Genomic DNA, 918,462 nt, shown 5'->3' on the forward strand with positions numbered 1-918,462 from the left:
GAGATGCAGAACGTCTGCTCGAGAATTCGGGTGAGCGCAGCAGTTTCTTCGCTGGTTCTTACGCTGACCAACCGACATTTGCGCAACGACAGGTTCTCAAATGCGCACAAGCTATCCACCAGAGCTTGGTCCGAGTCGACAACACCTTCCGCGAAAAGACCGCCAGCAGCCGTATTCAATACGCGCCACTTGATAAAGCTATTCCCACAGTCGAGCTCAAGAATCATCACGCAACCTCAGACTGAGCTCACCACCACTAAATACTTTTTCCACGCCGTCCACCTTCAAGCGCAGCGCACCCTGGCTATCAATACCAAGCACTACGCCTTCTATATGACTAACGCCCGCAACCAAAGAAACCGGGCGACCTTGCCACATGTGATCCTTTTCCCATTCCTCCTGGAACGCAGAGAAACCATGGACCTGATGACGCTGGATATAACCGCGCAGTTGGTCGCTCAGCTCAGCCACCAAGACGTTGCGATCGCAGGTTTGACCCGTCTCGAGTCGAATTGACGTCCATTGCTGGTCAACTTCCTCAGCAACCTGCATGTTCACATTAATGCCTATACCCAGCACCACATGGCAAACATCTGCCGGATCCCCTACTAGCTCAAGAAGAATACCGGCGACTTTCTTGTTCCCGACCAGCACATCGTTGGGCCACTTCAATCCTGCGCCCGCCACCCCCAGCTTTCGCAGGGCATGCATAACAGCCAAACCGACCACCAGACTCAAGCCCTCAAGCTGGCGCATGCCACCTTCAATGCGCAGGACCAGGCTGTAGTAGAGATTTTCAGCAAAAGGGCTTACCCATTTGCGGCCTCGGCGACCGCGACCGGAAATCTGTCGTTCGGCCAATACCAGAAACGGCGCCGCTCGACCCTGATTGATCGCGCGAAGCGCCTCTGCGTTAGTGGAATCGATGGAATCAAAGACTGTAATCGGCCAAACCGCTGCTAAGGCACTAATCTTCAGGGGGTCGAGGAGCGTCAAGGGTGCAGCCAGTTGATAGCCTCTGCCCCGGACTTTGTTTATGGACAACCCGAGCTCAGCCTCAAGATGCTGAAGCTGCTTCCACACCGCACTTCGACTGATTCCCAGGGTAACCCCCAGAGCCTCGCCGGAATGGAATCGACCATCCTTTAATAGATTCAACAACGTCAGCATGCAGGTCTCGCCTCACAATGAGGTCCGAATAATAGCCATGAGCCGGGCGATTGCATAGAAATCAAGCGCACCACTTTCCTGCGGGCAAAACAAAACCCCAACTGCTTTCGCAATTGGGGTTTCGGAATTTAATCTTGACGATGACCTACTCTCACATGGGGAAACCCCACACTACCATCGGCGATGCATCGTTTCACTTCTGAGTTCGGGATGGGATCAGGTGGTTCCAACGCTCTATGGTCGTCAAGAAATTCGGGTACTGACTCGTGACCGGCTGGCCTCGCTTCAGCAAATCGGGTATGTGATACAGGTGTTTTGTGAGCATCGCGAACTTTCGGTTCATTGCGTCTTCACACACCGCAATCTGGTCTCTTTCGAGCATTCAGATTGCTTGGGTGTTATATGGTCAAGCCTCACGGGCAATTAGTATTGGTTAGCTCAACGCCTCACAGCGCTTACACACCCAACCTATCAACGTCGTAGTCTTCGACGGCCCTTCAGGGAACTCAAGGTTCCAGTGAGATCTCATCTTGAGGCAAGTTTCCCGCTTAGATGCTTTCAGCGGTTATCTTTCCCGAACATAGCTACCCGGCAATGCCACTGGCGTGACAACCGGAACACCAGAGGTTCGTCCACTCCGGTCCTCTCGTACTAGGAGCAGCCCCTCTCAAATCTCAAACGTCCACGGCAGATAGGGACCGAACTGTCTCACGACGTTCTAAACCCAGCTCGCGTACCACTTTAAATGGCGAACAGCCATACCCTTGGGACCGGCTTCAGCCCCAGGATGTGATGAGCCGACATCGAGGTGCCAAACACCGCCGTCGATATGAACTCTTGGGCGGTATCAGCCTGTTATCCCCGGAGTACCTTTTATCCGTTGAGCGATGGCCCTTCCATACAGAACCACCGGATCACTAAGACCTACTTTCGTACCTGCTCGACGTGTCTGTCTCGCAGTCAAGCGCGCTTTTGCCTTTATACTCTACGACCGATTTCCGACCGGTCTGAGCGCACCTTCGTACTCCTCCGTTACTCTTTAGGAGGAGACCGCCCCAGTCAAACTACCCACCATACACTGTCCTCGATCCGGATAACGGACCTGAGTTAGAACCTCAAAGTTGCCAGGGTGGATTTCAAGGATGGCTCCACGCGAACTGGCGTCCACGCTTCAAAGCCTCCCACCTATCCTACACAAGCAAATTCAAAGTCCAGTGCAAAGCTATAGTAAAGGTTCACGGGGTCTTTCCGTCTAGCCGCGGATACACTGCATCTTCACAGCGATTTCAATTTCACTGAGTCTCGGGTGGAGACAGCGCCGCCATCGTTACGCCATTCGTGCAGGTCGGAACTTACCCGACAAGGAATTTCGCTACCTTAGGACCGTTATAGTTACGGCCGCCGTTTACCGGGGCTTCGATCAAGAGCTTCGCGTTAGCTAACCCCATCAATTAACCTTCCGGCACCGGGCAGGCGTCACACCCTATACGTCCACTTTCGTGTTTGCAGAGTGCTGTGTTTTTAATAAACAGTCGCAGCGGCCTGGTATCTTCGACCGGCATGAGCTTACGGAGCAAGTCCTTCACCCTCACCGGCGCACCTTCTCCCGAAGTTACGGTGCCATTTTGCCTAGTTCCTTCACCCGAGTTCTCTCAAGCGCCTTGGTATTCTCTACCCAACCACCTGTGTCGGTTTGGGGTACGGTTCCTGGTTATCTGAAGCTTAGAAGCTTTTCTTGGAAGCATGGCATCAACCACTTCGTCACCTAAAAGGTAACTCGTCATCAGCTCTCGGCCTTAAGATCCCGGATTTACCTAAGATCTCAGCCTACCACCTTAAACTTGGACAACCAACGCCAAGCTGGCCTAGCCTTCTCCGTCCCTCCATCGCAATAACCAGAAGTACAGGAATATTAACCTGTTTTCCATCGACTACGCTTTTCAGCCTCGCCTTAGGGACCGACTAACCCTGCGTCGATTAACGTTGCGCAGGAAACCTTGGTCTTTCGGCGTGGGTGTTTTTCACACCCATTGTCGTTACTCATGTCAGCATTCGCACTTCTGATACCTCCAGCAAGCTTCTCAACTCACCTTCACAGGCTTACAGAACGCTCCTCTACCGCATCACTTGCGTGATACCCGTAGCTTCGGTGTATGGTTTGAGCCCCGTTACATCTTCCGCGCAGGCCGACTCGACTAGTGAGCTATTACGCTTTCTTTAAAGGGTGGCTGCTTCTAAGCCAACCTCCTAGCTGTCTAAGCCTTCCCACATCGTTTCCCACTTAACCATAACTTTGGGACCTTAGCTGACGGTCTGGGTTGTTTCCCTTTTCACGACGGACGTTAGCACCCGCCGTGTGTCTCCCATGCTCGGCACTTGTAGGTATTCGGAGTTTGCATCGGTTTGGTAAGTCGGGATGACCCCCTAGCCGAAACAGTGCTCTACCCCCTACAGTGATACATGAGGCGCTACCTAAATAGCTTTCGAGGAGAACCAGCTATCTCCGAGCTTGATTAGCCTTTCACTCCGATCCACAGGTCATCCGCTAACTTTTCAACGGTAGTCGGTTCGGTCCTCCAGTCAGTGTTACCTAACCTTCAACCTGCCCATGGATAGATCGCCCGGTTTCGGGTCTATTCCCAGCGACTAGACGCCCTATTAAGACTCGCTTTCGCTACGCCTCCCCTATTCGGTTAAGCTCGCCACTGAAAATAAGTCGCTGACCCATTATACAAAAGGTACGCAGTCACCCAACAAAGTGGGCTCCCACTGCTTGTACGCATACGGTTTCAGGATCTATTTCACTCCCCTCTCCGGGGTTCTTTTCGCCTTTCCCTCACGGTACTAGTTCACTATCGGTCAGTCAGTAGTATTTAGCCTTGGAGGATGGTCCCCCCATATTCAGACAAAGTTTCTCGTGCTCCGTCCTACTCGATTTCATGACTAAGAGACTTTCGCGTACAGGGCTATCACCCACTATGGCCGCACTTTCCAGAGCGTTCCGCTAATCTCAAAGCCACTTAAGGGCTAGTCCCCGTTCGCTCGCCACTACTAAGGGAATCTCGGTTGATTTCTTTTCCTCAGGGTACTTAGATGTTTCAGTTCCCCTGGTTCGCCTCTTGCACCTATGTATTCAGTACAAGATAACCATCTTATGATGGCTGGGTTCCCCCATTCAGACATCTCCGGATCAAAGTCTGTTTGCCGACTCCCCGAAGCTTTTCGCAGGCTACCACGTCTTTCATCGCCTCTGACTGCCAAGGCATCCACCGTATGCGCTTCTTCACTTGACCATATAACCCCAAGCAATCTGGTTATACTGTGAAGACGACATTCGCCGAAAATTCGCAAAACTCTTAAGAGTCACTCACAAATTTTACCTTAGCCTGATCCGTTACCAGTGAAAGTAACGTTCAGTCTATCTTTCTATCACATACCCAAATTTTTAAAGAACGATCTAATCAAAAGACTAGAAATCAGCATTCACCATCACAGCGATGGAATGCTCATTTCTAAGCTTTCAAACTTCAGAAGCAGTGGTGGTGGAGCCAAGCGGGATCGAACCGCTGACCTCCTGCGTGCAAGGCAGGCGCTCTCCCAGCTGAGCTATGGCCCCATACAAAATTGGTGGGTCTGGGCAGATTCGAACTGCCGACCTCACCCTTATCAGGGGTGCGCTCTAACCAACTGAGCTACAGACCCAATTTCGAGCGCGTAACTGATTAGCTAAGAGCTATCAGCTTGGAGCTTAAGCTGCTTCTATCGTCTTCTTCAATGAATCAAGCAATTCGTGTGGGAACTTATGGAGCAGCTGATGTCGTCGATTAAGGAGGTGATCCAGCCGCAGGTTCCCCTACGGCTACCTTGTTACGACTTCACCCCAGTCATGAATCACACCGTGGTAACCGTCCTCCCGAAGGTTAGACTAGCTACTTCTGGTGCAACCCACTCCCATGGTGTGACGGGCGGTGTGTACAAGGCCCGGGAACGTATTCACCGCGACATTCTGATTCGCGATTACTAGCGATTCCGACTTCACGCAGTCGAGTTGCAGACTGCGATCCGGACTACGATCGGTTTTGTGGGATTAGCTCCACCTCGCGGCTTGGCAACCCTCTGTACCGACCATTGTAGCACGTGTGTAGCCCAGGCCGTAAGGGCCATGATGACTTGACGTCATCCCCACCTTCCTCCGGTTTGTCACCGGCAGTCTCCTTAGAGTGCCCACCATTACGTGCTGGTAACTAAGGACAAGGGTTGCGCTCGTTACGGGACTTAACCCAACATCTCACGACACGAGCTGACGACAGCCATGCAGCACCTGTCTCAATGCTCCCGAAGGCACCAATCCATCTCTGGAAAGTTCATTGGATGTCAAGGCCTGGTAAGGTTCTTCGCGTTGCTTCGAATTAAACCACATGCTCCACCGCTTGTGCGGGCCCCCGTCAATTCATTTGAGTTTTAACCTTGCGGCCGTACTCCCCAGGCGGTCAACTTAATGCGTTAGCTGCGCCACTAAGAGCTCAAGGCTCCCAACGGCTAGTTGACATCGTTTACGGCGTGGACTACCAGGGTATCTAATCCTGTTTGCTCCCCACGCTTTCGCACCTCAGTGTCAGTATCAGTCCAGGTGGTCGCCTTCGCCACTGGTGTTCCTTCCTATATCTACGCATTTCACCGCTACACAGGAAATTCCACCACCCTCTACCATACTCTAGCTTGCCAGTTTTGGATGCAGTTCCCAGGTTGAGCCCGGGGATTTCACATCCAACTTAACAAACCACCTACGCGCGCTTTACGCCCAGTAATTCCGATTAACGCTTGCACCCTCTGTATTACCGCGGCTGCTGGCACAGAGTTAGCCGGTGCTTATTCTGTCGGTAACGTCAAAATTGCAGAGTATTAATCTACAACCCTTCCTCCCAACTTAAAGTGCTTTACAATCCGAAGACCTTCTTCACACACGCGGCATGGCTGGATCAGGCTTTCGCCCATTGTCCAATATTCCCCACTGCTGCCTCCCGTAGGAGTCTGGACCGTGTCTCAGTTCCAGTGTGACTGATCATCCTCTCAGACCAGTTACGGATCGTCGCCTTGGTGAGCCATTACCTCACCAACTAGCTAATCCGACCTAGGCTCATCTGATAGCGCAAGGCCCGAAGGTCCCCTGCTTTCTCCCGTAGGACGTATGCGGTATTAGCGTTCCTTTCGAAACGTTGTCCCCCACTACCAGGCAGATTCCTAGGCATTACTCACCCGTCCGCCGCTAAATCCAGGAGCAAGCTCCTTTCATCCGCTCGACTTGCATGTGTTAGGCCTGCCGCCAGCGTTCAATCTGAGCCATGATCAAACTCTTCAGTTCAAACATCTTTGGGTTTTTAAGAAACCCTAAACTTGGCTCAGCAATCGTTGGTTACATCTTTGATTTCTCGCGGAGTAACTTGTGATGCTGATAATCTTGTTGACTATCAGTCTGACTCCACAAGCACCCACACGAATTGCTTGATTCAGTTGTTAAAGAGCGGTTGGTTAAGATCTTTCGTCTCAACCGAGGCGCGCATTCTACAGCAGCCTCATTTGCTGTCAAGTGATTATTTTCAGAAGTTTTCGAAGATTTCTTCAACAACTTCAACCACTTGCGCTTCCGATCTCTCGTTAGCGGGAGGCGAATTCTACAGCGTTACACGCTGCTGTCAACACCTCTTTTTCTCCGCTTTCGACCGAGAAGATCGAACCGTCAAAAGAGCCAAACATCACCGCTCTTTCAACTCCTTCCAGGCTTCGATGAACTGAAGCAAGTCGCTGTCGAAAACTGCGTAACTCATTGAATCTCAAGGAGTTTTCCGTTTCGACTGCGCCGGAAGTGGGGCGAATTATAGACTTCTAAAATTCGCCGTCAACCCTTATTTCAAACTTTATTCAGCTTTCAGTGTGATACGTGCAAATGCCTTCTTGCCCGCCTGGCAAACGTGGGTCGCGCCCAGCACATATATAAAGGAGCGATCAACCACCTCACCATCCACACGCACACCACCAGAAGCCAACAGATCACGCGCCGCTGCCGAGTTCTTCACCAGGCCTGCCTTATTCAGGACGGCCGCAATCGGCATATCTTCAGCAGAGGCCAGTTCGATCTCCGGCAGATCATCCGGCAGTTCGCCATCCTTCATACGGTTACCGGCAGCGCGATGAGCATTGGCCGCAGCCTCCTCACCATGGAAGCGCGCGACAATCTCTTCCGCCAACTTGATCTTGATGTCGCGCGGGTTAGCCCCCGCCTCGACATCTGCACGAAAGGCATTGATCTCATCCATCGAACGGAAGCTGAGCAGCTCAAAGTAACGCCACATCAGCGCATCTGGAATCGAAACCAGCTTGCCGTACATCACACCTGGCGCTTCCTGGATACCAACGTAATTGCCCAACGACTTGGACATCTTCTTCACGCCATCCAGACCTTCCAGCAACGGCATGGTCAGAATGCACTGAGCTTCCTGGCCATACCCACGCTGCAGCTCACGCCCCATCAGCAGGTTGAACTTCTGATCGGTACCGCCCAGTTCGACATCCGCGCGCAGAGCAACCGAGTCATAACCCTGAACCAGCGGATAGAGGAACTCATGAATAGCGATCGGCTGATTGGTGGTGTAACGCTTATCGAAGTCATCACGCTCAAGCATACGCGCGACAGTGTATTGCGAAGTCAGACGAATAAAGTCCGCCGGCCCCATCTGATCCATCCAGGTGGAGTTGAACGCAACTTCGGTTTTCGCCGGATCCAGAATCTTGAACACCTGAGACTTGTAGGTCTCGGCGTTTTCCAAAACCTGCTCGCGAGTCAAAGGAGGACGCGTAGCGCTCTTGCCGCTTGGATCACCGATCATCCCGGTGAAGTCACCAATCAGGAAGATCACCTGATGCCCCAATTCCTGGAACTGGCGCAGCTTATTAATAAGCACGGTGTGACCCAAGTGCAGATCCGGGGCGGTTGGATCGAAACCAGCCTTGATACGCAGCGGCTGGCCGCGCTTGAGCTTCTCGATCAGCTCGGACTCGACCAATAGTTCTTCCGCACCACGTTTAATCAGCGCTAGCTGCTCTTCAACCGACTTCATAACAGACCCGCAAGGCTCAGATTCAAAGGGAACCAACCATACAAGATCGTGCACCAATTACAAGTTTTGCCCGGCGCACGGACACCAATCTGCAGACAGGGTGTCTGTAGACTTGCTTCGGGGATGATTTGGTTATATTTTATACAGTTATTTCATCTTCATCATGTCATTCATCTTTTCCAATTCATCTTTTTTCAAAGTCAAAATTACTTATGACCACTGAACCGTCTAAAGCGCCACCGCTTTACCCGAAGACCCACCTGCTTGCCGCAAGTGGAATCGCCGCCCTTCTCAGTCTGGCGCTCCTGGTATTTCCTTCCAGTGATGTTGAAGCCAAAAAGACGACCCTGAGCCTGGAACTGGAAAGTCCTGCTGAACAACTGACACAAGATCAAGACGCTGCTGACGCGATTCAAGCCACAAATGAGCCAGCAGCCTCACCTTTCGCCCAGATCGAAAACAGCACCGAAGAAACCCCGAAAACCGCTGAAGCCGCACCTGCCCCAACTCCGGCTGCAGAGAAACCAAAAGCCCCGGGGCACCGCGAAGTCGTCGTATCCAAAGGCGATACGCTCTCTACATTGTTCGAGAAAGTCGGTCTGCCAGCCGCTGCTGTGCACGAAGTGCTGGCCAGCGACAAACAAGCCAAACAGTTCAGCCAGCTCAAGCACGGCCAGAAGCTGGAGTTCGAACTGAACCCGCAAGGCCAACTGACCAGCCTGCACAGCAAGGTCAGCGATGTCGAAACCATTACCCTGACCAAGAATGACAAGGGCTACGCATTCAACCGCGTAACAGCCAAGCCGACCGTTCGCACGGCTTACGTGCACGGCGTGATCAATAGCTCCCTGTCACAATCCGCTGCCCGCGCAGGCCTGTCCCACAGCCTGACGATGGATATGGCCAGCGTCTTCGGCTACGACGTCGACTTCGCTCAGGACATCCGTCAAGGTGACGAATTCGACGTGATCTACGAGCAGAAAGTGGTCAACGGCAAGGCAGTGGGCACCGGCCCGATTCTGTCTGCACGCTTCACCAACCGCGGCAAGACCTACACCGCCGTGCGTTACACCAACAAACAAGGCAACAGCAGCTATTACACCGCTGATGGCAACAGCATGCGTAAGGCGTTCATCCGTACCCCGGTGGACTTCGCCCGCATCAGTTCGAAATTCTCCATGGGCCGCAAACACCCGATCCTCAACAAGATCCGCGCCCACAAAGGCGTCGATTACGCAGCGCCACGCGGTACGCCAATCAAGGCTGCCGGTGACGGTAAAGTGCTGCTGGCTGGTCGCCGCGGTGGCTACGGCAACACGGTGATCATCCAGCACGGCAACACCTACCGCACGCTGTATGGCCACATGCAAGGCTTCGCCAAAGGCGTGAAAACCGGCGGCAGCGTCAAGCAGGGCCAAGTGATCGGTTACATTGGTACCACCGGCCTGTCCACTGGACCGCACTTGCACTATGAGTTCCAGGTCAACGGCGTTCACGTCGACCCGCTGGGCCAGAAGCTGCCGATGGCAGATCCGATCGCCAAGTCCGAGCGCGCACGTTTCCTTGCGCAGAGCCAGCCGCTGATGGCGCGCATGGATCAAGAGAAGGCCACCATGCTGGCTTCGAGCAAGCGCTAAGCCATGGCTCTTTATTTCGGCGTGATGTCCGGCACCAGTCTCGATGGGCTGGACATCGCCCTGATCGAGCAGACCTCGGCGATCAAACTGATCGCCACGCATTACATCCCCATGCCTGAAACCCTGCGCGCCGAGCTGCTTGGCTTGTGCGCCAGCGGCCCTGACGAGATTGCCCGCTCGGCGATCGCCCAGCAGCACTGGGTAAAACTAGCGGCCCAGGGCATCCATACCCTCCTCGATCAGCAGCAACTGAAGCCTGAAGCCATTCGTGCAATCGGCAGCCATGGCCAGACCATTCGCCATGAGCCCGCTCGTGGCTTCACAGTGCAGATCGGCAATCCCGCACTACTGACCGAGCTGACCGGCATCACCGTGGTTAGCGACTTCCGCAGCCGCGACGTGGCTGCTGGCGGTCAGGGTGCGCCGCTGGTACCAGCCTTCCATGAGGCTTTGTTCGAAGAGCGTAACGGCAACCGCGCAGTCCTGAATGTCGGCGGTTTCAGCAATCTCAGTCTGATAGAACCGACCAGGCCTGTAGCCGGTTTCGACTGCGGCCCTGGGAATGTGCTGATGGATGCCTGGATTCATCAGCAACGCGGCGAGAACTATGATCGCAACGGCCAGTGGGCAGCCACCGGCACGGTCGAGCCAGTCTTGCTGAAAGCTCTGCTCGGCGACCCGTTCTTCGTGACCAAAGGCCCGAAGAGCACTGGCCGGGAAGTGTTCAACCTGCCGTGGCTGGAGCACCACCTCTCAAGTTTGCCGAGCTTCGCTGCTGAAAACGTTCAGGCAACGCTGCTCGAACTGACGGCGCAGACCATCGTCGAGTCGCTGCAAAGCGCTCAATCCGATACGCGGGAAATGTTGGTCTGCGGCGGCGGCGCTCACAACGCTACGCTGATGAAACGTCTTGCCGACCTGCTGCCTAACGCCACCGTCGCCAGCACCGCCACTCACGGCGTCGATCCGGACTGGGTCGAGGCAATGGCCTTCGCCTGGCTGGCCCATTGCTGCCTCGAAGGCATTGCCGCCAATCGCCCGAGCGTCACCGGCGCCAAAGGCCTGCGGGTACTCGGCGCCATCTATCCCAACTGAATAAAACGCCAGCAACAAAAAACGCCGCAGAACCGTAAGGCTCTGCGGCGTTTTGTTGTGCGCAGCGAGGTGCGATCAGATCGAGAACGAAGAGCCGCAACCACAGGTCGTGGTGGCGTTCGGGTTCTTGATCACGAAGCGCGAACCTTCCAGACCTTCCTGATAGTCCACTTCGGCACCCGCCAAGTACTGGAAACTCATCGGATCGACCACCAGACTCACGCCTTCGCGCTCGACGATGGTGTCGTCCTCGGCCACATCTTCATCGAAGGTGAAGCCGTACTGAAACCCCGAACAACCGCCGCCCGTAACGAATACGCGCAGCTTCAAGCGATCATTCCCCTCTTCATCGACCAGGCTCTTCACCTTGTGCGCAGCACCTTGGGTGAATTGCAAAGCCGTGGGGGTGAAGGATTCGACGCTCATGCTGACTATCTCCCGGCGTTACGCCGCCATAATGCGTGATGACGCGCATTATCCGCTTGTCCTAGAAAATCGGTCAACTATTGTTACGGTATATCAATAAACCCGACCAACTGCCCAGAATGCAAAAAGGCCCGTTTGACGGGCCTTTTTGCTGTGTTGCCGAACGTGTTACGGCAGCATACCGGCGTGGGACAGACCGAAGCGCTCATCCAGGCCGAACAGGATGTTCATGTTCTGCACCGCCTGACCCGACGCGCCTTTGACCAGGTTGTCGATCACCGACAGCACCACCACCAGATCACCATCCTGCGGACGATGCACAGCAATGCGGCAGACGTTGGCGCCACGCACGCTGCGAGTTTCCGGGTGGCTGCCGGCCGGCATCACGTCGACGAACGGCTCGTTGGCATAACGCTTTTCGAACAGTGCCTGCAGATCCACCGAACGATCAACCACGGTCGCGTAGAGCGTGGAATGAATGCCACGAATCATCGGGGTCAGGTGCGGGACGAAGGTCAGACCGACATCCTTACCGGCAGCGCGACGCAGACCCTGGCGAATTTCCGGCAGATGACGGTGACCTTTCACCGCATAAGCCTTCATGCTTTCCGACGTCTCGGAATACAGCGAGCCTATAGAAGCACCGCGACCGGCACCGCTGACGCCGGATTTGCAGTCGGCGATCAGACGCGAAGTATCAGCCAGACCCGCTTCAAGCAGCGGCAGGAAACCCAACTGCGTAGCGGTTGGATAGCAGCCGGGAACGGCGATCAGACGAGCCTTCTTGATCTGCTCGCGATTGACTTCCGGCAGGCCGTAGACCGCCTCGTCCAGCAACGCCGGCGCACCGTGTGGCTGTCCGTACCATTTGGCCCATTCTTCAGCGTCCTGCAGACGGAAGTCCGCGGACAGGTCGATAACCTTGGTGCCCGCCGCCAGCAGTTCACCGGCCAACGCATGGGCAACGCCGTGCGGCGTGGCGAAAAACACAACGTCGCACGCACCCAGGGTTTTGATGTCCGGCACGCTGAACGCCAGACCGTCGTAGTGGCCGCGCAGGTTCGGGTACATGTCAGCCACGGCCAGACCGGCCTCGGATCGGGAAGTGATTACCACCACTTCTGCCTGCGGATGCTGTGCCAACAGACGCAGCAGTTCGACACCGGTGTAACCCGTGCCGCCGACGATACCGACCTTGACCATAAACCTGCCCTCAACGAACCCACTGGAAAGCCGTCGATAATAGGGGCCGCGCGCCCCTGCGACAACCATCAAGGTGACGTGCGGACGCTCAAGCCTCTACTATCCCGGCTACCGTGAACCTGGGAATAACCAAAAATGCTCTATCTATGGATCAAAGCGTTTCACATCGTCAGCGTCGTGTGCTGGTTTGCCGGGCTGTTCTACCTGCCGCGGCTGTTCGTTTATCACGCGCAAAGTGAAGACGCGATCAGCAAGGAACGCTTCAGCCTCATGGAGCGCAAGCTGTATCGCGGCATCATGGGCCCGGCGATGATCGCCACGCTGATTTTCGGCGGCTGGCTCATCTACCTCAATCCGGGCATCTTCAGCATGGGCGGCTGGATTCACGCCAAGCTGACCCTGGTGGTGCTGCTGATCGGCTACCACCACATGTGCGGCGCGCAGGTAAAACGCTTCGCCCGTGGCGAGAACACCCGCAGCCATGTCTTTTATCGCTGGTTCAATGAAGTGCCGGTTCTGATATTGCTGGCTATCGTAATTCTGGTCGTGGTCAAGCCGTTCTAACTTCATAACAGCATCACACCTCGGGGGATTTCCAATGTCGCTGCCCGCTTTGCTCGAACAACGTCTGCGCTTGCCGATAGTGGCGGCGCCGATGTTCCTGATCTCCAACCCGGAGCTGGTGCTCGCCTGCTGCCGTAACGGCGTGGTTGGCAGCTTCCCGGCGCTGAACCAGCGTGAAAGCAGCGGCTTCAAGGCCTGGCTGGAGGAGATTGAAGCGGGCCTGGCGACACTGGACAACCCGGCGCCGTATGCGGTGAACCTGATCGTGCACAACAGCAACCCGCGCTTGCAGGCGGATCTGAACATCTGCGTCGAGCACAAGGTGCCGATTGTCATCACCAGCCTCGGCGCGGTGAAGGAACTGGTCGATGCCGTGCACAGCTATGGCGGCCTGGTGTTCCACGACGTGACAACGCGCCGGCATGCCGAAAAAGCCGCCGAAGCCGGAGTCGACGGGTTGATCGCGGTTGCGGCAGGCGCCGGCGGCCATGCCGGCACCTGGAGTCCGTTTGCACTGATCGCCGAGATCCGTGAATTCTTCGATAAAACCCTGTTGCTTGCCGGATGTCTTAACCACGGCCATGAGATTTTGGCCGCACAGCTGCTCGGCGCGGATTTGGCCTACTTCGGTACGCGATTTATCGGCACCACCGAAAGTCATGCGCCTGACGCCTATAAGGACATGCTGCTGACGGCCAAGGCGGCGGACATCATTCATACTCCTGCAGTCTCCGGAGTACCGGCCAGCTTCATGCGCCAGAGCCTGGAGGCGGCGGGTTTCGACATGGCCGCGCTGCAAGGCAAGGGCGAAGTCAATTTCGGTGACAAGCTCAAACCGATCAACGACGAAGCCAAGGCCTGGAAGACCGTGTGGTCGGCCGGCCAGGGCGTAGGCCAGATCGACGACCTGCCGAGCGTCGACCAGTTGATCGCCCGGCTCGACGCGGAATATCGTCAGGCGCTGGAACGCGCGGCGCAATTGCCCAAACGCTGGCCGCGCTGAGAAAAATCAGGCCAGTGATCGACCGACTGGCCTTACACTTGCTGACTTTCAATTGATTCGCGACAAGGATGCCCCGACCATGAGCGAACCTCGTTACAAGATCGTTTTCGACGGTGCTCTGCAGCCCGGCGTCGATCTCACCACCGCCAAGCTCAATCTGGCGGCCCTGTTCAAAAGCGATGTTGCCGCCATCGAGCGCCTGTTCAACGGCAGCACCGTCGCCCTCAAACGCGACCTGACCCACAGCGATGCGCAGACTTATCTGCAAGCACTGAGCAAGACCGGGATCGAAGCGCGGATCGAAAGCGAAACGGCGATCGAACTGAGTCTGTCGGACGTGCATGAACAACCGGCGACTTTCAACGAACCCGCATCACCCTATGCGCCACCTCGGGCCAATGTCGGCGAAAACCTGCCAGCATTCGCAGTGCTCAAGCCCTTCAGCGTCGAAGGCCGGATCGGTCGCCTGCGGTTTCTGGCCTGGACGATGGTACTGAGCCTGGTGACCCTGCCGATCGTGGGCATATTCGCCCTGCTCGCTCTCGGACTGGTCAGTGGCGACTCCACCACCGGCCTGATCATTGGCGGGATATTCGCGTTCTTCCTGTTCCTCGGCTTCATCATTGTCAGCATTCTGTTCAGCGTACAGCGCCTGCACGATATCGGCTGGTCCGGCTGGCTCTGGCTGCTGAACCTGGTGCCGTTCGTGGGCAGCTTCTTCCCGCTGGTGATCATGGTCGTGCCGGGCAACACCGGCGCCAACCGTTACGGCCCGCCACCGCCACCCAACAGCACCGCGGTCAAAGTGCTGTGCTCGTTGTGGATCGTGTTCTTCGCCCTGGTATTTGCCGGCGGCATGCTCGGCGGCATCTCGGCCATTCAGCAGGAATACGAAAGCAACCTTGAGAGCAGCTACGAAAGCGGCTCGGTCACCACCGATGAAGTCGAGGTCGAGACTGAACCGGCGAATTCCGTGGACGATGCAGCCGAAGCGGCTCCGGCCCCTGTAGACTCTGCGAAAGAATGAACAACGCTCCCCGCCGTGACACCTGCGTCGCTGGCGCGGAGCTGTTGCGATGGAGAATTGCATGACCCGTTACGCTCTGATCACTGGCGCTTCCAGCGGCATCGGCCTGGCCATGGCCGAAGCGCTGGCCCGGCGCGGCCGCAGCCTGATTCTGGTGGCCCGCCAGCGTGATCAGCTGGAAAGTATCGCGATCGAACTGACCCAGCGCTTTGGCGTGGAAGTCTTGTTCCGTGCCTGCGACCTCGGCGAGCCGTTGCGCCTGTCCGGTTTCCTGCTGGAGCTGGAAGAAGGCGATCGACAGATCGACCTGTTGGTCAACTGCGCCGGCATCGGCACCTGCGGCCCGTTTCTGGCTCAGGACTGGATGACCGAGCAGGACCTGATCGAAGTGAACATCCTCGCCCTTACCCGCCTGTGCCACGCCATCGGCAACAGCATGGCACTGCAGGGCGGCGGGCAGATTCTCAACGTGGCCTCGGTGGCGGCGTTCAATCCCGGTCCGTGGATGAGCACCTACTACGCCAGCAAGGCTTACGTCTTGCACTTCTCCGAAGCCCTGCGGGTTGAACTCAAGCAGAGCGCGGTCAAGGTGTCGGTGCTCTGCCCCGGCCCGACCCGCACCGCGTTTTTCCGTACCGCGCAGCTCAACGACGACAAACTCAAAGACAGCAAGCTGCTGATGAGTCCCGAGGAAGTCGCGCTGTACACCGTGCGTGCGCTGGAGAAAAACCGCGCAATCATCATTCCGGGACGGCGCAACCGCTGGTTCGCCTTCCTGCCGCGCCTTGGTTCGCGCTGGCTCAATCGCACTATCGTCGGCATGGTCAACAAGGCTTACTGCCCGCGCTGAACTGTCCTACGGCAAAACACTGGGCGGGGTCATTTCCCATGAGTACACTCAGGCCAGCCCACACCACGGAGAAAACAGCAGTGGATACTCTGTTCACCAAGATCATCAACCGGGAGATTCCGGCCAAGATCATCTACGAGGACGACCAGGTTCTGGCGTTCCACGACATCGCCCCTCAGGCACCGGTGCATTTTCTGGTCATCCCGAAGAAACCGGTGCGCACCCTCAATGACCTGACCGAAGACGACAAGGCATTGGCCGGGCACATTCTGTTTACTGCTCAGCGGCTGGCGCTGGAGCTGGGCTGCGAAGAAGGCTTCCGGGTGGTGATGAACTGCAATGAGAAGGGTGGGCAGACCGTCTATCACATTCATATGCACGTACTTGGTCAGCGCCAGATGAACTGGCCGCCGGGCTGATTCACTGCATCCGCCCTGTAGGAGCGGGCTTGCTCGCGAAAGCGGAGTGTCTGACATTGATATTCTGAAGGTGCCGACGCCTTCGCGAGCAAGCCCGCTCCCACCAAAAGCATGACCGCGTGGCAAATGACCCAGCGCAAACCTTCCCCGGCCGATTCGGTTAAACTGACGGTCGAGATTTTTCCCGGAGGTCAGCATGACTACCCAACGTCACTACTCGCCGATTGACCGTCTTCTGCTGCAAGCCGACGCCGCGATGCGGACCCTGCTGCCTTTCAGCGGCCAGCCGTACCGTCCGTCGCCTGCCATCGTGCAGCCGGATGTGCAGATGAGCGATGAAGACACCCGCCACGTCGCCGGCCTGATGCGCATCAACCACACCGGTGAAGTCTGCGCCCAGGCGCTGTATCAGGGGCAGGCGCTGACCGCCAAGTTGCCGCAGGTGCGTGCTGCCATGGAGCACGCCGCCGAAGAAGAAATCGATCACCTGGTGTGGTGCGAACAGCGCATCCATCAACTGGGCAGCCATACCAGCGTGCTCAATCCGCTGTTCTATGGAATGTCGTTCGGCATCGGCGCTGTAGCTGGTCTGATCAGTGACAAGGTCAGCCTTGGCTTCGTCGCGGCCACCGAGCATCAGGTGTGCAAACACTTGAACGAGCACCTGGAACAATTGCCGGCCGAGGACGAAAAGTCCCGGGCGATTCTGGAACAGATGCGCATTGATGAAGAGCATCATGCGGAGAGTGCACTGGATGCGGGTGGTTTCCGTTTTCCGGCGCCGGTGAAGTTCGGGATGAGTCTGTTGGCGAAGGTGATGACCAAGAGTACCTACAGGATCTGACTTCAGTGTTGTCTGGCAGGGCCCCTTCGCGAGCAAGCTCGCTCCCACAGGGTTCTGTTTCGGTAATAAAAAAGGCGACTACCGCACGGTAGTCGCCTTTTTTGTGCCCGGGAATCTTACGCCGGCATGTTGCGCGCGTAGAAGATTTCCAGCATTTCGTGTTTCACACGCTCGGTCACCTGAGCACGCTGCTCGGAGGACAGGTTGCTGGTGGCGTCGCCGAACAGGTAGTTATCCAGTTCGAAGTTCTTCAGCAGCATTTTGGTGTGGAACAGGTTTTCCTGGTACACGTTCACGTCGGTCATCTGGTACGCGTCGCGAGTGTCTTCGGAAAGGTAGTTCTGGATCGAGTTGATCTCGTGGTCGATGAAGTGCTTGTTGCCTTCAACGTCACGGGTGAAGCCGCGCACACGGTAATCCACAGTCACGATGTCCGAATCGAACTGGTGAATGAGGAAGTTGAGTGCTTTAAGCGGTGAAATGACACCACAGGTCGACACATCAATGTCCACACGGAACGTCGCAATACCGGCGTCCGGATGGATTTCCGGATAGGTATGCACCGTGATGTGACTCTTGTCGAGGTGGGCAAGGATGATTTCGGGCAATGGACCCGGGGACTCTTCGATCTGGCTGTCAGTCGGGGTCACCGGCTCTTCCGAGATCAGAATCGTGACGCTGGCACCCTGAGGCTCATAGTTCTGACTCGCGATGTTCAGAATGTTGGCACCAATGATTTCGACAACTTCCGTGAGGATCTGCGTCAGGCGTTCGGCGTTGTACTCTTGATTGATGTACTCGACGTAAGCCTGCTGGTCTTGCGGGGTTTCCGCGTAGCAGATGTCATAGATGTTGAAGCTCAAGGTCTTTGTCAGGTTATTGAACCCGTGGAGCTTGAGTTTGCTTTTCACCGTTAAAAACTCTCTATGTATGCGGCGCAGCCGCGTGATCAAGCATGCCCGTCAAGTGCGAACAACGCACCTGCGTAGGACGGTTAACACCTCTTCGCGATGGCGATTTTGGTTATCTGTTCAGGCGGACGATCCGTCGGTTGACCGATCACTGCCCTGAAAAAAGTGGCGCATTATGCAGACGTCAGCGAGGGATCGCCAGAGTCTGCACTGCTTTTATGATAGTTGAATGTCGATTCAACCGAGCTCGACGATTTCATAATCGTGAGTGATCGCCACGCCGGCCGCGCCGAGCATGATCGAGGCCGAGCAATACTTCTCGGCAGACAGTTCGATGGCGCGCTTGACCTGGGCTTCTTTCAGGCCACGGCCCTTGACCACGAAGTGCATGTGGATCTTGGTGAACACCTTCGGATCTTCGGTCGCGCGCTCGGCTTCGAGGAACGCTTCGCAGCTTTCAACCGCCTGACGCGACTTCTTCAGGATGCTGACCACGTCGAAGTTGCTGCAACCGCCAACGCCCAGCAGGAGCATTTCCATCGGGCGAACACCCAGATTACGACCACCGGCGTCCGGCGGTCCGTCCATGACCACAACATGTCCGCTACCGGATTCGCCGAGGAACATGGCTTCGCCAGCCCATTGGATGCGTGCCTTCATCGCCAAGACTCCACTGTAGAAAAAAGGGTCGCCAGCTTAGCACAGGCCTTTGCTCTGGCAGCGCCCGGCGTTCCTAGGACGGATGCCTCAGCTGCGTAGGTAATTTCTCGAATTTTCGACGAAGTGTCTGGTAAGCTGGCGCCAATTCGCTGGCGCCAATTGTCAGCCTGTGTAGCGACCGCCTTCAACGCCTCATAAAAAAATCAAACATCACCGTGCAGTCTTTTCGGGATACAACCATGGTTGCTATTACCCCCACACCCAAAATCAAGAACCTCGACAAGCTGTTGATGCATTGCCAGCGCCGTCGCCATGCGGCCAAGAGCAACATCATCTGCGCCGGCGATCGCTCGGACACGCTGTACTTCATCATCAAAGGTTCGGTCACCATCTTGATCGAAGATGACGACGGCCGCGAAATGATCATCGCCTACCTCAACGCCGGGGACTTCTTCGGCGAGCTGGGTCTGTTCGAACAGGCAGGCCAGGAACAGCAACGCAGCGCATGGGTGCGGGCCAAGGTCGAATGCGAAATCGCCGAAATCAGCTACGTGAAGTTCCGCGAACTGTCGCAGCAGGATCCAGACATTCTTTACGTCCTCAGCGGACAAATCGCCCAACGTCTGCGCAATACCACGCGCAAGGTCGGCGACCTGGCGTTCTTCGACGTTACCGGTCGCGTGGCCCGCTGCCTGCTGGAGCTGTGTAAGCAGCCCGACGCGATGACCCACCCGGACGGCATGCAGATCAAGGTGACCCGTCAGGAAATCGGCCGGATTGTCGGTTGTTCGCGGGAGATGGTCGGTCGCGTGCTCAAGGATCTTGAAGAACGCAACCTGGTCGATGTGAAAGGCAAGACCATGGTGGTCTTCGGCACGCGCTAAGCGCACAAAATCAGGCGCTGTAGACCTGCGCCAGCATCAGACGAAACAGCTCATCCAGACGCGCCAAAGCCGTTGGCGCGACGAACTTCTCATGCAGGGCGATGTGGCTTTCGGCGCGCACCCGCTGCTCCAGACCGCAAGCCTCGTTGAAGCGATTGACCGCTGCAACCATCGACTCGCGCTCGTTATCCATCAGCATCGCCCCGTGCACCAGCCCCACCGGACGCTGCCCGCCCTGACTCTGGCGCCAGCGCTGAGCGGTGCCGACCATCTTGCGGCCGTCGAGATTGACGTTGAAACGACCGTCGCAGAACGCGCCGTCGATTTCGCCCAACGACGACACACCACCCAACTCATCGAGCAATTCACAGATCGGATCACACAGGCGCCGGTAACCGGTTTCGATGCGGTTCAGATCGCCCTCGCTGCGGGGCGGGGCGTAAACCAATGCGATGTTGATGGTTGAAGCGGATTGCGGGACCGGTTCACCGCCGGTTTCCCGCAGCAAGACTGGCCAGCCGGCAGCAGCGGAGACTTCACAGGCGTGGTCAAAACCGGGCAGACGATTGAGCCGGCGCGGCATGACCAGAGCGCAATCGCTCGGTTGCCAGAACAGCAGGCCGAATTCGGCGTCGCCGGCGCAGATCGAGGCCAACAGGTCTTGCTCGGCCTTGAGGCCGGCTTCGATGGTCAGGGGGGTTGGCAGCGACATGGAGAACTCCGGCAGATCGTAAATCTTCGGGAAATTTGAAGGCCCTTTCGCGAGCAAGCCCGCTCCCACAGGGGGAAATGCATTCCAAATGTGGGAGCGGGCTTGCTCGCGAAGGGGTCGACTCGGTCTAACGGCAATCAGTCGAGAGTCGAACCACTGACCGGAACGCCACGCTCCGGGAAGAACAGGCGCTGCAGTTCGGTGCCCGGGCTTTCCGCGCGCATGAACGCTTCGCCCACCAGGAACGCATAAACGTCGCTGATTTCCATCAACTCGACATCGGCACGGTTGAGGATGCCGCTCTCGGTAATCACCATACGGTCGCGCGGGATGCGCGGCAGCAGGTCGAGGGTGGTTTCCAGGCTGACGTCGAAGGTGTGCAGGTTGCGGTTGTTGACCCCGACCAGCGGCGTGTCGAGGGTTTTCAGTGCGCGTTCCAGCTCATCGCCATCGTGCACTTCCACCAGCACATCGAGACCCACGCCTTTGGCCACCGAGGCCAGCTCAGCCATTTTCACGTCGTCCAGTGCGGAGACGATCAACAGCACGCAGTCGGCGCCCAGCGCGCGGGCTTCGACGATCTGGTACGGATCGATCATGAAGTCCTTGCGGATCACCGGCAATTTGCACGCGGCGCGGGCCTGTTGCAGGTAGGCATCGGCGCCCTGGAAGTAGTCGATATCAGTCAGTACGGACAGACAGGTCGCACCGCCCTTCTCGTAGCTCTTGGCAATGTCGGCAGGCACGAAGTTCTCGCGGATCACGCCTTTGCTCGGCGAAGCCTTTTTGATTTCGGCGATCACCGCCGGTTGCTTCTTCTTGGCCTGCGCCAGCAATGCCTGGGCAAAACCACGGGGTGCATCGGCCGCCTTGGCCAGACTTTCCAGCTCGCTCAGGCTGACGCGAGCGCTACGCTCGGCGACTTCCTGGACTTTGCGCGCCAGAATGTTTTCCAGAACCGTCGGTACACTCATCCCTCATTCTCCACTTTGAATACCGCGGTAAAGGCACCCAACTCCTCGAGTTTTTCCCGAGCAAGACCGGTGTGCAGAGCATCGTGCGCAAGTGCCACGCCTTCTTCGAGACTGGTCGCCAGGTCAGCCGCGTACAGCGCCGCACCGGCATTGAGCACAATCATTTCGGCAGCTTTCTGGCCGTTCTCGGTCTTGCGCTTGCCCAGCGCATCGCGAATCAGCGCCAACGACGCTTCCGGGCCTTCGACCGAGAGGCCGTGCAGGCTCTGGCTCTTCATGCCCAGATCTTCCGGCTCGACCCAATATTCGGTGATTTCGTTGTTCTTCAGTTCAGCGACGAAGGTCGGCGCGGCGAGACTGAACTCGTCCAGACCGTCCTTCGAATGCACCACCAGTACGTGCTTGCTGCCCAGGCGCTGCAAGACTTCGGCCAATGGCCGGCACAGCGCGGGCGTAAACACGCCCACCACCTGATGTTTGACACCGGCCGGATTCGTAAGCGGGCCGAGCATGTTGAACAGCGTACGCAGGCCGAGATCGCGACGCGGGCCAGCGGCGTACTTCATGGCTTTGTGATGAGTCTGGGCAAACATGAAACCGATGCCGACGTTGTCGATGCAACGGGCGACCTGTACCGGCGTCAGGTTCAGGTAGATGCCGGCTGCTTCGAGCAAGTCGGCGCTGCCGCTCTTGCCCGATACCGCGCGGTTGCCGTGCTTGGCCACGGTACAACCGGCTGCCGCGACGACAAACGCGGACGCCGTCGACACGTTGAAAATGTTCGCACCGTCACCGCCAGTGCCGACCACATCGACCACGCCGTCGAGGGTCTTGAGTTCGACCTGATCGGCCAGCTCACGCATCACCGAAACGGCGCCGACGATTTCATCGATGCTCTCGCTCTTCATGCGCATGGCCATCATGAATGCGCCGATCTGCGCCTCGGTGCATTGACCGGTCATGATTTCGCGCATCACGTCGCGCATTTCTTCGGTGCTGAGGTCGAGGTGTTCGACGATACGGCTCAGGGCTGTCTTGATATTCATGGGAAGTCCTTAGCGCGTGCCGCCGGTTTGTTTGAGGAAGTTGGCAAACAGTTCATGGCCCTGCTCGGTCAGGATCGACTCAGGGTGGAACTGCACGCCCTCAATGTTCAGGGTCTTGTGCCGCAGGCCCATGATTTCGTCGACCGAGCCGTCGTCGTGCTGGGTCCACGCGGTCAGCTCCAGGCACTCGGGCAAAGTATCGTGCTTGACGATCAGCGAGTGGTAGCGGGTAACCGTCAGCGGATGATTCAGACCGGCGAAAACGCCCTTGTCCTCATGGAATACCGGGCTGGTCTTACCGTGCATCACCTGACGGGCACGCACGACATCGCCGCCGAACGCTTGGCCAATCGATTGATGGCCGAGGCAGACGCCGAGGATCGGCAATTTGCCGGCGAAATGCTTGATGGCTTCGATGGAAATGCCGGCTTCGGTCGGCGTGCACGGGCCTGGCGAGACCACGATGCGCTCGGGGTTGAGCGCTTCGATTTCGGCGACGGTCAGTTCGTCGTTGCGCACGACTTTGACCTCGGCACCCAGCTCGCCGAGGTACTGCACAACGTTGTAAGTAAAGGAGTCGTAGTTGTCGATCATCAGCAACATGGCGTTTCGAACCTCTTGAATTCTGACTTGAAGACAGCCTTCGAATGACTTGCCCGCAGGGCGCTGCACGATGTCGGACGCGCAGGTGGCGTCGGCACAGCGGCATTTCAAACGGGTAAGGAAGGCAAAGCGATACAGATCCGGCCGGGCCGGCAGAAAAGATTCAGGCGCGCCAACGCCAACGGGCGTGTGCCTTGATGACTTGATCCAGAAGTTTGCTGACGATCAACACGGGGAAGGTCTCGTTCATACGTTCCGGCACAGTAACTTAGCTGGACGGAGCGTGCAATATGGCGGGGCTGACGGGGGACAAAACTAAGGGAGGCTTCGCGACCGATGGCAAAACGCCGGGAGTTTTTGGTACTGTCGTTTCGTTCACCTACAACAATAAATAAACGGACTTGCTCATGATCAAACAGACGTTGTTTGTACCGCTCGCCGGTTGCCTGCTCGCCATGGCTTGCGCCCAGGCGTACGCAGCACCCGCGCCCTACTCCAACTTCATCGTCTTCGGCGACAGCCTGAACGATGCCGGGACCTTCAAGGACAGCGGCGGCCCGGCCGGCGCCACGCAACGCTACACCAACCGCACCGGCCCGCTGTACAAGGACGGCACCGGAGAAAACCGTGACCTCAACGCCACCCAGATCATTGGCGGCAAACTGGGTTTCAACCCCGACCAGACCGCCTCCTCGTCCTCGGCCGTGCGCGCCGGTGAAGGTCTGGCCGATGGCAACAACTGGGCGGTGGGCGGTTACCGTACCGACCAGATCCTCGACTCGATCACCACCCAGTCCGCCACCGGCGAACGCACCCGCAGCGGTTACCTGCCGTCGAACGGCTTCCGTGCCGACCCGAACGCGCTGTATTACCTGTCGGGGGGCGGCAACGATTTCCTTCAAGGCCGCGTACTCAGTCTCGATCAGGCCAGCGCCGCAGCCGATCGCCTGGCCGACAGCGCCCGCACGCTGCAAGGCGCCGGCGCCAAATACATCATGGTCTGGCTGCTGCCGGACATCGGCCTGACCCCGGCCATCAACGGCTCGCCGCTGCAGGGTTTCACCTCGCAGCTCAGCGCCCAGTTCAACACCGAGCTGGTCAAGCAGTTGCAGGGCATCAACGCCGAAATCATCCCGCTGAACATCCCGGTGCTGCTCAAAGAAGCGTTCGCCAACCCGGCGCAGTTCGGCCTCGCGACCGACCAGAACCTGACGGCCACCTGCTTCAGCGGCAACAGTTGCACCGAGAACGCCCGATACGGCATCAACAGCGCCACGCCGGATCCGACCAAGCTGATCTACAACGACGCAGTGCACCCGACCGAAGCCGGCCAGCGCTTGATTGCCGACTACGCCTACTCGCTGCTCGCCGCCCCTTGGGAGCTGACCCTGCTGCCGGAAATGGCCCAGGGTTCGTTGCGCGCGCATCAGGATGAACTGCGCAATCAATGGCTGGCCGATTGGGAAAACTGGCAAGCCGTGGGCCAATGGCGCGCCATCGTTGCCGGCGGCGGTCAACATCAGGACTTCGACGGCCAACACAGCGCCGCCAGTGCCGACGGCAACGGCTACAACCTGAACATCGGCGGCAGCTATCGCGTCAACGAAGCCTGGCGCGTCGGTTTGGCCGCAGGTTTCTATAACCAGAAACTCGAAGCCGGCGACGCCGACTCGGAATACAAACTCAACTCCTACATGGGCACCGCGTTCGCCCAGTATCAGCAAAACCGCTGGTGGGGCGATCTGGCGATGACCGCCGGCAAACTCGACTACGACAGCCTCAAGCGTAAATTCCAGCTTGGGGTCAACGAGCGCGGAGAGAAAGGCGATACCGACGGTTACGTGCTGGCGATCAGCGGCCGCCTCGGCTACGACATCGCGCAGCAGGCCAGCAGCCCGTGGCACCTGTCGCCGTTCGTCAGCGCCGACTTCGGCAAGACCGAAGTCGATGGTTACTCGGAAAAAGGCGCGGATTCCACAGCGCTGACCTTCGATGACCAGTCGCGCAACTCGCGGCGTCTGGGCGTGGGTATCCAGGGCAAGTACCAGATCACCGCGCAGACTGAAGTGTTCGGTGAGTTCGCTCACGAACGTGAGTACAACGACGACCGCCAGGATCTGACCATCAACCTCAACAGCTTGCCGGGCAACCGTTTCACGCTCGAAGGCTACGAGCCGCAGACCAACCTCAATCGCCTGAACCTGGGTGTGAGCCACAAGCTCACGCAGGATCTGGCGTTGCGCGCCAGCTACAACGTGCGCAAGGATGATGACTTTACCCAGCAGGGGGTGAACGTGGGGGTCAGTCTCGATTTCTGATCTGCTGGCATAAAAAACGCGGCGCCCTGACAGGCGCCGCGTTTTTTTATGGCTGATCACAACACAATGTGGGAGCGGGCTTGCTCGCGAAAGCGGTGTATCAGCCGACATCCATTTTGAATGCCAGCCCGTATTCGCGAGCAAGCCCGCTCCCACAGGGGGATTGTGTGGACTCAGCTTTCCGGAGTCTGCTCAGCCAGGGCCACGGCGCGGAACATCGCGCGGCGTTTGTTCAGGGTTTCTTCCCATTCCAGCGCCGGCACCGAGTCGGCAACAATACCGCCACCGGCCTGCACGTGCAGTTCGCCGTTTTTGATCACCGCGGTACGAATCGCAATCGCGGTGTCCATGTTGCCGTTCCAGGCGAAGTAACCGACCGCACCGCCATATACGCCACGCTTGACCGGCTCCAGTTCGTCGATGATTTCCATCGCACGGATCTTCGGCGCGCCGGACAAGGTGCCTGCCGGCAGAATCGCCCGCAGCGCGTCCATCGCGGTCAGCCCGGCCTTCAACTGGCCGGTGACGTTGGAGACGATGTGCATCACGTTGGAATAACGCTCGATGACCATTTTCTCGGTGAGCTTCACCGAACCGATTTCCGAAACCCGGCCAGTGTCGTTACGACCCAGATCGATCAGCATCAAGTGCTCGGCGATCTCCTTGTCGTCCGACAGCAGATCCTCTTCCAGCGCCAGATCCGCCTCTTCGGTGGCTCCGCGTGGACGAGTGCCGGCAATCGGGCGCACGGTGATCAAATTGTCTTCGACCCGCACCAGCACTTCCGGCGAACTGCCGACGACGTGGAAGTCGCCGAAGTTGAAGAAGTACATGTACGGCGTCGGGTTGAAGCAACGCAGGGCACGATACAGATCGATCGGCGCCGCCTTGAAGTCGATCGACATGCGCTGCGACGGCACGACCTGCATGCAATCGCCCGCGAGGATGTATTCCTTGATGGTGTCGACGGCTTTTTCGTAGTCGCTCTGGGTGAAACTGGAGCGGAACACCGGATCAGCCGCTTGTTGCTTGCTGAAATCCAGGCCACGGCGCGGGGTGATCGGCTGGCGCAGTTTCTCCAGCAGTGCCTGCAATTGCGCCTGGCCTTGCTCGTAAGCATCGGCTTGCGCCGGATCGGCGAGGACAATCGCGTGCATCTTGCCGGCGAGGTTGTCGAACACCACCACTGCATCGGAAACCATCAGCAGAATGTCCGGCACGCCCAGTGGGTCCGGGTTCGGGCATTTGCCCAGACGCTTCTCGACATAACGCACACAGTCATAACCGAAGTAACCGACCAGGCCACCGTTGAAACGCGGCAGACCGGCGATGGTCGGCACGTTGTAGCGGGCCTTGAAGGTTTCGACGAAAGCCAGCGGGTCTTCGACGTCATGGCTTTCGGTCTCGACGCCATCGACGGTGATGCTCACGTGATGGTCGTGCACCCGCAGCACGGTGCGGCACGGCAGGCCGATGATCGAGTAACGGCCCCATTTCTCGCCACCCTGCACCGATTCGAGCAGGTAGGAGTTTGGCTGGTCGGCCAGTTTCAGGTAGATCGACAGCGGGGTGTCGAAGTCGGCCAGGGTTTCGCAGGCCAACGGAATGCGGTTGTAGCCGTCAGCGGCCAGGCGCAGGAATTCTTCGCGGATCATGGGGTGCCTCGTGGTGTGAGGGGCAAATCAGTCAGGTGTGCAAACGCGCCGGCAAGCCGGCCAGGCATCAGTCAGGCGCGCCAACGCCAGCGGGCCAGGGCCTTGATGACTTTCATCCAGAGTTTGCGGGTGACCACCACGATGGCGTTTCCAGAATGGGATTGAGAAGCGTCGGGCAACGTTATCTCAGCGGCTGTACCGAGGCAACCGGGAATTAGCTTGCGCAGATCGTCGATCACCAGTGCCGGGGATTCCTCGGCAATCGGTCGACCGTGGTTGTAGCCGTAGCTCAGCGCCACGCACTTGACCCCCGCCGCTTTCGCCGCCAGCACGTCGCTGCGCGAATCGCCGACGAACAGCGATTGCGAGGCCGGGATGTTGGCCATCTTCATCACGAAGAACAGTGCCGCCGGGTCGGGTTTCTTTTGCGGCAGGGTGTCGCCGCCGATGATCCACTTGAAGTAGCGGCCGATCTTCATCTGATCCAGCAGCGGCGCGACAAAACGCTCCGGCTTGTTGGTGATCAATGCCATGGCCACGCCCTGTTTGTGCAGCCATTTGAGAGTGTCCCGCACGCCGGGATAGACCACGGTCAGCTCATGGCTGGCGCCGTAGGCCTCCATGAACACTTCCAGTGCGTGCTCGGCCTCGACGTCATCCACTGCCGAATGATCGATGCCACCGGCCAGCGCCCGGCGCACCAGCACCGGTGCGCCATTGCCGACCCACTCGCGCACCGCCTCGATGCCGGCAGGCTTGCGGCCGAGGGAGAGCAGCATGGTGTCCACCGCCGCCGCCAGGTCGGGAACCGAGTCGATCAACGTGCCATCCAGATCGAACATCACCAACCGTGGCAGTTGCCCCGGGAACAGCTGCTCAAAACCGCTCATGGGCGCGCCAGCGCCAGTTCGGAACGCATCTTGTCGATGACTTCCTGATAGTTCGGTGCATTGAAGATCGCCGAACCGGCCACAAAGGTGTCGGCGCCAGCGGCCGCGATTTCGCGGATGTTGTTGACGTTGACGCCGCCGTCGATTTCCAGACGAATGTCACGGCCCGAGGCATCGATGATCGCCCGCGCTTCGCGCAGTTTGTCGAGGGTGCCAGGAATGAACTTCTGCCCGCCGAAGCCCGGGTTGACGCTCATCAGCAAGACCATGTCGACCTTGTCGATCACGTACTTGAGCACGTCCAGCGGGGTCGCCGGGTTGAACACCAGACCGGATTTGCAGCCGCCTTCACGGATCAGTTGCAGCGAACGATCGACGTGCAGCGTGGCTTCCGGGTGGAAGGTGATGTAAGTGGCGCCGGCCTCAATGAAGTCGCCGACAATGCGATCCACCGGGCTGACCATCAGGTGTGCGTCGATCGGCGCAGTGATGCCGTACTTGCGCAGGGCCGCGCAAACCATCGGGCCAATGGTCAGGTTCGGCACGTAGTGGTTGTCCATGACATCGAAGTGGACGAAGTCGGCACCGGCGGCCAGAACGTTGTCCACTTCCTCGCCGAGGCGGGCGAAGTCGGCGGAGAGAATCGACGGAGCAATTACGAAGGGCTGCATGACGCACCTTTTCTGAGCTAAATCACGATGGCGCGCATTGTATACCTCAAGTTTCCGTGCGCGCACCGTGACCGCGATGATCAGTACGCCGCTCGGTAGATCTTCTCGATATCCGCAGCGCTGAGCTTGCGCGGGTTGTTGCGCATCAAACGCTCGATTCCCGCGGCCTCCATGGCCATGGCCGGGATCGCCTCCTCGGGCACACCAAAACTGCGCAGCCCGGCCGGAATTTCCACCGCCGCGCACAGTTCGGTCATTGCCTGCACGGCTTTGTCCGCCGCCTCGGTGGCGCTCAGATGAGCGGTCTTCACCCCCATGGCTTCGGCGATATCCTGCATGCGCTCGACGCAGGCCATCTTGTTCCAGGTCATGACGTACGGCAGCAACAAGGCGTTACTGACGCCATGGGCGATGTTGAAGCGCCCGCCCAACGGATAGGCCAACGCATGCACCGCGCCGACCCCGGCATTGCCGAACGCCATCCCGGCCATCAGGCTGGCGGTGGCCATGTCCTCACGGGCCTGCAAATTGGCGCCATTGGCATAGGCCTTGGGCAGCGACCTGGCAATCAACCTGATTGCGCCGAGCGCCAGCGAATCGGTGATCGGCGAAGCGTTGACCGACAGATAGGATTCGATGGCATGCACCAGCGCATCAACACCACTGGCGGCGGTGACGCTGCGCGGGCAAGTCAGGGTCATTTGCGGACTGACCAACGCCACGTCCGGCAACAGGTAGTCGCTGACGATGCCTTTCTTCAGTTGCGCGACCTTGTCCGAGAGAATGGCGACGTTGGTCACTTCCGAACCGGTGCCGGCGGTGGTCGGGATGGCGATCAGCGGCGGACCTTTGCGCGGCACCTGATCGACACCGAACAGATCTTCCAGCGCGCCGTGGTATCCGGCATACGCGGCGACACTCTTGGCGATATCGATGGCACTGCCGCCGCCGAGACCGATCAAGCCGTCATGCCCGCCCTCGCGATACACGCGCATGCAATCTTCGACGATGGCGATTTCCGGGTCCGGCAGCACCCGATCAAAAATCTCGTACTCGCGCCCGCCCAATTGGCACAGCGCCAGCTCCACGGTGCCGGACTTGACCAGCGCGGCGTCGGTGACGATCAGCGGGTTGTCGATATCGAGGCGGGTGAGTTCGGCGGCCAGTTGCTCGATGGCCCCGGCGCCGGTAATCAGTTTGTGAGCGATTTTGAACTGGGACAGACTCATCGTGCGCAGCCTCTTATAGATGTGGGAGCTGAGCACAAGCGTAGTTGAGGGTTTGGGGTTGTCTGGTATTCAGTTGGTGAATAATCAAGAGCAAAAGCCCCTCACCCTAACCCTCTCCCGGAGGGAGAGGGGACTGACCGAGCTGCACTCTCGAAGTCCATCGACGTGCAATACCGAGTCGAACTCAGATTCTGAACAGCATGAAGATCTGCTCCCTTTCCCCCTCGCCCCCTTGGGGGAGAGGGCTGGGGTGAGGGGGTGGCTTTTGATCTGGGCGTCAGACCTGCGCGGTACGCAGTTTCTCGCTACGGCCACGCAGCCATTCGAGGGTTAACAACAGGATGACGGAGAACGCGATCAGCAAGGTTGCTGCCGCAGCAATCGTTGGGCTGAGGTTCTCGCGAATGCCGCTGAACATCTGCCGTGGCAAGGTCGCTTGCTCGGGGCCGGCGAGGAACAGCGTCACCACTACTTCATCGAACGAAGTGGCAAAGGCAAACAGCGCCCCGGAAATCACCCCCGGCGCAATTAACGGCAGAGTCACCCGACGGAACGTGGTCAATGGCGAAGCGCCAAGGCTGGCCGCCGCCCGCACCAGATTGTGGTTGAACCCCTGCAACGTCGCCGACACGGTGATGATCACGAACGGCACACCGAGCACCGCGTGCACCACGATCAGCGAGAAGAAGCTATTGCCCAGTCCCAGCGGTGCGAAGAACAGATAACTCGCCACACCAATGATCACCACCGGCACCACCATCGGCGAAATCACCAGCGCCATCACCAACGCCTTGCCGGGGAAGTCGCCACGGGTCAGGCCGATCGCGGCCAGGGTTCCGAAGACCATCGCCAGCACGGTCGCCGCGGGGGCGACGATGATGCTGTTCTTCAGCGAACGCATCCATTCCGCCGAGGCGAAGAAGTCCTGATACCAGTGCAGGGAAAAGCCCTGTAGCGGATACACCAGGAAACTGCCCGAGTTGAACGACAGCGGCACGATGACCAGCACCGGCAGAATCAGGAACAGCAGGATCAGGCCGCAGAGGATCCGCAAGCTGTAGAACCACACCCGTTCGATGGGCGACATGTAAGGACTCAGCATTTCAAATTCCCCTTAGCTCAGGCGCAGGCGACTGGCGCCCACCAGCCAGCTGTAGATCAGATAAAGCACCACGGTCGCCAGCAGCAACAGGCCGCCCAGTGCAGTGGCCATGCCCCAGTTGATGCTGGTGTTGGTGTAGAACGCGACGAAGTAGCTGACCATCTGATCGTTCGGGCTGCCGAGCAGCGCCGGGGTGATGTAGTAGCCGATGGCGAGGATGAACACCAACAGGCAACCGGCGCCGACGCCGGCATAGGTCTGCGGGAAGTACACCCGCCAGAAACTGGCGAACGGGTGACAGCCCAGCGAGATGGCGGCGCGCATGTAGGTCGGCGAGATGCCTTTCATCACGCTGTAGATCGGCAGAATCATGAACGGCAGCAGAATGTGCACCATCGAGATGTAGACCCCGGTGCGGTTGAACACCAGCTCCAGCGGCTTATCGATGATGCCCATCGCCATCAGCGCGCTGTTGATCAGCCCGCCCGATTGCAGCAACACGATCCACGCCGCGACCCGTACCAGAATCGAGGTCCAGAACGGCAGCAGCACCAGAATCATCAACAGGTTGCTCTGCCGCGATGGCAGGTTGGCCAGCAGGTAAGCCAGTGGATAGGCGAGAAACAGGCAGATCACGGTGATGATCAGGCCCATCCAGAACGTGCGGGCGAAGATGTCGAGGTAGATCGCCTGATCCGGGGTGGCCGGGGCCAGTTCGCCGAGATCATCGATACGGTGATCCACCGCCGCCAGCAGGTAGTAAGGCGTGATGCTGCTGGTGTTGCGTTTGACCGCTTGCCAGTAGGCCGGATCGCCCCAACGCTCATCGAGCGCTTCGAGGGCTTCTTTATAGGAGGCCGGTTCGCTGGCGAAGGGCAGCGCCCGGGCGGTTTTGGTCAGCAGGCTGCGATAGCCGGCCAACTCCATGTTCAAGCGCTTGGACAGATCGCCCAGCGTCTGGTTTTTGCGGGCTTCAGCGAGATCTTCGCCGGCCGCTTTGTACACCGGTTCAGCCGGCAGGCCGCGGCCGTCCCAACTGGCGATGGCCGCCACGGTGCGCGGCATGCCGCCGACCACTTCCGGGTTGCCGACGCTTTTGTAGAGCAGCGCCACGATCGGCACCAGAAACACCAGCAACAGAAACAGCACCAGCGGCGCAATCAACGCCTGAGCCTTCCAGCGGTTGACCCGCTCGGCGCGCTTGAGCTTCTGCTTCAAGGTGGGGCTGGCGCCCTCGTTCAGGGGAACGGCGATGGCCATGACGTACTCCGCAAATCTTTGATCGTTACAGAGGTGGCGAACCACCTCTGTTGTGTTGAAACACCACAGGTCTCAGAGGAGTTTTTGTGGCGAGGGGATTTATCCCCGATCGGCTGCGCAGCAGTCGTAAAACCTGAGAATCCGGTTTATCTGACACACCGAGCGGGTATGGCTTCTGGGGCTGCTTCGCAACCCATCGGGGATAAATCCCCTCACCACACAAGCTCCTTCGCCACAAAGTCTTCCTTCAGACTGTGGTTATTTCGCAGCCCAGGAATTGAAGCGCTGCTCCAGTTGCTCGCCGTTATCAGCCCAGAAGCTGACGTCGATCTGCACCTGGTTGGCGATGTTTTCCGGGGTGGTCGGCATGTCTTTCAGCACGTCCTTGCTCAGCAGCGGTACGGCTTGGGTGTTGGCCGGGCCGTAGGCGATGTTTTCCGAGTAGGTCTTCTGTTGCTGCGGCTGAACCGAGTAGGCGATGAATTTCTTCGCCGCTTCGGCGCGCTTGGCGTCCAGACCTTTCGGGATGGCCCACGCATCGAAGTCGTAGATGCCGCCATTCCACACCACTTTCAGGTTGGATTCTTTCTGCACGGCGGCGATGCGACCGTTGTAGGCCGAGCTCATGACCACGTCACCGGAAGCAAGGTATTGCGGCGGTTGTGCACCGGCCTCCCACCACTGAATGCTTGGCTTGAGTTCATCGAGTTTCTTGAACGCGCGATCCTGCCCTCCCTTGCTCGCCAGCTCTTTATAAACGTCCTTCGGTGCAACACCGTCGGCCATCAGCGCGAATTCCAGGGTGTACTTGGCGCCTTTGCGCAGGCCACGCTTGCCCGGGAATTTCTTGGTGTCCCAGAAATCGGCCCAACTGGTTGGCGCGGTTTTCAGCTTGTCGGCGTTGTACGCGAGCACGGTCGACCAGACGAAGAAGCCCACGCCGCATGGCTGAATCGCGCCTTTGACGTAGTCTTCAGTCTTGCCGAACAGCGCCGGGTCGAGCTGTTCGAACATGTCTTCATCGCAACCACGGGACAGCTCTGGCGATTCAACTTCCACCAGATCCCACGACACGCTCTTGGTGTCGACCATGGCTTTGACCTTGGCCATTTCGCCGTTGTACTCGCCGGCAACGATCTTGCCGTTGCCCGCCGCTTCCCACGGTGCGTAGAAGGCTTTGACTTGCGCCGCCTTGTTCGCCCCGCCAAACGACACCACAGTCAGATCGGGACCGGCGGCCATAGCGCTGGCCGCACCCATCAGGCCCAGGGTCAGGGCGGTGAACTTCAGGGATCTCAACATTTATTGTTCTCTCCACGTGCAGGGTTGGTGTTGGTATTGCCGGGGCGCTTAGTGCGCCTCTAGAAGAGGATCGAGTGCGCGAACGTGCTCGACCTGCCAGCCAAGCGGTACCACGTCGCCGACCGCGAGCGCTGGATCGAGCTCGGCAATCGGCTGTTTCACGAAGAAGTCGGTCTTGCCGCAGACTTCCAGGCGCACCCGGACGTGGTCGCCCAGATAGATGAATTCCGCCACCCTCCCTGAGAAGCGGTTGACGCATTGGTCGCTCGAACCGTTGAGGCTCACGCGCTCCGGGCGAATCGACAGAGTCACGGGTTCGCCGGTCTGGCCGACGTTGACCGCCAGCGCCTCGACCTTCTCGCCCCGGCCCAACTCGACCACGCAACGCTCGCCGCTCTGGCTGAGCAGTCGGCCGTTGAGGCGGTTGTTCTCGCCGATGAAGTTGGCGACGAAAGTGTTTTTCGGTTCTTCGTAGAGGGTACGCGGCGGGGCGATCTGCTGGATCTCGCCCTGATGGAACACGGCGACGCGGTCGGACATGGTCAGCGCTTCACCCTGGTCGTGGGTCACGTAGACCACGGTCACGCCGAGGCGCTGGTGCAGGTGCTTGATCTCCATCTGCATGTGTTCGCGCAGTTGCTTGTCGAGGGCGCCCAGCGGTTCGTCCATCAGCACCAGTTGCGGTTCGAACACCAGCGCCCGCGCCAGCGCTACTCGCTGCTGCTGACCGCCGGAGAGTTGTGCCGGATAGCGCGAAGCGAACGCGTCGAGCTGGACCATGCTCAGGACTTTCTTGACCTTGTCGCTGACGTCGCTCTTGTTCAGGCCACGTACGGTCAGCGGGAAGGCCAGATTCTCGGCCACGGTCATGTGCGGGAACAGCGCGTAGTTCTGGAACACCATGCCGATGTCGCGCTTGTGCGGCGGCACGTTGTTGATTGCACGGCCGGCCAGGAGGATTTCACCGGCGGTCGGGGTTTCGAACCCGGCGAGCATCATCAGGCTGGTGGTCTTGCCCGAGCCGGACGGCCCGAGCAGGGTCAGGAACTCGCCTTTGCGAATGTCCAGGTTGAGGTCTTTGACGATCAGGTTCTCGCCGTCGTAGCTCTTCTGCACTCCACGAAAGCTGACCAGCACGTCACTGGCCCCTGCGTTTGAATCGACCTGGCTCATACCCACACCTTTGTTATTGGTAACTGCTGTGGATTAAGCCTAGTGGCTGGCGCCAGCCACGCAAATCGGGGCGCAGGAGAGAATCGCCTCAGCCGGATGGAAGGTTGGGGGTAGGGATTGCCCTACAAGGATGGCGCGTTTTGGCAAGCGAGCGACGAGCGCCATGCTGCGAGCCGCAAGAACAAGCAAAAGCGCCTGTCGCTAATGGATATGCCCGCAATGGCAGGCCAGATGGAGATTCCCTGTGGGAGCGGGCTTGCTCGCGAATGCGGTGTGTCAGTCAATGAATGATTGGATGACCCACCGCATTCGCGAGCAAGCCCGCTCCCACATTAGAAATATGGCGTTCTCAGAGGAGTTTGTGCTCCATCGCGTATTTGACCAGCTCGGCCAGCGAGGTGATGTTGAGCTTCTGCATCAGCCGCGCCTTGTGGGTGCTGATGGTCTTGCTGCTCAGCGCCAGTTGTTGGGCGATGTCGTTGACGTTGGCGCCTTGGGCCAGGCGCTCGAACACCGAGAACTCACGCTCGGACAGCAGCGAATGCAACGGACGCGTGTCGGTCAGGCCGACTTCGAAGACCATGCGGTCGGCCAGTTCCGGGTCGATGTAGCGCCCGCCGGCCGCCACCTTGCGAATCGCCGTCAGCAGCAATGCCGGATCGCTGTCCTTGGTCGCATAGCCGGCGGCGCCGACCTTCAGTGCACGGGCGGCCATTTGCGCCTCGTCGTGCATCGACAGCACCAGAATCGCCGGTGGATTGTTCAGCGCGCGAATCCGCGGAATCGCCTCCAACCCATTGACGCCAGGCATCGAGATGTCCAGCAACACCACTTCACACGGCACGCTGCGTAGGGTTTCGAGCAACTGCTCGCCATTGCTCGCCTCCCCCACCACTTGCAGATCCTTGGCCAGGCCGATCAATTGCTTGATGCCTTCACGGACGATGGTGTGGTCTTCGGCTACCAATACACGGATCACGTTCTTCTCCATTATTCTTATTCAGCGCCAAGGTCATTCGCGAGCAGGCTCGCTCCCACAGGGAAGTGCATTCCAATGTGGGAGCGAGCCTGCTCGCGATAGCGTCAGCTCAAACACCACAACCTTCAAACCTCATTCACCGGCACCCACACATTCAGACTGGTGCCCTCCCCCGGCTCACTCTCAAGCAACAAGCGTCCGCCCATGATCAGCACCCGCTCGCGCATACCGACCAAACCAAAGGACGTCGGCCGATCCGCCGCAGCGACAAAGCCTACGCCATCATCGCTGACCGTCAGGCACAACTCGTCGCCTTCCAGCGCCAGCGTCAGCTCCACAGTATGCGCCTGAGCATGGCGCATGACGTTGGTCAGCGCCTCCTGCAGGATGCGGAACAGGCCAATCGCCTTGGCATCGCTGAGCGCCGGCAGATTGTCCGGCACCTGCACCAGACACGGAATCTGCGTCCGCGCCTCGAAGCGCCGCGCCTGCCACTCGATCGCTGAAGCAATCCCGGCATCGAGAATCGGCGGGCGCAACGCCGTCGCCACATCACGCACCAGCTGGAACAACTGGGCGATCAGGCGTTTCATGCTGTTCAAGCGCTCGTGCAGCCCCGGGTCGAGTTGTGCATAGGCCAGTTCGCACATCGATGTTTCCAGCTTCAGCACCGTGAGCATCTGCCCCAGCTCATCGTGCACTTCTCGGGCGATGCGTGCCTTTTCTTCTTCGCGCACGCTTTCCAGGTGCGCCGACAATTCGCGCAGTTGCTCGCGGGAGGCGGCCAGCTCCAGCTCGATACGTTTGCTTTCGCTGATGTCCCAGACGATGCCGTCCCAGACATAGGCGCCATCCTCCAGCTGTCGGGTGATTGCCTTGATCTCGGCCCAGCGCTGCTCGCCCTGACGGGTGAGGATGCGACCCTGCCACGACCAGTCACTGTCGGTGTCCAGCGCCTGATCCTGAGTCTGGTGGTAACTGGCCCTGTCGTCCGGGTGCACCAGACTGCGCAAGCCCATGTCGCGATGGGCGATGGCGGCCGGCGCATAGCCGACCAGACTCTCGCTGCCCTCGCTGATGTAGGCGAAATCGATCTGCCCGGTCACCGCCGCCCGCTCCAGGCGGAACACCAGCCCCGGAACGTTGGCGGCGATGCCTTGCAGGCGCGCTTCACTTTCCTGCAACGCGGCCAGGGCGCGGCGGCGCTCGGTGACGTCGGTGAGATAAACCACCAGATACTCGCTGTCGCGAAAACGCAGAAAACTCAGCGAGACGTCCGCCGGCAGGATGCTGCCATCGGCGCGCACGCAACTGGTTTCAAAGCTCAGCGGCCCTTCTTCACTGGCCCGCGCGCGTTTCCACAGGTTGAGCCAGCGATCCATGTGCAGGCCGGGTTCGAAGTCGATCAGCGGCCGTTCGATCAGCGCGCCCTGTGGATAACCGAGCATGTGTTCCGCAGCGCGGTTGGCGTAGCGCACATGGCTATCCCAGTTGACCCAGAGAATGCCGACGGTGCTTTGATCGATGGAAAACTGGGTCAGGCGCAAGGCTTCTTCGCTGGCCGCGCGCAGGGCGATGTCTTCACGTGCAGCCAGCAGACGCTGTTCGAGGCTGTGTTGCTGGCGTCGTTGCCAGACCACGATGGCCAGGCAACTGAGCAGCAACACCGCGAACAGCAGACTGAGGTTCTGCCAGAACCCCGGCGATTCCGTCAGCCGTGGGTACTTGGGTTGCAGCCATTGGTTGTGCAGGCGCTCCAGATCCTTGGCCGGGATCGCTCGCAAGGCGCTTTCGATGATCCCGGCCAATTGCGGCCAGTCGCGCCGCGTGGCAACCCGCAACAGCTGCGGCAAGCCGATATCGCCGACCACCACCAACCCGGCGAACTCAGGTTCGGCGGACAACCGCCCGAGTTGCGCTTCATCTATCACGGCGTAGGACGCTTGTTGAGTCAACAACAGTTGCAGCGCCTGACGCTCCAGCGGCACGCCTTGCAGATTCAGGTGCGGATAATTGCTGCGCAAATAATCGGCGGTGACGCTGGGCATGCGCACCGCGACGCGAGACAGGCTGTCGAGCTTTTCCAGCTCGACCACGCCGCCGCTCTTCTGGTCGCTGACCACCAGTTGCGGCACACGCATGTAGGGATCGGAAAACAGCCACAGGCGCAGCGCGCCCGGAGTCTGGGTCAGGCCCGGGGCGATGTCGATTTCGCCTTCGCGGGCGGCCTCCTCCAGTTGCGCCAGGTCCTGAAAATTGCGCCAGCTCAGCTCGACGTTCAGGGTCTTGGCCAGCGCCTTCATCAATTCGACATTGGCCCCGGACAGTCGCTGCAAGCGCCGGTCGTATTGCGCGTACGGCGCCTGTAATACCAGGCCAACGCGCAGCTCACGGTGTTGCGCCAGCCATTGCTGCTCGCCGGGCGTCAACAGCGCTGCATGTGCCGCCGGCGCAGACGCAGCCCAACCCATCAAGGGAAAACACAACCAGCCGATAACCCACAGGCAGCAAAAACGCATCATTGAAGTCTCTTGCACTGACAAATTCTGACCAACCCATTAGGCTGCCGGGATACTTTTCTGGCCTGGAATAACCGATGCCCTCTGTCTACCGCCTGGCAATGCCAGCATTGTGCCTGTCGCTGATCCTGCCTTGTGCGTTTTCCGTCGAGGCCGCCGATCCGGCGCCCGCCTCCACCGCCGAGCAACCGGCCGCCGAAAAACCGGCCGAACGCCAGCCACTGCTTGAGCGTAGTCAGGAAGAAGCCGCAGCACTCGAACGCAAAGTCCCGGCACAAGAACAGCAGCAATTGCAGGCCGGCGCCGACACTTTCCTCGCCCTGTGGAAACCGGCCAACACTGCCGAGCCCAAAGGTGCGGTGATTATCGTCCCCGGCGCCGGCGAAACCGCTGACTGGCCGCAAGTGATCGGCCCACTGCGCAGCAAATTGCCCGATGTCGAGTGGAGCAGCCTGAGTATCACCCTGCCGGATCTGCAAAGCGATGTCATTGCACCGCGGGTGATTGCGCCCGCCGCCGCGCCGAAAGCCCCGGAAAGTGGCAGCAAGGATTCCACCACTGCGCAACCGATCGAACAGGCGGCGGGCGGTGAAGCGGAAGTGGCGGATCAGGTGGTCGCCGAAACAACTGAAGAACAATCCAAGGCGGATGCCGAGCGGATCTTTGCGCGGATCGATGCGGCGATCGCCTACGCCGAGCAGCAAAGCGCACGCCGGGTCGTGGTCCTCGGTCACGGCACGGGCGCGTACTGGGCAGCGCGCTTTCTCAGCGAGCGGCAGAGTTCGCAGGTCGAGAAACTGGTGATGGTCGATGCGCAAACGCCGAGCAAGGCCAAGCCACAATTGGCCGAGCTGACACCGACCCTGAAGTTGCCGACCGCCGACATTTTCTACATGGACAAGGCGCTGGATCGCAACGCGGCGCTGGAGCGCATGCAGGCCAGCAAGCGCTTGAAGACTTCGACCTTCAGCCAAGTGGCGCTCAAGGCGTTACCGGATAAAAAGGCTGAGCAGGAACAAATGTTCCGGCGGGTGCGTGGCTGGTTGAATCCGCAGAAGACTGACTGATAGACCGAGTCGCCCCATTCGCGAGCAGGCTCGCTCCCACCCTGATCGCATTCCTTCAGCTGGAGTGCGATCAATGTGGGAGCGGGCTTGCTCGCGAAGAGGCCCTCATCAACAACTAACTTCTAACGATCAGCGAAAATCCCGCCGCGCCCGAATCAGGGTAAACGCGTTGTGCAGCTCGCGGGTTTTCTCGGTCGCGTCACGCACCTGCTCCGGCGTCGCGCCGCTGCCGGCGATCTTGTCCGGGTGATGACGACTGAGCAGCCGGCGATAGGCGCGCTTGATCTGCGCCGGCTCGCTGGTCGCCGACACCCCGAGCAGGCGCATCGCTTCCTGATAACTCACCGCGGCGCTGACAATCGGCCGTTTATTGGGCTCGTAATCATTGGCCAGCGCCTGAATCTGGTGGGTTGTCCAACCCAGCCACTTGCCCCACTGCGCCAACAATTCACGCTCACTGACGCCCGCACGACCGTCGGCCCAGACCATCCGCCAGCAGGCGCGCAACACGCCCTCGGCGGCATGCGGCTGAGCACTCAGGCGGCGCAGATAACCGCGCAGGCGGTCGCCGCCGGCCTTGCCGCGATTGAACGCAGCAATCGCCCGTCGCCGTGCCGGTTCGCTCATTTCCAGGGCGTTCATTTCATTGCGCGCCTGCTGGATATGGCCGTCCGTCACTCGCCCGTCACTCTTGGCCAGACGCCCGAGCAACACGAACAGCAATTCGTCGTTGCGCAACATCGGCCGTCCGCCGAGTTTTTCCCGCAAGTGCCCCCAGCTTTGCAGGTGCAGGCGCCGATCCAGCGCCTGTCCCAACAATGCCCCAAGCATGGCCCCCGGAATGCTGGCGATCGCAAAACCCGCTCCGGCTCCAATCAGAGTCCCTGGCCACAACATATCAACGACTCGCTTCTATCAATGCTTCAGCTTCGGCCAGACGCTCATGCGTACCGACATCCACCCAGTGACCTTTCAGACGCTCACCGCTGACCTGTCCGTCAGCCATGGCTTTGCGCAGCAGTGGTGCGAGCTTGAATGCGCCGTCCGCGCAGCCATCGAACAACTGCGGATGGAGCACGGCGATGCCGCTGTAGGTCAGGGTTTGCGCGCCTTGCTGGCCATCCTGTACCCGGCCGTCAGTCAGGGTGAAATCGCCCGTCGGATGATGAGCCGGGTTGTCCGCCAGTACGAGATGCGCCAGACCGTTGATCGGTTGATGCAGCACGCTGAAGTCGTAATCGGTCCAGATGTCACCGTTGACCACCAGAAACGCATCGTCACCGAGCAACGGCAAGGCGCGGAAAATGCCGCCGCCGGTTTCCAGCGGCTCACCTTCCGGCGAGTACTGGATGCTCACACCGAACTGCGAACCGTCGCCCAGGTAATCTTCGATTTGCTGACCGAGCCAGGCATGGTTGATCACGATCTCGCTGAAACCAGCCGCCGCCAGCGCGCGCAGGTGATATTCGATCAACGGCACGCCGCCGGCACGCACCAGCGGCTTGGGGGTGGTCAGGGTCAGCGGGCGCATGCGCTCGCCCTTGCCTGCCGCCAGAATCATCGCCTTCATGCAGTCGCTCCGCCACGCAGACTGGCGAGCAACGCCTGCAGATCCGCCAGTTCAGGACGACGCGCAAGCACCGCTTCTATATAGGCGAAGAAACGCGGCACGTCGGCCAGGTAGCGCGGCTTGCCATCGCGATGGCAGATGCGGGCGAAGATGCCGATGACTTTCAGGTGGCGTTGTACGCCCATCAGGTCGCTGGCACGCAGGAAGTCTTCGAAATCCGCTTGCACCGGGATGTCCAGCGCCGAGGCTTGCTGCCAGTAGCTTTCCAGCCAGCCACGCACGCGTTCTTCAGGCCAGCTGAGGAAGGCGTCCTTGAACAGGCAGGTCACGTCGTAGGTGACCGGGCCGTAGACCGCATCCTGAAAGTCCAGTACGCCGGGATTCGGCTCGCTGAGCATCAGGTTGCGCGGCATGTAGTCGCGGTGCACCAGCACTTTCGGCTGGGCCAGGGCGCTGTCGATCAGCAGATCGCTGACGGCTTGCCATTGTTGCTGCTGTGCCGCGTCGAACTCGATGCCGAGTTCGCGTTTCACGTACCACTCCGGGAACAGTTCCAGCTCGCGGCGCAGCAGTGCCACGTCGTAACTCGGCAGCGGTGCAACCATCGGCAATTGCTGAAAAGCCAACAGCGCCTGCAGGGCATCGCTGAACAAAGCGTCGGCATTTTCGCTGTCGATTACGTCCAGATAGGTCTTGTTGCCCAGGTCATTGAGCAAAAGAAATCCGCGTTCGAGGTCTTCTGCATAAATTTTCGGCACGTTAATTCCGGATTTCGCCAGCAAAAAGGCGATATCCACGAACGGTTTGCAGTTTTCCTGGGGCGGTGGCGCGTCCATCACGACGAAACTGCGACCCGCGCCTTCCCAGCGGAAATACCGGCGGAAACTCGCGTCGCTGCTGGCCGCGGTCAACGTGGCCGGGGGCACGGCGCCCCAGCCCTGATCTGCAAACAGGATTGCCAACTGCTCATCGAGCCAAACTTTCAGGTGTTGCAAGCGTACATCTTGGTCAGGCATTGCAAGGGTCTCCGACGGCGCTAGCCGTCAAGCGGGTCATGCTTTATTATCCAGCATCTTTTTCAGACCATCGAGAGGCGTGCGGCCCACACCGCGGGCAGATGGCACGCAGGAAGCCCGGACTAATAAGATGGCATTGAAATCCCCCGCGTTTCGTAAAAAATTTCCGTTGTTGGTAACCGGCAGTCTGCTGGCTATGCAACCTCTGGCCAGTCAATTCGTTGTTGCCGCCGAGCAGTATGACTGCGCCGTCTCGGCAACGGGTGGCTGGGCGTGTGCGCCCAAGACGCCGGCAGCTGCATTGCCGCCGCGTCCGGTGCATGACGGCAGCGCTGTCAGCGCCGCCGGCGAAGCCCCGACCCAGAACGGTTCCACATCCGACACCGGCGCCAAGCCTGTGCTGGTCACCGAAGCCAAAGGCCGCGGCCTGAAATCCCGTAGCGAAGACTACAGTCACCTCGACTGGGTTCCGCGCGAGAAGCTCACCGCCGCCCAATTGGCCGAGACCGGTCCTTACTGCTCTGGTTCCTATATCGAACCGATTCGTCCTGGCATGAATGACAAGACGAATAAAAGTGACGCACCGACCTTTATCGGCGCCAAGGCCTCGCGCTACAACACCGAAGATCAGGTGGGTACGCTGGCCGGCGACGTGGTCCTGCGTCAGGGCAGCATGCAGGTCGAGTCCGACGAGGCCAGCCTGTATCAGGCCGAGAGCCGCGCCGAACTCAACGGCGACGTGCGCATCCGCGACAACGGCGCACTGATCGTCGGCGACCACGCCGATGTGCAGCTCGACACCGGTGAAGCCAAGGTCGACAACGCCGAATACGTGATGCACAAATCGCGCATCCGCGGTAACGCGCTGTACGCCAAGCGTGCCGAGAACGCGATCATCCGCTTGAAGGACGGCACGTACACCACGTGCGAACCGAACAGCAACGCCTGGCAGCTCAAGGGCAACAACATCACCCTGAACCCTGCCACCGGCTTCGGTACCGCGACCAACGTGACACTGCGGGTCAAGGACATTCCGATCCTGTACACGCCGTACATCTACTTCCCGATCGACGATCGTCGTCAATCGGGCTTCCTGCCGCCGACCATCGGCACCGGCAGCGATACCGGCTTCATGCTGGTGACCCCGTACTACTTCAACCTGGCGCCGAACTACGATGCCACGTTGTACCCGCGTTACATGAGCAAGCGCGGCATGCTGGTCGAAGGCGAGTTCCGTTACCTGACCAAGTCCAGCGAAGGCCAGTTTGGTGCGGCGTATCTGAACGACGAAGATACCGATCGCAGCAAGCAGTCCGATTACGAAAAAAATCGCTACATGTACAACTGGCAGCACAAGGGCGGTCTCGACTCCCGTGTGATGACTCAGGTCGACTACACCAAGATCAGCGATCCGTATTACTTCCAGGATCTGACCACTGATCAGATCGGCGTGAAAAGTGCTGACTTCGTGAACCAGCAAGGTCTGGTTTCCTATCGTGGCGACTCGTATACCGCCACGTTGAACGCTCAGCAGTACCAACTCGCGACCGTTTCGAACATCACGCCTTATGGTCGTCTGCCGCAGATCACCTTCAATGGTCAGCTGCCGTATCACCCGGAAGGTTTGAACTTCGATTACGAGACCGAGATTGTGCGGTTTGATCGTGATCTGAAAAACGGCAACTTCACCGATGAAGATGGCACCGTTACGCCACGCCTGGACACCAACGTACAAGGCTTGGCGCGCGCCAACGGCGACCGTCTGAACCTGAAGCCTGGCGTCAGCCTCCCGATGAACTGGACCTACGGCTTCCTGAAGCCGTCGCTCAAGTACCAGTACACCCAGTACCAACTGGATCTGGATGGCACTGGCAAATCGCAGATTGCTGCAATGTCTCCGGAAAACCAGAAGCTCAATGGCAAGTTCGACAGCAACCAGAACCGTGGCGTACCAATCGCCAGCGTCGACAGCGGCCTGTACTTCGACCGCAACACGTCGTACTTCGGCAAGAACTATCGCCAGACCCTGGAGCCGCGTCTGTTCTACCTGTATGTACCCAAGGTCGATCAGGAAGACATTCCGGTATTCGATACCAGTGAATACACCTTCAACTACGCATCGCTGTTCCGCGACAACCGCTTCTCCGGCTCCGACCGTGTCGGCGACGAGAACAAGCTGTCGCTGGGCGTGACCAGTCGCTGGATCGAAGACAATGGTTTCGAGCGTCAGCGCATCAGCGTCGGCCAGGCTTACTACTTCAAGGATCGTGAAGTCCAACTGCCAGGCATCGCGTTCAACGATCGTAAAGACGCCCAATCCGACGTATCACCGTACGCTCTGGAATACGAATATCGCTGGAACCGTGACTGGCGCACCACTGCCGACTACAACTGGGATCCGGACAGTCGCAGCCCGCGTTCCGGCAGCGCGATGTTCCATTACCAGCCTGAAGACAACCCGAACAAGGTGGTCAACGTCGGTTATCGCTATCGCAACGACCAGATCCGTTACGACCAGAACACCGGTAAGTGGGCCGTTGGTGGCGGTGACTATGGCACCCCGGGCCAGCCTGGCTACGTGAAGGACTACTACAAGATCCAGCAGCATGACTTCTCGGTCATCTGGCCAATCGTTCCGCAGTGGAGCGCGATCAGCCGCTGGCAGTACGACTACAACCGCAACCGTACGCTGGAAGCCTTCGGTGGTTTCGAATACGACAACTGCTGCTGGAAACTGCGCCTGATCAACCGTTACTGGGTTTCCTACGACGAATTCAGTCAGGAAGCTCCGCAAAACGAAAAAGGCGACCACGGCGTCTTCCTCCAAATTGTTCTGAAGGGACTCGGCGGCCTGACTGGCGCCAAGGTAGAGAGCTTCCTCGACAAAGGCATCCAAGGTTATCGTCAACGTGAAGACCAAGCTTTCTGATTCTCTGCGCCCGCTGCTGCTGGGCGCGCTGTTCCTGGGTACTGCGGCCAACGCCGCAGTACAGTCCATCGATAAAGTGGTCGCGATCGTTGATAACGACGTGGTCATGCAGAGCCAACTGGACCAGCGCGTCCACGAAGTTCAGCAGACCATCGCCAAGCGTGGCGGCGGCATGCCGCCTCCAGGCGTGCTGGATCAGCAGGTGCTCGAGCGCCTGATCGTCGAAAACCTGCAACTGCAGATCGGCGAGCGTTCCGGCATCCGCATTACCGATGAAGAGCTGAACCAGGCGGTCGGCACTATCGCCCAGCGCAACAACATGACTGTGGATCAATTCCGCGCTGCCCTGGCTCACGACGGCTTGTCCTATGACGACGCCCGTGACCAGATCAAGCGCGAGATGATCATCAGCCGTGTGCGTCAGCGTCGCGTGGCAGAGCGCATCCAGGTCTCCGAGCAGGAAGTGAAGAACTTCCTCGCCTCCGACCTGGGCAAGATGCAGCTGTCCGAAGAACTGCACCTGGCCAACATCCTGATTCCTACACCGGAAAGCGCCAACTCTGATGCGATTCAGAGCGCTTACCGTCAGGCGATGGACGTTTACCAGAAGCTCAAGCAAGGCGCTGACTTCGGTCAGATGGCCGTTGCCAAATCCGGCAGCGACAACGCTCTGGAAGGCGGCGACATGGGCTGGCGTAAAGCTGCGCAACTGCCACCGCCGTTCGATCGTGAGCTGAGCAGCATGGCCGTTGGCGACATCACTCAGCCTGCACGTACCCCAGGTGGTTTCATCATCCTCAAGTTGCTGGCCAAACGTGGTGGCGAAGCGCAGATGCGTGATGAGGTGCATGTGCGCCACATCCTGGTCAAGCCAAGCCCGATCCGTGACGAAGCCAAGACCAAAGCCCTGGTGCAATCGCTGTACGAGCGCATCCTGGCTGGCGAAGACTTCGCTGAACTGGCGAAGAACTACTCCGAAGACCCGGGTTCGGCGCTCAACGGTGGCGACCTGAACTGGATCGACCCGAACGCACTGGTACCGGAATTCCGCGAAGTGATGGCCAAGACCCCGCAAGGTCAGCTGTCCAAGCCGTTCCAGACCCAGTACGGCTGGCACGTACTGGAAGTCCTTGGCCGCCGCGCCACCGACAGCACCGAGCAGGCTCGCGAGCAACAAGCGATGACCGTTCTGCGTAACAAAAAATACGATGAAGAGCTGCAAAACTGGCTGCGTCAGATTCGTGAAGAAGCCTACGTAGAAATCAAACTCCCTGGTGCAGACCAGGCAGCGCAGTGAAACCCAAGCGTTTCGCGCTGACACCCGGCGAACCAGCCGGCATCGGTCCCGACCTGTGCCTGCTGCTCGCCTCGCAAGCCCAGCCACACCCCCTGATTGCCATCACCAGCCGCGACCTGCTCACCGAGCGGGCCGCGCAGCTGGGGCTGGCCGTCTCTTTGCGGGAGGTGGCACCCGGCCAATGGCCGGATATGCCGGCACCCGCCGGTAGCCTGTACGTCTGGGACACTCCGCTGAGCGCTCCCGTGGTTGCCGGGCAACTGGACAAGGCCAACGCTGCCTTCGTTCTGGAAACCCTGACCCGCGCCGGCAACGGCTGCCTGAACGGCGACTTCGCCGGGATGATCACCGCCCCTGTACATAAAGGCGCGATCAATGAATCCGGCATCCCGTTCTCCGGGCACACAGAATTTCTCGCTGACCTGACTCATACCGCACAAGTGGTCATGATGCTCGCCACCCGCGGCTTGCGCGTGGCACTGGTCACCACCCACCTGCCGTTGCGCGAGATCGCCGATGCGATCACGCCGGAACGGCTGGAGCGGGTCACGCGGATTCTGCACGCCGACCTGCAAGACAAATTCGGCATCGCCCGGCCACGCATCCTGGTCTGTGGGCTCAACCCGCACGCCGGTGAAGGCGGACACCTGGGCCATGAAGAAATCGACATCATCGAACCTACCTTAGAGCGCCTGCGCGGCGAGGGCATGGACCTCCGTGGCCCGCTGCCTGCCGACACTCTGTTTACCCCCAAATATCTGGAGCACTGCGACGCAGTGCTGGCGATGTACCACGACCAGGGCCTGCCCGTGCTGAAGTACAAAGGCTTCGGCGCCGCAGTCAACATTACCCTTGGCCTGCCGATCATCCGCACCTCGGTCGATCACGGCACCGCCCTGGATCTGGCCGGCAGCGGCAAGATCGACACCGGCAGCCTGCAGGTCGCCCTGGAAACCGCCTACCAGATGGCCGAGACCCGTTTATGACCGAGCAATACCAACACAAGGCGCGCAAACGCTTTGGCCAGAACTTCTTGCACGACGCCGGCGTCATCGACCGCATCCTGCGCTCCATCAGTGCCAAATCCGGCGACCGCATGCTGGAAATCGGCCCGGGCCAGGGCGCGCTGACCGCTGGCCTGCTCAACTCCGGTGCGCAGCTCGACGTGGTGGAACTGGACAAGGACCTGATCCCGATCCTCAACCAGCAGTTTGCCGGCAAGAGCAACTTCAACCTGCATCAGGGCGATGCGCTGAAGTTCGACTTCAACACCCTCAACGCTGCGCCGAACAGCCTGCGCGTGGTCGGCAACCTGCCGTACAACATCTCAACGCCGCTGATTTTCCACCTGCTGAACAACGCCGGCATCATTCGCGACATGCACTTCATGCTGCAGAAGGAAGTGGTCGAGCGTCTGGCGGCTGGCCCGGGTGGCGGCGACTGGGGTCGCCTGTCGATTATGGTTCAGTACCATTGCCGTGTGGAACACCTGTTCAACGTCGGCCCGGGCGCGTTCAACCCGCCGCCGAAGGTCGACTCGGCCATCGTCCGTCTGGTGCCGCACGCGGTACTGCCGCACCCGGCCAAGGATCATCGCCTGCTCGAGCGCGTCGTTCGCGAAGCCTTCAACCAGCGTCGCAAGACCCTGCGCAACACCCTAAAGCAATTGATGACCGCCGCCGAGATCGAAGCCGCCGGCGTCGATGGCAGCTTGCGCCCCGAGCAACTGGACCTGGCCGCATTCGTGCGCCTGGCCGACAAGCTTAGCGAGCAAGCCCCCGCCTCCACCGCCGACTGACCGGCGATGAACGCTATCGGGCAGGCCGCCACTCTGGTTTACTGCCCGATACTTGCCTAGACTGATTCCCCATCAGCTACGCCTCGCGTTCCGCTTTGCTTAAGGCCCTTTTGCATGTCCGATTCTCGTTATCAGGTCGACGTCAGTGTCGTTACCCGCTACCTGGCAGAACAATCGCAACCCGAGCACAACCGCTTCGCCTTCGCCTACACCATCACCGTGCAGAACAATGGCGAGCGCCCTGCCCAGCTGATGTCACGACATTGGGTGATTACCGACGGTGACGGGCATGTCGAAGAGGTTCGCGGCGCTGGCGTCGTCGGCCAGCAACCGCTGATCGAGGCTGGCAAAAGCCACACCTACAGCAGCGGCACGGTGATGACCACCAAGGTCGGCACCATGGAGGGCACTTACGAAATGGTCGCCGATGACGGCAAGCATTTCGACGCGATCATCAAACCTTTCCGCCTCGCCGTCCCCGGAGCCCTGCACTGATGACGACGTACGCCGTCGGCGACCTGCAAGGCTGCCTCGAACCGCTCAAATGTCTGCTCAAGCAAGTGGCTTTCGACCCGAAGCTCGATCGGCTGTGGCTGGTCGGCGACCTGGTCAACCGCGGCCCGCAATCGCTGGAGACCCTGCGTTTTCTCTACGGCATGCGCGATTCGCTGGTTTGCGTACTGGGTAACCATGACCTGCACCTGCTCGCTGCGGCCAACAACATTGAGCGCCTGAAGAAGTCCGATACCCTGCGCGAGATCATTGAAGCCCCCGACGCAGCCGATCTGCTCGAGTGGCTGCGCCAGCAGAAACTCATGCACTACGACGAACAACGCGAAGTAGCCATGGTGCACGCAGGCATCCCACCGCAGTGGTCCTTGCGCAAGGCCCTGAAGTACGCGGCCGAGGCCGAAGCGGCACTGCGTGACGACAACCTGTTTCCGCTGTATCTCGATGGCATGTACGGCAATGAGCCGGCGAAGTGGGACAGCGAGCTCACGGGCGTGACCCGCCTGCGCGTCATCACCAACTATTTCACCCGCATGCGCTTCTGCACTGCCGAGGGCAAGCTCGACCTCAAGAGCAAGGAAGGTCTCGACACTGCCCCGCCCGGCTATAAGCCATGGTTCCAGCACAAAGAGCGCAAGACCCGCGGTCTGCGCATCATTTTCGGCCACTGGGCCGCGCTGGAAGGCGATGTCCGTGAACCGGGCATCTCGGCACTGGACACCGGTTGTGTCTGGGGCGGCAGCCTGACCCTGATGAACGTCGACAGCGGCGAGCGCGTGTCATGCAAATGCGATGAACACGGCGGGCTTGCGCCATCAGTCGCACCACTTATCCCCGAAACTCCACCAGTCAGCGCACCGCGTTAGACTGCGCACTCTGCCGAGCTACAGGAACCCGCCATGAGCGAATTCAAACGAATCCCCCCGGAACAGGCCCATGCCCTGCGTGAGCAAGGCGCAGTCGTGGTCGATGTCCGTGATCCTGCAACTTTTGCCGCCCTGCATATCAGCGGTTCGAAGCATCTGGACAACCACTCGCTGCACGCCTTCATTCAAGGCGCCGACCTCGATGCACCGACCGTTGTCGTCTGCTACCACGGCAATTCCAGCCAGGGCGCGGCCGCCTACCTGATCAGCCAGGGCTTCTCCGACGTCTACAGCATGGACGGCGGCTTCGAGCTGTGGCGTGCGACTTATCCGTCGGAAACCGCGCAAGGCACCGCCGAATAATTTTTTTGTCACGCGCAGGCCCCGGCTGCCGTGGGCCTGCGCGCGGCAGACGAACGGTCTGCCACAACTAATTACGTATCTCGCCTTTACCTCTCGAATTCCCAACTATCCTTAAGCCCAGGCCATCCAAAACAGGGGAGAGCCGGTACACCGGCGCACGGGTCATCGGGAGTGACTTTCAAGGTTGTCGACCGCGAAAGTGTTCTGGGGGGTAAACAAGCGGCCACCACGGCTGCTTGCCAGCATCGACTGAGTGATCCGGCGTCGGCTCCACGTATCGAGCGAGGTGACGTCATGAGTATCTTTAGCCACTTCCAACAACGCTTCGAGTCCACACGCCAGGAAGAACTCTCGCTGCAGGAGTACCTGGAGCTGTGCAAAAAGGACCGCAGCGCTTACGTTTCCGCCGCCGAGCGTCTATTGATGGCCATCGGCGAACCCGAGCTGCTCGACACGTCGACCAACTCGCGGCTGTCGCGGATCTTCTCCAACAAGGTGATTCGTCGCTATCCGGCCTTTGAAGACTTCCACGGGATGGAAGAATGCATCGACCAGATCGTCTCGTATTTCCGCCATGCCGCCCAAGGCCTGGAAGAGAAGAAACAGATCCTATACCTGCTCGGCCCCGTCGGTGGCGGTAAATCGTCCCTGGCCGAGAAGCTGAAACAGTTGATGGAAAAAGTGCCCTTCTACGCGATCAAGGGCTCGCCGGTATTCGAATCGCCTCTGGGTCTGTTCAACGCCACCGAAGATGGCGCGATCCTCGAGGAAGATTTCGGCATCCCGCGGCGCTACCTGAACACCATCATGTCGCCGTGGGCGACCAAACGCCTGGCCGAATTCGGTGGCGACATCAGCCAGTTCCGTGTGGTCAAACTGTATCCGTCGATCCTCAACCAGATCGCCGTGGCCAAGACCGAACCGGGCGACGAAAACAACCAGGACATCTCGGCGCTGGTCGGTAAGGTCGACATCCGCAAACTCGAGGAATACCCACAGAACGACGCCGACGCCTACAGCTACTCCGGTGCGCTGTGCCGGGCCAACCAGGGCCTGATGGAATTCGTCGAAATGTTCAAGGCACCGATCAAGGTGCTGCACCCATTGCTGACCGCCACGCAGGAAGGCAACTACAACAGTACCGAAGGGCTGGGGGCGATTCCGTTCACCGGGATCCTGCTCGCGCACTCCAACGAATCGGAGTGGCACACCTTCCGCAACAACAAGAACAACGAAGCGTTCATCGACCGGATCTACATCGTCAAAGTGCCGTACTGCCTACGGGTCAGCGACGAGGTGAAGATTTACGACAAATTGCTGTTCAACAGTTCGCTGGCCAAGGCCCACTGCGCCCCCGACACTCTGAAGATGCTGGCGCAGTTCACCGTGCTGTCGCGCCTCAAGGAGCCGGAAAACTCCAACATCTATTCGAAGATGCGCGTCTATGACGGGGAAAACCTCAAGGACACCGATCCAAAGGCCAAGTCGATCCAGGAATACCGCGATTCGGCGGGCGTCGACGAAGGCATGAACGGTCTCTCGACCCGTTTCGCGTTCAAGATTCTGTCCAAGGTGTTCAACTTCGATCCGCATGAAATCGCCGCCAACCCGGTGCACCTGTTGTATGTGCTGGAACAACAGATCGAGCAGGAACAGTTCCAGGCCGAGACCCGCGAACGCTATCTGCGCTACCTCAAGGAATACCTGGCGCCGCGTTATATCGAGTTCATCGGCAAGGAGATCCAGACCGCTTATCTGGAGTCTTACAGCGAATACGGGCAGAACATCTTCGACCGCTACGTGCTGTATGCGGACTTCTGGATCCAGGATCAGGAATACCGCGATCCGGAGACCGGCGAGATTCTCAACCGTGTCGCCCTGAACGAAGAGCTGGAGAAAATCGAGAAACCGGCGGGCATCAGCAATCCGAAGGATTTCCGCAACGAGATCGTCAACTTCGTATTGCGCGCTCGGGCCAACAATAACGGCAAGAACCCGACCTGGCTCAGCTACGAGAAACTGCGGGTGGTCATCGAGAAGAAAATGTTCTCGAACACCGAAGACCTCCTGCCAGTCATCAGCTTCAATGCCAAGGCGAGCAAAGAGGATCAACAGAAACACAACGACTTCGTTACTCGAATGGTCGAACGCGGCTACACCGACAAACAGGTAAGACTTCTGTCCGAATGGTACCTACGGGTCCGGAAATCGCAGTAAAACAGCTACAAGCGTCAAGCTACGAGCTGCAAGAAAAAAGCATGTGAACGCTGTGCTTCTACTTGCGGCTCGCAGCTCACAACTTGAAGCTGCCCGGAGGGCCACGTATGAGCTATGTGATCGACCGACGTCTCAATGGCAAGAACAAGAGCACGGTGAACCGCCAGCGCTTCCTGCGGCGTTACCGTGATCACATCAAGAAGGCTGTCGAAGAGGCGGTCAGCCGCCGTTCCATCACTGACATGGAACACGGCGAACAGATCAGCATTCCCGGTCGCGATATCGACGAACCGGTGCTTCACCACGGTCGCGGCGGCAAGCAGACCGTGGTTCATCCCGGCAACAAGGAATTCACTGCCGGCGAACACATCGCCAGGCCTCCGGGGGGCGGCGGTGGACGCGGTCCCGGCAAGGCTGGCAATTCCGGCGAGGGCATGGACGAATTCGTTTTCCAGATCACCCAGGAAGAATTCCTCGAGTTCATGTTCGAGGACCTTGAACTGCCGAATCTGGTCAAGCGCAACCTCAGTGGTACCGACACCTTCAAGACCGTGCGCGCGGGGATCAGTAACGAAGGCAACCCGTCGCGGATCAATATCATCCGCACCCTGCGCTCGGCCCACGCCCGGCGCATTGCGCTGTCCGGCAGCAGCCGTGCCAAACTGCGCGAGGCCAAAGAGGAACTGGCGCGATTAAAGCGCGAAGAGCCGGACAACTTCGGCGATATTCAGGAACTCGAAGCGGAAATCGAGAAACTCAGCGCGCGCATTCACCGCGTGCCGTTCCTCGATACTTTCGACTTGAAATACAACCTGCTGATCAAGCAACCCAACCCCAGCTCGAAAGCGGTGATGTTCTGCCTGATGGACGTGTCCGGCTCGATGACCCAGGCGACCAAGGACATCGCAAAACGTTTTTTCATCCTGTTGTACCTGTTCCTCAAGCGGAACTACGACAAGATCGACGTAGTGTTCATCCGCCATCACACCAGCGCCCGGGAAGTGGACGAGGAAGAGTTCTTCTACTCGCGGGAAACCGGCGGCACCATCGTCTCCAGCGCCCTGAAGCTGATGCAGGAGATCATGGCCGAGCGCTACCCGAGCAACGAATGGAACATCTACGCCGCGCAGGCTTCCGACGGCGACAACTGGAACGATGACTCGCCGATCTGCCGCGACATCCTGATCAATCAGATCATGCCGTTTGTGCAGTACTACACTTATGTGGAGATCACCCCGCGCGAACACCAGGCCCTCTGGTACGAATACGAACGCATCGCCGAAGCCTTTTCCGACACGTTTGCCCAGCAGCAACTGGTCTCGGCCGGGGATATCTATCCGGTCTTCCGTGAACTCTTCCAGCGCAGGTTAGTGACATGACCGCCAAAGAGCAGAAACGCCAACCCATTTCCACCGGCTCCGAATGGACGTTCGAGCTGATCCAGGCCTACGACCGCGAAATCGCCCGGATTGCGGCCGGCTATGCCCTGGACACCTATCCCAACCAGATCGAAGTGATCACCGCCGAACAGATGATGGACGCCTATGCCTCGGTCGGCATGCCACTGGGCTATCACCACTGGTCCTACGGCAAACACTTCCTCAGCACCGAGAAATCCTACAGCCGCGGCCAGATGGGGCTGGCCTACGAGATCGTGATCAACTCGGATCCGTGCATTGCCTATCTGATGGAAGAAAACACCATCTGCATGCAGGCGCTGGTGGTGGCACACGCGTGCTATGGCCATAACAGTTTCTTCAAGGGCAATTACCTGTTCCGCACCTGGACCGATGCCAGTTCGATCATCGATTACCTGGTGTTCGCCAAGCAGTACATCATGCAATGCGAGGAGCGCCACGGTATCGATGCGGTGGAGGACCTGCTCGACTCCTGCCATGCGCTGATGAATTACGGGGTCGATCGCTACAAGCGTCCGTATCCGATTTCCGCCGAGGAAGAACGCCGGCGGCAGAAGGATCGCGAAGAGCACCTGCAGAAGCAGATCAACGATCTGTGGCGCACCATCCCCAAAGGCGCGGACAAGTACAGCGACAAGGACAACGCCCGGTTCCCGGCCGAGCCGCAGGAAAACATCCTGTATTTCATCGAGAAGCACGCGCCGTTGCTGGAGCCGTGGCAACGGGAGATCGTGCGGATCGTGCGCAAGATCGCCCAGTATTTTTATCCACAGCGTCAGACGCAGGTGATGAACGAGGGCTGGGCCACGTTCTGGCACTACACCCTGATGAACGACCTTTACGACGAGGGCCTGGTGACTGACGGGTTCATGATGGAATTCCTCACCTCGCACACCAGCGTGGTGTTCCAGCCAGGCTTCGACAGCCCTTACTACAACGGGATCAACCCCTACGCATTGGGTTTTGCGATGTATCGCGACATCCGCCGCATGTGCGAAAACCCGACCGAGGAAGACCGGCGCTGGTTTCCGGACATCGCCGGTTCCGACTGGCTGTCGAGCATCAAATTCGCCATGAGCAGTTTCAAGGATGAGAGCTTCATCCTCCAGTACCTGTCACCGAAAGTGATCCGCGACCTGAAGCTCTTCAGCATCCTCGATGACGACCAGAAGGACGATTTGCTGGTGCCGGCGATCCACGACGAAACCGGTTACCGGATCATCCGCGAAACCCTGGCCGCGCAGTACAACCTCGGCAACCGCGAACCGAACGTGCAGATCTACAGCATCGACCGCCGCGGCGACCGCTCGCTGACCCTGCGTCACCAGCAACATGACCGCAAACCCTTAGGCGACTCCACCGACGAGGTACTGAAACATCTGCACCGCTTGTGGGGCTTCGATATTCATCTGGAAACCCTGCAGGGTGACCAGATCATGAAAACCCACCATGTACCACCGCGAAGTGAACACAGCGAAGGCGATTACGGTCGGCTCGACCTGGCCGTGATTCATCTTTAGATGCGGCTCTGACCTCCGAAAGTCCGGCGCAAGGGTTATCCTGTCGGGCTAACGGAGGTTTTTTTATGCAGATTTTCAAGGTTGGCGGTGCGGTGCGCGATCGCTTGCTCGGCTTACCGGTAACCGATATTGATTGGGTGGTGGTCGGCGCCACGGCAGACGAGATGCTCGCCAAGGGCTATCGCCCGGTTGGAGCGGATTTTCCGGTATTCCTTCACCCCAAGACCGGCGAGGAATACGCCCTCGCCCGCACCGAACGCAAAAGCGGTCGCGGTTATGGCGGCTTCACCTTTCACGCCAGCCCCGAAGTCACCCTCGAAGAAGACCTGATCCGCCGTGATCTGACGATCAACGCGATCGCCGAGGACGACCAGCAAAACCTGACCGATCCGTATCATGGCCAGCGCGATCTCGAAGCGCGCATCCTGCGCCACGTTTCCCCCGCATTCGCCGAAGATCCGCTCCGCGTGCTGCGCGTTGCGCGCTTTGCTGCCCGTTATGCCAGTCTTGGCTTCACTGTCGCACCAGAAACACTGGAACTGATGCGCCAGCTCAGCGAGTCCGGCGAACTGCAGGCGCTGACCGCCGAACGCAGCTGGAAAGAAATCTCCCGCGCACTGATGGAAGATCAGCCGCAGGTATTCATCCAGGTGCTGCGCGATTGCGGCGCACTGAAAGAACTGATGCCGGAAGTCGACGCGCTGTTTGGCGTGCCACAACCGGAAGTGCATCACCCGGAAATCGACACCGGCCTGCACACTCTCAGCGTTCTGGAGCAATCAGCGCTGCACGAACAACCGCTGACGGTACGCTGGGCTTGTCTGCTGCATGACCTCGGCAAAGGCCTGACGCCGGAAGAAGAGTGGCCACGACATATCGCCCATGAACACACTGGGTTGAAGCTGATCAAAGCGGTCAACGAACGCTTCAAGGCACCGAAGGATTGTCAGGAGTTGGCCTTGCTTGTCGGCAAGTACCACACCCACTGTCACCGGGCGCTGGAATTGAAGGCCTCAACATTGCTGGAGCTGTTGCAGAGCTTTGATGTGTATCGACGACCGCAGCGGTTTGAAGAGTTTATCGGCGCATGCGAAATGGACGCCCGAGGCCGTAAAGGGCTGGAGCAGAGAAGTTATCCACAGGCCGACTATTTACGCGGCGCTGCCCAGGCTGCGCGGGAAGTCGCGGTGCAGCCGTTGCTGGAGAAGGGATTCAAAGGCCCGGAACTGGGCGAAGCGCTGAAGCGAGAACGACTGAAGGCGCTAAAAGCCTACAAAGACAAGGCGTCAGCCTGAAAAGCTTCGCGAGCAAGCCCGCTCCCACAAGGGGAATGCATTCCAAATGTGTGGGCTTGCTCGCGAAAGCGGCCGTTAATTCAACGTAAATCCGAAGACGTCAGTTGCTGCCCACGCCACTCAAAGGCCACCGGCGCCAACACCTGATCAATCTGCGCCTCGGCCCACAACGTCGCGAAGCTTTTCCCCACACCTGGATGCACCCGATCCGGCGCAATCAGCGACAGCGGCCACAGCACAAAGGCGTTTTTCAGGATTTCGGCACGCGGCAGAATCAAGCCGTCGAAGTTACCGGTCAGATCGCCGTATAACAGCACGTCGATATCCAGCGGCAGCCCCTTGCGATCCGGCGCATAGCGACCGTTATCGGCTTCGATGAATTTCAGGCGCCGATCCAGCTCCATCAAGGGCAGATCGGTAAACGCCGAGACCACGAAGTTGAAGAAAGGCCCGCTCTTGATCCCCACCGGCTGACTCTCGAACACCGCCGAACAGCGGATATCCACCAGAAACGTCGCCAAAGCGTCGAGCCCGGCGCGCAAATGGGTTTCGCGCTCGATATTGCTACCGAGCCCGAGGTACACCTGAGTCAGCGACATCCGCGCTCGATCTCCACACCCACGCCACCCTTGGCCGCCGGCACTGCGCCCGGTTTGGTCAGCTTGAGGCGAACCCAGGTGATCTTGAACTCGGCCATCAATACTTCCACCAGACGCTCGGCAAAGGTCTCGACCAGTTGATACTGGGATTGCTCGGCAAAGGCCTGGATACGCGTGGAAACGCTGGCGTAATCGAGCGCCAGGGTCAGGTCGTCACCCGCGGCGGCCGGGCGATTGTCCCAGGCGAAGCTCAGATCAAGACGCAGGCACTGTCGAATGCCCCGCTCCCAGTCGTAAGCACCGATCACGGTGTCGACTTCCAGGCCCTCGATAAACACTCTGTCCAAGCACTTTTCTCCGCTGCACGACAAGGGCGCAATGCGCCGTTAGAATCAGGGCGTCCTCGCCCGGAATAGTTAGCATGTTTTGGTTACTGGCGACTCTCGCCTACCTGCTCGGCTCTCTGTCCTTCGCCATTTTGCTCAGCCGCCTGACCGGAAACCCGGATCCGCGAATGAGTGGCTCGGGTAATGCCGGCGCCACCAACATGCTGCGCCTGGTCGGTCGCAAACTGGCGATCCTGACCCTGCTCGGTGATCTGTGCAAAGGCCTGGTACCGGTGCTGATCGCAGCGGCCGCTGGCCTTTCGTTGCAGGATCAGGCCTGGATCGGCGTGTGCGCCGTTATCGGTCACCTGTTCCCGCTGTATTTCCGTTTTCGCGGCGGCAAAGGCGTCGCCACGGCTGCCGGCATGCTGCTGGGCCTGTATCCACCCGCCGCGCTGCTGGCGGTGTGCGCCTGGCTGCTGACGTTCTACCTGACCCGTACCAGCTCGCTGGCGGCGCTGATCGCCACGCCCCTGACCTTGCCCTTACTCGCGTGGCAAGAACCGGAAGCGCTGCTGCCGATGAGCGCGTTGACATTGCTCATCGTCTGGCGCCACCGCGGCAATCTACGCGACCTGTTTGCCGGGCGCGAACGGCATTTTTAAATACCGCTCAGCCACACCGCCAATCGCACCGCCAATCACAGTGCCGACAACTGCTCCATCGGCCAGCGCGCCTGCACGCTGATCGCCAGACTTTCCTGCTGACCGGCCTGCAAACGCTGACAACCGGCAAACGCGATCATCGCGCCATTGTCGGTGCAGAACTCCGGGCGGGCGTAGAACACATCGCCCTGCATGTCGCCGAGCATCTTTTCCAGCGAAGCGCGCAAGGCCTTGTTGGCGCTGACGCCGCCAGCGATCACCAGACGCTTCATGCCCGCGTGTTTCAGGGCGCGCTTGCACTTGATGGTCAAAGTCTCCACCACGGCCTGCTGGAACGCCAGCGCGATGTCGCAACGGGCTTGCTCGCTGTCGTCCCCGGCGTTGACGCATTGCTGCCAGGTGTTGAGGGCAAAGGTCTTCAAGCCGCTGAAGCTGAAATCCAGGCCCGGGCGATCACACATCGGACGCGGGAAGGTGAAACGTCCTGCGACGCCCTTCTCGGCCAGCTTGGCGATTTCCGGCCCGCCCGGATAATTGAGGCCCATCATTTTCGCTGTTTTGTCGAACGCTTCGCCGGCGGCATCGTCGAGGGTCTCGCCGAGCAGGCTGTATTGGCCAATGCCATCGACTTGAACCAGCTGCGTATGCCCCCCGGAAACCAACAAAGCGACGAACGGGAATTCCGGCGGTTTTGGCTCCAGCATAGGCGCCAGCAAGTGGCCTTCCATATGGTGCACACCGAGTGCGGGAATGCCCCAGGCAAACGCCAGCGCCTGAGCGCACGAGGCACCCACCAGCAACGCCCCGACCAGGCCCGGGCCCGCGGTGTAGGCGATCGCATCAATCTCGGTCGGCACGCAGTCAGCCTCGGCCAACACCTGACGAATCAAGGGCAGCATGCGTTTGACATGGTCACGCGAGGCCAGCTCCGGCACCACGCCGCCATAGACGCGGTGCAGGTCGATCTGGCTGAACAGCGCGTCGGCCAGCAGGCCGCGTTCACTGTCGTATAATGCGACGCCGGTTTCGTCGCAGGAGGTTTCTAATCCCAGTACTAGCATGGGTTTGCGCCTTGTTTAGGCTGAATTCGAAGGCGCGCATAATAGTCGCCATGCGATGCCCCGACTAGCGGTTTTCGATCAGAGGCTTTGCATTCCGAGCGATGAGGGGTTAACATCCGCAACCCTTAAAAACCGACGTCTTCAAGTGCTCTTTTGCCGCGAGGATGTTGACCCCGGTAATGAATGAAGGTAGCTCTGGATGCCAGCCGTCAAAGTTAAAGAGAACGAACCCTTCGACGTAGCTCTGCGTCGTTTCAAGCGCTCCTGCGAAAAAGCCGGTGTACTGGCTGAAGTTCGTAGCCGCGAATTTTACGAGAAGCCAACTTCTGAGCGTAAGCGCAAAGCAGCAGCCGCTGTTAAGCGTCACGCCAAGAAAGTTCAGCGCGAACAGCGCCGCGCCGTTCGTCTGTACTAATACACAGACGATCGTAGCAAGCTTCTTGCCTAAGCCCGGCCCTCAGCCGGGCTAATGGCATTTGCGTAAAACGCTTGATGCTTCACCGTCGAAGCCGCACACGCGACCGAGACAAATCTGCTTCACGCGTCAGACCTGGCTCTTTTGCCAGCGGTGCACGTCTTTTCTGACGAGCCTTTCAAGGCTACTGACGAGCACACCCACTGATTCCTCTTACGACGATCAGCCCAAGGCACCTGCATGCGTGCCCGCTTTATTGAGCTATCCGAGGCCATTTATCGGCCGTCAGCGGATTCAGCGCAACACTTTCAAATAGTCGAAAACTGATGAGTACTAACGTCAGTGGTTTTTCGGCAGATACACTTCCCGACAGCGATCACGCAACCGAACCCGGTCGAGCCGCCCATTTTGTGCGCCTCACTCAAGACCTGCGTCCGGCCGCCCTTCGCATCGGACTCATTACAGCGCAGACGAGAACGCCATGGCCGGGCTGATTCCCCAGAGCTTTATTGACGACCTCCTGAACCGCACCGACATCGTCGACGTGGTCAGCTCGCGTGTGCAACTGAAAAAGGCCGGCAAGAACTACACCGCCTGCTGCCCGTTCCATAAAGAGAAAACCCCATCGTTCAGCGTCAGCCCGGACAAGCAGTTCTATTACTGCTTCGGTTGCGGCGCCGGTGGCAACGCCCTCGGCTTTCTCATGGACCACGACAACCTGGATTTTCCCCAGGCGGTTGAGGACCTGGCCAAAGCCGCCGGCATGGAAATCCCCCGCGAAGAAAGTGGCCGCCCGCACAAACCGCGGCAGCCAACCGATTCGCCGCTGTACCCGCTGCTCACCGCCGCCGCCGATTTCTACCGCCAGGCGCTCAAGAGTCATCCGGCGCGCAAGGCTGCGGTGGATTATCTCAAGGGCCGCGGACTGACCGGCGAGATCGCCCGGGACTTCGGTCTCGGCTTCGCGCCGCCGGGCTGGGACAACCTGTTCAAACATTTGAGCAGCGACACTTTGCAGCAGAAGGCCATGATCGACGCCGGACTGCTGATCGAGAACGCCGAAACCGGCAAACGCTATGACCGCTTCCGCGATCGCGTGATGTTCCCGATCCGCGATACCCGCGGCCGCATCATCGCTTTCGGTGGCCGGGTACTCGGCGACGACAAGCCGAAATACCTGAACTCGCCGGAAACCCCGGTCTTTCATAAAGGCCAGGAACTCTACGGCCTCTATGAAGCACGCAAGAACAACCGCAACCTCGACGAAATCATCGTCGTCGAGGGTTACATGGACGTCATCGCCCTCGCCCAGCAAGGTTTGCGCAATGCCGTCGCGACCCTGGGCACTGCAACCAGCGAAGAACACCTCAAGCGTCTGTTTCGGGTAGTGCCGAACGTTTTGTTCTGCTTCGACGGTGACCAGGCCGGCCGCAACGCCGCATGGCGCGCACTGGAAGCAACATTGCCGTGCCTGCAGGACGGGCGCCGCGCGCGCTTTCTGTTTTTGCCCGAAGGCGAAGACCCGGACACCCTGGTTCGCGCCGAAGGCACTGATGCCTTCAAGGCCCGCATCAACCAACATGCGCAACCGCTGGCCGATTATTTCTTCCAGCAACTGACCGAGGAAGCCGATCCGCGCTCGCTCGAAGGCAAGGCCCATATGGCCACCCTCGCCGCGCCGCTGATCGACAAAGTGCCGGGCGCCAACCTGCGCATCCTGATGCGCCAGCGCTTGAGCGAAATTACCGGTCTGAGCAGCGAAACCGTCAGCCAGCTGGCGCAAAGCGCGCCGCAGGAAGCGCCGCCCGCCTACGATCCGGGCATCGATTACGACGCAATGCCGGATTACAGCGACTACCATCAGCCGCAGGCACAAGACATGTATGTGCCGCAGCAGGAGTGGACGCCGAAGAAACCCGGCGCCGGCGGCAAGAAATGGGACAAGAAACCCTGGGACAAGAACGGCAAGCGTGGCGGCGATCGCGATCAACAACGCCCGCGCACGCCGATTGGCGTCGAATCACCGACCCTGACCGCGCTGCGAACATTGCTGCATCACCCGCAACTGGCCGAGCGCGTCGAGGACGCCGGGCACATTGCGGACGAAAATCAGACCAACGCACAGTTGCTTGTGGCGCTGCTCGAAGCCGTACAGAAGAATCCCAAGCTAAACTCATTTCAGTTGATCGCGCGATGGCACGGCACTGAACAGGGTCGCTTGTTGAAAGCGCTGGCGGAAAAGGAGTGGCTGATTGACGGAGAAAACCTTGAACAACAGTTTTTCGACACCATTACTAGCTTGTCAGCCCGCCAACGCGAGCGAAATCTGGAACAGTTGCTCAGGAAAGCGCGTCAAAGCGAACTGAGCGCCGAAGAGAAAAATCAACTGCGCGACCTTTTAAGTCGCAATGTTTCCGCATCAAACCCGACCTCAACTGGCGCGTGAGGTCATAGCTCAGGTATAATCCTCGGCTTGTTTTTTGCCCGCCAAGACCTTCAGTGGATAGGGTGTTATGTCCGGAAAAGCGCAACAGCAGTCTCGTATTATTGAGTTGATCAAACTGGGTCGTGAGCAGAAGTATCTGACTTACGCCGAGGTCAACGACCACCTGCCCGAGGATATTTCAGATCCGGAGCAGGTGGAAGACATCATCCGCATGATTAACGACATGGGGATCCCCGTACACGAGAGTGCTCCGGATGCGGACGCCCTTATGTTGGCCGACGCCGATACCGACGAGGCCGCTGCGGAAGAAGCAGCCGCTGCGTTGGCAGCGGTGGAGACCGATATCGGTCGCACCACTGACCCGGTGCGCATGTACATGCGTGAAATGGGTACGGTCGAGCTTCTGACTCGTGAAGGCGAAATCGAAATCGCCAAACGTATCGAAGAAGGCATCCGTGAAGTGATGAGCGCGATCGCGCACTTCCCTGGCACGGTTGACCACATTCTCTCCGAGTACACTCGCGTCACCACCGAGGGTGGTCGCCTGTCCGACGTTCTGAGCGGTTACATCGACCCGGACGACGGCATTGCGCCGCCGGCCGCCGAAGTGCCGCCGCCGATCGACGCGAAAGCCGCCAAGGCTGACGACGATACCGACGACGATGACGCCGAATCTTCGGATGACGAAGAAGAAGCCGAAAGCGGTCCGGATCCGGTCATCGCGGCCCAGCGTTTTGGCGCTGTGTCCGATCAGATGGAAATCACCCGCAAGGCCCTGAAAAAGCACGGTCGTCACAACAAGGCAGCGATTGCCGAGTTGCTGGCCCTGGCCGAGCTGTTCATGCCGATCAAACTGGTGCCGAAGCAATTCGAAGCCCTGGTCGAGCGTGTTCGCAGTGCCCTGGATCGTCTGCGTCAGCAAGAGCGCGCGATCATGCAGCTGTGTGTACGTGATGCACGTATGCCTCGCGCCGATTTCCTGCGTCAGTTCCCGGGCAATGAAGTCGACGAAAGCTGGTCCGACGCCCTGGCCAAAGGCAAGAGCAAATACGCCGAAGCCATTGGTCGCGTACAGCCGGACATCATCCGTTGCCAGCAGAAACTGATCGCGCTGGAAACCGAGACCGGCCTGACCATCGCCGAAATCAAGGACATCAACCGTCGCATGTCGATCGGTGAGGCCAAGGCCCGCCGCGCGAAGAAAGAGATGGTTGAAGCCAACTTGCGTCTGGTGATCTCGATCGCCAAGAAGTACACCAACCGCGGCCTGCAATTCCTCGATCTGATCCAGGAAGGCAACATCGGTCTGATGAAAGCGGTGGACAAGTTCGAATACCGTCGTGGTTACAAGTTCTCGACTTATGCCACCTGGTGGATCCGTCAGGCGATCACTCGCTCGATCGCCGACCAGGCCCGCACCATCCGTATTCCGGTGCACATGATCGAGACGATCAACAAGCTCAACCGCATTTCCCGCCAGATGCTGCAGGAAATGGGTCGCGAACCGACCCCGGAAGAGCTGGGCGAACGCATGGAAATGCCTGAGGACAAGATCCGCAAGGTATTGAAGATCGCTAAAGAGCCGATCTCCATGGAAACCCCGATCGGTGATGACGAAGACTCTCATCTGGGTGACTTCATCGAAGACTCGACCATGCAGTCGCCAATCGATGTTGCAACCGTTGAAAGCCTGAAAGAAGCGACCCGCGAAGTGCTGTCCGGCCTCACTGCCCGTGAAGCCAAGGTCCTGCGCATGCGCTTCGGTATCGACATGAACACCGACCACACGCTCGAAGAAGTGGGCAAACAGTTTGACGTAACGCGTGAGCGGATCCGTCAGATCGAAGCCAAGGCGCTGCGCAAGCTGCGCCACCCGACGCGAAGCGAGCATCTGCGCTCCTTCCTCGACGAGTGATACCAGACCCCCCGGCCCAGGCCGGGGGTTTTGTTTATGCGGCAGATTAAATCCCTCGCACCGCCCCTCCCCGGCATACCCCGTCTACACTCGAAACAATGAATCCCGTGCCATAACGAGACGGTTATGCCCAGACTGGCGCCCGTGCTTTTCTTGCTGTCACTGATGATCTGGACCGCAACGGCTGACGCGCTGACTCTGACCGATGAAGAACGTAGCTGGCTGGCGGCTCACCCGGACTTGCGCCTGGGTGTCGATGCATCGTGGCCGCCGTTCGAGTTCCGCGATGAACAGAATCGCTATCAAGGCCTGGCCGCCGACTATATCGACGTGATCCGCCAGCGACTGTCGATCAAACTCAATCCGGTCGAGCCATCGAGCTGGACCGAAGTGCTGGCGCAGGTGAAAACCGGCAAGATCGACCTGCTGCCAGGAATCATGTCCACGCCGGAGCGCCAGAACTATCTGTCGTTTACCCGCCCCTACCTCGACTTTCCGATCGTGATTCTCGCCCATATCGGCGGCGCACAACCGCGCAAAATCGAGGACCTGTACGGTCTGAAGATCGCCGTGGTGGAGAACTACGCGCCCCACGAACTTCTGCGCACCCACCATCCCGACCTGAATCTGGTGGCCATGCCCAATGTCAGCTCGGCCTTGCAGGCTCTGGCTACCGACGAGGTAGACGCCGTGGTCGGCGACCTTGCCTCCAGCGTCTGGAGTCTGCGCCAGCTCAAGCTCGACGGTTTATACGTGAGCGGCGAAACCCCGTATCGCTATCAGCTGGCAATGGGCGTACCCCGCGACAACAAAATGCTGGTGGGTATTCTGGACAAAGTCCTCGCGGACATGAGCCCCGAGGAAATCAGCAGCATTCAGGAACATTGGGTCGGTAATGTTCTGGACCATCGGACATTCTGGTCGGACCTTCTGATCTATGGCCTTCCGGGCCTGTTGCTGCTGGTCAGCATTCTGGCGGTGGTCATTCGCATCAATCGCCGCTTGAGTTCGGAAATCGCCCGCCGCGTCGACCTCGAACAGGAATTGCGCAGCAGCGAATATCATTACCGCGGATTGGTCGAGAGCCTTTCGGCCATCGCCTGGGAAGCGCGCATGAGCGACTTCACCTACAGCTATGTGTCGCCCCATGCCGAAGATCTGCTCGGTTATCCACAGGCGCACTGGCTGATTCCGGGCTTCTGGCGCAACATCATTCACCCCGCCGACCTGACCCGCGCCCAGGCCATTTGCGATGAGGCGGTACGCGACGGACGCGATCACACCCTCGACTATCGGGTGATCACCGCTGACGGGCGCTGCCTGTGGGTGCGTGACATTGTCAGTCTGATTGAACATGGCCATGAGCCTGTGATGCGCGGGCTGATGATCGACATCAGCGAAACCAAGCGCACTGAGGAGGCGCTGCGGCTTTCGGAGCAGAAGTTCGCGTCGGTGTTCCAGCAATGCCCGGATATCCTCGTGATCGCGCGGTTGTCCGACGGCTGTCTGCTGGAGGTCAACGAAGCCTTTGAAGAACAGATCGGCCTCAAGGCCAAGGACGTCGTCGGCCAGACCGCCACCGAACTCAACATCTGGGGCATCCCCGGGGTCGGGCCCGGGCTGTTACAGCGCTTGCAGGCTGGCAGTATCCGCAACCTGGAGATGCCCTTTCGCCGCAACAATGGCCAGGTGTTCACCGGTCTGATCTCCGCCGAGCCCTTCGACCTCGACACCACTCCGGCGCTGGTGGTGGTCGTGCGCGACATCACCCAGCTCAAGGAAACCCAGCAGCAACTGCAAACCTCCGAAGAGAAGTTCGCCAAGGCCTTTCACGCCTCGCCGGACGGCTTGCTGCTGTCGCGTCAGAGCGATGGCTTGCTGTTGGAGGTCAACGAGGGTTTCAGTCGCATCACCGGGTTCAACAGCGCGATGTCGGTGGATCGCTCGGCGTTGGATCTGGGGATCTGGGTCAACCTCAACGAACGCAAGCAGATGCTCGACCTGCTGCACCGCGACGGCTTCGTACGCGATTTCACCTGCCATATCCGCCGCAGCGACGGGCAGATCCGTCTGTGCGAAGTGTCCAGCCGTCCGCTACCGATCGGCGAAGAAGATTGCATGTTGACCATCGCCCGGGACATCACCGAGCGCCATTTGATGCAGGAAAAACTGCAGCAGGCGGCCACCGTATTCGAGAGCACCGCCGAAGGCGTGTTGATCACCGACACCCAGCAGCACATCAGCGCGGTGAACCGTGCGTTCACCGAAATCACCGGCTACAGCGAAAGCGAAGCCCTCGGCCACACCCCGCGCCTGCTCGCCTCGGGGCTGCACGACAGCGCGTTTTACGCGGCAATGTGGCACCAGTTGACTGCTGAGGGACACTGGCAGGGCGAGATTTCCAACCGGCGCAAGAACGGCGAGTTGTATCCGAGCTGGCTGACCATCAGCGCCGTACGCAACCGCGACAAGTTCATCACCCACTTTGTTGCGGTGTTTGCCGATATCTCCAGCCTCAAACACGCACAAGCCAAGCTCGATTATCAGGCGCACCACGACCCGCTCACCGGCCTGCCGAATCGCACCCTGTTCGAAAGTCGCCTGCTCACCGCGCTGAACAGTCAGCAGGAAAACGGTGGTCAGGGCGCGGTGCTGTTCCTCGATCTCGACCGCTTCAAACACATCAACGACAGCCTCGGCCACCCGGTTGGCGATCTGCTGCTCAAAGGCATTGCCGTGCGTTTGAAAGAACAACTGCGTGATATCGACACCGTCGCACGACTGGGCGGTGATGAATTCATCATTCTGCTGCCGGGTCTGCAACAAGCCAGCGATGCCGACAACATCGCATTCAAACTGCTCAACTGCTTTGGCGCACCGTTTCAGGCCGGTGAGCACGAGTTCTTCATCAGCGCCAGCATCGGCACCAGCCTCTATCCACGGGATGGCTGCGATGTCGCCACCTTGGTGAAAAACGCCGACGCGGCGATGTACCGCTCCAAGGCCAAGGGCCGCAACCGCGTCGAAAGCTACACTCGCGACCTCACTGCCCAGGCCAGCGAGCGCGTGGCACTGGAGCACGAACTGCGCCGGGCCATCGAGCGCGAAGAGTTGTTCCTCTACTACCAACCGAAAATCAGCCTCGACGACCATCGCCTGGTCGGCGCCGAAGCACTGATTCGCTGGCGTCACCCGACCTTCGGGGAAGTGCCGCCGGAGCACTTCATTCCACTGGCCGAAGAGAACGGCATGATCCTGCAGATAGGTGATTGGGTGCTCGAAACCGCCTGTCGGCAGATGTTCGAGTGGAATCAGATCTACGACAGCCTTGGCCCGCTGTCGGTCAACCTGGCCGGCGCGCAACTGCGCCAGCCGAATCTGCTCGGGCGCATCGAACAACTGCTCAGGGACAACCGTCTGCAGCCGGATTTACTGCAACTGGAAATTACCGAAAACTTCATCATGAGCCAGGCCGAAGAAGCACTGGCGGTGCTGCACCAGCTCAAACACTTGGGCGTACAACTGGCGATCGACGACTTCGGCACCGGTTATTCTTCGCTCAGTTACCTCAAACGCCTGCCGCTGGACATCCTCAAGATCGACCAGTCCTTTGTTCGCGGACTGCCCGATGACCCGCACGACGCGGCGATTGTCCGCGCGATCATCGCTCTGGGCCGGAGCATGCAATTCACCGTGATCGCCGAAGGCGTCGAAACCCAGGCCCAGCAACAATTCCTCGCCGCCGAAGGTTGCGAACAGATCCAGGGCTACATCGTCAGCCTGCCGCTGCCCCCGGAAGAATTCGCCGCAACGTTTCTTCGTGTAACCGTATCGGATTATTCGGATAGCACAGCCGCCAAACCGTCGCTATAATCCGCGGCCTACTGAGGGCCTATAGCTCAGTTGGTTAGAGCAGAGGACTCATAATCCTTTGGTCCACGGTTCAAGTCCGTGTGGGCCCACCAAACATACAAAGGCTTATGCTTGATGGCATAGGCCTTTTTTGTTTTTGTGTCTCGTCAGCCACTCAGTCGACCCCATCCACCTGGATGTGAGTGGTGCCTGCGGGTCATACGTAAAATCAAATCGCAACGGAGCATGCAATGAGCGTAATGGAAAAGGAACTTCCAGAAATACACATCGACGATACCATCAAAGTTCTTGAACACTTGAGTACATGCAGACCCCTGAAGGCATCTGCACGGCGTAGCAGACTCGAAGTGAATGCGGAGAAATTTGCCAATTGGTGTCTCATTCTCGGCGGTGCCGGGATGGCCGTCGCGGCCTGCATGGCCTACTGGCATACGTCGCAGACTCCGTTGCCGGAAGAGGCCAAATATCTGGCTCTCTATCTTGTGTTCTTCTCGACAATATCTACTTTGCTGTCACTGCTTACACCCATGGCGGCACTGGTCTACGCGCTTTTCCGATGGGAGACCATCACCTTGAAAAGCATGATTGCCGATGTCAGACACGAGAATGCGTTGGTAGATTCACTTGAACCTCATTCGGAAGTGGCACTTCTAGATGCAAAGTATTGGCTCGAACTCAGAATCAATCGAGCAGAAGCGCGTGTCGCCCTGTTTTTTGGAGAAAAAGCTGCAGCCCTTGCTCTGCTGGGAACGGCCTACGTCTGCGCGGAAAAATTCGGCGGTTTCCCCTGGATCAGTAAGACCTTGTTGGCCGGACCTGTGAGCGGAAACTGGGGTGATAGCGCCTTATTGATGATCATTGCCTTGGTACTCGGTCTTTCAATAGGAGCGGTATTGCTCAAACGCGTAAATCTCCGATACCGCTTCCAGATCGAACTTATCGATCAAGCCTTACGCAGAATGGCCAGATAACGGTCAATCCAACGCATAAAAATCCGCGCAATTACGCGGATTTTTCTGTCCACTCTTCGCGCCCCGTTGGCCAATCATTCGATTACCGCCCACAAGCGTCTCGTCGGTTGAGCCTGTAACATGCTCGCTCCAAGATCCGCGCCCTATGGAGCCTTCCTTGCCCGACATCCGCCCGCCCGTGCTCGATGAAATCGACCGGCAGCTAATCGCCGCCCTGCAAATCAACGCTCGCGAGAGCGTGGCCATGCTTGCCCGCCAATTGGGCATTGCGCGCACCACAGTGACGTCGCGACTGGCGCGTCTGGAAAAGGCCAAGGTGATCACCGGTTATGGCGTACGTTTGGGGCAGCGCGTGGTCGATGGCGGGTTGCAGGCGTATGTCGGGATAAAGGTGCAGCCGCGTTCCGGCAAAGAGGTATTGCGCCGGTTGAGCGCGATGGCGCAGGTGCAGCAGTTGTGTGCGGTGAGTGGCGAATTTGATTATGTGGCGTGGCTGCGCACCGACTCGCCGGAGCAGCTCGATCAGTTGCTGGATCAGATTGGCAGTGTGGATGGGGTGGAGAAGACCACGACCTCGATCATTTTGAGCAGCAAGATTGATCGGGGGCAGCCGGTTTGAGCGCTGGTGAGCTTGATTGCCTCATCGCGAGCAGGCTCACTCCTACATTTGGTCGGAGTGAAGTCAGTAATCGTCATATTGATCAGTTAACTGGCAAAACGACGACACTTTGCGTCTTATTAACGTGTTCTACGCTCCCTAGAATGGCTGGCATCTTTTCCTATACTCAGACGCGCATCCTGCGTCGGGTCGCCAGCAAGGTCAGCCATGAACAAGAACAATCGCCATCCTGCAGACGGTAAGAAACCCGTCACCATTTTCGGCCCGGACTTTCCGTTCGCCTTCGACGACTGGATCGAACACCCGGCCGGTCTCGGCAGCATTCCTGAACACCATCACGGCGCTGAAGTGGCGATTGTCGGCGCCGGTATCGCGGGTCTGGTGGCCGCCTACGAACTGATGAAGCTCGGCTTGAAACCGGTGGTGTACGAGGCCTCGAAACTGGGTGGCCGCCTGCGTTCGCAAGCGTTCAACGGCACCGACGGCATCGTCGCGGAACTGGGTGGCATGCGTTTCCCGGTGTCCTCAACTGCGTTTTATCACTACGTCGACAAGCTCGGTCTCGAGACCAAACCTTTCCCGAACCCGCTGACACCGGCCTCCGGCAGCACAGTGATCGATCTCGAAGGCAAAACCCATTACGCACAAAGCCTGAAGGATCTTCCTGCACTGTTCCAGGAAGTGGCTGACGCCTGGGCGGATGCACTGGAGGCTGGCTCGCAGTTCGCTGATATCCAGCAAGCGATCCGTGAGCGCGACGTACCACGCCTCAAAGAACTGTGGAATAAACTCGTTCCGCTGTGGGACGACCGCACGTTCTACGACTTCGTGGCCACTTCCAAAGCCTTCGCCAAACTGTCATTCCATCACCGCGAAGTGTTCGGTCAGGTCGGCTTCGGTACCGGCGGCTGGGACTCGGACTTCCCCAATTCGATGCTGGAAATCTTCCGCGTGGTGATGACCAACTGCGACGATCACCAGCATCTGGTGGTTGGCGGTGTGGAACAAGTGCCGCAAGGCATCTGGCGGCATGTGCCGGAGCGCTGCGTGCACTGGCCGGAAGGCACCAGCCTGAAATCCCTGCACCGTGGCGCGCCACGTTCCGGCGTGAAGAAAATCGCTCACGCCCCGGATGGCCGCTTTGCCGTCACCGACAACAACGGCGACACCCGCGAATACGCTGCCGTGCTGACCACCTGTCAGAGCTGGCTGCTGACCACCCAGATCGAATGCGACGAAACCCTGTTCTCGCAGAAGATGTGGATGGCGCTGGACCGCACGCGCTACATGCAATCGTCGAAGACCTTCGTGATGGTCGACCGGCCATTCTGGAAGGACAAGGATCCAGAAACCGGCCGCGACCTGATGAGCATGACCCTCACCGATCGCCTGACCCGCGGCACCTATCTGTTCGACAACGGTGACGACAAGCCGGGGGTGATCTGCCTGTCCTACTCGTGGATGAGCGACGCGCTGAAGATGCTGCCGCACCCGGTGGAAAAACGCGTAGAGCTGGCGTTGAACGCGCTGAAGAAGATCTACCCGAAAGTCGATATCGCCGCGCGGATCATCGGCGATCCGATCACCGTGTCGTGGGAAGCCGACCCGTACTTCCTCGGCGCATTCAAAGGCGCCCTGCCCGGCCACTATCGCTACAACCAGCGCATGTACGCGCACTTCATGCAGGACGACATGCCGGCGGAGCAGCGGGGGATTTTCATCGCCGGTGACGACGTGTCGTGGACCCCGGCGTGGGTCGAAGGCGCGGTGCAAACTTCACTCAACGCGGTGTGGGGCATCATGAAACACTTCGGCGGTTCGACACATAAAGAGAACCCGGGCCCGGGTGATGTGTTCAAAGACATCGGCCCTATCGCCCTGCCCGAGTAAGAGGAATCCCCGATGCGTGTAGCCCTTTACCAATGTCCACCGCTGCCCCTGGAACCCGCCGCCAATTTGCATCGCCTGCAGCAACTGGCGATGGAGGCCAAGGGTGCGGATCTGCTGGTGCTGCCGGAGATGTTCCTGACCGGCTACAACATCGGCGCCGAGGCAGTCAGTACGCTGGCCGAGGTCTACAACGGTGAATGGGCGCAACAGATCGGTCGAATCGCCAAAGCCGCCGGGCTGGCGATCGCTTACGGATACCCCGAGCGCACGGCCGACGGGCAGATCTACAACGCCGTGCAGTTGATCGACGCGCACGGCGAGCGCCTGTGCAATTACCGCAAGACCCATCTGTTCGGCGATCTCGATCGATCGATGTTCAGCCCCGGCGAAGATGATTTTCCGGTGGTTGAACTCAACGGCTGGAAGCTCGGCTTTCTGATCTGCTACGACCTGGAGTTTCCGGAGAACGCGCGACGTCTGGCCTTGGCCGGTGCCGAGCTGATTCTGGTGCCGACGGCAAACATGATTCCGTTCGATTTCGTCGCTGACGTTACCGTGCGTTCCCGTGCCTTCGAAAACCAGTGTTACGTGGCGTACGCCAATTATTGCGGGCAGGAAGGCGAGATCCACTATTGCGGACAAAGCAGCATCGCCGCGCCGGACGGCAGCCGTATCGCCCAGGCCGGACTTGATGAAGCGTTGATCGTCGGTGAGCTGGATCGACAGTTGATGGCCGACTCACGTGCTGCCAATCGCTACCTCAACGACCGTCGTCCCGAGCTTTACCATGCGTTGAACAAGCGCTGACCCCACCCAATCCGCTAGCATTGGCACTTCACTGTTCTGGAAGTGCCCATGCCTGCGCCGACTCACCCCCGCCCCCACACTGAAACCCTGCCAAACGGCTTGCGCGTGACCCTGCGTCAGGTGCCCGGCTTGAAGCGCAGCGCCGCTGCGTTGCGGGTGGCGGCCGGTAGCCATGATGTGCCACTGGAGTGGCCGGGGCTGGCGCATTTTCTTGAGCATTTGCTGTTTCTCGGCACTGAGCGTTTTCCTGCGAGTCAGGCGCTGATGGCCTACGTGCAAAGTCACGGTGGCCAAGTGAATGCCAGCACCCGTGAACGCACCACCGACTTTTTCTTCGAACTGCCGACCTCGGCCTTCAGTACCGGGCTTGAGCGCCTGTCAGACATGCTCGCCCAGCCGCGTATGAATCCGCACGATCAGTTGCGCGAACGCGAAGTGCTGGACGCAGAATTTGTCGCGTGGTCGCAAGATCCCACGGCTCAGCAGGAACTGGCGCTGTACGAGGGATTGCCGGCCACACATCCGCTGCGCGGGTTTCATGCGGGAAATCGCGACAGCCTGAAAGTTGAGTTACCAGCGTTTCAACAGGCGCTGAAAGATTTCCACCGGCAGTTTTATCGCACCGGACAAATGACGCTGAGCCTGGTCGGGCCGCAGAGCATCGAGGAATTGCGCGTACTGGCGCAGCAGTTCGCCGCCGTGCTGCCTGTTGGGGATAAGGTCGAGCAAGCAGCGCCGCTGCCATTGGCGGTAAAAAGTTATCAACAGGTCGGCGAGCGAAGCGGCAATCTGTTGTTCGCTTTCGAAGCGCTGCCCGACTCGTCCGCCGAAGCGCTGGCGTTTCTCTGCCATTGGCTGAACAGCGCCAAGCCCGGCGGGCTGCTCGCCCATTTGCAGCAACAACGCCTCGCGGACGGTTTGAAAGCCGTGCCGCTGTATCAGTTCGCCGGGCAAGCGCTGCTACATCTGCAATTCACCGCCCCCGCCGAATCCTTCAGCGTCATTCGTGAACAGTTTCTGGACTGGTTGAGCTTCTTTGCCGCGCAACAGGACTGGGCAGCGTTGCGCAAGGAATACACCAAGCTGCTTGAGCGTCAGCAGCAAATCAGCGGCGCCCTGCAACTGGCGCGGCTCGACAGTGAACAACACGAAAACGGTCTGTCGGAAAACGGCGTGGTTGCGCTCAAACAGATCCTGCGCGACATCGGCGTTGTGGATAACTTCAGCGACCATTGGCACCTGCCTGCCGCCAATCCTTTTCTAGGCTCCAACGAGCCTCTGGCCAACGCCGGCCTGATTCGCGGCCAGACCAGCGCCCATCGTGGCTTGCGGACTTTCGCTCAGGATCGCTCGCGCGGTCGGCGTGAGCGTTCGCCGATGCAGTTCAGCCAGGCGTTGCCGGATCATAGCGACCACGGCGCGATTTACTTGCGTTGGCAAACGCAGGCGGCGGCCGGCACAGATCTGCAAGGCAAGCTGCGACGCAGTCTGCGGGAAACGCAGGAAGACGCGCGGCAGGCCGGCGTCGAGTTGGCGTTCAGTGCCACCGGCACTCAGTGGCTGCTGAAACTGACGGGCTTGCAGGAGCCGATGCCCAGTGTCCTGGAGCACGCGCTGAAATGTCTGACGCAAATTGACGCCGATTCAGCGAGCGCAGAGGCAGAAACACCGTTGATACCGATCCGCCAGTTGCTCAAGGCGTTGCCTGAATATTGTCTGTCATCGGCCGTCGAGTCGCACGACGTCAAACAGCTGTGGACAACTTCGCGCTGGGACGGACTGGCCCTTGGCCTCAACACACAGACGCAATCGGCCATGGGCCTGGCCCTGAGCCGCATCCCCGGCACACCGGACAATCAATTGCCGGCAGCGCCGACGATCAATACGCAACATCTGTGGAGCCACATCGATAGCGTGTCCAGCGAACACGCCTTGCTGCTGTTCTGCCCGACCGCCAGCCGCGAGATCGCCGACGAAGCCGCCTGGCGCCTGCTCGCGCAACTGTTTCAAACCCCGTTTTATCAGCGCCTGCGGGTCGAATTGCAATTGGGCTACGCGGTATTCAGCGCCTTGCGACAGATGCATGGCCAGAGTGGATTGCTGTTCGGCGTGCAGTCGCCAGATACTGCGCCAGTTGAGCTGCTCGGCCATATCCAGCAGTTCCTCGAGGGCATTCCTGCGCTGATCGAAAACCTCGATGAAGAGCGTTTCAACGAGCAGCGCCAGTCACTCGCGGATCAGTTCGCTGAGAGTCATCTGTCCAGCAATGACGCCGCCGAGCTGCTGTGGCAGGCCAAGCTCGCTGACCACTCGTCGGATTACCTGGTGCAACTGCACACAGCCATCGGTCAACTGGAACGCTCGGCATTGCTGGCGGCAGCGCAGCGCTTGCTCAACGCCGAGGGCGGCTGGCGCTGCCTGGCCAGCGAATCGTCACCCGGCGCGCCGTGGCAAGCGACAAAATGATCATTACCAAGGCTGCAAGGAGCTTTCTCAAAGATTCACGGGCAATATCGTTGAAATTTTGAGTAACATAGCAGCCTAACTATTTGGAACATCCCGGCGCGGCCATGGACTATAACTATGGACAGCGCTATCCCACCCACCCAATGAGGAGTCACCCTATGTCCTGGACAAAACCGGCTTACACCGACCTGCGTATCGGCTTCGAAGTCACCATGTACTTCGCCAGCCGCTGAGTTCTGCCTACGCAGACTTGCAGTGCAACGCCTCGGCTCGCCGGGGCGTTTTATTTTCAGCGTTGAAAGATGGGAGCGTTCATGTTCGTCCAGATTCTGGGTTCGGCCGCCGGTGGCGGATTTCCGCAGTGGAACTGCAACTGCGTCAATTGCGCAGGCTTTCGCGACGGCAGCCTGAATGCCAAGGCCCGCACCCAATCGTCCATCGCAATTTCCGATGATGGCGTGAACTGGGTGCTGTGCAATGCTTCGCCGGACATCCGCGCGCAACTGCAGAGCTTCGCCCCGATGCAACCGGGCCGTGCACTGCGCGACACCGGCATCAGCGCGATCATCCTGATGGACAGCCAGATCGACCACACCACCGGCCTGCTCAGCCTGCGCGAAGGCTGCCCGCATCAGGTCTGGTGCACGGACATGGTTCACGAAGATTTGAGCACCGGTTTCCCGCTGTTCAAGATGCTTACCCACTGGAACGGCGGTTTGAGCTGGAATCGCATCGAGCTCGACCAGAGCTTCACCGTCGCTGCCTGCCCGAACCTGCGCTTCACCCCGCTGCCGTTGCGCAGCGCCGCGCCACCGTATTCGCCGCACCGTTTCGACCCGCACCCGGGCGACAACATCGGCCTGATCGTCGAAGACATGAACACCGGCGGCAAACTGTTCTATGCACCGGGGCTGGGCAAGGTCGACGCACCGCTGCTGGAAATCATGGCCGGAAGTGATTGCCTGCTGGTGGACGGAACGCTGTGGGATGACGATGAAATGCAGCGCCGTGGCGTCGGCACCCGCACCGGTCGCGAGATGGGCCACCTGGCGCAGAACGGCCCCGGCGGCATGCTCGAAGTGCTGGAGCAATTGCCTGAGCAGCGCAAGGTGCTTATCCACATCAACAACACCAACCCGATTCTCGATGAGGATTCGGCTGAGCGCGCGGAGCTGGCGCGGCGTAATGTTGAAGTGGCTTATGACGGCATGAGTATTGTGCTGTAGCGACCGGCCTCTTCGCGAGCAAGCTCGCTCCCACAATGGATCTGTGGCGTTCACAAACCCGGTGGGAGCGAGCTTGCTCGCGAAGACGTCCGAACAGACACCCAGGATTCCAACGGTTGTTCCCCGGAGAACCGCAATGACCGACACCCCGCTGTCCCCCAGCGAATTCGAAGCCGCCCTGCGCGCCAAAGGCGCCTACTACCACATCTACCACCCGTATCACGTGGCGATGTACGAAGGCCGTGCCACCCGCGAGCAGATTCAGGGCTGGGTCGCCAACCGCTTCTACTATCAGGTGAACATCCCCCTGAAAGACGCGGCGATCCTCGCCAACTGCCCGGATCGCGAGATCCGTCGCGAGTGGATTCAACGCCTGCTCGACCACGACGGCGCCCCCGGTGAAGACGGTGGCATTGAAGCCTGGCTGCGGCTCGGTCAGGCGGTCGGCCTCGACCCGGATCAACTGCGCTCCCAGGAACTGGTGCTGCCCGGCGTGCGTTTCGCCGTCGATGCCTACGTCAATTTCGCCCGCCGCGCCAGTTGGCAAGAAGCCGCCAGCAGCTCGCTGACCGAACTGTTCGCGCCGCAGATCCACCAGTCGCGTCTCGACAGCTGGCCGCAGCATTACCCGTGGATCGACCCGGCCGGTTACGAATATTTCCGCACTCGCCTGGGTCAAGCGCGGCGCGATGTCGAGCACGGTCTGGCGATCACGCTCGAGCACTACAAGACCCGCGAGGGTCAGGAGCGCATGCTGGAAATTCTCCAGTTCAAACTGGACATTCTTTGGAGCATGCTCGATGCCATGAGCATGGCTTACGAACTGAACCGCCCGCCGTATCACAGCGTCACCGAGCAGCGGGTCTGGCACAAAGGAATCACCCTATGAGTTTTGATCGCAGCAAGATCCCGACCTGGCGTCCCGGCTACCGTTTCCAGTACGAACCGGCGCAAAAAGGTCACGTGCTGCTCTACCCCGAGGGCATGATCAAGCTCAACGACAGCGCCGCGCTGATCGGCGGTTTGATCGACGGTGAACGCGATGTCGCGGCGATCATCGCCAAACTCGACGAGCAGTTCCCCGGCGTGCCCGAGCTCGGTGAAGACATCGAGCAATTCATGGAGGTTGCCCGTGCGCAGCACTGGATCGAACTTGCCTGAGGCATCGGTGCAAGTACCGCCAAAACCTGAAGTCGGCCTGCCGCTGTGGTTGCTCGCCGAGCTGACTTACCGCTGCCCGCTGCAATGCCCGTACTGCTCCAATCCGCTGGATTTCGCCGAGCAGGGCAAAGAGCTGAGCACCGAGCAGTGGATCAAGGTGTTCCGCGAAGCGCGGGAGATGGGCGCGGCGCAACTGGGCTTTTCCGGTGGCGAACCGCTGGTACGTCAAGACCTCGCCGAACTGATCCGTGAAGCGCGACAGTTGGGTTTCTACACCAACCTGATCACCTCCGGCATCGGCCTGACCGAGCAGAAGATCAGCGACTTCAAAAAGGCTGGTCTCGATCACATCCAGATCAGTTTCCAGGCCAGCGACGAGCAAGTGAACAACCTGCTCGCCGGCTCGAAAAAAGCCTTCGCGCAGAAACTGGAAATGGCTCGCGCGGTGAAGGCCCACGGCTATCCGATGGTGCTGAACTTCGTCACCCACCGGCACAACATCGACAAGATCGACCGCATCATCGAGCTGTGTATCGCGCTCGAAGCGGACTTCGTCGAACTCGCCACCTGCCAGTTCTACGGCTGGGCGCAGCTCAACCGTGTCGGCCTGTTGCCGACCAAAGAGCAACTGGTGCGCGCCGAACGCATCACCAACGAATACCGCGCCAAACTGGAAGCCGAAGGGCATCCGTGCAAGCTGATTTTCGTCACCCCGGACTACTACGAAGAACGCCCGAAAGCCTGCATGAACGGCTGGGGCAGTATTTTTCTGACGGTGACTCCGGACGGCACTGCCCTGCCCTGTCATGGCGCCCGACAGCTGCCGGTACAATTTCCCAACGTGCGCGACCACAGCATGCAGCACATCTGGTACGACTCGTTCGGCTTCAACCGCTTTCGCGGTTACGACTGGATGCCTGAGCCGTGCCGCTCCTGCGACGAAAAGGAACAGGACTTCGGCGGCTGCCGCTGTCAGGCGTTCATGCTTACGGGGGACGCGAGCAATGCCGATCCGGTGTGCAGCAAGTCCGAACATCACGGCGTGATTCTCAAGGCCCGCGAAGAAGCCGAGACCGCCACTCAGACCATCGAACAACTGGCCTTCCGTAATGAACGAAACTCACGCCTCATCGCCAAGGGCTGAGCCTTTCAGCGCCGCCCAGGCTGTCGCCGCCGGAATGGATTTCGCCGAACTGCAACTCGGTGCCCACGGTTTGTTCTGGAATGAATATCGCCCCGAAGATGCTGCGTGCCGGATCTGGCACTGGCGCGACGGCGTGGCGAAATGTCTGACGCCGGATGGCTTCAGCGTGCGCAGCCGGGTGTACGAATATGGCGGTGGCGCGTTTTGTCTGACGCCTGACGAGGTGGTTTTCGTCAATGAGGCGGATCAGCAGCTGTATCGGCAGACGCTGGACGGTGCGCCTGAGGCGCTGACTTCAGGCGAGTGTCGTTATGGCGATCTGCATTTTGCTTTCGGCCAAGTGCTGGCGGTCGAGGAACTGCGCGACCAGCATCGGCTGGTAGCGATTGATCTGGCCGACGGCACCCGGCATTTGCTGGCGAAAGGTGCAGACTTTTACGCTGCGCCGACCATCAGCCCGGACGGTTCGCGATTGGCCTGGATCGAGTGGAGTCGGCCGCATCAGCCTTGGACATCCACGCGATTGATGGTGGCCGAGCGTCTGGCTGAGGGTGGCTTTGGCGCACCGCGTTGCGTGGCGGGGGCTGACCTTGAAGAGTCGATCCAGCAACCGCGGTTCGACGCGAAAGGACGCTTGTTATGCCTGACTGATCGCGGCGGTTTCTGGCAGCCGTGGGGCGAAACGTCCGACGGTTTGCAGCGACTGTCCTGCGCCGAGGCCGATCATGCGCCCGCCCCGTGGCAAATGGGTGGCTGCACCTGGTTGCCGGTGGGCGATTCGTTTCTGGCGAGCTGGAGCGAAGGCGGTTTTGGTCGCCTGGCGCTCGACGGCGAAGACTTCACCGGCGACTACAGCCGCTTCCGCCATCTGGCGCTGGATCAGCAATTTATCTATTGCATCGCCGCTTCGCCGATCAGCCCTTCTGCGGTGATCGCCATTGATCGCGCTACCCGCGAAGTGAATGTGCTGGCTGGCGGTGTGGCGCCTTTGCCGGCGGAGTGCATCAGCCGTCCGCAGACCTTGCGCTACCCGAGCGGCAGCGGTGAGGCTCACGGCTTCTTTTATCCGGCGATGAACGATGAAGTGCGACCGCCACTGGTGGTGTTCATCCACGGCGGTCCGACCTCGGCCTGCTACCCGATGCTCGACCCGCGCATTCAGTACTGGACGCAACGCGGCTTCGCCGTCGCCGACCTCAACTATCGCGGCAGCAGCGGTTACGGTCGCGAATATCGTCAGGCGTTGCATCTGAGTTGGGGTGAGGTGGATGTCGAGGACGCCTGCGCAGTGGTGGCATATCTGGCCGAGCAAGGTCTGATCGACGGCGAGCGCGCGTTTATCCGCGGCGGCAGCGCCGGGGGTTACACCACGTTATGCGCGTTGGCGTTTCAGCAGGTGTTCCGCGCGGGCGCCAGCCTCTATGGCGTCAGCGACCCGGTGGCACTCGCCCGGGCAACCCACAAATTCGAAGGTGATTATCTCGACTGGCTGATCGGCGATCCCGAACAGGATGCCGAGCGCTACGCCGCCCGCACGCCGCTACTGCATGCGAGCAACATCCGTGTGCCGGTGATTTTCTTCCAGGGTGAACTGGATGCGGTGGTGGTGCCGCAACAGACCCGCGACATGGTCGCGGCGCTGGAGCAAAACGGCATCCCGGTCGAGGCGCATTACTACGCCGAGGAGCGCCATGGCTTTCGCCGCGCGGTGAATCAAGCGCATGCGCTGGAGCAGGAGTGGAAGTTTTATCGGCGGGTGATGGGGTTGGCGGACTAAGCACCGCATTTACATTTCAAAATAGCGGTGCCCCTATCGCGAGCAGGCTCACTCCTACAGTTGACCGTGTTCACAACACAAATCCCCTGTGGGAGTGAGCCTGCTCGCGACGGCTTTTTATCTGACTCGGCAATACTCAGCGCTTGGCGATGATGTACACCGCATGCACGATCCCCGGAATGTAACCGCACAGCGTCAGCAGAATGTTCAGCCAGAACGCCCCGCCGAACCCGACCTGCAGAAACACACCCAGTGGCGGCAACAGAATAGCGATGATGATACGAATGAAGTCCATGGGTCAGCTCCTGAATGGGGGTTGGCTCACATGAGCCATACAAGCTAATCGACCTGCGCCGTTCTTCAGGGTTCAGTGCAAACGCCATTTGATCGCCACCATCGGGCACAAAAAAACGCCCCACGCCAAAAGAATCAGGCGTGAGGCGTGCGTTATACCGCGAGACGGTTCTTCAAATCGGGTAGGAAACTTCAGCTCAGACGGCAATCCCTTTGCGGCATTGCAGTTGCGCGGTACGCACTCGCGAGAAGGCGCGGGCCAGGCGCAGGAGCATTTCGTCGATGTTGGCCTTGCTGACGCTGAGTGCCGGGGTGAAACGCAGGCAGTTGGCTTGCGGCGCGTTGAGCAGCAGGCCTTCGTGCAAGGCGGCTTTGACTACGGCATCGGCGGAATCCTCTGACAGGCTCAGTCCCCAGAACAGACCTTGCCCACGCAGTTCACCGTGGCCATAACGGTGCGCCAGACGAGTAAGTCCCTCGCGCAGGTGCTGGCCTAGGTCTTTGACCTGCTCGAGGAATGCCCGGTCCTGCACGCTATCAAGCACCACCAGGCCGGCCGCGGTCATCAGTGCATTGCCGTGATGAGTGCCGCCCAGTTCACCCGCATCAAAGCAGCAGGCCTTGCCACGGGCCAATAACGCCGCCAGAGGAACACCGCCGCCGAGGCCTTTGCCGAGCACAACGATATCGGCGCGCACGCCGTAGGACTGTTCGGCGAGCAATGTGCCGCAGCGCCCGATGCCGGTCTGCACTTCGTCGAGGATCAGCAAAATGCCCAATTCTCGGCACAGACGCTCGACGCCTTTGAGGTAATGCTCGGTGGCCGGAATCACCCCGGCATCGCTCTGGATCGGTTCGAGCATGATCGCCACGGTTTGCGCATCGACAGCCGCATGCAGCGCCGGTAAATCGTTGAACGGCACCAGATCGAAACCCGGCAGCAACGGTGCGAAGCGGTTGTGCAGGTTGCAACTGTCCGACGCGGAAATCGTTGCCAGGCTGCGGCCATGGCAACCCTGCTTCGCAACAATGATCCGCGAGGCGCCGCCACGATGCAGTTGGCCCCATTTGCGCGCCAGTTTGATCGCTGCCTCACAGGCCTCGCTGCCGCTGTTGAGCAGGTAAGCCTGATCGCTGGAGGTGCTGGCGCACAGGCGTTCGGCAAGGCTGAGCATGCCGCGGTTGTGCAGATTGAAACCGGGATTGATCAGCGCCTGGGCCTGACTGGCGATGGCTTTGACCAGCGCCGAAGGGCTGTGGCCGAGGCTGTTGGCGCCGCCGGCCTGGGAGAAGTCGAGATAAGCGCGGTCGTTGCTGTCCCACAACCAGGATCCCTGGCCACGCACGAAGACCTGCGCCGGTCGCTCGACGCTGGGCATCAGTCGCTCGGCATTCAGGCTATCGCCTGCCTGGGGTGGACCGGCCTCGAAAGCGAGGTCATCGAGACTCGGCGCCTGACGCCGCAGACTGAACAGATTCATTGCAAAAAACCTCGCTTGAGGTTTTTTGAACCGCCTATGCAAACACTGTCGAAGCAAACGCTATTCATCGCGCTCTCTGGCCCTGTAAGCCTTGTGATTGCGGTTAGACTAGGCTCACTGACGGCTTCGGGCCATTTCGATTTACCAGCATTTTCGATAAGCATTACTTATGGATTTCAAACAACTGCGTTATTTCGTCGCGGTCTACGAAGAGGGACATGTCGGCCGCGCGGCCGAACGCCTGTCGATTTCGCAACCGGCCCTGTCGCAGCAGATTCGTCAACTCGAACAGAACCTCGACGTCACGCTGTTCGAACGCAGCAGCAAACGCCTGTTGCCGACCCTTGCCGCGCACACGCTGTACAACCACGCCGTGCCGCTGCTCGACGGTTTGCAACGGGCGCGGGAAGCGCTGGGCAACTTCAAGGGGCAGGCCTTGCGTACGCTGGCGATCGGCGTACTGCAAACCGTGCACACCAGCCTTGTGCCGCAAATGCTCGAACGGGTGCGCAAGGCGCAGCCGCATCTTGTGGTGCAGATCTATGAACTGACGGGGCTGGAGATCGAGCGCCGTTTGCTCAACGGCTCACTGGACATCGGCATCAGCTACCTGCCGCCGCGCCAACCGGGGCTGCATGGCGTGATGCTGTACGAGGACGAACTGACGCTGGTCATCCCGGCGGATCACCCGCTGCGTGAATTCAAGAAGGTCTCGATGCGGCAGGCAGCGGAATTGCCGATGTTGCTGCTGGGCGAAGAGTTTCAGATCCGGCAGATCTGGCAGGCTCAGTTGACCAGCCTGGGTAGGCGCCCGCAAGTACAGGCCGAGCTGAACAATATGCTGGGGATTCTCGACAGTCTGCCGCACACCAAACTGGCGACGGTGCTGCCCGGGCGTTCACAGAAGGAATACGACGATGAGGATCTGTTGTGGAAGCCGTTGAGCGAACCACGGGTGCCGCTGAAGGTTGGGCTGGTGTGCCGCGATGTGCAACGCCAGCAGGCGTCTTTGGCGTTACTGCGCACATTGCTGGAAGAAGTGATTCAGCGTGAAGACAAACCGCTGAAAGCCGCGCCGCCACTGGATCCGCTGGCCTGATACTTTTCTTCAGGCAAAAGAAAACCCCGCCGAAGCGGGGCTTTGCAGACTGTTTCCCTGACATCCATTTCACTCCGCCACCCTGGCAGAATCCTACGTGTCCGTGTTGTTGCTTTGCGCTTCCTGCGCGACGTCCATGAGTTGTAGATTAGCTGTGGATCCAATCTTCGCCTATGGGAGAACAGCAGCACGTCATGTAAGAGAATGCTTACATGACGTTACATCATCAGAACTGCTCAGCATTCAGCAGGAACAGCGACTCGCTACCCGCCTTCACCGACGCGCTCAGCGAGTGGATACGCGGCAGCAGACGGGCGAAATAGAAGCGTGCGGTACCCAGCTTGCTGGCGTAGAAATCCTCCTGGGCTTCTTTGCCTAGCGCGGCTTTCGCCATCAGTGCCCACATGTAGGCATAAGCGGTGTAGCCAAACGCTTGCAGATATTCGACCGAGGCCGCGCCGATTTCGTTCGGATTGGTTTTCGCCCGATCCAGCAGCCACGCCGTCAGCTCGTCGAGGGTACTGACGGCATCGTTCAGCGGCTTGGTGAATTCGCCGAGGTCAGCGCTGGCGGTCGCGGTGAAGTGGCGGATCTCGTCAGCGAACAGCTTGTAGAACGCGCCGCCGCTGCCGACGATCTTGCGCCCGACCAGGTCCAGTGCCTGAATGCCGTTGGTACCTTCGTAGATCTGGGTGATGCGCACGTCACGCACCAGTTGCTCTTGGCCCCACTCGCGGATGTAGCCGTGGCCGCCGAAAATCTGCTGGCCGTGCACGGTGGTTTCCAGGCCCAGGTCGGTGAGGAATGCCTTGGCCACCGGAGTCAACAGTGCGACCAGGTCTTCTGCGCGCTTGCGAGTGGTCGAGTCTTCGCTGAACTTGGCGGTGTCGAGTTGCATCGCCACGTACGTGGAGAAGGCGCGACCGCCCTCGTTCGAGGCTTTCATGGTCAGCAGCATGCGACGCACGTCCGGGTGAACGATGATCGGGTCGGCAACCTTGTCCTTGTTCTGCGCGCCGGTCGGCGAACGGCTCTGCAGACGATCGCGCGCATATTCGACGGCGTTCTGATAGGAACGCTCACCGCTGGCCAGACCTTGAATACCGACGCCCAGACGCTCGTAGTTCATCATGGTGAACATCGCCGCCAGGCCCTTGTTCGGCTCGCCGACCAGATAGCCCACAGCTTCGTCGAAGTTCATCACGCAGGTCGCGGATGCCTGGATGCCCATCTTGTGTTCGATCGAACCGCAGTTCGCCGGGTTGCGCGCGCCCAAGCTGCCATCGGCATTGACCATAAACTTCGGCACCAGGAACAGCGAAATGCCTTTCGGGCCAGCAGGTGCGTCCGGCAGTTTCGCCAGCACCAGGTGGATGATGTTCTCGGTCAGGTCGTGCTCACCGCCGGTGATGAAGATCTTGGTGCCGCTGACCTTGTAGGAACCGTCGGCCTGCGGTTCGGCCTTGGTGCGGATGATGCCCAGGTCGGTGCCGGCGTGCGGCTCGGTCAGGCACATGGAACCGGCCCAGATCCCGGCGTACATGTTCGGCAGGTAAGCGGCCTTCAGCTCTTCGCTGGCGTGGGCGTTGATCGACAGGCAGGCGCCGGCGGTCAGCATCGGATACAGACCGAACGACAGGCTGGCGGAGTTGACCATCTCTTCTACTTGAGCCGAAACGGCCTTGGGCATGCCCATGCCGCCGTAGGCCGGATCGCCACCGACACCGACCCAGCCGCCTTCAGCGTAAGTCTGATAGGCCTGTGGGAAACCGGCCGGGGTGCTGACGGCACCGTCCTTCCAGTGGCAGCCTTCTTCGTCGGCCGCACGGCTCAGGGGGGCGATGCTTTTGCTGGTGACCTTGCCGGCTTCTTCGAGAATGGCTTCTACGGTTTCTGCATCGACAGTCTCGGCCAAGGCCGGCAGTTCGGCCCAGAGTTTGGCGACTTCGAATACTTCATTGAGGACGAAGCGCATATCGCGCAGCGGCGCTTTGTAGTCAGCCATGGCAAACCTCGCAAGATCTAAACAGGTGATTCGTGGAAGAGTGTTTTCGTTGAGGCCGAGTGTACCTCAACAACTTTTGCGACACATAGGGTCAACCGGTGACTGATTTGTTATTTTTGGTCACCAGCATTCAGAGATAAAACAAAGCCCGCAATCAGCGGGCTTTTGAGTGATGACGTGTGGCTTGAGTCAGCCAGCGGCGCTGTCCATTCGCACCGCGCCGCGACGATTCTGTCCGAACGCCATGACGCAGTTACGCCCGGCGCCCTTGGCGCTGTATAACGCCTGGTCGGCGGACTTGAGGACTTCTTCCGGCGTCCGTTGCTCGACACGCTCGGCGACACCGATACTGACCGTGACCGAGACACTGGAAGCACCGCTGCCGCTACGACGCTGACGACCTTGCTGATCGTCCTGCGGACGGCTCTCCTGATTTCGCAACTGGATGTTGTAGGAGGCAATCGACTCGCGGATGACTTCCAGGTGCGGCATGCACTCCTCGAGGGTTTTGCCCGCAAACACCAAGGCGAATTCCTCACCCCCATAGCGATATGCCCTACCGCCACCGCTGATTTTCGACAGCTTGCTGGCGACCAGCCGTAGCACTTGGTCACCGACGTCGTGACCGTGGGTGTCGTTGAATTTCTTGAAGTGATCGACGTCACTCATCGCCAGCACATAGTTGCGCCCCAGGCGCTGCATGCGTTCATTGAGCGCGCGGCGGCCCGGCAGACCGGTGAGTTCATCGCGAAAGGCCATTTGATAGGCCTCATGCGCCACGGCAGCGGCAATCATCAGCATCACCTGACTGCACATGATGTTCAGGGTGAACGGCAGGATGAAGGTTTTCGGCAGCATCCAGAACACCCCGAGCAGGCCGACCAATTGCGCCGCGTGCAGTGGACGCGGATTGCGCCAGTATTGCCAGGCCAGCAACAGGAATGCCGAGAGGAATACCGGATAGGACATCTGGATCAGGCTCATCCAGGCGCCGTGCAGCGCCGGCCAGCGGATTTCCGAGAGCCACATCAGCAGCGCCTGCGGATAACTTTGTTCAAGCCCCAAAGCAACACTGCCAAAGGCCAGCAACACGGCGAAGCGCGCGACCATGTCCTGGAACAAATGCGTACGTTCCTGCCACGCGGCGAACAGCCCGAACAGCAACGGCAACAGCAGACAGACCAGGTGAAACACCACGGCGGCGTCTTCGCGCACCTTGCCATTGTCGCGGTAATAGTCGGTCTGGGTGTCGAGCAAAAAGTAAGCGATGTACACCGTGAGCATCAGAAACAGCTCGCGCTGACGTCGGTAAACCGCACAGTAAGCCCCGCCCAACAGCAGCACCAGGGTCGGCAACACGTTGAACAGCGAAGTGAAGAATACGTTGAGGTCTTTGACGTACGCAGCCGCCAACCCCGCGAGCAACAACAGCAGTGAAGGTAGGAAATGGCTGAAACGTACAGCAGAAGAACGCGGCAAGGGTAAAGCTCCGACCCGTCATATCAAAGAGATGGCATTGTGCCTGCAATGTGGCCAGTTAAGCACACACAATGTGATCCAGATCACACGCAGTCTCTTTAACGGCAGAAAACCCCGGTTTCTGAGCGATTCAGCAACAAAAAAACCGCTGCCCCCCGAAGGAGCAGCGGTTTTCGTCAGACCGCGTTGAGGCTTAGTAGCCCAGGGCGAAGTCTTCTTCTTTCATGTCCATCAGGTTGTTGGCGCCTGACAGCATGGTGGCCACGTGGGTACGGGTACGTGGCAGGATGCGCTGGAAGTAGAAGCGCGCGGTTTGCAGCTTGGCGGTGTAGAACGCAGCGTCGCCGGTACCTTCTGCCAGCTTCTCGGCGGCCAGACGTGCCATGTCGGCCCAGAAGTAGGCCAGGCAGGCGTAACCGGAGTACATCAGGTAGTCCACGGAGGCCGCGCCGACTTCTTCGCGATCTTTCATGGCAGCCATACCGACCTTCATGGTCAGCTCGCCCCATTCCTTATTCAGTGCAGCCAGCGGTGCAACGAATTCTTTGACGGCTTCGTTGCCTTCGTTGTTCTGGCAGAACTTGTGGACGATCTTGGTGAAGCCTTTCAGGGCCTCGCCTTGAGTCATCAGCACTTTACGGCCCAGCAGGTCGAGTGCCTGGATACCGGTGGTGCCTTCGTACAGCATCGAAATGCGGCTGTCGCGAACGTTCTGCTCCATGCCCCACTCGGCGATGAAGCCGTGGCCACCGTAGATCTGCACGCCGTGGTTGGCGGCTTCGAAACCGACTTCGGTCATGAACGCCTTGGCGATCGGCGTCATGAACGCCAGCAGTGCGTCGGCCTTCTTCTTCTCTTCTTCGTCGACGCCGTATTTGACGATGTCGACCTGTTTGGCGGTGAAGTACACCATCGCGCGGTTGCCTTCGGCGAAGGCCTTCATGGTCAGCAGCATGCGACGTACGTCAGGGTGCACGATGATCGGGTCAGCGGCCTTGTCCGGCGCTTTCGGGCCAGTCAGGGAGCGCATTTGCAGACGATCGCGAGCGTATTTCAGGCCACCCTGGAAGCCGATCTCGGCGTGGGCCAGACCTTGCAGCGCGGTACCCAGACGTGCGGTGTTCATGAAGGTGAACATGCAGTTCAGGCCTTTGTTCGCCGGGCCGATCAGGAAACCGGTGGCACCGTCGAAGTTCATCACGCAGGTGGCGTTGCCGTGGATGCCCATCTTGTGTTCCAGCGAACCGCAGCTCACTGCGTTGCGCGCACCGAGGGTGCCATCGGCGTTCGGCAGGAATTTTGGAACGATGAACAGGGAAATGCCTTTGGTGCCAGCCGGAGCATCCGGCAGGCGGGCCAGTACGATGTGGACGATGTTGTCGGCCATGTCGTGTTCACCGGCCGAGATGAAGATCTTGGTCCCGGAAACCTTGTAGGAGCCATCAGCCTGAGGCTCGGCCTTGGTGCGCAGCATGCCCAGGTCGGTGCCGCAGTGCGGTTCGGTCAGGCACATGGTGCCGGTCCATTCGCCGGAAACCAGTTTGGTCAAATAGGCTTCTTGCTGCTCAGGGGTACCGTGCTCGGAGATGGTGTTCATCGCGCCGTGGGACAAGCCTGGGTACATGCCCCACGACCAGTTGGCTTCACCGACCATTTCGCTTACGGCCAGACCCAGCGACTCCGGCAGGCCTTGACCGCCGTGCTCGACGTCGTGCGCCAGGCTTGGCCAGCCGCCTTCGACGAATTGCTTGTAGGCTTCTTTGAAGCCAGTCGGGGTTTTCACGCCGGACTCGCTCCAGGTGCAGCCTTCGAGGTCGCCCACGCGGTTCAGCGGTGCCAGTACCTGCTCACAAAACTTGGCGCCTTCTTCAAGAATGGCGTCAACCATGTCCGGCGTTGCTTCGGAGCAAGCTGGAAGGCTTTGATAGTGCGCTTCGTAACCGAGCAGTTCGTCACGAACGAAGCGAATATCACGCAAGGGGGCCTTGTAGTCAGGCATAGCGATAAACCTCTGCTGATGTAACCGGGAATGAACGACCGCGTTGATTTGTTGTGACGGTCAAACAGTTGTTTGAAACATACGTTTACGCCGAAATCTTGTCAAGCGTCGATCTTTTGCCGTTCGTCATGACTTTTTTCAAATGCCGGACACGGCAAACCGCCATGGACTGCAAAGCGCCACGGGCAATGAAAAAAGATTAGTTGAGGGAGAAGGACTTACAACGAAAAACGCCGCGACGAGGCGCGGCGTTCAGCAGGCAGGAGGCGCGAAAAGTCAGGCAAACGTATCGATGATCGTACCGAGCATTTCATCGGAAGCCTTGGCGACCTTGGTGCCCAGCTCTACCTGAAACTTGCCTTGGGCCATTTCGGCCATGGCGCTGCCCGGATCCATTTGCTGACTGCGGTCGATACCGCGCAGACGATCGACCTGCGCCTCGGAAGACTGGCTGGTGACCGAACGCTCGATGGTGTTGTTGGCGATCTGGCTGGCCGCCTGATCGACACGGTTCTGACCGGTCTGAATCGTGCTCAAACCCGCATAAAAAGCTGTGTTACCGGAGATTTCCATGGGAGCTCTCATCCTTGGGAAGGATCAATGGCTGCCATTGAAGCAGAGGCGCCAGAAAAACACCCGTCAAAAATACTGATAGCACAGTGCCTTGTCATAGCCAAAAACATTAATCCAGCAGATCGAGTTGCAGATGATCAGCCACCGCCTCGGCGCTAAGCGACTTCAGTTTAGGTACCCGCCCCAGACACGGCGCTGGAAGCCGCTCGGCCAGCGTCGCCAGATTCTCTTCCAGACGCGAGGTTTTCGGATCGATGATATTGGCCACCCAACCGGCCAGCTGCAGGCCATCGCGGGCAATCGCCTCGGCCGTCAGCAAGGCATGACTGATGCAGCCCAGGCGCACACCCACCACCAGAATCACCGGCAGCTTCAACGCGATGGCCAGATCCGACAGATTGTCCTGATCGGCCAACGGCACCCGCCAGCCACCCGCCCCTTCGATCAACGTGAAATCGGCATTCAGCGCCAGAATTTCGCGCATCGGCGCCAGCAACGATTGCACGGTCAGCGCGACGCCGGCCTCACGCGCGGCCAGATGCGGCGCGATGGCCGGCTCGAATGCCACCGGATTGACCTGTTGATAAGTCAGCGGCACCGAACACTCGGCCAGCAGCGCCAGCGCATCGGCATTGCGCAAACCCTTGGGGGTGACCTCGCAGCCCGAGGCAACCGGTTTCCCCGCCGCCGTACTCAGCCCTGCCGAGCGCGCAGCATGCAGCAACCCGGCAGCCACGGTAGTCTTGCCGACATCGGTGTCAGTCCCGGTGATGAAATAGGCTGCGCTCATAAGGGTTTCTCCAACACGGCGTAGACCACCTGGTAAGTCGCCGGCAATCCCTGCGCCTGACGGAACTGCTCGTAAGCCTCGATCAACCCAAGAATCCGCGCGCGTCCGGTCAAGCCACCCGGCCGACCGGGGTTCAGATTGTGCGCGCCGAGTGCCTTGAGTTCGTGAGTCAGGCTGCGCACATCCGGGTAGTGCAACACATGCGCCTGATTCTGCAGACTCACCGTACGCAAGCCGCTGGCGGCACACAACTGCTCATAACGGGCGAATTCGCGGAAGCGGTTGACGTGCACCAGACCATCGACCTGCCGCCAGCTGTCGCGCAACTCGTACAACGTCCCTACACAAAGACTAGCAAACGCAAACATCCCACCGGGTTTCAGTACGCGAAAAGCCTCACTGAGCACCGATTCGAAGTCCGCACACCACTGCACCGCAAGGCTGGAAAAGATCAGCTCACAGGTCGAATCCTGCAACGGCAGACGTTCCGCATCGCCAGCGATGAAATACTGCGCACCACCCAAAGGACGGGCGTGATTGAGCATGCCCTCGGCGATATCCAGTGCCAAACCATGATCCTCGACAAATCGCTCGGCCATTGCGCGAGTGAAATACCCGGTGCCGCAGCCCAGATCCAGCCAGCGTGCCGGCACAAAACCCGCTGGCAAGCGCGCGAGCAACTGCGAACCGACATCACGCTGCAGCTCGGCAACGCTGTCGTAGCTGGCCGCCGCACGGGAGAAAGAGGCCGCAACCTGGCGCTTGTCAGGCAAGCCGCCAGGCAGCGCAACAAGAGACAAATCAGTCATCACCGCACTCGTGTAGAAAAGCCTGGATCGCACCCGCCACGCCATGGGGGTCTTCCAGAAGAAACGCATGACTGGCCTGTTCGATCAGACCAATTTCGATATCCGGCAACAGGGCGAACAACGCCCCCGCCGCTTCCGCAGGCACCAGGCCGTCCTGCCCGGCGAACAGGTGCAACTGCGGGCCGCGAAACGCCTGCAACGCTTCGCGCGTGTCGATCTGCGCCAGCAGTTCAAGCCCGGCCATCAACGCTTGCGGCGAAGTGGCCGGCGCGCCACCCAGCAGCAGCCGCGACATGCCGCGCGGGTCCGGCGCGCCCTGAGCACACAACAACGAGAACCGTTTTAGGGTCATCCGCGGGTCGGTCTGGCAACTGGCGAGAAATGCATCGAACGTCTCGCCCGGCATCGCACTCGGCCAATGCTCATGGGCGACAAATGAAGGATTGCTCGCCAGCGTCAGCAGACCGCAGCAACGCTCGCCGCGCCGTGCTGCCAGTTCAGAGGCAAGCATGCCGCCCAGCGACCAACCGCCCAGCCACACGTCCTGAGGAATACGTTCATCGAGTTCGTCGAGCCAGTCCTGCAGGTCGCTGGAATCGAGCTCCGGCAACGGCTCGATCTCGACATGCAGATGCTCGTCAAGCCCTTGCAAAGCGGCGGCCAGAGGCTCCAGCGGCGAAACACCGAGGCCCCAGCCGGGCAGCAGAATCAGGCGATCACGCATGGCTTGGCTCCGGCGGCAGTTGGGCAAAGCAATCGGCCAGTCCTTCTAACAATAGCTGCACCTGCGCCTCGCTGTGAGCGGCGGTCAGGGTCACGCGCAGGCGTGCACTTCCTGCCGGGACGGTAGGCGGACGGATTGCCGTGACCATCAAGCCGCGTTCGCGCAGCATCTGCGACAGGCGCACGGCTCGACCGGCGTCGCCGATCAGGATCGGCTGGATCGGGGTGAAGCTGTCCATCAGTTGCAGACCGATCTGCTCGGCCCCTCGACGAAATTGGCGGATCAGCAGGTTAAGGTGCTCACGCCGCCAATGCTCGGTGCGCAGTAATTCCAGACTTTTCAGCGTCGCACAGGCCAGCGCCGGTGGCTGGCTGGTGGTGTAGATGTAGGGCCGGGCGAACTGGATCAGGCTTTCGATCAGCTCTTCACTGCCGGCGACGAAAGCACCCGCCGTACCGAACGCCTTGCCGAGGGTGCCAACCAACACCGGCACATCGTCCTGACTCAAACCGAAATGCTCGACGATCCCGCCGCCATTGGCACCGAGCGGGCCGAAGCCATGGGCATCATCAACCATCAGCCACGCGCCCTTGGCCTTGGCCTCGCGGGCCAGCGCCGGCAGATCGGCGAGATCGCCGTCCATGCTGAACACGCCGTCGGTGACCACCAGCGTGTTGCCGGTGGCTTTCTCCAGGCGCTTGGCCAGGCTGTCGGCGTCGTTGTGCAGATAACGATTGAAACGCGCGCCGGACAACAGACCGGCATCCAGCAACGAGGCGTGATTGAGGCGATCTTCCAGCACCGTATCGCCCTGCCCGACCAGCGCCGTGACCGCGCCGAGATTGGCCATGTAGCCGGTGGTGAACAGCAACGCACGCGGCCGGCCGGTGAGATCGGCGAGGGCTTCTTCCAGTGCGTGATGCGGGCCGCTGTGGCCGATCACCAGATGCGACGCTCCGCCACCGACGCCCCAGCGCTCGGCACCGGCGCGCCAGGCTTCGATCACCTGCGGGTGATTGGCCAGTCCGAGGTAGTCGTTGTTACAGAACGCCAGCAACGGCTGGCCGTCGACCACCACTTCAGGCCCTTGCGGGGACTCGAGCAACGGACGCTGGCGGTAGAGATTTTCGGCACGGCGGGCAGCAAGGCGTGCGGCGAGATCGAAAGACATGCAGGCCTCGACTTTCAAGTGACACAGATTCCCTGTGGGAGCGGGCTTGCTCGCGAAGGCGGTCTGACATTCAACGTTAATGTCGACTGCACTGACGCTTTCGCGAGCAAGCCCGCTCCCACAGGGGTTTTGCATTCCTTCAGAGAAATCCGCGCAGGTTTAGACCGCCGCGTTATAGAACTGCTCGCTGCTCTTCTGCTCCACCAGCGCCTGCTCGATCGCGGCCTGATGCACTTCATCGGAATGCTCTTCGCGTGCTTCCGGCTGAATGCCAAGGCGCGCGAACAGTTGCATGTCCTTGTCGGCCTGCGGGTTGGCGGTGGTCAGCAGTTTGTCGCCGTAGAAAATCGAGTTGGCACCGGCGAAAAACGCCAGGGCCTGCATCTGCTCGTTCATCGCTTCGCGGCCGGCGGACAGGCGCACATGGGATTGCGGCATGAGGATGCGCGCCACGGCGAGCATGCGGATGAAGTCGAACGGGTCGATGTCTTCGGCGTTTTCCAGCGGCGTGCCAGCGACTTTCACCAGCATGTTGATCGGCACCGACTCCGGATGCTCCGGCAGGTTGGCCAACTGGATCAGCAGGTTGGCGCGGTCGTCCAGCGACTCGCCCATGCCGAGAATGCCGCCGGAGCAGATCTTCATCCCCGACTCACGCACGTAGGCCAGCGTCTGCAAGCGTTCGCTGTAGGTGCGGGTGGTGATGATGCTGCCGTAGAACTCAGGCGAGGTGTCGAGGTTGTGGTTGTAGTAATCGAGGCCAGCCTTGGCCAGCGCCTCGGTCTGTTCCTGATCGAGACGACCGAGGGTCATGCAGGTTTCCAGGCCCATGGCCTTCACGCCTTCAACCATCTTCAGCACATACGGCATGTCTTTGGCCGACGGGTGCTTCCACGCGGCCCCCATGCAGAAACGGGTCGAGCCGATGGCCTTGGCGCGGGCAGCCTCTTCGAGGACTTTTTGCACTTCCATCAGCTTTTCTTTTTCCAGGCCGGTGTTGTAGTGACCGGACTGTGGGCAGTACTTGCAGTCTTCCGGGCAGGCGCCGGTCTTGATCGACAGCAGCGTGGAAACCTGCACGCGATTGGCGTTGAAATGGGCACGGTGCACCGTCTGCGCCTGGAACAGCAAGTCGTTGAATGGCTGTACGAAGAGCGCTTTGACTTCGGCTAAAGACCAGTCGTGACGCAGGGTGGCAGAGGTGCTGGCGCTCATGGGCAGTTCCTTGGTTATGCTTGGCTGGCGGCTGCGGGAACGGAATACCCACAGGCGCGACACGGATGTTCGGCATATTTAAGGAAGAGTCATGCGCTGTCAACCACGAGACGAAGCACAGGTTTACATCTGTTTAAAAAACGTACAAAGCTGTTTGTTGTGCGATGAACCCGCAGAAGCAGAAGTGCCAATCTGCGTCGCCTGCGAAACCGATCTGCCCTGGCTCGGCAACCATTGCCAGACCTGCGCCTTGCCGCTGCCCGGCGCTGGACTGACCTGCGGCGGATGCCTGCTAGAGCCGCCGGCGTTCGAACAGGTGGTGGTGCCGTGGCGCTATGACTTCCCGGTGGACAGTTTGATTACGCGTTTTAAACACAACGCGAAATGGCCGTTTGGTCACCTGCTCGCCGACGTTGCCGGACAATACCTGCAACATCGCTTCGATGAAGGTTTGCCGCGGCCCGATGTGTTGTTGCCGGTGCCGTTGGCGGGGAGACGTCTGCGTCAACGCGGGTTCAATCAAGCGGCAATGCTGGGGCGATGGTTAAGCCAACAGCTGGATCTGCCTTTTGAGGAACATGCTCTACGGCGGATCCACGACACCAGCGCCCAGCAGGATCTCGACGCCAAGGCACGCAAGCGTAACTTGCGTCACGCCTTCGCCCTGGCCCCTGACGCAAAGGTGAAAGGTCGGCACTTCGCATTGATCGATGACGTGCTGACCACCGGCGCCACGGCCCAGGCACTGGCGCGACTGCTGCGGGATGCAGGGGCGTCGAGAGTTGACGTGTATTGCCTGGCGCGCACGCCAAAACCCGGAAGCTGAAACCGACACAATCCCTTGTAGGAGTGAGCCTGCTCGCGATAGCGCAATCACTGCCAACATTGATGCTGACTGTTCCACCGCCATCGCGAGCAGGCTCACTCCTACAAGGGCACTGTGTTTGGCTTGACTGATGCGTCGCAAGCCGCCAACTTCACTCTCCACCGCCACTGTGAAAAAGCCCCCACCAATGTCCCTGCCCACCCTGTTGTCCCAGCACATCGTCCGCCGTCCGCAGCGCATCGCCCTGCTGCAACACATTGCCGAACAGGGCTCGATCACCCGCGCCGCGAAAAGCGCCGGGCTCAGTTACAAAGCGGCGTGGGATGCGATCGATGAGCTGAATAACCTGGCGCAGAAACCGCTGGTGGAGCGCGCGGTCGGCGGCAAGGGCGGCGGCGGTGCCAGATTGTCCAGCGAAGGCGAACGGGTGTTGCGTCTGTACCAAAAGCTGCAAGCTTTACAGGCGCAGGTGCTGGAGGCCGCTGAGGACGCCAGCGATCTGGATCTGCTTGGGCGATTGATGCTCAGAACCAGCGCGCGTAACCAGCTGCACGGCAAAGTCGTGGCCATCGAAGGTCAGGGCCGCAACGACCTGATTCGCCTCGAACTGGCCGAAGGCCTGTGGATCAACGCGCAGATCACCCACGACAGCACCGTGCACCTGGAACTGCAACCGGGCACCGAAGTGGTGGCCTTGATCAAGGCTGGCTGGCTTGAACTACTGCCCCCGGAGCAAGTTGCAACATCTGGACACAATCTTCTGCAAGGCACTATCGAAGCCATTCTAGATGCCGAAGACGGCCCCAGCGAAGTTCGCATCGCCCTGCCCAACGGCCAGACGCTCTGCGCTCTGGCGGAGCCGCTGCAGCTTCGCACCCGTGGGCTGAGTGTCGAGCAACCGGTGCAGGTGCAGTTCTCGCCGTCCAATGTGCTGATCGGCACGCCGCTGTAACGGACTTTCTGCAACAAAAGCTTCATAGCCCCCCATTAAGGTTGCTGCCAAAACCAAGCAGGGAGCCTGATGTGAGCCTATTAGAAGAAAACCAATCGACTGATCTGGAAAAAATGGTCGGCCTCAGCCGTCGCGGTTTCATCAGCGCCGGTGCACTGTGCGGCGCTGCTATGTTCCTCGGCGGTAACCTGCTGAGCCGCAGCGCGCTGGCCACCGGCATCAGCGCCGGCAACAGCCGCCTGCTCGGTTTCGAGAGCATTCCCGCCGCAACCACCGATGTCATCAGTCTGCCAAAGGGCTACAAGTCCTCGGTGCTGATCAGCTGGGGTCAGCCATTGCACAAGAACGGCCCGGCCTTCGACCCGAGCGGCAATGGCACCGCCGCCGCTCAGGAAGTGCAGTTCGGCGACAACAACGACGGCATGAGCCTGTTCGAATTCCCCGACGACCGAAACCGTGCGTTGATGGCGATCAACAACGAATACACCAATTACCGCTACCTCTACCCGCACGGCGGCATGCCGCAGTCGGCCGAAGACGTGCGCAAGGCGCTGGCCTGCGAAGGTGTGTCGGTGATCGAAGTGCAGCGCAGGAACGGCCAATGGCAGTTCGTCCAGGGCTCGCGCTACAACCGCCGCATCCACGGCAACTCGCCGCTGCGCATCAGTGGCCCGGCGGCCGGTCATGAGCTGATGAAGACGGCCGCCGACAAGCACGGCAAGAAAGTCCTCGGCACCTTCCAGAACTGCGCCAACGGCAAGACGCCGTGGGGCACCTACCTGACCTGCGAAGAGAACTTCACCGACTGCTTCGGCAGCAGCAACGCTCAGCAGCAGTTCGACCCGGCACAAAAGCGCTACGGCGTGTCGGCCGCCAGTCGCGAAATCAACTGGCACCCGTTCGACCCGCGCTTCGACATGGCCAAAAACCCCAACGAACTCAACCGTCACGGCTGGGTGGTCGAGATCGATCCGTTCGATCCGCAATCGACCCCAGTCAAGCGTACGGCGCTGGGTCGCTTCAAGCATGAAAACGCCGCCCTCGCCGAGACCGATGACGGTCGCGCCGTGGTGTACATGGGCGACGACGAACGTGGCGAGTTCATCTACAAGTTTATCAGCCGCGACCGCATCAACCACCGCAACGCCAAAGCCAACCGCGACATCCTCGACCACGGCACGCTGTATGTGGCCAAGTTCGACGCCGGTGACGGCAACCCTGATCACCCGAAAGGCCAAGGCCAGTGGATCGAACTGACCCACGGCAAGAACGGCATCGACGCCAGCAGCGGTTTCGCCGATCAGGCCGAAGTGCTGATCCACGCCCGCCTCGCCGCCAGTGTGGTCGGCGCCACGCGTATGGACCGCCCGGAATGGATCGTCGTCAGCCCGAAGGACGGCCAGGTTTATTGCACCCTGACCAACAACGCCAAGCGCGGCGAAGACGGGCAGCCGGTGGGCGGGCCGAACCCGCGCGCGAAGAACGTCTACGGGCAGATCCTGCGCTGGCGCACCGACCGCGACGATCACGCGTCGAAGACGTTTGCCTGGGATCTGTTTGTGGTCGCCGGCAATCCGGGCGTGCACGCCGGTACGCCGAAGAGCGGTTCGTCGAACATCACCCCGCAGAACATGTTCAACAGCCCGGACGGTTTGGGCTTCGACAAGGCCGGGCGCTTGTGGATTCTGACTGACGGCGACTCGAGCAACGCCGGGGACTTTGCCGGGATGGGCAACAACCAGATGCTCTGTGCCGATCCGAAGACCGGCGAAATTCGCCGGTTCATGGTCGGGCCGATTGGCTGTGAAGTGACCGGGATCAGCTTCTCGCCGGACCAGAAAACCCTGTTTGTCGGGATTCAGCATCCAGGCGAGAACGGCGGTTCGACCTTCCCCGAGCATCTGCCGAATGGCAAGCCGCGTTCATCGGTGATGGCGATTACCCGTGAGGATGGCGGGATCGTCGGCGCCTGATAAATCGCTTTCGCGAGCAAGCCCGCTCCCACACTGGATCGGCTGAGTGCATGAGATGGTCGGCACACCGGAGATCCACTGTGGGAGGGGGCTTGCTCCCGAAGAGGCCCTTCCAGGCAGCCCACTATTCAAGGCAAAACCCTCAACCTCCACAGTCTGCGCTACCATGCTGGGCCGGACGCGGCAGCCTGCTGCGCGCAGGAGTCAGCATGGCCCACCCGTTTGAAACCCTCACACCCGATCTCGTGCTCGATGCCGTCGAAAGCATCGGGTTTCTCAGTGACGCACGCATTCTGGCGCTCAACAGCTACGAAAACCGCGTCTATCAGGTCGGTATCGAAGACTCCGAACCGCTGATCGCCAAGTTCTACCGTCCGCAACGCTGGACCAACGAAGCCATCCTCGAAGAACACCAGTTCACCTTCGAACTGGCCGACGTCGAAATCCCGGTGGTGGCGCCGCTGATCCACAACGGCCAGACCCTGCACGAACACGCCGGTTTCCGTTTCACCCTGTTTCCGCGTCGCGGCGGCCGTGCGCCGGAGCCGGGCAATCTCGATCAGTTGTATCGTCTCGGCCAGTTGCTCGGGCGGATTCATGCGGTCGGCGCGACCAAGCCGTTCGAACACCGTGAAGCACTGGGCGTACAGAACTTCGGCCATGCCTCGCTGGCGACGTTGCTTGAAGGCAACTTCATCCCCAAGAGCCTGCTGCCGGCCTACGAGTCAGTGGCCCGCGACCTGCTCAAGCGGGTCGAAGACGTCTACGCCGCCACGCCCCACCAGAACATCCGCATGCATGGCGACTGTCACCCCGGCAACATGATGTGCCGCGATGAAATGTTCCACATTGTCGACCTCGACGACTGCCGCATGGGCCCGGCCGTGCAGGACATCTGGATGATGCTCGCCGGCGACCGTCAGGAATGCCTCGGGCAACTGTCGGAACTGATGGACGGCTACAACGAATTCCACGACTTCGATCCCCGTGAACTGGCGCTGATCGAACCGCTGCGCGCCCTGCGCCTGATGCACTACAGCGCCTGGCTGGCACGACGCTGGGACGACCCGGCGTTCCCGCACAGCTTTCCTTGGTTTGGTACGGAACGGTATTGGGGCGATCAGGTGCTGGCGCTGCGCGAACAACTGTCCGCGCTGAATGAAGAGCCACTGAAACTCTTCTGATTCACCACAAACCTTTGTGGGAGGGGGCTTGCTCCCGAAGGCGGTGTGTCAGGCAATTATTCTGCTGCTGATACACCGCATTCGCGAGCAAGCCCGCTCCCACATTTGGCCAGTATTCACAAATTCAAAACTCATTTGCCAACAAATCTCCTTACAATCCCTGCTTTGTCAGCCGCCTAAGCAAGGATTCTGCATGCAAGCCGCCAACCCGCGTCGCGGGTACATTCTGGGCCTGAGTGCCTACATCATCTGGGGCCTGTTCCCGATCTACTTCAAAGCCATCGCCGAAGTCCCCGCTGTCGAGATCATCATTCACCGCGTGTTGTGGTCGGCACTGTTCGGTGCGCTGTTGCTGATGGTGTGGAAGCATCCGGGCTGGTTGCGCGAGTTGCTCGACAACCCCAAGCGCCTGGCGATTCTGGCCCTGAGCGGCACCCTGATCGCGGCCAACTGGCTGACCTACGTGTGGTCGGTGAACAACGGGCGCATGCTCGAGGCGAGCCTCGGTTACTACATCAACCCGCTGGTGAACGTGCTGCTGGGGATGCTGATTCTCGGCGAACGCCTGCGGCGCATGCAGTGGATCGCGGTAGGGCTGGCGGCCATCGGCGTGGCGCAGCAGGTGTGGCAAGTCGGCAGTCTGCCGTGGGTGTCGCTGGTGCTGGCGCTGACCTTCGGTTTTTACGGTCTGATCCGCAAACAGGCGCCGGTCAAGGCCTTGCCGGGGCTGGTGGTGGAAACCTGGATGCTGGTGCCGATTGCCGTGGCCTGGCTGCTGTTCAACCAGACCGCGACCAGCGCTCAACCCGAGTTCTGGACCACCTCGCAAGCCTGGTGGCTGGTGGCGGCGGGTCCTGTGACGCTCATCCCGCTGGTGTGTTTCAACGCTGCCACCCGTCATCTGCCCTATACCACCATCGGTTTCCTCCAGTACACCGCGCCAACCTTGGTGCTGCTGCAAGCGGTGTTGCTGTTTGGTGAGCACTTGTCGTCGAGCACGCTGATCGCGTTCATCTTCATCTGGGCCGGTCTGGCCGTGTACAGCGTCGATGCGGTGATCAGTTTGCGTCGGCGCAGCTGATCAAAAAACGCACAAAGCTTCGCAGGCCACGGTTCTCGTGGCCTGCAACGTTCCTTCCCAAGGTTATCCACAGCGTGATCCCCGCCGTTTGTGCGCAAGTCACTGAATGCTGGCGGTTTTTTGATCAGTTCCCGGCAAGCCACGGCTGGCGTGGCGTAGCGCCCGGTCTCTACAGGTTATCCACAGGCAGGTGCACGTTAAAACTGGATAACCTCGACGGCGCTTAAAGATCTGTGCGTAACACCAGTTCGACCATCAGATCATCGGCCAGGGTTTCCAGCCGCGATTGCAGCACGTCCAGCGACAGGGTCAGCGGCACCGCCAGAATCGCTTCAGCGTGAAACAGCGGCTCGCTGCTCATCGGTGCCGGGCGCACTTCGGTCACCAGCCGTTCGAGGTTCACCCCCTGCTCGCTGAGCAACCGGGTGATGTCGCGCACGATGCCCGGGCGGTCATTGCCCACCAACTCCATGGCGATCGGTTTCCAGGTGCAGGACTGCTCGATACCACTCTCCGCGATCAGCACGCGAATGCCTTGGGCCGACAGTGCTTGTAGGGAATCGACTAATTCGTCGTAAGCCTCCGCCGGTACGCCCACTCGCAGAATCCCGGCGAACTGCCCGGCCATCCGTGACATGCGGCTTTCCAGCCAGTTGCCGCCGTGCTCGGCGATGCATTGGGCGATGCGCTCGACCTGCCCGGGCTTGTCCGGAGCAAACACAGTGAGTACGAGATGGTCCATGGCGCGCCCTCTTGTCATGACTTTTGTTATAGAAAGGCAAGTATAGGCAAGGGGTTTGATTCAGCCCGGGCAGCAATTTGTGCGAGTGACCTGTGTCTTGGTTTTGGATGCAACCTGTGGCGAGGGGATTTATCCCCGATCGGTTGCGCAGCAGCCGTAAACCCTGTCAGCTCGGTCTACCTGTCAGCGCGCAGGGGGCGGCTTCGCCACCCATCGGGGATAAATCCCCTCGCCACAGAGTGTGCACCGCAGGGGGATGCCATAGCAGGCAGAAAGGATTTATGTGTACAACTTTTTATATTTAGCTGGAACAATCCGATGGTTTTTTGAGAACATCCCGTTCCGCGACGTGACCGCAATGCGTCATGAGGTCGCAGAACGACGTTATTAGTCTGATTTTCACAAGCGCAACGCATCATGTAGTATGCCTCGGCGCGCACTACATAACGCTGGATCGATGTCTGCCCAAGGCATGTTCGCAACCCTGAAAGCCCCGTCAGCAAGGCCCCCAAGCCGTTGATTGGTCCCAGCCCAGCCGCCAGCAATGGCATGTACTGGTCGGAAGGTTTGTGGTTTAAATGGCCAGAGGCTTCATTGTCAAAATTGAAGAGCTGAAAAGCGAAATAGCTGAGCAGAGTGAGGCAAGCAATGACTGAACACGTTCAAGTCGGTGGCCTGCAGGTCGCCAAAGTCCTGTTCGACTTCGTGAACAACGAAGCCATTCCCGGTACCGGCCTCACCGCCGATAAATTCTGGGAAGGTGCCGACAAGGTCATTCATGACCTGGCGCCGAAGAACAAAGCTCTACTCGCCAAACGCGATGACTTCCAGGCTCGTCTTGATGCCTGGCATCAGGAGCGTGCTGGTCAGGCGCACGACGCCGTGGCCTACAAAGCCTTCCTGCAAGAAATCGGTTATCTGCTGCCAGAAGCGGCTGATTTCCAGGCAACGACGCAAAACGTCGATGATGAAATCGCCCGCACCGCCGGCCCGCAACTGGTAGTGCCGGTGATGAACGCCCGCTTCGCCCTCAACGCCTCGAACGCCCGCTGGGGTTCGCTGTACGACGCCCTCTACGGCACCGACGCGATCAGCGAAGACGGTGGCGCGGAAAAAGGCAAAGGCTACAACAAGGTGCGTGGCGACAAAGTCATCGCCTTCGCCCGTGCGTTCCTCGACGAAGCGGCGCCCCTGGCCGCTGGCTCCCACGTCGATTCGACGGCTTACAAGATCGTTGACGGCAAACTGCTGGTCACCCTCAAGGGCGGCAGCAACACCGGCCTGCGTGACGATGCTCAACTGATCGGCTTCCAGGGTTCGGCAGAAGCGCCGATCGCGATACTGCTGAAGAACCACGGCCTGCATTTCGAAATCCAGATCGACGCCAGCACCCCGGTCGGCCAGACCGATGCCGCCGGCGTCAAAGACATCCTGATGGAAGCGGCACTGACCACCATCATGGACTGCGAAGACTCCGTGGCTGCCGTCGATGCCGACGACAAAGTGGTGATCTACCGCAACTGGCTCGGCCTGATGAAGGGCGACCTGTCCGAAGAAGTCGCCAAGGGCGGCCAGACCTTCACCCGCACCATGAACCCGGATCGCACCTACACCAAGGTCGATGGCAGTGAACTGACCCTGCACGGTCGCTCGCTGCTGTTCGTGCGTAACGTCGGTCACCTGATGACCATCGACGCGATCCTGGACAAGGACGGCAACGAAGTGCCGGAAGGCATACTCGACGGTTTAGTGACCTGTCTGGCGGCGATGCACAACCTCAACGGCAACACCTCGCGCAAGAACACTCGCACCGGCTCGGTCTACATCGTCAAACCGAAGATGCACGGCCCGGAAGAAGCGGCGTTCACCAACGAGTTGTTCGGTCGCATCGAAGATGTGCTGGGCCTCAAGCGCAACACCCTGAAAGTCGGGATCATGGACGAGGAGCGCCGCACCACGGTCAACCTCAAAGCCTGCATCAAGGCTGCCAGCGAGCGCGTGGTGTTCATCAACACCGGTTTCCTCGACCGTACCGGCGACGAAATCCACACCTCCATGGAAGCCGGCCCGATGGTGCGCAAGGCCGACATGAAGGCCGAGAAGTGGATCGGCGCCTACGAAAACTGGAACGTCGATATCGGTCTGAGCACCGGCCTGCAAGGTCGTGCGCAAATCGGTAAAGGCATGTGGGCGATGCCCGACCTGATGGCGGCGATGCTCGAACAGAAAATCGCTCACCCGCTGGCCGGCGCCAACACCGCCTGGGTACCGTCGCCGACCGCTGCTGCGCTGCACGCGCTGCACTACCACAAGGTTGACGTGTTCGCCCGCCAGGCCGAACTGGCCAAGCGTGCCCGTGCTTCGGTAGACGACATCCTGACCATCCCGCTGGCAGTCAACCCGAGCTGGACCCCGGAGCAGATCAAGAACGAACTGGACAATAACGCTCAGGGCATTCTCGGTTACGTAGTGCGCTGGATCGACCAGGGCGTGGGTTGTTCGAAAGTGCCGGACATCAATGACGTCGGCCTGATGGAAGACCGTGCGACGCTGCGCATCTCCAGCCAGCACATCGCCAACTGGCTGCGGCACGGTATCGTCACCGAAGCGCAAGTGATGGAAAGCCTCAAGCGCATGGCGCCAGTGGTGGACCGGCAGAACGCCAACGACCCGCTGTACCGTCCGCTGGCACCGAACTTCGACAGCAACATCGCCTTCCAGGCGGCGGTCGAACTGGTGATCGAAGGCACCAAACAGCCGAACGGCTACACCGAGCCGGTACTGCACCGTCGTCGTCGTGAGTTCAAGAAAGCCAACGGCCTGTAAATTTGCGCTGATGTGAAAAAGCCCTGGTCGAGAGATCAGGGCTTTTTTGTTGGCCTATAAAAATCTCCGGACCACTGGAGATCCCTTGTGGGAGCGGGCTTGCTCGCGAAGACGGACTCACATTCAACATTAACTTCGACAGAAAGGACGCATTCGCGAGCAAGCCCGCTCCCACAGGGGGGGCGGTGTCGCTTGAGAGTCAGGGATCAATGCCCAATTCGTGTTTGACCAGACCCAGCAACTTCGCCGTATCAATCGGCTTGAGCAGAAAATCCACCACGCTCAGGTGCATCGCGGCGATGGCGTCCTTCACATCGGCATCGCCGGAAACAATGATGATCGGCAACGCCGCCCGCTCCGACTCACGCACCTGCCGAATCAAATCCAGCCCACCGACATTGCCCATACGCAAATCAGTGATCACCAGCCCGATCGAAGGTTTTTCGTCGAGCATCTTCAGCGCGGTTTCACCGCTGGCCGCGGTCATGCAACGAATGCCATCCAACGCGAGTATCTCCGACAACAGCTCCCGTGCGTCCTTGTCGTCATCGACGATCAGTACTCGCTGCGGCGGCAAGTCGGGTTCGAGCATTACTGCGCTGAGCGCTTCACGCTCGGCGTCGCTCAAAATATCGTGGTCGGACATGGCATTCTCTACGTTTTCAATTCAGTCACCTGGCACAGTCGTCAGACATCGCTAAGCAGAGCTTCAATGTGCACTTCGTCGGATTTTTTTCCAAGTGGCTGGCGGGGGAATTTCCGACTGTTTTTGTAGGGCACTTCCCAAATGTGCCCAACGGCAGCTCAAACCTAGACTTACGTCCAATGGGCACCCCGCGCGCAGGGGCCGACCATGGCTGCAACGATCCGACAACAACAATTCAAAAAAGACTGCGGTAATGGTTATGAGTAAAGCGGACGCCTTCACCCAGGCAGGGAAAACCGCGGTGTTGCAGAACATTCAGGGCACCCTGCAATTCCTCCAACGCTTCCCGCCCTTCAATCAGATGGAACACGCCCACCTGGCTTTTCTGGTGGAACAATGTCAGCTGCGCTTCTATGGCCAGGGCGAAAGCATCATCAAGCCCGCCGACGGGCCGGTCGAATATTTCTACATCGTCAAACAGGGCCGAGTGGTCGGCGAACGCCAGCACATCACCCGGCCTGGCACCGAAACCACCTTCGAGATCACCACCGGCGAATGCTTCCCGCTGGCCGCGCTGATTGGCGAACGGGCGACCCGCACCGAGCATCTGGCCAGCGAAGACACCTTCTGCCTGCAACTGAACAAACCGGCGTTCATCAAACTGTTCGCCCTGTCCAACAGCTTCCGCGATTTCGCTTTGCGCGGGGTCAGCAGCCTGCTCGATCAGGTCAACCAGCAAGTCCAGCAGAAAGCCGTGGAAACCCTCGGCACCCAGTATTCGCTGAACACCCGCCTCGGCGAATTGGCGATGCGCCATCCGGTGACTTGCAGCCCCGACACGCCGTTGCGCGAAGCGGTGAAGCTGATGCACGAGCAACAGGTCGGCAGCATCGTCGCGGTGGATGAACACAAGGCGCCGCTAGGGATTTTCACCCTGCGTGATCTGCGCGAAGTGGTCGCCAATGGCAGCGGTGATTTCAGCGAAACCATCGAGCGCCACATGACCTGCTCGCCGTTCTTTCTGTCGCCCGATCACAGCGCTTTCGACGCGGCGATTGCCATGACCGAACGGCACATCGCCCACGTCTGTCTGGTCAAGGATCAGCGCCTGTGCGGCGTGGTTTCCGAGCGTGATCTGTTCTCGCTGCAACGGGTCGATCTGGTGCACTTGGCCCGAACCATCCGCAGTGCCCAGCGCATCGAACAACTGGTGAGCCTGCGCGGCGAGATCGGCCAACTGGTCGAACGCATGCTCGCTCACGGTGCGTCTTCGACGCAGATCACCCACATCATCACCCTGCTCAACGACCACACCGTGTGCCGGGTGATCGAACTGACCCTCGCCGAAAAAGGCGACCCCGGCGTACCGTTCAGCTGGCTGTGTTTCGGCAGCGAGGGCCGGCGCGAGCAGACGCTGCACACCGATCAGGACAACGGCATTCTGTTCGAAGCGCGGGACGCGGCGCATGCGGCGGAGATTCGCGGCAAACTGCTGCCAATCGCCCAGCAGATCAACCAGAGCCTGGCGCAGTGCGGCTTCAGTCTGTGCAAGGGCAACATCATGGCCGGCAACCCCGAACTGTGCCTGTCGCGCGCGGAATGGGCGCGGCGCTTTGCAGCATTTATCCGCGAGGCGACGCCGGAGAACCTGCTTGGTTCGAGTATCTATTTCGACCTGCGGGTGGTCTGGGGCGACGAGAAAGGCTGCGCACAACTGCGCCGGGGGATTCTCGATCAGGTCGGCGACAACCGTTTGTTCCAGCGCATGATGGCCGAGAACGCGCTGCGCAATCGTCCGCCGGTGGGGCGTTTCCGCGAGTTTGTGCTGGCGCGCAAAAACGGCGAGAAAGCCACCCTCGACCTCAAGGTTCAGGGCCTGACGCCCTTCGTCGACGGCGCACGCCTGTTGGCGCTGGCGCATGGCATCGAAACCAACAACACACTGGAGCGCTTGCGTCAGCTGGTCGAAAAAGAGGTCATCGAACGTCTCGATGGCGCCGCGTATGAAGAGGCTTACCACTTCATCCAGCAGACGCGCATGCAGCAACACCAGATCCAGAGCCGTGAGAATCTGCCCTGGTCGAACCGGGTCGATCCCGACAGCCTCAATCATCTGGATCGGCGCATCCTGCGCGAATCCCTGCGCCAGGCCCAGCGCCTGCAAAGCAGCCTGGCCTTGCGGTATCAGCTATGAGCCTGTTTTCGTGGCTGCGGCCGGCCAGCCCACTGCTGTCGGCAGACCTGCAACAACGTCTGGCGACGTTGCCGGCGATCAGCGAACTGAAAGAATACAGCCTGCGCGAGCAGCGCTGGGTGGTGCTCGATCTGGAAACTACCGGGCTGAACCTGAACAAGGATCGCGTGCTGTCGATCGGCGCGGTGGTCATCGAAGACGGCGCGATCGACTTCAGTCAGCAGTTCGAGCGCACTCTGCAATGTCGGGAGCTGAAGCTCAGCCCGAGCGTGTTGATCCATGGCCTGGGGCCGAACGCGATTGCCGCCGGCAGCGACCCGGCCGAGGCGTTGCTGGAGCTTATGGAATTTATCGGTGACAGCCCGGTGCTGGCGTTTCATGCGCCCTTCGATCAGCACATGCTTGGGCGCGCGCTGCGGGAACACCTGGGCTACAAGCTGCAGAATGTGTTTCTGGATGTCGCGGACATGGCGCCGCTGCTGTGTCCGCAGGCGAATATCCGCGAGGCCGGCCTGGATGAATGGATCGACTGGTTCAAGCTTGAGGTGTTCGAGCGGCACAACGCGAGTGCCGATGCACTGGCGACGGCGGAGCTGGCGCTGATCCTGTTCAGCCGGGCGCGGCAGCAGCAGATTCATAGTCCGTTGAACCTGCAGCAGCGTTTGAGTCAGTGGAAACGTCGTCAGCAGGCGCCGTCCTTCTAAAAGCCCCCTCACCCCAACCCTCTCCCAAAGGGAGAGGGAGCTGACCTTATTGTCTTGCGTTATACATCGACCTGAAAAACCAGATCGATTATGGATTCAGCAAAGCACTTTCCGGTCGGTGCAGCTCCAGAATATTCCCTGATCGGTCCCCTCTCCCCCGGGAGAGGGTTAGGGTGAGGGGCAGCTCTTGTGCACCCACCCGACCAGTGGCCAATTGCTAACCATTCCCACCTCTGCGAGAATCGCGAACAATTCTCGTTGGTTAACATTTCCCAATCGGTGCGTCTGGTGTCGTCAGTCCCAAGCCCTCACAGTGAACTCGTCGGTGCGTTGTATCGCGACCATCGCGGTTGGCTGCTGAGCTGGTTGCGGCGCAATGTGGCTTGCCCGCAACGGGCCGAAGACCTGAGCCAGGATACCTTCGTGCGTCTGCTCGGTCGCGAGCAACTGCTGACGCCGCGCGAACCCCGGGCGTTTCTGGTGGCGATCGCCAAGGGCCTGCTGTTCGACTACTTCCGCCGCGCCGCGCTGGAGCAGGCCTACCTCACTGAATTGATGCTGATCCCCGAAGGCGAACAGCCTTCGGTGGAAGAACAGCAACTGATCCTCGAAGACCTCAAGGCCATCGACCGCCTGCTCGGCAAACTGTCGACCAAGGCCCGCGCCGCTTTCCTGTATAACCGCCTCGACGGCCTCGGCCACGCCGAAATCGCCGAGAAGCTTGGCGTCTCGGTGCCCCGCGTGCGGCAGTACCTCGCGCAAGGCATTCGCCAGTGCTACATCGCCCTGTACGGTGAGCCGACATGAACCCGGCCAGTTCCAAACCGGTCTCGGCTCAGGTGCTGGACGCGGCGATTGCCTGGCAGTTGTCGCTGGATTCCGGCAGTCCGCTGGAGCGCGAGGAGTTCGCCAAGTGGCACGCGGCCCATGAAGAACACGCCCGCGCCTGGCGCCAACTGGGCATGCTCGATCAGCGCTTCAGCGTCGCCAACGGCCCGGCCCGCGCGGCCTTGCTGCAATCGCGCGAAGGCATTCGGCGGCGCGTGCGCAAGCTCGGCAGCGGATTGGCCAGCGTGGTGGCGCTCGTCGGTCTGGCGTTGTTTGCCGGGGATCGCTACTTGCCGCTGGATTACTGGCTCGCCGATCAACGCACCGCCACCGGTGAGCAGCGCACGGTGCGCCTGGCCGATGGCACCGTGCTCAACCTCAACACCCACAGCGCGGTGGATGTGCGTTTCGATGCCAGGCAGCGGCTGATCGTGTTGCAGGCAGGCGAGATCATGGTCGAGACCGGTCACGGCGATGCGCGGCCGTTCATTGTCGAGACGCGCGAAGGCAGCATGCGCGCGTTGGGCACACGGTTTCTGGTCAAGCGTGAAGACCAAGGCACACGCTTGAGCGTGTTGCAATCGGCGGTGGCGGCGCATCCGCAAAGCCATCCTGAAGAGCGGATCCTGCGCGAAGGCCAGCAAGTGCTGATCCGCAATGACGGCCTCGACACGGTCGCCGCGCTCACGCCCGGCGCCGATGCCTGGACCCGCGGCATGCTGGTGGTGGACAACGCGCGACTGGAAGACCTGGTGCATGAACTGGCGCGTTATCGCCGCGGATATCTGGGCGTGGCGCCGGAAATCGCTGACCTGCGCATCACCGGCAGCTTCCCGCTGCACGACACCGACAAGGCCTTGAGTGCGCTGCTGCCGACCCTGCCGGTGCAGATCGAGCAGCACACGCCGTATTGGGTCACGGTGGCGAAGGCTGATACCAAGCCTTAAAAAATTCGTTGTCAGGGAAATAGCTATCGCGAGCAGGAATGCGTTCCCCCTGTAGGAGTGAGCCTGCTCGCGATAGGGCCACCCGCAGCACTCGAAAATTCCGAATCGGCCGCCCCACTCCCAGTTAATCGAAATTATTTTCATCCAGCCCTATCACTTTTCAATTCTCGTCCGGCACACAGGCAATTGAGAAATATTTCCATTCAGGAGCCTTCGCATGTCCCGTTCGCTAGACACCTTGCTGCGCCCCAGTCTGCTGGCCGTCGCCATCGCCCTCAGCGCGCCGCTGATCAGCAGCCCGTTGCTCGCTGCTGAACAGGCCTCCAGCGTGCGTGCCTACAACCTGCCAGCGGCGCCGCTGTCGACCACGCTGAACCAGATCGCCAGCCAGGGCGGCCTCGCGTTGTCGCTGAATCCGTCGCTGGCCGCCGGCAAGACCTCTGCGCCGGTCAGCGGTCAGTACGACGCCGCCGGTGCTCTGCGCGCGGCGCTGCAAGGCACCGGTCTGCAACTGGAACAAAGCAGCACCGGCACTTACACCCTGGTGGCGGTGCCGGAAGGGACACTGGCGCTGCCGGAAACCGCAGTCATCGGCGTGGAAAACCTGGAAACCGCCTGGGGCCCGGTCGAAGGCTACACCGCCACCCGCACCGCCGCCGGCACCAAGACCGACACCGCGCTGGTCGAAGCACCGCGCTCGATCTCGGTCGCCACCCGTCAGCAAATGGACGACCGCAGCGTGCACAGCCTCGATGACGCCGTACGCTACATGCCGGGCATCACCGCCAGCAGCTACGGCAGCGACACCCGTATCGACTGGCTGCGGGTGCGCGGTTTCGAGCCGACTCAGTTCCTCGACGGCCTGCCGCTGCCCAAGGGCGTATACGCCAACCCAAAGCCTGAAACCTGGAACCTCGACCGCCTCGCGCTGCTGCGCGGCCCGGCCTCTTCCGTCTACGGCCAGACGCCGCCGGGCGGTCTGCTGGACATGGTCAGCCGGCGCCCGAGCGCGGAAGCCAGCAGCGAAATCCAGTTGCAGTACGGCAGCGACAACCATCGTCAGATCAACTTCGCCAGCACCGGCAAGATCGACGATGCCGGGCAGTTTCTGTACGGCATCAGCGGTGTGGTGCGCGACAGCGACACGCAAATCGATCACATCGAAAACAAGCGCTATAACATCGCACCGAGCCTGACCTGGAACATCGATGACGACACCAAATTCACCCTGCTGACCCAGTTCACCCGCGACGATACCGGTGTCACCAGCCAGTTCTACCCGATTCAGGGCACCAAGATCGACATGCCGTTCGGCAAGATTTCCCATCACAAGAACCTCGGTGATCCGGACTACGACTTCTACGACCGCACCTACTACGCGCTCGGTTATGCCTTCGAGCATCGCCTCAACGAGGTGTGGCAGTTCAAGCAGAACCTGCGCTACACCAAGTCGGATCTGTCGTTCCAGACCGTGACCGTCAACAGTTACAACCCATCGTTCGCCGGCTTCACCGTGGATGCTCAGGGCAATGTCGGTCGCGGCACCACCAACGTTGATGAAGACATCAGCCAGTTCGCCGTGGACAACAACTTCCAGGCCGACTTCGCCACTGGCGACATCCGCCATACGCTGTTGCTCGGTCTGGATCACCAGCGCAGCAACACCAACTACACGTCGATCTTCGGCACCGCGCCGGACATTAACGTCAACAACCCGATCTACGGTCAGCCGATCACCCGTCCAGCACGTTCTTCGGCGTTCTATGACTATGACCAGAAGACCTACCAGACCGGCCTGTACGTACAGGACCAGATGGCCCTCGACCAGTGGCGCCTGACCCTCGGCGGGCGTGAAGACTGGGTGCACACCGGCACGCAGTTCATCAACAAGGGCGACGCCACCAACACCCAGCGCGACAAGGCGTTCAGTGGCAACGCGGCGCTCAGCTACGTGTTCGACTCGGGCTTCGTGCCGTACCTGTCGTACGCCGAATCCTTCCAGCCAACCAGCGGCGCCGATGCCACCTCCACCGGTTCGCTCAAGCCGACCGAAGGCAAGCAATGGGAACTGGGCATCAAGTACCAGCCGCCGGGCAGCAAGACTCTGCTGAGCGCTGCGGTGTATGACCTGACCCAGAAGAACGTCGCGGTCAACAGCATCGTCAACAACGTGACCATCACCAGCCAGACCGGTGAAGTGAAGGTCAAAGGCCTGGAGCTGGAAGCGGTTTCCGACGTCACCGATAACCTGAAAGTCATCGCCGCCTACACCCTGGCCAAGTCCGAAGTGCAGAAAGGCGTGGACAAGGGCAATCGCCTGCAACTGATGCCTAACCAGCAAGCTTCGCTGTGGACCGACTACACCTGGCACAGCGGCGTACTCGACGGTTTCGGCATCGGCGGTGGCGTGCGTTACACCGGCAACACTTACGGCGACAAGGCCAACACCTGGCTGGGCAAGGCGGACGCCTACACCGTGTTCGACGCCTCGGTGCATTACGACCTCGGTCGCCTCGACAACAGCCTCAAAGGTGCGTCGCTGGCAATTAACGCCACCAACCTGTTCGACAAGGACTATATCTCCACCTGCGACGGCTACTACTGCTACTACGGTGACCAGCGCAGCGTCATCGCCAGCGCCACTTACAAGTGGTAAGCGCGTGAGCTGAAACAGGTTCTGTCACCAGGCCGTCCCCCGTGGACGGCTTCGGTGTTTTTGAAGGTCATGAAATGAAAAGTAAAACAATTCGCCGCTGGTCGTTCATCCACACCTGGACCAGCCTGATCTGCACCGTGTTTCTGCTGCTGTTGGCATTGACCGGTCTGCCGCTGATCTTTCATCACGAAATCGAGCACCTGCTCGGCGATGCCCCGCAAGTGCGCGAGATGCCGGTCGACACGCCGCGCCTGAACCTGGCGCAACTGGTCGAGGCCGCAGAAAAACATCGCCCAGGTGAAGTGGTGCAGTACTTCGGTTTCGAAGACGACGAACCGAACGCCGTGCTGACGATCATGGCGAAAACTGCCGGCACCGAACCGAACTCGTCGCACACCTTCATGCTCGATGCGCGCACCGGTGAAGCGTTGGAAACCCCGTCGGCCAATGGCGGGCTGATGCTGTTCATCTTGCGCCTGCACGTCGACATGTTTGCCGGGCTGCCGGGCAAGTTGCTGCTGGCGTTCATGGGTCTGCTGTTCGTGGTCGCGATCATCTCGGGTACGGTGCTCTACCTGCCGTTCATGCGCCGCTTGCAGTTCGGCACCGTGCGTCAGGACAAGTCCACCCGCCTGCGCTGGCTCGACCTGCACAACCTGATCGGCATCGTCACCCTGACCTGGGCCTTGGTGGTCGGCGTCACCGGAGTGATCAGCGCCTGCGCCGATCTGCTCATTGCCGCGTGGCGCAATGACACGCTGAGCGCCATGGTCGCGCCCTACCGCGATGCCCCGCCGCTGACCCGACTGGCACCGGCCACCCGCCTGCTCGACATCGCCCGCGACGTGGCGCCGGGGATGAACCCGGACTTCATCGCCTTCCCCGGTACGCGTTTTTCCAGCGAGCATCATTATTCAGTCTTCATGAAGGGCGGCACGCACCTGACCTCGCACCTGCTGACGCCGGTGCTGATCGACGCCAGCACCCTGCAAGTCACCGCCGTCGGTGAACGCCCGTGGTACATGGACGCCATGGGCATGTCCCAGCCGCTGCATTTCGGCGACTACGGCGGCATGCCGATGAAAATCCTCTGGGCGACCCTCGACGTGTTGACCATCATCGTCCTCGGCAGCGGCGTGTATCTGTGGGTGGTGCGGCGTAAAGCGGCAAAACCGTTGCCGTTGGAGGTTGCTGCATGAAGCCGCGTCAGAGCAATTTCTGGAAGGTCTTCAGCACGCCGCTGGTGATTGCGCTGCTGAGTGCGGCGGGGTTGTTTTCGGCGTTGCTGGGGGACGGGATCTGGGATGCGTTGAGTTGGGTCGGGCTGGGTGTTCCCGCATTTCTGGCCATAAGAGGCTTGCTGCCGCGCGAGTGATTTTTGTGCTGCCTGACAGGGCCTCTTCGCGAGCAAGCCCGCTCCCACAGGGGATTTGTGAACGAAACAGATCCAGTGTGGGAGCGGGCTTGCTCGCGAAGGCGGCCTCATGAGCACCCGCAAATCCCTCGCCTGCCGCTCTGTATCTGACTAGGCTAATCTCCTGCTCTTCGATGACCACCGAGGTTTGCCAATGTCCGCCCCCAGCATGACCCTGTTTCACAACACGCTCTCCCCGTTCGTGCGCAAAGTGATGGTGCTGTTGCACGAGACCGGCCAGCAGGATCGCGTCGCCCTGCAAGACTGCGTCCTCACCCCGGTCAGCCCGGACGCTGCGCTCAACGCCGACAACCCTCTGGGCAAGATTCCGGCCCTGCGTCTGGCCGACGGCAGCGTGATCCATGACAGCCGCGTGATCCTCGAATACCTCGACCAGCAGCACGTCGGCAATCCGCTGATCCCTCGCGAAGGAGCGGCCCGTTGGCGGCGTCTGACCCTGGCCTCGCTGGCCGACGGGATCATGGACGCCTCGGTGATGGTGCGTTACGAACTGGTGCTGCGCGCCCCGGAAAAACACTGGGACGAGTGGCTCGACGCCCAGCGCGAGAAGATTCGTCGCGCCCTGGCCTATCTGGAAAGTGACGCCATCGCCGAGCTGACCAGCCATTTCGACGTGGCGGCGATCAGCGTCGCTTGTGCACTGGGTTACATCGATCTGCGTCATCCGGATCTGGACTGGCGCAGCGCCAATCCGCAACTGGCCAACTGGTATTTCGACGTGAGCCAGCGACCGTCCATGGTTGCCACGATGCCCAAGCCTTAAGGCTGCGGCGCCTGTTCCGCCCTCTTCGCGAGCAAGCCCGCTCCCACATTGGAATGCGTACTCCTGTGGGAGCGGGCTTGCTCGCGAAGGCACCACTTCGTTTCCACAGGCAGAAACCCGACAATCCGCGTCACCAACTCTTCCTTCCAGCGCTGATCCTCCCGCAACCCGCTCATTGCATCGCCCCCACATCAAACTCCAGCGGCCTGGCCGGTTTCTGCCCGATCCCATACCAGTCGAGTTTGCGCGTCAGCACCATGAACACCCCGAGCAAGCCGAACAGCAGCAGCGACCCCATCAGCAGCGCGTAGTCCTCAGCGCTGAGCAAGCCATACAGCAGGCCATACAACGCCGCCAATCCCGCAGAAAAACTCAGGCCGTGGCGCACGCTGTGCAGCACGTGGCAAACATAAAACCCGATCAACAGCACACAGCCACTGGCCGACAGCAGATACGCCAGGGCAAAGCCGATGTGCTCCGACAACGACAACAGCAACAGGTAGAAAAACGCCAGCGCCACCCCGACCAATGCGTATTGCACCGGGTGCACCGCCAGACTTTTGAGCACTTCGAACAGGAAGAAACCGGCGAACGTCAGGACGATGAACAACAGCGCATATTTGATCGCCCGATCACTCTTCAGGTACTGATCCACCGGATCGATGAAGCTCACACCAAAGCTGCGCCCGTTGAACGCCTCGCAGTCATTGCCCAGCACGCAGCGGTTCATCGCTTCCTGCAGGTTGGTGGAGAAAAACGTGGTCTGCCAATCAGCGCTGAAACCCTGGTCGCTGATTTCGCGTTTGCCCGGCAGGAAGTTGCCGACAAAACTGGGGTGCGGCCAGTTGGCGGCGAGACTGACGTGACTGCTTTTGCCCACCGGCAACACCTGCAGCGAACCGGTACCTTGCAGACGCAAATCGAAACCGAAGGTCAGCTCCGTGGCGTTGCGGGTATCCAGCGCCGGCAGCGTGACCCGCACGCCTTCGCCGAGCCAGCCGACCTGGGTGCCGGGTACGAAGTCCAGGCGCTGGCCATCGAGTTCCAGTTTCAGGGCGTTTTCGATGCCGCGAATATCGCTGATGCCCACCGCCAGAAACGGCGCGTCGAACTGGTAATCGGCAAAGTCTTCCTTGATCCCCAATTGCGCCGGCAACGAGAAATGCCCATTGATGCGATTGTCGGCATGGAACAGTCGCGCCTCGTAAATACCGCGATTGCGCAGCTCGGTCTGCACCTGGCCGTCGAGCTCGAAGCGCTCCGGAAGAAAGTACAGCCGACCGCGCTCTTCGCCGAGTTCCTCATAGCGCTGGCTGGTTTTCTCGTTGGTCTTCCAGGTGCGCACCACCTTGCGATACGGCACCACCATCACCGGCCCGCTCAGTTGCTGGCTGTAGCTGGAGCTGCGAGCGATGTCTTCAAGCACACCATCGCGCAATTGCTGACGGTCATCGATGATGCCGTCAATCATCAGCAGCGGGATCAGCAACAGCAAGATCAGCAGGGCAATAGCCCCGAGCTTTATGGTCAGATTCTTGTTCATGGGACTCTCCCTGTTTGGATGGGCAGAGTCTGCTGTTGATGTATGAGGGGAATGTGGGGGGAATATGGAGATTGTGTGGAGACTGCACCGGCCCCTTCGCGAGCAAGCCCGCTCCCACAGTTGATCTTTGGTGTGACCAAGACCTGTGTTTCAACACCCCCCCCCTGTGGGAGCGGGCTTGCTCGCGAAGGCAGCGACTCGGTCTCAGGACAAGCGCAATGTCACTTCCACACCGCTCTCGACGTTGCGGATATGCATCGACCCACCATGCAACTTCACCACCTCTTCAACGAAGTTCAGCCCCAACCCGGTGCTCTTGCGCCCACTGTCCGGACGCGGCAGCGAGTAAAACCGTTCACTCAAGCGTGGCAAGGCGTAATCGGGAATCGCCGCTGCTTCGTTGAACAAGCGCAACTCGACCTGCTCCCCCACGCGCTCGGCACTGAAGCGCAGCAGCCCGGCGACCGGGGTGAAATCCAGCGCATTCTCCAGCAGATTGCCCAACGCCTGACGCAACAGAAACGGCTCGCCGATCAGCAGCAGATCTGGCGCAATCGTCTGCTCGACCTTGAGCCGCCGGCCTTCGATGCGCGCTGCCTGCGCCCGCAACAATTCATCAACCAATGCCGCCAGCGGCACCGCCACGCGCTCCTCAAGACCCTGCCGCTGTTCCACTTGCGCCAGATTCAACAGCCGCTCGATCAACTGCTGCATCCGTGCGCTTTCGCTGTCGATATTGCCGACAAAGCGCAGGCGCTGAATCGCTGGCATCTCGTCCTGCAGCAATTCCGCCGCACCGCGAATCGCCGCCAGCGGGCTTTTCAATTCATGGGTCAGGGTGTGCACGTAGCGCTCGACGTAAGCCTTGCCTTCGAGCTGGGTGCGCATCTGTTCCACCGCCGTCGCCAGTTGCTCCAGTTCGCCGCCACGGTAATGCGGCACTTCCACTCGCCGGCATTCGCTCACCGCCTGCGCATACCCGGTCAAACGGTGCAGCGCGCGGCTCAGCCACCACGACAGCAAAGCGCCGAACAGCAGACCGAGGCCGATCAGCCCGGCACCGTAAAACAGCAAACGCCGCTCAGTGCGATCGACATAAGGCTGCAATGAGCTGTTGGGTTTGGCCACGGTAACCACGCCGATGATCCGGCCGTTGTCGCGGATCGGCGCGCCGACGTGCATCACCGAGGAGTTCGCATCATTCGGATCGCTGCGGCTCGAACGAGCGCCGTACTCACCACGCAAAGTCAGGTAGACGTCGTTCCAGCGCGAGTAATCCTGTCCGACCGCCACGCCGCTGGAATCCAGCACCACGATGCCTTTGGCGTCGGTGACGTAGATGCGGTGGTTGACCTGGTTTTTCGGCAAACCCCAAATCGTCGCCTGTGGTTGGCGCTCGCCGTAGGCCCGCAACAATTCGGGCCAGCGGTTCTCGCTGAGCGTGCCGGCCTTGAAATCATCACGCAGGATTTCCGCCATCAGGTTGGCGGTGTCGACCAGAGTCTCTTCGGTGGACTGGCGCACGCCCGGGCGGATTTCTTCCATCACCGTGTTGAGCACGAAGTAACCGGTCAGGCCGATAAACAGCACATACACCAGAAAAATCCGCAGCCCCAACGACATCAGCTGTGCCCCGGGCTGTAGCTGTAACCGAGGCCGCGATGGGTCTGGATCGGCTCGGCATCGGCCCGCACCAGGCGCAATTTGGCGCGCACGCTTTTGATGTGGCTGTCGATGCTGCGCTCGTAACCGGCGTCGGCGGCAACCCCCAGCGCATCGAGCAATTGCTCGCGGCTGAACACCCGCTGCGGTTGTTCGAGCAGGCATTGCAACAGGCGAAACTCATGACGGGTCAGGCTCAACGGCTGTCCCCGATAGACGATCTGCACACGCTCGGCATCGATGCGAAACAGCGTCGAGGACGCTTCAACCGCAGGACGCGGCGCCATGCGCTTGAGAATCGCCCGTACCCGCGCCGCAACCTCACGTGGGCTGAACGGCTTGACCACGTAATCGTCGGCGCCGATTTCCAGCCCCACCACCCGATCGATCTCGGCGTCCCGGGCACTGAGAAACAGCACCGGCACTTCACTGAAGCGCCGCAGCTGTTTGCAGGTTTCGAAACCGCTGATGTCCGGCAGGCCGATATCGAGAATGATCAAGTCAGCCGGGGTCTGCCGTTGAAACTCCAGCGCCGCCGCGCCGAGGCTCAGCCACGTGGTAGCGAACCCCTCGCCCTGCAGGGCAAAAATCAGCGTGTCGGCAATCGCCGCTTCGTCTTCGACAATCAGGATATGAGGCATGGCGTCCGAGCCCATGGGTTAAGTGCGCGAACGGTGCCCCAAGCCTGGCGTTACGTCAATGAGACCACTTAGCAGTCCGGCTTGTCGGCGGTGAAACGCCGCGCCGGGTTCACCGCTGCGCCAAACTCGCGCAAGGCCTTGGCACCGATCAGCAGCGGGTAGTTGAAGTTGCTGCGGTCGGTCAGGTTGACCTCAACGGTGCGCTTGACGTTGCCCAGGCACAGTTCCAGATCGACCACAGGGCGCTTGGCGACTTCAGTGCTGTCACCCTCGTCCTCTTCATCCGAGCGGCTCTTGATCTTGCTGATCCGCGCGACCTTGTGTTCGTAGACCTTGTTGCTGGCATCCTTGGTGCCGAGGCGGAAACGCACCCAGTTCTCGCCGTCGCGGGTGAAAGTCTCGATGTCCTTGGCCGACAGCGAGGCGGTCAGCGCGCCGGTGTCCATCTTGGCCTTGAGCACCTCACCACCGATTTCCGGCAGCGCGATGTATTCGTAACGCCCGTACAGGGTCGGCTCGGCGGCCATGACCGGCAGGGCGACGAGGGCAAACAGTGCAAGGAGGGATTTCACGTAGAGGGCTTCCTTGGAAAATGAGGGCGTCAGACGCGAGATTTTAGACAGCCGGCGAGCAATTGGTTCGCTTGAGTCCGCCTTCGCGAGCAAGCCCGCTCCCACAGGGGATCCGGGATCTGTTGGAGATGGCATGCACACTGAAGATCCACTGTGGGAGCGGGCTTGCTCGCGAAGAGCCCAGCCCTGCCAACACAGTAATCAGCGCCAGCATAGCCAGCCAAAAGTGAAACATTCGTCACCATCGATTTGGCCTCTCACCCGAAGCCACTTATCATGGCGCGCCCATCCGCCTTCATAGAGTTGCTTATGCGCCGCCTGCTCACCGGCTGTTTCGTCACCCTGCTGCTGTTGCTCAACACCCTGATCCTGATCGGGCCGTTGTTGGTCTTTGCCCTGCTCAAACTGATTGCGCCGGGGCGCTGGCGCGACTACGCCTCGTGGGCGGTGATGTGGATTGCCGAGACCTGGGCGGAAATCGACAAGCTGATTTTTCGCCTGTGCATCCCCACCCAATGGGATATTCGCGGCGGCGCAGACCTGCGTGGTGACACCTCGTACCTGGTGGTCAGCAACCATCAGTCGTGGGTCGACATTCCGGCGCTGATCCAGACCCTCAACCGGCGCACGCCGTTCTTCAAGTTCTTCCTCAAGAAAGAACTGATCTGGGTACCGTTTCTGGGGCTGGCGTGGTGGGCGCTGGATTACCCGTTCATGAAGCGCTACACCAAGGCGTTCCTCGCTAGGCACCCGGAACTGGCGGGCAAGGATCTGGAAATCACCAAACAGGCCTGCGAGCTGTTCAAACGCCAGCCGGTGACGGTGGTGAATTATCTGGAAGGCACCCGCTACACCGCGGCGAAAAGCGCGCAGCAGCAGTCACCGTTCAAGCATCTGCTCAAACCCAAGGCGGGAGGTGTGGCGTTTGTTCTGGCGGCGATGGGGGAACAGCTGGATGCGCTGCTTGACGTGACCGTGGTTTATCCACAGCAGAAGATTCCGGGGTTCTGGGATCTGATCAGCGGCAGCGTGCCGCGGGTGATTGTCGACATCCAGACCCGCGAACTCGACCCGGCACTGTCGCAGGGCGATTACGAGAACGATCCGCAGTTTCGCCAGCAGGTCCAGAACTGGGTCAACCAGCTCTGGACCGAGAAGGATCAGCGCATCAGCGAACTGCGCGGCGAGCGCGGCTGAATCAGCTACCGGTGCCGGCGCCCCAGATGCTGCCCAGACTCTGCAGCAGCGGGCCGCCGACGCCCTGATCACCCAGGTACTTGAGCAACACCGGGGCAAACTGGCCGACCATGCCGCTGTCCATGCCCAACGCACCGAAGGCATTGTTCAGGTCGTTGGTGTCCTTGACGTTGCCCAGCGCGTTTTCCAGCCCGGCCGACTTGCCCGACGAACCCAGCAAACCACTCAACGCCGCCAGGTTGCCGCTGCCGCCCGACAGTTTGTCGATGCCCGGCACTTCTTTGGCCAGCTGCGAATAATCGGTGCTGCTCAACTGATTCTTGGCCAGGCCGAGCATGGCGCTGGTGCCACCGACGGCTTGCTGAGGCGTAACACCGAGACCGGTAACGGCTTGCAGCAAACCGGCGGTTTCCGAGGTCGGAGCGGCGGCGGTGGCAGCGTTGCCACCCTGCATGCTTGCAGCCGCTTTGGTCACGTCGTCCAGACTGAAGCCGGCAAACACCGGGCTCGCTGCAAGGGTCATCAGTGAAGCCAAGGCAATACCGCGTGAAATCTTCATTCAGACATCCTCTTGCGCTGTGGTAACCGCCCGTCTATGAGCGGCAAAACTGCCGGTTTGACCGGGTTTCAGCCAGCATGTTCCTCGCCGACGCATCCATTTTCAGCATAGCCACGTATATAAAACGTGAAACCGCGGATAACCCGAGATGAATGGCACAAGCGCCGTCGCTGAACTAGCCTGTGAACAGCCCGAGCAGCGCCCTCGTCGCCCGCCCATTGCCTGGAGAGCCGTCATTTCCATCGCCGACCCCGATCAGTTGCGCCAGCTGTTGGCCCAGTGCTCACTGGGCGACCGCGGTGCATTCGAAACGCTCTATCGCAGCGTCGGCCCGCGCCTGCACGGCGTGGCCTTGCGCTTCATGGGCCGGGCGGATCTGGCCGAGGACGTGCTGCAGGAAAGCTTCGTGCGCATCTGGAACAACGCCTCACGCTATGAAGCCCATTTGTCGGCACCGTTGACCTGGATGATCAACATCACCCGCCATCAGGCCATTGACCAGTTGCGCAAACAACGCGAACGGCCGCTGACCGATTTCGAACAGGACACCCTGCCGGACCAAGGCCCTTCGGCCCACGACCTGTTGAACAGCAGCCGCGAAGCCAGCGCGCTGCATCGCTGCCTGGACACCCTCGACGGCATGCAGCGCCAGTCGATCAGCGTCGCCTACTTCCAGGGCCTTTCCTGCTCGGAACTGGCCGAACACCTGGCGGCACCGCTGGGCTCGGTGAAGTCGTGGATTCGTCGCGGCATGGAGCGTCTGCGCAGGTGCCTTGAATCATGAACTACCAGACCCCCGCCTTGCGCCGCGCCCTCGCTGCCGATTACGCCATTGGCCTGATGTCGTCGGCGGCGCGTCGGCGCTTTGAACAATTGCTGCTGGATGACGCAGCACTGCGAACCGAGTTGGCGCAGTGGCAGGAGAGCCTCGCCAGCCTTACCGAAACGCTGCCGGAGCAACCGGTGCCAGATCGGGTGTGGCAAGGCATCACCGCGCGGATCGAGCCGCAAGTACTGCACGTCCCGGAAAAACGTCCGTTCTGGAACTGGCTGCGGGTTACCGCCGCACTCTGCTCGATCGTGGTTCTGGTATTCCTCGGCTCGCTGTACAACCGCGACGACGCCCGCTACCGCGCCACCTTGCTGAGCGCCGACACGCAGCCGGCACTGAAGGTCGAGGCGCATGCGGATTATCTGCAAGTCGAACCGCTGACATTGGCGGCAGTCGGGCCAGATCGCAGCCTGGAACTGTGGGCGATACCGGCGGACGGCAAGCCGATTTCGCTGGGGGTGATTCCTGCAGGCGGCAAAGGCAAGGTTGAACTGAGCGCGGCGCAGAAAGTCTTGATCGGCCAGCCGATTGCGCTGGCGGTGAGTCTGGAACCGAAAGGTGGTTCGCCGACCGGGCAACCGACGGGGCCAGTGCTTTACCAAGGCGCGTTAGCGGCTCTCTGACTCTGGCACCACAAACCTTTTGTGGCGAGGGAGCTTGCTCCCGCTGGGCTGCGAAGCGGCCCAAATCTTGTGTGGGTAATTTTCCTGAGACGCCGCATGTGTGGATTTTACGACGGCTTCGCCGCCGAGCGGGAGCAAGCTCCCTCGCCACAGGTTTCGTGCTCATCCCCATAAAAAACGGCGACCTTGAGGTCGCCGTTCTGCACTGCCTGAAGCTTACGCCGCACTGAACAACCGATGCGGATCGATCACAAACTTCTTCGGCACACCGGCATCGAACTCGCCGTAACCTTCCGGCGCCTGGTCGAGGCTGATGACCTGCACGCCGACCACTTCGGCGATGTTGATGCGGTCCCACATGATCGCCTGCATCAGTTGGCGGTTGTACTTCATCACCGGGGTCTGGCCGGTGTGGAAGCTGTGGGATTTGGCCCAGCCCAGACCGAAGCGGATGCTCAGGCTGCCCATTTTCGCGGCGGCATCGACCGCGCCCGGATCTTCGGTCACGTACAGGCCCGGAATACCGATCTTGCCGGCTACACGCACCACGCCCATCAGCGAGTTGAGCACAGTGGCCGGTGCTTCGGCTTTCACCCCGTCATGCCCGTGGCCGCGCGCTTCGAAGCCCACGCAATCCACCGCGCAATCGACTTCCGGCTCGCCCAGCAGTGCGGCGATCTGTTCGTGCAGCGGCGTGTCCTTGGACAGGTCGACCACTTCAAAACCCTGAGCCTTGGCGTGCGCCAGGCGGATGGTGTTGACGTCGCCGATGATCACCACCGCCGCCCCCAGCAGACGCGCCGAGGCTGCAGCGGCCAGACCGACCGGGCCGGCGCCGGCGATGTAAACGGTGCTGCCAGGGCCAACGCCCGCCGTCACTGCGCCGTGATAGCCGGTCGGGAGGATATCGGAGAGGCAGGTCAGGTCGCGGATTTTCTCCATGGCCTTGTCGCGATCCGGCAGTTTCAGCAGGTTGAAGTCAGCGTAAGGCACCAGCACGTATTCGGCCTGGCCGCCGGTCCAGTCGCCCATGTCGACATAACCGTAGGCACCGCCGGCACGGGCCGGGTTGACGGTCAGACAGACGCCGGTGTGTTGCTCCTTGCAGGAACGGCAGCGCCCGCAAGCCACGTTGAACGGTACGGAAACCAGGTCGCCGATCTTCAGGTTCTCGACGTCGGAACCCTTTTCGATCACTTCGCCGGTGATTTCGTGACCCAGCACCAGACCGGTCTGCGCCGTGGTCCGGCCGCGCACCATGTGCTGGTCGGAGCCACAGATGTTGGTGGACACCACACGCAGAATCACCCCGTGCTCGATCTTCCTGCCACGCGGGTCCTGCATTTTCGGATAGTCGATTTTCTGTACTTCGACCTTGCCAGCGCCGAGATACACCACACCACGATTGCCAGACATGCTTTCACCTCGCTGTTGTTTTTATGGAACTGCGTTGCCCAGGCAGGCAGCGCGTTAAGTGCTCGGGTTATTGCTTGTTGGTCTTGCGTTGTCAGTCATGGCCTCTTCGCGAGCAAGCCCGCTCCCACAGTTGATCTTGGGTGTGACAGAGACCTGTGTTTCAACACAAATCCCTTGTGGGAGCGGGCTTGCTCGCGAAAGCGATCTAAAGAACGACCGTGCGATTGGCGTTCAAAAACACCCTTCTTTCGATGTGATAACCCACGGCCCGGGCCAGGGTCAGCCCCTCGATATCCCGCCCTTTGGCAATCAGATCCTCCGGGTAATGACTGTGATCCACCGCCTCGACGCCCTGGGCAATGATCGGCCCTTCATCGAGGTCGTTGTTGATGTAATGCGCCGTCGCGCCGACCAGCTTCACGCCCTTGTTGTAGGCCTGGTGATACGGCTTGGCACCCTTGAACCCCGGCAGCAGCGAGTGGTGAATGTTGATCGCCTTGCCATCGAGCTTGCGGCACAGCTCCGGTGACAGCACCTGCATGTAGCGGGCGAGGATCACCAGTTCGGCGCCGGACTCTTCGATCACCTGCCACACCTGACGCTCCTGCGCCGGTTTGTCGTTGGGGTCGAGGGGGAAATGGTAGTAGGGAATCTGGTGCCAGTCGGCCAGCGGCTTGAGGTCCGGATGGTTGGACACCACCGCCGCCACGTCCATCGACAACTGGCCGATGCGCTGGCGGTAAAGCAAATCGTTGAGGCAGTGATCGGCCTTGGAAACCATGATCACCACTTTTGGCCGGTAGTTCGGCGCGGTCAGCTCGAAGACCATGCCGAACGCCTGACCGCGCTCGGCAAGGCCGGCGCGGAAGGATTGTTCGTCGAAACCGTCAGGCTGACGGAATTCCACGCGAATGAAGAAACGGCCCGAGAGCCGGTCATCGAACGAATGGTGCTCGGTGACGTAGCAACCCTGCTCGAACAGAAAACGCGTCACCGCGTCCACCGTGCCTAGCACGCTGGGGCAGTCGGCGGTCAGAATCCATGTGTCTGGGGCGCGGCTCATGGTGCGGTGACTCCTGTTCTTTTGTGCGCGGTGTCTGGGGGATTTTTGCCCCTCACCCTAGCCCTCTCCCGGAGGTAGAGGGGACTGACCGAGGTGTTCTTTCGAGCTACGCCGACCTGAAATATCGCGGCGAACTCAGGCTCGAAAACCACACAAATCTGCTCCCTTCCCCCCTCTCCCCCCTGGGGGAGAGGGCTGGGGTGAGGGGGTAAGCTTTTAGGCTTGTACGCTCAACCCGTACTCGGCCGACGCATCCTGCAACCACAACCACCAGTAGTCCGAGAAGCTGCGGCGGATCAGCAGTTCCCAGGTGTCTTCGGCGGTATGGCGAATCATCAGCTGCGACTTGGCGAACACCGTGCCCACCGCTTTGCCGACCGGGAAGTTGTTCGGGTGCACGTCATAGCTGGTGGATTTCATCAGCACCTGACGCACGTTCGGCCCGCTCAGTTCGAGCACTTGCTGGCCGCCGCTGACGTTGACGATCGCGATGTGCAGGTCGCCCAGCGCTTCGCGCAGTTTCTGCTCGGCGGCGAACTCTTCACCGCTTGGCACGATCAGCAGCCACTCGTCCGGGCCCATCCATTGCAGGCTGGTTTCGCCTTTGACGATGACGCTCAGGGCGCCCGGCAACTCAATGCCGAGGGCCTTGTGCACGCCAGCGCCGAAGGCTGCATCGTGGCCATCGCCACGAATGGTCAGGTGACCGAGGAGTTTCTTTTCACGCACGATGACGCCGGCGTTCTTGCGACCCTTGCCGACCAGGCTGGCGAGGTCGGCATGGTGCAGCGACGACTCGGCCTTGGCCCCGGTGGTCGGGCGTTGTTGGTATACGTTGGCTGTGGTCATAAAGCACCTTCCTTAATTCTGACTTGAACCCTTTGCAAGCAGATCTACCGCTATCGCGAGCAGGCTCACTCCTACAAGGGGTACGCGATCACCTGTAGGAGTGAGCCTGCTCGCGATGAAGTCACCGCGGTGCGACTGGCACTCCACAGGAGCCGAACCCTCAAATATTCTGCCGATCACCCTTCGGATCGAAGAACACCGAAGACACAATCTCCGCCTCGATCACGCTGCCATCGGCCAGCGGCGCGAACACCCGCTCGCCCATGCGCTTCAGACCGCCCTTGACCACGCCCATGGCAAACGAATAGCCGAGGGAGTTGTGCGCGTAGCTGGAGGTCACGTGGCCGACCATGGTCATCGGGATCGCCTGCTTGGTGTTGAACACCAGTTGCGCGCCTTCCGGCAGCCAGACGTTCGGATCGATCGGCTTCAGGCCCACCAGTTGCTTGCGCTGATCCTTCACGCAGTCTTCACGGTTCATGCCGCGCTGGCCGATCCACGAGAACGGTTTGGTGCGACCGACGCACCAGCCCATGTTCAGGTCGTCCGGAGTCATCGAGCCGTCGGTGTCCTGACCGACGATGATGAAACCTTTCTCGGCGCGCAGAACGTGCATGGTTTCAGTGCCGTACGGCGTCAGGTTGTACTGCTTGCCAGCCTCGACGATTTTCTCCAGCACGCCCATCGCGTAGTCGGCCTGCACGTTGACTTCGTACGACAGCTCACCGGTGAACGAGATACGGAACACCCGCGCCGGCACACCGCCGACCAGACCTTCTTTCCAGGTCATGAACGGGAAGGCTTCGTTGCTCAGATCGATGTCGGTCACGGCGCTGAGCAGCTTGCGGCTGTTCGGCCCGGACAGGGTCATGGTCGCCCAATGGTCGGTGACGGAAGTGAAGTACACCTTCATCTCCGGCCATTCGGTCTGGTGGTACAGCTCCAGCCATTGTAGGACGCGCGCGGCGCCGCCCGTGGTGGTGGTCATGACGAAATGGTTGTCGGCCAGACACGCCGTCACCCCGTCGTCGAAGACCATGCCGTCTTCTTTGCACATCAGGCCGTAACGGGCCTTGCCCACGTCGAGCTTGGTCCAGGCGTTGGTGTAAACGCGGTTGAGGAACTCGCGGGCATCCGGGCCTTGAATATCGATCTTGCCGAGGGTCGAGGCGTCGAGCAGGCCGACGCTGTCGCGCACGGCTTTGCATTCGCGCTTCACCGCGGCGTGCATGTCTTCACCGTTTTTTGGGAAGTACCACGGACGTTTCCACTGGCCGACGTCTTCAAACTCGGCGCCGTTTTTCAGGTGCCATTGATGCAGTGCGGTGTAGCGCACCGGTTCGAAAATGTGCCCACAGTGACGACCGGCTACCGCGCCGAACGTTACCGGCGTGTAGTTGGGGCGGAACATCGTGGTGCCCATCTGCGGGATGGTCACGTTCAGCGAACGGGCGGCGATGGCCAGGCCGTTGACGTTGCCGAGCTTGCCCTGATCGGTGCCGAAACCCAGCGCGGTGTAGCGTTTGACGTGTTCGACCGACTCGAAACCTTCGCGGGTCGCCAGTTCGATGGCGGCGGCGGTGACGTCGTTCTGCAGGTCGACGAATTGCTTCGGCGCACGCGAGGTGCCCTTCTCGTGCGGCACCTGGAACAGCGCCAGGGTCGCTTCTTCGAGACGGCTCAGCGCTTTTGGCAGCGTGCCTTCGACCACCGCAAAACCGGCTTCACTGGCAGCGCGTGCGCCACCTTCGAAACCATCGGCCAGCGAATCTCCGAGGCCGTAAACGCCGTTGATGCCGCCGACGCACACACGCTTCTGCGGTGCTTCGCCCGGTACGAAACCGAGGATGTCTTCACGCCAGATCGGCTTGCCACCGAGGTGCGAAGCCAGGTGCACGACAGGGCTGTAACCGCCGGAACTGGCGATCACGTCGCAGTCGAGCCATTCGCCCGGGCTGGTCACGGTGTGCGCTTTGACGTCAATCGCGGCGATGCGGGCAGCGGTGACGCGCTTGCTGCCACGGGCCTCGATCACGGCGCTGCCGGTGAGGATGCGAATGCCTTTGGCGCGGGCTTCTTCCACCAGCGCACCACGCGGATTGCTCCGTGCATCGGCGATGGCCACCACTTGCAGGCTGGCGTCGAGCCAATCCAGCGCCACGCGATAGGCGTGATCGTTGTTGGTGGTCAGCACCAGCTTCTTGCCCGGTGCCACACCGTAACGGCGCACGTAAGTCGAGACCGCACCGGCGAGCATGTTGCCCGGCACGTCGTTGTTGCCGTAGACCAGCGGACGCTCGTGGGCGCCGGTCGCCAGTACTACACGCTTGGCGCGAACCCGGTGGATGCGCTGACGCACCTGACCGATTGGCGCACGGTCACCGAGGTGATCGGTGAGGCGTTCGTGAATGGTCAGGAAGTTGTGGTCGTGGTAGCCGTTGACCGTGGCGCGCGGCAACAGCAGCACGTCCGGGGTGTTTTTCAATTCAGCGATAACGCTGGCCACCCACTCGATCGCCGGTTTGCCATCGAGGCTTTCGCGGGAATCGAGCAGACTGCCGCCGAACTCTTCCTGCTCATCGGCGAGGATCACCCGCGCACCGCTGCGTGCAGCCGCCAGGGCCGCGGCGAGCCCGGCAGGGCCGGCGCCGACGATCAGCACGTCGCAGTGCTGGTTCATGTAGTCGTAGGTGTCCGGATCGACTTCGGTCGGCGAACGGCCAAGCCCTGCAGCCTTGCGAATGTACTTCTCGTAGGTCATCCAGAACGATTGCGGGTACATGAAGGTTTTGTAGTAGAAACCCGGCGGCATCAGCTTGCCGCCGACCTTGCCGAGAATCCCCATCATGTCGTTGTTGACGCTCGGCCAGCCGTTGGTGCTGGTGGCGACCAGGCCTTGATACAGCGCCTGTTGCGTGGCGCGCACGTTGGGAATCTGCGTGGCTTCGGTGGCACCGATCTGCAGCACGGCGTTCGGCTCTTCGGCACCGGCGGCGAAGATCCCGCGTGGACGCGAATACTTGAAGCTGCGGCCGATGATGTCGACGCCGTTGGCGATCAGTGCCGAGGCCAACGAGTCGCCCTCGAAGCCTTTGTAGCTCTGACCGTTGAAGGTGAAGCTCAGCACTTTGTTGCGGTCGATCCGTCCACCGTTGGACAGGCGATTGGTCTGGCTCATACCTTCTCTCCCAGCGCCGTCGTGGCTGTTTTCGCCGTATCAGCCTTGTCGGTGAATTGCGGCTTGGTGCCGATCTTGTAGGTTTCGAGAATCTCGTAGGTCACGGTGTCGCGGGTGACGTTGAAGTACTGGCGGCAACCGGCGACGTGATCCCACAGTTCGTGGTGCAGACCACGCGGGTTGTCGCGGAAGAACATGTAATCGCCCCACTCTTCATCGGTGCAGGCGGCAGGATCCAGCGGACGCGGGATGTGCGCCTGACCGGATGCATGGAATTCCTCTTCGGAGCGCAGTTCGCCGCAGTGAGGACAGAAGATATGCAACATGGGGATTTCTCCTGTTAGTGGGCGACGGCAGCAGCGCCGTGTTCGTCGATGAGTGCGCCGTTGTGGAAACGGTCGATGGAAAACGGTGCAGCCAATGGGTGCATTTCACCCTTAGCCAGGCTGGCGGCAAACACGTTGCCCGAGCCAGGTGTGGCCTTGAAGCCACCGGTGCCCCAACCGCAGTTGAAGAACATGTTCGGCACCGGGGTTTTCGAAATGATCGGGCAGGCGTCCGGGGTGGTGTCGACGATGCCGCCCCACTGACGGTTCATGCGCACCCGCGACAGCACCGGGAACATCTCGACGATGGCCTGGATGGTGTGCTCGATCACCGGGTACGAACCGCGCTGACCATAGCCGTTGTAGCCGTCGATACCGGCGCCGATCACCAGGTCGCCCTTGTCGGACTGGCTGATGTAACCGTGCACGGCGTTGGACATGATCACGCTGTCGATAATCGGTTTGATCGGCTCGGACACCAGCGCTTGCAGCGGGTGGGATTCGATCGGCAGACGGAAACCGGCGAGCTTGGCCATGTGCCCGGAGTTACCGGCGGTGACCACACCGACACGCTTGGCGCCGATGAAACCCTTGTTGGTTTCAACGCCGATGCACACGCCGTTTTCCTTGCGGAAACCGATCACTTCGGTCTGCTGGATCAGATCCACGCCCAAGGCGTCGGCGGCACGGGCAAAGCCCCAGGCCACGGCGTCGTGACGAGCGACGCCACCACGACGCTGAACGGTCGCGCCCATCACCGGGTAGCGGGTGTTTTTCGAGCAGTCGAGGTACGGAATCTCGTCGGCCACTTGCTTGGCATTGAGCAGTTCGCCATCGACGCCGTTGAGGCGGTTGGCACTGACCCGACGCTCGGAATCACGGATGTCCTGCAGGGTGTGGCAAAGGTTGTAGACACCGCGCTGGGAGAACATCACGTTGTAGTTCAGATCCTGCGACAGACCTTCCCACAGTTTCATCGCGTGTTCGTACAGGTGCGCCGACTCGTCCCACAGGTAGTTCGAGCGAACGATGGTGGTGTTGCGCGCGGTGTTACCGCCGCCCAGCCAGCCCTTCTCGACCACGGCGACGTTGGTGATGCCGTGCTCTTTCGCCAGGTAGTAGGCGGTCGCCAGACCGTGCCCGCCGCCGCCGACGATGACCACGTCGTAGACCTTCTTCGGCGTCGGCGTGCGCCACATGCGCTGCCAGTTCTCGTGGTGGCTGAGGGAGTGTTTGAAGAGGCCGAAGCCCGAATAGCGTTGCATAGTCATTTACTCCAAACCGCTCAGCGATAAACCGGGTAGTCGGCGCACAGTGCCGCGACGTTCTTGGCCACATTCGCTTCAACGTCGGCGTCACCGAGGTTGTCGAGGATGTCGCAGATCCAGCCGGCCAGCACTTCGCACTGGGCGACCTTGAAGCCGCGGGTGGTGACGGCCGGGGTGCCGATACGCAGGCCCGAGGTCACGAATGGCGACTGCGGGTCGTTCGGCACGGCGTTCTTGTTGACGGTGATGTGCGCACGGCCGAGGGCAGCGTCAGCATCTTTGCCGGTCAGGCCCTGACGGATCAGGCTGACCAGGAACAGGTGGTTGTCGGTGCCGCCGGACACTACATCGTAGCCACGTTTGATAAACACGCTGGCCATCGCCTTGGCGTTGTCGATCACTTGCTGCTGATAGGCCTTGAAGCCGGGCTCCAGCGCTTCCTTGAAACACACGGCTTTACCGGCGATGACGTGCATCAGCGGGCCGCCCTGGGCCCCGGGGAATACTGCGGCGTTGAGCTTCTTCTCGATCTCTTCGTTGGACTTGGCCAGGATCAGCCCGCCACGCGGACCGCGCAGGGTTTTGTGGGTGGTGGTGGTGACCACGTCGGCGTACGGCAGCGGGTTCGGGTACAGGCCAGCAGCGACCAGACCGGCAACGTGGGCCATGTCGACGAACAGCAGCGCACCGACCTTGTCGGCGATCTGACGGAAGCGCGGGAAGTCCAGGGTCTTGGAGTAGGCGGAGAACCCGGCAACGATCATCTTCGGCTTGCACTCGACGGCCAGACGCTCGACTTCGTCGTAATCGATCAGCCCGGTATCGGTGTTGATGCCGTACTGCACCGCGTTGTACAGCTTGCCCGAGGACGACACTTTGGCGCCGTGGGTCAGGTGACCGCCGTGGGCCAGGCTCATGCCGAGAATGGTGTCGCCCGGCTGGATCAGCGCCAGGTACACGGCGCTGTTGGCGGAGGAGCCGGAGTGCGGCTGGACGTTGGCGTAATCGGCGCCGAACAGCTGCTTGGCGCGTTCGATGGCCAGCGCTTCGACTTTATCCACATGCTCGCAGCCGCCGTAGTAGCGCTTGCCCGGATAACCTTCGGCGTATTTGTTGGTCAGGCCGCTGCCCTGCGCTTGCATGACGCGTTTGCTGGTGTAGTTCTCCGACGCGATCAGCTCAATGTGATCTTCCTGACGTTGCTCCTCGGCATTCATCGCCGCCAGCAGTGCATCGTCGTAACCCTGGATCTGGTCTTGCTTGCTGAACATCGCGTCTCTCCCAGCGGCATCTGTGCGCCATTCGTCTCGGTAAGGCACTGGCAATGAAGGCAGTGCCCTTTGATGCCGATGGTATGACCGGCGCAGACAGCTCAAATGCCTGCGGACGCCACGCAAAGGTGCGTTTACGACATGGCCTGAAATGGTTGGTCGGACACATCATCCAAAACTGCGGAGATCCCCTGTGGGAGCGGGCTTGCTCGCGAAGAGGTCGTGTCAGTCGACATCAATACCGCCTGACACACCGCTTTCGCGAGCAAGCCCGCTCCCACAGGGGTCAGGTGTATGCCGTGCGGATGGCGAGCAACAGGAGGAAATGCAGGGGGTAGAGTGCGTACGCCCAGCGGCGCATGGGCAGGGGATGGGTAGACCCGAAGTGTCGCAACAGGAACATGCCGAGCAATGGCGCACCCAGACACGCCGCGATGCCGATTACCGCGACGACGTTACCGAATACGGCAGCCTCATACAGCACCCGCCACTGATTCCCCGCCAGACACACCAGCCCCGGCAGCAGGCCGAAATACCCGGGGCGACGGATCACCCACAGCAGCGCCAGCGGCAGCAACACGCCAAACACGCCGAACATCAGCCATTGCGACAACAGCGCCGCCAGCAGCAAGGCACCGACGCCCAACAGTCGTGACAGCAGCGTCCGGTCCTGCCAGCCCCGCGCCACCAGCAACCCCAGCGCTAGGGTGGGCATCACGTTCAAGGTGTCGGGATCAGGAATGTACAAGCGGTAGGGAATTTCGCTGACCGCACTGAACAGCAGCAGCCAGCCCAGATAGCGCCACTCGGTCTTCTGCGCACCGGCCCTGGCAAGATTCGCCGCCATCGCCAGGCAGAACCACGGGAACGCCAGACGTCCCGGCACATACAGCCAATCGGCGCTGATCCCGACATATCGCAGGTGATCGAGCAGCATGCTCAGCAGCGCCAGCCACTTGAGCAGATCCAGCGCGCCGTCGCGTTTAGTCACGTGCATAATCGGGTAACAAACTGGTAATTTTCTGACAGCGACATCCCGTGTGCTCCCCGGAAGATCTTCGGTAAAGTGCGCACCCTCATTGACCACGAGCCTTCACAAGAGTCTCGACCACGGAAGCCGGCCATGACCGACAAGAGCCAACAATTCGCCAGCGACAACTACTCCGGTATCTGCCCTGAAGCCTGGGCCGCCATGGAACAGGCCAACCACGGCCACCAGCGCGCTTATGGCGACGATGAATGGACCGCACGTGCGGCCGACCATTTCCGCAAGCTGTTCGAAACCGACTGCGAAGTGTTTTTCGCCTTCAACGGCACCGCCGCCAACTCGCTGGCGCTGTCGTCACTGTGCCAGAGTTACCACAGCGTGATCTGCTCGGAAACCGCCCACGTCGAAACCGACGAATGCGGCGCGCCGGAATTCTTCTCCAACGGCTCGAAACTGCTGATCGCTGGCACCGAAAACGGCAAGATCACCCCGCAGTCGATCCGCGAAGTCGCGCTCAAGCGCCAGGACATCCACTACCCCAAACCGCGCGTCGTGACCCTGACCCAGGCCACTGAAGTCGGCAGCGTCTACACCCCGGAAGAAGTCCGCGCCATCAGCGCCACCTGCAAAGAGCTGGGCCTGCACCTGCACATGGACGGCGCGCGTTTCTCCAACGCCTGCGCATTCCTCGGCTGCTCGCCGGCCGACCTGACCTGGAAGGCCGGCGTCGATGTGCTGTGCTTCGGCGGTACGAAAAACGGCATGGCCGTGGGTGAAGCGATTCTGTTCTTCAACCACAAACTGGCCGAAGACTTCGATTACCGCTGCAAGCAGGCCGGGCAACTGGCGTCGAAAATGCGCTTCCTCTCGGCACCGTGGGTCGGCATCCTCGAAAACGACGCCTGGCTCAAATACGCCCGCCACGCCAACCACTGCGCGCAACTGCTGGCCGAGCTGGTCAGCGACATTCCGGGCGTGGAACTGATGTTCCCGGTGCAGGCCAACGGCGTATTCCTGCAACTCTCGGAACCGGCCATCGCCGCGCTGACCGCGAAAAACTGGCGCTTCTACACCTTCATCGGCAAGGGCGGCGCACGCTTCATGTGCTCGTGGGACACCGAAGAAGAACGCGTACGCGAACTGGCCCGCGACATTCGCGAAGTCATGTCCGCCTGATTCCTTGAGCCGATAAGATCCCCTGTGGTGAGGGGATTTATCCCCGATAGGCTGCGCAGCAGCCCCAAAACCTGCCATTGAGTTTCTGTCTGACAGAGACTGATTCAGACTTTGGGCCTGCTGCGCAGGCCATCGGGGATAAATCCCCTCGCCACAAAGTTACACCCCACCTTACGTGTTTGCCTCTTGGTCTACATTGTCTGTCGAGCCCTCCGCTCACATAACAATAAGCAGGAGCATCGGCATGTCGCTACAAGGCAAAACCCTGTTCATCACCGGCGCCAGCCGTGGCATCGGGCGTGAGATTGCTCTGCGGGCCGCGAAGGACGGGGCCAATATCGTGATTGCGGCCAAAAGCGCCGAAGCCCACCCCAAACTGCCTGGCACCATCCACAGCGTAGCCAAGGAAGTCGAAGCCGCTGGCGGCAAGGCATTGGCCCTGCAAGTCAATGTGCGTGATGAAGACGCGGTGCGCAATGCGCTGGCCCAGGCCAACGAGCATTTCGGCGGCATCGATGCGCTGGTCAATAACGCCGGGGCGATCAAGTTGACTGGCGTGCAGCACATCGAACTCAAGCGTTTCGACCTGATGCACCAGATCAACACCCGCGCGGTACTGCTGTGCAGCCAGGCCGCCCTGCCCTATCTGAAGAAATCCGCCGGACACATTCTCAACTTGTCGCCACCGCTGAACATGGCGAACAAGTGGTTTGCCCAGTTCAGCCCGTATACGGTGACCAAGTACGGCATGAGCATGTTGACCGTGGGCATGAGCGAGGAATTCGCCAGTTACGGCATCAGCGTCAATTCACTGTGGCCACAGACGATGATTGCCACCGCCGCCATCGAATTTCAGCTGGGCAACCGCGAGTCGTTCAAGCATGCGCGCACGCCAGCGATCATGGCGGATGCGGCGCACGTGATCCTGGGAAGCAGCGCACGACAGATCACTGGACGGCTACTTATCGACGAAGAAATTTTGCGTGAGCACGGCGTGACTGAGTTCAAGCATTACCGGTTCGAACCGGGGAGCGATGCGGCGTTGATGACGGATTTGTTTATCGACTGAAAAGCCCCTCACCCTAACCCTCTCCCGGAGGGAGAGGGGACTGATTGGGGGATATTTGAGAATTACCCCGACCTGAATCTGCTTTACCGAATCCATAATCGATAAGGTCTTTCAGGGTCGATGTATAGCGCCAGACACCTCGGTCGGCCCCCTCTCCCTCTGGGAGAGGGCTGGGGTGAGGGGCAAGCCGTACGCAAAATTCGCCCCAGCTCAGAATTCGATTCTGACGTCGCCCTTCGGCACGCTGCAGCACGACAAGATAAAACCTTCCGCCTCGTCGTCCTCGGTAATCCCGCCGTTGTGCTCCATCTCCACTTCACCGCCGAGCTTGAGCACCTTGCACGTGCCGCAGATCCCCATACCGCAAGCTTTCGGGATCATCAGGCCAAGCTTGGCCGCCGCCGCGTGCACGGTTTCGCCCGGGGCCACGCGAATGCTTTTGCCGGACGCGGTGAATTCGACCTGATGCAGATCCGCTGCATCGATTTCCGGCGCATCGGCTGCCTGCTCGGCTTGCTCCACCGCATCGGCACGAGCTTCCGGTGGCGTGGCACCGAAGGATTCCTCGTGATAACGCGACATGTCGTAACCGGCCACTTCCAGCAGGCGCTTGACCGCGTTCATGTACGGCGTCGGGCCGCAGCAGAACACTTCGCGCTCAAGGAAGTCCGGCACCATCAGTTCGAGCATCTTGTGATTGAGGTAGCCGCGATAACCGGCCCACGGCTCGCCCAGCCCGTGTTTCTCGCAGATCAGGTGCAGGCTGAAGTTGTCGATTCGCGACGCCATGTGTTCCAGCTCGCGGTGGTAAATGATGTCTTTCGGCGAGCGCGCGCTGTGGATAAAGGTCATGTCGACGTTGGCGTTGGTGTCGTAGAACCAGCGCGCCATCGACATGCACGGGGTGATCCCCACGCCACCGCTGAGATACAGCACTTTCGGACTCGGAAAGTCGATGGCGTTGAACAGCCCGACCGGGCCGTGCACCGCCAGCTCCTGGCCTTCATGCAGGGTGTCATGCAGCCAGTTGGAGACCTTGCCGCCCGGCACACGCTTGATGGTCACCGAGAAGCTGTACGGCACCGACGGCGAACTGGAAATGGTGTACGAGCGCATGATCGGCTGGCCGTCGATTTCCAGCTCCAGGGTCACGAACTGCCCGGGCTTGAAGAAGAACAGGATCGGCTGGTCGGCCATGAAACAGAAGGTGCGCACGTCCCAGGTTTCCTGGATGACTTTGACGCAACGGACGATGTGTCGGCCATTGGCCCAGGTCTGGGTGGTGACCGGATTCAGGAAGCTGTTGGACATGCTGTTCTCCACGGCCGACTGTCGGCCTTCATGTGGCGATTCTGCGTATAGCGTGAACCGTCCGTTTACCTATCCGCGACATCGGCATACTTATCGCGACCAGCCCCCAACCGCCGGGGGTTGCGCGTCGGGAACAGATTGCACCATGTCGCCCATGGATAAGGTTCCGGCCAGCGCCGGCCCCACACTCGCCCCACACCAAGACGAATTCTTTACACCTTGCGTAGCAACCCTGATCAGCCACTTTCGCGGCCACGCAGATGGCCTTGAGGAATACATCGATGGACGTCACCGCAAAAATCAGCCTGGGCGATCCGCTGGAACCCGCACGCAAGGCCACCGCACAGATGCTGCAGGAGCGCGAGCGCACTTTCTCGCTGCCGCAGCCGTTCTACAGTGACGAGCGCCTGTTCGATATCGACATGCAGGAGATCTTCCAGAAAGAGTGGTTGATCGCCGGCATGACCTGCGAGATCCCGGCCAAGGGCAACTACCTGACTCTGCAGGTCGGCAAGAACCCGATCATCGTCATTCGTGGCGCCGACGGCGTGGTGCATGCGTTCCACAACGTCTGCCGCCACCGTGGCTCGCGCCTGTGCACCAGCGAAAAGGGCAAGGTTGCCAAACTGGTCTGCCACTACCACCAGTGGACCTACGAACTGGACGGGCGCCTGCTGTTCGCCGGCACCGAGATGGGCGCCGACTTCGACATGAAGCAGTACGGCCTCAAACCGGTGAACGTGAAGACTGCCGGCGGCTACATTTTCATCAGCCTGGCGGAGAATCCGCCGGCCATCGATGACTTCCTGTCGACGCTGAACCACTACATGGAACCGTACGACATGGAGAACACCAAGGTGGCGATCACCACCACCTTGATGGAAAAGGCCAATTGGAAACTGGTGCTGGAAAACAACCGCGAGTGCTACCACTGCAACGCGTCGCACCCGGAACTGCTGAAAACCCTGCTGGAATGGGACGACGTCACCGACCCGCGTGCCGATCAGGCGTTCAAGGATCACGTCGCCGCCTCCGCCGCGGCGTGGGAAGCCGAGAAAATTCCTTATGCACACGCCAGTTTCGGCCTGCGCAACCGCATCGTGCGCATGCCGCTGCTCAAGGGCACCGTATCTATGACCCTGGACGGCAAACAGGGCTGCGCCAAACTGATGGGCCGGATCAAGAACCCGGATCTCGGTTCGATGCGCATCCTGCACCTGCCGCACTCGTGGAACCACTGCATGGGCGACCACATCATCGTCTTCACCGTATGGCCGATCAGCGCCCAGGAAACCATGGTCACCACCAAATGGCTGGTGCACAAGGATGCGGTCGAAGGCGTGGATTACGACGTCGAGCGCATGCGCCAGGTGTGGGACGCGACCAACGACCAGGACCGGCGTCTGGCCGAAGAAAACCAGCGCGGGATCAACTCCACGGCTTATCAGCCAGGGCCGTACTCGAAGACCTATGAATTTGGTGTGGTCAACTTCGTGGACTGGTACAGCGAGCGGATGCTGAGCAACCTTGGTGCGGAACCTGCGCCGTACCTCAAGGGCGTGCCGGTTCAGGGTTGAAAATCGCCAGTGCCGACAATAAAAAACCGCGAGCACGCTCGCGGTTTTTTTTATTGCAGCCGTGGCACCGTTACCAGTTCCAGGATCTGATGATGCTCTGCGCCGCCTCGAAGATATTGTTCACATCAGCGGCACTCGGCGGACGTTTATAGTCCGGGTCGATTTTTCTTTGCAGCGCATCGTACAAACCATCGATCTTTTCTTCGGTTCGTTTCTTGTCGCGAAGTCGAAGAGCATCGAGCTTTGCTTTATTTGCATCAAGCGCCCGATTTTCTTCAAGATTGATTGCGCGACACCACTCGCCTTCAATAGGATCGATAAACGGCGGTGGCCCGATGGGTTTAAATGGTTTGATCATTAAACACCTCACAGACCATAAAATGGCTTCAGGAGAACCAGCCTCCAATCCAACTGACGACCGAATTGAAAGTATTGGTAATTTTCTCCCAGACATTCTTCAGCCAACTGAGGATCTTCTGGCCAATCTCGATAAAGAAGTCACCGATCTTGTTGAGTACGCCATTAAAGAGATTGCCAAAGTTTTCCATAAAACCAATAACCGCATCGGCACTGGCCGGAAATTTGTCAACTTCATTGATGGCCGCGTCGTAGATTTTGTCGATTCGCTCTTCGGCAGCCTTCTGGTCACGTTTACGCAGCTCCTCAAGTTTTTCCTTGTAGGACTTGGTATCGGTCGACCCGGAATTCTGGAACGCTTCGGTGGCTTTCACCAGCCCTTTTTCCGATTGATTCGACTGTCCTTCTCCTGCTTCCCTGGCTTCTTTTTCCAGCCTTTTCACACCTGGATCATTGGCGCCATTACTCAGATAAAGGCTGCGCAGGTGAATCTGTTGCAGGCGTGGCGAAGCCATCAGTACGCCTCGTGCCGCACCCGACGAGCGTTTCTTGGCATGAACGCGCATTTCGTTCAGCAGTTCGACATAAGCCTCTTTCGACGGAGGAACGGCCGCTTCGGCGACCGACTTGACTTTTGACTTGGCTGCTTCAGACATTTTGGAACTCCTTGTAGTGTTGTATTTATCGCACTTTGTGTTGTGCCCCGGCAGACAAATGCTGCTGATAAAACCGGCAGACAGCACTCGTCAAAAAACTCATACTCCGCCCATGCAACTGCTCGTTGTCTTTTTAATTCCGGCAATTATCAAACAGCATCCCACATGAAATACGCGCGAATTAAACAGCTTTCGCAGCGCCATCCCGAAATGGATTAATCACAAAGTAGGGTTTCTTGATAAAAAGCCAATAAATTGACTAAAAGTACTCCATTACAAAAAAACTCCTGCATTGAACCCGGCGGAATTTATTGCTGAACAATTTTGTTCAATTCCTCACGTGCAGCCAAGTAAAGTCGCAGCCACCATACCTGTCAAACTTGCCAATAGAACTATCGGAAACTGTTTCTATTTTGATTCGGCATATACCGACAACCAAACCCTTTAACTAGCCAGCACAAGAGGAGTTAAGGTCTTTATGTTTTCAATGCATGAAAAGGCCTGCGGTACAGATACCGCAGGCGCCCGGTCATGTGGATGACCACCTCACACTGCCATCCTCGCCAATAAACTCCTCGAAAATCTCCTCCCCCACCAACCTGATTTTCGCGTACCCGTTCAACACCCGCAGCGGATAGTCCGGATCCTTCGCATCCTGGGTCTCGGAAAACAGTATCCGTGGATGCCCGTTCAGCTCGCTGGTGGTGCCATAGGGAATCGCTCCGTGCCCGGCACAGCGCGCATGCAGTCCGCCCTGGGTGGCGTAGACAATGCCATTGTGCAGATGCCCCCAATACCAGTAATCCGGCTCGCGCCCCAGTGCATCGCACACCGGTTGATACAGCGCGGTCTTGTTGTGTCCGGTGATATCAAAACCCTGATGATGACTGAGCACCATGAGCTTCTTGCGTTTGGGCAAGCCCTTCATCCAGGCGATTTGCGGTTCGTTCAGCGTGCCGTCCATGTACAGGTTCATCACGTCCGAGGCATAGGCCGTGTCCAGCCCGACAATCAGCCAGTCGTCATTGATCAAGGCAAAGTAGCTGGTGCCCTGCTGCCCCGGAAAACGCGCGGCCAGTTCCTTGAAGTAACCGTGGGCGCCGCTGTACATCTCGTGGTTGGAATTGAGGGTGAACGAGCCGTGGGTGCCCATCGGCCAGCCCGACATGTCGGTGTCCTCCTGGGAGTGGGTGCCCGCGTAATAGACATCCCCCAGGTGAATGGTGAAGTCGGCATTGGCCAGTTGCATCTGGTTGGCCACCGACACCGCCGGCGCATGGCTGTTGAACGGCCCGGTGCCCCAGTCGCCGGCAATCGCCAACGTCACTTCGCGATCCATGGTCACCAGCGCCGGGTCGGTGCCGAAGGTCGCGTGGTGACGCAGGTTTTCGATCCATTTGAGCAGCGCCTCGCTCCACAGCAGATCCAGCAGTTCCCACTTGCGGCAGCCGAGCAGCGTGCCGTCCTTGAGCACTCTGGTTTGCAGTTGATCGGGGGACTGCGGCAATGGCGTCGCATTGCCGATACGCAGGATCGACAACCCGTGGGACAACTCCCACGGCACCGCCGGCTCGTCATCCGGCAACTCGCCGTTTTTCAGCACGTACTGCGCCTGATCGTGACCGCGCTGAAGCAACTTGATGATGGCCTGGAACTCTTCGGGCTCCAGTTCACTGATGAGCTTCATCCAGGCCATTTCGATGCGCGTGAGCAAACCGTGCAAGCGTACTTTGACCTTGTCGTATTCATGCTTCAGGTTACCGACCGCTGACATGGCGTAATCCTCTATCCGTAAGGGCTCACAGGGTTTTCATGAACTCGATCAACGCACGTTTGTCGTCGTCCGACAGCGTGGTGCCATACAGGTGACCGCTGTTGTGGTTGCCCTCCAGTCGGGTGTCGTATTTGAAATCCGCCGAGGCTTTGGCCTGAGCGCCCGTGGTGACGAAACCGACGTTGACCGGGTCGTAGACGTCGGAGCCGGTGATGAACACCACCGGACGTTTTTCCGGCGGTTGCAGCAGATCCCACAGGGTCGGCACCGAACCGTTGTGCAGGTACGGCGCGCGCAGCCAGATACCGTCAGTCGGCGTGTTGCTGTAGCTCTGGGTCTTGCGATACGCGCCGAAGTCGAACGGCGGTTTCTTGAAGGTGTGGAACGCCGTCACCAAACCGGTGGTGAACGAGTCGAGCCGATGTGGATCGGTGCCGAGCTGGTCGATGTTGGTGGTCACTTGCCCGGTGTCGGCGCGTCCGAAGTCGTGGCACGCGGCGCAATTGGCATCCCAGATCGGCTTGCCTTGCGCGACTTTCGCCTGATCCAGCGCCCACGGCCACGCCGGCGCCTTGTGCCCGAGCAGCCAGTTGGTCACTCGGTTGAAGCTCGGCGGCAGCACCGATTCCGGCGTCGCACCCACCGCCATTGCAGCGGCGTAGTTGCGTTCGTGGATCTTGTTGTTATTGCCGTCCCAATGCAGGTACATCGACTCCCGCGGCTTCTGGTTCCACACTTGCGGCAGATCGACGGTGCCGATGGTCGAGTCATCCGGGAAGCCGAACACCACCATTTTCGTCGGGTTGAAGGTGTCGGTGCGGCCCGGGCCCTGTTGCGGCCGTAGCTTCTGCCAGGCGTAGGCCTGTTTCTGTTTGAGCAAAGCGCTCTTGGCCATCGGAATAATCAGATAGCGGTTGTAGAGCTTCTCGAAAAAGCCCAGCTGGAATTTGCCGTTGATCGCCGCCATCACCGCGTCGGTGGTGAATTTCGGGTCGCTGGCGCAATCGTAGGCGAACCACTGGAAGGCCTGCAGTTGCAGGGTGTTGGCCGGCGCGCTCGGCACGTTGACCGCAACGTCGCTGGCATTGGCCCGGTAGGAGCCGGTGTGACACAGCGCGCAGTTCGGCTCTACGGTCGGGTAACCGATCTGCCGCTTGGCCATGCCGATCGGCAGGTCCTTGCCGTTCTCATAGAGAAAGCCGAAGACCTCCCAGCCGCCGGGTTTTGGCAGTTTTTCCGGGCACATCTGCGGCAACACGGCGAACAGGTAATACGGGATCCGCGCTTCGATGCCCAGGCCGATGGCGGCGTATTTGTAATGATCTTCGTCGGAGGCGTATTCCTGCTCCGGCACCACCCGCAGCATCTGGTACCAGGTCTGGTAACCGATGAAACCCAGTAGCGCCACCACGATCAAGGTGCCGACCTTGAAGGCATGGCTCTGCCATTGCCGCGCCCAGGCCGCGCGCCACTCGCGCCAGCCATCGCAGAGCAGCGCCCATGGCCGGTTCGCGGGCGTGGTGCCGAGGTACAGCAGAATACCGAGGATCAGGAAGAAGCTCAGATCGCCCATCAGCATCGGCACGAACACCGAACCCTGAATGCTCGTATTGATCAGGTAAATCCAGAACACCACGGCGATCAGCCGCGTCAGCACGCACAGCCAGGAATGCACCACATAGCGCGGCGCGTTGAAGCCCGACGGCATGTAAAACACGCTGATGCCCACCAGCAGCATCCCGGCGTTTTCCAGCCACGGGTCGGAGAGTTGCGGCGGCAGACCGACCACCGATGTCAGCAACCCCGGCGCGAACAGCGCCGGGATCGCGAACACCATGTTCATCGCAATGCCGATCCAGATGAAGCGTTGAAACCAGCGGATGTAGCTGTCCATATCATCCATTTCCTTCTGACCACCAACCAGCGATGTCCCCTGTGGTGAGGGGATTTATCCCCGATGGGTCGCGAAGCGGCCCCAAACCCTGCCGGCGCGGTCTGTCAGGATGATCGCGCACTCAGGTTTTACGACTGCTGCGCAGCCGATCGGGGATAAATCCCCTCGCCACAGAGAATCTCCTCAACACAGAAATCAGTAATCGATCTCAGCCGAGGGCCGTTTTCTCCAGGTGCTCAAGGATGAGCGGATACACATCCACCACCGCGTTCTTGCCGAACATGCAGTCGATGTGGCCGTAACCCGGCACTACGTGCCGGCTGTAGCGCTCCGGCCCGTGGACTTCGCAGACTCGCTGGTAGGTCTTGAGCGTGCTTTCCGGCAGATAGCACTGGTTCTCCGCGCCGCTGATAAAGCAGATCGGCATCGTCAGCCGCTGGAAGTGCGGCATGTACACATCGTTGCCTTTGAAATCCACCAGATGCCCTTTGCGCACGATCAGCGCCAGGTGCTCGAAGGTCTCGATGTTCGATTCGCCGAACAGTTCGTGCAGGTTGTCGTGCAGGGTTTCGTTGAGCGTGTCGTGGCGATACAGCGAGGCGTACATGAAGGTGATGCGGTGGCACACCGGGTTGGTGCAATAGCCCTGCGCCTCGATCCGCGCGTAGCCGTTGAGGGCCTTGTCGTAGAGGCGGTTGAACCAGTTCTCCTTGCTGTCGGCGTAAGCCGTCATCGATTTGATGCCGATCGCATCGAGCATTCCCGGCAAGTGCAGACCAGCCTTCAATCCGGTGGCTGTGGCGACCACGGTGTCAGCGGCAATCTGCGAGCAGACCACCGAACGCACACCCTGCAGCCCTGCCAGCAACGACATGAAGAACGTCGTCGCGCCGTAGCAATGCACCACGCACTGCACGTCCTTGGCCTTGGTCGCTTGTTGAATCTGCGCGATGGCAGCCTTGAAGTCGTACTGGGCGATCTGGTCGCCATTCCACTCTTTCTTGCTCGCCGGCAGCAGAATGCTCACCCGGAAATCCAGTAGCCACACGTCGTAGTCGTGCTTGCACAGGTACTCCAGCAGGTTGGTCTGGATGGTGTCGGTGGAAAAGATATTCGAGCCGACGCCCAGGCCATGCACCAGCATCACCGGGCCTTTGCTACCGGCCTGATAACGGGTCAGGCGCAGCTCGACGCCGTCCTCGGTGGGGAAGAAATGCACTGCCGGGGTCGGCGCATCCAGTGGCCGTTTCAGCCGTGGCGGCGCGTCGGGGTTGAAGTAGATATCGCCAGCGAAGACCCCGCCGTAACTCTCCCAGAGAATCCCGGCGAAGAACTTGCCGAAACGCGCCAGGCCTTCGATGCGCTCGCGCTCGTTACGCGCGTTGAGCACTTTCATGGTGGTCATCTGCTTGGCGAAATCGGTCGGATGAATGTGCATCACCCCGGAGCCGATCACCTCGCCCGACTTGTCCGGCCCGCGGTACAGCGTCACGTACAGGGTGCTGGTGTCGTGCCAGATGTTGAGCACGCCGTTGTCTTCCGGCACGGTTTTGAAGGCGCTGAAGAAATAGTCGTTGCCGTCCTCGGCGGTCAGTTTCATGTCGTATTTCATGTGCCGTGTGTCGACCTGCTGCTCGAATTGTTCGAACAGATTGAACACGCCGTTGCTGGCGGTCAGCGGTTGCGGCGACAGCGCCGGGGCATTGACCGTACCGACAATGGTCGCGGCGTGCTCCGGTTCCTTGATCATCCGGTTGAGGTCGTTAGCGGTGATGGTCAGGGTAAAGTCGATCGGCGAATTATCTGCCTCACCGCGTTTGGCCGCCGCTTCGTAGACTTTCAGATCGGTGCTTTGCGCGGCGGTGAAGGCGCGGGAGAAATAGCCTTTCATGGTTTCGGTGAACTGCACGCCGAGAGTCGGTGGTGCCACCTGTTTGCGCGGTGCCGACGGCAGCGTGTAGTCGATCTGCCAACCACGGTCGGCGGCCAGCAGGCCCATGTTGCGTTCACTCACAGCGGAGATGGTCAGCAGCGGATTGACCGCCAGCGAAGTCGGAATCACCGCGCCATCGGTCACGTAGAGGCTGGCGTAGACATCAGTGCCGTTGGCGCCGCTGAACACCTGGCCCTTGTGATTGACCACGCCTTGCGCGGCGTCCTCGCCCATCACGCAACCGCCCAGCGGATGCACCGAGACGATGCTGTGCTTGAGCAGTTGGGTCCAGATCGGATTCTCGACCCAGACCCCGCCCAGTGCCTTGGTACTCTGGTACAAACGTTCGTTGCCAAGCTTGAAGTTTTCCTGCTCGCCGACACCCGGCCAGTCGATGCGCAACTGGTCCTTGTTGTCGAGAATCATCCGGCCCTGGCCACTGTCGTGGCTCATGATCAGGTAGGTCTGCATATTGTGCAGCGCGCCGTAATAGGGGCCGCGCAGGAAGCTTTCGGCCTCGCGCTCCTTGTAGCCGAGCTTGCCGCTGAAACTGTCGTCCGTGGCCTTGCCGATCAACTCGGCAAACCCGGCCATTGCCGGCACCATCGGCCGGCCGAGGGCGCCGGGGATCGAACCTTCCTCGATGACCATGCGGCTGCGCCAGTCACCGTCGGTGCGCATGTCGATGATCGAGGTGATGCACGGGCCGACCGGGTGCAGCTCCTTGGCCGAATGCGCGCCGAAGCCGATGCCGTTGATGGTCTGCTCGCAGTTGTGGCCGAAACCGAGGATGTCACCGTTACCGCTCATGTTCTCGCCGAGCTGACCGGACATCACCAGCCCCTTGTCCCGCGAACGCAGAAGGATCTCGGTAGAGCCGAGAGTGCCGGCGGAGACCACGACGATAGCGGCCTTCACGAACAGCGTCGGCGCGTCGAACTTTTCGCGACCGCTGTCGAGGTACTGGAAGTGCACGATCCAGCCATCGCCGTCGCGCTCCAGATGGCGCACCTCAGCCTGGCAGAAAATCTCCGCGCCATGGTTCCAGGCATCCGGCAGATAGTTCATCAGCGTGGTGTTCTTGGCCTTGTTGTTACAGCCCGAGACGCAGTCGCCGCACTGGTTGCACGGCAGTTGCTCGACGCCGACGTGGTTGAGGTTGTTCGGCAGTTTGTCGAAGGTCACGTTGATCGGTGGCTTGTAGAAATGCGCGCCTTGCTTGAGGTAGTCCGCAGACTTTTTGTTGGCGTCGAGCTTGGGCAGGTTCGGTGCGTTGTTCGGGTACGGATTAGGCTTGAGCATTTCCCGGGCACGGGCGTAACCGTCCTTGAGCAGCGTATCGCGATGATCGCGTACCGCCTGCGGCCAGCGTGGATCCTCGAACACCCCGGGTTCCGGCTCCAGGGCAACGTTGGCGTTGATCAGCGATGTACCGCCGAGGCCGCAGCCGACCACCACGTTCTGCTGGGCGTTGACGTGCAGATCGAACAGCCCGGTGCGCGAGCCGATGTGGCCGTCCAGGTCATGCACCTGCAACTCTTCGGTCGCGGCGATCATGGTGTTGGGGTATTCACCGGGCTGGATTTCCCGCCCGCGTTCGAGCAGGCACACCTGCTTGCCGGCCCGGGACAGGCGCGATGCAGCAATGCCGCCGCCATAACCGGAGCCGATGACGATCACGTCGTAGTGTTCCTTGATCTCGCTGATGGGCGTTGCGATGCGTGTCATGAGGGTGTTCCTCTCTCAGGCAGATGGGGCAACTCTGCGGTTGCCTGCAATCAATGGGCGAACGGGCACCTGGCCTCCGGGTCGAGCCCGGCGACAGCACAGCGGTTAAAGCAGGAGGTCGCTACAGACGAGCGCGTTGATTGGCCGCACGACGTAACGTGCGCTTGCGTGGCGAGGGGGGATGGCGGTGTGGGCGGCTATCCATCATGCGTTCTCCCAGAACCTGATGTGGATAAGTGACGGCTGTCCTTGTGCCATTGCAGTGAAGACAGCGCAGGAATCGAAGTCAAGGCAACGCTTTAGAACTGTATGAAATCTGATCAATTGCGGTTTGGACTATGCCCGGCGGGGCCTGCAGGGTTTGGCGAACAAGTTATCCACATAGCCATGCACAGCAAATGGGGGTAACTGTGGATGAATGGAAAAATAACTGCCTGATTTGTGAAGAAAAATCGTGACTTATCCAGAAGGATGGTTTGCAGGAGTGATTGGCTGTTTTTTGATCAAATATCTACACGTCACGTTTCACATGGCCTGTAGAGGATGGCGAACACGTTATCCACAGAAGCACCAACAGAGTTCGGGGGTAAATTTGTGGCTGCTGTGGAAAAGTGCTGAGGACTGTGGGAAATCGGGCGTAGCGCAGGGATTATCAGCCTGAAACGCTTCATCGATCATTTATTGATCAAATCCCTGCAAGCCACGGTTTATATACCTTGCAGCGAACAGCGAACATCTTGTCCACAGAAGCGCCAACAGAGATTGGGGGCAACTCTTGAAGTTATTCAGGAGAAAAAGCCCGGTAAAACCGTGACTTAGGCTGGTTGTTTTTTGAGCTGGGGCCTGGAGGGCTTGATTGGCGTGGGGTACAGGGATGGGCGAACACGTTATCCACAGATCCGCCAACAGGGATTGTGGGTAAACACTACCCCTCACCCCAGCCCTCTCCCAAAGGGAGAGGGAGCCGACCGCATCGCCTGTTCAAACTCCACCGACCTGAACGAACATTGTGATCTCAGGCTTGGCCAGACCAAGGTCACTGCGCAATCGCAGGTCGATGTAATTAGCCAATACCACTCGGTCGGTCCCCTCTCCCTCCGGGAGAGGGCTAGGGTGAGGGGCTTTTCAGCGAACAACCCCTTCTTCGATCAGTAGTTTGAGGATCGCTTCAGCGCCGGCCTGCGCGGTGACACCCTTGAGCACTTGTCCACCGCCGCCACTGGCTTTGGCGGTGGCAGCTTTCATGCGGTCCGCACCGCTCTTGGCCTTGATCACCTTCAAACGTTTCGGCCGTGGCTTGGCCGGCTGCAACGTGGCAACCGCCAGCAGTTCATCGTCGAGCACCTCCACGTCTTCGGCATTCAACACCCCGCGTCGCGCCGGGCCGTAGGCACTCTGTCGAGGTTTGGGCGCGGCGTTATCCACAGTCGCCAGAAACGGCAGCTTCACCTTCAACCGCCGTCGCTGCCCACGCGGCAAGGCTTGCAGCACCAGCGCCGAACCATCATTGATCGACTCGACCTGCGCCAGCCCCACCACCAGCGGCCAGCCCAGCCCCTCGGCCAGCAGGAACGGCAACATGCCCGAACCTTCGCCGGTTTCCGCCTGACTGCCGGTCAGCACCACTTGGGCGCCGGCCTCGCGCAGATACGCGGTCAGCCCCGGCAAGGCGTCGGCGCCAGCGGGTTGTTCCAGCACATGCAGCTGTCCCAGGCCCATGCCCAGATAGGCGCGCAGCGCCGGTTCCGCAACGTCCCCGGCATGCAGCACTTGCAGGTTATCCCCAGCCAGTTGCAGGCCCAGTTCCACGGCGCGGGCGTCCTGTTCGGCGCGGCGTGGCCGGCCCGACGTCGGGTGGGCACCGATGGAAACCAGACTGATGATCTTTGTGCTCATAACCCGTTCCTTAAGCCGCATCGCGCTTGGCTTCGTTGCGGTAAGCCGCTACCGCCGCGATCAACGCCTGAAGAATTTCCGCGCTCTCGCCAATCACCGAAAGATCGGCGCGTTTGATCATGTCGCAACCGGGGTCGAGGTTGATCGCCACCACCTTATCGCAGGCACCGATACCTTGCAGGTGCTGGATCGCCCCGGAGATACCCACAGCCACATAAACCCGTGCGGTGACCCAGGTACCGGACGCGCCGACCTGCCGATCACGCGCCATGAAGCCATCGTCCACCGCGACCCGCGAGGCGCCTTCGGTGGCGCCGAGCGCCGCAGCGGTCTGGTGGAACAGCGCCCAGTCCTTGACCCCGTTGCCGCCGGAGAAAATGAACTCGGCTTCGGCCATCGGAATCGCCGCCGGGTCCACCGCGACCGCGCCAAGATCCTCGATCCGCGACAGGCTGCGCGCAATCGTTGTGGATAACTCCACCGGCAGTGCCTCATGACGGGTTTCGCTGACCGGTTCCGCGCATTCGGCTGCGGCCAGAATCAAACGTGCGACCGGACGTGCCAGGTCTTGCAGGCCTGCGCCAGCGCGACCGATACACTCCTGATCCTTGACCTGCCAGACCCGCGTTGCCGGCCGTTCGCCCAGTGCCGCGGCAAAACGCCGACCGAGTTCACCACCACCGCTGCGGCTGTCCGGCAGCAGCCAGTGGCGCGGATTGAACTGGTTATCCACAGCCCGCAGGCCTTGCACCCGTTGCTCCGGTGCATAACCGCTGAATTGGTCGCCCTCCAGTACCAGCAAGCGATCGACACCGGCCGTGGCGAAGGCGCTCTCTTTGTGTTCGCCAAACACCACCGCCAGCACCGCACCGTCGTTGCCGGCCAGTTGATGAGCCAGGCCCAACAGGTCACGGTCGTGGCTGCTCAGGCGGCCGCCGACCATGTCCGGCACCACGCTGATATAGAACGCCGGGGCTGGCACCTGATGCAGCGGCAACTGCACTTCAACCGTGGCCGAGCGTTTGACCGCCCCGCCCTGTTGCGCGCCGCTGCGATCGATACGCTTGATGCCGTTGGGGCCGATGAAACCGATGCCGTGCAGGTTCTTGCGGATGACACCATTGGGGCCCATCCAGCTGTGTTGCGCCGGTTGCATCGCCGCGTGCAGCGGATGCAGACGGTTACGCGCAATCCATTCGGCGCGCGGGTCGCGGCGGATAATGTCGCTCATCAGTGGGCCTCCGCAGGTTCACGTTTGGCCGGTGCAGTCGGCTTGCCCGGCGCGGCGTCTTCGAGCAGCGCATCGGCCACCAGCTCGGCGATGTCCTTGATCAACGGACGCGGTTCGACCACGCCCTCGAGCATCGCAGTGCACTGTGGACAACCTACTGCCACCAGCTCGGCGCCGGTCTCGCGGATGTCATCCATGCGCATGTCGGGAATCCGCTGCTTGCCGGGAATGTCAGTGATCGGCGCACCGCCACCACCGCCGCAGCAGCGTGAGCGGAAGCCGGAACGTTGCATCTCTTTGACCTCGATGCCGAGGGCGCGCAGCACTTCGCGCGGTGCCTCGTACTCGCCGTTGTAGCGACCGAGGTAGCACGGGTCGTGATAGGTCACGCTGTTGCCTTTGTGCTGACCGAGATTGAGCGCACCGGCCTGAATGATTTCCGCCATGTAGGTGCTGTGGTGCTGCACCAGGTAGTTGCCGTCGAAGGCGCCGTACTCGTTCTTCAACACATGGAAACTGTGCGGATCGCAGGTGACGATGCGGTTGAAGCTGTATTTGGCCAACGTCTGGATATTGCGTTTGGCGAGCAATTGGAACGTCGCTTCGTCACCGAGACGCCGGGCCACATCACCGCTGTCGCGCTCTTCCAGGCCGAGTACGGCGAAGTCGACCTTCGCGGCTTTCAGCACTTTGACGAACGCGCGCAGGGTGCGCTGGTTACGCATGTCGAAGGCACCGTCGCCGACCCAGAACAGCACGTCGGTGGATTTCTTTTCGCTAAGCAGAGTGAGGTTCAGATCCGCCGTCCAGTTCATCCGCCCGCCCGGAGCGAAACCGCCGGGGTTGTCAGTGGCGATCAGGTTTTCCAGGACCTCGGCACCCTTGTTCGGGGTCGCGCCTTTTTCCAGCGTCAGATGGCGGCGCATGTCGACGATGGCGTCGACATGCTCGATCATCATCGGGCATTCCTCGACGCAGGCGCGGCAAGTGGTGCACGACCACAGGGTTTCGGCATCGACCAGACCATTGACGATAGGTTGATGCGGATTGCCGCTGTGCTCACCGATTGGCTTGCCCGGATAAGGGCTACCGGCAAACTTCGCGTCAGTGCCGCCAGCCAGGCCGACGACCATGTCCTGAATCAGCTTTTTCGGGTTCAGCGGCTGGCCGGCAGCGAAGGCCGGGCACGCCGCTTCGCACTTGCCGCACTGCACGCAGGCGTCAAAACCGAGCAACTGGTTCCAGGTGAAGTCCTTGGGTTTTTCCACACCGAGCGGCGCGCTTGGATCATTCAGATCCAGCGGTTTCAAACCGGTGGAACGACCGCCGCCAAAGCGTTCGGCGCGGCGATGCCAGGCCAGGTGCAGGGCACCGGCGAAGGCATGCTTCATCGGCCCGCCCCAAGTCATGCCGAAGAACAGCTCCGACACGCCCCACAAAACGCCGAGCCCGAGAATCGCCGCCAGCAGCCAGCCGCCAAAGTTTTCCGGGAGGATCCCGGCCACCGGCAGGGTCACCAGGAAGAACGAGGCGGAGAAAGCCAGCAGGCTTTTCGGCAGGCGCATCCACGGGCCTTTCGACAACCGTGCCGGCGGGTTGAGCCGGCGCCGGTAAACGAAGAGCGCACCGACGAACATCACCGCCGTCATCAGCAGCAGCGCATAGCCGAGGATGCGGTTATGCAGGCCGAAACCGTGCACCAGAATCGCCAGCACGATCGACGCCACCGCCCCGCCCGCCGTGGCGACGTGAGTGTTGGCGATGTATTTGTCCCGCGCCACCACGTGGTGCAAGTCGACCATGTAACGCTTGGGCATGGCGAACAGGCCGCCGATCAGATCGACCTTCGAGGCCCGGCCCCGACGCCACATGGCCACCCGCCGCAACGCACCCAGCACCGCAAGGGCCAGAGCTGCGAACAACAGGATTGGAAGAAGGGTGTTCAACATGGTGAAGCTCCCACCAGTACAGCCTGGAGAAACACGGTCTGCATTACTGTGGGAGCGGGCTTGCTCGCGAAAGCGCTGGATCAGTCAACTCATGCAGAACTGACAGAATGCATTCGCGAGCAAGCCCGCTCCCACAGGGGTCATGTGCAAGTCCTTAGAAGTCTTTGCACAACCGCAGGGCGTCGTAGATGGCGGCGTGGGTATTACGCTGCGCCACGCAGTCGCCGATGCGGAACAGCAAGTAGCCGTCACCGGTGCTGCTCAACGATGGCTGCGGCTGGATCGCGAACAACGCTTCCACGTCGATCTGGCCCTTGTTGCGCGAACCCTCTTTGAGCGCGTAGTAGATTTCCTCATCCGGACGCACGCCGTTTTCCACCACCACCTGATCGACCACCCGCTCCTCTTTGGCGCCGGTGTATTCGTTCTCCAGCACCGCCACCAGCTTGTCGCCTTCGCGGTAGACCTTTTCCAGCATCATGTCGCCGGTCATGATCACTTCTTTCGGGTACATGCTGCGGTAGTAAGTCGGGAACGATGTACCGCCGATGGCCACGCCCGGTTTGATGTCGTCGGTAACGATCTCGACCTGGCTGCCCTTGTCGGCGAGGAAGTCGGCCACCGACATCCCGGTGAACTCGCAAATGGTGTCGTAGACCAGCACGTTCTTGCCCGGCGCGACCTTGCCGTCGAGCACGTCCCAGCTGCTGACTACCAACCCTTCGGCGGCGCCCCAGTGTTCGTTCTGCTCAAGGAACGGATGCCCACCGACCGCCAGCACCACCACGTCCGGACGCAGATCCATAATGGTTGCCGCATCGGCCGCAGTGCCCAGACGCAGGTCGACTTTCAGCCGCGCCAGCTCCAGCTGGAACCAACGAGTGATGCCAGCGATCTGGTCACGTTGCGGTGCTTTCGACGCGGTAGTGATCTGCCCGCCGATAAATTCTTTCTTCTCGAACAGGGTCACGTCGTGGCCACGCTCGGCAGAGACGCGTGCTGCTTCCATCCCGGCCGGGCCGGCACCAACGATCACCACTTTGCGTTTGACGCCTGTGGACTTTTCGATGATGTGCGGCACGCCCATGTATTCACGGGACGTCGCGGCGTTCTGGATGCACAGCACGTCCAGACCTTGATACTGACGATCGATGCAGTAGTTGGCGCCGACGCACTGTTTGATCTGGTCGATCTGGCCCATCTTGATCTTGGCGATCAGGTGCGGGTCGGCGATGTGCGCGCGGGTCATGCCGACCATGTCGACGTAACCGCCCTCCAGTATGCGCGTGGCCTGGTTCGGGTCCTTGATGTTCTGCGCGTGCAGCACCGGCACCTTGACCACTTCCTTGATCCCGGCCGCCAGGTGCAGGAACGGCTCCGGCGGATAACTCATGTTCGGAATCACGTTGGCCAGGGTGTTGTGGGTGTCGCAACCCGAGCCGACGACGCCGATGAAATCGAGCATGCCGGTGTCGTCGTAATACTTGGCGATCTGCTTCATGTCCTCGTGGGACAAACCGTCCGGGTGGAACTCGTCACCGCAGATACGCATGCCCACGCAGAAATCGTCACCGACCTCGGCGCGCACGGCTTTCAGCACTTCCAGGCCGAATTTCATGCGACCTTCGAAGCTGCCACCCCATTCATCGGTACGCTTGTTGACGCGCGGGCTCCAGAACTGGTCGATCATGTGCTGGTGCACGGCCGACAGCTCGACGCCGTCCAGACCACCGGCCTTGGCGCGACGCGCGGCTTGCGCGTAGTTGCCGATCACTCGCCAGATCTCTTCCGGTTCGATGGTCTTGCAGGTCGCACGGTGCACCGGTTCACGGATACCCGACGGCGACATCAGGGTCGGCCAGTGGAAACCGTCCCAGCGCGAGCGTCGGCCCATGTGGGTAATCTGGATCATGATCTTGGCGCCGTGCTTGTGCATGGCGTCGGCCAGGTTCTGGAAGTGCGGAATGATCCGGTCGGTGGACAGGTTCACCGAACTCCACCATTGCTGCGGGCTGTCGATGGCGACCACCGACGAACCGCCGCAGATCGCCAGGCCGATCCCGCCCTTGGCTTTCTCTTCGTAGTATTTGACGTAGCGCTCGGTGGTCATGCCACCGTCAGTCGCGTAGACCTCGGCGTGCGCGGTGCTGAGCACGCGGTTGCGGATGGTCAGTTTGCCGATCTGGATCGGCTGGAACATTGCTTCGAAAGCCATGGCGGGTTCCTCGACTTACAACGGCTTGACGGTGAACAGGCCGTCGTCGTGGCCTTCTTCGGAGCCACCGTAGACTTGCTCGGCAACCGTACGAATCTTGCTGCCACGAGCCTCAAGAATCTGATCCATGGCCCCGGCAAACCAGCCAGTGAACATGTAATCGACCTTGCGCCCGACCTTGCCGTACACATAGACGAATGCCGAGTGTTCGAGCTTGACGCTGGCGGTACCTTTGTCGAGGTCGATGTCCTGGATCTTGAACAGGCCCCAACCGCGTTGCGACAGGCGCTTCATGTAGTGCTCGAACACCGCGACGCCTTCCAGGCCGTGACATTCGGCTTCTTTTTCACACCAGTGCCAGGCGGACTTGTAGCCGGCCTTGTAGAGGATCTCGGCGTAGGCTTCGGCGCCCAGCACTTCCTCGATGCCCATGTGGTTGTTGACGAAGAAGTGACGCGGCACGTAGAGCATCGGCAGGGCGTCGGAGGTCCAGACACCGGTCTCGCTGTCGACTTCGATTGGCAATTGCGGGGCGATCTTGGCCATGGAAACTTAACTCCAGAAAAATTTAGATTCAGTGTTGGCCGCAGCCCTCACCCCAGCCCTCTCCCCGAGGGAGAGGGGGCAGATCGGCGGCGGTCTTGAGTAAGCGTTACTCGCCCCAGACGTCTTTCAGGACGTTGACCCAGTTCTCGCCCATGATCTTGCGCACCACACGCTCGGAGTGGCCGCGCTTGAGCAGGGTTTCGGTCAGGTTCGGGAACTCGCCGACGGTGCGGATGCCCAGCGGGTTGATGATCTTGCCGAAGCTGGTCAGACGACGGGCGTAGCCCTTGTCGTGGGTCAGGTATTCGAAGAAGTCCTGGCCGTGACCCTGGGTGAAGTCGGTGCCGATGCCGATGGCGTCTTCGCCGACAATATTCATGGTGTATTCGATGGCTTCGGCGTAATCGTCGATGGTTGAATCGATGCCCTTGGCGAGGAACGGCGCGAACATGGTCACGCCGACAAAACCGCCGTGGTCAGCAATGAACTTCAGTTCAGCATCGGACTTGTTGCGTGGGTGCTCTTTCAGACCCGACGGCAGGCAGTGGGAATAGCAGACCGGTTTTTTCGATTCGAGGATGACTTCTTCGGAAGTCTTGGAGCCGACGTGGGACAGGTCGCACATGACGCCGACGCGGTTCATCTCGGCGACGATTTCGCGACCGAAGCCCGACAGGCCGCCGTCACGCTCGTAGCAACCGGTGCCGACCAGGTTCTGGGTGTTGTAGCACATCTGCACGATGCCGACGCCGAGCTGCTTGAACACCTCGACATAGCCGATCTGGTCTTCAAACGCATGGGCATTCTGGAAGCCGAAAAGGATGCCGGTCTTGCCCTGCTCCTTGGCACGACGGATGTCGGCGGTGGTGCGCACCGGCATCACCAGGTCGCTGTTTTCGCGGATCAGCTTCTGGCTGGCGGCAATATTGTTCACGGTCGCCTGAAAGCCTTCCCACACCGACACAGTGCAGTTGGCCGCCGTCAGACCGCCCTTGCGCATGTCTTCGAACAGCTCGCGGTTCCATTTGGCAATGATCAGACCGTCGATAACGATGCTGTCGGCGTGTAATTCGGCTGGGCTCATCAGGCGTCCCCTTATTGGCGATTCATGCGCCGAATCGTCTGCCGGCGCTTTGGGGCCAGCATATGCCTCGGTGCCGGGGCGACCGGGTGCAAAAACGACAGGGGAATTGCCGAAAGCGTCAATCCGCGACAAAGGGTCGCCAGGCGCTCCGATCAGCTACCTGTTCAAGCCCGCACGCTTGAGCCAGAATCTGGCGCATCTTGGATACATCACTGGATTAGAGCGGCGACAACCATGAAATCGATCTTCCTGGCTTTGGCACTGATGGCGACCGGCGTACACGCCGCCGAAGAGACCGACAACAACCCGTGCGACGCGGTGGAAAACGACGTCCAGACCCTGGAATGCTCGACCTACAGCCGCACCACTGCCGAAGACCTGCTCAAAGACAACTACGCCAGCCTCAACGAACGCATGCAGGCCACCTACGGTAAAAACGCAGCGCAACTGGCCGACATCACCGCCAAACTGAAAACCGCCCAGCAACAATGGTTGAAAACCCGCGACGCCGATTGCGCCGTGGAAGCCTTCCCCGCCACCGAAGGCAGCAAGGCGTTCAAGATTGCGCAGAATGACTGTGTGGCACGGATGAGTGACGAACGGTCGGAGTTTTTGGAGTCGATTGGGCAGGAATGATCCTGAATGTTCCGCTGAAAGCTGGAACTGCCTCCAGCTTTCAGCCGCACTATCCCCTCTTCCTACAAAGTACTCCGACCTCGCCTACACAAATTTCTTGAACGCCCGAAGCTGCGGGCCTTTCACGCAACATGCTGTCAACGATTGTTGATTGGCCTCCGAAGAAGCATAAGCAAAGATTCGCGAATCTTATAAAAGACTTATATTCTTCCATGAACAGCATCCACTGGACGCGAAAGGCCGTTAAGCAACTCTTGAAATTGCACACCGTTCATCAGGGACAGGTTAGAGATGCCGTCACGGCGCTTGCCGACATGCCTGATGTTGGCAATGTCAAAGCACTGATTGGCCATGACTATGCCTACCGCCTGCGCGTTGGCAATTATCGAGTCATGTTCGACTGGGAAGGCGCAATCAAAGTGGTCAGTATTCAAGAGGTCAAAAAACGCGATGAACGCACCTACTGACATCCAAATCATCAATGATGCCGAAGGCAACCCCGCCTTCGTAGTCATTCCCTACGCTCAATACGTTGCGCAGAAATTGCAGCCCGATCTGATCCCGCATGAGGTGGTCAGTCGAATGGTCGACGGGGCGACACCGATCCGTGCCTGGCGCGAACACCTGAACCTGACTCAGGAAGAAGTGGCGAAACGTCTGGGAATTTCCCAGCCGGCGTTCGCTCAACAGGAGACGGTAGCGAAGCCACGCAAGGCAACCCGCGAGAAAATTGCAGCGGCGTTCGGCATCACGGCCAATCAGCTTGAGTTGTAGGCTGCCCTCTTCATTCAAAGGAAATCCCATGAACATCTGCGGCATCGAAATCAAAGGCAGCGAAGCGATCATCGCCGTGGCCTCCCTCGACGGTTCGGCCTTGAGCCACGTGGCACTGAGCACCAAGAAAATCGCCCTCGACGATGATGACGAGCCTGCCAACGTCAAACGCTTCGCGGCGCAGGTCGCTTCGTTTGTGCGCGAGCATTCGATTGACCGGATTGCGATCAAGAAGCGCAGCAAGAAGGGCGAGTTTGCCGGTGGGCCGACCACGTTCAAGATCGAGGGTGTGTTTCAGTTGCTGGATGGGTGCGAGGTGACGCTATTGTCGCCGCAGACGATCAATGCGCAGGCCAAGAAGCACAATTTCGAGCTGCCGGTGACGTTGAACAAGTATCAGCATGAGGCTTATAAAGCGGCGTGTTCGGCGTTGGTGAAGAAGTAACCTTTTCTTCAGACACTGAAGATCAAACATGTGGGAGCGGGCTTGCTCGCGAATGCGGAGTGTCAGTCGACACATGAGTTGACTGATCCACCGCATTCGCGAGCAAGCCCGCTCCCACATAGGTTTTGTGTACATTCATTCAGGCTTGGGCGGTACGCCGGTCTTCGCGGGGGCAGCGGGCGAACTTCGCGCGGTAGCTACGGGTGAAGTACGAGGGCGATTCAAAGCCGCAGGCGATGCTGACTTCGAGCACGCTCATATCGGTCTGGCGCAACAGCTGCCGGGCCTTTTCCAATCGCAGACGCAGATAAAAATTGCTCGGCGTATCGTTCAGATGCAGCCGAAACAAGCGCTCCAGCTGCCGCCGCGTGACCTTGATCGATTCCGCCAGTTGCAGCGTGGTCAGCGGTGGTTCGCTGTGTTGCTCCATCTCGCCAATCACTTGCACCAACTTCTTGTTGCTGATGCCGTAGCGCGTGGCGACTTCCATGCGCTGGTGGTCCTTGCGCGGACGAATCCGCCCCAGCACGAATTGTTCGCTGACCTGAATCGCCAGTTGCGGGCCGTGGGCCTGGGCGATCAGATCGAGCATCAAGTCGATGGACGCCGTGCCGCCCGCCGAGGTGATACGCCGCCGGTCAATCTCGAACAGTTCCTGAGTCACGCTGAGCTGTGGATAAGACTCCTTGAACGCATCGATGGCTTCCCAGTGCAGGGTCAGGCGATGGCCGTCGAGCAGGCCGGCTTCGGCGAGGACGAAACTGCCGGTGTCGATGGCACCGAGGGTCACGCCTTCGTTGTCCAGGCGGCGCAGCCAGTGCTCAAGGGTTGGCGTGGCGAACTTCAGCGGTTCGAATCCGGCCACCACTAACAGCGTCGCACCTTTCTTCAGCGGCTCCAGCGCCGCGTCGGCGTTGACCGACATGCCATTGCTCGCCAGCACTGCCCCGCCATCGGCGCTGAGCACGTGCCAGCGGTACAGCTCGCCACGAAAGCGGTTGGCCACCCGCAGCGGTTCGATCGCGGAGATAAAGCCGATGGCGGAAAACCCCGGCATCAGCAGAAAGTAGAAATCCTGGGACATGGGCGCACTCGGTTAGCGGGTAGCGTGGAACGTTGATACGCCGATTGTCATCAGCGTTCAAGCGCACAGGTCGCTACAGTGCAAATGCCAGTCGCCGCAGTGCGCTTTCACGGGGCCGTTGCTGCGTAACTTTGCATCACCGGCACGCCAGATGCCGGAACTCACAATAACGACCTGCCGAGGAACCCGACATGAAACGACTGATCAGCAGCTGTGTTCTTGCACTCAGCGGTACCGCTTTCTTGAGCGCCAGCGTCATGGCGGCCGAACCTGCGTCGTGCCAGAACGTGCGCATGGGCGTCGTCAACTGGACCGACGTGATCGCCACCAGTGCCATGACCCAGGTCCTGCTCGACGGCCTCGGCTACAGCACCAAACAAACCAGCGCCTCCCAGCAAATCATCTTCGCCGGGATCCGCGATCAGCGTCTGGACCTGTTCCTCGGTTACTGGAACCCGCTGATGACCCAGACCATCACCCCGTTCGTCGACGCCAACCAGGTCAAGGTCCTGCCGGCGCCAAGCTTGAAGGACGCCCGCGCCACCCTCGCCGTGCCGACTTATCTGGCCGACAAGGGCCTGAAGACTTTCGCCGACATCGCCAAGTTCGAGAAGGAACTGGGCGGCAAGATCTACGGCATCGAGCCGGGTTCGGGCGCCAATACGCAGATCAAGGCGATGATCACCAAGAACCAGTTCGGTCTCGGCAAATTCCAGCTGGTCGAGTCCAGCGAAGCCGGGATGCTCGCCGCCGTTGACCGCGCCGTACGCCGCAAGGAGGCCGTGGTGTTCTTCGGCTGGGCGCCGCACCCGATGAACGTCAACGTCAAGATGACTTACCTCACTGGCAGCGAAGACGCCCTCGGCCCGAACGAAGGCATGGCCACGGTATGGACGGTCACCGCGCCGAAATACGCCGAACAGTGCCCGAACGTCGGTCGCCTGCTGAGCAACCTGACGTTCACCGCCGAAGACGAGAGCCGGATGATGCAACCGCTGCTCGATCACAAGGACGCCTTCGAATCGGCCAAGCAATGGCTCAAGGATCACCCCGAAGACAAGCAGCGCTGGCTGGAAGGTGTGACCACCTTCGACGGCAAACCGGCCGCTGAAAACCTGCAACTGACCAGTAAATAACCCCCGTTTGAAAAGCCCCTCACCCTAACCCTCTCCCCAGGGAGAGGGGACTGACCGACGCTTCGCAGCCCCGAAAAGGGCTGCGAACAGACCCATCACGCCTGAAGGAAACCGCACCATGAACCACGACGTCATCATCACCTGCGCACTCACCGGTGCTGGCGACACGACCGCCAAAAGCCCCCACGTGCCGGTCACCCCGAAACAGATCGCCGCGGCTGCCGTCGAGGCGGCCAAGGCCGGCGCCACCGTTGTGCATTGCCATGTGCGCGACCCGCAGACCGGCAAGTTCAGCCGTGACGTGGCGCTGTACCGCGAAGTGATGGAGCGCATCCGTGAGGCCGACGTCGACATCATCGTCAACCTCACCGCCGGCATGGGCGGCGACCTGGAGATCGGTGCCGGCGAGCACCCGATGGAGTTCGGCCCGAACACCGATCTGGTCGGCCCGCTGACCCGTCTGGCCCACGTTGAAGAGTTGCTGCCGGAAATCTGCACCCTCGATTGCGGCACGCTGAACTTTGGCGACGGCGACACCATTTACGTCTCGACCCCGGCGCAACTGCGCGCCGGCGCCAAGCGCATCACCGAGCTGGGGGTGAAGGCCGAGCTGGAAATTTTCGACACCGGCCACCTGTGGTTCGCCAAGCAGATGATCAAGGAAGGCTTGCTCGACAACCCGCTGTTCCAGCTGTGCCTGGGCATCCCGTGGGGTGCGCCGGCCGACACCACCACCATGAAAGCCATGGTCGACAACCTGCCCGCCGATGCGGTGTGGGCCGGGTTCGGCATCGGCCGCATGCAGATGCCGATGGCCGCGCAAGCGGTGCTGCTCGGCGGCAACGTGCGGGTTGGTCTGGAAGACAACCTGTGGCTGGACAAGGGCGTGCTGGCGACCAACGGCCAACTGGTCGAGCGCGCCAGCGAGATCCTCAGCCGCCTCGGCGCTCGCGTGCTGACCCCGGCTGAGGGCCGCAAAAAGATGGGCCTGACCCAGCGCGGCTAAATCATCACTCATTTCCCCCCTGTGGGAGCGGGCTTGCTCGCGAAGGCGGTGGCTCTGCCCATAAAGATGCGTGGGATGTACCGGCCTCTTCGCGAGCAAGCCCGCTCCCACAGGGTTCTGCGAATTCTTTCAGGAAATCACCATGAGCTTTATCACCGACATCAAAACCTTCGCCGCCCTCGGCAGCGGTGTCATCGGCAGCGGCTGGGTCGCGCGTGCCCTCGCCCATGGCCTCGACGTGGTGGCCTGGGATCCGGCGCCTGGCGCTGAAGCCGCGCTGCGCAAACGCGTGGCCAATGCCTGGGGCGCGTTGGAGAAAAACGGTCTGGCGCCCGGTGCTTCGCAGGATCGTCTGCGTTTTGTCGCGACCATCGAAGAATGCGTGCGCGATGCCGATTTCATTCAGGAAAGCGCCCCGGAACGCCTCAAGCTGAAACTCGATCTGCACAGCAAAATCAGCGCAGCGGCCAAGCCTAATGCCTTGATCGGATCGAGCACTTCCGGCCTGTTGCCGAGCGAGTTCTACGAGAGCTCGACCCACCCGGAACGCTGCGTGGTCGGCCATCCGTTCAATCCGGTTTACCTGTTGCCGCTGGTGGAAGTGGTCGGTGGCAAGAACACCGCACCGGAAGCTATACAAGCGGCAATGAAAGTCTACGAATCACTCGGCATGCGTCCGCTGCATGTGCGCAAGGAAGTACCGGGATTCATCGCTGACCGTCTGCTCGAAGCGCTGTGGCGTGAGGCGCTGCACCTGGTCAACGACGGCGTGGCGACGACTGGCGAGATCGACGACGCGATCCGCTTTGGCGCCGGTCTGCGCTGGTCATTCATGGGTACCTTCCTGACCTACACCCTCGCGGGTGGCGATGCCGGAATGCGTCACTTCATGTCGCAGTTCGGCCCGGCGTTGCAGTTGCCGTGGACCTATCTGCCGGCACCGGAACTGACCGACAAGCTGATCGACGATGTGGTCGATGGCACCAGCGACCAGCTCGGCCGCCACAGCATTTCCGCGCTGGAGCGCTATCGTGATGATTGCCTGCTGGCGGTGCTGGAGGCGGTGAGGACCACCAAGGAGAAGCACGGAATGAGTTTCAGCGAGTAATCCTTGCTCAGCAGTTCCGGCCCCTTCGCGAGCAAGCCCGCTCCCACAGGTGAGCGCATTCCAATGTGGGAGCGGGCTTGCTCGCGAAGACGGCAGCCCAGTCACTATTAATGTTGGATCTGACATCATGCCCACTCTCACCACCTACCAAACCACCATCATCCCCGACTGGGTCGACTACAACGGCCATCTGCGCGACGCCTTCTACCTGCTGATTTTCAGCTACGCCACCGACGCACTGATGGACCGTCTCGGCATGGACAGCAACAACCGCGAAGCCAGCGGCCACTCGCTGTTTACCCTTGAACTGCACCTGAATTACCTGCACGAAGTGAAGCTCGACGCCGAGGTCGAGGTGCGCACGCAGATCATCGGTCACGACAGCAAACGCCTGCACCTCTATCATAGCCTGCACCTGGCCGGCGACGACAAGGAACTGGCCGGTAACGAGCAGATGCTGTTGCACGTCGATCTCGCCGGCCCACGTTCCGCGCCGTTCACCCCGGACACCTTGGGCCGCCTGCAAGCCATCGCCGCCGAGCAAGTCGATCTGCCCGCCCCGGCTTACATCGGCCGCGTCATCGCTCTGCCACCCGCCCGTTAATCCCTCCCACGCAAGGAGCCGCCATGCACACTGCTGCTGTTGCCGATTTCCGTACTTATCCGTTGATCAGCGCGCTGAGCGGCGTGCAGAACCTGGCGGATCGCGTTTCGCTTGCCTGGGCCGACGGCCGCGTCAGCCCGTTCCATCACGTCTGGTTGCGAGATAACTGCCCGTGCGAGCAGTGCGTCTACAACGTCACCCGCGAACAGGTATTCGAGATCGTCGATGCTGCGCCGGATCTCGTCCCCGCCAACGCGCACATCGACAGCGACGGCTGTCTGCAGATCGACTGGCAGGACGGCCATCGCAGTCGCTTCGATCCGGGCTGGCTGCGCGCGCACGCCTATGACGACAAGTCCCGCGCCGAACGTCTGGCCGCCAAACCCAAGGCTTACCTGTGGCGCAGCGATTTGCAGCTACCGGTATTCGAATATTCAGCGCTGATAAACGACAACGGCGCGCTGCTGCAATGGTTGATCGCGGTGCGTGACATCGGCCTGACTCAGGTGCGCGGCGTGCCCACCGAACCGGGTTCGCTGAAGCTGATCGCGCAGCGCATTTCGTTCATCCGCGAGAGCAACTTCGGCGTGCTGTTCAACGTGCAGTCCAAGGCCGATGCCGACAGCAACGCCTACACCGCTTTCAACCTGCCGTTGCACACCGACTTGCCGACTCGCGAGCTGCAACCGGGTCTGCAATTTCTGCATTGCCTGGTGAATGATGCCGAGGGTGGCGAGAGTATTTTTGTCGACGGTTTTGCGATTGCCGATGCTTTGCGTCAGGAAGCACCGGAGCTGTTTCAGGCGCTGTGCGAAATCCCCGTGGAATTCCGCAACAAGGATCGCCACAGCGACTATCGCTGCCTGGCGCCGATCATTGCGCTGGACGCGTTGGGCCGGGTCGCGGAGGTTCGCATGGCGAACTTTCTGCGCGGAGCGTTCGATACATCGGTGGAGCAAATGCCGCTGCTGTACCGGGCCTATCGGCGCTTGATCGCCATGACCCGTGAGCCACGTTTTCGCCTGATGCAGCGACTCAATCCGGGTGAACTGTGGTGCTTCGATAACCGCCGCACGCTGCATGCGCGCAATGCGTTTGATCCAGCGACCGGGGCGCGGCATTTCCAGGGTTGCTACATCGATCGGGATGAGTTGTTGTCGCGGATTCTGGTGTTGCAAAGGTAAACCGCGTCATCGTTCTTCGCGAGCAAGCCCGCTCCCACACTGGAATGCATTTCAAATGTGGGAGCGGGCTTGCTCGCGAAGGCGTCAGCGCCAACCACACCCCTCTCCCGGATTCACAGGCAAAAAAAAGCCCCGATACAAGCCGTGACAGGATCGGGGCGGAGGGTACTGTTGAGGAGCTGCCAGTCGAGGGTGACCAAACCGTCGTGTAGCGAGCTGAGGTCAGTGTGCCGACTCCCCTTGGCATTGAGTTAGCCGAAAACGACCTGTTCATAGCCGTCGCGGCCACTGCGATAAATCGCCCTTGCCGTGCCTCCACATGCCCACCAGAATCGAGTCACGACCTCCGTTGCCGAAGAAGGAAGCGCGCCATGATGTATGCCGATTTGATCGATCAGGAAGACTTGTTGGGCCAGCTCAAGGCATTGGGTTTTCAAGTGCCGAGCGGTTCGACCGCCGAGCAGGCCTGTGAGTGTGCGGTGCGTGGTCTGGACAATGTTCGCGCGTTTGAATTGCGCAAGATGGTCAAGGACATGTACACCAGCGGCGCCAGTATCCAGCCTGCGGTGCGCCAGGCGATCGACAAACAGTTGTTGCCGGCGTTGGCGCAATACCAACAGACCCACAGCGCCTGACGAGCAACTGTGGCGAGGGAGCTTGCTCCCGCTGGGCCGCGAAGCGGCCCCAAACCGGCAGATGCTCTATTCCAGATAAATCGCATTCGCAGGTTTAACGAGCGCTTCGCGCCCGAGCGGGAGCAAGCTCCCTCGCCACAAAAACTTTCCGGTCTACAGCCTTACGCTGGCAAACGTCGACTCATTACGCGCCTGACTCAACGCCGACATCGGTCCCGATAGCGGCGACATCACGATCGCCTGCGGCAGCGGCAGCATCGCCACTTGCTGGGTGGTGTTGGAGCCTACGCGTTCGTCACGCGGCGGAATGCCGAAGTATTCGCGGTAGCACTTGGAGAAGTGCGGCGTCGAGACGAACCCACACACCGACGCCACTTCGATGATCGACATCGGCGTTTGCTTGAGCAACTGCCGCGCGCGGATCAGGCGCAGCTTCAAGTAGTAGCGCGACGGCGAGCAGTGCAGGTATTTCTGGAACAGCCGCTCCAGCTGGCGACGCGACACGGCGACGTACACCGCCAGTTCGTCGAGGTCGATCGGCTCTTCCAGATTGGCTTCCATCAGCGCGACGATTTCCTGCAGCTTCGGCTGGTTGGTGCCGAGCATATGCTTGAGCGGCACACGCTGATGATCCTGCTCGTTGCGGATGCGTTCGTAAACGAACATTTCCGAGATCGCGGCGGACAGCTCACGCCCATGATCGCGGCTGATCAGGTGCAGCATCATGTCCAATGGCGCGGTGCCGCCGGAGCTGGTGAAACGGTTACGGTCGAGGGTGAACAGACGGGTGCTCATCGCCACGCGCGGGAATGCTTCCTGCATCGCCGCCAGACATTCCCAGTGCACACTGCAATCGAAACCGTCGAGCAGACCGGCGCAAGCCAAAGCCCAACTGCCGGTGCACACTGCGCCCAGACGCTTGGACTGACGCGCCTGGCTCTGCAGCCATGACACGTGTTCACGGGTCACGGTGCGTTGAATGCCGATCCCGCCGCAGACGATCACGGTGTCCAGGGGCGGAGCTTTGTGCATGGAGGCATCGGGGGTGATTTGCAGACCGTCACTGGCCCACACCTGACCGCCATCGACGGTCAGTGTGCTCCAGCGATACAGCTCACGACCGGACAATTGGTTGGCCATGCGCAGGGGCTCGACTGCGGAGGCCAGAGAAATCAGCGTGAAATTGTCCAGCAGCAGAAAGCCGATGGATTGAGGCGCACGGTTCTGGGGTTGGGCCCCGGAGTTGAACGACGTCATCGCGGTATCTCCTCACACAAAGCGGGTGATGGCCTCAGGCGGAGGCTCTTGTTATTGCCGGCGTTCTCGCGTGGGAGACGGGCTTTGTTATGACAGAGCAATTGCCATGCCTAAAATTGAATGGCTGTTCAATAACTCCTGAAAACGACGTCGCGACGTGTCTATTCAAGACGTCGGACACACGGTGTTTCGAAGTGCCATCAGCGGCGCCGAGAGCCCTGCCCCGCTGCCCGTGAGCAGATCGGTAGCACTTGTGGGAACGGGCTTGCGCGCAGTTGTTTCAGAGTGTCACCGCAAGCACGGGTGACGGACGGTAGGGAGTGCGAATGGCGCACTGCGAGTGGGAAAAGCTCTTATCTGATTGCGACGCGCTAAAAGGTGGCGCCTGCGGTTATGTGTGTTCCGTTAGCGAGCAGTTTTGACTGGTCTGGCCTCTTCGCGAGCAAGCCCGCTCCCACAATGGATCTACAGTGAACACAGAATTTGTGAACACCCGGTTCCAATGTGGGAGCGAGCTTGCTCGCGAAGAATTCAACTCGGTCTTGCTGACTCAGCACTCAACCGCGCTAACGGCCAAACCACCCCGCGAGGTCTCTTTATATTTGTCATGCATATCGGCGCCGGTATCGCGCATGGTGCGGATCACCCGGTCCAGCGAGATAAAGTGCTGACCATCGCCGCGCAAGGCCATCTGCGCTGCGTTGATCGCCTTCACAGCGGCAATTGCGTTGCGCTCGATGCACGGCACCTGCACCAGGCCGCCGACCGGATCACAGGTCAGGCCGAGGTTATGTTCCAGGCCGATTTCCGCCGCGTTGCACAGTTGCTCCGGAGTGGCACCGAGGATCTCCGCCAACCCCGCCGCCGCCATCGCGCAGGCCGAACCAACCTCGCCCTGGCAGCCGACTTCGGCACCGGAGATCGAGGCGTTCTTCTTGCACAGAATCCCCACCGCCGCCGCGCCCAGGAAGTAGTCGACCACGTTGGCGTCGGTGACCGCTTCGCTGAACTTCATAAAGTAGTGCAACACTGCCGGAATGATCCCCGCCGCGCCATTGGTCGGCGCCGTGACCATGCGCCCACCCGCCGCGTTTTCTTCATTGACCGCGAGGGCAAACAGGTTGACCCACTCCATGGCACTGAGGGTCGAGCCGATCACGTTGGGCTTGTTCAACTCCTGCAGGCTGCGATGCAACTTGGCTGCACGGCGACGCACATTGAGACCGCCGGGAAGGATGCCTTCGTGCTTGAGGCCCTGCTCGACGCAATCCTGCATCGCCCGCCACAGCTTCATCAACCCGGCACGGATTTCTTCTTCGCTGCGCCAGACCTTTTCGTTGGCCATCATCAGCTCGGCGACGCGCAGGTTGTTCTTTTGGCACAGCTGCAGCAGTTCTACTGCGCTGGAAAAGTCATAAGGCAATTCGGTGCGATCCAGATCGACCACACCGCTGGATGCCTGCGCCTGATCCACGACAAAACCGCCACCGACCGAATAGTAAGTGTCGCGATGAATCTCCCCATGATCGCCTTCGGCAACCAGGGTCATGGCGTTGGGATGGAACGGCAGGTTCTCGTCGATCAGGCGCATGTCGCGAGCCCAGACAAACGGCACCGACAGACGACCATCCAATAACAGCGTGTGAGTTTCGCGCAGCGCCTGAATGCGCGGGCCGATCTGCGACGGGTCGATTTCGTCCGGCCATTCGCCCATCAGTCCCATGATCACTGCGTTGTCGCTGCCGTGGCCGATACCGGTGGCCGACAGCGAGCCGAACAGTTGCACTTCTATACGCCGCACCTGTTCGAGCAGGTGCCTGTCGCGCAGCGCTTCGACAAACAGGGCGGCGGCGCGCATCGGGCCGACGGTGTGGGAACTGGACGGGCCGATGCCGATTTTGAACAGGTCGAAAACGCTGATAGCCATTGCTGCAGAGCTCCTGAGGATGCCGTTCCCGGGCGTTAAGCGCCCGCTGGCGGAGCTGCTACGCTCAAGCTGCGATCCGCCGGAATGCCCGCATCATCAGGCTTTTGTCAGGTCGCTCGGCGTCTGACACCGACGCACTCATGCCCACCAACGCCGTGCCGGTTTCCTCCCGTGTTTTCGCCGTTTTTATGCGGTTCAGATGGCCAAACGGGGCGGAAAAAAGCTGTAAACGACGTCACTGACACTGGATGCGACCATCCCTGTACTGGATACGACCCACCCTGTAGGCGTCAGATTTTCACTGGTACATGATCGTTATGACTCGATTGCAAGGCGCCGTGGTAGAGCTGTCTCCAGAACGCCATCCAACCGCAACCTATAAGTGCGGTGGTCCACAGTCGGAACACTGCCAAAAAAAACACCAAGGAGTCCATCCATGAAAGGTTCCCCGTCGTTGTTGTTGGCCGCCATGCTGAGTCTGCCGTTACTGGCGCAAGCTGCAGAACCGGCGCAGTGCAGTACCGTAAATTTCTCCGATGTCGGCTGGACCGACATCACCGCCACCACCGCCACCACTTCGGTGGTGCTCGACGCCCTCGGCTACAAGACCAAGACCACCATGATCTCCGTGCCCGTGACCTACAAGTCGCTGGCCGACGGCAAGAACATGGACGTGTTCCTCGGTAACTGGATGCCGACCATGGAAAACGACATCAAGGCCTACCGCGATGCCGGCACCGTCGAAGTGGTGCGCACCAATCTCAAAGGTGCCAAGTACACCCTCGCCGTACCGCAAGCCCTGTACGACAAGGGACTGCATGACTTCGCCGACATCGCCAAATTCAAGAAAGAGCTCGATGGCAAGATCTACGGCATCGAGCCTGGCAACGACGGCAACCGTCTGATCCAGAGCATGATCGACAAGGACGCTTTCGGTTTGAAAACCGCCGGCTTCAAGGTCGTCGAATCGTCCGAAGCGGGCATGCTCTCGCAGGTCGACCGCGCGCAGAAACGCGACACCGCCGTGGTCTTCCTCGGCTGGGCGCCGCACCCGATGAACAAGCGCTTCAAGATTCAATACCTGACCGGCGGCGATGACTTCTTCGGCCCCGATTTCGGTGCTGCCACCGTGGCGACCAACACCCGCAAGGGCTACACCACCGAATGCAGCAACGTCGGTCAGTTGCTGAAGAACCTGGAGTTCACCGTCGACATGGAAAGTACCCTGATGGGCAACATCCTCGACGACAAGATGAAGCCTGAAGCGGCCGCCAAGGCCTGGCTGAAAAAGAACCCTCAGGTGCTCGATACCTGGCTCGCTGGCGTGACCACCATTGACGGTAAACCAGGCCTGGAGGCCGTGAAAGCCAAGCTCGCACAGTAATTGCCTTACGCCGGGCGAGTTCGCTCGCCCGGGCTGTTTATTCCTTGCATGCGGACGTTCACTACCATGCTGATTGATCAGAAAATCCCTTTAGGCCAGTACATCGCGGGCTTCGTTGAATGGTTGACGCAACACGGCGCCAGCACCTTCGACGCAATCGCCGTGACACTGGAAACGATGATCCACGGCGTGACGTTTGCGCTGACCTGGTTCAATCCCTTTGTCTTGATCGGCCTCATCGCTCTGCTCGCGCATTTCATCCAGCGCAAATGGGGGCTGACTGTTTTTGTGATTGCCTCGTTCCTGTTGATCCTCAACCTGGGGTACTGGCAGGAAACCATGGAAACCCTCGCCCAGGTCATGTTCGCGACCCTGGTCTGCGTGGTCATTGGCGTGCCGTTGGGCATCGTCGCTGCGCACAAGCCGATGTTCTACACTTTAATGCGTCCGGTACTCGATCTGATGCAGACCGTACCGACCTTCGTTTACCTCATTCCTACCCTGACCCTCTTCGGGCTGGGTGTGGTGCCGGGCCTGATCTCCACGGTGGTGTTCGCCATCGCTGCGCCGATCCGCCTGACCTACCTGGGCATCCGCGATGTCCCGCAAGAACTGATGGACGCCGGCAAGGCCTTCGGCTGCTCGCGTCGCCAATTGCTCTCACGGATCGAACTGCCTCACGCCATGCCGAGCATCGCTGCCGGCATCACCCAGTGCATCATGCTGTCGCTGTCGATGGTGGTGATCGCGGCACTGGTAGGCGCCGACGGACTCGGCAAACCGGTGGTCAACGCACTGAACACTGCTGATATCGCCCTGGGCTTCGAAGCGGGCCTGGCGATCGTACTGCTGGCGATCATGCTCGACCGTATCTGCAAACAACCCGACGCCAAAGTAGGGGGTGACGCATGAGCATAATTCGCTTCGATAACGTTGACGTGATCTTCACCAAGGATCCGCGCGAAGCACTGAAACTTCTCGATCAAGGCTTGACCCGCAGCGAGATCCTGAAAAAGACCGGGCAGATCGTCGGCGTGGAAAAGGCCAGCCTGGACATCAACAAGGGCGAGATTTGCGTACTGATGGGCCTGTCCGGCTCCGGCAAGTCGAGCCTGCTGCGCTGCATCAACGGTCTCAACACCGTGAGTCGCGGCAAGCTGTTCGTCGAGCACGAAGGCAAGCAGATCGATATTGCTTCCTGCACCCCGGCCGAACTGAAAATGATGCGCACCAAACGCATCGCCATGGTGTTCCAGAAGTTCGCCCTGATGCCGTGGCTGACGGTGCGCGAGAACATCAGTTTCGGTCTGGAAATGCAGGGTCGCCCGGAAAAGGAACGGCGCAAGCTGGTCGACGACAAGCTCGAACTGGTCGGTCTGACCCAATGGCGCAACAAGAAGCCCGATGAACTCTCCGGCGGCATGCAACAGCGTGTGGGCCTGGCCCGGGCGCTGGCGATGGACGCCGACATTCTGCTGATGGACGAACCGTTCTCGGCCCTCGACCCGCTGATCCGTCAGGGCCTGCAGGATGAACTGCTGGAACTGCAACGCAAGCTGAGCAAGACCATCGTGTTTGTCAGTCACGACCTCGACGAAGCGCTGAAACTGGGCAGCCGCATCGCGATCATGAAGGACGGCCGGATCATCCAGTACAGCGTGCCGGAAGAGATCGTGCTCAACCCCGCGGACGACTATGTACGAACCTTCGTGGCCCACACCAACCCGCTCAACGTCCTGTGTGGCCGCAGCCTGATGCGCACGCTGGACAACTGCAAACGCATCAACGGTTCGGTGTGCCTCGACCCGGGTGGCGATTCGTGGCTGGACCTGGCCGAAGGCAACACCATCAAGGGCGCGCGGCAGAACGGTTCGGTGCTGAACCTGCAGAACTGGGCACCGGGGCAAGCGGTGGAAGCCCTGGAGCGCAAGCCGACCCTGGTGGACTCGAACATCGGCATGCGCGACGCGCTGCAGATTCGCTACCAGACCGGCAACAAACTGGTGCTGCACGACAACAACCATGTGGTGGGGATTCTTGGCGACAGCGAGCTGTATCACGCGTTGCTGGGCAAGAACCTGGGGTAAGAACCCCGCAGACACAAAAACGCCGCGAGAGGATCGCGGCGTTTTTGTTTATCGGAATACAGGGCGTTCAGCGTTGGAGCTGATGGCCCCTTCGCGAGCAAGCCCGCTCCCACATTTGAAATGCATTCCAATGTGGGAGCGGACTTGCTCGCGAAGAATGCGGCACGGTGCTTCAGACAGAAACACCGCACCACCTACAACTTAGCTATACACCCGGCCAAGGAGCTGCCGATGGCTTTCAAACTGATCGAGCACATCGCGTGTGATCTGATCCTGCGTGAAGCCCATCAGGTCGTAGTCCTGGCTGCCGTTGTGCAGATACACCTCAGCGCGGTAGTAACGCTGGCGCGCTTCATCGGACTGGGCCGATTCGGTCGGGGTCGCCAGGTAGCCGTCCAGGCTCACTTCATAGACGAAAGGGTTGCCCTCTTCCATCTCGACACGCACGCCCATGCAGCGTTTGGATTTGCCCAGCAGCGTCTGCACTTCCAGACCCTGTGCACGCAGTTGCGCAGCCGCGTCGTCCAGTGCCGGCGTCACATGTTTGTCCATGAAGCGCTGCACCACCGATTGGCTCGGTTGCAGATCCAGCTGCGTCAGACGCTCGCTGAAACCACGACGACCGCGCTCAGCCAGTTGCGCCTGCTCCTGTTCGATCTGCACGTCCTGACGCATCGCCTTGTGCAAGCCGAACATGAAGAACACCAGCACCACCGAGAACGGCAGACCGGCCAGCACCACCATGGTTTGCATGGCTTCGAAGTTACCGGCGAACAGCAGACCGATGGTCACCAGCGTGATCACCACCGACCAGAAGATCCGCAGCCAGTGCGGCGCATCTTCATCAACGTTGCCGCCCTTGCAGGACAGATTCGCCATCATCACCGCGCCGGAGTCGGCCGGGGTCAGGAACAGCACGAAACCGACGAAGATCGACACACCGATGACGACTTTCGACGCCGGGTAGTGTTCCAGCAACTGGTAGATCGCCATCGACGGTTGTTCCAGCGCCGTCTTGCCAAGCTCCACCGCCCCCTGGTTCATCACCAGATCCAGTGCCGAGTTACCGAAGATCGACAGCCACGCCAGGGTGAAACCCAACGGGATCAGCAGTACACCAGCGACCAGTTCACGCACGGTACGACCACGGGAAATACGCGCGATGAACATGCCGACGAATGGTGCCCAGGAAATCCACCACGCCCAGTAGAACAGGGTCCACAGGCCCAGCCAGCGGTCGGACTTGGCGCTGTCACCTTCATAGACGTACAGGTCGAAGGTCTTCAGCACCACGCCGTTGAGGTAGTCGCCGATGTTCTGCACGAAGCCGTTGAGCAGGTGCAGGGTCGGGCCGAACAGCAGGACAAAAATCAGCAGACCGCTGAACAGCACGATGTTCAGGTTGGACAGACGACGAATGCCATTTTCCACGCCGGACACGGCAGCAATGGTCGCCACGGTGCTCATCACGATGATCACGATCAGCAGATTGGTGTTGCTGTGTTCCATGCCGAACAGGTTTTCCAGACCCGAGGACACCTGCAACGAGCCGATCCCCAGGTTGGTCACCAGACCCAGCAGGGTCACGAACATGCCGAAGCCGTCCACTGCATGACCGGCGGCGCCCTTGACCCAACGCTCGCCGACCAGCGGATACAGCGCCGAACGCAAGGCCAGCGGCTGGTTATGACGGTAGGCAAAGTACGCCACGGCCAGACCGACCAGTGCATAGATCGCCCAGCCGTGCAGGCCCCAGTGCAGGAAGGTCAGCTGTACAGCTTGACGCGCGGCCAGGTTGGTGGCCGCTGCGCCTTCCGGCGGATTGAAGTAGTGGTCCAGCGGCTCGGACGCGCCGAAGTACAGCAGCGAAATACCGATACCCGACGAGAACAGCATCCCCGCCCAGGCGCCGTAACTGAAATCCGGAGTGTCGTCCTTGCTGCCCAGTTTGAGTTTGCCGTAGGAGGAAAACGCCAGGCCCACCACAAACACCAGGTAGGCGGCGATCACCACCATGTAGTACCAGCCGAAGCTGCGCGACAACCAGGCCTGAGCGATACCCAACAATCTGCCGGCCTCTTGCGGGGCGATGATCAGAATGGCGGTCAACAACAGAATCAACGCGGTAGAGGTGTAAAACACCCAACCGTTGACCGTCACCTTCTCGGGCGGGGTCTTTATAAGAGAGGCAGAACTCATGGCACAAATGCTCCAGGCAGTGCGAGAGAAGAACACAAGGCAACACGGAACCCGACCAATCGGTTAGTTGGCAGCCGACCGGCGGGTGATATAAAGACACCCCGAAAAAAGCCCGAACCTGCCGAAATGGCGTCGCGAATCGCTTTCGTGGCCAAAGCTGTGCGGACGTTCATCCGAAACCTGGCCCCGAGCGTCTTGCCCATTCAACACGTCCATCGAACAGCGAACCGCGCCATGCCCCACGCAGGTTTCAAGCATTTTCGGATGTCGTTTTATCGCCATTTACAAGCAGAAAAAATCTGTAGGCAGCGACGATTTGTCGCAGATCTTATTCTTTGTTGATTGAACGTTCAATCAAAACAAAATAGACTGGCCCTCAATCCGATAGGCGTTTATCGCCCTTCGGAAGGCCTAAGGAGATGTGCAAGATGCCCAAGGTCGGTATGCAACCCATCCGCCGCCAACAACTGATCGAAGCCACGTTGCAGGCGGTCGATCAGGTCGGTATGGGGGACGCCAGCATTGCGCTGATCGCCCGTTTGGCCGGTGTCTCGAATGGCATCATCAGTCACTACTTTCAGGACAAGAACGGCCTGATTGCCGCCACGATGCGGTATCTGATGAACGTCCTCAGCGAGAACGTCACCGCGCGCCGGCAGGCGCTGGCAGACAGCAGCCCACGGGCGCATCTGCAGGTGATCATCGAAGGCAACTTCGACGCCAGCCAGGTCAATGGCCCGGCAATGAAAACCTGGCTGGCCTTCTGGGCCACCAGCATGCACCAGCCGTCTTTGCACAGGTTGCAGCGGATCAACGATCACCGTCTGTATTCCAACCTGTGCTGCGAGTTCCGCCGTGTGTTGCCGCTCGAAGATGCGCGCAGCGCCGCGCGTGGACTGGCAGCGTTGATCGACGGCTTGTGGTTGCGCGGCGCACTGTCGGGAGACGCTTTCGACACCGCGCAGGCGCAACAGATCGCTTACGAATACATGGATTTCCAATTGGCCAAGCAGGTGAGTTAGAGCACACAGAAAACGCTCGGCCCCTGAACCGCCATCGCAGCACCACCGCGATGGTCAACGCCAACCACTAATGCACTTGCGAGGACACTATGGCCCGTTTCGAACTGCAAAAACTCTACATCGATGGCGCGTACTCCGACGCTGGCAGCGATGCCACTTTCGAAGCCATCAACCCGGCGAACGGTGAAGTCCTCGCCCAAGTGCAACGTGCGACCAAGGAAGACGTCGAGCGTGCTGTGGTCAGCGCTGAAAAGGGCCAGAAAATCTGGGCCGCGATGACCGCCATGGAGCGTTCGCGCATCCTGCGTCGCGCCGTCGACATCCTGCGCGAGCGCAACGATGAGCTGGCTGCTCTGGAAACCCTGGACACCGGTAAAGCCTTCTCCGAAACCAAATACGTCGACATCGTCACCGGCGCCGACGTGCTGGAATACTACGCAGGCCTGGTGCCGGCGATCGAAGGCGAGCAGATTCCGCTGCGCGACACTTCCTTCGTCTACACCCGTCGCGAGCCACTGGGCGTGGTCGCCGGTATCGGCGCGTGGAACTACCCGATCCAGATCGCGCTGTGGAAATCCGCACCGGCCCTGGCTGCTGGTAACGCGATGATCTTCAAGCCAAGCGAAGTCACCTCGCTGACCACCCTGAAACTGGCCGAAATCTACACCGAAGCCGGCCTGCCAAACGGCGTGTTCAACGTGCTGACCGGCAGCGGCCGTGAAGTCGGCACCTGGCTGACCGAGCACCCGCGCATCGAGAAAGTCTCCTTCACCGGCGGCACCGACACCGGCAAGAAAGTCATGGCCAGCGCTTCGGCTTCGTCGCTGAAAGACGTGACCATGGAACTGGGCGGCAAGTCGCCGCTGATCATCTGCGACGACGCCGACCTGGATCGCGCCGCCGACACCGCGATGATGGCCAACTTCTACAGCTCCGGTCAGGTCTGCACCAACGGTACTCGCGTATTCGTACCGAGCCACCTGAAAGCCGCTTTCGAAGCCAAGATCGTCGAGCGCGTAGCGCGCATCCGCATCGGCAACCCGGAAGACGAAAACACCAACTTCGGCCCACTGGTCAGCTTCGCCCACATGGAAAGCGTGCTCGGTTACATCGCCAAGGGTAAAGAAGAAGGTGCCCGCGTGCTGTGCGGCGGCGAACGTCTGACCGACGGTGAATTCGCCAAAGGCGCCTTCGTCGCGCCGACCGTGTTCACCGACTGCACCGACGAAATGACCATCGTTCGTGAAGAAATCTTTGGCCCGGTGATGGCGATCCTCTCCTACGAGACCGAAGAAGAAGTGATCCGCCGCGCCAATGACACCGACTTCGGCCTGGCCGCCGGTATCGTCACCAAAGACCTGAACCGCGCGCACCGCGTGATTCATCAACTGGAAGCCGGTATCTGCTGGATCAACGCCTGGGGCGAGTCCGACGCGAAGATGCCGGTTGGCGGTTACAAGCAGTCGGGCGTGGGCCGTGAAAACGGCATCAGCTCGCTGACCAACTACACACGCATCAAATCGGTACAGGTCGAGCTGGGCGATTACGTCTCGGTGTTCTGATTGTGGCGAGGGGATTTATCCCCGATGGGCTGCGAAGCAGCCCCCCTCCAGACACTGCTGTTCTCCAGATAGATCTCAATCGCTGATTTCAGGACTGCTGCGCAGCCGGTCGGGGATAAATCCCCTCTCCACAGGGGATTTTCTCCTCAGCACAGGTTTTGCAGTGTTCCGGCGATCTTGACCTGACCACATCTAAAGAGGGTGCATTCAATGTCCCAAGAATTCGATTACATCATCATCGGTGCCGGCTCGGCCGGTAACACCCTGGCGACCCGTCTGACTGAAGACGAAGGCGTCACCGTGCTGCTGCTCGAAGCAGGCGGCCCGGACTACCGCTTCGACTTCCGCACGCAAATGCCGGCCGCGCTTGCATTCCCGCTGCAGGGTCGTCGCTACAACTGGGCGTACGAAACCGATCCGGAGCCACACATGGACGGCCGCCGGATGGAGTGCGGTCGCGGCAAAGGCCTTGGCGGCTCCTCGCTGATCAACGGCATGTGCTACATCCGTGGCAACGCGATGGACTACGACGGCTGGGCGAAGCTGCCAGGTCTGGAAGACTGGTCGTACCTCGACTGCCTGCCGTACTTCCGTAAAGCGGAAACCCGCGATATCGGCCCGAACGACTACCACGGTGGCGACGGCCCGGTCAGCGTGACCACGCCGAAGGCGGGCAACAACCCGCTGTTCCACGCCATGGTTGAAGCCGGCGTGCAGGCCGGTTACCCGCGCACCGAAGACTTGAACGGCTACCAGCAGGAAGGCTTCGGCCCGATGGACCGCACCGTGACGCCGAACGGCCGTCGTGCTTCCACCGCCCGTGGCTACCTCGACGTCGCCAAAAAGCGCTCGACCCTGACCATCGTCACCCACGCCCTGACCGACAAGATTCTGTTCGAAGGCAAGCGTGCGGTCGGCGTGCGGTACCTGGTCGGTTCGGCAGAAGAGCGTGTTGAAGCCAAAGCGCGCAAGGAAGTCCTGCTGTGCTCCGGCGCCATCGCTTCGCCGCAGATTCTGCAGCGCTCCGGTGTCGGCCCGGCAAAACTGCTGGAAAGCCTCGACATCCCGGTGGTGCATGACCTGCCGGGCGTCGGTGAAAACCTGCAGGATCACCTTGAGTTGTACCTGCAATACGCTTGCACCCAACCGGTCTCCCTGTACCCGTCGCTGCTCTGGTACAACCAGCCGGCCATCGGTGCCGAGTGGCTGTTCAACGGCACCGGCATCGGCGCCAGCAACCAGTTCGAAGCTGGCGGTTTCATCCGTTCGCGTCCGGAATTCGAGTGGCCGAACATCCAGTACCACTTCCTGCCGGTAGCGATTAACTACAACGGCAGCAACGGTGTGAAAGAGCACGGCTTCCAGGCACACATGGGTTCCATGCGTTCGCCGAGCCGTGGTCGCATCCAGTTGAAGTCCAAGGATCCGCGTCAGCACCCGAGCATCCTGTTCAACTACATGGCCACCGAGCAGGACTGGCAGGAGTTCCGTGACGGCATCCGCCTGACCCGCGAAATCATGCAACAGCCTGCGCTGGACGCTTTCCGTGGCCGCGAAATCAGCCCGGGCATCGACGTGCAAACCGATGAGCAGCTGGACAAGTTCATCCGCGAGCACGCCGAAACCGCGTTCCACCCGTCCTGCTCGTGCAAGATGGGCACCGACGAGATGGCCGTAGTGGATGGCGAAGGTCGCGTGCACGGTATGCAGAGCCTGCGTGTGGTCGACGCTTCGATCATGCCGATCATCACCACCGGTAACCTGAACGCGCCGACGATCATGATCGCCGAGAAAATCGCCGACAAGATCCGTGGCCGCAAGCCTCTGCCGCGTAGCAATGCTGCCTACTACGTTGCTGGCGGTGCGCCAGTGAAGGGCAAGCCGATGCGTGATATCACGCCTGTTGCTCAGTAATTCCATTACACCGCGTCACGGCTAATCGCGAGCAGGCTCACTCCTACAAGGATCTCCAGTGAACACGCATTATGTGAACACTGGAGATTAACTTGTAGGAGTGAGCTTGCTCGCGAAGGGCCCTCACATTCAGCACAAATTCCCCTGCTGCACAGTAAATCCTCCTACACCCCCTCTTCACTTGATCCTACCCCCACGCAGGCCTACTCTAGACCTCGCGCAATCGTTTCCCCCCTCCCCGCCGAATCGCTTCACCCCGCAACTCCATAACAAGGAGGTTCCCGAATGTTCGATTTCCACCCCCAGCTCAAGCAGCGCTTCGCTGCCTTGCGCACGGGCGCCGAGTTTTTTTCCCTGCGGTATGTACGCGAGTCCGGCCAGTACCTGTCGGTGCGCAAGAACGTCGCCGAGCCGCCAAGCCTGAGCCGCGACGAAGGCGCGATGCTCACTGTGCGCGTCAACGGCGTCGAGGCTTACGCGGCGACCAACGACCTGTCGCAGCAAGGCCTGCAAGCCGCCCTTGAGCGCGCCGAACAGCAGGCCCGGCGACTGAAGCCGCACGCCTTGCTCGACCTGCGCAACCAGCCGGTGTCGAGCGATCGCGCTGATTACTTTTCGCCCAATCTTGAGCAACCCTTCCCGTCCCTGAGCGAATGCTTCGAGCTGCTCGGCGCGGAATCCGCCTCGGTGCCAAAGGATGAGCGCCTGGTGAACTGGGAAGCGAGCATCGGCATCACCCACGTCGAGCAGATCTACCTGAGCAGCGCCGGTGCCGAATTGCGCCAGGCCCAGCGCTTCGTCTATCCGAGCCTGGATGTCACCGCCTACGACGGCCACGACAGCCAGACCCGTTCCCTCGGCCGCGAGAACTTCGGCCAACAGGGTGGCGCCGACGTGATCAGCCGTTGCGGCCTGGTCGGCGCCGGCCCGAAGGTGGCCGATCAGGCCCTGCAACTGCTGCTCGCGCCGAACACCCCGCAAGGCCCGCGCGATCTGTTGCTGATGCCGGACCAGATGATGCTGCAGATTCACGAGTCCATCGGTCACCCGCTGGAGCTCGACCGCATCCTCGGTGACGAGCGCAACTACGCCGGCACCAGTTTCGTCAAAACCAGTGACTTCGGCAGCCTGCAATACGGCTCGAAGCTGCTCAACGTGACCTTCGATCCGGACATTCCCGAAGAGCTGGCCAGCTACGGCCACGATGACGACGGGACCAAGGCCAGCAAACAATTCCTGATTCGCGAAGGCTTGCTGTTGCGGCCATTGGGCGGCGCGCTGTCGCAGTTCCGCGCCGGTCTCGACGGGGTTGCCAACAGCCGCGCCTGCGGCTGGAACCGGCCGCCGATCGACCGCATGGCCAACCTCAACATCGAGCCGGGCGATCAGTCGCTGACGCAACTGATCAGCGGTATCGAGCACGGCATTCTGATGAGCACCAACCGTTCATGGTCGATTGACGATGCGCGAAACAAATTCCAGTTCGGTTGCGAGTGGGGTCAGTTGATCGAGAACGGCGAACTCAAGGGGGTGGTGAAAAACCCGAATTACCGAGGCATTTCCGCGCACTTCTGGAAGAGTCTGCGCGCGGTCGGCAATGCCGGCACCCGAATGGTGCTGGGCACGCCAAACTGCGGCAAGGGCGAGCCGAACCAGGTGATCCGCGTCGGCCACGCTTCACCGGCCTGCGTATTCAGCAACGTTGATGTGTTTGGGGGAGACGCCTGATGAGCATTTCGAAGAGTCAGTCCGACGCCTTCAAGGTCATGGTCAATTGGCTGCGCGACAGTGTGCGCGAGCCGGAACAATTCACCCTCAGCTACGCCGCCGAGTCCTCGGCGTTCGTGCGTTTCAATCACGCCAAGGTGCGTCAGGCCGGTCAGGTGCAGCAAGCCGACGTCGGGCTGAAGCTGATCAACGACGGCCGTCACGCCGATCTGCACATCACCCTTTCCGGTGATCAGGAAGCCGATCTGCAACGCCTCGCCGAAGGCCTGCAACAACTGCGCGAAACCCTGCCGCTGCTGCCACAGGATCCGTACCTGCTGCTCAACCACAACGGCTGGCAGAGCAACAACGTGCAGGAACATCCGCTGCCGGACACCGAGCAGGTGGTCGAGGAAATCTGCACCGCTGCTGAAGGTCTGGATCTGGTCGGCTTCTATGCTGCCGGCCCGATCAGCCGTGGTTTCGCCAGCTCCTCCGGGGCGTTTGGCTGGCATCAGGCCAACAGCTTCAACTTCGACTTCAGCCTGTTCCACGACAATGGCGAAGCGGTGAAAGCCAGCTACGCCGGGCACGAGTGGAGCAGCGAAGGCTTCACCCGCCGCTTCCAGCAGGCCCGCGAGCAACTGGCGTTCCTCGGTCGACCGTTACGCACCCTCGCACCGGGGCAATACCGCGCCTACCTGGCGCCGGCCGCGCTGGAAGAAATCATGGGCATGCTCAGTTGGGGCGGTTTCTCGGCGCAGTCGATTGCCAGCAAAAGCAGCCCGCTGCAGAAGCTGTATGTCGGCGATCAGACGTTCAGTCCGCTGGTCTCGCTGGATGAGCAAGTCAGCGGTTCGTTGAGCCCGGCATTCTCCGGCGAGGGTTATCCGCGCAGCGATCTGCGGCTGATTGTCGAAGGCAAGGCCGGCGATCAACTGGTCGGTTCGCGCAGTGCCGCCGAGTACGGCCTGACCGCCAACGGCGCCAGCGGCGGTGAAATGCCAAGTGCGCTGAACATGGCCGCCGGTGATCTGTCACAGGCAGAGATCCTCAAGCAGTTGGGCACCGGGCTGTACATCAGCAATCTGTGGTACCTGAACTACTCGGATCAACCGGCGGCGCGCCTGACCGGCATGACCCGCTTCGCAACTTTCTGGGTCGAGAACGGCGAGATTCAGGCGCCGGTCAGCACCATGCGCTTCGACGACAGCGCCTACAGTCTGCTGGGTTCGCAGCTGGAAGCATTGACCGCCGAGCGTGAGTTGCTGCTGTCGGCGAGCACGTATAGCCAGCGCAATACCTCGTCGGCGTTGTTGCCGGGGGCGCTGGTGAGCCGACTGACCTTGACCCTGTAAACGCAAACCTCCAGCACACCTTGGGATCAAGTACTGGAGTGAACCCTGTGGCGAGGGGATTTATCCCCGATGGGTCGCGTAGCGGCCCCGCTTTTAAAATCAAATGCAGGGGACTGCTGCGCAGTCCATCGGGGATAAATCCCCTCACCACAGAGTTTCATGCACAACAAGCCATTTGGATTAACCACCCACAAGAGGTTCCATGCCCACTCGCCCGCCTCTCGACGCCATCACCGCCCGCTGGTTGCCGTGGGTCGTCGCCATTGCTTTCTTCATGCAGTCCCTCGACGGGACCATCCTCAACACCGCCCTGCCGGCCATGGCCCGGGATCTGGCCGAAGACCCGTTGCGCATGCAAGGTGTGGTCATCGCCTACATGCTCACCGTGGCCTTGCTGATTCCGGCCTCCGGCTGGATCGCCGATCGCTTCGGCACCAAGAAGATCTTCTTCGGCGCGATCCTGCTGTTCAGTTTCGGCTCGCTGCTCTGCGCGTTATCGAGCAGCCTGAGCATGCTGGTCGGCGCGCGGGTGATCCAGGGTCTGGGCGGCGCATTGATGTTGCCGGTCGGACGGCTGGTGGTGCTGCGCGCCTACCCGCGTTCGGAGCTGGTGCGGATCATGGGTTTCATCACCATTCCCGGCCTGCTCGGCCCGCTGATCGGCCCGACCATGGGCGGCTGGATGGTGCAATACCTGACGTGGCACTGGATTTTCCTGATCAACCTGCCGGTCGGTGTTCTCGGCTGCTACGCGGTGTGGAAATTCATCCCCGACCTGCGCGGTACTGAACGCACGCGCTTCGATAGCCTCGGTTTCCTGCTGTTTGGCGCGGCGATGATCCTGATCACCATCGCCATGGAAGGTCTGGGCGAATTGCACTTGCCGCATCTGCGGGTGATGTTGCTGCTGTTCGGCGGTCTGGCCTGTCTGGCGGCGTACTGGCTGCGCGCCGGGCGCGTCGAAAATCCGCTGTTCGCCCCTTCACTGTTTAAGACGCGGACTTTCGCGGTGGGGATCATCGGCAACCTGTTCGCCCGTCTGGGCAGCGGCGCCCTGCCGTTTCTGGTGCCGTTGCTGCTGCAGGTGGCGCTGGGTTATTCGCCATCGCAAGCCGGGATGAGCATGCTGCCGCTGGCTGCAGCGGCGATGTTTGCCAAGTGGATGGCGCGGCCGCTGATCGAACGCCTCGGCTATCGCATTGTGCTCACCGGCAACACTCTGGCGCTGGGGATCATGCTGGCGAGCATGGGCCTGGTCAGCGAGCAGACGCCGTACTGGCTGCTGTTGTGCCTGCTGGCGGTTCTCGGCGCGATCAACTCGCTGCAATTCACCGCGATGAACACCGTCACCCTGATCGACCTCGACGACGCCAGCGCCAGCAGCGGCAACAGCTTGCTGTCGGTGGTGGCGCAATTGTCGCTGAGTCTGGGCGTGGCCTGTGCCGGTGCGTTGCTCGGCGGGTTTACGGCGGAGATCGGCAACGACGGCGTCGAAACCGTGCTGGGTGCGTTCCAGCTGACGTTTGTCACGGTCGGAATCATGGCGATGCTGGCAGCGACAATCTTCTCGCAACTGTCGAAAGAGGACGGTCGCCGGGTCAAACGCCCGGATGAACATCCGGATGAGCACATCGAACACTAGACAGTGTCATGTTTTGTGAATGCTTTTGTGGTGAGGGGATTTATCCCCGATGGGTTGCGCAACAGCCCCAGAATCTAAGCCCTCATTACTTCAGGTTGATCGCATTCAACTTATCCAGGGGTGCTGCGCACCCCATCGGGGATAAATCCCCTCACCACAGATAAATCCCTCAATACAGATAAATTCACTCACCACAGATAAATCACCTTGCCTCGGGTTTCAGGCACTGTTCGTCCAGAACTTTCGAGGAAAGTGGCACGGGGCTGCTACACTGCGCGACATTTTGTTTTGCAGGCCAGTCCCGTGACCACCATCGCCACCGCTTTTAATACTCTGCCGCTGTCCGCCGCCATGCTGGCTAACCTCGAATCCCTCGGTTATGCCCAGATGACGCCGATCCAGGCGCAGAGCTTGCCGGTGATCCTCAAGGGGATGGACCTGATCGCCCAGGCCAAGACCGGCAGCGGCAAGACCGCCGCGTTCGGCATCGGCCTGCTCAACCCGATCAACCCGCGCTACTTCGGTTGCCAGGCACTGGTGATCTGCCCGACCCGTGAGCTGGCCGACCAGGTCGCCAAGGAAGTCCGGCGTCTGGCCCGTGCCGAAGACAACATCAAGGTCCTGACCCTGTGCGGCGGCGTGTCGTTCGGCCCGCAGATCGCTTCGCTGGAGCACGGCGCGCACATCATCGTCGGCACCCCGGGGCGTATCCAGCAACACCTGCGCAAGGGTTCGCTGGTGCTCGACGGTCTGAACACGCTGATCCTCGACGAAGCCGACCGCATGCTCGACATGGGCTTTTACGACGCCATCGAAGACATCATCGAAAAGACCCCGGCACGCCGTCAGACCCTGCTGTTCTCCGCCACGTACCCGGTGGGCATCAAGCAACTGGCGTCGAAATTCATGCGCGATCCGCAGACGGTGAAAGCCGAGGCGTTCCACGACGACACGCAGATCGAGCAGCGTTTCTACGAGATTTCCCCGGAAGAGCGCATGAGCGCAGTGACCAAAGTCCTGCACCACTTCCGCCCGGCTTCCTGCGTGGCGTTCTGCTTCACCAAGCAGCAGGTGCAGGAAACCGTTGACCACCTGACCTCCAAAGGCATTTCCGCCGTCGGCCTGCACGGCGATCTGGAACAGCGTGATCGCGATCAGGTGCTGGCGATGTTCGCCAACCGCAGTACGTCGGTCCTGGTCGCCACCGACGTCGCCGCTCGTGGTCTGGACATCGACGCGTTGGACATGGTGATCAACGTCGAACTGGCCCGCGACTCGGAAATCCACATTCACCGCGTTGGCCGTACCGGTCGTGCCGGCGAGAAAGGCATTGCGGTCAGCCTCGTTGCGCCGTCCGAAGCGCATCGCGCGCAAGCCATCGAACAGCTGCAGAAAGCTCCGCTGAACTGGGATCAGGTCGATAACCTCAAGTCCCAGGGCGGCGCCCCGCTGCAGCCACCGATGAGCACCCTGTGCATCGCCGGCGGGCGTAAAGACAAGGTGCGTCCGGGCGACATCCTCGGCGCACTGACTGGCGACGCCGGCATCCCCGGCGCCCAGGTCGGCAAGATCGCGATCTTCGACTTCCAGTCGTATGTCGCCGTTGAACGCACCGTGGTCATGCAGGCGCTACAGCGCTTGAACAACGGCAAGATCAAGGGCCGTTCGCTGCGCGTGCGGGTTTTGTAAACGGTCTACCATCCAAAGTAGATCCCTGTGGGAGCGAGCTTGCTCGCGAATGCAATCTGTCAGTCGACACATATGTTGAATGACACACCGCTTTCGCGAGCAAGCTCGCTCCCACAGTTAGTTTTGTGGTGAACAACGTGAGGACACCGTTTTGCGCTCTACCGAAGTCGTGATCATTGGCGCTGGCGCCGCAGGGTTGATGTGTGCACTGACCGCCGCCGGGCGTGGGCGTCAGGTGTTGCTGCTCGATCATGCGAACAAGGCCGGCAAGAAAATCCTGATGTCCGGTGGTGGCCGCTGCAATTTCACCAACATGTACACCGAACCGGGCAATTTCCTCTCGGGTAACCCGCATTTCTGCAAATCGGCACTGGCGCGCTACACCCAGTGGGATTTCATCGGCATGGTCGCCAAGCACGGCGTGCCGTATCACGAGAAGAAACTCGGTCAGCTGTTCTGCGATAACAAATCCAGCGACATCCTCGGCATGCTGCTCGACGAGTGCGATCAGGTCGGCGTCGAGCTGCACCTGGACACCTCGATCCAGACCATCGAGAAAGTCGAAAGCGGTTACCTGCTCGACACCACCCTCGGCCAGCTCCAGTGCCAGTCGCTGGTGATCGCCACTGGCGGCCTGTCGATCCCGACGCTGGGCGCCACCGGTTTCGGTTATCAGGTCGCCAAGCAGTTTGGCCATGAACTGCTGCCGACTCGCGCCGGACTCGTGCCATTCACCATCACCGATCAGCTCAAGGAATTGTGCACCGAGCTGTCCGGGACCTCGGTGGATTGTCTGGTCAGCTGCAACGACCAGAGCTTTCGCGAGAATATTCTGTTCACTCACCGTGGCCTCAGCGGCCCGGCGATTCTGCAGATCTCGTCGTTCTGGGAGCCGGGCGACACCGTGGAGATCAACCTGCTGCCGGATCACGACACCGCGGCATGGCTGCAACAGCAAGTGGCCGAACGCCCGAACAGTGAACTGAAAACCCTGCTCGGCGAGATCTTCACCAAGAAGATGGCCAACCTGCTGGCGGACAACTGGTTCGTTTCCAAACCGATGAAGCAATACACCCACGCCGAACTGGCGCAGATCGCCGACAAGCTCGGCAGCTGGAAAGTCGTCCCGGCCGGCACCGAAGGCTATCGCACCGCCGAGGTCACGCTGGGTGGCGTCGATACCCGCGAAGTGTCGTCCAAGACCATGGAGTCGCTGAAAAGCCCGGGGCTGTATTTTGTCGGCGAAGTGCTCGACGTCACCGGGCATCTGGGCGGTTTCAACTTCCAGTGGGCCTGGGCCTCGGGTTACGCGGCCGCGCAGTACGTCTGATCCAACACAAATCAAAAACTGTGGGAGCGGGCTTGCTCGCGAATGCGCTGGATCAGTCGACATACATGTTGAATGACACACCGCTTTCGGGAGCAAGCCCCCTCCCACAGTTGTTATGCGTGATGCAGTAAGGAACACTTTTTGCTGTCAGATGTGATCGGCGCCATTGCGTCGGCGTCATTACTGGCTCAATTTAGCGGCATCGCCTCGGAAGGCCTTCGCACTTCATGTCCTCGACCTCGTTTCGTCAGTCTTTGCGGCGCCTGTGGGCGCTGGATAAATTCAGCTACAGCGTGCGGGTGTTCATCGCCCTGACCGGCAGCATGGCGCTGTGTTGGTATCAGGATGAAATGGGCCTGCTGATCCCATTGTTCCTCGGGATCATCGCCAGCGCCCTGGCCGAGACCGACGACAGTTGGCAGGGCCGTCTCAACGCACTGGCAGTGACACTGGTGTGTTTCAGTATCGCCGCGCTGTCGGTGGAACTGCTCTTCCCCTACCCCATCGTGTTCGCCATCGCCCTGGCCTTGGCCAGCTTCGGCCTGACCATGCTCGGCGCACTCGGCGAGCGTTATGGCGCGATTGCCTCGGCGACCTTGATTCTGTCGGTCTACACCATGATCGGCGTGGATCAGCGCGGCGGCGCGGTCACCGATTTCTGGCACGAACCGATGCTGCTGGTGGCCGGTGCCGCGTGGTACGGCCTGCTCTCGGTGCTGTGGCAGGCGATGTTTTCCAACCAGCCGGTGCAGCAGAGTCTGGCGCGGCTGTTCCGTGAACTGGGTTTCTACCTGAAGCTGAAAGCCTCGCTGTTCGAGCCGATCCGCCAACTGGACGTCGAAGGCCGACGGCTGGAACTGGCGCAGCAAAACGGTCGCGTGGTCGCCGCGCTGAACAGTGCCAAGGAAATCATTCTGCACCGGGTCGGCAACGGTCGCCCGGGGTCGAAAGTCAGCCGCTATCTGAAGCTGTATTTCCTCGCCCAGGACATCCACGAACGCGCCAGCTCTTCGCACTATCCGTACAACGCGCTGGCCGATGCGTTCTTCCACAGCGACGTGCTGTTCCGCTGCCAGCGTTTGTTGCGCCAGCAGGGCAAGGCCTGCCGCGCGCTGGCCGAATCGATCCAGATGCGCCAGCCGTTCGTCTACGACGCCAGTTTTGCCGAAGCACTGACTGACCTCGATGCCTCCCTTGAACACCTGCGCATCCAGAGCAATCCGGCGTGGCGCGGCCTCCTGCGCTCGCTGCGTGCCCTGGCCGCCAACCTCGGCACCCTCGACCGTTTGCTCAGCGACGCGAGCAACCCGGATGCCTTGGCGGACGCCACCGACAGCAGCCTGCTCGACCGCTCACCGCGCAACCTCAAGGACGTGTGGATTCGCTTGCGCACCCAGCTGACGCCGACCTCGTTGCTGTTCCGCCATGCCCTGCGCTTGCCGCTGGCACTGAGTATCGGCTACGGCATGGTGCATCTGATTCACCCGTCGCAGGGTTACTGGATCATCCTCACCACGCTGTTCGTCTGCCAGCCGAACTACGGCGCGACCCGGCGCAAGCTCGGTCAGCGGATTCTCGGCACCGCCATCGGCCTGACCGTGGCGTGGGCGCTGTTCGATCTGTTCCCCAGCCCGCTGGTGCAGTCGTGCTTCGCGATCGCCGCCGGGGTGGTGTTCTTTACCAACCGCACCACGCGCTACACCCTGGCGACCGCCGCCATCACCATCATGGTGCTGTTCTGCTTCAACCAGATCGGCGATGGCTACGGGCTGTTCCTGCCGCGCCTGTTCGATACCCTGCTCGGCAGTCTGATCGCCGGCCTGACGGTGTTCCTGTTCCTGCCGGACTGGCAGGGCCGACGCCTGAACAAGGTGCTGGCCAACACCCTGACCTGCAACAGCATCTACCTGCGCCAGATCATGCAGCAATACGCTGCCGGCAAGAGCGACGACCTCGCCTATCGCCTGGCCCGCCGCAACGCGCATAACGCCGATGCGGCGCTGTCGACAACGCTGGCGAACATGCTCATGGAGCCGGGGCATTTCCGTAAGGAAGCGGACGTCGGTTTCCGTTTTCTGGTGCTGTCGCACACCCTGCTCAGCTACCTCTCCGGGTTGGGCGCGCATCGCGAAACGCAGCTACCGGCAGACGTGCGTGAACAACTGATCGACGGCGCCGGAGTGAAACTGGCCGCGAGCATCGACGACATTGCCCAGGGCCTGGCGAACAAGCAACCGGTGGCGATTCAGAGTGACGAAGAAGAAGCGCTGGCCAATGAGCTGGAGCAGATGCCGGACGAGATCGATGAAGGACAGCGACTGGTGCAGACGCAACTGGCGTTGATCTGCCGGCAGCTGGGGCCGTTGCGGACGTTGGCGGCGCATTTGATCAAAGACACCAGTGAGGTCAGCGGCGGCTGATCAGACGCCATCGCGAGCAGGCTCACTCCTACAAGGGAACGCATTTCAAACTGTAGGAGTGAGCCTGCTCGCGATAGGGCCATCAGCCACTTAACAAATTCTGGATCAGCTCTCACATCCCATGCTGGCGCAGCAACTTGTCATAACTGCCATCTGCCTTCATCGCCGCAATCGCCTTGTCAAACCCGGCCACAATCTGCTCATGCTGCGGATTCTTCAGGCTTACCAGAATATGCAGGCTGTTCTCGCTCAGCGGCTTGGGCAGAAACTCCACGGCGTTGCGCACTTTGGCTGATTCGCGGGCCAGGTAATAGCGCGCGACGTACTCATCCTCCAGGGTCAGCTTGACCCGATCCGCCGCCAGCATGCGCACGGCCATGGCGAAGTTATGCACAGGGACTTTCTCCAGTGCGGTATCGGCATCGAAGGCCTGCGAGTAGGCATAACCGCGCACCACCGCCACCGGGTAGGTGTGCAGTTGTTCCAGGCTGCCGTACTCCAGCGGCGTGTCCTTGCGCTTGAGAAAGCGGATGCGGTTGAGCAGGTATTCGCCAGAGAACTGGCCGATTTTGGTCCGTTCGTCGTTGTACCAGGCGTTGACCAGCACGTCGTATCGTCCTTCGCCCACCCCCAGCAGTGCCCGCGCCCACGGCACCTGCTCGTAGTCGCTGGCATAACCGGCCCGCGCCAGCGCGGTGCTGACGATGTCGGTGGCCAGACCACCGTTGACCAGCGTGTCGTCGGTAAAGGGCGGCCAGATATCAAACACCAGTCGCAACTTCTCCGCTGAGGCGGTTTGGGCCAGCAAGAGCAATCCGATCAAAGCAAAGGCTCGATGCAGTCGCGGCATGCTTGAAAATCCTTAGCGGGCGGGCTGCCCAGCGTGTTTTCAGTCAAAACCCCAAGGCCCCTTACCGGCGAAACCCAGGCCCTAACAGTAGCTCATTGAAGCCAGTGCACAGCGCTTTCCAGCAGATTACACAAAGCAGCCGCCACCGCGAGAAAGGAATGATGGCATTTTGACCTTTGTCACAGACTGTTCCGCCATACAGACATCCAGAGCCTGTGACCTTACTATCGGGCGACGGTGTTCAAGGAGTCGGAAGATGACAATCGAGTGGATCTGCAAGCATCACAGTGATCTGGGCAAAGAAGAGTTGTACGCACTGCTGAAGCTACGCTCGGAAGTGTTCGTGGTCGAACAGAAATGCGCCTACCCGGACCTCGACGGCCATGATCTGGGCGGCGACACCCATCACCTCATGGGTTGGGAAGGTGATCAGTTGATGGCCTATCTGCGCCTGCTTGATCCCGAGTCCCAGAGCGGTGACGTGGTGATTGGCCGCGTGATCATCGCGCCGCAGGGCCGCGGCAAAGGGCTGGGGCATGTGATGATGGAACACGCGCTGAAACAGGCCGGGAAGCATTGGCCGCATGTGCCGATCTATCTATCGGCGCAGGCGCATTTGCAGGGGTATTACGGCAGGTACGGGTTTGTGGTGGCGGGTGAGGAGTATCTGGAGGATGACATTCCGCACATAGGCATGCGTCGTCCTTGAGGGCCCCTTCGCGAGCAAGCCCGCTCCCACATTTGATTGCATTCCATCTGAAGGAACTCGATCGACTGTGGGAGCGGGCTTGCCCGCGAAGGCGTCAGCTCAAACACTGCAAAACTCAGGGATACTCCAGCACAGCCTTGATCTGCCGCAGATTACGCTCGATCCACCCGCGATCAATCGCCCCCCACTCGCGAATCCGATAGCGCCCGGCATGGTTGCGCGCGCCCTCTTCCTGCTCGAATTCACAGACGATGTCCAGATCCGCCAGCGCGGCGATCGTGTCCTGCGCCGTGCGCCGGGGCATGCCGGTCACTTCGGTCAGCGCCGGGACGCTTGGGGCCAGGCCGCTGTCGATCAGGTAGGCCACGTACAGGCGCCGGTAAAAACTGCTTTTGGTCTTGCTGACGTCCATGCATGGGCTCCGTTAATTAAAAGATCAAAAGATCGCAGCCTTCGGCAGCTCCTACAAATCGCGCCACGTCAGGTATACCCGCAGATCGAACTCGATCTGGTGATACCCCGGCAGCATGTGTTCGCACAATTTATAGAAGGCCTTGTTGTGATCCGACTCCTTGAAGTGCGCCAGTTCATGCACGACGATCATCTTCAGGAACTCGGGGGCCGCCTCCTTGAACAACGAGGCGATGCGAATCTCTTTCTTGGCCTTGAGCTTGCCGCCCTGCACCCTTGAGACCGTGGTGTGCAGGCCCAGCGCGCGGTGCGTCAGGTCGAGGCGGTTGTCGAACAGCACCTTGTCGATGGCCGGCGCGTTGCGCAGGTATTCCTGCTTCAGGTCCAGCGCGTAGCTGTACAGCGCCTTGTCGCTCTGCACATCGTGACGCCCCGGATAGCGTTGGCTCAGGTAGTCACCCAGACGCTGTTCGGCGATCAGTTGGCGCACCTGATCCTGCAATTGCGCGGGATAGGCCTGGAGGTATTTCAACGCAGTCATGGGCACGGCAATACGGTTCGAAAAGAGCGCCAGTGTAACGAATTCAAACCGGCAGCGCGCCCCAGTCAAAGGGCTCGGCGAAGCTGGCGGCGTCTTCGGAGGTCAGCGGACGCGCCACCAGGAAACCCTGCACGTATTCGCAGCCATGCGCTTGCAGCCATTGATACTGTTCGATGGTTTCCACGCCTTCGGCGATCACCAGCAAGCCGTACTGTTTACACAGATTGATCACGTTGCTGACCAGCGCCGCGTCGCGCGTCGAATCCGGCAGCCGCGCAATCAGGTGTCGATCAAGCTTGAGCGTATCCAGCTCCAGATCACGCAGATGCGCCAGCGAACACGGCCCTGAACCGAAATCATCCAGCGCCACCCGCACCCCGAGATTGCGCAGCAGGCGCAGCTGTTTGCGGGTCTCGTCGGGGTTGTGCATCAGCGCGTCTTCGGTGATTTCCACCTCCAGTTGCCGTGGCTCCAGCGCGTGCCGCTCAAGCACCTGACGCAATTCGGTGACCAGGTTCGGCAGACCGAACTGGGTGTTGCTCAAACTCACACCGAGCACCAGGTCTTCGGCAAACAGGGTTTCCCAGGCTTTGCGCTGGCCGGCGCCGCGATGATAGATCCAACTGCCGAGCCGACTGATCAGCCGTGCCTCTTCCAGCAACGGCAGGAACAGCCCCGGCGGCACATCGCCGACGCTCGGATGCTGCCAGCGCAGCAACGCCTCGAAACCGCGGATCTGCCCGCTGTCGATCGCGACCTGTGGCTGATACACCAGATTGAAATCGCGGTTCTCGATGGCGTTGCGCACGCTTTCCTCGAGCATCAGCCGCGAGCGGGCGCGACCGTTCATTTCGTGATCATAAAAACGATACTGCTGACGCCCGGCGCGCTTCGCCTCATACATGGCGATGTCCGAGGCGCGCAGCAAGCCGTCGAGGTTCGAGCCGCAGTCCGGGTAAGTGGCGATGCCGATACTCGCGCCGAGGGCGATGTCCAGCCCTTCGATCTGCTGACAGATCGACACCCGCTCGATGAGTTTCTCGGCAATCTTCGCCGCTTGCTCGGGGAACTCCAGATCGAGCAACGCCGTGAACTCGTCACCGCCCATGCGCGCGAGAATATCGAACGGCCTTAAGCACGCCTTCAACTGCTCGGAGACCCAGCGCAGCACCCGGTCGCCGGCATCGTGGCCAAGGGAATCGTTGACCCGTTTAAAGCCATCGAGATCCAGATACAGCAGCACCCAACTGCTGTCGCTGCGTTCACCGCGCAGCAGCAGGTTTTCCACTGTCTGATAAAAGCCCCGGCGATTGAGCAGACCGGTCAACGGATCGGTGACCGCCTGAAATTCCAGCTGCTGATGCAGGTGACGCACCACTGACATGTCCAGCACCGTCACCACCATCGCCCGCTGCTCGGCGGGCAACGGCGCACAGGACAACGCCACCGGCACCTGTTGCCCCGGCGCCGTCCGCAACAACGCATCATGCAGACGCAAAGTCTCACCGCGTTTATAACCGGCCAACAATTCGGAATTGGCCCACAGCGGGATGTGCGGTTTCTGCAGGAAATCGAGAAACTCCTTGCCCTCCAGCTCCTTCACCGGCGCATTCAGCAGCCGCGAAATCGCCGGGTTAGCGAAGCGGATCAAACCGTCCTCGCCGAGCACCAGAATGCCTTCCGCCGCGTTATCCAGCACCGAGGCATTGAAGGCCCGCGCGACCTCCAGATCATGACTCAGACGCTGCAAGGCGCGGCGGTTGCGCTGGTGTTCGAGCAATGCCTGGACTTTGGGCTTGAGGATCTGCGGATCGAACGGTTTGAACAGGTAATCCACCGCGCCACTGGCGTAGCCCTTGATCACCGCGTCCTGGGACTGTTCGTTGGCGGTAAGGAAAATGATCGGCGTGAGACGTGTGCGCTGGCTGCCGCGCATCAGCCGCGCGACTTCAAAACCGTCCATTCCTGGCATCTGCACGTCCAGCAGCACCAGATCGACGTCGTGTTCGAGCAGCAGATTGAGTGCCTCGAAGCCGGAGGCGGCGGTCATGACGTGCCAATCCTGACGCTGCAGCAACGCGCGCATGCTGATCAGGTTTTCAGGGTAATCATCAACGATCAAAAGGACAGAGCTGCCTTCACCTGGCTGGGGTTGCGCGCATTCCATGCTGCTTCTCTTGTCGGGACATCTCTTGTCGGACTATCGGCCGGTTCTTGGGAAAACCGTACAGTTACTGAGCCATCACTCTAGTCGCGGATCTGTGAAAGCAGAAGCTGTCACGCCGCCATCATTTAGCCAAAGCGGCGACTTACCGACTAACGGTCACCCCTGCAGCCCCCGAAAACCGGCACAGATGGCATTTCGACAGGATGTTGACGCCAATCATCTGCCAAACGGGCGTTAACAAAAAACTCCTCTACGCTTATAACTGCCGCCCGAAAAGGCGCGGGCTAGAGCTTCTGGCACTCGCGTTCAGGATGAATTGAGTGGAAGAACCGACATGATCGATCTCGCAACCTGGAACCTCAGCGTTCCCGTCGGCAGTCCGCCGTACACCGTCGAAACCTCCAAACTGGTGAATGGCTTCAAGGATCAGTACTTCCATTCCGACACCGGCACCCTGTTTTTCTGGTCACCGGTGACCGGGTCAAAAACCGAAAACGCCATCTACCCGCGCACCGAACTGCGCGAAACCTTCAGCAACGGCACCCTGCGCAACTGGTATTACCCGGACGCCGACAACACCTTGCGCGCAACCCTCGCGGTGAACAAGGTGCCCAGCTCGGGCAAGATCGTCATCGGCCAGATCCACGCGTATGAAAGCCAGAAGCCAATGGTCAAACTCGAATACCAGTACAAGACCAAGACCGAAACCGGCAACCTCGTCATCAAAGTGCGCATGCACCCCGATGACGACGAAAGCCGTGTCATCACCCTCGCCACCGGGATCAAGCTGGATCGCGAATTCAACTATCTGATCCACCTCAGCCCCGGCGGTGCACTGGGTGTGAGTGCGGCGGGTTACCAGTGGGATTCACAAATCAGCGCGACGTGGCGCAACAAGCCGCTTTACTTCAAGGCTGGGGTGTATGTGCAGGACAACACCGGGTATACCAGTGAGGGTGGGCAGGTGACGTTTACCAAGCTGGATATTGATCACGACAAATAGTACTAACATCGCTCAACCATCGGACAATGCAAAGATCAATAAACCGGCAGACTCCAAGAGTCTGCCGTATTACTTAAGGCCAGTATCAAAAACTAACGCCTGAACGTAAACGTCCCCTTAGCTGACAACTTTCCTTCAACGAGGTCGAACTCGCCTACAGGATACGGGCTTACCTGTGTCAATCTCAACGTACCGCTTGCATACTTATCATTTTCAATGCCATCAAATTCTAAATGCGCTCTCACGGGCTCATCTTTTCCATCTAACGTGTACTTGCCGACCCCAAGATCTTCTTTAAAATTAAGGCCCATATAATAACGATGCCCACCTAGCATCCTTTCCTTCGGATTAATATTAAATAACCCACCCCCATGGGATAGATGGCCTCCACCCTCAAATTTTTCCTCATCATAATCTTCATGCTTGTATGTAACTTCCATGAATTCAGGAATTTGACTATTGATGCTTTTATTGGTGCTCATATTTTTCATCCAGAAAGTAAGTAAAACAGAAGAATAATCAGCTACCAGCGCCAGCGCGCTTGTAATATCTGACAGGTGTTTATATCCGTTCGCATTTGGCAGCTGGCTTTGAACTACAGAAAACAAGCGAAGCCCTAACTTTCCATAGTACCGACATCAACTATACGAGTGCTGGCGACTCAAACAGATCCGCCCCGTTTCCTGAGCTTACCAAGCTCGATATTAATCACGACAAATAGAACTTACAGCGCTCAACTATCGGACAATGCAAAGCTTAATAAACCAGCAGAGCGCCGGTGCAGCCTTAACCAGTATCAACTAAGGCTACTTCTTGTACTCAAATTCACCTGCTGCTGAAAAGACGCCTTCTTCAAAGATATCAAAGGTGCCTTTTGGGTAATCCCCACTTCTTGACAAATTAAACTTGCCGCTAGCCTGCTGATCACCTTTTATATCATCAATCTCCAAATGCGCGCTAACGGGTGTATCTTTTCCACCCAGTTCATAATTCTTGTGAACATCAAGGCCTGCCTTAAAGGACAATGACAAATAATACTTGTGACCTTCAAACTCTCGATACTTTGGAAGAAGCTGAAAAGACTTTTCCCCCTTATATAAAAATCCATAATCTTTAAATTCCTTCGGATGCTCACCATACTCTTCATGCTTGTAGGTGATTTTCATATAACCAAATAATGATTCGTCAACGCCAGCGTCACCTTTTATTTCTTTTTCGTTTTTCATTTCTATCTTTCCGAGGGACAAGTGAAACCCGATAGTAGGCGGCTTCATATTTCGGCACACCTGTAATATCTGACAGGTACTTATATTCCTTTGAAATAACAAATCTGCCTTTAACATAGAAATCACTGGACAACTCGGACGTGCGACTTACCAATCACTCACCCATAAAAAACCCGCCTCTCGGCGGGTTTTTTATCAGCGCAGCTCAACGTTCAGGCTTAGTTCACCTTGGCGTTCAACTCACCCTTCAGATAACGCTGGAACATCGCTTCCAGCGAGATCGGCTTGATCTTCGAAGCGTTACCGGCAGTACCGAACGCTTCATAACGTGCGATACACACATCACGCATTGCCGTCACAGTCGCGCCGAAGAATTTACGTGGGTCGAACTCGCTCGGGTTGGTGGCCATCAGGCGACGCATGGCGCCGGTGGATGCCAGTCGCAGGTCGGTGTCGATGTTGACCTTGCGTACGCCGTACTTGATGCCTTCGACGATTTCTTCAACCGGTACGCCGTAGGTTTCTTTAATGTCGCCGCCGTACTGGTTGATGATCGCCAGCCACTCTTGCGGAACCGAGGAAGAACCGTGCATCACCAAGTGGGTGTTCGGGATGCGCTTGTGGATTTCCTTGATGCGGTCGATCGCCAGCACGTCGCCAGTAGGTGGCTTGGTGAACTTGTAGGCGCCGTGGCTGGTGCCGATAGCGATGGCCAGGGCGTCAACCTGGGTCTTCTTGACGAAGTCAGCGGCTTCTTCCGGGTCGGTCAGCATCTGGCTGTGATCCAGAACGCCTTCAGCGCCGATGCCGTCTTCTTCACCGGCCATGCCGGTTTCCAGCGAACCCAGGCAGCCCAGCTCGCCTTCTACCGAAACGCCGCAGGCGTGAGCCATGGCAACAGTTTGTTGGGTAACGCGGACGTTGTATTCGTAGTCGGTCGGAGTCTTGCCGTCTTCGCCCAGGGAGCCGTCCATCATCACCGAGCTGAAGCCCAGTTGGATCGAGCGCTGGCAGACATCAGGGCTGGTGCCGTGGTCCTGGTGCATGCACACCGGGATGTGCGGGAATTCTTCGATCGCGGCCAGGATCAGGTGACGCAGGAATGGCGCGCCGGCGTATTTGCGAGCGCCGGCCGAAGCCTGGACGATCACCGGGGAGTCAGTCTTGTCAGCGGCTTCCATGATGGCGCGCATCTGCTCAAGGTTGTTGACGTTGAAGGCTGGAACGCCGTAGCCGAACTCGGCTGCGTGGTCCAGCATCTGGCGCATGCTGATAAGTGCCATTGTGTGTGTCTCTCCCGGTTGAGGGTCGTTAATCGTGCCAGCCTGCCGGAGCGGCGGCGGCTATTCAAGTGATTGCAGATCGGGGGTCGAAGCCCGGTCTGGTGATTCGGTGTTACCAAAATCTTGTGAACAACAGAGAACCCCTGTGGGAGCGGGCTTGCTCGCGAATGCGGTTTAACATTCACCATTACCGCAAGCTGATCCACCGCTTTCGCGAGCAAGCCCGCTCCCACCTTGGGATCTGTGTGAATCAATTCAATCGTCTTACTCGGCCTTGCAGCCGCGGCCGATCAGGTCATTGGTGGTTACCCAGTACACCAGGCCTTCGTCACCCTTGACGTGAAACGCCAGCATGCCGTCGCTGTACAACACGCCCGAGGCGCCCGGCTCTTCTTTCAGGCGATAGACCTGATCACCGCCGCCCAGTCGAACATCGACTTCCTTCTGGCTGGCATCGGCGTAACGCCACAGCACTTTGGCCTGGCTGTCGCAGGTCCATGTCGTCCAGTTGTCATCAGGGGCGGACGACTGAAACAGATTCATCTGCGCGCAACCGCCCAACAATGCCAACGCCGCAATGGCGATCAAGCCTTTCATCCGTGTTCCTCGACTGACAGCCAACGCCGCCAGCCCTGAGTTAAAGAGTCAGACCGGTCAAGGACAACCATGTTCCTTGGCCGGGGTTTGCGTCTCGTATTTGTCCAGACCGTCCGGCCCCGAGCGCTTGTTCAGCACCGGGTTGGTTTCGGCCTGCCAGTCGGCCTGATAGCAGCCTTTCTGTGCCGCATCCGGCGCAGGTGTCGCCTCGGCCTTCGGGTTACTCCCGCAGGCCGCCAGCGTACCGGTCAGCAACAACAGCGCTAACGACTTGACCATCTGAACACTCCTTTGCCTGGCCAAACGGGCGGCCTCAGGCCTTGGCCCGACTTTCCAGGACTTCAACGGCTGGCAGCACCTTGCCTTCGACGAATTCGAGGAACGCGCCACCACCGGTGGAAATGTAGGAGATTTGCTCGGCCACGCCATATTTATCGATGGCCGCCAGGGTGTCGCCACCGCCGGCGATGGAGAACGCGGCGCTGTCGGCGATGGCTTGGGCCAGCACTTTGGTGCCGTTGCCGAACTGGTCGAATTCGAACACGCCGACCGGGCCGTTCCACAGAATGGTTTTCGACGATTTCAGCAGTTCGGCGAAGTTGGCCGCGGTTTGCGGGCCGATGTCCAGAATCATGTCGTCAGCGGCAACGTCAGCGATCAGCTTGACGGTGGCTTCGGCGCTTTCAGCGAATTCCTTGGCAACCACCACGTCCACCGGCAGCGGCACACTGACCTTGGCGGCGATGGCACGCGCGGTGTCCAGCAGGTCCGGCTCGTACAGCGACTTGCCGACCGGGTGACCGGCGGCAGCCAGGAAAGTGTTGGCGATGCCGCCACCGACGATCAGCTGATCGCAGATCTGGCTCAGGCTGTTGAGTACGTCGAGTTTGGTCGACACCTTGGAGCCGGCAACGATCGCAGCCATTGGCTTGGCCGGTGCGCCCAGCGCCTTGCCCAGTGCGTCCAGCTCAGCGGCCAGCAACGGGCCGGCAGCGGCGACTTTGGCGAACTTGGCCACGCCGTGGGTCGAACCCTCTGCGCGGTGCGCGGTGCCGAAGGCGTCCATCACGAACACGTCGCACAGGGCGGCGTATTGCTGGGCCAGCTCGTCAGCGTTCTTTTTCTCGCCCTTGTTGAAGCGCACGTTTTCGAACAGCACGATGTCGCCGGCCTTGACGTCAACGCCGCCCAGGTAATCGGCCACCAGCGGCACGTCGCGGCCCAGGGCCTTGCTCAGGTAGTCAGCGACTGGCTTGAGGCTGTTCTCGGCGGAGAACTCGCCTTCGGTCGGACGGCCCAGATGGGAGCACACCATCACCGCCGCGCCTTTTTCCAGGGCCAGCTTGATGGTCGGCAGCGAAGCCAGGATACGCGCATCGCTGGTGACAACACCGTCCTTGACTGGGACGTTGAGGTCTTCGCGAATCAATACGCGCTTACCTTGCAGATCGAGGTCGGACATCTTCAACACGGTCATGGGTCGCACTTCCTGAGTAGCTGTTCTTAGAGAGCAGGTTTTTTTGAAATCGCTGTTTGCAGATAGTGATCTGCAACGTCCAGCATTCGGTTGGCAAAACCCCATTCGTTGTCGAACCAGGCCAGGATGTTCACCAGTTTGGGGCCGGAAACACGGGTCTGACTGGCATCGACGATGGCCGAATGTGGGTCATGGTTGAAATCACAACTGGCGTGCGGCAACTCGGTGTAGGCCAGCAGCCCCTTGAGCGGGCCGTTGGTGGCGGCTTCGCGCAGGATCCGGTTGACCTCGTTGGCATCGGTCGCGGTGGCGGTCTGCATCGTGATGTCGAGGCAGGACACGTTGACCGTCGGCACGCGTACGGCTTTGGCCTGAATTCGCCCGGCAAGTTCCGGCAGCAGGCGCTCGATGCCACGCGCCAGACCAGTGGACACCGGGATCACCGACTGGAACGCCGAACGGGTGCGGCGCAGGTCTTCGTGGTGATAGGCGTCGATCACCGGTTGGTCGTTCATCGCCGAGTGAATCGTGGTGATCGACACGTAATCCAGGCCGATCGCCTTGTCCAGCAGACGCAACAGCGGCACGCCGCAGTTGGTGGTACAGGAGGCGTTGGACACCAGCAGTTCATCGCCGGTCAGGCAATCCTGATTGACGCCGAAGACGATGGTGGCGTCGACATCCGCCTCGCTGGCCATCGGTTGCGAGAACAGCACGCGTGGCGCGCCGGCATTGAGGAAACGCTGGCCGTCTTCACGGGTGTGGTAAGCGCCGGAGCACTCCAGAACCAGGTCGACGCCCAGCGCCGCCCAGTCAATGCCTTCGGGGGTGGCACTGCGCAGGACCTTCACGCAGTCGCCATTAATATGCAGACAATCGCCTTCTACTCGCACTTCGCCGGGAAAGCGGCCGTGGGTGGAGTCGAAGCGTGTCAGGTATTCGATGCTGGCCATGTCCGCCAGATCGTTGATCGCGACAATTTCAAACCCGGCCTTCTCGCCACGCTCAAACAACGCACGCAAGACGCAACGACCAATCCGGCCGTAGCCGTTGAGTGCAACTTTGTAGGGACGCGGTTGAGGCATGGGGTTCTCGATTACCGTTTGATTCCGTTATTGCAGTGGTGTCCGAACCACCGATTTCGCGAGCAAGCCCGCTCCCACATTGGATCAGGGTTGCGAACACTGTATGTGTCACACAACAAATCCCCCTGTGGGAGCGGGCTTGCTCGCGAAGGCGTCAGTCCAGACGACGCAACTTCTGGATCAGTCTTCCAGCAGCTCTTCAGCCTGACCCAGGATGTTTTCCAGGGTGAAGCCGAACTCTTCGAACAGTGCCGAAGCCGGAGCCGATTCGCCGTAGGTGGTCATGCCGATCACGCGACCTTCCAGACCCACGTACTTGAACCAGAAGTCGGCGTGAGCCGCTTCGATCGCGATACGTGCGCTGACCTGCAACGGCAGAACCGATTGCTTGTAGCCGGCGTCCTGCGCATCGAACACGCTGGTGCACGGCATGGAAACCACGCGCACCTTGCGGCCTTGCTCGGTCAGTTTTTCGTAGGCCTGAACGGCCAGACCGACTTCCGAACCGGTGGAAATCAGGATCAGCTCAGGCTCGCCTGCGCAGTCCTTCAACACGTAGCCACCGCGGCTGATGTCGGCGATCTGGCCGGCATCGCGTTCCTGGTGCTGCAGGTTCTGACGCGAGAAGATCAGCGCCGATGGGCCGTCCTTACGCTCCAGCGCATTTTTCCAGGCCACCGCCGATTCAACGGCATCGGCTGGACGCCAGGTGTCGAGGTTCGGCGTGGTCCGCAGGCTGGTCAGTTGCTCGATCGGCTGGTGCGTCGGGCCGTCTTCGCCCAGACCGATGGAGTCGTGGGTGTAGACGTGGATCACACGCTTCTTCATCAGCGCCGACATGCGTACCGCGTTGCGCGCATATTCCATGAACATCAGGAAGGTCGCGCCGTAAGGCACCAGGCCGCCGTGCAGGGACACGCCGTTCATGATCGCGGTCATGCCGAATTCGCGCACGCCGTAGTACATGTAGTTGCCGCTGGCGTCTTCAGCGCTGACGCCTTTGCAACCTTTCCACAGGGTCAGGTTGGAACCGGCCAGGTCAGCCGAACCGCCGAGCAGTTCCGGCAGCAGCGGGCCGAAGGCGTTCAGGGTGTTCTGGCTGGCTTTACGGCTGGCGATGGTTTCGCCTTTGGCCGCCACTTCAGCAATGTAGGCCGAGGCTTTTTCCGCGAAGTCAGCCGGCAGTTCGCCGCTCAGACGACGGATCAGCTCGTTGGCTTCGGTCGGGAACGCCGCGGAGTAGGCAGCGAAACGCTGATCCCACTCGGCTTCGGCAGCGCGACCTTTTTCCTTGGCATCCCACTCGGCATAAATGTCTGCAGGGATTTCGAACGGGCCGTAGTTCCAGTTCAGCGCCTGACGGGTCAGAGCGATTTCCGCGTCACCCAGTGGGGCGCCGTGGCAGTCTTCCTTGCCCTGCTTGTTCGGCGAACCGAAACCGATGGTGGTCTTGCAGCAGATCAGGGTCGGCAGCGGGCTCTTGCGCGCGGTTTCGATGGCGGTCTTGATCTCTTCCGGATCGTGACCGTCGACGTTGCGGATCACCTGCCAATTGTAGGATTCGAAACGCTTCGGGGTGTCATCGGTGAACCAGCCTTCGACTTCACCGTCGATGGAGATGCCGTTGTCATCGTAGAAGGCGATCAGCTTGCCCAGGCCCAGCGTACCGGCCAGGGAAGCGACTTCGTGGGAAATGCCTTCCATCATGCAGCCATCACCGAGGAACACGTAGGTGTGGTGATCAACGATGTTGTGGCCAGGACGGTTGAACTGCGCACCCAGAACCTTTTCAGCCAGGGCGAAGCCGACGGCGTTGGCCAGACCCTGACCCAGCGGGCCGGTGGTGGTCTCGACGCCCGGGGTGTAACCGAATTCCGGGTGACCCGGGGTGCGGCTGTGCAGTTGACGGAACTGCTTGAGGTCGTCGATCGACAGGTCGTAACCGGTCAGGTGCAGCAGCGAGTAGATCAACATCGAGCCGTGGCCGTTGGACAGCACGAAGCGGTCACGGTCGGCGAACGACGGGTTGCTCGGGTTGTGCTTGAGGTAGTCGCGCCAAAGTACTTCGGCGATATCTGCCATACCCATAGGGGCACCGGGATGGCCGCTGTTGGCTTTTTGCACGGCATCCATGCTGAGGGCACGAATGGCGTTGGCACGCTCACGACGGCTAGGCATCGCTGATCTCCTGGGTGTGAATAGATTGAAACGGAAAAAAGGAGGGCATTTTCCCTCACCGGAGCGCCTCGGGGCAATGACAGATAGTCATCCGAGGGCGTTTTTCCCGTGCTCGACGGCGGTTTCGTCTGGTGAAACCTTTCCGCTGTTCGTTTGTAGAGTTAACCAGCCAGTGAGAAGTGCCATCTATCGAGCAATATCAAAACTTTTTGATATTGCCCTTGCAGCGATTTCCCACCGTCACTAGACTGCTGCCCCATGAACTTACGCGTGCCTTCCATTCGCCATGACGATTGCGACGAGCTGGCGGCCCTGTGCAAGGCCGGTGGCGATCCGCTGCGTCTGAATGTATTGCGCGCGCTGGCCAACGACTCGTTCGGCGTACTGGAGCTGGCGCAGATTTTCGGCATCGGTCAGTCCGGCATGAGCCACCACCTAAAAGTGCTGGCCCAGGCCGATCTGGTGGCGACACGCCGTGAAGGTAACGCGATTTTCTATCGCCGCGCCCTGCCCCACACCGAATTGCTGGGCGGCAAGTTGCATGCCGCATTGTTAGAAGAAGTCGACAATCTGGCGCTGCCGGACGACGTGCAGGCACGCATCGCCCAGGTCCACGGACAACGCGAAGCCGCCAGTCAGGACTTCTTCACCCGGGTTGCGGAGAAATTCCGCGCCCAGCAAGACTTGATCGCAGGCCTGCCGCAGTACCGTGACAGTGTGCTGGCCCTGCTCGACAAACTGAACTTCAATGGTGCTGCCACGGCCATTGAAGTCGGCCCCGGCGATGGTGCTTTCCTGCCGGAACTGGCCCGCCGCTTCGGCACCGTAACCGCGCTGGACAACAGCCCGGCGATGCTCGAACTGGCGCGTCAGGTATGTGAACGTGAACGGCTGGCTAACGTCAGCCTGCAATTGGCCGATGCATTGAATGGCACCAGCCTTCAGGCCGATTGCGTGGTACTGAACATGGTGTTGCACCATTTCGCCGCGCCGGCCGAAGCGCTCAAGCACATGGCCGGCCTGCTGCAACCGGGCGGTAGCCTGCTCGTGACAGAGTTATGTAGCCACAACCAGAGTTGGGCCAGGGAGGCCTGCGGTGATCTGTGGTTGGGGTTTGAACAGGACGATTTGGCCCGTTGGGCCACCGCTGCGGGACTCGTTCCCGGGGACAGCCTCTATGTAGGCTTACGTAATGGTTTCCAGATCCAGGTTCGCCACTTTCAGCGACCGGCTGGCGACACTCACCATCGGTAAATTCAGGAAAACATCGAGATGAGCGAATACTCCCTCTTCACCTCCGAGTCCGTGTCTGAAGGACATCCAGACAAAATCGCCGACCAGATTTCCGATGCGGTGCTGGACGCCATTATCGCCCAGGACAAACACGCACGCGTTGCCGTGGAAACCCTGGTCAAAACTGGCGTTGCCATCGTGGCCGGTGAAGTGACCACCAGCGCCTGGGTTGACCTGGAGCAGATCGTTCGTGACGTGATCTGCGACATCGGCTACACCAGTTCCGAAGTCGGCTTCGACGGCGCGACCTGCGGCGTGATGAACATCATCGGCAAGCAGTCCCCTGACATCAACCAGGGTGTTGACCGTGCCAAGCCTGAAGATCAGGGCGCCGGCGACCAGGGCCTGATGTTCGGCTACGCCAGCAACGAAACCGACGTGCTGATGCCAGCGCCGATCACCTTCTCGCACCAGCTGGTGCAGCGCCAGGCCGAAGCCCGCAAATCGGGTCTGCTGCCGTGGCTGCGTCCGGACGCCAAGTCGCAAGTGACGTGCCGTTACGAAGGCGGCAAGGTGGTCGGTATCGACGCCGTTGTTCTGTCGACCCAGCACAACCCTGAAGTGTCGTACAAAGACCTGCGCGAAGGCGTGATGGAGCTGATCGTCAAGCACGTGCTGCCTGCCGAACTGCTGAGCAAAGACACCCAGTTCCACATCAACCCGACCGGCCAGTTCATCATTGGCGGCCCGGTAGGTGACTGCGGTCTGACCGGTCGCAAGATCATCGTCGACAGCTACGGCGGCATGGCCCGTCACGGCGGTGGCGCGTTCTCCGGTAAAGATCCATCGAAGGTTGACCGTTCGGCTGCCTACGCTGGCCGTTATGTTGCCAAGAACATCGTCGCTGCCGGCCTGGCCGAGCGTTGCGAGATCCAGGTGTCCTACGCCATCGGTGTCGCTCAGCCGACTTCGATTTCGCTGAACACCTTCGGTACCGGCAAGATCAGCGATGACAAGATCATCAAACTGGTGCGTGAAGTATTCGACCTGCGTCCATACGCGATCACCACCATGCTCGACCTGCTGCACCCGATGTACCAGGAAACTGCAGCCTACGGCCACTTCGGTCGTGCTCCGCAGACCAAGACTGTTGGCGAAGACACCTTCTCCACCTTCACCTGGGAAAAAACCGACCGCGCCGACGCTCTGCGTTCCGCTGCTGGTCTGTAAGCCCTCCCCGGCTGCAAAAAAAGCCCCGCACGGTTCACGCCGTGCGGGGCTTTTTCATGCCTGAAATACCCTTCCAACATCAATAAAGAACCCTGTGGGAGCGGGCTTGCCCGCGAAGAGGCCGGCCCATGCGCCCCCTGTATGGGCACGGAAACACGATGCAAAACACCCACCCGGTGCCTCTCTGAATCCTCGCCTAGCCTTAAAGCATTCCCCCTGAGCAAGGACGCTCAAAATGCTTGCCACGCTGCGCCTGTTTTCAGTTCTTTTGCTGAGTTTCACCCCTCTGATCGCCCATGCAGCCTGCCCCGACTGGCCATTCGGCAAAGCGCAAGTTGAAATCTCCGCCCTGCAAAAACAGATCGACCAATGGGACGACGCCTACCACCGCGAAGGCCGCTCGCTGATTGCCGACGAACTCTACGATCAATCGCGCCTGCGGCTCATCGAATGGCGCCAGTGCTTCCAGCAGCCCGCAGCGCCCGAACCGTTGCGCAGCGCGTCTGGCTCCGTCGCGCATCCAATCGCCCACACCGGTCTGGACAAGGTTCACCAAGCGGCTGCCGTTCAAGCATGGTTAAAGGATCGGCAGGATGTCTGGGCACAACCCAAGGTCGATGGTGTAGCGGTCACGCTGATTTACCGCCGCGGCCTGTTGCAGCAAGCGATCAGTCGCGGCGACGGGATCAGCGGTCAGGACTGGACAGCGTCGGCGCAAAAGATCGCTGCCATTCCGCAACAACTGACCCAACCGCTGGACCTGCTGGTGCAGGGCGAGCTCTATCGGCGCCTGAATCAGCATGTGCAAGCCAGCGCCGGCAGCGTCAACGCCCGCGCCACGGTTGCAGGGCTGATGAGCCGTAAAACCTTGAGCGCAGAACAGGCGTCCGGGATCGGTCTGTTCGTCTGGGACTGGCCGCAGGGGCCGGCGAATCTGCCCGAAAGAATATCGACGCTAGCGACGCTGGGCTTCGCCACGACAGCGCCATTCAGTCAGGTCATCGCCAACCTTGCCGACGCGCAAAAATGGCGCGAGCACTGGTATCGATCGCCCCTGCCGTTCGCTACTGACGGCATCGTCCTGCGCCAGAGCCAGCGCCCACCGGCTGAGCGCTGGCAGGCGAGCGCGCCCTACTGGGCTATCGCCTGGAAATACCCGTTTGCCCGAGCGCTGGCCGAAGTGCGCAAAGTGAATTTCAAAGTCGGCCGCAGCGGACGCATCACGCCGGTACTGGAGTTGTCGCCGGTGATGCTCGATGACCGCGAGATCAGACGCGTCAGTGCCGGGTCACTCAAGCGCTGGCAGGCGCTGGATATCCGCCCCGGCGATCAAGTGGCAATCAGCCTGGCCGGGTTGACGATTCCACGACTCGACAGTGTGGTGTTGCGCACCACCGAACGAGCCGCCCTCGATATTCCCGACACGCGCGATTTCCACGCCTTGAGCTGCTGGCAACCGACACCCGGTTGTGAGAGCCAGTTTCTCGCGCGCCTGACCTGGCTCAGTGGCAAGCAGGGGCTGGCGCTGCAGAATGTCGGGCGCGGCACCTGGGAGAAACTTCTGGAAACAGGCCGCCTGAACAACCTGCTGGATTGGTTGACCCTCGACGAGCCAGAGCTTGCTAACATTGCCGGCTTCGGCGAACGCAGCAGCACACGTCTGATCAACAGTTTTCACAGCGCCCGCCAACGGCCGTTCACGCAGTGGCTCAAAGCATTGGGTTTACCGCCGACGGGGCAGGCACAACTGGCCGACTCGTGGCAGGCGCTGGCACAACGCGACACCGAACAATGGCAGGCAGAAGCCGGAATCGGCCCGGGCCGCGCGGCGCAATTGAGCGCATTCTTCCGCGACCCGCAGGTGCTGGCCTTGAGTGACACATTACGCGCCGCCGGAATCGACGGTTTCTGATCACGCAATCCCCGGCAGCCGGGAACCCAAGGGCCGTCAGACGCTCAAACAGCGCAGTGCCCCCGACCCGACTGCCTTTGCACATGGAGCTTTTATGAAATTTCTTGCACCCCTTGCCTTGCTGACTCTCTGTGGTGTTCTGGCCGCGCCTGTGATGGCTGACGAAGATGCACCGGGCCTGACCGGTTGCGCCGCGAAGAAGCAGGGCATCATCAATCAGCTCGAGCAGGCGAAATCCCGGGGCAACACCGATCAGCAGGCCGGTCTGCAAACCGCGCTGGATGAAGTGACGAAGAACTGCACCGATGCCGGCCTGAAGAAAGAACGCGAAAACAAGGTGCTGGAAGCCAAGCACGAAGTGAGCAAGCGTCAGGCGGATCTCGACAAGGCGATGAAGAAAGGCGATCCGGAGAAAATCAACAAGCGCAAGGACAAGCTCGCCGAGTCGCGCAAGGAACTGCAGGATGCGCTGGACCAGATCGACAAGTAACCGTTAATGCGGGGAATTTGATGCCCTCTTCGCGAGCAAGCCCGCTCCCACATTTGATTTGTGAACGACACAGATCCAGTGTGGGAGCGGGCTTGCTCGCGAAGGCGTCAGCTCAAACAACAGAAATCAATGATCGCGAAACTCTTTATGGCAAGCGCTGCAGGCATCTTCAACTTTCTGCACCGCAGGCCCGAGGTTACTGGCCTTGTACGGCTGAACCTTGCTGGCGATCACCAGTTCACCGGTGGCCGCCTCAAGGTTACGGGCCAATTCCTGAAAGCGGGCCTGACGCAGCCAGACATCATCCTTGGCGCTGGTGTGATCTTCTTCACGAACCTGCGGGAAATGCTTCCACGGTTCATGCGACAACGCATCGAGCTTCACCGCGCCTTCGGCGAATTTCGGCCCGTCGAACGGAATACGTCCACGCAACATGCCGCCCAGGTCTTCGCCGGTCTTGAGCATTTGTTTGAAGATCGCCTTGCGTTGCCCCAGCGGAGAATTCGGATCGACGCCGCCACAGGCGGACAAGGTCAGACAGGCCAGCAATACAACAGAAATTCTTTTAAGAGTCATGGTGGCTTCAGGTCACGGAATTCGGCGGCCAGTATCCTCGCGTCGCCGACAAACACCAATAGCCCTATTAAAAATACGGGTTGCCGGAGCGCATGGAGCACTTGGGCAACCGGCACAGGAATCACTCCATGAACAGCCGTTTCAAGGCCTGGCGTCACCCACTGATCGCAACCCTGCCACTGCTGGCAATCCTTGCCGGCTGTACGGGTGGCGACACTGCCAAACCGAAAACCCATGCCTTGGCCACTTATTCCAGCGCCACTTGGGAAGCCTTGCCGGCGGTGTCCGACAGCGATCTGGTGGCCGGTTTCAGTTCATGGCGCAGCGCCTGCACCCGACTCAAGGCTGATCCGGTCTGGGGCGGCACCTGCGCGGCAGCCGCCAACGTGCCGCAAAGCGCCAACGAGATTCGCGCGTTCCTCAAGCAGAACCTCGACGTGTTCGGACTGCGCGCCGAGCATGACAACCCCAACGGTCTGATCACCGGTTACTACGAACCGGTCTACCCCGGCAGCCTGACGCCCACCGAGGTGGCGAACGTGCCGGTGTACGGCGTGCCGGAAGACATGATCATCGTCTCGCTGGACAGCATTTACCCGGAACTGAAGGGCAAGCGCCTGCGTGGCCGTCTCGAAGGCCGAGTGCTCAAGCCGTATGACGACGCGGCGACCATCGAGTCCAAAGGCGTCAAAGCGCCGGTAGTGGCGTACCTGACCGATCCAATGAACCTGCAGTTTTTGCAGATCCAGGGTTCCGGGCGGATTCAGACGCCGGATGGCAAACAACTGCGCATCGCCTACGCCGACCAGAACGGCCATCCGTACCGGCCGATCGGGCGCTGGCTGGTGGAACAGGGCGAGTTGAAGAAAGAAGACGTGACCATGGGCGCGATCAGCAACTGGGCCAAGGCCAATCCGTCGCGCATCCCGGAACTGCTGGGCAGCAACCCGAGCTACGTGTTCTTCACCCGCAACCCGGACAGCAACGAAGGCCCACGCGGCTCGCTCAATGTGCCGCTGACCGCCGGCTACAGCGCAGCAGTGGATCGCAAGGTGATTCCGTTGGGCAGCCTGCTGTGGCTGTCGACCACCCGCCCGGACGGCAGCGCTTTGGTTCGCCCGGTCGCGGCGCAGGACACCGGTGGCGCGATTGCCGGCGAGGTGCGCGCGGATCTGTTCTGGGGCACCGGCGATGCTGCCGGGCAACTGGCCGGGGACATGAAACAGCAGGGACAGATCTGGATGCTCTGGCCTAAAGGTGTGGCGTTGCCGCAAGTACCGCAGGTGGCCGATACGGTTAAGGACAAGCCTTAAGCGCCTCGGCGCCAGAGCTACCGCCTTCGCGGGCAAGCCCGCTCCCACAGGGTTCTTTGGTGTACACAGGATTTGTGCTCGCCATTGATACCTGTGGGAGCGGGCTTGCTCGCGAAGAGGCCAGCTGCAACACCCGAGAATCAGACCGACACAAAGAAGAACGCAGCAATCAGCCCCATCCCGACAAACCACACCAGCGACCGCAAGATCGCCCAGTCCGCCAAGTAGCAGATGATGTACAGCAGGCGACTGGTGATAAACAGCACCGCCAGCACATTCACTGTCACTAGCTGCGCCGTGCCCACCAGATGCGCAACAATCACTGCGGCAGCAAATGCCGGCATCACCTCGAAGCTGTTCAACTGCGCCGCATGCGCCCGTCGGGCGACGCCGCCCACGCTATCGAGAAAATCCCGAGGATCATGATTGTCACTGAGCCTGAAACCGCCTGAGACCTTGGCCACGATCGTGCACACATACGGCAGGAAAATCGCGATCAACACACACCACAGAGCCACCGTCATAAAGCCGTCCTTCTTCGAGTGATAGAGAGTTGCGGGCCGTCAGAACTTCATCACCAACATGCCGATCAGCACCAGCCCACAGGCTAAGAGCCGCGGCCTGCCGAAAGGTTCTTTCAGGTAGCGCATGCCGAACAGCACCACCAGAATCACGCTGATCTCACGCAAGGCCGCCGCCTCGGCAATCGAGCCCAACTGCATCGCCCACAGCACCAGAGCGTAGCTGAACAACACGCAGAACCCGACCGCCAGCCCCAGCTTCCACTGCTCGCGCCAGAACACCAGAAATGCCGGGCGCTTCGCCACCCACGCCAGCAACGGAAACGGCCAAGCGCTGAGCAGCGTGACCCAGACCAGGTAATCCAGTGGATGCGACCAGCGCCGCAAGGCCTGACCATCGATGTAGGTGTAGCAACCGATGCACAAGCCGATCAGCGCCACCACCGGTAGCATCGACCAAGGGAGATGTTTGCCACCACCGCCCTGCCAGAGCAAGCAAGCCATGCCCAGCGGAATCAGCATGATCCCGAGGATCTGCTGCGTGGTGAGCACTTCGCCAGCGAAGATCAGGGTCAGCGCCAGCACCACCAACGGCGACAAGCCACGCATCAGCGGGTAGACCAGCCCGAGGTCGCCGACCCGATAAGCTTGAATCAGCAGATAGCGATACAGCAGTTCGAATGCCGCGGAAGCCAGAATCCACGGCCAGATTTCCGTCGGCGGCAGGCTGATGAATGGAAATGCCAGCGCCACGAACAGCAGCGCCACCGTGTCCATGCACGCCACCACCAGCAACCGTTCGGCACTGAACTTGATCAGGGTATTCCACGTCGCATGCAACAGCGCCGCCATTAACACCAGAACTGTCGCCGCCACGTCCCACTCCTTGATTTTTTTGTTGACCCTACACCAATGTCTGCGGCTGACCAACCGAGGGGGCATGATTGTGTCCCCACCCCGAAACAGCCCATCCAACCTTTGCACCGAAGAATCGGGGCGCTGTCTTTCCACCCCCATCCAATGGAGCCCGGATGCTAGAACTTGTCGCCGCTTTTATCTGCCTCACCACCCTTCTCACCTTCGTCAATTACCGCTTCATCGGCCTGCCGCCGACTATCGGCGTGATGGTCACCGCGCTGATGTTCTCCCTATTGCTGCAAGGCCTGAGCGTGCTCGGCTATCCCGGCCTCGAAGAGCGCGTGCAACAACTGATCGGCCAGATCGACTTCGGCGATCTGCTGATGAACTGGATGCTGTCGTTCCTGCTGTTCGCCGGCGCCCTGCACGTCAACCTCAACGACCTGCGCAGCTATCGCTGGCCCATCGGCCTGTTGGCCACTTTCGGCGTATTGATCGCCACTGCCGTGATCGGCAGCCTCGCCTATTACATTTTTGCCCTGTTCGGCTGGCACGTGAGCTTCCTCTACTGCCTGCTGTTCGGCGCGCTGATTTCGCCTACAGACCCGATCGCAGTGCTCGGCGTACTGCGTACCGCCAATGCTTCGAAACCGCTGAAAACCACCATCGTCGGCGAGTCGCTGTTCAACGACGGCACTGCGGTGGTGGTGTTCACCGTGCTGCTGGGCATCGCCCAACTGGGTGAGACGCCGACCCTCAGCGCCACGGCCATGCTGTTCGTGCACGAAGCCATTGGCGGTGTGCTGTTCGGCGGGCTGATCGGTTATGGGGTGTACCGGATGATCAAGAGCGTCCAGCAGCATCAGATCACGGTGATGCTGACTCTCGCGCTGGTGATCGGCGGTTCGGCGATGGCCACCGAGCTGCACGTCTCGGCGCCGATCGCGATGGTGGTGGCCGGTCTGATCATCGGTAACCTGGGGCGCAACCTGGCGATGAACGACATGACCCGCAAGTACCTCGACGGCTTCTGGGAGCTGCTCGATGACATGCTCAATGCGCTGCTGTTCGCACTGATCGGCATGGAGCTGTTGCTGCTGCCGTTCAACTGGGCGCACGTGGCGGCGGCCAGTTTGCTGGCGCTGGCGATCCTGCTGTCGCGCCTGCTCACCGTGGCCCCGGCCATCGTTCTGCTGCGGCGTTGGCGCACGGTGCCGCGCGGCACCATCCGCATTCTGACCTGGGGCGGTTTGCGCGGCGGGGTGTCGGTAGCACTGGCGCTGGCCCTGCCGCTGGGCCCGGAGCGCGATCTGCTGCTGAGCATCACCTACATCGTGGTGCTGTCGTCGATCCTGTTGCAGGGCCTGACCATCGGCAAGCTGGTCAAGCACGCCACCCGTGACGAGCCGGCCACAGCGGCCGAACCCGCACACTGACGTATCACCGCAGCGCCGTCGTGAGCCCCCTCACGACGGACCGCACAGCAAATCAAGCAGATGCCGCATCGCCAATGGGCGGTGCGGCGTCGAGCCATGCATCACCACCAACTCGCGCGCAAGACGCTGCCCGTCCTCGACCGGTAACACGTACATCCCTTCCAGCCTCATCCCGGCCCACTGCGGCACCAGCGATACCCCCATCCCCTGCGCCACCAGCATGACGATCGTTTCCAGCGCATCCAGTTCGCACAGCACGTTGGGCTCGATGGCCTGTTCATCGAGGTAGCGCTGAGCAATCTGCCCACCCCACGAGCGTGCGTCATAACGAATGAACGGATGAACGCGCAACAGCGTTTCCAGCGACTGCCCGGCGTACGCGGCTGGAGCCACCAGAATCAGCGGCTCTACCTTGAGCACGACCAGGGCCAATGCCTTGGGCGGCTGGAATGGAGGCCTGACCAGAATCGCTGCGTCCAACTCCCCTGCAAGCACCTTCTCGTAAAGACTTTTCGAGTCACCCGGGGTGATCTTCAGCTTCAAATCAGGTGCTGTAAGCGCCAATCGCTCGATCAAGGTGGGTAACACGCCGGTCAGCGCTGTGGAAATTGCACCGATTGTCAGTTCACCGGCCACCCCATCGGGATGCAGATCGCTCTGTAGATCCTGGGCCAATTCGATGATCGCCCTGATCTTCGGCAGAATCAGCAGGCACTGGTCCGAGGGCCTGGCTGCGTGCGCGGTACGCAGCAGTAACGTGCAACCCAGCAATCTCTCGAGCGCCTGGACGCGCTGACTGATAGCCGCCGCAGTGCGACTCTCGCGCCGTGCCGCTGCCGCAATCGAACCGGTCTCGACCACCGCCACCAGACTTTTCAGAAACCGTACATCCATAAGTTTTCCTTTCGCTCAGAACAAGGCGAAGTCGTTATGCCCCGCCGCACGGTCTGTTTACCCTGAGCGCTCCTTCACTTGGGGACATCATATGAACAGACCTTTTCACGCTGCATACCATGTTTGCGACCTGGAACAGGCGCGGACTTTTTATCGAGATGTGTTGGGCTGCACCGAAGGCCGCAGTACCGAGACATGGGTCGACTTCGACTTTTTCGGCAATCAGCTCTCGCTTCACCTGGGCACGCCCTTCACCACGACCCGTACCGGCCAGGTTGGCGATCACAAAGTATTGATGCCCCACATTGGCATCGTCCTGCCGCTGGAGGAGTGGCTGGAGCTGGCCGATCGTTTGAGCCGCCTCGGCACAACGTTTGAAATCCCTCCGGTGATCCGCTTCGCCGGCGAACCCGGCGAGCAGCGCACGATGTTCTTTCTCGATCCCAGCGGCAATCCGATCGAGGTCAAGGGTTTCAAGGACTTCGACGGTCTCTTCGCACACTGAGCTTCACCCCAACAAACACAACAACAAAAGGGGCACATCATGACTACCAGGAAACCCACCAGTCTGGTCACCCGCATCATGCTCGGGCTGGCAGCCGGAATAATCGTCGGCATCCTTCTCAACCAGTTTCCCGAACACAAGATCTGGTTCATCGACAATCTGCTGCAACCGGCCGGTGACCTGTTCATCAGGCTGATGAAAATGATCGTTGTACCGTTGGTCTTTGCGTGCATGGTCGTCGGCATCGCCGGGGCAGGCAGCACCAGGGCATTGGGCCGGGTCGGGATAAAGACGCTGGTTTATTTCTTTACCATCACCAGCATTGCCATCGTCTTCGGACTGATCGTCGGCAATGTTTTTCAGCCCGGCGCCGGCGCGGACTTCAGCAGCACCCTGCAATCACCGGCCATTGGTCTGGCGAATACGGGAGAAACACAGAACCTGGGCCGAACTCTGGTGAACATCGTGCCGGACAACATCGTCCTGGCCATGTCCCAGGGCAAGCTGCTCTCAGTACTGTTTTTCGCCATCCTGTTCGGCTGTGCCCTGTCGATGCTGCCCGAGCCGCAGAAGGCGCCATTGATCGCCGTGATTCAGGCGGTATCGGACACCATGTTCAAGGTCACGCATCTGGTCATGCACTATTCACCCATCGGCATCTTCGGCCTGATCGGAGTCACCGTGGCCAGCTTCGGCCTCAGTGCATTACTGCCGCTGGCGAAGCTGATCGGCATCACTTACGTCGCGGTGTTGCTCTTCGCGTTGGGCGTGCTGGGGCTGGTGGCGCGGATGGCCGGCATTCGCTTTTTCCACCTGATTCGGGAAATACGCAGTGAATTGATACTGGCTTACAGCAGTGCTGCGTCGGCCACGGTGATGCCACAACTGATCGAGAAAATGGAGAAGTATGGCGCTCCGCGTTCGATCACCAGCATGGTCATTCCACTGGGGTACTCGTTCAATCTTGATGGCGCCTCGCTGTTCGCGGGACTGGGCACGCTGTTTATCGCCCAGGCGTACGGGATTGATCTGGGTCTGGCGGATCAGGCCATGCTGGTGCTGATCATGGTGTTGACGTCAAAGGGCGCGGCGGGAGTGCCGGGTTTCATGTTCATCATACTCACAGCGACCCTGACCACCGCCGGTTTGCCAGTGGAAGGCGTGGCAATCATCGCCGGCGTCTACCGCTTGATGGACATGCCGGTCACCGCGCTCAACGTGTTGGGCAATGCACTGGCACCGCTGGTCATAGCGCGCTGGGAGGGACAGCTCAAGGCACCTGAAAGCGAACCGACGACAGAACCGGTCAGCCCGCCGTTCAAGGCCTGAAACTATCGGGGCTTGCTGTCGGATTCATCTTCGCGGGGTTTGCCGGAGTTCGGTTTATCCGTCTTGGGCGCCCCGCTTTCGCTGCGGATCTGCGCATGGCTGATCAGGGCGAAGATGAAACTGCCGCCGATGATGTTCCCCGCCAGCGTGGGCCCGGCAAACACCATCCAGAAATCACTCCACGGCAGCTCGCCGGCAAACACCAGATACGACACTTCCGCCGAACCGACCACGATGTGGGTGAAGTCGCCCAGCGCCATCAGGTAGGTGATAAGGATGATGATCCACATCTTCGCGCTCTCCATGGACGGGATCATCCAGACCATGGTGGCGATCATCCAGCCTGAGACGATGCCCTTGGCGAACATCTGACTGGCGTGGTTTTCCATGACCTTGCGGCCGATTTCAAGGAAGGCGTGATCAGTCTTGCTGTCGAAGATCGGCAGCTCAAGCATCACGTACGCCACCAGAATCGTCCCGCACAAATTGCCGAACAGGACAACGCCCCACAAGCGGATCAGCCGACCGAAATTGGCCAGGGTCGGTTTAGTCATCACCGGCAGAACGGCGGTCAGGGTGTTTTCGGTGAACAGTTGCTGGCGGGCGAGAATCACCGCGAGGAAACCGGCGCAGTAGCCGAAACTGGCGATGACCTTGAACTCGTCACCTTCGGGCAGTCGCGAATTGAGCAGGCCCATGCCCATCAATGACAGGCCCATGGTCAGCCCGGCGGCGAGCGCCGACCACCACAATGCAGCGATGCTGCGCTCCAGTTCCTGATCGCCCTGAGTGCGGATGATTTCATGCAGAACCGCCGCGCGGGGCGGCTGGTTTTTCTCGACTTCGTGTTGTTCGTCGGTCGAGAGGTTTGGGGTCTTGCCGTCTGTCGGGGTGGTCATGGCGTGGGAACCGTGGGGGCTGGTGTTTACCTACGACCCCGGCGGTTCATGGCTGTTCAGTGGCCAGATATTCTTCGCTGACTGAACAACCGCCTTCGCGAGCAAGCCCGCTCCCACAGGTACAACGCAATCCATGTGGGAGCGGGCTTGCTCGCGAAGGGCGCGCCGCCGATGTTAGTTGCTGACCAGTTCATCTTCCTTGAACTGGTCTTTGACGTACTTGATCTCGGTCCGCCCGTGCGGCGCCGGCAGGCCGTCTTCGCCGAGGTTGACGAAGACCATCTTCTCGACCGTGAGGATGCTCTTGCGGGTGATCTTGTTGCGCACTTCACAGGTCAGGGTGATCGAGGTACGACCGAACTCGGTGGCGGTGATGCCCAGCTCGATGATGTCGCCCTGGCGCGAGGCGCTGACGAAGTTGATTTCGGAAATGTACTTGGTCACCACGCGCTGATTGCCCAACTGGACGATCGCGTAAATCGCCGCTTCTTCGTCGATCCAGCGCAGCAGGCTGCCGCCGAACAGGGTGCCGTTGGGGTTCAGGTCTTCGGGTTTTACCCATTTGCGGGTGTGGAAATTCATGTTCACTCCTGAGCGTTTGCCGAAAGATGGCGCCATCTTGGCAGACCGGACGGTCATGCTCCATGAGCCTTCTACTATGGTCGCTATTAGCGATCTTCATTTGGCCGACAGAAACCCTTTGGAAGATCAGTCTAGACGGCTATAATCGCCCCCGTTTCAAAACGGTAACGTTCACCTGCTACCGTTTTCCCGCCACCTGTCCGAGGGGCGCTGCAGCAGGATCAACCTGTCAGGCTCGGATGGGGCGTTGACTGGCCACGGCCGGACACTAAACGCACAACGGCGCCCATTCGCATACATTACGAATGGAGGCTCTTCATGAGCGCTGTTATCACGCCTGCAGATTTTAACGATTACAAAGTTGCCGATATGTCCCTGGCTGCCTGGGGCCGTCGCGAAACCATCATCGCCGAGTCGGAAATGCCGGCCCTGATGGGTCTGCGCCGCAAGTACGCCTCCGAGCAGCCGCTCAAGGGCGCGAAAATCCTCGGCTGCATCCACATGACCATTCAGACTGCCGTGCTGATCGAAACCCTGGTTGCCCTGGGTGCCGAAGTACGCTGGTCGTCCTGCAACATTTTCTCGACTCAGGATCAGGCCGCTGCGTCCATCGCTGCCGCCGGCATCCCGGTTTTCGCCTGGAAAGGCGAGACTGAAGAAGAGTACGAGTGGTGCCTGGAGCAGACCATCCTGAAAGATGGCCAGCCATGGGACGCCAACATGATCCTCGACGACGGCGGCGACCTGACTCAGCTGCTGCACGACAAGTACCCACAAGTACTGGATCGCGTTCACGGCGTGACCGAAGAAACCACCACCGGTGTTCACCGCCTGCTGGACATGCTGGCCAAGGGCGAGCTGAAGATCCCGGCGATCAACGTCAACGACTCGGTGACCAAGTCCAAGAACGACAACAAGTACGGCTGCCGTCACAGCCTGAACGATGCGATCAAGCGCGGCACCGACCACCTGCTGTCCGGCAAGCAAGCGCTGGTCATCGGTTACGGTGACGTGGGTAAGGGTTCGGCCCAGTCCCTGCGTCAGGAAGGCATGATCGTCAAGGTCTCCGAAGTTGACCCGATCTGCGCCATGCAGGCCTGCATGGACGGTTTCGAACTGGTTTCGCCGTTCATCGACGGTATCAACGACGGCACCGAAGCGAGCATCGACAAAGCGCTGCTGGGCAAGATCGACCTGATCGTGACCACCACCGGTAACGTCAATGTTTGCGACGCGAACATGCTCAAAGCCCTGAAGAAGCGCGCTGTTGTCTGCAACATCGGCCACTTCGACAACGAAATCGACACCGCTTTCATGCGCAAGAACTGGGCATGGGAAGAAGTGAAGCCACAGGTACACAAGATCCACCGTACCGGCCCGGGCGCTTTCGACGCGCAGAACGACGACTACCTGATCCTGCTGGCCGAAGGCCGTCTGGTGAACCTGGGCAACGCCACCGGTCACCCGAGCCGCATCATGGACGGTTCGTTCGCCAACCAGGTACTGGCGCAGATCTTCCTGTTCGGCCAGAAGTACGCCGACCTGTCGCCAGCCGAGAAAGCCGAGCGTCTGACCGTTGAAGTACTGCCGAAGAAACTCGACGAAGAAGTGGCCCTGGAAATGGTGCGCGGCTTCGGCGGTGTGGTCACTCAACTGACCAAGCAACAGGCTGACTACATCGGCGTGACCGTCGAAGGCCCGTTCAAGCCGCACGCTTACCGCTACTGATTGACGCGGCGGCCTGCTCTCCCTGTGGGAGCGGGCTTGCTCGCGAAAGCGGTCTGTCATTCAGCATTGATGTTGCCTGACCCGCCGCTTTCGCGAGCAAGCCCGCTCCCACATGGGCGGTGCAAGCCTCACAGGCTTCGTGTTTCCAAGGGTATTTCCCATGTCCCAAGACCGTCGCTACAGCTTCGAGTTCTTCCCGACCAAGACCGATGCTGGGCATGAAAAACTGCTCAACGTTGCCCGTCAGTTGGCAACGTACAACCCCGACTTCTTTTCCTGCACCTACGGCGCTGGCGGTTCGACCCGTGATCGCACCCTCAACACCGTTCTGCAACTGGAAAGCGAAGTCAAAGTACCGGCCGCACCGCACCTGTCGTGCGTCGGCGACAGCAAGGACGACCTGCGCGGCCTGCTGAACGAGTACAAGGCGGCCGGCATCAAGCGCATCGTTGCGCTGCGCGGTGACCTGCCGTCCGGCATGGGCATGACCAGCGGCGAGCTGCGTCACGCCAACGAACTGGTTGAATTCATTCGTGAAGAAACCGGTGATCATTTCCACATCGAAGTTGCCGCTTACCCGGAGATGCATCCGCAAGCGCGCAATTACGAAGACGATCTCGCCAACTTCGTGCGCAAGGCCCGCGCCGGCGCCGACAGCGCGATCACCCAGTACTTCTTCAACGCCGACAGCTACTTCTACTTCGTCGACCGTTTGCAGGCGCTGGGCGTGGATATTCCAGTCGTACCGGGGATCATGCCGATCACCAACTACAGCAAGCTGGCGCGTTTCTCCGATGCCTGCGGTGCGGAAATTCCGCGCTGGATCCGCAAGCAACTGGAAGCCTACGGCGATGACAGCCAGAGCATTCAGCGCTTCGGCGAGCAAGTTGTCAGCGAAATGTGCGAACGCCTGTTGCAGGGCGGCGCACCGGGGCTGCACTTCTATTCCATGAACCAGGCTGAACCTAGTCTGGCGATCTGGAATAACCTGAAGTTGCCGCGCTAAGCATTAAAAGAAAGATCAAAAGATCGCAGCCTTCGGCAGCTCCTACAGGGGTGTCGTTGCTGCGATTTTTTGCTTTTGAATCCCCGAATTAGAGCTTGTGCAGGCACTTTCTGGCTCTTTCGCGTTTCTCGTCGTAATCTCAAGCCATGCCTTTTTTCGCGCAGTTACTCACCGTGCTGGTTTTTGCTTGCCTGAGCTTTGCCGCTCGGGGCGAGAAGCTGCGTATTGTCACCGAGCCGTGGGCACCTTACGTCTACGAAGAGAATGGCAGGAACCTCGGGCTGGATTACGAAACCACCGCCATCGTGTTCAAGCGTCTGGGAATCGAAGTCGAATGGCAGTTCCTGCCGTGGAAACGCTGCCTGTCGATGCTCGAGACCGGCCAGGCCGACGGCGCACTGGACATCTTTCACAGCGACGAGCGCGATGCCACCCTGCTCTACCCCATCGAACCGCTGTCGGACGTAGAGTTCGTGATGTTCTACGCCAACGACCGTCCCCATCCGTTCCGCCAGCTCGAAGACCTCAAAGGCCTGACCATCGGCACTTCGCCGGGCTATCTGTACAGTCCGGACTTCAGCCAGTCGACACTGTTCACCCGCGAGCCGGCACCAACCCACGAGGCCAACTTCGGCAAACTGTTGCGCGGACGTATCGACTTGCTGATCACCGATCGCCGCGTGGGCCAGCATTTGCTCGATCAACTGAATATTCGCGATCAAATCACCGAAAATCCCACGGTCATCAGCCGTCAGAGCCAATATCTGGCCGTTCGACGCAATGCCGGGATGGATCTGCTGGTGGCGCGTTTCGGTGCCGAACTCAAGCGTTTCAAGCGCGAACCGGCCTACGCCGAGCTCAGCGCACGCTACGGCGCCGCCCCGGTCGACGCCGTGCCGCTGGGCAACGCCTCGGCCAGCCGCAAAACCGTTGAGCAGCAGGAAAGCAGCGCGCAGTGATTGCTCTGTTATACTCCGGCGTTCCCGCCAGGCTCACGCCCGGACGCCCGGAACCGTAACAGGCCTCTCGACCCGCTACAGCGCAGCTTTCAGCCCGCGCGAGCGCTCCTGACGTGCCTTCGGAACCGCAGCAGGACCGGACGGGATCGCGTCCTCTTAAACGCGATTCGCGCCAGGCAAGACTCCCATTGGGCCAAGCCCTAACTAAAACAGGATTACTCATGTCCTTTGCTTCCCTCGGTCTCTCCGAGGCTTTAGTCCGTGCCATCGAAGATGCGGGCTATACCGAGCCTACTCCGGTGCAACAGCGGGCCATTCCCGCCGTGTTGCAAGGTCGCGACCTGATGGTTGCGGCACAGACAGGTACCGGTAAAACCGGCGGTTTCGCCCTTCCGATCCTGGAGCGGTTGTTCCCCAACGGTCACCCGGACAAATCCCAGCGTCATGGCCCGCGCCAACCGCGCGTACTGGTCCTGACCCCGACCCGCGAACTCGCGGCCCAGGTTCACGAGAGCTTCAAGATCTACGCCCGTGACCTGAAATTCGTCAGCGCCTGCATCTTCGGCGGCGTCGGCATGAACCCGCAGGTCCAGGCCATGTCCCGTGGCGTTGACGTGCTCGTCGCATGCCCGGGTCGTCTGCTCGACCTCGCAGGCCAGGGCAGTGTCGATCTGTCCCACGTCGAAATCCTCGTCCTCGACGAAGCCGACCGCATGCTCGACATGGGCTTCGTTCACGACGTGAAGAAAGTCCTCGCACGCCTGCCGGCCAAGCGTCAGAACCTGCTGTTCTCGGCGACGTTCTCCAAAGACATCACCGATCTTGCCGGCAAACTGCTGCACAACCCGGAACGCATCGAAGTCACCCCGCCGAACACCACGGTCGAGCGCATCGAGCAACGCGTGTTCCGTCTGCCGGCCAGCCACAAGCGTGCCCTGCTGGCGCACCTGATCACCGCCGGCGCCTGGGAACAGGTACTGGTGTTCACCCGCACCAAGCACGGCGCCAACCGTCTGGCCGAGTACCTGGACAAGCACGGCCTGCCGGCTGTGGCGATCCACGGCAACAAGAGCCAGAACGCCCGCACCAAAGCCCTGGCCGATTTCAAGGCCGGTGAAGTGCGCATCCTGGTCGCGACCGACATCGCCGCGCGCGGTCTGGACATCGATCAGTTGCCACACGTGGTCAACTTCGAGCTGCCAAACGTCGATGAAGACTACGTGCACCGTATCGGCCGTACTGGCCGCGCCGGTCGTTCGGGCGAGGCGATCTCGCTGGTGGCCCCGGACGAAGAAAAACTGCTGAAAAGCATCGAACGCATGACCAAGCAGAAAATCGCCGATGGCGACCTGATGGGCTTCGATGCCAGCACCATCGAGGCCGAGAAGCCTGAAGTGCGCGAGCGCCCGGACATGCGCAACCCGCGCAACTCCCGTGGCCCGCGCGGCGACGGTCCGAATGGCGGCGGCGGTGGCGGCGGTCGTAAAGACAAAGGCAAAGACAAGGGCAAGGAAAAACCCGCCGGCGAACGCGGCGAGCGCCCTGCCCGTCAGCAGAAACCACGCGAAGGCACCCCGGCCCGCGAACAGCGTCCGAGCCAGCCACCACGCGCGGCGGCTGATCGTGCACCGGACGAGTTCCTCGACGACGATATCGATAACTTCGGTAACCGCGTTGATTACGTGCCGAAAGCTGCTCCTGCCGGTGGCCGTGGTCGCCGTCCAGGCGCGCCAGCTCAGGGCGCAGGTGCAGGCGCTCCACGCGGCGGTCAGTCGCAAGGTCGCCAGAACGGCCCGCGTAACAGCAACGGTTCGAGCACCGGCACCCCGCCGGGCAAACGCAACGGCCCGCGCAACGGTGCTCCGCGTGACGGCCAGGGCCGTCGCGACGAGTCCTCGTCGCGCAACCGCCGCCCGGCTCGCGACGATCAGCAACGCGCCGAACCGGCCGTGCAGAACCCGCGCAGCACCGGGCCGAAGATCATGCACAAGGAGTCCAAGGCAGACCGCTTCCCGACACCTGAGCAGCTCGATCAACTGCCGACCCGCCCGCGCGGCGAAAAACCAGCACTGCTGACCCGCAATCGCTGAGTTATCGCTGCCATGAAAATGCCCCGGCTCGCAAGAGCCGGGGCATTTTTCATGAGCAAGCCAATATCCCTGAATCACCAAATCACCTGTGGGAGCGGGCTTGCTCGCGAATGCGGTATGTCTGTAACGGAAGTATCGACTGGCCCGCCGCATTCGCGAGCAAGCCCGCTCCCACGCGGTGAGATCAGTGTTGTGAAGGACAATAAAAAACGCCCCCGGCCTTACGACCGGGGGCGTTTTTGTATGGCGGCGAAAATTACTTCGCTTTCACACCTTCGAACGAGATGTACAGGTCGACCTTGTCGGACTGTGGACCCAGATCCATCATCTTGCCGAAATCAGAGCGCTTGATGCTGGTGGTGCCTTCAAAGCCGGCACGGTAGCCGCCCCATGGATCCTTGCCTTCGCCCAGGAACACAGCCTTGACCACGATTGGCTTGGTCACACCGTGCAGGGTCAGGTCGCCGGTCACGTCGGCAGTGTCTTTGCCATCGGCGTTCTTGCCGGTGGATTTGACGCTGGTGGAGACGAACTTGGCGTCAGCGTATTTGCCCACGTCCAGGAAGTCTTTGCTGGAGATGTGCTTGTCGCGCTCGGCGTGGTTGGTGAACACGCTGGCGGTTTTCACGTTGAATTCGATTTTGCTGTCTTCAGGCTTGGCGGCGTCGAAGCTGAACTTGCCGTCGATGTCCTTGAAGGTACCGGTGATGTAGCTGTAGCCCAGGTGGCTGATCTTGAAGTCGACGAAAGCGTGCTGGCCTTCCTTGTCGACGGTGTAATCAGCAGCCATCACGTTCGCGGACAGTACGGCCGAACCGATTGCCAGAGCGGCCAGAGTCTTTTTCAACATGCTTTCTTTTCCTTTGAGTCGAGGTTGAATTTCAGGCTTTGCGACCGAGCATTCGAGTGAGGGTCGCATCACGATCGATAAAGTGGTGCTTCAATGCTGCCAACGCATGGAGACCGGAAAAAATTACCAGCGCCCATGCCAGCCAGAGATGAATCACCCCAGCGGTGTCTGCCTGATCCGGTAGCCCGGAAACCAGTGCAGGAACTTCAAACAGGCCAAACACCGGGATCCCGACACCGTCTGCGGTGGAAATCAGGTAACCGGCAAGCATCACAGCGAACAGTCCGACGTACAGAAACCCGTGGCCGAATTTGGCGCCGATGCGGGTCATGCGGCTGTAGCTTTGCAGCGTCGGTGGCGGTGGGCTGATAAAGCGCCACAACACCCGCAACACCATCACACCCAGCAGCACCAGACCGATGCTCTTGTGCAGATCCGGCGCGTCTTTGCGCCAGCTGCTGTAGTAATCCAGTCCCACCATCCACAGACCCAGCGCAAACAGTCCGAAGACCGCCAGCGCCACGCCCCAGTGCATGAAGATGCTGACCCAACCATAGCGTGAAGCAGAGTTACGTAGCTGCATTGCCCAAATCCTGTGAGAACTGCGAACCAAGACTAGCGAGTTATCTATCGAATTAAAGCGGAAAATTTTGCTTTGAAATATCGAGAAATACGATCAAGAGTCTTGAACATGGTAGTTAAGGAAAGATTAAAGGGGAAAGTGTGGGGCAGAAGGCTGGGTACAGATCCAAAGTCAGTGCTGCCTGAACCGGCCTCTTCGCGAGCAAGCTCGCTCCCACAGGGGATCGCATTCCAGCTGAGGGATCACGGTCGAATAATGTGGGAGCGAGCTTGCTCGCGAAGGCGGTTTGGCAGGCCAAAAAAAAGCGCGGCCTGCAAGCCGCGCTTTTTCATTCACCGCAAAGCCTTACTGCGCTTTGCTGTCGGTGCTTGCCGCCGGAGCCGGGGTTGTAGCCGGCTTGGCCGCAGGCTTCTTCGCCGGCTCAGCCTTTTTCGCCGCCGGTTTGGCCGGGGCCTTTTTCGCCTCGGTTTTCGCTGCAGGCTTTTTCGCTGCAGGCTTGGCTGGCGCTTTCTTCGCCGGTTCGGCTTTCACCGGAGCGGCGGGTTTCGGCGCTTCCACCGGAGCTGGCGCAGGGGCTGGAGCCGGTGCAGGCGCTGGAGTCACTGGCGCTGGAGCCGGTTCAGGCGCCTTCACAGGTTCTGGCTTCTTCTCGTCATCCGAACCGCCAAACAGGTTGCTGAAGAAGTTGCCCTTCTTCGCCGCCACGGCACCCGCCGCGCCTGCCGCTGCTGCGGCTGGAACCACTTTGACCGGCTCAAACGACTTGCCGGCTGCTAGGTCTTCCACCTGACTGGCCGCACGCTGACCGGTGCGCAGCGCGCCTTCCAGAGTGCCCGGATACAGGGTGTCGGTGTGTTCGCCGGCAAACGCTACGCGTTGCAGTGGGCGCTCCCACATGCGCCAGAATTTGCTGATCTGGCCCGGGCCGTAAGCCAGGTAGGCGCCGCCCATCGACGGGTCGGTGCTGTAGCGACGGATTTCATAACCGGTGAACGAGCCACGGGCCTGTGGATAAAACGCGTGCAGACGGATCAGCACCTGATCGACCATCTGCTTGTCGCCGAACGCTTGCATCACGCGGGCATTGTCGCCGGACAGGTTGATCACCACGTTGGCGCCACCTTTCAGCGCTGGCTCGATCCAGAGCATGCCGAGGCCGGCGTTACTGTAGATCTCACCGGACATGCGCGCCTTGCTTTCCCACACAGGCGTCTTGAACTTCAACATGATCTGGTCGCGCCAGCCGTAGTTGGTGCCCTTGATCGCGGCCAGGTGCTGAGCGTCCAGTGCTGGGGTCAGCGCAATTTTGTTCAGCGCACGCAGCGGCACGGCCAGCACCACGTAGTCAGCCTGGTAGCCGACACTGCCGACCTTGACGGTCACGCCGTCCTTGTCCTGAGTGATCGCGGAAACCGGCGAGTTGGTCTTGATGGTCTTGATCTGCTTGACGAACGCCTGGGCCAGTACCTGGCTGCCGCCGACCAGACGCGAGGCGCGCAGGTCACGGTCAGAGACGCCACGGTAGACGCGGTTCTGCTGGGCGAAATACAGCAGCGACAGCCGCGAAGGCTCGTCGTAGTGGGTGCGGATGTCCTGGTTGATCAGCTGACGCGCGGTGGCCGGCAGGTTCTGCTTGTCGAGCCAGCTCGACACGTTGATCTGGTCCAGTGCATGCAGGGTATTGGTCGCGGCCGGGTTCTGCGGGTCGTCGATCGAGCGCGCCAGATCGTCGAGGGTTTTCTGGTAGCGCTTCAGGGCATCGGCGGTGGCCGGCTGCTTGGTCGCCAGATCGGCAGCGGAGAAATATTCACCGTCGATCAGATAACCCGGTGTACGCACGAATTCAGGGGCTGGCGTGGTGCTCAGCTTGAAGGTCGAGACGTACTTGTTCAGCACCGGCTGGGTCTTGTCGTTGCCGATCCACTCGCTGGTGGCCATGCCCGAGCGACCGCCCAGGCTCGGCTTGGCTTCGAGCAGCGTGACCTGCCAGCCCTTGTTCTGCAGCTCGTAAGCTGCGGTCAGGCCCGACAGGCCGCCGCCGATCACGATTGCGGTTTTATCCTTGGCCAGCGCCGTAACGCTGAACAGCCCCAACATCACCAGCGCACAGGCGCGCAGCCAACCGACAGACATTCAGCGAACTCCGGAAATACACGTAGGAAAAAAGCAGTTTTGCGGGTCAGACGACCCAAAGAACCGCGAAGAATACGTCAGCCATCAAAACGCCGCCAGCGACGTCTATCGGCCCATACAAAGTAGCTCAATCGACGCAATGGGTTGTCCCGACGCGATGCATTGCATAGGCTTGCGCGATTGTTTGCCCGCGCCTGACGCGAGCCGCCTCGAGGAGACTGTAAATGGGCCTGAATAACCAGTGGATGCAACGCGACCTCGCGGTGCTGTGGCATCCCTGCACCCAGATGAAAGACCACGAACAGCTGCCGCTGATCCCGATCAAGCGCGGCGAAGGCGTCTGGCTCGAAGACTTCGAAGGCAAGCGCTACCTCGATGCCGTCAGCTCCTGGTGGGTCAACGTGTTCGGCCACGCCAACCCGCGCATCAACCAGCGCATCAAGGATCAGGTCGATCAGCTGGAGCACGTGATTCTGGCCGGTTTCAGCCATCAACCGGTGATCGAACTGTCCGAGCGTCTGGTGAAGATGACCCCGGAAGGCCTGAACCGGGTGTTCTACGCCGATAATGGTTCGTCCTGCATCGAAGTCGCGCTGAAAATGAGCTTTCACTACTGGCTCAACCGCGGCCAGCCGAACAAGAAACGCTTCGTCACCCTGACCAACAGCTACCACGGCGAAACCATGGCAGCGATGGCAGTCGGCGACGTGCCGCTGTTCACCGAAACCTACAAAGCGCTGCTGATGGACACCATCAAGGTGCCAAGCCCGGATTGCTACGGGCGCCCGCAAGGCATGAGCTGGGAAGAACACTCGCGCAACATGTTCGCGGCGATGGAGCAGACGCTGGCCGAGAATCATGACAGCGTTGCAGCGGTGATCGTCGAGCCGTTGATTCAGGGCGCCGGCGGCATGCGCATGTATCACCCGGTGTACCTGAAGCTGCTGCGCGAAGCCTGCGACCGCTACGGCGTGCACCTGATCCACGACGAAATCGCCGTCGGCTTCGGCCGTACCGGCACCATGTTTGCCTGTGAGCAGGCCGGCATCCGCCCGGACTTCCTCTGCCTGTCCAAGGCCCTGACCGGCGGCTACCTGCCACTGGCGGCGTGCCTGACCACCGACGAGGTCTACAGCGCGTTCTACGACGACTACCCGACCCTGCGCGCCTTCCTGCATTCGCATAGCTACACCGGCAACCCACTGGCCTGCGCGGCGGCGCTGGCGACGCTGGATATCTTCGAGCAGGACAACGTCATCGAGAACAACCAGGCGCTGGCCCGGCGCATGGCGTCGGCCACTGCGCATCTGGTCGATCACCCGAATGTATCCGAGGTGCGCCAGACCGGCATGGTGCTGGCGATCGAGATGGTCAAGGATAAAGCCACCAAAGAGGCCTACCCTTGGCAGGAACGCCGTGGCCTGAAGGTGTTCCAGCATGCGCTGGAGCGCGGCGCGTTGCTGCGGCCGCTTGGCAGTGTGGTGTATTTCCTGCCGCCGTATGTGATTACCCCGGAACAGATCGACTTCCTCGCCGAAGTCGCCAGCGAAGGCATCGACATCGCCGCACGGGACAGCGTCAGCGTGGCGGTGCCGAAGGATTTCCACCCGGGGTTCCGTGATCCGGGCTGATTCAAAATTTGTGGCGCCTGAACTGCCGCTTTCGCGCTCCCACAGGGAAATGCATTCTAAATGTGGGAGCGAGCTTGCTCGCGAATGAAGTCGACACCGATCCAACTGATTCACATCTTTTTAGAGACCCACCATGAGACTGTCCCGCTTCTTTATCGACGCCCCCCTGAGCACCGGCGAACACGAACTGCCGGAAGCCCAGGCGCATTACATCAGCCGCGTGCTGCGCATGGCCGAGGGCGATGCGGTGCAGTTGTTCGACGGTTCCGGCCATGAGTTTCGCGGCTCGTTGGTGGAAGTCGGCAAGAAACGCGTGGTGGTGCAGATCGACGAACAGTTAGCCGGGCAGATCGAATCGCCGCTGCAGATCCACCTCGGCCAGGGCCTGTCCCGGGGCGAGCGCATGGACTGGGCGATCCAGAAAGCCACCGAGCTGGGCGTGAGCGAAATCACCCCGATCTTCAGCGACCGCTGCGAAGTGCGCCTGAAGGACGAACGCGCCGACAAACGCCTGCTGCACTGGCGTCAGGTGGCGATCAGCGCCTGTGAGCAGTGCGGTCGTTCGCGGGTGCCGGTGATTCATCCGCCGGTGTTGTTGGCCGACTGGCTGAAGCAAACCCAGGCTGAGTTGAAACTGGTACTGCACCCGGTGGCCGAGCCGCTGGTGAGCCATGCCAAACCGGCGACCCTGGCGTTCCTGATCGGGCCGGAGGGCGGTTTGTCGGATGCCGAGGTTGAGCAGGCCAAGGGCAACGGTTTCCACGCCGCCCGCCTCGGCCCACGCGTGCTGCGTACCGAGACTGCGCCGGTGGTTGCACTGGCGGTGGCTCAGCAGCTTTGGGGTGACTTCTAGGGCCTCTTCGCGAGCAAGCCCGCTCCCACATTGGATTTCCAGTGAGCACAAATTTTGTGTACACCCGAGAACTACTGTGGGAGCGGGCTTGCTCGCGAAAAGCTTCCCCTCGGTCTGACTGTCACTCCACCGGATCACTGACTGGCCTGGCAATGATCGCCTTCAACTCGCTGGTCATCGGAAACTCCAGGTTCAACCCCTTTGGCGGAATCGGCTGTTCGAACCAGCGCTTGTAAATCCCGTTGATCTCCCCCGAGCTGTACAGATCCGCCAGCGCGTCGTTCACCAGCGCGAGGAATTGCGGATCATCCTTGCGCACCATGCAGCTGTAGATTTCCCGCGATTGTTCCTCCCCCACCACGACCCAGTTGTGCGGGTCCCGCGCCTTGGCCCGCTCGCCGTAGAGCAATGCGTCGTCCATGTAGAAGGCCGCTGCCCGTCCCGACTGCAGCATCTGGAACGCCTCGCCGTGATCCTTGGCGCTGATCACGAACATGTTCAGTTTGTGGTCGAGGTTGTAGCTCTTCAGATAGCGCTCGTTGGTGGTGCCGGCGGTGGTCACCACGTTCTTGCCGCGCAGGTCATCGAAGCTGTGAATGCCGCTGTCCTTTGCGGTCAGCAACTGCCCTTTTACGTAGATGAAACCGTAGGAGAACGCGACCTGTTTCTGCCGCTCGGCCGTCACCCCGGTGGAGCCGCACTCAAGATCAACCGTGCCGTTCTGCACCAGCGGAATCCGCGTCTGCGATGTCACCAGGTTGTACTTCACCTTCAGCTCCGGCAACGCCAGTTGCTGCTTGATCCGCTCGACAATCTTGCCCGCCAGCTCCACCGAATACCCCATCGGCTGCCCGGTGTGATCGCCCACATACGAGAACGGCACCGACGCATCGCGATAGCCCAGGGTGATGCTGTTGGCGCTGGCGATCTTGCCAAGCGCGCCGGTCAGCGGCACTTCATTGGCCTGCGCCTGGGCGCCGATGAACAGCGCCAGTGTGCAGCCGAGCAACGTGATTTTTTGCATTGTTATTCTCCGTTGTGGTTGGGGTGTTGAGCAGAATCCGTCACGCCGCACGGGGATTGAAGCCGTGCAGATCAATTGAGGGGCGTTGCTGGCCAATCAGTTCGCTGAGCAACTGCCCGCTGCCGCAGGCCAGGGTGAAACCGAGCGCGCCGTGGCCGAGGTTGAGCCACAGATTGCGATACGCCGTGGCGCCCAACAACGGTACGCCGGTGGGGGTGGCCGGGCGCATGCCCGCCCACTCCACAGCCGCGTCGTAATTGCCGGCATCGGGAAGTGTGTCGCAGGCCTGGCGCTTGATCAGTGCCAGCCGCTCGGGATCTACCGCCGGGTCGAAACCGACGATGTCGACCATCGCCGCCACGCGTAACTGTTCGCCGATGCGCGCGTAGACGATCTTGCGGTCGTAGTCGGTGACGCTCACGTCCGGCGCCCGATGCCCGTTGCCGATCGGCACGGTCAGGCTGTAACCCTTCAGCGGATACAGCGGCACGTGCAGGCCGGGCAGCGCCAGCAAAGAGCTTCGGTGCCCGGCGGCGATCACCAATTGTTCGACCGTCAGCACTTCGTCGGCAAGTTCAATGGCCGTAACGGCGCCGTGGCTGTGACGAATGCCGGTGACTGCCTGACCGAGACGAAACTCGCAACGGCCCGACGCCTTCAATCGCGCCGCCAACTGTTGGCAGAAACCGTGACAATCGCCGACTTCTTCATCCGGCGTGTAGATCGCGCCCACAAACGGCGCCTTGGTCAAGGCCGGTTCCAGCTGCGCACATTCGGTGGCGGACAACACCTGTTGTTGCTGCGGATCGGCCAGGCCCTTGCGCGCATGGTCGAAACTGACGGCATTGCGAAAAGTCACCAGTTTGCCGTTGCGCCGCCAGTTGAAACCGGTGAGTCCGTCATCCTCGCGCCAGCGTTTCAGCGTGCTCTGGCTGAACAGCGCCAGACGCAACAGATGCGCCGCGTTTTCGCGGTTGACCGAGGTGCGGCAGGCGGCGAGAAACGACGCCATCCAGCGCCATTGCGCAGGGTCCAGACGCGGGCGTAGCTTGAGCGGTGAGTCGCCGCGCAGCATCCAGCCGATCGCCTGCAACGGCACGCCGGCATCGGCCAGCGGCGCCACATAGCGGTAGGACAACTGGCCGCCGTTGGCGAAGCTGGTTTCGCTGCCCAGCGACTGCCGCGCCTCGACCACTGTCACTTCGAAACCGTCGCGCACCAGCGCATAGGCCGTTGCCAACCCGATCACGCCGCCGCCGATGATGCACACACGCTGAGCCATGTCCGTCCCTATTTCTATGTGAAGACGAGGCTGAGGTTAGGGTGAGGTGACAGGCGCCGAACAATGAATAAAGATGCCAGACCTATAAACAAAGGTTATGGACTCGCCATGCGCCTTCGCCACATCGAGATTTTCCAGGCCATCCGCCAGACCGGCTCGGTCAGCGCCGCTGCGCAATTGCTGCACGTCTCGCAACCGGCGGTGACCAAAGTGCTGCAGCACGCCGAGCAGCAGTTGGGCTTTCCGTTGTTTCTGCGGGTGCGCGGTAAATTGCAGGCGACCCCGGAAGCGCTGGAGCTGGAGCGCGAAGTCGACAAGGTCACGGAAAGTCTGCAAGGCGTGCGGCGCCTGGCACAGAGCCTGCGCCGCGAACCCGGCCACAGCCTGCGGATCGGCGCGACTCCAGCGCTGGCGCTGTCGCTGCTGCCGCCGGCGATCCGGCAATGGACGGCGCAATTCCCGGACATCGCCTGCGAACTGTCCAGTGCCCACAGCCGCGAGTTGATGCAGAACCTGCTGATGCGCGAAGTGGACGTGGCCCTGACGTTGCAGTTGCCGGATCACCCGGGGCTGAAAGCGCAGCCGCTGGCGGCGGGGGTGCTGGTGGCGTTGGCGCCAAAGGACTTCTGGCCGCCGGCAGACGTCGGCAAACCGCTGCCACTGATGGCGCTTGCGGATGTGCCGCTGATTGGTTTATCCAGCGCCGATCCATTGGCGGCAAGGCTCGACAGCTATCTGGAAGCGGTGGAGCCACCGCCACGGGTGCGGATTGCCGTGCAGACTTATTCGCTGGCACGGGCGATGGTCGAGTCCGGCGCCGGCGTCGCGGTGATCGATCCGTTCACCGCACTGGGCGCCTCTGTGGCAACCACCACCCTACGCCCCCTCGCCCCGCCACTGCCGATCACTTTGTACGCCGTGACCCGCGCCAGCGAGCCACCACCGCATACGCTCAACGATCTGCTGCAGATTTTCAGCCAGCGAGCTGAACAACAACTCAATAACCTGCACTCGGCACAAGTCTGATGTGGGAACACAATCTAATGTGGGAGCGGGCTTGCTCGCGAATGCGGTGTGTCATTCAACAGAGATGTTGTCTGAACCAACGCATTCGCGAGCAAGCCCGCTCCCACAGGGAGATTGGGGATAATTCCGGTTAGAGGACGTAAAACAGAATCGCCACAAAGTGCAGCAGACTCCCGGCGATCACGAACAGATGCCAGATGCCGTGCGCATGCCGTAACCGGTGATCTAGGGCAAAAAAGATAATGCCCACGGTGTACAACACCCCGCCCGACGCCAGCCAGGCAAACCCTGCCGTGCCCAAAGCAGCAATCAACGGTTTGACCGCCACCAGCACGATCCAGCCCATCACTGCGTAGATCACGATCGACAGGATCCGCGCTTCCGAGCGTGGTTTGATCTCCTGCAGGATGCCGATCAGCGCCAGCCCCCAGACAATCCCGAACAGCGTCCAGCCCCACGGCCCGCGCAGCGTCACCAGACAGAACGGCGTGTAGCTGCCGGCGATCAGCAGGTAGATCGAAAAGTGATCGACCTTCTGCATGATCGCTTTCTTGCGCCCGCGCACGCTGTGGTACACGGTCGAGGCGCTGTAGAGCACCAGCAAGGTAAAGGCGTAGATCGCCACGCTGACGATCTTCCACGGACTGCCGTCGAGGCTGGCAATCACCAGCATCCACACGCCGCCGATAAATGCGGCCACTGCCCCGACCAGATGCGTCCAGGCGTTGAGTTTTTCCCCGTGATACATGTGTCGCTCACCTCGTTATTCGTTACCGCAGCGCGCAAGGCTCGGGCCTTGAGCGTAAAAGCGCAATGTTTCTGTTCAACGCGGACCTGCGCACGCCACGGTAATTGGGCACAATCGGTCGATACCAAAAAGAGTCCGCGCCATGCTGATCGACGAAGAATTGACCCTGAAAAAACTCGAGGTGTTCCTCGCCTTCATGCGCACCGGCAACCTGGCGCGCGCCGCTGTCGAGTTGCAGACCAGCAATGTCAGCGTGCACCGGGCGATCCATTCGCTGGAAAGCGCCCTGCGCTGCCCGCTGTTCAAGCACGAAGGGCGCAACCTGACGCCACTGGAAAGCGCCTACGTGCTCGAAGAACGCGCGCAGAAGCTGATTCAGGACGTGGTCGAAAGCGTGCGCCTGACCCGCGAGGCCGCCGGTTTCTCCGCTGAACGCTTCAAACTCGGCTCGCTGTATTCGCTGACGGTGAAAACCGTACCGCAACTGATCATGGGCCTGAAGATCCGCCGCAGCGAACTCAACATCGACCTGATCCTCGGCTCGAACATCGACCTGCTCTACAAGCTGAAGAACATGGAAGTCGACGCGATTCTGGTGTCGCTGGACGACACGGTCAGCGACCCGGACTGCGAGCAGATCCCGTTGTTCTCCGATGACATTTTCCTCGCCACGCCGGCAGATTCAAGATTCGCTCAACGCAGTGAAGTCGATCTGGCAGAGGTGCGCGATGAAACCTTCATCACCCTGACCCAAGGCTTCGCCACCCATCAGGACGGCATTCGGGTGTTCAAGCAGGCGGGGTTCGAGCCGAAGGTGGCGATGCAGGTCAACGACATCTTCACCCTGCTGAGCATGGTCAGCTCGGGGGTGGGTTATGCGTTGCTGCCAGGAAGGATTGCGGCGGTGTACGAGAACCGGGTGAAGCTGATTCCGTTGCAGGAGAAGTATCGGTTGCAGCAGCACATTGGTGTGGTGTTTCTCAAGGCCAAGGAGCGCGATCCGAATCTGCTGGCGTTGCTGGCGGAATGTCGGATGTATGCCAATCGCCAGACTTGAGACCGAGTCGCGCCCTTCGCGAGCAAGCCCGCTCCCACAGGGGAACGCATCCCAAATGTGGGAGCGGGCTTGCTCGCGAAAGCGTCAGCCCAGACAACTCAAATTCCGTATCTAGCCAACAATACCGCGAACAATGAAGAACAACAGCGATGGCCCCAGCAAACAGCCAAGCCCAGTATGGAACGTAGCGGTCAACGCCCCATAAGGCACCAACCGCCGATCCGTCGCCGCCAGGCCCGCGGTCACCCCGCTCACCGTCCCGGCCAGACCACCAAACACCATCGCCGAACGCGGGTTATCCAGGCCCATCCAGCGCGCCGCGACCGGCGTGCCGACCATCACCAGAATCGCCTTGATCAACCCGGTAGCAATCGACAGCGCCATCACATCCGAGGTCGCGCCAATCGCCGCACCAGTCACCGGTCCGACGATGTAGGTCACCGCGCCCGCGCCGATGGTGGTCATGCTTACCGCATCGCGATAGCCGAAGGCCCAAGCCATACACGCGCCGACAATGAACGGCAGGATCGTACCGAGCAGCAGCGCGATCACGCCAATCAACCCGGCCTTCTTCGCCTCGGTCGCCTGCACTTCGAACGCCGTGGCGACAATCGCGAAATCCCGCAGCATCGCACCGCCCATCAGGCCGATGCCGGAGAACAGCGTCAGATCCGCCAGGCCTTTCTGGCCACCGGTCATGGTGCCGCCGACCCAGGCCAGCACCAGACCGATGACGATGGCAATCGCCGAGCCGTGAATGCGCCCGAAGGTCAGGCGTTTCGAGAGAATCACCGAGACCCACATGATCACGCCGACGAAGGCGAAGGCAGTGACCAGACCGTTGTGTTCCAGACCGTTTTCAATGAGTGCCCACATGTCAGCGACCTCCTACCGGGGTGCCGACCGGAGTGACTTCCACCGGTTCGTCGGGCAACGGTTCGCCTTTATGGGTGCGGCTGATCAAGGCAATCGTGCAACCACACACCACCACCGAACCGATTGCCGCCAGCACCGCCACCGGGCCACCGTGCAGGGCGGTGACGACGTTCTGTTGCGCGGCCATCGCCACCACCACCGGAATGTACATTGCGCCCCAGAAGCCGACGCCCATTTCGCAATCCTTGGTCATGCCGCCGCGTTTCTGCATCCACAACCGCGCGCAGATCAACAGGATCATGGCGATGCCGACCCCGCCGACGTTGGATTTGACACCCAGCAACACGCCAAGCATGTCACCCATGATCACCCCTGCCAGCGTACAGATCGCCAGCAGCGCCACACCGTAAATAATCATTGTTGTAGTCCTCAAAGTGCATCGTCGAATGTTGTTTTTGTTGTTCGAAGCCTGAGTCGCGGCAGTTTATGGTCGGCGGCCACCCTCCTCTCGCAACAGCGCCTGCAAGGTGTCCAGACGCGCACTGTCAAAGGCAGTGACCGTGCCCGATTCAAACACCCGGCGCGCCAGCCCGGTCAGCACCGCACCGGGCGGCAGTTCGATTTGTAAACGTACGCCGCGCTCGTAAGCGCTTTGCACGGTGCCGCGCCAGTCCACCACGCGGCACATGTTGAAGGCGAGGTCGTCGCGCAAGGCATCAGGCTTGATCAGCGGACGCGCGCGGCTGCCACTCAGGTAAGCGATTTTCGGGGGCTTCAGTGCAACCTTGGCGAAGGCTTCGGCGAGGGTTTGCGCCGGCGCTTCCAGCAACGGACAGTGTGACGGCACGCTCACCGCCAGGCGTTTCGCCAGACCGGCGCCACGACTGCGCGCCAGTTCCGCCACCGCTTGCATCGCCTTGTCGCTGCCGGCAATCACCACCTGGTTATCGGCATTGATGTTGGCCAGATACACCGGCGACTCCGCGCTGTGCACCTGCGCCAGCAGCGTTTCGACGGTGGATAATTGCAGGCCGATGATTGCGGTCATGCCAAAGCCTTGTGGATAAGCCTGCTGCATCAACTCGCCACGCAGGCTGACCAGATTTAACGCATCGCTGAAGCTCAATGCCCCGGCGACCACCGCTGCCGGGTAGGCACCGATGGACAGACCGGCGACGTAATCCGCTTCCAATTCGTCCTGTAGCAACTGCCGCGAGGCAGCGACCCCGGCGATCAACAGGCACAGCTGAACCGCCCGGGTGCTGCGCAACGCGTCGGCAGAATCGAGCAGCGCGACATCTTCACCGAGCACGTCGCTGGCCTCGGTCAAGGTTTCCCGAGGCAAACGCAGGAGCATGCCCGGTTGCTGCGCGCCCTGGCCGGGGAACACCAACAGGCTGCTCACGCTGCCTGCTCCTGCGGGTTCCACGGATCAGTGACCAGACAGGCTTGATGGGCGTTTTTCAGCAGCACCCGTGCAGACCCGCCGGCCCATTCGCGCAACGCGACTGCACCGAACGGCGTCTGCAATTGCATGTCGACCCGGCACACGGCTTGATCAAAAACCGCGACCAGTTTGCGTGCCTGATTACGCGTGATCAGTTGCGGTGTCCGCAGAATCAGATCGAGGTCACTGGCCGCGTGCATCGCGGTAAAACCACTGGCCAACTCAAACCCGACACTGCCGCTGACACCCCAGACCCAACCGCAGTCATCGAGCATTGGCCGCAGTTGTTTGAGGGCCTGCATCACTGGCAGATCGCGCTCGCAATCGACATGACTAAGCGCTTCGGGGCTGACCCGACAGGCAATCGAATCGAGCGCCATAAACGCCGCCAGCCGCTGCTCACGCAACACACCGCGAATGCCCACCGCGACCCAAGCTTCAGCGCTCACCGCTCGCCGCACGACCACCGGTTGCCCGGCAGCCAGCGATTCGACTGCCCACTGTGGCGCATCCGCCGGCAGCTGCGCCGGGGTCATGCCCCACAGCAGATCGTGGGCCAGTGGCAGGTTCACCACTGCGCCCTCAGCAATTCACGCACGCGGCTGGACGCTTCACGATTTTTCGCGCCGAGACGCTTGCGCAAGTCAGTGCTGGAGATATCGACGATGGCCTGTTTCAGGCATTCGGTCACCCGCGCCAGATCCTCCGCCGTCGGCTGCTCGATCTGCTGCACCGAGAGGGTTTCCCAGAGCAATCCGAGGCTGGCGTAGCTGTCGATGTCATAGGCCATCGGCGGCACGCTGGCAGCCAGTGCTTCCAGTTCCTCGACACTGCGCAGCGTCACTCGCGCCGCCGAGGCCTTGCCCATCGCATGCACCATCACCCCGGGATCGCGCAGGGCAATCAAACGGTTGGCCTGATAACCATGAGCAAGAAACGCCCCGGACATGGCCTTGCCCACCAGCAGCGCAATCACCGGATGCCCGGCCAGACGGGCGCGGGCATAACTGTCCGCCGCACCGGCCAGGGCCTGATGAATGCCGAGGGCTTCTTCGCGACGACCGTAAGCCTGGCTCGGGACGTCGACGATGGCGATGATCGGGCGCTTCTGCGCTTCGTCGCGATCTGCCGTGATCACGTCATCCACAGCCTTGGCCAGACCCCAGCCTTCGAGCAAGCCAACTTCACCGTTGCGAGCCCGTGGGAAACGGTTGTCCGGGTCAGCGACCACCGCGATAAACCGCCCAAGTTCGCCGTCGGCGACCTTCAACGATGGCGGCAAACCTTCGACCGCTTTCGCACCAGCACTCAGGGCGTTGAACCAGTTCAAACCGCGCACGGAATAACCACTCATGAGCGCTCTCCTTGATACAGATCGCGAACCACCGAAGGCTCGATTTGCTTGGCGGTGTCCAAACGGTTCAGGTGTTGCAGAAACCAATCGGCGCGCTGACTGCGCGGCTTAGCGGGCAAACCCTGCTGCAGCAATACACCAACCTGCTGACGAATCTTCGCCACATCATCGGCGACATAACGATCCACCAGACCACTGGCAAACCGCTGCTCACCACCGGTCAGGCTCCAGATGAAGGGCCGGTCGCGGGAGTCGTATTCTTCGATCCCGGCTTCCTGCTCGATCACTTGGGGGCCGTTGAGGCCGAGGCGCGCTTCCTGGGTCACCAGCAAATAACTGCACAGCGCAGCGGCAATCGACATGCCGCCGAAACAACCGACGCTGCCCGCGACCACACCGACCACCGGTTGGTACTGCTGCAAATCGACAATCGCCGCATGAATATCGGCAATCGCCGCCAGCCCGAGGTTGGCTTCCTGCAAACGCACGCCACCGGTTTCCAGCAGCAACACAGCGCGAGTCGGGATGCCCTTGCGGTTGTCTTCGGCGGCCAGTTCCAGCGCGCCGGCAATCTTCGCCCCGCCGACTTCGCCGAGGCTGCCGCCCTGGAACGCGCCTTCGATGGCGGCGATCACCACCGGCAAACCGTCGACGCTGCCCTTGGCGATCACCACGCCGTCATCGGCTTGCGGCACCACGCCCTGGCGTTCGAGCCACGGCGACATGACCCGTTGAAACGGGTCGAGCAATTCACGGAAGGTCCCGGCATCGAGCAAGGCTTTCGCCCGTTGCCGCGCACCGAGTTCGACGAAGCTGTGTTTGTTGAGCAACGCTGCGCTGTCAGTCATGGCCGAGCTCCTCGAAACCTTGTTCCAGACGCAAACGCACCACCCCCGGCGTGGCGCCGAAATCGTGAATATCGATGGCCATCGCCGGTGGCGTGGTGCCGTCGAACATCCGCGCAAACAGATGCTGCCAGCGCTGCTGCGCACCGTTGACCGAGGTCTGCACATTGATCGTCAGCTTGCCGGCCAGCCCCGGTTCGATCAGCACTTCCAGATCGCCCGAGCCGACACAACCGACCAGCGCGCGCCCGCGCGGCGGCTGCCCGGCGGGGAATTCAAAGGATAAGGTTTCCATCAAAACGCTCCCTGAAGGATGCCGTCGCGCTCGATTAGATCGAGCAGCAGCGTGGCGGCGAGCAAGTCGGCGGCGCCACCGGGCGAGGCATTCAATGCGATGAGTTGTTGATCCAGTTCGTGCAGGCGCCGACGCCCGCCGAGGCTGGCGCTACCGCCAGCGTCGAGCACCGCTTGCGCGCCTTGTTGCATGGCGTGCAGGCCTTGTTCACCGGCGCGGTAGAGCACGCAGGTGTCGGCCAGATCGGTCATGATCGCCAGCAGCGCATCGAGCCGGGCGTTCTGTTCGCCATGGCCGTTGGCGCGGCTGCGCTTGAGTTGCGGCAGGCCGCGTTGCAGCACAGACGGAAAGCCGAGTTGCGCTTCTTCCCGAGCGCCGCGTGCGCCGTAACGCAGGGCGACTTGTGCGCCGTGGCTCAGCGGTTTTGGTGCGTAGCGGTCATCGAGTAATGCCAGACGTGCGGCGCGCAAGGTGACAGCGTTGGCGCTGGAGGATTTCGGTTCGAGTGCAGCGGCGGTCACCAGTAACCCCAGTGCCCAAATGGCGCCGCGATGGGTATTCACACCGTTGGTGGTCGCGAGCATGGCTTGCTCGCCTTCGCGACCGATGCGGCCAATCGCTTCGCGCAACGTTGAATCGACTGCGCCGATTTCAACTGCTGCTTCAGCCATTTCCTTGAACGCCGGCCACAACGACAATGCCGAAGCGTGCATCAGGCCCAAGTGCAGATCGCTGTGCGCGCCATTGCCACGCCGGTCGACCAGCGCCGGCTTCGGCGACAGATCGGCTTCGTCGATCAGCGCATCCACCGCCAGATCGGCCAGGCGTTCGCTCAGGCTCAGGGGTTTCGCTTGCAGGTTGAGTGCGTGCATCACCAGCTCCTGAATTTGGCGGGCGGGTTGTAGAGGCCGCCGGACCACTCGACCAGATCGGCAACGCTCTTCGCCGCGAGCAATTCGCGGGTGGCGTCGGTGCGACGGATGCCGAGGTCTTCGGGCAAGGCGATCAGGCCTTCGCGGCGCATGCGTTCGGTGTCTTTCGGGTTGTGCCGCAGGCCGATGGCGGTAACGCCGGCCACCGCTGCGATCATCGCCTGACGCTCTTCCAGCGAGCGCGCCTTGTACAGGTAGGCGATGCCCTCTTCGGTGAGCAAGTGAGTGACGTCGTCGCCGTAGATCATGATCGGCGCCAGCGGCATGCCGCTTTTCTTCGCCACCTCCACCGCGTCGAGGGTTTCGACGAAGGTCGGTTTGCCGCCCTCCTGGAAGGTCTCGACCATTTGCACCACGAGTTTCTTACCGCGTTCGAGCATCGGTTGCTGTGAATCGTCGTGGCGCATGTCGAGCCACGCCGGGGTGCCGTGACGCCGACCGCGCGGGTCGTGGCCCATGTTCGGTGCACCGCCGAAACCGGCGAGACGACCACGGGTCACGGTCGAGGAATGCCCGTCGCCATCGACCTGCAACGTCGCGCCGATAAACAGATCCACCGCGTACTGCCCGGCGAGTTGGCAGAACATCCGGTTGGAACGCAGCGAGCCGTCGCGCCCGGTGAAGAACACGTCCGGGCGCGCGGCGATGTAGTTTTCCATGCCCAGTTCAGTGCCGAAGCAATGCACGCTCTCGACCCAACCGCTCTCGATCGCTGGGATCAGCGTCGGGTGCGGGTTGAGCGTCCAGTTGCGGCAGATCTTGCCCTTGAGGCCGAGGGATTCGCCGTAGGTCGGCAGGATCAACTCAATGGCAGCGGTGTTGAAACCGATGCCGTGGTTGAGCGACTGCACGTTGTGTTTTTCGTAGATCCCGCGAATCGCCATCATCGCCATCAACACGTGCACCGGTTTGATGTGCCGTGGGTCGCGGGTGAACAGCGGTTCGATATAGAACGGTTTGTCGGCCACCACCACGAAATCCACCCACGAGGCCGGGATGTCGACGCGCGGCAGTTCGCTGACGTCATCCACCAACTGGTTGACCTGAACGATGACGATGCCATCGCTGAACGCGGCCGGTTCGATCAGTGCCGGGGTGTCTTCGGTGCTGGGGCCGGTGTAGATATTGCCGGCGCGGTCGGCCATGAACCCGGCCGAGAGCACGACGTTGGGGATCAGGTCCACCACCAGCCGGGCGTAGAGTTCGATGTAGGTGTGAATCGCGCCGATTTCCAGCAGGCCGTCTTCGAGCAACTGGCTGATGCGCAGGCTCTGGGTGCCAGCGAAGGAGAAATCGAGCTTGCGGGCGATGCCGCGTTCGAACAGATCAAGGTGCTCGGAGCGACCAACGCTGGGCATGATCATGTGCAGATCATGCAGCTTGGCCGGATCGGCTTTGGCCAGCGAACGGGAAAGGAAATCCGCCTGCTTCTGGTTGTTGCCCTCCAGCACCACACGGTCGCCGGGATGGATCAACGCTTCGAGTGCGGCGACGATCTTGTCGCTTGGCAGTACCACACCGTCGGCCAGCCCGCGCACCTTGTCGAGACGCCGCTGCTTCTCGTCACGCCGCCGCGTCCAGCGCGAGTCGGGGGAAATTGTTGTTGTCATGCTCACTCCACGGGGTTCGCTGTCGTGGAGCTACGTTAGGCGTGTGGGGTGGGGGCATCAATCAAGCGCGGTGGTGAATCATTACGCTCAGGGTAACGATCTAGGGCTGCCCTCACCCTAGCCCTCTCCCGGAGGGAGAGGGGACTGACCGAGGTGTCTGGCGCCATACATCGACCTGCCCCACCGAGTCGATTATGGATTCACAGCGGTACTTTCCGGTTGGCGAAAATTGTGAGCATCCTGCGGTCGGCCCCCTCTCCCTCCGGGAGAGGGCTGGGGTGAGGGTCAGCTTTTTCGCTACTCCGTCGGCACCAACCTATCCAACACCCGATTCACCGCCATCTCCGCCACCATCACCACTTGGGCAATGCCCTGCAGGGTCTTGCGGTGCGTGCCTTGCACCAGCGCCGCATGGTTGTTGAGCATGACCGTGGCCGAGCCGAGGGATTCGCTGGCGTCGGCCAGCAGGGATTCGCTGTCGGCGTCGGGGTTGGCCATATACAGCGTGTTGGGGGTGTAGGGCGTGGCCATGAGGTCGGGTTTTGGCGGGCCGAGGTAATGGTCGAGGGCGCGCTCGGCGGCTTCGTGGAATTTCTTTGATTCGGGGGCTTCGTAGGGGGACGCCGGGTCTGTGACCGGCGGGTTTGGCGTTACTTTGAACATGGACGACTTTCCTCTGTTGAGGCTGCGACCATCCCGCTGCTAAACGATAGGGAGGCAGCTGTGCGCAAGTTAGCAGACCGGTAGTCACCCAAACCCGGCGCACCCGAAGGTGCCATGCGCACAGCCACCATCAAGCGCAGGCATATGCCTGACTGGATGAGACTCGTACGACCGGACAACTAGCCGGGCTGCTAAACCCGATCACTGGGAATCAGTGACGGGATCAAGTTACGCAGCCTGCCGAGGGCGCACAAGCCGGCGGATTCTGGTGCATGCGTAGGCAGCGGCGCAAGGATTTGTAGGCTGCTGACCGTAACCTTGGGTGTCCTTAAACAGCGGGGCTGAAGTGTGTTTATTGCGCTGTAGAGATTGAGGATTTGTCTGTCGGATTGAGGTGTGGCGACTGGCGCCTTCGCGAGCAAGCCCGCTCCCACAGGGGATTTATGGCGTACATAAAATCTGCATCCACTGAAGACCCACTGTGGGAGCGGGCTTGCTCGCGAAGAGGCCAGTCAGGCCACTGAAGATTCCGGATCAGTGGATAAGTCCGGCATCCACCAACAACTGCTCCAACCCCAACAAATCCGGCACCTTCGCCACCTGTTCCCCGACCTGCACCGCCGCCTGCTCCAGCGCACACAACGGCACATCGACATAACTCAACTGACTGTCGAGCTTGTACGAGCGCGGAATCCCCTGCACCAGCAGCGCAATGAATTTCAGCTGCGGCAACCCACCGAGAGCGTTGAGGATGACGATCCGCGCGCGTTCGCCGATGACGATTTTCTGCCCGCAGGCTGACTCGAAACTCAGCAGCGGAATCTGCCGTTCACGCCAGCTCACCCGCCCCAGGTACCACGGCGGTGTGTCGAGGTCGAAGGCGCTGGCCTGATAGTCGATCAGCTCGGCGACGGCGACGTTGGGCAGGATCAGGTTGCGGTCGGCCAGCGGCAGCAGCAGGCCGGTGAGTTGGCTGGTGCGCGCGTTGTGGCGGCGCTCATGCATGTTTCTTGCTCCAGTGGGCAATGCTTTCGAGCAGCACCGATTCCTGATACGGCTTGCCGAGGTAGTCGTTGACGCCGATGGCCATCGCGCGGTCGCGGTGTTTCTGCCCGGTGCGCGAGGTGATCATGATGATCGGCAGGTGTTGCAGGCGCTCGTCATTGCGTACCTGGGTGGCGACTTCGAAGCCGTCCATGCGCGGCATTTCGATGTCGAGCAGCATCAGGTCGGGCATGTGTTCTTCGAGCAGCAACATGGCGTCGACACCGTCCTTGGCGGTCAGCACGTTCATGCCGTGGCGTTCGAGCAAACGGCTGGTGACCTTGCGCACGGTCACCGAGTCATCGACCACCAGCACGAGCAGTGGCTTCTGCGGTTCGCTGTCGATTTCCGTCTGCGCCGGGCGCTGTGCAACCCGCGCCTGCATCGCGCGGATCGGTGCGAGCAAGTCAAGAATCAGCACCACCCGGCCATCGCCGAGAATCGTCGCCCCGGACACGCCCTGCACCGCCGCGAACTGCGGGCCGAGGCTCTTGACCACGATCTCGCGAGTGCCGGCCATCGCATCGACCTGCACCGCGATGTGCCGGTCGTTGCACTGCACCAGCAGCACCGGCAGCGGCAGGCTCTGGCCGAGCAGTTTCGGCCGCGGCGCGGTTTTCAGCAGCTCGCCCAGGTAGCACAACTCATAGCGCTGGCCGGCGTAGTGGTAGCTTGGAGGATCGTTGCGAAAGTGCCCTTCCAGATCATTCGGCAGGACGCGGACGATGCCTTCGATGGTGTTCAGCGGAATCGCGTATTGATCCTCGCCGCATTGCACCATCAGCGCGCGGTTGACCGACACGGTGAACGGCAGACGAATGCGGAAGTGCACGCCCTGCCCCGGCACCGAGTCGATGCTCATGGTGCCGCCGAGCTGACGGACTTCTTCGTGAACCACGTCCATGCCGACGCCGCGCCCGGAAATCTGGGTGATCTTTTCCGCCGTGGAGAACCCCGGCTGCAGGATGAATTGCAGCACGTCGCGGTCGCTGATCTCGGCGTCCGGTGCCAGCAGGCCGCGCTTGATCGCCTTGCGCCGCACCGCTTCCAGCGGCACCCCGGCGCCATCGTCGCGAATATCGAAAACGATGTCGCCGCCCTCGCGGGTCAGGTCGAGGGTGATCGTGCCCTGCGCCGGTTTGCCCGCCGCCAGCCGCACCTCGGCCGACTCCAGGCCATGGTCGACGGCGTTGCGCAGCATGTGCTCCAGCGGCGCGGCCATGCGCTCCAGCACGTTGCGATCCATTTCGCCTTCGGCGTTGCCGATGATGAACGCGACGTCCTTGTTCAGCTCTTCGGCGACCTGCCGCACGATGCGTTTCAGGCGCGGCAGCATGCGTTCGAATGGCACCATGCGCGTGCGCATCAGGCCTTCCTGCAATTCGGTATTGATCCGCCCCTGTTGCTGCAACAGGTTCTCGGCGTCGTGGTTACGGCGGTCGAGGGTTTCCTTGAGATCGAGCAGGTCGGAGGCGGATTCGAACAGCGCCCGCGACAGTTGCTGCAACTGCGAATGACGGTCCATTTCCAGCGGGTCGAATTCTTCGTAACCGAGGCGTTCGGCATCGACTTGCTGACGGCTGAGAATCCGCCCCTGGGTTTCGGTGTCGAGTCGGCGCAACTGATCGCGCATGCGTTCGATGGTGGTTTCCATCTCGTTCAGCGCGGTTTGCGCATCGCTGACTTGCTGCTCGATACGGCCACGGAAAATCGAGGTTTCGCCGGCCAGATTGACCAAGTCATCGAGCAGTTCGGCGGAGACCTTGACCATGTCCGCACCGGCATCAACGGCGGGCGCCGCAGGCTCGGTCTTGGCCGGAATCGGCAACGGCGGCGGTGTGTCCGGAGTCGCCGGGTGGCTGAAATTCTGGATCGCATTGATCAGCCGATCTGCTGGCGGGCACGGCTGTCCGGCACGCACGCCATCGAGCATCTGCGCCAATCGGTCATGCCCGCGCTGCACCAGCGCGAACAGTTCGGCGGACGGTTGCAGCACGCCGGTGGCGAGGCTTTCGTAAAGGTATTCGAGCTCATGGGCGAGGTCGCCGATCGGGCCGATCTCGACCATCCGCGCGCCGCCCTTGAGGGTGTGCAGATCGCGCAGCAGGGTTTCCACTTCCTGCCGATTGCCCGGCTCGGCCTGCCAGCGAAGCAACGCCGCGCCGGAGCTTTCGATGATGTCGAAACCTTCTTCGAGGAAGATTTCCAGCAGCTCCGGATCATGCGCCGCGCTGTCGGGTTCAGCCGTCGGCTGCGCCGTTTCGGCACTGCCGGACTGGCCCTGACGGAAATGGCGGATCGCTTCGATCAGGTCTTGCGCCGGGGTCAGTGGCTGATGGTTGTGCAACTGTTCAAGCAACTGGGCCAAGCGGTCGTGGCTCTTGTGCAGCAAGCGTCCGAGCAGCTCACTGTAGCTGTGGCGACGATCTACCAGACCTTCGTAGAAACTTTCCAGCTCATGGGCCAGATCGCCGATGGCATCGACCTCGGCCATCCGCGCGCCACCCTTGAGCGTGTGCAGATCGCGCTGCAACGACGACAGCGGCGCAGCGTTGTCCGGGTCGCTCAACCAGCGCTGCAGGGCTTGCCCGGCACTGTCGAGAATGTCCACCGCTTCTTCGAGGAAGATCTCGACGATCTCGTCATCCGGCGCGCTTTCGGCGTTGGCGCGGGACAGTTCGGCGGTGGCGGCGCCCAGCTCATGGATGCTCAAGGTGCGGCTGCCGTCGCTGCGAATCAGCCCCATGGCGGTCGGGTCGAGGCTTTCATCGAGCAGTTCGTGCAGGGCGCGAATGCGCTGCGGCTGTGGGGTGATTTCCTGGCCGGCGGCCAGTTCGTCGAGCATGTTGATCAGCGCTTCATGGGCGTTCTGCGCTTCGTGGAAAAACCTGTCGCTGACCGCCAGGCTGCTTTCTTCGACGGCGCCATAGAGGTCGAGCAAGGCTTCGCAGAGCACGTCCACCGGCAGCAGATCGGCGAGGTGTGCGCCTTCGCCCAGAGTAGTGAGTTCGTCCAGTAGCGCGCTGAGTTCCTGACGCTCGCCGGGATGTTGCTGCCAGCGCTGCAACAGGCTTTCGGCGTCGAGCAGGATGTCCATGCCCTGGGCGAGGAAGTTGTTGATCAGTTGCGGATCGCGCTTGATCCGCAGGCCGGTGTTCGGCGCGTTGAGGATCGCCTCCAGGCGTTCGGCCAGCAGCGTTTCGGTGCGTTTGATCAGCGACTGCGCACCGACAATCGGCGCCAGCGGATCGTGCTTGAGCTGGCGCAAACCGACGCGGAACAGACCTTCGGCTTCGAGGAGCAATTCCACTTCATCCAGATCCAGTGGCAACTGATGCGCCTTGAACTCGCGCGCCAGTTTATCCAGCGGCGCCGCCAGTTCGGCAATCGGCAACACGCCGGCCATCGAGGCACTGCCCTTGAGCGTGTGCAAGGCGCGCTGCAATTCGTCGCTGGCCGGCAGCGGCACATGCTCGGCAGCCTGATCGAGGAAGCGGTTGAGGCTGGCGAGGTGGGTTTCGGCCTCGTTGCGGAAAATCTCCAGCAACAGCGGATCGAGGGCCGCCACATCATCGACGTCTTCGGCCGCCAGCGGCTCGACGCCTTTGGCCAGTGCATGCGCGCGGGCCGCCAGTTGATCGACATCGCTGCGCTGACGCTGACGGTGCGTGGCGAATTCGCTGATCAGTTCCGGCAGCAGCAACAGCGTGTCGGTGAGCAACTGCTGCACCTGCGCGCCAGGTTCGACGCTGTGTTCCAGCACGCGGTTGAGCAGGTTTTCCACCGCCCAGGCCAGCTCGCCAAGGATCAACGCACGCACCATGCGCCCGCTGCCCTTCAAGGTGTGAAAAGCGCGGCGCAGTTCGGTCAGGGCGGCGCGGTCATGAGTGTCAGCCGACCAGCGCGGCAGGTATTCGTGCAGGACCTCGAGCACCTCGTCGGTCTCTTCGAGGAACACTTCGCGCAGTTCATCGTCCACCGGTTCTTCATCGGCCGGTGGTGGCATCAGGTTGCCGGGGGTGATCAAGGCCGGCGGGTTGAGCGCCGACACCGGGCTGGCCAGCACGTCGGCCAGCGACTGCACGGTCTCGGGGTCATCCAGTGCCTGCAGGTCCTGCATCACCAGCGCTTCGCTGGGGCTGAGTACATCGTCGAGCACCGGCACGTGCTGCTCATGTGGAAAGAACCCCAGGCTGGCAAGGCTCTTTTGCGCGACATCCAGCAGTTGTTCATTCGGCGCCTGCGGGTCATCGCTCAGGCGTTCGAGGTAATACTCGAGGCTGGTGATGACGTCGGCGAGATGATCCAGTTGCTGCCAGCCCGGCTCGTGCGGATCGAGCAGCAAATGCTCGCGAATGAAGCTATTGCAGGCTTCGACCAGACTCGCCGCCCGGCTCAACGGAATCATCGCCAGCGCACCGCGCACCTGGGTCAGCAGTTCCGGCAACGGTTGCAGTTGCTGGCGATCCCAGTCGGCGTCGATGTAATCGACGATCATGTCCTTGGCCTGTTGCAGGCAGATGCGTGCTTCCTTGATCACGATCTGATGGATCTGCGTCAGGTCGGTGGTCGGCAGGCGCGCGTCTTCGGGGCTTTCCGGCTCGACGGTGCCGACCATCCCGGCGAGGTTGGCTTCGACGTAAAGCAGCGCGCCGGCCACGTCCATCAGGGTCGCGTCATTCGGTTCGCGCTGGCCCTGAGCGAGGCTGAGCACCACCGCCAGTTGATCGATGATGACTTTGCGCGGCTGGCCGAAACCGAGCACCGCGAGGGTGTCGGCGATCTGCCGCAACGGCGCCAGCAGGCTCTCCAGGTCGGAGGTGTGCTGACGGTCGCTGCGCACGAACAGGTCGAGGCGTTCCTTGACCCGCACCAGTTCTTCGCACAGCGCCGCCAGCACCGAGCGCATCGCATCGCGGTCGGGACCGGCCAGACGCGCGCGTTCTTCGTCGACCATCGCGCTGTCGGGCAACGCGTCGTCCAGGGAGTAGCGTTCTTTCATGGTCAGCATCTGCCCGGTGGGATGTTCGGCTTTGGCAATATAGAACAGCAGGCTTTTCAGCAGCTCCGGCGGGGGCGGCTGATTGAGGCCGCGCGGGCCTTGTTCGAGCAGGCGCTTGAGTTCCTTGTCGGCGTCCTTGAACAGGCTGCGCAGCGCCGGGCTGTTGGCGATGGCGCCTTCGCGCATGCCTTCGACCAGCGCGGAAGCGACCTGCCACAGCGGGCTCAGGGGCGCATCGGCGCTGAGCGCTTCGAGGCGCTGGAAAACTTTCGCCAGGTATTCGAGGTGGGTCTGGTCATCCTGCTCGCGCAGCAACCCGACCAGCGCCATTTGCAGCATCTGACGCAACTTGCGCAGCACGTTGGGCCAGTCGGCCGGCTCCAGCGCGGCCAAGGCTTCTGCGCTCAACGGCGACACGTCCGGCAAGGGCGGGCTGAACAGGCTGGTTTCCGAGAGCAGGCTATCGCCGCGCGCACTGCGCAGGTCGTTGATCAGCGGCAGCACCACCAGCGGCAAGTCGCGGCGGGCGCTCTGCACCCGATCGAGGTAGATCGGCAATTGCCCAAGGGCTTGCAGCAGCAGGTGCAGGGCTTCGTCGCGATGGGCGACGCGCCCGTGCTGCAAGGCTTCGACCAGATGCTCCATCTCTTCGGCCAGCAACGCGGCGCCGTAGAACTCGACCATCTGCAAACTGCCGTGCACCTGATGAATATAGGCCAGGCACTCATCCAGCCCCGGCGTGGCGTGCGGGTCATCGAGCACGGTTTCAATCGCCTGATGCGCCTGTTTCAGCGTTTCGGCAATTTCACCCTTGACCCATTCGAGGGCCACGTAGTCGTGCCGGTCACCCATAACCACTCCACTCACGCCTTTTCCGTCGCGGACGCCGACGGCAAGGTGAAACCGGATACCGAACGGCGCAGCTGACTGGCCATTTTCGCCAGATTGCCAATGCTCTCGGCGGTGGCGGTCGAGCCGGACGAGGTCTGCGTGGTGATCTGCTGGATCACGTTCATCGTCAGCGAGATCTGACCGGCCGACGAGGTCTGCTGCTGCGCCGCGTTGGAGATGCTTTGAATCAGCGCGGCGAGGGTTTTCGAAACGCCTTCGATTTCTTCCAGAGCCACACCGGCATCCTGCGCCAGTCGCGCGCCGCGCACCACTTCGGTGGTGGTCTGTTCCATGGAAATCACCGCTTCGTTGGTGTCGGTCTGAATCGCCCGCACCAGGGTTTCGATCTGCCGGGTGGCGGCGGACGAACGTTCGGCCAACCGCTGCACTTCGTCGGCGACCACGGCAAAGCCGCGCCCGGCATCCCCGGCCATCGAGGCCTGAATCGCCGCGTTGAGCGCGAGGATGTTGGTCTGGTCGGCAATGTCGTCGATCAGGCTGACGATGTCGCCGATTTCCTGCGACGACTCGCCCAGACGCTTGATGCGCTTGGCGGTGTCCTGAATCTGTTCACGAATGTTGTCCATGCCGTGGATGGTGTTGTGCACCACCTCGTTGCCCTTGTTGGCGATCTCCACCGAACGCTCGGCCACCGCCGAGGATTCAGCGGCGTTGGCCGAGACCTGATCGATGGACTGGGCCATATCGCTGATCGCGGTCGAGGCTTCGGAAATCTGCTGCGCCTGATGTTCCGAGGCCTGGGCCAGGTGCATGGCGGTGGCCTGGGTTTCCTGCACGGCGGCGGCGACCTGGCCAGCGGTGAGGTTGATGGTCGCGACCAGATCGCGCAGTTGGTCGACCGAGTAGTTGATCGAATCGGCGATGGTCCCGGTGAAGTCTTCGGTCACCGAGGCGGTTACGGTCAGGTCACCGTCGGCGAGGTCTTCGATCTCATCGAGCAGGCGCATGATCGCGTTCTGATTGCGTTCGTTCTTCTCGGCGGTCTCGCGCAACTGGCGGTTGGTTTCACGAACCATGACCATGCCGATCAGGATGATCGAAGCCAGCGCCAGCAAGCCCAGCACGTAGCCGCCGATGGTGTCGGTGTTGCGCCCGCCGGCAAGGTTTTCGAAACCGCTGGCGAGGTGCGAGGCTTCGTCGAGCAGGGTCTGCGACAGGCTGAAGATATTGCTCGCCGACTCCCGGACCTTGAACAGCTCCGGCGAGGTTTCGAGGATTTCATCCACCGAGCCGGAGACGAACTGGAACAGCTCGGAAATTTCACTCAGGCGCGCACGGGCATCGCGGTCTTCGACCTGGCTGATTTTCAGGGTCGGGTTGCCCTGCAGCATGCCGTTGAGCACCTGACCGAAACGGGTGGCATCGCGGCCAAACGCATCGGCGGCCTGCTGCGAATTTTCGTCGCCGGCCAGCACGGTGTTGACCGCACCGAGGATGCGCTCGGCCAGCAGCGATTGGCGTTGGGCCATCGCCACCTGCGCTGCCGGCGCGCCGCGCTGCAGGAGGATCTCGACGACTTTTTCGTATTCGATCTGCAACTGCGGCACGGTTTCAGCCAGGGTCGCGGCGACCTGATGCAGCGAGAGCACGGTCTGCTCGCTGGAGAGAATCGCGTCGGTGTTTTTCAGCAGGCGTTCCCAATCCAGCTGCACCGCGCGCATTTCCGGGCGCACGGTGGCCGGCGCGGGCGGCAGGCCGGTGGCCGGGTCGCCCTTCTTCAGGTAACCCCAGCGCTGGGCAAAATCGTTGCGCGCATCGCTCAGCAGCTTGAACGCTGCCGACTTCCCGGCAGCCGCTTCGGTGGCGTTCTTGGCGATGCGTTGCGACAGCACGCGCAGCTCACCGGCGTGGCCGATGTACTGCTTGTCGTAGTTGGCCTGGGTGTTGAGGTAGGCGAAGTTGGCGAACAGCAGCATGATGAACACGATCAGTGCGATGAACAGCACGATGATCTGCGAGCGACTGCGCGACCCTTCCGCCGATTTGCCTGTTTTTGCCTTTGTCATCGGTCCTCGCCTATGAAACCTGCCACGGTCCACTGTGGGATTTGTGGTGAGGGGATTTATCCCCGATGGGTCGCGCAGCGGCCCCAATACTGAGTTGTATCTGGCACATCGCGAATGCAGGTTTTGGGTTGGCTTAGCCAACCATCGGGGATAAATCCCCTCGCCACAGACCCCCACCCCATAGATATCTGGTGCTTCGGCTATATCGCGACGCTCATGAACACCGGCGATTTGGCCAGCGCAAACAGGCTGAACACTCGCCAGTTCTGCTCACGCCGGAAATAGCCTTTGACGAACTCGGCCTTTGAGCCCTGGCGCTTGCTGATCGAGATCGGTTCGAAGCTGTCCTGCTCGAAGTGCTGCAGACCGAACACCTCATCCACCAGCAACCCGGCGAACACATCGTTGTGCTCCACCACCAACACACGCCGCTGTTTACGCAACGGCGACAGCTCGTGACCGAAAAAGCCGCACAGGTCCATGATCGGCAGCAAGCGCCCACGCAGGTTAGCCACCCCTTTGACCCACGGCTTGACCCCGGGTAACTGAGTGCAGCGCGGTTCGTGCAGCACTTCGCTGACTTCGCCCATCGGCGTCACGTACCAATGCTCGCCGAGGCGAAAACCGATGCCGCTCCAGCGATCCTGACGGCCGGGCTGCGACGGCAGGTCCGCCGCCAGCAGGCGGCAGCGCTGGTCGATCTGCCACAGCAGCTCGAACGCGGTCAGCGACTGGTTCATGGCCGCGCGATCAACCGGCCAGCACGTTGTTCAGGGTCTTGATCAGCATGTCTTCTTCGACCGGTTTGGTCAGGTAATCCTTCGCGCCCTGGCGCGTGCCCCAAACCTTGTCGGTTTCCTGATCCTTGGTGGTGATGATGATCACCGGTATATGGCTGGTCTCGGCATCCTTGGTCAGTTGCCGGGTGGCCTGGAAGCCGTTGAGGCCGGGCATGACGATGTCCATCAGCACGGCGTCGGGTTTTTCCTGACGGGCCAGGGCCACGCCGTCGGCGCCGTTTTCGGCCTTGAGCACTTCATGGCCGTGCTTTTCCAGCATGCCGGTGAGTTTGTACATTTCAGTCGGCGAATCATCGACGATCAGGATACGTGCCATGGTCTTCCCCATTTTTCTTGTCGACTCCCGGCCCGCTGGCCGAGCGTCACTGTACGTGTCTACTGCGGCAAAACGGCGGCGAAGCCCGGAACATGGGCCTGAATCGCGTCAAGCAGCTCTTCCTTGCTGAAAGGCTTGGTCAAAAATTGATCAGAACCGACAATCCGCCCCTTGGCCTTGTCGAACAGCCCGTCACGCGACGACAGCATGATCACCGGCGTGGCCTTGAACGCACTGTTGTTCTTGATTAAAGCGCAGGTCTGATAACCATCCAGACGCGGCATCATGATGTCGACAAAAATGATCCCGGGGTGGTGGTCGGCGATCTTGGCCAAAGCGTCGAAGCCATCGATCGCCGTGATGACTTCGCAGCCCACATTTTTCAACAGCGTTTCGGCGGTGCGACGAATCGTTTTCGAGTCATCGATCACCATGACCTTCAAGGCGCTGGACTGCTGTTCCATAAGAGGGCTCTACCGTCGCCTTTGCGAATCAAATTGTCCGTTTTGCGATGAGTAATGGCTGGAAACCCTTGATGCTCAAGGGCCAGCACGCTATGCCAGCCTTTTTAGCACAGTCTCCAGATGCAATCTATCGACGGGTTTTTCCTTGACCGAAAACCCTGCCAGCGCCACTCTGGCGGCACTTTTTCAATACCGATCCGGTAGCCAATTTTCGAGGAAAACCCAATGAGCGTTCGCGTCGGGATTGTCATGGACCCTATCGCCAGCATTTCCTATAAAAAGGATAGCTCGCTGGCCATGCTGCTGGCCGCGCAGAAACGTGGCTGGGAACTGTTCTACATGGAGCAGCGCGACCTGTATCAGGCCGAAGGTCAGGCGCGGGCGCGCATGAAGCCGCTGAAAGTCTTCGCCAACCCGGAAAAATGGTTCGAACTGGACGCCGAGCAGGACAACCTGCTGAGCGACCTCGACGTGATCCTGATGCGCAAGGATCCGCCGTTCGACATGGAGTTCGTCTACTCCACCTACTTGCTGGAACAGGCCGAAACCGCTGGCGTACTGGTGGTCAACAAGCCGCAGAGCCTGCGCGACTGCAACGAAAAACTGTTCGCCACGCTGTTTCCGCAGTGCACCCCACCGACCATTGTCAGCCGCCGCGCCGATGTGCTGCGTGAATTCGCCGCCAAGCATGGCGATGTGATCCTCAAGCCGCTGGACGGCATGGGCGGCACTTCGATTTTCCGTCACCGCGTGGGCGATCCGAACCTGTCGGTGATTCTGGAAACCCTGACCGCCCTCGGCAATCAGCAGATCATGGGCCAGGCCTACCTGCCGGCGATCAAGGACGGCGACAAACGCATCCTGATGATCGACGGCGAGCCAGTGGATTACTGCCTGGCGCGAATTCCGGCGCATGGCGAAACCCGTGGCAACCTCGCGGCCGGTGGTCGTGGCGAAGCGCGGCCGCTGACCGACAAGGATCGCTGGATTGCCGCCCAGGTCGGCCCGACCCTGCGCGAGAAAGGTCTGCTGTTCGTCGGTCTGGACGTGATCGGCGAAAACCTCACCGAAATCAACGTCACCAGCCCGACCTGCATCCGCGAGATCGACAATGCTTTCGGTACCGACATCGGCGGCATGCTGATGGATGCCATCGACAAGAAGCTGCAAGCCGCCGGCAAAAAGCCGCAAGCTTGACGTGTGTCACATGCAGCTTGTCGCTTGAAGCGTGAAGCCCAAGGCGCGAAACCAACATTGCGTTATCATGCGCAGCCTCTGAAAAACGCGATGTTGGTTTTCTTGTCATGACCCTCCCGTCCGATCTGCCCGCAGAACTCGCCCACCGTGGCGTGCGCCCGGCCGATCGCCTCGGATTTACCCTGTTTCTCGCGGCGCTGATTCATTTGGCGCTGCTGCTCGGTGTCGGCTTTACCATGGTCGAGCCCAAGCAGATCAGTAAAACCCTGGAAATCACCCTTGCCACCTTCAAGAGCGAAACCAAGCCGAAAAAGGCTGATTTCCTCGCTCAGGAAAACCAGGAAGGCAGCGGCACCCTCGACAAGAAGGCGATCCCCAAGACCACCGAGGTCGCGCCGTTCCAGGACAATCAGGTCAAGAAGGTCACCCCGCCCCCGGCCGCCAAACCGGAAGTGCGCGAAGCCGCGCCCAAGGCTGCGGTGACCACGGTGGCGCCGAAACAGCAAAAGGCGCCGACCAAGAAAGAAGAAACCAGGACCGAGACCAAACCTGCGGTCAACGCGCCGACGTTCGACAGCTCGCAGCTGTCCAGCGACATCGCCAGCCTCGAAGCGGAACTGGCCAACGAACAACAGTTGTACGCCAAGCGCCCGCGGATTCACCGCTTGAGCGCCGCCTCGACCATGCGCGACAAGGGCGCCTGGTACAAGGATGACTGGCGCAAGAAGGTCGAGCGCATCGGCAACCTCAATTACCCGGAAGAAGCGCGGCGCAAGCAGATTTACGGCAACCTGCGCCTGATGGTCTCGATCAACCGCGACGGCTCGCTGTATGAAGTGCTGGTGCTCGAGTCCTCCGGCCAGCCGTTACTGGATCAGGCGGCGCAGCGCATCGTCCGGCTGGCGGCACCGTTTGCACCGTTTACCGGCGACCTGTCGGATATCGACCGACTGGAAATCATCCGCACCTGGAAGTTTGCCCGGGGCGACAAGCTTTCCAGCAACTGACCGCCGGCATACAGGTTTTTTGTGGTGAGGGGATTTATCCCCGATCGGCTGCGAAGCAGTCGCAAAACCAGCATGCGCGGTATGTCAGGCATATCACGTCAATGGATTCAGGGCCGCTTCGCGCCCCATCGGGGATAAATCCCCTCACCACAAAGGTTCAGCTTCAACAATGGATCTGCGTTGTTCTCTGATCCTCAGCTTGTCAGTTCGCCCCTTGAACGCCACACTATCGCTCATGAAAAACGTCAGCCCCAGCTACCTCAAGCATCACTTCCTGATCGCCATGCCACACATGGCCGACCCGAACTTTGCCCACACCTTGACCTACATCGTCGAGCACACGGCCAATGGCGCCATGGGGCTGGTGGTCAATCGACCGCAAGAGCTGAATCTGGCTGACATTCTCGAACAATTGCGCCCGGACATCGATCCGCCAGCGCTGTGCCAGCATGTGCCGATCTTCATTGGTGGCCCGGTGCAGACCGATCGCGGTTTCGTCCTGCACCCGGCGGGCAAGACCTTTCAGGCCACCGTCGAGCTGGACGGGGATCTGGCGCTGTCCACCTCCCAGGACGTGCTGTTCGCCATCGCCGACGGCGTAGGCCCGGCGAAAAGCGTAATCACCCTTGGTTATGCCGGTTGGGAAGCCGGGCAACTGGAGGCCGAACTGGCCGACAACGCCTGGCTGACCTGCCCGTACGACGCCGACATCCTGTTCAACACCAGCAGCGAGCTGCGTCTGGAAGCGGCGGCACGGCATCTGGGGATCAACCTCAGCCTGCTGACCAGTCAGGCGGGGCACGCCTGATGGCCCTGCGCCTGATTCTCGGCTTCGACTACGGCACCAAACAGATCGGCGTTGCGGTCGGCCAGGTGATTACCGGCCAGGCTCGCGAGCTGTGCACCCTGAAAGCGCAGAACGGCGTGCCCGACTGGAATCAGGTCGAAGCGCTGTTCAAGGAATGGAAACCCGACGCCGTGGTGGTCGGCCTGCCGCTGAACATGGACGGTACGCCCAGCGAGATGTGCCTGCGCGCGGAGAAATTCGCTCGCCGTCTCAATGGCCGTTTCAATGTGCCCTTCTATACCCACGACGAACGCCTGACCACCTTTGAAGCCAAGGGTGAGCGACTGGTGCGTGGCGGGCAGAAAGGCAGTTACCGCGACAACCCGGTGGACGCCATCGCCGCCGCTCTGCTGCTGCAGGGCTGGCTCGATGAAAACACTGCATTGTTTGAATCCTGACAAGCGCTTCGGCGCTTTTCTTTTGGTTATAAACCCAGCCGCGTCCGGCAGGACGCGGCTCGGAATCACGAAGGAGCATCCATGAGCCTGCCCAATCCCGCCGATCTGATCAGCCAGATGGCGACCCGCCTCAAGGCGCACCTTGCACAGCGTGATATCAGCGAACCGCGTTACATCGGCATCCGCACCGGCGGCATCTGGGTCGCGCAGGCCCTGCTCAAGGAGTTGGCCAGCGACGCACCGTTGGGCACGCTGGATGTTTCCTTCTACCGCGACGACTTCAGCCAGAACGGCCTGCACCCGCAAGTGCGCCCCTCGGCCCTGCCCTTCGAGATTGAAGGCCAGCATTTGGTGCTGATCGATGACGTACTGATGAGCGGCCGGACCATCCGCGCCGCCATGAACGAATTGTTCGACTACGGCCGCCCGGCCAGCGTGACCCTGGTCTGCCTGCTCGACCTGGACGCCGGCGAGCTGCCGATCCGCCCCAACGTGGTCGGCGCGACGCTGTCGCTGGCCGCCAATGAGCGGGTCAAGCTGTCCGGCCCGGAGCCGCTGACGCTCGAACTGCAAGACCTGAATTCCTAACCCGCCCTTATTGAGAGTCCCCCTCGCGATGACGCCTCTAGATACCAAGCGCCCGCTGCAGCTCAATGATCAGGGCCAGCTGCGCCACTTCCTCTCGCTCGACGGCCTGCGCCGCGAGTTGCTGACGGAAATCCTCGACACTGCCGACTCGTTCCTCGAAGTCGGTGCCCGGGCGGTGAAGAAGGTCCCGTTGCTGCGCGGCAAGACCGTGTGCAACGTGTTCTTCGAAAATTCCACCCGCACCCGCACCACCTTCGAACTGGCGGCCCAGCGGCTGTCGGCGGACGTGATCACTCTGAACGTGTCGACCTCGTCGGCCAGCAAAGGTGAAACCCTGCTCGACACCCTGCGCAACCTCGAAGCGATGGCCGCCGACATGTTCGTCGTGCGCCACGGTGATTCCGGCGCCGCACATTTCATCGCCGAGCATGTCTGCCCGCAGGTGGCGATCATCAACGGCGGCGACGGCCGGCACGCGCACCCGACCCAGGGCATGCTCGACATGCTCACCATCCGTCGGCACAAGGGCGGTTTCGAAAACCTCTCGGTGGCGATCGTCGGCGACATCCTGCACTCGCGGGTGGCGCGCTCGAACATGCTCGCGCTGAAGACCCTCGGTTGCCCGGACATCCGCGTGATCGCGCCGAAGACTCTGCTGCCGATCGGCATCGAGCAGTACGGCGTCAAGGTCTACACCGACATGAACGAAGGCCTGAAGGACGTCGACGTGGTGATCATGCTGCGCCTGCAACGTGAGCGCATGACCGGCGGCCTGCTACCGAGCGAAGGCGAGTTCTACCGCCTGTTCGGCCTGACCACCGCGCGTCTGGCCGGGGCCAAACCCGATTGCATCGTCATGCACCCAGGGCCGATCAACCGTGGGGTAGAGATCGAGTCCGCAGTCGCCGACGGCCCGCACTCGGTGATCCTCAATCAAGTCACCTACGGCATCGCCATCCGCATGGCCGTGCTGTCGATGGCCATGAGCGGGCAAACAGCGCAACGTCAATTCGAGCAGGAGAACGCCCAGTGAAGCTCAGCATTCTCGGCGCCCGCGTCATCGATCCAAGCAGCGGCCTGGATCAAATCACCGACATCCACGTTGAAGCCTGCAAGATCGTCGCCCTCGGCGCCGCACCGGCCGGTTTCACCGCTGTGGAAACCATCGACGCCAGCGGTCTGGTTGCAGCACCGGGCCTGGTCGACCTTAACGTGGCTCTGCGCGAGCCGGGCTACAGCCGCAAAGGCAGCATCGCCAGCGAAACCCGCGCAGCGGCGGCCGGCGGCGTGACCAGTCTGTGCTGCCCGCCGAAGACCAAACCGGTGCTCGACACCTCGGCCGTGGCCGAACTGATCCTCGACCGCGCCCGTGAGGCCGGCAACACCAAAGTGTTCCCGATTGGCGCACTGAGCAAAGGCCTGGACGGCGAGCAACTGGCCGAACTGGTGGCGCTGCGCGACGCCGGTTGTGTGGCGTTCGGCAACGGTCTGGAGAGTTTCCGCAACACCCGCACCCTGTGCCGGGCGCTGGAATACGCGGCGACCTTCGACCTGACAGTGATTTTCAATTCGCAGGATCACGATCTGGCGGATGGCGGTCTGGCCCATGAAGGCGCGGTGGCCAGTTTCCTCGGTCTGCCGGGGATTCCGGAAACCGCTGAGACCGTGGCTCTGGCTCGCGATCTGCTGCTGGTTGAGCAGACCGGCGTGCGCGCGCACTTCAGCCAACTGACCAGCGCGCGCGGCGTGGCTCTGATCGCTCAGGCGCAGGCCCGTGGCTTGAAGGTCACGGCGGATGTCGCCCTGTATCAGTTGATCCTCACCGATGAAGCGCTGATCGACTTCAGCAGCCTGTATCACGTGCAACCGCCGCTGCGCACCCGCTCCGACCGCGACGGCCTGCGTGAAGCGGTGAAGTCCGGAGTGATTTCGGCGATCTCCAGCCATCACCAGCCGCACGAACGCGACGCCAAACTGGCACCGTTCGGCGCGACCGAGCCGGGCATCAGCAGTGTGGAATTGCTGCTGCCGCTGGCGATGACGCTGGTTGAGGATGGTTTGCTGGATCTGCCGACCCTGCTGGCGCGCCTGAGTGCCGGGCCTGCGGATGCACTGCGTCTGCCGGCGGGCAAACTGGCGGTGGGCGGTGCGGCGGATATCGTGCTGTTCGATCCGAAAGCGTCCACCGTGGCCGGTGAAGGCTGGCTGTCGAAGGGCGAGAACTGCCCGTTCCTTGGGCACACCCTGCCGGGTGTGGTGCGCTATACGCTGGTGGACGGGCGGATCAGCCACCAGGCGTAACCGGCTGCTGAGGGACATTGTGGCGAGGGGATTTATCCCCGATGGGCTGCGCAGCAGCCCTCAATCTACAACCGCGGTGATTCAGTTCCTCCGCGGTTGAATGTTTTAGGGCCGCTACGCGCCCCATCGGGGATAAATCCCCTCGCCACAGGTTACTGAAAGGCGCCGCGATTCTGCGCGTTGCGTACCGACACCTGATCATTCAGTGTCCAGAAGTCATACAGCACACCAATAAAGAACAACCCGCCGGTCAGCAGATACAGCAACCCGCTGATCCACTTGCCCTGGTACATCCGGTGCACGCCGAACACGCCCAGGAACGTCAGCAGAATCCACGCCACGTTGTATTCGATCGGTCCTGCGGTGAAACGCAGATCCGCCTCGCGATCCATCGCCGGGATCAGGAACACGTCGATCAGCCAGCCAATGCCCAGCAGACCGAAGGTGAAGAACCAGATCGTCCCGGTCACCGGTTTGCCGTAATAGAAGCGGTGAGCGCCGGTGAAACCAAAAATCCACAGCAGATAACCGATGATTTTGCTGTGCGTATCCTGCGGTGCAGCAACCTGCTGATAGCGGTTCATGAAGACCTCGATTCACTCGATAGATAAATTTTCTTTAATTCTTTGTGACTTTTTTACATGTAGCCGACGTACGGCAAATGTTACCGTGTCGTCCGTCAAAGCCTTATAGCACCGGACTTCTGTCCGACAATTGCGTCCGTTTGCCGCTTGTTTGGTTCCGTTGCCCTCCGATGGAATCGACCAACGGCCTCGGAAGGGACAAAAAAGCTGTTATAAAGTTGCGCGCTAACACATAAGAGCCACGCCTAATGCGACCATTTTTCAAGACATGGCTAACTATTTGCCTATTAATGCCACTGGCCGCCCACGCCACCAATCGTGAGCAACGTCTTCCCAACGTTAACGGTTTCACCCCTAAATCCCATGCTTCGGCTCCTTCGAGCAAGAGCAGCAAACAAACGAAACACACCACGCTCGCCAGCAAGAATCACGGCAAGCTGGTGCCACCGATGGCCAACAAGGAAAGCAGCAACGTCCTGAGCCGTGCGGTGAACGTCCTCGGTACTCCCTACCGTTGGGGCGGCAGCAGCCCAAGTAAAGGGTTCGATTGCAGTGGTCTGGTGAAATATGCGTTCAACGACGCCACATTCGACCTGCCACGCACTTCCAACGCGATGGCCAGCGGGCATGGCGAGAAAGTCGAACGCAAGGATCTGAAGCCGGGCGACCTGATTTTCTTCAACATCAAGAGCCGTCGGGTCAACCACGTTGCCATCTACCTGGGCAACGACCGCTTCATCCACGCCCCGCGCCGTGGCAAAGCGGTGAGCATCGATACGCTGAACAAGCCGTACTGGGAACAGCATTACGTGGTTGCCAAGCGTGTGCTGCCGAAAGAACCGGCTGGCAAACAGATGCGCGTGGTTCAGCGCTGAGTCGACTGATCCGGAATCTGCTCAAGCAGTACTGACCCCTTCGCGAGCAAGCCCGCTCCCACATTGGAATGCATTCGAATGTGGGAGCGGGCTTGCTCGCGAAGAGGCCAGTGAAAGCAACACAAGCCTCTCTTAAAAATTATCCGGCGTACGCGCCTTTTCCCGCGCATGCTCGCGGCTGATCAAGCCCTTGGTCACCAGCTCCTTCAGGCACATGTCGAGTGTCTGCATCCCCAACGACCCGCCGGTCTGAATCGCCGAATACATTTGCGCCACCTTGTCCTCGCGGATCAGGTTCCGGATCGCCGATGTTCCCAGCATGATCTCGTGGGCTGCCACCCGCCCGCCGCCGATCTTCTTGATCAGCGTCTGCGACACCACCGCCAGCAATGACTCGGACAGCATCGAACGCACCATGGACTTCTCGTCGCCCGGGAACACATCGACAACACGGTCGATGGTCTTGGCGGCGGACGTCGTGTGCAGCGTGCCGAACACCAGATGCCCGGTCTCAGCGGCAGTCAGTGCGAGGCGAATGGTTTCCAGGTCGCGCATCTCGCCAACCAGAATCACGTCCGGGTCTTCGCGCAGTGCCGAGCGCAGCGCCGTGGCGAAGCTGCGGGTATCGCGATGGACTTCGCGCTGATTGATCAGGCATTTGCGCGATTCGTGGACGAACTCGATCGGGTCTTCGATGGTGAGGATGTGGTGGTGACGATGGGTGTTGAGGTAATCGATCATCGCCGCCAACGTGGTGGATTTGCCGGACCCGGTCGGCCCGGTCACCAGCACCAGCCCGCGCGGCGCATCGGTGATCTTGCGAAAGACATCGCCCATGCCGAGGTCTTCCATGCTCAGCACTTTCGAGGGAATGGTGCGGAACACCGCGCCGGCGCCCCGGTTCTGGTTGAACGCGTTGACCCGAAAGCGCGCCACGCCGGGGACTTCGAACGAGAAATCCGTTTCGAGGTGTTTCTCGAAGTCGACCCGCTGGGTGTCGTTCATGATGTCGTAGATCAATTCGTGCACTTGCTTGTGATCCAGCGCCGGCAGATTGATCCGCCGCACATCGCCATCGACGCGGATCATCGGCGGCAGACCGGCCGACAGGTGCAGGTCGGAAGCGCCCTGTTTGGCGCTGAACGCCAGCAGTTCAGTGATATCCATAGCGTCCCTCAATTCCAGTAGAATGCCGCGAACCTTCAGACCGCCGGCGCCTCTTGATGTCCACGATAGCAGACAACATCCAACTGGTTAGTTCGCGCATCCAGGCTGCCACCGCAGCGGCCGGGCGCAGTGAAAACAGCGTGCAGTTGCTGGCGGTCAGCAAGACCAAACCCGCACAAGACCTGCGTGAAGCCCATGCCGCCGGCCTGCGTGACTTCGGTGAGAATTATCTGCAGGAAGCCTTGGGCAAACAGCTCGAACTGGCCGACCTGCCCTTGATCTGGCACTTCATCGGCCCCATTCAATCGAACAAGACTCGCGCCATCGCCGAGCATTTCGACTGGGTGCACTCCGTGGATCGCCTGAAAATCGCCCAACGCCTGTCCGAGCAGCGCCCGACCGAGCTGCCGCCGCTGAACATATGCATTCAGGTCAACGTCAGTGGTGAAGCCAGCAAGTCCGGCTGCACCCCGGCCGACCTGCCGGCGCTGGCCGAAGCCATCAGCGCCCTGCCCCGGCTGAAACTGCGCGGGCTGATGGCGATTCCCGAGCCGACCGAAGATCGCGCCGAACAAGATGCCGCTTTTGCTGCCGTGCAACGTTTGCAGGCCAGCCTGAATCTGCCGCTCGACACACTTTCCATGGGTATGAGCCACGACCTCGAGTCGGCCATCGCCCAAGGCGCCACCTGGGTGCGGATCGGTACCGCCCTGTTTGGCGCCAGAGATTACGGTCAGCAATGACCGACAGCCATCTGAAAAAGGACCTGACATGAGCAACACACGCATTGCCTTTATCGGTGCCGGCAACATGGCCGCCAGCCTGATCGGCGGCCTGCGGGCCAAGGGTCTGCAAGCCAGCCACATCCGCGCCAGCGATCCGGGCGAAGAGACCCGCCAACGCGTCAGCGCCGAACACGGCATCGAAACCTTCGCCGATAACGCCCAGGCCATCGACGGCGTCGACGTGATCGTACTGGCGGTCAAGCCACAGGCGATGAAAGCCGTGTGCGAAGCCATCCGCCCAAGTCTGAAACCGCAGCAACTGGTGGTGTCGATCGCCGCCGGCATCACTTGCGCGAGCATGACCGCATGGCTCGGCGAGCAGCCGATCGTGCGCTGCATGCCGAACACCCCGGCACTGCTGCGCCAGGGCGTCAGCGGCCTGTACGCCACCAGCGAAGTGACCGCCGAACAGCGTCAGCAGGCTGAAGAGCTGCTGTCCGCCGTGGGTATCGCGCTGTGGCTGGACGAAGAGCAGCAACTCGATGCGGTGACCGCCGTCTCCGGTTCCGGCCCGGCGTACTTCTTCCTGCTGATCGAAGCGATGACCGCCGCTGGCGTCAAACTCGGCCTGCCAAAGGAAATCGCCGAGCAACTGACCCTGCAAACGGCTCTGGGCGCCGCGCACATGGCGGTATCCAGCGATGTCGACGCTGCCGAGCTGCGCCGCCGCGTGACCTCGCCAAATGGCACCACAGAGGCCGCGATCAAATCATTCCAGGCTAACGGCTTCGAAGCCCTGGTAGAAAAAGCACTCGGCACCGCCGCGCACCGCTCGGCCGAAATGGCCGAACAACTGGGCAAATAAGGAGCCTTACATGATTGGATTGAACACCGCAGCGGTTTACGTGCTGCAAACCCTCGGCAGTCTGTACCTGCTGATCGTGCTGTTGCGCTTCGTCCTGCAACTGGTGCGCGCAAACTTCTACAACCCGCTGTGCCAGTTCGTGGTCAAGGCTACCCAGCCACTGCTCAAGCCACTGCGCCGGATCATCCCGAGCATCTTCGGCCTCGACATGTCTTCGCTGGTGCTGGCGATTCTGGTGCAACTGGCCCTGATGGCCCTGACCCTGCTGCTGACCTACGGCACCACCGGCAACCCGCTGCAACTGTTCATCTGGTCGATCATCGGCGTCACCGCGCTGTTCCTGAAGATTTTCTTCTTCGCCCTGATCATCAGCGTGATCCTGTCGTGGGTCGCCCCGGGCAGCCACAACCCGGGCGCTGAACTGGTGAACCAGATCTGCGAGCCGGCGCTGGCACCGTTCCGCAAGATTCTGCCGAACCTCGGCGGTCTGGACCTGTCGCCGATCTTCGCGTTTCTGGCGCTGAAGCTGATCGACATGCTGGTGATCAACAACCTCGCGGCGATGACCATGATGCCGGAAATCCTGCGCCTGCTGATGTGAGCTGGTTTCGCTGGGACGGCGACGATCTGATCCTCGAATGTCATCTGCAACCAGCAGCCCGCAGCGATGATTTCGCCGGGCTGCACGGTGACCGCCTGAAGATCCGCCTCACCGCGCCGCCGGTCGAGGGCAAGGCCAATGCGTATCTGATGGGCTTTCTGGCCAAGGCGTTTGGGGTTTCCAAGAGCCAGGTCAACTTGCTCAGCGGCGAGTTGAACCGGCAGAAACGGGTGAAGATCTGTGCGCCGAAGAAGCTGCCGGAGTTGCCAGGGTTGTTTGGGCGCTTGTCTTGAGTTTTGCGGCGTCTGTACCCCTCACCCCAGCCCTCTCCCCCTGGAGAGGGAGCCGATCCAGGGTGTTTTCAGAAACTGAGTTCAGCCCGGATAGATCAGGTCGGTGTAGCTCAAAAGAACACCTCGGTCGGTCCCCTCTACCTCTGGGAGAGGGCTAGGGTGAGGGCCGCTTGCCGCTAACCCCCCCGGTCTTTAGACTTACGCCTCATTTCAACGAGAGCAGGGTCGATGCCAGCTGCCTTTCCCCCCGATTCTGTTGGTCTGGTGACGCCGCAAACGGCGCACTTCAGTGAACCTCTGGCTCTGGCCTGTGGCCGTTCGCTGCCTGCCTACGACCTGATCTACGAAACCTACGGCACGCTGAACGCGCAAGCGAGCAACGCCGTGCTGATCTGCCACGCCTTGTCTGGTCATCATCACGCTGCCGGCTATCACAGCCCCGACGACCGCAAGCCCGGTTGGTGGGACAGTTGCATCGGCCCCGGCAAACCGATCGACACCAATAAGTTCTTCGTGGTCAGCCTGAACAATCTGGGCGGCTGCAACGGCTCCACCGGCCCGAGCAGTATCAACCCGGAGACCGGCAAGCCGTTCGGCGCCGATTTCCCGGTGCTCACCGTCGAAGACTGGGTGCACAGTCAGGCGCGTCTGGCTGACTTGCTCGGCATTCGTCAGTTTGCCGCCGTGATCGGCGGTAGCCTCGGCGGCATGCAGGCGCTGCAGTGGACCATCACCTACCCGGAGCGCGTGCGCCACTGCCTGGCCATCGCCTCGGCCCCCAAGCTGTCGGCGCAGAACATCGCCTTCAACGAAGTGGCGCGCCAGGCGATCCTTACCGACCCGGAGTTCCACGGTGGTTCGTTCCAGGAACAAGGGGTGATCCCCAAGCGCGGGCTGATGCTGGCGCGGATGGTCGGGCACATCACCTACCTGTCCGACGACTCGATGGGCGAGAAATTCGGCCGCGGCCTGAAGAGCGAAAAGCTCAACTACGACTTCCACAGCGTCGAGTTCCAGGTCGAAAGCTACCTGCGCTATCAGGGTGAAGAATTCTCCGGGCGTTTCGATGCCAACACTTATCTGTTGATGACCAAAGCCCTGGACTACTTCGATCCGGCGGCGAACTTCGACGATAACCTGGCGAAAACCTTCGAGAACGCCACCGCCAAGTTCTGTGTGATGTCGTTCACCACCGACTGGCGCTTCTCCCCGGCCCGCTCGCGGGAGCTGGTGGACGCGCTGATGGCGGCACGCAAAGACGTCAGCTATCTGGAAATCGATGCACCCCAGGGCCACGACGCCTTCCTGATTCCGATCCCGCGCTATTTGCAGGCGTTCGGCAATTACATGAACCGAATTACGGTGTGAACAAGCCATGAGAGCTGATCTGGAAATCATCCAGGAATGGATCCCCGCCGGCAGCCGCGTGCTCGACCTCGGTTGCGGCGACGGCGAACTGCTGACCTGGCTGCGCGACAACAAGAACGTCACCGGTTATGGCCTGGAAAACGACGCCGATAACATCGCCGAGTGCGTGGCCAAGGGCATCAACGTCATCGAGCAGGACCTGGACAAGGGACTGGGCAACTTCGCCAGCAACAGTTTCGACATCGTCGTCATGACCCAGGCCCTGCAAGCCGTGCATTACCCGGACAAGATCCTCGACGAAATGCTGCGGGTCGGTCGTCAGTGCATCATCACCTTCCCCAACTTCGGCCACTGGCGCTGCCGCTGGTATCTGGCAAGCAAGGGCCGGATGCCGGTCTCCGAGTTTCTGCCGTACACCTGGTACAACACGCCGAACATTCACTTCTGCACCTTCGAAGATTTTGAAGAACTTTGTCGCGAACGTGATGCGAAGGTCATTGATCGGCTTGCCGTGGATCAACAGCACCGTCACGGGTGGGCCAGTAAGCTATGGCCTAATCTGTTAGGTGAGATTGGTATCTACCGCGTCAGCAGCCCGGTGCTTGCAGATCATCGGGTCGCGGTCTGAACCACGACATTTCGAGGAGAACGATCATGGGTCGCTTGATTACTGTGCTATTGGCCGCCTGCCTGAGTCTGTCGGCGGTGGCCGCCGATGCCATCAAGGGCGAACGCAAGGAAGTGTTCGGTGACGTTACCGTGCACTACAACACCTTCAACTCGACCTTCCTGACACCCGACATCGCCAAAGCAGCCGAGCTGATCCGCAGCAAGAACCAAGGCGTGATCAATGTCTCGGTGATCAAGGACGGCAAACCGCTGATCGCCAACGTCACCGGCACGGTCAAAGACCTGACCAGCCAGAGCGTGCCGCTGAACTTCCGCCAGGTCACCGAACAGGGCGCGATCTACTACATCGCCCAGTACCCGGTGGAGCAGCAGGAAACCCGCACCTTTGAAATCAAGGTGCAGAACGGTGACAAGATCAACACCATCAACTTCAACCAAGAACTTTTCCCCGGCGAATGATGAACCTCACGCAACTCGTACTGGCCAGCCATAACGCCGGCAAACTCAAGGAACTCCAGGCCATGCTCGGCGACTCGGTGCAACTGCGCTCGATCGGCGAATGGAGCAAGGTCGAACCGGAGGAAACCGGTCTGTCGTTCGTCGAGAACGCGATCCTCAAGGCGCGCAATGCCGCGCGCATCTCCGGCCTGCCGGCGCTGGCCGACGATTCCGGTCTGGCGGTGGATTTCCTCGGCGGCGCCCCGGGCATCTACTCGGCGCGCTATGCCGACGGCAAGGGCGATGCGGCGAACAACGCCAAACTGCTCGAGGCCCTCAAAGACGTGCCGCAAGCCGAGCGCGGCGCGCAGTTCGTCTGCGTGCTGGCACTGGTGCGGCATGCCGATGATCCGCTGCCGATCCTCTGCGAAGGCCTGTGGCACGGGCGCATCCTGACCGCCGCCAGCGGCGAGCACGGTTTCGGCTACGACCCGCTGTTCTGGGTGCCGGAACGTAACGTGTCCAGCGCCGAACTGAGCCCGGCCGACAAGAACCAGATCAGCCACCGCGCCCGTGCAATGGATCTGCTGCGCCAGCGTCTGGGCCTGAAATGACCCACAGCCACCCCGCGTCGTCGCTGATCATCGGCGGCGCCGCCTCTTCGCCTCGGGCGCCGCTGCCTACGCTACCGCCTCTGGCGCTGTACATCCACATTCCGTGGTGTGTGCGCAAATGTCCGTATTGCGATTTCAACTCGCACACCGCCAGCCCGGTGCTGCCGGAAGAGGAATACGTCGACGCGTTGCTGGCCGATCTCGATCAGGACCTGCACGCGGTGTATGGCCGTGAAATCAGTTCGATCTTCTTCGGTGGCGGTACGCCGAGCCTGTTCAGCGCCGAAGCGCTCGGACGCCTGCTCAAAGGTGTCGAGCAGCGCATCCCGTTTGCGCACGACATCGAGATCACCCTGGAAGCCAATCCCGGCACCTTCGAGCAAGAGAAGTTCGTTGCGTATCGCAAGCTCGGGATCAATCGCCTGTCGATCGGCATCCAGAGCTTCCAGCAGCAGAAACTCGAAGCCCTCGGGCGCATCCATAACGGCGACGAAGCGGTGCGCGCGGCGGGAATGGCGCGCCAGGCCGGGTTCGACAACTTCAACCTCGACTTGATGCACGGCCTGCCCGATCAGTCGCTGGACGATGCCTTGAGCGACCTGCGTCAGGCCATCGAACTGAAACCGACGCACATCTCCTGGTATCAGCTGACACTGGAGCCGAACACGGTGTTCTGGAACCAGCCGCCGGTGCTGCCGGAAGACGACACGCTGTGGGACATTCAAGAAGCCGGGCAAGCGCTGCTCGCCGCGCACGGTTACGCGCAATACGAAGTCTCGGCCTATACCCAGCCCGGGCGGCCGGCGCGGCACAACCTCAATTACTGGAGTTTCGGCGACTTCATCGGCATCGGTGCTGGCGCCCACGGCAAGCTCAGTCATCCGGACGGGCGCATCGTCCGCACCTGGAAGACACGCCTGCCGAAGGACTATCTCAACCCGGCCAAGAGTTTCCAGGCCGGCGAGAAAGCCCTGAGCAATGACGAGATGCCGTTCGAGTTCCTGATGAACGCCCTGCGGCTGACTGCCGGGGTGGAATCACGCCTGTATCCCGAACGCACCGGCCTGCCGCTGGAAAGTCTCGCCGAACACCGCCGCGAGGCCGAACAAAGTGGCCTGATGCAGGTCGAACCGTCACGTCTGGCGGCCACCGAGCGCGGACAACTGTTTCTCAACGACTTGCTGCAGAAATTTCTGAGCTGAGCCCTAACGGCCGCCCCAAGGAAAACCGCATGGATTTGATACTTGATCTGCTCGCCACCGTGTCCCGCTGGAGCCGCAGCAACCTCTCGGAAATCGCCCTGGCGCTGGTGGGCTGCCTGCTGGTGCTGTTCGGCGCCGACTTCAAAGGCTGGGTCGAACAACGCCTGGGTAGCATCGCCGGCGCCTTGCGCGTACCGCTGATGGCCCTGCTGTGCGTAATCGGCAGCGGCGCCGCGCTGATCTACGCCACGCCGTGGGTGGTCAAGGGCCTGAGCCAGTTCAACAACTACAGCCTGGCACCGGTGCTGCTGGTGGTGCTGGTGCTTATCGGCGTAGTCGCTGACCGCCGCTGACTTTCAGCCATCACCAAAAACAACTGTGGGAGCGGGCTTGCTCGCGAAGGCGTCGTATCAGTCAACATCAACGTTGAATGATTCACCGCTTTCGCGAGCAAGCCCGCTCCCACAGTTGATCGCAATGACAGGGAAGTTCATGAGCAAAAAAAATTTGGACGAGACAAGCAAATTTCTCAGCTTCGTATTGCGCCACGAACCTCAGGCGATCGGTCTGACGCTGGACTCTGAAGGCTGGGCAAATATCGAAGAACTGATCAACGGTGCTGCGCGTGACGGTCGCAAACTGGATCGCGAACTGATTGAAGCGGTCGTGACAAGTAGCGACAAGAAGCGCTTCTCGATTTCCGAGGACGGCCAACTGATTCGTGCGGTTCAGGGCCACTCAACGAAAAGCGTGGATTTGCAGTTCGAGCAGAAACAGCCACCGCAAACGCTGTATCACGGCACAGCGACGCGCTTTCTTGAGTCAATCAAAGAACAAGGCCTGATCCCGGGATCACGCCATCACGTGCACCTTTCCCAAGACATCGACACCGCTTCGGCCGTCGGGCAGCGCTATGGCACCGTGGTGATTCTGAAAGTCGCCGCACGGCAGATGGAAGAACAGGGTTTGAAGTTCTATCAGGCCGAAAACGGCGTTTGGCTGACAGAACAGGTGCCGGCGCGCTTTCTCTCCACCGTGTAATTGCTGAGCACACAAAACAACTGTGGGAGCGGGCTTGCTCGCGAAGGCGTCGTATCAGTCAACATCAACGTTGAATGAATCACCGCTTTCGCGAGCAAGCCCGCTCCCACATTGGGTTTTGCGTGATGCTCAGGAGATTTTCTCGAACTTCAGATCCCACACGCCATGCCCAAGACGTTCGCCGCGGCGTTCGAACTTGGTGATCGGCCGTTCGGCCGGGCGCGGTACGCATTTGCCGTCTTCGGCGAGGTTGCGGTAGCCCGGGGCGACGTTCATCACTTCCAGCATGTACTCGGCGTACGGCTCCCAGTCGGTGGCCATGTGCAGGATGCCGCCAACCTTCAGCTTACTGCGCACCAGTTCGGCGAAGGACGCCTGAACGATACGACGCTTGTGGTGACGGCTCTTGTGCCATGGATCCGGGAAGAACAGCATCAGGCGATCAAGGCTGTTGTCGGCGATGCAGCGGTTGAGCACTTCAATCGCGTCGCAATCGTAGACCCGCAGGTTGGTCAGGCCCTGAGTCAGCACGCCGTTGAGCAGCGCGCCGACACCCGGACGGTGCACTTCCACACCGATGAAGTCCTGATCCGGTGCCGCCGCAGCCATTTCCAGCAGCGAGTGACCCATGCCGAAGCCGATCTCCAGCGAGCGCGGCGCCGAGCGGCCGAACACCTGATCGTAATCCACCGGCGCGTCGGCCAGCGGCAGCACGTACAGCGGCGCGCCCTGGTCCAGACCCCGTTGCTGGCCTTCGGTCATGCGCCCGGCGCGCATCACGAAGCTCTTGATGCGGCGGTGTTGGCGCTCGTCGCCCTCTTCCGTCTGGAGAGGCGTGTCGTTCGATTCAGTCATCAATGGCTCTTACTTGATCAGACCATCCAGCGGCGAAGAGGCGCTGGCATAGAGTTTTTTCGGCATGCGGCCGGCGAGGTAGGCCAAGCGGCCTGCGACGATCGCGTGTTGCATGGCTTGGGCCATCATCACCGGTTGCTGAGCATGGGCGATGGCCGAGTTCATCAGCACCGCGTCACAGCCCAGTTCCATGGCGATGGTGGCGTCGGAGGCGGTACCGACACCAGCATCCACCAGCACCGGAATTTTCGCTTCTTCGAGGATGATCTGCAGGTTGTACGGGTTGCAGATCCCCAGACCGGAACCGATCAGACCGGCCAGCGGCATGACCGCGATGCAGCCGATTTCCGCCAGTTGCCGGGCGATGATCGGGTCATCACTGGTGTAAACCATCACGTCGAAGCCTTCCTTGACCAGCGTTTCGGCGGCCTTGAGGGTTTCGATCACGTTGGGGAAGAGGGTTTTCTGGTCGGCCAGCACTTCCAGCTTCACCAGGTTGTGACCATCGAGCAGCTCACGGGCCAGGCGGCAAGTGCGCACGGCCTCGATAGCGTCGTAGCAACCGGCGGTGTTCGGCAGGAAGGTGTAGCGATCCGGCGACAGTACTTCGAGCAGGTTCGGCTCGCCTTCGATCTGGCCGAGGTTGGTGCGGCGCACGGCGAAGGTGACGATCTCGGCACCCGAGGCTTCGATGGCCTGACGGGTTTCTTCCATGTCACGGTACTTGCCGGTACCGACCAGCAAACGCGACTGGTAAGTACGACCGGCCAGAACAAAAGGCTTGTCGCTGCGAACGATGCTCATGGGGAATCCTCTTTAGGGGTGAGGGTCTTGCAGAATTCTGTGCCCTTGCGGGCCGGCGATCAGCCGCCGCCGATGGCGTGCACCACTTCGACGTTGTCGCCGTCGTTCAGGATGGTGTCGGCATGCTGGCTGCGCGGGACGATATCCAGATTGAGTTCGACTGCCACCCGGCGACCGGTCAGGTCCATACGGGCAATCAGGGCCGCAACGGTTTCACCGTCGGGCAGTTCAAGGGATTCGCCGTTCAACTGAATGCGCATGCGCCTGGCCGCCATCATTTTTAGGGGGTGGCATTCTAGCCCGATCATGACCTAAAGGTCAGCACCAAGCGTCAAGCGGTTTACTGCAGGCGCCAGGCGGCAAGTCCAAGACACAGCCAGCCAACCAGAAACGCCAGACCGCCGAACGGGGTGATGATGCCGAGCTTGCTGATGCCGGTGGTGGTCAGCACATACAGACTGCCCGAGAACAACAGGATGCCGACGGCGAACGAGATACCAGCCCAGGCCACCAATCGTCCCTGAATCTGCGTGGCCAGCAGCGCAACGCCGAACAGCGCCAGGGTGTGCACCAGTTGATAGGTCACGCCGGTGTGGAAAATCGCCAGATACTCGGGGGTCAGGCGGCTCTTCAGGCCATGAGCGGCGAAGGCGCCAAGGCCCACACCGGTAAAACCAAAGAAAGCGGCCAGCATCAGAAAGCCACGCAGCATGTGGAACTCCAGTCAGACTCGTTCGGCAGGGTCTGTATAATGGCCCGCTCTATCGGTTCGGCCAAGCCATCTCTATGCTGCGTTCACTTTTGCGTCGTCTCACGAAGGCCCTGCTCTGGTTCGCGGGCGGCAGTGTATTGCTGGTGTTGCTGTTTCGCTTCGTGCCACCGCCGGGCACGGCGCTGATGGTCGAGCGCAAGATCGAATCCTGGGTCGACGGCGAGCCGATTGACCTGCAGCGCACCTGGAAACCGTGGGACGAGATTTCCGACGACCTCAAGGTCGCGGTCATGGCCGGCGAAGATCAGAAGTTTCCCGAGCACTGGGGTTTTGACTTCGGCGCGATTCAGGCTGCGCTGGCCCACAACGAACTCGGCGGTTCGATTCGCGGTGCCAGCACCTTGAGCCAACAAGTGTCGAAGAACCTGTTTCTGTGGTCCGGTCGCAGCTATCTGCGCAAAGGCCTGGAAGCATGGTTTACCGCACTGATCGAGGTGTTGTGGCCCAAGCAGCGGATTCTTGAGGTTTACCTGAACAGCGTCGAGTGGGATGACGGGGTGTTTGGTGCCGAAGCCGCAGCACGTCATCACTTTGGTGTGAGCGCCAAGTCACTGTCGCGGCAGCAGGCGAGTTATCTGGCGGCGGTGCTGCCTAACCCGCGAGTGTGGAGCGCCAGCCATCCGACAGCGTATGTGTCGCGCCGGGCCGGGTGGATTCGGCAGCAGATGAGCCAGCTGGGTGGGACCAGTTACCTGCTGGGGCTTGATGATTCGCGCCGGGCGCCTTGGGCCGAATAACCACATTCAATCATTCAGACACCATCAATCACTGTGGGAGCGGGCTTGCTCGCGAAGGCGGTGGGTCAGCCAGCATTGTCGGTGACTGACACGACGCCTTCGCGAGCAAGCCCGCTCCCACAGGGATTTGTGTTGAAACAGAAATGAAAACGCCCCGATCATCGCTGATCGGGGCGTTTTTGTTTGCCTGAGCGCCGGTTATGCGGCGATCGACAATTTGAGCTTGTTCATCGCGCTCTTCTCGAGCTGACGGATCCGCTCGGCCGATACGTTGTACTTCTGCGCCAGGTCGTGCAGCGTGGCTTTCTCTTCTGCCAGCCAGCGCTGGTAGAGGATGTCGCGGCTACGTTCGTCCAGCACTTCCAGCGCTTCGTGCAGGTTGTGGTTGGAGTTGTCGCTCCAGTCGGCATCTTCCAGTTGACGCGCCGGGTCGTACCGGTGGTCTTCCAGGTAGTTGGCCGGCGACTGAAAAGCGCTGTCGTCGTCAGCTTCTGCAGCCGGGTCGAAGGCCATGTCATGGCCAGTCAGGCGACTTTCCATCTCGCGCACTTCACGTGGTTCGACGCCAAGGCTTTCCGCCACACGGTGGACTTCCTCGTTGTTCAGCCACGCCAGACGTTTCTTCTGGCTGCGCAGGTTGAAGAACAGCTTGCGCTGGGCCTTGGTGGTCGCGACCTTCACAATGCGCCAGTTGCGCAGGATGAACTCGTGAATTTCCGCCTTGATCCAGTGCACGGCGAACGACACCAGACGCACACCCATTTCCGGGTTGAAGCGTTTTACCGCCTTCATCAGGCCGACGTTACCTTCCTGGATCAGGTCAGCCTGAGCCAGACCGTAGCCGGAATAGCTACGGGCAATGTGTACGACAAATCGCAGGTGGGCGAGCACCATCTGCCGAGCCGCCCCCAAATCCTGCTCATAGTAGAGACTCTCGGCCAGTTCACGCTCCTGCTCCGGCGTCAGCAATGGAATGCTGTTGACGGTGTGCACATAGGCTTCCAGGTTCGCACCCGGAACCAACGCGTACGCAGGTTGCAAAGAATTGGTCATGCGAAAAAACCTCCCACTTACATACTCGTGCCTCTCGGCACTGCGAAAAATTGACCGGGAATTCAAGTACAAGTTCCCAAAAAAACCGCAAGGTCAATCACGCGCAAAAAAGATTCTACTTCGGCGCCAGCTCCCTGAGATGACGTGCGACTGCAATCCATGCACCGATATAACCCAACAGCACCGCGCCAAGCAAGAGCGACAGACCGTCGGCAACTGGCACTCCGGCCAGCGCGAAATCACTGCCGTACAAGCCGGCCAGTCCAACCACCGCGTCGTTCAGCCAGTTCAGGCCGAACGCCAGCACACCCCAGGACAGAACACCCGCACCGAAGCCATACAACGCGCCCATATAAAGGAAGGGGCGACGTACATAGCTGTCAGTGCCGCCGACGAGTTTAATCACTTCTATCTCTGTGCGGCGGTTTTCAATATGAAGACGAATGGTATTGCCTATCACCAAAAGTAATGCAGACACCAAAAGCACCGTCAGACCGAAGACAAAACGGTCACCGAGCTTGAGGATGGCGGCCAGACGCTCGACCCAGACTAGATCAAGTTGCGCCTGTTGTACCTTCGGCAGCTCGGAAAGTTTTTGTCTTAATGCTTCCAGAGTCGGCTTGTCGACCTCGTTCGGGGTCACCAGCACCACGCCCGGCAGCGGGTTCTCCGGCAGCTCGCGCAGGGCTTCGCCCAGACCGGACTGCTGCTGAAACTCTTCCAGCGCCTGATCACGACCGACATATTCGGCATTAGCGACGCCGGGCATGCCTTTGATCTGCTCGCGCAACGATTCACCCTGCGCGGGCGTGGCATCCAGCTGCAGGTACAGCGAAATCTGCGCCGCACGCTGCCACGAACCGCCGAGACGCTCGACGTTGTTGATCAGCAGTGACAAGCCCATCGGCAGGCTCAGCGCCACAGCCATCACCATGCAGGTGAAGAAGCTGCCGATCGGCTGCTTGCCGAGGCGCCGCAGGCTGTCGAGCAGGCTGGCACGGTGACTTTCGATCCACGAACGCAACAGCGTGGAAAAGTCCGGGCCGTCGTCATCGTCGTGTTTTTTCTTCTTTGGCGGTTGCGGGTCGGCGGCTTTCGGGGCCACGCGCTCGGATACCTTCGGACTGCGTGTCGCACTCATACGCCGGCCTCCCCGTCGCCGATCAGTCGGCCGCGTTGCAGGGTCAGCATGCGGTGGCGCATGCGCGCAATCAGCGCCAGGTCGTGACTGGCGATCAGCACGCTGGTGCCCAGGCGGTTGATGTCTTCGAACACGCCCATGATCTCGGCCGCCAGACGCGGGTCGAGGTTACCGGTCGGTTCGTCCGCCAGCAGCAGGGCTGGACGGTGGACGATGGCGCGGGCGATGCCGACGCGCTGTTGCTGACCGGTGGACAGGTCGCCCGGGTACAGATCGGTTTTATCCGACAGCGCCACGCGCTCCAGCGCCGAATCCACGCGCTTGGCGATTTCGGCCTTGGACAAGCCGAGAATCTGCAGCGGCAGCGCGACGTTGTTGAACACCGTGCGATCGAACAGCAACTGGTGATTCTGGAACACCACGCCGATCTGCCGACGCAGGAACGGAATCTGCGCGTTGCTGATGGTGCTCAGGTCCTGCCCGGCCAGCAGCAGTTTGCCGCTGGTCGGACGCTCCATCGCCAGCAACAGGCGCAACAGCGTGGACTTACCGGCACCGGAGTGACCGGTGACAAACAGAAACTCGCCACGACGGACTCGAAAGCTCAGCTCATGCAAGCCGACGTGACCGTTCGGGTAGCGTTTACCGACCTGTTCGAAACGAATCATGAACGCTCCCGCTCGGCAAACAGTGCCTGGACAAAGGGTTCGGCTTCAAAGGTACGCAGATCGTCGATGCCTTCACCGACACCGATGTAGCGGATCGGCAGACCAAACTGCTTGGCCAGGGCGAAAATCACCCCGCCCTTGGCGGTACCGTCGAGCTTGGTCAGCGCCAGGCCGGTCAGTTCGACGGTCTGGTTGAATTGCTTGGCCTGGTTGATCGCGTTCTGACCGGTGCCGGCATCAAGTACCAGCAGCACTTCGTGCGGTGCGTCGGCGTCGAGCTTGCCGATCACCCGGCGAACTTTCTTCAGCTCTTCCATCAGGTTGTCTTTGGTGTGCAGACGACCGGCGGTGTCGGCGATCAACACGTCGATGCCACGGGCCTTGGCGGCCTGCACGGCGTCGAAGATCACCGAAGCAGAGTCGGCACCGGTGTGCTGGGCAATCACCGGGATCTTGTTGCGCTCGCCCCAGACCTGCAGCTGCTCAACGGCAGCGGCGCGGAAGGTGTCACCGGCGGCGAGCATGACTTTCTTGCCTTCCAGTTGCAGCTTCTTCGCCAGCTTGCCAATGGTGGTGGTCTTGCCGGCGCCATTGACGCCGACCACCAGAATCACGAACGGCTTGTTCTGCGAGGCAATTTTCAGCGGCTGCTCGACCGGCTTGAGCATCGCCGCCAGCTCGGCCTGCAACGACTTGTACAGCGCGTCGGCGTCAGCCAACTCTTTGCGTGCAACCTTCTGAGTCAGGCGCTGGATGATCTGCGTGGTGGCTTCGACACCGACGTCGGCGGTCAGCAGACGGGTTTCCAGCTCATCGAGCAAATCGTCATCAATGGTTTTACGGCCGAGAAACAGGCTGGCCATGCCCTCGCCGATGCTGGCGCTGGTTTTCGACAGGCCTTGCTTGAGGCGGGCGAAGAAGCCGACTTTGGTTTCTTCGCTGCGCGGGGCTTCCACTGGCGTTTCAGCAACCACTTCTACCGGCACCACCGGAGCAGCGACGACCGGTGCAGGTGCAGGTGCAGGTGCAGGTGCAGGTGCAGGCTCGGGCTGCTGAACGACCGGCGCAACAGGGGCGACGACCACCGGGGTCACTGGCTCGGGAACAACCGGCGCAGGCTCGACAACCGGCTCAACCAATGGCGCCGGAGCGACTTCAGGGACGAACGCGGCAGGTGCAGGAATCGGCGGCGTCACATGCGGCGCAGCCTCTTCGACCAAGGCCACCGGCTCTTCCGCCACCGGCAAGGTCAGCCACGGATCGGTCACCGCGGTCAGTGACAACTCGTCCGCCACCGGGGTTTCAGGTTCTGGCTCGGGCTCGACCGGTTGCAGCACCGGCTCGGCAATCGGCAGCACGATCGGCGCCGGCTCTTCTTCTATAGCAGGCGCTGGCGTCGGAGCCGGTTCAGGAATCGCGGGCGGCTGTTCGACGACGGGTTCCTGCGGTTTCTTACGCAGCCATCCGAACAGGCTTTTCTTCTCGCCAGCCGCAGCTGGGGTCTTCTTGTCGTCGTTGGAACCAAACATGGAGGACGGCTATCTCACGGTAGCGACGCGCCATAAGGGCGCCCCGGCAAATAAATATTCGATGCAGAACAGACTGTGTTTCATCCAGCTTGTTCACGCGCAACATTTTGTCGAGGCGCCAGCGGCACCTCAAAGAATCGTATAAACGAAGGACTAAACCGGCAAAATCGGCGAAAAAGCGAAGTCTAGTCGATAAACCGCAGCTTTCTGCCGCAAACCCATACAGCCGGTTCAGGCCTGAAAACCTGATAGGCGTGGTCGCCGGTAAAACGGATCAGTATCCTAGCACCCTCTCGCCCGCCGACGCTAAGACCAAGCGGGCAGCCCAACAGGTTAAAAAACGAATGAATGCTCTAGCCCGCCGCGCTGCAGGCCTGCTGCTCAGCACAGTCTGCCTGCCCCTTTCGGCCCTGGCGGCCGACCCGCAACCGACCCACGAATTCACCCTCGACAACGGTCTGAAGGTCGTCGTGCGCGAAGACCATCGCGCGCCGGTGGTGGTGTCGCAGGTCTGGTACAAGGTCGGTTCCAGCTACGAAACCCCGGGCCAGACCGGCCTGTCCCACGCGCTTGAGCACATGATGTTCAAGGGCAGCGAGAAAGTCGGCCCCGGCGAAGCCTCGTTGATCCTGCGCGATCTGGGCGCCGAAGAAAACGCGTTCACCAGCGACGATTTCACCGCGTATTACCAGGTGCTGGCCCGCGACCGTTTGGGCGTGGCCTTCGAACTGGAAGCCGACCGCATGGCCAATCTGCGCCTGCCGGCTGACGAGTTCGCCAAGGAAATCGAAGTCATCAAGGAAGAGCGTCGCCTGCGCACTGACGATAAGCCGATGTCCAAGGCTTACGAGCGTTACAAGGCTATGGCTTACCCGGCCAGCGGCTACCACACACCGACCATCGGCTGGATGGCGGACCTGGACCGGATGAAGGTCGAAGAGCTGCGCCACTGGTATCAGTCCTGGTATGTGCCAAACAACGCCACGCTGGTAGTGGTCGGCGACGTCACCCCCGATGAAGTGAAGACCCTCGCCCAACGCTACTTCGGGCCGATTGCCAAGCGCGACGTGCCACCGGCGAAGAAACCGCTGGAACTGGCCGAGCCGGGTGAGCGCCAGATCACCCTGCATGTGCAGACCCAACTTCCCAGCCTGATGCTCGGCTTCAACGTGCCAAGCATTGCCACTGCTGAAGACAAGCGCTCGGTCAACGCCCTGCGCCTGATCTCGGCGCTGCTCGACGGCGGTTACAGCGGGCGCATCCCGACGCAACTGGAGCGCGGTGAAGAGTTGGTCTCGGGCGGTTCGTCGAGCTACGACGCCTACACCCGTGGCGACAGCCTGTTCACCCTGTCGGCGACGCCGAATACCCAGAAGAACAAGACCATGGCGCAAGCTGAAGCCGGTCTGTGGAAATTGCTGGAACAGCTGAAAACCACCGCACCGTCCGCCGAAGAACTCGAGCGCGTGCGGGCACAAGTGATTGCCGGCCTGGTGTTCGAACGTGATTCGATCACCAGCCAGGCCACCGCCATCGGCCAACTGGAAACGGTCGGGCTGTCGTGGAAGTTGATGGACACCGAACTCGCCGATCTGGAAAGCGTGACCCCGCAAGACATCCAGAACGCCGCCAAGCTGTATTTCACCCGCGAACGTCTCAGCGTCGCCCACGTCCTGCCACTGGAGACGACTCATGAGTGAGCGCAAATCCCCACGCCTGTTGCTTGGTCTGATCGCCATTGCAGTGATCGGCTCCGCCGCGTTCTATCTGATGCCCGGTGTCAAAACCGACGCCAGCGAAGCACTGGACAACGCCAAGACCAGCCAGAAGCTGCAATCGCTGGCCGAACTCGACGGCAAGGCCCCTGCCAGCCGCAAGCTCGACGTGCAGACCTGGAACACCGCCGAAGGCGCCAAGGTGCTGTTCGTCGAAGCCCATGAGCTGCCGATGTTCGACATGCGCCTGATCTTCGCCGCCGGCAGCAGTCAGGACGGCAATGCACCGGGCCTGGCAGTCCTGACCAACGCCATGCTCAACGAAGGCGTGGCCGGCAAGGACGTTGGCGCCATCGCCCAAGGCTTCGAAGGCCTCGGTGCGGATTTCGGCAATGGTGCCTACAAGGACATGGCGCTGGCTTCGTTGCGCAGTCTGAGTGCCGCCGACCAGCGCGAGCCGGCGCTCAAGCTGTTCTCAGAAGTGGTGGGCAAACCTACCTTTCCGGCCGATTCCTTCGCGCGCATCAAGAACCAGATGCTCGCCGGTTTCGAATACCAGAAACAGAACCCCGGCAAACTCGCCAGCCTCGAGCTGATGAAGCGTTTGTACGGCGATCACCCATACGCGCACTCCAGTGACGGCAATGCGCAGAGCGTGCCGAAGATCACTCTGGCGCAACTGCGTGAATTCCACGCCAAGGCCTACGCGGCCGGCAACGTGGTGATCGCGCTGGTCGGTGACTTGTCTCGCGCCGAAGCCGAGGCGATTGCCAATCAGGTCTCCGGCGCCCTGCCCAAAGGCCCGGCGCTGGCGAAAATCGCCCAGCCGCAGGAACCGAAAGCCAGCGTCAATCACATCGAGTTCCCGTCGAAGCAGACCAACCTGCTGCTCGCGCAGCTGGGCATCGACCGTGACGACCCGGATTACGCGGCGCTGTCGATGGGTAACCAGATCCTCGGTGGCGGCGGTTTCGGTACCCGCCTGATGAGCGAAGTGCGCGAGAAGCGTGGCCTGACCTACGGCGTGTACTCGGGTTTCAGCCCGATGCAGGCTCGCGGCCCGTTCATGATCAACCTGCAGACTCGCGCGGAAATGAGCGAAGGCACGCTGAAACTGGTGCAGGACGTGCTCGCCGATTATCTGAAGACCGGCCCGACCCAGAAAGAACTCGACGACGCCAAACGCGAACTGGCCGGCAGCTTCCCGCTGTCCACCGCAAGCAACGCCGATATCGTCGGCCAACTGGGCGCCATGGGCTTCTATAATCTGCCGTTGAGCTATCTGGATGACTTCATGCGTCAGTCCCAGAGCCTGACTGTCGAGCAAGTCAAAGACGCGATGAACAAACACCTGAGCACGGACAAACTGGTCATCGTCAGCGCTGGCCCGACCGTGCCGCAAAAGCCGTTACCGGCCCCATCTGATAAACCTGCCGAGCAACCGCTCGGGGTTCCGGAGCATTAATGGCTACTCGTCCTAAAAAACCTGCGCAGAACGTTCACAACGGTGTGAACCAGCTACGCATCATCGGCGGCGAATGGCGCAGCCGCAAACTGAGCTTCCCCGATGCACCGGGCCTGCGCCCGACACCGGACCGCGTGCGCGAAACCCTGTTCAACTGGCTCGCGCCGCATGTGGCCGGGGCCAAGGTGCTGGATCCGTTCGCCGGCAGCGGCGCGCTGTTTCTTGAAGCACTGTCGCGTGGCGCGGCCATGGGTCAGGCGCTGGATGCCAGCCACGTAGCGGTATCGAGCCTGAAGGAACACCTCGGCACCCTGCGCTGCACCAACGGCCAGGTGCAGACCGCCGACGCGCTGCGTTATTTGGAAACCCAGGTGGCCACGCCGTTTGATCTGGTGTTCCTCGATCCGCCGTTCAACCAGAACCTGCTGCCGGCCGTCTGCACCCTGCTGGAAGAGCGCCAATGGCTGGCGCCCGATTCGTGGATCTACACTGAAAGCGAGACCGCGCCTTCGACGCTGGGCCTGCCGGGCAACTGGCGCCTGCACCGCGAGCAGAAATCCGGGCGGGTGTACTACGCGTTGTGGCAACGTATGGCCGTTAACTGAACGTATTGAACAACCCTGTGGCGAGGGAGCTTGCTCCCGCTGGACTGCGCAGCAGTCCCAAAAAGGGCCGCTTCGCGCCCCAGCGGGAGCAAGCTCCCTCGCCACAAAAGGTGTGTGCCCTCTGGAAACTGAACGCTTCACCCCCGCCTTCGGCCTCGGCAATCCGCACCTGCAAACCTTGTGGGGGCCGCTGTGGCGCAAAACCGTCCACCTTGATCGCGAGCGGGAACGCCTGTGGCTGGACGACGGGGATTTCCTCGATCTCGACTGGCATGGCCCGCACAGCGCCGAGGCGCCGCTGGTACTGGTGCTGCATGGGCTGACCGGTTCTTCGAATTCGCCTTACGTTGCCGGGATTCAGGCAGCACTCGCCGCGCAAGGCTGGGCCAGTGTCGCGCTGAACTGGCGCGGCTGCTCCGGCGAACCCAACCTGCTGCCACGCAGCTACCACTCCGGCGCCAGCGAAGACCTCGCCGAAGCCATCAGACACCTGCGCGCCAAGCGGCCACTGGCGCCGCTGTATGCGGTCGGCTATTCCCTCGGCGGCAATGTGTTGCTCAAGCATCTGGGCGAGACCGGCAGCGACAGCGGCGTGCTCGGGGCAGTGGCGGTGTCGGTGCCGTTTCGTCTTGATCAGTGTGCAGACCGCATTGGCCAAGGCTTCTCCAAGGTCTATCAGGCGCACTTCATGCGCGAGATGGTCGCCTACATCAAGAACAAGCAACGCCAGTTCCAGCATGACGGACGCGAGGATGGCCTGGCGGCTCTGGCGGCGCTCGGTTCGCTGGAGAACATGCGCACCTTCTGGGACTTCGATGGCCGGATCACTGCGCCGTTGCATGGTTTTACCGATGCCGAGGATTACTATCGGCGGGCATCGAGTCGCTACTTTCTCGGTGAAATCCGCACCCCGACCCTGATCATTCAGGCCGCTGACGATCCGTTCGTGTTTCCCCACAGCCTGCCGACGCCCGAGGAGCTGTCCACCAGCACCCGGTTCGAGCTGCAGGCCAAGGGTGGGCATGTCGGCTTTGTCGATGGCACGTTGCGCCAGCCCGGTTACTACCTGGAACGGCGCATCCCGCAATGGCTGGCCCGTGTGACGTCATGAGCGATCAGGGCGAGTCGATCCGATTCTGGCAAACCGCACCGCTGGCCGGGGTCGAGTTGCTGTCGGCGCGCTACATCGAGCATCGCTTCGCCCCGCACGTCCACGACGGTTATGTGATCGGCATGATCATGGCCGGTGCCCAGCGTTATCGCTATCGCGGCGCCGAGCACCTGGCCGGCAGCGGCACCCTGGTGTTGATCAACCCGGACGAATTGCACACCGGCCACAAGGGCACCGAGGACGGCTGGCTGTACCGGGCGTTTTATCCCGATACCGGACAGATCGTTTCACTGCTCGAAGAACTGGAACTGCCCACCGCGCCGATGCCGGCCTTCGGCGCGACGCTGTACCGCGACCCGGATCTGGTCAACGGTTTCTGTCAGTTGCATCGCTTGCTGGAAAGCCCGGCCACCGCGCTGCAACAGCAGACGATGTGGCGCGAGATGATGATGCTGCTGTTGCAGCGGCATGCGGCGGTGCAGATCAACGGTAAACCGGGCAAGGAGCATCGTGCGGTGGTAATGGCCAAGGAACTGCTGCATGCGCAACTCGCTGCGCCGCCGTCGCTGGAAGAGCTGGCGGCCGCAGTGAATCTGTCGCCCTTCCACTTCGCCCGGGTGTTCCGCCGCGCCACCGGCATGCCGCCACACACCTGGCTGATGCAGCAGCGCATCGCCACGGCCCGGGGTTTATTGCAGCACGGTTGCCTGCCGGTGGAAGTCGCCATGCAGTTGGGTTTTGCCGACCAGAGTCATCTGAGCCGGCAGTTCAAGCAGGTGTATGGCGTGGGGCCGGCGGCGTATCGCAGTGCCCGACAATCTATCGGTGACGATTAACCCCTGTGGGAGCGGGCTTGCTCGCGAAAGCGGTGTTTCAGCACACATCATGGTTGACTGACACACCGCTTTCGCGAGCAAGCCCGCTCCCACATTGGGGGTATGGTGACTTTATTCGCCCGTGGCGATGCCTCGGGAAGGCTCGTTGATCCACTCACTCCACGACCCGGCATACAGCGAACCCAGCGGATACCCCGCCAGGCACAACGCAAACAGGTTGTGACACGCCGTCACCCCGGAGCCGCAATAGGCGACCAGCTCCGAAGGCGAACGCTCGCCGAGTTTCGCGGCAAAGCGCTGCTTGAGCTGCTCCGCCGGCAGGAATCGCCCGTCGCTGCCGAGGTTTTCGGTAAACGCTGCGCACTGCGCGCCGGGAATGTGCCCGGCAATCGGATCGATCGGCTCCACTTCACCCTTGAAGCGCGGCAAGGCCCGGGCGTCGATCAGGGTCAGGGACGGCTGACCGAGGCGCTTGTGCAATTGCTCGGCGCTCAGCAGCAGTTTCATGTCCGGCTGACCGCTGAAGTTGCCCCGGCTGACCGACGGCGCATCCAGACTCAGCGGCAGACCCGCCGCGTGCCAGGCCTTCAGCCCGCCGTCGAGAATGAACACGCCATCGCGCTTGCCCAGCCACGCAAGCAACCACCAGGCGCGAGCCGCATAGGCACCGGGGCCGTCGTCGTACAAAACCACATCGCTGTCGGCATGGATGCCCCACGCCTGCAGACGCTCGATCAGCGCCGCCGGCTCAGGCAACGGGTGACGCCCGGTCACGCCTTTGGTCACCTTGCCGCTGAGGTCACGCTCAAGGTCGGCGAAGCGGGCGCCGGCGATGTGCCCTTCGGCATAGCTGCGCTGCCCGTAGTCCGGGTCTTCGAGGGCAAAACGACAATCGAGAATCACCAGCCCCGGCTGCTCCTTGCGGGCATCCAGTGCATTCGGGCTGAGCAGTTGCGCAATCGGCATAACGGACTCCTGTGAGCGACTTCGAAATGGTCTACCGCCCTTCCTCGAGGGCCTGAGCCAGCGGCACGTAGAACTCGTCGAACAAGGCATTCACCTCTTCACGGGCCTGATCGGTGACGAATCCGGCTTCCAGCACCAGCACCTGATACACGCCACGCTTGATGGCCTGTTCGCTGAGGTGATTGGAGTTTTCCCGGGTGGTGCACAGAAAGCGCACCCACGAGGTGAGGATGATCCAGGCATTGATCGTCAGGGATTCGATCTGCACCCGATCCATCTTGAGAATGCCGGCGGCGACGAAGCCCTCGTAGATCGCCATGCCCTGAATCACGCAGCGCTGAGAGAAACGCCGGTAGCGCGCGGCCAGGTCCGGGTCGCTGTCGAGCAGGTGTTCCAGATCCCGATGCAGAAAGCGGTAACCCCACATCGCCGACAGCAGCTCCTTGAGGTAATAGCGCTTGTCTTCGACGGTGGCGGCACGCCCCTGCGGCGGGCGCAGAAAGCTGTCCACAAGCGTCTCGTACTCACTGAACAGCACGGCGATGATCGCCTGCTTGTTCGGGAAGTGGTAGTACAGATTGCCCGGAGAAATCTCCATGTGGGCGGCGATGTGATTGGTGCTAATGCTGCGCTCGCCCTGCTGATTGAACAGTTCGAGGCTGTTCTGCACGATGCGCTCGCTGGTTTTTATTCGTGGGGCCATGGCTTGAGCTTTAATTCAGAGTGCGGTGAGGGGCATCTTACGACCTAACCGGAACTGGATAAAACAAAGCTGTGTCGGGAAGTCATTTGACTTTCTAGAGCATAGACTCTAGAACGTCATCACTACAATAAATCCGGAGCCGACGATGACTGCCGACATTGCTTATCTGCAAACGCTGCAACAGCCCCTGGAAGAGCTGGATCGGCTGTTCGCGGCACAGCGCGCCGCCTATGCCGCCAACCCGATGCCACCGGCAGATCAGCGCCAGCAATGGCTCAAGGCGTTGCGCGACTTGCTCAGTAATGAGCGGCAGGCGCTGGTCAATGCCATCAGCGCAGATTTCAGTCATCGCAGCGCCGATGAAACCCTGCTCGCCGAACTGATGCCCAGCCTGCACGGCATCCATTACGCCAGCCGCCACCTCAAGGGCTGGATGAAGTCGTCGCGACGCAAAGTCGGCATGGCCTTTCAGCCAGCGTCGGCGAAAGTCGTGTACCAGCCGCTTGGCGTGGTCGGCATCATCGTCCCGTGGAACTACCCGTTGTATCTGGCCATCGGCCCACTGGTCGGCGCGCTGGCGGCGGGCAACCGGGTGATGCTCAAGCTCAGCGAATCGACCCCGGCCACCGGCCAGTTGCTCAAGACCCTGCTGGGACGGATTTTCCCCGAAGATCTGGTCTGCGTGGTGCTGGGCGAGGCCGACATCGGCGTGGCGTTCTCCCGCCTGCATTTTGATCACCTGCTGTTCACCGGCGCCACCAGCATCGGCAAACACGTGATGCGCGCTGCGGCGGAAAACCTGACCCCGGTGACACTCGAACTGGGCGGCAAGTCCCCGGCCATCGTCTCTCGCGACGTGCCGCTCAAGGACGCCGCCGAACGCATCGCCTTCGGCAAGACCCTGAACGCCGGCCAGACCTGCGTCGCCCCCGATTACGTGCTGGTGCCGCAAGACCGCGTCGGCGCGTTCGTCGAAGCCTATCGTCAGGTGGTCAACAATTTCTATCCGACCCTCGCCGACAACCCGGACTACACCGCGATCATCAACGAACGCCAACTGGCCCGGCTCAACGGTTATGTCAGCGACGCCACGAGCAAGGGCGCGCTGCTGATCCCGCTGTTCGAACAAGGCCAGGGCCGGCGCATGCCGCACAGCCTGCTGCTCAATGTCACTGACGAGATGACCGTGATGCAGGACGAAATCTTCGGCCCGTTGCTGCCGATCGTGCCATATCAGGATCTGGATCAGGCGTTTGCCTACATCAATCAGCGCCCGCGTCCTCTGGCGCTTTACTACTTCGGCTACGACAAACGCGAACAGAACCGCGTGCTGCACGAAACCCACTCCGGCGGCGTGTGCCTGAACGACACCCTGCTGCACGTGGCGCAGGACGACATGCCGTTCGGCGGCATCGGCCCATCGGGCATGGGCCATTACCACGGCCACGAAGGCTTCCTGACTTTCAGCAAGGCCAAGGGCGTACTGATCAAACAGCGCTTCAACGCCGCGAAGTTGATCTATCCGCCCTACGGCAAATCGATTCAGAAACTGATCCAGAAGCTGTTCATCCGCTAATCGTCGTCACCGCCGGGTAATAACAACAATGCACCCAAGCCTGACCGAAACACCTGCCCTGTCGCGCCGTGGCCTGCTGAAGTTCAGCCTTGGCGCCACAGCGTTTCTCGCCACCGCCGGCCTCGGCGCCAGCCTCAGTGGCTGTTCATCGAGTGTCGCAGCCAATGGCTTCGTCACTTTGCGTGACGGCGACCTGCTGTTTCTGCGCGCACTGATTCCGGTGATGCTCGAAGGCGCCGTGGCCGCCGAGAAAATGCCCGGTGCGGTGGATGGCACCCTGAAGTCGCTGGACTACAGCCTCGATCACCTGTCGCCGGAAATGCTCAAACTCACCCGGCAATTGTTCGATGTGCTCGGCATGACCGTCACCCGCGGTCCGCTCACAGGGATCTGGGGCAGTTGGGAAAACGCCAGCCCCGAGACCATGCGCCACTTCCTCGAGCGCTGGCAGAACAGCTCATTGAGCCTGCTGCGCATGGGCCACAGCTCATTGCAGCAGATGGTGATGATGGCCTGGTACACCCGCGCCGAGTCCTGGGGCCATTGCGGCTACCCCGGCCCGCCCACGGTCTGAAACCGAGTCGCGCCGTTCGCGAGCAAGCTCGCTCCCACAAGGGAATGCATTTCAATGTGGGAGCGAGCTTGCTCGCGAAGGCGCCAGCCACCACACCACCGCTCCCAGGATAATAAAGAGAACCTGATCAATGCCCGTACCCGACCCGTTCCGCGAAGGCCTCGCCCGTGGCTGGAAAACCTACAACGGCGCCCAACTGACCGGCGACCTGACGCTGCAAGCCGATGTGGCGATCATCGGCAGCGGTGCCGGTGGCGGCACCACGGCAGAAATCCTCAGCGTCGCCGGTTACAAAGTGCTGCTGATCGAAGAAGGCCCGCTCAAGACCAGTTCCGACTTCAAGATGCTCGAAGACCAGGCCTACAGCAGCCTCTATCAGGAAGGCATCGGCCGCATGAGCAAGGACGGCGCGATTACCATCCTCCAGGGCCGTGCGGTCGGCGGCACCACGCTGATCAACTGGACCTCGAGTTTCCGCACGCCCGAGCCGACCCTCGAGCACTGGGCCAAGGAACACAACGTCAAAGGCCACAGCCCGGCCGAGATGGCGCCGTGGTTCGAAAAAATGGAGCAGCGTCTCGGCGTCGCGCCATGGATGGTGCCGCCCAACGCCAACAACGACGTGATCCGCAAGGGCTGCGAGCAACTCGGCTACAGCTGGCACGTGATCCCGCGCAACGTGCGTGGCTGCTGGAACCTTGGCTATTGCGGCATGGGCTGCCCGACCAACGCCAAGCAGTCGATGCTGGTCACCACCATTCCGGCGACCCTGGAAAAGGGCGGCGAGTTGCTGTACCTGGCCCGCGCGGAAAAGCTGTTGATCAGCGGCGACAAGATCACCGGCCTGCAATGCGTGGCGATGGACGAGCGTTGCGTCGCGCCGACCGGACGCAAAATCACGGTCAAGGCCCGGCATTACGTGCTGGCCGGCGGTGGCATCAACAGCCCGGCACTGCTGCTGCGCTCGGATGCACCGGATCCGCATCAGCGCCTCGGCAAACGCACGTTCCTGCATCTGGTGAACATGTCCGCCGGGCGTTTCGACGAGGTGATCAATCCGTTCTACGGCGCGCCGCAGTCGATCTACTCGGATCATTTCCAGTGGAAGGACGGCACCAGTGGGCCGATTGGCTACAAACTCGAAGTGCCACCGCTGCAACCGGCACTGGCCGCGACCTTGCTCGGCGGTTTCGGCCAGCAGAATGCCGAACACATGGCCGACCTGCCGCACACCCACGCGATGCTCGCGTTGCTGCGCGACGGTTTCCACCCGGACAGCCCCGGCGGCAGTGTCGAACTGCGCGGTGATGGCTCGCCGGTGCTCGACTATCAAGTCTCGCCTTATGCCTGGGAGGGCCTGCGCCGCGCCTTTCACAGCATGGCCGAGATCCAGTTTGCCGGCGGCGCCAAAGCCGTGATGCCGATGCACGCCGATGCGCGCTACGTGAAAACCCTGGCCGAAGCCCGCACGCTGATCAACGGTCTGAGCCTTGAGCTGTATCGCACGCGCCTGGGCAGTGCCCACGTGATGGGCGGTTGTGCGATGGGCGAAGACCCGAAAAACGCAGTCACCGACAGCCTTGGCCGGCATCATCAACTGAGCAATCTGTCGATTCACGATGGCTCGCTGTTCCCCACCAGCATTGGCGCCAACCCGCAATTGTCGGTGTATGGCCTGACCGCGCAGCTGGCGACAGCCCTCGCCGATCGGCTGAGAAATCCGTGAAAAAACCGGTTTATCGCGTCGTCTATAGTGCTTTCTTACCCAACAGGCGACTTGGCCGACCGGGACGGCTGCGATACCATCCGACTCCCCAACGGACTCCCGCCAGGACGACGCGATGAACCGAGTGTTGTACCCAGGTACCTTCGACCCTATTACCAAAGGGCATGGCGATCTGGTCGAACGCGCCTCGCGCCTGTTCGATCACGTGATCATTGCGGTCGCCGCCAGCCCGAAGAAAAACCCGCTGTTCCCGCTGGAACAACGGGTTGAGCTGGCTCGCGAGGTCACCAAACACCTGCCCAACGTCGAAGTGGTCGGCTTCTCGACGCTGCTGGCGCATTTCGCCAAGGAGCAGAACGCCAATGTGTTCCTGCGTGGCCTGCGTGCGGTGTCGGACTTCGAATACGAATTCCAGCTGGCCAACATGAACCGCCAACTGGCCCCGGACGTCGAGAGCCTGTTTCTCACCCCGTCCGAGCGTTATTCGTTCATTTCCTCGACGCTGGTGCGGGAAATCGCCGCGCTGGGCGGCGATATCAGCAAGTTCGTGCACCCGGCCGTGGCCGATGCCCTGACCCTGCGCTTCAAGAAGTAACGACCGTTCAAACGGCGCCCGCGTGCACTGCGGGCGCCAATGCGGCACAATTGCGCGCATTGATTTATAGCGCCCGGGCCTGCCGCCCCGGCTGGAGTTAGCATGTCCCTGATCATCACCGACGATTGCATCAACTGCGACGTCTGCGAACCCGAGTGCCCGAACGCCGCGATTTCCCAAGGCGAAGAGATCTACGTGATCGACCCGAACCTGTGCACCCAGTGCGTCGGCCATTACGACGAACCGCAGTGCCAGCAGGTCTGCCCGGTGGATTGCATTCCACTGGACGAGGCGCATCCTGAGACTGAAGAACAGTTGATGGAAAAGTACCGCAAGATTACCGGCAAGGCCTGATCTGAACGTTTTGTAGCGCTCTTCCGGGCCTCTTCGCGAGCAAGCTCGCTCCCACATTTGAAATGCGCTCCAATGTGGGAGCGAGCTTGCTCGCGAAAGGGCCATCAGCAGCAGCGCAAAACCCTGATCAGCTCACTCGCGCTGCTCAACCCCCTCCCCTGTACACCCCAAACAGCGCACAAACGCCGCTTTCGCCGGATCCACCACCAGCGCCTGCCCCGCATCGCCTACCCCGCCCCCCAGCGCGGTAAACGGCAATGACACCACAAACACCCCCGCACCCAGCACCGTCGCCACCACCAGCAAAGGTCGGGCAATCAGCAAATCGCCGATCATGGCGTAGGCGGGAGGGTTCTGGATGGCGTAGCGCGGATCACCGCTGCCGTTTTCCGCGGCCTGAACGGCCAGGCTGGAACACAGCAATAGTGTGGCAAACAGGACTTGCAAGGACTTCATGGCACGATCCTTCGGGCTGAACAGTGAGACCACTCACTATAGACCGTAGGACTTTTTCAGATTTTTGCCTCAGGTCTGGCAGCGCGGACAGAACACACTGGCCCGTTGCCCCAGCTTCACTTCCCGCAGGCCAGTACCGCAGACCTTGCAGTGCTCGCCGCCACGGCCATAAACGAACAGCTCCTGCTGGAAGTACCCCGGTTGCCCGTCACCGCCGATGAAATCCCGCAACGTGGTGCCGCCGCGCTCGATGGCTGCGGCGAGAATCCGTTTGATCTCGATCGCCAGCTTCAGATAACGCGCCCGGGAGATGCTTTTGGCTTCGCGGCGCGGATCGATCCCGGCAGCGAACAGCGCTTCGGTCGCGTAAATGTTGCCGACACCCACCACCACCGCGTTGTCCATGATGAACGGCTTGACCGCCATCGAACGCCCGCGCGACAACTGGAACAGGCGCTCGCCGTCGAACAGATCGGTCAACGGCTCTGGCCCGAGACGAATCAGCAGTTCGTGATTGAGCGGGTCGGTACTCCACAGCATCGCGCCGAAACGGCGTGGATCGGTGTAACGCAGCGCCAGACCGGATTCCAGCTCGATATCGACGTGCTCGTGCTTGAGCGCCGGCAACCCGACTTCCACCAGCCGCAAGTTGCCCGACATGCCCAAGTGACTGATCAACGTGCCGACTTCGGCATTGATCAACAGATACTTGGCCCGCCGCTCGACCAGCACGATGCGCTGCCCGGAAAGACGCACATCGAGGTCTTCGGGGATCGGCCAGCGCAGCCGACGATCCCGCACGATCACCCGGCTGACGCGCTGGCCTTCCAGGTGCGGAGCAATGCCCCGGCGGGTGGTTTCGACTTCCGGCAGTTCAGGCATGGTGTCCTCGAATCAATGCGCGCCGAGGTCGCGGATCGTCTGTTTGAGGGTTTCGAAATCGTAGTCCGACAGACCGACGTAATCGAGAATAAGCGGGCCAATGCTGTTCCACTCGTGGTCTTCAGTCTGGTTGCCCAGCACCCGATAAGACGCACAGATGTGCTCGGCCATCTTCAAGATCGCCAGCAGATTCTTCATCTGGCTGTTGCGAGAGGATTCGTCGCTGAAGATCGCCAGCGCATTGTGGTGATTGGCGATCGCCGTGCTGACGTGTTCCGGCAGGCGCCACGACTTGGCGGTGTAGTAGCCGACCACGGCGTGGTTGGTATTGAACTCGGCGTTCTCGGTGTCCACCACCCGGCATTCGGCGCTGGCATTGGCGTAAGCCTTTTCCAGTACCGACATGTAGTTGGGGAAGCGCTGCAGCATCAACGGCACGCCGCAGTCGTGGAACAGCCCCAAGGCATAGGCTTCATCACCGGCTTGGGTGCCGATGCGCTTGGCCAGGGTCAGGCAGGTCATCGCCACGTCCTGGGCGGTGTCCCAGAAACGGTTGAGGGTGACGATGGTGTCATCGTTCATCTCGCCCTTGATCGACTGCGCGTTGATCAGGTTGATGATCGAACGGCTGCCCAACAGATTCACCGCACGCTGGATCGAAGTGATCTTGTTGCTCAGGCCGTAATACGGCGAGTTGACGATTTTCAGCAGAGAACCGGACAGGCCGGGATCCTGGGCGATCAGCTTGGCGATCACCTCCAGGTCCGGGTCGGGCATGTACTGCTCCATTTGCAGATCCACCATGATCTGCGGCTGCGCGGGCACGCTGATGCCTTGCAGGGATTGTTGAATCTGTTCGGTGGTCAGCTCTTGGGACATAAGTACACACTCTGGGACAGGCGGCGATTCTAACCTCTAAAAACCGCAGGACGACACACCAGTGGGCAATTGTCAGGAACTTTCATTCACGCTCAGGCTTCGGACTTTGTAAGGCCGACCGGACAATCAAGCACCGGCTCGGCGGTAATTTCCCGCAGACTCAGGAGCTTATCGATGGCTACTTCCCTCACTGGCAAACGCGTCGCCATTTTAGTAACAGACGGTTTCGAACAGGTCGAACTGACCGGGCCCAAGCAAGCACTGGAGCAGGCCGGCGCCCAGGTCGACATCCTTTCCGCCGAGGCCGGCAAGGTCAAAGGCTGGAACCACGACAAACCGGCGGATGACTTCAAGGTCGACCAGACCTTTCAAGGCGCCAGCAGTGAGCAGTACGACGCGATCGTTCTGCCGGGCGGCGTGCAGAACTCCGACACCATTCGCATCGACCAGGACGCCCAGCACCTGGTCAAGACCAGCGCCTCGGCCGGCAAGCCGATTGCGGTGATCTGCCACGGCGGCTGGCTGCTGATTTCCGCCGGGCTGGTCAACGGCAAAACCATGACCAGCTACAAGACACTCAAGGACGACCTGGTGAATGCCGGGGCCAACTGGGTCGACAAGGAAGTGGTCAAGGACGGTCATCTGATCAGCAGCCGTCAGCCGGACGATATTCCAGCGTTCAACAAGGAGTTGATCAGCGCCCTGTCAGCCTGATCTGTGGGCTAGTGAATTTATGTGGTGAGGGGATTTATCCCCGATGGACAGCGCAGCTGTCCCAGATCGACTCACGCGGTCAGTCAGAAAACTGCGTTGGGGGTTTGCGGCTGCTGCGCAGCCGATCGGGGATAAATCCCCTCGCCACAGGTAATGTCTTCCACCGGCAATGACTTGCCACATGTCCACTCACCAGCCAATCAGGCCGAGCAACACGGTATACTCCCGCTCTTTTTTCCGGAGCGACGTCATGTCCCTGCCTAGCCTGCGCCTCAAAGCCAACGCCGACCGTCGCCTGCGCAACGGCCACTTGTGGGTCTACAGCAACGAAATCGATGTGGCCGCCACCCCACTGCACGGCTTCAAGGCCGGCGATCAGGCGATCCTCGAAGCCGCCGGCGGCAAGCCGCTGGGCATCGTCGCGATGAGCCCGAACAACCTGATCTGCGCTCGTCTGCTGTCGCGCGACATCAAACTGCCGCTGGACAAATCACTGCTGGTACATCGCCTGAACGTGGCCCTGTCGCTGCGCGAGCGCCTGTTCGACAAACCGTTCTACCGCCTGGTCTACGGCGACTCCGACCTGCTGCCGGGTCTGGTGGTCGACCGTTTCGGCGACATCCTCGTGGTGCAGATCGCCTCGGCGACCATGGAAGCGCATAAAGATGACGTGATCGCCGCACTGACCCAAGTGCTCAAGCCAAGCGGCATTCTGTTCAAGAACGACTCCGCCGCCCGTGATGCCGAAGGCCTCAACCGTTACGTCGAAACCGTGTTCGGCCTGGTGCCGGAGTGGGTCGCCCTGGAAGAGAACGGCGTGAAGTTCGAAGCGCCGGTCATTGGCGGCCAGAAAACCGGCTGGTTCTACGACCACCGCATGAACCGCGCCCGCCTCGCCCCTTACGCCAAGGGCAAACGCGTGCTCGACCTCTATAGCTACATCGGTGGCTGGGGCGTGCAGGCTGCGGCGTTCGGTGCCAGCGAAGTGTTCTGCGTCGACGCGTCGGGCTTCGCCCTCGACGGCGTCGAGCGTAACGCCGCGCTGAACGGCTTCGCCGACAAGATGACCTGCATCGAAGGCGACGTCTTCGAAGCTCTGAAGGAACTCAAGGCCAGCGAAGAACGTTTCGACGTGATCGTTGCCGACCCGCCAGCGTTCATCAAGCGCAAGAAAGACATGAAGAACGGTGAAGGCGCCTACCGTCGTCTGAACGAGCAAGCCATGCGCCTGCTGACCAAGGACGGCATTCTGGTCAGCGCTTCGTGCTCGATGCACCTGCCGGAAGACGATCTGCAGAACATCCTGCTGACCAGCGCCCGTCACCTGGACCGCAACATCCAGATGCTCGAACGCGGTGGTCAGGGCCCGGACCACCCGGTACACCCGGCCATCGCCGAGACTCGCTACATCAAGAGCATCACCTGCCGCCTGCTGCCTAACAGCTGATCGGCCCATGAAACGGGGAGCCTGCGGGCTTCCCGTTGGCTTTACGGCGATGCAATGTCGTCGAATTTCTTCCTCTTTCCTACAACTAACTTCCTACATGCATGCAGGACATTTCCCTGCGCATTACATTTCAACATCTAATACTTACAAGTTTGCCCTTGCAGCACGCCCACTCCGACAAAATTAATAGAAATTTCCTACCCAAGTATCGCTTGCCAATAATTCATTACAACCTATTATTAAGTTGTCACCACGACGGTGACATTCACTCTCAATGAACAAGGAGTTCATACTTATGAAAGCAATTACTCTGGAAACCAACCAAATCGCAAACCTGGCCTTCCTGGTTGCGCCTAAAGCCCGCTAAGTGAGCCAGAACGCTGGGGAGTGCCGGCACCCCAGCGTTCTTCCGACCCGTTCCAGAGCGATGAACACAACATGCATATCAATCCCTATTTATTCATATTGCCGCGCACGCCCGGACAAATAGTCTGGAACTATAAAGACCACACCCAACATGAACTTGACCTGACTTACTCTTGTCGACTTGCACAACTTATCAATAACCCGGAACAGTTCGACAGACGCAACATAATAGACTCACAACTTCTGAACGCGGGCATATTAACCGTTGCAAAAATAGACAGTCCGCCATGGGGCTGGGATGAATTGTCGAAGATTTATCATATTGGCACCCAGAACATTCCCTGCGAACAGATACCCCAGAATATTCACGAGTGGTCCAGGCAATACCTGAACCATTGCAACGCGGTGCTGACTACACCGGCCCCCGCACTAGATCGATCGACACCTCAAGACGAACCTCGAATCGCCCTGCCCGCCTCCGCGGCCCTGACCGTTGCCAGCTTGGGCAATGTCCTGCGCCTGAGAAAAACCTGCCGCTCCTTCACTGGCGCAGCAATCACGCTCAATGACGTCGGTACACTGCTGTACCTCTCGCTGGGCTTTCTTCGCCATCGCGACAATGACCGCGACGAGAGCATCGCCGAGGGCCTCGGCGCCCGCCGCAGCAGTCCTTCAGGTGGCGGGTTGAATGCCTGTGAAGGATTTCTTCTGGCACGCAATATCGAGGGCCTCGAACCGGGTGTCTACGCCTACCACTCGGCAGAACACGCACTCAGCCGGGTCAATCCTTTGCCCGACCCCGCGCTGGGTCATTTGCTGGCGGGTCAGCACTTCATCAATAACCTGCCACTGGGTCTGTTTATCACCGCTCGTTTCGACAAGCTCTGGTGGAAGTATGAACACTCACGCGCCTATCGCATGGCGTTTGTCGAGGCGGGTCATCTGTCGCAAACCTTTCAACTGGTGGCCACAGCGCTGGGCCTGGGAACGTGGCTGACCGGGGCATTCACCGACCGCCAGGTCGAAGCCCTGCTCAAACTCGAAGGCAGCGCTGAACAACCGTTGTTCTTTGTCGGCTGCGGCGCCAGCGACGGTCAGGCGATGTGTCAGGAAATGCGCGACCTGTTGCAGGAGACGCGCAAATGAGCGCATCAACCGTGGATCAGCCCGAAGCGCCAGAGTCCTGGGCGCTTCGCTTCACCCTCGGCGACTGGAACAACCACGCTTCGGTACGCACCAGCCGGCACGACTACCAGTTGCCGGCAGACCTGCCGTTGCAACTGCAAACCCGCTTCTGGTTTCCGCCGGCATTCCTGCCGTATCTGTCCCACCCGGCGATCGAAGCCGCAGGCAGCAAGGTCATGCATCGGCTGGCTGCCAACCACCTGGTGCACTTTCTCGACTACACCACGCTGCTGGAACACCGCATCGTCAACCGCGCCGTGGAAACCATCGTCCACGGTGAGTTGCCCGCGCACATTCCGTCAAGGATGAAAACCGCCGCGCTGCAGCTCTATACCGACGAGGGTTATCACGCACTGTTCTCCCATCATCTGGCCGAACAGATCGCCGAACTGCATGGTTTCACCGGTCGTCAGCAGGTGCCGTTGCGCATCACCCGCCTGACCGGTCAGATTGCCCGAACACCGGAGAGCAAACGCCCGCTGGCATGGTTTCTGCTCGGCTTCGTCTCCGAAACCATCATTGCCCGGGAGTTGCTGGATGTGTGTCGGGAAACGCTGGTCAGCAGCGTGAACGACATGCTGCGCGACCACCTCGCTGATGAAGCGCGCCACAGCCGTTTTTTTTCCGAGGTCTTTCACTACCTCTGGTTGACCCTGAACAGCCGCCAGCGCGCCTTTGCGGCCAGAACCTTGCTGGAGACCCTGGCGACCTTCTTCGAAGTCGACGAGCAATGGCTGCACCAAAGCCTGCGCCGCGCCGGCATTGGCGAAGGTGCGATCAAGGAAATCCTCGACAGCCTGACCAACGAACAGGCCAGCCGCCAGCGTGCCCGATCCGGAGCGACGGCTACGCTTGCTGCACTCGAAAAAGCCGGATTCTTCGCGCTACCCAACAACCGCAAACTTTTCGCCAAGGCAGGACTGATCGATGCTTGAAGGAAGAACGGTGGTAACGACCCGACAACGACGCGGGGCGATCAGCCTGCTTTTGGCCATGGTGCTGCTGGGGGTGTTTCCGCTGGACGTCCTGCTGCCGTCGTTCCCGGCGCTGGCTGAACACTTCGCCAGCACTCCGACCGACATCGCCCTGTCGATCAGCCTGTTCGCGGTGGGCATTGCCTTTGCCCAACTGTTGATCGGGCCGTTGTCCGACGTCATCGGGCGCAAGGGGTTACTGCTCGCCGGCATGGCTGTCTCGATCCTCGGCGCCATCGGCTGCGTAATGACCAGCGACTACACATTGTTCATGACTTTTCGCATCGTGCAGGCCATCGGTTGTGGCTGTTTCGTCCTGTCACAGGCGCTGGTGCAGGATCTGTTCGAGGGCGCAGAGCGCGATCGCCTGCGGATCCTGATGGTGACCGCCACCGGGATCTTCATCTCCATATCACCGCTGGCCGGAACCTTTCTGCAGGCGACCCTGGGCTGGCGTGGCAGCTTCTGGCTGTTCATCGCACTGGCGGCGGTGGTGTTGCTCAAGGCCTGGCTGTTTCTGGACGGCGGTCGGCCAGTCGCCAAGGGCACACCGCTCAACTTTCTCAGCGCCTATCGACGGGTGCTGGGGGATTTCGAGTTCGTCGGCTACTGGCTGATTTCGGCTTTCGCGTTCGCCTGCCACTTCTCGTTCATCGTCATTTCGCCATTGATCTTCATGGATCAGTTGCAGCTGTCAGCCTACGACTTCTCGCTGATCCTGCTGATCTACGGTGCGGCCTATGTGACCGGCGGGATTGCCGCCACGCTGTTGAGCCGGCGCATCAGCTCTGCGCAACAGATCGTGGCCGGGTTGAGCCTGATTCTGCTGGCAGGGCTGGTGATGCTATTCCTGTCGCAGTACTTCGCACTCTCGCCCGTCACGGTATTGATCCCTATGCTGATCTGCACCGCCGGCACCACCATTGCACGCCCGGCCGCCACCTCACGCGCCATGGGCCTGTTCCCGGAGAACGCCGGTACTTCGGCCTCGGCCGGTAGCACGATCATCTTCATCTGCGGCGGGTTGATCAGTGCGCTGATCAGCCTGAGTCCAGGCAACCTGCAGGCCACTCTCGGCTACTGTTTTGTCCTGCTGAGTTGCATCGCGCTGGCGCTGAACAAGAGGATCAGCCATCGCGCCAGCATTATCGAGAACGGCGCCGTCACGCCCTCTGGCAGCGATTGAGCCTGCCGGTCGTCATGCCATACGCACCGTCGGCACTGGAACAACACTTTGCGCCATTCCCTCCAGACGCCAGCGGTGTAGAATCGGCTGATTCATCGCCATTCATCCCCCGGCGGGTTTATGAGCTCAGGCTGAGGCAAGCGGCGATCCCGCAAAGTCATCGGCAACATCCAGGACACACGGCCATTTCTGAGTGTTCCAGACGTCAATAGAAGCTCACTCCCTTTTGATACCTGATTAGCCGCCCGGAGTGCTCCATGCCAGATTACCGCTCGAAAACATCCACCCACGGCCGCAACATGGCCGGCGCCCGCGCACTGTGGCGCGCCACCGGGATGAAAGATGACGACTTCAAGAAGCCGATCATCGCCATTGCCAACTCCTTCACCCAGTTCGTGCCGGGCCACGTGCACCTCAAAGACCTCGGTCAACTGGTTGCCCGGGAAATCGAACGCGCCGGTGGCGTAGCGAAAGAATTCAACACCATCGCCGTGGATGACGGCATCGCCATGGGTCACGACGGCATGCTCTATTCGCTGCCGAGCCGCGAGATCATCGCCGACTCTGTCGAATACATGGTCAACGCCCACTGCGCCGACGCCATCGTCTGCATCTCCAACTGCGACAAGATCACCCCGGGCATGTTGATGGCCGCTTTGCGCCTGAACATTCCGGTGATCTTCGTTTCCGGCGGCCCGATGGAAGCCGGCAAGACCAAACTCGCTTCCCACGGCCTCGACCTCGTCGACGCCATGGTGATCGCCGCCGACTCCAGCGCTTCTGACGAGAAGGTTGCCGAGTACGAGCGCAGCGCCTGCCCGACCTGCGGTTCATGCTCCGGCATGTTCACCGCCAACTCGATGAACTGCCTGACCGAAGCGCTGGGCCTGGCATTGCCGGGCAACGGTTCGACCCTCGCGACCCACAGCGACCGCGAGCAGCTGTTCCTGCAGGCCGGTCGCACCATCGTCGAACTGTGCAAGCGTTACTACGGCGAGAACGACGAGTCCGTGCTGCCGCGCAACATCGCCAACTTCAAGGCGTTCGAGAACGCGATGATGCTCGACATCGCCATGGGCGGTTCGACCAACACCATCCTGCACTTGCTGGCTGCGGCTCAGGAAGCCGAGATCGATTTCGACCTGCGCGACATCGACCGTCTCTCGCGCAGCGTGCCGCAACTGTGCAAAGTGGCGCCGAACATCCAGAAGTACCACATGGAAGACGTGCACCGCGCTGGCGGCATCTTCAGCATTCTCGGTTCGCTGGCCCGTGGCGGCCTGCTGCACACCGACCTGCCGACCGTGCACAGCCGCAGCATGGAAGAAGCCATCGCCAAGTGGGACATCACCCAGACCGACGATGAAGCCGTGCACCACTTCTTCAAGGCCGGCCCGGCGGGCATCCCGACCCAGACCGCGTTCAGCCAGTCGACTCGTTGGGAAACCCTCGATGACGACCGTGAAAACGGCTGCATCCGCAGCTTCGAACACGCCTACTCGAAAGAAGGCGGCCTGGCCGTGCTGTACGGCAACATCGCTCTCGACGGTTGCGTGGTAAAAACCGCCGGCGTCGACGAGTCGATCCATGTCTTCGAAGGCAACGCGAAGATCTTTGAAAGCCAAGACAGCGCGGTGCGCGGCATCCTCGCCGACGAAGTGAAGGAAGGCGATATCGTCATCATTCGCTACGAAGGCCCGAAAGGCGGCCCGGGCATGCAGGAAATGCTCTACCCGACCTCGTACCTGAAGTCTAAAGGTCTGGGCAAAGCCTGTGCGTTGCTCACCGACGGTCGTTTCTCTGGCGGTACTTCCGGCCTGTCGATCGGCCACGCTTCGCCAGAGGCTGCGGCCGGTGGCGCGATCGGTCTGGTGCAGGACGGCGACAAAGTGCTGATCGACATCCCGAACCGCTCGATCAACCTGTTGGTCAGCGATGAAGAACTGGCTGCGCGCCGGGTCGAACAGGACAAGAAAGGCTGGAAACCGGTCGAGCAGCGTCCACGCAAAGTGACCACTGCGCTCAAGGCCTACGCCCTGCTGGCGACCAGCGCCGACAAGGGTGCGGTGCGTAACAAGGCGATGCTCGACGGGCTGTAAGCGTCAATCGCAAAAACAAAAATGCCCGGCCAAAGTGCGGGGCATTTTTTTGCCTGATCCAAAAACAATGAAGATCAAAACTGTGGGAGCGGGCTTGCTCGCGAAAGCGGTCTACCGGTCAAAAAATCTCCCGCCTGACACTCCCTCTTCGCGAGCAAGCCCGCTCCCACAAGGGACTGTCAGTGATTCTGGAATCTGAGTTCCAACAGGGATTGGGGGCTTACTGGATTTCTTCAGGCTTGACGATCACCCAGTTCTTGTCCGCCGTCACCGGCAATCCTTCCTTGGCCTGCGCCGCTGCGTGTTTGGCCATCATGCCGTTGAGCTGGGTCATGTATTTGTCCTTGCGGTTGACCCACAAGTGAATGCCGCCCTTGGCTACATCCACATCGTGGAACAGCATGTAGCCGTCGCTGCTCGGTGTGTCGCCGCCCACCAGTACCGGTTTTTTCCACTCATCAATGTAGGTCAAGATCGCCGCGTGTTTGCCGGCCATCCAGGTCGCCGGGGTCCACAGGTACGGGGTCAGTTCCAGGCCGAGGTTGGCCTTCTCGTCATACTTTCCGGCAGTGATCTGCTTGCGTGCAGTCGTCAGCTCGCCGGTTTCGCGGTTCTTCAGCAACGTGGTCACGCCGATCACATTCTGCGGTTTGACGTTGTAACCGTACTTCGGATCGGCCGCGACCATGCGCACCAGTTCTTCGGAGGCGGCGGTCATCACGTAAACCTCGATGCCGTTCTCCATCAGCTTGTTGTACAGCTCGGCCTGGCCGGTGAAGACTTTCGGCGGCTGCACATCGATGTTCTTCACTACATCGCCTTCGTAGTAAGTGGCCGGCACCGGTTTGCCCGACGCCATCAGCTCATCGACGTAGCCCTTGAGTTCCTTGAGAGTGAAGCCGGAGAACACCTGCGCTACCCACGGGTAGCAGACCATGTCGTCGACTTCGCACAGGCGATAGTAGTAACTGAACAGGCTTTCCTTGTGGTCGGCGGTGTCCTTGAACGGCATCAGTTTCAGCGAGGGATCAAGCGTCTCGCGGGTGATCAGCCCCTTGTTTTCCATGAACGGCAGCAACGACTCTTCAAGGTCGTATCGGTAGCTGGTGTTGTCCATGTCGAACACCGCGTAGTTACCCTTGTTGGCATTGGCGGCGATCATCGCGTCGAGTGCCTTGGCCTGATCCGCCGGCCAGTGCTTCAGGTCGGTGGCGAATGCGTGAGCGGCCAAGCCCAATCCAAGAACCACAGCGAGCATTTTCGGTGCGAACTTCATCGGCGTTTTCTCCCTGACTGAAAGACATCGACGCTAACAAATAAGTGTGACAGTCCTCGTCTGTCAGCGACCGCTTACGTCTCCTCAACGCCAGTTGCATTGCCGAGAGCGACAAGTGCTTATTCCAAAAACGACGGACAACCTGCGATTTCGGTATTAATTCATTGGAAATCAAACTGTTAGGCTTGCCGGTTCGCAGTTGCCCAAGAAGGCGACTGGCACAAGTCTTATCGGAGTCTTCATGAATCTGCCGCTGATCCTCAATCTGCTGGTGTTCCTCGCCCTGCTCTTCGGTCTGGCGCAAACCCGCCACACGACGTGGAGCCTGGCGAAAAAAGTCCTGCTCGCGCTGGTACTCGGCGTAGCGTTCGGTGTTGCCCTGCACACCGTTTACGGTGCCGGCAACCCGGTACTGAAAGCTTCGATCGGCTGGTTCGATCTGGTCGGCAACGGTTACGTGCAGTTGCTGCAAATGATCGTGATCCCGCTGGTGTTCGCCTCGATCCTCAGTGCGGTCGCGCGTCTGCGCAACGCCTCGTCGCTGGGCAAGATCAGCTTCCTGACCATCGGCACCCTGCTGTTCACCACCGCGATCGCGGCGCTGATCGGTATCGGCCTGACCAACCTGTTCGGCCTCACCGCCGAAGGCCTGGTCGCCGGCACGCAGGAAATGGCCCGCCTGCAAACCATCCAGACCGACTACGCCGGCAAGGTTGCCGACCTGAATGTGCCGCAGCTGCTGCTGTCGTTCATTCCGCAGAACCCGTTCGCCGATCTGGCGCGGGCCAAGCCGACCTCGATCATCAGCGTGGTGATCTTCGCCGCGTTCCTCGGGGTCGCGGCGCTGCAACTGCTCAAGGATGATGCCGAGAAAGGTCAGAAAGTGATCAACGCCATCGACACCCTGCAAGCCTGGGTGATGCGTCTGGTGCGTCTGGTGATGAAGCTGACCCCGTACGGCGTGCTGGCGCTGATGACCAAAGTGGTTGCCGGTTCCAACCTGCAGGACATCATCAAGCTCGGCAGTTTCGTCGTGGTCTCGTACCTCGGTCTGGGCCTGATGTTCGTGGTGCATGGCCTGCTGGTGTCGGCGGCCGGGATCAATCCGCTGCGATTCTTCCGCAAGATCTGGCCGGTGCTGACGTTCGCGTTCACCAGCCGTTCCAGCGCGGCGAGCATTCCGCTGAGCATCGAAGCGCAGACCCGTCGTCTGGGCATTCCGCAGTCGATCGCCAGTTTCGCCGCCTCGTTCGGTGCGACCATCGGCCAGAACGGTTGCGCCGGTCTGTACCCGGCGATGTTGGCGGTGATGGTTGCGCCAACAGTCGGCATCAACCCGCTGGACCCGCTGTGGATCGCGACGCTGGTGGCGATTGTGACCTTGAGTTCGGCCGGTGTGGCCGGGGTCGGTGGCGGCGCGACGTTTGCCGCACTGATCGTGCTGCCGGCGATGGGCTTGCCGGTGTCACTGGTGGCGCTGCTGATTTCGGTGGAGCCGCTGATCGACATGGGTCGTACGGCGTTGAACGTGAGTGGTTCGATCACCGCGGGTGCGATCACCAGCCAAGTGATGCAGCAGACCGATAAAGCACTGCTGGATGCGAATGAGCATGCGGAGCTTGCTCAGGCTTAAATTCTTCTTTGCCTGACCTGCCCTCTTCGCGAGCAAGCCCGCTCCCACATTGGATCTGTGATCGACACAAATCCAATGTGGGAGCGGGCTTGCTCGCGAAGCTCTTAAGCCTTTTCCCAGACCTCGAAGTTGTAAGCGGGCTTGTCGCCCTCAGCCGGATTCGGCACGTTCGACACCAGCTTCCACTGGTTCAGGTCAAACTCCGGAAACCACGCATCGCCTTCCGGGCTCAGCGCCACTCGGGTCAGATACAAACGATCTGCCTGCGCCAGCCCCTGTGCATACAACTGCGCGCCGCCAATCAACATCAATTCATCGACACCCTGCGCTTTCGCCCATTCCTCGGCGCGCACCACTGCAGCTTCCAGCGACGGATACACTTCCGCCCCCTCCAGCAGCAGATCCGGCTGACGGCTGACCACGATGTTCAAGCGCCCCGGCAGCGGACGACCGAGGGAGTCCCAGGTCTTACGGCCCATGATGATCGGCTTGCCGAGGGTCGTGGCCTTGAAGTATTTGAAGTCCCCCGGCAGGTGCCAGGGCATGCTGTTGTCGACGCCGATCACGCGGTTTTCACCGAGGGCTGCGATCAGGCTGAGGGGGAGTGATTTAGTCATGCCGGCGAGGATACCAGAGCCTCGCTTGACCCGATAAGTGCCACAGCGGTTATGCTCACTGCTCAATCGAGCAACGGAATGGCGCGTGACTGAACTGACTCCACTGCAAAACCTATGGCTGACCGAAACCATCCGCCTGCGCGAAGAACACGCAGGTCCCCTGGAGGATCTGGAAGCCAATCGACTGGCCCGCGCGGCCGGCGGCGATCTGCCGGGCCGTATTCAGCGCCGCGCCGTGTGGCTGGCCGAGCGCGACGGGCTGAGCGCAGCACTCCAGCACTGGCTGCAAGGCGCGCGTCTGGCGCTGGTGCTGCTGGTCATTTTTGCGCTGCTGAGCGGCGCCGGGCTGGCCTTCGCCGCACTGAGCCAGACGCCGGTCAATGTGTTCTGGGCCCTGGGCAGCCTGCTCGGGCTGAACCTGATTCTGCTGCTGAGCTGGGCGCTGGGGCTGATCTTTGCCGGTGAACACGGCGCCACCCTCGGGCGCTTGTGGCTGTGGCTCAGCGAAAAACTCGCTCGCGATGCCAAAGCTGCGCAACTCGCGCCGGCCCTGCTGCTGATGCTGCAACGCAAAAAACTCAATCGCTGGGCGCTCGGCACATTGGTCAACGGTCTGTGGTTGCTGGCGATGCTCAGCGCCCTGCTGTTGCTGCTGACACTGATGGCGACCCGGCGCTACGGCTTCGTCTGGGAAACCACGATTCTCGGCGCCGACACCTTCATCAACCTGACCCAAGCCCTCGGCGCGCTGCCGGCGCTGCTCGGCTTCAACGTGCCGACCGTAGAGATGATCCGCGCCAGCGGCGGCGCAGCGCTGGATATCGAAAGCGCACGCCAGGCCTGGGCAACCTGGCTGGTCGGCGTGCTGGTGGTCTACGGCGTACTGCCGCGCCTGCTGCTGGCGCTGTTGTGTTTCTGGCGCTGGAGTCGCGGCAAAGCCGCGCTGACGCTGGACCTGAACCTGCCCGGTTACGCCCAGTTGCGTGAGCGGCTGATGCCGACCAGCGAACGCCTCGGCATCAACGACGCCGCGCCTGCGCAGTTGCATCGCGTTGAAAGCAGCGTCAGCGAACACGCCAGCGACGGCGCTTTGCTGGTGGCCATCGAACTCGACGATCAGCGCCCGTGGCCACCGGCCCTGCCGAAAACCGTGAGCAACGCCGGCATCCTCGACAGCCGCGAATCACGGCACAAACTGCTCGAACAGCTCAGCCGTTTCCCTCCGGCACGCCTGCTGATCGCCTGCGACCCGCGACGCTCGCCGGATCGCGGCAGCCTCGCGCTGATCGCCGAACTGGCGCGCAACGCCAACGCCACCCGGGTCTGGCTGCTGCAAGCACCGCCCGGCGAAGCGCTGGACAGTGCCCGTCTCGGCGACTGGCACGTTGCGCTGCAACAACTGGAGTTGCCGTTCGCCGATTGCGCACCGATGAACTGGCTGGAGAGCGGTCATGACTGATGCCCGGAGAGCGCCGCTGAAACTCGCGGTGGTCGGCCACACCAACGTCGGCAAGACTTCGCTGCTGCGCACCCTGACCCGCGACGTCGGCTTCGGCGAAGTCTCCCACCGCCCAAGCACCACCCGGCATGTCGAGGGCGCGCGGTTGTCGGTGGACGGCGAGCCGTTGCTCGATCTCTACGACACGCCGGGGCTGGAAGACGCCATCGCCCTGCTGGATTTCCTTGAGCGTCTGGAGCGCCCCGGCGAACGTCTCGACGGCCCGGCGCGACTGGCGCGGTTTCTCGACGGCAGCGAAGCACGTCAGCGTTTCGAACAGGAGGCGAAAGTCCTGCGACAGCTACTCGCGTCCGACGCCGGTCTGTATGTGATCGACGCCCGCGAACCGGTGCTGGCCAAGTATCGTGACGAACTCGAAGTGCTCGCCAGTTGCGGCAAGCCGCTGTTGCCGGTGCTGAATTTCGTCAGCAGCGCCAACCATCGCGAGCCGGACTGGCGCGAAGCGTTGGCGCGGCTCGGCCTGCATGCGCTGGTGCGCTTCGACAGCGTTGCGCCGCCGGAAGATGGCGAGCGGCGCCTGTACGAAAGCCTTGCGCTGTTGCTGGAAAACGCCCGTCCGCAACTGGAGCGCTTGATCGCCGATCAACAGGCCCAGCGCCTCGCCCGCCAACAAAGTGCGGCGCGTTTGATCGCCGAATTGCTGATCGACTGCGCCGCCTGCCGACGCAGTGTGGTCAGCGAGGCCGAGCAGGAGCAGCAAGCGATCAGCGAACTGCGCAAAGCCGTGCGCCAGCGTGAACAGAAATGCGTCGAAGCGTTGCTCAAGCTCTATGCGTTTCGCCCGCAGGATGCGGCGGCCAGTGATCTGCCGTTGCTCGATGGGCGTTGGGGCGACGATTTGTTCAACCCGGAAACCCTGAAGCAACTCGGCGTGCGCGTGGGCGGCGGGATTGCTGCCGGTGCCGCGGCGGGGGCTGGGGTTGATCTGCTGGTCGGCGGGATCACCCTTGGCGCTGCGGCATTGGCCGGTGCGATCGCCGGTGGCGCGCTGCAAACCGCGCGCAGTTATGGCAGCCGCTTGCTCGGCAAGATCAGGGGCCAGCGGGAGTTGACCGTGGATGACGGGGTGTTGCGGCTGCTGGCGTTGCGTCAGCGCCAACTGTTGCTGGCGCTCGATCAGCGCGGGCATGCGGCGATGGACGCGGTCCAGGTCGCCACCCCGCAGGACAAGACTTGGCGCGAGGGCAAGTTGCCGGAAGCACTGAGCAAGGCGCGGGCGCATCCGCAGTGGTCTTCGCTCAATCCGCATGCGAAGTTGAATCAGGCGGAGCGGCAGGAGCAGATTGAGGCGTTGGTTGATCGGGTGCTTGAGCTTTAGATCGCTACCCCCTCACCCCAGCCCTCTCCCGCAAGGGGTAGAGGGGGGAAGGGAGCAGATCTTCTGGCTTTTCAAAACCTGAGTTCGACTGGATATTTCAGATCGATGTAGGGCCCAAGAACAACACGGTCGGCTCCCTCTCCCTCCGGGAGAGGGCTGGGGTGAAGGTTGCAATCACTCAGCAGACAACAAAACCTCAGCCTTGCGCTTCAGCACACCCAAATCCATCACCGGCACCGCCCTCTCCTTGGCCAGCTCGTCCCACTGGCGCATGCGCAAGCTGACGGCACACAACGAATCCCGCTCAAACACATCCGCCTCAGCCTCGCTCATCACCCCGCCCTGATATTCCAGCGTGCGGCGACTCGCTTCACTCAGGCGCTCTAAATACCCAGGCTCACGCAAGGTCAGATAGCGCTTGGCCTGCACGTGATATTCCACCAGCCGGGCCATACGCTCACTAAAACCCGCCTCACGCAAGTAGTCCGCACCCAATCGCTCATGGCTGACCAAGCCATAACCGCCCATGTTCTCTGCGCCTTCGGCACACAAATGACCGATGTCGTGGAAGAACGCGGCGAGCACCACTTCATCATCAAAGCCTTCAGCCATCGCCAACTGCGCTGCCTGAGACATGTGCTCGATCTGCGACACCGGCTCGCCGATGTAATCGCGGGTGCCAAAGCGTTCGTACAAGTCGAACATTCGGTCGACGACCTGTTGCTGATCCGCCATCAGATTTCCTCCAGCCACTGCGCGACATTGCGCTCGGCCAGTGCCGGGCCGACGCTCATGCCGACGCCGGTGTGCATCAACGCCACACTCAGCCCCGGTGCCGGGCGCAGCAACGAAAACGGCCCCGGCCCACGGGCACCGTAGACGCCCTGCCAGCGCTCGACCACTTGCACCTTGCAGCCCAGCGTGTGCTCGGCCAGTTCGAGCATCCAGTTGTCCACTTGCTCGGCGTTGAACGGCGACGGATCGCTGCCGTAATGGTGCGAGTCGCCGATGATCAGCTCGCCATACGGCGTCGGACTGATCAGCAGGTGAATGCCGTTGTCGTGCAGGTGCGGTTGTTCGCGCAGGATCTGCGCCTGCACCGCCGCCGCTTCTGGCAAATCGGCGAAGGCGCCGTAGTGCACGCAGCTCAAACCGGTGAGCAAGGCGTGTTGCAGATTAAGCTCGATCTGCGGTTTGGCGCGGAGCATTTGCAGGCGGCAGATCTGCGGATCGAGCGCGGCAATCGGTTCGGCCAGCAGGGTCTGATAATCGTGGCCGGAGCAGACGATGATTTGCTTTGCCGTGAAGCTGCCGGCGGTACTGTGCAGGTGCCCCGGTTCGACGTCGCGCACCAGCGTACTGAAGTGAAACTCGACGCCGAGGTCGCGGCGCAGATAGTCGATCAACGCCGGAATCGCTTCGCGCGAGTACAGCTGTTGATCGTCCAGGCCGTGCAACGCCGCGCGGTGATGACTGAACTGACCGTGGTACAGATCACGCAGGGCAGCGCCATGCAGCAAGGCGACGTTGTACCCGTGCTCCACGGCGCGGCCGTTGCAGAAAGCTTCGAGCAAGTGTTCTTCGGCTTCGCTGCGGGCGAACAGGTACGAGCCGTTGCGCTTGATCTGCAGACCGGCGAGTTGCGCCCAGTCACCCCAGATCTCGCGGCTGGCCTTGGCCAGTTCAAGCATCGGCCCGGGTGGCTGACCGGTGACCAGCGCCTGACCGAAGTTGCGCACCGAGGCACCGAGGGGCGTGGCGGTGCGTTCGAATACGCTGACCTTGAGGCCGCGTTTGGCGGCGGCGTAGGCGTGGGACAGGCCGAGGATGCCGGCGCCGACGATGAGCAGGTCTTTGTGTTGAGTCATGGAGATTTTCCCTGAATGGGAGACCGCCTTCGCGAGCAAGCCCGCTCCCACAGTTTGATCGCATTCCTTCCGGTGGAACTCGGTCGAATGTGGGGGCGGGCTTGCTCGCGAAGAGGCCCTGTCAGTCGATAAAGATCTTACTTGGCGACAACTTTCTCGGACTTGCCGTCATAGCGCTTGCGCCACTCGGTCAGGATCTCGTCGCGATTCTTCGAGGCCCAGGCAAAGTCGTTCTTGATCAGGCGCTGCTCGTAGTCGGCTGGCAGTTCGGTCTGTGGCTTGGCGATACCCGGCTGCGCAAGAACCGCAAAGTTCTCCTTGTACAGATCCATTGCCTCGGCGCTGGCGGAGAAGTCCGCGAGTTTTTTCGCCGCGTCTTCATGCGGGGTGCCTTTGATCACGGCAGTCGCTTCGATTTCCCAGCCCAAGCCTTCCTTCGGCAGGATGATGTCCAGCGGCGCGCCCTGGCGTTTCAGCTGTACGGCTGGATACTCAAAGGAAATGCCGATCGGGAATTCCCCCGCCGCCGCCAGTTTGCAAGGCTTGGAACCGGAGTGAACGTACTGGCCGATGTTCTGGTGCAGACCGTCCATATAGGCCCAACCCTGCTTCTCGCCGAAGGTTTGCAGCCAGGCGCTGACGTCGAGGAAACCGGTGCCGGACGACGCCGGGTTAGGCATGACGATCTTGCCCTTGTACTCAGGCTTGGTCAGATCCTGCCAGCTCACCGGCTTGCTCAAGCCCTGCTTCTCGGCTTCCACGGTGTTGAAGCAAATAGTCGCGGCCCACACGTCCATGCCGACCCAGGCTGGCGGGTTGGCAGCATCGCGGTAGTTCGCGCCGATCTTGCCCAGATCCTTCGGTGCGTAGCTTTGCAGCATGCCCTGCTGATCGAGGATCGCCAGGCTCGAAGCGGCCAGGCCCCAGACCGCGTCAGCCTGCGGACGGGCCTTTTCGGCGAGGAGTTTGGCGGTGATGATCCCGGTGGAATCGCGCACCCACTTGATCTCGACGTCCGGGTTAGCCTTCTCGAACGCAGCTTTGTAAGCGGTCAGTTGCTCGGCTTCGAGGGCGGTGTACACCGTCAACTCGGTTTTTGCCGCGAAGGCATTCAGGCTGAAAGTAGCGAGCACAGCAGCGGCCAGGGCCATAGGCTTGAACATGATCGTTTTCCTGTCGGTGAGTTGAGGCTGTAGGGATAAGTCGTCAATCAGTGACCGGGCGCGGTTTGCCGCCAGGCCTGGGAACGGCGCAGCAAGCCGCGCGAAGCCCACGCCAGCAGCAAGGACACGCCTGCCGAGGTGAACAGAATCAGGGTCGACATCGCCGCCGCGCCGCCGACGTTGCCGGCGTCATCCATGTTCAGCACCGCCACCGCCGCGAGGATGGTGTCGGGGCTGTAGAGGAAGATCGCCGCCGACACCGTGGTCATCGCCGAGACGAACAGGTAGGGCACGATGTCCAGCAGCGCCGGCAGGCAGATCGGCACGGTGACGCGCAGGTAGTGGCGGTACAGCGGGGCCTTGAGCGACAGCGCGGCGGCCTCGAACTCGGCGTCGAGCTGGCGCAGCGCGGTGGTCGCGGTCATTTGCGCGGTGGTCAAATAGTGCGCAATGGTGCAGACGATCAGCAGGGTCATCGTGCCGTACAGCACGTGCAGCGGGTTACCGCTGAGGTTGAAGAAGAAGACGTAACCCAGGCCGAGCACCAGCCCCGGCACCGCCATTGGCACGAAACTGAGCATGCGCAGGGTCAGGTTGAGGCCGCGTTGGCTGCGGGTTTTCTCCATCAGGTAAGCGCCGGTGAAAATCAGCACGCTGCCGATCAGTGCCGTGCCCAGCGCCATCTTCAAGCTGTTGCCGTAAGCCAGCCAGCCACCGCCGGCGGTCTCGTTGAACTGATAGTGATTGAGCGACAGCGACAGGTTGTACGGCCAGAACTTCACCAGCGACGAAAACACTGCCATGCCGAACACCAGCAGCAGCGCCGCGCTGATCAACAAAACAATCGCCAGATAGCAGCCATCACGCAATTTCGACGGCGCCGGTTTGAACACCTGGGCGCGGCCGCTCATGGAATCACCGTGACGCCGACGCAACCAGGCATCGACGCCGAAGCTGAACAGCGCCGGCAGCAACAGCACCATGCCGATCAACGCCCCGCGTCCGAATTGTTGCTGACCGACCACGGCTTTGTAGGCTTCCAGCGCCAGCACTTGATAGTCGCCGCCGACCACCACCGGCACACCGAAATCGGTGATGGTCAGGGTGAACACCAAGCAGAACGCGGCGAACACTGCCTGCCGGGTCGCCGGCCAGGTGATGCTGCGAAAGGCTTTCGCCGGACTGGCGCCCATGCTCGACGCCGCATCGAACAGCCGCGCATCGGCCAGCGACAGCGCCGACAGCAGAATCATCAGCGCATGGGGAAAGGTGTAGATCACCTCACCCAGCACAATGCCCCAGAAACCGTAGATATTGTCCGAGAGCAGCCAGCGCAACATGCCCTGGTTGCCGAACAGATAGACCAATGCGATACCCGGCAGCATCGACGGCGCCATCAATGGCAGCAGGGAAATCCCGCGCCAGATGCCCTTGGCTGGAATCAATGTACGTTGCAGGGCGTAGGCAAACAGGTAGGCCAGCGGTACGACGATGGCCGCGACGCTGAGGGAAACTTTCAGGCTGTTGCCGAGCAGCCAGTGGAAATTCGCGCTGCTCACCAGCTCCTTGGCGGCGAGCCAGCCACCGCCCTGCCCGGCCTCGCTGCTGAAGCCGCGCCAGAAGATCGCCAGCAACGGCAGCAGCACAGCGACACCGAGTAGCAATAGCAGCAGGAGTTTGCCGCCGAGGACGAAGATCCGGTCACCGACCTCGGCCCCGGACACTCGCCGCGCCTGCTTGTGCGGTAGCGGCAGTGCGATGTTCGCGCTCATCAGGCAAACACCTGCAGGCTGCGCGGTGGCAAGGCGACCATGATCTGCTGGGCGCCAAGGCGTGGCATGGCTTCCGGCGCCAGTTCAGCAAGCAACGCGTGGCCCGGCAATTGGTCGAGTTCGAAGCTCATGCGGCAGCGATTACCGAGAAAGGTGATCTCACGGACTTTCGCCGGAAACAGGTTTTCTTCGTGCACCAACGGATTGACGCTGATTGCTTCCGGACGGCAGAACAGTCGGCCCGAGGCGCCGCTGACGCTACCATCGGCCAGACGCACATCCATCCCGCCCACCCGGGCGTGACTGGCGCTGCTGCGCTGGAACGGCAGCCAGTTGCCCTGCCCGACGAACTCGGCCACGAATGGCGTGGCCGGGCGGTTGTAGATTTCCTGCGGGGTAGCGTATTGCTCGACGCGGCCGTTGTTCATCACGGCGATGCGGTCGGCCATCAGCATGGCTTCGTCCTGATTGTGGGTGACCATCAGGGTGGTGATGCCGAGGTTGCGCTGCAGTTGGCGCAGTTCGGTGCACAGATGCTCGCGCACTCGTGCGTCCAGCGCCGACATCGGTTCATCGAGCAACAGCAGCGACGGCGCCGGGGCCAGGGCGCGAGCCAGGGCAACCCGCTGTTGCTGGCCGCCGGACAACTGGCCCGGGTACTTTTTCTCACTGCCGGTGAGGCCGACCAGTTCCAGCATCTGCCCGACGCGACGGCGTACTTCGTCGCGACCGCTGCCGGCGAGGCCGTAGGCAATGTTCGCTTCGACGGTCAGATTGGGGAACAGCGCGTAGGACTGGAACAGAATGCCGTAATCCCGGGCCTGCGGCGCAAGGTGCGAAACATCGCGGTCACCGAGGTACAACTCGCCGCTGTCCTGCTTTTCCAGCCCGGCGATGCAGCGCAGCAGCGTGGTCTTGCCGCAACCCGACGGGCCGAGCAGGCACACCAGCTCACCGGCCGCGACATCGAGGGAGACGTTATCCAGTGCGGTGAACGCGCCGAAGCGCTTCTGCACGCCGCGCACTTTCATCGGCGCACCGGGGTTGGTCAGGGCAGTTGCGATTGCAGGATTCATGGACAGACCTCATCAAGCTGATGGGGCCAATCCTAGAGTTGTAATGCGTCCGTCATGTGGCAGTGAGGCAAAAACGGCTGATAGTGGTATTCGGGGATTTTGGTTCAGGTTTCAAGTCATGGGTTGCCTGGTCTGACGCCTTCGCGAGCAAGCCCGCTCCCACATTGGATTTGTGTTGTGAACACTATCCCCTGTGGGAGCGGGCTTGCTCGCGAAGAGGCCGGCATGGGCAATGAAGAAATCAGGCCGGAGACATTTCCTGAGCCAACCCGAGAAACGCCGCCGGCAACCGCGCACCCTTGCGCTCCTTGAGGCAATACAGATACTCAGGAATCTGCGGCGCATTCTCGATGGTCAGCACCCGCAATTGCGGATCGTGCGGGACTTCCTGGCGGGCAATGATGCTGATGCCGATATTGCGCAGCACCGCCTCGCGGATCGACTCGCGGCTGCCAATTTCCAGCAGCGGGCCAAAACTGACCCCGGCGCTTTCCAGCAACTCCTCGGTCAGGCGCCGGGTGGTCGAACCGGACTCGCGCATCAGCAAGGTATGCCCGGCCAGCGCACTCAACGCCACATGCTCCTGCGCCGCCAGCGGATGATTGCGATGCACCGCCAGCACCAGTGGATCGCTGCCCAATACCCGGCGAATCAACCGCGCGTCCTCAAGCAACTGCGACGACGCGGCGACATCGACCCGGTAATCCTCCAGCGCTTCGAGCACCTGCTGCGAGTTGCCGATTTCCACCGACACTTCCACCTGCGGCAAGCGCTCGCGGAAGGTTTTCACCAGATCGAGGATGTAATACGGCGCGGTGGCAGCGATGCGCAGCGTGCCCTGCACCTGACCGCTGTTGCGCAGGAAGAACTCGATATCGGCCTCCTGCTGCAACAGCGCCTTGACCATCGGCAGCAGCCGCGCGCCTTCGTCACTGACACTCAGGCGCCGACCGCCACGGTAGAACAGCTCCACCGAGTACTGACTTTCCAGATTACGGATCTGCGTGGTCACGGTGGGTTGGCTGAGGCCGAGCTTCTTCGCCGCCAGCGTAATGCTGCCCAGGCGGGCGACCATATAAAACGCTTTCAGCTCGGCACTCAGCACAACCATCCCTCATCGTTTATTTACGCAGCAGGCGCAAACCGTTGAACACCACCAGCAGGCTCACACCCATGTCGGCGAACACCGCCATCCACATGGTGGCGAGCCCGGCGAAGGTTACCCCAAGAAAGATAGCCTTGATCACCAGTGCCAAGGCGATGTTCTGTTTCAAGATGCTTGCGGTGTCGCGCGACAGGCTGATGAACGCCGGGATCTTGCGCAGATCATCGTCCATCAGGGCGACATCGGCGGTTTCAATCGCGGTGTCGGTGCCGGCGGCCGCCATGGCGAAACCGATTTCGGCCCGCGCCAGCGCCGGAGCGTCGTTGATACCGTCGCCGACCATGCCGACACGATGCCCCTGTGCATAAAGCTCTTCGATAGCCTGCAGCTTGTCGGTCGGCAGCAAGTCGCCCTTGGCCTGATCGATGCCGACCTGCGCCGCGATGGCCTGCGCGGTGTGCACGTTGTCACCGGTGAGCATCAGGGTTTTTACCCCGAGGGCGTGCAACTGGCGGATCGCTTCGCGGCTGGATTCCTTGACCGTGTCGGCCACGGCGAACAGCGCCAGCGGGCCGGAACTGTCGAGCAGCAACACCACGGACTTGCCCTGTTTCTCCAGCGCAAACAGCTTCTCTTCCAGTTGCGGCGAGCACAGGCCCAGCTCTTCAACCAGACGGTGGTTGCCCAAGTGATAGGTCTGGCCGTTGACCTGGCCCTTCACACCACGCCCGGCCAGCGCTTCGAAGTTATCCACAGTCAGCACGGCGAGGTTTTTATCCACAGCCGCATTGGCGATGGCCAGCGACACCGGGTGATCGGAGCGCCCGGCCAGTGCGGCGGCGATTGCCGGAGCGCTGGCGTCGGCGGTCGGGTCGAGCGACAGGTAATCGGTCTGCACCGGTTTGCCGTGGGTGATCGTGCCGGTCTTATCCAGCGCCAGATAGTCGAGCTTGAAGCCGCCCTCCAGGTACACGCCACCCTTGACCAGAATGCCTTTGCGCGCCGCTGCCGCGAGGCCGCTGACGATGGTCACCGGGGTGGAAATCACCAGTGCACAAGGGCAGGCAACCACCAGCAACACCAGCGCACGGTAGATCCAGTCAAACCATGCTGCACCCATAAACAGTGGCGGAATGATCGCCACGGCCAGCGCCAGCACGAACACCACCGGGGTGTAGATTTTCGAGAATTGATCGACGAAGCGCTGAGTCGGTGCCCGTGCGCCCTGAGCCTGCTCGACGGCGTGGATGATCCGCGCCAGGGTCGAGTTGTTCGCCGCCGCAGTCACCGAGTATTCCAGCGAACCGGCCTGGTTGATGGTGCCGGCGAAGACTTTGTCGCCCACGGTTTTCTCCACCGGCAGGCTTTCACCGGTGATCGGCGCCTGATCGATGGTCGAACTGCCGCTGACGACCTCGCCGTCCAGCGCAATGCGCTCGCCGGGTTTTACCCGCACGCGGGCGCCGAGTTCGACGCTTTTGACCTCTTGTTCGACCCAGTTGCCGTCGGCTTGCTGCACCGTGGCCTGTTCCGGGGTCATCTGCATCAGGCCGCTGATGGCATTGCGCGCACGATCCAGCGAGCGCGCCTCGATCAGCTCGGCCACGGTGAACAGGAACATCACCATCGCCGCTTCCGGCCACTGCCCGATCAGCACCGCACCGGTCACCGCGATGCTCATCAGCGCGTTGATGTTGAGGTTGCGGTTCTTCAGGGCGATCCAGCCCTTTTTATAGGTGGTCAGGCCGCCGCTGAGGATCGACACCAGCGCAATGATCGCCACCACCCAGGTCGGCGCGGCGTTGGTGAAGTGGATCACTTCAGCCGCCAGCGCACCAACGCCAGACAGCGCCAGTGGCCACCAGTGTTTTTTCACCGGCGCCGGGGCCGGGGTTTCGATGCCCGCCTCCAGTGGTTCGGCGTGCATGCCCAGAGACGTGATCGCATCGGTGATCGGCGCGGTGTCCGGCAGATTGTGGGTCACGCCGAGCACGCGGTTGATCAGGTTGAATTCTAGTTGCTGCACACCGGCCAGTTTGCCGAGTTTGTTCTGGATCAGCGTCTGCTCGGTCGGGCAGTCCATCGCTTCGATGCGGAAACTGCTCAGGCGGGCGTCAGCGCTGGTCTTTTCGCTCAGTTGCACCAATGCAGGCGCGGCGACTGTCGACGAGCAGCAAGAATCTTCGTGCGAATGAACCGGTGCCGGTGCTGCGGCTTTCGACGCGCAGCAGGAATCGCCGCCATGTTCGTGCTTATGCACAGGCTGCAATTTATGGCTGTGGCTATGATCGTGCCCGTCGCCGGGCTTGTGGGTGTGCTGGGAATCGCTCATTGGTCGCGTCCATGAAGGTGCCTGTTGCCAAGTAAAGACCCTGTAGCCACTATAGGGTCAAGCACCCTTTTGGAGATTGCCGTCATGAAGATCGGAGAACTGGCCAAACTCACCGACTGCGCCGTGGAAACCATCCGCTATTACGAGCGCGAAAACCTGCTGCCGGAGCCGGCGCGCAGCGACGGTAACTACCGCGTTTACACCCACGCCCACGCCGAACGCCTGACCTTCATCCGCAACTGCCGCACCCTCGACATGACCCTCGAAGAAATCCGCAGCCTGCTGACCTTGCGCGACAGCCCGCAGGACCAGTGCGAAAACGTCAATGCGCTGATCGACGAGCATATCCAGCATGTAAAGGCGCGGATTGACGGGTTGCTGGCGTTGCAGACACAACTGCTCGACCTGCGCCAACGCTGTGGCGAAGGGCCGGGGGCGGATCAGTGCGGGATTTTGCAGCGGCTGGAGGTGAGTGGCGGGGTTGTGGCGACGGAAGTCGAACACTCCCATGTAGGCCGTAGCCACGGCCACTGAGACTTACACAGAACCGAATGTGGGAGCGGGCTTGCTCGCGAAGACGGAGTGTCAGTCGACATCATCGTTAACTGATACACCGCATTCGCGAGCAAGCCCGCTCCCACCAGGTATTGCGTGAAGTTTTTAGACCGCCATTGGCGCGGTCATTGGCGCATGGTGCTCATAGCCTTCCAGCGAGAAATCGCTCGGCTCGACCAGCTCCAGCCACTCCGGCTGGTACACACCGGTCTTGGCAAACTCCGGCACGCGGTCGGAGATTTTCAGTTTCGGCATGGCGAACGGCTCGCGTTTGAGCTGTTCGTTGAGCATGTCCAGGTGGTTCTCGTAGACATGCGCATCACCGATGAAATAGGTGAACCAGCGCGGCGTGTAGCCGGTCAGGCGCCCGATCAGGCTTAGCAGGGCGGCGCCCTCGGTGAGGTTGAACGGCGTGCCCAGGCCCAGGTCGTTGGAGCGGATGTACAGGGTCAGGGAGATCTCTTTGGTCTCGACGTTCGGGTGGAACTGGTACAACAGATGGCACGGCGGCAGGGCCATTTCATCGAGCTGGGCGCAGTTCCAGCCGTGGAACAGGATACGGCGGCTGCCCGGGTCCTTGATGATCGTGTCGACACACTGGCGCACCTGATCGATGGCTTTGTACAGCACCACATAAGCCTGGCCGTCTTCTTCGCCCTGGGCGATCTGCTTGTAGCCGTTGCTCAGGGTCTGTTCGATGGCGGCAGTGTTGCTCAGCGGGATCTGCTTGTACGCCGGCCATTTGCGCCATTGCACGCCGTAGATTTCGCCGAGGTCGTCTTCGCCCTGACGGAACGGGTTGGCCAGCCATTGCGCATTTTCGTTGGCGTTCTGATCCCAGACCTTGCAGCCCAGCGCACGGAATTCCGCGGCGTTGTTCACGCCGCGCAGAAAACCGCACATCTCGCCGATGGCCGATTTGAAGGCCATCTTGCGGGTGGTGATCGCCGGAAAGCCTTCCTGCAGATCGAAACGCAGCATCGCACCCGGGAAACTGATGGTGTTGATGCCGGTGCGGTTGGCCTGTTTGGTGCCGTTCTGGATGACGTGCGAGACCAGTTCGAGATATTGCTTCATGAGTTACCTGTGTCCTTTGAGCCCCGGCGTCGCGCGCCGGGGTTCGTAGTTTAAGCGGTCGGCGCGAGCGGCGCTGCCGGCGCACGACGATAGGCCAGCCAGATCAGGAACAGACCGCCGACGATCATCGGTACGCACAGCACCTGACCCATGGTCAGCCAGTTCCAGGCCAGGTAGCCCAGTTGCGCGTCCGGAACGCGGACGAACTCGACAATAAAACGGAAAATTCCGTAAAAAAGCGCGAACATGCCGGATACGGCCATGGTCGGACGCGGTTTACGCGAGAACAACCACAGGATCAGGAACAGCGCCACGCCTTCGAGCGCGAACTGATACAGCTGCGACGGGTGACGCGGCAGCTGCGCCGGATCGCTGAACGGCGGGAAGATCATCGCCCACGGCACGTCGGTCGGCTTGCCCCACAGCTCGGCGTTGATGAAGTTGCCGATACGCCCGGCACCCAGACCGATCGGCACCATCGGCGCAACAAAGTCCATCAGTTGGAAGAAGGTCTTGCCATTACGCTTGCCGAACCACAGCGCGGCGAGCATCACCCCGATGAATCCGCCATGGAACGACATGCCGCCCTTCCACACTTCGAAAATCAGCGTCGGGTTGGCGATGTAGGCGCTCAGATCATAGAACAGCACGTAACCCAGACGTCCACCGACAATCACCCCCATCGACAGCCAGAACACCAGATCGGAGAGCTTCTCCTTGGTCCAGGTCGGGTCGAAACGGTTGAGCCGGCTCGACGCCAGCAGCCATGCGCCGCCGATGCCGACGAGGTACATCAGGCCGTACCAGTGGATTTTCAGCGGACCGATGGCCAGGGCCACCGGGTCGATCTGCGGGTAAGGCAGCATTGCGACTCCTCGTTAGAGTTGAAACCAAAATTCCCGGGCGACGCTGCCACCTCAGGATTAAGCCAGGATTGCGGCCCGTTCTGACCGAGCGGATCAGAGCAGGAAATTCAGGCCCACGCAGAACAGCAAAGCGGCGAACAGCCGTTTCAGCAAGCGCGGCGACAATCTGTGTGCCAGGCGCGCGCCGAGACGGGCGAACACCATGCTGGTCAGGGCAATGCCCAGCAGCGCCGGCAAATAAACAAAACCGAGACTATGCGGCGGCAACAGCGGATCATGCCAGCCCAGAATCATGAAACTTAACGCACTCGCCACAGCAATCGGCAAGCCACAGGCCGACGACGTTGCCACCGCCTGCTGCATCGGCACGCTGCGCCAGGTCAGGAACGGCACGGTCAGCGAACCGCCGCCGATCCCGAAAATCGCCGAGGCCCAGCCGATCACACTGCCGGCCACGGTCAGACCGAGTTTGCCCGGCACCGTTCGACTGGCCTTGGGTTTGACCTCCAGCGCCAGTTGCACGGCAATCACCAAGGCGAACACGCCGATGATCTTCTGCAGGTTCGGCCCGGAAATCGCCTCGGCCGTCAGCGCCCCAAAACCGGCGCCGAGCAGTATGCCAACCGCCATCCACATGAAGATCGGCCAGCGCACCGCACCACGCCGATGGTGTTCACGCACGGCATTGACCGAAGTGAAAATGATGGTCGCCAGCGATGTCCCTACCGCCAGATGCGTGAGGATCGACTGATCGAATCCCTGCAAGGTAAAACTGAACACCAGCACCGGGACAATAATGATCCCGCCGCCCACCCCGAACAGCCCGGCCAGCACGCCCGCACAGGCGCCCAACGCCAGATAGAGCAGAAATTCCATGACCGTCTCCCAGACGCATCCCCAAAACCGGAGCGGCATGGTAACGGATGCATGCCCTTTGGCTCCACTGACGATGGATGCACGGACGCCGACTGCGTAGAGTGAGCAGAAAACACACAAGGACCACCTTATGTGCCTGATCGTTTTCGCCTGGCACCCGGGCCATGCCCAGCCGCTGATCGTCGCGGCCAACCGTGACGAGTTCTACGCCCGCCCGAGCCTGCCGCTGGCGCCATGGGCCGACGCGCCGCAAGTGCATGCCGGCCGCGATCTTGAGGCGGGCGGCACCTGGTTGGGGATTGGTGCCAACGGACGTTTCGCCGCACTGACCAATATCCGCGACCCGCACCAGCCGCCGGCGCGCAAGTCACGAGGGGAACTGGTGGCGCGGTTTCTCACGGGCGATGCGTCGATTGATGATTACTTAAGCGATGTGGTCGCGCGCTCGCCGGAGTACGCCGGGTTCAACCTGCTGCTGGGTAATGCCCATGAGCTGTGGCACTTCAATGCGCGGACGTCGGAACCGGTGATGCTCGAACCGGGCGTCTACGGGCTATCGAATGCCGGGCTGGATACGCCGTGGCCGAAGTTGCTCAAGGCCAAGGTGGCCCTGAGCGCGGTCTTGGATGATCCGCAGCCTGCGCGACTGCTGGGGTTACTGAGCGATGCGCAGACCGCGCCGTTTAACGAATTGCCGGACACCGGGGTCGGGCTGGCCACTGAATCACTGCTGTCGAGTGTGTTTATTGCCAGTCAAAGTTACGGGACACGGGCGAGTACGGCGTTGATCGTGCAGGCGGACGGCACGCGGCGGATGGTCGAGCGCAGTTTCGGGCCGTATGGCGGGCATTTGGGCGAGGTGGAGATTGCTGTTTAGCAGCGTTTGAACTGACGCCTTCGCGAGCAAGCCCGCTCCCACATTCGACCACATTCCAAAGGTAGAACTCGGTCAAATGTGGGAGCGGGCTTGCTCGCGAAGAGGCCCTCAAGGTTTTAGAGGGCCTTGTTGACCGCCGGCGGATTCATCTTCGACAACCCGAGATTCTTCAGCGCCAGTTGCAGCGAGCTGTGGATCACTTGCGGGTTATCGATCTTCATCAGCTCCGCCAGCAGATCCTTGGCCTTGCTCAGGTTGATCTGACGCAGCATCCACTTCACTTTCGGCAGGTTGGTGGCGTTCATCGACAGGCTGTCGAAGCCCATCGCCATCAACAGCACCGCCGCTGCCGGATCACCGGCCATTTCGCCGCAGATGCTCACCGGTTTGCCTTCGGCATGTGCGTCGCGCACCACGGTTTGCAGGGCTTGCAGCACCGCCGGGTGCAGGTAGTCGTAGAGGTCGGCCACTCGCGGGTTGTTGCGGTCGACCGCCAGCAGGTACTGGGTCAGGTCGTTGGAGCCGACCGACAGGAAGTCCACCTGCCGCGCCAGCTCCTTGGTCTGGTACACCGCAGCCGGAATTTCAATCATCACCCCGATCGGCGGCATCGGCACGTCGGTGCCTTCGTCGCGCACTTCGCCCCAGGCCCGGTGGATCAGGTGCAGGGCTTCTTCGAGTTCGTGGGTGCCGGAGATCATCGGCAGCAGGATCCGCAGGTTGTTCAGGCCTTCGCTGGCCTTGAGCATCGCGCGGGTCTGCACCAGGAAGATTTCCGGGTGATCGAGGGTCACGCGAATCCCGCGCCAGCCGAGGAACGGGTTGTCTTCCTTGATCGGGAAGTACGACAGCGACTTGTCACCGCCGATGTCGAGGCTGCGCATGGTCACCGGTTGCGGATGGAACGCGGCGAGCTGCTCGCGGTAGATCGCCAGCTGTTCCTTTTCACTCGGAAAGCGCTGATTGATCATGAACGGCACTTCGGTGCGGTACAGGCCGACACCTTCGGCGCCGCGCTTCTGCGCCCGCGCCACATCGGCCAGCAGCCCGGTGTTGACCCACAACGGCATGCGATGGCCATCGAGGGTCACGCATGGCAGATCACGCAGGGTGTCGAGGCCCAGCGCCAGTTGTTTCTCTTCTTCGACCACCTCGGCGAACTGCTTGCGCAGCACATCGCTGGGGTTGGTGTAGACCTCGCCGCGGGTGCCATCGACGATCACTTCGATGCCGTCAACCTTGGCGTACGGCAGGTCAACCAGACCCATCACCGTCGGAATGCCCATGGCCCGGGCCAGGATCGCGACGTGGGAGTTACCCGAACCGAGGACCGACACCAGACCGACCAGCGTGCCTTCCGGCACCTCGCCGAGCATCGCCGGCGTCAGCTCTTCGCTGACCAGAATGGTTTTTTCCGGGTAGACCAGGTTCTGCTGACGCTCTTCCTGCAAGTAGGCCAGCAGGCGGCGGCCGAGGTCTTTGACGTCCGACGCACGCTCGCGCAGGTAGGCGTCGTCCATCAGTTCGAAACGGTTGACGTGCTCAGTGACCACCTGACGCAGTGCGCCCTGGGCCCACTGGCCGGTCTTGATCACGGTGGTGATTTCGCTGCCCAGCGAAGCATCGTCAAGCATCATCAGGTAGACGTCGAACAGCGCACGCTCTTCCGGGCGCAGCTGGGTCGCGAGCTTGGCGGACAACGCGCGCATGTCGGCGCGCACGCCTTCGATGGCGGTCTTGAACAGCGCCAGCTCGGCGTCGATGTCGGTGATGGTTTTATCTGGCACAACGTCCAGATCCGCCGGCGGCAGCATGACCACCGCCGTACCGACCGCCGCACCCGGCGAACCCGGTACGCCGACGAACTTGGCTTCCTGAATGCCCTTGCCCTGACGGCCCAGACCACGGATCGACCCGGTGGCCTCGGCGTGGGCGATTACGCCGGCGAGCTGCGCGCTCATGGTCACGAGGAAGGCTTCTTCACCTTCATCGAACTGGCGGCGTTCTTTCTGCTGGATGACCAACACGCCGACGACGCGGCGGTGGTGAATGATCGGCGCCCCGAGGAAGGAGGCGTAGCGCTCCTCGCCGGTCTCGGCGAAGTAGCGGTAGCGCGGGTGATCCGCGGCGTTTTCGAGGTTCAGGGGTTCTTCACGCGTGCCGACCAGACCCACCAGACCTTCGTTGGGTGCCATGCTGACTTTGCCGATCGAGCGCTTGTTCAAGCCCTCGGTGGCCATCAGGACGAAGCGGTTGGTCTCGGGATCAAGCAGGTAGACCGAGCAGACCTGGCTGCCCATGGCCTCTTTGACGCGCAACACAATAATCCCCAACGCCGCCTTGAGATCCTTGGCGGAGTTAACTTCCTGGACGATCTTGCGCAGCGTATTGAGCATGGCTCGGGGTCGAACTCCGTCGTCAGTCGCGCGCTAAAAGGCGCGGGGCAAGCTCTTTGAGGGCGCGTCGATACACCTCGCGCTTGAATGTCACCACCTGGCCCAACGGATACCAATAACTGACCCAGCGCCAGCCATCGAACTCCGGTTTACCGGTCAAATCCATCCGCACCCGCTGCTCGTTGGAGATCAGGCGCAGGAGAAACCATTTCTGCTTCTGGCCGATGCACAGCGGTTGGCTGTGGGTACGCACCAGACGTTGCGGCAAACGATAGCGCAACCAGCCACGAGTACAGGCCAGTATTTCAACATCTTCACGTTCCAGGCCAACTTCTTCGTTCAGCTCGCGGTACAAGGCGTCCTCCGGCGTCTCCTCGGGGTTGATTCCCCCTTGTGGAAACTGCCAGGCATCTTGATTGATACGGCGAGCCCATAGCACCTGGCCGGCGTCATTCGTCAGAATGATCCCGACATTGGGGCGGAAACCATCGGGGTCGATCACGGCAACAACCTCGCAAACGCATGTCGCCGCATTGTTCCACAAAGCTTGATAAGGCGGCAACGAAGGTTCCTACCTTATGTGCACTCTTGTGAAAAGACCGTATTCTTGTCGCCTTTTTACTGACTTTTCAGCGGGTAACTGCAATGCGCCTGGCTCTATTCGATTTGGACAACACCCTTCTGGGCGGCGACAGCGATCACGCTTGGGGCGACTATCTGTGCGAACGCGGCTTCCTCGACCCGGTTGCATACAAGCAGCGTAACGACGAGTTCTATCAGGATTACCTGGCCGGCCAACTGGATAACGCCGCGTACCTGAACTTCTGCCTGGAAATCCTCGGCCGCACCGAAATGGCCGTGCTTGAACAGTGGCACAACGACTACATGCGCGACTGCATCGAGCCGATCGTGCTGCCCAAGGCGCTGGAACTGCTCAAACAGCACCGCGACGCCGGCGACAAACTGGTGATCATCACCGCCACCAACCGCTTCGTCACCGCCCCGATTGCCGTGCGCCTGGGCGTTGAAACCCTGATCGCCACCGAGTGCGAGATGGTCGATGGCCGCTACACCGGGCGCAGCACCGACATTCCGTGCTTCCGCGAGGGCAAGGTGACGCGCCTGAATCGCTGGCTCGACGAAACCGGGTATTCGCTGGATGACAGCTATTTCTATAGTGATTCGATGAATGATTTGCCGCTGCTGGAGCAGGTGGCGAACCCGGTGGCGGTGGATCCGGATCCGAATCTGCGGGCCGAGGCCGAGAAGCGGGGCTGGCCGGTGATTTCGTTGCGCGGCTGATTACGCCTTCGCGAGCAAGCCCGCTCCCACAGGAGATGGTGTTCACAACACCAATCCATGTGGGAGGGGGCTTGCTCCCGAATGGGGCAACGCGATGTGAAGCCTTAAACAGGCTTGGCGCCCATCAACCCGGCAATGGCGATAAAGCAGACAAAGCTGAATAACGCCAAGGCAAAAGTGAACCTGCCAACCCCGCCCGGCGCCTTGCGCAAGCGATTCAACCGCACCAGCAACCAGAACCACGCCAGCGCCGCCACGGTGTACAGCACGCTGGAAGCCAGCAGCCAGGTCTGCCCCAGCGGCCAGCCGACCAGATGCACCATGCCCCAGCCGGTGAACGGCATGCTCAACAACGCCAGGCCCATCAACAGCCAGATGAACACCCGTGGCCGTTGCAAGGTGCGGCTGCCCGCCGTTGCATCACCTTTGCGTTTTGCCAGAAAAACCCAGACTCCCAACCCGAGCGCACCGGCCAGCAACACTACAGTGGCGACAATGTGCGCGGCTTTCAGGGCAGTTAACGTTTCCATTGTTCGATTTCCTCAGGGCCTGCCCATCAGCGTAGCCGCTCAGCCAAGAAACAACTGATAGGCCGGGTTTTCGCTTTCATCCCAATATGGGTAACCGATTTCTTCCAGCGCCGCCGGCACCAGATGACGCTCGTCATGCGGTACTTGCAGGCCTGCGACGACACGACCATCCGCCGCGCCATGATTGCGGTAGTGGAACATCGAGATGTTCCAGCGCCCGCCGAGCTTGTTGAGGAAGTTGAACAGCGCGCCCGGACGTTCCGGGAATTCGAAGCGGAACACCACTTCGTCGATCACGTGCGCCGCGTGGCCGCCGACCATGTGGCGGATGTGCAACTTGGCCAGTTCGTTATCGGTCAGGTCGAGTACCGGGAAGCCCTGCTCGGTCAGGCTCGCCAGCAGTGCGCTGCGTGGGTCGTTTTCCGGGTGAGTCTGCACGCCGACGAAGATGTGCGCTTCGCTGCCGGTGTTGTAGCGGTAGTTGAATTCGGTGATCTGGCGCTTGCCGATCGCTTCGCAAAACGCCTTGAAGCTGCCGGCCTGCTCCGGGATGGTCACGGCGATGATCGCTTCGCGGCCCTCGCCCAGCTCGGCGCGCTCGGCGACGTGGCGCAGGCGATCGAAGTTGACGTTGGCCCCGGAGTCGATGGCGACGAAGGTCTGGCCACTGACGCCGCGCAACTCGACGTACTTCTTGATCCCGGCCACGCCCAAGGCGCCGGCAGGTTCGGTGATCGAGCGGGTATCGTCGTAAATATCCTTGATGGCCGCGCAGATCTCGTCGGTGCTGACGGTGATCACTTCGTCGACATAGTCTTTGCAGATATCAAATGTGTGCTGGCCGATCTGCGCCACCGCCACGCCGTCGGCGAAGATGCCCACGGTCGGCAGTACCACGCGCTCACCGGCGGCCATGGCCGCTTGCAGGCAGTTGGAGTCGTCCGGCTCGACGCCGATGACCTTGATGTCCGGACGCAGGTATTTCACGTACGCCGCAATACCGGCAATCAGACCGCCACCGCCGACCGGCACGAAAATCGCGTCCAGCGGTTGCGGGTGCTGACGCAGAATTTCCATCGCCACGGTGCCCTGCCCGGCAATGGTGTGTGGATCGTCGTACGGGTGGATGTAGACGTAGCCCTTTTCATCGACCAGTTTCAGCGAGTAGGCCAAGGCTTCCGGGAACGAATCACCGTGCAGCACGACTTTGCCGCCGCGCGAACGCACGCCTTCGACCTTGATCTCGGGAGTGGTCTTGGGCATCACGATGGTCGCTTTCACGCCCAGCACTTTCGCCGCCAGCGCCAGACCCTGCGCATGGTTGCCCGCCGACGCGGTGACCACGCCACGGGCGCGCTCTTCGTCCGTCAGCTGGGTCAACTTGTTGTACGCGCCGCGAATCTTGAACGAGAACACCGGCTGCAAGTCTTCACGCTTGAGCCAGATGTCATTGCCCAGCCGCTCGGAGAGCTGGCGAGCGTTCTGCAGCGGGGTTTCTACGGCAACGTCATAAACGCGCGAGGTGAGGATCTTTTTGACGTACTGTTCGAGCATCGGAAAGCATCACTGGCGATTGGGCGGGGCCCACGAGTCTAACCCGGCTTTTGCCCGTGCGACCACACTGAACAGGGGGTTTTAGCTGGGGCGAACAGTTTGTGATGTAAACCTCATTGTGGTGAGGGGATTTATCCCCGATCGGCGGCGCAGCCGTCGTCAACCTGAGAGCGCAATATTTGGGAGGAGTGCTAGGGAGCGCTTCGCCCTCCATCGGGGATAAATCCCCTCACCACAGGAGTGTTTCCCCCTGCCTTGTCGCGGGGCCTATAATGCCGGCCTTTCCGTTCTCACCTTGCCCGCTTCCGGAGCCCGCATGACCCAGGATCAACTCAAACAGGCAGTGGCTCAGGCCGCCGTCGACTTCATCCTTCCGAAACTCGACGACAAGAGCATCGTCGGGGTCGGCACCGGCTCCACCGCCAACTGCTTCATCGATGCACTGGCCCAGCACAAGGGCGCGTTCGATGGCGCGGTTGCCAGCTCCGAAGCCACTGCCGCACGCCTCAAGGGCCACGGGATTCCGGTGTATGAGCTGAACACGGTCAGCGACCTGGAGTTCTACGTCGACGGCGCCGACGAGAGCGACGCGCACCTGAACCTGATCAAGGGTGGCGGCGCCGCCCTGACTCGCGAAAAGATCGTCGCGGCCGTGGCCAAAACCTTCATCTGCATCGCCGACGCCAGCAAACTGGTGCCGGTGCTGGGCGAATTCCCGCTGCCGGTCGAAGTGATCCCGATGGCTCGCAGCCACGTGGCCCGTCAACTGGTGAAACTGGGCGGCGACCCGGTGTACCGCGAAGGCGTGCTGACCGACAACGGCAACATCATCCTCGACGTGTTCAACCTGCAGATCACCAACCCGGTGGAGCTGGAAGCGCAGATCAACGCGATCGTCGGCGTGGTCACCAATGGCCTGTTCGCGGCGCGTCCGGCGGATCTGTTGCTGCTGGGCACCAGCGAAGGTGTGAAAACCCTGAAGGCTGAGTAAGCCCGGCCGCCCCATTTTTGAGGGTAATTGCGTTACCCCCTGTGGGAGCGGGCTTGCTCGCGAATGCGGTGTGTCAGATACATTAATTTGTCTGATACACCGCATTCGCGAGCAAGCCCGCTCCCACATTTGGTTTTTTGGGGTGTCAGTCAGTTTTGCGCAGGTTTCTTGAAGACGTAAAACAAGTTCGGTTCACTCACCAGATACAACGTCCCGTCGTCATCCATCGCAATGCCCTCGGCCTGCGGTACGCTCTTCTGTAAACCCTGCCGCCCCTTGTTCAGTGACAGTGTGCTCAACGGCCGCCCGTCCACATCCAGCTCCAGAATCAGCCCCGACTCGTCGGACAGCGCCAGCAAATGGCCGCTGCGCTCGTCGTATTGCAGGCTCGACAGATCGCGCACGAACATCCCGGCATCGCGCTTGGGGTTGTTGATCACGTGTACCGCGTAGGACTTTTCCGGATTGAAGTGCGGAAAACCGTGCACCTCATAAATCAGCATGGGGTCACGCTCCTTGGCGACGAACAGACGCTTGCCCACTGAATCGTACGCCAGGCCTTCGAAGCCCTTGTTACCGCTCATGTGCACGCCCAGGGTCATCTGTTCAGCGTCCGCCGCATCGAGGAACGTGGTGCCCTGCTCCAAATGGACTTTGATCAGGCGTTGCTGGCGCTCGTCGGTGATCACATAGGTGTCGGCGCTGATGAACTCCACCGCTTCAGGATCGCCGAAGCCGATCAGCGCGATGCGCCGCAGGATTTTGCCGTCGAGGGACAACTCGACCAACTCGGCATTCTTGTTGGTCACGGTGAACAGGCTTTTGCGCACCGGATCGTAGGTCAGCGCCGAGACATCGTCGTTCAGGCCGTCGATGATCCTGGCCTCGACCTCGACCCGGTATTGATCCAGACCAATGGCCTCGCTGCTCAACGGCTGCCACAAGGTATGCAGATTGAACCAGGCGCGCTCGAACAGGCGCAGGTATTGGCCGATCGCGATCAACACGATCAGGACAACAACCGACAGGATGATAAACAGGGGCTTGGGGCGGGCAAGTCGACGCATTCAGGCAGGCTCGGGATCAAAACAGGCGGATGAAATATCACGCCTGTCTGAACTGAAGCTTAATGGCCACTTGCCTCAGGCCACAAGCCGCCCGCGATGGGCTTACTTCTGCTTTTCGAAGCGATAGAACAGGTTCGGCTCGCTGACCATGTACAGCGTACCGGCGTCGTCCATGGTCACGCCTTCGGCGCGGGGGATGGTGTCCTTCAAACCATTGAAGCCGCCAAGCAGGGTCATGAAGCTGACCTGCTCGCCCTTCTCGTCCAGTTCCAGCAACAGGTGCGAGTCGGCCGACAGCACCAGGGTGTGGCCGGTACGCGGGTCGATGGCCAGCGCCGAGAGGTTGCGGATATCCAGCTCATCATTGGCCAGCTTCTGCTTGTCACCCTTGAGGATCTGGCTGCCGTCGCTTTTCCAGGTGAACAGCGCTGGCGGCCGCTCTTCGCCCAGCAGCAACTGCTGGTTGCGCGGATCCCAGGTGATCGCCTCAAAGGCCTTGTTCTGGTTCTTCGACGGGCCGAGGTCGTATTTCGGGAAGTCGGCGATATTCAGCTCGCGGGTGTTGGCATCTACCTTGACGATGGTCAGCAGGTGTTCGCGCTCATCGACGATCGCCATCAGGCCGTTTTCCATCACGGTCACGCCCTCCGGATTGCTCCAGCCCACCAGCGGCATCTTGCGCAGCACATCACCCTGCAGGGTCAGTTCGACCAGAAACGGATTCTTGCCCATCACCGAAAACAGGGTTTTGGTCTGCGGGTTGTAGGACAGGTCCGAGGCCTCGTCCTTTTCCATGCCCGGCAGCAGTTTGCCGTCGATCACCGCCCGATAATCCGGCAACCAGATGCTTGCCTTCTGCTCAGCCTGAGTCTCGAGTCGCTCGCGCAGCCACAGCAGACCACGGTCGTCCCAATGCATGATATGCGCCACGCCATAAACGACAGCGAGCACCAGCAACAGCCAGACATACCAGCGCAGGGCAAAACGTGAACGACGGGAAGTTTTGAGCTGAGTTTGAGCGGACATCAGGGACGCGTTCCGAATATTCAGGCTATGGGTAATAGCACAAAGAGGCCGGCTCAGACGCCAGAATGAGAGGAATTATCCGGACAGGATGTGAAAAAAACGGCAAATGACGGGATTGTCGTGTGCTGCCAACCTTCTTCAGGACACCACAAAGCGATGTGGGAGCGAGCACTGTGGTGAGGGGATTTATCCCCGATGGGCTGCGAAGCGGCCCCAAAAACTGGGACTGCTGCGCAGGCCATCGGGGATAAATCCCCTCACCACAACAGGCTCGCTCCCACAGGGTGTTACGGTTTCGCGATTAACGTACGCTGCTGCTGAAGCTGCTCGCGCCAACCAGTTCCAGCACGATGTCGTCGCCGACATTCAGCGGGCCGACGCCCACTGGCGTGCCGGTGAGGATCACGTCGCCGGCCTGCAGCGAGAAGCAGCCGGCCATGTGCTGGATCATCGGCACGATCGGGTTGAGCATCGCGCTGCTGTTGCCGTCCTGGCGTACTTCGCCGTTGATGGTCAGGCGAATGCCGATGTCGGTCAGGTCAGGGAAAGTGCTGCCGACCACGAACGGGGCAATCACCGCCGCGCCGTCGAACGACTTGGCGATTTCCCATGGCAGGCCCTTGGACTTGAGCTCGGCCTGCTTGTCACGCAGGGTCAGGTCCAGCGCCGGGGCGAACCCGGAGATCGCGTCGAGCACTTCTTCACGGCTCGGCTTAGTCGACAGCGGCTTGCCGATCAACACGGCGATTTCCGCTTCGTAGTGCACCGAACCGCGCTCGGTCGGAATGCTGAAACCGCCTTCCAGTGGCACCACGCAACTGCCTGGCTTGATGAACAGCAACGGCTCGGTAGGCACCGGGTTGTCCAGTTCCTTGGCGTGTTCGGCGTAATTACGGCCAATGCACACCACTTTCCCGATCGGGAAGTGAATGCGCGTGCCGTCGACGTACTGGTGCTGATAGCTCATTTACCGACTCCTGCCTTCATTGATTCATCAGGGATTGCCAATCAAACCGCGAAGATCTTGCCCGGGTTCATGATGCCGTTCGGGTCGAACACCGCTTTGACCGCTTTCATGTACTCGATTTCGACCGGAGAACGGCTGTAGGTCAAGTAGTCGCGCTTGGTCATGCCGACGCCGTGCTCGGCGGAGATCGAACCGTTATATTTCTCGACGGTTTCGAACACCCACTTGTTGACGGTCGCGCACTTGGCGAAGAACTCGTCCTTGCTCAGGTTATCCGGCTTGAGGATATTCAAGTGCAGGTTGCCGTCGCCGATGTGGCCGAACCAGACAATTTCGAAGTCCGGGTAGTATTCGCCGACGATCGCGTCGATCTCCTGCAGGAATGCCGGGACTTTCGACACGGTGACCGAGATGTCGTTCTTGTACGGCGTCCAGTGCGAGATGGTCTCGGAGATGTACTCGCGCAGCTTCCACAGGTTCTGCAGCTGGGTTTCGCTCTGGCTCATCACACCGTCCAGCACCCAGCCTTGCTCGACGCAGTGTTCGAAGGTTTCCAGCGCCGTGTTGGCCACTTCTTCGCTGGTCGCTTCGAATTCCAGCAATGCGTAGAACGGGCACTCGGTCTCGAACGGTGCCGGTACGTCGCCACGCCCCAGCACTTTGGCCAATGCCTTGTCGGAGAAGAATTCGAACGCGGTCAGATCAAGCTTGCCCTGGAAGGCGTGGAGCACCGGCATGATCGAGTCGAAGTCGGCGGTGCCGAGGACCATGGCGGTCAGGTTTTTCGGTGCGCGATCCAGACGCATGGTCGCTTCGACCACAAAGCCGAGGGTGCCTTCGGCGCCGATGAACAGCTGGCGCAGGTCGTAGCCGGTGGCGTTCTTGATCAGGTCCTTGTTCAGCTCCAGCACATCGCCCTTGCCGGTGACCACTTTCAGGCCGGCGACCCAGTTACGGGTCATGCCGTAACGAATCACCTTGATCCCGCCGGCATTGGTGCCGATATTGCCGCCAATCTGGCTGGAACCGGCCGAAGCGAAGTCCACCGGGTAGTACAGGCCGTTTTCTTCGGCGACGTTCTGCAGGTGCTCGGTGACCACGCCCGGCTGACACACGGCGGTGCGGTCAGTGAGGTTCACGTCGAGAATCTGGTTCATGTAGTCGAACGACACTACCACTTCGCCATTAGCGGCAACGGCAGCGGCAGAAAGACCGGTTCGCCCGCCGGATGGCACCAGCGCCACTTTGTGGGTATTGGCCCAACGGACAATGGCCTGCACCTGTTCGATGGTCTTGGGAAACACTATGGCGCACGGCGCGGGCGCGAAGTGCTTGGTCCAATCCTTGCCGTACGCGTTCAGGGAGTCGGCGTCGGTCAGGACCTTGCCAGGCTCGACCAGGGTCTTCAGTTCATCAATCAGGGCAGGATTGGTCATCGACAGAACTCTCGAACAATTCATGGTCATCCTGAAGACGCTTCACGTCGCAGGAATGAGTGTTTAGCGGGGTGGCTATGCTAGCATACCGACCCCGCAGGCCAGTGCCCAAGGCCAGTTCTGCGGTGACGGCTTTCTTGTCGTCCAGGTCAATGTCTGTTGACCATTTCCTGCCATTTTTCTCCGGGATACAGGTTTACGCAGATGAGCAAGACTTCTCTCGATAAGAGCAAGATCAAGTTCCTTCTTCTCGAAGGCGTCCACCAATCGGCTGTCGACGTCCTCAAGGCGGCGGGCTACACCAGCATCGAATACCTGACAGGCTCCTTGCCGGAAGCCGAGCTCAAGGAAAAGATCGCTGATGCTCACTTCATCGGCATTCGTTCGCGCACCCAACTGACCGAAGAGATCTTCGATCACGCGAAGAAGCTGGTCGCGGTCGGCTGTTTCTGCATCGGCACCAACCAGGTTGACCTGAGTGCTGCCCGCGAGCGCGGCATCGCCGTGTTCAACGCGCCGTACTCCAACACCCGCTCCGTCGCGGAACTGGTGTTGGCCGAAGCGATCCTGCTGCTGCGCGGCATCCCTGAGAAAAACGCTTCCTGCCACCGTGGCGGCTGGATCAAATCCGCAGCCAACTCCTTCGAGATCCGTGGCAAGAAACTCGGCATCGTCGGCTACGGCTCGATCGGTACGCAGCTGTCGGTTCTGGCGGAAGGCTTAGGGATGCAGGTGTTCTTCTACGACACCGTGACCAAGCTGCCGCTGGGCAACGCCACTCAGGTCGGCAACCTGCACGAGCTGCTGGGCATGTCCGACATCGTCACCCTGCACGTTCCGGAAACCGCGGCGACCCAGTGGATGATCGGCGAGAAGGAAATCCGCGCCATCAAGAAGGGCGGCATCCTGATCAACGCCGCGCGCGGCACCGTGGTCGAGCTGGACGCCCTGGCGGACGCGATCAAGGACAAGCACCTGATCGGCGCGGCCATCGACGTGTTCCCGGTGGAGCCACGCTCCAACGACGAAGAGTTCGAAAGCCCGCTGCGTGGCCTGGACAACGTGATCCTGACCCCGCACATCGGTGGTTCGACTGCCGAAGCGCAAGCCAACATCGGTCTGGAAGTGGCGGAAAAACTGGTCAAGTACAGCGACAACGGTACTTCGGTGTCGTCGGTGAACTTCCCGGAAGTGGCCCTGCCGGCCCACCCTGGCAAGCACCGCCTGCTGCACATCCACGAGAACATCCCGGGTGTGATGAGCGAGATCAACAAGGTCTTCGCCGAAAACGGTATCAACATCTCCGGTCAGTTCCTGCAGACCAACGAGAAAGTCGGTTACGTGGTGATCGACGTCGACGCCGAGTACTCGGAGCTGGCGCAAGAGAAGCTGCAACACGTCAACGGTACTATCCGTAGCCGCGTGTTGTTCTGATCCGACGCTGAGCGACAAAAAAAGGGAGCCTTCGGGCTCCCTTTTTCATGCGTGCGAAAACGTCATTCGACGTTGACGGTGATCTTTTTCGAGACGATCGGCGGATCGAACGCCATGTGGCCGCTGTCACCCAGCTCCAGTTGCAAGGTGTGCTTGCCCGGAGCCAGTTTGATCGTGGCCTCGGTCTGTGCCTTGCCGAAGTGCATGTGGTTGGCGTCGGTCGGCACGACGGAACCGGCCGGAACGATTTCCTTGGCATCAATCAGCAGGTGGTGGTGACCGGTGTTCTTGGTGACGTCACCGGCGGGTGCCAGCGCAACGTCCTTGACCCCGAACTTGACCTTGAACTCCTGAGAAACCGTGGCCCCGTCTTCGGGAGAAACGATGAACACTTCGGCGCCCTTGGGTGCCGGGGTCGCTGCACTGGCCAGCACTGAAACACCCATCAACAGGCCAGCCAAGGCTGCTCGTGACATAAACGTTTTCATTCTCTTCTCCAGTTTTTCCGTAAAATCCGCGCGGTCATGACAACTTCATGACCATTCGTTGTCGAAGGCACTCGACAACCATAGCAAAGCGAGCCTGACTCAGAGCATCGCAATAATGACTTCAAAGGAGTGACCATGCGCTTTCTGCCTGGCCTGATCTGCCTGCTACCCCTTCTGAGCCCTCTGGCTCACGCCGAACTGATTGATGACGTCAACGACCGTGGCGAGTTGCGCATTGCCCTTGAGGCTAATACACCGCCCTTCAATTTCAAGGATGGCGACACACTCACGGGGTTCGAGGTCGAGCTTGGGCAACTGCTGGCCAACGAGCTGGATGTGCGCGCCGACTTCATCGTCACCGACGAAGCCGACCTGCTCCAGGGCGTTGAAAGCGGCAAGTACGACGTTGCGCTCAACCACATAGCACTGACACCTGAACTCAAGGATCGTTTCGACGTCAGCGAGCCTTACGGCAAGGTCGATTCGCAGCTGCTGGCGAAGAAGGATGAGCAGCCTCGACCGATGGTGCTGGTACAGGCGCTGACCGAGGAGAAGCCGAAGACGGCGGTGCCGGTGGAGCTGGCGATTCCGTTTCAGAAGGGTAATCCGGCGTTTCAGGCCAGTCTTGCGAGCGCGATGGAGCGGATCAAGGCAGATGGGCGATTGGCGGCGTTGTCCGAGAAGTGGTTTAAACCTTAAAAGCCCCTCACCCTAGCCCTCTCCCGGAGGGAGAGGGGACTGAATGGGGAATGTTGCAGAAATACGCCGACCTGAAATGGATGTATCGATCCGAAATCGACTGGCCATTGCTTTGCCGAATCCACAATCGCCAAGGTCTTTCAGGTCGATGGACAGCGCCAGACACCTCGGTCGGCCCCCTCTCCCCTTGGGAGAGGGCTGGGGTGAGGGCAACAATTGCGGATCAGTCCAAAGCAGCCAGGGCCAGTGCGGCTTGTGGCAGTTCGAGTTCACTGAAGACTTCAACCCCATGGCGTTTAAGCAGCGCCGCCGTAACGCCTTCTCCCGAGACCTTCACCCCACTGAACGTCCCGTCATAGGTCAGCAAGTTTCCGCAGGAAGGACTGTTGGCCTTGAGCACCGCAACGCGGATGTCATGCTTTTGCACCAGCGCCAGCGCTTGCCGCGCACCATCGAGAAACTGCGCGCTGACGTCCTCGCCTTCGGTGGTGATCACCGCCGCCGTGCCATCGAGCACTTCGGCGCCCTGCCCGCCGGGGATTTCCGCCGCAGCACGCGGGGTTGGCAAACCGCCAGCCACTTCGGGACACAGCGGCACCACACGGCCTTCGGCGATCCACTGTTCGAGCAGATCGAACGGTCCGCTGGCCCCGCCGTCGTAACGCACGCGGTGGCCCAACAGGCAGCGGCTGACCAGAATCTTCTGCATATCAGAACGGCTCGTTGCCACGACGGCGGAACCAGCCCGTCAACGACAGGCGTTCGCGGTGCGCCGGCAGCACTTCATGGGGCACCTCACCGGAGAGGAACACCACCAGACAGCCGCCGGTGGGTTGCACGTCGTGGACCCGGTCTTCGTCCAGATACATGCGCAACTGACCGCCGTCTTCCGGCAGCCACGCGTCATTGAGATAGACCACCGCCGAAACCATGCGCCGGTCATCGTCGCGAAAACGGTCGACGTGCTTGCGGTAAAACGCGCCCGGCGGATACAGGGCGAAGTGGCACTCGAAATCCTCGAGCCCGAGGAACAGCCCGCGATTGAGCGCCTCGCGCAGGCTTTCCATCAGGTTCAGATAACGGTCGCTGGCCTCGGCCTGGCCCGGGTCGATCCACTGGATGTGGTCGCCACGAATACCCTCGCGAATCTCTGAAAACGGCCCACGGCCTACCGCTGCCGGCGCCAGTTCACCCTCGGCCTCACGTTTGCGGCACTCGGCCGCCAGCTCGCGGGTCAAACCTGCGGGCAGGAAAATGTTCTGCTGCGACCAGCCGTGTTCGGCCAGGTCGTCGACGATGCGTAACAGCAGCGGGTGTTCAGAGGATATTTGCATGGCGCGCATAGTATGCCGGCGGCAGGAAATCCGACAGAGCCACGCAGCGGCTTGCTACGAATTCTCGACAAGTCCCGGCACCGCACGGAGAATAGTCCGCTGCTGACAGGAGTCCCTATGCGCCGTTTGCTTTTTTCACTGTTGATGTTCTGCGTTTTGCCCGCCTGGGCGGACGGCCACGATCAGCTGTACAAGATCGCCGGCTGGCCAGATCAACGTGCGCATTTCAATGATGCCCTGAGTGCCGCGCAGCAGCGCTACCAGAACAACCTGCCGCCGGCGGTGTTTCAAGCCCTGGTCAACAACAGCAACCAGCGCTTCGCTCCCCAGGCCATGGATCAGCGTGCCGAAGCGCAACTGCGCCAGCACCTTGCCGATCCACAACCGGCACTGACCTTCTTTCAATCGCCGCTGGGCAAGAAAATCGTCGCCGCTGAATTGCTCGCCACCCGTCGCGATCAACTGGCGAAGAACGCCAAGGGCCTGCCGAAGATGCAGGCCAGCGACAGCCGCCTGCTGATCATCGGCCATCTGGCCCAGGCCCTGCCCGCCCGCGAGGCCGGCGCGGAAGTCAGCCTGGCGATTGCCGGGGTGGCGGCGGACAGTTTGAGCTCGATGATCCCCGGCTTGCTCGGCGGCGGTCAGGCGCAAGGCATGTTGAACGGCCAGCGCCAGCGCCTGATGGAGCAGATCGGCGCCGATTTGAACAACACGCTGCTCTACGTTTATCGCGATCTGTCGGATGACGAACTGGAGCAGTTCGCGACCTTCGCCGAGTCCAGCGAGGGCAAGGCGTATTACCAGGCGGCGCTGGCGGCGATTCGGGCGGGGTTGGCGGTGGGGCAAAGCTCCTCGAACCTTGGTCAGTGATCTTTATTGCCTGACCGGCCGCCTTCGCGAGCAAGCCCGCTCCCACAGGTGATCGCGGTTTCATGTGGGAGCGGGCTTGCTCGCGAAGAGGCCCTTACAAACACTATAAATTTCTGCCCCTGATTCGCTTGTTCAGAAACTCGAAATACTCCTCGCGCATTTCCAGCGTCTCGTTCGCCAGATGATGCCGCGCCTCCGGCAGCAGCAGAATCTGCGGCCGGTCGAACTTCCACTTCAGCACCTGTAAGTTGTGCTGCCAGTCCACGGTCATGTCCGCCTGCCCCTGAATGATCAGCGGCCGTCGCGGACTTTTTTTCGCGTGTTCGACGCGGATGATCCAGCGCGACAGTGCACCGACCCACGCCGTCGGCAAACGTTTTGGCTGTAACGGATCGGTCTGCAGGAACGGCAGGAAATCCGGGTCGTTGGAGTTCTCGCTGAAGCGCCGGGCGATGCCCCGCACGAAAGGCCTCAGCAGGTAATAACTGAGCTGCGACCAGCCCCAGGCACGCGGACGCACCAGCGGCGCCAGCAGAATCAACTGGCCCTGCGCCGGACTGTTCTCGCCATGGTTGAGCACATGATCGACGACGATCGCGCCGCCAGTGCTTTGTCCGCACAGATGCCAGGGTTGCGGCAGGGCGATCGAACTGGCTTCGGCGAACAACGCCTGCAAGGCGTCCTGGTATTCGGAGAAGTCGCGAATGCTCGCCCGCGGCCCACTCGACAAACCATGGCCCGGCAAGTCGCAGGCGATGACGGCAAAATCCTGATCCAGCGCCCACTCGATCACATGCCGATACAGCCCGGTGTGATCGTAAAAACCGTGCAGCAGAAACAGCGTGCCCTTGACCTTCTCCGGCCACCAGCAATGGCTGACCAGCTCATAACCGTCCACCTCGAACCGGCCCATGCCGCGCCAGACATCGCGCTCGGGAAAGTCGGTTTTATAGAACTGCTGATACGCCTTGGCCTCGTCCGACAACGGCTGCCACTGGGCCAAAGGCTTGAGGCTGGCGCGTAAATGATCGGCATCGAAAGTGTCAGGCATGCGGGTATTCCAAAGCGGTAAACAGACTTTATCGGCCTGCGATATTCATCTGTTGCGGCAAGCATGGCAAGCTAGCCCCCCTTCGAGGATCGAAAAACCATGCGCTCGCCCTACCGCACCGCACTGTTTGCCAGCCTGCTCGCGCTTGTGTGTGCCGGGGTGCTGTGGGCGGCGTACGACTGGTTTCAGGGGCGCTATCTGCGCGCGTTCAGTCAGCACACCGCGGTGTTTTCCGGGGATCCGTTGCGCCTGCCGGATGAACTGGCCGGCCCCGGCAAAATCCGTCTCGTGCACTTCTGGGACCCGGCCTGCCCATGCAACGTCGGCAATCAACAGCACCTGACCGAGATGGTCGAGCAGTACGGCGCGCGCGGTGTGGAATTCTTCGCCGTGCAGCGCGCCGGCTCCCACGGCCAGTTACCCGCCACCCTGAGCAATCTGAAAACCATCGCGGTATTGCCCGGTTCCGAGCAGATCCCGGCCAGCCCCGCCGTGGCGATCTGGGATCGCAGCGGCAAACTGGCGTACTTCGGGCCGTACAGTGAAGGGCTGACCTGCAATTCCAGCAACAGTTTTATCGAACCGATCCTCAATGCCCTGACCGAAGATCGCCCGGTCAACGCCACGCACACCCTGGCGGTCGGTTGTTATTGCCCGTGGCCGGTAGTGGCGCAGTAAGGCATTCCGGACTTTTCAAGGACAGCGATGCACGGCACGGAAGGTCTGTGCTAATTGTTTGCAGCCCGACGGGCGGCAATCCCGCATGCACAAGGAGTCACCATGAAACGCGTCTTCACCGTTCTTGCCTTGCTCATCGTTATCCTGCTCATCGCCATCGGCGGTTACGTCTACAGCAAGCAACCGACGCGTCAGGGTCAGGTGGAGCTGCGCAATCTGCAGGGCTCTGTGACCGTGCGCTATGACGATCGCGGGGTGCCGCACATTCGTGCCGAGAACGAAACCGATCTGTATCGCGCCCTCGGCTACGTGCACGCTCAAGACCGGTTGTTCCAGATGGAAGCCATGCGCCGCCTCGCGCGCGGCGAGCTGGCCGAAGTGCTCGGGCCGAAGCTGCTCGACACCGACAAACTGTTTCGCAGCCTGCGCATCCGTGAACGCGCTGCCAGCTATGTCGCCAGTCTCGATAAGCAGTCCCCGGCGTGGAAGGCCCTGCAAGCCTATCTGGACGGCATCAACCAATATCAGGACAGCCACGTCGCGCCGGTGGAGTTCGACGTGCTGGGCATTCCCAAGCGGCCGTTCACGGCGGAGGACAGCATCAGCGTCGCCGGTTATATGGCCTACAGCTTCGCCGCCGCGTTTCGTACCGAACCGCTGCTGACCTACGTGCGCGATCAACTCGGCGCCGATTACCTCAACGTCTTCGACCTCGACTGGCAGCCCAAAGGCGTGCTCGCCAAAGATCACGCCAATAAGACCCCGGCCCTCGCCGCCGGCGACTGGAAAGACCTCAATGCCCTCGCCCGCCTCAGCGAGCAGGCGCTGATTGAAAACGGCCTGCCGCAATTCGAAGGCAGCAATGCCTGGGTGATCGCCGGCAGCCGTAGCCAGAGCGGCAAACCGCTGCTGGCCGGTGACCCGCACATTCGCTTCTCGGTGCCGTCGGTGTGGTACGAGGCGCAACTGTCGGCGCCGGGCTTTGAGCTCTACGGCCATCATCAGGCACTGGTGCCGTTCGCGTTCCTGGGGCACAACCTCGATTTCGGCTGGAGCCTGACCATGTTCCAGAACGACGATCTGGATCTGATCGCCGAGAAGGTCAACCCGGACAACCCGAATCAGGTCTGGTACCACGGCCAGTGGACCGATCTGGTCAGCTCCGAGCAGCAGATCGCGGTGAAGGGCCAGACGCCGGTGACGCTGACCTTGCGCCAGTCGCCCCACGGCCCGATCGTCAACGACGCCCTCGGCACTGCCGCCGGTAAAACGCCGATCGCCATGTGGTGGGCGTTTCTCGAAACGCCGAACCCGATCCTCGAAGGTTTCTACCAGCTCAACCGCGCCGACACCCTGGCCAAGGCCCGTGCGGCGGCAGCCAAGGTGCAGGCGCCGGGGCTGAACATCGTCTACGCCAACGCCAAGGGTGACATTGCATGGTGGGCCTCGGCGCTGTTGCCGAAACGCCCGGCCGGGGTGAAGCCGGAGTTCATTCTCGACGGCAGCAGCAATCAGGCAGACAAGGACGGCTACTACCCGTTCAGCGCCAACCCGCAGGAAGAAAACCCGGCGCGCGGCTACATCGTCTCGGCCAACTTCCAGCCGCTGTCGCCGACCGGAATGGAAATCCCCGGTTACTACAACCTCGCCGATCGCGGCCAGCAGCTCAACCGCCAGCTCAGCGACAAGAGCGTGAAATGGAGCAACGAGGCCAACCAGAAGCTGCAACTGGGCACCACCACCGCCTACGGCCCGCGTACCCTGGCGCCATTGCTGCCGGTGTTGCGGGAAGTGGTGAGCGATCCGGCGCAGCTGAAACTGGTCGAGCAACTGGCGCAGTGGCAAGGCGACTATCCGCTGGATTCGGTCAACGCCACAGTGTTCAACCAGTTCCTCTACGACCTCGCCGATGCGGCAATGCGCGATGAGCTGGGCAACGACTTCTTCGAGACCCTGCTGTCGACCCGGGTGATCGACGCGGCCCTGCCGCGCTTGGCGGCGAACGCCGATTCACCGTGGTGGGACAACCGCAACACACCGAACAAGGAGACTCGCGCCGACGTCGTCAAAGCGGCGTGGCAGGCGAGCATGACGCATCTGAAACAGACCCTCGGCGATAACCCGTCCAACTGGCAATGGGGCACGGCGCACACCCTGACCCACGGTCATCCGTTGGGTCAGCAGAAGCCGCTGGACCGGATCGTCAATGTCGGGCCGTTCGCTGCGCCGGGCAGTCACGAAGTTCCGAACAATCTCTCGGCCAAGCTCGGCCCGGCGCCGTGGCCGGTGACCTATGGACCTTCGACGCGGCGCCTGGTGGACTTCGCCGACCCGGCGCACAGCCTGACCATCAACCCGGTCGGCCAGAGCGGTGTGCCGTTCGACAGCCATTACGACGATCAGGCCGAGGAGTACGTCGAGGGGATGTATGTGCAGGCGCATTTCAGCGAGGAAGAGGTGACGGCCAATACCCGTAGTACCTTGAAGCTGTTGCCGGCGCGGGCTGCCCAATAGTTCTCGGTTAGCCGGACGGGCCCTATCGCGAGCAGGCTCACTCCTACAGGGGAACGCATTCCAATTGTAGGAGTGAGCCTGCTCGCGATGGGGCCCGCCAACTCAACACATCTCTCAGAGCATCAACGCAAAATTCAACCGAAACTGCTGCGGCGTCACGCCCAATCGACGGTTGAACACACTGCGCATGTGCTGCGCATCGCGAAACCCGCACTGATAGGCCACGGTCTTCAGCGGTGCCGTGGTGCTTTCCAGCAGCACCCGCGCCGCATCCACTCGCGCACTTTCGACGAACTCTGCCGGGGTGACCCGAGCCTCACGGGCGAACACCCGGGAGAAGTTGCGCGCACTCATGTTCGCCGCGTTCGCCAGATCGGCAATCGTCAGATCGCCGGTGAGGTTGGCCAGCACATACAACTGCACCATCGCCACCGCTGACGTCGGCTCCGCATGCGGCGTGAGGAACGGACTGAACTGCGATTGCCCGCCCGAGCGCTGAGTGAACACCACCAGCCGCTTGGCCACGTTCAGCGCCACTTCAGCGCCGCAATCACGGGCCAGCAGGTACAGCGACAGATCGATCCCGGCGGTGACCCCGGCCGAGGTGTAGAGCGCACCGTCCTCGACGTACAGGCGATCGGCCTCGACTTGAGTCGATGGACACAACTGCGCCAAGGCTTCGGCATCGTTCCAGTGGGTGGTCACGGTGCGCCCTTCCAGCAGTCCCGCCCGCGCCAGCATGAACGCGCCGTTGCAGATCGAGCCAAAGCGCCGCGCACGGGTGCAGGCCTCGCGCAGCCAGGTGTCGAAGCTTTTACCGAAATCCATGAACGGCAACTGCGGGCCGCCGGCGACGAGCAGCAGGTCCCAAGCGTCGAGCGCTTCGCTGAAGTGCCGGTGAGCACTGAGGTTCAACCCGTTGGAGCAGGCCATCGGCCCGCGTTCGAGGCCGATCACCTCCAGTTGATAGTGATCCTCGGGCGGCAGAAACCGGTTGGCCTCGGCGAACACATCCATCGGCCCGCTGACATCCAGCGCCTGCACGCCGGGAAATACCACGATGGCGATGGTTTTGTTCATAAGCCTCCAATGTCCTCAATGCCTGTGGCAAACACAAATCCCTGTGGGAGCGGGCTTGCTCGCGAAAGGGCCCTTACATTCAACTTATCTGTTGAATGACACACCACTTTCGCGAGCAAGCCCGCTCCCACATGGGCCGTGCCTGCCTTGTTGATTGAGCCAACCCTAGCCAATCCAGGTTCAACAAGCGAGGTTGGCACGATTTGCAGGTCGATTGGCAAGGATCGCAGCCATGCGTTGATTGTCCGTTTAGTGCCTCGGGGAACAGACTCCATCCATCAGCGCCACGACGGCGTTTTCGACGAGGAAACACCTTATGAGCACGACCATTGCCGGCATCAAGATCCCCGACAGCGCCCTCGCCCGGGCCACCACCGAGTACATTCGCGACATCGAAACCGACCTGCTCTACCACCACTCGCGCCGGGTGTTTCTGTTCGGCGCATTGAGCGGCGAGCGCCAGCAACTGGCCTATAACCCGGAGCTGCTGTACGTCGGCGCGATGTTCCACGACCTCGGTCTGATCGAGGGCTATCGCAGTGCCGACGAGCGTTTCGAAGTGGATGGCGCCAACGCGGCAGCGGCGTTTCTCAAACCGTACGGACTGAGCGATGACGACATCGAGCAAGTCTGGCTGTCGATTGCCCTGCACACCACGCCGGGCGTGCCCAAACATCTGCGGCCGACCGTGGCGCTGGTGACGGCAGGTGTCGAGATGGACGTGTTGGGCATGGATTACGCGGCGTTCAGCAGCACCCAGCGCGAGGCGGTGGTGCATGCGCATCCACGCGGGGAAGGTTTCAAGGAATGCATCATCTGCGCGTTTGCCGACGGCTTGCGCCATCGTCCGCAGACCACGTTTGGCAACGTGAAGACCGATGTGCTGGTGGATCAGGAGCCGGGGTTCAAGCCGATGAATTTTGTTGAGGTCATCCGCCAATCTCCCTGGACTGCCTAATACCCAATGTGGGGGTGTGCCCTGTGGTGAGGGGATTTATCCCCGATGGACTGCGTAGCAGTCCCTTTCTTTTTGAATCAAGAGAGGGGGCCGCTTCGCAACCCATCGGGGATAAATCCCCTCGCCACAAAAGCCCGCTCCCACAGTTGGATTTGGGTTGGCCTTGATAAAGGGGCCAACCCGAGTTTGCTTTAAGCCGCTTCCGGCGCAGGCGCGCGGCGCACGTCCGGTTGCTTCCACGAATCGGCGGCGCCTTCTTCGATGGCTTGCTGGATGGCTTTCTTGCGCGCTTCTTCGGCGCGGCGGCTGAAGAACCACACCATGAACGTCACGATCGACACCGCCAGCAGAATCAGGCTGGCCACGGCGTTGATCTCAGGCTTCACGCCCAGACGCACCGCGGAAAACACTTCCATCGGCAGCGTGGTCGAACCCGGGCCGGAAACGAAGCTCGCAAGTACCAGATCGTCCAGCGACAGAGCGAACGACATCATGCCGCCCGCTGCCAGCGACGGCGCGATCATCGGGATGGTGATCAGGAAGAACACCTTCCACGGCCGCGCCCCCAGATCCATCGCCGCTTCTTCGATCGACAGGTCCAACTCACGCAGACGCGCCGACACCACCACCGCCACATACGCCGCACAGAACGTCGTGTGGGCGATCCAGATGGTGACGATGCCACGTTCCTGCGGCCAGCCGATCATCTGCGCCATGGCCACGAACAGCAGCAACAGCGACAGACCGGTGATCACTTCCGGCATCACCAGCGGCGCGGTGACCAGGCCACCGAACAGCGTACGGCCCTTGAAGTGGGTGATGCGGGTCAGCACGAAGGCTGCCAGCGTACCCAGCGCCACCGCCGCAACGGCGGTATAGCAGGCAATTTCCAGGGAGCGCACCACCGAGCCCATCAGTTGGGTGTTGTCGAGCAGGCCGACGTACCACTTGATCGACCAGCCGCCCCACACCGTCACCAGTTTCGAGGCGTTGAACGAGTAGATCACCAGGATCAGCATCGGCAGGTAGATGAACAACAGACCCAGTACCAGCATCAGGCTGGAGAAACGGATGCGTTTCATTCTTTGCCCTCCATTTCCTTGGCCTGACTGCGGTTGAACAGGATGATCGGCACAATCAGGATCGCCAGCATCACCACCGCCAGGGCGGACGCCACCGGCCAGTCACGGTTGTTGAAGAACTCTTGCCAGAGCACTTTACCGATCATCAGGGTTTCCGGGCCGCCAAGCAGTTCCGGGATCACGAACTCGCCGACCACCGGGATGAACACCAGCATGCAGCCGGCAATGATCCCGTTCTTGGACAGTGGAATGGTGATTTTCCAGAAGCTGTTGAAGGTGCTCGAACCGAGGTCGGAAGCGGCTTCCAGCAGGCTCTGATCGTGCTTCACCAGGTTGGCGTACAGCGGCAGGATCATGAACGGAAGGTACGAATAAACCACGCCGATATAGACCGCCAGGTTGGTGTTGAGGATCTGCAGCGGCTCGTCGATAAAGCCCATGCTCATCAGGAAACCGTTGAGCAGGCCGTTGTTGCTGAGGATGCCCATCCACGCGTAAACGCGGATCAGGATCGCAGTCCAGGTCGGCATCATGATCAGCAGCACCAGCACCGTCTGCAGCTCTTTGCGCGCACTGGCGATGGCGTAGGCCATCGGGTAGCCGATCAGCAGGCACAGCAGCGTGCTGAAGAACGCCATCTTCAGCGAGCCGAGGTAGGCGGCGATGTACAACTCGTCGTCGCCGAGCATCGCGTAGTTGCCCAGGTTCAGCAGCAGTTGCAGCTTCTGCTCGGCGAAGGTGTAGATCTCGGTGTACGGCGGGATGGCCACGTCGGCTTCAGCGAAGCTGATCTTCAGGACGATGAAGAACGGCAGCATGAAGAACAGGAACAGCCAGATGAACGGAACCCCGATGACCAGTTGCCGGCCATTGGGAATTATTCGGTTGAGCCGTCGTTTGAACTTGCGCATGTTCATGAGCGAAGTACCACGCCGCTGTCGTCTTCCCACCACACGTAAACCTGATCGCCCCAGGTCGGACGCTGGCCGCGACGTTCGGCGTTGGCGACAAACGACTGCACCAGCTTGCCGCTCGGCAATTCGACGTAGAACACCGAGTGGCCGCCGAGGTAGGCGATGTCATGCACCTTGCCGCTCGACCAGTTGTATTCGCAGGTCGGCATTTCAGCGGTGACCAGCAGCTTCTCCGGACGAATCGCGTAGGTCACGGACTTGTCTTGCACCGAGGTGCTGATGCCGTGGCCGACGTAGATCTGCCGGTCGAGGTCCTTGCAGGTGATGGTCGCGTGGCCTTCGGCGTCGTCGATCACTTCGCCTTCGAAGATGTTCACGTTGCCGATGAATTCACAGACCAGACGGCTGGTCGGGGTTTCGTAGATGTCGATCGGGCTGCCGATCTGGGCGATCCAGCCCAGGTGCATGATCGCGATGCGCTCGGCCATGGTCATGGCTTCTTCCTGGTCGTGGGTCACCATCACGCAGGTCACGCCCACGCGCTCGATGATTTCCACCAGCTCCAGCTGCATCTGCGAACGCAGTTTCTTGTCCAGTGCGCCCATCGGCTCGTCGAGCAGCAGCAGCTTCGGCCGCTTGGCCAGCGAGCGCGCCAGTGCCACCCGCTGGCGCTGACCGCCGGACAGTTGATGCGGCTTGCGCTTGGCGTACTGGCTCATCTGCACCAGCTTGAGCATTTCGGCCACGCGCGCATCGATCTCGGCGTTGGGGATCTTGTCCTGCTTGAGGCCGAAGGCGATGTTCTGCGCCACAGTCATGTGCGGGAACAAGGCATACGACTGGAACATCATGTTGATCGGTCGCTCGTACGGCGGCATGTCGGTGATGTCGACGCCGTCGAGGAAAATGCGCCCCTCCGTGGGCCGTTCGAACCCTGCCAGCATCCGCAGCAGCGTGGATTTGCCCGATCCCGAGCCGCCGAGCAGGGCGAAGATCTCGCCTTTCTTGATTTCCAGGGACACATCGTCCACGGCAATCGTCTCGTCGAACTTCTTCGTGACCCGGTCGATTTTGACCAACACCTGCTTAGGTGTCTGGTCGCCCTCGAGGGCTTTCTTATAGGCGCCGGAGGCAACTGCCATTTACGAAACTCCCAGATAAAAACAGTGCAGTTCGCCCAACGCGGACGAACCCAGGATAGTTTGTGCCTTACTTGCCCGACTTGACCTTGGTCCAGCTACGGGTCATCAAACGCTGAATATTGGGTGGCAACTCGACCGACACGTAAGTCTTGTCGAGGACTGCTTGCGGTGGATAAACCGCTTCATCGGTGCGGATGGACTGTTCCATCAGCTTGTCCGACCCGGGGTTAGGGTTGGCGTAACCGACGTAATCACTGACCTGGGCGATCACCTCAGGTTTCAGCAAATAGTTGATGAAGGCGTGGGCCTCTTTGACGTTGGACGAGTCCTTTGGAATCGCCAGCATGTCGAACCACAGCGCTCCGCCTTCTTTCGGGATCGAGTAGGCGATGTTCACGCCCTTCTTGGCTTCTTCGGCACGGTGTTTGGCCTGGAAGATATCGCCGGAGAAACCGATGGCCACGCAGATGTCGCCGTTGGCCAGATCACCGATGTATTTCGACGAGTGGAAGTAGGTCACGTAGGGACGTACGGCCAGCAGTTTGTCGGTGGCCTTGGCGTAGTCCTTCGGATTGGTGCTGTTGGCGTTCAGGCCCATATAGTTGAGCACGGTCGGCATCATTTCATCCGCCGAGTCGAGGAACGCGACACCACAGCTGTGCAGCTTCTTGATGTTCTCCGGTTCGAACAGCACGCTCCAGGAGTCGATCTTGTCGATGCCGAGCACCGCTTTGACTTTCTCGACGTTGTAGCCGATGCCGTTGGTGCCCCACAGGTACGGCACGGCGTACTGGTTGCCCGGGTCGTTCTGTTCCAGGCGCTTGAGCAGCACCGGATCGAGATTCGAATAATTCGGCAACTGCGACCTGTCGAGCTTCTGGAACGCGCCCGCCTTGATCTGTTTGCCGAGGAAGTGGTTCGACGGCACGACCACGTCGTAACCGGTACGCCCGGCCAGCAGCTTGCCTTCCAGGGTCTCGTTGGAATCGAACACGTCGTACACCGGTTTGATCCCGGTGGCTTTCTCGAAGTCGGCCAGAGTGGTCTCGCCGATGTAATCCGACCAGTTATAAATATGCACCGTACCGGCGGCCTGGGCTCCGACAGCGATCGTCAGGCCGGCAGTGGCCAGCAGGGCTTTGCGCAAAGAAGAAAAAATAGGCAAGTGGAGGTCCTCTAAATTAGTTGGGCCCAAGTTGCCCCGCGTTACATGACAGCCATGGCTGCCCGGCAACCAAACCGGCGCGCAACTTACCCTCGAAAAACCGTTCCTGCAAAACTTCCTGTCATTTAATTGATCCGCTGGCCGCCGTCGCGGCGACGACGGCCAGTGGTTGTTGCTTCAAACCGGCTTATTTACCGGATTTGATCTTGGTCCAGCTGCGGGTCAGTTCACGCTGGGTAGCGGCCGGCAAATCGGCGATCGCATACAGCTTGGCCTGCACGTCGGCTGGCGGGTAGATGCCTGGATCGGAGGTGATGTCCTTGTTCACGTACTGGGTCGCTTCGGCGTTACCGTTAGGGAAGCGCACCGCGTTGGTGATCTCGGCCATCACTTTCGGTTGCAGCAGGTAGTTCATGAACTTGTAGGCGCCGTCGATGTTTTCCGCATCTTTCGGAATCGCGACCATGTCATAGAAGCTGCCGGCACCTTCCTTCGGAATGGCGTAGCTGACTTTGACCTTGTCACCGGCCTCGGCGGCACGGGACTTGGCCTGCTGCACGTCACCCGAGTAGCCGACCGCTACGCAGATGTTGCCGTTGGCCAGGTCCGAGATGTACTTGGAGGAGTGGAAGTAGGTGATCGAAGGACGAATCTTGAGGAACAGTTCCTCGGCTTTCTTGATGTCTTCTTTCTTCTGGCTGTCGGTTGGCAGGCCCAGGTAGTGCAGCGCGACCGGGAGCATTTCGGTCGGCGAGTCGAGGAAGCTCACACCGCAGCCCTTGAGCTTGGCGATGTTCTCCGGCTTGAGCAGAGTGTCCCAGGAATCGATGGTGTCGACGCCCAGTGCAGCCTTGACCTTCTCCGGGTTGTAGCCGATGCCGATCGAGCCCCACATGTACGGGAAGGCGTGCTTGTTGTCCGGGTCGCTGACCGAAACCGCCTTGAGCAGCGATTTGTTCAGGTTGCCGTAGTTGGACAGCTTGGACTTGTCCAGCTCCTGATAAACGCCCGCCTTGATCTGCTTGGCCAGGAAGTTGTTCGACGGCACAACGACGTCGTAACCGGATTTGCCCGCCAGCAGTTTGGCTTCCAGGGTTTCGTTGCTGTCGAACACGTCGTAGACGACTTTGATCCCGGACTCTTTCTCGAAGTTGGCAATGGTGTCCGGAGCGATGTAGTCGGACCAGTTGTAAACGTGCAGTACCTTGTCGTCCGCGTGAACCGCACCCGCCATCATGCCCGCGACGGACAGCGCGAGAAGAGTCTTGCCAGCAAGCTTTTTACCTAATGCCTTCATGCGTCATGCTCCAAATTTTTCTTTTTTGAACCACTTTGTTCAGCGGCCGAACCCGGACAACTGGAACCGCGGCTAGTCTGGCAAGATCGGAGGCGGTCTTTCAAGAAAAGGCCAACCTTTCTGACACCTTCGAGCGAGAGCGCCGCAGCTCCCCCGCTCGAAGCCTAGCACTTAGGCCTGCAACGCACTGAGGGTCAGGTCCAGGCATTTACGTGCCTTGGTCACCAGCTCATCGATCTCCGACTTGCTGATCACCAGCGGCGGAGCAATGATCATGGTGTCGCCCACGGCGCGCATGATCAGGCCGTTATCGAAGCAGAACTGCCGGCAGATCATGCCCACGCCCCGACCTTCGTAACGCTTGCGAGTGGCCTTGTCCTGCACCAGCTCGATCGCCCCCAGCAGACCAACGCCGCGCACTTCGCCCACCAACGGGTGGTCGTTGAGTTCGCGCAGACGTTTCTGCAAATACGGTGCCGTTTCGTTATGCGCGTTCTCGATAATTTTCTCGTCGCGCAGAATCCGGATGTTTTCCAGCCCCACCGCCGCCGCCACCGGGTGCCCGGAGTAGGTGAAGCCGTGGTTGAAATCGCCGCCCTCGTTGAGCACCTTCACCACTTCATCACGAACGATCAGGCCACCCATCGGGATGTAGCCGGAGGTCAGGCCTTTGGCGATGGTCATCATGTCCGGCTTCAGGTCGTAGAAATCCGAACCGAACCACTCGCCGGTACGGCCGAAACCGCAGATCACTTCGTCGGCGACGAACAGAATGTCGTACTTGGCGAGGATTTCCTTGATGCGCGGCCAGTAAGTCTCTGGCGGAATGATCACGCCGCCGGCGCCCTGAATCGGCTCGGCAATGAACGCACCGACGTTGTCCACGCCGACTTCGAGAATCTTCTCTTCCAGCTGATTGGCCGCCCAGATGCCGAACTCTTCCGGCGACATGTCGCCGCCCTCGGCGAACCAGTACGGCTGCGCGATGTGGACGATGCCCGGGATCGGCAAATCGCCCTGCTCGTGCATATACGTCATGCCACCGAGGCTCGCGCCCGCCACGGTCGAACCGTGGTAACCGTTCTTGCGGCTGATGATGACTTTCTTGTTCGGCTGGCCCTTGATCGCCCAGTAATGGCGAACCATGCGCAGCATGGTGTCGTTGCCTTCGGAGCCGGAACCGGTGAAGAACACGTGGTTCATGCCTTGCGGCGCCACGTCGGCGATGGCCTTGGCCAGTTCCAGTGCCGGCGGGTGCGCGGTCTGGAAGAACAGGTTGTAGTAAGGCAGTTCGCGCATTTGTTTAGCGGCCGCGTCGGCCAGTTCATCGCGGCCATAACCGATCGCCACGCACCACAGACCCGCCATGCCATCGAGGATCTTGTTGCCCTCGCTGTCCCACAGGTACACGCCCTTGGCGTTGGTGATGATCCGTGGACCCTTCTCTTTCAGCTGCTTGAAGTCGCTGAACGGGGCCAGGTGGTGATCGCTGCTCAGGGCTTGCCACTCACGGGTTTGCGGGTTGTTGCTGGTCATGCCAATTCTCCTTGTTATCGGTGAAGGCGCGGCTGCTGCCAGCCGCGCCCGGCGTATCAGACGGCGAAGAGCAGGTACTCACGCTCCCAGGAACTGATCACGCGCTTGAAGTTTTCATGCTCGGCCCGCTTGACAGCGACGTAGCCGGTGATGAAGGTCTTGCCCAGGTATTTCTCGATGGTCGCGCTGTTTTCCATACGCTCCAGCGCGTCCTCGATGGTCAGCGGCAGGCGCAGGTTGCGGCGTTCATAGCCACGACCGACCACTGGCGCGCTCGGGTTGAGGCCCTCGACCATGCCGATGTAACCGCAAAGCAGGCTCGCGGCAATCGCCAGGTACGGGTTGGCGTCGGCGCCCGGCAGGCGGTTTTCCACCCGACGGTTCTGCGGCCCGGCATCCGGTACGCGCAGACCCACGGTGCGGTTTTCTTCGCCCCACTCCACGTTCACCGGCGCCGAAGTGTCCGGCAGGAAGCGGCGGAACGAGTTGACGTTCGGCGCGAACAGCGGCAACAGCTCAGGGATCAGTTTCTGCAGACCACCGATGTGGTGCAGGAACAGCTGGCTCATGGTCCCGTCTTCATTGGAGAACACGTTCTTGCCGGTCTCGATGTCGATGATGCTCTGGTGCAGGTGCATGGCACTGCCCGGCTCACCGGTCATCGGCTTGGCCATGAAGGTTGCGGCCACGTCATGCTTGAGCGCGGCTTCGCGCATGGTGCGCTTGAACACCAGAATCTGATCGGCCAGCGACAGTGCATCGCCGTGACGGAAGTTGATTTCCATCTGCGCCGTGCCGTCTTCGTGGATCAGCGTGTCGAGGTCCAGCTCCTGCAGTTCGCACCAGTCGTAGACGTCTTCGAACAGCGGGTCGAATTCGTTCGCCGCTTCGATCGAGAACGACTGACGACCGATTTCCGGACGGCCCGAGCGGCCGATTGGCGGCTGCAGCGGATAGTCGGGGTCGTCACTGCGCTTGGTCAGGTAGAACTCCATCTCCGGCGCCACGATCGGCTGCCAGCCCTTGTCGGAATAAAGCTTCAGGACTTTCTTGAGGACGTTGCGCGGCGACAGCTCGATCGGGTTGCCTTGCTTGTCGTAGGTGTCGTGGATCACCTGAGCGGTCGGCTCGATGGCCCATGGCACCAGGTACACGGCGTTCTGGTCGGGACGGCAGATCATGTCAATGTCGGCCGGGTCGAGCAGTTCGTAATAGATGTCGTCTTCGACGTAGTCGCCGGTCACGGTCTGCAACAGAACGCTTTCCGGCAGGCGCATGCCCTTCTCGGCGATGAATTTGTTGGTCGGCGAGATCTTGCCCCGGGTGATACCGGTCAAGTCGCCGATCATGCATTCGACTTCTGTGATCTTGTGGTCTTTCAACCAATCGGTGAGCTGGTCGAGGTTGTTACTCATAAATGCCTCTGGGCTGAGTCTCCTGACATCGTGTCAGGCAAAGTTTGACGCCGTGGCGTCGCGTTAAAGGGGGCTTGCTTGCGCGCAGTACCGGCTTACGCCTGGCACCGCGCATAGACAATGAAAGAGGAGCTTACCTGCCCTTTACGCTGGCGTTGCATTTCCTGTGCACATTCAAGGCGTGCAGAATCATGAGCACGGCTTTGGGAGCGGCACAGGCTTTGGGACTCAAAGGGATCTATATTGGAAGGAGACGCCATAAACAGGATGCTGTCCCGTGCGTCCAGAATATCGGACGTTGCCGTTGGGCCTGATGCGCACGAGAACCTCGTCGACCCGCCGCGAGCCATGCTGGCTGCATTACGGACGGATTTGTCGCCACTGATGTGATGAGCATGCAGACCGGACTGTTGCGAGCAGTCGGTGATGCCGATTAACGGCAGGCGAGACATGAAGCACCCCGGTATTATTGCTGTTATGGGTTTGGTCGGAGCTTAGCCTTGTTCATTTTTTTACACAACACCCCCGTAAAAAATACAACACGGCCTGCTCAAGCCCGCGGGTGCCAAGCGTCCCAAGGACAGAAAACTGCCCCAAAGTGCCCCATAAATGCCCTTGCAGCGCTTTTTTAGGGCAAAAAAGGCCTCGCTTGACTTCGGCAGGCCGTTCGGGTTGACTGAAACCAGAAAAGATCAATGATTGATATTTTTAACAACAAAGGTGTTGCATCATGTCGGTACCCCCGCGTGCCGTTCAGCTTAACGAAGCGAACGCGTTCCTTAAGGAACATCCTGAGGTTCTGTACGTTGACCTTCTGATTGCGGATATGAATGGTGTGGTGCGCGGCAAGCGCATCGAACGCACCAGCCTCCACAAGGTTTACGAGAAAGGCATCAACCTGCCGGCCTCCCTATTTGCTCTGGATATCAATGGCTCTACGGTGGAAAGCACCGGCCTGGGTCTGGACATCGGCGACGCCGACCGGATCTGCTATCCAATCCCCGATACCCTGTGCAACGAGCCATGGCAGAAGCGCCCTACCGCGCAACTGTTGATGACCATGCACGAACTTGAAGGCGATCCGTTCTTCGCCGATCCGCGCGAAGTGCTCCGTCAAGTTGTTGCAAAGTTTGACGAGCTGGGCTTGACCATCTGCGCAGCCTTCGAGCTGGAGTTCTACCTGATCGACCAGGAAAACGTGAACGGCCGCCCTCAGCCGCCACGCTCGCCGATCTCCGGCAAACGCCCGCACTCGACTCAGGTCTACCTGATCGACGACCTCGACGAATACGTCGACTGCCTCCAGGACATTCTGGAAGGTGCCAAAGAGCAAGGCATCCCCGCCGACGCCATCGTCAAGGAAAGTGCCCCGGCGCAGTTCGAAGTGAACCTGCACCACGTCGCCGACCCGATCAAGGCGTGCGACTACGCGGTCCTGCTCAAGCGTCTGATCAAGAACATCGCCTACGACCATGAAATGGACACCACCTTCATGGCCAAGCCGTATCCGGGCCAGGCGGGTAATGGTCTGCACGTCCATATCTCGGTGCTCGACAAAGATGGCAAGAACATCTTTGCAAGCGAGGATCCCGAGCAGAACGCCGCGCTGCGTCACGCGATCGGCGGTGTGCTCGAGACCCTGCCGGCGCAGATGGCTTTCCTCTGCCCGAACGTCAACTCGTACCGTCGCTTCGGCGCGCAGTTCTATGTACCGAACTCGCCGTGCTGGGGCCTGGATAACCGCACCGTGGCGATCCGCGTACCGACCGGCTCAGCCGATGCCGTGCGTATCGAACACCGCGTGGCCGGCGCCGACGCCAACCCGTACCTGCTGATGGCTTCGGTCCTGGCCGGTGTGCATCACGGTCTAGTGAACAAGATCGAACCGGGCGCTCCGGTCGAAGGCAATAGCTACGAGCAGAACGAACAAAGCCTGCCGAACAACTTGCGCGATGCCCTGCGCGAGCTGGACGACAGCGAGGTGATGGCCAAGTACATCGATCCGAAATACATCGATATCTTCGTCGCCTGCAAGGAAAGCGAGCTGGAGGAGTTCGAACACTCCATCTCCGACCTTGAGTACAACTGGTATCTGCATACCGTGTAAACGGATTGCAATCAGATAAAACGCCGTCGGCTGTCGTAGCCCGCGGCGTTTTTTTATGGCCCGATTTTGATCTGAATGGCCGCCTGCGGCGGTTCGGGAGCAAGCCCCCTCCCACAGGGGGCCTCAGCGAATGGGGATCGTTTGTACGCAGAAGATCAACTGTGGGAGGGGGCTTGCTCCCGAAGGCGTCCTGGCAGACAACACACGGCTCGGCTCGTACAATGCCCGCTGCCCCGCAGGAGACTTCCATGACGCGTCCCGCCCCCGTCCGCAAACCCCGTGCCCGCAGCCAGGCGCGCATCGATTCGATACTCGACGCCGCGCGTACGCTGCTGGCCGCCGAGGGTGTGGCCAGTCTGTCGATCTACAGCGTCGCCGAACGCGCGCAGATTCCGCCCTCCTCCGTGTACCACTTCTTCGCCAGCGTGCCGGCACTGCTCGAAGCGCTGACCGCCGACGTGCATGCGGCGTTTCGCGCCTGCCTGCAAGCGCCGATCGATCACGAGGCGCTGCGCGACTGGCGTGACCTGTCGCGGCTGGTCGAAGAGCGGATGCTGGAGATCTACGACGAAGACGCGGCGGCCCGCCAGTTGATCCTCGCCCAGCACGGCCTGACCGAAGTGACCCAGGCCGACCGCCAGCACGACATCGAACTCGGTGACCTGATGCACAAGCTGTTCGACCATCACTTCGAATTGCCGCGCCTGCCCAGCGATGTCGATGTGTTCGCGCTGGCGATGGAACTGGGCGACCGCGTGTATGCGCGCTCGGTGCAGCAGCACGGGCAGATCACACCGCGCATGGCCGAGGAAGGGATGCGGGTGTTTGATGCCTATATCGGCCTGTATCTGCCGCCTTACCTGCCCAAAAGAGTTCTCTAGCGCATTCACCGGCCCCTTCGCGAGCAAGCCCGCTCCCACAGGGGAACGCATTCCAAATGTAGGAGTGAGCCTGCTCGCGATGGCAGCGCCGCCGATTCAAATCCGTGCACAAAAAGAAAAACCCCGAAGGGCTCACGCCTTTCGGGGTTGTTTTTTACTCACTGGCTTACAACTTGGCGATCGACACCTCGGTGGATTTCACGAAGGCGATCACCTCGCTGCCCACCGCCAGTTCCAGCTCCTTGACCGAGCGGGTGGTGATCACTGAAGTGACGATGCCGGAAGCGGTTTGCACGTCGATTTCCGACAGCACGTCGCCGAGAACGATCTCCTTGATCGAGCCTTTGAACTGGTTGCGCACGTTGATGGCTTTGATAGTCATGGCTTTGATTCCTGTCGTTGGATGTAACTTGAGTTATTGCGCCCAACGCAATTGCGTAGGCAGGGGTGAAACAGGCTCCGGCTCCGGCGGCTCGCCGGGCAGGGACAGAACACGGTTGAGCACTTCGGTTTCCAGCGCCGCCAGTCGATGCGATCCGCGCACTCGCGGACGAGGCAACTCCACTTGCAGGTCGAGGCCGACTTCGCCGTCCTCGATCAGAATCACCCGGTCGGCAATCGCCACCGCTTCGCTGACGTCATGGGTCACCAGCAGCACGGTGAACCCATGCTGCTGCCAGAGTCGTTCGATCAGTTGCTGCATCTCGATGCGGGTCAGCGCATCCAGCGCACCCAGCGGCTCGTCGAGCAACAGCAGGCGCGGCTGGTGAATCAGCGCCCGGGCCAGCGCCACACGCTGCTTCTGCCCGCCGGACAAAGCGGCCGGCCACTCGTTGGCGCGATCGGCCAGACCCACCGCTTCCAGCGCTTCCAGTGCTTGCGGGCGCCAGTTGCCTTTAAGGCCGAGACCGACGTTGTCGATGATCTTTTTCCACGGCAGCAGCCGGGCTTCCTGGAACATCAGCCGGGTGTCTTCTCGCGCATCGCTCAGCGGCGCGGCGCCGGCCAGCAGGTCGCCGCCAGTCGGTTGGTCGAGGCCGGCGAGCAAGCGCAGGAAGGTGCTCTTGCCGCAACCGCTGCGTCCGACCACGGCGACGAATTGCCCCGCCGGAATGTGCAGGTCGATGTCGCGCAGCACTTGCCGCGCACCAAAGGTTTTCTGCAGGTTGCGCACCACCAGCGGAATCCCGCGCAGCAGGCGTGGAGGTTGTTGAGCGGTCATGCCGCACCTCCCTTGGCAACCTGATAAGCCGGATGCCAGCGCAACCACACACGCTCAAGAGCACGGGCGGCGAGATCAGCAAGCTTGCCGAGTACCGCGTAAAGCAGGATCGCCAGCACCACCACGTCGGTCTGCAAAAACTCACGGGCATTCATCGCCAGATAGCCGATGCCGGAGCTGGCGGAGATGGTTTCGGCAACGATCAGCGTCAACCACATGAAGCCCAGCGCAAAGCGCACACCGACCAGAATCGAAGGCAGTGCGCCCGGCAGAATCACCTGCCAGAACAAACTGAAACCGGACAGGCCATAACTGCGCGCCATTTCCACCAGCGCCGGGTCGACGTTGCGGATGCCGTGATAGGTGTTGAGGTAAATCGGGAACAACGTGCCCAATGCGACCAGAAAAATCTTCGCCGACTCATCGATGCCGAACCACAGGATCACCAGCGGAATCAGCGCCAGGTGCGGCACGTTGCGGATCATCTGCACCGAGCTGTCGAGCAGGCGTTCGCCCCATTTCGACAGGCCGGTGATGAAACCCAGCACCAGGCCGATGCTGCCGCCGATGGTGAAACCGAGTGCCGCGCGCCAGCCGCTGATTGCCAGGTGCGTCCAGATCTCGCCGCTGCGCACCAGACTGACACCGGCCTCGATCACTGCCACCGGTGCCGGCAGGATCCGCGTCGACAACCAACCGGCAGACACCGACAACTGCCACACCGCCAGCAGGAGCACCGGCAACGCCCAGGGCGCGAGGCTGTGGATAAATTTTTTCATGGCGCGCCTCAGCTCTGCGACGCGGCTTTGGGAAGAATGTCGTTGGCCACCATCTCGCCGAACGGGCTGACATAACCGGCGCTTTTCGGCAGTTCCGGGCGCTCGATGTCGAGGTGCGGGAACAGCAGTTCAGCGACGCGGTACGACTCTTCGAGGTGTGGATAACCGGAGAAGATGAAAGTATCGATACCCAGATCAGCGTATTCCTTCACGCGGGCGGCCACGGTTGGACCATCGCCGACCAGCGCGGTACCGGCACCGCCACGCACCAGGCCGACGCCGGCCCACAGATTCGGGCTGACTTCGAGGTTGTCGCGACTGCCGCCGTGCAGCGCGGCCATGCGTTGTTGACCGACCGAGTCGAAGCGCGCCAGCGATGCTTGCGCACGTTTGATGGTGTCGTCGTCCAGATGCGAAATCAGCCGGTCTGCCGCTTGCCAGGCTTCGGCGTTGGTTTCCCGCACGATCACATGCAAACGAATGCCGAAGCGCACGGTACGCCCGAGCTTGGCGGCTTTGGCGCGCACTTGCTCGATCTTCTCGGCCACTGCGGCTGGCGGCTCGCCCCAGGTCAGTACCATTTCGACCTGTTCGGCAGCCAGATCCTGCGCCGCTTCCGACGAGCCGCCGAAATACAGCGGCGGACGCGGTTGCTGGATCGGTGGATAAAGCAGCTTGGCGCCCTTCACGCTGATGTGTTCGCCGTCGTAATCGACGGTTTCGCCTTCCAGCACCCGACGCCAGATCCGGGTGAACTCCACCGAGGCCTGATAACGCTCTTCATGGTTGAGAAACAGACCATCACCGGCCAACTCTTCCGGATCGCCACCGGTCACCAGGTTGAACAGCGCACGGCCGCCGGACAGACGATCCAGGGTCGCTGCCTGCCGCGCCGCGACCGTCGGGGAAATGATCCCGGGGCGCAGGGCGACAAGGAATTTCAGACGCTGAGTTACCGGGATCAGCGACGCGGCCACCAGCCACGAGTCTTCGCAGGAGCGGCCGGTGGGAATCAGTACGCCGCCAAAGCCCAGACGATCCGCCGCTTGCGCGACCTGTTGCAGATAACCGTGGTCAACGGCGCGGGCGCCTTCGGCGGTGCCAAGGTAATGGCCGTCGCCGTGGGTAGGCAGGAACCAGAAGATGTTGAGGCTCATGGAGTGGTCTCCTTGGGGATTCGATTTACTGGGTTTGGCTAACCGAGCTTTCGGCCACAGCGGCCGGTGGTGTCCAGATCACATCCTTGATGCTCAACGGCTTGGGAATCAGCTTGAGCTGGTAGAAGGTGTCGGCGATTTTCTGTTGCGCGGCGACCACTTCCGGAGTCAGGAACAACGCACCGTAGCCCTGGCGTTTCACCGAGGTCAGGGTGATGTCCGCCGGCAGGCCGAGCAGCGGCGCGACCTGCTGGGTCACGTCTTCAGGGTTGGCTTTGGACCACTCGCCGACAGCGCGCACTTCTTCGACGAGGGTCTTGATCACCTCGGGATTTTTCTGCGCGTAAGGTTTGGTCGCGAGATAGAACTGATGGTTGTCGACGATGCCTTTGCCGTCACGCAGGGTGTGCGCCTGCAGTTGTTTCTCGGCAGCTGCCTGGTACGGATCCCAGATTACCCAGGCATCGACGCTGCCACGCTCGAACGCGGCGCGAGCATCGGCCGGCGGCAGGAACACGGTCTGGATATCGGAGTATTTGAGGCCGGCATCTTCCAATGCGCGAACCAGCAGGTAGTGCACGTTGGAGCCTTTGTTCAGGGCGACTTTCTTGCCCTTCAGATCCGCCACCGATTTGATTGGCGAGTCTTTCGGTACGAGGATCGCTTCGCTGTTCGGCGCTGGCGGTTCGTAGGCGACGTAAAGCAGATCAGCGCCCGCTGCTTGGGCAAACACTGGCGGAGTCTCACCGGTCACGCCGAAGTCGATCGAGCCGACGTTCAGGCCTTCGAGCAGTTGCGGGCCGCCGGGGAATTCAGTCCATTGCACGGCCACGCCTTGTGCGGCCAGACGCTTTTCCAGAGTGCCTTTGGCCTTGAGCAGCACCAGCGTGCCGTACTTCTGGTAACCGATCCGCAATGTCTCGGCTTGAGCTTGAGTAATGGCGCCGAAGGACACAGCCGCAGCAAACAGAGCGACCAGACCACGACGCAAAAATACAGTGCGCATAGCGCTCTCCTTTTTGCTGTTGGGTTTTGGCTGCACCTGCTTGGCCGTTAGCGGCTGAGTAAGGTGAGTGGAGCAAATTCGGGTAAGGCTCAAATGCTCCAGCGAGCACTCAATAAACGTTCATTCAACAGGCCCGGCTCCAGCGGTTTCGGCCGGCGAGCCATGGCACTGACAAACTGATCCAGCGCTTCATGCAGCCGCTGTTCCAGCGCTGGCGCCAGTTGCGCCTGGGCGCTGCCTTCGCCGTAAGCGATCTGGCTGTCCTCGGCAAAAATCCCTTGAAGCATTTCCTGGGCCTTCAATGCCGACAGCACAGGCTTGAGCGCGTAATCGACCACCAGCATGTGGGCGATGCTGCCGCCGGTGGCCATCGGCAGAACAATCTTGTGGTTCAAGGCGCGTTCGGGCAGCAGATCGAGTACGGTCTTCAGCGCCCCGGAAAACGACGCCTTGTACACCGGCGTGGCGATCAGCAGACCGTCAGCGTTTTCAATCTGCGCCAGCAGGTCGAGCACCTTCGGGCTGTCGAAGCGGGCGTGGAGCAAATCTTCGGCCGGGAAGTCCCGCACCTGATAACTCACCACTTCCACCCCTTGCGCCTGCAACCAGCGTTGCGAGCGCTCAAGCAACACTCCTGAGCGGGAGCGCTGGCTAGGACTGCCACCGAGTGAGACGACCAGCATTGAGACAATTCCTTAAGCGTTACAGGCGATTCGCGGGTTGCGATCTCGCTTCGATGGGAGTGACCTTACCAGCTGATTTATATATCCATAAATCATATTTATTCATTTGGTTATGCGTTTAAGAGATATGCGATTTGCTTTGTTCCGGGCAAAAAAACAGGCCGTGAAAACGGCCTGAAATCCCCTGCTTTGTGGTTCTGGATTCTCAATTCTGTGTTGCTTGGACTGACGCCTTCGCGAGCAAGCCCGCTCCCACAGGGGAACGCATTTCAAATGTAGGAGTGAGCCTGCTCGCGATGACGGTGGTGGCTACACCGCCAATCTCACTGATTCACTTGTTCGGCTGCGGCGTCAGGCGCAGGTATGGCTTGACCGCGCGATAACCCTTGGGAAAGCGCCGCTTGATCTCTTCCTCATCCTTGAGCGACGGCACGATCACCACCTCCTCACCGTCCTGCCAGTTGGCCGGAGTCGCCACCTTGTAGTTGTCGGTGAGCTGCAGCGAATCGATCACCCGCAGGATCTCGTGGAAGTTGCGCCCGGTGCTCGCCGGGTAGGTGATGGTCAGGCGGATCTTCTTGTTCGGATCGATCACGAACAGCGAACGCACGGTCAGCGTGTCGTTGGCGTTGGGGTGGATCAGGTCGTAGAGGTCGGACACCTTGCGGTCGGCATCGGCCAGGATCGGGAAATTGACGATGGTGTTCTGGGTTTCGTTGATGTCTTCGATCCACCTGTGGTGCGAGTCCACCGGGTCGACCGACAGCGCGATGGCTTTGACGCCGCGCTTGGCGAACTCATCCTTGAGCTTGGCGGTGAAGCCCAGCTCGGTGGTGCACACCGGGGTGAAGTCGGCCGGGTGGGAGAACAGCACGCCCCAGCTATCGCCCAGCCACTCGTGGAAACGAATCTTGCCGGCGCTGGAATCCTGTTCGAAGTCGGGGGCGATGTCGCCGAGTCTGAGGCTCATGATGCTGCTCCTGATGAGTTGTTGGAGAACTCAACTGTAGCTCGGGATTCGACATCATGAAAAAGAATAAATAAATAGATATCTAGAATCTAAAGGAATATTAAACATCGTTCACTGGACGCTCACCGGCATCGCGACGAACATCGCCCTCAAGGTTCGAGAAGGCCTTGAGTAGCTGCAAAAGAGGGGAATTTCGGGCCAGGCTTACGGGGGTGAGCCCTGACCCGAAAATGCAAAAGCCCCGTCCGGCGCGATGCCGGACGGGGCTTTTTTTACATCAACAGCTTGAACGCGCTGTTACAGCAGCGGGATCGAGTAGCTGACGATCAGGCGGTTTTCGTCCTGGTCGCGTTGACCTGGGATGTCGTTGCGCCAGGTAGCGTTTTTCCACATGAAGCCCAGGTTCTTGGCCGGGCCTTCAGGAATAACGTAACCGATGGTCAGATCGCGTTCCCACTCGGAAGCACCGGTACCGTTCTCACGACGGTTGGAGCCAACGGTGTCGATATCATCGCCACGCAGGTAGACCAAACCGGCGGTCAAGCCAGGCAGGCCGACTTTGGCGAAGTCATACGAGTAGCGTGCTTGCCAGGTTTTCTCGCCGGCACGACCGAACTTCTGGATCTGCATGTCGGTGATGGTGTAGTTCGACGAACCGTCGCCCTGGTTCAGCCAAGGGAAGTCGGAGCTGCCGTTGGAAACCTGGTAGCCGCCACCGAAGGTGTGGCCTTCAACGGTGTACAGGAACAGGCCGCTGTACAGATTGTTGTCGATCGGGCCTTTGCCGCTGACGTTGCCGACGTAGTTACCGTTACCGAAGTAGGCTGCGGTGTTGCCATTGGCGCCGTCGTCGCTGCTGTGGAAGTAGCGGAAGTCAGACTTCAGCACGCCCGGGCCGATTGCCCAGTTGTGAACCAGACCCAGAAAGTGTTGCTTGTAGAAGTCTTCCAGGTTGCCGTAGTAGTACTGGGCAGTCAGGTCCTTGGTGATTTTGTAGTCACCACCGGCGTAGTAGAACTTGTTGCTGTTGGCAACGCGAGCGTTCGCACCACCAACGGACAGGTTCTCGTTGTTGCTGGAGTTACGACCTTTCACTGCTTCGATCTGACCAGCGACCAGGGTCAGGTCCTTGATCTCGCCGGAAGTGATCTGGCCACCCTGCCAGGTTTGTGGCAGCAGACGACCGTCGTTTGTCACGATGACCGGGTTCTTCGGCTGCAGGGTACCCAGCTTCAGTTCGGTCTGGGAGATCTTGGCCTTGGCGGTCAGGCCCAGGCTCGAGAAGTTATCAACAGCTTCGCCGTTGGACTTGCTCGGGAACACAGTGCCACCGTAGGAAGTCGAGGTTGCACCGTTGGTGCCGCCGCCCGAATCCAGGCGCACGCCCAGCAGGCCGATGGCGTCGATACCGAAGCCTACGGTGCCTTGGGTGTAACCGGAGATGAAACGCAGATCGAAGCCTTGGCCCCATTCTTCGTTCTTGTTCTGCGCGCCAGCCGCTTTGGTGCCGGAGTCACGGTTGTCAGTGTTGATGTAGAAGTTGCGCAAGCCCAGAGTGGCCTTGCTGTCTTCGATGAAACCGGCGGCGCCTGCCTGCTGCGCCATAACCCCTACGGCCACAGCCAGGGCCAAGGTGGACTTGTTCATGTAAAGCTCCTCTCGTTTCTAATTCTTGTGTTCCTGGCCCGGGGTCTGATGCCCTGGATCCTAAGATGCGCGATTAGCGCCAGACCGTGACTGACAAGTCAATCGTAACCTTGTGTGTCTACGACCAAGGTCTAATCGCAGTGATTTGGTCCGTGCAGAGTAAAGATTTCCTGATAAACCCAAAAAGAATTTATTCATTCTTTTTCATATCATTCGGGAATATGGCCACTATCTAGCCATCTTCGCCCGGATACAACGTATCGGCGACTAAGCTCATTCCTAAATGGTATTTGTTAGCCTTTTTTTATATCGATTAGCTTTGGCGCAACCCCAATTCGTCAAACCCTATCGAAAAGGCGACGCCATGATGGCTAAACGCGCACTATCTAGTCAATTTGTTACAGTTTGTGTGTCGACGCTGATTTGTTTTTCCGCGCAGGCTGCCAACCTCACCATCGGTTATCAAACCGGGATCGACCCCAGCAAAGTCCCCCAGGCCGACGGCACTTACGAAACAACCATCGGCCAGAAGATCGACTGGCGACGCTTCAATAGTGGCCCGGAAGTTGTGACAGCCATTGCCTCCGGCGATGTGCAGATCGGCAACCTCGGCTCCAGCCCTCTGGCCGCGGCCGCTTCACGCAATCTGCCGATCGTCGCCTTCATTGTTTCAGCGCAGATCAATGCCGCCGAGGCCTTGGTGGTGCGTAATGGCAGCGGCATCAATAGCCCGCAGGATCTGGTCGGCAAGACCATCGCCACGCCCTTCGTCTCCACCTCCCACTACAGCTTGCTCGGCGCTCTCAGGCACTGGGGCCTGGACACCAGCAAAGTCAAAGTGGTGAACCTGCAACCCGCGGAAATCGCCGCCGCCTGGAAGCGTGGCGACATCGACGGTGCGTTCGTCTGGTCGCCGGCGCTGGGTGAAATCCGCAAGACCGGCAAGACCCTGACCGATGCCGCTCAAGTCGGCCAATGGGGCGCACCGACGTTCGAAGTCTGGGTCGCGCGCAAGGACTACGCCGAGAAACATCCTGAGGTGGTAGCCAAATTTGCCAAGGTCACTCTAGACGCGTTTGCCGATTACGCCAGCCATAAAGACAGCTGGACAGCGGACTCGGCGCCGGTGCAGAAAATCGCAAAACTGACGGGTGCCAATGCCGCCGACGTGCCGGAATTGCTCGCCGGTTCCGAGTTCCCTGATGCCAAGGCGCAGCAATCAACTGCACTGCTGGACGGCGGCACGGCGAAGGCGATTGGTGAGACGGCGAAGTTTTTGAAGGAACAAGGCAAGGTCGAGACGGTGCTGCCGGACTACTCGCCGTACGTCAGTGCGAAGTTTGTGACTGAAAACAATTGAATAGGTGGTGAGGGGATTCATCCCCAATGGACTGCGCAGCAGTCCCCTGCTTTTGGTGAAGCGGGGGCCGCTGCGCGGCCCATCGGGGATGAATCCCCTCGCCACAAGAATCCCTCGGTATCTTCAGAGGGTCTTTTCGAAGATCTTCGAGTTGCGCTGATAGTTGTACAGCGACGCCCGCGCCGCCGGCAGACGCTCGACACTGCTAGGTTCGAACCCGCGCTCGCGGAACCAGTGCGCCGTGCGGGTGGTGAGGACGAACAGGGTTTTCAACCCTTGCGCCCGGGCACGGGTCTCGATGCGCTCCAGCAGCTCATCGCCGCGACCACCGTGACGGTACTCCGGATTCACCGCCAGGCACGCCAGTTCACCAGCGTCCGAATCGGCAATCTGGTACAGCGCTGCACAGGCGATGATCATGCCTTCACGCTCGACCACGCTGAACTGCTCGATCTCGCGCTCCAGCACTTCGCGCGAACGACGCACCAGAATCCCCTGCTCTTCCAGCGGGCTGATCAAATCGAGCAAACCACCGACGTCTTCAATCGCCGCCTCGCGCACCAGTTCGAATTGCTCCTGAGCGACCAGTGTGCCGCCACCGTCGCGGGTGAACAGTTCGGTCAGCAGCGCGCCGTCTTCGGCGTAGCTGACGATATGGCTGCGCGCGACACCGCCACGGCAAGCCTCGGCAGCAGCATCCAGCAGTTCCGCCTGATAGTTATTGCCCAGACGCGCCAGATGCGCAGGCACCTGTTGCGGACGCAGTTCGCGCACCAGTTTGCCGTTCTCGTCGATCAGACCGAGGTCGGCGCCGAACAGCAGCAGCTTGTCGGCACCGAGGTCGATGGCGGCGCGGGTGGCGACGTCTTCGCAGGCGAGGTTGAAGATTTCCCCGGTCGGCGAGTAGCCCAGCGGCGAAAGCAGCACGATCGAACGCTCGTCGAGCAGACGATTGATGCCTTTGCGATCGACCCGGCGCACTTCACCGGTGTGGTGATAGTCGACACCTTCAAGCACGCCGATCGGCCGCGCGGTCACAAGGTTGCCGCTGGCCACCCGCAAGCGCGAGCCCTGCATCGGCGACGAGGCCATGTCCATCGACAGCCGCGCTTCGATAGCGATACGCAGCTGACCGACCGCGTCGATCACGCACTCCAGCGTTGCCGCATCGGTGATGCGCATGCCGTGGTGGTAGTGCGGGGTCAGGCCGCGCGCAGCGAGGCGGGTTTCAATCTGCGGGCGCGAACCGTGGACCAGCACCAAGCGCACGCCGAGGCTGTGCAACAGCACGAGGTCGTGGACGATGTTGCCGAAGTTCGGATGCTCCACGCCGTCGCCGGGCAGCATGACGACGAAGGTGCAGTCGCGGTGGGCATTGATGTAAGGGGACGCGTGACGAAGCCAATTGACGTATTCGGGCATGAACCTGGGCCTGTAATAAATAGCAGCCGAAAAAAGGGCGAAACGGAAAACGCACAGCGGGCTGATGGTTATCGTCGGAACAGGCTTGGCGACACGCGCGCTCTCCTCATGAATACGGGTTGGGGTGCTGGCAATTTACAGCGTTTGGTCTGACAAAACACCGTCCCCCCTGTGGGAGCGGGCTTGCTCGCGAAAGCGGTGAGTCAGTCGACATCGATGTACCTGATACAGCGCTTTCGCGAGCAAGCCCGCTCCCACAGGTGGACATCATCGTTTGTCCGGGTTCAGGCAATAATGTTCAATCAACTGCCGCAATAGATGCACGGTAGGCTGCAAACGTGACATTTCAAGGTATTCGCCGGGCTGGTGTGCGCAGGCGATGTCGCCGGGGCCGAGCACGATGGTTTCGCAGCCAAGGCGCTGAAGATAAGGCGCTTCGGTGCCGAACGCTACTGCTTCGGCACTGTGACCGGTGAGCTTTTCGGCGATGCGCACCAATTCGGTGTCTGCGGCCTGCTCGAATGGCGGCACTTCCGGGAACAACGGCTTGTAATCGATCTTCACCTGATGCCGCTCGGCCACCGGATTGAGCTTGCGCAGGATTTCCGCACGCAGGACATTGGGGTCCATGCCCGGCAGCGGACGCAGGTCGAACTCCAGTGAACACTGGCCGCAAATGCGATTCGGGTTGTCGCCGCCATGAATACAGCCGAAGTTCATGGTCGGTTGCGGCACGCTGAACTGCGGGTTGTTGAATTCACGCTGCCACAACAGACGCAAACCGCGCAGTTCGCCGATGGCATCGTGCATCGCTTCGAGGGCGCTGTGGCCCAGGCGAGGATCCGACGAATGGCCGCTCTGCCCGAGGATGTCGATGCGCTCCATCATCACACCTTTATGCAGGCGGATCGGTTTGAGCCCGGTCGGTTCGCCGATTACCGCTGCACGGCCCAGCGGCTTGCCGGCCTCGGCCAGCGCCCGGGCACCGGACATCGAGCTCTCTTCATCACAGGTGGCGAGGATCAGCAGCGGTTGCTTGAACGGCTGGTCGAGCAGCGGCTGCACGGCCTCGATGATCAGCGCGAAAAAGCCCTTCATGTCGCAACTGCCCAGGCCGACCCAGCGACCATCGACTTCGGTGAGTTTCAGCGGATCGGTCTGCCACAGCGCATCGTCATAAGGCACGGTATCGCTGTGCCCGGCCAGCACCAGGCCGCCGGGCCCGCTGCCAAAACTGGCGAGCAGGTTGAATTTGCCGGGGCTGACCTGCTGGATATCGCAGCTGAAGCCCAGATCCCCCAGCCAGCCGGCAAGCAAGTCGATCACCGCCCGGTTGGACTGATCCAGGCTCGGTTGGGTGCAACTGACCGACGGTGCGGCGATCAGTGCAGCGAACTGGTCTTGCATGGATGGCAAAGGCATCGCTGACTCCAACTCCCGATTTGAAGTCCATCATAGAGCCATCCGGCGCTCGGAATAAACCGCCGCAGGGCGTAGGACGGATCAGTCCTGTACACTGCACGGCCTTGGCAGCCACACATTCCCCCGGCTGCGCTCCCGATCCTGGATTTTCCGGCCATGCAGAAAGAAACCGAAATCAAACTCCGCGTCAGCCGCGAAACCCTCGCTGCCCTGCGCGAGCACCCGCTACTGAAAAAACGCAACAAAAATGGCTGGGAACGCCGTGAGTTGATGAACCAGTACTTCGACACCCCCGAGCGCGATCTGGCTCAGGCCAAAGTCGCCCTGCGCCTGCGCAAGGACGGTGACGAAGTGATTCAGACCCTCAAGACCCGTGGTCAGAGTGTTGCCGGTCTGTCCGAGCGTAACGAGTACGACTGGAAATTGCCCAAAGCCAAGCTCGACGTGAAGAAACTCGATGGCGAATGCTGGCCCGAGTCGCTGGCCGAGCTGGACAAGAAAACCCTGAAGCCGATCTTCACCACCGATTTCGTCCGCGAGCGTGCGGAAATCGCCTGGGGTCGCGGCAAGGCCAAAGTGGTGATCGAAGCCGCGCTGGACCTCGGTCACGTGGTGGTCGGCAAACAGAAAGAAGAAATCTGCGAGCTGGAACTGGAACTGCGCGAAGGTGAGCCTGCCGCGTTGCTGGAACTGGCCGCCGAACTGGCCGAAACCCTGGCCCTGATGCCGTGCGACATCAGCAAGGCCGAACGCGGCTACCGTCTGTACGACGCCAACAGCTACTCGCTGAGCCTGCCCGCGCCGCAACTGACCCCGGAAACCCAACTCGACGACGCCTTCGCCGCGCTGGCCTGGCACTTGCTCGGCAGCAGCCAGCGTCTGGCCGAACAATATCGCTTCAACGGCCACTGGCGCCTGCTGCAGGACTGGGTCGAGAACCTCGCGGAAATGCGCGCCCTGCTCAGCAGCCTCGGCCAGGCTGCACCGCGTCCGGCCACTCACGACCTGCGCGTGGCGCTGGATGCACTGCTGGAAGACTGGCGCCCGCTGGTGCAGGTCGGCATCGAAGACGAAGACGTACGCAAGGCCGCGCCGGAGCAATTCCTCGAAGAACTGGAAGACCCACGCTGGGGCCTGTTCTCGCTGACTGTTTCGCGCTGGCTGCTGGCCCGCACCTGGGCCGCCGAGCGCAACACCCGCGGCAACCGCCAGGGCGCCGCGCAACTGCACAGCTGGCTGCCGCGCATGCTCGGCGAAGAAGCCACGTCCCTGCAACTGCAGCGCTATCAGCAGCAGCCGGAAGATCTGGCCGAGCAACTGCCGCGCATCGAACGCATCCAGGTCTGGCTGCACCATGCCCGTAACGTGCTGGAGATCGCGGAAATGGATCGCCTGTACGGCGAGCTGAACAAACTGGCGCAACTGGCCAACGAGCCGACGATCACTGACGAACTGCTCGATGCGCGCAAGCAGCAGGCGATTGCGGTTTATCAGAATCGTGCGTGGAAAATGCTGCTGCGTATGTAATGACTGTGTGGTGAGGGGATTCATCCCCGATGGACTGCGCAGCAGTCCCTGCTTTCTACTAAAGCGGGGCCGCTTCGCGACCCATCGGGGATAAATCCCCTCGCCACGGAGGCCATCCGTGCTAGACCGGGAGGCTGGTCGTCGACTTGATCTCCGACAGCGCCACAATCGAGTTCACCTCCTGAATCCCTGGCACCAGCGACAGCTTTTCGAAGAAGAATCGCTCATACGCCTCGATGTCCGCCGCGACAATGCGCAACAGAAAGTCCACCGCGCCCATCAACACATAACACTCCAGCACTTCCGGAAAACCGCGAATCGCCTCGGTGAATTCGGTGAAGTTCGAACGCCCGTGGGCGTTGAGTTTGATCTCGGCGAAGATCTGCGTGTTCAGGCCGATCTTCTTGCGATCAAGCAAGGTCACCTGACCGCGAATGATCCCCTCCTCCTTCATCCGCTGAATCCGCCGCCAGCACGGCGATTGCGACAGCCCCACCTGCTCGGCGATCTGCGCGCTGGACAGTGACGCGTCCTCTTGCAGCAAGGCGAGAATCCGCCGGTCGTAGCTGTCCAGCTCGCTGTGCATAATCAATCCTCAAAATGATAATTTTCCGAATTACTCATGCCGAGCAATCCGCGAATTCGCTCATCTTAGACAAGAAATGCCCGGCATCGAATGTAAAAATTCCTCCACTGACTCTGGAGACCGGACATGCCTCACCTCGAAGCCGTGAATACCCCCGCGCCCCGCGCCGATGTGTGGAACGTCAACAATGCCCACTGCTGTGCGCGTTATCAGTTGCTCGCCGAAGCCGAGCCGGATCTGTTGGTGCGGGTGCTGAATCTGTTTGCGCTGCAATTCCTCACGCCGCAGCAGGTCCACGTCGAACGGCTCGACGATCTGCTGTCGATCGATATCGTCATTGATGGTCTGAGCTGGCATCGCGCCCAGGTGATTGCGGAAAAACTTCGTAACCTGATCAGTGTCTGCTCGGTGAACCTGCAAGACGCCGACACGGCGTGGGCTGCGCCGGCCCAGGCGTCCGGCTGACAAATCCGGCAACGGCTTTGTCGGGTAGTGGCCCAACAGTCTGCGGGGCCACGACTATCCTTTGCGCACAGTCGTTCAAAAGGAGCCCGCATGTCCGTTCAACTCGCCACTCAGGACCGCTGGCTGGATCTCAACGATGTGTTGCGTGAACTGGTCGCCCAGGGTTTTATCAGCCAGGACTCGGCGGAGCAGGCGCTCAACGCCCGCCGCCGCCATGCGACCCACGGCCAGCAACATCCGCTGGAGTTCATCGCCAGCCAGCAATTGGATGACCTCAGCCGTCCAGGCAAACATCTGGACCTGGAAAGCCTGACCCTGTGGCTGGCGCAGCAGGCCGGCCAGCCGTACATGCGCATCGACCCGTTGAAGATCAACGTAGCCGCCATCACCCCGCTGATGTCCTACGCCTTTGCCCAACGGCACAAGATTCTCGCGGTGGCGGTCGACCGCGATGCGGTGGTCGTGGCCAGCGCCCAGCCCTACGTCACCGGTTGGGAGGCTGACTTGACCCACGTGCTGAAGCTGCCGATCAAACGGGTGGTCGCCAACCCGGTGGATATCCAGCGTTTCAGCGTCGAGTTCTTTCGCCTGGCCAAATCGGTCAGCGGCGCCAGCACTGCCGACGCGCAGAGCGGTAACCTCGGCAACTTCGAACAACTGCTCAACCTCGGCGCCAGCGATCAGGAACCGGACGCCAACGACGCGCACATCGTCAACATCGTCGACTGGCTGTTCCAGTACGCCTTCCAGCAGCGCGCCAGCGATATCCACATCGAACCGCGCCGCGAACAGGGCACCGTGCGTTTCCGCATCGACGGCGTGCTGCACAACGTCTATCAATTCCCGCCGCAGGTGACCATGGCGATCGTCAGTCGCCTGAAAAGCCTCGGGCGGATGAACGTCGCCGAGAAGCGCAAACCCCAGGACGGCCGGGTCAAGACCAAAACCCCGGACGGCGGCGAGGTGGAGCTGCGGCTCTCAACGCTGCCCACCGCGTTTGGCGAAAAAATGGTCATGCGGATCTTCGACCCGGAAGTGCTGCTCAAGGACTTCGATCAGTTGGGCTTTTCCGCCGACGACCTGCGCCGCTGGCAGGACATGACCCGCCAGCCTAACGGCATCATTCTGGTCACCGGACCAACCGGCTCGGGCAAGACCACCACGCTGTACACCACACTGAAAAAACTGGCGACGCCGGAGATCAACCTCTGCACCATCGAAGACCCGATCGAAATGGTCGAGCCGGCGTTCAACCAGATGCAGGTGCAGCACAACATCGACCTGAGCTTCGCCGCCGGCGTGCGCGCGCTGATGCGGCAAGACCCGGACATCATCATGATCGGCGAGATCCGTGACCTGGAAACCGCAGAAATGGCGATTCAGGCGGCACTCACCGGCCACCTGGTGCTGTCGACCCTGCACACCAACGATGCCCCCAGCGCGATCAGTCGGCTATTGGAACTCGGCGTGCCGCACTATCTGATTAAAGCCACGGTGCTCGGGGTCATGGCCCAGCGTCTGGTGCGCACCCTGTGCCCGCACTGCAAGGCGCCGCTGACGCTGGAAGAGGAAGACTGGCAAACCCTGACCCGGCCCTGGCAGGCGCCGCTGCCGGGCAATGCGCAACGCGCTATCGGTTGCCTGGAGTGTCGCGACACCGGTTATCGCGGACGCGCCGGGGTCTACGAAATCATGCAGTTGAGCGATAGCCTCAAAGCGCTCATCACCCCGGACACCGACCTCACCGCCATCCGCCGGCAAGCCTTCAAGGAAGGCATGCGCAGCCTGCGCCTGTCGGGTGCGCAGAAGGTCGCGGCGGGACTGACCACCCTTGAAGAAGTGCTGCGGGTTACGCCGCAGAGTGAGCAGAAATAGGCCACTACGGAACCGGATTGGCGAATCGTTATCCAACGCCGTAGTTAACCCCCAGGAGTCACTCAATCATGCGTCTCAAACTTGCTGTCGCCACCATTGCCTTGCTGTCCCTTCCCGTTGGTTCAGCGATGGCCGACAGCTTTTGGCGTAACGTCATTTCGTCCGGCGCCACCACCGGTTCGACCTACCTGACCTTCAAGGATCACAAGCTGATCGTTGCCGCACAGGACGATGCCGGCAGCTTCGTTGCCAGCGATGGCGGCATCCGTGGGCCGTACCTGGAAGCAGCGATGCAGAAAGTCCGCGCCGACAATCCGGGCCTGCAGGCCACGGACATGGAACTGGCGAATGCGATTCTGGCGAAGAACGCAGTGGCCTCCGAGTAAGCCAGGCGCCAACAAAAATGCCGCTCGATCGAGCGGCATTTTTTTGCCCGTAATGTCGAATTCACCACGACCCCCTGTGGGAGCGGGCTTGCTCGCGAAGGCGGTGGGTCAGACGCATCCATTTTTCTGACACGACGCCTTCGCGAGCAAACCCGCTCCCACTATGGCTCTGCGTGTTGCCTGAAGATCAGCGGTAATCGTCAACCGGGACGCAGGCACAAAACAGATTGCGATCCCCATAAACGTTATCCACCCGATTCACCGCCGGCCAATACTTGTGCGCCTTGGTATGCGCATCCGGGGTGATCCCCTGCTCGATGCTGTAAGGCCGCTCCCACACTCCGGTGACATCCGCCAGGGTATGCGGCGCGCGCTTGAGCGGGTTGTCTTCCGCCGGCCAGTTGCCGTTCTGCACTTCGGTGATTTCCGCGCGGATGCTCAGCATCGCGCCGATGAAACGATCGAGTTCGGCCTTGGATTCGCTCTCGGTCGGTTCGACCATCAACGTCCCCGGCACCGGGAAGGACATGGTCGGCGCATGGAAACCATAGTCCATCAGGCGCTTGGCGACGTCCTCTTCACTGATCCCGGTCTGCGCCTTCAACGGCCGCAGATCAAGAATGCATTCATGGGCCACCCGCCCGTTGCGCCCGGTGTAGAGCACCGGGAATGCGCCGGATAAATGCTGCGCCAGATAGTTCGCCGCGAGGATCGCCACTTCGCTGGCATCCGCCAGTTGCGGCCCCATCATCGCGATGTACATCCAGCTGATCGGCAAAATGCTCGCACTGCCCCACGGCGCCGCGCTGACCGCGCCGTTCTGTGGCAACGGGCCGTCAATCGGTACCACCGGGTGATTGGCAACGAACGGCGCCAGATGCGCGCGAATGCCGATCGGCCCCATGCCCGGCCCGCCACCGCCGTGGGGAATGCAGAAAGTCTTGTGCAGGTTCATGTGCGACACGTCGGCGCCAATGTCCGCCGGCCGCGCCAGCCCAACCTGGGCATTTAGGTTGGCGCCGTCCATGTACACCTGCCCGCCGTGCTGGTGGATAACTTCGCAGATTTCGCTGATGCCCTCCTCGTACACACCATGGGTCGACGGATAGGTCGCCATCAGGCACGACAACTTGTCCCCCGCCGCGGCCGCCTTGGTTTTCAGGTCGTCCAGATCGACGTTGCCGGCCTCGTCGCACTCGACGATCACCACGCGCATCCCGGCCATCTGCGCCGAGGCCGGGTTGGTGCCATGGGCCGAGGATGGAATCAGGCAAATGTCCCGTGCGCCCTGCTGCCGGCTCTCGTGATATTTGCGAATCGCCAGCAGCCCGGCGTACTCGCCCTGAGCGCCGGAATTGGGCTGCATGCAGATCGCATCGAACCCGGTGATCGCGCACAACCAACGCTCCAGTTCTTCAATCATCAAGGTGTAACCGAGCGCCTGTTCCCGTGGCGCGAACGGGTGCAGATTGGCGAACTGCGGCCAGGTGATCGGGATCATCTCGCTGGTGGCGTTGAGTTTCATGGTGCAGGAGCCCAGTGGGATCATCGACTGGTTGAGCGCCAGATCCTTATTCTCCAGTTGCTTGAGGTAGCGCAGCATCTCGGTTTCGCTGTGATGCGCGTTGAACACCGGGTGGCGCAGGTACGGCGTGTTGCGCTGCAGGTGGTCGGGAATGCCGGAAACCAGTGCTTCTGCGTCAATGTCGTCGACGTTCAAACCATGATCGGCACCGAGCAGCACGTCGAACAGTTTGGCCACCGTGTTTTCATCGCAAGTCTCGTCGAGGCTCAAGCCGACTCGGCCACGGCCGAGAATCCGCAGGTTGATCTGCGCAGCCTTGGCGCTATCGATGATCGCGCTCTGCGCGCCGCCAACCTCCAGCGTGAGGGTGTCGAAAAACTGTCCGTTGACCCGCGCAATACCATGGCGCTCAAGGCCCGCCGCCAGGATGCAGGTCAAGCGGTGCACGCGCTGGGCGATGCGTTTCAAGCCTTGCGGCCCGTGATACACCGCGTAGCAACTGGCGATGTTGGCCAGCAGCACCTGCGCGGTGCAGATGTTCGAGTTGGCCTTCTCGCGGCGAATATGCTGCTCACGGGTTTGCAGGGCCATGCGCAATGCGACGTTGCCACGAGCGTCTTTCGACACGCCGATGATCCGCCCCGGAATCGCCCGTTTGTACTCCTCGCGACTGGCAAAAAACGCCGCATGCGGGCCACCGTAGCCCATCGGTACGCCAAAGCGCTGGGACGAACCGAACACGACATCCGCGCCCAATTCACCCGGCGGTGTCAGCAGCAACAGGCTCAGCAGATCGGTGGCGACACACGCTAACGCCTGCTGCGCGTGTAACTGATCGATGACCGGACGCAGATCACGGATCTCGCCGTGAGTGTCGGAATACTGCAGCAACGCGCCGAACACCTGATGCTGGTTGAGGTTATCCACAGCGTCGATGATCAGCTCGAAGCCGAAACCTTCGGCGCGGGTTTGCACCACGGAGATGGTTTGCGGATGACAGTTCTCATCGACGAAAAACAGATTGCTCTTCGACTTCGCCACACGCTTGGCCAGCGCCATGGCTTCTGCAGCGGCGGTGGCTTCGTCGAGCAAAGAGGCGTTGGCCAGTTCAAGACCGGTGAGGTCGATGGTCAGTTGCTGAAAATTCAACAACGCTTCGAGACGGCCCTGGGCGATCTCCGGTTGATACGGGGTGTACGCGGTGTACCAGCCGGGATTTTCCAGCACGTTGCGCAGGATGACGGTCGGCGTCAGCGTGCCGTGGTAGCCCATGCCGATCAGGCTGGTCCAGACCTGATTCTGCTCGGCGTAACCGCGCAGCTTGGCCAGCGCCGCCTGCTCATCAAGGGCCGGCGGCAAGTCCAGCGCCCGATTCAGGCGAATGCCCGGCGGCACCGTCTGCTCGATCAGTTCGACCCGGCTGCCCAGACCGAGGCTGTCGAGCATCGCCTGTTGTTCGGCGGCGTCGGGGCCCAAATGGCGGCGCAGAAAGGCTTCGGGGTCGCGTAACTGGCTCAAGGATGGCAACTGGGACATGACGGGCTCTCTCTTGGCTGGCGCTCGGCGTCAATGCAACACGGTCAAACCAGCATAGCAGCCGATCCCGACGCGCACGGCTTGGCGGCAGAGGGGGTTCCGGGGCATGCTGTAGCGCCTGCATCAGGCGTCCAACTTTCGGATGATCGAATCCTCATGAGCCAACTGCCGTTCCTGCCGTTTTCCAAACCTGTCATTGATGAAGCCACGATTGCCGCCGTCGGCGATGTGCTGCGCTCCGGCTGGATCACCAGCGGGCCGAAGGTCCAGGCCTTTGAAGCACAACTGTCGGAATACTTCGGCGGGCGCCCGGTGCGCACCTTCAACTCCGGCACCTGCACCATGGAAATCGCCTTGCGCATCGCCGGCATCGGGCCGGGTGACGAAGTGATCACCACGCCGATTTCCTGGGTCGCCACCGCCAACGTGATCCTCGAAGTCGGCGCCACACCAGTGTTTGCCGACATCGATCCGGTGACCCGCAACATCGATCTGGACAAGCTCGAAGCGGCGATCACCCCACGCACCAAAGCAGTGATTCCGGTGTACCTCGCCGGCCTGCCGGTGGACATGGAACGCTTGTACGCCATCGCCCGCAAACACAACTTGCGCATTGTCGAAGACGCCGCTCAGGCCCTGGGTTCGAGCTGGAACGGCCAGCGCATCGGCGCCACCGGCGATTTCGTGTCGTTCAGCTTTCAGGCGAACAAGAACGTCACCTGCTCCGAGGGCGGCTGCCTGGTGCTGAACACCCCGGAAGAGGCGCGGCTGGCGGAGAAGTACCGCTTGCAGGGCGTGACCCGCAACGGCTTTGATGGTCTGGACGTCGACGTGCTCGGCGGCAAGTTCAACATGACCGACGTCGCCGCCACCATCGGCCTCGGCCAGTTCGCCCATATCGAGGCGCTGACCGCCCATCGTCAGGAACTGGCCCGGCACTACTTCAAATGTTTTGGCGATGACTTTGAAGCGACTTATGGCGCCCAACTGCCACCGGCGGACTTCACCCAGAGCAACTGGCACCTGTTCCAACTGGTCCTGCCGGAGCGCAAGGACGGCTTGCCGGCCCGCGCCACGTTCATGGAGCAGATGCAGGCCAAAGGCATCGGCATCGGCTATCACTACCCGCCGATCCACTTGCTGAGCCTGTACCGCGAGCGCGGGTTCAAGGAAGGCATGTTGCCAGTTGCCGAGCGCGTTGGGCGCTTGATCGTGTCATTGCCGATGTTCACCACCATGACCAAGGACGACGTCGAGCGTTCGGTGGCGGCAGTGAAAGCGGTATTGCGCGACGCCTGATCAACGCCTACAAAAAAGCCCCGAGAGATCGGGGCTTTTGCAGTATTACAGTCTGCTTATTCGCCGATGGCAGCCTTGTAGGCAGCAGCGTCCAGCAGCTTGTCCAGCTCGGCCTTGTCGCTTGGCTGGAGCTTGAAGATCCATGCGGCGTACGGATCGTTGTTCAGCTCTTCCGGCGAGTCAGCCAGCGTTTCGTTGACCGCGATCACTTCACCGCCGATCGGGGAGTAGATGTCGGACGCGGCCTTCACCGACTCGACAACACCGGCAGCCTCACCGGCAGCAAACACCTTGCCGACTTCGGCCAGTTCAACGAACACCACATCGCCCAGCGCTTCCTGCGCGTGATCGCTGATGCCCACGGTAACGGTGCCGTCGGCTTCCAGGCGTGCCCATTCATGACTTTCGGCAAAACGCAGTTCGGCGGGGATATTGCTCATGCTCGGTGTCCTCAAGAAAATTGTCAGCGGTCAGGCCCGCCGGAAAAGGTCAGATCAAGGTTTTACCATGGCGCACGAAGGTCGGTTTGACCACTCGTACCGGATACCACTTGCCACGGATTTCCACTTCGGCGCGGTCGGCGGTAGCCATCGGTACACGCGCCAGGGCAATCGATTTGCTTAGCGTAGGAGAGAAACTACCACTGGTGATCTCTCCTTCGCCAACATCGGCGATACGAACCACTTGATGGGCGCGCAAAACACCGCGCTCCTCAAGCACCAGACCCACCAGTTTGTGCGCAACGCCGGCGGCTTTTTCCGCTTCCAGCGCCGAGCGACCGATGAACTGCCGCGAAGCCGGTTCCCAAGCGATGCTCCAGGCCATATTGGACGCCAGCGGCGAGACATCCTGATGAATGTCCTGGCCGTAGAGGTTCATCCCGGCTTCGACCCGCAACGTGTCGCGGGCGCCGAGGCCGATTGGCGAAATACCGGCACCGACCAGATCGTTGAAAAATCCCGGCGCCTGCTCGGCCGGCAAAGCGATTTCCAGGCCGTCTTCACCGGTATAACCGGTGCGGGCGATGAACCAGTCGCCATCGACTTCGGCTTCGAACGGTTTGAGGTGCTGGATCAGTGCGGCGCGGGACTGGGTCACCAGTTCGGCAATCTTCTGCCGGGCCTGCGGGCCTTGAATGGCGAGCATCGCCAGATCCTGACGCTCGTGCAGATGCACGTCGTAACCGGCGACCTGCGCCTGCATCCACGCCAGATCCTGGTCGCGAGTGGAGGCGTTGAACACCAGACGATAACGGTCTTCGAGGCGATAGACGATCATGTCGTCGACGATGCCGCCACGTTCGTTGAGCATCGTGCTGTAGAGCGCGCGGCCGGGGCGATGCAGGCGTTCGACGTCATTGGCCAGCAAATGCTGCAGCCAGGCCTTGGCCTGGGGGCCGTCAATGTCGATAACGGTCATATGGGAAACATCGAACACCCCGCAATCGCGGCGCACCTCGTGGTGTTCCTCGACCTGCGAGCCGTAATGCAGTGGCATGTCCCAACCGCCAAAATCGACCATCTTCGCGCCGAGGGCGAGATGCAGGTCATACAGAGGCGTACGCTGTCCCATGGGTTTCTCCTTCCGGGCGTGGCGAAGGTGCGGACAGCCGCTGTACGGGGTGAAAGCCTCGAAATAGAAGGCTTTCAGCCGATTTCAGCGAACGGGTCTGTCAGACGAACCGCACCGAATGCCGCGCATTGTAGCCGCATGATTCAGGACTGACGACTAAGTGTTTCGGTGCGCCGAGCGGCGGATCAGGCCGATGACCGGTAACAGGCCGACCAACACCAGGGTCAGCGCCGGCAGCGATGCCCGCGCCCACTCCCCTTCACTGGTCATTTCGAAGATCCGCACCGCCAGCGTGTCCCAGCCAAACGGGCGCATCAGCAGGGTCGCGGGCATTTCCTTGAGCACATCGACGAACACCAGCAACGCCGCGCTCAGTGTGCCGGGCAGCAACAGCGGCAGATACACTTTGAAAAACAGTCGCGGCCCACTGACACCCAGACTACGTGCCGCTTCGGGCAATGAAGGCCGTATACGCGCCAGACTGTTTTCCAGTGGTCCGTAGGCCACCGCGATAAAGCGCACCAGATAGGCCATCAGCAACGCCGCCAGACTGCCCAGCAGCAATGGCTTGCCGGCGCCGCCGAGCCAGCCCGACAGCGGAATCACCAGTTCGCGGTCGAGATAACTGAACGCCAGCATGATCGACACCGCCAGCACCGAACCCGGCAGCGCATAACCAAGATTGGCCAGACTGACCCCGGAACGGATTGCCCGGGTCGGCGCCAGACGTCGGGCAAACGCCAGCAACAGCGCGACGCTGACGGTGATCAACGCCGCCATGCCGCCCAGATACAGGGTGTGCAGGATCAGCCCGGCATAACGCTCATCGAGATCGAAGCGCCCGCGCTGCCAGAACCATACGAGCAGTTGCAGCAACGGAATCACGAACGCGCAGGCAAACACCAACGTGCACCAGCCGGTCGCCGCGAACGCCTTTAGCCCGCGCAGCTGATACAACGCCTTGACCCTGGGGCGCTCGTTGCTCGCCCGGTTGGCGCCACGGGCGCGCCGCTCTCCGTACAGCACCAGCATCACCACCAGCAGCAACAGGCTCGCCAGTTGTGCGGCGCTCGGCAGGCTGAAGAAGCCGTACCAGGTCTTGTAGATGGCGGTGGTGAAGGTGTCGAAGTTGAACACCGACACCGCGCCGAAATCCGCCAGCGTCTCCATCAGCGCCAGCGCCACACCGGCGCCAATCGCCGGACGCGCCATCGGCAACGCCACCCGCCAGAACGCCTGCCATGGCGATTGCCCGAGTACCCGCGCCGCCTCCATCAAGCCTTTGCCCTGCGCGAGAAACGCGGTGCGCGCCAGCAGGTAGACGTAGGGATAAAACACCAGCACCAGTACCACAATCACCCCGCCGGTAGAGCGCACGCGCGGCAGGCGCAAGCCGCTGCCGAACCACTCACGCAGCAGGGTCTGCACCGGGCCGGCGAAGTCCAGCAGGCCGACGAAGACGAACGCCAGCACGTAGGCCGGGATGGCGAACGGCAGCATCAGCGCCCAGTCGAGCCAGCGCCGTCCGGGGAATTCGCAGAGGCTGGTGAGCCACGCCAGACTGACACCGAGCAGCGTCACACCGACGCCAACGCCGAGCACCAGCGTCAGGGTGTTGCCGAGCAGGCGCGGCATCTGGGTTTCCCAGAGGTGCGACCAGATCTGCTGATCGATGGTCTGCCACGACAGCAGCAGGACACTCAGGGGCAACAGCACCAGCGCGGCAATGGCGAGGACGATGGGGTACCAGCGGCGTTGGGCGGGGTGGGCCACTTTTGGGACTCTGAGGGGTGGTTGGTGGTTCTGATTCAGGTGTTTCAGCTCGAGATTGCTGCCCTCACCCTAACCCTCTCCCGGAGGGAGAGGGGACTGAACGTGGTGATCTTTCGATTTACGCCGACCTGATACATCGAGCCGAGCTCCGGTCTTGAAAGCCATGGAGATCGGCTCCCTCTCCCCCCGGGAGAGGGCTGGGGTGAGGGCAGCGATCTTGAGCGAACACAGCGACCGGCAAATACTCAGTTCCAACCCGCCCGATCCATCATGCGGATCGCTTCCGCCTGACGCTTGCCCGCCACTTCCACCGGCAAGGTGTCAGCGACGAACTTGCCCCACGCCGCCACTTCTTCCGAAGGTTTCACTGCCGGGTTGGCCGGGAACTCCTGGTTGACGTCGGCGAAGATTTTCTGCGCTTCAGGTGTGGTCATCCATTCGACCAGCGCCTTGGCTGCTTCCGGGTGCGGTGCATGTTGGGTCAGGCCGATACCGGACAGGTTTACATGCACGCCGCGATCGGCCTGATTCGGCCAGAACAGTTTCACCGGCAGGTCGGGCTTCTGCTTGTGCAGGCGCCCGTAGTAGTAGGTGTTGACGATGCCGACGTCGCACTGCCCGGCGTTGATCGCTTCCAGCACCGCAACGTCGTCGGAGAACACATCGGTGGACAGGTTGTTGACCCAGCCCTTGAGGATCTTCTCGGTCTTCTCGGCGCCGTGCACTTCGATCATGGTCGCGGTCAGCGACTGGTTGTAGACCTTCTTCGCCGTGCGCAGGCACAGACGCCCTTCCCAATTCTTGTCGGCCAACGCTTCGTAGGTGGTCAACTCGCCCGGTTTCACCCGTTCGGTGGAATAGGCGATGGTCCGCGCGCGCAGGCTCAGGCCGGTCCAGGCGTGGCTGGAGGAGCGGTATTGCGCGGGAATGTTGCTGTCGATGGTCTTCGAGGTGAACGGCTGGAGGATGCCCATCTGTTCGGCCTGCCAGAGGTTGCCGGCATCCACGGTGAGCAGCAGGTCGGCGGTGGCGTTTTCGCCCTCGGCCTTGATCCGCTGCATCAGCGGCGCTTCCTTGTCGGTGATGAACTTGATCTTCACCCCGGTTTTCGCGGTGTAGGCGTCGAACACCGGTTTGATCAACTCATCGATACGCGAGGAGTAGACCACCACCTCGTCGGCGGCCTGGGCGGCAGTGCTGCCGATCAGGGTCAGGGCCAGTGCGGTCAAGAGACGCTTGGGTGCCAACATGGGAGTGATCTCTCGGTCGGAAAATGTGGGCCAAATGATAAGGACTCACATTTACCAGCTCAATCGAACACTTGGGCAAGGAGTTACCAGATGTTGCACAAGCTGAAATTCATGGCGTCGGTTCTGGCCCCTTCGCGAGCAAGCCCGCTCCCACCCCTGAAATGTATTCCAATGTGGGAGCGGGCTTGCTCGCGAAGAGGCCATCAGCCTCAAACAAATCTCAGGGTTTGGCCAGTACCGGCAGATCCCCGGTCAACCCCAGCGCCTCACGCACAAACAACGCCTTGGCCTCCGGCATCTGCTCCACCAGTTTCAATCCGGCGTTGCGCAACCAGCGCACCGGCAACGGGTCAGCCTGGAACAAGCGCTCGAAGCCCTCCATCGCCGCCATCAATGCCAGGTTGTGCGGCATGCGCCGGCGCTCGTAGCGGCTCAGCACCTTCACATCCGCCAGCCGTTCGCCGCGTTCCGCCGCTTGCAACAGCACTTCAGCCAGCACCGCCGCATCGAGGAAACCCAGGTTCACACCCTGCCCGGCCAACGGGTGAATGGTGTGCGCGGCGTCGCCGATCAGTGCCAGGCCTTCGGCCACGTAGCGTTTGGCGTGGCGTTGACGCAAAGGCACGCACAGCCGTGGATCAGCACTGACGACTTCGCCCAGGCAACCTTCAAAGGCTCGCTCCAGCTCACGACAGAATGCCGCTTCATCCAGCGCCATCAGGCGTTCGGCTTCACTTGGCGTTGTCGACCAGACGATCGAGCACCAGTCCTGCTGCCCGTCACGCTCCAGCGGCAGAAACGCCAGCGGCCCGTGATCGGTGAAACGCTGCCACGCGGTCATCCGGTGCGGCTTGCTGCTGCGCACGCTGGTAACGATGGCATGGTGCAGGTAATCCCACTCGCGAGTAGCGACGCCGGTCAGACGGCGTACCGCCGAATTGGCGCCGTCCGCCGCAATCACCAGCGGCGCACGCAACTGCCGACCATCGGCCAGAGTCAGAAGCCAGTCGTCACCGGAGCGGCGCATCTGTTCCAGCCGTGCGTTGGCCAGCATGCCCAGATCGCAATCGTGCAAACGATCGAGCAAGGCATCCTGCACCACGCGGTTTTCGACGATATGGCCGAGCACTTCGGCATGCACACTGCTCGCCGAGAAATGAATCTGCCCGGTGCCGCTGCCGTCCCACACGTGCATGTCGGTGTACGGGCTGCTGCGGCGCTTGGCGATGCCGTCCCAGACGCCAAGGCGTTCGAGTATCCGCTGGCTGGCCGCCGACAAGGCGCTCACTCGCGGCTCGAACGGCGCGGCGGCGTCGAACGGTTTGACGCTCAGCGGGCTGCCGTCGAGCAGCAACACTTCCAGGCCGCTGTCCTGCAACGCCAACGCGAGGGCGCTGCCGACCATTCCGGCTCCGACAATCAGCAGATCTGCGCGCATTTCCATGCTTTAAGCCTGTCTCGCTGGCGGCATACGCCGCCCGTAAAGGGTTTTAGCCAGCGCGCCAGTTGGCGGCGCGCTGCTGAAAGTGAAAGTGCCGACCCGCCGCTCAAGCATCCGGCCGCGTCCCCAGCCCCATGGCCTGACGAGCAAACCAGCGCTTGGCCGGTGGCAACAGATCGAGACCGAGCAGGCCGATGTTGCGGCCCAGCGAGATCAGCGGCTGGGTGCTGCCGAACAGCCGGGTGACCTGATCGGAGAAGCCCACGGTGAGCTCCTGATCCAGACGCTGCCGCTCGCGATAGGCCTGCAAGGTGGCGAAGTCGCCCAGCGGTTTGTCGCTGGCGAGCAGTGCGGCAGCCAGTGCATCAGCATCCCGCAGGGACAGGTTGAAACCTTGTCCGGCAATCGGGTGCAGGCTGTGCGCGGCATTGCCGAGTACGGCCAAATGCGAGCGCACCTGCTCTTCGGCCTCGACCAGTGACAACGGATACAGATGCCGCGCGCCGACCTGTTTCAAGGTGCCGAGGCGGTAGCCGAACACGCCTTGCAGTTCGCTGAGGAAATCGCGCTCGCTGAGGTCTGCCAGGCGTTGCGCATCCATGCCTAGGCGGGTCCAGACCAGTGCGCAACGGTTGTCCGGCAGCGGCAGCAAGGCCATCGGCCCTTCGTCGGTGAAGCGCTCGAAGGCCATGCCGTTGTGTGATTCGCTCGGGGTGATGTTGGCGATCAGCGCGCTCTGGTTGTACGGACGCTTGCGCACGTTGATGCCCAGTTGTTCGCGCAGACCGGAGCGACCACCATCGGCGAGCACCGCCAGATCGCACTCGACGGTGGTTTCATCATTGAGGGTCAGGCGATAGCCGTCAGGCAGCGGCTCCATGCGCGTGACTTCCGCCGGGCAGCGCCAACTGATCACGTCTTTGTCCAGGTGCTGCCACAGGCACTGGCCGAGCCAGGCGTTTTCCACCACGTAGCCGAGTGCCGGCACGCCCTCTTCCATCGCCGACAGACGGGCGGTGGAGAAGCGGCCACGGTCGGACACGTGAATCTGTTTGATCGGCTCGGCGCGGCGGGAAATCTCCTGCCACACGCCCAGCCGTTGATAGATCTGCCGGGAACCGAAGGACAGCGCCGACGAACGTGCGTCGTAGCTCGGCTGCCAGCTGTCGCCGGGGGCGAACGGTTCGATCAGGACGATTTTCCAGCCGCGGGCCTTGGCCCCGGCCTGCAAGGCCAACGCCAGGCTGGCGCCGACCAGGCCGCCACCGATGATTGCCAGATTGACTCGACTCATGCCGCGTGTGTCCGTGCTTGCGCCATCAGCGCTTCGATTTCGGCGACGGTTTTCGGTACGCCGCTGGTCAATATTTCACAACCGGTCTTGGTCACTACCACGTCATCCTCAATGCGCACGCCAATGCCGCGCCATTTCTTCGCTACGTTCTGGTTGTCCGGGGCGATGTAGATGCCCGGTTCCACGGTCAGCGCCATGCCGACCTCCAGCACTCGCCATTCGCCGCCGACCTTGTATTCGCCGACGTCGTGCACATCCATGCCCAGCCAATGGCCGGCACGGTGCATGTAAAACGCTTTATAGGCTTCGGTCGCGATCAACTCATCGACCTCGCCTTGCAGGATTCCGAGCTTGACCAGGCCTGCGGTAATCACCCGCACCGTCGCTTCGTGCGCCTGATTCCAGTTTTTGTTCGGGGCGATTTCAGCGAACGCGGCTTCCTGCGAAGCCAGCACCAGTTCGTAAATCGCTTTCTGCTCGGGTGAAAACTTGCCGTTGACCGGCCAGGTGCGGGTGATGTCGCTGGCGTAGCAGTCGATCTCGCAACCGGCGTCGATCAACACCAGATCGCCGTCCTTGAGCAGCGCGTCATTCTGCTGGTAATGCAGGATGCAACTGTTGCGCCCGGCAGCGACGATCGAACCGTAGGCCGGCATCTTCGCCCCGCCCTTGCGGAACTCGTAATCGAGTTCGGCTTCGAGGCTGTATTCGTACAGTCCCGGCCGGCTGGCCTGCATCGCGCGGATATGCGCCTGAGCGGAAATCCGTGCGGCTTCGCGCATCACCTTCACTTCTGCCGCCGATTTATACAGGCGCATGTCGTGCAGCAGATGATCCAGGGCAACGAATTCGTTCGGTGGCTGGGCGCCGAGGTGCGCCTTGGAGCGGATCACGTTGATCCAGTCCATCAGATGGCGGTCGAACTCCGGGTTGCTGCCCATCGCCGAATACACCCGGTCGCGGCCTTCGATCAGGCCCGGGAGGATGTCGTCGATGTCGGTAATCGGGAACGCGTCGTCAGCGCCGTAATCACGGATTGCGCCTTCCTGGCCGGCGCGCAGGCCGTCCCATAACTCGCGTTCGGCATTGCGCTCGCGGCAGAACAGCACGTACTCGCCGTGCTCGCGGCCGGGCATCAGGACGATGACGGCTTGCGGCTCGGGGAAACCGCTGAGGTACTGGAAGTCGCTGTCCTGACGGTAGACGTGCTCGACGTCGCGGTTGCGGATCGCGACTGCGGCGGCGGGCAGGATCGCGATGCTGTTGGGTTCCATCTGCGCCATCAGGGCCTTGCGGCGACGGCTGTATTCCGCTTTGGGGATATGGGTCATGGGCAGATGGCTTTCCCTGGCACGCGATTAATGCAGCGACGGCTTGGCGGCTGGCGGCACGTCGGCTTTCTTGGTTTCCGAGAACAGCAACAGCGGCGCGACGCGCAGGTACTCCATGACTTCCATGTAGTCGCTTTCGCCGTCTTCGGATTCTTCCAGAGCGTCTTGCACCTGGGAGATCGCCGCCAGATCCTGCAGCACTTCGGTGGCTTCGGTGCTGAGCATGCTGCTGTCGCGGCAGTTCAGGCCGAAACCGCTGAGGAAGCCCTGGCACCATTGGCCCAGTGCGGCGGCGCGGTCGGCCAGGGGCGCGTCATCGGTCGGCAGCAGCAGAACGACGGTGACGTCGCTACCGGTCAGCTCGCCCTTGACCATTTCTTGCAGGCCAATCAGGGCGTTGCGGACGTTGTCCTGGATGTCGCCTTCGAGCAGTTCGGCGGCGTCGATCAGCCAGCCTTCGTTATCGAAGCCGGCACCGGCGCAGCTGCGGCCGAGCAGCAGGCCGTGCAGTTCGGCAGGCGAGACGTTGTGGCCGCTGGAAGTCAGCAGGGTGGCAAAGGCTTGGTACGGGGAATTCGCAATGGTCATGGGCAGCTAGGCGCCAGACGGCGCTATGTCTAGAATGAAGGCCTTGTATCCTACATCGACAGACTCGCCAAGACTATTAAAGGCTGTCCGCCAGCCAGGCGCCTGCCGCCCATCAGATGAATTCAGTGGACACAATGGAAGACACCGACCTGCAAGCGCTGATGGCCAGACTCGAAAAGCTGATTACCCGAGTCGAGCAACTAAAGAGTCAAAACGCACTCTTACTAGCTCAGGAAAAGACCTGGCGCGAGGAACGCGCTCACCTCATTGAAAAAAACGAAATCGCCCGGCGTAAGGTCGAATCGATGATTTCGCGCCTCAAGGCCCTGGAGCAAGACTCATGAGTTCAAGCAATAGCGTTACCGTGCAGATCCTCGACAAAGAATATTCGATCATCTGCCCCCAGGAAGAACGCAGCAATCTGGTCAGCGCCGCCCGCTACCTGGACGGCAAGATGCGCGAGATCCGCAGCAGCGGCAAAGTCATCGGCGCCGACCGTATTGCGGTGATGGCTGCGCTGAACATCACCCACGACCTCTTGCACAAAGAAGAGCGCCCGGACATCCAGGCCAGCGGCTCGACCCGTGAACAGGTGCGCGACTTGCTCGATCGTGTCGATCTGGTGCTGGCCGACGATCCGGACATCAGCAAGGGCTGATTCGCCAGGCCGCTTGAGGTATACTCGCCGCACTCCCTGGGGTGCTTGCCAGTTGACGATGTCCCTGAGCCGATTCGCACTACCCTGGAAGTTGCACGTTGGGCTGGTGTGCATGTCCGCCAGACGGAAAGCCTTAAAGTCTACTGCATCTTCCACCTTGAACTTTCGGGTTCAAGGGCTAAGTTGACAGCGGTTCATCCGGGGAGCCTGATTCGAATCCGATGCCGGTTTTTGCCGGCATCGGATTTTTTATGCGTGCGTTTTCGCCCTCACCTGCCGAAGCCGAACCATGACCGAACCTGCGCTGCTGCCCCGCCCGCAACTCCGCCGCCTGCTGCGCAAGGCGCGTCGTTCACTGACTCCCGGTGAACAGCGGCAGGCCGCCAAAGGCCTGTTCCGCCAACTGGCGCAAGACCCGCACTTTCGCCGGGCCAAACACATCTCTCTGTATCTGCCCACCGACGGTGAAATCGACCCGCGCCTGCTGCTGCGTGAAGCCCAGCGTCGCGGCAAAGCCACGTATCTGCCGGTGCTAAGCGCCTGGCCGCGAACCAAAATGGTGTTCCAGCGAATTCGCCCCGGCGACAAGCTCAAGCCCAACCGCTTCCGCATTCTCGAACCACGAGCCAATCTGGCCCATCAGCGCAAGATCTGGACCCTGGATCTGGTGCTGTTGCCACTGGTGGGGTTTGACGATGTTGGCGGACGTCTGGGGATGGGCGGCGGATTCTACGACCGCAGTCTGGCGTACCTGGCCCGGCGCAAGAACTGGCGCAAGCCGACGTTGCTGGGCCTGGCCCATGAATGTCAGAAGGTCGAACGCCTGGCGCAGGCCAGCTGGGATGTACCGTTGCAGGGCACGGTCACCGATAAAGCGTGGTATTTCGCGGGATAGACGCCGCGCAGATCAGCGGCGTCGGGAAGGCAGTTTCAGCGTTTGAAGGCGGTCGACTGTTGGACCTGTTGCGCGACTTCAACCGGAGCATCGGCCTTGCTCGTCCACAGACTTTGCGCGTAACCGGTGGTCACGACACCAAGGCCGAACAAAATAACCAAAGTCCATAGCAAATCCGGTTTGCGTTTCATCGATTGCCCCCCTCAAGGCACATCATCACGATGACAGCAGCGGTTTCCGTTCGTAGGCCGTGCAGCAGCGTCAAGCTTTAAAGGCCGGCATTTTGCGACAACGTGAACCCGGGCGCAAACGCTGACGTCAACCGACCGTCGGTTTGTCATAAAATTGCCCGACAACCTGCCCAATCACCGCTTGAGGAGCAAAAGACATGGCCTATTGGCTGATGAAATCCGAGCCCGACGAACTCTCGATCAAAGATCTGGAGAAACTCGGCAAAGCGCGCTGGGACGGGGTTCGCAACTATCAGGCGCGCAATTTCCTGCGGGCGATGGCGGTGGGCGATGAGTTCTTTTTCTACCACTCCAGTTGCCCGGAGCCGGGTATCGCCGGAATCGGCAAAATAATCGAGGCGGCGTACCCGGATCCCACCGCACTGGAACCCGAGAGCCATTACTTCGACCCGAAGGCCACACCCGATAAAAACGCCTGGAGTGCGATTGATGTTGCGCATGTCGAGACGTTTGCCCGGGTGCTGAAGCTCGATTACCTGAAACAGCAGACTGCGCTGGCCGAAATGCCGCTGGTGCAGAAAGGCAGTCGCCTGTCGGTCATGCCGGTTACGGCCGAACAGTGGGCCGCCGTACTCGGTTTGCGCTAAGAACTCGCCAGTCACGGTTTTTACCGGCAAAAGGGGCTAGGCTTGGCGCTCATTTGACTGACATCAAGCGAATGGAACGCTTGAACAGTCAGACTGCAAGCCACTGCCGCAGGATGCCCCCATGTCGACGCACAGCCGTTCTTCACTTCTATACGCCGGTTCGCTCCTGGTATTACTCGCCGTCGCTGGCGGCCTCGGTTACTGGATGTCCATCAGCAGCCGCCTGGTCGAAGGACTGTCGATGGGCAACGGGCGGCTGGAAGCCACCGAAGTGCAGATCGCCAGCAAGACTCCCGGGCGCCTCGCCGAAGTACTGGTCGACGAAGGCGACAAGGTCAGCAAGGGCCAACTGCTGGCGCGTATGGACACCCGCACCCTCGAAGCCCAGCGCAATCAGGCCGAAGCCGAAGTGTTGCGCGCCCGGGAGAATCTCAACGCCGCTCAGGCCAACGTGCAATTGCGCCAGAGTGAACTGCTGCTGGCCCAGCAAGAGCTCGGGCGTTCGCAATCACTGTTCAAGCACGGTTATGTCAGCGCGCAGATCATCGATCAGCTGCAGTCACGCATCGGCACCGGTAATGCCGCCGTTGTCGCCGCCCGGGCCCAGGTGTCTGCTGTCAGTGCGGCGATTGGCGCGGCACAGGCTCAAGTCGCACAGTTGACCAGTGAAATTGACGACAGCAGTCTGCGCGCGCCGATTGATGGCGTGATCCAGCTGCGCATGGCCGAGCCCGGCGAAGTGCTGGGGGCCGGGGGCCGGGTCTTGCTGCTGATCGATCCCAACGACCAGTACATGAACCTCTATCTGTCAGCCGCGGTGGCTGGGCGCCTGGCGGTGGGCGATGACGCTCGCGTGCTGCTCGATGCCTTGCCCGATAAACCGCTGCCGGCAAAAATCAGCTTCGTCGCAGCCAAATCGCAGTTCACTCCCAAAGAGGTCGAGACCCGCGACGAGCGGCAAAAACTGGTGTTCCGCGTCAAGCTGCGCCTGGTTCAGCCCAGCGCCGTGCCGCAGGCCAAACCCGGCATGCCCGGGGCCGGCTACGTGCGGATCGCGCCCGTCGAATGGCCGGCCAATCTGCAATGAGCGGCCTCGCGGTTCAAGCGAACGGTATCGCGCAGCGCTACGGCAAACAGCAAGCGCTGAGCGACATCGCCTTCAGCCTGCCCGCCGGCACCCGCTGCGGACTGATCGGCCCCGATGGCGCCGGCAAATCCAGTCTGCTGGGGTTGATTGCCGGCGTGAAGACCTTGCAGCAAGGGCAGCTGGACGTGCTCGGTGGCGCGATCGAGGATCGCCAGCATCGCGACACACTCTATGCGCGCATCGCCTTCATGCCGCAGGGGCTGGGCGGCAACTTGTACCCGGAGCTGTCGATCCGCGAGAACATCCAGTTCTTCTCGACGCTGTTCGGCCTGTCCAAGGCTGAAAGCGAGCAGCGCATGCACAGCCTGTTGCTCGCCACGGATCTGCTGAAGTTCGCCGAGCGCCCCGCCGGCAAGTTGTCCGGCGGCATGAAGCAGAAACTCGGGCTGTGCTGCGCGCTGATCCATGAACCGGATCTGCTGATCCTCGATGAGCCGACCACCGGCGTCGACCCACTCTCGCGCCGGCGCTTCTGGGAGTTGGTCGACGATGTGCGACGCCAGCGCCCGCAACTGACGCTGCTGGTCGCCACGGCCTATATGGAAGAAGCCGAGCAGTTCGAGCATTGCCTGATGCTCGATGCCGGCAAGTTGATCGCCACCGGCCTGAGCCGCGAGCTGGCGAACGTCACCCCCAGCGGCAAACTCGATGACGCCTTCACCCATTTTCAGGGTGACAGCCAGCATGACGCTCAGCCGCTGGTGATTCCACCGCGCACCGGCAACAGCAGCGACATCGCCATCGAAGCCCACGACCTGACGCTGCGCTTCGGCGATTTCACCGCTGTGGATCACGTCAGTTTTGCCATTGGGCGTGGCGAGATTTTCGGCTTTCTTGGCTCCAACGGTTGCGGCAAGACCACCACCATGAAAGTCCTGACCGGGTTGATGCCGGCCAGCGAAGGCAGTGCGACGCTGCTCGGCAACCCGGTGAACGCCAAGGATCTGGCCACGCGCAAGCGGGTCGGCTTCATGTCGCAGAGTTTTTCGCTGTATGGCGAACTCAGTGTGCGGCAGAACCTCGAACTGCACGCGCGGCTGTTCGACCTGCCCAAAACCGAGAGCGCACAACGCATCGAAGCATTGATCGAGCGCTTCAATCTGCTCGCGGTCGCCGACCAGCCATCCGGAGCATTGCCATTGGGGCTGCGCCAGCGTCTGTCACTGGCGGTGGCGGTGCTGCACCGCCCGGAGGTACTGATTCTCGACGAGCCGACTTCCGGCGTCGATCCGGCAGCCCGTGATGATTTCTGGCGACTGTTGATCGAGTTGTCCCGCGAGCAAGGCGTGACGATCTTCCTCTCCACGCACTTCATGAACGAAGCGCAGCGCTGCGACCGCATCTCGCTGATGCACGCGGGCAAAGTTCTCGCCTGCGACACCCCGGCGGCGCTGCAACGCCAGTTTGCCGGAGAGACGCTGGAAGCGGCCTTCGTCACTTGCCTGGAACAGGCTCAGGGCGCTCAGCCATCAGCGCCTGTGGCCGAACCGCAAATGGCGCCGCCGAGCGCAGCGACAACACCGCTGCCCCGTCACGGTTTCAGCCTCGGTCGCCTGTTGGCCGTGGCCAGTCGCGAAGGCAAGGAGCTGTTGCGCGACAAAGTGCGCATGGCGTTCGCCTTGGCCGGGGCGATTTTCATGATGGTGATCTTCGGTTACGGCATCTCGCTGGACGTGGAAAACCTCGCGTTCGCCGTGTACGACCAGGATCAGACGCCGCAGAGCCGAGCTTATCTGGAGGCGTTTCGCGGCTCCCGGTACTTCGACGAACAGCCGGCCATTCATGACCCGCAGGAACTGCACCGGCGCCTGCAACGCTCGGAAATCAAACTGGCGCTGGAGATTCCCCCCGGATTCGGCCGCGATCTGTACGCCGGGCGCCAACCCGCTGTGGCGGCGTGGCTGGATGGCGGCATGCCGTTTCGCGCCGAAACCAGCCGCAATTATGTTGAAGCCGTACACTTGGCCAATCTGCAACAACTAGCCGAGCAGAGCAGCCCGGCGCTGGCCCACCCGGCGGCCGCCAGCCTGGAAACCCGCTTTCGTTACAACCAGGACGTGGTTAGCGTCAACGCTATCGGCCCCGGGGTCATGGCGCTGATTCTGGCGTTCATTCCGGCGATGCTCACGGCGCTGGGCATCGTCCGCGAAAAGGAGCTGGGGTCGATCACCAATTTCTACGCCACGCCCCTGACCCGTCTGGAGTTTCTGCTGGGCAAACAGGCGCCGTACCTGCTGGTCAGTCTGGTCAATCTGGCGCTGCTGGTGGCGATGAATCGCTGGCTGTTCGGCGTGCCGTTCAAGGGCAGCCTGCTGACACTGGCATTCGGCGGACTGCTGTATGTGTTGGCGACCACCAGCATGGGCCTGCTGATTTCGGCATTCACCCGCACGCAAATCGCCGCGATCCTCGGCACCATGATCATCACCAGCCTGCCGACCATCCAGTTCTCCGGGCTGATCGTGCCGCGCTCGTCGCTGGAAGGTGCGGCAGCAGTGATGGGCATGCTGTTTCCGGCGGGGCACTTCCTCGACATCGCGGTGGGTACGTTCACCAAAGCGCTGGACTTGCGTCAACTGTGGCCACAGTGCCTGGCGCTGTTCGGGTTCTTTGTCGGGTTCACCGGGCTGAGCCTGATCATGCTGAAAAAGCAGGAGGCCTGATGCACAAGTTCGCGCACATCCTGCGCCTGGGACTCAAGGAACTGACCAGCCTGCGCCATGACAGCGTGTTGCTGCTGTTCCTGTTCTACGCCTTCACCGTGGCGATTTACATGCCCGCCGCCGGTTCGGTGATCGGCGTGCACAACGCCAGCGTGGCCATCGTCGACGAAGACCACAGCGCCCTCTCACGCCAATTGGCCCAGGCCCTGCAGCCGCCGGAATTCCAGACGCCGGTGCTGCTGCCTTATGCGCAACTGGATCAGGTCATGGACAGCGGTGAGTACACCTTCGTGATCAATATTCCGGCGGGCTTTCAAACCGACTTGCTCGCCGCGCGGCAACCGGCGATTCAGGTCAACGTCGATGCCACAGCGATGAGCCAGGCGTTCATGGGCGCCGGCTACATCGGCCGGATCTTCCAGCGCGAATTGCTCGACTATGCCGGTCAGGGCGGTGCAGCGGCCAAGGCACCCGTGCAACTGACTACTCGCGCCCTGTTCAACACCAATCTGGAGGGCGGCTGGTTTCTGGCGGTGATTCAGATCGTCAACAACATCACTATTCTGGCGATCATCCTCACCGGCACGGCGCTGCTGCGCGAACGCGAACACGGCACGCTCGACCATTTGCTGGTGCTGCCGCTGACGGCCCTGGAAATCATGCTGGCGAAAATCTGGAGCAACCTGCTGGTGGTGGTGTTGTGCACCTGGCTGTCGCTGGAGGTGGTGGTCAAAGGCCTGCTGGATGTGCCGTTGGCCGGCTCGATGAGCCTGTTTTTGCTGGTGACTGCGGTTTATCTGTTTGCCAGTACCGCGCTGGGCATCTTTCTGGCGACGCTGGCGCGTTCGACGCCGCAGTTCGGCCTGCTGGCGATTCCGGTGATCATCCCGATGTTGCTGCTGTCCGGCGGCAGCACGCCATTGGACAGCATGCCGCAGTGGCTGCAATGGGTCATGCAGGGCTCGCCGTCCACACACTTTGTCAGCCTCAGCGCCGCGATTCTGTTTCGCGATGCCGGGCTGAGCGTGGTCTGGCCGGACTTGCTGGCGCTGACGGCCATCGGCCTGCTGTTCTTCGTTATCGCCTTGGCGCGCTTTCGCAAAAGCCTGGCGTCCTGAACAGTGGCCAGCGTGGTTACTGAATGATCAGGTTGTTGAACAACAGATCTTCAACCACCGGCTTGCCGGTCTCGTCATTCATCACTTGCTGGGTCTGCTTCAGGGCTTCCTGACGCAGCTTTTCCTTGCCTTCGATGCTGCCCATCGCCTCGGTGGTCTGCTGAGTGAACAGCGCCACCAGTTGATTGCGAATCAGCGGCTCGTTGGCCTTGACCAGTTTGGTCGCCTCTTCGCCGGTCACACGCAGCGCCACGTCGGCCTTGTAGACCTTCAGCTTGGGCGTGCCGTCCAGCCCGTAGTTACCCACGAACGGCGGGCTCAGGGTGATGTAGTTGACCTTCGGCGCCTCGCCTTCTTTGGCTTCTTCGGCCAGCGCTGCCACAGGCAGAGACAGGGCCAGCAACAACATGATCCACGCTTTCACAATTCGCTCCTTATCCGGTTTGCGGCCTAGCATAACGACCCGCCGCGCAAGCACAAGCTTATGGCTGACTATCAGGGCCGGGCATGCTCGTTGACCCGTTGACTGACACACCTACACTTATCGGCCATCACTCCCAAAGGAATAGCCCTGATGAAAGCCGTGCTGTGCAAAGCCTTCGGCCCTGCCGAATCGCTGGTGCTGGAAGACGTCGCCAGTCCTGTCGCGAAGAAGAACGAAATCCTGCTGGAGGTGCACGCCGCCGGGGTCAACTTCCCGGACACGCTGATCATCGAGGGCAAGTATCAGTTCAAGCCGCCCTTCCCGTTTTCGCCGGGGGGCGAAGCGGCCGGCGTGGTCAGCGCCGTCGGTGAGAAAGTCAGCCACCTGAAAGTCGGCGACCGGGTCATGGCCCTGACCGGCTGGGGCAGCTTCGCCGAACAGGTCGCGGTGCCGGGTTACAACGTGCTGCCGATCCCGCCGTCGATGGATTTCAACACCGCCGCCGCGTTCAGCATGACCTACGGCACCTCGATGCACGCCCTCAAACAACGGGCCAACCTGCAACCGGGCGAGACCCTGCTGGTGCTCGGCGCCTCCGGTGGCGTCGGCCTGGCGGCGGTGGAAATCGGCAAAGCCATGGGTGCCCGGGTCATTGCCGCCGCCAGCAGCGCGGAAAAACTCGCCGTGGCCAAGGCCGCCGGTGCCGATGAACTGATCAACTACAGCGAAACCAGCCTCAAGGACGAAATCAAACGCCTCACCGACGGCCAGGGCGCCGACGTGATCTACGACCCGGTCGGCGGCGACCTGTTTGACCAGGCCATCCGCGCCATCGCCTGGAACGGCCGCCTGCTGGTGGTCGGCTTCGCCAGCGGACGCATCCCCGAGCTGCCGGTCAACCTCGCGCTGCTCAAGGGCGCCGCGGTACTCGGCGTGTTCTGGGGCTCCTTCGCCCAGCGTCAGCCGCAGGACAACGCGGCGAACTTCCAGCAGTTGTTCGGCTGGTTCGCCGAGGGCAAGTTGAAGCCGCTGGTGTCGCAGGTGTATCCGCTGAGCAACGCGGCGCAGGCGATCAACGATCTGGGGCAGCGCAAGGCGGTGGGCAAGGTGGTGGTGCAGGTGCGCTGAGTGTTTTCTGGCCGGTGACCTCTCGGAGCCGGCCTGATTCGCGCCAGGCAGCAACACAGCGTCGCTGGCTATCAAAGCAACTCGCGAACCTCTCCCGGCAGAAAACTCATGTAGCTACGCATAGGAGCTTCCCGGCAGCCTCTGACGATCATCGGTACGCGCCGGTTCATCTTGGCGATGATTGCCAGACGTTGTTCATCGGCCAACTGACTCTTGAGAATCACGTTGGAAACGTAAGCACGGGTGTAATTAAACACTTCTGCGTCGACCCAGGCGTGCTCAGGCATGTTCCTGAAACCGTCATTGATGACGCGACACTTTACTGACTTCAGCCACTGGTTGATGTCGATCGGCTGATCCCTCGCCAATCGAAAGAGCATCGGCGCCACGATGGGCTGTTCCGCAGGCCGACCGTCTTCAACCGTCCAGGGCCTGAAGCGCCACTGTGTTATGGCGTCTTTGACCGCCTCAGCCAGATCGGGGTGATCACTTTGCACGATGTCGATTGCGCTGACCGAGCCATCCGCCTTGACGATAAAGCTGACCCTGACCTCGCCTTCGACCCCTGCCCTGGACAACCTCTTCGGGTAAATCGGCTGCGGGTTGTTTTCAGGTATGAGTAACCCTTCTGCCGCCAGTGCAAGACTGAAGATCGTCAATAAAAGCCCTGCAAAAAACCACCGCATGATCGCGCCCCTTCCCTATTGAGATGCCTGTCCGGCAACAACAGAAAGTTTACGGAGCACTGTCTTTTAACTGAATGGCGCAGCTTCGCTATTGAATGCAGGACATTTCCTGATCCCGATGGGAAATCCGACGAAACCGCTGGGCAAATGACGGCAGGTAAATTTTCTGACGGACGTTTAGCCGCCGTTCGGCCCGGCAGAGTCGCCCGACAACAAGTGCTCCTGCACCTTCAGACTGCGCGACGGAATCAGCCGGCCCTTGTCATCGAAGCGCAGGACGATCAGCCAGTCGAAGACATCATCCGGCCATTTTTCCTGGCCCATCAGCGCTGTGGGGTCACCGCCGAAGGCTTTGATCAGTTTATTGATATGGCCGTGGTGCCAGGCGATTAGCACCGTCTGCGCCTGATTGCTCTTGCGCAACAGTTTGACCAGTTGATGCAGATCGCCGTTGACGTAGGGCTGCTCGATCGCAAGGTTCAAGCGCTGGGCCAACGGGGTCAGGGTCAGGCGTGAGCGCGAACTTTCCGGGGTATCGCCGGCAGCGATCAAACGCTGGGGGGTGAACGTCTGGCCGTCGAGTTTCAGCGGATTGAAATAGTCGACGTAGGCGGCGGCGCGTTGCTCGCCTCGGGCATTGAGCACCGATCCTGTATCCGGTTTTTCCGCATGCCGAATGATCAGCACCGTGGCGTTGCCCAGGCCGGAATGAGAAGGATGATCGGTGACGATCAATGCCAGCAACACGACGGCAAGTCCCGCTGCCACCAAAAATCTCGGCACCAACATGCGAACCTTCAGTGACATTGCTTATCTCGGCTGATCAATCGGCTGAACGGGCCGCGAGTCTAAGTCACTCCATGTAGATAAGTGGTGAAAACGCCCTGTTCTTACAGCTGAGCGACAGGTTCGTAAAAGAACGTGCGACTTCCAACATTTTCCGCTGTTTTGCCGATGCGAACCGGTGCTATTTTCGGTAACGAAACTGTAACATTCGCATCCGCAGTCAAAACAAGAAATCTGGAGCTCTTGAATGTTTGCTTTCTTTCGTCCTGCCGCACATCAGGCTCCATTGCCTGAAGAAAAAATAGACAGTACTTACCGACGCCTGCGCTGGCAGATCTTCGCCGGTATCTTCTTTGGCTACGCGGGTTACTACCTGCTGCGCAAAAACTTCTCGCTGGCCATGCCGTACCTGATCGACGAAGGCTACAGCCGTGGCGATCTGGGTCTGGCGATGTCGGCCATCGCCATTGCCTACGGTCTGTCGAAGTTCCTGATGGGCCTGGTGTCCGACCGTTCCAACCCGCGCTACTTCCTGCCATTCGGCCTGCTGGTGTCGGCCGGGGTGATGTTCATTTTCGGTTTCGCGCCGTGGGCGACTTCCAGCGTGACCATGATGTTCATCCTGCTGTTCATCAACGGCTGGGCCCAGGGCATGGGCTGGCCGCCGAGCGGACGCACCATGGTGCACTGGTGGTCGCAGAAGGAACGTGGCGGCGTGGTTTCGGTGTGGAACGTGGCGCATAACGTCGGTGGCGGTCTGATCGGCCCGCTGTTCCTGATCGGCATGGGCCTGTTCAATGACTGGCACGCAGCCTTCTACGTTCCGGCAGCGGTGGCGCTGGGCGTGGCGGTGTTTGCCTTCATCACCATGCGTGACACCCCGCAATCTGTCGGCCTGCCGCCGATCGAGAAGTACAAGAACGATTACCCGGAAGGCTACGACGCCAGCCACGAAGACGAATTCAGCGCCAAGGAAATTTTCGTCAAATACGTGCTGCGCAACAAAATGCTCTGGTACATCGCCATGGCCAACGTGTTCGTTTACCTGCTGCGCTACGGCGTACTGGATTGGGCGCCGACCTACCTGAAAGAAGCCAAAGGTTTCACCGTGGATAAAACCTCGTGGGCCTATTTCTTCTACGAGTGGGCGGGCATTCCGGGCACGCTGCTGTGCGGCTGGATGTCGGACAAGATCTTCCGTGGCAATCGTGGCCTGACCGGCATGGTGTTCATGGCGCTGGTGACCGTGGCGACGCTGGTGTACTGGCTGAACCCGGCCGGCAACCCGACGGTGGACATGATCGCGCTGTTCTCGATCGGCTTCCTGATCTATGGCCCGGTGATGCTGATCGGCCTGCAGGCGCTGGAACTGGCACCGAAGAAAGCCGCCGGCACGGCTGCGGGCTTCACCGGTCTGTTCGGTTACCTGGGTGGTTCGGTCGCGGCGAGTGCGGCGATGGGCTACACCGTTGACCACTTCGGCTGGAACGGTGGTTTTGTCCTGCTGGTGGGCGCTTGCCTGCTGTCGATGGCCTTCCTGGCCCCGACCCTGTGGCACAAGCAAGTCGCCAGTCAGAGCCGCGAAGCCGTCGCCTGATCGGCTTTTGACTGACAGCGCTTGAGCCGCGCCTCCAGATTTCGATCCGGCATGGCGTGGCTGCGCAGGGCGTGGGCGGTCTGCTCGACATAATCGCGAGTGGTGCCGTAACGCCCGCAAGCGCTTTCGAACACCTGACTCAGCACGTGATCCGGCAAGTTGCCGGCATAGCTGGGCAGGTGTCGCTCCAGAACAAATCCCAACGCCTGCACCTGACTGCCATCTTCGAGCCGGCAGTTGAGCCAGTGCGGGCGATAGGACGGGAACGGCATCTCGCGTTTCCACAGCGCGTACAGCGCAGCGTCGAGATTCTCTTCCGGCAGCCGATAGGCGAAGCCGCTGCATGAACCGCCGCGATCCAGACCAAATACCAGCCCGGGCATTTCCGGCGTCCCCCGATGCTCGTGCGACCACAAATACAGGCCGCGGTGGTAGCCATGGACGCGCCCGCGCACCCGCTCCACCGCCGTACATTCCGGGCGCCAGATCAGCGACCCGTAGGCGAACAGCCAAACCGGCCCGCCCTTGTGGCGCGCCATGGTCGATTGCATGGAAGCGAGAAGTTGTTCGTGAGTGAGCTGCGGCCCCAGATCGAGCCGCGGAGGATAAGCCAGATTCAGAAAAGCAGATTCTATGGCTGTCATGACGGAAGTGTTCGGCCCCGCAAGTATTACAAGATGTAAGCGCAATTCGTTCGTTAGAACATATAGCAGTAAATCTAAAACGAAAAGTGCTAAAGGATGTATGACCTGCTCGATAGCGCTAAATCGGGTGTATTAGTCAACGCTATGCGGTTTTATATAGCCTAATACCATTGCCGAAATATCTTAAATACCCGAATGAAATATGCATAAGCCTTCGCTTGTTCAGGATTGGTTCAAGAAAGCGCAGGAATCTTCCTACTAAAATGTCGGACTTTCTTTCTTCTCCGTCGCTGAACGCCTACGTATAACGGCCTTCCTCTGGCGCAAGCCATCCCGTTTAACTGAGGCTGCACTATGAAAATCCCAAGACTTCTGGCCGCGTTGCTGATGGCTCAGGCCGGCCATGCATTGGCCGAGGACAATGCGCAAGGCAAAGGCTTCTGGTATGCCCAGACCAGTGTCTACACCCGACATTACTCGCCCGACCCCGAACACAATAATCATCAGGACTTGATCGGCATCGAACGCAATCAGGCTTCCGGCTGGGTATTTGGCGGGGCAACTTTCCGCAACTCGTTCCGCCAGCGCTCGAACTACGCCTATGTCGGCAAGCGCTATGACAGCAGCGAATATCCGCTGTATCTGAAACTCACGGGTGGGCTGTTGCAGGGTTATCACGGTGATTACAAGGACAAGATTCCTTTGAACCGCTACGGCGTTGCGCCGGTGATCATTCCGTCCGTCGGGACTCACTACGGCCCATTGGCCGCCGAGCTGGTATTTCTCGGCGCCAATGCGGCGATGGTGACTAGCGGCGTGCGTTTCTAGAAGCGCGGCTCAGGCGCGGGACGCAAGAGCTCGGCTCAAGAGCGCGGCGCATACGCAAATACATCGGCGCGCATCTGGTGCGCATCCATCCCGGCTTCCACCAGCGCATCCAGAGTCCCGTAGACCATCGCCGGCGAGCCGCTGGCGTATACATGCAGGGACTTCAGATCGGCGAAGTCTTCACACACGGCCTGGTGCAACATCCCGCAGCGCCCTTCCCAACCGCACTGGTCGCTGACGACTTTGTGCAGGAACAGATTGGGCAGCTTCAACCATTCGTCCCAATGTTCGATCTCGTAGAAATCTTCCGGACGGCGTACCCCCCAATACAGATGCACCGGGTGTTTGAAGCCGTTGGCACGGCAGTGTTCGATCAGGCTGTGGATCTGGCCCATGCCGGTGCCGGCGGCGATCAACACCAGTGGCCCGTCAGGCAACTCGGCGAGGTGAGTGTCACCGAATGGCAGCTCGACGCGCACCATCGCGTTGCGTTGCAACTGCTCGATCAGGCTCAGTGCACTGGCTTCGCGGGCCAGCACGTGGATTTCCAGATCGCGCCCGCCGTGCGGCGCCGAGGCCATGGAGAACGCCGACTTCTCGCCGTTTTCACGCTCGATCATCAGGTACTGCCCGGCGTGATAACGCGGCGGCTTGCCGGCCGGCGCACGCAGGCGCACGCGCCAGGTGTCGCCACCGACATCCCGGCATTCGATGACCTGACACGACAGGCTGCGCACCGGCAGTTCTCCCAGCGCGAGCACGCCATCCCACAGCAGGACGCAGTCTTCCAGCGGCTCGGCTATGCAAGTGTAGAACTCGCCGTGGTCGTGCACCTTGCCGGCCTGCTCGACCCGGCCTTCCACCAGCAGCGCCGCACATACGTGGCAATTGCCGTTGCGGCAGCTTTGCGGGCATTCATAGCCCAGGCGCCGCGCACCATCGAGAATCCGCTCGCCGGGCCGTATCTCAAGCACCGCTCCGGAGGGCTGCAGGGTAACACGCATCAATCTATTCCTAACTGATTCCAGATGGCATCGATCCGCTGGGTGACGGCGTCGTCCTTGACGATTACGCGGCCCCACTCGCGAGTGGTTTCGCCCGGCCACTTGTGGGTGGCATCCAGGCCCATTTTCGAGCCCAGGCCGGACACCGGCGAGGCGAAGTCGAGGTAGTCGATCGGCGTGTTGTCGATCATCACCGTGTCGCGCTTGGGGTCCATGCGCGTGGTGATGGCCCAGATCACGTCGTTCCAGTCCCGGGCGTTGATATCGTCGTCAGTGACGATAACGAACTTGGTGTACATGAACTGTCGCAAAAACGACCAGACACCGAGCATCACGCGCTTGGCATGCCCCGGATACGACTTCTTCATCGTCACCACGGCCATGCGGTACGAGCAGCCTTCCGGCGGCAGGTAGAAATCGGTGATTTCCGGGAACTGCTTCTGCAGGATCGGCACGAACACTTCGTTCAGCGCCACGCCGAGGATCGCCGGCTCATCCGGTGGACGGCCGGTGTAGGTGCTGTGATAGATCGGCTTGATCCGGTGGGTAATGCGCTCGACGGTGAACACCGGGAAGCTGTCGACTTCGTTGTAGTAACCGGTGTGGTCGCCGTACGGGCCTTCGTCGGCCATTTCGCCCGGATGAATCACCCCTTCGAGGATGATCTCGGCAGTGGCCGGCACTTGCAGGTCGTTGCCACGGCACTTGACGAGCTCGGTGCGGTTACCGCGCAACAGGCCGGCGAAAGCGTATTCGGAGAGACTGTCCGGCACCGGCGTCACGGCGCCGAGGATGGTCGCCGGGTCGGCGCCCAGCGCCACGGAGACCGGGAACGGCTGGCCCGGATGCTTCTCGCACCACTCGCGGAAGTCCAGCGCACCGCCACGGTGGCTGAGCCAGCGCATGATCACCTTGTTGCGGCCGATCACTTGCTGACGGTAGATACCGAGGTTCTGGCGGTCCTTGTTCGGGCCTTTGGTGACGGTCAGGCCCCAAGTGATCAGCGGGCCGACGTCGCCGGGCCAGCAGGTCTGCACCGGCAGCATCGCCAGGTCGACGTCGTCGCCTTCGATGACCACTTCCTGGCACACCGCGTCTTTGACGACTTTCGGCGCCATCGAGATGATCTTGCGGAAGATCGGCAGTTTCGACCACGCGTCCTTCAAGCCCTTCGGCGGCTCCGGCTCCTTGAGGAAGGCCAGCAGCTTGCCGATCTCGCGCAGTTCGCTGACCGACTCGGCGCCCATGCCCATGGCCACCCGCTCCGGGGTGCCAAACAGGTTGCCAAGCACCGGAATGTCGTAGCCGGTGGGTTTCTCGAACAGCAGCGCCGGGCCCTTGGCCCGCAGCGTACGGTCGCACACCTCGGTCATTTCCAGCACCGGCGAGACGGGAATCTGGATGCGTTTCAACTCTCCGCGCTGCTCAAGCTGCTGCACGAAATCCCGAAGATCCTTGAATTTCATTGACGATGGCACCCTCAAAATAGGCGTACATCCTACCTGCTATGCAGCCCTGTGGCAGCCTGTCGCTGCTTACTTGGCTGCATTCGTCTGCGCTTTGCCAAGGTTTTCCCGGGCCTGCAGGCCGATAAACAGCGGCTCGAGGATCGGCGCCACAAACCGCGCACCGACTTCGGACAGGTGATTGTCATCGGTGTACAGCGAGTAGCCGCCGAGCTCGGCGTGGCACAGGCCGTTTTCATCACACAGTCGCGGCGCCGGATCGACCACGCGCACCGCCGGATCATTCTGCGCCAACTGCGCGAACAACTGACTGATGAACACCTGACGCTTGTGGTGCGCCTCGACGGCCAGGCCGACGTCATCCACCGGACGATCGAGCATCGCCAGTCGCGTCAGTCGATACGGCGGGCTGAATGCCTGCAACGGCGCCTCTTTCACCAGCCATACGCGATGCCCGGCTGCCCGCAATTGTGCGACGCGAGTGCGCAGGCCTTCGGCAAAACGTTGCTCGGCCTCGGCGCGATCGTAACGACCGTCTGGCGTTCTCAAGACATGCCCGAGATCACCCTTGGCATCGCCGTACAGGTACAGGCTCCAGCGGGCGACCAGCACCACATCGCTGATCGCCTGGGTTTTCAGCCCCTGCTCGACCCGCTTGTTGAAGCGTGCACAAACCCCGTCATGCTCCAGCCCATCGACCGGAATGCAACCCGGAGAACTGGCCAGAATCACGCTGACACCGTGAGCTTTGGCACCGTCATCGAACACCGGGATCAGCGCCGTGGCATGGCTGTCGCCCCAGACCATCGCGCGGGTCGGCAGATCCGCCACGCCGTAATGGCAGAACAGCTTGTCGTCCGGGGTCTTGTCATCCGCGAGACAAGCCATCAGCTCAGGCCGCCATTCGCGGCCTTTGGCGTATTGCAGCGCCTGCTCGGACAGGCGCCATGGCAAGCCATCGGTCCAGCGCAGTGATTGCCCGGCCAGACCGAGCACCAGGATCCCGCAGAAACCGGCCAGCAGAATCTGCCGACGACCGGCGAGCAAGCGCCGTTCACGGAACGGCGTTTCGACGAACTTCCACGACAGATAACCCAGCACCAGGGTCAGCAGAATCAACCCGGCCGTGTCGAGCGCGCCCGGCTCATCGACACTGGCGTAGCTGGAAAACACGAATACCGGCCAGTGCCACAAATACCAGGAATAGGAGATCAGCCCGAGGCCGACCATCACCCGACTGCTCAACAATTGACCAACCAGCGTTTCGCGATGACCGTTGGCCAGAATCAGCAGCACCACGCCCAGCACCGGCAGCAACGCCGTGACACCCGGGAACGGCGTCGACTTGTCATAGGCAAACACCGCCAGCAGGATCAACCCCATGCCGAGCAGGCTCAAGGCCTGGGCGGCCAGCGGCTTCAAGCGCCAGGCGTGTTTCGGCGCAACCGCCAGCATCGCCCCGGCCAGCAACTCCCAGGCGCGCATCGGCAGCAGGAAGAAGGCTTTCTCCGGATGATGCTGGATCGCCCACACACTCAGCCCGAACGACACCAGCAGCACGCCGAACAGCGCCAGCCGCCAGTGTTTCAGGCGGCTCGAGAGCAACGTCAGCAGCAGCGGGAAGAAGATGTAGAACTGCTCCTCCACCGCCAGTGACCACGTGTGCAACAGCGGTTTCAGGTCAGAGGCAACGTCGAAGTAGCCGTCCTGACGCATGAACAGGATGTTCGAGACGAACGTCACCTGATAGCGCACCGAACGCCCCAGCTCTTCGTAGTCCTTGGGCGCCAGCAGGAACCAGCCCACCGCCAGCACCGCAATGATCATCGCGAACAGCGCCGGCAGAATCCGCCGCGCACGCCGCGCCCAGAACTCGACGAAGCTGAAACGGCCAGCCTGACGCTGATTCCAGATGATCGAGGTGATGAGGTAGCCGGAAATCACGAAGAACACGTCCACGCCGACAAAACCGCCGGTAAACCCCGGGACGCCAAAATGGAACAGCACCACGGCGATCACCGCGACTGCTCGCAGGCCGTCGATATCCCTTCGATAAGCGAGTGTGCTCATAAAATCTTTAATGCCAATCAGGTGGTTGTTTTTTGTACAGCTCGAGCCTTATTCACAGAGGCTCCGAGCGCTGTTTGTGGGTTGCCCGATCACAGACCTTACCAGATCAGGAACCTCCCATTGCCGGGGTAAATTTCATGCAAAAAAAAGGCGCCCCCCAAAGGGGCGCCCTTTTTATCGGTTCAACCGGCGATGTTACTTGCGCTTCATCGACAGGAAGAACTCGTCGTTGGTCTTGGTCGTTTTCAGCTTGTCGACCAGGAACTCGATGGCAGCCACTTCGTCCATCGGGTGCAGCAGCTTGCGCAGGATCCACATGCGCTGCAGTTCGTCGTCGGCGGTCAGCAACTCTTCGCGGCGGGTGCCGGAACGGTTGATGTTGATGGCCGGGAACACACGCTTCTCGGCGATCTTGCGGTCCAGCGGCAGTTCCATGTTGCCGGTACCCTTGAACTCTTCGTAGATCACTTCGTCCATCTTCGAGCCGGTTTCAACCAGCGCGGTGGCGATAATGGTCAGCGAGCCGCCTTCTTCGATGTTGCGCGCAGCACCGAAGAAACGCTTCGGTTTCTCCAGGGCGTGAGCATCGACACCACCGGTCAGCACCTTGCCGGAGCTCGGGATCACGGTGTTGTAGGCACGGGCCAGACGGGTGATGGAGTCGAGCAGGATCACCACGTCCTTCTTGTGTTCGACCAGGCGCTTGGCCTTCTCGATCACCATTTCGGCAACCTGCACGTGGCGGGTCGGCGGCTCGTCGAAGGTCGAGGCGACCACTTCGCCGCGCACGGTGCGCTGCATTTCGGTCACTTCTTCCGGACGTTCGTCGATCAACAGCACGATCAGGTGAACTTCAGGGTTGTTACGGGCGATGTTCGCCGCGATGTTCTGCAGCATGATCGTCTTACCGGCTTTCGGCGGTGCAACGATCAGACCACGCTGGCCTTTGCCGATCGGGGCGCACAGGTCGATCACACGACCGGTCAAGTCTTCGGTGGAACCGTTGCCGGCTTCCATCTTCATGCGCACGGTCGGGAACAGCGGGGTCAGGTTCTCGAAGAGAATCTTGTTCTTCGCGTTCTCCGGACGATCGAAGTTGATCGTGTCGACCTTGAGCAGAGCGAAATAACGCTCGCCTTCCTTCGGAGGGCGGATCTTGCCAACGATGGTGTCACCGGTACGCAAGTTGAAACGACGGATCTGGCTCGGCGAGACGTAGATATCGTCCGGGCCGGCGAGGTAGGAAGCGTCAGCGGAGCGCAGGAAGCCGAAGCCGTCCTGGAGAATCTCCAGCACGCCATCACCGGAGATTTCCTCGCCGCTTTTCGCGTGCTTTTTCAGCAGGGAGAAAATCACGTCCTGCTTGCGCGAACGGGCCATATTTTCTATGCCCATCTGTTCGGCCAATTCGAGCAGTTCGGTAATCGGCTTTTGCTTGAGTTCAGTCAGATTCATATAGGAATGACGTAATCATTTATGGAGGGGGGAAATTAAGCTTTTGGCTTAATGAGGCCGCGCCGCGGAGAAGGCGACAGGATCGCGAACTTGTTCGAAAAGGAGTGCGTCGGCGACGGCTAGCAGGGGGCAGTGGAGAAACCAGTGCGGGGCCGAATGTACCACCTGAGTTTCGGAGCGTCTAGCCCTGAATACGCAAAAAGCCCCGCAAATTGCGAGGCTTTTTTTCGGCGATTTACTGCGACGCTTAGATGTTGGCGTCGAGGAAAGCAGCCAGTTGCGACTTCGACAGGGCGCCGACTTTGGTCGCTTCAACGTTGCCGTTCTTGAACAGCATCAGCGTCGGGATACCACGCACGCCGTGCTTGGCCGGGGTTTCCTGGTTTTCGTCAATGTTCAGTTTGGCGATGGTCAGCTTGCCTTTGTAAGTCTCGGCAATCTCGTCCAGAACCGGAGCGATCATTTTGCAAGGGCCGCACCATTCAGCCCAGTAGTCGACCAGTACAGCGCCTTCGGCCTTGAGTACGTCGGCTTCGAAGCTGGCGTCGCTAACGTGTTTGATAAGATCGCTGCTCATGGAATTCTCCAGGTTGTAAGCAAAAAAACGTGGCCCATCATAGCCGCCCTTCCCTTGTTCAGGAAGCCGCAGTTGATTGAGTCTTGCTATGGCACTCGATGAGTTTGGGTATAGCCCAAGTCACGCCGTGGCGGGGGCAATGAAGGAAATTCCGGTGCGCAGGGCCGCATTGCGCACGTGCTCCTGCATGGCCTTCTGGGCCGCAGCGGACGCCCGGCGCGCGAGGGCACGAAGGATCTTGCGGTGCTCCTGCCAGGTTTCCATCGCCCGTTCGGCGCGGATGAACGGTAGCTTCTGGCTCTCCAGAAAGATCTCGGCGCTGGCGGTGAGGATGCTCAGCATCGCCTGATTGCCGCTGGCCAGCAGAATGCGCCGGTGGAATTCGAAGTCGAGTTTCGCCGCAGCCTCGAAGTCGCCAGCCTTCAATTGCTCGCGCATCGCCGCAACGTTGTCCTCAAGCGCATCCAGGTCAAACGTGCTCAAGGTCACCGCCGCCAGCCCGGCGGCAAAACCCTCCAGCGCATAGCGCAACTGAAAGATGTCGAGCGGCGAGGCCTGCGCTGCGAACGGCCAGCCCGGCGCATTGTCACCCTGCGCAATGTCCACCGGTGCCTGCACGAACACGCCTTTGCCCGGCTGAATACTGACCACGCCCAGCGCACTGAGCGACGACAACGCCTCGCGCAACGACGCCCGACTGACCCCCAGTTGCACCGCCAGATCCCGTTGCGACGGCAACGCATCGCCCGCACCAAAACCCTGCTCGGTGATCAGTTTGCGTATGGCTTGCAGCGCCACTTCGGGTACGGCGCGGGAGATCGAGTTCATGGTTTTTCAGACGAGCCAGGCCAAGGTGCGGCTAGTTGTAAAGCTATTCGCCGGATCCGGCAAGTCGTGCCCCAGCGGGGTTCGGCGCCCGCTGCCGGTGCGCCATCGGAGTGCGAAAAACCACCTGACTGTTCAGACCAGTAAGACCGAACAAACCCGGCAAACCCGCGGCCTGCCGGGGATAAATCCGGGTATTGGCACGGCCCGTGCTCTGTCCGATCGCAGAAATCACTTCCCGTCGATCCGGAGATTTGCCATGACCCTGCGTTACCGAGCCCTCCTCGCCGCTCTGTTTTCCAGCCTGATGCTGAGCCAGATCCCCGCCCACGCCGATGGCCTGGAAGACGTGGTCAAACGCGGCACACTGAAAGTTGCCGTGCCTCAGGACTTCCCGCCATTCGGCTCGGTCGGCCCGGACATGAAACCCCGTGGCCTGGATATCGACACGGCGAAGCTGCTGGCTGATCAACTTAAGGTCAAACTCGAACTGACCCCGGTCAACAGCACCAACCGCATCCCGTTCCTCACCACCGGCAAGGTCGACCTGGTGATCTCCAGCCTCGGCAAGAACCCGGAGCGCGAGAAAGTCATCGACTTCTCCCACGCCTACGCGCCTTTCTACCTCGCGGTGTTCGGCCCGCCTGATGCCGCCGTCACTACGCTCGACGACCTCAAGGGCAAAACCATCAGCGTCACCCGTGGCGCCATCGAAGACATCGAGCTGACCAAGGTCGCCCCCGAAGGCGTGACCATCAAGCGCTTCGAGGACAATAACTCGACCATCGCCGCCTACCTCGCCGGCCAGGTCGACCTGATCGCCAGCGGCAACGTGGTGATGGTGGCGATCAGCGAGAAGAACCCGAAACGCGTGCCGGCGCTGAAAGTGAAGCTCAAGGATTCGCCGGTCTACGTCGGCGTGAACAAGAACGAGCCCGCGCTGCTGGGCAAGGTCAACGAAATCCTCGCCACCGCCAAGGCTGACGGCGCGCTGGAGAAAAACTCGCAGACCTGGCTCAAAGAGCCGCTGCCGGCCGACCTCTGATCGGTCGCGCGGGAGACAATCGATGGCTTATCAGTTCGATTTCATGCCGGTGGTGCAAAACACCGACCTGCTGCTGCGCGGCGCCCTGTTCACCCTGGAGCTGACGGCGATTGGCGCGCTGTTCGGGGTCGGCGTGGGCATCGTCGGCGCACTGGTGCGGGCGTGGAACATCCGCCCGTTCTCGGCACTCTTCGGCGTCTACGTCGAGTTGATCCGCAACACGCCATTTCTGGTGCAACTGTTCTTCATCTTCTTCGGCCTGCCATCCCTCGGGGTGCAGATTTCCGAGTGGCAGGCGGCGGTGCTGGCGATGGTGATCAACCTCGGCGCGTATTCGACCGAGATCATCCGCGCCGGCATCCAGGCGATTCCGCGCGGACAACTGGAAGCCGCTGCCGCACTGGCGATGAGCCGTTTCGAAGCGTTCCGCCATGTGGTCCTGCTGCCGGCGCTGGGCAAGGTCTGGCCGGCCCTGAGCAGCCAGATCATCATCGTCATGCTCGGTTCGGCGGTGTGTTCGCAGATCGCCACCGAGGAGCTGAGCTTCGCCGCCAACTTCATTCAGTCGCGCAACTTCCGCGCCTTTGAAACCTATGCGCTGACCACGCTGATCTACCTGTGCATGGCGCTGCTGATCCGCCAGTTGCTGAACTGGATCGGCCGCCGCTATATCGCGAGGAGCAGCCGATGAGCGATTTCACCTTCTGGGACATCCTGCGCAACCTGCTCACCGGCCTGCAATGGACGCTGGCGCTGTCACTGGTGGCATTCATCGGAGGCGGGATCGTCGGGCTGCTGATTCTGGTGATGCGCATCTCGAAAAACCCGTTGCCGAGCAATATCGCCCGCACCTGGATCGAGCTGTTCCAGGGCACACCGCTGCTGATGCAGCTGTTTCTGGTGTTCTTCGGCGTGGCGCTGGCCGGAATCGAGATCTCGCCGTGGATGGCGGCGGCGATTGCCCTGACATTGTTCACCAGCGCCTATCTGGCGGAGATCTGGCGCGGTTGCGTCGAAGCGATCCCCAATGGCCAGTGGGAAGCCTCGTCGAGCCTGGCGCTGAATCCGCTGGAGCAGTTGCGCTACGTGATCCTGCCGCAGGCGCTGCGCATCGCCGTGGCGCCGACCGTGGGCTTCTCGGTGCAGGTGGTCAAGGGCACGGCGGTGACCTCGATCATCGGTTTCACCGAGCTGACCAAGACCGGCGGCATGCTCGCCAACGCCACCTTCGAACCGTTCATGGTCTACGGCCTCGTTGCCCTCGGCTACTTCCTGCTCTGCTACCCCTTGTCGCTCAGTGCGCGCTACCTGGAAAGGAGACTGCATGCCTCTGCTTAGAATTTCCGCCCTGCATAAATACTACGGCGATCACCACGTACTCAAAGGCATCGACCTGAGCGTCGAGGAAGGCCAGGTGGTGGCGATCATCGGCCGCAGCGGCTCGGGCAAATCGACCCTGCTGCGCACCCTCAATGGCCTGGAATCGATCAACGACGGGGTGATCGAAGTCGACGGCGAATACCTCGACGCCGCCCGCGCCGACCTGCGCAGCCTGCGGCAGAAAGTCGGCATGGTGTTCCAGCAGTTCAACCTGTTCCCGCACCTGACCGTCGGCGAAAACGTGATGCTCGCGCCGCAAGTGGTGCAGAAAGTACCGAAGGCCAAGGCGGCCGAACTGGCGCGCAAGATGCTCGAACGCGTCGGGCTGGGAGAGAAGTTCGACGCCTTCCCGGATCGGCTGTCCGGCGGACAGCAACAGCGCGTGGCGATTGCCCGGGCACTGGCGATGTCGCCGAAAGTGTTGCTGTGCGACGAGATCACCTCGGCGCTGGACCCGGAGCTGGTCAACGAAGTGCTCGCCGTGGTGCGCCAACTGGCCAGGGAAGGCATGACGCTGATCATGGTCACCCACGAAATGCGCTTTGCCCGGGAAGTCGGCGACAAGCTGGTGTTCATGCACCATGGCAAGGTGCATGAAGTGGGGGATCCGAAGGTGTTGTTTGCCAATCCGCAGACGGCGGAGCTGGCGAATTTCATTGGGACGGTCGAAACGACAGCCTGAAGGATTTGCAGTGGCTGTAATAGCCTCTTCGCGAGCAAGCCCGCTCCCACATTGGAACGCGGTCACCTGTGGGAGCGGGCTTGCTCGCGAATGGCCGCGCCGCGGTCTCAAGCTTTTATGCGCAGGATCAACGGTTTGAACCATGCGCGTTGGCGTCAGCGTTTGATCGTGGCACGATGGCGGGGTTATCGACCGAGACCCCCTGACCATGCCGCAATCCAAAGCCAAGAATCTGTCCCTGATCGCCGCAATCGACCTGGGCTCCAACAGCTTCCACATGGTCGTGGCCAAGGCCCAGAACGGTGAAATCCGCATCCTGGAGCGCCTCGGAGAGAAAGTGCAGCTCGCCGCCGGTATCGACGATGAGCGCCATCTCAACGAAGAATCGATGCAGCGCGGCCTCGACTGCCTCAAGCGCTTTGCCCAACTGATCAACGGCATGCCACTGGGCGCCGTGCGGATCGTCGGCACCAACGCCCTGCGCGAAGCGCGCAACCGCTTGGAATTCATCCACCGCGCCGAAGAAATCCTCGGTCACCCGGTGGAAGTCATCTCTGGCCGTGAAGAAGCGCGGCTGATTTATCTGGGCGTTTCGCACACCCTCGCCGACACCCCGGGCAAGCGTCTGGTGGCCGACATCGGCGGCGGCAGTACCGAATTCATCATCGGTCAGCGCTTTGAACCGCTGCTGCGCGAAAGCCTGCAAATGGGCTGCGTCAGCTTCACCCAGCGCTACTTCAAGGACGGCAAGATCACCCCGGCCCGTTACGCCCAGGCGTACACCGCGGCGCGGCTGGAGATCATGAGCATCGAGCACGCCCTGCATCGCCTGACCTGGGATGAAGCCATCGGCTCCTCGGGCACCATCCGCGCCATCGGCCTGGCGCTGAAGGCCGGCGGGCATGGCACCGGCGAAGTGAATGCCGAAGGCCTGGCCTGGCTCAAGCGTCGTCTGTTCAAACTGGGTGACGTCGACAAGATCGACTTCGAAGGCATCAAGCCTGACCGTCGGGCAATCTTCCCGGCTGGCCTGGCGATTCTCGAAGCGATCTTCGACGCCCTCGAACTGCAACGCATGGATCATTGCGAAGGCGCACTGCGTGAAGGCGTGCTCTACGACCTGCTCGGCCGCCATCACCACGAAGACGTGCGCGAACGCACCCTGACTTCGCTGATGGAGCGCTATCACGTCGATCTGGAACAAGCCGCGCGAGTTGAACGCAAAGCCCTGCACGCCTTCGATCAGGTCGCCGCGGACTGGGAGCTGGATGACGGTATCTGGCGCGAACTGCTCGGCTGGGCAGCGAAAGTCCACGAAGTCGGCCTCGACATCGCGCACTACCACTACCACAAGCACGGCGCCTACCTGATCGAACACTCTGACCTCGCCGGTTTCTCCCGCGAAGACCAGCAAATGCTCGCCCTGCTGGTGCGCGGCCATCGCCGCAACATCCCCAAGGACAAGTTCGCCGAGTTCGGTGACGACGGCGACAAGCTGATCCGCCTGTGCGTGCTGCTGCGCTTCGCGATCCTGTTCCACCACATCCGTGGCACCCAGGCGATGCCACAAGTGACGCTGCATGCCAAAGGCAACACCCTCGACGTGGAATTTCCGGAGAACTGGTTGGATGAAAACCAGCTGACTCAGGCGGACTTTGGCCTCGAAGCCGACTGGCTGACGCGGGTGGGGATTGTCCTCACTGTTCACTGAGTTAAATTTCAGGTGCAAAAAAGGCGATCCTTCTGGATCGCCTTTTTTATTGGGTTCGACTTGAGTGCGGGTGTGGACCTGCCCCTCACCCCAGCCCTCTCCCGAGGGAGAGGGAGCCGATCCGTGTTGTTTTCAAAGCCTGAGTTCGACTCGAAATCTCAGGTCGATGTACCTCGAACATCCAACTCGGTCAGTCCCCTCTCCCTCCGGGAGAGGGTTAGGGTGAGGGCGCTTTTAAGCTGTTAGCTGCTCACCGGCAGAATCGGGCTGCCCAGGCGTTCCAGCAAGGTCGCCTGCGCGCTGCGCGGGTTCTGGTTGCCGGTTGGCGTGTTGCGGATGTAACGGCCATCCGACTGCAGGCTCCAGCTGTGGGTGTTGTCGGTCAGATACAGCTCCAGCTCTTTCTTGACGCGGGTCAGCAGCTTCTTGCCCTCCACCGGGAAGCAAGTCTCGACGCGCTTGTCGAGGTTGCGCTCCATCCAGTCGGCGCTGGAGAGGAACATCTGCTCCTCGCCGCCGTTGAGGAAGTAGAACACTCGGGTGTGTTCAAGGAAGCGACCGATGATCGAGCGCACATGGATGTTGTGCGAAACCCCGGCAATGCCCGGACGCAGGCAGCACATGCCACGCACCACCAGATCGATGCGCACGCCGGACTGGCTGGCCTTGTACAGCGCACGAATGATCTTCGGATCGGTCAGCGAGTTGAACTTGGCGATGATGTGCGCCGGTTTGCCTTCGACGGCGAACTGGGTTTCCCGGGCAATCATGTCGAGCATGCCCTTCTTCAGAGTGAACGGCGCGTGCAGCAGCTTCTTCATGCGCAGGGTTTTACCCATGCCGATCAACTGACTGAACAGTTTACCGACGTCTTCACACAAGGCGTCGTCGGAGGTCAACAGGCTGTAGTCGGTGTATAGACGCGCATTGCCGGCGTGGTAGTTACCGGTGCCGAGGTGCGCGTAACGCACGATCTCACCGGCTTCGCGGCGCAGGATCAGCATCATCTTGGCGTGGGTCTTGAAGCCGACCACGCCGTAAATCACTACCGCACCGGCCGCTTGCAGACGGCTGGCCAGTTGCAGGTTGGACTCTTCGTCGAAGCGCGCGCGCAGTTCGATGACCGCGGTCACTTCCTTGCCGTTACGCGCGGCGTCCACCAGCGCATCGACGATTTCCGAGTTGGCGCCGGAACGGTACAGAGTCTGGCGCACGGCCAGAACATGCGGGTCTTTCGCCGCCTGACGCAGCAGGTCGACCACCGGGGTGAACGACTCGAACGGGTGCAGCAGCAGGATGTCCTGCTTGCTCACCACGCTGAAAATGTTCTCGCTGTTCTGCAGCAGTTTCGGGATCTGCGGGGTGAACGGCGTGTATTGCAGCTCCGGGTGGCTGTCCAGACCGGTGATGCTGAACAGACGGGTCAGGTTGACCGGGCCGTTGACCTGATACAGCTCGGTCTCGCTCAGGTTGAACTGCTTGAGCAGATAGTCCGAGAGGTGTTTCGGGCAAGTGTCGGCGACCTCCAGGCGCACCGCATCGCCGTAACGCCGCGAGAACAGTTCGCCACGCAGGGCACGCGCAAGGTCTTCGACATCTTCGGAGTCGAGCGCAAGGTCGGCGTTTCGGGTCAGGCGGAACTGGTAGCAGCCCTTGACCTTCATGCCCTGGAACAGGTCATCGGCGTGGGCGTGGATCATCGACGACAGGAACACATAGTTGTCGCCCGGGCCGCCGACTTCTTCCGGAACCTTGATGATCCGTGGCAGCAGGCGCGGTGCCGGGATGATCGCCAGACCGGAATCGCGACCGAAGGCGTCGATGCCTTCCAGTTCGACGATGAAGTTCAGGCTCTTGTTCACCAGCAACGGGAACGGGTGCGTCGGGTCGAGGCCGATCGGGGTGATGATCGGTGCGATCTCGTCGCGGAAATAACGGCGCACCCAGGTCTTGATCTTGGTCGTCCAGTGACGACGACGGATAAAGCGCACCTGATGCTTTTCCAGCTCCGGCAGCAGGATGTCGTTGAGGATCGCGTACTGGCGGTCAACGTGACCGTGCACCAGCTCGCTGATCCGCGCCAGCGCCTGATGCGGTTGCAAACCGTCGGCACCGGCCTGTTCCCGGGCGAAGGTGATCTGCTTTTTCAGGCCGGCGACGCGGATTTCAAAGAATTCGTCGAGGTTGCTGGAGAAGATCAGCAGGAACTTCAGCCGCTCCAGCAACGGATAGGACTCGTCCAGCGCCTGTTCCAGCACGCGGATGTTGAACTGCAGTTGCGAGAGCTCGCGATGGATATACAGGCTGCTGTCATCCAGGCCCGGGATTGCAATCACTGGCGCCGCCGCGACGGCTTCGGTAACCGGCGCGGGTGGCGCAGGCTCGAGTTCCGGCGGGGTTTCGGTGATTTGCTCCACCACCGGTTGAGCTTCTTTTACTGCAACTTCAGTGAGTCCTTCGGTATTCATCGAATGTTCCTGGGAGGGCTATTTCTGCTCTCGTAACAATTGAGCGGCGCGGACAGCAAAGTAAGTCAGGATGCCATCAGCGCCGGCACGTTTAAAGGCGGTCAGTGATTCAAGAATTACCGCCTCGCTCAACCAGCCATTCTGGATCGCCGCCATGTGCATGGCGTATTCGCCGCTAACCTGATAGACGAAGGTCGGCACTTTGAAGGCATCTTTTACCCGCAAAAGAATGTCCAGGTACGGCATGCCGGGTTTGACCATGACCATGTCCGCGCCTTCAGACAAGTCCGCGCCGACTTCGTGCAGCGCTTCGTCGCTGTTGGCCGGGTCCATCTGATACGAGGCCTTGTTGGCCTTGCCCAGATTCGCCGCCGACCCCACGGCATCGCGGAACGGCCCGTAATAGGCGCTGGCGTACTTGGCCGAGTAGGCCATGATCCGCACGTTGACGTGACCGGCCAGCTCCAGCGCCTCGCGGATCGCCTGAATCCGACCGTCCATCATGTCCGATGGCGCCACGACCTGAGCGCCGGCTTCAGCGTGGGACAGTGCCTGTTTGACCAGTGCGTCGACGGTGATGTCGTTCTGCACGTAGCCTTCTTCGTCGAGAATGCCGTCCTGCCCGTGGGTGGTGAACGGATCGAGGGCGACGTCAGTGATCACGCCCAATTCCGGGAAACGCGCACGCAACGCGCGCGTGGCGCGCTGGGCAATGCCCTCGGGGTTCCAGGCTTCGGCAGCATCAAGGGATTTCAGTTCGACAGGCGTGACCGGGAACAACGCCAGCGCCGGGATCCCCAGCCCGACCCATTGCGCCGCTTCTTCAAGCAGCAGGTCGATGCTCAGACGTTCGACACCGGGCATCGAGGCCACGGCCTCGCGACGGTTTTCACCCTCAAGCACGAACACCGGCAGAATCAGGTCATCGACCGTCAGCACGTTTTCCCGCACCAGCCGACGCGAAAAATCATCACGACGATTGCGACGCAGGCGAGTGGCGGGAAACAGACGATTGGCAGGGGTAAAGCTCACGGCGGACTCCTGAGCCCGCGCAAACGGGCGAGCGTGACAGTTATAGACGGCCATTATGACCAACAGATTACAGTTGTGCGTACCCCGTGACATGTAGCCGCATTCCATTGTTAGCGTAGGAATTGTTCACGTCGAGACACATTTGGACACTTTCATGAATGTGTCCGAAGGGTTAGGCTGCGCGTTCATTTCGCCAGCACCCAGACAATGCTCCAACAATTTCTGCATGACTTTGGCTACTTTGCCTTGTTCCTCGGCACGTTCTTCGAAGGCGAAACCATCCTGGTGCTCGCAGGCTTCCTCGCGTTCCGTGGATACATGGACATCAACCTGGTGGTAGTCGTGGCGTTCTTCGGCAGCTATGCCGGCGATCAGCTGTGGTACTTCCTCGGGCGCAAGCACGGGCGCAAATTGCTCGCACGCAAACCGCGCTGGCAGATGATGGGCGACCGCGCGCTGGAACATATTCGCAAGCATCCGGACATCTGGGTTCTGAGCTTCCGCTTCGTTTACGGCCTGCGCACGGTGATGCCGGTGGCGATCGGCCTGTCGGGTTATCCGCCGGGACGTTATCTGTTGCTCAACGGTATCGGCGCAGCGATCTGGGCCACCGCCCTGGCAGCCGCCGCCTACCACTTCGGCGCGGTGCTCGAAGGCATGCTCGGCAGCATCAAGAAGTACGAGCTGTGGGTGCTTGGCGCGCTGCTGATTCTTGGCGTTGGTCTGTGGCTGCGTCGCCGCTTCAAGAATGCGCGACTGGCCAAGCAGGTTTACGCCGACGAGCAAGCCGCAAAAGCGGCAGTGCTGAATCAAGCCGAAGTGGCCAAACCTGCCGAACCGAAGACGCCAGCCGAATAACGCGCTGGCGCCTGGCGCACAGCCCTGCGCAAAGCCCGGGCTGGCCGGCTCTTTTAGTCATTTATCCCCTCTGCGCCAGCGGACTCTCGTTCGCCAGCGGCGTTCTCACGCCAAAAATCTCCTGCTCGTCACGAAGCAGGCAACCGCAAATAATGAACACCCCGCCGTTGTTGCGATCCATTTAGAAAGCGCTCCATGCAGGTGCCGCCGCCACTTCAGCCTATGGCAACGCGCGATAAATTAGTGGACATTTAGCGCCATGAATCTGGAGAGAAACCCATGAGCAAAAAAGTTGCAGTGATCCTGTCCGGCAGCGGCGTGTACGACGGCGCCGAGATCCACGAGAGCGTCATCACCCTGCTGCGCCTGGATCAACGTGGCGCGCAAGTGCAATGCTTCGCGCCGAACATTGCGCAATTGCATGTGATCAATCACCTGACCGGTGAAGAAATGCCCGAAACGCGCAACGTGCTGGTGGAGTCGGCGCGCATTGCCCGCGGCAACATCAAGGACATCCGCGAGGCCGACGTCGATGACTTCGACGCGCTGATCGTACCTGGCGGTTTTGGCGCCGCGAAAAACCTCTCGAATTTCGCCGTTGAAGGCGCCGGTTGCGCAGTACAGCCTGAGGTGCTGGCCTTGGCGGAAGCATTTGCCGAAGCGGGCAAACCGGTGGGCCTGATGTGCATCTCGCCGGCGCTGGCAGCGAAGATCTACGGCCCGGGCGTGACCTGCACCATCGGCAACGATGCCGACACCGCGACCGCGATGAACAAGATGGGCGCCAGCCATGAAGACTGCGCGGTGACCGACATCATCGAAGACAAGGCACGCAAACTGGTGACGACCCCGGCTTACATGCTGGCGCAGAACATCAGTGAGGCGGCTTCGGGGATCAACAAACTGGTGGACCGGGTGCTCGAACTCACCCACGAAAACGATGTTTGATCTCTGACTGCATGCAGAGCGAAATGTGGGAGCGGGCTTGCTCGCGAAAGCGGTGTGTCATTCAAATCAATGTTGTCTGATTCGACGCCTTCGCGAGCAAGCCCGCTCCCACAGGGGAATGGTGATTATTTCAAGGTTTGCGGGTCAGGCGGGTGAGGATGCGGTCCAGCGCATTGGCAAACGCCTGCTTCTCACGCTCGCCGAACGGTGCCGGGCCGCCGCTGATCTGGCCCTGCTCACGCAGGTCGGTGAACAGGTTGCGCACCGCCAGCCGCTCGCCCATGTTCTGCGCATCGAACTCCTTGCCGCGCGGGTCCAGCGCCGCCACGCCCTTCTTCACCAGACGATCGGCCAGCGGGATATCGCTGCAGATCACCAGTTCACCAGGCACCGCGTGCTCGACCAGATAATCGTCCGCCGCATCCGGACCGCTGGGCACCACGATCAGTTTGACGATGGCCAGCCCCGGCTTGGTCTGCGGCTGCCCGGCCACCAGCACCACTTCGAACTGGCGCTTGAGGGCGAACTTCACCACCAGATCCTTGGCGGCCCGGGGGCAAGCGTCGGCATCGATCCATACACGCATGATTTTTTCCTCTTCAAAAAAGCATCGCGGGCAAGCCCGCTCCCACAAGGTTAACGCTAAACCTGTGGGAGCTTGGCTTGCCCGCGAATGTGAGCGCAGCGAATGTGTTAAGCAGTGACCCGCTTCTTCTCCGCGATCCGACTCCGTCCGTACAGCACAACAATCGCCAGAATCGCCACGGCCTGAGCCGTCAGCGAATAGGCGTCGGCGTGAATCCCCAGCCAGTCGAATTCAAAGAACGCCACCGGTCGCGTGCCGAAGATCCCGGCTTCCTGCAGCGCTTTCACGCCATGCCCGGCGAACACCACCGACAAGGCACAGAGCAGACCGGCGTTGATGCTGAAGAACAGCGCCAGCGGCAGTTTCGCCGAACCGCGCAGGATCACCCAGGCCAGACCGATCAACAGCACCAGTGCGGTCGCACCACCGGCCAGCACCGCGTCATGCCCGGCGGGGCCGGCCTGCAGCCACAGGGTTTCGTAGAACAGGATCACTTCGAACAACTCGCGGTACACCGAGAAGAACGCGAGGATCGCAAAACCAAAGCGCCCGCCGCCGCCGACCAGACTCTGCTTGATGTAATCCTGCCAGGCCGCGGCGTGGCGCCGGTCGTGCATCCACACACCGAGCCACAGCACCATGACGCTGGCGAACAGCGCCGTGGCGCCTTCGAGCAGTTCACGCTGCGAGCCGCTGACGTCGATCACATACGCCGCCAGCGCCCAGGTGCCAAGACCGGCGAGCAGCGCCAGGCCCCAACCGATGTTGACGCTGCGCACTGCCGACTGCTGGCCGGTGTTGCGCAGGAACGCGAGGATCGCCGCCAGCACCAGAATCGCTTCGAGGCCTTCGCGCAGCAGAATCAGCAGGCCGGAGATAAAGCTCAGCGACCAGCTCAGGCCATCGCTGCCGAGCAGTTCGGCGGACTCTTTCAACTTGCCCTTGGCTACGTCCAGACGCTGTTCGGCCTGCGCCACCGGCAAACCGTCCTGCAACGATTGACGGTAGGCCATCAGCGATTTTTCGGTGTCCTTGCGCACGTTGGCGTCGACGTTATCCAGCGAGCTTTCGACCAGTTCGAAGCCTTCCAGATACGCCGCCACCGACAGGTCATAGGCCTGATCGTGATCGCCGGCGCGATACGCGGCCAGGCTCTTGTCCAGCGTGGCGGCGGTGTAATCAAGCAACTGCGCCGGGCCGCGCTTGACCTGCGGCGGCTGCGCGCGTTGGGTACGGAAGCTTGCGGCGACCTGCGGGCCTTCGGCGGCCTGCACCTCGGCCGGGGTCTGGCGCGCCAGATCGGCGATGTTGAAGGTCTTGTCGGACTTGGCCGCGGCCGGGTCGGCACTGAAACCGGCAATGTAGGTCGCCAGATCCCAACGCTGACGGTCGTCCAGTTGATCGGCGAACGCCGGCATGTCGGTACCTTCGACGCCTTGGCCGAGGGTGCTGTAGATCGCGTACAGGCTCAGGTGATCGATGCGTGCGGCATCGCGCAGATTGGCTGGCGGCGGCGTCATGCCGAGCCCCGCCGGGCCGTCACCGGCGCCGGTTTCACCGTGGCATACCGAGCAGTTCTGCGCGTACAGCGGCGCGCCCCGGGTCGGATCGGGAGTGATGATCGGCGCTTGGCTGACTTCATATGCCACCGCCAGTTTCGCCCCCAGTTGTCGGGCCTGACGCGCGACGTCGGCGCCGTCCTGTTTCGCCGTGATGGCGGCGTGCAGAGCCTCGACACCCTGCTCCAGCGCAGCCTTCTCCGGTTTGGCCGGCAGAGCTGCGATCAGCCCTTGCAGCACCTGGGTGAATTCCAGTTGCTCGCGGTATTCGCCGTCGTCGACGACCTTGCCCGCCTCGACCGTCGGCGGGTAGTCGGCGCTGATGTAATCGAGCAGGTGCAGCGCCTGCGGGGCGCCTTCCACGGTGTCGGCCAGCAGGTTGAAACTGCTCAGGGCAAACAGCGGGAACACCAGCCAGGCCAGGAATCGGGACGCGGCAGTCATGAATGAGTCTCAAATGGAAATGCGAAGTTACATATTGTTCACTTCGAACGCCTTTCACTCAAGCTTTGTCGACGTCTCGTGGCGTTTTAACGCAGCGCAGCGGCGGTGTTGCGGTAGTGCTCAAGCATGAATTCGACGAACACTTGCACCTTCAGCGCGACGTGCCGGGCATGCGGATAGAGCGCGTAATAGTGGCGCCGCCCAAGGCTGTAGTTGGGCAGGATTTGCACCAGCCGGCCGCTGAGCAGATCGTCCTGCACCGTGGCCCGGGTGAACGCGGCGATACCAACCCCGGCCAACGCGGCGGCGTGCAGCGAACTGATCGAGTCGGCCTTGAACCGCCCCTGCACGCGCACACAAGTGGTGAGCCCGCGCGCGTCGGTCAGCGCCCAGTCACTGCCACCGGCAAACGCCAGCAACTGCTGCTCGGCGAGTTCGCGCACCTGGCGCACCAAACCATTGCGCGCCACATACACAGGCGAAGCCACCAGCAACATGTCCGAGACAGTCAGCAACCGCGCCACCATGGATGAATCGGCCAAGGGCCCGCAGATGCGCAGGGCCACATCGAAACCCTCGGCGATCAGATCGACGAAGCGGTCATCGCAGGACAGGTCCACTTCAATCTCGGGATAGCGCTGCTGAAACGCCGGCAACCAGCTCGCCAGTTCCAGCGTACCGATGACCATCGGTGCACTGATGCGCAGCACACCGCTGGGGCTTTCATGTGCCTGCCCCACCGCCAGTGCGGCTTGATCGAGGCGATCGAGAATGTCCACGCACGCCGCGTAATACTGCTGCCCCGCCGTGGTCAGGCTGAAACCTCGGGTGTTGCGGTTGATCAGCCGCGTGCCCAGCTCGCGTTCCAGTTGCTGCAACTGCCGGGAGATGGTCGAGTGAGTGGTGTCGAGGCGCTCGGCAGCGGCGCTGAACCCGCGACACTCGACGATGCAACGAAACGCGCGCATGGCTTGCAGTTGATTCATTAAAGCCCCGGATCTGTTGAGCGCTGAGCGCGCAAGCCTAGCGCAATCCTTGTCCACCCGGCAGCAGCAAAGCGCCCCTATAATGCGGCACCTCCGTGCTTTTGCCGTTCAAGGAAGAACCCGTCTCCATGCGCCATTGCCTGCCGCTCTACCTGCTGCTTAGCCTCATCATGCAACTGAGCGGGTGCGCCGCTTACCGCAATTACGATCAGGAAATGCAGCAGACCATCGATCAGATGGCGCAGGGCAATCTCAACGAAGCGCTTTATCTGATGGAGCTGCACAATCCTTGGGAAGACAAGGATCTGCTGTATTTCATGGAACGCGGCGCGATCCTCAGCGCCGGCACCAACCTGCCAAAAAGCCAGGAAGCGTGGCGCAGTGCCGACCGGATGATTTTTCAGCGCGAAGAAGCCGTGCCCTCCGCAGGCATGAAGTTGCTGACCCGTTTCGGTAATGAAATGGGCACCATGCTGGTCAATGACAAGCTGCAGCGTTACGAAGGCTACGACTACGAAAAAGTCATGCTGACCACCGAAATGGCCCTCAACCAACTGGCGGAAAACGATTTCGACGGGGCCCGCGCCGACATCAAGAAAACCCACGAGCGCGAAACCCTTATCGCCCGCCAGCGGGAGCGGCAATACGAAGAAGCGCAAGAGCAAGCTACGCAACAGGGCATCACCCTGCACTACAAGGATCTGGAAGGCTATCCGGTGGCCATCCTCGATGCCCCGCAAGTGCTTGAGCTGAAGAACGGCTACCAGAGTGCATTCAGCCATTATCTGGCCGGCTTCACTTATGAAGCGCTGGGCGAACGCGCGCTCGCAGCGCCGGGGTATCGACAGGCGATCGAATTGCGCCCGGGCGTGCCGCTGCTCGAAAACGCTTTGCGCAACCTGGACAAACCCGGACCGGCAGCCGATGAAAGCGAGATTCTGATCGTGGTCCAGGCCGGTTTCGCCCCGGCACGCAGTTCGGTGCAAGTGCCGATCCCGGTGCGGCTGAACGAAAACCTGACGATTGTTGCACCGATCTCGTTCCCGGTGATGGTGCCCGACACCCTCACACCTGGCGTGACCCAGATCCTCGTCGACGGTAAAAAGCACCCATTGACCATGATTAACAGCGTGTCGGACATGGCCATCCGCACCTTGCGCGATGACATGCCGGCGATCATCTCTCGCGCCATGTTCCGCGCCAACATGGCCGCCATCAGCCAGGCGCAAAAGAACGAGCGCGATCCGTCCAAGGCGTCGTTGGTGGTGACCGATCCTGATCCTTTTGAAGAGGCTGACACTAGAACCTGGCGCACGCTGCCGGACAAAACCCTGGTCGCCCGTCTGCGCCTGAAAAAAGGCCTGCACCGCGTGCGTTTTCCGTATTTTCGTGCAGAAGACGGATTCACGGTACGCGTCGACCGCAGCCATCAAGTGTTCAACCTGCGGGTATTCATGGGCCAGAACTATTACATCGGATCGGCATTGGTCCTGCCCGAAACGCCATGAACGAAAGGTGTCAGATAATGCAGAGGAGTAATGGCACCAAACTAACAAGTGCGATTAAAAAGCCATTACATGGCCAGCATCGCCCGCTTATAATGCCGCGCCCGCGCTATAGCGACGCGGCATAAAAGCTCCTCTGGTTATGAGGAATTGGCAGGAGGCCAGCGCCACTGTCGATGGGTCACACCAGCCCGACCAGCACCGGCGGCTGATGCAGTTTCTAGCTCAGGGAAGAAGTACCCCCATGGCATTGCGCACTCCCACCTTGATCGCGCTCAGCGCTGTCACCATGCTGTCCGGCTGTTCGGCGTTTCGCAACTACGATTCGGAACTGGCCCAGACCAACCAGCAACTGGCCACCGGCAACGTCGACGCCGCGCTGAGCCTGCTGGAAAAGAACAACACCGGTCCGGACAAAGACCTGCTCTATTACTTCGAGAAAGGTGAGTTGCTGCGCGCCAAGGGCGACCTGTCCGGCAGCCAGAACGCCTGGACCAGCGCCGATCAGGTGGTTGGCCAGTGGGAAGATTCGGTCAAGCTCGACACCGGTAAATACCTGGCTCAGTTCGGCAGCTTCCTGGTCAACGACAAGGTGCGTCGCTACGAAGGCTACGACTACGAAAGAGTCATGCTGACCACACAGATGGCCCTCAACCTGCTGGCAGTCAATGACTTCGACGGTGCCCGCACCGCGATCAAGAAAACTCACGAACGTGAAGCGGTGATCGCCGACCTGCGCGACAAGGAATACCTCAAGAGTGAGGAAGAGGCCGAGAAAGAAGGCATCAAGACTCAGTACAAGGATCTGCAAGGCTACCCGGTCGCCAGCCTCGACGCGCCAGAAGTGGTCAGCCTGAAAAACAGCTACCAGAGTGCGTTCAGCCATTACCTGGCCGGTTTCGTCTACGAAGCCCTGGGCGAGAAAGACCTGGCTGCGCCGGGCTACCGCAAGGCGGCCGAACTGCGCCCGAACACCCCGCTGCTGGAGCAGGCGCTGGTCAACCTCGACAAGCCGAGCAAGTCCGACGACAGCGATATCCTGATCGTCGTGCAAAGCGGTCTGGCACCCTCGCGTGATTCGATCCGCGTGCCGCTGCCATTGCCGATCTCCAACAACGTGGTGATCACCCCGCTGTCGTTCCCGATCATCAAGCCTGACACCTCTACCGCACCATTCACGCAGATTGGCGTCGATGGCCAGCAAGTCAACCTGACCGCCCTCAACAGCACCACCGCCATGTCGCGCCGCGCCCTGCGCGATGACATGCCGGGGATCATCGTGCGCACCACCGTGCGCGCGATCACCAAAGGTGTGGCGCAGAAGAAGATCAACGAAACCAACCCGCTGGCCGGTCTCGCCGTGGGTATTTCTTCAGCGGTGCTGGAAGGTGCCGATACCCGTACGTGGCGCACCCTGCCGGACAACACCCAAGTGGTGCGTCTGCGCTTGAAGAAAGGCGAGCATCAAGTCAGTCTGCCGAGCGCTGTCGGCGGCTCGCTGGTCAAGGTCACCGTCGATCAGCGTTATCAAGTGATCAGCCTGCGTGCCGTGGGCAATCAGGTATTTGCCGGTGGCGTCGCCGCCCACGTCATTCCGAGCGCCGGCGCGACCAACGTCGCCAGCCTCAAACAACCTTAAGAACGGAGTCTTTGCATGCGCTTCAAACTCTTCACCGTTGCCGCCCTCGCCGTGCTGGCCAGCGGCTGCGCCACCCCGCCACCTCCTGAGCCGGGCAGCGCCGCGAGCAAGGTCGTTGCCATGGGTCCGCAGAAACACATCGCAGTCGGCGCCATGCGCGTCGCCCGAGAGAACGGCTTCATGACCGTCAATGTGCAGTTGACCAACACCCTCAACAGCAACAAGACGTTCTACTACCGTTTCGCCTGGCTGGGCCCGGAAGGTTTCCCGATCGCCGAAGAAGAAGTCTGGAAAAGCCAGATGATGTACGGCGCTCAGACCAGCTTCATCCAGGGCATCGCCCCGACCCCGAAAGCCGTGGATTTCCGCCTGGAACTCAAGACGCCTTAAGTCCGCCACCCTATTCCTGTTTTAGAGAGCATTCCCATGTTTGCACGCTTTTCCTTGATCGCCGTCCTCGCCCTGCTGGCTTCCGGTTGCGCCAACACCTCGCCGACCCTGGGCAGCAAGAACATCAGCTACGGCGACACCAAAGCGGTTGAAACCGTGACCAACGAATTCGGCTCGACCGACCTGCAAATGATCGCCGAATCGATGACCCGCTCGCTGGCCCAGTCCGGCATCCTGCAGGGCCGCCCGGTGGTGCAGGTCTACGACGTGAAGAACAAGACCAGCGAGTACATCGATACCCGCGAAATCACCACCAGCATCAAGACTCAGTTGATGAAGTCCGGCACCGCCCGCTTCGCCAGCGACAACACCGCGATGCAGAGCCAGGTCGACCAGCTCAAGCTGCAGAACCAGAGCGGCCTGTACAAGAAGAGCACCGTGGCCAAGACCGGCAACATGATCGCCGCCAAATACCGTCTGGAAGGCTCGATCAGCTCGATCGTCAAGCGCAGCAGCGACTACAAGGACGTCTTCTACAAATTCAGCCTGCAACTGATCGACGTCGAAAGCGGTCTGGCCGAGTGGATGGACGAAAAAGAGATCCGCAAAACCACGGAGCGTTAATTGATGCGCGCATGGATTGGCATGATGGCCCTGGCTTGCGCGTTCAGCGTGCAAGCGGCCCCGAAAGTCGCGGTAACGGATCTGGCGTATCAGGAACGGGTGGAGCAGTACATCCACATCGTTTCGGCGCAGAACAATTACCGCGAGGGTTACTACAGCTCCAGTGGTTCGTCGAACTACAACGAGCTGGAAGCGACCACCAGCTACATCGAGCAGGGTGAACTGCGTAAATTCACCGGCGACATCAAGGGTGAAATCCTCCGCACCGGCATGTTCCAGTTGGTGCAGGGCACGCCGTACACCGCATCGTCCAAGGGTGACGTCTACGACGTGATCAAGCGCATCAAGGCCGGCAACTTCAAGGGTGCCGACTACGTGCTGTTCGGCACCGTGTCGGACATCGATTTCACCCAGGACATGAACGAGCTGGCGCACACCGACAGTTATTCGGCGGTGCTGGGCCTGACGCTGGTGGCGGATTTCAGCCTGATCAACACCAAGACCTACGAGATCACCTCGGCCTTCACGGCAATGGGCGAAGCGCAGGACACCAAACTGGTGAATGGCCGCGACATCAAGATCTCGCTGAACCGCCCTCGCGTGGTACGTGAAGTGTCGAAGGCGCTGGGTGAGGACGTGGCCGGGCAACTGAGCATGCAGCTCGGTGGCGGCGGTTACGAGCAGCCGCGTGAGGCGCAGCAGCGCAACAATCTGCCGCGTGATACCGCACCGGTGATTTTGCACTGACCGGCTGAGTGAATAACTCTGTGGTGAGGGGATTCATCCCCGATGGACTGCGCAGCAGGCCCCTTCTTGTCAGGTCAAGAGCGGGGCCGCTTCGCGCCCCATCGGGGATGAATCCCCTCGCTACAACGGAGTTCACTGGAGAAATCAGTAGGAATAAAAAGGCGACCTCAAGAGGTCGCCTTTTTTCTGCCTGCGGGTTTTACACCGCCGCTTTACGCAACGTCGCCATAAACGCCGCCGCACCGATGAACAGCCCGGCAAACGTGCGGTTCATGCGTTTCTGCTGCTGCGGTGTACGCAACAGGCGCAGCACCTTGGACGCCAGCCCGGTGTAACCGGCCATGACAATCAGATCCACGCAGATCATGGTCGCACCGATCACCACATACTGAATCAGCAGCGGTGCGTGGGGATTGATGAACTGCGGCAACACCGCGAGCATGAACACCAGCGCCTTGGGGTTACTGATGTTCACCAGAAACCCACGGAACACCAGCGCCAGCGGCTTGCCGATCGGCCGTACCGCCGCGTCATCGCTCATGTCCATCGGCAGCGCACGCCACTGCTTGATCGCCAGATAGACCAGATACGCCACACCGAACCATTTGATCGCGTGGAATGCGGTGGCCGATGCGGTGAGGATCGCGCCGACACCCGCGCCGACAATCGCGATCTGCACCGCCAGGCCGATCTGCAGGCCGAGGGCGTTCCAGTAACCGCGCCAGAAACCGTATTGCAGACCGCTGGACATCGACGCAATGGCGCCCGCGCCCGGGGACAGACTGATCACCCAGCAGGCGGCAAAGAATGCCAGCCATGTTTGAAGCTCCATCGCACACCTCGACTCATGCTCGTGACAAGACGTCAAAGCTAATGCGCTTTGGCGCGGATGACTACCGATTTTTGCTGGAGGGTTCGGGCGCGGCTGATGGCCTCTTCGCGAGCAAGCCCGCTCCCACATTGGATTTGTGTCGATCACAGATCCAATGTGGGAGCGGGCTTGCTCGCGAAGGCGTCAGATCAGACGCCCGAGGACTACTTCTCGAAACCGCTCGAAGGAAACACATCACTCCCGCGCCAGCGCCGCACCGAACGCTGGAAGAACAGGCTGTTCGGCACTTGCACCATGGCGCTGCCCGTCCCGAGCTCCTCGGCTTCGATCAACGTGGTGTAGAGCAGATTGATCGCCACCACCCGGCCTTTGACACCCGGCTTGTCGGTGGTGTCCACCAGCTCGACCACATCGCCCAGGCGGAACGGGCCGACGGTGAAGATCAGAATCGCGCAAAGCAGGTTCGACAGCACACTCCACATCGCGAAGAACGCCACCGCCGCCACCGCGACGAAACCCGACAGCGCCGTCCACAACACCGTGGCCGATACGCCGAGGCGCTCCAGCACAAAGATCAGCGCGCTGCCCATGATCAGCCAGCGCAGACCGCCACGCAGCGGCATCAACAGCTGCGGCGGAAACGGGTAGCGCTCACCGAGACGGGTCAGGCCTTTGGCAACGAAGCGCTGGGCCAGGTAACCGGCCAGCAGAATCAGCAGAATCTGCACGCCGAGCCAGATCGGCTCGACCCACACCGCCGGCAATGGCCACTTGAACGCGTCCATCAGGACAACGCCTCAAGCTCCGCCTGCATGCTTTCCAGCGTCTCCAGCGCTTCCATCCACGCCTCTTCAAGCTCGGCTTCGCGCACTTTCAATTTGGCTTGCTCTGCCAGCAGATCACGCAATTCGTTCTTGCGCGCCGGCTCGTAGATGTCGCCGTCACCGAGGCTGGCGTCGACCTTGGCGAGTTTCTCGTGGAGCTTGCCCAGTTCGGCTTCGAGCTTGTCGGCCTCGCGCTTGTGCGGTGCCAGTTGCTGACGCAATGCAGCAGCGGCCTGGCGCTGGGCCTTTTTGTCGGTCTTGTCCGGGTTCACCGGGGTGTTGCTGACCGGCGCATTGCGCTGACGGTATTCCACCAGCCAGCGCGCGTAGTCTTCGAGGTCGCCATCGAACTCTTCGACCTTGCCGTCCGCGACCAGGTAGAAGTTGTCGGTGGTGCTCTTGAGCAAGTGCCGATCGTGAGACACCACCAATACCGCGCCGCTGAATTCCTGCAGCGCCATGGTCAGCGCCAGGCGCATTTCCAGGTCGAGGTGGTTGGTCGGTTCGTCGAGCAGCAACAGGTTCGGTCGTTCCCAGGCGATCAATGCCAGCGCCAGACGCGCTTTCTCGCCACCGGAGAAATTCAGCACTGGCTCGTCAATGCGTGCGCCACGGAAATCGAAACCGCCGAGGAAGTCGCGCAGGGTCTGCTCGCGTTCGGTCGGCGCCAGACGCTGCAAGTGCAGCAGCGGGCTGGCCTTGGCATCCAGCGAGTCGAGCTGATGCTGGGCGAAATAGCCGACCACGGTGTTTTCGCCACGGGTCAGACGCCCGGCCAGCGGTTCAAGCTCGCCGGCGAGGTTCTTGATCAGGGTCGATTTACCGGCACCGTTCGGCCCGAGCAGACCGATCCGCGCACCCGGGGTCAGTTGCAGCTTGACCTTCTCCAGGATGGTTTTGTCGCCGTAACCCAGGCGCGCATCGGACAGGTCGATCAGTGGACTGGAGATCTTGGTCGATTCGCGGAACACGAAGTCGAACGGTGAATCGACGTGGGCCGCCGACAGCTCTTCCATGCGCTCCAGGGCCTTGATCCGGCTCTGCGCCTGACGGGCCTTGGTGGCCTGAGCCTTGAAGCGGGCGATGTAGCTTTCCATGTGCGCACGTTGCGCCTGCTGCTTCTCGTAGGCCTGTTGCTGCTGGGCCAGACGTTCGGCACGGGCGCGTTCGAACGCGGTGTAGCCGCCACGGTACAGGGTCAGTTTGCGCTGATCGACATGCGCCACGTGATCGACCACTTCATCGAGGAAGTCGCGGTCGTGGGAAATCAACAGCAAGGTGCCCGGATAGCTTTTCAGCCACTCTTCGAGCCAGATGATCGCGTCGAGATCCAGGTGGTTGGTCGGTTCGTCGAGCAACAACAAGTCCGACGGACACATCAAGGCCTGCGCCAGGTTCAGACGCATCCGCCAGCCACCGGAGAAATCTCCTACCTGACGATCCATCTGTTCATTGGTGAAACCGAGACCGGCCAGCAACTTGCGCGCCCGCGCATCGGCGGTATAGCCGTCGGCGCTGTCGAGTTCGGCGTGCAGACGGGCCAGAGCCGTGCCATCGTGGGCCGCTTCGGCCACGGCGAGGTCACGTTGCACCTCGCGTAGACGCAGGTCGCCATCGAGCACATAGTCGACCGCCAGGCGTTCGAGGGTGTCGACCTCCTGGCGCATGTGCGCGATTCTCCAGTCGGCCGGCAGCAGGCAATCGCCCGAGTCCGGGTGCAACTCGCCGCGCAGCAAGGCAAACAGGCTGGATTTGCCGGCGCCGTTGGCACCGATGAGGCCGGCTTTGTGGCCGGCGTGCAGGGTCAGCTCGGCGTCTTCTAGCAGACGTTGCGGGCCACGCTGTAAAGTCAGGTTCTGAAGTCGGATCATAATGGCGGCGGAGTCTACCAGCTTCGCTCACAACTGGCGCGAGTAGCACGATGTCCTCTGACCTGTGGAGCTTTTCCCTTGCCACCTACGCCCGACCGGGCGTGGAACCTGCCTGCCTGCAACTGCAAGCGGCGGGGGCCAATGTCTGCCTGCTGCTGTGCGGTTTATGGCTGGAGCAGCGCGGCGCGGCCTGCGACGAACAGCGCGTGCAGCAGCTGAAAACGCTGGTGGGGCCGTGGGATGCGGAGGTGGTGCAGCCACTGCGTGCGTTGCGTACTCAGTGGAAAACCCTGGCCGAGGAAGATCCGGTGCTCAAGGGGCTGCGAGCACAAATGAAGGCGCTGGAGCTGGAAGCCGAACGGCATCTGCTGTGGCAACTGGAACAGGTTGCGCAGGATTGGCCGCGCGATGACGCATCAGCGTCGGGGGAGTGGCTGGAGAGTCTGACGGGATCGGCCGCCAGCCCGAACCGCGACGCGCTGCAAGTGCTGCGCGTCGCGGCAACCGGCACTTAGGAAGCGCTGGTCGGGTTGCTGCTGGCGCTCGACGCAGCGGCTGGCGTTGGCGCAGTCGTGGTGGTCGAGGTGGAAGCGGCTGGAGCAGGCGCGGCGGCGGCCGGCGCCGGAGCGGCTGGCTTGGCGGCAGGTGCAGTCGCCGGCTTGGCGGCAGCTGGTTTGGCAACGGCCGGTTTTTTCGCGGCAGGTTTGGCAGCTGGCTTGGCGGCTGGTTTAGCGGCTACTGGTTTGGCGGCAGGCTTGGCTGCAGCGGTCGCAGGTTTTGCTGCTGCAGGTTTGGCAGCGGTTTTAGCGGCAGGCTTGGCCGCTGGTTTGGCAGCAACCTTGGCAGCAGGTTTTGCCGCGACCGGTTTGGCCGCAGTCTTGACTGCCGGTTTTGCCGCAGCGCTTTTCGCGGCCGGTTTGGCAGCCGGTTTTACCGCTACTTTGGCAGCAGGTTTAGCAGCAGCGGTTTTTGCCGGAGCGACTTTGCGCGCAGCAGGTTTTGCTGCTGGCTTGGCAGCCGGTTTGGCCGCTGCAGGTTTGGCAGCGGCAGTACGTGCGGCCGGTTTCGCAGCGCTCGCCGCAGCCGGTTTTTTCACTGCGGTTTTTGCAGCAGGTTTGGCGGCGGTTTTAGCCGGTGCCTTGGCTGCTGGTTTGGCTGCCGGTTTTGCCGCAGCGGTTTTCGCCGGGGCTTTCGCCGCAGCAGGTTTGGCTGCCGCTTTTTTCGCAGGCGCTGCTGCTGGTTTGGCGGCGCGGGAGGACAGCGCTTTGCCGGCGGCCTCTTGCACCCGGCCGACACCCTGGGCCAGTTTCAGGCTTTCCTGGGCATCGCGCTTGAGTTGCAGAATGTAGCCGCGAGTGTCGGACTGACGATCCTTCAACGCATCGAGCAGGTCTTCAAGTTCTTTGACGGCAGCCTTGGCCTTGTTCTGTGCCTTGGCTTTACCGGCAGCAGCGGCGTCCTGCAATTTGGTGCGGGACTTGTGCAGTTTTTCTTGCGCCTTGCCGCGCTGCTTTTCCAGTTTGGCGAGCAGTTTTTCAGCATCAGCCAAGGCTTGGGAGCAAGCGTTTTCCAAATGCTCGAGCAGGCTGCCCGAGAGTTGTTGGAGTAAGTGCAACGGAGTGTTTACAGGCTTCTTGGTGGCCGACATGGTTTACCTCCTGGCTGACGTGAGTGCGGCTCATACTAGACCTCTGCAGTTACCGCCGCTAGGTCATCTTGACAGTAACGAAACCGTTGCGTTGCAACGAAGCGAAAATGTTCTGCACAAAGACAAAAGCAGTTCACCGTTGCAGACCTTCGCGCTGGCATAATCGCCCGCATCTCAGGACGGAGAGTGCCCATGTCGCGCTACCTTTTTTTATCCCTCTGGATGATTTTTTCCGCCGCCCACGCCGAGGAAAAAACCACCGCGAACGATGCTCACGATCTGGCCTACAGCCTCGGCGCCAGCCTCGGTGAGCGCTTGCGCCAAGAGGTGCCGCAACTGCAGATTCAAGCACTGGTCGACGGTTTGCAGCAGGCCTATCAAGGCAAGCCACTGGCACTGAGCGAAGCACGGATCGAGCAGATCCTCGCCGATCATGAATCGCAAAACGCCGAGCACTCATCGCTGCCGTCGAGCGATGCCGCGATGGAAAACGAGCAGCGTTTTCTCACCGCCGAAAAAGCCAAACCGGGTGTGAAGGAATTGGCCGACGGCATCCTGCTGACCGAACTGACGCCGGGCACCGGTGCCAAGGCCGGTCCGGATGGAAAAGTCCAGGTGTTGTATGTCGGACGACTGCCGGATGGCACGGTGTTCGATCAGAACACTCAGCCGCAATGGTTCAGCCTCGACAGCGTGATTGCCGGCTGGCGTACTGCGTTGCAGAACATGCCGGTGGGTGCCAAGTGGCGACTGGTGATTCCATCGGATCAGGCCTACGGCGCTGACGGGGCTGGAGATCTGATTGCGCCGTTTACCCCGCTGGTGTTTGAGGTCGAGCTGCGGGGCGCAACGAGCTGATCGCACCCAGCACGCAGGCATAAAACAACGCGGTGCGCTTTCGACGCACCGCGTTTTTTTGTATGCGAGAAACGAATCAAGCCTGAACCGGATCTTCCTGCTTGTGTGCCGTGTGCAGCACTTCAATCAGGCAGTCTTCCAGTTCGAAGCGTTCGTGCAGCAGGCCACCCAGCTCCTTGAACTTCTCGGCGACGCATTTGCCTTCATCGCAAAGGTCGTTGAACGCGAGGAGCTTTTCGGTGATGACGTCGATTCGCGGATAGAGCGTTTCGGCAAGTTCGAGGCCGCGCTTGTCGTTGAAGGCCTTGGCTTCACCGGTCAGCTGTTCGTAGATCTCGAAGTGCCCGGCCGACACGTAATCGACCAGCACACCGCAGAATTCCTGCAAGGGCTTGCGGCTCTCGGACAAGGCCTGAGGTTGCGCACCCAGCTTGTCGTAGGCACCGATCAGTTCTTCACGCTCTTGCAACCAGCGGTCGATCAGCAGATGAACTCCACCCCAGCGTTCCTGAGCATTCTGACAACTTTCGAGCATGGCGATCTCTCTTCCCTTGTGGGTCATGCTGCTCTACACCCGCGCCCCTCTTCTGGCTGTTATCGCTTGGGGGCCGACCGGGCAGAGCGTCATCGAGCAACATAAATCCAATGACACGTGCGGGCCAGATTATGCCCGCACGCCTATGGCTTCAAGGTACGCAGGAGATAAAGTTCATACAAGTGTTTAATCCCTGACCAGCGTGTGGTGCGACGCTTCGCCGCTGAGCGGTCGCTGCAGAGCGCTCCAGACCAGCCGCAGCAATTGATAGACCGCCAGGATCGACATCGCCACAAAGAACAGCAGGCTCCATTCCGGGATGCTCAAATCGAACAGCGTCCAGGAAATTTCTGCGCAATCTACACCGCCTCTAAGCATCCGCAACGTTGCACACAACCACGGCAGGTTGCTGAACAACGCTTCGGCATCAGGCGCGCAACGCGTCATCTGCATCAGCGGGTCACTCTGCAACAACACCTGTCGCCAGGCCGCCGTCGTCCCGCCCAGGCTCAGGCCAAGCGCGGCGCCCCAGTACAGCGACAGGCCGACACGCCGTGGGCCGTGGACCGCCGCCAACCCGCAACAGAACGTCAGCAACGCCATGAAAAACCTTTGCGCCAGGCACAGGCTGCAGGGCGTCAGCCCGACCGCATACTCGAGATAATAGGAAGCTCCCAGGGCCATGGCCCCTGCAGTGAAAGCCGTGAAAAACAAGGAGCGTGAACAGGCCAACGACATGGCTTTTCCGTAACAGTGGAGACAGGCAGTTACGGTAGAGGAAAGCTTGTCAGCCTTTCAAGGCGGGGCCTTGGCGACAGTTCACCAGAAGTGTAGGGAAATCCCGACAGGTGCGAGAGGAATAGGTGTAGTCCGTTGTAGGACTTTGCCCAAGACGCCCGCCACAGGTAATTTTTCGCTCACTGAACGTTAACGAGGGAGCATGCTCCCTCGCGATATCAGGCGTGAACCGGCACCGGCAACGGCGCGGCCAGCAGACGCTCATCCAGCAATCCGAGACCCTCCTGGAACAGCTGGTTACTGCGCTCGGTGTCACCCAGTTGCGCAAGCAGACGTGCCAGCTCGGCGCAGGCTTCAGGGTTACGCTGCACTCGCAGACTGCTTTCCAGGTAATCCCGTGCCTTGCCCCACAAGCTGGCTTGCAGACAGAGACGACCGAGGGTCAGCAACAGGCTCGGGTCAGCAGGATGTTCCTTGAGCCAACCTTCGGCGGTCTGCAACTGGCGCGCGGGATCGCTGCCGCGCACCAGGCCATACAGACGCGCGAGATGGCTGTCGTACTTGCGCTTGAGGGCACTGCGCAGGATTTCTTCAGCTTCGACCTGAGCACCCAACTGACGCAATTGCTCGGCGTATGCCAGCACCAGCGCCGGCTCCTGACGCTGCGCGGAGGTCAACTGCTCCCAGGCACGGGTGAGTGACTGCAGACCGACCTTGCCGTCCTCGTCCCGATGCGCTGCCAGAGACAGGTTGTTGCCCCAGGCACGACGTTCCAGTTCAGCCAGTTCGGCCGGCGGCAGCACCTTGTCCTTGCGCAGTTCCGGCAACAGGCGAATCACCGCCGACCAGTCGCCGCGCTGCTGATGCAGACGCTGCAACTGTCGCAAGGTCTGCACGTTATGCGGATGTCGCTCGTGCATCGCCTGCAGGGTCACCAAGGCGCCGTCGGTATCACCACGATCGGTCTGCAACTGCGCGTGACTCAAGGCAATCGCCAGTTCGGCCTGAGGCTGGCGCTCCAGCGCACGTTCAAGCAACTGATCACACTCTTCGTACTTGCCTTGTTCGTTGGCCGCGCGTGCCGCGCCGAGGTAATACAACAGCGGCTGGCGCTCGGCCTCGGCGGCGCGAGACAGATGACGTTGCGCGCTGGCCCAGCGACCTTCGGCCAGATCCAGCTGCCCGTGTTCGATGGCCACCTGCACCCGCCGGCTGCGGTTGCGGCGCGACCACGGATTGACCACGCCACTGGAGGCCATGACCAGCTCGACCAAGGCCTTGATCCCCCAGATCAGCAGCCACAACACCGCGATCAGGCCCAGCGTGGCCCACAGACTGGCCTCGTAGCGGAAGCTCTTGTAGGCAATCAACACGTACCCGGAGTGTTCGGCAATCGCCAGGCCCAGTGCCGCCGTCGCCGCGATCACCAGAAACACGATCACATACAGGCGTTTCATGGCGTGGTCTCCTGCGCGGTGTTGGCGGCAGGTTTGGCGAACGGTTTGACCGACTCTTCAGCGTTGACGTTACGGCGCTCCAGATAAGCCTGCACCGCACTCAGCGTGCCGGTCAGGTCCGGCGTCTTGACGGTGACCGGTTGCTGGCTCAGCTCGGCAACCTGTTCAAGCATGATTTTGCTCTGCGGATTGTCCGGATTGAAATTGCCCTTGAGCACGTCCCGCGCTTCGGTCAGTGCCTGGGTGTAGACCGGCGCCTGGCCATTGAGCGCAGCCCACTGCGCCTGCTCCAGCGCGAGACTCAGGGCCAGACGCACCTGACTCAGGCTCTGCCCGGCCAGCAGTGGCTTCACATTCTTGTCGGCATTGAAATCGATGCGGATGTAACGCGACACCTGATCCCACCACTGCGCCCAGCGACTGGCGCCATCGCCGTCAGCGGTCAGGCCCAGCAGCGATTCGCCGCGATCCTTGTACTCAGGCGCCAGCTCGGTCAGTTCGATGACCTGATCACGCAAGGCACCAATGCGCAGGAACAGACCGGTGCGATCCGGCTGCTCGGTGCTGCGCAGCGCCACGAGGGTTTTCGCCACTTGCTCGCGGGCGGCGAACGAGCCGGGATCGTTCTGCTCACGCAGAATTTCGTCGGCACCCTGCACCAGCGCCTGGGCGCTGCTGATGTCCTGCAAGGCCGACAGACGCAGGCTGGCCAGACGCAGCAGATGCTCGGCCTCGGCCAGACGCCAATCCTTGCGGCTGGCGCCGAGAACGGTTTCCAGACGCTGATTGAGGCGCTGCTGATCCCCCTGCAATTGCGTCACCAGACGCTGACGTTCGGCGAGTTCATCGGCACCGGGCAATTGCGCGAGGCGCTCGGTCAGACGCTGTTCGTTGAGTTTGAGGCTCTGCGCCTGATCGTTCAACGCCTGCACCTGATCCGACTGCTGTGCGGTGTTGCTCTGCAGGTGACGCACCTGCCAGACACCCCAGCCACCGATCGCCACGCCGGCAGCGCCGAGCAACAGGGCGACAATGGCCAGTCCGTTGCCTCGGCGCGGCTCTTTGGCCGGCGGTGGAGTTTCAACCTGGGCATCGATCACAGGCTGGACATCATCTTTAGGCAAGGCTGTTTCGCTCACGTATCCATCCTTTGCATTAGAGAACGGGCACGGGATGCTCCCGTAACGCCGTCAGCAAAGCCGCGGCATTCGCGCCGCGGCAATCCACAACTGTTCGGGCCCCGGCGGCATGTGCCAGCTCGGCAACCCTTGGGCTTGGCACAAACAACGGCAACTGCGCAATTGAAGGCCAGGCATCGCCGGCCATCTGGCGCAAGTGCTCGAAACCCTGTCCACTGCTGACCACCAGCCCGTTCAAGCGTTCCGCTGCAATGCGCCGCGGCAGCTCTTGCGGCGGGTAGGCCGGCAGGTCACGCCGATACAACTCCAGATACTCGACACTAGCACCAAGCGCGCGCAGGCGCTCGGCGAGCAGCTCGCGGCCACCCTCGCCACGCAGGATCAGCACCTGCGCGCCGGGCTCGGTGACCGCCTCGCGCAGACGCGACAATTGCAGCAGGGCTTCACTGTCATCGCCGTCGGCGGGAAAGTGTACGTCGAGACCGTGATCGCGAAGAATCTGCGCGGTCGCCGCACCGACGCTGAACCACGGCATCGACAGCGACTGAAGCCCATGAGCGTCCAGCAGATCAAGCGCAATCCGCGCCGCCGGCTTGCTGACCACGATGACCGCGCTGCAACCCGGCAGCTGCGCCAGCGCCTGACGTATCTTGTCAGAGACCGGCAGCGGCGCGATGTCCAGAAGCGGCAGGCAACTGCTGAAAATCCCCTGTCCGGCCAACACCGCGGCCAGCGCCGCACAGTCATCCGCAGGGCGCGTCAGCAGCAGGCGCCAGCCAGTCACTCGTGACCTGCCTCGCCATACACCGCTTTGAGAATGTCGTCGGCACCCTGGCTGAGCAAGTCTTCGGCAACCTTCACCCCCAGCGTCTCGGCATCGGCACGCGGCGCGCGCGCCTCGGCGCTGAGCAGCTTGCCACCACTCGGTTCGCCCACCAGCCCACGCAACCACAACTGCTCACCTTCGAGCACGGCGTAGCAGGCAATCGGCACCTGGCAGCCGCCATTCAGGTGTTTGTTGAGGGCACGTTCAGCGGTCACGCGCGAAGCGGTGTCGGCGTGATGCAACGGTGCGAGCAAGGCGTGGATTTGCGTGTCGGCGCTGCGGCACTCGATGCCGACGGCGCCCTGACCACCGGCCGGCAGGCTGTCATCGACGCTGATGGCCGAGGTGATGCGGTCTTCAAAACCGAGACGGATCAGACCGGCCGCCGCGAGGATGATCGCGTCGTACTCGCCGGCATCGAGCTTGGCCAGACGAGTGTTGACGTTACCGCGCAGGAAGCGGATTTCCAGATCAGGACGACGGGTCAGCAACTGCGCCTGTCGCCGCAGGCTGGAGGTGCCGACGATGGCGCCGGCAGGCAGCGCATCCAGGCTGGCGTAGGTATTGGAAACGAAAGCATCGCGCGGGTCTTCGCGTTCGCAGATACAGAACAGGCCAAGGCCTTCGGGGAAGTCCATCGGCACGTCTTTCATCGAATGCACGGCGATGTCGGCTTCGTTTTCCAGCAGCGCGGTTTCCAGCTCCTTGACGAACAGGCCCTTGCCGCCGATTTTCGACAGCGGCGAGTCGAGCAGCTTGTCGCCGCGACTGACCATGGGCACCAGCGTCACCAGCAGACCCGGATGGGCCGCTTCCAGACGGGCTTTGACGTATTCGGCCTGCCAGAGGGCCAGCGCACTTTTACGGGTGGCGATGCGGATTTCGCGAGAGGACATGGATCAATCCGTACTGAATAGATACGGCGGATAATAACAGCTCAGCCAAATCCACTTTGACTTGAATCAGAAACGGCGTGGCCTCCCTGGCCTGCGATGCCCGGTAGAAGAAAGTGAAACCAAGCGCGAAGGCCGGGTCAGAGGCCCTGCATCATCTTGCGCACACCGGCCACATGTCGACGACTGACGATCAGCGCATCACCATTGAGGCCTTTGAGGAACAGCTGGAAATGCCCCAGCGGCGTGCGTTGCAGACGCTCGATGCGGTCACGGGCGACCAGCGCGTTGCGGTGGATACGCACGAAACGCTCGCCGAATTCGTCTTCGAGGGCTTTCAGCGGCTCATCCAGCAGCACCTCGCCGCTTTCATGGCGCAGGGTCACGTATTTGTGATCGGCAATGAAATAGACCACCTGATCCAGCGGGATCAGCTCGATGCCTTTGCGGGTGCGGGCGCTGATGTGACTGCGCGGGCCATTACCGCTTTCGGCGGCGGGACGGGTCAGGGCCGAGAGTTGCGCCCGGTTGGGACGTTCAGCCCGTTTCAGGGCGTCATGCAGATGTTCGGTTCGCACGGGTTTCACCACATAGCCCACGGCGCTGGCCTGCAGGGCTTCCACGGCAAATTCATCGGGGCCGGTGCAAAACACCACGGCCGGTGGCGTTTCGCGTTCGCACAGACGGGCAGCGACCTGCAGGCCATCGAGGCCCGGCATGCGGATATCGAGCAGCACGATATCCGGCTTGTGGCTGTCGATCAGCGCCAACGCCTCTTCGCCATTCGTGGCGCTGGGCTCCAGGACTGTATAACCCTCGAGCTCGCTTACCATTCGGCTTAGGCGCTCGCGAGCCAGTGGTTCGTCATCAACGATCAGGACATTCATATTGCGCTGGATTCCTGCGTGAGTCTCGCACAAGGATAGCGTAGACAGGTGAAGTGACGTCCGTCACCGCGATCCACGCTAAGACTAGCCCGAGCGCCAAAAAGTGCCGTACGTCGGCCAGCAATATTTGCCAGTGTCCGGGTCGTACTGCTCAAAGCCCGCTGTTTCCTGCGTTTTTCACGGGGTATGCCAAAGGACAAAACCACCCACCCCCTCTTCTTATAGTCGGCGTCCGGACCTTTGTGCGATCCGCAGTCGCGCCGACCCTTATGTCCAACTGTAGACGCTTGCCGGGCCGATATTGCTCAATCGAAAAATATCCTTGCGCAAATCCCCCACAGACGGCGCCGACTATGAATGAGCAGATGAGAAAAAAACGTATCGACCGGTGTCAGCGACAGGATTGGCAACCCTGTTATTATCCGCGCCAGCGTTTCACGCCTTCTTTCTTCAAGCCGATACGAGCGAATTCATGAGCACTGACAAGACCAATCAGTCCTGGGGCGGCCGCTTCAGTGAACCCGTCGACGCCTTCGTCGCCCGCTTCACCGCCTCCGTCACCTTCGACCAGCGCCTGTATCGCCACGACATCATGGGCTCGATCGCCCACGCCACCATGCTGGCCAAGGTCGGCGTGCTGACCGATGCCGAGCGCGACAGCATCATCGACGGCCTGAAGACCATTCAGGGCGAAATCGAAGCCGGCCAGTTCGACTGGCGCGTCGACCTCGAAGACGTGCACATGAACATCGAAGCGCGCCTGACCGATCGCATCGGCATCACCGGCAAGAAACTGCACACCGGGCGCAGCCGCAACGACCAGGTCGCCACCGACATCCGCCTGTGGCTGCGCGACGAGATCGACCTGATCCTGGCCGAGATCACCCGCCTGCAAAAAGGCCTGCTGGAGCAGGCCGAACGTGAAGCGGCGAGCATCATGCCCGGCTTCACTCACTTGCAAACTGCTCAGCCAGTGACCTTCGGGCATCACATGCTGGCCTGGTTCGAAATGCTCAGCCGCGACTACGAGCGCCTGGTCGACTGCCGCAAGCGCACCAACCGCATGCCACTGGGCAGCGCCGCGCTGGCCGGCACCACCTACCCGATCGATCGCGAATACACCGCGCAACTGCTGGGCTTCGACGCCGTGGGCGGCAACTCGCTGGACAACGTTTCCGATCGCGATTTCGCCATCGAATTCTGCTCGGCCGCGAGCATCGCGATGATGCACCTGTCGCGATTCTCCGAAGAGCTGGTGCTGTGGACCAGCGCGCAGTTCCAGTTCATCGATCTGCCGGACCGCTTCTGCACCGGCAGCTCGATCATGCCGCAAAAGAAAAATCCGGACGTGCCGGAACTGGTTCGCGGCAAGACCGGCCGCGTGTTCGGCGCCCTGATGGGTCTGCTGACCCTGATGAAGGGCCAGCCACTGGCCTACAACAAGGACAACCAGGAAGACAAAGAGCCGCTGTTCGACGCCGCCGACACCCTGCGCGATTCGCTGCGGGCGTTTGCCGACATGATCCCGGCGATCAAGCCGAAACACGCGATCATGCGTGAAGCGGCCCTGCGTGGTTTCTCCACCGCGACCGACTTGGCGGACTACCTGGTGCGCCGTGGCCTGCCGTTCCGTGACTGCCACGAAATCGTCGGTCACGCGGTGAAGTACGGCGTCGACACCGGCAAGGATCTGGCCGAGATGAGCCTGGAAGAACTGCGTCAGTTCAGCGACCAGATCGAGCAGGACGTGTTCGCCGTGCTGACCCTGGAAGGCTCGGTGAATGCCCGTGACCATATCGGCGGGACTGCGCCGGCGCAGGTCAAGGCAGCGGTGGTTCGCGGTCAGGCCCTCATCGCCAGCCGCTAAAGGTCAAAAGCTTCGCGAGCAAGCCCGCTCCCACATTTGGATTGATGTTGAACACAACATTGTGACCAACGAAATCCCCAGTGGGAGCGGGCTTGCTCGCGAATGCGTCCTTCAGAACGCCAAAAAACTTACTTCTTGGCAGCGATCATCGCCAAAAACGCCGGCATCGCCGCCTCTTTGTCCGCTGCAATCTTCTGCACGTGCGGATTCTGCTCAAGCCGCTCCAGCAGCGCCTTGGCTTTCGGCATCTCTGCCAGCAAATCGATCCCGAACAGTTTCTGCCCGACCGCACACGCCAGCGGCACGCTGTACAGGAAATACAAATCCGCGATGCTCAAACTGTCGCCCGCCACGTACGGGGCGAATTTGCCGTGGCGGCCCAGTGCCGCGAAACCCAGCAGCAGCTCGGCTTTGGTTTTCTCCTTGATCGCCTCCGGCACCGGCGAGCCGAAGAACGCTTCGCCATAACAGGCGCGGCCCGGCAGTTCGATGTACAACTCGATTTCCTTGGCGATCGCCAGCACCTGCGCCCGCTCGAATGGATCGCTCGGCAGCAGCGGCGTGCCCTTCTGGGTCTGCTCGAGGTATTCAAGGATGATCGCGGTTTCGTTAATAAATCCGGCATCGACGCCGAGTACCGGTACTTTGCCGCGCGGGCTGATCGCCAGCGATTGCGGGGTCGGCGTCGGGTAGAACGTCACCTATTCGAACGCCAGGCCCTTTTCCAGCAGCGCCAGCTTGACCATGTTGTAGTAGTTGCTGACAGCGAATCCGTAGAGCTTGAACATCACATAGCCTCCAGGCCGTGCGGGGTGGGCAGTCACTGTTTATAGATCGCCGGGCGTGATCCTGCCAGCAGCATCACGCCGCTGAATGCGGGTAAACTGGCGCCTTTCCTTGAGGAGCCTGCCATGAGCGAGCCGACTGACATCGACAATGATGAAGAAGAGTTCACCGAATCGACGCTGATCGAAGCGATCGAGAACCAGATCGAAAGCGACAACCCGCCAGCGGCCAAGGCAACCTTCAACAAGCTGACGCTGGTCGGTTACGAGCGTGATGACATCCTGAATCTGATGGCCCACGTGCTGGCCTACGAAATCGACGCGATGCTCGACGAAGACCGCGCGTTCAATACCGAGTGGTATGAAACCGCGCTGCGTGCGTTGCCAGAGTTGCCACCGGAAAAGCAGTAACAACACATTTCCCCTGTGGGAGCGGGCTTGCTCGCGAAGGCGGTGGATCAATCACGAACAGGGCGACTGACCCGACGCCTTCGCGAGCAAGCCCGCTCCCACAAGGTTTGTAACGTATCCATCCAGCCATCTCTCCGGCCCCGACTACACTGGAATTCGCCTCAAGACAAAATCCCTGATCTGAGCACTGGACATGCCGCAAAAGCGGGTTCACCTTAGGGGCGCTGTCGTCCAATTCCTAGAAAGTCTGGAGTCCTTATGTCGCTTACCCCTGAGCTGGTTGCCGAACTGGAAGTCCTCGCACTCTTTCCCCTGGACAGTTCCCAGGAAGGTTTGAAAATTCATCAGACCGCTGCCCCGAAACATATCGCCGCCGCCAAACGCCTCTTCGAGAAAGACCTCACCGACAAGCCCGATGGCGGGTATCTGACCAGCCTGGGTCGTGATGCCGCGCAAAATGTGCAAACCGTGCTGACCATTCTGAGAGAACAGGAAACCGCCTGATTTTTCCCGTCTTCGCCCACGGGAACTCCTGCCACGGGATTTCCGCGGGCCCGCTTGATCGCTCACCGCTAAAAATCTGACGTCAAAAAACAAATTCAGCTTAAAAGTCCCGCTGCGCAAAGGCTAAACTGCCTCCCATTCCGAGACCCTCTTCGTCCGAGCCTGCGAGCCGGTTTGAGCTGACATGACGCGCACCCATGAAATCCGCCCCGACCTGGACGAAGGCATCGACCGCAAGGTGCTCAGCCAGCTGCGCGCGCGTTTTCTCAAACTCAATGAAGGCCGGCTCGGCCGGGCACTTGAAGGCCTGTCGAGCCGCCAGCAAGGCGTGCTGACCCTGCTGCCGCTGTTCTTCCACGTCAATCACCCGCTGTTGCCGGGCTATGTTTCCGGCAGCACCCCCGCCGGGCTGTCCAACTATGAACCGGACGCCAGCGCCCTCACCGAAGCGCAGCGCCTGACCCGCTCGTTCTCCTACAAGCCGCGCCATGGCAGCAACCCGCCTCGGCCGATTCACGGACTGTTTCTGATGGGCAGCCTCGGCACCCTGGCCCAGGCCGATCAGAGCGACATGGACGTGTGGGTTTGCCACGCACCGGACCTGAGCGAAAACGAACTCGCCGAGCTGCGCAAAAAATGCCAGCTCCTCGAAGCCTGGGCCGCGACCCAAGGCGCCGAGGCGCACTTCTTTCTGATCGACCCGGTACGCTTCGTCAAAGGCGAACGCGACACCCAGCTCAGCTCCGAAAACTGCGGCAGCACGCAGCACTATCTGTTGCTGGACGAGTTTTATCGCACCGCGATCTGGCTGGCCGGGCGCACACCGATCTGGTGGCTGGTGCCGGTCTACGAAGAAAGCGCTTACGACCTGTACACCCACACTCTGCTGTCCAAGCGTTTCATTCGCGCCGACGAGACGCTTGATCTCGGGCATCTGGCGACAATTCCGCCGGGCGAGTTCATCGGTGCCGGCCTGTGGCAATTGTTCAAGGGCATCGAATCGCCCTACAAGTCGGTGCTCAAGCTGTTGCTGACCGAGGTCTACGCCAGCGAACACCCGCAAGTGCAGTGCCTGAGCCTGCGCTACAAGCAGGCCGTGTTCGCCAATCAGCTGGATCTGGATGAGCTGGATCCGTACATGGTGGTGTACCGACGCATCGAGGAATACCTCAGCGCCCGCAACGAGCCGGAGCGTCTGGAGCTGGTGCGGCGCGCGCTGTACCTCAAGGTCAACCGCAAGCTCACCGGCAACAGCCGCACCCAGAGCTGGCAGCGCTCGTTGCTGGAACGCCTGGCGCACGAATGGCATTGGGATCAGCGCCAGCTGGCCTTGCTCGACAGCCGCAGCCAGTGGAAAGTCCGCCAGGTCAGCGCCGAACGCCGCGCGCTGGTCAATGAGCTGAATTACAGCTACCGCTTCCTGACCCAGTTCGCCCGCAGCGAACAGACCGTCAGCCTGATCAACAAGCGCGACCTGAACGTGCTCGGTCGTCGCCTGTACGCCGCGTTCGAGCGCAAGGCCGACAAGGTCGAATTCATCAATCCCGGCATCGCCCCGGATCTGGCCGAAGACACCCTGACGCTGGTGCAATCGCCGAATAAAAAAGAGCCTGGGCAAACCCAGTGGGGCTTGTACAACGGCAGCCTGAATGCCCTGGAATGGGAGCACTTCGCGCCGATCAAGCGCAGCCGCGAACTGCTCGAACTGCTGACCTGGTGCCATCGCAACGGTGTGATCGATAGCAGCACCCGACTGGCGCTGCACCCCGGTACCAGCGACATGAGCGAGTTCGAGTTGTTCAACCTGCTCGGCAGCCTGCAGCAGTGCATCGCCCTGCCCCTGCCGACCGTTGCCGAAGAACGACTGCTGCGCGCTGCGGTGCCGAGCGAAGTGCTGATGCTGGTCAACGTCGGTGTCGATCCGCTCAAGCACCACCGCGACCTGAACATCCTGATGACCACCGAGCGTACTGACTCGCTGAGTTACGCCGGGGTGCGCGAAAACCTTGTGCTGACCCTCGATCAGGTCACGCTCAACAGCTGGAATGAAGTGCTGGTCAACCGTTTCGACGGCCCCCACGCGCTGCTCGATTGCCTGCGCGACTACCTCAACAATCTGCCGCGCGGCCCGCAGCAGCCGTCATTGAAAGTGCGCTGCTTCTGCCACAACCGCGCGCAGTTCATTGCCCGGCGCGTCGAAGAAGTCATCGACACCGCGCAGACCCTGCTGCTCAGCGAGCTCAATCACCGCTACCTGATTCAGGTGCAACAGCACTATCACGTGCTGGAGCTGGTGCCGGGCCAGGTCAATCACGCAGCCCTCGCGACATTGCCGGCGCTGCTCGATTATCTGGGCGAAGAACAGCCGCGCTACAGCCCGCTGCACCTGGACCCGATGGCGCTGGAGGATCACGACCTCGCGTTGATCCTGCCGATGGGTCAGCCGGAATCGATTCAGGTGTTCTACCGGATCAGCGAACAACAGGCCGAGCTGTACGTGCTGGATGAGTTCAACGCGCTGTGGCAACAGCATCTGCCGTATCACGATGAACAGAGCCTGCTGGTACCGCTGCAGCGCTTCCTGCAATCGATCCAGTACCGACGCGAAGCGCTGTTGCCGATGGATGGCAGCCCGGCGGTCGGCCTCGACACCTTGTATTACCAGCTATTGCCTTCCGGCCCCGGGCGGGCGCGCCGGGTCGAACCACGACCGGCGCCGCAGACACCGGTCAACAAACCGTTCTACGACGTGCAGGCGATCGTCGGCAAAGCCGCACCGGGAGAGGTGCAGGTCACCTTATATTGCAATCAACGGGAATTCAGCGAGCTGGAATATGGCGACCAGCTGTTCCATGTGGTCGCCCGGGAGATCGTCGAGCAGCGCCGCGAGACCGAGCGCTATCGCTGCTACATCACCGACCTGGACCTCTCGGGCCTGCTCGGTGATGGTCAGAGTTCAAGCAATTTGTATCTGCGCTACAAGGCCGACCTGGAGCGCGCCCTGAACGAGGCGCTCGAACAGGTCTGAGGCGGGATCACTCGCGGAATTCACCGCCGTTGGCAGGCTGCGATTCAACTTCCAGCAACGTCAGTTTCAGGGTCTTGCCACCCGGAGCCGGCCAGTCGATGTGCTGACCGACCTTCAGGCCCAGCAGCGCGCTGCCGACCGGCGCGAGGATCGAGATCTTGCCTTCGTCGGCGTTGGCATCCTTGGGGTAGACCAGCGTCAGGTGATAGTCCTTGCCGCTGCCTTCTTCGCGGCAGTGCACGCGGGAATTCATCGTCACGACATCGGCGGGCACTTCATCGTGGCCGACCAGCGTATCGGCGCGGTCCAGTTCGGTTTGCAGCGCGATCACGCCCGGCGCAGCCTGGTCTTTCTCATTCAGGTTGTCGATCAAGCGCTCCAGACGTTGCACGTCCAGACGGGTAAGAGTGATGGAAGGTGCGGTCATGATCCGGGCAGACTCCTTTCTTCTGCACACAAAAAAAGCAAAACCCCGCCAAAAAAGACGGGGTTTTCACCATGCCTCGATGGGTTGAGGCGTGTTCGGACACTATCACAGCTCAAAAAATATACAAGCCACCCACTTTTGATCTGGCAAGAACCCCTGTGGCGAGGGGATTTATCCCCGATGGGTCGCGCAGCGGCCCCAAGCTTCTGAGACTGCTGCGCAGTCTATCGGGGATAAATCCCCTCACCACAAGGTCGAGTCAAGTCAGGGCTTTTCGTGCGGCAGCCTGCTGGCAGATGATCCGACGGCGCTGATCGTCTGCCGAGCGCCATTCGCGAATATCCTCGACATGGCGGAAGCAGCCGAGACAAACCTTCTGTTCATCCAGCCGGCACACGCCGCTGCACGGCGAAGGCACGGCCGGGCTGATGTTGCTGTAAAGCGGCTTTGGCGGACGAACAGGTGCGGTGTCAGTCACGAAATCACAGACCTTCGAAGTCAAATTCGACGCCGGCTTGCTGCTTGACGATGCGCTCGAGCATCTCGCCCAGTTGCTCTTCGCTCTTGTCGCACATCCAGCGCTCGCTCTCTTCGTCGTAGTCGAAGTGGAAACCGCCGGAGACCGCCGCCAACCACAGCTGGCGCAACGGCTCCTGACGACTGAAAATCAGCTGCGTGCCGTTTTCAAACTTCACAGTCAGTACACCGGCCGAGCTTTCCAGGTCGATATCCAGGTCGCTTTCGTCAAAGATGTCCTCCAGTTTTTCCTGGGTTTCATCGACCAGATCGTGGAAACGCGCTTCGGACAAACTCATTGTGGCAACCTCAAAAAATGTCTGATCAGGCTCAAGCGCCGCAAGATACGGACGCTGCCGGCCGATTGCAAAGATTAACGACCAAGCACCTGCCGGCACATCCAACACAACACTTGCGGGAGCGGGCTTGCTCGCGAAGGGGCCGGCACATCCAGCATTTTTCTCGACTGGACCGACGCCTTCGCGGGCAAGCCCGCTCCCACAGGGGTTTATGCGTATTCAGACAGCCCCGCCGGACGGGAACCCCCTCGCATAGGCAAGCTGCCGGGTGGCCGGTATACTCCGGCGCAATTAACGCATTTTCAAGGATTTCGCCATGAAGCGCCTGATCTCTTCCCTTGCTGCGCTCGTCGCGGTTGCCTGCCTCGTTTCGGCCTGTGGTCAAAAAGGCCCGCTGTACCTGCCGGATGACGATCAGGACCCGGCCGAGCAAGCCCAGTCTTCGCAGAAGCAGCCGTCCAAAGCACACAAGCACGACGTTTACCAATAAGGGATCGCCATGGACGCTTTTAACTACCGTGGCGGGGAGCTGTTCGCGGAAGGTGTGGCGCTGTCCGCCATCGCCGACCGCTTCGGCACGCCCACCTACGTCTACTCGCGTGCGCACATCGAAGCCCAGTATCTGGCCTACGCCGACGCGCTGGCCGGCATGCCGCACCTGGTCTGCTACGCCGTCAAGGCCAACTCCAACCTCGGGGTTCTGAATGTCCTGGCCCGTCTCGGCGCCGGTTTCGACATCGTTTCCCGTGGCGAGCTGGAACGTGTACTCGCCGCTGGCGGCAGCGCCGACAAAATCGTGTTCTCCGGCGTCGGCAAGACCCGTGACGACATGCGTCGCGCGCTGGAAGTCGGCGTGCACTGCTTCAACGTCGAATCCACTGACGAACTCGAGCGCCTGCAAGTCGTGGCTGCCGAGCTGGGTGTTCGCGCACCGGTCTCGCTGCGCGTGAACCCGGACGTCGACGCCGGCACCCACCCGTACATTTCCACCGGTCTCAAAGAGAACAAGTTCGGCATCGCCATTGCCGACGCCGAAGACGTGTACGTGCGTGCCGCGCACCTGCCGAACCTGGAAGTGATCGGTGTCGACTGCCACATCGGCTCGCAACTGACCACCCTGCCGCCGTTCCTCGATGCCCTCGACCGTCTGCTGGACCTGGTCGACCGCCTCGGCGATTGCGGCATCCACCTGCGCCACATCGATCTCGGTGGTGGCCTGGGCGTGCGTTATCGCGATGAAGAGCCGCCGCTGGCAGGCGACTACATCAAGGCCGTGCGCGAGCGTCTGAACGGTCGTGACCTGGCGCTGGTGTTCGAACCGGGCCGCTTCATCGTCGCCAACGCCGGCGTGCTGCTGACCCAGGTCGAGTACCTCAAGCACACCGAACACAAGGATTTCGCCATCGTCGACGCGGCGATGAACGACCTGATCCGTCCGGCGCTGTATCAGGCCTGGATGGACGTCACTGCGATCAAACCGCGTGACTCCGCTGCGCGCAAATACGACATCGTCGGCCCGATCTGCGAAACCGGCGATTTCCTCGCCAAGGATCGTGAGCTCGCGCTGGAAGAAGGCGACCTGCTGGCCGTGCATTCGGCCGGTGCCTACGGCTTCGTGATGAGTTCCAACTACAACACCCGTGGCCGTGCCGCTGAAGTGTTGGTAGACGGTGATCAAGTTTTTGAAGTGCGCCGCCGCGAAACCGTGGCCGAGCTGTTTGCCGGCGAAAGCCTGCTGCCGGAGTAACCCATGCTGCTGCGTTTTACCAAAATGCACGGCCTGGGCAATGACTTCATGGTTCTCGACCTGGTCAGCCAGCACGCGCATATTCAGCCCAAGCACGCCAAGCAATGGGGCGACCGGCACACCGGTATCGGTTTCGACCAATTGCTGATCGTCGAAGCGCCGAGCAATCCGGACGTGGATTTCCGTTACCGGATCTTCAACTCCGATGGCTCGGAAGTGGAACAGTGCGGCAACGGTGCACGCTGCTTCGCGCGCTTCGTTCTGGACAAGCGCCTGACCGCCAAACGGCAGATTCGCGTCGAGACCAAGGGCGGCATCATCGAGCTGGACGTGCGTAACGACGGCCAGATCGGGGTGAACATGGGCGCGCCGCGTCTGGTGCCGGCGGATATTCCGTTCGACGCACCGGCGCAGGCCAGCAGCTATCAGCTGGAAGTCGACGGCACCACGGTCGAACTGGCCGCTGTGTCAATGGGCAACCCCCATGCGGTGCTGCGCGTACAGGACATCAACAATGCACCGGTGCATGAACTGGGGCCGAAAATCGAACACCATCCGCGCTTCCCGGCGCGGGTCAACGTCGGTTTCATCCAGGTCATCGACCGCAACCGCGCGCAGTTGCGCGTCTGGGAACGCGGGGCCGGGGAAACCCAGGCCTGCGGCACCGGCGCTTGTGCCGCTGCAGTTGCGGCCATCAGCCAGGGGTGGATGGATTCGCCGCTGTTGATCGACCTGCCCGGCGGGCGTCTGTCCATTGAATGGGCAGGCCCTGGCCACCCGGTGCTGATGACCGGCCCGGCAGTGCGTGTATACGAAGGACAAGTGCGTCTTTGAGTGAGCAGAAGCCATGACCGATAAGCCTCAGGTACCCGCCCGACAGTCCGACGAATCAGCGTCCGAGAGCCTGGAGGCGGCAGCGGTTGCCGCATACCTGGAGGCTCATCCGGACTTCTTCGTAGAGCACGAAGAACTGCTGCCTGCCATGCGCATTCCCCACCAGCGCGGTGACACCGTTTCGCTGGTCGAACGCCAGATGAGCATCCTGCGCGACCGCAACATCGAGATGCGCCACCGCCTCTCGCAGTTGATGGACGTCGCCCGCGACAATGACCGGCTGTTCGACAAGACCCGCCGCCTGATCCTGTCGCTGATGGACGCGGCCAGTCTGGAAGACGTGGTGATCAGCGTCGAAGACAGCCTGCGCCAGGACTTTCAGGTGCCCTTTGTCAGCCTGATCCTGCTCGGCGACAACCCGGCACCGGTTGGCCGCTGGGTGACTCATGCCGACGCGCAAACCGCGATCGGCGGTCTGCTCACCGAAGGCAAGAGCGTCAGCGGCACTCTGCGAGAACATGAGCTGGACTTCCTGTTCGGCGAAGAACAGCGCAAGCAGATCGGCTCCACCGCGGTAGTCGCGGTCAGCCATCAAGGCATCCACGGCATTCTGGCGATCGCCAGCCGTGATCCGCAGCACTACAAGAGCTCGGTCGGCACGCTGTTCCTCAGCTACATCGCTGAAGTCATGGGTCGCGTGCTGCCACGGGTCAACAGCTCCCTGCGCTCGGTACGCTGAGCATGGAACGACAACTGGACGCTTACTGCGAACACCTGCGCAGTGAGCGACAGGTGTCGCCGCACACCCTGTCGGCCTACCGCCGCGACCTCGATAAAGTCCTCGGCTGGTGCCTCAAGCAGAACATTGGCAGTTGGGCGGCGCTGGATATTCAGCGTCTGCGCAGCCTGATCGCCCGCCTGCATGCGCAGGGCCAGTCGTCACGCAGCCTTGCCCGATTGCTCTCGGCGGTGCGCGGGCTCTATCACTATCTGAATCGCGAAGGTCTGTGCGACCACGACCCGGCCACCGGACTGGCGCCGCCGAAAGGTGAACGGCGCCTGCCGAAAACCCTCGACACCGACCGTGCTTTGCAACTGCTGGAAGGTGCCGTCGAGGATGATTTTCTGGCGCGGCGCGATCAGGCGATTCTCGAACTCTTCTATTCCTCGGGCCTGCGCCTGTCCGAGCTGACCGGGCTCAATCTCGATCAGCTGGATCTGGCCGACGGCATGGTTCAGGTGCTCGGCAAGGGCAGCAAGACCCGCCTGCTGCCGGTCGGCAAAAAGGCCCGCGAAGCACTGGAGCAATGGCTGCCGCTGCGAGCCATGACCAACCCGGCCGACGACGCCGTATTCGTCAGCCAACAAGGTCGGCGCCTCGGCCCACGGGCGATTCAGGTGCGAGTAAAACTGGCCGGCGAGCGCGAACTGGGGCAGAACCTGCACCCGCACATGCTGCGGCATTCCTTTGCCAGCCACTTGCTGGAATCCTCGCAGGACCTGCGCGCGGTGCAGGAACTGCTCGGCCACTCGGACATCAAGACCACGCAGATCTACACCCACCTGGACTTCCAGCACCTGGCGGCGGTCTATGACAGCGCCCACCCACGGGCCAAACGCAGCAAAGGCGACGATTCATGAACATCCAGTTGATCACCTTCGACCTCGACGACACTCTGTGGGACACCGCCCCGGTGATCGTCAGCGCCGAAGCGGTATTGCGCCAGTGGCTGAGCGAACACGCGCCGAATCTGGGCGCGGTGCCGGTGGAGCATTTGTGGGGGATTCGTGAGCGGGTACTGGCCAGCGAACCGGGTCTCAAGCACCGCATCAGTGCGTTACGTCGGCGGGTGCTGTTCCACGCACTGGAGGAAGCCGGGTACGCCCACGGCGAAGCTGCGGATCTAGCCGACAAAAGCTTTGAAGTATTCCTGCATGCGCGGCATCAGATCGAGGTGTTCCCGGAGGTCGAACCGACCCTGGAAATCCTTGCCAACCATTACGCACTCGGCGTGGTCACCAACGGCAACGCCGACGTGCGTCGGCTGGGCCTGGCGGATTACTTCAAGTTTGCCTTGTGCGCGGAAGACATCGGCATCGCCAAACCGGATGTACGCCTGTTCCATGAAGCTCTGCAGCGCGGTGGTGTGAGCGCAGACCTGGCGGTGCACATTGGTGATCATCCGGGCGATGACATCGCCGGGGCACAGCAGGCGGGGATGCGCGCGATCTGGTTCAACCCGGCTGGCAAAGTCTGGGAAGCCGAGCGGCTGCCGGATGCCGAGATCCGTAGCCTGACCGATTTGCCGGCAGTGCTCGCCCGCTGGAATGCCCTCTCCGCCTGACGCAATACCGCTTTCTTGTGGTGAGGGGATTTATCCCCGATCGGTTGCGCAGCAGCCGTGAAGTCATCTTGCGCGGTGTCTCAGGACGGTGGGGGTGCTGCATTAGGGGCCGCTTCGCGACCCATCGGGGATAAATCCCCTCACCACAAGGCTCACTCCTACAGGGGATAGTGGCGCGTCCGGAATTCCAGGCATGAAAAAGCCCGCAGCGACGGCGGGCTTTTTCAGCAAGCAGGTAGCACGCCTCAGATAGGGCGGCTGCCGTACTTGTTATCCGGCTTCTTGGGCGGATCGGCGACCACGTTGGCCTCCACTTCCTGCACCTTGCCGCCGCGCGCAAGGAATTCTTCCATGGCCTTGGCCAGGGCGTCGCGCTCCTTGTTCTTGGCTTCGATGCTCGGCAACTCGTCGATCGACACCGCAGCCTTGGCTTTGCCTTTGGCAGCCGGGGCCGGCGTATCGTCACCGCCATCGTCGTCAGCAACGTCTTCCGCCGCTGCTTCCAGGCCTTCCTCGGCCTCGTCTTCGTCGCCTACTTCGAGGTCGTCGTTTTCCAGATCATCGTCGCTCATGTTCTACCTCATGACTTGCGAAAAGCAGATTAGTTATAGACCAGCTTTGGCGACTGTCGAAAGTCGCCGGAAAAAAATCGGTAACCGCTGGTGACCAACGGTTTACGCCCCTTCACCGTGCAGGGTGGCGAGGACTTTACGGGCACCGCCATGATCACGGTGCTCGCCCAGATAAACACCTTGCCAGGTCCCCAGAGCCAGTCGCCCTGCCGAAACCGGCAGACTGATTTGACAGCCAAGTACGCTGGCCTTGAAGTGCGCCGGGAGGTCGTCCAGGCCTTCGTCGTTATGCTCATAGCCGTCTGTTCCTTGTGGGATCAGACGATTGAAAAATCGTTCGAAGTCGCGACGGACCGCCGGATCGGCGTTCTCGTTGATGGTCAACGACGCCGAGGTATGCTGCAGCCACAAATGCAACAGACCGACCCGGCACGCCTTGAGTTCAGGCAGGCCGGCGAGTAACTCGTCCGTTACCAGATGAAAGCCCCGGGGCCGTGCCCGCAGGGTTATCAGAGTCTGTTGCCACATACAGTTCTCCGCACGTTCGGGGCGCATTCTAGCGCGCTCTGGGAAAAAACAAAGGCCCTAATATTCCTGCAATGATGTAAGCCATTGGCCGCAGAAAAACGCTTGTCGTAAACACGACCAAAGCCGTACGAAAAATCCTTTCAGCCACTACCTGAATGACAAATTCCAGACAAAAAAATGCCCGGCAAGCCGGGCAAGTTTTTTCGATGCGCGTACTTACAGGTTGTAGCCGCGTTCGTTGTGTTGTGCCAGGTCCAGACCCACTGCCTCTTCTTCCTCGGTGGCACGCAGGCCCATGACCACGTCCAGTACCTTGAGGATGATGAAGGTGACGATCGCGGTGTAGATCACCGTGAAGCCGACGCCTTTGCACTGAATCCACACTTGCGAAGCGATGTCGGTCACGGTGCCGAAGCCGCCCATGGCCGGTGCGGCGAACACACCGGTGAGGATTGCGCCGAGGATACCGCCGATACCGTGCACGCCGAAGGCATCCAGGGAATCGTCGTAACCGAGTTTGCGTTTCAGCGTGGTGGCGCAGAAGAAGCACACCACACCGGCCGCCAGACCGATGATCAGCGAGCCCATCGGGCCCACGGTACCGGCTGCCGGCGTGATTGCCACCAGACCTGCAACCACACCCGAGGCAATGCCCAGTGCGCTAGGTTTGCCGTGGGTGATCCACTCGGCGAACATCCAGCCCAGTGCAGCGGCAGCGGTCGCGATCTGAGTCACCAGCATCGCCATGCCGGCAGTGCCGTTGGCGGCCGCGGCGGAACCGGCGTTGAAGCCGAACCAGCCGACCCACAGCATGGCCGCGCCCATCAGGGTGTAACCAAGGTTGTGCGGTGCCATCGGGGTGGTCGGGAAGCCTTTGCGCTTGCCCAGCACCAGGCACGCCACCAGACCGGCGATACCGGCGTTGATGTGGACCACGGTGCCGCCCGCGAAATCGAGCACGCCCCAGTCGCCCAGCAGCGAACCCGGACCGCTCCAGACCATGTGCGCGATCGGCGCATAGACCAGCGTGAACCAGACGCCCATGAACACCAGCATCGCGGAGAACTTCATGCGCTCGGCGAAGGCACCGACGATCAGCGCCGGGGTGATGATGGCGAAGGTCATTTGATAAGTGACGAACACTGCTTCAGGGAACAGCGCTGCCGGGCCGGTAATGCTGGCAGGCGTGACGCCCGCGAGGAAGGCCTTGGCAAAGCTGCCGACGAAGGAGTTCAGGTTGACGACGTTGGCTTCCATCCCGGTGGTGTCGAACGCCATGCTGTAGCCATAAAGGAACCACAGGATGGTGACCAGGCCGGTAATGGCGAAGCACTGCATCATCACCGAAAGAATGTTTTTCGACCGCACCATGCCGCCGTAGAACAGCGCGAGGCCCGGAATAGTCATGAACAGCACGAGGGCTGTGGAGGTCAGCATCCAGGCGGTGTCGCCGGAATTGAGGACTGGAGGCGCCACCGGATCTGCCGCCATAGCCAGGCCGGGCATTACGATGGACAACAGGGCGCCTAGCCCTGCGAATTTACGCAGAGTCATATTGTTTTCTCCTGGGGCGTTGGGTTTGTGGCGGCGTTTAGATCGCGTCGGTATCGGTTTCGCCGGTACGGATGCGGATCGCCTGTTCCAGATTGACCACGAAGATCTTGCCGTCACCGATCTTGCCGGTGTTGGCAGCCTTGGTTATCGCCTCGATAACCCGATCCAGATCCTTGTCGTCGATAGCAACGTCGATTTTCACCTTGGGCAGAAAATCGACCACATACTCCGCGCCGCGATACAGCTCGGTGTGACCCTTCTGCCGGCCGAAGCCTTTGACTTCAGTAACGGTAATGCCCTGCACGCCGATTTCGGACAGCGACTCGCGCACGTCGTCCAACTTGAACGGCTTGATGATGGCAGTGACTAGCTTCATGAAACTCTCTCCCGAATTGGTGGACTTGCCCCAGGAAAACAAACCCGACTCAAGTCTAAGCGCAGTGCCTGGCTTTGTAACGCATCGTCGGCCTTACCTGCCCGACTGACGCCAGCTAACCGCTGCCGGCGAAACTCCCCGTCCCGCCTGCCGCACTGCATTCGTCACAGCGACTGCATCAGTGCATGGGTCACTACCGACTAAGCAGAAAGCTTGCCATCTCGCCAAATTCCTCTGATTTCAAGCCCTTGGCCGCTGCCACAGGCGCCCGCGCAAAAAAGCCCCGACGGTTACGCACAACAACGGTGCGCTGCCGTCCGTCCGCTTGCGCGAAAAGCGTGCATCCGTGCCTGCGTCAATGACTATAGACACTGCGTGATACACTGCCCGCCACTGTTTACAGGACACATTCCATGCTCGCGCCCAAAGACTTCCTCGACGCCCTGAGCGGCACCGCCTCCCGCCTGTTCAGCGGCGACACTCCGCTGCCGAAAGCCGAAATCGAAAGCCAGTTCAAGATGCTGCTGCAGAGTGCGTTCAGCAAACTCGATTTGGTGAGCCGTGAAGAGTTTGATAGTCAGATGGTTGTGTTGGCGCGTACCCGCGCTCGCCTCGAAAGCCTTGAGGCCAAAGTCGCCGAGATGGAAGCCAAGCTGACGCCGCCGGCCGAGTAAGTCTGCAGACCCTGAGCAAAAATGCCTTGAAGTTTGCGAAAGAAATTAAACCGCTCCTGCCGAGGCAGGAGCGGTTTCCGTCAGATCAATCCTCTACAATGAATTATTCCAACGGTCTCGCAGAAACTCGTACAGGCGAAAAGCCCATAACGCGATTCTGACGAGGCGCCACATATGTTTAAGAAACTTAGACATACTTTGGCCCTCCTTGCGTGGGGCCAAACCTCCGATGCACTTTCCGGCGTACGAACACCTTCGGGACTACACGTGAGTGTGTCCGCCAAGGCGGCCGGGTGTGAGTCCCTCAAAAAAAGCACCGGCACGGGTCTCACACCGTGTCGAGGAACATGAAGTCTTTGCGCTCCCGGCCACACTTCGCGAATACCCCATGAGTGGGCATCGTCATTGCGGACTTTATGACCGCCCTTAGAAAGCGATTTAAACAACTTGTATCAAGTTGTTAGGAGGCGCTATCAACGGGACCGTTGCCCCCCCTTTCAAGCCCATCTGATACTTGCGCCAATGAGCAAACATGCATAACCTGATCGCACGTGAGTGTGTCCGCAAAGGATACGCAGGCCTTGGCCTCACCGAAGCCTGCAAACTGAAAACCGTCTCCTCAAGGCGGTTTTTTTTCGCCTCGAAATTGGTTGACCGCTTTCCCGCAACATCCAGTGAAAGTTCGCCCCCGCCTGATCGCCCTTCCCCAACTACCCTTCAAAAACCCGCAGGAAGCGGTCCCCGATTCAGCTCAAGGAACGACCATGTCCCTCTCCATCGTCCACAGCCGCGCCCAGGTTGGCGTGGATGCTCCCGCTGTCACCGTCGAAGTCCATCTGGCCAACGGTCTGCCGTCGCTGACCATGGTCGGCCTGCCCGAGGCGGCGGTAAAGGAGAGCAAGGATCGCGTGCGCAGCGCGATCATCAATTCCGGGCTGCAGTTTCCGGCGCGGCGGATCACCTTGAATCTCGCGCCGGCGGACTTGCCCAAGGACGGCGGGCGCTTTGATCTGGCGATTGCCCTGGGGATTCTGTCGGCGAGTGTGCAGGTGCCGTGTCTGACGCTGGATGAGGTGGAATGCCTTGGTGAACTGGCGTTGTCCGGTGCTGTGCGGCCGGTACGCGGGGTGTTGCCGGCGGCACTGGCGGCGCGCAAGGCCGGGCGGGCACTGGTGGTGCCGCGGGCGAATGCCGAGGAAGCGTGCCTTGCTTCGGGTTTGAAGGTGTTTGCGGTGGATCATCTGCTGGAGGCAGTGGCGCATTTCAACGGGCATACGCCGGTCGAGCCTTATGTCTCGGACGGGCTGATCCATGCGGCGAAACCTTATCCCGACCTCAATGAGGTGCAAGGACAGATGGCCGCGAAACGGGCGCTGCTGATCGCGGCGGCGGGCGCACACAACCTGTTGTTCAGCGGGCCGCCGGGGACCGGCAAGACCTTGTTGGCAAGTCGCTTGCCGGGCCTACTGCCGCCACTCTCCGAATGCGAGGCGCTGGAAGTGGCGGCGATTCAATCGGTCGCCAGCGGCGTGCCACTGACCCATTGGCCGCAACGGCCCTTTCGCCAGCCACACCACTCGGCCTCCGGGCCGGCGCTGGTCGGTGGCAGCTCGAAACCGCAACCCGGCGAGATCACCCTCGCCCACCACGGTGTGCTGTTTCTCGACGAGCTTCCGGAATTTGATCGCAAGGTGCTGGAGGTGCTGCGCGAGCCGCTGGAATCCGGGCATATCGTGATTGCCCGAGCCAAGGATCGCGTGCGTTTTCCGGCGCGCTTCCAGTTGGTGGCGGCGATGAATCCGTGCCCTTGTGGATATCTTGGCGAGCCGAGCGGCAAGTGCTCTTGTACACCGGACATGGTGCAGCGCTACCGCAACAAGCTATCGGGGCCGTTGCTGGATCGGATCGATCTGCACCTGACGGTGGCGCGGGAAGCGACGGCGTTGAATCCGGCAGTGAAGCCAGGCGAGGACAGCGCCAGTGCGGCAGCCGTGGTGGCCGAGGCACGCGAACGCCAGCAAAAGCGTCAGCGTTGTGCCAATGCGTTCCTCGATCTGCCAGGCCTGAAGCGGCACTGCCAGTTATCCACAGCCGATGAGAAATGGCTGGAGTCAGCCTGCGAACGGCTGACCTTGTCACTGCGCTCAGCCCATCGTTTGCTCAAGGTCGCCAGAACCCTGGCAGACCTTGAGCAAGTCCATGCAATCAGCCGTGAGCATCTGGCCGAGGCGCTGCAATACCGTCCGGCGACGCCTTAATGCTCGGTCAGATCCACCAGCGGCGCCTGTCGCACTTCGGTTTCACGTCCGGCCTGGATTTCGCTCACGCGCTTCAAGGCGTTATCCACAGCGCCCTTGTCTGCCAGCAGGCTATAGCTGATCTGGAACTGTTGGCTGGCCTTTGGCGCAATGGTCGGCACCAGGTTCAGCGGACGCTGATAGCGGCGGTTGTAGGAAAAGCTGGTGCCTGGCTCAAGGCCCGTGACATAGCCCTGCCCTTGGGTGTCGGTATTTTTCCACAGGGAAAACACTGGCAGCTGTTGTGTATTGAAGCCAACAGAGACACCGAGGCTGCCAGCCTTGTTGTGCAAAACAGTCAGGGTTTCGCCTTTTGCGTCGGCGTAGGGCACGACGTTATAGACGGTTTCGTCGTAGTCCTTGGTTGGACCGCGATAAGTCTGCCAGTCCGCCAACTCGGCTTTGGCCTTGTCGTTGAATGGCGAGACCTGTTTCACCGGCGCCGCGAACCGCGCGCCCTGCTCAAGGAACGGTGTACTGAAGTTACTGTGATACAGCGCCTGGTATTCCTTCAGATAATCACCGTTGTTGGTCAGCGTATCGTTGAGGGCAAAGCGCACGCTGCCCGGCTCGGTGACCAGCTCAGTGACGACCGAGAAGTCGACTTTCTTGAACGCCTGTTCTTTCAGCTCACCGCGCAGACTGATGGCGTAGGGTGGTTTTTCATCGATGTGCAGCGTGACAGTGCTGGCCGGAATGTTCGCGGCGCGGCCGTGCAGGGTCAGCATCTCGCCATTGTCGATGCCGGGATGGCCGACCCATTCGTAACCGCAGCGGGTCACCAACTCATTGAAGCCTTCCAGCCAGCCCAGACCACCGCGTCCATTGAGTTCGATGAAGGCCGGGTTGACCACTTCCTTGACCGGCGAATCCCAACCCATGCGCACGTTACCAACCGACGCCTGCAGGACATTCATGCCGCGGGTCGGCACCACCGAGAGTTTCATCGTGCCGTTATCGATATCGACGATGCTGACACCTTCCTGTCGTCCGCCGTGCAAGGTTCGCAGACTCACGGAGAAAGGCTTGTCGGTTTTCAACCCGAGCTGCTCACTGGTAATGCTCCAGTTTTGCGCGGGCTTGTTGGTATCGAGGAGTACGTAATCCCAGGCCATGGCGTGGGAAGCAGCAGAGAGTGCGCCGAATGCAACGGCGAGTTTGAACGGGGTCATGGCAGCAGCCTTTATTGGAGTTGTGCCATTTTTATAGCGCTGCGGAAACGTTTCAGCAAGTGCAATGGAGCTTGCGATCGTGTGATTTACCAAGAATTGGCGGGGATCCATTCGCGAGCAAGCTCGCTCCCACAGGGATCTCGGGTGTTCACAGAATCTGTGATTCACGCCGGAAACTGTGGGAGCGAGCTTGCTCGCGAAAGCGATATCAAGGCTGTATCAACGAAAGCGATCAACCTCGGAACGCAGATCCGCCGCCAGCTTTTCAAGCTCTTTGGCGGTGACCGCAAGGTTCGACACCACCTCACGCTGCTCACTGTTGGCCAGCGCAATGCTCTGCAGGTTACTGCTGAGCAAAGTAGCCGTGCTGCTCTGCTCCTGGGTCGCGGTGGTAATCGCGGCGAACTGCTGCCCTGCCGAACGGCTCTGCTCATCGATCCGCGCCAGCGCCGACGCCACGTTGGCGTTGCGCGACAGGCCTTCCTGCATCAGCAGGTTGCCCTGCTCCATGGTGCTGATGGCGTTGCCGGTTTCCTGCTGGATGCTGTGAATCATCCCGGAGATTTCATCAGTGGCCTGACGGGTGCGCGACGCCAGGTTACGCACCTCATCGGCGACCACGGCAAAACCACGGCCCTGTTCACCGGCACGGGCCGCTTCGATGGCCGCGTTGAGCGCCAGCAGGTTGGTCTGTTCGGCAATCGAGGTGATCACACTGACAATGCCGCCGATTTCCTGGGAACGCTGGCCAAGGGTGTTGATCACGGTAGCCGTGGTGTTCAACGCGCCAGCGATTTGCTCCAGCGAGGAAGAGGCTTCGTCCATGGAAGTACGACCGATCTGCGTCTGCTGAGCGTTTTCCTGGGCCAGACGCTGGGTGGCCCCCATGTTGTCGGCGATGTTCAGCGAGGTGGCGCTGAACTCTTCAACTGCGCCGGCCATGCTGGTGATTTCGCCGGACTGCTGCTCCATGCCTTCGTAGGCACCACCGGACAAACCGGACAATGCCTGGGCGCGGCTGTTGACCTCTTCCGAGGAGCGGCGGATGTGTTCGACCATCGTCGACAGCGCCTGGCTCATCTGGTTGAACGCACGGGACAACTGTCCGATCTCGTCGTTGCTCGACACGTTCAGGCGCACGCTCAGATCACCTGCGCCCAGCGCTTCGGCCTGACGCACCAGATCACTCAGCGGCGCCAGTTTGCTGCGCAGCAACCACACCACCGAACCCACCGCTAACAGCATCGCCAGCAGGCTGCCGATGGCCAGTTGCGTGCCGACGCTCCAGGTCACCGCGCGAATCTCGGCTTTCGGCATGCTCGCCACTACCGCCCACGGCCCACCATCGAACGGTACCGAAACACTGTAGAAATCTTCGTTCTTGTCGCCCCAGAACTGACCTTTGCCAGGGGTTTTGGCCAGAGCGCCAATCACCGTAACCGCCTGATCCAATGCCTGGACGCCCGCCGGGGCCACCAACCATTTGTTCTGCTCATCCAGCAGCGCCAGCGAACCAGTCTGGCCGATGCGGAAGCGCTTGAGGTTGTCGAACTGGGCGTTCTGCGCATCGGTGTAATCAAAACCAACGAACAACACCGCAATCACCTTGCCGCTGCCATCGCGCACCGGGGTGTATTGGGTCATGTAGGAGCGATCAAACAGCAGCGCGCGGCCGACGTAACCCTGCCCGGCCATCAACTTCGCGTAGGCCGGGTGTGCGTGATCGAGCAGAGTGCCGATAGCGCGCGTGCCGTCCTGTTTGGTCAGCGAGGTGCTGACCCGCACGAAGTCTTCGCCGCTACGCACGAACAGCGTGGCAACGCCGGCGGTCATCTGCTTGAACTCGTCGACTTCCTTGAAGTTGTTGTTCAACACTTCGCTGCCCAGGTGCAGGCCCGGGGTCTGGGTGCCGGCGACGTTCACCGGTTCATCCGGGTGAATGCTCAGGCCCGCGCTGAAGCGCTTCTCGAACAGCCCGCTCAGGCGCTGGGTGCTTTCGCGCAGCGTGCCGTGGAAAGTGCTCAACTGGTCGGCCAGCAGCCGCGCCTCACTGGCGAGGTGCTCTTCACGGGTGGCGAGGTTGGCGGAATCCAGCGAACGCAGGGCGAACACCGTACTGCCGCTGATGACGATCGCCAGTATCACAGCGAGCGCGAGGCCCAGCTGCGAGGCGATCCGAGCGCGAGGTTGAGACATGGACAGCTCCTGGCCGAACTTGCCGATCCTCCTTGATCGCAGCTCGGATAATTTTCTAATGGGGGTGAATCGTGGATACCTGCACGGCGGTTCCACATGCACGTATTCGGCGGTAAAGCCGAATACTTGAGCGAACAGCAGGGTTATGGCACAAGGCCGGCATTGTGGCGGCTCTAACGTTTCAGCTCAAGCGCTTGACCACCGGCAACGCCATGGCCCGCACTTCGCCTTGCAGGAAGTCGCTGAGACGGCGCAAACGTTCACCTCCCGGACGGGTTTTTGGCCATACCAGGTAATAATTCAGGCCGCTGGCGACCGCGGTCGGCCAGGGCAGGCTCAGTCTTCCTTGCGCCACATCTTCGGCGACCATCAGCAGATCGCCCATTGACACCCCGTAGCCTCGCGCCGCGGCGATCATCCCAAGTTCGAGGGTATCGAACACCTGTCCGCCCTTGAGCGAAACCTGATCGGACAGCCCCATATGTTCCAGCCAACTGCGCCAGTCACGCCGATCCGGGGTCGGATGCAGCAACTCCGTGGAGGCCAGCCGCGCCACATCCCACGGCTGGTCATTCAGCAGGTTTGGCGCACCGACCGGGATCAACTCCTCGGGAAACAGCAGGCTGGCCTCCCAGTCGGGCGGGAAGTGCCCATCGCTCAGCAGCACCGCGCAGTCGAAGGGCTCGTTGTTGAAGTCCACCGAATCCACGTCCATCCACGCACTGGTCAGCTGTACCTCATTGCCCGGTTGTAGATGGCGAAAGCGGCTGAGTCGCGCCAGCAGCCAGCGCATGGTCAGGGTCGACGGCGCTTTCATGCGCAGGATGTCGTCTTCGGCGCGCAAGGTGTTGCAGGCGCGCTCCAGCGCCGCGAAACCATCGCGAATGCCGGGCAACAGCATCCGCGCCGATTCCGTCAGTTGCAGGTTGCGCCCACTGCGATGAAACAGCTTGCAGGCGAAATGTTCTTCCAGCGTCTTGATGTGCCGGCTGACTGCACTCTGGGTGATCGACAATTCCTCGGCCGCCCGGGTGAACGAGCTGTGCCGCGCCGCCGCTTCGAATGCGCGCAGGGCATACAAGGGTGGAAGACGACGGGACATACACAAAGCTCCTTTGGCGGCATCCGGCCACCCCGGCGAGGTTTACTCATGATGAGTTTTAATCATGCCACCCATCCTTTTTATCCTTTTGTGCAAACCCTGCCAAGCGCCGAGAATCGACGGTCTCTTGTTCCCTCTGATTGATGGGTGGTGATGACCATGCAGCATCCTGTGCGTACCGAACTCTGGGCCATCCTGCGGCTGGCGGGGCCGTTGATTGCTTCGCAGTTGGCGCACATGTTGATGGTGCTGACCGACACCCTGATGATGGCGCGCCTCAGCCCCGAAGCCCTGGCCGGCGGCGGACTGGGGGCAGCGAGTTATTCATTCGTGTCGATTTTCTGCATCGGCGTGATTGCAGCGGTCGGCACGCTGGTGGCGATCCGTCAGGGCGCCGGCGACATCATCGGCGCGGCCCGCCTGACCCAGGCCGGGTTGTGGCTGGCATGGCTGATGGCGCTCGGCGCCGGGTTGCTGCTGTGGAACCTGAAACCGGTGTTGCTGCTGTTCGGCCAGACCGAAACCAACGTCCATGCCGCCGGGCAATTCCTCATCGCCCTGCCCTTCGCCCTGCCCGGCTACCTGAGCTTCATGGCCCTGCGCGGCTTCACCAGTGCGATCGGCCGGGCGACCCCGGTGATGGTCATCAGCCTCGGCGGCACCGTGGCCAACTTCCTGCTCAATTACGCATTGATTACCGGCATGTTCGGTCTGCCGAAACTGGGGTTGACCGGCATCGGCCTGGTCACGGCAATCGTTGCCAACTGCATGGCGCTGGCGCTGGCCTGGCACATCCGCCGGCACCCGGCCTATGACGCTTACCCGTTGCGCGCCGGCCTGTCGCGGCCAAATCGTCAGTATCTGAAAGAACTGTGGCGCCTCGGTCTGCCGATTGGTGGCACCTACGCGGTCGAAGTCGGCCTGTTTGCCTTCGCGGCCCTGTGCATGGGCACCATGGGCAGCACGCAACTGGGCGCACACCAGATCGCCCTGCAGATCGTTTCGGTGGCATTCATGGTGCCGGCCGGGATGTCCTACGCGATCACCATGCGCGTCGGCCAGCACTACGGCGCCGGGCAACTGAGCGATGCGCGGATGTCCGGCCGGGTCGGCATCGTTTTCGGTGCGGTGGTGATGCTGGGTTTTGCCATGGTGTTCTGGCTGTTGCCGAATCAGTTGGTCGGGTTGTTCCTTGATCACAACGATCCGGCCTTTGCCGAAGTGATTCGTCTGGCGGTGAGCCTGCTGGCGGTGGCGGCGTGGTTCGAGCTGTTTGACGGCACGCAGACCATCGCCATGGGCTGCATCCGTGGACTCAAGGATGCGAAAACCACGTTTCTGGTTGGCCTTGCTTGTTATTGGTTGATTGGCGCACCGGCGGCGTGGTGGATGGCGTTCCACCTGAACTGGGGGCCGACGGGCGTCTGGTGGGGATTGGCGCTGGGCCTGGCCTGCGCGGCGGTGAGCCTGACGCTGGCGTTTGAATGGAAGATGAAGCGGATGATTCAGCGCGAACCTCTGTCATCAAACCAGTACACAGTCGCTCAGGCAGACTGAGATTCCCTTGTGGGAGCGGGCTTGCTCGCGAAAGCGGTGGGTCAGGCAGCCTATGCTTTGACTGACACGACGCCTTCGCGAGCAAGCCCGCTCCCACAGGGATTCATGCCTAACCCGGAGATTGCGTTCAACTGACGATTTCGAGGGCTGGCTGCTGGCTAGAGCCGAAGGTCAGGTATTCAACCAGCTCTGCCAACGGCAACGGCCGGCTGATCAGATAGCCCTGCACCTGATCACAGCCAAACCCGCGCAATAACTCCAGTTGCTCCGGGGTCTCCACGCCCTCCGCCACCACTTCCAGATGCAGGTTATGCGCGAGGTTGATCATCGCGTGCACCAGTTTGCGATTCTCTTCGCGCTGCTCCATGCCGCCGACAAAGCTTTTGTCGATCTTCAGCAAGGTGATCGGCAGGCTGTTGAGGTGCACGAACGAGGAGAACCCGGTGCCGAAGTCATCCAGCGAGAAACGCACGCCGAGACGGCCGAGGGCGTCCATGGTCTGTTTGACCAGATCGCTGCGCCGCATGACGGCGGTTTCGGTGAGCTCAAACTCCAGCCACTGCGCCTCGACCCCGCGCTCGGCAATCAGCCGGCTGAGCGTCGGCAGCAACTGGCTGTCCTGAAACTGGCGGAACGACAGGTTGATCGCCATGTGCAGCGCCGGCAGCCCGCGCTCGCGCAGTGCCTGCATGTCGCGCAACGCGCGGGAAATCACCCAGTAGCCCAGCGGCACGATCAGACCGCTCTGCTCGGCCAGCGGCACGAATTCGCTCGGCGGTAGCAGACCGCGCTCGCCATGGCGCCAGCGCACCAGGGCTTCGAGGCCGACGATCTGCCCGTCTGCAAGATTCAGCCGTGGCTGGTAGTGCAACTCCAGCTCATCGCGGCGCAAGGCCCGGCGCAGCTCACTTTCGAGGTCGGCCATGCTCCGGGCGTTGCGGTTGATGCGTTCGTTGAAGATATGGAAGGTGCAGCCCTGCGTACTCTTGGCCTGCTGCATGGCAATGTGCGCGTGCCACATCAGTGGGTCGGCGCCACCCTGTGCACGGGCATGGGCGATGCCGAGGCTGGAGCCGATCAACAGGCTTTCGCCATCGACCCAATACGGTTCGGCGAGGGCTTCGGTAATGCGTTCGGCCATCCACTCGGCGCGTTGCGGCGCGCGGCGGGTGTCGATCAGCAAGGCAAACTCGTCGCTGCCCAGCCGCGCCAGTTGATCCCCGGCCTCAAGCTGACTTTTCAGCCGCGCGACGACTTGCAGGATCAAGCGATCGCCGGCCTGATGACCGAGGGCGTCGTTGGCGTGACGGAAGTTGTCGAGATCGAGATGCCCGAGGGCCAGACCACGGCCGTCGTTTTCCGCCAGGCGCGCCGCGAGCAGGGTCTGGAAGCCCTGGCGGTTGGCGATGCCGGTCAGAGGATCCTGTTCGGCCAGGCGTTGCAGGGTGTTTTCGAGGACGCCGCGTTCACGCACATGGCGCAGACAACGGCGCAGCATGCCGGCGTCGAGGGCGTCGAACACCAGCCAGTCACTGACGCCAACCGGCGCGGTGGCCGGTTCGTGATCCAGCAGCAACACCGTCGGCAGGCTGCAACGGCCCGGGGCCGGCTGCAACGCGGGAACGGTCAACAACACCGCGTGACGATTGTCTTCGAACAGACTGCTGACCGACTCCCAGCTCGGCGCACTGATCAGCACCGCCGCGCTCCCCATCGGAGCCAGACACTCGCGCAATAACGCTGTCCACGCTGGCTCTTCGGCCAGTAGCAGCAAACGCAAGGGTTCGACAGGCGTAGACAAGCTAGCTCCCTAGACTCTGCAATGATGTGGGCGGGGCATTATGCCGTTGCGATGTTCAATGACAACGATTATCAGAACGTTATTTTGTGTCACGAATGAGAACATTAGCCGCAAAATCACCGTGTATCCTCCGCGAAAGTAACAAAACCGGCAAATTTGAATCGCGTGGTACGTCACAAGTCGGACAGAGCAGCACAAATCGCTGAGCCTGTTAAAATGCCGGCCCATTTCGTCAACGACTCCCGAATTTTCGTATGTCCCGACTCAATCCCCGGCAGCAAGAAGCCGTGAACTACGTCGGCGGCCCTCTATTGGTGCTCGCCGGCGCTGGCTCCGGCAAGACCAGCGTGATCACCCGCAAGATCGCGCACCTGATCCAGAACTGCGGCATCCGCGCCCAGTACATAGTCGCCATGACCTTTACCAACAAGGCCGCGCGCGAGATGAAGGAGCGGGTCGGCACCCTGCTGCGTGCCGGCGAAGGTCGCGGCCTGACGGTCTGCACCTTCCACAACCTGGGCCTGAACATCATCCGCAAGGAGCATGCGCGGCTGGGCTACAAACCCGGTTTCTCGATCTTCGACGAGACCGACGTCAAAGCCCTGATGACCGACATCATGCAGAAGGAATACGCAGGCGACGACGGCGTCGACGAGATCAAGAACATGATCGGCGCCTGGAAAAACGACCTGATCCTGCCGGCCCAGGCGCTGGAAAACGCGCGCAATCCGAAAGAACAGACTGCCGCCATCGTCTACACCCACTATCAGCGCACGCTCAAGGCGTTCAACGCGGTGGACTTCGACGACCTGATCCTGCTGCCGGTAAAGCTCTTCGAAGAGCACGCCGACATTCTCGAAAAGTGGCAGAACAAGGTGCGTTACCTGCTGGTCGACGAATACCAGGACACCAACGCCAGCCAGTACCTGCTGGTGAAGATGCTGATCGGCAAGCGTAATCAGTTCACCGTGGTGGGCGACGACGACCAGTCGATCTACGCCTGGCGCGGCGCGCGGCCGGAAAACCTGATGCTGCTCAAGGATGACTACCCGTCGCTGAAAGTGGTGATGCTCGAGCAGAACTACCGCTCCACCAGCCGCATCCTGCGCTGCGCCAACGTGCTGATCTCGAACAACCCGCACGAATTCGAAAAACAGCTGTGGAGTGAGATGGGCCACGGCGACGAGATCCGCGTGATCCGCTGCCGCAACGAGGACGCCGAAGCCGAGCGCGTGGCCATGGAAATCCTCAGCCTGCACTTGCGTACCGACCGCCCGTACAGCGATTTCGCGATCCTCTATCGCGGCAACTACCAGGCCAAGCTGATCGAACTGAAGTTGCAGCACCACCAGGTGCCGTACCGCCTGAGCGGCGGCAACAGCTTCTTCGGTCGTCAGGAAGTGAAGGACCTGATGGCCTACTTCCGCCTGATCGTGAACCCGGACGACGACAACGCCTTCCTGCGCGTGATCAACGTGCCGCGTCGGGAAATCGGCTCGACCACCCTGGAAAAACTCGGCAACTACGCCACCGAACGCAAGATCTCGATGTACGCCGCCACCGACGAAATCGGTCTGGGCGAGCATCTGGACAGCCGCTTCACCGATCGCCTGTCGCGCTTCAAGCGCTTCATGGACAAAGTCCGTGAGCAGTGCGCCGGCGAAGATCCGATCTCGGCGCTGCGCAGCATGGTCATGGACATCGACTACGAGAACTGGCTGCGCACCAACAGTTCCAGCGACAAGGCTGCGGACTACCGGATGAGCAACGTCTGGTTCCTGATCGAGGCCTTGAAGAACACCCTGGAAAAAGACGAAGACGGCGAAATGACCGTCGAGGACGCCATTGGCAAACTGGTCCTGCGCGACATGCTCGAGCGTCAGCAGGAAGAAGAGGACGGCGCCGAAGGCGTGCAGATGATGACCCTGCATGCGTCCAAGGGTCTGGAATTCCCTTACGTGTTCATCATGGGCATGGAAGAGGAAATCCTCCCGCACCGCTCCAGCATCGAAGCCGACACCATCGAGGAGGAACGCCGCCTGGCCTACGTGGGTATCACCCGCGCCCGTCAGACCCTGGCCTTCACCTTCGCCGCCAAGCGCAAACAGTACGGCGAGATCATCGACTGCGCGCCAAGCCGCTTCCTCGATGAGCTGCCGCCGGACGACCTGGCGTGGGAAGGCAACGACGACACACCGACCGAAGTCAAAGCCGTGCGCGGCAATAGCGCATTGGCTGATATACGCGCGATGTTAAAGCGCTAGAATTGACCACTTTTTTAAAGCTTAGGGCGCACAAGCGCTGAACGAGGACAGCTTCATGGAAGCATTGCAGCAGAAAATCCGCGAACAAGGCATCGTGCTTTCCGACCAGGTCCTGAAAGTCGACGCCTTCCTGAACCACCAGATCGACCCGGCCCTGATGAAGCTGATCGGCGACGAATTCGCCACGCTGTTCAAGGATTCGGGCATCACCAAGATCGTCACCATCGAAGCCTCGGGCATCGCTCCGGCGATCATGACCGGTCTGAACCTCGGTGTGCCGGTGATCTTCGCCCGCAAGCAGCAGTCCCTGACCCTGACCGAAAACCTGCTGTCGGCGACCGTTTACTCGTTCACCAAGAAGACCGAAAGTACCGTGGCCATCTCGCCGCGTCACCTGACCAGCAGCGACCGCGTGCTGATCATCGACGACTTCCTGGCCAACGGTAAGGCTTCGCAGGCGCTGATCTCGATCATCAAACAGGCTGGCGCCACCGTCGCCGGTCTGGGCATCGTGATCGAGAAGTCGTTCCAGGGCGGCCGTGCCGAGCTGGATTCGCAGGGCTATCGCGTTGAATCGCTGGCCCGCGTGAAATCGTTGAAGGATGGCGTCGTTACCTTCATCGAATAAGCCACACCGCATTACCCCCTGTGGGAGCGGGCTTGCTCGCGAAGGCGTCGTGTCAGTCGAGCTATTCTTTGACTGACACGACGCCTTCGCGAGCAAGCCCGCTCCCACCGTTGGTTTTGGGGTGAGCCGTTACTGCGCGGTGGCCTTCAGGCCGGTAAGGAGCAAGCGCTGGAAAAGGTCTTCTTTCAGGCCTTCCGGGTGGGTCAGTTGCATACGTTCAAGGTGTTCGGGGAACGTCGAAGCCTCCGGCGCATCCAGCGCAGCCTTGCCCAGCTCCAATATCTCACTCAGCTTGAACTTACTTTTCAGCCAGTTCAGCGCCCGCAGCAGATCCCGTTCGATCGCGGTGAAATCACAACCCAGCGGATACTCGGGAAACAGATTCGGATGCTTCGCCGCAATCGCCTGCAAGCGTTGCGGGGTGTTGTCGGCAAAGCGTGGATCGAGGCGGAAATCCTTCGGCAGTTTGCCGACCTTCTGCGCCTGTTCGATCAGCCCCGGTTGAAAGCGTGAATCGCTGATGTTCAGCAACGACTCGATTACCACCGCATCGGTCTTGCCGCGCAGATCGGCAATGCCGTATTCGGTGACCACGATGTCGCGCAGGTGCCGTGGAATCGTGCAATGGCCGTACTCCCAGACGATGTTCGAGCTGACCTCGCCGGCGGACTCGCGCCAGCTGCGCAGGATCAGAATCGAACGCGCATCGTGCAGCGCGTGGCCCTGGGCGACGAAATTGTATTGCCCGCCGACACCGCTGAGCACCCGCCCGTCTTCCAATTGATCGGCCACACCCGCGCCCATCAGCGTCATAGTGAACACGGTGTTGATGAACCGGGCATCGAGGCGCTGCAAGCGCTTGAGCTCTTCCTGCCCGTACAGCTCGTTGATGTAGCTGATGCGGGTCATGTTGAATTCGAGGCGCTTGCTCAGCGGCAGCTCGCGCAGGCGCTCGTAGAAACTGCGCGGGCCGAGGAAGAAGCCGCCGTGCACCGAGATGCCATCGGTCTGCGCCGACTCATCGAGGGTGCCGGCGTTGGCCTGCTCCTGAGTGTGCACGTCGGGGTAGACCTTGCGCCGGATGATCCCGGCATCGGCCAGCACCAGCAGGCCGTTGACGAACATTTCGCTGCAGCCATACAGGCCTTTGGCGAATGGCGCGGTACCGCCCTCGCGCTCGATCAACTGTGCCCACTGACTGAGATTGATGTCGTTGAGCAAGGCTTGGTAACCGGCGTTGTCCGCCTGCCGCGCGAGCAATGCGGCCGTGAGCGCGTCGCCCATCGAACCGATGCCGATCTGCAAGGTGCCGCCGTCGCGCACCAGGGTGCTGGCGTGCAAACCGATGAAGTGATCCTGAAAACCCACCGGCATGTTCGGCGTGGAAAACAGCGTGCTGCTGTCCTTCGCGTCGATCAGCAGGTCGAAGGTGTCGATATCGACTTCGGCATCGCCGGGCATGTACGGCAGATCGGTGTGCACCTGACCGACCAGCAGAATGGTCTCCCCGGCGTCGCGACGCTTGGTGATCATCGGCAACAGGTCGAGGGTGATGTCCGGGTTGCAGCTCAGGCTCAGGCGATCGGGATGCTCGCTGCTGCTGGCGAGCAATTGCGCCACCAGATTGAGGCCGGCGGCATTGATATCGCGGGCGGCGTGGCTGTAGTTGCTGCTGACGTAATCCTGCTGGGCCGGCGGGCTGTTGAGCAGGCTGCCGGGCTGCATGAAGAACTGTTCGATACGGATGTTGGCGGGCAGGCTGTCACGCTGCAGATCGGCGAGGAAATCGAATTCGGGGTAGTCGCCGAACACGCGCTCGACGAAGGGTTCGATGAAGCGCTTCTGCAGACCGTCGCCCAGCGTCGGCCGCCCCAGGCACAGCGCGGTGTACATCGTCAGCTGTCGTTCGGGCAAATCCTTGATCCGCCGGTACAGCGCGTTGACGAAGTGATTGGGCTTGCCCAGCCCCAGCGGCATGCCCATATGGATATGTGCCGGCAGACGTGCAAGCACATCGTCCACTGCCTGTTCGATCGAACACAACTGCACCATCTGAAGCCTCCTGCCCGTTCCGTGAATAGGGGTAGACCGAGCTTGCCTCGACTTTGCTGCAAAGGACAGCGAAAGCCGTGAATCGCAGGCACAAAAAAACCGTCCGAAGACGGTTTTTTTCGTCAGAAGCGCGGCTTATTTCAGGCCGGACATCTTCTGGATCGCGCCTTTCAACTCGTCGTCCGAGCAATCGGCGCAGGTGCCTTTTGGCGGCATGGAATTGATGCCGGTGATGGCTTTGGCGAGGATGCCGTCGAGGCCGCCCTGGTGATCGGCGCGGTCTTTCCAGGCGGCGGTGTCACCGATTTTCGGTGCGCCTAGCAGACCCGTACCGTGGCAAGCGTTGCAATGTTTTGCAATCACTTCATCCGGCGTCTTCGCCCCACCACCGCCTCCAGCGGAGGCAGCGACTTCCATCCCTTTGCATTCCTGTCCCTGAACGCACACCTGGCCGACCGGCTCGAGGCGCTTGGCAATGTCGTCATTCGTCGCAGCTTGAGCGCTGACAGCCCAGAGGGCCAGTACGGTTGCTGGTGCGGCCAGCATTTTCATAATTAGGTTCACGCGTTCACCCTCAATGGTGGCTATTCACGCCTGCGGCCACGGTTCGCAGGCGGGCGCAAGTATAGCGGGTAGCCCGCCACACTGAAACAACCCCATAGTCGAAGGGGTTATACCGCGCTGTGGAAAAACTCATCGGATGCCTTCACCGTCATGGCCTGGCACCTCTGTCTTTAAAAATTCGCCGGCGTGGCTGCGCTGATTAGTCGCGCGGGCGCGTCGAACGGATTACGGAAACGGTGCGGCTTGGTACTTTCAAAATAGTAGCTGTCGCCGGCTTCGAGAATAAAAGTTTCCAGACCCACCACCAGTTCCAGACGCCCTTCCACCAGAATCCCGGTTTCTTCGCCTTCATGGGTGAGCATTTCTTCGCCGGTATCAGCGCCCGGCGGGTAGATCTCGTTGAGAAACGCGATGGCCCGGCTCGGGTGCGCGCGGCCGACCAGTTTCATGGTCACCGCGCCGTCGGAGATGTCGATCAGCTCGTTGGCCTTGTAGACGATCTGGGTCGGGACTTCCTGCAGGATTTCTTCGGAAAAGAACTCGACCATGGACATGGGAATCCCGCCCAGAACCTTCCTCAGCGAACTGATCGAAGGGCTGACGCTATTCTTTTCGATCATCGAAATGGTGCTGTTGGTGACGCCCGCGCGTTTGGCGAGTTCACGCTGGGAAAGCCCTTTGAGCTTGCGGATCGATTGCAGTCGTTCACCGACGTCCAAGGCGGGAGCCTCCTGATGTTGTAAGAATATTGAGCGTTATCATGGCGACAGCGTTCAGTATTTACAACACTTGGCCCCCGCAGCGGCCTCAACCCTCGGAATAGAGCCTTGGCACGCGACGCAGGTTGCAGAAGATCTGGTAGGGAATGGTGTCCGCCCACTGCGCCACTTCGCTGGCGAGGATGTTTTTGCCCCACAGTTCGACGGTCGAACCGAGGTCCGCTTCCGGCACATCGGTGAGGTCGATGCAGAGCATGTCCATCGATACGCGGCCAAGCAGGCGGCTGCGTTTGCCGGCCACCAGCACCGGCGTGCCGGTCGGGGCATGACGCGGGTAGCCATCGGCATAGCCCATGGCAACCACGCCGATGCGCATCGGCTTGTCGGTGATGAATTTGGCGCCATAGCCGATCGGCTCGCCGGCGGGCAGTTCGCGCACGCAGATGACTTTCGATTCGAGGGTCATCACCGGTTGCAGACGCTCGGCCACGGCGTTGGCTTCTTCGAACGGGGTCGCGCCGTAGAGCATGATGCCCGGGCGGACCCAGTCGCTGTGGATCTGCGGCCAACCGAGCACGGCCGGCGAGTTGCGCAGGCTGACTTCGGCAGCCAGACCCTGACGCGCCGCTTCGAACACCGCGACCTGATCGGCGCTGCTCTGCTCATGCAGTTCATCGGCGCGGGCGAAGTGGCTCATCAGCACGATCTTCGCCACTTTGCCGCTGGCCAGCAGACGCTGGTAAGCCGCCGCGTAGTCCTTCGGATGCAGGCCGACGCGGTGCATGCCGGAATCGAGCTTGAGCCACACGGTGATCGGTTTGCTCAATGCCGTCTGCTCGATGGCTTCGAGCTGCCACAGCGAATGCACCACGGTCCAGAAATCATGTTCGACGATCAGTGCCAGCTCGTCAGCCTCGAAGATGCCTTCGAGCAACAACACCGGGGCCTTGATGCCGGCCGCGCGCAGCTCCAGCGCTTCTTCAATGCAGGCGACGGCAAACCCGTCGGCCTCGGTTTCCAGCGCCTGGGCGCAACGCACCGCGCCGTGACCGTAGGCATCAGCCTTGATCACCGCCAGCGCCTTGGCGCCGGTGACTTCGCGGGCAATTCGGTAGTTGTGGCGCAGGGCTTCTAGGTCGATCAGGGCACGGGCAGGACGCATGGCGGCAGACTTCTAGGCGGTCATGGAAATAAAAACCGGCGCCGACTGACGACGTGAACCGCCAACAGCGCCGGGAGAGGGATCTTTGAATCGGTTACGGCAACGCGGCGACGATGGAGACCTCGACCAGGATGCTCGGCTTGGCCATCTTCGCTTCGACGGTGGCCCGGGCCGGCGCGGCGCCTTTGGGCAGCCACTGATCCCACACCGAGTTCATCCCGGCAAAGTGCGCCTCGATGTCGTTCAGGTAGATCGTTGCCGACAGCAGATGCTGCTTGTCAGTCCCGGCCAGATCCAGCAAACGCTCGATATTGGCGAGCACCTCGCGGGTCTGCTGTTCGACTCCGGCGTCGAAGTCGTCGCCGACCTGCCCGGCCAGATACACGGTGCCGTTGTGGGTGACGATCTGACTCATGCGCTCATTGGTGAGCTGGCGCTGGATTGCCATGTTTTGCGGACTCCTGAGGCTTGTTGCCGTAACGGGAAATATCGAGGCCTTCGGCGCTGATCTGCGGCTTTTTCTTCGCCATCAGATCGGCCAGCAAACGACCGGAACCGCACGCCATGGTCCAACCCAGGGTGCCGTGACCGGTGTTGAGGAACAGGTTCTTGAACGGCGTGGCGCCCACGATCGGCGTGCCGTCCGGGGTGGTCGGACGCAGGCCGGTCCAGAAGCTCGCCTCGGCCAGATTGCCGCCCTGAGGATAAAGGTCGTTGACGATCATCTCCAGGGTTTCACGCCGACGCGGGTTCAGCGACAGGTCAAAACCGGCGATTTCGGCCATGCCGCCGACGCGGATGCGGTTGTCGAAACGGGTGATCGCGACCTTGTAGGTTTCGTCGAGAATGGTCGAGGTCGGGGCCATGGCCGGGTTGGTGATCGGCACGGTCAGCGAGTAACCCTTGAGCGGATACACCGGAGCCTTGATGCCCAGCGGCTTGAGCAGTTGCGGTGAGTAGCTGCCGAGGGCCAGCACGTAGCGGTCGGCGGTTTCCAGCTTGCCGTCGATCCATACACCGTTGATGCGGTCACCGGCGTAGTCGAGGCGCTGGATGTCCTGGCCGAAGCGGAATTCCACACCAAGTTTCACGGCCATTTCCGCCAGGCGCGTAGTGAACATCTGGCAGTCGCCGGTCTGGTCGTTCGGCAGACGCAGGGCGCCGGCGAGGATGTCGGTGACATTGGCCAGGGCCGGCTCGACACGGGCAATGCCGGCGCGGTCGAGAACTTCAAACGGCACGCCGGACTCTTTCAGCACGGCGATGTCTTTAGCGGCGCCATCGAGCTGTGCCTGAGTGCGGAACAGTTGCGTGGTACCGAGGCTGCGGCCTTCGTAAGCGATGCCGGTTTCGGCGCGCAGTTCATCGAGGCAGTCGCGACTGTACTCGGACAGACGCACCATGCGCTCCTTGTTCACTGCGTAACGGCTAGCGGTGCAGTTGCGCAGCATTTGCGCCATCCACAGGTACTGGTCGATGTCGGCAGTGGCCTTGATCGCCAACGGCGCGTGGCGCTGCAGCAACCACTTGATGGCCTTGAGCGGTACACCCGGCGCAGCCCATGGCGAGGCATAACCCGGCGACACCTGGCCGGCGTTGGCGAAACTGGTCTCCATGGCCACGGCTGGCTGCCGGTCGACCACCACCACTTCAAACCCGGCACGGGCCAGATAGTAAGCACTGGCGGTACCGATGACGCCGCTACCCAAGACCATTACGCGCATTTTTGTATCCCTCATCGCGGCGGGGCCGCGTACGTCTGTTGTTAGAGCAATGATGCGCGCAGTGTAAAAAAGAATGGCCAGTGCATTTCACTATATAAGCGCCTATATTTGGCGACAATTCTCGGCAAAAACCCTTTTCACGGAGGCGCATCCCCTATGCGTACCAACACTCAGACCAAACGTGAGCTGGACAAGATCGACCGCAACATCTTGCGGATCCTGCAGGCGGACGGGCGCATATCGTTTACCGAACTCGGGGAGAAGGTTGGTCTGTCCACCACACCGTGTACGGAGCGAGTGCGGCGACTGGAGCGCGAAGGGATCATCATGGGCTACAACGCCCGCCTGAACCCGCAGCACTTGAAGGGTAGCCTGCTGGTGTTCGTCGAGATCAGCCTCGATTACAAATCCGGCGACACCTTCGAAGAGTTCCGCCGCGCGGTGCTGAAACTGCCGCACGTGCTGGAATGCCATTTGGTGTCAGGGGATTTCGACTATCTGGTGAAGGCGCGGATCTCCGAGATGGCCTCGTACCGCAAGCTGCTGGGCGACATTCTGTTGAAGCTGCCGCATGTGCGTGAGTCGAAGAGCTATATCGTGATGGAAGAGGTGAAGGAGAGTTTGAGCCTGCCGATTCCGGATTGAGATTTGTGCTGCCTGATCCGGCCCCATCGCTGGCAAGCCAGCTCCCACAGGTTCAGTGATTAACACATATTCTGTGAACGACGACGATCACTGTGGGAGCTGGCTTGCCAGCGATTGGGTCGACTCGGTTCCAGCAATTGCGCTAAACCAACACCTGCCGATTCGCCGCCATGTATTCGAAGATCTGCTTTTCAACCCGTGGATGAATCAACTCCACCGGCCCCCGCCCGTTCGGGCATGGCAGGGTTTTGGTGGTACCGAACAACCGGCAAATCAGCGGTCGCTCGCCATACACCGTGCAGCCATTCGGCCCCAGGTGTACACAGTTCAGTTCTTCCATCGCCGCATCCTGCTCGGCGCGGGTCTTGCGCGGCAGGCGTGACATTTCTTCCGGCGAGGTGGTCACCGGCCCGCAGCAGTCATGGCAGCCTGGCACGCACTCGAACGTGGGGATCTGCTGACGCAGGTCGCGAATGGTCTGGCGGTTGCAACTCATCGAAACGGTAATCCACATGAAATAGGCGGCAATTGTGCCGCAAAAGCCGAGATCCACACAGCAACGGCCGACCAGTGTTGCCCGTCTTCGGCCGTGCGGCTTATGCTCCGTCAAATTTTCTCGACACCCAGCCGTTGGATGATGCCCATGAATGCCCGCGCCCGAACCTTCGCGAGCCAACCCCACGTTGCCTCTTACTACGCCGCCAGCAGCCTGCCGCAGCCCGAGTATCCGGTGCTGCAAGGCGAGCTGAGCGCAGACGTGTGCGTGGTCGGCGGCGGCTTCTCGGGGCTGAACACCGCGCTGGAATTGGCCGAACGCGGCCTCAGTGTGGTGTTGCTGGAAGCGCACCGGGTCGGTTGGGGCGCCAGCGGCCGCAACGGCGGGCAGTTAATTCGCGGGGTCGGCCACGGCCTCGACCAGTTCAGCAACGTCATCGGCGCTGACGGCGTTCGCCAGATGAAACTGATGGGCCTGGAAGCGGTGGAAATCGTCCGCCAGCGCGTCGAGCGTTTCCAGATCCCGTGCGATCTGACTTGGGGCTACTGCGATCTCGCCAACAAACCGGCCGATCTCGAAGGCTTTGCCGAAGATGCCGAAGAGCTGCGCAGTCTCGGCTATCGCTACGAAACCCGCCTGTTGCAAGCCGATGAAATGCACACCGTGGTCGGCTCCAAACGTTACGTCGGCGGCTTGATCGACATGGGTTCCGGGCATCTGCACCCACTGAACCTGGCGCTGGGCGAAGCCGCTGCCGCACAGCAATTGGGCGTGCAGCTGTTCGAGCAATCGGCGGTGACGCGTATCGATTACGGCCCCGCAGTTCGCGTCCACACCGCTCAAGGTTCAGTGCGGGCGAAAACCCTGGTGCTGGGCTGCAACGCTTACCTCAACGATCTCAATCCGCAACTCAGCGGCAAAGTACTGCCCGCCGGCAGTTACATCATTGCGACCGAACCGCTGTCCGAAGAACTGGCGCACAGCCTGCTGCCGCAAAACATGGCGGTCTGTGACCAGCGGGTGGCGCTGGATTACTACCGGCTCTCGGCGGATCGGCGCCTGCTGTTCGGCGGTGCCTGCCACTATTCCGGGCGCGACCCGAAGGACATCGGCGCCTACATGCAGCCGAAGATGCTCGAAGTGTTTCCGCAACTGGCGGGCGTGAAAATCGACTATCAATGGGGCGGCATGATCGGCATCGGCGCCAACCGTCTGCCACAGATCGGCAGGCTCAAGGATCAACCGAACGTGTATTACGCCCAGGCCTATTCCGGGCACGGAGTGAATGCCACGCACCTGGCGGGCAAGCTGCTCGCCGAGGCGATCAGCGGGCAGCACAGCGGTGGCTTTGATCTGTTTGCCAAGGTGCCGCACATCACCTTCCCCGGCGGCAAGCATTTGCGCTCGCCGTTGCTGGCGTTGGGGATGTTGTGGCATCGGCTCAAGGAGCTGGTCTGATGTTTTTGCACCAGACTTAATGCCCTCATCGCGAGCAGGCTCACTCCTACAGTAGGAACGTATTCCCCTGTAGGAGTGAGCCTGCTCGCGATGGGGTCAGAAACAGCACCACATCCTTCAGATCCGCCAGAACGGCTTCAACCCCTCTTCATTTGCCTGCTCCCGGGTCAACCCGACGTCCTTGAGCTGCTCCGGCGTCAGATTCATAAGCGCCTTGCGCGTGTGCAGACGATGCCAGAACAGGCCCCAGCGACTCAGGCCGGATGGCGCGTTACGCATGGCGCTATTCCATGCACTGTCCTCCTGCCCTGCCGCCAGTTCCTGACTGCGTAACGTCAGCCGCACATCGCTCAAGCCGTTCATTTTTGTTGCTCCTGTTTACTTGGGTAGCCAGAGATTCCATGATGCGCGGGTCGGCAAAAGCATTACAGATTCAACACATCTGTATTAATTCCATACAGATTTGCCATTCCTGAGACTGAATTACCGATTTTTGCTGCATCTGTACTGGTTTAACGAATCACCTGCATCGAGGCAGTGCCATGACCCTGTATGTGAACCTCGCCGAACTGCTCGGCACCCGCATCGAACAAGGCTTCTACCGTCCTGGCGATCGCCTGCCTTCGGTGCGCGCCTTGAGCGTAGAACACGGGGTCAGCCTGAGCACGGTGCAACAGGCCTATCGCATGCTCGAAGACAGCGGTCTGGCAACGCCGAAACCCAAGTCCGGCTACTTCGTGCCGGTGGGCCGCGAGCTGCCGGAGCTGCCCGCAGTCGGGCGTCCGGCGCAGCGACCGGTGGAGATTTCGCAGTGGGATCAGGTGCTGGAGCTGATTCGTGCGGTGCCACGCAAGGACGTGGTGCAACTGGGTCGGGGCATGCCCGACGTGACCACGCCAACGATGAAACCGCTGTTGCGCGGACTGGCGCGGATCAGCCGCCGCCAGGACATGCCCGGTCTGTATTACGACAACATTCACGGCACCCTCGAACTGCGCGAACAGATCGCTCGATTGATGCTCGACTCCGGTTGCCAGTTGAGCGCCAGCGACCTGGTGATCACCACCGGTTGCCACGAAGCGCTGTCCACCAGCATCCACGCGATCTGCGAGCCGGGCGACATCGTCGCGGTGGATTCGCCAAGCTTTCACGGCGCCATGCAGACGCTCAAAGGGCTGGGCATGAAAGCTCTGGAGATCCCCACCGATCCGCTGACCGGCATCAGCCTCGAAGCGCTGGAACTGGCGCTGGAGCAATGGCCGATCAAGGTCATCCAGATCACCCCCAACTGCAACAACCCGCTCGGCTACATCATGCCGGAGTCGCGCAAGCGCGCCCTGCTCAACTTGGCACAGCGTTTCGACGTGGCGATCATCGAGGACGATGTGTATGGCGAGCTGGCCTACACCTACCCGCGTCCGCGCACGATCAAGTCCTTCGACGAAGATGGTCGAGTGCTGCTGTGCAGCTCGTTTTCCAAGACCTTGGCCCCAGGCCTGCGCATCGGCTGGGTCGCGCCGGGTCGTTATCTGGAACGGGTGCTGCACATGAAATACATCAGCACCGGTTCCACCGCACCGCAGCCGCAGATCGCCATCGCCGAATTTCTCAAGGGTGGCCATTTCGAACCGCACTTGCGGCGGATGCGCAGCCAATACCAACGCAATCGTGACGCGATGATCGACTGGGTTACCCGCTACTTCCCGGTCGGGACCCGCGCCAGTCGTCCACAGGGCAGCTTCATGTTGTGGGTCGAATTGCCGGAGGGTTTCGATACGCTGAAACTCAATCGCGCGCTGCACGATCAGGGCGTACAGATTGCCGTCGGCAGCATCTTTTCCGCCTCGGGCAAGTACCGCAATTGTCTGCGGATGAACTACGCGGCGAAACCGACACCACAGATCGAAGAGGCGGTGCGCAAGGTCGGCGCGGCGGCGATCAAACTGCTGGCCGAAGCCTGATCATTCCAGCTGAAACGTACCGAATCCCTCAAGTCGCTGAAGGTTGGCGACACGACTTGAGGCATCACTGACGCGGGCTTCGATTTCCAGCTCCACCTCCAGATGGCGCCCGGCGGCGAGGCTGCCAGAGCGCCAGGCGGTGATGCGATCGCCAGGCTGCAACAGGCCCGCCTCGCCATCATCGCGCTGCCATTGCACCGGCGCGCCATCCAGACGCGCTGCCACAATGCGTATCTGCAACCGTCCCGGTGCCCAGCGGTAATGCAGCGCATCGCTGCTCGGGGCAGCAAAGGACCACCTGATCGCGCGCGCAGCCGGACATTGAATCCGTAGATGAACCGTGCGCACACCAAAACTGCCGTCATTGCCCGATGGCCGGGCGAGCAGCTCCGCCCGCGTCGAAACGCCATAGTCCACCGCGCTCGGTGAGAGCGTCATCTGGCAGGCCTCGCTGGCCATGACCGAGGTCGATGCCAACGATGCCAGCGTGATCAGGACAATCCATCGATGCATGCGCAATAACTCGGTCATGTAAGGTTCAAAGGCTGACAGAGCGCGTCGACGGGCTCGATCAATGCTTGCTCGTCCGGCGCTTCAGCCAGATTGAATTGCAGGTCGCAGTGCGCGCTATCCGACAGTTGCACCCGCAGCGACTGACCGGGTTTGATGTCCGGCAGAAAGATCGCCCCGGCCTCAAGCACCGTGGTCACGTATTCGCCTTGCCCGTTGTGTACGGCGAGTCCACTGGGCAACCATTGCCGGTCAAGCGTCCTGGCCTTCAACAGCACACGCCGCACGCGGGTGATGGAAAAATCCATATGCTGAACCGAGCCACGCCCGGCCTCGACCTCCTGATAACCGTCGAGCACCTCGACGTTGCGCGGCAAACTCAACGGATCGACTTCCAGCCGGGCTGTGGAATAGGCCGGCAAACTCGCCACCACCGCCCGGCCCAATCCATCCGTCCACACCGGGCCTTGCGGCGTGTACAGCTTCAGACCCGCACGGTCGCCAGCCTTGAGCACGGCAAAGGTCTCGCGCAGTGGATACGGCGACAGCGTCACACCGTCGCGATGCAACGCCATGCCGCCGCGCAGCCCCAGGTCGAATTCGCTGGCCCCGGCTCGCTGGTTCAGGCCCAGATCCAGACTGGTGTAATGCGCCAGTGCGTTGACCCGCAAACCCAGCGATGGCGCCGCAGCTTCACGCTGTTCGGCACTGGCGCTATAGGCCAGGGTTTCACTGAGCACTTCGCTCATCGACACGCCACGGCGCATCCCGGATCGCGGATCGCTGCGCAGGTAGCTGCGAGCCCTGCGCTGATCGCCCAATGGCATCCCGGCCGTCAGATAGACCGAGGTGCCCCGCTGCCTCGCGTCGGCATCGCCGATCCCCCGCTCCAGACTCAACGACAGGCTGATGCGCGCGGGCAGTGTCTGCGACCAGGACAATCCCAGGCGCATGTTGGGTGGCTCGTCCACGCTGGTGTAGCGCGACCAGGTCATGCCGAATGCCCCCCAGCGCTCGACAGTACCGTTGAGCGAAAATGTCCAGTGATCGCGCCCGGAGGCGTCGGCCCGTCCCTGCTGCTGGCTCCAACCGGTGTCCGACAGGCTGCGAAAGCCCTGGCCACGGTGCACCGCAACCACACTGGTGGACAGATTCGGCGACAACACGGCACTGACGGTCATTTGCACCTCATGACCTGCAATGCCTGTGTCTCGATCGCTGGACAGCACCTGGCGCACACCGGTGCTCAGATTGCCCGGCCATTGACGCTGCAGCCCCCAGCCTGCCGACAGATAATCCGCCCCACCGAGGAACCCGCCGCTCACGCGCAACGCTCGTGACAGACTCCACTCCCGGCCAAGGGTGGCAAATGACGGCGCCTGACGATCATCCGAACCCTGGCGTCGCACCGTGCCCAGCGCCAGATTGAAGCCGTCGGCGCGATCGAATTGTGGATCCTGCAGGCTGGCTGCCGGGACGCGAAAGCGCCGCACTTGCCCTTCCTGCTCGTGCACGCTGACCTCGAGGTCGAGCTGGTTGCTCAACAACGGCAGCGCGCGCAAGGTGAAGGGGCCGCCGGGAACCAGCGTGGTGTAGATCAGCACGCCGTTCTGCCGGACTTCGATTCGCGATGGCGACCAGGCTATGCCCTCGACCTCGCCACGTGCGCCCTCCTGTGCCGCGCGCATTTGCGCGAACGCACCTTCCGGCAGAATCTGCACTCCGTTGAAAGATTCGCCGGCGAACAATGGCGACTGCAAGTTCAACTGGCCGATCTGCACGTTGGCTTCGTAAGCTTCCAGAGTGCGCGTGCCATAGGCATACAGATGCTCGAAACGCGTGCTGTCGGGCAACTGCGTATAGGACTGGCGACTGCGCAAGACCCAGTTGCCGGCATTCAGGCCGAACTCCGAACCCAGCCTGCGAAAATCGCTACGTTGCCCCTCGTGCTGGCTGCCCATGACCAAAACATCGTAGTTGAACACGCCGCCCACTCCGCCATTGGCGAAGCTGCGTGGCTGAAATTCCGGCAATGCCAACAGGTCCGTCGGCAGCAGCAGGTCGATCTGTTCCTTACCGGGATGCAATGCAACGGTGGCCGCTGGCAGACCTTCGCCCAGCGTCAGGCACTGCTGCGGTTGAACGGGGGGCAAAGCCGCTTGCGCGCGCACACCAGCAGCCTTGAGCAAGGCCGGTTGCAGGCACGGCTCGCCCTGTTCATTGAATGTCACGAACACCCGCCCCCGTGGCTGTCCATTGACCTCAAGCGCGACCAGCCATGTGCCTTGGGAGAAACGCGGTGCCTGGCGAAAGTACTCAGCCAATGCGGGGTCGAGCCCGCGCTCGCGAAGCACCTGCGCATCGAATTCCACCCCTTCACTGGCCATCGTCATGCCGATCGCATTCGCCATCAGCAGTGCCAGTCCCTGACGGGCACACGTGCGCATCAGTGCGTAACCGGGGCATCAAAGTGATCGACCGCAAAGCCATATGTGGTCGCCGGAAAGATCCGCACTGCCATGGTTCGCACTGTTACGTTCAACGGCAAGCCGACAGACAGGCGCTCCCCTGGCAGGATCCAGGTACGCGGCAGATCCACCGCCTGCGTGCCCGGCAGCGGAACAATCGCTTTAGCCAGGCGCACCACGTAAGGACTGGGATTACTGACCAGCAAACCTTCAGCCGTGGCTGACCAGCTCAGGCGTTTCCATGGCTCGCGCTCCACTGGCAGACCGGCGGGGCGCAGGATCACCGGCAGGTTTTGCCGAACACCCAGATTGACCCGGGCACCGTCGACACCTGCCACAGGATTGATCCCCTCAAAAATCACCCGTTTCAGACGCTCGGTCTGCAATGGTTCGGCGCTCTGCAACATGAACCGTACCTGCTGCACCGCACCAGGCTCGACACGGGCAATCGGCGGACTGAACAGCAACAGCTGTTGATCGTGCGGCTCGATATTTTCGACCGTGGTGTGCAGCAGGGCCGGACGCGTTTCGGTGTTTCGCACATTCATCGTCGCTTCACCGACACCCTCATCCACCACCAGCACAGGGGTTTGCGGCACCATTCCGGCAGCGTGAACCCCGGGCATCAAAATCAAGACGAGCAGGCACAGTGGCAACGCCCGCAAGCCTGGGCGGCACATTGAAATCGGCATCGGTATTGCTCCGCAGGGGGCAGCGCACCCGGCAAAGGGCGCGCTGAATGAACCTGAAAGAACCCGGTAATGGCCGGGTTCTGACGATCAGAGGTAGAACATCTCGAAGGTCACCGAGCCATCGAGCGGGATCTCGCTGGTGATCGGCAGCGCGTTGCTCGGGCCGATGATCGGCAACAGGCTCATCGGAAACCCGTGGTGACGGGCCGCGACCGGGCCAGCTGCCACGCCGGAACCCCATGAGTAGAGCGCCGGGGCATTGCCCACCAGCGGCGAAGCAGGCAGTTGCCACGCCGGTGCTGCCAGAGTGCGTGTCATCAGAGTCTGCGGGGCACCGTCGGCTTCCGGACGACCGTGACGCAGCGCAAATCCGCCGATACGGATGCCGTTGATTTCACCCAGGCCGTAGAACAAAGCCGGATCGTTATTACCGGCACCATCGTTGATGCCCGGCAATTTGGTGGCTGTACGATTGTCTCTGACCGACACCTCGACCGATGCCTCTGCATCACAGTTGATGTGCAGCGAAATGTCGTGGGTCGGCAGCAGCGTCTGCGTGGTCTTGTTCAGGGTGGCTGCGGATATCTTGCGCAAATCTACCGTGCCGCCACCGGCAAATGCAGGGATGCACGAGGTCGGAATAATGGTTCCGATCACGCTCAGATCCACGCTCTCGGCGACCACCAGGGTGGGTAATACTGCAGCCGCGACGGCTGCCATCCATGTTGTTTTTTTCATCAGTCCCTACTTCATCGGTTATTGATCAATGGCAGTTGTTCAGCGCATTGCCTTCACAAGACGCTGAACACCGGGGCGATGATTTCGTTTTTTGCAGGATCCGTATGTAGGAATCGGCGCCGACCAAGAGCTGAAAAAACAACAAAACAAATAGTCCAAAACCACAGGCGAACTCATTCCTACTTTTGAACGACTAATTGTTTACACAGTGTGGCGAGGATCCGCCGGAAACGGTCTTGGAAATCCTCTGCGTGCCATACTCCGTCACCCCCTGCCTCCAGCCGAGAAACCAACGTGCGACCCGGAAAAAAATTGCTCGCTGTCTGTGTGTTGTGTTCGTTGGCCAGTGGTTGCGCCACCCTCGATGCGCCGCGCGAACCCAGCCAGGCGTTGCCGGCCGCGGGCTCCGCATTCGGTCGCTCGATTCAGACCCAGGCAGCGCCCTGGCAGGGCCGTTCCGGCTTCCGCTTGCTGTCCAACAGCACAGAAGCCTTCACCGCCCGCGCCGAGCTGATTCGCAACGCACAAACCAGCCTCGACTTGCAGTACTACATCGTCCATGACGGCGTCAGCACGCGGATGCTGGTGGAAGAACTGCTCAAGGCCGCCGACCGCGGCGTGCGCGTACGCATCCTGCTCGACGACACCACCAGCGACGGCCTCGACACGATCATCGCCACGCTGGCGGCGCATCCACAGATCCAGATCCGCCTGTTCAATCCGCTGCACCTGGGCCGCAGCACCGGCGTGACCCGCGCCGCCGGACGCCTGTTCAACCTGTCGCTGCAACACCGGCGCATGCACAACAAGCTTTTCCTGGCGGACAACAGCGTGGCCATCGTCGGCGGGCGCAATCTGGGCGACGAGTATTTCGATGCCGAGCCAAACCTGAATTTCACCGACATCGACATGCTCAGCGTCGGCCCGGTGGCCGAGCAGCTCGGGCACAGTTTCGACCAGTACTGGAACAGCGCGCTGAGCAAGCCGATCGACGAATTCCTCTCCAGCAAACCAAGCGCCAAAGACCTGCAGAACACCCGCACGCGCCTCGAAGAATCGCTGGAGGAAACCCGCAAACAGAACCACGCGTTGTATCAACAACTGATGACGTTCAAGACCGCGCCGCGTATGGATATCTGGCGCAAGGAACTGATCTGGGCCTGGAATCAGGCACTGTGGGACGCGCCGAGCAAGGTGCTGGCCAAGGACGAGCCGGACCCGCAACTGCTGCTGACCACGCAACTGGCGCCGGAGCTGCGCGGCGTCAGCAAAGAGCTGATCATGATCTCGGCGTACTTTGTGCCCGGCCAGCCGGGGCTGGTGTACCTGACCGGGCGCGCCGACGCCGGGGTCTCGGTGAGCCTGCTGACCAACTCGCTGGAAGCCACCGATGTGCCGGCGGTGCACGGCGGTTATGCACCGTATCGCAAGGCGCTGCTGGAGCACGGGGTGAAACTGTATGAGCTGCGCCGTCAGCCTGGGGATAACTATGGCAGTGGCCCGCACCTGTTCTACAGCAAGTCTTTCCGTGGTTCGGATTCCAGTTTGCACAGCAAGGCAATGATTTTCGATCGGCAGAAAGCATTTATCGGCTCGTTCAACTTCGATCCGCGCTCAGTGCTGTGGAACACCGAAGTCGGGGTTCTGGTGGACAGCCCGGAGCTGGCCGAACACGTGCGCGAACTGGCGCTGCAAGGCATGGCGCCGGCTCTGAGCTATCAGGCGAAATTGCAGGATGGGAAGATTGTCTGGGTGACCGAGGACAACGGCCAAATACACACGCTGAGCAAGGAGCCGGGGAGTTGGTGGCGGCGCTTCAATGCGTGGTTCAGCACCACTGTCGGTCTTGAGCGGATGCTCTAGTCGAATTGAAAACTCATTTGTGGCGAGGGAGCTTGCTCCCGCCTGAGTGCGCAGCGCTCACGAAGTCTTTGGGGCCGCTGCGCAGCCCAGCGGGAGCAAGCTCCCTCACCACAAGAATTCTTTCGCTTTAAGAGCTGACTTAAGCAGGCTCGGCCACTGTGCCGAATGCCCCCTGACGCATCAGTAGAATCACCAATCCAAACGCCCCCGCCGCCATCAACAACGGCAACGCATGCCCGCTGATCCACTGACTGCCCGCCCCCGCCAGCAACGGCCCGATCAGACAGCCCACACCCCAGAGCTGCGCAATGTGCGCATTGGCCCGCACCAGCGCATCGTCGCGATAACGCTCGCCGATCAGGATCAGCGACAGAGTGAACAAGCCACCCGCACTGGCGCCGAACAACACCCACAACGGCCAGATCAGCAGCGTATCGATCAGCATTGGAATCGCCAGGCTCGACAGCATCAGCACCACCGCGCAACCGGTGAACAACGTGCGTCGAGACAGGTAATCCGCCAGCGCGCCAATCGGCAGTTGCAGTAGCGCATCGCCGACCACCACAGTGCTGACCATCGCCAGCGCGATCTCGGCGGTGAAGCCCTGTTGCAGGCAATACACCGGCAGCAGCGTAAGGATCATCGCTTCGAACGCGGCGAACAGTGACACCGCCCAGGCAATCGCCGGCAGCTCCCGGGCAAACCCCCACAGATCGCTGAACGTAACGCTGCTGGATTCACTGCTCGGCGCACCACTGCGGCCCATCAACAGCAATGGCGAGACTGTCAGCAGCCCGACACCGACCCAGAAACCATAATCATGCTCAGTGCCTAGCGCACCCAGCAGCAGCGGACCAGACAGTTGGCTCAGCGCGTAGCTGCTGCCATACAGAGCGACCAGACGACCGCGCCAGTGTTCGACGACCAGTTGATTGATCCAGCTTTCGCCAAGGATGAACACGATGGTCAGGATCACCCCAATCATCAGGCGCAGCACCAGCCAGACCGGATAACTCGGCAACAGCGCGAGCAAGCCGATCGACAACGCCCCGGCCCACAGGCAAAGACGCATAAGGTTCGCCGTGCCGAAACGTGCCGCCAGATGACTGGAAATCTTCGCGCCCAGCAATACGCCAATCGCCGGCATCGCCGCCATCACGCCGATGGCGAAAGAGCCGTAACCCCAGCTCTCCAGACGCAACGACACCAGCGGCATGCTAACCCCCAGGGCCAGGCCGACACTCAAGACAGACGCCAACACGGCGAAATACGTCGCCCAACGCATGGTCCACGCTCCTGTGGATATTCTTATGTGCGCCACAAAACCAAATGTGGGAGCAAACCCTGTGGTGAGGGGATTCATCCCCGACAGGTCGCGCAGCGACCTCAAAACCTGCACCCTCGCATGCACTGGTTTTGCGACTGCTTCGCAGCCGATCGGGGATAAATCCCCTCACCACAGAGACTTGCTCCCACAGGGGATCTCTGTATGTTCGGGAGCCCGGCCGAGCCAGGCTCCTTTCAATGGCTTACAGCTTGATCCACGTCGCCTTCAGCTCGGTGTACTTGTCGAACGCGTGCAGCGACTTGTCGCGACCGTTGCCCGACTGCTTGAAGCCGCCGAACGGTGCGGTCATGTCGCCGCCGTCGTACTGGTTGACCCACACGCTGCCGGCGCGCAGTGCTTTGGCAGTCAGGTGCGCCTTGGAGATGTCCTGAGTCCATACCGCAGCGGCCAGGCCGTACGGCGTGTCGTTGGCGATCTGGATCGCTTCTTCGGCGGTATCGAAGGCGATGACCGACAGCACCGGGCCGAAGATCTCTTCCTGAGCGATCTTCATCGCGTTGCTCACACCGTCGAAAATCGTCGGCTCGACGTAAGTGCCACCGGTTTCCTGGAGGATGCGCTTGCCGCCCGCCACCAGTTTGGCGCCGTCGGTGTGACCGGATTCGATGTACGACAGCACGGTGTTCATCTGCTGGGTATCGACCAGCGCACCGACATTGGTTGCCGGGTCCAGCGGATTGCCCGGCTTCCAGGCTTTCAGCGCCTCGATCACCATCGGCAGGAATTTGTCCTTGATCGAGCGTTCGACCAGCAGACGCGAACCGGCGGTGCAGACTTCGCCCTGGTTGAAGGCGATGGCGCTGGCGGCGGATTCGGCAGCGGCTTGCAGGTCCGGCGCATCGGCGAAGACGATGTTCGGGCTCTTGCCGCCGGCTTCCAGCCACACGCGCTTCATGTTCGATTCGCCGGAGTAGATCATCAGCTGCTTGGCGATCTTGGTCGAACCGGTGAACACCAGCGTGTCGACGTCATTGTGCAGCGCCAGCGCCTTGCCGACGGTGTGGCCGTAGCCCGGCAGCACGTTGAGCACGCCTTTCGGAATGCCGGCCTCAACGGCCAGCGCAGCGATGCGAATCGCGGTCAGCGGGGATTTTTCCGACGGCTTGAGGATCACCGAGTTACCGGTCGACAGCGCCGGGCCAAGTTTCCAGCAGGCCATCATCAGCGGGAAGTTCCACGGCACGATGGCGCCGACCACGCCCACCGGCTCGCGGGTCACCAGACCCAGTTGATCGTGCGGAGTGGCGGCGACTTCGTCGTAGATCTTGTCGATCGCCTCACCGCTCCAGCTCAGCGCTTGCGCCGCGCCCGGGACGTCGATGTACAGCGAATCGCTGATCGGCTTGCCCATGTCGAGCGTTTCGAGCAACGCCAGCTCTTCAGCGTGCTGCTTGAGCAGGCTGGCGAAACGAATCATGGTGGCTTTGCGCTTGGTCGGCGCGAGGCGCGACCAGACGCCGGAATTGAACGTGGCGCGGGCGTTTTCCACGGCGCGCTGGGCGTCGGCGGCGTCACAGCTGGCGATCTTGCCCAGCAGACGGCCATCGACCGGGCTGATGCACTCGAAAGTCTCGCCGGAGACGGCGTCGGTGTATTCACCGTTGAGGTAGGCGCGGCCTTCGATCTTCAGGTCGCGAGCACGTTGTTCCCAATCGGCACGAGTCAGGGTGGTCATTCGAGTGTCCTCCTCTTGTTGAATAGAGCGCCGCGTTCTTCGCGGACGTCTTCAGGAATGCTGCCCGGCCAGCCTGCTTTTCGGCCCAAGGCACCCGCCACCCTAAACCAGCGGCCGGGGTTGTTTCAATATATTTGACATAAGCGCGCCATACGCCCTTGCGGTGTTCATTTTAATAAACATAGACTTTGGCCCTTTCAAGCCACCGCGCCGTCATCACGGGAGAAAACAACAATGAACATCCAGAACGTCGTCGACATCAGCCTGACCAGCAGCGAAGCCGAACGCTATCGCCCGGACCCGGCCAAAGTGCTCAAGGGCGATCCCGAGCAAGCGGTGTTCAACCAGTACGACAGCCCTTGTGGGCAAATGGGTGTTGGCGTGTGGGAAGGTGCGGTCGGGCAGTGGACGGTGAACTACACCGAGCATGAATACTGCGAAATCCTGCAAGGGGTTTCGGTGCTGCGTGACAGCGATGGCAATGCCAAGACCTTGCGTGTTGGCGACCGCTTTGTGATTCCGGCCGGTTTCCGTGGTACCTGGGAAGTGCTGGAGGCTTGCCGCAAGATCTATGTGATCTTCGAACAGAAGGCCTGAGGATTTTCGCTGGCTGATCCGGCCCCATCGCTGGCAAGCCAGCTCCCACAGGTTTTGTGGTGAACACAAATTTTGTGCCTACCGACGATCATTGTGGGAGCTGGCTTGCCAGCGATGAGGCCCGGCCGGATACCGCAGAAATCCGAGGCAACAAAAAAGGCCCGCATCTCACGATACGGGCCTTTTTCGTAAGTCGGGAAAAATCAATTACTTGATTTTGCCTTCCTTGTAGATCACGTGCTTGCGAACAACCGGATCATATTTCTTGATCTCGATTTTGTCCGGAGTAGTACGCTTGTTCTTGTCGGTAGTGTAGAAGTGACCAGTACCGGCGCTCGAGATCAAACGAATCAATTCACGCATGATTAGCTCCCTTAAATCTTGCCATCGCGGCGAAGTTCGGCGAGCACGACACTGATGCCACGCTTGTCGATGATGCGCATGCCTTTGGCAGATACGCGCAGACGCACAAAACGTTTCTCTTCTTCAACCCAGAAGCGGTGATGCTGCAGGTTCGGCAGGAAACGACGACGGGTTTTGTTGTTTGCGTGGGAAATGTTATTCCCGGTTACCGGACCCTTACCGGTAACTTGACATACTCTCGACATGCCTCAGCCCTCTAAAACCACATGCCCAACCCGGCATGGGTTGGCCGCTTAATCTCTCAGTCATTTGGCGCCAGGCGCCGCGTTTCTTTAGAGGTCTTACCGGCTACACCTACAGTGAAGGAACCGGGCCCCTAGAAAAGAGCGCTGCTTTATACCAGAAAGACCGGGGTGCAACAACAATGGATGTACAATCGACCGGTAAAAAGGCGCATTTTCCGCCTGCAGACGCTTTGGATAAAGGCTGAGGCGAGTTTTGACCACTCGTCGCAGAAAACCGCTCTAACAGACGTTTCCGACTTTTCCTCGTGGACCGCGGTCTGAAAAACGTCACTGCGCTGCCCCAAAAATGCAAAAAGGGGATAGTCATTTGCAATCCAGCCCTCTAGGGTAACCCTTTTCCAGACTGCACCTGCAGATGGCCTTCGATCTGTAAAGGAAGCCGACCATGCGCCTCGCTGCCCTACCCCTGTTGCTCGCCCCGCTTCTGCTGAGCCCCCTGGCCCAAGCTGCCGCCCTGAGCGTGTGCACCGAGGCCAGCCCTGAAGGGTTCGACGTGGTGCAATATAACTCGCTCACCACCACTAATGCCTCGGCCGACGTGCTGATGAATCGCCTGGTGGACTTCGACACCGCCAGCGGCAAAGTCGTGCCGAGCCTGGCCGACAGCTGGGAAGTCAGCACCGACGGCCTGACTTATGTGTTCAAGCTGCACCCGCAGGTGAAGTTTCACAGCACTGACTATTTCAAACCGACCCGCACCCTGAGCGCCGAAGACGTCAAATTCAGCTTCGATCGCATGCTCGATCCAGCCAACCCATGGCACAAAGTGGCGCAAAGCGGCTTCCCGCACGCCCAGTCCATGCAGTTGCCGGCGCTGATCAAGAAAATCGACGCACTCGACCCCCTGACCGTGCGCTTTACCCTCGATCACCCGGACTCGACGTTCCTCGCGACCCTGAGCATGGGCTTCGCCTCGATCTATTCCGCCGAATACGCCGACAAGCTGCTCAAGGCCGACGCCACCGACAAGCTCAACAGCCAGCCGATCGGCACCGGTCCGTTCGTGTTCACGCGCTTCCAGAAAGACGCCTCGGTGCGCTACAAGGCCAACCCGGACTACTTCGGCGGCAAGCCGGCGGTCGACCCGCTGATCTTCGCCATCACCCCGGACGCCAACGTGCGCCTGCAAAAGTTGCGGCGCAACGAATGCCAGATCGCTCTGTCGCCAAAACCGCTGGACGTGAAGGCTGCGCAGGAAGAGCCGACGCTGAAAGTGGAAAAGACTGACGCCTTCATGACCGCTTTCGTCGGCATCAACAGCCAGCATCCACCGCTGGACAAGCCGGAAGTGCGCCAGGCGATCAACCTCGCCTTCGACAAGGCCAACTACGTCAAAGCCGTGTTCGAAGACACCGCACAGCCGGCCAACGGCCCTTACCCGCCGAACACCTGGAGCTACGCGAAGAACCTGCCGGGCTATCCGCACGACGTGGCCAAAGCCAAGGCGTTGCTGGCCAAAGCCGGACTCAAGGACGGCTTCCAGACCACCATCTGGACGCGTCCGTCCGGCAGTCTGCTTAACCCGAATCCGAGTCTGGGCGCGCAATTGCTGCAATCGGATCTGGCGGAAATCGGCATTCAGGCGGAAATACGCGTGATCGAGTGGGGCGAACTGATTCGCCGCGCCAAGGCTGGCGAGCATGACCTGCTGTTCATGGGCTGGGCCGGCGACAACGGCGATCCGGACAACTTCCTCACGCCGCAGTTTTCCTGCGCGGCGGTCAAATCCGGCACCAACTTCGCCCGCTACTGCAATGCCGACCTGGACAAGTTGATCAGCGCCGGCAAGACCACCAGTGAGCAAGGCGTGCGCACCAAGCTGTATGAACAGGCGCAGGCGCAGATTCAGCAGCAGGCGCTGTGGTTGCCGCTGGCACACCCGACTGCCTATGCGCTGACGCGCAAGGATGTGCAGGGTTACTCGGTGAGCCCGTTCGGGCGGCAGGACTACTCGAAGGTCACCCTGAAATAACCCGTCACAACACAATTCACCTGTGGGAGCGGGCTTGCTCGCGAAGGCGTCGGATCAGCCAAACTCTTATTGACTGACACATCGCCTTCGCGAGCAAGCCCGCTCCCACAGGGGTTGGTGTTTGTTGTTGAACGCTACATCCAGCCACACTCCGCCATCGACAGCGGCTCGCCGTCGCCAATGATGAAGTGATCCAGCACCCGTACATCAATCAGGTCCAGAGCCTTCTGCAAGCGCTTGGTCAGTTGGCGGTCCGCCTGGCTCGGATCGCTGTTCCCCGAAGGGTGGTTATGGCAGAGAATCACCGCTGCCGCGTTGTTGGCCAATGAGCGTTTCACCACTTCCCGAGGATGCACGCTGGTGTTATCGATCGAGCCGCGAAACAGTGCCTCGAACGTCAGCACCTGATGCTTGGAATCGAGAAACAGGCAGCCAAACACCTCGTGTGGCTCGTGGCGCAGCATGGATTTCAGATAGTCCCGAACTGCCTGCGGATTCTCCAGCGCCGGTTTTTTACGCATGCGCTCGGCCAGATGTCGCCGCCCCATTTCCAGCACCGCCTGCAACTGCGCGAATTTCGCAGGCCCCAATCCCAACTGTCCGCTGAACGCCGCAAGATCGGCCTCCAGCAACGCGCGCAGGCTGCCGAATTGCGTCAACAGGTGTCGCGCCAGATCCACCGCGCTTTTTCCCGTGACCCCGGTTCGAAGAAAAATCGCCAGCAACTCGGCGTCCGAAAGACTTCCCGAGCCCTGTTCAAGCAGCTTCTCCCGCGGCCGCTCCGCCGCAGGCCAATCGCGAATACTCATACACCTTCCTTGTCTGTGGGCACCGCTGTTCCGTAGCGGTCGCTGTGATATCGTAGCCCATCTTTTTTGCGGGCGAATTCACCCTGGGGAGGGGGTTTCGCCACGTATGTCACCCACGAAATGTAAAGGCAGACCTATGCAGCGGCTGTATCGGAAACGCATCGTTCTGGGCGTCGGCGGCGGCATTGCGGCCTACAAGAGCGCCGATCTGGTTCGTCGCCTGATTGACCAGGGCGCCGAAGTGCGCGTGGTCATGACCCATGGCGGCGCCGAGTTCATCACCCCGCTGACCATGCAGGCCCTGTCCGGGCACCCGGTTCACCTCGACTTGCTCGACCCGGCCGCCGAAGCGGCGATGGGCCACATCGAACTGGCCAAATGGGCCGATCTGGTGCTGATCGCCCCAGCCACTGCCGACCTGATTGCGCGTCTGGCCCAAGGCATCGCCAACGATCTGCTGACCACCCTGGTGCTGGCCACCGACGCCGTGGTGGCCGTCGCGCCAGCCATGAATCAGGCGATGTGGCGCGATCCGGCAACCCAGGCCAACCTGCAAATCCTTGAAAGCCGTGGCCTGAAGACTTTCGGCCCGGCCTCTGGCAGCCAGGCCTGCGGCGACGTCGGCATGGGCCGGATGATGGAAGCCACCGATCTGGCGCAGTGCGCGGCGGACTGCTTCCAGCGTCAGGCGCTGACCGGTAAGCACGTGGTGATCACCGCCGGCCCGACCCAGGAAAACATCGACCCGGTGCGCTACATCACCAACCACAGCTCCGGGAAAATGGGCTTCGCTCTGGCCGAAGCCGCGGTGGAAGCCGGCGCCCGCGTGACCCTGATCAGCGGCCCGGTGCACCTGCCGACGCCGGATCGCGTCACGCGCATTGATGTGGTCAGTGCCCGCGACATGCTCGCAGCCTGTGAATCGGCCATCCCGTGTGATGTGTTCATCGCCTCGGCAGCGGTGGCGGACTACCGTCCGGAAGTCGTTGCCCCGCAAAAACTCAAGAAAGACCCTACAAGCGGCGACGGCTTCGTCCTGCAAATGGTGCGTAACCCGGACATCCTGGCCACCATCGCGACCCGCCCCGACCGCCCGTTCAGTGTCGGCTTCGCCGCCGAGACCGAACACCTGCTCGACTACGCTGCACGCAAGCTGAAAGACAAGAATCTCGACCTGATCGTCGCCAACGACGTCGCCAACCCGAGCATCGGTTTCAACAGCGAAGAAAACGCCTGCAGCGTGATCGACCGTGAGCTTCATGCCACTGTTTTCGCCCAGACCAGCAAGAGCAAGATCGCTCGCCAACTGGTCACTTTTATCGCCGAACGTCTGAACCAGGTTTAATTTACATGCACGCTTTGCAAGCCAAGATCCTCGACCCACGCATCGGTACCGAATTCCCGCTGCCGCAATACGCCACCCCAGGCTCCGCCGGCCTCGACCTGCGCGCCATGCTGGAACAGGACATCGTGATCAAGCCAGGTGAAACCGTGCTGATCCCAACCGGTCTGTCGGTTTACATCGGCGACCCGAACCTCGCCGCCCTGATCCTGCCGCGCTCGGGCATGGGCCATAAGCACGGCATCGTGCTGGGCAACCTCGTTGGCCTGATCGACTCGGATTATCAGGGCCCGCTGATGGTGTCCTGCTGGAACCGTGGCCAGAGCGACTTCACCATGACCGTCGGCGAGCGTCTGGCGCAACTGGTGTTGGTGCCGGTGGTGCAGGCGCATTTCGAAATGGTTGAAGAGTTCGTCGAAACCGAACGCGGCGCGGGCGGATTTGGCCATACCGGCACTAAATAACCCTGAAATATTATTGTGGCGAGGGGATTTATCCCCGATGGGCTGCGAAGCGGCCCCAAGGCTTTTGGATCTGCTGCGCAGCCATCGGGGATAAATCCCCTCACCACAAAATTTGTGCTTTTTCGGCAGCAGGTTTTAGCACCGAAAATCAAGGTTTTGCCGGCCGCAGGCCACGCCAGCCGAGGCGTCATGGCCCTTTCACACCACGAACTCTCTGCGGAAAACGCCGTCATACCCTTCAGTTTGAGCCTGCCGCCGAGTGAATCGTCGGTGTGTCCCGCCACTTTCGAGATGGAGCATTTGTGCAGATGAGCACCCCCGCCAAGATCGCCCCGAAGCTTCCCGACAGCATCTTCCGCGCCTATGACATTCGCGGCACCGTGCCGGAATTCCTCAATGCCGAAACCGCTTACTGGATCGGCCGCGCCATCGGCTCACAGAGCCTGGCCCAAGGTGAACCGAATGTTTCCGTCGGTCGCGACGGTCGCCTGTCCGGCCCGGAGCTGGTTGCAGAACTGATCCGCGGTATCGCCGAGAGCGGCTGCCACGTCAGCGACGTCGGCCTGGTGCCGACACCGGCGCTGTATTACGCGGCCAACGTGCTGGCTGGCAAGTCGGGGGTAATGCTCACCGGCAGCCACAACCCGTCGAACTACAACGGCTTCAAGATCGTGATCGCCGGCGACACCCTGGCCAACGAGCAGATCCAGGTGCTGCACGAGCGCATCAAGACCAATGACCTGACCAGCGGTCAGGGCAGCGTGACCCAGGTCGAAATCCTTGACCGCTACACCACCGAAATCGTCAAGGACGTCAAACTGGCCCGCCGCATGAAAGTCGTGGTCGACTGCGGTAACGGCGCGGCCGGCGTGATTGCCCCGCAACTGATCGAAGCGCTGAACTGCGAAGTCATCCCGCTGTTCTGCGAAGTCGACGGCAACTTCCCCAACCACCACCCGGACCCGGGCAAGCCCGAGAACCTCGTCGACCTGATCGCCAAGGTCAAGGAAACCAATGCCGACCTCGGTCTGGCCTTCGACGGTGACGGCGACCGCGTCGGCGTGGTGACCAATACTGGCAGCATCGTCTACCCGGATCGCCTGCTGATGCTGTTCGCCCGCGACGTGGTGGCGCGCAACCCGGACGCGGAAATCATCTTCGACGTCAAATGCACCCGCCGTCTGGTGCCGCTGATCAAGGAATACGGCGGTCGCCCGCTAATGTGGAAGACCGGTCACTCGTTGATCAAAAAGAAAATGAAACAATCCGGTGCTCTATTGGCCGGTGAGATGAGCGGGCACATCTTCTTCAAGGAGCGCTGGTTCGGTTTCGACGATGGCATCTACAGCGCCGCACGGCTGCTGGAGATCCTCAGCAAGGAAAAATCCACCGCCGAAGAGCTGTTTGCGACCTTCCCGAACGATATTTCTACGCCGGAAATCAATATCCATGTGACCGAAGAGAGCAAATTCAGCATCATTGATGCACTGCACGACGCACAGTGGGGCGCAGGCGCCGACCTGACCACCATCGACGGCGTGCGAGTCGATTACGCCAAAGGCTGGGGCCTGGTGCGCGCCTCCAACACCACACCGGTGCTGGTGCTGCGTTTCGAGGCCGATGACGAGGCAGAACTTGCGCGTATCAAGGCTGTGTTCCACGCCCAACTGAAACGCGTTGCACCTGATCTCCAACTACCGTTCTGATTCACCCGGAGCCCTGAATGACCCTCGAACGCGAAGCCGCCGCCCACACCGCCCAGGTCCTGTCCGAAGCGTTGCCTTACATCCGACGTTATGTCGGCAAGACCCTGGTGATCAAATACGGCGGCAACGCGATGGAAAGCGAGGAGCTGAAAACCGGCTTCGCCCGCGACATCGTCTTGATGAAAGCCGTGGGCATCAACCCGGTGGTGGTTCACGGCGGCGGCCCGCAGATCGGTGATCTGCTCAAGCGCCTGTCGATCGAAAGCCACTTCGTCGATGGCATGCGCGTCACCGACGCCGCGACCATGGACGTGGTGGAAATGGTCCTCGGCGGTCAGGTCAACAAAAGCATCGTCAACCTGATCAACCGTCACGGCGGCAGTGCCATCGGCCTGACCGGTAAAGACGCCGGGCTGATTCGTGCGAAGAAACTGACCGTCACCCGCCAGACCCCGGAGATGACCCAGCCGGAAATCATCGACATCGGTCAGGTGGGCGAAGTGGTCGGGATCAACACCGAGCTGCTGAACCTGCTGGTCAAAGGCAACTTCATCCCGGTGATCGCGCCGATCGGCGTCGGTGAGAACGGCGAGTCGTACAACATCAACGCCGACCTGGTGGCCGGTAAAGTCGCCGAAGCGCTGAAAGCCGAGAAGCTGATGCTGCTGACCAACATCGCCGGCCTGATGGACAAGTCCGGCACCGTGTTGACCGGCCTGAGCACCCAGCAGGTCGACGATCTGATCGCCGACGGCACCATCTACGGCGGCATGCTGCCGAAGATCCGTTGCGCACTGGAAGCGGTTCAGGGTGGCGTTGGCAGCTCGCTGATCATCGACGGTCGCGTACCGAACGCGATCCTGCTGGAAATCTTCACCGACACTGGTGTGGGCACGCTGATCAGCAATCGCAAGCGTCCGTAAGCCGTCGCGGAAACGAAAAGACCCCGCTCAGCCTGACTGAGCGGGGTCTTTTTTTGCCTGCGGCCTTCCATCTATTGTGGCGAGGGAGCTTGCTCCCGCTTGAGTGCGCAGCGCTCACAAGCTTTTCGGGTCTGCTACGCAGCCCAGCGGGAGCAAGCTCCCTCGCCACAAAAGCTCATTCCACAGTTCAGACGCCGAACTGGGCGCGATACGCTTCCACGGCGGGCAAATGCTGCTTGAGCTGCGGGTCGTCGGCGAGGAATTCCAGCACCTGGTTCAGCGAAACGATGCTGATCACCGGAATACCGAAGTCACGCTCGACTTCCTGGATCGCCGACAATTCACCGTTACCACGCTCCTGACGGTTCAGGGCGATCAGCACGCCGGCCGCCTTGGCGCCGTCCTGGGACGCGATGATCTGCATCACTTCGCGGATCGCGGTGCCGGCAGTGATCACGTCGTCGATGATCAGCACGTCACCGGTCAGCGGCGCGCCGACCAGGCTGCCGCCTTCGCCGTGGGCCTTGGCTTCCTTGCGGTTGAAGCACCATGGCAGGTCACGGTTGTGGTGTTCGGCCAACGCGACAGCGGTGGTGGCTGCCAGCGGGATGCCTTTGTAGGCCGGGCCAAACAATACGTCGAAAGGAATGCCGCTTTCGGCGATGGCTGCCGCGTAGAAACGCCCCAGCTGCGCCAGGGCCGAACCCGAGTTGAACAGGCCGGCATTGAAGAAGTAAGGACTGGTGCGCCCGGACTTCAGGGTGAACTCACCGAAGCGCAAAACGCCGCGATCGATGGCAAAACGAATGAAATCGCGCTGATACGCTTGCATGAAAAAAACCCCAAATACCACGGATTTAGCTAATTAGCTTGACGCCGTGTATCATACACGCACGCGATTTTTGGGGCCATTTATGCGGATCATCAGTGTGAACGTCAATGGTATTCAGGCTGCAGTCGAGCGTGGTTTGCTCAGTTGGCTGCAAGCACAGAATGCCGACGTCATCTGCCTGCAGGACACCCGTGCCTCCGCCTTTGAACTGGATGACCCAGCCTTCCAACTGGATGGCTACTTCCTTTATGCCTGCGATGCTGAAGTCCCTGCCCAAGGCGGCGTGGCTTTGTATTCGCGGTTGCAACCGAAGGCTGTCATCAGCGGTCTCGGTTTCGAGACGGCCGACCGCTACGGGCGCTACCTGCAAGCAGATTTCGACAAAGTCAGTATTGCCACCTTGCTGCTTCCTTCGGGGATGAACGGCGATGAGGACTTGAACCAGAAGTTCAAGCTCATGGACGACTTCGGCAAGTACCTGGACAAGCAGCGGCGTAAACGTCGCGAGTACATTTATTGTGGCTCGCTGTACGTTGCGCAGCAGAAGCTCGACATCAAGAACTGGCGCGACAGCCAGCAATCCCCGGGCTTCCTGGCGCCAGAACGTGCCTGGATGGACGAGATTGTCGGCAACATGGGCTATGTCGATGCCCTGCGCGAAGTCAGCCGCGAAGGTGACCAGTACAGCTGGTGGCCGGACAACGAACAGGCCGAGATGCTGAATCTGGGCTGGCGCTTCGACTACCAGCTGCTGACCCCAGGCTTGCGCCGTTTCGTACGCAGCGCGCGCCTGCCACGTCAGCCACGGTTCTCGCAGCACGCGCCGCTGATCGTCGACTACGACTGGACGCTGACCATCTAAGCGTCGATCCGTCGTTAAAAAAATGCCCGTATCGCGAGATACGGGCATTTTTTATGCCGCGCCTGAAGCCGTCCTGACCTCAGACGGCGACAAAAAACGGCAAGGCCAGGTAAAGCTTGATGACGATCACGTTGATGATGTCGATGAAGAATGCACCGACCATCGGCACCACCAGAAACGCAATCTGCGAAGGCCCGAAACGCTGCGTCACCGCCTGCATGTTGGCAATGGCGGTTGGCGTTGCGCCCAGGCCAAAACCGCAATGCCCCGCCGCCAGGACCGCCGCGTCGTAGTTACTGCCCATCACTCTGAATGTCACAAAAATCGCAAACAGCGCCATGACCAACGTTTGCGCAGCCAGAATGATGAATATCGGCAGTGCCAACGCTGCCAGATCCCAGAGTTTGAGAGACATCAAGGCAATTGCCAGAAACAGCGACAGGCTGACATTGCCCAGCACCGACACTTCACGCTCGAATACCTGATACAGGCCCAGCGCCGATAGCCCGTTACGTAGCATCACCCCCACAAACAAAACGCAGACAAACGTTGGCAACTCGAATGCGGTTCCGTGCAGAAAGCCATTCAGAAGATTGCCAGCCAATAAACTGACCGCAATCAATGCCAGTGTCTCGATAAACGAAAAGGGCGTAATCGAGCGCTCTTTGTTCGGCTGCTCAAAACCCTTTGGCATCCGTGGCGTTTCTTGAAACTGGCAACCGGGCACCTCAACGCGTTTGATGAGCAGGCGGGCCACAGGCCCACCTATCAAACCGCCCAGGACCAAGCCGAAGGTTGCCGAGGCGATTGCAAGCTCGGAGGCCGAAGCAAGGCCGTACTTTTCACTGAATACCGTGCCCCACGCCGCCCCCGTACCGTGACCGCCCGCAAGCGTGATCGAACCCGTCAGGAGCCCCATCAAAGGATCAAGACCCAACGTTTTGGCAAGGCCAATACCCAAAGCGTTCTGAACCACCAGAAGCCCGGTAACCGCCAGTAGAAATATGCCGACTACGCGACCACCCTTTTTCAGGTTGGCAAAGTCTGCGCTCAAACCGATTGTGGCAAAGAACGCCAACATCAACGGCGTCTGCAGTGAAGTATCGAATCTGATTTCTATATCAAAAGTTCGCAATATCAATAAACCCAGCGCAACCACCAGTCCACCGGCGACGGGTTCAGGAATATTGTAATTACGCAGAAATCCGACTCGTGCAATAAGTCCGCGCCCCAGTAATAGCACCAGAGAGGCGGCCACGAGCGTTCCATAAAAATCGAGCTGGATCATTGGGGATATTCTTGGCTATTTATTCATCAGGCGCACTTTTACCCGCGCACGCCTATTGAATCGGCTGATTGTCTCAACACTGATTGATGTGGAATTCAAGGGCCTTTGATGGCTTGAATATATCGAGATATTTCTGAAGCAATGTTGCGCGGAGCAACCTTAACAATCGACAAGTCCTGTTGCCAAGGACTGAGATCGCGTTAAAGCATTGCAGTTGTGACTAAAAGTGTAGGCGTTAGATATATAAAAAATATCCACTACCGCTTGTCGCAGATAGAACTGCTCCTACACGAAAGAGTAATTATTCGAGTTGCAAAAACACAAATGCCCTGACAAGTCAGGGCATTTACATTAAAACTTTACGAGTCACGGAGGCTTTGCATTGATCGTTATTTGATCAGTCGCCAAGTGAATGGATAACGGTAGGGAAAGCCTTCGTTCGCCTTCACCCCGGCAATGATCGTCAGCACCAACGCGCCGATGGCCAGCAGGCCCAGCAAGAAGAAGCCGATGATCAACACCATCAGCAGCAGACAGATCGCGGCAGCAATCGCCACGGTGATTTGAAAGTTCAGCGCTTCCTTGCCCTGAGCGTCGATGAATGGATCGGTCTCGCGCTTCATTTGCCACAGGATCAGCGGCCCGATCAGGTTGCCGAACGGAATCCAGATCCCCAGCAAGGCGGACAAGTGACAAAACATCGCCCATTGGCGAACCTCCTGGCTCGGCTTGGGCAGCAACTCTTGCTCATCACTCATCACGTCCTCCTTGCGGGTTGCGAACCTGCTCAGTCGGCCAGTGCAGCCTTTTGCAGTTCGAAGATTTCGTTCATGCCTTTCTTCGCCAGTTCCAGCATGGCGTTCAGATCTTCAGGCTGGAACGGCGCGCCTTCGGCGGTACCCTGGACTTCGATGAAGCCACCGGTGCTGGTCATCACCACGTTGAGGTCGGTCTCGGCGGCGGAATCTTCAAGATAGTCCAGATCCAGCACCGGCTCGCCCTGATACATGCCGACCGATACCGCGCCGATCATTTGCTTGAGCGGGTCGCCGCCTTTCAGGCCGCCGCGCTTCTTGATCACTTTCAGTGCATCGACCAGTGCCACCATGGCGCCGGTGATAGAGGCGGTGCGGGTGCCGCCGTCAGCCTGGATCACGTCGCAGTCGACGTACAGGGTCACGTCGCCCAGCTTGGACATGTCCAGCGCAGCGCGTAGCGAACGGCCGATCAGGCGCTGGATTTCCAGGGTGCGGCCGCCCTGCTTGCCACGGCTGGCTTCACGCTGGTTACGCTCGCCAGTGGCGCGCGGCAGCATGCCGTACTCGGCGGTCAACCAGCCCTGGCCTTGCCCTTTGAGGAAGCGCGGCACGCCGTTTTCGACGCTGACGGTGCAGATGACCTTGGTATCACCGAATTCGACCAGTACGGATCCCTCGGCGTGTTTGGTGTAGTTGCGGGTAATGCGGATCGAGCGAAGCTGATCGGCAGCGCGACCACTTGGACGTTTCATAGGGAATACCTGTACTGGGGACGGAAAACTGCCGAGCATTATAGAGCGCTGCACCGCGCCTGGGCACGGGTTAAAAATTCCGACCGTCGACCCAGAGGCCTGAAACGCGCATAACCGACGGCCTGCAGCCCTTTGTCACACCGTGTGTTTGGGCGCATCCGCCGCACTGCGCTACAATCCTGCGCCTTTGCTGCCAGTCGGCTTAAATTCATTGATATCGAGCCTGCGGAACATCCCTTCTGCGCCGATCTGCATTGCGAGGTCACCGCCATGGTGCACAGCATGACCGCCTTCGCCCGCGTCGAGAAAGCCGGCGTCCAGGGCACCCTGAGCTGGGAGCTGCGCTCGGTCAACAGCCGCTATCTGGAACCGCACCTGCGCTTGCCGGAGTCGTTCCGCGACCTCGAGGGCGCGGTGCGTGAAGCCCTGCGTCAGGGCCTGTCGCGGGGCAAACTGGAATGCACCCTGCGCTTCACCGAAGAAAGCACCGGCAAGCCGTTGCAGGTCGACCGCGAGCGCGCCGCGCAACTGGTCGCCGCCGCCGAAACCGTTGCCGGCCTGATCAAGAACCCGGCAGCACTCAACCCGCTGGAAGTGCTGGCCTGGCCCGGCGTACTGGTGGCCGACGCCACTGATCCACAGGCGCTGAACGCCGAGGCGCTGGCGCTGTTCAATCAAGGTCTCAAGGAACTCAAGGCCGGCCGCGAGCGCGAAGGCGCGGAGCTGGCACGCCTGATCAACGAGCGCCTGACTTCCATTGAAGAGGACGTCGTGACCTTGCGTGAACTGGTGCCGCAGATGCTCGCGACCCAGCGTCAGAAAGTCCTCGACCGCTTCACCGACATGAAGGCCGAACTGGATCCGCAGCGCCTGGAACAGGAAATGGTCATGCTCGCGCAAAAAAGCGATGTGGCCGAAGAACTGGATCGCTTGAGCACCCACATCATCGAAGTGCGCCGGGTGCTCAAGTCCGGCGGTGCCGCCGGTCGGCGCCTGGATTTCCTGATGCAGGAGCTCAACCGCGAAGCCAACACACTGGGCTCCAAGGCCTTCGATCCGCGCAGCACCCAGGCCGCCGTCAACCTCAAGGTGTTGATCGAGCAGATGCGCGAACAAGTGCAGAATATTGAGTAAGGCAACAGACATGACCCACAGCACCGGCACCCTGTACATCATTTCCGCGCCATCGGGCGCAGGCAAGAGCAGCCTGGTCAAGGCTTTGACCGATGCCAATCCGGAGATCCGCGTCTCGATCTCCCACACCACCCGCGCCATGCGTCCGGGTGAAGTGGACGGCGTGAACTATCACTTCGTGACTCGCGAAGAGTTCGTGAAGATGGGCGAGCACGGCGATTTCCTCGAACGCGCCGAAGTCTTCGGCAACTTCTATGGCACCTCGCAAAGCCGCCTGCAGCAGACGCTGGACGAAGGTCACGACCTGATTCTGGAAATCGACTGGCAAGGCGCCGAACAAGTGCGCAAGCTGATGCCGCAAGCACGCTCGATCTTCATCCTGCCGCCGTCGTTGCAAGCATTGCACCAGCGCCTGACCAACCGTGGCCAGGACAGTGACGAGATCATTGACGGGCGGATGCGCGAAGCCGTCAGCGAGATGAGCCACTATGTCGAGTACGACTATCTGATCATCAACGACGATTTCGCCCATGCACTGGACGATCTTAAGGCGATTTTCCGCGCCAATCAGCTGCAACAGAAACGCCAGCAGGTACGTTTCGGCAAATTACTGGCCGAACTGCTCGGTTAATCAGCACTTCCCAAAACCGCTGCAAGCGCTTTACATTGGTGCTTGCAGCGCGTTGAAGGGTCTGGTCAAAAAATCAGCGCTTCCCTAATCGCTGGTGATTTTTTAAACTGCTCAGTCCGCTCGCCCAACCGGGCAGCGCGCATATTGCATTCGCTCCGAGGAATACCATGGCCCGCGTAACCGTTGAAGACTGCCTAGAACACGTGGAAAACCGCTTTGAGCTGGTCATGCTCTCTACCAAGCGTGCCCGTCAACTGGCCACCGGCGGCAAAGAGCCACTGGTCCAGTGGGAAAACGACAAGCCGACCGTTGTCGCCCTGCGTGAAATCGCAGAAGGCCTGATGAGCTACGAGTTCATCGCCGAGCAGGAAATCGTCCACGAAGACCCGGTCTTCGCTGCGTTCGAGGACGAGTCCAACGAGGCCGTCTAAGCCTATGCCTGGTCGACGTAGCACGGCGCGGGAACACAGCCTACGGCAGGAGTCATCATGCCGAGCATAGACGCCCTCGCCGATCGCTTATCGACCTACCTCGGCAACGACCAGGTCAACCTGGTCCGCCGAGCGTATTTCTACGCCGAACAAGCCCATGACGGTCAGCGCCGTCGCAGCGGCGAGGCGTACGTCACGCATCCTCTTGCGGTGGCGAATATTCTTGCCGACATGCACATGGACCATCAGAGCCTGATGGCCGCGATGCTGCATGACGTGATCGAAGACACCGGTATCGCCAAAGAGGCGCTGCAAGCGCAGTTCGGTGAAACCGTGGCCGAACTGGTCGACGGGGTCAGCAAACTGACCCAGATGAACTTCGAGACCAAGGCCGAAGCCCAGGCCGAAAACTTCCAGAAAATGGCCATGGCCATGGCGCGCGACATTCGCGTGATCCTGGTCAAGCTCGCCGACCGCCTGCACAACATGCGCACGCTGGAAGTGCTGTCCGGGGAAAAACGCCGCCGGATCGCCAAGGAAACCCTCGAAATCTACGCGCCCATCGCCAACCGGCTGGGCATGCACGCCATTCGTATCGAATTCGAAGACCTCGGCTTCAAGGCGATGCACCCGATGCGTTCCGCGCGGATCTACCAGGCGGTCAAGCGCGCCCGGGGCAACCGCAAGGAAATCGTCAACAAGATCGAAGAGTCCCTCGGCCACTGCCTCGCGATCGACGGCATCCAGGGCGAAGTCAGCGGTCGCCAGAAACACCTCTACGGCATCTACAAGAAAATGCGCGGCAAGCGTCGGGCCTTCAACGAGATCATGGACGTCTATGCGTTCCGGATCATCGTCGACAAGGTCGATACCTGCTACCGCGTGCTGGGTGCTGTGCATAATTTGTACAAACCGTTGCCGGGACGCTTCAAGGATTACATCGCGATTCCCAAGGCCAACGGCTATCAGTCGCTGCACACCACGCTGTTTGGCATGCACGGCGTACCGATCGAGATCCAGATCCGTACCCGCGAAATGGAAGAGATGGCCAACAACGGCATTGCCGCACACTGGCTGTACAAATCCAGCGGTGACGAGCAGCCGAAAGGCACTCACGCCCGCGCCCGCCAGTGGGTCAAAGGTGTGCTGGAAATGCAGCAACGTGCCGGCAACTCGCTGGAATTCATCGAGAGCGTGAAGATCGACCTGTTCCCGGACGAGGTCTACGTGTTCACGCCCAAAGGCCGGATCATGGAGCTGCCCAAAGGCTCCACGGCGGTCGACTTTGCCTATGCGGTGCACACCGACGTCGGCAACAGCTGCATCGCCTGCCGGATCAACCGCCGTCTCGCACCGCTGTCCGAACCGCTGCAAAGCGGCTCCACGGTCGAGATCGTCAGCGCACCCGGCGCGCGGCCGAATCCGGCGTGGCTCAACTTCGTGGTCACCGGCAAGGCACGTACGCACATCCGCCATGCACTGAAACTGCAACGTCGCTCCGAGTCCATCAGCCTCGGCGAACGCCTGCTGAACAAGGTGCTCAACGGTTTCGACAGCTCACTGGAGAAAATCCCGGCCGAGCGCGTCAAGGCGATGCTCACCGAATACCGCCTCGAACTGATTGAAGATTTGCTCGAAGACATTGGTCTGGGCAACCGCATGGCCTATGTCGTGGCGCGCCGCCTGCTCGGCGAAGGCGAGCAGCTGCCGAGCCCGGAAGGCCCGTTGGCGATTCGCGGTACCGAAGGTCTGGTGCTCAGTTACGCCAAATGCTGCACGCCGATCCCGGGCGACCCGATTGTCGGGCACCTGTCGGCGGGCAAAGGCATGGTCGTGCACCTGGACAACTGCCGCAACATCAGCGAAATCCGGCACAACCCGGAAAAATGCATCCAGCTCTCGTGGGCCAAGGATGTCACCGGCGAATTCAACGTCGAGCTGCGCGTCGAGCTGGAGCACCAGCGCGGCCTGATCGCCCTGCTGGCCAGCAGCGTCAACGCGGCCGACGGCAATATCGAGAAAATCAGCATGGACGAGCGCGATGGCCGCATCAGCGTCGTCCAACTGGTGGTCAGCGTCCACGACCGTGTGCACCTGGCCCGCGTGATCAAGAAACTGCGCGCCCTGACCGGGGTCATCCGCATCACCCGCATGCGTGCCTAATTCACACCTAACAAGGAGTCATACATGACCAAGACCGTTATCACCAGCGACAAGGCCCCAGCCGCCATCGGTACCTACTCCCAGGCGATCAAGGCCGGCAACACCGTCTACATGTCGGGCCAGATTCCTCTGGACCCAAAGACCATGGAACTGGTTGAAGGCTTCGAAGCCCAGACCGTCCAGGTGTTCGAGAACCTCAAAGCCGTGGCTGAAGCCGCTGGCGGTTCGTTCAAGGACATCGTCAAGCTGAACATCTTCCTCACCGACCTGAGCCACTTCGCCAAGGTCAACGAGATCATGGGCAAGTACTTCGACCAGCCGTACCCAGCGCGCGCCGCCATCGGCGTTGCTGCCCTGCCGAAGGGTTCGCAAGTCGAAATGGATGCCATCCTGGTCATCGAGTAATGCGCACGGCGCAGCCTTCAAACGCTGCGCCGACTGCTCTGCGGTAAAGAAAAGGTTTTGAAAGGATTCCACCATGCGCAAAGCGCTTGCTCTCTCGCTGCTCGCCATTTTCCTCGGCGGCTGTGCCAGCGACCCCGCCGACCGTGACATCAGCGGCACCTGGATCAACCAGGTGGCGATCGACGCTGCTGCCAAGGGCGGCCCCCTGCGCGAAGCGCTTCAGGCCTATGGCCCGAACCTGGAGTGGGACGTCAACACCAAGGCCGGTCAGGCCCGCTACACCAACGGTTTCGAGAACGTCGAAGGACGGCTGCAGGGCGAACAGTCCGGCGCCTGGAAAGTCGACTTCTATGGCAGCTCCGGCAGTGAGCTGAAGCGCGACGGCGGACGGATGAAACAAGCCGCCACCGAGAACGAGCCGGATCAGTTGTTCGACCGCGCACAAATCCCCGTGCCGGAAGGCGCACCGATTGGCGCCAGTTTCGAACGCGCACTGTATTCGGCCTATCTGGGCGGCAGCTGGAAGATTGCCAGCGGCGACGGCGAAGGCAACACCGTGCAGTTCCAGGCCGATGGCCAGGTCTCCGGCCTGCCCGGCGCCGACCGCTATGCCCTGTGCCTGGCAGGCGACTGCGCCTCGATGAACAGCGACCACGACAGCATGTGGCTGCAACTCAACGGCCAGGGCAACAACTGGATCTTTGCCCGCAAAGGCAAGGCGCTGGAGATTTTCCAGGCAGTGAATACCGCACTGGCGGATGAAATGCCGCAGTTCACCCCGGGTGAACGCAAGTGGTTGCTTGAGAAGCAGTAACCGCGCCTGAAAGTAACACTTAACCCTGTGGGAGCGGGCTTGCTCGCGAAGAGGGTGTGTCAGTCGACATCATGTTGCCTGACACACCCTCTTCGCGAGCAAGCCCGCTCCCACAGTGGTTTGTGGCGTTAGAAAGTCAGCACTTGCCTTCAAGAATCGCCGCATAGCCTTCACGATAACTCGGATACGTCGGCGTCCAGCCCAGTGCCTTCGCCCGGGCATTGCTGCAGCGCTTGCTGCCGGTGCGGCGTACGCTGGCGTCTTCCGCCCAATCGGTGACACCCAGATACTCGCGTAGCCAGGCGACCACTTCGGCCAAGGGTGCGGGCGCATCGTCCACCCCGATATAAACATCCTGCAACGGCGTGCCCTGATGAGCTGCCTGCAGCAGAAACGCCATCAGCCCCGCCGCGTCATCAGCATGAATGCGATTGCCGTATAGCGGCGGCTCGACCGCCACCCGATAACCGCGACGCACCTGGGTCAACAGCCATTCACGTCCCGGGCCGTAAATGCCGGTCAGGCGCACAATGCTCGCCGGGATGCCGCTGTTCAGCGCCACTTGCTCAGCCTCAAGCATCACTCGCCCGGAATAGCCGCTGGCGACGGTCGCTGAATGTTCGTCGACCCACTCCCCTTCCTGCTGCCCGTACACACTGCTGCTGGAAACGAACAGCAGCCGCTCAGGGGTCTGCCCATAGTCGTCCAGCCAGCTCAGCACGTTCTGCAAACCCTGCACGTAAGCCGCACGATAACCGGCCTCATCGTGATCGGTTGCCGCTGCGCAATACACCAGGTAATCCACCGCCCCGACCGGCCAGGTCTCTGGGCAATCTTCCTTGAACAGGTCTCCGGCGACGCCGATGACGCCATCCGGCAAACGCGAAACATCACGGCGCAGACCATGCACCTCCCAGCCGGCGGCCAACAATTGCGTAGCCAGACGACTGCCGACGTCACCGCAACCGGCAATCAAAACAGAAGGCGCGGACATGAAAAAACTCCCAAACGAAAGGAACAGACTAGCCCTCGCAAAGGACGAACGGCTAGCAATGAAGGAAAAAAAGAAACTCTATTACTTTTGTTAACAAGAATTACTTGCAATAATGCACCCCACTTTTGTTCTCGGCCTCACGAGGCCTGGAAGAGCATCACCGTTTTTCTACCTCAGGTCCGGCCAGCATGACACGTAATCAATTCCCCGCTTCGCCAACCACACGACCTCGCGCCTGGAGCGCGGTGGCGGCCCTGCTGCTCAGCCTGATGCTGGCGCCGACCGCTGCTTTCGCTGACGCACAAGCGCCAGCCGCTCCGGCTGCCACCGAACAGCACGCGCCTGCTACCGCCGCGCCAGCCGCCACCGACCCGGTACAGGCTGTAGACGCCAGCGCAGCAGACGCGCCTGAAGTGCTCGAACCTGACAACAGCTTGGGCATGGCCCACGACCTGTCGCCATGGGGCATGTACCAGAACGCCGACATCATCGTGAAAATCGTGATGATCGGTCTGGCCATCGCTTCCATCATCACCTGGACCATCTGGATCGCCAAAGGCTTCGAGCTGATGGGCGCCAAGCGTCGTCTGCGCGGTGAAATCGCTGCCCTGAAAAAAGCCGCGACCCTCAAGGAAGCCAGCGCCACTGCGGCAAAGGAAGGCACCCTCGCCAACCTGCTGGTGCACGACGCCCTCGAAGAGATGCGCCTGTCGGTCAACAGCCGCGAGAAAGAAGGCATCAAGGAGCGCGTCAGCTTCCGTCTTGAGCGTCTGGTCGCAGCCTGTGGCCGCAACATGAGCAGCGGCACCGGCGTCCTCGCCACCATCGGTTCCACCGCGCCGTTCGTCGGCCTGTTCGGTACCGTGTGGGGCATCATGAACAGCTTCATCGGCATCGCCAAGACCCAGACCACCAACCTCGCCGTCGTGGCGCCGGGCATCGCCGAAGCGCTGCTGGCCACCGCGCTGGGCCTGGTTGCTGCGATTCCTGCGGTGGTGATCTACAACGTGTTCGCCCGCTCCATCGCCGGCTACAAGGCGCAGGTGTCCGACGCTTCGGCGCAGGTCCTGTTGCTGGTCAGCCGTGACCTCGATCACCAGCCTGAGCGCAGCAGCTCACAACCACACATGGTGAAAGTGGGGTAATCGGCCATGGGCCTGCATTTGAAAGAAGGCGCAGACGACGATCTGGCCGAGAACCACGAAATCAACGTCACGCCGTTCATCGACGTGATGCTGGTGCTGCTGATTATTTTCATGGTGGCCGCGCCGCTGGCTACCGTGGACATCAAAGTCGACCTGCCGGCCTCGACCGCAAAACCGGCGCCGCGCCCGGAGAAACCGGTGTTCCTCAGCGTTAAAGCTGATCAGCGCCTGTACATCGGCGACGACGAAGTCAATGCCGATACCCTTGGCGCCGTGCTCGACGCCAAGACCCAAGGCAAGAAAGACACCACCATCTTCTTCCAGGCCGACAAAGGCGTGGACTACGGCGACCTGATGAGCGTGATGGATAAGTTGCGCTCGGCCGGTTACCTGAAGGTCGGTCTGGTGGGCCTCGAGAGCGCAGCCAAGAAATGATCACGACGCGCCATAAGCTGACGCGTTACAGCGGTAGCCTGGCCGTGGTGCTGGGCGTTCACGCGCTGGCCATCGCGCTGGCGCTGAACTGGACCGCCCGCCCGCCCATCGAACTGCCGCCGCAGGCAATGATGGTTGAGCTGGCACCGGTTCCGACCCCGCCACCGCCTGCTCCGCCGAAAGTCGTCACACCGCCGCAGCCACCGGCTCCGGTCGAAGAGTTGCCGATTCCGAAACTGGCTGAAGCGCCCAAGGCCGAGATTGCCGTACCGAAGCCCAAACCCAAGCCAAAGCCGAAACCGCAACCGCCTAAACCGGTGGAGAAAAAACCGGAACCGGTGAAGGAAAAACCTTCCGAGGAAAAACCGGCGGAGACGCAGCCGACCCAAGCACCGACGGAGAAATCCGCCCAGCCGGCACCGGGACCGTCGCCCGCACAATTGGCCGCCAAGGCCAGCTGGCAAAACACCCTGCTCGCGCACTTGGGCAAGTACAAAAAGTACCCGCAAAGCGCACAGGCACGGGGCAAGGAAGGCCTGAACCGTCTGCGTTTCGTGGTGGATGCCGAAGGTAATGTGTTGTCGTTCGAACTGGTAGGCCGCTCGGGCAACGCCGATCTGGACCGGGCCACCCTGGAAATGATCCGCCGCGCACAACCGCTGCCCAAGCCACCGGCGGACATGTTGACCAACGGCTCGATCGAAATTGTCGCGCCGTTTGTGTACTCGCTGGATAAACGCCGCTGATCCATTGTGGGAGCGGGCTTGCTCGCGAAAGCGTCGTGTCAGTCGACATCCATGTATCTGACACACCGCATTCGCGAGCAAGCCCGCTCCCACAGGGTCGACAGTGGGATCGAAAAGGCACCGAAAGGTGCCTTTTGCCTATCTGGCAACGGCAAACTCACATTGCCCGGTGTCGCATTCCTCACTCAGTCTGATAACGTGCGTCTATCGATTGCAGCCGTTATGCTTGGCCCGCAACTTCATGGACGCTTGCTATGACCCTCACAGAATTACGCTACATCGTTACCCTCGCCCAAGAGCAGCACTTCGGCCACGCCGCCGAGCGTTGCCACGTCAGTCAGCCGACCCTGTCGGTGGGCGTGAAAAAACTTGAAGACGAACTCGGTGTGCTGATTTTCGAGCGCAGTAAAAGCGCCGTGCGCCTGACCCCGGTCGGCGAAGGCATCGTCGCACAGGCGCAGAAAGTCCTGGAACAGGCGCAAGGCATCCGTGAACTGGCCCAGGCCGGCAAGAACCAGCTGACCGCCCCGCTGAAAGTCGGCGCGATCTACACCGTCGGGCCGTACCTGTTCCCGCACCTGATTCCACAACTGCACCGGGTCGCCCCGCAGATGCCGTTGTACATCGAAGAAAACTTCACCCACGTGCTGCGCGACAAACTGCGCAATGGCGAGCTCGACGCGATCATCATCGCCCTGCCGTTCAACGAAGCCGACGTGCTGACCCTGCCGCTGTACGACGAGCCGTTCTACGTCTTGATGCCGGCCCAGCACCCGTGGACGCAAAAGGAATCCATCGACGCTGCCCTGCTCAACGACAAGAGCCTGCTGCTGCTCGGCGAAGGCCACTGCTTCCGCGACCAAGTGCTTGAGGCCTGCCCGACCCTGACCAAGGGCAACGACGGCGCCAAGCACACCACGGTGGAATCCAGCTCGCTGGAAACCATCCGCCACATGGTCGCGTCCGGTCTGGGTATCTCGATCCTGCCGTTGTCGGCTGTCGACAGCCATCACTACGCCCCGGGCGTGATCGAAGTACGCCCGCTGTCGGCGCCGGTGCCATTCCGCACCGTGGCGATTGCCTGGCGCGCGAGCTTCCCACGGCCGAAAGCCATCGAGATCCTCGCCGACTCCGTTCGCCTGTGCTCGGTGGCCAAGCCCGCCGCACCGGTCACGGCCGGTTAAGCCAGCGTCATGACTGAGCTGTCGCAGGTGTCGGTCACCGCACTCAAGGGTGTCGGCGAAGCCATGGCCGAGAAACTGGCCAAGGTCGGCCTGGAGAATCTCCAGGACGTGCTGTTTCACCTGCCGCTGCGTTATCAGGATCGCACCCGCGTGGTGCCGATCGGCCACTTGCGACCGGGCCAGGACGCCGTGGTCGAAGGCACCGTCAGCGGCGCCGACGTGGTCATGGGCCGGCGTCGCAGCCTGGTGGTGCGCATGCAGGACGGCACCGGCGGACTGAGTCTGCGCTTCTACCATTTCAGCAACGCGCAGAAAGAAGGCCTCAAGCGCGGCACGCGGATTCGCTGCTACGGCGAAGTGCGCCCCGGCGCCTCGGGGCTGGAAATCTACCACCCGGAATACCGCGCCATCACCGGTGACGAACCGCCGCCGGTGGACGAAACCCTGACCCCGGTCTACCCGCTCACCGAAGGCCTGACCCAACAGCGCCTGCGCCAGTTGTGCATGCAGACCCTGACGCTGCTCAAGCCGAACACCCTGCCCGACTGGCTGCCGACCGAACTGGCCCGTGACTACCAACTGGCGCCGCTGGCCGACGCGATCCGCTACCTGCACAACCCGCCCGCCGATGCCGATGTCGATGAGCTGGCCCTCGGTCATCACTGGGCCCAGCATCGGCTGGCCTTCGAAGAACTGCTGACCCATCAACTGTCGCAACAACGTCTGCGCGAAAGCATGCGTTCACTGCGCGCGCCAGCGATGCCGAAGGCGAAAAACCTGCCGCCGAAATACCTGGCCAACCTCGGCTTCAACCCGACCGGCGCGCAACAACGCGTGGGCAACGAAATCGCCTACGACCTCAGCCAGCACGAACCGATGCTGCGGCTGATTCAGGGCGATGTTGGCGCGGGAAAAACCGTGGTCGCCGCCCTCGCGGCGCTGCAAGCGCTGGAGGCCGGTTATCAGGTCGCGCTGATGGCGCCGACCGAGATCCTCGCCGAGCAACACTTCATCACCTTCAAGCGCTGGCTCGAACCGCTGGGCATCGACGTCGCGTGGCTGGCCGGCAAGCTCAAGGGCAAGAATCGCGTCGCCGCACTGGAACAGATTGCCAGCGGCACGCCGATGGTGGTCGGCACCCACGCGCTGTTCCAGGACGAAGTGCAATTCAAGAATCTGGCGTTGGTGATCATCGACGAACAACACCGCTTCGGCGTGCAGCAGCGTCTGGCGCTGCGGCAGAAAGGCGTCGGCGGGCGCATGTGTCCGCACCAACTGATCATGACCGCCACGCCGATCCCACGCACGCTGGCGATGAGCGCCTACGCCGATCTCGACACCTCGATCCTCGACGAACTGCCGCCCGGTCGCACCCCGGTCAACACCGTGCTGGTCACCGACACCCGTCGCGTCGAAGTCATCGAACGGGTGCGCAGCGCCTGCGCCGAAGGGCGTCAGGCCTATTGGGTGTGCACCCTGATCGAAGAGTCGGAAGAGCTGACCTGTCAGGCCGCCGAAACCACGTTCGAAGACCTCACCGCCGCCCTCGGCGAGCTGAAAGTCGGGCTGATCCACGGGCGCATGAAGCCTGCCGAGAAAGCAGCGGTCATGGCCGAATTCAAGGCCGGCAACCTGCAACTGCTGGTCGCCACCACCGTGATCGAAGTCGGCGTCGACGTGCCCAACGCCAGCCTGATGATCATCGAAAACCCTGAGCGTCTGGGCCTCGCGCAGTTGCACCAATTGCGTGGCCGCGTTGGCCGGGGCAGCGCGGTCAGCCATTGCGTGCTGCTCTACCATCCGCCGCTGTCGCAGATCGGCCGCCAGCGCCTGGGCATTATGCGCGAGACCAACGACGGTTTCGTCATCGCCGAAAAAGACCTCGAACTGCGCGGCCCCGGGGAAATGCTCGGCACGCGCCAGACCGGTCTGCTGCAATTCAAGGTCGCCGACCTGATGCGCGACGCCGATCTGCTACCCGCCGTGCGCGATGCTGCGCAAGCGCTGCTGGAACGCTGGCCGACTCACGTCAGCCCATTGCTCGACCGTTGGTTGCGCCACGGGCAGCAATACGGCCAAGTGTGAGCACCGTCGCAGTTTGTGCAGGATCGTTCCTACAGAGCTGGTTATACTCCTGCCATTGTTTCAAAAACGGATACAGACCATGACTGACGCAGCTCTCGCCCCTGAACTTCCGCACGCGCCGTCTGTAATTCGGCTGCTGCTCGGCAAGCTGGGGATCGCCTACGAAGAAGTGCTCGACCACCACGGCCTCAACGCTTCGCGCAAGGTACAAGCCGTGTTGCTGGACGATGCCGTCGGCGCGCTGATGGTGCTGTTTCCGCAGAGCCAGTTGCTCGACCTCAACCGCCTCGCCGAACTGACTGGCCGGCGCCTGACCGCCGTGTCCACCGAGCGCCTGGAAAAGATGCTCGGCAAACACAGCCTGAGCCTGCTGCCGGGCCTGCCGGCACTCACTAGTTCGCCGTGCCTTTACGAAGAAAGCCTGCTGCGTGAACCGAAGCTGCTGATCAACTCCGGCGAGCCGGGCCTGCTGCTGGAAATCGCCAGCGAAGACTTCAAGAGCATGCTGACCAAGGCCAGCGCCGCCAATTTCGGCGAAGCCCTGAGCAGCATCCGCCCTAACCTCGACCGCCCGGACGATGACCGCGAGGAAATCACCCAGGCCGTGCAAGCGTTCACTGCACGCCGGATTCAGCAGCGTCTGGAAGCGACCATCGAGATTCCCCCGCTGGCCGAGACCGCGCAAAAAATCATCAAGCTGCGCGTCGACCCCAACGCCACCATCGACGACATCACCGGCGTGGTCGAAACCGACCCGGCGCTGGCTGCACAAGTGGTGAGCTGGGCGGCGTCGCCGTACTACGCTTCGCCGGGCAAGATCCGTTCGGTGGAAGACGCGATCGTTCGCGTGCTCGGCTTCGATCTGGTGATCAACCTGGCGCTGGGCCTGGCCCTCGGCAAGACCCTGAGCCTGCCGAAAGACCACCCGCAACACACCACACCGTACTGGCAGCAATCGATCTACACCGCCGCCGTCATCGAAGGCCTGACCCGCGCCATGCCCCGCGCCCAGCGCCCGGAAGCCGGCCTGACCTACCTCGCCGGTCTGCTGCACAACTTCGGTTACCTGCTGCTGGCTCACGTGTTCCCGCCGCACTTCTCGCTGATCTGCCGCCACCTGGAGGTCAACCCGCACCTGTGCCACAGCTACATCGAGCAGCACCTGTTGGGCATCAGCCGCGAACAGATCGGCTCCTGGCTGATGCGCTACTGGGACATGCCGGACGAACTGGCCACCGCCCTGCGCTTCCAGCACGACCCGAACTACGACGGCGCCTACGCCGAATACCCGAACCTCGTCTGCCTGGCCGTGCGCCTGCTGCGCGGGCGCGGGATCGGCTCCGGGCCGGATGAAGACATTCCGGATGCGCTGCTGGAGCGTGTTGGCCTGACTCGCGACAAGGCCAATGACGTGGTCAGCAAAGTGCTTGAGGCTGAAGTCCTGCTGCGTGAGCTGGCTTCGCAATTCAGCCAGGCTTAAAAACTTCGCGAGCAAGCTCGCCCCACAAGGTTTCGGTGACCTCCTGTGGGAGCGAGCTTGCTCGCGAAGAATCCACCCCAATCTACCTGCCTGACACAAAACCTGTGGTGAGGGGATTTATCCCCGACCGACTGCGCAGCAGTCGCAAACCCAGGCAACAGGGTGTGTCAGTTATATCGAGGTCTCAGGTTTTGGGGCCGCTGCGCAGCCCATCGGGGATAAATCCCCTCGCCACGACAGCCCATCTTCTCAAGCCCTTCTACTCAAGCCTTGGGCTTGGCCTTCCTCGGCTTCAAATACTTCATCAATCCCTGAAACCACATCACCAGCGCCGGATTCCCCTTCAGCTGGATCGACTTGTCCTGAATCCCCTGCATAAACGCCAGCTGCTTGTTCTTCGCCTGCATCGTGGCAAAGGCATAACCCGCATCCTTGAACGCAATCGCAAACGCCGGCTCCGTCACCACCCCAGACTTGCTGGTAACGCGCTGATTCTTCACCACGAAATGCCGCGCCACTTTCCCGTCCAGCGTCTGCAGCTGAAACACCAGATCCTTGTCACCCAACTGCTGCTGGAACGCAGGATTTGTCCGGCTGGCCTTACCCATCAACAAACCCATCATCCACAGAAGAAAACGAAATTTCATGCGCACAGCCTCAAAAGGAAAATGATCGGCCGGGGCAGTGTAAGGGATTCAGACGATAACGCCACTATCTGCCGCTATTGGAAGATGATGCAGACCATTTCCCGCACGATGACCGCCAAGTCACAACTCGGCACCCACCGTCCTACACCTGTTGAAACACATCCCTGTAGGAGCTGCCGAAGGCTGCGATCTTTTGATCTTCCGGCCTGCAAACCTATGGGAAATTTCCTGCAAAGTGCCGCGATACCTATGAACTAGGCAGGTTGGCAGTTCGTCGATAGCCTCTGTGTGTCGCCGCAAAATCGGTGACTCGGACGTGCAAGTCCGGTTCAGGTGCACATTCGTTGATGGCATTTCGCCGAGCGTTTTCCTATGCTCGCGGATCGTTATGGCGGCTGTGCGTCGGAGACCTTCGGGTCTGCCGGCCACCTGGACCGGTCTTGCACACCAACGCACAGCTGCCACCTCTTTCGAAGTGCAAAGCGAATAGGTGTCGGCCTCACAACTCCAGGAAGCTGCACCATGATCAAACCAACACCCAATCCCCCCGAAACCCCAGACATATCGCCTTACGAATCGCTGGAATCCAAGAAATTCCACGAAGCCGCCGAACGCGCCCTCGACCACCATTTCAAACCGCGCACCGAATCCCAACCCAAACGCGAAACCGGCCTCTTCAGCCTCGCCCCCGGCACCGATGCCGAAGCGCTCATGGCCAATGCCTCCGAAGACCTCCTGTCCATCAGCGCCATCGCCTGCGACCTCGCCGACGACCTCCACGGCTCCCGCCGCTCGGTAGCACTGGCCCTGAGCAGAATGGCGGATGGGGTGCGATTGATGGTGGAAGGGACGCTCGACCATATTGAAGTGCGAAACCTGGCGGCCAAGTCGTAGCGGGATTTGCGGATGAAAAAAGGGGACTTTAAGTCCCCTTTCTCAAGTACGTGAGTCACCACTGACAGCCTGTTTCAGGCAAAGCATTCATGTTGCTATCGTGTTCGAATATGTACTTCTTTCCGGACTTACGGTTTGTGTAAACGATTCCGTAAAAGAAGGGATCCTGGCTCGCCATTACATAATCACCAGTCACAAGGCCTCCAGACACCTCCACCCACTTCGTCGTGATTTCGGGGGGCCGATTAGGGTTCGGAAACTCTTCTTCCGAGCCTCCATAGACGAGAGTAAGCGCCTCTTTCGACTTACTGTACCTAACGCTCGCAACTTGCCATTTGGCGCTCGAGTCGTGATAGGTCCGCAATTCAAAATTGCTGCTCTTACCCTCTTGTGAACGGAAGCAATAGATCTCCGTTTTGACCTCGCTGTGAGCCACAAGAGGAAAGAGGAAAGAGGAAAGAGGAACGACAACGCAACAGATAACATCCGGATTGATTTCAAACCGATCATTCCTTCAACGGTTCAGAGGTAACTGAAAGCGCATCCGCACGCTGCAATTCGCGAAATCCTCACGGAACAAACGCTCGCTCATTTCGCAGTGCCCATCCGCATATTGCTTCCAAAGCGGATCATCGAACTCATCCCCTCCCAGTCGCTCAATGGCGGCCGCTAAATTTCTCTCACGATCCTTCCCCACAATCGCAGATGCCGCTTTGTAAAAGCCATCTAGCGGTAAGCCCGTCTGCAGAGCAACCAACTCCCCCAACCGAGCATTGGTTGTTTGCACGAGACACGCGAGCCTTTCGATGGGTGCCTCTGCACCGGGCAAAGCCGACTGATAGATATCCTCGCAAAACGACTCTTTGAAACGCACCCATTTCTTCTGCACATCGGTCAGCTGATTCTTGTCAGCAGGCGCCAAACTGACCAAAACTTTCTTATATTGCTCATTCAACACTGCATCGACTTTCTCGAAAGTCTGCTGACCACAAATGATCAAATCGGGATTGGAAAAACTGTCGGGATTACAGACTTCTTGGGCATGCGCAGGAATCAGCAAAGCAGCAAAAGAAACACCCGCGACCAGCCTACAGAGCGCCTTGAGTTTGATCATGACCCGGATACTCCGCCACTGCGCTCAGCTACCCGAGCAGGAATTTTCAAAGCCTTTCCCGCGTCCGACATACGCGATGCATATTGCTTGTACGCCGATACAGCTCGCTCTTTATCGTTCATAGCCCAATAGCTATCTGCGAGATTCAGGTAAGCCACCGTCCGCGCTGGGTTGTGTGCAATCACCGCATTCAACAGCTCAATCGACTCAGCGTAGTAACCCGCCTCGCCCAGTAAAAACCCAAGGTCGTTGGACCAGCCGGGACGCTGCGGGTAGTAGTACTTTGCGACGATATAGCTATCCGGGGGACAAGTGTCATGCGAGCCGCCGCCCATCAACGCGTAGCTCATCGTATCCTTGAAGGAAGAGTCATCACCCTTTCGGTAGGCTGCCAGCGCAATATCCAGCAAATCAGCCGAATCGACGGTCATCAATTTCTTTCTCACGCCCTTAATACTGCCAGTACGAGCAACCTGCAGCTTCTGCAGCGCTTCACGCCCATCGAAAGAAGCGAGAGTGATGGGGCCCAATGTCTGCACCGGCAACTCCACTACGCTGACAAGCGACCGGTCACAGGAGTCGTTGTTCGCCACTTCCAGGAGAGCTTTCAGCTCAAACTGCTTTGAACCTCTGTTGAAGGCGAACAACAGGTTGAAGTTATAAACCGCGTTATCTTCTTCGCTGGTTACTAGCGCGATGTAATCCCCAGCCTCAACAAACGGTTGCTTGACCACAGCTTCCTCAGCCTGTGGATCAATGACGGTCATTACGCCAGGGCGACCTTTGAGTACATGGACGCTGAATTCACCCTGAAGCGCAGACGAGTACTGACTTTTGATCAGAGGCAGCGCCTTCGACGTATCGAGCAAGATGTCCTCATCACGTGTCTGTACCGGCGCAATCAACAATCGGTTGGAGGCCTCGTCCGCATCTCCTGCCAGAACAAATACGTTTTGCCGTGATGCATCACCCAGCAAGCTAGCCGGAATTTCCTTGAGGACTTGGGGCGCAGCAAGCGCGGGAGAACCCGGTACAGCGACACAACAAGTTAGAGCGCAGAGAACGCTCTGCAATACGCGTTTCACTTTCTTCAATCCTTGATTCAATCAAATGATGTCCAAATACACCCCAATAGAGCTTGTCCGATTAGGCACCGGGTTCAGGCGCGCCGCACTTCAGTTCTTTAATTCGCTCATTCTGGATCGGTATCACACAAGCGAGCCGTTTCTCTCCTTCCCCACGAAGCTCGAACAAGCTGAGCGTCAGGTGTAAACCATCGGCAGCAAATGCATGATCCTCAAACAATGCACTGACATAACCATTCCAAAACGATTTGCCGTCAAAACTGCAAAACCGCTGGGAGGACAGAACTCTCCAACCGCCGTTGGGCGCCAGAATCTGGACCGACAGGCATGGGCTGCCAAAGGTGCTGACATAACGTGCCACGACATTGCCGAAGCGCTGGGAGCCGGACAGGTACACCTTGTTGAGATCGAGCACATTACCCGGCTCATCAGCGACGATTGTGTCCAGGTAAGCCGCACGCTCCAGACTCAGTCTGGCCATGCAGTTGTTGATCGTCGTGACATGCGCTGCCACCCCTGGCTCGATTTCCGTGGCTTCAAGCGGGCATGTGGTGTCGCGTAGCTTGATCCAGGCGCGCTGGGATTCTCTGGCCATGGCGACCAGCGCCTTGCCCTGCTCAGGGTCAAGCCGTTGTTGAGCCTCAAACCGTCTCAGCAGTTTCTTGTAGCTGGCATTGAGTTGCGTGTCGGCTTCCTTGCGGGCTGCCTCCACACACCGATCGACCTGGGCGCTGACGGTGATTTCTTTGCAGTCGTCCTCGGCCATCGCAAAAGAGGCAAACAGGCATCCAAAGGACAACGCGATAAAACGCACAAACATGTTCAATTTTTCATTCCCTGAATTGCGGATCGCTCAACTACGCGTCGAGGTATTTTCTGCGCCTTGCCGTCGGCGCTCATCGCGTCGCGGTACTGGCTGTAATAGCGTTGCGCTTCGTCTTTGCGATCAAGGCGCCAGAGTGAATCGGCGATGTTCAACATCAGTACTGTGCGTTTACCGACGGCCTCAACGCCGCGATAAAATTTCAGCGCCAGCTCATCTCTACCGCCCTCGGCTAGATAAAAACCCAGGTCGTTGTACGCCTGAACATTTTGCACCGGGGGATAGCACGCCATGTAGGATTCGGGACTCAAAAAAGTCAGACCCGATTCGATGGAGTCAGCGCGGGACTGCGCAGCGTTGATGGTCGAAATATATTTCAGCCAGTCTCTTGGGGACTCCGTTTCCAGGGTAGGCGTGAGGACTTCGCCATCTTCCGAAAACCACTGATTGCCCACCCATTTGCCGAGACAAAAACGAGGGGAACGCTCGGCCAGCACGCAACCAGTTTCCATGGAGATCACATCGCAATGCTGTTGCGACTCCAGTTTTTCTTCACCATTTTCAAGCGACAACATGCCGAACACGACGGGGTCGAGCAGCAAGGTTTTCTTGTCAGGACTGAGCCAGTCCGGGTGTCCGTCGGCGCCGACATCGGCACTGAAGAGCGGGAAGGTTTTGCCGTTGGCGGTGAACCATGCGGTCGCCGAATCCACACCGGGCATCGTCCATTTTGTCGCTCTAAACGTCACGGTGTGTCCGTCGATGCCGACTATCGGTGGGTCCTCGGCAAAGGCACTTGTGGCGGCAAGAAAGCTGCCGATCATCAACACCCACTTAAGGCTGGCCATAGACGATCCTCTTCACCGCCGGGCTTTCTGACATTAGCTGTCTCTTCGTAACGCCATAGGCCTTGATCAGCTCTTCCCGAGATCCCTTCGAGCCAAAAGAGCGTTGGTTATTATCGAAGCTGTATTGCTCCAATCGCCCTGTTGTCGAGTAATACCCATGCCACTCCGCGCAGGCACCGCAACCGCCATATCCGCCTATCGAAACAAGACTGCCCTTGGTGCCTTCCACGCAATCCATCGCCACAACGACATTGCTCAACATCTTCGTCTTCGCACCGTCGGAAGTGAGTTGTGAAACTTTGCTGATATCGCGTCGAAGCACCTTGCTACCGATGTTGATGGTCTGGTCGGAGCAAACTGGGATAACGTGGGTTTCCGCATCATCCACCGTCACCGATCGGCAAGACGACACCAACACCACTTCAACACCGCCGCACTGCATGACATCGCGTTGGGTGTAAGCATCCGTCGGCGCGGCGAAGGCTGGGGAAGAGAACAACCATGCCAGCCCCCCGAAAAACAAAAACTGATTCATTAAGAAATCCTTTTCGCCGTTAACCAGCCTGTTGTTCCGCCAAGCACTTCGCATAGCCGTCCGCAAACTTGGCATCGAATGACAATGCCACTGGCTCCTCCAACTCCGCCGAGCTATTGAGCAATACACGGGTAGCCGGGGTGTATTTGATCCAGCCAATCGTGCCGGTGCCGTCGGTGTCGAAAAACAGCTGAGCGCGCACTACTTCACCGTCGTCCTCGTCGATCAGCAAATTGACCTTGTCCTTGCCGACATAACGAAACGGAAAATCGCTGCTCCTGACAAGCTCAGTAAGGTAGCCGTAGCAACTCCCTTCGCTGGCAGTCGCGGGCAGTGAATGAGGTAATAGCGAAAGCGCAATCAGCACAGACCGAATGAAAAACCGGTTCATCCACTCACTCCTCATCCATCGGCGGCGATTCCACGTCGGTCATGCTCAGCAGCCGAAACTCATTGTTCACAAACTCGTAGTAACGATCCCGATTACCACTTTCCAACGCATTCCCCTGCGCATCTTCTTCGCCGTCGAGCGTGATGCCGGAGACGATGATCAAGCGGCTATCTGGCTGGTAAACCATGCCAAAAGTGCTGCCGTCGTAAGCATTCGGCAGACCGCCAACTACTTCACCGGTCTGGGCGTCCAGCACTTCGCCGCAAATGGCGCTACCGCCACAGCCGAGCCTGTGCAGGATGTAATGGCCGGCGAAGTTGACCTTGCCTTGCAGGGCTTTCGCTCGGTCACTTTCCATGACCGGGTTGTTTTGTTCTTGCGGCACCGGTTCATGGTTGGGGCCGGGAAACACGGAGGCGACCCTGTAGTCCTTGAAGGCTGGATCGGCGGCGGATGCCATGGAAGTGGCGGCTAACAGCAAGCTGCCGAGAAGAAGCGAAAATCCTTTCACGCTGTAACTCCTTCGTTACCAATATGCCCAGTGCGCAGTTATTGAGCGATTTTTCGGCGGTCCTGGACATACAGCCAAATCAACGGCGGCAATAGCACGAGCAACGCAAAACCGTCGAGCCACAGGTGCGACCAAACCTGCTTTTGCGCAGACAGCCACATGTCCTGCGGCGCCCATAACAGGATGCCGGCGATCAACCATCCCCACACTGCTGGAGCTTTCAAGCGATTGCCCAAGTGCACCAGAGCGAGCATGTACAGCGAATAACTTTGCAGCGTCGCGCCGAACAGCGCGAGCCACCAGACCTGTTGTTCGTGGCCGGCGGTGGGAACCGTATCGGCGCCCCAGAATGCGAGTTCCAGGGTGTGCAGATAGCCGTCAAGTAATCCGGAATGCCCGGCCCAGGTCAGGGTGAGGCCGGCGAGTATGTGCGCGATTGCGGCGGCGTATAGCCAGAGCACTAGCGCAGGGCGAAGGGAGTTCGAGGGGGCTGGCATTCCGTGTCCTGAGCGCATTCCTTGGGGGTGGGGGAGTTTAAAGGAAAATGGGAGTTGTCAGACGCTTAAGCACTAAACGTTTTATGGTGACGGATTCAGGCTCAGCGCGTGCGAAAGCGCATCAAACATGCCCCAAAATTCAAATGCAGTGGCAAGCCTCAATCGGCGCGGCGCCTGACGATTCCAATCGCCCCACGATGAAGAGGCCCAACTGATTACCTTTGTCAGCCGCCATTTGATAACAGGCTAACGCCCGAGACATATCCTTCGTTCTAAGCTCGCCACAACAAACCGTTTCACTGTGTTTTTCCTTGAGTCATTCAGGCTTTGCGTTTGGAGAACCGGGTGACGCATTGCTTGGTTATGTTCATTTCCCAGTAGGTGCTGAGCAACGCTTTACGCTTTTTGTCGACACGCAAATTAACGAAACCATCGCCGCCGTCCGGCTGCAACTCTTCGAACGTGCCGGTTTTGACTTGGTAAATGAACACCCGGTAGTAGTCGTAAGTACCCATGCCGTCATCAAGCTGCCAGATCGCGAAATCCTGGGCGCCGTCGAAATTGAAATCGTCGAACTGCATGTGGAGTTCGTTTACGGCTTCAAAATCGACCGTCCGCGACTCATTATGCGTTTCGCCTTTAACCGCGACGTTCAGCGTGGAGCCTTTGAGAACCAGCGTTGTTTCAACGCCTTGGGTTGGGCTGAACGTAGCGGTTTCGGCTAGCGACGGGATCGTCCACAGCAGACCCAGCAGTGATAACGCTAAAGTTTTGAAATGCATGTACTCGCCCTATTCCCACTTGCATCCGGACTCCGGAGAGGAGTCGATGCTGGTATTGATTCCGAAGCTGTACACCTTGCCGTTGGACTGCTTTGTGTAAGACATCGAGACGATCTGCGAGCCTTGTGTCATCAACTCATAAGTGCCCGTGACCTCGCCGTTGATGACTTCGGACCAAGTTCTGGTGTGCTGCCAAGGCGCGTCCGGATCGAGGATTTCATTCTGAGAATCCGTCAACACAATGGAAATAGGCTCGCTGGATTTGGCGTACTTCACAAAACCACCGGACCATTTGCTGGCTTCGTCATAGTAGGTACGGAGTTCGAACTTTACCGGGCTCGATTGGGATAGTTCGAAGCAAAGTGATTCGGTGGTGACTGCGCTTTGAGCGCCTAAAGGAAATAGCGCAAAAAAGAGAAAGAAAAGTTTATGCATGCTCATCCAAGTCGTCGCTTTCGCGCGAATGCTCTGGCTTGTCCGTTTCAACGTCTGCTCTTGTCCGGTGCCAAAGCCAATTGGCGAGCACGCTCTATCGTCGCGCGAATTAGGCAGGCATCGGACCACTCACCGAAAACAGATTTATACGATTTCGGGTCGGCCTGGCACTCCGCATCTCGAAATTTCATCCAGGCTCTTTGAGTTTCCCTCAGTGCTTTCTGACCGCTTTCGTCCAGCCGACTCATACGATCCCGATATACAGAGTTCAACAATGCATCCGCGTCAGGAACCATCAGATCAAGAACACCATTTCCCGAGGGAAACCACTCAACGTCCGCCAATGCCTGTTCGCTTTCATTGTTCCAATTGTAGAGGCCGTTTTCTTCGATCTTCAGTGTGGCGGATCGCTGATGGTGATTCGTCGGATCACTCTCGCTGACCTCCGAGCGATAAACAATTTCCAAATAGATAGGGTCGGTTGTGCGCTGAGGATCATTCAATAGCGTTTGCCGAACAGTGGCCCGTTGCTTTTTGCTCTCAGTGATCTCTATCGAAAAGCACGGATCCGGCCCAGGACGTTCTGCGGACGCCTTCCTCTCCAGGCATTGATTACGAACCGCCATGGAAGGGCTATCCGAGCCGCCACCCACATCAACGACTCTGACAAGCAACCGGACTTCCGGATCCTTGGAAAAGTCGGCCTGAAGGATGGTGGCAATCATCGTGCCCTCAGCCATGACCACAGGCGACAGTATTGAAAGTAAAATAATGAGACTGAATCTGAAAATCTGCATTCCTTGGCGTCCGTAAAAAAGTCAGTGACCCGTTCAATTCTGAACGGGTTTGCGACAGAAAATAGAGTCAGAACCGACAAACGGGCCAGATCCATTTAAGTTCTCAACCAAATTCAAAGCGGTCGAGCGCAAAAAATAAATCCGGCTCCTTTACCAGAACAGATCCATTAAAGCCCCGTAGCAAACGTCCCATCAAACAATAAAGTTTCCAAGGCCTAGTCATGACCCGTGAGCCTTAACAGAAGGAGAGTGGTCTGCAACTTCTTCTATTACTGCGTTGTAGCACGCTGCCTAACCCGATCAGGAACCTTGGCTTGCTTGCCATTCTCGCTCATGAGATCGGTATATACCTTATAGTTCTTTCCTGCGGATGCTTTATCACCCGCCTCCCAATAAGCATCTGCGAGATTAAGATAGGCAACTGTCCGCTTCGGATTTTCTGAAATAACTTTTTTCAAGAGCCAAATTGCGTCGGTATTGAAGCCTGCCTGCTGCCAAAAAAATGCTACGTCATTGAAAACTTGTTGGCTGGCAGAAGAGTAACCATACTCACCAATGTAGCGTTCAATAAAATCACGTTTCGGAAAGCTAGAAAATCTTGCTTTATCCTTATAAAGGCGCGACGTGGCGTTTTTGAACTCGACCAAAAGTTCTTCTTTTATATTTTTCTCAACACCAGAGACCATTTCTATCTTACTCAGACATTCAGCGCTTTCACATTTCTGCGCTTCATCATGTTCAAGCACTGAATAGCAATATGGTTGTGGTTGCCCCGCAGAGCCAGGACCTTTCTGTAGATACACCAGACTTTCACCACTTGCATTAATTGGTTGGCAATAAGGAACCACACCGAAAGCGTCAGGTACTCCGGATTTATTCTTGCCAATATCCACGCCACTTACGATCTTGCTCGCATCAAGTGTTTGCACTTTTCCGTCAGCACTCAAAATCCAGAAGGTGTTTTCCTGAGAGCTACAGTCACATTCACAGCTCAATATATAACTCTGGCTCCTGATATCAAACTTCGCCTTTGGAACGCCATCAGAACCACAGAAGTTCTCAGAAATAGCCACTGAGCAAATATTGGTATCAGGATCGCATGCCAGCTTTTTCCCTTCGCTCCACGCTGGAGACGAAAAAAAAATCAAAATAATAAACCAGCGAAATTTAAAGCTCACAGATGTCACCCTCTACGATTATTCCGTAATTGCCATTTTCTCGCGTGGCAGTGTTGCCACTCATTGTAGCGGTATACTTTTGCCCCTGAATGATTCCCATCCGGCGACTGAAGGCATCGGCCCTATACGCCTCTGAGGCTTTTTCCGCTCGTTTTTTACAGACAAAAATCAGTAGCTCTTTTTGGGTAGTAATATTAGCACTAGGGAACTCGGTTCTAATAAGCTGCTCCGCCTTCGCGAGATGATTTTGCTGAACACACAAGTCGTATAGCGCACAGTAAGTACGCAGTTGAATTTTCACCATCAGATTCGGTGCCAATTCGCGCATCAACTTGATACAAGACATCACATTCTCATTATATTTCGCCGCATGATTCAGCTGAATCTTTTGAAACGCTTCGACCTCGCCAAGCTTCTTGAAAGCCGATTTCCATCCTGCATTGTTGCTGGCGATTACTCCCGTCGCCCAACTCATTTGGGCGGCGGGATTCGCAGAGTTCAACGAATTTATCAGTGTCTGGAAATTCATGTTGGCACCAAAACATCCGTCAAACGTGGCTTGATCTGCTCCACGCATCTCCAGCAGAACTGGCCCTAACGTGCCCTGCCCGAAGTTCCACTGAATAACACCGAAAGACATACCTTGACCATCGAAATTACCGGCCAGTGCCTCATAATCCAACTTGCTCTTTCCTTCGTATCCGGAGGAAACCAATAGTGCGATTTCTTTGGCCTTGTTGAGTGGAATGCAAACGGCCGACAGCGCATTCGCTACAAAGGCAATCGAATGGAAATGCCATATCAAGTCGGTACTGATAGCAGCCTTTTCTTTCAGTTCATCCCAAAACACATAGCTGCTGATCCTTTCTTTCTCATGCTTCAGTGTCTTCGGGGCGTGCTCAAGCTCGGTATCAAGCCGGCTCCATTTTGGAGCATCTGCTTTCGCTTTCCACTCCGTCGGATGATGTGCAACCAGCTTGGACCATTGCGACCGCGTATCAGGGTTTTTCAACGCCTCGGCCAACTCGGCCGGATCGACGTCGCCGCTCTGGTCTTTATCGACCTTCGTGAACAGATCCTGAAAGAACGCAGGCATGTCCTTCGGATCGAGAAACCCGTCCGCTGTCGCATTGGTTTCTTCGACGATCTGAAACCCCAGCTTTTCCCAATCATGCTGAGTGATAATTTGTGCGCCCACTTTCTTGACTAGACCATTGACGGCCTGAGCATTGTCAGTAAGGGTCACATCGTAGTAATCGTCGGTACCCACCTTGATGACCGGCGTCTTGTTCAAATCAACTGCATGTTCCTTTTTCAGCACCGTACTGTCTGTCGCAGGTGCTTTTTTCTTCAGATCGCTTCCGGCTGGCAAGTACAGGTATTGCTTGCCGATCTTCAGACCAGCCGTATTCTTGAGGAAGTCTTTTACGTCTGCTTCAGCAGTGAATATCTCGACGTGCACTTGATACTTACTCGCTACACCGCCATCTTCGCCGGTCAGGTTTTCAGTCAATCCCAGGTAGCCAATCGGATCTCCAGCCTTGATTCCAATGCTTGCGGACTCCACAGAGTCAAAGCTGCTCGGGATTACATCCCAAGCAACAAAGTCGTTTTCCACAATTGCCCAGAAGCTGGGAGGAAGGTTCCCATCCCCAGCCAAGCTACCGCTGCTCGTACATTTCGCCATTCGACGAATTGTCCCTGCAACATTGAGGTTCAGTACCTCTTTGCTTTCAAATTCCACCGAACTTTGAGGGTTAAGTTGCAGCGAGCCAATCTTATCACCGGCATTCTGCCCATTTTGGGCAGAGATAGGACCCTGATAAAGATCCAATCTTGTCAACGCGGTTCCTTTCACCTTACCTTGCCAATATTTTGGCTTTAAACGCTCCGGGATCGGGTCTGCCAGCCATATACGTGCGGGTTTGGAGTTTTTGTAGGGTTCTCCGTCTTTCAAGTATGCGAACCAAACCTCTTTGCCAGTCTCGCGAACTTTGTGGCCGCTTTTTTTCACGCTACCTGACAGGATTTTGCCTTTTGCGTAGGTAACTGTGCCTAGGGCCTTTTGATCCAGTATTTCAAGTTTGGTCCCCGCAACGAGCTTGCCGACGTTCTGAACGCTACTGGATTCAGGGAAATCGTCGTAAGCGTTGAAGTCACTTACCTTCATGGTCACTTGAGGCTTCGGAGTTTCTTCCTCAGTCAGCGGATAACGCTTGAAGGGCAGAAGGTGCATGTACAAGCTGTAGAAATTCAGCTTATTTTGCTTGCCTTTATTCGGTCCGTCTTCTGGGTTCGGCGCAGATTTGTACTCATGTCGCACCAAACAAAACGAGTTGGAATACTTCAGTTTTTTCTCATTTTCACCGAACGTAGACTCCAAATAATCTTCGTTAAGTCGGTAGGCCACGACTTCACCGTCGGCCATACACCGAATTGGTTCGTTCAAGATGCACTGAGGAGCGCTGGCATTGCTGATGTGAATGCCGCCATGCCAGAACTTGTTGCTGCCTAGCAAGTAGTGGCCAGCAGTTTCAGCCTCGAGGGCTTTGTAAACCTCCTCAGCATCAGCGAACTGTTTACCGTCAGCTTTTCTGAACGGATATTGAAAGTTCATCAGAGGGGCGGGGCCTGCCGGTGCAGGTGCTGCCGACGGCGCGGGAGCTGGCGTGGCACCTGTCCGATATTCCTCCTTAGCTCTCAGAAATTTTGTTGGAACAGGCCAGTAGTAAGCAGGCGGGTTAGTTCCAAAGAATGCTTCTGAAGGTCCGTTAGTGGTCTGAGCACCAAAAATTTTTCCTTGACGCGTCGCCGCGTTGTACTCCATGACAATGCCAGTATGAAACAGACGACGACTACCTCCCGTTAGAGGAAGTATGTCAATCCAAAGAGCAATGTCCCCTTTCTTGACCTCTGTCGGCGGCACTACGGTGTAAAAGCGAGAGGAGGCGTTCATAGCTCTCGTCTCCTCATACTCAATCTGGTAGCCCGCGCCAGTGAGCAGAAGGTTCACCATATGTGAACAATCGATCAGTTTTTTTCCCGCCGCGTTGGTTTGAGTGCCATTACCTCCCATCAGGTAGACGTAATCACCGCCGGTGTACTGGTTTCTTAAATCGAGTGGTTCGGTCATTTCTGCATCCTGCAAATTAATAGCAATAGCTGGTCTTGGTAGAAGCAGCAGCGTCTTGCGCGTGTAAACGTTTCAGATTTCCGGCAGCGGTGTCGTTACCCTTGTCAGCGGCGAGACGATAGCAGGCAAGCGCTCTGGACATGTCTTTGGTAACGAGCCTTCCTTCTTCAAACGAGTAACCCAAGTAATTCATCGCATCGACCGAACCCATTGATGCAGCGCGAATAAGCTCTTTTTCGGCTTGCTCTGGATGTCGGCAAGGCCCTTCGGGTACAGGGTTGTTCCCGTAGCAATAGAAAGTCGAAAGAGAGGCTGCACCGTCGGCAAGCGTTGTCGCGGCAGCCTTGAAAAGCGCCTCGACTTTTTCCGTTTCCAACTGTGGTGCCATTCCAGAAAGACTCAGACCCGCAGCACTCAAACTTGCTTGTGGGTCTCCAGAAGCAGCAGCGCACTCATAGTTTTCCAGCGCAGCCACAAACAGTTCACCGGTTAGCCGATACTGCTCTAACCCACCTAACCCAGCGAAGGCTTGCGCGCGCTGATAACAAAAATTCTCGGAGGTGCTCATGGTCGGCGTACTCGCCACTACGAGATTTTTCTCACTAATCGACCAATCCTCAACACCCTCCAAAACCCAACACGCCTGGTGAGAAAAGTTAAAGATCTTGATGTTGCTGTTACCTGCACGCTTATCAACAACGTTAAAGTGACTGTCATCAACCGCTTCGACTTCGACACCTTCTGTCTTACCTGTGGCTACGGGCGCCATCAGTGGAAAGGCCAATGTCGAGCTTTTGACTCCCGTCGTTTGCGGCTCAAAATTTCCGCTCTCCCCAGCAGGTTTCAAAACCAGCGACTTCACCGTCATCGCAGTCAACCGCTGCTGAGTTTCAGCATTCGCAGAGAACGCCGGCAGGAATTGGGAAAAGTCCTCAGACGGACACTCATCCGCATAAGCGCTGCCATTGAACAGGCTCAGCAGCGAGGCGGTGAAAGCCGCTACGGCGAAACCATTCCTCTTCTTCAAAAAACCATTCATGTCGATCACTCAGAAAACACAAAAAAAGCCTTCGGCTTAACCTTCTCAGGCACCGCATTCCCCAACGCCTGATCCATCAAACTCCCCGCCTTATCCTTATCCGCCGCCCCTGGCAGCACCGGCGGTTTAATCCCGATGCCAGTCCCACTCCCCGGCGAGCCACCCGCATTGATCTTCACCACCGGCCCAACCACCGTCACACCACCGCCATCGAGCTTGATAAAGCTCCCACCCCCAAGATGGTCAGCTCCGTCCCCGCCTCGATAACAATCTTGTCCCCAGCCTTGAGGTGAATCTCTTTCCCCACGCTGGTGAGCTGCGCCGTGCCGAGTTTGACGTGCTGGTTCTGCCCAACCGTCAGATGATCATCCAGCTTCGCTTCAACCTTGCGGTCGCTGATGGTGGTGCGGTGTTCTTCAGCCTTCAGCTCGGTGTAGGTGTTCTTCACCACGGTGTCGTGACGTTCATTCCCGACCCGAATCTTCTGGTCGTGCTCGATGTTCTCGTCCCAGTCGCGCTGGGCGTGGATGTAGATCTGCTCCGCGCCCTTTTTGTCTTCGATGCGCAGTTCGTTGTAACCGCCACCACCCGGGGAGCTGAGGGTTTTGAAGACGCTTCGGGTTTTGTTTGCCGGCAGTGCATACGGCACCGGGTTTTCCTTGTGGTACAGGCAGCCGGTCACCAGCGGTTGGTCGGGGTCGCCTTCGAGGAAGGTGACGAGGACTTCCATGCCGACGCGCGGAATGCTGATCGCACCGTAGCGGTCGCCGGCCCAGGAGCTGGAGACGCGCAGCCAGCAGCTGGTTTTGTCGTCGGCGAGGCCTTCGCGGTCCCAGTGGAATTGCACTTTGATGCGGCCGTATTGGTCGCAGTGGATTTCTTCGCCTTTGGGGCCGGTGACCATGGCGGTCTGGCTGCCGAGCACGCGCGGTTTCGGGTGTTCGAGGGCCGGGCGGTAGAACACGTCCCACGGGGTGGCGAGGAAGGTGTTGCGGTAGCCCTGGTGGAAGTCGTCCTTGTTGTCGGTGGTGTCGCTGGTCACGCCTTCTTCGAGGACTTGCGGCTGTTTGCCTTCGTGGAAGATTTCGGTGAGCAGCCACAGGTCGTTCCACTCGCTGCGCGGGTGGTCGGACAGGGCCATGAAGTGGCCGCTGACCAGTTTGGTCTGGTCGCCGCGACCTTCGGCCTGGCGATAGTCGGCGCGGTGGCGTTCGAGGGCGCGCTGGCTGAGGAACTTGCCGCGCGCACGGTCGATGAAGCGGCCCGGGTAGTCGTAGTCTTCGAGATCCGGTTCAGTGCTCTCGCCATCGGGTTTGTACGCTGCTTCCATTTGCAGGCGCGGTTTTTCGAAGTCGTAGTCGCGGCGCGTGGTGCGGCTGGTGCGGGTTTCCAGGCGCAGTTTGAAGCCTTTGATCACCGGTTCTTCGGCGACCATGCCGCTGCCCTGTATGTAGGCGGTCGGCTGGCCGAGGTCGGGGAACACGGTCTGGTCGTCGCCGAACACCAGCAGGTGAGCCTTTTCGCTGTGCTGGAAGTGGTAGTGAATACCCTCCTCTTCGCACAGGCGCTGGACGAAGTGCAGGTCGGTTTCGTCGTACTGCACGCAGTAGTCGCGATCCGGGCACGGCTGGCTCAGTTGGAAGCTGTAGGCGTTGCCCTTGATCCCGTGTTCGTCGAGGATCAGCGCGATGATTTTCGGCGCCGACATCTGCTGGTAGATGCGCTGGTTGGTGCGGTGATGCAGGTATTGCAGCTGCGGCACCAGCGAGACCTTGTAGCGGGTCAGGCGCTTGCCGGCATCGCCCTGGGCGACGCGGTAGATCTGCCCGTGGATGCCCGAGCCCTGTGGATCGAACGCGAGGAACGCCTGCTTGTGCAGGAGTTTTTCCAGGTCCAGATCGGGGTTTTCGCTGACCAGTTCGAGGTCGAAACGAAACGGCTGGCTGATGCCTTCAGTGCCGGTGAACGACAGCACTTGCAGGTCGCCCACGTAGTCTTCGACCTTGAGGCTGAAGTGGGTTTCGTTAGCTGGGTTGAACATAAAGCGCTCCCTGTTCGAATGTCGTCCGTTACGCCCGAAGTCGCAACCGTTGCAGCCAGGACGAAGTGGCGCCCAAGGCGTCACGCAATTGGTCGGCAGTGATGGTGCGTTCTGCCGCATTGAAGCTCAGCGCGGTTCGCAGCGCTGGCCAGCCGTGTTTCGGTAAGTTCGCCGGGGCTTGCAGCTCGCGCTCCAGGTGCTCGTCGCGGGCCTGGGTCGAGGGCAAGCGGCGGAACGGGTGTTTGCCGCTCGCCAGTTCATAGATCACGCAGGCCACGCCGTACACGTCCGCGCTGGCCGACAACGGTTGGCCCTCAAGCAGTTCGGGGGCGGCGTAGCCCGGCGTCCAGGCGTTGAAACGCTCGCGGCTCAGGTGCGGCAGGCCGGGCAACACGCCCTCGTCTGCCTGACCGAGACCGAAGTCGAACAGGCGCAGGCCGTCTTCGCTGAGCATGACGTTGCTCGGTTTCATGTCACCGTGCAGCACGCCGCGACGGTGGGCGTAGGCCAGCGTATCGAGCAGCGGCAGCGCGATGTCGCGCGTTTCTTTCCACGGCAGGCCGAGGGGCCGCTCGCAGAGCAATTTGTCCAGGGTCAGGCCACGCATGTATTCCATGGTGATGAAGGCCCGCTGGCAGTCGGTGTCGACTTCAAAAGTGTGCGCACGCACGACGTTGTCGTGGCGCAGGCGTCGGGTCAGGGCGAACTCGCTGTAAAGCAAGGCACTGGCGTCCGGCGATTCGGCAAATTCTTCGCTGAGGATTTTCAGCGCAATGTAAGGGTCGGGATCGCCGAACTGTTCGTGCAGCAGATCCCGTGCCCGATAGACCGCGCCCATGCCGCCCGCCCCGAGCAGACGCTCGAGGTGGTAGCGGCCGGCGAGTACGTCCGGCAATGCACCGATGCTGGCCTTGGTCGGCGCCAGCAGCGGCTCGGCGTTGTTTGCCTTGGCGAAGGCGAAGTAGGTCAGGTTGCTGGCCTGCTCTTCGCTCATCAGCAAGTCATCGACTGAGGATTCGATTTCAGTCATTGGCGGATCACCACGGCAGTCAGGTTGTCCCGGGCGGCGCCACGCAGGGCGCCGTCGAACAGACGTTCCAGCGCCACGTGCGGCGCGCTGAGGCTAAGGGCGTTGCCGAGGGCATCGCTGCTCAGGCCCTGATACAAACCATCGCTGCACAGCAAAAACGCATCGCCCGGATAGACCTCGAGTTCGAGGACATCCAGGGTCAACTGTTCGGCGGCGCCGACGGCTCGGGTCAAGGCCTGAGCCGCCGGGTGCGCTGCCGCCTGTTCGACGCTCATCTGTTGCTCGTCGATCAGTTGCTGTTGCAGCGAATGGTCTTTGGACAGCTGATACAGCCGCTGCCCGCGCCACATGTAACAACGGCTGTCGCCGGCCCAGATGCAGGCCGCGCGATTGCCTTCCACCAGCAGCGCCACAACGGTGCTGCCCATGATGCTGTCATGGCGTCCGGCGGTGACCGTCAACTCCTGCCCCAAACGCCGATTCAACCAGTGCAGGCACTGGCGGATGGCTTTGAGGCGTTCGTCGAAGTCCTCGTGCTGCGGCAGTTCAGCCAGGCTGGCGACGATCAACTGGCTGGCGATGTCGCCACCCTGATGACCGCCCATGCCGTCCGCGACCACCCACAGCCCCTGCTGTGGCGAGTCGAGGAAGGCATCTTCGTTGCGCGCCCGCACCTTGCCCGGGTCGGTACGCGCCGCGCTGCGCCAGGGACTGGCCACCAGCATCAGAGCTGCACCGGCATACGGAAGGTGCGCAGCACGCCCATGTCGAACGGGTTCGGCGTGCGCTGGCTGGTCAGCAGGTAGTTGGCGCGCAGGCCACCCACGTCGGCTTTCAGCACCAGCACGTCGCGACCGGTCAGGTACTCGGTCTGCATCAAATCGAACAAACGGAACAGCGACCATGGGCCGGAGTTCTTCTCGATACCGATCGGACGCCCGGCCATCTTGTCCATCACCAGGCTGGTGCGACCGTCTTCAGCATCGGTCGGCCACTTGAACGTCATTGGCAGGATCGGACCGTGGCGGTACTCCATGGTCTTGTCGCCGAACTTGAACTCGGAACGGCTCACCGCCGGATCGAGGGTGTACGGTTCCAGTTTGAACTGCACGGTCGGCTCGGCCGGGTTGATCGAGAAGAAGCTCTGGCGAATCGTCAGCGCCGCCGCCATCTGGTCGAGGTACATCTTCGACACCGGCAGGCTGTGACCGTCGACGCTGCGCATCCGGTAGTTGCCCGGATCACCGCTGACGAACGGACGCATGTAGCTGTCGAAGAAGCGATCGACGGTGCCTTGAGCGCGGAAGAACTCGCGGAAGTCGCTGATCGCCACGTCGCTGGTGCTGCTGGCGCTGAACGGATAACGCTTGCTGATGGTTTTGCCATACACGCTGTACAGCTCGTTCTGATAACGGCCGTTCAGGTATTGGTAAGCGTCGTTAAGCACCAGGCGCCACGAGTCTTCGGCCAGCACGTTGAACCACACGCTCAGCGGACGCGGCAGGCGACCCGAGGCCGCACGCAGGTTGGTCAGCGCATCACGCTGGCCGCTCATGCGGGTTTTCGCCATTTCGAACGCGGCTTGTTCCGGCGTGCTGGAACGGGCCAGACCGGACAGTTGCAGTTGCAGGTCGTTGAGCGCGCTGATGGCCGGGGTCAGGTCTGCGGCCGGGCCGTTGTTGTCATCGAGCAAACGGTGCAGCGGCTCGAAGCGGCGTTGCAGCGACTTCTTCGCGGTGTCCGGCAGGCTTTTCGCCACGGCCATCGCCGAAGCCTTGTCCGCCACGGCAGACGCGAGTTTGCCGACCTTGCCCAGTTTGCCCTTCTGCCCTGCCAGTGCATCGGCGGCATCACCAGCTTCATCCACCGGATCGGCAGCAGCCGGGAAGCGCGTGTTTTCGCGCACTTCCGTGAGCAATGCCAGCACCGGCGAGTTGGCCGAAGTCAGGCCCGCCAGTTGCTCGGCGCCTTCACCGGCGTCGCTGATCGGCGGCAAGGCTACCTGGCCGACGGCTTCGCTCCAGTAGTTGGCGTAGTCACGGAAATACAGCTGCTCCAGCTCGACCATCAGGCGACGCAAGTCCATGTCGCTGATGCCCGCGCCTTCGCCCAGCACCCAGTTGTCACGCAGGATGTCGGTGACCAGCGCCGAACCCTGCACCGAGAAGTACTGCTGGTAACCCTGCTGGGTGTAGAAGCCCGGGATCACGTATTCGGTGCCGATGAACAGCGAGCCCTGCGGGCCGAGGTGTTGGCTGAAACGGTATTCCGGCAGGTTGCGCGCTTGCTCGCGGAGCATGCGGTAGACCACGGTGGCCAGCGATTCGGCGCGCAGCACCTGACGTGCCTGAGTCACCAGTTGATCGTTCAGCGGGTAGATGAACGGCTGCTTCAACAGGCGTTCGAGGTGGGTGTTCAGACCATTCTGCACCGCGGTGTTGCCGGTGTAGCGCTGCGACCAGTCAGTGGCGACCCAGTCCTTGAGCCACACCGCGTCACGACGGTCTTTCATGTTCAGCATCAGGTACGCACGCAGGCTGTTGAGCAGCTTGTCGCGGTCCTTCATGTTGGCGCGGATCTGCCCTTCGAGCATCGTCGCGACCCGTGGCAGCAATTGCGCTTCGAGCTCATGTTCGTAGGCTTGCTTGACCACCGGATTGACGTCTTCGCCCTGATACAGACCGCCACGCTCGTGGTACGAGACGTCGCCCTTCTTCGGGAACACCTGAGTCGCGGCGTAGCTGGTGTCGAGGGTTTTCAACACGCCCATCGCGTCATCACGCGGGGTCAGCGCCGAACGCTGCTGAGTCCAGTTCTGCGCCAGCGTGCGCAGGTTTTCCAGACGCTCATAGTTGGCCGAGAAACCACCGGCCCAGAGCATGCCGAACAGCGCCAATGCCGCCAGTGCGCCAACGTACAACGCACGCTGACCCCAATGGATGCGGCTGCGCTCGCGTTTGTCGAGGCCGGCCAGATCCGACTCGGGGAAAATCACCCGACTGAACAGATGATGGATGAAGCGCGAACGGCCACTGCGCAGGGTCGGCAGCACGCCGGCATTCATGCCGAGGTTGGCGCCGATGCCGGCGGTGGTTGCGTCCATTTCCTGCGTCAGGTGCGGAGCACTGGTCAGGTAGAAACCCCGCAGCAGCGACGCGCGCTGGTAGCGGTTGCCAGTGAACGCCATGTCGACGAACAGGCACAGGCGCTCGCCGATCTGCCCCAGTTGATGCGGGAAGTCGAGGATGCGGCCACGGCGCTGGGTATCGCGCTCGGAGTGCATGCGCATGATCACCTGATTGTTCAGGCGCCGCAGCAGTTCTTCGAACTCGCCGCGCAGTACCGCGACGTCGGTGCCGACCTGATCCTTGCGGAAACTGGTACCCAGCACCTGATCGCTTTCTTCGCGGGTCAGTTGATCGAAGAACTCGTCGAAACCGAGCAGCTTGTCCGCCTTGCTCAGCACCAGATACACCGGCACATCGACGTGCAGTTTCTGATAGACGTCTTGCAGACGGCCGCGCACCTGGCGCGCCAGGGTGTCGATGTCCTGCTCGCTGCCACCGATCAGCGATTCCACCGGAATGGTCACCAGCACACCGTTCAACGGACGCCCGCGACGACGCTTGCGCAGCAGTTCGAGCAAGGTGGTCCAGGCACTGCCGTCGACTTCCGCGTCCGGCTGGGTGGTGTAGCGCCCGGCTGTGTCGATCAGCACACCGTGATCGGCGAAGTACCAGTCGCAATGACGGGTGCCGAGGGTGTCGCGGGTCAGCTTGCGGTCGATCTTGTTGATCGGGAATTCCAGCCCGGAGAAGTCCAGCAGGCTGGTCTTGCCGGAGGCCTGCGGACCGATCAGCAGGTACCACGGCAAATCGTTGCGCCAGCGTTCGCTGCGGCCGCGATACAGGCTCGAAGTCTTCAGGGTTTTCAGCGCGTCCTTGAAGCGCGCCTTCAACTCTTTCTGCTCTTCTTCGATCAGCTCGTCACGACGGATGCGATCCTGACCGTCTTCGGTTTCTTCGACGGCTTTCTTGCGGATGCCCGCGCGCCAGCTGACGAAGACCATGGTCAGGCCCCAGATCAGGAACAGCACGGCGATGGTCAGCAGACGCGAGGTCGCGCTCTCCCAGAACTTGTAGTCATCCACCGCCAACAATGGGCCGACGAACCACACCAGCAGTGCCACGAACAGCACCAGCAGCAGGGTCCAGACCCAGGTCTGGCGCAGGAAGGCGCCGACTTTCTTGAAAAACTTTTTCATCACACGTCCCTGTTTACGGCTGCGACTGCGGTTGCACCGCGGCCGGATCAAGCGGCTGATAAGGTTGCAGAACGGTGTCGCGCTGCTCGCCCAGGACCCAGGCGAAGCCCGAATACATCACCACCAGGCAGACCAGCGTGAACAGCACCACCATCCACGCCGGCACGATGCGCACCAGGTTGCGGCGCTGGTCGTTGAGGCCTTCCCAGTGCGGCGACAACTCGCGCGGCACGTCGCCACGCAACTGACGGATCTGCCGGTACAGGGCGTCGCGGATGCCTTCAAGCTCAAGCATGCCACGGGCCTGCACGCGGTACTTGCCCTCGAAACCAAGGGACAGGCACAGGTACATCAGCTCGAGCATCGGCAGGTGTTTGACCGGGTTCTTCGACAGCCGATCGAGCAGCTGGAAGAACTTCTCGCCACCGAACGTCTCGTTATGGAAGCTGCTGAGCAGGCTCATCTGCGACCACTCGCTTTCGTTGCCCCACGGCGTGGTCACCACAGCTTCGTCGACCACGGTGCAGAGCACGTAACGCGCAGCCATCACCTGGCTGCTTTCGGCGCCGTTGTGCAACGCGCGCACTTCAAACAGCTTGAGCCCGGCGGTCAGGCGCTCGTTGAGCGCGTAGAGGTCTTCGCGGGTTTCGCTGTGCTTGAGGCGCACCACTTCCGAGAGCAGTTCGGACGACGCCGCCACCAGCGAATTCAGGCTGATGTTGAACGCCTCCGCCGGGCGCAGGCGCGCGGCGTAGATCATCCGTTCTTCCAGTTGCTCGAAGCGCGGCGGCGCGGCGAAGTCGGTCAGCGGACTGGCTGCCGGTCCGTGGCCCTGACGATCGAGCAGGACGGTTTTGTCGTCCTGGTTGTAATCCGTTTCCTTGATCATGTCGGTCAGTTCCTGATGGCCCAGAATTTCAGTTCAAGCTCGGCGAATTCGCCGGACACGTGGAACGCGAAGCCGCCGGAGCGCTCGAGTTGCGCCAGGTCTTCGGAACTGAGTTCGAGGATGAAGTAGGTTTTGTTCGAGTGGAACGCGATCTGCCGCGGGGCCACCGGCAACGGTTTGACCTTGATCCCCGGCAAGTGCAGGTTGACCAGTTGGCGGATACGCTCCACCGGGCCGACCTTGAGGTGCGCCGGCAAGCGGTGGCGCAGTTCTTCGGAGTCGCAGTTGGCACTTGCCGCCAGCACGAACGATGCCGAGCCGAGCAGTTTGTGGTCGTGCAACGGCGACACGATGATGCCGTACTGACGCGCTTGCAGGATCAACTCGATGGCGTGCTGTTCCAGCACCATCGACAGCACCTGACGAATCGCTTCCATCAGTTTGCGGAAGCTCGCGCCCTGATCGGCGTGGGAATAGCGGCTGTCCAGACGCGGGCGCTTGCTGTCGCTGGAGAAGGTCGCCAGATCACCGAGCATGGTCAGCAGCGTGCGGTACAACTCTTCCGGGTGCACCTGCTCCAGACCGAGGTAGTGGCGCAGCAGCAGTTCGGTACGGTTGATCAGTTGCAGCATCATGAAGTCACCGACTTCCGCGCCACCGACCTTGCCGTTGGAGCGGATCCGCTCGGCAATCGTGTCGCCCCGGTGGTTGAGCATGCTGATGACTTCTTTGAGGCACGACAGCAGATAGCTGGAAGCATGAGCCTGGATGTAGGTCGGCACGAAATCCGGATCGAGGCTGATCACGCCGTCCGGCGTGGTGTCGAGCACGTCGCAGATCTTCAGCTTCACGTAGGCCTGATCGCTCTGCTGCTCGCCGAGCAACAGTTTGAAGTCCGGGCGGCCACAGCTGACCTGGCTGGCGGAATCATCGCCGGCGTTGGAGTCGGCCACTTCGGCGTCGTACGCGGTGTAACGTGCGAGCACGTCGGACTGCTCCGGGCGGCGCGCTTCGATGTGGTTACCGGTGACCAACGGCAGCGCCAGGTAAATCGGCGTGTTACCGGTGTTCGGCGGCACGTCCAGCGCCAGCGGCTCGGTGTTGCCGCCGAGTTCGAACAGGCTGCCGTCCGGCAGGATCCCCGAGGCGGCACTGATCACCAGTTTGCCCATGTTGAGGAACTGCAGGTCGATCTCCAGATTGAGGAAACCCCAGGTGTAGCCACCCAGCAACTGGGTGCGGGTTTTCATCTGGTGATCGTAATAGCGATCGTTGTGCTGGAAGTGCTGCGGCCGCAGCAACATGCCTTCCTGCCAAATGACTTTATGGGTATTCATGTTCAGTCATCCGCCTTGGCGAGCGCTTCATGGGTGTTGCGGATACCGGCCTGATCGAGGGTCAGATCGGCCTCGGTCAGCTCCAGCGGGGTGACCTGAACGGTGTAGCGCCACTTGGTTTCCGGCAGATCGCGGTAGGCGGCGAGAACGCCGACGTAGCGGCTGCCCTCCTCCACGCTGAGTTTCATTTCCACGGTTTCACCCGGGCGCAGTTCGAGTTCTTCGCTGGCCACCAGATCCGGGTTGAGGGATTCCTTGGCGCGCTCGTAGAGGCTGAAGAAATCAGCGTTCTCGAAAGTCACCGGGTGCTTGAGTTCGAACAGGCGCACGACGATCGGCGAAGGACGGCCGTTGAGGTCCGGGTTGAGCTGATCGCTGCCGGTCAGCTTCAGATTGATCTTGGTCACTTTCGAGTACGGCGACAGCGACGAGCAACCGGCGAGCAGCACCAGCACGGTGAGCGCAGTCAGCGTCTTGAAAAAAGCGGTCGAGCGGCGAGACATGCGCATCATCCTTGGTGGTCGGTGTGGAGGGTGGAGATCAGGCGGATCTGTTCTTCGTAGGCCTGGGCGAAATCGCGGGCCAGCAGACGCTCGCTCCAGTCATCGTCCTGACGCAGGGCCTGGTGGTAACGGCCGAACGCTCTCCAGCGTCCGCCCGAGGTGGCGATCAACGGCTTGTTGTCGCGCTCGAAACGCAGGGTCAACTGCTCTGGCGAGAAGTGCTCCAGGGTGCCGCGCACGGCGGCGCGGCTGGCGGTGAGCAGCGCGACCTGATGCGCTTGCAGATCGCGGAATGCACGGGAGATCGCCTGCTCGGCCGGCAAGTGCCCGGGCTTGTGCGGCTGCAACAGAATCTGCAGCGCTTCGCTCGGATCGACGGCGAATTTCAGCGGGTTCTTGTTGGTGCCTTGCACGGTGGTCTGGGCCAGACGCAGTTCATTTTTCAGCTCCGAACGAGTGCGCAGGCTCTGCTGCAAACCGCCGATGCTCTGGCGCAGCAGACGCGCGGCGTTCAGCGCCAAGGCTTCGCGGGCGTCGTGATCCAGGCCTTTGACATCCACGCCCAGCGCCGCGCCGAAATGCTCCCAGAACCCTTCGCTCTGACGCTCGACGGCTTTCGGGGCCGGAGCTGGCTCGGGTTCAACCGGGGCGATCAGCTCGGGCACCATCAGGCTTTCCATGTCGATGCGCGCATAGTCGGCACGCTGACGGGAGTCCTCGGGCTTGGCGGTCGGGGCCAACAGTTCGTCGATTTCCGAATAGACGCGCTCTTGCTGTTCGATCGCGTTCAACGGATCGAGGTCGAGGAAGGCGTCGTCCGGAATGATGCTGCCGGCGGCACGCGGACGGCCGACTTCACCGTCGAAGGTCGCCGGGTCACGCACCAGCCGCGCACGAATCTCGAAGTCACCGAGCACGTAGGTGCTGCCGTGCTCGATGCGCACCGGTTCGCCCTTGTGCAGGCGTGCGCCGCTGCCGCCGTCCTGGACGCCGTTGCTGCTGGTGTCGGTGAGGAAAAACGTGCCTTCGCGGTAGCTGACAATCGCGTGGTGATTGGACAGGTGACGCTTGCGGTCAGGAATGATCCAGTCGCAGTCCTCGCCCCGCCCGATCACGCCGCCAGCCTGTTTGAAGGTCTTCTGGCACAACTCGGTGGGCACGAACTGCTTGGTGTTCAGCATTTCGAAAACCAGTTCCATGTTTGATGCTCCTTGCGGTCACTTGCCGCGATTGACCGCTTGCGGATCACCCAACGGGCGATAGTCGTTGTCGTTGAATTTGTAATTGCCGCTACAGCCGCCAAGGCCGCATAGAACGACGAGGGTCAGCAGGACAGCGTGCCAGTGACGAACAGACATCAGAGGGTCTCCAGGGGTAGACAAAGCACAAAGCGCCGACCCTTGCGGGCGGCGCTGAAATTAATTCTTTGAGTGGTCTCGAAGGCTCTACATCGGGGCCTTGAGCCAGACCACCGAGGCGTACGCACCTCCTGTGGCAAGTGAGCAATTTGTGGCGAGGGGACTTGTCCCCGATGGGCTGCGAAGCAGCCCCAAAACCTGATTACCGGTTCTTTCAGGAGAACCGCGTTTGCTGGATTACGGCTGCTGCGCGGCCGATCGGGGATAAATCCCCTCGCCACAGAGAAGCCCTTCAAGACAGGAGTTGTGCAAACGGCAAGAGCCAGGTTCAGATCAACCATCGAAGTCACCCAAATTGATATTCAGGCGCCCGAGGCGGTACAGCAGGGTGCGGCGCGGCAGGCCCAGTTCGCGGGCGGCGAGGGTCTGGTTGCCGTCGTTCTTGCGCAGGCAATCAAGCAACAGCGTGCGTTCGACCTTTTCCAGGCGTTCGCGCAGATTCAGGCCGCTGTGGTCTTCGGGCATCGGCTCCATGCGCAGGGAGAAATGCTCGGCGAGCAACTCGCCGCCCTCGCACAACAGCACCGCGCGTTCGACCAGTGCCTTGAGTTCGCGCACGTTGCCGGGGAAGGTGTAACCGGACAGGTGCTCCAGCGCCGCGCTCGACCAGCGCACCGGGTCGCGCTGTAAATACGCGCAGGTCTTCTCGGCGAAGTGCTGAGCCAGTTCGAGGATGTCGCCTTCGCGCTGACGCAGTGCCGGCAACTCGATCGGAAACTGCGCCAGTCGGTAATACAGGTCCTCGCGGAATTTGCCTTCGCTGACCAGCGTCGACAGATCGCGGTGGGTCGCGGCGATGATGCGCACATCGATTTTGTGCGTGTCGTTGGAACCCAGTGGACGAATCTCGCCCTCCTGCAACACCCGTAGAATCTTCGCTTGCAGCGACAGCGGCATGTCGCCGATCTCGTCGAGCAACAGCGTGCCACCGTTGGCCGCATCGAACAGCCCCGCGCGGTCGCGATCGGCACCGGTGAAAGCGCCTTTGCGATAGCCGAACAGCTCGCTTTCCAGCAGGTTTTCCGGGACGGCCGCGCAGTTCTGCACGATGAACGCCTGAGAGCGGCGCGGGCCGCAATCGTGAATCGCCCGGGCCACGACTTCCTTGCCGGTGCCGGTCTCGCCGCGCAGCAGCACGGTGTACGGGCTGTGCAGGACTTTGCTGATCAACGAATGGGTCTGGCGCATGGCGGCGCTTTTGCCGATCAGGCCATAGCCGTTGATGCTCGGCACACTGCGCGCCACCGTGGCCGATTCGGCCGGCGGCTGGCGCAGACGCTGCAGCAAGTGCAACTGACCAAGGACGAACGAGCCGAGCTGGCCGAGTGAATCGGCAAAACCCTGCAGGTCGACGTGACGACGACTGGCGCACAGCAGCAGGCCTTCAACCGCCTTCTGCTGATTGACCAGCGGCACGCACAGCAGCGATTGCCAGGCGCCAGCGGTGGCCGGCAGGAAACTGGTTTCGTGCAGGCTGGCGCCCAGATCATCGAGGCAGACCACGCGGTTCTGGCACAGGGCAAACTGCAGCAGCTGCTCACCGTTGTAGTCCGCCGGCAGGCTGGTGGCGGCGCGCGGTTGCAGCGCGCCGTCGAGGCATTCGGCGTTCATCCCCAGGCAGGTGTGGGTGGCGTCGAGCAGGTACAGCTGGGTCAATTCGCACCCGCTCAGTTCGGCCAACCCGCGCACGAAGTCACCCAGCAGCGCAGCACCGTCCGCCGCGCGCGACAGGCTGGCGAACTGCGCCAGCAAGGCTTCGGCATAGACCAGTGGCTGCGGCACTTCAGTGAACATCACACCCACCTCAGGCGAACTCGCACGTCACGCTGGCGTTGCCGTCGAGCGTGGCATGCACACGCTTGAGGCTTTCACCGGTGGCCATCGCATCGAGCAAGCGGTCGGCTACCAACGGCAGCACATGCTGATCGAGCAGATGGTCGATCAGGCGCGCGCCGCTTTCGCTTTGCGTGCAGCGCTCGGACAGATGATCGACGAGGTTCTGGCACCAGCTGAAATCCAGCTGACGGCGGTTCAGGCGCTCGCCGAGACGACCGAGTTTGATCTCGATCAGCTCGCGCAACACCGGACCGCCGACCGGGTAGTACGGCACCACTTTCATCCGCGCCAGCAGCGCAGGTTTGAAGTGTTTGCTCAGCACCGGGCGAATGGTCTCTTCGAGCAGCTCGGCGGTCGGGCGGGCGCCGTCTTCGCAGAGGTCGCTGATCTTGTCGCTACCGAGGTTCGAGGTCATCAGGATCAAGGTGTTGCGGAAGTCGATCTCGCGACCTTCGCCGTCGTTGGCCACGCCCTTGTCGAAGATTTGGTAGAACAGGTTGAGTACGTCCGGATCGGCCTTCTCGACTTCATCGAGCAGCACCACCGAGTACGGCTTCTGGCGCACCGCTTCGGTGAGCATGCCGCCCTCGCCGTAACCGACGTAGCCCGGTGGCGCACCGATCAGACGCGATACGGTGTGCTTCTCCTGGAATTCGGACATGTTGATGGTGGTGATGAAACGGTCGCCGCCGTACAGCAGGTCAGCCAGGGCCAGCGCGGTTTCGGTCTTGCCGACGCCGCTCGGGCCGACCAGCAGGAACACACCGACCGGTGCATCCGGTTTGTTCAGGCCGGCGGCAGTGGCGCGCATCGAGCGATCCAGCGCGTGCACGGCTTGTTCCTGACCACGGATGCGCGTGCGCAAGTCAGTGGCGAAACTCGCGACCTTGGCGTTGTGCTCGCGGGCCAGTTGCGCCAGCGGCACACCGGTCCAGGCGCTGATCACTTCGGCCACCAGACGCGGGCAGACTTCGAAGCTGACCAGACGCTCTTTGACCTGCGCAGCGGTCAGGGCGCTGTGGGTCTGGTGCAGTTCGGCTTCCAGCGCTTCGACGCTCTGGCCTTCCTCGACCTCGGCGGCGATGGTTTCGATCACGGTGCCTTCGGCGTCTTCTTCAACGCTGACAGTCGGCTCGACAGCGGCAGCTTCGCGGGCCTTGGCCAGTTGCTGACGCAGTTCCAGCAGGCGCTCGGCAAGTTGTTTCTGTTCGGTCCACAGGCTTTCCAGCGCAACCATTTCGCTTTCGGCTTCGTCCAGTCGCGCTTCCAGTGCATCCAGCGCTTCGTGGTCGATCAGCAGACCGGCTTCGGCATCGCGGCGCAGAGCCTGACGTTGACGGCCACCTTCGGCCAGTTCGCCACGCAGGCGTTCGAGGCTTTCCGGGGCAGCGGCGAGGCTGATGCGCACCCGAGCGCACGCGGTGTCGAGCACGTCGACGGCTTTGTCCGGCAGCTGGCGACCGGCCAGATAGCGCGCGGACAATTCCGCCGCCGAGACCACCGCGTCATCCCGCAGGTAGATGCCGTGGCTCTTCTCGTAGACCTGCGCCAGCCCACGGAGAATGGTCACCGCTTCGCTGACAGTCGGCTCATGCAACTGCACCGGCTGGAAACGACGGGCCAGCGCCGGGTCCTTCTCGAAGTATTTCTTGTACTCGGCCCAGGTGGTGGCGGCGATGGTGCGCAGTTCTCCGCGAGCCAGCGCCGGTTTCAGCAGGTTGGCCGCGTCGGAACCGCCGGCGTTGCCGCCCGCGCCGATCAGGGTGTGGGCTTCGTCGATGAACAGAATGATCGGTTTCGGCGAGGCTTTGACTTCGTCGATCACGCCTTTGAGGCGACGCTCGAATTCACCTTTGACGCTGGCGCCAGCCTGCAGCAGGCCCATGTCCAGCGACAGCAGCTCGACGCCCTTGAGCACCTGCGGCACTTCACCGGCAGCGATGCGCGAGGCCAGGCCTTCGACGATGGCGGTCTTACCGACACCGGCCTCACCGACCACGATCGGGTTGTTCTTGCGGCGACGGGCGAGGATGTCGACCATCTGCCGAATCGCGCCATCGCGGCACAGCACCGGGTCGAGTTTGCCCTCGCGCGCCTGCTGGGTCAGGTTGTGGGTGAAGCGCTGCAACAGCGATTCGCCCTGCGCCGCCGGCTTGCCGTTGGCCGCCGGTTGCTCCTGTTGCGACAGGGCGAATTCCTTCAGGCGATCGATGTTCAGCTTGGCGAGCAGCGGCTGGTAACGGCTGCCGGCGTAGCGCATCGGGTTGCGCAGCAGCGCGAGGATCAGCGCAGCGTCTTCGACCTGGGTCTGGCCCAGTTCGAGGTTCGCCACCAGCAGCGCGTCTTGCAGCCATTGCACCAGTTCCGGGGCGAACACCGGGTTGCGCGAGGCGCTGTGTTCAACGCGAGATTGCAGTGCGGCGCTCAGCTCACCCGCGTCGACATCCGCATCCTGCAGCGCGCGCGACAGCAAGCCGTTCGGACGCTCCAGCAGACCCAGCAACAGGTCTTCGACGAGGATCTTGCTGCCGCCACGGGCCACGCAACGTTCGGCCGAACGCTCCAGATCGCGACGGGTTTCGGCGTCCAGCGCCTGGATGAGTTGTTGCAGGTCTACGTTGATCATGGCTCACGTCCTTAATGAATTTTGCTGCCCAGGGTGACCACGCCGTCTGCTTTTTCGCAGCCCAACCAACTGGTCCACCCCAGGCGACAGTCGTTCTTCTCACCAATGCGCAGTTCGCGGATTTCTTCCGGGCGCAGCACCAGGCGAATGTCGTAATCGAGCGGGTCACGCAAGGTGAACCGCACCAGCGCGCACAGCGGCTGGTAACCGAAACCGATCGGCAGGAATTCGTGGAATCGCTCCCAGTCGAGTTCGGTGATGTGAATGCGGAATTTGCCGCTGCGGTCGCGCACCTGCTCGCCCAGCACCAGGTCTTCACCGAGCAGGCTGTTGGCGCGACCGAGGCGGTTGCGCTGCTCGTCGAGGATCTCCACGCGACGCTCGATGCACTGCTCGATGACCAGGTCTTCGTGCTTGAAGTAATAACGCAGCACGGCTTCGATCAGCGCCGCCGAGTGCGCACGCAAGCTGAGCAAACCGAGGTACGGCAGCAGGCGTTTCCAGTTCAGTTCCTTGGCCTTGCGGATCTCGTCGCCACCCAGACCGATCAGGGCGAACAGCTGCGACGAGAACGGGTCGATCGCGCCACTCTGGAAGCTGGCGCGATAGCGATACTTGCGCCAGATCGGCAGCATCAGCCGTTGCAGGCGATGGTGGAACAGGTCGAGGAAGTTGCGCGTCGGGTTGCCGTCCTCGCTGTCGCCCAGAGCCTGCTCGCCGTAAAACGCCGGCAGCGGCGAACCGGAGCCGACCAGCCCGATCAGGTTGAAACGCATGCGTGCGCGCATCTGCCCGTGCTCTTCGAAAAACTCCACGCGATCGACGTCGCTGCGCGGAAAGCCCAGGCTCGGGTTGGCCTGGAACTCCACTTGATCGTACAGATCGTCTTCGCTCAGGTACGGGTGCGCCTCGCGCAGCCGGTCGATCACCAGCAGCACGGCCTGAAACAGCGAGTACTCGCGTATTACCTTGGTCAGCCCGCTTAAAGCAGGGGCTGCAGGCCCATACGTGGTGTCCATTGGTACACCTCTCCCTGTGTGCTTTTTACCCGCAGCTCGTGGTACGAATTGAGACTGGCGTAAAGCGCGAAAAACTCGTTAAGAACCGAGGCGAAAACGAACAGGTCGCCTTCGCCGATATACCCTTCCGGGTCGATGGTCAGTTCGGTGCGCAGACCGCGCACCGGCAAGCCACGGTGCAGCCGGTCGACGTGGTGGTGCTTGATGTGCTTGAGGCCGCCGAGCAGGCGTTTGCTGACCTTCTCCGCGTGCTGGTCGTAGTAGCGCGGCAGGTCGTAGGTTTCGAGAATCACCTTCAACGCGTTGACGTCGGCCAGCGACAGATAGTTGAGCGACATGTTGCTGATCAGCTTCCACAGGAAGTCACGGTTCAGCGGCGGCGCAAAGCTCGACGTGGCCGGGGTGATGTTGCGGAAACTGAGGAACTCCGGGGTCTCTTCACAGGCCATGCAGATGTCGCCGAGCTTGAGCTTGCGCGGCAGGTTCTGGTTGGTGCAGATCAGCTCGATCGACAGGGTTTCGTGGGCTTCGGTGTGGCGGATGCCGAAGCTCAGGTAGGTGTCGAGGCCGTCATGCAGCAACGACGAACGCTGGCGGATGCTGTAATGCGGACGGCTGTTGGGCACGTCGAAACTCGGGTCATGCTCGAAGGATTCGAACGGCACGTACTCCTGATAACCGAGGCCGCCGGGCTTCCAGCCAGTCACGGTTTCCACCGAGAACACGCCGCAGTTTTCCAGATCGTATTCCGCCGGCAGCAGCAGGTATTCATCCTGTTTGCCATCGAGGCGGATCGGCAGCGCGTCGTGGGCGAACAGGTTGGCAATCGGCGTGCAGAACAGCTTCACGTTATCCAGGGTCGGCCGCATGCGCATGATCCCGCTTTTGCGGATATCAAAACGCAATTCCAGGCCGCGCATCTGCTTGAGCGTGTCTTCCGGCAGCGCCTTGAGGATGTCCAGACCGTTGACGTCGACGAACAGGAACTTGTCCTGGAAGGCGAAGTATTCCTGCAGATAGCGATAGCCACGGAAGGTGTTCAGCGGATACGGGATCAACGCTTCTTCTTCGGCAAAGCCCACTGGCTTGACCCGGTCACCCGGAATCTTGAACGCCATCGGCTTGCCGGCCACGCCATCGATTGGCTTGCCGGCGCCGTCGAGCGGGATCAGCTCGATGCCTTCCAGGTTGCGCAGCAGACTCAGGTAGAGCATCTGGCTGATGTAGCGCTCGCCGGCAAAATGCAGGCGCAGTTTGCTCAGTTCCAGCTCACCGAGGTGGCCGTCGGCGCTCATTTCCAAACGCAGACTGAGCAGCGAACCGTCGCCCTTTACCGAATAGTTCAGCGCTGCCAGATCCAGCGGCAAGACTTCGGTCGGGTAGCAGGTGCGGAAGCGGCAACGCACGTCTTCGATCGGTTTGCTTTCGATCGGCGTATCGCGCTCGACCACCAGCGCCGGGCCCGACCGCTTCAGCGGATCGAACTGCAGAATGCTGAACGCCGGCAGCGGGCGCATGTAATTCGGCCACAGCAGTTGCATCAGCGAGTGACTGAGCTCCGGCAGCTCGTCGTCGAGCTTCTGCCTCAGACGCCCGGTGAGGAACGCAAAGCCTTCCAGCAACCGCTCCACATCCGGATCCCGCCCAGCCTGGCCCAGGAACGGCGCCAACGCCGGACTACGCTCGGCGAAACGGCGACCGAGTTGGCGCAGTGCGGTGAGTTCGCTTTGGTAGTAGTGGTTAAAGGACACGGGTTACCTGCCTGGTAGTGGAACTCATGGAATAACTGTCCTGCGGATTACGCTGGATGTCCGACCTGGTCATTGGATTGCACCTGCAGGCTGACTTGGCTGAATGCGACCTGCGATGTTTCGCAAAGCCCAACGCAACTCGATGACTTGAGTGGTGAGGATCGCCAGCAACGTGACGCAGCCTTGAGCTACGCCGTAAAACAGGGCTCTTAACGGGTTGTCGGGTAGCATCCAGAGCAGGATGAAGCCCACCATCAGAAAAAGGATGGCCAGCTTGGCGACCAGACTTGGAATCAGCGCAACGATCAGGTTGACGCCCAGAAAAATGTAAAACAGTGCGTAACTCGCAATGCCGATGGCGACACCATGGGAGGTAAATCCGCCGTTAAAAAGCCTGTAAGCATGCACAACCGCGTCATTCAAAAATGCATAAGCCACGCATCCGAGGGCGTGGATTAATAGGCATAGGGCGAGACGAACGTAGCTACTCATGCAAGCCTCAAATTCCCATACCACGAACCAAAGCCATGGATAGCAACAATGGCTACCAGAACTGAAAACGTCATCACACGGTGCAGGTGCGAATTCCGAGCAGCGGGAAAAATTGCTGCCGCGAGTAAAAAAAAGCTCAACAGGGCCAGCCAGCCGAACAGGTCGCTGTCGGCAACAAAGGCGAGGTAGCCTTGAATTTCACCTGCTTCAGATATTTTCATCAGCTTCCAACGTATACCCAAGAATGCCTTTCAATATTTGCTCATAGCTATTTCGCTTTAGCTTTTTCAGAACTTAGGACTTTGCGTTGCTGAAGATAAATAACACCTTCTCCTGAAAAGGCAATTACACTGTTAGATGTGAGTGGCTCGCTATTCTCGTCTCCAAACTTGAGCCATCCTTCATCCCACAACTCACCACTTTCATGCCTGACTTGAACGAAATAATATGGAGGTTCTGACTTAGTCACTTCAATGTATTGACCTCCATCAGCACCACCTCTCCAATGAGCATTTGGATATTCGCTGAGTACATGCGGCTTATCTTCTGAAAAATCCATAAAAAACATTACCCCGAATGCTATCAACAGAGACAGTGCACCAACGGCCATCAGAAAACGCTTCAACCAGATCAATCTTTTATCTCCAACGTATCTTTGCTGAATGTGTAATCCAGATCTGGCTTTGTTTCTTGGAAATCCTCCATATAATCTTTTGGTATCACTGCAAAATAGGATCTTTTAGGCGCACCGAGATCCAGACTATCAACTAAATCAGCCACAAACGTCATGCAGTTGTGGCTTCTTATGCTGTACGGTTCTCTATTCATGTTGTCGTTGTCTTTTTCTTTATTTTTAAGCCACGCTTCGGCCTGAGAAAAAGCGGCCCCCCTGAGTACAACCCCAGACACATTGCTCGACTGACCATAAGCTAAAGACATACTTCTCAACGTTTTTTTGAGTGATGACTCAGTAATCGCTCCGCCTTTGATCGTCACATTAGGAACAGGGCGTAACCTCACAATTCCCGGTGGACCTGCTCCTTCATAACGCCCGTACTCTCCGTACTTCGTCAGCCCCGTTTTACCGTTGACAATTAGTACACCTGCGTGGCCTAGGTCAGAGAACTTATGACTAATACCCAAAGCCTCCACATGAATTTTGTAGTCCGGAAACACAACAGGAATCACAAAATCATGATCACTTACCAAGTAAATTTGTACTGGGGTCTTATCCTTAGCAGGAGTGGTCGCTACAGTTGCGACTTTTACGGCTTGAGGCATTTCACTCCCCCCTAACCAACCAGTTTGGTATAGCCGAAATTTGTATATTTTGGACTTGAGCTTTTGAGCCCAGCGACTTGGATAGTCCGGTATCGTCTGTTACGCCTCGAATTTCCGAACCATCCTCAAGCGTAGCGGTGTATGCAATATTTTTAAGTGGGGCTCCCGATACTGGGTCCATTAACTGAACACGTACATCAAAGCCAAATATGTTCAACGGAATTGGCGGCACAAACGGCGCCGGCGAGTGCGAATTACCGATAATCACCGTCCCGGAACCTGCCGTGACTTTATTGCCGTGAGAACCAACCGAACCTACGGTCGCAGCTGGTTTGCCATTGATCAAAACGGTAGTCGCCAGATCGCCAACCAACGCACCACCACACGCCGAGGCATCGCCTTGGCGGGCGGCCGCGAGGCCGTCGAAGAACACGTCGCCGGAACCGGCGGCGATCGGGTTGGTACCGTGGCCAGGAAGTGGGCAAGCGGTGGGGTCGGATACGCGTGCTGCGGGTTTGCCAGACATCGGGAATCTCCTTAGGTGACCTTCACTTGACCGCTGCCATCCAGGCGCGCGGAAAAACTGACCTGACGCTTGAAACCCTCGACTTCCAGCAGGCCTTCGATGCTGAAGGCCAGCCGCAACTGGTCGTGGTCACGCGGCAGGGAAATGACACGCACATTGCTCAGGCGCGGCTCGTAGGCTTCGATGAAGTTTTCGATGGCCAGACGGGCCTGACTCAGGGAGTCGTGCAGGCTCAGACGCATGTCATTGAGATCGGGCAACCCGTAGTCGGCCAGCGTTTGCACGCTGCCGGCCCGGGTGCTGAGCATTTTGGCCAGATGGGCAGCCACTGACGCCATGGCACAAGCCTCAAGGCTGTTGCCCTTGCGTAGTTGCGCGTCGCCGTTGAGGCGCTCGAACAGGCTGCCGTATCCGTCCATGAGTCGCTCTTACTCTTTGTCCAGCTTGCCAACCAGCGACAGGGTGAAATCGGCACCCATGTACTTGAAGTGCGGACGCACGTTCAAGCTCACGCGGTACCAGCCCGGCTCGCCTTCAACGTCGCTGACGATCACTTGCGCAGCGCGCAGCGGACGACGGCCACGGACTTCGGCGCTCGGGTTTTCCTGGTCGGCGACGTACTGGCGGATCCACTTGTTCAGTTCCAGCTCGAGGTCGGTACGCTCTTTCCACGAACCGAGTTGCTCGCGCTGCAGCACTTTCAAGTAGTGAGCCAGGCGGTTGACGATCATCATGTACGGCAGTTGGGTGCCGAGCTTGTAGTTCAGCTCTGCCGCCTTGCCTTCTGCACTGATGCCGAAGAACTTCGGCTTCTGCACCGAACTCGCGGAGAAGAACGCCGCGTTGTCGGAGCCTTTGCGCATGGTCAGGGAGATGAAGCCTTCCTCGGCCAGTTCGTATTCACGACGGTCGGAGACCAGAACCTCGGTCGGGATCTTGGTTTCGATTTCGCCCATGCTTTCGAAGTGGTGCAACGGCAGGTCTTCAACCGCGCCACCGCTCTGTGGACCGATGATGTTCGGGCACCAGCGGAATTTGGCGAAGCTGTCGGTCAGCTTGGTGCCGAACGCGAACGCGGTGTTGCCCCACAGGTAGTGCTCGTGGCTGTTGGCAACGGTTTCCTTGTACACGAACGATTTGACCGGGTTTTCTTCCGGATCGTACGGGTTACGCAGCAGGAAACGCGGCACGGTCAGGCCGACGTAGCGGGAGTCTTCCGAAGTACGGAAGCTCTGCCATTTGGCGAATTGCGGGCCTTCGAAGTGGTCTTTCAGATCTTTCAGATCCGGCAGGCCGGTGAAGCTTTCCAGACCGAAGAATTTCGGGCCGGCGGCAGCGATGAACGGCGCGTGGGACATGCACGAAACGCTGGCCACGTACTGCATCAGTTTCACGTCCGGCGAGCTTGGGGACATGAAGTAGTTGGCGATGATCGCACCCACCGGCTGACCACCGAACTGGCCGTATTCAGCGGTGTAGATGTGCTTGTACAGGCCCGACTGCATGACTTCCGGCGAGTCTTCGAAATCGTCCAGCAGGTCTTCTTTGGAGACGTTGAGGATTTCGATCTTGATGTTTTCGCGGAAGTTGGTGCGGTCCACCAGCAACTGCAGGCCACGCCACGACGATTCCAGTGCCTGGAAGTCCGGGTGGTGCAGGATTTCGTCCATCTGACGGCTGAGCTTGGCATCGATCTCGGCGATCATGCGGTCAACCATGGCCTTCTTGACCGGCTCACCGTTGTTCTGCGGCTTGAGCAGTTCTTCGATGAACGCCGACACGCCACGCTTGGCGATGTCGTAGGCTTCGTCGTCCGGGGTCAGACGGGTTTCGGCGATGATGCTGTCGAGAATGCTGTATTCGCCGCTTTCGGCGCTCTTCTCTTGTGCTGCGCTAGTGCTCATTGTGTTGGCTTCCTTGGCTGGAGTCTCAGGCGTCCGGGGCTGCGGCGTTCAGGCCCAGCTCACCGAGTACGCGACCGCGGGATTCGTCGTCGGCGAGCACGCCTTCGATCGCTTTACGGAACGCAGGTGCGTTACCCAGCGGGCCTTTGAGGGCCACCAGCGCATCGCGCAGTTCCATCAGTTTTTTCAGCTCAGGCACTTGCTCGACCAGGCTGGCCGGGTTGAAGTCCTTCATCGAATTGACGCGCAGTTGCACAGCCAGCTCGTCGGCCTCGCCATCTTCCTGCAGACGGTTCGGCACGCTCAGCGTCAGACCCAGCTCTTGCTTGGCCAACACTTCGTCGAAGGTCATCTTGTCGATGCTGATCGGCTTGCGATCTTCGATTTTGCGATCGTCCTTGCGGTGGGTGTAGTCACCGATTGCCAGCAGCTTCAGCGGCAGTTCAATCTCTTCCTGAGCACCGCCGGTGGCGGGTTTGAAGGTGACGTTGATGCGTTCCTTGGGGGCTACCGAGCCTTCTTTGGCCATGGCTTTTCTCCTTGCGGTTGTGGCCCTGGGGCCTATTCGAGTACCACTTCGAGATCGAGGTGGCACAGCCTGCGATAAATCTCTTCCTTGCGTTCACGCACTGCATGGTTCTGCGGCAACAGCTCGCAGCAACTGTGCAGCAGGTGCAGCACTTCCAATGCAAGATCGGGCTCCCAGGCGTGCAGGCCTGAGTCCTGTAATGTCTGATCGAGGGTTTCGAGCTGGTTCTTGGCCAGTTCGTACTTCTTGGCCATGAAGCACAGCCGGGCGAGGGCGAACTGCCAGAAGAACCGCTCGCGGCCACCGTGAGCCGTTTGCAGCCCTTGCTTGAGCGTCTGCACGGCAGGCTTGAGGCCTTCCTTGCGCAGCAGCGGCAGCACTTCCTGCAGGGCCTTTTCCCAGGCGGGCTGGGTTTCGACGTCGTCGGTTTCGACCTTGCGCGGCGCGCTGGCGCTCTGCAGGTGCGGCATGACATTGCCGGCGATCCACGCCCGGGTGGACGGATCGGCAAACGGCGCGCCGTCATGGAAACGACATTCGATGATGCCGGGCAGGCGCTGAACCAAAAGCGCGAAGTGGATTTCCACTTCGCGCATTGCCATCTCGGCGTTGAGGTTCTGGAGACATTCCCAGACCATCCTCTGGCCATCGAACCAGAACGGCGCCTTCGCCAGGCTCGCCTCCAGTTCCACCAGCAGGTCGGCGTATTTGCCCTGATCGAAGCGATCCTGGTACTGCTTGAGTTTGTCCACCGGCAGGCCGCGCAGCACGGTGATCTGCTCGGCATTGCGCTCAGGCACCGCGTCGATCGGCAGCCAGAGCAAAGTGCGGTTCAGGCGCAGGGCGCGCAGGTCGGTGGCCTTCTGCTTGAGCCACCAGGCACACAACGGACGCGCGCTTTCCTGCTGCGCGCGCAAAGCCTTGTAGGCATCTTTTTCGTTATCGATCGGTGCGCCGGGGGTCAGCAACTGGCTCGCGGCCTGCTTGACCTGCGCCACTGCTGCACCCACCACACCGGGGGCCGGCTGATTGTCGGCGGCACGCTGGATCATGGTTTTCAGGCGACGCGAGAGCGGCAGCAGCAGCGGTGCGTCATCGCCCAGGTGCTCGGTGCATGCGGCATCGAGGCCGGCCAGATGCTCGGACAGTTGCCGGAACATCGGCAGCTGTTCCTTGATCGCAATGTTTTCGGTGAGCACCTGCTCCAGACGCGGCACCAGCCAGCCGATGGCGGCGGCACGGGTGCGCGGTTTGAGCGGGTGAACGTCGGCCCAGTGGTTTTCCGACAGATGGTGCAGCAGACCGAGGCCGGCCAGCAGCCCGGGGAAGGATTCACGCTGGTACAACGACCAGGTCAGCCAGGCGCCGACGCGTAAATCCTTGGATTGGGTACGCAGCAGATTTTCGCTGTTTTCACGGATTTTCAGCCAGTCGATCTGCCCGCTTTCGTGCATCGACGAGGCTTTGGCCAGCTCGCTTTCCAGCGCCTCGAATTCGCTCGAAAAACGAACGTCTTCACCCGCGAAATTCTCTTTGGAAACAGAGACTTTTGCGAGTTCGAGGTAATGGGCGGAAAGTTTGCTTGAGTAGGACATCCATGGCCTTTAATTAGGATTACAGTCATGCGCCTATTGGAGTTGCCGCGGCGCGGGACAGTATCGAAGAGCAGTGAAGCGACTCATCCAATTGAGATGTGCTCTTTCAAGTGGGCGCATCGTAATCACTATGATGGCCACTAGCAAGCATCTGGTTAAACAACAAGACGAAGTGTTCATTGGGCCGTGTAGGAGATCGCCCTATATGTGGCAGGGGAATCCCTGATGGCGATTTATATTGTGAACATTTGCCCTGCGCCCTCAGAACCCTTGATCCAGAGCGGCCCGATCCAGCCTGCGCGAATCGCGTCGAACATCCGTCCTATTACACGGGGGCCAGCATGACAACTCTCGAAAAAAATAGAAGTAGGATTTTTCCGAGAACCCGCTGGAATTACAAACAATTCAGCGGCGACAACGCTCAACAAAAAAAGTGCCATCAATTTGATGGCAATTCATTTTTCTGAAACTTTATTCATCTCGTGAATGCTGTACTTCAGTGCCAACTCAATAATTATCGAAGTGCGATCCAACAGTCATTTCCACCACTTACGCAACACTTCCACGCCGAAAATACTCTGACAAATGTCAGGGATAATTCTTACATCGTTTTATTTCCCACGTTGCCAGCTTGCCTTGGTAAATTCTTTTCGACCGGCAATGTCAACCAGACCGGCTGACTGTAGAGCCACGGTCCGAAGCCTGCATCTCATTCGGCTCCCGAGCCCGGAGCCGCCAAGGAGCTTTACCTCATGGAATTGAAAGCCATATTTTTCGCAGCACTTATTTGGTTGCCAACAACTCAAGCGTCAGCGGACACCCCGCCACTGGACGGTCATTACTATCTGACCGGTGCAATGGAAATGGGCGCCGAATTGCTGCTGCGCAAGGACGGCACGTTTGACGCAGGCGTGGCATATGGCAGCGCTAACGGTTTTGCCAAGGGCACCTGGCAGGTGCAGAACAACACCGTGACGCTGAAAAGCGATACCAAACCGGCGTCGAACAGCGATTTGTCCGGCCTGTTTCAGGATCTGCAACTGGCAATCGAGCCGAACTGCCTGGCCGTGGATTTCGGCAACGGCAAGGCCTGCTTCCGGCGTCAATAAGCCGATTGGCAGGCACAAAAAATGGGCACCCGACCGCAATCGGTGTGCCCATTTTTTATTGCAGTTCTCCCCGCTACTCAGGGAGTTCGCCGCAATTTAAGGATTGACGCTGTCTTTCAACGACTTGCCTGGCTTGAATGCCACGGTGTTGCTGGCCTTGATCTTCACCGGCTCACCGGTTTGCGGGTTCTTGCCGGTGCGGGCGCCGCGGTGGCGTTGCAGGAAGGTGCCGAAGCCCACCAGCGTGACGCTGTCCTTGCGGTGCAGAGCGCCGGTGATTTCTTCGAGGACGGCGTTGAGAACGCGGTTGGCCTGTTCTTTGGTCAGATCCGCTTTTTCAGCGATTGCAGCGGCGAGTTCTGGTTTACGCATTAGTGAAGCCCCTTTGACGGTTTTTTGTTGTTATGTCCGTGCTGTTCTCGTTGGAACAGCGCCCAAGGCGCCGCAGGCTCTACTCTGCGGCAGACGGGAGTGAGGATGGCACGCGGATACCGGCGGCGCCAGTCTCCCCGCGACCTTTGTAGGGGCAAAAGCGGGGTGATTCCGACAGAACGACCGGTATTTACGCCAGCAGGGGCGGAAGCTGTTTGTTCAGAGCAAGTTTTTCCATCACCGCCGCACCGGTCAGTGCATAGCCGAGCAACTGACCATCGGCACTGTGGCACAGGGCCTTGATGTCGGCGCCCTGCCCTTCAACGGTCCAGACGCCTTCGCTGCCCCGTGGCGGTGGCGAAACGACCAACGGGCACACCGGAGTTTTCACCGTGATCGGCATCGGGCCGTAACTCACGGCCGTCGGATTGCCGGCCAGGGTTTGTGCCAGCGCACGCGCACAGCTCATGAGGGGCATCACGTACAACAAATTCAGCCCATCGACCTCGGCACAGTCGCCCAAGGCGTAAATATTGGCGTGGGACGTCTTCAGATACCGGTCGACTACGACACCGCGATTGACCTGCATCCCGGCCGCCGCGGCCAGATCGATGCGCGGGCGCAGGCCGATGGCCGACACCACCACATCGCAGGCAATCACCTGCCCGTCGGACAGATGCGCTTCCAGCCCGTCTGCGACTTTTTGCAGGCGGGTCAGCACCGGGCCGAGGTGAAAACGCGCGCCCAGGCTTTCCAGCCCGGCCTGCACGGCGGCCGCAGCGGCCGGGTGCAGCAGCATCGGCATCACTTGCTCGCACGGCGCCACCAGTTGCACCTCGTAGCCGCCGAGGATCAGGTCGTTGGCGAATTCACAGCCGATCAGCCCGGCGCCCAGCAGCAACACGCGGCGCTTGCCCGCAGCGGCTGCACGAAAGCGCGCGTAATCTTCGAGATCGTTGATCGGGAACACCAGATCAGCACCGTCACCTTCGATCGGCACTCGCACGGTTTCCGCACCCCAGGCGAGGATCAGATCGCGGTAGTACACCGCTTCTTCGCCGATCCACAGGCGCTTGTGGCCGGCGTCGATGCCGCTGATGCGCGTGTGGGTGCGCACTTCGGCCTTCAATTGCTCGGCCATGGCGCCGGGTTCGGCCATGCTCAGGCCATCGGCGTCCTTGTTCTTGCCGAAACCGGTGGAGAGCATCGGCTTGGAGTAAGAGCGCCCGTCATCGGCGGTAATCAGCAGCAGCGGGGTTTCGCCATCGAGTTTGCGAAACTCCCGGGCCAGGTTGTAACCCGCAAGCCCGGTGCCGACGATTACGACAGGTGCGTTCATGCCTTACTCCTTGGTTTTTCTCAGTTGATTTCGATCATTTCGAAGTCCGACTTGCCCACGCCGCAGTCCGGGCACAGCCAGTCTTCCGGCACGTCCTGCCACAGGGTGCCCGGCGCGATGCCGTCATCCGGCCAACCGTCAGCTTCGTTGTAGATCAGGCCGCAGACGATGCATTGCCACTTTTTCATTCAGGTACTTCCTCAGGATTCAGGCTTTTGTCGGCGCGGACGGTCGATGGTGGGAGCGCTGCCATCCGGCTCAGGGCGTTTTGTACTGAGGGTGCCGGGCAGATGCAAGCCTGTTCGGCGCAACGGCGCCCCGGATCCATCAAATTCGCAGCACGCCATGTTAAGCTCGCCGCCTCATTTGCGGCCAATAATGACTCATTGTGCAACATTCAAATGCCTGCCCGACCCCGCTCTGGCTGACTCAAAGCCGACTGACGTCCCTTCCCGATTCGTTGACCCTGAACTGGTTGTTCGACGAAGGCTCGCTGACCCGCCGCCTGACGCGGCTGTCGAATGACGGCTTCAGCGTCACACCGTTGTTCGAAGGCTGGGACACTTTGCGCAGCGACGAATGCGCGGCGCTGGATCTGGCCGAAGGCAGCGAAGGCTGGGTGCGCGAGGTGTATCTGCGCGGTTACGGCGAGGCCTGGGTGTTCGCCCGTAGCGTGGCGTCACGCGCCGCCCTGCAAGGCGACGGCCTGCACATGGACGAACTGGGCAGCCGCTCGCTGGGCGAACTGCTGTTTTGCGACCACGCCTTCCAGCGCCGCGCCATCGAGGTCTGTCACTACCCGCAAGACTGGTTGCCGCCAGCCTGCCGCGCGCCCGAGCTGTGGGGCCGGCGCTCGCGTTTCGACCGTGGCGCCTTGAGCGTACTGGTGGCGGAGATTTTCCTGCCGACGTTGTGGAGCGCCGCCCGCGCCCATCCGGAGAACTGCTGATGTACCAGAGCCTGCTCAAATCCCTGAACCGCTTGAACCCGCGCGCCTGGGATTTCATTCAGCTGACGCGCATGGACAAGCCGATCGGCATTTACTTGCTGCTGTGGCCGACGCTGTGGGCGCTATGGATTGCCGGTAAGGGCTCGCCGTCGCTGGCCAACATTGTGATTTTCGTCCTCGGTGTGGTGCTGACCCGCGCCGGTGGCTGTGTGATCAACGACTGGGCCGATCGCAAGGTCGACGGCCACGTTAAACGCACCGCGCAACGACCGCTGGCCAGCGGCAAGATCAGTTCGAAAGAGGCGCTGGTGTTCTTCGCGCTGCTGATGGGCGTGAGCTTCCTGCTGGTGCTGTGCACCAATGCGCCGACCATCTGGCTGTCGCTGGGCGGCCTGGCGCTGGCATTCACCTACCCGTTCATGAAGCGCTACACCTATTACCCGCAAGTGGTATTGGGCGCAGCGTTCTCGTGGGGCATGCCGATGGCATTCACCGCCGAAACCGGCGCCGTGCCCGCCGCCGCCTGGCTGCTGTGGATCGCCAATCTGCTGTGGACGGTGGGTTACGACACCTATTACGCGATGACCGATCGTGACGACGACCTGAAGATCGGCGTGAAATCCACGGCGATTCTGTTCGGCGATGCGGATCGGGTGATCATCCTGACGTTGCAGGCGCTGTCGCTGGGCTGCCTGTTGCTGGCCGGGTCGAAGTTCGAGCTGGGCATCTGGTTCCATCTCGGCCTGTTGGTGGCCGCTGGATGCTATGCGTGGGAGTTCTGGTACACCCGTGATCGCGACCGGATGCGTTGCTTCAAGGCGTTTTTGCACAACCACTGGGCCGGGTTGGCGATTTTCGTCGGGATTGTGCTGGATTACGCGCTGCGTTGATCCACAAAACCTGTGGGAGCGGGCTTGCTCGCGAAAGCGTTTTGCCAGTGGCCTCTTCGTCAACTGACACACCGCTTTCGCGAGCAAGCCCGCTCCCACAGGGGATTTGCGTTTACTTGGCCTTGGCGACGTGCCAGGCGCCGTCCATTTTGCCCTCACCGGTCATGTCACCAGCCTTCTTGTCCATGACGAAGGTGTACAGCGGTTTGCCCTCGTAAGCCCATTGCATCTTGCCGTCATCGCGCTTGATCACGGTCCAGTCGCCCATGGACTTGTCGCCGGCCGTAGCCATTAGCGGTGGCCAGTTCGCCGCACACTTGTCGTTGCACATGGACTTGCCCGCAGAGTCTTTGGCAAAGGTATACAGGGTCATGCCCTTGTGATCGGTAAACATGCCGTCCTTCTCCATCGCTGGCTCAGCAGCAAACGCCATGGTCGGTAAAGCAACGGCAGCAGCCATCAGCAGAGCTTTGAAAGAAGCAGTCATTTGAGTCATGGAAACCTTCTTTTGTGGTTGTCAGGATTCGGACTTAGAGCTTAGTCCAGGATCACGCCAACCGCCGGGCGACTAAAATACTGTCACACGACTGCAATAATTCCGTTATCTAATGCGGCGCAAGACAGTTAAATGACAAGAGGATTAAGGCATGGTTGGCAGGAGCATTCTGATCGTCGACGACGAAGCGCCCATTCGCGAAATGATCGCCGTTGCGTTGGAAATGGCCGGCTATGACTGCCTCGAGGCGGAGAACTCGCAGCAGGCACACGCCATCATCGTTGACCGCAAACCGGACCTGATCCTGCTCGACTGGATGCTGCCCGGCACCTCCGGCATCGAACTGGCCCGCCGCCTCAAGCGTGACGAGCTGACCGGGGACATCCCGATCATCATGCTCACCGCCAAGGGCGAAGAGGACAACAAGATTCAGGGTCTTGAAGTCGGCGCCGACGACTACATCACCAAACCGTTTTCTCCACGCGAACTGGTCGCACGCCTCAAGGCTGTGCTGCGCCGCGCCGGCCCGACCGATGGCGAAGCGCCAATCGAAGTCGGCGGCCTGCTGCTCGACCCGATCAGCCACCGCGTAACCATCGACGGCCGTCCGGCCGAGATGGGCCCGACCGAATACCGTCTGCTGCAATTCTTCATGACCCACCAGGAACGCGCCTACACGCGCGGGCAGTTGCTGGATCAGGTCTGGGGCGGCAACGTCTATGTTGAAGAGCGCACCGTCGACGTGCACATCCGCCGCCTGCGCAAGGCCCTCGGCGACGCCTACGAAAATCTGGTACAAACCGTGCGCGGCACCGGCTACCGGTTTTCCACCAAGGCCTGATCCGACCGCCAGACTCGCTGACAAGGACCGTATTTTCCGTGAATCAAAACTGGCATGGCACCCTGATTCGCCACATGCTGTTGCTGGTCACAGCGTGTCTGGTGATCGGCCTGATCACCGGCTACTACGGCTGGAGCCTCGCAGCAGGCCTGGGCATTTACCTGGCCTGGACGCTCAAGCAACTGCTGCGTCTGCACGAATGGCTGCGCCTGCACCAACCCGATGAAGCACCGCCCGACGGCTATGGCCTGTGGGGCGAGGTGTTCGACAGCATCTACCACCTGCAACGCCGCGATCAACGGGTACGCGGGCGCCTGCAAGCGGTGATCGACCGGGTGCAGGAGTCCACCGCCGCGCTCAAAGACGCGGTGATCATGCTCGACAGCGACGGCAACCTGGAATGGTGGAACCGCGCTGCCGAAACCCTGCTCGGCCTCAAGACCCCGCAAGACAGCGGCCAACCGGTAACCAACCTGGTACGGCATCCCCGCTTCAAGGAATACTTCGAGCAGGAAAGCTACGCCGAACCGCTGGAAATCCCTTCGCCGACCAATGATCGGGTGCGCATTCAGCTGTACCTTACGCGCTACGGCAACAACGAACACCTGATGCTGGTGCGCGACGTCACGCGCATCCATCAGCTGGAGCAGATGCGCAAAGACTTCATTGCCAACGTCTCCCACGAACTGCGCACGCCGCTGACGGTGATCTGTGGCTATCTGGAAACCCTGCTCGACAACGTCGAGGAAGTGAATCCGCGCTGGAGCCGCGCGCTGCAGCAGATGCAGCAACAGGGCGGGCGCATGCAGACGCTGCTCAACGACCTGCTGCTGTTAGCGAAACTGGAAGCCACCGATTACCCGTCGGACAACCAGCCAGTGCAGATCGACGCCCTGCTGCAGTCGATCAAGAGCGACGCCCAGCAGTTGTCCGGGCAGAAGAACCAGAAAATCACTCTCGAAGCCGATGCGCGCCTCCTGCTCAAGGGCAGCGAGGCGGAGCTGCGCAGTGCCTTCTCCAACCTGGTGTTCAACGCGGTGAAATACACCCCGGCCGAAGGCAATATCCGCATTCGCTGGTGGGGCGACGAGCAAGGTGCGCACCTGAGCGTGCAGGATTCCGGGATCGGCATCGACAGCAAGCACCTGCCGCGCCTGACCGAACGCTTCTACCGCGTCGATTCCAGCCGCAACTCCAACACCGGCGGCACCGGGCTGGGCCTGGCGATCGTCAAACACGTGTTGCTGCGCCATCGCGCGCGGATGGAGATCAGCAGCGTGCCCGGTCATGGCAGCACGTTCACCTGCCATTTCGCCCCGGCCCAGGTGGCCCAGGCACGGGCCATCAGCGCCGCCGAGTGATACCGGCCAGCACGCGCCACTAGGCAATCGCCATGTCAGCCGCTACATTGGCTGACTTGCGTCTGCCTTTCAGGCGCGATTTCTTCTCTCTTACGAATCACACGGAACCTGCAAAACTCCATCATGGACCCTTCCCCTGGCTTGTCCCTCGCTACGATATTCGCCGATTTCGGCATGATTCTTTTCGCTCTGATCCTGGTTTTGCTCAACGGCTTCTTCGTTGCGGCGGAATTCGCCATGGTCAAACTGCGCTCGACCCGGGTCGAGGCCATCGCCGACAAGAACGGCTGGCGCGGGCACATCCTGCGCACCGTACACAGTCAGCTCGATGCGTACCTCTCGGCGTGTCAGCTCGGTATCACCCTCGCCTCCCTCGGCCTCGGCTGGGTCGGTGAGCCGGCATTCGCGCACATTCTCGAACCGCTGCTGAGCGCGGTCGGCGTGCAGTCGCCGGAAGTGGTCAAAGGCATTTCGTTCTTTACCGCGTTCTTCATCATTTCCTACCTGCACATCGTGGTCGGTGAGCTGGCGCCCAAGTCGTGGGCGATCCGCAAACCGGAGCTGCTGTCGCTGTGGACGGCGGTGCCGCTGTACCTGTTCTACTGGGCGATGTACCCGGCGATCTACCTGCTCAATGCCAGCGCCAACGCGATTCTGCGGATCGCCGGCCAGGGCGAACCCGGCCCGCACCACGAACACCATTACAGCCGCGAAGAACTGAAACTGATCCTGCACTCCAGCCGTGGTCAGGACCCGAGCGACCAAGGCATGCGCGTGCTGGCCTCGGCGGTGGAGATGGGCGAACTGGAAGTGGTCGACTGGGCCAACTCCCGCGAAGACCTGATCACCCTGGAATTCAACGCGCCGCTGAAAGAAATCCTGGCGATGTTCCGTCGCCACAAGTTCAGCCGGTATCCGGTGTACGACAGCGAACGTCAGGAGTTCGTCGGCCTGCTGCACATCAAGGACCTGCTGCTGGAGCTGGCGGCGCTGGACCACATTCCGGAGTCGTTCAACCTGGCTGAACTGACCCGTCCACTGGAGCGCGTGTCGCGGCACATGCCGCTGTCGCAGCTGCTGGAGCAGTTCCGCAAGGGCGGCTCGCACTTCGCCGTGGTGGAAGAAGCCGACGGCAACATCATCGGCTACCTGACCATGGAAGACGTGCTGGAAGTGCTGGTCGGCGACATCCAGGACGAACACCGCAAGGCCGAGCGCGGGATCCTCGCGTATCAGCCGGGCAAGCTGCTGGTGCGTGGTGATACGCCGCTGTTCAAGGTTGAACGCCTGCTCGGAATCGACCTGGATCACATCGAAGCCGAAACCCTCGCCGGTCTGGTCTACGAGACCCTGAAACGAGTGCCGGAAGAGGAAGAAGTGCTGGAAGTCGAAGGCCTGCGGATCATCATCAAGAAGATGAAAGGGCCGAAGATTGTGCTGGCGAAGGTGTTGATGCTGGATTGATGGGTGTTTTGGGAGACGCTTCTGTGGTGAGGGGATTTATCCCCGATGGGTCGCGGAGCGGCCCTGTAATCTGCAATCGCGTAACTCCTGACTCAATGCCTTCAATGATTTTGGGACGGCTGCGCCGTCCATCGGGGATAAATCCCCTCACCACAAAAGCCCCTCCACAGCGGCCCCCTAACGCTTCTACTGTTTGCCCAACGCAAAGTTGGGCAACGCCCCCAGTGGCTGGTTGAACTGATACGGAATCGACACCAGCCCCTGCCCGGTATTGCGCTGCACCACAAAGTGCAGGTGCGGGCCGCTGCTATTGCCGGTATTGCCGGACAGCGCCAGCGGGCTGCCAACCGTCACCCGCTGCCCCTCGCGTACGCTCACCGAACCTTGCTTGAGATGCAGGTAAACACCCATCGTGCCGTCGTCGTGCAGCACCCGGACGAAATTGCCGGACGCATCATTGCCGCGCCCGCTCTGTGAATTTTCGGTTTTCACCACCACACCGGCCCGTGCGGCAATGATCGGCGTGCCAACTGGCATGGCGATGTCCATCGCATACCGGTTCTTCGGCCCGTAGTGGCTGTACTGGCCGTTGGCGCCCTGACTGAGACGGAACGGCCCGCCCCGCCACGGCAACGGATAGCGATAGCTCTGCGCAGCGCCTGCGGGGTCACCCAGCGAATACTGGAATTGCGGCGAATACACCAGCGGCTGACCCCGGCTGATCGCCGTCAGCAACGCCAACCGGGTATTGCTGCGCGCCGGCAGCACCCGGCGAATCGTCTGCGCCGGAGCGCCACGCACATTGCTCAGGCCGGTAAACGCCAGTGCAATCTCGACCGGCGCATACAGATCGTTGCGCACGAACACCACGTCGCTGCCCTTCTGTTTCTTGATGTCGAGGTACACCTGACGTTCGAGGTGCTCGACCATGCGGTCCTGAAACACGAACACCTGCGAGCCTTTGCTCGGCCGGTCGCTGTACGAGACCACTCCGTTGGCATCGGTGGATTTGTAGATGGTCATGGCCACAGTCGAGGTGGAGGCCAGGAAAAGACCACAGAAAAACAGCAGGCGCGCGAGCATGGGCAAAGAGTCTGTCGAAGGAAGGCCTGGAAATGAGCCTAGCAGCTGAGACAGACCAGGCTAGTCGACAGATGTTTCAAATTGGGCAGTCTGGAAAATGGACGTCGTCAGTGATGACCCCTTCGCGAGCAAGCCCGCTCCCACCTTGGAATGCATTTCAAAGGTGGGAGCGGGCTTGCTCGCGAAGGCGGTGTGTCAGGCGACGAGGATCAAGCGCCCGGAACGAAGTGCTTCTGCGCCGTGCCGCGGGCGATCAGGCGGGAGATGTAATCGAGCTTCTGCGCATCCTGGTCGACGAAACGGAAAGTCAGTTGCAGCCAGTCGCTGTCGGCTTTCTGCTCGTGGGCAACGATGGCGTGCAAGTAGCCGTTGAGGCGGGCGATTTCGGCGTTGTCGCCCTGCTCCAGGTCGAGCACGGCGCTGTCGAGGATCTGCGGCAGGGTGTCGGTGCGTTTCACCACCAAAAGCGCTTCCTTGATGCTCAGGGCCTTGATCACGCATTGCTGGGTGCCACTTGGCAGGCGCAACTGGCCCTGGCCACGACCACCGACTGGCGCTTTCGAGGCAGCCGGTGCCTGCACCGGCGGGCTGTTAAGCAAACCGCGCGACGGCGCAGCAGCTGGCGTTGGCGCGACAACAGCCGGTTTGGCAAACGGATTGACCGCAGCAGCGGCCGCCGGCGCAGCACCGACCACGGCAGGCTTGCCGCCGGTCAATGCGCTCAGGGAATCGTTGCCGAACGCCGAGTTCATCTTGGTCGGCGCGCTGTTCATCAGGGTGTCGAGCTTGCCAACCTTGTTCAGCGCCTGCTTGACCTTGGTCAGCAGTTGTTCGTTGGTGAACGGCTTGCTGACGTAGCCGGAAACCCCGGCCTGGATCGCCTGCACCACGTTCTCTTTATCGCCACGGCTGGTGACCATGACGAACGGCATGGTCTTGAGATTGTCCTGCTCGCGGCACCAGGTCAGCAGCTCGAGGCCGGACATTTCCGGCATTTCCCAGTCGCACAGCACCAGGTCAAACGCTTCCCTGGCCAGCATGGCCTGGGCCTTTTTGCCGTTGACGGCGTCCTCGGTGCGGATCCCCGGGAAGTAATTACGCAGGCACTTTTTCACCAGGTCACGAATGAACGAAGCATCGTCCACGACCAACACACTGATCTTGCTCATCCAACACCCCTATAAAAATCCCGGCAAGCATACCGCTTTTACTGATGGCACATTGCCAACAATCTTCAGTCACGCCGGGACTTTTCGTTCGCGGGTGCTGCTTTTTAATTCGATTTCCTGATTCAGGCGCCCTAAACAAAAACGCCCGGCCAAAGGGCCGGGCGCTTTTCTCAGGCAATCTTACTTATCGTCAGCATTGCCCGGAACATTAGCGGTTTCGCCGCTTGTACCTTCAACTTCTTCTTTCATGCGTTTGAGGCCCAGGTGGCGCACATCGGTGCCGCGCACCAGGTAGATCACCAGTTCCGAGATGTTGCGCGCATGATCGCCGATGCGTTCCAGCGAACGCAGCACCCAGATGATGCTCAGAACCCGCGAGATAGAGCGCGGGTCTTCCATCATGTAGGTCGCCAGCTCGCGCAGGGCGGTCTTGTATTCGCGGTCGATGACCTTGTCGTATTGCGCCACCGACAAGGCTAGATCGGCATCGAAGCGGGCAAACGCGTCCAGCGCATCGCGAACCATGTTGCGCACCTGATCGCCGATGTGACGGACCTCGACGTAACCACGCGGCGCTTCGCCTTCTTCGCACAGCTGAATGGCACGGCGGGCGATCTTGGTCGCTTCGTCGCCGATGCGCTCCAGGTCGATCACCGACTTGGAGATGCTGATGATCAGCCGCAGGTCGGACGCCGCCGGCTGACGACGGGCGAGAATGCGCAGGCATTCTTCGTCGATGTTGCGTTCCATCTGATTGATCTGGTCGTCGATCTCGCGCACCTGCTGGGCCAGACCGGAATCGGCCTCGATCAGCGCGGTGACCGCGTCGTTGACCTGCTTCTCGACCAGCCCGCCCATGGCCAGGAGGTGGCTGCGCACTTCCTCAAGCTCGGCGTTGAACTGCGCGGAGATGTGGTGGGTAAGGCCTTCTTTACTAATCATGTTGGCGTCCTTGGAGCGTCCGGTAAGGTGCGGTGGGCCGCAGCGTCAATTCTGTGAATAACCGCAACTGTCAGCCATAACGACCGGTGATGTAGTCTTCGGTCTGTTTCTTCGCCGGATTGGTGAACAGGGTATCGGTGTCGCCGAATTCCACCAGTTTGCCCATGTACATGAACGCCGTGTAGTCGGAAACCCGCGCGGCCTGCTGCATGTTGTGGGTCACGATGACGATGGTGAACTTGGACTTCAGCTCGTAGATCAGCTCTTCGACTTTCAGGGTCGAGATCGGATCGAGGGCCGAGCACGGTTCGTCGAGCAGCAACACTTCCGGTTCAACGGCGATGGTGCGCGCGATCACCAGACGCTGCTGCTGACCACCGGACAGGCCGAGTGCCGAGTCGTGCAGACGGTCTTTGACTTCGTCCCACAGCGCCGCGCCTTTCAATGCCCACTCGACCGCTTCGTCGAGAATGCGCTTCTTGTTGATGCCCTGGATGCGCAGCCCGTAGACCACGTTTTCGTAGATGGTTTTGGGGAACGGGTTGGGCTTCTGGAACACCATGCCGACGCGGCGACGCAGCTCGGCAACGTCTTCACCTTTGCGGTAGATGTTGTTGCCGTACAGGTTGATCGCACCTTCGACACGGCAACCGTCAACCAGGTCGTTCATACGATTGAAGGTACGCAGCAGCGTGGACTTGCCGCAGCCGGATGGGCCGATAAACGCGGTCACGCGCTGTTTCGGGATGTTCATGCTGACGTCGAACAGCGCCTGCTTCTCGCCGTAGAACAGGCTCAGGCCCGGGACTTCGATGGCCACGGTTTCCTGCTCAAGGCTCAGGCTCTGCTTGTCGCGACCCAGGGCCGACATGTTGATGCCGTGGGTATGTGTTTCGTGCTGCATGGGAGGCTCCCTGTGCTAACAAATTCGGTTCGGTTAGCCGCTTGGTGCGGCTGTACTCAATCTAGGGTGGGAGCGGGCTTGCTCGCGAAGAGGCCGGCACACTCGACATCAATGTCGCCTGACCCACCGCTTTCGCGAGCAAGCCCGCTCCCACAGGAATATCAACTGTCCAAAGCTTTGTATTTTTCGCGCAGGTGGTTACGAATCCACACCGCCGACAGGTTCAACGTGGCGATCACCAGCACCAGCAGCAGCGCCGTGGCGTACACCAGCGGTCGTGCCGCTTCGACGTTCGGGCTCTGGAAGCCGACGTCATAGATGTGGAAGCCCAGGTGCATGATCTTCTGGTCCAGGTGCAGGTATGGGTAGTTGCCGTCCACCGGCAGCGACGGCGCCAGCTTCACCACACCCACCAGCATCAGCGGCGCCACTTCACCGGCGGCGCGGGCCACGGCGAGGATCATGCCGGTCATCATTGCCGGGCTGGCCATTGGCAGGACGATCTTCCACAGCGTTTCGGCCTTGGTCGCGCCCAGCGCCAGCGAGCCTTCACGGACGGTGCGCGGGATACGCGCCAGACCTTCCTCGGTCGCCACGATCACCACCGGCACCGCCAGCAGCGCCAGGGTCAGCGAGGCCCAGAGCAGACCCGGAGTACCGAACGTCGGCGCCGGCAGTGCTTCGGGGAAGAACAAACGGTCGACCGAACCACCCAGCACGTAGACGAAGAAGCCCAGACCGAATACGCCGTAGACGATCGCCGGAACGCCGGCGAGGTTGTTCACGGCGATGCGGATGATCCGGGTCAGGGCGTTCTGCTTGGCGTATTCACGCAGGTAGACCGCCGCCAGCACGCCGAACGGAGTCACGATCATCGCCATGATCAGGGTCATCATCACCGTGCCGAAAATCGCCGGGAAGATCCCGCCTTCGGTGTTCGCTTCACGCGGATCGTCGGAAAGGAATTCCCAGACCTTGCTGAAGTAGAAACCGATCTTGGTCATCGTGCCCATGGCATTCGGCTGATAGGCGTGAACCACTTTGCCCAGGCTGATTTCGATCTCTTTGCCGTTGGCATCGCGAGCAGTCAACGCGTCGCGGTTGAACTGCGCATGCAGATCGCTCAGACGCGCTTCGATGTCCTGATAACGCGCGTTCAGCTCGGCACGCTCGGCGTCCATGTCCGCTTGCGCGGTGGCGTCGAGCTTGCCGTCGAGTTCCAGTTTGCGCCCGTGCAGACGGATGCGCTCGAGCCCTGCGTTGATCGCACCGATGTCGGTCTTTTCCAGCGATTTGAGTTGTGCAGCAAGGCCGTTCACACGGTTGATCCGCGCTTGCAGCTCAGGCCAGGCCGCTTCGCCTTCGGCGATCACCTTGCCGTCCTGTTTGACGTTGACCAGGTAGCCGTAGAAGTTGCCCCACTCGCGACGCTCGATCGCCATCAGTTCCGGCGGCGTGGTCTGCTTGGTCAGCCACTCGCCGACCACCCAGGTGAAGTCGTTGCCGTTCAGGTCACGGTTGCCGACCTTGATCAGCTCGCGGGTCATGAATTCCGGGCCCTGATCAGGCACCGGCAGGCCGGCGCTTTTCAGGCGTGCACGCGGCACCTCTTCTTTCTGTACCACTTCGCCGATGACCAGATGATTGGCCTGGCCCGGTACGTCGTAGCTGGCGTGGATCAGGTCCGCCGGCCAGAAGTGACCCAGACCGCGCACGGCAATCACCGCCAGCAGGCCAATGGTCATGATGACCGCGATGGACACCGCGCCACCGCTGATCCAGACGCCCGGGGCGCCGCTCTTGAACCATCCATTCAGGGAGTTCTGTTTCACAGACTTCTACCTTTCTTAAAGCGACGAGTATTTCTTGCGCAGACGCTGACGAATCAGTTCTGCCAGGGTGTTCATGACGAAGGTGAACAACAGCAGCACCAGCGCCGAGAGGAACAGCACGCGGTAGTGGCTGCCGCCGACTTCCGACTCGGGCATTTCCACCGCGACGTTGGCGGCCAGGGTGCGCAGGCCTTCGAACAGGTTCATTTCCATGACCGGGGTGTTACCCGTGGCCATCAGCACGATCATGGTTTCGCCGACCGCACGGCCCATGCCGATCATCAGCGCGGAGAAGATCCCCGGGCTGGCGGTGAGGATCACCACGCGGGTCATGGTCTGCCACGGCGTGGCACCGAGCGCCAGGGAACCGAGGGTCAGGCCACGCGGCACACTGAACACGGCATCTTCGGCAATCGAGTAGATGTTCGGGATCACCGCAAAACCCATCGCCAGACCGACCACCAGAGCGTTGCGCTGGTCGTAGGTGATGCCCAGGTCGTGGGAGATCCACATGCGCATGTCACCGCCGAAGAACCAGTTCTCCATGTACGGACTCATGTACAGCGACAGCCAACCGACAAACAGGATCACCGGAATCAACAGCGCACTTTCCCAGCCATCCGGGACTTTCAGGCGGATCGACTCAGGCAGACGACTGAAGGTGAAGCCGGCGACCAGAATGCCGATCGGCAACAGCATCAGCAGGCTGAAGATGCCCGGCAGATGCCCTTCCACATACGGGGCGAGGAACAGACCGGCGAAGAAACCGAGGATTACCGTCGGCATCGCTTCCATCAGCTCGATCACCGGTTTGACCTTGCGGCGCATGCCCGGGGCCATGAAGTACGCGGTGTAGATCGCTGCGGCAACCGCCAGCGGCGCAGCCAGCAGCATGGCGTAGAACGCCGCCTTCAGGGTGCCGAAGGTCAGTGGCGACAGGCTCAGTTTCGGTTCGAAATCGGTGTTGGCGGCGGTCGATTGCCAGACGTATTTAGGCTCGTCGTAGTTTTCGTACCAGACCTTGCTCCACAACGCGCTCCACGACACTTCCGGGTGCGGGTTGTCGAGCAGCAGCGGTTGCAGCTTGCCGCCGGCCTCGACGATCACCCGGTTGGCGCGCGGCGACAGACCGAACAGGCCCTGGCCTTCGGCCACCGGCTCGACCAGCAGGGTGCGGTGCGCGGTGCTGTGGAACACGCCGAGCTTGCCGCTGGCATCGAGGGCCACGAAGCCCTTGCGACGCTCTTCGGCGGTAATTTCAACAATCGGCGTGGTGCCCATCTGGAAGGTGCGGATCTGCTTCAGGCGCAGCTCGCCATCGGTATCGCGAGCCATGAACCACTGGGCCAGGCCACCCTTGGAATCACCGATGATCAGCGAGATGCCGCCCACCAGTTGCGTGCTCGCGGTGACTTCGGCGTCAGCGTTTTCCAGCAGCTTGTAGCGACCGTTGAGGCTCTTGTCGCGCAAGCTGAACACGTCGGCCTGGGCACGCCCGTTGACCACGTACAGCCATTGCTGGCGCGGGTCGACGAAGATGTTTTTCACCGGTTCAGTCATCTGCGGCAGCTCGATACGCTTCTGCTCGTTGGTGACTTCGCCGGTCATCATGTTTTCTTCGCTGGTCAGCGCCAGCACATTGAGTTGCGAACCGGTAGAACCGACCAGCATCAGCGTCGAATCGGTGGCGTTGAGGCTGACGTGCTCCAGCGCACCGCCGCCCTCGTTCACCGCGATCGGCGCTTCGCCATACGGGTATTCGATGGCCGGGGTGATGGTTTTCTTGCCATCGGGGTAGCTGACTTTATAGGTGTGACGGAACACCAGCGCCTGGCCGTTGGACAGGCCCACGGCTACCAGCGGATGACCTGGCTGGTCTTCGCCAATGGAAGTTACGGTAGCGCCGGCAGGCACCGGCAGATCGACGCGCTTCAATTCAGCGCCACTGTCGATGTCGAAGAACAGCGCCTGGCCCTTGTCGGAAACGCGCATCGCCACCTGATTCTGCTCTTCGAGCGAAATCATCAGCGGCTTGCCGGCGTCCTGCATCCAGGCTGGGGTAATGGCATCTTTCGCGGTCAGACTGGCACCCTGGAACAACGGTGCAACGACGTAGGCGAGGAAGAAGAAGATCAGGGTGATGGCTGCCAGCACCGCCAGACCGCCAACGAGGACGTACCAGCGGGTGAAGCGATCCTTGAGCGCGCGAATGCGGCGCTTGCGTTGCAGCTCAGGCGTATTGAAATCAATGCGCTTGGGAGGGGAAGTCGTAGTCATTGGGGAATTGGCCAGATCATTCATGCGCTCACCCTAGCGATCCTGTATGACAGAAAGATGACAGTGCAGTGACGCAGCAAATCCACCGCCAGCGGGTACTGGAGGAGGATCAGAGAATTCGAAGAATCTGTGGGAGCGGGCTTGCTCGCGAAAGCGCTTATTCAGTCAACGAAGATGCCGAATCTGAAGGCCTCTTCGCGAGCAAGCCCGCTCCCACAGTGGAGTCCGAAGGGTATTTACTACGGACTCAGTTTGTTACTTTTTTGCGACTTCAGCGCCGCCTTCCTGCAGACCCAGGTCAGCCAGTGCTTTTGCAGCAACCTTGGCCGGCAGTGGGATGTAGCCGTCTTTCACCACAACTTCCTGGCCCTGTTTGGACAGAACCAGTTTCACGAACTCGGCTTCCAGCGGGGCCAGAGGCTTGTTCGGGGCCTTGTTCACGTAAACGTAGAGGAAGCGCGACAGCGGGTACTTGCCGTTCAGGGCGTTTTCTTCGGTGTCTTCGATGAAGTCAGTGCTGCCTTTCTTCGACAGAGCAACGGTCTTCACGCTGGCAGTCTTGTAGCCGATGCCCGAGTAACCGATGCCGTTCAGCGAGGAGCTGATCGACTGCACAACCGACGCCGAGCCTGGTTGTTCGTTGACGTTAGGTTTGTAGTCGCCTTTGCACAAGGCTTCTTCTTTGAAGTAGCCGTAGGTGCCGGATACCGAGTTACGACCGAACAGTTGCACTGGCTTGTTGGCCAGGTCGCCGGTCACACCCAGGTCGCCCCAGGTTTTCACGTCGGCTTTGGCGCCGCACAGACGGGTGGACGAGAAGATCGCGTCAACCTGTTCCATGGTCAGGTGCTGGATCGGGTTGTCCTTGTGCACGAACACCGCCAGGGCGTCCACGGCCACCGGGATAGCGGTTGGCTTGTAGCCGTATTTCTGTTCGAAGGCCGCCAGTTCGGTGTCCTTCATCTTGCGGCTCATCGGGCCGAGGTTGGAGGTGCCTTCAGTCAGCGCAGGTGGCGCGGTGGCGGAGCCAGCGGCCTGAATCTGGATGTTTACGTTCGGGTATTCTTTCTTGTAGTTCTCAGCCCACAGGGTCATGAGGTTGGCCAGAGTGTCGGAACCAACGCTGGACAAGTTGCCCGATACACCGGTGACCTTGGTGTAAGCCGGAATTGCCGGGTCAACGCCAGCGGCTACCGCGTGGGCAGTCGCAACGCCAGCAGCGACAAAAGTCATTGCCGCCATCAAACGCTTCAGTTTCATGCCTTACTCCTAGCAGATAGGGTGTGTTAAGTCGGGGCCAAGTATCAGCAGGCCGTGTGAACACTCTATGGCTGAAATATGACAATTGGATGAAAGGCCAGCATCCGGGTTTTGCAGGATGATTCGAAGATCTCAGAGAACAACACAGAACTAATGTGGGAGCGGGCTTGCTCGCGAAGAGGCCGTGTCAGCCTATTCATATGCAGACGACACAACGCATTCGCGAGCAAGCCCGCTCCCACAGGTGAAGATTTTCAGCGCCCCTTTTTCCAGAGCCACGCCCCCACCAGAATCCCCATCGCGCACAGCACCGCCACATAGTAAGCCGGGCCCATCGCACTCTCTTTAAGCAGCAGGCTGACCACCATCGGCGTCAGGCCACCGAAGATCGCGTACGCCACGTTGTACGAGAACGACAATCCGCTGAAGCGCACCACCGGCGGGAATGCCTTGACCATCACGTATGGCACCGCACCGATGGTGCCAACCAGCAGACCGGTCAACGCATACAGCGGGAACAGCCAGTTCGGGTGATCGGCGAGGCTGTGATAGAAGGTCCAGGAGCTGATCAGCAAGCCCAGGGAACCGAAGACAAACACCCGGCCGGCGCCAAACCGATCCGCCAGGGCACCGGAGATGATGCAACCGACGCTGAGGAACACGATCGCCAGACTGTTCGATTGCAGCGCCACCGTTGGCGAGAAGTGATAGACCGTCTGCAGCACGGTCGGGGTCATCAGGATCACCACGACAATCCCGGCGGACAGCAGCCAGGTCAGCAGCATCGAGACCGCAATCGCCCCGCGATGGTCACGCAGTACCGCACGCAGCGGTACTTCTTCGGCGAGCGCCTTGCGCAGTTGCAGCTCGGCGAACACCGGGGTTTCATGCAGCCAGCGGCGCAGGTACACCGAGAACAGACCGAACACGCCTCCGAGCAGGAACGGGATCCGCCAGGCGTAATCGGCGACTTCCCCCGGGGTATAAATGCTGTTGATCGCCGTGGCGACCAATGAGCCGAGCAGGATGCCGGCGGTCAGGCCGCTGGTCAGGGTGCCGCAGGCGTAGCCGATGTGCTTTTGCGGCACGTGTTCGGAAACGAAGACCCACGCCCCCGGCACTTCCCCGCCAATCGCCGCGCCCTGGATAACTCGCATCAACAACAGCAGGATCGGCGCCCACATACCGATCTGCGCGTAGGTCGGCAGCAGGCCCATGATCAGGGTCGGCACGGCCATCATGAAAATGCTCAGGGTGAACATCTTCTTGCGCCCCAGCAGGTCGCCGAAGTGCGCCATGACGATGCCGCCCAGCGGCCGCGCAAGGTAACCGGCGGCGAAAATGCCGAAGGTCTGCATCAGGCGCAGCCACTCGGGCATGTCGGCCGGGAAGAACAGCTTGCCGACCACGGTGGCGAAGAACACGAAGATGATGAAATCGTAAAACTCCAGCGCACCGCCCAGGGCCGATAGCGACAGAGTCTTGTAGTCATTGCGGGTCAGGGGGCGTGCAGGTTGCTCGGGCTGCGCGAGGCTCGAAGGCGCTGTGGTCATGGCAAGGGCTTCTCTTATAGGCGGATCTACCGCCACAACAACGCTGGCTGTGGCTTGGGCAGGTTCGGCACCATAGCAAATTGTTCGAAAAAGCACATAGAGGCGCGTATTTGCCGGTCAAAATCAGAACCCGATGGTCGTCGCGGAGTCTACCGACCGATATACTCGCAACCTTGCTCCGGTTTGTAGGGGGTTGCTGTGCGAAAACGTCGTTGGCCCGACCTTTGAACGGGATCAGCCGGTTTCGCAGAGTTTCCCCTTTAGGCGCCTATGGAAAACGTGACGAACGCAGTATGTTCGGTGCTGAATCGTTTTTCCTGAAGACGGCTACCACCAGCAATACCAACGAAGAGTCACGGGTCAGAGGCACCCCCGGCATGATAGAGCTCGAACAAGAAGATCCGATCCCGCAAGGCGACCTGGCCTTGCAAATTACCGCACTCCCGCGCGAAACCAACGGCTTTGGCGATATTTTCGGCGGCTGGCTGGTGGCGCAGATGGATCTGGCGGGTACCGCAATGGCCAGCCGCGTGGCCGGTGGTCGCGTAGCCACTGTCGCCATCGACCGCATGGCCTTCCTGGTGCCGGTCGCGGTGGGCGCGCAATTGTCCTTTTATACCCAGACCCTGGAAATCGGCCGCAGCTCGATCCAGATGATGGTCGAAGTGTGGAGCGACGATCCGCTGTCCAGCGAGTGGCGTAAAGTGACCGAGGCGGTATTCGTCTTCGTCGCCATCGACGGCAGCGGTCGCACCCGCTCAGTGCCACCGCGCGCGCGTTAAACATCGCCGCGGTTTTGCGGTCGATAGTCGTCCCAAGTGTCTGATCGAGAGTTGCCCCATGAACACGCCCAACGTTGAAGCGGTGAAACTGGATGAACTGAACTGCTGGCGCATCCGCCACGGTCAGGCCGAAGTGCTGGTGGCCCAGCAAGGCGCGCACATCCTCAGTTATCAAATCGACGGCCAGCCGCCGATCATCTGGCTCAACGACAAGGCTGTGTTCAAGACCGGCAAGAGCATCCGTGCCGGTGTGCCGGTGTGCTGGCCGTGGTTCGGCAAGTTCGAACGCAACCCGCAGAGCGTGCAGGCCATGTATACCGGTGAGCAACCGGCACCCGCGCACGGTCTGGTGCGGGCGATGGATTGGGAGCTGGGCGGCATCGAATCAGAGGCTGACGGCGTCAAGGTTGAATTCAGGCTGCCCTACCCCGAAGGTGGCCTGCCGGGCTGGCCGTATCAGGTCGATCTGACCCTGACCCTGCATCTGAATGATCAGTTGCACATCAGCCTGACCAGCCACAACCGAGGTGTAGAAACCGTCAGCATCAGCCAGGCGCTGCACACTTATTTCGCGGTCAGTGATGTGCGTAACGTGCACGTCGAGGGTGTTGAAGGGCTGAATTACATCGAGACTCTGGACAACTGGAACACCCACCGCCAGCAAGGCGAACTGCGCTTTACCGGGGAAACCGACCGCATCTACCTCGACGCGCCAGCGCAACTGAGCATCGTCGATCCGACCTGGGAACGACGCATCGTACTGAGCGCCAGCGGCTCACGCACGGCAGTGATCTGGAACCCGTGGATCGACCGCGCGGCAGCACTGGCCGACATGGACAACGATGGCTGGCAGCGCATGCTGTGCATCGAGACGGCGAATGTGATGGATGATGTGGTCACGCTGGGCTCGGGTGCGAGCCATACCATGGGCGTCAGCATCGGCAGCAAACCGCTCTGACCAACACCGCAATATCAATGTGGGTGAAAGCCTTTGTGGTGAGGGGATTTATCCCCGATGGCCTGCGGAGCAGGCCCCTGCCCCTGATTCAAAGCGGGGGTCGCTTCGCAACCCATCGGGGATAAATCCCCTCGCTACAATTGTTCAGATGTTAGAGATCAGACTCCTGCACCACCCGCACTTTGTCAGCTTCCAGCGCATACGCCGCATCGGCCAGATCATTGCTGACCTTCTCGATCTTCAGCGTGCCGGTTACCCACAGCGGCGTGTAGATATCGTCCAGCTTCAAACCTTTGGGATAACGCACCAGCACCAGTTGATTCGGTGGTGGCGGTGGCACGTGGATGCAGGCGCCAGGGTACGGCACGAGGAAGAACAGCGTGCTGCGGCCCTTGGCGTCGGATTCCAGCGGCACCGGGTAGCCGCCGATGCGGATGTGCTTGTCGTTCATCGACGCCACGGTCTTGGTCGAATACATCACCGCCGGCAAGCCTTTAGCCTGTTTCATCCCGCCCTTCTCGGTGAAGGTGCCGGTGGCTTCCGGGGAGTTGTGGTCGATTTCGGGCATGGCCTCGAGGGCTTTCTGGTCCGACTTGGGCATCAGTTCCAGCCAGTCGGTTTCCGGCAGTTCGCCGGCGTGGGCCAGACCGCTGCCCAGCAAAAGAAGAGTCAACAGAAGACGGCGCATGGAGGTGCTCGGTAAAAGATGCTCGGATAAAGGAAGGACGTTAAATCGCCGAGCATTCTAGCCCTCCCTGCCACGTTGGCAGAGAGGACTTGGTCGCTTGGATCAGTTCTTTTTGATCAGGCCGTAGATCACCAGCAGCACGATCGCGCCGACCAGTGCACCGATGAAGCCTGCGCCCTGACCGGCCTGATAGATACCCAGGGCCTGGCCGCCGTAAGTGGCCGCCAGCGAACCGCCGATACCGAGCAGGATGGTCATGATCCAGCCCATGCTGTCATCGCCCGGTTTGAGGAAGCGTGCCAGCAGGCCGACGATCAAGCCGATAAAGATGGTTCCGATAATTCCCATGGCATTTCCCTCTGATTTGGTAGATATGCCAAAGCCTAGTCAGACTTTGGCATCCTGCCATGAGAGAACGGCGGCTCCCGAAGGTTCCACCGCTGCCACATGAAACTGTTTACTCGGCAATCAGCGCTTCGACCTTGACGATCTGTGCCTGCAGCGTGGCCATGTCGGCGCAGCGCAGGTTGGCGTGACCGACCTTGCGCCCGGCCTTGAAGGCTTTGCCGTAGTGGTGCAGATGGCAATCTTCGATGGCGATCACTTTCTCAACCGGCGGAACCACGCCGATGAAGTTGAGCATCGCGCTCTCGCCGACCTTGGCGGTCGAACCCAGCGGCAGGCCGGCCACGGCACGCAGGTGGTTTTCGAACTGGCTGCACTCGGCGCCTTCGGTGGTCCAGTGCCCGGAGTTGTGCACGCGCGGGGCGATCTCGTTGGCCTTGAGGCCACCGTCGACTTCAAAGAACTCGAACGCCATCACGCCGACGTAATCCAGCTGCTTGAGCACACGGCTGGAGTAATCTTCAGCCAACGCTTGCAGCGGGTGATCGGTGCTGGCCACCGACAGCTTGAGGATGCCGCTGTCGTGGGTGTTGTGTACCAGCGGATAGAACTTGGTTTCACCATCGCGGGCACGCACGGCAATCAGCGAGACTTCGCCGGTGAACGGCACGAAGCCTTCCAGCAGGCAGGCAACGCTGCCCAGCTCGGCGAATGTACCCACCACGTCTTCCGGCTTGCGCAGGACTTTCTGACCCTTGCCGTCGTAACCCAGGGTGCGGGTTTTCAGCACGGCCGGCAGACCGATGGCAACCACGGCGGCGTCCAGGTCGGCTTGCGATTGAATGTCGGCGAAGGCCGGAGTCGGAATGCCCAGGTCCTTGAACATGCTCTTCTCGAACCAGCGGTCGCGAGCGATGCGCAGGGCTTCGGCGCTCGGATAGACCGGGACGAATTGCGAGAGGAACGCCACGGTTTCGGCCGGGACGCTTTCGAACTCGAAGGTCACCAGATCGACTTCATCGGCCAATTGGCGCAGGTGATCCTGATCGCCGTAATCGGCCCGCAGGTGTTCGCCCAGTGCTGCGGCGCAAGCGTCCGGCGCCGGGTCGAGGAAAGCGAAGTTCATGCCCAGCGGAGTGCCCGCCAGCGCCAACATGCGGCCCAACTGGCCGCCACCGATTACACCGATCTTCATCTCAACAACCTCAGGCAATACGTGGGTCTGGATTGTCCAGGACGCTGTCTGTCTGCTCGGCACGGAAGGTTTTCAGTACCGCATGGAACTGTGGATGCTTGGCACCAAGGATGCTCGCCGAGAGCAGCGCGGCGTTGATCGCGCCGGCCTTGCCGATGGCCAGGGTGGCAACCGGGATGCCCGCCGGCATCTGCACGATCGACAGCAGCGAATCGACGCCCGAGAGCATCGACGACTGCACCGGAACGCCCAGTACGGGCAGGTGGGTCTTGGCCGCACACATGCCTGGCAGGTGGGCTGCGCCACCGGCACCGGCGATGATCACCTCGATGCCGCGGCCCTCAGCCTCTTCGGCGTACTGGAACAGCAGATCCGGGGTGCGGTGGGCAGAAACCACCTTGACCTCGTACGGGATGCCGAGCTTTTCCAGCATATCGGCGGTGTGGCTAAGGGTGGACCAATCGGACTTGGAGCCCATGATCACGCCAACCAGTGCACTCATCGTCGCGCCTCTTCTCTCTGGGCGCCCGCAGGCGCGTCAAAAACAACAAGCCACGCAGGATTGCGTGGCTTGATTGTACGAAAAATGGCCGGACGTACCGGCCGAAGGCCGCGCAGTATACCGCAAAGAAAGCAATAAACAGCCCCCGAAACGACCATCTGTCAAATCAGCCAAAGGCCCGGTTTTATTGACTTGAAGGTCAGCGACAGAACACCGCAAATCCCCCCTGTGGGAGCGGGCTTGCTCGCGAAGGCGTCAGGTCAGATACATGAATCTCGACTGACACACCGTATTCGCGAGCAAGCCCGCTCCCACAATTGGATCCGCGATGGGTCAGGAATTTTGGGCGGCGCCGCCTTCAAGCTTGCGCCACAGCAACCGCACGTTGGCCTTGCGCACCAGTGCGCAGCGATACAGGCGAATCTCCAGCGGCACGTGCCATTGCGGGCCGCCGCAGACCACCAGTTCGCCGCGAGCCAGCTCTGCCCGCACACTCAACTGCGGCACCCAGGCGATGCCGAGACCCTCCAGGGCCATGCTCTTGAGGCTGTCGGCCATGGCGGTTTCATAGATGGTGGTGAAACGCAGCTGACGCTGGCGCAACAAACCATTCACCGAACGCCCGAGAAACGCCCCGGCGCTGTACGCCAACAGCGGCACACTGGCCTCGCCTTCCAGATCGAACAGCGGTTTGCCATCGGCATCGGCTGCGCACACCGGGAGCATTTCAGTCTGGCCCAAGTGCAACGACGGGAAAATTTCCGGGTCCATCTGCATCGCCGCGTCCGGGTCGTAGAACGCCAGCATCAGGTCGCAGCCACCCTCGCGCAGCGCGTGCACCGCGTCGCCGACGTTGGTCGCCACCAATCGCGTCGCTATGTTCAGCCCTTCGTTGCGCAGTTGTGCGATCCAGCGTGGAAAGAAACCCAGCGCCAGCGAGTGCGCCGCCGCGACCTGGATCACTTCGCCCTGCCCGCCTTCCAGGTGATGCAGATGGCGCAGCACTTCGCCGAGCTGTTCGACTACGGTGCGCGCGGTCACCAGAAACAATTGTCCCGCCGCCGTCAGCTCGATCGGCGTGCGCGAACGGTTGACCAGCGTCAGCCCAAGCGCAGCTTCCAGGCTGCGGATCCGCCGACTGAACGCTGGCTGGGTCACGAAGCGCCGTTCGGCCGCCTGCGAGAAGCTGCGAGTGGCAGCCAAGGCACTGAAGTCCTCGAGCCATTTGCTTTCCAGATTCATCACACCCTCCCGGGAACGCACCAAAACAGGTCACACGTCTGCCGCGCAGGCGGCGTCACACGGGCATTATGCCGAATGTGCATAGGCCAGTGTTTAACAGCATTGGCCCAAAAAATCCCACAAGCCTAGCATTCGCAGCGTTCCGGCACAGACCGGGTCCATATCGAGATGATTTCTATCATGTCCTCCGCTGCATCTTTCCGCACAGAAAACGACCTGCTTGGCGCCCTCGAAGTACCGGCTCAAGCGTATTACGGCATCCAGACCCTGCGAGCGGTGAACAACTTCCGTCTCTCCGGCGTCCCGATTTCGCATTACCCGAAACTGGTTGTCGGTCTGGCCATGGTCAAACAGGCCGCTGCAGACGCCAACCGTGAACTGGGTCATCTGAGCGAAGCCAAGCACGCTGCCATCAGCGAAGCCTGTGCACGACTGATCCGCGGTGATTTCCACGAAGAATTCGTGGTCGACATGATTCAAGGTGGCGCCGGTACTTCCACCAACATGAACGCCAACGAAGTGATCGCCAACATTGCGCTCGAAGCAATGGGTCACCAGAAAGGCGAGTACCAGTACCTGCACCCGAACGACGACGTCAACATGGCGCAGTCGACCAACGACGCCTACCCGACCGCGATCCGCCTGGGTCTGCTGCTGGGTCACGACGCGCTGTTGGCCAGCCTCGACAGCCTGATTCAGGCCTTCGCGGCCAAGGGCAAAGAATTCGATCACGTCCTGAAAATGGGTCGTACCCAGCTGCAAGACGCCGTGCCGATGACCTTGGGTCAAGAGTTCCGTGCCTTCGCCACCACCATGGGCGAAGACCTGGCCCGTCTGAAGACGCTGGCCCCGGAACTGCTGACTGAAGTGAACCTGGGCGGCACCGCGATCGGCACCGGCATCAACGCCGACCCGCGCTATCAAGCGCTGGCCGTACAACGCCTGGCGCTGATCAGCGGTCAACCGCTGGTGCCAGCGGCCGACCTGATCGAAGCCACCTCCGACATGGGCGCCTTCGTGCTGTTCTCCGGCATGCTCAAGCGCACCGCGGTCAAGCTGTCGAAGATCTGCAACGACCTGCGCCTGCTGTCCAGCGGCCCACGCACCGGCATCAACGAGATCAACCTGCCGGCGCGTCAGCCAGGCAGCTCGATCATGCCTGGCAAGGTCAACCCGGTAATCCCGGAAGCCGTTAACCAGGTGGCCTTCCAGGTCATCGGTAACGATCTGGCGCTGACCATGGCAGCTGAAGGCGGCCAACTGCAGCTGAACGTGATGGAGCCGCTGATCGCGTTCAAGATCCTCGACTCGATCCGTCTGCTGCAACGCGCCATGGACATGCTGCGCGAGCACTGCATCGTCGGCATCACCGCCAACGAAGCCCGCTGCCGCGAACTGGTCGAGCACTCGATCGGTCTGGTCACCGCGCTGAACCCGTACATCGGCTACAAAAACGCCACCCGCATTGCCCGTATCGCCCTTGAAAGCGGCCGCGGCGTGCTGGAACTGGTGCGCGAAGAAGGTCTGCTCGACGAAGCCATGCTCGCCGACATCCTGCGCCCGGAAAACATGATTGCCCCGCGTCTGGTTCCGCTCAAAGCCTGAGCCGACGCGTTACTTGTAGCACCGCTCACCAGGTCGAGGGACTAGACACCTCTCACCTTTTGAGGGCTTGGGGATTTGTCCCCAAGCCCTTTTTTTTAACTTTCCGACCCTGAGACCCGTATGTCTGGGGACTGCTCAATGTAGAGGTGAGCCCTTGTGGTGAGGGGATTCATCCCCGATGGGTCGCGAAGCGGCCCCAAAACCTGCAATCGCGATGTAACAAGTACACCGCATGCAATGATTTGCGACTGCTCCGCAGTCGATCGGGGATGAATCCCCTCGCTACAGGGTTTGCATCAACAGGAATGCAGTTCCCGCACAAGCCCGACGCCGGTAACGTCGGGTGTTTCAACGCTTCGTTTCGTCGCTTGCACCACGAGCGTGCAGACGGGCGCCGCACTGATCGGTATAGTGCCGCCCCTCTTCGCGTGAGCGGTCGTCGGTAACGAGGCCATAACCCATGCGAAACCCGAACTAATAACAAACCCGCGAAATGGATCCGGGACGAAACCTTCGCCTCACCTGTCGTGCCGCGCGCAAACCGGTGTAACGCGATGTTTCTGAACATCCAGCATTTGCTTAAACAAAAAACAGCGAGGAAAAATCCATGCTCGAAGTCATCAACGACTTCCTCTCAGGGAAAGTACTGATCGTGCTCATTGTCGGGCTCGGTAGCTACTTCACGATTCGCTCGCGTTTCGTTCAATTGCGCCACTTCTTGCACATGTTCGCGGTGTTCCGCGACAGCCTGAAAAGCAGCGGCGGGCAACTCAGCTCGTTCCAGGCCCTGATGCTCAGCCTTGCCGGCCGCGTCGGTGCAGGCAACATCGCCGGTGTCGGCATCGCCGTGACCCTCGGTGGTCCGGGTGCGGTGTTCTGGATGTGGGTGACCGCACTGGTTGGCATGTCCAGCAGCTTCTTCGAGTGCACCCTGGCGCAGGTCTACAAGCGCGCCGATGGCGACGGTCTGTACCGTGGCGGCCCGGCCTACTACATCCAGCACGGCCTGAAGTTGAAAGGCATGGCAGTGGTGTTCTCGGTCCTGCTGCTGGTCACCTACGGCTTCGCCTTCATCGGCCTGCAGTCCTACACCGTGACCCACTCGCTGCAAAACGCCTTTGCCTTCGACCCAAGCCACACCGGGATCGTCCTGGCGGTGCTGCTGGCCATCACCTTCATCGGCGGCATCAAGCGCATCGCTGCAGTGTCCGACCTGCTGGTACCGGTCAAGACCCTGGCCTATATCGGCGTGACCCTGTACGTGATCGGCACCCAGATCGAACACGTGCCAGCGATGCTGGAAACCATCTTCAAGAGCGCCTTTGGTCTCGACCCGGCCTTCGGTGGCCTGCTCGGCAGCGCCATCGTCATGGGCGTGAAGCGTGGCGTGTTCGCCAACGAAGCGGGCCTGGGCAGTGCGCCGAACGTCGCCGCCGTGGCCTCGGTGAAACACCCGGGCGCTCAGGGCGTGGTTCAGGCCTTCAGCGTATTCCTCGACACTTTCGTGATCTGCACCTGCACCGCGCTGCTGATCCTGTTGTCGGGCTTCTACACCCCGGGCTTCGAAGGTGACGGCATCGTCCTGACCCAGAACTCGCTGGCCGCCGTGGTGGGTGACTGGGGCCGCATCTTCGTCAGCGTCGCGCTGTCGCTGTTCGTCTTCACCTGCATCCTCTACAACTACTACCTGGGCGAAAACAGCCTGCAGTTCCTCAGCCGCAACCGCGCGTTGCTGATGGTGTTCCGCGGTCTGGTCCTGGCGCTGGTGGTATGGGGTTCGATGCAGGATCTGTCGACCGTGTTCGCCTTCGCCGACATCACCATGACCTGCCTGGCCTTCGTCAACCTGATGGCCCTGGCCATGCTGTTCAAGGTCGGCATGCGCGTGATGCGCGACTACGACGAGCAGCGCCGCGCCGGCATCAAGCAGCCGGTGTTCGACTCCAGCAAATTTACCGATCTGGATCTGGACCTGAAGGCCTGGCCGGCCGAGGCGCCAGCCGCCGGCAAGACCGCAGTCGAGCCGCAAGGCGTGCCTGCAGCGCAACGCTGACAGGTGAATGACGGGCGCATCCCCTGCGCCCGTCAGTTATTGTGATGCAATACCTGTAGGAGTGAGCCTGCTCGCGATAGCTGTCTTTCAGCCAACATTAATGTTGAATGATGAACCGCTATCGCGAGCAGGCTCACTCCTACAATGTCATCTCTTGTGGAGACCCTCAGATGATTGCCAACACCTTCCCCGCCGCCCAACACGTCATGGTGCTCTACACCGGTGGCACCATCGGCATGCAGGCCAGTGCCAACGGTCTGGCCCCGGCGTCCGGTTTCGAAGCCCGCATGCGCGAGTACCTGCACAGCCAGCCCGAACTGGTGGTGCCGCAATGGCGCTTCCGGGAGATGTCGCCGCTGATCGACAGCGCCAACATGACTCCGGCCTACTGGCAGCAACTGCGCGAAGCGGTGGTCGATGCAGTGGACGTGCAAGGCTGCGACAGCGTACTGATCCTGCATGGCACCGACACCCTGGCCTACAGCGCTGCGGCGATGAGTTTCCAGTTGCTCGGCCTGCATGCCCGGGTGTGTTTCACCGGCTCGATGCTACCGGCCGGCGTCACCGACAGCGATGCCTGGGAAAACCTCGGTGGCGCGCTGGTTGCTTTGGGCCAGGGTCTGGCGCCGGGCGTGCACCTGTACTTCCACGGCGAGCTGCTGGCGCCGACCCGTTGCGCGAAAGTGCGCAGCTTCGGCCGGCATCCGTTCAAGCGCCTGGAGCGTCAGGGCGGCGGGGTGAAAGCGCCGTCGATTCCGGCCGCACTGAACTACAACCAGCCGAAACAACTGGCCAAGGTTGCTGTGCTGCCACTGTTCCCCGGCATCGGCGCCGAGGTGGTTGATGGCCTGCTGGCCAGCGGTATCAAAGGTCTGGTGCTGGAGTGCTACGGCAGCGGCACCGGACCGAGCGACAATCCCGAGTTCCTTGCCAGCCTCGGCCGCGTACGGGACAACGGTGTGGTGGTGGTTGCGGTCACGCAGTGCCATGAAGGCGGGGTCGAGCTGGATGTGTATGAAGCCGGCAGCCGTTTGCGCGGCGTTGGCGTGTTGTCCGGTGGCGGCATGACCCGAGAAGCGGCGTTCGGCAAGCTGCACGGCTTGCTCGGTGCGGGTCTGGACAACGCCGAAGTGCGGCGTCTGATCGAACTCGACCTGTGTGGCGAATTGCGCTGAGCCTGGTCCGGCGCCGGCGATAGTCCGACGCCCTACATATCTACCACCCACGCTGCATCGTGCCTCCCTAGCATGGAGCGATCCCGAGACTTGTCCTCGGGATCGCCTCCATCACCAGAACGCAGGGACGCACGATGAGTTCAGCAACCACAAGCTCCACCCGGCAGACGGCTGCCGGCACAAATCCCACCGAAGCCCTGATCACCCAATTGAGTGTCGGCCCCGACTTGCGCGACGTGGCCGCCGTGCTGTTGCGCGAACATTTGCGCAAGCTGTACCCCACGCTTGATCTGGAGCCGAGCATTACCATGATCGGCACGCCGCAATGGTCCATCGTCGACGAACAGATCGTTGCCGGAAATCCGACCTACCAGGCCTTGACCGAAATCCTCGCCGCCCAGGTCGTGCAGGGCACGCCGACGCTGTATATCGAAGGTGAACACTTTCTGACGCAACAACCGATCAGCGATCCGGCCGTCCACCTGCCGGTACGGATCGACGAAATCGCCAGCCTGCTCAACCTGCTGGCACCGGTCATGCTCACGGCGTTTCAGGAGCAACAGCTGGCGTACTGGAACAACGCCGACGACAGCAACGGCCCGCGTTGGCATACATTGTCGAACACCCTGCGCGAGATCTGGAACGTCAATCAGGTACAAGGCTGGAGCGAGAGTGACTGCGCAATGGCCCGCGCGCTGTATCGCACTGCCGGTCTGGCCGGCAGGAAAATCGATGACCAGAACAGCGCCTGCCTGATCGCCATTGATCTGATCGATGGCACAACCGTAAAGCATCTGAACGAAGTATCGATGGCCGTGCTGATCGGCACACAACAGGGAAAGACGGTCATCCTCGCCCATTCACTGCTCAAGGGTTATCAGAAGTTCGACTCTCTTGATGACCTGGGCAAATCCTTGCCTGCGCACGTGGGCAATCTTCAGCCGTACCAGCAGTTGAACTGGCGATTGCTGGAACCCTCGGGCAGCATCTTCGATTATCAGGCGTGTGCACTGGTCTCGATTCAGATCGATGTGATCGGCGCGCTGGATTTTTCTCCTGCCACACCTGCCCCGCTCGACAAGCCATTGTCCACGGCCACCCCCGAAGTCGACGCCACGGCGAAAAAGCCCGGCCCGCCATTGAGCTGGTTTCAGAATGCCTTGCCTGACTGGCTCATTGCTGCATCACTGCCGGATCTGAACAACTATTCCCGGCACTTGAAGGATCTGGCTGCACTGCATAACCAGAACACCGGCAAGTCCTATCTGGATGGCATCCTGCCAATCAGCGAATACGCGCTGAGCGAAATGAACGCCTTGCATGCCGAGACCCTTCGCGCGCACGCCGATGCGCAGCGTACCGATCTTGAAACAGCTCTGGAGTCGATCCAGTTGCGGGTCAAAAGTCCGGTGATCTGGGGCACCTTTACTGTTCCGGGAAAAATCGAGACTTACAATTTCAGCGTCACCGATCTGGCCTTGCAGAATCTGATTGCAGTGCCGGTAGGCAACAAGACCCTGCACTCCACCCGTGGCAAGCCATTGCCGACATGGCTGACCGTAAGCTATCTGGAAGACCTGGTAACCCGCGCGGATATCGGTACGACCTACCCGGCGCTGATCAAGCGTCAGTTGGTCGACACCACGCCAGCTTCCGCCGGGAGACAGGCACTGTTCACTCAACACTTGCGCATCCAGTTGCCGCTGCTGGCCCTGCAATCGAAAATTCGCGGCAAGGCCGGTATCGACGCACGCGGTTACCGCTATGTCGTCGCGGTGCTGGATCCCGACAGCAACCATCGCATGGTCGAGGACCAGACCATCGTCATGCGGCCTCTGGCTTTCGTACCTCAACGCAGAACAGACGGCAGCCATGACGAAGTCGCCAACATGTTCGTGATCGGTCCTGAGGACCCGAGCGCCGGGCCGTGCCTGCTGTATCGACCGATGCTCGACCAGCCGTTGACCCAATACCCTTCCCCCAGCAACTTGCTGTACGCCATCCAGCAATCCGCCAGTCTGCGTGACTCGGTGCTCGCCTGGCTCCCGGACCGCGTGCGCAGCGACTACGCCAACTATGTGTTTCCAGGCACGTTGCCCTCCCCCTGGGCCGTCACCGAGTTTCTGGTGGATGCGGAAAAAATGAGGGTCATGAGTGGGCCGATCAGCCTCGGTAGAAAGACCGTGGAGGGCGATCTGCCAGGCGCTCTGTACAAAGCCAACGCGTCGGCGCTGGTCGAGCTGGCCGACCGCCAGTCGGTGTCAAATGCGGAAAGTCGCTGGGCCAGTTTCAAACAGGCCGGATGGACCCTGTTCAATGCCGTCTTGCCGTTCCTCGGACGCACGGTGGGTGTCGCGACGTGGATCTGGCAGGTGATGGAGCAACTGCAAGCCCTGAAGGAAGCCCGGGAGCAGGATGACTCTTCCGCGCAATGGTCAGCGTTCACCGAGGTGTTGCTCAATCTGGGGATGGCGATCACGTTGCACATCGCAGGTCGCTCCCGACCACGGCTGGCCCATGAGACAGCGGCACGCGAAACACCGAAAAACCCTGACCCCACGACCACTGAAATCACCGTGCAACAACTGGAAAAAAGTGCTCCCCATGAAACCGTTGACCTGCAGCAAACCCTGAATATCAGCGGCGCCGCGAATCGCACGCCCGCAAGTCTGGGCACCGTGCTGTCCCACTTCAAAATCCTTCGCCCGCAACGTCTGGGTAGCGCCAACACCACGCCAGGGCTCTATCGCAATCTCTACAGCTACAACAGCAAATGGTACGCCCCGGTGGGCCATGACTGGTTCGAGGTCGCGGTGGACGAAAACGGTACCGTCATGATCATCGATCCGCAGGATCCAACCCGTACCGGCCCAGCCTTGATCGGCAATCTGCGTGGCGATTGGTTCGTCGATACCCGACTGCGTCTGCGCGGTGGCGGCTCGGCCGGCCTGACACAGCTGGCTGAAGCACAACGCCGCATCGAAGCGGAAAAACTGCGCACCCGCCTGACCGCCTTCGAAAGCCGTAAGGCGGCAGCGCAAGGCGAGCTGGAACAGGTCCGCCAGGCAATGAACGCTGCCACCGCTCAGACCGCTGCGGCCCACCGCCAGCTCTTTCTACAGTCTCTGGACAGGCAACGCGTCGCTTATGCCCAGGCGTTGAGCGATCTCAAGGCGTTGCATGTATTCTCGCCAACGGCTGACTACCAACAGAGATCCCTGAGCTACCTGAAGGCGCAGCTCGAACTCATCCATGCAGGGATTCGCGAAGCGCTGACCCTGTTCACGCCGACATTGCGCAGCGTACTCAATCATCTCGAAGAACAGGCTGAACAGCCCCAGAACCGGCATATTGCCGAAACGCGGCAGATGCTTGAGCTCAATCTGGACATGATCACGCGTCTGGAGCAGATCCAGGCACAATTGGTGCAACTCAAAGAGTTCGAGAGAGACGGCTTGCGCTTGATTCAACTGACCCGCAAGGCACTCCCGGCGTACTCGATCGAGGATCTCAAGGCACTGCAGGTGACACTGGCGCGCAATGTCTGCCTGCCCGAACACTCGGTAGCGACCGCCGCGGATGCCTGGCTCAGTCTCGACCAGATTGTCGATACCGCCGATATCGCCGTTCAAGCGCTGCGCGACACCCTTGAGGAGCGCAGCGTTTCCCGGCTCGACGAACGCATCGACTGCCTCAACGATCTGATCGAACAATTCAACGTACTCGACGAGCGCCTGGCAGACTTCAAGTCCGCGTTCGCTGACAGTGTGCAAGAGGCACCGCTGACAAACCTTCGCCAACAGCTCGAGCAATTCAACCGCAGCGCCCGCCACAACCTGGTGCTGTTGCTCGAAGAGCGCGACACCCTGCGCAGCCGCCCGGCGCTCCCCGTGCAACCGCCAAGGCCGAAAAAGAAGTTCATCCGCACCCGCTACAACGGCGTGCTGATCGGCGAGCCGCGCCTGACGGCACAGGGCCTGGAAACCGACCTGGTCGACATCAAGTCACCGCTCACGGACAAGGTCATCTCGACCTTTCATCAAAAAACTCCCGGGGTGTGGGTCGAACGTATCAGCACTGCCTTGCCGACGCCGACGCCAGCGCTCGAAACCAGCCTGAACAAGGGGCAGGACCTGCTCGACGGCCTGCCGGCGTTCACCCTGCGCATGAACGAACTCATGAAGCAGGCCGGACGCTCGGCGGTCGGTATCGAGTACCTGTTTCACCAGCACGCCCTGCAACTGGAACACGTCAGCGCGGCCATTGAACAGGCCCTGACCGACAGCAACGCCACGGACAGCAGCCAGCGCTCGGCTGCGGTGCTGAACAAGGCGCTGAGCGATGCCGTCGACAGCCTATATCAGCAGGCCAAAACCGCCATGTCGATGATGACCAGGGCACAATCACCCACACCATCAGGTGTCGCCTGGCTTCAGACCAATGACAGCATCCGTATTGCAAAAACTGTCAGTCGACGCCGCCTCAAGGGCGGCAAGGCGCTCTACCTGGACGAATACAGCATCACTGACCAGACCACGCGCAAGGTGCTGTGGTACGCGCATTTTCTGTACTCCACCTCATGGGTGCCGGACAAGGCCTTCCTCTCTGCACGTTTGAAAACCCCCGCGGAGCGGCAACTGGGATCCGATGCCGACAGCACTCGCGGGTTGAGCCGGGCCGAACGGCTGGCGTACTACCGCAGCATGATCGGCGTGGAGCAGGCCCGACAGCTGTTTTTCAGCGCGAGCTAAGGCATACGCTGATGACCGTGCACGACGTCGCCCCTGCCTGTGGGCGTCGTGCACGGCACGCTACTTGCTGCCTCTTTTGCCAAAAACCAGCGGATGCCGCCTCATGCTCCACTCCCACCTCACGACGCTCAATGCCGTCTCACTGGTACTCAACACCTTCAAGACCGAAGGCCTGTCGAGCGAAGCGCTGCTGGCCGGCAGCGGCATCAGTGCGGCGGATCTGGCCCGTGCCGACACACGCATCACCACCAATCAGGAAATGCAGGTCTGCGCCAATGCGGTCGCGCTCAAGCATGACATCGGCCTGGAACTGGGCCGACGGATGCACGTTTCCTGCTACGGCATCCTCGGTTACGCCCTGCTCACCAGTGCCACCTTAGGTGACGCTTTGCGCCTGGCGATTCGCTATCCGGCGCTGCTGGGAACACTTTTCGAACTGAGCCTGGAAGACGACGGCGAGCGGGTCTGGTTCGTCGCCGCCGATTACCGCGAGAGCCCGTCGATGGCGGTGTTCAACGCGGAGTTCTGCCTGGTGTCATTGAAGGTCATCTGCGACGATTTGCTTGGGCATCCGCTGCCGCTACTGGCGACACGTTTTGAACATGCCGCGCCGGATTACCGCGACAGCTACGCTGAGCACTTCAACAGCCCTCTGCACTTCGGCGCCAAGGACAATGCTTTCGCCTTTGACCGGCGCTGGCTCGATCAGCCGTTGCCTTTGGCCGACAGCATCACCCACCAGGCCATGGCCGACCGCTGCCGCAAACAGAACATCGAGTTCACCGGACGTCAGGCGTGGCTGGGGCGGATTCGCCAGTTGCTCAGTGCCCAGCTCAATGCAGCACCGGGGCTGGAGGGGCTGGCCCAGCAAATGAAGTGCTCGCCGCGCACCTTGCGCCGCCATTTGAAGGACATGGGCAGCAGTTATCAGGAACTGCTCGACGAACTGCGCTTCGAGCGGGCCAAGCAGATGCTGTGTGAGGATCAACTGCCGATCTACCGCATCGCCGAGACCCTGGGCTTCAGCGAGACCGCGAGTTTCCGCCATGCGTTCGTGCGCTGGAGCGGGGTGGCGCCGAGCCAGTTTCGCCCTCATTGATGTTCCAATGTGGGAGCGGGCTTGCTCGCGAATTCGCAGTGTCAGTCGCGATCAATTTATCTGACATACCGTATTCGCGAGCAAGCCCGCTCCCACCGGGACGCATTTCATGCCTGAATCGAAGCAAGGCTGTACTGAAAAGAGGGGCGAATTGCGGTCAGAGTTTTTGGCCATATCGATCCCCTTTTGGCCTTTCCTGCCGTTCTCCGATTCGCCGCGCGCCGCAACACTGGGGGCAACCGAATCAGCCCCCTGCGGAGAACAACAAATGCTGACGATCTACTCGGACGATCACCACCTGCACCACGGCCGCTGCGAACTCATCGACGGCCAGCTCAAGCCGTGTTTCGAAATGCCGTCGCGCGCCGACCACGTGCTGCAACGGGTACAGCACCAGAACCTCGGCCCGGTAGAAGCGCCAAAGGATTTTGGCCTCGAACCGATCGCGCGCATCCACAGCCGCGATTACCTCGACTTCTTCAAAGGTGCATGGGCACGCTGGACCGAATTCAACACCGACGGCGACCTGCTGCCCTACACCTGGCCCGCCCGCACTCTGCGGCAAATCAAACCGACCAGCCTGCACGGCCAGCTCGGCTACTACAGCTTCGACGGCGGCGCGCCGATCACCGCCGGCACCTGGCAAGCGGCGTACAGCGCAGCGCAGGTCGCCCTCACCGCCCAAGCGGAAATCCAGCGCGGCGCACACAGCGCCTTCGCCCTGTGCCGACCACCGGGACACCACGCCGCCAGCGACTTGATGGGCGGTTATTGCTACCTCAACAATGCCGCCATCGCCGCCCAGGCATTTCTCGATGCCGGCCACAGGAAAGTCGCGATCCTTGACGTCGACTATCACCACGGCAACGGCACCCAGTCGATCTTCTACGAGCGCAGCGACGTGCTGTTCACCTCGATCCACGGCCATCCGGAAGCCGAGTTTCCGTTCTTCCTCGGCTACGAGGATGAACGCGGTGAAGGCGCCGGTGAAGGTTTCAATTTCAACTATCCGCTGCCGGCCGGTTCCGGCTGGGATGTGTGGAGTGCGGCGCTGGAACAGGCCTGCAACGAGATCGACAGCTACGGTGCCGACATCATCGTCGTGTCGCTGGGCGTCGACACCTTCAAGGACGATCCGATCTCGCAGTTCAAGCTCGACAGCCCGGATTACCTGGCCATGGGCAAACGCATCGCCGCCCTCGGCAAGCCGACGCTGTTCGTCATGGAGGGTGGTTACGCGGTGGAGGAAATCGGCATCAACGCAGTGAACGTGCTCGAAGGGTTCGAACAATGAACCGACTCAAGCACTGCATTGCGCCAGCCCTGTGCGCCGCGCTGCTCAGCGTCGGCGCCCACGCCGAAGAACGCACCCTGCGCGTCTACAACTGGTTCGACTACATCACGCCCAAGGCGTTGGAAGACTTCAAGGCACAGAACACCCAGACCAGACTGGTCTACGACATCTTCGACACCAACGAAGCACTGGAAGCCAAGCTGCTGACCGGCAACTCCGGCTATGACGTGGTGGTGCCGTCCAACGTGTTCCTCGCCAAGCAGATCGAAGCCGGGGTGTTCCAGCCGCTGGATCGCAGCAAGCTGCCGAACTGGAATCATCTCGATCCGAAACTGATGAAGCTGATCGAAGCCAACGACCCGGGCAACAAATTCGCCGTGCCGTACATGTACGGCACCATCCTGATCGGCTTCAACCCGGCCAAGGTCAAAGCCGCGCTGGGCGATAACGCGCCGGTGGACAGCTGGGACCTGATCTTCAAGGAAGAGAATCTCAGCAAGCTCAAGCAGTGCGGCGTCGCCCTGCTCGATTCGCCGTCGGAGATCCTGCCGCTGGCGCTGCAACACCTGGGTCTGGATCCCAACAGCAAGAACCCGGCGGATTACGCCAAGGCCGAAGCGCTGCTGATGAAGATCAGGCCGTACATCACCTACTTCCACTCATCCAAGTACATGGCCGACATCGCCAACGGTGACATCTGCGTCGCGGTCGGTTATTCCGGCAGCTTCTCGCAAGCGGCCAACCGCGCCAAGGAAGCGAAGAACGGTGTGGTGGTCGACATGCGCCTGCCCAAGGAAGGCGCACCGATCTGGTTCGACATGCTCGCTATTCCCAAGGGCGCGAAGAACACCGAGGACGCCTACACCTTCATCAACTACCTGCTGCAACCGGCGGTGATCGCGCCGGTCAGCGACTTCGTCGGGTATCCGAACCCGAACAAGGACGCCACCCAACGGGTCGATCCGGCGATCCGCAACAACCCCAACCTGTACCCGACCGATGCGGCGATGGGCACGCTTTACACCCTGCAACCGCTGCCGCGGGATGCCGAGCGTGCACGCACCCGGGCCTGGACCAAGATCAAGTCCGGTACCTGAGCCGACGCTGACGACAAGACCCGCCGCCGTGCGGGTCTTTTTTTGCCTGCGATATTTATCTACCACCTTCGGTGCTCGGCCCGTCACTACCTTGCAACGCATCGCCCGCCGCCACTTTCGCGGTGCCTGCTGTTCTGACCAAGGATGTGACCATGCCAGAAACCTTCAACTCTCCCGCCGACCACAAGCTGCCGGATGATCAAGACGCCCTGCTCACCCAACTGATCGCCGGCCCCTCAATCAGGGAAGTCGCCACCCGCGCCCTGCAACCGGCACTGAAGACGCTATACCCCAAGTTACAGATCGACCCGCGACTGGCAATGGTGGTGACACCTGGCTGGACCTTGCGTGACCAGCGTGTCGTCCCCGGGCCGCGACACTTCGAATCGCTGACCGATGCGCTGGTGCGTCATGGCGTCGCCAACAAGCCAGTGACCTACCTGGATGGCGAGCACTACCTCACCTTGCATCCTGCTCACGAGACGCCGGTACAACTGCCCGTCAACATCGAGGCCATCGCCAGGCTGCTCAATGAACTGGCGCCGCTGCTGTTTGTTGCCTTCGAGGAACAACAGGTCGATTACTGGAACCAGTTCACCCGCGCCTCCGCCCCGCGCTGGCAGGGATTGTCCAGGTCCCTGCGCGAACTGTGGAACGTCGGGACGAACCCGGCGTGGGACGACGACCAGCGCGCCATGGCCCAGAGTCTTTTCGACCATCCGCAAAAAACTGCCCGCAGTACCGATGATCGCTATCAGTCCCGCGCCTGCCTGATCGATCTGGACACCACGCGCGATGGCACTTCCACTCACCTGCACGTCCTCGATATGGCCGTACTGATCGGCACGCTCGGCAGCCGCACGCTGATTCTCACCCACACCATCACTCGCGGTTTCCAGGCCTTCGATACCCTGCAGGAACTGGGTGCCTCACTGCAGAGCCAGACGGAGGGACCGCCGCCTGCAACCCTGCAATGGCGGCTGATCGAACCTGACGGTGACTACTTCGATCATCTGGCGTGCAATCTGATCGCCCTGCAGGCCGACGCGATTGGCGAGTTGGCGAACGAACCGGCGACAACCAACCTGACGCCCCACGTCAGCCGCACGACCAACGAACTCGATCCCACCGACAAGCAGTCGTCTTCACGCTTCAACCTGGTCGAACAAGCGTTGCCAGAGTGGATGGTCGACGCCTCACCCAGCGACCTGACTGCCTACAGCCGTCATCTGATGGATCTGGCGCAGGTGCAAAGTCAGAACGCCGAGCAGTCCTTTGACGACGGCATCAAACCGATTCGCGAGTTCGCGCTGGAGCAACTGCAGGCGGCCCTGCTCAAGGAACATCCCGAAGCCACTGAACTGAATCTGGCCGAGATTCGCATCGTGGTCGACAGCGTGGTGGTGTGGGGCAGTTTCACACCGTTGCTGGAGCCCGAACGCAGCACCTTCAGCCTGGTCGATCTGGCGTTGCAGAACCTGATTGCCTTGCCGCTGGGCAACAAGACCGTGAGCAATATCGGCAGCACTGCGGTGCCGGCATGGATGACGGCCGATTATCTGGAGAGATTGATCGTCAGTGTCGACATCGGCCAGACCTATCCTGCGCTGATCAGGCAAAAACTGCGCGATGACCCGCTGGAAAGCCTGCGACGGCAGAACCTGTTCACCAGCCGGCTGCGTGTCGAATTGCCGTTACTGGCGTTGCAGCAGAAGATTCGCGCGCAGGGCGGGGTCGACGAGGCGGGCTATCGCTATGTCGCGGCCGTGGTTCAGTTGCTGGACGCCAATCGCCGGGTGGACGGTCAGGAGATTGTCATTCGACCGCTGGCCTTCAATCCCGCGTGGCGCCCGGGGACGACCACCGATGAAGTGGCCAACATGTTCGTGATCGGGCCCCGACAGATGGACAAGGGACCCTGCCTGCTGTACCGGCCGCTGTCCGATCACGCCTTGCTCCAGTACCCGTCGCCGGCCAACCTGGTGTACGCCATCAAGCATTCACCGACATTGCGTCAGGCGGTCCTCGCCTGGTTGCCGGACAGTGCGCGCGCCAACTATGCCAATTACGTGTTCAGCGATGATCGCCCCTCGGTATGGTCGCTCTCACAACTGCTCGCCGACCCACTGACTTCCTTGCAGATGAGCGGCACGCTGACCTTGGGAACAGCAGTCATCGCTACCGATTACCTGGCTGTTCTGTTCAAGGCCAACGTCAGTGCAATGGTCGAACTGGCGAATCGGCAATCGGTGTCCAATAGCGAAAGTCGCTGGGAGAGCTTCAAGCATGCGAGCTGGATGATCCTCAGCGCCGCGCTGCCGTTTTTCGGTCGAACCGTCGGTACCGCCGCCTGGATCTGGCAAGTGCTGGACGATCTGCAACAAACCTTCGACGCCGCCGCCACAGGCGACACCGCGCAGCAGAAAACCGCGATGACCGATCTGTTGCTGACCCTGGCCATGGTGCTCGCCCATCACGCCAGCACCCGTAACGCGACGCCTCGGGACATCACTGAAAAGAAGCCGGTGACCGTCGAGACCGAGCCCAGGGAGCCGGCACCACCAACGCCGGTAAGCATCGTGCAACGCCCTGATGTGATCGGTGAGTATCCGGCGCAACACCAGACTTCGCTGATGACCGACACCGCCCTGAGCCTGACCCAAACCCTGGATCGGTTTGCCGTTACGCGCCCCGAAGCGCTCACCCCGACCGCCAGCGACGCCGGCCTTTATCGTCACCTTTATCGACATGCCAGCGGGTACTACGCACCCGTGGGTGAGCGCTGGTTCGAAGTAGCGGTCACCGACACCGGTGAGGTATCGATCATCAATTCGCAGCGACAGCCCGGACGTGCGGGTCCGGGGTTGATCCGCAATCGACGGGGCGACTGGTTCGTCGACACTCGCCTGCGTCTGCGCGGTGGTGGTCTGTCGAGTCGGCGCAAGGCCAAACGACGGGAAAACAATGAACGCATCGCCGAACTCAAGAAACAACTGACCGAGTTCGATAACACGCGCGAGCAGGCCCGCACAGAGCTGACAGCCGCTCACACCGCCATGACCGCGGCCAGCGATGACACTCTGGTGGCGCAGCAGACCACGTTTCTTGCAGCACTTGAACGCCGCACCGAGGAATACGCGGCGCCCATCGAACAGCTGAAATCGCTGAACCTGCTTGAGACCGTACCCCATTTCCGCACCGCCATGACCGAGATGCTCGGTACCCAGTTGTTCTTCAACCAGACATGGCTCACTCAACGTGACCCCCTCTTCGCCAGAACCCTCAAGGAAACCCTGGTGCTGCTCGAGGCCGAGGAAACGGCTGCAGGCACCGGTGACCCCGTCATCTACCGCAGAATGTACGATTTGACCGAGGACATGATCAGCAGGATCGAGTTTGCCCAGTCACGTTTTCAGGAGTTGAGCCGACTGGGCAAACGTGCCGCTGAAGTCGCCAATACCTATCGCGCAAAGCTGCCTGTGTTCAGTCTCAATGATCTCAAGGCGCTTCAGGTGTCGCTGGCTCGCGACATCTGCCTGCAAGAGCAGGCTTCGCCAGCGCTGACTCAGGCACAAGGCGATCTGGTACGCCTGCTCGACACAACCAACCTGGTGATTCAGACCTCCCAGGAATTGCTGCTTGACCACACCAGCCTGGGGGCCAACGAGCGGATCGAAGGCCTCAACGGCATGCTCGAACAGTTTGCCGCCATCGATCAGTCGTTCGAGGATTTCGCCCTCAACCACAAGGATGTGCTGCTCGACGAGCCCTTCAGCCATACGCGTAAACGAATCAACGAGTTTCAGCACCAGACCGAAGAGCACCTGGCGCAATTGCTCCTCGAACACCGGCCGGTGGAGCCTCGGCCCGGTCCTTCAAGGCCAGCGCCAGCCTCACGTAAACGGATTATCAAAACCCGCTTCAAGGGCACAGTGGTCGGCGAGTTGCGTTCCTCGGCGCCAGGGCAACCGGTCCTGCTTGACGTGAAAGCGCCCATGACCGGGAACGTCATCGCCACTTTTCACGAGAAAACGCCCGGTGTCTGGGTCGAACGCATTCAGCCCGGACGGCGCCGCCCGCCTGCTCCGGTAGCGGATCTCGCCACCCAGATCAGCCAGGGCCAGGCGCTGCTCGATGGCGTAGAAAGCTTCATCCGGCAAACCGAAGCCCATGCCAAAAAACCCGGTCGGATTCCGGTGGAGATCGAAGAGCAGTTCCAGCGCAAGGCCGAACAGCTCGATGAAAGCGCGAAAAGCCTTGAACAGGCCCGGCTGCGGGCGAACAGCACCGAGGAGCCGCCAGCCCTGATCGCCCAATTGAACCAGGCGGGTGAACGCCTGTACGCCGAGGGCTACCGGATACGGGTCGAGATGACCAAGCAACAACCGCCAACCGCTGCCCGGGTCGAATGGTTATTGCACAAGGATGAGATTGACATTGTGTCTGGCGGTGCCCGGCGTCGCCTCAAAGGCCCGCGCAGGGATTATCTGCAGGAGTACGAAATTCGCGAGCGGCGCAGCGGCAAGACGTTGTGGTACGCGCACTTCCATTACAACAGCCCCGATGCACCGGCCGACGCCTTCACCGCCGCCCATTTGAAACTGCAGGAGCAACGGCGGATGGCCGGCGCCTTCGACCTGGACTCAGCCACCAGCAGCCCGCAAATCATCGCTATCTATCGCAGCGCGATCAGCCCGCAGCTGGCGCGTTCGCTGTTTTTCTCATAAGCCCCAAACGTCAAAAAGGACAATGACAATGACTGAGCATTCAGCGAACACCGAAACCCATGCATTGCTGCAAAAGAGCCAGATCGTCCATCAGACCAGTCGCGGGCCCACAGTCGATGAAGTCGCCAGCGCAGTGCTGCGCCAGGCGCTCGAAGCGCTGTATCCACAACGCAAGATCGATCCCGAGCAGGCCATGATCGGCACGCCACAATGGCAATGGCTGAACGCGGAACGAGTGGCCCTGCCGACCCGATTTGAATCACTGACAGAGGCACTCGTCCGGCAATTTTTCAACGGCTCCAGCGCCAACTATCTGGAGGGTGAACACTTTCTGACCTTGAACCACCAGGCCACGCCAGTGGTGCATATGGATGTCGATATCGAGGCCATTGCCGATCTGCTCAACGATTATTCGCCCCTGTTGTTTGTCGCCTTCGCCGAGCGACAGCTGGATTACTGGAACAGCACCCGACGCCAATTGCCGCGCTGGCAAGAACTCTCCGATGCCCTGCGCGAAGCCCTGAACGTCCATCACGCCGAGGGCTGGGACGATGAACAGTGCCTGGTCGCCCGGGCGATTTCGCGGCGCCCGGACAAACAGGAGCGCCAGCGTCATGACAAAACACTGTCGGACATCCGCGTGTGCCTGATCGACATCGACTCGGTCGATGCTCAAGGCGCTGCCCGGCACCTGATTCTGGGCGGCGCCGCGGTGATTTTCGGACGCTATGGCCTGCGCGATCTGGTCATGATGTACACCGTGGAAGATGGTTACGAGACATTCGACTCTCTGCAGCAACTGGGTGAATCACTGCCGCAGCGTATCGAACTATTACCGGCCGGACAGAATCTGCAGTGGCAGTTGTTCGAACCCGAGGGCAATTTTTTCGACCACATGGCGTGGGTCCTGATTGCCAACCAGCTCGATGCCATCCGGGCAATCACCCGACAAAGTCTCGACGAGGAAAGCGAGGACGGCTCCTCCCTTCTGCCCCTGATCGAGCAAGCCAGCGAACCGCAGAAAAACACCCTCATCGACCTCGATGATTCGATACCCGACTGGTTGCTCGACGCTTCGGCTTCCGAGCTCGATCAATACAGCCAATCGATCAATGCGCTGGGCCAGTTGTACCGGCAGGCAGACAAGGCGCTGTTGCCAATCCCGCCGATCGATACCTATGCACGCAATTGCATGCGTGAGGCGATCATTGCCGATCAGCCATCGGCGGCCGGGCTGCCTTTGGACAAATTGCAAATCCGCATCACCAACAGCTTCGAATCGGGAGGCGTGACACTGCCCGATCCGCATGACACCCATATCGAAACCCTGGGCGAGTACGCCTTGCAAAACCGCACGCCGTATCTGGCGACTCTGCAATTCGACCCGCCACAAGCGCTGCCGCAGTGGCTGACTGTCGCCTACCTGACGAAGATGGCAAACAAGATCGACATGGGTGAGGTATACCCCGGCTTGATCAGGGACAGGCTGATCAACGATCCGCTGCAGGCCCCCCTGCAGCAGCGCTTTTACATCCGCCAGTTGCACGCACTGCTGCCGCTGATTGCACTGGAATCCAAGCTGCGTCGCCTCGGCGGCGTGGATGAGCAGGGTTATCGCTGTGTCCAGGAGTGGCTCAAACCGATACCCGGTCATCCACACACTGTGGTCATTCGCCCGCTGACGTTTATCCATGCCGGGGAGACTGTTGGCGATGTTGTCACCAACATGTTCATCATTGCTCCGCGTCTGCCTGGAGCCGGGCCATGCCTGCTGTATCGTCCGTTGCTTGAGCAGCCATTGCTGCAATTCCCCTCAACGCAAAACCTGCTGTACGCCGTCCATCAGCCAGGCGAACTGAGGGATTCGGTGCTGGCGTGGCTGGCGGATTCCCAAACCAGCTTCAAATATGCCCAATACACCTTCCCCATCGGTCTGCCCAGTCCGTGGCTGGGCGCGCAATTGCTCGCCGAGCCCTGGACCAGCGTCAAGTGGGCCGGGCCGGTCGGGCTTGCCTCCACGGCGCTGACTGGCGACGTGTTCCCGGTGCTGTTCAAGACCCATGCACTGGCGATGGCCGAACTCGCCGACCGACAGTCGTTGTCCAATGCGCAACGCCGCTGGGCCTTGCTGCGAGACAGCGGGTGGGCGTTGTTCAACGTTGCCGCGAACTTTCTCTGCGGCCCGGCAGGCGCGGCGATCTGGGTCTGGCAAAGCATCAGCGAAATCGATCAGGTCGTGGATGCCCACAACCGTGGCGATACCCACGCCCAGTGGAGCGCAGTTGCCGATATGTTGCTGAACCTGGGCATGATCCTGGCCCATCATGCGGCCACCCAACGCACAACCGGCCCCCGCACAGCGTTACGCAGCGAAGGCGCAAGCGATATCGAAAGCGAAGGACTGCCCCGGATCCAGACCGCCCCTGCACAAGCGCCTGTCCCGCCCACGGTTACACACGTCACCACGCTGCTGAAGGACCAACTCCCGGCCAGCCATTACTCCTCGCTTGAAGCCTACGGCTCGGTGCCCCGGCGTTCGCCCGGTGCCTTGGCAACGTTTCTGAATACTCTGGCCGTGCCGGCTCCCGACCTCACGGCAGCCGCGGTGGAAACCCTGCTGCGCGGCAAGGCGACCCTGTATCGCCTCGCTAACAGCACCTATGCGCAGGCGGGCGATCGCTGGTTCCGCGTGATTGAAAACGATGACCAGCAGGTGCAAATCGTTGATCCGCAAACGCCGTCAAAAACCGGTCCGCTGCTGATTCACAACCAGCAAGGCCAATGGTTCGTGGATACCCGACTGCGTCTGCGCGGGGGCGCCGGGGGCACCAGCCTGCAAAGTCAGCTCAAGGCCCAGCGCAAGGAAAAAGAAATCCAGAGGAACCAGCTCGGTGCGGCTCTGGAGGCATTCAGAAGTCAGGAAGCCGTCGGCAACGCTGCTCTGGAACAAGCCCAGTCAGCCATGCTTGGCGCCTCCGGACAAGCCCACGAAGAGGCGACCCGGCGTTACCTTGACCAAGTCGAAAAGCTGATCGGGGATTACGACGAGGCCTTGAAAATACTCGGCCAATGGCGCCTCAAAGGGGGGAGCGATGGCTATTTCGTCGAATTGCAGCGCATGACCACTTTGCTGCAAAAAAACCTCAGCCTCTGGTTCGTTCTCAAACGCAACGCTTACGCAGTATTGACCCGTAAATTGGCTCAACACACGGTCATCGATACACCGCAAGCGCTGCAAAGTTACAACGAGGAACTGCACCAGGCTCTGGCTTTGAGCCAGGACATGATCGCCCGCCTGCAGCTGTCCCGTACCTCCTTGGAAACTCTCGACACCATCGGCAGTGCAGGCATGACCACCGCGCAACGCTTGCGCCAACTGCTCCCGGCGTTTAACCAGTGGGACCTGAAATCCAATGCCATCGGCATGTCTCACGAGTTGTGCATGCAGGAAACGGCCACCGAAGCGGCGCGGGAAGCCACCGGTTGGCTGATAATCGAAGCCGCCACCGCCACACACCGCCATGCCGCCCTGATCAGGAAACCCGACAACGGCGACAGCACTGCGCTGCGCATTGATCGTCTGAGCCGACTGATCGATGTCTATGTCGATGCCGATCAGCGTCTGGGGGACTTGCCAGGCGAATACCCGGGCATGGTGGTTGCGGCGGAACTGACACGGATGAGGAGCTTGCTCGGCGAATTCAGACAACTGGCGCAGGAGCAACTGAGCGAACTGCTGCCGGAAACCGGAGCCCGCAGCACGCCGGCCACACCGGGCCCCTCTGTCGCAGGACCGTCCCGACCGGTTGGCAAGGTCACCAAGAGCCGGCCTCGTGACCCTGCGCCCGCCAGACCCGCAGCCGCCAGCGAATCACCTCTGGAAGAAATGCTTCCCGTCAGACCCACCGCCTCCCCGACGACGCAGGTGGGCGACATCGAGTTCATTGCCGATGCCCTGACCCAGAATGAGCGGGTGCAGGCGTTCATTGACCGGACCCGGCGTGACGCTCTTAGGCCCAACCGTATACCGGCAGACATGCAGGATCTGTTCGATCAGCAGGCTCGGCGACTGGAGCAGATTGCTGTCAGCGTCGACCAGGCGCAGGCACGCATTGTCGCCGCCGGCGGCACGCGGTTGCCGGTGGGCAATTTGAGTGCGGAACTCAACAGCGCCGCGATCCGGTTACGTGCTCAAGGCATCGCCGTGCGCGCCAGTCTGCTCAAGGATCGCCAGCCTCGACAAGCCTATTTGCAATGGTTGCTGGACAATCATCAGGTACGGATCGTCAGGAACGCCCTGGGCCGGATCAAGACCAAAAAGCGCCAGGATTACTTTCAGGAGTATCAGATACTCGACAGCACCCAGCATGATCAGCCGTTATGGCTCGCGCATTTTCACTACGACTCGCCCGAAGCTGCGCCGGAACAATTCACCGCGGCGCACCTGAAAATCGCCGATGCGCATTTGAAGACCCTCAGCGCAGAACGTCGACAGGCCCTGACAAGTCTGACGCCAATCGACTACGTGCTGCGCAGGATTGGCGATCCGAGCCTGTTCCTGCAACTCGAAGCACAACCGTGATACCACCGTCGGGCGCATCGATCTGCGCCCGCTTCAGAGGGTGTGCCACACGGTTCGCAAACGCTCGAGCGCCGCTTCGATTGCGCGCTCAGGCACCGCGGCAAAGCCCAGCACCAGTCCGGCGCGCTGGTCGACCGGGGTCGTGGAATCAGGCAGCCAATAACTGCTCAGACCATTGATCTCGACGTCGACGCTACGCGCCAGTTCGATCAGTTGGCTTTCACGCGCCACACTGGCGACCGGCACGGTCAGGTGCAGCCCGGCGGCAACGCCGGGCAACTGGCCGACGCCCGCAATATTCTGCGGCCAGCCGCCGAGCAAGACATTGCGTCGGCTCAGCGCCGCGCGGCGCATGCGTCGGATGTGCCGCTGGAAATGCCCGGCGGCCATGAACTCGGCCATCACCGCCTGGGTACTGACTTCGGAGTGACGCACATCCACCGCACGCCTTTGCGCAAATGCCTCCACCAACCCCGGCGGCAACACCAGATACCCCAGGCGCAACGCCGGGAACGCGACCTTGCCGAACGTGCCGACATACAGCACTCGCCCCTGTCGATCGAGGGCGGCCAATGGCGCCAGCGGCGCGCCGCTGTAACGATACTCGCCATCGTAATCATCCTCGACGATCCAGCCCTGCGTGCGCTCGGCCCACGCCAGCAATTCGAGGCGACGGGCCAGACTCATTACCACCCCCGTGGGGTACTGGTGGGATGGCGTGACATAGGTCAGGCGACAATCGGTCAGTCCTGCCAGTTGCTGGCAGTCGATTCCCTCGCTGTCCACCGCCACCCCGTGCAACCGGGCACCGGCCACGGCGAAGGCATGACCGGCCGCTCGATACCCGGGATTTTCAATCGCTACGCCGTCGCCCGGCGCTACCAGCAACTGTGCACAAAGGCTTATGCCCTGCTGTGCGCCACTGGTGATCACAATTTGCTCAGCCGTGCACTGCATGCCCCGTGAGCTGCGCAAATAGGCCGCGATCATCCCGCGCAACCGCGCATCGCCCGCCGGATCGCCATAACACAACTGCTGCAAATCCGGCTTGCGCCAGAAAGCCGCGTTCAGCTTGGCCCAGACGTCAAACGGGAACAGATCGAAGGCTGGAACGCCGACCCGAAAAGCACGCGGCGGACCACTGGGGGGAAGGGCCAGATGATTGTTTTCAACCCGCCGCAATGCGTCGCTGTGGATAACTTTACTGGATGGAACCACAGGTAAATCCAGCCAATTTGTGGATAAGGCTGTGGGTAAGCCTGTTGAAAACCCTGTGGATACTTTTGTGGATAGTTTTTTTGTGGGCAATGCGCTTTGCAGCAATTGCGCGACATACGTGCCGTCTCCGACCCGACCTTCGATGAAGCCTTCGGCGTACAACTGATCGTAGGCGCGCACCACGCTGTTGCGGGAAATCGCCAACGCCGTCGCCAGATCACGGCTGGCCGGCAGCCGCGTGCCACTGGCCAGACGCCCGTCCAGCACGCGCAGACGTAGCGCCTGATAGAGCTGGCGGCTCAAACCCTGACGGCGGTCGAGCTCGATACCGGCCGGATTAAACGGCATGGACAGCGTGGGCGATTCGGGCATGACAATGGACCTATGAAATTGGTCATCAATGGCTCTTACAACAGACCATTAGCCTGCCTAGGATGCAGGCATTCGCCAAGGAAAATCTCTCCATGTACACGCCCCGCGCCTTTGCCATCGACGAACTGTCGCAACTGCACGAACTGATCCTCGCCACTCGCCTCGCGATTCTGGTGAGCCACGGTGAAAACGGCCTGCAAGCCAGCCATGTACCGGTGCTGCTGCACCGCGAACAAGGCCCGAACGGCACGCTGTACGGGCACCTGGCCAAAGCCAATCCGCAGTGGAAAGACCTGCGCGACGGCGCTGAAGCGATGCTGATATTTGCCGGCCCCGATGCCTACGTCAGCCCGGGGTTTTACCCAAGCAAGACTGAGCACGGCAGAGTCGTGCCGACCTGGAACTACGTCGCCGTGCACGCCTACGGCCACGCCGAAACCTTCAGCGACGGCGGGCGCCTGCTCGACATCGTCAGCACGCTGACTGATCGCCATGAAGCCGGTCGCGCGCAACCGTGGAAGGTCGACGATGCGCCGGCCGACTACATCGACGGCATGCTCAAGGCCATCGTCGGTTTCGCCATTCCCATCGACCGCCTCGAAGGCAAGCGCAAGCTCAGCCAGAACCGCAGCGCCGAAGACATTGCCGGCGTGCGCGAAGGCCTGGCTGCCAGCCCCGACATCGCCGACCGAACCCTCGCCCACTTGATGCGTTAAGGGAATCAGCATGAGTCAGATCCAGATCCGCCCGGTGACCGCCGGTGATCACGCCGCCTGGTTGCCGCTGTGGCAGGCCTACCTACGCTTCTACAATACCGAGTTGCCGGACGCCGTCACGCAGAGCACCTGGCAGCGTTTCCTCGACCCGAGCGAACCAACCCACGCCGCCCTCGCCTGGGCCGACGGTAAAGCAGTGGGCATGGTGCATTTCATCTACCACCGTTCAAACTGGAGCATCGAAAACTCCTGCTACTTGCAGGATCTGTTGGTGGCACCGGAGACTCGTGGCACCGGCGTCGGTCGCTTGCTGATCGAACACGTCTACGCCACTGCCAAGGCCGACGGTTGCTGCAAAGTGCATTGGCTGACCCACGAAACCAATGCCACCGCGATTCAGCTCTACGAGCGCATCGCCGAGCGCCCGGGATTCATCCAGTTTCGCAAAGCCATTTAAGGAGCCGCGTACATGACCACTGCACTTGCCGACTGGAAAGGCGTCCCCGCCCCCACCGCCACCTTGCTCGAAGGCCGGTTCATCCGCCTGGAACGCCTCGACCCGGCGCGCCACGGCGACGAGTTGTTCAACGCCCTCGAAGGCCCCGGCGCCGACCCGAAGCTGTGGGATTACTTGCCCTATGGGCCGTTCCCCGAGCGCAGCGTTTTCAATGACTGGTTGAACAACCACGCGGCCAGCAGCGATCCGTATTTCTTCAGCGTGATTGACCGCGTCACGGGCCAGGTGCAAGGCATCCTCAGCCTGATGTCGATCGTCCCGGCGCAGGGGCGCATCGAGATCGGCCACGTCACCTTCGGTGCGCCGATGCAACGTTCACCAAAGAGTACCGAAGCGGTTTACCTGTTGGCCAAATACGCCTTCGAACAGGGCTATCGTCGCCTGGAGTGGAAGTGCAACAACGGCAACGCCCGCTCCAAATACGCCGCCGAACGCTTGGGCTTCAGCTTCGAAGGCGTGTTCCGTCAGCACATGGTGGTCAAGGGCCAGAACCGTGATACTGCGTGGTATTCGATTGTGGATTCGGAGTGGCCGGCGATTGCGGCAGGGTTCGAGCAGTGGTTGAGCGATGCCAACCAGACGCCGACCGGGCAGGTGAAAGGTTTGGTCGAGTGCCGTAGTTAAATCTTCAAAGCAAAAGATCGCAGCCTTCGGCAGCTCCTACAGGGTGAACGTCAATCCCATGTAGGAGCTGCCGCAGGCTGCGATCTTTTGATCTGGTGTTTACCCCAGTTTCTGCGCCAGCACCGCGATGTGTTCCGGGCCGATCCCGCAGCAACCGCCCAAATGGCTGGCACCGCGCTGCTGCCAATCCTGCGCCCAGTGCAAATACCCCGGCGGATCCAGATCGTCGCGCAATGGGTCGAGGCCGTCGTTGGCCGTTGCCTCTTTGGGTTGCGGTGGGAACGCATTGGCATACGCGCCGATGTGAATCTGCACACCCAGACGTTCGAAGGTATCGCGCGCCGCATCAATCGCCGCACCGATCACTTCCGGCTGGCTGCAGTTGAACAGCAGCGTCTCGACGCCCAATTCCACCGCCACCGCCGCTGCTTCGGCCACCGGTTCGCCGGAACGCAGACGCGGCACCTCGTCGGTGTCTTCATCCTTCAAAGTAAATGACAGCCAGAACGGTTTGCCGTCCTGCGGCAGACCGGCGCGAATGGAACGCGCCTCGATGATCGAGCTCTGGGTTTCCGCCAGCCACAGGTCGACATGTGGCGCCAGCCCGGTCACCAGTGGCGTCAGCAATTCGTTCACCCGCGCCGCTTCGAACAGGTCCGGGCGATAGGAACCGAACAGCGGTGGCAACGAACCGGCCACCCGCACCGCTTTGCCCGACGCCTGCACCGCACGCTGCGCCAGCTCTCCGGCCAACGCCGCGAGTGCCTGACCCTCAGCGGCAAACCGCGCCTCGCCGATGTGAAACGGCACGACCGCATAGCTGTTGCTGGTGATCACATTGGCGCCGCTGGCGATGTAGGCGGCGTGCACCGCTTCGACCGCTTGCGGCGCTTCGATCAGGGCCAGCGCCGACCACTCGGGCTGCCGAAACGGCGCCCCGGCGCGTTGCAACTCACGGCCCATGCCGCCATCGAGAATTACCGTGCTTGCTGTGCCCATATGCTTTTCGCTCATATGCTTATGAAAATTACTCACTACCAGAGTAGTTCTTATAACTATTTAATACGCACCATTCGGTTAATAACAACCCCTTTTTTTCAGGTGTCGACTGTGAAACTTCAACCGCTACTGGCCCTGGGCCTGACGATTCTGGCCGCGTCCACTCAAGCCTTCGGCGGCGCCACACTCGATCGCGTCGAACAGAAAAAACAACTGGTCGGCGTGCTGATGGAAAGCTACCCACCCTTCTCGTTTCTCAATGAGCAGAATCAGCTCGACGGCTTCGACGTGGACGTCGCCAAAGCCGTTGCGGACAAGCTGGGGGTCAAGCTGCGCCTCGAAACACCCTCCTGGGACGTCATTGCGGCCGGCCGCTGGAGCGGGCGCTATGACATCTGCATCTGCTCCATGACTCCGAGCAAGGCCCGCGCCGAAGTGTTCGATTTCCCGGTCGAGTACTACGCCTCGCCCGCCGTGATCGTGGTCAACGCCAAGGACGATCGCATCCACGGCGCCAAGGACCTGAGCGGCAAAAAGGTCGGCCTGACCAGCGCCAGCAGCTACGAAAGCTATCTGAACAAGAATCTGGTCATCGAAGGCGCCGAAGACACGCGCCTGGAGTACCCGTTCGAGGATGTGCAGATCGCACCGTACGATACCGACAACGTCGCCTTCCAGGATCTGGGCCTGGGCGCCGGTGTGCGCCTGGACGCCATCCTCACCAATCTGGTGACCGCGCAGCCGCGCCTGAATCAGGATCAGCGTTTCAAACTGGCCGGCGCGCCGCTGTACTCGGAGCCGAACTCGGTGGCCATCGAAAAGGGTGATGCCGAGTGGGACGCCAAAGTGCGCGAGGTGTTTGCGCAACTCAAGCAGGACGGCACGCTGAGCAAGCTGTCGCAGAAATGGATCGGCGCCGATATCAGCCAATGACTGCCTTCCCGACACCTCCACAGCCGCCGCAACCGGTGGCTGAATCGCGCCTGCAACGGCTGCTCGGTTTCCGCACGCGCCTGTACCTGACCTGGGCGGCGATGTTCAGCCTGTTCGCCGGGTTTTTCCTCAGCTTCGATCTGAAGCTCTCGATCATCCTCGACAAGCTGCCGAATCTGCTCGGCGTGCACCTGGCGCCCAATGGCTTTCTGCAGGGTGCGGCACTGACCCTGTTTCTCTGCGCCTGCGCGATCGTCGCCTCATCCTTGCTGGGCTTCGTCACCGCTCTGGCGCGTCTGTCGAAAAGCGCCGTGGCGTTCGGGATCGCCAGTTTCTACACCTCGTTCTTTCGCGGCACGCCGCTGCTGATCCAGATCCTGTTGATCTACCTCGGCCTGCCGCAACTGGGCGTGGTGCCCGGCGCGGTGGTGGCGGGGATCATTGCCCTGTCACTCAACTACGGCGCCTACCTCAGCGAGATTTTCCGCGCCGGCATCCTCGGCGTGCCCTACGGCCAACGCGAAGCTTCGCTGGCGCTGGGCATGCGCGAGAGCGTGATCTTCTGGCGCATCACCCTGCCCCAGGCGATGCGCACGATTATTCCGCCGACCACCAACCAGTTCATCTCGATGCTCAAGGATTCGTCACTGATCTCGGTGATGGGCGTCTGGGAAGTGATGTTTCTGGCGCAGTCCTACGGACGCTCGAGCTACCGCTATATCGAGATGTTGACCACGGCGGCGATCATTTACTGGCTGATGTCGATCGGTCTGGAGCTGATCCAGGCGCGCATGGAGCGGCATTACGGCAAGGCTTATGTGCGGCGTAGCTGAGCGGATCCGCCGACAGACTTCCACCACGGGCGGATCGAGCAGTGGCAGATGAATTTCTGATCATTACAAGCGGCTAATGGCACCGTAACTTGTAGGAAACGACAACGCGGCGCCACGACGCAATCCGCCAATCCGTGTCGAGCCGCTCTTTTCCGAAGATCAAACAGACGCAGCCCGCAGCACCGAGCGATCCGGCTGACATCGGCGCCTGCCGGCTCCAACTTAGAGTTTGGCCTCCTTCCACGAGAGGCTGAACTCGATGCCCGTTCAATTCCACTTTCGACCAAAACACCTGACATTAGCCATTGCTTTGGCCATGGGATGTGCCGATCTGTCCATCGCCCAGGACGCACCGCCCGACACTCAAGGCATCTCTGCCGCCTCCCCTGAAACATTCAAATCAGCGATCACCGCTTTCGCTAATCATCCGGAAACCGTCCAGCTGAAGGTCAGCAAAGCCTATCCGGCACAGGAGGGTGTGGCGCTGGCGCTTGATGAGCGCAATGACCTTGTCACCGTGCAATCTCGGGGCAGCTTCGCCGGCCTGGTCGACGGTGGCGGGGGCGACAACCTGCTGCAACTCGACGCGAACAGGAAAGGCGTGCTGGGTGAAACCCGTAACTTCAGTGGGCTGGAGGTCAGGCGCGGGAGCTGGACCCGCAGCGGACCGGGTGATTTCAGCCTCGGTGTACTGGTTCATCCAAAGGCATTGCTGGTCAATGAAGGGCAAATTCTGGGTACGGCAGTGACCGAGGGCATCTTGATCAACAAAGGGGCGATCAATGGCGGCGCCACTGTCGCGTCTGGCGGCGACCTGACCAACCAGGGCCTGATTGACGGCATGGTGGAGGTTCAGGAAAACGGCCATATAGCCGGGAATGGTGCGGTTAATCATTTGAACGTGTACGGACGCATGACCGTCGACGATGTCTACGGCGCACCCAAGGTCGCGGGAGATCTGCGCCTGACCCGTTCTGCCGTGCTGTCCTATGCCGTGGATGCTTCCGGCAACAGTCAGACGGTGGTCGTAAAGGGAACCGCTCATTTGGGTGACGCCACCCTGAAACTCGTCACCGCCGGCGACTACCCGCAAAGCAGTCAGCACACCATTCTGGAAGCGGGAAAGATTGAGGGGCAGTTTGGCACCGTTGAAAACGATCTGGCATACATGACTCCGACGCTGCACTACGAAGCACAACGAGTGGGCTTGCTCTATGCCCGTAACGATGTGCCGCTCGAAAACCTTGCGACCACGCAGAATAGTCAGGCACTCGCCCAGAGCATTGACGAGACACCCTCCCCCCATCAGCAACCTCAGCAACCTCAGCAACCTCAGCAACCTCAGCAACCTCAGCAACCTGAAGAGCCTGAGACACCTCGCCAACCAGATAAAGCCTCGGAAGCGGCCACACCTCAAAATACTGCCGTCACGGCCCTGATCGGCGCCAGCAAGCCGACGGCCAGCGTGGCCCTCGAACAACTCGCCGCCGGCAGCAACGCCAACCTCGCCAAAGCTACACTGAGCAGCGTCAATCCGCTCAGCGCCAGCATGCTCTCGGCCATGCATCAATTGGACGGCCGCCATGGCACGCAAGGATCGGGGAATACACCGCGGCTGGCGGCTGGCGGCGAAGGCAACGGGCGGGTCTGGCTGCAGGCTCTGGGAAATGGCGGCAAGGTCGACCGGGACGCCGACAGTGTCCTGAAGCATTCCACTCAAGGTCTGATCATGGGGGCCGACTGGCGAATCGACGAGCAATGGCATGTCGGCCTGATGGGCGCAAAAGCGCAAACCCGCTTCGATGCCCAACAGTTCGACGGCGATCTCGACAGTTGGTACCTCGGCGCCTACGCCCAGCGACAGGACGGCCCGTTCGCCCTGCGCCTGGGCGCCTCGTACGGCCATCATGACGGCAACGGCAAACGTCGCGTCGACTTCAATGGTTTCAGTGATCGGCTCAAGAGCAGCTATGACGCCAGTACCCAGCAGATCTTTGCCGAAGTCGGCTACAACCTCGGTCGCGGCAACGTCAGCATCGAACCGTTCGCCAGCGTGGGTTATCAACGCTACCAGCGTGACGGCTACACCGAGAAAGGTGGCGATGCGGCACTCAAGGTTCACGGGCAAACGCGGGCGAATCCGAGCAGCACCCTCGGCCTGCGCCTGGCGAACACCAGTCACCTTTCCAATGGCATGCAGCTGACGCCGCGCCTGAGCGCGAGCGTAAAACACACCTACGGTGAGCTCGACAACGAAACGCGCCAGCAACTGGTCAGGGGTGGCAAAAGCTTTGAAGTCACCGGAGCCGAGATGGATCGCAACAGCTTTACGCTGGATGCGGGTGTGGATCTGACTCTGTCCGCCCGCAACACCTTGGGCATTGGCCTCACTGGCGAGGCCGGCAACGACAGCCGCAGTTACGGCGTGACAGGCCAGTGGCGAATGGCGTTCTGATGAGTTGAGCCCCCCCTTGTAGGAGTGAGCCTGCTCGCGATAGCGGTAGATCAGTCGACGTACGTAGAAACCAATACACCGCTATCGCGAGCAGGCTCACCTCTGCAAAGGGCCTTGGTGCAGATAAATTGCAGGCAAAAAAAAGGGGAGCACATGCCCCCCCGAGGTTTAAAGCGTTGGATCGCGGCAGTTATCTCAGCCTTCGATCTCGATCAGGATTTCGCCAGGATTCACCCGGTCGCCCTTGGCGACATGGATGGCGGTGACCTTGCCGGCAATCGCTGCCTGGACTTCGGTTTCCATCTTCATCGCTTCGGTGATCAGCACCGCCTGACCGGCCTTGACGGTGTCGCCTTCCTTGACCAGCACATCGACGATGTTGCCCGGCATGGTGGTGCTGACGTGGCCCGGTGCCGATGCTTGTTTGCGTTTGCTGCTGCCACCGCCGACGAATTCGTTGAGCGGTTCGAACACCACTTCTTCCGGCATGCCGTCGATGGACAGGTAGAAGTGACGCTTGCCTTCGGCCTTCACGCCGACACCGGTGATGTCGACGCGGTAGGTTTCGCCGTGGACGTCGATGACAAACTCGGTCGGCACGCCTTCGCCGCCGGCCTTCGCCACACCACCGGCCTCAGGGATCGGCAGCAGCACTTCTGGAACCAGGGTGCCGGCGGCACGCTCTTCGAGGAACTTGCGGCCGATGTCCGGGAACATGGCGAAAGTCAGCACGTCTTCTTCGGACTTGGCCAGCGCACCGATGTCAGCACGCAGCTTGGTCATTTCCGGCTTGAGCAGATCGGCCGGACGTACGTCGATCACCTCTTCGCTGCCGATGGCCTGACGGCGCAGATTCTCGTTAACCACGCCCGGCGCCTTGCCGTAGCCGCCTTGCAGGTAAAGCTTCACTTCGTTGGTGATGGTCTTGTAGCGCTCACCGGCCAGCACGTTGAAGAACGCCTGGGTGCCGACGATCTGCGAAGTCGGCGTCACCAGTGGCGGGAAACCAAGGTCTTCACGCACCCGCGGGATTTCCGCCAGGACTTCGCCCATGCGGTTCAGCGCGCCCTGCTCTTTCAACTGGTTGGCGAGGTTGGAGATCATCCCGCCCGGTACCTGGTTGACTTGCACACGGGTATCGACCGCGGTGAACTCGCTTTCGAACTGGTGGTACTTCTTACGCACGGCGTAGAAGTACAGACCGATCTCCTGCAGCAGTTCCAGGTTCAGACCGGTGTCGTATTCGGTGCCTTTAAGCGCTGCGACCATCGACTCAGTGCCCGGATGGCTGGTGCCCGAGGCGAAGCTGGAGATCGCGGTGTCGATGTGGTCGGCACCGTTTTCAATGGCTTTCAATTGGCACATCGCCGCCAGACCCGCCGTGTCGTGCGAGTGGATGAACACTGGCAGCGACTGCTCGGCTTTCAACGCACGGACCAGTTCACCGGTGGCGTATGGCGTGAGCAGACCGGCCATGTCTTTGATCGCCACCGAGTCGCAACCCATGGCTTCCATCTGCTTGGCCTGCGCCACGAACGCGTCGATGGTGTGCACCGGGCTGGTGGTATAGGCGATGGTGCCCTGTGCGTGTTTACCCGCAGCCTTCACTGCTTCGATGGCTACGCGCAGGTTACGCACGTCGTTCATCGCGTCGAAGATGCGGAAAACGTCGATGCCGTTGACCGCTGCCTTGGCAACGAAAGCTTTGACCACGTCGTCGCTGTAGTGGCGATAGCCGAGCAGGTTCTGCCCGCGCAGAAGCATTTGCAGACGGGTGTTGGGCAGCGCGGCGCGCAGTTGGCGCAGACGCTCCCACGGGTCTTCTTTCAGAAAGCGTACGCAGGCGTCGAACGTCGCGCCGCCCCAGCACTCCAGCGACCAGTAACCGACCTTATCGAGCTTGTCACAGATCGGCAGCATGTCTTCAGTGCGCATGCGGGTGGCGAGCAGCGATTGGTGAGCGTCGCGCAGGATGGTGTCGGTTACGAAAATTTTCTTGGACATTGTTGTATTCCTCACAGGCCTGCGTGGGCGGCGATGGCGGCGGCGATGGCCAGGGCCAGCTCTTCGGGTTTGCGCTTGATCGAGTAGTTGGTCAGTTCCGGGTGGCTTTCCACGAAGCTGGTATTGAACTGGCCGCTACGGAATTCCGGGTTGCGCAGGATTTCCTGGTAGTACGCGGCGGTGGTCTTCACGCCTTGCAGACGCATGTCGTCGAGGGCGCGCAGGCCCCGGTCCATCGCCTCTTCCCAGGTCAACGCCCAGACCACCAGTTTCAGGCACATCGAATCGTAGAACGGCGGAATGGTGTACCCGGTGTAAATCGCTGTGTCGGTACGCACGCCGGGGCCGCCGGGGGCGTAGTAGCGGGTGATCTTGCCGAAGCTCGGCAGGAAGTTGTTTTTCGGATCCTCAGCGTTGATGCGGAACTGCAACGCGAAACCACGGTGCTGGATGTCTTCCTGCTTAACCGACAGCGGCAGGCCAGAGGCGATGCGGATCTGCTCACGAACAATGTCGATCCCGGTGATTTCTTCGGTGATGGTGTGTTCCACCTGCACCCGGGTGTTCATCTCCATGAAGTACACCTCGCCCTCGGCGAGCAGGAACTCCACGGTGCCGGCGTTCTCGTAACCCACGGCCTTGGCCGCACGCACCGACAGGTCGCCGATGTAGGCGCGCTGTTCCGGGGTCAGTTGCGGGCTCGGGGCGATCTCGATCAGCTTCTGGTTGCGGCGCTGGATCGAGCAGTCACGCTCGAACAGGTGCACCACGTTGCCGAAGCTGTCGCCGAGGATCTGCGCTTCGATGTGCTTGGGATTGACGATGCATTTTTCCAGGAACACTTCCGCCGAACCGAACGCCTTGGTCGCTTCGGAAATCACCCGAGGGAAGTTTTGTTCGAGTTCTTCGCGGCTGTTGCAGCGACGAATGCCGCGCCCGCCACCACCGGAGGTGGCCTTGAGCATCACCGGATAACCGATGCGGTCACCCTCGGTCAGGGCTTCTTCGATACCCGACACGTTGCCTTCGGTGCCCGGGGTGACCGGTACGCCGGCCTTGATCATGCTGCGCCGGGCTTCGGTCTTGTCGCCCATGCGGCGAATGACTTCTGCCGACGGGCCGATGAATTTGATCCCGCGTTCGGCGCAGATGTCTGCCAACTCGGCATTTTCCGAGAGGAAGCCGTAACCGGGGTGCAATGCATCGCAACCGGTTTCCACCGCCAGGTTCACCAGCTTGCGCGGGTTGAGGTAGCCGGCCAGTGGCTCGGCACCGATGCTGTGGGCTTCGTCCGCACGCTTCACATGCAGGGCATGGCGATCGGCGTCGGAAAAAATCGCTACCGAGCGAATGCCCATCTCGGCGCAGGCCCGCACGATTCGTACGGCAATCTCACCACGGTTGGCGATCAGGATCTTTTTTATCACTTGGAAATTCCCTTGAGCCGGTGGCACCACGACCTGCTAGACCCAGGTCGACGCGTGACTAAATGTTTCAATTTAGTCGCAGCCCCACACTAGCCCTCACAAGGGATTAACAAAAATGAATAAAAATTGGGTCAGGCATAAGCAAAGACTTATAGTTAAACCATCAGCCTGCCGTCAGAGCCCATAAAAAATGCGTAAGTCCTTGATGCGTATGACATTACGACAATTGCAGATTTTCAACGAAGTGTGTGATTTACGTTCCTACAGCCGCGCAGCCGATGAAATGTCTCTGACACAACCGGCCGTCAGCCTACAAATTCGTCAGCTGGAAGAGCTGATCGGGCAGCCATTATTCGATTATGTCGGCAAAAAACTCTACATGACCGAGGCTGCCGAAGCCCTGCAGCGTGCCAGCCGGGACATCTTCGGCCGCCTGGAAAACCTCGACATGCAGCTGTCGGACATGCAGGGCTCGCTGCAAGGCCAGTTGAAACTGGCCGTGGAGTCCAGCGCCAAATACTTCGTGCCGCACCTGTTCGCCGCGTTCAAGCGCCAGCACCCGGAAGTGAACCTGCAACTGACCGTGGTCAACCGAGGCCAGGTGATTCGCCGCCTCTCGGACAATCGCGATGATCTGGTGATCATGTCGATGGTGCCGCAGGACATGGGCCTGGAATTTCTGCCGTTTCTCAACAATCCGATTGTTGCCGTGGCGCGCCCGGACCATCCGTTGGCACACATGGGACCGCTGCGTTTGCAGGATCTTGAACCTTACACGCTGCTGATCCGCGAACCCGGTTCGGGTACGCGGCTGGCCTGTGAAGAGTATTTCAAGGAGAAACGCGTGCACTTCACCCAGACCCAGGAAGTGGCCTCGGCTGAAGCCCAGCGCGAATGCGTAGTGGCGGGTCTGGGCCTGGCGCTGTTGACGCGCCACGCCCTGAACCTGGAGCTGGCGACCGGCGGCCTGGTCGAGTTGCCGGTCGAAGAGTTGCCGCTGTTTCGCAGCTGGTGCCTGGTGCAAGCCAAGGCCAAACGCCTGTCACCGGTGGCGCACGCCTTCCTGGCGTTTATCCGCAGCGAACGGGTGCAGATCAGCGCGCTGGTTGAACGCTTCGACGGGAAGCTGCGGGCGCTGCCTGCCAGTAGTTGAGTTCGATGTCCTCGGGAAAATCGCTGATTTCGCTTTGAAGCTGACGAAGTTCGAAGCGATCTTCGATCGCGCGACGGAATTCCATGCGGCGCTGGTCTTCCTGCTGACGACGGGTTTTCGCGGCGCTGTTGCGTTCTTCGTAGGGCTGAGCCATTTCGAGTCTCCCAAGGCGAGTACGGGAGTTTCACGATAGGCGGGAGGGATGACGGTTTGGCTGCGCGGGGATGACAGTGCGATGAAACTTTGCCGATTGCGGTGCTATTGAGGACGCTTTCGCGAGCAAGCCCGCTCCCACATTTGATCTCGATATGACACAAAATCTGTGGTCACCAGAGATCCCCTGTGGGAGCGGGCTTGCTCGCGAATAAGGTCGGAACGACCTTGCTTTAATCGTCCAGCGCTTTCACAGCCTTGGGGGAAAGCCGCAAGCTGCGCAGACTGCGCTTCACGCTCTTGAGGTGATTGACCAGGCTCGGCCCGCGCGCCATGGCCACGCCCATCGCCAGCACGTCGATTACCACCAGATGCGCGATTCGCGAGGTCAGCGGTGTATAGATCTCGGTGTCTTCGTGCACATCGATCGCCAGGTTGACGGTCGACAGCTCAGCCAGCGGTGTCTGGCTCGGGCACAAGGTGATCAGCGAAGCGCCGCTCTCGCGAACGAGGTTGGCGGTGATCAGCAGATCCTTGGAGCGCCCGGACTGGGAAATGCAGATCGCCACGTCGGTCGGCTTCAAGGTCACTGCAGACATCGCCTGCATGTGCGGGTCGGAATACGCCGCCGCCGTCAGCAGCAGACGGAAGAACTTGTGCTGCGCATCCGCCGCCACCGCGCCCGACGCGCCAAAGCCGTAGAACTCGACACGCTGCGCTTGGGACATCAGCGTCACCGCGCGCTGCAATTCCACCGGATCGAGCTTCTCGCGAACCTCCATCAGAGTGTGCAGGGTAGTGTCGAAAATTTTCAGGCTGTAGTCGGCGACCGAGTCGTCCTCATGGATCGCGAACTGACCGAAGCTGGCACCAGCGGCCAGGCTTTGCGCCAGTTTCAGCTTGAGATCCTGAAACCCGGAGCAGCCGATGGCCCGGCAGAAACGCACAATGGTCGGCTCGCTGATGCCGACGCTGTGGGCCAGGTCGGCCATGGAACTGTGCATCACGGCCGCAGGGTCAAGTAGCACGTGGTCGGCGACCTTGAGCTCCGACTTGCGTAACAGGTGACGTGACTGGGCGATGTGTTGCAGCAGATTCAAGGGGCTGGACTCTTCTTATGGGCAAGGATGTAGCACGCTTGTAGTTATACTACATGAATTGGCTTTTTGCCTGCTCAATGCGTAACTCCATGTCCCCGTATCAGGCGCGATGGAGTGCATGTAGCCCTTAAAGCGGATTTCCCTGTTCGCGTAAAAGCCCAGCCAGACGCTCAGCCTCCACCGGGCGACTGATCAGATACCCCTGAACTTCGTCGCAGCGTTCAGCACGTAAAAATTCCAGCTGTTCTTGCCGCTCGACGCCTTCAGCCACCACTTTCAACGACAGCCCGTGCGCCATGGCAATGATCGCCCGGGTGATTGCGGCATCCTCGCTGCCCTGCCCCAGTCCGCGAATGAACGCCTGATCGATCTTCACGTAATCCACCGGAATTCGTTTCAAGTAACTCAGCGACGAATAGCCGGTGCCGAAGTCATCGATTGCCAGCTTCACCCCCAGATCGCGCAACTGCTGGAAGGTCGCGATGATGTGTTCGACGCTGTCGAGCAACTGGCTCTCGGTGAGTTCCAGTTCGAGGTAGTGCGGCGCCAGCCCGGTTTCTTCCAGCACCTGGCGCACTAGGCTGACCAGTTTGCCCTGACGCAGTTGATGCACCGACAGGTTCACCGATACCCGAATCGGCTCCAGCCCCTGACGCTGCCACTCGCACGCCTGCCAGCAGGCCTGGCGCAGCACGAATTCGCCGATCGGGCCGATCAGTCCGGTTTCCTCGGCCAAACCAATGAAGTCCCCCGGCGGCACCCGGCCCATGCTCGGATGATCCCAGCGCACCAGCGCTTCCGCCGCATTCAGGCGCCCGGTTTGCAGGCACAGCTTCGGCTGGTAGAACACCTTGAGCTGCTTGTCTTCGATGGCTTTGCGCAGCTGGTTTTCCAGTTGCAGGCGCTCAAGGGTACTGGCCTGCAGGCTGTCGGTGTAGAACTGGAAATTGTTGCCGCCCAGATGCTTGGCGTGTTGCATGGCCATGTTCGATTGACTGACCAGCGCAGAGATTTCCCGGGCGTTGTCCGGCAGCATGCTGATGCCCATCGAGGCGCTGACCACCAGTTCATGCCCTTCGACCGTCAACGGCAGGCGCAGCTTGCTCGACAGCCGCGTGGCGACCCGCGCCAGGCTCGACAGGTTGCCGTAGGCATCGAACAACACGGCAAATTCATCACCGGACAGTCGGGCGATGGTGTCGGCCTCCGGCAAGGCGTTGACCAGACGTCGGGCCATTTTTTGCAACAGCTGATCCGCCACCTCGTGGCCGAGGCTGTCGTTGAGCAACTTGAAGCGATCGAGATTGATGTGCAGCAGCGCCAGACTGCGGCGCCCGCCCTGACGCACGCGCTGATGGGCTTCGTGCAGGCGTTCGCGGAACAGCGAGCGATTGGCCAGCCCGGTCAGCTCATCGTAATGCGTCAAGAAGCGCATGCGCTCCTCGGATTCGCGCCGCGCCGATAGATCGGCGAAGAAGCCGACGATATGGCTGACATTTCCTCGACTGTCGCGCACCGCGTTGAGCTGCAGCCACTGCGGATACAGCTCGCCGTTCTTGCGGGTTTCCACCAGTTCGCCCTGCCAACTGCCGTGCTGCTCCAGCGCGTGGCGGATCGAGACGTAGTGCCGCCGCGCATCACGACTGCATGGCAGTTCGACGACGTTGCGCCCGAGCATGTCTTCGATGTCATAACCGGTGACGCGGCTGAACGCCTGATTGATCGCGATCAGCGCGTAGTTCGGGTCGAGAATGACGATGCCTTCGCTGGCCGCTTCGAACACCGTGGCCGCCAGTCGCTGCTGTTCTTCAAGGCTTTTGCTCGCGCTGATGTCGCGCCGGGTGCCGACCATGCGGATCACCCGGCCAGCGTCGCTGCGTTCCACGGCGCGGCCGCGATCCTCGATCCACACCCAATGACCGTCGCCGTGACGTACGCGGTATTCGATCTGATAGTCCTCGGTGCGCCCTTTCAGGTGTTCGATCAGCGCCTGCTTGAGCCCTGGCACATCCTCCGGGTGCAGGCGTGGCTTGAGGTCGCGCAGGATCGCCGTGACGTACTCCGGCGCGAGGCCGAACAACTCCTGAATCTGCGTGTGATGGACTTCGTCGGTCTGCAGGTTCCAGTCCCACAGCCCCAGCTCACTGGCCTTCAACGCCAGGGCCAGCCGGGCTTCGCTTTTGCTCAGCGCCTGATTGGCCACGTCCAGTTCGCGGCTGCGCTGGGCCACGCGATCTTCCAGCTCAATCTGCGCCTCACGCAATTGGCCCTCGGCACAGCGCCGCTGTTCGATCTCCTTGGCCAGCGCCTGATTGAGCTGCTCGCTGCGATTCTGCGCTTGCTGCAGGTGTTCGATCAGGTGCTGATTCTGAAACCGTCGCAGCAAGCCACGATCAATCAGCCGATTGACCTGCCAGGCGACCACGCTCAGCGAACCGAGCAGAATCAGCCCGAGCCAGCCCCAACCGCGCGCCTGCTCATCACCGCCCCAGAACAGGTAGCCGATCGCCGGCAGCAGGCACGGCAAGGTAAAGGACAGAAACGCCGGCAGACTGACGGCGTAGGCAACGCTGGCCGATAACGTCGCGGCACCGATCAGGCCGAACACCCAGGCTTGCTGCATGAAGTTGTCGGCAGGCACCAGGGCGATGCCGGCGCCGGCCAGGGTCAGACCGGTCATGGTCGAGCCGAGCAGGAACATGCGAAACCAGATCGGCTGGGCCTGGCGATCCGGGATCGCCGAATCGAACGCCGCGACCTGAATCACCCGCAGCGCCACCAGCGACAACAACCAGACCAGCCAGATGCTGACCACGAAATAGCGCTGCGGGCTCCAGAGCAAAGCGGCGCAGACCAGACCATTGAGTAACATGAACATCGTCGGCAGCAGCGAGCCCTGATACAGCAGGCGCGTGCGTTCGACCGCCATTTCGACGGCGTAATGCTTGCGGATGACCCGGGGTTCCACAGAGGGGCCCGACAGGTCTGAGCTGAGGGTCTTGTGCAATGTTGTTGTTCTTATAAGAGTGAGCATGGGCCCGAAACGTGGACGGAGCATACACAAGCCAACCCCGTTGCCAAACTGCTCCAGATCATAATTTGCCGGAAACTTTCCGCCGTCCGATCACCGGCAAAACCCGCAGAGTGAGGCGGGCCGAAGCCTGTAGCCAGTGACCGACCGGTCGTCATCGGCGGCACTTTCATCGGCTAATGCAAAGCTCGGTTTGCCCGGGCCTGCGGCGCACCCTAGAATGCCCCGATGCGCGATGATCTCTCCCTTCTGCTGAACTCCCTCAACGATGCCCAACGCCAGGCCGTAGCAGCCCCCGTTGGCCGTCAGTTGGTCCTGGCCGGTGCCGGTTCCGGTAAAACCCGAGTGCTGGTGCACCGTATCGCCTGGTTGATCCAGGTCGAAAACGCCTCGCCCCACTCCATTCTGTCGGTGACCTTCACCAACAAGGCCGCTGCCGAGATGCGTCATCGCATCGAGCAGTTGCTGGGTATCAACCCGGCCGGGATGTGGGTCGGCACCTTCCACGGCCTGGCGCACCGCTTGCTGCGGGCGCACTGGCAGGAAGCCGGGTTGAGCCAGACGTTCCAGATTCTCGACAGCGACGACCAGCAGCGGCTGGTCAAGCGGGTGATCCGCGAGCTGGGGCTGGACGAACAACGCTGGCCGGCCCGTCAGGCCCAGTGGTTCATCAACGGGCAGAAAGACGAAGGTCTGCGTCCGCAACACATTCAGGCTAGCGGCGACTTGTACCTGGCGACCATGCGCGGCATTTACGAAGCTTACGAGGCGGCCTGCCAGCGCGCCGGCGTCATCGACTTCTCCGAACTGCTGCTGCGCGCCCTCGACCTGTGGCGCGATCACCCGGGCCTGCTGGCGCACTATCAGAAGCGCTTCCGTCATATCCTCGTCGACGAGTTCCAGGACACCAACGCCGTGCAGTACGCCTGGTTGCGCCTACTGGGCAAGGGCGGCGACAGCCTGATGGTGGTCGGCGACGACGACCAGTCGATCTACGGCTGGCGTGGGGCGAAAATCGAGAACATCCATCAGTACTCCTCAGACTTCCCGGATTCGGTGACCATTCGTCTGGAGCAGAACTATCGCTCCACTGCCGGCATCCTCAAGGCCGCCAACGCCTTGATCGCCAATAACACCGGGCGTCTCGGCAAAGAGCTGTGGACCGACGGCGGCGACGGCGAAGCGATCAACCTGTACGCCGCGTTCAACGAACACGACGAAGCGCGCTACGTTGTCGAAACCATCGAAAGCGCGCTGAAAACCGGCCTGGCCCGCAGCGACATCGCGATTCTCTACCGCTCAAACGCCCAATCGCGCGTTTTGGAAGAAGCCTTGCTGCGCGAGCGCATTCCGTACCGCATCTATGGCGGCCAGCGCTTCTTCGAGCGCGCGGAAATCAAGAACGCCATGGCCTACCTGCGCCTGCTCGAAGGCCGTGGCAACGACGCCGCACTGGAGCGGGTGATCAACGTCCCGGCCCGTGGTATTGGCGAGAAAACCGTCGAGGCGATCCGCGACCATGCTCGCCACAGCGATGTATCAATGTGGGAAGCGATGCGCCAACTGGTCGCCAATAAAGGCCTGACCGGTCGCGCTGCCGGCGCCTTGGGTGCGTTTATCGAGCTGATCGAGAACCTTGCCGCCAAGTGCATGGAGATGCCGCTGCATCTGATGACCCAGACCGTCATTGAGCAATCGGGGCTGATCGGCTATCACGAAGCGGAAAAAGGCGAGAAAGGCCAGGCCCGGGTGGAAAACCTTGAGGAACTGGTCAGCGCCGCGCGCAACTTCGAAAACACCGAAGATGACGAAGAGCTGACGCCACTGGCGGCATTCCTCGGCCACGCGTCGCTGGAAGCCGGCGACACTCAAGCCGACGAGCACGAAGACAGCATTCAGCTGATGACCCTGCACAGCGCCAAGGGCCTGGAATTCCCTTACGTGTTCCTGGTGGGCATGGAAGAAGGTCTGTTCCCGCACAAGATGAGCCTGGAGGAACCGGGTCGTCTGGAAGAGGAGCGCCGCCTGGCCTATGTGGGCATCACCCGGGCCATGCAGAATCTGGTGATGACCTATGCTGAAACCCGGCGCCTGTACGGCAGCGAAACCTACAACAAGGTCTCGCGTTTCGTCCGTGAAGTGCCGAAGGGGCTGATTCAGGAAGTGCGCCTGTCGAACAGTGTCAGCCGACCATTCGGCGGCAACCAGTCGATGAGCGGCAGCAACCTGTTCAGCGGTAGCGAGATCCCGGAAACCGGCTTCAGCCTCGGTCAGGCCGTGCGCCATTCGATCTTCGGCGACGGCGTGATCCTCAACTTCGAAGGTTCCGGCGCGCAGGCGCGGGTGCAGGTGAACTTCAGCGAAGGCAGCAAGTGGCTGATGCTGGGGTACGCGAAGCTGGAAGCCATTTAACGCCTTGCTCGATTGCTTCTATAGGAGTGAGCCTGCTCGCGATAGCGATTTATCATTCAATATATTTATTGTCTGACACGCCCTCATCGCGAGCAGGCTCACTCCTACAAGGCTTTGTGTCGGCTCATCTTTAAGGATATTTCCATGGGCTCAGGCTTCTTTTCTTCCTGGACATTCTGGGCCCTGCTCTCGGCGACTTTCGCCGCGCTGACGGCGATCTTCGCCAAGATCGGCATCGAAAACGTCAATTCCGACTTCGCTACCCTGCTGCGCACCATCGTGGTCCTGGTCAGCCTGGCCTTGATTTTGTACGCGACGGGCCAATATCAGTCATTGGGATCAATTTCCGCCAAGAGCTACTTGTTCCTGCTGTTATCTGGCCTGGGTACCGGCGCATCGTGGCTGTGTTACTTCCGCGCGCTGAAAGTCGGCCCGGCTTCGCTGGTCGCGCCAGTGGACAAGCTCAGCGTGGTACTGGTGGCGGTGCTCGGCGTGATCCTGCTGGGCGAGAAACTCGACCTGCGCCAATGGGGCGGCATCGGCCTGATCACCGCCGGTGTGGTAATGCTGGCGTTGCGTCGATAAGCAGGTTTCCCGCTGAACCTATCCCATTTTCCTACAGACAAAAGTACATGGCCTTATTGCTTCGATGGAGCTGAACCTAAGCTGTCAGGCAAAAGCCCGAAACACTCTCTCGCTAGCCAGTAACACTTCAGCTGTGCAACATGGCGCGCGTGTCTCCACAAACGGGAATTCCCTTTATGAAACGTTTTCTTAGCATCGCCATGGCGTTGTGCATCGGCCTGACGATGAGCCTCGACGCCAACGCCAAGCGCTTTGGTGGTGGCAAAAGCGCCGGCGCTGCGCCGACGCACCAGACCAGCCAGATGGCTCCTTCTTCCCCAGGCATGGGCGGCGCAGCAGCGACCGCTGGTGCAGCCGGCGCTGCCGGTGCCGCGGCCAAGGCTGGCGGCGCTTCTAAATGGCTCGGCCCTCTGGCCGGTATCGCCGCCGGTGGCCTGCTCGCGTCCATGTTCATGGGCGGCGGCTTCCAGGGCATGCAGATCTTCGACATCCTGATCATGGCCGTGATCGCGTTCGTGATCTTCCGCTTCATCGCTGCGCGTCGACGCAAGCAGCAGGAGCACCTGGCTCCGGCCGGCGCGCCGATGCAGCGTGAAGTGTTCGAGCAGAAGCCTGCCGCCATGGGTTCGATCTTCGGTGGTTCGGCCGCGCCGGTTGCCGCTCGTCCGGTGATCAACGCACCGGCCTGGTTCAACGAGCAGAACTTCCTTGCCGCCGCGCGCAGCCACTTCCAGTCGCTGCAGCAGCACTGGGACGCCAACGAAATGGACAAGATCGCCGAGTTCGTGACCCCGCAAATGCTCGACTTCCTCAAGCGTGAGCGTGCGGACCTGGGCGACGGCTTCCAGTCGACCTACATCGACAACCTGCAGGTACAGCTGGACGGCGTGGATGATCGTGCCGACAAGACCATCGCCACCCTGACCTTCAGCGGTGTGTCGAAGACCTCGCGTTTCGACCAGGGCGAAGTGTTCAGCGAAAGCTGGAACATGGAACGTCCGCAGGGCGAAAACCAGCCTTGGCTGGTGGCCGGTATCCGCCAGAACGGCTGATCCCCATCGCGTTACGCATGTGGTAATAAAAACCCCGGCCTCGGCCGGGGTTTTCTATTTCACGGTTGCATCTATAGCGAGCTACTGTATAAACCGGCCCATATAAACCGCGCCATTCAAGCAAGAGGATCCCGGACGTGGAAGAAATCATCGAACAACTGCGCGAAGCCAACGAACCCGTACCGGTTCCCCTGGAGTTGCCCGACGAAGACCAATTGGTGGAGATCGAAGAAGAACTCTTCATCAACATCCCGTTCGTCTTCAAAGAGTTTCTGCTGACCGTCAGCGACGTGGTGTACGGCAGCCTCGAGCCGGTGACCGTCACCGACCCGCAATCACACACCTACCTGCCGGATGTCGCGGCCAACGCCTGGGACGCTGGCGTACCGCGCGACCTGATCCCGATCTGCCAGGACGGCGACAACTACTACTGCGTCGAAGAAGACGGCACCGTGGTGCTGTGGTCCGGCGAAGAAGAGCTGATCACCGAAGAGTCCTGGGAATCGGTGTGGCATTGGGCGCGGGATGTCTGGCTGGAGAGCTGATTCGCCAGACGCCCGGGTCGGTCAGTGCCCCGACGACTCCTTGTGGTTGTCGAGGGTTTCCAGCAGGGCCACCTGCATCCGCGTGTGCACGCGGATGAACCAGCGCCAGAGCAGCGCCGCCACGGCGGCCGCGACCACGGCGACCAGCACCAGCAACTTGTTGGTCGGCAGGATACTGGCCGACAAGGCTGCCAACAGCAGGAAGATCACCAGCAGCGAGAGGATCGGGATCACTTCGGAGATCACCCGACGCACTCGCTGCGTGTGCCGCCCGGCCATCTCCGGCTTCACGCCCATCTCCGCCAGCAGCATCGACAGCGCCTTGAGCTTGCGATACGCCGCAATCAGGAACGGCAGCGACAGCAGCAGCGCCCCGCCCCAGATCAACGCCTTCTGCCAGCTCGGATCAGTGATCCAGTCCTGCATCCACACCGACAACCGTCCGGCGAAGAACGCGCCGCTGAAGAAGATCGCGATCACCAGCGCCAGATTGACCCCGACCTGCAACAGGATCCGCCGGATCATCGCCGCCAGCATCGCGCCCTCGCCTTGCGGTTGAATGCTGCGCAGCCATTCGCCATACATGCCGAACACCCGGCCCAGACGCTTGGGCACCGCCGCCGAGAGCTTGATCGACAGCGGATCGGCCGCACGGATCAGATACGGCGTCAGCAGCGTGGTGATCACCGACACCGCCACCGCAACGGGATAAAGGAAGTTGCTGGTGACCTGCAGCGTCATCCCGAGCGCGGCGATGATGAAGGAAAATTCGCCAATCTGTGACAGCCCCATCCCGACCCGCAGTGAGGTGCGTCCGTCATTGCCGGCGATAAACGCCCCGAGGCCGCAGGACAACATCTTGCCGAGCACCACCGCCACGGTGATTACCGCGATCGGCCAGGCGTATTGCAGCAGGATCATCGGATCGAGCATCAGGCCGATGGCGACGAAGAAGATTGCACTGAACAGGTCGCGAACCGGTTCGATCAGTCGCTCGATCTTCAGCAACTGCCGCGACTCGGCCATGATCGCGCCGATCAGGAAGGCACCGAGCACCATGCTGTATTCGAGCTTGACCACCAATAGGCAGAAGCCGAAACACAAGCCCAGCACGGTGATCAGCAGCATCTCGTTGCTTTCGAATTTGGCGACATAAGCCAGCAGACGCGGCACCAGCAAAATGCCGACCACCAGCGCGACGATCATGAACAACGACAGTTTGCCGACCGTGGAGAACACTTCGCCGGAGCTGACCGTGCCGCTGACGGCGATACTCGACAGTAAGGCGATGATGCCAATGCCGAGGATGTCCTCGACGATCAGTACGCCGAAGATCAGTTGCGCAAAGCGCTCGTTCTTCATCTTCAGGTCGTTGAGCGCCTTGACGATGATGGTGGTTGAGGAGATGGCGAGGATTGCGCCGAGGAACAGCGAGTCCATGGTGTTCCAGTCGAACCAGCGACCGATCTCGTAGCCGATCCAGATCATCAGGACGATTTCGAGGAATGCCGCGATAAACGCCGTGGCGCCAACCTTGAACAACTTGCGCAGGCTGAATTCCAGCCCGAGGCAGAACATCAGGAAAATCACCCCCAGCTCGGCGAGGGTCTTGATGGTTTCTTCGTCGTGGATCAGGCCGAACGGCGGTGTGTGCGGGCCGATGATGAAACCGGCGACGATGTAGCCGAGCACCACCGGCTGCTTGAAGCGGTGAAACAGCACGGTGACCACACCTGCGACCAACATGATCACTGCCAGGTCCTGAATAAAGCTGATGGCATGCATGGTGTGGGCTCCTTGTATGACGTGACCCGCCGTCAGACATCAGAAAGGTCTGAGCGAGCTGGGTAAAAATCCGCTTTTCGTGTAGGAATTGCCCTTGGGCAGGGCCTTTTGCAGGTTAACACCGCGACTTCCGGCTGGAAGGCGGTGCAATATAAGGAAACAGATCGGTCGCGGCGTGACGGCAGTCAGTCGTCTGGCGTCCCGATAACGGTGCTTTTGAAAAAACCACCAGGCACCCGCAGAGGTGCGTCCAGCCATCCAGCCTTGATCCGTGAGAACGTTATGGAACCCGGAAACGCCCAACTGTCGATGACGGTATTGATGACCCCCGACATGGCCAACTTCTCTGGCAATGTCCACGGCGGTACCCTGCTCAAATACCTCGACGAAGTGGCCTACGCCTGCGCGAGCCGCTATGCCGGCCGCTACGTGGTAACGCTGTCGGTGGATCAGGTGATTTTCCGCGAGCCGATCCATGTCGGCGAACTGGTGACCTTCCTCGCGTCGGTCAACTACACCGGCAACACCTCGATGGAAGTCGGCATCAAAGTGGTGACCGAAAACATCCGCGAGCGCTCGGTACGCCACACCAACAGCTGCTTCTTCACCATGGTTGCGGTGGATGACCAGCGTAAACCGGCCCCCGTGCCGCCGCTGCAACCGCAGAACAGCGAAGACAAGCGCCGCTACATGCAGGCGCAGCAGCGTCGGCAGATTCGTCAGGAGCTGGAAAAGCGTTATCAGGAGATCAAGGGCGACGCCTGATCAGCCCTTTGGCATGATGTCGCTTTACAGATAGCCTTCGCGAGCAAGCCCGCTCCCACATTGAATCGCAGTCCTCCCATGAGAACGCGGTCGAAGGTGGGAGCGGGCTTGCTCGCGAATGGGTGTAACGCGGTCTTACAGACTGATCGCCGTCGCCTCGAACTTCACCCGCGGATGCGCAATCCGGTCCTGCGCTCGCACCAGTTGCAGCTCGTAACTGGCACACGCCTGGGTTTCCAGCAGCACCTCATGCACCGCCGCTGCGGTGAACTCAAACGCCGCCACCAGACTGTCGCCGAGCAGTACCCGCGCGAGGAACAGCCCGGACGTCAGATCGCCCACCCCCACCGGCTGACGCGGAAACGCCAGCAACGGACGGCGCAGGTGCCAGCTTTCATCTGCGGTCACTAACAACATCTCGAAACCGTCCGCCGGCTTGCCCGGATAATCCAGATGCTTGACCAACACCGCTTTCGGCCCACGCGCCAGCAACGCCCGAGCCATCGCCAGGCAATCGAACAGCGACTGCGGCTTGCGCCCGGAGAAGCTGTCCAGCTCCAGTTGGTTCGGGCACATGATGTCCGCCACCGCAGCGGCTTCCTCCAGCAGGAAATCGCTGACTTCGGCCGGCACACTGCAGCCCTTCTCCGGATGACCCATCACCGGGTCGCACAGGTACAACGCCTTCGGATTGACCGACTTGATGCGCTCGACGCCACTGAGAATCGCCCGGCCCTGCGCCGCGCTGCCCAGATAACCGGAAAGCACGGCGTCGCAGTTGCCCAGCTCGCCAATGGCGGCAATGCCTTCGACCAGTTCGGGGATCTGGTGCGGCGCCAGCACTTCACCGGCCCACTGCCCGTACTGGGTGTGATTGGAAAACTGCACGGTGTTGAGCGGCCAGACATTCACCCCGACCCGCTGCATCGGAAACACGGCGGCGCTGTTGCCGGCGTGGCCGAAGACCACATGGGACTGAATGGCGAGCAGATGAGGCGTACGTTTCATTCGGGTTATTCCGTAAAACGATTGAAATTCAAGCCGCGCAGTATGCGACGAAACACAGCCTGTACGACAGACCGGCGACGCAGTTAAGCTGAGCTTATCTTTTGGAGTTTCCTGTTGATGCTGACCCTCGAAAACATCTTCGTGCTGATGCTGTTCGCCGCTGCCGGTGCATGGCTATGGCACAACCACGGCTTGCGCGAGCGGGCGCTGGAGCGGGTCAAGCAGCATTGCATCAACGTCGGCGTCGAACTGCTGGACGGTAACGTCGCGTTGAAAAAAATCGGTCTGATCAAGGACGCCAGCGGGCGGCGGCGCCTGGCCCGGGTCTATAACTTCGAGTTCACCGTGACCGGTGAATCCCGGCACAACGGCACCATCACCCAGTTCGGCGCGCACAGTGCGCAAATCGAACTGGCGCCCTACCCGGCGCCGTTCGACGATACGCCGCCGGTGGTCGAAGTTACCCGCCCACGGGCCGAAGTGATCGAACTGAGCCAGTGGCGGCAGGAACACAACAAGTGGAAGCCTTGAGCTAACCCGCCTGCACCCGGCATTGCGTCAGGCCTGACTGCAAAGCATCGATACGTTGTGCATCGGCAAAGATCAGCTCTATACGTGAATCCCGTCGCCACTCACTCGGTTGCCAATCCAGTTCGGCGTTATCCACCGCATTGGCCGACACCCAGCCCTCGGCGCTGTGGATAACCAGTTTGGCCCGCCGCCAGTCCAGGCTCTGCAGCCATTGGCTCAGACGTTGCGTATCGAACGTCTGTCCAGGGTGCCAACGCCAGCCGATGCTCCAACCGCCCTCCTGTGCCTGACTCAGGCAGATCGGCGATGCCGGGTCGCTCCAGAGCGCCGGAATCGGTCCCGCTCCCTGCGGCACGAAGAGGTTATCCGCACCTGCCATTGCTTGCGCCGTGACACCCGGCAACTCGCGTAAAGGCAGTTGCGCCTGCTGCGTCCAGACCAGTTTGACTGCCGGCAAACGCTCGACGATGGTCTGCCGTGCAGCCTCATCCAGGCTTTCTGCCTTGTTCAGCAACAGCAGACCGGCGCTACCCAAAGCGTCATGCTGAGCGGTCGGCAAGGCTTTCCCGGCGGCCAGCGCCTGGGCATCCAGCACTAACACGCAGGGCTGCAGCGCCAGCACACCCAACCACGGCGCCTCGCCTAACTGCTTGAACAATTGCGCCGGATGGCCCAGTCCGGATGGCTCGATGAACAGTCGATCCGGCCTGGCCTTGCGCAGCAAACGGCCGAGGCCGATCTGAAACGGCGCTCCATTCACGCAACACAGACACCCTCCGGCGACTTCGCCCAGTGCGATACCATCGGCGTCGCGGGTCAGCAACGCAGCATCGAGGCCGATCTGACCGAACTCGTTGATCAGCACCGCCCAGCGCTCGCCGTCCGGCCGTTGGGCCATGAGTTGGCGAATCAGGCTGGTCTTGCCAGCGCCCAAAGGGCCGGCGATGACATGGGTAGGAATGTTCTGCAACATGACTGGGCGTTTTCTGAGGGGATTGGACATGCGTTGGATGGGATGGTCGTTGCTGTTGATGCTGCTGTCGAGCGAAGCATGGGCCCAGGCTTGCGTGGTGCACAGCCAAGGTGAGCGGCTCGACGTCAAAGTCTGCCAGCAGAACCGCAATATTCCCGAGAAGCTGTTTAGCGACGGCTTCTGCCAACCGACCCTGGCCGGGCAGAAAGTCGAGGTGCAGTACGTCGATCAATGCCCGAGCGGCGCGTTCGGCGTGTGCAGCAACGCGCAAGTCGCCAATATGCCCTATCGCCAAGATATCCACTATTACGGCGTCGCCTCCGACGCGGCGTATTTACAGCCGTACTGCGAAGGCCAGAGCCAGGGCAAATGGCTCAAGCCTTGAGCTGTCAACCGAGCCAGTCGAGGGTCAGCAGCAGCCGTCGTTCGCCCGGCGCCGGTTGCGGGGAACGATGAATCAGGCCGAAGCCTTCGTTGCCGTGCCACTTCTCACCTTTCAATAACGCCACGTCACCGCTCTGCAGTTGCTGGATGTTCGCGATGTCCCGTGGTTCGGCGTTTGCCTGGCCCAATTGCTCGCGATCCATCACGCCTTCCTTGAGCCACTGACTGCCGATCCCGCCGTAGGTTGTAATCAAGCGCACCGGCACATGATCAACATGGAAGCGTGGGCACATGGCTTTGTCCAACACCCGCAGGCGCAAACCGATGCGGCGAGCGCCCAGCAGACAGGCGAAGGCACTCACCAGCCATTGCAGGTCCGCGATGAAGCCCTCGTAGCCTTGCAGATCACGGAACCCGGCGGCCAGTCCTTGCAGATCAGGGTCGGCGTCTTCATTCGGCAATTCGATGCACAGTGATTCCGCCAAAGGCTCGTTGAGCGACAGCAGCAACTCTGCGAAATCGGCGATGTGCAGCGGCATTTGACGCTGCCAGACCGCGAGATTGACGTCGTCTTCGAGGATTCGCGCCAGCGTTTTCGGCGTCACCCCCTGATGCTGATGGCGCACCCGGTTTTGCTGCAGTTTGAGCGCAAGCATCAGGCGGCCTCTTCGTGCCAAGGGCCGAACGGGTCCGGCAGCCTGCGCCAACCATCCACGCCAACGGCCATTTCTTCGTCAGTCAGCAGGCAGGCATCGAGCTCCGACTTGAGCTGTACGAAGTCGATGTTCTGGCCGATGAATACCAGCTCCTGACGACAATCTCCGACGCTCGGCGTCCAGTTTTCCATGATTGCTGCGGTACTTTCATGATCCTGCGGCCACTGGTTTTTCGGCACGAAACGCCACCAGCGACCGGCGAAACCATGGCGCATCAAACCACCGGCCTGCGACCAACTGCCTGCGTCGGAGGGTTTGCTGGCGAGCCAGAAGAAGCCTTTGGAGCGCAGCAGTTTGCCGTTCGGCCATGGACGATCGATGAAGTCGAAAAAGCGCTGCGGATGGAACGGGCGACGTGCGCGGTAGGCCGTCGAGGCGATGCCGTATTCCGTGGTTTCCGGCACGTGCTCACCACGCAATTCCTGCAACCAGCCCGGGGCCTGAGCGGCTTTCTCGAAATCGAAACGCCCGGTGTTGAGGATCTTCTCTAGCGGCACCTCGCCCATCACCATCGGGATGATTTCCGCCTGGGCGTTGAGGCGTTTGAGGATGGCCATCAGCTCTTCGCGCTCCTGGCGGCTGATGAGGTCGATCTTGCTGATCAGCAGTACATCGGCGAACTCGATTTGTTCGATCAGCAGATCGGTGATCGAGCGTTCATCTTCATCGCCCAGTGTCTCGCCGCGGGACGCGAGGCTCTCGGCAGCCTGATAGTCGAGGAGGAAATTCACACCGTCGACTACCGTGACCATGGTGTCGAGCCGCGCGACATCGGCGAGGCTCTGGCCCTGCTCGTCACGAAAGGTGAACGTTTCGGCGACCGGTAGCGGCTCGGAAATACCGGTAGATTCGATGAGCAAGTAATCGAATCTTCCTTCGCGGGCGAGTTTGCTGACTTCTTCGAGCAGGTCCTCGCGTAACGTACAGCAGATACAACCGTTGCTCATCTCCACGAGTTTTTCTTCCGCACGGTTAAGGCTGACATCGCGCTGGACTTCGCTGCCATCAATGTTGATTTCGCTCATATCGTTAACGATGACCGCAACGCGCAAACCTTCTCGATTACGTAGTACGTAATTCAAAAGTGTACTTTTTCCGGCGCCGAGAAAGCCCGATAGAACGGTCACGGGAAGTGGAGATGACATTGGATAATCCTCATCAGGTTGTGGCCGATGTGCGTTTTGGCCTGTTTTGGCCTGTTTTGGCGTAGCTCACCGCGTACTTGAGCTTCAAAACAGCGCTTTGGCAGAAGCAGACGCTTGCAATCGGCGAGCTCAGGCTCAATTCAAATTTATGTTATAGTATAACAATGTAAATAAGCCAGCCCCGCTCTTGCCCAAACCGATAAAGCGCTGGAAGCTGCACGCAAACTGCCCATCGGATACCGAGATGAAAATTGCCCTGAAATGCTCGCTGCTGAGTCTCGCGTTGCTATCGTGGGCCAACGCATGGGGACAAATTCCTGCACTCGCCAACTGCACACGCAGCGCCAATCTGCTGGCCTGCATCGATGCGCAGGGCAATACCTACAGCGTAAACACGGTGGGCAGCACGATTTACCTGCGTGGCTTTGAAAAGGACGGCAATCGCTACTGGGCACAGACCAACAGTCGTTTCGGCCAGCTGACGTTCTTCACCGGGCTCGCCTCTGACGGCGAAGCCTGGGCTGGCTACACCCGTCGCGTTGGCTGGACGACAATCAATCGCTTTTCCAGCTCTGGCGGCAGCAGCGCCAAGTTCACCTGCAGTCGGATCACCGGCTGCTAAACCTGCGCTTCTTACTGCTCCTGCTGCCAGGCGATGTAGCTATCTACTGGCGGATTCTTCTGGAAGTAACGCTGCAGCCCTTCGAATAAACCATCCGCCACGGCCTGCTGATGTCGAGGCGTGACCAGGCGCTGGCTGTCACGGGCGTTGGAAATGAAGCCGGTTTCCACCAGAATCGACGGCACGTCCGGCGACTTCAGCACGGCAAACCCTGCCTGCTCCACGCGCTTCTGATGCAGCGTGGTAATGCCCGCCAGACTGCCGAGAACGGTGCTGCCGAGTTGCAAACTGGCGGCAATGGTGGCGTTCATCGACATGTCGAGAATCACGCCGGCGAGCATCGGATCCTTGTCCTTAAGGTTGAGCAGACTGGTCGCGCCCAGCAGATCCGCGCCGTTCTCCCGCTGTGCCATGAAGCGTGCAGTTGCTGACGTCGCACCACCTTCAGACAAGCAATACACAGATGCTCCCGACGCGGTAAGACGCGGCGCCGCATCGGCGTGGACCGAGATAAACATGTCGGCCTTGTGCTGACGAGCGATGTCCACACGCTTGCGCAGCGGCACGAAGAAGTCGTCATTGCGCACCAGTTTTACGTCGAAGCCTTTCTCCCTTTTCAGGCGTTTGGCGAGCAACTGAGCGATGGCAAGAACCACATCCTTTTCCCGCTCACCCCTGGCGCCAACCGCACCTGGGTCTTTTCCGCCGTGCCCGGGATCAACGACGACGATGATGTCGCGCTTCGGGTGAGTCTTATTCGAAGGTGTTTCACGTGGAACCATTGCCGTACTCGATGCCTGTTTGGCGTTTACCAGATCAAGCACCAAGCGGTGCCCCTGGCCATCTTGAGGCGCCAAAAGGAAGCTGCTCAATAGCACCGGATGGTTCAGATCGAGAACGATCCGTGTATCACCCTGACCAAAGCGCCCTGATCGAATCGAATGAATAGCTGTATCGACAAGCGTCAATTGACTGAAATCGCCACTCAAACTCGCCCCGGAAAGGTCGATGATCAAGCGTTCTGGAGCGCTCAGGGAGAAGGTTTTGTAGCGCACCGGACCGCTCAGATCGAACACCAATCTGAGCTTGTCATCCGAACGCCAGAGGCGTGCATTGCGAATTTGTGTAGCCGAAACGGTGAAGGGAAAAGCCAAAGCCGTGCTGGCCACAAGCAGGTTGAGCAGATGACGTCGGTGCATATGAAAGCCTGTTCATGAAAAAGACATCGTGATTTGAATTGTTATAATGTAACATCTAATTCAATCAACACGATGGTTCCGAACATGAATTCGCTGACACTTCCGGATATTGCGACTCAAGCCGCTCGGCAGGCGTTACCGCTTGATTGGGTGGGAATGTGCGGCATTGCTCTGCCTGTTTTATTAGGAGGCCAACGTCTGAGCGCAAAAGCTGATGCAGGCGTAAGTCTCGATGATGGCGAGGCGCGCGGCATTCACATGTCGCGGCTATATCTCGCACTGGCGGCACTTGAGCGGCAGGACCTCTCTCCCTCCCTATTGCGCCAAGTTCTCGAGGAATTTCTGGTCAGCCATGACGGTTTATCCAACAGCGCCTACCTGAAAATCCACTGCGAAGTGCTGCTGAAAAGGCCTGCGTTAGTCAGCCCTCTAGCGGGTTGGAAGAGCTACCCAGTGAGCATTTCAGCGAGTCTGAAAAACCAAGTGTTCCACGTGGAACTCAAAATCGAGGTGCCCTACTCCTCAACTTGCCCCTGCTCAGCAGCGCTGGCGCGACAGTTGATTCAGCAGCAATTCATCGATGATTTCGCCAACAAGCCACTGCAACATGCCGAAGTGTTGGCCTGGCTAGGATCAAGCCAAGGCATTGTCGCCACCCCGCACAGCCAACGCAGCATCGCGCAATTGCATATGCACCTCGACGAGTTCATCGACGAGCTTCCCCTGAGTGTGATCATCAATGACGCCGAAGCGGCGCTCGGCACCGCCGTGCAAACCGCCGTGAAACGCGCCGACGAGCAGGCCTTCGCGTTGGCCAATGGGCAGAACCTGATGTTCTGCGAAGACGCCGCGCGACGACTCAATCTGGCTCTGCGTCGCTCCCCCGGGGTCTGTGGCTTCCACCTGCGGGTGATCCACGCCGAAAGCCTGCACGCTCACGACGCGGTCGCCGAAAGCCACTGGCATCGAGAACTCGAATGATCCGTTGCCACACCTTGAGTTGGGGCGCACCCGGCCAACCACTGACTTCGCCACTGACCCTCTCGCTGGAACACGGCAGCCTCAGCGCCATCATCGGCGCCAACGGCTGCGGTAAGAGCAGCTTGCTGAAAGTCATCGCCGGATTGCAGAAGCCGCTATCGGGAAAAGTCGCACTGGGTGTTCCACGCCAGGGCGGCCTGGCGTTCCTGCCGCAACAGCAACACCTCGACCGGCAGTTCCCCATCAGCCTCGAAGAACTGGTAGCCGCGGGTTTCTGGGGGCGTCGATTGTCGACGCAACTGCGAGCACAACGACTCGGTAACGCACTGGAAAACTGGCACTTGAGTGGATTGGAAAAGCGTCCGCTGATGGCCCTTTCCGGTGGCGAGTTGCAGCGCGCCCTGCTCGCCCGCTTGAGTCTGACCGACGCCCCATTGCTGCTGCTCGACGAACCCCACGCAGCACTCGATGAACTGGGCCAGCAGTTACTCTGGCAACACATCCATGCCTGGCACTCCGAAGGACGAACACTGCTGATGGTCTGCCATGACCTCGCCGCCGTCCGCCAACACATCCCGCAGACACTGCTGATCAAAAACCGCGAATGCGTATTCGGACCCAGTGCCGAACTGATCCAGCAAACACCCGATATGCAGGTGGCCTGATGCTCACCGTCGCCCACCTCTGGCAACCGTTCAGCGAGTTCGTGTTCATGCGCCGAGCGCTGCTCGGCGGACTGGTATTGGCCTGTAGCACAGCGCCGCTCGGCGTTTTTCTGATCCTGCGGCGCATGAGCCTGATCGGTGACGCCGTCGCCCACGGCATCCTTCCCGGCGCAGCATTGGGCTTCTGGTTCGCCGGTCTGAGTCTGCCCGCGTTGACCTTCGGTGGTCTGGGCGCCGGCCTGGGCATGGCCGGTCTCGCCGCCTGGATCACCCGTCGCACCGGTCTGCGCGAAGACGCTAGCCTCGCGGCGATCTATCCGATCTCACTCGCCAGCGGCGTGCTGATTCTTGGCATTGCCGGCAAGCGCCTGGACCTGCTGCACTTGCTGTTCGGCTCAGCGCTCGCCGTCGACGGTCCGACCCTCAATGGAATGTTGTGGGTGTCGGGACTGAGTCTGGTCGCCATGGCCTTGATCTACAAACCGCTGCTGCTCGATACCCTCGACCCATTATTCCTGCAAACCGTCAGCCGCCTCGGCCCTCTCGCCCACGGTGTGTTCCTGACCTTGGTGGTGCTCAATCTGGTGATCGGTTTCCAGGCCATCGGCGCCTTGATGGTGGTCGGCCTGATGATGCTGCCCGCCGCCGCGTCACGGTTCTGGAGTCGTCGCCTGCCGAGCCTGATTGCCATCTCGGTGCTTATCGGCTGCGTCTCGGTGTGGTGCGGATTGCTGATCTCGTTCTACTACTCGCTGCCGAGCGGTCCGGCGATCGTGCTGGTCGCCGGCATGGGTTATCTGCTGTCCGTGGTGTTCGGACCGGTGCACGGTTTGCTGCACCGCCCGCCTTTGCTCACATCCCAATGAGGTGTTTCCCGATGCGCGCTCTACTCGTGTTGTTCGGCCTGCTGCTGTCGATGTCGTTGTCGGCGGCGGAAAAATTGCCGGTGGTCACCAGCTTCAGCATCCTTGCCGACATGGTTCATCAGGTGGGGGGCGAGCATATTCAGATCACCAATATGGTCGGCCCGGACGCCGATGCCCACACGTATGAACCGACACCCGATGACGCCAAAGCGTTGCTAAAGGCCAAACTGATCATCAAGAACGGCTTGGGTTTCGAGCCTTGGCTTGATCGTCTGGTGACCAGCACCGACACCAGAGCCCCCATCATCAGTGCCAGTCATGGCGTGATTCCACGCTCGCTGGAGGAAGACGGCGAGACCATTCCCGACCCGCACGCCTGGCACAACCTGGCCAACACCGAGCTGTACATCGCCAACATCACCAAGGCGCTGATCGCCGCTGATCCGGCGAACATGGCCGACTACCAACGCAACAGCCAGACCTACCTGAAACAGATCTACACCCTGCTCGCTGAAGCCAAGGCCAAGCTCGGCTCGCTGCCACCGGGCAATCGCAAGATCGTCACCAGCCACGATGCCTTCGGTTATCTCGGGCAGGCCTACGGCATCGACTTCATGGCGCCGCAAGGTCTGTCCACCGAGCGTGAACCGTCAGCCGCCGAAGTCGCCGCACTGATTACCCAAATCCGTCAGGCCAAGGTCAAAGCGGTGTTCATGGAAAACATCAAGGACGCGCGCCTGCTCAAGCAGATCGCCGAGGAAAGCGGCGCGCACATCGGCGGCACGTTGTACTCCGATGCCCTCGCCGCCAGTGGCCCGGCCAGCACCTTTATCGGACTGTTCGAATACAACCTCAACACCCTTTATGACGCACTGAGCCAGCCATGATCCGCAAAAATCCTTCCGGCGATCTGCCGCAAATTGCCGAGTCGGCCTACGTCGATAAAACCGCGATCATCTGCGGCAAGGTGGTCATTGGCGAGAACGTGTTCGTCGGTCCCTACGCCGTGATTCGCGCCGATGAAGTAGACGCTTCAGGCGCGATGGAGCCGATCACCATCGGCGCCAATTCGAACATCCAGGACGGCGTGGTGATTCATTCCAAATCCGGCGCTGCCGTGACCATCGGCGAATTCACCTCGATCGCTCACCGCTCGATCGTGCATGGTCCGTGCGTAGTCGGCGACCGGGTGTTCATCGGCTTCAACAGCGTGCTGTTCAATTGCGTGATCGGTGACGGCTGTGTGGTGCGGCACAACTCGGTGGTCGATGGCCGCGATTTGCCGGATGCGTTCTACGTGCCCTCCACCACCCGCATCGGCCCCAATACCGACCTCTCGCAGTTCCCGCCGGTGAGTGTCAGCGCCTCGGAGTTTTCCGAAGACGTGGCACGCACCAATGTCGATCTGGTGCGCGGCTACAAAGCCTTGCAGAACGAGTTCTGAACCATGAGCAGCGTGCTGATTCGCAACGCCAGGCTGGTCAATGAAGGACGCGAGTTCGACGGCGATCTGTTGGTCAGCCATGGCCGCATCGTCAAGATCGCGCGCAGCATCGACGGTGAAACTGCGCGGGTGGAAATCGACGCCAACGGCCAATGGCTGTTGCCGGGGATGATCGATGACCAGGTGCATTTTCGCGAACCGGGGGCGCCAGACAAGGGCTGCATTCACACCGAGTCTCGAGCGGCGGTGGCGGGCGGCATCACCAGTTTCATGGACATGCCCAACACCCGACCGGCAACCCTCACCCTTGAAGCGCTGGCGGATAAAAAGCGTCGGGCGGCAATCAACTCTGTGGCCAACTACGGCTTTCATTTCGGTGTGAGCCGGGACAACCTCGACACCGTCGCCGCACTCAACCCCTGCGAAGTGGCCGGGGTCAAAGTGTTCATGGGCGCGTCCACCGGCAACATGTTGGTGGACGATCCGAGGACTCTCGAGCGTTTATTCGCCGAAGTCCCGACAATACTGCTGGCGCATTGCGAACACACGCCGAGCATTGAGGCCAATGCAGCACGTCTGCGCGAACGCCTCGGCGAACACCTGCCAGCGAATATCCATGCACTGATTCGCGATGCCGAGGCTTGCTACCGCTCCTCTTCGCTGGCGGTGGAACTGGCCAGACGTCACGGCACCCGCCTGCACGTTTTGCATCTGACCACCGCTCGCGAACTCGAGTTGTTCGAGGACAAGCCGCTCGCACAGAAACACATCACGGCCGAAGTCTGCCTGCATCATCTGCTGTTTGATGACCGCGACTATCCGGCCCTCGGCAACCTGATCAAATGCAATCCGGCGATCAAGACCCAAGCCGACCGCGATGCCTTGCGCGCGGCGCTGCTGAGCAATCGACTGGACGTGATCGGCAGCGATCACGCTCCGCATACCTGGGCAGAAAAACAGCGCCCATATGCCGAAGCGCCGTCCGGTTTGCCACTGGTGCAACACGCTTTGCCGGCGCTACTGGATCTGGTGGCCGATGGCGTGCTGCCGATCACCACGCTGGTGGCGAAGACCAGCCATCGGGTGGCGGATCTGTTTGCGATACCGGATCGAGGTTATTTGCGTGAAGGGTATTGGGCGGACCTGGTGTTGGTTGAGCCTGTGGCTCTTGAAGTGTCGCGGCAACCGATTCTGTCGCAGTGCGGATGGACGCCGTTCGCTGACAAGACTTTTCGCTATCGGGTGAATACCACGTGGGTGTCGGGGCAGATCGCCTGGCGGGAGCAGCGTATCAACGAAGGATGTCAGGGGCTGGCGCTGCGATTCATGCGGTGACAACCAAGACGCCTTCGCGAGCAAGCCCGCTCCCACAAGGATTGTGCTGTCCCCTGTGGGAGCGGGCTTGCTCGCGAAGCTTTTAAGCTCTTGGCTTCACGGTGCCGCAATCCTGACCTAACCACACCGCGCGGGTTTCCAGGCTGCCCTTCTGGTTGATCCCGATCGCATTGAACGTGCCGTTGGCCACCGTGGTGAACTCACGATCACTGAGGAACGTCGCGACACCCGTGCCTTGCGCTTTAGGGCAGCTGAAGCGGAATTTCCACTGGTTACCGGTGCGTTCGGTGATCTGCTGTTTGCAGCCCGATTGCGGATCGGCCAGCGGGATGTCGTTGGTCGCCACTTGCTGCGGCGTCAGGCAGGCACGAATGCCCTTGCCGCCGATGTTGATTCCGTTCTTTTCCAGCGCCGCACGCTGCTGCGGAGTCATCTGGCCTTGCAACTGGCCAAGGATCGATTGCACATCCATGGGCTGGTCATCGACCTTGACGTTGCTTGAGGTCATTTCCCATAGCCCCGGCTGCAGCATTTGCGCCTGCGCAACCACCGGCATTGCCAAACCCAGGCCCAGCGCCAAACCCAGCAGACGAACGTTCATCGAAAAACTCCTGATCAGTAGTGGCCGTTAGACGTCGGCCGATTGCTTCGGTTCATGCACCAATTAAATAGCGACATTCGCCTCGGAACATGGTCTGTTACGCATTGAGTCTTCAGGAGCAAGGCTGCCCCATGGATTATTTTGGACCGCACATTTTCGGTTATCTGATCGCCCTGATACATAGCCTCGGCTTGATCGCCGCCATCCATGCGGTGCTGACCGTACGCACCGCCCAAGGCTCGATCGCCTGGGCATTGTCGCTTATTTTCATTCCCTACCTGACCCTCATCCCTTATCTGGTTTTCGGCCGCAGCACCTTCGACGGCTATATCAAGGCGCGGCGTCAGGCCAACGAACAGATGCGTCAGGCGATCTCCGAGTTGAACTGGCGCCCATGGGTCGAAGAAGCCCTCACCGCCCGCGCCTCGAAGGCCTACGCCTCGCTGCGCGCCATGCCCAAACTGGGACGCATGCCGTGCCTGGCGAACAACCAGGTGCAACTGCTGGTGAATGGCCACGCGACCTTTGAGGCGATTTTCCAGGCTATCGATCAAGCGCGCGAAGCCGTACTGGTGCAGTTTTTCATCATCCATGACGACCGCCTCGGGCAGCGCCTGCGCGACCTGTTACTGAAGAAGGCCGCGGAAGGTGTGGCAATTCATCTGCTCTACGACCGCATCGGCAGCCACGCCCTGCCCCACAGTTATGTGCAGGCGCTGCGCGATGGCGGTGTCGAGGTCAAAGCCTTCGCCACACGCAGCGGCTGGCTCAATCGCTTCCAGGTGAATTTCCGCAACCACCGCAAAATCGTAGTGGTCGATGGCGTACTCGGCTTCGTCGGCGGGCATAACGTCGGCGATGAATACATGGGCGAGAAACCGCCCCTGGCGCCGTGGCGCGATACCCATGTTCAGGTGCGCGGGCCGGTGGTGGCCTGCATGCAGGAGTCGTTTGCCGAGGACTGGTTCTGGGCAGCACGGACGTTGCCACCGCTGATCCTGCCGGATGTCTACCCGGAAGATGGCGTGCTCTGCCAATTGCTGGCGAGCGGCCCGGCGGATGCCTACGAAACCTGTTCACTGTTCTTCGTCGAAGCCATCCACGCGGCGACGGAACGAGTGTGGATCACCAGCCCGTATTTCATTCCCGATGAGGCAGTATTCGCCGCGTTGCGCCTGGCGGTGCTGCGCGGCGTCGACGTGCGCCTGCTGCTGCCATCGCGTCCGGATCACCGCATCGTCTACGCCGCGTCCAGCCTCTACGCGTTCGAAGCAGTACGCGCCGGCGTGCGGGTATTCCGCTACGAGCCGGGGTTCCTGCATCAGAAAGTGGTGTTGATCGACAGCGAAATCAGCGCCATCGGCAGCGCCAATCTGGACAACCGTTCGTTCCGGCTGAATTTCGAAGTGATGCTGCTGACCGTCGACAGCGAATTCGCCGCCCACGTGGAACAGATGCTCAACGAAGACTTCGAGCAGGCTTATGAAGTCGCCAAAGAAGAAAGCCGGGAGATCCACCGCCTGCAACAGCTCGGCATGCGAATCGCCCGGCTTATTTCACCGATTCTTTGACTGACCGCTCGCTCGAACGAGCGAACGGTCGTCAGGCCTCAGGGGTGATAAATGTCGTCGCGGGTCCAGGGCAGTTCATGGCTGCCATCCGGATGCGCCTTCACCGCCAGGATCTGGTGCAGGTTGATCCAGCCACGCGCGAACGCATAGGCACACCCGGCCAGATACAGCCGCCAGATGCGCAATGCCTGATCCGGCACCAGTTTCCCGGCCGCTTCGAGGTTGTCCTCCAGCCGCTCGCTCCAGTGATCCAGCGTGCGCGCGTAATGCAGACGCAGGCTTTCGACGTCGACAATCTCCAGCCCGGCTTCGCTGATCTCGGCCGAGATCATCGCCAAGTGCGGCAGCTCACCGTTGGGGAACACGTATTTCTCGATGAAGTCGCCAGCGCCGCGTCCTACCGGACGGCCATCGGTGTGTTTGGCGGTGATGCCGTGGTTCATCACCAGACCGCCCTCCTTCACCGCGCCGAACAGGACCTTGCAGTACTCGGCGAGGTTGGCGTGGCCGACGTGTTCGAACATGCCGACGCTGACTACCTTGTCGAAACGCCCGTCCTGCGGCAGATCGCGGTAGTCGAGCAATTGCAGCTCAACCTGATCTTCCAGGCCCTCGGCCTTGACCCGCTCCCGGGCCAGTTCCAGCTGTTCCTTGCTCAAGGTGATGCCGAACACTTTGGCGCCGAATTCACGTGCCGCGTAACGCGCCAGACCACCCCAGCCGCAACCGACATCCAGCAGGTAATCGCCCGGCTGCAAACGCAGCTTGCGACACAGATGGCGGAACTTGGCCTGCTGTGCCTGTTCCAGAGTTTCACTGCCGGTTTCGAAATACGCGCAGGAATACGCCATGTCGCTGTCCAGCCACAGCTGATAGAACGCGTTGGACAGATCATAGTGATAGGAAATGGCTTTGGCGTCGGTTTCCTTGTCGTGCACCGCACGCACTGGCTGCGCGCTTTCGCCTTCATCGAGCAAGGCGCTGCTCAATTCGTCGCAGACCCGGATGACCTCGCTGATCGAGCCCTCCAGTTCCAGCCTGCCTTCGACAAACGCCGCCCCCAGCGCGTCGAGACTCGGATGGGTGAACTGGGTGACCATCGTCGGGTCCTTGACCACAATGGTGACGCTGGGCGTCGGCCCCAGGTTGAACTCATGGCCATCCCAGAGTCGCAAGCGAAGCGGAAGCTGCAGATTCTGTAAGGCCGGTGGAAGTTGCGCGAGCATGGAAAATCCCCCTTGTTTCAGACGTCAGATCTGAGGGTAGACCATCCTTGAAAAATAGCAGGCTATCGATTTAATTAGCCGAGACTATCGTTCCAGGCGCTCCTGCATGCCGTCATGCACCCACTACTGCTTTAGCCCAGGTAACGGCGTGAAGTGTGCGCCCTCTCCATAGATGACTGCCTATTCGGCGCACAGTTCGCTGAAACTCACTTCAGTGATCATCCTTGAGCTTGAGCAATGGCTCCTGAAACCGCAGCAAACGCCCGGCATTGCCCAACACCAGCAGCGTACTGAGGTTGTGCAGCAGCGCCGCAATCATTGCCCCCGCCGCGCCGAGCCAGCCGAATGCCGCGAACACCACGATCGCCAGGGTCCAGCCCAGACCGATGATCACATTGACCTGCAAGGTTCGACGGCACTGACGACTCAGCCGCACACAGGTGCCGAGGCGGCGCAGGTCGCTGCCGATCAACACGATATCCGCCGAGGCCAGCGCGATGTCGGCACCGCCGGCGCCCATCGCCACACCCACCACCCCGGCCTTGAGCGCCAGCGAATCATTGATGCCGTCACCCACCACCATCGGCCGGAAACCGTTGTCGATTTCCTTGAGCACGCGGTTGAGCTTGTCCTCAGGCAGCGCCTGCGCTTCCACGTCTTGCAGGCCGACCTCGCGGGCCAGGGTCTGCGCAACACTCTGGCGGTCGCCGGTCAGCAGCAACTGGCGACCCAGCCCCAGTTCGCGCAATTCAGCGAGGGCAAAGCGCGCTTCCGGTTTGACGCTGTCGGCCAGCAACAGCCAGGCGACAAATTCGCCGTTCAGTGCCAATCCGGCAATCGGCCCGTCGTGCTCGGGAACGATGGTAGTGACGATGCCCAGTTGCGCGAACAGTTCGGGACGCCCCAGCGCCGCCTCGCCCTGTGTGGTCATGGCGACCACCCCAAGACCCTGACGCTCGTGAATATCTGTTAGCGACAGGCTCTGCTCTTGACTCACCAGCCCCGCCAACGCCCGGCTGACAGGATGACTGCTGGCCGCACCGAGACTGGCGGCCAGCGCCATCACCGAGGCCTGATCCAGACGCGGACTGCTGATCGATTGCAAACGCAAGGTGCCGTAAGTCAGCGTGCCGGTCTTGTCGACCACCAGTGATGTGAGGTCTGCCAACTCCTCAAGGAACGCCGAGCTGCGGATCAGAATGCCGTGGCGCGCCGCCACCGCCACTCCGGCAATTGCTGTGGCCGGTGCCGACAGCACCAAAGCGCAAGGACATGCGGCTACCAGCACCGCGAGCATCGCTTGCGCGTCATGGGTGACAAACCAGGTCACCGCCGCCAACAGCAACACCAGCACCATGTAGCTGCCGGCATAGCGTTCAAGCAGACGGGTGATCGGAGGCTTCGAACGCTCGGCGTTCTGCATTAGCGCGATGACTTTGCCCAGCGTCGATTGATCACCGGTGCGGGTCACCTCAATGCGCAGCAAGCCATCGAGGTTGATCGCGCCGCCAAACACCGTCATGCCCACTGCCGTTTCCACTGGCACCGACTCGCCGGTGATCGACGCCGTGTCGAGGCTGGCCTGACCGAACAGCACTCGGCCATCCGCCGGCACCCGATCTCCTGCACGCACCTCGACCGTGTCGCCGGGTTTGAGCTTGCCGTTGTCGACTTCAATGATCGAGCCGTCCGCTTGAATCTTGCGCGCGTGGCTGCGGGTCAATTGGCCGAGGGCGTGGATCGCTTCCTGCGAACCGATCACGCTGCGCTCTTCCAGCACGTGGCCAAAGATCATGATGATCGGCAGCAACGCGGCGGTCAGCAGATCGCCGGTCGCCCAGGCACCGAGCATCGCCAAAGCAATCAGTTGATCGGTGATGCCGTGCAGGCTCGGATAACGCAAGCTGTACCAAGCAGAGCGCATCACCGGCACCGCTACTAATAAGGAGGCGAAACCCAGCAGCAACTGACTGACACCAGTTTGCTCCGGCACCATCCAGCGCCAGATCAAACCGAGGCCGAGCAAGCCCAAGGCGAGCATTGCCAAAGTCAATTGGCGCGCAGCGCGGCGCTGTTCGGCCGAGGACAACAGGCTCGGTGCAGCGGTGGTCGCAGTCATTTACTGGCTCCCTGAATGATCAGGCGGGAATCGTCTTTCGGATCGACCGTGGTCACCGAACCGGCCTGACCAAGAATTTTCGGCATGCGTTCGCGGTACAGACGCAGGAGCATCTGCGGGTCGGTGCCCTGTTGTTGCGCCTTGGCCAGGCTCATTACCGTGGCAGTGTCGGCAGAGGCTTTTGCCAGCCGTTCGCCGGCCTGAGCATGGGCCACTTGCAGAGTACGGTCGGCTTGTTCGTTGGCGGTTTGGGTGAGTTTTTCCGCCTCGGTGCGTGCATTGGCGACGGCTTTGTCGGCCTGCTGACTGGCGGTCAACACCGCATTAAAGGCACTGACCGCCGGATCCGGCAGACTCGACTGAACGTCGACCCGCGCCACTTCGATGCCGATGCCCTGCCCGCTCGCCTTCAATTCAGCCAGACGCTTGTTGATGCCTTGCACCAGATCACCGCGCAGACGCTCACGACGTTCAGCCGCTTGATTGTCGGCGCCGATCAACTCCGGCCGAGCGACCAGAATCGTATCCAGATCCCGAGCAGCGGTCAGGGCCACAGCGCTGCGGGTGACCAGCCGATCCAGTGCTGGCAGCACGTGATCACCCTGCAGCACGAAGTCATAGGGATCGCTGACTTTGTAAAACACCCGCACATCCAGTTGCACCACGCCGGCGTCGCCGGTCAGCAGATAGCCGGAACCGGCCAGTACATCGCTCAGTGGCGTGGCGAAGGTTGCTACACGATCAGCCTTGATCGCCTCACTGCTGCGCAGAAGGTTTTCCACTCGGCGCTCAATGACCCGATCCGCCGCCGGCAGCAAAACCACCTGCTCGAACGGCTGCGGCCAGGCCAGCAACAGCCCGGCATTCTGGACGCGTTGCAGTGCGCCAAAGTGCAAGACAACCGCGCGATTTTGCGGATCAATCTGCCGCACATTGGAAAACGCCCAGGCTAACGCTGCCAATACCGTCACCGCATATAACGCGAAAAACGCCAGGCGTCCGGCCTGAATCCACGGACTGCTCAACGAATGTGTTCCACGTGGAACTTCATCACTCATGGCTGCGATCCGAATTTATTTTCAACATTCGGCGGGCCGTCCACCAGCACGCGGAATGGCGCGGCGTCGGTACGCAGGATCAGCTTGGTGTCCGGGGTCACGATGGTGCCGAGGGTATCGAGCGAGCGCAGCAGGTTGTACAGCTGCGGCGAGCCAGCGTAGGCACGGCCGTAGATTTGCGCGGCTTCGACCCGCGACTGTGCTTCGATTTCTGCGGCCTTCACCGTGGCATCGGCCTGGACAATTCGCGCATCGCGCTCGGCCGCAGAACGGATCTGCGCGGCTTCTCGCTTGCCGATGGCGGTGCGTTCGGTGGCAATTGTTTCACGCTCGGCGCGCATCCGATCGACAGTGGCCGTGAGCGTGACCGAAGGCAAAGTCAGGCGTTCGATGCCCACCTGCACCACGCGCACACCGTAAGTGGCGAGCAACTGTTGGTCGATTTGCTGACGCAGTTGCGCTTCGAAATCTTCAATACGCACTTTGCTGGCATCGGTGTTCACCAGATCCGCCAGGTCGAAACTGCTGGCGGTGGTCTCCAACGCCGAGCCGACAAAGGTGCGAATCTGCCGCGCCGCTTCGTCCGGCTGGTTCTGCACCGCGCGCATGAAACGCTGCACATTGTCCGGGTCGCCCTGCACCTGCCACGCCACGTAGGCCTGAACGATGATGCGCAAACCGTCGCGGGTGCCGACATCCTGCAACCCACTGGAGGTGGTACGCAGGCGCAGATCCACCGGGATCGCCGCTTCGAACGGCGCCGGCCAACGCCAGCTCAAACCCGGCTCAAGCAGTACCCGCGACGGATTACCGAAACGAGTGATGACGGTGGCCTCGCCCGAGCGCACCTGGACCAGGCTTGCCGCCGCGATGGCAAACCCCACCAGCAACAACGCCCAGCCCATGCGCCGCCACGGGAATGGCCCCGCCTCTTCCGGCACACCGTGGTGATGATGCCCATGATGATGGTGATGCCCGGCGTGGCCATGATCGTGGCCGCTGTGGTCATGGGAATCGTGAGTGTGCGACTGGCTCAAGGGGCAACTCCTGGTTGAGCGGTGGTGCGCGCAGGCGTGGGATCAGCCGGCAGCGTAAACGTACGCAGATCGATGGTCGGCGCATTGCTGCTGCCGCCTAAACGGTGGTCGAGTACCAATAGTTTGGCCTTGCTCAAGCCGAGGCTGAGCTGACTCAGATATTGCTCGAGCACGAATGCCTGGCCAGCGCTGGCATAGGCTTTCTGCTCAGCGCTGAACTTCAGGTCTGCCGCCTGCGCCGCCGCATTGATTTCACGGGCGCTGGCACTGGCCTGATCGCGAGCGAGACTGGCTTGCAACTGCGCCTGATTACTGGCTTCTGCCGCAGCACCGCGCTCACGGGAGATCAACGCCTGCGCGCCGATCTGCGCGGCTTGCACGCCGTGATAAGCATTGGCGGCGCCGGCGGGTGGATGAATTGCTTCGACCACGGTGGCGAGAATCTCCACACCGCTGTCGAGTTTCTGTAGATCACCTTGCACTGCGCGGCCGATTTCTTCGCCCAGCCCTACCCGGTCAGCACCGAGTAGACCGTCGAGGGTGCGCGAGGCAAAATCGTGCACCAGAATCCGGCTCGCGGTGCTGCGGATCAGCGTCGGCACATCAGCGTTGTTGTAAGTGGCGGCCAAGGCATCCTGATCACGCAGACCAATGCGATAAACGAAGCGCACGTCCATGTTGACGATCTGAAAGCTCTGCTGATCGCCACGGCTGCTGGCGATCACCTGGGATTTGTCATTGACGTGGCTGGCATCCCACAAGCGGTTGGCGGCCATCGGCGCCGGGCCTTCGGCAGGATCAGCCTGGGTCGGGGCAGGAGCATCGCCGACGCTGGTTGCCAACTCGTGCACCACGCCATTCTCGACGCTCAATACACGGCCCAATGGCCACGGCAGACCGGCGTGCAATCCGGGGCCAAACACTTGCACCGGCTTGCCGAAGCGCTCGTAGATACCGCGCCCTTGCAGCGGGATTTCGTGGATACCGGTCAGTAACCAGCCGACCGCAGCGACCAGCGCCAGCACCGGCAGAAAGGCGCGGCGCATGTAACTGAACGCCCAGATCTGGCGCAGATCGATGCCGAAACGATTGTGCAATTCGTGCTGCAAGGCCAGAAGCGGCTGCGGCGGCCAGCGCAGCATGTCAGCGACAAAACTGCGTGCCAGCAGGGTCGGTTCGAGCTGTTCACGACGAGGACTGAATATCGACAGGACTGCGCGCAATAGCAACTCGATCGCGACGAATCCCGGCAAGATCCCGATCAACACCGCAAGCCGTACTGGCCACACCGAAGCCTCGCTGGCGAACAGCAGGCACAACGCGCCCAGCACCAGGCTGATGATCGCCACCCGCGCCAGTTGCGCGAGAGACCCGGCTTCCGGCCATTGCGCTGGACTCTCCTGAGCCAGTTGCCGCTCCAGCACCAGCAAGCCGAAACCCAACAGCAACATCAGCGCCGCGCCCACCGTGGCCGACAACCCGACCGCAGCGGCAGGCAATGCCAGATTCCACACCTGCCCGACGGCGAGCACCACCAGTACTGACCAGCCGCCCAGCCACAACGTGGCCGCGCCAATCTGACCGAGCAGGTGCAGGCCGCACTGACTCAACCGCTCCAGCAGCCGTTCGTACCAGCCATCCGGCGCTACTGGCTCCAGCTCCTCGGTCAGCGCCACCGATACCGGCGGGTCAATCACCCCTGCACGCCATTGCGTCACCCACCACGCCGACTGCAAGCCGGCGACCAACACCAGCAAAGCCGCGCCCAAATTCACCAACAAGGCCGGCCATATCGATTGCGCGGCAAACAGTTCGACAAACAGCGCCAGCACCCACCCTGCCCCGGCCAATCCGCCGAGACCGATGGCCAGACGACGCAAACGTCGCCCCTGTGTGGCCGCTTGTTGAAAGCGCGGCAACCCGGTCACTTGCGTGCCATCGACATCCAGATCGACTTGCATATCACCCCAAAGCCATTGATTCACCGGTCTTATCGTTACGATATAACGAAAAGCGTGAAATATTCGTACACAAATTCGCTTATCTAAAGATGCGCAACCTGTCGCTTGCCTGAAGCCTTGACCGAAATGTCCGGAAACGCACATATTACGTTCGTAATTTTATCGACCGACTACTTTTAGCGATCCGCATCCCAACGAGGAGCAACAGCATGAGCAACTACGACGTGGTCATTCTGGGCGGCGGCCCCGGTGGTTATAACGCGGCGATCCGCGCCGGCCAGCTGGGCCTGAAAGCAGCCTGCGTGGAAGGCCGCGCCACCCTCGGCGGCACCTGCCTGAACGTCGGTTGCATGCCGTCGAAGGCCTTGCTGCATGCTTCGGAGCTGTACGACGCGGCCATGGGTGCGGAATTCGCCAACCTCGGCATCGAGGTCAAACCCACGCTCAACCTCGCGCAAATGATGAAACAGAAAGACGAAAGCGTGAGCGGCCTGACCAAAGGCATCGAGTTTCTGTTTCGCAAAAACAAGGTCGACTGGATCAAGGGCTGGGGCCACATCGATGGCCCGGGCAAAGTCACGGTGACCGACGATCAAGGCAACAAAACCGAGCTGAGCGCCAAGGACATCATCATCGCTACCGGCTCCGAACCCACGCCCCTGCCCGGCGTCGAGATCGACAATCAACGCATCCTCGACTCCACCGGCGCGCTGTCGCTGAGTGAAGTGCCCAAGCATCTGGTGGTGATCGGCGCGGGGGTGATCGGCCTGGAACTGGGCTCGGTCTGGCGGCGTCTCGGCGCCCAGGTGACCGTGGTCGAATACCTCGACCGCATCTGCCCGGGTGTTGATGGCGAGGCCGGCAAAACCCTGCAGCGTGCGCTGAGCAAGCAAGGCATCAGCTTCAAATTGAGCTCGAAGGTCACCAGCGCCACCCCCTCGGTCAACGGTGTGCAGCTCAGCGTCGAACCCGCCGCCGGTGGCAGCGCCGAGTTACTGGAAGCCGACTACGTACTGGTCGCGATCGGCCGGCGCCCGTACACCAAAGGCCTGGGCCTGGAGAACGTCGGCCTGAGCACCGACAAGCGCGGCATGCTCGCCAACCGCCAGCACCGTACCGAGGCAACCGGCGTATGGGTGATCGGTGACGTGACATCAGGCCCGATGCTTGCGCATAAGGCCGAAGACGAAGCGATGGCCTGCGTGGAACAGATCGTCGGCAAGGCCGGCGAGGTCAATTACGACTTGATTCCCAACGTCATCTACACCCGGCCCGAGCTGGCCAGCGTCGGCAAGACCGAGGAGCAGCTCAAGGCTGAAGGGCGCACCTATAAAGTCGGTAAATTCCCGTTCACCGCCAACAGCCGGGCCAAGATCAACCATGAGACCGAAGGCTTCGCCAAAGTCCTCGCCGACGAACGCACGGACGAGATCCTCGGCGTGCACCTGGTCGGCCCGAGCGTCAGTGAAATGATCGGTGAGTACTGCGTGGCCATGGAGTTCAGTGCGTCTGCCGAAGATATCGCGCTGACTTGCCATCCGCACCCGACCCGCTCCGAGGCTCTGCGTCAGGCGGCGATGAATGTCGAGGGGATGGCGACGCAGATGTAGGTGGTCACCCAAACCCTGTGGGAGCTGGCTTGCCAGCGATGGCGTCAGTCCTTTAACCGTTGCGGTCGCTGACACACCGCTATCGCTGGCAAGCCAGCTCCCACAGTTGACCGTGTTCCTGCTGGAGGATTGCGGTCGAATGTGGGAGCAACCCGCTCTACAGCGGAAGATGCCCCAACGGCAACGCCCCCGGGGTCTTCACCGTGTGAATCGCAAAGTTGCTGCGAATGTCACTCACCCCCGGCAGCTTCAGCAGGCAGCCGCTGAGAAAGCGGTCGTATGCGCGCAGGTCCGGCACCACCACCTGCAACAGAAAGTCCGATTCGCCCGACACCAGAAACGCCGAGATCACCTCCGGCAGGGCGGTGACTGCCGCGTAAAAGGCTTCGGCCTGCTCATCGTTGTGGCGCTCGACCTTGACCCCGACAAACACCGTCAGCCCCAGTCCTACTTCATCGCGATCAAGGTTGGCCTGGTAGCCACGAATCACCCCGGCCTCCTCCAGCATCCGCACCCGGCGCAAGCAAGGTGACGCCGACAGGCCGATCTCGTCCGCCAGCTCGACATTGCTCAGCCGTCCGTTGCGCTGCAACGCAGCGAGAATCTTGCGATCAAAAGCGTCGAGTTTCATGTTTGGCAGATCCTGCTGGTCAAGGCGCAAAAAGAAAGCAGGTTATGCCAATCCCAAGGGTTTTTGAAGCTGACTTCGCAAGCACCTGCCCCGCCCTTGCGCCATAGACTTTGCTCACCGAATCGATAACGAAAGGGCTGCGACATGACGAGTTTCTGGCTGTTTTTTCTGGCATTGGCGGTGGTCTTCCTGTTGCCCGGCCCGGACATGATTCTGTTGCTGCAAACCGGTGCCCGCCAGGGTCGCGGTGCGGCGCTGGCAACCGCCGTTGGCCTGGCGATCGCCCGGGGCTGTCACGTGGCATTGGCGGCATTGGGTCTGGCGGCGCTGTTCAAGGCGGCGCCGTGGACGTTTGATCTGGTGCGCCTGGCTGGTGCGGCGTACTTGCTGTGGATCGGCATTCAATGCTTGCGCAGCAGCTTGCTGCCGAACCTGAATACGGCTGCCGTGACTGACACCCAAGGACAATGGCGCGAGGCGATTCGCCGTGGCCTGCTGACCAATCTGCTCAATCCCAAGGCCTTGCTGTTCTGCTCGGTGCTGTTGCCACAATTCATCGTCAATGACGGCGCAGCAGTGCTGACCCAATTTGCCACCCTCGGCGCGTTGCTGGTGGGCATCGGGCTGCTGTTCGACAGTGCCTATGCCCTGACCGGCGCGGCGCTGGGCCGTTGGCTGCAACACAGTCCAACCGCCCAACGCGTTCAGCAATGGCTGTTCGGCAGCCTGTTGATCGGCTTCGCCGTGCGCCTGACGTTTATCCAGCAGGCCTAGGGTTTGCGGGACTTGCGTTGGCGCCGGCTGATCAGCGCCAATGCAACGCCGACCGCCAGTACGATCGCGCCGATCTGTACCGGCCATTTGTAAGGCCGCAGAGCCATGCGCGCGGCATCGGTCACCTGGGTGACGTAACGCTTGTCGGCGTTTTCGAAATCCGGATAGGGGCACTGATTACCGAAGTCCACCGCCCACGGCACGTACGGGCCTTCATTGACGTAGCGTCGATACAGCGCGCTCTGCTCTTCCAGGCTGCTGTTGAAACCCGCAGCGTTACACAACACCGCCGCAAACGCCTGACTGGTGTGCGGCAAATTATCGGCGGCCCGGCTGGCCAGCGCGGTGGCGACAAAACGGTAGTGATAACGCTCATCCGGCTGCGCTTCACTGGCCTTCTGGCGCTGGACTTCAGCCTCGGCCACCAGCGGCCCGACTTTCAGCTCGGTGTTTTCCAGGCTGTAGTTGCCGCCAAACGTGGCGTAGTCCGGCGCCATCTCGTAACCGAGAATGTCCATGCCCCATTCACGCGCGGTCCACGCCGCGTTGTACAAGGCGCTGGCGCGTTTGGTCGGCCACCACGCAGCGTCAGCCTTCATCCGTTGCTCGCCGTACAGACGGGCCTTGTGCTGCAGATCGGGATTGTCGAAATAGCCGACCGCTTCCTCGTAATGCCCTTCACGCAGCAAGCGCCGTCCCAGCAGATTGCGCAGGCTGGCGGCGACCGGCAGCGGCACGTAGTTGTCGCGCTGCTGCTGGGTCAATGCCGGCGGCGCCGGTACGTTGTCATCGACATAGCGCTTGAGCTCATCGACCGTCAGCACGCGCTCGGCCACCGTCGCCGCGTCGAACCAGTAGATGCTGTTGCTGCGATACAGCTGCACGAACGCTTGCAGGTATTCGCCACGTTGCAGCGCCAGAATCGCACTTTCGCCCTCGACCCGGCATTTCGGCTGGACGGTTTCGAAGTCCCAGTCAGGGGTGCGCCGGTAGCCCCAATCTTCGCTCTGCGGGAACGCCTGCGCGGCTTTGGCATAGGCGGCAGCTGCGGCATTTTTATCGCCGTCACGCACCGCCAGTTTGGCCCGCAGCCACCACGCCAGTCCGCCGTCACCGGCGTTTTCAAGGAAGGCCTTGGCGCTGGCGTAATCACCCTGTTGATAGTTCATCGCCGCCAGTCGATCGGCGTTTTCCAGGCTGCCACGGGTGCTGTCCTGCAGCAGCTTGATCAGTTTCTTCTCGTTCGGCGGTTGTTCGTCGAATGACCAACCCATGCGGCTGATCAACGAAGCGGTAACCAGTTGCTGCACGGCTTTGCGCTCCAGCAACTTGGCCAGTTGCGGTTCGGGCAGTTCGGCCAGCTCATTCATCAGTTGTTTCAGCGAGGTGTAACCCACGGCCGAGCCGTGCAGGTTCTGCGCTTCGTACAGTTCGATGGCGCCGTTCCAGTCACCAGCGTTGCGCAGCACCCGCGCCTCTTCGCCGAGGCTGGCCACCCCCAGCTCCAGCGGGTCGCTGAAGCCATCGATGCTCAGTTGACGAGCCTGACGGAAGGCCGCGCGCGCATCCTCCAGCACTTCGATGACATCGCCCGCCTCGGCACTCATGGCAAACCAGGCACGACCCAGGGAATACGCCGCCCAGGTGCTGCGCAGCGGACGCTGATCGGCCGGCAGTGCCAGCACTTTGTTGAAATATTCGATCGCCAGCGGATGATCGCCAGTGGCAAACGCCACCGCGCCGGCCACGTACAAACGGATTTCCGCCGGCAGACCGGCGCCCTGCGCCTCGACCTGACGCGCATCGCTCAGGCCACGCAGTTGCTTGACCAGCGCCTGTTGCTCGGCGCTCAGACCGACCTGCTCGGCTTTTTCGCGCAGCGCAGCAGGCTCGCTTGCGTCACCGTAGATATCGTCGGGATTGTACGTCGCCGCCGTGACATTCTTCAGCCCGGCAATGGTCTTGCCGAGGCGGCTGATCTCGAAGTTGAAGTTGCCCTCCGGCAAATCGGCCAGGGTTTGCCCGCGATTGTCGAGCAGGCGCATCGGGAAGTCCGGGCCGCAGGCCAACGCCGAACCCAGCGGCAGGCTGAGGCTCAGGCAGAGCAGATGGCGGGGCCAGTTACGGGTCAACATGCGAACCTCCTTGATCAATAAATGCACAGCGCGCCCAACCGATGGCGCGTTGTCCACCCGCCGGCAAACGACCGTCGCGCAGGCGGGTGAAGGTAAGCAGATCCGCGCTCTGTTGCAACGAATAACCGGCAAGCGCATCGGCGCCCTCGCAAGCGCTGGCCTTGACGATGATCCGTGCGGGCCAGGCACTGTCGAGGTTTCCGACATTGCGCAGGGCGATGTCCTGCAGGCCATCGTGGTCGCTGAACGCCAGACCGAGTTGGCTGCTCAACGCATCGCCGCGGGCCACGGCGCGCAACGTGGTCAGGCTCCAGGCCCGACGATCATTGGCCAGCGGCAGGCGAAACCAGATCAGCCCGGCCAGATGTTCCGGCGGGTCCTCGCGCAGCTCTTTTGCAAGTCGGCTCAGTTGCAACGGATCGGCGAGCAGTTCCCGGCGTTGCCCTTCACGTTCGATCGGTACTTCGCTTTCCACCACCGGGGCACCGTCGGCATCCGGCAGCAGCGCCACGCCATAGGCCGGCAACGCCAGATAGAACGGTTTGCTGCTGATTTTGCCCCAGGCGCTGGCCCAGCGCCGAGCCTGCTTGGGGTCGAACAAGCCGCGTCGCGGATCGCTGACGGCGTGCACCTGCAGCACGCTGCTGTCGACTGTGGCCAACAACGCCGGCAGCTGTGAACTGCCGAGCCACGCCGGCAGCGCGGTGATGCTCAGCGGCAACGATGCGGGCAACGCGGAATGCAGATGTGTCAGGAACTCGGTGTATTCCGGCAGACGCGCATTACCCGCGTCATGATCGATCTCGACGCCACTCAGGGTCAGCCCCTGCGCCTGCCAGTCGGCGACAACCTGAAGAATCTGCGCCGTGACCTGCGACTGATCCAGACTTTTGAGCTGACCGTCGAGACGAATCACCGCGATCAGAGGCCGGCCATCGTGCTTGAGCAATGGCGCGTCGATCCGCGCCCGATGCCAGCCGTCATTGGGGAATGCCTGCAAGGCCAGCACGCGCAAGGTCGAAAAGTCGCTGCGGCTGTCTTTCAGCGCGAGCTCATGGGCGGACGTCCATTGCCGTTGCCAGACGTAGAGTTGCTGATCGAGTGGCGCTGCGTCCTGTCGCTCACAAGCACAGAGCAACAACACCGCCAGCATGGCCGACAACCCGACGATAACGCGCATACCTTGCAGATCCCTGAGACATCAGGCTGCAAGGGTACACAAAAGCACTCAAGGCTTGCGGGCAATGATCACCTGACTCTTCGCCACCACGGCGTCCAGCGCCTGCTTGATCTGTGCACCACGGGGCGAATCGAGCACCGCTTGCCAGGTATTGGCCCAATGCTCGAGCAACGGGTGATCGGGGTTACTGAATTCGACCTTGGCTTCCCAGAACAACAGCATCCACATCGACCAGTAAAAGCCGTACTGACTGTGGCTGATGATCTCCAGCCCGGCGTCACTGACCATCGCCTTGAACTGCTCTTCACTGATGATGCGAATGTGGTTGGGTTTCTGGAAATAGTCCGGCGAGGCAATGTCTTTCTGCAAATCTTCCGAGCTGGGATGCGGCACGCTCAGCAGGTACAGCGCTCCCGGCTTGCCGACACGTACCAGTTCGGCGAGAAATTGCGCCGGATCGTCGACATGCTCGATGACTTCGGTGGAGACCACGCGGGTGGCGGTGGCATCGGCAATCGGCAGCGGGTTGCAGTCGGTCACGTGGCATTCGACGCTGCGTGCCGGGGTATCGCTCAGACGCTGGCGGGTGGCCTCGACCTTGGCCGCGTCGATGTCGGCAATGATGATCTTCGCCCCGCGCATGCCGCAGAAATGCACATTACCGCCGTCGCCACAGCCGACATCGAGCAACGTGTCATCGGCGCTCACCCGAAAGCCTGTGAACAGCTCGTCGGTCTCTTGATTGAACCAGCCACTGAGCTTTGCGTCGTACAGGCCGAGCATGTACGGATCAACCTTGTCGGCGGCAGATGGCACAGCAACCGGTGCGGGAGACGTTGCCGTGAGTTTCTTCAAAAGGCTCAGCATGAGGTAGCTCCAGAGGATGGGACGGCGGTTCGCGACGTACCGAGGCGGCGCACCAGCGCGGCGCCGCGATTGCGCATCGGCATTTCGATGAATCGGTAATTCAATTCGCTGAGCAGCGCGATCAGACCGCCGGCGATCAGCACCGTGAGAATCGGGTGCCCGGCCGGACTGGGCAGCCCCGCGTCCTGCAAGCGGAAGATCAATTCACGGACCAGCAGATAGGCCGGAATATGGATCAGGTAGATGCCGTAGGAGCGGCTGCCGATCCACGCCATCAGCCGTTGCAACCTTCCGCGCGGCAGCAGGTAATCGCGGTTGTACGAGGCAATCCACACCAGCAGCGCGCTGAGCATGGCGATCGAGCCGATGCGGTAAGAGGCGAACGTGAAGCGGCCGGTGGCCATGTAACTCAGCAGCAACGCCAGCACAATCAGTACCGAAACGCCGGCCCACGGCCGCCGCAGGAACCTCGGTTCCCAACGGGAATAACCCGGCTGCGCGCTCCACATCGCCAGCAATACGCCGAGGGCCAGGGCATCGGTGCGCACCACCATCAGCAAGGGGGTGCGCAACGTGAACAGTTGCACCGCGACCAGCGCCAGCAATACCCAGCCCAGATGTCGGCGACACACGACAATCAGCAGCGGGAACAGCAAGTAGAACTGCTCCTCCAGTGCCAGGCTCCAGTAGACGAAACTGCTGCCGTATTCGTACTGAAAGAAACTGTCGGCAAAACGGAAATTGGCGTACTGCAACACCCCGGCCAGTGTCGCCTGCAGGTTGGCGTGCAGCGTGCCGAACGCACCTGAGCGATTGAGCAAGACACAGGCCAGCAACATCAGCGCCAGCCACAGCCAGGCCGAGGGCAACAAACGAAAGGCCCGGCGCAGCCAGAAATTGCGTGTCTGCTCCCAGCACTGTCGACGGCTCGTGCAGCCTTGCAGAGCGGGGATCAGGCTGCGGGCGATGACAAATCCGGAAATCGCAAAAAACAGGTCAACGCCCCACCAGGACTGCGCCCAATGGTGGACTGTTTGCAGCAGCGGCACGGTGTCGGTGAACAGGCTGCCCTGCAGGTGATGAAACAGCACACCGAGCACCGCGATCGCGCGCAGTACCTCGATGTCCATGATCCGCTTGCTGTTCATGGCCCGCGCATCTCGGGGTCTGCGGCAACCCGGCGTTCGAACAACTGCCCCAGAAACACTTGCAACCGCTGCTCGGCCACTGCCTGACTGCAGAAATCCTGCAGGCTGCTCACCGCCTGAGCGGCCATCTGTGCATAACGTTGCGGATCGTCTTTGGCGACCGCATAGCTGGCGCGATAGGCCGTGCACAAAGACGTCCAGTTAGTCACATAACGCAGGGTGCGGAAGGCCTTGCGCGGGTCATGCGGCCAGGCCGTGAGCTCGTCGGTGGAGTCGATCAGAAAGGCATTGTCGGCACTCAGGTAATCGATCATTGCCGTCGTACGCGGCGCCACCGCCGGTTTGCCGCAGGACATGAATTCCATCAACGGCAGGCACTGGCCCTCGCCATAGGACGTGTTGACCACATAGCGGGTCGCCTGCACCAGACGCTCATAATCGGCGTCCGCGAGGTAGCCGTAGATCAGCACGATCCGGCAGCGGTAGGACTGATTCTTGTACAGGTGGTGGAGGATGTCGCTCAGCGCTTCTTCGGCATCGTGGTGCGTCAGTTTCAGCACGAGCGTTGCGTCCTCGACCTCGCGGAACGTCACGCAGAATGCACTGAGCATGTCCTCCCAGTTCTTGCGCCCATCGCCGGGATTGAACACTGAGGTGTAGACCACGCCGTCGAGCAGCAACTCTTGCTCCCTGACCGGCGCATGGAAATCGAGTCCCTTGCCCGTGCGCAAAGGCCGGGGGGCGAATGCGTTCAAGTCAAGTTTGCGACTGTCGGCCACCAATCCCTTGATCTTCAACCGTACCGGTCCATTCGGTGGCTGGCCCTGCAACGGCGCACCGCGGGCGGCAAAGCGATCCCATACCGGCGCAGGCACCGCGACGATCGGGTAATCGCTGTCCATTGCCTCGCGCACCGCGTTAACGGTGTAGCAGGAATGGGTGATCGCCGCTCCGCAAGCCTGCAGCACCGTGCGCCAGTCGTTGCGCGGCTCACCGGCAAACGGCTCATTGGGGATGGTGCTGAACTCCCACGCAAACACCGGCAAAGTCGGACACATCAGGTGTACCGGCGTGCGATGGGGCGGCGAGAACGACAGGAAGACGCACGGCTCGCCACTGGCGCGGCATTCCTCGTAAAGCGCGTCGACTTCGGTCAGCGGATCGGCCACTTCCACCACGCGTCCGAGACGCTCGAGTACCGGGCGATATTCCTTGAGCACGAAGTAATAGCTGTACTCCGAGCGCCCCAGATTCTGTGCAATGGTGTGCTGGTTGGTTTCCGAATGAATGATGATCAGCATGAGGCGTTTTCCGTCACTGACGCAGCATTGGCGGGATGCGGTGCAAGCCCGAAAAATTCCGCCATGCGCATTTGCACGGGGGCAAAAGCGCAGTAGTCATGCATGCGCTCGACTGCTGCCGCCGACATCTGCCGGTACCGCTCCGGCTGGTCTTTGGCCATGCGGTAGCTGTCCTCGTAGGCTTGTTTCAGCGAAGCCCAATCCGGGCGGTGGCGCAGGGTGCGGTAAATCAGCCGCGAGTCCTGCGGCCAGATGGCGGGTTCTTCGCTGGACTTGATCACGAAGGCGACGCTGTCGTCGATGTAGTCTTCCATGGCCGTGTGATCCGGGGCGATTACCGGTTTGCCACTGGACATGAACTCCATCAACGGCAGACACAGGCCCTCACAGCGCGAGGCGTTGACGTAGTAACTGGCAGCAGCGTAAAGCCGGGTGTACTGGGCGTCATCCAGATAACCGTGCAACACCACCACCCTGCAGGCAAAGGGTGAGAGCTGCGCCAACAGCGTCATTAATTCGCTGTAGTAAGACGCCAGGTCGTTCTGGGTGATTTTCAATACCAGCGTCGCATCGGCCGTTTCCCGAAACGCCCAGCAAAACGCGGTGATCAGTTGATGCCAGTTCTTGCGGCCATCTTTGGGGTTGAACACGGTGACGTAGACCACACCGTCGACCGTGGTGTCGACCACCGACGTGGTGTCCGGCAGATCCAGCGGCGGCGGTTCGGCCACTGCCACCGCCTGTGGACCGGCGATACTCGGCAGCTGTCGCTCCAGCCAGGCATGCGCCCTGCGTGAGAAAAGATCACGCAGTCCCTCCCAATACCAGTGATGCAGAAACTTCACCCGCGGCTGTAGCTGTTCGCGGCCTGCATCCAGGCGCCACTGGCGCAGGTAGTGCCGGGCGATGACCAGGCGCCGTTTGAAGGTCAGCGGAGGAGGTCGCTGTGCCTCGATCGCGGCCAGTTGCTCGGCGGTCAGTGGTTTGGGCAGCAGGTCATCGGCTGAGAGCGCCAGCGTACGGCTGTCGAAAATGCAGCCCTTGATCGCCAGCGGCGTGCCTGGATTGACCGGCGCCGGAACTTGCTGCTGACGAATCGCCGCAAAGTTCTCCCACAACGGTGTCGGCAACACCAGTACCGGAAAGTCCTCGCCCAGCGCCCGGCGAATCGCCCGGGCAGTATGGCTGGACAGAGTAATCACCCGCCCTTGTCGGGCCAGCATCTGCGTCCAGTCGTGGCGCGGATCGTTGTCCCAGATCTCGTCCGGGATCGAATCGAACTCCCAGGCAACCACACACAGGGTCGGACACTCGAGATCGGTCGGCGTATTTTGCGGCGGGGTGAAGGAGAGAAACAGGCTGTCTTCGCCCGCCTCGCGCAATTGGCGAAAGAGCGGATCAACCTCGGTGATGGCGGACACCACATGCACCCGCCCAAGGCTTTCCAGCACTGGGCGATAAGCCTTGAGCACGAAGTAGTAACTGTATTCGGGACGCCCGAGACTCTGGCTGATGGAACGGTCGTTGACGTCCGAGTAAAGAATGAAGTTCATGGCATCCCACGATGAAGCCGCCATCCCGGCTGCTTCAATCCATGACGGCGAAGCGCTGAATCGTGGTCGGCATGCCGACACTCGTCCTGCATCTTCCAGCCCGTCTTTGTTCTTGTTTTTAGTGGTCGGTCTGACTGGGGCTGAACAACCCCTGTTGAACGCGACGAGGGGCATTCTAAACACATCCGTCGCGGATTCGTGAACCGCCCGGCGAGAATAAATCCGTCTACTCTGACGAGAACTGACCAGTCACGGTTTGCACTGTTGAAATTGCCAAGCATTTGGCACAGATTGGTAACAAACAACTACAACAACGACTTCGCCTGTCGTCCTGTCGGCCTTTTTCATGCGGCCTGACAGACTTCCCCTCAAAGCCTGTGGGAAAGTGGCGAATGTTAAAGACCAAGGGGTCGCTGTTTGAAAAAGCGTCTGTTCGTCACGGGCCTCAGTGGGTTCGTGGGACAACATATCCAGTCGCGTCTGGCCCAGCCTGACTCGACGTGGGAACTGCTGCCTGCCATCGCACCCTACGATCTCACGTCAGCGGCGAGCCTCGTCGACCTGTGGCCACAATTGCCCGACGCGGTGATTCACCTCGCTGGTCAGACCTTCGTTCCTGAAGCCTTCCGTGATCCGGCCCGCACGCTCGAGATCAATCTGCTGGGTACCCTCAATCTGTTGCAGGCCCTCAAGGCCCGCGGATTTCGGGGGACCTTCCTGTATGTCAGCTCCGGCGACGTCTATGGGCAAGTCGACGAGAGCGCCCTGCCCATCACCGAACTGCAACCGCCCTGCCCGCGCAACCCCTATGCGGTGAGCAAGCTCTCGGCCGAGTTTCTCAGCCTGCAATGGGGCCTGAGTGAGGGCTGGCCGGTGCTGGTGGCGCGGCCGTTCAACCATATCGGCGCCGGACAGAAAGACAGCTTCGTCATCGCCAGCGCCGCACGCCAGATCAACCGCATCAAGCAAGGCTTGCAGGCAGCACGACTGGAAGTCGGCGACATTGACGTCACGCGCGACTTCCTCGATGTCGGCGATGTGATCGCGGCTTATTTCGCCCTTCTGGAAAAAGGCACACCCGGGCAGGTCTACAACATCTGCTCGGGCCGCGAACAAAGCATCCGCAGTCTGATCGAGCAGTTGGGCGATCTGGCGCAGGTCGAAGTGCAACTGGTGCAGGATCCGGCACGCATGCGGCGCGCCGATCAGCGTCGCGTTTGCGGCAGTCACGCAAAGCTGGTCCAGACCACGGGCTGGGCACCGGCAATCACCACACAACAATCCCTGCGGGCGATCCTGTCCGACTGGGAGCAGCGAGTAAAACAACAATGAAAAGTGCACTGATCACGGGGATCACCGGCCAGGACGGCGCATATCTGGCCAGGTTGCTGCTCGACAAGGGTTACAAGGTTCACGGCCTGGTAGCACGCCGTAGCAGCGATTCGCGCTGGCGCTTGCGCGAGATGGGCGTCGAAGGTGACATCGTCTACCTGGACGGTGACATGGCCGATGCCTGCTCGGTACAACGTGCAGTCATTCAGTCGGCGCCTGACGAGGTCTACAACCTCGCTGCACAAAGCTTCGTTGCCGCTTCCTGGAATCAGCCGGTGACCACCGGCATCGTCGATGGCCTGGGCGTCACCCACTTGCTCGAAGCGATCCGCCAGTTCAGCCCGCACACGCGTTTCTATCAGGCCTCCACCAGCGAAATGTTCGGTCTGATCCAGGCCGAGCAACAGGACGAGAACACCCCGTTCTACCCGCGCAGCCCCTACGGCGTGGCCAAACTCTACGGTCACTGGATCACCGTCAACTACCGTGAAAGCTTCGACCTGCACGCCAGCAGCGGCATCCTGTTCAACCATGAATCGCCGCTGCGCGGCATCGAATTCGTTACCCGCAAGGTCACCGACGCCGCCGCCCGCATCAAACAGGGCAAGCAGCAGGAACTGGCCCTGGGCAACATCGACGCCAAGCGCGACTGGGGCTTTGCCGGCGACTACGTCGAAGCCATGTGGCTGATGCTGCAACAGGACAAGCCTGACGATTTCGTGGTCGCCACCGGTGTCACCACCACCGTGCGCGAGATGTGCCGCATCGCCTTCGATCACGTTGGCCTCAACTACCGCGACTACGTGAAGATCGACCCGGCGTTCTTCCGCCCGGCCGAAGTCGAAGTGCTGCTCGGCAACCCGGCCAAGGCGCAGCGTGTGCTGGGCTGGAAACCGAAAACCGACCTCGACACCCTGATCCGCATGATGATGGATGCGGACATGAAACGCGTCGCCAAGGAGTAGGTCATGCTCATTCCCGTGATTCTGTCCGGCGGTGCCGGTACGCGTCTGTGGCCGGTGTCCCGCGAGGGCCATCCCAAACCGTTCATGACCCTGCCCGACGGGCAGTCGCTGCTCGGCAAGACATACCAGCGGGCGGCAGCATTGCTCGACGGCTGGGGCGACATCGTCACGGTGACCAACCGCGAGTACTACTTCCAGAGCAAGGATCACTATTGCGCCGCCCACGTGTCGCGCCATCGCGGGCACTTCCTGCTGGAGCCGACCGGGCGCAACACCGCCCCGGCAATTGCCGCCGCCGCCCTGTCGCTGCAGGCGCTGCACGGCGACAACGCAATCATGGTGGTGATGCCCGCCGACCATTTGATCGTCAACCAGGACGCACTCAAGAGTGCCGTCGAACACGCGGTCAACCTGGCGAAGGACGGTTATCTGGTGACCTTCGGTGTGCTGCCGACCGCCCCGGAAACCGGCTTCGGCTACATCGAAACCGGCGCACCGCTGGACGCCAAAGGCGCAGCGAAAGTGCAGCGTTTCGTGGAAAAGCCCGACCTGCAAACCGCCACCCATTACCTGGAAAGCGGCAACTTCCTGTGGAACTCGGGCATGTTCTGCTTCACCACCGCGACCCTGATCAACGAACTGCAATTGCACGCGCCAGAGTTGCTGGAACAGACCCGCGCCTGCATGCAGGCCAGCGCCGCGGTGGAAACCGTCGGCTGTCTGCAACAGGAACTGTCGCCGACACTGTTTGCTGAAATCACCGACATCTCCATCGATTACGCCTTGATGGAGCGTTCGGAGAAAGTCGTGGTGGTGCCCGCCGGTTTCGACTGGAGCGACATCGGTTCGTGGGGGGCCGTGGCAGCGCTGGTACCGGCCGATGCCGACAACAATCGCGCCAGCGGCGAAGCGGTGTTCATCGACAGTCACAACAACTTCGTGCAGAGCGAAGGCCGGCTGGTGGCTGCCGTGGGTGTGGATAACCTGATCATCGTCGACACCGCCGACGCCGTGCTGGTGGCCCACGCCGATCGCGCCCAGGATGTGCGGCGCGTCGCCAAGCAGCTCAAGGAAAAATCCCACGAAGCCTACCGCCTGCATCGCACGGTCAGCCGTCCGTGGGGCACCTACACCGTGCTCGAGGAAGGCCCGCGCTTCAAGATCAAGCGCATCGTGGTCAAGCCCGGCGGCAAGCTGTCGCTGCAAATGCATCATCACCGCAACGAACACTGGGTGGTGGTCGAAGGCATGGCCAAGGTCACCAACAACGGCAGCGGCACGCATCTGGTGGCCAAGAACGAATCGACGTTCATTGCCGCCGGCCATCGCCATCGCCTGGAAAACCCCGGCGTGATCGACCTGGTGATCATCGAAGTGCAAAGCGGCGAATACCTGGGTGAAGACGATATCGTGCGCTTCGAAGACCAATACGGCAGGACGGTTTGATGCTGCTTTCCCTGTACCGTTCGCTTTACAGCTATCGAGGATTCATCCTCGGCAGCGTACAGCGAGAGTTTCAAGCGCGTTATCGCAATTCGCTGCTCGGCGCCTTGTGGCCCGTGTTCAATCCACTGTCGATGATCATCGTCTACACCGTGATCTTTTCTCACATCATGCGCGCCCGCCTGCCGGGCGTGGATGACAGCATGGCCTACAGTGTCTATCTCTGCGCCGGGCTGCTCGCCTGGGGAATGTTTTCGGAAATCACCCTGCGCAGCCAGACCATGTTTCTGGATAACGCCAACCTGCTGAAGAAAATCAGCTTCCCCCGCATCTGCCTGCCGGTGATCGTGCTGTGCAATGCGGCGATCAATTTCGCCATCATCATCGGCCTGTTCCTTGGATTTCTATTGATCAGCGGGCGTTGGCCCGGTATGGCGCTCCTGGCGCTGATTCCCCTGATTGCGCTGCAGATGCTGTTCTGCGCTGGTCTGGGCATGATCCTCGGCGTGTTGAATGTATTCTTTCGCGATGTCGGCCAGCTCTTCGCCATCTGCCTGCAGTTCTGGTTCTGGCTGACGCCGATCGTGTATCCGATCACCATCCTCCCGGAGTGGGTCCAGCGGCTGCTGCAACTCAACCCGATGACCAGCCTGATCGGCAGCTATCAGAACCTGTTCCTGTATGGGCAATGGCCGGTCTGGAACTCGCTTTTACCGGTGTTCATCGTCACGGTGGTGATGTGTCTGATCGCCCTGCGGTTGTTCCGCCAGCGCGTCGGTGAAATGGTGGATGAACTCTGATGGGACTTATACGCGTAACGGGCCTGGGCAAGGCTTATAAACAGTATCCGACACGCTGGAGCCGTCTGGCGGAATGGCTGATCCCGTTTTCCCCGGTGCGCCACCGCGAGCATTGGGTGCTGCAGGATGTCGCTTTCGAGATTGCCCCCGGCGAGGCCGTGGGTATCGTCGGCGCCAACGGTGCGGGCAAAAGCACTTTGCTGAAGATGATCACCGGTACCACTCAACCCACCTGCGGCAAAATCGAGATTGAAGGGCGCGTAGCGGCATTGCTGGAGCTGGGCATGGGTTTTCACCCGGACTTTACCGGGCGCCAGAACGCGATCATGGCCGGGCAGTTGCTGGGCCTGCAGGTTGGCGAAATCGAAGCGCTGATGCCTGACATCGAACACTTCGCAGAAATCGGCGAAGCCATCGACCACCCCGTGCGCACCTACTCCAGCGGCATGCAGATGCGCCTGGCCTTCAGCGTCGCCACCGCGCGGCGTCCGGACATTCTGATCGTCGACGAGGCCCTGTCGGTGGGCGACGCCTACTTTCAGCACAAGAGCTTCGAACGCATTCGCGGCTTCCGCAAGGCCGGCACGACCCTGCTGATCGTCTCCCACGACCGCTCGGCCATCCAGTCGATCTGCGATTCGGCGATCCTGCTCAAGGACGGCCACATGGCCATGTACGACAAACCGGAAGTGGTGCTCGACTATTACAACGCCTTGATGGCCGAGCGCGAAGGTCAGATCGTGCGCCAGGAAATGCTCGCCGGCGGCGAAGTGCAGACCGTGTCCGGCACCGGCGAGGCAGGCATTCTGAGTGTGCGCCTGCTGGACGAACACGATCGCGCCATCGACGCTGCCGAGGTCGGCCAGCCAGTGGTACTGGAAGTGCAGGTCGAAGTTCGCCGCGACATTGAACGGCTGGTGCTCGGCTTCATCCTCAAGGATCGTCTGGGCCAGATGATGTATGGCATCAACACCCATCGCCTGAACAAGGCCCTGACCGATCTGCGCGCCGGCGAACGCTTCACTTATCGCTTCGCCTTCGTCATGGGGCTGGGCAAGGGCAACTATTCGGTATCGTTGAGCCTGTCGCGCCTGGACTCGCATCTGGACCGCAACTTCGAATGGCGCGATTACGGTCTGGTGTTTCACGTGATCAACAACCGCCAGGAAGATTTCGTCGGCTGTTCCTGGCTCAATGCCAACACGACGATCACCCCTCACACCGAGGCAGCGCTGACCGAGCGTGCGCCATGACCCGCCTGTTGGTCGAGTGCACCCACGTCTTCAAACACCCGAAGATCAACTCCGGTATTCAACGCGTGGTGCGCAACGTCATCAAGCAATTGCCGGAGCGGGTGGGTGATGTCGAGTGCCTGCCGGTCATTTCGCTGAGGGGCCGGCTGTATCGGGTCACGCGCCTGGCCCCGCTGGACGCGCCGCTGTTCAACGCCATTGCGACATTCGGCGAACGACTGGAACGCCTTGCGCACCGTTTCTGGCAATGGCATCAGCGCCTCGAAAGCCGCCTGCAGGCAAAAACCCCACGACGCCTGTTGTACGTCGGCTATCGGCTGAGCGCTTTCGCGGCGTTTGGCGTACCCCTGCGGCTGATCGAGCGGATCAACCGCCAGCAACTGCCAAAACGCTGTGCCCCCTTGCAGCATCAGCCCGGAGACCAACTGGTGCTGCTGGATTCGTCCTGGCACTCGGACTTTTTCTCCCACGCCGAACAGCTCAAGCGCGAGGGTGTCGGTATTGTCGCGGTCATCTACGACTTGATACCGCTGACCCACCCGCAGTTCTACGACACGCGGCTGGTGCAGGTCTTCAGTGAATGGTTCGACTGGATCACCCGCACGGCCGACGGCTACCTGGCCATTTCCGCCACGGTACGCGATCAGGTGCGCGCCGAACTGCAGCAACGGATCGGCACGGTACAGGCCGAAAAACGCTGGTTCGATTATTTCCACCTCGGTTCCGAACTGGATCTGCACAGCGCCGGGGAAACCGTCGAACCGCGCCTGCAACAACTGTTCAATACACCGGAGCCGCTGTTCCTGATGGTCAGTACCATTGAGCCGCGCAAGAACCACGCATACCTGCTCGATGCCTTCGAACGGGCCTGGACCGCCGGCTCCCCGGCGCGTCTGTGCATCGCCGGGCGCATCGGCTGGAAGTGCGACGCCCTGCTCGCCCGGGTGCGCAGTCATCCCGAACTGAATCGCCGCCTGTTCATGTTCAACGACTTGAGCGACACCAGCCTCGAACATGCCTACGCCCACGCCAGTGCGCTGGTATTCCCTTCGTTTGTCGAAGGCTTTGGCCTGCCGCTGGTGGAAGCCATGCAGCGTGGCTTGCCGGCGATGGGCAGCGACATTGCGGTGTTCCGCGAAATCGGCGGCGAATTCATGGCCTATTTCGATTTGCAGGATCCGCAAAGCCTCGCTGACTTGATCATGCGGTTCCTGCAGAGTGGCCAATTCCCCGCTGCTCGCGATGTGGCGGACTGGCGCTGGATCGACTGGCACGAGGCGAGTGCGCAACTGGCCGAGCGCACCGTACGCAATGCAGTGCAAGCGCCATTGGCGCCAGCGAGGCCGCATGCGCATTGCCCTTAATGCCCGGATCCTGCAGGCACCGCGCACCGGCATCGGCCACTACGTCGCCGAGTTGGTGAATGCGTTGCGCAGCGATACCGATATCGAAATTGAGTTGTTCCACGGCTGGGGCTGGAGTTCGGCCTTGCCGGAGGCGGCGATGCCCGGTTATTCGCGCCTGACGCCACTGCTGCGGCAGATCCCCGGGGCTTATCAGGCGCGGCGCTGGCTGGAACAAAAGCGTTTCGATCAGGCGCGCGCGCATGGCATCGATCTGTATCACGAACCGAGTCTGTGGCCACTGGCCTTCGACGGCCCGACCGTGATCACCCTGCACGACCTGACGCACCTGCATTACCCCGAAACTCAGCCGCCGGCACGTTTGCAAGAGATCGAGCGCCGACTGGCTACCGGCGTGCGGCAGGCACAAGTGATCCTCACCGATTCACAAGCGATCGCCGACGAAGCTCAAAGCTGTTTCGGCCTGCCCGCTGAACGTTTCGTGGTCGCTCCCTTGGGCGTGGCCGAGCGCTTTCATCCGCGTGACGCACACACCATCGACCCGGTACTCAAGGCCCATGCCGTTACGGCGCGGGAGTATTTCCTCTGTGTCGGGACGCTGGAGCCACGCAAGAATCTGCGGCTGGCCCTGCGCGCCCATGCCTTGCTGCCGGAGGCCGTGCGCCAACGCTTTCCGCTGCTGATCGTCGGCATGGCTGGCTGGCAGCGCGAACAGTTCAGCGCCGAACTGCGTCAGGCATTGGCAAGCGGGCATGTGTGCCTGCTCGGCTACTTGCCCGATGAACACCTGGCCCAGCTGTTGGCCGGTGCCCGGGCGCTGATTTTTCCTTCGTTATACGAAGGCTTTGGCCTGCCGGTGTTGGAGGCGATGGCCAGCGGCACGCCGGTGGTACTCACCCGCGCTTCGGCCATGCCGGAAGTCGCGGGCGACGCGGGCAACTATATTGAACCTGACAATGCAGACGGGTTGCGCGACGCGCTGATCCGTCTGCTCGACGATCAGGTGCATTGGCAAGCATGCCGAGAAGCCGGATTGCAGCGGGCGCGGCTTTTTTCCTGGCAGCGCTGCGCACAGGCCACGGCCGGTGCCTACCGCCAGGCCATGGGAGGTTGAATGCGAGTTCTTCATTTTTTCAAAACCTACTTGCCTGACTCGGTCGGCGGTATCGAGCAGGTGATATTTCAGCTGTGCGAAAGCGGTGCGCATCACGGTATCGACGGCCAGGTGCTGACACTCAGCGCCGACCCGACCCCGCCGGTGGTGCAACTGGGTCAACACGAAGTGCATCGCGCCAGACTCGACATTCAGTTCGCCTCCACCGGGTTTTCCTGGAGCGTGTTCAAACAGTTTCGCGAGCTGGCCGCCGAAGCCGATGTGGTCAACTATCACTTTCCGTGGCCGTTCATGGACCTGGTGCACTTTGCCAGCGGCATGAACAAACCGAGCGTGGTGACCTACCACTCGGACATTATTCGTCAGAAGCATCTGCTCAAACTCTACCGACCGCTGATGAACCGCTTCCTCGCCAGCGCCGACCGGATTGTCGCGGCCTCGCCGAACTACCTGCACACCAGCGACGTGTTGCAGCAGTTTCAGAACAAGACCCGGGTGATTCCATACGGTTTGAACAAGGCCGGTTATCCACAGGCCGACAGCGAACGGATGAATCGCTGGCGCCAGCAGCTTGGGGATAAGTTTTTCCTGTTCGTCGGGGTCATGCGTTATTACAAAGGTCTGCACATCCTGCTCGACGCCTTGAAGGACGTGGACTATCCGGTGGTGATCGTCGGTGCCGGGCCGCTGGAACTGGAGTTGCACGCCCAGGCTGCTGCGCTGGGGCTGCGTAACATCCACTTTCTCGGGCGCCTGGGCGATGAAGACAAGGTCGCCCTGCTGCAACTGAGCTACGCCATCGTGTTCCCGTCGCACCTGCGTTCCGAAGCGTTCGGCATTTCGCTGCTCGAAGGCGCGATGTACGGCAAACCAATGATCTCCAGCGAAATCGGTACCGGCACCAGCTACATCAATATCCACAACGAAACCGGGCTGGTGGTGCCACCGAGCAACCCTCAGGCGTTTCGCGAGGCAATGCGCAGCCTCTGGGAAAACCCCGAACGCGCAGCAGCCATGGGCATAAAGGCCGAGGCGCGTTACCGGCAGTTGTTTACCGCCGATGAAATGGGCCGCAAGTGGACCGAGTTGTATCAGGAGTTGCTCGAAGAGAAAGACCTGTCTTACGCCTGACCCTTTGCTGAAACACCTCCACTGTGGGAGCGGGCTTGCTCGCGAAAGCGGTCTTTCAGTAAACAATGATGTCGACTGACCTGACGCCTTCGCGAGCAAGCCCGCTCCCACAGGGGGGTGGTAGTGATTTCAGATGAGCCGTCAGAGATCCAGCACCAACAACTGTTCACTCTGCGCTGGCACTGCGCAGCAAATCAGCACCTGCCCCGCTTCCGGCAGGTCTGCCGGGGGCTGTGGATAATTCACCGCGCCACTGACCAGACGTGTCTTGCAGGTGCCGCACGAACCTCCCCGGCAACTGAACTCGGGGCGCAGGCCACGGCTTTCTGCGAGCTCCAGCAGACTGCCGCCGTCCGGCTGCCAGCGCGCCTCTTTGGCAGAACGCTCGAACATCACCGGCACTGACGTGATGGCCGCCGGTGGTTGCTCGATGATCGCCGCATCCGGGTCCGGCTGGCGCCTGAGCGTCGACGGGCCGAAGGTCTCGGCATGGATCCGCGCGTCGCGAATGTCCAGCTCGCGCAGACTGTCGTAGACACTTTGGGTAAAAGCGCCGGGGCCACAGACAGCAAAATCGATCTGGTCGTAATCCTCGACCTCCAGCAGATCGCGCAGCAATGCCCGATCAATGCGCCCATGGCGGTCAAAATCCTCGCCCTCGTGCGCATCGGCTTCCGGCTGACTGAGCAGGCGAATCACCCGTACCGCATCGCCAGCACTTTCCAGCACGCGATCGAGTTCCTCGCGAAATGGCTGATCGGCCAGGCTACGAGAACTCTGCAGCAACCACGTCGGCCGGATCCTGCGGGTGCGCAGGCCTTGATACACCACCTCGCGCAGCATCGACAGCAACGGCGTGATACCAACCCCCGCCGCCAGCAGCACCAGCGGCCGGTGTTCCAGCGGCGCCACCGTGAAGTGCCCCTGTGGCGCCCGTGCCTCAAGAACATCGCCGACCCGGATCTGCTGGTGCAAATGGCCTGAAACCAGGCCCTCGCGTTTCACACTGATGCGCAGGAAATCATCCGATGGCGCACTCGACAGGCTGTAAGTGCGAATATGCGTTTCACCGTCCAGAGTGAAACGCAGCGGCAGATGCTGGCCGGCCTGAAACACCGGCATCCCTGCGCCATCGTCCGGTTGCAGATAGATCGAGCGGATGTGCTGGCTCTCCCTTTCGATGCGGGTCACCCGCAGCGGCCGCCAGCGGTCACCCAGCGCTTTGGCCTGCAAGCGTGCATCGGCCTGGGCCCAGGTGCCGGTCAGCAGGCTGGTGGGTGACATGCCGTCGAAGCGCCAGCGCAGGGCCAGTGCCGCCGGGCGCCGCACCAGTTTCTCTACCTCGAATGTCCACAGGCGCTCGGCGCCCTGGAACGCTTCGATCTGCGGCCCGTCGAGGATGATTTCGGTCCGCCCGCTCAGTTGCAACACATCGCCTGTGGAAAAGTCGATGAACAGCAGGCCGGCCTTGGGATTGAGCAGCAGGTTGCCGAGCGTGTTGAAGTGCAGGTTGCCGGCAAAATCCGGGATGGTCAGACGATTACCTTCAACCCGGACAAACCCGGCCTGCCCGCCACGATGGGAAACATCCACCGCACGTTGTCCGTCCACATCGACGTAACTGGCGACAAAGAAGGTATCGGCGCCTTCGATCATGGCTCTGGCTGCGTCATCAAGACCGTCGTCGTGCTGCGCTGGCCGCGTCTGCGGATCGCTCAGCGGCACGCGCTGGAACTGGCGCAGTTGAATGTATTGCGGACAGTTGCCGAAAGCCTGATCCACGCTCACCTCGAAACCCTGCACGGTCAGATTGTCGACATGACCGTTGAGGCGATTGCGGCGGCGGGTATGCAATTCAATGCCGAGCAACCCGATCGGCTCGCCATTGCGCAATTGCGCCGGATCATCGGCAGCGGGTTGGCTGGCGAAATGCAGATGCTCGGGATCAGGCGAATGCGCAAACCCCGGCGCGCCTTCGAGCACACTGGCCCAAGGACGCCCGTCGGTATCGACCGCGCCGTACAGCATGAACGGTAACTGCTCATAAAAGGCGCGGTGCTGATCCGGCATCCAGTCACGAATCACTTTTCGGCCGAAGGCCTCCATGCGCTCGGCAACGCCGACATGGGCCTGCAGTTGTTGCTCGCCAGCGTGCCACGGTGAACGTTCCATCACGCATCTCCCCGCGCCGCCGGCGCATTGTGGATAACTCGATCAGATCGGGCCGACCTCTCAGGCAGTCTTTTGCAGACCGGCGACCGTGCGCGGCATGCCGACAAAACCGGGCAAGGCCTCGATATGCGCCAGCCAGGCGCGCACGTTGGCGTAGTCGTCCAGCGACACGTTGCCTTCCGGCGCATGGGCGATGTAGCTGTAGGCGGACACGTCGGCGATGGTCGGCTCGCTGCCGGCCAGATACGGGGTCTTGCCCAGTTCCACCTCCATCACTTTGAGCAGGTTGTGCGCACGGGTAATCGCTTCTTCAGCATTCAACTGTGCGCCAAACACCGTTACCAATCGTGCAGCAGCAGGTCCGAAAGCAATCGGCCCTGCAGCGGCCGACAACCAGCGCTGCACTCGCGCCGCACCGACCGGATCGGTTGGCAGCCAACGGCCGTTGCCGTATTTGAGCGCCAGATACACCAAAATCGCGTTGGAGTCGGCCAGCACCACACCGTCATCGTCGATCGCCGGCACCTGGCCGAAACTGTTGATCGCCAGATACGGCGCCTGCTTGTGCTCACCCTTGGCCAGATCGACCAGGATCAATTCGGTCGGCAATTGCAGCAGGGACAACATCAGTTCTACCCGATGGGCGTGGCCGGAACGCGGGAAGTTGTAGAGTTTGATCGCTTGCATGGTCGACTCCGCTGGAGAGGGCGCCGTTCGGGATGGCAGCGCCGATGGAGGCCATCTTCCACCCATCTTCAAATCAACAGAATCACCAGCAATCGCAATCAATTATTTCACTGGATGAAATAACGCCGCGTTCTGCAGCGCCGGATGTTCTCGCAGCACCTTCACCGCGTGGTCGACAAAACTGCGCACCCGCGCCGGTGCCTTGCGCCCGCCCTGATACACCACATGAATCGGCAGCGGAGGCAGTTCGAAATCGGCGAGGACAATTTCCAGTTCACCGGAAGCCACCTTGCCGGCGACCTGATAGGACAACACCCGGGTCAGCCCCAAGCCCAGGCAAGCCGCAGTAATCGCCGCCTGGTTGGCGGTGACCACCAGCCTCGGTTCTGGCCGCACGCTGATCGCTTCGCCCTGATCCACAAACGGCCAACTGCGCAACTGGCCGATGGCCGAGGTCGCCACCACCGGCGCGCCGGCCAGCGCCTGTGGATGCTCGGGGCGGCCGTACCGGGCCAGGTAGGCCGGCGACGCACAGATCACCCGCCGCACTTCGCCAACCCGGATCGCGTGCTGATTGCTGTCCGGCAACTCACCAATGCGTACCGCGACATCGATGCCCTCCTCGACCATGCTCACCACCCGATCGACCAACAGCGCATTGATCGAAACGTCCGGGTATTGCGTCAGATAACTGGTCATCAGCGGCGTGACAAACAACTCACCGAACAAAACCGGCGCAGTCACTGTCAATTGCCCACGGGGCTGGGCATGACTGCCGGCCGCCGAATCCTCAGCTTCCTGCACCTCGGCGAGAATTCTCCGACAGTCTTCCAGATAACGCTGACCGGCCTCGCTGAGGTGCACAGTGCGTGTCGTGCGAATCAGCAACTGTGTACCAATGCGCTGCTCTAGCGCCGCCACGGCGCGGGTGACACTGGCCGCGGACAAGCCAAGACGCCGCGCCGCCGCCGAGAAGCCCTGCTCCTGGGCCACGGTGGCGAAGATCTGCATTTCCTGGAAGCGGTCCATGGATGTCCTCGATTCAGATACAAAAATCGCAGCCGAGGCTGCGATTTTTGCGGGTCAATGTCAGCTGTGGATAACTTATTCCACCGTCACCGACTTCGCCAGGTTGCGCGGCTGGTCGACGTCGGTGCCCTTGAGCACGGCGACGTAGTAAGACAGCAACTGCAGAGGGATGGTGTAGAGGATCGGCGAAAGAATGTCGTGGATGTGCGGCATCTGCACCACATGGGTGCCTTCGCCGTTGGTCATCCCGGCTTTCTCGTCAGCGAATACGATCAGTTCACCACCACGGGCACGGACTTCCTGCAGGTTGGACTTGAGCTTCTCCAGCAGTTCGTTGTTCGGCGCCACGGTGACCACTGGCATGTCGTTATCCACAAGCGCCAGAGGGCCGTGCTTCAGTTCCCCAGCCGGATAGGCTTCGGCGTGGATGTAGGAGATTTCCTTGAGTTTCAAGGCGCCCTCCATTGCGACCGGGAACTGCGCGCCACGGCCGAGGAACAGGGTGTGATTCTTCTCGGCGAACAGTTCGGCGATTTTTTCCACCGTGCTGTCCATCGCCAGCGCTTCGCCCAGACGGGTCGGCAGGCGACGCAACTCTTCCACCAGCGTGGCTTCAACGCCTTTGCCGAGCGTGCCGCGTACCTGACCCAGAGACAGGGTCAGCAGCAGCAGGCCGACCAGTTGCGTGGTGAACGCCTTGGTCGAAGCCACACCGATTTCGCGACCGGCCTGGGTCAGCAGCGTCAGGTCGGACTCACGCACCAGCGAGCTGATGCCGACGTTGCAGATCGCCAGGCTGGCGAGGAAGCCCAGCTCTTTGGCGTTGCGCAGCGCGGCCAGGGTGTCGGCGGTTTCGCCGGACTGGGAGATGGTGACGAACAGGGTGTCCGGCTGCACCACCACCTTGCGGTAACGGAATTCGCTGGCGACTTCGACCTGACACGGAATACCGGCCAGTTCTTCGAGCCAGTAACGCGCGACCATACCGGCGTGGTAGCTGGTACCGCAGGCGACGATCTGCACGTTGCGCACTTTGGCGAACAGTTCGGCAGCCTGTGGACCGAAGGCCTGCACCAGTACCTGACTCGGACTCAGACGGCCTTCGAGGGTGCGTTGGACAACGGATGGTTGCTCATGGATTTCCTTGAGCATGTAGTGGCGGAACTCGCCCTTGTCGGCAGCTTCGGCACCATCACTGTACTGCACGGTCTGACGCTCGACGGTTTTGCCATCTACGTCCCAGATCTTCACGCTGTCGCGGCGAATTTCGGCGATATCGCCCTCTTCCAGGTACATGAAGCGGTCAGTGACCTGGCGCAGGGCCAACTGGTCGGACGCGAGGAAGTTCTCGCCCAGGCCCAGACCGATCACCAACGGGCTGCCACTGCGTGCGGCAACCAGACGATCCGGCTGTTGTGCGTTGATCACGGCCAGACCGTAGGCGCCGTGCAGCTCTTTGACGGTGGCTTTCAGCGCGACGGTCAGGTCAGGCTGATCCTTGAGTTTATGGCTCAGCAGGTGCGCGATGACTTCGGTGTCGGTGTCCGAAGTGAACACGTAACCCAGCGCTTTCAGTTGCTCACGCAGGGCTTCGTGATTCTCGATGATGCCGTTGTGCACCACCGCGATATCACCGGAGAAATGCGGGTGCGCGTTACGCTCGCACGGTGCACCGTGGGTCGCCCAACGGGTGTGGGCGATACCGAGACGGCCGACCAGCGGCTGTGCGGCCAGCGCCGCTTCCAGCTCGCTGACCTTGCCCGGACGGCGCATGCGCTCGAGCTTTTCGTCGTTGGTGAAAACTGCCACACCGGCGCTGTCATAGCCGCGGTATTCAAGGCGCTTGAGGCCTTCAAGCAGGATGGCGGTGATATTACGTTCAGCTACTGCGCCGACAATTCCACACATGCTTATTTCTCCTGACTGACAGCCGCGCAAATCACGCTGATACCGCGGGCCTGAATCTGATCGCGCGCATCTTCAGGCAGGCGATCATCGGTAATGAGGGTATGGACGCTGCTCCACGGCAGCTCCAGGTTGGGAATCTTGCGGCCGATCTTGTCGGCCTCGACCATCACGATCACTTCCCGCGCCACGTCCGCCATCACCCGGCTCAGGCCAAGCAACTCGTTGAACGTGGTGGTACCGCGCACCAGATCGATACCATCGGCGCCGATGAACAACTGGTCGAAGTCGTAAGAGCGTAGTACCTGCTCGGCCACCTGGCCCTGGAAGGACTCCGAATGCGGATCCCAGGTGCCGCCGGTCATCAGCAGCACCGGTTCGTGTTCGAGTTCGCTCAAGGCGTTGGCCACATGCAGGGAGTTGGTCATCACCACCAGACCCGGCTGCTGGCCAAGCTCGGGAATCATCGCCGCAGTGGTGCTGCCACTGTCGATGATGATGCGGGCGTGCTCGCGGATACGTTTGACGGCGGCGCGGGCAATCGCCTGTTTGTACTTTGAAACGCTTTGGCCCGGTTCAGCGACCAATTCCTGCGGCATGGTGATCGCCCCGCCGTAACGGCGCAGCAACAGACCATGGCTTTCCAGTGCGGCCAGATCCTTGCGAATCGTAACTTCAGAAGTTTCGAAGCGCTTGGCCAGTTCATCCACACTGACTTCGCCCTGCTCATTGAGCAAGGCGAGGATATTGTGTCGGCGCTGGGGTGTGTTGCGTTTCGACATGGCGGCTTAAGTTTCGATTCGAAAGATAACGGAAGCAATCAAAACCTATCGGCCATAAATCGTCAAGCGACAGATCGAAACTTTTAGAAACGACCCAGACGAATGTGGGAGCGGGCTTGCTCGCGAATGCGGAGGGTCAGTCACTGAAATGTGAAACTGAAACACCGCATTCGCGAGCAAGCCCGCTCCCACATTGGATTCAAGCATTAAGTGCAGCTGTGGATAAATCAGCTTTTCTTGATCTTCTCCGGCCGCTTCCAGCCATCAATATTTTTCTGCCGCGCCCGACCCACGGCCAACTGCGCGTTATCCACATTCTGCGTGATAGTCGAGCCAGCCGCCGTGGTTGCACCGGACGAGATATCCACAGGCGCCACCAACGAGTTGTTGGAGCCGATGAACACGTCCTCGCCCAACACGGTTTTCCACTTGTTGGCGCCATCGTAGTTGCAGGTAATGGTGCCCGCGCCAATGTTGGTGCGGGCGCCGATTTCCGCGTCGCCCAGATAGGTCAGATGCCCGGCCTTGGCGCCCTCACCCATGCGCGCGTTTTTCAGTTCGACAAAGTTACCCACATGCGCGCGTGCTTCGAGCACCGTGCCCGGACGCAGACGGGCGAACGGACCGGCATCGCTGCCTTCACCCAGCACCGCACCTTCGATGTGGCTGTTGGCTTTGATCACCACGCCTTTGCGCAGGGTGCTGTCCTTGATCACGCAGTTCGGACCAATCACCACGTCGTCTTCGATGACAACATTGCCTTCGAGAATCACGTTGATGTCGATCAGCACATCGCGACCGACGGTGACTTCGCCGCGTACATCGAAACGCGCCGGGTCACGCAGGGTCACGCCTTGCGCCATCAGCCGGCGACCGGCGCGCAACTGGTAATGACGCTCGAGCTCGGACAGTTGCTTGCGATCGTTGGCGCCCTGCACTTCCATCGGGTCGTGCGGTTGTTCAGTGGCCACCACCAAACCATCGCTGACCGCCATTTCGATCACGTCGGTCAAGTAGTACTCGCCCTGGGCATTATTGTTCGACAGGCGGCTCATCCAGTCGGCCAGGCGATTGGCCGGGACGGCGAGAATGCCGGTATTGCCTTCGGTGATTGCGCGCTGGGCTTCGCTGGCATCTTTGTGCTCAACGATGGCTGCGACCTTGCCGTCAGCATCACGCACGATGCGGCCGTAACCGGTCGGATCTTCCAGCTCGACGGTCAACAGGCCCATCTGCCCCGGTACGACATGTTTAAGCAGGCGCTGCAGGGTTTCGACCTCGATCAATGGCACGTCACCGTAGAGGATCAACACGGTGTCGGCGCTGATGAACGGCACAGCCTGAGCCGTTGCATGACCAGTGCCCAATTGCTGGTCCTGCAGCACGAAATTCAGGTCTTCAGCCGCCAGACGCTCACGCACCACATCGGCACCATGGCCAATGACCACATGAATGCGCTGTGGATCGAGCTGCCGTGCGCTGTGGATAACATGCCCAAGCATGGAATTGCCGGCTACCGGGTGCAGCACTTTCGGCAACGCCGAACGCATACGAGTGCCTTGACCGGCCGCGAGGATAACGATTTCGAGAGACATGACTGGCTACCAATCCTGGGTGGTCAGCAACTGCGACCGGGTTGTAAAAATCGGAAAAGAAAAAAGGGTAGCCGAGGCTACCCTTTTTTATCAATCGCACAACAAGCGGCTGACGGATTAACCGCCAAACTTCTTGCGGATCTGCTGGACGGTGCGCAGCTGAGCTGCAGCCTCGGCCAGACGTGCGGACGCAGCTCCGTAGTCGAAATCTGCGCTCTTCTCGTGCAGAGCAGCTTCGGCAGCCTTGAGAGCTGCCTGGGCTTGAGCTTCATCCAGGTCGGCGGCACGTTGCACGGTATCGGCAAGCACCTTGACCATGTTCGGCTGAACCTCGAGGAAACCACCGGAGATGTAGAACACCTCGGCTTCCCCGCCTTGCTTGATCAGGCGGATCGGACCTGGCTTCAGATTAGTGATCAGCGGCGCGTGACCCAGAGCGATACCAAGATCACCCAGTGCACCGTGCGCAATCACCATCTCGACCAGGCCGGAAAAGATTTCCCCTTCCGCGCTGACGATATCGCAATGGACTGTCATAGCCATCTGATTGCCTCAACCTAAATTAGCGCCCGTTGCCGGGCGCCGGGATTACAGTTTCTTGGCTTTCTCGATCGCTTCTTCGATGCCGCCAACCATGTAGAACGCTTGTTCTGGCAGGTGGTCGTAGTCACCGTTGAGGATGCCTTTGAAGCCAGCAATGGTGTCTTTCAGGGAAACGTATTTACCCGAAGCACCGGTGAAGACTTCAGCCACGAAGAACGGCTGCGACAAGAAGCGCTGGATCTTACGAGCACGGTTAACCAACTGTTTGTCGGCTTCCGACAGCTCGTCCATACCCAGGATCGCGATGATGTCTTTCAGCTCTTTGTAACGTTGCAGAACGTACTGAACGCCGCGAGCGGTGTCGTAGTGGTCCTGACCGATTACGTTCGGATCCAGCTGGCGCGAAGTCGAATCCAGTGGATCTACCGCTGGGTAGATACCCAGGGAAGCGATGTCACGGGACAGAACGACGGTGGCGTCCAAGTGGGCGAAGGTGGTCGCTGGCGACGGGTCGGTCAAGTCATCCGCAGGTACGTATACCGCCTGGATCGAGGTGATCGAACCTTCTTTGGTCGAAGTGATACGTTCTTGCAGAACGCCCATCTCTTCAGCCAGGGTCGGCTGGTAACCTACTGCCGAAGGCATACGGCCCAGCAGTGCGGATACTTCAGTACCGGCCAGGGTGTAACGGTAGATGTTGTCGACGAACAGCAGAACGTCGTTACCTTCGTCACGGAACTTCTCGGCCATGGTCAGGCCGGTCAGGGCTACGCGCAGACGGTTTCCCGGCGGCTCGTTCATCTGACCGTAAACCAGTGCCACTTTGTCCAGAACGTTGGAGTCCTTCATCTCGTGGTAGAAGTCGTTACCCTCACGAGTACGCTCACCCACACCGGCGAACACGGAATAACCGCTGTGCTCGATGGCGATGTTACGGATCAGTTCCATCATGTTTACGGTTTTGCCTACACCGGCACCACCGAACAGACCGACTTTACCGCCTTTGGCGAACGGGCAAACCAGGTCGATAACCTTGATGCCGGTTTCCAGCAGGTCGTTGCCGCCTGCTTGCTCAGCGAACGAAGGTGCTGCGCGGTGAATGCCCCAGCGCTCTTCGGTGTCGATTGGACCGGCTTCGTCGATCGGGTTACCCAGAACGTCCATGATCCGGCCCAGAGTCGCTTTACCGACCGGTACGGAGATGGCTGCGCCGGAATCGGTAACTTCCAGACCGCGCTTCAAGCCCTCGGTGGAACCCATCGCAATGGTACGAACCACGCCGTCGCCCAGCTGTTGCTGAACTTCCAGAGTGGTTTCGGCCGCGCTGACTACTTTCAGCGCGTTGTAGATGCTCGGTACGCTGTCGCGTGGAAATTCCACGTCGATAACGGCGCCGATGATTTGAACGATACGTCCGCTACTCATAGCTGGATCCTCTGAATATTTGAACCGTTAAACCGCGGCAGCGCCGCCGACGATTTCCGAGATCTCTTGGGTGATCGCAGCCTGACGCGCCTTGTTGTAGATCAGCTGCAAATCGCTGATCAAATCACCGGCGTTGTCGGTAGCGTTCTTCATCGCGATCATCCGCGCAGCTTGTTCAGCTGCGTTGTTCTCGACCACCGCCTGGTACACCTGCGACTCCACGTAGCGCACCATCAAGCCGTCAAGCAGCTCTTTGGCGTCTGGTTCGTAGAGGTAGTCCCAGTGGTGCTTGAGTTCTTGATCCGGGGTTGCCACCAGTGGAATCAACTGCTCCACGGTAGGCTGTTGTGTCATGGTGTTGATGAACTTGTTGGATACCACGGACAGGCGATCGATACGGCCCTCCAGGTAGGCATCCAGCATCACCTTGACGCTGCCGATCAAATCATTGATCGACGGCTCTTCACCCAGGTGGCTGATAGCTGCAACGACGTTACCGCCGAAGTTGCGGAAAAAGGCCGCACCCTTGCTACCGACTACACACAGATCAATCTCGACGCCGTTTTCGCGGTTTACCGCCATGTCCTTGACCAGGGCCTTGAACAGGTTGGTGTTCAAGCCGCCGCACAAACCACGGTCACTGCTCACGACGACATAACCGACGCGCTTTACTTCACGGTCGATCATGAACGGGTGGCGGTATTCCGGGTTGGCGTTGGCCAGATGCCCAATTACCTGGCGGATACGCTCCGCATAAGGACGGCTGGCTGCCATGCGCATTTGTGCCTTGCGCATTTTGCTCACCGCCACTTTTTCCATGGCGCTGGTAATTTTTTGCGTGCTTTTGATGCTCGCAATCTTACTGCGAATCTCTTTTGCGCCTGCCATGTAACACCTATCAGGTTAGCAAGCGGGAGCCTTGCGGCTCCCGCTGCGGCTTACCAGGTTTGGGTGGCCTTGAACTTCTCGATACCGGCTTTCATGCCAGCGTCGATTTCGTCATTGAAGTCACCTTTAACGTTGATCTTGGCCATCAAATCGGCGTGATCGCGGTTGAAGAAAGCAATCAGCGCTTGTTCGAAGCTGCCGATCTTGGCGATTTCAATGTCAGTCAGGAACCCACGCTCAGCGGCATACAGCGACAGCGCCATGTCAGCGATCGACATTGGTGCGTATTGCTTCTGCTTCATCAGCTCGGTAACGCGCTGACCATGCTCAAGTTGCTTACGGGTCGCTTCGTCCAGGTCAGAAGCGAACTGGGCGAATGCCGCCAGTTCACGGTACTGAGCCAGAGCGGTACGGATACCACCGGACAGCTTCTTGATGATCTTGGTCTGAGCGGCACCACCCACACGGGATACCGAAACACCGGCGTTCACTGCAGGGCGGATGCCCGAGTTGAACATGGCCGATTCCAGAAAGATCTGACCGTCGGTGATGGAAATCACGTTGGTCGGAACGAACGCGGAAACGTCGCCAGCCTGGGTTTCGATGATTGGCAGTGCGGTCAGGGAACCGGTTTTGCCGGTCACTGCGCCGTTGGTGAACTTCTCTACGTATTCTTCCGAAACGCGGGATGCGCGCTCCAGCAGACGGGAGTGGAGATAGAACACGTCGCCTGGGTAAGCTTCACGGCCTGGTGGACGGCGCAGCAGCAGGGAAATCTGGCGGTAAGCCACTGCTTGCTTGGACAGATCGTCATAAACGATCAGCGCGTCTTCACCGCGGTCGCGGAAGAATTCACCCATGGTGCAACCGGAGTACGGTGCCAGGAATTGCAGCGCAGGAGATTCCGAAGCACTGGCAGCCACGATGATCGTGTTGGCCAGGGCGCCGTTTTCTTCCAGCTTGCGAACCACGTTGGCGATGGTCGATTGCTTCTGACCGATCGCTACGTAGACGCAGAAAATGCCGCTGTCTTTCTGGTTGATGATCGCGTCGATCGCCAGAGCGGTTTTACCGATCTGACGGTCACCGATGATCAGCTCACGCTGGCCACGGCCGACAGGGATCATGGCATCGACAGCCTTGTAGCCAGTCTGTACAGGCTGGTCTACCGACTTACGCCAGATCACGCCAGGTGCAACTTTCTCGACCGCGTCGGTCAAGGTGTTGCCCAGTGGACCTTTGCCGTCAACAGGGTTACCCAGTGCGTCGACTACGCGACCCAGCAGTTCCTTACCCACCGGAACTTCGAGGATGCGGCCGGTGCACTTGGCGCTCATGCCTTCAGCCAGACTGGTGTATGCGCCCAGTACAACGGCACCTACGGAGTCTTGCTCCAGGTTGAGGGCCATACCGTAGACGCCGCCCGGAAACTCGATCATCTCGCCGTACATGACGTCGGCCAGACCGTGAATCCGCACGATGCCGTCAGATACGCTGACGACAGTGCCTTCGTTACGGGCTTGGGAGGTCACATCGAGCTTGTCGATGCGGCCCTTGATAATTTCACTTATTTCGGAAGGATTGAGTTGCTGCATTGCTCTGCTGCCCCTTCAAACTCAAGATTTCAATGCTTCGGCAAGTTTCGCGATTTTGCCGCGAATCGAGCCATCGATAACCAGGTCGCCGGCGCGGATAACGACACCCCCTATAAGGGCAGCATCCTCCGCAACTTGCAGGCGCACTTCCCGGTTGAGTCGTGCACTGAGAACCTTGGCGAGTTTGTCTTGCTGTTCTTGGTTCAATGCGAAAGCACTGGTCACTTCAACGTCTACCGACTTCTCTTGTTCGGCCTTGTACAGGTCGAACAGAGCGGCGATCTCCGGCAGAAGCGGGAGACGGTCGTTTTCGGCAACGACATTGATGAAGTTCTGTGCCTTGGCATCAAACTTGTCGCCGCACACGTCAATGAACGTGGCGGCCTTTTCTGCGCTCGTCAGTCGCGGGGCCTTGAGCACGCGCTGCATGGTGTCGTCTTGCGACACCGCTGCAGCCAGGCCGAGCATGGCTGACCAATTGGCCAGTTGCTGGTGGGCCTGAGCGTGCTCGAAGGCCGCCTTAGCGTAAGGTCGGGCCAACGTGGTCAGTTCTGCCATGATCGCCCTCGCTTAGATTTCAGCAGCCAGTTGGTTAACCAGCTCTGCGTGCGCGTTTTGATCGATTGTGGCACCCAGGATCTTCTCGGCGCCGCCGACAGCCAGCAAGCCCACTTGGGCGCGCAGCTTGTCTTTGACACTGTTCAGTTCCTGTTCGATCTCGGCTTGAGCCTGAACCTTCACACGGTCAGCGTCGATACGGGCTTTTTCAACAGCCTCTTCAACGATCTGGTTACCGCGTTTCTTGGCTTGCTCGATGATTTCAGCTGCCTGAGCTTTCGCTTCGCGCAGTTGCTGACCCGCTTTCTCTTGGGCCAACTCCAGGTCGCGAGCTGCACGGCTGGCAGCGTCCAGACCATCAGCGATCTTCTTTTGACGTTCGTGCAGAGCAGCGATGACCGGAGGCCATACGAACTTCATGCAGAACAGTACAAAAATCAGGAACGCAACGGACTGGCCAATCAGGGTCGCATTAATGTTCACGCCAACACCTCGCAGTTACGTTGTCCATCACACCAAATTACTCGGAAGAATCCGGGTAATTAGCCAGCGATCTGACCAACGAACGGGTTCGCAAAGGTGAAGAACAGAGCGATACCAACACCGATCATGGTTACGGCGTCGAGCAGACCGGCAACGATGAACATTTTAACTTGCAGCATTGGAACCATTTCTGGCTGACGCGCTGCGCCTTCCAGGAACTTGCCGCCCAGCAGGCCGAAACCAATTGCGGTACCCAGTGCGCCCAGGCCGATCAACAGTGCAACAGCGATAGCGGTTAGACCAACTACAGTTTCCATCTTTCCTCCCGACTTTTACGTCGTATGGTTTAGGTTTTTTAGATTAAAGCGGTAAAACAAATCGTTTCAGAGGCCCGGTTAAGAGCCCCCTCCCGTTTGACCGGGAGGGACATCAGATCAGCCGAGGCTGCTCTTAATGGTTTTCTTCGTGCGCCATCGACAGGTAGACGATGGTCAGCATCATGAAGATGAACGCCTGCAGGGTGATGATCAGGATGTGGAACACAGCCCACGCCCACTGCAGAACAACGCCCAGGCCACTCAGCCAGAGCAGGCCGCTGCCGAACATCACAGCGATCAGAATGAACACCAGCTCGCCGGCATACATGTTGCCGAACAGACGCAGGGCCAGAGAGATCGGCTTGGCGATCAGGGTCACGAATTCCAGCAGGAAGTTCACCGGGATCAGCAGGGCCTGAACGAAGATGTTCTTGCTGCCGAACGGGTGCAGGGTCAGTTCGCCGATGAAGCCGCCGATGCCCTTGACCTTGATGCTATAGAAAATGATCAGTGCGAAAACCGAGAACGCCATGCCCAGGGTCGCGTTCGGGTCGGTGGTCGACACGGCACGGAACGGGATGTGGTGGTCGCCGGTGATCAGGATGGCCAGCTGAGGAATCCAGTCGACCGGTACCAGGTCGACGGCGTTCATCAGGAACACCCAGACGAAGATGGTCAGTGCCAGCGGTGCGATCACCGGGCTACGGCCATGGAAGCTGTCTTTCACGCTGCCATCGACGAATTCGACCAATACTTCAACGAAGTTCTGCAAAGCACCTGGCTGACCCGATGTTGCTTTCTTTGCCGCCATGCGGAAAAGGAAAACGAAGATCAGACCCAGCGCGACCGACCAGCCGAGGGTATCGACGTGGAAAGCCCAGAAGCCCATTTCCTTGGCTTCTGCTGCGGTATGGGCAAAGCCCCAGCCGCCGTTAGGTAGCTGACCGAAGGTCAGGTTCTGCAAGTGGTGCTGGATATAGCCCGAAGCGGTTGTTTCTGCCATGGTTGCCTCAAACGCCCTAAGGTCTCGAAAGTCTTGTTCTCATCAGCAGGGGAGCGAACCAGCTGACCGACTGAGTCAGCACGAAAGCGCCGAATACTGCGATCGGCGCCAATGGCTTCACACCTGCAAACACCAGTGCAAACAGCACTGCCGTCAAAATCAGTTTGCCTGCCTCGCCGGCATAAAATGACCGGACGATGGACTGGGCTGCTCGGGCGCCGGAAAACCGAAATGCCTTGTGAGCGAAATAAACATTGGGCAGCAAGGCTATCAGGCCTCCGCAAAGTCCCGAGTATCCGGCAACGACTCCGTGCCATTGCCAGAGCGCCAAAGCGGCAATGAGCAAAATGACAAATTGAGCCATCAACACCGGAAAAACCGCCAGGCGATGGAACGGCAGGCGGTTTGGCTTGCGGGTTTCCATCACGTTTGCTCTCCAATGGTCGGCTGCCAGAATTCAATAACTTGGCATAATTTGTGCCGACAAAATGCGCGCAGAGTATAGGGGCGGTTCTGCCCCTATTCAACTGTCAGGTAGTGATTTCCGACTGCGCGCTACATGAGGAAATGTTTCAGCGGATGTGTGCGAGCACACCTTGAAGCTCATCGAGGGAGTTGTAACCGATCACCAGCTGACCTTTTCCCTTCTTGCCGTGGCGAATCTGCACCGCAGAGCCTAGGCGCTCGGCCAGACGCTGTTCGAGCCGGGCGATATCCGGGTCGGGTTTGGCCGCTTCCACAGGCTCCGGTTTGCCACTCAACCACTGACGAACCAGTGCCTCGGTTTGGCGCACAGTCAGGCCGCGTGCGACAACATGTCGCGCCCCTTCCACCTGCTGATTGTCCGGCAGACCGAGCAAAGCACGGGCATGACCCATTTCCAGGTCACCGTGGGACAGCATGGTCTTGATGACTTCCGGCAGTGCAATAAGTCGCAACAGGTTAGCCACAGTCACGCGGGACTTACCCACAGCCTCGGCCACCTGCTGTTGAGTGAGCTGGAATTCCTGCTGCAGACGCTGCAAGGCGACGGCTTCCTCAATCGGGTTCAGGTCTTCACGCTGGATGTTCTCGATCAGCGCAATGGCGATCGCGGTCTCATCCGGCACATCACGAACCATCGCCGGGATGGTTTCCTGGCCGGCCTGCTGGCTGGCGCGCCAGCGGCGTTCGCCGGCGATGATTTCGAAACGGCCACCGCCAATCGGGCGCACCACGATCGGCTGCATCACGCCTTGCGCCTTGATCGACTGCGCCAGCTCTTCCAGCGCCTGCGGGTCCATGTCGCGGCGTGGCTGGTATTTGCCACGCTGCAGCAGATCCAGCGGCAGGTGTTGCAGCTCACGGGTATCGGCCTGCGCCGCCTGTTCTTCCAGCGCGCTGACGGTCGGACCACTCAGCAGTGCATCCAGTCCACGTCCGAGACCTCGTTTCTTGACGGCCATGGGGATTCCTTAAGTTGGCTGGGCAGCGGCGATGCGTGAATTTTTGCGCTGACGGCGAACCATCTCGCCCGCCAGGGCCAAATAGGCCAGCGCGCCGCGCGATTGCTTGTCGTAGGCCAGTGCCGGCATACCGTAGCTCGGTGCTTCGGCCAGGCGGATGTTGCGCGGGATCACTGTGTCGTATAGCTGCTCGCCAAAGTGTTCCTTGAGCTGCGCCGAAACATCGTTCATCAGGCTCAGCCGCGGGTCGTACATGGTGCGCAGCAGACCTTCGACCTTGAGGTTGGGGTTCAGCAGTTCGGCGATGCGCTTGATGTTATCCACAAGGTCGCTCAAGCCTTCGAGCGCAAAGTATTCGCACTGCATGGGGATAATCACCCCGTCAGCGGCGACCAGTGCGTTCAATGTGAGCATCGACAGCGACGGCGGGCAGTCGATCAAAATGTAATCGTAGTTTTCACGGATCGGCGCCAGCGCGCTGCGCAGACGGCTTTCCTTCATCTGCATTTCCAGCAGAACCACTTCGGCCGCGGTCAGGTCGCGGTTGGCCGGCAGCAGTTGATAACCGCCGTGCTCGGAGTAGTGCATGGCCTGGGCCAGATCGCATTCGCCGATCAGCAGGTCGTAGACCGAGTTTTCCAGGCCATGTTTATCCACACCGCTACCCATGGTGGCGTTGCCCTGTGGATCGAGATCGATCAACAGCACCCGGCGCTTGGTCGCGACCAGAGATGCTGCGAGGTTGATGCAGGTGGTGGTCTTGCCCACACCACCCTTCTGGTTCGCTATCGCGAATACCTTAGCCATTCTTGCTTGTGTTCCCAATCATGCCGTGCGGCGCAGTATCAGCAGATGGCGTTGGCCTTGGCAACCGGGTACGGCCAGGGCGTGTTCGCTATCGAGTTTGAAGTCTGCCGGCAATGCTACCAGCTCATCGGCCGGATGAACGCCCTTCATTGCCAGCCAGCGCGTGTCGGCATCGCCGAGGTGGCGAGTCCAGTTGGTGAAGTTCTCCATACTGCTGAAAGCCCGGGAAATGATCCCGTTGAATGGCTGGGCAGGCTGGAAGGCTTCGACGCGACTGTGGATAACTTGCAGGTTATCCAGTTTGAGTTCGAGTTTGACCTGAGTCAGGAAGCGGGTTTTCTTGCCGTTGCTGTCCAGACAGGTGACTTGCGAGTCCGGATACAGGATCGCCAGCGGAATGCCGGGCATGCCGCCGCCACTGCCAACATCGAGCCAACGGCCGTTTTCGATGAACGACATCACGCTCAAGCTATCGAGCAGATGCCGCGAAACCATTTCATCAGGATCGCGCACTGCAGTCAGGTTGTAGGCCTGGTTCCATTTGATCAACAGGGCCAGGTAACCCAGCAGCAATTCGTGCTGGGCTGCGCTGAGATTGACACCGAGCGCGCGGGCTCCTGTGGATAACTCTTCGGCGTGTTGCGAAGTGACCTTAGAACTCAAGCGCTTTGCTCCAACTGACGGCCCGCGCCGCGTTTTTTCAAATGAATCATCAACAGCGAAATCGCTGCCGGGGTCACGCCCGGGATCCGCGAAGCCTGGCCGAGCGTCTCCGGACGCGTCGCACCGAGCTTGCTCTGAATCTCCTTGGAGAGACCGGAAATGTTGGTGTAATCGATATCCACAGGCAATTTCGTGTCTTCACTGGCGCGCAGACGGGCGATTTCGTCCTGTTGACGGTCGATGTAACCGGCGTATTTGGTCTTGATTTCAACCTGTTCGGCGACCTGTGGATCTTCGGCGCCCTGCCCGGTCACTTCGACCAGACCAGCGTAGTCGATTTCCGGACGGCTCAAGAGGTTGAGCAAGTTGTATTCGTGAGTCAGCGGTGTGCCGAATTTTTCCGCAATCGCATCGCCCTGCTGGGTGCCCGGGCGAACCCAGGTGCTCTTCAGGCGCTGCTCTTCGAGTTCGATGCTTTCGCGTTTCTTGCAGAAGGCCGCCCAACGCGCGTCATCGACCAGACCCAGTTCACGACCTTTTTCGGTCAGACGCAGGTCGGCGTTGTCCTCGCGCAGAATCAGGCGGTACTCGGCACGGGAAGTGAACATGCGGTACGGCTCTTGGGTACCGAGGGTGATCAGGTCGTCGACCAGCACGCCGATGTACGCTTCATCGCGACGCGGGCACCAGGCTTCTTTGCCCTTGGCACGCAGCGCGGCGTTGGCCCCGGCGAGCAAACCTTGCGCACCAGCTTCTTCGTAACCGGTGGTGCCGTTGATCTGACCAGCGAAGAACAGACCGCCGATGACTTTGGTTTCCAGGCTGTATTTCAGGTCACGCGGGTCGAAGTAGTCGTACTCGATCGCATAACCCGGACGCACGATGTGCGCGTTTTCCATGCCGCGGATCGATTGCACGATCTGCAATTGCACGTCGAACGGCAAGCTTGTGGATATCCCGTTCGGGTACAGCTCATGGGTGGTCAGGCCTTCCGGCTCGATGAACACCTGATGGCTTTCCTTGTCGGCAAAGCGATGAATCTTGTCTTCGATCGACGGGCAGTAGCGCGGACCGATGCCCTCGATTTCGCCGGCAGCGGAATACATCGGCGAACGGTCGAGGTTCGCCGCGATGATTTCGTGGGTGCGGGCGTTGGTATGGGTAATCCAGCAACTGACCTGGCGCGGATGTTGTTCCTTGTTGCCCATGAACGACATGACCGGGATCGGCGTATCGCCCGGTTGCTCGGTCATGACCGAGAAATCCACAGATTTGCCATCGATGCGCGGTGGCGTACCGGTTTTCAGGCGACCGACACGCAGCGGCAGTTCACGCAGACGATGTGCCAGGGCAATCGACGGCGGGTCACCGGCACGACCGCCGGAGAAATTCTGCAAACCGATGTGGATAAGTCCACCGAGGAACGTACCAGTGGTCAACACCACGGAATCGGCGAAGAACCGCAGACCCATTTGCGTGACAACACCGCGTACCTGGTCCTGCTCGACGATCAGGTCGTCAGCGGCCTGTTGAAATATCCACAGGTTCGGTTGGTTTTCCAGAATTTCGCGGACAGCGGCCTTGTACAGAATACGGTCGGCTTGCGCACGGGTCGCTCGTACGGCCGGACCTTTGCGGCTGTTCAATACGCGAAACTGGATGCCGCCCAGATCGGTAGCCATGGCCATCGCGCCGCCGAGGGCGTCGATTTCCTTGACCAGATGGCTTTTGCCAATGCCACCGATGGCCGGGTTGCAGCTCATGGCACCGAGGGTTTCCACGTTATGCGTCAGCAACAGGGTTTTTGCCCCCATACGTGCTGAGGCCAGTGCTGCCTCGGTACCGGCATGACCGCCGCCGATGACGATCACTTCAAAACGGGAAGGGAAATCCACCACGCACCTCGTGCCTGCTTAAGTAGGTATTCAGGAATAGTTTGAGATCAGGTTTCTGGACCTGGTCGACAAGTATAGGGACTTCGCCCTTCCTAAAGAACCCTTTGCACAAAATTTAACCAGCTGTGGAGAACTCGAGGTTAAAAGAATAAAAAAGAGAGAAATTTATAAAACCTTTGTTTTAATGCTTATTCTTACTGACCGACCTTTCTGTGGATAGATTGCTACAGGCCTTATTATTCAATGTGTACAGGGTTTCAAAACCCTGTTATCAGGTCCTCGGGAGGCCCTTGGATAACCGGTTTAAGCCTGTGGATGAATGGGGTGGTTATCCACAGAGGCAGTTATATCCAGTTTTCACGCCCTGTTATCAACTGACCTCATTGGCAGTTATTCACAGGGCTTAATCCACAGAAATCAGCTGAATGATTGGTTGGCGGGCAAGGGAAATCCGCCCAGGGCGAGAGAGTCTGCCCGGCACTGGAGAAAGGAATTGAGAAATGAGGAGTGCAGACAGGCCGCGAACGGGCCTGTCTGTGAACAGCAGAAGGGTTATTTACCGATGCAGAAGCTGGAGAAGATCCGGCCAAGCAGGTCATCGGAGCTGAATGCCCCGGTGATTTCTCCCAGAGAGTGCTGGGCCTGACGTAAATCCTCGGCCAGCAGCTCACCGGCACCGGACAACGTCAGCTGTGCGCGACCATGTTCCAGCGCTGCACTGGCATGGCGCAGAGCCTCCAGATGACGGCGACGGGCACTGAAGCTGCTTTCCGAGGTTTGCTCATAGCCCATGCAGGCCTTGAGGTGTTCGCGCAGCAACTCCAGACCATCGCCGGCGGTTTTGGCGCTGAGGCTGATGGTCACGTGGCCATCGTCGCTGACTTCCAGAGCAATCGCTTCACCTGTCAGGTCAGCCTTGTTGCGGATCAAGGTGACTTTGGCCGGATCCGGCCGGGTTTCGAGGAATTCCGGCCATAGGGCAAACGGATCTGCAGCTTCCGGTGCGGTGGCATCGACTACCAGCAGCACCCGATCCGCTTCAGTAATGGCTTTCAACGCACGCTCGACGCCGATTTTTTCCACCTGATCATCGGTATCACGCAGACCTGCCGTATCGACAACATGCAGCGGCATGCCGTCGATGTGGATATGTTCGCGCAGGATATCGCGGGTGGTGCCGGCAATTTCAGTCACGATCGCGGCTTCGCGGCCAGCCAGGGCATTCAACAGACTGGACTTGCCGGCATTCGGCCGACCGGCGATCACCACCGTCATGCCATCACGCAACAACGCGCCCTGCCCGGCTTCACGCAGCACGGTGGACAACTCTTCTCGCACCTTGTCGAGCATGCTCAGCACGTGGCCATCGGCGAGGAAGTCGATTTCCTCTTCCGGGAAGTCGATGGCGGCTTCGACGTAGATGCGCAGGCCGATCAGTTGTTCGGTGAGGTTATGCACACGCTGGGAAAACGCCCCCTGCAGGGAGCGCAAGGCATTGCGTGCAGCCTGTGCAGAACTGGCTTCGATCAGGTCGGCAATGGCCTCGGCCTGAGCCAGGTCCAGTTTGTCGTTGAGGAACGCGCGCTCGCTGAATTCACCCGGACGGGCCAAACGGCAACCCAGTTCCAGGCAACGCTTGAGCAACATGTCGAGAACGATCGGGCCACCGTGTCCCTGCAGTTCCAGCACGTCTTCGCCGGTGAACGAGTTGGGGCCCGGGAAATATAGCGCCAGACCTTCGTCCAGCACCTGCCGGTCATCACTGAAAAACGGCCCGTAATGCGCGTAACGCGGTTTCAGTTCACGGCCGCTGATGGCTTTGGCTGCAACGCTGGCCAACGGCCCGGAAATACGGACGATGCCGACACCGCCGCGACCTTGAGCGGTGGCGACAGCAGCGATGGTTTCACGAGGTACGCTCATAAACCGGAATCCAGACAAAAGTGGCAGATAGCAAAACGCCCCACTAGGGGGCGTTTTGAGTGGTGTTATCCACAGAGTAAGTTACGCCTCGGCTTTTTTCGTCGCCGCTTCGATCTTACGCGTGATGTACCACTGTTGGGCAATCGACAGGCAGTTGTTCACAACCCAGTACAGCACCAGACCAGCCGGGAACCACAGGAAGAAGAAGGTGAAGATGATTGGCATCATTTTCATGACCTTCGCCTGCATCGGATCCGGTGGAGTCGGGTTCAGACGCTGCTGAATGAACATGGTCGCACCCATGATGATCGGCAGGATGAAGAACGGATCCTTGATCGACAGGTCGGTGATCCACAGCATGAACGGCGCCTGGCGCATTTCCACGCTTTCCAGCAGAACCCAGTACAGCGAAAGGAAAACCGGCATCTGCACGAGGATCGGCAAGCAACCGCCCAGCGGATTGATCTTCTCTTTCTTGTACAGCTCCATCATGGCTTGCGACATTTTCTGCCGGTCATCGCCATGCTGCTCTTTCAGTGCAGCCAGTTTCGGTGCTACGGCACGCATGCGCGCCATGGATTTGTAGCTGGCAGCCGACAGCGGGAAGAAGATCCCTTTGATCAGCATGGTCAGGAAGATGATCGACCAGCCCCAGTTACCCACGATCGCGTGGATGTGTTGCAGCAACCAGAAGATCGGCTGAGCGATGAACCACAGAATGCCGTAGTCGACTGTCAGTTCCAGACCTGGGGACAACTGTTTCAGTACGGCCTGGCTTTTCGGACCGGCGTACAGAATGGCGCTGGTTTCAACTTTCGCACCCGGTGCAGCGGTCAGCGAAGGACCGGTGTAACCGATGATGTAGTTACCTTTGCTGTCCTTACGCGTCTGAACAATGTTGTTTTCGCCCTTCGGCGCAACCCATGCAGTCACGAAGTAGTGTTGCAGCCAGGCTACCCAGCCACCGGTGACGGTTTCCTTGAGCTGACCTTTGTCCATGTCTTTCATGGACACTTTCTTGTACGGCTCGGAACTTGTCCACAGGGCGGCGCCCAGGTAAGTCGCGGTGCCGGTGGCAGTGGTCGACGAAGGGTCGGCACTGGCGTCGCGCTTCAGTTGGGCGAACATCGAACCCGACCAAGGCTGAGCGCTCTGGTTATCCACAAGGTAGGTCACGGTAACGTCATACAGGCCGCGTTTCAGGGTGAAACGCTTGATGTAGTTGACGCCGTCCTTGCTGAACTTCAGGTCGACGACCAATTGGTCCTGACCGTCAGTCAGTTGATAACTTTTCTTCTCCGAGGCGTAAACCGGACGACCGGCCGGGCTTGCGTCCGGACCGTTGGTGCCGATCAGGCCGCTTTGTGCCAGATAAGTACGTTCGCCGCCGTTGTCGAACAGCTGGAACGGTACATCAGGACGATCCTGACGACGTGGATACAGTGGCAAAGTCAGTTGAGCAACGTCACCGCCCTGGGGATCGATCGCCAGATCGAGCACGTCGGTTTTGACCTGGATCAGATCCTTGCTGGCAGCGACCGGGGTTTCCACAGGTGCGCTGGTGTCGCTTGCGGCACGCGGAATATCGTCACTGGCGGAAGCGTTATTGCCAGGAACGGTGTCCGGCAAACCGGATGCAGTCGTACTGGAAGCAACATTCTGAGTCGGCAGGGCAGCCTGGCCATAGTCCTGGTTCCATTTAAGAACCATAACGTAGGACACGATTGCCAGGGCGACGATCAGGATCGTGCGTTTGATATCCATGATTACTCGGCCATCGAAGAAGAACGGGAGGTAGGGATAGGTGGAACCGGGTCATAACCACCGGGATTCCACGGATGACAGCGACCTAAACGACGAAAGGCCAGCCAGCCACCGCGCAGAAGGCCATGATTTTCGATGGCTTCATACGCGTAGCAAGAACAACTGGGGTAGAAACGACAGTGACTGGCCATCAAAGGACTAATGGCGTAGCGATAAAACTGGATCGGAACGAGTGCCAGTTTACGCATCTGGACTGTCTACCCCTACAGTTTCGGTTTTGACTGCTGGAACTGGCTTGTTACGGGCCAGACGCTTCCAGAGTTTGCCGAAATGCTGAATCAATTCGGGGTTTTCTACATCGCCCAAACCTTTGCGCGCGACGATAACGATATCCCAGCCGACCAGAGAATCCTGGTGCAGACGGAACGATTCGCGCATCAGACGTTTGAGGCGATTGCGCTCAACGGAGAGCTTTACGCTCTTTTTCCCGATAACCAGCCCGAGACGGGGGTGATCAAGATCGTTGTTGCGCGCAAGGAGCAGGAGATTTTTCCCCGGAACCTTGCCGGTAGGGGAGTCAAAGACTGCCTTGAAATGCCGGGGGGTAAGCAGACGCTTTTCCCGACTGAAGTCCTGACTCACCTCCAGTACCGGATTATCAAACTGCCAGACGCGCACGACCTTTGGCGCGACGACGCGACAGGACAGCGCGACCGTTCTTGGTAGCCATGCGAGCACGGAAACCGTGGGTACGAGCGCGTTTGATAGTGCTTGGTTGGAAAGTACGTTTCATGTCGTGTTACCTGGTTCGTCCACAACGGGCCGGAATGGCCCCCGTTTTAAGAGACCGGGGATTCTAGAGAAAGCAAGCCCGCAGGTCAATTTCCAACCAACGTTTCCTTATAAATAGATCTCTGGAGCTTGCGGAAGCGAAATCCTGTTTGCCAGACATAAAAATAAAGAAGGGAATTATTTAAAGCTTTTCTGTAAAGCTTGTAAAAGCTAGGGCAGCCGTCTTCTGTGGATAACCACCTTCAGCCCTTGTAGAGCGTGATGTACAGAGAATGACAACTACAGTGGAAAACCGTGTTCAGCCTGTGCTGCGCTGTCGGATAACCTGTGTGTGGAATGGCCTGTTATCCACAGGCTGGTTATCCACCGAGTTCCACCCCCAGTTGTCCAGTGCCCTCAGAGGCGGTTATCCACAGAGCTTATGCACACACCGTTGGTCGCCTTTTTACCGGTTAACGCATTGATTAATCATGGTCACCACACAACCTGCATGTGGATAAGTGGACGGCTCGCCGCTACAATGGCCGCTTGTTTTTGCCTCACCGGCTTTCAACTTAGGGGATATCCGTGTCAGTGGAACTTTGGCAGCAGTGCGTGGAGCTTTTGCGCGAGGAGCTGCCTGCCCAACAATTCAACACCTGGATCCGTCCACTACAGGTCGAAGCCGAAGGCGACGAGTTGCGCGTCTACGCACCGAACCGTTTTGTGCTGGACTGGGTCAACGAAAAGTACCTCGGTCGCGTCCTTGAACTGCTGGATGAGCACGGCAACGGCATGGCGCCAGCGCTTTCCTTATTAATAGGCAGCAAACGCAGCTCGGCACCGCGTGCCGCGCCGAACGCGCCGTTGGCCGCTGCGCAGGTGTCCCAGGCTCAGGCCAATACCGTGCCGGCCAGTGCGCCAGCACCCGCTCCAAGTGCAGCTCCGGCCAAGCGCTCGACGCAGAAAACCGAGGAAGTCAGTGAAGAGCCGTCCCGCGACAGCTTTGACCCGATGGCCGGTGCGGCCTCGCAACAGGCCCCGGTTCGCGCCGAACAGCGCACCGTTCAGGTCGAAGGCGCGCTCAAGCACACCAGTTACCTGAACCGCACCTTCACCTTCGAGAATTTCGTCGAAGGCAAGTCCAACCAGCTCGCCCGCGCGGCAGCCTGGCAGGTGGCGGACAATCCCAAGCACGGTTACAACCCGCTGTTCCTTTATGGCGGCGTCGGCCTGGGTAAAACTCACTTGATGCACGCAGTGGGTAACCATTTATTAAAGAAGAACCCGAATGCCAAGGTTGTGTACCTGCATTCCGAGCGCTTCGTGGCCGACATGGTCAAGGCGCTGCAACTGAACGCGATCAACGAGTTCAAGCGTTTCTACCGTTCGGTGGACGCTCTGCTGATCGACGATATTCAGTTCTTCGCCCGTAAAGAGCGTTCCCAGGAAGAGTTTTTCCACACCTTCAACGCCCTGCTTGAAGGTGGCCAGCAGGTCATTCTTACCAGTGACCGCTACCCGAAAGAAATCGAAGGCCTTGAAGAGCGCCTCAAATCCCGCTTCGGTTGGGGCCTGACGGTTGCCGTCGAGCCGCCGGAGCTGGAAACCCGTGTGGCGATCTTGATGAAGAAGGCCGACCAGGCCAAAGTCGAGTTGCCTCACGATGCGGCGTTCTTTATCGCCCAGCGAATTCGTTCCAACGTCCGTGAGCTGGAAGGTGCGCTGAAACGCGTGATCGCCCACTCGCACTTCATGGGCCGCGACATCACCATCGAGTTGATCCGCGAATCCCTGAAAGACTTGTTGGCACTGCAGGACAAACTGGTCTCTGTGGATAACATTCAGCGCACTGTCGCCGAGTACTACAAGATCAAGATTTCCGACCTGCTGTCAAAGCGTCGTTCGCGCTCGGTGGCACGTCCGCGTCAGGTGGCCATGGCATTGTCCAAGGAGCTGACCAACCACAGCCTGCCGGAAATCGGCGATGTGTTTGGTGGTCGCGACCACACGACGGTGTTGCACGCCTGCCGCAAGATCAACGAACTTAAGGAATCCGACGCGGACATCCGCGAGGACTACAAGAACCTGCTGCGTACACTGACCACTTGATGAACTCCAGCGCAGCTTATTAAGGCAAGGGACTAGACCATGCATTTCACCATTCAACGCGAAGCCCTGTTGAAACCCCTGCAACTGGTCGCAGGCGTCGTCGAGCGCCGACAGACCTTGCCGGTACTGTCCAACGTGCTGTTGGTCGTCGATGGCCAGCAACTGTCGCTGACCGGTACCGATCTGGAAGTCGAGCTGGTCGGTCGCGTGCAACTCGAAGAGCCGGCTGAAACCGGCTCCATCACCGTGCCTGCGCGCAAGCTGATGGACATCTGCAAGAGCCTGCCCAACGACGCGCTGATCGACATCAAGGTCGACGAGCAGAAGCTGGTCGTGAAGGCCGGCCGTAGCCGTTTCACCCTGTCGACCCTGCCCGCCAATGATTTCCCGACGGTTGAAGAAGGCCCGGGTTCGCTGACCTGCAGCCTGGAGCAGAGCAAACTGCGTCGCCTGATCGAACGCACCAGCTTCGCCATGGCCCAGCAGGATGTGCGCTACTACCTCAACGGTATGCTGCTGGAAGTCTCGGCCGGTGTGATCCGCGCCGTGGCAACCGACGGTCACCGTCTGGCCATGTGCTCGATGCAGGCCGATATCGGTCAGCCGGATCGTCACCAGGTGATCGTGCCACGCAAAGGCATTCTGGAACTGGCGCGTCTGCTCACCGAGCCGGATGGCAACGTCAGCATCGTTCTGGGTCAGCACCACATCCGCGCCACCACCGGCGAATTCACCTTCACCTCGAAGTTGGTCGACGGCAAGTTCCCGGATTACGAGCGCGTTCTGCCGAAGGGTGGCGACAAGCTGGTACTCGGCGATCGTCAGGCCCTGCGTGAAGCGTTCAGCCGTACCGCGATTCTGTCCAACGAGAAGTACCGCGGCATCCGTCTGCAACTGGCCAATGGTCAGTTGAAGATCCAGGCCAACAACCCGGAGCAGGAAGAAGCGGAAGAAGAAGTGGGCGTTGAATACAACGGCGGTTCGCTGGAAATCGGCTTCAACGTGAGCTACCTGCTCGACGTGCTGGGCGTGATGACCACCGAACAGGTTCGCCTGATCCTGTCCGACTCCAACAGCAGTGCGCTGGTGCAAGAGTCCGACAATGACGACTCGGCTTATGTTGTCATGCCGATGCGTCTGTAATCAGCTGATTCTGGATGTCCTTAAGTCGTGTTTCGGTCACCGCGGTGCGTAATCTGCACCCGGTGACCTTCTCCCCCTCCCCCCGCATCAACATTCTTTACGGCGCCAACGGCAGCGGCAAAACCAGTGTTCTGGAAGCCATTCATCTGCTGGGGCTTGCCCGTTCGTTTCGTAGCACGCGGCTGTTGCCGGTCATCCAGTACGAGCAACTCGCCTGCACCGTGTTCGGTCAGGTCGAATTGGCCGAGGGTGGTCACAGTGCGTTGGGGATATCTCGCGACCGTCAGGGCGAGTTCCAGATCCGCATCGACGGGCAGAACGCTCGCAGTGCCGCGCAACTGGCCGAGATCCTGCCATTGCAACTGATCAACCCCGACAGCTTCCGCCTGCTCGAAGGTGCGCCGAAGATTCGCCGGCAGTTTCTCGATTGGGGCGTGTTCCACGTCGAACCGCGTTTCATGGCGACCTGGCAGCGTTTGCAGAAGGCCTTGCGCCAGAGAAACTCCTGGCTGCGGCATGGTACACTTGACGCCGTTTCGCAAGCGGTTTGGGACAGGGAACTGTGCCAGGCCAGCGCTGAAATCGATGAATACCGCCGCGCTTACATCAAAGCCTTGAAACCAGTCTTTGAACAAACCTTGAGCGAACTGGTTGAGCTTGAAGGTTTGACGCTCAGCTATTACCGAGGCTGGGACAAGGACCGGGAATTGAGTGCCGTACTGGCTGGCTCCGTGCAACGGGACCAGCAAATGGGTCATACCCAGGCCGGACCGCAACGCGCTGACTTGCGCCTTAGATTGGGCGCACACAACGCCGCGGACATCTTGTCCCGGGGTCAGCAGAAGCTGGTGGTTTGTGCCTTGCGAATTGCCCAGGGGCATCTGGTGAGCCAGGCCCGACGCGGTCAGTGTATTTATCTGGTGGATGACTTGCCGTCCGAGCTGGACGAGAGCCACCGTCGCGCGCTGTGCCGTTTGCTGGAAGACTTACGCTGCCAGGTCTTTATCACCTGTGTAGATCACGAATTATTGAGGGAAGGCTGGCAGACGGAAACGCCAGTCGCTCTGTTCCACGTGGAACAGGGCCGTATCACCCAGACCCACGACCATCGGGAGTGAAGGCATTGAGCGAAGAAAATACGTACGACTCAACGAGCATTAAAGTGCTGAAAGGCCTGGATGCCGTACGCAAACGTCCCGGTATGTACATTGGTGACACCGACGATGGCAGCGGTCTGCACCACATGGTGTTCGAGGTGGTCGACAACTCGATCGACGAAGCCCTCGCCGGCCACTGCGACGACATCAGCATCATCATTCACCCGGATGAGTCCATCACCGTCAAAGACAACGGCCGTGGCATCCCGGTAGACGTGCACAAAGAGGAAGGCGTTTCCGCCGCTGAGGTCATCATGACCGTCCTCCACGCTGGCGGTAAGTTCGACGATAACTCCTACAAGGTATCCGGCGGTCTGCACGGTGTAGGTGTGTCGGTAGTGAACGCCCTGTCCGAAGAGTTGGTACTGACCGTACGCCGCAGCGGCAAGATCTGGGAACAGACCTACGTCCACGGTGTGCCTCAGGCTCCTATGGCAATCGTTGGCGACAGTGAAACCACAGGTACCCAGATCCACTTCAAGGCTTCCAGCGAAACCTTCAAGAATATTCACTTCAGCTGGGACATCCTGGCCAAGCGCATTCGTGAACTGTCCTTCCTCAACTCCGGTGTCGGCATCGTCCTCAAGGATGAGCGCAGCGGCAAGGAAGAGCTGTTCAAGTACGAAGGCGGCCTGCGTGCGTTCGTTGAATACCTGAACACCAACAAGACTGCGGTCAACCAGGTGTTCCACTTCAACATCCAGCGTGAAGACGGCATCGGCGTGGAAATCGCCCTGCAGTGGAATGACAGCTTCAACGAGAACCTGTTGTGCTTCACCAACAACATTCCACAGCGCGACGGCGGTACTCACCTGGTGGGTTTCCGTTCCGCACTGACGCGTAACCTGAACAACTACATCGAGCAAGAAGGTCTGGCGAAGAAGCACAAAGTCGCGACCACCGGTGACGATGCCCGTGAAGGCCTGACCGCGATCATTTCGGTGAAAGTGCCGGATCCGAAGTTCAGCTCGCAGACCAAAGACAAGCTGGTGTCTTCCGAAGTGAAGACCGCGGTCGAGCAGGAGATGGGCAAGTACTTCTCCGACTTCCTGCTGGAAAACCCGAACGAAGCCAAGCTGGTCGTCGGCAAGATGATCGACGCGGCGCGTGCCCGTGAAGCGGCGCGCAAGGCCCGTGAGATGACCCGCCGCAAAGGCGCGCTGGACATCGCCGGCCTGCCGGGCAAGCTCGCTGATTGCCAGGAAAAAGATCCTGCGCTGTCCGAACTGTACCTCGTGGAAGGTGACTCCGCGGGCGGCTCTGCCAAGCAGGGACGTAACCGCAAGACCCAGGCGATCCTGCCGCTGAAGGGCAAGATCCTCAACGTCGAGAAAGCACGCTTCGACAAGATGATCTCGTCCCAGGAAGTGGGCACGCTGATCACTGCACTCGGCTGCGGTATCGGTCGCGAAGAGTACAACATCGACAAGCTGCGCTATCACAACATCATCATCATGACCGATGCTGACGTCGACGGTTCGCACATCCGTACCCTGCTGCTGACCTTCTTCTTCCGTCAGTTGCCGGAGCTGATCGAGCGCGGCTACATCTACATCGCCCAGCCGCCGCTGTACAAGGTCAAGAAAGGCAAGCAAGAGCAATACATCAAAGACGACGACGCCATGGAAGAGTACATGACGCAGTCGGCCCTGGAAGATGCGAGCCTGCACCTGAACGAAGAGGCCCCGGGCATTTCCGGTGAAGCGCTCGAGCGTCTGGTGAACGACTTCCGCATGGTGATGAAGACCCTCAAGCGTCTGTCGCGCCTGTACCCGCAGGAACTGACCGAACACTTCATCTACCTGCCGGCCGTGAGCCTGGAAATGCTCGGCGACCACGCCAAGATGCAGGACTGGCTGGCTCAGTACGAAGTGCGTCTGCGCACCGTCGAGAAGTCGGGCCTGGTCTACAAGGCCAGCCTGCGTGAAGATCGTGAACGTGGCGTTTGGTTGCCAGAGGTCGAGCTGATCTCCCACGGCCTGTCGAACTACGTCACCTTCAACCGCGACTTCTTCGGCAGCAACGACTACAAGACCGTCGTCACCCTCGGCGCTCAACTGAGCACCCTGCTCGACGAAGGCGCGTACATCCAGCGTGGCGAGCGCAAGAAAGCGGTCACCGAGTTCAAGGAAGCCCTCGACTGGCTGATGGCCGAAAGCACCAAGCGCCACACCATCCAGCGCTACAAAGGTCTGGGTGAAATGAACCCGGATCAGCTGTGGGAAACCACCATGGACCCAAGCGTGCGCCGCATGCTGAAAGTCACCATCGAAGACGCCATTGGCGCAGACCAGATCTTCAACACCCTGATGGGTGATGCGGTCGAACCTCGCCGTGACTTCATCGAGAGCAATGCGCTGGCGGTTTCGAACCTGGATTTCTGATCCTGGTCGGCGGCAAATAAAAAGGCCAACGCTCATGCGTTGGCCTTTTTATTGGCAGATCAAAAGATCGCAGCCTACGGCAGCTCCAGATGGATTACCGGTAGGAGCTGCCGCAGGCCGCGATCTTTTGATTTTTACTCGGATGCAACCGTCACACTCTCCAACCGATACCCATACCCATAAATCGTCAGCAACTGCCAACCCCGATCCGCCGTCAGCCCCAGCTTGTTGCGCAGGCGATAGATGTGCGTATCCAGCGGCCGTGACGACGCCACTTCTTCGTGGGGCCAGAAGCGTTCGTACAGGTACTCCCGCGACAATGGCCGACCCAAGTTACTGAACAGGCAGCGCGCCAAGCGGTATTCACGCTCCGTCATGACCACTGCCTTGCCCTCGCGGGTGACGCTCAGTTCGGCGTCGTCGAAGGTCAGGTCATTGAAACTCAGGACTTCAGCAGCGCTGCTACGTTGCTGGCTGTGCCGGCGCAGTACGGCGGCGACTCGGGCTTTCAGCTCGTTGGGGCGGAACGGTTTGCTGACGTAATCGTCGGCACCGGCGTTCAGCGCCTGGACGATATCGCTCTCGCCGTCGCGGCTGGTCAGCATGATTGCGGCGGGCGGCGCCTCCATGTGTTCGCGGGTCCAGCGCAGGAGTGCCAGGCCGGACAGGTCGGGCAGTTGCCAGTCGAGGATCAGCAGGTCGAAGGTGTCCCGGCGCAATTGGCGCAACAGGTCCTCGCCCCGTTCAAAGCTGTGCAACGACCAAGGCTGGTCTCCCTCCGCAGCCATCTGCTGCAGGGTTTGCTCGACCCGACGCAGTTCGGCGGGTTCATCGTCCAGTATCGCAACGCGCATACGCGTGGGTTCCTTGTTGCTTGAGCAGTGGCCGGCAACCCTGAAGGCTCGGCCTGTGCGGTAAAAGTAAGCAGTCCACCATCGGTCGACGTCCGCTATGATTCTTCGGATCTACATCCTCAGACCTGTGGCCCATGAAACCATTCACTGTCCCCTGCCCTGTTTGTCATGAATAGCCCGCGTCGGCGTGAAAGCCGCGAGCCAAGTCAGGTCCAGCGTCTGTTTCGACGGCTGGTGCGTGAGTGGTTGTGGATAAGTCTAGTGCTGTTGCCGCTGACTGCCTTGTTGTCGTATCGCGCGCAGATCAATCTGCACGACGTGGTACCGATGTGGAGCGCGTTGCTTTCGGTAGGGCTGGTAGCCTGCGTACTCGGATTGCTGCTGTGGCGCCCGCGCTGGGCGATCTGGGTGACATCGTGCGGTGTGGCTTGTGTGCTGCTGGCTAGCGCCGGGCTGGCGGAAGTTCGACACTGGTGGTCACCGACTCCAGCGGCGCTGGGCATGTTGTTCGGCTACCTGATCTGGAACTGGCGGCGCCTGAGTGTGGTGCTGACGTATTTTGGCTGGGAGCTGGCCCGACTGGACCGCGAGCCGAAAGTATTTCCCGAGCGGCGCCGTGCGCAATTCACCAGCGCTGATCAGCTGCAGGGCCAGATCATGGCACTGGAGCAAGCCATGAGCCGCACCCGCGATACCCGGCGTTTCATTGCCGACGGTCTGGAATACCTGCCGGTGGCGACGCTGATCAGCGATCCCAAGGGGCAGATTCTGCTGGGAAACCGCAAGGCCCGGGTATTGTTCGATGACCCGCTGGTCGGTGACTATGTTCTCGAGCAACTGGCCCGCCTCGGTTATCCGGAATTGTCCACAGAACCACGCCCGGCGCTGTCGGACCTGACGCTGCTGGAGTTTCGCGATCACAAGGAACGCAGTTTGCGTCTGGAACGGGCGGCTTTGCTGCCGGTGGATGGCGATACTCCCATCGGCTGGCTGCTGAGCCTCACCGATCTGAGCGCCGAACGCGCCGCAGAAGAACAGCGTGGGGTCTTGCTGCGGTTCCTTTCCCACGATCTGCGCGCCCCGCATTCGGCGATTTTGGCCCTGCTCGATGTACATCGCCATCAAGCCGGCGCGGATTCACCGCTGTTCGAGCAGATCGAGCGCCAGGTACGCCGGGCGCTCGATCTGACTGACGGTTTTGTTCTGCTGGCGCGAGCCGAGTCCGAGGCTTATCAGTTCCAGCCCAGTCTGTTCGCGATGCTGGTGCTGGACGTACTGGATCAGGCGCTGCCCATTGCTCAGCAGAAAAGCATCAAACTGCTGCACACGATGGACGAACAATCCCAGGAGCGTCTGATCAACGCTGACCAGGGCCTGCTGACCCGCGCCTTGTTCAACCTGCTGGAGAACGCCATCAAGTACAGCCCGGTCGGTACCACGATCAAGTTGAACGTCAGTTGCCAGGGTGAGTGGCTATGCTGTGAATTGACCGATCAGGGCAAAGGCATTGCCGCCGAGGAGCTGCCGGATCTGTTCACCCAGTACCGGCGCTTTTCGTCGGCGCAGGGGATTGATGGCGTCGGGTTGGGGCTGTCGATGGTCAAGGCAGTAGTCGACCATCATGGCGGTAACATCGAGTGCCACAGTATCGTCGATCAAGGCACCACGTTCCGGCTGCAGTTACCGCTTATCTGCGAGTGAACAGGCACAAAAAAACCGGCTATATCAGCCGGTTTTTTTACTTCCGAAAAAAACTTATGCACCTTTTACGGTGTTTTATGAGCTTGAGAAATATATAAGTAAATCAATTGGTTACTTTCAATATTCAGGCTTTTTCAACAAAACCGTACACAGGTTATCCACAAAATCTCAGACAGCCACCTGATCATTCGCGGCAGGCGCCTGCGGTGCTGGTGGCAGCGAACCCATTTCGCGCTGGGTCTGTTCGTTCCAGGCCTGTACCCGGTCGTTCAGCTCGGCGATGGCGCGCGGACCAGTGCCTTCGGCATACATCGGCTCGCCGATGACCACGGTGATCACACCCGACGTCTTGCCCCAGCCGATTTTCGGCCAGAACTTGCCGGCATTGTGTGCAATCGGCAGCACCGGAAGCGCCGCATTTACCGCCAACGCGCTGCCACTGCGCGAGAACTTGCCGACAGTGCCGTAGGGAACCCGGGTGCCTTCAGGGAAGATCAAGACCCAGACGTTGTCCTTGAGCAGTTCATCGCCCTTGGCCGCGACTTGTTTGAGCGCCGCTTTCGGGTTGTCGCGGTCAATCGCGATCGGCCGCAGCATGGCCATGGCCCAACCGAAGAACGGTACGTAGAGCAATTCACGCTTGAGCACCTGGCTCAAGGGCGAGAAATAAGCAGAGAGAAAGAACGTCTCCCAAGTGCTCTGGTGGTTCGACTGAATCACGCAGGGCCGGTCCGGCACGTTTTCCGCGCCTTTGATCTCGTAACGAATGCCGAGAAACACCTTGGTCAACCACAAGGCACAACGGCACCAGTACACGTTGATGAAGCGATAGCGCGCCTTGAACGGCAGAAAGGGCGCGATAAAAAAGCTCAGGCTGCACCACAGCAAGGCAGTGGTGCCCAGCAGCAGGTAAAAGAGAAAAATTCTGATGGCCTGCAGTATCGACATGGCGACGTTTACCGTTACGGGCAATGCCCGACTGTTCAAGCGCACTCCCGATCAATCCCTGGTCAGGAACTTCAGAAGCACTCTAGTTGTGGATAAGTTCTGCGGCAATCGCCGCCAGATCGTCAAAAATCAGGGTGCCGACCGGAAGGGTCTTGCCCAGAGTTTTTTCGCCTTTCCCGGTCTTTACCAAAACGGGCTGTGAATCGACGGCTTTGGCGGCCTCCAGGTCACCAAGGCTGTCGCCGACGAACCAGACATTCGTCAGCGCCACGTTGTAATGCGCCGCGATGGTTTGCAACATCCCCGGCTTCGGCTTGCGGCAATCGCAACCCTCGTCCGGACCATGCGGGCAGTACACGATCAGCCCGACTTCACCGCCCTGCTCTGCCACGAGCGTGCGCAGGCGCGTGTGCATGGCGTCGAGGGTGGCAAGGTCGTAATAGCCGCGAGCAATGCCCGACTGGTTGGTGGCGACCGCCACCGTCCAGCCGGCCTTGCTCAACTGCGCAATCGCCTCGATCGAGCCGGGCAGTGGAATCCACTCCTCCACCGACTTGATGTAAGCGTCGGAGTCGTAATTGATCACTCCGTCCCGATCGAGAATCAGCAGTTTCAACAGCAATCCCTCAACCCAGCAGCGAAATGTCGGCAACCCCGAGGAACAGACCACGCAGACGCGCGAGCAGCGCGTAGCGGTTGGCCCGGACCTTGGCGTCTTCGGCATTGACCATCACCGCGTCGAAGAACGCATCCACCGGCTCACGCAATGCCGCCAGACGCGCCAGCGATTCGTTGTACTGACGCGCTGCGGCCATTGGCTGCACCGCCTGATCCGCTTGCTGGATCGCCGAGTACAGCGAGAACTCGTTGGCGTTGTCGAAGTACTTGGCCTCGACCACGGTCGGCACCGAGCCTTCAACCTTGCTCAACAGGTTCGATACACGCTTGTTGACCGCCGCCAGCGCTGCCGCTTCCGGCAGTTTGCGGAAGGCCTGAACCGCTTGCACACGCTGGTCGAAGTCCAGCGCCGAACCCGGCTTCAGGGCACGTACCGACAGGTAAGTGGCGACATCGACGCCCTCGTCTTCGTAACGCGCACGCAGACGGTCGAAGATGAATTCCAGCACCGCGTCGTTCAGACCGGCAGCCTTGACCTTGGTACCGAACGCAGCCACGGCGAAAGCCACGGCGTCGTTCAGGTCCAGATCCAGTTGTTTCTCGATCAGGATGCGCAGCACGCCGAGGGCCGCACGGCGCAGGGCATACGGGTCTTTGCTGCCGGTCGGCAGCATGCCGATACCGAAGATGCCGACCAGGGTGTCGAGCTTGTCGGCGATCGCGACAGCGGCACCGGTCAAGGTCGCCGGCAGTTCAGCACCGGCACCGCGTGGCATGTACTGCTCGTTCAGCGCCAGCGCGACGTCTTCCGGCTCGCCGTCATTGAGCGCGTAGTAGTAACCGGCGACACCTTGCATCTCCGGGAACTCGCCGACCATTTCGGTGGCCAGGTCGCACTTCGACAGCAGGCCGGCACGGGCCGCCCAGGAAGCGTTGCCGCCAATCCGCGCGGCGATGTAGGCCGCGAGTTTCGAAACGCGCTCGGCCTTGTCGTAGACGCTGCCGAGTTTTTCCTGGAACACCACGTTCTTCAGGCGATCATTGAAGGCTTCGAGCTTTTGCTTCTTGTCTTGCTTGAAGAAGAACTCGGCGTCGGTCAGGCGTGGGCGAACCACTTTCTCGTTACCGGCGATGATCTGCTGTGGATCTTTGCTTTCGATGTTGGCGACGGTGATGAACCGTGGCAGCAACTTGCCGTCGGCATCCAGCAGGCAGAAGTACTTCTGGTTGTCCTGCATGGTGGTGATCAGCGCTTCCTGCGGCACGTCGAGGAAGCGTTCCTCGAACGAGCACACCAGCGGCACCGGCCATTCGACCAGCGCGGTCACTTCATCGAGCAGCGCCGGCGGCACGATCGCGGTGCCTTCCTGACGGGTCGCCAGTTCTTCGGTGCGCTTGCTGATGATCTCGCGACGCTCGTTGGCATCGGCCAGCACGTAGGCGGCACGCAGGTCGGCCAGGTAGCTCGACGGCGAACCGATGCGCACGCTTTCCGGGTGGTGGAAACGGTGACCACGGGAGTCGCGGCCAGCCTTCTGCGCGAGGATGGTGCAGTCGATGACCTGGTCACCGAGCAGCATCACCAGCCACTGGGTCGGACGCACGAACTCTTCCTTGCGCGCACCCCAACGCATGCGTTTCGGGATCGGCAGGTCGTTCAGCGAATCTTCGACGATGGTCGGCAGCAGGCTTGCGGTTGGCTTGCCGGCGATGTTCTGGCTGTAACGCAGTTTCGGGCCGCTCTGGTCGATTTCGCTCAGCTCGACGCCGCACTTCTTGGCGAAGCCCAGGGCTGCCTGAGTCGGGTTGCCTTCAGCGTCGAAGGCGGCCTGACGTGGCGGGCCATCCAGGTTGATGCTGCGATCCGGTTGCTGGGTCGCCAGCGCCGTGATCAGCACCGCCAGACGACGCGGTGCGGCGTAGACCGTTTTGCTTTCGTAGCTCAGGCCGGCAGCTTGCAGGCCCTTGTCGATACCGGCGAGGAACGCTTCAGCCAGGGTGTTCAGGGCTTTTGGCGGCAGTTCTTCGGTGCCCAGTTCAACCAGAAAATCTTGCGCACTCATTGTGCAGCCTCCAGCTTGGCCAGTACTTCATCACGCAGGTCCGGGGTCGCCATCGGGAAGCCCAGCTTGGCGCGAGCCAGCAGGTAGGCTTGCGCAACGGAACGCGCCAGGGTGCGTACGCGCAGGATGTATTGCTGACGCGCGGTCACCGAGATCGCCCGACGCGCGTCCAGCAGGTTGAAGGTGTGCGAGGCCTTCAGGACCATTTCGTAGCTTGGCAACGGCAGCGGCTGGTCGAGCTCGATCAGGCGCTTGGCTTCGCTTTCATAGAAATCGAACAGTTCGAACAGTTTGTCGACGTTGGCGTGTTCGAAGTTGTAGGTGGACTGCTCCACTTCGTTCTGGTGGAACACGTCGCCGTAGGTGACCTTGCCGAACGGGCCGTCAGCCCAGACCAGGTCGTAGACCGAGTCCACGCCCTGCAGGTACATGGCCAGACGCTCGAGACCGTAGGTGATTTCACCGGTGACCGGGTAGCACTCGATGCCGCCGGCCTGCTGGAAGTAAGTGAACTGGGTCACTTCCATGCCGTTGAGCCAGACTTCCCAGCCCAGACCCCAGGCGCCGAGGGTCGGCGATTCCCAATTGTCTTCGACGAAGCGGATGTCGTGGACCAGCGGGTCCAGGCCGACATGCTTGAGCGAGCCCAGGTACAGTTCCTGGAAGTTGTCCGGGTTCGGCTTCAGCACGACCTGGAACTGATAGTAGTGCTGCAGACGGTTCGGGTTTTCCCCGTAGCGGCCGTCAGTCGGACGGCGGCTTGGCTGCACGTACGCGGCGTTCCAGGTTTCCGGGCCGATGGCGCGCAGGAAGGTCGCGGTGTGGAAAGTGCCGGCGCCTACTTCCATATCGTAGGGCTGAAGTACCACACAACCTTGCTCGGCCCAGTATTGCTGGAGCGCGAGGATCAAGTCTTGGAAGGTACGCACGGCTGGCGTAGGCTGGCTCACGAAATTCACCTGTTTCTTGGGCTGCGATTTAAAGAGCGGGAGTATACCCGATTCAGTCGCACCTCCACCCCCTGGAGCCTTATGCCACGCTGCTTTTGGTGTACCGAAGATCCGCTGTACATGGCTTATCACGATCAGGAGTGGGGCACGCCGCTACGCGATGCGCAGGGTTTGTTCGAGTTGCTTTTGCTCGAAGGGTTCCAGGCCGGGCTGTCGTGGATCACCGTGCTGCGCAAACGCGAGCGCTACCGCGAGGTGTTGTACGGCTTCGACGTGCAGCGCGTGGCGCAGATGAGCGACGCCGAAATCGATGAACTGATGCTCGATCCGGGGATCATCCGCAACCGCCTCAAACTCAATGCCGCCCGACGCAATGCCCAGGCCTGGCTGGCGCTGGAGGACCCGGAGGCCTTCCTCTGGTCGTTCGTCGGCGGCCGACCAATCATCAATCATTTCAAGGATCGCAGCGAAGTCCCGGCGATCACCCCCGAAGCGCTGGCGATGAGCAAAGCCCTGAAAAAGGCCGGCTTCACCTTCGTTGGCCCAACCATTTGCTACGCACTGATGCAGGCTTCGGGCATGGTCATGGATCACACTCAGGACTGTGACCGCTACGCGCAGCTGGTCAACGGCGGTTAGAATGGCCGCCTCGCGCACAGCACAAAATCAGGAGTGACCTGTGGAAAAGTTTAAAGGCGCCTTGCTGGTAGGCGCTCTGCGGCTGTTTGCCCTGCTGCCATGGCGGGCCGTGCAGGCCGTGGGTTCGGCGATCGGCTGGATCATGTGGAAAACCCCCAACCGTTCCCGCGACGTGGTGCGGATCAACCTCGCCAAATGTTTTCCACAGATGGACCCGGCCGAACGTGAGCGCCTGGTCGGCCAGAGCCTGAAAGACATCGGTAAATCCCTCACCGAAAGCGCCTGCGCCTGGATCTGGCCGGCCCAGCGTTCCATCGATCTGGTGCGCGAAGTCGAAGGCCTCGACATCCTCAAGGAGGCGCTGGCCTCGGGCAAAGGCGTGGTCGGCATCACCAGCCACCTGGGCAACTGGGAAGTGCTGAACCACTTCTATTGCAGCCAGTGCAAACCGATCATTTTCTACCGCCCGCCAAAGCTCAAGGCTGTGGATGAATTACTGCGCAAGCAACGCGTGCAGCTGGGCAACAAGGTCGCTGCCTCCACCAAGGAAGGCATCCTCAGCGTCATCAAGGAAGTGCGCAAAGGTGGTGCAGTGGGCATTCCCGCTGACCCGGAACCGGCCGAATCCGCAGGGATCTTCGTGCCGTTCTTCGCCACCCAGGCATTGACCAGCAAATTCGTGCCGAACATGCTCGCGGGCGGCAAAGCGGTCGGCGTGTTCCTGCATGCCCTGCGCCTGCCGGACGGCTCTGGCTACAAAGTGATCCTCGAAGCGGCACCCGAGGCCATGTACAGCACCGATACCGAGGAATCCTGCGCAGCGATGAGCAAAGTCGTTGAACGCTACGTTGCCGCGTATCCAAGCCAATACATGTGGAGCATGAAGCGCTTCAAGAAACGCCCACCGGGCGAAGCGCGCTGGTACTGAGCAAGTTGGCACACTCTGTGGATAACCTGTAGGAACGCCGAAGGCTGTGATCTTTTGATCTTGCTTGAGGTTATCCACAACCCGTTCATTCAAGGGCGCATAAAGATGTCCGAACAACGCAAATCCTTCCGCATCAAGATCACCCACGACAGCTTCGGCGAATGCCTGGGGCAGACGCGCAATCTGTCGGCCACCGGCGTGTATGTGCAGCATCCGCGTCTGGCGTCATTGCCCAAGGGTGCGGTGGTTTATGGCCAGGTGCAGGATTTGCCCACAGGCGCGCCGCGGGTGCGAATGGAAGTGGTGACGGTGGATGCCGAGGGCATCGGCCTGCGTTATCTCTAACTTATTGCGCCTGGCGGTCGAGCTTCTTCAGAAACACCGTCATTTCCTTCTCGGCCTGCTTGTCGCCATGGGCGCGGGCGGTTTCCAGACCTTGTTCCCACGCCTGCCGCGCGGCCGCGTGATCGCCCAGTGCAAGTTGCGCCTTGCCCAATAGCTTCCACGCCGCCGAGTACTTCGGGTCGAAACCGACACAGCGCTGGAAATGCTCGGCGGCTTTGGCGTTCTCCCCCAGATCCAGATAACCCTTGCCCAGGCCGAAGCGCAGCAATGAGTTATCCACACCCTTGGCGAGCATTTTTTCCAGGGATTCGAGCATGGGCGGAGTCCTTTTCTGTGGAGTGTCAGGTGTTGATCGGTGTCAGTTACACCGCTTTCGCGAGCAAGCCCGCTCCCACAGGGGAATGCATTCCAAATGTGGGAGCGGGCTTGCTCGCGAAGAGGCCATTACAACCGACGATATTTCTGGATCAGAAGAAGCTGAGCCCCACATGAAACAGCTTCTCCACATCGCGAATATGCTTTTTATCCACAAGGAACAGAATCACATGGTCGCCGGTTTCGATCACCGTGTCGTCGTGGGCGATGATCACTTCTTCGTTGCGGATGATCGCGCCAATCGTGCTGCCCGGTGGCAGGCCGATTTTCTCGATCGGCCGGCCGATGACCTTGCTCGACTTCGCATCGCCGTGGGCAATCGCCTCGATGGCCTCCGCCGCGCCCCGGCGCAATGAGTGCACGCTGACGATATCGCCACGGCGTACGTGGGCCAGCAAGGTGCCGATGGTCGCCAGTTGCGGGCTGATGGCGATGTCGATGTCGCCGCCCTGGATCAGATCGACGTAAGCCGGGTTGTTGATGATCGTCATCACCTTCTTCGCCCCCAGCCGTTTGGCCAACAGCGACGACATGATGTTGGCTTCGTCATCGTTGGTCAGCGCGAGGAAGATGTCGGCGTCGGCGATGTTCTCTTCCAGCAGCAGATCACGGTCCGAGGCGCTGCCCTGCAGCACCACGGTGCTGTCGAGGGTGTCGGAGAGATAGCGGCAGCGGGCCGGGTTCATCTCGATGATCTTCACCTGGTAGCGGCTTTCGATGGCCTCGGCCAGGCGCTCGCCGATCTGCCCGCCACCGGCAATCACGATGCGCTTGTAGGTTTCGTCGAGACGGCGCATTTCGCTCATCACCGCGCGAATATTCTCACGGGCGGCGATGAAGAAGACTTCGTCATCGGCCTCGATCACCGTATCGCCTTGCGGCAGGATCGGCCGGTCGCGGCGGAAAATCGCCGCGACACGCGTCTCGACATTCGGCATGTGCTCGCGCAACTGGCGCAATTGCTGACCCACCAGCGGCCCGCCGTAATAGGCGCGCACCGCCACCAGTTGCGCCTGGCCTTCGGCGAAGTCGATCACTTGCAGCGCGCCCGGATGCTGGATCAGACGCTTGATGTAGTTGGTCACCACCTGCTCGGGGCTGATCAGCACGTCGACCGGAATCGCTTCGTTCTGGAACAGCTGTTCTTCGCGATTGAGGTAGGACGCTTCGCGCACCCGGGCGATTTTGGTCGGGGTGTGGAACAGCGTGTGCGCGACCTGGCAGGCGACCATGTTGGTCTCGTCGCTGTTGGTCACCGCCACCAGCATGTCGGCATCGTCGGCGCCGGCCTGGCGCAACACCGACGGCAGCGAGCCGCGGCCCTGAATGGTGCGGATGTCGAGGCGGTCGCCGAGGTCGCGCAGGCGCTCGCCGTCGGTGTCGACCACGGTGATGTCGTTGGCTTCGCTCGCCAAGTGTTCAGCCAGCGAACCGCCGACCTGCCCCGCACCGAGGATGATGATTTTCATCCAGTCACTCCGTTGAATCCGTTTAGCCGCGCGCGGCAGCGATCTTGATCAGCTTGGCGTAGTAGAACCCGTCATGCCCGCCCTGCTGGGCCAGCAATTGGCGACCATGGGGCTGTTTGATCCCGGCCGTGGTGGCCAGATCCAGTTCGCGGGCACCGGGCGTACGCTCAAGGAACGCGGCAATGACTTCGGTGTTCTCGGTCGGCAAGGTCGAGCAAGTGGCGTAGAGCAGGATGCCGCCGACTTCGAGGGTTTTCCACAGGGCGTCGAGGAGCTCGCCTTGCAGCAGCGCGAGGGCGGCGATGTCGTCGGCCTGACGGGTCAGCTTGATGTCCGGATGGCGGCGGATCACGCCGGTGGCCGAGCATGGCGCGTCGAGCAGGATGCGCTGGAACGGCTTGCCGTCCCACCACGCGGCGGTATCGCGACCGTCGGCAGCGATCAGTTCGGCGCTCAGCCCCAGCCGCTCAAGGTTTTCCTTTACGCGCACCAGACGCTTGGCTTCCAGATCCACCGCCACCACGCCGGCCAGCGCCGGTTCGGCTTCGAGGATATGACAGGTCTTGCCGCCCGGCGCGCAACACGCATCGAGCACGCGCTGACCCGGCGCCAGATCGAGCAGATCGGCGGCCAGTTGCGCGGCTTCGTCCTGCACGCTGATCCAGCCTTCGGCAAAACCCGGCAGGCTGCGCACGTCGGCGGCGGCTTCAAGGACGATGCCGTCGCGGCTGTAAACACACGGCGTGGCAGCGATGCCGGCGTCGCTGAGCAAGCCAAGGTAGGCATCGCGGCCGTGATGCCGGCGGTTGACCCGCAGGATCATCGGCGGGTGCGCGTTATTCGCCGCGCAGATCGCTTCCCATTGTTCCGGCCAGAAGGCTTTCAGGGATTTCTGCAGCCAGCGCGGGTGGGCGGTGCGCACCACCGGATCGCGCTCCAGCTCGGCGAAAATCGTCTCGCTTTCGCGCTGGGCATTGCGCAGCACGGCGTTGAGCAAACCCTTGGCCCACGGCTTTTTCAGCTTGTCCGCGCAACCGACGGTTTCGCCGATGGCCGCGTGCGGCGGCACGCGGGTGTAGAGCAGTTGATAGAGACCGACCAGCAGCAATGCCTCGACATCGGCGTCGGCAGCCTTGAACGGTTTCTGCAAAAGTTTTTCCGCCAGCGCCGACAGCCGTGGCTGCCAGCGCGCGGTGCCGAACGCCAGATCCTGGGTGAAACCGCGATCACGGTCCTCGACCTTGTCCAGTTGCGCCGGCAGGGAGCTGTTCAGCGAAGCCTTGCCGCTGAGCACGGCTGCGAGTGCCTTGGCGGCGGCCAGACGCGGGTTCATTGCGCGTCCACCACGGCGCCGAGCACGGTGCCGACGGCAAATTTCTCGCGACGGCTGTTGAACAGGTCGCTGAAGTTCAGCGCCTTGCCGCCGGGCAGTTGCAGACGGGTCAGGCACAGCGCCTGTTCACCGCAGGCGACGATCAGGCCGTCCTTGCTGGCGCTGAGGATTTCACCCGGCGCGCCTTTGCCGTCAGCCAGGGTCGCGGCCAGTACTTTCAATGCTTCGCCATTGAGGGTGCTGTGGGTAATCGGCCATGGATTGAAAGCACGCACCAGACGTTCCAGCTCAACCGCCGGACGGCTCCAGTCGAGGCGCGCTTCGTCCTTGTTCAGTTTGTGGGCGTAGGTGGCGAGCTCGTCGTTCTGCACTTCGCCTTCGAGGGTTCCAGCGGCCAGGCCGGCAATTGCCTGAACCACGGCGGGCGGGCCCATTTCGGCGAGGCGGTCGTGCAGCGTGCCGCCCGTGTCGTCGGCGCTGATCGGGGTCACGACCTTGAGCAGCATCGGCCCGGTGTCGAGGCCGGCTTCCATGCGCATCACGGTCACGCCGCTTTCGGCATCACCGTGTTCCACGGCGCGCTGGATCGGCGCCGCACCGCGCCAGCGTGGCAGCAGCGAGGCGTGGCTGTTGATGCAGCCCAGACGCGGAATATCCAGCACCGCTTGCGGCAGGATCAGGCCGTAGGCGACCACCACCATCAAGTCCGGTTTCAGCGCGGCGAGCTCGGCTTGAGCATCGGCGTTGCGCAGGGTCGGCGGCTGCAACACCTGGATATTATTTTCCAGGGCCAACTGTTTGACCGGGCTCGGCATCAGTTTTTGCCCGCGACCGGCCGGACGATCCGGTTGGGTGTAGACCGCGACGATCTCGTAAGGGCTGTTCAGCAGGGCCTTGAGGTGCTCGGCGGCGAATTCCGGGGTGCCGGCAAAAACGATGCGCATTGGCTCAGTCATGAAGGGAGTCTCACAAAAAGAAAAAGGCTTGCCGCAGCAAGCCTTTGAAGAGGGGCATCAAGCGTTCTGGCGGTGCAGCTTTTCCAGTTTCTTCTTGATCCGGTCGCGTTTGAGCGTGGACAGGTAATCGACGAACAACTTGCCGTTGAGGTGGTCGCATTCGTGCTGGATGCACACCGCGAGCAGGCCTTCGGCGATCAGTTCGTAAGGCTGGCCATCGCGGTCCAGCGCCTTGATTTTGACCTTCTGCGGGCGGTCGACGTTTTCGTAGAAACCCGGCACCGACAGGCAGCCTTCCTGGTACTGATCCATCTCGTCGGTCAGCGATTCGAACTCGGGGTTGATGAACACCCGGGGTTCGGTGCGGTCTTCGGAAAGGTCCATCACGACGATACGTTTGTGCACGTTGACCTGGGTCGCGGCGAGGCCGATGCCCGGCGCTTCATACATTGTTTCAAACATGTCATCGACCAACTGACGCACTTCGTCGTCCACTACAGCCACAGGCTTGGCGATAGTACGCAGACGCGGGTCCGGGAATTCGAGGATGTTTAAAATGGCCATAGGCTGATTGCTGCACGTATTGAGTAAAGTCGGGTCGATGGCCTGGCAGGTCCGAAGATGCAGGCTACCGTTGTGAAGCGTAGCTAATGCAATTTGCAGTAGCGAGCCACGGGGGCTCTGACGGTTCACGCGAACGCACATGATAAAGGGATTCGCTGCATGAGGAAAACACTACTCGCCCTGCTGCTTCTGGCTTCGGCCGCGGCTGCGCAAGGGCAAGTGCAACTCAGGGATGGTTTTCCACAGCAATACACGGTGGTTTCGGGAGACACCCTCTGGGACATTTCCGGCAAATACCTGCGCGAGCCCTGGCAATGGCCACAGCTGTGGCGGGCCAATCCGCAGATCGAAAACCCCAACCTGATCTACCCCGGCGACACGCTGACGCTCCGTTACGTCAACGGCCAGCCGCAGCTGACCCTCAATCGCGGCGAGTCACGGGGCACCATCAAGCTGTCGCCACGCATCCGCACCAGCCCGGTGGCCGAGGCGATTCCGAGCATTCCGCTGAAATCAATCAACAGTTTCCTGCTGAGCAACCGCATCGTCGACAAGGTCGAGGACTTCGACAAGGCGCCGTATATCGTCGCCGGCGATGCCGAGCGCGTGTTGAGTGGCACTGGCGACCGGATCTTCGCCCGGGGCCACTTCGATCCGAATCAACCGGTGTACGGCATCTTCCGCCAGGGCAAGGTCTACACCGACCCGCAGACCAAGGAGTTCCTCGGGATCAACGCCGACGATATCGGTGGCGGTGAAATCGTCGCCACCGAAGGCGACGTCGCCACCCTCGCCCTGCAACGCACCACCCAGGAAGTACGTCTGGGCGATCGTCTGTTCAGCGGCGAAGAGCGCTCGATCAATTCGACTTTCATGCCCAGCGCCCCGAGCACCAACATCAACGGCCTGATCATCGACGTGCCGCGCGGCGTCACGCAGATCGGCGTGATGGACGTGGTCACCCTGAACAAAGGCAAGCGCGACGGTCTGGCCGAAGGCAATGTGCTGGTGGTGATGAAAACCGGGGAAACCGTGCGCGACCGGATCACCGGCCAGCCGCTGAAAATTCCCGATGAACGGGCCGGTCTGCTGATGGTGTTCCGTACCTACGACAAGCTCAGTTACGGCCTCGTACTCAACGCATCGCGCTCGCTGGCGGTGCTCGACAAGGTGAGAAATCCTTAGCAGGCTTAACAAGTTACCAACAGAGTTATCCACAGCTTGTTCCGAATGGTTCGGGACTTATAACGATCAAGGATGATCCACGATGCTGTCTGCCTGTACGCCGGTTTCCCCTGCGGAACTGGAAGCGCGTTTGCGCCTGCACCGCTTGCCGGAAATCGGTCCGAAACGTTTTGCCAAACTGCTTGAAGCCTTCGGCTCGGCGTCAAAAGCCCTGAGCGCGCCGGCCAGTGCCTGGCGTGCGCTGGGGTTGCCGGCGGCGTCGGCCGAGGCCCGGCGCAGCCCGCAAGTGCGCGACGGCGCCAGCCATGCATTGCGCTGGCTAGAGCGGCCCGGCCAGCATCTATTGATGTTGGACCAGGCGGATTATCCGGCGCTGCTGGCGCAGATCCCTGACCCGCCACCGTTGTTGTTCGTCGCCGGTGATCCGCTGATTCTGGAAAAACCGCAACTGGCGATGGTCGGCAGTCGCAGCGCGTCGCGCCCGGGAATGGATACCGCCGCCGCATTTTCCCGCAGCCTCGCCGGGGCCGGTTTTGTCATCACCAGTGGCTTGGCGCTGGGTATCGATGCGGCTGCGCATCAAGCGGCTCTGGACGTCGGCGGGCAAACCGTCGGTGTACTCGGCACCGGCCTGGAAAAGTTTTATCCACAGCGCAATCGTCGACTGGCCGACGCGATGATTGCCTCGGGCAGCGCAGTGGTTTCTGAGTTTCCACTGGACGCCGGGCCAACGGCGAGCAACTTCCCCAGGCGCAACCGGATCATCAGCGGTTTGTCCCTCGGTGTGCTGGTGGTCGAGGCGAGTGTCGCCAGCGGTTCGCTGATCACTGCCCGGCTGGCGGCGGAACAGGGCCGCGAGGTGTATGCGATTCCCGGCTCGATCCATCACCCCGGTGCGCGCGGCTGCCATCAGTTGATCCGCGACGGCGCGGTGCTGGTGGAAACCATCGAACACATTCTCGAAGCCCTGCGCGGCTGGCAGCATTTGCCGTTATCCACAGACCCGCCGGATTCCGCGCATCCCTTGCTTGATCTGCTGCACGCCGCGCCGCACACCAGCGAAGCCTTGGTCGAAAGCAGCGGCTGGGCGTTGCCCAAAGTCCTCGCGGCGCTCACCGAGCTGGAAATGGACGGCCGCGCAGTGTGTGAAAACGGTCGCTGGCTGGCGAGGACACGCTAGGTTTTACAGGGAAGATCGGTAAACTGCGCAAAACCTGTTTTCGGAGAGTTTTTTCATGGTCAACAGTTGGCGTGTGCAACAAGCCGCACGAGAGATTCGCGCCGGGGCGGTGATTGCCTATCCAACCGAAGCCGTCTGGGGGCTGGGTTGCGACCCGTGGAACGAAGAGGCAGTGGATCGGCTACTGGCGATCAAGAACCGTTCGGTGGACAAGGGCCTGATCCTGGTCGCCGACAACATCCGCCAGTTCGACTTCCTGTTCGAAGACTTCCCGCAAGAGTGGCTCGACCGTATGGCCAGCACCTGGCCGGGGCCGAACACCTGGCTGGTGCCGCATCAGAACCTGTTGCCGGAATGGGTGACGGGTGTGCATGACACGGTGGCGCTGCGGGTCAGCGATCACCCGCAGGTGCGGGATCTGTGCTCGATGGTCGGGCCGCTGATTTCCACCTCGGCCAACCCGCAGGGGCGGCCGGCGGCGCGCACGCGGTTGCGCGTCGAGCAGTATTTCCGTGGGCAGATCGACCTGATCCTTGGCGGGCAACTGGGCGGGCGCAAGAACCCCAGCGTGATTCGCGATCTGGCAACCGGCAAGGTCATTCGCCCCGACTGATCCTGCGTCGAAAACCTTTACCGTGAGTCTTCCTCGCCTTGATGGTGAGGAGGACTACGCGTGCCTGCGATTTATCCTGCAATGACGCCAGTTTCTCTGTCGGAAAAGTCGCCAAGTCCCCAGATTCATTGGCTTTTCCCACTTGATTATCAGACTTTCTGGCGTGGCGGAATCGGCAAAAGCAACCATCCTTTCCCTGCACTCGAAACACTTCGATAAGTTAAGGTCTGCGGAGAAAGAATGGACACTACCAATTTGCAACTCACGGATTACCTGCAGGCGCTTCAGGTGACGTTGAAGAGTCACCATGAGGGTTGTCGCATCGTGATGCTTGAGGCTGGGGCGGATACTCAGGAGTTCGACCGGTTTATCGATCGGCAATTTCGGCTTCGGTTGCAGCATTACATGCTGACTTCACGGGCGCGGATGCTCGAAACCAGACTGGCGATAAAGTCGCGCAGTACCCATTTCCTGCTGTATCGGCACGATCAACTGTTGGCGGTATTGAGAGCGACTCCGGCACCGTTCGAGTGGGTATCGCTGGCGCAGCAACACGTTTCTCCCACGGTGGCGCTGTCGCGCCATGTCGAATTCAGTCGATTGATGTCGTACACGCCCAATCAGTTGCCCATCGCATTCAACGGTCTGCTGGCGGCCGCTACCGAGTGGGCCATTAAATGCGGTTATAACGGGGTAACCGCGTTGTGCAGATCGCAACAACTGCGCTTCTACCAGCGTTTCGGCCTGATGCCGATCGCCTCCAATGCCCTGCATATCGACCAGCGCGCACGCGGCGATTACTGGGTGCTGTCAGCCGAGTGGCGGCAAATTCTCGCGGCGGTCCAACCGCCTGATCCGGCGGTTGGCCACGTGGTGCAAAAACCGTTGGAGTGTCATCTGTCGAGGTGTTGAACGCGTTCGAACTGACTTGCCAGCCGTGGGTTTGCAACCCTGACTGGCAAGACGTCGAAGGTTTTTCAGGGCAGCAGGATGGTCGAGCCGGTGGTACGCCGGGCCGACAATTCGGTCTGCGCCTTCGCCGCATCAGCCAGTGGATAGCGCTGGCTGATGTCCACCTTGAGCTTGCCGCTGATGATCATCTCGAACAGCTCGTCGGCCATGCGCTGCAGGTTCTCGGCGTTATTGGCGTAGGTCGCCAGGGTCGGGCGGGTCACGTACAGCGAGCCCTTGGCCGAAAGAATCCCCAGATTCACCCCGTCCACCGCACCGGAGGCGTTGCCGAAACTCACCACCAGCCCACGCGGCGACACACTGTCGAGCGAGGTCAGCCAGGTGTCTTTGCCGACGCCGTCGTACACCACCGGGACTTTATTGCCATCGGTCAGCTCCAGCACCCGCTGTGCCACGTTTTCGTGGCTGTAATCAATGGTTGCCCAGGCACCGTTGGCCTTGGCCAGTTCGGCTTTTTCCTTGGAGCTGACCGTACCGATCAGCTTCACGCCTAGGGCCTTGGCCCATTGGCAGGCTAGCGAACCGACGCCCCCGGCAGCGGCGTGGAACAGAATGGTTTCGCCACCCTTGAGTTCATAGGTCTGGCGCAGCAGGTACTGCACGGTGAGGCCCTTGAGCATGACCCCGGCTGCGGTCTCGAAGCTGATTTCGTCCGGCAGCTTCACCAGATTGGCTTCGGGCAGGGAGTGCAACTGGCTGTAGGCGCCCAACGGGCCGCTGCCATATGCCACGCGATCACCGACCTTGAACCGGGTGACGTCGCTGCCCACCGCATCGACGATGCCGGCGCCTTCAGCGCCGAGGCCGGACGGCAAGGCTGGCGGGGCATACAGACCGCTGCGGAAATAGGTGTCGATGAAGTTCAGGCCGATCGCCTTGTTCGCCACCCGCACCTGATTCGGGCCGGGCGCGGCGGGTTCGTAGTCAACAAACTCGAGCACTTCGGGACCGCCGTGGGCGCGGAACTGGATACGCTTTGCCATCTGCCTGCTCTCCTTGGGTCGTTTGTAAGCCCCCTATCCAACTCCCCTGCTTGATCTTCGTCAACTGCGGCGCGCAGGTTTGCGGTGTTATGCTACGCGCCCATTTGCGCCGCCCCCTGCCTGCGGGGCGCCCGCGTAGTTATGCCCGATTCAAGGTGAAGCCATGACGACCCGCACCGACGCCGTAAAGGCCTATCTGCTCGACCTGCAAGACCGCATCTGCGCCGCGCTGGAAACCGAGGACGGCGGCACGCGCTTCGTCGAAGACGCCTGGACCCGGCCTGCCGGTGGTGGCGGTCGTACCCGTGTGATCGAGAACGGTGCGGTGATCGAAAAGGGCGGCGTCAATTTTTCCCACGTGTTCGGCAGCGGGTTGCCGCCGTCGGCCAGCGCCCATCGTCCGGAGCTGGCCGGGCGCGGTTTCGAAGCCCTCGGCGTATCGCTGGTGATTCATCCGCACAACCCGCATGTGCCGACGTCCCACGCCAACGTGCGCTTTTTCATCGCCGAGAAGGAAGGTGAAGAGCCGGTCTGGTGGTTCGGCGGCGGCTTCGACCTGACCCCGTATTACGGCAACGAGGAAGACTGCATCCACTGGCACCGCGTCGCCGAACAGGCCTGCGCGCCGTTCGGGCCGGACGTCTATCCGCGTTACAAGGCCTGGTGCGACACCTATTTCCACATCAAGCATCGGCACGAACCGCGTGGCATCGGCGGCCTGTTTTTCGACGACCTGAACGAGTGGGATTTCGACACCAGTTTCGCCTTCATGCGCGCCATCGGTGATGCCTACATCGACGCTTACCTGCCCATCGTGCAGCGCCGCAAGAACGATGCGTTCACCGCACAGCAGCGTGAATTCCAGGAATTCCGCCGTGGCCGCTACGTCGAGTTCAACCTGGTCTACGACCGAGGCACCCTGTTCGGCCTGCAATCGGGCGGGCGTACCGAGTCGATCCTCATGTCGTTGCCGCCGCAAGTGCGCTGGGCCTATGACTTCAAGGCCGAACCCGGCAGCGAAGAAGCGCGCCTGACCGACTACTTCCTGCAAGACCGCGACTGGCTGGCCGAGGCCTGAGGACTGCTGATGGATCGTTACGTCGTTTTCGGTAACCCGATCGGCCACAGCAAGTCGCCGATGATTCACAAACTGTTCGCCGAGCAGACCGGTCAGCGCCTCGACTACAGCACCCTGCTGGCGCCGCTTGACGACTTCAGTGCCTGCGCCATGGCGTTCTTCCAGGACGGTCGCGGCGCCAACGTCACGGTGCCGTTCAAGGAAGAGGCCTATCGCCTGGCGAACAGCCTGACCGCTCGCGCGCAGCGCGCTGGTGCAGTGAACACCTTGAGCAAACTGGTCGACGGTTCGCTGCTCGGCGACAACACCGACGGCGCCGGTCTGGTGCGCGACCTGACGGTGAATGCCGGTTTCAGCCTGACCGGCAAACGCATCCTGCTGCTCGGCGCTGGCGGCGCGGTGCGTGGCGCGCTGGAGCCGTTGCTGGCCGAGAAGCCGGCGTCGGTGATTATCGCCAACCGCACGGTGGATAAAGCCGAGCTGCTGGCCGAGCTGTTCTGTGATCTGGGGCCGGTGTCGGCCAGTGGTTTCGACTGGTTGCAGGAGCCGGTGGACGTGATCATCAACGCCACTTCCGCCAGCCTCACCGGCGACGTGCCGCCGATTGCCGCGAGCCTGATCGAGCCGGGCCAGACCCTGTGCTACGACATGATGTACGGCAAAGAGCCGACTGCGTTCTGCCGTTGGGCCAGCGAGCATGGCGCGGCAGTGTCGATGGATGGTCTGGGGATGCTGGCTGAACAGGCGGCCGAGGCGTTTTTCCTGTGGCGCGGAGTGCGTCCGGATACGGCGCCGGTACTGGCCGAACTACGCCGCCAGTTGGCCCTTTAAAAGCTTCGCGAGCAAGCCCGCTCCCACATTGGAATGCGATCAAATGTGGGAGCGGGCTTGCTCGCGAATGGCCGCACCGCCGATCCTGGATCAATCCTCAAACCGGATCGGACATTTCTCCGCCCCTTCCAGCTTCCGCAACTCCTCGACCACCTGCGGCCGCGCTCGGCGCAGGGTCAGGCTGCGATCCTGACGCAGCAGGCGCCGCGCCTCCTGATGCAGCATCTCCACCCCCGAATAATCGATGAAGTTGATCTGCTGCGCCTCGATCACCACCCGCGTACCGTGCAGCCGTTGCAGGCGCACTTGCAGGTAATGGCTGGCGCCGAAGAAGATCGAGCCGCCGACTCGCAGTACGTCCTCCTCACCCTCGCGGGAATGCTGCACTCGCGGTTGCGAGGTGCGCTTGAGGTAGAAGAACAGCGACGCCAGCACCCCGGCATAGATCGCGGTCTGCAGTTCCAGTAGCAGCGTGGCGAGGCAGGTCAGCGCCATGACCACGAACTCGGCACGGCTGACCCGCAGCAACGAACGAATCCCGCGATGATCCACCAGGCCCCAGGCGATCAGCAGAATGCTTCCGGCCATCGCCGGAATCGGAATGTGTGAAATCAGCCCGGCGCCGAAAATCGCGAACAGCGCGACCCATATCGCCGAAAACACCCCGGCCAGCGGCGAACAGGCACCCGCCTCGTAACTCAGGCCTGAGCGGGTGAACGAACCGGCGGAGAGCGATCCGGAAAAGAACGCCCCGACAATATTCGACAAGCCCTGTGCGCGGACTTCCTGGTTGGCATCAAGCAACTGCTGCGAACGTGCAGCAATCGAACGGGCAATCGACAGGCTGGTGACCAGACCGAGCATGCCTACCGCCACCGCGCTCGGCAGCAAGCGCAGCACCAGATCGAGATCCAGCGGCAGCGCACTGAACGGTGGCAGGCGTCCGACAAAGGCGCTGACCAGATGCACGTGGCCGAACATCGCCGGCCATAACCACACCACTGCGCTGCCCAGCACCAGCGTTATCAACAGAGTCGGCCAGCGCGGCAGCAGTTGTCTGAGGACAAAACCGACCAGCACCGTGGTCACACCCAACACCAGTGATGGTTTATCCACAGCCCGCAGGTGTTGCAGCAGGTCCATCAGACTGGCCAGCGCTGTGGCTTTGGCCGGCAGATCCAGCCCCAGCAGATTCGGCAACTGGCCGATGGCGATCACCACCGCCGCGCCGAGGGTGAAACCGAGCACCACCGAATGCGAGACGAAATTCACCAGTGCACCGAAGCGCAGCAGGCCGAGCAGCCACTGGAAAATCCCCGCGAGGAAGGTGAGCAGCAGGATCAGCGTGATGTAGTCCTGTGACGCCGGCACGGCCAAGGGACTGACGCTGGCGTAGAGCACAATCGAAATTGCTGCAGTCGGGCCGCAGATCAGATGCCACGACGACCCCCACAGGCAGGCGATCAGCACCGGGATGATCGCCGCATAGAGGCCGTATTCCGGCGGCAGGCCGGCAATCAGTGCGTAGGCGATCGACTGCGGCAACGCGAGAATCGCACCGCTCAGGCCAACGACCAGATCCCGGCCGACGCTGGCGCGGGTTTGCCGGGGCAGCCAGGTCAGGAAGGGAAAGAGTGAACGGCGACTTGGCAGGGCCATGGGTCCTCGCGGGCGGGTTTTGTTCAAGGTTATCAGGGTGCCAGGGTAAAGGCCCTCACCCTAACCCTCTCCCGGAGGGAGAGGGGACTGATCGAGGTGAAAGAGGGAAGTTCGCCGACCTGAGATATCCAGTCGAACTCAGGTTCTGAACAACATAAAGATCGGCTCCCTTCCCCCTCGCCTTCTGGGGGAGAGGGCTGGGGTGAGGGGGAAAAAATCTCAAGCCGAGCAAAATTCAAAGCCACCCCACGGTCAAAGCTTTGCCTTTACAGCCGCCAAAGCATCCTTGCCATCCACGGTCTTCACCCCCTCCAGCCACTTGTCCAGCACCGCCGGATTGGCCTTGATCCATGCCTTCACCGCATCGGCATTGCTGACTTTCTTGTTCACCACCTCAGCCATGATGCTGTTCTCCATATCCTGGGTGAACGTCAGGTTGGTCAGCAACTTGCCCACATTCGGGCAGGCCTCGGCGTAGCCTTTGCGCGTCAGGGTGTAGACGCTGCCGGTGTCGCCGAAATACTTCTCGCCGCCCTTGAGGTAATGCATCTTCAGCTGCACGTTCATCGGGTGCGGGGTCCAGCCGAGGAAGGTGACGAATTTCTGCTTCTTCACTGCCCGCGACACTTCGGCGAGCATCGCCTGTTCGCTGGATTCGATCAGCTTCCACTGGCCGAGGTCGAAGTCGTTCTTCTTGATGATTTCCTGCAGCGAGATGTTCGCTGGCGCACCGGAGCCGATGCCGTAGATCTTCTTGTCGAACTTGTCGGCGTATTTGTTCAGGTCGGCAAAGTCATGCACACCGGCGTCCCACACATAATCCGGGACGGCCAGGGTGAACTCGGTGCCGTCGAGATTCTTCGCCAGTTGCGTGACGTCACCGGTGGCGACGAACTTGTCGTAGAAGCCCTGCTGCGCCGGCATCCAGTTGCCGAGGAACACATCCACCTGACCGTCCTTCAAACCGCCGAAGGTGATCGGCACCGCGAGGGTGTCGACCTTGGCCTTGTAGCCCATGCCGTCCAGCAGAAACCCGGTGATGGCGTTGGTCGCGGCGATGTCGCTCCAGCCCGGGTCGGCCATTTTCACCGTTTCGCAGCTTTGCTCGGCGAATGCCGAGGCACTGCCCAGAGCCAGCAGGCCAATCGTCAGTGCTGTGGATAACTTGCGCATGGACTTCCCCTTACATTATTGATTTTGGCAGGGTTGTGGATAACGGGCCTTGCGCTCCAGATCGTCGAGGTCGATGTGGTTGCGCATGTATTGCTGACTGGCGTCCACCAGCGGCTGGTGATCCCAGCTCTTCAGCTTGCCGATGGTCAGGGCGTCGGCGACAAAACGTCGGCGTCGCTGGCTGCCGAGCACCTCGCGGTGAATCGCCGGGATGTCCCACTTGGCCCGCGCTTCGGCGAGAAAATCGTCGAACAGCTGGCGATGTTGCGGCGATTTGCTGAGTTCTTCGAGTTCACGCGGATCGTTGTGCACATCGAAGAGTAGGCACGGGTCGCTTTCACTGTAGATAAATTTGTAGGCGCCGCGACGGATCATCATCAGTGGACTGATGGTGCCTTCGGCCATGTATTCGCCGAATACTTCGTCATGCCCGCCCTGCCCTTGCAGATGTGATAACAGCGAACGGCCATCCAGCGGCAGGCCTGGCTCCAAGGTGCCGCCGGCCAGTTCAACGAAGGTCGGCAACAGGTCGGCGGTGGACACTGCCGCGCTAACCCGGCCGGCAGCGAACTGCCCCGGCGCACTGATCAGCAGCGGCACCCGTGCAGCCATCTCGAACCAGTGCATTTTGTACCAGAGGCCTTTCTCGCCGAGCATGTCGCCGTGGTCGCCGGAGAACACGATGATGGTGTCATCGATCAGCCCGGTATCTTCGAGGGTTTGCAGAAGTTTGCCGACGTTGGCGTCGATATAACTGCAAGCGCCGAAGTACGCACGGCGCGCATCGCGAATCTTATCCACAGGCAGCGGCTTGTCCCACAGGTCATAGACCTTGAGCAGGCGCTGCGAGTGTGGATCGAGGGAATGTTGATCCGGGGTGCTCGGCAACGGGATGTCACCGTCGTCGTACAAATCCCAGAACGCCTTGGGAATCGTGTACGGGTCGTGTGGGTGAGTCATCGAAACGGTCAGGCAGAACGGCTGATCGCCGTCCTCGCGAATGTGATCGAACAGGTATTGCTGGGCCTTGAACACCACCTCTTCGTCGAAGTCGAGCTGGTTGGTGCGCACGCACGGTCCGGCCTGCAGCACCGACGACATGTTGTGATACCAGCTCGGGCGCACGTCCGGCTCGTCCCAGTTCACCGCCCAGCCGTAGTCGGCCGGGTAGATGTCGCTGGTCAGGCGCTCTTCGTAGCCGTGCAATTGATCCGGGCCGCAGAAATGCATCTTGCCCGACAGCGCGGTGCGGTAGCCGAGGCGGCGCAGGTAATGGGCGTAGGTCGGAATATCGGCGGGGAAATCGGCGGCGTTGTCGTAGGCGCCAATCTTGCTCGGTAACTGGCCGCTGACCAGAGTGAAACGCGACGGTGCGCACAGCGGGCTGTTGCAGTAAGCGGCATCGAACACCACGCCTTGGGCGGCGAGGCGCGAAAGATTCGGCAGTTTGATTGTCGCCGGGCCGTAGATTGGCAACATTGGCGCGGCCATTTGATCGGCCATGATGAAAAGAATGTTCTTGCGCTTCATGTGATCGCGGCATTCCATAGTGAATATTTATGCGACATTGCTGCGATCGAGCATGGAGTCCACGCCCCGTCCGGTAAAGCCTGCGCCGGACAATGACTAGGATAAGCACAGCTTATGTATGACGCCCTCGGCAATCTATCCCTCGACCTGTTGCGCGCATTCGAAGCGGCGGCGCGTCATCACAGTTTTACTGCGGCGGCGGTTGAGCTGGGCACCACGCAGCCAGCGATCAGCCAGCAGATCAAGCGTCTGGAAGAACAGCTGGGAGTACGACTGTTTGACCGGATCTATCGCGGTATTGAACTGACCGAGGGCGGCGCAATCCTGTTCGAGCAGGTTCAGCTCGGTTTGCAGAATATCGACGCAGGATTGAGCGCGATCAGTGCGCAGCAGCAACACGAGGTATTGCAGGTCGCCACCGATTTCGCCTTCGCCGCCTACTGGCTGATGCCACGCCTGTACCGCTTCCACGAAGCCAACCCGAACGTCGATGTCAGCCTGGTCACCAGCGAGCGCAGCCACAACATGCTGCGCACCGACATCGATGTCGCGATCCTGTTCGGCGACGGGCGTTTCAAGCAGGGCGAAAGCCATTGGCTGTTCAGCGAGGAAGTGTTTCCGGTGTGCAGTCCGCAATTGCTCAAGGAGCGCGCCCTGCCCTTGCCCGCCCAGGCTTTGCTGGAGTTGCCGCTGCTGCACCTGCGCGGTGAAAACAGCAGCAACTGGTTTGACTGGAGCGGGCTGTTTCGCGAACTGGGCATCAGTACCCCGCCAGCACCGGGCCAATTGCGTTTCGACAATTACACCTTGTTGATTCAAGCGGCGATTGGCGGTCAGGGTGTGGCCATCGGCTGGCGCCACCTTGTGGATAACTTGCTGAGCCAAGGCTTGCTGTGTCGGCCGATCGCCGAGACCACGTTGTCGCGCCTCGGTTATTACGTGGTGCTGCCGCAACGCAAACGCCGGGGCGCGTTGATTCAGCAGTTTGTCGACTGGTTAATGGCCGAGCAGGCCAGCAGCGCCGAATCGCTCGCCGGGGTAGCGTTACCGTCGATTGCGGTTTGAAGGCTCAGCCAGTTGCGGCGACAAAATTCACATGCTGCCCCACATGCAGATTCAACCGCAGCTCATCGGCAATCCCCACCGCGACCCGGTTCAGCCGTTCCAGCGGCTCCGCCAGCCCCGGCTCCAGATTGCCGCCTACCTGACTGAAATGCTCAATGGTCAGCCCCGCCACCCCGTGCGGCGCATTCACCAGCGTCCACTGCAATGGGCTGCTTTGCAGGGCCTCGCGGATTTCTTCGGCGGCGTGGCGTTGCAGCCCGTCGTCCAGCTCCGGCTCGTCGAGCACGGCAAAATTCCCCACCAGGAACAGCCTGGAAACGTTGGCCGCTTGCAGGCCGTCGACCAATGCATCGACCGCCAGCACCTGTTCCACCGGGCCGAGCACCACGGACCTTTCCACATGGTCGCTGCTGAACGGCAACCCCGGAGCATCCAGCAGACAGATCACCGCCGAGCTGCCCGCTACGCTTTGCTTGACCCGGTCGGCATCGAACAGATCGCCGCTTTTGGTGCGCAGTCCCGGACGTGGTGCGAGTACGTTCAAATCGTCGAGAATCGCGATGACTTCGTGCTGCCGTCGCAGCATTTCAGCCATCAACGCACCGCCCAGGCTGGCCATGGCACCATAGAGCACCACTTTCACCGTCGGGGTTTCGGCATTTTTCATGGCTGATTCCTTTTTGTTGTCCCTCGTATGGCCTGTGACACGCAGCCTGCGCCGAGGGTTCGAACCGATTCAGAGGCTTTCAGATGCACGCAATCAATGGCTATCACGCCCACGTCTATTTCGACGCCGACACCATCGATCAGGCGCGCGCCTTGTGTGAACAGGCGGCGCAGTTGTTTCCCCTGAAGATGGGGCGCGTCCATGAGCGCCCGGTCGGCCCACACCCGGACTGGAGCTGCCAGTTGGCTTTCGGCCCGGAGCTGATCGGTGAGGTGTTGCCGTGGTTGGCGCTCAATCGCAAGGGGCTGGTGGTGTTCCTGCACCCGGATACCGGCGATGACTTGCTCGATCACACCGAGCATGCGATCTGGATGGGCGCGATGCGGCCGCTGGATCTGTCTATTTTTTGATCAAAGGGTTTCTTCGGGCTCGCCCGGAAGATGCTCGTCGAGATGCAGCCAGGGCAATTGGCTGTCGGTCCAGATATGCCGCGAGGCTGGTGCCAACTCCGGGTGATCCAGCGTGGCGATGGTCACATCGATGCTTTCGAGGCTGAGCTGCGTCACCAGCGCCAGCTGCGCGCCACAACGCGGACAGAAATACCGCGCGCAACTGCTCGACGAGTCGTAGCGCGATGGCGTGCCGCTCAGCCACTGGAAGCTGGCCGCCGGAACCGTGATCCACGTAGTGACGATCCCGCCGCTGACCTTGCGGCAGATCGAGCAGTGGCAGTGGGCAATGTCGTGCAACGGCCCGCTGAACTGATAGCGAATCTGTCCGCAGTGGCGGCCACCACTATGCACTTCTTCCATGTCCCTGCCCTCCCGTCCCCGAAATGATTGACTCTAGCCGCATCCGACAGCCGGTTGGCCATTCGCCTGAAGCTTTCGTCAGCGAAAGGTAGCTGAAAGGTTGCCCGATTAGGATCGCCGCCACTACCGGCAACAGACCGGTTGGCCAACGCGTGTGATCGCTCGCATGTCAGGCCCAATTAACAACAACAATGGTGATTCTGATGTCCTCTGTAGCCCGCCTTCTCGCTGAAACTCCGCCCGTACGTCTCGTGCTTCCCGTTCTGCGCTGATCCCTTCCGATCCGCTCACTCAATTAGCCGCGCTACGCCTGGAGTAATCCCATGCTGACTTTCCTTGGCTTTGCCATGGTCATCACGTTCATGTTCCTGATCATGACCAAGCGCCTGTCTGCGCTGATCGCCCTGATTATCATCCCGATCCTGTTCGCCCTGTTCGGTGGTTTCGCGCCGAAGATCGGCCCGATGATGCTCGAAGGCATCACCAAGCTTGCGCCGACCGGCGTGATGCTGATGTTCGCCATTCTGTACTTCGCCCTGATGATCGACTCCGGCCTGTTCGACCCGGCCGTGCGCAAGATCCTCAAACTGGTCAAGGGCGACCCGTTGAAAGTTTCGGTCGGTACCGCCGTGCTGGCGCTCGTCGTTTCCCTCGATGGTGACGGCGCGACCACTTACATGATCTGCGTGGCCGCCATGCTGCCGCTGTACAGCCGCATCGGCATGAGCCCGCGGATCATGGCCGGTCTGATCATCCTCGCCGGTGGCGTGATGAACATGACCCCGTGGGGCGGCCCGACCGCTCGCGCCGCCAGTGCGCTGCATGTGGATCCGTCGGACATCTTCGTACCAATGATCCCGGCGATGGCCGCCGGTGTGGTGGCGATCCTGATCATTGCCTACTTCTACGGCAAACGTGAGCGTGCGCGTCTGGGCGAGCTGCACCTGATCGGCGACGAGATTGATCACAGTGAAATCAGCGTCTCGCAGTTCCCCGATGCCCGCCGTCCGAAGCTGATCTGGTTCAACGGCCTGCTGACCCTGGCGCTGATGTGCACCCTGATCGCCGGCCTGCTGCCGCTGCCGGTGCTGTTCATGGTGGCGTTCAGTATCGCGATGATCGTCAACTACCCATGCCTGCAAATGCAGAAGGACCGCGTTGCGGCCCATGCCGGCAGCGTGCTGTCGGTGGTCAGTCTGATTTTCGCTGCGGGTATCTTCACCGGTATCCTGTCCGGAACCGGCATGGTCGACGCCATGTCGAAAAGTCTGCTGGCAGTGATTCCGGACTTCCTCGGCCCGTACCTGGCGGTGATCACGGCGCTGGTGAGCATGCCGTTCACGTTCTTCATGTCGAACGACGCGTTCTACTACGGCGTGTTGCCGGTGCTCTCCGAAGCGGCCAGCCATTACGGCATCACCGCAGTGGAAATGGCCCGTGCCTCGATCGTCGGTCAGCCCGTCCACTTGCTCAGCCCGCTGGTACCGTCGACCTACCTGCTGGTGGCGCTGGCCGGCATCGAGTTCGGTGATCACCAACGTTTCACCCTGAAGTGGGCAGTGCTGGTCTGCCTGTGCATACTGGTGGCCGCCTTGCTGCTGGGGACGTTCCCGCTGTTCAGCACGTTGTAACGGCATTCACTCACCATGACGCCAGCTGCTTGCTGGCGTCATGGTTTAACACTCGCTCAAAGGAATACACATGGATTGGCTGACCAACCCCGAAATCTGGGTTGCCTTCTTTACCCTGACCGCCCTGGAAATCGTTCTGGGCATCGATAACATCATCATGATTTCGATCCTGGTCAGCCGCATGCCCAAGCACATGCAGCAGCGCACGCGGATCTTCGGCCTGGGCCTGGCGATGATCACGCGGATCCTGTTGCTGCTGTCGATCACCTGGGTCATGCGCCTCACCGCCGACCTGTTCGTGGTGTTCGGCCAGGGTATTTCCGGGCGCGACCTGATCCTGTTCTTCGGTGGCCTGTTCCTGCTGTGGAAGAGCTCGCAGGAGATGTACCACGCGCTGGAAGGCGAAGACGAAACAGGCGACGAGCCTTCGGGCAAGGGCGGCAACTTCCTCTACACCATCATCCAGATTGCGATCATCGACATCGTGTTCTCGCTGGACTCGGTAATCACCGCCGTCGGCATGGTCTCCCATGTGCCGGTGATGGTCGCGGCAATCGTCGTCGCCGTGCTGGTGATGATGGCGGCCTCGGGCAAGATCAGCGAATTCATCGACAAGCACCCGTCGCTGAAGATGCTGGCGCTGTCGTTCCTGCTGGTGGTCGGTACCGTACTGATCGCCGAGTCGTTCGATGTGCATGTGCCGAAAGGCTACGTCTACTTCGCCATGGCGTTCTCGCTGGCGGTGGAAGCGATCAACATCAAACTGCGCGGCGCGATGGCCCGGAAGAAACAGCAGCAGGATCCGGTGAAACTGCGCAAGGATGTTCCGGGGCAATAACCCGGTAGTCCTGAATCACGCAACACCCCTGTGGGAGCGAGCCTGCTCGCGAAGACGGAGTGTCAGTCGACAACAATGTTGGCTGATCCACCGCTTTCGCGGGCAGGCTCGCTCCCACAGTTGTTTAGGGGTACTGAAGAATCTGGGGCAGCCGTAATACCTGTAGGAGTGAGCCTGCTCGCGATAGCGGTCCGTCAGTCAGCAACGATGTTGAAGCTGGTCGCCCTATCGCGAGCAGGCTCACTCCTACAGGGGACCGCGGTGATTTCAGATGAGGTGGATGAACCTGTTTTCATGACACTTTTGTTTCAATCCGCACTTTAGCTGTGCAATGCTGGCGCCCAGTCCTTTAGCCAACTACAGCTTAAGTATCAAAAACGTAGAAACCGCGCGGTACCGTCAACTTGCCCCTTTGGGGCTCTGCAACTACAGGGGGTCTGCATGCTCACCCTGCTCAATTTGCTGTCTGCCGTGGCCCTGCTGATCTGGGGCACGCACATCGTCCGAACCGGCATCCTGCGGGTGTACGGCACCAATCTGCGCCATGTGATCGGCCAGAACATGTCCAAACGCTGGCTCGCGTTCGTCGCCGGCATCGTCGTGACTGCGATGGTGCAGAGCAGCAACGCCACGGCCATGCTCGTCACCTCCTTCGTTGGTCAGGGCTTGATGGCGCTGACCCCGGCGCTGGCGACCATGCTTGGCGCCGACGTCGGTACGGCGCTGATGGCGCGGGTGCTGACCTTTGACCTGTCGTGGCTGTCGCCGCTGCTGATTTTCCTCGGGGTGATTTTCTTTCTGTCGCGCAAACAGACGCGGCTCGGGCAGATGGGCCGGGTCAGCATCGGTCTGGGGCTGATCATTCTCGCGCTGCAACTGATCGTCGAGGCCGCCGCACCGATTACCCACGCCCAAGGGGTGAAGGTGATCTTTGCTTCGCTGACCGGCGACATCCTCCTCGACGCCCTGGTTGGTGCGTTGTTCGCGATGATTTCCTATTCCAGCCTCGCCGCTGTGCTACTGACCGCGACGCTGGCCGGTGCCAGCGTGATCAGCCTGCCGGTGGCGATCGGTCTGGTGATCGGCGCCAACATCGGCAGCGGCGTGCTGGCGTTCATGAGCACCAGCATGCAGAACGCGGCCGGGCGGCAAGTGGCGCTGGGCAGCCTGCTGTACAAACTGATCGGTCTGCTGCTGATCATCCCGGTGCTCGATCCGCTGGTGCACTGGATGGACGGCCTGGATTTCAGTCCGCAGGAAATGGTCATTGGTTTCCACTTGCTCTACAACACCGCGCGCTGCCTGATCCTGCTGCCCAGCGTCGCGCCGATGGCACGCCTGTGTGCCTGGCTGCTGCCGGAGCGCCCGGAGGTCAACGGCACCGCCAAGCCGCGGCATCTCGATGCGACGGCGCTGGTCACCCCGAGCCTGGCGCTGGCCAACGCGGCCCGCGAGACCCTGCGCATGGGCGACCTGATCGACAACATGCTCGACGCGATGCTCGATGTGCTGCGCGGCAAGCAGACCGCCATTACCCAGGAAATGCGCCGACTGACCGATGACGTCGAAGCGCTGTACAGCGCGATCAAGCTGTATCTGGCGCAAATGCCCCGCGAGGATCTCGGCGAACAGGACAGTCGGCGCTGGGCAGAGACCATCGAATTGGCGATCAACCTGAAACTGGCCAGCGACCTGATCGAACGCATGCTGCGCAAGGTGCAGCAGCAGAAGACCTCCCAGCGTCGGTCGTTTTCCGAAGAGGGCCTGGAGGATCTGGCCGGGCTGCATCAGCAACTGATCGCCAACCTGCGCCTCGGCCTGTCAGTGTTCCTCAGCGGCGACAAGGAAAGCGCCCGTCAGCTGTTGCGCGAGAAACGTCGCTTTCGCGCACAGGAACGGCGTCTGGCCCATGCCCATGTCAGCCGTTTGCAACGTAAGATCGTGCAGAGTCTGGAAACCAGTTCGCTGCATCTGGAGCTGATTGCGGATATGAAGCGCTTGAATTCGCTGTTTTGCAGCAGTGCTTACGTGGTGCTGGAAACGGCGGATACCGGGGCGCTGGAAGCGGATGATATTGCCGACATTACGCATTCGCCTTGAACGTCTGGGGCTGGGGTCAGTCAGTAACATTGATTCAGCCTTAAGACCTTCGCGAGCAAGCTCGCTCCCACATTTGAAATGCATTCCCCTGTGGGAGCGAGCTTGCTCGCGAATGCCGGCCTGAATAGCGACACGGATCTCCAAATCAGCCGTATGGAAGCCTGTTATGCGTTGCCTGTTGTTCGCCTGTCTGTTGCTCGGTTCCCTGCCCGCCTTCGCCGTTGATCGCTTTCAGGTCGAAGGCTACGCGCTGCCCAACGGTTTGCAGCTGTTGCTCAAACCCGGCACCGAGCGCGGGCATGTGGCGATTCGTCTGGTGGTGGGCGTCGGTCTCGACGATTTCGACTGCGATGAAAAAGAGCTGCCGCACCTGCTTGAGCACCTGCTGTTCAGCGGCGTCGATGCCACCGGTGAAGGCGGTCTCGAGGAGCGCATGCAGGCGCTGGGCGGTGAGTGGAACGCGTTCACCAGCAACGCCGACACCACGTTCGTCATCGAAGCCCCGGCAAAGAATCAGCGCAAGGTCCTCGACCTGTTGCTCGACCTTTTGACCCAGACCCGCATCGACGACAACGCGATCAACGCTGCCAAACGTGTGGTCGAGCGCGAGGACGGCGGCCATTACACGCGCCTGCAACGCTTTCTCGACCGCCAGGATCTGGGCCACACCGCGAGCAATCAACTGGCGGTGGAATTGGGCCTGAAATGCCCGCAGCGGGCCGAGGTCGGTCACCTGACCCAGAAGCAACTGGAGAAGGTGCGCAAGACCTGGTACGCGCCGAACAACATGACCCTGATCGTCGTCGGTGAACTCGACAAACTGCTGCCGGCCTATCTGGAACGCACCTGGGGCGCGCTTGAAGCGGTGGACCCGGCGGAGCACCGTGAGCTGCCGGACATCCGCACCAGCGCCGCCCATGAACGCAACCTCACCCGCGGCTTCATCGGCGACAGCGCCAAGTTGCACTGGCTGGTGCCGGAGCCGATGCTCGACGATCAGTACGACGAGACCTTCGACATCCTCAAGGACTACCTCGACTGGGCGCTGTACCGGCAGATTCGCCTGAATCACGGCCTGTCCTACGGGCCATGGGCCGAGCGTGAAGTGTTTGGCGGGGTCGGCTTCATGAGCCTCAACGCTGACGTGGATCGCGATGACCTCGCCGAAGCCCAACAGGTGCTGGAAGACCTCAAGGCCGACCTGCTGAAAAACGGCCTCGACCCGGACACCTTCGCCCGGATCAAACAAGCCGCCATCGCCCATCAGGCCTGGGCGGTACAGGGCAACAGTGCCATGGCGGATTACTACTGGAGCGCACTGGGCGATTACGAGGACGGGCGCTTTGCCAACCCGGCCCGCGAGCTGCAAGGCGTGACCCTGGAAACGGCAAACAAGGCCATGCGCGAGTTGCTGTTGCAACCGGGGTATCTGCGGATCGAGAAGCCGTTGCTTAGTGATGATCAAGTGTTGTGGCTGATTGCCGGTGGCCTGGGCGTGGTGTTGCTGGTGCTGATTGGCTGGCGGTTGCACCGTCGTAAGCCAGCCAAACACTGAACCTGTGGGAGCGGGCTTGCTCGCGAATGCGGTGTGTCATTCAGCAATGATGTCGACTGACACGGCCCCTTCGCGAGCAAGCCCGCTCCCACAGGGATCTGTGGTGATTTTACTGACCGGTAGCCTCGCCACGTCGCCTGGCGGACGGTACTCTGTCGAGGTTTTTTCCTACTCAGTCGTGAACCCCCAACATGCAGAAAATCCCCCTCCTGATCCAGCGCATTCTCGAGCTGATGAAGCGCTATCCCGGGGTGATTGCGCTTGGCGGTTTCATCTCCGGGGTCGGCAGTTTCATTCTGGTCGATCGCCAGCAAGGGCTGGCGAGCTGGATCACCATCATCATGCTGCTGAGCTGGATCTGGCTGATGCTGGAGAACACCCTGACCGGCCTGTTCACGCGCATCTTCAAGCGGGAGATCCCCCAGCCGCTGCTGCGTTACGCGACGCAGATGATTCATCAGGAAAGCCTGTTTTTCGTCCTGCCGTTCTTCTTCATCACCACCACCTGGAACAGCGGCCAACTGATCTTCACCGGCCTGCTGTGCATCGCCGCGCTGATCTCGATTGTCGATCCGCTCTATTACAAATGGCTGGCGCCACGGCGCTGGGCTTTTCTCGCGTTGCACACCCTGACCCTGTTCGCCGCCCTGCTCACCGCGCTGCCGGTGATCATGCACCTGACCACCGCGCAAAGTTTCAAATGGGCACTGGGCACGGCGGTGGTGTTGTCATTCCCGAGCCTGGCGTCGATCTTCCCGATCCGCACGGTGCGCAACGCGCTGGCCATTCTGTGCATTACCGTCGGCATAGGCGCGGTCGGCTGGACCCTGCGCTCGTGGGTGCCGCCGGCGACGCTGTGGATGACCGACGTGGCGATCAGCACTCAGTTGCAGGATCGCACCCCGGGCGACAGCCTCGAACAGGTCAGCGCCGAGCAGATCCGCAACGGCGGTCTCTACGCCTACACCGCAATCAACGCGCCGCGCGGGCTGGATGAGCGGATCTACCACGTGTGGCAGTTCGACGGCAAAGAGGTCGACCGCATCGCTCTCGATATCCACGGCGGGCGCAAGGAAGGTTACCGGGCGTGGACGCACAAGCAGAACTTCCCCGGCAACCCGGCGGGCAAGTGGCAGGTGCGGGTGCTGACTGAAGACGGTCAGGTGATCGGCGTACTGCGTTTCGAAGTGACCGACAGCACAGCGATCAAAGAAAAGTAATCCGGTTCGTGCTATTACGTTAGTTCGCTTAATAGCCGGACAAGCACGGAGCTTATGATCAGCAGCTCAATGAGCGGTAATGCCCAACTGGACACGTCAATCAGCCCTGCCCGCCTGCGGGTTTCCGGGGACTGGACGCTTGCCCATTACGCCGACCTCAAGCACCTGACCGAAAAACTGACCGGCCAGTACGACGCCAATACCGTGGTCGACCTCAACAGCCTCGGTGCGCTCGACACTGCGGGCGCTTCGTTGCTGGTGGAACTGCTCGGTTCCGAGCGTCTGGGCAAATCCGCCGAACACCCCGACTGCACGATTTCCCAGGCTGACCGCGCGCTGCTGCAGACTGTGTATCGCTCGCTGACTGATTTCTGTGTGCCGGTCAAAGAGCCGGAAGTCAGTGTCAGCGTGCAACTGCTGACCCGCATCGGGCGCGCGGTGGAAACGGTCTGGCAGGACACCCTGCAAGTGCTGGGCTTCATCGGCCTGATCCTCGAAACCATCGCCCGCAATCTGCTGCGCCCCAAGCGTTGGCGCATCACCCCCGTCGTCGCCCACATCGAACAGACCGGTCTCGACGCTGCGCCGATCGTGGCGCTGCTGACTTTTCTGGTCGGTGCGGTGGTGGCGTTTCTCGGCGCCACGGTGCTCGCCAGTTTCGGTGCGACGATATTCACCGTGGATCTGGTGGGTTTTTCCTTTCTGCGCGAGTTCGGTGTGCTGCTCACGGCGATCCTGATGGCCGGGCGCACCGCCAGCGCGTTCACCGCGCAGATCGGTTCGATGAAGGCCAACGAGGAGATCGACGCGATCCGCACCCTCGGCCTCGACCCGATGGAGCTGCTGGTGGTGCCGCGCGTGCTGGCGATGCTGGTGGCGCTACCGATGCTGACGTTTCTGGCGATGCTCTGCGGGATCATCGGCGGTGGCGTGGTGTGCGCGGTGTCGCTGGGGATTTCGCCGGCGATGTTTCTCTCGCTGCTGCAGAGCGACATCGGCATTCAGCACTTTCTGGTCGGCCTGGTGAAAGCGCCGATCTTTGCCTTCCTGATCGCCACGATCGGTTGCCTGGAAGGCTTCAAGGTCAGCGGCAGCGCCGAATCGGTCGGTGCGCACACCACGTCAGCCGTGGTGCAGTCGATTTTCGTGGTGATCGTGCTCGATGCGGTGGCTGCGCTGTTCTTCATGGAGATGGGCTGGTGAGTCGTCTACCCCGCGCGCCCTCGGAGGCGGTGATCGAAGTCCGTGGCCTGTGCAATCGCTTTGGCAGCCAGAGCGTGCACGAGAATCTCGATCTGGATTTGTACAAAGGTGAAATCCTCGCCGTGGTCGGCGGCTCCGGCAGCGGTAAATCGGTACTGTTGCGCAGCATTGTCGGTCTGCGCCGGCCCAGCGAAGGCAACGTGAAGGTGTTCGGGCAAAACCTGCCGAGCCTGTCCGAGCATGAGCGTTCGCTGGTCGAGCGGCGCTTTGGTGTGTTGTTCCAGAAAGGCGCGCTGTTCTCCTCGCTGACGGTGACCGAAAACGTCGCCCTGCCGCTGATCGAACACGCCGGCCTGAGCCGCAACGACGCCGAGCATCTGGCGGCGGTGAAGCTGGCGCTGGCCGGGCTGCCGTTGTCGGCGGCGGACAAATACCCGGCTTCGCTGTCCGGCGGGATGATCAAGCGCGCTGCGCTGGCGCGGGCCCTTGCGCTGGATCCGGACATCCTGTTTCTCGACGAACCCACCGCCGGCCTCGATCCGATTGGCGCGGCGCAGTTCGATCAACTGATCCTGACCCTGCGCGATGCGCTGGGCCTGAGCGTGTTTCTGGTGACCCACGACCTCGACACGCTCTACACCATCACCGACCGCGTGGCGGTGCTGGCGCAGAAGAAAGTGCTGGTGGCCGGCCCTATCGATGTGGTCTCGGAAACCGACGACGCGTGGATTCACGAATATTTCCACGGCCCGCGTGGCCGCTCGGCGCTGGACGCCGCCAAATTGCTCAACGAGGTCTGACATGGAAACCCGAGCCCATCATGTGTTGATCGGCCTGTTCTCAGTGATTGTCGTGGCAGGCGCCCTGCTCTTCGGCCTGTGGCTGGCCAAGTCCAGCGTCGACAGCGAGTTCAAGGATTATGAAGTGGTCTTCAACGAGGCGGTCAGCGGCCTGTCCAAGGGCAGCCCCGTGCAGTACAGCGGGATCAAGGTTGGTGACGTGGTCAGCCTGCGTCTCGACCCGAAAGACCCACGCCGAGTGCTGGCGCGGATTCGTCTGGGTGGGGACACCCCGGTCAAGGAAGACACCCAGGCCAAACTGGCACTGGCCGGGATCACCGGGACTTCGATCATCCAGCTCAGCGGCGGCACTCCAGAAAGTCCGAAGCTGCGTGGGCATGACGGCGAGCTGCCGACCATCGTCGCGGCGCCCTCGCCCATTTCCCGGCTGCTCAACGACAGCAACGACCTGATGACTGGCATCACCGCGCTGCTGAGCAACGCTAACCAGATGTTCTCCCCGGAGAACGTCGAGCGCGTCAGCAACACCTTGGCGCATCTGGAGCAGACCACCGGTTCGATCAACGATCAGCGCGGCGACCTACGTCAGGCCATGCAGCAACTGGCGAGCGTCGGCAAGCAGGCCGGCAGCATGCTCGAGCAAACTTCGGCGCTGATGCGCAGCGCCAACGGCCTGCTCAACGATCAGGGCAAGCAGGCGCTGGGCAGTGCCGAGCAGGCGATGAAGTCGCTGGAACAGAGCAGCGCCACCATCAACGGCCTGCTGAGCAAGAACCAGAACTCCCTCGACAACGGTATGCAGGGCCTCAATGGCTTGGCGCCGGCGATCCGCGAACTGCGCGAGACCCTGACCTCGCTGCGCGGCATCTCCCAACGGCTTGAGGCCAACCCCAGCGGCTACCTGCTGGGCAGTGACAAGAACAAGGAATTCACCCCATGAAGCTGATTCACTTTGCTCTCCTCGCCAGCCTCGCTTTGACCAGTGCCTGCTCGATCCTGCCCAAGGCCGAACCTTCGGACGTCTATCGCCTGCCCGCTGCGCAAGCGCCCGCCTCAGCCAGTTTGGCGGCGACCCAGCACTGGTCGCTGCGCCTGAACAAGTTGCAGGCCAGCGAAGCGCTGAACCGGCCGAACATCGCGGTGATTCCACAGGGTGACGTGATCAGCAGCTACAAAGCCTCGCGCTGGAGCGATCCGGCACCGGTGCTGGTGCGTAATCGGCTGCTGGATGGTTTTGCCCGGGATGGTCGGGTGACGCTGCTCAGCACCGATGACAGTAACTTCGCTGCGGATCTGGAACTGGGCGGCAGCTTGCAGGCATTTCAGACCGAGTATCAGGGCAATCAGGCCAGCGTCGTGGTGCGGGTCGATGCGCTGCTGGTGCGCGGCTATGACCAGAAGATTCTCGCCAGCCGCCGCTTCGAAGAGCGTCAGCCGTTGAACGATGTGCAGGTGCCAGCGGTGGTGGCGGGGTTTGGACAGGCCAGTGATCGGCTGACGGCCAAGGTTGTCGCTTGGGCTGTTCAGCAAGGCCAGCAATTCACCCAACAACCCAGACCTTAAACCTTGTGCATAACCCCTGTGGGAGCGGGCTTGCTCGCGAAGGCGGTGTGTCAGTCAATATACAGGTCGACTGACCCACCGCTTTCGCGAGCAAGCCCGCTCCCACAATGGGGATTCGTGGTTAACCGAAGAACCAGTAGCAGACGCCGATGGCGCCGAGTACGCCGGCCAATTCGGCCAGCAGCGCGCATCCAACGGCGTGCCTTGCGCGCTGAATCCCCACCGCACCGAAATACACCGCCAGCACATAGAAGGTGGTCTCGGTGCTGCCCTGAATCGTCGCCGCCACCAGTGACGGGAAGCTGTCGACGCCGGAGGTCTTCATGGTCTCGATCAGCATCGCCCGTGCGGCGCTGCCGGAAAACGGTTTGACCATCGCCGTCGGCAACGCATCGACAAAACGCGTATCCCACCCGGCCCACTGCACCAGATGCCGAATGCCATCCAGACCAAAGTCCAGCGCGCCCGAGGCACGCAGCACGCCAATCGCGCAGAGCATCGCCACCAGATACGGCAGCAGGTTCTTGGCGACGTCGAAGCCCTCCTTCGCGCCCTCGACGAACGCTTCGTAAACCTTGACCTTGCGTAACGCGCCGATCACCAGGAACAGCATGATCAGGCCGAACAGCGTCAGGTTGCCAAGGATCGACGACAGCCCGGCCAGCGCCGTGGCCGACATCGTCGCCAGCAGCGCCATGAAGCCGCCGAGGATCAGTGCGCCGGGAATCAGATAGGCCAGCACCACCGGGTCCCAGATACGCAGGCGCTGCATGAATGCCACCGAAAGGAAGCCGACGATGGTCGAGCAACTGGTCGCCAACAGGATCGGCAGAAACACCAGGGTCGGGTCCGGTGCGCCTTGCTGGGCGCGGTACATGAAGATTGTCACCGGCAACAGGGTCAGCGACGAGGCGTTGAGCACCAGGAACAGGATCTGCGCGTTGCTGGCGATGGTCGCGCTGGGGTTGAGCTCCTGCAGCGCCTTCATGGCCTTGAGGCCGATCGGCGTGGCGGCGTTGTCCAGGCCCAGGCCGTTGGCGGCGAAGTTCAGGGTAATCAGACCGAGCGCCGGGTGCCCGGCCGGAACTTCCGGCATCAGCCGCAGGAACAGCGGGCCGAGCACCTTGGCCAGCCACTCGACGATCCCGGCCTTCTCGGCGATGCGCAGAAAGCCCAGCCACAGGGTCAGCGTGCCGAACAGCAGCACCATGACCTCGACCGAGAGTTTGGCCATGGCGAAAATGCTTTCCACCATCGCCGCGAAAATCCCGGCGTTGCCACCGACCAGCCACTGCACCAGCGCAGATATTGCTGCCACGACGAAGAAGCCAAGCCACAGGCCATTAAGCATCAGTCAAATCCCCCGGAAGATGCGGCGAATGATAGCGGGGTCGCCAGAAACGACAAACCCCGGATTGCTCCGGGGTTTGTTGGTAAGGCTTGCATCAGTCACTGTGGGAGCGAGCTTGCTCGCGAAGGCGGTGTGTCAATCAACATAATTGTTGGATGTGCCGGCCTCTTCGCGAGCAAGCTCGCTCCCACAGGGGTTTGCATTACGGCTTGGAAATTTCGCCAGCCGGCAGTTTTTCCTTGCTGCGCCAGTGCGGCAGGGAGTTCCAGTAGCGCTCGCCCTTGGCGTCGTCGTACATGCCTTCCCAGCGCGCGATAACCAGCACTGCCAGGGCGTTGCCGATCACGTTCAGTGCGGTACGCGCCATGTCCATGATGCGGTCGACACCGGCGATGAACGCCAGGCCTTCCAGCGGGATACCCACACTGCCCAGCGTCGCCAGCAGCACTACGAAGGACACGCCCGGTACGCCGGCGATGCCTTTGGAGGTGACCATCAGGGTCAGCACCAGCAGCAATTGCTGGCTGATCGACAGATCGATGCCGTACAGCTGGGCAATGAAGATCGCGGCGATCGACTGGTACAGGGTCGAACCGTCGAGGTTGAACGAATAGCCGGTCGGTACCACGAAGCTGCAAATGGCTTTCGGTGCGCCGTAGGCTTCCATCTTCTCGATCACCCGTGGCAGAACGGTTTCCGAAGAGGCGGTGGAGTAAGCCAGAACCAGCTCATCCTTGAAGATGCGCATCAGCTTGATCACCGAGAAGCCGAACAGCTTGGCGATCAGGCCCAGCACCACGAAGGCGAAGAAGGCGATGGCGACGTAAACCAGGATCACCAGTTTGGCCAGCGGCAGCAGCGAGGCGAAACCGAAGTTGGCCACGGTCACCGCGATCAGGGCGAACACGCCGATCGGCGCGTAGTTCATGATCATGTGGGTGACTTTGAACATGCTTTCCGAGACGCCCTGGAACATCTTCACCAGCGGCTCGCGCAGGTCCGACTGCAGGCTCGACAGACCGAGACCGAACAGCACGGAGAAGAAGATGATCGGCAGCATTTCGCCACGGGCCATGGCCGCGAAGATGTTCGACGGGATCAGGTTGAGGATGGTCTCGATGAACGCGTGTTCATGCTGCACTTCGGCGGCGGTCGCCTGGTACTTGGAGATATCCACCGTGCCCAGGGTGCTCATGTCGATGCCGGCGCCCGGGTGGAACAGGTTGGCCAGCAGCAGGCCGACGATGATCGCGATGGTGGTGACGATTTCGAAGTAGATGATGGTCTTCAGACCGATACGCCCGAGTTTCTTGGCGTCGCCCACGCCGGCGATGCCGACGATCAGGGAGGAGATGACGATCGGGATCACGATCATCTTGATCAGACGGATAAAGATATCGCCTGCCGGTTGCAGGACGTTGCTGATCCACCAGGCTTTTTCGGCACTGAAGTGGTTGAGCAACGCACCAATTGCAATCCCTAAAACCAGACCGATGAGGATCTGCCAGGCGAGGCTGAGTTTTGCCTTCTTCATTATCTTTACCCTTACTTGCGTTTGACTCAGGCACATGCAGGAACTGGAACGCTCTGTCAGCGGAAAAGTCTGTGCATCTGCCTCCGTATAAGGTGCCCCGAAGCGCGTATTTACGGCTCTTCGGCAGGCGAAAAAAGGCGCAACTATTCCGATGCAAGGTTGCGCCGTCTAATGCCGTAAACGCCTACCCTATGCCGAATCGGCATGAGCTTTTTTAATTGAAACTGGCGTCCCAACCGGTTCGATTACGACATTTCAGCCGGCATAAGTGCCGTGAACCGGCCATTGCAGCGTAGATTGGTTATTTTTTAAACGAGAAATTTCGACGGAAATCTTAAGAAAAAGCCTACGTTTGCAGACTAGATGTCCCACTGTTTAAAGGGACTCTTTCTCGATATACGGTCGCCAGGAAACACCGCGTAATGTTTTCGCGCGCAGTGTGAGGCATAAAAAGATGAGCAGGACGCTCTGGATCAATGTTTTTGCATCGGATAAAGCTCAGCGCAAGTCCGTCGAACCACTGAGGGTCGGCGAACCTGCGTCGCAGCTTTTACCCTGACCCGGCCCTCGCGCAGGCACTCCCTGTACCCGTAGGTCACTCCGACCCTGCAACAGTCAGAACGTCCCGGCCCCTTGGTCATGCGCCAGCCTTCCTCGGGTAGGCGCAATAAAGGGCAGCGGGGCGCTGCCCTCATGTTCGAATCAATACCACTTCGGGTCTTTCTTCAGCGTTTCCATCAACAGGTTCTGCATACCCTCATCCGGTTTGCCGAGGAAGCGGTAGGTGGCATGTCGCGTTGGCGACTTGTCGGCCGGCAGTCCTTCGGGAACATCGACGAGCATGGCGTACGCGTCTTTCTTGTCGAAGCTGAAAGCCACGATCAAGCGATGGTTGAGGCACTTGTCTGCGGATTCACAGAGCGGGCCGACCAGGTACTTGTCGCCGTCTTCAGTCACGGCATTCATCTGCTGGTCTGGCGTGCCGGACAGGTTCATCACCCATTCCGGCAGGCGTTCTTCGTGCTTCACAACGCCTTGCCAGGTTTCGCGGTATTGCGGGTCGGAGCTGAGCAGCTCGTTGACCCGCGCCTGGCCATCATTGGCCGCCATCGCCATGGCACTACCGCCCATAAGCAGGGCGGCTGCCAGTGTCTTCAAAGCAATCATCGTTAACCTCGGCCGCGACGGCCAAAGAAGAAGGAAGCGATGAACATCACCAGGAACACGACAAAGAGAATCTTGGCGATACCCGTGGCGGTGCCCGCGATACCACCGAAGCCCAGTACGGCGGCGATGATGGCAATGATCAAGAATGTAATTGCCCAGCTCAACATGGTGATTCTCCTTACTTCTCTATTTAGGGATATTGCGTGTTCCGGCGCGATGCGCCTGAATTCTTCGGTTCGTCAGAAAACCCAGCGCTCTTCACGTGGCAGTTGATCCAGCGGCTGTGGCTGATCGACATCCATCATGCGCATCGAGGCGCTTTCGGCCTGACTGCTGCTGACGGCGCTGAAGTGCGTCTGCGTGCTGTGTTGAATAGAGATCAGCGGCTCAGGCTTCTGGCTGTTTTCCCAGCTCAGGTATTGCTGGCAGGCAATCAGGGTGATCAACAGTGCAAGTACGCCAAACAGGCCTTGCTGGATATGCAGTGGCGAGATACGCACTTGGGCGGCACGTTGGCGAGTCATCCTGGGTTCCTCACTCTTATTCGGTTGGGGCAGTGGAATCTGCCCGGGCTGAATGAGTTATTGCAGGCTGCATGCCAGTTCTTTATTTGAAAAATATTCAATAAAATCAATTGGTTGCGAGTGAGTTCAATTCAGCGACGGACGCATCCTGCACGATGGGTCATCTACGGTCGTGCGAAATGCATGATTATTTCGTAGGAGATTTCATTCTTATGGAATTGAGAGCACGTCCCGGATGTCAGAAAAGTACGCAGGGAACCCTCTGTAAATCGGTGATTGTTTAAAAACTCAACAAAATCAACGGATTGGCCGTCAAGGCAGGAGAGAGCTACCCTCCCATGGCTCGCATCGTTCAGAATCAACCATGCAACTTGCCCGATTTTTCCGGGACTAACCCAAGATCAATCACTATGGAGCGTAGGAAAAATGGAATCTGCCACTGAGCATCAAGGCCGCATTCTGCTGGTGGACGACGAGTCCGCCATCCTGCGAACCTTTCGTTACTGCCTCGAAGACGAAGGTTATACGGTGGCCACCGCCAACAGCGCGGCTCAGGCTGATGCACTGTTGCAACGCCAGGTATTCGACCTGTGCTTCCTTGATTTACGTCTGGGTGAAGACAACGGTCTCGATGTACTGGCGCAGATGCGCGTTCAGGCGCCATGGATGCGGGTGGTGATTGTCACCGCGCATTCGGCGGTCGATACCGCGGTGGACGCGATCCAGGCGGGTGCCGCCGACTATCTGGTCAAACCGTGCAGCCCTGACCAGTTGCGTCTGGCTACCGCCAAGCAGCTGGAAGTGCGCCAGCTCTCGGCGCGTCTGGAAGCCCTCGAAGGCGAGATCCGCAAACCCAAGGACGGCCTCGACTCCCACAGCCCGGCGATGAAAGTCGTGCTGGAAACTGCGCGGCAGGTTGCCGGTACCGACGCCAACATCCTTATCCTCGGCGAATCCGGCACGGGTAAAGGGGAACTGGCCCGGGCCATCCACGGCTGGAGCAAGCGCGAGAAGAAATCCTGCGTGACCATCAACTGCCCGTCCTTGACCGCAGAGTTGATGGAAAGCGAGCTGTTCGGTCACAGTCGCGGTGCGTTTACCGGCGCCAGCGAAAGTACGCTTGGTCGAGTCAATCAGGCGGACGGTGGCACGCTGTTTCTCGACGAGATCGGCGATTTTCCGCTGACTTTGCAACCCAAGTTGCTGCGTTTTATTCAGGACAAGGAATACGAGCGGGTAGGGGACCCAGTGACTCGCCGCGCCGATGTGCGGATTCTCGCCGCGACCAACCTCAACCTTGAAGACATGGTGCGCGACGGGCGCTTCCGTGAAGACCTGTTGTATCGCCTCAACGTGATCACCCTGCATCTGCCGCCATTGCGCGAACGTGCCGAGGACATCCTGACCCTGGCCGACCGCTTCCTCGCGCGCTTCGTCAAAGAGTACGCGCGTCCGGCCCGGGGCTTCAGTGACGAGGCGCGGGAGGCGCTGCTGGGTTATCGCTGGCCGGGCAATATCCGCGAGCTGCGCAACGTAGTGGAGCGGGCGAGCATCATCTGCCCGCAGGAACGCGTGGAAATCAGCCACCTCGGCATGGCCGAGCAGCCGGCGAACAACGCACCTCGAGTCGGCGCCGCGCTGAGCCTCGATGAACTGGAAAAAGCCCACATCGGCGCGGTGCTGGCGACGGCAGGCACGCTGGATCAGGCGGCGAAAACCCTGGGCATCGACGCGTCGACCCTGTATCGCAAGCGCAAGCAGTACAACCTGTGAGCGCCCGACGATGAAGCTGGCGATGAAGTTGCGCACTCGCTTGTTCCTGAGCATTTCTGCGCTGATCACGGTCGCCTTGCTCGGGCTGTTGCTCGGGCTGGTCAGCGTGATGCAGATGGCCGGTACTCAGGAAGCAACGATCCGCAGCAACTTCGTGACCCTCGACCTGGGGCTCAAGTTGCGTCAGACCCTCGGCGACCAGTTGGTGCTGATGCTGGCCGAAAAACCCGATCCCGCCGCGTTCGAAGCGTCAAAGCAGCATTACCTGCAATTGCTGGATGAAGGCATTTCGCAGGAGGCCGACGGCGATGGCCGCCAGTACGGGTTTACCCAGGCCAAGGCCGACTATCTGAGTTTTCTCCAGGCGTTCGAGCTGTCGCGTAATCCGGGCAATGTGCTCAGCGGCAACAGCGACCTCAGAGAACGCTTCAACATCTTGCGCAACGGTTTGATTGCCGAGCACAAGCATGCGCTGGACAACATCAACGCCGTGCAGCATGACGCCCGGGAAAGGGCGCTGCTGGTCTCCGGCCTGCTAGGGTTGGTGGGACTGGCGGTGCTGATCATCGGCTTTGTCACCGCGCATGCGATTGCCCGGCGTTTCGGCGCACCGATCGAGGCGCTGGCGCAAGCGGCGGACAACATCGGCCAAGGCAATTTCGAGGTGACGCTGCCGATTTCCTCGGCGATGGAAATGAACCAGCTGACCAAGCGCTTCGGGCTGATGGCCGAGGCGCTGCGCGAGCATCAGGCGACCAACGTCGACGAGCTGCTGGCCGGTCAGCAACGCTTGCAAGCGGTGCTCGACAGCATCGACGACGGCTTGCTGATGATTGATCGCGAAGGGCATCTGGAGCACCTCAATCCAGTGGCCCAGCGCCAGTTGGGCTGGGACAGTGATCGACTCGGTCAGGGTTTGGGCACAGCGCTGGAGCGCCCGGAACTCGACGCACAACTGCAACTGGTGTTGCGCGGCGGCACCCTTGAGCGTGCTCCGGAAGATTTGAGCATCGAGGTCGATGGCGAATCACGTCTGCTGACTTACAGCCTGACGCCGGTCAGCCACACCCAGGGGCATATTCTTGGCGCGGTGATGGTGCTGCATGACGTCACCGAGCAGCGCGCCTTCGAGCGCGTACGCAGCGAGTTTGTGCTGCGTGCCTCCCATGAGCTGCGCACGCCGGTCACCGGCATGCACATGGCGTTCGGGCTGTTTCGCGAGCGGGCGAAGTTTCCCCCGGAGTCACGCGAGGCGGACTTGCTCGACACGGTCAATGAAGAGATGCAGCGCCTGATGCAGTTGATCAATGACTTGCTCAACTTTTCGCGTTATCAGAACGGTTTACAGAAGCTCACCCTGGCGCCGTGCTCCATCGAAGACTTGCTGGCGCAGGCGCAATCGCGCTTTGCGGATGCGGCGGCGGCCAAAGGCATTGCCTTGAACGTCGAAGTGCAGGGGCCGTTGCCGCGCCTGCAGGCCGATCAGGCGCAACTGGACCGGGTACTGGATAACCTGATCGATAATGCTCTGCGCCACACTGCCCGCGACGGGCAGATCCGCCTGCAAGCGCGCCGACATGGCGAGCGGGTGATTATCAGCGTCGAAGACAACGGAGAAGGCATTGCCTACGGGCAGCAAGGGCGGATTTTCGAACCGTTCGTGCAGGTCGGGCGCAAGAAGGGCGGCGCCGGGCTCGGTTTGGCTTTGTGCAAGGAAATTGTGCAGTTGCATGGCGGGCGCATGGGCGTCTATTCGCGGCCGGGGCAGGGTACGCAGTTCTACATGGCGCTGGCGGTCTAGGCTTCGTCATCCAGTCGGCGCCCGGCGAGGCGTCGTCCACGGGTGATCAGTTCGATGAACTGCACCGCACTCAAGGCCTGGGCGAACAGCCAGCCCTGACCGAACTTGACTCCCTCACTGCTGAGAAACACGGCTTGCGCTTCATGCTCGATGCCCTCGGCAATCACTTTCAGATCAAGTGCCTGCGCCATGTGAATGATGTGCGGAGCAACGCCGCTGCTGGCCGCGTCATGACCGAGTGCGTCGATGAAGGCCTTGTCGATTTTCAGGCAATCCACCGGCAACGTTTGCAGGTAGGCGAGGCTGCAATAACCGGTGCCGAAATCGTCGATCAGCACCTGATGGCCGACATCGCGCAAGGCTTGCAGGTTCTCCCGCGCCACCACCACGTCGATCAGCCCGCGCTCGGTGACTTCGAAGGCAATCTGCCGCGCCGCAACCCGGTGCAGGGTCAACAGCCTGGCCATGACCTGGCCGATGCGCGGCACCATTACGTCGCATGCTGCGAGGTTGACCGAGATGTACAGCTGCGGATTGGCGCGCAGCACTGGTCCCAGTTGTTCCAGCAGCCGTTGCAGGACGAAATCGGTCATCTGCCGAATCTGCCCGGTGTTTTCCGCCAATGGAATGAACAGGTCGGGGCTGGTCAGGGTGCCGTCCGGGCGGCGCCAGCGCAGCAGGGCTTCGGCGCCCACGCAATTGCGGCTGTCGAGGTCGAATATCGGTTGATACAGCACTTGCAGCTCGCCACGCCGAATCGCACCCTGCAGCTCGGCGTCCAGTGACTGGCGCTGACGCACCAGTAGAAACACGAAGAAACCGGCAAACGCCCCCAGCAGCAGGCAGGCCGGCACCATCCACCACCAGACGGTCGGGATGTGCATGCCACTGCGCGGGGTGATCAGCACCAATTGGTATTCCGGATTGTTGGTTGGCATGCGATAGATCAGCCGTGACTGGGTGACTTGCAGGGCCTCGCGGCTCTTCGGTGGCCAGACTTCGCTCGGTGGCCAGGTCTGGGCTGTGCCGAGCACCGGAATCGCTCGCCTTCCATGATCGAGTACCACCAGCAGGCTGCTGTCCGGTGGCAGGTCGACCATGTCGGTCAAATGCCCGCGCGATGTCGCCACGCGGAAGTTGCCGCGCCCGAGCATCAGCGCCGCGCGGTTTTCATCGGGTTCGGTGGTGGTGTTGAGCCAGTAGCTGTAAGTCGGGCCCTTGATGTCCGGCGTGCGGATGACCGACAGTCCCTCCTGCCGGGGGCGGTTGGAGCAGATCCGCGAGCCGTCCATGTAGGCCGCTTCATAGACGAAGCGATAGTTGAACGTGACCTGTTGCAGGGTGGCGATCATTTCCTCATCGCAACTGCGCAACGGCTGTGCCTGGAGGTCGTCGAGACTTTCGCGCAATTGCCCGAACAGTTGCTCGAGGCGGGCCAGAAAACGCTCGCCCTGGGCGTTCATCTCCTGGCTTTCGTTCTGCTCGATCTGGCGCATGGCGACGAACATTCCGCCGGCGATCAGCAGGCTTGCACTGAGGACAGCCGCGATCATCGCCAAAAACCACGGGCGATAAAACCAGCTACGCAGCGTCGCTCGGGTAGCAACCATCATGGAATATCCGAAGAATTACCAATGAGTTATAGCTGCTGATTGCGATTTCGCCCTGACCGTCGGGCGGGCGTCATTATTTTGTCTGATTGAGTACCAGCAACAACGCGGCTGTTTGCGCGTCCGGCATACCGTCGAAACGGGAAGGGCGGAAATGCATCTGGAACGCTGCGAGCACATGGCGCGTCGCTACATCCAGCTCGCCGGTTTGCGGGGTGTCGTAACCGACGCGCGCCAGTTGTTCCTGGAACCAGCTGATGCTCGGCAATTCGGCGTTGAACAGCACCTGCTGCCGCGCCACCGCTTGTTCATTAGGCCATACGCCCAGGCCTTCGGCGGCCAGACGTTTCCATGGGAACAGTGGGCCGGGGTCGAGTTTGCGCAGGGGCGCGATGTCGCTGTGACCGATGATATGGCGCGGGCTGATGCCTTGGCGCTTGCTGATGTCCTTGAGCAGGACGATCAGCGACTGAATCTGCGCTTCGCTATAAGGGAACCACAGGCGCCCGGTCGGCGTGTCCTTGAAGCCCGGATTGACGATCTCGATACCGATCGAGCTGGAGTTGAGCCAGGTGCGGCCCTGCCACTGGCTTTCCCCGGCGTGCCAGGCGCGCTGGTTTTCATCCATCAGTTTGTAGATGGTGGCGCTCTTGTCGTCGCCGATCAGGTAGTGGCTGCTGACTTCGCCGTGGGTCAGCAGTTGCAGCGAACGCGCGAGCGACGCCGAGGTGTAATGCACGATCACGAACTGCACGCGGCTGTCGTGATTGGCCGAAGGATGGCTGGTGTCGTAACGCGGGCCGCTGGCACAACCGGCCAGAATGAGCAGCGACGCGAGAAGGGTAAAAAATTTCATGGCAAGAGGCAGTACACGCAAGACAGTAATGCAACAGTGTAACGTAATGCCTCGGGTCTCGACGGCCGGCGGGCTGAATTAAACAAAATGGAACAATTACTCAGCCCAGCTCGACCCGGTTGCGTCCGCCATTTTTCGCCCGGTAAAGCGCCTGATCGGCTCTTTTGAGCACCAGATCGCTGTGTTCTCCCGTTTTGAACGACGCCAGGCCCATGGAAATGGTGATCGTCACCCGTTCGCCCTTGAAGTGAAACGGGCAGGCTTCGATTGCCGCGCGCAGGCTTTCCAGCAGTTTGGCGCCCACCGCAGGCGTGGTCGCCGGCAGCAGCAGAACGAATTCCTCACCACCAAAACGGGCAATGAAATCCGCTGCGCGCAGGCGTTTGCGCAGCACTGTGGCGATGATCTTCAGCACCTTGTCGCCGGCCAGATGGCCGTAGTTGTCGTTGATGCGCTTGAAATGATCGAGGTCGAGCATCGCCAGACTCAAGGTGTTGCCGTGTTGCTGCCACTGCTTGATCTCGTGTTCCAGGCGTTCGCTCCAGGCGGCGCGGTTGGGCAGGCCGGTCAGCGGATCGATCAGGGCTTTCTGCCGCTGTTCTTCCAGGTGTTCGCGAAAGCCCAGGGCTTCCTGCTCCATGTGCGCCACACGCTCGGCCAGACCCTTGAGGCGTGCCGCCACTTCCTGCTCGCGGGCATCGCGCTGTTTCTGGTGTTGATCCATGGTGCCGAGCAGGCCTTCCAGATGGTTCTCCAGCACTTGCTTGAGGTCATCCAGATCGGCCGCTTCCTGCATGCTGGTCTGCAAACCATCGACCTGCTCGCGGATCTGCGTGTCCATCGCCCGCGCCGCCGAGCTGTTGTCGGCGTGGCCTTCGCTGGCGGCCTGCAGGTTGCTCTGGAACGCTTCGAGGCGCTCGTTGAGTTGCTGCAGATAGGCTTCGAATTCGTGCTGGCCGCTGTCGGTGATCGCCAGCATCAAGGTCGCTAGATCGTCGAGAATCGGCAGCAGTTCGTACCAGTTCAGGCCATTTTTCAACCGGTCGCGCATCGCCTCAGCCTGCGGGCGATGGCGCTCGGGCAGGGTCAGGTCGTCGAGCAGCCCGATCAGCGTGTCTTCGATGTGTTTGGCCACTGAACTGTAAGACGGCTCCGGGGAATCGGGCAGGGCGTACAGAATGTCCTGCTCGGGTTGCTCCGGATCGATGGCGGCCAAAGCCTGGGCAATCGGTTCGGGCAGGGGCAGACTATCGAGGAGCAACGGTGCCGGGATGTCGCCCGGGTGGATCAACTCGTCGGGGTTGAACGCGGCAGCAGGTGCTGGCGCCGTGATCGGGGTGGTCGGCCGTTCGGCTTCAGGTTCGGCCGCTGGTACTGCAGGTGCAGCAACGGGTTCGCTGATCGGCTCGGCAGCAATGACCGGAGGCACGAACGCGAACACAGGTGATTCGGACTCGGGCTGCACTGCTGGCGTTTGCTTAAGCTCGGCCTCTGGTGGTTGCGCGATGGCCGCTACGGTGACGGGTGCTGCCGGAATCGGCTCGACCGCTGCGGTTGGCGCGGGTACCGGCTCAGATGCAGGTTCAGCGTTGGCCGGTGTCGGCGTCGGCGCCTGAGGCTGATCCGAAGACTCTGGCACCCCTTCACTGTCACGGCTGCCAAACAGGCGCTGCAAAAAGCCCGGGCGGTCGGGCTCGGGCGGCGTTTCCAGCTGGCTCAACGCCTTGCCCTGCAAACCACTGAGTTCGCTCAGCAGCAGCGGCATTTCCCGCGCCTGACCGACCCGGCTGTCGAGTTGCTTGGCGAATTTCTTCAGCGGCTGGGCGACTTCCCGGGGCAGCGGCAGCGCTTGTAGCTGGGTGACCAGCGCGGTAAGCGCGGTGCTGACCTGATCGATTCGGGTTTCGCGACGTTGCTCGGAATCGAGCACGGCTTTTTCCAGGCGCGGCAGCAGGGCGGCGAGGCCGGCGTCCATGTCGTCGGTGCGCACCACGTCGCGCATCTCTTTCATGCACTGATCAACGACCTTGTCGGTGCCTTCAGCGGCCAGCGTGCTGCGCACCAGACCGCGGCGCAGCAAGTCGAGCCGGGCGGCCCAGCGACGTTCGAGCTTGTCCTGTTGTTCGATGCTTTTGAGGTACTTCTCTTTCCAGCGCTGGGCGTCGTCGCTCATTCAGGGGTTCCGCGAGGGGCAGGACTCAACGCGGGCAATGCATCGGCCGTGAGCGAACCCGGCAGACGAATCTCTACCGCGACCGGCAGGTGATCGGAAATGGGTTGGGCCAGCACTTCGACCTTTTCCAGGGTCAGGGTCGGGCTGAGCAAAATATGATCAAGGCATCGCTGTGGCCGCCAACTGGGAAAGGTGGCTTGCATCTGCGGGGCCAGCAGGCCGAGATCGCGTAACGGTGACTGTTGTAGCAGATCACTGGCATGGGTGTTCATGTCGCCCATCAATATCTGGTGCTTGTAGCCACTGATCAGGTCACGAATATAGGCCAGTTGCAGGCTGCGCACCCGTGCGCCGAGCGCCAGATGCATCATCACCACCACCAGCGCCTCCGGACCTTCACCGAAGCGCAGCAGGATCGCGCCGCGACCTTTCGGGCCGGGCAGCGGATGATCTTCGATCGCCCACGGCTTCAGGCGACTGAGCACGCCATTGCTGTGCTGGGCCAGTCGGCCGAGGTTGCGATTGAGTTGTTGATACCAGTAGGGGAAGGCGCCGAGGTGGGCCAGGTGTTCGACTTGATTGACGTAGCCTGAGCGCAGACTGCCGCCATCGGCTTCCTGCAGGGCGACCAGATCGAAGTCGCCAAGCAGGTCACCGATCTTCTGCAGATTGCCTGAGCGTCCGGTGTGCGGCAGCAGGTGCTGCCAGCTGCGGGTCAGATAATGCCGATAGCGCTCGGTGCTGATGCCGACCTGGATATTGAAACTGAGCAAGCGCAGACGATGGTCTGCGGGCAGGCCCGTGGACTCCAGGTGATGCTCGTTGACCTGCGGATCATGCAGGCCAACGCTGCGTTCGGTGCCCCAGCGGCGCATGGCGGTTACCGCGCTTAGTTGGCGGCTGCCTTGTTGGCCGCTCGCTCTTTGGCGACCAGTTGATCAGCCAGTTTCAGGGCTTGCTCGGCACCACCGGCAGAGCCGATGTCGAAGCGGTACTTGCCGTTGACGATCATGGTTGGCACGCCAGTGATTTCATACTTCTTGGCCAGCTCACGCGCTTTGACGATCTGACCTTTGATCGCGAACGAGTCAAAGGTGGCGAGGAACTTGTCCTTGTCCACGCCTTGTGTGGCGAGGAAGTCAGCCATGTCGTTCTTGTCGGTCAGCTTCTTGTGTTGTTTCTGAATTGCTTCGAAAACCGCAGCGTGAACCTTGTGCTCGACGCCCATTGCTTCCAGGGTCAGGAACATTTGGCCGTGAGCATCCCACGGGCCGCCGAACATGGCAGGAATGCGTACGAAGTTGACGTCGGACGGCAGTTTTTCAACCCAGGGATTGATCACCGGCTCGAACGCGTAGCAATGCGGGCAGCCGTACCAGAACAGCTCCACGACTTCGATCTTGCCAGGCTCTGCCACTGGCACCGGGTTGGCCAGTTCGACATAAGGGGCAGCGGGTGCTTCGGCGGCCTGGGCGGTCACGCCGAACAGGCTGGCAGCGACGAGAGCGGCGCTGATGATCAGATTACGCATGCTTTACTCCTGGACAATTTTGGTCGCCTCGCGCGACCTGTTTTCAGACAGGTCCTGGCGGGCATGAGTTCTGTAGTGTAACGGCAGCGGCCACAAAAAAGGGCGGCCAAAGCCACCCTTTTTATACTTGCTGCGACGGATTAATCGAGCGTTAACGTTGCAGGAGATGTCCATCACCGTTAACGCTCGATTCAGGGCGGTTAGTGCAGGCCCTGGATGTAGCTGGAGACTGCGGCAATGTCTTCGTCGCTCAAGCGCTTGGCGATGGTCTGCATCGTCATGGTGTCGCCGTCGTTGTTGCGGCCGCCTTCTTCCTTACGGAAATCGGTCAGTTGCTTGGCGATGTATTGAGCGTGTTGACCACCCAGATGCGGGAAGCCAGCGGCGGCGTTGCCGGCGCCATTCGGCGAGTGGCAACCGGTGCAGGCTGGCAGCCCCTTGGCCAGATTACCGCCGCGGAACAAAGCTTCACCGCGAGCGACGATCTTCGGATCGGCTGCGCCGACGCTGCCTTTCTGGCTGGCGAAGTAAGCAGCAATGTCAGCCAGATCCTGATCGCTCAGGTTGGTCAGCAGGCCGGTCATTTCCAGAACGACGCGCTTACCCGATTTGATGTCGTGCAACTGCTTGTCGAGGTAGCGTTCACCCTGACCTGCCAGTTTCGGGAAGTTTGGCGCCATGCTGTTCCCGTCCGGGCCATGGCAGGCTCCGCAGACGGCAGCTTTCGCCTGGCCGGCGGCGGCATCACCGGCAGCATGGGCGAAGCCTGAAATTCCCACGGTCAACAGCAGACTCACGATCAATTTGTTCATCAGCTAATCCAACTACGGCTAAGGGTTAAGAGTTATGGACCGGGTTTACTCTCGCTCATCCAAAGGATGATGGCCTGGTAATCCTCGGCACTGCAGTCCATGCACAAACCACGCGGCGGCATCGCCTTGAAACCCTGGGTCACGTGTTGCACCAGCGTCTCCATACCTTTCGCCAACCTCGGCGTCCAAGCTGCCTGATCGCCTCTTGCGGGCGCCATGGGTAGTTGGCCGGAATGACAGGCACCACAAACACGGTTGTACACGGCTTCCGGTTCCTGTGTAGCCTGTGCGCCGCAAAGCGGTATCAGGACTCCGGCAGCCAGCAGCCATTTCGTCATAAAACGACCTTTTCAGGGTTGAGAGCGTTCTGCGTTCTGATGCGCAATCAAGGTCTTTGGCTCTCGTGAACTTCATCCTTCGCTGGGACAAAGCACACACAAAATCTGCGGCATTATATACTGGCGTCACTGAAACGGAAGCGACACCGCGTTCCGCGCCCAATCCCGGCGCCGCCCACATCGGAAATCCCATGCAACTCAAGAATCCCATCCTCGGCCTGTGCCAACAGTCCACGTTCATGCTCAGTGCCGCCAAAGTCGATCAATGCCCTGACGACGAAGGCTTCGAAGTGGCGTTCGCCGGTCGTTCCAACGCCGGTAAATCCAGCGCACTGAACACCCTGACTCACGCCAGTCTGGCGCGCACCTCGAAAACCCCGGGTCGCACACAGCTGTTGAACTTCTTCAAGCTAGACGATGAACGGCGTCTGGTCGACCTGCCGGGCTACGGTTATGCAAAAGTACCGATCCCGCTCAAGCAACACTGGCAGCGTCACCTCGAGGCGTACCTCGGTGGCCGGGAGAGTTTGAAGGGTTTGATTCTGATGATGGACATCCGTCATCCAATGACCGACTTCGACCTGCTGATGCTCGACTGGGCCGTTGCGGCCGGCATGCCGATGCATATTCTGCTGACCAAGGCCGACAAACTGACCTACGGCGCCGCCAAGAACACCCTGCTCAAAGTGCAGTCGGAAATCCGCAAGGGCTGGGGCGATCTGGTGACGATCCAGCTGTTCTCGGCGCCAAAACGCATGGGCCTGGAAGAGGCCTACACTGTGTTGGCAGGCTGGATGGAACTGGCTGACAAGGGCGCCGAAGCGGCGACCGAGGCAGAATAAGGGAATATCAAAACTGTCTGTGGTGCTGCCAGGCAAGGCAAAAGTGCAACAAAAAAGCGGAGTTTAGGGGACCTAAATGAGCATTTTTTGTTGCGCTTTTAACGCAGCATGGCTGCGTCACAGGCAGTTTTGAGGCAAAAAAAGCCCCGGACTTCATATGGGGAGGGAGAAGTTCCGGGGTTCAAGTTCCGAACCGCTAGGGCGGGGTTCAGATATCTGCCAACACTTAACACAACATAGGAGCATCGAAGGGCTTCACCAGCCATTCAGTATCTCTGAGTAGTGAGTTGTCAGATTAGTTCAGATTTTTTTCAAAAAGCTTTGGAATAACCGCAAGCGCGTTTCGAAATAAGCGCTTTTCGGCCGTTTGCCGCGTCAGTGTGTCGCGGCAAACGCCCGACCTAGACGCCTCAGTGCGCCTCATCCCAGTTGTTGCCGACGCCGACTTCCACCAGCAACGGCACGTCCAGTTTCGCCGCTTCGCTCATGTGCAGGCGGATTTCCTGACTCACCTGATCGACCAGATCCTCGCGAACCTCCAGTACCAGTTCGTCGTGCACCTGCAGGATGACTCTGGCGTCCAGCCCGGACGATGCCAGCCAGTTATCCACCGCCACCATGGCTTTCTTGATGATGTCGGCGGCGGTGCCTTGCATCGGCGCGTTGATCGCCGTGCGTTCGGCGGCAGCGCGTTCCTGCGGCTTGTTCGAGTTGATTTCCGGCAGATATAGGCGACGACCGAAGAAGGTCTCTACATAGCCTTGGTCGGCGGCCTGCTTGCGGGTGCGCTCCATGTATTCGCGCACACCCGGGTAGCGGGCGAAGTAGGTGTCGATGTAGGCCTTGGCGGTCTTGGTGTCGACGCCGATGTCCTTGCCGAGTTTCTGCGCGCCCATGCCGTAGATCAGGCCGAAGTTGATCGCCTTGGCGCCACGGCGCTGGTCGGACGTCACGTCGCTCAGCTCGACCTTGAATACTTCAGCGGCGGTTGCGGTGTGCACGTCCAGATTGTTGCGGAAGGCATTCATCAGGCCTTCGTCCTTGGACAAGTGGGCCATGATCCGCAGTTCGATCTGCGAATAGTCCGCTGCCAGCAGTTTGTAGCCTTTGGGCGCGACGAACGCCTGACGGATGCGGCGGCCTTCAGCGGTACGCACCGGAATGTTCTGTAGATTCGGATCGCTGGAAGACAAGCGCCCGGTCGATGCCACGGCCTGGTGGTACGAGGTGTGGATACGCCCGGTGCGCGGGTTGATCTGCTCCGGCAGGCGATCGGTGTAGGTGCTTTTCAGTTTGCTCATGGAACGGTGTTCCATCAGCACTTTCGGCAAGCGGTGATCGTCCTCAGCCAGTTTTGCCAGCACTTCCTCGGCGGTCGATGGCTGGCCCTTGGCGGTTTTCTTCAGCACCGGCAGGCCGAGCTTTTCGTAGAGGATCACGCCCAGCTGCTTCGGCGAGCCGAGGTTGAATTCTTCCCCGGCGATCTCGAAGGCTTCTCGCTCCAGCGCGACCATCTTGTTGCCCAGCTCAATGCTCTGGATGCCGAGCAGTTCGGCGTCGACGAACGCGCCCTGACGCTCGATGCGCGCCAGCACCGGCACCAGCGGGATTTCGATGTCGGTCAGCACGCTGGCCAGGCTCGGGATTGCGCTGAGTTTTTCAAACAGGGTCTGATGCAGGCGCAGGGTGATGTCGGCATCTTCGGCTGCGTATGGGCCGGCCTGCTCCAGAGCGATCTGGTCGAAGGTCAGCTGCTTGGCGCCCTTGCCGGCGATGTCCTGAAAGCTCACGGTGGTGTGATCCAGGTACTTCTGCGCGAGGCTGTCCATGTCGTGGCGGGTCGCGGTGGAATTGAGCACGTAGGACTCAAGCATGGTGTCGAAAGCGATGCCGCGCACGGTGATGCCTTCGTTCTGATCACCGCCGATGGCGCAGTTGGCCAGAATGTTCATGTCGAACTTGGCGTGCTGGCCGACCTTGAGTTTGTTCGGGTCTTCCAGGATCGGCTTCAACGCACGCAGCACCGTGTCGCGATCCAGCTGCTCCGGCACGCCGATGTAGGAGTGGGTCAGCGGAATGTACGCGGCTTCGTTGGCTTGCACCGCGAACGAAAGGCCGACCAGTTGCGCCTGTTGCGCGTCGATGCCGGTGGTTTCGGTGTCGAAAGCGAACAGCTTGGCGTTGTTCAGTTTCTCCAGCCAGACGTCGAAACGCGCCTGATCAAGGATGGTTTCATACGCTGCTTCGGTCGGAGCGGCAGGGGCTTCTTCTGCGCGGGGGCTGAACAGATCGCCAGCCGGCGCAGGTTCGGCGGCAGCGCTCAGTTCCTGGCGCTTGGCGTCGCGATCCAGATCATTGATCCAGCTTTTGAATTCCAGCAGGGTGTACAACTCGTAGAGCTTGGCCGGGTCTTCCGCGCCCATCTGCAGGTCATCGAGGCCGATGTCCAGCGGCACGTCGACTTTGATGGTCGCCAGTTGATAGGAGAGGAAAGCCATCTCCTTGTGCTCTTCGAGCTTGGCCGGCAGGGTTTTCGCGCCGCGAATCGGCAGGGTCGGGACGATGTCGAGATTCGCGTACAACTCGGTCAGGCCGCCGTTGACGCCGACCAGCAGGCCGGAGGCGGTCTTTGGACCGATGCCGGGAACCCCCGGAATGTTGTCGGAAGAATCGCCCATCAGCGCCAGATAATCGATGATCTGCTCGGGTGCGACGCCGAATTTCTCCTTCACGCCCTCCACATCCATCGAGCTACCGGACATGGTGTTGACCAAGGTAATGTGGCCATCGACCAGTTGCGCCATGTCCTTGTCGCCGGTGGAGATGATCACCGGACGATCCGCCGCCGCGCTGCTGCGGGCGAGGGTGCCGATCACGTCGTCAGCCTCGACGCCTTCCACGCACAGCAGCGGGAAGCCGAGGGCGATCACGCTCTGGTGCAGCGGCTCGATCTGCACCCGCATGTCGTCGGGCATGCTTGGGCGGTTGGCCTTGTATTCGGCGTACATCTCATCGCGAAACGTCCCGCCCTTGGCATCGAAGACCACGGCGAACGGGCTGTCCGGGTACTGCTTGCGCAGACTCTTGAGCATGTTCAGCACACCTTTGACCGCGCCGGTCGGCAGGCCTTTGGAGGTGGTCAGCGGTGGCAGGGCGTGGAAAGCGCGGTACAGGTAAGACGAACCGTCCACCAGGACGAGGGGGGCTTGGCTCATGAGCAGAATCAACCTTTTCGGCGGGCCCGGCGCTAGAATAGCGGGACCGTTGACGACAAAGGGACAAGGTTATCATGCGTACGTTAAATCGCTTGCTGCTGGTCGGTTTGATTGCGGCCTCACCATTGGCCGCGATGGCGGCGGATGATGCGCCGTCAAAGGAGCCGGAAGTTACCATTAACACGCACACCGAAGGCGACAAGGTCATTCAGGAATACAGCCGCAGTGGCTTCGTGTATGCGATCAAGGTCACGCCGAAGGGCGGCAAACCGTATTTTCTGGTGCGCGCCGATGGTTCGGACGTGAACTACATCCGTTCCGACCAGCCGGATATGCTGATTCCGTCGTGGGAAATCTTTACCTGGAAGTAAGATTCCCGACTTTTAATCGGCGCCGCTTGATCGCGGCGCCCGAACTGAGCAGTTTTTAACCATGTCTGTGTTCACCCCCCTGGCTCGGCCCGAGCTGGAAACCTTTCTCGCCCCTTACGGGCTCGGCCGTCTGCTTGATTTCCAGGGGATCGCCGCCGGCAGCGAAAACACCAATTTCTTTATCAGCCTGGAACAGGGCGAGTTCGTCCTGACCCTGGTCGAGCGCGGCCCGGTGCAGGAAATGCCGTTCTTCATCGACCTGCTCGACGTGCTGCACGAGGCTAATCTGCCGGTGCCCTACGCGCTGCGTACCACTGACGGCGTGGCCCTGCGTGAACTGAAGGGTAAACCGGCATTGCTCCAGCCGCGCCTGTCCGGCAAGCACATCAAAGTTGCCAACGCCCAGCATTGCGTGCAGGTCGGCGAGTTGCAGGCGCATCTGCACCTGGCGACTCAGGGCGAGCGCATGATCAAGCGCAAGACCGATCGTGGCCTGGACTGGATGCTGGAGGAGGGCAACGAGTTTCTCTCGCACTTGAGCGACGAGCCGCGTGCGCTGCTGCACAAGGCGCTGGAGGAAATCACGGCGCAGAAAGACAGAATCCTCGCGCTGCCACGGGCGAACATTCACGCAGACCTGTTCCGCGATAACGCGATGTTCGAAGGCACGCACCTGACCGGGTTGATTGACTTCTACAACGCCTGCTCGGGACCGATGCTCTATGACGTGGCGATTGCTTTGAACGACTGGTGTTCGGATGAGGATGGCTTGATTGACGGGCCGCGTGCCCGCGCATTCCTCGGTGCCTATGCGGCGCTGCGTCCGTTCACGGCCGCTGAAGCGGAGCTGTGGCCGACCCTGCTGCGCGTGGCGTGTGTTCGGTTCTGGCTGTCGCGGTTGATCGCCGCCGAGCAGTTTGCCGGGCAGGACGTGCTGATTCACGATCCGCGGGAGTTCGAGCAGCGCTTGGCGCAGCGGCAGCAGGTCAACACCCCTCTACCGTTCGCGCTTTAAATTGTGGCGAGCGAGCTTGCTCGCGCTGGGTTGCGAAGCGGCCCCAAAATTCTGGCAGTCAGCCATATTTTGTGAGTGCTGCGCACTCAAGCGGGAGCAAGCTCCCTCGCCACGGGTCTTGTGGGGTTACAACGATTCCAGGCACCCGGCCAGATCGTTGCCCAACTTCTCCAGCACCTGCTCATACCCCTGAGCTGTCGCCGGCGTATAGCCGCCCAGCGCATCCAGCTCCGCCAGCTTCACCGGCAGGCCTTCCACCAGGGTTTCCGCCAGGCGCGGACGCAGCGGGGGTTCACTGAACACGCAGGTCTTGCCGACTTCCTGCAGGCGTTTGCGCATTGCCGCCACATGCTGCGCGCCGGGCTGCACTTCCGCTGCCACACTGAATACCCCGGTGTGCTTCAGGCCGTAAGCGTCTTCGAAGTAATCGAACGCTTCGTGGAACACGAAGTACGGTTTGCCCTCGACATCAGCCATGCGCTTCTTCAAGCGTGCATCCAGTGCGTCGAGGCGCTCATCGAAAGCCTTGGCGTTGCTCTGATAGCGTTCGGCGTTGGCCGGATCGGCTGCGCTGAGGTCGGCAGCCATTTTCTCGGCAATGACCCGAGCATTGACCGGCGATAGCCACAAATGCGCGTCCAGGGTGCCCGGGCGGTGATCGTGATCATGCTCGTCGGCGTCTTCGGCGTGGGAGTGGCTGTCTTCGGCAAAGCGGCGCAACTTCATGCCCGGCAGGTCCTGCACGGCGACGCTCGGCAGCGTACGACCGTTCAGCACGCGCGGCAGGAAACCTTCCATGTCCGGGCCGATCCAGTACAGCAGATCCACCGATTGCACCTTGCGCACGTCGGACGGACGCAGGGCGTAATTGTGCGGCGAGGCACCCGGTGGCAGCAGCACTTCCGGAATGGCGATCCCGTCCTGCACCGCCGCCGCAATCAACTGCAGCGGTTTGATGCTGGTGAGAACCCTGACCTCGGCCTGAGCCGAACCGATCAGCAGAAAACTGGCGATAAACGCCACAAAAACAGAAAAAAGTCGGGACACGATGACCACTCAAGGAGGCGAGAACGGGTAACATAATAACGTCTCTATCAAAACGCGTCGCCGCCCATGCCTATTACACCGATTGCCAGCCGTCCCCACGACCACTCTCATTGCGTGCACAGCGCACTGACCGAGGCCGATACCTTGTGCGCCCAGAAAGGCCTGCGCCTGACTGCGTTGCGCCGGCGGGTGCTGGAACTGGTGTGGCAGAGCCACAAGCCACTGGGCGCCTACGACATTCTGGCGGTGCTCAGCGAGCAGGACGGCCGCCGCGCCGCGCCGCCGACCGTGTACCGTGCGCTGGATTTCCTTCTGGAAAACGGCCTGGTGCACCGCATTTCTTCGCTCAACGCCTTTGTCGGTTGCGTGCATCCGGAACATGCGCATCAGGGCCAGTTCCTGATCTGCCGCGACTGCCACGCCGCCATTGAGCTGGAACAGAAAGCTATCAGCGACGCGATCATCAATAGCGCTAGGGATGTCGGTTTCATCGTCGAAGCGCAGACCGTCGAAGTGGTCGGCCTGTGCTCCGGTTGCCAGGGGGCTTGATGAGCAACCCGTTGATCCGTCTTGAGCAGGTTGCCGTCACGTTTGCCGGGCAGACCGTGCTGGACAACATCGAGCTGAGTGTCGAACCGGGGCAGATCGTCACCCTGATCGGCCCCAACGGCGCCGGCAAGACCACACTGGTGCGCGCCGTGCTTGGCCTGCTGAAGCCTGACAGCGGCAGTGTCTGGCGCAAGCCGAAACTGCGCGTCGGCTACATGCCGCAAAAACTTCACGTCGACCCGACCTTGCCGCTGTCGGTGCTGCGCTTCCTTCGTCTGGTGCCGGGTGTTGATCGCCCGCGTGCGCTGGCTGCGCTGAAGGAAGTCGGCGCCGAGCACGTTATCGACAGCCCGGTGCAGACCGTTTCCGGCGGCGAAATGCAGCGCGTGCTGCTGGCCCGGGCGCTGTTGCGCGAGCCGGAATTGTTGGTGCTCGACGAGCCGGTGCAGGGCGTGGATGTCGCCGGCCAGGCCGAGCTGTACAGCCTGATCACCCGCCTGCGCGACCGGCATGGTTGCGGGGTGCTGATGGTCTCGCACGATTTGCATCTGGTGATGAGCACCACCGATCAGGTGGTCTGCCTCAACCGACACGTCTGCTGTTCCGGGCACCCCGAGCAGGTCAGCGGCGATCCGGCGTTCGTCGAACTGTTCGGCAAGAATGCGCCGAGCCTGGCGATCTATCACCACCATCACGACCACGCCCACGACCTGCACGGTTCGGTGGTCAAGGCGCCCGGTGCGGGCCACACCCACGTTCACGGAGACCACTGCAAGCATGGCTGATTTTCTGTTGTATGCCCTGCTTGCAGGTCTGGCGCTGGCGCTGGTGGCCGGGCCATTGGGTTCGTTCGTGGTCTGGCGGCGCATGGCCTACTTCGGCGACACCCTGTCCCACGCTGCGCTGCTCGGCGTGGCCCTGGGCTTTCTGCTGGATGTCAGTCCGACGGTGGCGGTGACCGTCGGCTGCCTGCTGCTGGCGGTGCTGCTGGTGACCTTGCAACAGCGTCAGCCGCTGGCCTCCGACACGCTGTTGGGAATTCTCGCACCGAGCACGCTCTCTCTCGGGCTGGTGGTACTAAGCTTCATGCATGAAGTGCGGATCGACCTGATGGCCTATCTGTTCGGCGACCTGCTGGCGATCAGCCCGACTGACCTGGCGTGGATCCTCGGCGGCAGCGCGGCGGTACTGGTGTTGCTGGTGACGCTGTGGCGGCCGCTGCTGGCGATCACCGTGCATGAGGAATTGGCCAAGGTCGAAGGCCTGCCGGTGGCGGGCCTGCGCATGGCGCTGATGCTGTTGATTGCGGTGGTGATCGCGGTGGCGATGAAAATCGTCGGTGTGTTGCTTATTACTTCGCTGCTGATCATTCCGGCGGCTGCGGCACAACGTCACGCCCGCTCGCCGGAGCAGATGGCCGTGGGCGCGAGCCTGCTGGGCATGCTCGCCGTATGTGGCGGGCTGGCGTTGTCATGGTTCAAGGACACCCCGGCGGGGCCGTCGATCGTTGTGACGGCGGCCGCACTGTTTCTGCTGAGTTTTGTTCTGCCCCGTCGAGGGGTGTAGACTTGCTCGCTTTTTGCGCAATTAGAGAGTCGCAGGAATGAAGCCGTTCGCCTCCCGTTATCTGCTCCTTGTCGCATTTTCCGTGCTGCTGGGCGCCTGCCAAAGCACGCCGCCGGTGGCCGAAGCCCCCGACGCGCGGGCCACGGCCATCGCACAGCTGGAGCAAAGCCTGGCCAGCAGCGAACTGGCCACCGCCGAAGACCAACTGGCCGCCTTGCAGGCACAAACCCCCAACGATCAGTCCCTGGAGCAATACCAGCGCCAGTTGGCTGAGGTCTACCTGCGCCGCAGCCAGATCGTATTGCAAAAGGGTGATGTGAACGCCGCAGCCACTGCGCTGAGCCGTGCCCGTGCCCTGATGCCGAAAGCCCCGGCGCTGACCGGTGGCGTCAATGGTGCCATCACCGAAGCGCGCAAAGCCGAGCTGGAGAAAGCCGAAGCGGCGCTGCTGGCGGCCGAAGCCAAGCCGAAAGCCAAGGTCATCGATCCGACTGCCGAAAGCACCACGGTGGCACTGAACATAAACGATAGCCGCAAACTTCGCCGGCAACTCGACGCGATCGCCGCCGATGTGGTGAATTATGAGTGTGCCGTGAGCATTCAGGCGCCGCGCACCCAGGATTACCCTTGGCTGGCGACTCTGCTGAGCAAGCGGGTGAAGAAACTGAATCCGGATTTCGAGTTGCGCATCGAGAAGCAGATTCTGCGCACGGTGCCGGCGCAGATGGTCTTGAGCCCGCGTAAACCTTAAAAGCTTCGCGAGCAAGCCCGCTCCCACAGGTACAGCGTGAACCCTGTGGGAGCGGGCTTGCTCGCGAAAGCGTCCTCTCAGCCAGCCAAGAACTTAAGCTGGAATGGCTTTGGCCTTAGGCTCCCGCGCCCAGACCCGATGCTGCCCGATCGCCGCGAAGAACGGCTTGGTCAACCCCGGCACATCCTTGCCCTGCAGCAGTCCTGCATCCGCTTCCAGCTTCAGTAGATCCTGCAACTGCTTGGCCTCGCCGTGCAGCGCAATCGCCTTGAGGTGCTTGTAGGCTTCCAGCAGGTAATGCAGCGCCACGCCGTCGCCACTCAACGCCTTGATCGACGCCGCACCACCGGGCACGAACACCGCATCGAAGATCACTGAAGGCATACCTTCCATGGATGCGTCCACCGGCAGGGCTTTGCCGTCGGCAGTCTTCACCGGTGCCGAAGTCGGGCCGAGCAGCTTGGCGTGCGCACCTTCTGCTTCCAAGGCCTTTTTCATCGCATCAATCGCTGCACCATCGACGCCGTTAGCGGCAAGAATCGCCACTTTTCGGGTTTTGATGTCCTCTGGCAGCAGATTCGCCTGACTCAGCGCTGGCGAATGATCGAACGAGGTTTTACGCACCTCGACCGTGCCTTTGCTTGGCGCTGGCAATCCGAGGTTGGCCGCCACACGTTTGGCCAATTCCAGGTCGATGTTGGCGAGAATCTCGTTCACCTGCCGTGCACGGATGAACTCGCGTTCGACCTTGCCCAGCTCGAAGCTGTAGGCGGCAATAATGTGTTCCTTCTCGTGCTCACTCATGCTGTTGAAGAACAGCCGCGCCTGGGAGAAATGATCGCTGAACGACTCGCTACGCTGGCGGATTTTGTTCGCATCGATGCGTTCCGGGTAGCTCTCGAAGCCGCCGTCTTTAGCCGCCGGCGGGGTTTCCTTCGGCCAGCCGCCATCAATCGAGTTCGGCTCGTAGGACGCGCGCCCCTTGTCGATTACTGTGCGGTGCTGCGCGTCGCGCTGGCCGTTATGGAATGGCGCGACCGGGCGGTTGATCGGCAGCTCATGAAAGTTCGGCCCACCGAGTCGGCTGATTTGCGTGTCGGTGTAGGAAAACAGCCGGCCTTGCAGCAGAGGATCGTTGGAAAAGTCGATCCCCGGCACGATGTGGCCCGGGCAGAATGCGACCTGCTCGGTCTCGGCAAAGAAGTTGTCCGGGTTGCGGTTCAGGGTCATCTTGCCCAGCGGGGTGATCGGCACGATTTCTTCGGGGATCAGCTTGGTCGGGTCGAGGATGTCGAAATCGAAGTCGTGTTCGTTTTCCTCCTCGATGATCTGTACGCCCAGCTCCCATTCCGGGTAGTCGCCCATCTCGATGGCTTCCCAGAGGTCGCGACGGTGGTAGTCGGTGTCTTTACCGGCGAGCTTCTGCGCCTCGTCCCACACCAGCGAACAGGTGCCAGCGGTAGGGCGCCAGTGGAATTTGACGAAGCGCGATTTGCCCTCGGCGTTGACCAGGCGGAAGGTGTGTACGCCAAAGCCCTGCATGCTGCGCAGGCTTTTCGGGATCGCCCGGTCGGACATCGCCCAGATCACCATGTGCGCCGATTCCGGTACCAGCGAGACGAAGTCCCAGAACGTATCGTGGGCCGAGCCGCCGGTCGGGATCTCATTGTGCGGTTCGGGTTTTACCGCGTGGACAAAGTCGGGGAACTTGATCGCGTCCTGGATGAAGAACACTGGCATGTTGTTGCCGACCAGATCGAAGTTGCCCTCGTCGGTGAAGAACTTCACCGCGAAACCGCGCACGTCGCGCACGGTGTCACCGGAACCGCGCGGCCCCTGCACGGTGGAAAAACGTACGAACACCGGAGTCTTTTTCCCCGGATCCTGTAGGAAGCCGGCCTTGGTCAGTGTCGAATGGTTCTCGTAGGCCTGGAAGAAACCATGCGCGCCAGTGCCGCGCGCGTGAACGATGCGCTCTGGAATGCGTTCGTGGTCAAAGTGCGTGATTTTCTCACGCATGATGAAGTCTTCCAGCAACGACGGCCCGCGCGGGCCGGCCTTGAGGGTGTTCTGGTTATCGGCGACCTTCACCCCTTGGTTGGTACGCAGGGCCTGGCCGGTCGCGTCGGAGCGAAATTTCTCCAGGCTGTCGAGTTTGGCGTTGGTGTTGGCGCGATCCTTGGTATCGGTTCCGGCCAGCTGGCTTTTGTCGGTCGTAGGTTTCTTGCTGCTCATCAGACGTAAACTCCTCGGTTGACCCCTTTTCAACGGGGACTCTTGAGCGTTTCCGGGCACGGTTACCCAGGGTTTCAAGTCGCTTAACTAGTGACCAATGAGCGGGAACGGGCGTTCCTTTTTTATGACCTTTGATCTTGTTATTGCCAAATCGAAGGTTAATTGCGAAATAAATGCTAAGAACCTCTATACGGACAGGCTAAAATGCGCGCCCGGCTAACCGCTGATCCTTTTCTAACGCGCCCCACAAGGTTCGCTACGTGATCGAGTTTCAAAACGTCCACAAAACTTACCGCGTCGCCGGTAAGGACATCCCCGCCCTGCACCCGACCAGTCTTTCGATTGAAAACGGTCAGGTCTTCGGCCTGATCGGCCATTCCGGTGCGGGCAAAAGTACCCTGCTGCGTCTGATCAATCGCCTGGAAGATTCCAGCGGCGGCAAGATCATCGTCGACGGCGAAGAAGTCACCGCGCTGGACGCCAACGGCCTGCGCCGCTTCCGCCAGCAGGTCGGGATGATCTTCCAGCACTTCAACCTGCTCGCCTCCAAGACCGTGGCCGACAACGTTGCGCTGCCGCTGACCCTGGCCGGCGAACTGTCGAGCAGTGAAATCAATCAACGCGTCGCCGAGTTGCTGGCGCGGGTCGGTCTGTCCGATCACGCCAAAAAGTACCCGGCACAATTGTCCGGCGGCCAGAAACAGCGCGTCGGCATCGCCCGCGCCCTGGCGACCAAGCCGAAAATTCTGCTGTGCGACGAGGCCACCAGCGCCCTCGACCCGCAGACCACCGCGTCGGTTCTGCAACTGCTGGCCGAGATCAATCGTGAACTGAAGCTGACCATCGTCCTGATCACCCACGAGATGGACGTGATCCGTCGCGTTTGCGATCAGGTCGCGGTGATGGACGCAGGGGTGATCGTCGAGCAAGGTTCGGTGGCCGATGTGTTCCTGCATCCGCAGCACCCGACCACCAAGCGTTTCGTCCAGGAAAGCGAGCAGATCGACGAAAGCGAACAGCGCGACGACTTCGCTCACGTGCCGGGTCGCATCGTGCGTCTGACCTTCCAGGGCGAAGCGACCTACGCGCCGTTGCTCGGTACCGTTGCCCGGGAAACCGGGGTCGACTACAGCATCCTCGCCGGTCGCATCGACCGCATCAAAGACATTCCTTACGGGCAATTGACCCTCGCCGTCACCGGTGGCGACATGGAAGCGGCTTTCGCCCGCTTCACCGCCGCTGACGTTCATATGGAGGTGCTGCGTTAATGGAAATGCTCAAGGCTTTCTTCGAAAACATCGATTGGCTGGAAATCTGGCTGGCCACTGGCGACACCCTGCTGATGCTCGGTGGTTCGCTGCTGTTCACCGTATTGCTCGGCCTGCCGTTGGGTGTGCTGCTGTTTCTCTGCAGCCCGCGTCAGTTGCTGGAAAACCGTGGCCTCTACGCCTTCATGTCGTTGGCGGTGAACATCCTGCGTTCGTTGCCGTTCATCATTCTGTTGATCGTGATGATCCCGTTCACCGTGCTGATCACCGGCACTTCGCTGGGCGTGGCCGGTGCGATTCCGCCGTTGGTGGTGGGTGCGACGCCGTTCTTCGCGCGTCTGGTGGAAACCGCGCTGCGTGAAGTCGATCGCGGCATCATCGAAGCCACCCAGTCGATGGGCGCGACCACCCGGCAGATCATCATGAACGCCTTGCTGCCGGAGGCCCGTCCGGGCATCTTCGCAGCGATTACGGTGACCGCGATTACACTGGTGTCCTACACGGCGATGGCCGGTGTGGTCGGCGCCGGTGGTCTGGGTGATCTGGCGATCCGTTTCGGCTACCAGCGTTTCCAGACTGACGTGATGATCGTCACCGTGGTGTTGCTGCTGATTCTGGTACAAGTGCTGCAAATGGTCGGCGACCGTCTGGTCGTGCATTTCTCGCGCAAATAACCGGTTTTTGTAATCAAGAGATGAGCCGGCCATTCGCTGGCAGGCGCCAGACGGGCGCCTCATAAGGAGTTAGCTGAATGAAAAAACTGATCGCTGCTTTCGCTGCCGTAGCCGCTTTTTCGGCCCACGCTGAAACCCTGACCGTTGCCGCCACCCCGGTGCCGCACGCGGAAATCCTCGAATTCGTGAAGCCGGCCCTGGCCAAAGAAGGCGTGGATCTGAAGGTCAAGGTCTTCACCGACTACATTCAGCCGAACGTGCAGGTGGCTGAAAAGCGCCTGGACGCCAACTTCTTCCAGCACCAGCCATACCTTGATGAGTTCAACAAGGCCAAGGGCACCAACCTGGTGGCGGTGACCGGCGTGCATCTGGAGCCGCTGGGCGCCTACTCGAACAAGATCAAGGATCTGAAGGATCTGCCAAGCGGCGCCAACGTGGTGATCCCGAACGATGCCACCAACGGCGGCCGTGCGCTGTTGCTGCTGGCCAAGGCTGGCCTGATCACCCTGAAGGATCCGACCAACATTCTGTCGACCCCGAAAGACATCGCGCAGAACCCGAAAGACCTGAAAATCCGTGAGCTGGAAGCCGCGACCATCCCGCGCGTGCTGACCCAGGTCGATCTGGCGCTGATCAACACCAACTACGCGCTGGAAGCCAAACTCGATCCGTCCAAGGACGCGCTGGTGATCGAAGGCAACGACTCGCCGTACGTCAACATCCTGGTGTCCCGTGCGGACAACAAGGACAGCGACGCGATGCAGAAACTGGCGGCTGCGCTGCACAGCCCGGAAGTGAAGCAATTCATTACCGAGAAGTACAAAGGCGCGGTATTGCCGGCGTTCTGATACAGATAGCTGCAATGAAAAGGGGACGCCAATGGCGTCCCCTTTTTTTGTGGCCGAGTGTTCGGTTTTGGACCTGCTGTGTATTCGCCCCTCACCCCAGCCCTCCCGGAGGGAGAGGGCGCCGACCGAGGTGTCTTGCGTTGTACATCGACCTGAAAGATTGGGTCGATTATGGATTCGGCAAAGGACTTACAGGTCGGCGTATTGCGTCAGCATCCCTCGGTCAGTCCCCTCTCCCTACGGGAGAGGGTTAGGGTGAGGGGTGGCTTTTGATCTTGGCTATTTACGGTTGAGCATTACTGGCAGCTGCGCAACCAGTTTGGCGTTGTTCAACGGCGCACGAATAAACCCGCGCTGCGTCCCATCCGGCCCGATCACCGCCAGGTTGCCGCTATGGTCGACGGTGTAATTCGGTTTGCTGGTATCGGCCGGAATGAACGGAATACTCACCGCATTCGCGACCTTCTGCAGTTCTTCGATCGACTTCGGAGTCAGGCCCACGAACTGTGGATCGAAGTAGCCCAGGTACTGCTTCAACTGCTGCGGGTTGTCGCGGTTCGGGTCGACACTGACCAGCACGATCTGCAACTTATCCACAGCATCCTTGGGCAACTCGCTCTTGATCTGGCGCAGCTGGGCGAGGGTGGTCGGGCAGATGTCCGGGCAGAAGGTGTAGCCGAAGAACAGCAGGCTCCACTTGCCTTTCAACTCGTCGATGGCGACCGGTTGGCCGTCCTGATTGGTCATGGTCACGCCCGGCAACTTGCGGCTCTGCGGCAGCAGGATGATACCGGCGTCGATCAGCGCGGTGGGGTCGCCCTGGCCCTTGCCACTCAGCACTTTGTTGACGGTCAGTCCCAGGATCAGCGCGATCACGGCGACGAGGATGAAGACGGTTTTCTGGGTTCGAGTCATAGGTTCAACAGTAAGTAGTGGTCTACGAGCAGGGCGATGAACAACAGGAACAAGTAATAAATAGAGTACTTGAAGGTATTGATCGCCGCGTGCGGCCGAGTGCCACGGTACAGCACCACGGCCCATTGCAGAAACCTTGCGCCCAGCGCGAGGGCGCAGATGAGGTAGAGCACGCCGCTCATGTGGATCACGTACGGCAGCAGACTCACCGCGAGCAGGGCGAAGGTGTACAGCAGAATGTGCACTTTGGTGTAGTGCTCGCCGTGGGTCACCGGCAGCATCGGGATGTCGGCCTTGGCGTACTCCTCCTTGCGATGGATCGCCAGCGCCCAGAAATGCGGCGGGGTCCAGGCGAAGATGATCAGCACCAGCAGCAACGGTTCGGCGCTGACATGGCCGGTGGCGGCAGTCCAGCCGAGCAGCGGTGGGGCAGCGCCGGCCAGGCCGCCAATGACGATATTCTGTGGCGTCGCACGTTTGAGGAAGCCGGTATAGATCACCGCGTAGCCGAGTAACGAAGCGAGAGTCAGCCATGCGGTCAGCGCATTGGTGAACGTCAGCAGCATCGCCTGCCCGAGCAGCGCCAGCACCAGCGCAAAGGTCAGCGCCGCTGCCGGTGAAACCCGGCCCTCGGCCAACGGCCGTTTGTGCGTGCGCGCCATCACCGCATCGATGCGCCGGTCGACCACATGGTTGACCGCCGCCGCGCCGCCGGCACACAACGCAATCCCCAGATTGCCGAACACCAGCACCGTCCACGGCACCCCGGCGCGGGTCGCGAGGAACATGCCGACCAGCGAGGTGATCAGCATCAGCACCACCACTTTCGGCTTGGTCAGCTCCAGATAGTCACGCCACAGCGCTTGCGCGGGACGTTCGCCGATCAGAAGCGCCATGGCGTTTCTCCTTTTATCGTGATGGGCGCAGCCGAATGTTTACGCGGGCTCAGACGCCAGCGCGCCAACATCGGCTGTTTGACCCGGACCAGACTGGTGCGCGCGTGGTAATTGACCAGCACCATGCTCAGCAGCAGCGCGGCGCCACCGGCGTTGTGGGCCACGGCCACCGGCAGTGGCAGATGGAACAACACGTTGCTGATGCCAAGGGTGATCTGTGCGCCGAGGGCAATGACGACTAGCCCGGCCAAACGCGTCATGCCGACAGCCCTGAGTTGCCAGGCCAGACCGAGCAGGACGATCGTCACCAGCAGCGCGCCGATGCGGTGAGTCAGGTGAATCGCCGTGCGCGCGTCGCTGTCGAGCTGACCGCCGAGATAATTGGGGCCGATATGCTGGGTCAGGTGAAAGCCGTTGGCGAAGTCCGCCGGTGGCAGCCATTGACCGTGGCAGGTCGGGAAGTCGATGCAGGCCACCGCCGCGTAGTTGGAACTGACCCAACCACCCAGTGCGATCTGGCCGATCACCAGTAACAGTCCCGCCGTTGCCCAATACTGCAAGCGCTTGGGCACGGTCAGTGCCGGCAGCACCCCGGACAATCGCAACGTCAGCAAAAACAACAGACTCAAGGTCGCAAAACCGCCGAGCAAATGCCCGGTGACCACTTGCGGCCAGAGCTTGAGCGTCACCGTCCACATACCGAACGCCGCCTGGGCGAAGACCACCGCCAGCAGAAACAGCGGCAATTTCAACGGCTGGCCCGGATGACGCCGATTGACCCAGGCGCGCCCGGCCAGAATCGATATGAGCATGCCGAGGGTGCCGGCGAAGTAGCGGTGGATCATCTCGTTCCAGCCCTTGTGCGCCACCACCGGAGAGTCGGGGTAATGCAGTTCGGCATGGGCCAGTTGGGCTTCGCTTTTCGGCACGCTGATAAAGCCGTAGCAGCCCGGCCAGTCCGGACAGCCGAGGCCGGCATGGGTCAGGCGGGTGTAGGCGCCGAGCAGCACGACGATCAGTGCCAGCAGGGTGGCAAACAGCGCGAGGCGAAATCCAGGTTTGGCCATGACGATGCCCTTATCCGATGTTCGACAGTTTCAGCAGGTGGCGCAGGTCGTTGAGCAGATCCTTGCCTTTGACACTCGGGTCGTAGCGCAGCACCAGGTTGCCGTGGGGGTCGATGATCCACAGCTGCGGCGTGGCCTTGTCGCCGGTGGCCTTGCTCAACGCTGCGCTGTCCAGCGGGTAGCGTTGCAGCTGCGGGTATTCGCGGGTCAGCTTGGCTTCGTAGTCGGCGCTCAGCGGCTGTGCAGCGGCGAGGGCGTGGCTGGCGCGCCCGGCATCGCGGCCGAGGCCGATCTGGATCTGCCGGGCGAGGTACACCAGTTGCTGGCAGTCCACCGCGCAATCCTTCGGCGCGGTCACCAGCATCTGCCAGCGCTGTTCGTCGGCCTGCACGCCGAGGTCGGCGCGGGTCTGGCCGTTGCCGATCAGTTCGCCGTGATAGCTGCGACCTTCCGGCACCCAGAACTGCAATTTGTACATGCCGGTGGCGAGAATCATTGGGCCGACCACGCCGAGCACAATCAGCAACAGCTGGATCCGTCCACGGCGGCGGGTAGCCGGGGTTTTCGCCTCAGACATGCTGGGTGGATTCATGGCCGTTCCCATGGGTTTTCTCCTTTGCGTTGTGCAATCCAAGGTAGAGGTAGAGGCCGAGCAGGGCGGTGGCCATGGCGAACCACTGCACGGCGTATCCAAGGTGTTTTTCCGGGCCCATGGCGACGACCGGCCAGTCGGCCTCATAGCTGGCGGGGCCGGGTTCGGCACGAAGTTCGTAGGCGAAGCCGTCGCGTTCGAGGGTTTTCCACAGCTTCGACGGCTCGACGGCGGTGATCGTTTGCGGCCAGGTGCTGCTGGCCGGGTCGGCGTGCAACTGGAAGGTCGCGCCGGGGGCGACGTAGACCCAGGCATCCAGGTTGACCGCGTCGGTGGGGGTTGCGAATTGCGGCGTCACCCGGCGATCCGGCCATGGCAGCCAGCCGCGATTGACCAGCAGCCACTGGCCGGTGGCCCGATCCTGAAACGGCTGCAGCAGCTCGATACCGACCTTGCCGTTGCGCTGGCGGTTGTCGAGCAGCAGGCTGTGGGCGCCATCGAACTGGCCGTACAGATGCACACGGCGAAAGGCCGGGTCGGCGCTGTGCAGCAATTCGCTGCTGGCCATCGGCTCGGCGGCGCGGCGCTCGGCGTAAGTGGCGAGCAGGGCGGTTTTCTCCGCCCCCCGGCCCAGTTGCCAGAAACCCAGCGACACCAGCAGCGGCAGCAGCAGCGCCACCACCACGGTCGGTATCACGCCCGGACGGAAGCGCTTCATGGCCGCGCCATAAAGTCAGTCGTCGCGCTCGCTATACTCAACTGCATCGCCTGTCCCCCGGAGTCTTCCCATGCTCAAAGCAGCCATCGTCCTGCTGCTGATTGCCACGGTGATCAGCCTGTTCAGCGGCCTGTTTTTCCTGGTCAAGGACGACAGCAGCTCCAATCGCCTGGTGATCGCCTTGAGTGTTCGGGTGGCACTGGCCGCTGCCACCGTCGGCTTGATCGCCTGGGGCTTCTACAGCGGCCAACTGGTGTCGCACGCGCCTTGGTAATCAGTGCTCAGAGCACGTAAACGAAGACGAACAAACCGATCCACACCACATCGACGAAGTGCCAATACCAGCTCGCCGCCTCGAAGCCGAACTGATGCTCGGCATCGAAATGGCCCTTCATGATGCGCATCAGCATCACGAACAGAATGATCGTGCCGATGGTCACGTGGGCGCCGTGGAAACCGGTGAGCATGAAGAACGTCGCGCCGTAAATGCCCGAACCCAGCGTCAAACCCAGTTCGTGATAGGCGTGCATGTACTCCTCGGCCTGCAACGCGAGGAAGCCGCAGCCCAGCAGCACGGTGATCGCCAGCCAGATTTTCAGCGCACCGCGATGGCCTTTTTTCAAGGCGTGGTGGGCGATGGTGATGGTCACGCTGGAGCTGACCAGCAGGATCGTGTTGATCAGCGGCAGGCCCCACGGACTGATGACTTCCTTGGGTGGCGGGAACAGTTTCGGATCCGGCGTGTGCAGCAGCGGCCAGGTGAACTGGAAGTTCGGCCAGAGCATGTGCGCGATGCCTTTCGGGCCTTCGCCGCCCAGCGCCGGGCCGGAGATGTGCCGCACGTAAAACAGCGCACCGAAGAAGGCGACGAAGAACATCACCTCGGAGAAGATGAACCAACTCATGCCCCAGCGGAACGAGCGGTCGAGCTGCGGACTGTACAGCCCGGCACGACTTTCCTTGATCACCGCCCCGAACCAGCCGAACAGCATGTACGCCAGCAGCAGCCCGCCGACGAAGAAGATGTACGGGCCGTGGGATTCCGGGCGCGCTGCCTTCAGATCGTTGAACCAGGTCGCCAGGCCGTACACGGTGATGACCATGCCGAAGGTGGCGATGATCGGCCATTTGCTCTGGGCCGGGACGTAATAGTGCTCATGAGTTGCCATTTATTGTTCTCCTTATCGGGCACGCTTAACCGCCAGTGTTTGCAGCCACCGGAGGATGTCGGGCGGTGATATCGAACAGCGTGTAGGACAGCGTCAGGTGCTTCACGTCCTTGGGCATGTCGCGGTCAATGATGAAACGCATCGGCATCTCGATCTGCTGACCGGGCTGCAGCACCTGCTGGGTAAAGCAAAAGCATTCGGTCTTGTGGAAATACGCCGCCGCTTCGCTGGGTGCGATACTCGGCACGGCCTGGGCGCTCATCGGTTTGTCGGTGGGGTTGCGGGCGACGAAGATCATCTCGTTTACGCCGCCAGGATGGGTCACCAGTTCCTCACCCTTGGGGTAGAACTCCCACGGCATGTCGGCGTTGTTCATCGACAGAAACTGCACGCGCACTTGCCGCGAGTTATCCACCACCTGCTCACCCTCGTACTGCCCGGCGGTTTTGCCATTGATGCCGAAGGCCTTGCACATCACGTCGTAGATCGGCACCAAGGCAAAGCCGAAGACAAACATTGCCACCACCACGCCGAGCAGACGGGTGACCAGTTTTTTCAGCGAGATCGAGTCAGCCATGTTTGTCAGCCTCCACCGAGATCCCCTGTGGGAGCGGGCTTGCTCGCGAATGCAATTCATCATTCAACCCATGAGTGGAATGATCTGACGCATTCGGGAGCAAGCCCCCTCCCACAAAGGCAAGGCGTTTCATTTCACTTCCGGCGGCGTGGTAAAGGTGTGATACGGCGCCGGTGACGGCACGCTCCACTCCAGACCTTCGGCGCCGTCCCACGGTTTGGCCGGCGCTGGCGGGCCGCCGCGAATGGTCTTGATCACGATGAACAGGAAGAAGATCTGCGTAGCGCCGAACATGAATGCGCCGATCGAGGAAACCATGTTGAAGTCGGCGAACTGCAGGTTGTAGTCCGGAATCCGTCGCGGCATCCCCGCCAATCCCACGAAGTGCATCGGGAAGAAGGTCAGGTTCATGCCGACGAACGACAGCCAGAAGTGCAGCTTGCCGAGGGTTTCGTCGTACATGTGCCCGGTCCACTTCGGCAGCCAGTAATAAGCCGAAGCGAAGATCCCGAAGATCGCCCCCGGCACCAGCACGTAGTGAAAGTGCGCGACCACGAAGTAGGTGTCCTGGTACTGGAAGTCCGCCGGGGCGATGGCCAGCATCAATCCGGAGAAACCGCCGATCGAGAACAGGATCACGAACGCCACGGCAAACAGCATCGGCGTCTCGAAGGTCAGCGACCCCTGCCACATGGTGCTGGCCCAGTTGAACACCTTCACCCCGGTCGGCACGGCGATGAGCATGGTCGCGTACATGAAGAACAACTCGCCCACCAGTGGGATGCCGACCACGAACATGTGGTGCGCCCAGACGATGAACGACAGGAACGCGATGCTCGCCGTCGCATAGACCATCGAGGTGTAGCCGAACAGCGGCTTGCGCGAGAAGGTCGGGATGATCTGGCTGACGGCGCCGAAGGCCGGCAGGATCATGATGTACACCTCGGGGTGGCCGAAGAACCAGAATACGTGCTGGAACAGCACCGGGTCACCGCCACCGGCGGCACTGAAGAAACTCGTGCCGAAGTGGATGTCCATCAGCATCATCGTCACGCACCCGGCCAGTACCGGCATCACCGCGATCAGCAGGAACGCGGTGATCAGCCAGGTCCAGACGAACAGCGGCATTTTCATCAGGGTCATGCCGGGGGCGCGCAGGTTGAGGATGGTGGCGATCACGTTGATCGCGCCCATGATCGAACTGATCCCCATCAGGTGGATGGCGAAGATGAAGTAGGTGACGCTTTCCGGCGCATAAGTCGTGGACAGCGGCGCATAGAACGTCCAGCCGAAGTTCGGCCCGCCACCGGCGGTGAACAGGGTCGAGACCAGCAGCAGGAACGCCGCCGGCAGCAGCCAGAAGCTGAAGTTGTTCATCCGTGGCAGGGCCATGTCCGGCGCGCCGATCATCAACGGGATCATCCAGTTGGCGAGGCCGACGAACGCCGGCATCACCGCGCCGAAGACCATCACCAGGCCGTGCATGGTGGTCATCTGGTTGAAGAACGCCGGTTCGACGATCTGCAGCCCGGGCTGGAACAGCTCGGCGCGGATCACCATGGCGAACGTGCCGCCGAGCAGGAACATGCAGAACGCGAACCACAGGTACAGCGTGCCGATGTCCTTGTGGTTGGTGGTCAGCACCCAACGCATCAGGCCTTTGGCGGGGCCGTGGGCGTGGTCGGCATGACCGTGGTCATCGATTACAGCGCTCATGGCCGGTCTCCTTTACGTGAGTGGACGGGGCGGGCCGGGGCGCATTGCCCCGACCGATTCACGAAGTACGCGATAGACCGGCTCATTTGCTTTCCGCCTGTTTGAGCTCCAGCACTTCTTTTGGCGTGACCATGTCGCCCTTGTTGTTGCCCCAGGCGTTACGTTCGTAGGTCACCACCGCTGCGATATCGACTTCCGACAACTGCTTGCCGAACGCTGCCATGGCGGTGCCGGGTTTGCCGAAGTACACGCGGTGCAGGTGGTCGGCTTTCGGCCCGGTGGCAATCGGTGAGCCCTTGAGCGCCGGGAACATCGGCGGCAGGCCCTGGCCTTCGGCCTGGTGACAGGCCACGCAAGTGGTGTGATAAATCTTGTCGCCGCGTTCCTTGAGTTCGTCGAGGGTCCATTCCTTGCTGGTCAGCTCCTTGAGCTGCGCGGCTTCGGCTTTGCGGTCGGCAAGCCATTTGTCGTAGTCGGCCTTCTCTTTGACGTCGACCACGATCGGCATGAAGCCGTGATCCTTGCCGCACAACTCGGCGCACTGGCCACGGTAGAGCCCGGGCTTGTCGATGCGGGTCCAGGCTTCGTTGACGAACCCGGGGATCGCATCGCGCTTGACCGCGAAGGCCGGCACCCACCACGAGTGGATAACGTCGGCGGAGGTCACGAGGAAGCGCACCTTGGCGCCGACCGGCAGCACCAGCGGCTTGTCGACTTCGAGCAGGTAGTGCTCGCCCTTGGCTTCCTTGTTGTGGATCTGTTCGGCGGGGGTGGCCAGGTTGCTGAAGAACTCGACATCCTGACCGAGGTATTTGTAGTGCCACTTCCACTGATAGCCGGTGATCTGGATATCGATATCCGGCTCACTGGTGTCGTACATGCGGATCAGGGTAGCGGTCGCCGGAACCGCCATCGCCACCAGGATCAGCAGCGGCACGACAGTCCAGAGAATCTCGACGGTGGTACTTTCGTGGAATTTTGCGGCGACCTGCCCGGTCGAGCGGCGATGCACGATCATCGACCAGAACATGGCGCCGAAGACGATGATCCCGATCACCACACAGATCCAGAAAATGGTCATGTGCAGGTCGAATACTGCGTGACTGATTTCAGTCGCTCCAGGCGCCATATTCACAGTCCAGGCCGCATTGGCCGGGCTGAAAATCGACCACAACAGGAGGCCCATCCAGACGTGTGGATGTCGCATCATTGCGGGTTCCCCTTATCGTTCTTGTTATCCCGTAGGCGCAACGCCTTCGGCAAGGGAGCGGCTGCATCAGACTACGAACTTGAATCGCCGGGCCTTGCTGCGTGGGCAGTCGGGCGTCATCAGCTAACTCCATTCAATGGCGAGTATAGACAGCCACCGGGAATTGCAATGTCGACGCGTAAATGATCTGAAACAGCCGGGGCTTGCGCTCAAGGGTACGAATGGAGAAGGATGCAGACGAGTGGTGGCGAACCGATATAACGCTGCTGCATCAAGGATGAAATAATTATGACAAATGCGTCTTAGCATTTTTCGTAAGCCAGCTAAGTTATGTCTTCCCTATTTCATTGCCTTGTTCCCTGGAGTTTTCATGAACACCGCCGCATTGCGCGAGCAGATCCAAAAAGCCCAAAAACACGAGAAGGAAACCGGCCTGCTGACCCGTCAGCTGGAAAGCAAACTGCCTCATTTACACCCGGCGATCCAGTTGCCGGAAGCCGACGCCAACGGCGTGCTGACGCGTTTTGTCGCCGCCTACATCGATGAAGTGCCAGACCTGCTGGACGCAGCCAATGTAGTTGCCAGGGAAGCGGGGATCGAATCGCAGATCAAACCGGTGCTGAAAATCGCCGAGCAGTATTTCCTCCAGCCGCCGGCCATCATGTCCGGGCATGTCGGTCTGGACAGCCTGCTGGACGAAGCCTATCTGGCGCACCGCTTTGTCGAAGAGGTCAACGACCTGTACATCAAGCATTTCGGCCAGCCACTGATCCCCTTGGACATGACGGTCGCCAATCTGATTGCTCACCAACTGATCGGTGAGGAATTTGCCAATCAACTGGACGAAGCCGTGCATCACGCCATCGACGAGATGCTCAACGACGAGAGTTTTGCGCTGGAATCGGTAGAAGCCTACCGCGATAAACTGAGCAGCCCGGACACCGGCGCGGCCTGGAAGCGCTGGCCATGCATGGGCCGCCGCCTGGGCGTGGGCCTGGAACTCGACCAGCCTGCCGCCTGATTCAAAGCCCAGTACAAATGCCGATTGTGGGAGGGGGCTTGCTCCCGAAGGCGGTGGATCAGTCACTATCAATGTCGACTGACCCACCGCCTTCGGGAGCAAGCCCCCTCCCACAGGGGTATTTCAAGATCAGGTTTAACCAGCCGCACCGATCCCGGTATTGGTCCGAATCCGTCCTTCAAGCCGTCGCTTCAACCCGCGCGACTCGATCACCAGTTTCGACCCCTTGGCCGCATTCGCCCGGCCCCACTCTTCCAGCAATTCCAGACATGAATGGTCGATGTAGCTCAGGTTATTGAGCGGCACATGCACTGTCGTGCCCTGCGGAATACTGCCCAGCACCTGGGTCAGCGCCGGCACCTTGAGGAACGTCGCCGCGCCCACCAGACGCAATTCCATCTCGCCGTCCTGCGGCAGGTCGATCAGGCTGATCTTCAGGCGCGATGCCTTTAACGCCAGTTTCAACATCGTCAGACCGAAACCGATCAGCACACCGGTCAGCAGGTCGGTGAAGATGATCGCCAGTGCCGTGGCGGCGTAGGTGAACATCTCGGCATCCGTCCGTAACGGCCCAGGCCGCGAAAGGCTTTCAAGTCCACCAGTTTGAACCCGGTGTACACCAGCACCCCCGCCAGACTCGCCACCGGAATGCTTTGCAGCACGCTCGACAGCAACAACACGAACGCCAGCAGCCACAGACCATGGAAGATCGTCGAGTAACGGGTGGTTGCACCGGCCTGGACGTTGGCCGAGCTGCGCACGATCACCCCGGTCATCGGCAGCGCACCGACCAGACCGCAGAGCATGTTGCCGACACCTTGCGCCGACAGCTCACGGTCGAAATCCGAGCGCACGCCGTTGTGCATGCGATCCACCGCAGCAGCGGACAACAACGTTTCGGCGCTGGCGATGAACGCCACGGCAAAAGCCGCAATCAGCAGGGTTGGATCAGCGAGGCTGAGCAAGTCCGCCGGTTTCAGCCAGTCGATGGCTTCGGCGAGGTTCTCCGGTACCTCAACCCGTTTGACCTGCAACGCCAGCAACAGGCTGGCGCCGGTCGCCAGGCCAACACCGAGCAGCGCACCGGGAATGAAGCGCAGCGAATGCGGGCGAAACTTCTCCCACAGCCACATCACCGCAATGGTCGCCAACCCGAGCAAGCCGGCCTGCCAGCCGAACGACGGCAAGGCCTGCGCCACCGCTCCGGGGAACGCCGTCAGGTTATCCAGCCCGGACGGTTGCGGCTTGGCATCGAGCATCACATGCACTTGCGAGAGCACGATCAACACGCCGATCCCGGCGAGCATGCCGTAGACCACCGCTGGCGCCGTGACCCGAAACCAGCACCCGAGCTTCAGGCGCCCGGCCACCAGTTGCAGGAAACCCGCTAGCAACAGAATCGGCCCGAGCATCTCGATCCCGTGCTGGCGCACCAGCTCGAACACCAACACCGCCAGACCGGCCGCCGGCCCGCTGACCTGCAATGGCGAGCCTGCCAGCCAACCCACCACCAGACCGCCGATGATCCCGGTGATCAGACCTTTGGCCGGCGGCAACCCGGAAGCGATCGCAATGCCCATGCACAACGGCAGCGCGACCAGAAACACAACCACCGAAGCCAGCAGCTCCCGTGGCAACACCGCTTTCAATTGAGCAGCACGCATGGTGACTCTCCCGAAGTTTTCTTCAGGCATGGCTTCGCCGAACCGCTGAAACAGCGGCCGGCATCAAACCACACAGATTTTTAGGAGGATTTAGAAGCGCGCTTTGGGCGTCGCCACCGGAATCGGATGGCTGCCGTCGAGCGGCAGGAAGCGTCCCTGATCCGCGTCGTAAGCCTTGATTTCGCTGGTTTCGATGTTGTAGACCCAGCCATGGATGAACAGTTGACCGTTCGCCATGCGTGAGGCTACCGAAGGATGGGTACGCAAGTGCTGCAGTTGGGCGATGACGTTCTCCTCGGTGAGGATCGGCATGCTTTCTTTTTCGTCGGTGCAGTTACAGTTTTCGTGCACCATGGTTTTTGCCACTTCGGCGTGGCGCAACCAGGCTTTGACCGTCGGCATTTTTTCCAGGCTGTCCGGATTGAGCACTGCGCGCATGGCACCGCAATCGGAGTGGCCGCAGATGATGATGTGTTGCACGCCCAGCGCTAGTACCGCGTATTCGATGGCAGTGGAAACGCCACCGTTCATCTGGCCGTAAGGCGGCACGACGTTGCCGACGTTACGGGTCACGAACAGATCGCCTGGCGAACTCTGGGTGATCAGCTCGGGCACGATGCGCGAGTCGGCGCAGGTGATGAACATCGCCCGTGGCGATTGCGCCGTGGCGAGTTTCTTGAAGAGTTCTTCCTGCTGCGGGAAGATCTCATGATGAAAATGCAAAAAGCCGTCAACGATCGTTCGCAGCGCTGCATCGGCGGATTCCGCCCCAGGGACGGCTTGCGCCGACGCAGCCAACGGCTGTTTATCCTTGTCACTCATGATTCATCCTCTTTGGCGGATTCGGGGAGTCGTTCCCGTGTATTCCGGTATGAAGCCAGTGGCTGTTTAAAACATCCGGGCCATCCCGACCCGTCAGTCACTCGATGAACAAGGTAGCCGCCGAAACTTAACTCAAACTGAATCGAGCGCTCTAGAACGTGTGTTCCAGGTCACAAAAAACGTGACTGGCGTGTTTCGACGCAAGGCTTCCAACCCTCAACCATAAGCCAATTGTCGCTAAATCAACGACATGTGGCGACCCGGCGGACAGAAGGCTGCGCGATCATGCTGAAGAATTTTTTATCTATGTCATTTGATAATGAGGAGGAAGTTAGTATTAGTTGGCTTTAGTCTCATGTTAGTTGTTCTGTTTGTAGTCGACTTTATTATTTTGAAATGACTAAGTTGTTGTGGCTCAATCGTTTTATTCCTATAGTTTTTTTGGCGGGCATAATTGGTGTGTCCGTCTAATTAATTATTCAAGGATTGAAAAGATGACAACTCAAACTACTTTTGTTACTACCATGAATGCACTGCGCGAATTTCATAAGGCAAGTTGCGATCATACGCCTGGGGCGCGCCGCCAAGCTCTGGTCAAACCGGTTTATCCAACCGTTTCTGCGCTCACTTCGCTGACACCGGAAGAAACCGCGGCAGTTGAAGGCTTGAAAGAAGATTCGCAAAGAAACGGTGCCGTTAACACCAATGAAATTCAGAATCAGATCACCGCGGACACCGAGCGGTTCAAGGAAAGCGGTGGTGGTGACGCTGCCAGCGAGGAGTTCAGGAAGCGTATGGAGGAGAAGCGCGCAGCGCAGAAAGAATCTTCCAACAAGATGATCGATGATATGTTCGATAAGGCAATTGGCATTGGTGAAAAGTATCCAGCGACTCAGGGGGCAATCCTTTCTGTGTCGGACCAGATCATGGCGTTTTTCAGCAAGTTATACAACGAGATCTATTTCTGGGTCAGCAATATTGTTGAACAGTTTGTCGAATGGGTGAAAAACGCTTGGGAAAACATCAAGAATACCGCCCGCCGCATCGTCGACTGGATCAGTAACTGGTTCAAGTAACAGCTTCTCCGAAGCCAGTAGTTCTAAATAATCGCTTGATGGAGCCAGACTCCATCAAGCGATTTTTTATTGTTTTGCGCTCTGCCTACAGCAGAGCCATTTGTGCCCCTGGCGGACAGAAGGCCGTGCAGTCGAGGTTATAGCCCTCACGGTGGTTTAAACCGAGACGTTTAATGGCTTTGGCGAAACGTTGCGCGAGCAGGTCGGCGAACGGCCCCTCGCCGCGCATCCGCGCACCGAACCGGCTGTCGTAGAGCTCACCGCCACGGCTCTGGCGGATCAGGCTCAGGACATGGGCCGCACGCTGTGGATAGTGCGCCTGCAGCCATTCCTCGAACAGCGGCGCCACTTCCAGCGGCAGGCGCAGCATCATATAGGCGGCACTTTGTGCACCGGCGGCATGTGCCTCGGTCAGCAGGCTTTCGATTTCGCTGTCGTTGATCATAGGGATCATCGGCGAACACAGCACCCCCACCGGAATGCCTGCTTCGCGCATCACCCGGATCGCCCGCAGCCGTGCTTTCGGTGCAGCGGCACGGGGTTCGAGGATGCGTTTGAGTTCATCGTCCAGCGTGGTCAGGCTGATCATCACCGCCACCAGCCGTTGCTGCGCCAGCTCGGTGAGCAGGTCGAGGTCGCGCAAAATCAGCGAACCTTTGGTGACAATGGTTACCGGGTGCCGGTAGCGCAGCAGCACTTCAAGAGTCTGCCGGGTGATCCTGTGCTCGCGCTCGATGGGCTGATACGGATCGGTGTTGGAGCCAAGATTGATCGGCGCGCATTGGTAACCGCGTTTGCTCAACTGTTCCTCAAGCACCTGGGCGGCGTTGGTCTTGGCGATCAGCCGAGTTTCGAAATCCAGCCCCGGCGACATGTCCCAATAGGCGTGGCTGGGTCGCGCATAGCAATAGATGCAGCCGTGCTCGCAGCCGCGATAGGGGTTGATCGAGCGGTCGAACGGCAGGTCCGGCGAGGTGTTGCGGGTAATGATGGTTTTCGCGGTTTCGATCATTACCTCGGTGTTCTGCGTTTCGGGCACTTCCTGATACCAGCCGTCGTCCTCGGCCACCGAACGGTTCGGCGCAAAGCGGTTGTGCGGGTTGGTCGCGGTGCCGCGGCCGCGCGGTGGCAATGGAGTAGACATGAAAACGCCCCGATACTGTGTGCATATACAGTATCGGGGCGTTGCTCATCTGGCTAGTGCCGTCGGGCGACTGGTCAGTTGTGTTGCGTGACCTGACCGAGGTCATCGCCGGAGGTGTGCTTCATATCCTCCTTGCGTAGTTCGGCAACGTCAGTGGCTTTCACCGGCGCCCCTTTGTTGCCCCAGCTGCCACGGATGAAACTCACCACATCCGCCACTTCCTGATCCGACAACCGCCAGGCGAATCCCGGCATGGTGAAGGTCGACGGTGCAGTGTGTGTCGCCGGCAGGGTGCCGCCCTTGAGCACGATGTGGATCAGCGATGTCGGATCCTCCGATTGCAGCACCGGATTGCCCGCCAGCGCTGGGAACACCCGGGTGTAGCCGTGGCCGTCGGTACGGTGGCAGGCCGCGCAGTTGTCGATGTACACCGCTGCGCCACGCTGGCTGTCGTCGCCGTTCCACAGGGCTTTGGCCGCTTTCTCATCGTACTGGTGCGGCTGATCGTTCGGATCAGTTGCGGGCAGCGACTTGAGGTAGCGGGCGATCGCAGTGAGGTCGGCATCGGTCATGTATTGCATGCTGTGGGTGACCACATCGCTCATGCCGCCGAACACTGCACTGCGGTCGCTGCGACCGGTCTTGAGGAATTGCACCAGCTGCTCTTCGCTCCAGCTGCCCAGGCCATCCTTGTGATCACCGCGCAGACTTTTCGCGATCCAGCCTTCCAGCGGCGCACTGCCGGCGAGGAAGTTCTTGCCGTCCGCCGCGCTCAGGGATTTTTCCTGCATGGTCAGCGCCCGTGGCGTATGGCAGGCGCCGCAATGGCCGAGGCCTTCGACCAGGTAGGCGCCGCGATCGATCACCGGATCATCCGAGGTTGCCTTGTAGTCCTCGACCTTCGGCGCGAACAGCCAGCGCCAGCCCATCAGCGGCCAGCGCATGCTCAGCGGCCATGGGATGTCGCTGGCCTTGTTCTCCTGCGCCACCGGTTCGACGCCGTGCATGAAGTAGGCGTACAGCGCCTGCATGTCGGTTTCGCTGACACGGGCGTAGGACGGATACGGCATCGCCGGGTACAAGGTACTGCCGTTTTTCGCCACGCCATGGCGCACGGCTTTGTCGAAGTCCTCAAAGCTGTAATCGCCGACACCGGTTTTGTCCGGGGTGATGTTGGTCGAGTAGATCGTGCCGATCGGGGTTTCCATCGGCAGGCCGCCGGCGAACGGCTTGCCGCCCTTGGCGGTGTGGCAGGCCACGCAGTCACCCGCGCGGGCGAGGTATTCGCCTTGTTTGATCAACGCCTGATCATCGTCGGCGGCGTGTACAGCCGTGCTGCCGAGCAGCGCCAAGATGGCGATAACAAGATTTTTCATGGTCATCGCTCCTTATGCCTGAACCAGCGGGCCGGGGTTTTTCAGGTATTGCTCACGAATCGCCTTGGCCGACCAGTAGGTCAACGCCGCCACCAGCCCGGTCGGGTTGTAACCCAAGCCTTGCGGGAACGCCGACGCACCTGGCACGAATACGTTGTGCACGTCCCAGCTCTGCAGATAACGGTTCAGGGCACTCTTCTTCGGATCGGTGCCCATGATTGCGCCACCGTTGAGGTGGGTGGTCTGGTAGGCCGCGGTGTTGAAATGATCACCGACCTGCTTGCCGATCACCGCGATGGCTTTCGGGCCCATGGCTTGAGCGACCTTGCCCATTTTCTCGACCATGAAGCGGTTCATTTTGATGTCGTTTTCCTGCCAGTCGAAGGTCATGCGCAGCAGCGGCAAGCCGTAGGCATCGCGGTACACCGGATCCAGATCGAGGTAGTTGCCTCTGTAGGACTGATGCGCGCCGTGGGCGTCCATCGACACCTGGTGGGTGTAGTAATCGGCGGTCGCGCGTTTCCACTGGCTGCCCCAGGCCGGGGTGCCGGGCGGGTTTGAGGTGCCGGCAATCGGGCGGCTGCCCGCCTGGTTGACCCACATTGGCGAGCCGCCGACGAAGCCATGCGGGCCGTGGTCGAAGTTGTCGGCGTTGAAATCGTCCAGCGCCACGCCGTTGCCGCCGGCGCCGATGAAGTTGTTGGTGTGGGTGTCCTTGTCGAAGAACGCCTTGATGGTCGCCATGTTCTGGTAGGCGAAGTTGCGCCCGACCACGCCTTCGCCGCTGATCGGGTCGTACGGCTTGCCGATGCCCGAGAGCAGCATCAGGCGCACGTTGTGCAGCTGGAAGGCGCCGAGGATCACCAGGTCCGCCGGCTGCTCGATCTCGCGGCCCTGGCCGTCGATGTACGTCACGCCGGTGGCCTTGGACTTGGTGCTGTCGAGGTTGACCCGCAGCACATGCGAGTTGGGCCGCAGCTCGAAATTCGGCAGTGGCTTGAGCGCCGGCAGAATGTTCACGTTCGGAGAGGCCTTGGAGTACATGTAGCAAACGTAACCGCTGCAGAACCCGCAGAAGTTGCACGGGCCCATCTGTGCGCCGTAGGGATTGGTGTACGGGCCTGAGGTATTCGCGGAGGGCAGGTTGTAGGGTTTGTAACCGACCTCTGTCGCCGCTTTGCCGAACAGTTGTGCGGAAACGGTGTTCTTCTGCGCTTCCAGCGGGAACGGATTGGAGCGGTCCGGTGCGTAAGGGTTACCGCCCTTGCCCTGACCGACCAGTTGGCCCTTCACGGTCCAGGCCTGGCCGGAGGTGCCGAAGACCTTTTCGGCGAAATCGAAGAACGGCTCCAGCTCTTCATAGCTGACGCCGAAGTCCTGGATGGTCATGTCCTTGGGGATGAAACTTTTGCCGTAACGCTCTTCGTAGTGGCTGCGCATGCGTAGCTCGATCGGATCGACGCGAAAGTGCACGCCCGACCAGTGCAAACCGGCGCCGCCGACGCCATTGCCCGGCAGAAATGCACCCAACTGGCGATTCGGCAGGGCGATGTCGTTGACGCTGTGGCGGATGGTGACGGTTTCTTTCGAGATGTCCTGAAAGAGTTTTTTCCGCACGCTGTAGGTGAGTTCGTCGATCACCTGTGGATAGTTGCCGTCGGGGTAGGTGTCCTGCATCGGCCCGCGCTCCAGCGCCAGCACGTTGAGCCCGGCCTCGGTCAGCTCCTTGGCCATGATCGCGCCAGTCCAGCCGAAACCGACGATCACTGCGTCGACCTTCTTCATTACGGTTGCCATGCTCAAGCCCTCTCGCCGCGAATCGAAACTGCCGGGAAGGGGTATTGCTCGTTGCGTTCCACCCAATCCATGAAATCGGCGCGGGCGCCGGGGAAGCCGATCATGGTCCAGCCGACCATGCCTTTATTGCCGCCGTGGATCGGGTCGCAGAAGAACCCTTCCTTGGTGTTTTGCAGCAGCAGGCTGAAGAAAATCTTCGCTGGAACCGCATCGAACTGTGGTTTGCCGGCTTCGAGCTGCTTGAGCAAATCTTCTCGGGTAGCGCTGTCTTGCTCAGCAAATGTTTTACCGTTGAGGGATTTTGCCCACTGATCCGTGGCAGCGATGCCCAGGCGATAGATCTCTTTTGGCACCAGTTTGCTCTGCCAGCCCATCTCCGGCGCGGCGTCGGCGTTGAACGGGCCTTGCATGTACCACAGGGCACCGGCGGCATACGGGGTGTTCATCTGGCGGTCGATGTATTCCGGCACGCCGGCTTCCAGAGCCCCCGGGCCTTGCTCGTCATTGGGGATGAGGTGTGCCACGGCGGCGTTGATGAAGGCCCATTCCTCGGCGGTGAAATAGCTCGGCTGATAAGCGCTGGCGTCAGCTTTGGCCGGTGTGGCTGCGGGCGTCGACGGGGCCGCTTCAGGCGCCGCTTGCAACACGCTGCTGCCCAGACCGCTACCGGCGAGGGTGACCACGGGAATCAGGGTCAGGGATTTGCGCAAGAACTCACGCCGCGGGTTGTCTCGATCTGCGTCAGACATGGGGGTGCACCTCATCAGGCATTGATGGTTGTCCGCCGTTTCTGCGAACGGCGTGAGCATTTTTTCGTCGCGGCGTGGCCCGGTGGTTGACCGGGAAAAGGGGGACGCCTGCAACATCGTGTGACAAATGGTAGCAGGCTATGCATCGGGTTGAACCGATTCAGCGGAAAAAGCTGCGGTTTTTTACCTGAGTGCTCAATGAAATCGCACGGATTCACGATTCTTTGACAAGTGCCTCACAGGGCTTTGACCGTCAGACGTGGAAGCTGCGAGGCCTTTCATTGATGAATTCCGATACGGTCAGCCCAGCATGTCTCGAGTGCGCCTTTTCCCTGCTTTGTGTTTGTCGCTTGTTGCCTTGTTGCACTTGATGCCGGCCCAGGCTGACGCCGCTGCAACATCGCGTCCCCCTGAATGGGCGCAACCGGTTGAAGTGCAGTACAACCTGTTCCAGATGTCGCCAACCCTCTACCGCAGCGCCTTGCCGGATGGCGGCGCAGTGCCGTTGCTGAAGAACCTGAAAGTGGCGACGGTGATCAACTTCCTGCCGGAAGCTGACAGCAGCTGGCTGTCCGAGCCGGGCATCAATCAAGTGCAACTGCCTTATCGCACCAACCATGTCGATGACGCCGATGTGCTCAAGACGCTGCGCGCGATTCAGGCTGCCGAAGCCAATGGACCGGTGCTGATGCATTGCAAACATGGCTCCGACCGCACCGGCCTGATGGCGGCGATGTACCGGATTGTGGTGCAGGGCTGGAGCAAGGAAGACGCGCTGAATGAAATGACGCAGGGTGGTTTTGGTGAAAGCGGCCATTTCAAGGATGGCGTGCGTTATGTGATGCAAGCCGATGTCGACAAACTGCGCACCGCGCTGGCCAACGGCGACTGCAGCACCAGTGCCTTTGCCACCTGCTCGATGAAGAGCTGGTTCCAGTCGGTCAACCTCAAGTAAGCCGCACCCTCCACGGCATTGCACCGTGGAGGGTCATGCGTCGGCTCAGTCTTCGGACTTTTTCTTCAGCTTCGGATTCGGAAAGAACTGCACGGCCTGGACGGTCTTGTCCGGCGCCGGCTTGAGCGCGCTGGTATTGACCCGCGTGCCCAGTTCCTTGGGAACCGACAGCCCTTGCTCGTTCAGCGTATCCGAGTAACCGCAGGCCACGCACTCACGGTGCGGCACGCTGTCCTCGTTCCACATCATCAGTTTGTCCGGCTCGCTGCACGCCGGGCAGACAGCCCCGGCGATAAAGCGCTTCTTGGTAATCACAGGTGCCTCACTCATGCTGCTGCGTCCTCACTCAGGCCGCTATGGCGCAAGAGTGCGTCAATCGATGGCTCACGGCCACGGAAGTCGACGAACAGCACCATCGGTGCCTGCGAGCCGCCACGCGCCAGAATCGCTTCGCGGAAGGCGCGTCCGGTTTCGGCGTTGAGCACGCCGTCTTCTTCGAACCTGGAGAAGGCATCGGCTGACAGCACTTCCGCCCACTTGTAGCTGTAGTAACCCGCGGCGTAACCGCCGGCGAAGATGTGCGCGAAGCTGTTGGGGAAGCGGTTGTACGCCGGTGGACGCATGACCGACACCTCGTCGCGCACGCCTTCCAGCACTTGCGCCACGCTGCGGCCGTCACCGTGAGTGGCGTGCAGTTCGAAGTCGAACAGCGAGAATTCCAGCTGACGAACCATCATCAACCCGGACTGGAAGTTCTTCGCCGCGAGCATTTTCTCCAGCAGGTCCTGTGGCAGCGGCTCGCCGGTTTCGTAGTGACCGGAGATCAGCGCCAGGCCTTCCGGCTCCCAGCACCAGTTTTCCATGAACTGGCTTGGCAGCTCGACCGCATCCCACGCCACGCCGTTGATCCCCGAGACACCGGCGTGATCAACGCGGGTCAGCAGGTGATGCAGGCCGTGACCGAATTCGTGGAACAGGGTGGTCACTTCATCGTGGGTCAGCAGCGCAGGCTTGCCGCTGTCTGCCGGGGTGAAGTTGCACACCAGGTTGGCCACCGGGCTTTGCAGCACGCCGTCGACGGTGCGGCGACGGTCGCGGGCGCCGTCCATCCACGCACCGCCACGCTTGTTGGCGCGGGCGTAGAGATCGAAGAAGAAGCGCCCGACGTGCTGGCCGTTTTCCTTGATTTCGAACAGGCGCACGTCCGGGTGCCAGGTGTCGAAGCCTTTCAGTTCGGCGATTTCGATGCCGTACAGGCGCTGGACGATAGCGAACAGACCGCCGAGGACTTTATCGATCGGGAAGTACGCACGCAGGGTTTCCTGAGCGACGCTGTAGCGTTGCTCGCGGAGTTTTTCCCCGTAGAAACCGCTGTCCCAGCTTTGCAGATCGGCGCAGCCCTGTTCGGCGGCGTAGGCGCGCAGCTGCTGCAGATCCTGCGCAGCGAACGGCTTGCTGCGTTTGGCCAGGTCGCGCAGGAAGCTCAGCACCTGATCGCTGGACTCGGCCATTTTCGTGGCCAGGCTCAGCTCGGAGAAACTGGCGAAGCCCAAGAGTTTTGCCAGTTCCTGACGCAGGTCGAGGATCTCTTCCATGACCGGGCCGTTGTCGTTCTGACCGGCGTTCGGGCCTTGATCCGACGCACGGGTGCAGTAGGCGGCGTAGACTTCTTCACGCAGCGCGCGGTCCTGGACGTAGGTCATCACCGCGTAGTAGCTCGGGAATTCCAGGGTGATCAGCCAGCCGTCGAGGCCTTTGGCCTGCGCGGCGGCAGCCATTTGCGCCTTGGCCGAATCAGTCAGGCCGGCGAGGGCAGCCTCCTCAGTGACGTGCTTGGTCCAGGCTTGTGTGGCGTCGAGCAGTTGGTTGGAGAAGCGGCTGCCCAGCTCGGACAGTTTGCTCTGCACTTCGGCGTAGCGCTTCTGTTCGGCTTCCGGCAGGTCGATACCCGACAGACGGAAATCGCGCAGGGCGTGTTCCAGAATGGTTTTTTGCGCCACGTCGAAACCGGCGGCTTCCGGGCTGTTGGCCAGCGCTTCATAGGCCTGGAACAGCTCGCGGTTCTGGCCCATCTCGGTGGAGTAGGCGCTCAGGGCCGGCAGGCACGACTCGTAGGCTTCGCGCAGTTCGGCGCTGTTGCACACGGCATTGAGGTGGCTGACCGGGCTCCAGGCAGCGCCGAGGCGATCGTTGAGTTCGTCCATCGCCAGCACCAGGCCGGCCCACGTCGGATTCTGGCCTTGGGTCTTGAGGATTTCGGCGATGGCGGCGCGGTTGTCGGCCAGGATCGTTTCGATGGCTGGCAGCACGTGTTCGGCACGGATCGTGGAGAACGGCGGCAGGTCGTAGGACTGCAGAAGAGGGTTGTTCACGCTCACGGTTGGCACCTTGGCTGGAAGAAACATGCGCCCATCTTAATTACAATCGACACTCACCGCAGCTATCGGCGACAGAGAGAGAACTTATCGTGCCCGTTCGCAAGTACCAGAATCACACCCCGCAGCTCGGTCAAGGCGCGTTTGTCGACGCCTCCGCGGTGGTGATCGGCGACGTCGAAATCGGCGAAGACAGCTCCGTGTGGCCGCTGACCGTGATCCGTGGCGACATGCACCGCATCCGTATCGGCGCGCGCACCAGCGTGCAGGACGGCTGCGTGCTGCACATCACTCACGCCGGGCCGTTCAACCCGGACGGTTTTCCGTTGCTGATCGGCGATGACGTGACCATCGCCCACAAGGTCATGCTGCATGGCTGCAGCGTCGGCAGTCGCGTGCTGATCGGCATGGGCAGCATCGTCATGGACGGTGCGGTGGTCGAGGACGACGTGATCATCGGCGCCGGCAGCCTGGTACCGCCGGGCAAGCGCCTGGAAAGCGGTTTCCTGTACGTGGGCAGCCCGGTGAAGCAGATCCGCCCGCTGACCGACAAGGAACAAGCCTTCTTCACCTACAGCGCGGCGAACTACGTGAAGCTCAAGGATCTGCATCTGGCCGAAGGCTACGACCAGCTCTGAAACGACCTACACCTGCTCAGGATTTCTCATGCATTACCAGACCGTACTGTTCGACCTCGATGGCACCCTGACCGACCCGCGTGAAGGCATCACCCGTTCCATCCAGTTTGCCTTAAGCAAACTCGGCATCGACGAGCCGGACCTGAGCAAACTCGAACACTTCATCGGCCCGCCGCTGTTGCAGGCGTTCATGCAGTTCTATGGCTTCGACGAGGCCAAGGCCTGGGAGGCGGTAAATTTCTATCGTGAGCGCTTCAAGGTCACCGGCCTGTACGAAAACCGTGTGTTCGATGGCGTCACACCGTTGCTCGAGACCCTGAGCGGGCAAGGGCGACAGCTGTACATCGCGACCTCCAAACCTTGGGAGTTCGCCCGGGAAATCGCCCGGCACTTCGACTTCGCCAAATACTTCAAGGTGATCTACGGCAGTGAGCTGGATGGCACGCGGACCAACAAGGTCGAGCTGATTGCGCACCTGATTGCTGAAGAAGGGCTGGATCCGGCCAATACGCTGATGATCGGCGACCGCAAGCATGATCTGATCGGCGCGCGCAGCAACGGCGTGGACGCGGCGGCAGTGGGCTATGGGTTTGGCAGTTTTGAAGAGTTGAGTGCCGAAGCGCCGGCTTATCACTTTGAGACTTTGGCTGAGTTGCATCAGGCGTTTTTGCGGCGCTGATCAGTCAGTCTTCGCGAGCAAGCCCGCTCCCACAGGAGGCATGCATGTCACCTGTGGGAGCGGGCTTGCTCGCGAAGAGGCCAGTACAGACCGCGAAAAATCAGGCTTCTGCCAATGCTTTGAGTGCTGCCTTACGCTCGATAACCGGCAAATCTCCCAACTTCTCAACCTCGGCATAAAACCGCAGCCAATCCCCCCCAACCTGCCTGAACAACGCTGCAAACGCCGGCACCCACTGGTCATACAGCCCAAACGGCAGCAACCGCGCATTGTTCAGCGGCATGTTCACCCACGCGTCATAGCGCTTGTCCCCGGCCCACTGGCTGTCGCGCGTCACCCGGTAATCGCGCCGAAACCGCTCGAATTGCGCTGCTTTACGCTCGCGCATCTGCTCGGCCGGCAGCGGCTGGGCGTAAAGCGCTTCAAGCCGCGACCGCGTTTCGAGCACCAGTTCGATGAACTGATCGCGCTGCTTGAGCCTGGCATCGGTGTCCGGCGGCAGGCCACGAAACGCCCGCCACTGGCGGGTGCCTTCCTGCTCGACAAACGTGGCAAACGACTCATTGAACTCGGTGTCGTCTTTCACATAGAAACGCTGATGCGCCAGTTCATGAAAGATCAGCGTGGCCAGGCGTTCGTCACCCCAGCCCATCATCGAATTGAGGATCGGGTCATTGAACCAGCCGAGGGTTGAATAGGCCTCGACACCGCCAATCGCCACGTCCATGCCTTGCAGGCGCTGGATCGCCGCTTCGCCGCGCGCGGCGCTCTGGCTGTAGTAGCCGCGATAGGCCACGCAACCGGCGATCGGGAAGCAATGGTTCTGCGGGGTCAGGGAAAACTCCGGGGTGGCGAACACGTTCCACACCACATACGGCCGGCCGATGTCGGCGTACAGCCGATAGCTCTGGTTGTCCGGCAGGTGCAGCTGTTCGCTGGCGAAGTCCCGGGCCTTTTGCGACTGGGTCAGGTGCGTGCGCAGGGTTGCATCGCGGCTTGGGTCGGCAATCACCTTGGCCACCGGCTCACGCGCTCGCAACAACTGCAACTGACCGCTGGCCAACTGGCTGTAATAGCTGACGCTGGAACAACCGTTGAGCAACAAAAACATCACCCCCGGAAACAAAATCCGAAAAACGCGATCAAGTAACCCATGGCTTGGAAGCGGCCTGCTCAAAATAAAAATCCTTTGGAAAGTCTGCCCGCAAGACTATCCCGCCATTTGGAGCTTCGCTATGCGCATGTTGTTGCTGACAGGAGGCCTGCTGACGCTGGCCGGTTGTGCCGGATTCGGAATGCCCGATCCTGACCCCTCGCAAGCCTGGATTGATCTCGATGCCCGGCAACAGGACACGGCGTTGCAAGCGCTGAAAGTCGATGACAAGGCAACTGTCGACAAACGTTACTTCGAAGTGCAGCCCGGCAGCCATGAGTTGAAGGTGCGTTATCAGTTTCCGGTCGAAGCCACCAACATCGGCCCCGACGCCGAACCGCTGTGGCGCGATTGTCAGTTGAAGCTGACATTCAAGGACTTCAACGCCGGTCAGCGCTATCAGCTGCAGGCCGGCAGCATCGGTTTTCGGCCATGGGCCAGGCTTTATGATGAACAGCGCAAAGTCGTAGGGCAGGGCACACCCGCAGGCTGCCAGAAAACCTGATCGGGATTATGCTGGATGTCCAAATCACGGGACATTGATCATGCACAGGTTGACGTTGTTGCTCGCTGCAAGTCTGCTTGCTGGCTGCCAGAGCCCGATGCCGGCAGCCGATCCCGGCAAGGCCTGGGTCGATTTTTCGATGCCGACACCCGGCGGTAAGGTGCTGATGGCTGAACGGCTGGACAACGTGCGCCTGCGGGACGGGCGCTTTTTCCAGGTCGCGCCGGGCAGTCATGAGCTGACGGTGCGCTTCGATTTCGAGATCTTCGGTGGCAGCCAGGGCTTGGACACCGACCCGCAGGAACGCCTGTGTTACATGACCGTGCGCTACGATCATTTCGAAGCCGGGCAACGTTACCGACTTGAAGCCCGGTCGCTGGCGTTCACGCCGAGTGCTCGGTTGATCAATCGCCAAGGGCAGATAGTTGCCGAAGAGCGCCAGATCAACTGCGTGCCTTGAGCGGACTGTCAGATGTCGTTCTTCTGGTAGACGATCGCTTTTGTGCCGTTTTCGCAGGTGCCGACAACCATCGCCACGTCGTGCTTGTCGGCCTCTTCCTTGCTGACAATTTCCAGTGTGTAGGACGGCACTGCATTCGCCTGGATCTTTACTTCGATCTCTTTCTTCAATTCTTCGCAGTCTTTCGGTGCGGCGAGAACCGTTGTGGCCAGTGCACTGCAAAGAATCGCCAAGCCAATACGTTTCATAGATGAAGCTCCCTGATGCAGCGCGCACGGGCGTGCGCTGAAGCTGCTGTCACTTATTCGACCATATTTTTGCGGGGCGGGTTCTGACTTCGCTCACATCTTCAGGAATTGTGGTGATTGTTGGATTGCCATCGCGAGCAGGCTCACTCCTACAGGGGATCCCGATTGTTCACACTTGATGTGTCCGCTGGAGATCGAGTGTAGGAGTGAGCCTGCTCGCGATGGCGCCAGTGCAGTTAATGCCTGATCAGCTAACCAGCGAAGCCTCAAGGGTAATCTTCGCATTCAGTACCTTGGACACCGGGCACCCTTCCTTGGCCTTGTTGCTCAGTTCCTCGAACTGCGCCTGAGTAGCGCCCGGGATCTTCGCCTTGAGGATCAGCTTGATCGCGGTGATGGCAAAGCCACCCTCGACCTGATCCAAGGTGACTTCAGCCTGGGTGTCGATGCTCTCGGCCTTCAGGCCTGCATCACCGAGAATCATCGAAAACGCCATGGAAAAACAGCCGGCGTGTGCGGCGCCGATCAGTTCTTCCGGGTTGGTGCCCTTGCCGCCCTCGAAGCGGGCCTTGAAGCCGTACGGCGCTTCTCTGAGCACGCCAGTCTCGGTAGAGATCGAGCCGATGCCGGTTTTCAGATCGCCTGCCCAATGTGCGGATGCTTTCTTCACGATAGCCATGTCTGCCTCCTCAAGATCTGGCGCGGAACGCCGCGCCGTCGTGGTTTTTACTTGCAAGGCTTCTGAGGATAGACGTCGGGACAAAGTTCAGCCCGGTTGAATCGTTGACTTTTTTAGTAGGAAATTTCATCGCGGCTATTGAAACTCGGGTATATGCCCTCATTGCATAAAACACGCTTATGGATTGGGCAGGTTTTCGTTCGCAAGAAAAACCTGCCTCCTCATTCGGAGACGCAGGTTTATGAAGCAACTGTCCGACGTAAAGTTTTCCACCCTCGATCTGGTGCCGGTGCGCGAGAATGGCAGCCCGGCGCAATCGCTGCGCAACTCGCTGGACCTGGCGCAGCACGTCGAGAAATTCGGCTACACCCGCTTCTGGGTGGCCGAGCACCACAACATGGACGGTATCGCCAGTTCTGCCACCTCGGTGTTGCTGGGATACCTGGCCGGCGGTACCTCGACGATTCGTGTCGGCTCCGGCGGGGTGATGCTGCCGAACCACGCGCCGCTGGTGATCGCCGAGCAGTTCGGCACTCTTGAAAGCCTGTACCCGGGACGCATCGATCTGGGTCTGGGCCGCGCGCCCGGCTCCGACCAGATGACCGCCCGCGCCCTGCGTCGTGAGCGCTCCGGCAGTGCCGATGATTTCCCGGAAGACGTCGCCGAGCTGGCGCGCTTCCTCGGCCCGCGCACCCCGGATCAACGGGTGATCGCCATGCCCGGCACCGGCACCAACGTGCCGATCTGGTTGCTCGGTTCCAGCCTGTTCAGCGCGCAACTGGCCGGTGAGCGCGGGTTGCCCTACGCCTTCGCTTCGCACTTCGCCCCGCGCTTCATGCACGAGGCGATTCGCGTCTATCGCAATCACTTCAAACCGTCGGCGGTGCTCGACAAGCCGTACGTGATGCTCGGGGTGCCGTTGGTGGCAGCCGATACCGATGAGCAGGCCGACTACCTGGCGACCTCGGTGTACCAGCGAATTCTCGCGCTGATGCGTGGGCAGAGTCTGGTGCAGCGTCCGCCGGTGAAAACCATGGACGGCCTGTGGCTGCCCCATGAGCGCGAAGCGGTGGGGGATTTCCTCGGTCTGGCGATGGTTGGCAGCCCGCAGAAGATCCGTGCGAAGCTGGAGGTGCTGGTCGAGCAGACGCAGGCCGATGAGCTGATTTTCACCTGCGATCTGTATGAGCATGCCGATCGCCTGCATTCCTATGAATTGCTGGCCCAAGTCATGAAGGGCTGACTCTGGAATACGGCTTCTGTGGGAGCGGGCTTGCTCGCGAAGACGGAGTGTCAGACACCCTGGATGTCGGCTGACATAACGCTTTCGCGAGCAAGCCCGCTCCCACATTGGGAACCAGTGGCCCACAAAAAAGCCGACGCCTTCGCGTCGGCTTTTGCATTTCAATCGCGATCACCCGCGTTTGTAGACGATTTCCTTGGTGCCGCCTTCACAGGTGCCCACAACTTTTCCGCCATTGGCTCCCTTGTCGACAACCTCCAGCGAATACCCGGAAACGCCCTTGGCATCCAGCTTCGCCGCGATCTCGCTTTTCAACTCTTCACAAGGCTTGCCAGCAGCAAACGCGCCACCCGCAAGGCTCAACAAACCTACTGCCAATATGAACTTCTTCATCGGTCGCACTCCCTGGTCGGATTAAAAGAGGCGGGCACCGGCTGTGCCGATGCACTCACCTTGTAGCGCTTTGCCATTCCTATGGCACTCGGCCAGCGCGCAAGTTCAGAAGCGTAGCCCAAACTCAGCTGCTGGCAATCCGGAAGCCGACTTTGAGTGTGACCTGGAAATGCGCAGCCTTGCCATCCTTGATGTGGCCACGGGTCTCGACCACTTCAAACCATTCCAGATGTTTGATGCTCTTGTTCGCTTCAGCCAGCGCATTGTTGATGGCGTCTTCGATGCTGCTGGTGGACGAGCCGACCAGCTCGACTTTCTTGTACGTGTGATGGTCACTCATGGCGATCTCCTGGATGTGTGGATTTGAGACTAGCAGTGAATCTGCACTGATGATTTCGGCGGCTCAATGCAAGCGAAGTTCAGATTTTCTGCACTTTCTCAAACCGCTGAAGTCCCAACCAACACACGCCACTCATCACCAATGCAGGAGAGCCACCATGGCCAACACCTCTTTACGTAAAGCCTCGTTGCAAAGCATGGAAGCCGAGATCGAGAGTCTGCTCAAATCGTTGGAAAGCCTGAAGGACGACGCGTCCGACGAGTCGCGCAAGACCCTCAAGGCGCTCAAGAGCAACGCTGAAAGCGCGCTGAAACATTCGCGCAGCCTGCTCAGCGATGCCTATGAAGAAGTTAAAGTGAAAACCCGCGAGACCGGCATCGCCACCCGCGATTACGCTCAGGAACACCCTTGGACCACAGCCGGTGTGGCGGTCGGTGCAATCGGTCTGCTCGCTGCTTATTTGCTGTTCAAGCGCGGCGAGTGATCCGTCTGGCGCAGCTCATTCTTGAGCCATTGCGCCAGTTGCCGGGCGCGTCCGTCTGCGGCGCGCTTGGGTAGCCACAACGCCAGTTGCGCCGGGGTTTCGCAAAAGCCCCACGGCGCAACCAGGCGACCGGCCTTCAAGTCTTCGGCCACCAGCGGCTCTGGCGCGATTGCCACGCCGAGTCCGGCCACTGCGGCTTCCAGCAGATAATACAAATGCTCAAAACCTTGCCCCCACTTCAACGCCTTGGCGTCGAGGTGATTTTGCTGTGCCCAACTCGGCCAGGCTTGCGGGCGCGATGTGGTGTGCAGCAGCGGCTCGCTGAGCAAGGCTGACGCCGGCGCCGCTTGCAGGCGTTGGTAGCCGCTGAACAGCGGGCTCATCACCGGGCCGATGCGTTCTGCGGCCAGTTCGTAGACCTGCATGTCTGCCGGCCATGGCGGCTCGGCGAACAACAGCAAGGCATCGAGTCCAGGGCGCCGCGGGTCAAGATCACCTTCACCCGCTGACAAGTGCAGACGCAAGTCCGGCAGATCGGCGTTGAGCCGCCCCAAGCGTGGGATGAACCAGCGCGCCAACAGACTGCCGGAGCAGCCGAGCACGAACGGCGCGTCAGCGGTGCTTTGCGTCAGCTCGGCACACACACTGCGCAACCGATCAAAGGCCTCACCGCTGGCATCTCGCAGACGAACGCCGGCATCTGTGAGTTTCAAGCCGCGACCATCCTTGACGAACAGGCTCACGCCCAGATGCTCCTCGAGCACTTTGAGCTGACGGCTGACTGCACCATGAGTGACGTGCAGCTGTTCGGCCGCCTGACTAACGCTGTTAAGCCGGGCGGTGGCTTCGAACGCGCGCAAGGCGTTCAGCGGGGGAAGGTCGTGGCTCATGGTATCTGTGAGTTTTCCTGACAGGTTGTGGCGATCTTATCGGTTTTCAGCCTGGAAGGTCAGGGGTAGAGTGGACGCCATTGTCTTCTTACCCGAATTCACCTGGAGCACATCATGACCCAGACTTCGAACACCTCCAACCTGCGCAGCGGCCCTGACGATAACGGCCTGTTCGGTGCGTTCGGCGGCCGCTACGTGGCGGAAACCCTGATGCCGTTGATCCTCGATCTGTCCCGCGAATACGAGGCGGCCAAGGAAGATCCGGCGTTCAAGGAAGAGCTGGCCTACTTCCAGCGTGACTATGTCGGTCGTCCGAGCCCGCTGTACTTCGCCGAGCGTCTGACCGAGTTCTGCGGCGGCGCGAAGATCTACCTCAAACGCGAAGAGCTGAACCACACCGGCGCGCACAAGATCAACAACTGCATCGGCCAGATCCTGCTGGCGCGGCGCATGGGCAAGAAACGCATCATCGCCGAGACCGGTGCCGGCATGCACGGCGTGGCAACGGCCACCGTGGCCGCACGTTTCGGTCTGGACTGCGTGATCTACATGGGCACCACTGACATCGAGCGTCAGCAGGCCAACGTGTTCCGCATGAAGCTGCTGGGCGCCGAAGTGATTCCGGTGGTGGCCGGCACCGGCACCCTGAAAGACGCGATGAACGAAGCGCTGCGTGACTGGGTGACCAACGTCGACAGCACCTTCTACCTGATCGGCACCGTGGCCGGCCCGCACCCGTATCCCGCCATGGTGCGCGACTTCCAGGCAGTGATCGGCAAGGAAACCCGCGAGCAGTTGCAAGCTCAGGAAGGTCGTCTGCCGGACAGCCTGGTGGCGTGCATCGGCGGCGGTTCCAACGCCATGGGCCTGTTTCACCCGTTCCTCGATGATCAAAGCGTCGAAATCATCGGGGTTGAAGCGGCCGGTTACGGCATCGAAACCGGCAAGCACGCGGCCAGCCTCAACGGTGGCGTACCGGGTGTGCTGCACGGTAACCGCACCTTCCTGCTGCAGGACGACGATGGCCAGATCATTGACGCCCACTCGATTTCCGCCGGTCTCGACTATCCCGGCATCGGCCCTGAGCACGCCTGGTTGCATGACATCGGCCGCGTCCAGTACACCTCGGTGACTGACGACGAAGCCCTCGCCGCGTTCCACCAGTGCTGCCGCCTCGAAGGCATCATCCCGGCACTGGAAAGCGCGCATGCGCTGGCTGAAGTGTTCAAACGCGCACCGAAACTGCCGAAGGATCACCTGATGGTGGTCAACCTCTCCGGCCGTGGCGACAAAGACATGCAGACCGTCATGCATCACATGGAACAGTCGAAGCAGGAGAAACACTGATGAGCCGCCTGCAAACCCGTTTTGCCGACCTCAAGCAACAGAATCGCGCCGCGCTGGTGACCTTCGTCACCGCCGGTGATCCGGACTACGACACTTCGCTGGCGATCCTCAAAGGTCTGCCGGGCGCTGGCGCCGACGTGATCGAGCTGGGCATGCCGTTCACCGACCCGATGGCCGACGGCCCGGCGATTCAACTGGCGAATATCCGTGCCTTGGGCGCCAAGCAGAATCTGGCGAAAACCCTGCAAATGGTTCGCGAGTTTCGCGAAGGCAACAGCGACACGCCGCTGGTGCTGATGGGCTACTTCAACCCGATCCACATGTATGGCGTTGAACGTTTCATCGCTGACGCCAAAGACGCGGGCGTCGACGGCCTGATCGTGGTCGACATGCCGCCAGAGCACAACAATGAACTGTGCGACCCGGCACAGGCTGCGGGTCTGGACTTCATCCGCCTGACCACCCCGACCACTGATGATGCACGTCTGCCGAAAGTGCTCAATGGCAGCTCGGGCTTCGTTTACTACGTGTCGGTGGCCGGTGTGACCGGTGCCGGTGCGGCGACTCTGGAACACGTCGAAGAGGCGGTCACCCGTTTGCGTCGCCACACTGACCTGCCGATCAGCATCGGTTTCGGCATCCGTACTCCGGAGCAGGCGGCGTCCATCGCTCGTTTGGCGGACGGGGTGGTGGTGGGTTCGGCACTGATCGATCACATCGCCAATGCGACCACGCCGGCCCAGGCTGTCGATGGCGTGCTGGGTCTGTGCAAGGCGCTGTCCGAGGGCGTGCGTCAGGCCCGCGTCAGCTGAAGGTAAAGTTCCTGATACAGAGGAATTAGCGCCTCACATCACGGCCTAATTGAGCAAGACCGAGGGATTCAGAACCACGTTCTGAATCCCTTTTTGCTGTTGGTGCAGTGAGGAAGACTTGATGAAAATGCCGAAACGTCTGATTGCCGGACTGGGCGTGCTGATGCTCAGCGCGACGCCGCTGCTGGCCAGCGCCGATCCACGCGATGATCATGACCACGGCGGCCCGCAGCAGGGCCACTACGATAACCGTGGTGACGATCACCGTGGCCCGCAGAACGACCACCGAGGCGGCCCGCCACGCGACTTCGGCCCGGTACGGCAGACCATTCGCGACAATCACGGCTACTTCGTGCGCGGCGCACCGCCACCTCCGGGAATCCATTTGGAACGCGGCCGGCCGTTACCGCATGGTTACTACGGCGAGCGGCTGGACGGTCGGGCGCTGAGTCGTCTGCCAGTGTATCCGGGTTATGAGTGGCGCCGGGCCGGGGGTGACATTGTGCTGATCGCGGTGGGTACCGGGATCGTTTACGAAATTCTGGATGGTGTTTTGTACTGATTTGGCACGAGCATCTGTGGCGAGTGAGCTTGCTCCCGCTGGGGCGCGGAGCAGCCCTGAAAATTCGGCATTCAACCGATTTACGACTGCTGCGCAGCCGAGCGGGAGCAAGATTCAGTTCCAGTCTTCTGTCTCAGGGTAGCTCCAGTCCGCCGGACGCCTTGTGCAGTCTGCGCAGATGCTCGCCGATCTGCTTCACGTTGGCTTCGCTGGCGGCAATTTCGGCCGCTCGCTTGGGTTCCAGCAACTTGCGCACTTCCTTGTCCAGATCGCCGCTCAGCGCCAGCAGTTGTTTCTGGCGTTGGGCGCTTTCGTCCTGCAGGCGCTTGAACTCGCTTGGTTGCGGCAGCCCGTAACCACGGCTGTCGAGCAGTTCTGCCGGACGACTGAGGAAGCCGCTGTTGGCGAGAATTTCCTGCAGGGTGGCGTTGGCCTTGTCCATGCCGCCGTTTTCCAGCTCCCGGGCGCCGAGGTAGCGCTGCTTGACCTCGTCCTGGGCCAGCAGCAACTGGCGGCGATAGCTCGCCTGTTCCAGCAGGAGCAATGCAGCGCTGGTGCGCAGGTCTGCACGTTCGAACCACTGGCGACGTTCTTCGGCAGACAGCGATAGCCAATCTTCGACGCTGGTTTGCTTGATCGGCAGCTGCTTTTTCAACACATCGAACATCGCCTGATAGCGATCGCGGAACGAATCGAAGCGATAGCCCAGGCGCAGGGCTTCCTTGGGATTGTCGAGCACGCTGGTGTCGGCCAGCCCCCGGCCTTTGAGCACTTCGAGCAAGCCGTTGGGCATGATGCTGTCGAGGCCGACGAGTTGCTTGTTGTTGCTGCCGCTGCGCAGCAATTTCAGGCCTTCCACCGCGCAGTTGTTCGACAGGAAGAAGTAGTTGCCGTCATAACTCCAGTGCATTTCGGCAGCGTGTTCGACCACGCCTTCGATCTCGTCGCGTGACAGATTCAATGGCACCGAGGCGAGGCTGCGCAATTCAGTCTTGGTGTATTCGTCGATGACCTGCGCAAGCGGCAGGACGAACAGGCGTGACGGATATTTGCCGACCAGTCCGTCCCAGCTCGACAGCTGCACGTCGCCGACAAAGGCGCGGTAGGACAGCACCAGGTGCTGGTCGAGGTCGAGCCGGCAATCCGGGCCCCGTGGTCGACCCGGTGCGCAGATCACCAGGCGCAGCATGCTGTGGCCCCAGCGGCTGACCCAGTTCTGGTTGGCTTCGGCCAGCAGATAATCGACGGCATACACTCGCTCCGGGTCGACCTGGCCCAAGGGCTGTTTGGCGAAGTCGTTGCCGGCGTTGAGAAAGGCGAAAGTGTTGCTGCAAGTGTCCTTGGCCGGTGGTGCCCAGCCGAAGCGCGCCTTGTAGTAGCGATAGAGCGCCGGACGGCGGCAGGCGTAGCTCGGGTCGAGGAGGAAATACTCCATGTTGACCGCGACAAACTCTTTCGGGCTGGAGATCTCGTACAGGTCCGGGCTGCGGGCCACCTGACGATTGTGTTGTTCACGCTCGCCGCGGCGCCCGACGTACTGGTGCCAGCCGGCGAGATCGAGCAGACGTGGATCATCGCTGAGGGTGAAGCGGCGCTCGGTCTGGCCTCGGCACTCGTCGGGAATGCCGACCAGGCCGGCGCTGTTGCTGCGGCGAGTGCAGCGCTGAATCAGCGTGCGCTCGGCGGCGGGCCACAGGCGCGCGCGGTCATAAATGTGGGTGAGTTCATGCAGCACCGTTGCCAGCAGTTCCTGGCGCACAGTGCCATGGGGGCGATTGGTTTTCTCTGTGGCCGCGCTGCCGTCGGTGAGACCGGCGAGCAGTTTGCGGTTCAGGTCTAGCTCGGCAACCAGGGTCGCCTGGCCGTAGGCGTTACCGGGCATGTCGTCGGTCCAGCCGACATCGATGCGCCGGTCCAGTTGTTCGACGAAGCTGGGCGGCAACTTGTGCATGGCTTCATCGAGCAGCGCCTGGCTGGCCTGCTGCTGAGCGGGGCTCAGGCCGTCGGTCTTGAGCCGCAATTGCAGGCTGGCGTGGGCGCTGTTGCCAAGCAGCAACAGTGCCCCGGCCAGCAGCCAGGCGCCGAGTGACTTCACAGGGCGAGGATGGCTTCGGCGAGCACCTGATCACTGGCGTCGCGAGCTTCCGGCACGCGCGTGCGCAAGGTGTTGAGGGCGGCTTCCAGGTGCGCACCGCGGATATCGCCGTTGGTGGCAACGAAGCTGGCCGCATCGTCGTGGGCTTCGCGGATGATTTTCGAATCGCGAATCGACGTCGTGGTATCGGAGGTGAAATCGATGGTGCGCTGGGAGGCACGAACGATGATGTTACTGGTGGCTACCAGGGTGTGTGCCTGGGCCACATCGGCCAACAAAAACAGGCCAAGGGCGGCAGCAATCAGCGGGCTACGCATGGAACGACTCCGGAGGGCAATGTTAACGAGGGATCATGATAACTATTGGACGAGAATTGCCTGTGCCAGTTCAAGGTCGCTGACATGAAGTTTTGGTCGGGATTTGCGCAAGTAATGCAGGGCGGATTCGAGCTGCGCGCCGCGCAATTGACCGTCACTGGCAACAAACGCCGCCGCGTCATCGTGAGCGGCGATGATCAGTTTACGGTCGAACGGTGCGGAAGACACCATTCCGGTCGCCCAAACGCTGACCACGGTGTTTTGTGTGGAGACATCAAAGGCATCGACCGAGGTCGCCCAGAAGGCACTGACCAATACGCAAGGGAAAAACAGTCTGAATAAACGCATGAGACTCGGTAACGGTTAACGAGCTTCAAGGCTAGCGCAAATGCCCGGGCCAGAGCCAGCGGCGAAACATCGGGACACGACTGGCGTGCCCCGTGCGGCATCGTCGGATCAGATCGCGAGGATGGCTTGCGCCAGTTGGAAGTCGGTCGCATTCAGTTGCGGTGCCTGATGACGGATCAGGTCCAGAGCACTTTCCAGTTTCACGCCACGGATCTGGCCTTCACTGGCGACGAAGCTGGCAGCGTCGTCACGGGCGGCGATCACGACTTTGTTGTCACGCAGCGAAGAGCTGACATCGGAGGTGGCGTCCGAGGAGGATTTCAGCGCGCCAACCACGGCATCGGTGGTCACAATGAAGCTGGAGGCACTGGCGTTGGCAGCCACGGCCAGCAAGGCGGCAGCGCTGAGCAGGCGAAGACGGGACATGGTGGATCTCCTGATAGTAAACCGTATTGAGAGGTGGCTTGTGTCTGATGAGTCAGACGCGGGTTACAGAAGATTCGCCACGTTCTGGCGTGGATATTAGGCCTGCGCGCGAGGTTCGGACAGTGGGCAGAATGCTAGCGCCAGAAGGGTTTCTCCAGTTCTCTGAGCCGATCGGCATGGCTGAGGCCCAGATCCGCTAGGTCGCGCTGGTCCAGTTGAGCCAGCAGGCGCCGCGTCCTGGCGCGCTCCAGTCCTTGCCACAGGGGTCGAAACAGGCGCCGCAGCAGGTGCGAGTGAGCGCGGGGTAGAGTCGAAGCTGTCGAAACATCCTGTAAGCCTTTCATGGCGTTTTCCTTAAACCGAGGAGGGTTAAGGACATGCTGCGCCCGATGCAGTTTGGCGAGCAGATACACTCATGAAAAATTGTACTGGTTCAGATTTTGTTTATTGAGAACTGTACCTGTACTTTGAATATTCTGCTGTACGGGCATTTTCGAACCCTGAAACGACAAAACCCGTCGCGGTTTCCCGCGACGGGTCTTGTGTGTTCAATTCGGGTTGCTGGCGGTGGGTCTGACGACCAGAGCCAGCGACGCTACTTAGCGCCAGAACGGCTTGCTCAGCTCTTCGTAGCGTTGTGCTTCGCTTATACCGGCGTCAGCCAGCAGACGCGAATCCAGACGAGCCAGTTGGTGGCGGCTGGAGATGCGGCGCTGCCACAACATCAGGTTAGCGATAACGCGCAGAGGCAGGGAAGCCTGGTTTTTTGCAGCTTTGTCTTCGAAGAACAGTTCGGAACTGAGTGTACGTTCCATGGTTGACATCCTTCCGCTTGTGGCGGGATCAGGTAGTGGTTTAACTGGTGCCCATGATCCTCTCGTTTGCCTAGTCTCTCTAGATACAGTTCAACTGTATTGTGAGTGACCAGTTAACTGTTTATAGGGGGTGTACGGGTCGAAATTGAGCAAACTGTACCTGTCAGCACTAATGTGGTGCGTTTTTGCTCAATTCGAGGAAGGAGGTAGGCAAAATCTGTAGGAAACAACCGGTACAGCAGTACAGTTTTTGCCAGATGTGGCGGGTTAAAAAATCCGCTGACACAAACTGTGTTTGCATCAGCGGTTTGACTGTGTGATTACACCGCGAGCATGCGTCCGGTTTCTTCCAGGTTGATGTGCCAGCTCAGGGCTTCTCGCAGGATGTGTGGGGTATGGCCGCCGATGGCGCACGCTGCGGTGAAGTAGTCGTTCAGCGCCTGGCGATAGTCCGGGTGCACACAGTTGTCGATGATCACCCGAGCGCGTTCGCGTGGGGCCAGGCCGCGTAGGTCAGCCAGACCGACTTCGGTCACCAGAATGTCGACGTCATGCTCGGTGTGGTCAACGTGGCTGACCATCGGCACCACGCTGGAAATTGCGCCGCCCTTGGCGATCGATTTGGTCACGAACACCGCCAGGTGCGCGTTGCGCGCAAAGTCCCCCGAACCGCCGATACCGTTCATCATCCGCGTGCCGCAGACGTGGGTGGAGTTGACGTTGCCGTAGATATCGAACTCCAGCGCGGTGTTGATGCCAATGATACCCAGACGACGCACCACTTCCGGGTGGTTGGAGATCTCCTGCGGGCGCAGCACCAGTTTGTCCTTGTACTTCTCCAGGTTGCCGAATACGTCGCTGTTGCGCCGCTCCGACAAAGTGATCGAGCTGCCCGACGCAAAGCTCAGCTTGCCGGCGTCGATCAGGTCGAAGGTCGAGTCCTGCAGCACTTCGGAGTACATGGTCAGGTCTTCGAACGGCGAATCGATCAGGCCGCACATCACCGCGTTGGCGATGTTGCCGATCCCGGCCTGCAACGGGCCGAGCCTGTTGGTCATGCGCCCGGCGTCGACTTCCTGCTTGAAGAAGGTGATCAGGTGCTCGGCGATGGCATTGGTGTCGACATCCGGGGTCGACACCGTGGACGGCGAATCCGCCTGCTGAGTGATGACGATGGCGACAATCTTTTCCGGCGGGATCGGGATCGCGGTGCTGCCGATGCGATCGTCGACTTTCACCAGCGGGATCGGCGTGCGCGTCGGGCGATAGGTCGGGATATAGATGTCATGCAGGCCTTCGAGGTTGGCGTTGTGCGCCAGGTTGATCTCGACAATCACCTGCTTGGCGAAAATCGCGAAGCTCGCCGAGTTGCCCACCGAGGTGGTCGGCACGATGTGGCCTTGCTCGGTGATGGCCACGGCTTCGATCACCGCGATGTCCGGCAGCTTCAGTTGCTGGTTGCGCAGTTGCTCGACGGTTTCCGACAGGTGCTGGTCGATGAACATCACTTCGCCGGCGTTGATTGCCTTGCGCAAGGTGCTATCGACTTGGAACGGCATGCGCCGCGACAACACGCCGGCCTCGGTCAGTTGCTTGTCGAGGTCGTTGCCCAGGCTCGCGCCGGTCATCAGGCTGATCTTCAGCGGCGTGACCTTGGCTCGCTCGGCCAGTGCGTGAGGGACAGCTTTGGCTTCGCCCGCGCGGGTGAAGCCGCTCATGCCGACGGTCATGCCGTCTTCAATCAGCGCGGCGGCGTCGGCGGCGCTCATCACTTTATCCAACAACGAAGGCAGGCGAATACGGTCACGGTACATGGATTATTTTCTCGGGAAGCGAGTAGCAGGATGCGCAGTCTAGTGAATTTCGCGGGCGCCTGTCCCGCTACCAAGGTCGCAAACGAGGCGTCTATTTAGCGGGTTTCAAGTAAAACACCGTTACTGGATCTGCAACAACGTGGCAAATTGTCCGACGGTTTGCGCAAACAAAAACGCCCCGACAAGTCGGGGCGTCCGGTGCAACTGCGGAGGATTACTCGACCGCTTTGACCATGTCTTCGATGACTTTTTTCGCGTCGCCGAACACCATCATGGTCTTGTCCAGGTAGAACAGTTCGTTGTCCAGACCGGCATAACCGCTGGCCATCGAGCGCTTGTTGACGATGATGGTCTTGGCCTTGAACGCTTCGAGAATCGGCATGCCGGCAATCGGCGATTTCGGATCGTTCTTGGCGGCCGGGTTGACCACGTCGTTGGCGCCGAGTACCAGCACCACGTCGGCCTGGCCGAACTCGGAGTTGATGTCTTCCATCTCGAACACCTGGTCGTAAGGCACTTCGGCCTCGGCGAGCAGGACGTTCATGTGCCCTGGCATGCGACCGGCCACCGGGTGGATCGCGTACTTCACGGTCACGCCGCGATGGGTCAGTTTCTCGGTCAGCTCTTTCAATGCATGCTGCGCACGGGCCACCGCCAGGCCGTAACCCGGGACGATGATCACGGTGTCGGCGTTGGTCAGCAGGAACGTTGCGTCGTCGGCCGAACCGGATTTCACCGGACGGGCTTCTTTCGCACCGGCAGGTCCTGCGTCGGCCGTGTTGCCGAAACCGCCAAGCAGTACATTAAAGAAGGAACGGTTCATCGCCTTGCACATGATGTACGAGAGGATCGCACCGCTCGAACCCACCAGAGAGCCGGCAATGATCAGCATCGAGTTGTTCAGCGAGAAGCCGATACCTGCTGCCGCCCAACCCGAATAGCTGTTGAGCATCGACACCACCACCGGCATGTCGGCGCCGCCAATCGGGATGATGATCAGCACGCCCATCACGAACGCCAGAGCCAGCATCAGCGCGAACGCGGGGAGGTTGCCGGTGAGCATGAAGGTCACGCCCAGCACCAGTGTCGCCAGACCGAGTACCGCGTTCAGCTTGTGCTGACCGGCAAACTGTACCGGCGCGCCCTGGAACAGGCGGAACTTGTACTTGCCCGACAGCTTGCCGAAGGCGATCACCGAACCGGAGAAGGTGATTGCACCAATCGCCGCGCCGAGGAACAGCTCCAGACGGTTACCCGCCGGGATCGAGTCGCCCAGTTGCTTGACGATGCCCAGCGATTGCGGCTCGACCACCGCAGCAATGGCGATGAACACCGCCGCCAGACCGATCATGCTGTGCATGAACGCGACCAGCTCTGGCATCTTGGTCATTTCGACGCGCTTGGCCATGATCGAACCGGCGGTGCCGCCGATCAGCAGGCCGACGATCACGTAACCGATACCGGCAGTCGCCAGTTCCGCACCGAGCTTATAGATGAGGCCGATGGTGGTGAGGATGGCCAGCGCCATGCCGAGCATGCCGAACAGGTTGCCGCGCCGCGACGTGGTCGGGTGCGACAGGCCTTTAAGGGCCTGGATAAAGCAGATCGACGCGATCAGGTAGAGCGTCGTGACGAGATTCATGCTCATTACTTCGGCGCCTCTTCTTTTGCTTTCGGGGCTTTCTTCTTGAACATCTCAAGCATGCGGCGGGTGACCAGGAAGCCACCAAACACGTTGACCGCAGCCAGTGCCACGGCGAGGGTGCCCATGGTCTTGCCCAGCGGCGTGACGGTCAGCGCAGCAGCGAGCATGGCGCCGACGATCACGATCGCCGAAATGGCGTTGGTCACTGCCATCAGCGGCGTGTGCAGCGCAGGTGTAACGTTCCAGACCACGTGGTAACCGACATAAATCGCCAGCACGAAGATGATCAGGTTGTAGATACCGGGGGAGATAAGCTCTTCCATCGTCTGAATCCCTGCTTAGGCGTTTTTGCGGATGACTTGGCCGTCGCGGCACATCAGGCACGCGGCGACGATGTCGTCTTCGAGGTTGACGTCGAACTGGCCTTCTTTGGTGAACACAAGCTTGAGGAAGTCCAGCAGGTTGCGGGCGTACAGCGCCGAGGCGTCTGCAGCGACTTCACCGGCCAGGTTGGTCGGGCCGACGATGGTCACGCCGTTCTCGACCACGACCTGATCGGCGACGGTCAGCGGGCAGTTGCCGCCCTGCGCAGCCGCGAGGTCGATGACCACCGAGCCCGGCTTCATCTGCGCCACGGTGTCTGCGCTCAACAGTGTCGGCGCCTTGCGGCCCGGGATCAGTGCGGTGGTGATGACGATGTCGGCCTGCCTGGCGCGTTCGTGCACAGCCTGGGCCTGACGTTGCATCCAGCTCGCCGGCATCGGGCGAGCGTAACCGCCGACACCGACCGCGCATTCACGCTCTTCGTCAGTCTCGTAAGGCACATCGACGAACTTGGCGCCGAGGGATTCGATCTGTTCCTTCACCGCCGGACGCACGTCAGACGCTTCGATCACCGCACCCAGACGTTTCGCCGTGGCAATCGCCTGCAACCCGGCCACGCCCGCGCCGAGAATCAGTACGCGCGCCGCTTTCACGGTGCCCGCAGCGGTCATCAGCATTGGCATGAAGCGCGGATAGTAGTGCGCAGCCAGCAACACCGCCTTGTAGCCGGCGATGTTCGCCTGCGACGACAGCACATCGAGACTCTGCGCCCGAGAGGTACGCGGCGCCGCCTCAAGGGCGAACGCAGTGATCCCGCACTCGGCCATTTTGGCAATGGTGTCGTTATTGAAGGGGTTGAGCATGCCCACCAGCACCGTGCCGCGCTTGATCAGCGCCAGTTCGGCGTCGCTGGGGGCGACCACTTTGAGAATCAGCTCGGCGCCGAACGCATCGTTGGCACTGCCAATGGTCGCGCCCGCCGCTTCATAGGCACTGTCGACAACACTGGCTTTAACGCCGGCGCCGGTTTGCACAGTGACCTTATGGCCTTGGCTGATCAGCTTTTTAATGGTTTCCGGGGTTGCAGCAACCCGTGTTTCACCGGTCTGGGTTTCGAGAGGAACACCAATGTGCACGTCAAATCTCCTGCGTGATCTTATTGAGTAAACCCAGGCACTGCGGATGGTGCGACTGGGGCGGCCGATCAGCACGATCCCGCCAAATCAGGGCGGGGCGCGGCATTTTGCAGGCGAACTTTATGCCCTTCAAGGGATTATGACGGGTGACGGAAAATTAACTACAAGTCATCCCGTGACCGAATGTCGCAGATGACCAGTTGAATCCCTTGCAGGCCGTGCCTTGCAAGGATTCTGGCTGAATTTGAAAAAATTTCTCATCGGTGGCGTGAATAGGCCGTAATGAGTCGTGGATGAAGGCTCAAAGCCACGTCTTCAGGCGCTTGTGGGACGTCTGTACGACTTTCGGATACAGTCTGTGATTTTGCGACAAATACTTATATCTGTAGGGCTTTGATTTTCCTGACTACCGGGTTAGTAATCGCTGTAAGCCTTTATCCTTCTAGGCTGTAGCTGTTTGCCTGATTGACCAGCCAATCGCGAAAAGCCTTGAGTGATGCCGATTCGACCTTTCGTTCCGGAATCATCAGGTAATACGCCTTGATACTGGAGAGCGCATTCGGGTTGGCGACCACCAAGCGTTTCTCGGCCAGTTCGCGCTGAATCAGAAACGGTGGAATCAGCGCGATCCCCATGTCGTGCATGGCCGCCTGAGCCAGCATGGAGAATAGCTCGTAGCGCGGACCTGTCATGTCGCGTGGGATGTTCAAGTGCTGTGAATTGAACCATTGGCGCCAGGCGTAGGGGCGAGTGGTTTGCTGCAACAGAGGCAGCTCGGCAATCTCGTTGGGTGTCAGATGTTTCTTGCTGCCGAGGAGAGCGGGGCTGCATACCGGCATCGGATTTTCGCCCATCAGCCTGTGGGATTCGGTACCCGACCAATCGGCGTCGCCGAAGTAGATCGCTGCGTCGAAATCAGTGTCGGCAAACAGGAACGGGCGGGTGCGGTTGGTCAGGTTGACCGTTACTTCCGGGTGTTTGAGCTGGAAGTCCTTGAGCCGTGGCAGCAGCCATTGCGTGCCGAAGGTGGGCACCACCGCCAGTTCGATCACATTTGTGCCCTGCTGGCCCATCACCGAAAGCGTGTCGCGCTCGACGGCGTCGAGTTGCGTGGCCACCCGACGGCTGTAGGAAAGGCCTGCTTCCGTCAGCTTCACTCCGCGTCGCGAGCGTCGGAACAGTTCCACACTGAGGAACTCCTCAAGGCTGGCGATCTGTCGGCAAATGGCGCCCTGGGTGAGGGAAAGTTCTTCGGCAGCCTTGGTAAAGCTCTCGTGCCGGGCGGCGGCTTCGAAGCTGATCAGGGCGGTGGTGCTGGGGATCTTCCTGCGCATGTACGTCAACCTCACTAATGCGCCGCATAAAAGGCATTCAGCGACGTTTCGGAGTGAGAAATTAGCACAACAGGATGCGAAATCCTCGTTTGCCCCGTAGGCGAGCCGGGCCTAGGATCAATGCCACGTTAATTCACCGATTTGCGAGGACACACTCATGGGCGGTAAAGCTAGCTTCAACTGGATCGATCCCCTGCTGCTGGATCAACAGCTCACCGAAGAAGAGCGCATGATCCGCGACACCGCCGCCCAATTCGCTCAGCAGAGCCTGGCGCCACGCGTGCTTGAAGCTTTCCGCCATGAGAAAACCGACCCGGCGATCTTTCGCGAAATGGGCGAAGTCGGCCTGCTCGGCGCGACCATCCCTGAGCAGTACGGCGGCAGCGGCCTGAACTACGTCAGCTACGGCCTGATTGCTCGCGAAGTGGAACGTGTCGACTCCGGCTACCGCTCGATGATGAGTGTGCAATCGTCGCTGGTAATGGTGCCGATCAACGAATTCGGCACCGAAGCACAGAAACAGAAATACCTGCCGAAACTGGCGTCTGGCGAATGGATCGGCTGCTTCGGTCTGACCGAACCAAACCACGGTTCTGACCCGGGTGCGATGATCACCCGTGCGCGCAAAGTCGACGGCGGCTACAGCCTGACCGGCGCCAAGATGTGGATCACCAACAGCCCCATCGCCGATGTGTTCGTGGTCTGGGCCAAGGACGATGCCGGCGACATCCGTGGCTTCGTACTGGAAAAAGGCTGGAAGGGCCTGAGCGCTCCGGCGATTCACGGCAAGGTCGGCCTGCGCGCATCGATCACCGGCGAAATCGTCATGGACAACGTGTTTGTGCCGGAAGAAAACATCTTCCCGGACGTGCGCGGTCTGAAAGGCCCGTTCACCTGTCTTAACTCCGCGCGCTACGGCATCTCCTGGGGCGCATTGGGCGCTGCCGAGTTCTGCTGGCACACCGCTCGCCAGTACACCCTTGATCGTCAGCAGTTCGGGCGTCCATTGGCTGCCACCCAGCTTATTCAGAAGAAGCTGGCCGACATGCAGACCGAGATCACTCTGGCCCTGCAAGGCTGTCTGCGTCTGGGGCGCATGAAGGACGAAGGAACCGCTGCGGTCGAGATCACCTCGATCATGAAGCGCAACTCCTGTGGCAAGTCGCTGGATATCGCCCGCATGGCCCGTGACATGTTGGGCGGCAACGGCATCTCCGATGAGTTCGGCGTGGCCCGTCACCTGGTCAACCTGGAAGTGGTGAATACCTATGAAGGTACCCACGACGTTCACGCGCTGATCCTCGGTCGCGCGCAAACCGGTCTGCAGGCGTTCTATTAACAGGAGAGCGACCATGGGCGCGCTGTCGCATCTGCGGGTACTGGATTTATCGCGTGTGCTGGCCGGGCCGTGGGCCGGGCAGATTCTCGCCGACCTTGGCGCCGAGGTGATCAAGGTCGAGCGCCCGGGCAATGGTGATGACACACGTGCCTGGGGGCCGCCCTTCCTTAAAGACGCTTATGGGGAAAACACCAGCGAGGCGGCCTATTACCTGTCGGCCAACCGCAACAAGCAATCGGTAACGATCGACTTCACTCGGCCTGAAGGGCAGAACCTGGTACGGGAGCTGGCGGCGAAGTCGGACATTCTGATCGAGAACTTCAAGGTCGGTGGGCTGGCTGCTTATGGGCTGGACTATGAGTCGCTGAAGGCGATCAATCCGGATCTGATCTATTGCTCGATCACTGGCTTCGGTCAAACCGGGCCGTATGCCAAGCGTGCGGGTTATGACTTCATGATTCAGGGGCTGGGCGGGCTGATGAGCCTGACCGGTCGCCCTGAAGGTGATGAAGGCGCCGGGCCGGTGAAGGTGGGAGTGGCGCTGACGGACATTCTTACGGGGCTATATTCGACCGTGGCGATTTTGGCGGCGCTGGCTCATCGTGATCGCGACGGTGGCGGGCAGCACATCGATATGGCTTTGCTGGATGTACAGGTCGCATGCCTGGCGAACCAGGCAATGAACTACCTGACTACTGGCAATGCGCCGAAACGACTGGGTAATGCACACCCGAACATCGTGCCTTATCAGGACTTCCCGACGGCCGACGGTGATTTCATTCTTACCGTTGGCAATGACGGCCAGTTCCGCAAGTTTGCCGAGGTGGCGGGCCAGCCGCAGTGGGCGGACGATCCGCGATTCGCGACTAACAAGCTGCGGGTGGCTAACCGCGCGGTGTTGATTCCCCTGATCCGCCAGGCGACGGTATTCAAGACCACCGCCGAATGGGTGGCGCAGTTGGAGCAGGCGGGCGTGCCGTGTGGGCCGATCAATGATCTGTCCCAGGTGTTTGAGGATCCGCAGGTGAAGGCGCGGGGGTTGGCGATAGAGCTGCCGCATGCACTGGCGGGGATGGTCCCGCAGGTGGCGAGTCCGATCCGGCTGTCGCAGACGCCGGTCGAGTACCTTCGCGCGCCTCCTTTATTGGGCGAGCATACGTTGGAGGTTTTGCAGCGGGTGCTGGGTCTGGGCGCAGGTGCGGTAGAGGCACTCAAGGCTGATGGAGTGCTTTGAGTATCGCTTCTATATAGAAGAAGGCTGTTTTCTGTCTATATATAGATGGATTTGTGCGTTTTTTAACCGATCTGTAAGTTGTTGAAAGAAAACTGAAATTAACGGTTGACGGCAGATTCAGGAGGTCTATAATTCGCCCCACTTCCGGCGCAGTCGAAACGGAAAACTCCTTGAGATTCAATGAGTTACGCAGTTTTCGGCAGCGGCTTGCTTCAGTTCATCGAAGCCTGGAAGGAGTTGAAAGAGCGGTGATGTTTGGCTCTTTTGACGGTTCGATCTTCTCGGTCGAAAGCGGAGAAAAAGAGGTGTTGACAGCAGCGTGTAACGCTGTAGAATTCGCCTCCCGCTAACGAGAGATCGGAAGCGCAAGTGGTTGAAGTTGTTGAAGAAATCTTCGAAAACTTCTGAAAATAATCACTTGACAGCAAATGAGGCTGCTGTAGAATGCGCGCCTCGGTTGAGACGAAAGATCTTAACCAACCGCTCTTTAACAACTGAATCAAGCAATTCGTGTGGGTGCTTGTGGAGTCAGACTGATAGTCAACAAGATTATCAGCATCACAAGTTACTCCGCGAGAAATCAAAGATGTAACCAACGATTGCTGAGCCAAGTTTAGGGTTTCTTAAAAACCCAAAGATGTTTGAACTGAAGAGTTTGATCATGGCTCAGATTGAACGCTGGCGGCAGGCCTAACACATGCAAGTCGAGCGGATGAAAGGAGCTTGCTCCTGGATTCAGCGGCGGACGGGTGAGTAATGCCTAGGAATCTGCCTGGTAGTGGGGGACAACGTTTCGAAAGGAACGCTAATACCGCATACGTCCTACGGGAGAAAGCAGGGGACCTTCGGGCCTTGCGCTATCAGATGAGCCTAGGTCGGATTAGCTAGTTGGTGAGGTAATGGCTCACCAAGGCGACGATCCGTAACTGGTCTGAGAGGATGATCAGTCACACTGGAACTGAGACACGGTCCAGACTCCTACGGGAGGCAGCAGTGGGGAATATTGGACAATGGGCGAAAGCCTGATCCAGCCATGCCGCGTGTGTGAAGAAGGTCTTCGGATTGTAAAGCACTTTAAGTTGGGAGGAAGGGTTGTAGATTAATACTCTGCAATTTTGACGTTACCGACAGAATAAGCACCGGCTAACTCTGTGCCAGCAGCCGCGGTAATACAGAGGGTGCAAGCGTTAATCGGAATTACTGGGCGTAAAGCGCGCGTAGGTGGTTTGTTAAGTTGGATGTGAAATCCCCGGGCTCAACCTGGGAACTGCATCCAAAACTGGCAAGCTAGAGTATGGTAGAGGGTGGTGGAATTTCCTGTGTAGCGGTGAAATGCGTAGATATAGGAAGGAACACCAGTGGCGAAGGCGACCACCTGGACTGATACTGACACTGAGGTGCGAAAGCGTGGGGAGCAAACAGGATTAGATACCCTGGTAGTCCACGCCGTAAACGATGTCAACTAGCCGTTGGGAGCCTTGAGCTCTTAGTGGCGCAGCTAACGCATTAAGTTGACCGCCTGGGGAGTACGGCCGCAAGGTTAAAACTCAAATGAATTGACGGGGGCCCGCACAAGCGGTGGAGCATGTGGTTTAATTCGAAGCAACGCGAAGAACCTTACCAGGCCTTGACATCCAATGAACTTTCCAGAGATGGATTGGTGCCTTCGGGAGCATTGAGACAGGTGCTGCATGGCTGTCGTCAGCTCGTGTCGTGAGATGTTGGGTTAAGTCCCGTAACGAGCGCAACCCTTGTCCTTAGTTACCAGCACGTAATGGTGGGCACTCTAAGGAGACTGCCGGTGACAAACCGGAGGAAGGTGGGGATGACGTCAAGTCATCATGGCCCTTACGGCCTGGGCTACACACGTGCTACAATGGTCGGTACAGAGGGTTGCCAAGCCGCGAGGTGGAGCTAATCCCACAAAACCGATCGTAGTCCGGATCGCAGTCTGCAACTCGACTGCGTGAAGTCGGAATCGCTAGTAATCGCGAATCAGAATGTCGCGGTGAATACGTTCCCGGGCCTTGTACACACCGCCCGTCACACCATGGGAGTGGGTTGCACCAGAAGTAGCTAGTCTAACCTTCGGGAGGACGGTTACCACGGTGTGATTCATGACTGGGGTGAAGTCGTAACAAGGTAGCCGTAGGGGAACCTGCGGCTGGATCACCTCCTTAATCGACGACATCAGCTGCTCCATAAGTTCCCACACGAATTGCTTGATTCATTGAAGAAGACGATAGAAGCAGCCCGAAATTGGGTCTGTAGCTCAGTTGGTTAGAGCGCACCCCTGATAAGGGTGAGGTCGGCAGTTCGAATCTGCCCAGACCCACCAATTTTTGTGTGGGAAACCTGTAGAAATACGGGGCCATAGCTCAGCTGGGAGAGCGCCTGCCTTGCACGCAGGAGGTCAGCGGTTCGATCCCGCTTGGCTCCACCACCACTGCTTCTGAAGTTTGAAAGCTTAGAAATGAGCATTCCATCGCTGTGATGGTGAATGCTGATTTCTAGTCTTTTGATTAGATCGTTCTTTAAAAATTTGGGTATGTGATAGAAAGATAGACTGAACGTTACTTTCACTGGTAACGGATCAGGCTAAGGTAAAATTTGTGAGTGACTCTTAAGAGTTTTGCGAATTTTCGGCGAATGTCGTCTTCACAGTATAACCAGATTGCTTGGGGTTATATGGTCAAGTGAAGAAGCGCATACGGTGGATGCCTTGGCAGTCAGAGGCGATGAAAGACGTGGTAGCCTGCGAAAAGCTTCGGGGAGTCGGCAAACAGACTTTGATCCGGAGATGTCTGAATGGGGGAACCCAGCCATCATAAGATGGTTATCTTGTACTGAATACATAGGTGCAAGAGGCGAACCAGGGGAACTGAAACATCTAAGTACCCTGAGGAAAAGAAATCAACCGAGATTCCCTTAGTAGTGGCGAGCGAACGGGGACTAGCCCTTAAGTGGCTTTGAGATTAGCGGAACGCTCTGGAAAGTGCGGCCATAGTGGGTGATAGCCCTGTACGCGAAAGTCTCTTAGTCATGAAATCGAGTAGGACGGAGCACGAGAAACTTTGTCTGAATATGGGGGGACCATCCTCCAAGGCTAAATACTACTGACTGACCGATAGTGAACTAGTACCGTGAGGGAAAGGCGAAAAGAACCCCGGAGAGGGGAGTGAAATAGATCCTGAAACCGTATGCGTACAAGCAGTGGGAGCCCACTTTGTTGGGTGACTGCGTACCTTTTGTATAATGGGTCAGCGACTTATTTTCAGTGGCGAGCTTAACCGAATAGGGGAGGCGTAGCGAAAGCGAGTCTTAATAGGGCGTCTAGTCGCTGGGAATAGACCCGAAACCGGGCGATCTATCCATGGGCAGGTTGAAGGTTAGGTAACACTGACTGGAGGACCGAACCGACTACCGTTGAAAAGTTAGCGGATGACCTGTGGATCGGAGTGAAAGGCTAATCAAGCTCGGAGATAGCTGGTTCTCCTCGAAAGCTATTTAGGTAGCGCCTCATGTATCACTGTAGGGGGTAGAGCACTGTTTCGGCTAGGGGGTCATCCCGACTTACCAAACCGATGCAAACTCCGAATACCTACAAGTGCCGAGCATGGGAGACACACGGCGGGTGCTAACGTCCGTCGTGAAAAGGGAAACAACCCAGACCGTCAGCTAAGGTCCCAAAGTTATGGTTAAGTGGGAAACGATGTGGGAAGGCTTAGACAGCTAGGAGGTTGGCTTAGAAGCAGCCACCCTTTAAAGAAAGCGTAATAGCTCACTAGTCGAGTCGGCCTGCGCGGAAGATGTAACGGGGCTCAAACCATACACCGAAGCTACGGGTATCACGCAAGTGATGCGGTAGAGGAGCGTTCTGTAAGCCTGTGAAGGTGAGTTGAGAAGCTTGCTGGAGGTATCAGAAGTGCGAATGCTGACATGAGTAACGACAATGGGTGTGAAAAACACCCACGCCGAAAGACCAAGGTTTCCTGCGCAACGTTAATCGACGCAGGGTTAGTCGGTCCCTAAGGCGAGGCTGAAAAGCGTAGTCGATGGAAAACAGGTTAATATTCCTGTACTTCTGGTTATTGCGATGGAGGGACGGAGAAGGCTAGGCCAGCTTGGCGTTGGTTGTCCAAGTTTAAGGTGGTAGGCTGAGATCTTAGGTAAATCCGGGATCTTAAGGCCGAGAGCTGATGACGAGTTACCTTTTAGGTGACGAAGTGGTTGATGCCATGCTTCCAAGAAAAGCTTCTAAGCTTCAGATAACCAGGAACCGTACCCCAAACCGACACAGGTGGTTGGGTAGAGAATACCAAGGCGCTTGAGAGAACTCGGGTGAAGGAACTAGGCAAAATGGCACCGTAACTTCGGGAGAAGGTGCGCCGGTGAGGGTGAAGGACTTGCTCCGTAAGCTCATGCCGGTCGAAGATACCAGGCCGCTGCGACTGTTTATTAAAAACACAGCACTCTGCAAACACGAAAGTGGACGTATAGGGTGTGACGCCTGCCCGGTGCCGGAAGGTTAATTGATGGGGTTAGCTAACGCGAAGCTCTTGATCGAAGCCCCGGTAAACGGCGGCCGTAACTATAACGGTCCTAAGGTAGCGAAATTCCTTGTCGGGTAAGTTCCGACCTGCACGAATGGCGTAACGATGGCGGCGCTGTCTCCACCCGAGACTCAGTGAAATTGAAATCGCTGTGAAGATGCAGTGTATCCGCGGCTAGACGGAAAGACCCCGTGAACCTTTACTATAGCTTTGCACTGGACTTTGAATTTGCTTGTGTAGGATAGGTGGGAGGCTTTGAAGCGTGGACGCCAGTTCGCGTGGAGCCATCCTTGAAATACCACCCTGGCAACTTTGAGGTTCTAACTCAGGTCCGTTATCCGGATCGAGGACAGTGTATGGTGGGTAGTTTGACTGGGGCGGTCTCCTCCTAAAGAGTAACGGAGGAGTACGAAGGTGCGCTCAGACCGGTCGGAAATCGGTCGTAGAGTATAAAGGCAAAAGCGCGCTTGACTGCGAGACAGACACGTCGAGCAGGTACGAAAGTAGGTCTTAGTGATCCGGTGGTTCTGTATGGAAGGGCCATCGCTCAACGGATAAAAGGTACTCCGGGGATAACAGGCTGATACCGCCCAAGAGTTCATATCGACGGCGGTGTTTGGCACCTCGATGTCGGCTCATCACATCCTGGGGCTGAAGCCGGTCCCAAGGGTATGGCTGTTCGCCATTTAAAGTGGTACGCGAGCTGGGTTTAGAACGTCGTGAGACAGTTCGGTCCCTATCTGCCGTGGACGTTTGAGATTTGAGAGGGGCTGCTCCTAGTACGAGAGGACCGGAGTGGACGAACCTCTGGTGTTCCGGTTGTCACGCCAGTGGCATTGCCGGGTAGCTATGTTCGGGAAAGATAACCGCTGAAAGCATCTAAGCGGGAAACTTGCCTCAAGATGAGATCTCACTGGAACCTTGAGTTCCCTGAAGGGCCGTCGAAGACTACGACGTTGATAGGTTGGGTGTGTAAGCGCTGTGAGGCGTTGAGCTAACCAATACTAATTGCCCGTGAGGCTTGACCATATAACACCCAAGCAATCTGCATGCTCGAAAGAGACCAGATTGCGGTGTGTGAAGACGCAATGAACCGAAAGTTCGCGATGCTCACAAAACACCTGTATCACATACCCGATTTGCTGAAGCGAGGCCAACCGGTCACGAGTCAGTACCCGAATTTCTTGACGACCATAGAGCGTTGGAACCACCTGATCCCATCCCGAACTCAGAAGTGAAACGATGCATCGCCGATGGTAGTGTGGGGTTTCCCCATGTGAGAGTAGGTCATCGTCAAGATTAAATTCCGAAACCCCAATTGCGAAAGCAGTTGGGGTTTTGTTTTTTAGTAGAAGTCACCGATTTTGCTGGCACGTTACCGTGTTGACGGGCCAGATACAGAATTTCTTGACGACCATAGAGCGTTGGAACCACCTGATCCCATCCCGAACTCAGAAGTGAAACGATGCATCGCCGATGGTAGTGTGGGGTTTCCCCATGTGAGAGTAGGTCATCGTCAAGATTAAATTCCAGAACCCCTGTCTGCTAACGCAGACAGGGGTTTTGTCGTTTCAGGGCTCCCAAAACTCAGGCCGCTTTGCGAGCCTTGCTGATGCGCCGGGCCTGCCACTTGCGCCACCAGATGTAGACGCCAGTCCCTGACAGCCCCGCAATCACAACCCCCAATACCGCGATGATCACTTGCCCGGTGAAGCCGATGATCCGTCCGCCATGTATCGGTAGTTGCAAGCGGTAAAACCGTTCCCCCAGTGTCCCTTGTCCGGCAATTTCCTGACCTAATAATCGCCCGTCAGTACCGTGAAAAAACAACCAGGACTTGCCATGCGCTTCAGTGTCGTGATGCCCGAGTCCTGCGCCGTAGAAGTTGTACTCAAAGCTGTAATACAACTCCCCGATCGCCGCTGTCAGTCCTAGCCTCTTCCCCTCGACCAATGCCCTTTCGTACGCCTGTTGATAACTCAACTGTGTCACCCCCAACTCAGATGGAGGCATTCGCCCTCGAGCCTCATAAACGCTCGGCTCGATCGGTGAAAGCAGCGACACCGCCGGTTTGAAGACCTGACTGGGCAAGTTCATCGCGACACTGCTGACCGCAATCGGTAGCAACAACAACCACAGCCACAATCCACCGGCCCGATGCAGATCGAAGTTGAGTCGATAAACGTGGCCGCCCTTGATCTTCCAGGCCGCCGACCACTTTTTCCAGAACGGCTTGCCACGAGGAAACGTCAGCCACAGCGCGATGAAACAATCGATCACCCAGGCGCTGGCAACCAGCCCCATCAACCACAAGCCCCAGTTTCCGGGTAGCGTCAAGTTGTAATGAAACTCAAGAATGAACGGAATGAAGTTCTCCCGGGAAAAGCAGCACTCGCCCCAGTAACGTTGCCCTTTCTGCTCGGCACTCACCGGGTCCAGGTAGAACACCTGATTGCGCTCATCAAACGGTTTGCCCGTCGCCGGATCCTTACGTGGAACAGCTGCCAATAGCGCGGTATGCCCCAACTCGTCCGGATACTCCATGTACCAGACCTGCAGCTTCGGATGCGTGGTCTGCACAGCGTCGACCAACGCCCCGGGAGGCAATCTTTGCCCCTCAGATGAGGCCGCGTAGAACTGCGGATTCAGCCACTCATCCAACTCATGATTGAACGCAAGAATGCTTCCGGTGATCCCGGCCAGCAGCAAAAACACCGCTGTTGCCAGCCCGATATAGCGATGCAACAACACCAACAATGCGCGCATGAGAATTTCCCCACAGAAGCGACAAAGCCAGCCCCTGAAAACAGGGGCTGGCTTTTTTATGCACAAGGCAAAGGTTTAGAACTGGTAGCTGACCGTGGCGGCGACGTTGCGCTCTTCGCCCATGTAGCAGAAGTTCAGACTCGCGCAGGAGGCTACGTAGGATTCATTGGTCAGGTTGTTCGCGTTCAGGCGAACGTCGACGCCCTTCAAGCCGACCTTGCCCAGGTCATAACCGATGGATGCGTCGAACAAGGTGTAGGCAGGTACCTTCAGCGTGTTTTCCGCATCCGCCCAGCTGTAACCGACATAACGCACACCACCGCCCAGGCGCAGGCCGTCGAGTGCCGCACTGTCGAATTTGTAGTCGGCCCACAACGAGGCCATGTGCCGCGGTGCCTGAGTTGGCGAGTTGCCTTTGTTCTCGATCACATCGGTCGGCGTGCTCAAGGTGCTGACCATCGACTTCGAGTACTCGATATCGGTGAAGGTATAGCTGCCGAGCACTTTCAGGTTGTCGGTCAACTGCATGTGCGCTTCCAGCTCCAGGCCTTGCGAGCGGACAGCGCCTACCGCGCGGTAGAAGTTTTCCTGAGGCAGCTTGGTCGCCAGATTTTCCTGATCGATCCGGAACAGCGAGGCGGTGAACAGGTTGTCGGTGCCCGGCGGTTGATACTTCAGGCCGACTTCCCACTGTGTGCCATCGGTCGGAGGCAGAGGATTGCCAGCGCTGTCGGCATACGAGTTCGGGTTAAACGACTCGGAGTAGCTGATGTACGGCGCCAGGCCGTTATCGAACAGATACAACGCGCCAGCACGGCCGGTCAGTTTGGTGCGACGGTCATTGATTTCAGTACCGACCGGACGGCCCGCTTCGGCGATACGGTTCTCATCCGACGTCTCGACCCAGTCCTGACGCAGGCCCACCGAGAACCGCCACTGGTTCATCTCGATCAGGTCTTGCAGGTAGACCCCGGTCTGCTCCAGGCGCCGCAGGTAACTGGTGTCGCCGTACATATCGATCGCCGAGTTGCCATAGACCGGGTTGAACGCGTTGATCGGGGCCAGGCCGCCACTGGTCCAGTCGACCACGGTTTTGCGCCGTTGATAGTCGGCGCCCATCAACACGGTGTGCTTGGTGGCACCGGTGAAGAATTCGGCCTGCAGCATGTTGTCGACGATGAACGCATGCAGACGTTCATCGCCGCCGGTGTAGTAGCGGTTCAGTTCGTTGCTGGTTGGCGTCGTCCAGCCGTAGGCGTAGACCTGATCCATGTTGACCTTGGAGTCGAGGTAACGGAAATTCTGCCGCGCCGTGAAGACATCGTTGAAGCGATGTTCGAACTGATAGCCGAACGACTGCTGATCCCGCGAATACCCATCAATCCCCGGCTCGCCCTCGAAGAAGTGCGGCGAGATGCGGTTGCCGTTGCGCTGATGAATCGTCCCGTCCGCCGGCACGCCGCCGTGGTAGCCGCCATCCGGATCATGTTGCAGATACGCCTGCAGTGTCAGCGAGGTGTCTTCAGTGAAATCGATACTCAGGGTCGGGGCGAGGGCGAAGCGTTTTTCCTTGTTGTGGTCGAATTGTGTGTCGGACTGATCCGTCAAACCGGTCAGACGATAGGCAATGCGCTTGTCGTCATCGACTGGGCCGCTGAAGTCAAACCCGACCCCGCGCTGACCTTGGGTACCGACCGTGGCCTGAACCTGATGATAGGCCTCGTACAACGGCTTTTTGCTGGTCAGCGCCACCAGGCCACCGGGCGAACTGCGGCCATACAAGACCGACGACGGCCCTTTGAGAATATCCACGCGCTCGAGGAAATACGGATCGACCTGCATGGTGCTGTAGGTCCCGCTGTCGCCCATCGACTTGAGGCCGTCGAGGTAGATGTTATCCACCGAGCCATCGTTGAAGCCGCGCATCGCCACATAGTCGTAGCGATGGGTCGCCCCGTAAGGGTTGGTCAGCACGCCGGGGGTATAACGCATCGCCTGGGAGACGGTCTGCGAGCCTTGATCGTCCATTTGCTCGCGGGTGACCACGGACACGCTTTGCGAAGTTTCCAGCAACGCAGTACTGGTCTTGGTGGCGATCTGGCTGTGGGTGGCGTTATAGCCTTCCATGCTGCCGAGTGCGTTGCCGAGGGCGAAACCTTTGATATCGGTGGTTGGCAGTGCCAGCGCATCGGTTTCACTGACAGCACGCAGGACGTAGCTGCTGCCGTCCTGGCTGACTGCTTCCAGGCCCGAACCGCTGAGCAAATGGCTCAACGCCTGATCAGTTGAATATTCGCCCTGTACGCCCGGAGACTGTTGTCCCTGCGTTTGCTGCGGAGTCATCGCCAGGGTAATGCCGGCCTGACGGGCAAACTGGTTCAGCGCTTCGCCCAGCGGGCCGGCGCCGATGCTGTAGCGATGACTGCTCGCTTCACTGGCAGGGGCGGCGACGCTCAGGCCGGGCAGCGCACCGGCACCCAGAACGGTGGACAGCAGGGCGGCGCGAACGGCGTGGCGCAGCAGGCCCGATTCGGCAGTGAAATTCAGCGGTTTCTTACAGGTGAGGCGGACAGTCATTGTCGGTTTCCGTGGCAAGTCGCAAAGGCTGAGTTGAAGTGCTTACTGACCAAGCCGGACTTGTCGCGAAAACCCGCCAAAATAATTTCAGGCCACCGCCTCGAGTGTGACCCACCATCGGGTGCGATAACGCAATTGCACCGGCAGGGTCTGCGGCAGGATGGCCAGCAGCGTGTCGGTGTCCTCCAGGCGGAACACCCCGGACAGGCGCAAGTCCGCCACCTGCGGCGCGCACGTCACAAAGCCCTGACGATAACGCCCGACTTCATTGAGGAAATCGCCCAGGCGCATGTTGCGAGTGACGATCAAACCGTCGACCCACGCACCCGCCTCCATACTCAGTGGCAGTGCCGGGCGCACCTGATGGTGATCGATCAGATAGGTCTGCCCGGCGAGCGCCTCGACGGAGGTTGCGCCGCTGCGAATGGCGACGCTCCCTGAGCTGACAGTCAGCCGCGTGCAATCGCTGTCCTGACGCAGGATGAAGCGGGCTTTTATCGGCTCATAAATGCCATGACGACTTTGCACGCGAAGTGGCCGGTTGAACGTCGCGCCTTCATCGTTACCGCCGCATGTGACGATGATTTCGCCGCGAGTGAGTTTGATCAGCCGCTGCTGCGCGGTGTAGTCCAGATCCACTGCGCTGGCAGTGTTCAGCTCGATCCGCGTGCCGTCGGGCAACTGGAACCCGCGACGCTCGCCGGTCGCCGTAGCGTAATCAGCGCGCCACTGCTGCCACACGGAGGTGTCCTTGGCCAGCCATGCCGCGGAGCCCATCAGCACCGCGCCAGACAGCAGCTTCAAGGCTTGTCGCCGCCCCAGCCCTTGCGCACTGTTTTCCAGCGTATTGAACGCCACGTGCGCGCCGGGCACTGCGCGCAGGTTATGGCTCAATTCCGCCTGCAGCGACTGCACGCGCTGCCAGGCCAGTTCATGTTCATGATGTTCGGCGCGCCACGCGTCGCACTGATGACTCAGGCGCGCATTGCCATGGTTGTTACGCAGCCGCAGCAACCAGTGGATGGCTTGCTTGACCACCTGTTGCTGCGGCTCGGCGCGGCGCGCGACTGAGTTGTTATCCACAGGCATCAACTTGCGTACCGCAACACGTAGCAGTGATACATCGCATCGGCGACGTAACGTTCGACGGAGCGCAGTGACAAGCCCATCTGCGCGGCGATCTGCTTGTGGGTCAAACCTTCGCACTGCGCCAGCAGAAACGCCTGACGCACTTTCGGTCGCAAGCCTTCAAGCATGCGCGCGATGCTCTCGAGCAACTCGATTACCAGCGCGCGGGTTTCGGCGCTTGGGGTTTCGGCTTCGGGCAAATGGGCGATGGTTTCGAGATAGGCGCGTTCGATTTCTTCACGACGCCAATGATCGATCACCAGGCCACGGGCGATGGTGCGTAAAAATGCGCGAGGCGCCTTGAGTTCCAGGCGTTCGCTGCGCTGCAACAGGCGGACGAAGGTGTCCTGGGCCAGATCTGCGGCATCCGCGGCATTGCCCAGCCGCGCCCGCAGCCAGGCGTTGAGCCAGCCGTGATGACTCCTGTAAAGCGCCTGCACTGCAAACTCAGGTGAGGACATGAACGCGACAGCCCGAACGTCACAAATGATAATTAGTCGCATTTTTATCAGGGGCTGCGAATTTTGCAACCTCTGCTCGGAGATCCAGCAAAAAAACTTCGTGGCGAACGCTCTGGCACGCCGTTCGGCGGGAATCTGACAGAAATGCAGGCCATTTCCCACGCAGCCCTAAGATTTCCGTGAATGGTGCCGACAGACTGGTGAGACATGCGTGCACCAAAGTAGAGCGGCCGTCAGAACGCCGCCTGCGCTGTACATGGAATGTTGCATCCCGGAACGCATCCCCACTTTTGCATAAGAAGTCCCATGAAATGAATCTCAAGTTCAGCCATAAAATCCTGTTGGCCGCCTCGGGCGTCGTGGTCCTGGCTTTCGCTTTGTTCACCCTCTACAACGACTATCTGCAGCGCAACACCATTCGCCAGAACCTCCAGTCGTCCGTACAGCAGGCCGGCGATCTGACCGCCAGCAGCGTGCAGAACTGGATGAGCGGGCGAATTCTGGTGCTGGAAAACCTCGCGCAGAACGTTGCCCATCAGGGCAAGGACGCCGACTTCCCGGGGCTGGTCGATCAACCGGCCTTTACCTCGAACTTCCAGTTCACCTACGTCGGTCAGGCCAACGGAGTATTCACCCAGCGCCCTGACGCGAAGATGCCCGACGGCTACGACCCGCGTCAGCGCCCTTGGTACAAGCAGGCCGTGGTCGCCGACAAAACCATGTTGACCCCGCCATACATGGCGGCGGTCGGTGGTCTGGTCGTGACCATCGCCATGCCGGTGAAAAAGAATGGCGAACTGCTGGGTGTGGTCGGCGGTGACCTGAGCCTGGAAACCCTGGTGAAGATCATCAACTCGGTGGACTTCGGTGGCCTCGGCCACGCATTCCTGGTCAGCGGTGACGGCCAAGTGATCGTCAGCCCGGACAAAGACCAGGTGATGAAGAACCTCAAGGACATCTACCCGAACGCCGGCGTGCGCATCGAGAAGGGCAACCAGAACGTGGTGCTCAGCGGCCAGGAACGCATCCTGTCGTTCACTCCGGTCAGCGGTTTGCCGAATGCCGACTGGTACATCGGGCTGTCGATCGATCGTGACAAGGCCTACGCCGCCCTCAGCCAGTTCCGTACTTCGGCGCTGATCGCGATGTTCGTCGCGGTCGCGGCGATTGCGCTGCTGCTGAGCCTGCTGATCAACGTCCTGATGCGTCCGCTGACCACCATGGGCCGCGCGATGCAGGACATCGCTCAAGGCGAAGGCGACCTGACCCGGCGTCTGGTCGTGGCAGGCAAGGATGAGTTCGCCGAACTGGGCAGCGCGTTCAACCAGTTCGTCGAGCGCATTCACGCGTCGATTTCCGAAGTGTCCTCGGCTACCCGTCATGTGCACGACCTGTCGCAACGGGTAATGGCCTCGTCCAACGCCTCGATCATCGGTTCCGACGAACAAAGCGCGCGCACCAACAGTGTGGCCGCCGCGATCAACCAGTTGGGCGCCGCCACTCAGGAAATCGCCCGCAACGCCGCCGACGCTTCGCAGCACGCCAGCGGCGCGAGCGAGCAGGCCGATGACGGTCGTCAGGTGGTCGAGCAGACCATTCAGGCGATGACCGAGCTGTCGCAGAAGATCAGCCTGTCATGCACCCAGATCGAAACCCTGAATGCCAGCACCGACAACATCGGCCACATCCTCGATGTGATCAAAGGCATCTCGCAGCAGACCAACCTGCTGGCGCTCAACGCGGCGATTGAAGCGGCCCGTGCCGGTGAAGCCGGACGCGGTTTTGCGGTGGTCGCGGACGAAGTGCGTAACCTCGCCCATCGCACTCAGGAATCGGCGGAAGAGATCCACAAAATGATCACTTCGTTGCAGGTCGGTTCGCGTGAAGCGGTGACCACCATGAACGCCAGTCAGGCGTCCAGCGAAGAGAGCGTGGAAGTGGCCAATCAGGCCGGTCTGCGCCTGGTCAGCGTGACCCAGCGCATCGGCGAAATCGACGGCATGAACCAGTCGGTGGCCGCGGCGACCGAAGAGCAGACGGCGGTGGTGGAAACCCTCAACGTCGACGTCAATCAGATCAACCTGCTGAACCAGCAGAGCGTCGCCAACCTCAATGAAACGTTGAAGGATTGTGATGCGTTGTCGCAGCAGGCGAATCGGTTGAAGCAGTTGGTCGATAGCTTCAAGATCTGATTTTCAGATTCGAGACCGCGTTATCGTTGATCGCGAGCAGGCTCACTCCTACAGGGGAACGCATTCCAACTGTAGGAGTGAGCCTGCTCGCGATTGCGGCAGATCAGTCACTGCCAAACCGAAGCCTTAGACAAACAGCTTCAGCACATTCCCCATCGCATCATCGGCGAACCCCTGCACGAAATCCTTGAACCCCGGCAGCACCTCCTCCCCACCTGAAGCCGGCTCGGCAATGATCGTCCAGGTCGCCCGCGACTTGCCCGCCCCCAAAGATTCCACGTTCATCGCCGCCCACAAATTCGCCACGCCCAGCGTGTTGTAGATCGTGGTCCAGGTCATGGCCCGTGCCTGCTCATCGCGTGAGTTGAGTTGTTCGACCACCACGTTACCGTCCTTGAAGCATTTCTTGCGCAGCGAGGACACGCCTTCGCCGGTCATTTCGATGTGCGACAGCGCCGGGATGAAGCGGTCGAAGCCAGCGAAATTGCCGACCACCGCCCAGACCTGCGCCGCGTCCGCCGGCACTTCCACCGAAGAGATGACATGGCAGCCGTGAGGGTTTTTGATCAGGGTGTCCGGTTGCAGAGTGCTCATGGTGTTGCTCCTTTTTTGGATGAATCAGATGAAGTTGATTTCTTTCAGGTAATCGCAGCCGCGACGCAGCAGCGCCGGGGATTTTTCCGGGTAGTGCGCGCCCATCTGTTGCACGCCGGCTTCGGCGTTGGCGTGGCCGATAAGGGAGATGTCGCCAATGTCCTCCTCGAAGCCGTTGAGGTAGAAACCGAGCACGCCAAACAGCGCGTTGTCGGTGTCGACCCGGCCCAGTTGCTGCTGCCAGTCGGCGACGCTGACCAGCGAGAATTCGCTGCCGGTTTCGCGGAACGAGGCGACGTAGGCATCCCAACTCAGCGGTTCGGGGTTGTGCAGGTTGAACACCGCGTGCTCGGTCGAATAACGGCTGGCGTGGAAGGCGATGAAACGCGCTAGAAAGTCCACCGGCATCAGGTCGAAATTCAGCGCAAAGGCCGGCACCTGACCGAGCTGGATCGAGCCTTTGAGCATCAGCATCAAACGGTTTTTGTGCGGCTGGCAGACGCCGCTCAGGCTGTTGAAACTGATGTTGCCGGGGCGATACAGGTTGACCCACACCCCCCACTCGCGCGCCCGTTCGAGGACGCGTTCGCCGACCCACTTCGACAGGTTGTAGCCGTTGCGGATGTAAATCGGCGGAGTCGGCGCGGCGGGCAATTCGAGCACTCGGCCTTCGCTATCGACGGTGCTTGAAGCGGACAGCGTCGAGACAAAGTTGAAGACCTTTTTGCTGCGTCCTTCACACAGGCGCAGCAGCTCGAAAATCGGCTCGACGTTATCCGCTGCCAGCGACTCGTAATCGAGCACGTGGTTGACGTTGGCGGCGTTGTGCACCAGTGCGCCGAACTCGCGATCGAGGCGCTGATAATCGTCGTCGGTCAGGCCCAGTTGCGGGCGGGTGAGGTCTGCCGAATAGATCCGCACCCGACTCAGATCCAGGTGCTCGAGGCGGTTCTCACGCAGCGCCTGAGCAAACCGCTGCGCCGCGGTTTGCCCGCCGCCGTCACGCACCAGACACGCCACCTCGCTGGCGCCCCAACCGAGCAGCGCTTCGACGATGTGCACGCCGACAAAGCTGTTGGCGCCGGTGACAATCACCTTGTGCACATCGCCCAGGCGACTGATCGGCAGCGGCTCGATGTTCAGCGGGCGTTCGGCGTCGGCCATGGCCTGGGCGCTGAGCACCGCGCTGTCATCGGTACCGCGCACCAGCGTCGCGAGTTTGATGATGGTCGGTAATTCGATGAAGCGGTTGATCGAGATGCTGCGCCCGAACTCCTCACGCAAGCGCAGCAACATCCGCGACAGCAGAATCGAATGCCCACCGAGATTGAAGAAACTTTCGTCGGTGGAAATATCGCTGCTCGGCAACTCCAGCAGTTCCGCCCAGATCTCCAGCAGCAACGCTTCGTCAGCGTTTGCCGGCAGGCATTTCGGGCCGCTGTCCTGCACGCTCACCGGCAGCTCCAGCAACGCCTTGCGGTCGACCTTGCCGTTGCTGGCGAACGGCATCTGCGCCAGTTCAGTCCACGCCACCGGTTGCATGTAGTCCGGCAGAAACTGCTGGGCATGCGCCTTCAACAGATCGCGGGCAGCGTCCGACTGCGGCTGCGCAAGGAACGCCAGAATCCGCTGCTGATGGTCGATCACCACCGCCACCTGGCGGTACAACTGGCTCTCGCGCAGGCAGCGCTCGATCTCTTCCGGCTCGACCCGGAAACCGCGAATCTTCACCTGATTGTCGCGTCGTCCGCACAGCTCGATGCCATGTTCGCCCCACTTGGCCATGTCGCCGCTGCGGTAGGCGCGCAAGGTCTCACCGTGCGGCAGTTGCAGGGTCAGATAGCGCTCGGCGGTCTGCTGCGCATTGTTCAGATAGCCGAGGCAAACGCCGGGGCCGACGATGAACAATTCGCCGACGGTGTTATCCGGCACCGGTTGCAGATCGTCATCGAGAATCAGCACCTGACTGTTGGCAATCGGTGCGCCAAGAGTGCGGTTGCTGTCACCCGGTTTGAGCTGGCGAGCGGTAATCAGTACCGTCGCTTCGGTGGGGCCGTAGAGGTTGTGCAGCTTGCCCTGACGGGTCAGTTGCTCGATGACGAAGGGCTCGCAGACGTCGCCGCCGGTCATCACTTCGACGCCATGCAAATGCTCCAGCGGCAGGATGCTCAACAGCGCCGGCGGCAGGAACGCGTGGGTCAGTTGCCGGCGGCGGATCAACGCCACCAACTGCAGCGGATCGCGGCGTTGAGTGTCATCGGGCACCACCAGTTCGGCGCCTTCGAGCAGCGTCGGAAAGATATCGATCAGCGATGAGTCGAAGCTCAGCGAAGAGAACTGCAACACCCGGCTTTCGGCGCGCAATTGCACGTAATCGGCGTACCACGCGGTAAAGTGCGCGAGGTTCGCCTGGCTCAGCAGTACACCCTTCGGATGCCCGGTGGTGCCGGAGGTGTAGAGCGCCATGCACGGTGCTTCAAGCGTCGGCCGCTGACGCATCAATGGTAGGTCGAGATCGGCTTCGGCATTGTCGATACGACTGACATCCAGCCCGGGCATCGACTCACCGAGCGGATGCTCGCCGTCGTGCAGCAACAACACCGCGCCGGCGTTTTGCAGGATGTATTGCTGGCGCTGCAACGGATGGCTCGGCTCGAGCGGCAGATACACCGCGCCACTGCCGAGCACCGCCAGAATCGAGGCGAACAGCGCCGGGCTTTTCGGCTGGCAGATACCCACGATCCACGGCTGCGGATGCTGCTCTAGCAGTGGCTGCAGACGTTGCTGGATCGCACGGCTGTGCGCGTGCAACTGGCGGTAGCTGAGCGAGTGCTCGGCCAGGTGCAGCGCCGGTCGCTCGGCGTGTTCGATCAGGCTGCGTTGCAGGCGTTCGATCAACGGCGTCTGCGCCTGTTGCAACAATGCCGGATGCGTCGTGGCGTTGAGGCGATGGACGTAAGCCAGACTGTCGAGAAACGACAGGTCCTCCACCTGTTCGAAGTCCGGCGCGGTAACTGGCAATGCCTGCTGAAAATACTCGGCATCGCGGGAGAAACGGCTGACCAGCAGCGCGACTTCGTCGACCACCTGCGTCAGCACTCGCTGGCGCAGTGCTTGACCATTGCCGGACGGCTCATCGCCAATCGGCACACGGCTGATCAGTGACGAGCCGAGGAAGCACAACAGGTCGAGCGTCGGTAAACCGCTAAGGCGCTGCGCAGCGATACCGAGGCGCAGATGCAAGTGCGGGATGGCGCAGAAATCACCGGCGCCGATGAAGCCATCGTCGATGATCAGGTCTACCGGCGATTGCGCCGCGCCGCTGCGCCGCAAGGAGTGGCCGTGTTGTTCGAGTTCCTGCACCAGGTCGGTCATGGCCTGGCTGGCGCCAATCAATAAAATGTCGAGACGTCTCATGTCGGCCTCCTCATCAAACCAGATAGTCACGCAGGGCGTGCTGCACGCAGGGCGTGTCGAGCAGCGAGCTGTTGTGGAAAAACCGCACGATGTTGCCCACCAGCGGATGGTGGCGATTGATCGGGAAGGCCAACCCGGCCATTTCGTCCTTGAGCGAGCGGCGCACTGCCTCGCTGACCGGCAAGGCGTCGATCAGGCGCAGATCGAAGGACTTCTGGATGTCGTTGGTCAGGTAATGGCCGATGAACACCGGCAGGATCTGCGCGATGGTTTCCCGGTCCGCGTCATTGGCGGTGTGCCAATAGATGCGCACCATGCGCGCCCAGAAACTGGAGTGCCGGCCCTCGTCGAGCAGGTGATCGGCCATCAGCCCTTTGATCGACGGCTTGACCGTGTCGTCCCGGGCGAATGCGGCGACGTCACCAGTCACGGTGTTCTCGGCGATGGCCACGCAGATCAGTTCCACCGCGCTGCGCAGGTGTTCGGGCGCCAGTGCCACAGCGGCAGGAATTGCCCGGCTCAATTCGATTTCAGTGGGCAGTTCGATCGGCTCGATGCCGGTCATGGCTACGGTCTGCTGCATGAAGTCCATCGCCACCAGCGCGTGGTAATCCTCGTCCACCACCACGGTCATCGCGTCGTAGCGACAGGCGAACGGGAACGGCACGGCGAAGCGATTCTTGGCGATGGCGCGGGCGGTCTGGTCGACGATTTCGGTTTCGAAAATCACCACGTCGTTGATGAACTTGTACAGCGTCTGCACCAACGCAAAATCACGCTGCTGCGGGCACTCGCGCAGGAAGGTTTCGCTGAGCACCAGGGGCTGGCGGCTCAGCGGATAGATCAGGCGTTCATCGTCTTCCAGAACACGCCGTGGCCGGGTGCGGATGGTGGCGCGGGTTTCCCAGGCGTCGGCGAAGGATTGATAGTCGGCGGCGTTCATTGGGCCACCTCCGCCAAAGGTTCGCGCATGCTCAGACGCAGGCCGTCCCACAGGGCGATGCGGCTTTCCACGGCCGCGATGGCGCTGGCGTAGACCTCGGCTTCACGCTGCGGATCGCCATCGACCAGGCGCTCGAGCAGTTGCTCTGCCGCCGGGCCGTGATCTTCGGAGTCGACCTCGATGTGGCGCTCCAGGTAATAGCGAAAGGTGGGTGCCTGTTCGATGCCGATCCCCCAGTCATCGAGGATGCGCTGGAACATCGTCGGGATTACGCTTTCGCGGCCATGCAGGAACGCGGCGGCGACACTGTGGCCCGGTGCGTGCAGCGCGGTGTGCAGCGTCTCGCGCACAAATTTCGCCGCTGCCGGATCAACCTCAACGCTTTGCAGGGCGACGTCGTAACTCACGCCTTCCTGTTGCAGCGCGACAAACCGTTCGACCGCCGTGGTGCTCGCACCGACTTCGCGCATCGCGTCCAGGTACAGCTCGAAATGGCTGTAATGGCCGTGGGCGGGACGATCATCCGACTCTTCGCCGAGCACGATCTCGTTGATCAGCCGCGCAGCATGCGGATCGCGTGGCGGTAACCATGGCAGCCGCGTACAGGTCAGTTCCTGCTGCAGGCGCTTGGTCAACGACATGAAATCCCACACGGCGAAGACGTGGGATTCCATGAACCGGCGCAGTACCGATAACGAATCGATCTCGGTAAAGATCGGGTGAACGCTCAATTGCGCTTTTTTCAGGGCGAGTTGTTCTTTAGTTGGCATCATGGCGAACCTCGGTGTTATTGGAATAGAGGGAGTTGCTCGTTCAGTGCATCAACACGGACTTGATAAGTTTGAAATGTTTTCTATTGGCGAGCGCGGGCCTCATTCGGATTAATGAAAGTTTGCAAAGTGCATGAAAGGCTCTCGACCATGCGTTGGCGAATATTTGCCAAAGCTATTGGATGACTGCGGAGCCGTGCCGTGTTTGCAGGTAGAACCTGCTCGGCGAGGAAAAGCTAATACATCGTCAAATAACTTAACAAGTTTATTTTTAATTATTTTTAGTTGTGTGTTTTTCAAGTATGAGTCGGCCCGGTAAAACTTTTGGTTTAAGTTTTACTTGGGCGTAGTTGCTCCTTTCGGCAAATAATGGCCAAAATTGAAGACAAGAGTGAATGCCTCACTCAAAGCAACTTTAAGAAGCGGAAATTGAATGTGATGTATAGGAATGAAAGTGGGCCGGAAACGGCGCCGTAACTTCCTTTTATCCCGTGGCAAGGCTCCTTCCGTAGGTTCCTGGTGCGGGGACTGCGCCGGCGGTGCGGCGCGTCGCCCGTTCTTCATGGGGTGGCCGTTAAAGAGTGCGGGTAAATTGGCGGGACGGCTATGACCGATTCGTCCGCGCCGAGCCGCAATGGCGGGCTTGCGAGCGCTGGGAGGTTAGAGCGAACACGCGGATCCGCCACCAGGTTTGCGGAGGATCGGGGAGAGGATTTGTAAGCGGGTTATTCGCCGGTCAGGCGGGAAGGCCTGAGACCGGCGTGAAGGGTGTCAGCGCACGGCCTTGCGGTTTTGTCCGGCGGGACTGGCGAGGAAGCGGGTGATGACCTCGACGCCACGGTTGAGGTGATGTGTGAGCAACTTCACCGACAGCTCGACATCGCGCTCGATCACGGCCTGGAGCATGGCGCGGTGATCTTCCTGGGAGAGTTTGCCCAGGCCCATGGCTTCGAGGTTGAAACGCAGGAAGCGCTCCTCCTCGTTGAGGCCGTCTTCGACCAGCCGCAGCAGACGCTTATTCGGTGCCTTGCTGTACAGGGCCATGTGGAACAGACGGTTGAGCCGACCGATTTCGCTGTAGTCGTGCTGGGTTTCGAGTTCTTCGATATAGCCGGCGGCGTGCGCATGATCGGCGCTGGTCAGCAACGGGATCGACTGGCGCATGGCCTCGGATTCGAGGAGGATCCGCAACTCGTAGGTTTCGGTGGCGTCGCCCTGGATCAGCGGCGCTACAACGGCGCCCTTGTGGGTGGTGACGCTCAGCAGTTCCTGCGCTTCGAGCTGGCGCAGAGCCTCGCGCACCGGCATGCGGCTGACCCCGAACAGGTCGGCCAGATCCTGCTGGCGCAGGGCGGTGCCGCACGGCAAACGACCGTCAAGGATCGCCGAGCGCAGGGTTTCTTCGATGATCGAGCGGGCAAGGTGTGCGGGAATCGGCCCATCGACTTTGATGCTGTGCAGCGGTTTGGGCTTCTGTGTCACAACTACTCACCCTGAATGACGACGGAATTTGGATCCAAAGACACTAGTGATTGCTCTACAGGTTGTCAAACCATGTAAAGGATTGCTGTCCTCTGTGAAGTTTAGCGCGATGGCGATGATCTCATGGTGCCATTGTTTTTTGCCGGGCTAAGCTTCACCATCAAACGCTTTCCTTCCTGCCCCCTGGAAACCTGCTGTGGCGGTACGTTTCGCGATCCCCCGGACTCTGCGCTGGCTAGGCTGCGCACTGTTGCTGGCCGGCGTCATGCTGGGCGGCCTGCATGCCGATTGGGATTTTTCCGCGATCAGCCGCAAGGCTACGGCGCTCTACGGCCCGTTGGGTGCCGGGCAGCAGCGGATCGATGCCTGGCAAAACCTGCTGGCCACGCAGAAACAGGTCAGCGAGATGGAAAAGCTGAAAGTGGTGAACCTGTTTTTCAACAAACAGGTGCGTTATGTAGAAGATATCGATCTGTGGGGGCAGGTCGATTATTGGGAGACGCCCATCGAAGCGTTGTGGAAAGGCGCCGGCGACTGCGAAGACTACGCGATCGCCAAGTATTTCAGCCTGCGCCATCTCGGGGTCTCCAGTGACAAGCTGCGCATCACCTACGTCAAGGCACTGCGCCAGAATCGCGCACACATGGTGCTGACTTACTACGCCACCCCCGATGCCATGCCGCTGGTGCTCGACAGCCTGATCGATCCGATTCAGCCTGCGTCCCAGCGAACCGACTTGCTGCCGGTCTACTCTTTCAATGCTGAAGGTCTGTACCTGCCGGGAGCCAAGGGCAACAAAAAGGTCGGTGACACCAAACGCCTGTCGCGCTGGCAGGATGTGCTGAAGAAAATGCAGGCCGAAGGTTTCCCGGTCGAAACGACTAACTAGGAGCACGCGCTCAGATGTCTTTGTTCAAACAGCTGTTGATCGCTATCTGTCTGTTCCTGGTGGTCGCCTTCACCGGCAGCTTCATGGTCAGTCTGGAGAGCTCGCGCACCCAGTACGTCAACCAGCTGCGCTCACATGCCCAGGACGCCGCCACGGCGCTGGCGTTGTCGCTGACGCCGAATATCGACGACCCGGCGATGGTCGAGCTGCTGGTCAGCTCGATTTTCGACAGCGGCTATTACGCGAGCATCCGCGTGGTCGATCTCAAGACCGACCAGACCATTGTCGAGCGCAGCGGGATTCCGGCGGTGAGCAATGTGCCTGACTGGTTCGTCAAACTGATCGGCCTGGAACCGGCCGGTGGCGACGCGCTGGTCAGCCGTGGCTGGGAGCAGGCGGCGCGGGTCGAGGTGGTCAGTCACCCGATGTTTGCCGTGGCCAAGCTGTGGCAGAGCGCGTTGGGCAGCCTCGGCTGGCTGCTGCTGTGCGGCGCGGTCAGTGCAGTGCTCGGCGCGTTGCTGCTGCGCCGGCAATTGCGCCCGCTGGATTACATGGTCAAGCAGTCCCACGCCATCGCCCGCCGCGAATTCCTCAGCCTGCCGGAGTTGCCGCGTACCCCGGAACTGCGGCGCGTGGTGCAGGCGATGAACCAGATGGTCGAGAAGCTCAAGGCGTTGTTCCAGGAGCAGGCCGAGCGCAGCGAAAAACTGCGTGCCGAGTCTTATCAGGACAACCTCACGGGGCTGGCCAACCGGCGCTATTTCGAGATGCAGCTGCATAACCGCGTGAGCAACCCGGAGCAGGCCAGTTCCGGTTATCTGCTGCTGTTGCGGGTCAAGGATCTGGCCGGGCTCAATCAGCGTCTGGGCGGTCAGCGCACCGATGAATTGTTGAAAGCTGTCGGCGAGCAACTGTCCCGCGAGTGCGCCAAATATCCGGAAACCCAGAACCTCGTCACCCGTATTCGCGGTGGTGAATTCGCCGTGCTGGCGCCGGGACTGGTGCGCGAAGAAGCGCTGCAACTGGCGCAGAACCTCGACAGCGCGCTGAGCAGCCTGCACGCCACTGGCGCAACCGATGTGCCGGCCGTGGCTTCCATTGGCCTCGCCCCGTTTGCCCACGGCGATTCACCGCAAGCAGTACTGACCCTGGGCGATCAGGCGCTGGCGCAGGCCGAGGGGCAGGGCGAGCAGAACTGGGCGTGCATCGATCAGAGCCTGGTGGCGGACGTCGGTGACGATCACCACGCCTGGCATCGCTTGCTCGATCAGGCGCTGAATCAGCAGCGTTTCGAACTGTATTTCCAACCGGTGGTGGCCGCTCAGGACACGCAATTGGTGCTGCATTACAAAGTGCTTTCGCGCTTGCTGGATGAACAGGGCCAGACCATCCCGGCCGGGCGTTTCCTGCCGTGGCTCGAGCGTTTTGGCTGGACCGCGCGACTGGACCGTCTGATGCTCGAGCGCGTGCTGGAGCAGATGAAAGGGCATGAGGATTCGTTGGCGCTGAACCTCTCTTCGGCAACCCTGGCCGATCCACAAGCGCTGAACAAAGTGTTCGAGATTCTGCGCGCACACTCCGACCTCGGCGAGCGCCTGACGCTGGAGATCGGCGAGGAGCAATTGCCGGAGCAAGCGGTGCTGGAGCAGTTGACCCGGCGCCTGCGTGAACTCGGTTTCTCCCTGAGCCTGCAGCGCTTTGGTGGACGCTTCAGCATGATCGGCAACCTGGCGCGGCTGGGGCTGGCGTACCTGAAGATCGATGGCAGTTACATCCGCGCCATCGATCAGGAGAGCGACAAGCGCCTGTTCATCGAAGCGATCCAGCGTGCGGCGCACAGCATCGATCTACCGTTGATTGCCGAGCGGGTGGAGACCGAGGGCGAGTTGTCGGTGATTCGCGAGATGGGCTTGTATGGGGTGCAGGGGCAGTTGTTTGGTGAGCCCACGCCCTGGAAGTAACCTGTTCGTTATTCGTTGTCGGTAAATCAGCCTTCGCGAGCAAGCCCGCTCCCACATTGGAATGCATTTCAAATGTGGGAGCGGGCTTGCTCGCGAAGGGGTCAGTCCGGTCACTGAAGATCGCGGATCAGATCAGCCCGGTCTCTTCGTCGTCGATCAAGTGGCTCAACCCGCCCAGCGCTTCCCGCGCCTGGGTGCGGTCCATCAGCTTGGCCTGCGCCGCCGGCGGCAGATCGGTAACGCGGATCACGCCTTTCTGGGTCAGCACCTGAATCAGGTCGTCGAGTACCCGAATCATTTCCAGGTCGCTCTGCTTGAGCTGTTTCAGGCTGGTTTCCACCACTTCATTGGCGAACCAGGCCTGGATTTCATGGCTGTCGGCCGGCAGCGTTTCCGTGGCCTCGGCGTAGGCCGCGGCTTCCACGCGAATCAACAGACCTTGCGCATCGCGTTGCACGTAAAACATTGAGCATCCCTCAGAAAGATCCAGCGTCATGCTGTCAGCAGCATAGGCCAACTGCGCGCGAGTATGCGGGGTGGCGACGAAATCGTCACCGCCGAGTTAGCCGCAAACGTGACGGCCGCCCCAAGGGGCGGCCGTTTTGTTCACGCATCAGCTGTTGTTGTGGTCGACCTTGATGGTCGGATCGCTGCCGGCAATCAGGTTGTGAATGTTGGCGCTCGACCAGTTGTTGCCTTCCAGTTTGATCGTCACGTCCGGCGTGGCGGCTGCCGCGTCGCCGGAGTTGAACTTGCCCGCCGAGCTGACTTGCAGCGACGACGTGCCATCAACCGTGGTGATCTTCAGAAAGTTGTCGATGGTGCTGCCGGTTTCACCCTGCAACAGATCGCGCAGGTCGATGCGGTCACCTTCGTTGGCGTTGAAGTCCTTGATCACGTCATTGCCGGTGTCGCCTGCTTTCCAGACGAAGGTGTCGGCACCGGAACCACCGATCAGGATGTCGTTGCCCTGGCCGCCGATCAGCGTGTCATTGCCGGTGCCGCCGAGCAGGATGTCATTGCCCTTGCCGCCGTCGAGCAGGTCGTTGCCGCCCGAGCCGAACAGGATGTCATTGCCTGCGCCACCCAGCAGCGTGTCGTTGCCGTCATGCGCACCGGACACATCGAACGCCTGATAGTGCTCGGTGATGTACTGGTGCACGTTGCTGGTGGTGACTTTGCTGACATCCACACCGGTTTGCTGTGCGACGTACGCCTGCATCGCCTGATAACCCTCGCCGGCAATGCCGTTGAAGCTCACCAGGTCGCCGAACAGGATGTCGTTGCCGTCGCCACCGCTGACGGTGTCGTTGCCCGGCATCGTCGCTTCGGTGTGGCCGATGATCGAGTTGGCCAGATCCTTCGGATCGATGTTGGTCTGCGGCGAGTGATCCGAGTCATACGGTTTCAGGTCGTTGAGGCTGACACCGCTGTTGATACCGATCGCCTCGACGTTCGACAGACCGCTGAGCAGAGCGAAGCTGCTGTTGGAGTTGGAGGTTGTCGCCGAATCCGTACTGCTACCGCTACCGGCCAGGCTCGACAACTCGTAAGTGCCGTCACCCTGAGCGTGAACAGTGCCCAGGTTGGTGGTGCTCCAGCCATAACGGGCAGTGTAAGTCTGCAACTGGGCATAACCGCTGGCGGTGATGCTCAGGTAATGCGTGTTGTCGATGTACGTGCTGAAAGTGTCGCCCAGCTTGTAGTTGCTGGTTGTCACCACACTGTCGAACTTCACGCTGCCGTACAGCGTCGGGTTGGTCTGCTCGCCGCTCTGGTAGTAGGTCGGCTGGCCGTCGGTGATGAAGTACGTGAGGTTCTTCGCCCCGGTGTTCGCCACAGCTTCCGCGCTCTGGAAGAAGTTGGCCGTGGTCTTGAACACGTCCTCGTAGTTGGTGCCGCCGCCGGACGCCATCGAGTCGAGCACGGCTTTGAGCTTGGTCAGCGCGTTCGGGTCGTTGAGGTTCACCGACACCGACTTGTTGACCTGGGTATCGAAGTCCGCCAGGAAGATGTTCACCGTGCCCGAGTTGCTGCCGCCCATGCTCTGCTTGAGGGTGTTGAACACCGAGGTCAGCGAGTCCTTGGCCGCGTTGATCGACGAGGTGCTCATGCTGCCCGAGCTGTCGACCATGAACGCGATGTTGTAGTTGGTGCCCGGCACCACGGTCAGACCACCGATGTCGGCGACCATGATGTCGTTGCCATCGGTACCGTTGAAGGTGTCGTCTCCAGAGGTACCAACCACCGCGTTGTAAACCGCCGGCACCACGGTGACCGGAATCGTCGCGGTGCTGCTGGCCGAACCGCCGACCATTTCAGTGGAGGTCGAGGTCACGGTCAGGTTGAACTGGCCGTTGTAGTAGGTCGGCGGGGTTACGGTCAGGCTGCCCAGGTTCCAGCCGGTGACGTTGGCTTCGCCGTTGCTCGCGGTGACTGTGAAGGTGTGACCGTTGCCGTCGGAGAGAACCGAGCCGACCGGCGCGCCACTGATCTTCACGCTCAGGGTTTCCGAGCCGTCGGTGTCGGTCAGCGCGGTGTTGATCGCCGACAGTTTCACCGTGGTGCCTTCGGCGCCAGTGTTGAGCTTGTAGCCGTCGTAATAGCCTTCGCCGTTGGTGCCGTGCAGGTCGGAGACGGTCACACCGGAATTCACCAGATCCTGCACCCCGGTGTAGATCGGCACGCCGGCGCTGCTCAGGTCGATTGGCGTGCTGCCGTTGACCGACAGGTTCACGTCATAGCTGCCCGGGCCGCTCTGGTTGTGGTGGTAGATGTCCAGGGTGTAGTAGCCGCTGGTGGTCGGGGTGAACGAACCGCTGATCGCACCGCCCGCGCCCCAGGTACCCGACGCCACGCTCTTGCCGCCAATGGTGATCAGCAGGCTGTCGTCAGCCACACCGCTGAAACTGTAGGTCTTGCCGGCTTCCAGATAGATCAGGCCCGAGGTCTTCGACGCGGTACCGGCGGTCACGCTGCCGTCGGACTGCACGTTATTCACGTTGGTGCTGGAGTTCGGGGTGCCGGCGCCGTCGATCACGTTTTTCAACGTGGTCGAGTCAGCGCCGTTGCCGCTGGTGCCCAGGCCCGACAGGCCGGTCCAGACTTCCTTGACCAGTCCGGTGGACTTCACGCTGTTGTCGGCCACGCTCACGGTCGGTGCATCCGCCACCGGAGTGATGTCGATCTTCACGGTGCCGGTGTTGCCCAGCAGTTGGCCGTCGGTGGGCTGGAACTTGATCTGTGCATAGTCAGCCTGGTTGTTGCCCAGGCCGGTGCCGCCGTAACCGTTGACGCCCGACTCGTTGGCATCCGGCATGAAGCGCAGCTTGCCGGCGTCAATGTCGGCCTTGCTGAAGGTCTGGTTGTTGGCGACATCTTTCCAGGTCGAGCCGTCCAGATACTGCAGTTTGCCTTCGCCCGGCAGCTGGGTGATTTTGATGCCCAGGCTGCTGGCCGGACTGTCGACGTCAGTCACACCGAAGGTCGACCAGCCGAGGATCAGCGGGGTGTCTTCGGTGCCGGTGACGTTGACTGGCGCGGCGACTGGCGCATCGTTGACCGCCACCACGTTGACCGTGGTGGTCGCGGTGTTGGAGTAGTTGCCGCCATCGGTCACGGTCACGGTGATGATCCGCGGCACGGTGCTCGGGTCTTCACTGCTGTTGGTGAAGGTGATGTTTTTGATCGCCTGCATGTAGTCGGCGAGCGTCGCGTTACCCGACAGGGTCAGGGTCACGGTGCCGTTGGTGCTGTTGGCATTGATGGTGATGCCGTTGACGCTGTTGCCGAGGTTCAGTGCATCGCCGTCCTGACGGTTGGTCAGCACGATGGTCGCGCCGGTCAGCATGGTGCTGTCCGGGTCGGTGATCGTCAGGTCAGTGTCGGCAATCGACACGCCGGCGCCCGGGGTGTTTTCGGTGAACGTCACCTTGTAGTCGGCACCGGTGGCGCCGCTGGAGTTGTTGGCATCCAGGTCGATGACCGGTGGCGCATCGTTGTCGATGATCGAGGTGCTGACGCTACCGTTGGTGCTGCTGACGGCCAGGTTCTCGAAGTTGCCGCCGGTGGCCGAGTCGATCTTGACCACGAAGTTCTCGGTGCCTTCGGTGATCTTGTCATCGATGGTCGCGACGTTGAACTGCGCGCTGCTGGCGCCCGCCGGGATTTTCACGGTGTACACGCCAGTGAAGTCCGAACCGTCGGCAGCGGTGCCGCTGTAGACGATCTTCAGGGTCACGTCGGTTTGCGCCGGGTGCGTCAGGCTGACGGTGTAGCTGGCGGTCTGGCCTTCGGTCACCGAGGTGCTGCCGGTGATGCTGACGGTGGTGGTGTCGATGGTATCGGCGACGTTGGTCACGGCCGGTGTCGTGCTCGGTACCAGGTTCTCGAAGTTGCCACCGCTGGCGTTGGTGATGGTCGCCTGCACGCTGCCGGCGTCTTTGTAGACGTCGTCAGCCGGAGCCGGAACGGTCACGGTGCCAGTGGTTTTGCCGGCGTCGATGGTGATCACCGAGCCGTTGCTCAGGGTCACGGTTACCGGGGAACCGGCAGCGTTGCTCAGGGTTGCGGTGTAGGTGATCTGGCCGCCCTCGTTCACCGCCGGGGTCGCGCTCAGCGACAGGCTGGTGGTGTCGACGGTGTCGGTCACGGTGGTGCTGACCGGGGTTTTGTCGGCTACGAGGTTTTCGTAGTTGCCGCCGCTGACGTTGGTGATCGCATTGGTCAACGGTGCGTGGCCGGTCAACACGTCGTTCGGCGCAGTGGTGGTCACGGTGCCGGTGGTTTTGCCGATGTCGATGGTGATCGTCTGGCCGTTGGACAGGCTTACGGTCACTGGCGAACCGGTGACCGGAGCGCCGACAGTGGCGGTGTAGGTGACAGTGCCACCCTCGGCCACGGTGCCAGTGGCGGTGAGTTTCACGCCAGTGGTGTCGATGGTGTCGGTGACGCTGGTTACGGCTGGCGTGGTGCTTGGCACCAGGTTTTCGAAGCTGCCACCTGTCGCCGACTTGATGGTCGCCTGCACGGTGCCGGCGTCTTTGTAGACGTCATCGGCTGGTGCAGGAACAATCACGGTGCCGGTGGTTTTACCGGCGTCGATGGTGATCACTGCGCCGTTGCTCAGGGTCACGGTCACTGGCGAGCCAGCGGCGTTGGTCAGGGTTGCGGTGTAAACGATCGAGCCACCTTCGGCCACGGTGCCGGTCGCGGTCAGCGACAGGTTGGTGGTGTCGACGGTGTCGGTCACGGTGGTGCTGACCGGAGTCTTGTCGGCAACCAGATTCTCGTAGTTGCCGCCGCTCACGTTGGTGATTGCGTTGGTCAACGGCGCGTGACCGGTCAGCGCATCGTTCGGTGCGGTGGTGGTTACGGTGCCGGTGGTTTTTCCGATGTCGATGGTGATGGTCTGGCCGTTGGACAGAGTCACCACGACTGGCGAACCAGTGACTGGCGCACCGACGGTGGCGGTGTAGACGACGTTGCCGCCTTCAGCCGCTGTACCGGTGGCAGACAACTTCACGGTAGTGGTGTCGATGGTATCGGTGACGCTGGTCACGGCCGGTACGGTGCTTGGTACCAGGTTTTCGAAGTTGCCGCCGCTGGCATTGGTGATGGTTGCCTGCACGGTGCCGGCGTCTTTGTAGACGTCATCAGCCGGGGCAGGAACGGTCACGGTGCCAGTGGTTTTACCGGCGTCGATGGTGATCACTGCGCCGTTGCTCAGGGTCACGGTCACTGGCGAACCAGCGGCGTTGGTCAGGGTGGCGGTGTAAATGATCGAACCGCCCTCGGCGACCGTGTTGGTGGCGCTCAGGGTCAGGTTGGTAGTGTCGACAGTGTCGGTCACGGTGGTGCTGACCGGGGTTTTGTCGGCTACCAAATTTTCGTAGTTGCCGCCGGTCACGTTAGTGATCGAGTTGGTCAACGGCGCGTGACCGGTCAGCGCATCGTTCGGTGCGATGCTGGTCACGGTGCCGGTGGTTTTGCCGATGTCGATGGTGATGGTCTGACCGTTGGCCAGGGTCACGACGACAGGCGAGCCGGTAACTGGCGCACCAACGGTAGCGGTGTAGGTGACGGTGCCACCTTCGGCCACGGTGCCCGTGGCGGTGAGTTTCACGCCCGTGGTGTCGATGGTGTCGGTGACGCTGGTCACTGCTGGCGTGGTGCTTGGTACCAGGTTCTCGAAGCTGCCACCGGTCGCGGTTTTGATCGTTGCCTGAACAGTGCCGGCGTCTTTGTAGACGTCGTCGGCCGGGGCAGGGACGGTGACGGTACCGGTGGTTTTACCGGCGTCGATGGTGATGACTGCACCGTTGCTCAGCGTCACGGTCACTGGCGAACCCGCGGCGTTGGTCAGCGTTGCGGTGTAAACAATCGAGCCACCCTCTGCCACGGTGCCGGTCGCGCTCAGCGACAGGTTGGTGGTGTCAATGGTGTCGGTGACCGTGGTGCTGACCGGGGTCTTGTCGGCAACGAGGTTTTCGTAGTTGCCGCCGCTGACGTTGGTGATGGCGTTGGTCAGTGGCGCATGACCGGTCAACACGTCGTTCGGCGCAGTGGTGGTCACGGTGCCGGTGGTTTTGCCGACTTCGATGGTGATGTTCTGGCCGTTGGCCAGAGTCACGGTCACTGGCGAACCGGTTACCGGTGCACCAACGGTCGCGGTGTAGGTGACGGTACCACCTTCCGCAGCAGACTCGGTCGCGGTCAGTTTGACCGTGGTGGTGTCGATGGTGTCGGTGACGCTGGTCACGGCTGGCGTGGTGCTTGGCACCAGATTTTCGAAGTTGCCACCGGTGGCGGATTTGATCGTGGCCTGCACGGTGCCGGCGTCTTTGTAAACGTCATCAGCCGGTGCCGGGACGGTCACGGTGCCGGTGGTTTTGCCGGCGTCGATGGTGATCACGGCGCCGTTGCTCAACGTCACGGTAACCGGCGAACCGGCAGCGTTGGTCAGCGTCGCGGTGTAAACGATCGAGCCGCCTTCGGCCACGGTACCGGTCGCGGACAGCGACAGGTTGGTGGTGTCGACGGTATCGGTGACCGTGGTATTGACCGGGGTCTTGTCGGCAACGAGGTTTTCGTAGTTGCCACCGCTGACGTTGGTGATCGCGTTGGTCAGCGGCGCGTGGCCGGTCAGCGCATCATTCGGTGCGGTGGTAGTTACGGTGCCGGTGGTTTTGCCGACTTCGATGGTGATGTTCTGACCATTAGCCAGTGTCACAACGACAGGCGAACCGGTCACAGGCGCACCGACAGTGGCGGTGTAGGTGACGGTGCCACCTTCGGCAGCAGAATCGGTCGCGGTCAGCTTGACCGTGGTGGTATCGATGGTGTCGGTGACTTGAGTCACAGCCGGCACGGTGCTCGGTACCAGGTTTTCGAAGTTGCCACCGGTAGCGGTGGAGATGGTCGCTTCGACTTTACCCGCGTCTTTATAGACGTCATCCGCCGGAGCCGGCACGGTCACGGTGCCAGTGGTTTTCCCGGCTTCGATGGTGATCACAGCGCCGTTCGACAGGGTCACGGTGACTGGCGAGCCAGCCGCGTTGGTCAAGGTCGCGGTGTAGATGATCGAACCACCCTCGGCGACCGAGTTGGTTGCGCTCAGCGACAGGTTGGTGGTGTCGACAGTGTCGGTAACGGTTGTGCTGACCGGCGTTTTGTCGGCGACCAGGTTTTCGTAGTTACCGCCGCTCACATTGGTGATCGCGTTGGTCAAAGGCGCATGACCGGTCAGCGCATCGTTCGGTGCGATGGTGGTTACGGTGCCGGTGGTTTTGCCGACTTCGATGGTGATGTTCTGGCCGTTGGCCAGAGTTACCACGACTGGCGAGCCAGTCACTGGCGCACCAACGGTCGCGGTGTAGGTGACGGTGCCACCTTCGGCAGCAGACTCGGTCGCGGTGAGTTTGACCGTGGTGGTATCAATGGTGTCGGTGACGTTGGTGACTGCAGGAGCAGTGCTCGGTACCAGGTTCTCGAAGTTGCCACCGGTAGCAGTCGAAATGGTCGCTTCGACTTTGCCAGCGTCCTTGTACACGTCATCGGCTGGGGCCGGAACGGTAACGGTGCCAGTGGTTTTGCCTGCTTCGATGGTGATCACGGCGCCGTTGCTCAACGTCACGGTAACTGGCGAGCCAGCGGCGTTGGTCAGGGTCGCGGTGTAAACGATCGAGCCACCTTCGGCCACGGTACCGGTTGCGGACAGCGACAGGTTGGTGGTGTCGACGGTGTCGGTGACGTTAGTGCTGACCGGGGTTTTGTCAGCCACAAGGTTTTCGTAATTGCCGCCAGTCACACCTGTGATCGAGTTGGTCAGAGGCGCATGACCGGTCAGCGCGTCGTTAGGCGCGGTGCTGGTGACGGTGCCAGTGGTCTTGCCGACTTCGATGGTGATGTTCTGACCGTTGGCCAGGGTCACCACGACCGGCGAACCGGTGACTGGTGCGCCAACAGTGGCGGTATAGGTGACGGTGCCACCTTCGGCCACTGAGGTATCGGCAGTCAGTTTGACGGTCGAGGTGTCGATCGTGTCGGTGACTTCGGTGACAGCCGGCACGGTACTTGGCACCAGGTTTTCGAAGTTGCCACCGGTGGCGGTGGAAATGGTTGCTTCGACTTTACCGGCATCTTTGTAAACGTCGTCCGCCGGAGCTGGAACAGTCACGGTGCCGGTGGTTTTGCCGGCCTCGATGGTGATGACAGCGCCGTTGCTCAGCGTCACGGTAACTGGCGAGCCCGCGGCGTTGGTCAGGGTTGCTGTGTAAACGATCGAGCCGCCTTCAGCGACGGTGCCAGTGGCACTGAGCGACAGGTTGGTGGTGTCGATGGTATCGGTGACATTGGTCGAAACCGGCGTTTTATCCGCCACGAGGTTTTCGTAGTTACCGCCGCTCACGTCGGTGATGGCGTTGGTCAGTGGCGCATGACCGGTCAACGCATCGTTCGGCGCGGTGGTGGTCACGGTGCCGGTGGTCTTGCCGACTTCGATGGTGATGTTCTGACCGTTGGCCAGGGTCACGACCACAGGCGAGCCGGTTACCGGAGCACCGACGGTGGCGGTGTAGGTGACGGTGCCACCTTCAGCAGCGGATTCAGTCGCCGTCAGTTTGACCGTGGTGGTGTCGATGGTGTCGGTAACGTTGGTGACGGCCGGAACGGTGCTTGGCACCAGGTTCTCGAAGTTGCCACCGGTAGCGCTGGAAATGGTCGCTTCGACTTTACCGGCGTCCTTGTACACGTCATCGGCTGGCGCCGGAACGGTCACGGTGCCAGAGGTTTTACCGGCCTCGATGGTGATCACCGCGCCGTTGGACAGGGTCACGGTGACTGGCGAACCAGCGGCGTTGGTCAGGGTTGCGGTGTAGACGATCGAGCCACCCTCGGCCACGGTGCCGGTCGCACTGAGCGACAGATTGGTGGTGTCGACGGTGTCGGTGACATTGGTCGAAACCGGCGTTTTATCCGCCACGAGGTTTTCGTAGTTACCGCCGCTCACGTCGGTGATGGCGTTGGTCAGCGGCGCGTGGCCGGTCAACGCATCGTTCGGCGCAGTGGTAGTCACGGTGCCAGTGGTTTTACCCACTTCGATGGTGATGTTCTGACCGTTGGCCAAGGTCACCACGACCGGCGAGCCAGTCACTGGCGCGCCGACAGTCGCGGTGTAAGTGACGGTGCCACCTTCCGCAGCCGATTCGGTCGCGGTCAGTTTGACCGTGGTGGTATCGATGGTGTCGGTCACGTTGGTGACGGCCGGAACGGTGCTAGGCACCAGGTTCTCGAAGTTGCCACCGGTAGCGCTGGAAATGGTTGCTTCGACTTTACCCGCGTCTTTGTAAACGTCGTCAGCCGGAGCTGGAACGGTCACGGTGCCCGACGTTTTACCGGCTTCGATGGTGATCACCGCGCCGTTGGACAGGGTCACGGTCACCGGAGTGCCGGCAGGGTTGGTCAGGGTCGCGGTGTAAACGATCGAACCACCCTCGGCCACCGAGTCGCTGGCGGTCAGGTTCAGGTTGGTGGTGTCGACAGTGTCCGACACTGAGGTGTTCGCCGGTGTCTTGTCGGCCACCAGGTTTTCATAGTTACCGCCGGCAACCTTGTCGATGGCCACGCTCAACGAGCTGCCGCCCGCCAATGGGCTGTTCGGCGCGACGAAGTTCACGCTGCCGGTGGTCTCACCGACGGCGATGGTGATGGTCTGGCCGTTGGACAGGGTGACCACAACAGGCGAGCCTGTTACTGGTGCAGTCACGCTTGCGGTGTAAACCACGGTTTCGCCTTCGGCGACGTTGGCGGTGGCAGTCAGCGACACGGTGGAGGTGTCGATGGTGTCGTTGACGGTGGTCACCGCCGGGGTGTTGCTGGTCACCAGGTTCTCGAAGTCGCCACCGGTCGCGCCTTTGATGGTCGCTTCAACGGTGCCGGCGTCCTTGTAGACGTCATCCTTCGGCGCATCGACGGTCACGGTGCCGATAGTTTTGCCGGCGTCGATGGTGATCACCGCGCCATTGCTCAAGGTCACGGTCACCGGAGTGCCGGCGGCGTTGGTCAGGGTGGCGGTGTAGGTGATCTGCCCGCCTTCGTTCACCGCCGGCGTCGCGCTCAGCGACAGGTTGGTGGTGTCGACGGTATCGGTCACGGTGGTGCTGACTGGCGTCTTGTCGGCGACGAGGTTTTCGTAGTTGCCGCCGCTGACATTGGTGATCGAGTTGTTCAGCGGCTCGTGACCGTTCAACGCATCGTTCGGTGCGGTGGTCGTCACGGTGCCGGTGGTCTTGCCGATGTCGATGGTGATGGTCTGACCGTTGGCCAGGGTCACAACAACAGGCGCGCCAGTCACTGGAGCGCCAACAGTCGCGGTGTAAGTGACAGTGCCACCTTCAGCCACCGAAGTATCGGCGCTCAGCTTCACGGTCGAGGTATCGATGGTGTCGGTGACTTCGGTAACGGCTGGAACGGTGCTTGGCACCAGGTTCTCGAAGTTGCCGCCCGCAGCATCCTTGATCGTGACTTCGACCTTGCCGGCGTCTTTGTAGACGTCATCGGCAGGTGCTGGAACGGTCACGGTGCCGGTGGTTTTGCCCGCGTCGATGGTGATCACGGCGCCGTTGGACAAAGTCACGGTTACCGGCGTACCGGCCGGGTTGGTCAAGGTTGCGGTGTAGACGATCGAACCGCCTTCAGCGACGGTGCCGGTCGCGGCCAGCGACAGGTTGGTGGTGTCGACGGTATCGGTCACGGTGGTGCTGACCGGGGTTTTGTCGGCAACCAGATTCTCGTAATTGCCGCCGCTCACGTCGGTGATGGCGTTAGTCAGCGGCGCATGACCGTTCAACGCATCGTTCGGTGCGGTGGTGGTCACGGTGCCGGTGGTCTTGCCGACTTCGATGGTGATGTTCTGACCGTTGGCGAGGGTCACGACCACAGGCGAGCCGGTTACCGGAGCACCGACAGTGGCGGTGTAGGTGACGGTGCCACCTTCAGCAGCGGACTCGGTCGCGGTCAGTTTCACCGACGTGGTGTCGATGGTGTCAGTGACTTCAGTCACTGCCGGAACGGTGCTCGGAACGAGGTTCTCGAAGTTGCCGCCGGTTGCACCGTTGATGGTGACTTCAACCTTGCCGGCATCTTTGTAGACGTCATCGGCAGGCGCTGGAACGGTCACGGTGCCGGTGGTCTTGCCCGCTTCGATGGTAATCACCGAACCGTTGGACAGGGTCACGGTGACTGGCGAGCCGGCAGCGTTGGTCAGGGTCGCGGTGTAGGTGATCGAACCGCCCTCGGCGACCGAGTTGGTGGCGCTGAGCGACAGATTCGTCGTGTCCACGGTGTCAGTGACGGTGGTGCTGACCGGGGTTTTGTCAGCGACCAGATTTTCATAGTTGCCACCGGTGACGCCGGTAATCGAGTTGGTCAGCGGTTCGTGACCGTTCAGCGCATCGTTTGGCGCAGTGGTGGTCACGGTGCCGGTGGTTTTGCCGACTTCGATGGTAATGTTCTGACCATTGGCCAAGGTCACCACGACTGGCGAACCGGTGACTGGTGCGCCAACGGTCGCGGTGTAGGTGACGGTGCCGCCTTCAGCAGCGGATTCGGTCGCGGTCAGTTTCACCGACGTGGTGTCGATGGTATCGGTGACTTCGGTCACGGCTGGAACCGTGCTCGGCACCAGGTTCTCGAAGTTGCCGCCTGCGGCGTCTTTGATCGTAACTTCAACCTTGCCAGCGTCCTTGTAGACGTCATCGGCTGGCGCTGGAACGGTCACGGTGCCGGTAGTTTTACCCGCTTCAATGGTGATCACCGAGCCGTTCGACAGGGTCACGGTCACCGGAGTCCCGGCCGGATTGGTCAGGGTTGCGGTGTAGACGATCGAGCCACCTTCAGCCACGGTGCCGGTAGCGGTCAGCGACAGGTTGGTGGTGTCGACGGTGTCGGTAACGGTGGTCGAAACCGGAGTTTTGTCAGCGACCAGATTTTCGTAGTTGCCACCGGTGACGCCGGTAATCGAGTTGGTCAGCGGTTCGTGACCGTTCAGCGCATCGTTTGGCGCGGTGGTGGTCACGGTGCCGGTGGTTTTGCCGACTTCGATGGTAATGTTCTGACCATTGGCCAAGGTCACCACGACTGGCGAACCGGTGACTGGTGCGCCAACGGTAGCGGTGTAGGTGACAGTGCCGCCTTCAGCGACTGAAGTATCGGCGGTCAGTTTGACGGTCGAAGTATCGATGGTGTCAGTGACTTCGGTGACAGCCGGAACCGTGCTCGGCACCAGGTTCTCGAAATTGCCGCCTGCGGCGTCTTTGATCGTGACTTCAACCTTGCCAGCGTCTTTGTAAACGTCATCGGCTGGGGCGGGAACAGTCACGGTGCCGGTAGTTTTACCTGCTTCAATGGTGATCACCGAGCCGTTCGACAGGGTCACGGTCACCGGCGTACCGGCCGGATTGGTCAGGGTCGCGGTGTAAACGATCGAACCACCTTCAGCCACGGTGCCGGTAGCGGTCAGCGACAGGTTGGTGGTGTCGACGGTGTCGGTAACGGTGGTCGAAACCGGAGTTTTGTCAGCGACCAGATTTTCGTAGTTGCCACCGGTGACGCCGGTAATCGAGTTGGTCAGCGGTTCGTGACCGTTCAGCGCATCGTTTGGCGCGGTGGTGGTCACGGTGCCGGTGGTTTTGCCCACTTCGATGGTGATGTTCTGACCATTGGCCAAGGTCACAACAACCGGCGAGCCGGTTACCGGTGCGCCGACGGTGGCGGTGTAAGTGACAGTCCCGCCTTCAGCTACCGAAGTGTCGGCGGTGAGTTTGACCGTCGACGTATCGATGGTATCGGTAACTTCGGTAACAGCCGGAACGGTGCTCGGCACCAGGTTCTCGAAATTGCCGCCGGTTGTTCCGGTAATGCTGACCTCAACCTTGCCGGCATCTTTGTAGACGTCATCGGCTGGCGCCGGAACGGTCACGGTGCCGGTGGTTTTACCCGCTTCGATGGTGATGACGGAGCCATTGCTCAGGGTCACGGTTACCGGCGTGCCGGCCGGATTGGTCAGGGTCGCGGTGTAGATGATCGAGCCACCTTCAGCCACGGTGCCGGTCGCAGTCAGCGACAGGTTGGTGGTGTCGACGGTATCGGTGACGGTGGTGCTGACAGGGGTTTTGTCGGCCACGAGATTTTCGTAGTTGCCACCGCTCACGTCAGTGATCGCGTTGCTCAGTGGCTCATGACCATTCAACGCATCGTTCGGCGCGGTGGTGGTCACGGTGCCAGTGGTTTTGCCCACTTCGATGGTGATGGTCTGACCGTTGGCCAAGGTCACAACCACCGGCGAGCCAGTCACCGGCGCACCAACCGTAGCGGTGTAAGTGACAGTGCCGCCTTCAGCGACCGAAGTATCAGCGGTCAGTTTGACGGTCGAAGTATCGATGGTGTCAGTGACTTCGGTGACAGCCGGAACGGTGCTCGGAACAAGGTTCTCGAAATTGCCACCGCTGGTTCCGGTAATGCTGACTTCGACTTTGCCGGCATCTTTGTAGACGTCATCGGCAGGCGCCGGAACAGTCACGGTACCGGTGGTTTTACCGGCTTCGATGGTGATGACGGAGCCATTGCTCAGGGTCACGGTCACCGGGGTGCCGGCCGGGTTGGTCAGGGTCGCGGTGTAGACAATCGAACCGCCTTCAGCGACGGAGCCAGTGGCGCTCAACGTCAGGTTGGTGGTGTCGACGGTATCAGTCACGGTGGTGCTGACCGGCGTCTTGTCGGCGACCAGATTTTCGTAGTTGCCACCGCTCACGCCAGTGATCGAGTTGCTCAGCGGCGCCTGGCCGTTGAGCACGTCGTTCGGTGCGGTGGTGGTCACGGTGCCAGTGGTTTTACCCACTTCGATGGTGATGGACTGACCGTTGGCCAGAGTCACGACAACCGGCGAGCCAGTCACAGGCGCACCAACGGTCGCGGTGTAAGTGACGGTGCCACCCTCGGCGACCGAGGTGTCAGCGGACAGTTTGACCGTCGAAGTGTCGATGGTATCGGTCACTTCGGTGACCGCAGGGACAGTGCTTGGCACCAGATTTTCGAAGTTGCCGCCGGTTGCACCGTTGATGGTGACTTCGACTTTGCCGGCGTCTTTGTAGACGTCATCGGCAGGCGCCGGAACCGTCACGGTGCCGGTGGTTTTACCGGCTTCGATGGTGATCACGGCGCCGTTGCTCAGGGTCACGGTGACCGGCGAGCCGGCAGCATTGGTCAACGTCGCGGTGTAAACGATCGAACCGCCCTCAGCCACGGTACCGGTCGCGCTCAACGACAGGTTGGTGGTGTCGACGGTGTCGGTAACGGTGGTCGAAACCGGAGTTTTATCGGCGACGAGGTTCTCGTAGTTACCGCCACTGACATTGGTGATGGCGTTGGTCAGCGGTGGGTTGCCGGTCAACGCATCGTTCGGCACGGTGGTGGTCACGGTGCCGGTGGTTTTGCCGACTTCGATGGTGATGGTCTGACCGTTGGCCAGGGTCACGACAACCGGCGAACCGGTCACAGGTGCACCGACGGTGGCGGTGTAAGTGACGGTGCCGCCCTCAGCGACCGAAGTATCGGCAGTCAGTTTGACGGTCGAGGTATCGATGGTGTCGGTGACTTCGGTAACAGCCGGAACGGTGCTCGGCACCAGGTTCTCGAAATTGCCACCCGTGGTGCCGGTGATGCTGACTTCGACTTTGCCGGCGTCTTTGTAGACGTCATCCGCAGGCGCGGGAACGGTCACAGTGCCGGTGGTTTTGCCAGCCTCGATGGTGATGACGGAGCCATTGCTCAACGTCACGGTCACCGGGGTGCCAGCCGGGTTGGTCAGGGTGGCGGTGTAAACGATCGAGCCGCCTTCAGCGACGGTGCCGGTGGCACTCAGCGACAGGTTGGTGGTGTCGATGGAGTCGGTGACGGTGGTGGTCGCCGGGGTGGTGTTCGGCACCAGATTCTCGAAGTTGCCGCCGGTTGCGCCGGTAATCGTGGTGCTGACGGTGCCGCCGTTGTTGTAGACGTCGTTCGGCGCGGTCGGCACGTTGACGGTGCCAGTGGTCTGGCCGGCTTCGATGGTGATGGTCGAACCGTTGGACAGGGTGACGGTAACCGGCGTCTGTGCCGGATTGGTCAGGGTCGCGGTGTAGGTGATCTGGCCACCTTCGACCACGGTACCGGTGGCGGTGAGGGTCAGACCGGTGGTGTCGCGCGAATCGACGATGTTCGTCACGGCTGGCGTCGTGTTCGGCACCAGGTTCTCGAAGTTGCCGCCGGTGGCACCGGTGATGGTGGTGCTGACGGTGCTGCCGTTGTTGTAGACGTCATTCGGCGCGGTTGGCACGTTGACGGTGCCGGTGGTCTGGCCGGCTTCGATGGTGATGGTCGAACCGTTGGACAGGGTGACGGTGACCGGTGTCTGCGCCGGGTTGGTCAGTGTCGCGGTATAGGTGATCTGACCGCCTTCGGTGACGCTGTTGCCAGCAGTCAGGGTGACGGTGGTGGTGTCGATGGTGTCGGTGACCTGAGTCGTCGCCGGGGTGGTCGGCGGGGTCACGGTAATGCCGTTGCCGCCGGTGGTGCCGGTGACGGTCACGTTGATCTGGGTCGGGTCGTTATAAACGGTGTCGTTCGGTGCCAGCGGCACGTTGACGGTGCCGGTGGTGGAGCCGGCCGGAATAACGATCACCGAGCCGTTGGACAGGGTGATGGTCAGGTCGGTCAGCGGCGCCTGGGTCAGGGTCGCGGTGTACACCAGCACGCCGCCGGCTTCGGTGATGGTCGGCGTGGCGCTGAGGCTCAGGGTCGACTCACGCAGGGCGTTGGTGGTGGTGTCGGTGGTCTGGCCACCGGTGATGTTCTGTGCTGCTTGCGCACCGGAATTGATGCCTGCGGTCGGGAAGCCGATGGTCGGGTCGACGCGGCCAGCGGTGGCGTCGAGCATCACGAAACTGTGGCCGCCGCCTGCCGCGCCGCCAGTGCCTGCGGCGGTAGCGCCGGCAGCGGTGGCTTCAAGGGCGGTGGTCGGGTCGGCACCGGCGGCGATGGCCTGCTGCAGCTCGGCTACGGACGGTGCGGCCTGCGCGGTGGCCTCGGCCAGGTCAGTGCTGGAGTCGGGCGCGTTGGCGCTCCACTGGGTTTCACGGCCCAGGTCCAGGGTGCGGCCATCCGCCAGTTCCAGCGACACGGCGCCGGAGAGGCCGGTATCGATCTGGTCGCCGACGAACAGGCGATCGCCTTCAACGAGCACGCGGCGTACACCCTCGGGGGAGACCACGAATACCTGACCGACAATGCTTTTGACGATGGCAACAACACTGCTCATTGAAGACTCTCCGGGTGTCACGTTCAGTTGACTTCCATAGCCTGATGGCTTCGGCGCCGATTCAGTCTGGACGTACTTTAAAAATTTGCGAATCAAGATTGACGCTGTTCTTCGTCAATAATTTGGCTAGATTCTTTCGCTATTAACTTTATGCCAAACTATTGACCTTCTGGGTGCCATCCTAAACAATCGCCCCACTAATGTCACATTGATATTTCCGCGGCGACCTGTCCCTCAGCGTGTGATCCAGTTCCTATTTTGAACTTTCCGACATACGGTCATTCCGGTTGCCAATCATCCGACGCAGCAGCACGTTTTGCTGTGATTCAAGACAAGAAGTCCTGGGAAATCTTTACCATGCGTTTGCACTTGTTCAAGGCTCTACCGTTCGCCCTCGCCGCCTCTTTCGTCCAAGCACAATCCTTACCAGAAGCCATGCAACAGGCACTGGATGTCCATCCGGAAATCCAGGCGGGGGTCAACAGTCGTTTGGCCGCGGATTATCAGTTAAAGGCAGCCAAAGGTGGATACCTGCCCAAGGTCGATCTGCTGGGCGGTTATGGCCGTGAGGGCACTGACAGCGTGACCACGCGCGCCAACGGTGGCGGCAACCACTGGGAAACTTTGAACCGCAGCGAGTCAAGTTTACGTCTCTCGCAAATGGTTTTTGACGGTTTTGCCACGTCCAGCGAAGTCGGGCGTCAACAAGCCACCGTCAACTCCCGCGCCTACTCGCTGCTCGGCACTTCCGAGCGCACCGCGCTGACCGTCGCCCAGGTGTACCTGGACGTGCTGACCCGCCGCGAATTCGTGCGTCTGGCCGAAGAAAACCTCAAAAGCCACCAGCGCATCTATGATCAGATCCAGCTACGCACCCAGCGCGGCGTTGGTAGCGGCGCTGACCTTGATCAGGCTGAAGCGCGGATGGCTCAGGCCCGCAACAACCTGATCACCGAACAGACCAACCTCGCCGACTCCGAGACCAACTTCCTCAGTGCCGTCGGCCAGATGCCTGACCAGTTGGAGCGCCCGGCGCCGTTCATGGCGATGATGCCGGCCAACCTCAATGAAGCCCGTACGCAGATGCTGGAAAACAGCCCGATCCTGCGCTCGGCCGAGTCCGATATCGCCGCTGCCGAGAAGCAGTACGAAACCGCCAAGTCGACGTTCTACCCACGTTTCGACGCCGAGCTGGGACGCACCGCCGACAACGATCTCGATGGTCAGAACGGCCACAACAACGAGTGGCAGGCGATGCTGCGCATGCGCTTCAACCTGTATTCGGGCGGCAGCAACAAGGCCGATCTGGAATCCAAGTCGTACCTGTCGAACCAGGCGCTGGACATCCGCAACAACGCCCTGCGTCAGTTGAACGAAGAACTGGGCCTGGCCTGGAACGCCCTGAACAACGCCAATGCGCAGGTGCCGATCGCGCAGCAGTACGTTGATCACAGCACCGCCGTGCGTACCGCCTACCAGCGTCAGTTCAGCCTCGGCGAGCGCACCCTGCTCGATTTGCTCGACAGCGAAAACGAGTTGTTCACCGCTTCGCGCCGTCTGGCCGAGATCAAGAACATTCAGTTATTTACTCAGTATCGAATCAAGGCGACCATGGGCGAGTTGCTCAAGAGCCAGGGAGTGGTCGCACCATTGGCATCCGTCGTGCAGAACGATGTGAAGCCGAAGGTCCAACTGCCGGGTATGAATTGAGCAGAACCTTCATTGTTCAATTGTTAGCCAAGAGTGCCGAGCGTGGAATCAGAAGTCAGTCGAGTTCAACTCATTCATGATCCGCGCGCGATGCACGACGATCCGTTACTGGATGGTCTGCTCGCTCTATGCATGTTGCACCAGAAGCCGGCCAGTGCGGCGATGCTCACCACTGGCCTGCCGCTGCCCAAACAACGCCTGAGTGTCGAGTTGCTGCCCCGTGCAGCGGCTCGCGCCGGGCTGCAGGGTCGGGTGCTGCAACGCAAGCTGGAAGAGATTCCGGCGATTGCCATGCCGGCGTTGTTGCTGCTCAAGGATGGCCGCAGTGCTGTCCTGCTCGGCTGGCAAGGTGACAACGAAGCACGGGTGCTGCTCAGCGAAAGTGATGGCGGCGAATCGGTGGTCAGCCGCGAACTGCTGGCCGACGACTACACCGGCAAAGTGTTTTTCGCCCAGCCGCAGCACAAATTCGACGTTAATCACGGCACGCTGATCCCGCGTGCGCGCTCGTGGTTTCGCGACACCCTCAAGCGTTCGCGCTGGTTGTATGCGGATGCGATCGCCGCGAGTTTCCTGATTAACATCATCGCCATGGCCGCGCCGCTGTTCGTGATGAACGTCTACGACCGCGTGGTGCCGAACCAGGCCGAAGCGACCCTCTGGGTGCTGGCGCTGGGCATCACTGGTGCCTACATTTTCGACCTGATCCTCAAGAGCCTGCGTAGCCTGTGCCTGGATCTGGCCGGCAAGAAAACCGACCTGATCATCTCCGCGACGCTGTTCGAGCGTATCGTCGGCATGGCCATGAAGTACCGCCCGGCACGGGTCGGCAGCTTCGCGCAGAACATCCATGAGTTTCAGAGTCTGCGCGACTTCCTCGCCTCGCTGACCCTGACCAGTCTGATCGACCTGCCGTTCACCATCCTGATCTTCATCGTCATCGCGATTCTCGGCGGGCATCTGGTGTGGATTCCGGTGCTGGCGTTCCCGATTGCGCTGTTGATCGGCTATGCGTTGCAAAAGCCGCTGGTAGCGACCATGGAACGCACCATGGCCCTCGGCGCCGAGCGTCAGTCGAGCCTGATCGAAACCCTCGCCGGCCTCGATGCGGTCAAGGTCAACAACGCCGAAAGCGAACGCCAATACCAGTGGGAACAGACCATCGGCACCCTCAGCCGCCTCGAGCTGCGAGTGAAAATGCTCTCCGGTCTGGCGATGAACATCACCCTGCTGATCCAGCAACTGGCCGGGGTGATCATGATCGTCTTCGGCGTGTATCAGATCATCGCCGGCAACCTGAGCATGGGCGGTCTGATTGCCTGCTACATGCTCAGTGGCCGTGCGCTCAGCCCGCTGGCCTCGCTGTCCGGTCTGCTGACCCGCTACCAGCAGGCGCGGGTGACCATGACGTCGGTTGATCAGATGATGGAGCTGCCGCAGGAGCGCAATTTCGAAGAGCGTCCGCTGAGCCGCAAGGTGTTGCAGGGCGCGATCGAGTGCCGTCAGTTGAACTTCACCTACCCGGAACAGCAGAACCCGGCGCTGAAGAACATCAACCTGGTGATCCGTCCCGGCGAGAAGATCGGCATCATCGGCCGCAGCGGCTCGGGCAAGAGTTCGTTGGCGAAACTGCTGGTCGGCCTGTACCAACCGGACGACGGCGCATTGCTGGTGGACGGCGTGGACATCCGCCAGATCGACGTCAGCGAGCTGCGCTACAACATCGGCTACGTGCCGCAGGACATCCAGCTGCTGGCCGGCACCCTGCGTGACAACCTGGTCTCCGGCGCGCGCTATGTAGAAGACGAGCTGGTACTGCAAGCCGCCGAACTGGCCGGCGTGCACGAATTCGCCCGCCTGCATCCGCAAGGCTATGAGCTGCAAGTCGGCGAGCGCGGGCAGAACCTGTCCGGTGGCCAACGGCAGAACGTCGCACTGGCGCGGGCGCTGCTGCTCAACCCGCCGATCCTGCTGCTCGACGAACCGACCAGCGCCATGGACAACACCGGCGAAGAACGCCTCAAGCAGCGCTTGGCTGCCGTGGTTGAAAACAAGACCGTGGTGCTGGTGACGCACCGGGCCTCGCTGCTGTCGCTGGTCGACCGCCTGCTGGTGGTCGACCGTGGACAGATTCTCGCCGATGGCCCGAAAGCCGCCGTGATGGAAGCGTTGAAGAAGGGGCAGATCAGTGTTGCTTAAGTCGGGTGTCAGAGAGTCGATCCGTCGCTACTTCAAGGGTTCTGCCTCGCTGCAGGGCCAGCCGCTGCCGGAGGTCAACAAGGCGCTGATCGAGGACGCCCCGCGCGTCGTGCGCCTGACCATCTGGGCAATCATCGGCTTCTTCCTGTTCCTGCTGTTGTGGGCCAACTTCGCGGTCATCGACGAAGTGACCAAGGGCGACGGCAAGGCGATTCCGTCGTCGAAGATCCAGAAAATCCAGAACCTTGAGGGCGGGATCGTCTCGGAAATGTTCGTCAAGGAAGGTCAGATCGTCGAGGCCGGCGCACCGCTGATTCGCCTGGACGACACGCGGTTTGCTTCCAACGTCGGCGAAACCGAAGCTGATCGACTGTCGATGCTGTTGCGCGTCGAGCGTCTGAGCGCCGAGGTCGATGACCGTCCACTGAATTTCCCTGAAGACGTGCTCAAAGCCGTGCCGGGCCAGGCGAAAAGCGAAGAATCGTTGTACATCAGTCGTCGTCAGCAACTGCACGACGAGATCGGCGGTTTGCAGGAGCAGTTGATCCAGCGTCAGCAAGAGCTGCGCGAGTTCAGCTCCAAGCAGGCGCAGTATCGCCAGCAACTGGGATTGCAGCGCCAGGAAATCAACATGTCCGAGCCGCTGGTGGCGCAAGGCGCGGTGTCGCCGGTCGAGGTGCTGCGACTCAAGCGTGCCGAAGTCGAAACCCGTGGTCAGCTCGACGCCACCACGCTAGCGATCCCGCGCGCCGAATCGGCCATCAAGGAAGTCCAGCGCAAGATCGACGAGACTCGCGGCAAATTTCGCAGCGATGCGCTGACTCAGCTCAACGAAGCCCGCACCGACCTGAACAAGGCCCAGGCCACCGGCAAAGCGCTTGAAGACCGGGTCAGCCGGACGCTGGTCACCTCGCCGGTGCGCGGCATCGTCAACAAGTTGCTGGTCAACACCATCGGCGGTGTTATTCAGCCGGGCAGCGACATGGTGGAAATCGTGCCGCTGGATGACACCTTGCTGGTCGAAGCCAAGATCCGTCCGCAGGACATTGCGTTCCTGCATCCGGGGCAGGAAGCGATCGTCAAATTCACCGCGTACGACTACACCATTTATGGCGGGCTGAAAGCCAAACTGGAGCAGATCGGTGCCGACACCATCACCGACGAAGACAAGAAAACCACCTACTACATCATCAAGGTGCGCACCGAGCGCAGCCACCTGGGCACTGATGAAAAGCCGTTGCTGATCATCCCGGGGATGGTGGCGTCGGTGGATATCATCACCGGCAAGAAATCGGTGTTGAGCTATCTGCTCAAGCCGATCATTCGGGCGCGGGCCGAGGCGTTGCACGAGCGGTAGGTCTTCAGCGCGGCACATGGCCCCTTCGCGAGCAAGCCCGCTCCCACAGTGGATCCCGGTCGAACACAGAACTTGTGTCCACTGAAGATCAAATGTGGGAGCGGGCTTGCTCGCGAAGGGGCCAGCAAAATCACCACACCCCTGTCAGTAAGTGACACAAATCGTCACTCACCATCCAGTCCATTCCTCACCATCCGCCATATCGTTATTCATTAACAGTATTTAATTTCCCGTTCTTATAGCTTTAAAGTCATCCACCTGCGTACCTGCCGACCAATCGGCGCGCCGCACGACCTGAACCGACACGCAATCCAGCGTGAGTGTCTGATCGACGTGCGCGCCTGTGAGCGCGCCGTGCGTGGGAGATTGAAAGATGTCCGCAGCTACTGCCACCCCTAGCGCCGCGACTGCCGCGCCGCAAAGCTTTGAAATTCGTCCGTTCAGCGGTGCCGTCGGTGCCGAGATCATCGGCCTGGACCTGACCCGGCCGGTCAACGATCAGGACTTCGCGCGCATTCATCGTGCGCACCTGGATCACCACGTGGTGGTGTTCCGCGACCAGCGCATCACCCCGCAACAGCAGATCGATTTCAGCCGCCGCTTCGGCGTGTTGCAGATTCACGTGCTCAAGCAGTTCCTGCTGGCCAATCACCCGGAAATCCTCATCGTTTCCAACATCGTCGAGAACGGCCAGAGCATCGGCCTGGGCGACGCCGGCAAGTTCTGGCACTCCGACCTTTCCTATAAAGAGCTGCCGAGTCTCGGCTCGATGCTGCATGCGCAGGAATTACCGTCCGAGGGCGGCGACACCTTGTTTGCCGACATGCACAAAGCCTGGGACAGCCTGCCCGAGGCCCTGCGCAAAGCCGTGGAAGGCCGCTCTGCCGCGCATTCCTACACCGCGCGCTACAGCGAAACAAAATTCGAAGGCAACTGGCGTCCGACCCTGACCCCGGAGCAACTGGCGCAGGTCGCCGAAGTGGTGCACCCGATCGTTCGCACTCACCCGGAAAACGGCCGCAAGGCGTTGTTCGTCAGCGAGGGCTTCACCACCCGCATCGTCGGTCTGCCGGAGGACGAGAGCAAACAACTGCTCGCCGAGCTCTACGCCCACAGCGTGCTGCCGCAAAACATCTACCGCCATCAGTGGCAGCCCCACGACATGGTGTTCTGGGACAACCGTTCGCTGATCCACCTCGCCGCCGGCTGCCCAGCGCACCTGCGCCGCAAGCTGTATCGCACGACCATTCAGGGCGACGCGCCTTTCTGATTTGCCGGAGATTCGATCATGTCCAAACGTCTTCCATTCGCACCGCTGGCGGCGGCCATCGGCCTGGGTTTCAGCCTGCTTGCCGGCAGCCTGGTGGCGCCGACCGTGGCCCACGCCGAAGGTGAAATCCGCATCGCCGAACAGTTCGGGATTGTCTATTTATTGCTCAATGTGGTGCGCGATCAGGGCCTGATCGAAAAGTACGGCAAGCAGCAAGGCCTCGACATCAAGGTCGACTGGACGCAGCTCTCGGGCGGCGCGGCGGTCAACGATGCGCTGTTGTCCGGTTCCATCGACATTGCCGGCGCCGGCGTCGGCCCGCTGTTGACCATCTGGGATCGCACCCACGGCAAGCAGAACGTCAAGGCAGTCGCCTCGCTCGGCAACTTCCCGTACTACCTGGTCAGCAACAATCCCAAGGTCAAAACCATTGCCGACTTCACCGAGAAGGACCGCATTGCGGTACCGGCGGTGGGCGTGTCGGTGCAGTCGCGCTTCCTGCAATTCGCCGCGGCCAAACAGTGGGGTGACAAGGAATTCAATCGCCTCGACAAGTACACCATCGCCGTGCCGCACCCGGATGCGACCGCTGCGCTGATTGCCGGCGGCACCGAGCTGACCGGGCATTTCTCCAACCCACCGTTCCAGGATCAGGCGCTGCAGAACCCGAACGTGCACGTGGTGCTCAACTCCTACGACATCCTCGGCCCGAACTCGCCAACCGTGCTGTTCGCCACCGAGAAATTCCGCAACGACAACCCGAAAACCTACAAGGCCTTCGTCGAAGCGCTGACCGAAGCCGCGCAATTTGCGCAGAACGATAAGGGCGCGGCGGCGGACACCTACATCCGCGTGACCAAGGCCAGGATCGACCGCGCCGAGCTGCTGAAAATCATCGACAACCCGCAATTCGAATTCAGCGTCACGCCGAAAAATACCTATCCACTGGCCGAATTCCTCTACCGCGTCGGTGCGATCAAGAACAAACCGGAATCGTGGAAGGACTACTTCTTCCAGGATGCCAAACCGCTGCAGGGGAGCTGATCGAGATGAATGCCCCTTTGCAAGGCCACGCGGCCAGCAACCCGGTCGCCAGTAAACAAGCGCTGCTGGCGGTGGATAACGTCAGTCTCGAATACCGCACCCCGCAACGGGTGGTACGCGCCACTCATCAGGTCAGCTTCGAAGTCGATCCGGCGGACCGCTTTGTGCTGCTCGGCCCGTCCGGCTGCGGCAAGTCGACTTTGCTCAAGGCGGCCGCCGGTTTCATTGCGCCGAGCGAAGGCGAGATTCGCCTGCAAGGGCAGCGGGTCGATGAACCGGGTCCGGATCGGATCGTGGTGTTCCAGGAATTCGATCAACTGCCGCCGTGGAAAACCGTCAAACAGAACGTGATGTTTCCGCTGCTGGCCTCGCGCACGCTGAAGAAAAAGGAGACCGAAGAGCGCGCGCTGCACTATCTGGAAAAAGTCGGTCTGGCAGCATTCGCCGACGCCTATCCGCACACCCTGTCCGGCGGCATGAAGGCGCGGGTGGCGATTGCCCGGGCGTTGGCGATGCAGCCGAAAATCCTTCTGATGGACGAGCCATTCGCCGCACTGGATGCGCTGACCCGGCGCAAGATGCAGGAAGAATTGCTGCTGCTCTGGGAAGAAGTGCGCTTCACCTTGCTGTTCGTCACCCACTCGATTGAAGAGGCGCTGGTGGTTGGCAATCGCATCCTGCTGCTGTCGCCACATCCGGGGCGGGTGCGCGCTGAAGTGCACAGCCATCAATACGATCTGCAAAGCCTCGGCGGCGTGGCGTTTCAGGAATCGGCGCGGCGCATTCACCGTTTGCTGTTCGATGAGGGCCAGTCGCCGGAAACCGAGCGTGACCATGACTTCAACGACATTCGTATCGCTTATTGAGCGTTCTGGAGGATTGCCCGATGAGCCAGCCATCGTCTGTACGACAAGAGTTTGAAACCGTCCTTGAACCATTGACCAGCGTACCGCTCGAGCGCGAATTGCCTCTAGGCCAACGCCTGTGGCAACAGGGCTGGTTGCGTAAGAGTGTGATCCTGATTCTGCTGGCGATCCTCTGGGAAGTGATCGCCCGGGTGCAGAACAACGACCTGCTGCTGCCGAGTTTTCTGCAGACCAGTCATGCGCTGTATGACGGCCTGCTCAGCGGCGAGTTGCTGGGCAAGGTGTGGATATCGTTGGTGGTGCTGATCAAGGGTTACCTGATCGGCATCGTGCTGGCGTTCGCCCTGACCACGCTGGCGGTGTCGACCCAGTTCGGTCGCGATTTGCTGAGCACCCTGACCTCAATGTTCAATCCGCTGCCGGCAATTGCCTTGCTGCCGCTGGCCTTGCTCTGGTTCGGGCTGGGGCAGAACAGCCTGATTTTCGTGCTGGTGCATTCAGTGCTGTGGGCGCTGGCGTTGAACACCTACGCCGGTTTTCTCGGCGTTTCGGAAACCCTGCGCATGGCCGGGCGTAATTACGGGCTGAAGGGCATGCGTTTTGTGCTGTTCATTCTGATTCCGGCTGCGCTGCCGTCGATCCTCGCCGGGCTGAAAATCGGCTGGGCGTTTGCCTGGCGCACGCTGATCGCCGCCGAACTGGTGTTCGGCGCTACCAGTGGCAAGGGCGGGTTGGGTTGGTACATCTTCCAGAACCGCAATGAGCTGTACACCGACAAGGTGTTCGCCGGGTTGGCGGTGGTGATTCTGATCGGGTTGTTGGTGGAGAATCTGGTGTTCGATACGCTGGAGCGGGTGACGGTGAAGCGTTGGGGCATGCAGCGGTAATTTGTGTTGTTCCCCCGCCCCTTCGCGAGCAAGCCCGCTCCCACATTTTGGAATGCGTTTCTCCTGTGGGAGCGGGCTTGCTCGCGAAGGCGTCGGTTCATGCGCCACCGGTTTCAAGGATGTTTGCTAGCATTGCACCCAGATCAATCCAGATCAGCCAAGAGTGCTCAGCATGCAACTCCCGGACATGAACCTTCTGGTCGCCCTCGACGCCTTGCTCGACGAGGGCAGTGTGGTCGGCGCCGCGCGGCGGATGAACCTCAGCCCCGCCGCCATGAGCCGCACTCTGACGCGGATCCGCGAGGCGATCGGCGATCCGATCCTGGTACGCGCCGGTCGCGGCCTGGTGCCAACCCCCAAAGCCCTCGAATTGCGCGAGCAGGTGCGCGATGTCGTCGAGCAAGCGGCGCTGCTGTTTCGCTCCGCCGACAGCGTGGATCTGGGCACCCTGCGCCGGCGCTTCAGCATTCGCGCCAACGACTTTTTCATTGGCGTATATGGCGGCAAGCTGTTCGATACCCTCGACCAGCAGGCGCCACACTGCGAGTTGCGCTTCGTCCCCGAGGGCGATGGCGACGACGAAGCGCTGCGCGAAGGTCGGATTGATCTGAGTGTCAGCAACACCCGTCCGGTAACCCCGGAAGTCAAAGTGCAGAACCTGTTCTCCACGCATTTCGTCGGTCTGGTGCGTGAGGATCATCCGTTGCTCGACGGCGAAGTCACCGCCGAGCGCTATGCCGGCTACTCGCATATCAGCATGTCGCGCCGTGGCATTGCTCGCGGCCCCATCGACACCGCGTTGAACGCCCTGGGTCTGGAGCGGCGGGTGGCGGTGATCGCTCCGAGTTTCCACGCGGCGATGTTTGCCTTGCCCGATTCCGACCTGATCCTGCCGGTGCCCAAGGAAGCGTTGCTCAGCGTGCGCCGATTGTGCCTGAAGCTGCGCTCGTTCAACCTGCCGATCCCGTTGCCGACGCTGATGCTGACTCAGGCCTGGCACCCGCGCTTCGACAAAGACCCGGCGCACCGCTGGCTGCGCGAAACGCTCAAGGCGTGTTGCGACGAAACCTGGCTGGCCGCGCAACCCTGACACCGAATCAATGTGGGAGGGGGCTTGCTCCCGAAGGCGTCGTGTCAGGCAATGCATAGGGTGCATGACCCACCGCTTTCGCGAGCAAGCCCGCTCCCACATTGGATATTCATTGCTGCACTGAGCGCACTTATAACCTGCCAATAAGTCAATTTTCGTCAGCAGTAAGCCTTACTAAAATGCTCCGGTATTTTTCCTTCCGGAGTGTGTATCCATGACATCCCTGTCGGTTCCGGCGCCCATTGCTGCGGCCAGTCCGGCGACGGCGGCTGCGCCACCGGTGTTCGGGGCGCGAATCATCACCGGCCTGGTTGGTGTGCTGCTGGCGGTGCTGGTCTCGGGCCTCAACGAAATGGTGACCAAAGTCGCACTGGCCGACATTCGGGGCGCGCTGAACATCGGTTATGACGAAGGCACCTGGCTGGTGTCCTGCTACGCCGCGACCTCGGTGGCGGCGATGGCGTTCGCGCCGTGGTGCTCGGTGACCTTTTCGCTGCGCCGTTTCACCCTCTGCGCGATCAGCCTGTTCACGCTGCTCGGCGTGCTGTGCCCGTTCGCCCCCAACTACGAAAGCCTGCTGCTGATGCGCACCCTGCAAGGGCTGGCGGGCGGCGCGTTGCCGCCGATGCTGATGACGGTCGCCCTGCGTTTTCTACCGGCCAACTTCAAACTCTATGGTTTGGCCGGTTATGCGTTGACGGCGACTTTCGGCCCGGGTCTCGGCACGCCGCTGGCTGGCTTATGGAGTGAATACGTCGGCTGGCAGTGGACGTTCTGGCAAATCATCGTGCCGTGCCTGATTGCCATGGCAATGGTCGCTTGGGGGATTCCGCAGGATCCGTTGCGCCTGGAGCGCCTCAAGACCTTCAACTGGAAGGGCCTGCTGCTGGGCTTCCCGGCGATCTGCATGCTGGTGATCGGCTTGCTCCAGGGCAATCGGCTGGACTGGTTCGAGTCGAGCCTGATCTGCGGTTTGCTCGGCGCCGGTTCGCTGTTGCTGGTGGCGTTTCTGATCAATGAATGGTCGCAGCCGATTCCGTTTTTCAAGTTGCAGATGCTCGGCATCCGCAACTTGTCGTTCGCGCTGATGACCCTGGCCGGGGTGCTGGTGGTGTTGCAGGCGGTGGTGCTGATTCCGTCGAGCTACCTGGCGCAGGTCCAGGGTTATCGCCCGGTGCAGACCGCGCCGATCATGCTGATCGCCGCGTTGCCGCAGTTGATCGCGCTGCCGCTGGTGGCGGCGCTGTGCAACTTGCGTTGGGTCGATTGCCGCTGGGTGCTCGGCATCGGTTTGAGCATGTTGACCCTGTCCTGCCTGGGCGGCTCGCTGCTGACTTCGGAGTGGATCCGCGACAATTTCTACGTCCTGCAATGGCTGCAGATTTTCGGTCAGCCGATGTCGGTGCTGCCGCTGTTGATGCTCTCGACCGGCAGCATCCAGCCGCAGGACGGGCCGTTCGCTTCGGCGTGGTTCAACACGGTCAAAGGCCTGGCGGCAGTGATCGCCACCGGCGTCATCGAAGCACTGACCACCGCGCGCCTGCATTTCCACTCGACCATGTTGATCGACAACCTCGGCAACTCACCGCTGGCCGATCGCAGCGACCCGGGCCTCGCCCATCGCCTGCACGAACAGGCCGTGGTGCTGACTTCGTCCGATCTCTATGTGTGCATGGCCGGCGTCGCGGTGGCGCTGATCCTGCTGATTTTCTGGCTGCCGACGCGGATCTTTCCGCCCCGTGCGCCGACCTGATTGCTTCACTGATACCGAAGGTTTTTATGACGACTCAAGCAAAGCAAAAACTCGCGGTGGCCGTGGCGGCCGCACTGGCGGTCGGCGTGTTGCTGTACCTGGCGGTGCCGGGACTGTTCGGCAAGCGCACCCAGCAAAACACCAACGATGCGTTTGTTTCCGCCGACTTCACCCTGGTGGTGCCGCGCGTGGCCGGATTCATCAAGGAAGTGCTGGTGGAAGACAACCAGCAGGTCAAGGCCGGGCAGTTGCTGGCGCTGATCGATGATCGCGATTTGCGCGCCGCCGCTGAAGCGGCCGATGCGCAAACCCTGGTCGCCCGCGCTCAGTTGCAAAACGCCAAGGCGACGCTGGAGCGGCAGACCTCGGTGATTGCTCAGGCGCAGGCCTCGGTGGTCTCGGCCAAGGCAGAAATGGCCTTCGCCCAGCAGGAACTCAATCGCTACAACCACCTCGCCGGTGTAGGTGCCGGCACGGTGCAGAACGCGCAACAGGCCCGCACGCGTATTGATCAGGCAACCGCTCGGCTCGATACCGCCAGCGCGAAGCTCGCGGCTGAACGCAAGCAGGTCGAGATTCTCACCGCGCAGCGCGATGCTGCCGAAGGCAATCTGAAGCACGCGCAAGCGGCGCTGGAAATTGCCAGTTTCGAGCTGTCGTATACCCGGATCACCGCGCCGCAGGACGGCATGATCGGCGAGCGTGCTGTGCGCGTCGGCGCTTATGTCACGCCGGGCAGCAAGCTGCTGGCGGTGGTGCCGTTGCAGCAGGCGTATGTAGTCGCAAATTTTCAAGAAACCCAACTGACGGACGTGCAGCCGGGCCAGCACGTGCAGGTACGCGTCGACAGCCTTGGTGGCGAGGCCTTGAGCGGTCGCGTCGAAAGCATCGCCCCGGCGACTGGCGTGACATTCGCCGCGGTGAAACCGGACAACGCCACGGGTAACTTCACCAAGGTCGTGCAGCGGATTCCGGTGAAGATCGTGCTTGAACCGGGTCAGCCGTTGGCCGAGCGTTTGCGTGTGGGCATGTCGGTGGAGGCGAGTATTGACACTCGCAGCTCGGCGCCGGCGGAGCGCGAGGTGACTCAGCGATGAACAGCGTTGATAGAACTGACGCCTTCGCGAGCAAGCCCGCTCCCACAGGGATCTCCGTTTGGAACAAAGATCTCCAGCAACCTGCCAATCACCCGTGGGAGCGGGCTTGCTCGCGAAGAGGCCAGTGGCAGCAACTCACCCTCGGTGCATTGCTCGCTATTGGCCTCAGCGCCTGCACCGTCGGCCCGGACTTCCGCAAGCCCGAAGCCACAAAGATCGCCGACTGGGCCAAACCCGCCAAATCCGCCCCCAGCCAAGCCGTCAGCGAACCGCTGAACGAACGCTGGTGGGAGGTTTTCCACGACCCGCAACTCTCAGCCCTGACCCAGCGGGCGATGAACAGCAACCTCGATCTGCAACTGGCCAGCAGCCGCTTGCAACAAAGCCGTGCCGCGCGCCAAGTGATCACCGCGGATCGCTACCCGAACACCGCCGCTACCGGCAGCTACGCGCGTAAACGCAACAGTGGCGAAGGCCTGAATGACCCGTCCGGGCACAACGGCGATTCCGCCTTCAACCTGTGGGACGCCGGTTTCTCCGCGTCCTGGGAACTGGATTTCTGGGGCCGCGTGCGCCGTGAAACCGAAGCCGCCGATGCCAACCTCGAAGTCGCCGAAAACGACCGTCGCGGTGTGCTTCTGGCGGTGCTCGCCGACACCGCGCAGAACTACATCCAGCTGCGCGGCGTGCAAAACACCCGCGCGGTCACCGAGCAGAACCTCGACGTCGCCCGGCACAGCCTCAAGCTTTCGCAACTGCGCCTGAGCGATGGTGTGGCAACCGATCTCGACGTCGCCGAAGCCGCCGCGCAGGTCGCGGCCATCGAATCGCGCCTGCCGGCCCTCGAGCAGCGTCAGTCGCAATTGATCAACGCGATCAGCCTGCTGATGGGCGAACCGCCGCAGGCCCTGGCCAAGGAGTTATCCACAGACGGCGCGGTGCCGCAGTCACCGCTGCAAGTCGCCATCGGCCTGCCGTCGCAGCTGGCCGAACGCCGGCCGGACATCCGGCAGGCCGAGGCGCGTCTGCATGCCGCCACCGCCAACATCGGCGTGGCCAAGGGTGATTTCTATCCGCGCATCACCTTGTCCGGCAATCTCGGCTCGCAAGCGATGCAACTGAGCGATTTCGGTTCCTGGGGCTCGCGCGCGTTCGGTATCGGCCCGCAATTGAGCCTGCCGCTGTTCGACGGTGGCCGCCTGCGCGGCATGTTGCAACTGCGCGAGGCCCAGCAACAGGAAGCGGCCATCGCCTACCAGCAGACCGTGCTGCGCGCCTGGCATGAAATCGACGACCAACTGACGGCTTACAACGCCAGCCAACGCCGCCGCGACAGCCTCGCCGAAGCCGTACGCCAGAACCAGATCGCCCTGCGCACCGCACAGCAGCAGTACGTCGAAGGCGTGGTCGATTTCGTCAACGTCCTCACCGTTCAAGGCGCGTTGCTGGCGACTCAGGAGCAGTGGGTGGAGAGCTCGACCGGGGTGTCGCTGGCGATGGTCGGGTTGTACCGGGCGTTGGGCGGGGGCTGGGAGTCGGTGTATCCGGCGGGGGAGGTGGCGCGGCGCTGAGATTGCGCCTGAGGGAGCAAATCGGCGAATTCGATTGGCCACTATACGGCTATTGCACAGTGGAAGATTCACAGGTTGAAGCGGGTTATGGCTGTTCAGCCTGCGAAATTTTCGATTTTGATTTGCCCGTCGGGAAAGGTCGCGATGATTTCAAGTTCGCCACCCATTGCCCGGATATAGTTGCGCAGCGTGCTGATGTACATATCGGTACGGCGCTCCATTTTCGAGATGGCCGCTTGGTTGACGTGCAGCATTTCAGCCAGCGTGGCCTGGCTCAAGGCCTTGGCTTGTCGCAGTTCGTTAAGCGGCATTTCCTTGATGTGTTGTTCGTAGATCGAATCGGCAAGCGCCCGTGCTTCGGGTGTCATGCGTGCTTCGAGGTCGGCGAATTTCTTAGCCATTGTTGCAACCCTCTTTGCGCAATGTTTCGAGATGCTCATCGTACAGTCGATCGGCGAGCGGGACGTTGAGTTCATACCAGCGGTCCTGACCGGTTTTATCTCCACCGATCAAAAGCAGCGCGCAGCGTCTTGGATCAAACGCATAGAGCACGCGATACGGTCGCCCGCCATGCTGGACGCGCAATTCCCGTAAATGACCATGCCGCGCGCCATTGATTGCACTGCTATGCGGAAAACGCAGGCCTGGGCCGAATTGCCCAAGCAGTTTGACGCTTGCCGCCACAGAACTCTGCTCGCTCTCAGTCAGTTCTTCCCACCAGTTGCCGAACTCGTCGGTGTATTCGATATCCCAATTCATGGGCACTAATATGAGTGTTATGGAATATTCCATCAAAGTCATATTTTCGATGGGTTGACCATAGCGCTTCGGTCGGATTACAGCAAGCGTAACGGCACAGTGATGGCCTTTCGCTTGACGCTAATCCCCGCTGTCGTAGACTCCGCTCATCCGTCAGGGAGTAGCGGTTATGCAGCGTTTGCGCGGTTGGGTTATCGGATTGACCTTTGTTACGTGTGCAGTTCAGGCGCAAACGCCCGGGCCAGACGATCCGCTGCTGGATAACGCAGCGCCTGCGGCAACCACGGCGAGCAGTGAGGCGCGGGGTGTGTTGCGAGCTCGGGATCAGGCTACGCTGGCCAGTGAGTTGTCGGGGCGGATTGTCGAGTTGCCGTTCAGCGAGGGCGAGTCGTTCAAGAAGGGCGATGTGCTGGCGAAGTTCGATTGCTCGGCGTATCAGGCTCAGCTCAATGCAGCGCAGGCTGCCAATCGCGGTGCCGGTGAGGAGTTGGCGCACAACCGGCAGTTGGCCGCGCTCAATTCCGTCGGGCGTTTCGAAGTGGCGCGGGCCGAGGCCAAGGTCAGCGAAACCCAGGCGCAATCTCAGGTTTATCAGGTTCAGGTCAAACGCTGCAGCGTGGTCGCGCCATTCGACGGGCAAGTGGTCGAGCGCAAGGTCCAGCGTTTCGAAAGCGTGGCGGCCGGCGCGCCGCTGCTGGACGTGGTGGATAACCGCACCCTGGAGATCCACTTGTTGGTGCCGTCGCGCTGGATGGCCAGGCTTAAACCCGGCCAGACCTTCAGCTTTGTCCCCGACGAAACCGGCCAGCCGCTTGATGCCACGGTCAAACGCCTCGGTGCGCGCATCGACGAAGGCAGCCAGACACTGTTGCTGGTCGCCACACTTCCCGAAGCCAAGGGCTTGCTCGCCGGCATGAGCGGCACGGCGCACTTTGCGGAGCTTAAATGAACGCCCCGGTAGCCGGCGCTGCCGAGCAGGTGTTCGCGCGGTTCCTTGACCTCGAACGCCAGACCCGCGCCGCCCGCGATGCCTCGCAACTGGCCTACAGTCTGGTCAATGACGGCCAGTCGTTGTTCGGCTTTCGTCATGCAGCGCTGCTGATCGCCGGCAAGGTACAGGCGGTGACCGGCGTCAGCGCGGTGGAGCCGAATGCGCCGTTCGTGGCGTTTGTCGAGCAAGCCGTGACGCAGTTGTTCCAGCAGGATGTGCTGAAGCAGGCGCGGGTGATTACCCCGCAACTGCTTGCCGAGTCGATTCAGGCCGACTGGCGCTCGCTGTCGGCGGCGCAGGTGTTCTGGCTGCCGCTGATCGACCGCCAGGGCGAGGTGTTCGGCGGTCTGTGGCTGGCCCGCGATGTGCCGTGGAATCCTTCCGAACAAGTGCTGCTGTCGCAACTGGGCGACACCTACAGTCACGCCTGGCTGGCGCTGCAGCCGCGCAAACCGTGGCGCCTGCGCTGGACGCGCAAGCGTCAGGTGGCGTTGGTGGCGGTGCTGTTGCTCGGGTTGCTGATCCCGGTGCGCCAGTCGGTACTGGCCCCGGCGGAGGTGGTGCCGCAGGGCGGGCGCGTGGTCGCGGCGCCGCTGGACGGGGTGATCGCCGAGTTTTTGGTCAAGCCCAATCAACCGGTGAAAACCGGCGACCTGCTGCTGCGATTTGAAAGCACCACCCTCAAGGCCCAGGCCGATGTCGCCGAGCGTGCCTTGGGCGTGGCGGAAGCGGAACTGAAATCCAACTCGCAACGTTCGTTTGCCGATGCCGAATCCAGTGCCAGGGTCGATTTGCTCGCCGCCCGTGCCGAGCAAAAACGCGCCGAGCGCGATTACGCCCGCGAGTTGCTGGCGCGCAGCGAAGTGCGCGCGGAGCGTGACGGCATTGCAGTGTTCGCCGATGCCGAGCGCCTGACCGGCAGACCGGTGCAGACCGGCGAGCGGTTGATGGAAATCGCTGACCCGAATCAGGCCGAACTGCGCATCGAGCTGGCGGTGGGCGACGCGATTGCGCTGGCGCCGGGTGCCGAAGTTGCGCTGTTTCTCGACAGCGATCCGTTGCAGCGCCACCTCGCCACGCTGGAGCGCTCGGCTTACGAGGCGCAACCGACGGCGGGCGGGCAACTGGCTTATCGACTGGATGCCAATTTTGCTGATGCGCCACCGCGTATCGGCCTGCGCGGCACGGCAAAAATTTTCGGTGATCGCGCCCCGCTGGCCTTGTACCTGCTGCGCCGCCCTCTGGCCGGTCTGCGCCAGAGCGTGGGCCTGTAAATGTATCTGCCGAGCCTGCGTGCCGACCTGCAACTGTCGCCCGCGGCACCGGCACTGGACGGTTCACCGCGCTGGACCCTGGCCGATCCGGTGCGCGGTCGCTATTTCAAACTCGGCGCGGCGGCGATGCGTCTGTTGCGCCATTGGTCGCTGGGCGATGCCGAACAGGTGTTGCACGCCGCCAATCGCGAACCGGGCCTGCCGCTGGACGGCGTTGAGCTAGAGCATCTTTTGACGTTTCTGCGCGCGCATGACCTGATCAGCGCCCTCGACGATCAGCAGCGTGCCAGTTACTCGCTCAAGGCCCTCGCGCAACGCCAGAGTCTGTGGAAAATCCTGCTGCATCAATACCTGTTTTTCCGTATTCCACTGTGGCGCCCGGACGCCTTTCTCAACAGCGTCTGGCCCTGGCTTGAGCGCTTCGGCCCGCGGGTGTTGCGCTACGGTTTGCCGCTGACGCTGGGTCTGGGAGTGTTTCTGGTGTCGCGGGACTGGCAGCGCTTTGTCGGTACTTTCCCGCACCTGTTCAGCCTTGGCGGCGCATTGGCGTTCGGCGTTGCGTTGTTCTTTGCCAAGCTGTGCCACGAGTTCGGCCATGCATTCATGGCCAAGCGTGCCGGGTGTCGGGTGCAGAGCATGGGCGTGGCGTTCATGGTCTTGCTGCCGATGTTTTACACCGATGTCAGCGATGCCTGGCGGGTCAATGATCGGCGTGCGCGGCTGCTGATCGGTGCCGGTGGGGTACTCGCGGAACTGCTGCTGGCGTGCATCGCGCTGCTGGCCTGGTCGCTGTTGCCCGATGGCCCTGGGCGCACGGCAGCGTTCATGCTCGCCAGCGCCACGTGGATCACTACACTGGTGGTCAACCTCAACCCGTTCATGCGTTTTGATGGTTATTTTCTGCTCAGTGATCTGTGGGAGGTCGACAACCTTCAGGGGCGAGCCTTTGCCCTGTGTCGCTGGCGGTTACGCGAATTTTTGTTCGGCTATGGCGCTCCGGCGCCGGAGCCTTGGTCGCCGAAGATGCAACGGCGTTTGCTGATCTGGGGGTATGGCTCGTGGTTGTGGCGCGCGGCGTTGTTTTTCGGGATCGCGCTGGCGGTCTATCACCTGTTCTTCAAGGTGTTGGGGATTTTCCTCATGCTGGTGGAGCTGGTCTGGTTCATCTTCCTGCCGATCATGAATGAGTGGCGCCAGTGGTGGAGCCGCCGCGAACAGGCGCATGGCCCGCGTGTGCTGCTCAGCAGCCTGGCTGTGCTTGGTCTGCTGCTGGTGCTGATCGTGCCGTGGCGCAGCGCGGTGGAACTGCCGACGATGCTTGAGAGCGGCCGGGCCAGTGCGTTGCATGCGCCGGTGGCGGCGCGAGTCAAATCAGTCAAGGTCGCGGATGGCCAGAAAGTCGCTCAGGGCGATGTGCTGATCGAACTGGAGTCGCCGGACCTCGATTCGCAGCAGGCCATCGTCCGTCGGGAAATCCAGATCCAGCAATTGCTGATGCGCCGACAGGCCGGTCGCAGCGAAACCGCTGCCGACGCCAGTATCATCGAGCAACGCCTCGCCGAAGCCGTGGCGCAATATCGTGGTCTGAGCGCTCGACGCGAGCGCCTGCTGTTGCGCGCGCCCCATGCCGGCACTGTGCGTGATCTGCTGCCGAATCTGACGCCGGGGCGCTGGCTGTCGAGCAAGGATGCGCTGGCGCGGGTGGTCGAGGACGGTTTGCGCCTGCGCGGCTATATCGCCGAGGCCGAGTTGTGGCGGGTCAAACCGGGTGCAACCGGGCGGTTCATCGCCGATGATCCGATGCATCCGGCGATCAGCGTAAAACTGGATGAAGTCGATACCAATGGCGTGGCTTATGTCGATCAGGAGGCGCTGACCTCCGATCATCACGGGCCGATTGCCGTGCGCCGTGATCAACAGCAACGAGCCGAGCCTGTACAGGCGCAATATGGCGCGCGATTGACAGCGCTGGATCAGCCACCAGCCCCGGTTCAGCCGTTGCGCGGTGTGGTGGTGTTGCAGGGCAGGGGCGAGTCGGTACTCGGCGTGGCCTGGCGCCGGCTGGCGGCGCTGGGGGTCAGGGAAAGCGGTTTCTAGGGAGCGTGAACATGGCGAGCAACGCAGATGTGACGGCAGACGGATTGGTGGTGCGACCTGCGCGGGCCACCGACGAGCCGTTTTTGCACCACCTCTATCAGTCGGCGCGCCCGGATCTGCAATGGATCGACGGCGAGCAGGAAGTGGTGCAGCAAGTGATCGCCCAGCAATTCCAGGTGCAGGAACAGGGCGTGGGTGAAAACCATCCCAACGCCATGCACTACGTCGTGGAAAAACTCGGCACGGCCATCGGTGCACTGAGCACCGACTTCGGCCCCAATGAAATCCGCGTGTTATACATCGCCTTCATCCCCCAGGCGCGGGGCAAGGGTTACGGCCGCGCGGTATTGCAAGGCGTGCAAAAGGCCGCGCAGCAGGTTCGCTGCCCGGTGGCAACGGTGGTCTGGGCCAACAACCCCCACGCGCGGCAACACTATCTGGCGTTGGGTTTTGCGGTGGAGGAGCGTAATCCGGCGGCGGAGCGGCTGGTGTGGTATCCGCAATGAGGTGGGATTTCAGTTGAAGGAAATACAGAAATAACCCAGTTGCGGATCCCGCCCCATTGCTGGCACTCGTGACACGAAAATATCCTCCACTCGCCCCAGTTCCGGCAGTTCCAGTGCGCACAGGCCGTCGACGAACCCGGTCGGCACCAGACTGTTGAATTCGAGGCAGAACGGCATGCGCTCGCTGTAGCGCGTCTTCGCGGCGGGGACTTCGTCGAGGTACTCGATGTGGATCGGCAGCGCCGTGCCATCCGGCAGGTACAGCGTGTGTTGCTGGCCCAGCAATGCCTGGACGTGTTGGATCTGAACCGTTTGCAACATGGTCTGACTCCAGTGAAGAGAAAAACGGTCGGGGGCCCGAGGCCCCCGACAGTGGTTCAGTTGCGCGAAGGGAACAGCCCGTTCAGGGCAATGCTGAAGTTGACGACCAGAGAGGGGTTGACGATGGGCAACGGCTGACTGCCGCCCGTGGAGGAAATGTCCCCGGTGACAGTCGTGGTCAGGCCTTTGATGGGAACCGGCGTGGCACCTTGGGCATCGGAATAGATGTTCGCCGAGCCAGGGCCGCCGCCGGACGCGCCGATGTACGAGTTGGTGGCGGTCGGCACGGTCGCCGGATTGCTTGCAGGCACAGCCAGTTGCAGGGCGGTGTTGGCAGAAAGGCCGGTCATCGCGTGGGTGTGGTTAGGCATGTTGGCGATCGTGGCCGTGACGTTTTCCGTGCCATACACCTGACCGATGACACGCGGCGTAAGCCCCTGTCCGTTACCCTGTGCCACGGGTACGCGACCTTGCAGGTCAGGCAACTGAAAATTGGTCGTGCCGTTGCCGCCGTAGAAGGTGCCCAGCAAAGCGAACAATGCCTGGTATTGCGAGATGCTCAGGATTTGTCCGTTGCACAAGGCCCAGCCACTGGGGGCGAAGTTGAAGGCGAACGGTTGAATCGTACCCATAAAGACTTCCATGGTTCCTCATCCTTCTGTTATGTGGTCGGCGCGCCGCGCGTTAGCCTTGGTTGCAGGACAGGCACAGATGCTGTGCTGACGCCTTGCGTTTGCGCGGGCAGGTCACGCCAAGCGGTAGCGTAGACCCGGATCGGCGGACTTGCCGGACGTCGTCGTGGCCGCGCGTCGACTTCGACTCTGGCCTACAGTGTGCGCAATGAATGGCGCTGGTTTTTACTCGGTAAATCTGTAAGGGAAGGTTGATGGAAGCGCGTCGCGAGACTCCGCTGGGGGATACCCAGGACCCGTTTGCCGCACCGAATGCCGGTGTCCGGCGTTTATGGCGCTGGGCTCGCCGGCAGTGGCTGATACCGATTCTGTTGTTGGCGACGGTGGTGCGTTTTTATGACCTGAACGCCGCCGCGATCTGGGGCGACGAAGGCTCAAGCCTGTTGCTGGCGAACTATTCGCTGAGTGGTATCTGGGAGCACGCGGCGTTCGACGTGCATCCGCCGTTGTATTTCATGCTGCTGCACGGCTGGATCGGGTTGTTCGGCGACACGATTCTGTCGATCCGCAGCCTCAGCGCGCTGGCCGGCATCGCCACGGTCGGGCTGGGGGTGTGCCTGGTCGATCGCCTGGCCACCCGCCGCGCCGCGATCATTGCCGGGGTGCTGCTGGCGTTGCTGCCGACGGCGGTGCGCTACAGCCAGGAAGTGCGCATGTACTCGCTGCTCGGCCTGCTCCTGATCGGTACGACACTAGTGCTGATCTGCTGGGTCAGGCGCCCGCAGCGCCACCGGTATCTGCTGATCTATGCATTGCTGATGAGCGCCGCGTTGTATACCCACTACTTCGCCGTGCTGGCGGCGCTGAGCCATTGGCTGTACCTGGGACTGATTCGCCTGCTGCCTGGCTATCGCCTGCGGCATATCCAGCGCAAGGACTGGTGGCTGGCCAATCTGGCCATCGTTGTGCTCTACCTGCCGTGGTTGCCGAACCTGCTTGATCTGACGCAACACATGGAAGAACTCAAGGTCGGTGGCGATGTGGGCTGGGAAGATCCAGTGACCCTGTCCTCGCTGCCGTCGATGATCTGGCTCTGGTTGATCCAGGATGAAGGCGAGCATCTCCCGTTGCTGCTGTTCTGCGGCGTACCGCTGGCTCTGCTGGCGCTGGCGGGCGTGGCCGTGGCCCGCGACCGCAGCGTGAACCATGGCAGCGTTTTGCTGGCGCTTTACACCGGTGTGCCGTTGTTGCTGGTGTTCGCGGTGTCCTTCATCAGTCCGGTGTTCATCGAGCGTTACCTGACAGCCTATGCGCTGGGATTGCCGATGCTGGCGGCGCTGGCCATCGACCGGTTGTACCGCCGCGCTCGTGTGCTGGCAGTGGCGGTTCTGGTGTCATGGGTCGGGGTTGAGCTGGTGGGCGTAAACACCAACGCCACGGTCGACCCGCACGATCAGTTCAATGTCATGGTCGATTACATCAACCGGCATTTCGTCAGCGGTGACCGGATCGTCACCAGCGACATGCTCTGGTATCTCAGTTACGTCTACTACAACCGCACTGACGCTCAGGTGCGCCTGTTTACCCCGCCCGCCGCCGATGGTCGTTCGACGCGCCCGAATCACTACGGTTTCGGCACCCTGGTGTCTGAGGAGGTCTATCTGGATCGACTCGACGACCTGCCCAAGGGCAGTGCTCGCGTCTGGTTGATCGGTGATCTGGATGTGGACGTGCCCGATCCGTTCCGACCCTTGCCGAAGAACTGGCAGTTGCGTGATCAGACCCATGCCGGCGGCGCGAATGCGCGACTTTTTTCGTTGACCACCGATAACGGGACAGCGATGCAATGACTTAAACGGTTCACCTTTTCTTTGGCGATAAAAACAGATCTTCATAGTCCGTTTTGCTCTGTTTTGATATCAAAACACTACTAGTCGAAAGGGTATTGTTGGACTACGCTCGTCGGACAAAAGGACTTACAAAGTAGGGTGAAGGGATTGCAGCAGTTCCACTTTATCTCCGGCTTGCCGCGCTCAGGCTCTACCCTGCTTTCTGCGATTCTTCTGCAGAACCCGCGCTTTCATGCCGGCATGACCAGTCCGGTCGGCGCACTCTTCTCCGGTGTCCTTGAACAGTGCGGCGCCGGCAGCGAATTCGGCGCGGTGATCGACACCGAAATGCGCCGGCGCCTGCTGCGCGGGCTGTTCGATTCCTACTATGCCGACAAGGCTGACAAACCGGTGGTGTTCGACACCAACCGGCAGTGGAGTTCGCGCCTGCCGGCGATCAGCGATCTGTTCCCCAAAGCCAAAGTCATTGCCTGCGTGCGCAACGTCGCCTGGGTGATGGACAGCCTGGAACGGTTGTACCGCGCCAATCCTTATGAAAACACCAAGCTGTTCGGCGATGCTGTCGAACGCAACACGGTCTACAGCCGCTGCGAAACCCTGGCCCAGCGCAATCGTCTGGTTGGTTTTGCCTGGGCAGCGCTCAAAGAAGCCTATTACGGCGAGCAAGCCGATTCGCTGCTGATCGTCGATTACGACTTGTTGACCCAGGCCCCGGAGCGGGTGCTGCGGCTGGTCTACGACTTCATTGGCGAACCCTGGTTCGAGCACGATTTCGAACACCTGGCCTATGACGCGCCGGAGTTCGACCAGGCCCTGGGTGTGGCCGGCCTGCACAAGGTCAAACCCAAGGTCGCCCTGCAGTCCCGACGCACGATTCTGCCGCCGGACCTGTTCAAGCAATACGCCGATCTGTCCTTTTGGCTCGATGGCTCAGCCAGCGCTGCCAATGTGATTCGTATGAAGTCCGACGCCGCGATCAGTTGATCGCGGCGTTTTTCATTGATGCGTTTACAACTGTTCGAGTCCGGGTGAGCAACATGTGGTGGAGCAAGCAAAAGTTGCGGGTAACCGAAGGCCAACGGACGCTGGCTGCGCCGCTGATCATGTCGCTGGAACCGCGCATGCTGTTCGACGGCGCTGTCGCGGCCACCGTGGCCGATACCGCTGCGGCCCAGCCCGACAGCCACCCCACTGCCGATGCAGCGAAGGCGCCCACGGCCGATCATCCGTCGGTCAGCAAGGACACCCACGGCCAGGCCGATGCCACGCCGGCTGCCAGCCCTGTCGCCGTACCGGGCCAGAGCGTGGTGTTCGTCGATGCCCGGGTCAAGGATGCCGACAGCCTGCTCAAAGGCGTTGCTCCCGGCGCGCAGGTGGTCAAGCTCGATGCCAGCAAGGACGGCTTGCAGCAGATCGCTGATTACCTCGACCAGCATTCGGGTGTCAGCTCGGTGCAGATCATCGCTCACGGCAACGCCGGTGACCTGTGGCTCGGCAACAGCTATCTGTCGGCGGACAACGTCGCGCAACGCAGTGCGGTGCTGGCGGAAATCGGCAAGGACATGAACGTCGGCGGCGACATTCTCATTTACGGCTGCTACACCGCCGAAGGTGACCGCGGCCTGAGTTTCGTCGACTCGCTGGCACAATTGACCGGCCGCGATGTGGCCGCCTCGAACAACCGCACCGGGGTGGGCGGCGACTGGGATCTGGAAATCGCCACGGGCAGGATCGAGAGCGCCAACGTGCTGTCGACCCTGTCGATGAGCGAGTACCAGTGGGGCCTCGCCACCTGGACTGCCACCAACAATGCGAACACCGGGGTCGGCTCGCTGCGCGCAGCGCTGGCGTCGGCGCAGAACGGCGACATCGTGACCTTCAGCAGCGGCATGACGGTGCAGCTCACCTCGGAATTGCTGATCAACAAGAACATCACCGTTGATGGCGACCTGAACAACGACGGGGTGGCGGACGTCACCCTCGATGGCCAGTACCGGACGCGGGTGGTGGAAATCACCTCCAGCAGCACGGTGACACTCGATGGTCTGGTCATTACTCGCGGATTGGTCTCGGGCAATGGCGGAAATGGCGGCTATGGCGCAACCGGGGCCATGGGCGGGGGGATTTTCAACGCCGGCGTCCTGACCTTGAACAACGTTTCGGTCACCGGTAACGCGGCGGCCGGTGGTGGCGGTGGTGGGGGGGTCACGGGAGCCAACTACGGCGGCGGCGGTGGCGGTGGCGGCGGCCTCGGTGGTCAGGGCGGCGGCCATGGCGGTACGGCCGGGCCGGGCACCGGGACGTTGGGCGGCCAGGCCGGCAGTGGTGGCGTCGGTGGCTACGGCGGTGGCTACGACGCCACGCACATGGGCGGCCGCGGCGGCTCCACCGTCGGCGGTGCCGGCGGCGTGGGCGTGTCCTATTACAGCAACGGCGGCAATGGCGGCACCGCGAACAACGGCACCATTTCGATTGGCGGCGGCGGTGGCGGCTCCGGCTGGGACAAGGTGGGCGGCGTCGGCGGCAATGCGGCCGGCGGCATTTACAACGCCTCCACCGGCACCCTGAAAATTGTCGGCACCTCGGTCATCAGCAACAACCTCGGTGCGGGCGGCGGTGGCGGCGGTGGTAGCGGCCAGGGCAGCAACAACCTGAACGGCGGCGACGGCGGACGGGGTGTCGGTGCGATCTGGAACCAGGGCGGCACGGTACTGATCACCGCCGCCAACTTCAGCGCCATCAGCGGCAACGCGGCCGGCAGCGGCGCCGGCGGCGCAGAACTGGGCGGCGGCGTGACGGGCTCTGTACCGTTGGCCTTCGCGGCGATCTACAACAATGGCGGCACACTCAATACCGCTTATGTGGAACCACCCACCGCAACCATCGTGATGGCGGACACGGCGTTGAAAATCGGCGAAACCTCGCTGGTGACCATCACCTTCAGCCGCGCGGTCACCGGTTTCACCAACGCCGACCTGACCATTGCCAACGGTACGCTGACAGCGGTCAGCAGCAGCGACGGTGGCCTGACCTGGACCGCGACCTTCACTCCGACCAACAACATCACCGACGCCACCAACCTGATCACCCTCGATAACACCGGGGTCAATGCGATCAGCGACGGCGTGGCGGGCGTCGGCACGACCAGTTCCGTCAACTATGCGATCGACACCGTGCGGCCGACCGTGACCATCGTGATGGCCGACACGGCGTTGAAGATCGGCGACACGTCGCTGGTGACCTTTACCTTCAGCGAAGCGGTCACCGGTTTCACCAACGCCGACCTGACCATCGCGAATGGCACACTGTCAGCAGTCAGCAGCAGTGACGGTGGCATCACCTGGACCGGAACGTTCACCCCGACCGCCAGCATCACCGATACCACCAACCTGATCACTCTGGACAACACTGGTATCGCCGACCTCGCCGGCAACGCCGGCAGCGGCACGACTGATTCGGCCAACTACGTGATCGATACCGTGCGGCCAACCGCGACCATTGTCGTGGCCGACAGCAATCTGGCAGCGGGTGAAACCTCGCTGGTGACCATCACCTTCAGCGAAGCGGTCAGCGGCTTCACCACCGCCGACCTGACGGTGGCCAACGGCACCCTGAGCGGTCTGAGCAGCAGCGACGGCGGCATCACCTGGACCGCCACGCTCACCCCGACCACCAACATCACCGACACCACCAACCTGGTCACCCTGGACAACACCGGGGTCGTCGATCTGGCCGGCAATGCCGGCAGCGGCACCACCAATTCCAACAACTACGCCATCGACACTGCGCGGCCGACCGCGACCATCGTGGTGGCCGACAACAACCTGCGGATCGGCGAAACCTCGCTGGTGACCATCACCTTCAGCGAAGCCGTGACCGGCTTCACCAATGCCGACCTGACCATTGCCAATGGCACGTTGTCGGCGCTCAGCAGCAGCGATGGCGGCATCACCTGGACGGCGACCTTCACGCCGACTGCCAGCATCACTGATGCGACCAATCTGATCACGCTGAACAATACCGGCATCGCTGACCTGAACGGCAACGCCGGCAGCGGCACCACCGACTCCAACAATTACGCCATCGACACCGTGCGCCCGACCGCGACCATCGTGGTGGCTGACAACGCTCTGAAAATCGGCGAAACCTCGCTGGTGACCATTACTTTCAGCGAAGCGGTGTCCGGTTTCACCAACGCCGACCTGACCATTGCCAACGGCACGCTGAGCGCAGTCAGCAGCAGCGACGGCGGCATCACCTGGACCGCGACGTTCACTCCGAGCGCCAGCGTCACCGATACCACCAACCTGATTACCCTGGACAACACCGGCATTGCCGACCTGGCGGGCAACGCCGGTAGCGGCACCACCGACTCCAACAACTACGCCATTGACACCCAGCGCCCGACCGCAACCATCGTGGTCGCCGACAGCAACCTTACGGCCGGCGAAACCTCGTTGGTGACCATCACGTTCAGCGAAGCGGTGAGCGGTTTCACCAACGCCGACCTGACCATCGCCAATGGCACGTTGACGGCGGTGAGTAGCAGCGATGGCGGCATCACCTGGACGGCAACATTCACGCCGAACGTGGGCATCAACGACGCAAGCAACCTGATCACGCTGGCCAATACCGGTATCGCCGACCTGGCGGGCAACGCCGGCAGCGGCACGACCAACTCCAACAACTACACCATCGACACCGTGGTGCCGACCGCGACCATCATCGTGGCGGACTCCAGTCTGAAGATCGGCGAGTCCTCACTGGTGACCATCACCTTCAGCGAAGCGGTGACCGGTTTCAGCAATGCCGACCTGACGATAGCCAACGGCACATTGTCGGCAGTCAGCAGCAGCGACGGTGGCATCACCTGGACAGCGACCTTCACGCCGACCAGCAACATCACCGACGCCACCAACCTGATCACCCTGGACAACGCCGGCGTACAGAACCTGTCGGGCAATGCCGGCAGCGGCACCACCGATTCCAACAATTACTCGATCGACACTCAGCGCCCGACCGCCACCATCGTGGTGGCTGACACCGCGCTCGGCGTCGGCCAGAGCAGTCTGGTGACCATCACCTTCAGCGAAGCGGTGACCGGTTTCACCAACGCCGACCTGACCATCGCCAACGGCACGCTGAGTGCGGTGAGCAGCAGCGACGGCGGCCTCACCTGGACGGCGACGTTCACGCCGGCGGCGGGGATCACCGACACCACCAACCTGATCACCCTGGACAACACCGGCATCGCCGATCTGGCGGGCAACGTCGGCAGCGGTACCACCGATTCCAACAACTATGCGGTCGACAGTCAGCGTCCGACGGCGACCATTGTCATGACCGACAGCGATCTGCGTCCCGGTGAAACCGCGCAGGTGACCATCACCTTCAGTGAGGCCGTGACCGGATTCGACAACTCCGATTTGAGCGTCGCCAACGGCACCCTGAGCAATGTTTCGTCTAGCGACGGCGGCATTACCTGGACGGCCACGTTCACGCCGAACATCGGTATCACCGACCTCACCAACCTGATTGTCCTGAACAACACCGGCATCACCGACCTGGCCGGCAACACCGGCACCGGCACCACCAGTTCGGCCAACTATCAGATCCAGACTCAGGTGCCGACCGCCACCATCGTGGTTGCCGACACGTCGCTCAGGGCCGGGGAAACCTCGCTGGTGACCATCACCTTCAGCGAAGCGGTCAGCGGTTTTGACAACAGCGACCTGACCATCGCCAACGGCACGTTGAGCAATGTCAGCAGCAGCGACGGCGGTATCACCTGGACGGCCACCTTCACGCCGACAGCCAATGTCACCGACGCCACCAACCTGATCACCCTGAACAATGCCGGGGTGGCCAACCTGTCGGGCAACAGCGGCATCGGTACCACCGATTCCAACAACTTCGCCATCGACACCGCGCTGCCGACCGCCACCATCGTGGTTGCCGACAACCGCCTGGGCATTGGTGAAACCACCACAGTGACCATCACCTTCAGCGAGGCGGTGAGCGGGTTTGACCTGTCGGACATCAGCGTCGCCAACGGTGCGCTGTCGAACCTGACCAGCAGCGACGGTGGCGTGACCTGGACGGCGACTTTCACCCCGACAGCCGGCGTCAATGATGCGACCAACCTGATTCTGATCGACACCGCCGGTGTTCAGGATCTGGCCGGCAATGCTGGGGCGAGTATCGCCATCTCCAACAACTACATCCTCGATGCAACCCGGCCGACGGTGGACATCGTGGTCGCCAATCCGCATCTGGGCATCGGCCAGACCACCACGGTGACCTTCACCTTCAGCGAGGCGGTGAGCAATTTCGACCTGTCCGACCTGAGCGTGACCAACGGCGACCTGAGCAATCTGACCAGCAGCGATGGCGGCAAGACCTGGACCGCGACGTTCACGCCGACCGCGAATGTCACCGACCCGAGCAATTTCATTGCGCTGGACACCAGCAACGTCAGCGACCTGGCGGGCAACGCCGGCAGCACGGTGGCGGTGTCGAACAACTACGCCCTCGACAGCGAACGGCCGACCGCCACGGTGGTGGTTGCCAATCCGAATCTGGGTGTGGGCCAGACCTCGCAGGTGACCATCAGCTTCAATGAGGCGGTGACCGGGTTTGATCTCAGTGACATCAATGTCGGCAACGGCACCCTGTCGAACCTGAGCAGCAACGACGGCGGCAAGACCTGGACCGCGACGCTGACCCCGGGCGCCAACATCAACAGCGCCAGTAATGCGATCAGCGTCAACAGCGCCGGGGTCAGTGACCTGTCCGGCAACAGCGGCAGCGGTGTCAGCAGCTCCAATAACTACGCGATCAATACCGTGCCGCCGGTTATTCCGCCAACGGTGCCGACCACGCCGATCAATGGGGTGATTCCCGATCCGCTGTCCCGCAGCAGCGATCCGGTCGCACCGCCGCCGGCCCCGGACGTGCCGTTGCAACCGTTTGTGTTTACGCCACCGACCGGCAATCTCGGCTCGCCGCTGACCTTCCCGCCGCTGTTCGAGCAGCGTGTACTGGGCGACGGCATCCGGCCGCTGGGGGACATTTTCATCAATCACGGTGCTCTGAGCCCGAGCTTCATCGCCCAGGTATTCAGCAGCAGCGACGGAAGCGGTGACGGCAGCGGGCACGGCTTCCTCGGTTTCGGTGGCGGTGATGGCGGAGTCTTCGCCAGCAGTACGCTGTCGAGCCTGTTCCACCAGAACGACGGCGCCGAGCGGGAGGCGCTGAACGCCTTCGACAGTCACTCGCTCAAGGCCGGTGACATTTCCCAAGGGCTGCGCGGGGTATTTGGCGCGCCGACCCTCGGGCAGCAATTGCAACAACTCAAGGACAGCGAGCAGCACCGGGTCGACGACCTGGCAGCGGCATTGCGCCAGGTCGGCATCAGCGAAATGCAGGCCTGAACACACAACTACTCAACACGGTGCGGCACCTAGGGGCGATCCAGGGATGAAGAAAAGTCAGAAGTTGTTCGGCGCCAGCCTGCTGGCGCTGGCGATCAGCGGATGTGCAGTGACCAGTGAACCGATCGAACGCAGCGTCAGTGAGCAGCGGGCCAAAACCGACCTGCAGAGCATGTACAAGGATCAGGAGCCGCTGCGTGGCCCGCTGACCCTGCATCAGGCCATGGCCCGCGCGGTGAAATACAACCTCGAAGGCCGTTTGAAAATCATGGAAGAAGCGTTGGCCAAGCGGCAGCTCGACCTCGCCAGTTTCGACATGCTGCCGCGCATGGCGCTGGACGCCGGTTACGTCGGGCGCAACAACGTCAACGCCTCCAGCAGCCAGAGCGTGCGCACCGGCACTCAGTCTCTGGAACCCTCGACCTCGCAGGACCGCGACCGCGATGTCGCCGACCTGACCATGGTCTGGAACGTCCTCGACTTCGGCGTCAGCTACATCAGCGCCAAGCAGCAGGGCGACCAGCGCCTGATCGTGCAGGAACGCCGGCGCAAGGTGATCAACACCATCGTTCAGGACGTGCGCTCAGCCTATTGGCGCGCGATGGCTGCCGAACGGTTGCTCAAGCAGATCGACAGCCTGATGGCCCGCGTCGACACCGCCCGGCGTGACAGCCAGAGCCTGAGCGATCAGCGCATCGGCGACCCGGTGCAGGCACTCGGTTACCAGCGTTCGCTGATCGAAGCCACGCGGCAACTGGAAGAACAGCGCCGCGCCCTGTCGCTGGCGAAAACCGAATTGGCAACGCTGATCAACCTGCCGCTGGGCACCAACCTGACGCTGGCGACCGATGACGGTTATCAGATTCCCGAACTCAAGGTCGCCATGGCCAAACTCGAGCAGGAAGCCCTGACCAGCCGCCCGGAACTGCGCGAGCAGGATTATCAGAGCCGCATCAGCGCCGCCGAAACCCGCAAGGCGATGTTGCGCCTGCTGCCGGGTCTGGAGTTTTCCGCCGGCGGGCATTATGACAGCAACTCGTTCCTCGTCGAACAGGGTTGGGCCGACTACGGCGTGAAAGTCACCTGGAACCTGTTCAACGTGATTTCCGCTCCGGCGGCCATCGACGTCGCCAAGGCGGGTGAGGAAGTCGCCGCCGCCCGGCGGCAGGCGATGTCGATCGCGGTGCTGGCGCAGCTGTATGTGGCGAACGCCAACTATCAGGAGGCGCTGCGGCAGTTCAAGACCAATCAGCAACTGTCGGACATCGACGGGCAGATCGTCGGCCAATTGCGCAATCGGCATCAGGCCGCCGGTATCGGTGAACTTGAACTGATTCAGGGCGAGCTGAACAACCTGCAAGCCGACCTGCGCCGTGACTTGTCGTATGCCGATCTGCGCAACGCCTATGGACAGATCTTCGCCAGCGCTGGTCTCGACCCGCTGCCGGATCAGGTGCAGTCCACCGAAGTGCAGTCGATCGCCACGGCGTTGGCCAACCGCGAGTCCGCGTGGGCGTCGGGGGATATCTCGGTGCCTGTGGTGGCGCATGCCGCTGCCCGATAATCTGCTGGCGCCTGTCGCCAGCGTCAGCCGCTCGCAACGCGAAGCCCGCAACGGCCATCGCGGTGCGGCGATTTTGTTGACTGGCCTGCCGGCGGCGGGCAAATCGACGCTGGCTCAGGCGTTGCACGCCGAGCTATTCGCCCGTGGATTGCACAGCGTGGTGCTCGATGGCGACGGCTTGCGGGTCGGGCTCAACCGCGATCTGGGGTTCAGCGACGCCGATCGCCTGGAGAACATTCGCCGTGCCAGCGAGCTGGCAGCGCTGCTGGTGGAGAACGGGCAGATCGTGATTCTGGCGATGATCGCGCCGTTGCTGGAGCTGCGCGAAGTGTTCGCTCGGCGTTTGGCTGCGGACTATCGCGAGGTCTGGTGCAGCGCGTCGTTGGCGGTGTGCGAGCAGCGTGATCCGAAGGGGCATTACGCCCGCGCACGGCGTGGCGAAATGGCCGGTTTCACCGGGGTTTCGGCACCGTACGAGCCGCCCGCGCAGCCCTCGCTGGTGCTCGACACCGGCGTGCAGACTGTGGAGGCCTGTCTGGATCGGCTGCTGACCTGGCTTGGCGAATGCGCGGTGTTGCCCAAAGCATGAGCCGCCCGGTCTGTTCGCGTCTGCCGGTGGCGGTGGACTTGCCGCTGCTGTTGCAGGCGCTGCAGGCGATTGCCGAAGATGCATGGCATGGCCACTTCAACACGGATTACTTCACGGGCGACTGGAGCGGTGTGGCACTGATTTCGGCCGCCGATGCGCTGACCGAGTTATCGCCCGGGCGCGGAGAAACGCTGCAGCGCACGCCTTGGCTGTGCGATGAACGCTGGCGGTTGGGGCTGCGCGGTCTGACGCTGGATATCGTCTGTGCGCGCTTGTTGCGACTGGGGCCGGGCGGGCGAATTCACGAGCATCGTGATTACGACCTGGAAGGGCCGGATACCGATCTGCGCCTGCATATTCCGTTGCTCAGCCCACCTGCAGTGGATTTCTGGCTCGATGGTCAACGGGTGCCGATGGCGGCGGGGGAGTGCTGGTTTCTCGATCTTGCTCGTGCGCATCGGGTGGATAATTTCGATACCTGCGCGCGGATTCATCTGGTGCTCGACTGCCGGCCCGGGGCCTGGCTCACGCAGAAGATCGCCGAAGGTTTGCGCGACACTCCTGCAACGCAACCGGCTGATTCGGCGTTACAGCAATTCCAGCGACTGGTTGCAGGTGACGCAGCGTTGGCGGCGACTCTGCAGCACATGGCGGAGCCTGAGTCGTTCATCGAGCGCACTCTGGAGCTGGCCGCCAAACACGGCTTGCCATTCTCCCGCGAAGAACTGCGCGCCGCGATGCGCAGCGGTCGTCGGCAATGGAACGAACAATGGAGCGGCTGAATCTGCACGGTTGGTTGCCGATCCGGATCTGGCCGCTGGCGGGGCAGTGGCAAGTCGACTGGTGCTGGTTTGGTGAAACGCCACTGCATCAGCCTTTTTTTCGTGACGCCGTCGAAGAGGCGCTGCGGTTGCCGTTCAATCAGGCTTTTCGCCGGCAGACATCGCTGTCGGTGCTGACCGAGTGGCAAGCGCAAAGCCCGGGGTTGGCGCCGAGTGCCTTTATCCTGCACGCCTCGCGTTGCGGTTCGACGTTGATCAGCCAGATGCTCGCGCGGCTCGATGACCATATTGTGGTCTCGGAGCCACCGCCGCTTGATGCGCTTTTGCGAGGTGAGCTGCCCGAAGTCGAGCGGCGTGCAGCGATCCGTGGATTGCTCTCGGCCTACGGTCAACGTCGACGCGGTGTCGAGCAGCGACTGGTGATCAAGCTCGACGCCTGGAACATCGGCGAGTGGCCGCTGTTGCAGGCATGCTTTCCCGATACGCCATGGTTGTTCGTGTACCGCGATCCGCTGGAAATCGCCGTGTCGCACGTGCGCCGTCCGGGGATGCACATGGTGCCGGGGATGCTTGGGAACTGTGTGCTCGACGATGGTTTGCCGTTTACCGGCAGTGAAGACTTCATCGCACGACGGCTTGGTCGCTTGCTGGCGTCGGCTTATCTGCACTGCCGTGAGGGTGATGGACTGCTGGTGAACTACAGCGAATTGCCCGAGGCCATGGCCGGCCGATTGGCGAATTTTTTCCGCTTGAATGCCGAGCAGCGGCAGCAGGTGTTGGCGGCGACGGTGCAGCACGCCAAGCAGCCGTCCCAGCGTTTTGTCGCTGATGGCGAAGACAAGCGCCGCGAGGCTTCGCCGTGGTTGCGCGAACGGGTTCGGCAATGTGCCCAGGATGCCTTTGTGAATCTTGAGTTGCTGCGATCTTTTGCTGTCAGGTTTTTCCCGACAGATCCGCCATCCCCTTGAGCAACTCGATCGGCAACGGAAAGACAATCGTCGAGCTCTTGTCACCGGCAATCGAACTCAGCGTCTGCATGTAACGCAATTGCATGGCACCGGGCTGGCGGCCGAGCATTTCGGCGGCTTGCATGAGTTTTTCCGAGGCCTGCAGTTCGCCTTCGGCGTGGATCACCTTGGCCCGGCGTTCGCGTTCGGCTTCGGCCTGTTTGGCAATCGCACGCACCATCGATTCGTTGAGGTCGACGTGCTTGATCTCGACGTTGGCGACCTTGATGCCCCAGGCATCGGTCTGGGCGTCGAGCACCTGCTGGATGTCGATGTTCAACTGCTCGCGCTCGGCCAGCAGTTCATCCAGCTCATGTTTGCCGAGCACTGCGCGCAGGGTGGTCTGCGCCAGTTGGCTGGTGGCCGAAAGAAAATCTTCGACCTGAATGATCGCCTTCTGCGGATCGAGCACGCGGAAGTACAGCACCGCGTTGACCTTCACCGAGACGTTGTCGCGGGTGATCACATCCTGTGGCGGCACGTCGAGGACCACGGTGCGCAGGTCGACCCGGACCATTTGCTGCACCACCGGAATCAGCAGGATCAGCCCCGGGCCCTTGACCTGCCAGAAGCGTCCGAGCTGGAACACCACGCCGCGCTCGTACTCACGCAGGATGCGGAAGGTCGACCCGGCGAGGGCGATCACCAACAGCAGCAGTGCAACGAAACCGATTTGCAGACCCATGATCACTCTCCGTGTCGCACCGCATCAGTCGCGGCGACTTTCAGCAGTAAGCCTTTACGCCCGACCACGCGTACCGATTGTCCGGTGTGCAGCGGTGTCGTGCTGTGCACTTGCCAGTGTTCACCCTGCAATTGCACCCAACCGTTGTGGGCGTTTTGCGCTTGCACGGTGGTCACCGCCGTCACGCTGCCGACCAGCCCGGCATCGCCGCTGACGGCGTGGCGCGGGCGGGTTTTCAAGGCGCGGACGATCAATGCGATCAGCAGCAGGGCGCTGAGCAGGCCGAGGCCGATGATCATCGGCACCGGCAACTCGGCGTTGCCCAGAATCAGCGCGCCGATGACGAACATGATGATCCCGCCGAGGCCGATCACCCCGTAGTTGGGCAGCGCTGCTTCGGCGATCAGAAAGGCAATGCCAAGGGTGATCAGCCACAGGCCGAGCGGATTGACCGCCGTCGGCAGGACATCAGCCGCGAGGGCCGAGCCGCTGGCCAGCAGTATCAGGAAAAACGTGCAACATCGGCTGTTCACGTGACCCTCCGGGAGAGTCATGGGGGTGTTTCCTTAAGTCTAGTTGAGCCTGACGTCGTATGAATTTTGATCAATAAGCGGATGTGTCCAATGAGCGGATTTCCCTTCATCAGCAACTGGCCGAACTAGACTCAGCAGAACAGGCACAACGTTCAGCGGGACACCGAGGTGCAGCATGCGTATGGCAAAAAAAGTGCAGAGCAGCCTGAACCGGGCGCATTGCGAATATGACATCGTGGCCCACCGCCACTCGGCCAGCAGTCTGGAAACCGCACGGGTTTCCGGGGTGCCCGCCGAACGCGTGGCCAAGTCGGTCATTCTCGACGACCATCACGGGCATTACCTGATGGCCGTGCTGCCCGCCAGCCGGCACCTGGATTTGAGCAAAGTGCGCAGCAGCGGTGAATGGCAGATCACTCGCGAGAGCAATCTGGCGCATATCTTCGATGACTGCGAACGCGGCGCGGTGCCGCCACTGGGTGATTCCTATGGCCTGGACATGGTCATCGACCCGCTGCTGACTCGGCAGAAAGACATTTACCTGGAAGCCGGCAACCACAACTACCTGCTGCACATGAGCATGCCCGAGTTTCTGAAAATGGTGCCGCATGCGCAGGTGCAGGAGTTGAGTCATTAGGTTTTGTGGTGCGGCCACTGACGCCTTCGCGAGCAAGCCCGCTCCCACAGGTTGACCGCAATCCCCTGTGGGAGCGGGCTTGCTCGCGAATAATCGCCCATCCACCGCATTCCTTAAGGAGTCCTCCATGGAGCAGCCCACCCACAGCCTCCCATCCCTGTTCAAGCAACTGGGACTGGACAGCGACCCGACTGGCATCGAGCAATTCATCGCCACCCATTCACCACTCAAACCCGAATTGCACCTCGCAGACGCGTTTTTCTGGAGCAAAAGCCAGGCGGATTTTTTGCGCGGCGAGATTCTTGATGATGCGGATTGGGCGGAGGTGGTGGATCAGTTGAATGTGTTGTTGCGCAATGGGCGGGAGGGATAACCATTATTTTGCGAACGGCCACATCTGTTTACGGTGCGCACGACCAACGGGCAGATTTGTTTCAAAACTTGACTGAAATTCCCCGCCAATGCGATATTGATAGTTAGCAAACTAACAGTGTGCATTTTCCCGTGCCGAATTCCCTCGACGCTCTTCAGATGAACATCAGCAGTGCCATGGTGGTGGCCGCCAGGCATTGGCGGAAGATCTGCCAGACCACGCTGGTCAACTATGGAATCTCCGAAGCCTGCGCCGTGCCGTTGTTGATGATCGGACGGCTGGGCGAGGGTGTGCGTCAGGTGCAGGTGGCGCAGGCGGCCGGGATGGAGAGTCCGTCGCTGGTGCGCCTGCTCGATCAGTTGTGCCACGCCGGCTACGTCTGCCGCACCGAAGATGCGCAGGATCGTCGGGCCAAGTGCCTGAGCCTGACCGACACCGGCCGTGAACTGGTGCAAGCGGTGGAGATCGAACTGGTGCGTCTGCGTCATGAAGTGCTCGAAGGCATCGACCAGAGTGATCTGGAAGCTACGCTTCGGGTACTGCGAGCTTTTGAGGCGGCCAATCCGCCTGTGGTGATCAATTCTTGAACGGTTTTTTCTCTGGCATCCCGCCTGCCCGTGACTGGTTCTACGGGGTCCGTACCTTTGCAGCGTCGATGATTGCGCTGTACATCGCCTTGCTCATGCAAATGCCGCGTCCGTATTGGGCGATGGCCACGGTGTACATTGTCTCCAGCCCGTTTCTCGGGCCGACCAGCTCCAAGGCGCTGTACCGCGCCATCGGCACTTTTCTCGGAGCGGCGGCGGCAGTGCTGTTCGTGCCGATGTTCGTGCAGAGTCCGTATGTGCTGGTGGTGGTGATTGCCTTGTGGACGGGGATTTTGCTGTTCCTGTCGCTGCACCTGCGTACCGCCAATAACTACGCACTGATGCTGGCCGGCTACACCTTGCCGCTGATTGCCTTGCCGACCGTGGATAACCCGCTGGCGGTGTGGGACGTGGCGGAGGCGCGCACCGAAGAGATTTTTCTCGGCATCGCTGTGGCGGCGGTGGTCGGCGCGATGTTCTGGCCGCGTCGCTTGGCGCCGGTGTTCAACGACGCGGTGGGCAAGTGGTTCGCTGACGCCACCACCTACAGCCTGAAGTTTCTCAGCCGCGACGTGCAGCCTGAACAGATCGCCGCGCTGCGCATGGCCATGGTCGCCAATTTCAACAGCCTCGAATTGATGATCGGCCAGTTGCCCCACGAAGGCGCCCGGCCGCAAACCGTGCGCAACACCAAGGAACTGCGCGGGCGGATGATCCACCTGCTGCCGGTGATCGACGCTCTGGAAGATTCGCTCTACGCGCTTGAACGGCGCACACCGGAACTTGTGGAAAAGTTTGCCCCGCTGTTGACCGCGACCCAGCAATGGCTCGGCCATAACGACGCCGATCTCGAACGGTGGCAGGCGCTCAAGGATCAACTTCAGGCCTTGCAGCCAAGCTGCGAGGCGCTGGAAGATCGCAAGCAATTGCTGTTCTCCAACGCGATTTATCGCCTCGGCGAATTCATCGATCTGTGGCAGGACTGCCGCAGTTTGCAGGACGCGATTCTCTGCGAGCGCCAGGACAGCTGGCGTGCGGTGTACCGGCACTGGCGCCTCGGGCGGCTGACGCCATTTCTCGACCGCGGGATGATGCTGTATTCGGTGGCCTCGACCGTTCTGGCGATCATCGTCGCTTCGGTGCTGTGGATTCTGCTCGGCTGGCCGGACGGTGGCAGCGCGGTGATTCTGGCGGCGGTAGCGTGCAGTTTCTTCGCCTCGATGGACGACCCGGCACCGCAGATCTACCGGTTCTTTTTCTGGACCGGGATGTCGGTGCTGTTCGCCAGCCTTTACCTGTTTCTGATTCTGCCGAACCTGCACGATTTCCCGATGCTGGTACTGGCGTTTGCGGTTCCGTTCATCTGTGTCGGCACCCTGACGGTGCAGCCACGGTTCTTCCTCGGCATGCTCCTGACGCTGGTCAACACCTCGTCGTTCATCAGCATTCAGGGCGCTTACGACGCGGACTTCTTCGCCTTTGTGAACTCCAACCTGGCCGGCCCTCTGGGCCTGTTGTTCGCGTTCATCTGGACCCTGATCGCCCGCCCGTTCGGCGTCGAGCTGGCCGCCAAACGTCTGACCCGCTTCAGCTGGAAAGACATCGTGCGCATGACCGAGCCGGCCAACCTTGCCGAACACCGGCATCTGGGCGTGCAGTTGCTCGATCGTCTGATGCAGCACTTGCCGCGTCTGGCCATGACCGGCCAAGACACCGGGATTGCCATGCGTGAAGTGCGCGTCGGCCTGAACCTGCTCGATCTGCTGGCTTACACGCCACGTGTCAGCGGCGCGCCGAAGGCCCTGCTGCAGCAAGTGGTGGCTGAGGTCGGCGAGTATTTCCGCGCGTGTCTGAAGGCCGGCGAACGCTTGCCTGCGCCGAGTCCCTTATTGATGACCATGGACCGTGCGCGCCGCGCGCTCAAAGGCCACGGCGACGAAGAAACCCGGCTAAACCTGTTGCATGCCTTGAGCGGTTTGCGCCTGGCGCTGCTGCCCGGCGTGGAATTCGTCAGCACCAGCGATGCCGAAGAACCGCTGCCCGATGGAGCGCCCCTATGATTGGTGATCTGGATATCAGCGGGATTTTCCTGCCGACCCTGCTGGTGCTGATGGGCATCACCTATGTGTTGTTTTTGCTGGTGCATGGCGTGCTCACGCGCCTGCACTTTTACCGTCTGGTCTGGCACCGGGCATTGTTCAACGTGGCCCTCTACGCCGTGATGCTGTACGGCGTGGACTCACTCAGTCGATACCTGATGACATGAAAAAACCGTTTCTGACTATCGGTCGCGTGGTACTGACCCTGCTGATCGTGACTTTTGCCGTTGTCCTCGTCTGGCGCATGGTGATGTATTACATGTTCGCGCCGTGGACCCGTGACGGCCACATCCGTGCCGACATCATCCAGATCGCTCCGGACGTGTCCGGGCTGATCCAGCAGGTCGAGGTCAAGGACAACCAGTTGATCAAGCGCGGTCAAGTGCTGTTCAGCATCGATCAGGACCGCTTCAAACTGGCCCTGCGTCAGGCTAAAGCGGCGGTTGCCGATCGCGAGGAAACCCTGGCTCAAGCCCAGCGCGAAGCCAAGCGTAACCGTGGCCTGGGCAATCTGGTGCCGGCCGAACAGCTGGAAGAAAGCCAGTCGAAAGTCGCCCGGGCGCAATCGGCGCTGGCCGAAGCGCTGGTGACGGTGGACAGCGCGCAGCTCAACCTCGACCGTTCGGTGATCCGCAGCCCGGTGGACGGCTACGTCAACGACCGCGCGCCGCGTGTGCAGGAATTCGTCACCGCCGGGCGTCCGGTGTTGTCGGTGGTCGACAGCAACTCGTTCCACATCGACGGCTATTTCGAAGAAACCAAACTCGACGGCATTCATGTCGGTCAGTCGGTGGATATCCGCGTGATCGGCGATAAAGCCAAACTGCGCGGACATGTCGAAAGCATCGTCGCCGGTATCGAAGACCGCGACCGCACCAGCGGCAATAACCTGCTGCCCAACGTCAACCCGGCGTTCAGCTGGGTGCGCCTGGCGCAGCGGATTCCGGTGCGCATCGCCTTTGACGATGTGCCGGAAGATTTCCGCATGATCGCCGGACGTACCGCCACCGTGTCGATCATCGACGATAAAACGCAGGAGCCCGCGCAATGAACAAGGCCCTGATGATCGCCGGGTTGGGCGTGATGCTCTCGGCCTGTCAGATGGTCGGGCCGGACTATCACCTGCCCGCTGATGCGGCGGTGCAGCGCAAGGATTTTCAGGGCGAGCTGGCGGTGGACGGCAAACCAGTGGTGTCGGCGCCGGTGCCGGCGGACTGGTGGCGGCTGTATAAGGATCCGCGACTGGATCAACTGGTGCAGCAGGCCATGGCGTCGAATACCGACTTGCGCGTGGCGGCGGCGAACCTTCAACGGGCGCGCGCGCAAGTCGATGAGGCCGAAGCGGCGGGTGGCTGGAGCGCAGGCGTGAAGATGGGCGCGCAGCGTTTGCAGGAATCCGGGCAGGCGTTTTTGCTGCCGGAAAAAGTCCCGGTCGACAACGTCGGCGATATTGGCATCAGTGCGTCTTATCAGTTCGACCTGTGGGGCACGCTGCAACGCGGCATCGAAGCGGCAAAAGCCAACGCCGATGCAACGCAAGCGGCCGCCGACACCGCGCGCATCACCCTGGTGGCGGACGTGGTGCGCGCCTACACCCAGGTGTGTGCGGCGAACGAAGAACGGCAAATCGCCCAGCACTCCCTTGACCTGCAATCGCAAGGCACGACCCTGATCCAGCGCCTGCGCGATGCCGGGCGTGGCGATGAAACCCAGGTCACTCGTTCGCAAACCCAATTCAAGTCGTTGCGCGCCGACATGCCGCGCTACGAAGCGGCGCGTCAGGCGGGGTTGTTCCGCCTGTCGATGTTGCTGGCGAAACCGGTCGAGCAATTGCCGGCCGGTACCGCCACTTGTGCCGAACTGCCGAAAATTGCCCAACTGGTGCCGGTGGGCGACGGTGCGGCGCTGCTCAAGCGTCGTCCCGATATCCGTCAGGCGGAACGTCGCTTGGCGGCCTCGACAGCGGGCATCGGCGTCGCTACGGGCGAGCTGTACCCGGACATCAGCATCGGCGCGACCATCGGCACCGTCGGTCTTATTGACGACTTGGGCGATCCGTCGACCAACCGCTGGGGCTTCGGCCCGTCGTTGAGCTGGAAGGTGCCGACCAACGGCGCCCGTGCGCGGATCCGTGAAGCCGAGGCCAACACCCAGGCCGCACTGGCGCATTTCGACGGCGTGGTGCTCAACGCCATCCGCGAAACCCAGACCGGTCTGGCCCAATACAGCGCGCTGCTGCAACGCCGCGACGCCCTGGCCGATGCCGAGCAGTCGGCGAAACTGGCGGCGGACCAGACCCACCGCTTCTTCCAGGCCGGGCGCGAGTCGTTCCTCGCCGACCTGCAGGCGACCCGCACCTACACCGACGTCACCGCGCAACTGGCCGCCGCCAACACCCAGGTCGCCATGAGCCAGATCGATTTGTTCCTCGCCCTCGGTGGCGGTTGGGAAAGCGGACGAACGCAAGCCTCGAGCGCCAGCAAACCCTGAAGCCGTTGCTATGCTTTGAAGTGTTGAAGGGGTGCCACGTGCAACGCACCCTTTCAGCGCACATTGCTAGCGCTGGTCTAGGGGAAACCAATAATGAAAAACCCTTACGCTCTCGGCTTCTGGTGCGCCCTTGTAGCGCTGGTGCTGCTATCGGCCACCTATTTCTACGGCATCATGCTGGCCCATCAGATCGACAAGGCCATGGTCTTCCTCGACAGCGCCACCGCGTTGATCGCGGTGATGGCAATCGTGGTGGTGGCCTGGGCGTCGATCCAGGTGCAGCGGGTCAAGAAAAGACAACTTGAACAAGGCAAGACCCTGGTGCTGATCTGGGACACCAAAGTCGCCCTGCGTCGGGTCGAAACCGTGTTCGACCGCTACTTCTGGGGCAGCTACTGGCAACCGGGACGCACCTTCGCCGAAGTCATGGGCGAACTCACCGGCACCCCGCTGGAAAAAAGCCTCGAAGCCTTGAAAAAACAGTGCCTGGAACTCGACAAGCAGATTGCCGACGAAGGCTGGCACTGGCTCAACAATGCCCGCGAGCTGTCGGATGTCGCCACGGCCATGGCCCGTGAGCGCTATCAGCTGGATTTCTGTGACCCCCGGGCGGATGGGCCGGGCGGGGCGGTGATCGATCGCGACTTTGAAGTGCTGGTGTATACCTGGACGGCGCGGTTGAAGAGCTTCGATCATCAACTCGATGAGATCGAGGTTCAGTATTCCTGAGCTTCTGGGAATCCAGTGGCCCTATCGCGAGCAGGCTCACTCCTACAGGGGAACGCATTTCAATTGTAGGAGTGAGCCTGCTCGCGATAGCGTCCTCAAAAACACTGCAACTCTCCCCGCCTGTCAGCTGTCCACACTCCCCATAGACACTCTTTAACCTTTAAACATTGGGCCGCCTCGCGCTGCCAGTGCTAATCTCCACCGCTAATTTCAGCGGAGTCGAGCCGCGACCCGGTCACGGGTTCAGGGAAGACGACGACACTTACAGCCACGGACATTGATCAGGTCATTCATGAATAAATCAGCAGGCGTGCTTCTCGGGATTGTTGTTGCCATCGGTGCGATCAGCGCCGGCGGGGCCTGGTACACCGGGACCAAGATTGAAGGCGTACTGAACAACGCCGTCAGCAACGCCAACAAAGAGCTGCAGACCGCGATGGCCGGCTCCAATGGCACCGCGTCGCTGGAGCTGGTGTCGCTGGAGCGTCACACCTTCACCAGCACCGCGCACTACCGCCTCAAGGGCGAGGGCGAGATGTTCGGCGACCAGCCGGTCGAGTTGCTGTTCGTCGACCACATCGAGCACGGCCCGCTGCCGTTCTCGCGCCTGGTGTCGCTGAAGTGGCTGCCGGTCATGGCCACCAGCAATTACGAGCTGGAAAAGAGCCCGGCCACCGAAAAATGGTTCGCCGCCACCAAGGGCGCCGCGCCGCTCAAGGGCGTGACCAACATCGGCTACGACGAATCCACCACCAGCAGCCTCGAGTTGCTGCCGCTGGAAACCGCGCTGGACGAGCAGTCGAGCCTGAAATTCTCCGGCCTGACCATGAACATCTCCGCCAGTGCCCAGGCGCAGAAGGTCAAGGCTGACGGCTACATGGACAACCTGAAACTGGTCACCGTGTCGCAGGATCAGGCGCCGGTGCAGGTCGAACTCAACGGTCTGACCCTGGCCAGCAACCTTACCAAGAGCAGCTACGGCTACTACACCGGGGAAAACACCCTGGAGCTGACCAACAGCAAAACCACTTTCGGTCCCAAGCAGTCGGTACTCGGCGTGAAGAACTTCGAAATGAAGAACCTCACCGAAGAGAGCGGCAGCAATGCCTCGGGCCGCGCTGATTACAAGGTGGGTGAAGTCACCCTCAACGACAAGAAAATCGGTTCGGCCAACATGGCCATGAGCCTGAAGAACCTCGACATCCCGTCGACCATGTCGCTGATGCAGATCTACCAGACCAAATTGCAGCCGTACGAGAAGGAAGCGGCGGCCGCTGCCGAAGCCGGCCTGCCGGCACCGGAACTGAACCTGACCGAAGCCGAGTCGGCACAGGTCAAGGCTGACCTGCAGAAACTGCTGGCCGCCAGTCCACAGATCGCGCTGGAAAACCTGTCGCTGAAAACCGCCAACGGTGAAAGCCGCGCCAGCCTGGTGATTGATCTGACCAAGCCACAGTCGATGGATCTGCCGCCGGATCAACTGGGTAAACAGTTGGTCGCGCTGCTGGACCTGAACATTCAGGTGTCCAAGCCGATGCTGATCGATCTGCTCAGCGTGCAAGCGCAGCTCGACGGTCAGACTGACGCCAAAGCCATCGTCGACCAGGCCAGCGCCGGTGCCGACATGTTCTCCGGCATGGCCGTCGGTTCGCAGTTGGCGACCGTCGATGGCACCAATGTCGTGACCAAGCTGCATTACGCTGCCAATCAGGTGGAGTTCAACGGCCAGAAGATGACCGTTGAGCAGTTCGTCGGCTTCCTGATGAGCAAGTTCGCTGGCGTCACGCAAGTGCAGTAATCCTGCGTTCTAAATAACAACGCCCGGCCTCTGATCCACAGACGCCGGGCGTTTTGCTGTCTGGTGTGCGGGTTTTCGTCTGAGCCGGCGCCGCGATTCTGAACAATTATTGCGTTCTGGATATTCGACTACGCTTGCATGCAAGACTGCCTGACTAAGCTTGGCTGGGTCTCTTTTGACTCGGTCTCCGTTACGAATGGGCAAGGGGGGCATTGCGACCCGGCTGGCCATGTAAGGATGCTGACGAATGCCGCGTATAGATGTTCCTGTTTTACATCGTGGTTTACGCCCGTTGTTTCGCGTTGCGCTGTGCAGCCAGTTGCTCTGGCCGGCACTGGCGTTTGCCGATACGGCCTATGATCAGATGGTGCGTGATGCCCGTGCCGGGCAGACCACGCCTGCGCTGAACGTGCTGCGCCAGGTGCCACCGGGGCAATCGACCACCGGCCAGATCAGCGATCACCTGCAAATCGCCAGTTGGGCCGGCCTCGATGCCGAGGTGGTGCAGGTCTATGAGACCCAGGGCCGTGACCGGGTGCTGCCGGTGCAGGCACTGACCGCCACCGCACGCGCCTATCGCAACCTCAAGCGTTGGGAGCAGGCGACCCAGGTCTACAACAAGGCCCTGGCGCTGGAGCCGGACAACGCTGACCTGCAACTGGGGCTGGCGCTGACCCAGGCTGACGCGGGCAAACCCGACGAAGCCGTGACCCGCGCCAAGGCTCTGGTTGCCGCCAAACCCGACGATCCCTCACGCCGTCTCGCACTGGGCTATGCCCTGACCCGCGCCGGCAAGCAGTACGACGCATTGTTTGAATACGATCAGGCGTTCATGCGTGCCGGCACCAAGCCGGAAGTCGCCCGTGAATACGTGGTCGCCCTGCAAAAGGCGCGGCTGCCGGAACCGGCGCTGCGTCTGGCCAATCAACGTCCGGGGCTGATCGACCCGGTCACCCTGCGTCGCCTCGAAGGTGATCTGGCTGCCGAACGCGTGCGTCTGGCCGAACTCGCCACCCGCAGCGAAAAAGAACGCTATGTGATCGCCGACCGCGCGCTGGCCGATTACGACAAATTGCTCGCCAACTGGACCCCGGACGCCAGCGCCCACGATGACGTGATTCGCTGGCGCATCGACCGCATGGGCGCACTCAAGGCGCGGGCGCGCACCGCCGACGTGATCAATGAATATCAGAAGCTGCAAAGCGAAGGCGTGAAGATTCCGACCTACGCCATGCGCTGGGTGGCGGCGTCGTATCTGGATCAGCGCCAGCCGGAAGTCTCCACTGACCTGTATCGCCAGGTGCTGTCGGCGCCGGACGCCGATGTCGGTGATCGTCTCGAAGACACCACCGCGTTGTACTACTCGCTGCTGGAAAGTGACCGCGCCGATGAAGCGCGCAAAGTCGCCGAGGACCTGGCCAAGACCCAGAAGCCGCGCGTCGAACTCAAGGGCTTGCCGATCGGCAACCCCAACGACGAATGGATGGACGCCCAGCAGCTCGCGGCGCAGGCCGGTACCTACGGTTCCGATCTGCCACACGGGGAGGAACGTCTGCAAACCCTGGTCGATCAGGCCCCGGGCAACCTCGGTTTGCGTCTGGCCCAGGCCGATCTGTATCTGGCCCGACAATGGCCACGCCGCGCGGAAAACCAGCTCAAGGAAACCGAAAGCATGGCCCCGCGCGACATGGGCCTGGAACTGGCTCAGGCGCGCACCGCGATGACCCTGCAGGAATGGCGGCAAATGGATGCGCTGACCGATGACGTGGTCGCGCGTTTTCCCGACAACCGTCAGGTGCAGCGCGCGGCCCGTGAGCGTGAAGTGCACGACATGTCCGAACTGCGTGTCGAAGCCTACGGCGGCAAGGCCAACGGAGGCGGCGGCAGCGGTGGTGCGGGCGCGGTCAGTGGCAGCCGCGATTTCGGCATCCAGAGCACCCTGTACAGCCCGCCGATCGATGAAGACTGGCGGGTGTTCGTCGGAGCCGGGTATGCCACCGGCGACTTCGCCGAAGGCACCGGTACCGACCGTTTCCAGCGCGTGGGCCTGGAACGGCGCACCCGTGACATGAGCCTGGAAGCCGAAGTTTCCAATCACGATTACGGTTACGGCGCCAAACAGGGCGCACGCATCGCGATTGCCCGCGACATCAACGACCACTGGCAGTACGGCGGCAGCTTCGCCTACCTGTCGGCCGAGACGCCGTTGCGTGCGCTCAACAGCGACATCAAGGCCAACGGCGGCAACGCGTTCATCCGCTGGCGCGCCAACGAGAGCCGCGAGTGGCGCCTGTCGGTCAGCCCGTCGCACTTCAGTGATGGCAACAACCGCGTCGAGGCCTTGCTCACCGGGCGCGAGGGCGTCTACAGCGCGCCGAACGTACAGGTCGATGCCGGTCTGGAGGTCGGCACCAGCCACAACTCCAATTCCGAGGATGTGCCGTACTTCAACCCGAAGTCGGACTTCAGCGTCATGCCGACGGTCAACGTCAACCATGTGCTTTACCACCGCTACGAAACCTCCTGGAGCCAGCAATTCCAGGCCGGTGCGGGTACCTACAGCCAGCGTGACCACGGCACCGGCGGCATGGCGATGCTCGGCTACGGCCAGCGTTATGCCTGGAACGACGTGTTCGAGGTGGGCGGCTTGTTCAGTGTGATCAACCGGCCCTACGACGGTGATCGGGAGACCGATCTGCGTCTGCTCGTCGACCTCACTTTCCGCTTCTAGAAGAGTTTGAAGATGCCTTTGATGACGCGTTTCATCCTTCTGCTGGGAGTGCTGCTGATCAGCGCCTGCGCCCAGCAAGCCCCGGCCTTCGCGCCGCCGTCGCAACGTCCGGTGGCGGCCAGTGAAAAACCCTGGCCGAAAAACCATGTGCTGGGCATCGCCTATCACGACGTCGAAGATCGCGACCCCGATCAGGCCGTGGTGGCCGTGCGCACCGAGCGCATGATCGAACAGTTGGCCTGGCTGCGCGAGAACGGCTACCAGCCGGTCACCGTCGATCAGATCATGGCCGCGCGCAAGGGCGGCCCGGAATTGCCGGCAAAGGCGATCCTGCTCAGCTTCGACGACGGTTACTCAAGCTTCTATACCCGCGTGCTACCGGTGCTGCGCGCCTACAACTGGCACGCCTTGCTGGCGCCGGTCGGCACCTGGATCGACACGCCGCTCAATCAACCGGTGGATTTTGCCGGCGCACCCCGCGCACGCTCCGACTTCCTGGCCTGGGATCAGGTGCGGGAAATCTCGCAGTCGGGTCTGGTGGAAATCGCCGCGCACACCGACGCCAGCCACAAAGGCATCCTCGCCAACCCGCAAGGCAACATGCAGCCGGCGGCGGCAACCCGCCGTTACGATCCAGTCACCAAACGCTATGAGTCCGAAGAGGATTTCCGCGCCCGAATCCGCAATGACGTCGCGACCATTTCGGAAAAGATCCGCAAGGTCACCGGCAAGAAACCGCGCATCTGGGTCTGGCCGTACGGTACGGCTGACGGCACATCCCTGACCGTGGTCGGCGAGCAGGGCTACGAGATGGCCCTGACGCTGGATGACGGTCTGGACGCCCTCGACAACCTGATGAGCAGCCCGCGCTTTTTGGTCGCCTCCGATCCTGATGGCGAGCATTTCGCCAACAGCATCGTCGCGGCGCAGTCGGATTTCACCATGCGTGTGGTGCATGTCGATCTGGATAACGTCTACGATCCGGATCCGGCGCAACAGGAAATCAACCTCGGCAAGCTGATCCAGCGCATGGCCGACATGGGCGCTAACACCGTGTTCCTGCAGGCCTTCGCCGATCCGAAGGGCGACGGACTGGTGCACTCGCTGTACTTCCCCAACCGTCACCTGCCGGTGCGCGCCGACATCTTTGATCGCGTTGCCTGGCAACTGCGGACTCGGGCGCACGTGAAAGTGTTCGCGTGGATGCCGGTGCTGAGTTTCGGCCTCGATGCGAAGCTGCCGCGTGTCACGCGCTGGGATCCGAAGACCGGCAGCACCTCGGTCGATCCGGGCCAGTATCAACGCCTGTCGCCATTCGATCCGCAAGTACGGCGAATCATCGGTGAAATCTACGAAGACGTGGCGCGTCTGACCTCGGTCGACGGCATCCTTTATCACGACGACGCGGTGCTCTCTGACTTCGAAGACGCCAGCCCCGAGGCCCTGAAGGCTTATGCCGCGCATGGCTTGCCGGGGTCCATTGCGGCGCTTCGCGATGATCCGGCTGCGATGCAGCGCTGGACGCGGTTCAAGAGCCAATACCTGATCGACTTCACCAATGAGCTGACCGCCAAGGTGCGTGCGATCCGTGGCCCGCAAGTGCTGACCGCACGCAACATCTTCGCCGAGCCGGTACTCAATCCTGAGAGCGAAGCCTGGTTTGCGCAGAACCTCGACGACTTCCTCGTGACCTACGACTGGACGGCGCCGATGGCCATGCCACTGATGGAAAAACAGACCCAGGCGCAATCCGGCCCGTGGCTTGAAGAACTGGTGGCGAAGATCAAACAGCGCCCTGGTGCACTGGATCGCACCGTCTTCGAACTGCAGGCCCGCGACTGGACGAAAAAGGATCAGGCCGACATCGACGGCGCCCAACTGGCCGACTGGATGGGCCGGCTCAAGCGTCAGGGTGCGACCAGTTTCGGTTACTACCCGGACAACTTCCTCGACAACCTGCCGGACCTGAAAACCGTAAGGCCTGCGCTCTCCAACAAATGGAACCCATGACATGCTGGATAGACTGTTAGCCCTGCTTGTTCTGGCGCTCGTCCTCGGCGTGCCGCTGGGGTTGATCTTCCTGGTCACCGGGCAGTTCCTGATGGACTTCGTGTTCTTCTACCCGTTGTTCATGTCCGGGCTGTGGATTGCCGGCGGCCTGTATTTCTGGCTGCACTGGGAACGCCACTGGCCATGGAAGGACGACACTTTGCCGCCGCCACTGGAAGGCGAGCCGCTGATCTCGATCCTGATCCCTTGCTACAACGAAGGCGAAAACGCTGCCGACACCATTCACGCGGCGCTGGCCCAGCACTACCCGAACATCGAAGTCATCGCGATCAACGACGGCTCCAAGGACAACACCGCCGAAGTGCTCGACCGGCTCGCCCAGGAAGACCCACGCCTGCGCGTGCTGCATCTGGCAGAAAACCAGGGCAAGGCTGTGGCCCTGCGCATGGGTGCGATTGCTGCGCGCAGCGAATATCTGGTGTGCATCGACGGTGACGCGCTGCTGGCGCCGAACACGGCGGCCTATCTGGTGGCGCCGATGCTCGACAACGCGCGGCTTGGCGCAGTGACCGGCAACCCACGGATTCGCACACGTTCGACCCTGGTCGGGCGGGTGCAGGTCGGTGAGTTCTCGTCGATCATCGGTCTGATCAAGCGTACGCAACGGGTGTTCGGGCGGATCTTCACCGTGTCCGGGGTGATCGTCGCGTTCCGTCGTACCGCGTTGAACCGGGTCGGCTACTGGAGCCCGGACATGATCACCGAAGACATCGACATCAGCTGGAAGCTGCAACTCGATCACTGGAGCATCTTCTACGAGCCGCGCGCGCTGTGCTGGATCCTGATGCCGGAAACCCTGCGCGGTCTGTGGAAGCAGCGACTGCGCTGGGCCCAAGGCGGTGCCGAGGTGCTGTTCAAGAACATTCGCGGCATCTGGCAGTACCGCCATCGTTACTTGTGGCCGCTGCTGTTCGAATACTGCCTGTCGACCGGGTGGGCCTTCACCTTCCTGCTGTCGGTGATCTTTTGGGGCGTGGGCAAGTTCGTGGTCATGCCGGAATCGATTGCCGTGCATCACTTGATGCCCCCGGCGTTCACCGGTCTGTTGCTGGCCTTCGTCTGCCTGGTGCAATTCGCGGTCAGCATCATCATCGACCGGCGCTATGAACCGGGTCTGGGCCGAACCATGTTCTGGGTGGTCTGGTATCCGATCGCGTTCTGGCTGGTCAGCCTGCTCACCACCTTGGTCAGTTTCCCCAAAGTGCTGTTTGGTCAGCATCAGAAGCGTGCACGCTGGGTCAGCCCTGACCGCGGCATCAAGCCGGTTGGCGACGACGAAGAGGAGGTCATCAAATGAAAATCATCCGGACCCGGCAGCGGCCCTTCCTGGTGGTGGTCGATGTGGTCCTCACCGTGCTGGCCTGGGTCGGCCTGCTGTTTCTGCTGATTCGCGGACTGTGGCCGTTGATCGAGACCCACGCCGGTGGGCCGCGCATCGACAATTCGGCATTCGAGGCTCTGGGTACGTTGCAGATCTACCTGTGGGTGGCGCTGGTCAACGCAGTGATCCTGATTGGTTGGGCGCGTTATCAGCAGCGCAAAAGCAGAAGCTTCGCCCAGCGTCGCTTGCCGGCACCGGTGGTCGATGATGAAGGGCTGAGCAAGAGCTTCCGCCTGTGCGATGACCGCCTGGAGAAGCTGCGCACGCCCGGGGTGATGACCATTCATAACGATCAAGAGGGTGACATCAGCTATGTGGTGCTGAACTTCCGTCCGCTGCAGCCAGCGGAGTTGCCGCCACCACTGGCGCCGCCGGAACACCCACGGGTGATCTTTCTGCACGCCGAGGATGATGACAATCGCGACCCGGTGAATCGCCCCACCTGAACAACGACTCCCCTGTAGGAGCTGCCGAAGGCTGCGATCTTTTGATCTTGATTTTAAAGATCAAAAGATCGCAGCCTTCGGCAGCTCCTACATTGTTCAGCATTCAGCAGCGAATCAGTTCCCACGCGTCTTCCATCGTCAGCGGCTGTTTCATCCGCTCGGCCAGCATCGCCATGGCCCGCTCTTCCTCGCATGCCACAGCGCCAACAACCACGCCGTTGTGGCCGAACAGGCCAATAAAGGGCGGATGCTCGGGCTCGCCCTTGAACTCGATTTCATCCCACTGACTGGCGTGGCCCAGGTAGTCGTAGTTCCTGCCGAAGTGCCAGGTCCAGAAAAACGGCACATCCAGATAATGCTCATCGGCGCCCAACATGTTGGCGGCAGCGATGCGTGCGTGCTGCTGGGCCAGGCGCCAATGCTCAATGCGTTGCGGCTGGCCGCTCAGGGTGAACGTGGCGATATCGCCAATCGCCCATAGACCTTCGCAGACCCGCAGACCGGCATCGACGCGCAGTGACTGGTCTTTCTCCCTTGGCAGCGAAGCGAACGCTTCTGTGGCCGGATGCACACCAACCCCCGCCAGCACCAGATTCGCCGAAACGCGCAAACCGTTGTCCAGCAGCACCGCCTCGACTTTGCCATCACCGGTGATTTCCCGGGCTTCGTGATCGGTGATGAATTTCACCCCGTGTTGTTCGTGGAGCGCGCGGATCGCCCTGCCCACTGCTTCGCCAAATTGCGCGGCAAACGGAATGGCGTGGCGGGCGATGACCGTGACGTCGAGGCCGAACTGACGCAGGGCCGAGGCGCATTCGAGGGCGATAAAGCTGTCGCCGATGATCAGCGCCCGCTGTTCGGGGTTGGCGGTGCGCATGATCTGTTCGGCCTGGGCTTTCGAGCGCAGGACGAACACCTGCGGCAGGTCGGCGCCGGGTAGTTGCAGCGGATTCGGCTCGGCGCCGGTGGCGAGCACTGCGGCGTCGTAGCGCAGGGATTGGCCGTCGTGCAAATGCAGGGTTTTCGCTGAGGCGTCGATGGCAGTGATTGCGCCTTGCTGGCGTTCGATGCGCTGCTCTTGATAAAAATCTTCATCGCGCAGTGGCGGAGTTTCTTGCGCCGACATCTCGCCGGCGAGGACGAATTTGCTCAGTACCGTGCGGTCGTAACCGGCCTCCGCTTCGCGGTCGAGCATGATGATCCGGCCACCGAAACCTTTCTCCCGCAGAGCCGCCGCACATGCCGTGCCCGCTGCACCTGCGCCGACAATCACAAAGATGCGCGGATCATCGGCCGGAGGCGTGTGCGCATCCGGCAGCGGTTGATCATCGACCCAGACCTCATCACCGCGTAACTCCAGCGGATAACGCTTGAGGCTGTCGAGGGCCGGTGGCTCGCACAACGCGCCGTCTTCGACGCGAAATGCGGCTTTATGCCAAGGACAGATCAGGCGTCCGTTGCACAGCGCGCCGTCAGCCAGTGGCGCCCCGGCATGTGGGCATTCGCCCTGAAATGCGCGCAGTTGGCCATTGGCGTGGAGCAGGACAATCTTGCGCTCGCCGATTTCGACTTGCAGGCCACGGTCTTCGGGGACATCGGCGACACGGGCGACACGGTGCAGGCTCATGTTCGTGCTCCTGACAGGCATTTCTCTTACGAGTTTGCGCCGCCGTGCGAGGTTCAGCCAATTGCCACTGCCAAGGTACGAACGGTACAGCTATAGTTTGCAGGCCGACGAAGGCCCAACTGCACAAGGTACTCCCGGAATGACCCGATTGACCTCTCTCAACCCTTGGCTGGCGGCCGTCGCCGTCGCCCTTTGCGTGCAGTTTCCGGCGCAGGCGGCCGAGCGCTTTACCCTCGACATCCCCGGTGTCTCGGACAACCGTCTGTTCACCTCGGCCGCCGCGAGCGATGCGGCCGGTTGCGGTGGCAAGAACCAGTCCCCGGCGCTGGCCTGGAACGCCGGGCCTGCCGGCACCCTGAGCTACGCGATCGTCATGCACGACCCGGACGGTCAGAAAGGTGCTGGCGTCGATCACTGGATTCACTACGGCATCAAGGCCACCACCCGGCAGATCCCTGCTGGCGTCGGCGCCAAATCCAATCTCGAAGGCATGGGCGGTACCAACACCAAAGGCACCACCCATTACATCGGGCCGTGCCCACCGGTTGGCGACAGCGCCCACCACTACATCATTCAGATTTACGCCCTGGATCTGGCCCCGGACGCCTTGCCAGCCGGCCTGACCCGCGCCGAACTGATGGACAAAATCAAAGGCCACGTATTGCGTAACAGCAGCGTGGTACGGCGTTATCACCGCTGAAAAAATTTTCAGCGGCGTTTAACCCGATCTGAAAGGGCTGCCCGTCTCAGTGGATGAATGGATCACTTTCATCCCGAGGTCAGCCCCCATGTCCCGCTCCCTGCCTTTTCTGCGACCCGTTGCCGTCGGTGTGTTGTTGACCGTCGCCGGTTGCGGCGTGTCTTCCAATCCCGAATCGGCTGCCGTTCCGGCGCCGGCCCAGCCACAGGCGTCGTTTCAGCATGAGGCGCTCGTTACCGACAGTGCGCTGGCCAAGCGCAGTGCGCGTCCGGCGCCGATTGCCAGTTTCGCGGCGATGCCGGCTTCGGAAAGTTATCCACAAGGCTATCGCGACGAGCAGCGCGAGCAATATCAGGCGCTAGCCGACAACCCGATCCACAGCGTGGACGAGGCTCCGGTCTCGACCTTCAGCGCTGACGTCGATACGGGCGCCTACGCCAACGTCCGACGTTTGCTCAATCAGGGACGCCTGCCGCCGGAGGGCGCGGTGCGGCTGGAAGAGATGGTCAATTACTTTCCCTACAACTATGCGCTGCCGACCGATGGTTCGCCCTTCGGCGTAACCACCGAACTGGCCGCCACCCCGTGGAATCCGCACACCCGCCTGCTGCGCATCGGCATCAAGGCCTCTGACCGGGCTGTGGCGGAGCTGGCCCCGGCGAATCTGGTGTTTCTGGTGGATGTGTCCGGCTCGATGGATCGCCGCGAAGGGCTGCCACTGGTCAAAAGCACATTGAAACTGCTGGTCGATCAGTTGCGCGAACAGGATCGGGTGTCGCTGGTGGTGTATGCCGGCGAATCCCGTGTGGTGCTGGAGCCAACGTCCGGACACGAGAAAGCCAAAATTCGCACAGCCATCGAGCAATTGACCGCAAGCGGTTCAACCGCTGGCGCGTCGGGCATCGAACTGGCCTATCAAATGGCGCAGCAGGCGTTCATTCCCAAAGGCATCAACCGCATCCTGTTGGCCACCGACGGTGACTTCAACGTCGGCGTCAGCGACTTCGACAGCCTCAAACAAATGGCTGTGGATAAACGCAAAACCGGGATTTCCCTGACCACCCTGGGTTTCGGTGTGGATAACTACAATGAACACTTGATGGAGCAACTGGCTGACGCCGGCGACGGCAACTACGCCTACATCGACAACCTGCGCGAGGCGCGCAAAGTGCTGGTGGATCAACTCGGTTCGACCCTGGCGGTGGTGGCAAAAAACGTCAAATTGCAGGTGGAATTCAACCCGGCGCAGGTCAGTGAATATCGCCTGCTCGGCTACGAAAACCGCGCCTTGAAGCGTGAGGATTTCAGCAACGACAAAGTCGATGCCGGTGAAGTCGGCGCAGGACACACGGTGACCGCGCTGTATGAAATTGTTCCGACAGGTGAGAAGGGCTGGCTGGAACCGCTGCGCTACGGTAAATCGGAGAAGGTGGTTGCTGCGAAGGGTGGAGAATTGGCGATGCTGCGTGTGCGTTATCAACAGCCCGAAGGTGGGAAAAGTCTGCTGATCGAGCGGCCGATTGCCAATCAGGTCGCACCGGCCAGTGAGGACCTGCGTTTCGCGGCGGCAGTGGCGGCGTTTTCCCAGCAGCTCAAGGACGCTCGCTACACCGGCGACTTCAGCCTCAAGGACACCGAAACCCTGGCCCGTGGCGCTCGGGGCGACGACCGCTTCGGCTTGCGCAACGAGTTCGTGCAACTGGTGGAACTGGCGCAAAGCCTGCGCGCCTCAACCGCATCGAATGCGATGCCCACTGAGCGACGGATTGAATAGTGAGCCGATTGAAAGGCTTCATCAGTCAGCTGTTTGCTACGCCAGACAGCGCGGCCGCCAGCAGCGATGAAACGCTGCTGGCGCGTTATCGCGAGGGCGACGGCGCGGCGTTCGAGATTCTGTACGCGCGCCATCGTCAGGGTTTGTATCGGTTTCTGCTTGGATTGAGCGGCAAACCGGAACTGGCTGACGAAGTCTTTCAGGACACCTGGCTGAGCCTGATCCGCAGCACCAGTCAGCCACAGGGGCGGGCGACGTTTCGTACATGGCTGTTCCAGATTGCGCGCAATCGGCTGATCGATCACTGGCGCAAACACGGCGCACATCAGCCGCTGCACGACAGCTACGACGAACAGCTGCATGCGATTGGCGACGAGACCAATGATCCCGAACAATTACTGAACCTCAGCCGCGACAGCCAGCGCCTGGAAAGCGCTCTGCAAACCTTGCCTGCCGATCAGCGCGAAGTGTTCCTGCTGCGTGCCCACGGCGACCTCGACCTGGCACAAATCGCCAGCCTCACCGAAACACCGCTGGAAACCGTCAATAGCCGCTTGCGCTACGCCCAGCATAAACTGCGTCGGCTGCTGGCCGAGGAGGTACTGACATGACTGACGCCCGCCAGACACCCGAAGAATCTGTGATCAAACATGTACGCGAACAGCACAATGTTGAACCGCCGGCGCACCTTGATGCGTTCATCCTCAAGGCTGCTCTCCGCGAAACACCGGTGCCCAAGCCAGGCCTGTGGCAACGCTGGCTGCGGGCCTGTCAGAAACCGCGTTGGCAGGTCGCCTTCGCCAGCCTGGTCGGTGTGGCACTGATGCTGTCGCTGGTGCAACGTGCGCCTGAGCCACAAGCGCAATTCGACTTCGCCCCGGCGGCCAAACCGGCTGCACCACTGGCGCGCAAACAAGCCCCGGAAGCGCAATCACTGCCCGCTCCACCCGCTGCGGCCATGTCCGCGCCGGCGCCGATGATGGAAATGGCCGCGCCGATGCAAAGCGACTCGATCAGCGCCGATGAAGCCAGCCTCGGCAAACGCGCCGCCGCCCCGGCCAACGGCCTCGATACGCAACTGCGCGAAGTCCTGCGCCTGCGCGACTCCGGTCAGTCGCAAGCCGCAGACGCGCTGTACAACAACCTGCACAAACGCTACCCCGGCGTGGACCTCGACCTGCGCCTCGAAAAAATCCGCCAGAACTGACCGCTTGTTCACCCAGCCATTTGGCATTGCCCGGCAAAAACGCGCACTATCGGGCCATGGCTGAAGCGCTGGAGAACAAAGTGGCAGCAAAAATCGACCGCATCGCCCAACTCCTCAACTGCCCGCAGAAGGGCGAGGAGATGCGGCGCGCGATTACCGAGGCGCGCAAGGAATTTCTGCTGAACCAGTCGGAAGAAGACGTCGTGGAAGAAGACGAGGTTTTTGAGGAGGTTGGGGAAGAAGAGGAAGACGACGATTACGACGAGTTTGACTGGACGACGGAGTGACCGTCGTCGCATGAAACACCGCGCCCACAAAAAAGCCCCGGACCATCACAGTCCGGGGCTTTCTCGTTTCAATTCATGGCGCACCAGGCGGGATTCGAACCCACGACCCCTGCCTTCGGAGGGCAGTACTCTATCCAGCTGAGCTACTGGTGCAGCGGGCGACATCATACCTAGGTCGGCTCGGGGCGTCCATGCCGGGTTTTGGCGGGTTTTGTCAGTGCGCGTGTCGGTGTGAAACGCTGCATTCCTTAAAGCTGTAACGTCCTGCAAAACCCTCGCTTGGCGCTTTTTCCTGGCTGATCTATGGTTTGGCTGCGGCCGGGGCTTTTTGCGCGTTGATCTGAAAAAACCAGCAAACGCTGGGTTTTTGTTCTTTTTTTCGAACGACCTATTGTCCTTTACCCCCTTTGCTCCTACGATCCGTTTGAGATTTCAAACGCTCTTTGACGGGGTGTGGATGCGCAAATGCTGTGAATAACGCACGATCGCTGCGCCTCACCCGGTAGATGATTTCCCTGACGGCAGCCTTGCGAGGCGCCTTTCTACAATCATAATTTTGCTCCGCGCAGGCCGCGGTGCTGTTAAGGAAAGCCGACATGCAGCTTAAAGATACCCAGTTGTTCCGCCAGCAAGCCTTCATTGATGGCGCTTGGGTCGATGCGGACAACGGTCAGACGATCAAGGTCAACAACCCGGCCACCGGCGAAATCCTCGGCACCGTGCCGAAGATGGGCGCCGCCGAAACCCGCCGCGCCATCGAAGCCGCTGACAAAGCGCTGCCGGCCTGGCGTGCACTGACCGCCAAGGAGCGTGCAGGCAAGCTGCGTCGCTGGTTCGAACTGATGATCGAGAACCAGGACGACCTCGCGCGCCTGATGACCCTCGAGCAAGGCAAGCCGCTGGCTGAAGCCAAGGGCGAAATCGTTTACGCCGCTTCGTTCATCGAGTGGTTCGCCGAAGAAGCCAAGCGTATCTACGGCGACGTGATCCCGGGCCACCAGCCAGACAAGCGCCTGATCGTGATCAAGCAGCCGATCGGCGTGACCGCCGCGATCACCCCGTGGAACTTCCCGGCGGCGATGATCACCCGTAAAGCCGGTCCGGCGCTGGCCGCCGGTTGCACCATGGTGCTCAAGCCAGCGTCGCAAACCCCATTCTCCGCTTTCGCCCTGGCCGAGCTGGCGCAGCGGGCCGGCATCCCTAAAGGTGTGTTCAGCGTGGTCTCCGGCAGCGCCGGCGACATCGGCAGCGAGCTGACCAGCAACCCGATCGTGCGCAAGCTGTCCTTCACCGGCTCGACCGAAATCGGCCGTCAGCTGATGTCGGAATGCGCCAAGGACATCAAGAAAGTCTCGCTGGAACTGGGCGGCAACGCGCCGTTCATCGTGTTCGACGACGCGGACCTGGATAAGGCCGTCGAAGGCGCGATCATTTCCAAATACCGCAACAACGGCCAGACCTGCGTCTGCGCCAACCGTCTGTACATTCAGGATTCGGTCTACGACGCGTTCGCCGAGAAGCTGAAAGTGGCCGTCGCCAAGCTGAAGATCGGCAACGGTCTGGAAGAAGGCACCACCACTGGCCCGCTGATCGACGAGAAAGCCGTGGCCAAGGTGCAAGAGCACATCGCTGACGCCGTGGCCAAAGGCGCCACCGTGCTGGCCGGTGGCAAGCCGATGGAAGGCAACTTCTTCGAGCCGACCATCCTGACCAACGTGCCGAAAGATGCCGCTGTCGCCAAGGAAGAAACCTTCGGCCCGCTGGCACCGCTGTTCCGCTTCAAAGACGAAGCCGAAGTGATCGCGATGTCCAACGACACCGAGTTCGGTCTGGCTTCCTACTTCTACGCTCGCGACCTGGGCCGGGTGTTCCGTGTGGCTGAAGCCCTGGAATACGGCATGGTCGGCGTCAACACCGGGCTGATCTCCAACGAAGTCGCGCCGTTTGGCGGCATCAAGGCCTCGGGCCTGGGCCGTGAAGGCTCCAAGTACGGCATCGAAGATTACCTGGAAATCAAATACCTCTGCCTGGGCATCTAAGCCGGGAAAGGGATCGCTGCAAACGCAAAGGGCACGAGAGCGCTGTCCCTTTGCGTCGTTTCAAACCGGAATTTTCTCTGCGGCCGGGAACGCCGTGGCAGTCGATCATCGCATGCTGCCACCGCCGATTCCTCCCGCTTAATCCTTGAACCACGCCGCCCGATGAGCGGTGAATGAGGACTGTAATGAGCAAGACTAACGCTGAACTGATGGCCCGTCGTACCGCAGCTGTTCCACGTGGTGTTGGCCAGATTCACCCGATCTTCGCTGAATCGGCGAAGAACGCTACCGTGACTGACGTTGAAGGTCGTGAATTCATCGACTTCGCCGGCGGTATCGCTGTGCTGAACACCGGCCACGTGCACCCGAAAATCATCGCCGCCGTGACCGAACAGCTGAACAAGCTGACCCACACCTGCTTCCAGGTGCTGGCCTACGAGCCGTACGTTGAGCTGTGCGAAAAGATCAACGCCAAGGTGCCAGGTGATTTCGCCAAGAAAACCCTGCTGGTGACCACCGGTTCCGAAGCCGTGGAAAACGCCGTGAAAATCGCCCGTGCCGCCACTGGCCGTGCCGGCGTGATCGCCTTCACCGGTGCTTACCACGGTCGCACCATGATGACCCTGGGCCTGACCGGTAAGGTCGTGCCTTACTCGGCCGGCATGGGCTTGATGCCAGGCGGCATCTTCCGCGCGCTGTACCCGAACGAACTGCATGGTGTGAGCATCGACGACTCGATCGCGTCCATTGAGCGCATCTTCAAGAACGACGCCGAGCCGAAAGACATCGCCGCGATCATCATCGAGCCTGTGCAGGGTGAAGGTGGTTTCTACGTCGCGCCGAAAGAATTCATGAAGCGTCTGCGTGCCCTGTGCGACCAGCACGGCATCCTGCTGATCGCTGACGAAGTGCAGACCGGCGCTGGCCGTACCGGCACCTTCTTCGCCATGGAACAGATGGGCGTTGCCGCCGACCTGACCACCTTCGCCAAATCCATCGCTGGCGGCTTCCCGCTCGCCGGTGTCTGCGGCAAGGCCGAATACATGGACGCCATCGCTCCAGGCGGCCTGGGCGGCACCTACGCCGGTAGCCCGATCGCTTGCGCTGCGGCGCTGGCCGTGATGGAAGTGTTCGAAGAAGAGCAACTGCTGGACCGCTGCAAGGCTGTCGGCGAGCGTCTGGTAACCGGTTTGAAGGCCTTCCAGGCCAAGTACCCGGTGATCGGCGAAGTGCGTGCGCTGGGCGCGATGATCGCGGTCGAGCTGTTCGAAAACGGCGACAGCCACAAGCCAAACCCGACCGCCGTTGCGGCTGTCGTGGCCAAGGCGCGCGACAAGGGTCTGATCCTGCTGTCCTGCGGCACCTACGGCAACGTGCTGCGCGTTCTCGTACCGCTGACCTCGCCGGACGAGCAACTGGACAAAGGTCTGGCGATCATCGAAGAGTGCTTCTCGGAGCTGTAAGCCCCGGCGCTGTGTGATCCGTTCGACAAAAAACCCGCTTCGGCGGGTTTTTTTATGCCCCTGATACACATCCAACGCTTTTGCGCTGTATCGATAGGCCAGCATTGGCTAAGGTTCAGGCATTGCAAGGGAGAGCGCGCATGACCGCCGTTGATTTACCCGCCGTACCCCGAGTGCTGATTGCCGAGGCCGATCCATGGTCTCGTGACCTGCTTAAACAAGTGTTGCTCAACGTGCGCTGTGATGCGCGGCTGGACTTGTGTGCCGATGGCCAGCAAGCCATGTCGTTACTCAGCGAAGTGCCTTATGACCTGGCCATTGTCGATTGGGAGTTGCCGGGCATTGATGGTTTGAGCGTGCTGCGCAGCGTGCGCCAGCGCAAACGCAATCCGCCGCTGCCGTTCATTCTGATGAGCAGTCGCAACGACAGCGCCAGCGTGCGCGAAGCCATCCCGTTGGCCCCGACGGCCTATCTGACCAAACCGCTGAACATGGAAAGTCTGACCGAGCGGCTGCAGGGTTTGCTGCTGAATGCGGGTGAAGAGGTGTTCTGCGAAGTGCCGACGCTGGCGCCGGGCATGACCTTGTCGGTGTTCCTTGAGCGGCGTCGTGAGCAGGCCGATGGCGCGCCGTTGATGACCGATGTGCAAGTGGCGGTCAAACGCAGCCTCAACCCCAATGGCCTCGATCTGAAGCTGCTGGAAGAAGAGATCCGCACCGATCCGCAGATCACCGCCGTGCTGATCGCCGCCGCCAACAGTGCGGCGCAGCATCATGGTGTGGCGGTGCAGACCCTGGGGCAGGCGCTGCACCGCCTCGGCACCGGGCAGAGCATGAACCTGATCCTCGGCCTGGCGCTCAAACGCAGCGCCAGACTCAGTGACCCGTGCCTGGCGGATTACGCCGAGCGCTATTGGGGGCTGTCGCTGCACACGGCGGAATACGCCCGCACCCTGGCGCGCCTGCTCGATCTGGATCAGGAGCGCTGCTACTGCGCGGGCATGCTGCATCGTCTCGGTGACCTGGCGTTGCTGCGTTGTTTGCAGGAGTGGAAGCAGGCTGGCGGCGAGCTGGATGAGTGGGAAGAGGTCGGTGACGCGCTGGCGGAGTTTGGCGCGGCCTACGGTTCGGCGCTGCGTACACGCTGGCGCCTGCCGCTGGAGCTGCGTGAGTTGATTGCGTCGGTCTACCAGCTCGGTGGTGGGGTCTATTCCCGTGAGGCGCTGGTGATGAACATGGCGGCGCAGATGGCCCGTCTGACCGAGCATGAGGGCGTTGAGGAACTGGCGAGGAGTCGTACGGCGCGACTGCTGAAGATCGGGCTGCCGGAATTGATGCGGATGCGTAAGTAATCTGACTTTTCACAAAACCCTGTGGGAGCGGGCTTGCTCGCGAAGGCGGTGTATCAGCCAACATAAATGCTGAATGACCTACCGCCTTCGCGAGCAAGCCCGCTCCCACATTGGATATTTGGGTTGCTGAAATTCTGGATCAGGCAGAAATGATCCGGTTCTTGCCCTGCCGTTTTGCCTCGTACATGGCCGCATCCGCTCTGGCGAACAGGCTCTCGAGACTGTCGTCGCCATCCCTGAGGCTGGTCAGGCCCTGGCTGACGGTGATGCCGAATGTCTGCCCCTCGTGGTTGAAACTCAGGCGCTGAATCTCCTGCTGCAGCCGCTCGGCCACTTGCAGCGCCATGTCCGGTGCGCAACCGGGAAACACCGCAGCGAACTCCTCGCCGCCGATACGTCCGAACAAATCACCCCGGCGTAACGAAGCGCGCCCGCATTCGGCAATCCGTTGCAGCACGTTGTCACCCGCCGGGTGGCCGTAGCTGTCGTTGATCAGCTTGAAATCATCGATGTCCAGCAGCAGGAAGGCCAGTGGTGCACCTTGCAGGCGTGCCTCTTCGAACTCGCGGTTGGCGCATTCGAAGAAGTGTCGGCGGTTGCTGCTCTGGGTCAGTACGTCGGTGGTCGCCAGGCGATGCAGTTCGGTTTCCATGTGCTTCTTGTCGGTGATGTCTTCGGCGATGCCGACGATGATCACCGGTTGCCCGGGTTCGTCCTGACGGTTGATGAAGCATTTGTCGCTGAGCCAGCGCACCTGACCGTCGGCGGCGATGATCCGGTACTCGCGGTCTTCCACAGCACCTTTTTGCAGCACTTCGGCAAGGCTGCGTTCGGCATAGTCGAGGTCGTCGGGGTAGATGCTGTCGCGCCACTGGTTGTAGTCGGCCAGCAACAGGCCTGCGGAGCGACCGAAAATCCGCTCGTAGGCAGGGCTGACATACAGCACCTGACGGGTTTCCCAATTGAACGCCCAGAGCACCGCGTTGACGCTCACCAGCAATGAACTGAACAGTTGTTCGCGCTCGCTCAGCCGGGCGACTTCGCCTTGGGCGTGCATCAGCGCCATCAGGGTTTGCGCGGCCTCGGGCCACTGCGCAAGGGATGAGTCTTTTTGATTGTTGTTGACCATCGGCACATTTCTCAAAAGGTGTGCCGCAATTTCGACAACGGCCACAGTACAGCCCGCCGGGGTGGCGAAGTGTCTTTGAGATAGGGCTTTCGGTGCTAAGTTCCGCGCTTTTGTGGCGAGGGAGCTTGCTCCCGCCGGGCGGTAGATATGACGCGTTTCAGCAATGAGAACGCGTCGACAAATTTGCGGTAGCTGCGCTACCGATCGGGGATGAATCCCCTGTGGCGAGGGGATTCGTTCATGGCGGTCAGGCTGCGGCGGGGCGCAGCGAGTAGGTTTTCAGCTGGTCGGCAAATTCACGCAGGGACTGGATGCCGCTGGCTTCGGCCTCGTGCACCCATTCCTTGATGGCGGCGAGCATGTCGTGGCCATTGGCGCTGGTCTTGACCCAGATCTGCTGCAGGGCCAGACGTTTCTCGTAAATGACCTTCAGCGCCTGGCTGTGCTCGAGCATGTTCTGGATGCGCAAGTGATGACGGTCTTCCAGCAGGCTGGTTTCCCGCGACAGCAGGCGCTTGGCCCGATGGAATTGATGACGTACCGAATGATCGACCTTGTCCAGCTCCTGCTTGACCAGCGGGCCGATCACCAATTTGCGGTACTGGGCCATGATCTGGAAGCGGTTGTTGAGGATCGCCATGGCGGTGTCCATGTCCAGATGGCCCTTGCCTTCGACGCGGTGGGCAATCGGTGCCACACGCTGCACTTTGGCCAGACCGAAGAAGCTGAAGACCTTGATCCACGCCCAGCCGAGGTCGAACTCCCACTTCTTCACCGACAGCTTGGCCGAGTTGGGGTAGGTGTGATGATTGTTGTGCAGTTCTTCGCCGCCGATCAGGATGCCCCACGGCACCAGATTGGTCGCCGCGTCGCGGCATTCGAAGTTGCGGTAGCCGATGGCGTGACCCAGACCGTTGACCACGCCGGCCGCCCAGACCGGGATCCACATCATCTGGATCGCCCAGATGGTGATGCCGATGGTGCCGAACAGCAGCAGGTCGATGACGCCCATGATCGCCACGCCCAGCAACGGGTAGCGGCTGTAGAGGTTGCGCTCGATCCAGTCTTCGGGGCAGTTCTTGCCGTAGATGCGCAGGGTCTCCGGGTTCTCGGCTTCGGCGCGATACAGCTCGGCGCCTTTGCGCAGCACGGTGGACAGACCCTTGATGACCGGGCTGTGCGGGTCATCTTCGGTTTCGCATTTGGCGTGGTGTTTGCGGTGGATGGCAGTCCACTCGCGGGTGTTCTGCGCCGTGGTCAGCCACAGCCAGAAACGGAAAAAGTGTTTCAGGCCGGCATTCAGCTCCAGCGAGCGATGGGCCGAGTAACGGTGCAGATAGACCGTGACGGCGACAATTGTCACGTGGGTCATCAGCAGGGTGACCGCGACCAGAGACCAGGCCGACAAGCCAAGAAAACCTTCGTACCACATAGGCTATAGGGCCCTCGATAAAGATAAAAACAGCCGTTGCATTATCACCAAGCACACAGATAAAACCAGTCGCCCTTTCAGATAAGAGTCGCTGGATGTTTCTTGACCTATAATTCCAGCCTTTTTTGTAGGGACATGGACAGCCGAATGCCTGCCACTTACCGCGATGCCTTGCGTGCAGCGCTGCTCTACCTGTTGCTTGCTGTGGTCTGGCTGCAGGGAACTGGTTACTTATTGAACAGTTTCTTTGATGAGTCTGTCGATCTGCAGCGATGGCAACTGATCAACGGTTACGTCTGGGCTGCCGTCAGCGCTGGCCTGATTTTCCTGGCACGGGCCAGATTGTGCGAATTTCTCGGCATTGGTGCGCGGCTACGCGAGCGTCAGTCCGACCGTGAACGCCTGCGTCAGGCGGCAGCGGTGTTCGATTGCACCCGCGAAGGGGTGCTGGTCACCAATCATCAGGGCCTGATCGTGCACGTCAACCGTGCGTTCATGGAAATCACCGGCTACCAGTACGACGAAGTTCTCGGCCATCAGCCAAGCCTGTTCAAGTCCGGCCACCATCCGCCGGGCTTTTACCAGGCGATGTTCGCCACGCTGGAGAGCGAGGGCGAATGGAGCGGTGAGATCTGGAACCGACGCAAGAGCGGCGAGATTTATCCACAGTGGCAGACCATCCGCGTGATTCACGATGATCAGGGCCGGCTCAGTCACTACGTGGCGGTATTTTCCGACATCAGTGCGATCAAGGACTCCGAACACGAACTCAAGCACCTCGCCCATCACGACCCGCTGACCGACCTGCCCAATCGCCTGTTGTTCAGCGACCGCGCCGAGCAGGCGCTGGCCTCGGCGCAGATCCACAAGCGTGGCTGCGCCCTGCTGATGATCGATCTGGATCACTTCAAGATGATCAACGACAGCCTCGGGCACAACGTCGGCGATCGCCTGCTCAAAGCGGTGGCGGCGCGCCTGCAGGACCTGTTCGGCCCCGGGATTACCCTGGCACGGCTCGGCGGTGACGAATTCGCGGTGCTGGCGGAAAGTTGTCCACAACTGGTTCAGGCAGCGGCGCTGGCCCAGCGCATTCTCGATGCGCTGAAGGAACCGTTCAGCATCGAGCGGCATCAGCTGTTCATCAACGCCAGTATCGGTATCAGCCTGTTCCCCAGTGATGCATTGAGTGCCGATCAATTGCTGCGCAATGCCGACGCCGCGCTGTTCAAGGCCAAGAGCAGCGGCCGAAACGGCTACGCGCTGTACACCGAAGAGTTGACCGCCCATGCGCAGCAACGGGTCGAGATTGCCTTCGAGCTGCGTCGCGCGCTGGAGCAGCAGGAGCTGCGCGTCTATTACCAACCGGTTCACGATTTGCACAGCAGTCGCCTGATCGGCGTCGAAGCGCTGGTGCGCTGGGAGCATCCGCAGCGTGGTCTGGTGTCACCGGCGGAATTCATCCCGATTGCCGAGCGCACCGGGCTGATCGCCGAAATCGACGCCTGGGTGATGCGTCAGGCGTGTTCGCAGATGTGTCAATGGCAGCAGGCCGGGATTGTGTTGTCGTTTGTCGCGGTGAATGTGTCGTCGCGCCTGTTTGCCCGGCGTGAGCTGTATCAGCAGGTGGCGCAGGTGCTGCACGAGACCGGGCTGGATCCGGCGTATCTGGAGCTGGAAGTCACCGAAAGCGCGGTGATGGATGACCCGGAAGTGGCGCTGGAACAGATGCATCGCTTGCGTGAGTTGGGCATTCGCCTGGCCATCGATGACTTTGGCACGGGGTACTCGTCGTTGTTGCGGCTCAAGCGCTTGCCGGTGCAGAAGCTCAAGATCGATCAGGGTTTTGTCGCCGGTCTGCCGTGGGACGAGGATGACGCAGCCATCGTTCGGGTGATCGTCGCCCTGGCACGCAGCATGGGCATGCAGGTGCATGCCGAAGGGATCGAGCAGGCCGAGCAGGCGGCGTTTCTGCTGGAGCAGGAATGTGATCTGGGGCAGGGGTACTGGTTTGGGCGGCCGGTGCCGGCGGGGGAGATTGATTGGACCAGAGCTCCTGTTATCGGTTAGCAGTCCTGTTATGGCTGACACAAAACCTGTGGTGAGGGGATTTATCCCCGATGGGTCGCGCAGCGGCCCTAAAAAACAGGGACTGCTACGCAGTCCATCGGGGATGAATCCCCTCACCAAAAGGTTTCATACAGGCTTCAAACTCGGGGAACACCGCGCAAACCCTTGCCCCGTCAGATAATGTTTTCTAGTTATATAAACATTCTTAAATAGTCTTTTTAAGAATATCTGCGCCTCTCTTATATTGCTCCCACGCCGAACGCAGTGCCGCCCACTGCCAGGCACATCCCATTCAAAGGAGCAGCACCATGAGCGCATCCCTTCGCAGCGTTGACGGTCAGGACGAAACCACCATCTTGCGTGAAATCCAGAGCGCCCTGCGCGATCTGCGGTTTGGCGCGGTGGAGATCACTGTGCACAACGCCCAGGTCGTGCAGATCGAACGCAAAGAGAAATTCCGTTTGCAGCAGCCGGGTAACAAGCCGAGCTGAAAAAGATCGCAGCCTGCGCCAGCTTTTGCAGGGGGCTGTGCGCAAGCGCTGGCGCAGGCGGCGATCTTTGAATGAGCAACCCGATTCCAGCAACACATAAGAAAAAGCCACCACCAAGAATTCCAGGAGCTTTCACCATGTCGTCGATTCGCCGTTACGCTTTGGCCGCGCTGGCCAGTGCTGTGTTTGCCGGTTCCGCGGTTGCCAAGGATTACGAACTGCTCAATGTGTCGTACGACCCGACGCGCGAGCTGTATCAGGACTACAACGCCGAATTCATCAAGTTCTGGCAGAAGGATCATGCCGGCGACACCGTGAAAATCCAGCAATCCCACGGCGGTTCGGGCAAGCAGGGCCGGGCGGTGATCGACGGTCTGCGTGCCGACGTCGTGACCCTGGCCCTGGCCGGCGACATCGACGAAATCGCCAAGCTCGGCAAGACCCTGCCGGCCGACTGGCAGAAGCGTCTGCCGGACGCCAGCACCCCGTACACCTCAACCATCGTGTTCCTGGTGCGCAAGGGCAACCCGAAAGGCATCAAGGACTGGGGCGACCTGGTCAAGAACGACGTTTCGGTGATCACCCCGAACCCGAAAACCTCCGGTGGTGCACGCTGGAACTTCCTCGCCGCGTGGGCCTATGGCCTGAAAGCCAACGGCGGCAGCGAAGAAAAAGCCAAAGAATACGTACAGACCCTGTTCAAGCACGTTCCCGTGCTGGACACCGGCGCCCGTGGCTCGACCATCACCTTCGTCAACAATGGTCAGGGTGACGTGTTGCTGGCCTGGGAAAACGAAGCGTTCCTGGCACTGAAAGAAGATGGCGGCGCCGACAAGTTCGACATCGTCGTGCCGTCGCTGTCGATCCTTGCCGAGCCACCGGTGGCCGTGGTCGACAAGAACGCCGAGAAGAAGGGCAACGAGCAGATCGCCGAAGCCTACTTGAAGCACTTGTACAGCCCGGCCGGTCAGGAGATCGCCGCGAAGAACTTCTACCGTCCGCGTGACAAGGATGTGGCGGCGAAGTACGCCCAGCAGTTCCCGAAACTGGAACTGGTGACCATCGACAAGGACTTCGGCGGCTGGAAATCCGCACAACCGAAGTTCTTCAACGACGGTGGCGTGTTCGACCAGATCTATCAGGCGCAGTAATCTGCTCCACAATGAGCCTGAAGTTTAGGCACTTGAGATGTGGGAGTGAGCTTTTGTGGTGAGGGGATTCATCCCCGATGGGTTGCGCAGCAGCCCCAATGCCGACCTTTGCGGTGAATCAAATCTACCGCGAACTCTGGTTTTGCGACTGCTTCGCAGTCGGTCGGGGATAAATCCCCTCACCACAGGGCTTGCTCCCACATTGGTGCGTTCAGCGGAATGCTTTTTAACCAAGGACTTTTATGTCGCGTCGTATCTCCCCCGTCATACCCGGCTTCGGGCTGACGCTGGGCTACACCTTGGTGTACCTCAGCCTGATTGTGCTTATCCCGCTGGCGGCGATGTTCGTCCACGCCGCCCAACTCACCTGGGATCAGTTCTGGACGATCATCACCGCGCCACGCGTGCTGGCAGCGTTGAAGCTGAGCTTCGGCACCGCGCTGTGTGCGGCGATCATCAACGGCATCATCGGTACGCTGCTGGCCTGGGTGCTGGTGCGCTACACCTTCCCCGGGCGCAAGGTGATCGACGCGATGATCGACCTGCCGTTCGCCCTGCCGACGGCGGTGGCCGGTATCGCCCTGACCGCGCTGTACACCCCGACCGGTCTGGTCGGCCAGTTTGCCGCCGACCTCGGTTTCAAGATTGCCTACACGCCGCTGGGCATCACCCTGGCGCTGACTTTCGTCACCCTGCCGTTCGTGGTGCGCACGGTGCAGCCGGTACTGGCTGACATTCCCCGTGAAGTCGAAGAGGCCGCTGCCTGCCTTGGCGCGAAACCTTTGCAGGTGTTCCGCCATATCCTCTTGCCAGCGCTGTTGCCCGCCTGGTTGACCGGTTTTGCCCTGGCGTTCGCCCGCGGTGTCGGTGAGTACGGCTCGGTGATTTTCATCGCCGGCAACATGCCGATGAAAACCGAGATCCTGCCGCTGCTGATCATGGTCAAGCTCGATCAATACGATTACACCGGCGCCACTTCCATCGGCGTGCTGATGCTGGTGGTTTCCTTCGTCCTGTTGCTGCTGATCAACCTGTTGCAGCGGCGCATCGAAACCCCATAAGGAGGCGCGAACATGTCCCAATCGTCTATTGCGGCCGCGTCCTCGGCCAACGCTGCACGCCGTGGCAGTGCTACTTCACGGCGCGTGCTGATCGGTCTCGGCTGGCTGATCTTTTTCCTGTTTCTGGTGCTGCCGCTGTTCATCGTGGTGTCGCAGGGTTTGAAGAACGGCCTCGGCGCGTTCTTCACCGCGATCTTTGAACCGGACGCCTTGTCGGCGCTGAAACTCACGGTGATCGCGGTGCTGATTTCGGTGCCGCTGAACCTGGTGTTCGGGGTCAGTGCCGCGTGGTGCGTGAGCAAGTATTCGTTCCGTGGCAAGAGCATGCTGGTGACGCTGATCGACCTGCCGTTCTCGGTGTCGCCGGTGATCGCCGGTCTGGTCTACGTGCTGATGTTCGGCGCCCAAGGCCTGTTCGGGCCTTGGCTGCAGGATCATGACATCCAGATCGTCTTCGCCCTGCCGGGCATCGTCCTGGCGACGATCTTCGTCACCGTGCCATTCGTGGCCCGCGAGTTGATCCCGCTGATGCAGGAACAAGGCACGCAGGAAGAGGAAGCCGCGCGCCTGCTCGGCGCTAATGGCTGGCAGATGTTCTGGCATGTCACCGTCCCCAACATCAAGTGGGGTCTGATCTATGGCGTGGTGCTGTGTACCGCGCGGGCCATGGGTGAGTTCGGTGCGGTGTCGGTGGTCTCCGGGCACATTCGCGGGGTGACCAACACCTTGCCGCTGCACGTCGAGATCCTCTACAACGAATACAACCACGTGGCCGCGTTCGCCGTGGCGAGCCTGTTGCTGATCCTGGCGCTCTTCATCCTGCTGCTCAAGCAGTGGAGCGAAAACCGTATCAACCGCCTGCGCGCCAGCGCCGCGGAGGAATAATTCATGTCGATCGAAGTGCGTAACGTCAGCAAGAATTTCAATGCGTTCAAGGCGCTGGACAACATCAGCCTGGACATTCACAGCGGTGAACTGGTGGCGCTGCTTGGCCCGTCCGGCTGCGGCAAGACCACGCTGCTGCGGATCATCGCCGGCCTGGAGACCCCGGATCAGGGCAACATCGTGTTTCACGGCGAAGACGTCTCCGGCCACGACGTGCGTGATCGCAACGTCGGTTTCGTGTTCCAGCACTACGCCTTGTTCCGCCACATGACGGTATTCGACAACGTCGCGTTCGGCCTGCGCATGAAACCGAAAAACCAGCGCCCGAGTGAAAGCCAGATCGCGACCAAGGTCCACGAACTGCTGAACATGGTGCAACTGGACTGGTTGTCGGATCGCTACCCGGAACAACTGTCCGGTGGTCAGCGTCAGCGTATCGCCTTGGCCCGTGCCTTGGCGGTGGAACCGAAAGTGCTGCTGCTCGACGAGCCGTTCGGCGCTCTCGACGCCAAGGTGCGTAAAGAGCTGCGCCGCTGGCTCGCGCGCCTGCACGAAGACATCAACCTGACCTCGGTGTTCGTGACCCACGACCAGGAAGAAGCGATGGAAGTCGCCGACCGCATCGTGGTGATGAACAAGGGCGTGATCGAGCAGATCGGCTCACCGGGCGACGTCTACGAAAACCCGGCCAGCGATTTCGTTTATCACTTCCTCGGCGACTCGAACCGCTTGCTGCTCAGCGATGACAACCATGTGCTGTTCCGTCCGCACGAAGTGTCGTTGTCCAAGCATGAACTGGAAGATCACCACGCCGCTGAAGTGCGTGATATTCGCCCATTGGGCGCGACCACGCGGGTGACGTTGAAGGTGGAGGGGCAGACGGATCTGATCGAGGCTGAAGTGGTGAAGGATCACGACAGCCTGATCGGACTGGCCAAGGGTGAAACGCTGTTCTTCAAGCCGAAGGTCTGGCAGAAAGTCGCCGGCCTCTAAAGTCAAAAGCTTCGCGAGCAGGCTCGCTCCCACCTTTGGAACGTATTCCATTGTGGGAGCGGGCTTGCTCGCGAAAGCGGCCTATACAGCCGCGCGATTCGGATTGACCCGCACCACCCCCGCCCGCGCCTCGATCTGCTCTTTCAACTCATGGCGCATGCCGAGCAGGAACGCCACTTCCGCCACCACAAACAGCGGCCCGACGATCAGCCCGCTCACGTCATCGACAAACGCCGGTTTGCGCCCCTCGTAGTGGTGCCCGACAAACTGGATTACCCAGCCAATCACAAACATCGCCAGCCCGCTGCTCAGCCAGACCATGGTGCTCTGCTGCGCCAGCGCATGCCCGGCCCAGACCGACAGGCCCATCAACAGCGTCATCAGAACGCCCAGCTTCAGTTCCAGGCGCAGGTAGAACCACGCCGACGCCAGCGCCAGCAGCACCGCGGGAGAGATCCACAAGCCGCCCAGTGACCATTCTGGTCGCGACAGCAACACCGCCACCGCCACCACGATCAGCGGAATGCCGATAAAGTGGCTGGCGATGTTGCGCGGGTCGCGGTGGTAGGCGGCGTATTGACTGAGATGGTCGACGAGGCTTTTCATTGTTGTTCCTCCTGTAGGGTGCGTGCAGCATGCCTCGGGTTCGGCGTTCGCTCTGTCAGGCAGGCGACAATTGGGAGTGATCATGGATAAGCGTTCACGGCTGCTGACCGGGCAATGGTTCAGTCATCTGCCGGCATCCTTTCAGGATAGTCTGTTGGCGGCGGCCCGGGAGCGGCGGCTGACGGCGGGGCAGCGCCTGTTCCAGCGCGGTGATCCGCCCTGCGGCCTGTACGCGGTGCTCGACGGCGCGATCCGAATCGGCGCGGTGAGCGAGCAGGGCAAGGAGGCGTTGCTGAGCCTGGTGGAGGCGCCGCACTGGTTCGGCGAAATCTGCCTGTTCGACGGCCAGCCACGCACTCATGATGCGTATGCGGTCGGGCCGTGCACCCTGCTGAATATCCCGCAGGCCACGCTGCTGAAAATCCTCGACGAACAGCCGGTGTACTGGCGCCATCTGGCATTGCTGATGAGCCACAAACTGCGCCTGACCTTTATCAATCTCGAACAGTTGAGCCTGCTGCCGGCCCCGGCACGCCTGGCGCATCGTTTGCTGATGATCGCTGAGGGCTACGGTGAAATCGATGCGCCACGTCGGGTGCTGCAACTGCCGCAAGAGCAGTTGGCGTC

At 60.7% G+C, this 918,462-nt stretch carries 798 protein-coding genes, 6 tRNA genes, 7 rRNA genes, 1 other RNA gene, 3 pseudogenes and 1 riboswitch (2 of these 816 running past the window's edge); of the genes and pseudogenes, 381 read left to right on the top strand and 434 right to left on the bottom strand.

The annotated features are described in order from the left end of the window. The 8 genes from ACOYXI_RS16370 to tyrS form a co-directional block, all read right to left on the bottom strand. Window positions 1–227: the 5' portion of a pantothenate kinase gene (locus ACOYXI_RS16370; RefSeq protein ID WP_098965871.1), read on the bottom strand. It extends 523 nt beyond the left edge of the window; only the first 227 of its 750 coding nucleotides appear in the window; it begins with the start codon at window positions 225–227; its stop codon lies off the left edge, out of view. Next, on the bottom strand, window positions 217–1,170 hold the full coding sequence (gene birA / locus ACOYXI_RS16375; RefSeq protein ID WP_134787455.1) for a bifunctional biotin--[acetyl-CoA-carboxylase] ligase/biotin operon repressor BirA: 954 nt from the start codon (window positions 1,168–1,170) through the stop codon (window positions 217–219). Before birA ends, ACOYXI_RS16370 begins: the two co-directional genes overlap by 11 nt. 132 nt (window positions 1,171–1,302) lie before the next feature. Next, window positions 1,303–1,418: ribosomal RNA gene (gene rrf, locus ACOYXI_RS16380) — 5S ribosomal RNA — on the bottom strand. A gap of 154 nt (window positions 1,419–1,572) precedes the next feature. Next, window positions 1,573–4,463, bottom strand: a 23S ribosomal RNA gene (locus ACOYXI_RS16385). 247 nt (window positions 4,464–4,710) lie between these two features. Next, a tRNA-Ala gene (locus ACOYXI_RS16390) sits at window positions 4,711–4,786 on the bottom strand. A 9-nt stretch (window positions 4,787–4,795) separates the two neighbouring features. After that, window positions 4,796–4,872 (bottom strand) — tRNA-Ile (locus ACOYXI_RS16395). A 123-nt stretch (window positions 4,873–4,995) separates the two neighbouring features. Next, window positions 4,996–6,532 (bottom strand): 16S ribosomal RNA (locus ACOYXI_RS16400). A gap of 553 nt (window positions 6,533–7,085) precedes the next feature. Beyond that, the gene (gene tyrS, locus ACOYXI_RS16405; RefSeq protein ID WP_027610745.1) at window positions 7,086–8,285 is read right to left on the bottom strand and encodes a tyrosine--tRNA ligase; all 1,200 of its coding nucleotides are present in this window, start codon (window positions 8,283–8,285) and stop codon (window positions 7,086–7,088) included. 212 nt (window positions 8,286–8,497) lie between these two features. Between tyrS and ACOYXI_RS16410 the strand changes: the two genes are divergently transcribed. Together ACOYXI_RS16410 and ACOYXI_RS16415 are read left to right on the top strand one after the other, a co-directional pair. After that, the gene (locus ACOYXI_RS16410) at window positions 8,498–9,922 is read left to right on the top strand and encodes a peptidoglycan DD-metalloendopeptidase family protein (RefSeq protein WP_134787456.1); all 1,425 of its coding nucleotides are present in this window, start codon (window positions 8,498–8,500) and stop codon (window positions 9,920–9,922) included. A gap of 3 nt (window positions 9,923–9,925) precedes the next feature. Then, window positions 9,926–11,017: an anhydro-N-acetylmuramic acid kinase gene (locus tag ACOYXI_RS16415; RefSeq protein WP_134787457.1), complete on the top strand. Its 1,092-nt coding sequence runs from the start codon at window positions 9,926–9,928 to the stop codon at window positions 11,015–11,017. 75 nt (window positions 11,018–11,092) lie between these two features. Here the strand turns inward: ACOYXI_RS16415 and erpA are convergent, their stop codons facing one another. Next, window positions 11,093–11,443, bottom strand: coding sequence for an iron-sulfur cluster insertion protein ErpA (erpA, locus tag ACOYXI_RS16420; protein ID WP_003228776.1), 351 nt, complete (start codon window positions 11,441–11,443; stop codon window positions 11,093–11,095). 168 nt (window positions 11,444–11,611) lie between these two features. Next, window positions 11,612–12,646, bottom strand: a complete 1,035-nt coding sequence (argC, locus tag ACOYXI_RS16425) for an N-acetyl-gamma-glutamyl-phosphate reductase (protein WP_134787458.1) — start codon at window positions 12,644–12,646, stop codon at window positions 11,612–11,614. 135 nt (window positions 12,647–12,781) lie between these two features. On the opposite strand from argC, the gene hemJ reads away from it, so the two are divergent. The 6 genes from hemJ to coq7 all read left to right on the top strand — a co-directional run bounded on the left by hemJ (window position 12,782) and on the right by coq7 (window position 17,353). Next, window positions 12,782–13,210, top strand: coding sequence for a protoporphyrinogen oxidase HemJ (gene hemJ, locus ACOYXI_RS16430; RefSeq protein ID WP_027610742.1), 429 nt, complete (start codon window positions 12,782–12,784; stop codon window positions 13,208–13,210). Window positions 13,211–13,244: 34 nt separating this feature from the next. Continuing rightward, window positions 13,245–14,213 (top strand): NAD(P)H-dependent flavin oxidoreductase, encoded by a 969-nt coding sequence (locus ACOYXI_RS16435; RefSeq protein ID WP_027610741.1) that lies wholly within the window; start codon window positions 13,245–13,247, stop codon window positions 14,211–14,213. 79 nt (window positions 14,214–14,292) lie between these two features. Then, a complete protein-coding gene (locus ACOYXI_RS16440; RefSeq protein ID WP_098965886.1) occupies window positions 14,293–15,240 on the top strand; it encodes a DUF805 domain-containing protein in 948 nt (315 codons plus the stop codon). A 61-nt stretch (window positions 15,241–15,301) separates the two neighbouring features. After that, window positions 15,302–16,090, top strand: a complete 789-nt coding sequence (locus ACOYXI_RS16445; RefSeq protein ID WP_064589476.1) for an SDR family NAD(P)-dependent oxidoreductase — start codon at window positions 15,302–15,304, stop codon at window positions 16,088–16,090. Window positions 16,091–16,170: 80 nt separating this feature from the next. Beyond that, a complete protein-coding gene (locus ACOYXI_RS16450; RefSeq protein ID WP_003228789.1) occupies window positions 16,171–16,509 on the top strand; it encodes a histidine triad nucleotide-binding protein in 339 nt (112 codons plus the stop codon). A gap of 196 nt (window positions 16,510–16,705) precedes the next feature. After that, window positions 16,706–17,353, top strand: coding sequence for a 2-polyprenyl-3-methyl-6-methoxy-1,4-benzoquinone monooxygenase (gene coq7 / locus ACOYXI_RS16455; protein WP_027610738.1), 648 nt, complete (start codon window positions 16,706–16,708; stop codon window positions 17,351–17,353). Between the two features lie 116 nt (window positions 17,354–17,469). Here coq7 and speD read toward each other — a convergent pair whose 3' ends face one another. Beyond that, complete coding sequence (gene speD / locus ACOYXI_RS16460) at window positions 17,470–18,264, bottom strand: adenosylmethionine decarboxylase (protein ID WP_027610737.1); 795 nt, start codon at window positions 18,262–18,264, stop codon at window positions 17,470–17,472. Between the two features lie 237 nt (window positions 18,265–18,501). Beyond that, window positions 18,502–18,924 carry an OsmC family protein gene (locus ACOYXI_RS16465; protein ID WP_003228794.1) on the bottom strand — a complete coding sequence of 141 codons (423 nt, stop codon included), beginning with the start codon at window positions 18,922–18,924 and terminating at the stop codon, window positions 18,502–18,504. A 239-nt stretch (window positions 18,925–19,163) separates the two neighbouring features. Here ACOYXI_RS16465 and crp point away from each other — a divergent pair, with 239 nt between their 5' ends. Then, on the top strand, window positions 19,164–19,808 hold the full coding sequence (gene crp / locus ACOYXI_RS16470) for a cAMP-activated global transcriptional regulator CRP (RefSeq protein WP_007966430.1): 645 nt from the start codon (window positions 19,164–19,166) through the stop codon (window positions 19,806–19,808). A 10-nt stretch (window positions 19,809–19,818) separates the two neighbouring features. Here the strand turns inward: crp and ACOYXI_RS16475 are convergent, their stop codons facing one another. The 4 genes from ACOYXI_RS16475 to ACOYXI_RS16490 form a co-directional block, all read right to left on the bottom strand. Then, window positions 19,819–20,520: a lipoate--protein ligase family protein gene (locus ACOYXI_RS16475; protein ID WP_098965890.1), complete on the bottom strand. Its 702-nt coding sequence runs from the start codon at window positions 20,518–20,520 to the stop codon at window positions 19,819–19,821. 137 nt (window positions 20,521–20,657) lie between these two features. Further along, window positions 20,658–21,494, bottom strand: a complete 837-nt coding sequence (gene trpC, locus ACOYXI_RS16480) for an indole-3-glycerol phosphate synthase TrpC (protein ID WP_097089157.1) — start codon at window positions 21,492–21,494, stop codon at window positions 20,658–20,660. Then, on the bottom strand, window positions 21,491–22,540 hold the full coding sequence (gene trpD / locus ACOYXI_RS16485; protein WP_461675059.1) for an anthranilate phosphoribosyltransferase: 1,050 nt from the start codon (window positions 22,538–22,540) through the stop codon (window positions 21,491–21,493). The genes trpC and trpD overlap by 4 nt, the downstream gene beginning before the upstream one ends. A gap of 9 nt (window positions 22,541–22,549) precedes the next feature. Beyond that, a complete protein-coding gene (locus ACOYXI_RS16490) occupies window positions 22,550–23,143 on the bottom strand; it encodes an aminodeoxychorismate/anthranilate synthase component II (protein WP_047596412.1) in 594 nt (197 codons plus the stop codon). A 407-nt stretch (window positions 23,144–23,550) separates the two neighbouring features. On the opposite strand from ACOYXI_RS16490, the gene estP reads away from it, so the two are divergent. Beyond that, window positions 23,551–25,461: an esterase EstP gene (gene estP, locus ACOYXI_RS16495; RefSeq protein ID WP_134787463.1), complete on the top strand. Its 1,911-nt coding sequence runs from the start codon at window positions 23,551–23,553 to the stop codon at window positions 25,459–25,461. A gap of 173 nt (window positions 25,462–25,634) precedes the next feature. On the opposite strand, the gene trpE is transcribed toward estP, so the two are convergent. From trpE to ACOYXI_RS16545, 10 genes are all read right to left on the bottom strand, one after another. Further along, window positions 25,635–27,116, bottom strand: a complete 1,482-nt coding sequence (trpE, locus tag ACOYXI_RS16500) for an anthranilate synthase component I (protein WP_461675060.1) — start codon at window positions 27,114–27,116, stop codon at window positions 25,635–25,637. A gap of 71 nt (window positions 27,117–27,187) precedes the next feature. Continuing rightward, on the bottom strand, window positions 27,188–28,006 hold the full coding sequence (locus tag ACOYXI_RS16505; RefSeq protein ID WP_047296963.1) for a phosphoglycolate phosphatase: 819 nt from the start codon (window positions 28,004–28,006) through the stop codon (window positions 27,188–27,190). Beyond that, the gene (gene rpe / locus ACOYXI_RS16510) at window positions 28,003–28,677 is read right to left on the bottom strand and encodes a ribulose-phosphate 3-epimerase (RefSeq protein WP_003228808.1); all 675 of its coding nucleotides are present in this window, start codon (window positions 28,675–28,677) and stop codon (window positions 28,003–28,005) included. Before rpe ends, ACOYXI_RS16505 begins: the two co-directional genes overlap by 4 nt. A gap of 80 nt (window positions 28,678–28,757) precedes the next feature. After that, on the bottom strand, window positions 28,758–29,906 hold the full coding sequence (locus ACOYXI_RS16515; RefSeq protein ID WP_225136505.1) for an iron-containing alcohol dehydrogenase: 1,149 nt from the start codon (window positions 29,904–29,906) through the stop codon (window positions 28,758–28,760). Window positions 29,907–30,183: 277 nt separating this feature from the next. Continuing rightward, window positions 30,184–31,008: an ABC transporter permease gene (locus ACOYXI_RS16520; RefSeq protein ID WP_041070101.1), complete on the bottom strand. Its 825-nt coding sequence runs from the start codon at window positions 31,006–31,008 to the stop codon at window positions 30,184–30,186. A 12-nt stretch (window positions 31,009–31,020) separates the two neighbouring features. Next, on the bottom strand, window positions 31,021–32,268 hold the full coding sequence (locus ACOYXI_RS16525; protein WP_098965898.1) for an ABC transporter permease: 1,248 nt from the start codon (window positions 32,266–32,268) through the stop codon (window positions 31,021–31,023). Window positions 32,269–32,526: 258 nt separating this feature from the next. Next, a complete protein-coding gene (locus ACOYXI_RS16530; protein WP_027610727.1) occupies window positions 32,527–33,570 on the bottom strand; it encodes an ABC transporter substrate-binding protein in 1,044 nt (347 codons plus the stop codon). Between the two features lie 48 nt (window positions 33,571–33,618). Then, the gene (locus ACOYXI_RS16535) at window positions 33,619–34,743 is read right to left on the bottom strand and encodes an ABC transporter ATP-binding protein (protein WP_007966453.1); all 1,125 of its coding nucleotides are present in this window, start codon (window positions 34,741–34,743) and stop codon (window positions 33,619–33,621) included. A gap of 349 nt (window positions 34,744–35,092) precedes the next feature. Beyond that, on the bottom strand, window positions 35,093–35,722 hold the full coding sequence (locus tag ACOYXI_RS16540) for a response regulator (RefSeq protein WP_003228820.1): 630 nt from the start codon (window positions 35,720–35,722) through the stop codon (window positions 35,093–35,095). Between the two features lie 125 nt (window positions 35,723–35,847). Further along, the gene (locus ACOYXI_RS16545; RefSeq protein WP_461675061.1) at window positions 35,848–38,244 is read right to left on the bottom strand and encodes a PAS domain-containing sensor histidine kinase; all 2,397 of its coding nucleotides are present in this window, start codon (window positions 38,242–38,244) and stop codon (window positions 35,848–35,850) included. 74 nt (window positions 38,245–38,318) lie between these two features. Here ACOYXI_RS16545 and ACOYXI_RS16550 point away from each other — a divergent pair, with 74 nt between their 5' ends. Continuing rightward, the gene (locus tag ACOYXI_RS16550) at window positions 38,319–39,308 is read left to right on the top strand and encodes an alpha/beta hydrolase family protein (protein ID WP_027610725.1); all 990 of its coding nucleotides are present in this window, start codon (window positions 38,319–38,321) and stop codon (window positions 39,306–39,308) included. A gap of 129 nt (window positions 39,309–39,437) precedes the next feature. On the opposite strand, the gene ACOYXI_RS16555 is transcribed toward ACOYXI_RS16550, so the two are convergent. Genes ACOYXI_RS16555 through ACOYXI_RS16565 form a run of 3 tightly spaced genes read right to left on the bottom strand, consistent with a single transcriptional unit; the run spans window position 39,438 to window position 41,894 of the window. Beyond that, complete coding sequence (locus ACOYXI_RS16555) at window positions 39,438–40,205, bottom strand: TerB family tellurite resistance protein (RefSeq protein WP_103368679.1); 768 nt, start codon at window positions 40,203–40,205, stop codon at window positions 39,438–39,440. A 1-nt stretch (window position 40,206) separates the two neighbouring features. Then, complete coding sequence (gene murU, locus ACOYXI_RS16560) at window positions 40,207–40,878, bottom strand: N-acetylmuramate alpha-1-phosphate uridylyltransferase MurU (RefSeq protein ID WP_027610723.1); 672 nt, start codon at window positions 40,876–40,878, stop codon at window positions 40,207–40,209. Next, on the bottom strand, window positions 40,875–41,894 hold the full coding sequence (locus tag ACOYXI_RS16565; RefSeq protein WP_097089139.1) for an aminoglycoside phosphotransferase family protein: 1,020 nt from the start codon (window positions 41,892–41,894) through the stop codon (window positions 40,875–40,877). The genes murU and ACOYXI_RS16565 overlap by 4 nt, the downstream gene beginning before the upstream one ends. 130 nt (window positions 41,895–42,024) lie before the next feature. Here ACOYXI_RS16565 and ACOYXI_RS16570 point away from each other — a divergent pair, with 130 nt between their 5' ends. From ACOYXI_RS16570 to ACOYXI_RS16620, 11 genes are all read left to right on the top strand, one after another. Further along, window positions 42,025–44,823, top strand: a complete 2,799-nt coding sequence (locus ACOYXI_RS16570; protein WP_103368680.1) for an LPS-assembly protein LptD — start codon at window positions 42,025–42,027, stop codon at window positions 44,821–44,823. Next, window positions 44,804–46,120 carry a peptidylprolyl isomerase gene (locus ACOYXI_RS16575; protein WP_103368681.1) on the top strand — a complete coding sequence of 439 codons (1,317 nt, stop codon included), beginning with the start codon at window positions 44,804–44,806 and terminating at the stop codon, window positions 46,118–46,120. The genes ACOYXI_RS16570 and ACOYXI_RS16575 overlap by 20 nt, the downstream gene beginning before the upstream one ends. Beyond that, window positions 46,117–47,106, top strand: coding sequence for a 4-hydroxythreonine-4-phosphate dehydrogenase PdxA (pdxA, locus tag ACOYXI_RS16580; protein WP_461675062.1), 990 nt, complete (start codon window positions 46,117–46,119; stop codon window positions 47,104–47,106). Before ACOYXI_RS16575 ends, pdxA begins: the two co-directional genes overlap by 4 nt. Then, the gene (gene rsmA, locus ACOYXI_RS16585; RefSeq protein ID WP_103368683.1) at window positions 47,103–47,918 is read left to right on the top strand and encodes a 16S rRNA (adenine(1518)-N(6)/adenine(1519)-N(6))-dimethyltransferase RsmA; all 816 of its coding nucleotides are present in this window, start codon (window positions 47,103–47,105) and stop codon (window positions 47,916–47,918) included. Before pdxA ends, rsmA begins: the two co-directional genes overlap by 4 nt. Before the next feature lie 114 nt (window positions 47,919–48,032). Further along, window positions 48,033–48,413, top strand: a complete 381-nt coding sequence (gene apaG, locus ACOYXI_RS16590; protein WP_027610717.1) for a Co2+/Mg2+ efflux protein ApaG — start codon at window positions 48,033–48,035, stop codon at window positions 48,411–48,413. Then, window positions 48,413–49,294: a symmetrical bis(5'-nucleosyl)-tetraphosphatase gene (locus tag ACOYXI_RS16595; protein WP_027610716.1), complete on the top strand. Its 882-nt coding sequence runs from the start codon at window positions 48,413–48,415 to the stop codon at window positions 49,292–49,294. The genes apaG and ACOYXI_RS16595 overlap by 1 nt, the downstream gene beginning before the upstream one ends. Window positions 49,295–49,327: 33 nt before the next feature. Further along, window positions 49,328–49,657 carry a thiosulfate sulfurtransferase GlpE gene (gene glpE / locus ACOYXI_RS16600; protein ID WP_027610715.1) on the top strand — a complete coding sequence of 110 codons (330 nt, stop codon included), beginning with the start codon at window positions 49,328–49,330 and terminating at the stop codon, window positions 49,655–49,657. A gap of 294 nt (window positions 49,658–49,951) precedes the next feature. Then, entirely contained in the window at window positions 49,952–51,874 is a 1,923-nt protein-coding gene (locus ACOYXI_RS16605; protein WP_003228848.1) for a PrkA family serine protein kinase, read from the top strand. Window positions 51,875–51,981: 107 nt separating this feature from the next. Further along, a complete protein-coding gene (locus ACOYXI_RS16610; RefSeq protein ID WP_003228849.1) occupies window positions 51,982–53,253 on the top strand; it encodes a YeaH/YhbH family protein in 1,272 nt (423 codons plus the stop codon). Then, on the top strand, window positions 53,250–54,812 hold the full coding sequence (locus ACOYXI_RS16615) for a SpoVR family protein (protein ID WP_027610714.1): 1,563 nt from the start codon (window positions 53,250–53,252) through the stop codon (window positions 54,810–54,812). Before ACOYXI_RS16610 ends, ACOYXI_RS16615 begins: the two co-directional genes overlap by 4 nt. A gap of 65 nt (window positions 54,813–54,877) precedes the next feature. Continuing rightward, entirely contained in the window at window positions 54,878–56,107 is a 1,230-nt protein-coding gene (locus ACOYXI_RS16620) for a multifunctional CCA addition/repair protein (protein ID WP_461675063.1), read from the top strand. A gap of 80 nt (window positions 56,108–56,187) precedes the next feature. Here ACOYXI_RS16620 and folK read toward each other — a convergent pair whose 3' ends face one another. Then, window positions 56,188–56,706 (bottom strand): 2-amino-4-hydroxy-6-hydroxymethyldihydropteridine diphosphokinase, encoded by a 519-nt coding sequence (gene folK, locus ACOYXI_RS16625; protein WP_097089125.1) that lies wholly within the window; start codon window positions 56,704–56,706, stop codon window positions 56,188–56,190. After that, entirely contained in the window at window positions 56,697–57,053 is a 357-nt protein-coding gene (gene folB / locus ACOYXI_RS16630) for a dihydroneopterin aldolase (protein WP_003228857.1), read from the bottom strand. Before folB ends, folK begins: the two co-directional genes overlap by 10 nt. Before the next feature lie 74 nt (window positions 57,054–57,127). On the opposite strand from folB, the gene plsY reads away from it, so the two are divergent. Beyond that, window positions 57,128–57,697: a glycerol-3-phosphate 1-O-acyltransferase PlsY gene (plsY, locus tag ACOYXI_RS16635; protein ID WP_027610711.1), complete on the top strand. Its 570-nt coding sequence runs from the start codon at window positions 57,128–57,130 to the stop codon at window positions 57,695–57,697. 35 nt (window positions 57,698–57,732) lie between these two features. Here plsY and tsaD read toward each other — a convergent pair whose 3' ends face one another. Further along, window positions 57,733–58,758, bottom strand: a complete 1,026-nt coding sequence (gene tsaD, locus ACOYXI_RS16640) for a tRNA (adenosine(37)-N6)-threonylcarbamoyltransferase complex transferase subunit TsaD (RefSeq protein WP_139055805.1) — start codon at window positions 58,756–58,758, stop codon at window positions 57,733–57,735. Window positions 58,759–58,957: 199 nt separating this feature from the next. Between tsaD and rpsU the strand changes: the two genes are divergently transcribed. The 16 genes from rpsU (at window position 58,958) to ACOYXI_RS16720 (ending at window position 79,468) form a co-directional block, all read left to right on the top strand. After that, window positions 58,958–59,173: a 30S ribosomal protein S21 gene (gene rpsU / locus ACOYXI_RS16645; RefSeq protein ID WP_002551877.1), complete on the top strand. Its 216-nt coding sequence runs from the start codon at window positions 58,958–58,960 to the stop codon at window positions 59,171–59,173. 481 nt (window positions 59,174–59,654) lie between these two features. Then, a complete protein-coding gene (gene dnaG, locus ACOYXI_RS16650; RefSeq protein WP_135296688.1) occupies window positions 59,655–61,619 on the top strand; it encodes a DNA primase in 1,965 nt (654 codons plus the stop codon). Window positions 61,620–61,686: 67 nt separating this feature from the next. Further along, a complete protein-coding gene (rpoD, locus tag ACOYXI_RS16655; protein WP_027610709.1) occupies window positions 61,687–63,534 on the top strand; it encodes an RNA polymerase sigma factor RpoD in 1,848 nt (615 codons plus the stop codon). Window positions 63,535–63,660: 126 nt separating this feature from the next. After that, window positions 63,661–67,407 carry a bifunctional diguanylate cyclase/phosphodiesterase gene (locus ACOYXI_RS16660; protein WP_115988768.1) on the top strand — a complete coding sequence of 1,249 codons (3,747 nt, stop codon included), beginning with the start codon at window positions 63,661–63,663 and terminating at the stop codon, window positions 67,405–67,407. 15 nt (window positions 67,408–67,422) lie between these two features. Continuing rightward, window positions 67,423–67,499 (top strand) — tRNA-Ile (locus tag ACOYXI_RS16665). 138 nt (window positions 67,500–67,637) lie between these two features. After that, window positions 67,638–68,378: a hypothetical protein gene (locus ACOYXI_RS16670; protein WP_134787475.1), complete on the top strand. Its 741-nt coding sequence runs from the start codon at window positions 67,638–67,640 to the stop codon at window positions 68,376–68,378. 157 nt (window positions 68,379–68,535) lie between these two features. Continuing rightward, a complete protein-coding gene (locus tag ACOYXI_RS16675) occupies window positions 68,536–68,997 on the top strand; it encodes an Lrp/AsnC family transcriptional regulator (protein ID WP_007910086.1) in 462 nt (153 codons plus the stop codon). 207 nt (window positions 68,998–69,204) lie between these two features. Continuing rightward, window positions 69,205–70,887, top strand: coding sequence for a flavin monoamine oxidase family protein (locus ACOYXI_RS16680; protein WP_098965925.1), 1,683 nt, complete (start codon window positions 69,205–69,207; stop codon window positions 70,885–70,887). A 12-nt stretch (window positions 70,888–70,899) separates the two neighbouring features. Then, window positions 70,900–71,694 carry a carbon-nitrogen hydrolase family protein gene (locus ACOYXI_RS16685; protein ID WP_041070017.1) on the top strand — a complete coding sequence of 265 codons (795 nt, stop codon included), beginning with the start codon at window positions 70,900–70,902 and terminating at the stop codon, window positions 71,692–71,694. Window positions 71,695–71,742: 48 nt separating this feature from the next. Then, on the top strand, window positions 71,743–74,160 hold the full coding sequence (gene pqqF, locus ACOYXI_RS16690; RefSeq protein WP_461675064.1) for a pyrroloquinoline quinone biosynthesis protein PqqF: 2,418 nt from the start codon (window positions 71,743–71,745) through the stop codon (window positions 74,158–74,160). A gap of 158 nt (window positions 74,161–74,318) precedes the next feature. Next, window positions 74,319–74,393, top strand: a complete 75-nt coding sequence (gene pqqA / locus ACOYXI_RS16695; protein WP_003422658.1) for a pyrroloquinoline quinone precursor peptide PqqA — start codon at window positions 74,319–74,321, stop codon at window positions 74,391–74,393. Between the two features lie 81 nt (window positions 74,394–74,474). Beyond that, a complete protein-coding gene (gene pqqB, locus ACOYXI_RS16700; RefSeq protein WP_098965928.1) occupies window positions 74,475–75,386 on the top strand; it encodes a pyrroloquinoline quinone biosynthesis protein PqqB in 912 nt (303 codons plus the stop codon). Window positions 75,387–75,522: 136 nt separating this feature from the next. Further along, complete coding sequence (gene pqqC / locus ACOYXI_RS16705) at window positions 75,523–76,275, top strand: pyrroloquinoline-quinone synthase PqqC (RefSeq protein ID WP_096796665.1); 753 nt, start codon at window positions 75,523–75,525, stop codon at window positions 76,273–76,275. Then, on the top strand, window positions 76,272–76,547 hold the full coding sequence (gene pqqD, locus ACOYXI_RS16710; protein ID WP_003228880.1) for a pyrroloquinoline quinone biosynthesis peptide chaperone PqqD: 276 nt from the start codon (window positions 76,272–76,274) through the stop codon (window positions 76,545–76,547). The genes pqqC and pqqD overlap by 4 nt, the downstream gene beginning before the upstream one ends. Continuing rightward, window positions 76,519–77,691, top strand: coding sequence for a pyrroloquinoline quinone biosynthesis protein PqqE (gene pqqE / locus ACOYXI_RS16715; protein ID WP_045121967.1), 1,173 nt, complete (start codon window positions 76,519–76,521; stop codon window positions 77,689–77,691). The genes pqqD and pqqE overlap by 29 nt, the downstream gene beginning before the upstream one ends. After that, window positions 77,657–79,468, top strand: a complete 1,812-nt coding sequence (locus ACOYXI_RS16720) for a S9 family peptidase (RefSeq protein WP_461675065.1) — start codon at window positions 77,657–77,659, stop codon at window positions 79,466–79,468. The genes pqqE and ACOYXI_RS16720 overlap by 35 nt, the downstream gene beginning before the upstream one ends. Before the next feature lie 136 nt (window positions 79,469–79,604). Here ACOYXI_RS16720 and ACOYXI_RS16725 read toward each other — a convergent pair whose 3' ends face one another. Beyond that, window positions 79,605–79,763 (bottom strand): YqaE/Pmp3 family membrane protein, encoded by a 159-nt coding sequence (locus ACOYXI_RS16725; protein WP_003228885.1) that lies wholly within the window; start codon window positions 79,761–79,763, stop codon window positions 79,605–79,607. A gap of 196 nt (window positions 79,764–79,959) precedes the next feature. Beyond that, complete coding sequence (locus ACOYXI_RS16730) at window positions 79,960–81,243, bottom strand: aspartate aminotransferase family protein (RefSeq protein WP_461675066.1); 1,284 nt, start codon at window positions 81,241–81,243, stop codon at window positions 79,960–79,962. 169 nt (window positions 81,244–81,412) lie between these two features. On the opposite strand from ACOYXI_RS16730, the gene ACOYXI_RS16735 reads away from it, so the two are divergent. Continuing rightward, the gene (locus tag ACOYXI_RS16735) at window positions 81,413–82,342 is read left to right on the top strand and encodes a LysR family transcriptional regulator (protein ID WP_096796669.1); all 930 of its coding nucleotides are present in this window, start codon (window positions 81,413–81,415) and stop codon (window positions 82,340–82,342) included. 226 nt (window positions 82,343–82,568) lie between these two features. Here ACOYXI_RS16735 and ACOYXI_RS16740 read toward each other — a convergent pair whose 3' ends face one another. The 9 genes from ACOYXI_RS16740 to bioB all read right to left on the bottom strand — a co-directional run bounded on the left by ACOYXI_RS16740 (window position 82,569) and on the right by bioB (window position 93,107). After that, entirely contained in the window at window positions 82,569–84,347 is a 1,779-nt protein-coding gene (locus ACOYXI_RS16740) for an acyl-CoA dehydrogenase C-terminal domain-containing protein (RefSeq protein WP_134787482.1), read from the bottom strand. 189 nt (window positions 84,348–84,536) lie between these two features. Next, window positions 84,537–85,826 (bottom strand): GGDEF domain-containing protein, encoded by a 1,290-nt coding sequence (locus ACOYXI_RS16745; RefSeq protein ID WP_098965935.1) that lies wholly within the window; start codon window positions 85,824–85,826, stop codon window positions 84,537–84,539. A 193-nt stretch (window positions 85,827–86,019) separates the two neighbouring features. Next, entirely contained in the window at window positions 86,020–87,825 is a 1,806-nt protein-coding gene (locus ACOYXI_RS16750) for a phenylacyl-CoA dehydrogenase (protein WP_027610694.1), read from the bottom strand. A gap of 276 nt (window positions 87,826–88,101) precedes the next feature. Next, window positions 88,102–88,398 (bottom strand): hypothetical protein, encoded by a 297-nt coding sequence (locus ACOYXI_RS16755; protein WP_003228898.1) that lies wholly within the window; start codon window positions 88,396–88,398, stop codon window positions 88,102–88,104. Window positions 88,399–88,507: 109 nt separating this feature from the next. Next, the gene (bioD, locus tag ACOYXI_RS16760; protein WP_003228900.1) at window positions 88,508–89,188 is read right to left on the bottom strand and encodes a dethiobiotin synthase; all 681 of its coding nucleotides are present in this window, start codon (window positions 89,186–89,188) and stop codon (window positions 88,508–88,510) included. Next, window positions 89,185–89,997 (bottom strand): malonyl-ACP O-methyltransferase BioC, encoded by an 813-nt coding sequence (bioC, locus tag ACOYXI_RS16765; protein ID WP_461675067.1) that lies wholly within the window; start codon window positions 89,995–89,997, stop codon window positions 89,185–89,187. Before bioC ends, bioD begins: the two co-directional genes overlap by 4 nt. Beyond that, the gene (locus ACOYXI_RS16770; protein ID WP_098965938.1) at window positions 89,990–90,721 is read right to left on the bottom strand and encodes an alpha/beta fold hydrolase; all 732 of its coding nucleotides are present in this window, start codon (window positions 90,719–90,721) and stop codon (window positions 89,990–89,992) included. The genes bioC and ACOYXI_RS16770 overlap by 8 nt, the downstream gene beginning before the upstream one ends. Next, complete coding sequence (gene bioF, locus ACOYXI_RS16775) at window positions 90,714–91,892, bottom strand: 8-amino-7-oxononanoate synthase (protein WP_098968458.1); 1,179 nt, start codon at window positions 91,890–91,892, stop codon at window positions 90,714–90,716. The genes ACOYXI_RS16770 and bioF overlap by 8 nt, the downstream gene beginning before the upstream one ends. Window positions 91,893–92,051: 159 nt before the next feature. Next, a complete protein-coding gene (bioB, locus tag ACOYXI_RS16780) occupies window positions 92,052–93,107 on the bottom strand; it encodes a biotin synthase BioB (RefSeq protein WP_047596458.1) in 1,056 nt (351 codons plus the stop codon). A 91-nt stretch (window positions 93,108–93,198) separates the two neighbouring features. On the opposite strand from bioB, the gene ACOYXI_RS16785 reads away from it, so the two are divergent. From ACOYXI_RS16785 to rarD, 5 genes are all read left to right on the top strand, one after another. Further along, complete coding sequence (locus tag ACOYXI_RS16785; protein ID WP_461675068.1) at window positions 93,199–93,933, top strand: phosphoribosyltransferase family protein; 735 nt, start codon at window positions 93,199–93,201, stop codon at window positions 93,931–93,933. Window positions 93,934–94,120: 187 nt separating this feature from the next. Next, on the top strand, window positions 94,121–94,885 hold the full coding sequence (locus ACOYXI_RS16790; protein ID WP_223006920.1) for a TOBE domain-containing protein: 765 nt from the start codon (window positions 94,121–94,123) through the stop codon (window positions 94,883–94,885). 71 nt (window positions 94,886–94,956) lie between these two features. Beyond that, window positions 94,957–96,858, top strand: coding sequence for a PhoX family protein (locus tag ACOYXI_RS16795; RefSeq protein ID WP_461675069.1), 1,902 nt, complete (start codon window positions 94,957–94,959; stop codon window positions 96,856–96,858). Window positions 96,859–97,067: 209 nt separating this feature from the next. Further along, window positions 97,068–98,042, top strand: a complete 975-nt coding sequence (locus tag ACOYXI_RS16800) for a serine/threonine protein kinase (RefSeq protein WP_027610685.1) — start codon at window positions 97,068–97,070, stop codon at window positions 98,040–98,042. 193 nt (window positions 98,043–98,235) lie between these two features. Beyond that, a complete protein-coding gene (gene rarD, locus ACOYXI_RS16805; RefSeq protein ID WP_027610684.1) occupies window positions 98,236–99,123 on the top strand; it encodes an EamA family transporter RarD in 888 nt (295 codons plus the stop codon). A gap of 223 nt (window positions 99,124–99,346) precedes the next feature. Here the strand turns inward: rarD and ACOYXI_RS16810 are convergent, their stop codons facing one another. After that, window positions 99,347–99,865, bottom strand: coding sequence for a glycine cleavage system transcriptional repressor (locus ACOYXI_RS16810; RefSeq protein WP_095137448.1), 519 nt, complete (start codon window positions 99,863–99,865; stop codon window positions 99,347–99,349). Between the two features lie 648 nt (window positions 99,866–100,513). Between ACOYXI_RS16810 and ACOYXI_RS16815 the strand changes: the two genes are divergently transcribed. Next, a complete protein-coding gene (locus tag ACOYXI_RS16815; RefSeq protein WP_282413202.1) occupies window positions 100,514–102,691 on the top strand; it encodes a malate synthase G in 2,178 nt (725 codons plus the stop codon). A 199-nt stretch (window positions 102,692–102,890) separates the two neighbouring features. On the opposite strand, the gene ACOYXI_RS16820 is transcribed toward ACOYXI_RS16815, so the two are convergent. After that, window positions 102,891–103,337: a response regulator gene (locus tag ACOYXI_RS16820; protein WP_461675070.1), complete on the bottom strand. Its 447-nt coding sequence runs from the start codon at window positions 103,335–103,337 to the stop codon at window positions 102,891–102,893. Window positions 103,338–103,596: 259 nt separating this feature from the next. Here ACOYXI_RS16820 and ACOYXI_RS16825 point away from each other — a divergent pair, with 259 nt between their 5' ends. From ACOYXI_RS16825 to ACOYXI_RS16860, 8 genes are all read left to right on the top strand, one after another. After that, the gene (locus ACOYXI_RS16825) at window positions 103,597–105,531 is read left to right on the top strand and encodes a putative nucleotidyltransferase substrate binding domain-containing protein (protein ID WP_461675071.1); all 1,935 of its coding nucleotides are present in this window, start codon (window positions 103,597–103,599) and stop codon (window positions 105,529–105,531) included. After that, window positions 105,528–106,235, top strand: coding sequence for a 3'-5' exonuclease (locus tag ACOYXI_RS16830; protein ID WP_098965946.1), 708 nt, complete (start codon window positions 105,528–105,530; stop codon window positions 106,233–106,235). The genes ACOYXI_RS16825 and ACOYXI_RS16830 overlap by 4 nt, the downstream gene beginning before the upstream one ends. A gap of 288 nt (window positions 106,236–106,523) precedes the next feature. Beyond that, window positions 106,524–107,042 (top strand): RNA polymerase sigma factor, encoded by a 519-nt coding sequence (locus tag ACOYXI_RS16835; protein ID WP_096797587.1) that lies wholly within the window; start codon window positions 106,524–106,526, stop codon window positions 107,040–107,042. Next, complete coding sequence (locus ACOYXI_RS16840) at window positions 107,039–108,010, top strand: FecR domain-containing protein (RefSeq protein ID WP_461675072.1); 972 nt, start codon at window positions 107,039–107,041, stop codon at window positions 108,008–108,010. Before ACOYXI_RS16835 ends, ACOYXI_RS16840 begins: the two co-directional genes overlap by 4 nt. A gap of 217 nt (window positions 108,011–108,227) precedes the next feature. Next, window positions 108,228–110,666 (top strand): TonB-dependent siderophore receptor, encoded by a 2,439-nt coding sequence (locus ACOYXI_RS16845; RefSeq protein WP_461675073.1) that lies wholly within the window; start codon window positions 108,228–108,230, stop codon window positions 110,664–110,666. Window positions 110,667–110,740: 74 nt separating this feature from the next. Further along, window positions 110,741–111,865 (top strand): PepSY-associated TM helix domain-containing protein, encoded by a 1,125-nt coding sequence (locus tag ACOYXI_RS16850; protein WP_461675074.1) that lies wholly within the window; start codon window positions 110,741–110,743, stop codon window positions 111,863–111,865. Further along, the gene (locus ACOYXI_RS16855; protein ID WP_139055827.1) at window positions 111,862–112,041 is read left to right on the top strand and encodes a hypothetical protein; all 180 of its coding nucleotides are present in this window, start codon (window positions 111,862–111,864) and stop codon (window positions 112,039–112,041) included. Before ACOYXI_RS16850 ends, ACOYXI_RS16855 begins: the two co-directional genes overlap by 4 nt. Before the next feature lie 193 nt (window positions 112,042–112,234). Beyond that, window positions 112,235–112,864, top strand: a complete 630-nt coding sequence (locus ACOYXI_RS16860) for a glutathione S-transferase (protein WP_135296713.1) — start codon at window positions 112,235–112,237, stop codon at window positions 112,862–112,864. 172 nt (window positions 112,865–113,036) lie between these two features. On the opposite strand, the gene creD is transcribed toward ACOYXI_RS16860, so the two are convergent. The 4 genes from creD to rloA2 form a co-directional block, all read right to left on the bottom strand. Continuing rightward, window positions 113,037–114,407, bottom strand: coding sequence for a cell envelope integrity protein CreD (creD, locus tag ACOYXI_RS16865; protein ID WP_461675075.1), 1,371 nt, complete (start codon window positions 114,405–114,407; stop codon window positions 113,037–113,039). Window positions 114,408–114,611: 204 nt separating this feature from the next. Further along, window positions 114,612–116,030: a two-component system sensor histidine kinase CreC gene (gene creC, locus ACOYXI_RS16870; protein ID WP_461675076.1), complete on the bottom strand. Its 1,419-nt coding sequence runs from the start codon at window positions 116,028–116,030 to the stop codon at window positions 114,612–114,614. Continuing rightward, the gene (gene creB, locus ACOYXI_RS16875) at window positions 116,030–116,710 is read right to left on the bottom strand and encodes a two-component system response regulator CreB (RefSeq protein ID WP_027610670.1); all 681 of its coding nucleotides are present in this window, start codon (window positions 116,708–116,710) and stop codon (window positions 116,030–116,032) included. The genes creC and creB overlap by 1 nt, the downstream gene beginning before the upstream one ends. 68 nt (window positions 116,711–116,778) lie before the next feature. After that, on the bottom strand, window positions 116,779–117,282 hold the full coding sequence (gene rloA2 / locus ACOYXI_RS16880) for a retropepsin-like aspartic peptidase RloA2 (RefSeq protein WP_007962587.1): 504 nt from the start codon (window positions 117,280–117,282) through the stop codon (window positions 116,779–116,781). Between the two features lie 309 nt (window positions 117,283–117,591). Between rloA2 and ACOYXI_RS16885 the strand changes: the two genes are divergently transcribed. After that, window positions 117,592–118,479 carry an acyltransferase gene (locus ACOYXI_RS16885; RefSeq protein WP_135296718.1) on the top strand — a complete coding sequence of 296 codons (888 nt, stop codon included), beginning with the start codon at window positions 117,592–117,594 and terminating at the stop codon, window positions 118,477–118,479. A gap of 1 nt (window position 118,480) precedes the next feature. Here the strand turns inward: ACOYXI_RS16885 and ACOYXI_RS16890 are convergent, their stop codons facing one another. Further along, a complete protein-coding gene (locus ACOYXI_RS16890; protein WP_135296719.1) occupies window positions 118,481–119,038 on the bottom strand; it encodes a DUF2780 domain-containing protein in 558 nt (185 codons plus the stop codon). Window positions 119,039–119,186: 148 nt separating this feature from the next. Here ACOYXI_RS16890 and ACOYXI_RS16895 point away from each other — a divergent pair, with 148 nt between their 5' ends. Together ACOYXI_RS16895 and ACOYXI_RS16900 are read left to right on the top strand one after the other, a co-directional pair. After that, entirely contained in the window at window positions 119,187–119,822 is a 636-nt protein-coding gene (locus ACOYXI_RS16895; protein WP_139055836.1) for an RNA polymerase sigma factor, read from the top strand. Continuing rightward, window positions 119,819–120,493 (top strand): anti-sigma factor, encoded by a 675-nt coding sequence (locus ACOYXI_RS16900; RefSeq protein WP_098965968.1) that lies wholly within the window; start codon window positions 119,819–119,821, stop codon window positions 120,491–120,493. Before ACOYXI_RS16895 ends, ACOYXI_RS16900 begins: the two co-directional genes overlap by 4 nt. Window positions 120,494–120,709: 216 nt before the next feature. Here the strand turns inward: ACOYXI_RS16900 and fdhA are convergent, their stop codons facing one another. The 8 genes from fdhA to ACOYXI_RS16940 form a co-directional block, all read right to left on the bottom strand. Then, window positions 120,710–121,909, bottom strand: a complete 1,200-nt coding sequence (gene fdhA / locus ACOYXI_RS16905; protein ID WP_027610665.1) for a formaldehyde dehydrogenase, glutathione-independent — start codon at window positions 121,907–121,909, stop codon at window positions 120,710–120,712. A gap of 205 nt (window positions 121,910–122,114) precedes the next feature. Continuing rightward, a complete protein-coding gene (gene purU, locus ACOYXI_RS16910; RefSeq protein ID WP_003228959.1) occupies window positions 122,115–122,972 on the bottom strand; it encodes a formyltetrahydrofolate deformylase in 858 nt (285 codons plus the stop codon). A gap of 216 nt (window positions 122,973–123,188) precedes the next feature. Then, entirely contained in the window at window positions 123,189–123,821 is a 633-nt protein-coding gene (locus ACOYXI_RS16915) for a sarcosine oxidase subunit gamma (RefSeq protein ID WP_461675077.1), read from the bottom strand. A 160-nt stretch (window positions 123,822–123,981) separates the two neighbouring features. Continuing rightward, window positions 123,982–126,999 (bottom strand): sarcosine oxidase subunit alpha, encoded by a 3,018-nt coding sequence (locus tag ACOYXI_RS16920; RefSeq protein ID WP_027610663.1) that lies wholly within the window; start codon window positions 126,997–126,999, stop codon window positions 123,982–123,984. Beyond that, a complete protein-coding gene (locus tag ACOYXI_RS16925) occupies window positions 126,996–127,325 on the bottom strand; it encodes a sarcosine oxidase subunit delta (RefSeq protein ID WP_007962600.1) in 330 nt (109 codons plus the stop codon). Before ACOYXI_RS16925 ends, ACOYXI_RS16920 begins: the two co-directional genes overlap by 4 nt. Before the next feature lie 14 nt (window positions 127,326–127,339). Then, the gene (locus tag ACOYXI_RS16930; protein ID WP_003206307.1) at window positions 127,340–128,590 is read right to left on the bottom strand and encodes a sarcosine oxidase subunit beta; all 1,251 of its coding nucleotides are present in this window, start codon (window positions 128,588–128,590) and stop codon (window positions 127,340–127,342) included. 20 nt (window positions 128,591–128,610) lie between these two features. Then, window positions 128,611–129,864 carry a serine hydroxymethyltransferase gene (glyA, locus tag ACOYXI_RS16935; RefSeq protein ID WP_027610662.1) on the bottom strand — a complete coding sequence of 418 codons (1,254 nt, stop codon included), beginning with the start codon at window positions 129,862–129,864 and terminating at the stop codon, window positions 128,611–128,613. Window positions 129,865–130,150: 286 nt separating this feature from the next. Beyond that, window positions 130,151–130,861, bottom strand: coding sequence for a TraX family protein (locus ACOYXI_RS16940; RefSeq protein WP_098965975.1), 711 nt, complete (start codon window positions 130,859–130,861; stop codon window positions 130,151–130,153). Between the two features lie 126 nt (window positions 130,862–130,987). On the opposite strand from ACOYXI_RS16940, the gene ACOYXI_RS16945 reads away from it, so the two are divergent. Both ACOYXI_RS16945 and ACOYXI_RS16950 read left to right on the top strand, forming a co-directional pair. Next, window positions 130,988–132,028, top strand: coding sequence for a threonine aldolase family protein (locus ACOYXI_RS16945; RefSeq protein WP_016772826.1), 1,041 nt, complete (start codon window positions 130,988–130,990; stop codon window positions 132,026–132,028). Window positions 132,029–132,272: 244 nt separating this feature from the next. Next, window positions 132,273–133,097: an SDR family oxidoreductase gene (locus tag ACOYXI_RS16950; protein WP_461675078.1), complete on the top strand. Its 825-nt coding sequence runs from the start codon at window positions 132,273–132,275 to the stop codon at window positions 133,095–133,097. A 210-nt stretch (window positions 133,098–133,307) separates the two neighbouring features. Here the strand turns inward: ACOYXI_RS16950 and gbcB are convergent, their stop codons facing one another. Beyond that, window positions 133,308–134,408 (bottom strand): glycine-betaine demethylase subunit GbcB, encoded by a 1,101-nt coding sequence (gene gbcB, locus ACOYXI_RS16955; RefSeq protein ID WP_123532446.1) that lies wholly within the window; start codon window positions 134,406–134,408, stop codon window positions 133,308–133,310. A 281-nt stretch (window positions 134,409–134,689) separates the two neighbouring features. Here gbcB and gbcA point away from each other — a divergent pair, with 281 nt between their 5' ends. Further along, window positions 134,690–135,985 (top strand): glycine-betaine demethylase subunit GbcA, encoded by a 1,296-nt coding sequence (gene gbcA / locus ACOYXI_RS16960; protein ID WP_115986006.1) that lies wholly within the window; start codon window positions 134,690–134,692, stop codon window positions 135,983–135,985. A gap of 70 nt (window positions 135,986–136,055) precedes the next feature. On the opposite strand, the gene ACOYXI_RS16965 is transcribed toward gbcA, so the two are convergent. The 11 genes from ACOYXI_RS16965 to ACOYXI_RS17015 all read right to left on the bottom strand — a co-directional run bounded on the left by ACOYXI_RS16965 (window position 136,056) and on the right by ACOYXI_RS17015 (window position 153,248). Further along, complete coding sequence (locus tag ACOYXI_RS16965) at window positions 136,056–136,343, bottom strand: hypothetical protein (RefSeq protein WP_064589561.1); 288 nt, start codon at window positions 136,341–136,343, stop codon at window positions 136,056–136,058. Window positions 136,344–136,371: 28 nt separating this feature from the next. Next, window positions 136,372–136,998, bottom strand: a complete 627-nt coding sequence (locus ACOYXI_RS16970) for a hypothetical protein (protein ID WP_064589562.1) — start codon at window positions 136,996–136,998, stop codon at window positions 136,372–136,374. A gap of 529 nt (window positions 136,999–137,527) precedes the next feature. Next, on the bottom strand, window positions 137,528–138,772 hold the full coding sequence (locus tag ACOYXI_RS16975; RefSeq protein WP_461675079.1) for a metallophosphoesterase family protein: 1,245 nt from the start codon (window positions 138,770–138,772) through the stop codon (window positions 137,528–137,530). 25 nt (window positions 138,773–138,797) lie between these two features. After that, the gene (locus tag ACOYXI_RS16980) at window positions 138,798–140,666 is read right to left on the bottom strand and encodes a c-type cytochrome (protein WP_461675080.1); all 1,869 of its coding nucleotides are present in this window, start codon (window positions 140,664–140,666) and stop codon (window positions 138,798–138,800) included. A 208-nt stretch (window positions 140,667–140,874) separates the two neighbouring features. After that, on the bottom strand, window positions 140,875–144,327 hold the full coding sequence (locus tag ACOYXI_RS16985) for an alpha/beta fold hydrolase (protein ID WP_461675081.1): 3,453 nt from the start codon (window positions 144,325–144,327) through the stop codon (window positions 140,875–140,877). A 1,125-nt stretch (window positions 144,328–145,452) separates the two neighbouring features. Then, complete coding sequence (gene etfB, locus ACOYXI_RS16990; protein WP_210556474.1) at window positions 145,453–146,223, bottom strand: electron transfer flavoprotein subunit beta; 771 nt, start codon at window positions 146,221–146,223, stop codon at window positions 145,453–145,455. A gap of 10 nt (window positions 146,224–146,233) precedes the next feature. Beyond that, complete coding sequence (etfA, locus tag ACOYXI_RS16995) at window positions 146,234–147,454, bottom strand: electron transfer flavoprotein subunit alpha (protein ID WP_461675082.1); 1,221 nt, start codon at window positions 147,452–147,454, stop codon at window positions 146,234–146,236. Continuing rightward, window positions 147,454–149,403, bottom strand: coding sequence for a dimethylglycine demethylation protein DgcB (gene dgcB / locus ACOYXI_RS17000; RefSeq protein WP_461675083.1), 1,950 nt, complete (start codon window positions 149,401–149,403; stop codon window positions 147,454–147,456). Before dgcB ends, etfA begins: the two co-directional genes overlap by 1 nt. A 154-nt stretch (window positions 149,404–149,557) precedes the next feature. Next, window positions 149,558–151,618 (bottom strand): dimethylglycine demethylation protein DgcA, encoded by a 2,061-nt coding sequence (gene dgcA / locus ACOYXI_RS17005; RefSeq protein ID WP_047596497.1) that lies wholly within the window; start codon window positions 151,616–151,618, stop codon window positions 149,558–149,560. Between the two features lie 15 nt (window positions 151,619–151,633). After that, the gene (locus ACOYXI_RS17010) at window positions 151,634–152,164 is read right to left on the bottom strand and encodes a DUF5943 domain-containing protein (RefSeq protein WP_008083165.1); all 531 of its coding nucleotides are present in this window, start codon (window positions 152,162–152,164) and stop codon (window positions 151,634–151,636) included. 106 nt (window positions 152,165–152,270) lie between these two features. Continuing rightward, window positions 152,271–153,248: a dipeptidase gene (locus ACOYXI_RS17015; RefSeq protein WP_007962626.1), complete on the bottom strand. Its 978-nt coding sequence runs from the start codon at window positions 153,246–153,248 to the stop codon at window positions 152,271–152,273. 234 nt (window positions 153,249–153,482) lie between these two features. On the opposite strand from ACOYXI_RS17015, the gene ACOYXI_RS17020 reads away from it, so the two are divergent. The 4 genes from ACOYXI_RS17020 (at window position 153,483) to ACOYXI_RS17035 (ending at window position 155,103) form a co-directional block, all read left to right on the top strand. Then, a complete protein-coding gene (locus tag ACOYXI_RS17020; protein ID WP_223006937.1) occupies window positions 153,483–153,884 on the top strand; it encodes a lysozyme inhibitor LprI family protein in 402 nt (133 codons plus the stop codon). Window positions 153,885–154,096: 212 nt separating this feature from the next. Then, the gene (locus ACOYXI_RS17025) at window positions 154,097–154,351 is read left to right on the top strand and encodes a type II toxin-antitoxin system RelE family toxin (RefSeq protein ID WP_098965990.1); all 255 of its coding nucleotides are present in this window, start codon (window positions 154,097–154,099) and stop codon (window positions 154,349–154,351) included. Next, on the top strand, window positions 154,335–154,658 hold the full coding sequence (locus ACOYXI_RS17030; protein ID WP_098965992.1) for a helix-turn-helix domain-containing protein: 324 nt from the start codon (window positions 154,335–154,337) through the stop codon (window positions 154,656–154,658). The genes ACOYXI_RS17025 and ACOYXI_RS17030 overlap by 17 nt, the downstream gene beginning before the upstream one ends. Window positions 154,659–154,686: 28 nt before the next feature. Further along, window positions 154,687–155,103, top strand: a complete 417-nt coding sequence (locus tag ACOYXI_RS17035; RefSeq protein ID WP_098965993.1) for a DUF3010 family protein — start codon at window positions 154,687–154,689, stop codon at window positions 155,101–155,103. Window positions 155,104–155,242: 139 nt separating this feature from the next. Here ACOYXI_RS17035 and ACOYXI_RS17040 read toward each other — a convergent pair whose 3' ends face one another. Further along, window positions 155,243–156,187: a GlxA family transcriptional regulator gene (locus ACOYXI_RS17040; RefSeq protein ID WP_025108540.1), complete on the bottom strand. Its 945-nt coding sequence runs from the start codon at window positions 156,185–156,187 to the stop codon at window positions 155,243–155,245. Between the two features lie 191 nt (window positions 156,188–156,378). Between ACOYXI_RS17040 and ACOYXI_RS17045 the strand changes: the two genes are divergently transcribed. The 6 genes from ACOYXI_RS17045 (at window position 156,379) to ACOYXI_RS17070 (ending at window position 161,860) form a co-directional block, all read left to right on the top strand. Continuing rightward, a complete protein-coding gene (locus ACOYXI_RS17045) occupies window positions 156,379–157,323 on the top strand; it encodes a choline ABC transporter substrate-binding protein (protein WP_098965995.1) in 945 nt (314 codons plus the stop codon). Between the two features lie 118 nt (window positions 157,324–157,441). Then, window positions 157,442–158,329, top strand: a complete 888-nt coding sequence (locus tag ACOYXI_RS17050) for a beta-keto acid cleavage family enzyme (protein ID WP_086793588.1) — start codon at window positions 157,442–157,444, stop codon at window positions 158,327–158,329. 142 nt (window positions 158,330–158,471) lie between these two features. Further along, the gene (locus ACOYXI_RS17055) at window positions 158,472–159,437 is read left to right on the top strand and encodes an L-carnitine dehydrogenase (RefSeq protein WP_098965998.1); all 966 of its coding nucleotides are present in this window, start codon (window positions 158,472–158,474) and stop codon (window positions 159,435–159,437) included. A 127-nt stretch (window positions 159,438–159,564) separates the two neighbouring features. Next, window positions 159,565–160,041 (top strand): thioesterase family protein, encoded by a 477-nt coding sequence (locus ACOYXI_RS17060; protein WP_135296731.1) that lies wholly within the window; start codon window positions 159,565–159,567, stop codon window positions 160,039–160,041. Window positions 160,042–160,064: 23 nt separating this feature from the next. After that, the gene (locus ACOYXI_RS17065; RefSeq protein ID WP_461675084.1) at window positions 160,065–161,225 is read left to right on the top strand and encodes a gamma-butyrobetaine dioxygenase; all 1,161 of its coding nucleotides are present in this window, start codon (window positions 160,065–160,067) and stop codon (window positions 161,223–161,225) included. A gap of 371 nt (window positions 161,226–161,596) precedes the next feature. Beyond that, entirely contained in the window at window positions 161,597–161,860 is a 264-nt protein-coding gene (locus ACOYXI_RS17070) for a hypothetical protein (RefSeq protein ID WP_103304375.1), read from the top strand. A 153-nt stretch (window positions 161,861–162,013) separates the two neighbouring features. Here ACOYXI_RS17070 and gbdR read toward each other — a convergent pair whose 3' ends face one another. Continuing rightward, on the bottom strand, window positions 162,014–163,117 hold the full coding sequence (gene gbdR, locus ACOYXI_RS17075; RefSeq protein WP_007949927.1) for a choline metabolism transcriptional regulator GbdR: 1,104 nt from the start codon (window positions 163,115–163,117) through the stop codon (window positions 162,014–162,016). A 550-nt stretch (window positions 163,118–163,667) separates the two neighbouring features. Then, on the bottom strand, window positions 163,668–165,044 hold the full coding sequence (locus tag ACOYXI_RS17080) for an L-serine ammonia-lyase (protein ID WP_461675085.1): 1,377 nt from the start codon (window positions 165,042–165,044) through the stop codon (window positions 163,668–163,670). 436 nt (window positions 165,045–165,480) lie between these two features. Here ACOYXI_RS17080 and ACOYXI_RS17085 point away from each other — a divergent pair, with 436 nt between their 5' ends. The 3 genes from ACOYXI_RS17085 to choV all read left to right on the top strand — a co-directional run bounded on the left by ACOYXI_RS17085 (window position 165,481) and on the right by choV (window position 168,515). Beyond that, window positions 165,481–166,428 (top strand): choline ABC transporter substrate-binding protein, encoded by a 948-nt coding sequence (locus ACOYXI_RS17085; RefSeq protein WP_027610641.1) that lies wholly within the window; start codon window positions 165,481–165,483, stop codon window positions 166,426–166,428. A gap of 66 nt (window positions 166,429–166,494) precedes the next feature. After that, on the top strand, window positions 166,495–167,340 hold the full coding sequence (choW, locus tag ACOYXI_RS17090) for a choline ABC transporter permease subunit (protein WP_007962645.1): 846 nt from the start codon (window positions 166,495–166,497) through the stop codon (window positions 167,338–167,340). After that, window positions 167,337–168,515 carry a choline ABC transporter ATP-binding protein gene (gene choV / locus ACOYXI_RS17095; protein ID WP_007962646.1) on the top strand — a complete coding sequence of 393 codons (1,179 nt, stop codon included), beginning with the start codon at window positions 167,337–167,339 and terminating at the stop codon, window positions 168,513–168,515. Before choW ends, choV begins: the two co-directional genes overlap by 4 nt. Window positions 168,516–168,716: 201 nt before the next feature. On the opposite strand, the gene betT is transcribed toward choV, so the two are convergent. Continuing rightward, on the bottom strand, window positions 168,717–170,714 hold the full coding sequence (betT, locus tag ACOYXI_RS17100; RefSeq protein ID WP_097089039.1) for a choline BCCT transporter BetT: 1,998 nt from the start codon (window positions 170,712–170,714) through the stop codon (window positions 168,717–168,719). A gap of 428 nt (window positions 170,715–171,142) precedes the next feature. On the opposite strand from betT, the gene betI reads away from it, so the two are divergent. The 9 genes from betI (at window position 171,143) to yccS (ending at window position 185,358) form a co-directional block, all read left to right on the top strand. Next, the gene (betI, locus tag ACOYXI_RS17105; protein ID WP_025108530.1) at window positions 171,143–171,736 is read left to right on the top strand and encodes a transcriptional regulator BetI; all 594 of its coding nucleotides are present in this window, start codon (window positions 171,143–171,145) and stop codon (window positions 171,734–171,736) included. Between the two features lie 89 nt (window positions 171,737–171,825). Further along, on the top strand, window positions 171,826–173,298 hold the full coding sequence (gene betB, locus ACOYXI_RS17110; RefSeq protein ID WP_027610639.1) for a betaine-aldehyde dehydrogenase: 1,473 nt from the start codon (window positions 171,826–171,828) through the stop codon (window positions 173,296–173,298). A gap of 210 nt (window positions 173,299–173,508) precedes the next feature. Further along, complete coding sequence (gene betA / locus ACOYXI_RS17115; RefSeq protein ID WP_047596517.1) at window positions 173,509–175,212, top strand: choline dehydrogenase; 1,704 nt, start codon at window positions 173,509–173,511, stop codon at window positions 175,210–175,212. A gap of 285 nt (window positions 175,213–175,497) precedes the next feature. Next, window positions 175,498–176,940 carry a TldD/PmbA family protein gene (locus ACOYXI_RS17120; protein ID WP_225136614.1) on the top strand — a complete coding sequence of 481 codons (1,443 nt, stop codon included), beginning with the start codon at window positions 175,498–175,500 and terminating at the stop codon, window positions 176,938–176,940. Then, window positions 176,940–178,277 (top strand): TldD/PmbA family protein, encoded by a 1,338-nt coding sequence (locus ACOYXI_RS17125; protein WP_134787519.1) that lies wholly within the window; start codon window positions 176,940–176,942, stop codon window positions 178,275–178,277. The genes ACOYXI_RS17120 and ACOYXI_RS17125 overlap by 1 nt, the downstream gene beginning before the upstream one ends. A 202-nt stretch (window positions 178,278–178,479) precedes the next feature. Further along, a complete protein-coding gene (mdtD, locus tag ACOYXI_RS17130) occupies window positions 178,480–179,919 on the top strand; it encodes a multidrug transporter subunit MdtD (RefSeq protein WP_047596520.1) in 1,440 nt (479 codons plus the stop codon). A gap of 303 nt (window positions 179,920–180,222) precedes the next feature. Then, window positions 180,223–181,608, top strand: coding sequence for an ATP-dependent RNA helicase DbpA (dbpA, locus tag ACOYXI_RS17135; protein ID WP_007962660.1), 1,386 nt, complete (start codon window positions 180,223–180,225; stop codon window positions 181,606–181,608). Between the two features lie 151 nt (window positions 181,609–181,759). Further along, window positions 181,760–182,938 carry a BaiN/RdsA family NAD(P)/FAD-dependent oxidoreductase gene (locus tag ACOYXI_RS17140; RefSeq protein WP_098966012.1) on the top strand — a complete coding sequence of 393 codons (1,179 nt, stop codon included), beginning with the start codon at window positions 181,760–181,762 and terminating at the stop codon, window positions 182,936–182,938. Between the two features lie 227 nt (window positions 182,939–183,165). Then, window positions 183,166–185,358, top strand: coding sequence for a YccS family putative transporter (yccS, locus tag ACOYXI_RS17145; protein WP_183784879.1), 2,193 nt, complete (start codon window positions 183,166–183,168; stop codon window positions 185,356–185,358). 112 nt (window positions 185,359–185,470) lie between these two features. Here yccS and ACOYXI_RS17150 read toward each other — a convergent pair whose 3' ends face one another. Beyond that, on the bottom strand, window positions 185,471–186,208 hold the full coding sequence (locus ACOYXI_RS17150; RefSeq protein WP_027610632.1) for a substrate-binding periplasmic protein: 738 nt from the start codon (window positions 186,206–186,208) through the stop codon (window positions 185,471–185,473). 256 nt (window positions 186,209–186,464) lie between these two features. Here ACOYXI_RS17150 and ACOYXI_RS17155 point away from each other — a divergent pair, with 256 nt between their 5' ends. Continuing rightward, complete coding sequence (locus ACOYXI_RS17155) at window positions 186,465–186,917, top strand: GNAT family N-acetyltransferase (RefSeq protein WP_461675086.1); 453 nt, start codon at window positions 186,465–186,467, stop codon at window positions 186,915–186,917. Between the two features lie 115 nt (window positions 186,918–187,032). On the opposite strand, the gene ACOYXI_RS17160 is transcribed toward ACOYXI_RS17155, so the two are convergent. The 3 genes from ACOYXI_RS17160 to ACOYXI_RS17170 are packed head-to-tail and all read right to left on the bottom strand — an operon-like array spanning window position 187,033 to window position 190,036. After that, window positions 187,033–187,329: a winged helix-turn-helix domain-containing protein gene (locus ACOYXI_RS17160; protein ID WP_003229005.1), complete on the bottom strand. Its 297-nt coding sequence runs from the start codon at window positions 187,327–187,329 to the stop codon at window positions 187,033–187,035. Between the two features lie 51 nt (window positions 187,330–187,380). Beyond that, window positions 187,381–187,869 carry a M48 metallopeptidase family protein gene (locus ACOYXI_RS17165; RefSeq protein ID WP_098966017.1) on the bottom strand — a complete coding sequence of 163 codons (489 nt, stop codon included), beginning with the start codon at window positions 187,867–187,869 and terminating at the stop codon, window positions 187,381–187,383. A 43-nt stretch (window positions 187,870–187,912) separates the two neighbouring features. Further along, window positions 187,913–190,036 (bottom strand): putative bifunctional diguanylate cyclase/phosphodiesterase, encoded by a 2,124-nt coding sequence (locus ACOYXI_RS17170; protein WP_461675087.1) that lies wholly within the window; start codon window positions 190,034–190,036, stop codon window positions 187,913–187,915. 334 nt (window positions 190,037–190,370) lie between these two features. Here ACOYXI_RS17170 and ACOYXI_RS17175 point away from each other — a divergent pair, with 334 nt between their 5' ends. Further along, on the top strand, window positions 190,371–191,039 hold the full coding sequence (locus tag ACOYXI_RS17175) for a polysaccharide lyase family 7 protein (protein ID WP_096795728.1): 669 nt from the start codon (window positions 190,371–190,373) through the stop codon (window positions 191,037–191,039). Between the two features lie 92 nt (window positions 191,040–191,131). Here the strand turns inward: ACOYXI_RS17175 and ACOYXI_RS17180 are convergent, their stop codons facing one another. From ACOYXI_RS17180 to tkt, 8 genes are all read right to left on the bottom strand, one after another. Further along, window positions 191,132–191,647 carry a hypothetical protein gene (locus tag ACOYXI_RS17180; protein ID WP_461675088.1) on the bottom strand — a complete coding sequence of 172 codons (516 nt, stop codon included), beginning with the start codon at window positions 191,645–191,647 and terminating at the stop codon, window positions 191,132–191,134. Window positions 191,648–191,845: 198 nt separating this feature from the next. After that, window positions 191,846–192,265 carry a hypothetical protein gene (locus tag ACOYXI_RS17185; RefSeq protein ID WP_134787526.1) on the bottom strand — a complete coding sequence of 140 codons (420 nt, stop codon included), beginning with the start codon at window positions 192,263–192,265 and terminating at the stop codon, window positions 191,846–191,848. Between the two features lie 218 nt (window positions 192,266–192,483). Beyond that, entirely contained in the window at window positions 192,484–193,548 is a 1,065-nt protein-coding gene (fba, locus tag ACOYXI_RS17190) for a class II fructose-bisphosphate aldolase (protein WP_003229012.1), read from the bottom strand. Between the two features lie 264 nt (window positions 193,549–193,812). Then, the gene (locus tag ACOYXI_RS17195) at window positions 193,813–194,145 is read right to left on the bottom strand and encodes an MliC family protein (RefSeq protein ID WP_461675089.1); all 333 of its coding nucleotides are present in this window, start codon (window positions 194,143–194,145) and stop codon (window positions 193,813–193,815) included. A 57-nt stretch (window positions 194,146–194,202) separates the two neighbouring features. After that, on the bottom strand, window positions 194,203–194,424 hold the full coding sequence (locus tag ACOYXI_RS17200; protein WP_007961876.1) for a hypothetical protein: 222 nt from the start codon (window positions 194,422–194,424) through the stop codon (window positions 194,203–194,205). A gap of 34 nt (window positions 194,425–194,458) precedes the next feature. Then, window positions 194,459–195,622: a phosphoglycerate kinase gene (locus ACOYXI_RS17205; protein WP_027610625.1), complete on the bottom strand. Its 1,164-nt coding sequence runs from the start codon at window positions 195,620–195,622 to the stop codon at window positions 194,459–194,461. Between the two features lie 26 nt (window positions 195,623–195,648). Further along, window positions 195,649–196,707, bottom strand: a complete 1,059-nt coding sequence (epd, locus tag ACOYXI_RS17210; protein WP_135296740.1) for an erythrose-4-phosphate dehydrogenase — start codon at window positions 196,705–196,707, stop codon at window positions 195,649–195,651. 180 nt (window positions 196,708–196,887) lie between these two features. Beyond that, window positions 196,888–198,885: a transketolase gene (gene tkt, locus ACOYXI_RS17215; RefSeq protein WP_210556448.1), complete on the bottom strand. Its 1,998-nt coding sequence runs from the start codon at window positions 198,883–198,885 to the stop codon at window positions 196,888–196,890. Between the two features lie 258 nt (window positions 198,886–199,143). Here tkt and ACOYXI_RS17220 point away from each other — a divergent pair, with 258 nt between their 5' ends. The 4 genes from ACOYXI_RS17220 (at window position 199,144) to ACOYXI_RS17235 (ending at window position 203,750) form a co-directional block, all read left to right on the top strand. Beyond that, entirely contained in the window at window positions 199,144–200,139 is a 996-nt protein-coding gene (locus ACOYXI_RS17220; RefSeq protein WP_027610622.1) for an ArsR/SmtB family transcription factor, read from the top strand. A gap of 18 nt (window positions 200,140–200,157) precedes the next feature. Then, window positions 200,158–201,348, top strand: coding sequence for a methionine adenosyltransferase (gene metK / locus ACOYXI_RS17225; RefSeq protein ID WP_027610621.1), 1,191 nt, complete (start codon window positions 200,158–200,160; stop codon window positions 201,346–201,348). 235 nt (window positions 201,349–201,583) lie between these two features. Beyond that, the gene (gene ligB, locus ACOYXI_RS17230) at window positions 201,584–203,260 is read left to right on the top strand and encodes an NAD-dependent DNA ligase LigB (RefSeq protein WP_461675090.1); all 1,677 of its coding nucleotides are present in this window, start codon (window positions 201,584–201,586) and stop codon (window positions 203,258–203,260) included. A 94-nt stretch (window positions 203,261–203,354) separates the two neighbouring features. Continuing rightward, window positions 203,355–203,750: a DUF1090 domain-containing protein gene (locus ACOYXI_RS17235; RefSeq protein WP_007961884.1), complete on the top strand. Its 396-nt coding sequence runs from the start codon at window positions 203,355–203,357 to the stop codon at window positions 203,748–203,750. A 126-nt stretch (window positions 203,751–203,876) separates the two neighbouring features. Here the strand turns inward: ACOYXI_RS17235 and ACOYXI_RS17240 are convergent, their stop codons facing one another. Next, complete coding sequence (locus tag ACOYXI_RS17240) at window positions 203,877–204,326, bottom strand: c-type cytochrome (RefSeq protein ID WP_027610619.1); 450 nt, start codon at window positions 204,324–204,326, stop codon at window positions 203,877–203,879. 128 nt (window positions 204,327–204,454) lie between these two features. On the opposite strand from ACOYXI_RS17240, the gene mltA reads away from it, so the two are divergent. Further along, window positions 204,455–205,639, top strand: a complete 1,185-nt coding sequence (gene mltA, locus ACOYXI_RS17245; RefSeq protein WP_223006948.1) for a murein transglycosylase A — start codon at window positions 204,455–204,457, stop codon at window positions 205,637–205,639. 140 nt (window positions 205,640–205,779) lie between these two features. Here mltA and ACOYXI_RS17250 read toward each other — a convergent pair whose 3' ends face one another. Both ACOYXI_RS17250 and ACOYXI_RS17255 read right to left on the bottom strand, forming a co-directional pair. Next, the gene (locus tag ACOYXI_RS17250) at window positions 205,780–206,163 is read right to left on the bottom strand and encodes an MAPEG family protein (RefSeq protein ID WP_027610617.1); all 384 of its coding nucleotides are present in this window, start codon (window positions 206,161–206,163) and stop codon (window positions 205,780–205,782) included. 39 nt (window positions 206,164–206,202) lie between these two features. Next, a complete protein-coding gene (locus ACOYXI_RS17255) occupies window positions 206,203–207,036 on the bottom strand; it encodes an EamA family transporter (protein WP_461675091.1) in 834 nt (277 codons plus the stop codon). A gap of 155 nt (window positions 207,037–207,191) precedes the next feature. Here ACOYXI_RS17255 and ACOYXI_RS17260 point away from each other — a divergent pair, with 155 nt between their 5' ends. Continuing rightward, complete coding sequence (locus ACOYXI_RS17260) at window positions 207,192–208,454, top strand: cation:proton antiporter (RefSeq protein ID WP_098966029.1); 1,263 nt, start codon at window positions 207,192–207,194, stop codon at window positions 208,452–208,454. A gap of 30 nt (window positions 208,455–208,484) precedes the next feature. On the opposite strand, the gene ACOYXI_RS17265 is transcribed toward ACOYXI_RS17260, so the two are convergent. Continuing rightward, window positions 208,485–209,348, bottom strand: a complete 864-nt coding sequence (locus ACOYXI_RS17265; RefSeq protein ID WP_098966031.1) for a LysR family transcriptional regulator — start codon at window positions 209,346–209,348, stop codon at window positions 208,485–208,487. A gap of 91 nt (window positions 209,349–209,439) precedes the next feature. Between ACOYXI_RS17265 and ACOYXI_RS17270 the strand changes: the two genes are divergently transcribed. Both ACOYXI_RS17270 and ACOYXI_RS17275 read left to right on the top strand, forming a co-directional pair. Continuing rightward, entirely contained in the window at window positions 209,440–209,853 is a 414-nt protein-coding gene (locus ACOYXI_RS17270; RefSeq protein WP_282413520.1) for a VOC family protein, read from the top strand. A gap of 39 nt (window positions 209,854–209,892) precedes the next feature. Beyond that, window positions 209,893–211,182: a cation:dicarboxylate symporter family transporter gene (locus ACOYXI_RS17275; protein WP_461675092.1), complete on the top strand. Its 1,290-nt coding sequence runs from the start codon at window positions 209,893–209,895 to the stop codon at window positions 211,180–211,182. A 2-nt stretch (window positions 211,183–211,184) separates the two neighbouring features. Here ACOYXI_RS17275 and ACOYXI_RS17280 read toward each other — a convergent pair whose 3' ends face one another. Then, on the bottom strand, window positions 211,185–212,081 hold the full coding sequence (locus ACOYXI_RS17280; RefSeq protein WP_139055212.1) for a formate/nitrite transporter family protein: 897 nt from the start codon (window positions 212,079–212,081) through the stop codon (window positions 211,185–211,187). A 174-nt stretch (window positions 212,082–212,255) separates the two neighbouring features. Then, on the bottom strand, window positions 212,256–212,663 hold the full coding sequence (locus ACOYXI_RS17285) for an acyl-CoA thioesterase (protein ID WP_095137509.1): 408 nt from the start codon (window positions 212,661–212,663) through the stop codon (window positions 212,256–212,258). A 196-nt stretch (window positions 212,664–212,859) separates the two neighbouring features. Continuing rightward, window positions 212,860–212,958: riboswitch (S-adenosyl-L-homocysteine riboswitch) on the top strand. Between the two features lie 23 nt (window positions 212,959–212,981). Between ACOYXI_RS17285 and ahcY the strand changes: the two genes are divergently transcribed. The 4 genes from ahcY (at window position 212,982) to ACOYXI_RS17305 (ending at window position 218,446) form a co-directional block, all read left to right on the top strand. Continuing rightward, a complete protein-coding gene (gene ahcY / locus ACOYXI_RS17290; protein ID WP_096795737.1) occupies window positions 212,982–214,391 on the top strand; it encodes an adenosylhomocysteinase in 1,410 nt (469 codons plus the stop codon). A gap of 160 nt (window positions 214,392–214,551) precedes the next feature. Further along, window positions 214,552–215,397, top strand: a complete 846-nt coding sequence (gene metF / locus ACOYXI_RS17295; protein ID WP_003229047.1) for a methylenetetrahydrofolate reductase [NAD(P)H] — start codon at window positions 214,552–214,554, stop codon at window positions 215,395–215,397. 146 nt (window positions 215,398–215,543) lie between these two features. Further along, complete coding sequence (locus tag ACOYXI_RS17300) at window positions 215,544–216,356, top strand: substrate-binding periplasmic protein (RefSeq protein WP_098966033.1); 813 nt, start codon at window positions 215,544–215,546, stop codon at window positions 216,354–216,356. Between the two features lie 221 nt (window positions 216,357–216,577). Then, on the top strand, window positions 216,578–218,446 hold the full coding sequence (locus ACOYXI_RS17305; RefSeq protein ID WP_135296746.1) for a DEAD/DEAH box helicase: 1,869 nt from the start codon (window positions 216,578–216,580) through the stop codon (window positions 218,444–218,446). A gap of 256 nt (window positions 218,447–218,702) precedes the next feature. Here the strand turns inward: ACOYXI_RS17305 and ACOYXI_RS17310 are convergent, their stop codons facing one another. From ACOYXI_RS17310 to ACOYXI_RS17320, 3 genes are all read right to left on the bottom strand, one after another. Further along, window positions 218,703–219,296, bottom strand: coding sequence for a YceI family protein (locus ACOYXI_RS17310; protein ID WP_096795740.1), 594 nt, complete (start codon window positions 219,294–219,296; stop codon window positions 218,703–218,705). A gap of 31 nt (window positions 219,297–219,327) precedes the next feature. Further along, the gene (locus tag ACOYXI_RS17315; RefSeq protein WP_047596555.1) at window positions 219,328–219,879 is read right to left on the bottom strand and encodes a cytochrome b; all 552 of its coding nucleotides are present in this window, start codon (window positions 219,877–219,879) and stop codon (window positions 219,328–219,330) included. 345 nt (window positions 219,880–220,224) lie between these two features. Further along, a complete protein-coding gene (locus ACOYXI_RS17320) occupies window positions 220,225–222,012 on the bottom strand; it encodes a flavin monoamine oxidase family protein (RefSeq protein WP_461675093.1) in 1,788 nt (595 codons plus the stop codon). Between the two features lie 224 nt (window positions 222,013–222,236). On the opposite strand from ACOYXI_RS17320, the gene ACOYXI_RS17325 reads away from it, so the two are divergent. Together ACOYXI_RS17325 and ACOYXI_RS17330 are read left to right on the top strand one after the other, a co-directional pair. Next, a complete protein-coding gene (locus tag ACOYXI_RS17325; protein ID WP_461675094.1) occupies window positions 222,237–223,643 on the top strand; it encodes an adenosylmethionine--8-amino-7-oxononanoate transaminase in 1,407 nt (468 codons plus the stop codon). Window positions 223,644–223,776: 133 nt separating this feature from the next. Beyond that, window positions 223,777–224,496, top strand: a complete 720-nt coding sequence (locus ACOYXI_RS17330; RefSeq protein WP_166495337.1) for a 16S rRNA (uracil(1498)-N(3))-methyltransferase — start codon at window positions 223,777–223,779, stop codon at window positions 224,494–224,496. A gap of 121 nt (window positions 224,497–224,617) precedes the next feature. Here the strand turns inward: ACOYXI_RS17330 and ACOYXI_RS17335 are convergent, their stop codons facing one another. Beyond that, window positions 224,618–225,520: a transporter substrate-binding domain-containing protein gene (locus ACOYXI_RS17335; RefSeq protein ID WP_135296748.1), complete on the bottom strand. Its 903-nt coding sequence runs from the start codon at window positions 225,518–225,520 to the stop codon at window positions 224,618–224,620. 40 nt (window positions 225,521–225,560) lie between these two features. Further along, entirely contained in the window at window positions 225,561–226,802 is a 1,242-nt protein-coding gene (locus tag ACOYXI_RS17340) for a D-amino acid dehydrogenase (RefSeq protein WP_461675095.1), read from the bottom strand. Window positions 226,803–226,910: 108 nt separating this feature from the next. Here ACOYXI_RS17340 and ACOYXI_RS17345 point away from each other — a divergent pair, with 108 nt between their 5' ends. Further along, entirely contained in the window at window positions 226,911–227,828 is a 918-nt protein-coding gene (locus ACOYXI_RS17345; RefSeq protein ID WP_027610598.1) for a LysR family transcriptional regulator, read from the top strand. Between the two features lie 130 nt (window positions 227,829–227,958). Here the strand turns inward: ACOYXI_RS17345 and trhA are convergent, their stop codons facing one another. Next, on the bottom strand, window positions 227,959–228,576 hold the full coding sequence (gene trhA, locus ACOYXI_RS17350) for a PAQR family membrane homeostasis protein TrhA (protein WP_461675096.1): 618 nt from the start codon (window positions 228,574–228,576) through the stop codon (window positions 227,959–227,961). 142 nt (window positions 228,577–228,718) lie between these two features. Here trhA and ACOYXI_RS17355 point away from each other — a divergent pair, with 142 nt between their 5' ends. After that, complete coding sequence (locus tag ACOYXI_RS17355; protein ID WP_134784861.1) at window positions 228,719–229,633, top strand: LysR family transcriptional regulator; 915 nt, start codon at window positions 228,719–228,721, stop codon at window positions 229,631–229,633. 111 nt (window positions 229,634–229,744) lie between these two features. On the opposite strand, the gene madM is transcribed toward ACOYXI_RS17355, so the two are convergent. From madM to pilG, 16 genes are all read right to left on the bottom strand, one after another. Then, window positions 229,745–230,509: a malonate transporter subunit MadM gene (gene madM, locus ACOYXI_RS17360; RefSeq protein ID WP_134784862.1), complete on the bottom strand. Its 765-nt coding sequence runs from the start codon at window positions 230,507–230,509 to the stop codon at window positions 229,745–229,747. Window position 230,510: 1 nt separating this feature from the next. Beyond that, the gene (madL, locus tag ACOYXI_RS17365) at window positions 230,511–230,927 is read right to left on the bottom strand and encodes a malonate transporter subunit MadL (protein ID WP_003229065.1); all 417 of its coding nucleotides are present in this window, start codon (window positions 230,925–230,927) and stop codon (window positions 230,511–230,513) included. Window positions 230,928–230,993: 66 nt separating this feature from the next. Further along, window positions 230,994–231,914, bottom strand: a complete 921-nt coding sequence (gene mdcH, locus ACOYXI_RS17370; RefSeq protein WP_134784863.1) for a malonate decarboxylase subunit epsilon — start codon at window positions 231,912–231,914, stop codon at window positions 230,994–230,996. Then, window positions 231,911–232,531, bottom strand: a complete 621-nt coding sequence (locus tag ACOYXI_RS17375) for a malonate decarboxylase holo-ACP synthase (protein ID WP_134784864.1) — start codon at window positions 232,529–232,531, stop codon at window positions 231,911–231,913. The genes mdcH and ACOYXI_RS17375 overlap by 4 nt, the downstream gene beginning before the upstream one ends. Further along, window positions 232,525–233,310, bottom strand: coding sequence for a biotin-independent malonate decarboxylase subunit gamma (mdcE, locus tag ACOYXI_RS17380; RefSeq protein ID WP_461675097.1), 786 nt, complete (start codon window positions 233,308–233,310; stop codon window positions 232,525–232,527). Before mdcE ends, ACOYXI_RS17375 begins: the two co-directional genes overlap by 7 nt. Beyond that, window positions 233,307–234,158 carry a biotin-independent malonate decarboxylase subunit beta gene (locus ACOYXI_RS17385; protein ID WP_461675098.1) on the bottom strand — a complete coding sequence of 284 codons (852 nt, stop codon included), beginning with the start codon at window positions 234,156–234,158 and terminating at the stop codon, window positions 233,307–233,309. The genes mdcE and ACOYXI_RS17385 overlap by 4 nt, the downstream gene beginning before the upstream one ends. Next, a complete protein-coding gene (locus ACOYXI_RS17390) occupies window positions 234,151–234,450 on the bottom strand; it encodes a malonate decarboxylase subunit delta (RefSeq protein WP_103522464.1) in 300 nt (99 codons plus the stop codon). The genes ACOYXI_RS17385 and ACOYXI_RS17390 overlap by 8 nt, the downstream gene beginning before the upstream one ends. Beyond that, window positions 234,450–235,322, bottom strand: a complete 873-nt coding sequence (locus tag ACOYXI_RS17395) for a triphosphoribosyl-dephospho-CoA synthase (RefSeq protein WP_461675099.1) — start codon at window positions 235,320–235,322, stop codon at window positions 234,450–234,452. Before ACOYXI_RS17395 ends, ACOYXI_RS17390 begins: the two co-directional genes overlap by 1 nt. Next, a complete protein-coding gene (mdcA, locus tag ACOYXI_RS17400) occupies window positions 235,322–236,992 on the bottom strand; it encodes a malonate decarboxylase subunit alpha (RefSeq protein WP_095137524.1) in 1,671 nt (556 codons plus the stop codon). The genes ACOYXI_RS17395 and mdcA overlap by 1 nt, the downstream gene beginning before the upstream one ends. Before the next feature lie 297 nt (window positions 236,993–237,289). Then, window positions 237,290–237,655, bottom strand: coding sequence for a DUF6124 family protein (locus ACOYXI_RS17405; protein WP_098966059.1), 366 nt, complete (start codon window positions 237,653–237,655; stop codon window positions 237,290–237,292). A 534-nt stretch (window positions 237,656–238,189) separates the two neighbouring features. Continuing rightward, complete coding sequence (locus tag ACOYXI_RS17410; RefSeq protein ID WP_003229084.1) at window positions 238,190–238,660, bottom strand: chemotaxis protein CheW; 471 nt, start codon at window positions 238,658–238,660, stop codon at window positions 238,190–238,192. Then, window positions 238,653–244,553 (bottom strand): Hpt domain-containing protein, encoded by a 5,901-nt coding sequence (locus ACOYXI_RS17415; protein WP_461675569.1) that lies wholly within the window; start codon window positions 244,551–244,553, stop codon window positions 238,653–238,655. The genes ACOYXI_RS17410 and ACOYXI_RS17415 overlap by 8 nt, the downstream gene beginning before the upstream one ends. An 11-nt stretch (window positions 244,554–244,564) precedes the next feature. Then, complete coding sequence (locus ACOYXI_RS17420) at window positions 244,565–246,619, bottom strand: methyl-accepting chemotaxis protein (RefSeq protein WP_461675100.1); 2,055 nt, start codon at window positions 246,617–246,619, stop codon at window positions 244,565–244,567. Window positions 246,620–246,819: 200 nt separating this feature from the next. Then, window positions 246,820–247,359: a chemotaxis protein CheW gene (locus tag ACOYXI_RS17425; protein ID WP_007964098.1), complete on the bottom strand. Its 540-nt coding sequence runs from the start codon at window positions 247,357–247,359 to the stop codon at window positions 246,820–246,822. A gap of 10 nt (window positions 247,360–247,369) precedes the next feature. Continuing rightward, window positions 247,370–247,735: a twitching motility response regulator PilH gene (pilH, locus tag ACOYXI_RS17430; RefSeq protein ID WP_025109154.1), complete on the bottom strand. Its 366-nt coding sequence runs from the start codon at window positions 247,733–247,735 to the stop codon at window positions 247,370–247,372. A 59-nt stretch (window positions 247,736–247,794) separates the two neighbouring features. Continuing rightward, window positions 247,795–248,199, bottom strand: coding sequence for a twitching motility response regulator PilG (gene pilG, locus ACOYXI_RS17435; RefSeq protein WP_003229093.1), 405 nt, complete (start codon window positions 248,197–248,199; stop codon window positions 247,795–247,797). Window positions 248,200–248,424: 225 nt separating this feature from the next. On the opposite strand from pilG, the gene gshB reads away from it, so the two are divergent. From gshB to ACOYXI_RS17470, 7 genes are all read left to right on the top strand, one after another. After that, window positions 248,425–249,396 carry a glutathione synthase gene (gshB, locus tag ACOYXI_RS17440; protein ID WP_461675101.1) on the top strand — a complete coding sequence of 324 codons (972 nt, stop codon included), beginning with the start codon at window positions 248,425–248,427 and terminating at the stop codon, window positions 249,394–249,396. A 107-nt stretch (window positions 249,397–249,503) separates the two neighbouring features. After that, on the top strand, window positions 249,504–250,403 hold the full coding sequence (locus tag ACOYXI_RS17445) for an energy transducer TonB (RefSeq protein WP_003229097.1): 900 nt from the start codon (window positions 249,504–249,506) through the stop codon (window positions 250,401–250,403). A gap of 235 nt (window positions 250,404–250,638) precedes the next feature. Further along, entirely contained in the window at window positions 250,639–251,211 is a 573-nt protein-coding gene (locus ACOYXI_RS17450; protein ID WP_097088974.1) for a YqgE/AlgH family protein, read from the top strand. Continuing rightward, window positions 251,211–251,648: a Holliday junction resolvase RuvX gene (gene ruvX / locus ACOYXI_RS17455; RefSeq protein WP_003229101.1), complete on the top strand. Its 438-nt coding sequence runs from the start codon at window positions 251,211–251,213 to the stop codon at window positions 251,646–251,648. The genes ACOYXI_RS17450 and ruvX overlap by 1 nt, the downstream gene beginning before the upstream one ends. 81 nt (window positions 251,649–251,729) lie before the next feature. Further along, complete coding sequence (gene pyrR, locus ACOYXI_RS17460; protein ID WP_027610583.1) at window positions 251,730–252,236, top strand: bifunctional pyr operon transcriptional regulator/uracil phosphoribosyltransferase PyrR; 507 nt, start codon at window positions 251,730–251,732, stop codon at window positions 252,234–252,236. A 28-nt stretch (window positions 252,237–252,264) separates the two neighbouring features. Next, entirely contained in the window at window positions 252,265–253,269 is a 1,005-nt protein-coding gene (locus ACOYXI_RS17465; RefSeq protein WP_003229107.1) for an aspartate carbamoyltransferase catalytic subunit, read from the top strand. Next, entirely contained in the window at window positions 253,266–254,537 is a 1,272-nt protein-coding gene (locus ACOYXI_RS17470) for a dihydroorotase (protein ID WP_461675102.1), read from the top strand. Before ACOYXI_RS17465 ends, ACOYXI_RS17470 begins: the two co-directional genes overlap by 4 nt. 152 nt (window positions 254,538–254,689) lie before the next feature. Here the strand turns inward: ACOYXI_RS17470 and ACOYXI_RS17475 are convergent, their stop codons facing one another. Continuing rightward, complete coding sequence (locus tag ACOYXI_RS17475; RefSeq protein WP_007964113.1) at window positions 254,690–255,121, bottom strand: NINE protein; 432 nt, start codon at window positions 255,119–255,121, stop codon at window positions 254,690–254,692. Window positions 255,122–255,369: 248 nt separating this feature from the next. Between ACOYXI_RS17475 and ACOYXI_RS17480 the strand changes: the two genes are divergently transcribed. Beyond that, the gene (locus ACOYXI_RS17480) at window positions 255,370–255,996 is read left to right on the top strand and encodes a C40 family peptidase (protein WP_003229112.1); all 627 of its coding nucleotides are present in this window, start codon (window positions 255,370–255,372) and stop codon (window positions 255,994–255,996) included. Between the two features lie 132 nt (window positions 255,997–256,128). Here the strand turns inward: ACOYXI_RS17480 and ACOYXI_RS17485 are convergent, their stop codons facing one another. Next, window positions 256,129–257,163 carry a type IV pilus twitching motility protein PilT gene (locus tag ACOYXI_RS17485; protein ID WP_003229114.1) on the bottom strand — a complete coding sequence of 345 codons (1,035 nt, stop codon included), beginning with the start codon at window positions 257,161–257,163 and terminating at the stop codon, window positions 256,129–256,131. A gap of 56 nt (window positions 257,164–257,219) precedes the next feature. On the opposite strand from ACOYXI_RS17485, the gene ACOYXI_RS17490 reads away from it, so the two are divergent. From ACOYXI_RS17490 to ACOYXI_RS17540, 11 genes are all read left to right on the top strand, one after another. Beyond that, entirely contained in the window at window positions 257,220–257,906 is a 687-nt protein-coding gene (locus tag ACOYXI_RS17490; protein ID WP_134784871.1) for a YggS family pyridoxal phosphate-dependent enzyme, read from the top strand. A 28-nt stretch (window positions 257,907–257,934) separates the two neighbouring features. Next, a complete protein-coding gene (gene proC / locus ACOYXI_RS17495; protein WP_098966067.1) occupies window positions 257,935–258,753 on the top strand; it encodes a pyrroline-5-carboxylate reductase in 819 nt (272 codons plus the stop codon). Between the two features lie 10 nt (window positions 258,754–258,763). Beyond that, window positions 258,764–259,354: a YggT family protein gene (locus tag ACOYXI_RS17500; RefSeq protein WP_027610578.1), complete on the top strand. Its 591-nt coding sequence runs from the start codon at window positions 258,764–258,766 to the stop codon at window positions 259,352–259,354. Beyond that, complete coding sequence (locus ACOYXI_RS17505; RefSeq protein ID WP_461675103.1) at window positions 259,351–259,647, top strand: DUF167 domain-containing protein; 297 nt, start codon at window positions 259,351–259,353, stop codon at window positions 259,645–259,647. The genes ACOYXI_RS17500 and ACOYXI_RS17505 overlap by 4 nt, the downstream gene beginning before the upstream one ends. A gap of 228 nt (window positions 259,648–259,875) precedes the next feature. Then, window positions 259,876–261,015, top strand: coding sequence for a homoserine O-succinyltransferase MetX (gene metX, locus ACOYXI_RS17510; protein ID WP_461675104.1), 1,140 nt, complete (start codon window positions 259,876–259,878; stop codon window positions 261,013–261,015). A gap of 7 nt (window positions 261,016–261,022) precedes the next feature. Beyond that, complete coding sequence (metW, locus tag ACOYXI_RS17515; RefSeq protein ID WP_003229126.1) at window positions 261,023–261,643, top strand: methionine biosynthesis protein MetW; 621 nt, start codon at window positions 261,023–261,025, stop codon at window positions 261,641–261,643. Between the two features lie 26 nt (window positions 261,644–261,669). Continuing rightward, window positions 261,670–262,104: a DUF4426 domain-containing protein gene (locus ACOYXI_RS17520; RefSeq protein ID WP_027610575.1), complete on the top strand. Its 435-nt coding sequence runs from the start codon at window positions 261,670–261,672 to the stop codon at window positions 262,102–262,104. After that, entirely contained in the window at window positions 262,101–262,697 is a 597-nt protein-coding gene (gene rdgB, locus ACOYXI_RS17525) for an RdgB/HAM1 family non-canonical purine NTP pyrophosphatase (protein WP_096795762.1), read from the top strand. Before ACOYXI_RS17520 ends, rdgB begins: the two co-directional genes overlap by 4 nt. Next, window positions 262,694–263,899 carry a radical SAM family heme chaperone HemW gene (gene hemW, locus ACOYXI_RS17530; protein ID WP_461675105.1) on the top strand — a complete coding sequence of 402 codons (1,206 nt, stop codon included), beginning with the start codon at window positions 262,694–262,696 and terminating at the stop codon, window positions 263,897–263,899. Before rdgB ends, hemW begins: the two co-directional genes overlap by 4 nt. Before the next feature lie 29 nt (window positions 263,900–263,928). After that, window positions 263,929–264,252, top strand: a complete 324-nt coding sequence (locus ACOYXI_RS17535) for a DUF3392 domain-containing protein (protein ID WP_003229134.1) — start codon at window positions 263,929–263,931, stop codon at window positions 264,250–264,252. Window positions 264,253–264,391: 139 nt separating this feature from the next. Next, window positions 264,392–264,940 carry an RNA 2'-phosphotransferase gene (locus tag ACOYXI_RS17540; protein ID WP_210556431.1) on the top strand — a complete coding sequence of 183 codons (549 nt, stop codon included), beginning with the start codon at window positions 264,392–264,394 and terminating at the stop codon, window positions 264,938–264,940. A 129-nt stretch (window positions 264,941–265,069) separates the two neighbouring features. Here the strand turns inward: ACOYXI_RS17540 and trmB are convergent, their stop codons facing one another. The 4 genes from trmB to ACOYXI_RS17560 form a co-directional block, all read right to left on the bottom strand. After that, window positions 265,070–265,795 (bottom strand): tRNA (guanosine(46)-N7)-methyltransferase TrmB, encoded by a 726-nt coding sequence (gene trmB / locus ACOYXI_RS17545; protein ID WP_003229138.1) that lies wholly within the window; start codon window positions 265,793–265,795, stop codon window positions 265,070–265,072. Between the two features lie 9 nt (window positions 265,796–265,804). Then, window positions 265,805–266,599, bottom strand: coding sequence for a thiazole synthase (locus ACOYXI_RS17550; RefSeq protein ID WP_007964131.1), 795 nt, complete (start codon window positions 266,597–266,599; stop codon window positions 265,805–265,807). Between the two features lie 59 nt (window positions 266,600–266,658). After that, entirely contained in the window at window positions 266,659–266,859 is a 201-nt protein-coding gene (gene thiS, locus ACOYXI_RS17555; RefSeq protein ID WP_167734067.1) for a sulfur carrier protein ThiS, read from the bottom strand. An 80-nt stretch (window positions 266,860–266,939) separates the two neighbouring features. Beyond that, the gene (locus ACOYXI_RS17560) at window positions 266,940–267,311 is read right to left on the bottom strand and encodes a DUF423 domain-containing protein (RefSeq protein ID WP_134784877.1); all 372 of its coding nucleotides are present in this window, start codon (window positions 267,309–267,311) and stop codon (window positions 266,940–266,942) included. Between the two features lie 74 nt (window positions 267,312–267,385). Between ACOYXI_RS17560 and mtgA the strand changes: the two genes are divergently transcribed. Continuing rightward, window positions 267,386–268,108, top strand: coding sequence for a monofunctional biosynthetic peptidoglycan transglycosylase (mtgA, locus tag ACOYXI_RS17565; RefSeq protein WP_134784878.1), 723 nt, complete (start codon window positions 267,386–267,388; stop codon window positions 268,106–268,108). 198 nt (window positions 268,109–268,306) lie between these two features. On the opposite strand, the gene rpoH is transcribed toward mtgA, so the two are convergent. From rpoH to ftsY, 4 genes are all read right to left on the bottom strand, one after another. After that, window positions 268,307–269,161: an RNA polymerase sigma factor RpoH gene (gene rpoH, locus ACOYXI_RS17570; RefSeq protein ID WP_003229146.1), complete on the bottom strand. Its 855-nt coding sequence runs from the start codon at window positions 269,159–269,161 to the stop codon at window positions 268,307–268,309. A gap of 115 nt (window positions 269,162–269,276) precedes the next feature. Beyond that, window positions 269,277–270,302, bottom strand: coding sequence for a permease-like cell division protein FtsX (ftsX, locus tag ACOYXI_RS17575; protein WP_282413618.1), 1,026 nt, complete (start codon window positions 270,300–270,302; stop codon window positions 269,277–269,279). After that, window positions 270,299–270,970 carry a cell division ATP-binding protein FtsE gene (ftsE, locus tag ACOYXI_RS17580; protein ID WP_003229148.1) on the bottom strand — a complete coding sequence of 224 codons (672 nt, stop codon included), beginning with the start codon at window positions 270,968–270,970 and terminating at the stop codon, window positions 270,299–270,301. The genes ftsX and ftsE overlap by 4 nt, the downstream gene beginning before the upstream one ends. After that, entirely contained in the window at window positions 270,967–272,499 is a 1,533-nt protein-coding gene (gene ftsY, locus ACOYXI_RS17585) for a signal recognition particle-docking protein FtsY (RefSeq protein ID WP_461675106.1), read from the bottom strand. The genes ftsE and ftsY overlap by 4 nt, the downstream gene beginning before the upstream one ends. A gap of 344 nt (window positions 272,500–272,843) precedes the next feature. Between ftsY and ACOYXI_RS17590 the strand changes: the two genes are divergently transcribed. The 5 genes from ACOYXI_RS17590 to ACOYXI_RS17610 all read left to right on the top strand — a co-directional run bounded on the left by ACOYXI_RS17590 (window position 272,844) and on the right by ACOYXI_RS17610 (window position 278,231). Beyond that, entirely contained in the window at window positions 272,844–274,199 is a 1,356-nt protein-coding gene (locus tag ACOYXI_RS17590; protein WP_098966083.1) for a M16 family metallopeptidase, read from the top strand. Next, complete coding sequence (locus ACOYXI_RS17595; RefSeq protein WP_461675107.1) at window positions 274,192–275,679, top strand: M16 family metallopeptidase; 1,488 nt, start codon at window positions 274,192–274,194, stop codon at window positions 275,677–275,679. The genes ACOYXI_RS17590 and ACOYXI_RS17595 overlap by 8 nt, the downstream gene beginning before the upstream one ends. Continuing rightward, window positions 275,679–276,284 carry a 16S rRNA (guanine(966)-N(2))-methyltransferase RsmD gene (gene rsmD / locus ACOYXI_RS17600; protein ID WP_096795767.1) on the top strand — a complete coding sequence of 202 codons (606 nt, stop codon included), beginning with the start codon at window positions 275,679–275,681 and terminating at the stop codon, window positions 276,282–276,284. The genes ACOYXI_RS17595 and rsmD overlap by 1 nt, the downstream gene beginning before the upstream one ends. Before the next feature lie 112 nt (window positions 276,285–276,396). Next, window positions 276,397–277,395, top strand: a complete 999-nt coding sequence (locus ACOYXI_RS17605) for a hydrolase (protein ID WP_461675108.1) — start codon at window positions 276,397–276,399, stop codon at window positions 277,393–277,395. After that, complete coding sequence (locus tag ACOYXI_RS17610) at window positions 277,392–278,231, top strand: AraC family transcriptional regulator (RefSeq protein ID WP_098966090.1); 840 nt, start codon at window positions 277,392–277,394, stop codon at window positions 278,229–278,231. Before ACOYXI_RS17605 ends, ACOYXI_RS17610 begins: the two co-directional genes overlap by 4 nt. Before the next feature lie 111 nt (window positions 278,232–278,342). On the opposite strand, the gene ACOYXI_RS17615 is transcribed toward ACOYXI_RS17610, so the two are convergent. Both ACOYXI_RS17615 and ACOYXI_RS17620 read right to left on the bottom strand, forming a co-directional pair. Next, window positions 278,343–279,197, bottom strand: a complete 855-nt coding sequence (locus ACOYXI_RS17615; protein ID WP_461675109.1) for a sulfurtransferase — start codon at window positions 279,195–279,197, stop codon at window positions 278,343–278,345. A gap of 31 nt (window positions 279,198–279,228) precedes the next feature. Beyond that, window positions 279,229–279,900: a TetR/AcrR family transcriptional regulator gene (locus ACOYXI_RS17620; protein WP_027610562.1), complete on the bottom strand. Its 672-nt coding sequence runs from the start codon at window positions 279,898–279,900 to the stop codon at window positions 279,229–279,231. Between the two features lie 145 nt (window positions 279,901–280,045). Between ACOYXI_RS17620 and ACOYXI_RS17625 the strand changes: the two genes are divergently transcribed. From ACOYXI_RS17625 to ACOYXI_RS17645, 5 genes are all read left to right on the top strand, one after another. Further along, entirely contained in the window at window positions 280,046–281,476 is a 1,431-nt protein-coding gene (locus ACOYXI_RS17625; protein WP_134784885.1) for a coniferyl aldehyde dehydrogenase, read from the top strand. 28 nt (window positions 281,477–281,504) lie between these two features. After that, window positions 281,505–282,050 carry a twin-arginine translocation pathway signal protein gene (locus ACOYXI_RS17630; protein WP_135296767.1) on the top strand — a complete coding sequence of 182 codons (546 nt, stop codon included), beginning with the start codon at window positions 281,505–281,507 and terminating at the stop codon, window positions 282,048–282,050. A 130-nt stretch (window positions 282,051–282,180) separates the two neighbouring features. Next, window positions 282,181–283,776: a GMC family oxidoreductase gene (locus ACOYXI_RS17635; protein ID WP_461675110.1), complete on the top strand. Its 1,596-nt coding sequence runs from the start codon at window positions 282,181–282,183 to the stop codon at window positions 283,774–283,776. Window positions 283,777–283,891: 115 nt separating this feature from the next. Continuing rightward, on the top strand, window positions 283,892–284,371 hold the full coding sequence (gene coaD, locus ACOYXI_RS17640) for a pantetheine-phosphate adenylyltransferase (protein ID WP_003229157.1): 480 nt from the start codon (window positions 283,892–283,894) through the stop codon (window positions 284,369–284,371). A 102-nt stretch (window positions 284,372–284,473) separates the two neighbouring features. Beyond that, complete coding sequence (locus ACOYXI_RS17645) at window positions 284,474–284,725, top strand: YfhL family 4Fe-4S dicluster ferredoxin (RefSeq protein WP_003195146.1); 252 nt, start codon at window positions 284,474–284,476, stop codon at window positions 284,723–284,725. A gap of 132 nt (window positions 284,726–284,857) precedes the next feature. On the opposite strand, the gene ACOYXI_RS17650 is transcribed toward ACOYXI_RS17645, so the two are convergent. The 3 genes from ACOYXI_RS17650 to ACOYXI_RS17660 all read right to left on the bottom strand — a co-directional run bounded on the left by ACOYXI_RS17650 (window position 284,858) and on the right by ACOYXI_RS17660 (window position 286,888). Continuing rightward, entirely contained in the window at window positions 284,858–285,181 is a 324-nt protein-coding gene (locus ACOYXI_RS17650) for a multidrug transporter (protein ID WP_135296769.1), read from the bottom strand. A gap of 69 nt (window positions 285,182–285,250) precedes the next feature. Then, window positions 285,251–286,063 (bottom strand): bifunctional DNA-formamidopyrimidine glycosylase/DNA-(apurinic or apyrimidinic site) lyase, encoded by an 813-nt coding sequence (gene mutM / locus ACOYXI_RS17655; protein WP_003229159.1) that lies wholly within the window; start codon window positions 286,061–286,063, stop codon window positions 285,251–285,253. A gap of 12 nt (window positions 286,064–286,075) precedes the next feature. Next, window positions 286,076–286,888 (bottom strand): HDOD domain-containing protein, encoded by an 813-nt coding sequence (locus ACOYXI_RS17660; RefSeq protein WP_171061892.1) that lies wholly within the window; start codon window positions 286,886–286,888, stop codon window positions 286,076–286,078. 228 nt (window positions 286,889–287,116) lie between these two features. Here ACOYXI_RS17660 and ACOYXI_RS17665 point away from each other — a divergent pair, with 228 nt between their 5' ends. The 6 genes from ACOYXI_RS17665 to ilvD all read left to right on the top strand — a co-directional run bounded on the left by ACOYXI_RS17665 (window position 287,117) and on the right by ilvD (window position 294,913). Next, a complete protein-coding gene (locus ACOYXI_RS17665) occupies window positions 287,117–287,656 on the top strand; it encodes a type 1 glutamine amidotransferase domain-containing protein (RefSeq protein WP_135296770.1) in 540 nt (179 codons plus the stop codon). Between the two features lie 250 nt (window positions 287,657–287,906). Next, window positions 287,907–289,103, top strand: a complete 1,197-nt coding sequence (locus ACOYXI_RS17670) for a class I SAM-dependent rRNA methyltransferase (protein ID WP_027610554.1) — start codon at window positions 287,907–287,909, stop codon at window positions 289,101–289,103. 438 nt (window positions 289,104–289,541) lie between these two features. Then, window positions 289,542–290,615, top strand: coding sequence for a SagB family peptide dehydrogenase (locus ACOYXI_RS17675; RefSeq protein WP_134784890.1), 1,074 nt, complete (start codon window positions 289,542–289,544; stop codon window positions 290,613–290,615). After that, window positions 290,612–291,589 carry a diiron oxygenase gene (locus ACOYXI_RS17680; protein ID WP_210556418.1) on the top strand — a complete coding sequence of 326 codons (978 nt, stop codon included), beginning with the start codon at window positions 290,612–290,614 and terminating at the stop codon, window positions 291,587–291,589. The genes ACOYXI_RS17675 and ACOYXI_RS17680 overlap by 4 nt, the downstream gene beginning before the upstream one ends. Continuing rightward, window positions 291,582–292,814, top strand: coding sequence for an MFS transporter (locus ACOYXI_RS17685; protein ID WP_134784892.1), 1,233 nt, complete (start codon window positions 291,582–291,584; stop codon window positions 292,812–292,814). The genes ACOYXI_RS17680 and ACOYXI_RS17685 overlap by 8 nt, the downstream gene beginning before the upstream one ends. A gap of 257 nt (window positions 292,815–293,071) precedes the next feature. Continuing rightward, window positions 293,072–294,913: a dihydroxy-acid dehydratase gene (gene ilvD, locus ACOYXI_RS17690; protein ID WP_086792292.1), complete on the top strand. Its 1,842-nt coding sequence runs from the start codon at window positions 293,072–293,074 to the stop codon at window positions 294,911–294,913. 220 nt (window positions 294,914–295,133) lie between these two features. Here ilvD and ACOYXI_RS17695 read toward each other — a convergent pair whose 3' ends face one another. After that, window positions 295,134–296,189, bottom strand: a complete 1,056-nt coding sequence (locus ACOYXI_RS17695; RefSeq protein WP_139055181.1) for an HAD family hydrolase — start codon at window positions 296,187–296,189, stop codon at window positions 295,134–295,136. A gap of 241 nt (window positions 296,190–296,430) precedes the next feature. On the opposite strand from ACOYXI_RS17695, the gene ACOYXI_RS17700 reads away from it, so the two are divergent. Continuing rightward, window positions 296,431–297,822 (top strand): L-cystine transporter, encoded by a 1,392-nt coding sequence (locus ACOYXI_RS17700; RefSeq protein ID WP_461675111.1) that lies wholly within the window; start codon window positions 296,431–296,433, stop codon window positions 297,820–297,822. A 104-nt stretch (window positions 297,823–297,926) separates the two neighbouring features. Here the strand turns inward: ACOYXI_RS17700 and ACOYXI_RS17705 are convergent, their stop codons facing one another. Continuing rightward, window positions 297,927–298,439, bottom strand: a complete 513-nt coding sequence (locus ACOYXI_RS17705; RefSeq protein ID WP_098966109.1) for a dihydrofolate reductase — start codon at window positions 298,437–298,439, stop codon at window positions 297,927–297,929. A gap of 85 nt (window positions 298,440–298,524) precedes the next feature. On the opposite strand from ACOYXI_RS17705, the gene ACOYXI_RS17710 reads away from it, so the two are divergent. After that, window positions 298,525–299,898, top strand: a complete 1,374-nt coding sequence (locus tag ACOYXI_RS17710; RefSeq protein ID WP_135296779.1) for a DUF2868 domain-containing protein — start codon at window positions 298,525–298,527, stop codon at window positions 299,896–299,898. Beyond that, complete coding sequence (locus ACOYXI_RS17715) at window positions 299,891–301,276, top strand: GTPase/DUF3482 domain-containing protein (RefSeq protein WP_135296780.1); 1,386 nt, start codon at window positions 299,891–299,893, stop codon at window positions 301,274–301,276. Before ACOYXI_RS17710 ends, ACOYXI_RS17715 begins: the two co-directional genes overlap by 8 nt. 174 nt (window positions 301,277–301,450) lie before the next feature. Here ACOYXI_RS17715 and ACOYXI_RS17720 read toward each other — a convergent pair whose 3' ends face one another. The 7 genes from ACOYXI_RS17720 to ACOYXI_RS17750 all read right to left on the bottom strand — a co-directional run bounded on the left by ACOYXI_RS17720 (window position 301,451) and on the right by ACOYXI_RS17750 (window position 310,592). Beyond that, window positions 301,451–302,011, bottom strand: coding sequence for a phosphonate degradation HD-domain oxygenase (locus ACOYXI_RS17720; RefSeq protein WP_461675112.1), 561 nt, complete (start codon window positions 302,009–302,011; stop codon window positions 301,451–301,453). Further along, on the bottom strand, window positions 302,011–303,144 hold the full coding sequence (locus ACOYXI_RS17725) for a TIGR03364 family FAD-dependent oxidoreductase (protein ID WP_135296782.1): 1,134 nt from the start codon (window positions 303,142–303,144) through the stop codon (window positions 302,011–302,013). The genes ACOYXI_RS17720 and ACOYXI_RS17725 overlap by 1 nt, the downstream gene beginning before the upstream one ends. Window positions 303,145–303,281: 137 nt before the next feature. Next, window positions 303,282–304,307, bottom strand: a complete 1,026-nt coding sequence (locus tag ACOYXI_RS17730; RefSeq protein ID WP_003229178.1) for a putative 2-aminoethylphosphonate ABC transporter substrate-binding protein — start codon at window positions 304,305–304,307, stop codon at window positions 303,282–303,284. A gap of 47 nt (window positions 304,308–304,354) precedes the next feature. Next, entirely contained in the window at window positions 304,355–306,079 is a 1,725-nt protein-coding gene (locus ACOYXI_RS17735; RefSeq protein WP_461675113.1) for a putative 2-aminoethylphosphonate ABC transporter permease subunit, read from the bottom strand. Continuing rightward, the gene (locus ACOYXI_RS17740) at window positions 306,079–307,155 is read right to left on the bottom strand and encodes a putative 2-aminoethylphosphonate ABC transporter ATP-binding protein (protein WP_003229183.1); all 1,077 of its coding nucleotides are present in this window, start codon (window positions 307,153–307,155) and stop codon (window positions 306,079–306,081) included. The genes ACOYXI_RS17735 and ACOYXI_RS17740 overlap by 1 nt, the downstream gene beginning before the upstream one ends. Before the next feature lie 241 nt (window positions 307,156–307,396). Next, on the bottom strand, window positions 307,397–308,260 hold the full coding sequence (locus ACOYXI_RS17745) for a LysR family transcriptional regulator (protein ID WP_041072184.1): 864 nt from the start codon (window positions 308,258–308,260) through the stop codon (window positions 307,397–307,399). 16 nt (window positions 308,261–308,276) lie between these two features. Next, the gene (locus ACOYXI_RS17750; RefSeq protein ID WP_461675114.1) at window positions 308,277–310,592 is read right to left on the bottom strand and encodes a heavy metal translocating P-type ATPase; all 2,316 of its coding nucleotides are present in this window, start codon (window positions 310,590–310,592) and stop codon (window positions 308,277–308,279) included. An 84-nt stretch (window positions 310,593–310,676) separates the two neighbouring features. Between ACOYXI_RS17750 and cadR the strand changes: the two genes are divergently transcribed. Beyond that, complete coding sequence (gene cadR, locus ACOYXI_RS17755) at window positions 310,677–311,126, top strand: Cd(II)/Pb(II)-responsive transcriptional regulator (RefSeq protein ID WP_098966121.1); 450 nt, start codon at window positions 310,677–310,679, stop codon at window positions 311,124–311,126. A gap of 126 nt (window positions 311,127–311,252) precedes the next feature. Here cadR and ACOYXI_RS17760 read toward each other — a convergent pair whose 3' ends face one another. The 3 genes from ACOYXI_RS17760 to ACOYXI_RS17770 form a co-directional block, all read right to left on the bottom strand. Next, a complete protein-coding gene (locus tag ACOYXI_RS17760; RefSeq protein WP_003229191.1) occupies window positions 311,253–312,224 on the bottom strand; it encodes a thymidylate synthase in 972 nt (323 codons plus the stop codon). Window positions 312,225–312,274: 50 nt separating this feature from the next. Then, a complete protein-coding gene (gene lgt / locus ACOYXI_RS17765) occupies window positions 312,275–313,090 on the bottom strand; it encodes a prolipoprotein diacylglyceryl transferase (protein WP_007965581.1) in 816 nt (271 codons plus the stop codon). A 93-nt stretch (window positions 313,091–313,183) separates the two neighbouring features. Beyond that, entirely contained in the window at window positions 313,184–313,966 is a 783-nt protein-coding gene (locus tag ACOYXI_RS17770; protein WP_461675115.1) for a sulfite exporter TauE/SafE family protein, read from the bottom strand. 130 nt (window positions 313,967–314,096) lie between these two features. Between ACOYXI_RS17770 and ACOYXI_RS17775 the strand changes: the two genes are divergently transcribed. Continuing rightward, window positions 314,097–314,843 (top strand): NRDE family protein, encoded by a 747-nt coding sequence (locus ACOYXI_RS17775; RefSeq protein WP_461675116.1) that lies wholly within the window; start codon window positions 314,097–314,099, stop codon window positions 314,841–314,843. 116 nt (window positions 314,844–314,959) lie between these two features. Here the strand turns inward: ACOYXI_RS17775 and ptsP are convergent, their stop codons facing one another. Further along, window positions 314,960–317,239 (bottom strand): phosphoenolpyruvate--protein phosphotransferase, encoded by a 2,280-nt coding sequence (gene ptsP / locus ACOYXI_RS17780; RefSeq protein WP_047596633.1) that lies wholly within the window; start codon window positions 317,237–317,239, stop codon window positions 314,960–314,962. Between the two features lie 22 nt (window positions 317,240–317,261). Continuing rightward, window positions 317,262–317,741, bottom strand: coding sequence for an RNA pyrophosphohydrolase (locus ACOYXI_RS17785; RefSeq protein ID WP_003229203.1), 480 nt, complete (start codon window positions 317,739–317,741; stop codon window positions 317,262–317,264). Window positions 317,742–317,884: 143 nt separating this feature from the next. On the opposite strand from ACOYXI_RS17785, the gene ACOYXI_RS17790 reads away from it, so the two are divergent. Further along, window positions 317,885–318,541, top strand: coding sequence for a histidinol-phosphatase (locus tag ACOYXI_RS17790; protein ID WP_461675117.1), 657 nt, complete (start codon window positions 317,885–317,887; stop codon window positions 318,539–318,541). A gap of 104 nt (window positions 318,542–318,645) precedes the next feature. On the opposite strand, the gene ACOYXI_RS17795 is transcribed toward ACOYXI_RS17790, so the two are convergent. Continuing rightward, the gene (locus tag ACOYXI_RS17795; RefSeq protein ID WP_282413662.1) at window positions 318,646–319,071 is read right to left on the bottom strand and encodes a DUF2269 domain-containing protein; all 426 of its coding nucleotides are present in this window, start codon (window positions 319,069–319,071) and stop codon (window positions 318,646–318,648) included. A 39-nt stretch (window positions 319,072–319,110) separates the two neighbouring features. Further along, complete coding sequence (ilvA, locus tag ACOYXI_RS17800) at window positions 319,111–320,625, bottom strand: threonine ammonia-lyase, biosynthetic (protein WP_027610533.1); 1,515 nt, start codon at window positions 320,623–320,625, stop codon at window positions 319,111–319,113. 316 nt (window positions 320,626–320,941) lie between these two features. Between ilvA and rpiA the strand changes: the two genes are divergently transcribed. Next, on the top strand, window positions 320,942–321,616 hold the full coding sequence (gene rpiA / locus ACOYXI_RS17805; RefSeq protein ID WP_007913886.1) for a ribose-5-phosphate isomerase RpiA: 675 nt from the start codon (window positions 320,942–320,944) through the stop codon (window positions 321,614–321,616). Between the two features lie 149 nt (window positions 321,617–321,765). On the opposite strand, the gene ACOYXI_RS17810 is transcribed toward rpiA, so the two are convergent. The 4 genes from ACOYXI_RS17810 to ACOYXI_RS17825 form a co-directional block, all read right to left on the bottom strand. After that, the gene (locus tag ACOYXI_RS17810; RefSeq protein WP_461675118.1) at window positions 321,766–322,683 is read right to left on the bottom strand and encodes an SdiA-regulated domain-containing protein; all 918 of its coding nucleotides are present in this window, start codon (window positions 322,681–322,683) and stop codon (window positions 321,766–321,768) included. Window positions 322,684–322,785: 102 nt separating this feature from the next. After that, window positions 322,786–323,709, bottom strand: coding sequence for an SdiA-regulated domain-containing protein (locus ACOYXI_RS17815; RefSeq protein WP_210556398.1), 924 nt, complete (start codon window positions 323,707–323,709; stop codon window positions 322,786–322,788). Between the two features lie 301 nt (window positions 323,710–324,010). Next, entirely contained in the window at window positions 324,011–324,676 is a 666-nt protein-coding gene (locus ACOYXI_RS17820) for a fumarylacetoacetate hydrolase family protein (RefSeq protein ID WP_027610530.1), read from the bottom strand. Between the two features lie 41 nt (window positions 324,677–324,717). Beyond that, window positions 324,718–326,112, bottom strand: coding sequence for an FAD-binding oxidoreductase (locus ACOYXI_RS17825; RefSeq protein ID WP_210556396.1), 1,395 nt, complete (start codon window positions 326,110–326,112; stop codon window positions 324,718–324,720). A 204-nt stretch (window positions 326,113–326,316) separates the two neighbouring features. On the opposite strand from ACOYXI_RS17825, the gene serA reads away from it, so the two are divergent. Then, window positions 326,317–327,546, top strand: coding sequence for a phosphoglycerate dehydrogenase (gene serA / locus ACOYXI_RS17830; protein WP_003229219.1), 1,230 nt, complete (start codon window positions 326,317–326,319; stop codon window positions 327,544–327,546). 62 nt (window positions 327,547–327,608) lie between these two features. Here serA and ACOYXI_RS17835 read toward each other — a convergent pair whose 3' ends face one another. Then, complete coding sequence (locus ACOYXI_RS17835) at window positions 327,609–328,034, bottom strand: DUF4399 domain-containing protein (protein WP_027610528.1); 426 nt, start codon at window positions 328,032–328,034, stop codon at window positions 327,609–327,611. A gap of 135 nt (window positions 328,035–328,169) precedes the next feature. On the opposite strand from ACOYXI_RS17835, the gene ACOYXI_RS17840 reads away from it, so the two are divergent. After that, on the top strand, window positions 328,170–328,733 hold the full coding sequence (locus tag ACOYXI_RS17840) for a transporter substrate-binding domain-containing protein (protein ID WP_134784904.1): 564 nt from the start codon (window positions 328,170–328,172) through the stop codon (window positions 328,731–328,733). A 223-nt stretch (window positions 328,734–328,956) separates the two neighbouring features. Here ACOYXI_RS17840 and ACOYXI_RS17845 read toward each other — a convergent pair whose 3' ends face one another. Together ACOYXI_RS17845 and ACOYXI_RS17850 are read right to left on the bottom strand one after the other, a co-directional pair. Next, window positions 328,957–329,442, bottom strand: coding sequence for a 2-thiouracil desulfurase family protein (locus ACOYXI_RS17845; RefSeq protein WP_098966135.1), 486 nt, complete (start codon window positions 329,440–329,442; stop codon window positions 328,957–328,959). Window position 329,443: 1 nt separating this feature from the next. Continuing rightward, complete coding sequence (locus ACOYXI_RS17850; RefSeq protein ID WP_103369653.1) at window positions 329,444–330,076, bottom strand: 2OG-Fe(II) oxygenase; 633 nt, start codon at window positions 330,074–330,076, stop codon at window positions 329,444–329,446. A 108-nt stretch (window positions 330,077–330,184) separates the two neighbouring features. Between ACOYXI_RS17850 and ACOYXI_RS17855 the strand changes: the two genes are divergently transcribed. Further along, entirely contained in the window at window positions 330,185–330,937 is a 753-nt protein-coding gene (locus ACOYXI_RS17855) for a DUF2059 domain-containing protein (protein ID WP_097088904.1), read from the top strand. Window positions 330,938–331,040: 103 nt separating this feature from the next. Here the strand turns inward: ACOYXI_RS17855 and bipL are convergent, their stop codons facing one another. Continuing rightward, a complete protein-coding gene (gene bipL, locus ACOYXI_RS17860; protein ID WP_461675119.1) occupies window positions 331,041–331,988 on the bottom strand; it encodes a phospholipase BipL in 948 nt (315 codons plus the stop codon). A gap of 99 nt (window positions 331,989–332,087) precedes the next feature. On the opposite strand from bipL, the gene ACOYXI_RS17865 reads away from it, so the two are divergent. Both ACOYXI_RS17865 and ACOYXI_RS17870 read left to right on the top strand, forming a co-directional pair. Beyond that, on the top strand, window positions 332,088–332,666 hold the full coding sequence (locus ACOYXI_RS17865; protein WP_139055167.1) for a DUF6436 domain-containing protein: 579 nt from the start codon (window positions 332,088–332,090) through the stop codon (window positions 332,664–332,666). Between the two features lie 102 nt (window positions 332,667–332,768). Continuing rightward, window positions 332,769–335,180: a penicillin acylase family protein gene (locus ACOYXI_RS17870; RefSeq protein ID WP_461675120.1), complete on the top strand. Its 2,412-nt coding sequence runs from the start codon at window positions 332,769–332,771 to the stop codon at window positions 335,178–335,180. A 114-nt stretch (window positions 335,181–335,294) separates the two neighbouring features. Here ACOYXI_RS17870 and ACOYXI_RS17875 read toward each other — a convergent pair whose 3' ends face one another. Continuing rightward, window positions 335,295–336,260, bottom strand: a complete 966-nt coding sequence (locus ACOYXI_RS17875; RefSeq protein WP_461675121.1) for a GlxA family transcriptional regulator — start codon at window positions 336,258–336,260, stop codon at window positions 335,295–335,297. Window positions 336,261–336,576: 316 nt separating this feature from the next. Between ACOYXI_RS17875 and ACOYXI_RS17880 the strand changes: the two genes are divergently transcribed. Then, entirely contained in the window at window positions 336,577–337,218 is a 642-nt protein-coding gene (locus tag ACOYXI_RS17880; RefSeq protein ID WP_461675122.1) for an HD domain-containing protein, read from the top strand. A 191-nt stretch (window positions 337,219–337,409) separates the two neighbouring features. Here the strand turns inward: ACOYXI_RS17880 and ACOYXI_RS17885 are convergent, their stop codons facing one another. The 7 genes from ACOYXI_RS17885 to ACOYXI_RS17915 all read right to left on the bottom strand — a co-directional run bounded on the left by ACOYXI_RS17885 (window position 337,410) and on the right by ACOYXI_RS17915 (window position 345,769). Continuing rightward, the gene (locus tag ACOYXI_RS17885; RefSeq protein WP_027610518.1) at window positions 337,410–338,300 is read right to left on the bottom strand and encodes an ABC transporter permease subunit; all 891 of its coding nucleotides are present in this window, start codon (window positions 338,298–338,300) and stop codon (window positions 337,410–337,412) included. Further along, window positions 338,297–339,178, bottom strand: a complete 882-nt coding sequence (locus ACOYXI_RS17890; RefSeq protein ID WP_171061891.1) for an ABC transporter permease subunit — start codon at window positions 339,176–339,178, stop codon at window positions 338,297–338,299. Before ACOYXI_RS17890 ends, ACOYXI_RS17885 begins: the two co-directional genes overlap by 4 nt. Window positions 339,179–339,213: 35 nt before the next feature. After that, window positions 339,214–340,356 carry an ABC transporter ATP-binding protein gene (locus ACOYXI_RS17895; protein ID WP_003229245.1) on the bottom strand — a complete coding sequence of 381 codons (1,143 nt, stop codon included), beginning with the start codon at window positions 340,354–340,356 and terminating at the stop codon, window positions 339,214–339,216. Window positions 340,357–340,423: 67 nt separating this feature from the next. Then, window positions 340,424–341,521 (bottom strand): polyamine ABC transporter substrate-binding protein, encoded by a 1,098-nt coding sequence (locus ACOYXI_RS17900; RefSeq protein WP_047596655.1) that lies wholly within the window; start codon window positions 341,519–341,521, stop codon window positions 340,424–340,426. A 187-nt stretch (window positions 341,522–341,708) separates the two neighbouring features. Further along, on the bottom strand, window positions 341,709–342,818 hold the full coding sequence (locus tag ACOYXI_RS17905) for a polyamine ABC transporter substrate-binding protein (RefSeq protein ID WP_098966147.1): 1,110 nt from the start codon (window positions 342,816–342,818) through the stop codon (window positions 341,709–341,711). Window positions 342,819–342,989: 171 nt separating this feature from the next. After that, window positions 342,990–344,354, bottom strand: coding sequence for an aspartate aminotransferase family protein (locus ACOYXI_RS17910; RefSeq protein ID WP_461675123.1), 1,365 nt, complete (start codon window positions 344,352–344,354; stop codon window positions 342,990–342,992). Between the two features lie 56 nt (window positions 344,355–344,410). Continuing rightward, window positions 344,411–345,769 (bottom strand): glutamine synthetase family protein, encoded by a 1,359-nt coding sequence (locus tag ACOYXI_RS17915; RefSeq protein ID WP_003229252.1) that lies wholly within the window; start codon window positions 345,767–345,769, stop codon window positions 344,411–344,413. A gap of 730 nt (window positions 345,770–346,499) precedes the next feature. On the opposite strand from ACOYXI_RS17915, the gene ACOYXI_RS17920 reads away from it, so the two are divergent. After that, the gene (locus tag ACOYXI_RS17920; RefSeq protein WP_003229254.1) at window positions 346,500–347,876 is read left to right on the top strand and encodes a glutamine synthetase family protein; all 1,377 of its coding nucleotides are present in this window, start codon (window positions 346,500–346,502) and stop codon (window positions 347,874–347,876) included. A gap of 248 nt (window positions 347,877–348,124) precedes the next feature. Then, window positions 348,125–348,757, top strand: coding sequence for a TetR/AcrR family transcriptional regulator (locus ACOYXI_RS17925; RefSeq protein ID WP_098966151.1), 633 nt, complete (start codon window positions 348,125–348,127; stop codon window positions 348,755–348,757). Window positions 348,758–348,923: 166 nt separating this feature from the next. Here ACOYXI_RS17925 and ACOYXI_RS17930 read toward each other — a convergent pair whose 3' ends face one another. From ACOYXI_RS17930 to ACOYXI_RS17965, 8 genes are all read right to left on the bottom strand, one after another. Continuing rightward, the gene (locus ACOYXI_RS17930) at window positions 348,924–349,139 is read right to left on the bottom strand and encodes a TOBE domain-containing protein (RefSeq protein WP_007967989.1); all 216 of its coding nucleotides are present in this window, start codon (window positions 349,137–349,139) and stop codon (window positions 348,924–348,926) included. A gap of 33 nt (window positions 349,140–349,172) precedes the next feature. Then, the gene (gene ssuB, locus ACOYXI_RS17935; protein ID WP_047596659.1) at window positions 349,173–349,979 is read right to left on the bottom strand and encodes an aliphatic sulfonates ABC transporter ATP-binding protein; all 807 of its coding nucleotides are present in this window, start codon (window positions 349,977–349,979) and stop codon (window positions 349,173–349,175) included. Further along, window positions 349,976–350,758: an aliphatic sulfonate ABC transporter permease SsuC gene (gene ssuC, locus ACOYXI_RS17940; protein ID WP_098966154.1), complete on the bottom strand. Its 783-nt coding sequence runs from the start codon at window positions 350,756–350,758 to the stop codon at window positions 349,976–349,978. The genes ssuB and ssuC overlap by 4 nt, the downstream gene beginning before the upstream one ends. A gap of 8 nt (window positions 350,759–350,766) precedes the next feature. Next, entirely contained in the window at window positions 350,767–351,915 is a 1,149-nt protein-coding gene (gene ssuD, locus ACOYXI_RS17945; RefSeq protein ID WP_003229262.1) for an FMNH2-dependent alkanesulfonate monooxygenase, read from the bottom strand. A gap of 25 nt (window positions 351,916–351,940) precedes the next feature. Continuing rightward, the gene (locus ACOYXI_RS17950) at window positions 351,941–352,921 is read right to left on the bottom strand and encodes a sulfonate ABC transporter substrate-binding protein (protein WP_461675124.1); all 981 of its coding nucleotides are present in this window, start codon (window positions 352,919–352,921) and stop codon (window positions 351,941–351,943) included. Between the two features lie 89 nt (window positions 352,922–353,010). Next, window positions 353,011–353,604 carry an NADPH-dependent FMN reductase gene (ssuE, locus tag ACOYXI_RS17955; RefSeq protein WP_096797603.1) on the bottom strand — a complete coding sequence of 198 codons (594 nt, stop codon included), beginning with the start codon at window positions 353,602–353,604 and terminating at the stop codon, window positions 353,011–353,013. Between the two features lie 331 nt (window positions 353,605–353,935). After that, on the bottom strand, window positions 353,936–354,574 hold the full coding sequence (locus ACOYXI_RS17960; protein ID WP_103368206.1) for a peroxiredoxin: 639 nt from the start codon (window positions 354,572–354,574) through the stop codon (window positions 353,936–353,938). A gap of 297 nt (window positions 354,575–354,871) precedes the next feature. After that, entirely contained in the window at window positions 354,872–356,221 is a 1,350-nt protein-coding gene (locus ACOYXI_RS17965; RefSeq protein ID WP_096797605.1) for an OprD family porin, read from the bottom strand. Window positions 356,222–356,585: 364 nt separating this feature from the next. Here ACOYXI_RS17965 and tauA point away from each other — a divergent pair, with 364 nt between their 5' ends. Further along, window positions 356,586–357,581, top strand: coding sequence for a taurine ABC transporter substrate-binding protein (gene tauA / locus ACOYXI_RS17970; protein WP_461675125.1), 996 nt, complete (start codon window positions 356,586–356,588; stop codon window positions 357,579–357,581). A 123-nt stretch (window positions 357,582–357,704) separates the two neighbouring features. On the opposite strand, the gene argA is transcribed toward tauA, so the two are convergent. Further along, entirely contained in the window at window positions 357,705–359,003 is a 1,299-nt protein-coding gene (gene argA, locus ACOYXI_RS17975; protein WP_007967974.1) for an amino-acid N-acetyltransferase, read from the bottom strand. Between the two features lie 267 nt (window positions 359,004–359,270). Next, on the bottom strand, window positions 359,271–360,425 hold the full coding sequence (gene argE / locus ACOYXI_RS17980; protein ID WP_461675126.1) for an acetylornithine deacetylase: 1,155 nt from the start codon (window positions 360,423–360,425) through the stop codon (window positions 359,271–359,273). Window positions 360,426–360,581: 156 nt separating this feature from the next. On the opposite strand from argE, the gene ACOYXI_RS17985 reads away from it, so the two are divergent. Then, entirely contained in the window at window positions 360,582–361,952 is a 1,371-nt protein-coding gene (locus ACOYXI_RS17985) for a CYTH domain-containing protein (RefSeq protein ID WP_096796143.1), read from the top strand. A gap of 121 nt (window positions 361,953–362,073) precedes the next feature. Here the strand turns inward: ACOYXI_RS17985 and ACOYXI_RS17990 are convergent, their stop codons facing one another. Next, complete coding sequence (locus tag ACOYXI_RS17990; RefSeq protein ID WP_027610503.1) at window positions 362,074–362,538, bottom strand: Lrp/AsnC family transcriptional regulator; 465 nt, start codon at window positions 362,536–362,538, stop codon at window positions 362,074–362,076. Between the two features lie 126 nt (window positions 362,539–362,664). Between ACOYXI_RS17990 and ACOYXI_RS17995 the strand changes: the two genes are divergently transcribed. The 3 genes from ACOYXI_RS17995 (at window position 362,665) to ACOYXI_RS18005 (ending at window position 365,264) form a co-directional block, all read left to right on the top strand. Then, a complete protein-coding gene (locus ACOYXI_RS17995) occupies window positions 362,665–363,003 on the top strand; it encodes a hypothetical protein (protein WP_096796142.1) in 339 nt (112 codons plus the stop codon). A gap of 90 nt (window positions 363,004–363,093) precedes the next feature. Further along, window positions 363,094–364,878: a GspE/PulE family protein gene (locus ACOYXI_RS18000; protein WP_007967966.1), complete on the top strand. Its 1,785-nt coding sequence runs from the start codon at window positions 363,094–363,096 to the stop codon at window positions 364,876–364,878. Window positions 364,879–364,943: 65 nt separating this feature from the next. After that, on the top strand, window positions 364,944–365,264 hold the full coding sequence (locus tag ACOYXI_RS18005; protein ID WP_169857239.1) for a DUF2388 domain-containing protein: 321 nt from the start codon (window positions 364,944–364,946) through the stop codon (window positions 365,262–365,264). Between the two features lie 187 nt (window positions 365,265–365,451). On the opposite strand, the gene gcvP is transcribed toward ACOYXI_RS18005, so the two are convergent. Then, window positions 365,452–368,325 carry an aminomethyl-transferring glycine dehydrogenase gene (gene gcvP, locus ACOYXI_RS18010; RefSeq protein ID WP_461675127.1) on the bottom strand — a complete coding sequence of 958 codons (2,874 nt, stop codon included), beginning with the start codon at window positions 368,323–368,325 and terminating at the stop codon, window positions 365,452–365,454. Between the two features lie 156 nt (window positions 368,326–368,481). On the opposite strand from gcvP, the gene ACOYXI_RS18015 reads away from it, so the two are divergent. Continuing rightward, entirely contained in the window at window positions 368,482–369,624 is a 1,143-nt protein-coding gene (locus ACOYXI_RS18015) for a DegT/DnrJ/EryC1/StrS family aminotransferase (RefSeq protein ID WP_461675128.1), read from the top strand. Window positions 369,625–369,680: 56 nt separating this feature from the next. On the opposite strand, the gene gcvH is transcribed toward ACOYXI_RS18015, so the two are convergent. The 8 genes from gcvH to ACOYXI_RS18055 all read right to left on the bottom strand — a co-directional run bounded on the left by gcvH (window position 369,681) and on the right by ACOYXI_RS18055 (window position 378,873). Continuing rightward, complete coding sequence (gene gcvH / locus ACOYXI_RS18020; RefSeq protein WP_098966169.1) at window positions 369,681–370,064, bottom strand: glycine cleavage system protein GcvH; 384 nt, start codon at window positions 370,062–370,064, stop codon at window positions 369,681–369,683. 49 nt (window positions 370,065–370,113) lie between these two features. Beyond that, window positions 370,114–371,196, bottom strand: a complete 1,083-nt coding sequence (gene gcvT, locus ACOYXI_RS18025) for a glycine cleavage system aminomethyltransferase GcvT (RefSeq protein WP_027610497.1) — start codon at window positions 371,194–371,196, stop codon at window positions 370,114–370,116. A gap of 156 nt (window positions 371,197–371,352) precedes the next feature. Continuing rightward, window positions 371,353–372,969, bottom strand: a complete 1,617-nt coding sequence (locus ACOYXI_RS18030; protein WP_134784918.1) for an ABC transporter permease — start codon at window positions 372,967–372,969, stop codon at window positions 371,353–371,355. A 245-nt stretch (window positions 372,970–373,214) separates the two neighbouring features. Further along, on the bottom strand, window positions 373,215–374,219 hold the full coding sequence (locus tag ACOYXI_RS18035) for an extracellular solute-binding protein (protein WP_135296801.1): 1,005 nt from the start codon (window positions 374,217–374,219) through the stop codon (window positions 373,215–373,217). Between the two features lie 220 nt (window positions 374,220–374,439). Then, entirely contained in the window at window positions 374,440–375,657 is a 1,218-nt protein-coding gene (locus ACOYXI_RS18040) for a 2-octaprenyl-3-methyl-6-methoxy-1,4-benzoquinol hydroxylase (protein WP_171061890.1), read from the bottom strand. Between the two features lie 109 nt (window positions 375,658–375,766). Then, window positions 375,767–376,954 (bottom strand): 2-octaprenyl-6-methoxyphenyl hydroxylase, encoded by a 1,188-nt coding sequence (ubiH, locus tag ACOYXI_RS18045; protein WP_098966175.1) that lies wholly within the window; start codon window positions 376,952–376,954, stop codon window positions 375,767–375,769. Next, window positions 376,951–378,285 carry a Xaa-Pro aminopeptidase gene (gene pepP / locus ACOYXI_RS18050; RefSeq protein WP_103483641.1) on the bottom strand — a complete coding sequence of 445 codons (1,335 nt, stop codon included), beginning with the start codon at window positions 378,283–378,285 and terminating at the stop codon, window positions 376,951–376,953. Before pepP ends, ubiH begins: the two co-directional genes overlap by 4 nt. Window positions 378,286–378,312: 27 nt before the next feature. Beyond that, a complete protein-coding gene (locus ACOYXI_RS18055) occupies window positions 378,313–378,873 on the bottom strand; it encodes a YecA/YgfB family protein (protein WP_202369137.1) in 561 nt (186 codons plus the stop codon). A 134-nt stretch (window positions 378,874–379,007) separates the two neighbouring features. Between ACOYXI_RS18055 and ACOYXI_RS18060 the strand changes: the two genes are divergently transcribed. The 4 genes from ACOYXI_RS18060 to ACOYXI_RS18075 all read left to right on the top strand — a co-directional run bounded on the left by ACOYXI_RS18060 (window position 379,008) and on the right by ACOYXI_RS18075 (window position 380,426). Beyond that, window positions 379,008–379,217 (top strand): TIGR02449 family protein, encoded by a 210-nt coding sequence (locus tag ACOYXI_RS18060; protein WP_103483758.1) that lies wholly within the window; start codon window positions 379,008–379,010, stop codon window positions 379,215–379,217. Beyond that, window positions 379,214–379,531 (top strand): cell division protein ZapA, encoded by a 318-nt coding sequence (locus ACOYXI_RS18065; RefSeq protein WP_007967943.1) that lies wholly within the window; start codon window positions 379,214–379,216, stop codon window positions 379,529–379,531. Before ACOYXI_RS18060 ends, ACOYXI_RS18065 begins: the two co-directional genes overlap by 4 nt. Before the next feature lie 30 nt (window positions 379,532–379,561). Then, a non-coding RNA gene (ssrS, locus tag ACOYXI_RS18070) (6S RNA) lies at window positions 379,562–379,740 on the top strand. 80 nt (window positions 379,741–379,820) lie between these two features. Continuing rightward, window positions 379,821–380,426: a 5-formyltetrahydrofolate cyclo-ligase gene (locus ACOYXI_RS18075; protein ID WP_115985878.1), complete on the top strand. Its 606-nt coding sequence runs from the start codon at window positions 379,821–379,823 to the stop codon at window positions 380,424–380,426. A gap of 35 nt (window positions 380,427–380,461) precedes the next feature. On the opposite strand, the gene ACOYXI_RS18080 is transcribed toward ACOYXI_RS18075, so the two are convergent. Beyond that, window positions 380,462–380,617, bottom strand: a complete 156-nt coding sequence (locus ACOYXI_RS18080) for a hypothetical protein (RefSeq protein ID WP_167797087.1) — start codon at window positions 380,615–380,617, stop codon at window positions 380,462–380,464. Window positions 380,618–380,814: 197 nt separating this feature from the next. On the opposite strand from ACOYXI_RS18080, the gene ACOYXI_RS18085 reads away from it, so the two are divergent. The 4 genes from ACOYXI_RS18085 (at window position 380,815) to ACOYXI_RS18100 (ending at window position 386,192) form a co-directional block, all read left to right on the top strand. Beyond that, entirely contained in the window at window positions 380,815–381,264 is a 450-nt protein-coding gene (locus ACOYXI_RS18085) for an EVE domain-containing protein (RefSeq protein WP_461675129.1), read from the top strand. Between the two features lie 121 nt (window positions 381,265–381,385). Then, window positions 381,386–382,351, top strand: a complete 966-nt coding sequence (locus ACOYXI_RS18090; RefSeq protein WP_210556368.1) for an HlyD family secretion protein — start codon at window positions 381,386–381,388, stop codon at window positions 382,349–382,351. Next, window positions 382,348–385,074 (top strand): ribosome-associated ATPase/putative transporter RbbA, encoded by a 2,727-nt coding sequence (gene rbbA / locus ACOYXI_RS18095; protein WP_461675570.1) that lies wholly within the window; start codon window positions 382,348–382,350, stop codon window positions 385,072–385,074. Before ACOYXI_RS18090 ends, rbbA begins: the two co-directional genes overlap by 4 nt. Beyond that, window positions 385,074–386,192 carry an ABC transporter permease gene (locus tag ACOYXI_RS18100; protein WP_210556363.1) on the top strand — a complete coding sequence of 373 codons (1,119 nt, stop codon included), beginning with the start codon at window positions 385,074–385,076 and terminating at the stop codon, window positions 386,190–386,192. The genes rbbA and ACOYXI_RS18100 overlap by 1 nt, the downstream gene beginning before the upstream one ends. Before the next feature lie 16 nt (window positions 386,193–386,208). Here the strand turns inward: ACOYXI_RS18100 and ACOYXI_RS18105 are convergent, their stop codons facing one another. Continuing rightward, window positions 386,209–386,616 carry a flagellar basal body-associated protein FliL gene (locus ACOYXI_RS18105; RefSeq protein WP_027610485.1) on the bottom strand — a complete coding sequence of 136 codons (408 nt, stop codon included), beginning with the start codon at window positions 386,614–386,616 and terminating at the stop codon, window positions 386,209–386,211. 150 nt (window positions 386,617–386,766) lie between these two features. On the opposite strand from ACOYXI_RS18105, the gene ACOYXI_RS18110 reads away from it, so the two are divergent. Beyond that, the gene (locus tag ACOYXI_RS18110; protein ID WP_115985873.1) at window positions 386,767–387,744 is read left to right on the top strand and encodes an NADPH:quinone oxidoreductase family protein; all 978 of its coding nucleotides are present in this window, start codon (window positions 386,767–386,769) and stop codon (window positions 387,742–387,744) included. 71 nt (window positions 387,745–387,815) lie between these two features. On the opposite strand, the gene ACOYXI_RS18115 is transcribed toward ACOYXI_RS18110, so the two are convergent. Both ACOYXI_RS18115 and ACOYXI_RS18120 read right to left on the bottom strand, forming a co-directional pair. Beyond that, the gene (locus ACOYXI_RS18115; RefSeq protein WP_098966189.1) at window positions 387,816–388,430 is read right to left on the bottom strand and encodes an energy transducer TonB; all 615 of its coding nucleotides are present in this window, start codon (window positions 388,428–388,430) and stop codon (window positions 387,816–387,818) included. Window positions 388,431–388,607: 177 nt separating this feature from the next. After that, on the bottom strand, window positions 388,608–389,237 hold the full coding sequence (locus ACOYXI_RS18120) for a flagellar basal body-associated protein FliL (protein WP_134784926.1): 630 nt from the start codon (window positions 389,235–389,237) through the stop codon (window positions 388,608–388,610). Between the two features lie 226 nt (window positions 389,238–389,463). Between ACOYXI_RS18120 and glpT the strand changes: the two genes are divergently transcribed. Then, a complete protein-coding gene (glpT, locus tag ACOYXI_RS18125; protein ID WP_027610481.1) occupies window positions 389,464–390,813 on the top strand; it encodes a glycerol-3-phosphate transporter in 1,350 nt (449 codons plus the stop codon). Here glpT and ACOYXI_RS18130 read toward each other — a convergent pair. Next, window positions 390,789–391,457, bottom strand: coding sequence for a gamma-glutamylcyclotransferase (locus ACOYXI_RS18130; RefSeq protein WP_098966192.1), 669 nt, complete (start codon window positions 391,455–391,457; stop codon window positions 390,789–390,791). The genes glpT and ACOYXI_RS18130 overlap by 25 nt on opposite strands. A 354-nt stretch (window positions 391,458–391,811) precedes the next feature. Between ACOYXI_RS18130 and ACOYXI_RS18135 the strand changes: the two genes are divergently transcribed. Further along, the gene (locus ACOYXI_RS18135; RefSeq protein WP_098966194.1) at window positions 391,812–392,285 is read left to right on the top strand and encodes a sn-glycerol-3-phosphate transporter; all 474 of its coding nucleotides are present in this window, start codon (window positions 391,812–391,814) and stop codon (window positions 392,283–392,285) included. A 35-nt stretch (window positions 392,286–392,320) separates the two neighbouring features. Here the strand turns inward: ACOYXI_RS18135 and ACOYXI_RS18140 are convergent, their stop codons facing one another. The 6 genes from ACOYXI_RS18140 to ACOYXI_RS18165 form a co-directional block, all read right to left on the bottom strand. After that, a complete protein-coding gene (locus ACOYXI_RS18140) occupies window positions 392,321–393,289 on the bottom strand; it encodes a CDP-6-deoxy-delta-3,4-glucoseen reductase (RefSeq protein WP_134784928.1) in 969 nt (322 codons plus the stop codon). Further along, entirely contained in the window at window positions 393,289–394,755 is a 1,467-nt protein-coding gene (gene ubiD / locus ACOYXI_RS18145) for a 4-hydroxy-3-polyprenylbenzoate decarboxylase (RefSeq protein ID WP_003229330.1), read from the bottom strand. Before ubiD ends, ACOYXI_RS18140 begins: the two co-directional genes overlap by 1 nt. Window positions 394,756–394,824: 69 nt before the next feature. Further along, window positions 394,825–396,825 (bottom strand): acyltransferase family protein, encoded by a 2,001-nt coding sequence (locus ACOYXI_RS18150; RefSeq protein WP_461675131.1) that lies wholly within the window; start codon window positions 396,823–396,825, stop codon window positions 394,825–394,827. Between the two features lie 195 nt (window positions 396,826–397,020). Further along, complete coding sequence (gene rho, locus ACOYXI_RS18155; RefSeq protein ID WP_003229334.1) at window positions 397,021–398,280, bottom strand: transcription termination factor Rho; 1,260 nt, start codon at window positions 398,278–398,280, stop codon at window positions 397,021–397,023. Window positions 398,281–398,527: 247 nt separating this feature from the next. Next, complete coding sequence (gene trxA / locus ACOYXI_RS18160; protein ID WP_003177349.1) at window positions 398,528–398,857, bottom strand: thioredoxin TrxA; 330 nt, start codon at window positions 398,855–398,857, stop codon at window positions 398,528–398,530. A gap of 120 nt (window positions 398,858–398,977) precedes the next feature. Next, window positions 398,978–399,685: a FadR/GntR family transcriptional regulator gene (locus tag ACOYXI_RS18165; protein WP_097089549.1), complete on the bottom strand. Its 708-nt coding sequence runs from the start codon at window positions 399,683–399,685 to the stop codon at window positions 398,978–398,980. Between the two features lie 256 nt (window positions 399,686–399,941). Here ACOYXI_RS18165 and ACOYXI_RS18170 point away from each other — a divergent pair, with 256 nt between their 5' ends. From ACOYXI_RS18170 to ppx, 5 genes are all read left to right on the top strand, one after another. Then, window positions 399,942–400,727, top strand: coding sequence for a transporter substrate-binding domain-containing protein (locus ACOYXI_RS18170; RefSeq protein ID WP_096796124.1), 786 nt, complete (start codon window positions 399,942–399,944; stop codon window positions 400,725–400,727). Window positions 400,728–400,749: 22 nt separating this feature from the next. After that, window positions 400,750–401,418: an amino acid ABC transporter permease gene (locus ACOYXI_RS18175; protein WP_202369147.1), complete on the top strand. Its 669-nt coding sequence runs from the start codon at window positions 400,750–400,752 to the stop codon at window positions 401,416–401,418. Further along, window positions 401,415–402,065, top strand: a complete 651-nt coding sequence (locus ACOYXI_RS18180; RefSeq protein ID WP_007968438.1) for an amino acid ABC transporter permease — start codon at window positions 401,415–401,417, stop codon at window positions 402,063–402,065. The genes ACOYXI_RS18175 and ACOYXI_RS18180 overlap by 4 nt, the downstream gene beginning before the upstream one ends. Further along, entirely contained in the window at window positions 402,052–402,789 is a 738-nt protein-coding gene (locus ACOYXI_RS18185; RefSeq protein ID WP_247839683.1) for an amino acid ABC transporter ATP-binding protein, read from the top strand. Before ACOYXI_RS18180 ends, ACOYXI_RS18185 begins: the two co-directional genes overlap by 14 nt. A 208-nt stretch (window positions 402,790–402,997) precedes the next feature. Further along, window positions 402,998–404,500, top strand: coding sequence for an exopolyphosphatase (gene ppx, locus ACOYXI_RS18190; protein WP_027610472.1), 1,503 nt, complete (start codon window positions 402,998–403,000; stop codon window positions 404,498–404,500). A 242-nt stretch (window positions 404,501–404,742) separates the two neighbouring features. Here the strand turns inward: ppx and ppk1 are convergent, their stop codons facing one another. After that, entirely contained in the window at window positions 404,743–406,968 is a 2,226-nt protein-coding gene (gene ppk1, locus ACOYXI_RS18195; RefSeq protein WP_041072035.1) for a polyphosphate kinase 1, read from the bottom strand. 18 nt (window positions 406,969–406,986) lie between these two features. Further along, entirely contained in the window at window positions 406,987–408,000 is a 1,014-nt protein-coding gene (gene hemB, locus ACOYXI_RS18200) for a porphobilinogen synthase (RefSeq protein WP_210556357.1), read from the bottom strand. Between the two features lie 207 nt (window positions 408,001–408,207). On the opposite strand from hemB, the gene ACOYXI_RS18205 reads away from it, so the two are divergent. Further along, window positions 408,208–408,858, top strand: a complete 651-nt coding sequence (locus ACOYXI_RS18205; RefSeq protein ID WP_461675132.1) for a DedA family protein — start codon at window positions 408,208–408,210, stop codon at window positions 408,856–408,858. Window positions 408,859–409,137: 279 nt separating this feature from the next. Then, entirely contained in the window at window positions 409,138–409,806 is a 669-nt protein-coding gene (gene elbB, locus ACOYXI_RS18210; RefSeq protein WP_210556355.1) for an isoprenoid biosynthesis glyoxalase ElbB, read from the top strand. A gap of 130 nt (window positions 409,807–409,936) precedes the next feature. Here the strand turns inward: elbB and ACOYXI_RS18215 are convergent, their stop codons facing one another. The 3 genes from ACOYXI_RS18215 to ACOYXI_RS18225 all read right to left on the bottom strand — a co-directional run bounded on the left by ACOYXI_RS18215 (window position 409,937) and on the right by ACOYXI_RS18225 (window position 413,381). Further along, window positions 409,937–410,392 carry a YaiI/YqxD family protein gene (locus tag ACOYXI_RS18215; RefSeq protein ID WP_098966204.1) on the bottom strand — a complete coding sequence of 152 codons (456 nt, stop codon included), beginning with the start codon at window positions 410,390–410,392 and terminating at the stop codon, window positions 409,937–409,939. Between the two features lie 107 nt (window positions 410,393–410,499). Next, on the bottom strand, window positions 410,500–412,395 hold the full coding sequence (locus ACOYXI_RS18220) for an FTR1 family protein (protein ID WP_461675133.1): 1,896 nt from the start codon (window positions 412,393–412,395) through the stop codon (window positions 410,500–410,502). An 86-nt stretch (window positions 412,396–412,481) separates the two neighbouring features. Beyond that, on the bottom strand, window positions 412,482–413,381 hold the full coding sequence (locus tag ACOYXI_RS18225; protein WP_461675134.1) for a LysR family transcriptional regulator: 900 nt from the start codon (window positions 413,379–413,381) through the stop codon (window positions 412,482–412,484). Window positions 413,382–413,509: 128 nt separating this feature from the next. Here ACOYXI_RS18225 and ACOYXI_RS18230 point away from each other — a divergent pair, with 128 nt between their 5' ends. From ACOYXI_RS18230 to ACOYXI_RS18250, 5 genes are all read left to right on the top strand, one after another. Continuing rightward, window positions 413,510–414,889 carry a COG3014 family protein gene (locus ACOYXI_RS18230; protein WP_134784938.1) on the top strand — a complete coding sequence of 460 codons (1,380 nt, stop codon included), beginning with the start codon at window positions 413,510–413,512 and terminating at the stop codon, window positions 414,887–414,889. 241 nt (window positions 414,890–415,130) lie between these two features. Further along, complete coding sequence (locus tag ACOYXI_RS18235) at window positions 415,131–416,525, top strand: COG3014 family protein (RefSeq protein ID WP_461675135.1); 1,395 nt, start codon at window positions 415,131–415,133, stop codon at window positions 416,523–416,525. A 15-nt stretch (window positions 416,526–416,540) separates the two neighbouring features. Then, entirely contained in the window at window positions 416,541–416,915 is a 375-nt protein-coding gene (locus tag ACOYXI_RS18240; protein WP_134784940.1) for a YcfL family protein, read from the top strand. Between the two features lie 36 nt (window positions 416,916–416,951). Next, a complete protein-coding gene (lpoB, locus tag ACOYXI_RS18245; RefSeq protein WP_003229365.1) occupies window positions 416,952–417,539 on the top strand; it encodes a penicillin-binding protein activator LpoB in 588 nt (195 codons plus the stop codon). Window positions 417,540–417,542: 3 nt separating this feature from the next. Continuing rightward, window positions 417,543–418,286, top strand: coding sequence for a hypothetical protein (locus ACOYXI_RS18250; protein ID WP_027610462.1), 744 nt, complete (start codon window positions 417,543–417,545; stop codon window positions 418,284–418,286). A gap of 199 nt (window positions 418,287–418,485) precedes the next feature. Here ACOYXI_RS18250 and ACOYXI_RS18255 read toward each other — a convergent pair whose 3' ends face one another. The 3 genes from ACOYXI_RS18255 to abc-f all read right to left on the bottom strand — a co-directional run bounded on the left by ACOYXI_RS18255 (window position 418,486) and on the right by abc-f (window position 421,813). Further along, window positions 418,486–419,118: a LysE family transporter gene (locus tag ACOYXI_RS18255; protein WP_027610461.1), complete on the bottom strand. Its 633-nt coding sequence runs from the start codon at window positions 419,116–419,118 to the stop codon at window positions 418,486–418,488. A gap of 203 nt (window positions 419,119–419,321) precedes the next feature. After that, a complete protein-coding gene (locus ACOYXI_RS18260) occupies window positions 419,322–419,903 on the bottom strand; it encodes a mechanosensitive ion channel family protein (protein WP_003229371.1) in 582 nt (193 codons plus the stop codon). Then, entirely contained in the window at window positions 419,903–421,813 is a 1,911-nt protein-coding gene (abc-f, locus tag ACOYXI_RS18265) for a ribosomal protection-like ABC-F family protein (protein WP_461675136.1), read from the bottom strand. Before abc-f ends, ACOYXI_RS18260 begins: the two co-directional genes overlap by 1 nt. A 50-nt stretch (window positions 421,814–421,863) precedes the next feature. Between abc-f and ACOYXI_RS18270 the strand changes: the two genes are divergently transcribed. After that, the gene (locus ACOYXI_RS18270) at window positions 421,864–422,328 is read left to right on the top strand and encodes a TIGR02444 family protein (RefSeq protein WP_098966214.1); all 465 of its coding nucleotides are present in this window, start codon (window positions 421,864–421,866) and stop codon (window positions 422,326–422,328) included. On the opposite strand, the gene ACOYXI_RS18275 is transcribed toward ACOYXI_RS18270, so the two are convergent. After that, a complete protein-coding gene (locus ACOYXI_RS18275) occupies window positions 422,325–423,461 on the bottom strand; it encodes an AlgP family protein (protein WP_461675137.1) in 1,137 nt (378 codons plus the stop codon). The genes ACOYXI_RS18270 and ACOYXI_RS18275 overlap by 4 nt on opposite strands. 192 nt (window positions 423,462–423,653) lie before the next feature. Between ACOYXI_RS18275 and ACOYXI_RS18280 the strand changes: the two genes are divergently transcribed. Beyond that, window positions 423,654–424,319 (top strand): FKBP-type peptidyl-prolyl cis-trans isomerase, encoded by a 666-nt coding sequence (locus ACOYXI_RS18280; RefSeq protein ID WP_139055136.1) that lies wholly within the window; start codon window positions 423,654–423,656, stop codon window positions 424,317–424,319. Window positions 424,320–424,395: 76 nt separating this feature from the next. Here the strand turns inward: ACOYXI_RS18280 and rsd are convergent, their stop codons facing one another. From rsd to ACOYXI_RS18315, 7 genes are all read right to left on the bottom strand, one after another. Then, a complete protein-coding gene (gene rsd, locus ACOYXI_RS18285; protein ID WP_103483669.1) occupies window positions 424,396–424,854 on the bottom strand; it encodes a sigma D regulator in 459 nt (152 codons plus the stop codon). 186 nt (window positions 424,855–425,040) lie between these two features. Further along, window positions 425,041–425,592, bottom strand: coding sequence for a disulfide bond formation protein B (locus tag ACOYXI_RS18290; protein WP_247839672.1), 552 nt, complete (start codon window positions 425,590–425,592; stop codon window positions 425,041–425,043). Window positions 425,593–425,810: 218 nt separating this feature from the next. Beyond that, a complete protein-coding gene (locus tag ACOYXI_RS18295) occupies window positions 425,811–427,049 on the bottom strand; it encodes a heme biosynthesis protein HemY (protein WP_103368172.1) in 1,239 nt (412 codons plus the stop codon). After that, on the bottom strand, window positions 427,046–428,188 hold the full coding sequence (locus ACOYXI_RS18300; RefSeq protein ID WP_134784943.1) for a uroporphyrinogen-III C-methyltransferase: 1,143 nt from the start codon (window positions 428,186–428,188) through the stop codon (window positions 427,046–427,048). The genes ACOYXI_RS18295 and ACOYXI_RS18300 overlap by 4 nt, the downstream gene beginning before the upstream one ends. 16 nt (window positions 428,189–428,204) lie before the next feature. Further along, window positions 428,205–428,972 (bottom strand): uroporphyrinogen-III synthase, encoded by a 768-nt coding sequence (locus ACOYXI_RS18305; protein WP_134784944.1) that lies wholly within the window; start codon window positions 428,970–428,972, stop codon window positions 428,205–428,207. After that, window positions 428,969–429,910 (bottom strand): hydroxymethylbilane synthase, encoded by a 942-nt coding sequence (gene hemC, locus ACOYXI_RS18310; RefSeq protein WP_103483673.1) that lies wholly within the window; start codon window positions 429,908–429,910, stop codon window positions 428,969–428,971. Before hemC ends, ACOYXI_RS18305 begins: the two co-directional genes overlap by 4 nt. A gap of 137 nt (window positions 429,911–430,047) precedes the next feature. Beyond that, a complete protein-coding gene (locus ACOYXI_RS18315; RefSeq protein WP_003229385.1) occupies window positions 430,048–430,794 on the bottom strand; it encodes a LytR/AlgR family response regulator transcription factor in 747 nt (248 codons plus the stop codon). Between the two features lie 472 nt (window positions 430,795–431,266). On the opposite strand from ACOYXI_RS18315, the gene argH reads away from it, so the two are divergent. Further along, entirely contained in the window at window positions 431,267–432,661 is a 1,395-nt protein-coding gene (argH, locus tag ACOYXI_RS18320; protein ID WP_027610449.1) for an argininosuccinate lyase, read from the top strand. 128 nt (window positions 432,662–432,789) lie between these two features. On the opposite strand, the gene ACOYXI_RS18325 is transcribed toward argH, so the two are convergent. Both ACOYXI_RS18325 and ACOYXI_RS18330 read right to left on the bottom strand, forming a co-directional pair. Next, window positions 432,790–433,362, bottom strand: a complete 573-nt coding sequence (locus tag ACOYXI_RS18325; protein WP_461675138.1) for a glutathione S-transferase N-terminal domain-containing protein — start codon at window positions 433,360–433,362, stop codon at window positions 432,790–432,792. Next, on the bottom strand, window positions 433,363–433,452 hold the full coding sequence (locus ACOYXI_RS18330) for a glutathione S-transferase N-terminal domain-containing protein (RefSeq protein WP_461675139.1): 90 nt from the start codon (window positions 433,450–433,452) through the stop codon (window positions 433,363–433,365). A 120-nt stretch (window positions 433,453–433,572) separates the two neighbouring features. Here ACOYXI_RS18330 and ACOYXI_RS18335 point away from each other — a divergent pair, with 120 nt between their 5' ends. From ACOYXI_RS18335 to ACOYXI_RS18345, 3 genes are all read left to right on the top strand, one after another. Then, window positions 433,573–433,857 (top strand): hypothetical protein, encoded by a 285-nt coding sequence (locus tag ACOYXI_RS18335; protein WP_027610447.1) that lies wholly within the window; start codon window positions 433,573–433,575, stop codon window positions 433,855–433,857. A 258-nt stretch (window positions 433,858–434,115) separates the two neighbouring features. Continuing rightward, entirely contained in the window at window positions 434,116–434,361 is a 246-nt protein-coding gene (locus ACOYXI_RS18340; RefSeq protein WP_098966233.1) for a TIGR02647 family protein, read from the top strand. Window positions 434,362–434,545: 184 nt separating this feature from the next. After that, complete coding sequence (locus tag ACOYXI_RS18345) at window positions 434,546–437,389, top strand: class I adenylate cyclase (RefSeq protein WP_134784947.1); 2,844 nt, start codon at window positions 434,546–434,548, stop codon at window positions 437,387–437,389. A 7-nt stretch (window positions 437,390–437,396) separates the two neighbouring features. On the opposite strand, the gene rnk is transcribed toward ACOYXI_RS18345, so the two are convergent. The 3 genes from rnk to cyaY form a co-directional block, all read right to left on the bottom strand. Continuing rightward, complete coding sequence (gene rnk, locus ACOYXI_RS18350) at window positions 437,397–437,816, bottom strand: nucleoside diphosphate kinase regulator (RefSeq protein ID WP_003229397.1); 420 nt, start codon at window positions 437,814–437,816, stop codon at window positions 437,397–437,399. Window positions 437,817–438,075: 259 nt separating this feature from the next. Then, a complete protein-coding gene (locus ACOYXI_RS18355; RefSeq protein WP_098966236.1) occupies window positions 438,076–438,294 on the bottom strand; it encodes a DUF1289 domain-containing protein in 219 nt (72 codons plus the stop codon). A gap of 4 nt (window positions 438,295–438,298) precedes the next feature. Beyond that, complete coding sequence (gene cyaY / locus ACOYXI_RS18360) at window positions 438,299–438,631, bottom strand: iron donor protein CyaY (protein WP_003229398.1); 333 nt, start codon at window positions 438,629–438,631, stop codon at window positions 438,299–438,301. 316 nt (window positions 438,632–438,947) lie between these two features. Here cyaY and lptM point away from each other — a divergent pair, with 316 nt between their 5' ends. The 6 genes from lptM to ACOYXI_RS18390 are packed head-to-tail and all read left to right on the top strand — an operon-like array spanning window position 438,948 to window position 443,557. After that, on the top strand, window positions 438,948–439,121 hold the full coding sequence (gene lptM / locus ACOYXI_RS18365) for an LPS translocon maturation chaperone LptM (protein ID WP_007911098.1): 174 nt from the start codon (window positions 438,948–438,950) through the stop codon (window positions 439,119–439,121). Between the two features lie 9 nt (window positions 439,122–439,130). After that, entirely contained in the window at window positions 439,131–440,378 is a 1,248-nt protein-coding gene (gene lysA, locus ACOYXI_RS18370; protein ID WP_098966238.1) for a diaminopimelate decarboxylase, read from the top strand. Window positions 440,379–440,381: 3 nt separating this feature from the next. Continuing rightward, on the top strand, window positions 440,382–441,212 hold the full coding sequence (gene dapF, locus ACOYXI_RS18375) for a diaminopimelate epimerase (protein ID WP_027610441.1): 831 nt from the start codon (window positions 440,382–440,384) through the stop codon (window positions 441,210–441,212). 13 nt (window positions 441,213–441,225) lie between these two features. Beyond that, window positions 441,226–441,951, top strand: coding sequence for a DUF484 family protein (locus ACOYXI_RS18380; protein WP_097089519.1), 726 nt, complete (start codon window positions 441,226–441,228; stop codon window positions 441,949–441,951). A gap of 2 nt (window positions 441,952–441,953) precedes the next feature. Next, window positions 441,954–442,853, top strand: coding sequence for a tyrosine recombinase XerC (gene xerC / locus ACOYXI_RS18385; RefSeq protein ID WP_003229409.1), 900 nt, complete (start codon window positions 441,954–441,956; stop codon window positions 442,851–442,853). After that, a complete protein-coding gene (locus tag ACOYXI_RS18390) occupies window positions 442,850–443,557 on the top strand; it encodes an HAD family hydrolase (RefSeq protein ID WP_461675140.1) in 708 nt (235 codons plus the stop codon). The genes xerC and ACOYXI_RS18390 overlap by 4 nt, the downstream gene beginning before the upstream one ends. Window positions 443,558–443,802: 245 nt before the next feature. Here the strand turns inward: ACOYXI_RS18390 and sutA are convergent, their stop codons facing one another. The 4 genes from sutA to glnK form a co-directional block, all read right to left on the bottom strand. Beyond that, window positions 443,803–444,129: a transcriptional regulator SutA gene (sutA, locus tag ACOYXI_RS18395; RefSeq protein WP_003229413.1), complete on the bottom strand. Its 327-nt coding sequence runs from the start codon at window positions 444,127–444,129 to the stop codon at window positions 443,803–443,805. A 102-nt stretch (window positions 444,130–444,231) separates the two neighbouring features. Continuing rightward, window positions 444,232–444,657, bottom strand: a complete 426-nt coding sequence (locus ACOYXI_RS18400) for a secondary thiamine-phosphate synthase enzyme YjbQ (protein WP_003229414.1) — start codon at window positions 444,655–444,657, stop codon at window positions 444,232–444,234. A gap of 216 nt (window positions 444,658–444,873) precedes the next feature. After that, window positions 444,874–446,211, bottom strand: coding sequence for an ammonium transporter (locus ACOYXI_RS18405; protein ID WP_025113244.1), 1,338 nt, complete (start codon window positions 446,209–446,211; stop codon window positions 444,874–444,876). Between the two features lie 37 nt (window positions 446,212–446,248). Beyond that, on the bottom strand, window positions 446,249–446,587 hold the full coding sequence (glnK, locus tag ACOYXI_RS18410; RefSeq protein ID WP_002555808.1) for a P-II family nitrogen regulator: 339 nt from the start codon (window positions 446,585–446,587) through the stop codon (window positions 446,249–446,251). Window positions 446,588–447,000: 413 nt separating this feature from the next. Here glnK and ACOYXI_RS18415 point away from each other — a divergent pair, with 413 nt between their 5' ends. Further along, the gene (locus tag ACOYXI_RS18415) at window positions 447,001–447,261 is read left to right on the top strand and encodes an accessory factor UbiK family protein (protein ID WP_007920416.1); all 261 of its coding nucleotides are present in this window, start codon (window positions 447,001–447,003) and stop codon (window positions 447,259–447,261) included. 764 nt (window positions 447,262–448,025) lie between these two features. Next, complete coding sequence (locus ACOYXI_RS18420; protein ID WP_282413458.1) at window positions 448,026–449,519, top strand: YifB family Mg chelatase-like AAA ATPase; 1,494 nt, start codon at window positions 448,026–448,028, stop codon at window positions 449,517–449,519. Here ACOYXI_RS18420 and ACOYXI_RS18425 read toward each other — a convergent pair. The 3 genes from ACOYXI_RS18425 to ACOYXI_RS18435 all read right to left on the bottom strand — a co-directional run bounded on the left by ACOYXI_RS18425 (window position 449,516) and on the right by ACOYXI_RS18435 (window position 454,028). Then, on the bottom strand, window positions 449,516–450,730 hold the full coding sequence (locus tag ACOYXI_RS18425) for an aldose 1-epimerase family protein (RefSeq protein ID WP_461675141.1): 1,215 nt from the start codon (window positions 450,728–450,730) through the stop codon (window positions 449,516–449,518). The two genes, ACOYXI_RS18420 and ACOYXI_RS18425, sit on opposite strands and share 4 nt — an antisense overlap. 219 nt (window positions 450,731–450,949) lie before the next feature. Then, window positions 450,950–452,926 carry a methyl-accepting chemotaxis protein gene (locus ACOYXI_RS18430; protein WP_027610434.1) on the bottom strand — a complete coding sequence of 659 codons (1,977 nt, stop codon included), beginning with the start codon at window positions 452,924–452,926 and terminating at the stop codon, window positions 450,950–450,952. Window positions 452,927–453,107: 181 nt separating this feature from the next. Next, window positions 453,108–454,028: a LysR substrate-binding domain-containing protein gene (locus ACOYXI_RS18435; protein WP_210556344.1), complete on the bottom strand. Its 921-nt coding sequence runs from the start codon at window positions 454,026–454,028 to the stop codon at window positions 453,108–453,110. Between the two features lie 159 nt (window positions 454,029–454,187). Between ACOYXI_RS18435 and ACOYXI_RS18440 the strand changes: the two genes are divergently transcribed. After that, on the top strand, window positions 454,188–455,585 hold the full coding sequence (locus ACOYXI_RS18440; protein ID WP_135296827.1) for a NorM family multidrug efflux MATE transporter: 1,398 nt from the start codon (window positions 454,188–454,190) through the stop codon (window positions 455,583–455,585). Between the two features lie 127 nt (window positions 455,586–455,712). On the opposite strand, the gene ACOYXI_RS18445 is transcribed toward ACOYXI_RS18440, so the two are convergent. Next, window positions 455,713–457,386, bottom strand: a complete 1,674-nt coding sequence (locus ACOYXI_RS18445) for a putative bifunctional diguanylate cyclase/phosphodiesterase (protein WP_027610431.1) — start codon at window positions 457,384–457,386, stop codon at window positions 455,713–455,715. Window positions 457,387–457,640: 254 nt separating this feature from the next. Between ACOYXI_RS18445 and rep the strand changes: the two genes are divergently transcribed. Together rep and ACOYXI_RS18455 are read left to right on the top strand one after the other, a co-directional pair. Then, a complete protein-coding gene (gene rep, locus ACOYXI_RS18450) occupies window positions 457,641–459,650 on the top strand; it encodes a DNA helicase Rep (RefSeq protein ID WP_027610430.1) in 2,010 nt (669 codons plus the stop codon). A gap of 55 nt (window positions 459,651–459,705) precedes the next feature. Then, window positions 459,706–460,278 carry a xanthine phosphoribosyltransferase gene (locus ACOYXI_RS18455; RefSeq protein ID WP_007962388.1) on the top strand — a complete coding sequence of 191 codons (573 nt, stop codon included), beginning with the start codon at window positions 459,706–459,708 and terminating at the stop codon, window positions 460,276–460,278. A gap of 129 nt (window positions 460,279–460,407) precedes the next feature. Here the strand turns inward: ACOYXI_RS18455 and ACOYXI_RS18460 are convergent, their stop codons facing one another. From ACOYXI_RS18460 to dadA, 6 genes are all read right to left on the bottom strand, one after another. Continuing rightward, entirely contained in the window at window positions 460,408–462,330 is a 1,923-nt protein-coding gene (locus ACOYXI_RS18460; RefSeq protein WP_461675142.1) for an acetyl-CoA hydrolase/transferase C-terminal domain-containing protein, read from the bottom strand. 135 nt (window positions 462,331–462,465) lie between these two features. Beyond that, entirely contained in the window at window positions 462,466–462,882 is a 417-nt protein-coding gene (locus ACOYXI_RS18465; protein ID WP_041071964.1) for a c-type cytochrome, read from the bottom strand. A 182-nt stretch (window positions 462,883–463,064) separates the two neighbouring features. Beyond that, window positions 463,065–463,613 carry a cupin domain-containing protein gene (locus tag ACOYXI_RS18470; RefSeq protein ID WP_007920393.1) on the bottom strand — a complete coding sequence of 183 codons (549 nt, stop codon included), beginning with the start codon at window positions 463,611–463,613 and terminating at the stop codon, window positions 463,065–463,067. An 88-nt stretch (window positions 463,614–463,701) separates the two neighbouring features. Beyond that, a complete protein-coding gene (gene alr, locus ACOYXI_RS18475) occupies window positions 463,702–464,775 on the bottom strand; it encodes an alanine racemase (protein WP_210556340.1) in 1,074 nt (357 codons plus the stop codon). 94 nt (window positions 464,776–464,869) lie between these two features. Beyond that, the gene (locus ACOYXI_RS18480; protein WP_461675143.1) at window positions 464,870–465,223 is read right to left on the bottom strand and encodes a RidA family protein; all 354 of its coding nucleotides are present in this window, start codon (window positions 465,221–465,223) and stop codon (window positions 464,870–464,872) included. Next, on the bottom strand, window positions 465,195–466,499 hold the full coding sequence (dadA, locus tag ACOYXI_RS18485) for a D-amino acid dehydrogenase (protein ID WP_007962383.1): 1,305 nt from the start codon (window positions 466,497–466,499) through the stop codon (window positions 465,195–465,197). Before dadA ends, ACOYXI_RS18480 begins: the two co-directional genes overlap by 29 nt. A 156-nt stretch (window positions 466,500–466,655) precedes the next feature. On the opposite strand from dadA, the gene ACOYXI_RS18490 reads away from it, so the two are divergent. Next, window positions 466,656–467,144, top strand: a complete 489-nt coding sequence (locus tag ACOYXI_RS18490; RefSeq protein ID WP_003177284.1) for an Lrp/AsnC ligand binding domain-containing protein — start codon at window positions 466,656–466,658, stop codon at window positions 467,142–467,144. 142 nt (window positions 467,145–467,286) lie between these two features. Here ACOYXI_RS18490 and ACOYXI_RS18495 read toward each other — a convergent pair whose 3' ends face one another. Then, complete coding sequence (locus ACOYXI_RS18495) at window positions 467,287–467,640, bottom strand: YkgJ family cysteine cluster protein (RefSeq protein WP_027610425.1); 354 nt, start codon at window positions 467,638–467,640, stop codon at window positions 467,287–467,289. A gap of 147 nt (window positions 467,641–467,787) precedes the next feature. Here ACOYXI_RS18495 and ACOYXI_RS18500 point away from each other — a divergent pair, with 147 nt between their 5' ends. Continuing rightward, a complete protein-coding gene (locus ACOYXI_RS18500) occupies window positions 467,788–469,098 on the top strand; it encodes an NAD(P)/FAD-dependent oxidoreductase (RefSeq protein ID WP_461675144.1) in 1,311 nt (436 codons plus the stop codon). Between the two features lie 117 nt (window positions 469,099–469,215). Here the strand turns inward: ACOYXI_RS18500 and ACOYXI_RS18505 are convergent, their stop codons facing one another. Further along, window positions 469,216–469,461: a DUF1127 domain-containing protein gene (locus ACOYXI_RS18505; RefSeq protein ID WP_134784980.1), complete on the bottom strand. Its 246-nt coding sequence runs from the start codon at window positions 469,459–469,461 to the stop codon at window positions 469,216–469,218. A gap of 179 nt (window positions 469,462–469,640) precedes the next feature. On the opposite strand from ACOYXI_RS18505, the gene ACOYXI_RS18510 reads away from it, so the two are divergent. Continuing rightward, window positions 469,641–471,059, top strand: a complete 1,419-nt coding sequence (locus tag ACOYXI_RS18510) for an aminotransferase-like domain-containing protein (protein WP_134784981.1) — start codon at window positions 469,641–469,643, stop codon at window positions 471,057–471,059. Here ACOYXI_RS18510 and ACOYXI_RS18515 read toward each other — a convergent pair whose 3' ends face one another. The 4 genes from ACOYXI_RS18515 to ACOYXI_RS18530 all read right to left on the bottom strand — a co-directional run bounded on the left by ACOYXI_RS18515 (window position 471,060) and on the right by ACOYXI_RS18530 (window position 475,467). Further along, entirely contained in the window at window positions 471,060–471,590 is a 531-nt protein-coding gene (locus ACOYXI_RS18515) for a DUF1120 domain-containing protein (protein ID WP_134784982.1), read from the bottom strand. It abuts the gene before it with no gap. Beyond that, window positions 471,587–474,016 carry a fimbria/pilus outer membrane usher protein gene (locus tag ACOYXI_RS18520; protein ID WP_461675145.1) on the bottom strand — a complete coding sequence of 810 codons (2,430 nt, stop codon included), beginning with the start codon at window positions 474,014–474,016 and terminating at the stop codon, window positions 471,587–471,589. Before ACOYXI_RS18520 ends, ACOYXI_RS18515 begins: the two co-directional genes overlap by 4 nt. Beyond that, window positions 474,016–474,729 carry a fimbria/pilus chaperone family protein gene (locus tag ACOYXI_RS18525; protein WP_103368151.1) on the bottom strand — a complete coding sequence of 238 codons (714 nt, stop codon included), beginning with the start codon at window positions 474,727–474,729 and terminating at the stop codon, window positions 474,016–474,018. Before ACOYXI_RS18525 ends, ACOYXI_RS18520 begins: the two co-directional genes overlap by 1 nt. Window positions 474,730–474,816: 87 nt before the next feature. Beyond that, window positions 474,817–475,467 carry a DUF1120 domain-containing protein gene (locus ACOYXI_RS18530; protein ID WP_098966262.1) on the bottom strand — a complete coding sequence of 217 codons (651 nt, stop codon included), beginning with the start codon at window positions 475,465–475,467 and terminating at the stop codon, window positions 474,817–474,819. 312 nt (window positions 475,468–475,779) lie between these two features. Here ACOYXI_RS18530 and ACOYXI_RS18535 point away from each other — a divergent pair, with 312 nt between their 5' ends. Next, complete coding sequence (locus tag ACOYXI_RS18535; protein ID WP_461675146.1) at window positions 475,780–477,330, top strand: phospholipase D family protein; 1,551 nt, start codon at window positions 475,780–475,782, stop codon at window positions 477,328–477,330. A gap of 139 nt (window positions 477,331–477,469) precedes the next feature. Here the strand turns inward: ACOYXI_RS18535 and ACOYXI_RS18540 are convergent, their stop codons facing one another. Beyond that, entirely contained in the window at window positions 477,470–478,615 is a 1,146-nt protein-coding gene (locus tag ACOYXI_RS18540; protein ID WP_461675147.1) for an MFS transporter, read from the bottom strand. Between the two features lie 244 nt (window positions 478,616–478,859). After that, window positions 478,860–480,353, bottom strand: coding sequence for an aldehyde dehydrogenase (locus tag ACOYXI_RS18545; RefSeq protein WP_047596781.1), 1,494 nt, complete (start codon window positions 480,351–480,353; stop codon window positions 478,860–478,862). Window positions 480,354–480,587: 234 nt separating this feature from the next. Here ACOYXI_RS18545 and ACOYXI_RS18550 point away from each other — a divergent pair, with 234 nt between their 5' ends. Further along, entirely contained in the window at window positions 480,588–480,950 is a 363-nt protein-coding gene (locus ACOYXI_RS18550) for a cupin domain-containing protein (protein ID WP_097089496.1), read from the top strand. Window positions 480,951–481,157: 207 nt separating this feature from the next. On the opposite strand, the gene rpmG is transcribed toward ACOYXI_RS18550, so the two are convergent. Together rpmG and rpmB are read right to left on the bottom strand one after the other, a co-directional pair. Next, the gene (gene rpmG / locus ACOYXI_RS18555) at window positions 481,158–481,313 is read right to left on the bottom strand and encodes a 50S ribosomal protein L33 (RefSeq protein WP_003177274.1); all 156 of its coding nucleotides are present in this window, start codon (window positions 481,311–481,313) and stop codon (window positions 481,158–481,160) included. Window positions 481,314–481,324: 11 nt separating this feature from the next. Next, complete coding sequence (rpmB, locus tag ACOYXI_RS18560; RefSeq protein ID WP_003229474.1) at window positions 481,325–481,558, bottom strand: 50S ribosomal protein L28; 234 nt, start codon at window positions 481,556–481,558, stop codon at window positions 481,325–481,327. Between the two features lie 445 nt (window positions 481,559–482,003). Between rpmB and ACOYXI_RS18565 the strand changes: the two genes are divergently transcribed. Further along, the gene (locus tag ACOYXI_RS18565) at window positions 482,004–483,590 is read left to right on the top strand and encodes an ABC transporter substrate-binding protein (protein ID WP_225136772.1); all 1,587 of its coding nucleotides are present in this window, start codon (window positions 482,004–482,006) and stop codon (window positions 483,588–483,590) included. Between the two features lie 134 nt (window positions 483,591–483,724). Here the strand turns inward: ACOYXI_RS18565 and radC are convergent, their stop codons facing one another. After that, window positions 483,725–484,399 carry a RadC family protein gene (radC, locus tag ACOYXI_RS18570; RefSeq protein WP_098966267.1) on the bottom strand — a complete coding sequence of 225 codons (675 nt, stop codon included), beginning with the start codon at window positions 484,397–484,399 and terminating at the stop codon, window positions 483,725–483,727. 136 nt (window positions 484,400–484,535) lie between these two features. On the opposite strand from radC, the gene coaBC reads away from it, so the two are divergent. The 4 genes and pseudogenes from coaBC (at window position 484,536) to argB (ending at window position 488,834) form a co-directional block, all read left to right on the top strand. Next, window positions 484,536–485,744 (top strand): bifunctional phosphopantothenoylcysteine decarboxylase/phosphopantothenate--cysteine ligase CoaBC, encoded by a 1,209-nt coding sequence (gene coaBC / locus ACOYXI_RS18575; RefSeq protein WP_027610411.1) that lies wholly within the window; start codon window positions 484,536–484,538, stop codon window positions 485,742–485,744. 5 nt (window positions 485,745–485,749) lie between these two features. Continuing rightward, window positions 485,750–486,205, top strand: coding sequence for a dUTP diphosphatase (gene dut, locus ACOYXI_RS18580; RefSeq protein ID WP_003229483.1), 456 nt, complete (start codon window positions 485,750–485,752; stop codon window positions 486,203–486,205). A 329-nt stretch (window positions 486,206–486,534) separates the two neighbouring features. Beyond that, window positions 486,535–487,911: pseudogene (locus tag ACOYXI_RS18585) on the top strand (phosphomannomutase/phosphoglucomutase); the annotation flags it as partial. Between the two features lie 17 nt (window positions 487,912–487,928). After that, window positions 487,929–488,834 carry an acetylglutamate kinase gene (argB, locus tag ACOYXI_RS18590; protein ID WP_003229488.1) on the top strand — a complete coding sequence of 302 codons (906 nt, stop codon included), beginning with the start codon at window positions 487,929–487,931 and terminating at the stop codon, window positions 488,832–488,834. Between the two features lie 187 nt (window positions 488,835–489,021). Here the strand turns inward: argB and pyrE are convergent, their stop codons facing one another. Next, window positions 489,022–489,666: an orotate phosphoribosyltransferase gene (gene pyrE / locus ACOYXI_RS18595; RefSeq protein WP_011336558.1), complete on the bottom strand. Its 645-nt coding sequence runs from the start codon at window positions 489,664–489,666 to the stop codon at window positions 489,022–489,024. 82 nt (window positions 489,667–489,748) lie between these two features. Between pyrE and ACOYXI_RS18600 the strand changes: the two genes are divergently transcribed. Further along, window positions 489,749–490,528 (top strand): exodeoxyribonuclease III, encoded by a 780-nt coding sequence (locus ACOYXI_RS18600; protein ID WP_003229491.1) that lies wholly within the window; start codon window positions 489,749–489,751, stop codon window positions 490,526–490,528. A gap of 79 nt (window positions 490,529–490,607) precedes the next feature. On the opposite strand, the gene gltS is transcribed toward ACOYXI_RS18600, so the two are convergent. From gltS to rph, 3 genes are all read right to left on the bottom strand, one after another. Then, a complete protein-coding gene (gltS, locus tag ACOYXI_RS18605; protein WP_096796084.1) occupies window positions 490,608–491,816 on the bottom strand; it encodes a sodium/glutamate symporter in 1,209 nt (402 codons plus the stop codon). Window positions 491,817–492,205: 389 nt separating this feature from the next. Further along, a complete protein-coding gene (locus ACOYXI_RS18610) occupies window positions 492,206–492,574 on the bottom strand; it encodes a DUF4870 domain-containing protein (RefSeq protein WP_003229492.1) in 369 nt (122 codons plus the stop codon). A 29-nt stretch (window positions 492,575–492,603) separates the two neighbouring features. After that, entirely contained in the window at window positions 492,604–493,326 is a 723-nt protein-coding gene (gene rph, locus ACOYXI_RS18615) for a ribonuclease PH (RefSeq protein ID WP_027610407.1), read from the bottom strand. Window positions 493,327–493,596: 270 nt separating this feature from the next. On the opposite strand from rph, the gene ACOYXI_RS18620 reads away from it, so the two are divergent. From ACOYXI_RS18620 to ACOYXI_RS18645, 6 genes are all read left to right on the top strand, one after another. Then, window positions 493,597–494,460, top strand: a complete 864-nt coding sequence (locus ACOYXI_RS18620; RefSeq protein ID WP_102356281.1) for a YicC/YloC family endoribonuclease — start codon at window positions 493,597–493,599, stop codon at window positions 494,458–494,460. Between the two features lie 10 nt (window positions 494,461–494,470). Further along, window positions 494,471–495,091 carry a guanylate kinase gene (gene gmk, locus ACOYXI_RS18625; protein ID WP_003229498.1) on the top strand — a complete coding sequence of 207 codons (621 nt, stop codon included), beginning with the start codon at window positions 494,471–494,473 and terminating at the stop codon, window positions 495,089–495,091. 167 nt (window positions 495,092–495,258) lie between these two features. After that, window positions 495,259–495,522: a DNA-directed RNA polymerase subunit omega gene (gene rpoZ / locus ACOYXI_RS18630; RefSeq protein WP_003229503.1), complete on the top strand. Its 264-nt coding sequence runs from the start codon at window positions 495,259–495,261 to the stop codon at window positions 495,520–495,522. 57 nt (window positions 495,523–495,579) lie between these two features. After that, a complete protein-coding gene (gene spoT / locus ACOYXI_RS18635) occupies window positions 495,580–497,685 on the top strand; it encodes a bifunctional GTP diphosphokinase/guanosine-3',5'-bis pyrophosphate 3'-pyrophosphohydrolase (protein WP_007920338.1) in 2,106 nt (701 codons plus the stop codon). A 24-nt stretch (window positions 497,686–497,709) separates the two neighbouring features. Further along, window positions 497,710–498,090: a RidA family protein gene (locus tag ACOYXI_RS18640; RefSeq protein ID WP_003229509.1), complete on the top strand. Its 381-nt coding sequence runs from the start codon at window positions 497,710–497,712 to the stop codon at window positions 498,088–498,090. Between the two features lie 73 nt (window positions 498,091–498,163). Continuing rightward, complete coding sequence (locus ACOYXI_RS18645) at window positions 498,164–498,904, top strand: putative periplasmic lipoprotein (protein ID WP_027610405.1); 741 nt, start codon at window positions 498,164–498,166, stop codon at window positions 498,902–498,904. A gap of 136 nt (window positions 498,905–499,040) precedes the next feature. On the opposite strand, the gene ACOYXI_RS18650 is transcribed toward ACOYXI_RS18645, so the two are convergent. Beyond that, complete coding sequence (locus ACOYXI_RS18650; protein WP_098966278.1) at window positions 499,041–499,898, bottom strand: SDR family oxidoreductase; 858 nt, start codon at window positions 499,896–499,898, stop codon at window positions 499,041–499,043. A 188-nt stretch (window positions 499,899–500,086) separates the two neighbouring features. Between ACOYXI_RS18650 and exbB the strand changes: the two genes are divergently transcribed. From exbB to ACOYXI_RS18680, 6 genes are all read left to right on the top strand, one after another. Further along, entirely contained in the window at window positions 500,087–501,043 is a 957-nt protein-coding gene (gene exbB / locus ACOYXI_RS18655) for a tonB-system energizer ExbB (protein ID WP_098966280.1), read from the top strand. A 6-nt stretch (window positions 501,044–501,049) separates the two neighbouring features. Then, the gene (gene exbD, locus ACOYXI_RS18660; protein WP_007962355.1) at window positions 501,050–501,478 is read left to right on the top strand and encodes a TonB system transport protein ExbD; all 429 of its coding nucleotides are present in this window, start codon (window positions 501,050–501,052) and stop codon (window positions 501,476–501,478) included. Then, complete coding sequence (locus ACOYXI_RS18665) at window positions 501,475–502,224, top strand: energy transducer TonB family protein (RefSeq protein ID WP_461675148.1); 750 nt, start codon at window positions 501,475–501,477, stop codon at window positions 502,222–502,224. Before exbD ends, ACOYXI_RS18665 begins: the two co-directional genes overlap by 4 nt. A gap of 254 nt (window positions 502,225–502,478) precedes the next feature. Then, window positions 502,479–503,408: a hydrogen peroxide-inducible genes activator gene (locus ACOYXI_RS18670; protein WP_027610401.1), complete on the top strand. Its 930-nt coding sequence runs from the start codon at window positions 502,479–502,481 to the stop codon at window positions 503,406–503,408. Window positions 503,409–503,417: 9 nt separating this feature from the next. Then, on the top strand, window positions 503,418–505,493 hold the full coding sequence (gene recG, locus ACOYXI_RS18675; RefSeq protein ID WP_134784989.1) for an ATP-dependent DNA helicase RecG: 2,076 nt from the start codon (window positions 503,418–503,420) through the stop codon (window positions 505,491–505,493). A 79-nt stretch (window positions 505,494–505,572) separates the two neighbouring features. Then, window positions 505,573–506,973: an aminoacyl-tRNA deacylase and HDOD domain-containing protein gene (locus ACOYXI_RS18680; RefSeq protein ID WP_134784990.1), complete on the top strand. Its 1,401-nt coding sequence runs from the start codon at window positions 505,573–505,575 to the stop codon at window positions 506,971–506,973. A gap of 263 nt (window positions 506,974–507,236) precedes the next feature. Here the strand turns inward: ACOYXI_RS18680 and ACOYXI_RS18685 are convergent, their stop codons facing one another. Then, the gene (locus ACOYXI_RS18685) at window positions 507,237–507,620 is read right to left on the bottom strand and encodes a helicase (protein ID WP_134784991.1); all 384 of its coding nucleotides are present in this window, start codon (window positions 507,618–507,620) and stop codon (window positions 507,237–507,239) included. A gap of 522 nt (window positions 507,621–508,142) precedes the next feature. On the opposite strand from ACOYXI_RS18685, the gene ACOYXI_RS18690 reads away from it, so the two are divergent. After that, window positions 508,143–508,514, top strand: a complete 372-nt coding sequence (locus ACOYXI_RS18690) for a DUF6124 family protein (protein WP_134784992.1) — start codon at window positions 508,143–508,145, stop codon at window positions 508,512–508,514. A 514-nt stretch (window positions 508,515–509,028) separates the two neighbouring features. On the opposite strand, the gene ACOYXI_RS18695 is transcribed toward ACOYXI_RS18690, so the two are convergent. From ACOYXI_RS18695 to tssA, 36 genes and pseudogenes are all read right to left on the bottom strand, one after another. Further along, the gene (locus ACOYXI_RS18695) at window positions 509,029–509,628 is read right to left on the bottom strand and encodes a lysozyme inhibitor LprI family protein (RefSeq protein ID WP_134784993.1); all 600 of its coding nucleotides are present in this window, start codon (window positions 509,626–509,628) and stop codon (window positions 509,029–509,031) included. Continuing rightward, window positions 509,625–510,713 carry a tetratricopeptide repeat protein gene (locus ACOYXI_RS18700; protein ID WP_134784994.1) on the bottom strand — a complete coding sequence of 363 codons (1,089 nt, stop codon included), beginning with the start codon at window positions 510,711–510,713 and terminating at the stop codon, window positions 509,625–509,627. Before ACOYXI_RS18700 ends, ACOYXI_RS18695 begins: the two co-directional genes overlap by 4 nt. A 61-nt stretch (window positions 510,714–510,774) precedes the next feature. Next, on the bottom strand, window positions 510,775–511,533 hold the full coding sequence (locus tag ACOYXI_RS18705; RefSeq protein ID WP_134784995.1) for a lysozyme inhibitor LprI family protein: 759 nt from the start codon (window positions 511,531–511,533) through the stop codon (window positions 510,775–510,777). A 2-nt stretch (window positions 511,534–511,535) separates the two neighbouring features. Continuing rightward, the gene (locus ACOYXI_RS18710; protein WP_134784996.1) at window positions 511,536–512,384 is read right to left on the bottom strand and encodes a tetratricopeptide repeat protein; all 849 of its coding nucleotides are present in this window, start codon (window positions 512,382–512,384) and stop codon (window positions 511,536–511,538) included. After that, window positions 512,371–512,919, bottom strand: coding sequence for a hypothetical protein (locus tag ACOYXI_RS18715; protein WP_134784997.1), 549 nt, complete (start codon window positions 512,917–512,919; stop codon window positions 512,371–512,373). Before ACOYXI_RS18715 ends, ACOYXI_RS18710 begins: the two co-directional genes overlap by 14 nt. A 19-nt stretch (window positions 512,920–512,938) precedes the next feature. Beyond that, window positions 512,939–513,310, bottom strand: a complete 372-nt coding sequence (locus ACOYXI_RS18720) for a hypothetical protein (protein WP_134784998.1) — start codon at window positions 513,308–513,310, stop codon at window positions 512,939–512,941. A gap of 4 nt (window positions 513,311–513,314) precedes the next feature. Continuing rightward, window positions 513,315–513,770 (bottom strand): hypothetical protein, encoded by a 456-nt coding sequence (locus ACOYXI_RS18725; protein WP_139055232.1) that lies wholly within the window; start codon window positions 513,768–513,770, stop codon window positions 513,315–513,317. 89 nt (window positions 513,771–513,859) lie between these two features. Continuing rightward, a complete protein-coding gene (locus ACOYXI_RS18730) occupies window positions 513,860–514,318 on the bottom strand; it encodes a cell division protein (RefSeq protein ID WP_139055102.1) in 459 nt (152 codons plus the stop codon). Window positions 514,319–514,638: 320 nt separating this feature from the next. Further along, window positions 514,639–515,100, bottom strand: coding sequence for an XAC2610-related protein (locus ACOYXI_RS18735; RefSeq protein ID WP_139055101.1), 462 nt, complete (start codon window positions 515,098–515,100; stop codon window positions 514,639–514,641). Between the two features lie 9 nt (window positions 515,101–515,109). Next, complete coding sequence (locus tag ACOYXI_RS18740; RefSeq protein ID WP_095669268.1) at window positions 515,110–515,535, bottom strand: hypothetical protein; 426 nt, start codon at window positions 515,533–515,535, stop codon at window positions 515,110–515,112. A 47-nt stretch (window positions 515,536–515,582) separates the two neighbouring features. Beyond that, window positions 515,583–516,332, bottom strand: coding sequence for a lysozyme inhibitor LprI family protein (locus ACOYXI_RS18745; RefSeq protein WP_461675149.1), 750 nt, complete (start codon window positions 516,330–516,332; stop codon window positions 515,583–515,585). A gap of 269 nt (window positions 516,333–516,601) precedes the next feature. Further along, window positions 516,602–517,510, bottom strand: a complete 909-nt coding sequence (locus tag ACOYXI_RS18750) for a tetratricopeptide repeat protein (protein WP_461675150.1) — start codon at window positions 517,508–517,510, stop codon at window positions 516,602–516,604. After that, window positions 517,500–520,643, bottom strand: a complete 3,144-nt coding sequence (locus ACOYXI_RS18755; RefSeq protein ID WP_461675151.1) for an EF-hand domain-containing protein — start codon at window positions 520,641–520,643, stop codon at window positions 517,500–517,502. The genes ACOYXI_RS18750 and ACOYXI_RS18755 overlap by 11 nt, the downstream gene beginning before the upstream one ends. A gap of 16 nt (window positions 520,644–520,659) precedes the next feature. Then, entirely contained in the window at window positions 520,660–521,682 is a 1,023-nt protein-coding gene (locus ACOYXI_RS18760) for a tetratricopeptide repeat protein (RefSeq protein ID WP_461675152.1), read from the bottom strand. Window positions 521,683–521,687: 5 nt separating this feature from the next. Continuing rightward, a pseudogene (locus ACOYXI_RS18765) lies at window positions 521,688–523,723 on the bottom strand (type VI secretion system Vgr family protein). A gap of 28 nt (window positions 523,724–523,751) precedes the next feature. Then, the gene (locus ACOYXI_RS18770) at window positions 523,752–524,753 is read right to left on the bottom strand and encodes a serine/threonine-protein kinase (RefSeq protein WP_027610390.1); all 1,002 of its coding nucleotides are present in this window, start codon (window positions 524,751–524,753) and stop codon (window positions 523,752–523,754) included. After that, window positions 524,750–525,478, bottom strand: a complete 729-nt coding sequence (locus ACOYXI_RS18775) for a PP2C family protein-serine/threonine phosphatase (RefSeq protein WP_027610389.1) — start codon at window positions 525,476–525,478, stop codon at window positions 524,750–524,752. The genes ACOYXI_RS18770 and ACOYXI_RS18775 overlap by 4 nt, the downstream gene beginning before the upstream one ends. Beyond that, window positions 525,478–529,017: a type VI secretion system membrane subunit TssM gene (gene tssM / locus ACOYXI_RS18780; protein ID WP_098966299.1), complete on the bottom strand. Its 3,540-nt coding sequence runs from the start codon at window positions 529,015–529,017 to the stop codon at window positions 525,478–525,480. The genes ACOYXI_RS18775 and tssM overlap by 1 nt, the downstream gene beginning before the upstream one ends. Before the next feature lie 13 nt (window positions 529,018–529,030). Further along, window positions 529,031–529,906: a type IVB secretion system protein IcmH/DotU gene (gene icmH / locus ACOYXI_RS18785; RefSeq protein ID WP_003229559.1), complete on the bottom strand. Its 876-nt coding sequence runs from the start codon at window positions 529,904–529,906 to the stop codon at window positions 529,031–529,033. Window positions 529,907–529,911: 5 nt separating this feature from the next. Beyond that, window positions 529,912–531,243, bottom strand: a complete 1,332-nt coding sequence (tssK, locus tag ACOYXI_RS18790) for a type VI secretion system baseplate subunit TssK (RefSeq protein WP_007962327.1) — start codon at window positions 531,241–531,243, stop codon at window positions 529,912–529,914. 2 nt (window positions 531,244–531,245) lie between these two features. After that, window positions 531,246–531,746: a type VI secretion system lipoprotein TssJ gene (gene tssJ / locus ACOYXI_RS18795; protein ID WP_007962325.1), complete on the bottom strand. Its 501-nt coding sequence runs from the start codon at window positions 531,744–531,746 to the stop codon at window positions 531,246–531,248. A gap of 5 nt (window positions 531,747–531,751) precedes the next feature. After that, entirely contained in the window at window positions 531,752–532,945 is a 1,194-nt protein-coding gene (tagH, locus tag ACOYXI_RS18800) for a type VI secretion system-associated FHA domain protein TagH (RefSeq protein WP_134785008.1), read from the bottom strand. A gap of 18 nt (window positions 532,946–532,963) precedes the next feature. Continuing rightward, window positions 532,964–533,104, bottom strand: a complete 141-nt coding sequence (locus tag ACOYXI_RS18805) for a hypothetical protein (RefSeq protein ID WP_003229566.1) — start codon at window positions 533,102–533,104, stop codon at window positions 532,964–532,966. A gap of 333 nt (window positions 533,105–533,437) precedes the next feature. Then, on the bottom strand, window positions 533,438–534,958 hold the full coding sequence (locus ACOYXI_RS18810) for a sigma-54 interaction domain-containing protein (RefSeq protein ID WP_134785009.1): 1,521 nt from the start codon (window positions 534,956–534,958) through the stop codon (window positions 533,438–533,440). Window positions 534,959–534,968: 10 nt separating this feature from the next. Further along, window positions 534,969–537,626, bottom strand: coding sequence for a type VI secretion system ATPase TssH (tssH, locus tag ACOYXI_RS18815; RefSeq protein ID WP_098966305.1), 2,658 nt, complete (start codon window positions 537,624–537,626; stop codon window positions 534,969–534,971). Between the two features lie 11 nt (window positions 537,627–537,637). Further along, window positions 537,638–538,645 carry a type VI secretion system baseplate subunit TssG gene (tssG, locus tag ACOYXI_RS18820; protein ID WP_003229570.1) on the bottom strand — a complete coding sequence of 336 codons (1,008 nt, stop codon included), beginning with the start codon at window positions 538,643–538,645 and terminating at the stop codon, window positions 537,638–537,640. Continuing rightward, complete coding sequence (gene tssF, locus ACOYXI_RS18825; protein WP_007962320.1) at window positions 538,609–540,396, bottom strand: type VI secretion system baseplate subunit TssF; 1,788 nt, start codon at window positions 540,394–540,396, stop codon at window positions 538,609–538,611. Before tssF ends, tssG begins: the two co-directional genes overlap by 37 nt. A gap of 69 nt (window positions 540,397–540,465) precedes the next feature. Further along, window positions 540,466–540,888: a hypothetical protein gene (locus tag ACOYXI_RS18830; protein WP_134785011.1), complete on the bottom strand. Its 423-nt coding sequence runs from the start codon at window positions 540,886–540,888 to the stop codon at window positions 540,466–540,468. Further along, window positions 540,885–541,109, bottom strand: coding sequence for a hypothetical protein (locus tag ACOYXI_RS18835; RefSeq protein ID WP_134785012.1), 225 nt, complete (start codon window positions 541,107–541,109; stop codon window positions 540,885–540,887). The genes ACOYXI_RS18830 and ACOYXI_RS18835 overlap by 4 nt, the downstream gene beginning before the upstream one ends. Window positions 541,110–541,156: 47 nt before the next feature. After that, window positions 541,157–541,513, bottom strand: coding sequence for a hypothetical protein (locus tag ACOYXI_RS18840; RefSeq protein WP_225136803.1), 357 nt, complete (start codon window positions 541,511–541,513; stop codon window positions 541,157–541,159). Window positions 541,514–541,518: 5 nt separating this feature from the next. Beyond that, window positions 541,519–542,169, bottom strand: a complete 651-nt coding sequence (locus ACOYXI_RS18845) for a hypothetical protein (protein WP_461675153.1) — start codon at window positions 542,167–542,169, stop codon at window positions 541,519–541,521. A gap of 1 nt (window position 542,170) precedes the next feature. Continuing rightward, window positions 542,171–542,695, bottom strand: a complete 525-nt coding sequence (locus ACOYXI_RS18850; protein ID WP_098966311.1) for a PAAR domain-containing protein — start codon at window positions 542,693–542,695, stop codon at window positions 542,171–542,173. Window positions 542,696–542,706: 11 nt separating this feature from the next. Next, on the bottom strand, window positions 542,707–543,114 hold the full coding sequence (tssE, locus tag ACOYXI_RS18855) for a type VI secretion system baseplate subunit TssE (protein ID WP_007920274.1): 408 nt from the start codon (window positions 543,112–543,114) through the stop codon (window positions 542,707–542,709). A 9-nt stretch (window positions 543,115–543,123) separates the two neighbouring features. Then, window positions 543,124–544,599, bottom strand: coding sequence for a type VI secretion system contractile sheath large subunit (tssC, locus tag ACOYXI_RS18860; protein ID WP_003229584.1), 1,476 nt, complete (start codon window positions 544,597–544,599; stop codon window positions 543,124–543,126). 25 nt (window positions 544,600–544,624) lie between these two features. Further along, a complete protein-coding gene (gene tssB, locus ACOYXI_RS18865) occupies window positions 544,625–545,128 on the bottom strand; it encodes a type VI secretion system contractile sheath small subunit (protein WP_003229587.1) in 504 nt (167 codons plus the stop codon). 32 nt (window positions 545,129–545,160) lie between these two features. Further along, window positions 545,161–546,723: a type VI secretion system protein TssA gene (gene tssA, locus ACOYXI_RS18870; protein WP_210556297.1), complete on the bottom strand. Its 1,563-nt coding sequence runs from the start codon at window positions 546,721–546,723 to the stop codon at window positions 545,161–545,163. Window positions 546,724–547,475: 752 nt separating this feature from the next. Between tssA and ACOYXI_RS18875 the strand changes: the two genes are divergently transcribed. Continuing rightward, window positions 547,476–547,832 (top strand): hypothetical protein, encoded by a 357-nt coding sequence (locus ACOYXI_RS18875; protein ID WP_098966314.1) that lies wholly within the window; start codon window positions 547,476–547,478, stop codon window positions 547,830–547,832. 96 nt (window positions 547,833–547,928) lie between these two features. Here ACOYXI_RS18875 and ACOYXI_RS18880 read toward each other — a convergent pair whose 3' ends face one another. The 3 genes from ACOYXI_RS18880 to ACOYXI_RS18890 all read right to left on the bottom strand — a co-directional run bounded on the left by ACOYXI_RS18880 (window position 547,929) and on the right by ACOYXI_RS18890 (window position 549,731). Continuing rightward, window positions 547,929–548,204 (bottom strand): HU family DNA-binding protein, encoded by a 276-nt coding sequence (locus ACOYXI_RS18880; protein WP_003213368.1) that lies wholly within the window; start codon window positions 548,202–548,204, stop codon window positions 547,929–547,931. 190 nt (window positions 548,205–548,394) lie between these two features. Beyond that, window positions 548,395–549,543, bottom strand: a complete 1,149-nt coding sequence (locus ACOYXI_RS18885) for an NAD(P)/FAD-dependent oxidoreductase (protein ID WP_461675154.1) — start codon at window positions 549,541–549,543, stop codon at window positions 548,395–548,397. A gap of 20 nt (window positions 549,544–549,563) precedes the next feature. After that, window positions 549,564–549,731, bottom strand: coding sequence for a rubredoxin (locus ACOYXI_RS18890; RefSeq protein ID WP_003229600.1), 168 nt, complete (start codon window positions 549,729–549,731; stop codon window positions 549,564–549,566). A 200-nt stretch (window positions 549,732–549,931) separates the two neighbouring features. Between ACOYXI_RS18890 and ACOYXI_RS18895 the strand changes: the two genes are divergently transcribed. Together ACOYXI_RS18895 and ubiA are read left to right on the top strand one after the other, a co-directional pair. Then, window positions 549,932–550,492, top strand: coding sequence for a chorismate--pyruvate lyase family protein (locus tag ACOYXI_RS18895; RefSeq protein WP_134785016.1), 561 nt, complete (start codon window positions 549,932–549,934; stop codon window positions 550,490–550,492). Then, complete coding sequence (gene ubiA / locus ACOYXI_RS18900) at window positions 550,492–551,382, top strand: 4-hydroxybenzoate octaprenyltransferase (RefSeq protein ID WP_134785017.1); 891 nt, start codon at window positions 550,492–550,494, stop codon at window positions 551,380–551,382. The genes ACOYXI_RS18895 and ubiA overlap by 1 nt, the downstream gene beginning before the upstream one ends. 112 nt (window positions 551,383–551,494) lie before the next feature. Here the strand turns inward: ubiA and ACOYXI_RS18905 are convergent, their stop codons facing one another. Next, window positions 551,495–551,878 carry a COG4315 family predicted lipoprotein gene (locus ACOYXI_RS18905; protein WP_027610374.1) on the bottom strand — a complete coding sequence of 128 codons (384 nt, stop codon included), beginning with the start codon at window positions 551,876–551,878 and terminating at the stop codon, window positions 551,495–551,497. Between the two features lie 151 nt (window positions 551,879–552,029). Between ACOYXI_RS18905 and phoB the strand changes: the two genes are divergently transcribed. From phoB to ACOYXI_RS18920, 3 genes are all read left to right on the top strand, one after another. Then, complete coding sequence (gene phoB, locus ACOYXI_RS18910) at window positions 552,030–552,719, top strand: phosphate regulon transcriptional regulator PhoB (protein WP_003229608.1); 690 nt, start codon at window positions 552,030–552,032, stop codon at window positions 552,717–552,719. A gap of 74 nt (window positions 552,720–552,793) precedes the next feature. After that, window positions 552,794–554,080: a phosphate regulon sensor histidine kinase PhoR gene (gene phoR / locus ACOYXI_RS18915; RefSeq protein ID WP_246881625.1), complete on the top strand. Its 1,287-nt coding sequence runs from the start codon at window positions 552,794–552,796 to the stop codon at window positions 554,078–554,080. Between the two features lie 123 nt (window positions 554,081–554,203). Next, the gene (locus tag ACOYXI_RS18920) at window positions 554,204–555,544 is read left to right on the top strand and encodes a hemolysin family protein (RefSeq protein WP_003229612.1); all 1,341 of its coding nucleotides are present in this window, start codon (window positions 554,204–554,206) and stop codon (window positions 555,542–555,544) included. A gap of 186 nt (window positions 555,545–555,730) precedes the next feature. On the opposite strand, the gene ACOYXI_RS18925 is transcribed toward ACOYXI_RS18920, so the two are convergent. The 8 genes from ACOYXI_RS18925 to ACOYXI_RS18960 all read right to left on the bottom strand — a co-directional run bounded on the left by ACOYXI_RS18925 (window position 555,731) and on the right by ACOYXI_RS18960 (window position 566,564). Next, entirely contained in the window at window positions 555,731–556,627 is an 897-nt protein-coding gene (locus ACOYXI_RS18925) for a peptidoglycan DD-metalloendopeptidase family protein (protein WP_027610372.1), read from the bottom strand. A gap of 209 nt (window positions 556,628–556,836) precedes the next feature. Beyond that, window positions 556,837–557,796 (bottom strand): response regulator, encoded by a 960-nt coding sequence (locus tag ACOYXI_RS18930; RefSeq protein WP_027610371.1) that lies wholly within the window; start codon window positions 557,794–557,796, stop codon window positions 556,837–556,839. A 180-nt stretch (window positions 557,797–557,976) separates the two neighbouring features. Beyond that, entirely contained in the window at window positions 557,977–558,738 is a 762-nt protein-coding gene (phoU, locus tag ACOYXI_RS18935) for a phosphate signaling complex protein PhoU (RefSeq protein WP_003229617.1), read from the bottom strand. A 70-nt stretch (window positions 558,739–558,808) separates the two neighbouring features. Next, on the bottom strand, window positions 558,809–559,642 hold the full coding sequence (gene pstB / locus ACOYXI_RS18940; RefSeq protein WP_007962289.1) for a phosphate ABC transporter ATP-binding protein PstB: 834 nt from the start codon (window positions 559,640–559,642) through the stop codon (window positions 558,809–558,811). Window positions 559,643–559,803: 161 nt separating this feature from the next. Next, window positions 559,804–561,474 (bottom strand): phosphate ABC transporter permease PstA, encoded by a 1,671-nt coding sequence (gene pstA, locus ACOYXI_RS18945; RefSeq protein WP_007962288.1) that lies wholly within the window; start codon window positions 561,472–561,474, stop codon window positions 559,804–559,806. A 15-nt stretch (window positions 561,475–561,489) separates the two neighbouring features. After that, window positions 561,490–563,523: an ABC transporter permease subunit gene (locus tag ACOYXI_RS18950; RefSeq protein ID WP_193774904.1), complete on the bottom strand. Its 2,034-nt coding sequence runs from the start codon at window positions 563,521–563,523 to the stop codon at window positions 561,490–561,492. Between the two features lie 483 nt (window positions 563,524–564,006). Then, window positions 564,007–565,011 (bottom strand): phosphate ABC transporter substrate-binding protein PstS, encoded by a 1,005-nt coding sequence (locus ACOYXI_RS18955; RefSeq protein WP_086792482.1) that lies wholly within the window; start codon window positions 565,009–565,011, stop codon window positions 564,007–564,009. 254 nt (window positions 565,012–565,265) lie between these two features. After that, a complete protein-coding gene (locus tag ACOYXI_RS18960; RefSeq protein WP_247267161.1) occupies window positions 565,266–566,564 on the bottom strand; it encodes an MFS transporter in 1,299 nt (432 codons plus the stop codon). A 377-nt stretch (window positions 566,565–566,941) separates the two neighbouring features. Between ACOYXI_RS18960 and ACOYXI_RS18965 the strand changes: the two genes are divergently transcribed. Together ACOYXI_RS18965 and ACOYXI_RS18970 are read left to right on the top strand one after the other, a co-directional pair. Beyond that, a complete protein-coding gene (locus tag ACOYXI_RS18965; RefSeq protein WP_003229628.1) occupies window positions 566,942–567,346 on the top strand; it encodes an acyl-CoA thioesterase in 405 nt (134 codons plus the stop codon). Window positions 567,347–567,404: 58 nt separating this feature from the next. Beyond that, window positions 567,405–568,304: a D-hexose-6-phosphate mutarotase gene (locus ACOYXI_RS18970; RefSeq protein WP_282413512.1), complete on the top strand. Its 900-nt coding sequence runs from the start codon at window positions 567,405–567,407 to the stop codon at window positions 568,302–568,304. A 151-nt stretch (window positions 568,305–568,455) separates the two neighbouring features. On the opposite strand, the gene ACOYXI_RS18975 is transcribed toward ACOYXI_RS18970, so the two are convergent. The 5 genes from ACOYXI_RS18975 to ACOYXI_RS18995 all read right to left on the bottom strand — a co-directional run bounded on the left by ACOYXI_RS18975 (window position 568,456) and on the right by ACOYXI_RS18995 (window position 572,276). Further along, on the bottom strand, window positions 568,456–568,992 hold the full coding sequence (locus ACOYXI_RS18975; protein WP_027610367.1) for a DUF3299 domain-containing protein: 537 nt from the start codon (window positions 568,990–568,992) through the stop codon (window positions 568,456–568,458). Between the two features lie 102 nt (window positions 568,993–569,094). Continuing rightward, entirely contained in the window at window positions 569,095–569,340 is a 246-nt protein-coding gene (locus tag ACOYXI_RS18980; RefSeq protein ID WP_003229635.1) for a GlsB/YeaQ/YmgE family stress response membrane protein, read from the bottom strand. Window positions 569,341–569,449: 109 nt separating this feature from the next. Continuing rightward, window positions 569,450–570,532 (bottom strand): 5-(carboxyamino)imidazole ribonucleotide synthase, encoded by a 1,083-nt coding sequence (locus ACOYXI_RS18985; RefSeq protein ID WP_461675155.1) that lies wholly within the window; start codon window positions 570,530–570,532, stop codon window positions 569,450–569,452. A gap of 10 nt (window positions 570,533–570,542) precedes the next feature. Then, complete coding sequence (gene purE / locus ACOYXI_RS18990) at window positions 570,543–571,034, bottom strand: 5-(carboxyamino)imidazole ribonucleotide mutase (protein WP_003229641.1); 492 nt, start codon at window positions 571,032–571,034, stop codon at window positions 570,543–570,545. A 333-nt stretch (window positions 571,035–571,367) separates the two neighbouring features. Continuing rightward, entirely contained in the window at window positions 571,368–572,276 is a 909-nt protein-coding gene (locus ACOYXI_RS18995) for a LysR substrate-binding domain-containing protein (RefSeq protein WP_098966331.1), read from the bottom strand. A gap of 180 nt (window positions 572,277–572,456) precedes the next feature. On the opposite strand from ACOYXI_RS18995, the gene aspA reads away from it, so the two are divergent. The 9 genes from aspA to ACOYXI_RS19040 all read left to right on the top strand — a co-directional run bounded on the left by aspA (window position 572,457) and on the right by ACOYXI_RS19040 (window position 594,659). After that, window positions 572,457–573,881 (top strand): aspartate ammonia-lyase, encoded by a 1,425-nt coding sequence (gene aspA / locus ACOYXI_RS19000; protein ID WP_027610364.1) that lies wholly within the window; start codon window positions 572,457–572,459, stop codon window positions 573,879–573,881. Window positions 573,882–574,488: 607 nt separating this feature from the next. Next, the gene (locus tag ACOYXI_RS19005; protein WP_461675156.1) at window positions 574,489–575,934 is read left to right on the top strand and encodes an alanine/glycine:cation symporter family protein; all 1,446 of its coding nucleotides are present in this window, start codon (window positions 574,489–574,491) and stop codon (window positions 575,932–575,934) included. 170 nt (window positions 575,935–576,104) lie between these two features. Beyond that, window positions 576,105–577,109, top strand: coding sequence for an asparaginase (locus ACOYXI_RS19010; protein ID WP_461675157.1), 1,005 nt, complete (start codon window positions 576,105–576,107; stop codon window positions 577,107–577,109). 134 nt (window positions 577,110–577,243) lie between these two features. After that, window positions 577,244–581,860, top strand: a complete 4,617-nt coding sequence (locus ACOYXI_RS19015) for a hypothetical protein (RefSeq protein WP_461675158.1) — start codon at window positions 577,244–577,246, stop codon at window positions 581,858–581,860. Window positions 581,861–581,963: 103 nt separating this feature from the next. After that, window positions 581,964–582,959 carry an AraC family transcriptional regulator gene (locus tag ACOYXI_RS19020; protein WP_027610360.1) on the top strand — a complete coding sequence of 332 codons (996 nt, stop codon included), beginning with the start codon at window positions 581,964–581,966 and terminating at the stop codon, window positions 582,957–582,959. A 268-nt stretch (window positions 582,960–583,227) separates the two neighbouring features. Then, on the top strand, window positions 583,228–584,253 hold the full coding sequence (locus ACOYXI_RS19025) for a histone deacetylase family protein (RefSeq protein ID WP_134785022.1): 1,026 nt from the start codon (window positions 583,228–583,230) through the stop codon (window positions 584,251–584,253). Next, the gene (locus tag ACOYXI_RS19030) at window positions 584,250–585,350 is read left to right on the top strand and encodes a polyamine ABC transporter substrate-binding protein (protein WP_135296864.1); all 1,101 of its coding nucleotides are present in this window, start codon (window positions 584,250–584,252) and stop codon (window positions 585,348–585,350) included. Before ACOYXI_RS19025 ends, ACOYXI_RS19030 begins: the two co-directional genes overlap by 4 nt. A gap of 152 nt (window positions 585,351–585,502) precedes the next feature. Continuing rightward, a complete protein-coding gene (locus ACOYXI_RS19035; protein WP_461675159.1) occupies window positions 585,503–590,077 on the top strand; it encodes a hypothetical protein in 4,575 nt (1,524 codons plus the stop codon). A gap of 28 nt (window positions 590,078–590,105) precedes the next feature. Continuing rightward, window positions 590,106–594,659 carry a hypothetical protein gene (locus tag ACOYXI_RS19040; protein WP_461675160.1) on the top strand — a complete coding sequence of 1,518 codons (4,554 nt, stop codon included), beginning with the start codon at window positions 590,106–590,108 and terminating at the stop codon, window positions 594,657–594,659. Window positions 594,660–594,692: 33 nt separating this feature from the next. Here ACOYXI_RS19040 and pdxR read toward each other — a convergent pair whose 3' ends face one another. Next, a complete protein-coding gene (gene pdxR, locus ACOYXI_RS19045) occupies window positions 594,693–596,249 on the bottom strand; it encodes a MocR-like pyridoxine biosynthesis transcription factor PdxR (protein ID WP_098966345.1) in 1,557 nt (518 codons plus the stop codon). A gap of 92 nt (window positions 596,250–596,341) precedes the next feature. Here pdxR and ACOYXI_RS19050 point away from each other — a divergent pair, with 92 nt between their 5' ends. From ACOYXI_RS19050 to ACOYXI_RS19060, 3 genes are read left to right on the top strand one after another with little or no spacing between them, the layout of a single operon-like run. Further along, window positions 596,342–596,965 (top strand): FMN-binding negative transcriptional regulator, encoded by a 624-nt coding sequence (locus tag ACOYXI_RS19050; protein ID WP_461675161.1) that lies wholly within the window; start codon window positions 596,342–596,344, stop codon window positions 596,963–596,965. Window positions 596,966–596,975: 10 nt separating this feature from the next. Continuing rightward, entirely contained in the window at window positions 596,976–597,422 is a 447-nt protein-coding gene (locus ACOYXI_RS19055; protein ID WP_097089433.1) for a GNAT family N-acetyltransferase, read from the top strand. 12 nt (window positions 597,423–597,434) lie between these two features. Beyond that, entirely contained in the window at window positions 597,435–598,106 is a 672-nt protein-coding gene (locus ACOYXI_RS19060; protein WP_461675162.1) for a GNAT family N-acetyltransferase, read from the top strand. Between the two features lie 99 nt (window positions 598,107–598,205). Here ACOYXI_RS19060 and ACOYXI_RS19065 read toward each other — a convergent pair whose 3' ends face one another. After that, window positions 598,206–599,105 carry a homocysteine S-methyltransferase family protein gene (locus tag ACOYXI_RS19065; RefSeq protein WP_461675163.1) on the bottom strand — a complete coding sequence of 300 codons (900 nt, stop codon included), beginning with the start codon at window positions 599,103–599,105 and terminating at the stop codon, window positions 598,206–598,208. A gap of 111 nt (window positions 599,106–599,216) precedes the next feature. On the opposite strand from ACOYXI_RS19065, the gene ACOYXI_RS19070 reads away from it, so the two are divergent. From ACOYXI_RS19070 to ACOYXI_RS19080, 3 genes are all read left to right on the top strand, one after another. Continuing rightward, a complete protein-coding gene (locus ACOYXI_RS19070; RefSeq protein ID WP_027610350.1) occupies window positions 599,217–600,038 on the top strand; it encodes an ABC transporter substrate-binding protein in 822 nt (273 codons plus the stop codon). Further along, on the top strand, window positions 600,035–600,871 hold the full coding sequence (locus ACOYXI_RS19075) for an amino acid ABC transporter permease (RefSeq protein ID WP_027610349.1): 837 nt from the start codon (window positions 600,035–600,037) through the stop codon (window positions 600,869–600,871). The genes ACOYXI_RS19070 and ACOYXI_RS19075 overlap by 4 nt, the downstream gene beginning before the upstream one ends. Window positions 600,872–601,130: 259 nt before the next feature. Further along, window positions 601,131–603,326: an autotransporter domain-containing protein gene (locus tag ACOYXI_RS19080; RefSeq protein ID WP_461675164.1), complete on the top strand. Its 2,196-nt coding sequence runs from the start codon at window positions 601,131–601,133 to the stop codon at window positions 603,324–603,326. 195 nt (window positions 603,327–603,521) lie between these two features. Here the strand turns inward: ACOYXI_RS19080 and oadA are convergent, their stop codons facing one another. Further along, on the bottom strand, window positions 603,522–605,330 hold the full coding sequence (gene oadA, locus ACOYXI_RS19085) for a sodium-extruding oxaloacetate decarboxylase subunit alpha (protein WP_461675165.1): 1,809 nt from the start codon (window positions 605,328–605,330) through the stop codon (window positions 603,522–603,524). Between the two features lie 11 nt (window positions 605,331–605,341). Continuing rightward, window positions 605,342–606,757, bottom strand: coding sequence for an acetyl-CoA carboxylase biotin carboxylase subunit (locus tag ACOYXI_RS19090; protein ID WP_027610345.1), 1,416 nt, complete (start codon window positions 606,755–606,757; stop codon window positions 605,342–605,344). A gap of 190 nt (window positions 606,758–606,947) precedes the next feature. Here ACOYXI_RS19090 and ACOYXI_RS19095 point away from each other — a divergent pair, with 190 nt between their 5' ends. Beyond that, window positions 606,948–607,910 (top strand): LysR family transcriptional regulator, encoded by a 963-nt coding sequence (locus ACOYXI_RS19095; RefSeq protein WP_027610344.1) that lies wholly within the window; start codon window positions 606,948–606,950, stop codon window positions 607,908–607,910. Here ACOYXI_RS19095 and ACOYXI_RS19100 read toward each other — a convergent pair. The 3 genes from ACOYXI_RS19100 to ACOYXI_RS19110 all read right to left on the bottom strand — a co-directional run bounded on the left by ACOYXI_RS19100 (window position 607,852) and on the right by ACOYXI_RS19110 (window position 612,221). Continuing rightward, window positions 607,852–608,064 carry a PA3496 family putative envelope integrity protein gene (locus ACOYXI_RS19100; RefSeq protein WP_027610343.1) on the bottom strand — a complete coding sequence of 71 codons (213 nt, stop codon included), beginning with the start codon at window positions 608,062–608,064 and terminating at the stop codon, window positions 607,852–607,854. The two genes, ACOYXI_RS19095 and ACOYXI_RS19100, sit on opposite strands and share 59 nt — an antisense overlap. A 232-nt stretch (window positions 608,065–608,296) precedes the next feature. Continuing rightward, a complete protein-coding gene (gene hexR, locus ACOYXI_RS19105; RefSeq protein WP_007962240.1) occupies window positions 608,297–609,163 on the bottom strand; it encodes a transcriptional regulator HexR in 867 nt (288 codons plus the stop codon). Window positions 609,164–609,290: 127 nt separating this feature from the next. Continuing rightward, complete coding sequence (locus ACOYXI_RS19110; RefSeq protein WP_336839561.1) at window positions 609,291–612,221, bottom strand: EAL domain-containing protein; 2,931 nt, start codon at window positions 612,219–612,221, stop codon at window positions 609,291–609,293. 201 nt (window positions 612,222–612,422) lie between these two features. Between ACOYXI_RS19110 and uvrD the strand changes: the two genes are divergently transcribed. From uvrD to ACOYXI_RS19130, 4 genes are all read left to right on the top strand, one after another. Beyond that, complete coding sequence (uvrD, locus tag ACOYXI_RS19115; RefSeq protein WP_461675166.1) at window positions 612,423–614,606, top strand: DNA helicase II; 2,184 nt, start codon at window positions 612,423–612,425, stop codon at window positions 614,604–614,606. A gap of 144 nt (window positions 614,607–614,750) precedes the next feature. Then, entirely contained in the window at window positions 614,751–615,191 is a 441-nt protein-coding gene (locus ACOYXI_RS19120; RefSeq protein WP_027610340.1) for an EamA family transporter, read from the top strand. A gap of 176 nt (window positions 615,192–615,367) precedes the next feature. Next, a complete protein-coding gene (locus ACOYXI_RS19125; protein ID WP_007962237.1) occupies window positions 615,368–616,243 on the top strand; it encodes a Tim44 domain-containing protein in 876 nt (291 codons plus the stop codon). A gap of 137 nt (window positions 616,244–616,380) precedes the next feature. After that, a complete protein-coding gene (locus ACOYXI_RS19130; RefSeq protein WP_024164487.1) occupies window positions 616,381–616,788 on the top strand; it encodes an SMI1/KNR4 family protein in 408 nt (135 codons plus the stop codon). A gap of 21 nt (window positions 616,789–616,809) precedes the next feature. Here the strand turns inward: ACOYXI_RS19130 and ACOYXI_RS19135 are convergent, their stop codons facing one another. Further along, window positions 616,810–618,573, bottom strand: coding sequence for a cation:proton antiporter (locus ACOYXI_RS19135; protein ID WP_097089419.1), 1,764 nt, complete (start codon window positions 618,571–618,573; stop codon window positions 616,810–616,812). A 282-nt stretch (window positions 618,574–618,855) separates the two neighbouring features. On the opposite strand from ACOYXI_RS19135, the gene ACOYXI_RS19140 reads away from it, so the two are divergent. After that, window positions 618,856–619,338: an acyl-CoA thioesterase gene (locus ACOYXI_RS19140; RefSeq protein WP_041073853.1), complete on the top strand. Its 483-nt coding sequence runs from the start codon at window positions 618,856–618,858 to the stop codon at window positions 619,336–619,338. A 135-nt stretch (window positions 619,339–619,473) separates the two neighbouring features. Here ACOYXI_RS19140 and pdxY read toward each other — a convergent pair whose 3' ends face one another. Beyond that, the gene (gene pdxY, locus ACOYXI_RS19145) at window positions 619,474–620,346 is read right to left on the bottom strand and encodes a pyridoxal kinase PdxY (protein ID WP_027610337.1); all 873 of its coding nucleotides are present in this window, start codon (window positions 620,344–620,346) and stop codon (window positions 619,474–619,476) included. 117 nt (window positions 620,347–620,463) lie between these two features. Here pdxY and ACOYXI_RS19150 point away from each other — a divergent pair, with 117 nt between their 5' ends. After that, window positions 620,464–620,877 (top strand): DUF3301 domain-containing protein, encoded by a 414-nt coding sequence (locus ACOYXI_RS19150; protein ID WP_282412320.1) that lies wholly within the window; start codon window positions 620,464–620,466, stop codon window positions 620,875–620,877. Window position 620,878: 1 nt separating this feature from the next. On the opposite strand, the gene ACOYXI_RS19155 is transcribed toward ACOYXI_RS19150, so the two are convergent. Continuing rightward, window positions 620,879–621,850 carry a CobW family GTP-binding protein gene (locus ACOYXI_RS19155; RefSeq protein WP_461675167.1) on the bottom strand — a complete coding sequence of 324 codons (972 nt, stop codon included), beginning with the start codon at window positions 621,848–621,850 and terminating at the stop codon, window positions 620,879–620,881. 28 nt (window positions 621,851–621,878) lie between these two features. Between ACOYXI_RS19155 and ACOYXI_RS19160 the strand changes: the two genes are divergently transcribed. Then, a complete protein-coding gene (locus ACOYXI_RS19160) occupies window positions 621,879–622,235 on the top strand; it encodes an NADH:ubiquinone oxidoreductase (RefSeq protein ID WP_096795431.1) in 357 nt (118 codons plus the stop codon). A 4-nt stretch (window positions 622,236–622,239) separates the two neighbouring features. On the opposite strand, the gene ACOYXI_RS19165 is transcribed toward ACOYXI_RS19160, so the two are convergent. After that, the gene (locus tag ACOYXI_RS19165) at window positions 622,240–622,890 is read right to left on the bottom strand and encodes a DUF1826 domain-containing protein (protein ID WP_461675168.1); all 651 of its coding nucleotides are present in this window, start codon (window positions 622,888–622,890) and stop codon (window positions 622,240–622,242) included. Then, a complete protein-coding gene (gene zigA, locus ACOYXI_RS19170; RefSeq protein WP_461675169.1) occupies window positions 622,890–624,095 on the bottom strand; it encodes a zinc metallochaperone GTPase ZigA in 1,206 nt (401 codons plus the stop codon). Before zigA ends, ACOYXI_RS19165 begins: the two co-directional genes overlap by 1 nt. A 244-nt stretch (window positions 624,096–624,339) precedes the next feature. Here zigA and ACOYXI_RS19175 point away from each other — a divergent pair, with 244 nt between their 5' ends. Further along, window positions 624,340–624,717 (top strand): glutamine synthetase, encoded by a 378-nt coding sequence (locus tag ACOYXI_RS19175; RefSeq protein ID WP_134785037.1) that lies wholly within the window; start codon window positions 624,340–624,342, stop codon window positions 624,715–624,717. 11 nt (window positions 624,718–624,728) lie between these two features. Here ACOYXI_RS19175 and ACOYXI_RS19180 read toward each other — a convergent pair whose 3' ends face one another. Further along, a complete protein-coding gene (locus ACOYXI_RS19180) occupies window positions 624,729–625,916 on the bottom strand; it encodes an N-acetylmuramoyl-L-alanine amidase (RefSeq protein WP_461675170.1) in 1,188 nt (395 codons plus the stop codon). An 84-nt stretch (window positions 625,917–626,000) separates the two neighbouring features. On the opposite strand from ACOYXI_RS19180, the gene folE2 reads away from it, so the two are divergent. Genes folE2 through ACOYXI_RS19210 form a run of 6 tightly spaced genes read left to right on the top strand, consistent with a single transcriptional unit; the run spans window position 626,001 to window position 631,207 of the window. Continuing rightward, window positions 626,001–626,897: a GTP cyclohydrolase FolE2 gene (folE2, locus tag ACOYXI_RS19185; RefSeq protein ID WP_461675171.1), complete on the top strand. Its 897-nt coding sequence runs from the start codon at window positions 626,001–626,003 to the stop codon at window positions 626,895–626,897. Then, a complete protein-coding gene (locus tag ACOYXI_RS19190; protein WP_461675172.1) occupies window positions 626,894–627,562 on the top strand; it encodes a metal ABC transporter ATP-binding protein in 669 nt (222 codons plus the stop codon). Before folE2 ends, ACOYXI_RS19190 begins: the two co-directional genes overlap by 4 nt. Continuing rightward, complete coding sequence (locus tag ACOYXI_RS19195; RefSeq protein WP_134785041.1) at window positions 627,562–628,428, top strand: metal ABC transporter permease; 867 nt, start codon at window positions 627,562–627,564, stop codon at window positions 628,426–628,428. The genes ACOYXI_RS19190 and ACOYXI_RS19195 overlap by 1 nt, the downstream gene beginning before the upstream one ends. Before the next feature lie 11 nt (window positions 628,429–628,439). Continuing rightward, window positions 628,440–629,315 (top strand): metal ABC transporter substrate-binding protein, encoded by an 876-nt coding sequence (locus ACOYXI_RS19200; protein ID WP_134785042.1) that lies wholly within the window; start codon window positions 628,440–628,442, stop codon window positions 629,313–629,315. Then, window positions 629,312–629,872 carry a gamma carbonic anhydrase family protein gene (locus ACOYXI_RS19205; protein WP_134785043.1) on the top strand — a complete coding sequence of 187 codons (561 nt, stop codon included), beginning with the start codon at window positions 629,312–629,314 and terminating at the stop codon, window positions 629,870–629,872. Before ACOYXI_RS19200 ends, ACOYXI_RS19205 begins: the two co-directional genes overlap by 4 nt. Window positions 629,873–629,875: 3 nt before the next feature. Next, window positions 629,876–631,207 carry a dihydroorotase gene (locus ACOYXI_RS19210; protein WP_461675173.1) on the top strand — a complete coding sequence of 444 codons (1,332 nt, stop codon included), beginning with the start codon at window positions 629,876–629,878 and terminating at the stop codon, window positions 631,205–631,207. 82 nt (window positions 631,208–631,289) lie between these two features. On the opposite strand, the gene ACOYXI_RS19215 is transcribed toward ACOYXI_RS19210, so the two are convergent. Further along, window positions 631,290–631,808: a DUF3617 domain-containing protein gene (locus tag ACOYXI_RS19215; RefSeq protein WP_027610324.1), complete on the bottom strand. Its 519-nt coding sequence runs from the start codon at window positions 631,806–631,808 to the stop codon at window positions 631,290–631,292. Between the two features lie 131 nt (window positions 631,809–631,939). Here ACOYXI_RS19215 and cls point away from each other — a divergent pair, with 131 nt between their 5' ends. Continuing rightward, a complete protein-coding gene (gene cls / locus ACOYXI_RS19220) occupies window positions 631,940–633,379 on the top strand; it encodes a cardiolipin synthase (protein WP_098966376.1) in 1,440 nt (479 codons plus the stop codon). A gap of 38 nt (window positions 633,380–633,417) precedes the next feature. Here the strand turns inward: cls and cfaB are convergent, their stop codons facing one another. From cfaB to hflK (ACOYXI_RS19245), 5 genes are all read right to left on the bottom strand, one after another. Further along, window positions 633,418–634,605 (bottom strand): C17 cyclopropane fatty acid synthase CfaB, encoded by a 1,188-nt coding sequence (gene cfaB, locus ACOYXI_RS19225; RefSeq protein WP_098966378.1) that lies wholly within the window; start codon window positions 634,603–634,605, stop codon window positions 633,418–633,420. Between the two features lie 211 nt (window positions 634,606–634,816). After that, window positions 634,817–636,724 carry a heavy metal translocating P-type ATPase gene (locus ACOYXI_RS19230; protein ID WP_461675174.1) on the bottom strand — a complete coding sequence of 636 codons (1,908 nt, stop codon included), beginning with the start codon at window positions 636,722–636,724 and terminating at the stop codon, window positions 634,817–634,819. Beyond that, entirely contained in the window at window positions 636,721–637,782 is a 1,062-nt protein-coding gene (hflK, locus tag ACOYXI_RS19235; protein WP_461675175.1) for a protease modulator HflK, read from the bottom strand. Before hflK (ACOYXI_RS19235) ends, ACOYXI_RS19230 begins: the two co-directional genes overlap by 4 nt. Continuing rightward, a complete protein-coding gene (gene hflC / locus ACOYXI_RS19240; protein ID WP_461675176.1) occupies window positions 637,779–638,819 on the bottom strand; it encodes a protease modulator HflC in 1,041 nt (346 codons plus the stop codon). Before hflC ends, hflK (ACOYXI_RS19235) begins: the two co-directional genes overlap by 4 nt. After that, window positions 638,816–640,780, bottom strand: coding sequence for a protease modulator HflK (gene hflK, locus ACOYXI_RS19245; RefSeq protein ID WP_461675571.1), 1,965 nt, complete (start codon window positions 640,778–640,780; stop codon window positions 638,816–638,818). Before hflK (ACOYXI_RS19245) ends, hflC begins: the two co-directional genes overlap by 4 nt. A gap of 209 nt (window positions 640,781–640,989) precedes the next feature. On the opposite strand from hflK (ACOYXI_RS19245), the gene lpdA reads away from it, so the two are divergent. Next, window positions 640,990–642,390, top strand: coding sequence for a dihydrolipoyl dehydrogenase (lpdA, locus tag ACOYXI_RS19250; protein WP_461675177.1), 1,401 nt, complete (start codon window positions 640,990–640,992; stop codon window positions 642,388–642,390). 157 nt (window positions 642,391–642,547) lie between these two features. On the opposite strand, the gene ACOYXI_RS19255 is transcribed toward lpdA, so the two are convergent. Continuing rightward, window positions 642,548–643,021, bottom strand: a complete 474-nt coding sequence (locus ACOYXI_RS19255) for an Lrp/AsnC family transcriptional regulator (protein ID WP_007960832.1) — start codon at window positions 643,019–643,021, stop codon at window positions 642,548–642,550. Window positions 643,022–643,165: 144 nt separating this feature from the next. On the opposite strand from ACOYXI_RS19255, the gene ACOYXI_RS19260 reads away from it, so the two are divergent. After that, window positions 643,166–643,795, top strand: coding sequence for a LysE family translocator (locus ACOYXI_RS19260; RefSeq protein ID WP_097090246.1), 630 nt, complete (start codon window positions 643,166–643,168; stop codon window positions 643,793–643,795). Here the strand turns inward: ACOYXI_RS19260 and ACOYXI_RS19265 are convergent. From ACOYXI_RS19265 to ACOYXI_RS19290, 6 genes are read right to left on the bottom strand one after another with little or no spacing between them, the layout of a single operon-like run. Further along, window positions 643,792–645,930: a hypothetical protein gene (locus ACOYXI_RS19265; RefSeq protein WP_461675178.1), complete on the bottom strand. Its 2,139-nt coding sequence runs from the start codon at window positions 645,928–645,930 to the stop codon at window positions 643,792–643,794. The two genes, ACOYXI_RS19260 and ACOYXI_RS19265, sit on opposite strands and share 4 nt — an antisense overlap. Then, window positions 645,917–647,110, bottom strand: a complete 1,194-nt coding sequence (locus tag ACOYXI_RS19270; protein ID WP_461675179.1) for a DUF3142 domain-containing protein — start codon at window positions 647,108–647,110, stop codon at window positions 645,917–645,919. The genes ACOYXI_RS19265 and ACOYXI_RS19270 overlap by 14 nt, the downstream gene beginning before the upstream one ends. 48 nt (window positions 647,111–647,158) lie before the next feature. Next, window positions 647,159–647,977 carry a class I SAM-dependent methyltransferase gene (locus ACOYXI_RS19275; protein WP_027610312.1) on the bottom strand — a complete coding sequence of 273 codons (819 nt, stop codon included), beginning with the start codon at window positions 647,975–647,977 and terminating at the stop codon, window positions 647,159–647,161. Further along, window positions 647,971–649,125 (bottom strand): acyltransferase family protein, encoded by a 1,155-nt coding sequence (locus ACOYXI_RS19280; RefSeq protein WP_461675180.1) that lies wholly within the window; start codon window positions 649,123–649,125, stop codon window positions 647,971–647,973. Before ACOYXI_RS19280 ends, ACOYXI_RS19275 begins: the two co-directional genes overlap by 7 nt. Next, window positions 649,122–650,426, bottom strand: coding sequence for a glycosyltransferase (locus ACOYXI_RS19285; protein WP_461675181.1), 1,305 nt, complete (start codon window positions 650,424–650,426; stop codon window positions 649,122–649,124). The genes ACOYXI_RS19280 and ACOYXI_RS19285 overlap by 4 nt, the downstream gene beginning before the upstream one ends. Next, complete coding sequence (locus ACOYXI_RS19290; RefSeq protein WP_461675182.1) at window positions 650,420–651,979, bottom strand: glycosyltransferase; 1,560 nt, start codon at window positions 651,977–651,979, stop codon at window positions 650,420–650,422. The genes ACOYXI_RS19285 and ACOYXI_RS19290 overlap by 7 nt, the downstream gene beginning before the upstream one ends. Before the next feature lie 417 nt (window positions 651,980–652,396). Here ACOYXI_RS19290 and ACOYXI_RS19295 point away from each other — a divergent pair, with 417 nt between their 5' ends. From ACOYXI_RS19295 to ACOYXI_RS19330, 8 genes are read left to right on the top strand one after another with little or no spacing between them, the layout of a single operon-like run. Further along, the gene (locus ACOYXI_RS19295) at window positions 652,397–653,311 is read left to right on the top strand and encodes a GDP-mannose 4,6-dehydratase (protein WP_098966397.1); all 915 of its coding nucleotides are present in this window, start codon (window positions 652,397–652,399) and stop codon (window positions 653,309–653,311) included. Beyond that, the gene (gmd, locus tag ACOYXI_RS19300; RefSeq protein WP_027610307.1) at window positions 653,308–654,276 is read left to right on the top strand and encodes a GDP-mannose 4,6-dehydratase; all 969 of its coding nucleotides are present in this window, start codon (window positions 653,308–653,310) and stop codon (window positions 654,274–654,276) included. The genes ACOYXI_RS19295 and gmd overlap by 4 nt, the downstream gene beginning before the upstream one ends. Window positions 654,277–654,279: 3 nt before the next feature. Then, window positions 654,280–655,722 (top strand): mannose-1-phosphate guanylyltransferase/mannose-6-phosphate isomerase, encoded by a 1,443-nt coding sequence (locus ACOYXI_RS19305; RefSeq protein ID WP_461675183.1) that lies wholly within the window; start codon window positions 654,280–654,282, stop codon window positions 655,720–655,722. Next, the gene (locus tag ACOYXI_RS19310; protein ID WP_098966401.1) at window positions 655,722–656,519 is read left to right on the top strand and encodes an ABC transporter permease; all 798 of its coding nucleotides are present in this window, start codon (window positions 655,722–655,724) and stop codon (window positions 656,517–656,519) included. The genes ACOYXI_RS19305 and ACOYXI_RS19310 overlap by 1 nt, the downstream gene beginning before the upstream one ends. Further along, a complete protein-coding gene (locus tag ACOYXI_RS19315) occupies window positions 656,519–657,772 on the top strand; it encodes an ABC transporter ATP-binding protein (protein ID WP_210556251.1) in 1,254 nt (417 codons plus the stop codon). Before ACOYXI_RS19310 ends, ACOYXI_RS19315 begins: the two co-directional genes overlap by 1 nt. Beyond that, complete coding sequence (locus tag ACOYXI_RS19320) at window positions 657,769–659,136, top strand: glycosyltransferase family 4 protein (protein WP_461675184.1); 1,368 nt, start codon at window positions 657,769–657,771, stop codon at window positions 659,134–659,136. Before ACOYXI_RS19315 ends, ACOYXI_RS19320 begins: the two co-directional genes overlap by 4 nt. Continuing rightward, window positions 659,120–660,250 (top strand): glycosyltransferase family 4 protein, encoded by a 1,131-nt coding sequence (locus tag ACOYXI_RS19325; RefSeq protein ID WP_027610302.1) that lies wholly within the window; start codon window positions 659,120–659,122, stop codon window positions 660,248–660,250. The genes ACOYXI_RS19320 and ACOYXI_RS19325 overlap by 17 nt, the downstream gene beginning before the upstream one ends. Then, entirely contained in the window at window positions 660,251–661,381 is a 1,131-nt protein-coding gene (locus ACOYXI_RS19330; protein WP_027610301.1) for a glycosyltransferase family 4 protein, read from the top strand. 141 nt (window positions 661,382–661,522) lie between these two features. Here ACOYXI_RS19330 and ACOYXI_RS19335 read toward each other — a convergent pair whose 3' ends face one another. The 24 genes from ACOYXI_RS19335 to rpmH form a co-directional block, all read right to left on the bottom strand. Beyond that, window positions 661,523–663,553, bottom strand: coding sequence for a pyridoxamine 5'-phosphate oxidase family protein (locus tag ACOYXI_RS19335; RefSeq protein WP_461675185.1), 2,031 nt, complete (start codon window positions 663,551–663,553; stop codon window positions 661,523–661,525). A gap of 60 nt (window positions 663,554–663,613) precedes the next feature. Next, window positions 663,614–664,240, bottom strand: a complete 627-nt coding sequence (locus ACOYXI_RS19340) for a glutathione S-transferase family protein (protein WP_210556242.1) — start codon at window positions 664,238–664,240, stop codon at window positions 663,614–663,616. A 102-nt stretch (window positions 664,241–664,342) separates the two neighbouring features. Next, window positions 664,343–665,269: a LysR family transcriptional regulator gene (locus ACOYXI_RS19345; RefSeq protein ID WP_210556241.1), complete on the bottom strand. Its 927-nt coding sequence runs from the start codon at window positions 665,267–665,269 to the stop codon at window positions 664,343–664,345. 75 nt (window positions 665,270–665,344) lie between these two features. Further along, window positions 665,345–667,177, bottom strand: coding sequence for a glutamine--fructose-6-phosphate transaminase (isomerizing) (gene glmS, locus ACOYXI_RS19350; protein ID WP_210556226.1), 1,833 nt, complete (start codon window positions 667,175–667,177; stop codon window positions 665,345–665,347). A gap of 2 nt (window positions 667,178–667,179) precedes the next feature. Next, on the bottom strand, window positions 667,180–667,956 hold the full coding sequence (locus ACOYXI_RS19355; protein WP_027610294.1) for a DeoR/GlpR family DNA-binding transcription regulator: 777 nt from the start codon (window positions 667,954–667,956) through the stop codon (window positions 667,180–667,182). 227 nt (window positions 667,957–668,183) lie between these two features. After that, entirely contained in the window at window positions 668,184–669,551 is a 1,368-nt protein-coding gene (glmU, locus tag ACOYXI_RS19360) for a bifunctional UDP-N-acetylglucosamine diphosphorylase/glucosamine-1-phosphate N-acetyltransferase GlmU (protein ID WP_461675186.1), read from the bottom strand. Window positions 669,552–669,668: 117 nt separating this feature from the next. After that, window positions 669,669–670,094 (bottom strand): F0F1 ATP synthase subunit epsilon, encoded by a 426-nt coding sequence (locus ACOYXI_RS19365; RefSeq protein ID WP_007954164.1) that lies wholly within the window; start codon window positions 670,092–670,094, stop codon window positions 669,669–669,671. Between the two features lie 45 nt (window positions 670,095–670,139). Then, window positions 670,140–671,519: a F0F1 ATP synthase subunit beta gene (atpD, locus tag ACOYXI_RS19370; protein WP_027610292.1), complete on the bottom strand. Its 1,380-nt coding sequence runs from the start codon at window positions 671,517–671,519 to the stop codon at window positions 670,140–670,142. A 27-nt stretch (window positions 671,520–671,546) separates the two neighbouring features. Then, window positions 671,547–672,407 (bottom strand): F0F1 ATP synthase subunit gamma, encoded by an 861-nt coding sequence (gene atpG / locus ACOYXI_RS19375; protein ID WP_010565870.1) that lies wholly within the window; start codon window positions 672,405–672,407, stop codon window positions 671,547–671,549. 50 nt (window positions 672,408–672,457) lie between these two features. Continuing rightward, on the bottom strand, window positions 672,458–674,002 hold the full coding sequence (atpA, locus tag ACOYXI_RS19380) for a F0F1 ATP synthase subunit alpha (RefSeq protein WP_047596971.1): 1,545 nt from the start codon (window positions 674,000–674,002) through the stop codon (window positions 672,458–672,460). 21 nt (window positions 674,003–674,023) lie between these two features. Further along, window positions 674,024–674,560: a F0F1 ATP synthase subunit delta gene (locus ACOYXI_RS19385; protein ID WP_007911956.1), complete on the bottom strand. Its 537-nt coding sequence runs from the start codon at window positions 674,558–674,560 to the stop codon at window positions 674,024–674,026. A 12-nt stretch (window positions 674,561–674,572) separates the two neighbouring features. Then, window positions 674,573–675,043, bottom strand: coding sequence for a F0F1 ATP synthase subunit B (locus tag ACOYXI_RS19390; protein ID WP_011336718.1), 471 nt, complete (start codon window positions 675,041–675,043; stop codon window positions 674,573–674,575). Window positions 675,044–675,102: 59 nt separating this feature from the next. Next, the gene (atpE, locus tag ACOYXI_RS19395) at window positions 675,103–675,360 is read right to left on the bottom strand and encodes a F0F1 ATP synthase subunit C (RefSeq protein WP_003097235.1); all 258 of its coding nucleotides are present in this window, start codon (window positions 675,358–675,360) and stop codon (window positions 675,103–675,105) included. A 133-nt stretch (window positions 675,361–675,493) separates the two neighbouring features. After that, on the bottom strand, window positions 675,494–676,363 hold the full coding sequence (atpB, locus tag ACOYXI_RS19400; protein ID WP_007960779.1) for a F0F1 ATP synthase subunit A: 870 nt from the start codon (window positions 676,361–676,363) through the stop codon (window positions 675,494–675,496). 16 nt (window positions 676,364–676,379) lie between these two features. Continuing rightward, window positions 676,380–676,787, bottom strand: coding sequence for a F0F1 ATP synthase subunit I (locus ACOYXI_RS19405; protein ID WP_003229783.1), 408 nt, complete (start codon window positions 676,785–676,787; stop codon window positions 676,380–676,382). Window positions 676,788–676,935: 148 nt separating this feature from the next. Further along, complete coding sequence (locus ACOYXI_RS19410; RefSeq protein ID WP_007960777.1) at window positions 676,936–677,808, bottom strand: ParB/RepB/Spo0J family partition protein; 873 nt, start codon at window positions 677,806–677,808, stop codon at window positions 676,936–676,938. 9 nt (window positions 677,809–677,817) lie between these two features. After that, window positions 677,818–678,615, bottom strand: coding sequence for a ParA family protein (locus ACOYXI_RS19415; protein ID WP_003229787.1), 798 nt, complete (start codon window positions 678,613–678,615; stop codon window positions 677,818–677,820). Between the two features lie 18 nt (window positions 678,616–678,633). After that, window positions 678,634–679,278, bottom strand: a complete 645-nt coding sequence (gene rsmG / locus ACOYXI_RS19420) for a 16S rRNA (guanine(527)-N(7))-methyltransferase RsmG (protein ID WP_041073590.1) — start codon at window positions 679,276–679,278, stop codon at window positions 678,634–678,636. Next, window positions 679,275–681,173, bottom strand: coding sequence for a tRNA uridine-5-carboxymethylaminomethyl(34) synthesis enzyme MnmG (gene mnmG / locus ACOYXI_RS19425; RefSeq protein WP_007960775.1), 1,899 nt, complete (start codon window positions 681,171–681,173; stop codon window positions 679,275–679,277). Before mnmG ends, rsmG begins: the two co-directional genes overlap by 4 nt. A 552-nt stretch (window positions 681,174–681,725) precedes the next feature. After that, the gene (gene mnmE, locus ACOYXI_RS19430) at window positions 681,726–683,096 is read right to left on the bottom strand and encodes a tRNA uridine-5-carboxymethylaminomethyl(34) synthesis GTPase MnmE (RefSeq protein ID WP_461675187.1); all 1,371 of its coding nucleotides are present in this window, start codon (window positions 683,094–683,096) and stop codon (window positions 681,726–681,728) included. A gap of 81 nt (window positions 683,097–683,177) precedes the next feature. After that, the gene (gene yidC, locus ACOYXI_RS19435) at window positions 683,178–684,860 is read right to left on the bottom strand and encodes a membrane protein insertase YidC (protein ID WP_134785066.1); all 1,683 of its coding nucleotides are present in this window, start codon (window positions 684,858–684,860) and stop codon (window positions 683,178–683,180) included. A gap of 2 nt (window positions 684,861–684,862) precedes the next feature. After that, entirely contained in the window at window positions 684,863–685,108 is a 246-nt protein-coding gene (gene yidD / locus ACOYXI_RS19440; RefSeq protein ID WP_080761984.1) for a membrane protein insertion efficiency factor YidD, read from the bottom strand. Further along, window positions 685,101–685,502 carry a ribonuclease P protein component gene (gene rnpA, locus ACOYXI_RS19445; RefSeq protein WP_011336726.1) on the bottom strand — a complete coding sequence of 134 codons (402 nt, stop codon included), beginning with the start codon at window positions 685,500–685,502 and terminating at the stop codon, window positions 685,101–685,103. The genes yidD and rnpA overlap by 8 nt, the downstream gene beginning before the upstream one ends. Before the next feature lie 16 nt (window positions 685,503–685,518). Then, a complete protein-coding gene (gene rpmH / locus ACOYXI_RS19450) occupies window positions 685,519–685,653 on the bottom strand; it encodes a 50S ribosomal protein L34 (RefSeq protein ID WP_003213577.1) in 135 nt (44 codons plus the stop codon). 566 nt (window positions 685,654–686,219) lie between these two features. Between rpmH and dnaA the strand changes: the two genes are divergently transcribed. The 4 genes from dnaA to gyrB are packed head-to-tail and all read left to right on the top strand — an operon-like array spanning window position 686,220 to window position 692,427. Beyond that, window positions 686,220–687,743, top strand: a complete 1,524-nt coding sequence (gene dnaA / locus ACOYXI_RS19455) for a chromosomal replication initiator protein DnaA (RefSeq protein WP_095139791.1) — start codon at window positions 686,220–686,222, stop codon at window positions 687,741–687,743. Window positions 687,744–687,782: 39 nt separating this feature from the next. Continuing rightward, a complete protein-coding gene (gene dnaN / locus ACOYXI_RS19460) occupies window positions 687,783–688,886 on the top strand; it encodes a DNA polymerase III subunit beta (protein WP_003220202.1) in 1,104 nt (367 codons plus the stop codon). A gap of 14 nt (window positions 688,887–688,900) precedes the next feature. Then, entirely contained in the window at window positions 688,901–690,004 is a 1,104-nt protein-coding gene (recF, locus tag ACOYXI_RS19465; protein WP_003220208.1) for a DNA replication/repair protein RecF, read from the top strand. Between the two features lie 5 nt (window positions 690,005–690,009). Beyond that, window positions 690,010–692,427 carry a DNA topoisomerase (ATP-hydrolyzing) subunit B gene (gyrB, locus tag ACOYXI_RS19470; RefSeq protein WP_007960764.1) on the top strand — a complete coding sequence of 806 codons (2,418 nt, stop codon included), beginning with the start codon at window positions 690,010–690,012 and terminating at the stop codon, window positions 692,425–692,427. Window positions 692,428–692,561: 134 nt separating this feature from the next. Here the strand turns inward: gyrB and ACOYXI_RS19475 are convergent, their stop codons facing one another. Continuing rightward, window positions 692,562–693,281, bottom strand: a complete 720-nt coding sequence (locus ACOYXI_RS19475; protein WP_134785067.1) for a response regulator transcription factor — start codon at window positions 693,279–693,281, stop codon at window positions 692,562–692,564. Between the two features lie 168 nt (window positions 693,282–693,449). Here ACOYXI_RS19475 and ACOYXI_RS19480 point away from each other — a divergent pair, with 168 nt between their 5' ends. Continuing rightward, window positions 693,450–694,982 carry a sensor histidine kinase gene (locus tag ACOYXI_RS19480; protein ID WP_098966423.1) on the top strand — a complete coding sequence of 511 codons (1,533 nt, stop codon included), beginning with the start codon at window positions 693,450–693,452 and terminating at the stop codon, window positions 694,980–694,982. 168 nt (window positions 694,983–695,150) lie between these two features. On the opposite strand, the gene ACOYXI_RS19485 is transcribed toward ACOYXI_RS19480, so the two are convergent. The 4 genes from ACOYXI_RS19485 to glyQ form a co-directional block, all read right to left on the bottom strand. Further along, entirely contained in the window at window positions 695,151–695,930 is a 780-nt protein-coding gene (locus ACOYXI_RS19485; RefSeq protein WP_098966425.1) for a lysophospholipid acyltransferase family protein, read from the bottom strand. An 82-nt stretch (window positions 695,931–696,012) separates the two neighbouring features. Next, the gene (gmhB, locus tag ACOYXI_RS19490) at window positions 696,013–696,552 is read right to left on the bottom strand and encodes a D-glycero-beta-D-manno-heptose 1,7-bisphosphate 7-phosphatase (protein WP_167734075.1); all 540 of its coding nucleotides are present in this window, start codon (window positions 696,550–696,552) and stop codon (window positions 696,013–696,015) included. A 4-nt stretch (window positions 696,553–696,556) separates the two neighbouring features. After that, window positions 696,557–698,611 (bottom strand): glycine--tRNA ligase subunit beta, encoded by a 2,055-nt coding sequence (gene glyS / locus ACOYXI_RS19495; protein ID WP_103367979.1) that lies wholly within the window; start codon window positions 698,609–698,611, stop codon window positions 696,557–696,559. Beyond that, entirely contained in the window at window positions 698,608–699,561 is a 954-nt protein-coding gene (glyQ, locus tag ACOYXI_RS19500) for a glycine--tRNA ligase subunit alpha (protein WP_003187265.1), read from the bottom strand. Before glyQ ends, glyS begins: the two co-directional genes overlap by 4 nt. Before the next feature lie 81 nt (window positions 699,562–699,642). Between glyQ and ACOYXI_RS19505 the strand changes: the two genes are divergently transcribed. The 3 genes from ACOYXI_RS19505 to ACOYXI_RS19515 all read left to right on the top strand — a co-directional run bounded on the left by ACOYXI_RS19505 (window position 699,643) and on the right by ACOYXI_RS19515 (window position 701,473). Then, on the top strand, window positions 699,643–700,200 hold the full coding sequence (locus tag ACOYXI_RS19505) for a DNA-3-methyladenine glycosylase I (protein ID WP_210556211.1): 558 nt from the start codon (window positions 699,643–699,645) through the stop codon (window positions 700,198–700,200). Between the two features lie 40 nt (window positions 700,201–700,240). Next, complete coding sequence (locus tag ACOYXI_RS19510; protein WP_003220227.1) at window positions 700,241–701,128, top strand: lysophospholipid acyltransferase; 888 nt, start codon at window positions 700,241–700,243, stop codon at window positions 701,126–701,128. Window positions 701,129–701,233: 105 nt separating this feature from the next. Beyond that, the gene (locus ACOYXI_RS19515; protein ID WP_007960749.1) at window positions 701,234–701,473 is read left to right on the top strand and encodes a PilZ domain-containing protein; all 240 of its coding nucleotides are present in this window, start codon (window positions 701,234–701,236) and stop codon (window positions 701,471–701,473) included. 1 nt (window position 701,474) lies between these two features. On the opposite strand, the gene ACOYXI_RS19520 is transcribed toward ACOYXI_RS19515, so the two are convergent. The 5 genes from ACOYXI_RS19520 to def form a co-directional block, all read right to left on the bottom strand. Then, window positions 701,475–701,789, bottom strand: a complete 315-nt coding sequence (locus tag ACOYXI_RS19520; protein ID WP_461675188.1) for a tetratricopeptide repeat protein — start codon at window positions 701,787–701,789, stop codon at window positions 701,475–701,477. Between the two features lie 151 nt (window positions 701,790–701,940). After that, entirely contained in the window at window positions 701,941–703,317 is a 1,377-nt protein-coding gene (gene trkA, locus ACOYXI_RS19525; protein ID WP_003220233.1) for a Trk system potassium transporter TrkA, read from the bottom strand. Between the two features lie 22 nt (window positions 703,318–703,339). After that, window positions 703,340–704,650, bottom strand: a complete 1,311-nt coding sequence (gene rsmB / locus ACOYXI_RS19530) for a 16S rRNA (cytosine(967)-C(5))-methyltransferase RsmB (RefSeq protein ID WP_461675189.1) — start codon at window positions 704,648–704,650, stop codon at window positions 703,340–703,342. Beyond that, window positions 704,647–705,606: a methionyl-tRNA formyltransferase gene (gene fmt, locus ACOYXI_RS19535; protein WP_461675190.1), complete on the bottom strand. Its 960-nt coding sequence runs from the start codon at window positions 705,604–705,606 to the stop codon at window positions 704,647–704,649. Before fmt ends, rsmB begins: the two co-directional genes overlap by 4 nt. 57 nt (window positions 705,607–705,663) lie before the next feature. Further along, on the bottom strand, window positions 705,664–706,170 hold the full coding sequence (gene def / locus ACOYXI_RS19540) for a peptide deformylase (protein WP_027610272.1): 507 nt from the start codon (window positions 706,168–706,170) through the stop codon (window positions 705,664–705,666). 159 nt (window positions 706,171–706,329) lie between these two features. Here def and ACOYXI_RS19545 point away from each other — a divergent pair, with 159 nt between their 5' ends. The 4 genes from ACOYXI_RS19545 (at window position 706,330) to ACOYXI_RS19560 (ending at window position 710,060) form a co-directional block, all read left to right on the top strand. Beyond that, window positions 706,330–707,355, top strand: a complete 1,026-nt coding sequence (locus ACOYXI_RS19545) for a LysM peptidoglycan-binding domain-containing protein (protein WP_135294654.1) — start codon at window positions 706,330–706,332, stop codon at window positions 707,353–707,355. Window positions 707,356–707,437: 82 nt separating this feature from the next. Beyond that, window positions 707,438–708,535 (top strand): DNA-processing protein DprA, encoded by a 1,098-nt coding sequence (gene dprA, locus ACOYXI_RS19550; protein WP_134785073.1) that lies wholly within the window; start codon window positions 707,438–707,440, stop codon window positions 708,533–708,535. 55 nt (window positions 708,536–708,590) lie between these two features. Next, window positions 708,591–709,148 (top strand): L-threonylcarbamoyladenylate synthase type 1 TsaC, encoded by a 558-nt coding sequence (locus ACOYXI_RS19555; RefSeq protein WP_003220243.1) that lies wholly within the window; start codon window positions 708,591–708,593, stop codon window positions 709,146–709,148. A 240-nt stretch (window positions 709,149–709,388) separates the two neighbouring features. After that, complete coding sequence (locus ACOYXI_RS19560) at window positions 709,389–710,060, top strand: hypothetical protein (protein ID WP_461675191.1); 672 nt, start codon at window positions 709,389–709,391, stop codon at window positions 710,058–710,060. Window positions 710,061–710,125: 65 nt separating this feature from the next. Here the strand turns inward: ACOYXI_RS19560 and ACOYXI_RS19565 are convergent, their stop codons facing one another. Then, window positions 710,126–711,103 (bottom strand): NADPH:quinone reductase, encoded by a 978-nt coding sequence (locus ACOYXI_RS19565; protein WP_461675192.1) that lies wholly within the window; start codon window positions 711,101–711,103, stop codon window positions 710,126–710,128. Between the two features lie 163 nt (window positions 711,104–711,266). Here ACOYXI_RS19565 and hemF point away from each other — a divergent pair, with 163 nt between their 5' ends. Beyond that, window positions 711,267–712,181: an oxygen-dependent coproporphyrinogen oxidase gene (gene hemF, locus ACOYXI_RS19570; RefSeq protein WP_461675193.1), complete on the top strand. Its 915-nt coding sequence runs from the start codon at window positions 711,267–711,269 to the stop codon at window positions 712,179–712,181. 9 nt (window positions 712,182–712,190) lie between these two features. After that, window positions 712,191–713,012, top strand: coding sequence for a shikimate dehydrogenase (aroE, locus tag ACOYXI_RS19575; RefSeq protein ID WP_098966439.1), 822 nt, complete (start codon window positions 712,191–712,193; stop codon window positions 713,010–713,012). A gap of 90 nt (window positions 713,013–713,102) precedes the next feature. Here aroE and ACOYXI_RS19580 read toward each other — a convergent pair whose 3' ends face one another. From ACOYXI_RS19580 to betC, 3 genes are all read right to left on the bottom strand, one after another. Beyond that, the gene (locus tag ACOYXI_RS19580) at window positions 713,103–714,671 is read right to left on the bottom strand and encodes a SulP family inorganic anion transporter (RefSeq protein ID WP_461675194.1); all 1,569 of its coding nucleotides are present in this window, start codon (window positions 714,669–714,671) and stop codon (window positions 713,103–713,105) included. 252 nt (window positions 714,672–714,923) lie between these two features. Beyond that, window positions 714,924–715,844, bottom strand: coding sequence for a choline ABC transporter substrate-binding protein (gene choX / locus ACOYXI_RS19585; RefSeq protein WP_210556203.1), 921 nt, complete (start codon window positions 715,842–715,844; stop codon window positions 714,924–714,926). 15 nt (window positions 715,845–715,859) lie between these two features. After that, the gene (gene betC / locus ACOYXI_RS19590) at window positions 715,860–717,374 is read right to left on the bottom strand and encodes a choline-sulfatase (protein WP_461675195.1); all 1,515 of its coding nucleotides are present in this window, start codon (window positions 717,372–717,374) and stop codon (window positions 715,860–715,862) included. 114 nt (window positions 717,375–717,488) lie between these two features. On the opposite strand from betC, the gene ACOYXI_RS19595 reads away from it, so the two are divergent. Further along, entirely contained in the window at window positions 717,489–718,439 is a 951-nt protein-coding gene (locus ACOYXI_RS19595; RefSeq protein WP_461675196.1) for a choline sulfate utilization transcriptional regulator, read from the top strand. 4 nt (window positions 718,440–718,443) lie between these two features. Here the strand turns inward: ACOYXI_RS19595 and ACOYXI_RS19600 are convergent, their stop codons facing one another. Further along, on the bottom strand, window positions 718,444–719,106 hold the full coding sequence (locus tag ACOYXI_RS19600; protein WP_461675197.1) for an NAD(P)-dependent oxidoreductase: 663 nt from the start codon (window positions 719,104–719,106) through the stop codon (window positions 718,444–718,446). An 83-nt stretch (window positions 719,107–719,189) separates the two neighbouring features. On the opposite strand from ACOYXI_RS19600, the gene ACOYXI_RS19605 reads away from it, so the two are divergent. Next, window positions 719,190–719,516: a DOPA 4,5-dioxygenase family protein gene (locus ACOYXI_RS19605; RefSeq protein ID WP_247269474.1), complete on the top strand. Its 327-nt coding sequence runs from the start codon at window positions 719,190–719,192 to the stop codon at window positions 719,514–719,516. Here ACOYXI_RS19605 and ACOYXI_RS19610 read toward each other — a convergent pair whose 3' ends face one another. Next, window positions 719,517–719,918, bottom strand: coding sequence for a GFA family protein (locus ACOYXI_RS19610; protein ID WP_461675198.1), 402 nt, complete (start codon window positions 719,916–719,918; stop codon window positions 719,517–719,519). It lies immediately after the preceding gene. Window positions 719,919–720,241: 323 nt separating this feature from the next. On the opposite strand from ACOYXI_RS19610, the gene ACOYXI_RS19615 reads away from it, so the two are divergent. The 9 genes from ACOYXI_RS19615 (at window position 720,242) to ACOYXI_RS19655 (ending at window position 730,828) form a co-directional block, all read left to right on the top strand. Continuing rightward, the gene (locus ACOYXI_RS19615) at window positions 720,242–721,549 is read left to right on the top strand and encodes a CitMHS family transporter (protein WP_007954069.1); all 1,308 of its coding nucleotides are present in this window, start codon (window positions 720,242–720,244) and stop codon (window positions 721,547–721,549) included. A gap of 70 nt (window positions 721,550–721,619) precedes the next feature. Continuing rightward, window positions 721,620–722,387, top strand: a complete 768-nt coding sequence (locus ACOYXI_RS19620) for a TerC family protein (protein WP_003220266.1) — start codon at window positions 721,620–721,622, stop codon at window positions 722,385–722,387. 441 nt (window positions 722,388–722,828) lie between these two features. After that, complete coding sequence (locus ACOYXI_RS19625; protein WP_027610257.1) at window positions 722,829–724,487, top strand: Na/Pi cotransporter family protein; 1,659 nt, start codon at window positions 722,829–722,831, stop codon at window positions 724,485–724,487. 166 nt (window positions 724,488–724,653) lie between these two features. Next, window positions 724,654–726,042 carry a M16 family metallopeptidase gene (locus ACOYXI_RS19630; RefSeq protein ID WP_223007081.1) on the top strand — a complete coding sequence of 463 codons (1,389 nt, stop codon included), beginning with the start codon at window positions 724,654–724,656 and terminating at the stop codon, window positions 726,040–726,042. A gap of 191 nt (window positions 726,043–726,233) precedes the next feature. Then, the gene (locus tag ACOYXI_RS19635) at window positions 726,234–727,262 is read left to right on the top strand and encodes a DUF5924 family protein (RefSeq protein ID WP_098966454.1); all 1,029 of its coding nucleotides are present in this window, start codon (window positions 726,234–726,236) and stop codon (window positions 727,260–727,262) included. 54 nt (window positions 727,263–727,316) lie between these two features. After that, window positions 727,317–728,465, top strand: coding sequence for an ABC transporter permease (locus ACOYXI_RS19640; protein WP_098966456.1), 1,149 nt, complete (start codon window positions 727,317–727,319; stop codon window positions 728,463–728,465). Next, entirely contained in the window at window positions 728,462–729,265 is an 804-nt protein-coding gene (locus ACOYXI_RS19645; protein WP_041073657.1) for an ABC transporter ATP-binding protein, read from the top strand. Before ACOYXI_RS19640 ends, ACOYXI_RS19645 begins: the two co-directional genes overlap by 4 nt. Before the next feature lies 1 nt (window position 729,266). Next, window positions 729,267–730,205 (top strand): MlaD family protein, encoded by a 939-nt coding sequence (locus ACOYXI_RS19650; protein ID WP_461675199.1) that lies wholly within the window; start codon window positions 729,267–729,269, stop codon window positions 730,203–730,205. Beyond that, entirely contained in the window at window positions 730,202–730,828 is a 627-nt protein-coding gene (locus ACOYXI_RS19655; protein WP_027610251.1) for an ABC-type transport auxiliary lipoprotein family protein, read from the top strand. Before ACOYXI_RS19650 ends, ACOYXI_RS19655 begins: the two co-directional genes overlap by 4 nt. Before the next feature lie 121 nt (window positions 730,829–730,949). Here ACOYXI_RS19655 and ACOYXI_RS19660 read toward each other — a convergent pair whose 3' ends face one another. From ACOYXI_RS19660 to ACOYXI_RS19680, 5 genes are all read right to left on the bottom strand, one after another. Continuing rightward, window positions 730,950–732,179 (bottom strand): nucleoside recognition domain-containing protein, encoded by a 1,230-nt coding sequence (locus tag ACOYXI_RS19660; RefSeq protein WP_025112290.1) that lies wholly within the window; start codon window positions 732,177–732,179, stop codon window positions 730,950–730,952. 202 nt (window positions 732,180–732,381) lie between these two features. After that, window positions 732,382–733,713: a glutamate/aspartate:proton symporter GltP gene (gene gltP, locus ACOYXI_RS19665; RefSeq protein WP_103367992.1), complete on the bottom strand. Its 1,332-nt coding sequence runs from the start codon at window positions 733,711–733,713 to the stop codon at window positions 732,382–732,384. A 702-nt stretch (window positions 733,714–734,415) separates the two neighbouring features. Next, complete coding sequence (locus ACOYXI_RS19670; RefSeq protein ID WP_096797612.1) at window positions 734,416–734,880, bottom strand: inhibitor of vertebrate lysozyme family protein; 465 nt, start codon at window positions 734,878–734,880, stop codon at window positions 734,416–734,418. A gap of 2 nt (window positions 734,881–734,882) precedes the next feature. Beyond that, complete coding sequence (locus ACOYXI_RS19675) at window positions 734,883–735,047, bottom strand: DUF1328 domain-containing protein (protein ID WP_003177151.1); 165 nt, start codon at window positions 735,045–735,047, stop codon at window positions 734,883–734,885. A gap of 72 nt (window positions 735,048–735,119) precedes the next feature. Then, a complete protein-coding gene (locus tag ACOYXI_RS19680; protein ID WP_047297449.1) occupies window positions 735,120–735,404 on the bottom strand; it encodes a hypothetical protein in 285 nt (94 codons plus the stop codon). Window positions 735,405–735,830: 426 nt separating this feature from the next. Between ACOYXI_RS19680 and algB the strand changes: the two genes are divergently transcribed. Together algB and ACOYXI_RS19690 are read left to right on the top strand one after the other, a co-directional pair. Next, entirely contained in the window at window positions 735,831–737,177 is a 1,347-nt protein-coding gene (algB, locus tag ACOYXI_RS19685; RefSeq protein ID WP_027610247.1) for a sigma-54-dependent response regulator transcription factor AlgB, read from the top strand. 10 nt (window positions 737,178–737,187) lie between these two features. After that, window positions 737,188–738,978, top strand: coding sequence for a KinB sensor domain-containing domain (locus tag ACOYXI_RS19690; protein WP_027610246.1), 1,791 nt, complete (start codon window positions 737,188–737,190; stop codon window positions 738,976–738,978). Here ACOYXI_RS19690 and ACOYXI_RS19695 read toward each other — a convergent pair. From ACOYXI_RS19695 to ACOYXI_RS19725, 7 genes are all read right to left on the bottom strand, one after another. After that, window positions 738,975–740,588, bottom strand: coding sequence for an EAL domain-containing protein (locus ACOYXI_RS19695; protein WP_461675572.1), 1,614 nt, complete (start codon window positions 740,586–740,588; stop codon window positions 738,975–738,977). The two genes, ACOYXI_RS19690 and ACOYXI_RS19695, sit on opposite strands and share 4 nt — an antisense overlap. 76 nt (window positions 740,589–740,664) lie before the next feature. Next, entirely contained in the window at window positions 740,665–741,444 is a 780-nt protein-coding gene (locus ACOYXI_RS19700) for an N-acetylmuramoyl-L-alanine amidase (protein ID WP_098966464.1), read from the bottom strand. A gap of 100 nt (window positions 741,445–741,544) precedes the next feature. Further along, window positions 741,545–743,617: a GGDEF domain-containing protein gene (locus ACOYXI_RS19705; RefSeq protein WP_461675200.1), complete on the bottom strand. Its 2,073-nt coding sequence runs from the start codon at window positions 743,615–743,617 to the stop codon at window positions 741,545–741,547. Next, window positions 743,614–744,492 (bottom strand): endonuclease/exonuclease/phosphatase family protein, encoded by an 879-nt coding sequence (locus ACOYXI_RS19710; protein WP_027610242.1) that lies wholly within the window; start codon window positions 744,490–744,492, stop codon window positions 743,614–743,616. The genes ACOYXI_RS19705 and ACOYXI_RS19710 overlap by 4 nt, the downstream gene beginning before the upstream one ends. A gap of 14 nt (window positions 744,493–744,506) precedes the next feature. After that, on the bottom strand, window positions 744,507–745,148 hold the full coding sequence (locus ACOYXI_RS19715) for a thiol:disulfide interchange protein DsbA/DsbL (RefSeq protein ID WP_027610241.1): 642 nt from the start codon (window positions 745,146–745,148) through the stop codon (window positions 744,507–744,509). Between the two features lie 200 nt (window positions 745,149–745,348). Continuing rightward, window positions 745,349–745,960, bottom strand: coding sequence for a c-type cytochrome (locus tag ACOYXI_RS19720; protein ID WP_461675201.1), 612 nt, complete (start codon window positions 745,958–745,960; stop codon window positions 745,349–745,351). 32 nt (window positions 745,961–745,992) lie between these two features. Continuing rightward, the gene (locus tag ACOYXI_RS19725; RefSeq protein ID WP_027610239.1) at window positions 745,993–746,298 is read right to left on the bottom strand and encodes a c-type cytochrome; all 306 of its coding nucleotides are present in this window, start codon (window positions 746,296–746,298) and stop codon (window positions 745,993–745,995) included. A 191-nt stretch (window positions 746,299–746,489) separates the two neighbouring features. On the opposite strand from ACOYXI_RS19725, the gene yihA reads away from it, so the two are divergent. After that, window positions 746,490–747,140 (top strand): ribosome biogenesis GTP-binding protein YihA/YsxC, encoded by a 651-nt coding sequence (yihA, locus tag ACOYXI_RS19730; protein WP_003220309.1) that lies wholly within the window; start codon window positions 746,490–746,492, stop codon window positions 747,138–747,140. 410 nt (window positions 747,141–747,550) lie between these two features. Here the strand turns inward: yihA and polA are convergent, their stop codons facing one another. Further along, window positions 747,551–750,355, bottom strand: a complete 2,805-nt coding sequence (gene polA, locus ACOYXI_RS19735) for a DNA polymerase I (RefSeq protein ID WP_461675202.1) — start codon at window positions 750,353–750,355, stop codon at window positions 747,551–747,553. Window positions 750,356–750,429: 74 nt separating this feature from the next. Between polA and ACOYXI_RS19740 the strand changes: the two genes are divergently transcribed. Then, window positions 750,430–750,726, top strand: a complete 297-nt coding sequence (locus ACOYXI_RS19740; RefSeq protein ID WP_007962757.1) for a DUF2782 domain-containing protein — start codon at window positions 750,430–750,432, stop codon at window positions 750,724–750,726. Window positions 750,727–750,787: 61 nt separating this feature from the next. Continuing rightward, the gene (locus ACOYXI_RS19745) at window positions 750,788–751,741 is read left to right on the top strand and encodes a homoserine kinase (protein ID WP_461675203.1); all 954 of its coding nucleotides are present in this window, start codon (window positions 750,788–750,790) and stop codon (window positions 751,739–751,741) included. A gap of 126 nt (window positions 751,742–751,867) precedes the next feature. Here the strand turns inward: ACOYXI_RS19745 and ACOYXI_RS19750 are convergent, their stop codons facing one another. Beyond that, window positions 751,868–752,788, bottom strand: a complete 921-nt coding sequence (locus ACOYXI_RS19750) for a zinc ABC transporter substrate-binding protein (protein WP_461675204.1) — start codon at window positions 752,786–752,788, stop codon at window positions 751,868–751,870. A gap of 66 nt (window positions 752,789–752,854) precedes the next feature. On the opposite strand from ACOYXI_RS19750, the gene ACOYXI_RS19755 reads away from it, so the two are divergent. From ACOYXI_RS19755 to ACOYXI_RS19770, 4 genes are read left to right on the top strand one after another with little or no spacing between them, the layout of a single operon-like run. Then, the gene (locus tag ACOYXI_RS19755) at window positions 752,855–753,337 is read left to right on the top strand and encodes a Fur family transcriptional regulator (protein WP_098966472.1); all 483 of its coding nucleotides are present in this window, start codon (window positions 752,855–752,857) and stop codon (window positions 753,335–753,337) included. Continuing rightward, window positions 753,337–754,122 carry a zinc ABC transporter ATP-binding protein ZnuC gene (znuC, locus tag ACOYXI_RS19760; RefSeq protein WP_461675205.1) on the top strand — a complete coding sequence of 262 codons (786 nt, stop codon included), beginning with the start codon at window positions 753,337–753,339 and terminating at the stop codon, window positions 754,120–754,122. The genes ACOYXI_RS19755 and znuC overlap by 1 nt, the downstream gene beginning before the upstream one ends. Further along, a complete protein-coding gene (znuB, locus tag ACOYXI_RS19765; protein ID WP_008081222.1) occupies window positions 754,115–754,903 on the top strand; it encodes a zinc ABC transporter permease subunit ZnuB in 789 nt (262 codons plus the stop codon). Before znuC ends, znuB begins: the two co-directional genes overlap by 8 nt. A gap of 37 nt (window positions 754,904–754,940) precedes the next feature. Next, on the top strand, window positions 754,941–755,654 hold the full coding sequence (locus tag ACOYXI_RS19770) for a PA5502 family lipoprotein (protein WP_461675206.1): 714 nt from the start codon (window positions 754,941–754,943) through the stop codon (window positions 755,652–755,654). Window positions 755,655–755,747: 93 nt separating this feature from the next. Here ACOYXI_RS19770 and katE read toward each other — a convergent pair whose 3' ends face one another. Continuing rightward, complete coding sequence (katE, locus tag ACOYXI_RS19775) at window positions 755,748–757,889, bottom strand: catalase HPII (protein ID WP_134785091.1); 2,142 nt, start codon at window positions 757,887–757,889, stop codon at window positions 755,748–755,750. A gap of 260 nt (window positions 757,890–758,149) precedes the next feature. Between katE and ACOYXI_RS19780 the strand changes: the two genes are divergently transcribed. From ACOYXI_RS19780 to ACOYXI_RS19790, 3 genes are all read left to right on the top strand, one after another. Further along, the gene (locus ACOYXI_RS19780) at window positions 758,150–759,157 is read left to right on the top strand and encodes a methionine ABC transporter ATP-binding protein (protein WP_027610230.1); all 1,008 of its coding nucleotides are present in this window, start codon (window positions 758,150–758,152) and stop codon (window positions 759,155–759,157) included. Further along, window positions 759,157–759,831 (top strand): methionine ABC transporter permease, encoded by a 675-nt coding sequence (locus ACOYXI_RS19785; RefSeq protein WP_096797317.1) that lies wholly within the window; start codon window positions 759,157–759,159, stop codon window positions 759,829–759,831. Before ACOYXI_RS19780 ends, ACOYXI_RS19785 begins: the two co-directional genes overlap by 1 nt. 77 nt (window positions 759,832–759,908) lie before the next feature. Continuing rightward, window positions 759,909–760,679, top strand: a complete 771-nt coding sequence (locus ACOYXI_RS19790; protein WP_135294666.1) for a MetQ/NlpA family ABC transporter substrate-binding protein — start codon at window positions 759,909–759,911, stop codon at window positions 760,677–760,679. Between the two features lie 279 nt (window positions 760,680–760,958). Here the strand turns inward: ACOYXI_RS19790 and ACOYXI_RS19795 are convergent, their stop codons facing one another. The 5 genes from ACOYXI_RS19795 to ACOYXI_RS19815 are packed head-to-tail and all read right to left on the bottom strand — an operon-like array spanning window position 760,959 to window position 764,867. Then, entirely contained in the window at window positions 760,959–761,594 is a 636-nt protein-coding gene (locus ACOYXI_RS19795; protein WP_461675207.1) for an SCO family protein, read from the bottom strand. Continuing rightward, the gene (gene cyoE, locus ACOYXI_RS19800) at window positions 761,591–762,490 is read right to left on the bottom strand and encodes a heme o synthase (protein WP_003220336.1); all 900 of its coding nucleotides are present in this window, start codon (window positions 762,488–762,490) and stop codon (window positions 761,591–761,593) included. The genes ACOYXI_RS19795 and cyoE overlap by 4 nt, the downstream gene beginning before the upstream one ends. Continuing rightward, complete coding sequence (locus tag ACOYXI_RS19805) at window positions 762,478–763,557, bottom strand: COX15/CtaA family protein (RefSeq protein WP_134785093.1); 1,080 nt, start codon at window positions 763,555–763,557, stop codon at window positions 762,478–762,480. The genes cyoE and ACOYXI_RS19805 overlap by 13 nt, the downstream gene beginning before the upstream one ends. A 10-nt stretch (window positions 763,558–763,567) precedes the next feature. Continuing rightward, on the bottom strand, window positions 763,568–764,161 hold the full coding sequence (locus ACOYXI_RS19810; protein WP_134785094.1) for a hypothetical protein: 594 nt from the start codon (window positions 764,159–764,161) through the stop codon (window positions 763,568–763,570). Continuing rightward, window positions 764,127–764,867: an SURF1 family protein gene (locus ACOYXI_RS19815; RefSeq protein WP_134785095.1), complete on the bottom strand. Its 741-nt coding sequence runs from the start codon at window positions 764,865–764,867 to the stop codon at window positions 764,127–764,129. The genes ACOYXI_RS19810 and ACOYXI_RS19815 overlap by 35 nt, the downstream gene beginning before the upstream one ends. Before the next feature lie 70 nt (window positions 764,868–764,937). Between ACOYXI_RS19815 and ACOYXI_RS19820 the strand changes: the two genes are divergently transcribed. Beyond that, complete coding sequence (locus tag ACOYXI_RS19820; RefSeq protein ID WP_003220344.1) at window positions 764,938–765,141, top strand: twin transmembrane helix small protein; 204 nt, start codon at window positions 764,938–764,940, stop codon at window positions 765,139–765,141. Window positions 765,142–765,148: 7 nt separating this feature from the next. Here ACOYXI_RS19820 and ACOYXI_RS19825 read toward each other — a convergent pair whose 3' ends face one another. The 4 genes from ACOYXI_RS19825 to coxB all read right to left on the bottom strand — a co-directional run bounded on the left by ACOYXI_RS19825 (window position 765,149) and on the right by coxB (window position 769,539). Further along, the gene (locus ACOYXI_RS19825) at window positions 765,149–766,036 is read right to left on the bottom strand and encodes a cytochrome c oxidase subunit 3 (RefSeq protein WP_134785096.1); all 888 of its coding nucleotides are present in this window, start codon (window positions 766,034–766,036) and stop codon (window positions 765,149–765,151) included. 25 nt (window positions 766,037–766,061) lie between these two features. Beyond that, the gene (locus tag ACOYXI_RS19830) at window positions 766,062–766,613 is read right to left on the bottom strand and encodes a cytochrome c oxidase assembly protein (protein WP_003220348.1); all 552 of its coding nucleotides are present in this window, start codon (window positions 766,611–766,613) and stop codon (window positions 766,062–766,064) included. A 129-nt stretch (window positions 766,614–766,742) separates the two neighbouring features. Further along, complete coding sequence (ctaD, locus tag ACOYXI_RS19835) at window positions 766,743–768,329, bottom strand: cytochrome c oxidase subunit I (RefSeq protein WP_007962785.1); 1,587 nt, start codon at window positions 768,327–768,329, stop codon at window positions 766,743–766,745. Window positions 768,330–768,411: 82 nt separating this feature from the next. Next, on the bottom strand, window positions 768,412–769,539 hold the full coding sequence (coxB, locus tag ACOYXI_RS19840; RefSeq protein ID WP_461675208.1) for a cytochrome c oxidase subunit II: 1,128 nt from the start codon (window positions 769,537–769,539) through the stop codon (window positions 768,412–768,414). Window positions 769,540–769,909: 370 nt separating this feature from the next. Here coxB and ACOYXI_RS19845 point away from each other — a divergent pair, with 370 nt between their 5' ends. Then, on the top strand, window positions 769,910–770,560 hold the full coding sequence (locus tag ACOYXI_RS19845) for a hypothetical protein (protein WP_225136962.1): 651 nt from the start codon (window positions 769,910–769,912) through the stop codon (window positions 770,558–770,560). Window positions 770,561–770,695: 135 nt separating this feature from the next. Here ACOYXI_RS19845 and ACOYXI_RS19850 read toward each other — a convergent pair. Next, window positions 770,696–772,224, bottom strand: a pseudogene (locus ACOYXI_RS19850) (SulP family inorganic anion transporter). Window positions 772,225–772,314: 90 nt separating this feature from the next. Next, the gene (locus ACOYXI_RS19855; RefSeq protein ID WP_461675209.1) at window positions 772,315–773,046 is read right to left on the bottom strand and encodes a carbonic anhydrase; all 732 of its coding nucleotides are present in this window, start codon (window positions 773,044–773,046) and stop codon (window positions 772,315–772,317) included. 494 nt (window positions 773,047–773,540) lie between these two features. On the opposite strand from ACOYXI_RS19855, the gene ACOYXI_RS19860 reads away from it, so the two are divergent. Beyond that, window positions 773,541–774,122: a hypothetical protein gene (locus ACOYXI_RS19860; RefSeq protein WP_461675210.1), complete on the top strand. Its 582-nt coding sequence runs from the start codon at window positions 773,541–773,543 to the stop codon at window positions 774,120–774,122. 85 nt (window positions 774,123–774,207) lie between these two features. On the opposite strand, the gene ACOYXI_RS19865 is transcribed toward ACOYXI_RS19860, so the two are convergent. The 4 genes from ACOYXI_RS19865 to ACOYXI_RS19880 form a co-directional block, all read right to left on the bottom strand. Then, window positions 774,208–775,266, bottom strand: coding sequence for a PA0069 family radical SAM protein (locus tag ACOYXI_RS19865; protein ID WP_134785099.1), 1,059 nt, complete (start codon window positions 775,264–775,266; stop codon window positions 774,208–774,210). Window positions 775,267–775,340: 74 nt separating this feature from the next. Next, window positions 775,341–776,642: a c-type cytochrome gene (locus ACOYXI_RS19870; RefSeq protein WP_461675211.1), complete on the bottom strand. Its 1,302-nt coding sequence runs from the start codon at window positions 776,640–776,642 to the stop codon at window positions 775,341–775,343. A gap of 12 nt (window positions 776,643–776,654) precedes the next feature. Further along, entirely contained in the window at window positions 776,655–778,439 is a 1,785-nt protein-coding gene (locus tag ACOYXI_RS19875; RefSeq protein WP_047597066.1) for a GMC family oxidoreductase, read from the bottom strand. Between the two features lie 2 nt (window positions 778,440–778,441). Continuing rightward, complete coding sequence (locus ACOYXI_RS19880) at window positions 778,442–779,188, bottom strand: gluconate 2-dehydrogenase subunit 3 family protein (RefSeq protein WP_027610213.1); 747 nt, start codon at window positions 779,186–779,188, stop codon at window positions 778,442–778,444. Between the two features lie 310 nt (window positions 779,189–779,498). On the opposite strand from ACOYXI_RS19880, the gene ACOYXI_RS19885 reads away from it, so the two are divergent. Next, entirely contained in the window at window positions 779,499–780,143 is a 645-nt protein-coding gene (locus ACOYXI_RS19885; protein WP_027610212.1) for a dual specificity protein phosphatase family protein, read from the top strand. Window positions 780,144–780,188: 45 nt separating this feature from the next. Here ACOYXI_RS19885 and ACOYXI_RS19890 read toward each other — a convergent pair whose 3' ends face one another. Continuing rightward, entirely contained in the window at window positions 780,189–780,473 is a 285-nt protein-coding gene (locus ACOYXI_RS19890; RefSeq protein ID WP_007962808.1) for a YheV family putative zinc ribbon protein, read from the bottom strand. Further along, window positions 780,470–782,548: an oligopeptidase A gene (gene prlC, locus ACOYXI_RS19895; protein ID WP_461675212.1), complete on the bottom strand. Its 2,079-nt coding sequence runs from the start codon at window positions 782,546–782,548 to the stop codon at window positions 780,470–780,472. The genes ACOYXI_RS19890 and prlC overlap by 4 nt, the downstream gene beginning before the upstream one ends. 62 nt (window positions 782,549–782,610) lie before the next feature. Here prlC and ACOYXI_RS19900 point away from each other — a divergent pair, with 62 nt between their 5' ends. Then, window positions 782,611–783,156, top strand: coding sequence for a gamma carbonic anhydrase family protein (locus ACOYXI_RS19900; protein ID WP_027610210.1), 546 nt, complete (start codon window positions 782,611–782,613; stop codon window positions 783,154–783,156). A gap of 28 nt (window positions 783,157–783,184) precedes the next feature. After that, window positions 783,185–783,835 (top strand): HAD family hydrolase, encoded by a 651-nt coding sequence (locus ACOYXI_RS19905; RefSeq protein ID WP_139054999.1) that lies wholly within the window; start codon window positions 783,185–783,187, stop codon window positions 783,833–783,835. A gap of 100 nt (window positions 783,836–783,935) precedes the next feature. On the opposite strand, the gene ACOYXI_RS19910 is transcribed toward ACOYXI_RS19905, so the two are convergent. Continuing rightward, entirely contained in the window at window positions 783,936–785,012 is a 1,077-nt protein-coding gene (locus ACOYXI_RS19910; protein ID WP_461675213.1) for an aminopeptidase, read from the bottom strand. 58 nt (window positions 785,013–785,070) lie between these two features. Here ACOYXI_RS19910 and ACOYXI_RS19915 point away from each other — a divergent pair, with 58 nt between their 5' ends. Further along, window positions 785,071–785,493 carry a PA0061/PA0062 family lipoprotein gene (locus tag ACOYXI_RS19915; protein ID WP_096797306.1) on the top strand — a complete coding sequence of 141 codons (423 nt, stop codon included), beginning with the start codon at window positions 785,071–785,073 and terminating at the stop codon, window positions 785,491–785,493. Between the two features lie 40 nt (window positions 785,494–785,533). Further along, a complete protein-coding gene (locus tag ACOYXI_RS19920) occupies window positions 785,534–785,953 on the top strand; it encodes a PA0061/PA0062 family lipoprotein (protein ID WP_027610206.1) in 420 nt (139 codons plus the stop codon). 8 nt (window positions 785,954–785,961) lie between these two features. On the opposite strand, the gene ACOYXI_RS19925 is transcribed toward ACOYXI_RS19920, so the two are convergent. Further along, the gene (locus ACOYXI_RS19925) at window positions 785,962–786,201 is read right to left on the bottom strand and encodes a DUF1161 domain-containing protein (protein ID WP_027610205.1); all 240 of its coding nucleotides are present in this window, start codon (window positions 786,199–786,201) and stop codon (window positions 785,962–785,964) included. Window positions 786,202–786,448: 247 nt separating this feature from the next. Further along, a complete protein-coding gene (locus ACOYXI_RS19930) occupies window positions 786,449–786,880 on the bottom strand; it encodes an OsmC family protein (protein WP_007962818.1) in 432 nt (143 codons plus the stop codon). 241 nt (window positions 786,881–787,121) lie between these two features. Between ACOYXI_RS19930 and ACOYXI_RS19935 the strand changes: the two genes are divergently transcribed. Beyond that, window positions 787,122–788,123, top strand: coding sequence for an LLM class flavin-dependent oxidoreductase (locus ACOYXI_RS19935; protein WP_047297487.1), 1,002 nt, complete (start codon window positions 787,122–787,124; stop codon window positions 788,121–788,123). Between the two features lie 171 nt (window positions 788,124–788,294). Here ACOYXI_RS19935 and ACOYXI_RS19940 read toward each other — a convergent pair whose 3' ends face one another. Both ACOYXI_RS19940 and ACOYXI_RS19945 read right to left on the bottom strand, forming a co-directional pair. Continuing rightward, window positions 788,295–788,516: a DUF1161 domain-containing protein gene (locus ACOYXI_RS19940; RefSeq protein WP_135294675.1), complete on the bottom strand. Its 222-nt coding sequence runs from the start codon at window positions 788,514–788,516 to the stop codon at window positions 788,295–788,297. A gap of 124 nt (window positions 788,517–788,640) precedes the next feature. Next, window positions 788,641–788,856: a dodecin gene (locus tag ACOYXI_RS19945; RefSeq protein ID WP_027610201.1), complete on the bottom strand. Its 216-nt coding sequence runs from the start codon at window positions 788,854–788,856 to the stop codon at window positions 788,641–788,643. Window positions 788,857–789,013: 157 nt separating this feature from the next. Between ACOYXI_RS19945 and ACOYXI_RS19950 the strand changes: the two genes are divergently transcribed. Beyond that, entirely contained in the window at window positions 789,014–789,340 is a 327-nt protein-coding gene (locus tag ACOYXI_RS19950) for an ElaB/YgaM/YqjD family protein (protein WP_003220391.1), read from the top strand. On the opposite strand, the gene ACOYXI_RS19955 is transcribed toward ACOYXI_RS19950, so the two are convergent. Further along, the gene (locus ACOYXI_RS19955; RefSeq protein WP_134785107.1) at window positions 789,313–790,230 is read right to left on the bottom strand and encodes a LysR family transcriptional regulator; all 918 of its coding nucleotides are present in this window, start codon (window positions 790,228–790,230) and stop codon (window positions 789,313–789,315) included. The genes ACOYXI_RS19950 and ACOYXI_RS19955 overlap by 28 nt on opposite strands. Window positions 790,231–790,344: 114 nt before the next feature. Here ACOYXI_RS19955 and trpB point away from each other — a divergent pair, with 114 nt between their 5' ends. From trpB to ACOYXI_RS19970, 3 genes are all read left to right on the top strand, one after another. Further along, complete coding sequence (trpB, locus tag ACOYXI_RS19960) at window positions 790,345–791,577, top strand: tryptophan synthase subunit beta (RefSeq protein ID WP_134785108.1); 1,233 nt, start codon at window positions 790,345–790,347, stop codon at window positions 791,575–791,577. Further along, entirely contained in the window at window positions 791,577–792,389 is an 813-nt protein-coding gene (trpA, locus tag ACOYXI_RS19965) for a tryptophan synthase subunit alpha (RefSeq protein WP_135294677.1), read from the top strand. The genes trpB and trpA overlap by 1 nt, the downstream gene beginning before the upstream one ends. A gap of 121 nt (window positions 792,390–792,510) precedes the next feature. Then, a complete protein-coding gene (locus ACOYXI_RS19970; protein ID WP_047597088.1) occupies window positions 792,511–792,951 on the top strand; it encodes an anti-virulence regulator CigR family protein in 441 nt (146 codons plus the stop codon). Between the two features lie 133 nt (window positions 792,952–793,084). Here the strand turns inward: ACOYXI_RS19970 and ACOYXI_RS19975 are convergent, their stop codons facing one another. The 11 genes from ACOYXI_RS19975 to ACOYXI_RS20025 form a co-directional block, all read right to left on the bottom strand. Further along, complete coding sequence (locus ACOYXI_RS19975; protein WP_461675214.1) at window positions 793,085–795,046, bottom strand: DUF7844 domain-containing protein; 1,962 nt, start codon at window positions 795,044–795,046, stop codon at window positions 793,085–793,087. Next, complete coding sequence (locus tag ACOYXI_RS19980) at window positions 795,043–795,363, bottom strand: DUF2388 domain-containing protein (RefSeq protein WP_007911662.1); 321 nt, start codon at window positions 795,361–795,363, stop codon at window positions 795,043–795,045. Before ACOYXI_RS19980 ends, ACOYXI_RS19975 begins: the two co-directional genes overlap by 4 nt. 42 nt (window positions 795,364–795,405) lie before the next feature. Next, on the bottom strand, window positions 795,406–795,711 hold the full coding sequence (locus ACOYXI_RS19985) for a DUF2388 domain-containing protein (protein ID WP_098966511.1): 306 nt from the start codon (window positions 795,709–795,711) through the stop codon (window positions 795,406–795,408). Between the two features lie 108 nt (window positions 795,712–795,819). Then, on the bottom strand, window positions 795,820–796,137 hold the full coding sequence (locus ACOYXI_RS19990; RefSeq protein ID WP_007962831.1) for a DUF2388 domain-containing protein: 318 nt from the start codon (window positions 796,135–796,137) through the stop codon (window positions 795,820–795,822). 134 nt (window positions 796,138–796,271) lie between these two features. Then, window positions 796,272–796,481 carry a DUF1127 domain-containing protein gene (locus ACOYXI_RS19995; RefSeq protein ID WP_098966513.1) on the bottom strand — a complete coding sequence of 70 codons (210 nt, stop codon included), beginning with the start codon at window positions 796,479–796,481 and terminating at the stop codon, window positions 796,272–796,274. Window positions 796,482–796,736: 255 nt separating this feature from the next. Then, window positions 796,737–796,952 (bottom strand): DUF1127 domain-containing protein, encoded by a 216-nt coding sequence (locus ACOYXI_RS20000; protein WP_007962833.1) that lies wholly within the window; start codon window positions 796,950–796,952, stop codon window positions 796,737–796,739. A 320-nt stretch (window positions 796,953–797,272) separates the two neighbouring features. After that, window positions 797,273–798,766: an acetyl-CoA hydrolase/transferase family protein gene (locus tag ACOYXI_RS20005; protein WP_134785112.1), complete on the bottom strand. Its 1,494-nt coding sequence runs from the start codon at window positions 798,764–798,766 to the stop codon at window positions 797,273–797,275. Window positions 798,767–798,980: 214 nt separating this feature from the next. Beyond that, window positions 798,981–800,414, bottom strand: a complete 1,434-nt coding sequence (locus tag ACOYXI_RS20010) for an NAD(P)(+) transhydrogenase (Re/Si-specific) subunit beta (RefSeq protein WP_135294679.1) — start codon at window positions 800,412–800,414, stop codon at window positions 798,981–798,983. Continuing rightward, entirely contained in the window at window positions 800,414–800,734 is a 321-nt protein-coding gene (locus ACOYXI_RS20015; RefSeq protein WP_003220416.1) for an NAD(P) transhydrogenase subunit alpha part 2, read from the bottom strand. Before ACOYXI_RS20015 ends, ACOYXI_RS20010 begins: the two co-directional genes overlap by 1 nt. Before the next feature lie 15 nt (window positions 800,735–800,749). After that, entirely contained in the window at window positions 800,750–801,871 is a 1,122-nt protein-coding gene (locus ACOYXI_RS20020) for a Re/Si-specific NAD(P)(+) transhydrogenase subunit alpha (RefSeq protein WP_098966517.1), read from the bottom strand. A 434-nt stretch (window positions 801,872–802,305) separates the two neighbouring features. Next, complete coding sequence (locus ACOYXI_RS20025) at window positions 802,306–803,205, bottom strand: LysR family transcriptional regulator (RefSeq protein ID WP_097090188.1); 900 nt, start codon at window positions 803,203–803,205, stop codon at window positions 802,306–802,308. A 157-nt stretch (window positions 803,206–803,362) separates the two neighbouring features. On the opposite strand from ACOYXI_RS20025, the gene ACOYXI_RS20030 reads away from it, so the two are divergent. The 8 genes from ACOYXI_RS20030 to rrf (ACOYXI_RS20065) all read left to right on the top strand — a co-directional run bounded on the left by ACOYXI_RS20030 (window position 803,363) and on the right by rrf (ACOYXI_RS20065) (window position 811,853). Continuing rightward, complete coding sequence (locus ACOYXI_RS20030; RefSeq protein ID WP_003220420.1) at window positions 803,363–804,544, top strand: acyl-CoA dehydrogenase; 1,182 nt, start codon at window positions 803,363–803,365, stop codon at window positions 804,542–804,544. A 13-nt stretch (window positions 804,545–804,557) separates the two neighbouring features. Next, window positions 804,558–805,778 carry a CaiB/BaiF CoA transferase family protein gene (locus ACOYXI_RS20035; protein ID WP_461675215.1) on the top strand — a complete coding sequence of 407 codons (1,221 nt, stop codon included), beginning with the start codon at window positions 804,558–804,560 and terminating at the stop codon, window positions 805,776–805,778. Window positions 805,779–806,421: 643 nt separating this feature from the next. Continuing rightward, window positions 806,422–807,958: ribosomal RNA gene (locus ACOYXI_RS20040) — 16S ribosomal RNA — on the top strand. An 81-nt stretch (window positions 807,959–808,039) separates the two neighbouring features. Further along, window positions 808,040–808,116 (top strand) — tRNA-Ile (locus ACOYXI_RS20045). Between the two features lie 29 nt (window positions 808,117–808,145). Then, window positions 808,146–808,221, top strand: a tRNA-Ala gene (locus tag ACOYXI_RS20050). 247 nt (window positions 808,222–808,468) lie between these two features. Further along, window positions 808,469–811,360: ribosomal RNA gene (locus tag ACOYXI_RS20055) — 23S ribosomal RNA — on the top strand. 154 nt (window positions 811,361–811,514) lie between these two features. Then, window positions 811,515–811,630 (top strand): 5S ribosomal RNA (rrf, locus tag ACOYXI_RS20060). A gap of 107 nt (window positions 811,631–811,737) precedes the next feature. After that, window positions 811,738–811,853 (top strand): 5S ribosomal RNA (gene rrf, locus ACOYXI_RS20065). 65 nt (window positions 811,854–811,918) lie between these two features. Here the strand turns inward: rrf (ACOYXI_RS20065) and ACOYXI_RS20070 are convergent. From ACOYXI_RS20070 to ACOYXI_RS20085, 4 genes are all read right to left on the bottom strand, one after another. After that, window positions 811,919–813,097: a PepSY-associated TM helix domain-containing protein gene (locus tag ACOYXI_RS20070; protein WP_134785113.1), complete on the bottom strand. Its 1,179-nt coding sequence runs from the start codon at window positions 813,095–813,097 to the stop codon at window positions 811,919–811,921. 75 nt (window positions 813,098–813,172) lie between these two features. After that, entirely contained in the window at window positions 813,173–815,674 is a 2,502-nt protein-coding gene (locus tag ACOYXI_RS20075) for a TonB-dependent siderophore receptor (RefSeq protein WP_461675216.1), read from the bottom strand. A gap of 87 nt (window positions 815,675–815,761) precedes the next feature. Next, window positions 815,762–816,763 (bottom strand): FecR domain-containing protein, encoded by a 1,002-nt coding sequence (locus ACOYXI_RS20080; RefSeq protein ID WP_134785115.1) that lies wholly within the window; start codon window positions 816,761–816,763, stop codon window positions 815,762–815,764. Continuing rightward, window positions 816,763–817,263, bottom strand: a complete 501-nt coding sequence (locus ACOYXI_RS20085) for a sigma-70 family RNA polymerase sigma factor (RefSeq protein ID WP_134785116.1) — start codon at window positions 817,261–817,263, stop codon at window positions 816,763–816,765. Before ACOYXI_RS20085 ends, ACOYXI_RS20080 begins: the two co-directional genes overlap by 1 nt. A gap of 311 nt (window positions 817,264–817,574) precedes the next feature. Between ACOYXI_RS20085 and ACOYXI_RS20090 the strand changes: the two genes are divergently transcribed. Continuing rightward, a complete protein-coding gene (locus ACOYXI_RS20090; protein WP_135294684.1) occupies window positions 817,575–819,455 on the top strand; it encodes a methyl-accepting chemotaxis protein in 1,881 nt (626 codons plus the stop codon). Between the two features lie 126 nt (window positions 819,456–819,581). Here ACOYXI_RS20090 and ACOYXI_RS20095 read toward each other — a convergent pair whose 3' ends face one another. The 5 genes from ACOYXI_RS20095 to ACOYXI_RS20115 all read right to left on the bottom strand — a co-directional run bounded on the left by ACOYXI_RS20095 (window position 819,582) and on the right by ACOYXI_RS20115 (window position 826,661). Beyond that, window positions 819,582–820,049, bottom strand: a complete 468-nt coding sequence (locus ACOYXI_RS20095; protein ID WP_135294685.1) for an SRPBCC family protein — start codon at window positions 820,047–820,049, stop codon at window positions 819,582–819,584. A 24-nt stretch (window positions 820,050–820,073) separates the two neighbouring features. After that, a complete protein-coding gene (locus tag ACOYXI_RS20100) occupies window positions 820,074–823,466 on the bottom strand; it encodes an amino acid adenylation domain-containing protein (protein ID WP_461675217.1) in 3,393 nt (1,130 codons plus the stop codon). A 13-nt stretch (window positions 823,467–823,479) separates the two neighbouring features. Beyond that, a complete protein-coding gene (locus ACOYXI_RS20105; protein ID WP_135294687.1) occupies window positions 823,480–824,409 on the bottom strand; it encodes a diiron oxygenase in 930 nt (309 codons plus the stop codon). Continuing rightward, the gene (locus ACOYXI_RS20110; protein WP_135294688.1) at window positions 824,406–825,182 is read right to left on the bottom strand and encodes a DUF3050 domain-containing protein; all 777 of its coding nucleotides are present in this window, start codon (window positions 825,180–825,182) and stop codon (window positions 824,406–824,408) included. Before ACOYXI_RS20110 ends, ACOYXI_RS20105 begins: the two co-directional genes overlap by 4 nt. Window positions 825,183–825,950: 768 nt before the next feature. Beyond that, a complete protein-coding gene (locus ACOYXI_RS20115) occupies window positions 825,951–826,661 on the bottom strand; it encodes a GntR family transcriptional regulator (protein ID WP_135294689.1) in 711 nt (236 codons plus the stop codon). Window positions 826,662–826,857: 196 nt separating this feature from the next. Between ACOYXI_RS20115 and lapG the strand changes: the two genes are divergently transcribed. Then, on the top strand, window positions 826,858–827,550 hold the full coding sequence (lapG, locus tag ACOYXI_RS20120) for a cysteine protease LapG (RefSeq protein WP_007962016.1): 693 nt from the start codon (window positions 826,858–826,860) through the stop codon (window positions 827,548–827,550). A 14-nt stretch (window positions 827,551–827,564) separates the two neighbouring features. Further along, a complete protein-coding gene (gene lapD, locus ACOYXI_RS20125; protein WP_139053425.1) occupies window positions 827,565–829,511 on the top strand; it encodes a cyclic di-GMP receptor LapD in 1,947 nt (648 codons plus the stop codon). Between the two features lie 127 nt (window positions 829,512–829,638). On the opposite strand, the gene ACOYXI_RS20130 is transcribed toward lapD, so the two are convergent. Both ACOYXI_RS20130 and ACOYXI_RS20135 read right to left on the bottom strand, forming a co-directional pair. Next, entirely contained in the window at window positions 829,639–829,977 is a 339-nt protein-coding gene (locus tag ACOYXI_RS20130) for a tryptophan synthase subunit beta (protein WP_098966540.1), read from the bottom strand. Window positions 829,978–830,124: 147 nt separating this feature from the next. Next, window positions 830,125–846,363, bottom strand: a complete 16,239-nt coding sequence (locus ACOYXI_RS20135) for a LapA family giant adhesin (protein WP_461675218.1) — start codon at window positions 846,361–846,363, stop codon at window positions 830,125–830,127. A 357-nt stretch (window positions 846,364–846,720) separates the two neighbouring features. On the opposite strand from ACOYXI_RS20135, the gene ACOYXI_RS20140 reads away from it, so the two are divergent. The 11 genes from ACOYXI_RS20140 to ACOYXI_RS20190 all read left to right on the top strand — a co-directional run bounded on the left by ACOYXI_RS20140 (window position 846,721) and on the right by ACOYXI_RS20190 (window position 861,207). Further along, window positions 846,721–848,073, top strand: coding sequence for a TolC family outer membrane protein (locus ACOYXI_RS20140; RefSeq protein WP_007961502.1), 1,353 nt, complete (start codon window positions 846,721–846,723; stop codon window positions 848,071–848,073). 42 nt (window positions 848,074–848,115) lie between these two features. Next, entirely contained in the window at window positions 848,116–850,272 is a 2,157-nt protein-coding gene (locus ACOYXI_RS20145) for a type I secretion system permease/ATPase (RefSeq protein WP_027611114.1), read from the top strand. Continuing rightward, a complete protein-coding gene (locus ACOYXI_RS20150; protein ID WP_461675219.1) occupies window positions 850,262–851,629 on the top strand; it encodes an HlyD family type I secretion periplasmic adaptor subunit in 1,368 nt (455 codons plus the stop codon). The genes ACOYXI_RS20145 and ACOYXI_RS20150 overlap by 11 nt, the downstream gene beginning before the upstream one ends. A 373-nt stretch (window positions 851,630–852,002) precedes the next feature. Further along, window positions 852,003–852,899: a TauD/TfdA dioxygenase family protein gene (locus ACOYXI_RS20155; protein WP_461675220.1), complete on the top strand. Its 897-nt coding sequence runs from the start codon at window positions 852,003–852,005 to the stop codon at window positions 852,897–852,899. Between the two features lie 18 nt (window positions 852,900–852,917). Beyond that, window positions 852,918–853,943, top strand: a complete 1,026-nt coding sequence (locus tag ACOYXI_RS20160) for an ABC transporter substrate-binding protein (protein WP_183784463.1) — start codon at window positions 852,918–852,920, stop codon at window positions 853,941–853,943. 5 nt (window positions 853,944–853,948) lie between these two features. Beyond that, window positions 853,949–854,809 (top strand): ABC transporter ATP-binding protein, encoded by an 861-nt coding sequence (locus ACOYXI_RS20165; protein WP_461675221.1) that lies wholly within the window; start codon window positions 853,949–853,951, stop codon window positions 854,807–854,809. Window positions 854,810–854,829: 20 nt separating this feature from the next. Then, complete coding sequence (locus ACOYXI_RS20170; RefSeq protein ID WP_003220459.1) at window positions 854,830–855,696, top strand: ABC transporter permease; 867 nt, start codon at window positions 854,830–854,832, stop codon at window positions 855,694–855,696. Window positions 855,697–855,868: 172 nt separating this feature from the next. After that, complete coding sequence (locus ACOYXI_RS20175) at window positions 855,869–856,786, top strand: LysR family transcriptional regulator (protein ID WP_461675222.1); 918 nt, start codon at window positions 855,869–855,871, stop codon at window positions 856,784–856,786. A gap of 214 nt (window positions 856,787–857,000) precedes the next feature. Next, window positions 857,001–858,539 (top strand): MFS transporter, encoded by a 1,539-nt coding sequence (locus ACOYXI_RS20180; protein ID WP_134785127.1) that lies wholly within the window; start codon window positions 857,001–857,003, stop codon window positions 858,537–858,539. A gap of 26 nt (window positions 858,540–858,565) precedes the next feature. Then, complete coding sequence (locus ACOYXI_RS20185) at window positions 858,566–859,636, top strand: HlyD family secretion protein (protein WP_134785128.1); 1,071 nt, start codon at window positions 858,566–858,568, stop codon at window positions 859,634–859,636. After that, window positions 859,633–861,207 (top strand): efflux transporter outer membrane subunit, encoded by a 1,575-nt coding sequence (locus tag ACOYXI_RS20190; protein WP_461675223.1) that lies wholly within the window; start codon window positions 859,633–859,635, stop codon window positions 861,205–861,207. Before ACOYXI_RS20185 ends, ACOYXI_RS20190 begins: the two co-directional genes overlap by 4 nt. A gap of 95 nt (window positions 861,208–861,302) precedes the next feature. Here the strand turns inward: ACOYXI_RS20190 and ACOYXI_RS20195 are convergent, their stop codons facing one another. Both ACOYXI_RS20195 and ACOYXI_RS20200 read right to left on the bottom strand, forming a co-directional pair. Further along, on the bottom strand, window positions 861,303–861,608 hold the full coding sequence (locus tag ACOYXI_RS20195; RefSeq protein WP_098966556.1) for an XRE family transcriptional regulator: 306 nt from the start codon (window positions 861,606–861,608) through the stop codon (window positions 861,303–861,305). Further along, complete coding sequence (locus ACOYXI_RS20200) at window positions 861,601–861,966, bottom strand: type II toxin-antitoxin system RelE/ParE family toxin (RefSeq protein WP_047290723.1); 366 nt, start codon at window positions 861,964–861,966, stop codon at window positions 861,601–861,603. Before ACOYXI_RS20200 ends, ACOYXI_RS20195 begins: the two co-directional genes overlap by 8 nt. A gap of 169 nt (window positions 861,967–862,135) precedes the next feature. Here ACOYXI_RS20200 and ACOYXI_RS20205 point away from each other — a divergent pair, with 169 nt between their 5' ends. The 4 genes from ACOYXI_RS20205 to ACOYXI_RS20220 are packed head-to-tail and all read left to right on the top strand — an operon-like array spanning window position 862,136 to window position 866,834. Then, on the top strand, window positions 862,136–862,915 hold the full coding sequence (locus ACOYXI_RS20205) for an efflux RND transporter periplasmic adaptor subunit (protein WP_098966558.1): 780 nt from the start codon (window positions 862,136–862,138) through the stop codon (window positions 862,913–862,915). After that, on the top strand, window positions 862,912–864,231 hold the full coding sequence (locus tag ACOYXI_RS20210; protein ID WP_098966560.1) for an efflux RND transporter periplasmic adaptor subunit: 1,320 nt from the start codon (window positions 862,912–862,914) through the stop codon (window positions 864,229–864,231). The genes ACOYXI_RS20205 and ACOYXI_RS20210 overlap by 4 nt, the downstream gene beginning before the upstream one ends. After that, window positions 864,232–866,328, top strand: coding sequence for an efflux RND transporter periplasmic adaptor subunit (locus ACOYXI_RS20215; protein ID WP_461675224.1), 2,097 nt, complete (start codon window positions 864,232–864,234; stop codon window positions 866,326–866,328). It begins immediately after the preceding gene. An 11-nt stretch (window positions 866,329–866,339) separates the two neighbouring features. Beyond that, a complete protein-coding gene (locus ACOYXI_RS20220) occupies window positions 866,340–866,834 on the top strand; it encodes a GNAT family N-acetyltransferase (RefSeq protein WP_098966563.1) in 495 nt (164 codons plus the stop codon). Window positions 866,835–866,843: 9 nt separating this feature from the next. On the opposite strand, the gene ACOYXI_RS20225 is transcribed toward ACOYXI_RS20220, so the two are convergent. Together ACOYXI_RS20225 and ACOYXI_RS20230 are read right to left on the bottom strand one after the other, a co-directional pair. After that, on the bottom strand, window positions 866,844–867,155 hold the full coding sequence (locus tag ACOYXI_RS20225) for a hypothetical protein (RefSeq protein WP_134785131.1): 312 nt from the start codon (window positions 867,153–867,155) through the stop codon (window positions 866,844–866,846). Between the two features lie 56 nt (window positions 867,156–867,211). After that, a complete protein-coding gene (locus ACOYXI_RS20230; RefSeq protein WP_098966567.1) occupies window positions 867,212–867,799 on the bottom strand; it encodes a phage tail protein in 588 nt (195 codons plus the stop codon). Between the two features lie 242 nt (window positions 867,800–868,041). On the opposite strand from ACOYXI_RS20230, the gene ACOYXI_RS20235 reads away from it, so the two are divergent. From ACOYXI_RS20235 to ACOYXI_RS20265, 7 genes are all read left to right on the top strand, one after another. Next, window positions 868,042–869,637, top strand: coding sequence for a glycosyltransferase family 39 protein (locus tag ACOYXI_RS20235; protein ID WP_461675225.1), 1,596 nt, complete (start codon window positions 868,042–868,044; stop codon window positions 869,635–869,637). 138 nt (window positions 869,638–869,775) lie between these two features. Beyond that, entirely contained in the window at window positions 869,776–870,621 is an 846-nt protein-coding gene (locus ACOYXI_RS20240; RefSeq protein ID WP_461675226.1) for a sulfotransferase family protein, read from the top strand. A 137-nt stretch (window positions 870,622–870,758) separates the two neighbouring features. Next, a complete protein-coding gene (locus tag ACOYXI_RS20245; RefSeq protein ID WP_461675573.1) occupies window positions 870,759–877,070 on the top strand; it encodes an Ig-like domain-containing protein in 6,312 nt (2,103 codons plus the stop codon). 46 nt (window positions 877,071–877,116) lie between these two features. Further along, window positions 877,117–878,634 carry a TolC family protein gene (locus tag ACOYXI_RS20250; RefSeq protein ID WP_134785133.1) on the top strand — a complete coding sequence of 506 codons (1,518 nt, stop codon included), beginning with the start codon at window positions 877,117–877,119 and terminating at the stop codon, window positions 878,632–878,634. Then, window positions 878,618–879,223, top strand: a complete 606-nt coding sequence (cysC, locus tag ACOYXI_RS20255; RefSeq protein WP_134785134.1) for an adenylyl-sulfate kinase — start codon at window positions 878,618–878,620, stop codon at window positions 879,221–879,223. The genes ACOYXI_RS20250 and cysC overlap by 17 nt, the downstream gene beginning before the upstream one ends. After that, the gene (locus ACOYXI_RS20260; RefSeq protein ID WP_134785135.1) at window positions 879,220–880,005 is read left to right on the top strand and encodes an aspartyl/asparaginyl beta-hydroxylase domain-containing protein; all 786 of its coding nucleotides are present in this window, start codon (window positions 879,220–879,222) and stop codon (window positions 880,003–880,005) included. The genes cysC and ACOYXI_RS20260 overlap by 4 nt, the downstream gene beginning before the upstream one ends. Beyond that, window positions 879,993–880,973: a sulfotransferase family protein gene (locus ACOYXI_RS20265; protein WP_134785136.1), complete on the top strand. Its 981-nt coding sequence runs from the start codon at window positions 879,993–879,995 to the stop codon at window positions 880,971–880,973. Before ACOYXI_RS20260 ends, ACOYXI_RS20265 begins: the two co-directional genes overlap by 13 nt. Here ACOYXI_RS20265 and ACOYXI_RS20270 read toward each other — a convergent pair. Beyond that, window positions 880,939–881,697 carry a slipin family protein gene (locus tag ACOYXI_RS20270; protein ID WP_041070974.1) on the bottom strand — a complete coding sequence of 253 codons (759 nt, stop codon included), beginning with the start codon at window positions 881,695–881,697 and terminating at the stop codon, window positions 880,939–880,941. The genes ACOYXI_RS20265 and ACOYXI_RS20270 overlap by 35 nt on opposite strands. Window positions 881,698–881,699: 2 nt before the next feature. Then, complete coding sequence (locus tag ACOYXI_RS20275; RefSeq protein ID WP_461675227.1) at window positions 881,700–882,251, bottom strand: NfeD family protein; 552 nt, start codon at window positions 882,249–882,251, stop codon at window positions 881,700–881,702. A gap of 154 nt (window positions 882,252–882,405) precedes the next feature. On the opposite strand from ACOYXI_RS20275, the gene ACOYXI_RS20280 reads away from it, so the two are divergent. The 13 genes from ACOYXI_RS20280 to pgaD all read left to right on the top strand — a co-directional run bounded on the left by ACOYXI_RS20280 (window position 882,406) and on the right by pgaD (window position 897,571). Further along, on the top strand, window positions 882,406–882,867 hold the full coding sequence (locus ACOYXI_RS20280; protein WP_134785138.1) for an aminoacyl-tRNA deacylase: 462 nt from the start codon (window positions 882,406–882,408) through the stop codon (window positions 882,865–882,867). 127 nt (window positions 882,868–882,994) lie between these two features. After that, the gene (locus tag ACOYXI_RS20285; RefSeq protein WP_098966581.1) at window positions 882,995–883,240 is read left to right on the top strand and encodes a DUF2789 domain-containing protein; all 246 of its coding nucleotides are present in this window, start codon (window positions 882,995–882,997) and stop codon (window positions 883,238–883,240) included. A gap of 158 nt (window positions 883,241–883,398) precedes the next feature. Beyond that, a complete protein-coding gene (locus tag ACOYXI_RS20290) occupies window positions 883,399–883,827 on the top strand; it encodes a MarR family winged helix-turn-helix transcriptional regulator (protein WP_007961473.1) in 429 nt (142 codons plus the stop codon). Then, window positions 883,824–885,887, top strand: a complete 2,064-nt coding sequence (locus tag ACOYXI_RS20295; protein WP_096796923.1) for an FUSC family protein — start codon at window positions 883,824–883,826, stop codon at window positions 885,885–885,887. Before ACOYXI_RS20290 ends, ACOYXI_RS20295 begins: the two co-directional genes overlap by 4 nt. Then, window positions 885,884–886,093 (top strand): DUF1656 domain-containing protein, encoded by a 210-nt coding sequence (locus tag ACOYXI_RS20300; protein WP_098966584.1) that lies wholly within the window; start codon window positions 885,884–885,886, stop codon window positions 886,091–886,093. Before ACOYXI_RS20295 ends, ACOYXI_RS20300 begins: the two co-directional genes overlap by 4 nt. After that, window positions 886,090–886,977, top strand: coding sequence for an efflux RND transporter periplasmic adaptor subunit (locus tag ACOYXI_RS20305; protein ID WP_134785140.1), 888 nt, complete (start codon window positions 886,090–886,092; stop codon window positions 886,975–886,977). The genes ACOYXI_RS20300 and ACOYXI_RS20305 overlap by 4 nt, the downstream gene beginning before the upstream one ends. Next, a complete protein-coding gene (locus ACOYXI_RS20310; RefSeq protein WP_134785141.1) occupies window positions 886,974–888,416 on the top strand; it encodes an efflux transporter outer membrane subunit in 1,443 nt (480 codons plus the stop codon). Before ACOYXI_RS20305 ends, ACOYXI_RS20310 begins: the two co-directional genes overlap by 4 nt. A 93-nt stretch (window positions 888,417–888,509) precedes the next feature. Further along, window positions 888,510–889,145: a hypothetical protein gene (locus ACOYXI_RS20315; protein ID WP_025113416.1), complete on the top strand. Its 636-nt coding sequence runs from the start codon at window positions 888,510–888,512 to the stop codon at window positions 889,143–889,145. A gap of 292 nt (window positions 889,146–889,437) precedes the next feature. Beyond that, entirely contained in the window at window positions 889,438–890,943 is a 1,506-nt protein-coding gene (locus tag ACOYXI_RS20320; protein ID WP_097086798.1) for a YdgA family protein, read from the top strand. A 247-nt stretch (window positions 890,944–891,190) separates the two neighbouring features. Next, window positions 891,191–893,674 (top strand): poly-beta-1,6 N-acetyl-D-glucosamine export porin PgaA, encoded by a 2,484-nt coding sequence (gene pgaA, locus ACOYXI_RS20325; protein WP_461675228.1) that lies wholly within the window; start codon window positions 891,191–891,193, stop codon window positions 893,672–893,674. 12 nt (window positions 893,675–893,686) lie between these two features. Beyond that, a complete protein-coding gene (gene pgaB, locus ACOYXI_RS20330; protein ID WP_461675229.1) occupies window positions 893,687–895,684 on the top strand; it encodes a poly-beta-1,6-N-acetyl-D-glucosamine N-deacetylase PgaB in 1,998 nt (665 codons plus the stop codon). Between the two features lies 1 nt (window position 895,685). Beyond that, a complete protein-coding gene (pgaC, locus tag ACOYXI_RS20335; RefSeq protein ID WP_007961454.1) occupies window positions 895,686–897,041 on the top strand; it encodes a poly-beta-1,6-N-acetyl-D-glucosamine synthase in 1,356 nt (451 codons plus the stop codon). Beyond that, a complete protein-coding gene (gene pgaD / locus ACOYXI_RS20340) occupies window positions 897,038–897,571 on the top strand; it encodes a poly-beta-1,6-N-acetyl-D-glucosamine biosynthesis protein PgaD (RefSeq protein ID WP_098966592.1) in 534 nt (177 codons plus the stop codon). Before pgaC ends, pgaD begins: the two co-directional genes overlap by 4 nt. A gap of 103 nt (window positions 897,572–897,674) precedes the next feature. Here pgaD and ACOYXI_RS20345 read toward each other — a convergent pair whose 3' ends face one another. Then, on the bottom strand, window positions 897,675–899,198 hold the full coding sequence (locus ACOYXI_RS20345; RefSeq protein ID WP_461675230.1) for an FAD-dependent oxidoreductase: 1,524 nt from the start codon (window positions 899,196–899,198) through the stop codon (window positions 897,675–897,677). A gap of 139 nt (window positions 899,199–899,337) precedes the next feature. Between ACOYXI_RS20345 and ACOYXI_RS20350 the strand changes: the two genes are divergently transcribed. The 5 genes from ACOYXI_RS20350 to ACOYXI_RS20370 all read left to right on the top strand — a co-directional run bounded on the left by ACOYXI_RS20350 (window position 899,338) and on the right by ACOYXI_RS20370 (window position 903,166). Next, entirely contained in the window at window positions 899,338–899,898 is a 561-nt protein-coding gene (locus ACOYXI_RS20350; RefSeq protein ID WP_098966595.1) for a YbhB/YbcL family Raf kinase inhibitor-like protein, read from the top strand. Between the two features lie 88 nt (window positions 899,899–899,986). Further along, window positions 899,987–901,672 carry a vWA domain-containing protein gene (locus tag ACOYXI_RS20355; protein ID WP_461675231.1) on the top strand — a complete coding sequence of 562 codons (1,686 nt, stop codon included), beginning with the start codon at window positions 899,987–899,989 and terminating at the stop codon, window positions 901,670–901,672. 29 nt (window positions 901,673–901,701) lie between these two features. After that, window positions 901,702–902,283, top strand: coding sequence for an RNA polymerase sigma factor (locus ACOYXI_RS20360; RefSeq protein WP_461675574.1), 582 nt, complete (start codon window positions 901,702–901,704; stop codon window positions 902,281–902,283). Then, window positions 902,280–902,879: a hypothetical protein gene (locus ACOYXI_RS20365; protein WP_098966600.1), complete on the top strand. Its 600-nt coding sequence runs from the start codon at window positions 902,280–902,282 to the stop codon at window positions 902,877–902,879. The genes ACOYXI_RS20360 and ACOYXI_RS20365 overlap by 4 nt, the downstream gene beginning before the upstream one ends. A gap of 56 nt (window positions 902,880–902,935) precedes the next feature. Next, complete coding sequence (locus ACOYXI_RS20370; RefSeq protein WP_007963505.1) at window positions 902,936–903,166, top strand: hypothetical protein; 231 nt, start codon at window positions 902,936–902,938, stop codon at window positions 903,164–903,166. Between the two features lie 76 nt (window positions 903,167–903,242). Here ACOYXI_RS20370 and ACOYXI_RS20375 read toward each other — a convergent pair. Next, window positions 903,243–903,319: transfer RNA gene (locus tag ACOYXI_RS20375), tRNA-Arg, on the bottom strand. 443 nt (window positions 903,320–903,762) lie between these two features. On the opposite strand from ACOYXI_RS20375, the gene gabD reads away from it, so the two are divergent. The 3 genes from gabD (at window position 903,763) to ACOYXI_RS20390 (ending at window position 908,020) form a co-directional block, all read left to right on the top strand. Next, window positions 903,763–905,205 (top strand): NADP-dependent succinate-semialdehyde dehydrogenase, encoded by a 1,443-nt coding sequence (gene gabD, locus ACOYXI_RS20380; protein ID WP_007963502.1) that lies wholly within the window; start codon window positions 903,763–903,765, stop codon window positions 905,203–905,205. Window positions 905,206–905,390: 185 nt separating this feature from the next. Further along, the gene (gabT, locus tag ACOYXI_RS20385; RefSeq protein ID WP_461675232.1) at window positions 905,391–906,668 is read left to right on the top strand and encodes a 4-aminobutyrate--2-oxoglutarate transaminase; all 1,278 of its coding nucleotides are present in this window, start codon (window positions 905,391–905,393) and stop codon (window positions 906,666–906,668) included. Window positions 906,669–906,808: 140 nt separating this feature from the next. Then, the gene (locus tag ACOYXI_RS20390; protein ID WP_096796911.1) at window positions 906,809–908,020 is read left to right on the top strand and encodes a response regulator; all 1,212 of its coding nucleotides are present in this window, start codon (window positions 906,809–906,811) and stop codon (window positions 908,018–908,020) included. 139 nt (window positions 908,021–908,159) lie between these two features. Here the strand turns inward: ACOYXI_RS20390 and ACOYXI_RS20395 are convergent, their stop codons facing one another. Beyond that, the gene (locus ACOYXI_RS20395; RefSeq protein ID WP_098966601.1) at window positions 908,160–909,149 is read right to left on the bottom strand and encodes a GGDEF domain-containing protein; all 990 of its coding nucleotides are present in this window, start codon (window positions 909,147–909,149) and stop codon (window positions 908,160–908,162) included. A 247-nt stretch (window positions 909,150–909,396) separates the two neighbouring features. Continuing rightward, the gene (gene desA / locus ACOYXI_RS20400) at window positions 909,397–910,581 is read right to left on the bottom strand and encodes a delta-9 fatty acid desaturase DesA (protein ID WP_027611144.1); all 1,185 of its coding nucleotides are present in this window, start codon (window positions 910,579–910,581) and stop codon (window positions 909,397–909,399) included. A 147-nt stretch (window positions 910,582–910,728) separates the two neighbouring features. Here desA and dibA point away from each other — a divergent pair, with 147 nt between their 5' ends. The 6 genes from dibA (at window position 910,729) to ACOYXI_RS20430 (ending at window position 917,229) form a co-directional block, all read left to right on the top strand. After that, on the top strand, window positions 910,729–912,648 hold the full coding sequence (dibA, locus tag ACOYXI_RS20405) for a phosphodiesterase DibA (protein ID WP_134785155.1): 1,920 nt from the start codon (window positions 910,729–910,731) through the stop codon (window positions 912,646–912,648). A gap of 308 nt (window positions 912,649–912,956) precedes the next feature. Then, complete coding sequence (gene oscA / locus ACOYXI_RS20410) at window positions 912,957–913,139, top strand: sulfur starvation response protein OscA (RefSeq protein ID WP_003220508.1); 183 nt, start codon at window positions 912,957–912,959, stop codon at window positions 913,137–913,139. 137 nt (window positions 913,140–913,276) lie between these two features. Beyond that, complete coding sequence (locus ACOYXI_RS20415; protein ID WP_027611146.1) at window positions 913,277–914,290, top strand: sulfate ABC transporter substrate-binding protein; 1,014 nt, start codon at window positions 913,277–913,279, stop codon at window positions 914,288–914,290. Between the two features lie 242 nt (window positions 914,291–914,532). After that, window positions 914,533–915,351, top strand: a complete 819-nt coding sequence (cysT, locus tag ACOYXI_RS20420) for a sulfate ABC transporter permease subunit CysT (protein WP_027611147.1) — start codon at window positions 914,533–914,535, stop codon at window positions 915,349–915,351. Between the two features lie 12 nt (window positions 915,352–915,363). Next, window positions 915,364–916,236 carry a sulfate ABC transporter permease subunit CysW gene (gene cysW / locus ACOYXI_RS20425; protein WP_003220512.1) on the top strand — a complete coding sequence of 291 codons (873 nt, stop codon included), beginning with the start codon at window positions 915,364–915,366 and terminating at the stop codon, window positions 916,234–916,236. 3 nt (window positions 916,237–916,239) lie between these two features. Beyond that, window positions 916,240–917,229 (top strand): sulfate/molybdate ABC transporter ATP-binding protein, encoded by a 990-nt coding sequence (locus tag ACOYXI_RS20430; RefSeq protein WP_025113397.1) that lies wholly within the window; start codon window positions 916,240–916,242, stop codon window positions 917,227–917,229. 81 nt (window positions 917,230–917,310) lie between these two features. Here ACOYXI_RS20430 and ACOYXI_RS20435 read toward each other — a convergent pair whose 3' ends face one another. Further along, window positions 917,311–917,835: an Mpo1 family 2-hydroxy fatty acid dioxygenase gene (locus ACOYXI_RS20435; RefSeq protein ID WP_098966608.1), complete on the bottom strand. Its 525-nt coding sequence runs from the start codon at window positions 917,833–917,835 to the stop codon at window positions 917,311–917,313. An 82-nt stretch (window positions 917,836–917,917) separates the two neighbouring features. Here ACOYXI_RS20435 and ACOYXI_RS20440 point away from each other — a divergent pair, with 82 nt between their 5' ends. Beyond that, window positions 917,918–918,462, top strand: partial view of a Crp/Fnr family transcriptional regulator gene (locus tag ACOYXI_RS20440; RefSeq protein WP_003220518.1) — the 5' portion only. It continues 133 nt past the right edge of the window; 545 of the gene's 678 nt are visible here — the first part of the coding sequence; it begins with the start codon at window positions 917,918–917,920; the stop codon falls past the right edge of the window.

The sequence above is a fragment of the Pseudomonas sp. G3-19 genome (assembly GCF_054855875.1).

Excerpts from the sequence above, each read along its gene's own strand:
- birA (WP_134787455.1), bottom strand. The coding sequence starts at position 1,170 with ATGCTGACGTTGTTGAATCTATTAAAGGATGGTCGATTCCATTCCGGC.
- tyrS (WP_027610745.1), bottom strand. The coding sequence starts at position 8,285 with ATGAAGTCGGTTGAAGAGCAGCTAGCGCTGATTAAACGTGGTGCGGAA.
- ACOYXI_RS16410 (WP_134787456.1), top strand. The coding sequence starts at position 8,498 with ATGACCACTGAACCGTCTAAAGCGCCACCGCTTTACCCGAAGACCCAC.
- ACOYXI_RS16415 (WP_134787457.1), top strand. The coding sequence starts at position 9,926 with ATGGCTCTTTATTTCGGCGTGATGTCCGGCACCAGTCTCGATGGGCTG.
- erpA (WP_003228776.1), bottom strand. The coding sequence starts at position 11,443 with ATGAGCGTCGAATCCTTCACCCCCACGGCTTTGCAATTCACCCAAGGT.
- argC (WP_134787458.1), bottom strand. The coding sequence starts at position 12,646 with ATGGTCAAGGTCGGTATCGTCGGCGGCACGGGTTACACCGGTGTCGAA.
- hemJ (WP_027610742.1), top strand. The coding sequence starts at position 12,782 with ATGCTCTATCTATGGATCAAAGCGTTTCACATCGTCAGCGTCGTGTGC.
- ACOYXI_RS16435 (WP_027610741.1), top strand. The coding sequence starts at position 13,245 with ATGTCGCTGCCCGCTTTGCTCGAACAACGTCTGCGCTTGCCGATAGTG.
- ACOYXI_RS16440 (WP_098965886.1), top strand. The coding sequence starts at position 14,293 with ATGAGCGAACCTCGTTACAAGATCGTTTTCGACGGTGCTCTGCAGCCC.
- ACOYXI_RS16445 (WP_064589476.1), top strand. The coding sequence starts at position 15,302 with ATGACCCGTTACGCTCTGATCACTGGCGCTTCCAGCGGCATCGGCCTG.
- coq7 (WP_027610738.1), top strand. The coding sequence starts at position 16,706 with ATGACTACCCAACGTCACTACTCGCCGATTGACCGTCTTCTGCTGCAA.
- ACOYXI_RS16465 (WP_003228794.1), bottom strand. The coding sequence starts at position 18,924 with ATGAAGGCACGCATCCAATGGGCTGGCGAAGCCATGTTCCTCGGCGAA.
- crp (WP_007966430.1), top strand. The coding sequence starts at position 19,164 with ATGGTTGCTATTACCCCCACACCCAAAATCAAGAACCTCGACAAGCTG.
- ACOYXI_RS16475 (WP_098965890.1), bottom strand. The coding sequence starts at position 20,520 with ATGTCGCTGCCAACCCCCCTGACCATCGAAGCCGGCCTCAAGGCCGAG.
- trpC (WP_097089157.1), bottom strand. The coding sequence starts at position 21,494 with ATGAGTGTACCGACGGTTCTGGAAAACATTCTGGCGCGCAAAGTCCAG.
- trpD (WP_461675059.1), bottom strand. The coding sequence starts at position 22,540 with ATGAATATCAAGACAGCCCTGAGCCGTATCGTCGAACACCTCGACCTC.
- ACOYXI_RS16490 (WP_047596412.1), bottom strand. The coding sequence starts at position 23,143 with ATGTTGCTGATGATCGACAACTACGACTCCTTTACTTACAACGTTGTG.
- estP (WP_134787463.1), top strand. The coding sequence starts at position 23,551 with ATGATCAAACAGACGTTGTTTGTACCGCTCGCCGGTTGCCTGCTCGCC.
- trpE (WP_461675060.1), bottom strand. The coding sequence starts at position 27,116 with ATGATCCGCGAAGAATTCCTGCGCCTGGCCGCTGACGGCTACAACCGC.
- ACOYXI_RS16505 (WP_047296963.1), bottom strand. The coding sequence starts at position 28,006 with ATGAGCGGTTTTGAGCAGCTGTTCCCGGGGCAACTGCCACGGTTGGTG.
- rpe (WP_003228808.1), bottom strand. The coding sequence starts at position 28,677 with ATGCAGCCCTTCGTAATTGCTCCGTCGATTCTCTCCGCCGACTTCGCC.
- ACOYXI_RS16515 (WP_225136505.1), bottom strand. The coding sequence starts at position 29,906 with ATGAGTCTGTCCCAGTTCAAAATCGCTCACAAACTGATTACCGGCGCC.
- ACOYXI_RS16520 (WP_041070101.1), bottom strand. The coding sequence starts at position 31,008 with ATGCTGAGTCCTTACATGTCGCCCATCGAACGGGTGTGGTTCTACAGC.
- ACOYXI_RS16525 (WP_098965898.1), bottom strand. The coding sequence starts at position 32,268 with ATGGCCATCGCCGTTCCCCTGAACGAGGGCGCCAGCCCCACCTTGAAG.
- ACOYXI_RS16530 (WP_027610727.1), bottom strand. The coding sequence starts at position 33,570 with ATGTTGAGATCCCTGAAGTTCACCGCCCTGACCCTGGGCCTGATGGGT.
- ACOYXI_RS16535 (WP_007966453.1), bottom strand. The coding sequence starts at position 34,743 with ATGAGCCAGGTCGATTCAAACGCAGGGGCCAGTGACGTGCTGGTCAGC.
- ACOYXI_RS16545 (WP_461675061.1), bottom strand. The coding sequence starts at position 38,244 with ATGATGCGTTTTTGCTGCCTGTGGGTTATCGGCTGGTTGTGTTTTCCC.
- ACOYXI_RS16550 (WP_027610725.1), top strand. The coding sequence starts at position 38,319 with ATGCCCTCTGTCTACCGCCTGGCAATGCCAGCATTGTGCCTGTCGCTG.
- ACOYXI_RS16555 (WP_103368679.1), bottom strand. The coding sequence starts at position 40,205 with ATGTTGTGGCCAGGGACTCTGATTGGAGCCGGAGCGGGTTTTGCGATC.
- murU (WP_027610723.1), bottom strand. The coding sequence starts at position 40,878 with ATGAAGGCGATGATTCTGGCGGCAGGCAAGGGCGAGCGCATGCGCCCG.
- ACOYXI_RS16565 (WP_097089139.1), bottom strand. The coding sequence starts at position 41,894 with ATGCCTGACCAAGATGTACGCTTGCAACACCTGAAAGTTTGGCTCGAT.
- ACOYXI_RS16570 (WP_103368680.1), top strand. The coding sequence starts at position 42,025 with ATGGCATTGAAATCCCCCGCGTTTCGTAAAAAATTTCCGTTGTTGGTA.
- rsmA (WP_103368683.1), top strand. The coding sequence starts at position 47,103 with ATGACCGAGCAATACCAACACAAGGCGCGCAAACGCTTTGGCCAGAAC.
- apaG (WP_027610717.1), top strand. The coding sequence starts at position 48,033 with ATGTCCGATTCTCGTTATCAGGTCGACGTCAGTGTCGTTACCCGCTAC.
- ACOYXI_RS16595 (WP_027610716.1), top strand. The coding sequence starts at position 48,413 with ATGACGACGTACGCCGTCGGCGACCTGCAAGGCTGCCTCGAACCGCTC.
- glpE (WP_027610715.1), top strand. The coding sequence starts at position 49,328 with ATGAGCGAATTCAAACGAATCCCCCCGGAACAGGCCCATGCCCTGCGT.
- ACOYXI_RS16605 (WP_003228848.1), top strand. The coding sequence starts at position 49,952 with ATGAGTATCTTTAGCCACTTCCAACAACGCTTCGAGTCCACACGCCAG.
- ACOYXI_RS16610 (WP_003228849.1), top strand. The coding sequence starts at position 51,982 with ATGAGCTATGTGATCGACCGACGTCTCAATGGCAAGAACAAGAGCACG.
- ACOYXI_RS16615 (WP_027610714.1), top strand. The coding sequence starts at position 53,250 with ATGACCGCCAAAGAGCAGAAACGCCAACCCATTTCCACCGGCTCCGAA.
- ACOYXI_RS16620 (WP_461675063.1), top strand. The coding sequence starts at position 54,878 with ATGCAGATTTTCAAGGTTGGCGGTGCGGTGCGCGATCGCTTGCTCGGC.
- folK (WP_097089125.1), bottom strand. The coding sequence starts at position 56,706 with ATGTCGCTGACTCAGGTGTACCTCGGGCTCGGTAGCAATATCGAGCGC.
- plsY (WP_027610711.1), top strand. The coding sequence starts at position 57,128 with ATGTTTTGGTTACTGGCGACTCTCGCCTACCTGCTCGGCTCTCTGTCC.
- tsaD (WP_139055805.1), bottom strand. The coding sequence starts at position 58,758 with ATGCTAGTACTGGGATTAGAAACCTCCTGCGACGAAACCGGCGTCGCA.
- rpsU (WP_002551877.1), top strand. The coding sequence starts at position 58,958 with ATGCCAGCCGTCAAAGTTAAAGAGAACGAACCCTTCGACGTAGCTCTG.
- dnaG (WP_135296688.1), top strand. The coding sequence starts at position 59,655 with ATGGCCGGGCTGATTCCCCAGAGCTTTATTGACGACCTCCTGAACCGC.
- rpoD (WP_027610709.1), top strand. The coding sequence starts at position 61,687 with ATGTCCGGAAAAGCGCAACAGCAGTCTCGTATTATTGAGTTGATCAAA.
- ACOYXI_RS16660 (WP_115988768.1), top strand. The coding sequence starts at position 63,661 with ATGCCCAGACTGGCGCCCGTGCTTTTCTTGCTGTCACTGATGATCTGG.
- ACOYXI_RS16670 (WP_134787475.1), top strand. The coding sequence starts at position 67,638 with ATGAGCGTAATGGAAAAGGAACTTCCAGAAATACACATCGACGATACC.
- ACOYXI_RS16680 (WP_098965925.1), top strand. The coding sequence starts at position 69,205 with ATGAACAAGAACAATCGCCATCCTGCAGACGGTAAGAAACCCGTCACC.
- ACOYXI_RS16685 (WP_041070017.1), top strand. The coding sequence starts at position 70,900 with ATGCGTGTAGCCCTTTACCAATGTCCACCGCTGCCCCTGGAACCCGCC.
- pqqF (WP_461675064.1), top strand. The coding sequence starts at position 71,743 with ATGCCTGCGCCGACTCACCCCCGCCCCCACACTGAAACCCTGCCAAAC.
- pqqB (WP_098965928.1), top strand. The coding sequence starts at position 74,475 with ATGTTCGTCCAGATTCTGGGTTCGGCCGCCGGTGGCGGATTTCCGCAG.
- pqqC (WP_096796665.1), top strand. The coding sequence starts at position 75,523 with ATGACCGACACCCCGCTGTCCCCCAGCGAATTCGAAGCCGCCCTGCGC.
- pqqD (WP_003228880.1), top strand. The coding sequence starts at position 76,272 with ATGAGTTTTGATCGCAGCAAGATCCCGACCTGGCGTCCCGGCTACCGT.
- ACOYXI_RS16720 (WP_461675065.1), top strand. The coding sequence starts at position 77,657 with ATGAACGAAACTCACGCCTCATCGCCAAGGGCTGAGCCTTTCAGCGCC.
- ACOYXI_RS16725 (WP_003228885.1), bottom strand. The coding sequence starts at position 79,763 with ATGGACTTCATTCGTATCATCATCGCTATTCTGTTGCCGCCACTGGGT.
- ACOYXI_RS16730 (WP_461675066.1), bottom strand. The coding sequence starts at position 81,243 with ATGAATCTGTTCAGTCTGCGGCGTCAGGCGCCGAGTCTCGATGACCTC.
- ACOYXI_RS16735 (WP_096796669.1), top strand. The coding sequence starts at position 81,413 with ATGGATTTCAAACAACTGCGTTATTTCGTCGCGGTCTACGAAGAGGGA.
- ACOYXI_RS16740 (WP_134787482.1), bottom strand. The coding sequence starts at position 84,347 with ATGGCTGACTACAAAGCGCCGCTGCGCGATATGCGCTTCGTCCTCAAT.
- ACOYXI_RS16750 (WP_027610694.1), bottom strand. The coding sequence starts at position 87,825 with ATGCCTGACTACAAGGCCCCCTTGCGTGATATTCGCTTCGTTCGTGAC.
- ACOYXI_RS16755 (WP_003228898.1), bottom strand. The coding sequence starts at position 88,398 with ATGGAAATCTCCGGTAACACAGCTTTTTATGCGGGTTTGAGCACGATT.
- bioD (WP_003228900.1), bottom strand. The coding sequence starts at position 89,188 with ATGAGCGCAGCCTATTTCATCACCGGGACTGACACCGATGTCGGCAAG.
- bioC (WP_461675067.1), bottom strand. The coding sequence starts at position 89,997 with ATGACTGATTTGTCTCTTGTTGCGCTGCCTGGCGGCTTGCCTGACAAG.
- ACOYXI_RS16770 (WP_098965938.1), bottom strand. The coding sequence starts at position 90,721 with ATGCGTGATCGCCTGATTCTGCTGCCCGGCTGGGGCCTCGGTGTTTCG.
- bioF (WP_098968458.1), bottom strand. The coding sequence starts at position 91,892 with ATGTCTTTCGATCTCGCCGCACGCCTTGCTGCCCGCCGTGCCGAAAAT.
- bioB (WP_047596458.1), bottom strand. The coding sequence starts at position 93,107 with ATGAGCGCCAGCACCTCTGCCACCCTGCGTCACGACTGGTCTTTAGCC.
- ACOYXI_RS16785 (WP_461675068.1), top strand. The coding sequence starts at position 93,199 with ATGCGCTGTCAACCACGAGACGAAGCACAGGTTTACATCTGTTTAAAA.
- ACOYXI_RS16790 (WP_223006920.1), top strand. The coding sequence starts at position 94,121 with ATGTCCCTGCCCACCCTGTTGTCCCAGCACATCGTCCGCCGTCCGCAG.
- ACOYXI_RS16800 (WP_027610685.1), top strand. The coding sequence starts at position 97,068 with ATGGCCCACCCGTTTGAAACCCTCACACCCGATCTCGTGCTCGATGCC.
- rarD (WP_027610684.1), top strand. The coding sequence starts at position 98,236 with ATGCAAGCCGCCAACCCGCGTCGCGGGTACATTCTGGGCCTGAGTGCC.
- ACOYXI_RS16810 (WP_095137448.1), bottom strand. The coding sequence starts at position 99,865 with ATGGACCATCTCGTACTCACTGTGTTTGCTCCGGACAAGCCCGGGCAG.
- ACOYXI_RS16815 (WP_282413202.1), top strand. The coding sequence starts at position 100,514 with ATGACTGAACACGTTCAAGTCGGTGGCCTGCAGGTCGCCAAAGTCCTG.
- ACOYXI_RS16820 (WP_461675070.1), bottom strand. The coding sequence starts at position 103,337 with ATGTCCGACCACGATATTTTGAGCGACGCCGAGCGTGAAGCGCTCAGC.
- ACOYXI_RS16825 (WP_461675071.1), top strand. The coding sequence starts at position 103,597 with ATGAGTAAAGCGGACGCCTTCACCCAGGCAGGGAAAACCGCGGTGTTG.
- ACOYXI_RS16830 (WP_098965946.1), top strand. The coding sequence starts at position 105,528 with ATGAGCCTGTTTTCGTGGCTGCGGCCGGCCAGCCCACTGCTGTCGGCA.
- ACOYXI_RS16840 (WP_461675072.1), top strand. The coding sequence starts at position 107,039 with ATGAACCCGGCCAGTTCCAAACCGGTCTCGGCTCAGGTGCTGGACGCG.
- ACOYXI_RS16845 (WP_461675073.1), top strand. The coding sequence starts at position 108,228 with ATGTCCCGTTCGCTAGACACCTTGCTGCGCCCCAGTCTGCTGGCCGTC.
- ACOYXI_RS16850 (WP_461675074.1), top strand. The coding sequence starts at position 110,741 with ATGAAAAGTAAAACAATTCGCCGCTGGTCGTTCATCCACACCTGGACC.
- ACOYXI_RS16855 (WP_139055827.1), top strand. The coding sequence starts at position 111,862 with ATGAAGCCGCGTCAGAGCAATTTCTGGAAGGTCTTCAGCACGCCGCTG.
- ACOYXI_RS16860 (WP_135296713.1), top strand. The coding sequence starts at position 112,235 with ATGTCCGCCCCCAGCATGACCCTGTTTCACAACACGCTCTCCCCGTTC.
- creD (WP_461675075.1), bottom strand. The coding sequence starts at position 114,407 with ATGAACAAGAATCTGACCATAAAGCTCGGGGCTATTGCCCTGCTGATC.
- creC (WP_461675076.1), bottom strand. The coding sequence starts at position 116,030 with ATGTCGTTGGGGCTGCGGATTTTTCTGGTGTATGTGCTGTTTATCGGC.
- creB (WP_027610670.1), bottom strand. The coding sequence starts at position 116,710 with ATGCCTCATATCCTGATTGTCGAAGACGAAGCGGCGATTGCCGACACG.
- ACOYXI_RS16885 (WP_135296718.1), top strand. The coding sequence starts at position 117,592 with ATGCGCCGCCTGCTCACCGGCTGTTTCGTCACCCTGCTGCTGTTGCTC.
- ACOYXI_RS16890 (WP_135296719.1), bottom strand. The coding sequence starts at position 119,038 with ATGAAGATTTCACGCGGTATTGCCTTGGCTTCACTGATGACCCTTGCA.
- ACOYXI_RS16895 (WP_139055836.1), top strand. The coding sequence starts at position 119,187 with ATGAATGGCACAAGCGCCGTCGCTGAACTAGCCTGTGAACAGCCCGAG.
- ACOYXI_RS16900 (WP_098965968.1), top strand. The coding sequence starts at position 119,819 with ATGAACTACCAGACCCCCGCCTTGCGCCGCGCCCTCGCTGCCGATTAC.
- fdhA (WP_027610665.1), bottom strand. The coding sequence starts at position 121,909 with ATGTCTGGCAATCGTGGTGTGGTGTATCTCGGCGCTGGCAAGGTCGAA.
- purU (WP_003228959.1), bottom strand. The coding sequence starts at position 122,972 with ATGAGCCGCGCCCCAGACACATGGATTCTGACCGCCGACTGCCCCAGC.
- ACOYXI_RS16915 (WP_461675077.1), bottom strand. The coding sequence starts at position 123,821 with ATGACCACAGCCAACGTATACCAACAACGCCCGACCACCGGGGCCAAG.
- ACOYXI_RS16920 (WP_027610663.1), bottom strand. The coding sequence starts at position 126,999 with ATGAGCCAGACCAATCGCCTGTCCAACGGTGGACGGATCGACCGCAAC.
- ACOYXI_RS16925 (WP_007962600.1), bottom strand. The coding sequence starts at position 127,325 with ATGTTGCATATCTTCTGTCCTCACTGCGGCGAACTGCGCTCCGAAGAG.
- ACOYXI_RS16930 (WP_003206307.1), bottom strand. The coding sequence starts at position 128,590 with ATGCAACGCTATTCGGGCTTCGGCCTCTTCAAACACTCCCTCAGCCAC.
- glyA (WP_027610662.1), bottom strand. The coding sequence starts at position 129,864 with ATGTTCAGCAAGCAAGACCAGATCCAGGGTTACGACGATGCACTGCTG.
- ACOYXI_RS16940 (WP_098965975.1), bottom strand. The coding sequence starts at position 130,861 with ATGCACGTGACTAAACGCGACGGCGCGCTGGATCTGCTCAAGTGGCTG.
- ACOYXI_RS16945 (WP_016772826.1), top strand. The coding sequence starts at position 130,988 with ATGACCGACAAGAGCCAACAATTCGCCAGCGACAACTACTCCGGTATC.
- ACOYXI_RS16950 (WP_461675078.1), top strand. The coding sequence starts at position 132,273 with ATGTCGCTACAAGGCAAAACCCTGTTCATCACCGGCGCCAGCCGTGGC.
- gbcB (WP_123532446.1), bottom strand. The coding sequence starts at position 134,408 with ATGTCCAACAGCTTCCTGAATCCGGTCACCACCCAGACCTGGGCCAAT.
- gbcA (WP_115986006.1), top strand. The coding sequence starts at position 134,690 with ATGGACGTCACCGCAAAAATCAGCCTGGGCGATCCGCTGGAACCCGCA.
- ACOYXI_RS16965 (WP_064589561.1), bottom strand. The coding sequence starts at position 136,343 with ATGATCAAACCATTTAAACCCATCGGGCCACCGCCGTTTATCGATCCT.
- ACOYXI_RS16970 (WP_064589562.1), bottom strand. The coding sequence starts at position 136,998 with ATGTCTGAAGCAGCCAAGTCAAAAGTCAAGTCGGTCGCCGAAGCGGCC.
- ACOYXI_RS16975 (WP_461675079.1), bottom strand. The coding sequence starts at position 138,772 with ATGTCAGCGGTCGGTAACCTGAAGCATGAATACGACAAGGTCAAAGTA.
- ACOYXI_RS16980 (WP_461675080.1), bottom strand. The coding sequence starts at position 140,666 with ATGGACAGCTACATCCGCTGGTTTCAACGCTTCATCTGGATCGGCATT.
- ACOYXI_RS16985 (WP_461675081.1), bottom strand. The coding sequence starts at position 144,327 with ATGACACGCATCGCAACGCCCATCAGCGAGATCAAGGAACACTACGAC.
- etfB (WP_210556474.1), bottom strand. The coding sequence starts at position 146,223 with ATGAGCACAAAGATCATCAGTCTGGTTTCCATCGGTGCCCACCCGACG.
- etfA (WP_461675082.1), bottom strand. The coding sequence starts at position 147,454 with ATGAGCGACATTATCCGCCGCGACCCGCGCGCCGAATGGATTGCGCGT.
- dgcB (WP_461675083.1), bottom strand. The coding sequence starts at position 149,403 with ATGTTGAACACCCTTCTTCCAATCCTGTTGTTCGCAGCTCTGGCCCTT.
- dgcA (WP_047596497.1), bottom strand. The coding sequence starts at position 151,618 with ATGGCTTTCGAAGCAATGTTCCAGCCGATCCAGATCGGCAAACTGACC.
- ACOYXI_RS17010 (WP_008083165.1), bottom strand. The coding sequence starts at position 152,164 with ATGGCCAAGATCGCCCCGCAATTGCCAATCGAAGTCGACAGCGAGACC.
- ACOYXI_RS17015 (WP_007962626.1), bottom strand. The coding sequence starts at position 153,248 with ATGAGCCCAGCCGAATTACACGCCGACAGCATCGTTATCGACGGTCTG.
- ACOYXI_RS17020 (WP_223006937.1), top strand. The coding sequence starts at position 153,483 with ATGAAATCGATCTTCCTGGCTTTGGCACTGATGGCGACCGGCGTACAC.
- ACOYXI_RS17025 (WP_098965990.1), top strand. The coding sequence starts at position 154,097 with ATGAACAGCATCCACTGGACGCGAAAGGCCGTTAAGCAACTCTTGAAA.
- ACOYXI_RS17030 (WP_098965992.1), top strand. The coding sequence starts at position 154,335 with ATGAACGCACCTACTGACATCCAAATCATCAATGATGCCGAAGGCAAC.
- ACOYXI_RS17035 (WP_098965993.1), top strand. The coding sequence starts at position 154,687 with ATGAACATCTGCGGCATCGAAATCAAAGGCAGCGAAGCGATCATCGCC.
- ACOYXI_RS17040 (WP_025108540.1), bottom strand. The coding sequence starts at position 156,187 with ATGTCCCAGGATTTCTACTTTCTGCTGATGCCGGGGTTTTCCGCCATC.
- ACOYXI_RS17045 (WP_098965995.1), top strand. The coding sequence starts at position 156,379 with ATGAAACGACTGATCAGCAGCTGTGTTCTTGCACTCAGCGGTACCGCT.
- ACOYXI_RS17050 (WP_086793588.1), top strand. The coding sequence starts at position 157,442 with ATGAACCACGACGTCATCATCACCTGCGCACTCACCGGTGCTGGCGAC.
- ACOYXI_RS17055 (WP_098965998.1), top strand. The coding sequence starts at position 158,472 with ATGAGCTTTATCACCGACATCAAAACCTTCGCCGCCCTCGGCAGCGGT.
- ACOYXI_RS17060 (WP_135296731.1), top strand. The coding sequence starts at position 159,565 with ATGCCCACTCTCACCACCTACCAAACCACCATCATCCCCGACTGGGTC.
- ACOYXI_RS17065 (WP_461675084.1), top strand. The coding sequence starts at position 160,065 with ATGCACACTGCTGCTGTTGCCGATTTCCGTACTTATCCGTTGATCAGC.
- ACOYXI_RS17070 (WP_103304375.1), top strand. The coding sequence starts at position 161,597 with ATGATGTATGCCGATTTGATCGATCAGGAAGACTTGTTGGGCCAGCTC.
- gbdR (WP_007949927.1), bottom strand. The coding sequence starts at position 163,117 with ATGACGTCGTTCAACTCCGGGGCCCAACCCCAGAACCGTGCGCCTCAA.
- ACOYXI_RS17080 (WP_461675085.1), bottom strand. The coding sequence starts at position 165,044 with ATGGCTATCAGCGTTTTCGACCTGTTCAAAATCGGCATCGGCCCGTCC.
- ACOYXI_RS17085 (WP_027610641.1), top strand. The coding sequence starts at position 165,481 with ATGAAAGGTTCCCCGTCGTTGTTGTTGGCCGCCATGCTGAGTCTGCCG.
- choW (WP_007962645.1), top strand. The coding sequence starts at position 166,495 with ATGCTGATTGATCAGAAAATCCCTTTAGGCCAGTACATCGCGGGCTTC.
- choV (WP_007962646.1), top strand. The coding sequence starts at position 167,337 with ATGAGCATAATTCGCTTCGATAACGTTGACGTGATCTTCACCAAGGAT.
- betT (WP_097089039.1), bottom strand. The coding sequence starts at position 170,714 with ATGAGTTCTGCCTCTCTTATAAAGACCCCGCCCGAGAAGGTGACGGTC.
- betI (WP_025108530.1), top strand. The coding sequence starts at position 171,143 with ATGCCCAAGGTCGGTATGCAACCCATCCGCCGCCAACAACTGATCGAA.
- betB (WP_027610639.1), top strand. The coding sequence starts at position 171,826 with ATGGCCCGTTTCGAACTGCAAAAACTCTACATCGATGGCGCGTACTCC.
- betA (WP_047596517.1), top strand. The coding sequence starts at position 173,509 with ATGTCCCAAGAATTCGATTACATCATCATCGGTGCCGGCTCGGCCGGT.
- ACOYXI_RS17120 (WP_225136614.1), top strand. The coding sequence starts at position 175,498 with ATGTTCGATTTCCACCCCCAGCTCAAGCAGCGCTTCGCTGCCTTGCGC.
- ACOYXI_RS17125 (WP_134787519.1), top strand. The coding sequence starts at position 176,940 with ATGAGCATTTCGAAGAGTCAGTCCGACGCCTTCAAGGTCATGGTCAAT.
- mdtD (WP_047596520.1), top strand. The coding sequence starts at position 178,480 with ATGCCCACTCGCCCGCCTCTCGACGCCATCACCGCCCGCTGGTTGCCG.
- yccS (WP_183784879.1), top strand. The coding sequence starts at position 183,166 with ATGTCCTCGACCTCGTTTCGTCAGTCTTTGCGGCGCCTGTGGGCGCTG.
- ACOYXI_RS17150 (WP_027610632.1), bottom strand. The coding sequence starts at position 186,208 with ATGCCGCGACTGCATCGAGCCTTTGCTTTGATCGGATTGCTCTTGCTG.
- ACOYXI_RS17155 (WP_461675086.1), top strand. The coding sequence starts at position 186,465 with ATGACAATCGAGTGGATCTGCAAGCATCACAGTGATCTGGGCAAAGAA.
- ACOYXI_RS17160 (WP_003229005.1), bottom strand. The coding sequence starts at position 187,329 with ATGGACGTCAGCAAGACCAAAAGCAGTTTTTACCGGCGCCTGTACGTG.
- ACOYXI_RS17165 (WP_098966017.1), bottom strand. The coding sequence starts at position 187,869 with ATGACTGCGTTGAAATACCTCCAGGCCTATCCCGCGCAATTGCAGGAT.
- ACOYXI_RS17170 (WP_461675087.1), bottom strand. The coding sequence starts at position 190,036 with ATGGAATGCGCGCAACCCCAGCCAGGTGAAGGCAGCTCTGTCCTTTTG.
- ACOYXI_RS17175 (WP_096795728.1), top strand. The coding sequence starts at position 190,371 with ATGATCGATCTCGCAACCTGGAACCTCAGCGTTCCCGTCGGCAGTCCG.
- ACOYXI_RS17185 (WP_134787526.1), bottom strand. The coding sequence starts at position 192,265 with ATGAAAAACGAAAAAGAAATAAAAGGTGACGCTGGCGTTGACGAATCA.
- fba (WP_003229012.1), bottom strand. The coding sequence starts at position 193,548 with ATGGCACTTATCAGCATGCGCCAGATGCTGGACCACGCAGCCGAGTTC.
- ACOYXI_RS17195 (WP_461675089.1), bottom strand. The coding sequence starts at position 194,145 with ATGAAAGGCTTGATCGCCATTGCGGCGTTGGCATTGTTGGGCGGTTGC.
- ACOYXI_RS17200 (WP_007961876.1), bottom strand. The coding sequence starts at position 194,424 with ATGGTCAAGTCGTTAGCGCTGTTGTTGCTGACCGGTACGCTGGCGGCC.
- ACOYXI_RS17205 (WP_027610625.1), bottom strand. The coding sequence starts at position 195,622 with ATGACCGTGTTGAAGATGTCCGACCTCGATCTGCAAGGTAAGCGCGTA.
- epd (WP_135296740.1), bottom strand. The coding sequence starts at position 196,707 with ATGCCTCAACCGCGTCCCTACAAAGTTGCACTCAACGGCTACGGCCGG.
- tkt (WP_210556448.1), bottom strand. The coding sequence starts at position 198,885 with ATGCCTAGCCGTCGTGAGCGTGCCAACGCCATTCGTGCCCTCAGCATG.
- ACOYXI_RS17220 (WP_027610622.1), top strand. The coding sequence starts at position 199,144 with ATGAACTTACGCGTGCCTTCCATTCGCCATGACGATTGCGACGAGCTG.
- metK (WP_027610621.1), top strand. The coding sequence starts at position 200,158 with ATGAGCGAATACTCCCTCTTCACCTCCGAGTCCGTGTCTGAAGGACAT.
- ligB (WP_461675090.1), top strand. The coding sequence starts at position 201,584 with ATGCTTGCCACGCTGCGCCTGTTTTCAGTTCTTTTGCTGAGTTTCACC.
- ACOYXI_RS17235 (WP_007961884.1), top strand. The coding sequence starts at position 203,355 with ATGAAATTTCTTGCACCCCTTGCCTTGCTGACTCTCTGTGGTGTTCTG.
- ACOYXI_RS17240 (WP_027610619.1), bottom strand. The coding sequence starts at position 204,326 with ATGACTCTTAAAAGAATTTCTGTTGTATTGCTGGCCTGTCTGACCTTG.
- mltA (WP_223006948.1), top strand. The coding sequence starts at position 204,455 with ATGAACAGCCGTTTCAAGGCCTGGCGTCACCCACTGATCGCAACCCTG.
- ACOYXI_RS17250 (WP_027610617.1), bottom strand. The coding sequence starts at position 206,163 with ATGACGGTGGCTCTGTGGTGTGTGTTGATCGCGATTTTCCTGCCGTAT.
- ACOYXI_RS17260 (WP_098966029.1), top strand. The coding sequence starts at position 207,192 with ATGCTAGAACTTGTCGCCGCTTTTATCTGCCTCACCACCCTTCTCACC.
- ACOYXI_RS17265 (WP_098966031.1), bottom strand. The coding sequence starts at position 209,348 with ATGGATGTACGGTTTCTGAAAAGTCTGGTGGCGGTGGTCGAGACCGGT.
- ACOYXI_RS17270 (WP_282413520.1), top strand. The coding sequence starts at position 209,440 with ATGAACAGACCTTTTCACGCTGCATACCATGTTTGCGACCTGGAACAG.
- ACOYXI_RS17275 (WP_461675092.1), top strand. The coding sequence starts at position 209,893 with ATGACTACCAGGAAACCCACCAGTCTGGTCACCCGCATCATGCTCGGG.
- ACOYXI_RS17280 (WP_139055212.1), bottom strand. The coding sequence starts at position 212,081 with ATGACCACCCCGACAGACGGCAAGACCCCAAACCTCTCGACCGACGAA.
- ACOYXI_RS17285 (WP_095137509.1), bottom strand. The coding sequence starts at position 212,663 with ATGAATTTCCACACCCGCAAATGGGTAAAACCCGAAGACCTGAACCCC.
- ahcY (WP_096795737.1), top strand. The coding sequence starts at position 212,982 with ATGAGCGCTGTTATCACGCCTGCAGATTTTAACGATTACAAAGTTGCC.
- metF (WP_003229047.1), top strand. The coding sequence starts at position 214,552 with ATGTCCCAAGACCGTCGCTACAGCTTCGAGTTCTTCCCGACCAAGACC.
- ACOYXI_RS17300 (WP_098966033.1), top strand. The coding sequence starts at position 215,544 with ATGCCTTTTTTCGCGCAGTTACTCACCGTGCTGGTTTTTGCTTGCCTG.
- ACOYXI_RS17305 (WP_135296746.1), top strand. The coding sequence starts at position 216,578 with ATGTCCTTTGCTTCCCTCGGTCTCTCCGAGGCTTTAGTCCGTGCCATC.
- ACOYXI_RS17310 (WP_096795740.1), bottom strand. The coding sequence starts at position 219,296 with ATGTTGAAAAAGACTCTGGCCGCTCTGGCAATCGGTTCGGCCGTACTG.
- ACOYXI_RS17315 (WP_047596555.1), bottom strand. The coding sequence starts at position 219,879 with ATGCAGCTACGTAACTCTGCTTCACGCTATGGTTGGGTCAGCATCTTC.
- ACOYXI_RS17320 (WP_461675093.1), bottom strand. The coding sequence starts at position 222,012 with ATGTCTGTCGGTTGGCTGCGCGCCTGTGCGCTGGTGATGTTGGGGCTG.
- ACOYXI_RS17325 (WP_461675094.1), top strand. The coding sequence starts at position 222,237 with ATGGGCCTGAATAACCAGTGGATGCAACGCGACCTCGCGGTGCTGTGG.
- ACOYXI_RS17330 (WP_166495337.1), top strand. The coding sequence starts at position 223,777 with ATGAGACTGTCCCGCTTCTTTATCGACGCCCCCCTGAGCACCGGCGAA.
- ACOYXI_RS17335 (WP_135296748.1), bottom strand. The coding sequence starts at position 225,520 with ATGCAAAAAATCACGTTGCTCGGCTGCACACTGGCGCTGTTCATCGGC.
- ACOYXI_RS17340 (WP_461675095.1), bottom strand. The coding sequence starts at position 226,802 with ATGGCTCAGCGTGTGTGCATCATCGGCGGCGGCGTGATCGGGTTGGCA.
- ACOYXI_RS17345 (WP_027610598.1), top strand. The coding sequence starts at position 226,911 with ATGCGCCTTCGCCACATCGAGATTTTCCAGGCCATCCGCCAGACCGGC.
- trhA (WP_461675096.1), bottom strand. The coding sequence starts at position 228,576 with ATGTATCACGGGGAAAAACTCAACGCCTGGACGCATCTGGTCGGGGCA.
- ACOYXI_RS17355 (WP_134784861.1), top strand. The coding sequence starts at position 228,719 with ATGCTGATCGACGAAGAATTGACCCTGAAAAAACTCGAGGTGTTCCTC.
- madM (WP_134784862.1), bottom strand. The coding sequence starts at position 230,509 with ATGTGGGCACTCATTGAAAACGGTCTGGAACACAACGGTCTGGTCACT.
- madL (WP_003229065.1), bottom strand. The coding sequence starts at position 230,927 with ATGATTATTTACGGTGTGGCGCTGCTGGCGATCTGTACGCTGGCAGGG.
- mdcE (WP_461675097.1), bottom strand. The coding sequence starts at position 233,310 with ATGAGTGGTTATTCCGTGCGCGGTTTGAACTGGTTCAACGCCCTGAGT.
- ACOYXI_RS17385 (WP_461675098.1), bottom strand. The coding sequence starts at position 234,158 with ATGACTGACAGCGCAGCGTTGCTCAACAAACACAGCTTCGTCGAACTC.
- ACOYXI_RS17390 (WP_103522464.1), bottom strand. The coding sequence starts at position 234,450 with ATGGAAACCTTATCCTTTGAATTCCCCGCCGGGCAGCCGCCGCGCGGG.
- ACOYXI_RS17395 (WP_461675099.1), bottom strand. The coding sequence starts at position 235,322 with ATGCACGCACTCAACCTGCAAGCGAAACCCCTGAGCCTGAGCGAACGC.
- mdcA (WP_095137524.1), bottom strand. The coding sequence starts at position 236,992 with ATGACAACAACAATTTCCCCCGACTCGCGCTGGACGCGGCGGCGTGAC.
- ACOYXI_RS17405 (WP_098966059.1), bottom strand. The coding sequence starts at position 237,655 with ATGTTCAAAGTAACGCCAAACCCGCCGGTCACAGACCCGGCGTCCCCC.
- ACOYXI_RS17410 (WP_003229084.1), bottom strand. The coding sequence starts at position 238,660 with ATGCATGAGCGCCGCCACAACGCGCGCACCAGCCAACTCACCGGCCTG.
- ACOYXI_RS17415 (WP_461675569.1), bottom strand. The coding sequence starts at position 244,553 with ATGGGTGACCGGCACGACTACGTGGCCCTCGAATGGGTCAAGGGTGAA.
- ACOYXI_RS17420 (WP_461675100.1), bottom strand. The coding sequence starts at position 246,619 with ATGACAAAGGCAAAAACAGGCAAATCGGCGGAAGGGTCGCGCAGTCGC.
- ACOYXI_RS17425 (WP_007964098.1), bottom strand. The coding sequence starts at position 247,359 with ATGAACCAGTCGCTGACCGCGTTCGAGCTGCTGTGGCAGATCGACCAG.
- pilH (WP_025109154.1), bottom strand. The coding sequence starts at position 247,735 with ATGGCACGTATCCTGATCGTCGATGATTCGCCGACTGAAATGTACAAA.
- pilG (WP_003229093.1), bottom strand. The coding sequence starts at position 248,199 with ATGGAACAGCAGTCCAGCGCCTTGAAGGTCATGGTGATCGATGACTCG.
- gshB (WP_461675101.1), top strand. The coding sequence starts at position 248,425 with ATGAGCGTTCGCGTCGGGATTGTCATGGACCCTATCGCCAGCATTTCC.
- ACOYXI_RS17445 (WP_003229097.1), top strand. The coding sequence starts at position 249,504 with ATGACCCTCCCGTCCGATCTGCCCGCAGAACTCGCCCACCGTGGCGTG.
- ACOYXI_RS17450 (WP_097088974.1), top strand. The coding sequence starts at position 250,639 with ATGAAAAACGTCAGCCCCAGCTACCTCAAGCATCACTTCCTGATCGCC.
- ruvX (WP_003229101.1), top strand. The coding sequence starts at position 251,211 with ATGGCCCTGCGCCTGATTCTCGGCTTCGACTACGGCACCAAACAGATC.
- pyrR (WP_027610583.1), top strand. The coding sequence starts at position 251,730 with ATGAGCCTGCCCAATCCCGCCGATCTGATCAGCCAGATGGCGACCCGC.
- ACOYXI_RS17465 (WP_003229107.1), top strand. The coding sequence starts at position 252,265 with ATGACGCCTCTAGATACCAAGCGCCCGCTGCAGCTCAATGATCAGGGC.
- ACOYXI_RS17475 (WP_007964113.1), bottom strand. The coding sequence starts at position 255,121 with ATGAACCGCTATCAGCAGGTTGCTGCACCGCAGGATACGCACAGCAAA.
- ACOYXI_RS17480 (WP_003229112.1), top strand. The coding sequence starts at position 255,370 with ATGCGACCATTTTTCAAGACATGGCTAACTATTTGCCTATTAATGCCA.
- ACOYXI_RS17485 (WP_003229114.1), bottom strand. The coding sequence starts at position 257,163 with ATGGATATCACTGAACTGCTGGCGTTCAGCGCCAAACAGGGCGCTTCC.
- ACOYXI_RS17490 (WP_134784871.1), top strand. The coding sequence starts at position 257,220 with ATGTCCACGATAGCAGACAACATCCAACTGGTTAGTTCGCGCATCCAG.
- proC (WP_098966067.1), top strand. The coding sequence starts at position 257,935 with ATGAGCAACACACGCATTGCCTTTATCGGTGCCGGCAACATGGCCGCC.
- ACOYXI_RS17500 (WP_027610578.1), top strand. The coding sequence starts at position 258,764 with ATGATTGGATTGAACACCGCAGCGGTTTACGTGCTGCAAACCCTCGGC.
- metX (WP_461675104.1), top strand. The coding sequence starts at position 259,876 with ATGCCAGCTGCCTTTCCCCCCGATTCTGTTGGTCTGGTGACGCCGCAA.
- metW (WP_003229126.1), top strand. The coding sequence starts at position 261,023 with ATGAGAGCTGATCTGGAAATCATCCAGGAATGGATCCCCGCCGGCAGC.
- ACOYXI_RS17520 (WP_027610575.1), top strand. The coding sequence starts at position 261,670 with ATGGGTCGCTTGATTACTGTGCTATTGGCCGCCTGCCTGAGTCTGTCG.
- rdgB (WP_096795762.1), top strand. The coding sequence starts at position 262,101 with ATGATGAACCTCACGCAACTCGTACTGGCCAGCCATAACGCCGGCAAA.
- hemW (WP_461675105.1), top strand. The coding sequence starts at position 262,694 with ATGACCCACAGCCACCCCGCGTCGTCGCTGATCATCGGCGGCGCCGCC.
- ACOYXI_RS17535 (WP_003229134.1), top strand. The coding sequence starts at position 263,929 with ATGGATTTGATACTTGATCTGCTCGCCACCGTGTCCCGCTGGAGCCGC.
- ACOYXI_RS17540 (WP_210556431.1), top strand. The coding sequence starts at position 264,392 with ATGAGCAAAAAAAATTTGGACGAGACAAGCAAATTTCTCAGCTTCGTA.
- trmB (WP_003229138.1), bottom strand. The coding sequence starts at position 265,795 with ATGACTGAATCGAACGACACGCCTCTCCAGACGGAAGAGGGCGACGAG.
- ACOYXI_RS17550 (WP_007964131.1), bottom strand. The coding sequence starts at position 266,599 with ATGAGCATCGTTCGCAGCGACAAGCCTTTTGTTCTGGCCGGTCGTACT.
- thiS (WP_167734067.1), bottom strand. The coding sequence starts at position 266,859 with ATGCGCATTCAGTTGAACGGCGAATCCCTTGAACTGCCCGACGGTGAA.
- ACOYXI_RS17560 (WP_134784877.1), bottom strand. The coding sequence starts at position 267,311 with ATGCTGCGTGGCTTTCTGATGCTGGCCGCTTTCTTTGGTTTTACCGGT.
- mtgA (WP_134784878.1), top strand. The coding sequence starts at position 267,386 with ATGCTGCGTTCACTTTTGCGTCGTCTCACGAAGGCCCTGCTCTGGTTC.
- rpoH (WP_003229146.1), bottom strand. The coding sequence starts at position 269,161 with ATGACCAATTCTTTGCAACCTGCGTACGCGTTGGTTCCGGGTGCGAAC.
- ftsX (WP_282413618.1), bottom strand. The coding sequence starts at position 270,302 with ATGAGTGCGACACGCAGTCCGAAGGTATCCGAGCGCGTGGCCCCGAAA.
- ftsE (WP_003229148.1), bottom strand. The coding sequence starts at position 270,970 with ATGATTCGTTTCGAACAGGTCGGTAAACGCTACCCGAACGGTCACGTC.
- ftsY (WP_461675106.1), bottom strand. The coding sequence starts at position 272,499 with ATGTTTGGTTCCAACGACGACAAGAAGACCCCAGCTGCGGCTGGCGAG.
- ACOYXI_RS17590 (WP_098966083.1), top strand. The coding sequence starts at position 272,844 with ATGAATGCTCTAGCCCGCCGCGCTGCAGGCCTGCTGCTCAGCACAGTC.
- ACOYXI_RS17595 (WP_461675107.1), top strand. The coding sequence starts at position 274,192 with ATGAGTGAGCGCAAATCCCCACGCCTGTTGCTTGGTCTGATCGCCATT.
- rsmD (WP_096795767.1), top strand. The coding sequence starts at position 275,679 with ATGGCTACTCGTCCTAAAAAACCTGCGCAGAACGTTCACAACGGTGTG.
- ACOYXI_RS17610 (WP_098966090.1), top strand. The coding sequence starts at position 277,392 with ATGAGCGATCAGGGCGAGTCGATCCGATTCTGGCAAACCGCACCGCTG.
- ACOYXI_RS17615 (WP_461675109.1), bottom strand. The coding sequence starts at position 279,197 with ATGCCGATTGCGCAACTGCTCAGCCCGAATGCACTGGATGCCCGCAAG.
- ACOYXI_RS17620 (WP_027610562.1), bottom strand. The coding sequence starts at position 279,900 with ATGGCCCCACGAATAAAAACCAGCGAGCGCATCGTGCAGAACAGCCTC.
- ACOYXI_RS17625 (WP_134784885.1), top strand. The coding sequence starts at position 280,046 with ATGACTGCCGACATTGCTTATCTGCAAACGCTGCAACAGCCCCTGGAA.
- ACOYXI_RS17630 (WP_135296767.1), top strand. The coding sequence starts at position 281,505 with ATGCACCCAAGCCTGACCGAAACACCTGCCCTGTCGCGCCGTGGCCTG.
- ACOYXI_RS17635 (WP_461675110.1), top strand. The coding sequence starts at position 282,181 with ATGCCCGTACCCGACCCGTTCCGCGAAGGCCTCGCCCGTGGCTGGAAA.
- coaD (WP_003229157.1), top strand. The coding sequence starts at position 283,892 with ATGAACCGAGTGTTGTACCCAGGTACCTTCGACCCTATTACCAAAGGG.
- ACOYXI_RS17645 (WP_003195146.1), top strand. The coding sequence starts at position 284,474 with ATGTCCCTGATCATCACCGACGATTGCATCAACTGCGACGTCTGCGAA.
- ACOYXI_RS17650 (WP_135296769.1), bottom strand. The coding sequence starts at position 285,181 with ATGAAGTCCTTGCAAGTCCTGTTTGCCACACTATTGCTGTGTTCCAGC.
- mutM (WP_003229159.1), bottom strand. The coding sequence starts at position 286,063 with ATGCCTGAACTGCCGGAAGTCGAAACCACCCGCCGGGGCATTGCTCCG.
- ACOYXI_RS17665 (WP_135296770.1), top strand. The coding sequence starts at position 287,117 with ATGGCTACTTCCCTCACTGGCAAACGCGTCGCCATTTTAGTAACAGAC.
- ACOYXI_RS17670 (WP_027610554.1), top strand. The coding sequence starts at position 287,907 with ATGTCCCTGCCTAGCCTGCGCCTCAAAGCCAACGCCGACCGTCGCCTG.
- ACOYXI_RS17675 (WP_134784890.1), top strand. The coding sequence starts at position 289,542 with ATGCATATCAATCCCTATTTATTCATATTGCCGCGCACGCCCGGACAA.
- ACOYXI_RS17680 (WP_210556418.1), top strand. The coding sequence starts at position 290,612 with ATGAGCGCATCAACCGTGGATCAGCCCGAAGCGCCAGAGTCCTGGGCG.
- ACOYXI_RS17685 (WP_134784892.1), top strand. The coding sequence starts at position 291,582 with ATGCTTGAAGGAAGAACGGTGGTAACGACCCGACAACGACGCGGGGCG.
- ilvD (WP_086792292.1), top strand. The coding sequence starts at position 293,072 with ATGCCAGATTACCGCTCGAAAACATCCACCCACGGCCGCAACATGGCC.
- ACOYXI_RS17695 (WP_139055181.1), bottom strand. The coding sequence starts at position 296,189 with ATGAAGTTCGCACCGAAAATGCTCGCTGTGGTTCTTGGATTGGGCTTG.
- ACOYXI_RS17700 (WP_461675111.1), top strand. The coding sequence starts at position 296,431 with ATGAATCTGCCGCTGATCCTCAATCTGCTGGTGTTCCTCGCCCTGCTC.
- ACOYXI_RS17705 (WP_098966109.1), bottom strand. The coding sequence starts at position 298,439 with ATGACTAAATCACTCCCCCTCAGCCTGATCGCAGCCCTCGGTGAAAAC.
- ACOYXI_RS17715 (WP_135296780.1), top strand. The coding sequence starts at position 299,891 with ATGACTGATGCCCGGAGAGCGCCGCTGAAACTCGCGGTGGTCGGCCAC.
- ACOYXI_RS17720 (WP_461675112.1), bottom strand. The coding sequence starts at position 302,011 with ATGGCGGATCAGCAACAGGTCGTCGACCGAATGTTCGACTTGTACGAA.
- ACOYXI_RS17725 (WP_135296782.1), bottom strand. The coding sequence starts at position 303,144 with ATGACTCAACACAAAGACCTGCTCATCGTCGGCGCCGGCATCCTCGGC.
- ACOYXI_RS17730 (WP_003229178.1), bottom strand. The coding sequence starts at position 304,307 with ATGTTCAAGCCTATGGCCCTGGCCGCTGCTGTGCTCGCTACTTTCAGC.
- ACOYXI_RS17735 (WP_461675113.1), bottom strand. The coding sequence starts at position 306,079 with ATGAGCGCGAACATCGCACTGCCGCTACCGCACAAGCAGGCGCGGCGA.
- ACOYXI_RS17740 (WP_003229183.1), bottom strand. The coding sequence starts at position 307,155 with ATGAATCCTGCAATCGCAACTGCCCTGACCAACCCCGGTGCGCCGATG.
- ACOYXI_RS17750 (WP_461675114.1), bottom strand. The coding sequence starts at position 310,592 with ATGAGCGATTCCCAGCACACCCACAAGCCCGGCGACGGGCACGATCAT.
- cadR (WP_098966121.1), top strand. The coding sequence starts at position 310,677 with ATGAAGATCGGAGAACTGGCCAAACTCACCGACTGCGCCGTGGAAACC.
- ACOYXI_RS17760 (WP_003229191.1), bottom strand. The coding sequence starts at position 312,224 with ATGAAGCAATATCTCGAACTGGTCTCGCACGTCATCCAGAACGGCACC.
- lgt (WP_007965581.1), bottom strand. The coding sequence starts at position 313,090 with ATGCTGCCTTACCCGCAGATCGACCCGGTGGCCCTGGCCATCGGTCCG.
- ACOYXI_RS17770 (WP_461675115.1), bottom strand. The coding sequence starts at position 313,966 with ATGGAATTTCTGCTCTATCTGGCGTTGGGCGCCTGTGCGGGCGTGCTG.
- ACOYXI_RS17775 (WP_461675116.1), top strand. The coding sequence starts at position 314,097 with ATGTGCCTGATCGTTTTCGCCTGGCACCCGGGCCATGCCCAGCCGCTG.
- ptsP (WP_047596633.1), bottom strand. The coding sequence starts at position 317,239 with ATGCTCAATACGCTGCGCAAGATCGTCCAGGAAGTTAACTCCGCCAAG.
- ACOYXI_RS17790 (WP_461675117.1), top strand. The coding sequence starts at position 317,885 with ATGCGCCTGGCTCTATTCGATTTGGACAACACCCTTCTGGGCGGCGAC.
- ACOYXI_RS17795 (WP_282413662.1), bottom strand. The coding sequence starts at position 319,071 with ATGGAAACGTTAACTGCCCTGAAAGCCGCGCACATTGTCGCCACTGTA.
- ilvA (WP_027610533.1), bottom strand. The coding sequence starts at position 320,625 with ATGCTCGAACAGTACGTCAAAAAGATCCTCACCTCGCGCGTTTATGAC.
- rpiA (WP_007913886.1), top strand. The coding sequence starts at position 320,942 with ATGACCCAGGATCAACTCAAACAGGCAGTGGCTCAGGCCGCCGTCGAC.
- ACOYXI_RS17810 (WP_461675118.1), bottom strand. The coding sequence starts at position 322,683 with ATGCGTCGACTTGCCCGCCCCAAGCCCCTGTTTATCATCCTGTCGGTT.
- ACOYXI_RS17815 (WP_210556398.1), bottom strand. The coding sequence starts at position 323,709 with ATGTCCGCTCAAACTCAGCTCAAAACTTCCCGTCGTTCACGTTTTGCC.
- ACOYXI_RS17820 (WP_027610530.1), bottom strand. The coding sequence starts at position 324,676 with ATGAGCTATCAGCACCAGTACGTCGACGGCACGCGCATTCACTTCCCG.
- ACOYXI_RS17825 (WP_210556396.1), bottom strand. The coding sequence starts at position 326,112 with ATGACCAATCCTGCCCTGATTGATGAACTGAAGACCCTGGTCGAGCCT.
- serA (WP_003229219.1), top strand. The coding sequence starts at position 326,317 with ATGAGCAAGACTTCTCTCGATAAGAGCAAGATCAAGTTCCTTCTTCTC.
- ACOYXI_RS17835 (WP_027610528.1), bottom strand. The coding sequence starts at position 328,034 with ATGAAAACGTTTATGTCACGAGCAGCCTTGGCTGGCCTGTTGATGGGT.
- ACOYXI_RS17840 (WP_134784904.1), top strand. The coding sequence starts at position 328,170 with ATGCGCTTTCTGCCTGGCCTGATCTGCCTGCTACCCCTTCTGAGCCCT.
- ACOYXI_RS17845 (WP_098966135.1), bottom strand. The coding sequence starts at position 329,442 with ATGCAGAAGATTCTGGTCAGCCGCTGCCTGTTGGGCCACCGCGTGCGT.
- ACOYXI_RS17850 (WP_103369653.1), bottom strand. The coding sequence starts at position 330,076 with ATGCGCGCCATGCAAATATCCTCTGAACACCCGCTGCTGTTACGCATC.
- ACOYXI_RS17855 (WP_097088904.1), top strand. The coding sequence starts at position 330,185 with ATGCGCCGTTTGCTTTTTTCACTGTTGATGTTCTGCGTTTTGCCCGCC.
- bipL (WP_461675119.1), bottom strand. The coding sequence starts at position 331,988 with ATGCCTGACACTTTCGATGCCGATCATTTACGCGCCAGCCTCAAGCCT.
- ACOYXI_RS17865 (WP_139055167.1), top strand. The coding sequence starts at position 332,088 with ATGCGCTCGCCCTACCGCACCGCACTGTTTGCCAGCCTGCTCGCGCTT.
- ACOYXI_RS17870 (WP_461675120.1), top strand. The coding sequence starts at position 332,769 with ATGAAACGCGTCTTCACCGTTCTTGCCTTGCTCATCGTTATCCTGCTC.
- ACOYXI_RS17875 (WP_461675121.1), bottom strand. The coding sequence starts at position 336,260 with ATGAACAAAACCATCGCCATCGTGGTATTTCCCGGCGTGCAGGCGCTG.
- ACOYXI_RS17880 (WP_461675122.1), top strand. The coding sequence starts at position 336,577 with ATGAGCACGACCATTGCCGGCATCAAGATCCCCGACAGCGCCCTCGCC.
- ACOYXI_RS17885 (WP_027610518.1), bottom strand. The coding sequence starts at position 338,300 with ATGAAACGCATCCGTTTCTCCAGCCTGATGCTGGTACTGGGTCTGTTG.
- ACOYXI_RS17895 (WP_003229245.1), bottom strand. The coding sequence starts at position 340,356 with ATGGCAGTTGCCTCCGGCGCCTATAAGAAAGCCCTCGAGGGCGACCAG.
- ACOYXI_RS17905 (WP_098966147.1), bottom strand. The coding sequence starts at position 342,818 with ATGAAGGCATTAGGTAAAAAGCTTGCTGGCAAGACTCTTCTCGCGCTG.
- ACOYXI_RS17910 (WP_461675123.1), bottom strand. The coding sequence starts at position 344,354 with ATGACCAGCAACAACCCGCAAACCCGTGAGTGGCAAGCCCTGAGCAGC.
- ACOYXI_RS17915 (WP_003229252.1), bottom strand. The coding sequence starts at position 345,769 with ATGAGTAACAACCTCGACCAGCTCACCGATTGGTTGAAAGACCACAAG.
- ACOYXI_RS17920 (WP_003229254.1), top strand. The coding sequence starts at position 346,500 with ATGTCGGTACCCCCGCGTGCCGTTCAGCTTAACGAAGCGAACGCGTTC.
- ACOYXI_RS17925 (WP_098966151.1), top strand. The coding sequence starts at position 348,125 with ATGACGCGTCCCGCCCCCGTCCGCAAACCCCGTGCCCGCAGCCAGGCG.
- ACOYXI_RS17930 (WP_007967989.1), bottom strand. The coding sequence starts at position 349,139 with ATGACTATCAAAGCCATCAACGTGCGCAACCAGTTCAAAGGCTCGATC.
- ssuB (WP_047596659.1), bottom strand. The coding sequence starts at position 349,979 with ATGACCGCTCAACAACCTCCACGCCTGCTGCGCGGGATTCCGCTGGTG.
- ssuC (WP_098966154.1), bottom strand. The coding sequence starts at position 350,758 with ATGAAAAAATTTATCCACAGCCTCGCGCCCTGGGCGTTGCCGGTGCTC.
- ssuD (WP_003229262.1), bottom strand. The coding sequence starts at position 351,915 with ATGAGCCTCAACATCTTCTGGTTCCTGCCTACCCACGGCGACGGCCAT.
- ACOYXI_RS17950 (WP_461675124.1), bottom strand. The coding sequence starts at position 352,921 with ATGCGCACTGTATTTTTGCGTCGTGGTCTGGTCGCTCTGTTTGCTGCG.
- ssuE (WP_096797603.1), bottom strand. The coding sequence starts at position 353,604 with ATGCTGGTCGTCTCACTCGGTGGCAGTCCTAGCCAGCGCTCCCGCTCA.
- ACOYXI_RS17960 (WP_103368206.1), bottom strand. The coding sequence starts at position 354,574 with ATGAGCCTCAGACTCGGCGACATCGCCCCCGACTTCGAACAGGATTCC.
- ACOYXI_RS17965 (WP_096797605.1), bottom strand. The coding sequence starts at position 356,221 with ATGAACAAGTCCACCTTGGCCCTGGCTGTGGCCGTAGGGGTTATGGCG.
- tauA (WP_461675125.1), top strand. The coding sequence starts at position 356,586 with ATGATGGCTAAACGCGCACTATCTAGTCAATTTGTTACAGTTTGTGTG.
- argA (WP_007967974.1), bottom strand. The coding sequence starts at position 359,003 with ATGCCCGAATACGTCAATTGGCTTCGTCACGCGTCCCCTTACATCAAT.
- argE (WP_461675126.1), bottom strand. The coding sequence starts at position 360,425 with ATGCCTTTGCCATCCATGCAAGACCAGTTCGCTGCACTGATCGCCGCA.
- ACOYXI_RS17985 (WP_096796143.1), top strand. The coding sequence starts at position 360,582 with ATGCAGAAAGAAACCGAAATCAAACTCCGCGTCAGCCGCGAAACCCTC.
- ACOYXI_RS17990 (WP_027610503.1), bottom strand. The coding sequence starts at position 362,538 with ATGCACAGCGAGCTGGACAGCTACGACCGGCGGATTCTCGCCTTGCTG.
- ACOYXI_RS17995 (WP_096796142.1), top strand. The coding sequence starts at position 362,665 with ATGCCTCACCTCGAAGCCGTGAATACCCCCGCGCCCCGCGCCGATGTG.
- ACOYXI_RS18000 (WP_007967966.1), top strand. The coding sequence starts at position 363,094 with ATGTCCGTTCAACTCGCCACTCAGGACCGCTGGCTGGATCTCAACGAT.
- gcvP (WP_461675127.1), bottom strand. The coding sequence starts at position 368,325 with ATGTCCCAGTTGCCATCCTTGAGCCAGTTACGCGACCCCGAAGCCTTT.
- ACOYXI_RS18015 (WP_461675128.1), top strand. The coding sequence starts at position 368,482 with ATGAGCCAACTGCCGTTCCTGCCGTTTTCCAAACCTGTCATTGATGAA.
- gcvH (WP_098966169.1), bottom strand. The coding sequence starts at position 370,064 with ATGAGCAATATCCCCGCCGAACTGCGTTTTGCCGAAAGTCATGAATGG.
- gcvT (WP_027610497.1), bottom strand. The coding sequence starts at position 371,196 with ATGGGACAGCGTACGCCTCTGTATGACCTGCATCTCGCCCTCGGCGCG.
- ACOYXI_RS18035 (WP_135296801.1), bottom strand. The coding sequence starts at position 374,219 with ATGTTGGCACCCAAGCGTCTCTTGACCGCACTGGCCCTGACCCTGATC.
- ACOYXI_RS18040 (WP_171061890.1), bottom strand. The coding sequence starts at position 375,657 with ATGCGCGCAGATCTGCTGATTGTCGGAGCCGGAATGGTCGGCAGCGCC.
- ubiH (WP_098966175.1), bottom strand. The coding sequence starts at position 376,954 with ATGAGTCGAGTCAATCTGGCAATCATCGGTGGCGGCCTGGTCGGCGCC.
- pepP (WP_103483641.1), bottom strand. The coding sequence starts at position 378,285 with ATGACCCATATCCCCAAAGCGGAATACAGCCGTCGCCGCAAGGCCCTG.
- ACOYXI_RS18055 (WP_202369137.1), bottom strand. The coding sequence starts at position 378,873 with ATGACCATTGCGAATTCCCCGTACCAAGCCTTTGCCACCCTGCTGACT.
- ACOYXI_RS18060 (WP_103483758.1), top strand. The coding sequence starts at position 379,008 with ATGGAAGACACCGACCTGCAAGCGCTGATGGCCAGACTCGAAAAGCTG.
- ACOYXI_RS18065 (WP_007967943.1), top strand. The coding sequence starts at position 379,214 with ATGAGTTCAAGCAATAGCGTTACCGTGCAGATCCTCGACAAAGAATAT.
- ACOYXI_RS18075 (WP_115985878.1), top strand. The coding sequence starts at position 379,821 with ATGACCGAACCTGCGCTGCTGCCCCGCCCGCAACTCCGCCGCCTGCTG.
- ACOYXI_RS18080 (WP_167797087.1), bottom strand. The coding sequence starts at position 380,617 with ATGAAACGCAAACCGGATTTGCTATGGACTTTGGTTATTTTGTTCGGC.
- ACOYXI_RS18085 (WP_461675129.1), top strand. The coding sequence starts at position 380,815 with ATGGCCTATTGGCTGATGAAATCCGAGCCCGACGAACTCTCGATCAAA.
- ACOYXI_RS18090 (WP_210556368.1), top strand. The coding sequence starts at position 381,386 with ATGTCGACGCACAGCCGTTCTTCACTTCTATACGCCGGTTCGCTCCTG.
- rbbA (WP_461675570.1), top strand. The coding sequence starts at position 382,348 with ATGAGCGGCCTCGCGGTTCAAGCGAACGGTATCGCGCAGCGCTACGGC.
- ACOYXI_RS18100 (WP_210556363.1), top strand. The coding sequence starts at position 385,074 with ATGCACAAGTTCGCGCACATCCTGCGCCTGGGACTCAAGGAACTGACC.
- ACOYXI_RS18110 (WP_115985873.1), top strand. The coding sequence starts at position 386,767 with ATGAAAGCCGTGCTGTGCAAAGCCTTCGGCCCTGCCGAATCGCTGGTG.
- ACOYXI_RS18115 (WP_098966189.1), bottom strand. The coding sequence starts at position 388,430 with ATGCGGTGGTTTTTTGCAGGGCTTTTATTGACGATCTTCAGTCTTGCA.
- ACOYXI_RS18120 (WP_134784926.1), bottom strand. The coding sequence starts at position 389,237 with ATGTCACTGAAGGTTCGCATGTTGGTGCCGAGATTTTTGGTGGCAGCG.
- glpT (WP_027610481.1), top strand. The coding sequence starts at position 389,464 with ATGTTTGCTTTCTTTCGTCCTGCCGCACATCAGGCTCCATTGCCTGAA.
- ACOYXI_RS18130 (WP_098966192.1), bottom strand. The coding sequence starts at position 391,457 with ATGACAGCCATAGAATCTGCTTTTCTGAATCTGGCTTATCCTCCGCGG.
- ACOYXI_RS18135 (WP_098966194.1), top strand. The coding sequence starts at position 391,812 with ATGAAAATCCCAAGACTTCTGGCCGCGTTGCTGATGGCTCAGGCCGGC.
- ACOYXI_RS18140 (WP_134784928.1), bottom strand. The coding sequence starts at position 393,289 with ATGCGTGTTACCCTGCAGCCCTCCGGAGCGGTGCTTGAGATACGGCCC.
- ubiD (WP_003229330.1), bottom strand. The coding sequence starts at position 394,755 with ATGAAATTCAAGGATCTTCGGGATTTCGTGCAGCAGCTTGAGCAGCGC.
- ACOYXI_RS18150 (WP_461675131.1), bottom strand. The coding sequence starts at position 396,825 with ATGAGCACACTCGCTTATCGAAGGGATATCGACGGCCTGCGAGCAGTC.
- rho (WP_003229334.1), bottom strand. The coding sequence starts at position 398,280 with ATGAATCTGACTGAACTCAAGCAAAAGCCGATTACCGAACTGCTCGAA.
- trxA (WP_003177349.1), bottom strand. The coding sequence starts at position 398,857 with ATGAGCAGCGATCTTATCAAACACGTTAGCGACGCCAGCTTCGAAGCC.
- ACOYXI_RS18165 (WP_097089549.1), bottom strand. The coding sequence starts at position 399,685 with ATGAACTCGATCTCCCGCGCCGTACCCGAAGTGGCGCTGCAAGCCATA.
- ACOYXI_RS18170 (WP_096796124.1), top strand. The coding sequence starts at position 399,942 with ATGACCCTGCGTTACCGAGCCCTCCTCGCCGCTCTGTTTTCCAGCCTG.
- ACOYXI_RS18175 (WP_202369147.1), top strand. The coding sequence starts at position 400,750 with ATGGCTTATCAGTTCGATTTCATGCCGGTGGTGCAAAACACCGACCTG.
- ACOYXI_RS18180 (WP_007968438.1), top strand. The coding sequence starts at position 401,415 with ATGAGCGATTTCACCTTCTGGGACATCCTGCGCAACCTGCTCACCGGC.
- ACOYXI_RS18185 (WP_247839683.1), top strand. The coding sequence starts at position 402,052 with ATGCCTCTGCTTAGAATTTCCGCCCTGCATAAATACTACGGCGATCAC.
- ppx (WP_027610472.1), top strand. The coding sequence starts at position 402,998 with ATGCCGCAATCCAAAGCCAAGAATCTGTCCCTGATCGCCGCAATCGAC.
- ppk1 (WP_041072035.1), bottom strand. The coding sequence starts at position 406,968 with ATGAATACCGAAGGACTCACTGAAGTTGCAGTAAAAGAAGCTCAACCG.
- ACOYXI_RS18205 (WP_461675132.1), top strand. The coding sequence starts at position 408,208 with ATGCTCCAACAATTTCTGCATGACTTTGGCTACTTTGCCTTGTTCCTC.
- elbB (WP_210556355.1), top strand. The coding sequence starts at position 409,138 with ATGAGCAAAAAAGTTGCAGTGATCCTGTCCGGCAGCGGCGTGTACGAC.
- ACOYXI_RS18215 (WP_098966204.1), bottom strand. The coding sequence starts at position 410,392 with ATGCGTGTATGGATCGATGCCGACGCTTGCCCCCGGGCCGCCAAGGAT.
- ACOYXI_RS18220 (WP_461675133.1), bottom strand. The coding sequence starts at position 412,395 with ATGACTGCCGCGTCCCGATTCCTGGCCTGGCTGGTGTTCCCGCTGTTT.
- ACOYXI_RS18225 (WP_461675134.1), bottom strand. The coding sequence starts at position 413,381 with ATGAATCAACTGCAAGCCATGCGCGCGTTTCGTTGCATCGTCGAGTGT.
- ACOYXI_RS18230 (WP_134784938.1), top strand. The coding sequence starts at position 413,510 with ATGCGCCATTGCCTGCCGCTCTACCTGCTGCTTAGCCTCATCATGCAA.
- ACOYXI_RS18235 (WP_461675135.1), top strand. The coding sequence starts at position 415,131 with ATGGCATTGCGCACTCCCACCTTGATCGCGCTCAGCGCTGTCACCATG.
- ACOYXI_RS18240 (WP_134784940.1), top strand. The coding sequence starts at position 416,541 with ATGCGCTTCAAACTCTTCACCGTTGCCGCCCTCGCCGTGCTGGCCAGC.
- lpoB (WP_003229365.1), top strand. The coding sequence starts at position 416,952 with ATGTTTGCACGCTTTTCCTTGATCGCCGTCCTCGCCCTGCTGGCTTCC.
- ACOYXI_RS18250 (WP_027610462.1), top strand. The coding sequence starts at position 417,543 with ATGCGCGCATGGATTGGCATGATGGCCCTGGCTTGCGCGTTCAGCGTG.
- ACOYXI_RS18255 (WP_027610461.1), bottom strand. The coding sequence starts at position 419,118 with ATGGAGCTTCAAACATGGCTGGCATTCTTTGCCGCCTGCTGGGTGATC.
- ACOYXI_RS18260 (WP_003229371.1), bottom strand. The coding sequence starts at position 419,903 with ATGGACGCGTTCAAGTGGCCATTGCCGGCGGTGTGGGTCGAGCCGATC.
- abc-f (WP_461675136.1), bottom strand. The coding sequence starts at position 421,813 with ATGATCCGACTTCAGAACCTGACTTTACAGCGTGGCCCGCAACGTCTG.
- ACOYXI_RS18270 (WP_098966214.1), top strand. The coding sequence starts at position 421,864 with ATGTCCTCTGACCTGTGGAGCTTTTCCCTTGCCACCTACGCCCGACCG.
- ACOYXI_RS18275 (WP_461675137.1), bottom strand. The coding sequence starts at position 423,461 with ATGTCGGCCACCAAGAAGCCTGTAAACACTCCGTTGCACTTACTCCAA.
- ACOYXI_RS18280 (WP_139055136.1), top strand. The coding sequence starts at position 423,654 with ATGTCGCGCTACCTTTTTTTATCCCTCTGGATGATTTTTTCCGCCGCC.
- rsd (WP_103483669.1), bottom strand. The coding sequence starts at position 424,854 with ATGCTCGAAAGTTGTCAGAATGCTCAGGAACGCTGGGGTGGAGTTCAT.
- ACOYXI_RS18290 (WP_247839672.1), bottom strand. The coding sequence starts at position 425,592 with ATGTCGTTGGCCTGTTCACGCTCCTTGTTTTTCACGGCTTTCACTGCA.
- ACOYXI_RS18295 (WP_103368172.1), bottom strand. The coding sequence starts at position 427,049 with ATGAAACGCCTGTATGTGATCGTGTTTCTGGTGATCGCGGCGACGGCG.
- hemC (WP_103483673.1), bottom strand. The coding sequence starts at position 429,910 with ATGTCCTCTCGCGAAATCCGCATCGCCACCCGTAAAAGTGCGCTGGCC.
- ACOYXI_RS18315 (WP_003229385.1), bottom strand. The coding sequence starts at position 430,794 with ATGAATGTCCTGATCGTTGATGACGAACCACTGGCTCGCGAGCGCCTA.
- argH (WP_027610449.1), top strand. The coding sequence starts at position 431,267 with ATGAGCACTGACAAGACCAATCAGTCCTGGGGCGGCCGCTTCAGTGAA.
- ACOYXI_RS18335 (WP_027610447.1), top strand. The coding sequence starts at position 433,573 with ATGAGCGAGCCGACTGACATCGACAATGATGAAGAAGAGTTCACCGAA.
- ACOYXI_RS18340 (WP_098966233.1), top strand. The coding sequence starts at position 434,116 with ATGTCGCTTACCCCTGAGCTGGTTGCCGAACTGGAAGTCCTCGCACTC.
- ACOYXI_RS18345 (WP_134784947.1), top strand. The coding sequence starts at position 434,546 with ATGACGCGCACCCATGAAATCCGCCCCGACCTGGACGAAGGCATCGAC.
- rnk (WP_003229397.1), bottom strand. The coding sequence starts at position 437,816 with ATGACCGCACCTTCCATCACTCTTACCCGTCTGGACGTGCAACGTCTG.
- cyaY (WP_003229398.1), bottom strand. The coding sequence starts at position 438,631 with ATGAGTTTGTCCGAAGCGCGTTTCCACGATCTGGTCGATGAAACCCAG.
- lptM (WP_007911098.1), top strand. The coding sequence starts at position 438,948 with ATGAAGCGCCTGATCTCTTCCCTTGCTGCGCTCGTCGCGGTTGCCTGC.
- lysA (WP_098966238.1), top strand. The coding sequence starts at position 439,131 with ATGGACGCTTTTAACTACCGTGGCGGGGAGCTGTTCGCGGAAGGTGTG.
- dapF (WP_027610441.1), top strand. The coding sequence starts at position 440,382 with ATGCTGCTGCGTTTTACCAAAATGCACGGCCTGGGCAATGACTTCATG.
- ACOYXI_RS18380 (WP_097089519.1), top strand. The coding sequence starts at position 441,226 with ATGACCGATAAGCCTCAGGTACCCGCCCGACAGTCCGACGAATCAGCG.
- xerC (WP_003229409.1), top strand. The coding sequence starts at position 441,954 with ATGGAACGACAACTGGACGCTTACTGCGAACACCTGCGCAGTGAGCGA.
- ACOYXI_RS18390 (WP_461675140.1), top strand. The coding sequence starts at position 442,850 with ATGAACATCCAGTTGATCACCTTCGACCTCGACGACACTCTGTGGGAC.
- sutA (WP_003229413.1), bottom strand. The coding sequence starts at position 444,129 with ATGAGCGACGATGATCTGGAAAACGACGACCTCGAAGTAGGCGACGAA.
- ACOYXI_RS18400 (WP_003229414.1), bottom strand. The coding sequence starts at position 444,657 with ATGTGGCAACAGACTCTGATAACCCTGCGGGCACGGCCCCGGGGCTTT.
- ACOYXI_RS18405 (WP_025113244.1), bottom strand. The coding sequence starts at position 446,211 with ATGACTCTGCGTAAATTCGCAGGGCTAGGCGCCCTGTTGTCCATCGTA.
- glnK (WP_002555808.1), bottom strand. The coding sequence starts at position 446,587 with ATGAAGCTAGTCACTGCCATCATCAAGCCGTTCAAGTTGGACGACGTG.
- ACOYXI_RS18415 (WP_007920416.1), top strand. The coding sequence starts at position 447,001 with ATGCTCGCGCCCAAAGACTTCCTCGACGCCCTGAGCGGCACCGCCTCC.
- ACOYXI_RS18420 (WP_282413458.1), top strand. The coding sequence starts at position 448,026 with ATGTCCCTCTCCATCGTCCACAGCCGCGCCCAGGTTGGCGTGGATGCT.
- ACOYXI_RS18425 (WP_461675141.1), bottom strand. The coding sequence starts at position 450,730 with ATGACCCCGTTCAAACTCGCCGTTGCATTCGGCGCACTCTCTGCTGCT.
- ACOYXI_RS18430 (WP_027610434.1), bottom strand. The coding sequence starts at position 452,926 with ATGTCTCAACCTCGCGCTCGGATCGCCTCGCAGCTGGGCCTCGCGCTC.
- ACOYXI_RS18435 (WP_210556344.1), bottom strand. The coding sequence starts at position 454,028 with ATGTCCCGTCGTCTTCCACCCTTGTATGCCCTGCGCGCATTCGAAGCG.
- ACOYXI_RS18440 (WP_135296827.1), top strand. The coding sequence starts at position 454,188 with ATGCAGCATCCTGTGCGTACCGAACTCTGGGCCATCCTGCGGCTGGCG.
- rep (WP_027610430.1), top strand. The coding sequence starts at position 457,641 with ATGTCCCGACTCAATCCCCGGCAGCAAGAAGCCGTGAACTACGTCGGC.
- ACOYXI_RS18455 (WP_007962388.1), top strand. The coding sequence starts at position 459,706 with ATGGAAGCATTGCAGCAGAAAATCCGCGAACAAGGCATCGTGCTTTCC.
- ACOYXI_RS18460 (WP_461675142.1), bottom strand. The coding sequence starts at position 462,330 with ATGGTGCAGTTGTGTTCGATCGAACAGGCAGTGGACGATGTGCTTGCA.
- ACOYXI_RS18465 (WP_041071964.1), bottom strand. The coding sequence starts at position 462,882 with ATGAAAATGCTGGCCGCACCAGCAACCGTACTGGCCCTCTGGGCTGTC.
- alr (WP_210556340.1), bottom strand. The coding sequence starts at position 464,775 with ATGCGTCCTGCCCGTGCCCTGATCGACCTAGAAGCCCTGCGCCACAAC.
- ACOYXI_RS18480 (WP_461675143.1), bottom strand. The coding sequence starts at position 465,223 with ATGGCAATCCAGCGCCAGCTCACCAATGAGCGCATGAGTCAGATCGTC.
- dadA (WP_007962383.1), bottom strand. The coding sequence starts at position 466,499 with ATGCGCGTAATGGTCTTGGGTAGCGGCGTCATCGGTACCGCCAGTGCT.
- ACOYXI_RS18490 (WP_003177284.1), top strand. The coding sequence starts at position 466,656 with ATGCGTACCAACACTCAGACCAAACGTGAGCTGGACAAGATCGACCGC.
- ACOYXI_RS18495 (WP_027610425.1), bottom strand. The coding sequence starts at position 467,640 with ATGAGTTGCAACCGCCAGACCATTCGCGACCTGCGTCAGCAGATCCCC.
- ACOYXI_RS18500 (WP_461675144.1), top strand. The coding sequence starts at position 467,788 with ATGAATGCCCGCGCCCGAACCTTCGCGAGCCAACCCCACGTTGCCTCT.
- ACOYXI_RS18505 (WP_134784980.1), bottom strand. The coding sequence starts at position 469,461 with ATGAACGGCTTGAGCGATGTGCGGCTGACGTTACGCAGTCAGGAACTG.
- ACOYXI_RS18510 (WP_134784981.1), top strand. The coding sequence starts at position 469,641 with ATGACCCTGTATGTGAACCTCGCCGAACTGCTCGGCACCCGCATCGAA.
- ACOYXI_RS18515 (WP_134784982.1), bottom strand. The coding sequence starts at position 471,590 with ATGACCGAGTTATTGCGCATGCATCGATGGATTGTCCTGATCACGCTG.
- ACOYXI_RS18520 (WP_461675145.1), bottom strand. The coding sequence starts at position 474,016 with ATGCGCACGTGTGCCCGTCAGGGACTGGCACTGCTGATGGCGAATGCG.
- ACOYXI_RS18525 (WP_103368151.1), bottom strand. The coding sequence starts at position 474,729 with ATGCCGATTTCAATGTGCCGCCCAGGCTTGCGGGCGTTGCCACTGTGC.
- ACOYXI_RS18530 (WP_098966262.1), bottom strand. The coding sequence starts at position 475,467 with ATGAAAAAAACAACATGGATGGCAGCCGTCGCGGCTGCAGTATTACCC.
- ACOYXI_RS18540 (WP_461675147.1), bottom strand. The coding sequence starts at position 478,615 with ATGCGTTGGGCGACGTATTTCGCCGTGTTGGCGTCTGTCTTGAGTGTC.
- ACOYXI_RS18545 (WP_047596781.1), bottom strand. The coding sequence starts at position 480,353 with ATGACCACCCTGACTCGTGCCGATTGGGAACAACGTGCTCGCGACCTG.
- ACOYXI_RS18550 (WP_097089496.1), top strand. The coding sequence starts at position 480,588 with ATGAACATCCAGAACGTCGTCGACATCAGCCTGACCAGCAGCGAAGCC.
- rpmG (WP_003177274.1), bottom strand. The coding sequence starts at position 481,313 with ATGCGTGAATTGATTCGTTTGATCTCGAGCGCCGGTACTGGTCACTTC.
- rpmB (WP_003229474.1), bottom strand. The coding sequence starts at position 481,558 with ATGTCGAGAGTATGTCAAGTTACCGGTAAGGGTCCGGTAACCGGGAAT.
- ACOYXI_RS18565 (WP_225136772.1), top strand. The coding sequence starts at position 482,004 with ATGCGCCTCGCTGCCCTACCCCTGTTGCTCGCCCCGCTTCTGCTGAGC.
- radC (WP_098966267.1), bottom strand. The coding sequence starts at position 484,399 with ATGAGTATTCGCGATTGGCCTGCGGCGGAGCGGCCGCGGGAGAAGCTG.
- coaBC (WP_027610411.1), top strand. The coding sequence starts at position 484,536 with ATGCAGCGGCTGTATCGGAAACGCATCGTTCTGGGCGTCGGCGGCGGC.
- dut (WP_003229483.1), top strand. The coding sequence starts at position 485,750 with ATGCACGCTTTGCAAGCCAAGATCCTCGACCCACGCATCGGTACCGAA.
- argB (WP_003229488.1), top strand. The coding sequence starts at position 487,929 with ATGACCCTCGAACGCGAAGCCGCCGCCCACACCGCCCAGGTCCTGTCC.
- pyrE (WP_011336558.1), bottom strand. The coding sequence starts at position 489,666 with ATGCAAGCGTATCAGCGCGATTTCATTCGTTTTGCCATCGATCGCGGC.
- ACOYXI_RS18600 (WP_003229491.1), top strand. The coding sequence starts at position 489,749 with ATGCGGATCATCAGTGTGAACGTCAATGGTATTCAGGCTGCAGTCGAG.
- gltS (WP_096796084.1), bottom strand. The coding sequence starts at position 491,816 with ATGATCCAGCTCGATTTTTATGGAACGCTCGTGGCCGCCTCTCTGGTG.
- ACOYXI_RS18610 (WP_003229492.1), bottom strand. The coding sequence starts at position 492,574 with ATGAGTGATGAGCAAGAGTTGCTGCCCAAGCCGAGCCAGGAGGTTCGC.
- rph (WP_027610407.1), bottom strand. The coding sequence starts at position 493,326 with ATGAAACGTCCAAGTGGTCGCGCTGCCGATCAGCTTCGCTCGATCCGC.
- ACOYXI_RS18620 (WP_102356281.1), top strand. The coding sequence starts at position 493,597 with ATGGTGCACAGCATGACCGCCTTCGCCCGCGTCGAGAAAGCCGGCGTC.
- gmk (WP_003229498.1), top strand. The coding sequence starts at position 494,471 with ATGACCCACAGCACCGGCACCCTGTACATCATTTCCGCGCCATCGGGC.
- rpoZ (WP_003229503.1), top strand. The coding sequence starts at position 495,259 with ATGGCCCGCGTAACCGTTGAAGACTGCCTAGAACACGTGGAAAACCGC.
- spoT (WP_007920338.1), top strand. The coding sequence starts at position 495,580 with ATGCCGAGCATAGACGCCCTCGCCGATCGCTTATCGACCTACCTCGGC.
- ACOYXI_RS18640 (WP_003229509.1), top strand. The coding sequence starts at position 497,710 with ATGACCAAGACCGTTATCACCAGCGACAAGGCCCCAGCCGCCATCGGT.
- ACOYXI_RS18645 (WP_027610405.1), top strand. The coding sequence starts at position 498,164 with ATGCGCAAAGCGCTTGCTCTCTCGCTGCTCGCCATTTTCCTCGGCGGC.
- ACOYXI_RS18650 (WP_098966278.1), bottom strand. The coding sequence starts at position 499,898 with ATGTCCGCGCCTTCTGTTTTGATTGCCGGTTGCGGTGACGTCGGCAGT.
- exbB (WP_098966280.1), top strand. The coding sequence starts at position 500,087 with ATGACACGTAATCAATTCCCCGCTTCGCCAACCACACGACCTCGCGCC.
- exbD (WP_007962355.1), top strand. The coding sequence starts at position 501,050 with ATGGGCCTGCATTTGAAAGAAGGCGCAGACGACGATCTGGCCGAGAAC.
- ACOYXI_RS18665 (WP_461675148.1), top strand. The coding sequence starts at position 501,475 with ATGATCACGACGCGCCATAAGCTGACGCGTTACAGCGGTAGCCTGGCC.
- ACOYXI_RS18670 (WP_027610401.1), top strand. The coding sequence starts at position 502,479 with ATGACCCTCACAGAATTACGCTACATCGTTACCCTCGCCCAAGAGCAG.
- recG (WP_134784989.1), top strand. The coding sequence starts at position 503,418 with ATGACTGAGCTGTCGCAGGTGTCGGTCACCGCACTCAAGGGTGTCGGC.
- ACOYXI_RS18680 (WP_134784990.1), top strand. The coding sequence starts at position 505,573 with ATGACTGACGCAGCTCTCGCCCCTGAACTTCCGCACGCGCCGTCTGTA.
- ACOYXI_RS18685 (WP_134784991.1), bottom strand. The coding sequence starts at position 507,620 with ATGAAATTTCGTTTTCTTCTGTGGATGATGGGTTTGTTGATGGGTAAG.
- ACOYXI_RS18690 (WP_134784992.1), top strand. The coding sequence starts at position 508,143 with ATGATCAAACCAACACCCAATCCCCCCGAAACCCCAGACATATCGCCT.
- ACOYXI_RS18695 (WP_134784993.1), bottom strand. The coding sequence starts at position 509,628 with ATGATCAAACTCAAGGCGCTCTGTAGGCTGGTCGCGGGTGTTTCTTTT.
- ACOYXI_RS18705 (WP_134784995.1), bottom strand. The coding sequence starts at position 511,533 with ATGTTTGTGCGTTTTATCGCGTTGTCCTTTGGATGCCTGTTTGCCTCT.
- ACOYXI_RS18710 (WP_134784996.1), bottom strand. The coding sequence starts at position 512,384 with ATGGCCAGCCTTAAGTGGGTGTTGATGATCGGCAGCTTTCTTGCCGCC.
- ACOYXI_RS18715 (WP_134784997.1), bottom strand. The coding sequence starts at position 512,919 with ATGAATCAGTTTTTGTTTTTCGGGGGGCTGGCATGGTTGTTCTCTTCC.
- ACOYXI_RS18720 (WP_134784998.1), bottom strand. The coding sequence starts at position 513,310 with ATGAACCGGTTTTTCATTCGGTCTGTGCTGATTGCGCTTTCGCTATTA.
- ACOYXI_RS18725 (WP_139055232.1), bottom strand. The coding sequence starts at position 513,770 with ATGGCATCCGCCGCCGATCCAGCCTTCAAGGACTACAGGGTCGCCTCC.
- ACOYXI_RS18730 (WP_139055102.1), bottom strand. The coding sequence starts at position 514,318 with ATGCCAGCCCCCTCGAACTCCCTTCGCCCTGCGCTAGTGCTCTGGCTA.
- ACOYXI_RS18735 (WP_139055101.1), bottom strand. The coding sequence starts at position 515,100 with ATGCATTTCAAAACTTTAGCGTTATCACTGCTGGGTCTGCTGTGGACG.
- ACOYXI_RS18740 (WP_095669268.1), bottom strand. The coding sequence starts at position 515,535 with ATGCATAAACTTTTCTTTCTCTTTTTTGCGCTATTTCCTTTAGGCGCT.
- ACOYXI_RS18745 (WP_461675149.1), bottom strand. The coding sequence starts at position 516,332 with ATGCAGATTTTCAGATTCAGTCTCATTATTTTACTTTCAATACTGTCG.
- ACOYXI_RS18755 (WP_461675151.1), bottom strand. The coding sequence starts at position 520,643 with ATGACCGAACCACTCGATTTAAGAAACCAGTACACCGGCGGTGATTAC.
- ACOYXI_RS18760 (WP_461675152.1), bottom strand. The coding sequence starts at position 521,682 with ATGAATGGTTTTTTGAAGAAGAGGAATGGTTTCGCCGTAGCGGCTTTC.
- ACOYXI_RS18770 (WP_027610390.1), bottom strand. The coding sequence starts at position 524,753 with ATGACTGAAATCGAATCCTCAGTCGATGACTTGCTGATGAGCGAAGAG.
- ACOYXI_RS18775 (WP_027610389.1), bottom strand. The coding sequence starts at position 525,478 with ATGCTGGTGGCCAGTCCCTGGCGCAGCGCGGCGCGTACCGACCCGGGC.
- tssM (WP_098966299.1), bottom strand. The coding sequence starts at position 529,017 with ATGAAAAAGTTTTTCAAGAAAGTCGGCGCCTTCCTGCGCCAGACCTGG.
- icmH (WP_003229559.1), bottom strand. The coding sequence starts at position 529,906 with ATGATCAAGGAAACGGATTACAACCAGGACGACAAAACCGTCCTGCTC.
- tssK (WP_007962327.1), bottom strand. The coding sequence starts at position 531,243 with ATGAATACCCATAAAGTCATTTGGCAGGAAGGCATGTTGCTGCGGCCG.
- tssJ (WP_007962325.1), bottom strand. The coding sequence starts at position 531,746 with ATGTCTCGCCGCTCGACCGCTTTTTTCAAGACGCTGACTGCGCTCACC.
- tagH (WP_134785008.1), bottom strand. The coding sequence starts at position 532,945 with ATGGAACTGGTTTTCGAAATGCTGAACACCAAGCAGTTCGTGCCCACC.
- ACOYXI_RS18805 (WP_003229566.1), bottom strand. The coding sequence starts at position 533,104 with ATGTCTGTTCGTCACTGGCACGCTGTCCTGCTGACCCTCGTCGTTCTA.
- ACOYXI_RS18810 (WP_134785009.1), bottom strand. The coding sequence starts at position 534,958 with ATGTTCACTGAAGTGCCGCAGCCACTGGTCTATGCCGAAGCCTTGCTG.
- tssH (WP_098966305.1), bottom strand. The coding sequence starts at position 537,626 with ATGATCAACGTAGACCTGCAACAACTCATCCAGGCGCTGGACGCCGAA.
- tssG (WP_003229570.1), bottom strand. The coding sequence starts at position 538,645 with ATGGACACCACGTATGGGCCTGCAGCCCCTGCTTTAAGCGGGCTGACC.
- ACOYXI_RS18830 (WP_134785011.1), bottom strand. The coding sequence starts at position 540,888 with ATGAGTAGCTACGTTCGTCTCGCCCTATGCCTATTAATCCACGCCCTC.
- ACOYXI_RS18835 (WP_134785012.1), bottom strand. The coding sequence starts at position 541,109 with ATGAAAATATCTGAAGCAGGTGAAATTCAAGGCTACCTCGCCTTTGTT.
- ACOYXI_RS18845 (WP_461675153.1), bottom strand. The coding sequence starts at position 542,169 with ATGCCTCAAGCCGTAAAAGTCGCAACTGTAGCGACCACTCCTGCTAAG.
- ACOYXI_RS18850 (WP_098966311.1), bottom strand. The coding sequence starts at position 542,695 with ATGTCTGGCAAACCCGCAGCACGCGTATCCGACCCCACCGCTTGCCCA.
- tssE (WP_007920274.1), bottom strand. The coding sequence starts at position 543,114 with ATGGACGGATACGGCAGCCTGTTCGAGCGCCTCAACGGCGACGCGCAA.
- tssC (WP_003229584.1), bottom strand. The coding sequence starts at position 544,599 with ATGAGCACTAGCGCAGCACAAGAGAAGAGCGCCGAAAGCGGCGAATAC.
- tssB (WP_003229587.1), bottom strand. The coding sequence starts at position 545,128 with ATGGCCAAAGAAGGCTCGGTAGCCCCCAAGGAACGCATCAACGTCACC.
- tssA (WP_210556297.1), bottom strand. The coding sequence starts at position 546,723 with ATGTCCTACTCAAGCAAACTTTCCGCCCATTACCTCGAACTCGCAAAA.
- ACOYXI_RS18875 (WP_098966314.1), top strand. The coding sequence starts at position 547,476 with ATGGAATTGAAAGCCATATTTTTCGCAGCACTTATTTGGTTGCCAACA.
- ACOYXI_RS18880 (WP_003213368.1), bottom strand. The coding sequence starts at position 548,204 with ATGCGTAAACCAGAACTCGCCGCTGCAATCGCTGAAAAAGCGGATCTG.
- ACOYXI_RS18885 (WP_461675154.1), bottom strand. The coding sequence starts at position 549,543 with ATGAACGCACCTGTCGTAATCGTCGGCACCGGGCTTGCGGGTTACAAC.
- ACOYXI_RS18890 (WP_003229600.1), bottom strand. The coding sequence starts at position 549,731 with ATGAAAAAGTGGCAATGCATCGTCTGCGGCCTGATCTACAACGAAGCT.
- ubiA (WP_134785017.1), top strand. The coding sequence starts at position 550,492 with ATGTACCAGAGCCTGCTCAAATCCCTGAACCGCTTGAACCCGCGCGCC.
- ACOYXI_RS18905 (WP_027610374.1), bottom strand. The coding sequence starts at position 551,878 with ATGACTCAAATGACTGCTTCTTTCAAAGCTCTGCTGATGGCTGCTGCC.
- phoB (WP_003229608.1), top strand. The coding sequence starts at position 552,030 with ATGGTTGGCAGGAGCATTCTGATCGTCGACGACGAAGCGCCCATTCGC.
- phoR (WP_246881625.1), top strand. The coding sequence starts at position 552,794 with ATGCTGTTGCTGGTCACAGCGTGTCTGGTGATCGGCCTGATCACCGGC.
- ACOYXI_RS18920 (WP_003229612.1), top strand. The coding sequence starts at position 554,204 with ATGGACCCTTCCCCTGGCTTGTCCCTCGCTACGATATTCGCCGATTTC.
- ACOYXI_RS18925 (WP_027610372.1), bottom strand. The coding sequence starts at position 556,627 with ATGCTCGCGCGCCTGCTGTTTTTCTGTGGTCTTTTCCTGGCCTCCACC.
- ACOYXI_RS18930 (WP_027610371.1), bottom strand. The coding sequence starts at position 557,796 with ATGAGCAAGATCAGTGTGTTGGTCGTGGACGATGCTTCGTTCATTCGT.
- phoU (WP_003229617.1), bottom strand. The coding sequence starts at position 558,738 with ATGATTAGTAAAGAAGGCCTTACCCACCACATCTCCGCGCAGTTCAAC.
- pstB (WP_007962289.1), bottom strand. The coding sequence starts at position 559,642 with ATGCAGCACGAAACACATACCCACGGCATCAACATGTCGGCCCTGGGT.
- ACOYXI_RS18950 (WP_193774904.1), bottom strand. The coding sequence starts at position 563,523 with ATGCAGGACGCCGGCAAGCCGCTGATGATTTCGCTCGAAGAGCAGAAT.
- ACOYXI_RS18955 (WP_086792482.1), bottom strand. The coding sequence starts at position 565,011 with ATGAAACTGAAGCGTTTGATGGCGGCAATGACTTTTGTCGCTGCTGGC.
- ACOYXI_RS18960 (WP_247267161.1), bottom strand. The coding sequence starts at position 566,564 with ATGACCACAGCGCCTTCGAGCCTCGCGCAGCCCGAGCAACCTGCACGC.
- ACOYXI_RS18965 (WP_003229628.1), top strand. The coding sequence starts at position 566,942 with ATGATAGAGCTCGAACAAGAAGATCCGATCCCGCAAGGCGACCTGGCC.
- ACOYXI_RS18970 (WP_282413512.1), top strand. The coding sequence starts at position 567,405 with ATGAACACGCCCAACGTTGAAGCGGTGAAACTGGATGAACTGAACTGC.
- ACOYXI_RS18975 (WP_027610367.1), bottom strand. The coding sequence starts at position 568,992 with ATGCGCCGTCTTCTGTTGACTCTTCTTTTGCTGGGCAGCGGTCTGGCC.
- ACOYXI_RS18980 (WP_003229635.1), bottom strand. The coding sequence starts at position 569,340 with ATGGGAATTATCGGAACCATCTTTATCGGCTTGATCGTCGGCCTGCTG.
- ACOYXI_RS18985 (WP_461675155.1), bottom strand. The coding sequence starts at position 570,532 with ATGAAGATCGGTGTAATCGGTGGCGGCCAGTTGGGCCGCATGTTGGCG.
- purE (WP_003229641.1), bottom strand. The coding sequence starts at position 571,034 with ATGAGTGCACTGGTTGGCGTGATCATGGGCTCCAAGTCCGATTGGTCC.
- ACOYXI_RS18995 (WP_098966331.1), bottom strand. The coding sequence starts at position 572,276 with ATGAATCTGGAAAGCAAATGGCTCGAGGACTTCAGTGCCTTGGCTGCC.
- aspA (WP_027610364.1), top strand. The coding sequence starts at position 572,457 with ATGTCCTCCGCTGCATCTTTCCGCACAGAAAACGACCTGCTTGGCGCC.
- ACOYXI_RS19005 (WP_461675156.1), top strand. The coding sequence starts at position 574,489 with ATGCTCGAAGTCATCAACGACTTCCTCTCAGGGAAAGTACTGATCGTG.
- ACOYXI_RS19010 (WP_461675157.1), top strand. The coding sequence starts at position 576,105 with ATGATTGCCAACACCTTCCCCGCCGCCCAACACGTCATGGTGCTCTAC.
- ACOYXI_RS19015 (WP_461675158.1), top strand. The coding sequence starts at position 577,244 with ATGAGTTCAGCAACCACAAGCTCCACCCGGCAGACGGCTGCCGGCACA.
- ACOYXI_RS19020 (WP_027610360.1), top strand. The coding sequence starts at position 581,964 with ATGCTCCACTCCCACCTCACGACGCTCAATGCCGTCTCACTGGTACTC.
- ACOYXI_RS19025 (WP_134785022.1), top strand. The coding sequence starts at position 583,228 with ATGCTGACGATCTACTCGGACGATCACCACCTGCACCACGGCCGCTGC.
- ACOYXI_RS19030 (WP_135296864.1), top strand. The coding sequence starts at position 584,250 with ATGAACCGACTCAAGCACTGCATTGCGCCAGCCCTGTGCGCCGCGCTG.
- ACOYXI_RS19035 (WP_461675159.1), top strand. The coding sequence starts at position 585,503 with ATGCCAGAAACCTTCAACTCTCCCGCCGACCACAAGCTGCCGGATGAT.
- ACOYXI_RS19040 (WP_461675160.1), top strand. The coding sequence starts at position 590,106 with ATGACTGAGCATTCAGCGAACACCGAAACCCATGCATTGCTGCAAAAG.
- pdxR (WP_098966345.1), bottom strand. The coding sequence starts at position 596,249 with ATGCCCGAATCGCCCACGCTGTCCATGCCGTTTAATCCGGCCGGTATC.
- ACOYXI_RS19050 (WP_461675161.1), top strand. The coding sequence starts at position 596,342 with ATGTACACGCCCCGCGCCTTTGCCATCGACGAACTGTCGCAACTGCAC.
- ACOYXI_RS19055 (WP_097089433.1), top strand. The coding sequence starts at position 596,976 with ATGAGTCAGATCCAGATCCGCCCGGTGACCGCCGGTGATCACGCCGCC.
- ACOYXI_RS19060 (WP_461675162.1), top strand. The coding sequence starts at position 597,435 with ATGACCACTGCACTTGCCGACTGGAAAGGCGTCCCCGCCCCCACCGCC.
- ACOYXI_RS19065 (WP_461675163.1), bottom strand. The coding sequence starts at position 599,105 with ATGGGCACAGCAAGCACGGTAATTCTCGATGGCGGCATGGGCCGTGAG.
- ACOYXI_RS19075 (WP_027610349.1), top strand. The coding sequence starts at position 600,035 with ATGACTGCCTTCCCGACACCTCCACAGCCGCCGCAACCGGTGGCTGAA.
- ACOYXI_RS19080 (WP_461675164.1), top strand. The coding sequence starts at position 601,131 with ATGCCCGTTCAATTCCACTTTCGACCAAAACACCTGACATTAGCCATT.
- oadA (WP_461675165.1), bottom strand. The coding sequence starts at position 605,330 with ATGTCCAAGAAAATTTTCGTAACCGACACCATCCTGCGCGACGCTCAC.
- ACOYXI_RS19095 (WP_027610344.1), top strand. The coding sequence starts at position 606,948 with ATGCGTAAGTCCTTGATGCGTATGACATTACGACAATTGCAGATTTTC.
- ACOYXI_RS19100 (WP_027610343.1), bottom strand. The coding sequence starts at position 608,064 with ATGGCTCAGCCCTACGAAGAACGCAACAGCGCCGCGAAAACCCGTCGT.
- ACOYXI_RS19110 (WP_336839561.1), bottom strand. The coding sequence starts at position 612,221 with ATGCTCCGTCCACGTTTCGGGCCCATGCTCACTCTTATAAGAACAACA.
- uvrD (WP_461675166.1), top strand. The coding sequence starts at position 612,423 with ATGCGCGATGATCTCTCCCTTCTGCTGAACTCCCTCAACGATGCCCAA.
- ACOYXI_RS19120 (WP_027610340.1), top strand. The coding sequence starts at position 614,751 with ATGGGCTCAGGCTTCTTTTCTTCCTGGACATTCTGGGCCCTGCTCTCG.
- ACOYXI_RS19125 (WP_007962237.1), top strand. The coding sequence starts at position 615,368 with ATGAAACGTTTTCTTAGCATCGCCATGGCGTTGTGCATCGGCCTGACG.
- ACOYXI_RS19135 (WP_097089419.1), bottom strand. The coding sequence starts at position 618,573 with ATGCATGCCATCAGCTTTATTCAGGACCTGGCAGTGATCATGTTGGTC.
- ACOYXI_RS19140 (WP_041073853.1), top strand. The coding sequence starts at position 618,856 with ATGGAACCCGGAAACGCCCAACTGTCGATGACGGTATTGATGACCCCC.
- pdxY (WP_027610337.1), bottom strand. The coding sequence starts at position 620,346 with ATGAAACGTACGCCTCATCTGCTCGCCATTCAGTCCCATGTGGTCTTC.
- ACOYXI_RS19150 (WP_282412320.1), top strand. The coding sequence starts at position 620,464 with ATGCTGACCCTCGAAAACATCTTCGTGCTGATGCTGTTCGCCGCTGCC.
- ACOYXI_RS19155 (WP_461675167.1), bottom strand. The coding sequence starts at position 621,850 with ATGTTGCAGAACATTCCTACCCATGTCATCGCCGGCCCTTTGGGCGCT.
- ACOYXI_RS19160 (WP_096795431.1), top strand. The coding sequence starts at position 621,879 with ATGCGTTGGATGGGATGGTCGTTGCTGTTGATGCTGCTGTCGAGCGAA.
- ACOYXI_RS19165 (WP_461675168.1), bottom strand. The coding sequence starts at position 622,890 with ATGCTTGCGCTCAAACTGCAGCAAAACCGGGTGCGCCATCAGCATCAG.
- zigA (WP_461675169.1), bottom strand. The coding sequence starts at position 624,095 with ATGTCATCTCCACTTCCCGTGACCGTTCTATCGGGCTTTCTCGGCGCC.
- ACOYXI_RS19175 (WP_134785037.1), top strand. The coding sequence starts at position 624,340 with ATGAAAATTGCCCTGAAATGCTCGCTGCTGAGTCTCGCGTTGCTATCG.
- ACOYXI_RS19180 (WP_461675170.1), bottom strand. The coding sequence starts at position 625,916 with ATGCACCGACGTCATCTGCTCAACCTGCTTGTGGCCAGCACGGCTTTG.
- folE2 (WP_461675171.1), top strand. The coding sequence starts at position 626,001 with ATGAATTCGCTGACACTTCCGGATATTGCGACTCAAGCCGCTCGGCAG.
- ACOYXI_RS19190 (WP_461675172.1), top strand. The coding sequence starts at position 626,894 with ATGATCCGTTGCCACACCTTGAGTTGGGGCGCACCCGGCCAACCACTG.
- ACOYXI_RS19195 (WP_134785041.1), top strand. The coding sequence starts at position 627,562 with ATGCTCACCGTCGCCCACCTCTGGCAACCGTTCAGCGAGTTCGTGTTC.
- ACOYXI_RS19200 (WP_134785042.1), top strand. The coding sequence starts at position 628,440 with ATGCGCGCTCTACTCGTGTTGTTCGGCCTGCTGCTGTCGATGTCGTTG.
- ACOYXI_RS19205 (WP_134785043.1), top strand. The coding sequence starts at position 629,312 with ATGATCCGCAAAAATCCTTCCGGCGATCTGCCGCAAATTGCCGAGTCG.
- ACOYXI_RS19210 (WP_461675173.1), top strand. The coding sequence starts at position 629,876 with ATGAGCAGCGTGCTGATTCGCAACGCCAGGCTGGTCAATGAAGGACGC.
- ACOYXI_RS19215 (WP_027610324.1), bottom strand. The coding sequence starts at position 631,808 with ATGAACGTTCGTCTGCTGGGTTTGGCGCTGGGCCTGGGTTTGGCAATG.
- cls (WP_098966376.1), top strand. The coding sequence starts at position 631,940 with ATGGATTATTTTGGACCGCACATTTTCGGTTATCTGATCGCCCTGATA.
- cfaB (WP_098966378.1), bottom strand. The coding sequence starts at position 634,605 with ATGCTCGCGCAACTTCCACCGGCCTTACAGAATCTGCAGCTTCCGCTT.
- ACOYXI_RS19230 (WP_461675174.1), bottom strand. The coding sequence starts at position 636,724 with ATGACTGCGACCACCGCTGCACCGAGCCTGTTGTCCTCGGCCGAACAG.
- hflK (WP_461675175.1), bottom strand. The coding sequence starts at position 637,782 with ATGAGTGATGAAGTTCCACGTGGAACACATTCGTTGAGCAGTCCGTGG.
- hflK (WP_461675571.1), bottom strand. The coding sequence starts at position 640,780 with ATGCAAGTCGATCTGGATGTCGATGGCACGCAAGTGACCGGGTTGCCG.
- lpdA (WP_461675177.1), top strand. The coding sequence starts at position 640,990 with ATGAGCAACTACGACGTGGTCATTCTGGGCGGCGGCCCCGGTGGTTAT.
- ACOYXI_RS19255 (WP_007960832.1), bottom strand. The coding sequence starts at position 643,021 with ATGAAACTCGACGCTTTTGATCGCAAGATTCTCGCTGCGTTGCAGCGC.
- ACOYXI_RS19260 (WP_097090246.1), top strand. The coding sequence starts at position 643,166 with ATGACGAGTTTCTGGCTGTTTTTTCTGGCATTGGCGGTGGTCTTCCTG.
- ACOYXI_RS19265 (WP_461675178.1), bottom strand. The coding sequence starts at position 645,930 with ATGTTGACCCGTAACTGGCCCCGCCATCTGCTCTGCCTGAGCCTCAGC.
- ACOYXI_RS19270 (WP_461675179.1), bottom strand. The coding sequence starts at position 647,110 with ATGCGCGTTATCGTCGGGTTGTCGGCCATGCTGGCGGTGTTGTTGCTC.
- ACOYXI_RS19275 (WP_027610312.1), bottom strand. The coding sequence starts at position 647,977 with ATGCTGAGCCTTTTGAAGAAACTCACGGCAACGTCTCCCGCACCGGTT.
- ACOYXI_RS19280 (WP_461675180.1), bottom strand. The coding sequence starts at position 649,125 with ATGAACAGCAAGCGGATCATGGACATCGAGGTACTGCGCGCGATCGCG.
- ACOYXI_RS19285 (WP_461675181.1), bottom strand. The coding sequence starts at position 650,426 with ATGCTGATCATCATTCATTCGGAAACCAACCAGCACACCATTGCACAG.
- ACOYXI_RS19290 (WP_461675182.1), bottom strand. The coding sequence starts at position 651,979 with ATGAACTTCATTCTTTACTCGGACGTCAACGACCGTTCCATCAGCCAG.
- gmd (WP_027610307.1), top strand. The coding sequence starts at position 653,308 with ATGAAAAGTGCACTGATCACGGGGATCACCGGCCAGGACGGCGCATAT.
- ACOYXI_RS19305 (WP_461675183.1), top strand. The coding sequence starts at position 654,280 with ATGCTCATTCCCGTGATTCTGTCCGGCGGTGCCGGTACGCGTCTGTGG.
- ACOYXI_RS19310 (WP_098966401.1), top strand. The coding sequence starts at position 655,722 with ATGCTGCTTTCCCTGTACCGTTCGCTTTACAGCTATCGAGGATTCATC.
- ACOYXI_RS19315 (WP_210556251.1), top strand. The coding sequence starts at position 656,519 with ATGGGACTTATACGCGTAACGGGCCTGGGCAAGGCTTATAAACAGTAT.
- ACOYXI_RS19320 (WP_461675184.1), top strand. The coding sequence starts at position 657,769 with ATGACCCGCCTGTTGGTCGAGTGCACCCACGTCTTCAAACACCCGAAG.
- ACOYXI_RS19325 (WP_027610302.1), top strand. The coding sequence starts at position 659,120 with ATGCGCATTGCCCTTAATGCCCGGATCCTGCAGGCACCGCGCACCGGC.
- ACOYXI_RS19330 (WP_027610301.1), top strand. The coding sequence starts at position 660,251 with ATGCGAGTTCTTCATTTTTTCAAAACCTACTTGCCTGACTCGGTCGGC.
- ACOYXI_RS19335 (WP_461675185.1), bottom strand. The coding sequence starts at position 663,553 with ATGGAACGTTCACCGTGGCACGCTGGCGAGCAACAACTGCAGGCCCAT.
- ACOYXI_RS19340 (WP_210556242.1), bottom strand. The coding sequence starts at position 664,240 with ATGCAAGCGATCAAACTCTACAACTTCCCGCGTTCCGGCCACGCCCAT.
- ACOYXI_RS19345 (WP_210556241.1), bottom strand. The coding sequence starts at position 665,269 with ATGGACCGCTTCCAGGAAATGCAGATCTTCGCCACCGTGGCCCAGGAG.
- glmS (WP_210556226.1), bottom strand. The coding sequence starts at position 667,177 with ATGTGTGGAATTGTCGGCGCAGTAGCTGAACGTAATATCACCGCCATC.
- ACOYXI_RS19355 (WP_027610294.1), bottom strand. The coding sequence starts at position 667,956 with ATGTCGAAACGCAACACACCCCAGCGCCGACACAATATCCTCGCCTTG.
- glmU (WP_461675186.1), bottom strand. The coding sequence starts at position 669,551 with ATGTCTCTCGAAATCGTTATCCTCGCGGCCGGTCAAGGCACTCGTATG.
- ACOYXI_RS19365 (WP_007954164.1), bottom strand. The coding sequence starts at position 670,094 with ATGGCTATGACAGTCCATTGCGATATCGTCAGCGCGGAAGGGGAAATC.
- atpD (WP_027610292.1), bottom strand. The coding sequence starts at position 671,519 with ATGAGTAGCGGACGTATCGTTCAAATCATCGGCGCCGTTATCGACGTG.
- atpG (WP_010565870.1), bottom strand. The coding sequence starts at position 672,407 with ATGGCAGGCGCAAAAGAGATTCGCAGTAAGATTGCGAGCATCAAAAGC.
- atpA (WP_047596971.1), bottom strand. The coding sequence starts at position 674,002 with ATGCAGCAACTCAATCCTTCCGAAATAAGTGAAATTATCAAGGGCCGC.
- ACOYXI_RS19385 (WP_007911956.1), bottom strand. The coding sequence starts at position 674,560 with ATGGCAGAACTGACCACGTTGGCCCGACCTTACGCTAAGGCGGCCTTC.
- atpE (WP_003097235.1), bottom strand. The coding sequence starts at position 675,360 with ATGGAAACTGTAGTTGGTCTAACCGCTATCGCTGTTGCACTGTTGATC.
- atpB (WP_007960779.1), bottom strand. The coding sequence starts at position 676,363 with ATGGCAGAAACAACCGCTTCGGGCTATATCCAGCACCACTTGCAGAAC.
- ACOYXI_RS19405 (WP_003229783.1), bottom strand. The coding sequence starts at position 676,787 with ATGGAAACCCGCAAGCCAAACCGCCTGCCGTTCCATCGCCTGGCGGTT.
- ACOYXI_RS19410 (WP_007960777.1), bottom strand. The coding sequence starts at position 677,808 with ATGGCCGTCAAGAAACGAGGTCTCGGACGTGGACTGGATGCACTGCTG.
- ACOYXI_RS19415 (WP_003229787.1), bottom strand. The coding sequence starts at position 678,615 with ATGGCTAAGGTATTCGCGATAGCGAACCAGAAGGGTGGTGTGGGCAAG.
- mnmE (WP_461675187.1), bottom strand. The coding sequence starts at position 683,096 with ATGAGCGTACCTCGTGAAACCATCGCTGCTGTCGCCACCGCTCAAGGT.
- yidC (WP_134785066.1), bottom strand. The coding sequence starts at position 684,860 with ATGGATATCAAACGCACGATCCTGATCGTCGCCCTGGCAATCGTGTCC.
- yidD (WP_080761984.1), bottom strand. The coding sequence starts at position 685,108 with ATGCGTAAACTGGCACTCGTTCCGATCCAGTTTTATCGCTACGCCATT.
- rpmH (WP_003213577.1), bottom strand. The coding sequence starts at position 685,653 with ATGAAACGTACTTTCCAACCAAGCACTATCAAACGCGCTCGTACCCAC.
- dnaN (WP_003220202.1), top strand. The coding sequence starts at position 687,783 with ATGCATTTCACCATTCAACGCGAAGCCCTGTTGAAACCCCTGCAACTG.
- recF (WP_003220208.1), top strand. The coding sequence starts at position 688,901 with ATGTCCTTAAGTCGTGTTTCGGTCACCGCGGTGCGTAATCTGCACCCG.
- ACOYXI_RS19475 (WP_134785067.1), bottom strand. The coding sequence starts at position 693,281 with ATGCGCGTTGCGATACTGGACGATGAACCCGCCGAACTGCGTCGGGTC.
- ACOYXI_RS19480 (WP_098966423.1), top strand. The coding sequence starts at position 693,450 with ATGAATAGCCCGCGTCGGCGTGAAAGCCGCGAGCCAAGTCAGGTCCAG.
- ACOYXI_RS19485 (WP_098966425.1), bottom strand. The coding sequence starts at position 695,930 with ATGTCGATACTGCAGGCCATCAGAATTTTTCTCTTTTACCTGCTGCTG.
- glyS (WP_103367979.1), bottom strand. The coding sequence starts at position 698,611 with ATGAGTGCGCAAGATTTTCTGGTTGAACTGGGCACCGAAGAACTGCCG.
- ACOYXI_RS19505 (WP_210556211.1), top strand. The coding sequence starts at position 699,643 with ATGCCACGCTGCTTTTGGTGTACCGAAGATCCGCTGTACATGGCTTAT.
- ACOYXI_RS19515 (WP_007960749.1), top strand. The coding sequence starts at position 701,234 with ATGTCCGAACAACGCAAATCCTTCCGCATCAAGATCACCCACGACAGC.
- ACOYXI_RS19520 (WP_461675188.1), bottom strand. The coding sequence starts at position 701,789 with ATGCTCGAATCCCTGGAAAAAATGCTCGCCAAGGGTGTGGATAACTCA.
- trkA (WP_003220233.1), bottom strand. The coding sequence starts at position 703,317 with ATGAAAATCATCATCCTCGGTGCGGGGCAGGTCGGCGGTTCGCTGGCT.
- rsmB (WP_461675189.1), bottom strand. The coding sequence starts at position 704,650 with ATGAACCCGCGTCTGGCCGCCGCCAAGGCACTCGCAGCCGTGCTCAGC.
- fmt (WP_461675190.1), bottom strand. The coding sequence starts at position 705,606 with ATGACTGAGCCAATGCGCATCGTTTTTGCCGGCACCCCGGAATTCGCC.
- def (WP_027610272.1), bottom strand. The coding sequence starts at position 706,170 with ATGGCCATTTTAAACATCCTCGAATTCCCGGACCCGCGTCTGCGTACT.
- ACOYXI_RS19545 (WP_135294654.1), top strand. The coding sequence starts at position 706,330 with ATGAGGAAAACACTACTCGCCCTGCTGCTTCTGGCTTCGGCCGCGGCT.
- dprA (WP_134785073.1), top strand. The coding sequence starts at position 707,438 with ATGCTGTCTGCCTGTACGCCGGTTTCCCCTGCGGAACTGGAAGCGCGT.
- ACOYXI_RS19555 (WP_003220243.1), top strand. The coding sequence starts at position 708,591 with ATGGTCAACAGTTGGCGTGTGCAACAAGCCGCACGAGAGATTCGCGCC.
- ACOYXI_RS19560 (WP_461675191.1), top strand. The coding sequence starts at position 709,389 with ATGGACACTACCAATTTGCAACTCACGGATTACCTGCAGGCGCTTCAG.
- ACOYXI_RS19565 (WP_461675192.1), bottom strand. The coding sequence starts at position 711,103 with ATGGCAAAGCGTATCCAGTTCCGCGCCCACGGCGGTCCCGAAGTGCTC.
- hemF (WP_461675193.1), top strand. The coding sequence starts at position 711,267 with ATGACGACCCGCACCGACGCCGTAAAGGCCTATCTGCTCGACCTGCAA.
- aroE (WP_098966439.1), top strand. The coding sequence starts at position 712,191 with ATGGATCGTTACGTCGTTTTCGGTAACCCGATCGGCCACAGCAAGTCG.
- ACOYXI_RS19580 (WP_461675194.1), bottom strand. The coding sequence starts at position 714,671 with ATGGCCCTGCCAAGTCGCCGTTCACTCTTTCCCTTCCTGACCTGGCTG.
- choX (WP_210556203.1), bottom strand. The coding sequence starts at position 715,844 with ATGCGCAAGTTATCCACAGCACTGACGATTGGCCTGCTGGCTCTGGGC.
- betC (WP_461675195.1), bottom strand. The coding sequence starts at position 717,374 with ATGAAGCGCAAGAACATTCTTTTCATCATGGCCGATCAAATGGCCGCG.
- ACOYXI_RS19595 (WP_461675196.1), top strand. The coding sequence starts at position 717,489 with ATGTATGACGCCCTCGGCAATCTATCCCTCGACCTGTTGCGCGCATTC.
- ACOYXI_RS19600 (WP_461675197.1), bottom strand. The coding sequence starts at position 719,106 with ATGAAAAATGCCGAAACCCCGACGGTGAAAGTGGTGCTCTATGGTGCC.
- ACOYXI_RS19605 (WP_247269474.1), top strand. The coding sequence starts at position 719,190 with ATGCACGCAATCAATGGCTATCACGCCCACGTCTATTTCGACGCCGAC.
- ACOYXI_RS19610 (WP_461675198.1), bottom strand. The coding sequence starts at position 719,918 with ATGGAAGAAGTGCATAGTGGTGGCCGCCACTGCGGACAGATTCGCTAT.
- ACOYXI_RS19615 (WP_007954069.1), top strand. The coding sequence starts at position 720,242 with ATGCTGACTTTCCTTGGCTTTGCCATGGTCATCACGTTCATGTTCCTG.
- ACOYXI_RS19620 (WP_003220266.1), top strand. The coding sequence starts at position 721,620 with ATGGATTGGCTGACCAACCCCGAAATCTGGGTTGCCTTCTTTACCCTG.
- ACOYXI_RS19625 (WP_027610257.1), top strand. The coding sequence starts at position 722,829 with ATGCTCACCCTGCTCAATTTGCTGTCTGCCGTGGCCCTGCTGATCTGG.
- ACOYXI_RS19630 (WP_223007081.1), top strand. The coding sequence starts at position 724,654 with ATGCGTTGCCTGTTGTTCGCCTGTCTGTTGCTCGGTTCCCTGCCCGCC.
- ACOYXI_RS19635 (WP_098966454.1), top strand. The coding sequence starts at position 726,234 with ATGCAGAAAATCCCCCTCCTGATCCAGCGCATTCTCGAGCTGATGAAG.
- ACOYXI_RS19640 (WP_098966456.1), top strand. The coding sequence starts at position 727,317 with ATGATCAGCAGCTCAATGAGCGGTAATGCCCAACTGGACACGTCAATC.
- ACOYXI_RS19650 (WP_461675199.1), top strand. The coding sequence starts at position 729,267 with ATGGAAACCCGAGCCCATCATGTGTTGATCGGCCTGTTCTCAGTGATT.
- ACOYXI_RS19655 (WP_027610251.1), top strand. The coding sequence starts at position 730,202 with ATGAAGCTGATTCACTTTGCTCTCCTCGCCAGCCTCGCTTTGACCAGT.
- ACOYXI_RS19660 (WP_025112290.1), bottom strand. The coding sequence starts at position 732,179 with ATGCTTAATGGCCTGTGGCTTGGCTTCTTCGTCGTGGCAGCAATATCT.
- gltP (WP_103367992.1), bottom strand. The coding sequence starts at position 733,713 with ATGAAGAAGGCAAAACTCAGCCTCGCCTGGCAGATCCTCATCGGTCTG.
- ACOYXI_RS19670 (WP_096797612.1), bottom strand. The coding sequence starts at position 734,880 with ATGATTGCTTTGAAGACACTGGCAGCCGCCCTGCTTATGGGCGGTAGT.
- ACOYXI_RS19675 (WP_003177151.1), bottom strand. The coding sequence starts at position 735,047 with ATGTTGAGCTGGGCAATTACATTCTTGATCATTGCCATCATCGCCGCC.
- ACOYXI_RS19680 (WP_047297449.1), bottom strand. The coding sequence starts at position 735,404 with ATGACTCGCCAACGTGCCGCCCAAGTGCGTATCTCGCCACTGCATATC.
- algB (WP_027610247.1), top strand. The coding sequence starts at position 735,831 with ATGGAATCTGCCACTGAGCATCAAGGCCGCATTCTGCTGGTGGACGAC.
- ACOYXI_RS19690 (WP_027610246.1), top strand. The coding sequence starts at position 737,188 with ATGAAGCTGGCGATGAAGTTGCGCACTCGCTTGTTCCTGAGCATTTCT.
- ACOYXI_RS19695 (WP_461675572.1), bottom strand. The coding sequence starts at position 740,588 with ATGGTTGCTACCCGAGCGACGCTGCGTAGCTGGTTTTATCGCCCGTGG.
- ACOYXI_RS19700 (WP_098966464.1), bottom strand. The coding sequence starts at position 741,444 with ATGAAATTTTTTACCCTTCTCGCGTCGCTGCTCATTCTGGCCGGTTGT.
- ACOYXI_RS19705 (WP_461675200.1), bottom strand. The coding sequence starts at position 743,617 with ATGAGCGACGACGCCCAGCGCTGGAAAGAGAAGTACCTCAAAAGCATC.
- ACOYXI_RS19710 (WP_027610242.1), bottom strand. The coding sequence starts at position 744,492 with ATGCGCCGCTGGGGCACCGAACGCAGCGTTGGCCTGCATGATCCGCAG.
- ACOYXI_RS19715 (WP_027610241.1), bottom strand. The coding sequence starts at position 745,148 with ATGCGTAATCTGATCATCAGCGCCGCTCTCGTCGCTGCCAGCCTGTTC.
- ACOYXI_RS19720 (WP_461675201.1), bottom strand. The coding sequence starts at position 745,960 with ATGAACAAATTGATCGTGAGTCTGCTGTTGACCGTGGGAATTTCAGGC.
- ACOYXI_RS19725 (WP_027610239.1), bottom strand. The coding sequence starts at position 746,298 with ATGACGAAATGGCTGCTGGCTGCCGGAGTCCTGATACCGCTTTGCGGC.
- yihA (WP_003220309.1), top strand. The coding sequence starts at position 746,490 with ATGCAACTCAAGAATCCCATCCTCGGCCTGTGCCAACAGTCCACGTTC.
- polA (WP_461675202.1), bottom strand. The coding sequence starts at position 750,355 with ATGAGCCAAGCCCCCCTCGTCCTGGTGGACGGTTCGTCTTACCTGTAC.
- ACOYXI_RS19740 (WP_007962757.1), top strand. The coding sequence starts at position 750,430 with ATGCGTACGTTAAATCGCTTGCTGCTGGTCGGTTTGATTGCGGCCTCA.
- ACOYXI_RS19745 (WP_461675203.1), top strand. The coding sequence starts at position 750,788 with ATGTCTGTGTTCACCCCCCTGGCTCGGCCCGAGCTGGAAACCTTTCTC.
- ACOYXI_RS19755 (WP_098966472.1), top strand. The coding sequence starts at position 752,855 with ATGCCTATTACACCGATTGCCAGCCGTCCCCACGACCACTCTCATTGC.
- znuC (WP_461675205.1), top strand. The coding sequence starts at position 753,337 with ATGAGCAACCCGTTGATCCGTCTTGAGCAGGTTGCCGTCACGTTTGCC.
- znuB (WP_008081222.1), top strand. The coding sequence starts at position 754,115 with ATGGCTGATTTTCTGTTGTATGCCCTGCTTGCAGGTCTGGCGCTGGCG.
- ACOYXI_RS19770 (WP_461675206.1), top strand. The coding sequence starts at position 754,941 with ATGAAGCCGTTCGCCTCCCGTTATCTGCTCCTTGTCGCATTTTCCGTG.
- katE (WP_134785091.1), bottom strand. The coding sequence starts at position 757,889 with ATGAGCAGCAAGAAACCTACGACCGACAAAAGCCAGCTGGCCGGAACC.
- ACOYXI_RS19785 (WP_096797317.1), top strand. The coding sequence starts at position 759,157 with ATGGAAATGCTCAAGGCTTTCTTCGAAAACATCGATTGGCTGGAAATC.
- ACOYXI_RS19790 (WP_135294666.1), top strand. The coding sequence starts at position 759,909 with ATGAAAAAACTGATCGCTGCTTTCGCTGCCGTAGCCGCTTTTTCGGCC.
- ACOYXI_RS19795 (WP_461675207.1), bottom strand. The coding sequence starts at position 761,594 with ATGACTCGAACCCAGAAAACCGTCTTCATCCTCGTCGCCGTGATCGCG.
- cyoE (WP_003220336.1), bottom strand. The coding sequence starts at position 762,490 with ATGGCGCTTCTGATCGGCGAACGTCCCGCGCAAGCGCTGTGGCGTGAC.
- ACOYXI_RS19805 (WP_134785093.1), bottom strand. The coding sequence starts at position 763,557 with ATGGCCAAACCTGGATTTCGCCTCGCGCTGTTTGCCACCCTGCTGGCA.
- ACOYXI_RS19810 (WP_134785094.1), bottom strand. The coding sequence starts at position 764,161 with ATGGGAACGGCCATGAATCCACCCAGCATGTCTGAGGCGAAAACCCCG.
- ACOYXI_RS19815 (WP_134785095.1), bottom strand. The coding sequence starts at position 764,867 with ATGAAGCGCTTCCGTCCGGGCGTGATACCGACCGTGGTGGTGGCGCTG.
- ACOYXI_RS19820 (WP_003220344.1), top strand. The coding sequence starts at position 764,938 with ATGCTCAAAGCAGCCATCGTCCTGCTGCTGATTGCCACGGTGATCAGC.
- ACOYXI_RS19825 (WP_134785096.1), bottom strand. The coding sequence starts at position 766,036 with ATGGCAACTCATGAGCACTATTACGTCCCGGCCCAGAGCAAATGGCCG.
- ACOYXI_RS19830 (WP_003220348.1), bottom strand. The coding sequence starts at position 766,613 with ATGGCTGACTCGATCTCGCTGAAAAAACTGGTCACCCGTCTGCTCGGC.
- ctaD (WP_007962785.1), bottom strand. The coding sequence starts at position 768,329 with ATGAGCGCTGTAATCGATGACCACGGTCATGCCGACCACGCCCACGGC.
- coxB (WP_461675208.1), bottom strand. The coding sequence starts at position 769,539 with ATGATGCGACATCCACACGTCTGGATGGGCCTCCTGTTGTGGTCGATT.
- ACOYXI_RS19845 (WP_225136962.1), top strand. The coding sequence starts at position 769,910 with ATGAACACCGCCGCATTGCGCGAGCAGATCCAAAAAGCCCAAAAACAC.
- ACOYXI_RS19855 (WP_461675209.1), bottom strand. The coding sequence starts at position 773,046 with ATGAGTGACAAGGATAAACAGCCGTTGGCTGCGTCGGCGCAAGCCGTC.
- ACOYXI_RS19860 (WP_461675210.1), top strand. The coding sequence starts at position 773,541 with ATGACAACTCAAACTACTTTTGTTACTACCATGAATGCACTGCGCGAA.
- ACOYXI_RS19865 (WP_134785099.1), bottom strand. The coding sequence starts at position 775,266 with ATGTCTACTCCATTGCCACCGCGCGGCCGCGGCACCGCGACCAACCCG.
- ACOYXI_RS19870 (WP_461675211.1), bottom strand. The coding sequence starts at position 776,642 with ATGAAAAATCTTGTTATCGCCATCTTGGCGCTGCTCGGCAGCACGGCT.
- ACOYXI_RS19875 (WP_047597066.1), bottom strand. The coding sequence starts at position 778,439 with ATGGCAACCGTAATGAAGAAGGTCGACGCAGTGATCGTCGGTTTCGGC.
- ACOYXI_RS19880 (WP_027610213.1), bottom strand. The coding sequence starts at position 779,188 with ATGTCTGACGCAGATCGAGACAACCCGCGGCGTGAGTTCTTGCGCAAA.
- ACOYXI_RS19885 (WP_027610212.1), top strand. The coding sequence starts at position 779,499 with ATGTCTCGAGTGCGCCTTTTCCCTGCTTTGTGTTTGTCGCTTGTTGCC.
- ACOYXI_RS19890 (WP_007962808.1), bottom strand. The coding sequence starts at position 780,473 with ATGAGTGAGGCACCTGTGATTACCAAGAAGCGCTTTATCGCCGGGGCT.
- prlC (WP_461675212.1), bottom strand. The coding sequence starts at position 782,548 with ATGTTTCTTCCAGCCAAGGTGCCAACCGTGAGCGTGAACAACCCTCTT.
- ACOYXI_RS19905 (WP_139054999.1), top strand. The coding sequence starts at position 783,185 with ATGCATTACCAGACCGTACTGTTCGACCTCGATGGCACCCTGACCGAC.
- ACOYXI_RS19915 (WP_096797306.1), top strand. The coding sequence starts at position 785,071 with ATGCGCATGTTGTTGCTGACAGGAGGCCTGCTGACGCTGGCCGGTTGT.
- ACOYXI_RS19920 (WP_027610206.1), top strand. The coding sequence starts at position 785,534 with ATGCACAGGTTGACGTTGTTGCTCGCTGCAAGTCTGCTTGCTGGCTGC.
- ACOYXI_RS19925 (WP_027610205.1), bottom strand. The coding sequence starts at position 786,201 with ATGAAACGTATTGGCTTGGCGATTCTTTGCAGTGCACTGGCCACAACG.
- ACOYXI_RS19930 (WP_007962818.1), bottom strand. The coding sequence starts at position 786,880 with ATGGCTATCGTGAAGAAAGCATCCGCACATTGGGCAGGCGATCTGAAA.
- ACOYXI_RS19935 (WP_047297487.1), top strand. The coding sequence starts at position 787,122 with ATGAAGCAACTGTCCGACGTAAAGTTTTCCACCCTCGATCTGGTGCCG.
- ACOYXI_RS19940 (WP_135294675.1), bottom strand. The coding sequence starts at position 788,516 with ATGAAGAAGTTCATATTGGCAGTAGGTTTGTTGAGCCTTGCGGGTGGC.
- ACOYXI_RS19945 (WP_027610201.1), bottom strand. The coding sequence starts at position 788,856 with ATGAGTGACCATCACACGTACAAGAAAGTCGAGCTGGTCGGCTCGTCC.
- ACOYXI_RS19950 (WP_003220391.1), top strand. The coding sequence starts at position 789,014 with ATGGCCAACACCTCTTTACGTAAAGCCTCGTTGCAAAGCATGGAAGCC.
- ACOYXI_RS19955 (WP_134785107.1), bottom strand. The coding sequence starts at position 790,230 with ATGAGCCACGACCTTCCCCCGCTGAACGCCTTGCGCGCGTTCGAAGCC.
- trpB (WP_134785108.1), top strand. The coding sequence starts at position 790,345 with ATGACCCAGACTTCGAACACCTCCAACCTGCGCAGCGGCCCTGACGAT.
- trpA (WP_135294677.1), top strand. The coding sequence starts at position 791,577 with ATGAGCCGCCTGCAAACCCGTTTTGCCGACCTCAAGCAACAGAATCGC.
- ACOYXI_RS19970 (WP_047597088.1), top strand. The coding sequence starts at position 792,511 with ATGAAAATGCCGAAACGTCTGATTGCCGGACTGGGCGTGCTGATGCTC.
- ACOYXI_RS19980 (WP_007911662.1), bottom strand. The coding sequence starts at position 795,363 with ATGCGTAGCCCGCTGATTGCTGCCGCCCTTGGCCTGTTTTTGTTGGCC.
- ACOYXI_RS19985 (WP_098966511.1), bottom strand. The coding sequence starts at position 795,711 with ATGCGTTTATTCAGACTGTTTTTCCCTTGCGTATTGGTCAGTGCCTTC.
- ACOYXI_RS19990 (WP_007962831.1), bottom strand. The coding sequence starts at position 796,137 with ATGTCCCGTCTTCGCCTGCTCAGCGCTGCCGCCTTGCTGGCCGTGGCT.
- ACOYXI_RS19995 (WP_098966513.1), bottom strand. The coding sequence starts at position 796,481 with ATGAAAGGCTTACAGGATGTTTCGACAGCTTCGACTCTACCCCGCGCT.
- ACOYXI_RS20000 (WP_007962833.1), bottom strand. The coding sequence starts at position 796,952 with ATGGAACGTACACTCAGTTCCGAACTGTTCTTCGAAGACAAAGCTGCA.
- ACOYXI_RS20005 (WP_134785112.1), bottom strand. The coding sequence starts at position 798,766 with ATGTACCGTGACCGTATTCGCCTGCCTTCGTTGTTGGATAAAGTGATG.
- ACOYXI_RS20010 (WP_135294679.1), bottom strand. The coding sequence starts at position 800,414 with ATGAGCATGAATCTCGTCACGACGCTCTACCTGATCGCGTCGATCTGC.
- ACOYXI_RS20015 (WP_003220416.1), bottom strand. The coding sequence starts at position 800,734 with ATGGAAGAGCTTATCTCCCCCGGTATCTACAACCTGATCATCTTCGTG.
- ACOYXI_RS20025 (WP_097090188.1), bottom strand. The coding sequence starts at position 803,205 with ATGCGCAGGAAGATCCCCAGCACCACCGCCCTGATCAGCTTCGAAGCC.
- ACOYXI_RS20030 (WP_003220420.1), top strand. The coding sequence starts at position 803,363 with ATGGGCGGTAAAGCTAGCTTCAACTGGATCGATCCCCTGCTGCTGGAT.
- ACOYXI_RS20035 (WP_461675215.1), top strand. The coding sequence starts at position 804,558 with ATGGGCGCGCTGTCGCATCTGCGGGTACTGGATTTATCGCGTGTGCTG.
- ACOYXI_RS20070 (WP_134785113.1), bottom strand. The coding sequence starts at position 813,097 with ATGCGCGCATTGTTGGTGTTGTTGCATCGCTATATCGGGCTGGCAACA.
- ACOYXI_RS20075 (WP_461675216.1), bottom strand. The coding sequence starts at position 815,674 with ATGACTGTCCGCCTCACCTGTAAGAAACCGCTGAATTTCACTGCCGAA.
- ACOYXI_RS20080 (WP_134785115.1), bottom strand. The coding sequence starts at position 816,763 with ATGCCTGTGGATAACAACTCAGTCGCGCGCCGCGCCGAGCCGCAGCAA.
- ACOYXI_RS20085 (WP_134785116.1), bottom strand. The coding sequence starts at position 817,263 with ATGTCCTCACCTGAGTTTGCAGTGCAGGCGCTTTACAGGAGTCATCAC.
- ACOYXI_RS20090 (WP_135294684.1), top strand. The coding sequence starts at position 817,575 with ATGAATCTCAAGTTCAGCCATAAAATCCTGTTGGCCGCCTCGGGCGTC.
- ACOYXI_RS20095 (WP_135294685.1), bottom strand. The coding sequence starts at position 820,049 with ATGAGCACTCTGCAACCGGACACCCTGATCAAAAACCCTCACGGCTGC.
- ACOYXI_RS20100 (WP_461675217.1), bottom strand. The coding sequence starts at position 823,466 with ATGAGACGTCTCGACATTTTATTGATTGGCGCCAGCCAGGCCATGACC.
- ACOYXI_RS20105 (WP_135294687.1), bottom strand. The coding sequence starts at position 824,409 with ATGAACGCCGCCGACTATCAATCCTTCGCCGACGCCTGGGAAACCCGC.
- ACOYXI_RS20110 (WP_135294688.1), bottom strand. The coding sequence starts at position 825,182 with ATGATGCCAACTAAAGAACAACTCGCCCTGAAAAAAGCGCAATTGAGC.
- lapD (WP_139053425.1), top strand. The coding sequence starts at position 827,565 with ATGTCTTTGTTCAAACAGCTGTTGATCGCTATCTGTCTGTTCCTGGTG.
- ACOYXI_RS20130 (WP_098966540.1), bottom strand. The coding sequence starts at position 829,977 with ATGTTTTACGTGCAACGCGATGCGCAAGGTCTGTTGATTCGCGTGGAA.
- ACOYXI_RS20135 (WP_461675218.1), bottom strand. The coding sequence starts at position 846,363 with ATGAGCAGTGTTGTTGCCATCGTCAAAAGCATTGTCGGTCAGGTATTC.
- ACOYXI_RS20140 (WP_007961502.1), top strand. The coding sequence starts at position 846,721 with ATGCGTTTGCACTTGTTCAAGGCTCTACCGTTCGCCCTCGCCGCCTCT.
- ACOYXI_RS20155 (WP_461675220.1), top strand. The coding sequence starts at position 852,003 with ATGTCCGCAGCTACTGCCACCCCTAGCGCCGCGACTGCCGCGCCGCAA.
- ACOYXI_RS20160 (WP_183784463.1), top strand. The coding sequence starts at position 852,918 with ATGTCCAAACGTCTTCCATTCGCACCGCTGGCGGCGGCCATCGGCCTG.
- ACOYXI_RS20165 (WP_461675221.1), top strand. The coding sequence starts at position 853,949 with ATGAATGCCCCTTTGCAAGGCCACGCGGCCAGCAACCCGGTCGCCAGT.
- ACOYXI_RS20170 (WP_003220459.1), top strand. The coding sequence starts at position 854,830 with ATGAGCCAGCCATCGTCTGTACGACAAGAGTTTGAAACCGTCCTTGAA.
- ACOYXI_RS20175 (WP_461675222.1), top strand. The coding sequence starts at position 855,869 with ATGCAACTCCCGGACATGAACCTTCTGGTCGCCCTCGACGCCTTGCTC.
- ACOYXI_RS20180 (WP_134785127.1), top strand. The coding sequence starts at position 857,001 with ATGACATCCCTGTCGGTTCCGGCGCCCATTGCTGCGGCCAGTCCGGCG.
- ACOYXI_RS20185 (WP_134785128.1), top strand. The coding sequence starts at position 858,566 with ATGACGACTCAAGCAAAGCAAAAACTCGCGGTGGCCGTGGCGGCCGCA.
- ACOYXI_RS20190 (WP_461675223.1), top strand. The coding sequence starts at position 859,633 with ATGAACAGCGTTGATAGAACTGACGCCTTCGCGAGCAAGCCCGCTCCC.
- ACOYXI_RS20195 (WP_098966556.1), bottom strand. The coding sequence starts at position 861,608 with ATGGCTAAGAAATTCGCCGACCTCGAAGCACGCATGACACCCGAAGCA.
- ACOYXI_RS20200 (WP_047290723.1), bottom strand. The coding sequence starts at position 861,966 with ATGAATTGGGATATCGAATACACCGACGAGTTCGGCAACTGGTGGGAA.
- ACOYXI_RS20205 (WP_098966558.1), top strand. The coding sequence starts at position 862,136 with ATGCAGCGTTTGCGCGGTTGGGTTATCGGATTGACCTTTGTTACGTGT.
- ACOYXI_RS20210 (WP_098966560.1), top strand. The coding sequence starts at position 862,912 with ATGAACGCCCCGGTAGCCGGCGCTGCCGAGCAGGTGTTCGCGCGGTTC.
- ACOYXI_RS20215 (WP_461675224.1), top strand. The coding sequence starts at position 864,232 with ATGTATCTGCCGAGCCTGCGTGCCGACCTGCAACTGTCGCCCGCGGCA.
- ACOYXI_RS20220 (WP_098966563.1), top strand. The coding sequence starts at position 866,340 with ATGGCGAGCAACGCAGATGTGACGGCAGACGGATTGGTGGTGCGACCT.
- ACOYXI_RS20225 (WP_134785131.1), bottom strand. The coding sequence starts at position 867,155 with ATGTTGCAAACGGTTCAGATCCAACACGTCCAGGCATTGCTGGGCCAG.
- ACOYXI_RS20230 (WP_098966567.1), bottom strand. The coding sequence starts at position 867,799 with ATGGAAGTCTTTATGGGTACGATTCAACCGTTCGCCTTCAACTTCGCC.
- ACOYXI_RS20235 (WP_461675225.1), top strand. The coding sequence starts at position 868,042 with ATGGAAGCGCGTCGCGAGACTCCGCTGGGGGATACCCAGGACCCGTTT.
- ACOYXI_RS20245 (WP_461675573.1), top strand. The coding sequence starts at position 870,759 with ATGCTGTTCGACGGCGCTGTCGCGGCCACCGTGGCCGATACCGCTGCG.
- ACOYXI_RS20250 (WP_134785133.1), top strand. The coding sequence starts at position 877,117 with ATGAAGAAAAGTCAGAAGTTGTTCGGCGCCAGCCTGCTGGCGCTGGCG.
- cysC (WP_134785134.1), top strand. The coding sequence starts at position 878,618 with ATGCCGCTGCCCGATAATCTGCTGGCGCCTGTCGCCAGCGTCAGCCGC.
- ACOYXI_RS20260 (WP_134785135.1), top strand. The coding sequence starts at position 879,220 with ATGAGCCGCCCGGTCTGTTCGCGTCTGCCGGTGGCGGTGGACTTGCCG.
- ACOYXI_RS20265 (WP_134785136.1), top strand. The coding sequence starts at position 879,993 with ATGGAGCGGCTGAATCTGCACGGTTGGTTGCCGATCCGGATCTGGCCG.
- ACOYXI_RS20270 (WP_041070974.1), bottom strand. The coding sequence starts at position 881,697 with ATGGGTCTGCAAATCGGTTTCGTTGCACTGCTGCTGTTGGTGATCGCC.
- ACOYXI_RS20275 (WP_461675227.1), bottom strand. The coding sequence starts at position 882,251 with ATGACTCTCCCGGAGGGTCACGTGAACAGCCGATGTTGCACGTTTTTC.
- ACOYXI_RS20280 (WP_134785138.1), top strand. The coding sequence starts at position 882,406 with ATGCGTATGGCAAAAAAAGTGCAGAGCAGCCTGAACCGGGCGCATTGC.
- ACOYXI_RS20285 (WP_098966581.1), top strand. The coding sequence starts at position 882,995 with ATGGAGCAGCCCACCCACAGCCTCCCATCCCTGTTCAAGCAACTGGGA.
- ACOYXI_RS20290 (WP_007961473.1), top strand. The coding sequence starts at position 883,399 with ATGAACATCAGCAGTGCCATGGTGGTGGCCGCCAGGCATTGGCGGAAG.
- ACOYXI_RS20300 (WP_098966584.1), top strand. The coding sequence starts at position 885,884 with ATGATTGGTGATCTGGATATCAGCGGGATTTTCCTGCCGACCCTGCTG.
- ACOYXI_RS20305 (WP_134785140.1), top strand. The coding sequence starts at position 886,090 with ATGAAAAAACCGTTTCTGACTATCGGTCGCGTGGTACTGACCCTGCTG.
- ACOYXI_RS20310 (WP_134785141.1), top strand. The coding sequence starts at position 886,974 with ATGAACAAGGCCCTGATGATCGCCGGGTTGGGCGTGATGCTCTCGGCC.
- ACOYXI_RS20315 (WP_025113416.1), top strand. The coding sequence starts at position 888,510 with ATGAAAAACCCTTACGCTCTCGGCTTCTGGTGCGCCCTTGTAGCGCTG.
- ACOYXI_RS20320 (WP_097086798.1), top strand. The coding sequence starts at position 889,438 with ATGAATAAATCAGCAGGCGTGCTTCTCGGGATTGTTGTTGCCATCGGT.
- pgaA (WP_461675228.1), top strand. The coding sequence starts at position 891,191 with ATGCCGCGTATAGATGTTCCTGTTTTACATCGTGGTTTACGCCCGTTG.
- pgaB (WP_461675229.1), top strand. The coding sequence starts at position 893,687 with ATGCCTTTGATGACGCGTTTCATCCTTCTGCTGGGAGTGCTGCTGATC.
- pgaC (WP_007961454.1), top strand. The coding sequence starts at position 895,686 with ATGCTGGATAGACTGTTAGCCCTGCTTGTTCTGGCGCTCGTCCTCGGC.
- pgaD (WP_098966592.1), top strand. The coding sequence starts at position 897,038 with ATGAAAATCATCCGGACCCGGCAGCGGCCCTTCCTGGTGGTGGTCGAT.
- ACOYXI_RS20345 (WP_461675230.1), bottom strand. The coding sequence starts at position 899,198 with ATGAGCCTGCACCGTGTCGCCCGTGTCGCCGATGTCCCCGAAGACCGT.
- ACOYXI_RS20350 (WP_098966595.1), top strand. The coding sequence starts at position 899,338 with ATGACCCGATTGACCTCTCTCAACCCTTGGCTGGCGGCCGTCGCCGTC.
- ACOYXI_RS20355 (WP_461675231.1), top strand. The coding sequence starts at position 899,987 with ATGTCCCGCTCCCTGCCTTTTCTGCGACCCGTTGCCGTCGGTGTGTTG.
- ACOYXI_RS20365 (WP_098966600.1), top strand. The coding sequence starts at position 902,280 with ATGACTGACGCCCGCCAGACACCCGAAGAATCTGTGATCAAACATGTA.
- ACOYXI_RS20370 (WP_007963505.1), top strand. The coding sequence starts at position 902,936 with ATGGCTGAAGCGCTGGAGAACAAAGTGGCAGCAAAAATCGACCGCATC.
- gabD (WP_007963502.1), top strand. The coding sequence starts at position 903,763 with ATGCAGCTTAAAGATACCCAGTTGTTCCGCCAGCAAGCCTTCATTGAT.
- gabT (WP_461675232.1), top strand. The coding sequence starts at position 905,391 with ATGAGCAAGACTAACGCTGAACTGATGGCCCGTCGTACCGCAGCTGTT.
- ACOYXI_RS20390 (WP_096796911.1), top strand. The coding sequence starts at position 906,809 with ATGACCGCCGTTGATTTACCCGCCGTACCCCGAGTGCTGATTGCCGAG.
- ACOYXI_RS20395 (WP_098966601.1), bottom strand. The coding sequence starts at position 909,149 with ATGGTCAACAACAATCAAAAAGACTCATCCCTTGCGCAGTGGCCCGAG.
- desA (WP_027611144.1), bottom strand. The coding sequence starts at position 910,581 with ATGTGGTACGAAGGTTTTCTTGGCTTGTCGGCCTGGTCTCTGGTCGCG.
- dibA (WP_134785155.1), top strand. The coding sequence starts at position 910,729 with ATGCCTGCCACTTACCGCGATGCCTTGCGTGCAGCGCTGCTCTACCTG.
- oscA (WP_003220508.1), top strand. The coding sequence starts at position 912,957 with ATGAGCGCATCCCTTCGCAGCGTTGACGGTCAGGACGAAACCACCATC.
- ACOYXI_RS20415 (WP_027611146.1), top strand. The coding sequence starts at position 913,277 with ATGTCGTCGATTCGCCGTTACGCTTTGGCCGCGCTGGCCAGTGCTGTG.
- cysT (WP_027611147.1), top strand. The coding sequence starts at position 914,533 with ATGTCGCGTCGTATCTCCCCCGTCATACCCGGCTTCGGGCTGACGCTG.
- cysW (WP_003220512.1), top strand. The coding sequence starts at position 915,364 with ATGTCCCAATCGTCTATTGCGGCCGCGTCCTCGGCCAACGCTGCACGC.
- ACOYXI_RS20430 (WP_025113397.1), top strand. The coding sequence starts at position 916,240 with ATGTCGATCGAAGTGCGTAACGTCAGCAAGAATTTCAATGCGTTCAAG.
- ACOYXI_RS20435 (WP_098966608.1), bottom strand. The coding sequence starts at position 917,835 with ATGAAAAGCCTCGTCGACCATCTCAGTCAATACGCCGCCTACCACCGC.